At 64.0% G+C, this 922,746-nt stretch carries 772 protein-coding genes, 1 tRNA gene, 7 pseudogenes and 1 riboswitch (2 of these 781 only partly in view); of the genes and pseudogenes, 434 read left to right on the plus strand and 346 right to left on the minus strand.

The window, feature by feature from the left end:
• Window positions 1-285, minus strand: the 5' portion of a protein-coding gene (locus AAFG13_RS38180) for a hypothetical protein (RefSeq protein ID WP_342710135.1). Its footprint begins 57 nt before the window's first position; the window shows 285 of its 342 coding nt (coding positions 1-285); it begins with the start codon at window positions 283-285; its stop codon lies off the left edge, out of view.
• Between the two features lie 289 nt (window positions 286-574).
• On the opposite strand from AAFG13_RS38180, the gene AAFG13_RS38185 reads away from it, so the two are divergent.
• From AAFG13_RS38185 to AAFG13_RS38215, 7 genes are all read left to right on the plus strand, one after another.
• Window positions 575-2,236, plus strand: a complete 1,662-nt coding sequence (locus AAFG13_RS38185; RefSeq protein WP_342713499.1) for a class I tRNA ligase family protein — start codon at window positions 575-577, stop codon at window positions 2,234-2,236.
• A complete protein-coding gene (locus tag AAFG13_RS38190; protein WP_342710136.1) occupies window positions 2,233-3,450 on the plus strand; it encodes an MFS transporter in 1,218 nt (405 codons plus the stop codon). Before AAFG13_RS38185 ends, AAFG13_RS38190 begins: the two co-directional genes overlap by 4 nt.
• Before the next feature lie 24 nt (window positions 3,451-3,474).
• Complete coding sequence (locus AAFG13_RS38195) at window positions 3,475-4,785, plus strand: SidA/IucD/PvdA family monooxygenase (RefSeq protein ID WP_342710137.1); 1,311 nt, start codon at window positions 3,475-3,477, stop codon at window positions 4,783-4,785.
• Between the two features lie 49 nt (window positions 4,786-4,834).
• Window positions 4,835-5,176, plus strand: coding sequence for a cupin domain-containing protein (locus AAFG13_RS38200; protein WP_342710138.1), 342 nt, complete (start codon window positions 4,835-4,837; stop codon window positions 5,174-5,176).
• On the plus strand, window positions 5,173-6,237 hold the full coding sequence (locus AAFG13_RS38205; RefSeq protein ID WP_342710139.1) for an FAD-binding oxidoreductase: 1,065 nt from the start codon (window positions 5,173-5,175) through the stop codon (window positions 6,235-6,237). Before AAFG13_RS38200 ends, AAFG13_RS38205 begins: the two co-directional genes overlap by 4 nt.
• 85 nt (window positions 6,238-6,322) lie before the next feature.
• Window positions 6,323-7,396 carry an alanine racemase gene (alr, locus tag AAFG13_RS38210; protein ID WP_342710140.1) on the plus strand — a complete coding sequence of 358 codons (1,074 nt, stop codon included), beginning with the start codon at window positions 6,323-6,325 and terminating at the stop codon, window positions 7,394-7,396.
• 12 nt (window positions 7,397-7,408) lie between these two features.
• Window positions 7,409-8,128: a hypothetical protein gene (locus AAFG13_RS38215; RefSeq protein ID WP_342710141.1), complete on the plus strand. Its 720-nt coding sequence runs from the start codon at window positions 7,409-7,411 to the stop codon at window positions 8,126-8,128.
• Window positions 8,129-8,446: 318 nt separating this feature from the next.
• Here the strand turns inward: AAFG13_RS38215 and AAFG13_RS38220 are convergent, their stop codons facing one another.
• The 5 genes from AAFG13_RS38220 to AAFG13_RS38240 all read right to left on the minus strand — a co-directional run bounded on the left by AAFG13_RS38220 (window position 8,447) and on the right by AAFG13_RS38240 (window position 17,345).
• Window positions 8,447-10,039 carry an acyl-CoA dehydrogenase family protein gene (locus tag AAFG13_RS38220; RefSeq protein WP_342710142.1) on the minus strand — a complete coding sequence of 531 codons (1,593 nt, stop codon included), beginning with the start codon at window positions 10,037-10,039 and terminating at the stop codon, window positions 8,447-8,449.
• A gap of 756 nt (window positions 10,040-10,795) precedes the next feature.
• A complete protein-coding gene (gene groL, locus AAFG13_RS38225; protein ID WP_342710143.1) occupies window positions 10,796-12,436 on the minus strand; it encodes a chaperonin GroEL in 1,641 nt (546 codons plus the stop codon).
• 84 nt (window positions 12,437-12,520) lie between these two features.
• Window positions 12,521-12,835 carry a co-chaperone GroES gene (locus AAFG13_RS38230; RefSeq protein ID WP_342710144.1) on the minus strand — a complete coding sequence of 105 codons (315 nt, stop codon included), beginning with the start codon at window positions 12,833-12,835 and terminating at the stop codon, window positions 12,521-12,523.
• A gap of 518 nt (window positions 12,836-13,353) precedes the next feature.
• Entirely contained in the window at window positions 13,354-15,726 is a 2,373-nt protein-coding gene (locus AAFG13_RS38235) for an LPS-assembly protein LptD (protein ID WP_342710145.1), read from the minus strand.
• Between the two features lie 833 nt (window positions 15,727-16,559).
• Window positions 16,560-17,345, minus strand: coding sequence for a hypothetical protein (locus AAFG13_RS38240; RefSeq protein ID WP_342710146.1), 786 nt, complete (start codon window positions 17,343-17,345; stop codon window positions 16,560-16,562).
• Between the two features lie 1,012 nt (window positions 17,346-18,357).
• Between AAFG13_RS38240 and AAFG13_RS38245 the strand changes: the two genes are divergently transcribed.
• Window positions 18,358-19,005, plus strand: a complete 648-nt coding sequence (locus AAFG13_RS38245; protein WP_342713500.1) for an FkbM family methyltransferase — start codon at window positions 18,358-18,360, stop codon at window positions 19,003-19,005.
• Between the two features lie 1,658 nt (window positions 19,006-20,663).
• On the opposite strand, the gene AAFG13_RS38250 is transcribed toward AAFG13_RS38245, so the two are convergent.
• From AAFG13_RS38250 to AAFG13_RS38275, 6 genes are all read right to left on the minus strand, one after another.
• Complete coding sequence (locus AAFG13_RS38250; protein ID WP_342710147.1) at window positions 20,664-20,969, minus strand: hypothetical protein; 306 nt, start codon at window positions 20,967-20,969, stop codon at window positions 20,664-20,666.
• A gap of 106 nt (window positions 20,970-21,075) precedes the next feature.
• Complete coding sequence (locus AAFG13_RS38255) at window positions 21,076-21,396, minus strand: hypothetical protein (RefSeq protein ID WP_342710148.1); 321 nt, start codon at window positions 21,394-21,396, stop codon at window positions 21,076-21,078.
• A gap of 20 nt (window positions 21,397-21,416) precedes the next feature.
• Complete coding sequence (locus tag AAFG13_RS38260; protein WP_342710149.1) at window positions 21,417-22,661, minus strand: MFS transporter; 1,245 nt, start codon at window positions 22,659-22,661, stop codon at window positions 21,417-21,419.
• Window positions 22,658-23,605: a sulfotransferase gene (locus AAFG13_RS38265; protein WP_342710150.1), complete on the minus strand. Its 948-nt coding sequence runs from the start codon at window positions 23,603-23,605 to the stop codon at window positions 22,658-22,660. The genes AAFG13_RS38260 and AAFG13_RS38265 overlap by 4 nt, the downstream gene beginning before the upstream one ends.
• A gap of 24 nt (window positions 23,606-23,629) precedes the next feature.
• Entirely contained in the window at window positions 23,630-24,937 is a 1,308-nt protein-coding gene (locus AAFG13_RS38270; protein WP_342710151.1) for an aminotransferase class III-fold pyridoxal phosphate-dependent enzyme, read from the minus strand.
• Window positions 24,938-24,965: 28 nt separating this feature from the next.
• Window positions 24,966-26,480 carry a GMC family oxidoreductase gene (locus tag AAFG13_RS38275; RefSeq protein WP_342710152.1) on the minus strand — a complete coding sequence of 505 codons (1,515 nt, stop codon included), beginning with the start codon at window positions 26,478-26,480 and terminating at the stop codon, window positions 24,966-24,968.
• Window positions 26,481-27,724: 1,244 nt separating this feature from the next.
• Here AAFG13_RS38275 and AAFG13_RS38280 point away from each other — a divergent pair.
• Window positions 27,725-28,084, plus strand: coding sequence for a hypothetical protein (locus AAFG13_RS38280; protein ID WP_342710153.1), 360 nt, complete (start codon window positions 27,725-27,727; stop codon window positions 28,082-28,084).
• 189 nt (window positions 28,085-28,273) lie between these two features.
• Window positions 28,274-28,450, plus strand: coding sequence for a hypothetical protein (locus AAFG13_RS38285; RefSeq protein WP_342710154.1), 177 nt, complete (start codon window positions 28,274-28,276; stop codon window positions 28,448-28,450).
• 679 nt (window positions 28,451-29,129) lie between these two features.
• Here AAFG13_RS38285 and AAFG13_RS38290 read toward each other — a convergent pair.
• Complete coding sequence (locus AAFG13_RS38290; protein ID WP_342710155.1) at window positions 29,130-30,245, minus strand: branched-chain amino acid ABC transporter substrate-binding protein; 1,116 nt, start codon at window positions 30,243-30,245, stop codon at window positions 29,130-29,132.
• 1,486 nt (window positions 30,246-31,731) lie between these two features.
• Between AAFG13_RS38290 and AAFG13_RS38295 the strand changes: the two are divergent.
• The 5 genes and pseudogenes from AAFG13_RS38295 to AAFG13_RS38315 all read left to right on the plus strand — a co-directional run.
• A pseudogene (locus AAFG13_RS38295) lies at window positions 31,732-32,010 on the plus strand (integration host factor subunit beta); the annotation flags it as partial.
• Between the two features lie 724 nt (window positions 32,011-32,734).
• Window positions 32,735-33,025 (plus strand): hypothetical protein, encoded by a 291-nt coding sequence (locus tag AAFG13_RS38300; protein ID WP_342710156.1) that lies wholly within the window; start codon window positions 32,735-32,737, stop codon window positions 33,023-33,025.
• A 459-nt stretch (window positions 33,026-33,484) separates the two neighbouring features.
• Window positions 33,485-34,249: an amidohydrolase family protein gene (locus AAFG13_RS38305; protein WP_342710157.1), complete on the plus strand. Its 765-nt coding sequence runs from the start codon at window positions 33,485-33,487 to the stop codon at window positions 34,247-34,249.
• A gap of 461 nt (window positions 34,250-34,710) precedes the next feature.
• Window positions 34,711-35,301, plus strand: coding sequence for a hypothetical protein (locus tag AAFG13_RS38310; protein WP_342710158.1), 591 nt, complete (start codon window positions 34,711-34,713; stop codon window positions 35,299-35,301).
• Between the two features lie 27 nt (window positions 35,302-35,328).
• Window positions 35,329-35,515: pseudogene (locus AAFG13_RS38315) on the plus strand (hypothetical protein); the annotation flags it as partial.
• A 496-nt stretch (window positions 35,516-36,011) separates the two neighbouring features.
• Here AAFG13_RS38315 and AAFG13_RS38320 read toward each other — a convergent pair.
• The 3 genes from AAFG13_RS38320 to AAFG13_RS38330 all read right to left on the minus strand — a co-directional run bounded on the left by AAFG13_RS38320 (window position 36,012) and on the right by AAFG13_RS38330 (window position 39,111).
• Window positions 36,012-36,752, minus strand: coding sequence for a carbonic anhydrase (locus AAFG13_RS38320; RefSeq protein ID WP_342710159.1), 741 nt, complete (start codon window positions 36,750-36,752; stop codon window positions 36,012-36,014).
• Window positions 36,753-36,759: 7 nt separating this feature from the next.
• A complete protein-coding gene (locus AAFG13_RS38325) occupies window positions 36,760-37,485 on the minus strand; it encodes a thermonuclease family protein (protein ID WP_342710160.1) in 726 nt (241 codons plus the stop codon).
• Between the two features lie 801 nt (window positions 37,486-38,286).
• Complete coding sequence (locus AAFG13_RS38330) at window positions 38,287-39,111, minus strand: nodulate formation efficiency C protein (protein WP_342710161.1); 825 nt, start codon at window positions 39,109-39,111, stop codon at window positions 38,287-38,289.
• Window positions 39,112-40,562: 1,451 nt separating this feature from the next.
• A riboswitch (cobalamin riboswitch) is annotated at window positions 40,563-40,766 on the plus strand.
• A gap of 100 nt (window positions 40,767-40,866) precedes the next feature.
• Here AAFG13_RS38330 and metE point away from each other — a divergent pair.
• Complete coding sequence (gene metE, locus AAFG13_RS38335) at window positions 40,867-43,212, plus strand: 5-methyltetrahydropteroyltriglutamate--homocysteine S-methyltransferase (protein WP_342710162.1); 2,346 nt, start codon at window positions 40,867-40,869, stop codon at window positions 43,210-43,212.
• A 762-nt stretch (window positions 43,213-43,974) separates the two neighbouring features.
• Here the strand turns inward: metE and hemN are convergent.
• The 9 genes from hemN to AAFG13_RS38380 all read right to left on the minus strand — a co-directional run bounded on the left by hemN (window position 43,975) and on the right by AAFG13_RS38380 (window position 51,908).
• Window positions 43,975-45,327 (minus strand): oxygen-independent coproporphyrinogen III oxidase, encoded by a 1,353-nt coding sequence (gene hemN / locus AAFG13_RS38340; RefSeq protein WP_342710163.1) that lies wholly within the window; start codon window positions 45,325-45,327, stop codon window positions 43,975-43,977.
• A 518-nt stretch (window positions 45,328-45,845) separates the two neighbouring features.
• On the minus strand, window positions 45,846-46,445 hold the full coding sequence (locus AAFG13_RS38345) for a hemerythrin domain-containing protein (protein ID WP_342710164.1): 600 nt from the start codon (window positions 46,443-46,445) through the stop codon (window positions 45,846-45,848).
• A gap of 153 nt (window positions 46,446-46,598) precedes the next feature.
• The gene (locus AAFG13_RS38350) at window positions 46,599-47,282 is read right to left on the minus strand and encodes a helix-turn-helix domain-containing protein (RefSeq protein WP_342710165.1); all 684 of its coding nucleotides are present in this window, start codon (window positions 47,280-47,282) and stop codon (window positions 46,599-46,601) included.
• A gap of 382 nt (window positions 47,283-47,664) precedes the next feature.
• Entirely contained in the window at window positions 47,665-47,787 is a 123-nt protein-coding gene (locus AAFG13_RS38355; RefSeq protein ID WP_342710166.1) for a hypothetical protein, read from the minus strand.
• Window positions 47,788-47,857: 70 nt separating this feature from the next.
• The gene (locus tag AAFG13_RS38360) at window positions 47,858-48,691 is read right to left on the minus strand and encodes a universal stress protein (protein ID WP_342710167.1); all 834 of its coding nucleotides are present in this window, start codon (window positions 48,689-48,691) and stop codon (window positions 47,858-47,860) included.
• Between the two features lie 420 nt (window positions 48,692-49,111).
• Window positions 49,112-49,495, minus strand: a complete 384-nt coding sequence (locus AAFG13_RS38365) for a hypothetical protein (protein ID WP_342710168.1) — start codon at window positions 49,493-49,495, stop codon at window positions 49,112-49,114.
• A gap of 52 nt (window positions 49,496-49,547) precedes the next feature.
• Entirely contained in the window at window positions 49,548-50,153 is a 606-nt protein-coding gene (gene fixJ, locus AAFG13_RS38370) for a response regulator FixJ (protein WP_342710169.1), read from the minus strand.
• 6 nt (window positions 50,154-50,159) lie between these two features.
• Window positions 50,160-51,578, minus strand: a complete 1,419-nt coding sequence (locus tag AAFG13_RS38375; RefSeq protein ID WP_342710170.1) for a PAS domain S-box protein — start codon at window positions 51,576-51,578, stop codon at window positions 50,160-50,162.
• 102 nt (window positions 51,579-51,680) lie between these two features.
• Window positions 51,681-51,908: a hypothetical protein gene (locus AAFG13_RS38380; RefSeq protein WP_342710172.1), complete on the minus strand. Its 228-nt coding sequence runs from the start codon at window positions 51,906-51,908 to the stop codon at window positions 51,681-51,683.
• A 341-nt stretch (window positions 51,909-52,249) separates the two neighbouring features.
• Here AAFG13_RS38380 and AAFG13_RS38385 point away from each other — a divergent pair, with 341 nt between their 5' ends.
• The 12 genes and pseudogenes from AAFG13_RS38385 (at window position 52,250) to AAFG13_RS38440 (ending at window position 63,769) form a co-directional block, all read left to right on the plus strand.
• The gene (locus tag AAFG13_RS38385; protein WP_342710174.1) at window positions 52,250-52,660 is read left to right on the plus strand and encodes a hypothetical protein; all 411 of its coding nucleotides are present in this window, start codon (window positions 52,250-52,252) and stop codon (window positions 52,658-52,660) included.
• A gap of 913 nt (window positions 52,661-53,573) precedes the next feature.
• Window positions 53,574-53,834, plus strand: coding sequence for a hypothetical protein (locus AAFG13_RS38390; protein WP_342710175.1), 261 nt, complete (start codon window positions 53,574-53,576; stop codon window positions 53,832-53,834).
• 446 nt (window positions 53,835-54,280) lie between these two features.
• Window positions 54,281-54,610 (plus strand): hypothetical protein, encoded by a 330-nt coding sequence (locus tag AAFG13_RS38395; protein WP_342710176.1) that lies wholly within the window; start codon window positions 54,281-54,283, stop codon window positions 54,608-54,610.
• A gap of 69 nt (window positions 54,611-54,679) precedes the next feature.
• A complete protein-coding gene (gene ccoN, locus AAFG13_RS38400) occupies window positions 54,680-56,332 on the plus strand; it encodes a cytochrome-c oxidase, cbb3-type subunit I (RefSeq protein WP_342710177.1) in 1,653 nt (550 codons plus the stop codon).
• A gap of 8 nt (window positions 56,333-56,340) precedes the next feature.
• Window positions 56,341-57,075, plus strand: coding sequence for a cytochrome-c oxidase, cbb3-type subunit II (gene ccoO, locus AAFG13_RS38405; RefSeq protein WP_342710178.1), 735 nt, complete (start codon window positions 56,341-56,343; stop codon window positions 57,073-57,075).
• 11 nt (window positions 57,076-57,086) lie between these two features.
• Window positions 57,087-57,251 (plus strand): cbb3-type cytochrome c oxidase subunit 3, encoded by a 165-nt coding sequence (locus AAFG13_RS38410; protein ID WP_342710179.1) that lies wholly within the window; start codon window positions 57,087-57,089, stop codon window positions 57,249-57,251.
• Window positions 57,252-57,257: 6 nt separating this feature from the next.
• Window positions 57,258-58,130, plus strand: a complete 873-nt coding sequence (ccoP, locus tag AAFG13_RS38415) for a cytochrome-c oxidase, cbb3-type subunit III (protein WP_342710180.1) — start codon at window positions 57,258-57,260, stop codon at window positions 58,128-58,130.
• 89 nt (window positions 58,131-58,219) lie between these two features.
• Complete coding sequence (ccoG, locus tag AAFG13_RS38420; RefSeq protein ID WP_342710181.1) at window positions 58,220-59,677, plus strand: cytochrome c oxidase accessory protein CcoG; 1,458 nt, start codon at window positions 58,220-58,222, stop codon at window positions 59,675-59,677.
• Between the two features lie 22 nt (window positions 59,678-59,699).
• Window positions 59,700-60,200 carry a FixH family protein gene (locus AAFG13_RS38425; protein ID WP_342713501.1) on the plus strand — a complete coding sequence of 167 codons (501 nt, stop codon included), beginning with the start codon at window positions 59,700-59,702 and terminating at the stop codon, window positions 60,198-60,200.
• Window positions 60,201-60,212: 12 nt separating this feature from the next.
• A complete protein-coding gene (locus AAFG13_RS38430; protein WP_342710182.1) occupies window positions 60,213-62,399 on the plus strand; it encodes a heavy metal translocating P-type ATPase in 2,187 nt (728 codons plus the stop codon).
• Window positions 62,399-62,536, plus strand: a pseudogene (ccoS, locus tag AAFG13_RS38435) (cbb3-type cytochrome oxidase assembly protein CcoS); the annotation flags it as partial. The gene AAFG13_RS38430 and the pseudogene ccoS, both read left to right, overlap by 1 nt.
• Window positions 62,537-63,547: 1,011 nt before the next feature.
• Window positions 63,548-63,769 carry a hypothetical protein gene (locus tag AAFG13_RS38440; RefSeq protein WP_342710183.1) on the plus strand — a complete coding sequence of 74 codons (222 nt, stop codon included), beginning with the start codon at window positions 63,548-63,550 and terminating at the stop codon, window positions 63,767-63,769.
• A gap of 586 nt (window positions 63,770-64,355) precedes the next feature.
• Here AAFG13_RS38440 and AAFG13_RS38445 read toward each other — a convergent pair.
• On the minus strand, window positions 64,356-64,736 hold the full coding sequence (locus tag AAFG13_RS38445; RefSeq protein WP_342710184.1) for a MarR family transcriptional regulator: 381 nt from the start codon (window positions 64,734-64,736) through the stop codon (window positions 64,356-64,358).
• 742 nt (window positions 64,737-65,478) lie between these two features.
• On the opposite strand from AAFG13_RS38445, the gene AAFG13_RS38450 reads away from it, so the two are divergent.
• The 10 genes from AAFG13_RS38450 (at window position 65,479) to AAFG13_RS38495 (ending at window position 78,861) form a co-directional block, all read left to right on the plus strand.
• Window positions 65,479-65,688: a hypothetical protein gene (locus AAFG13_RS38450; RefSeq protein ID WP_342710185.1), complete on the plus strand. Its 210-nt coding sequence runs from the start codon at window positions 65,479-65,481 to the stop codon at window positions 65,686-65,688.
• Window positions 65,689-65,968: 280 nt separating this feature from the next.
• On the plus strand, window positions 65,969-66,868 hold the full coding sequence (gene cysD / locus AAFG13_RS38455) for a sulfate adenylyltransferase subunit CysD (protein WP_342713502.1): 900 nt from the start codon (window positions 65,969-65,971) through the stop codon (window positions 66,866-66,868).
• Window positions 66,868-68,751, plus strand: coding sequence for a sulfate adenylyltransferase subunit CysN (gene cysN, locus AAFG13_RS38460; protein ID WP_342710186.1), 1,884 nt, complete (start codon window positions 66,868-66,870; stop codon window positions 68,749-68,751). The genes cysD and cysN overlap by 1 nt, the downstream gene beginning before the upstream one ends.
• Window positions 68,752-70,515: 1,764 nt before the next feature.
• The gene (locus AAFG13_RS38465) at window positions 70,516-72,993 is read left to right on the plus strand and encodes a 2-aminoethylphosphonate--pyruvate transaminase (RefSeq protein ID WP_342710187.1); all 2,478 of its coding nucleotides are present in this window, start codon (window positions 70,516-70,518) and stop codon (window positions 72,991-72,993) included.
• A gap of 31 nt (window positions 72,994-73,024) precedes the next feature.
• Window positions 73,025-74,083, plus strand: a complete 1,059-nt coding sequence (gene rtxC, locus AAFG13_RS38470) for a dhydrorhizobitoxine desaturase (RefSeq protein ID WP_342710188.1) — start codon at window positions 73,025-73,027, stop codon at window positions 74,081-74,083.
• 29 nt (window positions 74,084-74,112) lie between these two features.
• Window positions 74,113-74,898 (plus strand): gamma-glutamyl-gamma-aminobutyrate hydrolase family protein, encoded by a 786-nt coding sequence (locus AAFG13_RS38475; protein WP_342710189.1) that lies wholly within the window; start codon window positions 74,113-74,115, stop codon window positions 74,896-74,898.
• A 162-nt stretch (window positions 74,899-75,060) separates the two neighbouring features.
• Entirely contained in the window at window positions 75,061-75,930 is an 870-nt protein-coding gene (locus AAFG13_RS38480; RefSeq protein WP_342710190.1) for an EamA family transporter, read from the plus strand.
• On the plus strand, window positions 75,927-77,213 hold the full coding sequence (locus AAFG13_RS38485; protein ID WP_342710191.1) for an ATP-grasp domain-containing protein: 1,287 nt from the start codon (window positions 75,927-75,929) through the stop codon (window positions 77,211-77,213). Before AAFG13_RS38480 ends, AAFG13_RS38485 begins: the two co-directional genes overlap by 4 nt.
• On the plus strand, window positions 77,213-78,550 hold the full coding sequence (locus AAFG13_RS38490; RefSeq protein ID WP_342710192.1) for a glutamine synthetase: 1,338 nt from the start codon (window positions 77,213-77,215) through the stop codon (window positions 78,548-78,550). The genes AAFG13_RS38485 and AAFG13_RS38490 overlap by 1 nt, the downstream gene beginning before the upstream one ends.
• 80 nt (window positions 78,551-78,630) lie before the next feature.
• The gene (locus tag AAFG13_RS38495; protein WP_342710193.1) at window positions 78,631-78,861 is read left to right on the plus strand and encodes a hypothetical protein; all 231 of its coding nucleotides are present in this window, start codon (window positions 78,631-78,633) and stop codon (window positions 78,859-78,861) included.
• 86 nt (window positions 78,862-78,947) lie between these two features.
• On the opposite strand, the gene AAFG13_RS38500 is transcribed toward AAFG13_RS38495, so the two are convergent.
• From AAFG13_RS38500 to AAFG13_RS38510, 3 genes are all read right to left on the minus strand, one after another.
• Complete coding sequence (locus AAFG13_RS38500; RefSeq protein ID WP_342710194.1) at window positions 78,948-79,874, minus strand: TauD/TfdA family dioxygenase; 927 nt, start codon at window positions 79,872-79,874, stop codon at window positions 78,948-78,950.
• A gap of 248 nt (window positions 79,875-80,122) precedes the next feature.
• A complete protein-coding gene (locus AAFG13_RS38505) occupies window positions 80,123-80,878 on the minus strand; it encodes an HAD hydrolase-like protein (protein WP_342710195.1) in 756 nt (251 codons plus the stop codon).
• A gap of 591 nt (window positions 80,879-81,469) precedes the next feature.
• Window positions 81,470-81,868 (minus strand): LysR family transcriptional regulator, encoded by a 399-nt coding sequence (locus tag AAFG13_RS38510; RefSeq protein ID WP_342710196.1) that lies wholly within the window; start codon window positions 81,866-81,868, stop codon window positions 81,470-81,472.
• A gap of 90 nt (window positions 81,869-81,958) precedes the next feature.
• Between AAFG13_RS38510 and AAFG13_RS38515 the strand changes: the two genes are divergently transcribed.
• The 8 genes and pseudogenes from AAFG13_RS38515 to AAFG13_RS38550 all read left to right on the plus strand — a co-directional run bounded on the left by AAFG13_RS38515 (window position 81,959) and on the right by AAFG13_RS38550 (window position 90,052).
• On the plus strand, window positions 81,959-82,756 hold the full coding sequence (locus tag AAFG13_RS38515) for a hydroxymethylglutaryl-CoA lyase (RefSeq protein WP_342710197.1): 798 nt from the start codon (window positions 81,959-81,961) through the stop codon (window positions 82,754-82,756).
• A 48-nt stretch (window positions 82,757-82,804) separates the two neighbouring features.
• Entirely contained in the window at window positions 82,805-82,969 is a 165-nt protein-coding gene (locus AAFG13_RS38520; RefSeq protein WP_342710198.1) for a hypothetical protein, read from the plus strand.
• Window positions 82,959-84,161: a CaiB/BaiF CoA-transferase family protein gene (locus AAFG13_RS38525; protein WP_342710199.1), complete on the plus strand. Its 1,203-nt coding sequence runs from the start codon at window positions 82,959-82,961 to the stop codon at window positions 84,159-84,161. The genes AAFG13_RS38520 and AAFG13_RS38525 overlap by 11 nt, the downstream gene beginning before the upstream one ends.
• 171 nt (window positions 84,162-84,332) lie before the next feature.
• A pseudogene (locus tag AAFG13_RS38530) lies at window positions 84,333-85,302 on the plus strand (MFS transporter).
• Window positions 85,263-85,664 (plus strand): MFS transporter, encoded by a 402-nt coding sequence (locus AAFG13_RS38535; RefSeq protein ID WP_342710200.1) that lies wholly within the window; start codon window positions 85,263-85,265, stop codon window positions 85,662-85,664. The pseudogene AAFG13_RS38530 and the gene AAFG13_RS38535 overlap by 40 nt, the downstream one beginning before the upstream one ends.
• 528 nt (window positions 85,665-86,192) lie before the next feature.
• The gene (locus tag AAFG13_RS38540) at window positions 86,193-86,558 is read left to right on the plus strand and encodes a hypothetical protein (RefSeq protein ID WP_342710201.1); all 366 of its coding nucleotides are present in this window, start codon (window positions 86,193-86,195) and stop codon (window positions 86,556-86,558) included.
• 2,126 nt (window positions 86,559-88,684) lie between these two features.
• A complete protein-coding gene (locus tag AAFG13_RS38545) occupies window positions 88,685-89,497 on the plus strand; it encodes a hypothetical protein (protein ID WP_342710202.1) in 813 nt (270 codons plus the stop codon).
• Window positions 89,498-89,845: 348 nt separating this feature from the next.
• Entirely contained in the window at window positions 89,846-90,052 is a 207-nt protein-coding gene (locus tag AAFG13_RS38550; RefSeq protein WP_342710203.1) for a hypothetical protein, read from the plus strand.
• A 344-nt stretch (window positions 90,053-90,396) separates the two neighbouring features.
• Here AAFG13_RS38550 and AAFG13_RS38555 read toward each other — a convergent pair whose 3' ends face one another.
• Genes AAFG13_RS38555 through mdcA form a run of 7 tightly spaced genes read right to left on the minus strand, consistent with a single transcriptional unit; the run spans window position 90,397 to window position 96,408 of the window.
• Window positions 90,397-91,314, minus strand: a complete 918-nt coding sequence (locus tag AAFG13_RS38555) for an acyltransferase domain-containing protein (RefSeq protein ID WP_342710204.1) — start codon at window positions 91,312-91,314, stop codon at window positions 90,397-90,399.
• Window positions 91,314-92,162: a triphosphoribosyl-dephospho-CoA synthase MdcB gene (gene mdcB, locus AAFG13_RS38560; RefSeq protein WP_342710205.1), complete on the minus strand. Its 849-nt coding sequence runs from the start codon at window positions 92,160-92,162 to the stop codon at window positions 91,314-91,316. Before mdcB ends, AAFG13_RS38555 begins: the two co-directional genes overlap by 1 nt.
• Complete coding sequence (gene mdcG / locus AAFG13_RS38565; RefSeq protein ID WP_342710206.1) at window positions 92,159-92,806, minus strand: malonate decarboxylase holo-[acyl-carrier-protein] synthase; 648 nt, start codon at window positions 92,804-92,806, stop codon at window positions 92,159-92,161. The genes mdcB and mdcG overlap by 4 nt, the downstream gene beginning before the upstream one ends.
• Window positions 92,799-93,536 (minus strand): biotin-independent malonate decarboxylase subunit gamma, encoded by a 738-nt coding sequence (gene mdcE / locus AAFG13_RS38570; protein WP_342710207.1) that lies wholly within the window; start codon window positions 93,534-93,536, stop codon window positions 92,799-92,801. The genes mdcG and mdcE overlap by 8 nt, the downstream gene beginning before the upstream one ends.
• A complete protein-coding gene (locus AAFG13_RS38575) occupies window positions 93,523-94,437 on the minus strand; it encodes a biotin-independent malonate decarboxylase subunit beta (RefSeq protein WP_342710208.1) in 915 nt (304 codons plus the stop codon). The genes mdcE and AAFG13_RS38575 overlap by 14 nt, the downstream gene beginning before the upstream one ends.
• Window positions 94,434-94,751, minus strand: coding sequence for a malonate decarboxylase acyl carrier protein (gene mdcC / locus AAFG13_RS38580; protein WP_342710209.1), 318 nt, complete (start codon window positions 94,749-94,751; stop codon window positions 94,434-94,436). Before mdcC ends, AAFG13_RS38575 begins: the two co-directional genes overlap by 4 nt.
• Window positions 94,752-94,761: 10 nt before the next feature.
• Complete coding sequence (gene mdcA, locus AAFG13_RS38585) at window positions 94,762-96,408, minus strand: malonate decarboxylase subunit alpha (RefSeq protein WP_342710210.1); 1,647 nt, start codon at window positions 96,406-96,408, stop codon at window positions 94,762-94,764.
• A 187-nt stretch (window positions 96,409-96,595) separates the two neighbouring features.
• On the opposite strand from mdcA, the gene madL reads away from it, so the two are divergent.
• Genes madL through AAFG13_RS38600 form a run of 3 tightly spaced genes read left to right on the plus strand, consistent with a single transcriptional unit; the run spans window position 96,596 to window position 98,487 of the window.
• Window positions 96,596-97,036: a malonate transporter subunit MadL gene (madL, locus tag AAFG13_RS38590; protein ID WP_342710211.1), complete on the plus strand. Its 441-nt coding sequence runs from the start codon at window positions 96,596-96,598 to the stop codon at window positions 97,034-97,036.
• Window positions 97,033-97,794: a malonate transporter subunit MadM gene (gene madM / locus AAFG13_RS38595; protein ID WP_342710212.1), complete on the plus strand. Its 762-nt coding sequence runs from the start codon at window positions 97,033-97,035 to the stop codon at window positions 97,792-97,794. The genes madL and madM overlap by 4 nt, the downstream gene beginning before the upstream one ends.
• A gap of 6 nt (window positions 97,795-97,800) precedes the next feature.
• Entirely contained in the window at window positions 97,801-98,487 is a 687-nt protein-coding gene (locus tag AAFG13_RS38600) for a GntR family transcriptional regulator (protein WP_342710213.1), read from the plus strand.
• Between the two features lie 242 nt (window positions 98,488-98,729).
• On the opposite strand, the gene AAFG13_RS38605 is transcribed toward AAFG13_RS38600, so the two are convergent.
• The 10 genes and pseudogenes from AAFG13_RS38605 to AAFG13_RS38650 all read right to left on the minus strand — a co-directional run bounded on the left by AAFG13_RS38605 (window position 98,730) and on the right by AAFG13_RS38650 (window position 106,830).
• Window positions 98,730-98,921: a hypothetical protein gene (locus AAFG13_RS38605; protein WP_342710214.1), complete on the minus strand. Its 192-nt coding sequence runs from the start codon at window positions 98,919-98,921 to the stop codon at window positions 98,730-98,732.
• A gap of 202 nt (window positions 98,922-99,123) precedes the next feature.
• Window positions 99,124-99,774: a UPF0149 family protein gene (locus AAFG13_RS38610; RefSeq protein ID WP_244980838.1), complete on the minus strand. Its 651-nt coding sequence runs from the start codon at window positions 99,772-99,774 to the stop codon at window positions 99,124-99,126.
• On the minus strand, window positions 99,771-101,321 hold the full coding sequence (locus tag AAFG13_RS38615) for an IS66 family transposase (RefSeq protein WP_172645880.1): 1,551 nt from the start codon (window positions 101,319-101,321) through the stop codon (window positions 99,771-99,773). The genes AAFG13_RS38610 and AAFG13_RS38615 overlap by 4 nt, the downstream gene beginning before the upstream one ends.
• Before the next feature lie 50 nt (window positions 101,322-101,371).
• Complete coding sequence (gene tnpB / locus AAFG13_RS38620) at window positions 101,372-101,728, minus strand: IS66 family insertion sequence element accessory protein TnpB (protein ID WP_018273742.1); 357 nt, start codon at window positions 101,726-101,728, stop codon at window positions 101,372-101,374.
• Complete coding sequence (locus tag AAFG13_RS38625) at window positions 101,725-102,147, minus strand: transposase (RefSeq protein ID WP_342710215.1); 423 nt, start codon at window positions 102,145-102,147, stop codon at window positions 101,725-101,727. The genes tnpB and AAFG13_RS38625 overlap by 4 nt, the downstream gene beginning before the upstream one ends.
• 463 nt (window positions 102,148-102,610) lie before the next feature.
• A complete protein-coding gene (locus AAFG13_RS38630; protein ID WP_342710216.1) occupies window positions 102,611-102,808 on the minus strand; it encodes a hypothetical protein in 198 nt (65 codons plus the stop codon).
• A 1,453-nt stretch (window positions 102,809-104,261) separates the two neighbouring features.
• Entirely contained in the window at window positions 104,262-104,522 is a 261-nt protein-coding gene (locus AAFG13_RS38635) for a hypothetical protein (protein WP_342710217.1), read from the minus strand.
• Window positions 104,523-104,581: 59 nt separating this feature from the next.
• Window positions 104,582-104,779 carry a hypothetical protein gene (locus tag AAFG13_RS38640; RefSeq protein ID WP_342710218.1) on the minus strand — a complete coding sequence of 66 codons (198 nt, stop codon included), beginning with the start codon at window positions 104,777-104,779 and terminating at the stop codon, window positions 104,582-104,584.
• Window positions 104,780-105,102: 323 nt separating this feature from the next.
• Window positions 105,103-105,621 (minus strand): annotated as a pseudogene (locus AAFG13_RS38645) (TlpA disulfide reductase family protein); the annotation flags it as partial.
• Between the two features lie 969 nt (window positions 105,622-106,590).
• A complete protein-coding gene (locus tag AAFG13_RS38650; RefSeq protein WP_342710219.1) occupies window positions 106,591-106,830 on the minus strand; it encodes a hypothetical protein in 240 nt (79 codons plus the stop codon).
• A 1,432-nt stretch (window positions 106,831-108,262) separates the two neighbouring features.
• Between AAFG13_RS38650 and AAFG13_RS38655 the strand changes: the two genes are divergently transcribed.
• Window positions 108,263-108,517, plus strand: coding sequence for a hypothetical protein (locus AAFG13_RS38655; protein ID WP_342710220.1), 255 nt, complete (start codon window positions 108,263-108,265; stop codon window positions 108,515-108,517).
• Between the two features lie 36 nt (window positions 108,518-108,553).
• Here AAFG13_RS38655 and AAFG13_RS38660 read toward each other — a convergent pair whose 3' ends face one another.
• Entirely contained in the window at window positions 108,554-108,952 is a 399-nt protein-coding gene (locus tag AAFG13_RS38660; RefSeq protein ID WP_342710221.1) for a hypothetical protein, read from the minus strand.
• A 280-nt stretch (window positions 108,953-109,232) separates the two neighbouring features.
• On the opposite strand from AAFG13_RS38660, the gene AAFG13_RS38665 reads away from it, so the two are divergent.
• Complete coding sequence (locus AAFG13_RS38665; RefSeq protein WP_342710222.1) at window positions 109,233-109,766, plus strand: hypothetical protein; 534 nt, start codon at window positions 109,233-109,235, stop codon at window positions 109,764-109,766.
• Between the two features lie 539 nt (window positions 109,767-110,305).
• Here the strand turns inward: AAFG13_RS38665 and AAFG13_RS38670 are convergent.
• Entirely contained in the window at window positions 110,306-112,705 is a 2,400-nt protein-coding gene (locus AAFG13_RS38670; RefSeq protein ID WP_342710223.1) for a carboxypeptidase-like regulatory domain-containing protein, read from the minus strand.
• Window positions 112,706-112,917: 212 nt separating this feature from the next.
• Entirely contained in the window at window positions 112,918-115,146 is a 2,229-nt protein-coding gene (locus AAFG13_RS38675; protein ID WP_342710224.1) for a hypothetical protein, read from the minus strand.
• A gap of 164 nt (window positions 115,147-115,310) precedes the next feature.
• Here AAFG13_RS38675 and AAFG13_RS38680 point away from each other — a divergent pair, with 164 nt between their 5' ends.
• Window positions 115,311-115,775, plus strand: a complete 465-nt coding sequence (locus AAFG13_RS38680; RefSeq protein WP_342710225.1) for a hypothetical protein — start codon at window positions 115,311-115,313, stop codon at window positions 115,773-115,775.
• Between the two features lie 28 nt (window positions 115,776-115,803).
• On the opposite strand, the gene AAFG13_RS38685 is transcribed toward AAFG13_RS38680, so the two are convergent.
• The 11 genes from AAFG13_RS38685 to AAFG13_RS38735 form a co-directional block, all read right to left on the minus strand.
• A complete protein-coding gene (locus tag AAFG13_RS38685; RefSeq protein WP_342710226.1) occupies window positions 115,804-117,699 on the minus strand; it encodes an HAD-IIIC family phosphatase in 1,896 nt (631 codons plus the stop codon).
• A 7-nt stretch (window positions 117,700-117,706) separates the two neighbouring features.
• Window positions 117,707-118,405 carry an SDR family oxidoreductase gene (locus AAFG13_RS38690; protein ID WP_342710227.1) on the minus strand — a complete coding sequence of 233 codons (699 nt, stop codon included), beginning with the start codon at window positions 118,403-118,405 and terminating at the stop codon, window positions 117,707-117,709.
• Window positions 118,406-118,482: 77 nt separating this feature from the next.
• A complete protein-coding gene (locus tag AAFG13_RS38695) occupies window positions 118,483-118,914 on the minus strand; it encodes a MaoC/PaaZ C-terminal domain-containing protein (RefSeq protein WP_342710228.1) in 432 nt (143 codons plus the stop codon).
• Window position 118,915: 1 nt separating this feature from the next.
• A complete protein-coding gene (locus tag AAFG13_RS38700) occupies window positions 118,916-119,161 on the minus strand; it encodes an acyl carrier protein (protein ID WP_092124791.1) in 246 nt (81 codons plus the stop codon).
• 103 nt (window positions 119,162-119,264) lie between these two features.
• Entirely contained in the window at window positions 119,265-120,278 is a 1,014-nt protein-coding gene (locus AAFG13_RS38705) for a hypothetical protein (RefSeq protein WP_342710229.1), read from the minus strand.
• Window positions 120,278-121,393, minus strand: a complete 1,116-nt coding sequence (locus tag AAFG13_RS38710; RefSeq protein WP_342710230.1) for a hypothetical protein — start codon at window positions 121,391-121,393, stop codon at window positions 120,278-120,280. Before AAFG13_RS38710 ends, AAFG13_RS38705 begins: the two co-directional genes overlap by 1 nt.
• A gap of 127 nt (window positions 121,394-121,520) precedes the next feature.
• Entirely contained in the window at window positions 121,521-122,723 is a 1,203-nt protein-coding gene (locus AAFG13_RS38715) for an MBOAT family O-acyltransferase (RefSeq protein ID WP_342710231.1), read from the minus strand.
• Between the two features lie 261 nt (window positions 122,724-122,984).
• Window positions 122,985-125,507, minus strand: coding sequence for a carboxypeptidase-like regulatory domain-containing protein (locus tag AAFG13_RS38720; protein WP_342710232.1), 2,523 nt, complete (start codon window positions 125,505-125,507; stop codon window positions 122,985-122,987).
• Between the two features lie 137 nt (window positions 125,508-125,644).
• Entirely contained in the window at window positions 125,645-127,816 is a 2,172-nt protein-coding gene (locus AAFG13_RS38725) for a hypothetical protein (protein ID WP_342710233.1), read from the minus strand.
• A 54-nt stretch (window positions 127,817-127,870) separates the two neighbouring features.
• Window positions 127,871-128,416 carry a hypothetical protein gene (locus AAFG13_RS38730; RefSeq protein ID WP_342710234.1) on the minus strand — a complete coding sequence of 182 codons (546 nt, stop codon included), beginning with the start codon at window positions 128,414-128,416 and terminating at the stop codon, window positions 127,871-127,873.
• A 693-nt stretch (window positions 128,417-129,109) separates the two neighbouring features.
• Entirely contained in the window at window positions 129,110-129,958 is an 849-nt protein-coding gene (locus AAFG13_RS38735; protein ID WP_342710235.1) for a primase-helicase family protein, read from the minus strand.
• Between the two features lie 330 nt (window positions 129,959-130,288).
• On the opposite strand from AAFG13_RS38735, the gene AAFG13_RS38740 reads away from it, so the two are divergent.
• Window positions 130,289-130,678 (plus strand): hypothetical protein, encoded by a 390-nt coding sequence (locus AAFG13_RS38740; RefSeq protein WP_342710236.1) that lies wholly within the window; start codon window positions 130,289-130,291, stop codon window positions 130,676-130,678.
• Window position 130,679: 1 nt separating this feature from the next.
• Window positions 130,680-131,627 carry a UDP-glucuronic acid decarboxylase family protein gene (locus AAFG13_RS38745; protein ID WP_342710238.1) on the plus strand — a complete coding sequence of 316 codons (948 nt, stop codon included), beginning with the start codon at window positions 130,680-130,682 and terminating at the stop codon, window positions 131,625-131,627.
• Window positions 131,628-131,667: 40 nt separating this feature from the next.
• Here the strand turns inward: AAFG13_RS38745 and gspM are convergent, their stop codons facing one another.
• The 10 genes from gspM to AAFG13_RS38795 form a co-directional block, all read right to left on the minus strand.
• Window positions 131,668-132,240: a type II secretion system protein GspM gene (gspM, locus tag AAFG13_RS38750; RefSeq protein ID WP_342710239.1), complete on the minus strand. Its 573-nt coding sequence runs from the start codon at window positions 132,238-132,240 to the stop codon at window positions 131,668-131,670.
• 3 nt (window positions 132,241-132,243) lie between these two features.
• The gene (locus AAFG13_RS38755) at window positions 132,244-133,293 is read right to left on the minus strand and encodes a PilN domain-containing protein (RefSeq protein ID WP_342710240.1); all 1,050 of its coding nucleotides are present in this window, start codon (window positions 133,291-133,293) and stop codon (window positions 132,244-132,246) included.
• Window positions 133,293-134,228 (minus strand): hypothetical protein, encoded by a 936-nt coding sequence (locus AAFG13_RS38760; protein WP_342710241.1) that lies wholly within the window; start codon window positions 134,226-134,228, stop codon window positions 133,293-133,295. Before AAFG13_RS38760 ends, AAFG13_RS38755 begins: the two co-directional genes overlap by 1 nt.
• Window positions 134,225-134,962, minus strand: coding sequence for a prepilin-type N-terminal cleavage/methylation domain-containing protein (locus AAFG13_RS38765; RefSeq protein WP_342710242.1), 738 nt, complete (start codon window positions 134,960-134,962; stop codon window positions 134,225-134,227). Before AAFG13_RS38765 ends, AAFG13_RS38760 begins: the two co-directional genes overlap by 4 nt.
• Entirely contained in the window at window positions 134,959-135,459 is a 501-nt protein-coding gene (locus AAFG13_RS38770) for a prepilin-type N-terminal cleavage/methylation domain-containing protein (protein WP_342710243.1), read from the minus strand. Before AAFG13_RS38770 ends, AAFG13_RS38765 begins: the two co-directional genes overlap by 4 nt.
• Window positions 135,398-135,847, minus strand: coding sequence for a prepilin-type N-terminal cleavage/methylation domain-containing protein (locus tag AAFG13_RS38775; protein ID WP_342710244.1), 450 nt, complete (start codon window positions 135,845-135,847; stop codon window positions 135,398-135,400). Before AAFG13_RS38775 ends, AAFG13_RS38770 begins: the two co-directional genes overlap by 62 nt.
• A 9-nt stretch (window positions 135,848-135,856) precedes the next feature.
• Window positions 135,857-137,062, minus strand: a complete 1,206-nt coding sequence (locus tag AAFG13_RS38780) for a type II secretion system F family protein (RefSeq protein WP_342710245.1) — start codon at window positions 137,060-137,062, stop codon at window positions 135,857-135,859.
• A 7-nt stretch (window positions 137,063-137,069) separates the two neighbouring features.
• Window positions 137,070-138,785, minus strand: coding sequence for a GspE/PulE family protein (locus AAFG13_RS38785; RefSeq protein ID WP_342710246.1), 1,716 nt, complete (start codon window positions 138,783-138,785; stop codon window positions 137,070-137,072).
• Between the two features lie 178 nt (window positions 138,786-138,963).
• The gene (locus AAFG13_RS38790; protein ID WP_212311434.1) at window positions 138,964-139,596 is read right to left on the minus strand and encodes a sigma-70 family RNA polymerase sigma factor; all 633 of its coding nucleotides are present in this window, start codon (window positions 139,594-139,596) and stop codon (window positions 138,964-138,966) included.
• A gap of 239 nt (window positions 139,597-139,835) precedes the next feature.
• Window positions 139,836-141,731, minus strand: coding sequence for a tetratricopeptide repeat protein (locus AAFG13_RS38795; RefSeq protein ID WP_342710247.1), 1,896 nt, complete (start codon window positions 141,729-141,731; stop codon window positions 139,836-139,838).
• On the opposite strand from AAFG13_RS38795, the gene AAFG13_RS38800 reads away from it, so the two are divergent.
• Window positions 141,723-142,229 (plus strand): hypothetical protein, encoded by a 507-nt coding sequence (locus AAFG13_RS38800; RefSeq protein ID WP_342710248.1) that lies wholly within the window; start codon window positions 141,723-141,725, stop codon window positions 142,227-142,229. The genes AAFG13_RS38795 and AAFG13_RS38800 overlap by 9 nt on opposite strands.
• 151 nt (window positions 142,230-142,380) lie before the next feature.
• Here the strand turns inward: AAFG13_RS38800 and AAFG13_RS38805 are convergent, their stop codons facing one another.
• Entirely contained in the window at window positions 142,381-144,471 is a 2,091-nt protein-coding gene (locus tag AAFG13_RS38805) for a tetratricopeptide repeat protein (protein ID WP_342710249.1), read from the minus strand.
• 465 nt (window positions 144,472-144,936) lie between these two features.
• On the opposite strand from AAFG13_RS38805, the gene AAFG13_RS38810 reads away from it, so the two are divergent.
• Window positions 144,937-146,868 carry a substrate-binding domain-containing protein gene (locus AAFG13_RS38810; RefSeq protein ID WP_212311431.1) on the plus strand — a complete coding sequence of 644 codons (1,932 nt, stop codon included), beginning with the start codon at window positions 144,937-144,939 and terminating at the stop codon, window positions 146,866-146,868.
• A gap of 162 nt (window positions 146,869-147,030) precedes the next feature.
• Complete coding sequence (gene gspG, locus AAFG13_RS38815; protein WP_212311702.1) at window positions 147,031-147,525, plus strand: type II secretion system major pseudopilin GspG; 495 nt, start codon at window positions 147,031-147,033, stop codon at window positions 147,523-147,525.
• A 7-nt stretch (window positions 147,526-147,532) separates the two neighbouring features.
• Here gspG and AAFG13_RS38820 read toward each other — a convergent pair whose 3' ends face one another.
• From AAFG13_RS38820 to AAFG13_RS38830, 3 genes are all read right to left on the minus strand, one after another.
• Window positions 147,533-148,249 carry a hypothetical protein gene (locus AAFG13_RS38820; protein WP_212311430.1) on the minus strand — a complete coding sequence of 239 codons (717 nt, stop codon included), beginning with the start codon at window positions 148,247-148,249 and terminating at the stop codon, window positions 147,533-147,535.
• 32 nt (window positions 148,250-148,281) lie between these two features.
• Window positions 148,282-150,609: a type II secretion system secretin GspD gene (gene gspD / locus AAFG13_RS38825; protein WP_249131222.1), complete on the minus strand. Its 2,328-nt coding sequence runs from the start codon at window positions 150,607-150,609 to the stop codon at window positions 148,282-148,284.
• A 91-nt stretch (window positions 150,610-150,700) separates the two neighbouring features.
• Window positions 150,701-152,848 carry a hypothetical protein gene (locus AAFG13_RS38830; protein WP_342710250.1) on the minus strand — a complete coding sequence of 716 codons (2,148 nt, stop codon included), beginning with the start codon at window positions 152,846-152,848 and terminating at the stop codon, window positions 150,701-150,703.
• Between the two features lie 357 nt (window positions 152,849-153,205).
• Between AAFG13_RS38830 and AAFG13_RS38835 the strand changes: the two genes are divergently transcribed.
• On the plus strand, window positions 153,206-153,712 hold the full coding sequence (locus tag AAFG13_RS38835; RefSeq protein WP_212311427.1) for a hypothetical protein: 507 nt from the start codon (window positions 153,206-153,208) through the stop codon (window positions 153,710-153,712).
• Window positions 153,713-153,829: 117 nt separating this feature from the next.
• On the opposite strand, the gene AAFG13_RS38840 is transcribed toward AAFG13_RS38835, so the two are convergent.
• Entirely contained in the window at window positions 153,830-154,006 is a 177-nt protein-coding gene (locus AAFG13_RS38840) for a hypothetical protein (RefSeq protein ID WP_342710251.1), read from the minus strand.
• Here AAFG13_RS38840 and AAFG13_RS38845 point away from each other — a divergent pair.
• Together AAFG13_RS38845 and AAFG13_RS38850 are read left to right on the plus strand one after the other, a co-directional pair.
• Window positions 154,005-167,348, plus strand: a complete 13,344-nt coding sequence (locus tag AAFG13_RS38845; RefSeq protein WP_342710252.1) for a filamentous haemagglutinin family protein — start codon at window positions 154,005-154,007, stop codon at window positions 167,346-167,348. The two genes, AAFG13_RS38840 and AAFG13_RS38845, sit on opposite strands and share 2 nt — an antisense overlap.
• Window positions 167,349-167,515: 167 nt before the next feature.
• Window positions 167,516-168,424: an FkbM family methyltransferase gene (locus AAFG13_RS38850; RefSeq protein ID WP_342710253.1), complete on the plus strand. Its 909-nt coding sequence runs from the start codon at window positions 167,516-167,518 to the stop codon at window positions 168,422-168,424.
• A gap of 115 nt (window positions 168,425-168,539) precedes the next feature.
• On the opposite strand, the gene AAFG13_RS38855 is transcribed toward AAFG13_RS38850, so the two are convergent.
• Complete coding sequence (locus AAFG13_RS38855; RefSeq protein ID WP_342710255.1) at window positions 168,540-170,513, minus strand: substrate-binding domain-containing protein; 1,974 nt, start codon at window positions 170,511-170,513, stop codon at window positions 168,540-168,542.
• Window positions 170,514-171,125: 612 nt separating this feature from the next.
• Between AAFG13_RS38855 and AAFG13_RS38860 the strand changes: the two genes are divergently transcribed.
• Together AAFG13_RS38860 and AAFG13_RS38865 are read left to right on the plus strand one after the other, a co-directional pair.
• On the plus strand, window positions 171,126-174,230 hold the full coding sequence (locus AAFG13_RS38860; protein ID WP_212311423.1) for a DEAD/DEAH box helicase: 3,105 nt from the start codon (window positions 171,126-171,128) through the stop codon (window positions 174,228-174,230).
• Between the two features lie 841 nt (window positions 174,231-175,071).
• Window positions 175,072-176,622, plus strand: a complete 1,551-nt coding sequence (locus AAFG13_RS38865; RefSeq protein WP_212311422.1) for a porin — start codon at window positions 175,072-175,074, stop codon at window positions 176,620-176,622.
• Window positions 176,623-176,704: 82 nt separating this feature from the next.
• On the opposite strand, the gene AAFG13_RS38870 is transcribed toward AAFG13_RS38865, so the two are convergent.
• The 5 genes from AAFG13_RS38870 to AAFG13_RS38890 form a co-directional block, all read right to left on the minus strand.
• Window positions 176,705-177,049: a hypothetical protein gene (locus AAFG13_RS38870; protein WP_212311421.1), complete on the minus strand. Its 345-nt coding sequence runs from the start codon at window positions 177,047-177,049 to the stop codon at window positions 176,705-176,707.
• A gap of 69 nt (window positions 177,050-177,118) precedes the next feature.
• Window positions 177,119-178,153 carry an LLM class flavin-dependent oxidoreductase gene (locus AAFG13_RS38875; RefSeq protein WP_212311420.1) on the minus strand — a complete coding sequence of 345 codons (1,035 nt, stop codon included), beginning with the start codon at window positions 178,151-178,153 and terminating at the stop codon, window positions 177,119-177,121.
• A gap of 224 nt (window positions 178,154-178,377) precedes the next feature.
• Window positions 178,378-179,301, minus strand: a complete 924-nt coding sequence (locus AAFG13_RS38880) for a glutathione S-transferase family protein (protein WP_342710256.1) — start codon at window positions 179,299-179,301, stop codon at window positions 178,378-178,380.
• Window positions 179,302-179,413: 112 nt separating this feature from the next.
• A complete protein-coding gene (locus AAFG13_RS38885; RefSeq protein WP_212311418.1) occupies window positions 179,414-180,172 on the minus strand; it encodes an SDR family NAD(P)-dependent oxidoreductase in 759 nt (252 codons plus the stop codon).
• 37 nt (window positions 180,173-180,209) lie between these two features.
• A complete protein-coding gene (locus AAFG13_RS38890) occupies window positions 180,210-180,779 on the minus strand; it encodes a TetR/AcrR family transcriptional regulator (RefSeq protein WP_342710257.1) in 570 nt (189 codons plus the stop codon).
• 103 nt (window positions 180,780-180,882) lie between these two features.
• Here AAFG13_RS38890 and AAFG13_RS38895 point away from each other — a divergent pair, with 103 nt between their 5' ends.
• Both AAFG13_RS38895 and AAFG13_RS38900 read left to right on the plus strand, forming a co-directional pair.
• Window positions 180,883-181,671: a crotonase/enoyl-CoA hydratase family protein gene (locus AAFG13_RS38895; RefSeq protein ID WP_212311416.1), complete on the plus strand. Its 789-nt coding sequence runs from the start codon at window positions 180,883-180,885 to the stop codon at window positions 181,669-181,671.
• Window positions 181,672-181,895: 224 nt separating this feature from the next.
• Complete coding sequence (locus tag AAFG13_RS38900) at window positions 181,896-182,747, plus strand: division plane positioning ATPase MipZ (protein ID WP_342710258.1); 852 nt, start codon at window positions 181,896-181,898, stop codon at window positions 182,745-182,747.
• 14 nt (window positions 182,748-182,761) lie between these two features.
• Here the strand turns inward: AAFG13_RS38900 and AAFG13_RS38905 are convergent, their stop codons facing one another.
• From AAFG13_RS38905 to AAFG13_RS38920, 4 genes are all read right to left on the minus strand, one after another.
• A complete protein-coding gene (locus tag AAFG13_RS38905) occupies window positions 182,762-184,267 on the minus strand; it encodes a hypothetical protein (RefSeq protein WP_342710259.1) in 1,506 nt (501 codons plus the stop codon).
• Between the two features lie 61 nt (window positions 184,268-184,328).
• Window positions 184,329-185,189, minus strand: a complete 861-nt coding sequence (locus AAFG13_RS38910) for a sugar phosphate isomerase/epimerase (RefSeq protein ID WP_342710260.1) — start codon at window positions 185,187-185,189, stop codon at window positions 184,329-184,331.
• Between the two features lie 3 nt (window positions 185,190-185,192).
• The gene (locus tag AAFG13_RS38915; RefSeq protein WP_342710261.1) at window positions 185,193-186,539 is read right to left on the minus strand and encodes an MFS transporter; all 1,347 of its coding nucleotides are present in this window, start codon (window positions 186,537-186,539) and stop codon (window positions 185,193-185,195) included.
• A 77-nt stretch (window positions 186,540-186,616) separates the two neighbouring features.
• Complete coding sequence (locus tag AAFG13_RS38920; protein WP_342710262.1) at window positions 186,617-187,489, minus strand: phytanoyl-CoA dioxygenase family protein; 873 nt, start codon at window positions 187,487-187,489, stop codon at window positions 186,617-186,619.
• 98 nt (window positions 187,490-187,587) lie between these two features.
• On the opposite strand from AAFG13_RS38920, the gene AAFG13_RS38925 reads away from it, so the two are divergent.
• Window positions 187,588-188,598 carry a LacI family DNA-binding transcriptional regulator gene (locus AAFG13_RS38925; protein ID WP_342710263.1) on the plus strand — a complete coding sequence of 337 codons (1,011 nt, stop codon included), beginning with the start codon at window positions 187,588-187,590 and terminating at the stop codon, window positions 188,596-188,598.
• Between the two features lie 50 nt (window positions 188,599-188,648).
• Here the strand turns inward: AAFG13_RS38925 and nuoB are convergent, their stop codons facing one another.
• The 8 genes from nuoB to AAFG13_RS38965 form a co-directional block, all read right to left on the minus strand.
• Entirely contained in the window at window positions 188,649-189,182 is a 534-nt protein-coding gene (gene nuoB, locus AAFG13_RS38930; protein WP_212311409.1) for an NADH-quinone oxidoreductase subunit NuoB, read from the minus strand.
• Between the two features lie 12 nt (window positions 189,183-189,194).
• Window positions 189,195-190,706: an NADH-quinone oxidoreductase subunit C gene (locus AAFG13_RS38935; protein WP_212311408.1), complete on the minus strand. Its 1,512-nt coding sequence runs from the start codon at window positions 190,704-190,706 to the stop codon at window positions 189,195-189,197.
• 18 nt (window positions 190,707-190,724) lie between these two features.
• Window positions 190,725-192,173: a hydrogenase 4 subunit F gene (locus AAFG13_RS38940; protein ID WP_212311407.1), complete on the minus strand. Its 1,449-nt coding sequence runs from the start codon at window positions 192,171-192,173 to the stop codon at window positions 190,725-190,727.
• The gene (locus AAFG13_RS38945; protein WP_212311406.1) at window positions 192,170-192,832 is read right to left on the minus strand and encodes a hydrogenase-4 component E; all 663 of its coding nucleotides are present in this window, start codon (window positions 192,830-192,832) and stop codon (window positions 192,170-192,172) included. Before AAFG13_RS38945 ends, AAFG13_RS38940 begins: the two co-directional genes overlap by 4 nt.
• Window positions 192,832-193,788 carry an NADH-quinone oxidoreductase subunit H gene (locus tag AAFG13_RS38950; protein ID WP_212311405.1) on the minus strand — a complete coding sequence of 319 codons (957 nt, stop codon included), beginning with the start codon at window positions 193,786-193,788 and terminating at the stop codon, window positions 192,832-192,834. The genes AAFG13_RS38945 and AAFG13_RS38950 overlap by 1 nt, the downstream gene beginning before the upstream one ends.
• Window positions 193,779-195,794 (minus strand): hydrogenase 4 subunit B, encoded by a 2,016-nt coding sequence (gene hyfB, locus AAFG13_RS38955; protein ID WP_342710264.1) that lies wholly within the window; start codon window positions 195,792-195,794, stop codon window positions 193,779-193,781. Before hyfB ends, AAFG13_RS38950 begins: the two co-directional genes overlap by 10 nt.
• Complete coding sequence (locus AAFG13_RS38960; protein WP_212311404.1) at window positions 195,791-196,063, minus strand: helix-turn-helix transcriptional regulator; 273 nt, start codon at window positions 196,061-196,063, stop codon at window positions 195,791-195,793. The genes hyfB and AAFG13_RS38960 overlap by 4 nt, the downstream gene beginning before the upstream one ends.
• Window positions 196,064-196,215: 152 nt before the next feature.
• The gene (locus AAFG13_RS38965; protein WP_342710265.1) at window positions 196,216-197,115 is read right to left on the minus strand and encodes a CHAD domain-containing protein; all 900 of its coding nucleotides are present in this window, start codon (window positions 197,113-197,115) and stop codon (window positions 196,216-196,218) included.
• 286 nt (window positions 197,116-197,401) lie between these two features.
• Between AAFG13_RS38965 and AAFG13_RS38970 the strand changes: the two genes are divergently transcribed.
• From AAFG13_RS38970 to AAFG13_RS38980, 3 genes are all read left to right on the plus strand, one after another.
• Window positions 197,402-197,836 carry a MarR family transcriptional regulator gene (locus tag AAFG13_RS38970; RefSeq protein ID WP_342710267.1) on the plus strand — a complete coding sequence of 145 codons (435 nt, stop codon included), beginning with the start codon at window positions 197,402-197,404 and terminating at the stop codon, window positions 197,834-197,836.
• Window positions 197,837-197,913: 77 nt separating this feature from the next.
• Entirely contained in the window at window positions 197,914-198,681 is a 768-nt protein-coding gene (locus AAFG13_RS38975; protein ID WP_342710268.1) for an enoyl-CoA hydratase-related protein, read from the plus strand.
• Between the two features lie 114 nt (window positions 198,682-198,795).
• Window positions 198,796-199,686 (plus strand): aldose 1-epimerase family protein, encoded by an 891-nt coding sequence (locus tag AAFG13_RS38980; protein WP_342710269.1) that lies wholly within the window; start codon window positions 198,796-198,798, stop codon window positions 199,684-199,686.
• Window positions 199,687-199,698: 12 nt separating this feature from the next.
• Here AAFG13_RS38980 and AAFG13_RS38985 read toward each other — a convergent pair whose 3' ends face one another.
• The 3 genes from AAFG13_RS38985 to AAFG13_RS38995 all read right to left on the minus strand — a co-directional run bounded on the left by AAFG13_RS38985 (window position 199,699) and on the right by AAFG13_RS38995 (window position 202,026).
• Window positions 199,699-199,899, minus strand: coding sequence for a hypothetical protein (locus AAFG13_RS38985; protein ID WP_212311401.1), 201 nt, complete (start codon window positions 199,897-199,899; stop codon window positions 199,699-199,701).
• 82 nt (window positions 199,900-199,981) lie between these two features.
• On the minus strand, window positions 199,982-200,983 hold the full coding sequence (gene trpS / locus AAFG13_RS38990; RefSeq protein WP_342710270.1) for a tryptophan--tRNA ligase: 1,002 nt from the start codon (window positions 200,981-200,983) through the stop codon (window positions 199,982-199,984).
• 308 nt (window positions 200,984-201,291) lie between these two features.
• A complete protein-coding gene (locus tag AAFG13_RS38995; RefSeq protein ID WP_342710271.1) occupies window positions 201,292-202,026 on the minus strand; it encodes a 3-oxoacyl-ACP reductase family protein in 735 nt (244 codons plus the stop codon).
• Window positions 202,027-202,225: 199 nt separating this feature from the next.
• Here AAFG13_RS38995 and AAFG13_RS39000 point away from each other — a divergent pair, with 199 nt between their 5' ends.
• Entirely contained in the window at window positions 202,226-202,639 is a 414-nt protein-coding gene (locus AAFG13_RS39000) for a DUF3830 family protein (RefSeq protein WP_092124838.1), read from the plus strand.
• Window position 202,640: 1 nt separating this feature from the next.
• Window positions 202,641-203,579 (plus strand): allantoinase PuuE, encoded by a 939-nt coding sequence (gene puuE, locus AAFG13_RS39005; protein ID WP_342710272.1) that lies wholly within the window; start codon window positions 202,641-202,643, stop codon window positions 203,577-203,579.
• Window positions 203,580-203,780: 201 nt separating this feature from the next.
• On the opposite strand, the gene AAFG13_RS39010 is transcribed toward puuE, so the two are convergent.
• The 5 genes from AAFG13_RS39010 to AAFG13_RS39030 are packed head-to-tail and all read right to left on the minus strand — an operon-like array spanning window position 203,781 to window position 209,154.
• Window positions 203,781-205,313, minus strand: a complete 1,533-nt coding sequence (locus AAFG13_RS39010) for an ABC transporter ATP-binding protein (RefSeq protein WP_342710273.1) — start codon at window positions 205,311-205,313, stop codon at window positions 203,781-203,783.
• Window positions 205,310-205,993, minus strand: coding sequence for an isochorismatase family cysteine hydrolase (locus AAFG13_RS39015; RefSeq protein WP_212311396.1), 684 nt, complete (start codon window positions 205,991-205,993; stop codon window positions 205,310-205,312). Before AAFG13_RS39015 ends, AAFG13_RS39010 begins: the two co-directional genes overlap by 4 nt.
• A 17-nt stretch (window positions 205,994-206,010) precedes the next feature.
• On the minus strand, window positions 206,011-206,937 hold the full coding sequence (locus tag AAFG13_RS39020) for an ABC transporter permease (RefSeq protein ID WP_212311395.1): 927 nt from the start codon (window positions 206,935-206,937) through the stop codon (window positions 206,011-206,013).
• A 1-nt stretch (window position 206,938) separates the two neighbouring features.
• Window positions 206,939-208,048, minus strand: a complete 1,110-nt coding sequence (locus AAFG13_RS39025; protein ID WP_092124844.1) for an ABC transporter permease — start codon at window positions 208,046-208,048, stop codon at window positions 206,939-206,941.
• A complete protein-coding gene (locus AAFG13_RS39030; RefSeq protein WP_342710274.1) occupies window positions 208,045-209,154 on the minus strand; it encodes a BMP family ABC transporter substrate-binding protein in 1,110 nt (369 codons plus the stop codon). The genes AAFG13_RS39025 and AAFG13_RS39030 overlap by 4 nt, the downstream gene beginning before the upstream one ends.
• 371 nt (window positions 209,155-209,525) lie before the next feature.
• Between AAFG13_RS39030 and AAFG13_RS39035 the strand changes: the two genes are divergently transcribed.
• The 3 genes from AAFG13_RS39035 to AAFG13_RS39045 all read left to right on the plus strand — a co-directional run bounded on the left by AAFG13_RS39035 (window position 209,526) and on the right by AAFG13_RS39045 (window position 212,717).
• Window positions 209,526-210,797: an allantoate amidohydrolase gene (locus AAFG13_RS39035; RefSeq protein WP_212311393.1), complete on the plus strand. Its 1,272-nt coding sequence runs from the start codon at window positions 209,526-209,528 to the stop codon at window positions 210,795-210,797.
• Between the two features lie 151 nt (window positions 210,798-210,948).
• Window positions 210,949-212,187: an ATP-binding protein gene (locus AAFG13_RS39040; RefSeq protein ID WP_342710275.1), complete on the plus strand. Its 1,239-nt coding sequence runs from the start codon at window positions 210,949-210,951 to the stop codon at window positions 212,185-212,187.
• Window positions 212,188-212,495: 308 nt separating this feature from the next.
• On the plus strand, window positions 212,496-212,717 hold the full coding sequence (locus tag AAFG13_RS39045) for a hypothetical protein (RefSeq protein ID WP_224942950.1): 222 nt from the start codon (window positions 212,496-212,498) through the stop codon (window positions 212,715-212,717).
• Here AAFG13_RS39045 and AAFG13_RS39050 read toward each other — a convergent pair.
• Entirely contained in the window at window positions 212,665-213,636 is a 972-nt protein-coding gene (locus tag AAFG13_RS39050; protein ID WP_342710276.1) for a LysR family transcriptional regulator, read from the minus strand. The two genes, AAFG13_RS39045 and AAFG13_RS39050, sit on opposite strands and share 53 nt — an antisense overlap.
• A gap of 86 nt (window positions 213,637-213,722) precedes the next feature.
• Between AAFG13_RS39050 and AAFG13_RS39055 the strand changes: the two genes are divergently transcribed.
• Complete coding sequence (locus tag AAFG13_RS39055; protein WP_212311390.1) at window positions 213,723-214,796, plus strand: putative sulfate exporter family transporter; 1,074 nt, start codon at window positions 213,723-213,725, stop codon at window positions 214,794-214,796.
• A gap of 14 nt (window positions 214,797-214,810) precedes the next feature.
• Here AAFG13_RS39055 and AAFG13_RS39060 read toward each other — a convergent pair whose 3' ends face one another.
• Window positions 214,811-215,824, minus strand: a complete 1,014-nt coding sequence (locus AAFG13_RS39060) for a formamidase (RefSeq protein ID WP_212311389.1) — start codon at window positions 215,822-215,824, stop codon at window positions 214,811-214,813.
• Window positions 215,825-216,119: 295 nt separating this feature from the next.
• Between AAFG13_RS39060 and AAFG13_RS39065 the strand changes: the two genes are divergently transcribed.
• Window positions 216,120-216,794 (plus strand): isochorismatase family cysteine hydrolase, encoded by a 675-nt coding sequence (locus AAFG13_RS39065; protein ID WP_342710277.1) that lies wholly within the window; start codon window positions 216,120-216,122, stop codon window positions 216,792-216,794.
• 59 nt (window positions 216,795-216,853) lie between these two features.
• On the opposite strand, the gene AAFG13_RS39070 is transcribed toward AAFG13_RS39065, so the two are convergent.
• From AAFG13_RS39070 to AAFG13_RS39085, 4 genes are all read right to left on the minus strand, one after another.
• Window positions 216,854-217,381, minus strand: a complete 528-nt coding sequence (locus AAFG13_RS39070; RefSeq protein WP_212311387.1) for a hypothetical protein — start codon at window positions 217,379-217,381, stop codon at window positions 216,854-216,856.
• Window positions 217,382-217,485: 104 nt separating this feature from the next.
• Window positions 217,486-217,980 (minus strand): DUF302 domain-containing protein, encoded by a 495-nt coding sequence (locus AAFG13_RS39075; protein ID WP_342710278.1) that lies wholly within the window; start codon window positions 217,978-217,980, stop codon window positions 217,486-217,488.
• Window positions 217,981-218,042: 62 nt separating this feature from the next.
• Window positions 218,043-218,915, minus strand: a complete 873-nt coding sequence (locus AAFG13_RS39080; protein WP_342710279.1) for an alpha/beta hydrolase — start codon at window positions 218,913-218,915, stop codon at window positions 218,043-218,045.
• A gap of 189 nt (window positions 218,916-219,104) precedes the next feature.
• Complete coding sequence (locus AAFG13_RS39085; RefSeq protein WP_342713503.1) at window positions 219,105-219,875, minus strand: alpha/beta hydrolase; 771 nt, start codon at window positions 219,873-219,875, stop codon at window positions 219,105-219,107.
• Window positions 219,876-220,090: 215 nt separating this feature from the next.
• Between AAFG13_RS39085 and AAFG13_RS39090 the strand changes: the two genes are divergently transcribed.
• On the plus strand, window positions 220,091-221,053 hold the full coding sequence (locus tag AAFG13_RS39090; RefSeq protein WP_342710280.1) for an AraC family transcriptional regulator: 963 nt from the start codon (window positions 220,091-220,093) through the stop codon (window positions 221,051-221,053).
• A gap of 104 nt (window positions 221,054-221,157) precedes the next feature.
• Here the strand turns inward: AAFG13_RS39090 and AAFG13_RS39095 are convergent, their stop codons facing one another.
• From AAFG13_RS39095 to AAFG13_RS39110, 4 genes are all read right to left on the minus strand, one after another.
• Window positions 221,158-221,982 carry a carbohydrate ABC transporter permease gene (locus AAFG13_RS39095; protein ID WP_212311382.1) on the minus strand — a complete coding sequence of 275 codons (825 nt, stop codon included), beginning with the start codon at window positions 221,980-221,982 and terminating at the stop codon, window positions 221,158-221,160.
• Window positions 221,979-222,830: a sugar ABC transporter permease gene (locus tag AAFG13_RS39100; RefSeq protein WP_312011359.1), complete on the minus strand. Its 852-nt coding sequence runs from the start codon at window positions 222,828-222,830 to the stop codon at window positions 221,979-221,981. The genes AAFG13_RS39095 and AAFG13_RS39100 overlap by 4 nt, the downstream gene beginning before the upstream one ends.
• 161 nt (window positions 222,831-222,991) lie before the next feature.
• Window positions 222,992-224,314, minus strand: coding sequence for a sugar ABC transporter substrate-binding protein (locus tag AAFG13_RS39105; protein WP_342710281.1), 1,323 nt, complete (start codon window positions 224,312-224,314; stop codon window positions 222,992-222,994).
• A gap of 216 nt (window positions 224,315-224,530) precedes the next feature.
• Entirely contained in the window at window positions 224,531-225,385 is an 855-nt protein-coding gene (locus AAFG13_RS39110; RefSeq protein WP_342710282.1) for a VOC family protein, read from the minus strand.
• Window positions 225,386-225,458: 73 nt separating this feature from the next.
• On the opposite strand from AAFG13_RS39110, the gene AAFG13_RS39115 reads away from it, so the two are divergent.
• Entirely contained in the window at window positions 225,459-226,862 is a 1,404-nt protein-coding gene (locus tag AAFG13_RS39115; protein ID WP_342713504.1) for an FAD-dependent oxidoreductase, read from the plus strand.
• Here AAFG13_RS39115 and AAFG13_RS39120 read toward each other — a convergent pair whose 3' ends face one another.
• The 4 genes from AAFG13_RS39120 to AAFG13_RS39135 form a co-directional block, all read right to left on the minus strand.
• Window positions 226,863-228,488 (minus strand): ABC transporter ATP-binding protein, encoded by a 1,626-nt coding sequence (locus tag AAFG13_RS39120; RefSeq protein ID WP_342710283.1) that lies wholly within the window; start codon window positions 228,486-228,488, stop codon window positions 226,863-226,865. It lies immediately after the preceding gene.
• Window positions 228,485-229,315 carry an ABC transporter permease gene (locus AAFG13_RS39125; protein ID WP_212311377.1) on the minus strand — a complete coding sequence of 277 codons (831 nt, stop codon included), beginning with the start codon at window positions 229,313-229,315 and terminating at the stop codon, window positions 228,485-228,487. Before AAFG13_RS39125 ends, AAFG13_RS39120 begins: the two co-directional genes overlap by 4 nt.
• 2 nt (window positions 229,316-229,317) lie before the next feature.
• Complete coding sequence (locus tag AAFG13_RS39130) at window positions 229,318-230,295, minus strand: ABC transporter permease (protein ID WP_212311376.1); 978 nt, start codon at window positions 230,293-230,295, stop codon at window positions 229,318-229,320.
• 242 nt (window positions 230,296-230,537) lie between these two features.
• A complete protein-coding gene (locus AAFG13_RS39135; protein ID WP_342710284.1) occupies window positions 230,538-232,151 on the minus strand; it encodes an ABC transporter substrate-binding protein in 1,614 nt (537 codons plus the stop codon).
• Window positions 232,152-232,596: 445 nt separating this feature from the next.
• Between AAFG13_RS39135 and AAFG13_RS39140 the strand changes: the two genes are divergently transcribed.
• Window positions 232,597-232,896, plus strand: coding sequence for an HU family DNA-binding protein (locus AAFG13_RS39140; RefSeq protein ID WP_021077434.1), 300 nt, complete (start codon window positions 232,597-232,599; stop codon window positions 232,894-232,896).
• 167 nt (window positions 232,897-233,063) lie between these two features.
• Here AAFG13_RS39140 and AAFG13_RS39145 read toward each other — a convergent pair whose 3' ends face one another.
• On the minus strand, window positions 233,064-233,843 hold the full coding sequence (locus AAFG13_RS39145; protein ID WP_342710287.1) for an SDR family oxidoreductase: 780 nt from the start codon (window positions 233,841-233,843) through the stop codon (window positions 233,064-233,066).
• A 330-nt stretch (window positions 233,844-234,173) separates the two neighbouring features.
• Complete coding sequence (locus tag AAFG13_RS39150; RefSeq protein ID WP_212311373.1) at window positions 234,174-235,160, minus strand: ABC transporter substrate-binding protein; 987 nt, start codon at window positions 235,158-235,160, stop codon at window positions 234,174-234,176.
• Window positions 235,161-235,632: 472 nt separating this feature from the next.
• Here AAFG13_RS39150 and AAFG13_RS39155 point away from each other — a divergent pair, with 472 nt between their 5' ends.
• The 8 genes from AAFG13_RS39155 (at window position 235,633) to AAFG13_RS39190 (ending at window position 244,488) form a co-directional block, all read left to right on the plus strand.
• Window positions 235,633-236,727, plus strand: coding sequence for an ABC transporter substrate-binding protein (locus AAFG13_RS39155; protein ID WP_342710288.1), 1,095 nt, complete (start codon window positions 235,633-235,635; stop codon window positions 236,725-236,727).
• Window positions 236,705-237,721, plus strand: a complete 1,017-nt coding sequence (locus tag AAFG13_RS39160; protein ID WP_342710290.1) for an ABC transporter permease subunit — start codon at window positions 236,705-236,707, stop codon at window positions 237,719-237,721. The genes AAFG13_RS39155 and AAFG13_RS39160 overlap by 23 nt, the downstream gene beginning before the upstream one ends.
• Window positions 237,715-238,512, plus strand: coding sequence for an ABC transporter ATP-binding protein (locus tag AAFG13_RS39165; RefSeq protein WP_342710291.1), 798 nt, complete (start codon window positions 237,715-237,717; stop codon window positions 238,510-238,512). Before AAFG13_RS39160 ends, AAFG13_RS39165 begins: the two co-directional genes overlap by 7 nt.
• Window positions 238,506-239,678 carry an acyl-CoA dehydrogenase family protein gene (locus tag AAFG13_RS39170; RefSeq protein WP_342710292.1) on the plus strand — a complete coding sequence of 391 codons (1,173 nt, stop codon included), beginning with the start codon at window positions 238,506-238,508 and terminating at the stop codon, window positions 239,676-239,678. The genes AAFG13_RS39165 and AAFG13_RS39170 overlap by 7 nt, the downstream gene beginning before the upstream one ends.
• A gap of 33 nt (window positions 239,679-239,711) precedes the next feature.
• Window positions 239,712-240,806 (plus strand): LLM class flavin-dependent oxidoreductase, encoded by a 1,095-nt coding sequence (locus tag AAFG13_RS39175; RefSeq protein WP_342710293.1) that lies wholly within the window; start codon window positions 239,712-239,714, stop codon window positions 240,804-240,806.
• Window positions 240,803-241,744 (plus strand): ABC transporter substrate-binding protein, encoded by a 942-nt coding sequence (locus AAFG13_RS39180; protein WP_342710294.1) that lies wholly within the window; start codon window positions 240,803-240,805, stop codon window positions 241,742-241,744. The genes AAFG13_RS39175 and AAFG13_RS39180 overlap by 4 nt, the downstream gene beginning before the upstream one ends.
• 423 nt (window positions 241,745-242,167) lie before the next feature.
• Complete coding sequence (locus tag AAFG13_RS39185) at window positions 242,168-243,013, plus strand: CmcJ/NvfI family oxidoreductase (RefSeq protein ID WP_212311366.1); 846 nt, start codon at window positions 242,168-242,170, stop codon at window positions 243,011-243,013.
• Window positions 243,014-243,234: 221 nt separating this feature from the next.
• On the plus strand, window positions 243,235-244,488 hold the full coding sequence (locus AAFG13_RS39190; protein WP_342710295.1) for an MFS transporter: 1,254 nt from the start codon (window positions 243,235-243,237) through the stop codon (window positions 244,486-244,488).
• Here the strand turns inward: AAFG13_RS39190 and AAFG13_RS39195 are convergent.
• From AAFG13_RS39195 to AAFG13_RS39210, 4 genes are read right to left on the minus strand one after another with little or no spacing between them, the layout of a single operon-like run.
• Window positions 244,485-245,249, minus strand: a complete 765-nt coding sequence (locus tag AAFG13_RS39195) for an anti-sigma factor (protein ID WP_342710296.1) — start codon at window positions 245,247-245,249, stop codon at window positions 244,485-244,487. The two genes, AAFG13_RS39190 and AAFG13_RS39195, sit on opposite strands and share 4 nt — an antisense overlap.
• Window positions 245,246-245,773 carry a sigma-70 family RNA polymerase sigma factor gene (locus AAFG13_RS39200; RefSeq protein WP_342710297.1) on the minus strand — a complete coding sequence of 176 codons (528 nt, stop codon included), beginning with the start codon at window positions 245,771-245,773 and terminating at the stop codon, window positions 245,246-245,248. The genes AAFG13_RS39195 and AAFG13_RS39200 overlap by 4 nt, the downstream gene beginning before the upstream one ends.
• A complete protein-coding gene (locus AAFG13_RS39205) occupies window positions 245,770-247,227 on the minus strand; it encodes a YncE family protein (protein ID WP_342710298.1) in 1,458 nt (485 codons plus the stop codon). Before AAFG13_RS39205 ends, AAFG13_RS39200 begins: the two co-directional genes overlap by 4 nt.
• Window positions 247,227-247,727 (minus strand): DUF305 domain-containing protein, encoded by a 501-nt coding sequence (locus tag AAFG13_RS39210; protein ID WP_342710299.1) that lies wholly within the window; start codon window positions 247,725-247,727, stop codon window positions 247,227-247,229. Before AAFG13_RS39210 ends, AAFG13_RS39205 begins: the two co-directional genes overlap by 1 nt.
• 259 nt (window positions 247,728-247,986) lie before the next feature.
• On the opposite strand from AAFG13_RS39210, the gene AAFG13_RS39215 reads away from it, so the two are divergent.
• The 3 genes from AAFG13_RS39215 to AAFG13_RS39225 all read left to right on the plus strand — a co-directional run bounded on the left by AAFG13_RS39215 (window position 247,987) and on the right by AAFG13_RS39225 (window position 253,029).
• The gene (locus AAFG13_RS39215; RefSeq protein WP_342710300.1) at window positions 247,987-249,639 is read left to right on the plus strand and encodes a hydantoinase B/oxoprolinase family protein; all 1,653 of its coding nucleotides are present in this window, start codon (window positions 247,987-247,989) and stop codon (window positions 249,637-249,639) included.
• Between the two features lie 7 nt (window positions 249,640-249,646).
• Window positions 249,647-251,686 carry a hydantoinase/oxoprolinase family protein gene (locus AAFG13_RS39220; RefSeq protein WP_342710301.1) on the plus strand — a complete coding sequence of 680 codons (2,040 nt, stop codon included), beginning with the start codon at window positions 249,647-249,649 and terminating at the stop codon, window positions 251,684-251,686.
• A 107-nt stretch (window positions 251,687-251,793) separates the two neighbouring features.
• The gene (locus tag AAFG13_RS39225) at window positions 251,794-253,029 is read left to right on the plus strand and encodes an ABC transporter substrate-binding protein (RefSeq protein ID WP_342710302.1); all 1,236 of its coding nucleotides are present in this window, start codon (window positions 251,794-251,796) and stop codon (window positions 253,027-253,029) included.
• A gap of 201 nt (window positions 253,030-253,230) precedes the next feature.
• Here the strand turns inward: AAFG13_RS39225 and AAFG13_RS39230 are convergent, their stop codons facing one another.
• The gene (locus AAFG13_RS39230; RefSeq protein WP_342710303.1) at window positions 253,231-254,445 is read right to left on the minus strand and encodes a mandelate racemase/muconate lactonizing enzyme family protein; all 1,215 of its coding nucleotides are present in this window, start codon (window positions 254,443-254,445) and stop codon (window positions 253,231-253,233) included.
• A 244-nt stretch (window positions 254,446-254,689) separates the two neighbouring features.
• On the opposite strand from AAFG13_RS39230, the gene AAFG13_RS39235 reads away from it, so the two are divergent.
• The 7 genes from AAFG13_RS39235 (at window position 254,690) to AAFG13_RS39265 (ending at window position 265,982) form a co-directional block, all read left to right on the plus strand.
• A complete protein-coding gene (locus AAFG13_RS39235) occupies window positions 254,690-257,122 on the plus strand; it encodes a CoA transferase (protein WP_342710304.1) in 2,433 nt (810 codons plus the stop codon).
• Window positions 257,122-258,198 (plus strand): ABC transporter ATP-binding protein, encoded by a 1,077-nt coding sequence (locus AAFG13_RS39240; protein WP_342710305.1) that lies wholly within the window; start codon window positions 257,122-257,124, stop codon window positions 258,196-258,198. The genes AAFG13_RS39235 and AAFG13_RS39240 overlap by 1 nt, the downstream gene beginning before the upstream one ends.
• Complete coding sequence (locus AAFG13_RS39245; RefSeq protein ID WP_342710306.1) at window positions 258,195-259,199, plus strand: ABC transporter ATP-binding protein; 1,005 nt, start codon at window positions 258,195-258,197, stop codon at window positions 259,197-259,199. The genes AAFG13_RS39240 and AAFG13_RS39245 overlap by 4 nt, the downstream gene beginning before the upstream one ends.
• Window positions 259,200-259,270: 71 nt before the next feature.
• Window positions 259,271-260,818, plus strand: a complete 1,548-nt coding sequence (locus AAFG13_RS39250) for an ABC transporter substrate-binding protein (protein WP_342710307.1) — start codon at window positions 259,271-259,273, stop codon at window positions 260,816-260,818.
• Between the two features lie 3 nt (window positions 260,819-260,821).
• Window positions 260,822-261,778 (plus strand): ABC transporter permease, encoded by a 957-nt coding sequence (locus AAFG13_RS39255; RefSeq protein WP_342710308.1) that lies wholly within the window; start codon window positions 260,822-260,824, stop codon window positions 261,776-261,778.
• Window positions 261,775-262,659 (plus strand): ABC transporter permease, encoded by an 885-nt coding sequence (locus tag AAFG13_RS39260; protein ID WP_342710309.1) that lies wholly within the window; start codon window positions 261,775-261,777, stop codon window positions 262,657-262,659. The genes AAFG13_RS39255 and AAFG13_RS39260 overlap by 4 nt, the downstream gene beginning before the upstream one ends.
• 17 nt (window positions 262,660-262,676) lie before the next feature.
• Window positions 262,677-265,982 (plus strand): carboxyl transferase domain-containing protein, encoded by a 3,306-nt coding sequence (locus AAFG13_RS39265; RefSeq protein ID WP_342710310.1) that lies wholly within the window; start codon window positions 262,677-262,679, stop codon window positions 265,980-265,982.
• A 342-nt stretch (window positions 265,983-266,324) separates the two neighbouring features.
• On the opposite strand, the gene AAFG13_RS39270 is transcribed toward AAFG13_RS39265, so the two are convergent.
• On the minus strand, window positions 266,325-267,959 hold the full coding sequence (locus AAFG13_RS39270; RefSeq protein ID WP_342710311.1) for an NAD(P)/FAD-dependent oxidoreductase: 1,635 nt from the start codon (window positions 267,957-267,959) through the stop codon (window positions 266,325-266,327).
• Between the two features lie 235 nt (window positions 267,960-268,194).
• Between AAFG13_RS39270 and AAFG13_RS39275 the strand changes: the two genes are divergently transcribed.
• From AAFG13_RS39275 to AAFG13_RS39310, 8 genes are all read left to right on the plus strand, one after another.
• A complete protein-coding gene (locus AAFG13_RS39275; protein ID WP_342710312.1) occupies window positions 268,195-269,418 on the plus strand; it encodes a cytochrome P450 in 1,224 nt (407 codons plus the stop codon).
• Window positions 269,419-269,538: 120 nt separating this feature from the next.
• Window positions 269,539-271,140 carry a GMC family oxidoreductase gene (locus AAFG13_RS39280; protein WP_342710313.1) on the plus strand — a complete coding sequence of 534 codons (1,602 nt, stop codon included), beginning with the start codon at window positions 269,539-269,541 and terminating at the stop codon, window positions 271,138-271,140.
• 17 nt (window positions 271,141-271,157) lie between these two features.
• Window positions 271,158-271,607: a hypothetical protein gene (locus AAFG13_RS39285; RefSeq protein ID WP_342710314.1), complete on the plus strand. Its 450-nt coding sequence runs from the start codon at window positions 271,158-271,160 to the stop codon at window positions 271,605-271,607.
• Between the two features lie 171 nt (window positions 271,608-271,778).
• Complete coding sequence (locus tag AAFG13_RS39290; protein ID WP_342710315.1) at window positions 271,779-272,801, plus strand: trypsin-like peptidase domain-containing protein; 1,023 nt, start codon at window positions 271,779-271,781, stop codon at window positions 272,799-272,801.
• Window positions 272,802-273,296: 495 nt separating this feature from the next.
• Complete coding sequence (locus AAFG13_RS39295) at window positions 273,297-273,683, plus strand: hypothetical protein (RefSeq protein WP_342710316.1); 387 nt, start codon at window positions 273,297-273,299, stop codon at window positions 273,681-273,683.
• A gap of 182 nt (window positions 273,684-273,865) precedes the next feature.
• Window positions 273,866-275,305 (plus strand): DUF1254 domain-containing protein, encoded by a 1,440-nt coding sequence (locus AAFG13_RS39300; protein ID WP_212311344.1) that lies wholly within the window; start codon window positions 273,866-273,868, stop codon window positions 275,303-275,305.
• Between the two features lie 43 nt (window positions 275,306-275,348).
• A complete protein-coding gene (locus AAFG13_RS39305; RefSeq protein WP_212311343.1) occupies window positions 275,349-275,786 on the plus strand; it encodes a DUF2721 domain-containing protein in 438 nt (145 codons plus the stop codon).
• A gap of 477 nt (window positions 275,787-276,263) precedes the next feature.
• Complete coding sequence (locus AAFG13_RS39310) at window positions 276,264-276,761, plus strand: hypothetical protein (RefSeq protein WP_342710317.1); 498 nt, start codon at window positions 276,264-276,266, stop codon at window positions 276,759-276,761.
• Between the two features lie 750 nt (window positions 276,762-277,511).
• Here AAFG13_RS39310 and AAFG13_RS39315 read toward each other — a convergent pair.
• The 5 genes from AAFG13_RS39315 to AAFG13_RS39335 form a co-directional block, all read right to left on the minus strand.
• On the minus strand, window positions 277,512-278,291 hold the full coding sequence (locus tag AAFG13_RS39315) for an alpha/beta hydrolase (RefSeq protein WP_342710318.1): 780 nt from the start codon (window positions 278,289-278,291) through the stop codon (window positions 277,512-277,514).
• A 4-nt stretch (window positions 278,292-278,295) separates the two neighbouring features.
• Complete coding sequence (locus tag AAFG13_RS39320) at window positions 278,296-279,591, minus strand: O-acetylhomoserine aminocarboxypropyltransferase (RefSeq protein WP_342710319.1); 1,296 nt, start codon at window positions 279,589-279,591, stop codon at window positions 278,296-278,298.
• A 45-nt stretch (window positions 279,592-279,636) separates the two neighbouring features.
• Complete coding sequence (gene pncB / locus AAFG13_RS39325) at window positions 279,637-280,941, minus strand: nicotinate phosphoribosyltransferase (RefSeq protein WP_229171204.1); 1,305 nt, start codon at window positions 280,939-280,941, stop codon at window positions 279,637-279,639.
• 61 nt (window positions 280,942-281,002) lie between these two features.
• Entirely contained in the window at window positions 281,003-284,515 is a 3,513-nt protein-coding gene (locus tag AAFG13_RS39330) for a molybdopterin cofactor-binding domain-containing protein (RefSeq protein ID WP_342710321.1), read from the minus strand.
• A gap of 20 nt (window positions 284,516-284,535) precedes the next feature.
• A complete protein-coding gene (locus AAFG13_RS39335) occupies window positions 284,536-284,994 on the minus strand; it encodes a (2Fe-2S)-binding protein (protein WP_342710322.1) in 459 nt (152 codons plus the stop codon).
• A 277-nt stretch (window positions 284,995-285,271) separates the two neighbouring features.
• Here AAFG13_RS39335 and AAFG13_RS39340 point away from each other — a divergent pair, with 277 nt between their 5' ends.
• The 8 genes from AAFG13_RS39340 to AAFG13_RS39375 all read left to right on the plus strand — a co-directional run bounded on the left by AAFG13_RS39340 (window position 285,272) and on the right by AAFG13_RS39375 (window position 293,606).
• Entirely contained in the window at window positions 285,272-286,720 is a 1,449-nt protein-coding gene (locus tag AAFG13_RS39340) for a 6-hydroxynicotinate reductase (RefSeq protein WP_342710323.1), read from the plus strand.
• Window positions 286,717-287,727, plus strand: a complete 1,011-nt coding sequence (locus AAFG13_RS39345) for a UPF0280 family protein (RefSeq protein ID WP_342710324.1) — start codon at window positions 286,717-286,719, stop codon at window positions 287,725-287,727. Before AAFG13_RS39340 ends, AAFG13_RS39345 begins: the two co-directional genes overlap by 4 nt.
• Before the next feature lie 16 nt (window positions 287,728-287,743).
• Window positions 287,744-288,328, plus strand: a complete 585-nt coding sequence (locus AAFG13_RS39350; RefSeq protein WP_029078203.1) for an amino acid synthesis family protein — start codon at window positions 287,744-287,746, stop codon at window positions 288,326-288,328.
• A gap of 28 nt (window positions 288,329-288,356) precedes the next feature.
• The gene (locus AAFG13_RS39355; RefSeq protein WP_342710325.1) at window positions 288,357-289,571 is read left to right on the plus strand and encodes an ABC transporter substrate-binding protein; all 1,215 of its coding nucleotides are present in this window, start codon (window positions 288,357-288,359) and stop codon (window positions 289,569-289,571) included.
• A gap of 184 nt (window positions 289,572-289,755) precedes the next feature.
• Window positions 289,756-291,645, plus strand: a complete 1,890-nt coding sequence (locus AAFG13_RS39360) for an ABC transporter permease (RefSeq protein WP_342710326.1) — start codon at window positions 289,756-289,758, stop codon at window positions 291,643-291,645.
• Window positions 291,642-292,433: an ABC transporter ATP-binding protein gene (locus tag AAFG13_RS39365; RefSeq protein ID WP_092124897.1), complete on the plus strand. Its 792-nt coding sequence runs from the start codon at window positions 291,642-291,644 to the stop codon at window positions 292,431-292,433. Before AAFG13_RS39360 ends, AAFG13_RS39365 begins: the two co-directional genes overlap by 4 nt.
• Window positions 292,430-293,134, plus strand: coding sequence for an ABC transporter ATP-binding protein (locus AAFG13_RS39370; protein ID WP_212311334.1), 705 nt, complete (start codon window positions 292,430-292,432; stop codon window positions 293,132-293,134). Before AAFG13_RS39365 ends, AAFG13_RS39370 begins: the two co-directional genes overlap by 4 nt.
• A 16-nt stretch (window positions 293,135-293,150) precedes the next feature.
• The gene (locus tag AAFG13_RS39375; protein WP_342710327.1) at window positions 293,151-293,606 is read left to right on the plus strand and encodes a MarR family winged helix-turn-helix transcriptional regulator; all 456 of its coding nucleotides are present in this window, start codon (window positions 293,151-293,153) and stop codon (window positions 293,604-293,606) included.
• Window positions 293,607-293,800: 194 nt separating this feature from the next.
• Here AAFG13_RS39375 and AAFG13_RS39380 read toward each other — a convergent pair whose 3' ends face one another.
• Both AAFG13_RS39380 and AAFG13_RS39385 read right to left on the minus strand, forming a co-directional pair.
• A complete protein-coding gene (locus AAFG13_RS39380) occupies window positions 293,801-294,469 on the minus strand; it encodes a hypothetical protein (protein ID WP_342710328.1) in 669 nt (222 codons plus the stop codon).
• Window positions 294,470-294,471: 2 nt separating this feature from the next.
• Window positions 294,472-295,872, minus strand: a complete 1,401-nt coding sequence (locus tag AAFG13_RS39385; RefSeq protein WP_342710329.1) for a selenium-binding protein SBP56-related protein — start codon at window positions 295,870-295,872, stop codon at window positions 294,472-294,474.
• Between the two features lie 302 nt (window positions 295,873-296,174).
• Between AAFG13_RS39385 and AAFG13_RS39390 the strand changes: the two genes are divergently transcribed.
• Window positions 296,175-297,008 carry an IS5 family transposase gene (locus AAFG13_RS39390; protein WP_342708636.1) on the plus strand — a complete coding sequence of 278 codons (834 nt, stop codon included), beginning with the start codon at window positions 296,175-296,177 and terminating at the stop codon, window positions 297,006-297,008.
• A 132-nt stretch (window positions 297,009-297,140) separates the two neighbouring features.
• On the opposite strand, the gene AAFG13_RS39395 is transcribed toward AAFG13_RS39390, so the two are convergent.
• A complete protein-coding gene (locus tag AAFG13_RS39395) occupies window positions 297,141-298,337 on the minus strand; it encodes an amidohydrolase family protein (RefSeq protein ID WP_342710330.1) in 1,197 nt (398 codons plus the stop codon).
• Between the two features lie 168 nt (window positions 298,338-298,505).
• On the opposite strand from AAFG13_RS39395, the gene AAFG13_RS39400 reads away from it, so the two are divergent.
• Window positions 298,506-299,279 (plus strand): ferredoxin--NADP reductase, encoded by a 774-nt coding sequence (locus AAFG13_RS39400; protein WP_212311330.1) that lies wholly within the window; start codon window positions 298,506-298,508, stop codon window positions 299,277-299,279.
• A gap of 158 nt (window positions 299,280-299,437) precedes the next feature.
• Here the strand turns inward: AAFG13_RS39400 and soxA are convergent, their stop codons facing one another.
• From soxA to AAFG13_RS39440, 8 genes are all read right to left on the minus strand, one after another.
• Complete coding sequence (gene soxA, locus AAFG13_RS39405; protein ID WP_212311329.1) at window positions 299,438-300,211, minus strand: sulfur oxidation c-type cytochrome SoxA; 774 nt, start codon at window positions 300,209-300,211, stop codon at window positions 299,438-299,440.
• Window positions 300,208-300,528 (minus strand): thiosulfate oxidation carrier complex protein SoxZ, encoded by a 321-nt coding sequence (gene soxZ / locus AAFG13_RS39410; protein ID WP_342710331.1) that lies wholly within the window; start codon window positions 300,526-300,528, stop codon window positions 300,208-300,210. The genes soxA and soxZ overlap by 4 nt, the downstream gene beginning before the upstream one ends.
• Window positions 300,528-300,992 carry a SoxY-related AACIE arm protein gene (locus tag AAFG13_RS39415; protein ID WP_342710332.1) on the minus strand — a complete coding sequence of 155 codons (465 nt, stop codon included), beginning with the start codon at window positions 300,990-300,992 and terminating at the stop codon, window positions 300,528-300,530. The genes soxZ and AAFG13_RS39415 overlap by 1 nt, the downstream gene beginning before the upstream one ends.
• 3 nt (window positions 300,993-300,995) lie before the next feature.
• Window positions 300,996-301,424 (minus strand): sulfur oxidation c-type cytochrome SoxX, encoded by a 429-nt coding sequence (soxX, locus tag AAFG13_RS39420; RefSeq protein WP_342713505.1) that lies wholly within the window; start codon window positions 301,422-301,424, stop codon window positions 300,996-300,998.
• 13 nt (window positions 301,425-301,437) lie between these two features.
• Window positions 301,438-302,709 (minus strand): NAD(P)/FAD-dependent oxidoreductase, encoded by a 1,272-nt coding sequence (locus AAFG13_RS39425; RefSeq protein ID WP_342710333.1) that lies wholly within the window; start codon window positions 302,707-302,709, stop codon window positions 301,438-301,440.
• 57 nt (window positions 302,710-302,766) lie between these two features.
• Entirely contained in the window at window positions 302,767-304,977 is a 2,211-nt protein-coding gene (locus AAFG13_RS39430; protein ID WP_342710335.1) for a molybdopterin cofactor-binding domain-containing protein, read from the minus strand.
• Window positions 304,978-304,987: 10 nt separating this feature from the next.
• A complete protein-coding gene (locus tag AAFG13_RS39435) occupies window positions 304,988-305,437 on the minus strand; it encodes a (2Fe-2S)-binding protein (protein ID WP_342710336.1) in 450 nt (149 codons plus the stop codon).
• Between the two features lie 154 nt (window positions 305,438-305,591).
• Complete coding sequence (locus AAFG13_RS39440) at window positions 305,592-307,001, minus strand: MFS transporter (RefSeq protein WP_342710337.1); 1,410 nt, start codon at window positions 306,999-307,001, stop codon at window positions 305,592-305,594.
• Window positions 307,002-307,680: 679 nt separating this feature from the next.
• Between AAFG13_RS39440 and AAFG13_RS39445 the strand changes: the two genes are divergently transcribed.
• The 4 genes from AAFG13_RS39445 (at window position 307,681) to AAFG13_RS39460 (ending at window position 312,878) form a co-directional block, all read left to right on the plus strand.
• Window positions 307,681-309,423 carry an iron ABC transporter permease gene (locus tag AAFG13_RS39445; RefSeq protein ID WP_342710338.1) on the plus strand — a complete coding sequence of 581 codons (1,743 nt, stop codon included), beginning with the start codon at window positions 307,681-307,683 and terminating at the stop codon, window positions 309,421-309,423.
• A 20-nt stretch (window positions 309,424-309,443) separates the two neighbouring features.
• The gene (locus AAFG13_RS39450) at window positions 309,444-310,475 is read left to right on the plus strand and encodes an extracellular solute-binding protein (RefSeq protein ID WP_342710339.1); all 1,032 of its coding nucleotides are present in this window, start codon (window positions 309,444-309,446) and stop codon (window positions 310,473-310,475) included.
• A gap of 15 nt (window positions 310,476-310,490) precedes the next feature.
• Window positions 310,491-311,594: an ABC transporter ATP-binding protein gene (locus AAFG13_RS39455; protein WP_342710340.1), complete on the plus strand. Its 1,104-nt coding sequence runs from the start codon at window positions 310,491-310,493 to the stop codon at window positions 311,592-311,594.
• Between the two features lie 120 nt (window positions 311,595-311,714).
• Complete coding sequence (locus tag AAFG13_RS39460; RefSeq protein ID WP_212311320.1) at window positions 311,715-312,878, plus strand: GGDEF domain-containing protein; 1,164 nt, start codon at window positions 311,715-311,717, stop codon at window positions 312,876-312,878.
• 27 nt (window positions 312,879-312,905) lie between these two features.
• On the opposite strand, the gene AAFG13_RS39465 is transcribed toward AAFG13_RS39460, so the two are convergent.
• Window positions 312,906-313,886: a tripartite tricarboxylate transporter substrate-binding protein gene (locus AAFG13_RS39465; RefSeq protein WP_212311319.1), complete on the minus strand. Its 981-nt coding sequence runs from the start codon at window positions 313,884-313,886 to the stop codon at window positions 312,906-312,908.
• Between the two features lie 96 nt (window positions 313,887-313,982).
• The gene (locus AAFG13_RS39470) at window positions 313,983-314,771 is read right to left on the minus strand and encodes an IclR family transcriptional regulator (protein WP_342710341.1); all 789 of its coding nucleotides are present in this window, start codon (window positions 314,769-314,771) and stop codon (window positions 313,983-313,985) included.
• Window positions 314,772-314,874: 103 nt separating this feature from the next.
• Between AAFG13_RS39470 and AAFG13_RS39475 the strand changes: the two genes are divergently transcribed.
• From AAFG13_RS39475 to AAFG13_RS39490, 4 genes are all read left to right on the plus strand, one after another.
• Window positions 314,875-316,119 (plus strand): acyl-CoA dehydrogenase family protein, encoded by a 1,245-nt coding sequence (locus tag AAFG13_RS39475; protein ID WP_342710342.1) that lies wholly within the window; start codon window positions 314,875-314,877, stop codon window positions 316,117-316,119.
• Between the two features lie 49 nt (window positions 316,120-316,168).
• Window positions 316,169-317,989 (plus strand): NAD(P)/FAD-dependent oxidoreductase, encoded by a 1,821-nt coding sequence (locus AAFG13_RS39480; RefSeq protein ID WP_342710343.1) that lies wholly within the window; start codon window positions 316,169-316,171, stop codon window positions 317,987-317,989.
• Window positions 317,990-318,039: 50 nt separating this feature from the next.
• The gene (locus AAFG13_RS39485; RefSeq protein WP_342710344.1) at window positions 318,040-319,983 is read left to right on the plus strand and encodes an alkyl sulfatase dimerization domain-containing protein; all 1,944 of its coding nucleotides are present in this window, start codon (window positions 318,040-318,042) and stop codon (window positions 319,981-319,983) included.
• Between the two features lie 196 nt (window positions 319,984-320,179).
• On the plus strand, window positions 320,180-321,013 hold the full coding sequence (locus AAFG13_RS39490; RefSeq protein ID WP_342708636.1) for an IS5 family transposase: 834 nt from the start codon (window positions 320,180-320,182) through the stop codon (window positions 321,011-321,013).
• 261 nt (window positions 321,014-321,274) lie between these two features.
• Here AAFG13_RS39490 and AAFG13_RS39495 read toward each other — a convergent pair whose 3' ends face one another.
• The 6 genes from AAFG13_RS39495 to AAFG13_RS39520 all read right to left on the minus strand — a co-directional run bounded on the left by AAFG13_RS39495 (window position 321,275) and on the right by AAFG13_RS39520 (window position 327,231).
• Entirely contained in the window at window positions 321,275-321,979 is a 705-nt protein-coding gene (locus tag AAFG13_RS39495) for an ABC transporter ATP-binding protein (protein ID WP_212311314.1), read from the minus strand.
• The gene (locus tag AAFG13_RS39500) at window positions 321,972-322,721 is read right to left on the minus strand and encodes an ABC transporter ATP-binding protein (RefSeq protein WP_212311313.1); all 750 of its coding nucleotides are present in this window, start codon (window positions 322,719-322,721) and stop codon (window positions 321,972-321,974) included. Before AAFG13_RS39500 ends, AAFG13_RS39495 begins: the two co-directional genes overlap by 8 nt.
• Window positions 322,722-322,732: 11 nt before the next feature.
• A complete protein-coding gene (locus tag AAFG13_RS39505) occupies window positions 322,733-323,719 on the minus strand; it encodes a branched-chain amino acid ABC transporter permease (protein WP_212311312.1) in 987 nt (328 codons plus the stop codon).
• The gene (locus AAFG13_RS39510; RefSeq protein ID WP_092124918.1) at window positions 323,719-324,588 is read right to left on the minus strand and encodes a branched-chain amino acid ABC transporter permease; all 870 of its coding nucleotides are present in this window, start codon (window positions 324,586-324,588) and stop codon (window positions 323,719-323,721) included. The genes AAFG13_RS39505 and AAFG13_RS39510 overlap by 1 nt, the downstream gene beginning before the upstream one ends.
• Before the next feature lie 16 nt (window positions 324,589-324,604).
• Window positions 324,605-325,858 (minus strand): ABC transporter substrate-binding protein, encoded by a 1,254-nt coding sequence (locus AAFG13_RS39515; protein ID WP_212311311.1) that lies wholly within the window; start codon window positions 325,856-325,858, stop codon window positions 324,605-324,607.
• 305 nt (window positions 325,859-326,163) lie between these two features.
• Window positions 326,164-327,231, minus strand: coding sequence for a glycosyltransferase family 4 protein (locus tag AAFG13_RS39520; protein ID WP_342710345.1), 1,068 nt, complete (start codon window positions 327,229-327,231; stop codon window positions 326,164-326,166).
• A gap of 310 nt (window positions 327,232-327,541) precedes the next feature.
• Between AAFG13_RS39520 and AAFG13_RS39525 the strand changes: the two genes are divergently transcribed.
• The 5 genes from AAFG13_RS39525 (at window position 327,542) to AAFG13_RS39545 (ending at window position 335,292) form a co-directional block, all read left to right on the plus strand.
• On the plus strand, window positions 327,542-329,305 hold the full coding sequence (locus tag AAFG13_RS39525; protein ID WP_212311309.1) for an ABC transporter ATP-binding protein: 1,764 nt from the start codon (window positions 327,542-327,544) through the stop codon (window positions 329,303-329,305).
• Between the two features lie 108 nt (window positions 329,306-329,413).
• Window positions 329,414-331,615 (plus strand): amylo-alpha-1,6-glucosidase, encoded by a 2,202-nt coding sequence (locus AAFG13_RS39530; RefSeq protein WP_212311308.1) that lies wholly within the window; start codon window positions 329,414-329,416, stop codon window positions 331,613-331,615.
• A gap of 45 nt (window positions 331,616-331,660) precedes the next feature.
• The gene (locus AAFG13_RS39535; protein WP_249131230.1) at window positions 331,661-332,176 is read left to right on the plus strand and encodes a PRC-barrel domain-containing protein; all 516 of its coding nucleotides are present in this window, start codon (window positions 331,661-331,663) and stop codon (window positions 332,174-332,176) included.
• Window positions 332,177-332,306: 130 nt separating this feature from the next.
• Window positions 332,307-333,503, plus strand: coding sequence for an MFS transporter (locus AAFG13_RS39540; RefSeq protein ID WP_342710346.1), 1,197 nt, complete (start codon window positions 332,307-332,309; stop codon window positions 333,501-333,503).
• 244 nt (window positions 333,504-333,747) lie between these two features.
• Window positions 333,748-335,292 (plus strand): L,D-transpeptidase, encoded by a 1,545-nt coding sequence (locus AAFG13_RS39545; protein ID WP_342710347.1) that lies wholly within the window; start codon window positions 333,748-333,750, stop codon window positions 335,290-335,292.
• Window positions 335,293-335,371: 79 nt separating this feature from the next.
• Here AAFG13_RS39545 and AAFG13_RS39550 read toward each other — a convergent pair whose 3' ends face one another.
• Window positions 335,372-336,430: a class I SAM-dependent methyltransferase gene (locus tag AAFG13_RS39550; protein ID WP_342710348.1), complete on the minus strand. Its 1,059-nt coding sequence runs from the start codon at window positions 336,428-336,430 to the stop codon at window positions 335,372-335,374.
• A 192-nt stretch (window positions 336,431-336,622) separates the two neighbouring features.
• Entirely contained in the window at window positions 336,623-338,050 is a 1,428-nt protein-coding gene (gene glgA / locus AAFG13_RS39555) for a glycogen synthase GlgA (protein WP_342710349.1), read from the minus strand.
• A gap of 213 nt (window positions 338,051-338,263) precedes the next feature.
• Between glgA and AAFG13_RS39560 the strand changes: the two genes are divergently transcribed.
• From AAFG13_RS39560 to AAFG13_RS39595, 8 genes are all read left to right on the plus strand, one after another.
• Window positions 338,264-339,439, plus strand: coding sequence for a CoA transferase (locus tag AAFG13_RS39560; protein WP_342710350.1), 1,176 nt, complete (start codon window positions 338,264-338,266; stop codon window positions 339,437-339,439).
• A 236-nt stretch (window positions 339,440-339,675) separates the two neighbouring features.
• A complete protein-coding gene (locus AAFG13_RS39565) occupies window positions 339,676-341,217 on the plus strand; it encodes an ABC transporter substrate-binding protein (RefSeq protein WP_342710351.1) in 1,542 nt (513 codons plus the stop codon).
• A 6-nt stretch (window positions 341,218-341,223) separates the two neighbouring features.
• Window positions 341,224-342,174, plus strand: coding sequence for an ABC transporter permease (locus AAFG13_RS39570; protein WP_212311301.1), 951 nt, complete (start codon window positions 341,224-341,226; stop codon window positions 342,172-342,174).
• Window positions 342,161-343,030: an ABC transporter permease gene (locus tag AAFG13_RS39575; protein ID WP_342710352.1), complete on the plus strand. Its 870-nt coding sequence runs from the start codon at window positions 342,161-342,163 to the stop codon at window positions 343,028-343,030. Before AAFG13_RS39570 ends, AAFG13_RS39575 begins: the two co-directional genes overlap by 14 nt.
• Window positions 343,027-344,013, plus strand: a complete 987-nt coding sequence (locus AAFG13_RS39580; protein ID WP_342710353.1) for an ABC transporter ATP-binding protein — start codon at window positions 343,027-343,029, stop codon at window positions 344,011-344,013. Before AAFG13_RS39575 ends, AAFG13_RS39580 begins: the two co-directional genes overlap by 4 nt.
• A complete protein-coding gene (locus tag AAFG13_RS39585) occupies window positions 344,010-344,978 on the plus strand; it encodes an oligopeptide/dipeptide ABC transporter ATP-binding protein (protein WP_342710355.1) in 969 nt (322 codons plus the stop codon). Before AAFG13_RS39580 ends, AAFG13_RS39585 begins: the two co-directional genes overlap by 4 nt.
• Window positions 344,979-345,120: 142 nt before the next feature.
• Window positions 345,121-346,191, plus strand: coding sequence for an alcohol dehydrogenase (locus AAFG13_RS39590; protein ID WP_342710356.1), 1,071 nt, complete (start codon window positions 345,121-345,123; stop codon window positions 346,189-346,191).
• A 112-nt stretch (window positions 346,192-346,303) separates the two neighbouring features.
• Complete coding sequence (locus tag AAFG13_RS39595; protein ID WP_342710358.1) at window positions 346,304-347,386, plus strand: isocitrate/isopropylmalate dehydrogenase family protein; 1,083 nt, start codon at window positions 346,304-346,306, stop codon at window positions 347,384-347,386.
• A 52-nt stretch (window positions 347,387-347,438) separates the two neighbouring features.
• Here AAFG13_RS39595 and AAFG13_RS39600 read toward each other — a convergent pair whose 3' ends face one another.
• From AAFG13_RS39600 to AAFG13_RS39615, 4 genes are read right to left on the minus strand one after another with little or no spacing between them, the layout of a single operon-like run.
• Window positions 347,439-348,686: a hypothetical protein gene (locus tag AAFG13_RS39600; protein WP_342710359.1), complete on the minus strand. Its 1,248-nt coding sequence runs from the start codon at window positions 348,684-348,686 to the stop codon at window positions 347,439-347,441.
• Between the two features lie 10 nt (window positions 348,687-348,696).
• A complete protein-coding gene (locus AAFG13_RS39605; protein ID WP_212311294.1) occupies window positions 348,697-349,014 on the minus strand; it encodes an acyl carrier protein in 318 nt (105 codons plus the stop codon).
• Window positions 349,011-350,618, minus strand: coding sequence for an amino acid adenylation domain-containing protein (locus AAFG13_RS39610; protein WP_342710360.1), 1,608 nt, complete (start codon window positions 350,616-350,618; stop codon window positions 349,011-349,013). The genes AAFG13_RS39605 and AAFG13_RS39610 overlap by 4 nt, the downstream gene beginning before the upstream one ends.
• Window positions 350,619-350,634: 16 nt before the next feature.
• Window positions 350,635-351,702, minus strand: a complete 1,068-nt coding sequence (locus AAFG13_RS39615; RefSeq protein WP_342710361.1) for an LLM class flavin-dependent oxidoreductase — start codon at window positions 351,700-351,702, stop codon at window positions 350,635-350,637.
• A gap of 253 nt (window positions 351,703-351,955) precedes the next feature.
• Between AAFG13_RS39615 and AAFG13_RS39620 the strand changes: the two genes are divergently transcribed.
• Entirely contained in the window at window positions 351,956-353,722 is a 1,767-nt protein-coding gene (locus AAFG13_RS39620) for a carbamoyltransferase C-terminal domain-containing protein (protein ID WP_342710362.1), read from the plus strand.
• A 49-nt stretch (window positions 353,723-353,771) separates the two neighbouring features.
• Here AAFG13_RS39620 and AAFG13_RS39625 read toward each other — a convergent pair whose 3' ends face one another.
• The 3 genes from AAFG13_RS39625 to AAFG13_RS39635 all read right to left on the minus strand — a co-directional run bounded on the left by AAFG13_RS39625 (window position 353,772) and on the right by AAFG13_RS39635 (window position 356,486).
• On the minus strand, window positions 353,772-354,098 hold the full coding sequence (locus AAFG13_RS39625; protein ID WP_342710363.1) for a hypothetical protein: 327 nt from the start codon (window positions 354,096-354,098) through the stop codon (window positions 353,772-353,774).
• 222 nt (window positions 354,099-354,320) lie between these two features.
• Window positions 354,321-355,649 (minus strand): L,D-transpeptidase family protein, encoded by a 1,329-nt coding sequence (locus AAFG13_RS39630; protein WP_342710364.1) that lies wholly within the window; start codon window positions 355,647-355,649, stop codon window positions 354,321-354,323.
• 441 nt (window positions 355,650-356,090) lie between these two features.
• Window positions 356,091-356,486, minus strand: coding sequence for a helix-turn-helix transcriptional regulator (locus AAFG13_RS39635; RefSeq protein ID WP_016844123.1), 396 nt, complete (start codon window positions 356,484-356,486; stop codon window positions 356,091-356,093).
• A gap of 569 nt (window positions 356,487-357,055) precedes the next feature.
• On the opposite strand from AAFG13_RS39635, the gene AAFG13_RS39640 reads away from it, so the two are divergent.
• Window positions 357,056-357,367, plus strand: coding sequence for a hypothetical protein (locus AAFG13_RS39640; RefSeq protein WP_212311288.1), 312 nt, complete (start codon window positions 357,056-357,058; stop codon window positions 357,365-357,367).
• Window positions 357,368-357,418: 51 nt separating this feature from the next.
• On the opposite strand, the gene AAFG13_RS39645 is transcribed toward AAFG13_RS39640, so the two are convergent.
• The 3 genes from AAFG13_RS39645 to AAFG13_RS39655 all read right to left on the minus strand — a co-directional run bounded on the left by AAFG13_RS39645 (window position 357,419) and on the right by AAFG13_RS39655 (window position 361,834).
• Window positions 357,419-358,738 carry a dicarboxylate/amino acid:cation symporter gene (locus AAFG13_RS39645; protein WP_342710365.1) on the minus strand — a complete coding sequence of 440 codons (1,320 nt, stop codon included), beginning with the start codon at window positions 358,736-358,738 and terminating at the stop codon, window positions 357,419-357,421.
• A 101-nt stretch (window positions 358,739-358,839) separates the two neighbouring features.
• Complete coding sequence (locus AAFG13_RS39650; RefSeq protein ID WP_212311286.1) at window positions 358,840-360,351, minus strand: sensor histidine kinase; 1,512 nt, start codon at window positions 360,349-360,351, stop codon at window positions 358,840-358,842.
• A 208-nt stretch (window positions 360,352-360,559) separates the two neighbouring features.
• Window positions 360,560-361,834, minus strand: coding sequence for a serine hydrolase domain-containing protein (locus tag AAFG13_RS39655; RefSeq protein ID WP_342710366.1), 1,275 nt, complete (start codon window positions 361,832-361,834; stop codon window positions 360,560-360,562).
• Window positions 361,835-361,982: 148 nt separating this feature from the next.
• Here AAFG13_RS39655 and AAFG13_RS39660 point away from each other — a divergent pair, with 148 nt between their 5' ends.
• The 6 genes from AAFG13_RS39660 (at window position 361,983) to AAFG13_RS39685 (ending at window position 367,933) form a co-directional block, all read left to right on the plus strand.
• Window positions 361,983-362,897 carry an intradiol ring-cleavage dioxygenase gene (locus AAFG13_RS39660; RefSeq protein WP_342710367.1) on the plus strand — a complete coding sequence of 305 codons (915 nt, stop codon included), beginning with the start codon at window positions 361,983-361,985 and terminating at the stop codon, window positions 362,895-362,897.
• Between the two features lie 344 nt (window positions 362,898-363,241).
• Window positions 363,242-364,558, plus strand: a complete 1,317-nt coding sequence (locus AAFG13_RS39665; protein WP_342710368.1) for a CmpA/NrtA family ABC transporter substrate-binding protein — start codon at window positions 363,242-363,244, stop codon at window positions 364,556-364,558.
• 59 nt (window positions 364,559-364,617) lie between these two features.
• On the plus strand, window positions 364,618-365,520 hold the full coding sequence (gene ntrB / locus AAFG13_RS39670) for a nitrate ABC transporter permease (RefSeq protein WP_212311282.1): 903 nt from the start codon (window positions 364,618-364,620) through the stop codon (window positions 365,518-365,520).
• Between the two features lie 12 nt (window positions 365,521-365,532).
• Window positions 365,533-366,327 carry an ABC transporter ATP-binding protein gene (locus AAFG13_RS39675; protein ID WP_223968107.1) on the plus strand — a complete coding sequence of 265 codons (795 nt, stop codon included), beginning with the start codon at window positions 365,533-365,535 and terminating at the stop codon, window positions 366,325-366,327.
• An 80-nt stretch (window positions 366,328-366,407) separates the two neighbouring features.
• Complete coding sequence (locus AAFG13_RS39680; protein WP_342710370.1) at window positions 366,408-366,833, plus strand: globin family protein; 426 nt, start codon at window positions 366,408-366,410, stop codon at window positions 366,831-366,833.
• Window positions 366,834-367,030: 197 nt separating this feature from the next.
• Window positions 367,031-367,933 (plus strand): SMP-30/gluconolactonase/LRE family protein, encoded by a 903-nt coding sequence (locus AAFG13_RS39685; protein ID WP_342710371.1) that lies wholly within the window; start codon window positions 367,031-367,033, stop codon window positions 367,931-367,933.
• On the opposite strand, the gene AAFG13_RS39690 is transcribed toward AAFG13_RS39685, so the two are convergent.
• Both AAFG13_RS39690 and AAFG13_RS39695 read right to left on the minus strand, forming a co-directional pair.
• Window positions 367,934-368,671, minus strand: coding sequence for a glutamine amidotransferase (locus AAFG13_RS39690; protein ID WP_342710372.1), 738 nt, complete (start codon window positions 368,669-368,671; stop codon window positions 367,934-367,936).
• 84 nt (window positions 368,672-368,755) lie between these two features.
• Window positions 368,756-369,841 (minus strand): substrate-binding domain-containing protein, encoded by a 1,086-nt coding sequence (locus AAFG13_RS39695; RefSeq protein ID WP_212311277.1) that lies wholly within the window; start codon window positions 369,839-369,841, stop codon window positions 368,756-368,758.
• Window positions 369,842-369,958: 117 nt separating this feature from the next.
• Here AAFG13_RS39695 and AAFG13_RS39700 point away from each other — a divergent pair, with 117 nt between their 5' ends.
• The 8 genes from AAFG13_RS39700 to AAFG13_RS39735 all read left to right on the plus strand — a co-directional run bounded on the left by AAFG13_RS39700 (window position 369,959) and on the right by AAFG13_RS39735 (window position 382,316).
• The gene (locus tag AAFG13_RS39700; protein ID WP_342710373.1) at window positions 369,959-371,443 is read left to right on the plus strand and encodes an aldehyde dehydrogenase family protein; all 1,485 of its coding nucleotides are present in this window, start codon (window positions 369,959-369,961) and stop codon (window positions 371,441-371,443) included.
• A 259-nt stretch (window positions 371,444-371,702) separates the two neighbouring features.
• Window positions 371,703-372,542: an aldo/keto reductase gene (locus AAFG13_RS39705; RefSeq protein ID WP_342710374.1), complete on the plus strand. Its 840-nt coding sequence runs from the start codon at window positions 371,703-371,705 to the stop codon at window positions 372,540-372,542.
• Window positions 372,543-372,735: 193 nt separating this feature from the next.
• Complete coding sequence (locus tag AAFG13_RS39710) at window positions 372,736-373,725, plus strand: DMT family transporter (RefSeq protein ID WP_312011372.1); 990 nt, start codon at window positions 372,736-372,738, stop codon at window positions 373,723-373,725.
• A 196-nt stretch (window positions 373,726-373,921) separates the two neighbouring features.
• Window positions 373,922-378,187 carry an autotransporter domain-containing protein gene (locus AAFG13_RS39715; protein WP_342710375.1) on the plus strand — a complete coding sequence of 1,422 codons (4,266 nt, stop codon included), beginning with the start codon at window positions 373,922-373,924 and terminating at the stop codon, window positions 378,185-378,187.
• Window positions 378,188-378,306: 119 nt separating this feature from the next.
• Window positions 378,307-379,389, plus strand: coding sequence for a zinc-binding dehydrogenase (locus AAFG13_RS39720; RefSeq protein WP_342710376.1), 1,083 nt, complete (start codon window positions 378,307-378,309; stop codon window positions 379,387-379,389).
• A 165-nt stretch (window positions 379,390-379,554) separates the two neighbouring features.
• Window positions 379,555-380,313, plus strand: a complete 759-nt coding sequence (locus AAFG13_RS39725) for an SDR family oxidoreductase (protein ID WP_342710377.1) — start codon at window positions 379,555-379,557, stop codon at window positions 380,311-380,313.
• Window positions 380,314-380,317: 4 nt separating this feature from the next.
• Window positions 380,318-381,577, plus strand: a complete 1,260-nt coding sequence (locus AAFG13_RS39730; protein WP_212311272.1) for an FAD-dependent oxidoreductase — start codon at window positions 380,318-380,320, stop codon at window positions 381,575-381,577.
• 70 nt (window positions 381,578-381,647) lie between these two features.
• A complete protein-coding gene (locus AAFG13_RS39735; protein WP_097670409.1) occupies window positions 381,648-382,316 on the plus strand; it encodes an amino acid ABC transporter permease in 669 nt (222 codons plus the stop codon).
• A 216-nt stretch (window positions 382,317-382,532) separates the two neighbouring features.
• Here AAFG13_RS39735 and AAFG13_RS39740 read toward each other — a convergent pair whose 3' ends face one another.
• Both AAFG13_RS39740 and ppk2 read right to left on the minus strand, forming a co-directional pair.
• Window positions 382,533-383,411, minus strand: a complete 879-nt coding sequence (locus AAFG13_RS39740; RefSeq protein ID WP_212311271.1) for a transporter substrate-binding domain-containing protein — start codon at window positions 383,409-383,411, stop codon at window positions 382,533-382,535.
• Window positions 383,412-383,731: 320 nt separating this feature from the next.
• Entirely contained in the window at window positions 383,732-384,679 is a 948-nt protein-coding gene (gene ppk2, locus AAFG13_RS39745) for a polyphosphate kinase 2 (RefSeq protein ID WP_212311270.1), read from the minus strand.
• Window positions 384,680-384,826: 147 nt separating this feature from the next.
• Between ppk2 and AAFG13_RS39750 the strand changes: the two genes are divergently transcribed.
• A complete protein-coding gene (locus AAFG13_RS39750) occupies window positions 384,827-385,999 on the plus strand; it encodes a fumarylacetoacetate hydrolase family protein (RefSeq protein ID WP_342710378.1) in 1,173 nt (390 codons plus the stop codon).
• A gap of 121 nt (window positions 386,000-386,120) precedes the next feature.
• Here the strand turns inward: AAFG13_RS39750 and AAFG13_RS39755 are convergent, their stop codons facing one another.
• The 3 genes from AAFG13_RS39755 to AAFG13_RS39765 form a co-directional block, all read right to left on the minus strand.
• Window positions 386,121-386,315: a hypothetical protein gene (locus AAFG13_RS39755; RefSeq protein WP_249131232.1), complete on the minus strand. Its 195-nt coding sequence runs from the start codon at window positions 386,313-386,315 to the stop codon at window positions 386,121-386,123.
• Between the two features lie 220 nt (window positions 386,316-386,535).
• Entirely contained in the window at window positions 386,536-388,164 is a 1,629-nt protein-coding gene (locus AAFG13_RS39760) for a Spy/CpxP family protein refolding chaperone (protein WP_342710379.1), read from the minus strand.
• 491 nt (window positions 388,165-388,655) lie between these two features.
• Window positions 388,656-389,117: an Lrp/AsnC family transcriptional regulator gene (locus tag AAFG13_RS39765; RefSeq protein WP_024579268.1), complete on the minus strand. Its 462-nt coding sequence runs from the start codon at window positions 389,115-389,117 to the stop codon at window positions 388,656-388,658.
• Between the two features lie 142 nt (window positions 389,118-389,259).
• Here AAFG13_RS39765 and AAFG13_RS39770 point away from each other — a divergent pair, with 142 nt between their 5' ends.
• Window positions 389,260-391,626, plus strand: a complete 2,367-nt coding sequence (locus AAFG13_RS39770; protein ID WP_342710380.1) for a transketolase — start codon at window positions 389,260-389,262, stop codon at window positions 391,624-391,626.
• Between the two features lie 305 nt (window positions 391,627-391,931).
• Window positions 391,932-393,365, plus strand: a complete 1,434-nt coding sequence (locus AAFG13_RS39775; RefSeq protein WP_223968086.1) for an aldehyde dehydrogenase family protein — start codon at window positions 391,932-391,934, stop codon at window positions 393,363-393,365.
• Window positions 393,366-393,576: 211 nt separating this feature from the next.
• On the opposite strand, the gene AAFG13_RS39780 is transcribed toward AAFG13_RS39775, so the two are convergent.
• Window positions 393,577-394,539, minus strand: coding sequence for an SMP-30/gluconolactonase/LRE family protein (locus AAFG13_RS39780; protein ID WP_342710381.1), 963 nt, complete (start codon window positions 394,537-394,539; stop codon window positions 393,577-393,579).
• Window positions 394,540-394,652: 113 nt separating this feature from the next.
• On the opposite strand from AAFG13_RS39780, the gene AAFG13_RS39785 reads away from it, so the two are divergent.
• A complete protein-coding gene (locus AAFG13_RS39785; protein ID WP_342710382.1) occupies window positions 394,653-395,474 on the plus strand; it encodes an NAD(P)-dependent oxidoreductase in 822 nt (273 codons plus the stop codon).
• Here the strand turns inward: AAFG13_RS39785 and AAFG13_RS39790 are convergent, their stop codons facing one another.
• Both AAFG13_RS39790 and AAFG13_RS39795 read right to left on the minus strand, forming a co-directional pair.
• Complete coding sequence (locus AAFG13_RS39790) at window positions 395,475-396,044, minus strand: invasion associated locus B family protein (protein ID WP_342710383.1); 570 nt, start codon at window positions 396,042-396,044, stop codon at window positions 395,475-395,477. It lies immediately after the preceding gene.
• A gap of 34 nt (window positions 396,045-396,078) precedes the next feature.
• Entirely contained in the window at window positions 396,079-396,771 is a 693-nt protein-coding gene (locus tag AAFG13_RS39795; RefSeq protein ID WP_342710384.1) for a GntR family transcriptional regulator, read from the minus strand.
• A 172-nt stretch (window positions 396,772-396,943) separates the two neighbouring features.
• Here AAFG13_RS39795 and AAFG13_RS39800 point away from each other — a divergent pair, with 172 nt between their 5' ends.
• The 4 genes from AAFG13_RS39800 to AAFG13_RS39815 all read left to right on the plus strand — a co-directional run bounded on the left by AAFG13_RS39800 (window position 396,944) and on the right by AAFG13_RS39815 (window position 401,751).
• Entirely contained in the window at window positions 396,944-398,647 is a 1,704-nt protein-coding gene (locus AAFG13_RS39800; protein ID WP_342710385.1) for an IlvD/Edd family dehydratase, read from the plus strand.
• 186 nt (window positions 398,648-398,833) lie between these two features.
• Window positions 398,834-399,802: a TRAP transporter substrate-binding protein gene (locus AAFG13_RS39805; protein ID WP_223968248.1), complete on the plus strand. Its 969-nt coding sequence runs from the start codon at window positions 398,834-398,836 to the stop codon at window positions 399,800-399,802.
• A 27-nt stretch (window positions 399,803-399,829) separates the two neighbouring features.
• Window positions 399,830-400,414 carry a TRAP transporter small permease gene (locus AAFG13_RS39810; RefSeq protein WP_342710386.1) on the plus strand — a complete coding sequence of 195 codons (585 nt, stop codon included), beginning with the start codon at window positions 399,830-399,832 and terminating at the stop codon, window positions 400,412-400,414.
• Complete coding sequence (locus tag AAFG13_RS39815) at window positions 400,411-401,751, plus strand: TRAP transporter large permease (protein ID WP_342710387.1); 1,341 nt, start codon at window positions 400,411-400,413, stop codon at window positions 401,749-401,751. Before AAFG13_RS39810 ends, AAFG13_RS39815 begins: the two co-directional genes overlap by 4 nt.
• Window positions 401,752-401,763: 12 nt before the next feature.
• Here AAFG13_RS39815 and AAFG13_RS39820 read toward each other — a convergent pair whose 3' ends face one another.
• Complete coding sequence (locus tag AAFG13_RS39820) at window positions 401,764-402,555, minus strand: enoyl-CoA hydratase/isomerase family protein (protein ID WP_212311258.1); 792 nt, start codon at window positions 402,553-402,555, stop codon at window positions 401,764-401,766.
• Window positions 402,556-402,814: 259 nt separating this feature from the next.
• On the opposite strand from AAFG13_RS39820, the gene AAFG13_RS39825 reads away from it, so the two are divergent.
• Window positions 402,815-404,038 carry an FAD-dependent oxidoreductase gene (locus tag AAFG13_RS39825; protein ID WP_342710388.1) on the plus strand — a complete coding sequence of 408 codons (1,224 nt, stop codon included), beginning with the start codon at window positions 402,815-402,817 and terminating at the stop codon, window positions 404,036-404,038.
• Between the two features lie 97 nt (window positions 404,039-404,135).
• Here AAFG13_RS39825 and AAFG13_RS39830 read toward each other — a convergent pair whose 3' ends face one another.
• Both AAFG13_RS39830 and AAFG13_RS39835 read right to left on the minus strand, forming a co-directional pair.
• Window positions 404,136-405,071 (minus strand): ribokinase, encoded by a 936-nt coding sequence (locus AAFG13_RS39830; RefSeq protein WP_342710389.1) that lies wholly within the window; start codon window positions 405,069-405,071, stop codon window positions 404,136-404,138.
• Window positions 405,072-405,092: 21 nt separating this feature from the next.
• Window positions 405,093-405,986 (minus strand): sugar kinase, encoded by an 894-nt coding sequence (locus AAFG13_RS39835; RefSeq protein ID WP_342710390.1) that lies wholly within the window; start codon window positions 405,984-405,986, stop codon window positions 405,093-405,095.
• 222 nt (window positions 405,987-406,208) lie between these two features.
• Here AAFG13_RS39835 and AAFG13_RS39840 point away from each other — a divergent pair, with 222 nt between their 5' ends.
• From AAFG13_RS39840 to AAFG13_RS39885, 10 genes are all read left to right on the plus strand, one after another.
• Window positions 406,209-407,069 carry a VOC family protein gene (locus AAFG13_RS39840; RefSeq protein ID WP_342710391.1) on the plus strand — a complete coding sequence of 287 codons (861 nt, stop codon included), beginning with the start codon at window positions 406,209-406,211 and terminating at the stop codon, window positions 407,067-407,069.
• A 330-nt stretch (window positions 407,070-407,399) separates the two neighbouring features.
• Window positions 407,400-408,050, plus strand: coding sequence for a TetR/AcrR family transcriptional regulator (locus AAFG13_RS39845; protein ID WP_249131234.1), 651 nt, complete (start codon window positions 407,400-407,402; stop codon window positions 408,048-408,050).
• A 269-nt stretch (window positions 408,051-408,319) separates the two neighbouring features.
• Window positions 408,320-409,129 (plus strand): ABC transporter permease, encoded by an 810-nt coding sequence (locus AAFG13_RS39850; RefSeq protein WP_092124973.1) that lies wholly within the window; start codon window positions 408,320-408,322, stop codon window positions 409,127-409,129.
• Window positions 409,130-409,302: 173 nt separating this feature from the next.
• The gene (locus tag AAFG13_RS39855) at window positions 409,303-410,298 is read left to right on the plus strand and encodes an ABC transporter substrate-binding protein (RefSeq protein WP_212311251.1); all 996 of its coding nucleotides are present in this window, start codon (window positions 409,303-409,305) and stop codon (window positions 410,296-410,298) included.
• 151 nt (window positions 410,299-410,449) lie between these two features.
• The gene (locus AAFG13_RS39860) at window positions 410,450-411,298 is read left to right on the plus strand and encodes an ABC transporter ATP-binding protein (protein WP_212311250.1); all 849 of its coding nucleotides are present in this window, start codon (window positions 410,450-410,452) and stop codon (window positions 411,296-411,298) included.
• Between the two features lie 14 nt (window positions 411,299-411,312).
• Window positions 411,313-412,716, plus strand: coding sequence for a hypothetical protein (locus AAFG13_RS39865; RefSeq protein WP_342710392.1), 1,404 nt, complete (start codon window positions 411,313-411,315; stop codon window positions 412,714-412,716).
• Window positions 412,713-413,864: a Gfo/Idh/MocA family oxidoreductase gene (locus tag AAFG13_RS39870; protein WP_342710393.1), complete on the plus strand. Its 1,152-nt coding sequence runs from the start codon at window positions 412,713-412,715 to the stop codon at window positions 413,862-413,864. The genes AAFG13_RS39865 and AAFG13_RS39870 overlap by 4 nt, the downstream gene beginning before the upstream one ends.
• 15 nt (window positions 413,865-413,879) lie before the next feature.
• Complete coding sequence (locus AAFG13_RS39875) at window positions 413,880-415,073, plus strand: dihydrodipicolinate synthase family protein (RefSeq protein ID WP_342710394.1); 1,194 nt, start codon at window positions 413,880-413,882, stop codon at window positions 415,071-415,073.
• Window positions 415,073-415,936, plus strand: a complete 864-nt coding sequence (locus AAFG13_RS39880; protein WP_212311246.1) for a sugar phosphate isomerase/epimerase family protein — start codon at window positions 415,073-415,075, stop codon at window positions 415,934-415,936. The genes AAFG13_RS39875 and AAFG13_RS39880 overlap by 1 nt, the downstream gene beginning before the upstream one ends.
• A 112-nt stretch (window positions 415,937-416,048) precedes the next feature.
• Window positions 416,049-417,194 carry an alpha-hydroxy acid oxidase gene (locus AAFG13_RS39885; RefSeq protein WP_212311245.1) on the plus strand — a complete coding sequence of 382 codons (1,146 nt, stop codon included), beginning with the start codon at window positions 416,049-416,051 and terminating at the stop codon, window positions 417,192-417,194.
• Between the two features lie 146 nt (window positions 417,195-417,340).
• Here AAFG13_RS39885 and AAFG13_RS39890 read toward each other — a convergent pair whose 3' ends face one another.
• The 4 genes from AAFG13_RS39890 to AAFG13_RS39905 form a co-directional block, all read right to left on the minus strand.
• Window positions 417,341-418,018 carry a potassium channel family protein gene (locus AAFG13_RS39890; RefSeq protein WP_249131235.1) on the minus strand — a complete coding sequence of 226 codons (678 nt, stop codon included), beginning with the start codon at window positions 418,016-418,018 and terminating at the stop codon, window positions 417,341-417,343.
• Window positions 418,019-418,159: 141 nt separating this feature from the next.
• The gene (locus AAFG13_RS39895) at window positions 418,160-419,803 is read right to left on the minus strand and encodes a Spy/CpxP family protein refolding chaperone (RefSeq protein WP_342710395.1); all 1,644 of its coding nucleotides are present in this window, start codon (window positions 419,801-419,803) and stop codon (window positions 418,160-418,162) included.
• A 314-nt stretch (window positions 419,804-420,117) separates the two neighbouring features.
• The gene (gene rocD, locus AAFG13_RS39900) at window positions 420,118-421,332 is read right to left on the minus strand and encodes an ornithine--oxo-acid transaminase (RefSeq protein WP_342713506.1); all 1,215 of its coding nucleotides are present in this window, start codon (window positions 421,330-421,332) and stop codon (window positions 420,118-420,120) included.
• A 118-nt stretch (window positions 421,333-421,450) separates the two neighbouring features.
• Window positions 421,451-422,674 (minus strand): cytochrome P450, encoded by a 1,224-nt coding sequence (locus tag AAFG13_RS39905; protein WP_342710396.1) that lies wholly within the window; start codon window positions 422,672-422,674, stop codon window positions 421,451-421,453.
• A gap of 203 nt (window positions 422,675-422,877) precedes the next feature.
• Here AAFG13_RS39905 and AAFG13_RS39910 point away from each other — a divergent pair, with 203 nt between their 5' ends.
• The 6 genes from AAFG13_RS39910 (at window position 422,878) to AAFG13_RS39935 (ending at window position 430,079) form a co-directional block, all read left to right on the plus strand.
• Window positions 422,878-423,411, plus strand: coding sequence for a phosphonopyruvate decarboxylase (locus AAFG13_RS39910; RefSeq protein WP_342710397.1), 534 nt, complete (start codon window positions 422,878-422,880; stop codon window positions 423,409-423,411).
• Window positions 423,408-423,998, plus strand: coding sequence for a thiamine pyrophosphate-dependent enzyme (locus AAFG13_RS39915; protein ID WP_212311241.1), 591 nt, complete (start codon window positions 423,408-423,410; stop codon window positions 423,996-423,998). The genes AAFG13_RS39910 and AAFG13_RS39915 overlap by 4 nt, the downstream gene beginning before the upstream one ends.
• 64 nt (window positions 423,999-424,062) lie before the next feature.
• The gene (locus AAFG13_RS39920) at window positions 424,063-424,764 is read left to right on the plus strand and encodes a TetR/AcrR family transcriptional regulator (protein WP_212311240.1); all 702 of its coding nucleotides are present in this window, start codon (window positions 424,063-424,065) and stop codon (window positions 424,762-424,764) included.
• 1 nt (window position 424,765) lies between these two features.
• Window positions 424,766-425,959 carry an efflux RND transporter periplasmic adaptor subunit gene (locus AAFG13_RS39925; protein WP_212311239.1) on the plus strand — a complete coding sequence of 398 codons (1,194 nt, stop codon included), beginning with the start codon at window positions 424,766-424,768 and terminating at the stop codon, window positions 425,957-425,959.
• A gap of 82 nt (window positions 425,960-426,041) precedes the next feature.
• Window positions 426,042-429,143, plus strand: coding sequence for a multidrug efflux RND transporter permease subunit (locus tag AAFG13_RS39930; protein WP_342710398.1), 3,102 nt, complete (start codon window positions 426,042-426,044; stop codon window positions 429,141-429,143).
• A gap of 192 nt (window positions 429,144-429,335) precedes the next feature.
• A complete protein-coding gene (locus AAFG13_RS39935) occupies window positions 429,336-430,079 on the plus strand; it encodes a hypothetical protein (RefSeq protein WP_342710400.1) in 744 nt (247 codons plus the stop codon).
• 172 nt (window positions 430,080-430,251) lie between these two features.
• On the opposite strand, the gene AAFG13_RS39940 is transcribed toward AAFG13_RS39935, so the two are convergent.
• From AAFG13_RS39940 to AAFG13_RS39995, 12 genes are all read right to left on the minus strand, one after another.
• A complete protein-coding gene (locus AAFG13_RS39940; protein WP_212311236.1) occupies window positions 430,252-431,142 on the minus strand; it encodes an ABC transporter permease in 891 nt (296 codons plus the stop codon).
• 4 nt (window positions 431,143-431,146) lie between these two features.
• The gene (locus tag AAFG13_RS39945) at window positions 431,147-432,088 is read right to left on the minus strand and encodes an ABC transporter permease (protein WP_342710401.1); all 942 of its coding nucleotides are present in this window, start codon (window positions 432,086-432,088) and stop codon (window positions 431,147-431,149) included.
• A 31-nt stretch (window positions 432,089-432,119) separates the two neighbouring features.
• Window positions 432,120-433,631 carry an ABC transporter substrate-binding protein gene (locus AAFG13_RS39950; protein WP_342710402.1) on the minus strand — a complete coding sequence of 504 codons (1,512 nt, stop codon included), beginning with the start codon at window positions 433,629-433,631 and terminating at the stop codon, window positions 432,120-432,122.
• Between the two features lie 33 nt (window positions 433,632-433,664).
• Complete coding sequence (locus AAFG13_RS39955) at window positions 433,665-434,747, minus strand: dipeptide ABC transporter ATP-binding protein (protein ID WP_212311233.1); 1,083 nt, start codon at window positions 434,745-434,747, stop codon at window positions 433,665-433,667.
• Window positions 434,744-435,733 (minus strand): ABC transporter ATP-binding protein, encoded by a 990-nt coding sequence (locus tag AAFG13_RS39960; protein WP_342710403.1) that lies wholly within the window; start codon window positions 435,731-435,733, stop codon window positions 434,744-434,746. Before AAFG13_RS39960 ends, AAFG13_RS39955 begins: the two co-directional genes overlap by 4 nt.
• Window positions 435,730-436,440: a DUF1028 domain-containing protein gene (locus AAFG13_RS39965; protein WP_342710404.1), complete on the minus strand. Its 711-nt coding sequence runs from the start codon at window positions 436,438-436,440 to the stop codon at window positions 435,730-435,732. Before AAFG13_RS39965 ends, AAFG13_RS39960 begins: the two co-directional genes overlap by 4 nt.
• A 294-nt stretch (window positions 436,441-436,734) precedes the next feature.
• Window positions 436,735-438,540 (minus strand): gamma-glutamyltransferase family protein, encoded by a 1,806-nt coding sequence (locus AAFG13_RS39970; RefSeq protein WP_342710405.1) that lies wholly within the window; start codon window positions 438,538-438,540, stop codon window positions 436,735-436,737.
• Between the two features lie 100 nt (window positions 438,541-438,640).
• Entirely contained in the window at window positions 438,641-439,636 is a 996-nt protein-coding gene (locus AAFG13_RS39975) for an oligopeptide/dipeptide ABC transporter ATP-binding protein (protein ID WP_342710406.1), read from the minus strand.
• Window positions 439,633-440,616 carry an ABC transporter ATP-binding protein gene (locus AAFG13_RS39980; protein ID WP_342710407.1) on the minus strand — a complete coding sequence of 328 codons (984 nt, stop codon included), beginning with the start codon at window positions 440,614-440,616 and terminating at the stop codon, window positions 439,633-439,635. The genes AAFG13_RS39975 and AAFG13_RS39980 overlap by 4 nt, the downstream gene beginning before the upstream one ends.
• Entirely contained in the window at window positions 440,613-441,575 is a 963-nt protein-coding gene (locus AAFG13_RS39985) for an ABC transporter permease (RefSeq protein ID WP_212311227.1), read from the minus strand. Before AAFG13_RS39985 ends, AAFG13_RS39980 begins: the two co-directional genes overlap by 4 nt.
• 11 nt (window positions 441,576-441,586) lie before the next feature.
• On the minus strand, window positions 441,587-442,567 hold the full coding sequence (locus tag AAFG13_RS39990; RefSeq protein ID WP_342710408.1) for an ABC transporter permease: 981 nt from the start codon (window positions 442,565-442,567) through the stop codon (window positions 441,587-441,589).
• Between the two features lie 105 nt (window positions 442,568-442,672).
• Window positions 442,673-444,271, minus strand: coding sequence for an ABC transporter substrate-binding protein (locus tag AAFG13_RS39995; RefSeq protein WP_176532700.1), 1,599 nt, complete (start codon window positions 444,269-444,271; stop codon window positions 442,673-442,675).
• Between the two features lie 421 nt (window positions 444,272-444,692).
• On the opposite strand from AAFG13_RS39995, the gene AAFG13_RS40000 reads away from it, so the two are divergent.
• The 15 genes from AAFG13_RS40000 (at window position 444,693) to AAFG13_RS40070 (ending at window position 462,531) form a co-directional block, all read left to right on the plus strand.
• Window positions 444,693-444,947 carry a DUF6489 family protein gene (locus AAFG13_RS40000; RefSeq protein ID WP_038383850.1) on the plus strand — a complete coding sequence of 85 codons (255 nt, stop codon included), beginning with the start codon at window positions 444,693-444,695 and terminating at the stop codon, window positions 444,945-444,947.
• A gap of 65 nt (window positions 444,948-445,012) precedes the next feature.
• Window positions 445,013-445,747 (plus strand): alpha/beta fold hydrolase, encoded by a 735-nt coding sequence (locus AAFG13_RS40005; protein ID WP_249131381.1) that lies wholly within the window; start codon window positions 445,013-445,015, stop codon window positions 445,745-445,747.
• A 58-nt stretch (window positions 445,748-445,805) separates the two neighbouring features.
• A complete protein-coding gene (locus AAFG13_RS40010; RefSeq protein ID WP_212311223.1) occupies window positions 445,806-447,356 on the plus strand; it encodes a wax ester/triacylglycerol synthase family O-acyltransferase in 1,551 nt (516 codons plus the stop codon).
• Window positions 447,357-447,367: 11 nt separating this feature from the next.
• Window positions 447,368-448,363 carry an alpha/beta hydrolase gene (locus tag AAFG13_RS40015; protein WP_342710409.1) on the plus strand — a complete coding sequence of 332 codons (996 nt, stop codon included), beginning with the start codon at window positions 447,368-447,370 and terminating at the stop codon, window positions 448,361-448,363.
• Window positions 448,364-448,523: 160 nt separating this feature from the next.
• Window positions 448,524-451,757 (plus strand): cytochrome P450, encoded by a 3,234-nt coding sequence (locus tag AAFG13_RS40020; RefSeq protein ID WP_342710410.1) that lies wholly within the window; start codon window positions 448,524-448,526, stop codon window positions 451,755-451,757.
• A gap of 133 nt (window positions 451,758-451,890) precedes the next feature.
• Entirely contained in the window at window positions 451,891-452,565 is a 675-nt protein-coding gene (locus AAFG13_RS40025; protein ID WP_342710412.1) for a spermidine synthase, read from the plus strand.
• Between the two features lie 123 nt (window positions 452,566-452,688).
• Entirely contained in the window at window positions 452,689-453,576 is an 888-nt protein-coding gene (locus AAFG13_RS40030) for an AraC family transcriptional regulator (protein WP_342710413.1), read from the plus strand.
• 172 nt (window positions 453,577-453,748) lie between these two features.
• A complete protein-coding gene (locus AAFG13_RS40035) occupies window positions 453,749-454,891 on the plus strand; it encodes a maleylacetate reductase (RefSeq protein ID WP_342710414.1) in 1,143 nt (380 codons plus the stop codon).
• Between the two features lie 25 nt (window positions 454,892-454,916).
• The gene (locus tag AAFG13_RS40040) at window positions 454,917-455,819 is read left to right on the plus strand and encodes an intradiol ring-cleavage dioxygenase (protein ID WP_342710415.1); all 903 of its coding nucleotides are present in this window, start codon (window positions 454,917-454,919) and stop codon (window positions 455,817-455,819) included.
• A gap of 35 nt (window positions 455,820-455,854) precedes the next feature.
• Entirely contained in the window at window positions 455,855-457,645 is a 1,791-nt protein-coding gene (locus AAFG13_RS40045) for an FAD-dependent monooxygenase (RefSeq protein ID WP_212311217.1), read from the plus strand.
• Between the two features lie 107 nt (window positions 457,646-457,752).
• Window positions 457,753-459,054 (plus strand): ABC transporter substrate-binding protein, encoded by a 1,302-nt coding sequence (locus AAFG13_RS40050; RefSeq protein ID WP_342713507.1) that lies wholly within the window; start codon window positions 457,753-457,755, stop codon window positions 459,052-459,054.
• 43 nt (window positions 459,055-459,097) lie between these two features.
• Window positions 459,098-459,865 carry an ABC transporter ATP-binding protein gene (locus AAFG13_RS40055; RefSeq protein WP_342710416.1) on the plus strand — a complete coding sequence of 256 codons (768 nt, stop codon included), beginning with the start codon at window positions 459,098-459,100 and terminating at the stop codon, window positions 459,863-459,865.
• Window positions 459,862-460,566 carry an ABC transporter ATP-binding protein gene (locus AAFG13_RS40060; protein WP_342710417.1) on the plus strand — a complete coding sequence of 235 codons (705 nt, stop codon included), beginning with the start codon at window positions 459,862-459,864 and terminating at the stop codon, window positions 460,564-460,566. Before AAFG13_RS40055 ends, AAFG13_RS40060 begins: the two co-directional genes overlap by 4 nt.
• A 7-nt stretch (window positions 460,567-460,573) precedes the next feature.
• On the plus strand, window positions 460,574-461,440 hold the full coding sequence (locus AAFG13_RS40065; protein ID WP_342710418.1) for a branched-chain amino acid ABC transporter permease: 867 nt from the start codon (window positions 460,574-460,576) through the stop codon (window positions 461,438-461,440).
• Window positions 461,437-462,531, plus strand: a complete 1,095-nt coding sequence (locus tag AAFG13_RS40070; protein WP_342710419.1) for a branched-chain amino acid ABC transporter permease — start codon at window positions 461,437-461,439, stop codon at window positions 462,529-462,531. Before AAFG13_RS40065 ends, AAFG13_RS40070 begins: the two co-directional genes overlap by 4 nt.
• A 215-nt stretch (window positions 462,532-462,746) precedes the next feature.
• Here the strand turns inward: AAFG13_RS40070 and AAFG13_RS40075 are convergent, their stop codons facing one another.
• Entirely contained in the window at window positions 462,747-463,211 is a 465-nt protein-coding gene (locus tag AAFG13_RS40075) for a nuclear transport factor 2 family protein (protein ID WP_342710420.1), read from the minus strand.
• A gap of 218 nt (window positions 463,212-463,429) precedes the next feature.
• Entirely contained in the window at window positions 463,430-464,350 is a 921-nt protein-coding gene (locus AAFG13_RS40080; RefSeq protein ID WP_092125015.1) for an alpha/beta hydrolase, read from the minus strand.
• Window positions 464,351-464,531: 181 nt separating this feature from the next.
• On the opposite strand from AAFG13_RS40080, the gene AAFG13_RS40085 reads away from it, so the two are divergent.
• The 16 genes from AAFG13_RS40085 to AAFG13_RS40160 all read left to right on the plus strand — a co-directional run bounded on the left by AAFG13_RS40085 (window position 464,532) and on the right by AAFG13_RS40160 (window position 479,455).
• Window positions 464,532-464,915 (plus strand): hypothetical protein, encoded by a 384-nt coding sequence (locus AAFG13_RS40085; RefSeq protein ID WP_342710421.1) that lies wholly within the window; start codon window positions 464,532-464,534, stop codon window positions 464,913-464,915.
• Entirely contained in the window at window positions 464,912-465,994 is a 1,083-nt protein-coding gene (locus AAFG13_RS40090; RefSeq protein WP_342710422.1) for an alpha/beta fold hydrolase, read from the plus strand. The genes AAFG13_RS40085 and AAFG13_RS40090 overlap by 4 nt, the downstream gene beginning before the upstream one ends.
• 26 nt (window positions 465,995-466,020) lie before the next feature.
• Window positions 466,021-466,617 (plus strand): GNAT family N-acetyltransferase, encoded by a 597-nt coding sequence (locus AAFG13_RS40095; protein WP_212311209.1) that lies wholly within the window; start codon window positions 466,021-466,023, stop codon window positions 466,615-466,617.
• Between the two features lie 181 nt (window positions 466,618-466,798).
• On the plus strand, window positions 466,799-467,275 hold the full coding sequence (locus AAFG13_RS40100; protein WP_176532682.1) for a phasin: 477 nt from the start codon (window positions 466,799-466,801) through the stop codon (window positions 467,273-467,275).
• Window positions 467,276-467,549: 274 nt separating this feature from the next.
• A complete protein-coding gene (locus tag AAFG13_RS40105) occupies window positions 467,550-468,833 on the plus strand; it encodes a DUF445 family protein (RefSeq protein ID WP_212311208.1) in 1,284 nt (427 codons plus the stop codon).
• A 204-nt stretch (window positions 468,834-469,037) separates the two neighbouring features.
• Window positions 469,038-469,808 (plus strand): alpha/beta hydrolase, encoded by a 771-nt coding sequence (locus AAFG13_RS40110; protein ID WP_342710423.1) that lies wholly within the window; start codon window positions 469,038-469,040, stop codon window positions 469,806-469,808.
• Window positions 469,809-470,013: 205 nt separating this feature from the next.
• On the plus strand, window positions 470,014-470,883 hold the full coding sequence (paaX, locus tag AAFG13_RS40115; protein WP_212311206.1) for a phenylacetic acid degradation operon negative regulatory protein PaaX: 870 nt from the start codon (window positions 470,014-470,016) through the stop codon (window positions 470,881-470,883).
• A 76-nt stretch (window positions 470,884-470,959) separates the two neighbouring features.
• On the plus strand, window positions 470,960-471,952 hold the full coding sequence (gene paaA / locus AAFG13_RS40120; RefSeq protein ID WP_342710424.1) for a 1,2-phenylacetyl-CoA epoxidase subunit PaaA: 993 nt from the start codon (window positions 470,960-470,962) through the stop codon (window positions 471,950-471,952).
• A 13-nt stretch (window positions 471,953-471,965) separates the two neighbouring features.
• Entirely contained in the window at window positions 471,966-472,253 is a 288-nt protein-coding gene (gene paaB / locus AAFG13_RS40125) for a 1,2-phenylacetyl-CoA epoxidase subunit PaaB (protein WP_342710425.1), read from the plus strand.
• 144 nt (window positions 472,254-472,397) lie between these two features.
• The gene (gene paaC / locus AAFG13_RS40130; RefSeq protein ID WP_342710426.1) at window positions 472,398-473,174 is read left to right on the plus strand and encodes a 1,2-phenylacetyl-CoA epoxidase subunit PaaC; all 777 of its coding nucleotides are present in this window, start codon (window positions 472,398-472,400) and stop codon (window positions 473,172-473,174) included.
• Window positions 473,168-473,671, plus strand: coding sequence for a 1,2-phenylacetyl-CoA epoxidase subunit PaaD (gene paaD / locus AAFG13_RS40135; protein ID WP_342710428.1), 504 nt, complete (start codon window positions 473,168-473,170; stop codon window positions 473,669-473,671). The genes paaC and paaD overlap by 7 nt, the downstream gene beginning before the upstream one ends.
• A gap of 2 nt (window positions 473,672-473,673) precedes the next feature.
• Window positions 473,674-474,750 (plus strand): 1,2-phenylacetyl-CoA epoxidase subunit PaaE, encoded by a 1,077-nt coding sequence (gene paaE / locus AAFG13_RS40140; RefSeq protein WP_342710429.1) that lies wholly within the window; start codon window positions 473,674-473,676, stop codon window positions 474,748-474,750.
• Window positions 474,751-474,985: 235 nt separating this feature from the next.
• Window positions 474,986-475,441: a hydroxyphenylacetyl-CoA thioesterase PaaI gene (paaI, locus tag AAFG13_RS40145; RefSeq protein WP_342710430.1), complete on the plus strand. Its 456-nt coding sequence runs from the start codon at window positions 474,986-474,988 to the stop codon at window positions 475,439-475,441.
• 19 nt (window positions 475,442-475,460) lie between these two features.
• Complete coding sequence (gene paaK / locus AAFG13_RS40150) at window positions 475,461-476,792, plus strand: phenylacetate--CoA ligase PaaK (RefSeq protein ID WP_342710431.1); 1,332 nt, start codon at window positions 475,461-475,463, stop codon at window positions 476,790-476,792.
• A gap of 36 nt (window positions 476,793-476,828) precedes the next feature.
• A complete protein-coding gene (gene iaaH, locus AAFG13_RS40155; RefSeq protein ID WP_342710432.1) occupies window positions 476,829-478,259 on the plus strand; it encodes an indoleacetamide hydrolase in 1,431 nt (476 codons plus the stop codon).
• Between the two features lie 140 nt (window positions 478,260-478,399).
• Entirely contained in the window at window positions 478,400-479,455 is a 1,056-nt protein-coding gene (locus tag AAFG13_RS40160) for a YeeE/YedE family protein (RefSeq protein WP_342710433.1), read from the plus strand.
• Window positions 479,456-479,543: 88 nt separating this feature from the next.
• On the opposite strand, the gene AAFG13_RS40165 is transcribed toward AAFG13_RS40160, so the two are convergent.
• Entirely contained in the window at window positions 479,544-481,343 is a 1,800-nt protein-coding gene (locus AAFG13_RS40165; RefSeq protein ID WP_212311198.1) for an adenylate/guanylate cyclase domain-containing protein, read from the minus strand.
• 160 nt (window positions 481,344-481,503) lie between these two features.
• Complete coding sequence (locus AAFG13_RS40170) at window positions 481,504-482,412, minus strand: DMT family transporter (RefSeq protein ID WP_212311684.1); 909 nt, start codon at window positions 482,410-482,412, stop codon at window positions 481,504-481,506.
• 81 nt (window positions 482,413-482,493) lie between these two features.
• On the opposite strand from AAFG13_RS40170, the gene AAFG13_RS40175 reads away from it, so the two are divergent.
• A complete protein-coding gene (locus AAFG13_RS40175) occupies window positions 482,494-483,951 on the plus strand; it encodes a PLP-dependent aminotransferase family protein (RefSeq protein ID WP_342710434.1) in 1,458 nt (485 codons plus the stop codon).
• Between the two features lie 133 nt (window positions 483,952-484,084).
• On the opposite strand, the gene AAFG13_RS40180 is transcribed toward AAFG13_RS40175, so the two are convergent.
• The 8 genes from AAFG13_RS40180 to AAFG13_RS40215 form a co-directional block, all read right to left on the minus strand.
• Complete coding sequence (locus AAFG13_RS40180; RefSeq protein WP_342710435.1) at window positions 484,085-485,305, minus strand: bifunctional alpha/beta hydrolase/OsmC family protein; 1,221 nt, start codon at window positions 485,303-485,305, stop codon at window positions 484,085-484,087.
• A 28-nt stretch (window positions 485,306-485,333) separates the two neighbouring features.
• On the minus strand, window positions 485,334-485,996 hold the full coding sequence (locus tag AAFG13_RS40185) for a sulfite oxidase-like oxidoreductase (RefSeq protein ID WP_342710436.1): 663 nt from the start codon (window positions 485,994-485,996) through the stop codon (window positions 485,334-485,336).
• A gap of 13 nt (window positions 485,997-486,009) precedes the next feature.
• Window positions 486,010-487,332 (minus strand): MFS transporter, encoded by a 1,323-nt coding sequence (locus AAFG13_RS40190; protein WP_212311194.1) that lies wholly within the window; start codon window positions 487,330-487,332, stop codon window positions 486,010-486,012.
• 84 nt (window positions 487,333-487,416) lie between these two features.
• On the minus strand, window positions 487,417-488,643 hold the full coding sequence (locus AAFG13_RS40195; RefSeq protein WP_212311193.1) for a cytochrome P450: 1,227 nt from the start codon (window positions 488,641-488,643) through the stop codon (window positions 487,417-487,419).
• 74 nt (window positions 488,644-488,717) lie between these two features.
• On the minus strand, window positions 488,718-488,924 hold the full coding sequence (locus tag AAFG13_RS40200) for a ferredoxin (RefSeq protein WP_038387982.1): 207 nt from the start codon (window positions 488,922-488,924) through the stop codon (window positions 488,718-488,720).
• 456 nt (window positions 488,925-489,380) lie between these two features.
• Window positions 489,381-490,760 carry a caspase family protein gene (locus AAFG13_RS40205; RefSeq protein ID WP_342710437.1) on the minus strand — a complete coding sequence of 460 codons (1,380 nt, stop codon included), beginning with the start codon at window positions 490,758-490,760 and terminating at the stop codon, window positions 489,381-489,383.
• Window positions 490,761-490,772: 12 nt separating this feature from the next.
• Complete coding sequence (locus AAFG13_RS40210) at window positions 490,773-493,592, minus strand: hypothetical protein (protein WP_212311191.1); 2,820 nt, start codon at window positions 493,590-493,592, stop codon at window positions 490,773-490,775.
• A 147-nt stretch (window positions 493,593-493,739) separates the two neighbouring features.
• A complete protein-coding gene (locus tag AAFG13_RS40215) occupies window positions 493,740-496,028 on the minus strand; it encodes a hypothetical protein (RefSeq protein ID WP_212311190.1) in 2,289 nt (762 codons plus the stop codon).
• A gap of 736 nt (window positions 496,029-496,764) precedes the next feature.
• On the opposite strand from AAFG13_RS40215, the gene AAFG13_RS40220 reads away from it, so the two are divergent.
• A complete protein-coding gene (locus AAFG13_RS40220; RefSeq protein WP_342710438.1) occupies window positions 496,765-497,397 on the plus strand; it encodes a TetR/AcrR family transcriptional regulator in 633 nt (210 codons plus the stop codon).
• A gap of 6 nt (window positions 497,398-497,403) precedes the next feature.
• Here AAFG13_RS40220 and AAFG13_RS40225 read toward each other — a convergent pair whose 3' ends face one another.
• Entirely contained in the window at window positions 497,404-498,825 is a 1,422-nt protein-coding gene (locus tag AAFG13_RS40225; RefSeq protein WP_342710440.1) for an amidase family protein, read from the minus strand.
• 88 nt (window positions 498,826-498,913) lie between these two features.
• Here AAFG13_RS40225 and AAFG13_RS40230 point away from each other — a divergent pair, with 88 nt between their 5' ends.
• Window positions 498,914-499,765, plus strand: coding sequence for an alpha/beta hydrolase (locus tag AAFG13_RS40230; protein WP_342710441.1), 852 nt, complete (start codon window positions 498,914-498,916; stop codon window positions 499,763-499,765).
• A 94-nt stretch (window positions 499,766-499,859) separates the two neighbouring features.
• Here the strand turns inward: AAFG13_RS40230 and AAFG13_RS40235 are convergent, their stop codons facing one another.
• Entirely contained in the window at window positions 499,860-500,636 is a 777-nt protein-coding gene (locus AAFG13_RS40235; RefSeq protein WP_342710442.1) for an SDR family oxidoreductase, read from the minus strand.
• Between the two features lie 170 nt (window positions 500,637-500,806).
• On the opposite strand from AAFG13_RS40235, the gene AAFG13_RS40240 reads away from it, so the two are divergent.
• Window positions 500,807-501,886, plus strand: coding sequence for a tartrate dehydrogenase (locus AAFG13_RS40240; protein WP_342710443.1), 1,080 nt, complete (start codon window positions 500,807-500,809; stop codon window positions 501,884-501,886).
• Window positions 501,887-502,047: 161 nt separating this feature from the next.
• On the opposite strand, the gene AAFG13_RS40245 is transcribed toward AAFG13_RS40240, so the two are convergent.
• The 3 genes from AAFG13_RS40245 to AAFG13_RS40255 form a co-directional block, all read right to left on the minus strand.
• Window positions 502,048-502,959 carry an NAD(P)-dependent oxidoreductase gene (locus tag AAFG13_RS40245; protein WP_342710444.1) on the minus strand — a complete coding sequence of 304 codons (912 nt, stop codon included), beginning with the start codon at window positions 502,957-502,959 and terminating at the stop codon, window positions 502,048-502,050.
• A 30-nt stretch (window positions 502,960-502,989) separates the two neighbouring features.
• Window positions 502,990-504,240, minus strand: coding sequence for a Zn-dependent hydrolase (locus tag AAFG13_RS40250; protein WP_342710445.1), 1,251 nt, complete (start codon window positions 504,238-504,240; stop codon window positions 502,990-502,992).
• 122 nt (window positions 504,241-504,362) lie between these two features.
• The gene (locus AAFG13_RS40255) at window positions 504,363-505,280 is read right to left on the minus strand and encodes a LysR family transcriptional regulator (protein ID WP_212311182.1); all 918 of its coding nucleotides are present in this window, start codon (window positions 505,278-505,280) and stop codon (window positions 504,363-504,365) included.
• A gap of 120 nt (window positions 505,281-505,400) precedes the next feature.
• On the opposite strand from AAFG13_RS40255, the gene AAFG13_RS40260 reads away from it, so the two are divergent.
• From AAFG13_RS40260 to AAFG13_RS40285, 6 genes are all read left to right on the plus strand, one after another.
• Complete coding sequence (locus AAFG13_RS40260) at window positions 505,401-506,219, plus strand: putative hydro-lyase (RefSeq protein WP_342710446.1); 819 nt, start codon at window positions 505,401-505,403, stop codon at window positions 506,217-506,219.
• An 87-nt stretch (window positions 506,220-506,306) separates the two neighbouring features.
• Window positions 506,307-507,554 (plus strand): ABC transporter substrate-binding protein, encoded by a 1,248-nt coding sequence (locus AAFG13_RS40265; protein WP_176532652.1) that lies wholly within the window; start codon window positions 506,307-506,309, stop codon window positions 507,552-507,554.
• Between the two features lie 202 nt (window positions 507,555-507,756).
• The gene (locus AAFG13_RS40270) at window positions 507,757-508,635 is read left to right on the plus strand and encodes a branched-chain amino acid ABC transporter permease (protein ID WP_342710447.1); all 879 of its coding nucleotides are present in this window, start codon (window positions 507,757-507,759) and stop codon (window positions 508,633-508,635) included.
• The gene (locus AAFG13_RS40275) at window positions 508,635-509,621 is read left to right on the plus strand and encodes a branched-chain amino acid ABC transporter permease (RefSeq protein WP_092125047.1); all 987 of its coding nucleotides are present in this window, start codon (window positions 508,635-508,637) and stop codon (window positions 509,619-509,621) included. The genes AAFG13_RS40270 and AAFG13_RS40275 overlap by 1 nt, the downstream gene beginning before the upstream one ends.
• Window positions 509,618-510,364, plus strand: a complete 747-nt coding sequence (locus tag AAFG13_RS40280; protein WP_342710448.1) for an ABC transporter ATP-binding protein — start codon at window positions 509,618-509,620, stop codon at window positions 510,362-510,364. Before AAFG13_RS40275 ends, AAFG13_RS40280 begins: the two co-directional genes overlap by 4 nt.
• Window positions 510,348-511,052 (plus strand): ABC transporter ATP-binding protein, encoded by a 705-nt coding sequence (locus AAFG13_RS40285; protein WP_212311178.1) that lies wholly within the window; start codon window positions 510,348-510,350, stop codon window positions 511,050-511,052. The genes AAFG13_RS40280 and AAFG13_RS40285 overlap by 17 nt, the downstream gene beginning before the upstream one ends.
• A gap of 182 nt (window positions 511,053-511,234) precedes the next feature.
• On the opposite strand, the gene AAFG13_RS40290 is transcribed toward AAFG13_RS40285, so the two are convergent.
• Window positions 511,235-511,891 (minus strand): aldolase, encoded by a 657-nt coding sequence (locus AAFG13_RS40290; protein ID WP_212311177.1) that lies wholly within the window; start codon window positions 511,889-511,891, stop codon window positions 511,235-511,237.
• Window positions 511,892-512,067: 176 nt separating this feature from the next.
• Between AAFG13_RS40290 and ltnD the strand changes: the two genes are divergently transcribed.
• From ltnD to AAFG13_RS40325, 7 genes are all read left to right on the plus strand, one after another.
• Window positions 512,068-512,979 carry an L-threonate dehydrogenase gene (gene ltnD, locus AAFG13_RS40295; RefSeq protein WP_212311176.1) on the plus strand — a complete coding sequence of 304 codons (912 nt, stop codon included), beginning with the start codon at window positions 512,068-512,070 and terminating at the stop codon, window positions 512,977-512,979.
• A 12-nt stretch (window positions 512,980-512,991) separates the two neighbouring features.
• Window positions 512,992-513,774 carry a 2-oxo-tetronate isomerase gene (otnI, locus tag AAFG13_RS40300; RefSeq protein ID WP_342710449.1) on the plus strand — a complete coding sequence of 261 codons (783 nt, stop codon included), beginning with the start codon at window positions 512,992-512,994 and terminating at the stop codon, window positions 513,772-513,774.
• On the plus strand, window positions 513,771-515,060 hold the full coding sequence (otnK, locus tag AAFG13_RS40305) for a 3-oxo-tetronate kinase (RefSeq protein WP_342710450.1): 1,290 nt from the start codon (window positions 513,771-513,773) through the stop codon (window positions 515,058-515,060). Before otnI ends, otnK begins: the two co-directional genes overlap by 4 nt.
• Before the next feature lie 178 nt (window positions 515,061-515,238).
• Window positions 515,239-516,930, plus strand: coding sequence for a methyl-accepting chemotaxis protein (locus tag AAFG13_RS40310; protein ID WP_092125055.1), 1,692 nt, complete (start codon window positions 515,239-515,241; stop codon window positions 516,928-516,930).
• A 193-nt stretch (window positions 516,931-517,123) separates the two neighbouring features.
• Window positions 517,124-518,830 carry a methyl-accepting chemotaxis protein gene (locus AAFG13_RS40315; RefSeq protein WP_212311172.1) on the plus strand — a complete coding sequence of 569 codons (1,707 nt, stop codon included), beginning with the start codon at window positions 517,124-517,126 and terminating at the stop codon, window positions 518,828-518,830.
• Between the two features lie 387 nt (window positions 518,831-519,217).
• Complete coding sequence (locus AAFG13_RS40320) at window positions 519,218-522,397, plus strand: efflux RND transporter permease subunit (protein ID WP_342710451.1); 3,180 nt, start codon at window positions 519,218-519,220, stop codon at window positions 522,395-522,397.
• Window positions 522,384-523,586, plus strand: coding sequence for an efflux RND transporter periplasmic adaptor subunit (locus AAFG13_RS40325; protein ID WP_342710452.1), 1,203 nt, complete (start codon window positions 522,384-522,386; stop codon window positions 523,584-523,586). The genes AAFG13_RS40320 and AAFG13_RS40325 overlap by 14 nt, the downstream gene beginning before the upstream one ends.
• Before the next feature lie 96 nt (window positions 523,587-523,682).
• Here AAFG13_RS40325 and AAFG13_RS40330 read toward each other — a convergent pair whose 3' ends face one another.
• Window positions 523,683-525,194 carry an acetyl-CoA acetyltransferase gene (locus tag AAFG13_RS40330; RefSeq protein WP_212311169.1) on the minus strand — a complete coding sequence of 504 codons (1,512 nt, stop codon included), beginning with the start codon at window positions 525,192-525,194 and terminating at the stop codon, window positions 523,683-523,685.
• A 144-nt stretch (window positions 525,195-525,338) separates the two neighbouring features.
• On the minus strand, window positions 525,339-526,472 hold the full coding sequence (locus AAFG13_RS40335) for a nitronate monooxygenase (protein ID WP_342710453.1): 1,134 nt from the start codon (window positions 526,470-526,472) through the stop codon (window positions 525,339-525,341).
• A gap of 283 nt (window positions 526,473-526,755) precedes the next feature.
• On the opposite strand from AAFG13_RS40335, the gene yghU reads away from it, so the two are divergent.
• On the plus strand, window positions 526,756-527,634 hold the full coding sequence (gene yghU, locus AAFG13_RS40340; protein ID WP_212311167.1) for a glutathione-dependent disulfide-bond oxidoreductase: 879 nt from the start codon (window positions 526,756-526,758) through the stop codon (window positions 527,632-527,634).
• A gap of 100 nt (window positions 527,635-527,734) precedes the next feature.
• On the opposite strand, the gene AAFG13_RS40345 is transcribed toward yghU, so the two are convergent.
• From AAFG13_RS40345 to AAFG13_RS40365, 5 genes are all read right to left on the minus strand, one after another.
• On the minus strand, window positions 527,735-528,010 hold the full coding sequence (locus AAFG13_RS40345) for a GNAT family N-acetyltransferase (RefSeq protein ID WP_342710454.1): 276 nt from the start codon (window positions 528,008-528,010) through the stop codon (window positions 527,735-527,737).
• Between the two features lie 10 nt (window positions 528,011-528,020).
• Window positions 528,021-528,641, minus strand: a complete 621-nt coding sequence (locus AAFG13_RS40350) for a flavin reductase family protein (protein WP_342710456.1) — start codon at window positions 528,639-528,641, stop codon at window positions 528,021-528,023.
• 144 nt (window positions 528,642-528,785) lie between these two features.
• A complete protein-coding gene (locus tag AAFG13_RS40355; protein WP_212311164.1) occupies window positions 528,786-530,060 on the minus strand; it encodes an acyl-CoA dehydrogenase family protein in 1,275 nt (424 codons plus the stop codon).
• A gap of 175 nt (window positions 530,061-530,235) precedes the next feature.
• Window positions 530,236-530,613 carry a VOC family protein gene (locus AAFG13_RS40360; protein ID WP_342710457.1) on the minus strand — a complete coding sequence of 126 codons (378 nt, stop codon included), beginning with the start codon at window positions 530,611-530,613 and terminating at the stop codon, window positions 530,236-530,238.
• A gap of 394 nt (window positions 530,614-531,007) precedes the next feature.
• Window positions 531,008-531,790 (minus strand): SDR family oxidoreductase, encoded by a 783-nt coding sequence (locus tag AAFG13_RS40365; RefSeq protein ID WP_212311162.1) that lies wholly within the window; start codon window positions 531,788-531,790, stop codon window positions 531,008-531,010.
• Between the two features lie 151 nt (window positions 531,791-531,941).
• Here AAFG13_RS40365 and AAFG13_RS40370 point away from each other — a divergent pair, with 151 nt between their 5' ends.
• Genes AAFG13_RS40370 through AAFG13_RS40380 form a run of 3 tightly spaced genes read left to right on the plus strand, consistent with a single transcriptional unit; the run spans window position 531,942 to window position 534,095 of the window.
• Window positions 531,942-532,736, plus strand: a complete 795-nt coding sequence (locus AAFG13_RS40370; protein WP_212311161.1) for an enoyl-CoA hydratase/isomerase — start codon at window positions 531,942-531,944, stop codon at window positions 532,734-532,736.
• Window positions 532,733-533,719, plus strand: a complete 987-nt coding sequence (locus AAFG13_RS40375) for a phosphotransferase family protein (RefSeq protein WP_342710458.1) — start codon at window positions 532,733-532,735, stop codon at window positions 533,717-533,719. The genes AAFG13_RS40370 and AAFG13_RS40375 overlap by 4 nt, the downstream gene beginning before the upstream one ends.
• A 1-nt stretch (window position 533,720) precedes the next feature.
• Window positions 533,721-534,095 carry a DUF6285 domain-containing protein gene (locus tag AAFG13_RS40380; protein WP_342710459.1) on the plus strand — a complete coding sequence of 125 codons (375 nt, stop codon included), beginning with the start codon at window positions 533,721-533,723 and terminating at the stop codon, window positions 534,093-534,095.
• Window positions 534,096-534,292: 197 nt separating this feature from the next.
• Here AAFG13_RS40380 and AAFG13_RS40385 read toward each other — a convergent pair whose 3' ends face one another.
• The gene (locus tag AAFG13_RS40385; protein WP_097670526.1) at window positions 534,293-535,072 is read right to left on the minus strand and encodes an enoyl-CoA hydratase-related protein; all 780 of its coding nucleotides are present in this window, start codon (window positions 535,070-535,072) and stop codon (window positions 534,293-534,295) included.
• A gap of 220 nt (window positions 535,073-535,292) precedes the next feature.
• Here AAFG13_RS40385 and AAFG13_RS40390 point away from each other — a divergent pair, with 220 nt between their 5' ends.
• Window positions 535,293-536,567 (plus strand): acyl-CoA dehydrogenase family protein, encoded by a 1,275-nt coding sequence (locus AAFG13_RS40390; RefSeq protein ID WP_342710461.1) that lies wholly within the window; start codon window positions 535,293-535,295, stop codon window positions 536,565-536,567.
• 25 nt (window positions 536,568-536,592) lie between these two features.
• Complete coding sequence (locus tag AAFG13_RS40395) at window positions 536,593-537,066, plus strand: GFA family protein (RefSeq protein ID WP_212311157.1); 474 nt, start codon at window positions 536,593-536,595, stop codon at window positions 537,064-537,066.
• Between the two features lie 160 nt (window positions 537,067-537,226).
• Here AAFG13_RS40395 and AAFG13_RS40400 read toward each other — a convergent pair whose 3' ends face one another.
• Together AAFG13_RS40400 and AAFG13_RS40405 are read right to left on the minus strand one after the other, a co-directional pair.
• On the minus strand, window positions 537,227-538,807 hold the full coding sequence (locus AAFG13_RS40400) for a fatty acid--CoA ligase (RefSeq protein ID WP_342710462.1): 1,581 nt from the start codon (window positions 538,805-538,807) through the stop codon (window positions 537,227-537,229).
• Window positions 538,808-539,058: 251 nt separating this feature from the next.
• Window positions 539,059-539,934, minus strand: coding sequence for an SDR family oxidoreductase (locus tag AAFG13_RS40405; protein ID WP_298369876.1), 876 nt, complete (start codon window positions 539,932-539,934; stop codon window positions 539,059-539,061).
• 100 nt (window positions 539,935-540,034) lie between these two features.
• On the opposite strand from AAFG13_RS40405, the gene AAFG13_RS40410 reads away from it, so the two are divergent.
• The 3 genes from AAFG13_RS40410 to ppc all read left to right on the plus strand — a co-directional run bounded on the left by AAFG13_RS40410 (window position 540,035) and on the right by ppc (window position 545,558).
• The gene (locus tag AAFG13_RS40410; protein WP_342710463.1) at window positions 540,035-540,847 is read left to right on the plus strand and encodes a crotonase/enoyl-CoA hydratase family protein; all 813 of its coding nucleotides are present in this window, start codon (window positions 540,035-540,037) and stop codon (window positions 540,845-540,847) included.
• Between the two features lie 123 nt (window positions 540,848-540,970).
• Entirely contained in the window at window positions 540,971-542,515 is a 1,545-nt protein-coding gene (locus tag AAFG13_RS40415; protein ID WP_342710464.1) for an acyl-CoA synthetase, read from the plus strand.
• 235 nt (window positions 542,516-542,750) lie between these two features.
• Complete coding sequence (gene ppc / locus AAFG13_RS40420; protein ID WP_342710465.1) at window positions 542,751-545,558, plus strand: phosphoenolpyruvate carboxylase; 2,808 nt, start codon at window positions 542,751-542,753, stop codon at window positions 545,556-545,558.
• Between the two features lie 158 nt (window positions 545,559-545,716).
• On the opposite strand, the gene AAFG13_RS40425 is transcribed toward ppc, so the two are convergent.
• From AAFG13_RS40425 to AAFG13_RS40440, 4 genes are all read right to left on the minus strand, one after another.
• On the minus strand, window positions 545,717-546,829 hold the full coding sequence (locus tag AAFG13_RS40425) for an SMP-30/gluconolactonase/LRE family protein (RefSeq protein ID WP_342710466.1): 1,113 nt from the start codon (window positions 546,827-546,829) through the stop codon (window positions 545,717-545,719).
• A 178-nt stretch (window positions 546,830-547,007) separates the two neighbouring features.
• The gene (locus AAFG13_RS40430; protein ID WP_028338734.1) at window positions 547,008-547,922 is read right to left on the minus strand and encodes an SDR family oxidoreductase; all 915 of its coding nucleotides are present in this window, start codon (window positions 547,920-547,922) and stop codon (window positions 547,008-547,010) included.
• 157 nt (window positions 547,923-548,079) lie between these two features.
• On the minus strand, window positions 548,080-549,219 hold the full coding sequence (locus AAFG13_RS40435) for a thiolase (RefSeq protein ID WP_212311151.1): 1,140 nt from the start codon (window positions 549,217-549,219) through the stop codon (window positions 548,080-548,082).
• 4 nt (window positions 549,220-549,223) lie between these two features.
• Window positions 549,224-549,637 (minus strand): Zn-ribbon domain-containing OB-fold protein, encoded by a 414-nt coding sequence (locus AAFG13_RS40440; protein WP_024579400.1) that lies wholly within the window; start codon window positions 549,635-549,637, stop codon window positions 549,224-549,226.
• Between the two features lie 244 nt (window positions 549,638-549,881).
• Here AAFG13_RS40440 and AAFG13_RS40445 point away from each other — a divergent pair, with 244 nt between their 5' ends.
• The 10 genes from AAFG13_RS40445 (at window position 549,882) to AAFG13_RS40490 (ending at window position 559,498) form a co-directional block, all read left to right on the plus strand.
• A complete protein-coding gene (locus AAFG13_RS40445; protein ID WP_092125077.1) occupies window positions 549,882-551,129 on the plus strand; it encodes an amino acid ABC transporter substrate-binding protein in 1,248 nt (415 codons plus the stop codon).
• Window positions 551,130-551,174: 45 nt separating this feature from the next.
• Complete coding sequence (locus AAFG13_RS40450) at window positions 551,175-552,098, plus strand: branched-chain amino acid ABC transporter permease (RefSeq protein WP_092125078.1); 924 nt, start codon at window positions 551,175-551,177, stop codon at window positions 552,096-552,098.
• Window positions 552,091-553,011 (plus strand): branched-chain amino acid ABC transporter permease, encoded by a 921-nt coding sequence (locus AAFG13_RS40455; RefSeq protein ID WP_212311150.1) that lies wholly within the window; start codon window positions 552,091-552,093, stop codon window positions 553,009-553,011. The genes AAFG13_RS40450 and AAFG13_RS40455 overlap by 8 nt, the downstream gene beginning before the upstream one ends.
• Window positions 553,001-553,732, plus strand: coding sequence for an ABC transporter ATP-binding protein (locus AAFG13_RS40460; RefSeq protein ID WP_342710467.1), 732 nt, complete (start codon window positions 553,001-553,003; stop codon window positions 553,730-553,732). The genes AAFG13_RS40455 and AAFG13_RS40460 overlap by 11 nt, the downstream gene beginning before the upstream one ends.
• On the plus strand, window positions 553,722-554,441 hold the full coding sequence (locus AAFG13_RS40465; RefSeq protein ID WP_342710468.1) for an ABC transporter ATP-binding protein: 720 nt from the start codon (window positions 553,722-553,724) through the stop codon (window positions 554,439-554,441). Before AAFG13_RS40460 ends, AAFG13_RS40465 begins: the two co-directional genes overlap by 11 nt.
• 110 nt (window positions 554,442-554,551) lie before the next feature.
• On the plus strand, window positions 554,552-555,901 hold the full coding sequence (locus AAFG13_RS40470) for an amidase (protein ID WP_342710469.1): 1,350 nt from the start codon (window positions 554,552-554,554) through the stop codon (window positions 555,899-555,901).
• Window positions 555,894-556,580: a DUF2848 domain-containing protein gene (locus tag AAFG13_RS40475; protein ID WP_342710470.1), complete on the plus strand. Its 687-nt coding sequence runs from the start codon at window positions 555,894-555,896 to the stop codon at window positions 556,578-556,580. Before AAFG13_RS40470 ends, AAFG13_RS40475 begins: the two co-directional genes overlap by 8 nt.
• Before the next feature lie 250 nt (window positions 556,581-556,830).
• The gene (locus tag AAFG13_RS40480; RefSeq protein ID WP_342710471.1) at window positions 556,831-557,574 is read left to right on the plus strand and encodes a 2OG-Fe(II) oxygenase; all 744 of its coding nucleotides are present in this window, start codon (window positions 556,831-556,833) and stop codon (window positions 557,572-557,574) included.
• A 12-nt stretch (window positions 557,575-557,586) separates the two neighbouring features.
• Entirely contained in the window at window positions 557,587-558,240 is a 654-nt protein-coding gene (gene alkB / locus AAFG13_RS40485) for a DNA oxidative demethylase AlkB (protein WP_342710472.1), read from the plus strand.
• 43 nt (window positions 558,241-558,283) lie between these two features.
• The gene (locus tag AAFG13_RS40490) at window positions 558,284-559,498 is read left to right on the plus strand and encodes an MFS transporter (protein WP_342710473.1); all 1,215 of its coding nucleotides are present in this window, start codon (window positions 558,284-558,286) and stop codon (window positions 559,496-559,498) included.
• Here the strand turns inward: AAFG13_RS40490 and AAFG13_RS40495 are convergent.
• The 6 genes from AAFG13_RS40495 to hpaH all read right to left on the minus strand — a co-directional run bounded on the left by AAFG13_RS40495 (window position 559,495) and on the right by hpaH (window position 566,079).
• Window positions 559,495-561,123, minus strand: a complete 1,629-nt coding sequence (locus AAFG13_RS40495; protein WP_212311143.1) for a thiamine pyrophosphate-dependent enzyme — start codon at window positions 561,121-561,123, stop codon at window positions 559,495-559,497. The genes AAFG13_RS40490 and AAFG13_RS40495 overlap by 4 nt on opposite strands.
• A gap of 24 nt (window positions 561,124-561,147) precedes the next feature.
• Entirely contained in the window at window positions 561,148-562,020 is an 873-nt protein-coding gene (locus AAFG13_RS40500) for a fumarylacetoacetate hydrolase family protein (protein WP_342710474.1), read from the minus strand.
• Window positions 562,021-562,200: 180 nt separating this feature from the next.
• Window positions 562,201-563,184, minus strand: coding sequence for a 3,4-dihydroxyphenylacetate 2,3-dioxygenase (hpaD, locus tag AAFG13_RS40505; protein WP_342710475.1), 984 nt, complete (start codon window positions 563,182-563,184; stop codon window positions 562,201-562,203).
• Between the two features lie 131 nt (window positions 563,185-563,315).
• Entirely contained in the window at window positions 563,316-564,860 is a 1,545-nt protein-coding gene (hpaE, locus tag AAFG13_RS40510) for a 5-carboxymethyl-2-hydroxymuconate semialdehyde dehydrogenase (protein WP_342710476.1), read from the minus strand.
• Window positions 564,853-565,251: a 5-carboxymethyl-2-hydroxymuconate Delta-isomerase gene (locus AAFG13_RS40515; RefSeq protein WP_212311139.1), complete on the minus strand. Its 399-nt coding sequence runs from the start codon at window positions 565,249-565,251 to the stop codon at window positions 564,853-564,855. Before AAFG13_RS40515 ends, hpaE begins: the two co-directional genes overlap by 8 nt.
• Before the next feature lie 21 nt (window positions 565,252-565,272).
• Window positions 565,273-566,079: a 2-oxo-hept-4-ene-1,7-dioate hydratase gene (hpaH, locus tag AAFG13_RS40520; RefSeq protein ID WP_342710477.1), complete on the minus strand. Its 807-nt coding sequence runs from the start codon at window positions 566,077-566,079 to the stop codon at window positions 565,273-565,275.
• A 116-nt stretch (window positions 566,080-566,195) separates the two neighbouring features.
• Here hpaH and hpaR point away from each other — a divergent pair, with 116 nt between their 5' ends.
• Window positions 566,196-566,732 carry a homoprotocatechuate degradation operon regulator HpaR gene (hpaR, locus tag AAFG13_RS40525; protein WP_212311137.1) on the plus strand — a complete coding sequence of 179 codons (537 nt, stop codon included), beginning with the start codon at window positions 566,196-566,198 and terminating at the stop codon, window positions 566,730-566,732.
• 25 nt (window positions 566,733-566,757) lie between these two features.
• On the opposite strand, the gene AAFG13_RS40530 is transcribed toward hpaR, so the two are convergent.
• Complete coding sequence (locus AAFG13_RS40530) at window positions 566,758-567,753, minus strand: GntR family transcriptional regulator (protein ID WP_212311136.1); 996 nt, start codon at window positions 567,751-567,753, stop codon at window positions 566,758-566,760.
• Between the two features lie 287 nt (window positions 567,754-568,040).
• On the opposite strand from AAFG13_RS40530, the gene AAFG13_RS40535 reads away from it, so the two are divergent.
• The 11 genes from AAFG13_RS40535 to AAFG13_RS40585 all read left to right on the plus strand — a co-directional run bounded on the left by AAFG13_RS40535 (window position 568,041) and on the right by AAFG13_RS40585 (window position 583,695).
• Complete coding sequence (locus tag AAFG13_RS40535; protein WP_212311135.1) at window positions 568,041-569,186, plus strand: ABC transporter substrate-binding protein; 1,146 nt, start codon at window positions 568,041-568,043, stop codon at window positions 569,184-569,186.
• A 72-nt stretch (window positions 569,187-569,258) separates the two neighbouring features.
• Window positions 569,259-570,134, plus strand: coding sequence for a branched-chain amino acid ABC transporter permease (locus tag AAFG13_RS40540; RefSeq protein WP_029082157.1), 876 nt, complete (start codon window positions 569,259-569,261; stop codon window positions 570,132-570,134).
• A complete protein-coding gene (locus AAFG13_RS40545; RefSeq protein WP_342710478.1) occupies window positions 570,131-571,903 on the plus strand; it encodes a branched-chain amino acid ABC transporter ATP-binding protein/permease in 1,773 nt (590 codons plus the stop codon). Before AAFG13_RS40540 ends, AAFG13_RS40545 begins: the two co-directional genes overlap by 4 nt.
• Window positions 571,903-572,631, plus strand: a complete 729-nt coding sequence (locus AAFG13_RS40550; protein WP_050406791.1) for an ABC transporter ATP-binding protein — start codon at window positions 571,903-571,905, stop codon at window positions 572,629-572,631. The genes AAFG13_RS40545 and AAFG13_RS40550 overlap by 1 nt, the downstream gene beginning before the upstream one ends.
• Before the next feature lie 36 nt (window positions 572,632-572,667).
• Entirely contained in the window at window positions 572,668-573,753 is a 1,086-nt protein-coding gene (locus tag AAFG13_RS40555) for a malate/lactate/ureidoglycolate dehydrogenase (RefSeq protein WP_342710479.1), read from the plus strand.
• A 39-nt stretch (window positions 573,754-573,792) separates the two neighbouring features.
• Complete coding sequence (locus tag AAFG13_RS40560; RefSeq protein WP_212311132.1) at window positions 573,793-574,569, plus strand: aldolase/citrate lyase family protein; 777 nt, start codon at window positions 573,793-573,795, stop codon at window positions 574,567-574,569.
• Between the two features lie 181 nt (window positions 574,570-574,750).
• Window positions 574,751-576,274: an altronate dehydratase family protein gene (locus AAFG13_RS40565; RefSeq protein WP_342710480.1), complete on the plus strand. Its 1,524-nt coding sequence runs from the start codon at window positions 574,751-574,753 to the stop codon at window positions 576,272-576,274.
• 74 nt (window positions 576,275-576,348) lie between these two features.
• On the plus strand, window positions 576,349-576,846 hold the full coding sequence (locus tag AAFG13_RS40570) for a GDSL-type esterase/lipase family protein (RefSeq protein WP_342710481.1): 498 nt from the start codon (window positions 576,349-576,351) through the stop codon (window positions 576,844-576,846).
• A 143-nt stretch (window positions 576,847-576,989) separates the two neighbouring features.
• Window positions 576,990-580,256, plus strand: a complete 3,267-nt coding sequence (locus tag AAFG13_RS40575; protein ID WP_342710482.1) for a transglutaminase family protein — start codon at window positions 576,990-576,992, stop codon at window positions 580,254-580,256.
• A 95-nt stretch (window positions 580,257-580,351) separates the two neighbouring features.
• On the plus strand, window positions 580,352-582,820 hold the full coding sequence (locus AAFG13_RS40580) for a circularly permuted type 2 ATP-grasp protein (RefSeq protein ID WP_342710483.1): 2,469 nt from the start codon (window positions 580,352-580,354) through the stop codon (window positions 582,818-582,820).
• Window positions 582,817-583,695: a transglutaminase family protein gene (locus AAFG13_RS40585; protein ID WP_212311128.1), complete on the plus strand. Its 879-nt coding sequence runs from the start codon at window positions 582,817-582,819 to the stop codon at window positions 583,693-583,695. Before AAFG13_RS40580 ends, AAFG13_RS40585 begins: the two co-directional genes overlap by 4 nt.
• Before the next feature lie 45 nt (window positions 583,696-583,740).
• On the opposite strand, the gene AAFG13_RS40590 is transcribed toward AAFG13_RS40585, so the two are convergent.
• The 3 genes from AAFG13_RS40590 to AAFG13_RS40600 form a co-directional block, all read right to left on the minus strand.
• Window positions 583,741-585,243, minus strand: coding sequence for a sensor domain-containing diguanylate cyclase (locus AAFG13_RS40590; RefSeq protein WP_212311127.1), 1,503 nt, complete (start codon window positions 585,241-585,243; stop codon window positions 583,741-583,743).
• A gap of 170 nt (window positions 585,244-585,413) precedes the next feature.
• Complete coding sequence (locus AAFG13_RS40595) at window positions 585,414-587,120, minus strand: HAMP domain-containing methyl-accepting chemotaxis protein (protein WP_342710484.1); 1,707 nt, start codon at window positions 587,118-587,120, stop codon at window positions 585,414-585,416.
• A gap of 84 nt (window positions 587,121-587,204) precedes the next feature.
• Window positions 587,205-587,375, minus strand: coding sequence for a hypothetical protein (locus tag AAFG13_RS40600; protein ID WP_342710485.1), 171 nt, complete (start codon window positions 587,373-587,375; stop codon window positions 587,205-587,207).
• A gap of 92 nt (window positions 587,376-587,467) precedes the next feature.
• Here AAFG13_RS40600 and AAFG13_RS40605 point away from each other — a divergent pair, with 92 nt between their 5' ends.
• From AAFG13_RS40605 to AAFG13_RS40620, 4 genes are all read left to right on the plus strand, one after another.
• A complete protein-coding gene (locus AAFG13_RS40605) occupies window positions 587,468-588,850 on the plus strand; it encodes an ethanolamine ammonia-lyase subunit EutB (RefSeq protein WP_342710486.1) in 1,383 nt (460 codons plus the stop codon).
• Window positions 588,851-588,978: 128 nt separating this feature from the next.
• Window positions 588,979-590,565 carry a B12-binding domain-containing radical SAM protein gene (locus AAFG13_RS40610; protein WP_342710487.1) on the plus strand — a complete coding sequence of 529 codons (1,587 nt, stop codon included), beginning with the start codon at window positions 588,979-588,981 and terminating at the stop codon, window positions 590,563-590,565.
• Window positions 590,566-590,569: 4 nt separating this feature from the next.
• Window positions 590,570-591,364, plus strand: coding sequence for an ethanolamine ammonia-lyase subunit EutC (gene eutC, locus AAFG13_RS40615; RefSeq protein ID WP_342710488.1), 795 nt, complete (start codon window positions 590,570-590,572; stop codon window positions 591,362-591,364).
• Window positions 591,365-591,561: 197 nt separating this feature from the next.
• Window positions 591,562-593,946, plus strand: coding sequence for an MMPL family transporter (locus AAFG13_RS40620; protein WP_212311121.1), 2,385 nt, complete (start codon window positions 591,562-591,564; stop codon window positions 593,944-593,946).
• 92 nt (window positions 593,947-594,038) lie between these two features.
• Here AAFG13_RS40620 and AAFG13_RS40625 read toward each other — a convergent pair whose 3' ends face one another.
• Window positions 594,039-594,542, minus strand: coding sequence for a hypothetical protein (locus AAFG13_RS40625; protein ID WP_212311120.1), 504 nt, complete (start codon window positions 594,540-594,542; stop codon window positions 594,039-594,041).
• A 405-nt stretch (window positions 594,543-594,947) separates the two neighbouring features.
• Between AAFG13_RS40625 and AAFG13_RS40630 the strand changes: the two genes are divergently transcribed.
• The 10 genes from AAFG13_RS40630 to AAFG13_RS40675 all read left to right on the plus strand — a co-directional run bounded on the left by AAFG13_RS40630 (window position 594,948) and on the right by AAFG13_RS40675 (window position 605,589).
• Window positions 594,948-595,184, plus strand: coding sequence for a hypothetical protein (locus AAFG13_RS40630; protein WP_097670565.1), 237 nt, complete (start codon window positions 594,948-594,950; stop codon window positions 595,182-595,184).
• A 196-nt stretch (window positions 595,185-595,380) separates the two neighbouring features.
• Entirely contained in the window at window positions 595,381-596,259 is an 879-nt protein-coding gene (hpnC, locus tag AAFG13_RS40635) for a squalene synthase HpnC (protein WP_212311119.1), read from the plus strand.
• On the plus strand, window positions 596,256-597,092 hold the full coding sequence (gene hpnD, locus AAFG13_RS40640) for a presqualene diphosphate synthase HpnD (protein ID WP_212311118.1): 837 nt from the start codon (window positions 596,256-596,258) through the stop codon (window positions 597,090-597,092). The genes hpnC and hpnD overlap by 4 nt, the downstream gene beginning before the upstream one ends.
• Window positions 597,092-598,342, plus strand: a complete 1,251-nt coding sequence (gene hpnE / locus AAFG13_RS40645; protein WP_212311117.1) for a hydroxysqualene dehydroxylase HpnE — start codon at window positions 597,092-597,094, stop codon at window positions 598,340-598,342. Before hpnD ends, hpnE begins: the two co-directional genes overlap by 1 nt.
• A gap of 66 nt (window positions 598,343-598,408) precedes the next feature.
• Window positions 598,409-600,370, plus strand: a complete 1,962-nt coding sequence (shc, locus tag AAFG13_RS40650) for a squalene--hopene cyclase (protein ID WP_342710489.1) — start codon at window positions 598,409-598,411, stop codon at window positions 600,368-600,370.
• A gap of 26 nt (window positions 600,371-600,396) precedes the next feature.
• A complete protein-coding gene (locus AAFG13_RS40655; RefSeq protein ID WP_171948109.1) occupies window positions 600,397-601,122 on the plus strand; it encodes a phosphorylase in 726 nt (241 codons plus the stop codon).
• Between the two features lie 388 nt (window positions 601,123-601,510).
• Window positions 601,511-602,155, plus strand: coding sequence for a TetR/AcrR family transcriptional regulator (locus AAFG13_RS40660; protein WP_212311115.1), 645 nt, complete (start codon window positions 601,511-601,513; stop codon window positions 602,153-602,155).
• Window positions 602,152-603,840 (plus strand): acyl-CoA dehydrogenase family protein, encoded by a 1,689-nt coding sequence (locus AAFG13_RS40665; protein WP_342710490.1) that lies wholly within the window; start codon window positions 602,152-602,154, stop codon window positions 603,838-603,840. The genes AAFG13_RS40660 and AAFG13_RS40665 overlap by 4 nt, the downstream gene beginning before the upstream one ends.
• A 13-nt stretch (window positions 603,841-603,853) precedes the next feature.
• Window positions 603,854-604,696: a class II aldolase/adducin family protein gene (locus AAFG13_RS40670; protein ID WP_342710491.1), complete on the plus strand. Its 843-nt coding sequence runs from the start codon at window positions 603,854-603,856 to the stop codon at window positions 604,694-604,696.
• Window positions 604,693-605,589 carry a DUF2520 domain-containing protein gene (locus AAFG13_RS40675; RefSeq protein ID WP_342710492.1) on the plus strand — a complete coding sequence of 299 codons (897 nt, stop codon included), beginning with the start codon at window positions 604,693-604,695 and terminating at the stop codon, window positions 605,587-605,589. The genes AAFG13_RS40670 and AAFG13_RS40675 overlap by 4 nt, the downstream gene beginning before the upstream one ends.
• 71 nt (window positions 605,590-605,660) lie before the next feature.
• On the opposite strand, the gene hpnH is transcribed toward AAFG13_RS40675, so the two are convergent.
• Both hpnH and ispH read right to left on the minus strand, forming a co-directional pair.
• Window positions 605,661-606,821 (minus strand): adenosyl-hopene transferase HpnH, encoded by a 1,161-nt coding sequence (hpnH, locus tag AAFG13_RS40680; RefSeq protein WP_212311112.1) that lies wholly within the window; start codon window positions 606,819-606,821, stop codon window positions 605,661-605,663.
• A gap of 45 nt (window positions 606,822-606,866) precedes the next feature.
• Window positions 606,867-607,793: a 4-hydroxy-3-methylbut-2-enyl diphosphate reductase gene (gene ispH, locus AAFG13_RS40685; protein ID WP_092125121.1), complete on the minus strand. Its 927-nt coding sequence runs from the start codon at window positions 607,791-607,793 to the stop codon at window positions 606,867-606,869.
• Window positions 607,794-608,248: 455 nt separating this feature from the next.
• Here ispH and AAFG13_RS40690 point away from each other — a divergent pair, with 455 nt between their 5' ends.
• A complete protein-coding gene (locus AAFG13_RS40690) occupies window positions 608,249-610,864 on the plus strand; it encodes an MMPL family transporter (RefSeq protein WP_342710493.1) in 2,616 nt (871 codons plus the stop codon).
• Window positions 610,865-610,983: 119 nt separating this feature from the next.
• Here the strand turns inward: AAFG13_RS40690 and AAFG13_RS40695 are convergent, their stop codons facing one another.
• Window positions 610,984-611,640 (minus strand): DUF2147 domain-containing protein, encoded by a 657-nt coding sequence (locus tag AAFG13_RS40695; RefSeq protein ID WP_212311109.1) that lies wholly within the window; start codon window positions 611,638-611,640, stop codon window positions 610,984-610,986.
• A 102-nt stretch (window positions 611,641-611,742) separates the two neighbouring features.
• Between AAFG13_RS40695 and hpnO the strand changes: the two genes are divergently transcribed.
• Window positions 611,743-613,134 carry an aspartate aminotransferase family protein gene (gene hpnO / locus AAFG13_RS40700; RefSeq protein ID WP_212311108.1) on the plus strand — a complete coding sequence of 464 codons (1,392 nt, stop codon included), beginning with the start codon at window positions 611,743-611,745 and terminating at the stop codon, window positions 613,132-613,134.
• Window positions 613,135-613,236: 102 nt separating this feature from the next.
• Here the strand turns inward: hpnO and AAFG13_RS40705 are convergent, their stop codons facing one another.
• The 4 genes from AAFG13_RS40705 to AAFG13_RS40720 form a co-directional block, all read right to left on the minus strand.
• A complete protein-coding gene (locus AAFG13_RS40705) occupies window positions 613,237-614,001 on the minus strand; it encodes an anti-sigma factor (protein ID WP_212311107.1) in 765 nt (254 codons plus the stop codon).
• Complete coding sequence (locus tag AAFG13_RS40710; protein WP_212311681.1) at window positions 613,998-614,555, minus strand: sigma-70 family RNA polymerase sigma factor; 558 nt, start codon at window positions 614,553-614,555, stop codon at window positions 613,998-614,000. Before AAFG13_RS40710 ends, AAFG13_RS40705 begins: the two co-directional genes overlap by 4 nt.
• Window positions 614,556-614,649: 94 nt before the next feature.
• A complete protein-coding gene (locus AAFG13_RS40715; protein ID WP_024579453.1) occupies window positions 614,650-614,973 on the minus strand; it encodes a cupredoxin family copper-binding protein in 324 nt (107 codons plus the stop codon).
• 12 nt (window positions 614,974-614,985) lie between these two features.
• The gene (locus AAFG13_RS40720) at window positions 614,986-615,939 is read right to left on the minus strand and encodes a metallophosphoesterase (RefSeq protein ID WP_176532574.1); all 954 of its coding nucleotides are present in this window, start codon (window positions 615,937-615,939) and stop codon (window positions 614,986-614,988) included.
• Between the two features lie 250 nt (window positions 615,940-616,189).
• Here AAFG13_RS40720 and AAFG13_RS40725 point away from each other — a divergent pair, with 250 nt between their 5' ends.
• On the plus strand, window positions 616,190-616,597 hold the full coding sequence (locus AAFG13_RS40725) for a GFA family protein (protein ID WP_342710495.1): 408 nt from the start codon (window positions 616,190-616,192) through the stop codon (window positions 616,595-616,597).
• Window positions 616,598-616,705: 108 nt separating this feature from the next.
• Here the strand turns inward: AAFG13_RS40725 and AAFG13_RS40730 are convergent, their stop codons facing one another.
• From AAFG13_RS40730 to AAFG13_RS40740, 3 genes are all read right to left on the minus strand, one after another.
• The gene (locus AAFG13_RS40730; protein ID WP_342710496.1) at window positions 616,706-616,963 is read right to left on the minus strand and encodes a hypothetical protein; all 258 of its coding nucleotides are present in this window, start codon (window positions 616,961-616,963) and stop codon (window positions 616,706-616,708) included.
• Between the two features lie 122 nt (window positions 616,964-617,085).
• Window positions 617,086-617,514, minus strand: coding sequence for a universal stress protein (locus AAFG13_RS40735; protein WP_212311104.1), 429 nt, complete (start codon window positions 617,512-617,514; stop codon window positions 617,086-617,088).
• A gap of 185 nt (window positions 617,515-617,699) precedes the next feature.
• Window positions 617,700-618,074: a Spy/CpxP family protein refolding chaperone gene (locus tag AAFG13_RS40740; protein ID WP_249131244.1), complete on the minus strand. Its 375-nt coding sequence runs from the start codon at window positions 618,072-618,074 to the stop codon at window positions 617,700-617,702.
• 397 nt (window positions 618,075-618,471) lie between these two features.
• Here AAFG13_RS40740 and cax point away from each other — a divergent pair, with 397 nt between their 5' ends.
• Window positions 618,472-619,575, plus strand: coding sequence for a calcium/proton exchanger (gene cax / locus AAFG13_RS40745; RefSeq protein WP_212311103.1), 1,104 nt, complete (start codon window positions 618,472-618,474; stop codon window positions 619,573-619,575).
• A gap of 28 nt (window positions 619,576-619,603) precedes the next feature.
• On the opposite strand, the gene AAFG13_RS40750 is transcribed toward cax, so the two are convergent.
• Window positions 619,604-620,107 carry a hypothetical protein gene (locus AAFG13_RS40750; protein ID WP_342710497.1) on the minus strand — a complete coding sequence of 168 codons (504 nt, stop codon included), beginning with the start codon at window positions 620,105-620,107 and terminating at the stop codon, window positions 619,604-619,606.
• Between the two features lie 404 nt (window positions 620,108-620,511).
• Here AAFG13_RS40750 and AAFG13_RS40755 point away from each other — a divergent pair, with 404 nt between their 5' ends.
• Window positions 620,512-620,817 (plus strand): hypothetical protein, encoded by a 306-nt coding sequence (locus AAFG13_RS40755; RefSeq protein ID WP_249131245.1) that lies wholly within the window; start codon window positions 620,512-620,514, stop codon window positions 620,815-620,817.
• Window positions 620,818-620,885: 68 nt separating this feature from the next.
• Here AAFG13_RS40755 and AAFG13_RS40760 read toward each other — a convergent pair whose 3' ends face one another.
• The 5 genes from AAFG13_RS40760 to AAFG13_RS40780 all read right to left on the minus strand — a co-directional run bounded on the left by AAFG13_RS40760 (window position 620,886) and on the right by AAFG13_RS40780 (window position 626,107).
• Window positions 620,886-621,788, minus strand: coding sequence for an alpha/beta hydrolase (locus AAFG13_RS40760; protein ID WP_342710499.1), 903 nt, complete (start codon window positions 621,786-621,788; stop codon window positions 620,886-620,888).
• 7 nt (window positions 621,789-621,795) lie between these two features.
• Window positions 621,796-623,415 (minus strand): GMC family oxidoreductase N-terminal domain-containing protein, encoded by a 1,620-nt coding sequence (locus AAFG13_RS40765; RefSeq protein WP_342710501.1) that lies wholly within the window; start codon window positions 623,413-623,415, stop codon window positions 621,796-621,798.
• A 197-nt stretch (window positions 623,416-623,612) separates the two neighbouring features.
• Window positions 623,613-624,920, minus strand: a complete 1,308-nt coding sequence (locus AAFG13_RS40770) for an MFS transporter (protein WP_212311100.1) — start codon at window positions 624,918-624,920, stop codon at window positions 623,613-623,615.
• A 234-nt stretch (window positions 624,921-625,154) separates the two neighbouring features.
• Entirely contained in the window at window positions 625,155-625,604 is a 450-nt protein-coding gene (locus AAFG13_RS40775) for a MaoC family dehydratase (RefSeq protein ID WP_342710502.1), read from the minus strand.
• A gap of 11 nt (window positions 625,605-625,615) precedes the next feature.
• Window positions 625,616-626,107: a MaoC family dehydratase gene (locus tag AAFG13_RS40780; protein ID WP_342710503.1), complete on the minus strand. Its 492-nt coding sequence runs from the start codon at window positions 626,105-626,107 to the stop codon at window positions 625,616-625,618.
• A 169-nt stretch (window positions 626,108-626,276) separates the two neighbouring features.
• On the opposite strand from AAFG13_RS40780, the gene AAFG13_RS40785 reads away from it, so the two are divergent.
• The 3 genes from AAFG13_RS40785 (at window position 626,277) to AAFG13_RS40795 (ending at window position 629,235) form a co-directional block, all read left to right on the plus strand.
• Window positions 626,277-627,047, plus strand: a complete 771-nt coding sequence (locus AAFG13_RS40785) for an IclR family transcriptional regulator C-terminal domain-containing protein (protein ID WP_342710504.1) — start codon at window positions 626,277-626,279, stop codon at window positions 627,045-627,047.
• A 118-nt stretch (window positions 627,048-627,165) separates the two neighbouring features.
• On the plus strand, window positions 627,166-628,503 hold the full coding sequence (locus AAFG13_RS40790) for an amidohydrolase (protein WP_342710505.1): 1,338 nt from the start codon (window positions 627,166-627,168) through the stop codon (window positions 628,501-628,503).
• Window positions 628,504-628,608: 105 nt separating this feature from the next.
• Window positions 628,609-629,235 (plus strand): pyridoxamine 5'-phosphate oxidase family protein, encoded by a 627-nt coding sequence (locus AAFG13_RS40795; RefSeq protein WP_212311095.1) that lies wholly within the window; start codon window positions 628,609-628,611, stop codon window positions 629,233-629,235.
• Window positions 629,236-629,356: 121 nt separating this feature from the next.
• Here the strand turns inward: AAFG13_RS40795 and AAFG13_RS40800 are convergent, their stop codons facing one another.
• Window positions 629,357-629,782, minus strand: a complete 426-nt coding sequence (locus tag AAFG13_RS40800; RefSeq protein WP_342710506.1) for a hypothetical protein — start codon at window positions 629,780-629,782, stop codon at window positions 629,357-629,359.
• A 280-nt stretch (window positions 629,783-630,062) separates the two neighbouring features.
• On the opposite strand from AAFG13_RS40800, the gene AAFG13_RS40805 reads away from it, so the two are divergent.
• A complete protein-coding gene (locus tag AAFG13_RS40805) occupies window positions 630,063-631,235 on the plus strand; it encodes a M20 aminoacylase family protein (RefSeq protein ID WP_092125137.1) in 1,173 nt (390 codons plus the stop codon).
• A 327-nt stretch (window positions 631,236-631,562) separates the two neighbouring features.
• On the opposite strand, the gene dapD is transcribed toward AAFG13_RS40805, so the two are convergent.
• Together dapD and AAFG13_RS40815 are read right to left on the minus strand one after the other, a co-directional pair.
• On the minus strand, window positions 631,563-632,570 hold the full coding sequence (gene dapD, locus AAFG13_RS40810; protein WP_249778723.1) for a 2,3,4,5-tetrahydropyridine-2,6-dicarboxylate N-succinyltransferase: 1,008 nt from the start codon (window positions 632,568-632,570) through the stop codon (window positions 631,563-631,565).
• Between the two features lie 171 nt (window positions 632,571-632,741).
• On the minus strand, window positions 632,742-633,923 hold the full coding sequence (locus tag AAFG13_RS40815) for a cytochrome P450 (protein ID WP_212311093.1): 1,182 nt from the start codon (window positions 633,921-633,923) through the stop codon (window positions 632,742-632,744).
• A 138-nt stretch (window positions 633,924-634,061) separates the two neighbouring features.
• Between AAFG13_RS40815 and AAFG13_RS40820 the strand changes: the two genes are divergently transcribed.
• Window positions 634,062-634,970 (plus strand): LysR family transcriptional regulator, encoded by a 909-nt coding sequence (locus tag AAFG13_RS40820; RefSeq protein ID WP_212311092.1) that lies wholly within the window; start codon window positions 634,062-634,064, stop codon window positions 634,968-634,970.
• Between the two features lie 87 nt (window positions 634,971-635,057).
• Here AAFG13_RS40820 and AAFG13_RS40825 read toward each other — a convergent pair whose 3' ends face one another.
• Together AAFG13_RS40825 and AAFG13_RS40830 are read right to left on the minus strand one after the other, a co-directional pair.
• On the minus strand, window positions 635,058-636,680 hold the full coding sequence (locus AAFG13_RS40825; protein WP_212311091.1) for an inorganic phosphate transporter: 1,623 nt from the start codon (window positions 636,678-636,680) through the stop codon (window positions 635,058-635,060).
• Window positions 636,681-637,273: 593 nt separating this feature from the next.
• Window positions 637,274-638,707 carry a UdgX family uracil-DNA binding protein gene (locus AAFG13_RS40830; RefSeq protein ID WP_342710507.1) on the minus strand — a complete coding sequence of 478 codons (1,434 nt, stop codon included), beginning with the start codon at window positions 638,705-638,707 and terminating at the stop codon, window positions 637,274-637,276.
• A gap of 254 nt (window positions 638,708-638,961) precedes the next feature.
• Here AAFG13_RS40830 and AAFG13_RS40835 point away from each other — a divergent pair, with 254 nt between their 5' ends.
• The 3 genes from AAFG13_RS40835 (at window position 638,962) to AAFG13_RS40845 (ending at window position 644,987) form a co-directional block, all read left to right on the plus strand.
• A complete protein-coding gene (locus AAFG13_RS40835; protein WP_342710508.1) occupies window positions 638,962-639,756 on the plus strand; it encodes a DNA repair protein in 795 nt (264 codons plus the stop codon).
• 139 nt (window positions 639,757-639,895) lie between these two features.
• Window positions 639,896-641,434 carry a DNA polymerase Y family protein gene (locus AAFG13_RS40840; protein WP_342713508.1) on the plus strand — a complete coding sequence of 513 codons (1,539 nt, stop codon included), beginning with the start codon at window positions 639,896-639,898 and terminating at the stop codon, window positions 641,432-641,434.
• Window positions 641,435-641,504: 70 nt separating this feature from the next.
• The gene (locus AAFG13_RS40845) at window positions 641,505-644,987 is read left to right on the plus strand and encodes an error-prone DNA polymerase (RefSeq protein ID WP_342713509.1); all 3,483 of its coding nucleotides are present in this window, start codon (window positions 641,505-641,507) and stop codon (window positions 644,985-644,987) included.
• Window positions 644,988-645,168: 181 nt separating this feature from the next.
• Here AAFG13_RS40845 and AAFG13_RS40850 read toward each other — a convergent pair whose 3' ends face one another.
• Both AAFG13_RS40850 and AAFG13_RS40855 read right to left on the minus strand, forming a co-directional pair.
• Window positions 645,169-645,939: an SDR family oxidoreductase gene (locus AAFG13_RS40850; protein ID WP_212311088.1), complete on the minus strand. Its 771-nt coding sequence runs from the start codon at window positions 645,937-645,939 to the stop codon at window positions 645,169-645,171.
• A gap of 951 nt (window positions 645,940-646,890) precedes the next feature.
• Window positions 646,891-647,178, minus strand: coding sequence for a hypothetical protein (locus AAFG13_RS40855; RefSeq protein ID WP_050626238.1), 288 nt, complete (start codon window positions 647,176-647,178; stop codon window positions 646,891-646,893).
• A 143-nt stretch (window positions 647,179-647,321) separates the two neighbouring features.
• Between AAFG13_RS40855 and AAFG13_RS40860 the strand changes: the two genes are divergently transcribed.
• From AAFG13_RS40860 to AAFG13_RS40870, 3 genes are all read left to right on the plus strand, one after another.
• A complete protein-coding gene (locus tag AAFG13_RS40860) occupies window positions 647,322-648,743 on the plus strand; it encodes a CoA transferase (protein ID WP_342710509.1) in 1,422 nt (473 codons plus the stop codon).
• A 151-nt stretch (window positions 648,744-648,894) separates the two neighbouring features.
• Window positions 648,895-650,142, plus strand: a complete 1,248-nt coding sequence (locus AAFG13_RS40865) for an efflux RND transporter periplasmic adaptor subunit (protein ID WP_212311086.1) — start codon at window positions 648,895-648,897, stop codon at window positions 650,140-650,142.
• 114 nt (window positions 650,143-650,256) lie between these two features.
• The gene (locus tag AAFG13_RS40870; protein ID WP_342710510.1) at window positions 650,257-653,391 is read left to right on the plus strand and encodes a CusA/CzcA family heavy metal efflux RND transporter; all 3,135 of its coding nucleotides are present in this window, start codon (window positions 650,257-650,259) and stop codon (window positions 653,389-653,391) included.
• On the opposite strand, the gene AAFG13_RS40875 is transcribed toward AAFG13_RS40870, so the two are convergent.
• Complete coding sequence (locus tag AAFG13_RS40875; protein WP_342710511.1) at window positions 653,384-654,352, minus strand: amidohydrolase family protein; 969 nt, start codon at window positions 654,350-654,352, stop codon at window positions 653,384-653,386. The two genes, AAFG13_RS40870 and AAFG13_RS40875, sit on opposite strands and share 8 nt — an antisense overlap.
• Before the next feature lie 137 nt (window positions 654,353-654,489).
• Complete coding sequence (locus AAFG13_RS40880) at window positions 654,490-655,908, minus strand: TolC family outer membrane protein (protein ID WP_342710512.1); 1,419 nt, start codon at window positions 655,906-655,908, stop codon at window positions 654,490-654,492.
• 241 nt (window positions 655,909-656,149) lie between these two features.
• On the opposite strand from AAFG13_RS40880, the gene AAFG13_RS40885 reads away from it, so the two are divergent.
• Window positions 656,150-658,012 carry an acetyl-CoA hydrolase/transferase C-terminal domain-containing protein gene (locus AAFG13_RS40885; RefSeq protein ID WP_212311082.1) on the plus strand — a complete coding sequence of 621 codons (1,863 nt, stop codon included), beginning with the start codon at window positions 656,150-656,152 and terminating at the stop codon, window positions 658,010-658,012.
• Here the strand turns inward: AAFG13_RS40885 and AAFG13_RS40890 are convergent.
• Window positions 658,009-658,788 (minus strand): enoyl-CoA hydratase, encoded by a 780-nt coding sequence (locus AAFG13_RS40890; protein ID WP_342710513.1) that lies wholly within the window; start codon window positions 658,786-658,788, stop codon window positions 658,009-658,011. The two genes, AAFG13_RS40885 and AAFG13_RS40890, sit on opposite strands and share 4 nt — an antisense overlap.
• A gap of 124 nt (window positions 658,789-658,912) precedes the next feature.
• On the minus strand, window positions 658,913-659,593 hold the full coding sequence (locus AAFG13_RS40895; protein WP_342710514.1) for a hypothetical protein: 681 nt from the start codon (window positions 659,591-659,593) through the stop codon (window positions 658,913-658,915).
• 327 nt (window positions 659,594-659,920) lie between these two features.
• On the opposite strand from AAFG13_RS40895, the gene AAFG13_RS40900 reads away from it, so the two are divergent.
• Window positions 659,921-660,466, plus strand: a complete 546-nt coding sequence (locus AAFG13_RS40900) for a sigma-70 family RNA polymerase sigma factor (RefSeq protein WP_212311080.1) — start codon at window positions 659,921-659,923, stop codon at window positions 660,464-660,466.
• Between the two features lie 2 nt (window positions 660,467-660,468).
• On the plus strand, window positions 660,469-661,107 hold the full coding sequence (locus AAFG13_RS40905) for a DUF1109 domain-containing protein (RefSeq protein WP_212311079.1): 639 nt from the start codon (window positions 660,469-660,471) through the stop codon (window positions 661,105-661,107).
• On the opposite strand, the gene AAFG13_RS40910 is transcribed toward AAFG13_RS40905, so the two are convergent.
• The gene (locus tag AAFG13_RS40910) at window positions 661,104-662,210 is read right to left on the minus strand and encodes a DUF2336 domain-containing protein (protein ID WP_092125155.1); all 1,107 of its coding nucleotides are present in this window, start codon (window positions 662,208-662,210) and stop codon (window positions 661,104-661,106) included. The genes AAFG13_RS40905 and AAFG13_RS40910 overlap by 4 nt on opposite strands.
• Window positions 662,211-662,271: 61 nt before the next feature.
• A complete protein-coding gene (locus AAFG13_RS40915; RefSeq protein WP_212311078.1) occupies window positions 662,272-663,420 on the minus strand; it encodes a GGDEF domain-containing protein in 1,149 nt (382 codons plus the stop codon).
• Between the two features lie 418 nt (window positions 663,421-663,838).
• Between AAFG13_RS40915 and AAFG13_RS40920 the strand changes: the two genes are divergently transcribed.
• From AAFG13_RS40920 to AAFG13_RS40935, 4 genes are all read left to right on the plus strand, one after another.
• The gene (locus AAFG13_RS40920) at window positions 663,839-664,408 is read left to right on the plus strand and encodes a sigma-70 family RNA polymerase sigma factor (RefSeq protein ID WP_092125157.1); all 570 of its coding nucleotides are present in this window, start codon (window positions 663,839-663,841) and stop codon (window positions 664,406-664,408) included.
• Window positions 664,408-665,154 carry a hypothetical protein gene (locus AAFG13_RS40925; RefSeq protein ID WP_342713510.1) on the plus strand — a complete coding sequence of 249 codons (747 nt, stop codon included), beginning with the start codon at window positions 664,408-664,410 and terminating at the stop codon, window positions 665,152-665,154. The genes AAFG13_RS40920 and AAFG13_RS40925 overlap by 1 nt, the downstream gene beginning before the upstream one ends.
• A gap of 37 nt (window positions 665,155-665,191) precedes the next feature.
• Window positions 665,192-666,844: a S8 family serine peptidase gene (locus tag AAFG13_RS40930; protein WP_342710515.1), complete on the plus strand. Its 1,653-nt coding sequence runs from the start codon at window positions 665,192-665,194 to the stop codon at window positions 666,842-666,844.
• Window positions 666,845-667,386: 542 nt separating this feature from the next.
• Window positions 667,387-667,884, plus strand: a complete 498-nt coding sequence (locus tag AAFG13_RS40935; protein ID WP_342710516.1) for a TIGR03809 family protein — start codon at window positions 667,387-667,389, stop codon at window positions 667,882-667,884.
• A gap of 8 nt (window positions 667,885-667,892) precedes the next feature.
• Here the strand turns inward: AAFG13_RS40935 and AAFG13_RS40940 are convergent, their stop codons facing one another.
• Window positions 667,893-669,266, minus strand: coding sequence for a TIGR03808 family TAT-translocated repetitive protein (locus tag AAFG13_RS40940; protein ID WP_342710517.1), 1,374 nt, complete (start codon window positions 669,264-669,266; stop codon window positions 667,893-667,895).
• Window positions 669,267-669,676: 410 nt separating this feature from the next.
• On the opposite strand from AAFG13_RS40940, the gene AAFG13_RS40945 reads away from it, so the two are divergent.
• The gene (locus AAFG13_RS40945; protein WP_342710518.1) at window positions 669,677-670,027 is read left to right on the plus strand and encodes a hypothetical protein; all 351 of its coding nucleotides are present in this window, start codon (window positions 669,677-669,679) and stop codon (window positions 670,025-670,027) included.
• 126 nt (window positions 670,028-670,153) lie between these two features.
• Here AAFG13_RS40945 and AAFG13_RS40950 read toward each other — a convergent pair whose 3' ends face one another.
• The 4 genes from AAFG13_RS40950 to meaB all read right to left on the minus strand — a co-directional run bounded on the left by AAFG13_RS40950 (window position 670,154) and on the right by meaB (window position 673,380).
• Window positions 670,154-671,257, minus strand: a complete 1,104-nt coding sequence (locus tag AAFG13_RS40950) for a tetratricopeptide repeat protein (RefSeq protein WP_342710519.1) — start codon at window positions 671,255-671,257, stop codon at window positions 670,154-670,156.
• Window positions 671,258-671,280: 23 nt separating this feature from the next.
• On the minus strand, window positions 671,281-671,601 hold the full coding sequence (locus AAFG13_RS40955) for a hypothetical protein (RefSeq protein ID WP_342710520.1): 321 nt from the start codon (window positions 671,599-671,601) through the stop codon (window positions 671,281-671,283).
• Between the two features lie 142 nt (window positions 671,602-671,743).
• Window positions 671,744-672,391, minus strand: a complete 648-nt coding sequence (locus AAFG13_RS40960; protein ID WP_212311073.1) for a pyroglutamyl-peptidase I — start codon at window positions 672,389-672,391, stop codon at window positions 671,744-671,746.
• On the minus strand, window positions 672,388-673,380 hold the full coding sequence (meaB, locus tag AAFG13_RS40965; RefSeq protein ID WP_212311072.1) for a methylmalonyl Co-A mutase-associated GTPase MeaB: 993 nt from the start codon (window positions 673,378-673,380) through the stop codon (window positions 672,388-672,390). The genes AAFG13_RS40960 and meaB overlap by 4 nt, the downstream gene beginning before the upstream one ends.
• A gap of 157 nt (window positions 673,381-673,537) precedes the next feature.
• Between meaB and AAFG13_RS40970 the strand changes: the two genes are divergently transcribed.
• On the plus strand, window positions 673,538-674,008 hold the full coding sequence (locus AAFG13_RS40970; RefSeq protein WP_342710521.1) for an SRPBCC family protein: 471 nt from the start codon (window positions 673,538-673,540) through the stop codon (window positions 674,006-674,008).
• 17 nt (window positions 674,009-674,025) lie between these two features.
• On the opposite strand, the gene AAFG13_RS40975 is transcribed toward AAFG13_RS40970, so the two are convergent.
• The 9 genes from AAFG13_RS40975 to AAFG13_RS41015 all read right to left on the minus strand — a co-directional run bounded on the left by AAFG13_RS40975 (window position 674,026) and on the right by AAFG13_RS41015 (window position 682,162).
• The gene (locus tag AAFG13_RS40975) at window positions 674,026-674,793 is read right to left on the minus strand and encodes an RsiV family protein (protein WP_342713511.1); all 768 of its coding nucleotides are present in this window, start codon (window positions 674,791-674,793) and stop codon (window positions 674,026-674,028) included.
• Window positions 674,794-674,865: 72 nt separating this feature from the next.
• Window positions 674,866-677,022 (minus strand): methylmalonyl-CoA mutase, encoded by a 2,157-nt coding sequence (gene scpA, locus AAFG13_RS40980; RefSeq protein WP_342710522.1) that lies wholly within the window; start codon window positions 677,020-677,022, stop codon window positions 674,866-674,868.
• Window positions 677,023-677,034: 12 nt separating this feature from the next.
• Window positions 677,035-677,505 (minus strand): GFA family protein, encoded by a 471-nt coding sequence (locus AAFG13_RS40985; RefSeq protein ID WP_212311068.1) that lies wholly within the window; start codon window positions 677,503-677,505, stop codon window positions 677,035-677,037.
• Window positions 677,502-679,376, minus strand: a complete 1,875-nt coding sequence (locus AAFG13_RS40990) for a methylmalonyl-CoA mutase family protein (protein WP_342710523.1) — start codon at window positions 679,374-679,376, stop codon at window positions 677,502-677,504. The genes AAFG13_RS40985 and AAFG13_RS40990 overlap by 4 nt, the downstream gene beginning before the upstream one ends.
• Window positions 679,377-679,483: 107 nt before the next feature.
• Window positions 679,484-679,975, minus strand: a complete 492-nt coding sequence (gene folK / locus AAFG13_RS40995) for a 2-amino-4-hydroxy-6-hydroxymethyldihydropteridine diphosphokinase (RefSeq protein WP_212311066.1) — start codon at window positions 679,973-679,975, stop codon at window positions 679,484-679,486.
• A gap of 20 nt (window positions 679,976-679,995) precedes the next feature.
• Window positions 679,996-680,376 carry a dihydroneopterin aldolase gene (folB, locus tag AAFG13_RS41000; RefSeq protein WP_092125171.1) on the minus strand — a complete coding sequence of 127 codons (381 nt, stop codon included), beginning with the start codon at window positions 680,374-680,376 and terminating at the stop codon, window positions 679,996-679,998.
• Window positions 680,373-681,227 (minus strand): dihydropteroate synthase, encoded by an 855-nt coding sequence (gene folP, locus AAFG13_RS41005; protein WP_342713512.1) that lies wholly within the window; start codon window positions 681,225-681,227, stop codon window positions 680,373-680,375. The genes folB and folP overlap by 4 nt, the downstream gene beginning before the upstream one ends.
• A gap of 101 nt (window positions 681,228-681,328) precedes the next feature.
• Complete coding sequence (locus AAFG13_RS41010) at window positions 681,329-681,736, minus strand: DUF4332 domain-containing protein (protein WP_092125172.1); 408 nt, start codon at window positions 681,734-681,736, stop codon at window positions 681,329-681,331.
• A 60-nt stretch (window positions 681,737-681,796) separates the two neighbouring features.
• Window positions 681,797-682,162 (minus strand): hypothetical protein, encoded by a 366-nt coding sequence (locus AAFG13_RS41015; protein WP_092127034.1) that lies wholly within the window; start codon window positions 682,160-682,162, stop codon window positions 681,797-681,799.
• Window positions 682,163-682,553: 391 nt separating this feature from the next.
• Between AAFG13_RS41015 and AAFG13_RS41020 the strand changes: the two genes are divergently transcribed.
• Together AAFG13_RS41020 and AAFG13_RS41025 are read left to right on the plus strand one after the other, a co-directional pair.
• Window positions 682,554-684,173, plus strand: coding sequence for a helicase HerA-like domain-containing protein (locus AAFG13_RS41020; protein WP_212311064.1), 1,620 nt, complete (start codon window positions 682,554-682,556; stop codon window positions 684,171-684,173).
• Window positions 684,174-684,272: 99 nt separating this feature from the next.
• Complete coding sequence (locus AAFG13_RS41025; protein ID WP_342710524.1) at window positions 684,273-685,673, plus strand: M20/M25/M40 family metallo-hydrolase; 1,401 nt, start codon at window positions 684,273-684,275, stop codon at window positions 685,671-685,673.
• Between the two features lie 232 nt (window positions 685,674-685,905).
• Here AAFG13_RS41025 and AAFG13_RS41030 read toward each other — a convergent pair whose 3' ends face one another.
• Both AAFG13_RS41030 and AAFG13_RS41035 read right to left on the minus strand, forming a co-directional pair.
• Complete coding sequence (locus AAFG13_RS41030; protein ID WP_173641786.1) at window positions 685,906-686,685, minus strand: class II aldolase/adducin family protein; 780 nt, start codon at window positions 686,683-686,685, stop codon at window positions 685,906-685,908.
• 225 nt (window positions 686,686-686,910) lie between these two features.
• Window positions 686,911-688,560 carry a glycosyltransferase family 39 protein gene (locus tag AAFG13_RS41035; RefSeq protein WP_212311061.1) on the minus strand — a complete coding sequence of 550 codons (1,650 nt, stop codon included), beginning with the start codon at window positions 688,558-688,560 and terminating at the stop codon, window positions 686,911-686,913.
• Window positions 688,561-688,898: 338 nt separating this feature from the next.
• Between AAFG13_RS41035 and AAFG13_RS41040 the strand changes: the two genes are divergently transcribed.
• On the plus strand, window positions 688,899-689,783 hold the full coding sequence (locus AAFG13_RS41040; protein ID WP_342710525.1) for a DUF308 domain-containing protein: 885 nt from the start codon (window positions 688,899-688,901) through the stop codon (window positions 689,781-689,783).
• A 179-nt stretch (window positions 689,784-689,962) separates the two neighbouring features.
• Window positions 689,963-690,376 carry a MucR family transcriptional regulator gene (locus tag AAFG13_RS41045; protein WP_092125178.1) on the plus strand — a complete coding sequence of 138 codons (414 nt, stop codon included), beginning with the start codon at window positions 689,963-689,965 and terminating at the stop codon, window positions 690,374-690,376.
• A 5-nt stretch (window positions 690,377-690,381) separates the two neighbouring features.
• Here AAFG13_RS41045 and AAFG13_RS41050 read toward each other — a convergent pair whose 3' ends face one another.
• Window positions 690,382-690,813, minus strand: a complete 432-nt coding sequence (locus tag AAFG13_RS41050) for a SufE family protein (protein ID WP_092125179.1) — start codon at window positions 690,811-690,813, stop codon at window positions 690,382-690,384.
• A 141-nt stretch (window positions 690,814-690,954) separates the two neighbouring features.
• Window positions 690,955-691,332 carry a DUF5330 domain-containing protein gene (locus tag AAFG13_RS41055; protein WP_212311669.1) on the minus strand — a complete coding sequence of 126 codons (378 nt, stop codon included), beginning with the start codon at window positions 691,330-691,332 and terminating at the stop codon, window positions 690,955-690,957.
• Between the two features lie 434 nt (window positions 691,333-691,766).
• Between AAFG13_RS41055 and AAFG13_RS41060 the strand changes: the two genes are divergently transcribed.
• Complete coding sequence (locus AAFG13_RS41060; protein WP_342710526.1) at window positions 691,767-693,578, plus strand: ATP-binding protein; 1,812 nt, start codon at window positions 691,767-691,769, stop codon at window positions 693,576-693,578.
• On the plus strand, window positions 693,571-694,335 hold the full coding sequence (locus tag AAFG13_RS41065; RefSeq protein ID WP_312011374.1) for a peptidoglycan-binding domain-containing protein: 765 nt from the start codon (window positions 693,571-693,573) through the stop codon (window positions 694,333-694,335). The genes AAFG13_RS41060 and AAFG13_RS41065 overlap by 8 nt, the downstream gene beginning before the upstream one ends.
• Window positions 694,336-694,395: 60 nt before the next feature.
• Here AAFG13_RS41065 and AAFG13_RS41070 read toward each other — a convergent pair whose 3' ends face one another.
• On the minus strand, window positions 694,396-696,039 hold the full coding sequence (locus AAFG13_RS41070) for an ankyrin repeat domain-containing protein (RefSeq protein WP_342710527.1): 1,644 nt from the start codon (window positions 696,037-696,039) through the stop codon (window positions 694,396-694,398).
• Between the two features lie 226 nt (window positions 696,040-696,265).
• Between AAFG13_RS41070 and AAFG13_RS41075 the strand changes: the two genes are divergently transcribed.
• Window positions 696,266-696,610: a DUF1491 family protein gene (locus tag AAFG13_RS41075; protein WP_212311057.1), complete on the plus strand. Its 345-nt coding sequence runs from the start codon at window positions 696,266-696,268 to the stop codon at window positions 696,608-696,610.
• On the opposite strand, the gene AAFG13_RS41080 is transcribed toward AAFG13_RS41075, so the two are convergent.
• Window positions 696,607-697,530 (minus strand): DUF2336 domain-containing protein, encoded by a 924-nt coding sequence (locus AAFG13_RS41080; RefSeq protein WP_342710528.1) that lies wholly within the window; start codon window positions 697,528-697,530, stop codon window positions 696,607-696,609. The two genes, AAFG13_RS41075 and AAFG13_RS41080, sit on opposite strands and share 4 nt — an antisense overlap.
• 295 nt (window positions 697,531-697,825) lie before the next feature.
• On the opposite strand from AAFG13_RS41080, the gene AAFG13_RS41085 reads away from it, so the two are divergent.
• Complete coding sequence (locus AAFG13_RS41085; RefSeq protein WP_212018878.1) at window positions 697,826-698,020, plus strand: hypothetical protein; 195 nt, start codon at window positions 697,826-697,828, stop codon at window positions 698,018-698,020.
• A gap of 4 nt (window positions 698,021-698,024) precedes the next feature.
• Entirely contained in the window at window positions 698,025-698,792 is a 768-nt protein-coding gene (locus AAFG13_RS41090; RefSeq protein ID WP_342710529.1) for a hypothetical protein, read from the plus strand.
• Here the strand turns inward: AAFG13_RS41090 and AAFG13_RS41095 are convergent.
• The gene (locus AAFG13_RS41095) at window positions 698,789-699,649 is read right to left on the minus strand and encodes a LysR family transcriptional regulator (protein ID WP_342710530.1); all 861 of its coding nucleotides are present in this window, start codon (window positions 699,647-699,649) and stop codon (window positions 698,789-698,791) included. The genes AAFG13_RS41090 and AAFG13_RS41095 overlap by 4 nt on opposite strands.
• A 91-nt stretch (window positions 699,650-699,740) precedes the next feature.
• On the opposite strand from AAFG13_RS41095, the gene AAFG13_RS41100 reads away from it, so the two are divergent.
• Complete coding sequence (locus AAFG13_RS41100; protein WP_212311053.1) at window positions 699,741-700,583, plus strand: MBL fold metallo-hydrolase; 843 nt, start codon at window positions 699,741-699,743, stop codon at window positions 700,581-700,583.
• Here AAFG13_RS41100 and AAFG13_RS41105 read toward each other — a convergent pair.
• From AAFG13_RS41105 to AAFG13_RS41115, 3 genes are read right to left on the minus strand one after another with little or no spacing between them, the layout of a single operon-like run.
• Complete coding sequence (locus AAFG13_RS41105; RefSeq protein WP_342710531.1) at window positions 700,580-701,203, minus strand: DUF1254 domain-containing protein; 624 nt, start codon at window positions 701,201-701,203, stop codon at window positions 700,580-700,582. The genes AAFG13_RS41100 and AAFG13_RS41105 overlap by 4 nt on opposite strands.
• A complete protein-coding gene (locus AAFG13_RS41110) occupies window positions 701,200-701,778 on the minus strand; it encodes a DUF1214 domain-containing protein (RefSeq protein ID WP_163156611.1) in 579 nt (192 codons plus the stop codon). The genes AAFG13_RS41105 and AAFG13_RS41110 overlap by 4 nt, the downstream gene beginning before the upstream one ends.
• A 1-nt stretch (window position 701,779) precedes the next feature.
• Window positions 701,780-704,053, minus strand: a complete 2,274-nt coding sequence (locus AAFG13_RS41115; protein ID WP_342710532.1) for a PBP1A family penicillin-binding protein — start codon at window positions 704,051-704,053, stop codon at window positions 701,780-701,782.
• A 289-nt stretch (window positions 704,054-704,342) separates the two neighbouring features.
• Here AAFG13_RS41115 and AAFG13_RS41120 point away from each other — a divergent pair, with 289 nt between their 5' ends.
• The 7 genes from AAFG13_RS41120 to AAFG13_RS41150 all read left to right on the plus strand — a co-directional run bounded on the left by AAFG13_RS41120 (window position 704,343) and on the right by AAFG13_RS41150 (window position 713,024).
• Entirely contained in the window at window positions 704,343-704,879 is a 537-nt protein-coding gene (locus tag AAFG13_RS41120; protein WP_342710533.1) for a YcgN family cysteine cluster protein, read from the plus strand.
• A gap of 159 nt (window positions 704,880-705,038) precedes the next feature.
• The gene (locus AAFG13_RS41125; protein WP_342710534.1) at window positions 705,039-706,631 is read left to right on the plus strand and encodes an MDR family MFS transporter; all 1,593 of its coding nucleotides are present in this window, start codon (window positions 705,039-705,041) and stop codon (window positions 706,629-706,631) included.
• Window positions 706,632-707,134: 503 nt separating this feature from the next.
• The gene (locus tag AAFG13_RS41130; RefSeq protein WP_342713513.1) at window positions 707,135-708,358 is read left to right on the plus strand and encodes an ABC transporter substrate-binding protein; all 1,224 of its coding nucleotides are present in this window, start codon (window positions 707,135-707,137) and stop codon (window positions 708,356-708,358) included.
• Window positions 708,359-708,452: 94 nt separating this feature from the next.
• A complete protein-coding gene (locus AAFG13_RS41135) occupies window positions 708,453-709,328 on the plus strand; it encodes a branched-chain amino acid ABC transporter permease (protein WP_342710535.1) in 876 nt (291 codons plus the stop codon).
• Window position 709,329: 1 nt separating this feature from the next.
• The gene (locus AAFG13_RS41140; RefSeq protein WP_342710536.1) at window positions 709,330-710,256 is read left to right on the plus strand and encodes a branched-chain amino acid ABC transporter permease; all 927 of its coding nucleotides are present in this window, start codon (window positions 709,330-709,332) and stop codon (window positions 710,254-710,256) included.
• Window positions 710,257-711,738: an ATP-binding cassette domain-containing protein gene (locus AAFG13_RS41145; protein ID WP_342710537.1), complete on the plus strand. Its 1,482-nt coding sequence runs from the start codon at window positions 710,257-710,259 to the stop codon at window positions 711,736-711,738.
• 41 nt (window positions 711,739-711,779) lie between these two features.
• Complete coding sequence (locus tag AAFG13_RS41150) at window positions 711,780-713,024, plus strand: ABC transporter substrate-binding protein (protein ID WP_212311048.1); 1,245 nt, start codon at window positions 711,780-711,782, stop codon at window positions 713,022-713,024.
• Window positions 713,025-713,162: 138 nt separating this feature from the next.
• Here AAFG13_RS41150 and AAFG13_RS41155 read toward each other — a convergent pair whose 3' ends face one another.
• The gene (locus AAFG13_RS41155) at window positions 713,163-714,377 is read right to left on the minus strand and encodes an FAD-dependent oxidoreductase (protein WP_342710538.1); all 1,215 of its coding nucleotides are present in this window, start codon (window positions 714,375-714,377) and stop codon (window positions 713,163-713,165) included.
• An 82-nt stretch (window positions 714,378-714,459) separates the two neighbouring features.
• The gene (locus tag AAFG13_RS41160; protein ID WP_212311046.1) at window positions 714,460-716,094 is read right to left on the minus strand and encodes a thiamine pyrophosphate-requiring protein; all 1,635 of its coding nucleotides are present in this window, start codon (window positions 716,092-716,094) and stop codon (window positions 714,460-714,462) included.
• 323 nt (window positions 716,095-716,417) lie between these two features.
• Between AAFG13_RS41160 and AAFG13_RS41165 the strand changes: the two genes are divergently transcribed.
• Window positions 716,418-716,582, plus strand: a complete 165-nt coding sequence (locus AAFG13_RS41165; RefSeq protein WP_092127042.1) for a Flp family type IVb pilin — start codon at window positions 716,418-716,420, stop codon at window positions 716,580-716,582.
• Window positions 716,583-716,796: 214 nt separating this feature from the next.
• Here the strand turns inward: AAFG13_RS41165 and AAFG13_RS41170 are convergent, their stop codons facing one another.
• Window positions 716,797-717,774, minus strand: coding sequence for a Ku protein (locus AAFG13_RS41170; RefSeq protein ID WP_342710539.1), 978 nt, complete (start codon window positions 717,772-717,774; stop codon window positions 716,797-716,799).
• A gap of 851 nt (window positions 717,775-718,625) precedes the next feature.
• Here AAFG13_RS41170 and AAFG13_RS41175 point away from each other — a divergent pair.
• The 6 genes from AAFG13_RS41175 (at window position 718,626) to AAFG13_RS41200 (ending at window position 721,498) form a co-directional block, all read left to right on the plus strand.
• Window positions 718,626-718,784 carry a hypothetical protein gene (locus AAFG13_RS41175; protein ID WP_171948113.1) on the plus strand — a complete coding sequence of 53 codons (159 nt, stop codon included), beginning with the start codon at window positions 718,626-718,628 and terminating at the stop codon, window positions 718,782-718,784.
• Window positions 718,785-718,949: 165 nt separating this feature from the next.
• A complete protein-coding gene (locus AAFG13_RS41180) occupies window positions 718,950-719,147 on the plus strand; it encodes a hypothetical protein (protein WP_342710540.1) in 198 nt (65 codons plus the stop codon).
• 157 nt (window positions 719,148-719,304) lie between these two features.
• Complete coding sequence (locus tag AAFG13_RS41185; protein ID WP_212311043.1) at window positions 719,305-719,580, plus strand: hypothetical protein; 276 nt, start codon at window positions 719,305-719,307, stop codon at window positions 719,578-719,580.
• Window positions 719,581-719,635: 55 nt separating this feature from the next.
• Complete coding sequence (locus AAFG13_RS41190; protein ID WP_092125202.1) at window positions 719,636-720,052, plus strand: hypothetical protein; 417 nt, start codon at window positions 719,636-719,638, stop codon at window positions 720,050-720,052.
• 55 nt (window positions 720,053-720,107) lie between these two features.
• Window positions 720,108-721,178 carry an NAD-dependent epimerase gene (locus AAFG13_RS41195; RefSeq protein ID WP_342710541.1) on the plus strand — a complete coding sequence of 357 codons (1,071 nt, stop codon included), beginning with the start codon at window positions 720,108-720,110 and terminating at the stop codon, window positions 721,176-721,178.
• 107 nt (window positions 721,179-721,285) lie between these two features.
• Window positions 721,286-721,498, plus strand: coding sequence for a hypothetical protein (locus AAFG13_RS41200; RefSeq protein WP_342710542.1), 213 nt, complete (start codon window positions 721,286-721,288; stop codon window positions 721,496-721,498).
• 141 nt (window positions 721,499-721,639) lie between these two features.
• On the opposite strand, the gene AAFG13_RS41205 is transcribed toward AAFG13_RS41200, so the two are convergent.
• The gene (locus AAFG13_RS41205; RefSeq protein ID WP_342710543.1) at window positions 721,640-721,846 is read right to left on the minus strand and encodes a hypothetical protein; all 207 of its coding nucleotides are present in this window, start codon (window positions 721,844-721,846) and stop codon (window positions 721,640-721,642) included.
• A 490-nt stretch (window positions 721,847-722,336) separates the two neighbouring features.
• On the opposite strand from AAFG13_RS41205, the gene AAFG13_RS41210 reads away from it, so the two are divergent.
• Window positions 722,337-722,549, plus strand: coding sequence for a hypothetical protein (locus AAFG13_RS41210; protein ID WP_176532503.1), 213 nt, complete (start codon window positions 722,337-722,339; stop codon window positions 722,547-722,549).
• A 197-nt stretch (window positions 722,550-722,746) separates the two neighbouring features.
• Here AAFG13_RS41210 and AAFG13_RS41215 read toward each other — a convergent pair whose 3' ends face one another.
• Entirely contained in the window at window positions 722,747-722,935 is a 189-nt protein-coding gene (locus AAFG13_RS41215; RefSeq protein ID WP_212311040.1) for a hypothetical protein, read from the minus strand.
• 666 nt (window positions 722,936-723,601) lie between these two features.
• Here AAFG13_RS41215 and AAFG13_RS41220 point away from each other — a divergent pair.
• Window positions 723,602-723,976, plus strand: coding sequence for a helix-turn-helix domain-containing protein (locus AAFG13_RS41220; protein WP_342710544.1), 375 nt, complete (start codon window positions 723,602-723,604; stop codon window positions 723,974-723,976).
• A gap of 35 nt (window positions 723,977-724,011) precedes the next feature.
• Here the strand turns inward: AAFG13_RS41220 and AAFG13_RS41225 are convergent, their stop codons facing one another.
• The gene (locus AAFG13_RS41225; RefSeq protein WP_194455378.1) at window positions 724,012-724,317 is read right to left on the minus strand and encodes a hypothetical protein; all 306 of its coding nucleotides are present in this window, start codon (window positions 724,315-724,317) and stop codon (window positions 724,012-724,014) included.
• 95 nt (window positions 724,318-724,412) lie between these two features.
• On the opposite strand from AAFG13_RS41225, the gene AAFG13_RS41230 reads away from it, so the two are divergent.
• Window positions 724,413-725,855 (plus strand): undecaprenyl-phosphate glucose phosphotransferase, encoded by a 1,443-nt coding sequence (locus tag AAFG13_RS41230; RefSeq protein WP_342710545.1) that lies wholly within the window; start codon window positions 724,413-724,415, stop codon window positions 725,853-725,855.
• 40 nt (window positions 725,856-725,895) lie between these two features.
• On the opposite strand, the gene AAFG13_RS41235 is transcribed toward AAFG13_RS41230, so the two are convergent.
• From AAFG13_RS41235 to AAFG13_RS41250, 4 genes are all read right to left on the minus strand, one after another.
• Window positions 725,896-726,492 (minus strand): hypothetical protein, encoded by a 597-nt coding sequence (locus AAFG13_RS41235; protein ID WP_342710546.1) that lies wholly within the window; start codon window positions 726,490-726,492, stop codon window positions 725,896-725,898.
• Window positions 726,485-727,264 carry a metallophosphoesterase family protein gene (locus AAFG13_RS41240; protein WP_342710547.1) on the minus strand — a complete coding sequence of 260 codons (780 nt, stop codon included), beginning with the start codon at window positions 727,262-727,264 and terminating at the stop codon, window positions 726,485-726,487. The genes AAFG13_RS41235 and AAFG13_RS41240 overlap by 8 nt, the downstream gene beginning before the upstream one ends.
• Window positions 727,265-727,271: 7 nt before the next feature.
• Complete coding sequence (locus tag AAFG13_RS41245; protein WP_342710548.1) at window positions 727,272-728,513, minus strand: hypothetical protein; 1,242 nt, start codon at window positions 728,511-728,513, stop codon at window positions 727,272-727,274.
• Window positions 728,514-728,689: 176 nt separating this feature from the next.
• The gene (locus AAFG13_RS41250; RefSeq protein ID WP_342710549.1) at window positions 728,690-728,953 is read right to left on the minus strand and encodes a hypothetical protein; all 264 of its coding nucleotides are present in this window, start codon (window positions 728,951-728,953) and stop codon (window positions 728,690-728,692) included.
• 461 nt (window positions 728,954-729,414) lie between these two features.
• On the opposite strand from AAFG13_RS41250, the gene AAFG13_RS41255 reads away from it, so the two are divergent.
• From AAFG13_RS41255 to AAFG13_RS41300, 10 genes are all read left to right on the plus strand, one after another.
• Window positions 729,415-730,884 carry an O-antigen ligase family protein gene (locus AAFG13_RS41255; protein WP_342710550.1) on the plus strand — a complete coding sequence of 490 codons (1,470 nt, stop codon included), beginning with the start codon at window positions 729,415-729,417 and terminating at the stop codon, window positions 730,882-730,884.
• Window positions 730,885-730,942: 58 nt separating this feature from the next.
• Window positions 730,943-731,155, plus strand: a complete 213-nt coding sequence (locus tag AAFG13_RS41260) for a hypothetical protein (protein WP_212311036.1) — start codon at window positions 730,943-730,945, stop codon at window positions 731,153-731,155.
• A 127-nt stretch (window positions 731,156-731,282) separates the two neighbouring features.
• Window positions 731,283-733,556 carry a polysaccharide biosynthesis tyrosine autokinase gene (locus AAFG13_RS41265; protein ID WP_342710551.1) on the plus strand — a complete coding sequence of 758 codons (2,274 nt, stop codon included), beginning with the start codon at window positions 731,283-731,285 and terminating at the stop codon, window positions 733,554-733,556.
• Window positions 733,557-733,569: 13 nt separating this feature from the next.
• Window positions 733,570-734,382 (plus strand): hypothetical protein, encoded by an 813-nt coding sequence (locus tag AAFG13_RS41270; protein WP_342710552.1) that lies wholly within the window; start codon window positions 733,570-733,572, stop codon window positions 734,380-734,382.
• On the plus strand, window positions 734,379-735,137 hold the full coding sequence (locus AAFG13_RS41275; RefSeq protein WP_342710553.1) for a methyltransferase domain-containing protein: 759 nt from the start codon (window positions 734,379-734,381) through the stop codon (window positions 735,135-735,137). Before AAFG13_RS41270 ends, AAFG13_RS41275 begins: the two co-directional genes overlap by 4 nt.
• A gap of 3 nt (window positions 735,138-735,140) precedes the next feature.
• Complete coding sequence (locus AAFG13_RS41280; RefSeq protein ID WP_342710554.1) at window positions 735,141-736,256, plus strand: glycosyltransferase family 4 protein; 1,116 nt, start codon at window positions 735,141-735,143, stop codon at window positions 736,254-736,256.
• Window positions 736,253-737,545, plus strand: a complete 1,293-nt coding sequence (locus AAFG13_RS41285; protein ID WP_342710555.1) for an O-antigen ligase family protein — start codon at window positions 736,253-736,255, stop codon at window positions 737,543-737,545. The genes AAFG13_RS41280 and AAFG13_RS41285 overlap by 4 nt, the downstream gene beginning before the upstream one ends.
• A 26-nt stretch (window positions 737,546-737,571) precedes the next feature.
• On the plus strand, window positions 737,572-738,861 hold the full coding sequence (locus AAFG13_RS41290; RefSeq protein ID WP_342710556.1) for a polysaccharide transporter: 1,290 nt from the start codon (window positions 737,572-737,574) through the stop codon (window positions 738,859-738,861).
• Window positions 738,858-739,484 (plus strand): methyltransferase domain-containing protein, encoded by a 627-nt coding sequence (locus AAFG13_RS41295; protein ID WP_342710557.1) that lies wholly within the window; start codon window positions 738,858-738,860, stop codon window positions 739,482-739,484. The genes AAFG13_RS41290 and AAFG13_RS41295 overlap by 4 nt, the downstream gene beginning before the upstream one ends.
• A gap of 85 nt (window positions 739,485-739,569) precedes the next feature.
• On the plus strand, window positions 739,570-740,241 hold the full coding sequence (locus AAFG13_RS41300) for a class I SAM-dependent methyltransferase (RefSeq protein ID WP_342710558.1): 672 nt from the start codon (window positions 739,570-739,572) through the stop codon (window positions 740,239-740,241).
• Window positions 740,242-740,262: 21 nt separating this feature from the next.
• Here AAFG13_RS41300 and AAFG13_RS41305 read toward each other — a convergent pair whose 3' ends face one another.
• The 3 genes from AAFG13_RS41305 to AAFG13_RS41315 all read right to left on the minus strand — a co-directional run bounded on the left by AAFG13_RS41305 (window position 740,263) and on the right by AAFG13_RS41315 (window position 743,685).
• On the minus strand, window positions 740,263-740,982 hold the full coding sequence (locus AAFG13_RS41305; RefSeq protein WP_342710559.1) for a class I SAM-dependent methyltransferase: 720 nt from the start codon (window positions 740,980-740,982) through the stop codon (window positions 740,263-740,265).
• Between the two features lie 8 nt (window positions 740,983-740,990).
• Window positions 740,991-742,301: a nucleotide sugar dehydrogenase gene (locus tag AAFG13_RS41310; protein WP_342710560.1), complete on the minus strand. Its 1,311-nt coding sequence runs from the start codon at window positions 742,299-742,301 to the stop codon at window positions 740,991-740,993.
• A gap of 73 nt (window positions 742,302-742,374) precedes the next feature.
• The gene (locus AAFG13_RS41315; protein WP_342710561.1) at window positions 742,375-743,685 is read right to left on the minus strand and encodes a glycosyltransferase family 4 protein; all 1,311 of its coding nucleotides are present in this window, start codon (window positions 743,683-743,685) and stop codon (window positions 742,375-742,377) included.
• 117 nt (window positions 743,686-743,802) lie between these two features.
• Between AAFG13_RS41315 and AAFG13_RS41320 the strand changes: the two genes are divergently transcribed.
• The 12 genes from AAFG13_RS41320 to AAFG13_RS41375 all read left to right on the plus strand — a co-directional run bounded on the left by AAFG13_RS41320 (window position 743,803) and on the right by AAFG13_RS41375 (window position 764,928).
• A complete protein-coding gene (locus tag AAFG13_RS41320) occupies window positions 743,803-745,041 on the plus strand; it encodes a glycosyl hydrolase (protein WP_342710562.1) in 1,239 nt (412 codons plus the stop codon).
• A gap of 112 nt (window positions 745,042-745,153) precedes the next feature.
• On the plus strand, window positions 745,154-747,340 hold the full coding sequence (locus AAFG13_RS41325) for a bi-domain-containing oxidoreductase (protein WP_342710563.1): 2,187 nt from the start codon (window positions 745,154-745,156) through the stop codon (window positions 747,338-747,340).
• A complete protein-coding gene (locus tag AAFG13_RS41330) occupies window positions 747,337-749,331 on the plus strand; it encodes an alginate lyase family protein (protein ID WP_342710565.1) in 1,995 nt (664 codons plus the stop codon). The genes AAFG13_RS41325 and AAFG13_RS41330 overlap by 4 nt, the downstream gene beginning before the upstream one ends.
• Window positions 749,328-750,482, plus strand: a complete 1,155-nt coding sequence (locus AAFG13_RS41335; protein ID WP_342710566.1) for a glycosyltransferase — start codon at window positions 749,328-749,330, stop codon at window positions 750,480-750,482. The genes AAFG13_RS41330 and AAFG13_RS41335 overlap by 4 nt, the downstream gene beginning before the upstream one ends.
• 672 nt (window positions 750,483-751,154) lie before the next feature.
• Window positions 751,155-752,597, plus strand: a complete 1,443-nt coding sequence (locus tag AAFG13_RS41340) for a calcium-binding protein (RefSeq protein ID WP_342710567.1) — start codon at window positions 751,155-751,157, stop codon at window positions 752,595-752,597.
• A 211-nt stretch (window positions 752,598-752,808) separates the two neighbouring features.
• Window positions 752,809-754,695, plus strand: a complete 1,887-nt coding sequence (locus AAFG13_RS41345; protein WP_342710568.1) for a calcium-binding protein — start codon at window positions 752,809-752,811, stop codon at window positions 754,693-754,695.
• Between the two features lie 341 nt (window positions 754,696-755,036).
• Window positions 755,037-755,651: a methyltransferase domain-containing protein gene (locus AAFG13_RS41350; protein ID WP_212311661.1), complete on the plus strand. Its 615-nt coding sequence runs from the start codon at window positions 755,037-755,039 to the stop codon at window positions 755,649-755,651.
• Between the two features lie 196 nt (window positions 755,652-755,847).
• Window positions 755,848-758,082, plus strand: coding sequence for a peptidase domain-containing ABC transporter (locus AAFG13_RS41355; RefSeq protein ID WP_212311018.1), 2,235 nt, complete (start codon window positions 755,848-755,850; stop codon window positions 758,080-758,082).
• A complete protein-coding gene (locus tag AAFG13_RS41360; RefSeq protein ID WP_342710569.1) occupies window positions 758,072-759,418 on the plus strand; it encodes an HlyD family type I secretion periplasmic adaptor subunit in 1,347 nt (448 codons plus the stop codon). The genes AAFG13_RS41355 and AAFG13_RS41360 overlap by 11 nt, the downstream gene beginning before the upstream one ends.
• A 119-nt stretch (window positions 759,419-759,537) precedes the next feature.
• A complete protein-coding gene (locus AAFG13_RS41365) occupies window positions 759,538-761,451 on the plus strand; it encodes a hypothetical protein (RefSeq protein WP_342710570.1) in 1,914 nt (637 codons plus the stop codon).
• A 718-nt stretch (window positions 761,452-762,169) separates the two neighbouring features.
• Complete coding sequence (locus tag AAFG13_RS41370; RefSeq protein ID WP_342710571.1) at window positions 762,170-763,993, plus strand: glycoside hydrolase family 99-like domain-containing protein; 1,824 nt, start codon at window positions 762,170-762,172, stop codon at window positions 763,991-763,993.
• 11 nt (window positions 763,994-764,004) lie between these two features.
• Window positions 764,005-764,928 (plus strand): glycosyltransferase family 2 protein, encoded by a 924-nt coding sequence (locus tag AAFG13_RS41375; RefSeq protein ID WP_212311015.1) that lies wholly within the window; start codon window positions 764,005-764,007, stop codon window positions 764,926-764,928.
• Between the two features lie 106 nt (window positions 764,929-765,034).
• On the opposite strand, the gene AAFG13_RS41380 is transcribed toward AAFG13_RS41375, so the two are convergent.
• Complete coding sequence (locus AAFG13_RS41380) at window positions 765,035-765,913, minus strand: hypothetical protein (RefSeq protein ID WP_342710573.1); 879 nt, start codon at window positions 765,911-765,913, stop codon at window positions 765,035-765,037.
• 545 nt (window positions 765,914-766,458) lie between these two features.
• On the opposite strand from AAFG13_RS41380, the gene AAFG13_RS41385 reads away from it, so the two are divergent.
• Window positions 766,459-767,703: a glycosyltransferase family 92 protein gene (locus AAFG13_RS41385; protein WP_342713514.1), complete on the plus strand. Its 1,245-nt coding sequence runs from the start codon at window positions 766,459-766,461 to the stop codon at window positions 767,701-767,703.
• 102 nt (window positions 767,704-767,805) lie between these two features.
• Here AAFG13_RS41385 and AAFG13_RS41390 read toward each other — a convergent pair whose 3' ends face one another.
• From AAFG13_RS41390 to rfbA, 3 genes are read right to left on the minus strand one after another with little or no spacing between them, the layout of a single operon-like run.
• Complete coding sequence (locus AAFG13_RS41390; protein ID WP_342710574.1) at window positions 767,806-768,513, minus strand: hypothetical protein; 708 nt, start codon at window positions 768,511-768,513, stop codon at window positions 767,806-767,808.
• Between the two features lie 25 nt (window positions 768,514-768,538).
• Complete coding sequence (gene rfbB / locus AAFG13_RS41395) at window positions 768,539-769,606, minus strand: dTDP-glucose 4,6-dehydratase (protein WP_342710575.1); 1,068 nt, start codon at window positions 769,604-769,606, stop codon at window positions 768,539-768,541.
• On the minus strand, window positions 769,596-770,507 hold the full coding sequence (rfbA, locus tag AAFG13_RS41400; protein ID WP_342710576.1) for a glucose-1-phosphate thymidylyltransferase RfbA: 912 nt from the start codon (window positions 770,505-770,507) through the stop codon (window positions 769,596-769,598). The genes rfbB and rfbA overlap by 11 nt, the downstream gene beginning before the upstream one ends.
• 109 nt (window positions 770,508-770,616) lie before the next feature.
• Between rfbA and rfbC the strand changes: the two genes are divergently transcribed.
• Window positions 770,617-771,171 carry a dTDP-4-dehydrorhamnose 3,5-epimerase gene (gene rfbC, locus AAFG13_RS41405; protein WP_016841672.1) on the plus strand — a complete coding sequence of 185 codons (555 nt, stop codon included), beginning with the start codon at window positions 770,617-770,619 and terminating at the stop codon, window positions 771,169-771,171.
• Entirely contained in the window at window positions 771,171-772,082 is a 912-nt protein-coding gene (rfbD, locus tag AAFG13_RS41410; protein ID WP_342710579.1) for a dTDP-4-dehydrorhamnose reductase, read from the plus strand. The genes rfbC and rfbD overlap by 1 nt, the downstream gene beginning before the upstream one ends.
• Window positions 772,083-772,219: 137 nt before the next feature.
• Here rfbD and AAFG13_RS41415 read toward each other — a convergent pair whose 3' ends face one another.
• A complete protein-coding gene (locus AAFG13_RS41415) occupies window positions 772,220-773,527 on the minus strand; it encodes a UDP-glucose/GDP-mannose dehydrogenase family protein (RefSeq protein ID WP_342710580.1) in 1,308 nt (435 codons plus the stop codon).
• Between the two features lie 227 nt (window positions 773,528-773,754).
• Between AAFG13_RS41415 and AAFG13_RS41420 the strand changes: the two genes are divergently transcribed.
• Window positions 773,755-776,094, plus strand: coding sequence for a glycosyltransferase family 2 protein (locus AAFG13_RS41420; RefSeq protein WP_342710581.1), 2,340 nt, complete (start codon window positions 773,755-773,757; stop codon window positions 776,092-776,094).
• Here AAFG13_RS41420 and AAFG13_RS41425 read toward each other — a convergent pair.
• Together AAFG13_RS41425 and AAFG13_RS41430 are read right to left on the minus strand one after the other, a co-directional pair.
• Window positions 776,035-778,590, minus strand: a complete 2,556-nt coding sequence (locus tag AAFG13_RS41425) for a glycosyltransferase (RefSeq protein WP_342710582.1) — start codon at window positions 778,588-778,590, stop codon at window positions 776,035-776,037. The two genes, AAFG13_RS41420 and AAFG13_RS41425, sit on opposite strands and share 60 nt — an antisense overlap.
• Window positions 778,591-778,615: 25 nt before the next feature.
• Window positions 778,616-779,557, minus strand: a complete 942-nt coding sequence (locus AAFG13_RS41430) for a hypothetical protein (protein WP_249131257.1) — start codon at window positions 779,555-779,557, stop codon at window positions 778,616-778,618.
• Between the two features lie 146 nt (window positions 779,558-779,703).
• On the opposite strand from AAFG13_RS41430, the gene AAFG13_RS41435 reads away from it, so the two are divergent.
• The 4 genes from AAFG13_RS41435 (at window position 779,704) to galE (ending at window position 783,794) form a co-directional block, all read left to right on the plus strand.
• Complete coding sequence (locus AAFG13_RS41435; protein WP_249131258.1) at window positions 779,704-780,987, plus strand: glycosyltransferase family 4 protein; 1,284 nt, start codon at window positions 779,704-779,706, stop codon at window positions 780,985-780,987.
• Between the two features lie 15 nt (window positions 780,988-781,002).
• Window positions 781,003-781,665: a ParA family protein gene (locus AAFG13_RS41440; protein ID WP_092125246.1), complete on the plus strand. Its 663-nt coding sequence runs from the start codon at window positions 781,003-781,005 to the stop codon at window positions 781,663-781,665.
• 328 nt (window positions 781,666-781,993) lie between these two features.
• Window positions 781,994-782,623, plus strand: coding sequence for a transglutaminase-like cysteine peptidase (locus AAFG13_RS41445; RefSeq protein WP_342710583.1), 630 nt, complete (start codon window positions 781,994-781,996; stop codon window positions 782,621-782,623).
• Between the two features lie 175 nt (window positions 782,624-782,798).
• The gene (gene galE / locus AAFG13_RS41450) at window positions 782,799-783,794 is read left to right on the plus strand and encodes a UDP-glucose 4-epimerase GalE (protein WP_342710584.1); all 996 of its coding nucleotides are present in this window, start codon (window positions 782,799-782,801) and stop codon (window positions 783,792-783,794) included.
• 88 nt (window positions 783,795-783,882) lie between these two features.
• Here the strand turns inward: galE and AAFG13_RS41455 are convergent, their stop codons facing one another.
• The gene (locus tag AAFG13_RS41455) at window positions 783,883-784,266 is read right to left on the minus strand and encodes a VanZ family protein (protein ID WP_212311007.1); all 384 of its coding nucleotides are present in this window, start codon (window positions 784,264-784,266) and stop codon (window positions 783,883-783,885) included.
• Window positions 784,267-784,612: 346 nt separating this feature from the next.
• Here AAFG13_RS41455 and AAFG13_RS41460 point away from each other — a divergent pair, with 346 nt between their 5' ends.
• The 18 genes and pseudogenes from AAFG13_RS41460 to AAFG13_RS41545 all read left to right on the plus strand — a co-directional run bounded on the left by AAFG13_RS41460 (window position 784,613) and on the right by AAFG13_RS41545 (window position 806,399).
• Window positions 784,613-785,275, plus strand: coding sequence for a response regulator transcription factor (locus tag AAFG13_RS41460; protein WP_092125249.1), 663 nt, complete (start codon window positions 784,613-784,615; stop codon window positions 785,273-785,275).
• 219 nt (window positions 785,276-785,494) lie between these two features.
• On the plus strand, window positions 785,495-786,871 hold the full coding sequence (locus tag AAFG13_RS41465; RefSeq protein ID WP_212311006.1) for a sensor histidine kinase: 1,377 nt from the start codon (window positions 785,495-785,497) through the stop codon (window positions 786,869-786,871).
• Between the two features lie 233 nt (window positions 786,872-787,104).
• Window positions 787,105-787,275, plus strand: a complete 171-nt coding sequence (locus tag AAFG13_RS41470) for a hypothetical protein (RefSeq protein WP_212311005.1) — start codon at window positions 787,105-787,107, stop codon at window positions 787,273-787,275.
• Window positions 787,276-788,418: 1,143 nt separating this feature from the next.
• Window positions 788,419-789,813, plus strand: a complete 1,395-nt coding sequence (locus AAFG13_RS41475) for a hypothetical protein (RefSeq protein WP_342710585.1) — start codon at window positions 788,419-788,421, stop codon at window positions 789,811-789,813.
• 131 nt (window positions 789,814-789,944) lie between these two features.
• Window positions 789,945-790,835 carry a hypothetical protein gene (locus tag AAFG13_RS41480; RefSeq protein ID WP_342710587.1) on the plus strand — a complete coding sequence of 297 codons (891 nt, stop codon included), beginning with the start codon at window positions 789,945-789,947 and terminating at the stop codon, window positions 790,833-790,835.
• Between the two features lie 231 nt (window positions 790,836-791,066).
• Window positions 791,067-791,549, plus strand: a complete 483-nt coding sequence (locus AAFG13_RS41485; RefSeq protein ID WP_342710588.1) for a helix-turn-helix domain-containing protein — start codon at window positions 791,067-791,069, stop codon at window positions 791,547-791,549.
• A gap of 16 nt (window positions 791,550-791,565) precedes the next feature.
• Window positions 791,566-791,670 (plus strand) — tRNA-OTHER (locus AAFG13_RS41490).
• 27 nt (window positions 791,671-791,697) lie between these two features.
• Window positions 791,698-792,648: a hypothetical protein gene (locus AAFG13_RS41495; RefSeq protein WP_342710589.1), complete on the plus strand. Its 951-nt coding sequence runs from the start codon at window positions 791,698-791,700 to the stop codon at window positions 792,646-792,648.
• Window positions 792,649-793,311: 663 nt separating this feature from the next.
• A pseudogene (locus AAFG13_RS41500) lies at window positions 793,312-793,426 on the plus strand (IS1595 family transposase); the annotation flags it as partial.
• 393 nt (window positions 793,427-793,819) lie between these two features.
• Window positions 793,820-794,026 (plus strand): hypothetical protein, encoded by a 207-nt coding sequence (locus AAFG13_RS41505; RefSeq protein ID WP_342710590.1) that lies wholly within the window; start codon window positions 793,820-793,822, stop codon window positions 794,024-794,026.
• A gap of 1,000 nt (window positions 794,027-795,026) precedes the next feature.
• On the plus strand, window positions 795,027-796,151 hold the full coding sequence (ccmI, locus tag AAFG13_RS41510; protein WP_342710591.1) for a c-type cytochrome biogenesis protein CcmI: 1,125 nt from the start codon (window positions 795,027-795,029) through the stop codon (window positions 796,149-796,151).
• A 59-nt stretch (window positions 796,152-796,210) separates the two neighbouring features.
• Window positions 796,211-796,708 carry a cytochrome c maturation protein CcmE gene (gene ccmE / locus AAFG13_RS41515; RefSeq protein ID WP_092125254.1) on the plus strand — a complete coding sequence of 166 codons (498 nt, stop codon included), beginning with the start codon at window positions 796,211-796,213 and terminating at the stop codon, window positions 796,706-796,708.
• Entirely contained in the window at window positions 796,705-798,690 is a 1,986-nt protein-coding gene (locus AAFG13_RS41520; RefSeq protein WP_342710592.1) for a heme lyase CcmF/NrfE family subunit, read from the plus strand. The genes ccmE and AAFG13_RS41520 overlap by 4 nt, the downstream gene beginning before the upstream one ends.
• Window positions 798,690-799,196: a cytochrome c-type biogenesis protein gene (locus tag AAFG13_RS41525; protein WP_342713515.1), complete on the plus strand. Its 507-nt coding sequence runs from the start codon at window positions 798,690-798,692 to the stop codon at window positions 799,194-799,196. The genes AAFG13_RS41520 and AAFG13_RS41525 overlap by 1 nt, the downstream gene beginning before the upstream one ends.
• 171 nt (window positions 799,197-799,367) lie before the next feature.
• Window positions 799,368-800,957 (plus strand): Do family serine endopeptidase, encoded by a 1,590-nt coding sequence (locus tag AAFG13_RS41530; protein ID WP_342710593.1) that lies wholly within the window; start codon window positions 799,368-799,370, stop codon window positions 800,955-800,957.
• Between the two features lie 349 nt (window positions 800,958-801,306).
• Entirely contained in the window at window positions 801,307-801,987 is a 681-nt protein-coding gene (locus AAFG13_RS41535; protein WP_212311653.1) for a response regulator transcription factor, read from the plus strand.
• Window positions 801,988-801,990: 3 nt separating this feature from the next.
• Window positions 801,991-803,445, plus strand: coding sequence for an ATP-binding protein (locus AAFG13_RS41540; protein WP_212310999.1), 1,455 nt, complete (start codon window positions 801,991-801,993; stop codon window positions 803,443-803,445).
• Window positions 803,442-806,399: a bifunctional [glutamine synthetase] adenylyltransferase/[glutamine synthetase]-adenylyl-L-tyrosine phosphorylase gene (locus AAFG13_RS41545; protein WP_342710594.1), complete on the plus strand. Its 2,958-nt coding sequence runs from the start codon at window positions 803,442-803,444 to the stop codon at window positions 806,397-806,399. The genes AAFG13_RS41540 and AAFG13_RS41545 overlap by 4 nt, the downstream gene beginning before the upstream one ends.
• Window positions 806,400-806,557: 158 nt before the next feature.
• Here the strand turns inward: AAFG13_RS41545 and AAFG13_RS41550 are convergent, their stop codons facing one another.
• From AAFG13_RS41550 to AAFG13_RS41570, 5 genes are read right to left on the minus strand one after another with little or no spacing between them, the layout of a single operon-like run.
• A complete protein-coding gene (locus AAFG13_RS41550) occupies window positions 806,558-806,779 on the minus strand; it encodes a formate dehydrogenase subunit delta (protein WP_173641858.1) in 222 nt (73 codons plus the stop codon).
• Entirely contained in the window at window positions 806,763-807,599 is an 837-nt protein-coding gene (gene fdhD, locus AAFG13_RS41555; RefSeq protein ID WP_342710595.1) for a formate dehydrogenase accessory sulfurtransferase FdhD, read from the minus strand. Before fdhD ends, AAFG13_RS41550 begins: the two co-directional genes overlap by 17 nt.
• A 2-nt stretch (window positions 807,600-807,601) precedes the next feature.
• Window positions 807,602-810,478, minus strand: a complete 2,877-nt coding sequence (gene fdhF / locus AAFG13_RS41560) for a formate dehydrogenase subunit alpha (protein ID WP_342710596.1) — start codon at window positions 810,476-810,478, stop codon at window positions 807,602-807,604.
• Between the two features lie 13 nt (window positions 810,479-810,491).
• Window positions 810,492-812,060: an NADH-ubiquinone oxidoreductase-F iron-sulfur binding region domain-containing protein gene (locus AAFG13_RS41565; RefSeq protein WP_342710597.1), complete on the minus strand. Its 1,569-nt coding sequence runs from the start codon at window positions 812,058-812,060 to the stop codon at window positions 810,492-810,494.
• On the minus strand, window positions 812,057-812,533 hold the full coding sequence (locus tag AAFG13_RS41570) for a formate dehydrogenase subunit gamma (RefSeq protein ID WP_342710598.1): 477 nt from the start codon (window positions 812,531-812,533) through the stop codon (window positions 812,057-812,059). Before AAFG13_RS41570 ends, AAFG13_RS41565 begins: the two co-directional genes overlap by 4 nt.
• A gap of 256 nt (window positions 812,534-812,789) precedes the next feature.
• Here AAFG13_RS41570 and AAFG13_RS41575 point away from each other — a divergent pair, with 256 nt between their 5' ends.
• The 3 genes from AAFG13_RS41575 (at window position 812,790) to mdoH (ending at window position 817,467) form a co-directional block, all read left to right on the plus strand.
• Window positions 812,790-813,686: a LysR family transcriptional regulator gene (locus AAFG13_RS41575; RefSeq protein ID WP_212310993.1), complete on the plus strand. Its 897-nt coding sequence runs from the start codon at window positions 812,790-812,792 to the stop codon at window positions 813,684-813,686.
• A 206-nt stretch (window positions 813,687-813,892) separates the two neighbouring features.
• Window positions 813,893-815,359, plus strand: a complete 1,467-nt coding sequence (locus AAFG13_RS41580; protein ID WP_249131458.1) for a glucan biosynthesis protein G — start codon at window positions 813,893-813,895, stop codon at window positions 815,357-815,359.
• Window positions 815,347-817,467: a glucans biosynthesis glucosyltransferase MdoH gene (mdoH, locus tag AAFG13_RS41585; protein ID WP_342710599.1), complete on the plus strand. Its 2,121-nt coding sequence runs from the start codon at window positions 815,347-815,349 to the stop codon at window positions 817,465-817,467. Before AAFG13_RS41580 ends, mdoH begins: the two co-directional genes overlap by 13 nt.
• Window positions 817,468-817,476: 9 nt before the next feature.
• Here the strand turns inward: mdoH and AAFG13_RS41590 are convergent, their stop codons facing one another.
• From AAFG13_RS41590 to AAFG13_RS41600, 3 genes are all read right to left on the minus strand, one after another.
• A complete protein-coding gene (locus AAFG13_RS41590; protein ID WP_342710600.1) occupies window positions 817,477-819,798 on the minus strand; it encodes an ATP-binding protein in 2,322 nt (773 codons plus the stop codon).
• Between the two features lie 192 nt (window positions 819,799-819,990).
• On the minus strand, window positions 819,991-821,379 hold the full coding sequence (locus AAFG13_RS41595; RefSeq protein WP_212310989.1) for a cation-efflux pump: 1,389 nt from the start codon (window positions 821,377-821,379) through the stop codon (window positions 819,991-819,993).
• A 434-nt stretch (window positions 821,380-821,813) separates the two neighbouring features.
• A complete protein-coding gene (locus AAFG13_RS41600; protein WP_342710601.1) occupies window positions 821,814-822,500 on the minus strand; it encodes a Crp/Fnr family transcriptional regulator in 687 nt (228 codons plus the stop codon).
• 648 nt (window positions 822,501-823,148) lie between these two features.
• On the opposite strand from AAFG13_RS41600, the gene AAFG13_RS41605 reads away from it, so the two are divergent.
• The 6 genes from AAFG13_RS41605 (at window position 823,149) to AAFG13_RS41630 (ending at window position 827,282) form a co-directional block, all read left to right on the plus strand.
• The gene (locus AAFG13_RS41605) at window positions 823,149-823,352 is read left to right on the plus strand and encodes a hypothetical protein (protein ID WP_342710602.1); all 204 of its coding nucleotides are present in this window, start codon (window positions 823,149-823,151) and stop codon (window positions 823,350-823,352) included.
• 38 nt (window positions 823,353-823,390) lie between these two features.
• The gene (locus AAFG13_RS41610) at window positions 823,391-823,837 is read left to right on the plus strand and encodes a hypothetical protein (protein WP_342710603.1); all 447 of its coding nucleotides are present in this window, start codon (window positions 823,391-823,393) and stop codon (window positions 823,835-823,837) included.
• A 67-nt stretch (window positions 823,838-823,904) separates the two neighbouring features.
• Window positions 823,905-824,501 carry a TetR/AcrR family transcriptional regulator gene (locus tag AAFG13_RS41615; RefSeq protein WP_342713516.1) on the plus strand — a complete coding sequence of 199 codons (597 nt, stop codon included), beginning with the start codon at window positions 823,905-823,907 and terminating at the stop codon, window positions 824,499-824,501.
• Window positions 824,502-824,574: 73 nt separating this feature from the next.
• A complete protein-coding gene (locus AAFG13_RS41620) occupies window positions 824,575-825,456 on the plus strand; it encodes an EamA family transporter (protein WP_342710604.1) in 882 nt (293 codons plus the stop codon).
• Between the two features lie 66 nt (window positions 825,457-825,522).
• Complete coding sequence (locus tag AAFG13_RS41625) at window positions 825,523-826,455, plus strand: pyridoxal-phosphate dependent enzyme (RefSeq protein ID WP_342710605.1); 933 nt, start codon at window positions 825,523-825,525, stop codon at window positions 826,453-826,455.
• A gap of 332 nt (window positions 826,456-826,787) precedes the next feature.
• Window positions 826,788-827,282, plus strand: coding sequence for a septal ring lytic transglycosylase RlpA family protein (locus tag AAFG13_RS41630; RefSeq protein ID WP_212310986.1), 495 nt, complete (start codon window positions 826,788-826,790; stop codon window positions 827,280-827,282).
• Between the two features lie 164 nt (window positions 827,283-827,446).
• Here AAFG13_RS41630 and AAFG13_RS41635 read toward each other — a convergent pair whose 3' ends face one another.
• The 7 genes from AAFG13_RS41635 to AAFG13_RS41665 form a co-directional block, all read right to left on the minus strand.
• Entirely contained in the window at window positions 827,447-828,415 is a 969-nt protein-coding gene (locus tag AAFG13_RS41635) for a zinc-binding dehydrogenase (protein WP_212310985.1), read from the minus strand.
• 160 nt (window positions 828,416-828,575) lie between these two features.
• On the minus strand, window positions 828,576-829,571 hold the full coding sequence (locus AAFG13_RS41640; RefSeq protein ID WP_173641873.1) for a nitronate monooxygenase family protein: 996 nt from the start codon (window positions 829,569-829,571) through the stop codon (window positions 828,576-828,578).
• Between the two features lie 240 nt (window positions 829,572-829,811).
• Complete coding sequence (locus tag AAFG13_RS41645; protein WP_342710606.1) at window positions 829,812-830,246, minus strand: CBS domain-containing protein; 435 nt, start codon at window positions 830,244-830,246, stop codon at window positions 829,812-829,814.
• A 295-nt stretch (window positions 830,247-830,541) separates the two neighbouring features.
• Window positions 830,542-831,858, minus strand: coding sequence for an oxalate/formate MFS antiporter (gene oxlT / locus AAFG13_RS41650; protein WP_212310983.1), 1,317 nt, complete (start codon window positions 831,856-831,858; stop codon window positions 830,542-830,544).
• A 237-nt stretch (window positions 831,859-832,095) separates the two neighbouring features.
• The gene (oxlT, locus tag AAFG13_RS41655) at window positions 832,096-833,391 is read right to left on the minus strand and encodes an oxalate/formate MFS antiporter (RefSeq protein ID WP_342710607.1); all 1,296 of its coding nucleotides are present in this window, start codon (window positions 833,389-833,391) and stop codon (window positions 832,096-832,098) included.
• Window positions 833,392-833,643: 252 nt separating this feature from the next.
• Window positions 833,644-833,781 (minus strand): hypothetical protein, encoded by a 138-nt coding sequence (locus tag AAFG13_RS41660; protein WP_173641877.1) that lies wholly within the window; start codon window positions 833,779-833,781, stop codon window positions 833,644-833,646.
• 361 nt (window positions 833,782-834,142) lie between these two features.
• Window positions 834,143-834,649, minus strand: a complete 507-nt coding sequence (locus AAFG13_RS41665; protein ID WP_342710608.1) for a DUF2147 domain-containing protein — start codon at window positions 834,647-834,649, stop codon at window positions 834,143-834,145.
• 134 nt (window positions 834,650-834,783) lie between these two features.
• On the opposite strand from AAFG13_RS41665, the gene AAFG13_RS41670 reads away from it, so the two are divergent.
• The gene (locus AAFG13_RS41670; protein WP_212310976.1) at window positions 834,784-835,341 is read left to right on the plus strand and encodes a DUF2975 domain-containing protein; all 558 of its coding nucleotides are present in this window, start codon (window positions 834,784-834,786) and stop codon (window positions 835,339-835,341) included.
• Window positions 835,342-835,346: 5 nt separating this feature from the next.
• Window positions 835,347-835,583 carry a helix-turn-helix transcriptional regulator gene (locus AAFG13_RS41675; protein WP_212310975.1) on the plus strand — a complete coding sequence of 79 codons (237 nt, stop codon included), beginning with the start codon at window positions 835,347-835,349 and terminating at the stop codon, window positions 835,581-835,583.
• Between the two features lie 39 nt (window positions 835,584-835,622).
• On the opposite strand, the gene AAFG13_RS41680 is transcribed toward AAFG13_RS41675, so the two are convergent.
• Complete coding sequence (locus tag AAFG13_RS41680) at window positions 835,623-835,877, minus strand: TetR-like C-terminal domain-containing protein (protein WP_342713517.1); 255 nt, start codon at window positions 835,875-835,877, stop codon at window positions 835,623-835,625.
• A 37-nt stretch (window positions 835,878-835,914) separates the two neighbouring features.
• Between AAFG13_RS41680 and AAFG13_RS41685 the strand changes: the two genes are divergently transcribed.
• The 3 genes and pseudogenes from AAFG13_RS41685 (at window position 835,915) to AAFG13_RS41695 (ending at window position 840,007) form a co-directional block, all read left to right on the plus strand.
• On the plus strand, window positions 835,915-836,355 hold the full coding sequence (locus AAFG13_RS41685) for a hypothetical protein (protein ID WP_342710610.1): 441 nt from the start codon (window positions 835,915-835,917) through the stop codon (window positions 836,353-836,355).
• Window positions 836,356-836,422: 67 nt separating this feature from the next.
• Window positions 836,423-837,060, plus strand: a pseudogene (locus tag AAFG13_RS41690) (aldo/keto reductase); the annotation flags it as partial.
• Window positions 837,061-837,403: 343 nt separating this feature from the next.
• Window positions 837,404-840,007, plus strand: a complete 2,604-nt coding sequence (locus AAFG13_RS41695; RefSeq protein ID WP_342710611.1) for an MASE1 domain-containing protein — start codon at window positions 837,404-837,406, stop codon at window positions 840,005-840,007.
• Window positions 840,008-840,221: 214 nt separating this feature from the next.
• Here AAFG13_RS41695 and frc read toward each other — a convergent pair whose 3' ends face one another.
• The 3 genes from frc to AAFG13_RS41710 all read right to left on the minus strand — a co-directional run bounded on the left by frc (window position 840,222) and on the right by AAFG13_RS41710 (window position 844,081).
• A complete protein-coding gene (gene frc, locus AAFG13_RS41700) occupies window positions 840,222-841,499 on the minus strand; it encodes a formyl-CoA transferase (protein WP_212310972.1) in 1,278 nt (425 codons plus the stop codon).
• Window positions 841,500-841,565: 66 nt separating this feature from the next.
• On the minus strand, window positions 841,566-843,296 hold the full coding sequence (gene oxc, locus AAFG13_RS41705) for an oxalyl-CoA decarboxylase (RefSeq protein ID WP_342710612.1): 1,731 nt from the start codon (window positions 843,294-843,296) through the stop codon (window positions 841,566-841,568).
• Window positions 843,297-843,385: 89 nt separating this feature from the next.
• Window positions 843,386-844,081 carry a GntR family transcriptional regulator gene (locus AAFG13_RS41710; protein ID WP_097670734.1) on the minus strand — a complete coding sequence of 232 codons (696 nt, stop codon included), beginning with the start codon at window positions 844,079-844,081 and terminating at the stop codon, window positions 843,386-843,388.
• 217 nt (window positions 844,082-844,298) lie between these two features.
• On the opposite strand from AAFG13_RS41710, the gene AAFG13_RS41715 reads away from it, so the two are divergent.
• The 6 genes from AAFG13_RS41715 to AAFG13_RS41740 all read left to right on the plus strand — a co-directional run bounded on the left by AAFG13_RS41715 (window position 844,299) and on the right by AAFG13_RS41740 (window position 849,561).
• Window positions 844,299-846,428, plus strand: a complete 2,130-nt coding sequence (locus AAFG13_RS41715; protein WP_212310970.1) for an acetate--CoA ligase family protein — start codon at window positions 844,299-844,301, stop codon at window positions 846,426-846,428.
• Window positions 846,429-846,698: 270 nt separating this feature from the next.
• Entirely contained in the window at window positions 846,699-847,496 is a 798-nt protein-coding gene (locus AAFG13_RS41720; RefSeq protein ID WP_212310969.1) for a sterol desaturase family protein, read from the plus strand.
• Window positions 847,483-847,857, plus strand: a complete 375-nt coding sequence (locus AAFG13_RS41725) for a hypothetical protein (protein ID WP_342710613.1) — start codon at window positions 847,483-847,485, stop codon at window positions 847,855-847,857. Before AAFG13_RS41720 ends, AAFG13_RS41725 begins: the two co-directional genes overlap by 14 nt.
• 12 nt (window positions 847,858-847,869) lie before the next feature.
• Window positions 847,870-848,067 carry a hypothetical protein gene (locus AAFG13_RS41730; protein ID WP_212310967.1) on the plus strand — a complete coding sequence of 66 codons (198 nt, stop codon included), beginning with the start codon at window positions 847,870-847,872 and terminating at the stop codon, window positions 848,065-848,067.
• A 40-nt stretch (window positions 848,068-848,107) separates the two neighbouring features.
• Window positions 848,108-848,416 carry a DUF6166 domain-containing protein gene (locus AAFG13_RS41735; RefSeq protein WP_342710614.1) on the plus strand — a complete coding sequence of 103 codons (309 nt, stop codon included), beginning with the start codon at window positions 848,108-848,110 and terminating at the stop codon, window positions 848,414-848,416.
• 35 nt (window positions 848,417-848,451) lie between these two features.
• Window positions 848,452-849,561, plus strand: coding sequence for a Zn-dependent alcohol dehydrogenase (locus tag AAFG13_RS41740; protein ID WP_342710615.1), 1,110 nt, complete (start codon window positions 848,452-848,454; stop codon window positions 849,559-849,561).
• Window positions 849,562-849,692: 131 nt separating this feature from the next.
• On the opposite strand, the gene AAFG13_RS41745 is transcribed toward AAFG13_RS41740, so the two are convergent.
• Both AAFG13_RS41745 and AAFG13_RS41750 read right to left on the minus strand, forming a co-directional pair.
• Complete coding sequence (locus AAFG13_RS41745; protein ID WP_212310964.1) at window positions 849,693-850,451, minus strand: GntR family transcriptional regulator; 759 nt, start codon at window positions 850,449-850,451, stop codon at window positions 849,693-849,695.
• 116 nt (window positions 850,452-850,567) lie between these two features.
• Entirely contained in the window at window positions 850,568-851,980 is a 1,413-nt protein-coding gene (locus AAFG13_RS41750; protein ID WP_342710616.1) for an MFS transporter, read from the minus strand.
• Between the two features lie 356 nt (window positions 851,981-852,336).
• On the opposite strand from AAFG13_RS41750, the gene AAFG13_RS41755 reads away from it, so the two are divergent.
• From AAFG13_RS41755 to AAFG13_RS41770, 4 genes are all read left to right on the plus strand, one after another.
• Window positions 852,337-852,744, plus strand: coding sequence for a hypothetical protein (locus tag AAFG13_RS41755; protein ID WP_176532404.1), 408 nt, complete (start codon window positions 852,337-852,339; stop codon window positions 852,742-852,744).
• Between the two features lie 152 nt (window positions 852,745-852,896).
• On the plus strand, window positions 852,897-853,691 hold the full coding sequence (locus tag AAFG13_RS41760; protein ID WP_342710617.1) for an NYN domain-containing protein: 795 nt from the start codon (window positions 852,897-852,899) through the stop codon (window positions 853,689-853,691).
• Window positions 853,692-853,908: 217 nt separating this feature from the next.
• Window positions 853,909-854,298, plus strand: a complete 390-nt coding sequence (locus AAFG13_RS41765; protein WP_212310961.1) for a DUF1236 domain-containing protein — start codon at window positions 853,909-853,911, stop codon at window positions 854,296-854,298.
• 176 nt (window positions 854,299-854,474) lie between these two features.
• The gene (locus AAFG13_RS41770; RefSeq protein ID WP_342710618.1) at window positions 854,475-855,536 is read left to right on the plus strand and encodes a 2-dehydropantoate 2-reductase; all 1,062 of its coding nucleotides are present in this window, start codon (window positions 854,475-854,477) and stop codon (window positions 855,534-855,536) included.
• A 25-nt stretch (window positions 855,537-855,561) separates the two neighbouring features.
• On the opposite strand, the gene AAFG13_RS41775 is transcribed toward AAFG13_RS41770, so the two are convergent.
• The 3 genes from AAFG13_RS41775 to AAFG13_RS41785 all read right to left on the minus strand — a co-directional run bounded on the left by AAFG13_RS41775 (window position 855,562) and on the right by AAFG13_RS41785 (window position 858,206).
• The gene (locus AAFG13_RS41775; RefSeq protein WP_342710619.1) at window positions 855,562-856,791 is read right to left on the minus strand and encodes a hypothetical protein; all 1,230 of its coding nucleotides are present in this window, start codon (window positions 856,789-856,791) and stop codon (window positions 855,562-855,564) included.
• Window positions 856,792-857,019: 228 nt separating this feature from the next.
• A complete protein-coding gene (locus AAFG13_RS41780; protein ID WP_342710620.1) occupies window positions 857,020-857,622 on the minus strand; it encodes a thiamine pyrophosphate-dependent enzyme in 603 nt (200 codons plus the stop codon).
• 8 nt (window positions 857,623-857,630) lie between these two features.
• Window positions 857,631-858,206, minus strand: coding sequence for a decarboxylase (locus tag AAFG13_RS41785; RefSeq protein ID WP_342710621.1), 576 nt, complete (start codon window positions 858,204-858,206; stop codon window positions 857,631-857,633).
• 186 nt (window positions 858,207-858,392) lie between these two features.
• On the opposite strand from AAFG13_RS41785, the gene AAFG13_RS41790 reads away from it, so the two are divergent.
• The 4 genes from AAFG13_RS41790 (at window position 858,393) to AAFG13_RS41805 (ending at window position 862,251) form a co-directional block, all read left to right on the plus strand.
• Window positions 858,393-859,358: a tripartite tricarboxylate transporter substrate binding protein gene (locus tag AAFG13_RS41790; RefSeq protein ID WP_342710622.1), complete on the plus strand. Its 966-nt coding sequence runs from the start codon at window positions 858,393-858,395 to the stop codon at window positions 859,356-859,358.
• 4 nt (window positions 859,359-859,362) lie between these two features.
• A complete protein-coding gene (locus AAFG13_RS41795; RefSeq protein WP_342710623.1) occupies window positions 859,363-860,259 on the plus strand; it encodes an amidohydrolase family protein in 897 nt (298 codons plus the stop codon).
• Between the two features lie 15 nt (window positions 860,260-860,274).
• Window positions 860,275-861,324, plus strand: coding sequence for a hydroxyacid dehydrogenase (locus AAFG13_RS41800; protein WP_342710624.1), 1,050 nt, complete (start codon window positions 860,275-860,277; stop codon window positions 861,322-861,324).
• A 711-nt stretch (window positions 861,325-862,035) separates the two neighbouring features.
• On the plus strand, window positions 862,036-862,251 hold the full coding sequence (locus AAFG13_RS41805) for a hypothetical protein (protein ID WP_092125295.1): 216 nt from the start codon (window positions 862,036-862,038) through the stop codon (window positions 862,249-862,251).
• Between the two features lie 111 nt (window positions 862,252-862,362).
• On the opposite strand, the gene ilvD is transcribed toward AAFG13_RS41805, so the two are convergent.
• From ilvD to AAFG13_RS41820, 3 genes are all read right to left on the minus strand, one after another.
• Window positions 862,363-864,207: a dihydroxy-acid dehydratase gene (gene ilvD, locus AAFG13_RS41810; protein WP_342710625.1), complete on the minus strand. Its 1,845-nt coding sequence runs from the start codon at window positions 864,205-864,207 to the stop codon at window positions 862,363-862,365.
• A gap of 196 nt (window positions 864,208-864,403) precedes the next feature.
• The gene (locus AAFG13_RS41815) at window positions 864,404-865,297 is read right to left on the minus strand and encodes an MBL fold metallo-hydrolase (protein ID WP_212310952.1); all 894 of its coding nucleotides are present in this window, start codon (window positions 865,295-865,297) and stop codon (window positions 864,404-864,406) included.
• 7 nt (window positions 865,298-865,304) lie between these two features.
• The gene (locus tag AAFG13_RS41820) at window positions 865,305-866,516 is read right to left on the minus strand and encodes an ABC transporter substrate-binding protein (RefSeq protein WP_342710626.1); all 1,212 of its coding nucleotides are present in this window, start codon (window positions 866,514-866,516) and stop codon (window positions 865,305-865,307) included.
• Between the two features lie 200 nt (window positions 866,517-866,716).
• Here AAFG13_RS41820 and AAFG13_RS41825 point away from each other — a divergent pair, with 200 nt between their 5' ends.
• From AAFG13_RS41825 to AAFG13_RS41835, 3 genes are read left to right on the plus strand one after another with little or no spacing between them, the layout of a single operon-like run.
• Window positions 866,717-867,418, plus strand: coding sequence for a TetR/AcrR family transcriptional regulator (locus AAFG13_RS41825; protein ID WP_342710627.1), 702 nt, complete (start codon window positions 866,717-866,719; stop codon window positions 867,416-867,418).
• Entirely contained in the window at window positions 867,396-867,953 is a 558-nt protein-coding gene (locus AAFG13_RS41830; protein ID WP_342710628.1) for a carboxymuconolactone decarboxylase family protein, read from the plus strand. Before AAFG13_RS41825 ends, AAFG13_RS41830 begins: the two co-directional genes overlap by 23 nt.
• 3 nt (window positions 867,954-867,956) lie before the next feature.
• Window positions 867,957-868,832 carry an SDR family oxidoreductase gene (locus AAFG13_RS41835; protein WP_342710629.1) on the plus strand — a complete coding sequence of 292 codons (876 nt, stop codon included), beginning with the start codon at window positions 867,957-867,959 and terminating at the stop codon, window positions 868,830-868,832.
• An 18-nt stretch (window positions 868,833-868,850) separates the two neighbouring features.
• On the opposite strand, the gene AAFG13_RS41840 is transcribed toward AAFG13_RS41835, so the two are convergent.
• Window positions 868,851-869,858, minus strand: coding sequence for a LysR family transcriptional regulator (locus AAFG13_RS41840; protein ID WP_342710630.1), 1,008 nt, complete (start codon window positions 869,856-869,858; stop codon window positions 868,851-868,853).
• 79 nt (window positions 869,859-869,937) lie between these two features.
• Between AAFG13_RS41840 and AAFG13_RS41845 the strand changes: the two genes are divergently transcribed.
• The 10 genes from AAFG13_RS41845 to AAFG13_RS41890 all read left to right on the plus strand — a co-directional run bounded on the left by AAFG13_RS41845 (window position 869,938) and on the right by AAFG13_RS41890 (window position 883,243).
• Window positions 869,938-870,963, plus strand: coding sequence for an ABC transporter permease (locus AAFG13_RS41845; protein WP_342710631.1), 1,026 nt, complete (start codon window positions 869,938-869,940; stop codon window positions 870,961-870,963).
• A 69-nt stretch (window positions 870,964-871,032) separates the two neighbouring features.
• Window positions 871,033-872,058 (plus strand): sugar ABC transporter substrate-binding protein, encoded by a 1,026-nt coding sequence (locus AAFG13_RS41850; RefSeq protein WP_342710632.1) that lies wholly within the window; start codon window positions 871,033-871,035, stop codon window positions 872,056-872,058.
• A 98-nt stretch (window positions 872,059-872,156) separates the two neighbouring features.
• Window positions 872,157-874,295 carry an SMP-30/gluconolactonase/LRE family protein gene (locus AAFG13_RS41855; protein ID WP_342710633.1) on the plus strand — a complete coding sequence of 713 codons (2,139 nt, stop codon included), beginning with the start codon at window positions 872,157-872,159 and terminating at the stop codon, window positions 874,293-874,295.
• Complete coding sequence (locus tag AAFG13_RS41860; protein WP_342710635.1) at window positions 874,295-875,416, plus strand: hypothetical protein; 1,122 nt, start codon at window positions 874,295-874,297, stop codon at window positions 875,414-875,416. Before AAFG13_RS41855 ends, AAFG13_RS41860 begins: the two co-directional genes overlap by 1 nt.
• A complete protein-coding gene (locus tag AAFG13_RS41865; protein WP_212310942.1) occupies window positions 875,413-876,951 on the plus strand; it encodes a sugar ABC transporter ATP-binding protein in 1,539 nt (512 codons plus the stop codon). The genes AAFG13_RS41860 and AAFG13_RS41865 overlap by 4 nt, the downstream gene beginning before the upstream one ends.
• Before the next feature lie 423 nt (window positions 876,952-877,374).
• Window positions 877,375-879,690 (plus strand): bifunctional salicylyl-CoA 5-hydroxylase/oxidoreductase, encoded by a 2,316-nt coding sequence (locus AAFG13_RS41870; protein ID WP_342710636.1) that lies wholly within the window; start codon window positions 877,375-877,377, stop codon window positions 879,688-879,690.
• On the plus strand, window positions 879,687-880,466 hold the full coding sequence (locus tag AAFG13_RS41875; protein ID WP_212310940.1) for an SDR family NAD(P)-dependent oxidoreductase: 780 nt from the start codon (window positions 879,687-879,689) through the stop codon (window positions 880,464-880,466). Before AAFG13_RS41870 ends, AAFG13_RS41875 begins: the two co-directional genes overlap by 4 nt.
• Window positions 880,467-880,477: 11 nt before the next feature.
• Window positions 880,478-881,317, plus strand: coding sequence for an enoyl-CoA hydratase family protein (locus AAFG13_RS41880; RefSeq protein WP_212310939.1), 840 nt, complete (start codon window positions 880,478-880,480; stop codon window positions 881,315-881,317).
• 1 nt (window position 881,318) lies between these two features.
• Window positions 881,319-881,714 carry a RidA family protein gene (locus AAFG13_RS41885; RefSeq protein WP_097670766.1) on the plus strand — a complete coding sequence of 132 codons (396 nt, stop codon included), beginning with the start codon at window positions 881,319-881,321 and terminating at the stop codon, window positions 881,712-881,714.
• A gap of 287 nt (window positions 881,715-882,001) precedes the next feature.
• Entirely contained in the window at window positions 882,002-883,243 is a 1,242-nt protein-coding gene (locus tag AAFG13_RS41890) for a flavin-dependent oxidoreductase (protein WP_212310937.1), read from the plus strand.
• A gap of 149 nt (window positions 883,244-883,392) precedes the next feature.
• On the opposite strand, the gene AAFG13_RS41895 is transcribed toward AAFG13_RS41890, so the two are convergent.
• Both AAFG13_RS41895 and AAFG13_RS41900 read right to left on the minus strand, forming a co-directional pair.
• Entirely contained in the window at window positions 883,393-883,845 is a 453-nt protein-coding gene (locus AAFG13_RS41895; RefSeq protein ID WP_212310936.1) for a cupin domain-containing protein, read from the minus strand.
• Between the two features lie 84 nt (window positions 883,846-883,929).
• Window positions 883,930-885,096, minus strand: coding sequence for an ABC transporter substrate-binding protein (locus AAFG13_RS41900; protein ID WP_342710637.1), 1,167 nt, complete (start codon window positions 885,094-885,096; stop codon window positions 883,930-883,932).
• Between the two features lie 294 nt (window positions 885,097-885,390).
• On the opposite strand from AAFG13_RS41900, the gene AAFG13_RS41905 reads away from it, so the two are divergent.
• The 3 genes from AAFG13_RS41905 to AAFG13_RS41915 all read left to right on the plus strand — a co-directional run bounded on the left by AAFG13_RS41905 (window position 885,391) and on the right by AAFG13_RS41915 (window position 888,507).
• On the plus strand, window positions 885,391-885,885 hold the full coding sequence (locus AAFG13_RS41905) for a MarR family transcriptional regulator (RefSeq protein WP_016845834.1): 495 nt from the start codon (window positions 885,391-885,393) through the stop codon (window positions 885,883-885,885).
• Between the two features lie 3 nt (window positions 885,886-885,888).
• Window positions 885,889-886,704, plus strand: coding sequence for an alpha/beta hydrolase (locus AAFG13_RS41910; protein WP_342710638.1), 816 nt, complete (start codon window positions 885,889-885,891; stop codon window positions 886,702-886,704).
• Window positions 886,705-886,863: 159 nt separating this feature from the next.
• Window positions 886,864-888,507, plus strand: a complete 1,644-nt coding sequence (locus AAFG13_RS41915; protein ID WP_342710639.1) for a benzoate-CoA ligase family protein — start codon at window positions 886,864-886,866, stop codon at window positions 888,505-888,507.
• Window positions 888,508-888,554: 47 nt separating this feature from the next.
• Here AAFG13_RS41915 and AAFG13_RS41920 read toward each other — a convergent pair whose 3' ends face one another.
• The gene (locus AAFG13_RS41920) at window positions 888,555-890,090 is read right to left on the minus strand and encodes a DHA2 family efflux MFS transporter permease subunit (protein WP_212311650.1); all 1,536 of its coding nucleotides are present in this window, start codon (window positions 890,088-890,090) and stop codon (window positions 888,555-888,557) included.
• Between the two features lie 80 nt (window positions 890,091-890,170).
• Window positions 890,171-891,358 (minus strand): HlyD family secretion protein, encoded by a 1,188-nt coding sequence (locus AAFG13_RS41925; protein ID WP_342710640.1) that lies wholly within the window; start codon window positions 891,356-891,358, stop codon window positions 890,171-890,173.
• 156 nt (window positions 891,359-891,514) lie between these two features.
• Between AAFG13_RS41925 and AAFG13_RS41930 the strand changes: the two genes are divergently transcribed.
• On the plus strand, window positions 891,515-892,225 hold the full coding sequence (locus AAFG13_RS41930; protein WP_342710641.1) for a TetR/AcrR family transcriptional regulator: 711 nt from the start codon (window positions 891,515-891,517) through the stop codon (window positions 892,223-892,225).
• A complete protein-coding gene (locus AAFG13_RS41935; RefSeq protein WP_212310930.1) occupies window positions 892,225-892,647 on the plus strand; it encodes a hypothetical protein in 423 nt (140 codons plus the stop codon). The genes AAFG13_RS41930 and AAFG13_RS41935 overlap by 1 nt, the downstream gene beginning before the upstream one ends.
• Before the next feature lie 22 nt (window positions 892,648-892,669).
• Here the strand turns inward: AAFG13_RS41935 and AAFG13_RS41940 are convergent, their stop codons facing one another.
• On the minus strand, window positions 892,670-894,367 hold the full coding sequence (locus AAFG13_RS41940; protein ID WP_342710642.1) for an ATP-binding protein: 1,698 nt from the start codon (window positions 894,365-894,367) through the stop codon (window positions 892,670-892,672).
• Window positions 894,368-894,524: 157 nt separating this feature from the next.
• Complete coding sequence (locus tag AAFG13_RS41945) at window positions 894,525-895,451, minus strand: LysR family transcriptional regulator (RefSeq protein ID WP_207836700.1); 927 nt, start codon at window positions 895,449-895,451, stop codon at window positions 894,525-894,527.
• 167 nt (window positions 895,452-895,618) lie between these two features.
• Between AAFG13_RS41945 and AAFG13_RS41950 the strand changes: the two genes are divergently transcribed.
• From AAFG13_RS41950 to AAFG13_RS42005, 12 genes are all read left to right on the plus strand, one after another.
• Window positions 895,619-896,638, plus strand: a complete 1,020-nt coding sequence (locus AAFG13_RS41950) for a class 1 fructose-bisphosphatase (RefSeq protein WP_342713518.1) — start codon at window positions 895,619-895,621, stop codon at window positions 896,636-896,638.
• A gap of 10 nt (window positions 896,639-896,648) precedes the next feature.
• Window positions 896,649-897,524, plus strand: coding sequence for a phosphoribulokinase (locus AAFG13_RS41955; RefSeq protein WP_342710643.1), 876 nt, complete (start codon window positions 896,649-896,651; stop codon window positions 897,522-897,524).
• A complete protein-coding gene (gene tkt / locus AAFG13_RS41960) occupies window positions 897,521-899,542 on the plus strand; it encodes a transketolase (protein ID WP_342710644.1) in 2,022 nt (673 codons plus the stop codon). Before AAFG13_RS41955 ends, tkt begins: the two co-directional genes overlap by 4 nt.
• 15 nt (window positions 899,543-899,557) lie before the next feature.
• A complete protein-coding gene (gene fba / locus AAFG13_RS41965; protein ID WP_342710645.1) occupies window positions 899,558-900,640 on the plus strand; it encodes a class II fructose-bisphosphate aldolase in 1,083 nt (360 codons plus the stop codon).
• Window positions 900,641-900,673: 33 nt separating this feature from the next.
• Window positions 900,674-902,137: a form I ribulose bisphosphate carboxylase large subunit gene (locus AAFG13_RS41970; RefSeq protein ID WP_342710646.1), complete on the plus strand. Its 1,464-nt coding sequence runs from the start codon at window positions 900,674-900,676 to the stop codon at window positions 902,135-902,137.
• A 12-nt stretch (window positions 902,138-902,149) separates the two neighbouring features.
• Window positions 902,150-902,575, plus strand: a complete 426-nt coding sequence (locus AAFG13_RS41975) for a ribulose bisphosphate carboxylase small subunit (RefSeq protein ID WP_342710647.1) — start codon at window positions 902,150-902,152, stop codon at window positions 902,573-902,575.
• Window positions 902,576-902,686: 111 nt separating this feature from the next.
• Entirely contained in the window at window positions 902,687-903,616 is a 930-nt protein-coding gene (cbbX, locus tag AAFG13_RS41980) for a CbbX protein (RefSeq protein ID WP_342710648.1), read from the plus strand.
• A complete protein-coding gene (locus AAFG13_RS41985; RefSeq protein ID WP_212310922.1) occupies window positions 903,613-904,329 on the plus strand; it encodes an HAD family hydrolase in 717 nt (238 codons plus the stop codon). Before cbbX ends, AAFG13_RS41985 begins: the two co-directional genes overlap by 4 nt.
• A gap of 618 nt (window positions 904,330-904,947) precedes the next feature.
• Entirely contained in the window at window positions 904,948-906,015 is a 1,068-nt protein-coding gene (chvE, locus tag AAFG13_RS41990) for a multiple monosaccharide ABC transporter substrate-binding protein (protein ID WP_229166015.1), read from the plus strand.
• Between the two features lie 57 nt (window positions 906,016-906,072).
• Window positions 906,073-907,653 (plus strand): multiple monosaccharide ABC transporter ATP-binding protein, encoded by a 1,581-nt coding sequence (mmsA, locus tag AAFG13_RS41995; RefSeq protein ID WP_342710649.1) that lies wholly within the window; start codon window positions 906,073-906,075, stop codon window positions 907,651-907,653.
• Window positions 907,650-908,840 carry a multiple monosaccharide ABC transporter permease gene (gene mmsB / locus AAFG13_RS42000; protein WP_092125329.1) on the plus strand — a complete coding sequence of 397 codons (1,191 nt, stop codon included), beginning with the start codon at window positions 907,650-907,652 and terminating at the stop codon, window positions 908,838-908,840. The genes mmsA and mmsB overlap by 4 nt, the downstream gene beginning before the upstream one ends.
• Before the next feature lie 57 nt (window positions 908,841-908,897).
• Window positions 908,898-909,728 (plus strand): inositol monophosphatase, encoded by an 831-nt coding sequence (locus tag AAFG13_RS42005; protein ID WP_342710650.1) that lies wholly within the window; start codon window positions 908,898-908,900, stop codon window positions 909,726-909,728.
• A gap of 368 nt (window positions 909,729-910,096) precedes the next feature.
• On the opposite strand, the gene AAFG13_RS42010 is transcribed toward AAFG13_RS42005, so the two are convergent.
• On the minus strand, window positions 910,097-911,323 hold the full coding sequence (locus AAFG13_RS42010) for an ABC transporter substrate-binding protein (RefSeq protein ID WP_342710651.1): 1,227 nt from the start codon (window positions 911,321-911,323) through the stop codon (window positions 910,097-910,099).
• A 183-nt stretch (window positions 911,324-911,506) separates the two neighbouring features.
• Here AAFG13_RS42010 and AAFG13_RS42015 point away from each other — a divergent pair, with 183 nt between their 5' ends.
• Entirely contained in the window at window positions 911,507-913,138 is a 1,632-nt protein-coding gene (locus AAFG13_RS42015; protein WP_342710652.1) for an NAD(P)/FAD-dependent oxidoreductase, read from the plus strand.
• A 160-nt stretch (window positions 913,139-913,298) separates the two neighbouring features.
• The gene (locus AAFG13_RS42020; protein WP_212310916.1) at window positions 913,299-913,709 is read left to right on the plus strand and encodes a cupin domain-containing protein; all 411 of its coding nucleotides are present in this window, start codon (window positions 913,299-913,301) and stop codon (window positions 913,707-913,709) included.
• A gap of 10 nt (window positions 913,710-913,719) precedes the next feature.
• Here the strand turns inward: AAFG13_RS42020 and AAFG13_RS42025 are convergent, their stop codons facing one another.
• Together AAFG13_RS42025 and AAFG13_RS42030 are read right to left on the minus strand one after the other, a co-directional pair.
• The gene (locus AAFG13_RS42025; RefSeq protein ID WP_212310915.1) at window positions 913,720-914,766 is read right to left on the minus strand and encodes a LacI family DNA-binding transcriptional regulator; all 1,047 of its coding nucleotides are present in this window, start codon (window positions 914,764-914,766) and stop codon (window positions 913,720-913,722) included.
• A gap of 128 nt (window positions 914,767-914,894) precedes the next feature.
• Window positions 914,895-915,821 (minus strand): LysR family transcriptional regulator, encoded by a 927-nt coding sequence (locus AAFG13_RS42030; protein WP_342710653.1) that lies wholly within the window; start codon window positions 915,819-915,821, stop codon window positions 914,895-914,897.
• 131 nt (window positions 915,822-915,952) lie between these two features.
• Between AAFG13_RS42030 and AAFG13_RS42035 the strand changes: the two genes are divergently transcribed.
• From AAFG13_RS42035 to AAFG13_RS42055, 5 genes are read left to right on the plus strand one after another with little or no spacing between them, the layout of a single operon-like run.
• The gene (locus tag AAFG13_RS42035; RefSeq protein WP_342710654.1) at window positions 915,953-917,191 is read left to right on the plus strand and encodes a CoA transferase; all 1,239 of its coding nucleotides are present in this window, start codon (window positions 915,953-915,955) and stop codon (window positions 917,189-917,191) included.
• A 54-nt stretch (window positions 917,192-917,245) separates the two neighbouring features.
• Window positions 917,246-918,469, plus strand: a complete 1,224-nt coding sequence (locus AAFG13_RS42040) for an ABC transporter substrate-binding protein (protein ID WP_342710655.1) — start codon at window positions 917,246-917,248, stop codon at window positions 918,467-918,469.
• A gap of 19 nt (window positions 918,470-918,488) precedes the next feature.
• Entirely contained in the window at window positions 918,489-919,106 is a 618-nt protein-coding gene (locus AAFG13_RS42045; RefSeq protein ID WP_158231186.1) for a DsbA family protein, read from the plus strand.
• An 18-nt stretch (window positions 919,107-919,124) separates the two neighbouring features.
• A complete protein-coding gene (locus AAFG13_RS42050; protein ID WP_212310911.1) occupies window positions 919,125-919,859 on the plus strand; it encodes a glutathione S-transferase N-terminal domain-containing protein in 735 nt (244 codons plus the stop codon).
• A 1-nt stretch (window position 919,860) separates the two neighbouring features.
• Window positions 919,861-921,132 carry a CoA transferase gene (locus AAFG13_RS42055; protein ID WP_342710656.1) on the plus strand — a complete coding sequence of 424 codons (1,272 nt, stop codon included), beginning with the start codon at window positions 919,861-919,863 and terminating at the stop codon, window positions 921,130-921,132.
• Between the two features lie 25 nt (window positions 921,133-921,157).
• Here the strand turns inward: AAFG13_RS42055 and AAFG13_RS42060 are convergent, their stop codons facing one another.
• The 4 genes in view from AAFG13_RS42060 to bluB are tightly spaced (at most 29 nt apart) and all read right to left on the minus strand, a layout consistent with a single transcriptional unit that may run on beyond the window.
• Entirely contained in the window at window positions 921,158-921,895 is a 738-nt protein-coding gene (locus AAFG13_RS42060) for a CbtA family protein (protein WP_342710657.1), read from the minus strand.
• A 10-nt stretch (window positions 921,896-921,905) separates the two neighbouring features.
• Window positions 921,906-922,085, minus strand: a complete 180-nt coding sequence (locus tag AAFG13_RS42065) for a CbtB-domain containing protein (protein ID WP_342713519.1) — start codon at window positions 922,083-922,085, stop codon at window positions 921,906-921,908.
• Window positions 922,086-922,114: 29 nt separating this feature from the next.
• A complete protein-coding gene (locus tag AAFG13_RS42070) occupies window positions 922,115-922,459 on the minus strand; it encodes a hypothetical protein (RefSeq protein WP_212310908.1) in 345 nt (114 codons plus the stop codon).
• Window positions 922,437-922,746: the final stretch of a 5,6-dimethylbenzimidazole synthase gene (gene bluB / locus AAFG13_RS42075; protein WP_212311645.1), read on the minus strand. 323 nt of this gene lie beyond the right edge of the window; 310 of the gene's 633 nt are visible here — the last part of the coding sequence; its start codon lies beyond the right edge, outside the window; the stop codon is at window positions 922,437-922,439. The genes AAFG13_RS42070 and bluB overlap by 23 nt, the downstream gene beginning before the upstream one ends.

A 922,746-nucleotide genomic window follows, 5' to 3' on the forward strand; every position in this document is an offset into this window, starting at 1 on the left:
CGGGAGAAATGCCCGCTCAAAGGCATCGAGCTGCCACAACTTGCCGATTTCGAGCCGCCTCGCGGCGATGTCGAAGCCGGTTGGTCCGGCATACTGAACCATCAGCGTCCGGCATTGCTGCCGATCGGTTCGTTCTGGAAGCAACGAACTCTCATCCGCCTTTACTGAGCCGCTTGTTAGGTACGTGACCAATGTCGAAAAGCCGACGATCCGCAGGTTCAGAGGAAGGGTAAAATTAAGAGCCTCAGTCTGGCGCGCCGCTTGCTTTGTTGACGGCGTCATCATCGATCGCTTCCAAGGGGACAGATAGTTGGTCTCATTGGGCAGAGGGCGGAGATTAGCCGTGTCGCGCGCTGAGGTAGAGCAATTCGTCAAGAATTCAGAAGAGGAGAGACTGCTCGAAAACCTCAAACAGGCTGCTAAAGGCTTTCGACGGATTGTGGAGTCCGGTTTGAAATCCGCGACCCGATTGCGTCCATAACTCCGTCAGCTGCCCGAGCTTTTGGTGTTTTCCAAGGAAAGTGCTGGGCATCTGTTTCGGTATTGCTCTGTTCAAGGGAGTCGTTGTGCAGATATGAGAAGAAGCCCAACCATCTCGCGGATAAATGTAGCGAACACGCATCCTGTCGATGTGTACATCTCGCCCGTCAACTTGACGGCCAATGGCAGAGCACATCTCGGGCACGCTGCCGGGCCATACCTCAGAATGGATGTCCTACAGAAGCACTTGAAGAGGGCAGGGCATCATGTCCGCTCTGGGCTGACGACGGACGGCTTCGAGAACCATGTCCTGGTCCGAGCGGCTCGTGAGAAAGTCGACCCATCAGACCTAGCACATGGCTTCCATATCAAAATTGTGGAAGATCTTGCCTCACTAGGTCTCGTTTTCGATCATTTCGATGATCCGGCGTATGGCGGGAATCTGCAACGATTTTCGAATGTCAGCAACGCGCTCATGGGCGCCTTACTTGCAGCCGGCGCGCTACATTTCCGTGCAGCACGCTTACCAGTGGATGATGCGGTTTCCACGGCCGTGCCACGAGAAGAGCGCTTCTGCATTGGAGGCTGGTTTGGTGCAACCTGTCCGGTTTGTGAAGCATCTGCGGGTAGCTTCTTCTGTGAACACTGTGGCCATCATTTCGAGCCCGAGGAAGCGTTGAGTCCAGTATCGAGGCGAGGGCGGATCGTGGAATGGACGGACGACATTTCTGCCTTTCTTTTAGTTTCGGGAAACGACCGACTCCGACGGGCGTGGGAGGACACGGCCATCGAAGCTAGCTTCCTGGACATAGGCAAGCGGTATGTCGCACGCAAAGGACAGCAAATGCGGGTGACCGTACCGGGACTGTACGGATTGGCTTGGAATTCTCGGTACTTCAATACACAGCAGATATTGTTTAGCTATTCCTCGTTACTCTACGCTCATTCTCTCTATTGCGGACATAAAGACACAGAGGGCTCCGGTAAGCCCAGTCCTTTTTCGCGCGATTCCGATGCGTTCCTCATTAGCGCTACAGGTATCGATAACACAATTCCGATGCTTGTCGGAGTTACAGGATGTGCATTGGGGCAGGACTCGTTCCGCCCATTTGATCGAATTTTCTTTAATCATTTTCTTCGGCTGAACGGATCGAAGTTCTCCACCAGTCGCGGTCACGTGATTTGGGCGGGTGAAATCGCCCGAATTCCAAAAATATCTGTCGATGTTCTTAGAGTGTACCTATCGGAAATCTGTCCGGAAGAGACCGAGACCGATTTGGTGTCAGAGCAGTTGGCCGTTCGCTACAACGCAATTTTCGATAAGATATCTGCAGCCATCGACCGTTGCACGGAGTCCATAAGCGGGATGCCGGCTCTCACCGCGTGCTACGTAGATGCTGCGATGATGATCACGCTGGATCGGCTCTATGAGAAGCAATGTGCCGCCCTTTCGCTCGACCATCTGCGAGTATCCCAAGCGTCGAGGTCGGTTGTCGAATGGGTCGATTGTGTCGGTGCCGCGCCGGACCCTCAGACGGCCTACACATGGTTGATGGGGTTTAGCATACTGGCCTGGCCACTGATGCCAAAGATAACGCAAGCCGTATGGCATTGGCTCGGTCATAGCGGGCATCCCCTTGCCGCATGTGCTTCGAGGCCTTCAACCCAGCGAAGCGGAACTGTGCCGAAACTCAACGGAAGCAGGTTGGCGGCCGCAGATATTGATCGATGCCTTCCCGGGAAGATCGCAGCATGACACCGGCCACGAACATCGTTACGGTCGAAGAATTGCCCAATGCGGTCTCGTTGGAAGTCTCAATCCCCTTCATGCTTGGTAGCATCAGCTTAGCGGCATCCTATGGCTCAAGTTTCTTTCTCGTGGACGCTCTGCGCTCCATTGGACAAAGTGCCACGACCGCCGGCGCCGTCATTTCGACCGGGACCATCGCGACAATACTCTGTTCGCTCGTAGCTGGCCGCCTTGCCGATGTACTGGGCATGATGCGAACGATCACCCTTGCCGCGGCGATGATGGCGATGGCGATGATTTGTTTCGCATCGGCATCAAGTCTGACGCTCTTCGCTTACATCGGCGGGCTTTTTCTCGGGGGTGGATGGTCAGTGTTTTACATACTGGCGCCTCTTCAAGTCTTGTGTCACGTGCGAGCTGACGCCCGTCTCAAGTATCTTACCTTGCTTTCCGGATCTCAAATGCTGGGCATCGGGCTTGCTGCCCCCCTCGCACGCACCATTGCGGAAGTGGCTGGATCCTACATTGCAGTTTACGTTTCATTTGCGGTGGCATGCCTCGTTGGTACGACGCTTTTGGAGTTCGCCGGTGGGGCACTGGCGCAAGCTCCTCGGATCAGAATGTCGACCGTGCGACTTACCTTCGAAGGCGTGCTGGCAACCCTTAGATCGAACACGCGCTATCCGATAATCATGATCGGTGTCGGAGCCTGCGTGTTCGCAGGCCTTTCAACGTTTCAAGGGCTTTACGCTGCGTCGCGAGCGCAATCTGCCGATACATTCTTTCTGGTCTTCACGCTGACGGCCGTCTTCTTGCGGTTTGCAGTGGCGCCGGTAATCGGAAAGTGCCGCCTAGAGCGCGTGGCGGCGTTTCTCATCGTGTGCACTATCGCGGGACTGGTCATCCTTTTCGTGAATGCAGGTAGTACGGCAACCTATATCCTCGGCACAACGATGTTCGCGCTGGGATATGGTCTCAGCTATTCGACATTGAACAGTATGGTTGTCCAAATTGCAGGTATCGATGGGACATCGTTGGCCATTGCTTCTCAGGTCTTCACGCTCTCCTACTTCATCGGCCTATTCGGATTTCCATACATCGCTGCGCAGATCGTGAAAGTCGGCAGCTTCGATCAATTGCTGATGAGCACGATCATGCTTATCGTCGCTAATGGCGTACTTCTTACAATTCAAGTGTTCTCAACCAGCGGGAAGCATTGAGTGGCTCCGTTTAGGGATGATGGGATGCTGAAGGACAGCGATAGCTGTGACGTAATCGCAATCGGTGCCGGGCCGGCGAATCTAAGCTTGGCAGCGCTCGCGGCACCGATCCCGGAAGTGTCTGTGCACATCCTGGAAAGGTCAGAGACACTTCAGTGGCATCCGGGCCTGCTCATAGGAGGCGCCGTTATGCAGACCAGCCCATTAAAGGACCTGGTCACACCGGCGGATCCAACGAGCGCATACAGCTTCCTCGCCTATTTGCATAATCAAAGACGACTTTATCAAGCCATTGTCCGTGGACTCGACCGTGTTAGCCGGAGTGAGTTCGAAGATTATTTGCGGTGGGCAGCAAAAAAGCTGACGAACATTCGATTTGGCGAACATGTTATTGCTCTCGAACTCCGCGGTAACTCCTTTGAGGTCATAACCGGTCGCCGCAGATATCAGACATCAACAGCTGTGCTTGGCGTGGGAAGAGTGCCGTCGATCCCTGATTGGGGCCGCAATGCACCACCAAATGAGGTGTTTCACGCGAGTACCCTTCTTCTCCAGCGCCGCGAATTGTCGCGCAAGCGCGTTGTGGTCGTCGGCGGCGGGCAAAGCGGTGCCGAAATATTTCTTCATCTCCTGAGTGGTACATGCGGCGCGCTGGAGGCTCTGACATGGGTGACGCGCCGCGCAAACATATTCGCGCTCGAAGACAGCCCTTTCGTCAATGAATGGTTCTTTCCGCAATATGGCGGTTGGTTCTTTGGGCAAAGTGACTCCACGCGAACTCAAATTCTGGAGCGACAGTCATTGGCCAGCGATGGCGTCAACAGTTCGACGCTTCGCGCTATCTACAACGCGCTGTACGACCGCGAGGTTCATAAGCGGGCTTACCCGACACACGTAGAAATACGCGTCGACACCAGCGCTGAAGACTTGCGCGGCCTATCTCCGTTTCGCTTGGGCTTGCGACAGCGGACGACAGGCGATTGTTCAGAGCATGTCGCTGATATTGTGGTCTTAGCCACGGGCTACCGCACCGAAATCCCTGCGTTCCTGGAGCCGATCGCAAGCCGGCTCACGGTCGTGAGTGCCCCCGGCGGCTCCCAGGAGATCGTGGTCGAGCCGGACTTTTCGGCTCGTTTTGATGGCCCCGAAGAATGTCGCTTGTACGTCCAGAATGGCGCGCGGTTTCAACATGGCATCGCTGATACAAATCTGAGCTTGGTTCCTTGGCGCGCTTCAACGATCCTCAATTCTATCATCGGCCACGTCGTCTACGATTGTCGACCTGCAACGGGCATCGTCAAGTGGAGTAGCGTTGGCTTCGAGGGCTCTTGTTGAAAAACGCGGCAGCATGCCGCCACCACGCTATGTTCATTCGGAGTACACTATGAAGAATGCGCAGTTGATGACCCTTGGCGACATGACGGTCTATAGCCCCGGTGTATTGGTTCAGCGCGTCGAAGAAATAGCTGATCCCGAGACCGCTTGTCCGGTCGAACTCATCGAATTCCGGCTGGATCCGTTTGCGGTGTCGACGCCTCATTCCCATCCGTCACACGAGATCTGGCGCGTCACGAGCGGCCACGGTCGGGTGATAACTGACGATGGTGAGTTGGTGGTCACGGCAGGAGACCTGGTGTTTCTGCAGCCAGATCGAACCCATCATTTGGAAAATCGTGGCAGTGACGTTTTGAGCGCCTTGTCCATCTCCTGGAAGGATGCCCGATGACCGACGAGATATGTGATCTTGCCGTCATTGGCGCCGGCGTCATGGGCCTGAGTGCTGCCTTCATCGCAGCGCGCAATAGTCCGCGGGAAAGAATCGTCATCTTCGAACGAGATACCGTTGGGGCAGGTGCCAGTGGGTTTGCTCCCGGAATCCAAGTCAGTATCTGTCGTAATGAAAAGGAAAGAAGCCTCGTCAATCCTGGTTCAAAGTTCTGGCGAGGTATCTATCCCCATGGGCTTTGGCGCAACGGCCGAGACTGTGACGTGTACTGGTTGACACGCGCTCCCGACGAACTCGCCCGACTGAGTGGCGTGGGCGGTGCGACCCCGTCAACTTCTTTTGCACTGACCGAGAGGCTTTCCTCGCTGCCTCGTTTTGTGATCCCCGGCGGTATGGCTGTGGCACTGGATCGGGGTTCTTACAGTCCGGTGAATTCCATTGTTCAGGATCTGGCCCAAAGGCTCAAAGCCGTCGGTGTTTCGATATGCGAAAAGACATCTATTGAAAGAATACGGCAGGGACGAAGCAATCTTCTTCTCCGAACCTCTGATGGCGGCGAAATCGCGGCGAGGCGGGCCATCCTGGCAATTGGGCCGTGGCTACCCGATTCACCCCTGCGTGAGCTTCTCGCAGAGGAGCCGCGTTTGCGAGTTAAAAAGGTGGTCGCGCTTCACTTGGCGGCGCGCCCCACCCCGACGTGTCCAATGATCGGCTTGCTCGATGACTACGCTTTCCTCATTCCCATGATCGCGGAGGGATACTGGTTGTTCAGCTTTACCTCGCAGGAATGGGATGTGAAGCCCGGCACCGATGGGCTGCATGTCAGTCCGGATGATCTCGCGCGCGCCACCGCAATGTTGGCAAAATGGTTCTCCTCAGACGTGCCCGCGGTGGCCTCTGCACGTGTGTTCTGCGATTGCTATTCTGACGATGGTGTCCCGTTCTCCCGGCCAGCTAGCAATGTCGCCGGTCTGTACGTGATTGGTGGTGGAGCAGGTAACGGGTTTCGCTTTGGGCCGGCCTGTGCGGAAGAGGCAATACGTTCCCTGTATGCGCCGTAGTTGCCACGAGCGGGTCATGCCAGGCGAAGTCAACCTCTCTCGCAAATTCGCAGATGCCGGTTGTCGCGATCGCTCGAGATCGACCATGATTGTTGATCTCAGCGCCATTCAGTCCAATTATCGGAAGTGTCAGGCGCTTGCGCCAAACAGCGCCTGCGGCGCAGTTGTCAAGGCCGACGCCTACGGCCTTGGCGCGGCGCGTATAGCGCCCTTCCTTGCTCACCTTGGCTGTACGCATTTTTTTGTGGCCGATATGGAGGAAGCCATTACCCTGCGCGATGTGCTGCCGTCCTCTGCAAAGATCTACATGCTCCACGGCGTTATGTCAGGTATGGAGCGGTTGGCCGAGCAGCATGGTTTGTTGCCGATTCTCAACAGCAGGGAGCAACTGGAGGCCTGGCTTCGGCATTGCCGCCTTCGCAAAAGCGCGTTGCCAGCGGGTATCCATGTCGACACCGGCCTGTCTCGACTGGGTTTTCCCATTGATGAGTTGCAGACAATCGCCGAGACTGAAACGGGGCTGTCGGAATTGCCCGTAGCGCTGTTCATGAGTCAGCTCGCCTGCGCCGAGTGGCGAAACGAGATCAGTCTTCAACAGTTGATGCGTTTCCGCAAACTCACCCATTTGTTCCCGAAGGCTATCCTTTCGCTGTCGAACTCGGCGGGACTGCTCGCCGGACGTGAATTTCATTTTGACCTCATAAGGTGCGGTGGAGGGATTTTCGGCCTTTCGACGTCCGATGTTCCCTGCTTCAAGCCGTCGCAAGTCGTGGGCCTGCGGACGCAAATCATTCAATGCCGTAAGGTAAAGCGTGGGGAAGCGATCGGTTATCACGGGTCCTACCGCGCGGAGAGGGGGATGCGGGTCGCTACGACCTCCATCGGTTACGGAGATGGGTTCCCGCGCGTTTTGGACAAACGAGGGTATGCCTTTATATGTGGGACGCGTGTGCCAATCGTCGGCTTCGTTTCGATGGATCTTATGACTGTTGACGTGACAGATCTGCCCGAGAGTTGGACGACGCCGGGCACTTTGGTCGACCTGATCTGCCCCGAGCAAACCGTCGGAGATATGGCGTCAGCCGCGAAAATGCTCAGCGATGAGTTGACCACAGCAATTGGGCGGCGGTGCCGCAGGCTTTATGTTTCAGCGAAATGATGTGAGGCAACGGTGAACTCCTCTGCCCGCCAATCGGAGCAAGTCAATCGAGCGATCTATCGCGGCGACGCAGGCATGCGTCTCATGTGTCCGAACCACTTCACCGCTAAGGTGCGTCGGTTCCATGATTATGAGAGACGCTTCTATCGCGATCTCCTGCGCGCGAGCCGATACGAGTTGATCATTGAGGTAGGTTGTAACGGCTATCGCCTGATCGGCGTCAAAGGCGATTACAATGATTACCTTGGCATCGATATAAATCCACCTCGTGCACGGCGGTTAAAAAATGGGCGCGGAGCGGTTATCCGATGTGAGGCTAACAAATTCTTCAAAAGAACCCGGCTGATCAATGAGATAATGATCCGATATGGCGGACGGGTGCTTAGCATATTGCCGTTCAATTTTCTCGGTACGATGGATGCGCCAATGGAATTTCTCACACTGGTCTGCCAGGCGCCCTTCGATCTTGCTTTGTCGCTCTTTTCAACGAGCGAGACCGCAACGGTTGCGCGCCTCGAATACTATGATCTTTGTGGCATCTCCGTGCAGGGTGTGGTGCGTACGGATGACTATGTCCGCTTAGACTGCTCCAACGGGTTCCAGGCGTTCGCCTTCGATCCGTTCTTTCTGGAGAGGCGCATATCGGCCTGTGGCTTCCGCTTAAGCAATGCTGAGTGCTATGATGTCTGTCACTTCCTCCATTTCAAAAGGAGTAATTCTGAAATACAGTGATCAGGATAATGCCACCCGCGCCCAGGAAGCTTGATCGGCGAGCTGCACGGCGCCTTCGGCCAGCGCGGTAGGATCAGTCGGCGCACATGTCGCGCGCTCCTTGCTTTCCACGCGTGTCCGCGCGCTCCACGGAGGAGCGGTAGGTCAAGCTGGCCTGTGATCGAGCTGGCTCAAGGCTCGCGCGATACGCGTCCGCCTTGAGCCCGCCCGATCGCCGATTTGTTGGCTTGGCAAGCGTTCGCTGACGGCCGAGCGCCAATCGGCGCGCTTGCAATGCCGGCCGCGTACCGGCCCTCGCTCACCTTACTAGCTAGGATGTCAGACGTACTGCACCAACTTGAGATAATCGTTTGTGAGGACAGGTGAGCGGATGGAAGAAGCTGCGTCTTGAAGGAAGGTATTCAGAGTTCGACTAGCGCGAATGCGGCCTTCGAAAGACAGCCGTGCCGGCGCTCGAGTACGGAGAGTTGCTAATTCGGAACTGACCAGGTCAGCCGCGGCATTGGCACAATCTGACGCGGAGAAGCAACCAGCAGACATGACGGCTTGTGCCAGTCCCAGTGTGGTGAGCCAACCCGCGTAAATGAGCACGGCACCGTCTGTCTCATTGAGCCCAGCGAGTTCCTCAATCGCAGCAGCATGGACTGGCGCCGCATCAAGAGAAAGAAAAAGATCGGCTATTTCGTCACGTGTGGCTCTAGAGAGAAGGCAGCGGCCGAGATGTGATAGGAGCGTCTCGGTTGGACCTTCGAAGATGCGGAGAATGCGAGCGTCTCGATAGATTTTAGCTACAGGCGTTCCCTCATCGTAACCACGGCCACCTAACAGCTGGACGCATTGATCAGCGACGAGGCCGCACCACTCCGACGACAAAACCTTCGTTGCCGACGCAAGGTGGACGTTGGGGCCGCCCTGCGCTGAGACAAGTCGGCAGGACGCCCCCAGCATTGCCTTCACTACTTCCCGCCGGAGCACCAGCTGCCCAAATAACTGCTCGATATAGCTGTTCTCAATCATGCGCAGCTTACCCAGTCGACGATGGCTTGCATATGAGGCTGCGACCTGGATCGCGCGCTCAAGGGCTCCAAGACCCATAGCAGCCACGCCGATACGCCCGCGGTTCATGCTGGATGCCGCTGCCCCCCAGCCGTCTTGATCGCGAGAGAGCACGTAAGCGCTCGGCACCTCGACATTCTGGAACTCGAGGGTATTTTGAATGATGCCACGCAGACCGAGTGTGCGATGCTCGTGCGTGACCTTTAGGCCCGGAGCCTGCCTATCAACGAGCACACCGACAAGCCGACCTTTCGCATGTCCGGGACCAGAGGCTCGCGCAAAGCAAACGATCCAGCGAGCCCAGTCAGCGAGGCCAATCCAAATCTTGCGGCCAGAGATGCGAACTCTATCTTCGTCTATGAAAGCCGAAGCCTCTATGTGCCGCGGGGCAGAGCCAGCTCCAGGCTCCGTCAAAGCGAAAGCGCAAAGGTCGCCGCGTGTGGCACCCCACATGACATGCTTCTGTTCAGGGATGTGCGGTGCCGCTTCGATGCAGGGCAAGGCCAGGAAGTTATGGATAACGAGGGTAGAGGCAGCCGAGATATCGAAGGATGCAGTGGCCGAGATGAGGTCGATTGCCTCTTGCAAGGAAAGAGCTAATCCGCCGTGCTCGGCGGGTGCAGTGAGCCCGAAGAGTCCATGCCTTGCCAATATGCTGTGTAGGGTCGGAGGGAACGCTCGACGTTCATCTGCATCTGCGAAATTCAACTGACTGAGGTCATCGATTAAACTGGAATATAGGCCAGGTGCACCGCCTTCAGCTGTGCGTTCCTGCGCCTCCTCGAATAGGGAGTCAACTCGAGTGTACATGTCCATGAGACCATAATGATTGCACCTGCGCTTCGTGCCAATCATCCCCGTGGCTAGCTCGAATAGACATTGGTATGCATGGATGCGAGCGCAGTGGAAGGAGGTTGCCCAAGATCGGGTTCGTCGCAGAGCGCTGCGCGAGCTCACATCGAGATGCGTCTTGTCGATATGGCCTCTCGGAGGAAACCCTGGTTTGGTCGGTGACCACCAGTCATTGAGTTGTGATTCTCCCAAGGAGAGCCTGGCGAGCGGTCCGTCATGCCCCCAGGCGGAGTGAGACGATGCTCGCTTGAGAGGAGTTCACCGAAACGAAAGCACTTCCGCTTTTGCAGGCGCTTCGCGGCCTAGCTACGGAGCAAAATAGATGAGGTGCCCGTGTGCAACGTCGATGGATAAAGTGGGATGCTCAATGGCGCCTGCAAAGCGGCGTCTGACTATAAGCCTCATACGCTTTCGGTTGCCGAAGCCCCGGCTCGCAACTTCTTGCGGTCGTTCGCTTTCGTCTGCCTCCAGCCGCACTCGCCGGTGGCGGGGAAATGCCGATGATTTGCTGGATCCGAGCCGAAAGCTTGCCGGTTTGCGGCGAGACTGGATGGGGCCGCAACGCCAGGAAGTCAACGTGTGCTGCGACCACCTGGGGCGGACCGGCGGCCTGCAGATCGACCTCTGAGGTCGCCAAGTCTTGATTCCGCATTCGCCCAATCTCGTCAGCCTGCGGATCGTTGCAACCCCGCCCGAATTCCAAAGACCCTGGCATTGCTGCCAGGGTCGTGCATGTCATCGATGCTTTGAAGGGCTTGATCAGAAGTCCATGCCGCCCATGCCGCCACCCGGAGGCATTGCGGGGCCGCCGGGGTTCTTCTTCGGCAGCTCGGCAACCATCGCTTCCGTGGTGATCAGCAGTGCCGCTACCGAGGAGGCGTTCTGGACCGCGATACGCACGACCTTGGTCGGATCGATGATGCCCTTGGAGACAAGATTGCTGTACTCGCCAGTCTGCGCATCGAAGCCGTAAGCGTACTGATCGTTCTCGAGGACCTTGCCGACGATGACCGAACCGTCCTCACCGGCGTTGATCGCGATCTGGCGGGCCGGCCAGGACAGCGCCTTGCGCACGATCTCGACGCCGGTCTTCTGGTCGTCGTTCTTGGTGCGCAGGCCCTTGAGCTGCTCGGAAGCACGGAGCAGGGCGACGCCGCCGCCCGGCAGGATACCTTCCTCGACAGCCGCGCGGGTCGCATGCATCGCGTCATCAACGCGATCCTTGCGCTCCTTCACCTCGACTTCGGTCGCGCCGCCGACGCGGATCACCGCGACGCCGCCTGCGAGCTTGGCGAGACGCTCCTGCAGCTTCTCACGGTCGTAGTCCGAGGTGGTTTCCTCGATCTGCGCCTTGATCTGGGCAACGCGAGCGTCGATGTCGGCCTTCTTGCCGGCGCCGTTGACGATCGTGGTGTTCTCCTTGTCGATCATCACCTTCTTGGCGCGACCGAGCATCTGCAGCGTGACGTTCTCGAGCTTGATGCCGAGGTCTTCCGAGATGGCCTGGCCGCCGGTCAGGATCGCGATGTCCTGCAGCATGGCCTTGCGGCGATCGCCGAAGCCCGGAGCCTTGACGGCCGCGACCTTCAGGCCGCCACGCAGGCGGTTGACGACGAGGGTGGCGAGGGCTTCGCCTTCGACGTCCTCGGCGACGATGACCAGCGGCTTGCCGGTCTGCACCACGGCCTCGAGCAGCGGCAGCAGCTCGTTCAGCGAGGAGAGCTTCTTCTCGTTGATGAGGATGTAGGCGTCGTCCATCTCAACGCGCATCTTGTCGGCGTTGGTGACGAAGTAGGGCGAGATGTAGCCGCGATCGAACTGCATGCCCTCGACGACGTCGAGCTCGGTCTCGAGCGACTTGGCTTCCTCGACCGTGATCACGCCCTCGTTGCCGACCTTCTTCATGGCGTCGGCGAGGAACTTGCCGATCTCGGCATCGCCATTGGCCGAGATGGTGCCGACCTGGGCGATCTCGTCGTTCGAGGTGACCTTCTTCGAGTTCTTCTGGAGGTCCGCAACGACGGCGTCGACCGCGAGGTCGATACCGCGCTTCAGGTCCATCGGGTTCATGCCAGCGGCGACCGACTTGGCGCCTTCGCGCACGATGGCAGCCGCGAGCACGGTCGCGGTGGTGGTGCCGTCGCCGGCGGCGTCCGCCGCCTTGGCAGCGACCTCGCGCACCATCTGCGCGCCCATGTTCTCGAACTTCTCCTCCAGCTCGACCTCCTTGGCGACGGCGACGCCGTCCTTGGTGATCCGCGGAGCGCCGAACGACTTCTCGAGCACCACGTTGCGGCCCTTCGGACCCAGCGTGACCTGCACGGCGTTGGCGAGGATGTCGACACCGCGCAGCATGCGGTCGCGCGCGTCTACGCCGAACTTGACTTCTTTGGCTGACATAATGAATTCCCTCAGTCCTTTTATCTTCTCATCCTTCAGCGCGCCCGGCGGGCGCTCGTCAGGGTGAGCGGTGCGAGCGCTGGATTAGGCGGCTTTCTTCTTGGAAAACACGTCGGTGAGAACGCCCATGATGTCGCTCTCCTTCATGATCAACAGCTCCTGGCCGTCGATCTTGACCTCGGTACCCGACCACTTGCCGAACAGCACGCGGTCGTCGACCTGGACGTCGATCGGAATCAGCTTGCCGGTCTCGTCACGGCCGCCCGGGCCAACTGCGATGACTTCGCCCTGCGAGGGCTTTTCCTTGGCGGTGTCGGGAATGATGATGCCGCCAGCGCTTTTCTCTTCAGCGTCGATGCGCTTGACCACGACGCGGTCGTGAAGCGGACGGAAATTCATGCAGGCCTCCTGAGCATTTGAACGAGTTGACGATGGGCAGATTGTGAACAACCCAGTTATAGCAAGAGACAGGCCAAAGATGAGGGGGCGATCCCTACCTGCAATTCTGCTGAATCACACGCATGGCCTCCGCATGTGTTCGTCCGGAAGCAAACGCCATCATGTACACAGCCCGCCAAGCTGTTGCGAAAATGACATTGCGTTTCGTCAAAACACATCGAGCCCAGGGTTACTCAACATTGCGCTGGCGGCCATTACACCTATCGAAGCACCGATTTTGACGACAGCCCGGGCAGCACATGATTGTTTCGTCTGATGGCTGCATTTAGCAGCTGACGCCGGCGAAGCGTGCAATGCACAAGGATCCATAAAGAGCTGCGCTCGATGAATGTGACCCTAACGCTGCACAACAAGTACGCCAACCATCCTGAAAAGTCAGGCTATGTTTCCGTGTAGGAAGCTGCCTGCTCTAAGAGAGCCATAATGTGCATTGTCCCTCTCCAGGAGTGACACATCGCTCAAAAACTGACCGAATTTGCCCCGATCGTTCGTAGACCGATAGTGAGCAGGTAGGTCTTGTTCAGCACGGGCGGTGCCGAACCAACGGAGTAGTTGTAGGAACTTACGAAGTTCGCCGCCAGCACGAAGCAATCGTCGACATAGCCGCCGCCGAGAACATATTGATTGACCTTGTTGGTTTGGAGATCCCAACGCGCCGAACCCGTCACCACCCAATTCGTGGCGACCTTCAGCGAACCGGAGGTCATGATACCCTCGCGGCGGGCCAGATAACCGAGTTCCGGCTGTGCGGCATATTCGCCATACATCACGCTTGCAGACCAGCGCTCGAAGTTCGCGCTGGCCTGGGCCTCGAACCGGTTGATGTTCCAGGTCGCTTCGTCCATCCGCGAGCGGACGCTGAAGGTGTAGGTACGGTTGGGCGAATAGGCGACGCTCGCGACATAATCCGAGCGCGGGTTCTGCAGGCCGGAATCGATGCCGGTGTTGGTCATATCGGCGACCGAATACGAATTCAGCCCGAACATCTGGTAGGACTGTCCGAACATCGTCTTGACACTGCCACCGCGATCGAACTGCGTGGTGGCCTGCACGCCGACATTGGCGCGGCTGCCGCCCTCGACACGGTCGTAGCCGGAGAACTTGTCGACCGCGAACAGGTTGCTGGTGTCGAACACAAAGCTTTGTGCGTCCTCGTTAGGAAGCTTGCCGGCCTTGGGTTCGTCCGGCCGGATGATGACCTGCGCAATCGGCTCGACGGTGGTCGTGCCCCACGGCTGCACGTTGATGAAGGGGTAGCGGTATTCGAGGCCGACGGTCGGCATGAAGCGGACCGTCTGGGTATCGCCGACCGGCAGGAAGTTGGAAACGCCCGGCTGATTCGAGATGTCGGCGTTGATCGCATCGGCGCGGACACTGGCGAACGGCGTCCAGATCTGGCCGAGCGGGTCGGTGTAGGACTTGCGCCACTGCGCCTCGGCCGTCAGCCTTGTGTAGGTGCCTGGCATGCCGCGCAGCAGGCACTGCGACGGCAACCGCGCCATCGGATCGGCGGAGGCGGTCGTGCACAGGCTGTTGGTGTTGGCGGTCGTCGTGATCGGATCGAACACCGCGGTTTCGCGGGTCAGGTTGACGAAGTTCATCTTGTAGCTGAACTCGCCGCCCAGGACGTTGTTGTTGATCACGTTGTTGTAGTCGATCACGGGCGCGACCACCGGGACCTGGTTCTGGTTGCCCGAGTAGCTGAGGTAGTAGATCGCGCGCGCGTCAAAGAAGCTGCGATTGCCGACACCGGTCAGATAGAGCTGCGAGATCGCTTCGGTCGGCAGCGACAGGAACGAACCGAACGGATCCTTGTACTGGGCGAGCCGGTAGTCGGACATGAAGAAGTAGTCGAACAGCACGACGCCGTCCCAGCCCCAGACCCATTTGTCGTTCAGCGCGAACTGGCCCTTGGTGTCGACGCCCCAGCGGAACTGGCGGTCACCAGGCTGGCCCTTGAAGGCGTCCTGATCGATCTGGTCGATGCCGTAAAGCCGGATCTGATAGGAGCCGTCCGCGAAGCGCTGGCGGAATTCGGTCTGCAGCAGCACACCCTGCTTCGAGGTGATGCGCGGACTGAAGGTCGCGTCCATGTCGGGCGCGATCGCCCAATAATACGGGATTTCGACGCCGTAGCCGAACGCCGTGTAGCTGGTGAAGCCCGGCATCAGGAAGCCGCTCTTGCGCTTCACGGTCGGATCGGGCGTCGAGAAGTAGGGCAGATACGCCATCGGAACGCCGAAGAATTCGAGCTGGGCGTTCTCGAAATACAGCATCTTCTCGGTCTGATTATGGATGATGCGCGCGCCCTTGACCTGCCAGAGCGGCGGCTTCTTCGGATCATCCTTACAGGGCGCGCAGGCGGTATAAACGCCGTTGTCGAACACCGTGTAATTGCCACTGGAGCGATCGGCGCGGGTCGCTGCCATCCGGGTCTGGTCTTCAGTATCGACGCGCAGTGAATCGACGAAACCGTCACGGTAGTCGTCGCTGAGATCCATGATGTTGGCGTAGGTGATCCTGCCTTCCGCATCGGTCATGCGGACGTTGCCTTCGGCATGAAGACGCTTGGTCTTCTGGTCGTAGATGACCTTGTCGGCCTCCACGCTGGTGCCGTTATAGAACATCTGCACGTTGCCGACGGCCGAGATATGCTGGTTGTTGTAGTCGTAATCGACCTCGATCGCCTGAACGAGTATGTGGTTGTCGTCGATCACGTTTGGCCGGGTAGCTCGCGGTTGATGTTGATTGTAGATGAAACCTTGCGCCCATGCGGCCGCGGGGGCAATAACGCCGCAAGCGGTCGCAATAACACCCGCGATGATAAGCATTAAGCCTCGGCGGCGAGCGATCGCGCATATGCACTCCACGAGCTCAGCAAGGCATACCTGCCGACCGGGAGAAGCACCGCAACAATCCCAGCTAACGAGCGCGTCGTACGACCCACGCGACAGCCCCATCATAGCACTAATTTGAATCAATCGGACGAGGTCCCATCTGAACCGTTAAGGGGGCTGCGATCCGTCATCGACACAACGAAATGCCTCGCATCTGAAGCAATTGACGTGCCATTGCATCTCTGGTGACGTCGGCGAACCCTGCCGTCGTACCGTAGGGTCTGCGACATTGACGTCTCAGATCGGACGCCGATCGCCGCGACAACAACATGAATTGTCAATGGTGACGATTCTCGAAGCTCCAGTCCGCGAAATCACCGCTGCCACACCGCACTCTCGGCCGGCGTTAACGCCCGTAAGCGAGATGGATACAATGCGCGTTGCTTTGCGAGTGACCCGCCTCGTGAAAGCAACCGGCTAAGGCAGTCGCGCCGCGTCTGCCATACCAGAAGCTACTTCAGCATGCCGCTAGGTCGGGCCGGACGATCTCGCGCTCGTTGAGCACGTGTTCGCCCTCAGCGAACCTTCCTGAATTTCCGTCCGTCTTCTGGCCGGCTTTACTTCTGTGAAAAAGGCCAATTAGATGGGCGCGTTCTTAGCGGCCGAGAAAGCAATCAGTGGCCTTCAACTGCCGGTGCTGCGCCTGCGACGGGATCGATGCTGTTTCACTTTGGACGCCAGAACTTGCATCGCCCAATAGCAAGCATCACCCATGTCTTCGGTTGCAGAAGCTCCTCTGGAAACGGTGGTTCCAAGGCAGGCTGAACTCAATAAAGGTCAAGACCCGATCCATGAGCGGCTATCATTATTGGAGCGCCACCATCATTGTTCGCCAGCAGACAACGGCTCATGATACCATTCGTAGCCTTGGCGGCCCAGTCATCCGCAATGGATCGTTCGACGTTTATGCGAGGAAGTCCTGTGCCGGGATCGGCAGCCTCTTGGACGAAAGCGTCAGCCAGCGAATTCCGGAATCCGTCGATTGTTTCCGTGTCGGAGGGCGAGATCGCGCACGCCGCAGCTTTATTGTCTGCGTCCATATACACCTGAGGTCCAAAGGCATTGCGGCTGGCATTAAAGGCCATGATCAGGGTGTAGGTGATTTTGGTCCCGTTCGAGGATGTAAATGTATGGTTTCCGACGGAAGCGGGAGTGGCTATCAGGTCAAAATTTCCTAGCCCATCCGCAAAGAGTTTCGGACGCTGCTGCCCGAAAACTCCCGTTCCAGCAAATTCGGCAACTTGATCTTGCGCGCAGTGTTTTAGAATGTGACGAGTGCAGCTTGGTTGCTCATTGCTGCTCAGAGACTCCGGCCAATGACGAAGACACGAGAGTGCTGGAAAGCTGGCGGTAGCCAGCGGAGCATTGGGCCGATCGATACAGAAAAGGTCGACGACGGGGTTGGTCAGCACAAGACGTCGTTGCGAGTGCTTGAAATCCAAAATGTATAGCGCAAGGAACTTTGCTCGAGAACTTGTCGAACCACGGTCATTCGAGTCGGTGGCCGGCGCTCCAGGTATGCTGGCCACCAACATGGACGCGGCGGCGAGCAACTTCAATCCCGCGAGATACAGGTGCGGCAAACATTGGGATCGTGGAATCGGCCTATGTCCTGGCATAGCTAAGAAGTCCACCGCCGATGGTGACGAGGCGATCGCCGACGACTAATCGCTCCCCTCGCCAGTGGCCCAGATGTCACTACCCAAAAAACTGCCAAGGTCTTTGCTTCTCTCAAAAGCAAAACGACGTCGTACGTGAAACGTCACCACATCATCGCCCCGAAAGTCGGGTGACAATGCCCTGAACAAAAGCAAGTGCCGTGCCTCGTGCACAATACAGATTTGCGAATCCTTCGTGGTATGTGCGTGCGTTCGAGACATCGATACTGTCTCGAACCTGACAAATTCGATGCTAGTAGTCGGAATACGTGCACCAGCAACATTGAAAGCTCGCTGTTGCCGGTTGACCCGCTTTTTGGGGGGCGCGTATCCGTGCGAGGATTTCGGTGGTCATCCTTGAGCGGAGATCGGCCGATCTGGAGTTCGCCATCACGAACGTTCCGCGTGAACTCGTTCCGCTCTAGGCCGAACAATCTATGACTGCGATTCTGAAAGATCGCGACTGCGCAGATTTGGAAGGGCAACGGTCAGCTGGCAGGATGAAATTTGGCTGGTCGCAACTGTGATCGAGGTAATTGGTCATTTTGGCGCGGGAGCGATTACTCTGTCCTCGATCGCTCCATCAAGGCGGCCAACGGACAAAGTGCGGCGAAGCCGATCGTTCGACCGTCGGGACAGCACACCGGCATTCGCTATTCGATTCTCGTGCACGTCCCGATGTACCCGCTTCCTAGATAGAACGGTCGTTGCAGGGCAATTGCTGCGGCTCCCGCTCCGACAGGCTCCCATTTGTGTCACGCCGTCCAGATGGCCATCACGGATAAAAGGGGCTGGGCCGGCATATGGATTATATACGTTGATATAAATTGTGCCGGAGCGTCCGGCGTGTGATTGCGGGTTCGAGAAAGAGATTCAACCGATCGCCGCGCCCAAGGAACAAGAACCTGTGTCATCTGTAGAAGTACATCAGCACATCGTCTCACTTCTTCAGAAGCCGAATCCGGTCATCTTGGATATCGGCTGCAATGACGGAACCGATACGCAACAGTTTCTCACCCTGTGCCCACAAGCTCAGCTCTACTGCTTTGAGCCAGACCCTCGAGCGATCGCCCGCTTCAAGAAAAAGCTGGGTCCGTCCCTCGATAGGGTGAAGCTGCTCGAAATCGCGATCAGTGATCGAAACGGGATGATTGACTTCCATCCAAGCAATGCAGATGGTGATGCGAAGGAATGGGACCTCTCCGGCTCGATACGCCGCCCGAAAAATCATCTTACCGAGTATGATTGGGTTCGGTTCGATCGCCCGTTCTCGGTAGAAACCCGACGGCTGGACGATTGGTGCAGCGAGGCCAATCTGAATACCGTCGATTTCATCTGGATGGATGTCCAAGGAGCGGAGGCCGATGTCATCGCCGGCGGCACGCAGACCGTGGGCAACACGCGCTTCATCTACACGGAATATAGCGACCGCGAGCTCTACGAAGGGCAGCTGTCCCTGCAGGCCATTCTCGACCTATTACCGTCATTCGAAGTGGCAGCCCATTATCCCCGCGACGTGGAAGGTGATGTACTGCTCAAGAATACGCGCTTCTAACGGCTGCCTATCCGGCGTCTCGTTGATTGCCGTAGGACTGGGCCACGGGGTCTATTATTGTGCGAGCCGGCAGGACCGACGACTTCGCGGTCAGCAGCCCGAGCTCTTTCAGATTCTTGAACCAACACGACCAGCCGGCGCTCAAAGCGTTTAATGTTCTGAACGGCTGCTGAATGCTCTGGCCCTCTGGGAAGCTGGTGCACTGCTTCGAACAAATGCCAAAGCAACTGCATCAGTTCTCTTAATTCCTTCAGATGCGCCAGTTTCGTCACGCGCTTAACGTTTCTATTGTTGTCTCAGTTAAAGCGAACTGACGCATTAGCGTTCGGCCAGATTGAGATCGCCCGTGAGACGGGGTGCATGGAGAGCGTGGTCCCTCATTGGATGAGCTTGTCGCATGGTCCTCTCGTTGGGGTTGCTCGTTGGCCTGCGACAAGATAGACGCCTCGCTGACGTAGTTGATGCGCAGCCCGCGCCTTGGCTTCCTTCTTCGGCTTCTTCAAACCCTGATGGGTCTGTATCTCTTCGTTACGTCGGTGGTGGCAAGCCTCATTCGAAGGTCATCTGCGTCATCGCGTGCGAATATGACTGCAGCAGCTCATGATCCCGCAGAACCATTCGGTCCGCCGGGCAGGGACGAATCCACCTATTGAGTGAAGACTTTGCAACGGCTGTGCCACACTAGCTCAATGCAAAAAAGATGCATGCTAGGATGCTAGCTCGCAATATCTGAGTTGTTGTAAATCCAACATGCCAGTCGGCACCGTGCCTGTCACTGTCTGGAACAACACTCATTTGGCTTAGCCTTGCGATCATGGCCCTCATCTCTCACTGGCCGCCCGCAAGCAATTTCGCTGGCACCACGTTACTGCCGGGTTGACGGGGCATATGCTTCGATGGCGCGCGCCTCCCACACGACGCGCTCCCGGCATGGTGACGAGCGGATGATCTCCTGAGTGTGCTCCTGCTTCTGAACGGGTGATTGCGATCGTATCGGGAGCCGGTGTCCGGCGCCAAGAAAGGCCAACTAACAGGCGCCCAGGCGGTCAATTGAGAGCCGCGGCGCGGACGAGCGCCGCTGATCAGGCGGCCTGCGCGACCACTTCAGCGAGATAGTCGTCCATCGCGGTTTGCGCGATGGCGGTGCCGGGATGACAGAAGTTCGCGCAAATTCCGTCCTGCTAGCGACTGACCCATAGGTGTATCTCGCAAGGATCAGAACGACGACCAATTAGGAATCTCGTCCGCCATTGCGGCCAGCAGTCCGGACCGGGCACGGTCCGGTTGTCCATATAGGATACCATGAAGCGGTCGCGCAGCGCGGCGCCGAGCAGCTCCATCGCCTTTGAAATGGTACCTGAGCTGTCGTCTTGGCGCGTTTGGATTCGAGCCGGGCAGCGCGCAGGATTTCCGGCAACGTATCGGCCACCCGGAAGCTGACCGGGCTCATCCGACATACCATCCAACCGAACGCATCGACCGCAGATCGTATCGGGTGTGAAAAGGCGCAACGGTGTGGAATTGTCGTTGGTTCGCCGGTGTCTTTCCCGCCAGCGCCAGCGAAAATCCCCGTCGCCGCGTTTCCGCCGTGGGACCTGCACCCGCGATCGAATTCGGATGCCCCGGCCGCATCGAGCAGCCACATTCGTTCGGTGCCTCTAGGGTTCCTTCCGGCGCACCGAGTGGTAGCGGAAAATCCGGCAATTGATCGTCGTCGCTGCAATCAGCTCGCGCCAATGGCCAACTGCAGGATGGGCATCGGTCAGGTCGCTCAGTCGCTCTCGTTCGGACTCAGCGTGGTCCAGATAGCTGTGCACCGGTGCCAACCGAGGTGCCCCACCATGCATCGCGGCTGTGTACAGCTCGCGGATCTCATATGGAACCATGGCCATCGAGTAGGCATCGCTGACGGAGTGGTCGGAGGCGAGCAGGAAGCTCGTGGATGTTGGCCGGCTGATCGTCAAGAAGACATAAGCCGGCCAGCGCAGCGGGTTGGTCTCCGCGTCGAACAGGTCTTCCAGCAGCTGGGCAATTTCGTCGGGACCTGCGCAGTCACCACCACGGTTTGCTCTAGCGCTGCCGCGCCTGGATCAATCGTGGTGCGATGAAGGGCTGATCCATTCTTGGCAAGCGTCTGCGTAATGCCTCGTGCCGGTTGACCCAGCCAAGGATCGCGTTCGTCAGCGCAGCTACGTTGAACTCGCCAGGCAACTCGAACGCGGCGCCGAGCCAGCCTGGCCGGCCATCGTCCGCAGAGCGAAGATGCTCCTCCTGAACATGGGACGCACGGCGCGGGTCGGGCCGCCAGCTGACAGGGTCGGGAACTGTGACTCGCCACACCACCAGCCGAACCGGCTGCCGATCAATATCGCCAAATTCCTTGATGTCCATGAGCGGGTCCGTCGCGATGGTCACGGCAGGCTGCGCGTGTGGCGCAACGGCGACAGCCAAATCCAAACGATCGAGGCGGTACCAAGCACGCTGCTCGCGAGCAACGTGGCGCGCAGGCCTGTCGCACCAGCGGCCGCGCCGCCGGCCAGCGCACCCAATGAACCCAGTCCCCACACTACGCCGCGAATGCTCGCATTGACCCGGCCTTGCAAGCGCTGCGGGACCAACGCATACCGAATGGGAACCTGCTGCACGTTGTAGATCCCTTGGCCGATCCACAGAATGAATTGGGAGAGCGCCACGCATGCCACCGCGGCCCAGAAGGGTTGGATGAGCAGGGCCGCCAAGCTCATGCCCGCGGCGCTCACCGCCAAACCGATCATCAAGACCGGGCCGAGTCCGATTGCCCGGCCCGCCCACGGTGAGCTGGCGGCGCCGACCACACCGCCAAGTGCGCCGATGCCAAGCACCATGCCGATGATCCGGCTGTCGAACCCGAGGTCTTTGGTCAGATGCAGCAGAAAAGCCGCAGAATACGCGTTGTGCCAAAAGATGAATGTGCCGCTGGCCAACGTGACGGCCCTCAATACCGGATTGCCAAACACGCCCGCCAGCCCCTCGGCCACTTGGCCGAGCACCGCGCTGGACGCGGCTGCCGAGCAGCCGGCGGCACGCATCGGCACCAGCGAAAGCAACGCGGCGGCAACCAGGAACGAGACCGAGTCCGCCAGGATCGCGGTCGGGGCGGAGAGTGCGTTGACGAGCCAACCGGCGAGGAACGGACCCACAGCCATCGCGCTCGCCTGGCTAAGCTCCAGTGAACTCTGCGCCCGAACCAGCTGAGAGCGGTCTACGACCGTGGGTATGCACGCCAGATAAGCCACGTCCGCGATCACCGCGGCAACCCCAACCAGTATGCTTGTCGTATAAAGCTGAACCATTCCAAGATGTCCAAGGCTGGCGAACAACGGAATCGTGGCCAACATTGCCGCCATCACCACGTTGGCGGTCAAAAGGATGCGCCGGTGCGGGAGGCGGTCCACGATGACTCCGGCGAACAGGCTCACAACCAGGCACGGCGCTCGACCGCAGGCCAGCAGCAGCCCCGTCTGCGCCGGTCCCGCGTCCAGCAAGGTAATTGCGGTCAGCGGCAGCGCCAGCATGGTTACGTTGGAGCCCAGCAGCGAAATGGTCTGGCCGACGAGCAGTGCAAGGTAGCTGCGTGGCAGTCCGCGAGGCGCGGCGGAACGGGGCCGGTGCCTCACGCGTCGCCAGACAGGCTTGGGGCCGAAAGATACCCTAGTCGGGCCAGCTCGCTTTCGGCGATCTGCTCGAACTCGGCAATCTGGGTTCGCGTCAGATCTTGGACGTGACGACCGATCCGACCTTGGTGCAGCGGCTTTCCTGCAGCCTCCGCCGCCGGATGACCGTGCGGTTGTTCGAACAATGCGTGCTCGTATTCGGCGTGACGCAGCACGGCCTCGTCCCAGGGTAAGCCGAGGTGGGCGAGGATTCGAGTCAGAGTGGGGCGGGGGCTGTTCATAAGATCCTCGTAACGCACCTCGAGATAACGCCCGGGTGGCGCGATCCGATGCGGCTGGGACACCACGTCAAGCCAGCCGTGCGCGGCGTCAGCAACAGTTCGGTACCCCCAATCGGGAACGGTTTTCAGATGCGAGGCGGCAACGTCGCGACCGTCCCGCACGATATGCACGAAATGTGCACGCGGCCACAGCCGGGCGAAGTCGTCGATCTTGGTGATCTTACGCTGCAGTTTCAATCCCCAGCGCCGGGCTCCGCTGCGCGCTCGGCGCAACTCACCGATCTCGTTGATGAGCCGGCATCGGTCGGCGAACGAAACGATGTCGCTGCCCGCCTCGACCACGACCTTGCTGACCAGCTCGCGCGTGTCATCAAAGTCGAGACCGAACCGGCGGCACTGCACCACAAAATGCACCCCGTCATACCAGAACGGATCAATCGCGTTTTTGGTCGTGCCCGTGACTCGGGAATCGCCGGCCGCAAGCAGGTCGATCGCGCGCAGTATGTGTGGTCCTAGATTGGGCGGTTCGAGGAAGTCGATCTCCGGCCCGACTACCAGATCCAGATGCGAGTCCAGTACGATGCTCAGCAAGGTAGTGCCCGAGCGGTTCTCACCACCGAGCAGCACTGGCGATGTGGAAAATGGATCGGGCTGCGGCATGGCCATGCTCTCTGTTCGAGGCGCTGCTCATCAGTGGACGGGTGCGGTGAACCAGCGCCGAACCGCCCCCGGGGTCGCCACAAAACGATCTCTGGCGAACCGTACGGCGGCCGCCACTGGATCCGAGTCGCCACCGGTGCTCTCCATGCGGGACAGCGACGCCGGCAGCGCCTCTCCAGCAGCTTCGACAGCCGCCTGCACGTCGGCGTCGGACACCGCCGCCGATGGCATGAAGCGCCCGCCGTACTGCATGAGGAAGCCCCGCGCCCACATCTCCTGGAAGAAGGCGTGACCAAGTTCGGCGTCGGCAAACACGACGTCGAACATGGTGGGCCAGGCGAACGCCCATGCCGCGACCTGCTGTCTGGCGAATACCTCGTTGAGCCCCTTGATCAGTTGCTCGCCAACCTCGCGCATCCGGGCCAGCATGGTCCCGTCGCGCAGCGCATGCAGGGTGCTCAGTGCGGCTGCGAACGGGGTGACCTCGCGCTGGTAGGTGTTGCCCATGTATGTCTTCTCGCCGGCGGCGAGTACGTCTGCCCGCCCCGCCACTGCGGACAGCGCCATTCCGTTCGCCAGTCCTTTGCTCAGTGTGATCAGATCGGGCGTAAGGCCGACCGCCATGTGGTAGCCGCCAAAGGCGTAGCGGAATCCGGTCATCACCTCGTCAAGAATGAGCAGGGCGCCGTGCCGATGCACCAGCCTCTGCAGTTCCTGATGGTACTCGGGCGGGAAGAAGTTGACCTCGGGGGTGACGATTACCGCGGCAACGCGCTGAACACTTGCCAATTCGTCGAGCAAGTCCAGATTGTAGCGGAAATCCACGCTGTCCCGGTCGCGGTTGGGCAGCCCCAGCTCCGGCCGGTCCTGCAACTGCCAGTCGTGCCAGCCATGATATCCGCTGGTAAGCACATGGTTCAGGCCCGTGAACGCGCGGGCGAGGCGGACGGCGGCGGTGGTCGCGCACGATCCGGTGCGGAAGAACATTGAGCGTTCCGCGACGGGAAAGATCTCCGCCAGCCGTTCGGCCAGTTCGACCCGGTGCACCGACAGCGGCCCGGGCAAGATGCCGCCGGTACGGCGCATCTCGGCGGCTGCATGCGCCATGACCGGCTCATATCCGGCTCCGAGCGGCGCGGCCCCGCTACACGAAGTGAAATCGACGTATTGCTTTCCGTTGATGTCCCATGCATGCGCGCCTGAAGCGCGCGTCATCACGACCGGAAAACGCCTGTTGAGATCCCATTTCTCCGAGGCGGTGACACGCAGGGCGCGGCGTAGTGCGGATCTGTGCCCGTCGGTGGCGCCCGTGGTGGCGGTAGGCTTGGTGATGGACATGAGCCGTCTCCGTTTGATGATCATGCCCTTAGGTCAGCTGCGTGACTATTCTTCGAGCGATCCGCAGCGCGTTCGCCTGGATGGTGAAGGTCGGGTTGACGCCTCCGGAATAGGGGAAGAAGCCGCCGTCCGCGACATAGAGATTGTCAACGTCATGCACCCGGCCCCAGCGGTCGACCACGGATTGTGTCGGATCGATCCCGGCCCGGCAGCCACCATGCAGATGCCCACTGCCAAACTGATAATTGGAATCCTGATAATCGACTTGTTCCACGCCAGCCTCGGCCAGCAGGTTCGACGCGCATCGGGACAAATAGCCCAACCGGCGTTTGTCCAGCGGGTGGGTCCAGTAGTCGAGAATGATCTTCGGCAAACCCAGCCCGTCCCGACTGTTGGCCAGTCGGACCGCATTGCTGCGCATGGGCTGGTCGGCCGCCAGAAAATGCAGCCGTAGCGTTATCTTTCCGTCTTGGTCCGTGGGCTCAGCCCGACTTGCTTCGTAGATCGTTCCGCCGAGCCCCGAAGGAGCCTCGTTGTCCAGGTAATGATCGGAGATCGCGACGGTGGAGAACGGGCCGCCGGCCGGGTGCGCGGCCGGCGGATCGATCGTGGTGCAACCGGACACGTAGCCGCTGATCTTAAACGAGATGCCACTGCCGACCATGCCGGAGGCGTTGCCGATGCCGTTGGGCGCTCCTCGCTGCGCCGACCGTAGCAATAGGGCGGCAGATTGCACTGCGTTGCCGGCGAGTACCACGCAGCGGGCGCGGACCCGAGCGCGCTGTTGGTTGAGAGTGTCCAGCCATTCCACCGAGTCCGCACGGCTGACATTGCCCAGATCGATGCGGACGGCCTTGCTGCCAAGCGCAACCGTGAGCGCGCCGGGCGGCAGGGAGGTATCGGTAAACGGCGAGCGTGCGTCGGCCCTCGCGCCGGTCGGACACAGATGTTCGTTGCAGGGTCCGTCGCAGTGACAGGCTGGCCGGCCGCGATATGGCACCGAGTTGATTGCCAACGGGGTGGGGAACGGTAGCTGGCCTAGGCGTCCGCCCGCATCGGCAATCAACCGGCCCTGCGCGCTGTACTGATGCGGGGGCTGAACGGGCGGATCGCTTGGCGGTTCGAGCGGGTCCGCCCCGGCTAGACGGGCCACCCCCATGCGCCGTTCCAGCTCCTCATAGAACGGGCGTAGTTCGGCGTAGCTGATCGGCCAGGTCGGGTCGAGCGCGTCCCCGGCCACATGTGCTCGCGCGTCAAAATCAATAGTGCGATATCGGAAGGCTATTCCGGCATACAAGGTCATTCCGCCGCCGAGCGCGCAGACGGTCCACGGACGTCCGAACGGCGTCATCGTACCTGCCGCAGACCGCACCAAGGCGGTATCCATGCCATTCTGGACGCTCGCCAGCGAGGCGTCGGGAGGAAGCGCCCGACCCTGTTCGAGAAGGAGCACTCGCAATCCGTGTTGGGCGATCTCGTAGGCTACTGTCGAGCCGCCGGCACCACTCCCGATTACGCATACATCAACAATATCGGCCGTCATATCCCACCCTCCGGCAACGAACATCGATGATGCGCAATCGCGTCCTATTCATTAATGACCAGCTGCCGTGAGACAATTGCCATATCCAGCGCTGAACGCGCGGCAGGTCTATGCGAGAGCCCCGGATTACCCGGTATAGCCTCGCCGCTTGCCAAGGATCATCGCGAACGACGCGAGATCGTACAATGTGACGTTGCGTGCGATTCAAGCCCTTCAAGGCGGCAACCGCATGAATATAACCAAGCGGCTTTCCGGAGGCGGTAGGAATCTCGAAAAGATTTGTGAAGTTTCAGTCCGTTGTCCAATCCACCCGCCTGTGTTTTTGAACAATCGAACGGGCGCTCGCCGATACTCCTCGAATCCGGTTGCGTCAGGGGGCACGCGGGGAGCGTTTTTGAGGTCCCGATCTCGCTGGCAACGGGTTGGTCGGTGCAAACAACACTCATGCATGTACAATCGTTGGTCGCGAGAAGGCAAGGCGATCCCGTGGTGACGAGCCGCCAGGACTGGGTTGGTCTTGCTAACTCGTCACAATCATCAGACGCCGGCTAGAACACCAAGCTGCCCTTCATAGTTGATAAAAAAACGCCCGGCCTCATTTCGAGGGCCGGGCGGAAGTCAGTCTGGGGGAGCGAGGCCGTTAAGCATCCCGCCAACCGCCGTCGACAGAGGGAGGACTGCCGACGGTTATTTGCGGCGAAATATCACCGCAAATTCTAATTACGAAACGATCGATGTCGGACAAACCTGGCGTCGCCTCCTTTGTTACCAAGACGATTTTTCACGGAATGCGGCTCGACCCCGGCCAGTGAGGGGCCGGGAAGAACCACCTTGTTCGGAGGCCAGTACTCGGAGTCCGTTCGCGCGATCTCGTAGGCGATGATCGGGGCACCGGCATCGCCCTCTGCTGTACAGACATCGACCGCATTGGCATCATTGTCTCACCACTGGCAGCAAGCTGTGGCCCCGTCGACTTGTCGGGGATCCTCGCGACCTACGATGAGATCGTACAACGTGACGCCACGTACGATTCAAGGCCTTTGAGCTGCCCCCCGCATGAAATTCAAATTGCCGCCCCCGACATGCAGCTAAGTCATCGGCGGGCGTGGGGCGCATGTCGCGTTCCGTCCATGGATGGGCTCGTAGCGCGTGAGTGTTTGCGGAACATTGCGCGTCATATTTTTTGTGTGATGTCATATGTGTTTGCCTTTTCCGGGAGCTCGCGTCTTTTCAACGTGGCGACCATGAACCTTCAGATTGGAGGCTCATGCCGCAGAAGCATTTGCGGCGAACAGGGACGCGGGCACGCCGCATCATTTGAAGGGCGCGAAAACCTCTTGGTGGTGTACATCTGCGAAAAGGCGCGGGGCGCGCTGCCGGCGCGCTCTCACGACCACGCGTGTGTTGCACGATTTCTTGGTCAATTGGTGGCGTCCATTCGTCTTCGCCGCCGCGCCCGCACCGTTGATGGCCATCGCCGCGCGGGAGTGGGACAGGTGTTTGTTCGCGAGGCGAAGTTGACATGGCACGTGCCGACCACGAAGGCCATCAAGTGCGACTATCTGTGGGGCTTGAAGAGCAAAAGCGCGAACTCCCGTCTGTGACACAAGCAAGTTTTTGTGCGAGACGCTCTGATTTGTAGGCCAGAACGACACATCAGGCGGAGGCGACGACATAATTTGTTCGCTGCGTACAGTGTTTGCTGGCGAAAAAATGCCGGTTTGCCATTACTATTCTGAACAGGCAGGAGCTCGAGCCGTCGTTCGCGCTCACCTGATCGGATAGAGGTTAGCATGAATCATGCAGCTGTGAACCGCTATGACGTATCGGTAATGACAGATGAACAACGCGAATTGGCGCAGTGCAGGCAAGAAATAGTGCGTCTCAAAGAGCTGGTCGCGCAGCTTTCGGCGCTCGTCTTGCGCAATGTCGCGGAAAATGCCGGGAGCCGAAAGCCGCAATGCAGGTGAGGCGGCTCAGCCGTGCACCGAATGATGAATCGACAGAAGACGGGCGTTAGACCATCGCCGTTGTGATCCGCAGCGCGGCGCCCCCGGGGGAGGGGAGGGCCCCGCCCTTCTATGGGGGCGGGGCCGCGGCATTTCCGGGCGAACTCTTCCTGGGTCGATAGGCAAAAGCGATGCGTGTCGCGCGGCGCGAAGGCCGAAAACTCAGCCACTAGCGCTAGCATGTGGGACTGCGGTCCCTCGAACAAGTCGATTCATCCAGCTGACTGTTCAAACATCTGCATCAGGCCAGTCTAACAATCTCCGATTGAGCCCGCGTCGGGGCCAAGTGCTGTGCATGGATCGGGAGGAGAGATCCGACCATCCGCGCATGTACGCGGTGCTCGCTTTAGGCCGATGGCGGTCTGCGGATGCCAAGCTGCTCAATGGCGAGCCTTGATATCTCCGTTGGATCGCCAACCCCGCTTGCGCCGATCTCGATAACCTTCCTTGCGACGATTTCCGCGATAGGGTCGTCACGATCGACCAGGCAAAGCGAGCGCAGGGTCCGTGTATAGGCCGACCTCAGACATTCAATTTCTTCAGGCCGTAGCTTGCGGCCTTGGAGCAACCGATCGATCGACATTGATCGCTGCCTACCTCCCCGGAACACGTCCCTTTTGACGGGTCGGACTAAGATGCGTCAGAAGGCGCTCGGGTTAGTCTCGCTATAGCCACCCGTGGCGTCCCACTTGTAAACGACATAGTCGATCTGCTTGATGTCACCCTTGGCATCGTAATCCAGTTTGCCGATCACCGTGTCCCAAGAGCCCGCTTTGATCGTGTCCATCACCTTCTTCGGATCGGTGGTGCCGACTTTGGTTGCGGCTTGCGTCCAGACCTGCACCGCTGCGTAGGTGTATAGCGTGTAGCCTTCGGGATCGATATTCCTGGCCCTGAATTTATCGACGATCGCAGCCGCCGTCGGTTTCCTGCGTGGGTCGGGCCCGAAAGTGAAGAGCGTACCTGCTCCAGCCGCGCCGGTGATCGAGGCATATTCCTTGTCAGCCAACGCATCACCCGACATCAGTACGGTCTTCAGGCCCTGATCGCGCATCTGGCGCAGGATAAGCCCCGCTTCCTGGTGGTAGCCGCCGACATAGACGAGGTCGATATTGTCGCGCTTCAAGCGCGAGACGATCGCATTGAAATCCTTGTCGCCCTTGTTATAGGACTCGTTCATCTTCTCGATGACGCCAGCCTTATTGAGGGCCTTCTTCGTCTCGTCGGCAAGCCCCTTACCATAAGTGGTCTTGTCATTGAGAATGGCGATCTTCTTGCCGTTGAAGTACTTCGTGATGTACCGGGCAGCCACCTGGCCCTGCTGGTCGTCGCGGCCGCAGACGCGTGCCACGTTCCATAGTTTGCGCTCGGTGAATAGTGGGTTTGTGGAAGCCGGAGTGATCTGCAGCACGCCGCCGTCGGCATAGGCTTCCGATGCCGGGATCGATGACGAAGAGCAAAAGTGCCCAGCCACGAATGGGATCTTGGCGGCGGCTACCTTTTCCGCTACCGATCGCGCCTGCTTGGGATCACAGGCATCGTCCTCGACGTCGAGGGCAAGCTTCTTGCCAAGCACGCCACCGGAAGCGTTGATCTGCTCAACCGCCATCTCGGCGCCGTTCTTCATCTGCCGCCCGAAGGCGGACTCACCCCCAGTTATCGGTCCGGCGACGGCGATGGTGATATCCTCCGCCAATGCCGTGCCGGACAGCATCGATGCTCCAAGTGCAAAGCCGATCAGCTTGAACGATTTCATGGGATGATCCTCACAGGGGGAACGCAGCGGCGAGCAAGCTCGAGCAGAGCAAAACGAGCCCGGCAGCGGTCAGTGCCAGAAAGCAGCCGGAGATAAAGTCATGGTCGCGCATCAAATCCCCTCCGAATGCACTTCCATAAGCGAGCAGGAGCCCACCTGCACTTGGTGAGAAATGGTCCGCGCCGCTGAAACACAGAACGGTTCGCAGAGCTATCGGCAGACAGCTCATACCCGGCACATGGATATTTGCCGATGTCCTTCCAGCAGGGCAACGAGCCAAGGCGCCATGCGCAAAGCGAGAGCTGTATGAGCGAGTAACGGTAACGCACAACGCGTTCGTCCCGTCTCATGTTCGTGGCACATGACTAATCTTATCCCGGCCCGCCAGGTCAACGCACAGCGTTATCTTGGATGGAGACTAGCTGAATCAGGCGTCTATGAAAGAAATAGCTCAGTCCGTAGCGTACAGAGCTCGCCGCTTCCGAAACGCAGCGACGCCCGCGCCTGGATAGCGAATGCAAACAACAGTTGGCCCAAAAGGACCAGCCGTCAATTCCGACGCGGCTGCCATCGATCGATTGGTTGGCATCTGCGGCCGATCGGAGACGATGAGTGCGAGTGACATTGGAGGCGATGTTGAACCATCCGAAGAGGATCAGCCCGTCTGCGACGTTTGGGGGAGGTGTGCAGTTGCAAGCATGCAGGATCCACGCTTGCGTGGCCCATTTGCCATCAGCCTCAGATCGTCGGCGGTGACTTGCTTACCACGCCACCTCGCGCGCTTCAGCTGGCGCCAACATTAAGAGGCGGAAGTGCTCGCGGAGAGAAACGGCATATCGGGTTGTTCGCAGCGCCAATGGCATGTCGGACCTCTGGAATACACGCTGATCAACTAAGTCAATCCCGTCGATCATACCAACAAGCAGCGACAGATGGAGACTTGTCGAACCCGAGTCCACCGGCTGGGCGGATGTCATGGTCACGATCTCGACCGGACTGCGCTAGCCGAAGTGTCGCGCCTCTTCGACGTTTGATGATGCGTTTCGCCCGCGAGCGAGAGGAGAAGCGGTATCGCCATTGGACCCCAGCTGGCGTCAGGGAGAAACCAAAACAAGGCGCTGAACCGTATGGGCTGCTATGCTGTCAAATCCACAATCATTTCGATTTGGATATGCCGTTGGCGCCTCTTCCTTTGGTGTCGCGGCGCGGAAGGTCGGAACGTTGGCGTTGGACGTCGCAAGCTCCCGCCTTGGCCGCGCTCCCCACGTCGCCTCTCTTACGCACTTTATTTCGCCGAATGCAGCAAAGACAGAGCGCCGGAGTATGTCGGGCGAACTGAAATGAACTCGGGTTCCGCCGGCAAAAGCCCTGTCTTTTGATCGCGCGATACCACTATTGATCCGTGCTGCCATAAACCTGCCATGCTTGACAGTTGTCGATGCTTTTGAGGATATGGCCTCTAGAAATATGGTGGACATCGCCGTCGATGATCAGGTCCGAGCTCGTTCAGCGCATCGCCGACCGCAACGCGCATCTCTATCCGCGCGACGTCGAAAAAATCGTAGGCGCAATCCTGGACGAAATCGTCGACGCGCTCGCTCGCGGCGACCGGGTCGAGTTGCGTGGCTTCGGAGTATTTTCGGTCAAGCTTCGGCGGGCCCGCATCGGCCACAATCCGCGGACCGGGAAAAATATGCAGGTTGACCAAAAGCGTCTTCCGTTCTTTAAGGCCGGCAAGGAAATACGCGAGCGCCTGAAGCGCGATCCGACAAAGAAGGCGATATCCTCACCGAGGTCAGCTGACGACGGTTTGCCGCAGCCAGCGTCGACTGAAGAATGCTCAGAGGCGTACCTCGATGCAAGAGGTGCTGCGCGATATCCGGACGATGACGACCGTGTTCGTCACTCATGACACTGAGAAAGCGCTGCTGCCCGCCGATCGGATCATCGTCATGAGCGCGAGGCCGGCAGGTGTCGTCAACGACTTTCCTTTGCCATTTGAGCGGCCGCGGCACACCGAGCTTGTCACCGAGCGCGCGTTTTTGCGTCGGAAACGCCACGAGCTGCAATCGTCCTGCAGGTGGTAGCTTCCGTGGTCACGCACCCGATCGGCGCTTGCATCGGTGTGTTTAACAGAGGGCCCGCGGCGTCTTTGCTCGCGATTTCGCGTCGCGCGAACGCACCTTTCGTCCAGTTGACAGGTGCAGTCGCGGCCAATCCGCAGTATCACTGCGCATCTCCGCTTTCCGGCGCCTTCGGCCAACATGCCAACCTGGAAACTTTCATAGAGAGCGTCCCGGGTGCCGGAGCGCCGTTGCTAGTTGGATAGCGGAAAAGACGGACGGGATCGAAGTTGCCGGTCTTCTCTCGTGCCGAACTCAGGATCTGCAGCGCGACGATACCTAAGCCGACATTATGAGGTGCCTGGCATAGGATATGCTTGCCGTCGGCATGTAACTGGACAGTTGGAACGCGCTAGGAAGATGCTCATGAGGCTCGCACGTAAAGTCGTCTGCTCCGCTCTCCTGACGGCGGGCCTGTACGTGACTGGCGGCGAGCACTTCGCCGGAACATCAGCAGATACTGCCGTCATCGCCCACTTCGCGCGCCGATCGAAAGGCGACGGTAACGCGGTGTCGGTCACCTACACCCTGAACGACCGGTTCGGTGCCAAGGTGACGGCGACCAAGACCGGCGGGCTGCTGAACGAACTCAGTTGGTCGCCGGGCAGTCGCTTAGTGGCGCCTCCTTCACAAGAAGCTTCAGAAACACATCGATGACGACGTCAACGCCGTACAACGACAAAGCCGAGCCCATCGTCCGGACCAAGAAAAAACGGTCCATCGACACGGTTTCCAAGTCCGCCGCCGTATCGCGCGTACCTTCGTCCGAAACGTACGAAGGTTTGATCTGCTTCATTCGGCTCCATTGTCCCTGTTCCTCGTACGCGCTAAGGGAAACGAGCGAAGGCGTGAAATCCTGAGCCAATGACCAAATGAACACCTACAGCGAGCTAGTACTACAACGACGCGCGGGTAATCCACCTCGAGCGGGCTCTATCGTCGCGTTCATGGAGGGTGAGCGCTTCGAGCTGGACGCGCAGCGGGACGTCGTCCGCCGCGTGCCAAGCAGAAGCTCGCGAGTGTCCGCGGCCGCCGGACAGCCGTCAATGAGTTGTGATTTCGAATGCACTACAGCCCAGCCGGCGCTCTCCCGGCGGCGCTTTGGGAGAGTGAGCCATGAGAATCGACTGCGAGGTTCACGCCTTCCGCCAAGAGGTCCGGCGGGCAACGCCCGTCATCGACGGCACCTTGGAACGGCTGGAAAGCGCGGCGCGCGGCTGCGCGATCACCGGGCTGGTGCTGGTCCAACCCGCATTCCTGCACGGCGACCCTATGGAGCTCTTTACCCAGGCGAGCCGGGCCCAAATGCCGGTGCGACTGGTTCCGCCCCTCGTGCAATCGTTGGCGCCTGCGGTCATGGAGAAGTGGGCCCGATCGGGTGCCGTGGGTTTGGCGGTTACCCTTGATGATCGTGATCCGCTGGCTGAGTCCTTCGAGGCTGCCCTTCAATTGGGCTTCCACCTGGAGGTGTCCGGCGGGGTCGAAGGACGAGAAGGCCTCGCAGAGTCGCTGCTGGCCGACGGCCATCGCCTGGTGTTCCGAGACTTCGGACTCGCGGACGGCACTCGCGATCCGATCTGGGACCCTCGATTGGAGCGACTTCTGGCCCTCGCTGAAGGCGCCGAGGTGTGGGTGAAACTGTCGGGGATCGGACGTGTCGCGGATGGTTGGGCCAAGGCAGCGGCGGGGCGGCTGCTGAAGAGGCTCGGGCCGGAACAGCTGCTCTGGGGATCGCAGTGGCCGCACGTGACGGCAGCGCACGCCTATGCGCCAACCTATGCACAGACGTTGGACTGGCTTGAGGAACTCGTCCCAGACGATGACGCAAGAGGACGGATCCTTAGCGCGACCCCTGCTGCCCTCTACGGATTCCGCAACTAAGACCTGTATCGGCGTTATTCCGCGCGCTGTCATCCGCCATTCACGACTGACGCTTCCTGTCCTCGGCGACGGCTTCGATCGTCCCGCCGGTTGTGATGGTCGCCGACAGCTTTCCAGACGTTCGATACGCGGAAGCTCATCCTTTATCGACGCGAAGCTTCCATCTCTGTTGAATGATCAGAGATGCGGCTCGAGGCCAGAAAAGCAAGGTTGAGGGAGAAGCTCGCGAACGCGGACAGCCGCCGCCGCTCCTGCAACCGAATATCATGGAGATCTCCATCAGCGCGTAGAGCCGGCAGGCCACGGCATGCGAGCTGGCACAGCTATTTTCCTGAAACTCGTCAGCTTCTGGACAGTCAGCCTTACTAGCATGAAACGTGGTCTCTCGGTCACGGACCTGGGCTACCGCATCGGGCGGATCTGCAAGAGACCATGTTCCCTAGGCAAGATAGGAGAGTTGCATGGATTTCAACCGAACTGACGGTGCCGGGTCGTCAAGGTCTCCCGGTGAGTACGCCTGGAATCAAGCGGATGATGATTTCCTTCGTCAGGTCATGGATGAAGCAAGGGCAAACGAAGCGGGGCCATCATCGGCTCCACCTGAGGAAACATATGATGTCTCATGGGCGGCTCCCCAGAGCTTTTCCCATGGTTCTCAGGCCGTCCCGCAACGAATGATCGAGAGACTGTCCCACCACGGTCTCCTGCCGGACGCGGACCAGCCGACGATGACCTACGAGATCCGGGGGCACCGCTACACGGCCACGCAAGACCCGACCGGCGGCCCGCGTCTCATCCACAATCCTGCGGTGGACCAAAGAATTGGCGAGGGGCCGCAGGGGGTGCCAGATTTCGGAGCATTCTTCCGGGAGACCCGCGTTCACGGTGTCGCGCCGCGGGAGCAGTGGGCGTCGCTGGCCCTGATCGAGCAGCTGCGCGAGACGGGTCACATGCCTGTCCCTGACCACCCAACAACTATCGCGCTCGACGGCAAGCTGTACAAAGCCGAACTAGCTGAAGGAGGGTTCGTCAGGCTTACGCGGCAAGGATGAGACTCTGGGCATGGCTAAACCGTCGCAACAAGGCTAGGTATCTGGTTGCGCATGTTCGAAGCGTTGACGCACGATCCGGACTTTGAGTACCTGATCGTCGATTCGACCTTCGTCCGCGCCGGCACGCCAGCGGCGCAAGAGAGGGGCTCAAAATCAGGCCGTCGGGCGTTCGCGCGGCGGCCAGACGACTAAACGAGCAGGAATTGCCCTCCGATGCCGACGCGAGTAACAGTTTTCCTCACATCGGCCGGCTGGACAGCTGTTGTGGTCGCAATCCTGCTCTATCTGATCTTCAGCCCGGGCTGAGCCGGGTGATCATAAACGGGACGGTTTGTGTCGATGCCATAGCGGTTGAGCCGGCGAGAATATTCTGCTGGAATTTCTTGCGTGTCCCGGAGAGCGAGTGCAGACCCCGACATGCTTCGCAGCGCGCTCTGAAGCTTCAGTCAACGCTGTTGGCTCGGGCATTAGCGGGGAGGCATAGACGCTGTCGGTCGCGGCGCGAATTTATCTTGGTGATGGCCGCGCGTTGCCAACATAAGTACGAAGAATAGGAGGAGGACTGCGAGCCCGCGCATATCAAAGCTTATCCCGAAGTTGTACGACAATTGTGAATTGGATCTGCAGCCGACGGACGAGCGAATTTCGCGGGGCTCAAGACGCCCTGGTGGGCATGCATGCGGTTGGGCGCCCGCGCGAAGGTGCCAGCGTCAGCTCAGCAGATCGACCCTGCCGGTGTCGAGCCGATACAGACCCCCGACTACCTTCAATCTGTTCTGTCCAACTGCCGCGTTCAGGATCGGACTCGCCGATTTGAGTTTATTGACGTTATCGATGACGTTTTGCCGGGTCGCATTGGCGAACGTATCACCGGGTTGCTGGCGAGATTCCTTTACCGCAGGCGCAAGCGCGGCGACGAGGGATGGAATACGCCCCGGCGGCGGCTTGTCGTCGTTGAGCGACTTGATCGCGGCGTCTATCGCGCCGCAATGATCGTGACCGAGTACCATGATCAACGGCGTGTTCAGAACGGCGACCGCATATTCCATACTGGCGACCGTGTCATCGTTGGCAAAATTGCCGGCGAGGCGGCAGACAAACAGATCACCAAGTCCGCTGTCGAAGGCAAGTTCGGGCGCTATGCGAGAGTCGGCGCAGCTCAGAACCGCCGCATATGGATTTTGCCCGTCGACCAAGACCTGGCGCTCGCCTTTGAAATCGCCGCCTCGCGATGCGCCCTGGACATAGCGGTCATTACCTTCCAATAGCCGCTTCAGCGCAGCATCAGGCGAAAGCAGGTTGTCCGGCTTGGGCTGCCCTTTTGCTTCCTTCGCGTCAACAATGTTGCCAAGCCGCATGCCAACCGCCGAAACAGCGAATAGCAACAGCGAGCGGCGCGAGGGTACGATCGTGATCGGATAAGACATCTTCGGGAAACGGTCTGGATGCATGTGTCACTCATCGCGCGGATTTACGCCACCCCTTGGCTTCGGCCTCTGCTTCGCTGCAGAGCCAGCGATCACCCAGCTTCTTCGTCATATCGATTTGTCCGTAACCGAGTTGCCCGGGCAAATGGTAAATGCGCTCGCTCTTGTGGCCCACGGTGCCCTTTATCAGGCAGTCGGGTGAGGGCGGGTCCGATAGCAAAGCAGATCCGAGCAGGAGTTCCTGAGCTTCGGTCGGTACCGAGCTCGCGCCAATAATGATCGTCCCCTTGTCGCGGTGACCCCAGTCCCAAGGCGCGATGAACGCCCCCGACCATATGCCTGCATAAGCGTTGCTCGCCACAACCTCATAGACAACGTAGGTATGGGTATATCGACCCGATGATAGTGCCCAGCCCGAGCTTACCATCCACGCGTTCACGTCCTCGCCTGCGATCAGGCAGCTCCCGAGTGACCCGCCGTACTCGTCTACCCCTTTGGTGTAACAATCCCACGTTCGTCCGTCGGAATGCTTGATAAGCTCATCGCGAGCAGATACGCCACAAGCCCATTTTTGGCCATGGGCGTCGAGGCAAATCTGATCGGTCTCTGGCGCGTCGATGCCCGAGAGCCGAATTTTGGTTTGCTTGATCTCGATCGTATTGCCGTCGAGGATGCGCGCAGGACCGCTGAGTTTCGCCGCGCAAACCGGAGATGCGATGATAGCGAGCAATGCGGACATCATCACGCGGTGTTTCATCCCGATAACCTTTCGCTCTTGGTCCATCCGCTCAGACACCCGTACAATCCGGCGCCGCCACATTCGGCTGCCTGATCTCACGATGTCCGTTATTTGGCCTGTGTTGCATCATCCGGCGTTTGCTTTCTGAAAGCTTGGTCGTGGATTCCACCCTACGTCCTGACGCAAGGTGAGGTTCAAGCGATTTCTTCCAGTTTGCGTGCTGCGGCATGCTTCCGGCCTCGACGGTCTCCCTCTCAGTGGGCGCCCAATAGATCGCGCTCGACCCGCGAGTTCGGCGAAGCTGAGCATGGGGAGAAAGCAAACCTCGGAAGAAGGGGCTCGCCGTCCTGGAGTATGCGCCGTCGTTATCATTTGCCCCGTTCCCGGGTGCCCTCTTAAGCGATCTCGTCGCTGCACTCGGTCCCGCGTGCCGCCTTCGGCCTCGCTTATGCTCACGCTCCTACGAGGACCAACAGTCGCGCAATGCGCTGCGCGCACGCCTGATCGGGACTTGGGTCCCAAGCATCTCTAGGCCAGGTTCCGTGAACAATGGTACGGCAAACTGGTCACGTCGCAGATGATTGGCTTCCTCTCACTGCAGGCGTATGGCGAGGGTCAAACCGGCTCTCATAGCTTGGCACGCGGCCGCCTGGTCACGGGGCGATTCCCTCGCGGACCGAGCCGAGAGCAGTGCTGCCTGAGGTTTCCCGCGACGGGCTGAAAGCTGCAAGGCAGGCTCGCGGTCTATTGCGGAGACGTAACCGGACACGTCAACTTTCAGAGCGCATGTGTTTTGTCGTTGCTCCGACGCGCTCGGCGTCAAGGAGCTGCAGCGCGACCTTGCTCTGTGCGACCATCTCCCGAGGCCTTTCGCGCTCTCTTCAATGCTTCCCATTCATTTGGCTCTATGCGATCGAACCAAGCGCCAGGAGGAAAGCCCGCGATACGCTTGGCAAAGAAGGATTGCGGCGCCCAATCTTGTCCCTCGCTCTTCTCGAAGGTGATGACCCCGTTATGGGTAAAGTAACGGGGCCCTGGGATATTGCAGTTCACCAAAAGAAAAACGCGCCACAGATCACCTTTCTCAGCCGGCTCGTCATTGGGCTTTGGCACGTAATCCACCCCAACGGGTTCAATGATATTGCAGCGTCCGTGTCGCAGAAGATTGCCGAGCTTGCCTTGCGCAGTCGTCACGAAGTTGTAGTTGGCCGGATCATGCAGAAATGGAAGATTTGCGTCCTTTTCGCCATCCGTGATTTCACTGGCGATCAACGATAGCGCCAAGGCGCGCCAGCCCAATTCAATGGGCTTTGCATACGTCGACGTAAGTCTGATCGTCCCATCGACTGCGATCTTCCAGGCAATAACGTACTGTTCGTCTGATTTATTGTTCTGGTGCCTGGTCCATGAAAGATAAACGTACTCAGTTCGGTCAATTCCTTCAGCGACTCCCCACGTTTGAGGAACGAACTTCGCCACCTTCGAGACCCTGGAGATAATGTGTTCTATCGTGTCACCGTCCTGTGCTCGCCACATTGACTTGACTCGTTCGACAAGGGCGTTGTCGTTGCCGCGAACATTGTTGCTCGTCGCAACCAGCCCGGCCAGGCAGATCAGTGATCGACCGAGATAGAACAAAAGCACGCGTCTTCCAGCTATTTTCTTCATAACCGCCGGCCCATCTGGTTTTCATCCACACGTCAATTCCAAAGCGGAGCAACGCGCTAAGCGCGATCGCAAGAAGTTGGCGGCGACGTGACGCGGGCGCCCGCCGGTGTCCCACGTGAGCAGGCGCTGTCCCCTCCATGCCACGCGCCGCCAACCTCGATGGCCAGCCAAAGCCTCAAGTTGCGATGCTGGACCTGCCCAGGTGGAGAAGCCTGGACAGGTGGACGGTCTGCATTCTTCGTGCCAGGTAAATAGGTGGCAGTTCGCACCATATTTGTGTCGTCCTTGTTCGCTTTCCGACTTGCGCACGTATTGATGTTTCCATTCAGGCTATCCGCCGCGACTTCCATGATTCATCCCTGTCACGCACTGGATCTTCGGCCGCGCAGGCGAACCCGTGAGGTTCCTGGCGACAGTTGGGGTTTGCGGCCATTGAACCGTTTGGGTCGGTGTCGTAGCGGCAACGTCGGCGTTCGATCCCCGCCATGCCTTCACTTGCGGCCAAGGCGTCCGCTGCGGCGGCTTGGCGCTCCTTCGCGGCCATGCGACGCTGCAGGAATTTCGAGGAATGGGGGCCAGTTGTGCTTGGCCCTCTACGGCCCACAACGCGCGAAGTCGCTTTTCAGCGCCGGGCATCTGGAATACACGCCAAGGAAGTCCACCCCTCGAGCAGGCGGACGAGAAGTGGCGTTCGCGCTGCGCACGCGCGAGGGCACGTTATCGGCCCGTCGTTCATCGACGGGTCGTCGCTGTTCATGATTGGAGGAGTGCGCTTCCACGCCGTGTCGATATTCGTAAAGCGGGTGGGGGCGTCGAGCCGTGCTAGCGTCGCTTTGAGCTGCTCAATAGTTTTGAGAGTATCTGTCTAACGGGTTGACTCATGAACGGCCTTATCATCCATCCGAACAGGCCAACCGTAAAGACGCCAACCGCAAAGACGCCGAGGGTACTCCAAACAGCCATTTTCATTGCGGGCCTCTCTGTTCCGGTTGAGGAGGTTCGATATGCTTGCTCAGGCAGTATCGCCAAAAAAGACCTGCGTGACGCCTACCAGAATTGGCTGGCATCGTAAGACAATATGCCCGCTGAGTATGCTGTTGGAGTTCCGCATATGTCTTGCGATTGCCAACACCGATCCTTGATTGTTGGTGGAGAAGCCGGACGCAGGATAGCGTTCTTGATGAACCGTAGCTGACTCACATGAAGACCGTCTGCTCGGCGCAATGGCCCTCATCGCGCGGGCCGCGTTTGTCTCTTGCTCGGATCTGACGCGCGGCTTCACGTCGACGCACCATCCGATATGGTCATTGGGATATTCATGATTGCAGACGGGGTCTAAATCGAGATCAATGGTGAAGGTGGACCATCATTCGCATAAGAGAGGCCACGGCATTAATTTGAGAGGTTGACGGAATAGTTCTCTTGCCGATAATCCAAGCCGTCGAGGTTCTCCGGGTCCCACTTGATCCGGAGCTAAGAGGGAAGCCGGTGCCAATGCCGGCGCTGCCCCCGCAACTGTGAGCGGAGAGCCGCTGTCCAACAGAGTCACTGAAGCCTGCGCGGCTTCGGGAAGGCCGGACAGCGGCGATGACCCGCGAGCCAGGAGACCTGCCCCGGCAATATATTCGTCCACGGGCGGGGTGCCCCGGTGGTACGCCAAGCAGCCGTCGCTCGCGCGACTTGCCTGCCTGCGTCCGCCCTGGCCTTTGCCCCCAATATGGGGTTAACGCTATGTCTCTTCTCTCGCTTCCGGTTGCTACGCTCGGAACGCCGCGCATCGGTCCAAGGCGCGAGCTAAAGCTCGCGCTCGAAAGCTACTGGGCCGGAAGAATCAGCGAACAGCAGTTGCTCGAGGACGCAGCCGGCCTGCGTGCTGCGAACTGGGCTCGCCAGACATCCCTCGGTGTCACTGTCATTCCGTCGAACGATTTCTCGCTGTATGACCAGGTGCTCGACACCAGTGTCATGGTTGGAGCTATCCCGGAAATTTACGCGCCGAAAGCCGAATCCGTTTCGCTCAAGACTTACTTCGCCATGGCACGCGGTTCACAATGCGACGGGCAGGATGCGAGTTGCGGTCACGGATCGCGCGCCTATGGCGCACCCGCGCAGGAGATGACCAAGTGGTTCGACACCAACTACCACTACATGGTCCCGGAATTGAACCGTGGGCAGACTTTCAGGCTGTCCTGTCGTAAGCCTATCGAAGAGTATGAGGAAGCCAAGGCGCTTGGCTTTCAGACCCGCCCTGTCCTGATCGGGCCGGTCACATTCCTAAAGCTCGGCAAGAGTGCGGATCCTGCCTTCCAGCCTCTGTCACTGCTGGATGACCTGATACCGGTCTATATCGAGGTTTTGCAGGAATTGGCTAAACGCGGGGCAAGCTGGGTTCAGTTCGACGAGCCCTGCCTCGTCCTCGATCTGGATGAGAGCTCGCGAAAATCCTTGCTCCATGCCTATGACCGGCTCGCAAAGGAGGGGCCGGCCATCAAGATCATGGTAGCGAGCTATTTCGGCGACCTCCGTGACAATCTGGACACCGCCTTGCGCCTGCCTATTGCCGGGCTGCACGTCGATCTGGTTCGCGCGCCACGGTTATTGGACGAGATCATTGCTGGCAGCCGGAATGATCTCGTCATGTCGCTCGGCGTCATAGACGGCCGCAATGTGTGGCGGTCGAACTTGTCGGCGCTCCGCCAGCGGCTGGATCCCGCAATTGCGAAGCTCGGCAAGGATCGCGTCCAGATCGCCCCATCCTGCTCACTGCTTCATGTGCCGGTCGATGTCGAACTCGAGACGGAGCTCGCTTCCGACGTTAAGAGCTGGCTTGCTTTCTCGGTTCAGAAGATGCGCGAGCTTGCGGCCTTGGCGCGGGCACTCGCAGGCGACCAGAATGTTGCGAAAGCTCTTGCGGAATCCGAGCGTGCCGCGTCCATCCGTCGCACTTCGCCGAAGATCCGTGATCCCGATGTCGCTGTCCGGCTCGGAGCGATCAACCAGACCATGCGCGGGCGCGCCAGCCCATTTGCCAGTCGTGCCGAGATCCAACGCAAGCGCTTCGGACTACCGGCTTTTCCTACCACGACGATCGGATCGTTTCCGCAGACCACTGCTGTCCGTAATGCTCGTGCCGCGCATGCGCGAGGCTTGATGAGCGACGAGCGATACGACAAGTTTCTCAAGGAAGAGACGGCGCGCGCCGTGCGTTGGCAGGAGGAAATCGGTCTCGACGTGCTCGTGCATGGCGAGTTCGAGCGCAATGACATGGTGCAGTACTTCGGCGAACAACTCGCCGGCTTCGCATTTACCAAGAACGGTTGGGTGCAATCCTATGGCTCGCGCTGTGTCCGGCCGCCGATCCTGTTTGGCGATGTCTCACGGCCGCAGCCGATTACCGTAGACTGGTGGCGCTACGCGCAATCACTAACCAAGAAACCGATGAAGGCGATGTTGACTGGACCGGTAACGATCTTGAACTGGTCGTTTGTTCGCGACGATATTCCCCGAAGCGAGGTCTGCCGTCAAATTGCGCTCGCGATCCGAGACGAAGTCGCCGATCTCGAGAATGCTGGTGCGACCATGATCCAGATCGACGAAGCTGCCCTGCGCGAAGGATTGCCATCACGTCGATCGGAATGGCCGGCTTATCTCGAATGGGCCGGCGATTGCTTCCGCATCTGCTCATCGGGCGTCGCCGATCAAACCCAGATCCATACCCATATGTGCTACTCGCAGTTCAACGATATCATCGATGCGATTGCGGCAATGGACGCGGATGTCATCTCGATCGAGACTTCGCGCTCGAAAATGGAACTGCTTGACGCGTTCAGGAGCTACAAATATCCAAATCAAATCGGGCCAGGCGTGTACGACATCCATTCTCCACGCGTTCCCGAGACGGGCGAGATGAAGGAGCTCATGGCGTTGGCTCGCATGCGGCTGCAGGATTCGCAACTCTGGATCAATCCGGACTGTGGCCTGAAGACGCGCAAATGGGAGGAGGTTCGCCCGGCGCTGGTCAATATGGTCGCTGCTGCCCGCGAATTGCGCGCTGCATCCAATCCAGTAGGCCGCTGATCCAGCCTGGTCTTTCGTCGAGAAAGTGGATCCGCTTGCGGGCCATTTGAGCTCTCGATAATCCCGAGGAATCTTGATGAGCACAAAAAAGCCCGGCCGCCATTAGCGGCCGGGCGGAAGTCTAGTCTGGGAGGGGCGATGCTGCTACGCATCGCGCCGAACTTCCACCGGCAGAGGGAGGGACAGCCGATGGCTCGATCACAGCGAGGACATTCGCCGAAAATCTGAGCCCAGTTAAAGCACAAGCTCAACGCAGCTCAATTATGCCGTGGTATGCGGCCGATATCGCCGAGGATTAGAAATCTACACCAAGGTTTGTCGCTGATCGGCACTTTCGCAACGCTTTGCCGGGTCAAGCAAGGCTGGGGCGGCTGCCGGGCGGGCGCGGCATGGACGGGCACTAAGCGCACGTGGTGCGCGATCCTGCGCGCAAAATGATATGCTCAGCGAAACTATACGAAAAATGCCGACTGCAAGGATCGTATAGTCGTGATCAATGCAATGAGCGCCTTGCCATTGAGAGGCTCTGCTTCGGGCGGTTCATCGGTTCCATCCGATAGTCAAGTCCCGGTTCCAACCTCTGTTTGAGATATTTGTGCTGCAGATGGAGAGGGTGTGACGACGACGCTTGCAGAGCAAACCCGGAGCGGGATGCCGATCTACATGCTCTTCAGTCGTGCGATTGGTGCCAACCCGAAGCATAGGCCGGTTCGGTGATGCCGATTTCGGATTCCGAAACCGGTTAGGTTCGGCTTGGTCGGTTTAGACCGCGCGACTGTGCGTAGCCCGGGACCGAGGAAGGTGAGCGTCGAACGCCGCTGCGACGCTCCGGACCAGGAACTCTGCGCCATCGGCTACGGAAAGCCGACCATCGTCAATGACCATGACGCCATCTGCGATAAGGCTGTCGAACCGGGCATGATCGACGACGGCCAACCTCGGATCCCTGCCGTGACGACGGGAGATCTCGGAGAGATCGACTGCCATGTCGCACATGATTCGCTCGATGATCTCGGCGCGGAAGCGATCGTCGCCCGTCAGTAAATAGCCCTTCGCGGTGGCGAGCCGATCCTCGGTGATGCGTGCGAGGTAGTCCTTTGTCGAGACAGCGTTCGCGACAAACCCCTGTTCCATGCGGCCGATGGCGCTGGCGCCCAGACCAATGAGGGCTTCAGCGCAATCGTCAGTATAGCCCTGGAAATTGCGCCTCAACCTGCCTTCCTGCCTTGCCTGGGCGAGATTGTCGTCCGGCAGGGCGAAGTGATCGATGCCGACGCGTACGTATCCAGCATCAACCAAAGCTTCCGCGATCGTTTCGGATTGGAGGTGCCGCTCGACACTGTCGGGCAGAGTGGATTCATCGATCTTGCGTTGATGCTTCTTGAGGGAAGGAATGTGCGCGTAGCCATAGGCCGAAAACCGGTCCGGATGCAGCTCGAGGCATTTGGCGACGGTGTCCAGGCACGAAGAAACCGTCTGCTGGGGCAGGCCATAGAGCAGGTCGAAACTGATCCGGCCGACGCCGGCGCGGCGCAACCGATCGACCGAAGTCGCAGTCTCTGCGAAGCTCTGCACACGATTGATGGTCCACTGAACAACTGGATCGAAGCTCTGGACACCAAGGCTCGCCCGGTTAACCCCGCAATAGCCTAGCGCCTCGGCCATCGGCTCGCTCAACATGCGTGGATCGATCTCTACGGCGATCTCGGCATCAGGCAGGACAGCGAAGCAATAGCGCAACGAACCGACCAGATCAGCAAACGTTTCGGGCGTCATGATCGTCGGGGTGCCGCCCCCGAAGTGAATGTGAGAGATCGGCTGTCGTTGACCGACGGTTTCTGCGACAAGGTAGGCTTCAGTGCGCAGTCCCGCTACATAGATCGCGATCGGCTCGTGGCGTGTCGTGACAGATGTGTGGCAGCCACAACACAAGCACATGTTTCGACAAAATGGCACGTGCACGTAGATTGAGGCGGATTGCCGGGCGCCCAACGACCTGAGCCACGTTTGGTAGTCGGATTCGCAAACTGACGCTGAGAAATGCGGGGCGGTCGGATAGCTGGTATAGCGCGGCAGCCGGTGCTGCCCGTAGGATTGTGCCAAGTCCGGTCGCATTCGGATGCCTTGCCTTTCTTCCTCGCTCGACCGATTACCGGACACGCGGCATATAAGCTTTGCGCTGGCTCAAAATATCCGCGTTGCTGATGGCCATGGTGACTCTGTAATCGAAACTGGTAGAGCATGCCCGCGGCGTATACATCGCACTTTGGACCGCGATGAAGCGGTCACGCGCCGGGCTCCGCGCGGCCGCAATTGTCCGTCCTTATCGGTCAGCGGACGTGCGATGCACCGGTTTCGCGCGATATCAATGCGGCGTAGGCCGAGCCATACTGCCAACTGTGTGCGGACGGTCACATTATAGAACCTGCCGGCTCCTGAGCTGCGGAGAGGTTCGGCCATGCCGTACGCGACCGGTGGCCGAAGGCGGCGATCATCGAGCGCAGAAGCCGTCTTGGCCGTGCAGGCAGCGTGCGCCGGGCGAGCATCGCCACCTTCATTTCAACACGATGAGCATAAGCGGATTCTTCTCATGACACGCCTGGGATCAATACGGCCATCCGTCTCGGTGCCATTTAGCGGGTTGCCGCCATTGCGGACAAACATGCGACCGAGCCCCGTTCGGCTTCAGCTTCTTGCTCCAATTCTAGAATGTGCGCTCTCAGCACATCGGATGTCGCTTCCGCTGTCTCGCTGAATAGCGGATCCCCATGATCGGTGACGGCGGAAGCGATTTCGATCCAATCCTGAGCCGATAGAGCCTTAAGGGCGGCGGGGAAGAAATCTCGTTCTTCCCACATTATATGGTGGCGCTCGCATACTATAAAGTCGCGTACGATGTTGCCGACGTCTTGCCGAAGGATTTCGCGATCCGCGAGGACGCCATCAATAGCGTGAGCGAATCGGTGCAAACGGTCAACGACTTCCTGGTGTTCATGCGCGAGATCGCCAACGAGTGCAGCCGCATTCGGGTCGCGGGTCTTGAGCTTGGAAAAGATCAAGTCTTCCTGGGGATGATGGTACACCTCCGGGTAAACCTCGAAGTAGCTGATGATCGCGCGAATGACCTCGTAGTCAGGACGGATCCCCTGCTCAAAGATCTCCAATTCACGTTGGAGGGCGACCAGAAGCAGATCAATGTTGCGATGCTCTCGAAGCAAAGAATCGATGATCATTGCCGTGCTCCATGGAGGAACAATCGAATTTTAGATGTGATTCTTCCATTCGTGCTAGATCGCCGAATTTCGTTGTCGTTCACTCGCAGCAATGCTGTTCGGCGCACAGAAGTAGCGTATTTCACAGCGGTGCTTGCACTTGCGCAAATCAACTTAGCCCAGGTTCTGCAAAAAACAGCTGGGCAATCTATGGTGACGCAACTCGACTCGGCGTAAGGTCTGCAGGGCGATCACGCCATTCTGCTCAAGCTGTTTAAAGGTGCGCGACACCGTTTCGATCGTCAAACCAAGGTAATCGGCAACATCCCGCCGTGACATCGGGAGTTCGATGGCACCGTTGTTCGTCGCGCGACGAGACATATCGAGCAAGAAAGTCACGACCCGTTCTTCAGCGCTGCTGATCAAGAGCGTCAGATGTTCCTGGAGACGATGGAGCTCAAGCGCCATCGCCTCCCACAGCTGTCGCGTGAGTTCCCTCTCGTGACTGGCGCGAACAATGAGGGCGGTGCGCTGCACCATTAGCAGGTGCGTCTCACAGATCGCCTCGGCCGAAGAGATATGGCCTTCTCCGGCCTCGAAGCCGAAGATGTCACCAGGCAGGTAGAAAGCACCGATCTGACGACGTCCATCGTGCAGAATCTTGTAGGTCCGTACCGCACCCGACACCACCTGATATAGGTATTCCGCTGCCTCGTTCTCGCCGTAGATCTCGCTGTTGAGAGTGAAGCGCATCGGTGTGGCAACCATACCAAACGGTCCATGGCTACAAGCTTTCCCACGCACGACGTTAGTCGGATGACGGCTGATCTCGTGAAAACTGGTGGCCTGGGCGCACATGGCGAACTCAATTGCGAACGTCGATGGTACGCAGATTGGCCGCTCGTAACGAACCGGGAAACTTGGATGTTTCCCCTAAGTAAAAACCCCTAAGTATTTACACGTAAGTCCTGTGAGGAGGGCGTCTTGAATGAGTGCGGCGCGGCCCCTTGGTTGCGCAAACACGCTTAAAGCAGGCTAAGCCGCTTCGGATCGGAGGCTGCATGCTGGTGGCAGCAGACATTGGCAGCATCCCGGATCGATTTGCGCGGGGCGATTCGGACGACGTGCTTGGTCATGATCTGATCCGCGCTTGTGGGAGCTGATTGGGAGAGTGGATCATAGAACTCGGCTTGCGCGACATGTTGACCTGGCTCAACAGCCGGGCTTGCTCTCCAGGATTTCAGAAGCCGGAGGAAATCGCGACCTGGCCTGGCCTGAAGCTGAACTCGGGCATCGCCGGTTGGTCGGTAAAGAGACTGTCCGCGAGGCGGCGGTCCTGTTGCTGATCGGCTGGCGTCGCCATTGCGCCGATCGCGACGGCGTTCAGACCGCATCCCGAATCTGACGGCATGTCGTCCGTACAATTCTTGCTTTCAATGCGACATCAGAACCGGGATGGTGATTGCCCGAAGCATGTCCCCCGAGATGCGGCGGAGCAACCTTTCCTGCAGCCGACAGTGGCCGTATCCGCTCATCACTAGCAGGTCGAGGCTTTCCTCCGCTGCAAGCGAAAGGAGGGCGCGCTGCGCGGACCAGGATGCTGGGAGCGACACGACCTTTGCAGCAAGCCCTGACCTTGCAAGGTACTGTCCCAAATGGTCGGTGGAACTTTCTGCCCGCACCCTGTCCGGAGCGGTGATCGCGATGATGGTGAGCGCGTCGGCTTTGCGCAGCAGTGGCATCGCGTCGTGCAATGCACGGGCCGCACGGCGGCTGCCGTCCCAACAAATCCCGATTCGTCTGGTCGAAAAAGCCCCGTGAAAGGTGTATGGCAGGTACAGGACGGGCCTGCCGGCCTGGAAAAGGATCTTCCTGGGAATGGCGTTATCGTAGCTGTCATAGCCGCTCTGAGGCTGTGTGACGATGGTCATGTCGTGGACCCGCGCGCTCGCGCAGATGATTCGGCGCGCCTCGGCAGGAACCGCACTCAGCGGGCGGCTCGTGTAGGAGATGCCTGCGTTCCTTGCTTGCAGATCAAAGACATGAAGTACCGCTTCGGCTCGCTCGAACGCACGCGCCTGCTCGACTTCGAAGACCGAGGTGACTGCCGTCCCGCTGAGCCCAATGAGCGGAAGAATGGTCCTCTCGTAGCCGATCGCCACCACGTCAAGATGCGCGCCCGTGCTCAGTGCGAAGGAAATCGCACCGTTCACCGTAGCCCGCACCGGAAGCTCCGTGGGAAGATGGACCAATATGGTCCCGAACATTGCCGTTCTCCGGGCATGAAAGGCCTGCTGCCCACCGGAGCACAAATCTGGGCTGGGCAATTGATCTCCTTCAAATGCCGTCGTTGATTTTGTTTGAGTGCGATCAAACCGGCCACGGAGGAGTTTGCGTGACGGTGCGATGCCAAGTCAAGCGGCGAGGAACCAGCATGACGTGTGTTGCATCGGTAATGCCAGTCGTAGTGCTGCAGGATTCGGCACAACCATTCCATCGCAGATACCAGTGCGGCGATCGTGGCCGAGAAGACATCCTGGATGCCGTCCATTCCTCGCCATCGCCGGTCGACATTCATCTTGTGGCAAACAGGTGTTTACTGAACGCGAGGAACGACAAGCCGGCAGCCAAGGTGATGAACGGCTCGTTCGCCGCGGTCAAGGGGGATGCGCCAGTGCTCGATCTTCTCAAACTGACGCTGGAAATTCAACCAGCGCGACTCGCCGGCGATGGATGACACAAGCAGTCGCGTCGGCATCGTTTCGGATCATGATGTCCTCAACCATTAGGTAAATCGGTCCTTGTGTCCGAGATCGGCGCTTGCCGGAATTGATGAGAACAATCCTGCGCTCGAACGCGCCCATCGCGTCGAGTAGGTGCTCTTGAGGGCCTCTCTTGCTGCCATCGGTATCGATGCGCTCGCCGACGTCGTCGCGCAAATCGGGGCAGATGGACGTCAGCGCGACAGCTGTGCGCGGATCTGCCGCACCATCGACGAATTCGTCTAAGCGACCGCCACCAACAACACCGCCAGCCCGGCGCGGAGCGTTGCTCCCGGAACCACCGTTCATCGCCTCATCCACGCACCTTGAATAAGCCATATCGTGCCGCTTGCCGATGCTGCTAGAGCCCCGCGGTGATCGCGATCCGCATCAACTCGGACATGCTGCGGACATTGGTCTTGGCCATGAGGTTCGCGCGGTAAACATCGACTGTCCGGGCGCTGATGCCAAGATCATGGGCGATCACCTTGTTGATCTTGCCGGCTAATAGTCCCTGAAGAACGTCACGCTCGCGCGACGAGAGCTCCGCGAGACGGGCTTCCGCCTGCCTTTTCGCTGCGTCATCGGCTACCTTCGCGGGCTGCGCTTCCAAGGCACTATTGATGGCACGCAATAGACCCTCGTCCTGGAACGGCTTCTCGATGAAATCGACCGCACCCGCTTTCATCGCTTCAACTGCGAGCGATACGTCGCCATGGCCGGTGATCAGGACGACGGGGCAGCCGACGCGGTCGGCCTTCAGCTTGCGGAGCAGTTCGAGGCAGCTCATGCCCGGCATGCGGATGTCTGATACATTGCAGTCGGCCGGACCGATTGCGACCTCATCGAGGAACTCAATCGCCGTCTCATACGTCGCTACGCAGAAACCGTTGACATCAAGCAAAAACGCGAGCGAGTCGCGCATCGCGGCGTCATCGTCGATCACAAGAATGCGCCGCCCAGTCATGCCTCTTCACCAATCTCCGCAAATGGCAGGGTGAACTGAAAAATCGTGCCGCCGCCGGGCTTCGCTTCCGCGACGATGTGGCCGCCATGGGATTCGATGATCGTCCGGCAGATTGACAGTCCCACCCATGCCATGCTCTTTCGTCGTGACAAAGGGCTGGAACAGGCGGTCGGCGATATCGGGGCTGATGCCGGGGCCCGTATCGGCAACGGTAAACCTGGCGAGGCCATCGACCTTGGTAACTCCGACGGTCAATTCGCGGCGCGGGCAGGACGCCATCGCCTCGATTGCGTTGCGTATCAGGTTCAGCGCGACTTGCTGGATCTGGATCTTGTCGACGATCATTGACGGTAGATCGGGGTCGCTGCGGATCGCCACGCGCACGCCTTGTTCCTTGGCGCCGAGAAGTGCCAGCGCAACAGCCTCCTCAAGAAGCATGATCGGGTTCTCCACAGAATGCTGCGTCTCGCCTTTGGCAACGAATTCCCGCAGGCGTTTGACGATATCGCCCGCGCGCAGAGCCTGTTGGGCGGCGTGTTCCAGTGCATCACCAATGCGCTTGACGTCCGGCTTGTCTGACGCCAACGCAACCTTTGCGCCCCGCATGTAGTTTGTAATGGCGGAGAGCGGCTGGTTGATTTCATGGGCGATAGACGATGCCATTTCACCCATGGCGGTCAGCCGCGACACGTGCACGAGTTCAGATTGCAGCTCTTGCAGCCGCCGTTCCTGCGCCCGGCGTTCGGTGAGGTCTCGGATGAAGCCAGTGAAGAAGCGTTCCTCGCGCACTTTGGCCTCACCTACGGCAAGTTCCATCGGAAAGGTCGAGCCGTCGCTCCGCTCGCCGACCACGATGCGGCCGATGCCGATGATGCGCCGCTCGTCAGTGGTCCGATAACGATCCATGTAGCGGTCGTGCTCGGTGCGATAGGGCTGCGGCATCAACTTGGATACATTCTTTCCGACGACTTCGTCCGGCGACCAGCCGAACAAACGCTCTGCCGCGACGCTGAACGAGCGAACGATGCCCTTCTCGTCAATCACGATCATCGCTTCCGGGACGGTGTCCAGGATCGACTGCAAATGGGCTTGCCGATACCGCGCCTGTTCCGATTCCTGCCGCAGCCGATCGCCCATGAAGCCAAGCATGGGACCAAGGACCGCGAATCCGGCGATATCGATCATGTTTGCGGAAGCGGTGATGAGGCCTTTCCCAAGAAAGGCTGCGCCGATGATCAGGCAGAGCAGGGTAGTAAAACTCGCCGGTCCGCGGCCGCCGGCAAAAGCGGCAAAAACGACGGCTGGAAGGTAGATGATCGTGAACGCGCGGCCCTCGAGATACGGATCTAGCGCTGCTCGCAGTACGAGGGCCAGCGCGGCGGCTGCCGCGGCAGTGCCATAGCGGTACCAGTTGCGATCGGACATATTTCCGGGCAGGCCCTCTCATTCGATCGACTTTACATCGTTGGGCCGCGGGCGGCTACGGGACGCAGACGCGTCCCAATTTACGTCGATGTATGGCCGCCGCTATTTGGGCCAGATGCGCCAGTGCGTGGGCTGCACGGCAACGTGTTCTCCGGTCTTGGCCTTGACCCAGCCGCCGAAGATTCGGCGGCAAGGGAAGACGAGCCGGTGAATGGCATTACCTTCGATTACGGCAATCTCCAGGTCCCAATCAAAGGGCGCCGTTTCGACCCGTTCCCAAGTCACGTTGCCAATAGATCCCGGACGGAGTTCATCGCCGCGGACTGACATATTCAAGCATCCTTCCGAACAATACGGACCACATCACTTGTCCGTCGCGCGAGCAGGGGCAGCGCAATATCGCCCAAGGGGCGCGTGGTCTCGATCGCGTCAGTCGCCGCCGCGGTCCCCTCGGCCGTGGCGCCGTCGCAGCCATCGTGCTGCGAGATGATCCGATCGCCAACCGAAATATGAGGGCTAACACTGCAAAGCAACTCCCGGGCTTTGGTCGGATCGATCCGGACCTGCTCAAGCAGGGCCGGTTAATCTTGATCGGCTTCCTCAAGCATCTAGACTGGACTGCGGTTCCCGCAACGGTGCCCGCGGCGGGGTAGGTTTCGCCGTGGCCTGTCATGTCGAACATCCTTCGTCGTTGGGAAAATCTCCTCGTCCCACGGCGTCATCGTGAGGCGTTGAGTGTTGATGGGGGCGACCACGCCCTTGCGAGCCCAGAAGCGTCTTCAAGCGAGAACGGGACGATCCCGCATTCGCTTGATGTCATTTGGGTCGGCCTAACTACGCTCGGCGCCGAGCATCGCGCCAGTCCGCAGGTCGATGAAGTGGACACCATCGCAAGCGGCGCAGGTTATCGGGTGCAGGTCGTTGACGCTCAGCTCGGTTGCGTCATCCGGCAGCAGTCCTTGAACCCGGTCGCCGGTACTTGGACACGAAAAGATGATGGGGCGCCAAGTCTTTCTGTCTGCCATGTGTCTGACCTTGACTGGAAGGCCGTTTCTATCGGTAGCCCGCCGCTGACATATTGATGCAGGTCAAGAAGCAGATGCGTGTCTAGTGCTTCGGATAGCCAGGGGCCCCTGCGAGCGGGACTGGGAACTTGCGGGCAACATGTTCGAACGCGGATGATTCGCCAGCGCGCGCCTTGGTCCGCGACAGGCCCGCGAGCAGTCGGGTCGATGGAAATCAAAATGCCGGACGCGCGATTGTGTCAATGTTGAAGGCACCGCACGCGCGTCGGGCCATGACAACATGTGTCAATATGCTGCAAGAGCCACGAAGGAGATGATAAATTGATTGCTCGCCTCGCATTGTCGGTGGCCTTCGGCGCTGATCGCGGCCATAGGCCCCGGCGCTGAGGTCCTGAACCTTGGGATTATCGAAGCTTTGGCTGCGACCAGCCTGATCATCGGCTTTGCGGTCGCGGCGGCAGGGTGGACCGTCAGAAGTGGGATGGGGGCGGCTCGCCTCATTGCTCACGATCGCGGCGCGCAGGTCTCGCCGCCGATAGTGCCCCCGCCGTCCGGCGCTCGCCAGAAGAGGCTCTGCCCGGTGATTGCCCAATTGGTCGGAGTTTGCGGAAATGCCTCCTGAGAACGCTAAGCATCGCCTGCAAGATTCGCGATTGCCGGCGATTGAATATGGGGTCGATGGAGGTCAACAATCGGTATCTCAGACGTGACGGTCCACGCCGCCGCTCTCGACCGTATCGACGAGAAATTCCCGGATCAGCGTCTCAAACTAATCGGTCGAACGCATGAACAGAGCAGAAGTCGCTGTTACGGAGCCACGTCAAGCTAGCGATTGCGAATTCTGTAGAAGAATAAGAACGCTTTCGTCGCGCTGCCCAAGCCTCGACGTGGGTCTTGACGAAAGACAATCTCTTTGCGATGCGGCTTGAGGCAAATCAAATACTTTTCCGGCGCAAATGGCAGAATAGGCATGGCTAAGCCAACCCACAAGAAGAGGGTGTTCATGCCTTCATTTAACGTTCGCTTCATTAAGACCGTTTGCGACGATACCGGCCACGAGCATCGTGCCTGCCAGGCAGCGTTCAAGGTTGATGCCGCCTCGCTGAGTGCTGCTGCACAGCAGGCGGAGACCGACTTCTGCAAGCAAAGGGGTGTCCGCGATTGGACCATCTTCGCCGATGCGATGGAGCTTCGAACCCCGCCTGCACTGCCGCCGGCATGGGGTGGCTAGCCAAAGTTCGGCTAGCCAGAGGTCCGCGCATTTCATGAGGCACTCAATCTGCGAGTTCAAATGCGATCGCAAAAACATTATTGCGAGCGTTGATTCGAGAGAGAAGCTTTGCGATGCCGTCACCAATTCAGCAGGCGCCCTGTTGTTCGCGGCACCAAGCAGACCTTGCCGGACTTTTGCCGGTCGTTCAGCTGCCTCGCCGCGGCGCTCCGCCGAGCGTCGGTCCGGAAGACGGATCCGGATCAAACGATTTGATCTCACAAACTGGTCTTGTTTGATGCAGTCAAAAACAAATCTGCCTCCGGCAGCTAAGGCTGCCTCGAGGAATATGACACATGGTTAGCTCATCTGCACATATCGGGGGTCCTTGGTGGTTTCCTTGGCGGCTTAGGAATCTGTTTGGTCGGTTGCGAGCGAGCCTGTCTCGGACATCCGAACTGGCTTGCTTGAGCCCGCAAGACGTCGATGCGATCGCTCGTGAGCTCAATTTGTCCACGTCCGCTTTTCGAACGATGGCGCAAAGTCCAGGCTCACCTGAACTCTTGAACAAGCGCCTCGCACTTGCGGGGTTTTCCGAGAATGCGCTTGCCGCCCGCCATGGTGACGTATTGCGCGATCTGCAGCGGGTGTGCGGCCTGTGTCGGGCCAAGACCCGCTGCGCCGCCGCCGTCGAAAGACAGAAGTTTGCAAGTCCCCTGAAAGACTGCCCCAACGAGCAAACCTTGCTCGCGCTCGGTCGCGAGATCGATGCGCTCCCGCAGCGCTTTCGCGACTGATCGCGCTCAACCGTTCCCTCACCGGAAATGTGAGTCCCGAGCCATCCCGCTTTCTAATAAGGCCAAGACATGACAAGCCCATCCACTGCCTCGAAATCCACGACGATGGGTGAAGCAGGCCTGATGTCGGTATTCGCTGTTTCTGCCTACGTTTGCTTTTTCGCCGGGGCGATGGGGCACGATTCTGCGTTTACATTCCACGCATTGCTGGCGTCCGCCGCCAGTCTAGCCGCCGCAGCCGTCATCCTCAATCGCTACTATGAACGGCCGGCGCTATTACCGCCGGCGGAGATCAATGGTTGGCCGAACTACAATCTCGGTCCGATCAAATTCGCATCGGTGTTGGCGATGTTCTGGGGCATCGCGGGCTTTTCCATCGGTCTTCTCATCGCGTCACAGCTCGCTTGGCCCGCACTGAATTTTGATCTGCCCTGGACGAGCTTCGGCCGGCTCCGCCCGCTGCACACGTCGGCTGTGATCTTTGCGTTCGGCGGAAACGTGCTTATCGCGACCTCGTTCTACGTGGTGCAGAAGACCTGCCGGACCCGCCTCGCTGGCGATCTTGCGCCGTGGTTTGTGGTGGTTGGCTACAACTTTTTCATTCTGATCGCGGGCACCGGTTATCTTTTCGGCGCCACCCAGTCCAAGGAATACGCCGAGCCGGAGTGGTACGCTGATCTCTGGCTCACCATCGTCTGGATCACGTATCTCATTGTGTTTCTGACGACGCTGATGAAAAGGAAGGAGCCGCATATCTTCGTCGCCAACTGGTTCTACCTGGCCTTTATCGTCACCATTGCGGTGCTCCACGTTGGCAACAATCCCGCATTGCCGGTCTCGGTATTCGGCTCGAAATCCTATATCGCCTGGGGCGGCGTGCAGGATGCCATGTTTCAGTGGTGGTACGGCCACAATGCGGTTGGCTTCTTCCTGACCGCCGGCTTCCTCGCCATCATGTACTACTTCATTCCGAAGAGAGCCGAACGCCCCGTCTATTCCTACCGCCTCTCGATTATCCACTTCTGGGCGCTGATCTTCCTCTACATCTGGGCTGGACCGCATCATTTACACTACACGGCGCTGCCGGACTGGACCCAGACGCTGGGCATGACGTTCTCGATCATGCTGTGGATGCCCTCATGGGGCGGCATGATCAACGGCCTGATGACGCTCTCGGGTGCGTGGGACAAGCTGCGCACAGACCCGGTGCTCCGTATGTTGGTGGTCTCGGTCGCCTTTTACGGCATGGCGACATTTGAGGGCCCCACAATGGCAATCAAGGTCGTCAATTCGCTCAGTCATTACACCGACTGGACGGTCGGCCACGTGCATTCCGGCGCGCTGGGCTGGGTCGGCTTCGTATCATTCGGCGCGCTCTATTGTCTGATTCCCTGGCTTTGGGATCGCCAGCTGTACAGCCTCAAGCTCGTCAACTGGCACTTCTGGATCGCCACGATCGGGATCGTGCTCTACATCTCCGCGATGTGGGTGTCTGGCATCCTGCAGGGGCTGATGTGGCGCGCCTACACTTCCCTTGGTTTCCTCGAGTACTCTTTCATCGAGTCGGTCGAAGCCATGCATCCCTTCTACATTATTCGTGCCGCGGGGGGCGCACTGTTCCTGATCGGCGCGCTGATCATGGCCGCCAATCTCTGGATGACGGTGAATGCAAAGCAAACCGATCAAATCCGGGACGCTGGAACGCTCCAACTCGCGGAATAGGTTATCGCATGTCCCTCTGGAACCGACACAAGATCTTTGAGAAGAACTCGATCATCTTGATCGCTGGCATCCTTGTCGTGATAGCGGTCGGTGGCCTGGTCGAGATCACGCCGTTGTTCTACCTCAGGAGCACGATCGAGGCGGTGGACGGCGTGCGGCCCTATACGCCGCTCGAGCTCGCCGGCCGCAACATCTACGTACGCGAGGGATGCTATCTCTGTCATTCGCAGATGATCCGGCCGTTGCGCGATGAGGTCGAGCGCTACGGACATTACTCGCTGGCCGCTGAAAGCATGTATGATCACCCGTTTCAATGGGGATCGAAGCGTACCGGCCCGGACCTTGCACGTGTTGGCGCGAAATATTCCGATGAATGGCATGTCACGCATCTGATCAATCCGCGCGCCATCGTGCCGCAATCGGTGATGCCGGGCTACCCATCGCTGGCGCGCACGGAGGTTGACCTGACTGACATGGTCGCACATCTGCGCACCAATCGGGCGGTCGGCGTCCCCTATACCGAGGACCAGATAAGGAACGCCGTCGGCGACTTGAAGGCGCAGGTCGATCCTGACAACGCGAACGTCGCGTCGTTCCAGAAGCGCTATCCGAAGGCGGCTGTCCGCAACTTCGACGGGCAGGCTGGCAATCCGACCGAACTCGATGCGCTCATCGCCTATCTGCAGATGCTCGGCACGTTGATTGATTTCAAGCTCTACGACGAAAAAGCCAATCTGCGTTGAAGGAATCTGTGATGAAAGCCGTCATTTCGATCGAGAACCTGGCGTCAAGCGTCGTCGTGACCCTCTGGACGCCGCTCTTCGTCGGCACCTTCATCGCCATTGTCGTCTATGCGCTGTGGCCTCGCAACAAAAGGCGTTTTGACTCTGCGGCGCGCTTGCCGTTGCGCCGGGATTGACAGATCATGACCGAGCACAACGACATCGATCGCATCTCCGGCCGTTCCACGACGGGGCACGAATGGGATGGTATAAGGGAGCTCAACACGCCGCTGCCGCGCTGGTGGATTCTGGCCTTCTACGCCACGATCCTTTGGGCGATAGGCTACTGGGTCGTTTATCCGGCCTGGCCGCTCCTCTCAAACTACACAACCGGCGCGTTGCATTATTCGACCCGCGCCAGCGTCGTCAACGACCTTGCCGGTCTCGAGAAGCTGCGCGGCGAGAAGATGGCCGTGCTTGGCAAGGCGTCTCTGTCCGAGATCGAGAAGGATCCCACCCTGCTGGCACTGGCCCGGGCCCGTGGCAAGACGGTGTTCGCGGACAATTGCGCGCTATGCCATGGGAGCGGCGCCGCGGGTGCCAAGGGCTATCCGAATCTCAACGACGATGACTGGTTGTGGGGCGGATCGCTTGACCAGATCCTGCAGACCATCCAGTTCGGCGCACGTTCCGGGCATGCCGAGGCGCATGAAGGACAAATGCTGGCCTTCGGCCGCGACGGCATCCTCAAGATCGGTGAGATCGTCACGGTAGCGAATTACGTGCGGTCGCTGTCAGGCTTGGCAACGGCCGCCAATTTCGATGCTGCGGCCGGCACAAGGATCTTTGCCGAGAATTGTGCGGTCTGCCACGGCGAGAATGCCAAAGGCAATCAGGCACTCGGCGCGCCGAACCTGACTGACGGAATTTGGCTGTACGGCTCGGACGAGGCGACGCTGGTCGAGACCATCAGCTATGGCCGCGCCGGCGTCATGCCGGCTTGGAGCGGGCGCCTCGATCCCATCACCGTCAAGGCACTCGCTGTCTACGTGCACTCGCTCGGTGGCGGACAATAGGCAAGAAGGGTCGCCAAGCCCGCGGAGCCGTCGACGTGGGTCAACGTCATTCATCTGCGCCAGATGCAAGGTCGGCGATGAAGTCCGCCATGAACAAGACCGTTTCGCAGGGTGATCTGCTGGCCGAGGAGGGCAGACCCCTCTATGTAGCGCATAAGAGAGTCCATCCGCAGAGTGTCCGCGGCACTTTCCGGACGATCAAATGGCGGCTGATGGTGGTGTGTCTGGGCATCTACTATCTGCTGCCGTTCGTGCGTTGGCATCGTGGCCTGGGCGCGCCGGACCAGGCGGTGTTGCTCGATCTGCCGAACCGGCGGTTCTACTTCTTCTTCATCGAGCTGTGGCCGCAAGAGCTTTATTATTTCACCGGGTTGCTCGTGCTCGCTGCCATGGCACTGTTCCTGATGAACGCGCTGGGCGGGCGAATTTGGTGCGGATATCTATGTCCGCAGACGGCCTGGACCGACCTGTTCTATGCGGTGGAGCGTTGGATCGAGGGCGACCGTCGCGAGCGGCTGAGGGCCGCTGCACGCCCAATGACAATGGAGCGCGCGGCAAAGCGCGTGCTGAAGCACGCGATCTGGTTGATGATCGCTTGGTGGACCGGTGGCGCCTGGGTGCTCTACTTCGCCGACGCGCAGACATTGGTGCGCGATCTGGCGACCTTCCAGGCGCCTGCAATCGCCTATATCTGGATTGGGATTCTGACGGCTTCGACCTATCTGCTGGCCGGTTACATGCGCGAGCAGGTTTGCGTTTATATGTGCCCGTGGCCGCGCATTCAGGCCGCGCTCACCGACGAGTGGGCGCTCAATGTCACTTATAAATACGATCGCGGCGAGCAGCGCTGCTCATTGAAGAAATCATTCGATCTGCGCGCGCGCGGCGAAAGGGTCGGAGACTGCATCGATTGCAATCAATGCGCGGCTGTCTGCCCGACCGGGATCGATATCCGCAATGGCGCCCAGCTCGGTTGCATCCAGTGCGGGCTGTGCATCGACGCCTGCGATGCCGTCATGAAGAAGGTCGGGCGCAAAACCCGCCTGATCGGTTACGACAACGACATCAATATCCGGCGCCGGATGGACGGCAAGTCGGAGCTCTTCAAGCCGGTACGCCCGCGCACGATCGTCTATGCTTCCTTGATCGCGGTCGTCTGCGCGGTGATGCTTTATGCGCTGTTGTCGAGAACGCTGCTCGATCTCAGCGTCCTGCACGATCGCAATCCCGTGGCGGTCAAGCTCAGCGATGGTTCGATTCGCAACGGTTACACCGTGCGCTTGCTCAACAAGCGCGGCTTCGATCGCGTGGTCGCGATCGACATCGATGGGCCGCCTGAGGCGTCCGTCCACGTCGTCGGCCTCGATTCGGTGACGGTGGATCGACCGATGATCGTCTTGGCTCGCGATACCACGACAGAACTGCGTGTGCTGGTGACGGCGCCGGTCGACGACAAGTCGGAACGGTCGATGCCGGTGAGGTTTCGGGTCACCGATATTGGCCTCGGCGAGGTCGCTTCCGCAACAGATCATTTCGTCCTCCCCTAACGACCACAGACGGGATCTCATCATGACCGCATCAGCGCCAAGCGCGCGGCCCATCACCGGACGCTGCGTCCTGATCGTCATTCTCGTCTTCTTTTCGGTCGTGATCGGCGCCAATCTGGTAATGATGCGCTTTGCCATCACGACGCTGCCGGGGACAGAGGTCGACAGCGCCTATAGCGCGAGCCTCGCCTATCAGCGTGAGATCATCGCAGCACGGCAGCAGAACGAGCGAAACTTGCAGGTGCAGGTACATATCCACCGGCAGTCCGATGGCCGAGCTGTGCTTGCGATCGAGGCGCGCGACCGCGCGGGCGCGCCTCTTGCCGGAATGGGTTTCGTGGCCCGGCTCGAGCGACCGGTTGACCGTAGAGCCGATCGGACGATTGATGTCTCGGAGGCTCATGCTGGAACCTACCGCGGCAGCGCCGAGGGCGTCGCTGTCGGGCAGTGGGATCTCGTGATCGAGGGCGACGCCGATGGCCGCCGCATGTTTCTGTCGAAAAACCGCATCGTCCTGAATTGAGAGTACAAGCACATGCACGCGGACATCGATTTTTCTCACTATCTGAAGAGGACAGGCGCGGGCCTGCTCCAACTCGACCTCGCAGTGGAGGGCATCAATTGCGCGAGCTGCATGAGCAAGATCGAGCGCAATCTGTCGAGCATTCCGGACGTGACCTCGGCACGCGTGAACCTCACCGATCACCGGTTGGCGCTCGAATGGAAGGCAGGACCGCTCGATCCCGCCCTATTTGTCAAGCGGCTCGCCGAATTAGGCTATAGGGCATATCCCTTCCAGCGGAATAATGCGGAGACGCTGGAGGCGGAGCGGGCGCGGAGCTTGTTGCGGCGGCTGGGCGTTGCCGCGTTTGCCGCGATGAATGTGATGATGCTGTCGATCCCGGTATGGTCCGGCAATGTCTCGGACATGCTGCCGGAGCAGCGCGACTTCTTTCACTGGCTCTCCGCGCTGATCGTACTGCCGGCCGCGGCTTACTCCGCGCAACCGTTCTTCTCTTCGGCTTTTGCCGCGCTGCGGGCGCGCAGAGCCAATATGGACGTGCCGATCAGCATCGGCATCTTGCTTGCGTTGGCGACTTCGCTGACCGAGACTATCGGTCATGCCGAGCACACCTATTTCGATGCAGCGATCATGTTGATCGCCTTCCTGCTCGCAGGCCGCTATCTCGACCAGAACATGAGGCGGCGTACCCGCGCCTTCGCCAGCAACCTTGCCGCACTCAAGGCGGAGACGGCCGCGAAGTTCATAAGCCCGACCGAGATCAGAACCGTTCCGGCAGCAGCGATCAAACCGGGGGATATCGTGCTGCTGCGGCCCGGCGAATGCTGTACCGTCGACGGCAACGTGATCGAGGGACGTTCCGAGGTCGATCAAAGCCTCATTACCGGCGAGACCTTGCCGGCGATCGCGACGCCTGGCAGCGCGGTGTTCGCCGGCACATTGGTACGATCCGGCACCCTGCGCGTCCGCGCGGCGGGGGCTTCAGGCGACACACTGCTTGCCGAGATTTCCAGGCTGCTTGATCATGCCCTGCAAGCTCGCTCGCGCTATCTGCGCCTCGCCGAGCGCGCGTCGCGGCTCTATGCACCGATCGTGCACGCAACTGCCTTCCTGACGATGCTGGGCTGGCTTGCCTCTGGCGCCACGTTCCATGATTCGGTCGTCACGGCGATCGCGGTCCTGATCATCACCTGCCCTTGCGCGCTGGGTCTGGCTATACCTGCGGTGCAGACCGTGGCCTCCGGCGCACTGTTTCGTTCCGGCGTGCTGCTCAATGCCGGGGATGCGATCGAGCGCATTGCCGAGGTGGACCGGGTGATCTTCGACAAGACCGGTACGCTGACGCTGCCTGAGCTCGATGTCGCTAATCTCGCCAGCATTCCCGACGATGTCGTCAAATTGGCGGGCCGGCTGGCGCTGTCGAGCCGCCATCCGGTCGCCGCCGCCGTGGCGCGAGCTGCCGGCGCAAGCGAGCCGCTGGCCGATATCGAAGAGGAGCCGGGGCGAGGCGTCCAAGGTTACCATGAGGGGGCGCCGATCCGGCTTGGCCGCCCCTCGTTCTGCGGTGCTGACATCCTCGCCGACGCGATCCTGTGTCGCGATCTTGAGGCCTCGGTCGTCGCGTTCAGCCACGGTGACGCCAAGCATGTCTTTGCTGTCCGGCAACGGATGCGGCCAGACGCAGCCGAGGTCGTCGCAGGCCTCGCACGCCTCGGCATCATGGTGGAGATCGTTTCCGGGGATCGGGAGCCAGCAGTCCGGCGGGCGGCCGAGACGCTCGGCATTCATAAGTGGCGCGCCAACGTCTCGCCGGTGGACAAGGTCGCCCGGGTCGAAAGTCTGACGAGCCGGAGCTACAAGGTGTTGATGATCGGTGACGGTTTGAACGACGCGCCCGCGCTCGCAGCGGCCCATGCCTCGATGTCGCCTGTCACTGCGACCCATATGAGCCAGGCGGTCGCTGATGCGGTCTTCCTCGGTGAGCGTCTCGGGCCCGTGATGACGGCCGTCAAGGGCTCGCGCAGGGCGCTGCTTCTGATGCGGCAGAATCTCTGGCTCGCTGTCGTCTACAACGTCCTGGCCGTGCCCGTCGCGATCGCCGGCCTGGCGACGCCGCTGATTGCCGCCGCGGCGATGTCAGCTTCGTCCGTGCTGGTCATGCTCAATGCGCTGCGGGCGCGAAGGAGGGAGGCAGTCTGATGGAAGTCCTGGTCTATCTGGTTCCGCTCGCCCTTGCGCTCGGCTTCGTCGGCCTGCTCGGCTTCCTGTGGTCGCTCAAGAGTGGCCAGTATGACGATCTCGATGGCGCGGCCTGGCGCGCCATCGCCGATGACGAGTCCAACGGGCCGTCGGCGCCGGTCCAGATAGTGCAAATGAACCAGCGCGATTGTAGAAGCGGTGGTCAACGCTGTGCAGGCGAGTGCTAGCTTGGGTGGCCAGTCGGTCCACCGCCGCAACTGCGGGACACGCGAAACGCAAAGTCAAGGTTGAGCGGGACGATCGGTGAGGGGGGCTCGATGCATACCGCAGGTCGCTTCGGATCGGTACGGCTAAGAATCGGATGATGGCACTGATATGGCTCAGTGAGAAATCCATCGCGGCGCAACAGCTCCGATCTAGGACCATCGAGCTTCAGCGTCTGCCGTCTGAGCGAACATGCATGGATCACATAGGAGGCGATTTGGACCAAGAGCGCGCCATCAAGTCTGATGCGTTGACGTCGGCCGAAGCCTCTCTCTCTCTCTCTATCTATCCATCTATTCATCTATCTCTAAGATCAGCCGAACCCTGAAAACCACAATGTTTTGCCGTTCTCAGTCAGTCCTCCGTCGAAAGACGTGAAAACTGTCGTACGACCACACGCTTCCGCTCCGATACATTGAGACCGGGCGACGGGCACAAAGACGAGATCCGATCTGGTTTTCTCGCCCAGCCCAAAGGAGGCTCCAACAGTCTAGACGACGCGGCGCGCCAAGCGTGGTCAGAGCGACATAGTGAGAGATCGCCACGACGTCTCACAGAGATTCGATGGCTGATCCCTCCAAGCTTAACTCGAATCTCGAGCGTGCCCGATTTGGAGTTTGTTCCGGCTAATCGCAATTCGCTTGCTCATCTCTTTCACAGATATGTTATAACCTAATGATTAGCTTCGAATAAGCAGGTCTCGATTAGGGGCTCCGTTCGCTTATTCATGGCGAAGCCACTCGACACGGCACCCGCACGAAATTTACGATCCCGCAGCTGCCATTAGTACCCAAGCTCTTGTCTTCCAAACACATGGCTGAACTTGCAGGTTGCGCGAGTTCCTATGGTTGCCTGTTTTTTGCGGTCGTCGCTGCGAAAAAACTATGTTACAAGCCGCTCCTCTAAAAAGGAGCATCATTGTGAAGAAAGCAACCAAGAAACGCGTTAAGCGGCGCGAGTGGACCAAGGCAGATATCAAAGATCTCAAGGTCCATTCGAAGGCTCGGACCCCGGTCATAAAAATAGCAAAAATAACCAAGCGTACTATTGGTGCGCTACGCCAGAAGGCCTTGCATCTCGGAATCGGACTCGGACATCAGCGGTAGCTTACCAAGCAGTGCTGGTAACTGGTGCTGTAGGGCGGCTCGCGGGCCGCCCTTTATGCCCTTTGGTATTGTATCGTAAATTCGTCTTGGGAATTGCGGTAAATGGTCTGCGGATCCGAATCCTCCCTGGCCCTGCGTAGGCTGCTGTTGGAGCGCAGTGACTTCCGATCCCGATAACTCGGTCCACTGTGAGGCTCTCGACTACGAGCGCCCAAGCTGATCTCCGATCGATTTCATCGCCACCATTCTCCTCATGCAAATACCGAGAACGCAGCATGGTCGGCGCGATATAATGTGGGGCGCCGATCTCGTGAACTCGGTGAGTTACATCCCCGAAGATCATGGTAGGCTAAAGTTTAGGGGTTAAGCGCGCGGCGCCGGGCCTGTTGGTTAGTTCGAGCGCCGCAATGATACGGCGCGCTCAGCAGCAACAGAAAAAGCGCTCTGGCGGCTTGATACCTGGCGGCGGCGCGGCTACGCCCTGAACCCGTCATCAGCTGCGTGCCTTCGGCGGTGTGAACGGACCACAACCATCTTCGCCCGCGCTGCTTCAAGAAAAAGTCGAAGGCTGGAAGTCTCGACATGGCTAGCCAGCGTCATTTCTGACGGTCGTGCGTTTGGTCCTCAGAACGCCAGAGCGGCTCTCATGGCGGGCCTTCTCCAGACGATGCCTCACTGCTGCCAGCTTGGTAATGAACTCGCTTGACCCGTCAACCCCGAATTCATCAAAAGCGAACTCATCGAGTGCTTCCTGTCGTGCCGCCAAAGTTGAGAGATGTTTGCGGGTTTTGGCCGTCAGCGACATCTGGACGACCCGCGCATCGCTCGCGGAAGACTTGCGGCGTAGAAACCCATTTTTCTCTAGCAGCTTTGACTGGGTCGTGACGAAGGAAGCATCGACGTGCATCAACTTTGACACCTCGTTGACAGCGACACCGTTTTTCCTGTCCAAATAGGCCACTGCCATCAGGATCATCCACTGTGGCCCAGTGATGCCAAGCACATCGGCTCGGAATTTGGCAAGCTCTTCGAGACAGGCGCTGATCGATCTGATCTCCACATGAACGGCCGGACCAGCTCCCGTCCGTCAGCAGAGATACTGCCAAGCGCGCTTGCTGCACCAGGTAAATCCGGCGGCATCGTAGGTCGGGTTCCATCCTTTACCGGCTTTCCTTAGCGCAAATTGGAATCAGGAACAACGCCGCAAGTGTAGGCAAATCAAATACTTGGTACAGTGCGGACGGAAGTGGAGCTTGCCAATAACACTGGCGCCGGAGCTGCTCTGGGCGTACGGCGCTCATTGTCTTGACAGACCAGCGGCGGCCTTCACAGGCAGTAGCTCGCGTCGGGATCGAACCCGCGCGCAGGTCAGATCGATACTGTCTGCTTCCTTGGCCCACTCGCTGACCGGTCCGCTCTTTTGCCGAATTTCTCTCGTGTATGCCGAGCATCAGGCAGGTGCGTGTCGCATTTATCGTCTTCAGTGCCGCAGCAAACGGCATCGTGCCGGCTTGACATAACAACGTCCCATGTGCCGTGCGCGATTAGCGGACGGGAGGTAACCGAACTCTATCGTCAGATATTCCGAAACCTGCTGCGATTTGCGCAGTAGCAAGGCAGCAGCATTGTCCGGCCCATCTCATGCCGGTCAGCCAGTCCACACTGACCGGCAGGTTTCAGAGAACTTCCACTCTGCGTCTGACATCTCCATGGTGCTGCGGCAGGCGCAAATTCTATTGGGCACCAATCTTGAGGAGAATTTGCGGCCGGCGAATTCAATGGAAGCTCCGTTGCAACAGGCGCCGTTGGCGTCACAAGCTGATCGAGCTGCGGGCTTGATGCCATTCGGTATCGCGACGTGGTGGGCGCGAGTTGTGAACGAAGTCTGGCGGCTTGAGCAGATCCTCAATTTATCCTAAGGTGATCTGGATGCTTGCGATCAAAACACGCTGGCTGATTTAGCCAACATCCTTCAGGGCGCAACGAGCCGATCTGCGCACCGATAACGTGGTGCAGGCTGCGGCCGTACCAGCCGTGGAATGCGATCGGCTGTCGGGTGTGCATGTCTGCTACCTAACGGGCACTTGACCTGACGGACGAGCCATGCGCTCTGGCGAGCGTGTTTCCGCCGCGGGAATTTCTCATCTGGGCCGGAGCGGTAGAACGGCGAAGAACAGAGATCTGCATCGAAAAGAACATATGCTGCCAAAACATCTGCGCCGTCTCGAAGCTGAATCGATTGAAATCATGCGTGACGTGGTCGCCGAGTTCAAAAGGCCGGTCATGCTTTACTCGATCGGAAAGGACTCGAGCGTGATGCTGCACATTGCGATCAAGGCCTTCTATCCCGCAAAGTTGCCTTTCCCCCTGCTTCACGTCGACACGACCTGGAAGTTCCGCGAGATGATCAGCTTCCGGGATGCGACGGCCAAGCGGCTCGGCCTCGACCTGATCGTCCATGTAAACAAGGAGGGCATCGAGCGCGGGATCAATCCGATCGACTCAGGCTCTGCTCTTCACACCCAGGTGATGAAGACCGACGCCCTGAAGCAGGCGCTCGACCTCTACGAATTTGATGCCGCCTTTGGCGGAGCCCGACGTGATGAGGAAAAGAGCCGCGCAAAAGAACGGATACTCTCCTTCCGTTCGGCCGGGCACACATGGGACCCCCGTAACCAGCGACCGGAGCTCTGGAACCTGTTCAACACACGGATCCGCCAGGGTGAAACCATGCGCGTGTTTGCAATGTCGAATTGGACTGAGCTCGACGTGTGGGAATACATCATGATCGAGAAGATCCCGGTCGTCCCGCTCTACTTCGCACAGCAAAGACCGATAGTGCGTCGAAATGGCGCGACGATCATGATCGACGACAAGCGATTGCCGCTTAACTCAGGCGAGACGCCGGACATGCGGATGATCCGTTTCCGCACGTTGGGATGTTATCCTTTGAGCGGGGCTATTGAGTCCGGTGCGACGACGATAGAAGACATCGTCGCAGAAATGCAGACCGCGACGGTATCTGAGCGCCAGGGGCGTTTGATTGATAGCGATGAATTCGCTTCCATGGAGAAGAAGAAGCGGGAAGGCTACTTTTGATGCTTTCCAAGCCGACAACGGAACCTGTCCAGGCCAAGCCCAAAGATCAACTGCGATTCATCACGTGCGGCTCGGTGGACGACGGGAAATCGACGCTGATCGGCCGGCTGCTGCACGACAGCAAGATGATTTACCAGGATCAGCTTACGGCGCTTGAACGCGACAGTGCCAAGCACGGTACCACCGGCCGTGAGATCGATTTCGCGCTGCTCGTCGACGGGCTTGAAGCCGAACGGGAGCAAGGCATCACGATCGATGTGGCCTACCGCTTTTTTGCGACGGAACGACGCGCGTTCGTGGTGGCCGATACGCCCGGCCACGAGCAGTACACCCGCAACATGGCAACCGGCGCTTCGAACGCCCAGCTCGCCATCATTTTGATCGACGCCCGCAAGGGCGTGCTGGTCCAAACCAAGCGTCACTCGTTCATCTGTTCGCTACTTGGTATTCGCCACCTCGTCCTGGCAGTGAACAAGATCGACCTCGTCAAGTATGACAAAGAAATCTTTGATCGAATTTTCGCTGACTATGTGGCCTTTGCTGCCGGTCTCGGCTTCACCTCGATCGTTCCGATCCCGATCTCTGCCCGGTATGGCGACAATGTCGTCAATTGTTCCGGCAACACTCGCTGGTATGATGGTCCCTGCCTGCTCGGCCACCTGGAGAGCATTGATATCCGGTCCGACAGCGCGAGCCAGGCTTTCCGCTTTCCGGTCCAATGGGTGAACCGGCCGAACCTGGATTTCCGCGGTTATGCCGGGTCCGTGGCTTCGGGGAGCATCTCGGTGGGAGACGACATCGTTGTCGCTGCGTCTGGACGGATCGCGCGCATCGGGCGGATCGTGACTCAGGCCGGCGATCTACCCTGCGCTGAGGCCGGTGATGCCATCACGATTACTCTTGAAGACGAGATCGATATCGGCCGTGGCGATCTCCTGGCACGTCCGACCGAGCGGCCGGAGCTCGCCGACAGCTTCGCCGCTCATCTGATCTGGATGGATGAGGATCCGCTCGTTGTCGGACGCAATTACATTCTGCGCATTGGGTCGCAGACCACAGCCGGCAGCATTACTGCAATCAAACATCGGATCGACGTCAACACACGTGAGCACCTGGCAGCCAGGACACTTAGCTTCAACGAGATCGGCTTCTGCAATGTCTCAACGGCGCTGCCCGCGGCGTTCGATCCTTACGAGGTCAATCGCAAGACCGGATCATTTATCGTCATCGACCGTCATACCAACCGTACGGTTGCGGCCGGCATGATCGCATGTCCACTGCGGCGGGCTTCCAACATCGCTTGGCAACCCGTTGCAGTGGGAAGGAAGGAGCGGGCCGCCATCAAGAACCAGAAGCCTTGCATCATCTGGTTCACCGGCCTGTCCGGCGCGGGAAAGTCGACGATTGCCAACATCGTCGATCAAAAGCTGTTTGCAATGTCGCGGCATGCCATACTGCTGGATGGAGATAACCTCCGGCACGGGTTAAACGCGGACCTCGGCTTCTCCGAGGCCGATCGCGCGGAAAACATTCGGCGTGTCGGGGAAGTTGCCAAGTTGATAGCGGACGGCGGCTTGATCGTGATCTGCTCATTCATCTCGCCCTACCGGGCCGAACGAGACATGGTGCGCAGCCTCGTTAGCAAGGAGGAGTTCATTGAAGTCTTTGTCGACACGCCGATTGAAGAATGCGCGCGACGCGATCCAAAAGGCCTCTATTCAAAGGTGAAGTCCGGTCAGATCAAGAACTTCACCGGCATCGATGCGTGCTACGAAGCACCGATAAGACCCGAAATTCATCTCAGGACCATGGAGCAGACGCCTGAGCAATTGGCAGAAGCCGTCGTCGATGTCTTGATGGCACGCGCAATCCTTGACGGTTAGTAGCATCGAACCTGTCGCCTGGCGTCGCGGCATCGATTTGCCGGAGACCCTCGCCAGCCTGCTGGCCCGGCCCAGGCGACTCGGGTTAAGCAGGGGCATCGATCGGAATCATCGCTCTAAGGGAACAAGATGGTCGCACCCACTCGTCGATTGCCAGCCTCTGGTTATGTGCTCGAAGTCGACGGTCAATTCAAAACCGAATTCACGACCAGAGATGGAGCTTGGGCAGGAGCGGAGGAGCTCAAGAAGCGGCGTCCCATGCTCCAGGTCAGAGTCTACGACGCCATGACAAAGGCCAGCGAAGAAGTCCGACTTCCAGTTGTTTGAGTTTTCGCTAGCGCTTTTCCTGCGGGTGCGGCCAGCGCCACCGAGCCGCTCGGCGTCTCCGCCGCCCGGCTTCGATCTCTCTTCGATCTCTCACGCACAATGAGGGTGTCCCTCGTTCCTCCGGGGGCCAAGACGCGCCCGGGTAGCGGTGCGCAATGCCGACCGGCGATAGATAGGGCCGGCCTCATCGAAGCCGGCGCCGCGGCGCTTTGCGATGTCGCGGCAGATCTTGTGGGACACTCGCCGCGCATTATTTGGGCAATCGCGGCATTGCTGTTTTGCGAGAGGCCACTCCGCTTCCATCCCCGCTGCTACGACCGCCCGAACGATAATACGCCCAGCCAGATCCGGCCGGTATTGATCGCTTGTACAGCGGATATAGAAAGACGCATCGCTGGCGCGTATGATTCCGGCGGCTTCGAGCCGCTAGTGCGGCGGGTGAGGGTATCGAGACCGCGCTCTCGCTCCGGCAGCTCCGAAGATGCCAATCGCTGCGGCGCATTGCGCAGACCATCTTACTGCGCTGCAGCCATGCTGGCGGTCTGCCGATCGGTGGCATGCACTTCCGGGAGCTCCGGCATCCGGGAAAATCGTGCCGACGAGGCAAAGAAACTCGGTATCCCCTCTTAAGGTTTGGCAAGGATCGCGCGTGAAGCGAGAGGGAGGCCAACCTCACGTACCCGCGTGCGGTTCGCAGGATGAATGTGCAAGATCCTAACGTCGAGCTACGAAAACTCTCAACCGGCTCGCTGCCGATCACTACGCTCAGCGCCGGATTTCGGCCTATCGCTCCTGGTGGAGGTGCGCGTCAGGAAAAATTCACGCGAGAAACTCACGGAGAGGGTTGAAACGCACCTAACGTCAAGTTGTACGATTTCGAAATAGGCGGCGTTAAAGTCTCCAACGAGTGACAGTGTCCGAATGTCTCAAGTCTCAAGCTCACGCAGGATGAGTCCTGTCAACAACGGCACTCATAAAGTGCGCCATGCGCGCAGCTGTATCAGCACGCGATGGCGCGACGTGCAGCTTGGTCTGAACTTCAACATTCGCCTAAATGGCACAACGTGCACGCAAGCCGATCGGCTGTCCTGCCGGTCGGCGACGCAAGATGGCGACTGCCGCCCAAATCTGCGCATGCGTGATGGCTGGGTGAAGCGGTGTGTCGCACCAACTGCGTTACAAGGACGCGGTCGCAACGTGAAATCCCAGGAGAGACAGATGATATCGGTGAGCGGCCTTGCGAACATCACTCTGTGGCTAGATACGGATGTTGTCGTCGGTCGGATTTTTCAGTGCACCGACACGCGAACGCGCCCGGGACTGTGGCGTTTCTCCCAAAGCCGCTGAACCGAGGACGTTGGCGCTCGCCCTAAGGTCCTCCTCGGCCGCGCCATCATGCTTCAGATCCGTTGAGAAAAACAACCTAAGGGGAATTGTGTGACAAGACAGCGCTCTCTGCTGACGCCTGGTCCATTGTCGCTGTCGGCAGCGGTTAGGAGCCAGATGCAGCTTGACCTTGCATCGCGCGATTGCGAATTCAAGGAGGTGACCGCCCGCATGAGGCGGCTGATGCTCAATCTGCTGGGAAATGCCGAGGACTACTCGGTGGTCCCTATTCAGGGAGGCGGCTCCTTTGCAATGGAAGCCGCGCTGTCTTCATTTGTGTCCCAGACCGACAAGCCGCTCGTTTGCATCAACGGCATCTATGGCGAGCGCATTCTTACAATTCTGCGGCTGTGGGGCATCGAGGCATTGAAGCTTGTCAAGCGAGCCAACGAGCCCTTGGACCCTCAGGAAGTTGCCGAGCATCTGAGCCGAAATCCTGACGTTACCCATCTATGCTTCGTGCATTGCGAGACCACGACCGGAATCGTCAATCCGCTGGATCCGATCGTAGAGGAGGCGAGACGACGTGGTGTCAAGACTATCGTCGACGGGATGAGTTCTTTTGGCGGCATTGATATTGACTTGAGCCGGGGTGGAGCGGACGTCCTGGTCACGTCGAGCAACAAGTGCGTGGAAGGGCCGCCGGGCGTCGCTTTCGTCATCGCGTCTCGCGAGCTGCTCGAGAGTGCGGTTCAAGAACCAAGGTCATTTGTGCTCGACGTGAGAGATCAATGGCTCTCGCTCGAGCGTACAGGCGAGTGGCGGTCGACCCCGCCCACCCACATCGTTCAGGCAGCTACAAAGGCGTTGGAGATTCTGAACGGCGAAGGCATTCATGCCAGGCGCCGCAGGTATGAGAAAGTCAGGGACGATCTCGTCAAGGAGCTCGAAGGAGTGGTGTCTCCACTGCTGCCCGCGGACTTGCAGTCGCCAGTCTGTGTCGCGTTCAGTGCGCCATCCGGAATTGCGGATCAGCCAGGGTTCGATGGGCTATATCGTCACTTGGCGGCCCACAACCTTTACATCTACTCGAAGCTGCACCTCGCGACACGGAGTTTTCGGGTCGGTTGCATTGGGGAAATCCGATCCAGCTGGATCGAGCAGCTGGGGTGCGCGTTTCGTTCATATTTCCGGTCCGGTCAAGCTTCTTCAGCGGGGCTGATGTCAGCCCAGACGACTTGCGGGCATCGCGTAAAGATGTCACCTCCAATCGCAAGAAACGCGCAGCTCCCATTTTCCGCCGAAACGGCTGTCCTGCACGCGGGCTATCGACGCGACCCGGTGACGAAAGCCGTTGCCGTGCCGATTTACCAGAATACGGCTTATGAACTCGACGGCGATCTAAACCACATTGCTGACGTCTACAACGTAAAGGCTGATGGGTTCACCTATACGAGGATCATCAATCCGACGACCCGCGCGCTGGAAAGGAGGTACGCGGCCGTCGATAGGGGAAGTGACTCGCTTGCTGTTGCATCAGGTCAAGCGGCGACGTTCCTTGCCATCGTCAACTTATCAAGTGGCGAAGTGGGGGACAATGTCGTCGCCTCTCCGTATCTATATGGCAATACCTGGAACCTGCTTCACAACACATTAAAGCGTCTTGGGATCAGCGTTAGGACGGCAGATCCTCGAAGGCCCGAGACGTTCGAGCGCGCCATCGATGATCGCACGATATGTCTGTTCGGAGAGGTGATTTCAAATCCTTGTCTGATTCCCCTTCCGGTCAAACAGCTGGCGGAGATCGGCCGGAAGTACGGCGTTCCCTTGGTCGTGGACAATACGACGACGCCACTGTTGTGCCGGCCGTCAGATCTCGGCGCTGCGATTACGACGTACTCCGCAACGAAATACATATGTGGTCATGGCACGACGCTCGGCGGGCTGATCGTTGACAACGGTGAGTTTAGCTACCGGGGAGCCTCTCGCTTTCCCTTGTTCAACAGTCCTGACGATGCGCATGGGGGGATTATTTGGCGCAACGCGGTGCGCGATGTCGACGATCTTGGAAAAAGTGAGTTTCTCCTAAAGGCTCGCATGACCTGGTTGCGCGATACCGGCGCGGCCATCGCCCCTTTTGCAAGCTTTCAACTGATCCAAGGACTTGAAACGCTGCCTCTTCGCATGAAGCAGCACTGCGCAAACGCCAGGATCGTGGCCGACGTTCTTAGTGAGCATCCAAAAGTGCGCCGTGTCTTCTACCCCGGCCTCTTTGAAGGAGCTGATCGGGAAACCGTCGATCAGACACTCAACGCCGCTTACGGACACGGGGCGATGGTCATGTTCGAGGTCGAGGACGAACAAGCCGGGCGGAAGTTCATCCAGAGCGTCGACTTGATGTATCACGTTTCGAATGTAGGGGATGCCCGCACACTCGTGACGCATCCTGTTTCTACGACCCACACCACCGTCCCACGGGAAAAGCGCGAAGCCGCCGGCATATTTGGCGGCTCGATCCGACTTTGTGTCGGCATCGAAGATGTCGACGACATCGTCCGCGATCTGGACAAGGCGCTCTCCGCAATCTGACAACTTGCAAGGCTATCAGGAGGAGGTTCTCATGAATCAGGCAGAAGCTTGGAAACTGAGGTCGTCACGTTATGAGGCCGTTCAATTCAGCCGCGAGATCAATAAGCAACTCTCCGAGCTGAGGCCCGACAATATCACGGGAGCCGCCTATATTGCCAAGGATTACGCTGTGATTGCAGCTTGTACGCTCGCGACGGTCTACGTCTCATGCTGGCTCTACCCGGTCGCCGTTCTTCTGATCGGGGCCTACCAGCGTGGATTAACCACAATCGCACATGATGCGGCTCACCGCACCCTCGCGAAGAACACGACCTGGAATTACATCCTCGGGATTCTGTTCGCTGCCTATCCCCTGTTCCAGCGTCACTGGGCCTACCGGATCTCACACGTCTATTTGCATCATCCGTATCTCGGCGACCCGGACAAGGATCCGGACCTGAAGTTCTTCCTGGCCAACGGCGTTTACGACGTCCAGCCTCCTGAGCGGTACGCCTTCAACATTATCTGGAAGCCGATATTTGGCGGCGCGACGATGGCGTACCTGAAGTATCTCTGGACCAATCGGTTTTCGATAGCGGATGCCGAGGATCAGAGCCGGTCAAGCATACTTGTCGACAAGTATGGCTTCTATCTTTTCTGGTTCGGCATACTGGCCGGATCATATGCTCTTGGGCTACTCCACATCGTCATCCTGTTTTGGATCGTGCCCTATCTCACAACGTTTCAGGTTCTTGGTTGGTTTGTCGAGCTCGCCGAGCACTCACCTATGTGCGAGACCGAGACGAAGAACGTCTATCTAACCAGGAATCGGAAAGGGAATTTGCTCGAGCGGGCCATCCTTGGGCAAAACCTGGATGAGTACCACCTTGAACATCACCTGTCGCCAGGTATCCCATTCTGGCTGTTGTACAAAGCTCAGAAAATCCGGATGCAGGATCCGAATTACGCAAAGGTCGCCGCAAGCTGGGGAGGGCTCTTCGTCAAGGGACCTCAAGGTCAACCGAGCGTTATCGCTCAGTTGAAGGAGCGAAATCGACGCTTGTATGAGCAGTCTTTGGCCGATGCCCATACGAGAGGCCAAGTGGCGTGACATTGCAACGGACAGACAAGGCGCGAGCCGTGGTCGGCGTCACGTCGAACCGTCTTTTGGTCGACGGTGTGCATCGCGACGGGTTGCGGCGCAAGTACGTAGAGGCCCTCCTTCATCACGCGGGGGTTGCGTGCGTCATATTGCCGACGATCGACGCTGAAGATACGAGGGTTGAGGCTGGCCTGGCGATCATGCGCGGGCTGGACGGCCTGGTGTTGACAGGAGATGAATCGAATATCGATCCTGCCGTCTTGGGAGCGCCTGCGTCCTGCACAGGGGCAGACCGGCAAGACGTTGTGGGTGGGATCCGTGACCGCCCACGCGACAGGCTCTCTGCGGTGGTCATTGGTAGGGCCATCGCGCTCGGAATGCCGATCTTGGGCATCTGCCGTGGGCTTCAGGAGCTCAACGTGTATTTCGGCGGCACACTTCGCCGATCGCTTGCGGAGTGGAGCCTGGGAAGTGGCCAGATGCATGCCGAGAAACCGGATCGTCCGAGAGATCGCCAGTACGATGCCGCGCACAGCGTGAGGATATGTCCCGATGGTGCGCTCTTTCCGATCGCGGGCACAATCGAAACGCAAGTGAACTCCCTGCACAATCAGGGCATAGACGCGCTTGCCGCCGCACTGAGGCGGGAGGCGTGGTCGCCTGACGGCCTGGTCGAAGCAGCTTCGGTCATTGGCGCGCCGACGCTGCAAATCGGTGTGCAATGGCACCCCGAATGGCACGTCTCAACCGATCTTTTCAGCAAGCAGCTGTTCGCGGCATTCGGAGAGGCGTGTGTTGCATACTGCGAATCAAAGACAAACTAGAGGCGGAATTTGACATTTCAATCCAAACGCGGCCCGCCCAGGTCGAAAGCAGAGTCCCTCGGAACTGATGCACGAGCACGGTTTTGGGAGCGCCCGGCACCGCGCCAACGGCACAGCAAGAGCGGGAGATCGACAAATCGTTTCGCTCTAGGAGTTCTCTTTGTGGCGCTTTATGTCGTTGTGAGTGCGGCCGGTGAGGTCTATGCGGCATCGTATTTTCAGCAAGCAGATGTATTCGTCGCTCTCCTGCTGTCCTTTGCTGCGGTGTGTCTGACATTCAATCTCCTGGCTGGTCACGAGGAAAATAACGCGAGAGTAACGAAGTCATCGCTCCTGATTTTTGTGTCGCTCAATCTCGTGACCGCGATAAGCTGGATCGGGCTGTTTATCGGACTGAAATACGCCGAACCTGCCATCGTTGTCGCGTTCATGGTGGCGTTAGGACCCGCCGCAACAGTGTGGTTGAACGCCCTGATCAGACGGCAGGGCGTCCCTCCAGGATCCGATATTGTCGTGAGCGTTCTGATCGCAGCGACGGGAAGTTACATGGTGTGGATCTCGGCAAGCGGCAACGCGGGCGTGGAGTGGGGGGCTCGATCATCCTTTGGTCTTTTCTTGGCAATCGTGGCCGGCCTATCGCTGGCCCTTACAAATATACTCATCAAGTTGCTGTTCGACCGTGGATTTTCCGGCCGACAGGTGCTTGCGCATCGCTTTTACGGAGTGATCTTGTTGCTGCTCGGGCTGGTCGACCATTTCTCTATCGTGCCTGAGATCTCTCGGCATTGGTTTGCGATCGCAGCGATCGGGCTATCGACGATCATCGTCCCTCTGCTCCTGATACAGGAGGGCATTCGCCGCATAGAGCCCGTCACGGTCAATATGGTCCTTTCCATGGCTCCGATCATCACGTTCCTGTTCCAGTTCTTCGATTCTCGCATCGTGCCTTCGTCACACACGTTCGTTGGAAATGTTCTCATTACGGCACTCGCCGTGGGCAATATCTACCTGCAGTATCGGAGATCCGCATGAATGGACGGAATTGTGTAATCGTGGATGCATACTCCACCGGCCGATACTTGCCGGACGAGTTCAAGCGTTATGGAATTGCAACGGTGCACGTGATGTCTGCCGCGCAGATTCCACCCATCTTTCAATCGCATTTCAATGCAGATCTGTATGACGAAATCATTCGCCCGCGCGAGCGCATGACTGATGAAGAGGTCGCTGAATTTCATCTTCAGGCTCTCCGTGGCAGGAAGCTGGAGTTCGTTATAGCAGGGTGCGAGACCGGCGTTGAGCTCGCCGACTCCTTGTCGGAGCGGCTGGGGTTAGCTTCAAATGGAACCGCTCGATCAGCCGCTCGGCGTGACAAAGCGCGTTTGTCCGACGCGCTGGCCTCTGCAGGCGTGCGATCAATTAGCCAAGTCGTGTCGGATAATGCTGGAGAGGTCGCAAACTGGAAGCATCAAGCGGGCTTCGACGAGATCGTGATCAAGCCTCTGAACAGTACAGGTACCGAGGATGTGTTCTTCTGCTCGACTGACGCCGACATTCAGAGAGCTGTAGGCATCATTGTCGGGAAGACGAATCGTGTCGGAGCGTTGAACCGGTTTGCGCTTGGACAGGAAAAGATAAGCGGCCAGCAATACACTGTAAATGCCGTCTCGATCGACGGTGAAGCCTTCGTTACAGAGGTCTGGACTTATGACACCGTTCCTATTGAGGGTGCGTCATCGGTCTGCTCGCTTGAGCGCTTGTTGGGGGGCAGGGAGCCAATTGTTCACGAGTTATCCGACTACTTGGTGCGTGCGTTGCAGGCACTTCAGATCGTCGACGGACCGGCTCATGCCGAGATCATCGTCGATCAGAGGGGGCCGGTTCTGGTGGACTTCGGAGCGAGACTTCAAGGTAGCATGTCGGCAAAAGCACGAACAATGGCCTTGGGTCACAACCATATGACGCTCACGGCGTGGCGCTACGCAGATCCAAAAGGCTTTGCTGAGTATATGAGGAGACGCGGAGCTTACAAGCGGCAGGCTCATGCACTATGTGTCTCGCTGATTTCCGACACAGGCGGTGTTGTTGCCGGTTATCCCGGACTCGAGACAATCCGTAAGCTTCCGAGCTTCGCGGATGCCATTGCATTCGTTCCGATAGGTCAAAAGCTGGTTCCGACGATCGACTTGGCGTCGACACCGGGGATCGTTTATCTCGTGCATGACGACTTGACCCAGCTTGAGGATGACTACCGCAAATTGCGATCGATGCGGATGGACCAAGTGTTCGATTTGGTGACGCAGGATTGCAACTAATGACAACTGAAGCCCGGCCGACCGTCGTAAATCCAGCCCGCGCGGCGATGATCGGCGTGAGCGACTTTGATGGCGTCCTGCGAGGCAAACACGTATTAGGTGAAGATGTCTCGAATGGAGACGGAGTTGTCAAGTTCTCCGAAGCGGTGCTCGCCTGGGATTGTTCGGACCGAGTGCCGCCAGCCAGTTTCACGCAAAAGCCGCTGTTGGCGTTCGGAGACGCCGATCTGCGCATTCTGTCAGGCACCGGACGTGCTGTGTCTTATGGCGGGGATCTGTGCCTCTACCTCGCGGAGTTTACGGGAGCGCACGAAAGCCTCTGCCCGCGTGGCGTTCTGCGTAGGGTCCTGCGAAGGGCTGCTGAACACGGTTTCAGCTGCACTGCAGGGTTCGAGTTTGAATTTATGCTGTTCAAGGAGAGCGCCGATACAATCGAAGAGAAACCCTTTGCGACATGGGTTCCCTTAACCCGCGGTCCATTCGGTTACTCGATTGCGCGCTCGGTCGCACACCAGGAGCTGCTTGGTGAGATCTTGGCACTTTGTGAGAAGGCCAGGATACCTCTTAGCGGCCTGCACTTTGAAACGGGACCTGGCGTCATTGAAGCGTCACTTCTTCATTGTGATGCACTGGAGGCAGCAGATCGCGCAATCATATTCAAGTCGATGATAAAGGCGTGGGCGCAGACGCGAGGCATGATGGCCACATTCATGGCCAAGGTTTCCGAGAAATGGCCCGGCCAGTCGGGACATATTCACATTTCGATGTCTTCGGATGGTCGGAATGTGTTTTACGACAGCGACACTGTTCAGAACATCTCAACAATGATGCGTCAATTCGTTGGCGGACAACTGAGGTATATGAATGACTTCTGTGTGCTCGCTGCGCCGAATTTCAATAGCTATAAGAGATTGGTTCCTGGCTGTTGGGCTCCGACCTCTCCAAGCTGGGGAGTTGACAACCGCTCCTGTGCCGTGCGGATTATTCCGGGCGAGCCCTCTGCACATCGCCTCGAGTACAGGCTAGCCGGCGCAGATGTGAACCCATATCTTGGCCTGTCATGTGCCGTTGGCTCGGGCATTCTGGGAGTTGAAGAGAATGCCGGCTTAACGGCTCCGATCGTCGGCGATGCAAGCGAGGAAAGCGGCCTTCCCTTCGTTGGGCTGCCTCAAGGTTTGTCAGAGGCGACGTACCGGTTTGCACAATCTCCAAAGGCCAGCGATATGTTTGGAGAGAGGTTTGTCGAAGCCTTCTCTTGCTCCCGCCGGTGGGAATGGGAAGCTGTTCGGCATCGCGTCACCGACTTTGAACGTCAGCGCTACTTTGAGATCATCTAGCGTGAGGGATCGACCGCTGGACCAAGTCGGACGACGGTTCATGCCACCGATCATCCCGTTGTAATCAATTGAACGAACAGATGGCTGGTGTCGGTATCGATGCGATACTCACTATCGGCACAGCCCGTATGCGGGTCAATGGTCCGGTATCAGGGCGGGTCAGGCGTGCCGAAGTCTTCCGCGATCTGTTGTCCGATCATCTCTGCCAGCGCCATTTGCTCGCCTTGATGTTCTGCATCGCGATGGCGACGGCATCTCGTCTGCCTCCTGCTGTTGCGGCGGTTATCGTCCGGGGTTTGCGGGAGTGCTGATATCCTGTCGGGAAATGTGTAGCACTCTCCCGAGAACAGCTCTGCTCGCCGGTCTTTCTCGATTCGTTCGATTTCGAGAGCGTTAGCTAGCCAGCGTTGATCAGCGGCTGTTTGGCGACCTTGTGGCGCGTTACACTGCGGCGGCCGTCGACGCTGACGGGCACATCACCATCGATGGTGGCACGACGCACGACGCGATGCTCGTCGCCGTAGTCGTTGACCGCATAATGCTGTGTCGCACGGTTGTCCCATATCGCTATATCGCCCTCCATCCAGTTCCACCGCACGGTGTTTTCGGGCGCGGTGATGTGCGACTGGAACAGGTCGAACAGCTTGTGGCCGTCGTATTTGGGGACGCCAACAAAGCGCTGCACCAAGGCACCGAGCACGAGCGTCCGCTCGTCTGTCTCGGGGTGGATGCGCACGACGGGATGCTCAGTTTCGAAAATTGTTCTGGTGAAAGCCGCGTCAAAGTGCTTCTTGTCCACCTCACGGACGCGGGCCATTCCGGCGTAATCGAAAACGTTGCTGTGCACGGCCCAAAGCTCGTCGGCAAGCCGTTGTAGGGGCGGCGGCAGATCCAGATAGGCTGCCGCCGTATTCGACCACAGCGTATCGCCACCGAACGGTGGGATTACAACGGCTCGCAGAACCAGGATCTTCGGATAGGCGTCGGCGAAGGTCCCGTCCGCATGCCATATGTCGGCGCGACCGCCGCCGCGACGGGAGTCAAGCTCGAGAAGCGACGTTCCTTTGCTGGCACCGAGCAAAGGATGGGGCGCCAGCTTTCCGAAACGAGCTGCAAAGCGCTCCTGCTCGGCGTCATCAAGGTGGCCCTGGTTACGGAAGAAGATCACCTTGTGCTCGAGTAACAAGCTGATGATCGCAGCGATAGTCTGGGTCGGCAAATCGCCCGTGAGTCTGAGATCTCTGATTTCTGCACCGATGCGCGCTGCGCGTTTCACAACGTTGCTGCGCGGAATAGCATCATCGATCAAAGCCGTCGCACTCATCGTAGCTTATTTTCCAAATCTCGTGGTTGCTTGCTCGTCCCAGCCAGTGAATAGTCCTCAGCAAGCATCGTGCCAGACGAAGGGCTCGCGCCCTGCAACGGCCATCTACGACATGAGCAGTCAAGGATCGGGAAGTTCGGCGCGAGCCGGTCACGGGACTGATCTCACGTTTCCATCGGGTGCTCAAAGCAGTCGACGCCGACGTCCTCCTTCAACATCATCGAGAATGACGGGCAAGCGGAAGATCTTCAGTGCTGCTCGTCGCGATCACCCAATGTCTTCGAAAGAAGGTCGTGGTTCTGCAAAATTGGCACTAGCTCATGGTGGTCATGAACGATGTAATCCGGCTGCGCCGCCCGCAAGCGTGCTTCAGAAACAAATCCACCCGTGATCGACACGCTGATAAGTCCGAGATTGCGCGCAATCTCCGTCTCGACTTCCATGTCGCCGACGATGACGGTTCTTGCGGGGGATAGATCATTGACCTGCATATATTGGCGCAACCTGTCCTCCTTGCTCATGCTTCTAAACTGACTTGCGCGGCTCTCAAATGCCAAAACTGTAGTGACGTAAGTCTCGATACCGAGTCTTCGTATTTGTACGCGAATTTGTTCAACAATGTGATTGCTAAGAATGATGGTTGGAATGGATTGTCGACGTGCGGCAAGCAAGAGATGTTTTGCGCCCTTACGCAAAGCAGTCCTACTCGCCAGGGGTTCGTATGTGTCGTGAAAGATGGCGTTGTCATTGCCGAGCACGGCGTCGACTTCGTCGTCTGCTACGTCCAGTTTGCGGAATATTGCGGAGAGCGGAAGCTCGAACTCTTCGCGAAATCTATGCATATCGATAGCGGCGCGACTGAAGCGGATCAGAACTGCATTGATCGCTTCCAACACCGCACTAGCGTCATCGAGCAGTGTACCATTCCAGTCGAAGACAATCGCGGACTTCACGGGTGAACCTAAAGGCAAGCGACGGCCGCGATGAAATGTGTCCGAAACCACGCGATCTCTGATCTGCTTGTCATGCTGGGTAAGTCCGCTATCATCGGTGCAACGCGCCTCAGTGAGCTGAACGGGCGGACCGTTCTTGCCCAGACGGAGAGGTTAGAGAGGTGAGCATTGCTGCTTTTGTGCTTCTATTATTCGATTGATGTTTATCGAAGCAATGAGCATGCCAACCGCCGCTTGCGTAAAATAGGGCCGGCCAAGCGTTGAGAAGAGTCTTAGTGTGCCTTTGAGCGATGTACTGGACCTGACACGACGTTGTGCTGCTGTCAGAATGTGGACAGGAGTCGATGCAGCCGTGGAATGGCGCCGCCGTTTTCTGCTTCCTGAACCACGTTGGGCGTGAATCCTGCGCTGCTACAAAGGTGTACGACGTGATCATGGCCTTCGCAAAAAAGATGAACGGCAGCGGCTCCAGCGCCCGTACGGCAATGGCCCCGCGCTTACACAGCAAGGGATGATCGTTCGGCGCAAGCAGCTCCAGCGGGTCGGGCCAGATCCGACGAATGATCATGTTCCTGGGGGACGGAAATATCGGGGCGGTCGCGGGAATCCGAGATCGAGCCGACGGTCGGTCAGCATCTCGGCCTATTGGCTGGTGGAAGCGTGAAGCAGCTCGAGACGTATCTCCGGATAGGCTTGCGAAAAGCGGCGCAGGATCTCGGAGAACGACGCATGGATCGGGGCTGACCCCGTGTAGCCGATGCGCGGCAGGCCCGCTTCTCCGCGCGCAGCGCGCTGCGCCGTTCCCATCGCGTGATCGAGCTGCGCAAGTGCCTTGCGCACCTGTTCAAGCAGAATCGGTGCGGCCTGGGTCAATTCGACCCCCGGGCGTTGACGCAGCAACAGCGACGCCCCCACCTCATGCTCGAGGGCCTTGATCTGGAGGCTGAGGGGTGGCTGGCTGAGGTTGAGACGTCGTCCAGCCCAGCTGAAATTCAGCTCCTCGGCAACTGCGATGAAATAGCGAAGCTGTCGGATGTCCATCCTGATATTTAGAAATCATATGGCAGGTGCCGTCAGATCGGTATTGGACGAAATGACAGCGCAGCCGCCATCCTAAGCCTGGCACAGAAATTGACTGACAGTCGCGGCCGCGGCTTCACCCGGGGAGGATGGATGGCAGACCTGCCAAACGAAGTGGAAATCCGGGAGGAGGGGCCACGCGAAGGCTTCCAGATTGAACCGGGACCGATCGCCTCCGCGGACAAGATCCGCCTCATCGAGGCTTTGGCGCAAACCGGGCTGCGCCACATCCAGGTTTGTTCCTTCGTCAATCCTCGCCTCGTACCCGGATGGGCAGATGCCGATGACGTTGTCGCGGGCTTTCGGCCGGCGCCCGGCGTTCACTATGTCGGGCTCTGGTTCAACGACAAGGGGCTCGATCGGGCCCTCGCGCATTCCGACAAGCTGACGCTTTCCGGCTCGATTGCGCTGTCGGCGTCCGATGCGTTCACGCGCAGGAACCTGCATCGCAGCCACGCGGAAAACCTGGAAGCGATGCGCAAGCAGACGCGCCTCCATCTGTCGAAAAACGTTTTGGTTCGGCGGATCGGGGTCATGGCGGCGTTCGGCTGCAATTCCCAGGGCGATATCACGCCGGCGCAGGTCATCTCCATCCTTCGGGACGGCTTCGACATTGCGGACGAATGCGGTGTGGCAATCGACAACATTTCCCTGTCGGACACGATGGGCTGGGCGACGCCGCTGCGCGTCGAAAGGCTGCTCGGGGAGGTGCGAAGCGAGTGGCCGCATCAGCGGATCACGTTGCATCTGCACGACACCCGCGGGCTCGCGATCGCCAACGCGATGGCGGGCCTGCGCATGGGAGTGACGAAATTCGACTCGACTGTCGGCGGACTGGGCGGTTGTTGATTCGCCGCACACAAGGGCGCTGTCGGCAACATCTGCACGGAAGAGCTCGTGCTGCTGTGCGAGGAGATGGGAATCAGTACGGGCGTCGACCTTGATGCGCTGATCGAAGTCGGGCGGATGGCGGAAGAGGTCGTCGGCCACCAGCTGCCGAGCGAGCTTCTCCACGCCGGAAGCCTCAATTCATTTCGGAGGAAAGCCTCAGGTGTCCGCTAAGCCATTGACGGGACTGAAGGTCCTCGAGTTCAGCCACACGATCGTGGGGCCCTGCGCCGGCTTGATCCTGGCCGATCTCGGCGCCGACGTGATCAAGGTCGAGCCCGCGCCCGGCGGCGACCGCACGCGCCACTTGCCTGGCTTCGGCGCCGGTTTCTTCGCCGGCTTCAATCGCAACAAGCGCAGTATCGCGATTAACCTGAAGCATCCCGAGGGACGCGCGACTGTCCATCGGCTGGTGAAGGACGTCGATATCGTCCTCGAGAACTACGCGCCCGGCACGATGGAGCGGCTGGGGTGCGGCTATGCTGATCTGGAAGCGATAAATCCACGTTTGATCTATCTGGCGCTCAAAGGCTTTCTCGCAGGTCCCTACGAGCACAGGCCCGCGCTCGATGAAGTCGTGCAGTTTCAGGCGGGGCTTGCCTATATGACAGGCCCCGCGGGGCGGCCATTGCGCGCGGGCGCTTCCGTCAACGATATCACAGGCGCAATCTTCGGCGTCACGGCCGCACTCGCAGCGCTTCGCGAGCGCGACGCGACCGGACGAGGCCAGCGGATCAGCAGCGCATTATTCGAGAGCGCGGCGTTCTTCATGGTCACACACATGGCGGGCGCGGTCGCGAGTGGATACCCGCCAAGGCCCATGCCGGAGCGCCGGCATGCCTGGGCGATCTACGACGTCTTCAACACGAGCGACGATCAGGTATTCATTGGCGTCACCAGCGACAAGCAATGGATCCGGTTCACCGAGGAATTTGGGCTCGCCGCCCTCGGCGGCAATCCGGATCTCGCCACCAATGTCATGCGGGCGAGCCATCGAAGCTGGCTCATCCCTGCCGTGCAGGAAGTGCTTGCCCCGTTTTCGAAGGCGGTGATTGCCGAACGTTGCGAACGCGCGGCCGTCTCATGGGCGGCGGTTGGCAAGCCGACGGACCTGTTCAACGATCCGCATCTCGCCAGTCATGGTGGCTTGATTGACGTTGCGATCCGCACCGCCGAAGGCCCAATCGAGATGACGCGGCTTCCCGCCATGCCCGTCGAATTCGGCGCGGAACGCGAGCGGCCGGGGCTGACCCGCCAACCACCGCGTCTGGGCGAGCACACAGACGAGATTTTGGTCGGCGCCGGCTTCGACCGGCGCGAGGTCGAGAGGCTGGCACGCGAACGGGTCATCGCCGCCACGCCGTAGGTCGTGCGTGCCGAACAAGAAAAACAAATCGAAGCAGAGGGAAATCAAGCCATGCATGGGCCGGCGACACGAACGACCGTCTTACTCCCGGATGGCAGCGGAGCGGGAGCGGTGGACACCGATAACGCATCGGCTGCGGCCATGATCAATGCGCGCCTTGACCGTCTTCCGATGAGCTGGCCGATCTGGAAGCTCGTCTTGATAGTCGCCCTTGGCGCCTGGTTCGAGATCTACGACGTCTTCTTCACCGCCTACATCGGACCGGGGCTGGTCAGAAGCGGAACTTTCACGACCTCGACCGTGAATTTCTTCGGCTTCGCCGGACTGGGGGCTTTCGTGGCTGCCATGTTTGTCGGCCTGTTCGTCGGAACGCTCGTGTTCGGCCAATTGGCCGATCGCTTCGGGCGGCGGGTCGTCTTCGCTGGCGCTGCTCTGGTATACGGCCGCAGCCGCCTTGTTGGCCTGTCAACACAGCGCGGAGTGGATCATCTTCTTTCGGTTTCTAGCCGGCATTGGCGCAGGCGCGGAGATCGTGACGATCGACTCCTATACCACCGAGCTCGTGCCGGCGAATTCGCGCGGAAAGTCGTTTGCCTTCCTCCAGGCGATACAGTTCTCCGCGGTCCCGACGGTTGCGCTGGTCGCTTGGTATTTCGTGCCGATGGCGCCCCTTGGCTTTGACGGATGGCGCTGGGTGATCTGGATCGGATGTCTGGGCGCGACGGCCGTCTGGTTCATCCGGCTCGGCCTGCCGGAAAGTCCGCGATGGTTGGGGCAGAGGGGCCGCCTCGCCGAGGCGGATGCGATCGTTTCCCGGCTTGAGTACGAGACCGTGGCGCGGACCGGCGCGCCTTTACCCGAGCCGCAGCCTTACGCTCCCGTGGCCCAAGCGCAGAACGCGAGTTTTGCCGAGCTGTGGCAATCCCGATATCGGGGCCGAACCATCATGATGCTGGTGTTCAACTTCTTTCAGTCGATCGGTTACTACGGGTTTGCAAGTTGGGTTCCGACGCTCCTCATTGCCAAGGGCATTAACGTCACGCACAGTCTGCTCTATTCCTTCGTCATCGCGATTGCCAACCCCTCGGTCCATTGCTGTCGATGTCCTTCGCCGAGCGAATCGAACGCAAGTGGATCGTAGCGGGATCTGCCTCAGCAATCGCGGTCATTGGAATCATTTTCTCCAGGCAAGAGGAACCCGCTCTCATCGTGGCCCTGGGCGTTGCCCTGGCCTTGGCTAGCAACTGCCTCACATTTTCCTATCGCGCCTATCAAGCGGAGCTCTTTCCCACGCGCATGCGCAGCCGCGCCATTGGTGCCGTCTATTCGGTTAGCCGCGTCAGTGCGACGTTCTCGGGTTTCCTGATCGCGTTCTGCCTCCGCGATTGCGGTGTGACCGGCGTATTCGCCCCGATCGCGGGGGCCATGGCGATCGTCGTTGTGACGATCGGTGTGTTCGGACTGCGCACGAACGGATTGAAGCTCGAGGCGGTTTCCGCCTAGCTGGAGCACATGATCAGACTGATGCGAAGATGACGAATGCACCGAACAGGCTGCGGATGCATCTGGGCGACTATCCCTGAACCGCCGCCGTGAAGAGCGGAGCGCTTGCCTCGGATCGAGTGACGCTCGATTTGCCCGCTACGCTTCGGTCATCGATGGGTTCAAACCGACGGCCAGGGAGCAGGCGATCGACGTCTCCGAGCTCGCGATCGTCAGCTATCTATCTCATCCCCCCGGATTTTCGACGAGCCGCTGGTGCTCCTGCCGGCAACAATGACCGGTAGGTTTCCCCTGCGCGCGCGCGTTGTACAATGCCGAGCGCGGCCGGCTCGGGCCGGGGGATCGGGCCGGCAAGCGCGTGGCGCTGCGGTCGCTGACGACGACGACCGGCGTTTGGTTGCGCGGCATGCTGGCCGACGATTACGGTGTCGACCTTGATCGCGTCGAGTGGGTCACGTTCGAGGACCCCACGTCGCCGAATATCATGAGGGTGGCACGCGAGCTGCCGCGGGACGAACGATCCTTCAGATGTTGCTGGACGGCGAGGTGGACGCGGTCCTCAGCGAAACATCCGACGATCCACGGTTGAGGTCTCTGTTCGCAGACCCGAAATCCGCGAGCGAAGCATGGTTTCAGAAGAACGAGATCGTTCCGATCAACCATGTCGTCGTCACCAAGGCGCTGCACGACGAGGATCCTGGCTCCATAAGGGAGATCTATCGCTTGCTGAAGCGATCGAATGAACTCTGCTCGCCCCAGTACCAGACCCTGTCGGGTTGGCTGCCATGCGTCCTGCCTGCAGATCGTGATCGACTAGCCGAACGACAGAAGCTGATCTCACGCCATCTGCGCGTGGAGGAGCTCATTAGTGATTTGACGGCGAGCCTGGCCTGAGGATTCGCAACGCCCCATGGCTTCCCCGTCGCTACACGTTTTTCGCTGCGCCATCAAGAGAGCCGCTCTCCAAGAAAAGCCCCGCCCCGAGCGGCGGGCAGCCTGGGATGAGAAGCGTCCTGCCCAGAGAACCGCGCCGGGCAGTCGCGAGGCGATGATCATCATTGTCCAGCGAATTACGATTCACCAGCAGAAGTTGACGATAGCATCCATCCGGAAACCAGGCCTTACCATGGGAACTCCAGTCAATTGCGAACAATATCTAGCACTCGGAGGGCAGCATAAATGAGGATTGCCCAAGTCCCAGCGCAAAACAACACGACGGCACGCCACGTGTTGGCCCTGAATCGATTTCGCCATTTGATGAGCTCGGATGCGCAACCACTGAAGCAACGACCGCGGACGACACCGATCATCTGGTCGTAGCTGTCAAACCGGAATTGGGAACGATGTTTTCGGATGTATTTGATCCTTTCTTGAGGCGACAGACACCAAGTCCATATGTCAAGAGCTGCAGCTGCCTGCTGCTCGAGATTCGGCGTCCCGTGCAGTCTACTATGATGATAACCTGCTCCCGAGGCCCTGCTATATGCTCTGTTGGCGGTGCGCACGTCGTCGAAGTCTGAAAATTGCATTATCGGATCGAGCCTGCTTTTGGTCATGTTTCGCGGGCGACGCTACAATATGCCCTTACGTCAGCTTCAAGCCAAATTTGACCTACCAGACCTATGTAGCCCCTCGACGTCTTGATGAGCCATGAGCGCTACGTGGCGGGATGGTGAGCGATCACCGCTGTCACGATCGCGGATCGATGGTCGTCGTGAGCTCGCGTCTCTCTGATAAGTTTGCGATCAGTTGACCCCGAAATCCCCGATCGTGACGATTGTACCAACCGCCTGCTGCATACTCGCGCTGTGCGGAGACGCTTCAATTGTCTGAAGAATTTGTTCGCAGAACCTGCTTGCAACGGACAATGGCTCCCGATGGACTCGCGACGGCCGCTCCGTCCAGAGATAGCGGCTTGACATCGTAGAGAGACTGCTCGGCAAGTAGGTTGCACTCGTCTTCTAACCGTTTTCTTCACAAGTCCGGGCCATCAGCTCTCTTTTGACACGTCTATTCTAAAGCGCACTAACTGTCGAATGCGCTGCTCGCGAGAAATAGAAGTTACCGGCGACGTGACGCAGGTGCCTGCCGCTGTCCGCCCGATCTGGCGCCGTTCCTCATTCATGTCACGCGCCGCTAAGGCCGCTGTAGGTCCTTCGCCTCATCTCATGGCGCACGCTTCCAGACATCGCGCTCCTCCTCCGCCATCGTTAGTTGAGTTATTTTTTTTAGACGCACGAAGCGAACTTTCAGGTCGAAGACCTCGTTCGCCTTAGCGGGCTGGCGAACGTCGAATAGAGAAGGCCCCCGTGGTTAGGAGGTTGTTGGTCCCGAAGCGCACAACGCCGTTCTAGCGGAATATGCTCGCTAGGCGGCGTTGTTTATTGCACTGGGCCCTGAAATCCCCAGCCAAGCCTGATCGTGTAACACACGTGCCAGCAGTCAACGTTTCAGTCTGAAACACCGTGATCATACGGACCCGAGTAACACACCGCCCCTTCGAATGTTTCGCTTCAAGTTCACTTTGGCGGTTTTGACCCATAACGCCGACCCGGACGCCTTCTCCTCTATTGATGGAAGCATCCTTTGCCCGTTTCCAACTCGGCATCCATCACTTTACCGCCTGATCCTTCTTCAATTCACTCCGCTTCCGCATGTAGTAGCCCTGCCTCTGAACGGTAGACTTAATCTCGTCACTGACGCTGGGGACCATCCTCTTTCTCTTTTGCCATCACCTCCAGCTCCTTCGGTTACCTGAACGTCTCGAAAGGCGAAAACATGGCGGCGGTGGTGCGGCGCCCCAGCGCGAGGTTGACAGCCACCGTCGACGCCTGCGCACCGAGCTCGACACCGCGATAGCCGAGCAGCAACGCCGCCGCCCTGAATTTGTCGACCCATCCCTCATCTTGCGTGTACGGATGAGTGGCATGACGATGGAGGAGGATTGGGAGCGGCTCGGGTAGACGCTTCTCGCCAGCGACGAAGATGAGACGCGGATCCTGTTTGCCTCAAGCGATGATATGCAGACCTTTCGCGATCGGCTACAGGCCTACTCGCTGGGAACACCTCCCGGACAGGTGGCTCCCTCTTATAGTGGCTTTATCCGCCGCATCGAAAGCATCGGTGCTGTCGAGCCCCGTGATCGCATTGGTGTGCGCTTGCGCGAGGAAGGCTTCAACAGCCCTGACGAGTTTGCTGCAGGGCGTAGCCTTGTTATCGATCTGGAATTGTGGGACGTCGGCAGGCGCGAGCTTCGCACGCGTAAGCTCGAGCAGATTGCGCACTATGTCGATGCCCGCGGCGGTGAGGTGCTCGACCGCTACATCGGTCCGTCCATCACGATGCTGCGCGCGCGGATGGCTAGCGACATCATTCAAGCCCTGCTGGCCGTTGAAGATATCGCCGCGGTCGATCTGCCACCCGAACCCGATGTAGCGACCGGCGAAGCTCTTGAACTGACCATCGCCGATTTACCGCAACTGGATGACATGGCGGGCGAGCCTCTGAGTTCGCCGCCGGATGCTGGATCCATCGGCGACACACCCTGGTGCGCGCGCCGTTCATGCAGGATTGTGCTTGAGGGCAGTTTCACGCCCGGCCCGAAGGCGTCCACGATTAGCAAGGCATCTCATCTGCAGCAAACGTCAGTCCCCATAACAGTGCGATTTTCGAATCTCGCCGGAATTCCCGACATTCCCGACAATCGAGAGCTAGCCAGTCCTCGCGGATTGGCAATCAAGTTCAGACTGCCTCATGGCGCGGACACCGTCATCGTCGCCACTCGTTCAACGGATCCCCGTCATCGTCGGCCGACGATTTCCGCGACTTGTTGATCGCGCTAGAACAGCGGAGTGAAGGCGAGCAAAACCGACTCCGCTCGATAGTTATCTGGAACCATCCGGTGGCGAAGGCATTCTTGACCGCACCAAAGCCAGCGCCCGTGGGCTACGCCACCCTCCCATACTATGGTGTAAACGCCTTCGAGTTTACGAATGGAGAGGGGCAGGTCACGCTTGGTCGCTATTAATTTCTGCCAATGGCTGGCGCTCATTATCTGAGCGACAGCGAAGCCGCCAAGAAGGCTGAGGATTATCTGAGTGCGGAAATCTGGACAGGCGTTGAGCGGGGGCCCGTGAGCTTCAAGTTGGTGGTTCAACTTGCGGCCCTTGAAGACAGGCACGATGATCCCTCAATGGCGTGGCCCGAATCGCCAAATTGTAGAGCTTGGCACGATTGCGATAACAAAGGTCTTGCAGAACAACGACGCAGTACAGCACGAGCTGCTGTTCTTGCCGGATGCGCTTCCGTCCGGCATCGAATCGCAAGATCCCATGATCAACGCGAGATCGGCCACCTATCCCGTCTCCTATGCGCGCCGGCAGAAATAGCGGTCGACGGAGGCCTCACGGATCGGCCTTCGCTTGCCGGCAGCCGGCTAGTTCCTGAGCTTCCTACTTGACAGAGTCGATTCTGGCCTTGCCGTCGTCGGCACCGGTCGCGACCTAATCGCCGACACCCAAAGGGCGCCCGGCGGTTCGTCGCGCTCACGGGGACGCTCAAATTGATGTTCCTGGGCGGACTGGGCTCATGAACTACTTCGTATGGAGCGCCTGGAACTGATCGCTCTGCATCATCCTAACCAGAGTCCTGTCGATCAGCGCTTTGAACTCCGGATCGTCCTTGCGAATAATTCGGCCATATGGGTCGGTCAATAGGTTCCAGCTCAATCGCTTTATTCGGAAGTGATCCATTTTTGCAAGCCGGCGATCGTGCGAAATCCGTCGGCGGCGTAGCAGCGCATGGATGGCTGAGAGGCTTGCATCATCTCTGCCAGCGCATGTCCCGGGCCGAGGTCCAGCACCTCGGTGACACCCAGCTCTCCGAGCGCCTCCAGCGCTACCGCCCAGTCGATGGGATGCGCGAGCTGGTTTGCCAATTTCGCCGTGGCACGTTCGACCGCGAAGATGCGTTCGCCGCCACCGCCGGCAAGCAAGACGCGCTGGCCTGCGACGGCCGCGTGCTTGCTGGCATCGAGCGCCTGTTGCAGAGGTTTGCAGGCCTGCGCGAGCCCCGTCGTGTGCGACGCGATTTTCACGGCGAGAAGGCCCGTGCGCGCTCCTTCCCGGGCGGCCTCGTCGCAGAGCGCGATGACATCCCGCTCCGCGCCTCCGATAATGACAAGAAGGTCGGGATTTCGGATCGCGATCTCGCAGCGATGCTTTGCAAGCAGAGGTGCGAGCGTAACCCGGTCGAGCCCGCGAACGTAACCCAGGCGGCCATCGGGCCCCGCCGCGCTATCCATTAGCCGGGCGCGAATATCCGTGAGCCGCAAGGCTTCGCCGGCAGTCCAGATTCCCGCGATGCTCCAGGCCGCCATCTCGCCGACGCTATAGCCGGTGACGGCGATCTGCCCGGTCAAGAGGTCTGCGATGCAGGCGTGGATCGCGAGCGCCGATGTGACGGTCAGGATCTGGCTGGAATGATTGACGGATAGTTCATCCGCGGCCCGCGTCCTGACGAACTCCCGCGGATCCGCACCGAGAAAAGCGGTCGCCGCGGCGAAGATCGGCTCGGCAGCGGGCTGGTCTGCGACAAGATCGAAAATCTTGTCTGAGAGCGTACCTTGTCCGCCGCATAGCAGTGCCAGCATCAGACCTCCAGCCGATCGACGAACAGCGCCATCGCGAGCAGGTCGGCAGAGCCGCCGGGACTGAGATGACGGGAGACAAATACCTGATGAATGTCGGCCGCGCGCCTGCGCCATTCCGAAGACCCGACGCCGCCGGCGGCAAGGAAGCTTGAAGCGCTGGCTTGGGCGAAACGCAGCCCTTCGGGCCCGCCCCGGTGTAGCAGGTTGGTGTCGATGACCTCAGCGATCAGCCTCATGCAGGTCTGGACGCGGACGGCTTCCTCGTCATGCGGGGCAAGCTCGCGCGCTGCATGCAGTGCGGGCAGGGCGATGTCGTACACCGACGGAAAGCCCGCGGCGGCTTCTACCCTGGCGCCGCCGGCGCCGTAGCGCCGCGCGGCCATGGCGCCGTGGCTGCGCAGCGACACCGGGCCGGACAGGATGTCGTCGCCCCAACGCTCCGAAACCAGCCGGCCGAGTGACTTGCGGACGCCGACGGCATTCCGATATCCAGTCGCGGCGCAGAGCAGGCCCAGCCCGAAGATCGCGCCCCGGTGCGTATTCACTCCATGCGTTGCGGTCAGCATCGCGCGCTCCGCGGCAACGCCGATGGGGCGCAGCCGGTTCATGCCCGCGCCCTCGGCGCCTGCGGCGGCAAGTTCGGTGAAGAACGGCATCAAGGTCTCGGCGCTCAGGCACAACAGGGCGGCATCCATGTCGCGATGCGCGCCGTTGTCGACATGGCTGACGAGCCCCGGCTTCGGATAGGTCCCGACTTCGAGCTTCAGGCAGAGCGATGCGAGATGGCCGAGCTGCTCCGCAGGAAGCGCGCGTCCCGGCAGTGATTGCCATCTGAGCGCGATGGTCATGACACATGACCTGCCAGGAAGGCCGCGCGCGTCGTCGTGGTGACGCCTCCCTCGCCTTTCACAAGGACTTCGTCCGCGTCAGTGCCGGTCAGCTCGCGCCATTGAACGCCTCCGGTTGGACCTGTGATCTCGCCATCCAGCCGCATCGGCGCCTGCTTTGCGATCCGCGCGATGTCGGACAACAGCGGGCCGGCCTGCTTCGCGGCGGACAGCGGCCAGAGCAGATCGAGGTCTGAGCTGTCCGAAAGATAGGGAAGGCCGGTGAGATGCTGCCAGGCGAGGCTGCCATAGGTGCGGATCTCCGGCAGAAGCCGGAGGAGCTTCTCGATCGTCGCGTGCCAGGTCGCGGGCGCCGCGGCGGCGGCATCGGCCAACAACGGCGGAGGTGCGGATGCGACGATATCGGCCGTGGCGAGCGAGACCGCAATACGTTGTTTGCCATGGCTCGGCGGCAGCGGCAGGCCGAGCGGAACGAGGCCTGCGGTATCGCTGCAGGCCGGCCGGCGGACGATGAGGGGACGACCCGCATGCGCCCAGCCCGCGACGATCGGCTCGCTGGCGAGCTCGGGATAACGGTTCATCACGGCGGTCCATCCGGCCGTCGAGGCCTTCACCATGCTGTGGCGCGCGAGAGGCTCAAGCATGTCGCGCCCCCTGATGCGGGGCGGCGGCGCGCGCAACGCGCTCGGCAAGCTCGGCAGCTTTCCGCCGCCCACCGCGTTCAGTGCCGAGCCGGCCGCGATCGTCCTGTCCTCGAGCCCGCTGCAGCACCGCCGCGAGCTGCGGCGCCAAAGGCGCATTTTCGTCCCAGACGACGTGAACGCCCCCGGTCTGCACCATGTTGTCGAGCCCTGGTGTGAACACCGGTGTGGCTTCCGCCTTGGCCTTGAGGACGTCGATCGGAAGCTTGGTGACCCGCGCCATCGACGGCAGGTCCATCACCGCGGGATGCGCGCCGGGCAGCGCCACCAGCGTGCCGGTGGCGAGCGCGGTCGCGATGAACGCGCCGGCGGCGCTGCCGCCATAGAGCAGGCCGACGGTGCGATGTCCCTCCGCTTCCGCCAGCAGCAGGGCCTTGGCGAGATGCGACAGATATTCGCTGAGTCCCAGCAGCTCGTCGCGTTTGCTCATCCGCTGGCTGGCGGAATCCACCGGGAACAGGATCGGTGCCCGATCCCCGGACTTGACGATCTCGATCACGCGCCCCGCGAGCACGATGGCTTCGTCCACGCCGAGCGGCTGGCCCTGGGTGACGCCGAGCACGTGGATCAGATTGCCGTCAGGCAGGACCGCTTGTCCCGCGATCATCGCGCCGTTGGTTTCGATCTTGCGGCCGTTCGGAAACAGGCCGGTCAGGATGTCATCGAGCGTCATCGGCGTTCTCCCTGTTGGCTGCGGCACGAAGAAAAGCGCCGGTCGAAAGTGCGGGAACATCGGTCGGATTGTCGATACAAAGCGCCTGCCAGATCTCGACGGCGTCCTCGGCCTCCCCAAAACGCTGCAGCCGCAGCTCGAGGCGCTTTTGTTCGGCTTCGAGAGTCTCGGCGTTGCAGCCTCGCTTGATCCCAAGTGCATCGATCGCCGCCTCGCGGAACGCCAGCGCCTCGTCGTCGACGAACGCATCGGCGCCGCCGATCAGGTAGCGGTGCTTGCCGCCCATGGTGCGCCAGACGAGGGCGCGATCGCGCGAGTCGAATTCCTCGATGCCCTTGTTGGTCTCGATCACCTCGGGGCCGCTGACGCTGAGCCGCCCCTGTTCGGAGATGATCAGGCGCGAGCAGGTGCCGGCGATCAGGCTGCCGCCGCCATAGCAGCCGGCGCGTCCGCCGATCAGGCCGACGACGTTGACGCCGGCGCGTCGCGCCTCGATCACCGCGCGCATGATCTCGGCGATCGCGAGCTCGCCGGCATTTGCTTCCTGAAGCCGCACGCCGCCGGTATCGAACAGGATCACCACGTCCTGCTTGAGCGCCCGGGCCGCGCGCAATAGCCCGGTGAGCTTGGCGCCGTGAACCTCGCCGAAGGCGCCGCCCATGAAACGTCCCTCCTGCGCTGCAACGAGCACCGGCGAGCCATCAAGGTGGCCGCGGCCGATGACGATGCCGTCGTCGAACTGCTCCGGCAGGTCGAAGATCGAAAGATGTGGACTGATCTCGCGCAGCTCCGGGCCGATGAATTCGCAGAAGCTGCCGGCATCGACCAGCGCATCGATGCGCTGCCGGGCGCTCGCTTCGTACCAGCTCAGCGAGACATTGTTGGCCGCCACCTGTGTCATCGTTCCGGCTCCTCGATCTTGCGGACGCCTTGCGCAAGGCGGAGCGCGACCGTGTCGGGCCGGGCTCCGCCGTCATTGATGGAGATACGTAGACCACCGGCAGAGCGGCGGGCGACGAAGTCGCGCACCACGGCGTCCCACACCGCGCCGAAGCCGTGGGCGGCGGTTGCGATGTCGATCGTGCAGGTGTCGGCCGGCGAGGCTCGCTCCAGCAGCACTTCGAGATTGCCGGAGGCGACGACGCCGACGATCGCCTGCGCGCGGCTGCCGCCGGCTGATCTGGTTGCAGTCAGTCTGAAGCTGAGCTTTTCCATGCAAAACTCCTCACCAGTTGCGGAAGCGGCTGGGCGGACGGTAGAGACCGCCGGAAGCCAGCATGAGGTCCTTGATCGAGCGGGCTGCCAAGAGGCGCCGGTCGGCATCGAGCGGATCGATGCCGAGATCCTCGGGGCGGCGGATCACGCCGCGCTGCCTGAGCTGCTCGACCAGCTTCGCATCGCGCGCGCGGCCGATGTCGGTGTAGCCGGCAACGCCGCGGATCGCCTGCTCGCGCTCGTCCTTGCTGCGGCACATTAGGAGGTTGGCGATGCCTTCCTCGGTGACGATGTGGGTGACGTCGTCGGAGTAGACCATCACCGGCGCCAGATCGAGGTTGAGCTTGCGCGCCAGCTCGAGCGCATCGAGTCGCTCGACGAAGAGCGGGACATTGCTGTCACCGAAGGTCTCGCCGATCTGCACCACGAGCTTGCGGCCGCGGCGCAGCGCCGCGGTGGAATCGGGGTCGGCTTCGGCACCCGCCTTGAGCCAGGGTTCGCTCGGGTGACGGCGGCCGCGCGGGTCGGAGCCCATGTTGGGCGCGCCACCGAAGCCGGCGATGCGGCTGGTCGTCACCGTCGAGCTGTGGCCTTCGAGGTCGATCTGCAGCGTCGAGCCGATGAACATGTCGCAGGCATAGAGGCCCGCCGTCTGGCAGAAGGCACGGTTCGATCGCAGCGAACCGTCGGGTCCCGTGAAGAAGATGTCGGAGCGCGCGGCGACATAGTCCTCCATGCCAACTTCCGATCCGAAGCAATGGATCTGCTCGACCCAGCCGGCTTCGATCGCCGGAATCATCGTCGGATGCGGATTGAGCGCGAAATGGGTGCAGACCTTGCCCTTGAGGCCGAGCTTCTCGCCATAGGTCGGCAACAGCAGCTCGATTGCGGCGGTATTGAAGCCGATGCCGTGGTTGAGCCGGCGCACGCCGTAGGGCGCGTAGATGCCCTTGATGGCGAGCATTGCCGTCAGGATCTGGGTCTCGGTGATGGCGGCCGGGTCGCGGGTGAAGAGCGGCTCGACATAGAAGGGACGTCCGGCCTCGACGACGAAATGTACGAGGTCGCCGGGAATGTCGACCCGCGGCACCTTGTCGACGATCTCGGTGACCTGTGCCACGACGAGGCCGTTCTTGTAGCTCGTCGCCTCGACGACCGTCGGCGTGTCTTCGGTATTCGGGCCCGTATAGAGGTTGCCGTCTTTGTCGGCGCTCACCGCGGCGATCAGCGCGACGTTCGGCGTGAGATCGATGAAGTAGCGGGCGAACAGCTCGAGATAGGTATGGACGGCGCCGAGCTCGATCTTGCGGCCGAACAGCATCTTCGCGATGCGCGCCGCTTGCGGGCCCGAATAGGAAAAGTCGAGCCGCCGCGCGATGCCCGTGTCGAAGACATCGAGATGCGCGGGCAGCACCACGCCGGACTGCACCATATGAAGGTCATGAACCTGCGCAGGGTCGAGGTTCGCGAGCGCGGAAGCGAGGATGTCGGCCTGCTTCTGATTATCACCCTCCAGGCACACCCGGTCGCCTGACCGGATCACTGCCCTCAGAAACTCCGGCAGGTCTGGGATCGGGACGACCTTTCCCTTTGCGTATCGCTGGCCGGCCGCGAGGCGCTCGCCCAAGGCGGCCTTTTGCATACCCCAATCGCTCATTTCGGCTCCTTGGCATGCGAGGTTGGCTCCGATCAGGTTAAATGTATGCGTATTGCTTTTAAATGTCAATTAGTGTATACGTTACTACATAAGCGATGGATATTCGCATACACAGGAGGGAATTTACGATGCGACTGCATGCAAATAGTCCAAGGGGCGGCGCCTTACTGGCCAAGGAGAGGCGCCCGTGACCATTTCCGGCGTAGCGCTACTCGCGATCTGCACGCTGTTGGGCGGCTATCTGGGGGACTTGCTCGGCGTCGCCCTGGGCGTGAAGGCCAATGTCGGCGGCGTCGGCATTGCGATGATCTTCCTCATCGCGGCCCGGCTTTGGCTCGGGCGGCACAGCCGGCTCAGCCACGGACTCAAGACCGGCGTCGAGTTCTGGGGCAGCTTCTACATTCCGATCGTGGTTGCGATGGCTGCGCAGCAGAACGTCGTCGCGGCTGCAAAGGGTGGTCCGATCGTTCTCATCGTGGGGATCGGCGCGGTCGCGGTGTGTTTCGCGATGGTGGCCCTGATCGGCCGGCTGAGCGGTCGTGTCGAGACGATGGACGAGATCGAGGCGCGTGAGGCCGAGAAACTCGCCGCGCCGGTGCCTCACTTCAAGTCCGGGAGGATCGGATGAACATGATATCTCACGTTCTCACCGCCAATTCGCTGCTCACCGCGTTCGCGGCCGTCGGAATTCTGATGTGGATTTCCGGAGCGATCTCGAAATACCTCACCTTCGGACGCATTCACGGATCGGCGATCGCGATCATGTTGGGTCTCGCGCTGGCTTTTCTCGGGGGCCTCGCCACCGGCGGTGAAAAGGGCGTCGCCGATCTGCCCGCGTTGGCCGGCATCGGCCTGATGGGCGGCGCGATGTTACGGGATTTCGCGATTGTCGCGACCGCATTTGAGGTCGATGTCGTCCATGCGCGCAAGGCCGGGTTGATCGGCGCGGTCGCGCTCGGATTGGGAACAGTGGTGCCGTTTGTTCTCGGCGTTCTCGTTGCTGCGGCGTTTGGCTATACCGACGCCGAATCGCTGACGACGATCGGTGCTGGCGCGGTTACCTATATCGTGGGGCCGGTCACGGGAGCTGCGATCGGCGCATCCTCACCGGTTATTGCGCTTTCGATTGCGACCGGTGTATTCAAGGCAGTTATCGTCATGATCGGTACGCCCTTCGTCGCGAAGATGATTGGCCTCAACAATCCACGTAGCGCCATGGTGTTCGGTGGCTTGATGGGGACGGTCAGCGGGGTCTCGGGTGGGCTTGCTGCGACGGATCGGCGTCTGGTCCCGTATGGCGCGTTGACTGCGACATTTCATACCGGCTTGGGGTGTCTGGTTGCTCCCTCTGTCCTGTATTTCTCAGTGCGCGCGATCACGGGGTAACTGAAAATGGTGAGTTTCTTGAAAGTCGTAGGCGAAGCCGAAGATGATGGCGGTCTGCTTTCCGACCGCATCCGAAACGCGCTCACTGACGAGATCGCATCCGGCACGCTCAACGCCGGGGCGGCATTGGAAGAGCAGCAGCTTGCTGATCGCTTCGGGGCTTCCCGCACGCCGGTGCGGGAGGCGCTTCGCCAACTCGTTGTCAGCGGTCTGGTGGAAGTGCGGGGCCGTCGAGGCCTCGTCGTGGCCCGGATGACGCCAGAGCGCATCATGGACATGTTCGAGACCAGCGCCGAGGTCGAGGCCATGTGCGTGAGGCTCGCAACCTACCGCATGACGCCACTCGAACGCAGCCATCTGATGGAGCTTCACGAAGCTTCGTTCAAGATGGTCGAGGCGAACGATGTCGATGCCTATGACGCATTCAACCGGGAATTTCATGAATGCATCTACCGGGCTACGCACAACTCGTTCCTGGCCGAGCAGGCCCAGGATGTTCGTTCACGGCTCAGCGCCTTCCGCCGCACGCAATTGCGGCATGGCGATCGCATTCGTCGTTCGCGGGAGGAGCATGAGAGCATCATGCAGGCGATCGCGGAAGGGGACGGCGAGAGCGCGGCACGCCGAATGCGGGCGCACATGCTAAACGCCGCATCGGCACTCAGGCGCTACATCGATGATCGCCTCGGCTGAATTCTTCTGATCGCGCGGTCAGGTTGATGGCCTGACAGCAATCCGACAAGCAATGGCAGCGGAGCCATTCGACGTGGTTCCAGGCCTTTCAATCGAGAACATGATTTCCCGTTTTGCCAAGGCTAGATGAATAGCGGCAATCAGGAGACGCCCATGTCCGAGACAATCTACGACGTGTCGTCTGAGTGGTCGAAGCCTGGGTCGACGATGCCAAGTACCGCGCTGTGGTCTGCGGGCTCGATTCAAGGAGGGGCGGCGACGGCGGTGGGTATCTTCCGAGGCTCCGGGCTTTGCTTGCTGACCGGATCGATGACGGATTGAGTCGGCCTGTTTTGGCGGATCGCAAATCCGATGCAGCCGCCGACCACTAACACTGCCCCGGCGATCATCAGCCAATGCGGCAATTGCAATGAAAGCAACAAGTCCCTTGCCATGGCCCACTCCAGGACATCCTACTCAAATGCCACGCCCTCTGGGTCGTTGTCCGCGAACCATTTCTCAGTGGCCTTAATCGCCGCGAAGACCCTGATGTAGTCCTCGTCGCCGACTTTCTTGGCCGCGTCCGTGTAGATCCAGACAGTTTTCATCGTAAACGGTACGAGAGGCCCACGGAGCCACGGATTTGGTGCGGACGGCCTACGCACCGCGCTTGAAGCGTATAGGCATCCAGAACTGGCGGAGGGCCTCGACGGTTGCTGGAATGTTGCGCCAGGCGTTTTGGACGATGGGCTGCGTTCCCAGCGTGCGCCGGGCCGGGGGTAGCAAGGGCCGACCGGCGTCGTCGATGCAATGGACCAAGATCGGCCGCAGCATAAGGTGTTCGGTTCCGTTCGGGGAGAGAAGCCGCGACCAGACGAGAAGCCGAAGCTTCATGACCGCGTAGAAGCCCATGCACCAGGGCTGCGGGTCGACTTCGCCGTCCGGTGATCGCACGAACAGCGGCTCGAAGCTCTCCGGTCTCGTCGACAGCATCTCGCTGATTGCGTTGTGGCGCATCAGGGTGGCGGCGATTGCCGAGAACTCCTCGGTGTCGTGATTGAAGGCGTCGGGATCTACGCCGAGGAGCGGGCACACCCATTCCTCGGACGCCATCGAGACCGGCCCGGCGACGACCGCGGCCACCGCGCCGTCGAGCATGGAGAGCGACGTCGCCCGCGGATGCCGAAGCGTCGGCGACCTGGCGCGCTTGCTGATCCATTGCCCGAGCCGTTCGAACGACATGGCATAGTCCGCCATCGTCGTCTTGCGTGCTTTTCGCGTTCCCCGCCCTTGCTTCGGCTTCGTCATGCCACGGCCCGCTTTTCGGCTTCGCGTGCGGCCTTCCAGTTCCAGGCCAGAAGTTCGTGAAGCTGGTTGGTCTTCGTGGCGCCGCTCACCATGCGATCGAGAACGTCGACGAGATACGCCTCGGGGTCGAGGCCATTCAATTTCGCTGTGTTAAGAAGCGAAGCGAGTATCGCCCAGGTCTCGCCCCCGCCTTCGTCACCACTGAACAACGAGTTCTTTTTTCCGATCGCAATTGGCCTGATCGATCGCTCGACCGTGTTGGTGTCCGGCTCGAGCCGCCCGTCATCCAGGAACGCCGTCAGGCCCTGCCAGCGTTCGAGCATGTAGTCGATCGCCTTGATGAGCGTCGAGCGGCGGGAGATCCCGTCCTTCACCGCGATCAGACGGGCCCTCAACGCCTCCATCCGCGGCTTCGTCTCGGCCTGTCGCGTCGCGCGGCGTTCCCCAGCGTCGAGACCGCGGATCCTCTCCTCGATCGCGTAGACGGCCGCAATGCGCTCGATGACCTCCGCGGCGAAGGGTGAGTTCGTCGTCTTGTGCACCCTCACGAAGTTGCGGCGCGCGTGAACGAGACAATACGCCAGCTGGATCTGGCCCGACATCTTCGCATCGCCCGCCAGCGAGGCGTAGGCGGCATAGCCGTCGACTTGCAGCACGCCTTCGAAGCCGGCCAACTGCGCCACGATCTCCTTCTTGCCGCGACCACCTGCGAACACGTAGGCGACCGCCGGCGGCGCCGGCCCCTTCCACGCCCGATCGTCCGTCGCATGCGCCCAGAACTGGCAGATCCTCGTGCGGCCGCGTCCCGGATCGAGCACTGGCATCGGCGTCTCGTCGCAGAACAGCCGCTCGAAGCCGTGCATAGTCTTCAGTTGCAGATCGTAGAGGCCCCTGACCAGCCACGCCGCGCTCCCCATCCAGCGCGCCAGCGTCTGACGGTCGACGACGACACCCTGACCCGCCAGGATCTGCGTCTGGCGGTAGAGCGTCGATTGCCAGGCATATTTGGCCGCGGCGATATGCGCGATCAGCGCCGTCGTTGCCATGCCGCCCTCGACGAGCCGCGCCGGTGCCGGGGCCTGGACAATCGGGCCCTCACAGGAGCGGCAGGCGTATTTTGGACGGATCGTGCGGAGCACACGCAGCCACGCGGGAACCCGATCGAGCGCTTCGCTGCTCTCCTCGCCGATCCGATGCATCTGACCCGTGCAGCACGGGCACAGCGTAGACGCCGGCTCGATCACCCGCTCGACCCGGGGCAGATGCGCCGGCAGCGCGCCGATGTTGCGCTTCGCTTTGCGCCGCTCCGGCCGCGGCGCGTCCGGTTTGTCGTCATTGGCCGGGAGCTGTGAGCCGGCGGTCCGTTCCAGATCAAACGCGATCTGTTCGGCGCAGACGATCGCCGAGCGCTCCGATCGTGCGCCGAAGATCAGGCTCTTCAACGTGGCGATCTCTGCGCGCAGATCATCGTTCTCGCCTTCGAAAGCCAGCACCATCTCGGCAAGAGCCGCAGGGTCAGAGGGGAGATCTTCGGGGCGAAGCGCCATATCGCAGAGCTACACGAACACACTCGCAATCGCCAGCAAAACAAGACGCTTCAGGCAACCTTCGTCGGCCGCTTCGTCACCTTCGGGACTACACGCGACCACTCCGCAAGACCTTCAATCAGCATCGCCAGCTGCGCCCCCGTCACCGGCATCGTACCCTCGCGAACAGGTGGCCAGGCGAAGCCCCCATTCTCCAGCCACTTCGTCGCTAGAACCATTCCCGAGCCGTCAAAAACCAGTAGCTTCAAACGATCCGATCGCTTCGATCGGAAGACATAAACGTCACCGCTGTAGGGCTTGCCGCCTAATCCCTCCGCTACCAGCGCGACAAGGCCATGAACGCCTTTACGAAAGTCGATCGGCTGCGTCGCGACGAACACACGGACCATTGGACCGAAAGAGATCATCGCGTCGACCTCACCGCCGCCAGCACGCGCTCCAGCGTCGCGGCGTCGACGCCGACGGGCACGCGCACCGTCGCGCCCGCGATCATCACCTCGATCCGCTCGGCCGGATCCGTCAGAACATGCGCCTTATCGATCGCGTTCGGCTGCGCCTCGACGGCGGCGTCGAGCCTGACTTGCACGAACTGCGGCGCTTCGCTCGACGCGAGCCGCGCCTGGCGCCGCCACACACTGAGCAGTCCCCGGTTCACCCCGTTGCGTCGAGCCACCTCGGAAATTCTCGTCTCCGGATCGGCGCTCTCGGCCACGATCCGCGCCTTCTCCGCATCGCTCCAACTGCGCCGTCGCCTCTCCCCTGTGATCACCTCGATCCGCTGATAGGAGGCGGCATCATGCCTGTCTTGATGTCTGTCTTGATGCATGGAACGAGCGTCCCTCGCGTTGTCAAATCCACGCGCGAGTCTCGCTCATCCCGTCCACCTAAACGAGGTGGGGTCGTCGTACCGCTATCTTTTCATCGCATCAACTCAAACAGTTCTTTGACTTCGCTCAACCGCAGCTTGGTGCCGGCCGGCATGCTCCAGCAACATATGCCTGGTGCCGACCGCGATTCGGTCGCGTCGGACGTCGTCCGTTCAGAATGATAGGCCTTCATGTCCGCTGCGAACTGGCGAGCGGCCTCGGGCGGGATTTCGATCGGCTTTCGGTGATCGGCATGGCCTAAAGCCTGCCGCACAACAACGCCGCTAAGCTCAAAATACTCGCTGGCGGCGCAGGTCTAGCTCCGGGATGGATGTACGAAATCCCGACATGCGACGAGCCAGCACAAAGCGTGCAAAGGTTCAAATCGCAAAACGGATTACTACGTCGGGAATACGGGCGTCTTTATGCGAACAGATGATCTGTCGCGGGCGTTTCCCCGCGACTCATAAATTTCAGCATCTCGATCGCGAAACGCTCTTCGGATAGGCGCCGTTCGATGAAGTGGGTCTCGACGTCGCTAAGTTTGGTACGCAGCAAGCCTTGGTAACGCTCGATGTTTTGCTCGTGCACGCGCAGCATCGCAATCTTTCGCTCTACCATTTACGCCCCCTATGTTATCGGAGGTGCTTTCGCGCCGACCGTCACCGATTACACGCAAGAATCTACGCCACGATGACGGTCACTTCGCCGCGACCGTCAGATTCGGAGTATGTTTTTCGCCAAATGAGGCGGCCCCAGCAACCTTGTGTGTGGGGGACCTGTAAGGTCGGTCACCGGAGCCACCTGGCCAGTCCCGCGTCAGTCGAGATTGGTCGACCTAATCGCACACCCGAACCGCAGCTAAGGCAAGCGTGAACTGAACAACATCGGAAAAAAATGGCAATTTAGTTGGATGCGATTTACTTGTGCTCGTTGATGGCGCGTGCCTCAGCGGGGCGATACCCAATGGCCGTTTTTCTGTTGCGGGACAAAAGTGCACAGAGCGCCAAAAATAGTTCCGGCTGTGACCGGAAGAACAGATGGCTATTGAAATTTATGTGCTTAGAATAGGCTTTTCAGTTCGTCCTACCGAGCCGAAGAACGCCGGCCAAAGCCTACGGCTACGCGAACAGGTCGTTCCCGGCCTGCAGGATTTTCAGGTAGGTCCCGCTCTCGTGGATCTCAGTCCTGATCTAGGGCGTACTTGAGGCCGGCGCCATATTCGGCCGGCGTACCCTTGTCTCGATATAGAAAAGGCCGCTCAGTTTCTCGATGTAGATACGGCGGTCCTGGACCGGCTCGAACGCTCGAGCGTGCTCCATGAGCCTGCGCGCGGATTCTCGGAACGGGCATAAGGACGATCTGCAGTGAGTTTCATCGGCGGGGAATCACGACCTCCACCCCACTGAATGGCACCCCGTGACCGATCCCTGTCATGGCAATTCGGAACGATGTTCCCCGCGCCTGCGGCGCCATAAACCGTGCACACCAAGCGCCAGCCGATGCGCGACCACGGTTGATCTCGGGGTAGGGCGTCCAGCCCGAAACCGACCGATGGCAACGGCCGTGGCATTGGATATTGCGGTAACGTGGCGGTCCGCGAGCCAATCGGCCGGACTGCCCGGCGGGCAGCGGCCAGACCATTTCGCGGATCGACGCTGGTGCATAGCCAGATGATGGCGCCGATCGCGTGCGGAGAGAAGCCGCTAGGAATTGGTCGCCTGTGGGGGGCGATCACCAATCGCGGGCCAATCGTCTAGCGCGTTTGGTCCGGATTTTCTTGCCACGTCGTCGAGTGCTCAGAAATCCACTTGGTCGCGTCATGCTCCGTAACAAAGCCCTTGATAACTTCCGTTTCGCCATCGGGCCATAGAATATCGATCCTCCAGCCGGTGCCGGGATTCTTGCAAGCCATGAAAGCTGGTCGCTGCTCGATCATCGGGGGACTATGCGCCGACGGTGGCCAGCTACAAGTCAGTGATCCTGCCACACTTCGTTTTCTGGCCCCGCAAAACTATTGGCGCTAAAATCCCGATCGACGCCGGTCCTTTTTGAGATCGGGAGGCTCCGGTAATCATCCCTCGATAATGAGGCGACCCAGGAACGCATTGCAGGCCTGCTCGGCTTCAGCGAACGTGCTGAAGGGCGATCCGGACACTTGAGCCGCGGGCATATTCAGAAAGTCTGGGCGATATGACGCAACAAAACCGGGCTCTCCATGTAGGCCAGCTCCACTTCGGCTCTCGCTGCTGATAACGAATGAATAGTCGTCGCTGCTTGCGATCCAAATTTCCAGGTCCTCAGCAGTATCCACGCGGCGAAAGTGCAGGGCCATTTCACCCTCCACCAGCAGAGGTCCAAGCTTGGTCCTCCGCGGTCATCCAGATGGACGCTTTAACCTGCTTTTGTGCGATTGGCGGCTTCAGCCTCCCGCGCCAGCCGTTCCGCCCTTAGGCGCTCTCGATTGTCGTGGAGTGCCTTTTGCGCCTTCGCGTATTCGGTCATAGTTTCCTTCGTCCTGACCGCTTTAAATATCTTATGGGCTTCGCGCTCTGCTGCTGTCGGCGCCCGGCGGTTTCGGTCGTTAATCATTGGTTGACCTCCCATTTGGGCTGGATGAGTTAACGCATAGATATGGCTTTCGATCCAGTCGGCTGGCGGGCAACTGTGAGGCGCGACGCAATTGCGACCTTGCCAGCCTGGTCGACCAAGCCATGGTTATCGAGCCGTTCTCGTCGCGCAAGCCGCCGTACTTGGCGGTAAGGCTGCGGGTAGGGACGGGTCTGCCGCCGTTGGCCCGAGAAAACCTGTTGAGCACAAGCGTGGCGCGGACGGACTACTGCAGTTAGTGGCAGATCCAAACCGGGATCACGACGTGGTATCCGTCAGCGCTTCTTCCGCGCCGTTTCGTCCATTATGCGCTTGCCTTGGGCGATCCGCTCTGTCTCGGCGGCTTTAGCTTCACCGCTGGTGCGCCAGCTGCCGGTCAGAACTTTGGGTAGAACGTCATCGAGTTGCATCGTCAAACCGACAAAGGCGATGCGGCCGTCACGGTCGACGACGAACGAGGTGGGAATCCCGACATAACGGCTGGGACGTAACCAAAGCTTTTCCATTTCGCGTGTGTAGTCGAACCCGATCCGGTAGTTGAGATTCGGTAACTTTTTGGTCAACCATGCGTCCAACTTGTTTTGGGCCTCGTCCGCTGTTTGAGCGCGTTCAAGAGCTGCGAGTCCGAGGACCTCAACTCCGCCGTCTTTATATTTCTCTTGCAACTGCACCAGATGGGACAGGGCCGCCTCACACGGTTTGCACCAAGTTGCCCAGAATTCGACGATATATACTGTTCCGGGCTGGAAGCTTACAAGGGGCTGGCCACGCAGCCATTTTTCGACTTTGATCGGAGGAGCTGGAGATTCTAAGCCCAGCACCATATCACTCTGCAAAACTATTGCCCGACCTTGCGCCACTCTTTGTGCTAGCTGATCTCTTTTCGCGGCACAGAGCGGCTTGGTGTATACGGACTGCGCAGCGAGATCCGCGGCGAATGTCGGTGCCGCCGCACTAAGCGCGGCGACGCTCCAAGTCACAAGCAGGGAGTTTTTCATCTCAGGAGCGGGGCACGTGAGTTGAAGGAAAGCATCGGTCGTCTCATCTGTGTGCAGTCAGCACTCGTTCGCTATTGCTGCACCTACTAGCAACGTCTGTGCCATGTCGTCAGCATGCAGCACCGCTGGCATCGAGTTTGACGCCAAACACCCAGCCGTTCCTCTGGCCGCCTGCGAGGAGGTGCGGCCGTGCCCAAGCAAATCGGCGGCCAGACGTTTTTCGGCGCAAATCGTTCGGGGCAGGGCGCACGTTTCACGGTGCGATTCACGCTCAGTAAAGAATTCGACTGCGTTGCAAAGGGACCTGCTCCGAAAAGTCTATCATCTGGGCCTGGGTTACAAAGAGATGACTGCATCTCTCAACGCGCGGCCAATGTGTTCGGTATGTAAGCACCGGATCGCATTGGCGCGCGTATCTCCCGGCAAAAGTGGATTCGAAGAGCGCACGTTTAAATGTTCGACTTGCGAGCGTACGGAAGTCGTATCCTTGGCCGTGCATCCAATGAAGACAGATGCGGCCGGTTTGCGGACAGGCGAGTTGAAGCCATCGCATCAAATTCATTCATGAAAGGTAGGCTGGACGAGGCAGCACGTCGGGCTCTACGCGGCCCATCTCGGCCCATCCGACGCACTTTCCATTCGGGGCACGATAACCAGGGCCGCCACGTTCTCCGCATTCTGCGGCTGCCGGGGCGGCAAGACAAAGCAATATGGCCATGGCCGCTCCGCTCGTCGCGGCCCTGGTGCGATGTTCAGACCGGCGGTGCTCCACGTGATGTGGAAACGCGAACCACACTAGGTCGGTCCAGGCGGCGGCTTGTTCTGGAATTGGATGTTGCACTTCTTGGCGACGGAAGCTTGTTCGATGGCGACCATCTGTCCCTTCATTTGACCGAGTTCGGCCGCGGTCAGCTTATCGCCGCCAACCAGGAACGCAGCGGGCCAGAAGACGATAACGGCCGCTGTCGTCGCGATCGTGTCCTTCGTTCGCTGGCTATCGGCCGCAACAGGGCAACCCGAGCCGGCAGGGCCCATGCCCCGACTGCTGGAAGTGAAATAAGCGGCCTCGATGCTCCCCGCGCCCGGATCGCTTTTCAGCTCGCTCTTATGTAGCGCAGCGCGGTTTTAGGTTGACTGACCGCAGGACGGTGTCCAACCCGCTCCGGCTGCAGTTTTTCTTCTCGCTGGCCTGTTGAGGCGTGTCGGCCCGTACCGGCGGTGAACTAATTTCGGCAGCCGCTTTACGCTTCGTCAATTGGTATTTTGTGTCTGCGGGATCATGCCAATGTCGAGAAATGATCTTCAACGGCTCCTTCCGCTGTTCGCTCTGACGGGGCGTGACAGCGACCTGGACGGGCGCTGTGGGGGCGGCAGTCGTTGCGGACGAAGCATCGATTGTGACCGCAGCAACCCCGTGCGCTTGCGCGGGTTCATTCGCGACGGCCGCGCCGGTAGTCTCTGGCTCGGCTTTCAATGGAAGGCGGTCGCCCTTACCCGACGTCTCCGCCACGGGGTAGGAGGCCATCGTGAGCGCTGCGGGGGCGGGATTTCTCCCCAAGGCTGCAACAGCGCCCATACCGAATAGGCCAACGACTCCGAACGCTACAATCGTGATACGCACGGATCGATCCTCGACCAACACAGCGAACTGCAGGCTTTGCCCGAAATTAGCCAAGAATAAGGCTAAACCATTGGCGAGTTTGATGGAATGGCATTGCCGTGTCCGTCACTGCAAGAGGGATGGAGCGACGTGCCGACAGGTACTGTGAAATGGTTCAACCCAGTCGAGTGCGCCAAGGTGAGCTACGATCCAGGTAGTGCTCAGGCGCCCAGTTGTATCTCGCACGCGACCCTTGGATTTTGCCGCACGCTTGCGAGCAGTTGAACGAGCAAAGACACTTCGAAACTGATTGGCTGCAGGCAGGCTTGAGCTTCATCGAGACGCCGGGAAGGAACTAGTCCTTGGCACCGCTCCTTGGGCGGTTAGCAAGCATTCGGTCGTGTCTCGCCGTTTCACACCTTAGAGAGAGAGTAGGATGTGCTTCGAGAGCGCGTCCTCGCGTTCTGAACCGCGGCGTAACCAATTGATCTTGCTGGGCCCGTATTTCGCCGAAAGTTCAGAATAGACGTTGATCTTATTGCATTTCCCGGCTGATTTTGATTCCGCCATTCGGAGGTTCGATCCCTCCCGCCCCAGCCAGGTCGTCCTACCGGCCTGAAAATACTGACGAAATCGGCCTAGCTAGGGAGCTGCTGCACAGCTCTGCGACACCTGACTGCCGCACAGGGGTGTATTTCGCGATGGCTGTCCGCATCTTTCGCCGTGACGCCGTGTATTGCTGGCGGCGACGACCGCCGCGCGCGCTTGCCAATTTCCTGAACCGTCCGCATCTTTTTCTGAGCCTGAGAACGACAAGCTGCGTGGTGGCGCGTCGGCTGGTTGTTCAGCTTGACCTGATCCTGGAACATGCCCGCGATGCTCGCCGAAGACGCCAACCTGCACCTGCCGCCGTCCCAAATTGAGACAATGCTGCAGGGCGTCGTCAGCCGACATCTGGCGAAGCTGGAGCGCGTTGCACTTGCCGCAAAATGCGCACGCGGGTTCGACCCGGAACGGGCGCGGATGGACGACAAGCCGGGCGTTTTGGACCTACGCCCTGTTGGACGCGCAGGGCTCTACGGCGGTTGTACGAGCGGAGGATCGGATCCGGATGGGGGCTGACGGCCTCTCTGACGCGGATATCGAGGCCGTGCAGAATCATTTGGCCATGCTCCGAACGAATGATCTGGTTCCGATGAATCGCCATATCCTCAGCACCTGATCGAGACGAGTGATGCTAGCCCGACCGCTATGAACATCGACGTTGCGCGGGGGACGTACTTCCGCGGAATGAAGCTCGCCTTGGCCGAAATCGACCGACGCTATGGGGGTGATCGCGTCGAGGATGAAGGCTTCGTGGATCGCATACTTCTGTCGAAAAGCGATCCACCGCAGCAGGTCTTGCCATCCGAGGCGGACAGCCATGTCCGCCACAGCGATCCACCGAAGGCTGCGAGCCGTCTCCCCCAGTCCGTTCCGATGACCGATCTCTCGAAGTTCGCCGATGATGTCATCCTGCATAATGCCAGAGACGACCATTGGGATGACAAGACCCAACGGCAGGCGTCGATTTCGTGCGTTCAGAGGTCTACAGGTACTACGGCAAGTCGGGGAACGATAATATGATCGGACTATCGCCGAGCTGCGCGCTATCGCTCTGCAGCGCAATCCGAAGGATTGTGGGATCGCCGGCGACACGCTCAATCGTCACCTTACATTCCTTGCTCAGATCTTCCGGCACGCGGTTGCGCGCGGGGTTGACGCACTCGCCGAGATCGAACTCGTTGCGCTTCGCTCAAAGGATAAGAAGAAGCGCGCACGGGACGAGAGGGCCAAGTTGCCGCTTGACCAGGCTGCGGCGATCTTCGGCACACCTCCATTTCACAGTTGTGCAGGTTGGAACGCGTTGGCAGAGCCGGGTCCTGACGGACTGAACCAGATCTTTCATTGCGCTCTCTACTTCGTACCGATCCTCATCTACTACACCCGCTGTCGCCGCGAAGAATTGTGCGGGTTGATGGTGGATGACGTCATCCTCGACAATGGCGAAATTCCCTATCTCCATATTGAGAAGAACGAACGGAGGCGAATCAAGATCCCTCAGTCGCAGCGCAACGCCCCCTTGCATGCGGAGGTGCTCCGGCTGAATTTAGCCGCCTACGTCGAGGCGATTAAGGTGCTCGGCTACAAGCTGCTATTCCCTGATCTTTACTCGCCTTCCAGTGCATCACCGCTGGGTGACCGTATCCGTCCGCGCGACGGAGGAAGGTTTGGGGGTTCATGGGATGCGGCATCTGTTCGGTGCACAACTCAAGAAGAAATTGGTGACGGAGGAAGATCGCGCCGATCTGCTTGGACACGGCGGCCATAGCGAGACCAGCGAGCGCTACTGCGAACCGCACGAGATCGCAACGTTGTACGGGTTCGTTCAGAAGCTTCAAAGCTTCCGGTGGTAATAGCTGAGCTGAAGCCCGAAGAGGGGTAGGAAGCGCCGAACCTCAGGGCAATCAACTGTCTTTGATTAATTAAGCAATCTGAACCTAATCGGCACCATCTAGACCGAGAAGGATGGTGAGTGCGATGGATACCCTCGACCTGTCAGGATTACTTCTCGAACTCTTGAGTGGCATGTTCGATTTTGGAGAGACAAAGGAACAGGGCTGAGGTCGCTGCGGCTGACGGCTAGCAGGGTTTGATGTCGGCACTGCTTCGCAGATACCCTGCCTTCTTGGAGGTCGTCGCCTTGTCAAATCGCCTGTGCCGTTTACAAATTTTCCGGTGTCCTCCGGGTGAGTGTGCCATGGCCACGATTGCAATGGCCACAGTCAGCGAGATCGTTGATGAGTCGCGTGAGCTGGCTGAGTGTGAATCGGCGTTGAACCGATAAGGGTGACAAAATGAGAAGCCCAGCTAAGAACGGAGATCTATATCGATCTCTACCTCGTTCGTTTCTAACTCTGTAAGATCGCCGCGCGTTGGAGCGCAAGATCCCGCCTTTATGGCCGCTATTGAACCCCGTTTGACGCCGCTAAAAACGTAAAAACCCGCAGCGTCGGTAACCGTTTGTCTTTTTAAACCATCAAAATCCCCGGTGACGGTCACTCCAGCAGCTGCCTTGCCGGCAAGTCCCGTCACACGACCAGCGGCCACGACGGTTCGGTTCTGGGAAACTCCGTTCGCGCTGGGTCGAAGTGTCTTCAAGTCGCCAACTTCCAAAATGTCGCCGGGGCGAGCATCCTTCAATTGAACCTCGACGCTTTCGATTCTTCCGAGAACAAGGGGTAGGCGCCGCCCAACCCAATCCTCAGACCATCGCAAGCTATGCTGAGGAATCGTCGTCGACTGCCATTGCTGGCCAGAATTGTGCTGATCAAAAATTGCATAGGAATTGCCGGGTGCCAGTGCTGGCGGAATAACGTCGGTAAACTCCACATGTGTTGCGTCTGCTCGCTTAAAAACAATCGAGGCGTGGCCTGATGGAGCGGCCCCGTCATCCCTTCGTATGCGGTAGGAAAACGCAATATGCGTGGCGTTAAACACCGACAGCGAGTTCATATCAAAGCTAACCGAGGCGACGTTTGATTGCGCAATTAATTTGGCAAATGCGGAGGGTCCGGAAGATTCTTGCCCCGAGATCCATTCGTATTGTCCCCCAGTCGAGGAGATGCGAGCAGAATGCTCCGGCGCTACCTTTCCCAGAATAATTGTTGGCGTATTGTCGTCTACGACGGTGATCGATTGGCGCCCTGACTCGTCGGCTGGATTGCGGACGAAATGAGTAATCGGTTCGCCATCGATGGACACCGTGGCGACGCCGGAATCTTTCACAAAAACAGTAAGTCCGTTCAGGTCGCGCGTGCTCGCAGCACGATCAGGAAAAACGGTTCCAAGTACCGGGTCAAAATAAGATCTAATTTGAACGGCAGACGTGTGCGGATCGACGGTAAGATGGTCACCGATGCCGGTGCGAAGAATATTGTAATTTGCCCATACGCCTGCCGCTGGAACCCAGACCCGCTGTCCGAACGGGTGATTTGCGGTGGGATCGTAGTAGTGCATTGAGAGCTCTGCGAAAGCGGCCATGGTCGCCGGACCGAAAGGTGACTCCGTCGTTGCGTGGAATGTCGGATCGAAGCGCGTGGTTCCGAAATGGGTATACCAATTGTGCTCGACTGTACGACCCTTACTGACCAGGGCCAGGCTCAACGCAATGAGCCCGCCGCTCGTTGATCCCTGGTCTGCTTGCCGGCAGTAGACATTCTCGCGACACAAAAAACGCTGCGCGTCGAAGTCAGCCATAGCGGGGTCGTGTTCGGCCAGCATCTTCGGAACATCGGAGAGGGGGCTGCCTAAAGCGCCGAAATCGCCATGTGTTTTTACAAGCGCGTAGAACCCGGCGAAGCTTTCGAATGCGGCAGGAATTTGCGAAGCAAAATTGACGGTTTCCTGATGGGGAGGGTTGTAGATCGCCGTGACACTGCGAATCCCCAATTTTTTCAGGATGTCCGCGTGATAGGCGTCGCTTCCTTTTCTGGCGGCCAATCCTTCCATGTCGTGGCGCACCACATCTTTCCCCGGCCCCTGATCGAGAAGGTCGCCGCGGTGGTAGTGTGGTCCGGGACCTTCAAAGTCTGGATGGTACGTGACCCCGCCGTGTCCAGTGGCTATTGATGGCCTTATGTTCATGTATTCAAGAAATGGAATTTGCGCCAAGACCGAATAGCGGCTGAAATTGTCCCTCTCGATTCCAGCAATCCTGGTATCGCATCCGGTGGTGCAAGAGGGAGCGCGCAGAAGCAGGGCGGTTACGGCCGGTAACGGTGCGGAGACGTCGTTGATCCGCGAACCAAGAGGCCATTCTTCATTCAAAACCAGCGTTATGGTGTGAGGCGTCTGCGTCTTGGCGTCGCCGTCGCTCTCCATGCTTCTGATGACGTCATTGGTATAGTTTGATGAGGTGCCGTCAGCAAAGCGGACTTCGATGGTCAGATCCTGCGGCGCCGTTCCATCCAGCAGAAGCCGAAGTTGCTGATAGCCTCGGCGATGTTCGAAGCTCTTCAACCACGGAGCATCGGGGAGCGAAACCTCGGTCGAACTGCTCGAGAGTTTCACCGGCTCTGGAAAGGTTGCTTTATACTGAGGCACCATATCATCCGACCATGAATGCAGATGATCGATATTGCCCCGGTGCCATTCTCGAGTAAGCAGTTCGAATACAGGCAGGTTGTCAACTAATGAAGGCTGTCTATTCAATCCGCTGAAAGAGTCGAAAAAGGCTCCCACATCGGGTAGTCCGCTGGAGCTGCTCACCCAGACACTATCGGAAATGGGTAGTCCTAGATCTTCGTTAAGGAACCTGTGAATGGCTGCCTCGTGCCATGGCGCCTCGTAGTCGGCGTCGCTGGAGATGGTGACCATCTGACCGAAGGGAAACGGCAACCGGCGAAGATCAGAGCTCGCTGCGTCAGCTGAGCCGCAGAGGCTCGTGCACAGGATCGTGCACAGAATCAGAGATCGCACGTTCAAAACCTCTTGCTTCCCGCCAGCCCTTCGTCGCGCACGATCGTCTCAAGGCCGTCGGCGAGCAGACGTCCCAGCCATTGGTGTCCATGGACAGAGAAATGCGCATCGTCCGCATATTGGAGCGGTTCATGTCCTGCAACCGAGCCGTCAGGGGCGGGTGCCTGAATGCAGCTGATTCCAGCTTCCTTGCAGAGCGCTGAAAAATTCTGCAACTCCTGCTCAATGCCCATGGGAACGGTTCGCTGATCCGGCAGGGTTATCTTGTTGGCGCATGTCGTGGATTTGCGACAGTTTGCCTGGTCAAGAGCTGTTAACATCGCAATATGGGTCCGCGGGAAATCACTTTTCAATTTCTTGATGATTGCCAGCAGCAGATCGAATGATGCCTTTGCCTCCGGAATAAAGTCTTCGCGTGGAATCGAGAAGGCTTGGTACATAGGTAGACCCGGGAGCAGCGGGCTTGGATCAGGCGCGACCGCATCGAGCGCCCAGACCGCATCCCAATTCCGGAATGCAAGTTGGCCTCCCTTGTCCAAATAAAAATTGTCGAGCGGGCTATGTTCGTAATTGTAGCCGAGACTTTTCTTTATGAGAGCGGCGTTCAACTGTAACGCGTAGGCGGCATTGTGCTCGAACACGATGATGTCGGGATCGAATCTCATGCCGTAGTCGCGTATGGCTCTGTAGTTTGCGCCAAGATTTCCGTTGTCTCGCCCTGCGGAGATTACTTCGACACAGCGCCCGATCTTGATGCCTAGCTCTGACTCGGCAACGAGATTGAATTTTTCACCAGGTTTGACCTGCAGTGAAACGAGACCGCTTCCGCCAACAACAAAGATACGCAAACAGCGATCTCTGTTTTCAAATACTCGGTCTCGATCCAGTTGCCCGAAATTGTTGGCGAAACTGATCCCGGCAAATTCCTGAACAGAACCTCCGCCAGGCCAGCTCGTAACGCGATGCGGCGCGTATCGATAATAGCTGGGGACGCCTTCGACCGTAGCAAAGCCCCCCTCGAGCTTGACCGCCTTCGGATTGGGAGGCAAGTGCGCTGGATTGGGGAATTCTGGTCCCACGGGGATCGTGACATGGATTTGGCCTACCGGCAAAAGCCAACGCCCGGAGCTCGCATAATACTCAACTCCTTTTAAACGAAATCGGAGCGAGACGGGCTGGTTTGGTGGCAAGTCCGTAACTCCAAAGCCATTGTCGAGCGAAAGCTCAACATGGCGTCGGCGGCCATCCTCAAACACCAGCTCCAGTGACGATCCAGGTTCAGGTGCCGCCCAGGTTATCCGGCCATAAATACTTGCCGCTTCGGATGGATCAAAGATTGTTCCACTCTTCGTGAACGTTATGGCGCGAACCGCAAAAGCGGTATTCGTCATTCCCTCAATAGTCAGGATCCAACGACGAATGTGATGATCCTGCCCGCTACTCAATAGTGCATCGTGAAGTTCGCGCGGAACCGATCCAACCAGACGATGGTGTGCGGTCTCAGTCAGCGATAGGTGTGTTCCATTCGCGATACTCGCATCGACACCTTCCGGCTCATTGCCGCCTGCGGGCGCGGCTTGCGAAAGCCCGTCATCCCCCAATCGAGATTGCCACACAAAGACACGATTATCGTCGAGTGCCACTGCAATCGAGATCTGTCCTGCGTCGAGCGTATCGTTCGACAGTTCGACATTGATTTGATCAACATCTGCCGGCTCCGAACGATCGGGAGACCAGATCAGGCGCGCAACTTGCTGCTCGGAGGTCAGGATTGCAGCATCAACACGAATCGGACCAATACGGCGTTGGGTAAAGACACCACCATACACTTCTACCAGGCCGGCCTTTTGATACAGATCGACGGGATCTAGGAAAGCCAACCTTTCGTTGGCACCACTTTGCGACTTCGCTGCACTTTGGGAGTTCGCTACGGAAAGCTTTTCGCTTGCAGCCAAACGCTCGAAGCGAAATTGTAGCGCTGCCAGATCATGTGCGAGACTATCGGCCTTTTCCGATTGTGCTTTAGCTGGAGCGAGTTGTGTTCTAATTGCAGCGAGTTCCTTGGAAATTCCTTCGATCCTGGCGGCCTGCTCATTTTGCACATCGTGGATGCCCGTAATCACACTCTTGATGCGCAACCATTGATGCTTTGCAATGGGGAACCCAACGGCGCCAACAAGGGCCACAGCCACCACTAGGGTGACGATCCCGATCGTGATTGAACGCTTCATCTTCCCCAACCCTGGAGGCACACCAAGCTAACCGGAAGCGAATGCCATCGGTCGGCCTTATTAAATGTCTTTTATGTGTCTAAGCCGACGCTACGAACGTGACAAGGGACTTGACACACCCCAGGCCATCAGAGAGATCTGGCCGCAACCAAAGAGCGATTGAAATGAACTGCTACTTTAAAAAGGCTTTGGCCGTGGCCACGCTGGCCTTGTTCGCGCCAGATGGGCACGGTGCGGGTTCGTTGAGATGGATCGTTGCCAGTGCAACTGCTGCGGAGGCGCAAGGGGCCACTTCCGGGCTTACGCTAGATGAAAAAGATCAAGCCGCCGCGGTTCGTGACGATAAACTCATAATTCTGCTAAATTTTCAAAACGTGCGCGAGGGACTTGAGCGTAGTCCCGATAGTACCGCGGTCGTCGTCGCGACTTCAGCCCAATATGCAAAAGCTTACCTAGCCAAGCCCGAATACAAACAAATCAAGCAGACGACGGTTTATCCTGTTTTCATACAGAGCATGGACGAGTACAGAAACGCAAATTTTGCCGGAATGAAACGGCTCGGCACAATTACGTTTGAACGAACCGACTCTGGCGTATTGATCAGCGACAATAAATTGATGCTTCATTAGGTCGGGCCGATCTTGTTCTTTAGTATCATCAATCGACGGTGCCCGCACGCTTGATAGCCATCGGCACATCTTTGGGTTGGTAGTTGATGAGTTCAAGCGACCACACGGAGCTGCCATCCGGCTTCGTCTCCACCTGGGCAAAGCCAAGTTTTCGGTAGTGGTCCGCCACCATATCGTTTCGGCCACTCGGGCGGTAGATACCGATAAGCTCTTTGCCGCCCGATTGCTGGACCCGCGCGACAAGTTCGTTCAGGACGGCCTGTTCGACCCCGCGCCCCAACACCCTGCAGCTCATCAGCCATGTGTCCACCGTCCAGCCAACGCCATCCGCTCGTGCAATAATGACGCTAATCATGCCGTTGTCGCCGTAAGAATCGGCCAAGCGTACTTGATAGGTCAGTACGTCTGAATTGCCGCCCAGTTGCTCGATATCGGCCTCTGTATAGCGCCGCGTCGTGAGATTAAATTGATTGGATTTGTTGATGAGCTGCGTGATCCGGCTACGACCGGCGTTGTCGAAGGGGCCGATCGTCATCACCATGTTCAGCGACTTCAAATATGAATTCAGGTCACGGGCCTGGCTCTGCAACGATGCCCGTTGCGCATTGGCCTGGTATTGCGCCGCGCGCTGACGATCTTCGTCCAAAAACGCTACGGCTTCAAAATAACCTGCGCCCATCACGTAGTGCGGATACAGCGCTGGATCTTCGCCCAACTCAGGTACCGCAACCTGGGGAAGGGCTTGTCGAACCTGGCCGCGTTCCACCGGGTTGTCGTCGACAAAGACCAGAGCATCGAGGCCTATATTCAGCGCTTTTGCTACCGCTTCAAGATTACTCGCCTTGTCGGTCCAGTTGGCCTGAAAGACGGAAATATGTTCCTCCCGCAACAGCATTTCTGGATGTTCGGCAAAGGCGGAGCGAGCGACGCGCTCGTCGTTTTTGGAGCTGATCGCGAGCATAATTCCACGGTCGCGAAGGTCGAGCGCCATTTGCTGAACGGCAAGAAACGCCTCGCCCTCGGCCGAACCTTGTCCAAGCACGATACCGTCCAGGCCGTCATCGCCGATCACACCTCCCCACAGGGTGTTGTCGAGATCGAGCACAAGACATTTGCGCGACTTGCCCACGAGCGCACCGATGATCCGTGCGCAATAGTCCGCATAGATCGGTACATATTGCTGCGCGAATGGAAGCTTCGCAATATGCCATTGAGCGGCATTGAACCAATTCTGAACGCCGAGATTCTGCGCAAGGCCACAGACGTCAAATATCACGTCGGGACTTTGACGAAGCGTCTCACCAACATCCTGATTGAAGCGCTGGATCCGTCCGCGTTGGGTTAGCTCAAGTTTCGCGTCCAAGCTTCCGAACAGTTGTTCCGGCGGGCAGGCGACGGTCTGGAAAATGAGCGTTCCCTTGTACCGTTGCCTGAAAGCATCGCGCAGCGTGTTGAAATAAGCTACGGCATTTTCGACGCTGCCTGTTATTCCAAACTGCAGGTCTTCGTAAGCCCGATGATCCAGCGCCAACAGAATCGCATTTGGCTCCGACTTAATGACCTTGGAGTCGGATTCCGTCGCAGCCTGCATCACCTGGTTGAACTCTGCTTCGACGATGCGAAGGTCCACGCCATATCGCAATGCGCTTGCGCATAGCGACGGTGCGATCAGTTTAGTCGTGGCATTGCTGACCAGGCCCAGCTTGAATGGCTGCAAGCCGGCAATCTGCCCGCCCTGCTTTTCGCGTACCTCACCCAGCGTCCGTGCCAAAACGTTCAACTGGCTCTCATTGAGCGAGTGCTGCGACAACGCCCGCAACGCGTGGGCCCCATTTGCCGGGGCGCCATCGATCTCACGGCACAATCGCCTGAAGCTCTCAGGCGCGGGCGGGAGCCAGGGCAGTAACGATAGGTCGAAATTCATGGCAGGCTCACTTGATTGCGCTCAGCGCGAGACGATCAACGATTTCAACGGCGACATCCTCGGGCTTCGTAAATGCACCTTGCAGGCGCAGTTGGTCGAGAAAACGCTTGTCGAAGACTTTCAGCATATCGGTCTCGGTAAATCCTGGCATAACCGAGGACACGCGGAGCCAGGGAAATTCTGAATTGAGCTGCGCTATAACACCGAGAAGGCCGAATTTCGAGATGTTGTAGGCACCCATGCTGCTCATTACCTTCGGAAGAGCGGATGCGGCCTCCGGGACCCCGATTGCCCCGGTCAACACCGCGGCGACGGATCCGGCCTTTCGGGGCCTGAAAAACTGCCGGACCAGCTCGGCCAACAGGTATTGCGGGCCGACTACATTTGCCGTCCAGAACAGGGAATGATCGGCAGCAGAAATCTTGCCGAACGGAGCAACCACGGGGGGCGGAGAAGCTGCGAGAACCGCGCCGACAACGGGGCGGCCGTCCTTGGCCAGCAGCGCGATGCCATGATCGATCGATGACGGGTCGGCCATGTCAAAGGCAATTGACAGTCCCCCGCACGCTTCCGCGATCGCGCGCGCCTCGTCGCTTTTATGCCGACGATGTCCAACGACCGGCACCAGTCCCTGGCTGCCGAGTTGTCGTGCGACACATCGACCAATCCCGCCTGTAGCGCCCGTGATGACAACAAGACCGCTCACACTTCCTCCGGAGGTGGTTCAGGGCGGCTCTAATCGACGTGGAACGTGCAGCGAGCGGCCCGGTGCATGCAAGTCAACTATGAGAGATGCAGCGTTGCCAAAGCACTGGCCGTCGCGATGGTGCGCTCACCGGACGCTACCTTTATTTTGAGCGACAGGCTACGTGCGGCTTCTGAATAGTGCGTGACCTCAGCAAAAATGTGCGCGGCCTCTCCGACATATAGCGGTTCGCGAAAGTCGATCTTCAGCGAACTCCAGATGCCCGCGCTTCCTGGCAGTCGCATACCGATAATCCTGGAAATCTGGGCGACAATCATGGCGCCATACACGACAGACCCCTTAAGGCCGCGGCCACGCGCAAATTCCGGATCAAGATGCAGGGGATTGAAGTCACCTGAAATGCTCGCAAACGCCTGTTGCTCCGTTTCGCCGACAACGAAATCAAATTCGGCCGTCGCGGAGCTAAGCTCGGCTATGTCAACGAGACTGATCGGTGAATCCGTCTTCAACTTATCGGCCGTCCTTTTTAATGATGCTTTCGACCACCTGGCCGACGTTTTCGAACGATGATACCTCGGCGGCCGTGAAGCGGACGTGAAATGCCTGCTCGAGCGCTACGACGAGACGAATGTGGGCCAGGCTGTCCCAGCCATCGACATCAGCCGCGACCGTCGTTGGCTTAATGACAATGCCGTCATCATCGAAGACGTCGGCGAAAACCGGCTTCATGCGTTCATAGATTTCCGCCTCTGTCATCGAAACTCCAGCTCATTTTTCATGCCGCCCGGGCGAGACGGCTAAATACCAAAACCATTCGGGCATGTTATCAGGCGAGACGTCTTTCGCAAGTTTCGCGAGATCACGCCGGTGTTCGAAACAGCAGGCCGCCCCATTGTGCGGCAAAAGCAGGAGAGGCGACCATCAACCATGCGCCGGCGGGCGGCTGCCGACGTTCGAGGTATTGTCGAATCGCAAAAATCGGATCTACGCCGCCGAAATGGGCAAATCGGAAGTCTGTTTGAAGACGCGTCAGCAGTTCGCGATGTTCGCTAAAAAGAATGGGAACGCGGTTTTTCCCGGTCGAAGGCAAGAATATCGCCTCGATATCTTGCTGCGTCAAACCTTGCTGCGCAAGAAGCGCGTCCGTAACCGCAGCGAAATGCAGCTGTTCGCCGCGAACATAGTTGATCTGTGCCTCGGCATTCTCGAAATGAACCTTGATCAGGTGGTCGTCAGCACTTGGCTGGCCGCCGGGCGCGTCGCCGAAATCGATGCGCATCGCTCCCCAGTCTTCATTACTCGACGACTCGGAATAGCCGGCGACTTCAAGGCCGGGACCCTGGCTTGCCGTCAGGACAATCGCCGCCGCGGCGTCCCCCCAAAAAAACGCACCGTGATTCATATTTCTGGTGTGAGACGACGCGCGACAACTGGTAACGACCATAATGTCGCCGCGGTCAGGATCTGCTGCGAGCAGTCGCACCGCCAGATCAATTCCTCGGAGAACGCCGACACAGCCCTGAGCCAGATTAAGGCATTCCGCTTTGCTCGATCCAAGCGCAGCCCGGACGGCAACGGCCGGAATTTCCAAACCGTAAGATGTAATCAGTGAGGGCGCCGAGATCACCATGCGGATATCGTCCGGTGCAATCTGGCATTGCCTCAGCGCATCACGGCCCGCGTGCACCATAAGCGCCGTCGAGTCCTCGGTAGAAATATGCGTAATTTGTTGCCCAAGGCGCGGAAGTCGCTTGGCCTCATCAGCCGTCAGAGGCAGCGTCGAGATCTCCACCGGCTCGCCCGGAAAGTGAAACCCAAACCCCCGGATCCGGATTCGCGGTCGATTGTCGGCCCGTACGTTCATGCTTGCCATCAGGGCTCCCTCCGCAGTTGCGGGATGGATTGGCTTAGGCCGTTCTCAACGATATTTCTGGCGACGATTGCGTTCCCCGCATCATTTAGATGACCGTAGTCGAGATAGTACTGCTTGCCGATGTCGGGGAGGGGCGGCAGGAACATAATTCCGCGATTCTGGTAGGGCAGGAAAATCGCCGTAAGCGCGTCCTGCAACTTCTCATAATGCTGCGCATCCATCAGTTCGGCGAGTTGGCCTTTTTCTTCTGTCGCATAGAAAAATACAGCGCATTGCGCATTCGACGCCAGGCCATCAAGCGTTCGCTTCAATGCGGCGATCTGAGGGTTGTCATCTGTAAGGGTGACCGCGCCATATCTGTTCTTTGCCTTTATCGTCAGCAAGATATCATCGAGCGGATCAGCTTCCGCCGGTGGTCTTCCTAGTTGGCGATCCAGCCGATCGCGCAAACGCCTTATCACGCCGGAAGGCTCTCCGTCGAAAACGCGCCACTGAACAAAATCGCGCATCCGGTAAAGCCGCCAATGACTGAGCGCGAAGTCCTGCAGCGTGGTTTCCGTCCGCGACGTCCACGCCCGGCGTGTATCGTCGTCATGCAAATTAAAGGAGCTGTCGATAACCATGGTCGAGAGCCACGGCCGACTGTATCGATTGCTTTCCTGTGAAAAGTCGGTTGAAAAGGCGCGAAGACTAATATCCGCGACGATACAATCAGGTTTGAGCGGCGAGAGTAGCCGCACGACCTGTTCAATATCGGTCGGCAAGCCGCCATTCATGGCAAGGTTCATGATCGAAATTGGCTGTTGAGGAAACCTCTCGTGCAGGATCTGTCCGACGTGCGCGGGAATGGTGTGCTGCCGCCAGTTCGCGTCGCCGGCTTCCTCCATGCGGCGACCGTAGACCACGGAGTCGCCCACGAATGCGATGCGACGTCCCCTTAGTTCCCGGAAATAATCCAGCTTCGCGTAAAGCGTGGCGGGTGTCTGAATGTCGACGGCATCTGCCAGAAAAGTAGTCGTCTTGGTGGCGTACCCGATCGCCGCGTCAATCGCTACAAAGGCAATCAGTACAGCGAGCAGCAGCCGTTGCAGACTTGGCGGAGAAGCTTTCTTCATTGGATCCGCCGGCATCAGAAATTCTGGTAGGCAAAGATCGCCAGTTTCGAGTTCATGAAATACAGGATGATGACGATCTTCACGACGATAACGGCGACTTGTAGGATCGTTGGTTGCAATGATCGCATTAGTGCCACCCGACCAGCCGTTGATAGGTTGTGATCGCGTCAGGTAGCGACCCCTGCCACCAGATCATTGTTAGCGACACGAAGGCGTAGGTCGAAATTCGCCCGGTCCACAGACTGAGTGCTGTCTGCGACGGCGCATACCGTACGCCGCGTGCTTTTGCCTTGGCGCGGGCAAATTCACGTCGGATCTGGATTGCAAACAATACGGCGCCCTGGAGTATTCCGAAAATCAGGAACCCGATGGTCGTACCGTGCCACATCGCCACGAGTACCATGGTCACGACATAGATCGACGCGATCGCGTACATCTGCTTCTCGCGTGGTACGTTGACAAAGACGGCTTTGCTGAGCGGCGAGAAAACGTAATCCTGGATAACGGAGCCGAGCGACATGTGCCAGCGGCCCCAGAATTCCTGCAAATTACGTGAGGCGAATGGTGCGTTAAAGTTCTCTACGATCCGGAAACCCATCAGCGCAGATACTCCGATAACGATATCGCAATAGCCGACGAAATCGAGATACAGCAGTGCCAGCGTGGAAATCGCGCCAATCCAGAGAACAGGAGTTGAGAGGTCATTTACGTGCGGCATCATCGAAAAGATGCCGAGATCCATGAGGTTGTCGGCAATGACAAACTTTTTGATAAAACCGTTGAGCACCCGGTTCAGGGCATCGAAGCTTGCTGGCTCAAGCGGCACGGGCTTGTTGCTTGTTTCATTGAATCGATGAAATCGCTCAATCGGGCCCGCCAGAAGTGTTGGAAAAAAGATCATATAGTTGAGGAACGTCAGCGGACGCAGCCGGTCGCCGGGAGCGACTTCGAGCACAAACGTGATCGCCCGAAATACGATATAGGAAATGCCGATAAGCTTTACCGGATGGGCATGGAATGGATTGACGGCGCCGAGAAGGTTGGGATCCTTCAATAGAAACAGGGCGGACCAAAACAGCGCGACAATAAGAAACGACGTGGCAATCGACCAGAAGCTTGCATTCGCAGCCTTGCTCACGCCCAACAGATAAACGATGGCCAAAAATGCGGCCAGCAGCGCTAGCTGGTCCCATTCCGTGATGAAGGTTGCGAGGAAATAGAGGCTCAGCAGCAGGACCACGAGCTCGCGCATCAGCCGCGGCGCACATAAGCGGCAGGCCAGAATCGCCGCAAAGGTGATGAGGATGAAGCTGAACGAGTTTAGAGCCATTTCTCTACTGAAAAGACGTTTGCGAGCGGTCTCGCCCCGGCGACCCTAGCGAAAAGCCGAATGCGGGAAAACGGCCCCAATTCCGTGCTTTCCGGTCGGGATCTGGAATGAGGCCGATATCCCCTATTTTATTGGCGGTCAACTGAGACTGAATACAGGGCCTATCCTGTCGGCGGCCCCGCGTGCCGGTCGTCCTTGAGCTGCGGGCGGCTCAACCCACCGGACCAAACAGGCAAATGGAGTGAAATTGGCTACTATGGTCTAATGCCTGCACTCGTTTATCGCGATGTCGAGTTCCGCTTCGTTTTTGACAACCTCGATTTTACGGCCTTGCTGCGGGAAGCACGACAATCCGCTGGAACCGAGCGCGCGGATCGTAAGCTGCTCTTCCCGCTTTCGGTGGTAGAAGAAATAGTATCCATCCACGTCTGTGGTGGTGTCGACGACTTCGCCGGACGAGGAGGTGAGTTGTACCGGCACCAGGGCCAGCGGAGCGCTTCCGTCGCGCGTGACGCGGCCGGCAATGAGCTTTCCGCCGTCCGGAGCCTCGCCGTTACCTGAGGGACGTAGCGCCTTGAGGTCACGAATGTCGATGGCTTCGCCGGGAGCCGCATTAGCCAGCGAGATCCGCACCTCCCGAACCCGTCCGAGCGGCAATGGCGGCCTCCGCCAGTCTTGCTGGTTTGCCAGTGGCTTTGGCCAGGCGAGACGCGCGATGTCAAGCGTGTGCGCTCGCCACTGGTCCGGGACCGTCAATGGGGGGACCACCCAGACGCTCGAGCCTTCGTGGTCTGCTGGCGGCTGTGCCGATTCCAGAGCCGTTACGACGCCGCCGTCTTCCATCAGCATTTCGATTTTCAACGCGGCATCGGAAGATGCGGCTGAACTACCGGCCGTCGATAAACGTTTCCGGATTGCAAAATGCAAATGACTGGTGTTCCAGAGATCGAGGCTCCAGGGCTTGAAAACGATCCCGGCTTGCCCCGCAGTGTCGGCTTCGAGGCTGACGAAGTCGTTGGCCGGCGTCACGTCGACGAATTTGCCGGAGCGGATTTTGACATCGCCGCGGTCCTGCAACGCAACTTTTCCGATAATCGGCGTTGGGGCGTTATCGCCGACGATCGTAATCGATGGCTTGCCGGTCTCATCGGGTGGGTTGCGGGTAAAGGTATCGACGGATTTGCCCCCGACGTTGACCGAAGCCTGCTCTGGATCGCTAACATAGAGTGTAAGCCCATGCAGGTCGCGCGTTCCTGCCTTCAAATCCGGGACAGTGACATGCGTGACGGGATCTTCCCAAGGCGTGATTTCGACTGAAGATCCGCCCGCGCCGACCTTGAGGTTGGGCTTAATTCCCGCCTGCATGATCTGGTAGCCGAACCAGGTATTCGCAGGCGGCGACCACGGGCGCCGATCGAGGCTCACGCTTCCGTCAAAATTATAGACCTGGTTGGCGAGCCTTCTGATCCACTTCAGTGTTTTAGGTGTGAGCGGTTCTTCCTGCGAGGCCTTAAAATCCGAGCCGCCTGACCCGAAGTGCGTATACCAAAAATGCCTTACTCTCTGCCCCTTGTTGATCAGATAAAGGCTGTCGCTCAACAGTACCGGCAGCGCATCGCCTTGAGAGATATCGCAAGTGGGTGCGCAATACAGCGAACGGCGATCTTCTTCTGACATTTCCGGCGCGGTCAATCGCATACCGTCCGCAAAAGCTTGGACACTCGAAGGGTCGAAGTTAAATATTGATGTTCGTCTAACATCGTAGAGGCCGTTGTAAGTCGTGGTCAAATTCGTAAGGTCGGAAGCTGTGCTGGCAGAAACCACGATGCTAAACTGATCCGTTCCGTGGGCCGGGAAGTATGGCCAGACGCCTCGGACAGAGAGTTCGCGGAGCAAGTCGGAGTAATACGCATACGTGTCTATGCGATCGGCCATCGCTTCACGGTGAACCACTGTTGCGGGGTCGGTAAAGACGGTGCCAGGCGTTCGGGGGAGATCGAGTGCTGCGCCTTCAATTCCAAACCCTGAAATCAGAGTGTTTCCACCGTGCGATGTCGTTATCTGGGGCCGAATATTCCAGCGCTTCAGCCATGGGATTTGGTCCAGCACGATCTGCCGGCTGAAATGATCGCGCTCCACCCGGATGAGGCTTACGGGACAGCCCTCCGCGCAAGAGGGAGCGATGAAGTCTACACGATCAATAAGCATTGGATTGATCGCCAGCGGCGTCGATCCGGAATTGGTGGATGGAATGATGACTTCGACGATCCACCCGAGTTTGCCGACTTTGACTTGGACCGTTTTTCCTCGGCCAATAGAGCCCGAATTGAAAGACATGTTATTGCCCTGGGTATCGTGCAGGGCGATCGTCAAATCGGCTGGCGGCTTTGCGGAAAAATAGAATCGAACACTTTGGGCCTCTTGACCGGAGATAGCGACGGGAACCTTGGGTAGTTCTTGACTGGTTCGGACGGCAGACAGCGCAAGGGGAGGATCAATCTGATTTTGTAGTTGTAGAACTCCGTCCTCGCTCCAACCGTGGAAATGATCGATGTTACCACGGTGCCATTGGCGGAGTAACAACGCGAAGGTGGGTTCGCTGCCGGCGCCTGAATTGCGTCGATTTAGTCGCCCTGGTCCCAAGAAAAGTGCTGACGTCAGGGGAGTGCCGCCCTGCGGCCACAGCGAGTCCGATATCGTCAAGCCGAGATCTTCGTTAAAGACCCGGTGGATCGCTGCCCCGTGCCACGGACGCTGCTCATCGACATCGCTGATGAAGCTCACGACGTGGGAAAATGGATACGGAAGCGGACGAACGACAGGATCGGGCTCTGCTGCCTTCGCCGCGATCGGAAGCAGCGCAATGCAGAGCAAGAGCCGGGTGCTTACCCGAGCCGCGGTCTGCGATGGTCGCCATGTTCTCATCTTGAAGGCGCACGCAAGATATCCGCCAACGGTGCGGTCAACTGCTGAGCCAGCCATTGATGACCGAGTGGCGAATAGTGACCGTCGAATTCGAATGTCAGCAGGTTTGGCATCTCGCCGTAGGCATCCGAGAAGGTCGGATTGATGCACTGATAGTTGTTTTTCTGGCAGTATTCGGTCACGTCTTTCGCATAGATTTTTGCGCCGACGGGGACAGTCCTGCCATCCGCAAGCGTCAATGTCGTCTCACAGCCTTTGCGGCATTGGGCCTGGTCGATGCCGGTGTGGAAGATGAATTTCTGGCCAGGATGATGCTGCTCGATGTACTTGACTATCTCTGTCCAGTACCGAAAAGCCTCCTTGCCGGGATCGGGCATCACGTCAAAAGGCACACTCAACGTGTAGCCGAACGGAATGCCCTTGACGTACTCCGGATGGGTTGGCTTGCTCATAAACACCGGATAGACGGGGGATGCCGCACGAAAAGTGAAGGATCCGCTCTTGTCATAGTAGAAGTTCGGCAAGGCGCTATTTTCCGGATCGAAGCCAAGGCCATCGTGCAGCATTTGCGGGTTGACCTGATAGACCAGACCGGAAGCCATCGACACCAGCGTGTGATCGACATTGAACTTAGACGTATAGTCACGAATGCGAGGATAATTCGTACCAAGGTCGCCATTGTCGGTGGCGGCTGAAATCACCTCGACGCATCTGCCGAGCGCAACGCCGAGCGTTTCCTCAAGGATGATATTGAATTTCTCGAAGGCCCGAACCTGAAGCGCGACCATATCGCTGCCGCCAGTGCTCGCCAGACGAACGCACTTATCAGGATTATCGAAAAAACGGTCGCGATCTTGATAGCCGTGATTGTTGGTGAACGTCGTCGAATCGTATTCCTGCACCTGGCTTCCGCCGGGCCAATATTGACGTGAATGGGGTTCATAGAGAGCGGAGTCTGGCGAAGGTACGCGCGGTCCCACAAATCGTGCTGTCTTTGGATCGGGAGCGTGTCCATCGCTGTTGAAGTAGTGTGGCTTCATGTCGATCGAAATGTCGTCCCGGCTATAACCCGGTACGAACCACCTTCCGAGGGTCGCGAAGTGCTCCAGCTGCGGATACCGCACGCGCAGCGAGACGGGTTGCGCGGGATCGATGCCTTTAAAGGCAAAGCCGCCATCGGCCCCGAGCGTTTGTTTGGTCACCCGGCCGGAATCGTCAAGCAGTTCGATCGGCGTTTCCGGGGGAATATCTGCTCCCGACACGCGCCCCGATAACGTGACGCCAATGGTGGTGGCGGCGGGCATTGGCCGGATCAACGCCAGACTTTTGAAGCGTACCGTTGTCCCGGCTGCGCCATTTATTTTCACAAACCACTGCTGGATCTGGTCGCGCTGCCCATTGCGAAGCTGCAGCACAAGATTTGCCGGCAGTGGAGCAATCACCTTGTTTGCCGACGGATGAGGTTCTCCAATTGAGTTCGCCGCATTCGCCTTTGCGACGATGTCCGTTGGAAGCAGCGGAGGTAGAAGCCCTGTTGGAGCGAGGGTGGGCGGTCCAAGATTGATCGTATAGGCGCTGGCCTGACCGTCCTTGCCAATAAAGCCAATGGTGAGCTTTCCCGCAGTGGGAACCGCTGCGAAATCCACCTCCAGATGCGTCGCGTCGCGGGCTGGACTATAGTCCGGTGACCAGATGACCCAGGCTTCGTCGTGCGTGATTTCGAGATCGGCCTCACTGACCCGAATTGCTCCGCTGCGGCGTTCGCGCAGGCTTGCTCCATAGATCTCGAAAAGACCATTCTTGCGATACGGACCGACCCGGTCGAACAACGCAAACACCGGGGCGCCGACGCCGCGGTAATCGCTGACAAGGGGCGGGCGATCGGAGTTGCTTCCGAAATTTGTCGCCAATGACAGCGATTCAAGTTCCTTGATACGCGCGTCAAGAGCCCCGATGCTCGCGATAAGCTGCGCGTTTCCAGCCGGCTGCCCTTCAACGACAACCGTCTTCGGAGGCGAGGGCGGCACCATCGCCGGGAGTTTCTGAGCCAATATTCGATCAATGCGAGTGTTGATATACTTTCGCGTCAGCTCATAGCCGCTCGCAACGACGGCACAACCCACGACGATCAATATCGTCGTTACAACGTTCTTCTTTACCTGGGTCATTTTCATGGTCGCAGAAAACTTTCGCCGGAGCAGCGGTGTTAATTTGAAACGCCCTTACGGATTGAAGGAGATCTTGTTTTCGGTGCGGACAACGTCGCGATTATTACGCTCGAATGTAATGGTGCCGAAGCGCTTCATGCCGCTGAAGTTCGCCCGATTGTATTCGTCCATGCTGTCGACGGCGATCAAATAGACAACGACCTTTGGGAGCTCGGCGAATTCAGCCTTCGCGAGGAATTCTCGCGCATATGCGGTCGCCGTCGCCGCCATGATGGCCGGAGCTTCCGCTCCGTCCTTCTTGAGTTCCTCGATGCTTGGGTTGAGGTCGAGGACAAGGATGAAATAGGTGTCCTTCTTTGCGACAGCACGGCTCTTCTCCGCAACGATGAGGGGCTTGGAGTCAGCAGCCCAACCCGGTGTCGCGCCAAGAAGCACGATTGTTACAAGCGCCGATATCCAATCCCGCAAGGACAACAGGCGAACCGGGCATTTCAATTGACCAGAGTTCCTTTGATAAGTTCCCGGCGAGATGAGCCGCGCAAAAAGCAAAGGCCTTAAGCCAAAAAATCTGTAGCTAACTGGAGTGGCACGATGGGTCAAGTTACTGTGTCTATGCCTTGGGCGGTTTCAGTTGGGGCGGCTGGGTACCGTGATTCGTCTCGCAAATACTGGGCTTCTTGAACGTCGTGTTTCTTTGGGCGCGCCGTTCGGCAAACTGTTCATGTTTTTTGCTAGGGCCGATAACTCAACCATGGCATCCGATAGCCGAAGATCACCGGGCGATCCAGTGCTTTGTCCTACATGACAGGGGCAAGGCGAACGGAATTGCCCTCAGTAACAGATGTTCGGGCTGGCTGCCCTGCAGGATTACGCACTATCAAATTGCACGAAGGGTCGCGCCGTAAACAGCGGGTCCGCTTTGTCTGCCGATGTTGTTATATGTATTGCGCAAATCTGCCAGGAGGCCCTCTGGGTCCTCCCGAGGCCCCAACCCCTACGGACCAAACGCGCCCCGAAAACTCGCCAGCCGCAGCCGGAATTTTCTGACCTGACAACCCTGTCAACTTGACGAAGGTCGCGCGTCAACCGTGTCAACCCAGAATCTGAAGTCTGCCGCTGGAGGATTTTGGGGGGGGCGCTTGGGCCGTAGGTCAGCCGGGTCGGTGAGGGATCCGCGCCACGGCGACGCGATACGATTGCTGCGGCTATTCGGTAGGGCGTTCACTTACCGCGATACCGCGGCCGAACCATCGCATCCCAATCGGCAGTCGTCCTAGACAGGCGCGGCATCATCTAAGTCCGACACCGGCGGCGCTCGCTCTCTCCCGAGGGAAGCGCCGGCCAATCGACGGGCTGGCCAAGCAGCTCGTCAAACGCCAATCGGCATTGATCTAGCATCGGAAACTCGTAGCACCAAGTCCGCTTTATTACGCCAGGTGAAACTTCAAGCGAAGGATGAGGCTTGCGCAAACCTGGGACCAAGTTTCCAAGGCGCTTGCCAAATTCGGTGGCGCCACGCTTGCGTCCGACGCCGGTCTGAGGAGCGAATTTAATGTACTCGGCGTGAAGGTCGTCGCACCTGATCAGCGAAGGCCACTCGTCGCTTTCGTGAAGGCGGTTGAACCAGAAGTCGTTGATTGTATCGAGAGATCGAATTTTCTGCTCAAGCAGTGCGTTCGTTTGGGGCAGACGCCACAGGTCACCTTGGCTTAGGTCAAACGTGAGCAAGTCATGCAGCAGTCGTTCGCGGCCACCGTTATTCAACTCCTCGTTCATCTCCGCAAAGTACGTGCGATTTTGGGCGCAACGCGGATTCACGTCGAGAACGACGAATCGGCGTTCGTCCATGCCGGCGGGCACGACCCAGCCCTCGTTCGACGACATAATCGCGCGAACAAAATTGCGCAGGCGGATTGGATCGACGCCCTTGGATTCGATCATCTGCACTTCGCTGGTGATCAACCCCTTGAGTCGGCGCTCGGCCGCCTTGTCGCCCGCCCACACCGCCTCGTTGGCTTGCAAGAGCAGGCAACTCGCCATATGCGCATTGAACTGTCCAGTGATGTAACGAGCATCGTCAACTCGAAAGTAATGGGACGCAAATAGCGCGGTTCTCAAGTTTGCGATCGCTGGATTGTTCAACTGAAATCCGATCCATGCTCAGAAAAATTTCTGCACGTTAGGGCAGCGTGAATCGTCGGAGTTCACCAGGCGTGTTTAGCCTGTGCGAAGTCCCATCAGTTCATCTCGCGTACCGCAAGCTCTGCCGGATGGCCCGCCGCGAGCGCTCGGTACTGCGCAGGCATTCACGCATCGCATTGCGAACGAGACAATTACAACGGGAAACGCCATAAAACTGCAATGGCGCGATGCTATCCTTCATTGCCTGCCACGCGGCAGCTGCAATCAATGTCCGCAGTGCGTTCGCCTCACATGCATCGCTCATCTTATCAACGGCTCGTTGTGACGGCGATGGCGGCGATGCTCTCGTCTGCTGCGGACGCGGCTGAATTCACCATCGTCAACGCCTCGAACACGCCGCTGCAGCACCTCTACATTTCGCCGTGCGGGGCAGGGCAATGGGGGCCGGACCAGTTTGCCGGGGCGTTGCCGCCTTCGCGATTTCACACGGTCTCGCGCATCGTGCCGGGCTGCTACGATATCCAATTCGTGGTTGCTCCCTGGAATAGCTGTGTCCTTGCCGGCGCGTCGCTTCGCCGCAACGAAGTCTGGAAGATCACACAGTGGACGGTGTTCGGCTCGCAGAGCGGCGATTGCTCGCATGTCGCGGGCTATGTTCCCGCGGCTCGGCGTGCGTGGGTCTGGCAACCGGCTTCAAGCCCCGACATGAAGAGAGAGTGACGTGGCAAAGGTGCTGGTGACCGGCGGAGCCGGGTTTCTAGGTTCGCATCTGTGCGAGCGGCTGGTCGGGCAGGGCCACGATGTGCTCTGCGTCGACAACTACTTCACCGGCAGCAGGGCCAACATCGCGCATCTGATCGGCAGTCCACGCTTCGAGATCATGCGCCACGATGTAACGTTCCCGCTCTATGTCGAAGTCGACCAGATCTACAATCTGGCGTGCCCCGCTTCGCCGATCCATTACCAGTTCGATCCGGTGCAGACGACCAAGACCAGCGTCCACGGCGCCATCAACATGCTCGGACTTGCCAAGCGCGTGAAGGCCAAGATCCTCCAGGCCTCGACCTCGGAGGTCTATGGCGATCCGGAAATCCATCCGCAGGTCGAATCCTACTGGGGACACGTCAATCCGATCGGGCTGCGCTCCTGCTATGACGAAGGCAAGCGCTGTGCCGAGACGTTGTTCTTCGACTATTGGCGCCAGCACGGCCTGCGGATCAAGGTTGTGCGGATATTCAATACCTATGGTCCCCGTATGCACCCCAACGATGGTCGGGTGGTGTCGAACTTCATCGTCCAGGCGCTCGGCGGCAACGACATCACCATCTACGGAGATGGCCGCCAGACCCGCAGCTTCTGCTACGTCGACGATCTGATCGAGGCGATGATCCGCACCATGAACACGCCCAACGATTTCACCGGGCCGATCAACATCGGCAATCCCAGGGAGTTCACCATCCGCGAGCTGGCCGAGCAGGTCATTGCCATGACCGGATCAAGAAGCAGGCTGGTGTTCGCGCCGTTGCCGTCCGACGACCCACGTCAGAGGCAGCCGGACATCTCGCTGGCGCGTTCGGTGCTCGGTTGGGAGCCGACCATCGATCTCGGCCGTGGCCTCGAGCGAACGATCGATTACTTCCGGGGCCAGTTGAGAGCAGCGGCCGAGTAGCTTTCCTCGGGTTCGCCCGCTCTTGCACGGTTGCGATCGATCAAGCCGTCCGGCGGCGCCAGAAAGCGTGCACCGTCAGGGTGACCTTCAGGACCGGATCACCGGCAGTTCGCTCGGTGGATCCCCCCGGCTGCACCAGCAATGCGTCGACGAACACATAGGGCGCGCCGCTTTCAAGCCGGTACAGCAACGTCTGCAATGCCGCCAGCGTGGCATTGAGGGAGATCTGGAGCCTGATGGCGTCGTTCTTGTCGTCGCGATCAGCGGGAATCCCGGACGAGACCAGCACTGCGTGCTGGTTCAGCACCAGTTCGGACAGATAAGCCTGGAGCTGCGCGGTGGCGAGGCCGCTGGTCGGCGCATCGAGGAAAGCCGCCGCCGGCGCAGCGAGGCGTTGGGTCTGTGTACGCTTGTTGGCGGTCGGCCGCGAACGCAGCTCGAGCGCCGCCAGTTCGTCGCGCTGTTCGGCGAGGTGCTGCAGGGCGCTGGAGCGTGCCTGCAACGCGCCCGCAATCGCGATCGCGCAGATCAGCAGCAGCGCGCAGAAACCGCCGGTCGCGAGAACTTGCTCGCGGTTGATGTCGAAGTTGAGGTTCAGCTTCGCCTTCAGCACGCTTCACTCTCCATCGATCCTGACATGCGGCTCGACGCGTGCCTCGATGTGAAACACGAAGCGAGCGCCGTCGGCATTGCGCGTTGTCGGGGCAAAGAAATGCACATCCCTGAAATGTCCGGAGCGCTCGAGCGGTGCGATCAGCGACGGTGCATCGCCGGCGAGGCCCACGATGCGCAGCGTCGAACCGTCCATATTCAGTTCCGTCAGATAGGACGTGTCGGGGAGGGCGCGCGACAGTGCTTCGACGACGACCACCGCGACCGGCGATGTCTCCTTCAGGGCGCGCGCGCGTTCGGCCGGCGCGAGCGAGGCGATCGCCTCTTTCGACGAATTGCCCTTGATCTGGCGCTGCAGCGTCGCAAGGCGCGATCCGATCTCGTCGCTCTCGCTGTCCGCGGATGCAGCGTTCATGAAGGCCGAGACGTTGACCACTAGCGTCAGACAGACCGCAGCGACCATCAGCCCGACGACCATTCGGCGCGTCCGCGAGAGATTGCTGTCGGTCGCCTCAGCGAGGCGGGACCACAGCGTGACCGTTCCGTCACCGCGGTCCTTGCCCGCGACGACCCGGTCGACCCGCAGCCCCAACGCGCCGAGTTGGCCGCACGCGTCATCGAGTGTCGCGCGCGAGGTGGCGAGGATCTCGACATTGAGGATGTTTGCATCCGCGCTGGTTGCCACATTGAAGCCGTAGGCGGCCTGGCTCGCCCGCCACGGAAACAGTCGCTCGATCTGGTTGCGCACGATGCCGGCTAGCAGATCGCGTGCCTGCGCCGGAACATTCATCGCGCGCGAAACGATATCGGAGGCAGGAAGCTCGAGAATGACGAAGGATTTCTGTGCGGCGCGGATGATCTCATCCGGTAGCGCATTTTCCGCAGCCCCCGCCGCGAAGGTCGATCTCGCCGATTTCGTCGCGTCTTCAACGACCCAGTCGCTGCCGACCCTCGTCACCTTCAACCAGTGCCTGGCGCGGCGGCGCTCCTGCCAGCCGAGCCAAAGACGGGCGAGGATGTCGATCCAGCGCCGCATGATCAATTCGATGTTCATCAGCGCGCCTCCAGCGATGCGACGACGCCTGTCCTTGCGAACCGCGATATCGGTGTCCAGGCCAGGACCCGATACGGTTGCTTGTCGTCGGGGAGCAGCACGATGAACGCCCTGGCTGCGGCGCTGTATCCGCCGGTCGTGCCGGCGACGAGGTCCACCGCGACCACATGCGTCTGCGGAACCTTCAGGTATTTCTGCGCCGGTCCGAGCAGGAAGGAGAGCCGCTCGGGATCAACGAACGGCGAGCTCCGCATGTCGAGGAAGGCATCAAGATGCTCCGCATCGAACGACGGCAAGGCCCGCAGCACCGCGACCGGCGCGGTGAGCGGATTGACGCCGTCGCTGCCGAAGACGGTGATCAGGGGCGCCATCGCTGCCATCCATTGCGGCTGCATGCCGGGGATATCAGCGATCTGCCCAATGTCGGTGAACGGCGCGGGCGCTGCCGCCGGCTGGTCAGGTGTACCGGGTGCCGGTGGCTTCGCCGCATCGCCCGGCCGCGGCTGCGCATCGTTCGATCGCGCTTGCCCTGCGATGTCGCGCAGCGCGACGATCCGTTGCGCGACGATGCCGGCATCGTCATCCTCGGCACCGACATAGCGGAGCAGTGAGGCGAGCAGTTCGACCGGTGCCTTTCCGATGTCGATCCGGCCGCCCTCATCGCTGATGGTAAGCTGAACGGATCCGGTCGCGAATGTCAGCGTAGCGGTGCGCTCGGCGGGCGGGGCGTCTCGCAGCGCCGCAACAATACCGGCGGCGGCCTCGAGACCCGCGGTCAGGAGTCCGTCGGCTTGCACACGCTCCCGGTCGATCCGAACGATGCCGGCGAGGCTGCGAAACGTCGTCGACGTTGCCATGGCGAGGGCGGCGCACAGCGCGATCGCCCACAGCACAGCGAGCAGGACCATGCCGCGTTGGGTGCGAAGGCTGCTCATCGGCGCGCTCCTGGCGGCGGATCCTTGGCCGGCGTCTCCTTCGGCGGTGCGGACTTGCCGGTGACGCAGTCGGCGTTGGCTCCCGGCTGGGCACAGCCGATCGGCGCGTCGGCGCGCAGCGTGAACTGAACGCCGGGCAACAGATCGGCCCCGCTCGCGCGGTCTCGAACGGTCAGCCGCACCAAGCGCGGCAAGAGCGGCTGCCCGATCCATGTTGTGCTCCAGGACAAGGTGCCGTCCGGACCAGTGCTTCCGAATGCAAACGCGATGTCGACCTGACCTTCGATCACACCGACGGGGTCCTGCAGTGCGACGCTCGCAAACGGCGTGCGTTGTCCTTGCCATCGAGCACGGCGCCGGACCAGATGGTTGACGCCATCCGTCTCCTCGACCTGCAGGCTGACCACTTCCTCACCCCGGCCGCCGCCCGCACTGCTTCCGGTGACGAACGTCATCTGGTTCGCATCGCCGTTGAAGGCGGCCGTCGCGTCCGCGCCGTCACCCTGTTTCATTTGCCGGGCGGACCCGATGTCCGCCGTGAGGCGGTCGACCGCGAGCAGCAACTGATCGGTCTTTCCCACCAGACCTGTCCTGCGGTCGAAATTCAGCGCAACGTTGTTGATCAGAACGGCGGTTGCGGCAATCACCGCAGACCCGATCGCGAGCGCGGCCAGCACCTCGATCAGCGTGAAGCCGGATGCCGCACGGAGCCCGCTTCGAAGCGCTGCGCTCATTCGTCGGCTCCCAATCCGAGCCGCAGCGTATCCGCGCTGACCGTCTGTCCGGGCGCCCACGACACTGTCGCTACGAGATGATATGCGATCCAGTTCAGGCGTTTGGTGCCGGGCTCCTCCTTCTTGTCCGGTGCGGCTGCGGCCGGCGCATCCCGCCGCACGGCCATGGCATCGACGAACATGGGCTCCGATGTGACGGACCAGCGCAGACCGGCGGTCTCGCCGTCACGCGTTCCATTGGCGAGGATCGAGCGGTCGACCGGCGAATCCAGGATCGTGCGCAACATGACCTGTGCCGCAATACGGCCGTCGATCCGGTCCGCGATCCGGCGCGCGTAGAACAGATGCGGACCGAGCACCGACACGAACGCGAGCAGCAGCGCCAATGCCACCAGCGCCTCGATCAAGGTGAACCCCGCACATGCCGAACGAGGATCAGGGCAGATCGACCGCAACGCGGCCATTATACCAGTTGACGTCCACCTCATAGCGCACATTCTCCCACGAGAATCTCAGCACCGATCCGGTCGAAGCGCCGTCCGGCTCGAACCGCACCACCGCCTGTCGTCCCGACCAGAGCTCGTTCACGCCGATCACATCGACCCGGACGTCGCGAGGGATCGCAATCGTGCCGGCCTGCCCGACGATCGTTCGCGCATTTCCGTCGAGCGACACGCGGCGGCTTTGTCCGGTGAGAATTGCCGCAAGCCGCTCGCGTCGCAGCAGCGCTGCGGTCTGCAGCGTCAACGCCTTCAGGCTGGCGCGCCCGGTGCCCGGAACCATCGTCACCACCAGCGATGCCAACATCGCGATGATCAGCATCACCGCCATCATCTCGATCAGGGTGGAGCCCGCCGTCGAACCGGTGATTGTCGCGCGCGTCATCAGCCATCCCTACATCGCAAGCTCGGTGATGCTGAGCAGGGCACTCATGATCGATACCACCAGCGTTCCGATACCGATGCTGACCGCGATGATGGTGATCGGTCCGATCGCACCCATCAGCCGGTCGAGGCCGATGGCGAGCCGCTGCTCATAGAGATCGGCGGCGTGCTGCGCGATGGCCGACAGGTCGCCGGTCTCGTCACCGACCCGGAGCATGCGGACCGCAAGCGGCGGCACCAGGTCGCTCTCGGCCAGTGCCTCGATAAAACGGCGGCCGTTGCGCACCTGCTCGTGCACCTTATCGACGGCCGCCGCGTAGCGGGGCTCGGTCATGATATCGCGCAGGATCTTCAGCGCGGTCGGCAAGGCGACCCCGTTCTCGACCAGCAGCCCGAGCGTCCCGATGAAGCGGGCGGTGCGACGATCATGCATCGGGCCGGAGATGCCGGGAATGGTCGCGAGCAAAGACATCAGCGATGCGCGCGCGGCCGGCTGACGCAGGATCAGCCAACCCAGCACCAGCACCGCGCCGCAGCCGCCAAGGAACGTGTCGAGATGGGCGCGCAGCCAGGTGGACATCGTGAGCGCAAAGGCCGCGCCGGAATTGAGACGTCCGCGCAGCTCGCTGAATACCGACTCGAATTGCGGCACGACATAGAGCAGGAAGAAAAACAGGATGACGAGCGCCGACCCGACCAGGAACATCGGATAGCGGACCGCCGACGTGATCCGTTGCGACAACTGCTCGCGCCGGGTCCGGTCCTCGACGATCGCCCGCAGCACCACTTCCAGCTTGCCGGACGCTTCGCCGGCGCGCACCATCGCGACGTAGATTGGCTCGATGATCTGGTTGTGGCGCTCGAGTGCCTCGGCGAAGCCGTCGCCGCCGGAGACCGCGGAGCGCAGCCCGCCGGCAAAGCGGGCCACCGCCTTGTTGGTGTCTTCCTCCAGCGTCTGGAGCGCAGCTTCCAGCGTCAGTCCGGAGCGAAGCAGCAGCGCCAGCAGGCGCAGGAACGTGGTCAGCTCGCGTTGCCGGGGCAGGCTCCCGCTCGAAACGCTGGCGCGCAGCGCGCTGCGGCCTGCGATCTCGGCCTCGACCGGCAGGTGGCCGAGATACTCGATGCGCCGCAGCACCTCCTCGCGCGAGGGCGCGTCGACGTCGCCGAGAATGATCTCGCCGGCCTTGGTCAATGCGCGGTAGCGGTAGTGCGGCATGACCGTCCTACAGGCTCATGGTCAGGCGGAAGATCTCGTCGAGCGTGGTCTGTCCGGCGCGCAATTTTGCGACACCATCCTCCGTCATCGAAATCATGCCGGCGCGCCGGGCCACGGCTTCGAGCTCGGAGGCATCGGTCTTCGGGCCGATCGACCGTCGCAGCGTCGCGCCGATCTCCATGATCTCGAACACGCCCTTGCGTCCGCGGAAGCCTGTGTTGCTGCACCAATCGCAGCCCTTGGGCCGGCAGACCACCTCGCCAGCCTCGATGCCAAGCGCCGCATAGCGTTCATCCGCCGCGATATCCGCTGCCGACAGGGTGTAATGTTGCTTGCAGTGGTCGCACAGGATCCGGACCAGCCGCTGCGCCACGATCACCCGCGCGCACGATGCCAGCAGGAAGCTCTCGATTCCCATGTCGATCAGGCGCGTCACGGCGCCCGCGGCGGTGTTGGTGTGCAGCGTCGTCAGCACCAGATGGCCGGTCAGCGCAGCGTGGACGCCGATATGGGCGGTCTCGGCATCGCGCATCTCGCCAACCATGATGACGTCGGGGTCGAGCCGCATGAAGGAGCGCAGCGCGGATGCGAAGGTGAGCCCGATGCCTGGATGCACCTGGGTCTGGGTGATACCCGGGATCTGATACTCGACGGGGTCCTCGATGGTCAGGATCTTGCGGGTGGGTTCATTGATCGCGGCAAGCGATGCCGCGAGCGTCGTCGTCTTGCCGGACCCGGTCGGGCCGGTGACGATGACCATTCCGTATGGTGCAAGCAACGCCTTGCGCAGAACCGCCTCGTGATGCGCGTTGAGCCCGATCTGGTCGAGCGAGACCAGGCCGGCTCCCTTGCGCAACAGCCGAATGACGGCGCATTCGCCGTGCATCGTCGGCATGGTGGCGACCCGCAGGTCGATCTCGTTGCCGCCGACCAGGATGTGGGCGCGCCCGTCCTGCGACAGCCGGCGCTCGGTGATGTTAAGGCCGGCCATGATCTTGAGGCGTGACAGGATGCCCTTGGCCATCGCCATCGGCGGTGCCGGCACGTTCTTCAGCATGCCGTCGACGCGCAGGCGAACCTGCAGTGTATTGCCGGTCGGCTCGATGTGCAGATCGGTCGCCCGCTGCTCGACGGCCAGGCGGAGCAGGTCGTCAAGCGCCCGCACCACCGGCGCACCGCGCGCGAGGTCGCGCAGATTGTCGAGATCGTCCTCGCCACCGGCCGTCCCGGGCTGCGGGGCGTCGCTTGTTTGATCGGGTTCGAGCCGTAGCGACAATGCGGCTTCCAGATCGTCGGCGGTCGCTGCCGCAAGCGCGACCGGCCGGCGCAGCATGAGTTCGACCGCGCGCAACGTTTCATCGTCAATCGGGGAGGCCAGTGCGAGACGTAACGTCCCGGCCGCGCCCTCGTAGGGAAAGAGGCGCTCCTCCTTGAGGAAGCGGGTCGACATCTCGCCGCCGGCAAAGCGCCCGTCGACCAGATCGTCGCGACGAACCCGGTCGCATCGGTAAAAGCTGGCCAGCTCGTCGGCCAGCGCCGAGGGTGTCAGCTTGGAGATGGCGCTCCAGTCGACATGGCCGGCTGATCCGTCGGCGTGACGCGGGCGAGCAGCCCCTTCATCCTTCTGGCTGTCGCGCAATGCGCCCTTGCCGGCGAGATACGTCATGAAGTCGACCGGCGGTGCGGCCGGTGTCGCAGGCGCATCGCTCTCATGCGCTAGCATCGCGCAACTCCGATTGAACCGGCCTGCACAGCTGGTCGACTATGCCGTGCGGCTGCTGGCCGCGTGATCGTCGCGCAGAGCGTTGCCGAACGTGGTGAAGACATTGCACCTCAAGCGCCGGGCGCGATGTGGCCACCTCGGCACGACGGACGATATGGATTTGTCTTGCCATTGCGCATCACCTGCTGCCGCCCAAGGGCAATCGCCGGTCGAGCACCGTATCGCCATCGCCAGCTGGATGCAGCGCCGCGCGCTCCCGCTCGGTGAATGGAAATCGGCGCCGAAACGCAGCCCGCGGCATGTGCGCGTTCCGATCGATGCACACCGCGCAATGCACCAGCGCCTGCTTGATCTCGACCTGGACCGTGCGCACGCTGATGCCAAACCGTTTTGCCACTTGTTGCAACGGTACTTCTTCAACACATATCGCCATGAAGATCTCCCGGCGACGGGTCGGTAGCTCCTGGATGGCGCGGCGCAGCGCTCCGATCTCGGATCGCGCCTCGATGATGCGGTCCGGGCCGGGAGTATCGTCCGGTAGATCGAATAGCGCATCCGCTTGCGGCACTGTGCGACGGCGCCGTTCGGCAACGCGCCGATTGCTGATGGCGCTCATCGCCACGCGGAACAGATATGCTGGCAAATCGCGAACGGGTCCGATGCCGTCTGCCTTGCTCAAGCGCAGAAACGTATCCTGCAAGGCCTCGTCGGCGAGATCGGCCGACCCGGTCCGGCGCGTCAAACGTTGTTTGAGATCGTCGTAGCTTGTGACGAGGAGCGCGAGCAACGCCGTTCGATTGGTGTCGCTCATTGCAGGGGCCCCATCCCCAACCGCGGCAATCGTCACATTTCAAGTCGGTCGCGACACTTCTATCTGTGGTTGGTGACATGGAAATGAAACCACAACGAGTGCTCACGTCGCGACATGCCGCGTCACAGTCGATGATGCAGAATTGATTTTTGTCCGGTGTGATTGCGCATTCCCCAAGTCTATCGCAGACATCGGCTGCGACGCGGGCAACAACGCGATCACCGGCAACGCAACGCATGTCACGATAGTCCGTTGATGACTGTGTTCCGCTGCGCTGTAAGCGTCCGTTGAAGTCCGTGTAGCGCGGCCGTACTTGCGGCATCGATCGCCAGCGCTTCATGGAAACTTGCCGATGCTTCATCGGGTCGCTCGAGCATGAGATAGACGTCGGCAAGTGCACAATGGGCGGTTACGCGGCGCGGATCGAGTGCAACTGCGTGTTTCAGGCTGATTTCGGCGCCCTGCGAATTGCCGCGTGCGGCGCATGCGCGCCCAAGCGATTCGTAGAATTCCGAAGATTGCTGCTGATTGATCTTCGTCGCTGCCAGGAAATGCGGCATGGCGTTATCGAGATCGCCAAGTTCGCACAATGCCAGTGCATACTGCGCATGCAGTGCGTCACTGGCGGGGGCGAGTTCCAGCGCCTTGCGGTAGTGCTGATGAAGTTGGCGCTTCACCATATCGGCGTGCATGCCGCTCGGCTGCTCATCACGGCCAAGCTTCCGCAGCGCATTTGCGTATGCCGCGTGAGCGTCGACGCTCGTTGGCGTAAGCTCGACCGCCTTGCGGTACTGAGCAACCGCTTGTTCCGTCCTGTGCGTCGCGATCAGCACGTCGGCGAGCGCGATGCGCGCCGGCGCCAGATTGGGCGCCGCCGCCACCGCGGTCTGCAACAGCGTGTACGCGCGCTCATGATGGCCGAAGCCGAGCTCGATCGCGCCGAGATTGCACAGTGTGTTGATGTGTCCGTGGTCGAGGGAAAGGACATGCTCGAATAGTTTCGCTGCGCGATCCGGTTTGCCTGCACGATGCTGGCGGCACGCCTCGACGAACAGGGCATCGCATACCAGCGCGTCGCCCTCGTCATGGGGCACCGTCATCTTGAGCGCGGAGTTCGTGATCGGGTCCGCGATCGGTTCCGCCGGCAACGCAGACCCGGCCCCGGCGAGGGACCTGAGTTCGCAGTTCAACCGTCCGATCACTTCAGCCCAATCGCCCGGTCTTGCTTGCCGGAATAGCCGGGCTTGTGGATACCACGGGGTATCGTTGCGATCGCGGAGCCAACGCCAATCGCTGCCATTGGCGAGCAGGATCCAGACCGGCTTGCCCATCGCGCCGGCCAGATGCGCGATGGCACTGTCGATCGAGATGACGAGGTCGAGATTGCCGATGATCGCGGCGGCATCGGCGAAGGATGCCGCATCGATCTGCGCACCGGTATCGAGGATGCGATCGTCGAAGTCGGCGAGCTGCTCGCGCCCGCGTCCGATCTGCAGGCTGACAAATCGTGCACCCGGACAGTCGAGCAGGGGGCGCAGCAGATCGAGCCGGATCGAGCGGCGCTGATCATTGAGATGGCCGGGATTGCCTTGCCACACCAGGCCAACGGACATGCCGGGGCCGGAGTTGCCGCCGAGGCGCTCGCGCCATCGCGTGACCATATCCGGATCGGGGGTGACATAGGGAGCTGCCGCCGGAACCGTGTCGATCTGGGTATCGAAGATCCGCGGCAAGGACAGCAGCGGCAGGTGGACGTCGAATGCCGGCGCTGCGGTCGCGTCGCTGACGACAGCATCGACGCCGGCGACGGTTTGCATCAACGACAGCAAGACTGGCGGCGTTCGCAGGATCACGCGGCCGCCCCGCGCTTTCACCATCGGTGCGTAGCGCACGAACTGGAGGGTGTCGCCAAAGCCTTGCTCGGATTGCAGCAGGATGGTCCTGCCGGCAAGATCCTCACCCTGCCAGCGCGGCCGGTCGGTCGAGATCAGATGCCTGTTGACACGCGGATCCGACAGCCGCCCCTCATATTCCGCCCAGGCCGCCGACCAGTTGCCGACGCCGAACAGGCAGACGGCGAGCACGGTGCGCAGTTCTGTACGGGTGGGATATCGTTCCAGCGCGTCGTGCAGCAACGCGATGCCCGCGTCGTGCCGGTTGGTGTCGCTGAGCAGCCATCCGAAATCGACGATCGCATCGATGTAATCGGGGGAACTCCTGATCAGGTCGCGGAATACGTCGTCGGCGAAATCGCTCAGCTCGAGCGTCGCCAGTGCGCGGGCGAGGCCGAGCTGCGCCGCCGCATTGTCCGGCCGCAGCGTCAGCGCGGCGGTGTAGGCGGCCAGCGCCTGCGGGTACTGGCGGCTCTTCAGCAGCAGAACGCCGAGATTGCCATGCGCCTCGCCGTCGGCGGGATTGAGCCTGACCGCTTCCTCGATCAGCTCCAGCGCGCGCTCGTCCTCGTTCCGCTGCAGCGCGATCACGCCGCGGATATGCAGGACGTGCGACCGCACCTCGGGTTCCTGCTCCATCGTCTCGAGCAGCAGATCCGCGCTGTCCAGCTGGCCGTCACGAAACAGCGCGATGGCGCGGTCCATGACGGTCTGGATGAATTCCGCGCGCCGCCCGGATGAAGCCTGATCGAGCATCGCCAGCCCTGCACGCATCGTCTGCGCTTCGCTGAACCCTGCTTTCGACATCGACGCACCCTTTGACTGTCGACCTGCGTGTCCTTCGCGATACTGCAGAGGACCGCACCCTTGTCCGCTTCACCTGCGATCGCGGCTAGGCCACCGCGTTCGCGCGGGCCTCGCACCACTCCGCCCAGAGTTTCATCAGTTCGCGGGAGAGATTGTCGGCGAAACGCGGGGCGTCGCAGAGCGGCGAGGCGGCTACGCGGTCGCGCAGGGTGCGGCGCAACTCGGCGAGTTCATCGCGCCGGTGCGTCCAGCCAACTGCCATCGCGACGTAGTCGTCGATGCTGTGCGCGCAAAAGCTGCCCAGCCCCGCTGCAGTGAGGTGGGCCGCCGAGTGACGGCCGGCGAAGGTGTCGCCGACGAAAGTCACGGTCGGAACGCCCATCCACATCGCCTCGAGCGTCGTGACGCCGGCAGAATAAGGAAACGGATCGAGCGCGATATCGACCTCGCCATAGGCCACCAGCAGCTTGTCCTGCTCGGTTTCGCCGACCAGCTCGACCCGCTCGCGCGGAACGCCGCCCTGGCCGAGCACGTTGTAGACCGCGTCGCGCGTGCTGGTCTCGCCGAGACCGCCATAAACCATCAGGATGCGCGAGTCCGGCACTTGCGCGAGAATCCGCGCCCAGGCCTTGCCAAGCTCGCTGTTGAGCTTGGCCGGACGATTGAAGCAGCCGAACGTGAAGCGGCCACCACTCAAGCTTGGCAGCGGCGGCACGTCGGGGGCTTTCGCCGGCGGGTGATAGCAAACATAGCAGTCGGGCAGGCGGATCGGGCGCTCGACATAGCTCGCGTCGTGCTCCGGCGGAATCTCGACCGGATCGGCGATCAGGCCGTCATAGGTATCGAGCCCGACCGTGCCGACATAGCCGGCCCAGCTGAGCTGGATCGGCGCCGCGCGCATTGCGAACAGCGAGAGGCGGTTGCCGGCGGTGTGGCCGGCGAGATCGAACAGGACGTCGACACGGTCCTCGGCGATCTGCCGTCCCAGCGCCGGGTCGTCCATCCCGGATACGTCGCGCCAGGAGAGCGAGATCTCCTTGTAGCGTTCGCTGAAGTCGTCGTCTTGCCGCTTGCTGTCGGTCTTGTAGCAGAAGATCTCGTAGCCGAGTGCGGCGAGCGCCTCGAAGGCGCGCAGGACGAGGAACGACACCGCATGGCGATGTAGGTCCGCCGACACCAGGCCGAGCCGCGGCTTGCGCGCCGGATCCGGCGCGTTGGCGAATGCAAGGCGATTGAACGGCGCGCTCGGCCGGTAGAGCACCGCCCATCGCCTGTGCTCGCGCAGCAGCTCCTCGCGGGTCACGCCTGGTTTGTGCTGAAGTGCGAACAGCAGGGTTCCGGCGATGCCGGCGCTACCGGGATCGAGCTCGCCTGCGCGCCGATAGGCTGCGACGGCGTCCTCGATGCGGCCCTGTCCGAGCAATCCGAAGCCGCGGCCGACATGATGCTCCGCCTGCAGGGGATCGATTGCGAGCGCGCGATCGACATAAGAGAGCCCGCGCTCGAACGCGCGATGATTGATCAGGAAGTGACCATAGAGATATTGCGGCAGCGCGACGCTCGGCGCGCTCTCGGCGGCGATCTCGAACAACCGCGCCGCCTGCTGGTCGCGCGCGGCGACACCGAAGTTCATGCCGAGTTCGATGATCGCCTTGTAATTGTCGCTGTCGATCGTTGAGGCGGCGCGGAGATCGTCGACCGCCTTGTCGAACTGTCCGTCCATCACATAGGCGAGGCCGCGGGTACGGTAGGCTTCGCCATACCCGGCATCGAGCTCGATCGCCTTGTCCAGCGCCGCGAGCGCCTCGCTGCGCCGGTTCTCGGTCAGAAGCGCGAGACCGAGACTGTATTGTGCGAGCGGCATGTTCGGCAGCAGACGCAGCCCATCCTGGAGATAGGGAATGCCGTCCCGGGTGCGTCCGGTGCGGGCAAGGCAGGTGCCGATTTCGGCAAGCGCCGGCGCATGCGTCGGTGTCACCCTGAGTTCCGCGGCGAATGCCTCGCGCGCGTCGTCGAAACGATCGAACCGGCACAGCGCAACGCCCTTGCAATAATTGAAGCCGGACTGGTCGGGCGCGAGCCGCGCGGCTTCGTTGAATGCGCGCAGTGCCTGGCGCCAGCGATCCTGTCGTGCGTGCGCCACGCCCTCTTGATGCAGAGCTTGCGCCCGCTTCAAGTTGGTTGCCGGATAATTTGTCAGCGGGCGCGCCAAAATTGCATGGCCGCCATGCCCCACACGAATCGCAAGACGTCCGCTCGAGTTGTCTTCCATGTGGGAGGCCTCGCTTGAATGAAAGCCCGCAGAGATTGCTCTATCGATAGTTTGCGATCATACGGCGAGCCATCGGACGAGGAGTCCATAGAGCATCTGATGTGGTATTGCCAAGATGTTTTTCGGATGCTCATCGAAAATAATCCCTGCGCGAAGCCGATCGTCGAATTGTCTATCAGACGTGAAGTCAATCATCGGCGACGGAGACATGACGTCGACGGCAGAGATACTTTCTTGATCGTAGATTTGTTCCAACAAATCTTGATTGAGTGGCAAAATAAACTTCTTCTTGTTTGAAGATTACTTTGCGCTCTGATGACGACGCGATGACGATGTGCCGGTGGTGATCAACCCCACAGGAACAGCGCAATGAAAATGCAATCGTCCAGATACATGCTCGGCACCGCCTCGGTGCTCGCCCTGCTCGCGTCCTCGACCATCACGCCCGCGAACGCGCAGGCCTCCACCGCCACGGCCGGTATCTACGCGGGCGGCAGCACGCTCGCCTCGGAAGCCTTCCGGCAGATCTTCGACTGTTACATGGGCGGCATCGTCGGCTCCGGCACCACTTATCCCGACGGCTTCGCGTTCGACTCCAGCTTCCCGGCCCGGGGCAAACTGCCGACCACCTGCACGCTGGTGAGCGTGCCGGTGCAAGGCATGTATGCCGGTGTCGGCAGCGGCAACGGCGTGCGCGGCTTCATCACCAACAATCCGCGGCAGTGGTACAACGGCACGGTCACGCCGAACGCGTCGGCCAACATTTCGATCGCCACGCCGCTGCCCGCGAACCAACCCGCGATGATCGACCTCGCCAATCCGGGAAGCCCGGCGACCAAGTTCGGCAGCTATCCCTATCCGCGCGTCGATATCGGCCTGTCGGACTCGCCGCTCGGCAGCACCCTGGCGGCGCTCACGACATCGTCGGTCAGCTTCAACCCGACGCAGGGCTGGACCACCACCGGCGGCGCGCTGACCCAGATCACGCTGAACAGTACCTCGACGGCGTCGGTCGCCTATCAGACGACCGTGTACGGCAATCCGATCCAGATCCCGGCTTTCGAAGTCAACGTCGCGATCGGCGTCAACACCAGCACGATGACGGTGAACTCGTCGGTCGCGGGCGCAGGCACCACGCCCGGCACCCAGGCCAACCAGGGCGCCGCCATCCAGCTCACCACGGGGCAACTGTGCGCGATCTTCACCGGTCTGGTCACCGACTGGAACGATGTCACCGCCAACAAGATCCCGTACCTGGACAAGACCGGGACGCAGCAGCTCGCGGCTTTCAATTACGCCAACGCCAACAGCGGGGGAACGCTGCAGGCCTATTCGAGCTCGTCGCTGCCGATCAAGATCGTGTACCGCGGCGATGGCAGCGGCACGAGCTTCATCCTGACCAACTATCTCAAGGCGGTCTGCCCGCTGCTCGATTCCACCGGTGCGTTCGGCTACACCTCGATCTTCAACACCACGACCCTGCCGAGCACGTCCTTCAGCAACCTGATCACCCGTATCAACGCCGTCCGCGGCGCGGGTGGCTGGAACAACACGACGGCGACAAACGCCTGGGTCCCCGCGACCGGCAGTGGTGGCGTGGCATCGGCGATCAGCACCGGCAGCGGCAATGCAGGCCGCATCGGATATGTCAGCGCCGACTTCACCCAGCCTTACACCACCCAGGTTGGGACCATCGCCGCGCCGCTCTCGGCAGCGCTGCAGAACGAGCAGCTCCGCAGCGCGGGGACCTACGTTCCGAACAACTCTGTGACCCCGCCGGCCACCCGTCCGGCGAACTTGACGTTCATCGCGCCGACGCCGGCTGGCGCCAACGCCGCATGGGGTGACACCAGGCTCAAGACGCCGTCCACGACCTGGACCTGGAACGACTACAACATCTATGCCAACGTGTTCGGCGCCGTCACCCAGTCCGGCGTGACCGTGACGGGCCTGCCGGTTCTGCCGCTCACGAACAGGCTGAACGCCTATCCGCTCAGCGGCACCACCTTCCTCGACCTGTATAGCTGCTACAACGTCCAGGCCGACTCCAACCGCGTCACCAACCTCGTCAACTTCCTGACGACCTACATTGCCGGCGCCGATTCCGGCGATGGCAACTTTGATCCGGATGTCTCGGCGGTGGTCCAGAACGCAGGCTTCCACCTGGTTCCGGTCAATTATGCCCAGAACATCAAGAAGCAGTACTGGGGCTCTTTGACGACCGCCATCTCCGCCGCGGCCGCCACCCAGGCGAACGGCTGCCTGAACGTTGCCAACGGCGCCAGCGGCGGCGCCAAGTAAAGCGACGCGGTTGCGGGTGGCGCAATCCCGGTTGCGCCACGCCAGGACAGTGTCAAGCACATGACGCGACCGGGCGCCTCTTCGAGGCGCCCGGAATTATTCGCTGGGCGCCGACAACAACCGTGACGGCTCTCGACCTTGAAGCTCACCGGACAAACAACGATGCCGAAGCAAAATGCGATCCTGACTTCGCGGCGTATCGGCCGGAACGCGACGCGGCAGAGCGAGCGCGGATTCACGCTTGTCGAGATGCTGGTTGTCATCGCCATTATCGGCTTGATCATGGGGCTGGTCGGCCCACGCGTGCTGAGTTACCTGAGTGAATCGAAGGTCAAGGCCGCCAAGATCCAGATGCGGAGCTTTGCGAGCGCACTCGACCTGTTCCAGCTCGATACCGGCCGTTACCCGTCGACTGCGGAGGGGCTCACGGCGCTGGTGCAGCGGACGTCAGGCGCTGCCAACTGGAACGGTCCCTACCTCAAGGGCGGAATGGTTCCAAATGACCCATGGAGCCATCCTTATATCTATCGGGCGCCCGGCGAACATGATGCTTACGATATCCTCTCTTATGGCTCCGATGGCCAGGAGGGAGGCAGCGGGACTGCCGGAGACATCTCGTTGGAGAAGCTGACCAGCGCCGCCAGCAACGAGCAATGACACCGCCTTACCTCTTCTGCCATGGCAACGCGTGCGCCCCGGGTTTGCCCGCGGCCTCGTGCGCGCGCTGATCGGCCCCTTGCGATCTCGTCGTTCCGTCTTCCGGTTGATGATCGAGCCCGGCAAGCCAGCGATCGTCAGGCGATGTTGGCGGCGGGGCGTGGCGTCCTGGCCGATCGGTCATGATGGCGCCCATGGCGCGCAGATCGTCGGGCGTCAGCCACGCGATCTCGTGGGCGTGCGTCGCCAGCATCTGTCCGATGATGCGCGGCGGCACGCCGAACCCGCTTGCGATGCGCGCCATGGCGATGGTCGCCTCTTCGGTTTGCGCGGTCTCATGGCCGAATTTATCGGACACGCCGTGGACGCCGATCGCGGCCTCATAGCTGGCGAATTTCTCGTTTCCCGCCGCGAATACGATGAAGCAGGCCGACGCGCAGCGCGATCCGGCCGCAACGATAGTCGGCAGCTTCGCCCTGCGGATCAGGCCGGCGAGCTTGACCGCCTCGGCGAGGCTGCCGCCCGGTGAATCGAGCCGTACGGCCGAGATCAGGCGGTTGCCGTCATTGGCCGCCTTGATCAGTGTTTCCGCAGCCTCCGTGTCGCCTTGGGCGACATCGCCGCTGAGCGCGATGATGGTGACGTCGCCTTTGAGAGCCACGCTGCTCAGCTCGGCGGCGGTCGCGGCCGTGCCGAAGATGGCCGCTCCCAGGACCCGCAGCATGGATGACACCATCGCCATCGGCGGCCTCGGTCTCATTTGCGCGCGACAGATGGCGGTGCCGCGCCCGGCGCATCGAAGGTCGAGGGTGCGCGCCGCATGCTGTCGAGACGCTCGCGGAATTCCTCGGCCACCACCTGGGCGTCGTGGCCGTTGCGCACCAGCTTCGTCGTGACGAACACGATGATCTCGGAGCGGAGCTTGGTGTCGCTCTTCTGGCTGAGCAGGTCGCCGAGATATTTGATCTGGTTGAGGCCGGGCAATCCGGCCACCGAACGCTCGTCGTCCTCCTTGATGAGACCGCCGAGCAGCACGGTCTGGCCGCTGCTGGTGCCGACCGTCGAATGGATCCGCCGCTGCGAGATGGTGGGCGTCAGGTTCTGGGCGCTCGCGCCGCCCGGATTGACGACATTGGAGACCTCCTGCTCGATCTCGAGCTCGATCGATCCGTTCGGATGCACGTGCGGCAGAACCTTCAGGATGATGCCGGTGTTCTGCCGGCTGATGCTACTCACCACATTGAGGCCGGTGACGGTGCTGCCGGTCGAAATCGGCACCTGGTCGCCGACCTCGAGGATCGCCGGCTCGTTGTCGGAGACCACGAGCGACGGAGCCGACAGCACCTTGACGGTGGTCAGGGTGGACAGCGCGTTGAGCACCAGCTTGGGGTTGGCCTCGGCACCGAGCAGCAGGTTGAATCCCGGCAGCACCCGTGCGAGCAGCGCGGTCTGGGCGGCGGATTGCGCGGCGCCGAACAGGCCGACCGAACCCTTGTCGGGGCCGGCGCCGGCGTTGGCGCTGGTCAGATAGGCCTGCACGCCATACTGCAGCTGGTCGGTGAGCGTAACCTCGGCGACCATGGCATCGACGGCGACTTGCAGCCGCGGCCGATCCAGCGACTCGATCGCCCGCTCGATCACGAGATAGTCCTCCTGGTTGGAATAGACCATGATCGCATTGGTCGATTTGTCGGCGGTGACCCGAACATTCTGAAATATGCCGCGCGGAAGCGAGCCCAGCCCGGTCCCGCCGCCGCCCGGTCCCGCAGTATCCTGGTCGTCGTCCTTGCGATCGGAGAATCCGACCTGGGCCGCGCCGTTGCGATTGGCGGTGCCGGAATTGTCGGTGCCGCCCTGGGTGGCCGTCGTCGGATTGTTGCTGCTGCTGAGCGTGCCGGCACCGAGCGAGTCGATCCGCGATGTCGTTCCGCTCTGACCGGGCGCGGTCGGACTGGTCTGGCCGTCACCGGCCGATTGCGAGCTGCGGCCGACGAACATCTCGTTGAGGATGCGGGCAATGCTGCGCGCGTTGCCGAAGCGCAGGCTGTAGACCCGCACCGTCGTGCCGGTGGGATCGGAGCGGTCCAGCCGCCGCACCCATTGGGTGGCGCGTTCCAGCACCTTGCTGTTCTTGCTCACTGCCAGCACCGCGTTCATGCGCGACACCGGCTGAAACTTGATCACGCCCTGTCCCTGTCCGCCGTCGGCGGTGTCGAAGACTTTCTCGAGCTCGCGGATCATGGTCTCGGGCGCGGTCGACTTCAGCGGATAGAGCCCGACCGATTGATTGCGCAGCCACTCCACATCGAGCGTGCCGATGACGCCGAGCGCCGCCTGGCGCTCGGAGGCGGTGCCCTGGATCAACAGCACGTTGCGGGCCTGATCGACGCGCACAGCGCCGGGTCGCGACAGGAAGCTTTCCGCGGTCTTGCCGATCGCGGCGGCAGAGACAAAGCGCAAGGGTACGATCGAGACGCCATAGCCGGGCTGTCCGGCCCCGACGACCGAGACGCCGGCGCCAGCTGCCTCCGGCAGCGGCACGATGCGGATCAGATTGTCCTCGCGCAGCAGCGCCGCGTTCGACATTCGCAGCACGCTCTCGAAGATCGGCAACACGTCCTTGCGCGGAATCCGCTGTGCGGAGGCCAGCGTGATCACGCCCTGCACGCGCGGGTCGACGACGTAGTTCATTCCGAGGCTGTCACCGACCACGGATTTCACCACCGTCGGAATATCGGCATTGTCAAAGTTCAGCTCGATGCCGCCGCCCTCGCTGACGACGTCGCTGTCGACGGCGTTCGCCAGGCGGGTCGTCGCCGTTGTGGCGGCGTCTCGTTGCGCGGGCGCCGGCGCGAGATCCTGATCGGCGCCGGGAAACACCATCGGCTGCGTGCGCGCGGATGCCGTTACGGCGGAGGAGGTCCCGCCGACCGGGCCGTTCCAGCGCGCGCGCAAGTCGGCATCGCGGATCGGGTCGGTCACCTGGTCGCGGCCAGGCAAGTCGATGCCCTTGTCCATCATGCAGCCGCCAAGCAGGCCGGCGAGCGCAAGCCAGGTGCCGGTCACGGCGCCAACCGACGCCATGCGCGGGAGGCAGGACGGTTGGAGACGTCGCGCGACCGGCCCCTCTTGTCCGCCTCGCGGGGGTGCCGCGGTGTCACCGGCAGATCGGTTGTCAATGCGCATCGCTTGCTGCCTTCCAGGGACGATCGGCAGGAGCCAGGCTGCTGCCGGCGAGATCCTCGACCTCGTTGACCAGCGCCTCGGCGCGACCGATCAGTGCGCGGGCGTAAGGCGGATTGAGCGGTCGATGCCCGAAAGCCGCGCCATCGAGTTGCGTGTTGATCTCGCGTGTCAGGGCGCCTCGTCTCGCAGTGATCGCGCCGATCGTGTCGAGATAGCGCTGATAGCCGACGTCGCCGCCCTTGATGGCTTGGGTCGCAAGGGCAAGGCCGTTGCGTCCGAGTTGGCCGAGCGGATCGTTGATCGTCTTGGCGGCGCGCGCCAGATCCCTGTAGGTCTCGCGATCGATTGCGAGCTCCGCTGGCAGCGCGTTCGCTTCGAGCGCATCCACAAGCACGACGCCGTCGTGGATGTAGCGGTCGATCAGGCCCAGCAATGCCAGCATGGTGGGCCGCAGGTCCGCGTGGTGCGAGAGGATGTCCGGTGTCTCGCCACGGTGAGCTATGCCCGGTCCGGCCATGCCGAACCAGCTGCCACCGAGAATCTGCGCGATGTCGCCGCGCACCCACGCCGTGTCGGAATTGACCGCAATGCAGGCCGGCGGCTGTGCGCAATCGGCGCGGCTGGCGGCCGTCCGGATGATGTAGTCGGGATCGGCGAACATCAGGACATGCGGCGTGCGCGCGGGGCTTGCCGTGACCATGTGCATGAGCTGCATCTGGGCGCGGTCCGCGACCATCGATGTCAGGCGATCGCTCTTGCCGGTGACCGGGTTGACGATGCCAAGCTTGCCGACGTCCTGCGCGAGCGTGCGCGTCAGCGGATCGGTGGATAGCGGATTGCCGCGAATGTAGAACGGCGGCGTGTTGCCGGCTTGAACATTGAATGCGGTGACGTTGCGCCGCTCGGTCGCGAGCAGCCGATCGATGGCGATGCTAATCGCGCCGGTCGGCCCGTAGCTGCACGGCACCGCGACGCCATCGCACGCCGGCGGGCTGGGTGGCCCGCCGACAAAGCGGTCGTTGCCTGTGGGCACCACGACGAACAGCGTGTTGCGCGTGGAGATCCCGCTTGCCGCGAGCCGGTCGATAAAGGCCTTGAAGGCCGCATCGTCGGCCGCGAGCCTTGCGACATGGTCACGTTCGCCGGGGCCGAGGGCGCGCCGGCGCGCGGCGGCCGGCCGGTGCGCATTGCCGATTCCGACATAGATCACCGGGACGCCGGCCTCCAGCATCGCCGCGGCATAGCCGAGCGATTGGGCGGCCGTTGTCTCCGACGCGCCGGGAAAGCCGGGGTGGCCTGCGTCGTCGTCGATGATGTCGCCGCCAAGATCCTTGACCGGGCCGTCCGGCGAGATCACCGGCTGCACATTGCGGTTTCCGAACAACGCGCTGAAGCCGGCGTAGCCGCCCGGCTCATCGGGCAGCAGATCGGGACGCGCATTGGCGTTGCTGCACAATGCACTGCCGCGGGCGCAATGGATGGCGATGCCGAGCAGATCGGCGTGCGCTTTGATCGGATCGCCGGCCGCAGCGCGCAGTTCGGACGCGCCGAGCGTGGCCGCGATTTCGGGGCCGATCTCCTGCAGCGTCAGACCTGTCGTTGCGAACGCGCCGACGTCGCAGCCGGCGGCGGTGAACGGCACCCAGGGCGCGGGCACGGTCTTGCCGGTGTCGGCCAGCATCAGCGGCTTGCCGTCGCTGCTGTTCGCGGTCCAGTAGGCGAAGGCGCTGGCGAAGCCAACGCTGCCGTCGCTGCGGAACGCAGCGCTGCTGTCGCCGATCGGCACGCCCATGCGGTCGCCATGCAAACCGGTCAGGATCGTGAGCGCGTCCGTGGCTGTCTGGGCCAGCGGCGAGGTCTGGTGATTGCTCCCGATGATTCCGCCGCGCGTGATGAAATCGCGCAAATGTGGCATCTGCTCGAGGTCCGACGGAACGTTCGGATTGTCGCGGCGCAGGTGAACGTTGTCGAGCTCGATCTGCACGACGCGCTTGATCACACCGCCGCGCGAGCGCAGCTCGCACGCGGCGAGCGCCTGTCCGGCCCCGGTGCTGCACGTCACAATGCAATCCAGCGCCAGGAACAGGGCGCCGAGCAGCAGCGGCATGAGGCCGGCACGGATGCGACTCGAACGCATGACGCCACGTCTTTGATACCGGTGTTTCGTCTCGACGATCTTGGTGTCGACGGAAGCCGCAGCGTCGGCTGGATACCGTCTACTGCACGCTTGGAGTGTGTGCGGCTTGGATGACGCCGTCGTTACAACAGCTCTCGCGCGACGTGCATGGCGACAATGCCCGGCTGTGATTCATCTTCACAGATTTGACGCATACACGCTGCGATGCGCGACACCTTGCGCGCCGCGTGCAACGAGAAGGCTTGCAACACGCACGCTGCTGGCGCAGGTTGATAGTTGCACGCGCGGATGACGATCCGTCGACGCTGGTGCACATAGACGCACGCAACTACACGCAGACAAATGGACAGCCGGCAGATGTCGATCGCATTGCAGTCGTTGATGGTCGCTGTGCTTTGTCTTTGCGCGTCGTTTGCGCGCGCTGCGGAAGTTCCAGCAGGTGGCGAGGTCGTCGCCGACAATCCGGTGGAGCTCCAGCCGCTGCAACAGCTGAGTGCGACCAGGGACAAGCCGCTGTTCTCGGCCGCGCGGCGGCCGCCTGCGAAGCCGGTCGCGCCGGTGGCGCGGCAGGAACCGCCGCCACCGCCACCGCCGCCGCCGAGCGTGGTGGTGCTCGGCATCGTCAGCGAGAACGGCGACGGTCACGCCGCGATTCGGGCGGCGAGCAAGGGTGACAAGGTGCTGCGCGTCCGCACGGGTGACGACGTGAGCGGCTGGAAGGTCGAGCGGATCGAGCCGCGCCGGCTTGTGCTCAAACAGGGCGAGCGCTCGGTGGACTTCGCCTTGTTCACCGGTGCGGCGAAGCCCCCGAAGCCTGCCGAGCGGCCGATCCGGCAGACCAAGACGGCAGCGCCAACCAATTGACGCGCCGTTGTTTTTGGCCGGCTCGGTGAATGCGCTGGTTCGCGCCGAGGTTGAGTTCCACCGCAGGGTTAAAACTTTTTTGCGAAATCGCTTCGCGTTAGCCCGTCTCAAACTGTCTTAGGAACAGGAGAGGCGTCCCGAACTGTCGGGCGTGTCCGCTTGGGGGCGGCTGCGCCGGCTGAGTTGCGTGCCCTTCATCGAGTTGTCGGCATCGGGCCAACTGATTGCAGGCTGGCCGGTGCCTTCTTGCGTCACGATCGTTCGCATCGCCTGCTGCATTTGGAAGGCCCGCATGCATTCGCTCCCTCGCTCGACCTCGCGCCGTGGCCTGTTGCTCGCAGGTGTAAGTTCGATCGCGATTGCAATGGGCTCGCCTGCGGCAGCGCGCCCGTTCGGCACGTGGGGTGGCGTCAGCACCGCGGCCACGCAGGCGGCGGTCAGCGCCGCGCAGGCCGCCGCACAGCAGGCGCAGCAGGCCGCACAGAACTCGCAAGCGTCGATGACGCGCGCCGCGCAGGCGATCCAGGCGTTGCAGGCGGCCCAGAGCGCCGCGCGCGGCCTTGCGGTGAGCGCGCCGAGTACGGTGCCCAACGGTCTCAATGCCGGCGGCCTGGTGCCGAACAGTGGCCTGGCCGCTTCCGGCGTCGCCAATCCCGTCACCAACTGGGTCGGCGCCAACACGCCGACGCAGACCAGCAGCGGCAGCCAGACCACGGTCAATATCAACCAGACCCAGGCCCAGGCGGTGTTGAACTGGCAATCGTTCAACGTCGGCAGGGACACGACAGTCAATTTCAACCAGCAGGGCAACGCGAACTGGGCCGCGCTGAACAAGATCGCATCGACCGGTGTGCCAAGCCAGATTCTTGGATCGATCAGGGCCGACGGCGCGGTCTATTTGATCAACCAGAACGGCATCATCTTCGGCGGCACCAGCCAGATCAACGTTCATACCCTGATCGCCTCGACGCTGGACCTTCCGTCGAAGCTGAGTGGCAGCAACTATCAGGGTTATCTGCAGAGCGGGCTGTTCTCGCTGTTGGGCGATGTCCCGACGAGCGCGAATATCACCATCAAGAACGCTGCGGGAGCCGCGATCTTCAACCAGGGTAGCGGTGGAAAGGTCGTGGTCCAGCCTGGCGCGATCATTGATACCACGGGCAAGCTGAGCGCGAATGGTGACGGCGGTTATGTGGCGCTGCTGGCCGATGGCGGCGTTAGCAACGCCGGTGCCATCATCACCAGGAATGGTCAGATCATCCTGGCCTCCGACAACTCCGTCACCCTCGTTACGCCGCTGTTGACTGCCGTTGGCGTTCAGACCGCGATGCGGGTCCTGGCTGGCGGCGGCGTGGTCACCAACGACGCTTCCGGCTTGCTTTCGTCCAGTTCCGGCGCGGTCACGCTGGCGGGCGGATCGATCAATCAGCTCGGCGGCATTGTCGCCACCACCAGCACGACGCGCACAGGCTCAATCAGCCTGAGCACGACCTGCCTGCAGGGCGGCTGCGCGGCCGGCGCCGACGGCAATATCGTGCTGGGATCGGCGAGTCTCACGACAATCCTGCCGGACGAAACCAGCGGAACCCTGCCGACCGCGACGCTCAATACACCGACGTCGGCGAACGGCGCCAGCAACGCGCCGTATTTCCAGACAGTGCTGCAGCCGCAGATCAACATCACGGCGGTGGGCAGTGTCGACGTGCAAGGCACCGGCGCGGGCGGCGCCGGTGCCCTGATCAAGGCGCCGGGCGCCGCGCTGACGATCGGCGCCGACAGTGTTATCGGCACGGTGCTGCTCGAGAAGGGCAGCACCATCGATCTCTCCGGCATCGCCGGCGTCACGCTGCCGATGTCGATCAACCAGATCAGCATCCTCGTCACCGCGGCCGAGGTGGCCGACAGCCCGCTCGCCCAGGCCCTGATCGGCAAGACCGTCACCATCGATGCGCGGCTCAGCGGGACACGCGCCGACGGCGTGCAGTGGGTCGGCTCGCCGCTGCTCAACGCGGCCGGCTATGTCGGCCTGATCCCGCAGAGCATCGACCAGGTCCTCACCGTCGGCGGCAATTTCACGACGTCGGGAAAGAATGTCGTGCAGCAGCCGGGTGCGGCCATCAACGTGTCGGCCGGCTATGTGCAGTACACCGGCGGCATGATCAGCACCACCCGCCTGCTCGGTGCCGACGGGCGCATCTACGACATCGGCCGCGCCGATCCCACCATCGCCTATGTCGGCATCGGCAACGGCTTCACGGTCCTGCACAAGGTCAACGGCGTCGTCGATACGAAGCTGACCGAAATCTATCTCAGTCCATGGGGCGGCGGCAGCAATACGCACTATGAGGCGAGCTACATCACCGGCGCCAATGCCGGCTCGGTCACCGTCGCGGCTATCAATCCGATCGTCAATGACATCATCGGCAATGTGGTGGCCGGCAGCCGCCAGCGCGCATTGGCGGGATCGTCGAATCTCTCGCCCGCCGACCAGATGCCGAAGGGCGCGTCGCTGAGCATCACTTTCGCGGCTCCATCGGGGGCCGGCAGTGCCAACCAGAACAATGTCGTGCTCACGTCGCAGGCCGATGCTGGGCCGGATCCGTATGGCCTCGGCAGCTTGAACTTCGCCAACGCGTCGAGTTGGTCGCCGGCGCTCGCCAACGGCGTGTTTCCGATCTTCACCGATGTGCTTTCCAATGCATCGCTGGGCGCTATTTCGACAAAGGGAGCGCGCCGACTCGACGTCGCGACCAATGCGACCTTGTCGGTACGCCCGGGCGGCAGCATCGCGCTCGACGGCGTTGCCACGGTCGACGGTACTCTCAGCGCGCCCGCCGGCCAGATCAGCCTTACCGGCTTCACCTACGCCAGCGGAGGACCGCAGCAGCCGTCAGCACCCGCGGTGGTGATCGGGCCGCATGCCGTGCTCGACGTGCGCGGCCGCTGGGTCAACGACACGGGCCTATCGACAGACCAACTCGAAGGGCGCGCCTACGTCAATGGCGGTACTGTGAGCATCACCACGATCGCCGCCAGCAACGGACCATCCGTGAACGATGGCCTCTTCACCGACGTCACCCAGAGCATCGTGTTGTCGCCCGGGAGTATCGTCGACTTGTCCGGAGGCGGCTATGTCGACACCACCGGCAAGATCAAGACCGGCGCCGCCGGCCTGCCGGTGGGCAAGGGCGGCAACCTGACCTTGATGACCTATGCCGGAGATTTTCCTGGCCAGGTCGTCACTGGGAGCGAATCGGGAACCACCCCCTATAACGTTCTCCCTCACGGCACCAAACCCGATGGCACACTCAGCCATCCCGATCAGGCCAACGTGCTGCTTGGCGGCACGATCTACGCGGGCGGCTTCGATGGCGGAGGGACGCTGACGCTGAAGGCCTCAACCGTCGTGGTCGATGGCGGGACTGCAGAGGTGACGTCGTACGCTTCGAGTGCGACAGCAAGAGCCATCGCGAATTACACGGGATCTCCGGTCACGGGTTTCATCGTAACGGATGCGAAGGCCGGCCAGCTCGTTCTGCCGCCGTCGTTCTTCACCAGCGGCGGGTTCTCCCAATACACCCTGAGCGACATCTATGGCGGCACCACGGTTACCGCCGGCACGCAGCTGCTGCTGCAACGGCAGCCGACCGCACTGCTCTCGGGCCGCGAGGCGCAGATTCCGACCGGCGCGCGGGTGCGCGACTTCGCATCGCTCGGACTGTTGCCCGACGGCCTGCGCAAGGCGGTCAGCCTGTCGCTGGCCGGGACGAATGTGCTGGTTGATCGCGGCGCTGCCATCGTCACCGATCCGCTGGCCACTGTCACACTGAATCCGATTGCGACGGCCGATATTCTCGGCAGCATCGTTGCGCCCGCAGGAACCATTACCGCAACAGGCCAGGAGGTGCGCATCGGCGCCACCGCCGTGCTCGATGTGAGCGGCGTGTTCGTGCCCAATCCGCAGGTGAAAACCTATTCCACCGGCACGGTGCGCGATGGCGGCACCATCTCGCTGTTGGCCACCACCGTGGTGGCGGAGCCGGGCGCGCAGTTCAATCTGCAGGGCGCAGCCGTGACCGCAGCCAGCAACTTGATCCAGGTGCCGCAGGCTGGTTTCGGACCGCACTTCGTCGGGCAGGCGGCCTGGAGCAATGGCGGCAGCCTGCAGCTCTCCGGCACGACGGTCTATTTTGCCGGCACCGTCGATGCGGCCGGCGGCGCGCCGCTTGCAGCTGGCGGCGGCCTGACCATTGGCGTCATCAACAACAATGCGATCGGAGCCCCGCCGACGCCGGATAGCATCGTGGTCGAGCAACCCGGCGTGGTCGCAACGAACCTGCCAGCTTCGGGCGCGACGGCCACACCGGGCGCATTCATTGGGGCCGATACGCTGAGCAACAGCGGCTTCGATTCCGTGACGCTCAATGCGGGCAAGATTGCGTTCGACGGTTCGGTCAATGTCAAAATCCCCGGCGCCCTGACCCTTTATGCGCGCAATGGGCACGTTGCGAATGCGGATGGGTCCGTCGTCAATCTGAACGCCGGCTACGTTCGCATGGTCGGGGTCGGGGTCGGCGGCGTGTCAATCGTCCCGACCGCCGGCGCCGGCACACTGAACGTGACGGCGCAATGGATCGACCTCGAGCGCGGCATCGGGCTCGACAACGCCGGCAGCGTCAACCTTACCAGCGCCGGCCCCATCCGGTTGCTGCCGCAATACTATGGTTTCATCGACGGCGGCTTGAGCTCGGGAGAGACCGTGTTCGGCGGCGCGCTGCTGGTTCCCGGCAATCTCACGCTGCGCGCGGCCGAGATCTATCCGGTCAGCAACACCGATTTCCTGCTGATGTCGACCGGCCCGTCGAGCGCGATCACGATCGCACAGAACGGCGTGCCGACGGCGCCGCTCTCGATCGGCGGAGGCATCGTGCTCAGCGCGCAGACCATCGTGCAGGGCGGCACGCTGTGGGCGCCGCTCGGCAACATCGTCCTGGGCGTGCGGACCGGCAGCGACGTGTCGGCCCAGTTCATCAAGGCGATTGCCAACGAGGGGGGCATCAACTTTGCCTCGGGCACCTTCGTGCCGACGGCGAGCGTGACGCTGGCCGCGGGCAGCCTGACCTCGGTTTCGGCAGCCGGTCTGGCCGTGCCCGACGGCTACACCGTCGACGGCACCACCTGGTATCAGGGCGCCCCTAACTCCAACCGTATCGTGCCTCAGGTGCTGACTGCGCCGCCGAGCAAGTCGATCAGCCTGTTCGGCACTGATGTGGCGACCCAGTCCGGCGCCGTGCTCGACTTGAACGGTGGCGGCGACATCTACGCGACAGAGTTCGTGGCGGGAACCGGTGGCAGCCGCAATGTGCTGACGACCTACCAGCAGAACCCCGCCAACGGCAGCATCACGCCGACCTACGCTGACGGCCGCCAGGTCTACGCGTTGGTCCCGACCTACTCGTCGGCCGTGGCGGCCTTCGATCCCAACTTCGCCTTCTCTCCATATTACTCAGGCTTGGTGGTGCCGGCCGGTACCACCTTCGGCGCATCGGCGACCGGGAATTCGCAGCCGTTCGCGAACGGAATCGCACCGGGCCAGTCGGTGACCATCGGTGGCGGCAGCGGCATCCCCGCCGGCACCTACACGCTGCTGTCGGGAATGTACGCAACGCTGCCCGGCGCCTACCGCGTTGTCCAGGTTGCCAACAACGTCAATCCGAATGCGGTCGCGAGTACCTCCAGCGCTGACGGCTCGCAATATGTCACCGGCACGCTCGGCAATACGTTGACCGGCGCGCGTTCGTCGCAATCGGCCGTGTTCCAGTTGCAGTCGCAAGCGGTGTGGTCGCGATACTCCCGCATCGACATCACCTCGGGCACGACGTTCTTCCGCAACCAGGCACTCGCCGCGGGCAAAGCACCGCCGCCGCTGCCGATCGACGGCGGTGTGCTGGTGCTCGGCGCCATCAACTCGCTCGACCTTGCCGGCACCAACCGCTTCGCGCCGGGCACCAGCGATCTCGCGCCGGGCCTCGTCGGCGGCGGCGGTCAGGTGCAGATCGGCGGCAGCAACATCTTGATCCGCGCCGCCGACCAGGCGGTGCCGGCGGGCGATTGCCTCGCCGGAAGCGCGCCGGGCTGCACCGGTTCGGTCAACTACCTCGTGCTCGATGCCGATCAGATCAGCCGCCTTGGGGCGTCATCGGTGTTGATCGGCGGCACCGCGCAGGTCGTCGATGGCGTACAGAACATCACCGCCAGTGCGCTCAATCTCGAGGTCCTGACCGACGCGGCGCATCCGTTGACCGGGCCCGAGCTGCTTCTTGTCTCTCTTGCCGGTGACGGAAATCTCGTTACCGGCAGGGGTCTTGTCATCGGTGACGGCAGCGTCGTCAGGGCAATCGGCGCAGTGCCGGGCGGTACCGACCGTGACATCACGATCGGCGCGCTGCCGGTGCAACAGTCCGACGGCAGCTATGTGTTCGCCAGCGGCGACGGCGCGCTGCTGCGCGTCTCGAATGGCAACACGGTGAAGGTCAGCCGGATTTATGTCCCCGGGCAATATGCGGGCAACGGTCCGCCGCCGAGCAGCCAGACACCGCTAGGCGCCTTCTCGATCGGCGCCGGCGCGGTCATCGACGGCGGCAATGCGCTGACGCTCGACACCAGCGGCAGCGGCACGCTCGCCTCCAACGCCATCCTGAACGCCAGGAACTATGACATCGCCGGATCGGTCATCAACATCGGCGGCGGCAGCACCGGCATCGTGCTGAATCCTGCGGTACTCGCGAATTTCAACGATGCGGTCTCGGTCCGGCTGCGCAGCGCGACCGTGATCAATCTGTACGACGCCAACGGACTGCAGATCGGCGATGCCGCGCATCCGATCGGCACGCTGACCTTCGACAGCGCCGGGCTCTATAGCCAGGGTGGCAACACCACCGTCAATGCCACCAACATCGATCTCGCCAACACCAGTGGCGCGACCGGCACGGGCATCACCGGCGCCGGCGGTACGCTTACGCTCAATGCTTCACAGGTCATCACCGAGGACGTCGGCACCAAGCACCTCGGCGGCTTCAGCCAGATCTATTTCAACGCCGGCAGGGCGGTTACATTCAGCGGCAACGGCACGCTCGATACAGGATCGGTTGCGGCTGCGGCGCTGCTGTTCGATATCGGCGGAGTAACGATCGCGAACCCCGGCACCGGCTATACCAGCATCCCGGATGTGATCGTCTCGGGCGGCGGCGGATCCGGCGCCCAAGCCACCGCGTTGCTTGGCGTGGTCAGCTTTGCCGTTGTCAGCGGCGGTTCGGGCTACAGCAATGGCGATCCGGTCACGGTGTCCGGAACCGACAATAATGGCAACCCGGTCACGGCGACCGGTACGGCCATCGTCAATGCCAACGGTGCGGTCACCGGCGTCAAGCTCACCTCGTCCGGCTCCGGCTTCCCCGGCTTTGTCGACTCCATCTCGGTCGATAGCGCCACCGGGGACGGCGGCGCTCAGTTGACCGCGTCGCTGGGCGTTGTCGGCGTGACCGTCACCAATCCGGGCTCCGGCTATACCAGTATGCCGACCTTCTCCTTCGCGAACGGCGGGGGTGGTGTGGCGACGACGGCGCAGGCCGTCGTCAACGTGACGGGAATCAATCTCACCAATCCGGGTGACGGTTACCTGAGCACCCCGACCATCAAGATCAGCGGATCCGGCACGACGGCGACAGCCACTGTGTCCGGCGGCGCCGTCACCGGAGTGACGCTGACCAATGCCGGTACCGGATATTCGAACCTGCCGACGGTGACGTTCGCGGGCGGCGGCGCTGGCGCCGCGAACATGGTGCTGTCCGCGCCAGCAATCGTGGTCAATAGCGGCGCGACGCAATCGCTGAGCACGCTGGGCAACATCAGCCTCGTCACCGGTGCGGGCACCAAGCCCGCCAGTGTCGCCAGCAATATCGGCGGCGTTCTCGCTGTCGCGGGGGGGGCGATCACGGACAGTGCGACGATCCAGGCGCTGTCCGGCAAGGTCAGCCTGACCGCGACCGCCGGCGACGTTGTGCTCGGCAGCGGCGGCCTCATCGATGCGTCCGGCTCGCGCATCACGATCCTCGACGTGGTCCAGGACGCGCCGGGCGGCAATGTGCAACTCGCCTCGACCACCGGCAATGTGATCGTCGGGCAGGGCGCCACCGTCAGCGTGGCGGGGGCAGGCCGCGGCTTTGCAGGATCGTTGTCGATCCTGGCTGCGAACACCGCGACGCTCGACGGCGCGCTCGACGGCAGCGCCGCGTTCAAGGATCTCGGCGGCAGTTTCACCTTGCAGGCAGGAAGCATCGGCGGGGCGGCCGGCCTGCCGCTCACGGCATTCAGCGGCGGCTTCTCGGTGCGGCTCGGCACCGGCGACATCCGCATCGAGGCCGGCCAGACGCTCAACTCCGGCAAGGTGCTGCTGGTTGCCAACAATGGCAGCGTGGTCGTCAACGGCACCATCGATGCGAGCGGGCCGAGCGGCGGCCAGATCTCGCTTTATGGCGCCGGCGTCACCGCGGGCGGCGTGACCGCCGGCGGCGTCAGCATCGGCGGCAGCGCAGTGCTCAAGGCGTCCTACGTCGCAGGCGATCCGTCCGATCCGGCTTACGCCGCCGCCAGCCTGGTGCAGACCGGCGGCACCATCACGCTGGGCACCACCGGCACGCCCGACGCAAACGGCGCCGTCAACGCCACCTATGGCTACCAGAACATGTCGACCTCGGGCGCAATCAGCGTCGCCTCGGGCGCCCTGTTCGACGTCAGCGGCGGCCCCGGCGGGCCGAACATCAACAATGCCGGCGGAGCGGTCATCATCCGCGCGCCGATCCTCACCAACAACACCGTCAACGTCGATTTCCGCGGCACCATCCGCGGCGTGGTCGATGGTGGCGGCAATCCGATCGGCAAGGGTGTCGTGCTCAACCCCTACGCGGTGTGGAGCACCACCGACAGCTCGACCGGCGCGCAGCATTTCGACGGCATCATCGATCCGGCCGGATGGTTCGATGCCGCCGGCAATCCATTGCCGGGCACCGATCAGAACGGCAACACGACCGATCAGAACGGCAATGCGATCGTGGCGCCGACGCCGCAGGCGCCGCTGGCGACCGGTACGATATTCATCGTCACGGCGCCGAATGCCGATCACGTCGGCTTCTATCAGACCACGCTGGCGAGCTTCGTGCAGAACCTTGCCGTGACGCCGGCAAGAGGCGGAGCGAGCTTCGCCGGCATGCATGTGCGTCCCGAGATCGATCTGATCAATCCGAGCCTCGACATCAACAAGGGCAACATCACGGTCGCCAGCAACTGGAATCTGGGCGCAGGCAGTGTCGATGCATCCGGGCACGTCTCGCTGGTGTATCGCACCGCGACCGGCGGCGAGCCCGGAACGCTGCTCCTGCAGGCGAGGAACAACGTCAACATCAACGCGACGGTGACCGACGGCTTCTTTGTCAACTACAATCTCGGTGGTTCCGACGCGGCCTCGCTGTATGCGAACGAACTCAATTCGAGCCTCTACCAAGCCTATCTCGGCATGTTCCCGGACGGCAACAATCTGGCATACAGCTCAAGCGGCATAGCCGATTACCTCGTCAAGACCAACGGGTCGTGGTCAGGCCTGCCGACGTCTCCGGCTTCGCCCAGCGCGGCATTCTTCGGGCTGTCGGATGCCGCCTATAACGCGCTCGCGCTGCAGTTCAAGCTGGCGCAGCCGGTCGTCATTTCCTCGAGCGATCCGACATTGATCGGGGCTGTGACGGATCAGTACAATCTGTACTATTCTCAATACCTGAGGATGTTCCGCGCCTACGAGACCGAGCTGATCGGGGTCAACGTCAACGGGATCAATCCGTCGACGGGCGTTTCGGCGCACGGCGGGATCGTACTGTCCTATGCCGACTTCGTGGGGTACGCCCAGAGTAGGGGCATTTCGCCGAATTTGTCGACCGTCGTGATCCCGTCGGCGCCCACCACATCGACGGCATATTACAATCTGACGGCCGGCCTCGGCACGATCAGGTTCGTCGGCGGCAACGCCGTCGCATTGACGGGAGATTACGCCACACGGTGGACGGCCTATTTCTACAATGTCATCACCGCCAATCTGCGTGGCAGCGGCAAGCAGACCATCAACAACTTGGTGTTCCCGGTAAGCCTGGAGACGGCGGTCGGAGCTGACTTCGCACACGGCGTCCTTGCCGCCATCGCGGTGACGCCGCCGGCGCCGCCGCCAGCCTACGACACCTTGCAGGGCACCTACCTGGCGTCCACAGATCCAGTTCCTCCCGCCGACCGGATCGCCAACAACCCAGCGGTCTACAATCCAGTCGGGGGGACTATCAGCACGGTCTACAACACCACATCGGCGTCGCAGCTGATGTCGGCGGCCGTGAGCGGGAAGGGCAGCTTCTCCTACGACATTGTCGGCGGCGCGGCCTTCACTGCGGCCAACGCACAACCGGTCGATCCCAACGCCGTGATCTCGTTGTCGTCTCAGTCGCCGTCAGTCACGGGTAGCGTGACCATCGACGGCCACACCTCCTATCTGAACAGGTTGTCAATACCCGCTGTCGGCGCGACGACGATCAACATCCCGACCTTGGTGCGCACCGGCACCGGCTCGATCACGATCGCTGCGGCCGGCAATGTCGAACTGCGCGACCAAGTGGCTCCGGGCGCGGTCTACACCGCCGGCGCCGCCACCGCCACGCCGGCCGATTTCAATGCGCCGACCGTGCCTGCGCCTTATTTCATTAATCCGAATGGGCTGGTCAGCGCACCGGCATGGGCCACCGGCGGCGGCGCGGTCACCGTCACCGCGGGCGGGTCGATCATCGGCATCGAGATGCCGATCGATGCAGATGGCAGCCAGACCGGCGTGACCGGCGCTTCGACCGGCCAGATGTGGAGCGACTGGTACATCCACTATGGCCTCTCCAACGGCACGTCGACGCCGTTCGCGGCTTGCGCCGCCGCCGGTTCGGTCGCCTGCCAGACCGCGGCCTGGGTTAACTACGCCACCTTCTTCCAGGGTTTTGGCGCGCTGGGCGGCGGCAACGTCACGCTGTCGGCGGGCGCCGATATCATCGATATCGGCGCGTCGTTGCCGGAGACGCTCGTGGTTGGTGGCGGTTTCACGTCGGCCAATCCGCCCAAGGTCACCTATTACGGCGGCGGCAATCTCAGCGTGACCGCCGGCGGCAACCTCCTGAGCAGCGATTTCCTGGTCGGCCGCGGCGCCGGCGTGATCCGGGTGGGCGGCGCGGTCCAGGCCACCACCAGCAATCCGTTGAACGGAGGCCTGCCGACGCTCGGGATCACAAACAACGGGAGTTCCGTCTCCGGCACCTATGCGCTGCCCTTGCTGCTCGCAGTACAAGATGGCTTCATCACGCTCGGCGCGCGTGGTTCGGTGACGCTCGGCAATGTCTACGATCCCGCGACCTTGCCGCTCAATGCCGGGGTGCAGGTGAGGGCTGAGGTATATCTGCCTGGCGCATCGCCTGATGCCAGCAACTCGAGCAACGGCTCCTGGAGCAGTTATTTCACCAGCTACGGCCCGGGCAGCGGCGTTTCGCTGACGAGCACGACCGGTGATCTCACAGGCCCGACAGTTTCGTCGACTGGCGGATCGCCGCCGATCACCGGACTTTTTGTGCACAATGGTAGTACTGGTGTCATCACCCTCGGAGGAAACGCGAACGCCTCGATTGTCGGGCTGCTGCTTCCCGCGACGTTCGACCTGACGGCGCTCAACGGAAATCTGACGCTCAGCAAAACGGACGTAAGCAACGTACTGCCCAGCAACAATGGCAACGTCAGCCTCGTCGCGGCCGGAACTATTAGCCTTGAGGCAGGCCTTGTGATGCCGGACCTTAGCAGCAGCATCACCGAGTACGTCGGGTTTAACAATGGAGTGGACCTTGCCAACGTCATCAGCCCGCTCGGGCTGCCACCGGCCGCCCTTACTCAGGCACTGCATGCGAACGATCTCGCGCCGGTCGTCATCGCAGCCGGCAAGGACATCTATGCCGTCGACCCCGTAAGCACTTTTGGCGCCAGCCTGACGCTGATCAAGCCGGCGTGGATCGAAGCAGGCAACAACATCTACGCGGGGATCGCCCAGGGCGGCGGCGTTTCGACAACCAGCAACGGCACGCCGCAGGCCAACATCAGCTTCAATTTCGTCGGCCAGAACAACAACGCGACCGACATCACCAGCATCGTTGCCGGTAACGATCTGGTCGGCGGCTCCTATCTTCTCTATGGCCCCGGCACCTTCGTGCTGCAGGCCGGGCATGATTTGGGCCCGTTCTCGGCGTCCGACACGCCGACACGCGGCATCGCGACGCTCGGCAACGGCAGCGCGGTCGGCGGCGCATTCGCTGGTCTGCCGACAAATTCCCTCAAGCCCTATCTGCCGTCCAAGGGCGCCGAGCTCGATCTGCTGTTCGGCGTGAAGCCCGGCATCAACTATGCGGCGGCGATCGCCGATTACGTCGATCCGGCGCATGCCGGCACCGGCGGCATCGACTTCCTCACCGATATCGCCGCCGTCCTCGGCCAGCCGCGCGATCAGGCCTGGGTCACCTTCCAGGGACTGCCGCCGGCGCGGCAGCAGCTTCTCGTCAACCGCGCCTTCCTCGATTTCCTGATCCAGGTGGGCAAGGACTTCAAGAATCCGTCGAGCCTCTATTTCGGCCAGTACGCGCGCGCCTATACCGCGATCTCCACGCTATTCCCGGCTGGCTACGGTTACACCGACAACAGCCTGAGCGTCGACGGCAAGGCGGCGCCGAAGATCGCGACCGGCAGGTTCAACGTCGCGGCTTCCGTGCTCGAGACCCAGATGGGCGGCGACATCAACATCGTCGGGCCGGGCGGCGGCATCACCGTCGGCCACTCCTCGCTGGATACCTTGAGCCCGAACCAGGAGGGCATCCTGACGCTCGGCGGCGGCACCATCCGGGCCTTCGCCGATGCTTCGATCCTGGTCAACCAGAGTCGCATCATGACCCAGCAGGGCGGCGACGTCGGCCTGTTCACCGCCAATGGCGACATCAGTGCCGGTGCAGGACCGAAGACCTATGTCTCGAGCCCTGCGCTCAGCGAGATCTGCACCGTTGACGGCTATTGCTACATCAACCCGCAGGGGCTGGTGACAGGCGCCGGCATCGCTGCGCTGGTCACGCTGCCGGGGCAGGATCCGACCAAGAGCAACGTCGCCTTGGTTGCGCCGCGCGGCACCATCGATCTCGGCTCTGCGGGCATTCGCGCCGGCAACGAAGTCTTGCTGGTGGCGCCGGTCGTACTCAATGCCTACAACGTTCAGGCCACTACGGTAGCAGGGCTGCCCACTGTGCCAACGCCGAGCACCACGCTGTCCGCGGTCAACAACAACGCAACCGCTGCGACCCAGCAGGCGGGGCAGCCGGCGCCGAACAAGCCCAATGACCAGCCTTCGATCGTAATTGTCGAGGTGCTGGGCTATGGCGGCAGCGGCGGTGATGACGCGACGCCGAGCAATAGCGGCAGTGGCAATAACCAGAAGCCGAACGGCAGCGACGACGAGCGCCGTCGCCGCGGCGGTGGGCAGTAGCAGTCCTTGCCGCGGTCATGTCGGCAATCTCCATAGCCCGGGTGACCGAAGCGACACCCGGGTTCGCATGCGGATCGGATCCCGCTGCGCTCATCCGGGCTACGCAATGCCCTTCAGCTCACCGTTCAGAGGAACAGAGACGCACTTCGTGCTCTCTGTAAGGTCCCATGACGTCATCCGCATCAATCGCGTCCACGCCATCAGCGTCATCTGCCGACACTGATGCTCTGGGCGCCCTGCTTGTACCCGAACGCCTCACTGCGGTGGTCGATATCGGCGCCAACCCGATCGACGTCCCGCCCTATGTGCCGCTGCTGCAGAAGCGGCTGTGCCGGCTGTTCGGCTTCGAGCCGCAGCCGAGCGCGTTGGCCGAGCTGAATGCCCGCAAGAGCGAGCTCGAAACCTATTTGCCCTACGTCATTGGCAACGGCGAGCAAGCCCGCCTTCGCATCTGTGCCGCGCCCGGCATGACCAGCCTGCTGGAGCCCGATCCCGTGATGCTGAAGCACTTTCAGGGATTCAACGAATGGGGCCGCATCCTCGCCGACAGCAAGATCGCGACCCACCGGCTCGATGACATCGGCGAGATCGATGCGTTGGACTACCTCAAGATCGACGTGCAGGGCTCGGAGCTTGCGATCTTCCAGAATGGGCGGCGGCGGCTCGCAGACGCGGTCCTCGTCCAGACCGAGGTCTCGTTTCTCCCGCTGTACAAGCAGCAGCCGGTGTTCGGCGAGATCGACCTCGAGCTGCGCAGCCAGGGCTTCATTCCCCATGCCCTGATGGCGATCGACAAGCGCATGATCTGGCCGATGCGCGGCGTCAATCCCTATGAGGCGTTCAATCAGCTGGTCGAGGCCGACGCCGTCTATGTCCGCGATTTCACCAAGGCCGACGCAATGAGCGCCGAGCAGCTCAAGCATCTCGCGCTGGTCGCCCATCACTGCTACGGCTCCTACGATCTCGCGGCGATCTGCGTCCAGCATTTGCTCAACCGCGCTGCGATCGTCCCCCATGCGGGAAGCCACTATTTCGAGCTCGCCGCGGCGCACCGCGCCGCCGCCAAGATCGGCTGAGAGGCCGGCTGAGAGACCGGCAGAAAACAGCCGGGCCCCGATCAAGAGCCCGGCTGCTGAGTCTTCCGTGAAATCGTGATCCGGGTCGTCCCGGATCACGATCTCATATTGGGTGTTACTTCGCGCCGCCGGTGACGCCCGTGCAGCCGTCGGTCTGCGTACCCGACGTGCTGTAGGCGGCGATCGCGGTCGACGAGCCGCCGGCCGCGCTCGAGGTCAGGTAGGCATTCAGGACGTTGGTCGCCCACACGCCGTCGAGTTCGTGGAAGCCGTTGTTGCGGATGACCTTGGCGACGTTCGGATCGTAGCCTGGGTTGTCGGCGTTCGAGGTTGCCGGATTGTAGTTCGGCAGCCCGGTGACCGATCCGCCGTAGAACCAGGCAAGCCAGTTCTTCACGGCGGGCACCCTCGTCCCGGCGGTGTCGCCGTAGCAGCTATACGCGTTGAGGAAGCTCGCACCGGTGATCGGATAGTCGGTCTGCGACTGCAGCGGGATGCCGATCACGGACAGGCCGTCATAGGTCACGCCGCCAACCACGGTGCCGGCGGGATAGACCTGCGCATACAGGTTCCAGGCATCATAGCTGCTCGAGATGTCCGGGGCGGTCAGGTTGGCGAACGCCAGCTCGGCATTGTTCGGCGTCGGCGGAACGAAGTTCTGTGCCCTTCCGTTGCTGCCGACTTGGCCCGGATGATAGACGCCGAGCAGGCGCTGCCGTTCGTTCTGGACGCTGGCCGACAGCGGAGCCGCCGCGGAGATCGTGGTACCGGCGATTTCCTCGGTCACGGTCTGCGCATAGGGCTGCGTGAAGTCGGCGCTGAGATAACCGATGCGGCCGGCGAAGCGCGGGTCCGTGCCGATCTTCAGCGCTTCGTGGTTGCTGCCCGAGGCGCTGATCCAGTGCGGATCCGGACGTTCCTCGTCTTCATCCACGTCATAGGGGTCGCTGTGGTCGGAGCTCTTCACCGCCCTGATGTTGTCGAGCAGGCGGGAGAATTTGCCCGACGGCAGGTTGGCGGTGGTGCTGCCGCCGACGCCGACACCGGAGAATATCTTCTTGTAGTTGTAGGTGCCGGTCGGGTCGAGCAGCGGGCAGAGGTTGGCGAGGTAGTTGGTGAGGATGAAGCTCGCGCCGGCATCGTCCGCACGGTAGACCACCTTGATCGGCAGCCGGCCGCTGGTATAGGCGACCGGGGTCAGCGAGCCGTTGGTGTTGGCGTCGTAGAAGTGCTGGAATTGCTGCACGCCGTTGGCGTCGAGCGCGGGGATCAGCGTCGAGGTGTCGTGCCAGTCCGTCACGGTCGCCGAGAAGATCGCGCAGAGCTGGGCGGCCGAGAGCTGGATCGCGCCGCCGGCCTGGCTGTTCGGCGACAGCGCCGACTGGTTGGTCCAGGTCACGCCCAAGGCGGAATTGGAGGTGTTGACCGCAATCGCAACCGGGACCTCCATGGCCGGGACCTGGATCGGCGCGCCGCCGGCCGCGGTGTTGAAGCTGGCGTTCGATTTGCTCAGGGCGCCGATCAGCAGCGTGTTCTGCCAATTGGTCGACGGGACGAAATTGCTGAACGAGATGGTGGTCAGGCTTGCAATCGAGCTGGCGAGCGGCGCGTCGCTGGCGGCGAAGTCGAGCCGCGGATAGGGATAGCTCTTGAAGGCCGAATTGGCGGTGTCGCGGAACGGCGGCTTGGCCGAGGGCTTGCGCACCACGGCCGGCGCGGAGTCCGGGCTGCCGCGGAACAGTTGCCGCGCATCGTCGGCGATGTAGGCGCGCTGGCCGTTGCCGGAGCCGACGGCCGCGAACAGGCCCTCGACCGATGTCGAGAACATGGTGCAGCTGGTCGGCAGCAGGTTCGGGCTCGGCACAGCCGTCGAGAAGCTCGGCGAGAACGCCTGGCCGTCATTGGCCAGCGTCGCGCCCGCATAGCAGTCGAAGATCTGCCGCAGCGCCAGCGACGACAGCGTGCTGCCGCCGCCGTAGATGCCGGTTTGGGCCGCAGCCGGTTGCTGGGCTCCGATCATGGCGGCGGCCGACAACACGACCAGCGAGGTCGTGCCCAGCACGCGTTCGGCGAACGATTTCGTCTTCATGATAACCTTCCCTGTTTTTGTTGCGTGACGCAGCAGCGCCGCGCGACCGCCTGACGGCCGAGTGATGTCCAGAACGTCTTGTTCGATGGCTTGTGAATGGGACGGCGATGAAGAAGACCTTGCAGGAACGTCTCAAGACAATCGAAGCTGTTCGCCGCGCAGAGCGAACAGCCCTGCGCGTCGTCGTCGGCATCGGCGCCGATGTGGCTCACACCCCTTAGACAATTTGAGCTGGCGCGACGCGCAGCTGGCTTGTGGTGATTTTTCGGGCCGGTGAATTCTCGGAGGCCCGGGTGGCGCGATCCAATGTGAAGGCTGGATTACAATCAGAATGGTGGCGCGGAGCGAGGCATCCCCCGATGCCGCAATTGATCCCGAACCCGCCGCTATCCAACGCGATTGCGAGACTGTAATGAGAGCGCTGGCCGCGGGCGTCGGGGGGCGCTGGCGGGCCGCGATCGACCTGACGTGCCTGTCACCAGGCGATCGTACTCTCGACATAACGATGGATTTGACGTGGCGAATACCAAGAAGGCCCGCGCGGCTGCTGGCGCGAAGAAGAACAGCAAGGGATTGACGCGTTCCGGGATCTCCTCCTCCTCGCCACTCGGCATGCTGGCGCTGCATCTTCTCGAGCAATGGAAGAAGTCCGGGCGCGACGGCATCGTCTTCCTTGCGGAAAGCGAGAACAGGGCCGAGCGCCTCGGCAGCGTGCTGCATTCGCTCGATCCTTCGCTCGAGGTGCTGGTGTTCCCGAGGCTGAATACCTTGCCGTTTGACGGGCTGGAGCCGGCGCACGAGATCGCCGGCCGGCGGAGCTCGGTGTTGCGGCGTCTTGCAAAGAGCAGGAAGCCGGTCTTCCTGGTGTCGACGGCAGAGGCGATCATGGAACGGTTGCCGCTGCCCGCGAGCTGGGGCCGCCTCAGCATCAGCCTGAAGGTCGGTGCGCGCTATTCCGAGCAGGATCTCAAGGATCGTCTGGAATCTCTGGGATACGATCTCGACGAAGAGGCGGACTATCCCGGAAGCGTCCTGTTCCACGGAATGACGTTCGAAGTGTTTCCTGCCGGCGCCCTCGGGCCGTACAGGATCGAGCATTCCGGTGGCGTGATCCGCAGGATCGTCGGGGTCGATCCCTACGAACACGACGTCGTGTTCGACACCCAGGAGCTGCTGATCGATCCGATGTCGGAACGGATTGCGTTGGGAGGCAAGCGGGCACAGCGGGCGGCGCTGCCGGATTATTGTGAGCGCGCCCACTGGATCGCGGACGCCGGAGTTGCGGGTCATGCCGATAGCTGGCTGAGCACGATCAAGGAGGCGGCCGGCCGCAGAGAGACGGATCGCGACTACTTCGGCCCCGTCGACTGGAAGCGGCTGACCAAGCGCATGAGTGCGCTGCCTCGCAAGGCGGCCTTCACCCCGACGCCCGATTTCTCGAAGGTCGCCTCGTCGCGAAAGGCGCTCCGCGCATTTGTCGCCGACGCGCAGCGCGCCGGATCGCGGCTGGTGTTTGTCGCGGCGGTGGAGGACGACCTGCGCGCGATCGAGCGCATGAGCGGGATCAAGGCGGAGCGCGTCGGAGATTGGAGCGAGGCGGCGAAGGGGCGGGGTGGCGAAGCGGCGCTGCTGGCTGACTTCGATACCGGCTTCATCGGTTCGGGCCGCAAGCCGCTTGTCGTCGTCACGGCGACCGACGTGCTCGGCAGCCGGGCCCATCATCCGCAGCCCATGGCCAGAGCCTGGAGTGCGGCTTTCGATCATCCCGACGTGCCGGTGCGCGGCGCGGTCGTCGTTCATCTGCCGCGCGGGCTGGCCGTGCTCGATGGCTTGCAAACCCTCGACATGGGAAAGGGATCATCGCGCGAGATGATCAGGCTGGGATTTGCCGGGGATGATGCCATGCTCGTTCCGCCCGCCGACCTTGCGCTGATCTGGCCGTATGCGGCGGAGCGCGGCAAGCTGACATTGGACAAGGCGGACGGAAGCACGTGGTGGGCGCGACGGACCAAGGCGGAGCAGGAAATTCAACTTGCCGCCAAGGCGCTTGCCAAACACATCGCGCAGCGACGCCGCCGGCGCGCTCCCAAGCTAGTCGCTCCCGGTCCCGCATATGAGCGGTTCGTCGCGCGCTTTCCATATTTCACGACAGTCGACCAGGCGAAGGCGATTCGGGACGTGCTGGATGATCTTGCGTCGGGTCATCCGATGGACCGGGTCGTCTGCGGCGACGTCGGGTTTGGCAAGACCGAGGTTGCCTTGCGCGCGGCGGCGGCCGTTGCCCTGTCTGGCAAGCAGGTTGCTGTCGTCGTGCCGACGACCGTTCTGGCAAGACAGCACGTCGCAACGTTCCGCAAACGGTTTGCCCCGCTCGGCATCGAGGTCGGAAGCTTGTCGCGCGCGACGTCGGCTGCGGAGCTGAAGCAGACGAAGGAAGGCCTGCGAAGCGGAAAGATGAAGATCGTGGTCGGCACGCAGGCGATCGCATCGAAGGACGTGAGATTCGCCAAGCTGAGCCTGGTCATTGTCGACGAAGAACAGCACTTCGGAGCGGCGGAGAAGGCGAAGCTTTCGGGCCTGGCGAAGAGCGTCCATACGCTTTGGATGAGTGCCACGCCGATCCCGCGCACGCTTGCGGCAGGTCTCGCCGGCTTCAGGGACCTCAGCGTGATCGCATCCCCGCCGGTCCATCGGCTTCCGGTCGTGACCAAGATCGCGCCACTTTCGGACGCCGCCATTGCCGCTGCACTGCTGCGCGAGCAGCGACGTCACGGGCAAAGCTTCCTGATCTGTCCGCGCATCCAGGATCTGGATCCGCTGTTGGCGCGCGTGCAGGCGGTGGCCCCGGAGCTGCGCATCGTTTGCCTGCATGGCAAGCTACCGGCCGACGAGATTGACGATCGAATGATGAGCTTCGTCGAAGGCGAGGCCGACGTGTTGCTGGCGACCAACATTGTGGAAAGCGGTCTCGACATTCCCCGGGCGAACACCATCGTGGTCTGCTGGCCGGAAAAGTTTGGTCTGGCACAGCTCCACCAGCTCAGAGGGCGGGTAGGACGCGGTGGCACGCGCGCCTTCGCGTACATGCTGACGGAATCGAACTCGGAGCAATCCGGCAAGCGGTTGGCCGTTCTCGAGGAGTTCAGCAGACCGGGCGCCGGTTTCGCGATCAGCGAGCGCGATCTGGACCTCAGAGGTGCTGGAGATCTGCTTTCCGAGCGGCAATCCGGCCACGTGCAGGTTTTCGGGCCGGTGCTCTACAGCCATCTTCTGAAGCAGGCTTCGGAGAAGGCGAACGACCGCTCCGCCGATCTGTGGGTGCCCGATCTCAACCTTCCACTCGCCGACCTGCTGCCCCGGAGTTATGTGCAATCGGAATCCATGCGCCTTGAAATCTATGGCCGCGTCGCGAGGTGCCGAAGCGAAGACGATCTGGAAGATCTGGAGGAAGAGACCTCTCGCCGCTTCGGCAAGCTGCCGCCGGCCGGCCGGGATTTCTTCACAGCGGCAAGGCTCAGGATCGACTGCAAGCGGCGAGGTATCGTGAGGCTCGACGTCGGGCCGGAGGCCGTCGCAGCGACGTTCCTCCCGGGGAGGCTGCCCAAATCCAGAGCACGGTCGCTACAACGCGACGGCGATCGCGTCTTTTATTCAGGCAAGACAAACGAACCGCCGTTCGAGCGGATCGATGATCTGCTCGATATCTTGGACGAGTGAGTACGGCGTTACTCCTGGCCAAGCCTTCGTCGTTGGCGATCTCCGATGCGACCGACCGCGCCGCGCTTCACGGCGCCGCCTGACTCTCGTCAGATGCGAGTCTGGTGACTGCATAGGAGCGCATCGCCCCTTGTGAGTGCATCACGCGCGCAGTGGAGATATTTCACTGCGTAGCGTCTGCGGAGAACAAATCGACTATTCCGTGCGCTGACATCGCCGTGACATGTAGCGCCGGTAGTGGACATATGAGGCGCTCCGTCCGTCGTCTTCCGGCCTGCTCCGAGCAATCGGAATGCCCCTTTCAGGCGCGAGTCGACGGTATTTGGGGCGGGCTATGTCGTTCAGATACCGGCATTTTCGAGCCGAAATATTGTGCACGGAGCCGGAATCAGCGGTGCCGGAACGGGCACCGATTTTCGCTTTCTCGGCAGGACGACGCGTTTTGCACACCGTTCCACCCGGTGTTGCCCAAACTTGTGTCCGCTAGCGGTATCTCAAATATTGGCGTTATATTTCAATTGCTTGTCGATATGCCGCAGTTCAAATGCCCGTGATATTTGTGCAACATTTGCCCGAAAACAGCCGCAACTCGGCTCAACGCGAGCGGTCTTTTGTTGCGTGATCGGGGGCCTTCTGTCTCATATGGAACTGCGACGGAGGGGGGCATCCCAAGGTCGTCCCGTTTTAGGTGGTTCGCTTAAGTCCCTCGCGTTCATGCGGGTGTGTCCGAAGGCGCGAAGCGACTGAGCGGGGATTTAAGGGACAAAGGGAACCAACCTGAGGGTGTTTTACCCGGCGGATCCGGAACCTTCCCTGAGATAGAGCAACTTGGAGGTTTAACATGAAGATGGTTAAGAGCCTTATCCTCGGCTCGGCGGCGGCTCTCGTCGCGGTCGGCGGAGCTCAGGCGGCCGATCTTCCCGTCAAGGCCAAAGCGGTCGAGTACGTGAAGATTTGCTCCCTGTATGGTCCCGGTTTCTACTACATCCCGGGCACCGATACCTGTATCAAGCTGGGCGGCTACCTGCGTGCCGACGTCGTCGTGAACTCGAACTCGGATCACACCGGCAACACCTCGGGTGCCGGCGGTGCGAACAACCGGTTCACCAACGGCTATACTTGGCGCTCTCGTGAAGATCTGAACATCGATACGCGCACGGCGACCGAATACGGTGTCGTCCGTACCTTCTTCGATGCGACCTTCTCGTGGACGTCGGACACCTACGCCGGACAGGGTAACGGCGCGACCGTTTACTCGCCGATCGGCGCGGTTCAGGCTCCGAACAACGCCAACTCCGGCGCGGTTGCAGGCGGTACGGTCGGCGTCTACTACGCCTTCATCCAGTTCGCCGGCTTCACCATGGGTAAGGCGGTCTCGCAGTTCTCGGCTCCGTGGGCCAACTATCCGGGCAACAACTTCGACGGTCTCGTCGGCGGCGGCGGTACGATCACTGGTGTGAACCAGTTCACCTACACCGCTCAGTTCGGCAACGGCGTGTCGCTGTCTCTGTCGGCTCAGGATCAGACGGCCTACTACCAGGCTGGCGTGAACAACATCCTCGCGGGTGGCGCTTACGGCACCAGCGACTACGCCGGCACGATTTCTCCGGACCTCGTCGCGATGCTGCGCGTCGACCAGGCTTGGGGTCTGTTCCAGGCGTCGTTCGCGGCGCATGACAACCACGCGGCCTACTACGGCGGCACTGAGTTGACCGGTCATCCGGACGACAAGTGGGGCTGGGCTGGTCAGTTGGCCTTGTCGATCAAGAACATCCCGACCGGACCTGGCGATACCATCAACGTCCAGGGCGTCTATACCAACGGTGCGACGCGCTACAACATCCAGGACCTCGCTGGTTCGGCTGGTGCGAACACCATTTATGGTGGAACCGGTCTGCCCGGCGCGTACCAGAGCGTTGGTATCGGCGTTGCTCCTGACAGCGTGTTCGGTGCCATCGGTGGCGTCAACACCGGGCAGCAGCTGGTCACGACCTGGGGTTTCCGCGGTGCATACGTGCACAACTGGAGCCCCTACTGGAACACCTCGATCTACGGTGCTTATGCCGGCATCACCTACAACGATACGGCTAAGACCCTCCTCTGCGGCGTCGGTGGCGTGGGCGGCTCGGTTCGTACCACCCTCAATGCTCTGGGCGGCGTGATGACGACCTGCAACCCCGACTACAACATCGCGCAGATTGGTACCCAGACCCAGTGGACCCCGGTCAAGAACCTGACCTTCACGGCAGACCTGACCTACACCCACCTGGATCAGAAGTACGCTGGTACGGTCTCGGCGCCCAGCGCCGCGATCGGCAAGCCTGCCGCTCTTTACGAGCTGAAGGACCAGAATACGGTTACCCTGCTGCTCCGCGCTCAGCGCAACTGGTAATACCGGTTGATCTGACTGCAAGTTAACAGAGCCCCCGGTGGAAGCGCCGGGGGTTTTGCTTTGTTCAGCCACGCAGCAGCTCTCACAAGAGCGCCATCTTCTTGTACGATGTCATATTCTGTTCATTAATGCTTACCCGCCCCACCGATGGATCGTTTGGCAACCGATGACGGTAGCTCAACAAATAATTCGCCTCATTCGCGAGCAACCAGGTCTTACCGAACGCCAGATTGCCGAGCGCATCTTCGGCGAGGAAGGCTCCATACAGCGCGTCAATCCAACGTGTCGAAAGTTGGTGGCAGCCGGCTGGCTGGAGCGGCACGGCCGAGGATGGGCGGCGGACCCGTTCACGTATCACGCCGCAAGGCCCGATCTCTGAGCCAAGATTGGGGCTGATCCGATTGTCCCGGGCAGCCGGGCTTCGCATGGTCTATCTTCAACTTGTCCCCGGCGTCCAAACGCCGGGGGATTGCTTTGCGTGGCTGGCTCTTGCCGATCAGGCGACGAGCATATCGCGCACCATCGGCACCACCTTGCTGCCGTAGAGCTCGATGCTTGTCATCAGCTTCTCGTGCGGCATCGGGCCTGCCGAATATTTCAGCTGGAAGCGCGCAGCGCCGAGCGCCTTCACGGTCGCCGCGATCTTGCGGGCGACGGTTTCCGGCCCGCCGACATAGAGCGAACCGTGCTCGGCCTCAGCCACGAACTCGTCGCGGCTCATCGGCGGCCAGCCGCGCTCCTTGCCGATCCGGTCACGCATGACCTTGTAGTCGGGCCACAGCTCCTCCCGAGCTTGCGCGTCGGTCTCGGCAACGTAGCCCGGCGAATGCACGCCGATCGGCTTCGGCGTCCGGCCGAACTGCTGGTAGGCCCGCTGGTGCAGGTCGACATAGGGCGCAAAGCGCTTGGGATCGCCGCCGATGATGGCGAGCATCAGCGGCAGGTCATAATGCGCCGCGCGCACCACCGATTCCGGGCTGCCGCCGACGCCGATCCAGGTCTTCAGCCGGCCGTGCTCGACCGGCGGATAGACCGACTGGCCGCTGAGCGGCGGTCGCAGCTTGCCCTGCCAGCTCACCGGCTCCTGCTTCAGGAGTTCGGTGAACAGGTCGAGCTTCTCCTCGAACAGCTCGCTGTATTGCCGCAGGTCGAAGCCGAACAGCGGGAACGACTCGGTGAAGGAGCCGCGGCCGAGGATCACCTCGGCACGGCCGTTCGAGACCGCGTCGACGGTTGCGAAGCGCTGGAAGACGCGGATCGGATCGTCCGAGCTCAGCACGGTCACCGCCGAGCCGAGGCGGATGTTTTGGGTGCGCGCGGCGATGGCCGCCAGCACGGTCTCGGGGGAGGAGATCGCGAAGTCGGCCCGGTGGTGCTCGCCGAGCCCGATGAAATCGATCCCGAGCTGATCGGCCAGCACCGCCTCGTCGACGACGTTGCGGATCACCTGGGCGTGGGACAGCGGCGTACCGGCGGCGTCCTTGGTGACGTCGCCGAATGTGTCGAGCCCGAATTCGAGAGAGGTCGTCATCAATCAGTCCAGTTGTCGGCGTGGCGGAGCATCCGCCACGGGCCACCCATCGCACGCAGGCCGAAAGGTCGTGTTGCTGCGGAGATGTCCGCAAGCCTGCGCTGTGGAGCCTTCGGTTGGAGATGCAGTGGAGCTATTGCCTGTTCGCGGCCTGACAAGGTCACGCCGCGAAACGCAGCGTTTCCAGGTCGCTTGTACTCGGCCTGCGGCCGAGGCTGCGGCGATCAGCCCGGGATGACCAGGAAGCCGGCCCGCGGCAAATGCACCACGACCTCGCCTGTGCGTTCGTCGGACCGGCGGATCGCGATGTGTTGCGCCGACAGCGAGACGATCTCGCCGCGGACTGGGATCTTGCCGTAGTCGTCCGGCATCACGCTGACGATGTCGCCGGGCTTGCGACCGTTCGGATCCAGAGGGTCGCCGAAAACAGGCGACTCCGGCCGCGACTTCGCCGCGATCTCGAGCGCGTCGGCTGACGACATCTCCGTGCGCGCGCCGTGGCCAATCGCGCGGACGCGCTCCTCCCAGGCCGCAAGGCGCGGCAAGGGCTTCACGATCTCGTCGATCGTGGCGACGCTCTGCCGTGCGTACCACACATTCATGTAAGCGCTGACGTCGGCGAGGCTGAACTCGCCGAACAGCCACTGTCGGCCGTCACCGAGTTGCGCCTCGATCCAGTCGACATTGGCGCGGAACTGGTCGCGCATCTGCGGCAGCGCCGCGGCCATGGCGGCGACATCGAACTTGGCGTCGCGCAGCTTCTCGCGATCCTCGATGAAATCCTGCGGGACCTTGTCGCCGATGAAGCCGAACGCGAGGGTGACCGTGTTCTGGAAGAACGGCCGGTCGGTCCACATGCCGAGCGCCCAGGGCATCCCGGCATGGCCCGCGGGAAACAGCGTCGGCGTCGGATAGCGCCGCTCCAGCTCGCGGATAATGATCTGGGTGTCACAATAGATGTCCGCGCCGATCTGCATCGTCGGTGTACGGCGATAGCCGCCGGTCATCGGCATCAGATCCGGCCTCGGCATGATCCGGGAAATCCGTACCGAGTTCCAGGCGAGCTTCTTGAATCCGAAGATGATGCGGATTTTCTCTGAGAACGGCGATTGATCGAAATGATGCAGGATCGGCGTGGGCTGCGACATGGCCTTCTCCCGGCATAGGGCTGCGATCTCCTCGGACCTTGTCGCACAGCCTGACAAGATTTCGGCGGATCGCAACCCATTTCCTTTGGAGAACGACGACGGCGCCGTGCCGTCAGAACGATTCCGCCCATGGCCGCAGGTCGAGCTCCAGCGTCCATGCGCTGCGATGCTGATGATGCAGCACCCAATAGGCGTCCGCGATGGCTGCGATGTTGAGCAGCCCGTCCGGACCGCGGTCGTCCTTCAATTGCGGGCGCATGCTCAGCAGGCGATCGCCCTCGATGCCGCCGTCGACCACGACATGGCCGACATGAATGCCCTGCGGCCCGAACTCCCGCGCCACGCTCTGCGCCAGCGCGCGCAGCGCGGCCTTGGCGGAGGCGAATGGCGAGTAGTTGGCCTTGCCGCGCAACGAGCCACTGGCGCCGGTGAACACCAGCGTGCCGCCGCCGCGCGCAAGCAGGGCCGGGATCGCGGCCTGTGCGAGCTGGAATCCGCCGAGCGCGTGTTCGCGCCAGTGCTCCTCGAAGCGCTGCTCGGTGACCTTGAGGAACGGCGCCGGCCGGTTGGAGCCTGCATTGTGCACGGCCATCGCCAGCGGCGCGAGCTTCCCGGCAGCCTCGACGAAGCGGGCGACATCCGCGGCAGTTGAGGCATCGCCCACGACATGGGTGACCCTGGCGCCGGTTGCTGCGAGTTCAGCCGCGGTCGCGGCGAGCTTCTCGGCGTTGCGCCCGGCGATCGCGACGGGATAGCCACCGGCCGCAAAGCGGCGCGCGATCGCGGCGCCGAGGCCGTGGGATGCGCCGACGCCGGCAATCAGCACGCTTCCCTGCACAGCGGTCGGCTCGAGGGCGGATCGGTCGTTCATGGCTCACTCCATCAAGGTGCCCGCGGCGCGGGCGAAATCATTGGTCGGACGCCATCGCGACGATGGCATCGCGCACCGTCCGCAGAATGGCATCGGACCGCTTCGGATCGGTGATGACGCGCGAGATCGCGAGTGCGCCGACCATCGCACTCACCGCGACGATTGCGCCGCTGTCGTCAGCGTCGCCGAACGTCTCGGCGACCTTGGCGATGAAGGATTCGATGTGCGGTTCCATCACCGCGCGGCACTGCTCATCGGCGCGGCCGACATCGGAGATCAGCGCGCCGATCGCGCAGCCCGACTTCGGCGAGTCGCGATGGCTGCGGCTGAGATAGCTTCGCACCAGGGCGTTGACGCTGACCGGCTTGCCGGGATCGCGCGACGCGCGCGCCGACGCCTCACCCAAGGTCAGCGCCTGTTCCAGCGCCGCGGCGATCAGGTCGGAACGCGAGGCGAAGTGGCCATAGAAGCCGCCATGGGTCAGCTTCACCTGCTGCATCAGGCTTCCGATGCTGAGCGCGTCGAGCCCCTTGTCGCGGATCTGCGTCGCAGCCTCGTTCAGGATGCGCTCACGGCTCCTAGCCTTGTCGGCCTGGGAATGGCCCATTTCGCAGTGCCCCTGTTTGACTCTCTTCCTGGATTATGACCATCATGCATCTGAATGACAACCATCATCCAGAAAATTTCAGTCACAAAGCAGGGAGGAACAGATGTCCGGCAGCGCGAGCGAAGGGCGGGTCCGCCACGAGCGGCATGATCACATCCTGAAGGTCATCATCGACAATCCGGCGAAGAAGAACGCCTTCAGCCCGGAGATGATGGCTGAGCTGTCCGACGCGCTGACGCTGCTCGACAATGATGACGGGCTCTGGGTCGGCGTGCTGTGTGCCGCCGGCGGCAGTTTCACCGCGGGTCTCGACATGCCGAAGTTCTTTGGTCCGACGGCGAGCCGCAAGCCGCTGCCGGAGGGCAATGTCGATCCCTTTGGACTGTCGAAGCGGTGCCGGAAGCCGATCATCACGGCGGTGCAGGGCATCGTGTTCACCGTCGGCATCGAGATGATGCTGGCCGGCGATATCGTCATTGCCGCCGACGACAGCCGGTTCTGCCAGATGGAAGCCAGGCGCGGCATCGCGCCGCTGGCCGGCGCGCATTTCCGCTACATCAGCCGCGCCGGGTGGGGTGATGCGATGTATCACCTCTTGCTGTGCGACGAGTTCAGTGCCGCAGAAGCGCATCGGATCGGCCTCGTGCAGGAAGTCGTGCCGGCCGGTCAGCAGATCGAGCGCGCGATGGCGCTTGCAGAGATCATCGCGCGCAACGCGCCGCTTGGAATCCAGGTGACGAAAGAGGCGGGCCGCAAGTTCATCGAAGCCGGCGAGCAGGCGGCAATTGCGATCATCCCGCAGATCCGCGAACGCGTGCTCAACACATCAGATGCGGCCGAGGGCATCAAGTCGTTCGTCGAGCGCCGCGCCGCGGTGTTCCAGGGACGCTAGTCGCAGCGGCGCTGGTCCCTGGGGCGCTAGTCTCAGCGGCGCTCGCTGCGTTCACGATACGTGCTCGGATTGCGGTTGTGACAATGTTGTCGCAGCCGCATCAATTTCGATCACGATGATCGTGCGACGACTCTTGTCGAGATTCGTCGAATCAGGGAGATTCGAATCCATTCATTAAATGCTATTTCGTCCTGCTTTCACTCAAGCGTCCGGTATGGATTCCCATGACAAACGCACGAGTAATTGTTGTCGGAAATAACAAGGGCGGCTCGGGCAAGTCGACAATTGCCATGCATGTCGCCATCGCGCTGATCAAGGCGGGTCAGCGTGTCGCCACCATCGATCTCGACAACAAGCAGAAGTCGCTGACGCACTACGTCGATAACCGGCGGGATTGGGCGCGGCAAACCTCGCTGAATCTCGATATCCCGGCGCATATGTGCTTCGAGACGGTGAGCGGCAGAAGCAGTGAAGTCGAGACGCTCGGCCGCAGCGCGCTTGCCGAGATCGTCGAGCGGCTCAGCCGGTCGCACGATTTCGTCGTCATCGACTGCCCCGGCCACGACACCTATCTGACGACGTTCACGCATTCGCTGGCGAACACGCTGATTACGCCGCTGAACGACAGCTTCCTCGACTTCGACGTGCTCGGCACCGTCGATCCTAACGACTTCAAGGTGGCCGGCATCAGCCACTATTCGAAGATGGTGGAGGAAGCGCGGCGCGAGCGCCGCGCGCAGGATCAGCCGGCATTCGAGTGGGTGGTGCTGCGCAACCGCCTCTCGACGATTGGTTCACGCAACAAGCGGCTGGTCGGCGAAGCCCTCAACGAACTATCGAAGACCCTGAGTTTCCGCCTGGTCGACGGCCTGGCCGAGCGGGTGATCTTCCGCGAGTTCTATCCGCGCGGATTGACCGCGGTCGACGACGTCAATCAGCTCGCGCTCGGTGGCCGGCCGACCATGTCGCATGTCACCGCATGGCTCGAGATGGAGCGGCTGATGACCGCCATCATGCTGGGTCACCTGGTGGCGCGCCCGTCGGAATCCGCCGACGTCAGTCGCGACGCGGCGTAGACGCGGTCGGATCGTTACCGGCAGTTGGTGTTGCCCGCATTGGCAACGGTCAGGAACGTGATCGTTGCGGGAGCGAAGACGATTGCTCCCGCCGGGGCCGGCTCGCCATTCAGGGCGGGCATCTGGTCGGAAGGCCCAAGCGCAAGCGTGCGGCCATTGAGCTGAACATTGCCGTCGACAGGCCTTTCGCTCGCCAATGTGTAGCGTTGCGATGCCGCTGACATCGTCAGCTTGCGCCGCATCCGCCGGTCATTGTTGATGACGAGCAGGGCTATTCCATCAGGCAGATCGCGCGCGCAATGCGCATAGACGTGGAGACCGGGTTGCTCGCCGACGCCGGCATCGAGCACGGTGGTTCCCATCAGCCGTCGCCATAGCAGCGCGGTCCAGTAGTTCGGCCGCGGCAGATGGGTTTGCTCGTCGAGCAGCCCGTAGTCGCTCGCGGCAAGCGTGTTGTGCATCACCACTTGAACGCCCGCCTTGGCAAGCTGCCCGAGCTGATCGAGATAGCGGAACGTATCGGTGAAGGTCGCGGCCCAGCGATTGCCGCCGCACGCGGTCTCCGCGGTCTCGGTCAGCCAGATCGGCTTGCCCGGTGCGAGCCGGTCGCGCAGCGCCTGGTAGAAGGCGAATGTCTTGCCGGTTCGTGCCAGCCATTGGTCTGACAACGCCTGCCTTGCGGTGCGATCGCCGGAGCATCGCGCCGAGAGCGCGCCATAATGATGGTAGGAGACCGCGTCGATGCCCGCCGCTGAAACCGCAAAGAGGGCCTTTGTATCCACGCCGATTCCGATCGTGCCTGGGCCGAGGATCGCCGCGTCGGGCGCGGTGTCCTTCATGAATGCGCGGAACGTTGCGAAATCGCGGCCGTAGGCCGCGGCATCGTAATGCTCGGGCGCGCCGCCGATGGCCGGCAGATCGGGCTCGTTCATGAACTCCGCTGCGGTGATCTGCCCGCCGGCCGATCGCGTGAAAGCGAGAAGCTGCCGGGCCTGTTCGGAGCTCCATCGGCCGTCAGCGTCGCGCGTGCCGGCGCTGATCGCTAAAGATGTGACGAGGGGGGCGTCGACGGCGTGCGAGAAGTCGATCACGCCCTGCCACTGCTGTCGCGTCAGCACACCCTTGAAGCCGGCCGGTGGCGCCGATGGTGGCGCGTCGGAATCCGTAAAGAACGTGCTGTTGGCCCAGGTCCCGCTCACGCGAAGGTAGGCGGGAGCGAGCGCTGCTGCGAGCTTGCGTAGCCTGCTATCGTGCAGATCGATCGGCGTGCGCGCCGCGAACCGGTCCGGCTTCGCACCCCGCCGTGCGGCGGCATAGGGTTTCCAAAATCGACCGCCGGTCACCTCGACCATCTCGATGTTGTAGGACTGGAAGCGCGGGTCGATGGTCGCAACTCGCGGCATGGCGGCGACGTCGAGCGTCAGCTCTGCCGCGGCGGCCTTCGGCTCGGCAAAGGCCGCAATGGCGAGCACAATGACGCAGGCGAGGCGTCGAGGAGGATGAACCCGGTGGTCGCGCATAAGGGCGTCACGGCATTCTGATTGGCGCTTCGCCGCAGCATGCAGCCGCAGCTTCTCTGGATCAACTCGATGCCGCGCCGTTTGGCTCGTTCGCGATGCGATCCCACAGCGCCCAGATCATGTCCTTCATGACCAGCGCGTCCTGCCAGCGGTCGGACAATTCCCTGCCATCGGGTCCGGTGATGGCATAGGGCGGGGGACCGAGCTCGCACAGGAAGGTCAGGGTCGCATCGGGCCCGGCGCGCTTCCGCCAGGAGCGGATGCCGTAGTCCCACCAGTCCATGAACAGCGACACCCAGCCCTGATGCTGTGGAAAGCCGAGCGAGATCTGCACCTGCTCGCGGCTCGCGATGCGGCCGTGAATGCCCCAGGCATGGTCGAGGATGCGGTGGATCATCGCATGATTGACGTCGTCGATCGGCCAGGCGAATTCGCGGCCGACCAGATAGTGCGAGAGGTCGGCGGTCAGCCGCAGATCGGGGAAGCAGTCGAGCAGATCGAGCGTGAAGAGCAGGTCGGTCGTCATGCGGTCGCGATGGGTCTCGACATGCACGGCGACGCCGGCCTCCGTGCCAAGCCGCCGCCAGTCTTCGAGCAGGGGAATGCAATCTGCGATCCGGCGCGGCCGAATGTCCGGCTGCAGGTTGACATGATCGGCGCCGAGCTCCGCCACCAGCTCGAGCACCGGCTTCAGATCGTCAACATTCTTCGGATAGCATTGCGCCTGCCAGATCATGCCATGCGCGCGAAGGAAGCCTGTCACCTCGCGCGCGAAAGCGGGATCGATGAAGCGCACGCCGGCGCCGTCAAACGCGGCATCGCGGATCATCGCGAGCTGGGTTTGCAGCGGCCATTCGTCCTCATCCGCCAGCCGTCGCTCCATCGCCCAGAGCGACTGCAGGACGCGCAGTTGCTGCGCCACCGATCAAGCCCGTGCCGGGATCGCTGCGGGCAGCTCGGCCTGCTCGCTCGCGTCTTCGGCGATGTTCTCCTGATAGGTCTCCGGTCCGATCCAGATCGCAACCACCGTACAAGCCGACAGGAACATCGCGTAGCAGGCAACCGGCCACCAGGTGCCGTAGGCCGCCACCAACGCGGTGGCGACGAACGGCGCCGGGCCGCCTGATAGCAGCGAGCCGAGCTCACGCGCGAAGGCAAAGCCGGCGAAGCGGCGTTGCGGCGGGAACAGTTCGGCGAAATACGCCGCCTGCGGCCCGAACATTGCCGCCGTCACCACGGCGCGCGCCAGGATGAAGGCGAGCGCGATCATGATCCACTCCTTGGTGCCGACCATCCAGAAGAACGGGAAGGAAAGCGCGACGCCGGCCAGCGCGCCGAACATGTAGACCGGCCGCCGTCCGATCCGGTCCGACAACGCCGCGAAGCCAAGTATCGCAAACAGCTCGACCGTGAAGGCCAGCATCAGCGCGCTGAGCGCCTCCGCTTTCGGCACGCCCAGCGTGTTGATGACGTAGCTCAGGCCAAACACCGGGAAGAAATAGCCGAGCCCGTTCTCGGCCATCCGGGCGCCGAGCACGACGAAGAAGTTGCGCGGGTGCCGGCGCAACGCCTCCATCGCCGGGTTGCTCTCGACCTTGCCGCGCGCGACCACCGCCTGGGTGTACACCGGCGTCTCGGTGATGCGCATGCGGACGAAGATGCCGACGACGATCAGCAGGAAGCTTGCCAGGAAGGGCAGGCGCCAACCCCAGCTCATCAGGGCCTCGCGCGGCAGCATCGTCACCAGCGCGAAGGCGGCGGCGGCGAGCAGATTGCCGACGGAGACACCGAGCGGCGCGAAGCCGCCCCAGAAGCCGCGATGCTTCGGCGGCGCGTTCTCCACGAGGTAGATCACCGCGCCGCCATACTCGGCACCGGCGCCGAGGCCCTGGATGACGCGCATCGCGACCAGAAGGATCGGCGCCCAGACGCCGATCTGCGCATAAGTCGGCAGGAAGCCGATCGCGGTGGTGCCGATGCCGATCATCAACAGCGTTGCGACTAGCACCGGCTTGCGGCCATAGCGATCGCCGAGGATGCCGAATATGAGGCCGCCGAACGGCCGCACCACGAAGCCGACGCCGAATGTCAGGAACGACAGCAGCGTGCCGACCACAGGATCGCTCTTCGGAAAGAACAGCTCGCCGAACACCAATGCGGCCGCGGTGCCGTACAGAAAGAAGTCGTACCATTCGAGCGCGGAGCCGATGCTTGCGGCCAGGATCACACGCAGGCGCGATGTGCGAGCGCCATCTGTTGCCATCTCGGTCATTCGTTTCCCCGTTATTTTGATTTTTATGTCTTGAAAGCAGCAATGCCCGCGGCTTGCCGCGGGCATTGTCGTCAGTCTCAGGCGGCACGCGTGAAGTAGGATTTCTTCGACGCCGACTGGGTCTCGTAGATCGATCCCTGCCGTTTGGCCGGCGGCAGCGGCATCCGTACCGGCACGTCGGTCAGCCGCGGTGTGACCACCGGCGGACCCGCCAGCAGGCGGCTGTTGAATTCGTCAAAGTCCTTCACGCCCATCAGCGGCCAGGCGTCGCTGGCGGCCACTTCATAGAGAAGCAGGTTGCGCGGCCGGTCCGACGTGTTGGTCGCCGAGCCGTGCAGCGCGCGCACGTGGTGGAACGACATGCTGCCGGCCTTGCCCATGCAGGGCACCGCGCGCTTGATATCGTCCTGGATCTGGTCCGGATCGATCAAGCCGGCGAAGCAGCCGTCCTCGCCGTGATGATCCCACATCGTGCTGCCGGTGTGCGATCCCGGCGTCACCAGCATCGGGCCGTTCTCGATATCGCAATCGTCGAGCAGCACGCCGATCGCGAGGATGTCGTCATTGGTGTGCGGATAGAACGCCCAGTCCTGATGCCACTCGACCGGCGAGCCGTATTGCGCCGACTTCATGTTGAGCTTCGAGCCGTGCAGCCGGAGCCCGGGACCGATCAGCTTGGTCAGGATCGAGATCACCGCGGGGCTGCGGATGATCTCGTCGAAGATCGGGTGCACCTTGTGCGGCGCCTTGATGCGGCGGACGCGCGGAGTCTCCGGCGTATGGCCCGGCTCGAGGTCGTAGACGTCGGTGTGCTCGCTGACAGCAGCGGCGCCGGCCACCAGCTCGGCGAGCACCGCGCGGACCTTGCCGAGGGTCTCCTGGTTCAGCACCTCGGGGACCACGATCACCCCGTCGCGCTTGTAGGCCTGGGCCTGCTCGTCCGAAATCATGCCGCTTCTCCCTTTTTGTTTCATGTTAGCGCTAACATTAGGCAATGCTAGCGCTAACATCATGGCTTGGCAATCCGGAATCGTGCAGGGTCCGGCCCATGAGCTCCGACCTGACCGACCCCGGGACCGGCCCGACCGGTGCCGCGCCCACCCTTTCAGAGGTGGCCAAGCGCGCCGGCGTCTCCTCGATCACGGTGAGCCGGGTGGTGCGAATGCCCGATCTGGTTGCCCCGGAGACCCGGGCGCGGGTCGAGCGGGCGATGCGCGACCTCGGCTATGTCCCGAACCTGGTGGCAGGCGCGCTGGCGAGTGCACGGACCAATTCGGTCGGCGTGCTGGTGCCGACCATCGCCAACTCGATCTTCGCCGACACGGTGCAGGGTCTGTCCGACAAGCTCGAGCCGCTCGGCTTCTCCGTGATCCTGGCGCAGTCGCGCTACGATGCGGTGCGCGAGGATCGCGTGCTGGCGGCGCTGCTGTCGCGGCGGCCGGAGGCGATCATCATGGTCGGCTCGCCGGCGACCGAGGAGGGCAGCCGCCTGCTGCGCAATGCGCGGATTCCGATCGTCGAGACCTGGGATCTGCCGGCCAACCCGATCGATGCGGTCGCGGGCTTCGACAATTACCAGGCCGGTGTCGCTGTCGCGAAGCATCTGGTTGCACAAGGGCGCAGGCAGCTCGCCTTCATCGGCGGCGATGATCCGCGCGGCACGCGGCGCTGGTTCGGCTTCCGGGACGAGGCGCTGGCAAGCGGTCTCGCCGAGCCGCGCCGGCTGATCCTCGACCGCAAGGATTCCGGCAGCGTGGCGGCGCATGCGCGCCTGCCCGATGTCGACGCGGTGTTCGCCGCCAACGATGCGCATGCGATCGGCTTCATGTCGGGGCTGCGCAAGGCCGGCCTGCTGCGCGACGGGCCCGCGTCGGCACAGCCGGTCGCCGTGATCGGGCTCGGCGATCTCGAAATGGGCCAGCTGATCTCGCCGACATTGAGCACGATCAGCGTGCATGGTGACGCGATCGGCCGCACCGCGGCGACGCTGATGCTGGAGCGCGGCGGTGAGCGCCGCATCGATCTCGGCTTCGAGCTGGTGCTGCGCGACAGCGGTTAGCGATCGCCGGCCGCTACAGGCGGGCGCAGGTCGCTAACGCGTCTCTGCTCTCATTTTGCCGCGGTGCCGGACTCCGCCACCTCGATCAAGCTGATGAGGCCACGCAGAATGGCCATCGGCGAAGGAGGGCAACCCGGAATATGGAGATCGACAGGTACAACTGCCGAGACCCCGCCAACCACCGCATAGCTGCCGGCAAAGCATCCGCCATCCCTGGCGCAATCGCCCACAGCGACGACCCATTTGGGATCGGGGGTCGCGCGGTATGTGCGCTCCAGCGCCTCGCGCATGTTCTGCGTGACCGGACCTGTGACGAGCAGGACATCGGCGTGACGCGGCGAGGCGACGAACCGGATTCCAAACCGTTCGACATCGTAATACGCATTGCTCAGCGCGTGAATTTCCAGCTCGCATCCATTGCACGAGCCTGCATCGACCTCGCGGATCGAAAGGCTGCGGCCGAGGCGTCGTCGTGCGGTGCGACCGACCGTGGCCGCGAGCTCCGCGAGCGCAGTGTCGTCCGGACGCGGCGCCTGTTCGGTCAAGGGCTGGCGAAACAGGCTCTGGAACAAAAGTTTGCGCATCGCCTGCGGTCCTCAGAGGTCCTGCCCCGAATAGGAGCAGTTGAACGACTTGTTGCAGAGTGGGAAGTCCGCCACGATGTTGCCTTCGATCGCTGCCTCGAGCAGGGGCCACTGAAACCATGACGGATCGCGCAGATGACATCGCTCGATCCGATCGCCGTTCAGGCGCAGCCAGGCCAGAATGTCGCCCCGGAAACCTTCGACCAGCGCGATGCCTTCGCAAGGCTCGGTCGCACCTTGCAGCGACACTCTGACGGGGCCGCCCTCGAGGCCGATCAGGATCTGGTCCGTCAGCGCAAGACTCTGCTCGACTTCCCGGATCCGGATCCAGACGCGGGCGTTGACGTCGCCATCGCTGAGAACGGGGACGTCGAAACGCAGACCATCATAGGGGAGATAGCCGGGGCTGCGTCGGGCGTCATGGTTGCGGCCGCTTGCGCGCCCGACATAGCCACCGGCTGCGAATTGCCGGGCGAGCGCCGGGGTCACGATGCCGGTGGTGACGGTGCGATCCTGCAACGAGGCGGTGTTGTCGTAGAGTTCGACCAGCGCAGGGAAATGCCGGCGGATCTGGTCGAGCGCGGCCCGGATTGCGTTGGGTCCGTCGCTGGCGATGTCGCGTGCGACGCCGCCGGGAACGATAAGGTCGCGCATCAGGCGGTGGCCGAATGCAACGTCGGCCGCGCGCAGCACGCACTCGCGCAGCACGGCGCAATGTGCCTGCATCAGCGCAAATGACGCATCGTTGCAGATTGCTCCGATGTCACCGAGATGATTGGCCAGTCGCTCGAGCTCGGCCATCAGCGCACGCAGCAACAGCGCGCGGGGGGGCACGGCAATCTGCTGCGCGGCCTCGACGGCTTGCGCGAATGCCAGTCCATAGGCGACCGTGCTGTCGCCGGAGACCCGGCCGGCGAGCCGCGCGGCCTGCTCGATGGTGCTCCCAGCCATCAGCCCTTCGATGCCCTTATGGGTGTAGCCGAGCCGCTGCTCCAGGCGGACCACGGTCTCGCCGCTCGCCGTAAAGCGGAAATGTCCGGGCTCGATGATGCCGGCATGCACGGGGCCGACCGGAATCTGATGCAGGCTGTCCCCTTCGGCCGGAAGGAATTGATAAGGCGCCGCATCCGGTGATGCATCGAGACGTTCGCCCAGCGGGAAACGCATTTGCCATCGGCCATGATCGAGCCAGGGACGGGGATCCGGCGTGCCCGCGGCCTGAAGCCCGAACAGGTCGTGGACGGTGCGCTCCAATCGGAGCGCCGGAGGATGATAGGCCGCGACCGACGGGAATTGGCGATCGGGACAATCCAGGCTGATCACGCCGATATCGGAGGTGCGGTCGTCGAGGATGGCCATATGCACGCACGATGCTTCGCCCCATAGCCCGAGCAGGCTCAAGCCGCCATCGGCGAGGGCGCTGGCGGCGGAGCGCCAGACGTCGTCGTCCACCACTGCGCGTGGCCACGGATAGTGCCGTTCGACCTTGCGGCCCGCCTGGATCAGATCGATCAATTTCGGCATATCCCGTTCTCCCTCGCGCTAGCCCAGGAGGTTGGCGACGTGCTGGAACCAGACAACCAGCGGTCCCGGAAGGTAGATGCCCGCAGTCAGCACCAGCGCGAAATGCGCGAACATCGGCAAATAGGATGCATCCGCCGGCGCGACACTGCCGCGCGGCTCGCCGAAAGCAAGGCTGGTCAGGCGCAGGATCAGCGCGCCGAGGGCAAGCAGCAGGCCGAAGACCAGCGGGATGGCGAGCAGCGGCTGGCGCGCGAAGGTGGAACTGACGATGAGAAATTCGCTCATGAAGATGCCGAGCGGCGGCAGGCCGGCGATCGCGACCACGCCGATCACGAGACTCCAGCCGAGGGCCGGATGGGTTTCGGTCAGGCCGCGAATGTTGGCGATCCGCTGCGTGCCCTTCACCTGTGCGATGTGGCCGACGGCGTAGAAGATCCCCGACTTGGTGAGGCTGTGCATCACCATGTGCAGCAGGCCGGCAAAGTTGGCGAGCGGGCCACCCATCCCGAACGCAAACACGATGATGCCCATGTGCTCGATCGAGGAATAGGCGAACAGCCGTTTGATGTCGCGGCGGCGGTAAAGCATGAAGGCTGCGAACAGCAGCGAGGTCAGCCCCATCGTCACCATCAGCGGGCCCGGCGATATCGCATCCGGATTGGCGGCGAGCAGGATCTTGAAGCGGAGCACAGCGTAGAGCGCAACGTTGAGCAAGAGGCCGGAGAGCACGGCGGAGATCGGGGTCGGGCCCTCGGCATGGGCATCCGGAAGCCAGGCGTGCAGCGGCGCCAGGCCAACCTTGGTCCCGTATCCGAGCAGCAGGAAGATGAAGGCGACGTTGAGCAATGCCGGATCGAAGGTTGCGGCGCGGCTGATCAACACCGTCCACACCATGGCGTCCTGGCCCTCGCCGATGACCGGCCGTGCCGCCATGTACACTAGGATCGTGCCGAACAGCGCGAGCGCGATACCGACGCTGCCGAGGATGAAATACTTCCAGGCGGCCTCCAGCGCCGCATGGGTCCGGTAGATGCCGACCATCAGGACGGTGGTCAGCGTGGCGATCTCGACTGCAACCCACATCAGGCCGATATTGTTCGACACGAATGCGAGGTTCATGCCGAACATCATGACCTGATACATGGCATGGTAGAATCGCAGATAGCCCGGCGTGAGCCGCCCGGTCTCGAGTTCGTGGGCGATATAGCTCGCGCTGAACACGCTCGTGGTGAAGCCCACGAAGGTGTTGAGTACGATGAAGACGATGTTGAGATCGTCAATCAGCAGGTACGGGCTGGGTTGCGGGCGCTCGATGACGAGCAGCGAAAGCGCGGCCAGCAAGGTGCCGAGACTGGCGAGGATATTGAGCGCTGCGGTCAGGCGGTAGCCGGGCAGCGCCGCAAGCACCGCCGCGGCACAAATCGGTATCAGTAGAACCCAGGCGACCGCATCCGACGCCGCAGTCATCGCCGCTCTCCCCTGAATTCATCGAGTGCGCCGACGTCGACGGTGTCGAACCGCTCCCGAATTCGGAACAGGAACACGCCGATGACGATGAATGCGATCAGGATCGAAAACGCGACGCTGATTTCCACGACGAGCGGCATGCCCTTGGCGCCGGTCGCGGCCAGCACCAATCCGTTCTCCAGCGACATGAAGCCGACGACCTGGCTCACGGCGTTGCGCCGGGTCACCATGACGAGCAATCCCAGCAGCACCACCGACAGCGCGAAGGCGAGGTCTTCCCGCGCCAGCGGATCGGCGGCGCCGGTCACGCGGAGCATCACCATCATGGAGAGGGCGACGAGCCCCATGCCCGCCAGCATGGTCAGGCCGATACCTACCGAGGTCTCGATATCGCGATGAATGCCGAGCTGCTTGACGATCCGGTGCAGCGCCACCGGGATGATGGTCGCCTTGAAGACCAGCGCGATCACGGCCGTCACGTAGAGATGCGGTGCGTTCTGCACGTAGGCCTGCCAGGCGACGGAAAGCGCGAGCACCACTGCATGAAGTGCGAAGATGTTCAGCAGCGCATACAGGCGGTCCTGGTACAGCATCATGAAGCTGATCAGCACGAGCCCGCCGGCGAGCAGATGGGCGATGTCGAAGGCGAGGTTGTGCATCAGAAGCTCCGTGACACGAACCGAAGCAGCGTGCCGAGCAGGCCGAGCATCAGCGCGGCGCCGAGGAACTCGGGGACACGGAAAACCCGCACCTTCGCCGTCGCGGTCTCGAACACGGCAAGCAGGAAGCTTGCGACCGCAAGCTTGAGGATGTAGGCGGCGACGCTCACCAGATAGGACAGCGGACCCGCGCCTTCGGTGGTGATCTGCCACGGGAAGAACACGCAGATGATCAGGGAAATGTACAGCAGCAGCTTGAGAAAGGCGCCAAACTCGATCATGGCAAGGTGACGCCCGGAATACTCGAGGATCATCGCCTCGTGCACCATGGTCAGCTCCAGATGCGTCGCCGGGTTGTCGACCGGGATGCGCGCGTTTTCGGCAAGCGCCACCATGATGAGCGCAATCATCGCCATGCCGAGCGAGACGCGCAGTCCCACTTCGGACGACGCCATGAAGGTCGCGACCGTTGACAGCTGGGTGGAGCCGGCAATGAGCGCGACGCAGAACACCATCAACAACATGGCTGGCTCGGCCAACGCTGCGATCATCACCTCGCGGCTGGAGCCGATGCCGCCGAAGCTGGTGCCGACATCCATGCCGGCAAGTGCGAGGAAGAAGCGCGCGCTGCCGAGCAGGGCGACGATCGCGATCAGGTCGGCGCTCCAGTTGAATTGCAAGCCGGTCGCAAATGTCGGGACCAGCGCCGCGGCGACCCAGATGGCCGCGAACGTTATGTAGGGCGTGACACGGAACAGCCAGGACGCGTTTTCGGCGAGCACGACCTCCTTGCGTAGCAGCCGCAGCAGGTCGCGGTAGGGTTGGAAGATCGACGCTCCCCTCCGACGCAACAGGCGGGCCTTGACCTTGCGCACGACGCCGGTCAGCAGCGGCGCGAGCAGCAGCACGAGCGTCATCTGGCCCAACTGAACGAGGATGTCCGAGATCACGACCATATCGCGACGACCAGCAGCAATGTGACGAGGGTTACGAAGACCAAACTGAGGTAGCGGCGGATGGTCAGGAACTGGAGCTGGTTCAGCCGATCGGCGAAAAACCAGACGACTTCAGTCACCGGCGTATACAGCCGCTCCCAGACCAGATCGTGCATATCGACCCTGAAGCGGGCCGGCCGCAGTTCGCCCGGCGAAGGCATGTCGACATGCTCGCGGGCCTGGAAAACCAACGTGCCGAACACCCGGCGGATCGGCTGGACGAAGCTCGCCCCGGAATACTGCGCCGCCGGTGTCGGATCGGTGAAGCCACACCCCCAGGCCGGTCCGCGCCGGATCGCGCGCGAGGCAAAGCGATGGATGAAATACACCGCAAGCGACGCCGCGGCCGTGATGAAAACAAAGACGAGCAATCCGTTGTAGGAACTGCGGCTCTCTTCGATCGGCACGATCGAGAACCAGGGGTCGTTCGCCTGGAGCGGCATCTGGTGGCCGATCATGGCCGTCGTGACCGGCGAGAGCGCGTCGATCACCAGACCCGGTAGAATGCCGGCGAGGAAGCAGAGCGCGGCGAGGCTGAACATCGCGGCAAGCGAATAGCGATCGACTTCGCCTGCGGCTTGTGCGGCCGGGCTCCGCGCGCGGCCGAGGAACGTGATTCCGAAGGCCTTGACGAAGCAAGCGGCGGCGAGTGCCGCCGCCAGCGCCAACAAGGCGCCGACTGCGGGCACCATGATCTTCAGTAGCCATTGCGGCAGATCGGGGCTCTGCAGGACGGCCTGAAACATCAGCCATTCGGAGACGAACCCGTTGAACGGCGGAAGCGCCGAGATCGCAACGCAGCCGACGAGAAAGACGAAGCTGGTGAGCGGCATGCGGTGGATCAGGCCGCCCAGCTTCTCCATGTCGCGTTCGCCGGTCGACGTCAGCACGGCGCCCGCGCCGAAGAACAGCAGGCTCTTGAAGAACGAATGGTTGAGCACGTGGAACAGCGCGGCCGTGAAGGCGAGGGCTGCTGCCAGGCCGAGGCCGTTCGCCTGAAATGCCAGTGCAAGGCCGAGGCTTGCGAAGATGACGCCGATGTTCTCGATCGTGCTGTAGGCGAGCAGGCGCTTGAGATCCTTTTCCATCAGCGCATAGAGGATCCCCATCACAGCGGTCGCGCCGCCGAGGACCAGCACCACGACACCCGCCGACCAGCTTGGCGGCCCGAGCAGATCGAACACGACGCGGATGAACCCATAGATCGCGACCTTGGTCATCACGCCGCTCATCAGCGCCGAGACATGGCTTGGTGCTGCGGGATGGGCCAGCGGCAGCCACACGTGCAACGGAACCAGGCCGGCTTTTGATCCGGCGCCGAGCAGCATCAGCGCGAGCACCAGGGCGGCTTCGGACGGTGTGTGCTGGGCGCTGCGGATGGCCGCAAAACCGTAGCTGCCGCCAGCTCCCGACAGCAGGCCGAAAGCGAGCAACAAAGCGAGCGTTCCGAAGCTTGCCATGACGAGATAGACGTAGCCCGCGCGCGCATTGTCCGCATCGCGGTGGTGCGCCATCACGAGCGCCCAGGACGCAAGCGACATGAATTCCCAGCACAGCAGGTAGGTGAACGCATCGTCGGCCAGCACAACGAGGTTCATCCCGGCCAGGAATGCCGGAAAGAAGGGAAGGATGCGCTGCGGCGCGGACTCGTGATTGCCATAGCCGAGGCCATAAAGACTTGCGGCCGCACCGCCGAGATTGACCACGGCGAGAAAGAATGCCGCGAGCGCGTCGAGGCGGAAATGCGATCCCAGCCACGGCAAGCCGATCGGCAGTATCAGTTCCGTCGCGCTGGCGTGGGAGATGAGCGAGAACAGGGCTCCGGCCAATGCGACCAGCGAAATCGCAAAGGTCGCGCCGTAGACGATGGTTGTCGATCGGCGCGATCGGGTCGTTGCGATTGCGAGAGCGGTCGTTCCCAGCAGTGCGGCAACACACCAGACCTGCTGAGTGACCGCCTGGATCATGTCTGCACCTTCGGCGAGCCGGATCCGGCCTTCAGTCGCACGCCGCGGCCGCCGCCGCTGCTGACGGCGCCCTCGTTGACGACCTCGACGCCGGCCGTGCCGAGCGCGTCGATCAGTTTCACAAGCGAGTCGACATTGCCGCGAATGGTGCCCTCGCTCGCCTCCATGCGCTGGATGGTCGGCACCGAAAGTCCGGACAGCTCGGCGAGCTGCCTTTGGTCAATGCCAAGCAAGGCTCTGGCAGCCCGGAGCTGCGCCGCGGTGATCATCGATCAAAGCCGTCGATTGAGAGTCGGGTCTGTTTGGATGTCATTTATGCACATCAAGTAGTGATGCGGCAAGTCCAATAAGTGATGTTTTATACATCAATTCTAGCGCAACCATCAATTCCGGCCCGCATCCGCGCCGCCGCCGATGCGCTTCAGTTGGCGATCTTCCGGTAGACGTCTGCAGCGCGGCGCAGCAGGCGGCTCTTGCGTTTGCGCTCATGCACGCGCTGTTGCTTGGCCTTGCGCTCGTCGGCGCGCCGCGCGAGGGCATCGGCACTTTCGAGCAGCGCGCGGCGGACCTCGTCATCGTTCAATTCGCCGAGTAGCTGCTGCCCCTTGCGCAGATGCTTGAGGACGGTCCGCCATGACGCGTATTCGTCGGGGGGCAATCCGCCTTCCGAGAACTCGATGGCGTAGCGCAGCCGCTTGCTGGCGAGACGGAGGCGGTGGCGCTTGTTCTTGCCCATCCCTTGCAGCCCGCGGCTCTTCTGGCACAGCTTGCCGTGCCACCGCGCCAGCCGGCGCGCGTGAAAGACCGAGACCGGCACGGCGCGCCGTTGCGCGGCACGGCGGTTCTGCCGCGTGCTCCAGGGGCCGCTGCCGACCCAGTCCCACATGCCGTCGAACCATCGCCAGTAACGGTCGCTTTGCAAGGCTTCTTTGAGCGCTTCGAACGCATCGGTTCGCGCTGTCTGGAGCATGCGCTCTTCCGGCAGCCCTTTGCTGTTGTCGATCGCAACGTCGAGGTCGCGCGTTGCGCTGAGATAGGCGCTCAGCCATTTCAACTCGGATTTCAGCCGCGTCCATTCGGTGTCCGCCACCATCGGGCCGTAGAAGGCGATCGCCGCCTTCAGCCGCGTCAGTGCAATGCGGGTCTGGTGGAGCGCTGTGGGATCGCCGGAGCTCAGGGCCTCGTGGTTGGTTGCGACTTCCTCGAGGCATTCGGACAGGATCAGGCGAAACGCGGTCTCACAACGCATGGCTTCGCTGAGATGGCGTAGCCGCTTCGGGCGGACAACGCGGTCCCTGTCCGAACTTGCCGCTGACGTCATGACACTCTCGTGACCCCGCCCGAGCCGCAATGCAAACCGCGGCTCCCGGATGGAAGATTTCCCGTTTGGTCGTTGTCGATCAAGGGTTTTCTGCTGGAGCGCAGTGCAGCGGTCCGGCGTCGCGATCAAAATGTCGCAATCAAAGCGGTTGAGAGGGCTCATTTGCGTATTTTACGGGCCTTGGATGCCGGTGCATTGAGGCGCCGCAAAACGGCAAACGGAAATCGCCAGATATTTCGCGCACGAAATATCTTGATATTTCGCACGCGAAATATATAACAGCGACATGAAAGCGGAACACCGGTTGATCTTCCTTCTGACCGTGGCCTATCGGCGGCTGCAGCGCGCCATCGAGCAGGAGACGGCCGCGCACGATCTGACGTCGGCGCAGGCGGGCGTGCTGTTCTTCCTCGGGCGCAATGACGGCGCGCTGATCGGCGACGTCTCGCAGGCGCTCGACATCGTGCCGTCGGCGATGACCGGGCTCGCCGACCGGATGGAGCGTGCGGGTCTCGTCAAGCGCCGGCGCGACGGTGAGGACGGGCGCAGCCAGCGGCTCCATCTGACCGCCGCGGGGCAGGAGCTCGGCAAGCGCGCCGCAACGCGGACCAGGGTGATCAACAACCGTCTGATGGACGGGTTTTCGGAAGCGGAGATCGACGTGGTGTCGCGCTGGCTGACCAGCCTGCAAGAGAAATTTCCGAAGGACAAGGACGGCTAGCGTGCCTTCAGGCGAAACGGGTACCGGTTCGCGTCAAGACAACGCGTCAATCAGGAAGCAAGCAACAGGAGTGAGACATGAGTGAAGTGGTCGTAACGCTGGACGGTGGCGTTCTCACCGTGACGATGGCGCGTCCGGACAAGAAGAACGCGATCACCAACGCGATGTATGGCACGATGGCCGACGCGCTCGAACGCGCGGAAGGCGATTCTGCAATCCGCACCGTCCTGTTGCAGGGCGACGGCGACAGCTTTACCGCAGGCAACGATCTCGCCGATTTCGCGGCGGTGTCGCGCGGCGTGCAGGGCGAGCGTCACGTGACGCGTTTCCTTGCCGGGCTTGCCAAGGCGACGCGGCCGCTGGTTGCCGCGGTGCAGGGCAATGCGGTCGGCATCGGCACCACCATGCTGCTGCATTGCGACCTCGTCTACCTCGCGCCGACCGCGCGGCTGATCACGCCGTTCGTCAATCTGGCGCTGGTGCCGGAGGCGGCGTCGACCTATCTGCTGCCGCAGCGTATCGGCTATGCGCGCGCCTATGCGATGTTCGCGCTCGGCGATCCGGTCGAGGCGGAGACCGCGGTCTCCATCGGTCTTGCCAATGCCGTGGTGCCGCTTGCGGATCTCCGCGCCAAGGCCCGCGCGGCGGCGGATGCGCTGGCGAAGCGGCCGTTCGGCTCGCTCCAGCACACCAAGGCGCTGATGCGCGATCCCGCCAGGATCAGCGCGCAAATGGCGCGCGAGGGCGAAATCTTCCAGCAGCGGCTGATGAGCGCGGAAGCGCGGGAGGCCTTTGCCGCGTTTGCCGAGCGGCGGCAGCCTGATTTCTCCAAGATCGCCGGTTAGGCTTGTGGTTTGAGGGCCGCCACGCAGCGGGCGGCCCCCTTCGCTTTGGGGTTGACGGCTTCGCCGGCATCGAACATCTCGTGTCAGGGCATGGCGCAACCGGCGAGGCGAGGCATGAGCGACAGTCATACGCTGCGCGGCGATGGAATCGCCGTGACCATCCTGGCGCAAGGCGCCGAATTGTCGTCGCTCAGGAATGCCGACGGAACCGAGTTGCTGTGGCAGGCCGGCCCGCAATGGCCGCGCCATGCGCCGATCCTGTTCCCGATCGTCGGCCGGTTGAAGAACGACACGCTGCGCCACCGTGGCAAAACCTATCCGATGACGCAGCACGGCTTTGCGCGGGATCGCCGCTTTGCCTGGCTGGAGCAGGGACCGCGATCGTGCAAGCTCGCGCTCACCGACGATGCGGAAACCCGTGCGCGCTACCCCTTCGCGTTCAGGCTCGAGGTCACCTACACCGTAGACGGCGCCGATCTCGATGTCGCCTTCGATGTCATCAACACCGGCGACGAGATGCTACCGGCCTCGCTCGGTGGTCATCCCGCCTTCAACTGGCCGCTGGTGCCGGGGCTGCCGAAGGAGGCTTACACGCTGACCTTCGGCAAGACTGAACCTGCGCCGATCCGGCGGCTGAAGAATGGATTGATGCGGCCACAGCCTGAACCCAATCCGGTCAAGGGCAGAACGCTTGCGCTGTCGGAGGAGCTGTTCGATGACGACGCGATGGTCTTCGATCAGGTCGCAAGTACATCGATCCTCTTCACAGCGACACTAGGCCCGGCAGCAGCCACACAAGGCCCGGCGATCGAAATGTCCTGGCGCGGCTTCCGCGAGCTCGGCATCTGGTCGAAGGTCGGCGGCGCGCCGTTCCTTTGCATCGAGCCGTGGCATGGTTTTGCCAGCCCCGCGGAGTTCGATGGCGAGTTCGCCGACAAGCCTGGCCTGATGCACATCGCGCCGGGCGCACGTCGGTCGCTGGGCTATCGCATTCGCGTGAGCTGATCGCAGATCAGGTCAATGCGCGCGGCTGCCGAGCGCACCCGTGAGCGCGCCGACCGATGGCGGGTTTTCATGCGCCCAGGCCTCGTGTGCGGCGAGATCGCGATAATGCTCGGCCATGCGCAGCAGCCGCTCGCGGATGCCGGCATCTTCCTCGCCCTTGGCCTGATCGGCCAGCTGCGCGGCGCGTTCGAGAAGCGTTTTCGGATCGATCACGACAAGCTCCAAATCCGGTTTTCGCCAAGCGGACAACGGCCATAGCCAAGCACAGTTCCTGCCATGCTTTGATGACGGGCGTTCAGAGCTGGAACAAGCCAAACCCCTCCATGACGTCGCGCCTGGTGCGCTCGGTAATCTCCCGCGCTTTCACGGTTCCGCGCCGGATCACGTCGACGACGTGGTCGCGATCGTTGGCCAGCTCGGCGCGCCGTGTCCGGATCGGTGCGATCAGGGCTTGCAGGATATCCTCCAGCCGCCGCTTGACGGTCATATCGCCGAGACCGCCGCGCCGATAGCGCGCCTTCAATTCCTCGACGGCGTCGTGATCGTCGTCGAACGCGTCGAGATAGGTGAAGACGACATTGCCCTCGACCTTGCCGGGGTCGGCGACACGCAGATGATCGGGGTCGGTGAACATCGCGCGCACCGCGGCCGAGATGTCATCGGGCGAGGCCGAAAGCGGAATCGCGTTGCCCGCGGACTTGCTCATCTTCGCGCGTCCGTCGACGCCGGGCAGCCGCCCCGCGCGCGGGATGATAGCTTCGGCTTCCTGCAGCAGCGTACGGCCCGCGAGCGCGTTGACCCGCCTGATAATCTCGTTGGTCTGCTCGATCAGGGGCGCCTGATCCTCGCCGACCGGCACGATTGTGGCGCGAAACGCGGTGATATCGGCGGCCTGCGCCACCGGGTAGCACAGGAAACCCGCCGGGATGTCGCGTCCAAAACCGCGCGCGCGGATCTCGTCCTTGATGGTGGGATTGCGCTCTAGCCGCGCGACGGTGACGAGGTTGAGGTAGAGCATCGACAGTTCCGCCAACGCCGGGAGCTGCGATTGCAGGCAGATCGAGGTTCCCTCGGGATCGATCCCGACGGCAAGATAATCCAGCGCGACCTCGATGACGTTGCTGCGCACCTTGCCGATGTCGTGCGCATTGTCGGTCAGCGCCTGCATGTCGGCGAGCAGCAGAAACTGCTCATGGCTGTCCTGAAACCCCAGGCGGCTTCGGAGCGAGCCGGCATAATGGCCGAGATGCAGCGGCCCGGTGGTGCGGTCGCCGGTGAGGATGATCGGTTTGGTCATTTGTATCTCCATTCGGTTGAATGGGGACACCGCATGCGGGCTGGATGAAGCCAAACAAAAAGGCCGCCCAATGCGGCGGCCCCGAAAATGCATGAACGCGTTCGGCCGCCTGTCAGTCGGCGAGCCACCAGAAATTGGCGATGAGGTTCGATCGGTTCATGCCGCAAGCGGTAGGGCAAACCCGCAACGCGGTCAAGGCATCGACGACGCTAAAGCCCCGTTCCGATTGAAATCGGAACGGGGCTCTAGATTTTTGTCTTGACGCGTTTTCTTCACGCGAACCGGTACCCACTTCGCTCGAAAACGCTCTAGTTGAACGCCATGCCGCCGCTCATCGCAATCGTCTGCCCGGTCATGTAGGGATTGTTGACCAGCAGCATCACCGCCTGCGCCACCTCCTCGGCGGTGCCGAAACGGCCGATCGGGATCCGGCTGACGAGGCCGCTCTGGCCCTTCATCATGTCGGTCTCGATCAGCGACGGTGCGACGGCGTTGACGGTGATGCCCTCCTTGACGAGGCGCGCGGCGTAGCCTCGGGTCAGGCCCTCCATCGCCGCCTTCGACGCGTTGTAGTGCGGCCCGATCGCGCCGGCGCCGCGCGCAGCGCCGGAGGAGATGTTGACGATGCGGCCCCATTTCCGGGTGCGCATCATCGGCAGCACCGCTTGCGTGCAGAGAAACGCCGATTTGAGGTTGACCGTGATGGTGCGGTCGAAATCCTCTTCGGTGAGGTCGTCGACACCCCTGACGATCGCGATCCCCGCATTGTTGACGAGGATGTCGACCGGGCCGAGCTCGGCTTTGGCGCGCTCGACCAGGCGGGCGACGGCGGCTGCCTCGGAGACGTCGGCTCCGACAGCGACGGCGCGGCCGCCGGCGGCGGTGATGCCCTTCGCCAGCGTCTCCGCCTCGGCCGACCGCTCGCGATAGTTGATGGCGACGGCGGCGCCGGCGTCCGCCAGCATTTTGACGATGGCCGCACCAATGCCGCGCGAGCCGCCGGTCACCAGTGCCACATGTCCTTGCAGACTGTTTGTCGTCATCGGCCGTTCTCCTTTGCGAATGCAGAGAGGTTCGCAAAGCGGGAGGCGAGGTGCAACGCAACCCTGCTCAAATCTGCGTTGCCGCGGACGCCATTGCGGCAAAAAACCGGCATCTGGGGCCGGAATCGGCCTTGCGTCCGGCGCGGGCCGGCGTCAAAGGTTGGGGCATCGTCCCGTCCAGCCCACCCACGAGAGTTCGATGAGCAAACTGATTGTCCGCGCCGGCGAGTTCACCTTTGACGCGCGTTTCGAGGAGCAGCTCGCGCCGAAGACGGTCGCCGCCTTCCGCAAGGCGATGCCGTTCGAGAGTCAGGCGATCCATGTGCGCTGGAGCGGCGAGGGCGTGTGGATGCCGCTCGGCGATCTCGATTTCGGCGTGTCCTACGAGAACCACACCAGCTATCCGGCGCCGGGCCAGATCATCCTCTACCCGGGCGGCATCAGCGAAACCGAAATCCTGCTCGCCTATGGCGGCGTGCACTTCGCCAGCAAGATGGGCCAGCTCGCCGGCAATCATTTCATCACGCTGACCTCGGGGCTGGAGAACCTCACCGCGTTCGGCAAGACCGTGTTGTGGAAGGGTGCGCAGCAGATCCGTTTCGAGGAAATCTGATGTGACCGAGGCCCGCTATCCGCGCGATCTCCGCGGCTACGGCCGCACGCCGCCCGATCCGAAATGGCCCGACGCTGCGCGTGTCGCCGTGCAGTTCGTGGTCAATTTCGAGGAGGGCGGCGAGAACAACATCCTGCACGGCGATCGAGCCTCGGAGGCGTTCCTGTCCGACGTGCTGGGCGCGCAGCCCTGGGTCGGCCAGCGCCATGCCAATATCGAAACCATGTTCGAATATGGCTCGCGCGCCGGCTTCTGGCGGCTGTGGCGGATGTTCACCGAGCGGAAGTTGCCGGCCACGGTGTTCGGCGTCGCGATGGCGCTGAAGCGCAATCCGGATGTCGTCGCGGCGATGCAGGAGGCGGGCTGGGATATTGCGAGCCACAGCCTGCGCTGGGTCGAACACAAGGACATGTCGGAGGACGAGGAGCGCGAGGAGATTGCCCGCGCCATTGCCGTGCATACCGAGGCGACCGGCGCGCGGCCGCTCGGCTGGTACACCGGCCGCTCCTCGATCAACACGCTGCGGCTGCTGATGGAGGCGGGCGGGCTACGCTATCTCTGCGATTCCTACGCCGACGATCTGCCATACTGGATCAAGGCAGCCGGCACCGAGCCGCATCTCGTGATCCCCTATACGCTCGATGCCAACGACATGCGCTTCATCAACGCCCAGGGTTTTGGCGGCGGCGACGAGTTCTACACCTATCTGAAGGACAGCTTTGACGTGCTCTACGCCGAGGGTGCGACGCGACCCAAGATGATGTCGGTCGGCCTGCATTGCCGCGTCGTCGGCCGTCCCGGCCGCGCCGCCGCGCTGATGCGCTTCCTCGATTATATCCAGAAGCACGAACGGGTCTGGGTGCCGACCCGGCTTCAGATCGCCGAGCATTGGCACGCCAATCTGAAGCATCTCGCCGCGGACGCGTTCGAGATCGGGTAAGTTCGGGTTCGAGTGTGGGTCTCTTTCTTACCTCTCCCCGCGTGCGGGGAGAGGTCGGATCGCATGAAATGCGATCCGGGTGAGGGGAGTCTCCGCGAGCGCAGCTATCACCGTATACGCGGAGGCGGCCCCTCACCCCAACCCTCTCCCCGCAAGAGCGGGGCGAGGGAGCGCGCGGTGCCGTTGCCGCCGCTTCAGCTCCTAATGCCCGGCCATGTGCCGGCCGATCTCGGTGAGGTCGGCCTCGCTGGCGCGGGCCTCATGCACGAATGCGCCGTGGAACATCACGACCAGCCGGTCCGACAATTCCAGCAGCTCGTCGAGGTCTTCGCTGACCAGCAGCACCGCGGCGCCACGGTTGCGGGCGGCCATGATCTCGGCGTGGATCTGCGCCACCGCCGCGAAGTCGAGCCCGAAGCACGGGTTGGCGGCGATCAGCACCTCGACGTCGCCCGAGAGCTCGCGCGCCAGCACCGCGCGCTGCACATTGCCGCCCGACAGCGCCGCGATGGGGGTCTCCGGCGTGCGGGTCTTGATCTTGTAGCGGTTGATCTTGCGCTCCGCGTCCTCGCGGAAGGCCGAGCGGTTCAGCCACCAGCCGCCGCGCGCGAACGGGGCGCGGTCGAACTCGCGGAACGCGATGTTGTCGGCGACGCTCATGCCGCCGACGCAGGCGTTCTTCAGCGGCTCCTCCGGCAGCAGTGACATCTTGTGGCGGCGCATCTCCTCGCGGCTTGCCGCATAGGTTTCGCCCTGGACGCGGATCACGCCGCCCTCGGATTCGCGCTGGCCGGCCAGCACCTCGACCAGCTGGCGCTGGCCGTTGCCGGAGACGCCGGCGATGCCGACGATCTCGCCGCTCTTCACCGTCAGCGACACGCCGTGCACGGCGATCGCGCCGGCATCGTCGAGCGCGGTGAGCTTGTCGAGCTCGAGCCGGGGCGCGCCGGTCTCGCCGGTGCGCGGCGGCTGCACCGTCAGCTGTTCGGCGCCGATCATGGTGCGGGCCATCTCGTCCGGCGTGAGATCGGCGACCCGGCCGGTGCCGGCGAGCTTGCCGCGGCGCAGGATCGTGACGTCATCGGCAAACGCCATCACCTCGCGGAACTTGTGCGTGATCATCAGGATGGTCAGTTCACCCGCGACCACCATGGCGCGCAGCATGCCGAGCACCTCGTCGGCCTCGCCCGGCGTCAGCACCGAGGTCGGCTCGTCCAGGATCAGGAAACGGCGCTTCAGATAGAGCTGTTTGAGGATCTCGCACTTCTGCCGTTCGCCAGCGGAGATGTCGGAGACTTTCGCGTCGAGCGGCACCTTGAACGGCATCCGCGCCAGGAAAGCCTCGAGCTCTTTCTTCTCCTTGCGCCAGTCGACCATGGCAGGCACGTCATCGCGCGCCAGCACCAGGTTCTCGGCGACCGTCATCGCCGGCACGAGGGTAAAGTGCTGGTAGACCATGCCGAGCCCGAGCGCATGCGCATTCTTGGGATTGGCGATGGTCTGCTGGCGGCCGCCGACCAGGATGTCGCCTTCGGTGGCGTGGTAATAGCCCATGATGCATTTCACGAGCGTGCTCTTGCCCGCGCCATTCTCGCCGAGCAATGCGTGGAACGAGCCGGGCCGCACCTTGAGCTCGACATTGTCGAGCGCTACGAAGTCGCCGAACCGCATCGTCATCGCGATGGCGTCGACGCCGAACGCGCCTGAAGGGGCGGCCGGTTCGCCGATGATCACGACAGCGCCCCGATCAGGTCGGCGGATTTGGTCACCGCGCCGAACACGCCGCCCTGCATCTTGATCATCTTCAGCGCGTGATCGTGATTGCTCCTGTCGGTCGCGCCGCAGCAATCCTCGACCAGCACGCATTCGAAGCCGCGGTCATTGGCCTCGCGCATCGTGGTGTGGACGCAGACGTCGGTGGTGATGCCGGTCAGCACGATGTTCTCGATGCCGCGCAGCCGCAGCATCAGCTCGAGGTCGGTGGCGCAGAACGAGCCCTTGCCGGGCTTGTCGATAACAGGTTCGCCCGGCAGCGGCGCAAGATCGGGGATGATGTCCCAGCCGGGTTCGCCGCGCACCAGGATGCGGCCGCAGGGGCCGGGATCGCCGATGCCGGCGCCGATCTGGCGCGAGCGCCAGCGCTTGTTGTCGGGGAGGTCGGTAAGGTCGGGCCGGTGGCCTTCGCGGGTGTGGATGATGTGAAAGCCCTGCGCACGCATCACCGCGAGCAGTTTCTTGATCGGCTCGATCGGCGCCCGCGTCAGCGACAGATCGTAGCCCATCTTGTCGACATAGCCGCCGACACCGCAGAAATCGGTCTGCATGTCGATGATGATGAGCGCGGTGTTTTGCGGCCGCAGGTCGCCATTGTAGGGCCAGGCGTAGGGCTCGGATTTGATGAAGCGCTCGGGCATGGAATGATCTCGCTCGTCTATCGGGTGATGGACAATTCGGCGGGCGCGCCGGTCAGCGTGCGCTTCGGCGAGCAGGTGATGATCATGATCGCCAGGGTCAGGATGTAGGGCGCGGCGTTGAACAAATGATAGCCCGAGGTGATGCCGACCGATTGCAGCGCAGGCCCGAGCGCGGCGGCGCCGCCGAACGCGAGCGAGGCCCACAGGCACAGCATCGGGTCCCAGCGCGCGAAGATCACCAGCGCGACCGCAGTGATGCCCTGTCCCGAGGAGAGCCCTTCGTTCCAGCTGCCGGGATAGAACAGCGACAGGAACGAGCCGCCGATGCCGGCGAGGAAGCCGCCGACCATGGTGGCGCGCAACCGGATCAGCAGAACGGAGTGGCCCATCGCGCGCGCCGCGTCAGCGCTTTCGCCGGCGGTGCGGATCAACAGGCCCCAGCGCGTGGTCCTGAACGCCCAATAGAGCAGCGGTGCGATCGCGACGCCGATCAGGAACAGCACGTTGATGCGCAGCGCCGCGCGCACCTGCGGCACGTCGCTCCACCAGCCGAAATCGATCGCCGGCAGCCGGGCCGCCGTCGGCTCGATCAGCGGCTTGCCGAGAAAGAAGGCGAGGCCGGTGCCGAGCAGCATCAGCGCGATGCCGACTGCGATATCGTTGACCCGCGGCAGCGAGCAGATGCCGGCATGCAGCGCGCCGAACAAGGCGCCGGTGATCCCGGCCGCGAGCACACCTAGCCATGGCGAGCCGGAGAGATAGGAGATGCCGTAGGCGCTCATCGCGCCCATCACCAGCGTGCCTTCGAGGCCGAGATTGATGCGGCCGCTTCGCTCGGTGATGCACTCGCCGAGGCTGACGAACAGGAACGGCGTCGAGACGCGGATGGCGCCGCCGAACACGGCGAGCGGGACGGTCCAGAGCCCGAGCGAGCTATCTGCCATGTCAGGACTTTCCCTTCAGGAAGCCGATCCGCCCATAGAGCGCGTCGCTTGCCAGCACGAACACGAAGATGATGCCTTGCAACACCAGCACCGACGCATCGGGCAGGCCGAGCCGCCGCTGCAACAGGCCGCCGGAGGCCGAGATGCCGCCGAGCAGGATCGCGACCGGAATGATCGCGAGCGGATTCTGCCGCGCCAGGAATGCGACCAGGATTCCGGTGAAGCCGTAGCCCGCGGCGAGGTTGGCGTTGGTGCGGCCCTGCACGGCCGCGACCTCGATCATGCCGGCTAGTCCCGCGCTGCTGCCGGCGAGGAAGCAGACGGTCAGGATCAGCTTGCCGACGGAAAGCCCCACGATCTTGGCGGCGCGGATGTTGCCGCCGGCGACGCGCGCGGCGAAGCCGAAAGTGGTGTGATAGATCAGGATGTAGGCGGCAACAGCCGCGACGAGGCCGAACACCAGGCCCCAATGCACGTCGGTGCCGGGAATGCTGCCGATCATGTTGGCGGCGCCGATCTCGCGCGTCGACGGCTTGTTGAGGCTCGCCGGATCGCGCATCGGCCCTTCGACCAGATGGTTCAGAATCGCGAGCGCGATATAGACCAGCAGCAGGCTCGAGATCGTCTCGTTGACCCCGCGATATTGCCGCAAGCCGCCGGACAGCGTGATCCAGAGGCCGCCGCCGATCATGCCCGCGATCACCATCGCGGTCTGCACGACGATCGGTGCCGCGCCCTGCAGCGCCAGCGCCGCCGATGTCGCCGACAGCGCGCCGATCAACAGCGCGCCTTCACCGCCGATGATCACCATGCCGAGCTGCGCCGGCAGCGCCGTGCACAGCGCAGTCAGGATCAAGGGCGCTGCGCGGGTCAGCGTGTTCTGCCAGGAGAACCAGGTGCCGAAGGCGCCGTAATACATGTAGAAATAGAGGTCGAGCGGGTTCTTGCCGTACAGCGCGATGAAGCCGCCGAACACCGCGAGCGCGCCGACCAGCGCCGCGCCCGGAATCAGGATGTATTCGATGCTCGCGCCGTAGCGTTGGAGGAAGCCGGGATCGGCGGCCGGAGCAACGCCGGCCGCCTCCACCGATTCCGCCGCCTCGGTCGTCACGCGGTGGCTCCGATCACGCCCTCGACCAGATAGTCCATCTTTTCGAGCTCGGGATCCTGCTGGCCGCGGTCGGTGCCGGAAGCGATCACCGTCTTGCCCTTGTTGTCGACCAGCGGGCCCTTGAAGATCGCGTACTCGCCGGACATGAACTTGGCCTTGACGTCGTCGGCATGTTTGCGGGCTTCCGCCGAGACCATCTCGCCATAGGGTGAGACCTTGACGATCTCTTCCTTCAGGCCGCCGCGGTAGAAGTTCGGGATCGCTTCGCCCGCGGTGATCATCTTGACGAATTTCGGATAGAGCGCTTCCCAGTTCCACTCGGCGCCGGTGAGATAGGCCTTCGGCGCCAGCGGCGACTGATTGACGTGATAGCCGCACACCATCGCGCCACGGCGCGCGGCGTTCTCGACCATCGTCTTCGGTCCGTCGACATGGCAGGTCAGCACATCGACGCCCTGGTCGATCAGGCTGTTGGTGGCCTCGGCTTCCTTGACCGGCATCGACCAGTCGCCGGTGAAGATCACCTGCGTCGTCGCCTTCGGATTGGCGAGCCGGGCGCCGAGCGTGAACGCGTTGATGTTGCGCAGCACCTGCGGGATCGGCTTGGCCGCGACGAAGCCGAGCTTGCCGCTCTTGGTGGAATAGCCGGCGACGATGCCGGAGATGTATTGCGCCTCGTCGATATAGCCGAAATAGCTGCCGGCGTTCTTCGGGTCCTTGTCGGACCACAGGCCGCCGCAATGCTCGAAGTGCATCTTCGGAAACTTGCCCGCCATCTTGACGACGTGCGGGTTGTAGTAGCCGAACGAGGTCGGAAACAGCAGCGTGGCGCCGTCGAGATTGATCATGGACTCGATGGTCTTCTCGACCGCGTCGGTCTCCGGCACCTTCTCTTCCTCGACCACCTTGATGCCGGGAAGCTTCTTCAGCGCCGCCGCGCCCTGAGCGTGGGCCTGATTGTAGCCGTAGTCGTCGCGCGACCCGACATAGATGAAGCCGACCGTGGTTTCCGCTGCCGCCGCGCGGCGAACGCCGAGCGTGCTGCCGAGCGCCAATGCCGCGCTTCCCTGCAATAAATGCCTTCTTGAAATCCTGCCAAAATCCATCGCCTGCTCCCTCCGGCGGGGCCGACCCGCCTGTCCTTGTCGCAGCCGCCGTAACGGCGGCGCGTGACGGAGTGTCGCAAGCTTCGTGCCAGAGCACATTTGGCGGTCATGGTTCTGTAAGCGACTGAATATGAATGCGAATAGTAATCAATATGGGCGGCCTGCGGAATCGGCAGATTCCGAGTTGCCTATTTGATGAGCTATCAATCGTCGTTGTATGCAATGCCGTTAAGCAGTCGCTAACCCCCGGACGGCCGATGCGAGCCCCGCCGGGGGCGGCGTCAGGACGCCATTTGCCGGCTGGTCAATCGGACCGGGCCTGCTACGAGTGAACCGGGCCCAGGTGGCGGGTCGGACTGATGGGAAACAGCATGAGCGAGAAGAAACCGTCCGCGAAACCGGCCTCCCTTGGCGACGGCATCGTGGCGCGGATCGATCAGCTCGCGGCGATCTCGGAGACGCCGGAGCATCTGGCGCGCGTCTTCCTCACTGACGAGCATCGCAAGGCGGCCGATCTCATCCTGTCCTGGATGCGCGAGGCCGGCATGAGCGCGCATCTCGATGCGATCGGCAATGTCTGCGGCCGCTACGAGGGTGAGCGGCCGGCTCTGCCGGCCCTGATGCTCGGCTCGCATTACGACACCGTGCGCGATGCCGGCAGATGGGACGGCCCGCTCGGCGTCATCACCGCGATCGCCTGCGTCGCCGATCTGAACCGGCGGGGCAAGCGGTTGCCGTTCGCGATCGAGATCGTGGGCTTCGCGGACGAGGAGGGCGTGCGCTTTGCGTCGACCCTGCTCGGCAGTCGCGCGGTGGCCGGCACGTTCGACGAGAGCGTGCTCAACACGCGCGATCGCGCCGGCACGTCGATGCGTGACGCGCTGGTCGCCTTCGGGCTCGACCCCGATCATATCGGCAAGGCGGCGCGCGCCCGCCGCGAGCTGCTCGGTTACGTCGAGCTACACATCGAGCAGGGCCCGGTGCTGGAACAGAAGGCGCTGCCGGTCGGCGTCGTCACCGCCATCTCAGGTGCGACGCGGCTTGCCGCCAATCTCACCGGCGTTGCCGGCCATGCCGGCACGGTGCCGATGCCGCTGCGGCGCGATGCGCTGACCGGCGCCGCCGAATGCATCATTGCGATCGAGCAGTTTTGCCGGAGCGATGAAGCCGGCCTCGTCGGCACCGTCGGCTATATCAGCGCCATGCCCGGCGCCACCAACGTGATCCCCGGGAAGGTGTCGTTCACGATGGACATCCGCTCGCAGAGCGACATGCATCGCAAGCGTGCGGTCGCCGACATCGTGCGGCAGATCGAGGCGATCGCCAAGCGCCGCGAACTCACGTTGCAGATCGACGTCACCCACGAGAACCGCAGCGTGCCCTGCGCGCCATGGCTGAAAGCGCAGATCGCCGAGGCGGTCGCAGCCGAGGGCCATGCCGTGTTCGAGCTGCCGAGCGGAGCCGGGCATGACGGGATGGCGATGGTCGACGTCGCCGATATCGGCATGATCTTCGTGCGCTGCCGCGGCGGGATCAGCCACAATCCCGCCGAGCATGTCGAACTCGCCGACGCCGACACCGGCGCGCTTGTGCTGCTGCGCTTCATCGAGAATTTTCATCCGCACGGTGCAGTGAATAGCTGAGGCCGCCACGCCTGGCGGCCCGTATAGCGCCAGTCCGCTGTCGCCCAATCCGTGCCGAATCCGGACAGATCAGACCGCCGTTTCCGGCTCGGCCGAGCCTATTTGCGCCCCGGGCCCGAAGCGCTAGACTTGTTCGAACGGGGGGAAGGACATGAGGTCGTCCGTCGTCCAGGACGTTCAGTTCCCGAAACAACCGGCGCTGCAGCTGATCTATGACACTGCGCCGATCGGTCTTGCCTACCTCTCTCCCGATTGCCGTTATCTCCAGATCAACCAGCGCCTCACCGAGATCTGCGGCATTTCGGTCGAGGGTCATCTCGGACGCACGGTGCATGATTGCGTGCCTGGACTCGCCACGGCGGTCGAAGGCATCGTTCGCTCGATCATGGAGACCGGAGAACCCGTGACCGGCGTGGAGGTCTACGGACAGCGCCCGGGCCACAATGACGAGCGATGCTGGATCACGCATTGGCACCCGCAGCGCGAGCCGAACGGGAGCATCGTCGGGGTCAACGTTGCCGCGGAAGAGATCACCGACCGCAAGCGCAGCGAACGCGAGATCCGCGCCGCCCGCGACGCGGCCGAGAAAGCCCTGCATCATCTGCAGGAGACCCAGGCCTCGCTGATCGAGGCGGAAAAGCTTGCGGCGCTGGGCCGGCTGGTGGCCGGCGTCGCGCATGAGATCAACAGTCCGGTCGGCACCAGCCTCACGGTTGCCTCGGTGCTGGAGCAGAAATGCGCCGACTTCGCCGCCGAGGCTGCGCGCGGCAAGCTGAAGCGCTCGAGCCTCAGCGATTTCATCGAGGTGGTCGAGAGCGCATCGGCGCTTTTGGTCGGCACCCTCAAGCGCGCCGCCGATCTGGTGCAATCGTTCAAGCAGGTCGCCGTCGATCGCAGCTATTTCGACCGCAGCCAGTTCGATCTCGGCGAGGTGACCGAGCAGGCGCTCTCGAACCTGCGTCCGGCGTTGCCGAAGAACAATCTGGCGCTCGAGGTCGATTGCCCGTCCGGTCTCGCGATGAACAGCTATCCCGGCCCTTACGGCCAGGCGCTGACCAATCTGTTCGTCAATGCGGTCGCGCACGCCTTTCCGGACGGCAAGGGCGGCACCATCACGATCCGGCTGCGCGCCTCGGGTGCGGACCAGGTGGAAATCCTGTTCGCCGACGATGGCTGCGGGATGAGCCGTGATGTGCTGCGGCAGGCCTTCGATCCATTCTTCACCACGCGCCGCGACATCGGCCGTATCGGGCTCGGCCTTCACATCGTTCACAACATCGTCACGAACCGGCTGGGCGGAGAGCTCCATCTGGACAGTGCCCCGGGCATCGGGACCAGCGTGCGGATCGAACTGCCGCGGGTGGCGCCGCAGCGCGGAACCGACGGCTGATTGCAAAGCTTGTCGTCCCTGCGAAAGCAGGGACCCATACTCCGCGGCGGATGTTGTGAACGGAATTTGTCGTTCCAGCGTCACGCTACAACTAGCATTCGTGGTTATGGCAGGGACGACACGGAGTTGTAGCGTGCGATCTCGGCAAGATGGCCGCGAGGCTATTTTTAGCTGCTGAAGAAGAAAACTCTCCTCGCCCCCACTCGAACGAAAGGTTCTTCCAGTCTGAAGCCGCAAAAGGCATTCCACGACCCTTGCTTCCGCCCCCGTCGTCGCGACATTCTCCTGACATTCCTGATGGTACGACGATGAGCCAATCCGCATTCGATCCCTTCGGCGAGCCGGTTCCCGCGGTCGATTCTTCGGCCGCGAGCGAAGGTGTGTCGAAATGGCTGAAGACCGCGGGCACCAGCGTGTTCTGGGTGCTGGTGGTCGGTATCGTGCTGGCGCGCGCGGTCTATTTCGAGCCCGGCGTGTTCAGCTTCGAGCATGCCGTGGCGTGGGCGCAGGGTCTGTTCGCCGCGCTTTAGCCGACGGCGCGCGCGGCGCCGTCTTCGCGGCCCGGGTCTCCCGAATGATCCCCTCGAACGCGACGGCCGCCGGCACGTCCAGCCGGCCGGGCGATTTCAATTGCCAGAGCGTGCGCTCGATATGGACGCCCTTGATCGGGATCATCTTGAGCTTCCCGAGCTTCACCTGATCGTCGATCGTCGCGATCGACACGATGGCGACGCCGACACCGGCCGCCACCGCCTGCTTGATCGCCTCGGTGCTGCCGATCTCGAGCGTGCGTTGCGGTTCGACCCGGTGGCCGGCCAGCGCCTGCGCGACCACCTCGCGGGTGCCTGAGCCGGGCTCGCGCACGATCAGGATTTCGTCGTTGAGCAGGCGGACGTCGATCGCGCCCGCAGCGGCTGCGAAGCGGTGATCCGGAGCCGCGATCAGCACCATCACGTCGGTACGCCACGCTGCGCTGATCAGGTTCTCGTCCTCGACAGGCCCCTCGACCAGGGCGATTTCGATCTCATGTCCCAGCATCAGCGCAGCGATATCAGAGGTATTGGCGCTTACGACATGCAGGTCGATGCCGGGAAAGGCGCGGTGAAACACGCCGAGATATTCCGGGATCATATAGGTCGCGATCGTCGTGCTGGCGCCGATGCGCAGCGAACCGCTGTCGAGGTTGCGCAGCGCCTGCAACTCGTCCTCGGCGGCGCGCTCGGCCGCGAACAGCGTCTCGGCATGGCGGGCCAGCGCTGCGCCCTCCCGGGTCGGCCGCACCCCCTTCGGTGTGCGGTCGAGCAGCCGGCAGCCGACCTGCAGCTCGAAATCCCGCACGCCCTTGGAGATCGCGGGCTGGCTGATGTGCAGGAGGTCGGCGGCGCGCGAGAAACTTCCGGTTCTCGCCACCGCCGCGAACAGGCGAAGCAGATGCAGGTTAAGGGACATAACTTCTCTCTATCGGGGCAGTCCGAAAAGATATTAGCCAAGCGGGGCGCCCTGGCGCATAAAATCTTCTCCGAAAAGAGGATGTCGTGCCGCAACAAGAACAAGATCAGGGGCAGAAGCAGGGGGCGCTGAAGCGCATATTCCTGCTCATTCCGGGCATTCTGCTCTGCGGGGTGGTCACGATCATCTCGCTCGGCATCCAGGCCGCCGAAGAGCGGGTTTTCGACCATCCCTATATCGAGGCCCTGGTCGTCGCGATCCTGCTCGGCATGGCGGTCCGTACCGCCTGGGAGCCGCCGGAGCGCTGGCGCTCGGGCATTGCCTTCAGCGCCAAGCAGCTGCTCGAGGTTGCGGTGATGCTGCTCGGCGCGTCCATCAGCTTCGCCGCCATCGTGGCGTCGGGCGGGCTCCTGATCGGCGCGATCGCCGTCACCGTCGTGATCATGCTGGCGGTGACCTATGGTCTCAGCCGGATCCTCGGGCTCAAGACCAAACTCGCGATCCTGATCGCCTGCGGTAATTCGATCTGCGGCAACTCCGCGATTGCGGCGGTCGCACCCGTGATCGAAGCCGATGGCGACGACATCGCCTCGTCGATCTCGTTCACCGCGATTCTCGGCGTGCTGATGGTGCTCGGCCTGCCGCTGCTGATCCCACTCTTGAAGCTGACGGCAACGCAATACGGCATCCTCGCAGGCCTCACGGTCTATGCCGTGCCGCAGGTGCTGGCGGCGACCGTGCCCGCCGGCATCGTGAGCACCCAGATCGGCACGCTGGTGAAGCTGGTGCGCGTCCTGATGCTGGGCCCGATCGTGGTCGGCCTCTCGCTGTTCGTGGCGCGGCGGCGCAAGGCCGCCGGCACCGCCAAGGAAGGTGCTGCAAAGGCCACCTCGATCAGCCCGTTCAAGCTGGTGCCCTGGTTCATCATCGGCTTCCTGGTGCTGGCCGCGCTGCGCTCGTTCCAGCTCGTGCCCGACATCGCGATCGCGCCGGTGACCAAGACGGCGGCGATCCTCACCGTCGTCTCGATGGCAGCGCTTGGGCTCGGCGTCGATGTGCGCGTGCTTTCGACCGTCGGCGGCCGCGTGACGGCAGCGGTCACGCTGTCGCTGATGCTGCTCTTGGGCTTGAGCATCGGCCTCGTGCATTTCTTCAAGTAGCCGCGCCGGGGCGGCTACTCGGCGGCCTTCGCGGTCTTGCCGAACATCCGTGTCGGTGCGGGAAAGCCGCAGGACGTGCCGTCGGTGATCTTGACCTGATCTTCCCACGGCAGGCGGAAGCGGCCTGACACCATGTCCTGCATGAAGGTGTAGGGACAATCCATCGCGCCGCCTTTCACCGCGACATAGCCGCGGTGCCAAAGCTGATAGATATTGTTCTCGACGCCCCAGTTGATCCGCGCCTCGCGCACGAGGTCGGGCCGCACCTCGGCGGTGATGATCTCGTCGGCCCGTCCCGTGGTGCCGTGCGCGATGATGCTGCCGTCGAAATTGACGATCATGCCTTCGCCCATCGAGTCGAACGACCCGTCCGAGCCGCACATGCAGACATTGGCCGTCACCATCAGGTTCTGGAACGCGTTGGCCTGGTTGGTGAAGCGCCAGCTGTCGCGGATCGGCGCGGTGTAGCCTGCGGTGCGGATCATGATCTCGGCGCCCTTGTAGGCACATTCGCGCGCCATTTCCGGGAACATGCCGTCGTGGCAGATGATCAGCGCGATCTTCGCGCCCTTCGGTCCGTCGATCACGGGAATGCCGACATCGCCCGGCTCCCACGGCTCGACCGGAATCCAGGGATGGAATTTGCGGTAATAGAGCTTGATCTCGCCGTGATCGTCGATGATCAGCCCGGAATTGTAGGGGTTGCCGTGCGGGTTTAACTCCATGATGGAGAAGCAGCCCCAGATCTTGTTGTCGATGCAGGCCTGCTGGAAGGCCGCGACTTCGGGGCCGTCGAGCCGGCACATGATCTCCGGATTGGTATCCATCGAGAGCCCGTGCAGCGAATATTCCGGGAATACGACAAGATCCATGGTGGCGAGATTGCGCCGCGCCTTGCCGACCATCCAGACGATGCGCTGGGTCTGCCGCGCCAGATCGGCTTTGGTCGCCACCACGGGCAGCTGCAGCTGCACCAGTCCGATCACCACGCCGTTGGGTGACTTGTTGAGGCCGCCAAGTCCATTCATGCCTGTCCTCCCGCCAATTTAAAATGGGCTGTCATTTCGCGAACGATTGTCGTCGTTCGGTCGGGCTCCCGTCCGGCCCCTTAGCTAGCAACGATCATGCCAGCAAGATCGAACGGCCAGCAAATCAGGTGCCGGTGATGACCTGGGAAGATGACGCGGAGAAATGGCCGAGCGTGTCCCAACAGATTGAGATGCCGGGCGTTTCGGGCGGTTCAGGGGGCCAGCCGCATCGTTGCGCAATGGCACGCGGTTTGCTTAATCAAATGCGGGTCTTCTCCCATTGGGGGCGTGCGTCATGGCGAACACGAGGACAATCGCGGCGGAGCCGGCGCCGATCACGCTCGACTGGAGCAAGACCGCGCTCGTCATTATCGACATGCAGCGCGATTTCATGGAGCGAGGGGGCTTCGGCGAGACGCTCGGCAATGACGTCAGCCAGCTCGCCCGCGCGGTGCAGCCGATCGCGGCCGTCCTCGCCGCGGTGCGCGACGCGGGCTTGCTCGTGGTTCATACCCGCGAGGGCCATCTGCCCGATCTCTCCGACGCGCCGCCGGCGAAGCTCGAGCGCGGCGCGCCGTCCTTGCGGATAGGCGATCCCGGTCCGATGGGGCGGATCCTGATCCGCGGCGAGGCGGGGCACGACATCATCCCCGAGCTTTATCCGCTCGACAGCGAGATCGTGATCGACAAGCCCGGCAAGGGCGCGTTCTACGCCACCGAATTCGGCGACATCCTGCAGAAATACGGCATCGAGAATCTGCTGGTCTGCGGCGTCACCACCGAAGTCTGCGTCAACACCACGGTGCGCGAGGCCAATGACCGCGGCTATCGCTGCGTCGTGATATCAGACGGCTGCGCGTCCTATTTCCCCGAATTCCACGAGATGGGCCTGAAGATGATCAAGGCCCAAGGTGGCATTTTTGGTTGGGTCGCCGAGTCTGCCGCGGTGCTGGAGGCGCTCGCTGCGTAGAGCATGATGAGATTAGGACGCGGGCTCATCAACGCGCAGCCATAGCCGGATCGAAGTGCCTAGCCCTTCGCGGCGGGGACGGGCGGCACCGGCAGAATGATTTCGGAAGCGACCTTCCAGTCCTTCCCGACGCGAAGCCAATTGATGATCATTAGAAACGGCCTGGCCGTTCCGTCCTGCCCCGCATAAGAGACCGTGATGTTCATCGGCACGTAGGACTCGGCGACGTCGCGCGTCAGGCCGACAACCTTGAGCTTGGAATAATCTGGCTCGAGCACGACCGGACCGGAGCTGCCGATATCATGCAGCTTTTGATCAACCGCCTCGTTGCCCCAAAAACCGGCCCAGTTCCCCTCGGACGGGATCGCGCTCTTGGCCACCAACAGGGTCGAGGGCGATTGCCAGAACATCCCATGCAGAGCCTTGAAATCGTGGTTGTTGGCCAGTTCCATCAGCCGGCCGAACTTCGATCTTATCGCGCCGAGGGTCGCAGCATCCAGCGGCTCTTTCCTGACGGCGGGAGCAGACGCGACAGCCCCGGTGGAAACAGCCAAGGCGGTGAGAGTGATAAGAAGTGTCTTGTACATACCGGAATTTCCCTTCCAACGTCAGGTTCGCGTCATGACAACGGCCGTCGCGTTCCGCGATTGGTTTACTCACTTCCATCGGCCGAAGACGTCGTCGGGACGTTTCAGCTTGCACATTCGCGTAGCAAGGTTGTGATCTTCGTATCGAGATTTCGGGCGACGGCAAGGGCTTCCGAGCTGCCATAATGCAGCAGATAACTCTCCATTTTGTCATAAGAGACGTGCACGCCATCGGGACGCTCATCAATGAGCAACGTGACCGGAGCGTAAGATCCAGCATCGGGCACGTGCTTGACCATTTCTTTCATGATGAGTGGATTGCCGACCACAAACCGCATGATCCTGGGCGTCTTGGATCCAGTTTCGCGACGCAGAATGTCGCCCAGGTCGAATTCCGCGAACAGCATAAGGTCCGTTCGACCGAGGCCGCTTTGTACAACGCGCTCCAAATCCGGGAAGGAGTTTGTCGCCCTTGTCTCTTGGAAAAACTCGACCATGTTGGGTTGCCCGATCGCCGACTTGAGCGCGGCCACAACAGCGTCGAATGGTTTTGAGCTCGTGAGGCTGAAACGCTCAACCTCGATCTTAACGATTGTCATCTTTCCTCCGTAACAACTCTCATGGATGAAGCGCGCCTGACCGCATCGGAACGCACCGGGTGTCATGCATCCCCGTGCAGTGCATCCAGGAAGGTCCGGACGTGGCTGACGAACATCTCGTGGTGCTGAAACAGGGCGCCGTGCCCTGAATCGGGATAGAGGACCAGCTGAGCGTTGCTTAGTTCCTTGAACATTGCGTAGGCGTTGTTCGCGGGCAGCATGGTGTCGTGGCTGCCGCTGACCACAAGAGCGGGCTGGCGGATGGCGCTCAGAATGGCGTGCCCGGGATCGGGTGTTGCGCACCAGGTGATCAGCGCCTTGGCCTGCGGATCGGTTACCGCGCTGCCGTTATCGGTGTCCCGATCGTCCTTACGCACCTTCGTCCGCTTCAGGAAGGCCAAGCCGGACGACCGGCTGGCGGACGAATTCGTGAAGAACAGCGGCAGGCGGGGGTCCGGCGCATCGGTTTGGGAAAACGCCTGCTGCAGAACCGCCAACAGGTGTTCCTCTCCGCCTTTCGGCGCGGTGCCGACGAGGATGAGCTTGCGGACCAGCCGTTCATGCTCGGCGGCGATCTGTTGGGCGACGCAGCCGCCGAGAGAAAAGCCCAGTAGGTCGACTTCAGAAAAGCCGAGCAGATTGATGAAGGCGACCGCATCTCTCGCCATCGCTGCGATATTGTCAGGCGTTTGGCCGGTCGAGCGACCGACCCCTGCATTGTCGAATGCGACCACAGGTCGATCGGTAGCGAGAGCGTTGACGACGGCGGGATCCCATGCATCGATGTTGCCCGAGAAGTGCTGCAGGAGCACCAGCGGCGTTCCGGTCGAACGGCCGAGGCGGCGATAGGCGAAGCGGATTCCGCCGCCTTCGATGTAACGGGTCGGCGCCGTTTCGAGCGAGGCGTCCTGGCTCGCGATGTCGAGTTGAGTCATGTCATCCTCCGGATGCTTGGCAAAAGATAATCGAGTGGGCGGACCGGTGCGTAGCGACCGAGGCGGTCCTGCAGGATGTCGTCGGCGCTTCCGCGGCTTTGGCTGGTTTGGGCCATCGCGGTCCGATGCGTGCTGCATTCTTTGAGCGAGGTGCGCGCTCCCGGCGCGAACGCGCCGGGAGCGGTACCGTCACTTCGCGAGTGCGGCCTTTTCAATCACCGCGGCGACTTCCTTGGCATGAACGACGAGCGAAGCGTGGCTGCCGGCGACTTCCGTCGTCTGCGCCTTCATCCTGGCTGCGAACGACTTCTGGGCCTCGGGCGCGAGGACTTTGTCCTTGGTGCTGATGACATAGAACGTCGGCTTGTCGTGCCAAGCCGCAATGTCGACGGGGGCTTCGAACGCAACGTGATTCAACGGTAGCTGCGAATTGGCAAGGTGCGCGGCGATTTCCGGAGGAAGGTCAGCCGCGACGGCCGACGGAAACACCTTGGGATCGATGTACAAATTGCCCGTCGCGTCGGGATGGATCGCGTTGCCGCCTTCGGTGGGCGGGCCGGCTTTTGCCAGCGACGCCAGGGATTCACCGACCTCCGGCGCGAAGGCGGAGACATAGACCAGCGCCGAAACCTTGGGATCGTTACCGGCTTGCGTGATCACCACGCCGCCCCATGAGTGGCCGACCAGAACGGTCCTGCCGTCCTGCTTCGCGAGCGCCTGCTTGGTGGCATCAACGTCGGCGGCGAGCGAAGTGAGCGGATTTTCGACGAGCGTGACGTTGTAGCCTTTCTTCGCGAGAATATCGGCAACCGGCTGCCAGCTCGTCTGGTCCACGAAAGCGCCGTGCACGAGCACGACGTTGTGGGCTGCTCCCTTGGGCAGTTCGGCGGAATGGAGGGAGCCGACCAATGTCGTTCCGGCCAGGAGTGCGGTGGCGGCTGAGAGGAGGATATTTCGCATTGATTGTTCCTGTTGGCATGTCGGACGAACACGGTCCGGGGAAATGGACAGGCGTTTCCAGCAGGGTCGCGGTTCTTCCATCTGCCGTTGGCGAAATGGTTGCCGCTCGTAACGTCGGCCCGCCGCGACATGACCTATTCCGCGGACCTTTCGGACGATAGAGATCAATCGTCCTGATGTTGTGTCCGATCGTCCACCGGTCTAATCTTGGCGGCATGGACATCCTCGCCCAAGTGCTCGATCGCGTTCGTCTCGGCGGGACGCTGCTTTTTCACTTCGAGCTCGGCCATCCCTGGCATCTTGAGTTGCCGGCGCGTCCCTACGCTCTGTTTCACTATCTCAGCCAGGGCTCAGCGACTTTCGCGCTCGGACACGGACAGGAAATCCAGATGACCGAGGGTGATTTTATCGTCATCACACGCGGAGAGCCCCATGTGTTTTATTCGGATCGCCGGGCCAAGCCTTTGCGGATCATGGATATCGATCGATCGTCGCCGCGTCTTGGCGTCGTTCGTCAAGGCGGCCGTGCAAAGCCGCGCTCGACCATGATCTGCGGCAATTTCACGGTGTCACGGCCGGTGTTTGGCAGCGTGCTGGAGCTGCTTCCGCCCGTGCTCCTGCTGAAGCGGACGGCGGACGGTGGTTGGCTTGAAGCAATCCTGCGCCGCATGGTCAGCGAGTCCGCGCTCGAGCGTCCTGGCCAACGCGTTGCGCTTTCACGACTGACGGAAGTGCTCTTTGTCGAGGTGCTGCGAAGCTGGATCGCGTCTCTCAATCCCGGACAAGGCGGCTGGCTCGGAGCAATATCTGACCCGCATATCGGACCGGCGCTCAAACTGATACACGAAAACCCGGAACGCCCTTGGACCCTGAGCGACCTTGGGCAGCGCGTAGGGCTCGGCCGCTCGGTATTTTCGGCGCGCTTTACCAAGCTCGTCGGCCAGTCCATGCACCGTTATGTGATCGAACGCCGGATGGCAGAAGCGGCGTTCCTGCTCGAAACCAGCGACGAGCCGATCGCACGAATTGCAAGCCGGGTCGGTTACGAGACCGCGGCGGCATTTTCGAAGTTGTTCCTCCGGCATCACGGCCTGTCGCCTGGCCGGTACCGGGCAACTCGACGATCTGATGGCGGAGGAAGGCAAGGGGACGTTCAGGAAGCAGAAGTTGCCGAATGACCTTGGCCCAGATGTCCGCTCATGACCCAGGCTGTGAGCGTTTTCACAAAGCCTGGATCCATAGATGACGCTCTGGATGACCCCTGAGAACGTCGGCTCTCGCTCTAGCCACCCTTCACCGCGCCCGCCGTCAGCCCCGCCACGATCTGCCGTTGCGCCAGCACGGTGAGCAGCAGCACCGGCGCCGTCACGATCAGCGCGGCGGCGGCGAGCGGGCCCCAGCTCAGCTGGTCGAACGAGATCATGTTGTAGACCGCGACCGGCAGCGTGCGTGTCTCGCGCCCGGCCAGCACGATGCCGAACACGAAATTATTCCAGGAGAAGATCACCGCGAGGATGAAGGCGACCGCGAGCCCGGGCCTGGCGATCGGCAGCGCGACATGGCGGAACACCTGCCAGCGCGTGGCACCGTCGATCAGCGCGGCTTCCTCCAGCTCCAGCGGTGTGGTCTCGAAATAGCCGATCATGATCCAGATCACGATCGGCACCGTGACCACGAGATGGATGATGATCTGCGGCACCAGTGTTCCGAGCAGGCCGAGCCATTGGAACAGCAGGAACAGCGGGATCAGGTACGACAGACCGGGCGTGATGCGCGCGATCAGGATCACGATCGCCGATTTATGCGCGGCCATCCGCGCGATGCCGTAGCCCGCGGGCACGCCGACCAGCATCGCGAGCCCGGTGGCGCAGCCGGTGACGATGAGGCTGTTGCTGAAATAGGTCAGGAAGCGGTTGGAGGCGAACACGTCGGCGTAGTTCTTCCAGGCGAAATGCTCCGGGATGAACACCGGCGGATAGGAGGCGTTGTCGATCTCGAATTTCAGCGACAGCGAGGCCATCCAGAGGAAGAACAGGATCGCCGGCGAGACGATGACGAACACCGACAGCCACAGCCCGATCCGGCCCAGAATCTGACGCGGGTTCATGCGCCGTCCCCGAGCTCTGAGGTCCACAGCAGGCGCTTGCGCAGGTAAAGCAGCAGCGCCGCCAGCGCCACGATCAAGAGGAAGAACACCACCGCGATCGCCGAGCCGTAGCCGAGGTCGTAATAGACGAAGGCGACGCTGTAGAGATAGACGTTGATGGTTTCCGACGCCGAGCCCGGTCCTCCCTGGGTGATCGCGAAGATGATGTCGAAGCTTTTCACCGCGTCGATCATGCGGATCATGCCGGCGATGAACAGGAACGGCATGATCAAAGGCAGCGTGATGAAGCGGAACACCTGCCAGAAATTGGCGCCGTCGATCTGCGCGCTCTCATAGGGTTCGGTCGGGATCGCGGCGAGGCCGCCGAGCACGATCAGCATCACCAGCGGCGTCCATTGCCAGGTCTCGACCAGCACCAGCGAGGGGATCACCGTCGTCGGGTTGAACACCCAGAGCTGTGGCGGCAGGCCGACCAGCGAGAGCAGATAGTTCAAGACGCCAAGCTGCGGGTGGAACATCATGGTCCACACCAGCGCGATCGCCACGGGCGTTGCCATCATCGGCATGATGAAGATGCCGCGCAGGAAGCCGCGCGCGGCGAATTTCTGGTGAAACACCACCGCCGCCAGCGTACCGAACACCAGCGGCAGCACCACCGACAGCGCGGTGTAGGACAGCGTGTGCCCGACCGCCTCGACGAAGCGCGGATCGGTCGGCAGCCGAAGATAGTTGGCGAGCCCGACGAAGACGGTCGGCGAACCGACCTTCCACTCCTGCATGCTCATCCAGATCGTGAACACCCACGGAAAGACGATCACCGCCAGCACCACGACGAGTGCCGGGATCACGAACGGCCAGTAGGACGGCGGACGCCATTCACGCGCCGGCGCAACGTCCCCAGAGCCTCCGGCTCTGGAGTCTTGTTTTGACGCGTTTTCTCCACGCGAACCGGTACCCACTTCGCTCGAAAACGCTTTGTCCGCCGCCGGCGAAGCCTGTGTCACCACGCTCACGCTTTTTCACTACGCTCCAGGATGGGGCGGAATTGCTCGTGTGCCTTCTTCAGCTCGGTGGCGGGATCGGCGCCCGAGAGCGTCGCAGTCAGCGCCGCACCGACGATGTCGCGGAATTCGGCGACCGGGATGATGACCGGCAGGCCGAGCTTCGAGATCTTGGCAGAGTCGACCACCGACTGCAGCCATTCCTTGGTCTTCACGTCCTTGGCGACCTCGGGGTCGTCGACGATGGAGTTGCGGAACGGCACGCCGCCGCCGGCCTGCAGCAGGCGGGCGCCTTGTCCTCGCGAGACCACCCATTGGCAGAGCAGGTAGGCGGCTTCCTTGTTCTTGCTCGCCGCGGGAATGCCGATGCCGTCGCCATAGGTCGAGGAGAATTTGCCCTTGGGTCCGGCGGGCACCAGCGTGTAGCCGACCTTGCCGACGACGCGCGAGGCGGCGGGGTCCTCCAGCGGCGGCGCCCAGCCGTCGGCGTCGATCCACATCGCCGCGCGGCCTTGCGTGAAGGAGGCCATCGATTCCATCCAGTTGAAGCCGGCGACGCCGGGAGGCGCGCATTTCGTCAGCAGCCGCTGGTAGAGCTTGGTGGCTTCGACGGCCTCGGGGCCGTCGGTCAGGATGTTGCCCTTGGCATCGAGGAATTCGCCGCCATAGTTCAGATAGAAGTTGGTCCACATCGCCATGTTGGCGTTGCGCAGGCCACGGCCGACGAAGCCGTAGATGCCTTCCTTGGGATCGGTCAGCTTCTCGGCGGCGACCGCCATTTCCTCCAGCGTCTTCGGGACCTCGACACCCTTCTTCTGGAACAGCTCCTTGTTGTAGTAGAGGATGAAATAGTCGACCGACCACGGCAGCGACAGCATCTGGCCCTTGTCGTTGCGCGCATATTGCAGGCCGGCGGCCGAGAAATCGCTCTCGACGAGGTCGGGCGGCGTCAGGCTCGGGTCCTTGAGGAAGCCCGACATGTCGGCCAGCCAGCCGGCCTTCTCGAATTGCCGCTTCTGCACGTGATAGCTGAGATGCACGACGTCGAAGCTCGGCTTGCCCGAGGACAGCTCGATCACGCATTTCTGGCGCTGCTGCTGCTCGGGAATCTGCTCCGATTCGACCTTGATGCCGGAGAGCTCGGTGAATTCCTTGATGTATTTTTGCAGGTTGTCGCCGCGCGGCCCCTTGGCGAGGATCACCTCGAGCGTGGTGCCGGAATATTTCTTCCAGTTGACCTCGGCGCGGGCCGGAAATCCGGTCAATCCAACCGCGCCGGCGGCTGCGGTGCCGGCCAGCATCTGCCGGCGCGAGATCAGGTGATGCGACATGTTTCTCTCCCTGGACGGTTCTTGTTTGGGAGAGATAGTAGAGCATGATCCGGAAAAGTGGAAACCGGTTTTCCGAACAGATCATGCTCAAGAAATTGAGCGAGAACATTGATGCGATTTGCAATCGCATCAATGTTTGAGCGTCTCAACTTTCCGTGCCTAGCCCCCACTTGCGCGGCGCCGCTGCATAACGCTGCGCCGCGCATGGTATGGCAATTATGCCTTGACGAAGGCGAGCAGGGTGCCGTTCGCAGCGGCCGGCGGCACGGTGATGCCGCTGCCGCTCTTGACGCCGGTCGCGCCCAGCGCCTTCTCGGTTGTGGCGAGGTCGGCCGCGATCACGAGACCGGCGCCGCCGCGATCGGACAGGCCATCCAGCGATACGCCGGGATAACGCTTGCCGAGCTGATCCCTGGTCAGGAACACGAAGTCGGCGCGATCCCCGCCGGACGGCACCGCAACCGCACCGTCGGGATCGTGCCTCGCGGCGACATCGATCATCCTGGAGAGATGCGCGGCATCGGCTGCCGGATCCGGCGAGACGATCAGCGCCTGCTTGAGGCGTTTTGCCCCATTGGCGTGCGTCATCAATTCGGGGATCCACACCGTCTCGCGGGTCTTGTGCTGACAGGCGAAGATGCGGACGCCGCCGGGCGCCTCGGCGGTCGGCCACTGGAAGGTGCGGAATTTCGCGGCCGAGACTGTGCCGTTCGGCAGCGTCACCGGGCGTTCGAAATCGGTCGGCCCGATCGGCGTATAGCCGCGCGCGCGGATCTCTTCGGCACCGGCGGCCGAATCCACCGCGGTGAATGCGATGCGTTCGATGCCTTCGCCGCGCTTCTCGAGGAAGGCGCGCGCCGGCGCATTGTGTTCCGTCGGCGTCAGCACGCCGAGCAATTCCATGTAGTCGGGGTCGAACATGATGGTGTAGTTGCCCGATCCCATATGCGCGCTATGGGTGCCGCGCGGCGACACGGTGAAGCCGAGCCGCTTGTAATTCTCGGCGGCCTTGTCGAGGTCCTTCACCATGACCACGGCGTGATCGATTCCGATGACGTTCTTGAGTGCCACTTGTTGTCTTCCCGGCTGGAATGAGAGAGTAAAGCTAACCAGAATGATCTGGCGCCCGCAAGAAAGGATCATGATGAGCAGCAATGCCGTGCGCTGGCCCGATTCGCTCTGGGCCGCAGTGACGCCACCCGGCCCCGATTGCCCCGAATTGACGGGTGCGCAGCAGGCCGACGTCGTCATCATCGGCGGCGGCTTCACCGGCCTGTCGACCGCGCTGCATCTGCGCGAGGCCAATGTCGACGTCGCGATCGTCGAGGCCGCCGAGCCGGGCTGGGGCGCCTCGGGCCGCAACAATGGCCAGGTGATCCCGACGCTGTCGCGCCCCGATCCCGAGGACATCATCAAGAGGCACGGCGCGGCCGGCGAGCGCTTCGTCGCGATGCTGCGCGACAGCGCGGCAATGCTGTTCGACGTCGTCAAGCGCTACAATATCGAGGCCGAGCAGGAGCAGGCCGGCTGGGTGCAGCCGGTGCATTCGCCGGGCCGGATCAAGATCGCTGAACGGCGGGTGCAGCAATGGTCGAAATTCGGCGCGCCGGTCGAATTGCTGTCGCGCGACCAGACCAGGGACATGCTCGGCTCGGATGCGTGGTATGGCGGCTTCTGGAATAGGACCGGCGGTCACGTCAATCCGCTGGCGCTGGCGCGGGGCCTGGCGCGGACCGTGCTCGGCCTCGGTGCGCGGATCTATGCCCGTTCCCCCGCGCTGAGCTTCGAGCGCCGCGGCGATCGCTGGGTGGTGAAGACCGAGAAGGGCGAAATCTCCGGCCGTGCGCTGGTCGTCGCGACCAATGCCTATAGCGGCGAGTTCGCGAAATCGCTGGTGCCTGAGATCGCGACCGAGGTGATGCCCGTGCTGTCGTGGCAGATGGCGACGCAGCCGCTGTCGGACAATGTCCGCAAGACTATCATCCCCGGCCGGCAGGCGATGTCGGACACCCATGGCGAGCTGTATTTCGCGCGCTATGACGCCCGCAATCGCCTCGTCACCGGCGGCGCCGTGCTCGGCCCGGGCGACAAGACCGCGCGGCTGAAGGCGCGGGTGACCGAGCGGTTGCAGCTGATATGGCCGCAGATCGGCGACGTCTCCTTCGACTATGTTTGGAACGGTTATGTCGGGATGACAGCGGATTTCCTGCCGCGCATGCATCGCCTCGGACCGAACGCCTATGGCTGGACCGGCTGCAACGGCCGCGCCGTCGCGCTGACGATCCCGCTCGGCCGCGAATTGGCAAAGGCGGTCCAGGGCGTGCCGGAAAGCGAGCTGGCGCTGCCGTTCACCGAGCCGGTGCAGTACATGGCGCACGGATTGCTGCGCAAGCTCGCGCCCTGGATGCTGGTGCTCTACCGCCGCCGTGATGCGCAGGAGCTGGTCAAGGGCGATCGCTTCGAGCTGCTGCGCTGGGCGGAGTACTTCCTCGCCTCGCGCCGCTCACGGCGAGCGCAGACCAACGACGCACCACGCGCGATGGCTTGATCAGGCGATCAAGGCATCGCGCTTTCGCGTGAAGTCGCCGCCGGGGATCGCCGACAGCAGCGCCTGCGTGTAGGGATGCTGCGGCCTGCCGAACACCTCAGCGGTCAACCCTTGCTCGACCACGGCGCCGTCCTTCATCACGGCGACGAGGTCGCAGATCTGCGCGGCAACCCGCAGATCGTGGGTGATGAAGATGATGGAGAGCCCAAGCTGCTGGCGCAGTCCGGCGAGCAACCTCAAGACTTGCGCCTGCACCGAGACGTCGAGCGCCGAGACCGGCTCATCGGCGACCAGCACATCCGGCTTCAGCGCCAGTGCCCGCGCGAGCCCGATGCGCTGCCGCTGGCCGCCGGAGAATTCATGCGGAAAGCGGTCGCCGGCGGACGGATCGAGGCCGACCAGCTCGAACAGTTTTCGCGCTTCCGCGATCGCGGTGGTGCGGTCGGTGCCGTGCACGATCGGTCCCTGCGCCACGAGTTCGGCCGCCTTGCGGCGCGGGTTGAGCGAGGCGAACGGATCCTGGAACACCATCTGAATGTGGCGGGTCTCGCGTCTGATCTCCTCGCGGCCGAGCTTCGCCCAGTCCTTGCCGTTGAGCACGATCGAACCAGCGTCGGGGTCGATCAGCCGCACGATGCAGCGCGCGAGCGTCGATTTGCCCGAACCAGATTCCCCGACGATGCCGAGCGTCGCGCCGCGCGGCAGGCGCAGCGAGACGTTCTTGACCGCCTCCGTCACTCGCGCGCCGCGACCGAGAAAGCCCCCGGTGCGGTAGGTCTTGGAGACGCCGTCGATAGTGAGGATGTCCTTGCCGGAGAGGATGCGCGGCGGCGGCGCCTTCAGCGGCGGAACGGCCGCGATCAGTTGCTTGGTGTAGGCATGCTGCGGGTCGTTCAGCACCTCGTCGGCCGCGCCTTGCTCGACGATAGCGCCGTGCTGCATCACCACGACGCGGTCGGCGATCTCGGCGACCACGCCGAAATCATGGGTGATGAACAGCACCGCGGTCTTCTTGCGCTGCTGCAGATCGCGGATCAGCTTCAGGATCTGCGCCTGCGTCGTGACGTCGAGCGCGGTGGTCGGCTCGTCGGCGATCAAGAGCTTCGGATCCAGCGCCAGCGCCATCGCGATCATGGCGCGCTGGCGCTGGCCGCCGGACAGCTCGTGCGGATAGGCCTTCGCGGCAGCCCTGGGATCGGGGATGCGGACATCCTCGAGCAGTGCCTCTACGCGTGCGTTGATCTCGGCCTTCGACAGGCCGGTGTGGATCGCAAACATCTCGCCGATCTGGTCGCCGATGGTGCGCAGCGGGTTGAGCGCCGTCATCGGCTCCTGGAAGATCATCGCGATCCCGGCGCCGCGCACCTCGCGCATTTCGGCCGGATCGGCGGCGCAGAGATCGCGGCCGTCGAACATCATCCGGCCCTGCTCGATCGCAACCTCGTTCGGCAGCAGCCGCATGATGGCGTTCGCCATCATCGACTTGCCGGAGCCGGATTCGCCGACCACGCAAAGGATCTCGTTCGAGGCGACCGACAGGGAAACGTCGGACAGTGCATGCGGCCGGTCGGCGCCTTTGGGCAGGCGCACGGTTAACCCGTCGAGCGAAAGGACTGTCTCACTCATCGGCTCTTCAGCCTCGGATTGAGCGCATCGTTGAGGCCCTGGCCGACTAGCGACACCGCGAGCACGGTGACGAGGATCGCAATGCCGGGGATCGCCGAGACGTACCACTGCACGCGGAGCACATCGCGGCCGAGCCCGATCAGATTGCCCCAGGAGGCGACGTTGGGATCGGACAGCCTCAGGAACGCGAGTGCGCTTTCGAGGAGGATCGCGACCGCCATCACCACGCTGGCATAGACGATCACGGGCGGCAGCGCGTTGGGCAGGATCTCGCCGAGAATGAGCTGGAGGTCCTTCATGCCGAGCGTCTTGCCCGCCTGGACGAATTCGCGGTTGCGCAGCGACAGGAACTCGGCGCGGGTCAGCCGCGCTGGCGCCGGCCACGACACCACGCCGACCGCGATGGTCACCGTGGTCAGCGTCGAACCGAACACCGCGACCAGCACCAGCAGCAGCACGAAGTTCGGCAGGGTCTGGAACGCTTCGGTGATCCGCATCAGGACGTTGTCGACCCAGCCGCCGTAATAGCCGGCGAAGGCGCCGACCAGGATGCCGATCAGGATCGCGATCACGGTGGCGACGCCGCCGATCAGGAGCGAGATCCGTGCGCCGTAGAAGATCTGCGCGGCGATGTCGCGGCCGGAATTGTCGGTGCCGAGCAGGAAGCGCGGATTGGAGAACGGCCAGACCAGCGGCCGGCCGGCCAGCGCGAGTGGGTCGCGCGGATAGAGCAAGCCGGCGCTGACAGCCATTGCGATCACGAGCAGCAGCAGGATCAGGCCGATCACGGCGGCCGGGCTGCGGAAGTAGCGCTTCACCGCGTCCATCGTCAGCCCTCCGCCGCGATGCGCGGGTCGAGCCGCGCGTAGAGCAGGTCGACCACGAAGTTCACGACAATCACAAGGAGCGCGGACACGAAGACGATGCCGAGCAGGGTGTTGAGGTCGCGCTGCACCACGGACTCATAGGCGAGGCGGCCGAGGCCGGGCAGCGAGAACACGCTCTCGACCACGACCGAGCCGCCGAGCATGGTGCCGGCCTGCAATCCGATCAGCGTCACCATCGGCAGCAGCGCGTTGCGCAGCACGTGGCGGGTGATGACATGGGTCTCGTCCAGTCCCTTCGCGCGGGCGGTGCGGACGAAATCGAGGTTCAAGACCTCGAGCATGGAAGCGCGCATGATGCGCAAATAGATCGCAAGGAAGATCAGCCCGAGCGTCAGCGTCGGCAGCACGAGGTGGGCCGCGATATCGAGCACGCCCCGGATGCCGGTCTGCACTGTTCCGATGTCCTGGAAACCGCCGGATGGCAGCCATTGCAGATAGACCGAGAACACCACGATCGCCATCAGCCCGAACCAGAACGAAGGGGTGGCGTAGAAGATCAGGCCAAGCGTCGAGATCAACGTGTCGGGCCAGCGGTTGACGCCGCGCGCGGCGATCACGCCGAACACGAGGCCGAAGAAGAACGCGAACGACAGCGACGCGGTCATCAGCAGGATGGTCGGCGGCAGCCGCTCCAGGATCACGGTCGCCACCGGCTTGCCGTAGATCGAGGAGAAGCCGAGATCGAGCCGCACCAGGTGCCACAGATAGTTGGCGAGCTGCGCCGGAACCGAGAGGTCGAGCCCGTAGAACTTGCGCAGCTGTTGCGCGGTCGCGGCGTCGCCGCCGCCCATCTGCGCCATCAGCGCATCGACGGTGTCGCCCGGCGCGAGCTGCAACAGCAGGAACACGCCGATCAGGATCAGGAACAGGGTCGGAATCGAGGCGGCCAGCCGCCGCCCCGCAAGGCTCAGGATACGCATCGGTTATCTATAGCGTTTTCGAACGAAGTGGACACCGGTTCGCATCCAGAAGGCCTTGAGTTGAACCAGAGCCGGCCCCCTCGTCACCTCGCCCCGCTTGCGGGGAGAGGTCGGATCGCATCGAAGATGCGATCCGGGTGAGGGGGTACAGGTCTATCGATGGAGCAATATCGCGGAGAGAGCCCCTCACCCCAGCCCTCTCCCCGCAAGAGCGGGGCGAGGGAGAAGCAAGGCTTGCCGCCTCATGCGCTTAGCCACAGATCGTGCCAGCTCGCCGAGCCCCATCGCGGCGTGTTGGAGTGGTTGCGCGCCTTTGCGGTGATCACGGTGACGAAGATCTGCTCGATCGGCATCCAGACCGGCAGTTCGGTGTTCACCTCCTTGACGAAATCGGCATAGAGCGCCTTGCGCTTGACCGGATCGACTTCGGTCGCGGCATCGTCGATGGTCTTGTCGACGGTCTTGTCCTCCCAGCCCCACTGGTTGGTCCACGGCGCGCCCTTGGGCTGGCCGGAGCGGTACCACACCGTGGTCGAGACCGCAGGGTCGTTGCGGTACTGGTGCCAGCCGGTCGCAAGATCGAAGGCGTGGTCGTCATAGACCTGCTTGAGGAAGCCGCCGCCGTCGTTGCGCACGATATCGACCTGAATGCCGACTTCTCCCAGCGACTGCTGGATGAAGGTCGACCACAGCGAGATGTCCTCACCCCACGGCGCCGGCAGCAGCTTGAGGGAGAAGCGGTTGCCGCCTGAGGCCTTGAGGCCGGCCTCGTCGAGCAGCGCGATCGCCTTGGCCTTGTCATATGGATATTGCGGCGTGTTCGGTCCGGGAAAGAAGTCGGTCGAGGTCGAGGGAATCGGGCCGGTGCCGAGCTTGGCGAAATCGCCCAAGAAGTTCTCGATGAAGAACGGCACGTTGATCGCATGCGCGATGGCGCGGCGGACGCGGATGTCGGACAATTCCTTGCGGCGGAAGTTGAACTCGATGGTGTTGGTGCGGGCGTTGCCTTCATTGCCCTTGGTCTGGACGATGAAGCGCTTGTCCTTGCCGAGCCGCGCCATGTCCGAGATCGTCAGCCCCGAGAACGGGCTGTAGTGCAATTCGCCGGCCTCCATCTGGGCGGCCGCGGCGGCGCGGTCGGTGATCACCTTCCAGACGATGCGGTCGAGATAGGGCGCGTTCGGCCGCCAGTAATCCGGATTGCGGTCGGCGATGATGTATTGCCCGCGCTCATATTTGACGAATTTGAACGGGCCGGTGCCGACCGGCGCCAGATTGGTCGGGTTCTGCCTGATGTCGCCGCTCTCATAGAGATGCTTGGCGGAGACGTAGCCGAGGTCGGGCAGGGCCCGGAGCAGCAGGTTCAGCGGCATCGGCCGCTCGTAGCGGAAGATCGCGGTCTGCGGATCGGGCGTATCGACCGATGTGAGGAACAGCTGCAGCGTCGATCCGTAGTTGAGGATCTTCTTCCACATGTTCATCGCGGTGAAGGCGACGTCCTCCGACGTGAACGGCTTGCCGTCGTGCCAGGTGACGCCCTTGCGCAGCTTGAAGGTAACGGTCTTGCCGTCCGGCGTCGCCTCCCAGCTCTCGGCGAGCACGCCGACCGGCTGGCCGTTGGCGTCGAGGTCGACCAGATTCTCCTGGATCTTGCCGCCGATGATGTAGACGCCGGTCGAGGCCTGGATGCTGGGGTTGAGCTGGCGCTGCTCGGCGCCGTAATGGACGTTGAACACGCCGCCCTTGCGCGGGGTTTCCTGCGCGAATGCCCGCATCGGATTGATGACGTTGGCCGCAATCGCGGCCGAGGTCAGAAGGGCCGTGCGGCGGTTGATCTCAAGGCGGGACAAATCCATACGCGGGGTCTCCGGAACATACATAAAGGCTTGCATCGGGGTGGCCAGCCGATCGGCCGTGGCGCCCCTTTGCGATGTTACGATGGAATGGGAACCCGAGTCGAACCCGAGTCATTTTCTAATGCCTCGGCCTTTTGGAGGATCGTTTCCGAAACCTGAAGTGGCCCGCCGCAGTGCGCCGCAACCCGAATTGCACGCAACATTGTCGCACACAGGCCGCGCGCGATGCGTCGAGTGATTCTCTTTCTGGCCCGCTTCGGGAGCCCCGAAGCCGCGCAAACGCTGTAATTTTAGGGGTCGGAAGCGACTTGACTGGAAAAAACACTGGAAAAAACCCTGATTCGGGGGCTGTCCACAGCGATATTGCTGTGGTGAGTGCAGAAAACACTGTTTTTCTCGGCGTTTTCCGCCATATCGTGCCCACTCCAGAATCAATGGAGCAACCATGGCTACCCAACTGTCGAAGTCGCAAGTGATCGAGAAGATCGCGACCACCACCGAACTCTCCAAGCGCGACGTCAAGAACGTTTTGGACTCGCTCGTCGATGTCGGCCACAAGGAGCTGAAGAAGGCCGGGGTGTTCCTCGTCCCCGGCTTCGCCAAGTTCGTTGTGGTCAAGAAGCCGGCGACCAAGGCGCGCAAGGGCACCAACCCCTTCACCGGTGAAGAGATGATGTTCAAGGCCAAGCCGGCCCGGAAGATCGTCCGCGCACGGCCGGTCAAGGCCGCCAAGGACGCGGTTTAAGATGAAAGGCCTCCGGTGACGGAGGCCTTTTGCTTTTGAGCCGTCGCTTCCTGCCGTTGGTTGCCCGCTTGAGCGTTTTCGAGCGAAGTGGACACCGGTTCGCGTGAAGAAAACGCGCCAAAGCAAAGTCTCGAGCTCCGGTTTCTGGTTGAACCAGGACCGGGGCTCTAGACCACCGGCGACCGGCCACCATCGACATTGATGGCGGTGCCGGTGATGTAGGAGCCTTGCTCCGAGGCCAGGAAGCAGGCGAGGTTGGCGAACTCCTCCGCCGTCCCGATGCGGCCGAGCGGCGTGCCCTTGGCAAGGCCCTTGGCGAATTCCCCGAAATCCGTGTTCGGCGCCTGGGCCGCGTGCCGCTTGACCCATTGATCGCTCATGATCAGGCCGACCAGCAGCGCATTCACCAGGACGTTGTGCTCGCCGCCTTCATTGGCCATCACCTTGGTCAGCGCCATGCCGGCGGCGCGCGACACCGAGGTGGGCGCGGAATTGCCGGCCGGCGCCTTCGCAAAGGTGTTGAGCACGTTGATGATGCGACCCCATTTGCGCTGCTTCATGCCCGGCCACACCAGCCGGCTGAAGCGGATCGCGGCGAACAGTTTCAGGTCGAGGTCCTCCTGCCAGGCCTCGTCGCTGATGTTCTCGAAGGCCAGCGTGCGCGCGGTTCCGGCGTTGTTGACCAGCACGTCGATCTTGCCGAGATCCGCGACGATCTGGTCGTACGCGCTCGAGATGTCGGCGGCCTTCGCGACGTCGCAGACATAATCGCGCACCACAAGGCCGTCCCTGGCGAGTGCCTCGCGCGCCGCCGCGAGGTCGGCCGCGCCCCGCGCGAGGATCGCGACCTTGGCGCCGGATTCCGCAAACCGCCGCGCCACCGCGATCCCGATGCCCTTGCTGCCGCCGGTGACTACCGCGACACGGTCCTTCATTGATAGGTTCATTGTTGTTCTCCCTGGGGCTGGCCCTGAGAGAACGCTATCAAACCGACAGCGCGACCAACAAGGTCATGCAGAGCAGGTGTGCTGTGACGATTATCGCGAGATGGAGCGGGCCGGACATCGGATGCCTCCATTGTGGTGCGCGGCTTGATGCTTCGTCAGGTGGGCACGGCCGTCTGTCTCCCTCCCCCTGAAAGGGGGAGGGCGGGGTGGGGGTTGCTCTCCACGGACGCCGGCGTCTGTGGAGGCAGGATCCCCACCCGGTTTGCTCCGCAAACCGACCTCTCCTTTTCAAGGGGAGGTGAGGATAGAGCGCACTGGATCAGGCACGTCCTAGTTCAAGCTTGCGCTTGCCGTAAAACTGCGGTCGACGGCCTTGCCGACATCCAGCGTCTTGCCGAGGATGCCGTAGCGCGTGGCGCGGTCGGATGCGGCCTGCACTTCCTTCACCACGGCCTCGTTGATCGCGATCGGGCTCGTCTTCTGTGCAGTGTAGGCGGCGAGCAGCACGTCTTCCGGCAGTTTTGTGAGCTCGGCCGTGCTCTTCGCGTATTCGGCAAGATGGTCGAGCGACCACAACCGCGCCTTGTTGAGCCGCTGCACCAGATCCTGCACCGCCGCGCGCTTGGCCGCGATCGCGTTGTCGGAGGCGACGATGAAGGTGATGGTCGGCGTCAGGCCCTCGCCATCGGCGACGACGCGCGCATTGTCCTTCAGCTTGGCATAGGAGATGTACGGCTCCCACACCGCCCAGGCGTCGATCGAACCGGCGAGCAGCGCGATCTTGGCGTCGACCGGGCCGAGCGGGGCGAAGGTCGCCTCCTCGATCCTGCTGCCGGCCTTCTCCAGCGTCGCATTGATCAGGAACTGGCCCCAGCCGCCCCGCGTGCCGGCGAGGCGCTTGCCCTTCAGATCGGCCGCCGTCTTGATCGGCGAATCCCCGCGCACCAGGATCGCCTGGGTCCGTGCATCGGAGCGCGTGCCGCCGATCGCCTTGATCGGCGCGCCGGAGGCATAGACCGTGAGGAAGGACAGGTCGCCGGTGTAGCCGACATCGAGCGCGCCGGCATTGATCGCCTCCAGGATCGGGGCTGCGGCCGGAAATTCCGACCATTCGATCTTGTAGGGCAGGTCCTTGGCGAGGCCGGAGATCTCCAGCAGCGAGCGGTTGCCGCCCTTCTGGTCGCCGACCCGCAGCACGATCGCATCAGCCGCGAAGGCTGCGGCCGATGTCGACAGCGTGATGACGGCCGTGATCAGCGCGGCCGCGGTGCGGCGCGTGAATGTATGGGGAGAACCCGGGCGGGTCAGTTTGCGCATATGCATTTTCTTTCTGATTCATTCGCTGCTCGTCGGAAAGCGCGGCGGCGTTTGATCAAGTCTATGAGCAAGCCGTTCGTCGTCAACGAAACGGAAAACTGAAATCAGCCCGCGCGCAGCAAGGATGATCTCGCCGGACCGTCATGCGTAGAAGACATCGCGCAAGCGGCGATGTTTCGCTCAAATTTGGCGCAATCGATGCCGCTCCGTCGAGCGTCTGCGCCGCGACAGCAGCGAAAATCCTTTCATCGTCGCGCGCTGCGATCGTGGAGAGTTCAGCTGCCGCGCCGACTACATTCGAAATTCCATTTCATTGACGGTGAACTTGTCGCGCCGCATCATTTGCGCGTTGCTTTGAGGGCAATAGCGCCGGAGAAATCCGCTTTTTTCTAAACGATGAGCTTCGAACGACGGGGCGCGCAGACGGACACGTCTTGTGCGCGGGGCGGAGCCTTGCCGAAATGCAGGAGTGATGATGTCGACGAACAAGAAGACGGTGATGGATCGCCGCACCTTACTGCGTGCAGGCGCCGCTGCAGCTCTTGCCGCGCCGATCGGCGCCTATAGCGCGCAAGCGTTCGCGCCGCGCCCGGTCGCATCGGCGATCGACTTCTCCGAATTCCCGATCTGCAAGACCGCCTCCGATGCGCCGCCGCTGACGGGAGCGCCGCGCAAGCTGAAGCTGTCCTGGAACGCCGGCGCGGTTTGCCTCGCGCCGCTCCCGGTCGCGATCGACCATGGATTCTTCCAGAAGCAGAATCTCGACGTCGAGCTCGTCAACTATTCCGGCTCGACCGACCAACTGCTGGAGGCAATTGCCACCGGCAAGAGCGACGCCGGGCTCGGCATGGCGCTGCGCTGGTTGAAGCCGCTGGAACAGGGGTTCGACGTCAAGATTGCCGCCGGCACCCATGGCGGCTGCATGCGCGTCCTGACCCGCACCAATTCCGGCGTCGGCAAGCTCGCCGACCTCAAGGGCAAGATCGTCGCGGTCGGCGATCTCGCCGGTCCCGACAAGAACTTCTTCTCGATCCAGCTCTCCAAGCTCGGCATCGACCCGGTGAGGGATGTCGACTGGCGCGCCTATCCCGGCAATCTCCTGAACGTCGCGGTCGAGAAGGGCGAGGTGCAGGCCTTCCTGTCGTCCGACCCGCTGGCCTATCTCTGGCTGAAGGATGCGCAGTACAAGGAGGTCGCTTCCAACCTCGACGGCGAGTACCGCGACAAGAGCTGCTGCATCGTCGGCCTGCGCGGCAGTTTGGTGCGGGAAGAGCCGCACGTCGCGCGTGCCATCACCCAGGCGCTGCTCGATGCCGCGATGTTCACCTCGCAGAACCCGGACAAGGCGGCAAAATCGTTTCAGCCCTATGCGCCGAAGGCGGCGAGCCTCGCCGATCTCGAGGCGATGGCGCGCTACCACACCCATCATCATCATCCCACCGGCGAAGTGCTCAAGCGCGAGCTCAAGGGCTATGCCGACGACCTGAAATCGGTGCAGGTGTTCAAGCAGAGCACCGACACGGCCAAATTCGCGGAGCGGATCTATGTCGACGTATTCAGTGTCTGACACGACGGCCGCCGCCGCCCCGCGCGCCGCGGTCACGTTCTCGAACCTCTCCGGCAGCTACGGCGTTGGCCTCGCGGCAACCCTCGCCTGGCTCGCGTTCGGGCTGTCATGCCTCTATTGGCCCGATGTCGGCGACTGGTCGCGGACGGAATCGCTCGGCATCGGCGCGATCGTCATCGCAGCCTTTATCCTGTTTGGTACATTCAGCGCGGATTATCTCGGCAGTGCCGGGCAGGCGTTGCGCAAGCGCGCGCCATGGCTGGTGGCCTTCGGCGCCTTCGTCACGTTGTGGGAGGTCGCCACCGCGAAATTCGCCTGGCTGCCACTGCCGTTCTTTCCGCCGCCGCAGTCGATCCTCGAGGTCTATACCGACGATCTGCCAAAACTGCTCGACAGCGTGTTCGCCTCGATCAAGCTGCAGCTCGGCGGCTACATCATCGGCGCAACGGTCGGCTTCATCACGGGCGTCTCGATCGGCTGGTCGCAAAAGATCGGCTATTGGGTGCACCCGGTGCTGCGCTTCATCGGCCCGCTGCCGGCGACCGCCTGGCTGCCGATCGCGTTCTTCACCTTCCCGTCCAGCTGGAGCGCCTCGACCTTCCTGATCGCGCTCGCCACCGGCTTCCCGGTGACCGTCTTGACCTGGTCGGGTGTGGCGAGCGTCAGCAGCGCCTATTACGATGTCGCGCGCACGCTCGGCGCCAAGCCGTCGTTCCTGGTGCTGAAGGTCGCAATCCCGGCCGCGCTGCCGCACGTGTTCGTCGGCCTGTTCATGGGGCTCGGTTCGTCCTTTGCGGTGCTCGTGGTCGCCGAAATGATCGGCGTCAAGGCCGGGCTCGGCTGGTACCTGCAATGGGCGCAGGGCTGGGCGGCCTATGCCAACATGTATGCGGCGCTGATCGTGATGTCGCTGCTCTGCTCCGGCGCGATCACGCTGTTGTTCAGGACCCGTGACCGCCTGCTGGTCTGGCAGAAGGGTGTCGTCAAATGGTAGTGCAGTCCGCCGCTGAAGCGATCACCTATCCCGCGGTAGGCGCTGAGCTGGACATCGAAGGCGTCAGCCATGCCTTCGATATCGACGGCGCCGTGCTGCCGGTGCTCGACAATGTGAACCTGTCGATCGCGCCCGGCGAATTCGTCGCGCTGCTCGGCCCGTCCGGCTGCGGCAAGTCGACCTTGCTGCGACTGGTTGCGGGGCTCGAGAAGCCGCGCGGCGGCGCGCTGCGCGAGGATGAAGTCCGCATCAGCGGCCCGCATCCGTCGCGTGTCGTGGTGTTCCAGGACCCGACGCTGTTTCCGTGGCGCTCGGTGTGGGACAATGTGGCGCTCGGGCTGGAAGCGCAGGGTATCCTGAAGGCGCAGCGGCACCGGGTCGACGCCGTGATCGAGCTGGTCGGCCTGTCCTCGTTCCGCAATGCCTATCCGCACCAGCTCTCCGGCGGCATGGCGCAGCGCGTGGCGCTGGCGCGCGCGCTGGTCAATGATCCGAAGATCCTGGTGCTCGACGAGCCGCTCGGCAAGCTCGATTCGCTGACGCGGATCGCGATGCAGGCCGAGCTCGTGGCGTTGTGGCAGCGCAAGGGCTTCACCACGCTGCTGGTCACGCATGACGTCGAGGAGGCGCTGGTGCTCGCCAACCGCGTCATCGTGCTCTCCGATCGGCCGGCGCGGATCAAGGCTGATATCGCCGTCGCCCGGCCATACCCGCGGCATCGCGGCGATCCCTATCTGGCCGATCTGCGCAGGCAGATCCTCGGGCTGCTCGGACTGGAGGCGACGTGGTGACGACCGCCGCGAGGGAGCTGCCGCCGGCGAACCAGCCCGAGCACATCGCGCGCGCGTTGCGGCTTGCCGAGGTGTTTGCCGCGCGCGCCCCCGTACATGATCGCGACGCCAGCTTTCCCTTCGAGAATTTTGCTGACCTGTCGCGCGAAGGCCTGCTGGCGCTGACCGTGCCCGTGGCGCTCGGCGGGGCCGGGGCGGGCGCGCGCGATGCCACGCGCGTGCTCGGCATCATCGGCAAGGCCGATCCATCGACCGCGCTGGTGCTGTCGATGCATTACATCCAGCATCTGGTGATGGCGCGCAGCACGCGCTGGCCCGGCCGTCTGGCGCGCAAGCTCGCCAAGGAAACGGTCGAGGGCGTGGCGCTGATCAACGCGTTGCGCGTCGAGCCCGAGCTCGGCTCGCCCGCGCGCGGCGGCCTGCCGGCGACCACGGCGCGCCGCACCCAAACCGGCTGGCGGCTGACCGGCCGCAAAATCTATTCGACCGGCGCGCCGATCCTGAAATGGTATTCGGTCTGGGCGAAGACCGACGAGCCGGAGACCCGCGTCGGTTTGTTTCTGGTTCCAGCCGGATTGCCGGGAACGCGGATCGAGGAAACCTGGGATCATCTCGGCCTGCGCGCCAGCGGCAGCCACACCGTGATCTTCGACGACGTCGTGTTTCCGCTGGATTCTGAGATCGACGTTCGCAGGCCAGACGACTGGAAGGTTCCTGACGTCACCCAGGCGACCGTGCATGCGATCTTCGTCGCCGCGATCTATGACGGCATCGCCCGCGCGGCGCGCGACTGGCTGGTCAAATTCCTGAAGGAACGGGTACCCGCCAATCTCGGCGCGCCGCTGGCGACGCTGCCGCGCATGCAGGAGGTCGTCGGCGGCATCGAGGCCCGGCTTGCCGTCAATGCCCGCCTGATCGACAGCTTCGCCGCCGATTTCGATAACGGCTTCCCGCTGTCCGCGATCGAGTCTAACATCATCAAGCTGACGGTGACCAATAACGCCGCAGCAGTGGTGGAGGATGCCTTGTCGCTGACCAGCAATCACGGCCTGTCGCGAACCAATCCCCTGGAGCGGCATTACCGTGACGTGCTGTGCGGCCGCGTCCATACCCCGCAAGACGATGCCACCCGTGTCTCCGCCGGACGCTCCGTGCTGGGCGTCTGAAAACAACAGCCAACAACAACGGAGTTGTCAGTTATGCCGGTCGAGTTCATCGGCTTCATCACCAACAACAATGCCTCCGAGACCATTGTCCGGTCAGGCCCGGTGCTCGATCCGCCCTATATCGAGACCGTCGCCAAGGCCCATGAGCTGGCCGGCTTCGATCGCGCGCTGCTGGCGTTCCACTCGACCACGCCGGACGCGCTGCAGGTCGCGCAGCACGTCCTGACCATCACCAAGCAGCTCAAGGTGATGATCGCGCAGCGCCCGGGCTTCACCGCGCCGACGCTCCTGGCGCGCCAGCTTGCGACGCTGGATCAGTTCTATGGCGGCCGCGTCTCGCTGCACGTCATCACCGGCGGCAACGCCATCGAGCTGCGCCAGGACGGCAACACGCTCGACGACAAGGACGAGCGCTACGCCCGCACCAGCGAATTCCTCGACGTGGTGCGGCTGGAATGGACCAGCGAGAAGCCGTTCAACTACAGCGGCAAGTATTACAGCGTCGAGAACGGCTTCTCGCAGGTGAAGCCGTTGCAGAAGGGCGGCATCTACACCTTCGTCGGCGGCGGCTCGGACGCCGCGGTCGAGGTCGCGGGCAAGCATGCGGACACCTTCGCGCTGTGGGGTGAATCCTACGCCCAGGTGCGCGACGTCACCGCGCGGGTGCGCGCAGCGGCTGCCAAGCACGGCCGCCCAACGCCGCGCTTCAGCCTGTCGGTACGGCCGATCCTGGCCGACACCGAGGAGAAGGCGTGGGCGAAGGCGGAGCATATCCTCGCGCGCGCCACCGCGCTGCAGGACCAGACCGGCTACCGCCGGCCCAATCACGCGACCGATGGCGCCAAGCGGCTCCTGGCGCTCGCCGATCAGGGCACGCGGATCGACAAGCGGCTGTGGACCGAGATCGCAAAGCTCACCGGCGCCAACAGCAACACCACCGCGCTGGTCGGTACGCCCGAGCAGGTCGCCGAAGTGTTCGCCGACTACTACGATCTCGGCGTCAGCCACTTCCTGATCCGCGGCTTCGATCCGCTGGTCGATGCCATCGACTACGGCCGCGAGCTGATCCCGCTGACCCGCAAGCTGATCGAAGCGCGCGACCAGCAGCGGGGGATTGCCGCCGAATGATCCGTCTCATTGTCGCGGCGGCGCTTGCGCTCGCCGCCATCGACGCGGCCGTCGCGCAGACCACGCTGCGCGTCGGCGACCAGAAGGGCAATTCGCAGGCCGTGATGGAAGCGGCCGGCGTGCTCAAGGACGTTCCCTACAAGATCGAGTGGAAGGAGTTCGCCGCCGCGGCGCCGCTTCTGGAGGCGCTCGGGGCCGGTGCGATCGACACTGGTCTCGTCGGCGACGCGCCGTTCACGTTCGCGGCGGCCGCCAAAATTCCGGTGAAGGCGATCGCGGCCGTGCGGCAGTCGCGCGACGGGCTTGCGGTCGTGGTGCCGGAGAATTCTCCGATCAAGAGCTTCGACGATCTGCGCGGCAAGAAGATCGCAACCGGCCGGGGCTCGATCGGCCATCAGCTGATCCTGGCCGCGCTGGAATCGAAGGGCTGGCAGGCGAGCGACGTGCAGATCGTGTTCCTGGCGCCGTCGGATGCCAAGGTTGCCTACACGCAAGGCTCGGTCGATGCCTGGTCGACCTGGGAGCCCTATGTCAGCCAGGAAGAAGTGCTGTTCAAGTCGCGCCGCGTCATCACGGCCGACGGCATCACGCCCGGCCTCGGCTTCCAGGTCGCGACGCCGGATGCGATCAAGGACAAGCGCGCCGAGCTCGAGGATTTCGTGCGGCGCCTCGCGGCGGCGCGCGCATGGTCGCAGAGCAATGTCGAAGGCTACGCTGCGACCTGGGGCAGGCTGATGAACATCCCGCCCGCGGTGCCGCTGAACTGGCTGACGCGGGCCAAGATCCGCATCGCGCCGATCGACGACAGCGTGGTGGCCGACGAGCAGAAGACCATCGATCTCTACGACCGCTGGGGCCTGATCCGGCAGAAGATCAACGCCGCCGACATCGTCGATCGCTCGTTTGCAGCGGCGGTGGAGAAGGGCGCCGGGCTGTAGGCAATTTGCAAGCGACGCCAAACATTCAGCGTCGTCCTGGCGAAAGCCAGGACCCATTACCCCGGATGCTAGTTTTTGTAGGACGCTGAGGCCGCGATCCCGCTCACCATCAAATTCGGTGGTAATGGGTCCTGGCTTTCGCCAGGACGACGGGCGTGAGGGCTTACGCATTCTGAAGAGGCGACCGCTGCAAGCGGGAGATGTGGACCATCTGCGCGGAAGCGGTTCAACGTCGCACGATTGCACCGCTAACGAACCCGTGATCTCGAAAACATCCATTCGTCCGCAGGCCGCTGCGCGGCAAGGATTTTCCCCTCTTCGCGCATTCCAAAACCGCAACGTTGCTATTTTCGCCGCGGCCTTGCCGCACCCACCGGCGCTGCCAAGATCAAACGGAGGAACAATCGAGTCCGGGAGATCACCGTGGGCCTTCAAGAAACTCGCATCGAGTCGCTGCCGTTTGTGACCGCTGAACTGAATTATCTCGCGCCGACGCCGGGCAAGCCCCGAACTTACGCTTTCGATCCGCCGCCCGGCGAACCCAAATCCACTGCACTGCCCGAAGCTCACAATGTCCCGATCTTTGACGGGCGTCTGATCGCCGACAGCTTCTCGCTCGACCGCGAGGGCTTTGCGCTGGTCAAGCATCCGACCTTCGTGAAGGACTATTACGACGACAACGAAGTCCGCAACGTTTACTACCCGGCCGTCGAAGCCTTCCTCAAGGCGACGCTGAAGGCGGATCGCGTCTTCATCTTCGATCACACCGTGCGCAAGCGTGTCGAGGGTGCGGCTGATATCCGCGGCGGCGGCCCGCGCCAGCCCGCCACCCGCGTCCATGTCGACCAGACCGCCGTTTCCGGCCACAACAGGGTGTTCGAGCACTTGCCCGACGAGGCCGAGCAACTCGTCAAGGGCCGCGTCCAGGTGATCAATCTGTGGCGTCCGATCCGCGGCCCCTTGCGCGATTCACCGCTTGCGATGGCCGACGGCACCACGGTTGCCCCGGAGGATCTGATCGCATCCGACCTGATCTACCCGAACCGCAGCGGCGAGACCTATTCGGTGAAGTACAATCCGAACCATCGCTGGTTCTACATTCCCGAGATGACGCCGGACGAGGCGATCCTGCTGAAATGCTACGACTCGGCGACAGACGGCCGGACGCGGTTCGGACCGCACACCGCCTTCGTCGATCCGACCACGCCTGCGGATGCGGCGCCGCGCGAGAGCATCGAGCTCCGCACGCTGGTGTTCCATAAGCAGTAAGGGGCGCGCTTCCCATAAATTCGTCATGCCCGGGCTGAAGCGCGAAGCGCGTCTTCGCGCGGATGTCCCGCGCATCCACGTCTTCGGCTTCGCGTGAAGAAAGACGTGGATCGCCGGGACAAGCCCGGCGATGACAGCATCGCGGGCGTTGCCCCCAAACTTGGCACCATCAGCCCAATAATGTTACGCCCGTCCCCCAACTGCTTGGGGAAGGGCGATTCATGGACGGCGTGGTGACGAAGGAAGCAGCGGGGATCGGGTTCCGCGCCCTGGTTCTTGCGCTTCTGGCATTGGGCTCTGGTCACATGCTGTCGACGCTGCTGCGCACGATCCCGGCGATCAGCCTCGATCTGATGGCGCGAGATTTCGGCACCTCGCCGCAGGCGCTGGCGAGCCTCACCTCGATCTATCACTTCTCCTTTGCCGCCTCGCAGATCCCGGTCGGCGCCGCGATGGACCGTTTCGGCGTGCGGCCGGTGTCGCTGAGCCTTCTCGGAGGTACCGTGGTCGGGACGCTGGTCTCGGCGCTCGCCACGGGTCCCGCGAGCTTCGTGCTCGGGCAACTGATGCTCGGCATCGCCACCTCGGGCATGCTGATGTGCCCGATGACGCTGGCCGCCAAGCAGATGTCGGCGGCGAAGTTCGGACTGTGGTCCGGCCTGATCCTCTCGATCGGCAATATCGGCATGCTGCTGTCGGCAAGCCCGCTGGCCTTCGTGGTCGATCAGTTCGGCTGGCGCGCCGGCTTCTGGGGCTCGGCCGGCTTCGGCATTGTGGTGCTGATCGCGGTATTCGCGCTGGTGCCACGGCAGCCGGCGGCGCATGCGGATGATTCCTCACCCTTGCAGCAGATGGCCGAGGTGCTGCGGCTCGGCCTGTCGCGCGGCCTGCGCGGACTGATCGCGCTGTCGCTGGTGTCGCTCGGTGCCTCGCTGGTGCTGCGCGGCCTGTGGGGTGGGCCGTGGCTGATGGATGTGAAGGGCCTGAGCCGCATCGAGGCCGGCAATGTGCTCGGCCTGTTCACGCTGGCGATGATCATTGGCCCGGCCTGTATCGGCGCGATCGATCGCAAGTTCGGGCATCGCCGCACCATGGTGGCGTCGACCCATGCCGTCGCCGCGCTGCTGCTGGTGCTGATGGCCGCCGGCGCGCCGCATTTGGCGGTCTCGAACCTGCTCGGCGTCGCCGTGATGCCGGTGCGGTATGATCTCGTGCTGCTGATCCTGATCGGGTTTGCGACCTCGGCGCAGCCGCTGATCTACGGCATGACGCGGCAGCTCGTCGACGCCCAGAACACCGGCAAGGCGCTGTCGTCGGTCAATCTCGCTTTCTTCCTCGGCGCGGCGCTGCTGCAATTCAGCACCGCCGGCGTTGCGGCGCTGTTCGGGCTGCCCGCGGTGCTGCTGTTCGTCGCCGGCGCCCTGGTGATCGGGATCGTGCTGTTCCTGACCTATACGCGGCCTTCCGCGGCCTAGATCGCCTGCGCCTGCTTGCGGATTTCGTTGGCAAGCGGCCGCAAGGAATCGACCCCGCGCGGCCCGACGAGGCTATAGCCCGTGCCGCCGTCGGCCCAGGAGAAACCTGCGATGTCGCCGCCCGAATGCGCGGCCATCGGCGCGTTCTGATCCGACGTCATCGGACGGGTGAGGACCACAAGCCGCTCGCCGTGATCATCGTCGTACATGAACATGGCCGCCGGACCGTGCGCCGTCGGCACCACCCGTCCGCCCATCAAGCGATATCCCGACTTGGTCAGATCCGGCAGCTTGACCGGCTGACGCAGCCGGTTCGAGACCCATTGCACAAGCTCGGTGCTGTCGCGCAGCTCGACCGGCCGGGTGCGATCGGAGGCGTACACCTTGTAGGAATCGCTTGCTTCCTCGGCCAGCGCCGCAATCCCGCCGGCAGGTGCCAGCGTCGCGCTACGGATTACCCATCCGCCGAGGCCGCCGATCGAGAGCATCAGCATCGCTGCGATCGCCCAGCGGAAGGACGAGGGGCGGCGGCGCGGGCGCTCGATCATCCTGGCGAGGTTGAGCTGCGGCGGCAGCGGTTCCTCGGCAATCGGCAGCAGTGCCGATCGCAGCAGGTTACGCTCGTCGGAGTAGGCGGCGATGCGCTTGGCCATATCAGGATGCTTTTCCAGATAGGCGGTGATCTCCGCCTCGCGCTCCGGCTCCAGCGCGCGATCCACATAGGCATGCAGATCGTCTTCGGTAATGGGTCGATTGCTCATGTCTTGTTCCGCAATTGCACGACATTATGATCCAGTTGGCCGGCAGTGCCCTCCAACTCTTGATGGAGCCGCTCGCGGGCGCGCGCCAGGCGCGACATCACCGTGCCAATGGGCACGCCGAGCACCTTCGCGGCGTCAGCGTAGGACAAGTCCTCGACGCCGACGATCAGGAGGACCGCACGCTGGTCATGCGGAAGCTTTGCGAGCTTCGCCATGACGTCGCGATACATCACCTTCTGCTCCTGCGCGGCTTCCTGACCGAACGCATCCTCGTTGGTTTCGTCGATCGCGACATGGACGCCGCGCGTCGTTGCGCGGCGAAACTGGTTGATGGCGAGATTGTGAAGGATTGCGAACAGCCACGGCCGCGGATTGTCCGACCGCCGCTGCTCCCAATGAATGACGGCGCGTTCCAGGCAGTCCTGCACCAAATCGTCGGCCGCTGCGTGGTCGCGGACGAGGGCCCGCGCATACCGCCGCAAGGCGGGTATCAGCGGTTCGACGAGGCGCAGCATGTCGTTCATGGCGTTTGCACCTGGATGACCGCACCGAGTTTCGCCGGTTCGCCTGATGCGATGACGAGATAGCGCCGTTCGGCCTTGGCCGCGCTCTGCACGATCTGGCGGATCGGACCAGCGGCGTTGACGATCGCTGAGCCGGCGGGATTGGTCATGAAGGCTGCCAGGGGCTCTACCGATCCCGTCCCATCGGCATGTTCGGCCAATCCTAGCACGTAGCGCTGCTTGGGTTCGAGCCCGGTGACCGATGCCTGCACCACCTGGATCAGGCCCTGATCGAACAGCGAGACGCTGGTCGGCGGCTTGTCGCCCTTGGCCTCGTGCTTCGGCGCGAGCGCGAGGTGGGCGGCCTGGCCGGCGACGCCGAGCGCCTGCAGGTTCTGACGGTCATCAGGATTCGGCACGGCGTTCGGCACGTAGGCGATCGCCTGCGGTGCCTGACCGATCGGGATGTTGGCGATCACCTTGTTGGTCGCGGTGTCGATCGCGGCCAGCGCATCGGCATTTTCCAGACCGACATAGACCCGCGTGCCGTCGCCGGACGGCCAGATGCCATGCGGGAGGTTGCCGACCGGAATGGTCGCGACCTCGGAGAAGTCGTCGGTGCGAAACACCTTGACCTCGTTGGTGCCGCCGACCGTCACATAGGCGAAGGTCCCTTTGGCCGTCTTCGCGAAATTGACGTGGTTGGTAATCGGGCCGGTGTCGATCGTCTTGATCAGGTTGAACGGCGGCTTGGCGTTGAAGACCTGCGTCCTGCCGACATCCTTCAGCGTGAACCACACCTGCTCGCCGTCCGGCGTCGCTGCGATGTTGGGGCAGAACGGGCTTTCCTGCTTCACCTTGGCGACGATCTGATGGTCGGCGACCGAGACCACGTCGGTTTCCGGATTGAATGAGGAGCAGATGTAGCCGTACTTGCCGTCGGGCGAGAAGATCTGCATGCCCGGTCCTGCCGGCACCTCGATCCGCATCGTTTCCTTGAAGCTCTGCGCGTCGATCACCGAAATGTAGTTCTCGCCGCGCACGGTGACCCACACTTCCTTGCCGTCCGGCGTGAAGAACGCCTCGTGTGGCGAACGCCCGACATAGGTGACGTGCTTGACCGCATTGGTTGCCGTGTCGATGAAGGTCACCGAATTCGAGCCGATCGAGACGATGGCGAGGGTGTGGTGGTCGGGCGAATAGCCCATGCCGTGGACCAATACCTGTCCCTTGTAGAGCGGGCTGAAATTGCCGGGCTGCGGGTCGCCGAGCTTGATCACGCCGAGCAGCTTGTTGTCGACGGGATCGGTGACCGACACCGTGTTCGAGAACTGCTCGGCAGCGTAGACGCGGTCGTGATGGCTGATCGGGATGTCGGGCGAGGACGCGGTGCCCGGCGCCTGTCCTGCAAACGCCGATGTCGACAGCGCGATCATGCTGGTGGCCAACAGGCCCTTCATGAACTGGCCGGTCATCACTTGGTCTCCTGCTTCATCATATCGTGGTGCATGTTCATGTGATCGTGCGTGGTCGCCGCCGGGCCGGGTTTCGCGCCGGGTTGTTGTGTCGGGGCGGGTGTCGTGTCCGTGACCTGTTCGCCGAGTGCGAGCTTCATGGCGTCGATCTCCTGGCGTTGCTCGACGATGATCTCCTGTGCGATCCGGCGCAGCCGCTCGTTCTTGCCGTAGCGGAGCTCGATCACGGCCATGTCGATGGCGCCCTGGTGGTGCGGCGTCATCATCGCGACGAAGTCGCGGTCGATATCGCCGCTCGGCTTGGCAGCCATGTCGTTCATCATCTTGGTCATCGCGGCATCGTTCTCCGCGAGGAAGGCGCTCTCTTCGGCCGACTGCGCGGTCTGGGCCGGCTGATGGGCTTCTTGGGCGAGCACCACCGGGGAAACTGCGACGGTGAACAGAACGCGCATGCCGAACACCGCGGCACCGAAGCCGGGTCTGAGGAATCGCAGGATCATCATGTTTCACCCTGAAGGTTGTCGCGGAGGGCCCCCGCGATCCAGTTGGCTTGCATGGGTGGGACGCGGTGGCGTGAGTTCTATTCCGTCGCCGGGTCAAAGATTGTCGATCACGACTTGCTGATCGGCCGAATGGTCCGTTCCGGCCGAACCGGCCGATTTGCGATCGGCAAGCCACTGGCTATAAGAGGGAATTCCGGTTCCACTCGGCCGGTTCCTCCATCCTCGCCGCGCAATCGCACGCGCCAACAAGGCCAAGATGTCCGCCAAGATCGATCCAATCACCCGCTCCGTGGTCCAGCACCGCCTGTCGTCGATCGTGAAGGAGATGGGCGAAGCCATGCTTCGCACCTCCTATTCGCAGATCCTCAATTCCAGCCGCGATTTTTCGCTGGCGATCTGCGACACCAGCGGGCGGCTGATCGCGCAGGCCGATCACATCCCGGTCCATGTCGGTGCCTTACCTTGGGCGACGCTCGCGGTCGAGGAACGCTTCAAGGATGTCGCGCCCGGCGACGTCATCCTGCTCAACGATCCCTATCATGGCGGCAGCCATCTGCCCGATCTCACCGCCTTCGTGCCGGTGTTCGACGGCGGCAAGCGATTGCTCTGGACCATCGTGCGCGCGCATCAGAGCGACATCGGCGGCGCCACCCATGGCGCCTACAATCCGGCCGCCACCGAGATCTATCAGGAAGGCATCCGGATTCCGCCGATCAAGCTGTATGAGGCCGGCAAGCCGCGTGAGGACCTGCTCGACCTTTTGGCGCTCAACATCCGCAATCCCAGAGAATTCCGCGGCGACCTTGCGGCGATGCTGGGTGCCGCGCATCTCGGCGAGCGCCGCGTCGCAAAACTGTTCAGCGAGTTCGGTGCCGAGACGGTCGAGGCCGCGATCGAGGCCATTCTTGATGCCACCGAGCAGCAGACCCGCGCCGTGGTGTCCACATGGAAGGATGGCGTGTTCTATGGCGAAGCCCTGCTCGACGATGACGGCCACGGCCGCACCGACATCAAGATCGCGGCCAAGGTGACCAAGAAGGGCAGTGACATCGAGGTCGATCTCACCGGCTCCGATCCGCAGTCGACGAGTTTTGTGAATTCCTCGCACGCCAACATGCAGGCGGCGGTGGCGATGGCCTTTGCCTATCTGATCGACGCCGACATCCCGAAGAACACCGGCGCGCTGCGGCCGCTCAAGGTGGTGGCGAAGCAGGGCACCATCGTGTGGGCCGATCCTGGCCGCCCCGTGACCTTGTGCACCAGCCATCCCTCCAACGAGATCGTTGAAGCGATCATCAAGGCGATGTCGGCGTCCTGTCCGGATCGGGTGATGGGCGGCTGGGGTCGCCGCTTCCGCATCGCGATCCAGGGCGAGGATCCGCGCAACGGACGCAATTTCATCTGGCACATGTTCCAGGCGCGGCCGGGCGGCGGCGCATCGCCGGGCGGCGACGGCTATTCCTCGATCGGCGAGTGGCACTCGGTCGGCGGGCTCAAATTCGGCAGCATCGAGGTCGCCGAAGTGCGATTTCCGCTGCATTTCCGTCAGCACGAGTTCCGGCCGGATTCCGGCGGCGATGGCCAGCATCGTGGTGGGCTCGGCGTGGCGCTCGACATGGTGCTGGAGACGGCAAAGCCCGCCAAGGGCAACACCGCGGGCGACGGCGCGCGGCACGGTCCCTGCGGCATGCTCGGTGGCAAGGACGGCGAGCCGCATCACTATCGCCTCTTGTCGGAAGGCCGCGCGCCGCGCGTGCTGAAGACCAAGGAGGTCGGCATCGAGCTGCGCCCCGGCGATTGCCTGGAGATCCGCTCGTCCGGTGGCGGTGGCTGGGGTCCATCCGAGAAGCGAACGGCGGAGGCGCGGGCGCGCGACGTCGCACAAGGTCTGGTTTCGAAAGCAGTATAGGGCAGCGATGTACACGATTGGGGTTGACGTCGGCGGCACCTACACCGACCTGGTTGCGACGGATCAAACCGGGCGGACCGTTTTCGCGAAATCACCGTCCACGCCGGCCGATCAGTCGATCGGTGTCATGGCGGGACTTGAGGAACTGGCGCGCCGCCTCGACGTCACGCGCGCGGCGATGCTCGCCGCGACCGATCGCCTGGTGCACGGCACGACGGTTGCGACCAATGCGCTGCTCGAGCGCAAGGGCGCCAGGGTCGCGCTGCTGACCACCGAGGGCCATCGCGACGTCGTCGAGATGCGCGAGGGGCTGAAGCCGGATCGCTACGATCTGCGCACGCCGCCGCCCGAGCCATTGGTGCCGCGGGAGCGACGGTTTGGCGTGCGCGAGCGGCTGAAGGCCGACGGCAGCGCGGCGGTTGCACTCGATGCCACAGCGCTTGGCGATGTCATCGCCGAGGTGAAACGGTCCGGTGCGAACTCGATCGCGGTCTGTTTCCTGCACGCCTATCTCAACCCGGCGCATGAGCTCGCCGCGGTCGAGCGGCTGGCGAAGGAGCTGCCCGATGTCAGCGTGTCGCGCTCCAGCGACGTGCTGCCGCAGATCAAGGAATATGAGCGCGTCTCGACCACGATCGTGAACGCCTATGTCGCGCCGACGGTGCGACGCTATCTCACCAATCTGGAGCGCAGCCTGCATGAGGCCGGCTTCAAAGGCTCGCTGTTCGTCGTGCTGTCGCATGGCGGCATGGCGCCGGTGGAGGAAGCCTCGCGGCTCGCGGCGGGCACCGTGCTGTCGGGCCCGGCCGGCGGCATCTCCGGCAGCCGCCGCTGCGCCGAGATGCTCGGGATTCCCGATCTCGTGCCGTTCGACATGGGCGGCACCTCGACCGACATCTCGCTGATAGCCGACGGCGAGGCCTCGCTGTCGGCCGACGGCATGCTGGCCGGACAGCGCATCGCGCTGCGCAGCCTCGACATCGCCAGCATCGCGGCCGGCGGCGGCTCGATTGCCGGTGTCGACGGCGGCCGCACGCTGCGGGTCGGGCCGGAGAGCGCGGGCTCGGTACCGGGCCCGGCGTGCTACGGCAACGGTGGCCTGGCTGCCACCGTCACCGATGCCAATGTCCTGCTCGGCTATCTCGATGCCGCCGCCTTCATGGGCGGCGCGCGCCCGCTCGATCGCGCGGCGTCGGAAGCCGCGGTTGATCGCATTGCTGCGGCGCTCGAGCTGTCGCGGATCGAGGCCGCCGCCGGCATCTACAAGATGATCAATCTGAAGATGGCCGACGGCATCCGCCTGATGACGCTGCGCCGCGGCGTCGATCCCCGTAAATTCGCGTTGCTCAGCTTCGGCGGCGCCGCCGGCATGCACGCCGCCGAAGTCGCACGCGAGCTCGAGATCAAGCGCATCATCGTGCCGACGGTCGCCTCGGTGCTGTCGGCCTGGGGCATGCTGACCAGCGACCTGCGCTACGAGGTGAGCCGCACCCATTACGGCACCGGACGGATCTCCGCCGACGAGGTGAGGGCACTGTTCGCCGGTTTGGAGGAGCAGGCGGCGGGGCGGCTGCGCGACTGGTTCAAGGGCGACATCGCTATCGAGCGTTCGGCCGAGATGCGCTATGGCGAGCAGGTGTTCGAGATCGACGTGCCGCTCGGCGAGCTCGATCTCGGCGCCGCGGATCTCGTGACGCAGATCGAGGAGCGCTTCCATCGCCGCCACGAGGAACTCTACACTTATGCTTCCCGCGGGCAGGAGGTGGTGTTCGTCAACGCCCGTGTCGCCGCAGTCGGCAAGGTCGCGCGCGGCGGCGGCGATGTCGGTGAGGCCGCCTCAGTCGCACCCTGCACGCCGCGCGGCAAGCGGGAGGCCTGGTTCGGTGCCTGGCGCGAGGTGCCGGTCTATGCGCTCGACGATCTCAAGCCGGGCCATGCGCTGGCCGGTCCCGCGATCATTGAGGCCGAAACCACCACGGTTCTGATCGACAGCGGCGATCGTGTCGCGGTCAACCCGCTGGGCTGGCTCGACATAACATTGCGCTGAGGTTCGCCTCCGCCATCAACATTTCATTTTCCCGGCATTGGCTTGGGCGATAAGGTCGCGTCCTCGGGAGGGAGCGCCGGCTGCTGCCGGCGTTTGTGACGATGTTGATGCAAACAAAAAGACAAACCGTGCTTTCGATTGTCCTTGTCCTCGCAGCGATGCTCGCGGCGTCGCCACTGCGTGCGCAGCAGGCGCCCGAAGCGAAGACGGACAGCGAGATCCGTGTCGGCAATGTCATGCCCTACACCGGACCGCTCGCCGCGTTCGCGACCATCGGGCGCGCGGAAGCTGCCTATTTCGACATGGTCAATGAGCATGGCGGCATCAACGGCCGCAAAGTCAAGTTCGTCTCGGTCGATGACAGCTCCAATCCGAAGACCGCGATGGAGCAGACCCGCGATCTCGTCGAGAAGCAGGACGTGCTGTTGATGTTCGGCTCGTTCGGCACGCCGAGCAATCTCGCCGTGCGAAAGTACCTTAACGAGAAGAACATCCCGCAGCTGTTCGTTGCCTCCGGCGACGAGGAGTGGGCGCATCCCAAGACCTTTCCCTGGACCATGGGCTGGCAGCCGACCTTCCGCGCCGAGGGGCGGATCTACGCCAACTACATCCAGGCCGCCTATCCGTCGCGCAAGATCGCGGTGCTGTGGCAGAACGACCAGTTCGGCCGCGATCTGTTCCGGGGATTGCAGGAAGGGCTCGGCGACACCGCGGGTATGATCGTCGCCGATCTCGCCTTCGACGCGTCGGAGACCGCGATCCAGAACCAGGTCGGAATCCTCAAAGGTTCCGGCGCCGATATCCTGGTGTTCGACGGCGCGCCGGCGATCGCGGCCCGCGCGATCCGCGTGGCGGCGGACCTCGACTGGCACCCGGTGTTCATCCTCGACAACGCGTCGGCCTCGATCGCCAGCGCGTTGCGGCCGGCGGGCCTGCAGAACTCGCTTGGCGTGATCTCGACCTCGTTCCTGAAGGATGCCGGCGACGCCTCCTGGAAGAACGATCCGCAGATCAAGGCGTGGGACGCCTTCATGGACAAATACTATCCCGACGGCGACAAGGACGACATCTACGCCGTGTTCGGCTATGCCGCCGCCGACACGCTGATGCAGGTGCTGCGTCAGTGCGGCGACGACCTGTCGCGCGAGAACATCATGCGGCAGGCCGCCTCGCTGAAGGACTACCAGAGCCCGATCGCGTTGCCCGGGATCGTGATCAACACCGGGCCGAAGGATTTCCGCCCGATCAAACAGATGCGGCTGGTGCAGTTCGACGGCAACGCCTGGCAGCCGATCGGCGACGTGATCGAAAGCGCGTTCACGCCGGTGCGGGAGGATAATTGAGGGGGCACTTATTTGCTTCGCTCTAAGCGAAGCCCGCCGCTCTAACACCGTCACCCCCGCGCAACGGCAAGGCCGTTGTCGCTGGAGGTGGCCGCTTCTTCAGCGGCCCTCGAAGGGTCGACGGCCCGGCTGGTGGGCCGTGCATCCTTCGAGGCTCGCTCCGCTCGCACCTCAGGATGACGGGTCTGATAGCGTGACCGCTTACTTCTTCAGCCCGTAGTTCAGCAGCCCGCCCTTGTTCTTCGGCGGATGGGCGCGCAGGCCTTCCTCGTTCGGCTCGGTGCCCCAGCCCGGGCGATCCGGGATCACGAGATGGCCGTCGACGAACTCCGGCACGTGGGTGAACAGCTCGTGGTCCCAGGCCAGCCGATCGATGTCGGTTTCCATGATGCGCAGGTTCGGCACCGCCGCGCAGAAATGCGCGTTCATCATGGTGCAGAGGTGGCCGTAGAAATTATGCGGCGCGACGTTGACCTCGAAATGCTCGGCGGCCGCGGCGATCTTCATCGACTGCCAGACGCCGTTCCACGGCGTGTCGATAATCGCGACGTCCATCGCCTGCTCGGTGAAATAGGGCAGGAATTCGCGCAGGCCCAAAAGCGTTTCGCAGGACGAGATCGGGTGCGGGCTCTGGCGGCGGATATAGCCGAGCGCCTGCGGATTGAAGGTGTCGATCTCGACCCAGAACATGTCCATCTTCTCGATGGCGCGCAGGATCTTGAGATAGCCTTCAGTCTTGGCGTTGAAGTTGAGGTCGAGCAGCAGGTCGACATCCGGCCCCGCGCCGTCGCGGATCGCCTCCAGATGCATGCAGAGATTGCGCAGCACATTGCGGTCGACATTGATCTCGGGCTGGAACGGCGCGCCGAAGCCGGGACGCCAGCCTTGCGGCTTGCCGTCGGTATAGACGAAGATGTTGGTCTTCATCGCCGAGAATTTCTTTTCGCGCACCTCGGCCCCGATCGCCTTGACGCCGTCGAGATCGGTGATGGCGGGCTTGTACCAATCCGGATGATTGATGCGCCAGGTCGCGCAATGCGACCAATAGACCCGCACGCGGTCGCGGATCTTGCCGCCGAGCAGGTCGTAGCAGGGCACGCCGAGCGCCTTGGCCTTGACGTCGAGCAGCGCGTTCTCGATGGCACCTAACGCCAGCGCCACCACGCCGCCGGCGGCGGGGCGCGTCGCGGCGAACAGTTCCACGTAGATCCGCTCGTGCTCGAAGGCGTTCTTGCCGATTACGCGCGCCGACAGCCGCTCGATCGCTGCGGTCACGCCGGGCGCGCCGAAACCTTCGTCGTATTCGCTCCAGCCGACCAGTCCATCCGCGGTCGTCACCTTGACAAAATGATAATTCCGCCAGCCGGCATCACAGGCGAGCGTCTCGACGCTTTTGATCGTGGTGGATTTGCTCATGGTTTCCTGCCCGGCGTTTGTTGGTGTTGAAGAGAGCACAATAGCGGATCGAGCAATGCGTCAACCGCACGGCGGCAGACCCTCAGCGCACGCTCGTTGCAAAGTGCTGCAGCATTCCAGCGAATTCCGTCAAGCGGAAGAAAATTCCACTTGCATCACACAGTCGGCGCGGCTTCAAGTTCACGCAACAAGAAACTGAATCAGCCGATGGCCTCGGCTGGTCATTTTGTCGCGAGGAAGCGTGATGGGCGCGTTGTCGCATCTGCGGATAGTCGAGATCGGAAGCGCTGCGGCGACGAGCTATTGCGCGCGGCTGTTCGCTGATTTCGGCGCCGATGTGCAGAAGATCGAGCCGCCCGCGGGCGATCCGCTTCGCCGCGCGGCGCCGCTGACGCCGCAGGGGCACAGCGCATGGTTTGCGTTCCTCAACTTCAACAAATCGAGTGTCGTGCTTGACAAGAGCGACGCGAGCGCCGGGTCGCGCCTGAATGAGTTGATTGCCGGCTGCGATATCCTGCTCGATGGGCGCGGCATCGATGCGGCCAATTGTCCCGGCATCGATCTCGATGCAATCAAGCGGAACAATCCGGGCCTGATCCATCTCGACCTCGCCTGGTTCGGCGATCGCGGTCCCTATGCCAATTTCGCCGCGACCGATTCCACGATCCGCGCGCTGACCGGGCTCGTGAAGTTGGTCGGACCCGAGCAGGGGCCGCCGATGCACGCGCCGGATTTCCAGACCGGGATTCTCGGCGGGCTGTGGGGCTTCATCGCGGCGGCTTCGTCGGTGCTCGGCCGCATGCAGGATGGGCGCGGGCGCGAAAGCCATCTCAGCCTGTTCGAGGCCTCTATCGCCGTCACCGAATACATCATGTTCGAGGCGTTCCAGCGCGGCAACATCATGCGGCGGATCGGCGTCAACCGGTTCTGGCCGACCTTTCCAGTCGGCATCTACGAGACCAAACAAGGCTGGCTCGGCGTCACCACGGTGACCCCGGCGCAGTGGCGCGCGTTCTGCGAGATGCTCGGGCTCACCGATCTGCGCGACGATCCGACGCTGGTCATGGGCGTCGACCGGCTGCAACGCGTCGCCGAGATCGAAGGCAAGATCCTGCCGAAGCTGAAGCAGCGCACCGCGCAGGAATGGTTCGCCGAGGGTCTCAAGCGCAAGATCCCGATCGTGCCGGTGCCGGAGATTTCCGATCTCATCGCCGATGAAGAAAAGCGTGGGCGCGGCGCCATCGTCCCGATTGCGGTCGGCGACGAAACCGGCTTTTCGGCCGGAACGATGCAACGATTGACGGGAACGCCGCCACTCCGCGGCGGCCGCGTGCCTGATCTCGGCGAGCAGCAGGCGAGGCGTGATGCCGCGCCGCGTGTGCCGGCGCCGAAGCCTTCTCCGACCAATCGCCTGCCGCTCGAGGGCATCCGCGTCGTCGACTTCTCGATGGGCTGGGCCGGGCCGATCTGCACCCGCACGCTCGCCGATCTCGGCGCCGACGTCATCAAGATCGAGGCGACCCAGTATCCGGACTGGTGGCGCGGCGTCGACCGCCGCCCGGCCTATGTGCTGGAGCAGATGTACGAGAAGTCGGTGCGCTACTGCATCATGAACCGCAACAAGCGCGGCATCACGCTCGATCTGACCCGGCCGAAGGGGCTTGCGCTGGCAAAACGCCTGCTTGCCGATGCGGATCTCGTGGTCGACAATTATTCGGTCGAGGTGCTGCCGAAGCTCGGCCTCGGCTACGAGGTGCTGAGCAAGATCAATCCGAAGCTGGTGATGATGTCGATGTCGGCGTTCGGCGCCGGCAGCGTGCATCGCGACTGCCGCGCTTACGGCTCGACATTGGAGCAGGGCTCCGGCCTGCCAAGTGTCGTCGGCGATGCCGGTGGCCCGCCTGTGATGAGCCACACGGCGTTCGGCGATGCCGTCGGCGGCCTCAACGGCGCTGCCGCGGTGCTGACCGCTCTGATCCACGCCAGGCTGACGGGGCAGGGCCAGTTCATCGATCTCGCGCAGATCGAATGCATGATGCCGTTCGCCGCACCCTGGATCGTCGCGCATTCGGTCGACGGCAAGCAACCTGCGAAATATGGCAACCGCCATCCGGATTTCGTGCCGCATGGCTGCTTTCGTTGCGACGGCGAGGACAACTGGATCGTGGTCGCGGTGTCCGACGACGCGATGTGGCCAAAGCTCGCGCGGCTGCTCGGCCGCGAGGACTGGGCGGCGGACGAGACGCTCAGGACGGCCGCGGGCCGCCGCGCCATCGAGGCCGAGATCGAAGCGGCGATCACTGCCTGGACCTCGGCACGCGATCCGGACGCGGCGATGGCCGCGCTGCAAGCAGTCAGTGTCGCCTCCGGCGTCGCGCGGCTGCCGATCGATCTCCTTGACGACCCGCAGCTCGACGCCCGCGGCTTCATCCAGCAGGTCGACCGCGCCTTCATCGGCAAACATCCGCAGCCGTCGATGCCGTTCCGCGAGGGCGGTGCACCGTTTGCGATCCGCTCGGTGCCGCCGACGCTCGGCGAGCACAATCGCGAGATCCTGTCCGGCATGCTCGGCCTCTCCGACGCCGAGCTCGAAGAGCTCACCCGCGAGGGCATCATCGGCACCGAGATGCTGATGGAGGAGCAGCTGGTGAAAGAGAAGAAGCGGGCGGCGGGTTGATGGAGGCAGGCCAGCCGACAGGGCGCAAGGCGGAGGGTGCGCGCGACAGCGCGCGACCGCTGCTGTCCGTGCGCGGGCTCGGCATCCGTTTCAAGACGTCGCAAGGCATCTGGCAGGCGACGCGCCGGATCGATTTCGACATCGCGCCCGGCGAGCGGGTCGGCATCGTCGGCGAGAGCGGCTGCGGCAAGACCATCACCGGCCTGTCGATCCTGCGGCTGTTGCCGGGCAATTTTGCCGGGCTCGACGGCAAGATCCTGTTCGACGGCACCGATCTCGCTTCCTGCAGCACGCGGCAGATGCGCGCCATCAGAGGCAAGCGGATCGCGATGATCTTCCAGGAGCCGATGAGCGCGCTCGATCCGGTCTTCACCGTCGGCCACCAGATAGCGGAGACGCTGCGCGTCCATACCGATGTCAGCTTCGAGGAGGCGCGCGCGAAGACGCTGGACATGCTCCGCCGCGTCGGCATCGCCTCGCCCGAGCGGCGGATCGACGACTATCCGCACCAGCTCTCCGGGGGCATGCGTCAACGCGTGATGATCGCGGCGAGCCTGATCTGCGGCCCGCAGCTCCTGATCGCCGACGAGCCGACTACCGCGCTCGACGTCACCGTGCAGGCGCAGATCCTCGAGCTGCTGCGCGACATCAGCGAGACCTCGAAGACCGCGCTGATGCTGATCACCCATGATCTCGGCGTCGTCGCCGAGACCTGCACGCGGATGATCACGATGTATGCCGGCGAGGTGATCGAGGACGCCTCCGTCGACGAAGCGCTGGTGCGGCCGCTGCATCCCTATACGTCCGGCCTTTTGCGTTCGCTGCCGCATCTGAGCCCGCGCCACGGCCGATTGCCGTCGATTCCGGGCCGGGTGCCGTCGATCGCGGAGATGCCGGCCGGCTGCCGCTTCCGGGCCCGCTGCGCGCATGCCGCCAAAGGCTGCGAGGCGGAGCAGACGCTGCAGGACGCCGGCGGCGGTCGCAAGGTGCGCTGCTGGCGCTTTGCCGAGCTCAACCTGCCGGGCGCGCTGCATCCGCCCGATGCGCACGCTGCCGCGAAGGTCGCGACGCAATGACCGCCGCATCCACTGAACAACGCGGCGAGCCCATCATCTCGGTGCGCGACCTCCAGGTCCGCTTCCAGACCTCGGACCGCCGCGCCACCGTGAAGGCGGTCGACGGCGTCAATTTCGACGTCCGCCGCGGCGAGACCTTTGGCATCATCGGCGAGTCCGGCTCGGGCAAGACCACGATCGGCCGCGCCCTGGTATTTCTGCTCAACCCCAGCGCGGGCGCCATCCTGCATGACGGCATCGACCCGACGACGCTGTCGCGCCAAAAATTCCAGAGCCATCGGCGCGACTATCAGATCATCTTCCAGGATCCGAATGCGGCGCTGAACCCGCGCATGACCATTCTGGCCTCTGTGCTGGAACCGCTGGAACTTGCCGGCGTCGGCAGCCGCACTGATCGCGAGCGGCAGGCGAGGGAGGCACTTGAGCGGGTCGGCCTGCCGCAGGAGTTCGGCGAGCGCTATCCGCATCAATTGTCCGGCGGCCAGAAGCAGCGCATCGTGATCGCGCGTGCACTGACGCTCAAGCCGAAACTGATCGTCTGCGACGAGGTAGTGGCCGCGCTCGACATGTCGATCCGCGGCGACGTGCTCAACCTGTTTGCCGATCTGCAGCGCGATCTCGGCCTGACCTATGTCTTCATCACCCACGACCTCGCCGTGGTCTCGCATATCAGCGAGCGCGTCGCTGTCATGTATCTCGGCCAGTTCGTCGAGCTCGGGCCCACTGAAGAGGTCGCCGAGCGGCCGTTGCATCCCTACACGATCGCATTGCTTTCCGCCGAGCCACGGCCGCTGCCGTCGGCGATGCGGCAGGAGAGCCGCATCGTGCTGCAGGGCGAGGTGCCGAGCCCGATCGATCCGCCGTCGGGCTGCCGGTTCCGCACCCGATGCCCGCATGCGCAGCCGCTCTGCACCGATCGCGTGCCGGAGTGGCGCGAACTGAAACCCGATCACTGGGTGGCCTGCCATTTCGCCGACCGCCCCGATTTTTCGAACAACTAGAGCATGATCCGGAAAAGTGTGAAGCGGTTTTGCGACAAGATCATGCTCCAAACCAAACTGGAGACAACGCCATGACGATGACGACACGACGCGAGGCCATGGCGCTGATCTCGGGCGCGCTCGCGAGCACCACGCTCGGTGGCCGCGCGTTTGCGCAAGCCGCGCCGAAGAAGGGCGGCACCTTGCGGATATCAGCGCCGGCCAATCCGTCGAGCCTCGATCCGGCAACCGGCGGCGCCGGCTCCGACCACGCCTTCCTGTTCACGATGTACGACACGCTGGTCGAATGGGATTTCGAGACGCTGAAGCCGAAGCCGGGGCTCGCCGAAAGCTGGAAGTTCACCGATCCCAATACGCTGGTGCTCAACATCCGCTCAGGCGTCAGCTTCCATGACGGCACGCCGCTCGATGCCGAAGCCGTCAAGTTCAACCTCGATCGCAACCGCGGCGATGCGAAGTCGAACATCAAGGCCGATCTGCTCTCGGTCGACGCGGTCGAAGTCACCGGGCCGCAGCAGGTCACCTTGAAGCTGAAGACGCCGGATACGGCGCTGCCCGGCATTCTCTCCGATCGCGCCGGCATGATGGTGTCGCCGACGGCACTGAAGGCGGCCGAGGGCGGCGTCGTGACGCGCAAGCCGGTCGGCGCCGGCGCCTATGCGTTTGTGAGCTGGGCCGACGGCGAAAAGATCGTGGTCAAGCGCAACGAGAAATACTGGAAGCCGGACCGGCCGTATCCCGATGCGATCGAGATATCGATCATTCCGGAGCTGACCACCGGCGCGCGCTCGGTTACCGCCGGGCAGAACGATCTGATCTATCAATTGCCACCGCGGCAGAAGGCGATCATCGAGCGTGCTTCCAGCGTCAAGGTGGTGCATGGCCCGACGCTTTATGTGTTCCAGATATTCCTGAACTGGGCCAAGCCGCCGTTCGACAACATCAAGGTCCGCCAGGCGCTGAACTTTGCGATCGATCGCGAGGCCTTCGTCAAGGCCGCGCTCGCCGGGCTAGCCGAGCCGGCCTACATGAACCTGCCGAAGGCGCACTGGGCCTATGATGCTGATGTCGCAAAGCTCTATCCCTACGATCCCGACAAGGCGCGCAAGCTGCTCGCCGAGGCCGGCTTCAAGGAAGGCACCCCGATCGAGATCGGCGGTTACACCGATCAGGATTCGGTGCAGCGCGAGGAGATCCTGATCGAGCAATTGCGGAAGGCCGGCATCACCGTGCGCTTCGTCAACGGCACGGTCGCGGAAGCCTCGGCTGCCTTCTTCGGTCCGGAAAAGAAAGGGGCCGGGTTGTTGTCGGCCTGGACCGGGCGGCCCGATCCGAGCCTAACCTATACGCTGATGTTCACCAAGGACGCCTATTACAATGGCGGCCGCGCGCCGGTGCCGCCCGAGCTCGAGGCGGCGATCAAGGAATCGCGCGCGTCCGAGGATATCGAGGTCAGGCGTAAGGCCTTCGCCGCCGTACAACGGCTGGTGATGGAGAACGCCCTCGTTGTTCCGCTGGCGTTCCAGTTCGAGCTGGTCGCCATGAACAAGAAGGTGCAGGGCTATCGGCCGAACTTGCTCGGCAAGCCGAAATACGACGACGTCTGGCTCGAAGGCTGAACCATGGCGCGACGGTCACCAGTCAAGGTCATCGGCAGCCGCCTGTTGCAGGCGCTGCCCGTGATCCTGCTCGCGACCTTCATGGTGTTCGCGCTGCTCAAGCTGGTGCCCGGCGACATCGCCGTGACCTTGGCGGGCGACAACGCGACCGACGCGCGGATCACCGAGATCAGGGCAATCTACGGCCTCGACCGGCCATTCCTGGTGCAGTATGGCGCCTGGCTCGGCCATGTCGCGCAGGGCGATCTTTCGCAATCGCTGTTGACCGGCGAGAAGGTCGCAGTCTCGATCGGCCGCGCCTTCCCGAACACGCTGCTGATCGTCGTGATCGCGCTGGTGCTGGCGCTCATCACGGGGATTCCGATGGGCGTGATGGCCGCGATCAAGCCGAACGGCTGGGTCGACAAGCTGATCAGCATGATCGCCTCGCTCGGCGTCGCCGTGCCTGGCTTCTGGCTCGCGATGATCCTGGTGGCGGAGTTCTCGCTGAAGCTGAACTGGCTGCCGGCGACCGGTGCAAAATCCTTCAGTGCCTCGCCGATCGATGCGATCAGGCACGCGCTGCTGCCGGCCGTCGCGATCGCGGCCTACGGCATGGCCGAGGTCGCGCGCCAGCTCCGCGGCGCGTTGCTGGAGGTGCTCTCGTCGCAATATGTCCGCACGCTGCATGCCAAGGGACTGTCGATGTCCCGCATCCTCTGGCAGCACGGCCTGAAGAATGTCGGCGTCAATCTGCTCACCATCATCAGCCTGCTGGTCAACCGCATGCTGGCGGCGACCGTCGTGATCGAGGCGGTGTTCGCCATTCCCGGCCTCGGCAGCCTGATCGTGCGCGGCGCGATCCAGCGCGATTTCCCGATCGTGCAGGGCGTGGTCTTCACCATGGTGGTGGTCGTGATCGCGGTGAATTTGATCACCGACCTGCTCTGTGCCGCGGTCGATCCGAGGATCGAGCAATGACCGACACGGCGCTCGCTCCGCTCCGGATGCCCGCCAAGCCGACCCGGCTCCGGCGTTTCCTGCGCTGGCTCGCCGGCGATCTGCGCGCCGCGCTGTCGATCCTGGTGCTATCGGTGCTCGTTGTCGTCGCAATCGGCGCGCCCTGGATCGCGCCCTATGCGCCGACCGCGCAGGACGTCAACAACATGCTGGCGCCGCCGGGGCCGCTGCATCTGCTCGGCACCGACGATCTCGGCCGCGACATCTTCTCCCGCCTGATCTACGGCGCGCCGGCCACCGTCTATGCCAGCCTGCTTGCGGTCGGCGTCGCGGTTCTGATCGGGCTGCCCGTCGGCCTCATCGCCGGCTATTTCGGCGGCTGGATCGACGACGTCATCAGCCGTATCATCGACACCTTCCTGTCGTTCCCCGCCATCGTGCTGGCGATCGCGGTCACCGGCGCGCTCGGCATCGGCCTGACCAACGGCATGATCGCGATCGGCATCACGATGTTTCCGGCGCTGGCGCGCATCGTCCGCGCCCGCACGCTGATTGTGCGGCAGGAGCTCTATGTCGATGCGTCGAGGGGTTTTGGCGCGCCAACCTGGCATGTGCTGTGGCGCCACGTGCTGCCGAACACGCTGCAGCCGGTCATCGTGCAGGTGACGCTGCTGCTCGCCGCGGCGCTCTTGGCGGAAGCCAGCCTGTCATTCCTTGGCCTCGGCATCCAGCCGCCGGACCCGAGCTGGGGCGCCATGCTGGCGCGCGCCTATCAATATATGGAAATCGCCCCGGAGCAGATGTATGCGCCGGGCCTTGCCATTCTCGTCGTCTCTCTGGCGTTCAATGCGCTGGGAGAATCCTTGCGTGTCGTGCTCGATCCGACCATGAAGGATCGTTGAGCTCAGGTGAAACCGTTATGTCGTTCAAGAAACTGCTGATTGCCAACCGCGGTGAGATCGCGATCCGCATTGCCCGCGCCGCGGCCGAGAGCGGTATCGCGACGGTCGCGATCTATCCCGCCGATGATGCCGCCTCGCTGCACGTCCGATCCGCCGACGCGAGGCACGAGATTCCCGGCCGCGGCGCGCGGGCCTATCTCGACATCGAGGCGGTCATCGCGGCCGCCAGGGCCACGGGCTGCGACGCGTTGCATCCGGGCTACGGCTTCCTCAGCGAGAACACCCAGCTGGCGCGGCGCTGTGCCGAGGAGAAGATCACCTTCGTCGGGCCGTCGCCGGAGGCGCTCGATCTGTTCGGCGACAAGGCCAAGGCAAAGGCGCTGGCCAAAAAGTGCGGCGTGCCGATTATCGCCGGCACCTCCGGCGCAACGACACTCGACCAGGCAAAGGCCTTCTTCACCTCGCTCGGCGCGAATGCCGCCGTGATGATCAAGGCGATCGCGGGCGGCGGCGGGCGCGGCATGCGCGTGGTCGAGGATTTGGCGAAGCTCGATGAAGCCTATGCGCGCTGCCAGTCGGAGGCCAAGGCGGCGTTCGGCAACGATGCGGTCTATGTCGAGCGGCTGATCCGGAAAGCGCGCCACATCGAGGTGCAGATCATCGGCGATCGTCATGGCGCGATCAGCCATCTCTGGGAGCGCGAATGCACCATTCAGCGCCGCAACCAGAAGCTCATCGAGGTGGCGCCGAGCCCGTCGCTGAGCGAGAGCCTGCGTGCGCGCATCATCGAGGCGGCAAAGCAGCTCGCCTCTGGCGCGCGCTACGACAATCTCGGCACCTTCGAATTCCTGGTCGATGACGAGGCGGAGGAAAGCAAGGGCGAGGGCGCCTTCGCCTTCATCGAGGCCAATCCGCGGCTGCAGGTCGAGCATACCGTCACCGAGGCGGTGCTTGGCATCGACCTCGTGCGTTCGCAGCTTGCGGTCGCCGCCGGCGCCACGCTGGCTTCGCTCGGGTTGGCACAGGCCGCCGTTCCGCTGCCGCGCGGCTATGCGATGCAGCTGCGCGTCAACATGGAGGTGATGGACGAGAAGGGGGTGACAAAACCGACCGGCGGCACGCTCAATGTGTTCGACCTGCCGTCCGGACCCGGCGTCCGCGTCGATACGTTCGGCTATTCCGGCTACCGGACCAGCGCCGCGTTCGACTCGCTGCTCGCAAAAGTCATCGTGCATTCGCCGAGCCCGAAATGGACCGACGTGGTGCACAAGGCGGCGCGCACCCTGCGCGAATTCCGCATCGGCGGCGTCGCCACCAACATTCCATTCCTCGGCGCAATCCTGGCGCACCAGAGCTTTGCCCGGAACAAGATCAGCACCAACTTCATCGATACTCATGTCGCGGCGCTGGTCGGCACGGCCAGGGATCTCGCCGCGCCATTGGTCGAGGTCAGCGAGGTAGCCACGGCCACGGCCGTCGCCACGGTGGCGCCCAAAGGATCACTCCCGGTGCCGGCGCCGCTGCAGGGCACGATCGTCGCGATCGAGGTCGCGGAGGGCGATCTGGTTCGTCCCGGCCAGCAGATCGCGGTGCTGGAATCGATGAAGATGGAGCATCTCGTCACCGCGCCGCATGGTGGCCGGGTGACCAAGATCGCGGGCGGCCCCGGCGTCACCCTGATGCATGGCGAGCCGATCCTGTTCCTCGAGCCGGCCGAGGTCGACGGCCATGCTACGGCAGAAGAGGCTGCGATCGATCTCGATCATATCCGCCCGGACCTCGGCGAGCTGATCGCGCGCAAGGCGATCACGCTGGACGAGAACCGTCCGGCCTCGGTGGAGCGCCGCCGCAAGACCAACCAGCGCACCGCGCGCGAGAATATCGCGCAGCTGGTTGATGAGGGCTCGTTCGTCGAATACGGCTCGCTCGCGATCGCGGCACAGCGCCGCCGCCGCAAGGTCGAGGACCTCATCAAGAACACGCCGGCCGACGGCCTGATCGCGGGCGTTGCCACCGTCAACGCCAGGGATTTCGGCGCCGACGGTGCGCGCTGCATGGTGATCTCCTATGACTACACCGTGCTCGCCGGCACCCAGGGCCACATGAACCACAAGAAGATCGACCGCATGCTCGGTCTTGCCGAGCAGTGGCGCATGCCGCTGGTGTTTTACGCCGAGGGCGGCGGCGGCCGTCCCGGCGATACCGACCGGCTCGGCATGACAGGCCTCGACGGCCCGTCCTTCGTGCAGTTCGCCAAGCTGTCGGGGCTCGTGCCCGTGATCGGGGTCGTTTCGGGCTATTGCTTCGCCGGCAACGCCGCGATGCTCGGCGTCTGCGACGTCATCATCGCCACCAAAAATGCCTCGATCGGCATGGGCGGTCCGGCGATGATCGAAGGCGGCGGGCTTGGCGTCTACCATCCCGCCGAGGTCGGCCCGGTCTCGTTCCAGTCGCCGAACGGCGTGATCGACATCCTGGTCGAGGACGAGGAAGAGGCGACCACGGTCGCGCAGAAATATCTGTCCTACTTCCAGGGCGCGGTGCAGGACTGGAAGGCGCCGGACCAGCGGCTGCTGCGCCGCGCGATCCCGGAAAATCGCCTCAGGGTCTACGACATCCGCAACGTGATCGACCTGATGGCCGACGAGGGCTCGGTGCTGGAGATCCGCAGGGATTTCGGCGTCGGCATGATCACGGCTTTCATCCGCATCGAGGGCAAGCCGTTCGGCCTGATCGCCAACAATCCAAAACATCTCGGCGGCGCGATCGACGCTGCGGCCGGCGACAAGGCCGCGCGCTTCATGCAGCTGTGCGATGCCTTCGACATCCCGATCGTCTCGCTGTGCGACACGCCGGGCTTCATGGTTGGCCCCGAGGCCGAGAAGACCGCGATCGTGCGCCACGTCGCGCGGATGTTCGTCACCGGCGCCAGCATCACGGTGCCGCTGTTTGGAATCGTGCTGCGCAAAGGCTACGGTCTCGGCGCCCAATCGATGATCGGCGGCGGCTTCCACGCCTCGTTCTTCACGGTGGCGTGGCCGACCGGCGAATTCGGCGGCATGGGCCTCGAGGGGTATGTCCGCCTCGGCTTCCGCAAGGAGATGGAGGCGATCGCGGACCCGGTGGAGCGCGAAAAGTATTTCCAGACCAAGGTCGCCGAGCTCTACGCCAACGGCAAGGCAGTCTCGATCGCCTCGGTGCTCGAGATCGACGAGGTGATCGACCCCGCCGATACCCGGCATTGGATCATGGCCGGCCTCCGCTCGGTGCCGAAGGTAGAGCCGCGGACGCACCGCAAGCGGCCGTGTATTGATGCGTGGTAGCGAGGGCGAAGCTGCGTCCTCAACCCAACTGTCATCGCCCGGCTCGACCGGGCGATCCAGTACGCCGCGGCCGATCGGCTCGATAACCACTGTCTCTGGAATACTGGATCACCCGCATGCGCGGGTGATGACACCGCATTTTTCGACGTCTTGAATTGCCAACCATCCCATCGTCGTCCTGGCGAAAGCCAGGACCCATTACCCCAAATATTGATTGTTGCGCGACGCTGGGGCCGCGATCCCGTTCATCGCTGAATGCGGTGGTTATGGGTCCTGGCCTTCGCCAGGACGACGGCGGTGGATGGGTAGGCGCCTCGCTTCATCGAGAGAGCGATCCCAAGCTCACCCCAACCTCAACTCCGCATATCCCTTCGCCGCCACCTCATCGCACCGCGCGCGATACGCAGGCGCGCTGCCGCTGTAGCGGGCGACGATGCGCCTCTGCTTGCCTTCGACGTTGCGGTTGATGCCGGTCATCCAGGAATCGACCTCGTTGGACAAAAGTCCGACTCCGAGCGCCTTGACGTGATCGGTCCAGCCCGCGGTGCCCTCGGGCGTGGCGTCGAGGAAGGTCAGGCCGTTCTCCTGTGCGAAGCGGAGCAGGCCGGTGACCCAGTCGACGCTGTATTCGATGCTGCGCGGGATGTTGCCGAGCGCGGTGTGCGGGCCCATCAGCATCATCATGTTGGGAAAGCCGTCGACCATCAGCCCGAGATAGGTCTCCGGGCCGTGCGTCCACTTCTCCTTCAGCCTTGCGCCGTGCGCGCCGCGGAGATCGATCTTGTCGAAGCTGCCGGTGATGGCATCGAAGCCGGTGGCGTAGATGATGATGTCGAAGGCGTAGTCCTTGTCGGTGGTCCGGATGCCCTCGGGCGTGATCCGCTCGATCGGCGTCTGCTTCAGATCGACGAGCTCGACATTGTCGCGGTTGTAGACCTCGTAATAGAAGGTCTCGAGCGGCAGCCGCCTTGTGCCGAAGCCGTGATTCGTCGGGATCAGCTTCTCGGCGACCTCCGGATCCTTGACGCGCTCGCGGATCTTGCGCGCGACGAAGTCGCTGATCGTGGCATTCGCCTTGCGGTCGATCAGGATGTCCTTGAAGTTGCCTTGCCAGATGCCGAAGCCGCGCTCGCCGTAGAGCTTCTCGTAAAACGCCTCGCGCTCGGTGTCGCTGACCTCGAATGCGCCGCGCGGATCGGGCGTATGCACGAAGCAGGCGAAGGTCTCCTTGCAGCGCGCAAAGATTTCGGGATAGCCGGCCTTGATCCTGCGTTGCGTCTCCGCATCGATCTTGCCGTTGTGCAGCGGCGCCGCCCAGTTGGCGGTGCGCTGGAACACGGTGAGGTGGCCGACCTCGCCGGCGATGGTCTGGATGGTCTGGATGCCGGTCGCGCCGGTGCCGATCACGGCGACGCGCTTGCCGGCAAAATCCACCTTCTCCTTGGGCCAACGCGCGGTGTGAAACGACTGGCCCTTGAAGTCGTCACGGCCCTCGACGCGCGGCAGGGTGGGCGTCGACAACGGACCGATTGCGGTGATCAGGAATCGGCAGCTATGGCGCGCGCCGTTCTCCAGTGTGACCTGCCAGCTTCGCGTGTCGTCCTGGTAGATCGCGGACGTGACGCGGCTCTCGAACTGGATGTCGCGGCGCAGATCGAACTTGTCGGCGACATAATTGCAGTAGCGCAGGGTCTCGGGCTGGCCGGCGAAATGCTCCGACCATTCCCATTCCTCGAGCAGCTCCTTCGAGAACGAGTAGCCGTAGGAGTAGCTCTCCGAATCGAACCGCGCGCCGGGATAGCGGTTCCAGTACCAGGTGCCGCCGACGCCGGTGCCGGCCTCGAACACGCGCGCCGAGAGGCCGAGCTCGCGCAGCCGGTAGAGCTGGTACATGCCGGACAGGCCGGCGCCGATGATGATGACGTCGTAGTCCAGCGCAGCCGACTGGGGGCTGTTGTCCTGGCGCAATGCGGCCACCTGTCGTCGCTCCCTGATGGGTTGATTGCCGGTAAGGCTAGCCGGTCTTCTTGCCGCCGACAAACATCGAACAGCGGGGCTGCCATCGCGATTTGCCGGGTGCGCCGGCCTCTCCGCATTCCGCGCGGCGGACGCTCCGCCCTGCGGCTTTACTCAGCCGCGGGATTTCCTCTATCGTCGGCCCGACAAGGACGATCGCCCGCCAAGCGGCGACGGAACCAGCGGGAGTGAAGCGATGGGAGAGGCGCTGCGCACGCCGACGTCAACAGACGTCAGCAACCCCCGGCTTTATCAGGATGACACCTGGCGGCCGCTGTTCGCGCAGCTCCGCCGCGACGACCCCGTGCATTATTGCGAGGCCTCGGCCTACGGTCCGTACTGGTCGGTGACGCGCTACGACGACATCTTCGCGGTCGAGCTGGACCATCAGAACTATTCCTCGGCCTCCGAGCTCGGCGGTATCCAGGTCGCTGACCAGCCAAAGGGGCAGGAGCGGCCGAGCTTCATCCGCATGGACCCGCCCGGCCACACCGCGCAGCGCCGCACGGTCGCGCCGATCGTGGCGCCGTCGAACCTCGCCAATTTCGATGCCTTGATCCGCCAGCGCACCGCGGCCGTGCTCGACGCACTGCCGCGCAACGAGACCTTCGACTGGGCCGAGCGGGTCTCGGTCGACCTCACCAACATGATGCTGGCGACGCTGTTCGATTTTCCGGCTGAGGACCGCGCCAAGCTGACCTGGTGGTCCGATGTCGCGATCGCCAATGTCGAGTCCCCCGACGCGGTGGTGCATTCGGAGGCTGAACGCACCGCCGAGCTGATCAAGATGGGAGAATATTTCCGCAAGCTATGGGATGCGCGGATCGATGCGGCTCCGACCTTCGATTTGATCTCGATGCTGGCGCATTCGGAAGCAACGCGGAATCTGGAGCCGCGCGAGTTCATCGGCACGATCGGGCTTTTGATCGTCGGCGGCAACGACACCACGCGCAACTCGATGTCCGCCGGGCTGATGGCGCTGTGCGAGAATCCGGGGCAGTTCGAGCTGGTCCGCGCGAGGCCGGAGCTGATCCCGAACCTGGTCTCTGAGACCATCCGCTACCACACGCCGGTGCTGCACATGCGCCGCACCGCGCGCAACGATGTCGAGCTCGCCGGCCGCCGGATCAGGAAGGGCGACAAGGTGGTGATGTGGTATATCTCCGGCAATCGCGACGAGGACAAGATCGAGCGTGCCGATGAATTCATCATCGACCGCGCCAAGCCGCGCCAGCACCTCGCCTTCGGCGCCGGTGTCCACCGCTGCGTCGGCGACCGCCTCGCCGAGCAGCAATTGCGCATCCTCTGGGAGGAGGTGTTGGCGCGCGATCTGCGTTTTGAGCTGATGGGCCCGCCGCAAAGGCTCTATTCAAATTTCATCCGCGGTATACGAAGCTTGCCGGTGAGAATCGTGAATTGAGCTGCATCACCGCGTCATTGCGAGCGAAGCAAAGCAATCCATCGTGCGTCATGCGCGGAAGCATGGATTGCGTCGTCGCTCCGCTCCTCGCAATGACGGGAGAATCGCCAGGAAACAAGAATGAAGAACGATCCCGTTGACGTCCTGATCATCGGCGCCGGCGCCTCCGGCGCCGCGATAGCGTGGAGCCTCGCCGATACTAAGATGCACATCCTCTGCCTCGATCAGGGCGGCTGGATGAACCCTGCCGAATATCCGAGCACCGGGCGCGACTGGGAGGCGAAGTTCTACGGCGAGTGGTCGTCCAGCCCGAATGTCCGCAAGCGGCCCGAGGACTACCCGATCAATGACGACAATTCGCCGATCAAGGTCGTCAATTTCAACGCCGTCGGCGGCTCGACCGTGATGTACACCGCGCACTGGCCGCGGCTGCATCCGTCCGACTTCAAGGTGAAGACGCTCGACGGCGTCGCCGACGACTGGCCGATCGACTACGACGCGCTCACGCCTTTCTTCGAGGAGAACGATCGCATGATGGGCGTCTCGGGGCTGTCGGGCGATCCGCTGTCGCCGCTCAGCCATCCACCGATGCCGCAGCAGCCGCTCGGGCTATCCGGCCCGCTGATCGGCAAGGCCATGAACAAGCTCGGCTGGCACTGGTGGCCGTCGGACACCACGGTCGCGACGATGGACTACGAGGGCAGGGCGCGCTGCATCAATCTCGGCCACTGCACGCCGGCCTGCGCCCAGGGCGCCAAGGCCTCGACCGACATCACCTACTGGCCCCATGCGATCCGCGCCGGGGTCGAGCTCAAGACCCATTGCCGGGTGCGCGAGATCCTGACCAACGAGCACGGCATGGCCTCCGGCGTCGTCTACTACGACAAGGATGGCGTCGAGCAATTCCAGCCGGCGGAGGTCGTCATCATCGCCTGCAACGGCGTCGGCACGCCGCGGCTGCTGCTCAATTCGGTGTCGGGAAAATTCCCGAATGGTCTCGCCAATTCGTCGGGCCTGGTCGGCAAGAACCTGATGTTCCACCCCTATGCGCAGATCTACGGTTTCGTGAAGGAGCCGACCGACAGCAACCGTGCGCCGCCGACCTGCCTGTGGAGCAAGGAGTTTTACGACACGGATCTCTCGCGCGGTTTCGTCCGCGGCTACGGCATCCAGTTCGGCCGCGGCGCCGGGCCGCTGTTCGAGGCGGTCGCGAGCGAGCAGAAGGGCATCCTGCCCTGGGGTGGGGATCATCACCGCGTCTTCCGCAAGCTCAACGGTCATCGCCTTGCGGTGTCGGCGATCTGCGAGGATCTGCCGGAGGAGCACAACCGCGTCACGCTCGATCCGGTCCTGAAGGACAGCCACGGCATTCCCGCGCCGAAGATCGACTACACGATCAGCGCCAACAGCCGCAAGATGATGGATCACGGCCTGGCGCGCGGCCGCGAGATTCTCGAGGCCGCGGGCGCCACCGACATCTGCATCAACGATCCGATCCCCTGGGGCGGCTGGCATCTGCTTGGCACGGCGCGGATGGGGACCGATCCTGCGCGCTCCGTGGTCAACGAATGGGGCCGCTCGCATGACGTGAAGAACCTGTTCATCGTCGACGGCAGCATCTTCGTCACCTCGGGCGGCGTGAACCCGACCTCCACCATCCAGGCCCTTGCGCTCTACATCGCCGACCAGATGAAGCAGCGCCTCGCCAATTTGTTCGACTGAGACCGCCAGAGACCGACATGTCCGATAGCAAGCAACTGACCGCAGCCCAGCGCGCCGATCTCCGCACCGTCGCCGCGATGATCGTTCCCGAAAGCGCCGAGTACAAGGTGCCCGGGGCTGATGATGCCGTGATCCAGGCGGATATGCTTGCCACGCTGGGCCGGGATACGGCGCTGGTCGCTCAGGCGCTTGATCATCTGGCAAAGCTTGCGGGCAAGCCGCTCGCCGAGCTCGACGATGCCAGGCGCGACGCGGTGGCGCTGGAGTTTCGTAGCCATGGCGGCGCTGCCGCGGCCACGCTCGTCCGCGTGGTGCTGCAATGCTACTACCGCGACGACCGCGTGCTGCGCTCGCTCGGGCTCGAGCTGCGTGCGCCGTTCCCCAAGGGCCACGTGCTGCCGGACGGCGACTGGTCGCTGCTCGATCCGGTCAAAGCGCGCGGCGGCACGCTGCGGCGGGCGACCTAAAGCATTTGCGAGCGAAGTGGATACCGGTTCGCGTAGAGAAAACGCGTCAAAACTTGAATCTAGGGCTCCGTTCCATTGGAACGGGACCCTAGCCATTCGGGCAGGTGCAGGCGTAACCACTTGCAGCGATGGGAGCAGGTCACCATTTGAGGTGACCAAAGGACTCTCGCCATGCTGGATTTTACCTCAGATACCGCCGCTGACACGCCGTCATCGCGGGCGGCTGATGCTGCTCAAACCGATGACCGGGTGTTGCTCGACGCCTATTCCAATGCCGTGATCGACGTCACCGACCGCGTCGGTCCCGCCGTGGTCCGCGTCGAAACCGGGCCGAAAGTGCGCAATGCGCGCGAGCGCGGCGGGCTCGGTTCGGGCATCGTCATCTCGCCCGACGGGTTCGTGCTGACCAACAGCCATGTGGTCGGATCGTCGAAGGAGATCCGTCTGCGCGACACCGAGGGCTTCGTCACCGACGCCCATGTGCTCGGCGTCGATCCCGACACAGATCTCGCGCTGCTGCGGGCCGACGGCGCGCGCGATCTGCCCTATGCCTCGCTCGGCAACTCCAAGTCGTTACGGCGCGGCCAGCTCGTGGTCGCGATCGGCAATCCGCTCGGCTTCGAATCGACGGTGACCGCCGGCGTGGTGTCGGCGCTCGGCCGCTCGATCCGCTCGGTCAGCGGGCGGACCATCGAGGACGTGATCCAGACCGATGCCGCGCTCAATCCCGGCAATTCCGGCGGGCCGCTGGTATCGTCGAACGGCGAGGTGATCGGCATCAACACCGCGATCATCAACGGCGCGCAGGGCATCTGCTTTGCGGTCGCCAGCAACACCGCGCAGTTCGTGCTGTCGGAGATCATCCGTCACGGCTATGTCCGCCGCGCCTATATCGGCGTCGCCGGCCAGACCGCGCCGGTGCCGCGGCGCCATGCGGTGCTGGCCGGCGTCGAGAACAAGATGGGCGCGCTGTTGATGCAGATCGAGCCGGACAGTCCGGCCGCGCGCGCGGCGCTCCTGCCGGGCGATGTGGCGATCAGGCTCGACGGCGTCGAGATCCACGGCGTCGACGATCTGATCCGCGCGCTCGATCACAGCCGGATCGACCGCACCCTGTCGATGGACGTGCTCCGCCTCGGCCGCCTGCGCGCGATCGACATCCACCCGATCGAGCGCAAGCCTGCGAAGCAGTAAGACAATCCATCCCCGCACGAGATGCATCCTCTCCCCTCATGTCCGCCGTAGCCTTGGCGAAGGCGGATGTGGGAGAGGGTCGCTTCGCGCAGCGAAGCGGGGTGAGGGGTCTGCCTCCACGATCTCATATGTGGAGAGAACCCCTCATCCGGCGCTGCGCGCCACCTTCTCCCGCAAGGGGAGAAGGAAGGAGGAGCTGCGGCATTGCTACTGCATCATCCGCCAAACTGCACCTTCGCCGTCCGACGCGTGCCGCAGGCAGCCGCTCGGAAATTCTTTTCGACCGCCTGAGTGGTCGTGCTCTTGCAAAAATGTCGGGTCTTGGAGGCGAAGCGGAAATCTTGTGCTCGTCCTGAGCTTCGCCGGTTGTGTCCAGAGGCGGACGTCCCGTCTCTGTTGACCCGTGGCGTGTCACGTCTCGATAGGCTAACCTTGTGAACCTGACCGGACACTTACCCCCAAACAAACCGGCGGGAAAGAAACAAGGCGAGAGGCTTGAGCGCAACAGTCTTCCATGTCTGGTTCTATAGAATCTTCGATATCTGGGCTGGAGTATCGGGAATTCTTTATCTACTCGGCCTCATGCTGCGTTACAAAATGCTCCAACATCGGTTTCCTCGCCGAAGCTTGACGTTTTGGGAATTGTGGAATCTTCCTCGCGCTGGTGGCTTCGTGTTTCTAACCGATCCCACAGACTTTGACTTAACCGGCCGTATCTACCGCAAGTGGGTGATCCGCGTAGAGACGCCCCTGTTGATCGGTTTTCGCTCGGCGCGGCCATCGCTTTTGTCATTCATCCGAAATAGTTTTGCCATGCTAGCGGTGAGCCTGGTGCAGCACTACCGAATGTCGGGATTGGCCGATAGCTTACGGTCTGCATGACCGCCGGGAACGTCGGCTCTGCGAAGTGAACCGGAAGTCCTGAGGTCCGACCGCCAAGGGCGGCTTGTGACCCTGAGCGGACATCGCCCACGGAAGAAGTGCGCCAGCACCCGTTGATATAAATCAAGGGCAATGGAACTCGGCCCGCTACTCTCGTCTGAACGAGGCTGGGAGAGCAAAACATGTCAATCGACCGTCGTCAGGCACTTGCCGGGCTGAGTGCTGCCGTTTCGACCCTTGCGATGTCTCGCGCCGCAAGCGCCCAGTCCGATGGTCCCGTCATTCGGGCGTTGGAAGCCGGTGAAGACTTCTGGCTCGCCCAGGACGCCTATATCTACGGATACCCGCTCCTGACGATGGAGATGACCCGCCGGATCATGACCAATGTTGCGTCGCCTGAGGGCACGCGCGGGCCGATGGGACAGTTTATCAAGCTCCGCAAGTACCCGGATGCCACCTTCAAGGATGTAACGGCACCCAATGCCGATACCCTCTACACGTCAGCATGGATCGACGTCGGCGACGAGCCCTGGGTCCTGAGCATGCCGGACATGAAGGACCGCTACTTTCTCTTCCCGATGCTCGATGGCTGGACCAATGTCTTCCAGGTACCTGGCAAACGCACGACCGGCACGACCGCGCAGACCTACGCGATCACCGGACCCGGCTGGAAGGGAACGCTGCCCGCCGGCGTCAAGGAATACAAATCGCCAACCAGCATCGTGTGGATCCTCGGCCGCATCTACTGCACCGGCACGCCGGAGGATTACGCAACGGTGCACGCCGCACAGGATCAATTCAAGTTGGTGCCGCTCAGTGCCTACGGCAAATCGTATACGCCACCGACGGGCAAGGTCGATCCTTCTATCGACATGAAAGTGGCGGTACGCGACCAGGTTAACGGCCTAGACGCTGTTGCGTACTTCACACTTCTTGCGCAACTGATGAAGCGCAATCCACCCGCGGCCGCAGACGCGGCTGAAGTTGCCAAGTTCGCAAAGATTGGTCTCGTTCCGGGCAAGGACTTTGATGCACGCGAATTCGATGCCGCATTCGCCAAGCGCATCCCCCAGATCGCCTTCGACCGCATCATGCTGCAGTTCAAGGTCAACAAGGCGATCCGGAACACGAATGGCTGGGCTTTCGATCAGGAAGCCGGCGTCTACGGCACCAATTATCTCAACCGCGCCCTCGTCACTGCGATCGGGCTTGGGGCCAATCGGATTCAGGATGCCTGCTATCCGACATCGCAAAAGGACGCCGACGGCAAGGACTATGTCGGCAGCAACAAGTACGTCATGCGTTTCCCAAAAGGACAGCTGCCGCCGGTCGGAGGCTTCTGGTCGCTGACGATGTATGACGAAAATTACTTCTTCGTCGCCAATCCCATCAACCGCCAGTCCATCAGCGCCCGCCAGAAACTCAAGACCAATCCGGACGGGTCGGTCGATCTCTACATCCAGCAGGGCAGCCCGGGTCCTGACAAGGAGGAAAACTGGTTGCCCGCACCTGCTGGCAAGTTCGTGCTGATGCTGCGCATGTACTGGCCGAATGAAAAGTCACCGTCGATAATCAACGGGAGCTGGAAACCGCCGCCGGTACGGAAGGTGACCACCACCTAGCGCCATTTCGACTTACCTCGATGACATGAAGGAGGCAGGCGCGATGCTGTTTCCCGATACGCCGTCTGTTGAGCAACTATCGCAGGTGATCGTTCAGGTTACTGCGCCTTCCTTTCTTCTCGGGGCTGTTGCAGGGTTTGTTTCCCTGCTCATGTCCCGCATGAACCGGGTGATCGACCGCATCCAAGTTCTTAATGCCCTTCCGGATGGCGAAGGTGCCAAGACCGTACCCAAGAAGGATATCCCTAAGTTGAACCGCCGTGCCGAGTTGCTGAACAAGGCGGTGCAGTACTCCGGGATCAGCGCGATACTGACTTGCCTGCTGGTGATCGTGGCCTTCATCAGCGCATATTATCAGCTGCGCCACGAATACGGCGTTGCGGTGCTGTTTGTTGTTGCGCTCAGCTTTTTCACGGCAGCACTGACAAACCTTGTCCGTGAAACGAGAATTTCCGTGCACGAATACGAAGCGATCCGGTAGTACGCGCGCACTGGCCCGGAGTGGACCGAACCTTGAAATGCGATCGGGTCCGCTTCTGGCCCAAAGCTGACGGTCCGGATGACCATCGAGAACGTCGGCTCTGCGGAGTGAACCGGAAGTCCCGAGGTTCGATCGCTATCGGCGGCTTTTGACCCCAAAGCTGACATCTATGACCGGGCAACTTTGACCTAAGCCATTAACCCGTCCAATAGGGTTTTCTCTTATCACGCCAGGGGCGGCGTTTCCTGACTTGGGCTTGGCAAAATGAGGGCTCTGCTCGCACGGCTGGTGATCGCCTCCGCGGCAGCATGTCTCTGCATCGACGCAGCCGCACTTGCTGACGTTCCCTATTCCTTTTCTGATCATCCTTAGCAGGACGGCCGCTGCCTCGGCGACCATGGCGTAGGCGAGATTGATCGCTCAGAGAAAGCCTGTCTGGAACAGGTTGGCGAATTGGCCCGACGCGTAGGTCCTGGTTTGCAGTTGACGTTCAGGAACGGGAAGACGCGAGTTTATCTGAACGAGGAAGCGAAGTGTCAGAGCACTGACGCCGATGGCTGCGTCAAATATCAACTGACCGGCTATTTTCCCGAGCACGATCTGTTGCTGATCGAAGTCGATTATTGGGAAGGTGTGAGTTGGCGGCTTGTATGGGCGGACACGGGCGACGATACAGGCATCGTTGCACCTCCGCACTATTCTCCCGACAAGCGCTGGCTGGCCTCCGTTGCCTCGGGGGAAGGTCCCTCCGGACCTCCCAACGGAATGGATATCGTTCCGAGTAAGCCAAATTCATCTCTCAAGGAATGGCACTATCGCACTCCCGACGATGGGCAATGGCTCTACGAATTCATTGGTTGGGACGGGAATACCAGGGTCAATCTTCTTGCGTCATCACTGGGAGCGCCGCAACGAACGTCGCCGACCTCTATCGAGCGCCGAAAGGGAGATTGGCATCTGAGAGAGCCACAATAATCGGCGCGTTTCGCACCTTCGGCTGTTGGCCCGAAGCTGCCACCGCCGCGTCCGTCAGGGAACGATCACCACTTCTCCCGGAATGCGACCTGTTTGGCCTGATCGCTGTTCACCACCAGTACGGCCACCGCCACCCCTCATAGAGGTCCCAAGACGACACCACGGGCGGCCCATATGGATCGACCCGGTCGTCTTCAGGGCGATAACGGTATCGTGGAACAATATAATAATCCCACGGAGTCGGCGTTATCACGGGCGTCGAGATCACGACCCTCGTTCGTTCATGAACGACTTGTGCCTTCCGCGTCCGGGCTTCAGCACCTGACGTCCCGAGGTTACACAGCACCAGGGCCGTTCCGAGAGCGCACGCGACGGTCATTATCTTCATCTTCATGCATCGGCCTCCTAGCCTGAGAGTGCAAAAGGACTCAACGCAAGGCAAGCTAATTCGCTCTTCGCGACGGACGCCTACGCTGTCGGACTGGGCGTTCGCGGTATTTCGGAATAATAGAAGATATCGCTGAGTTGCCCGACGTGTCAAGTTGCTTGTCAGAGGGCCGGCGGCCGCCCTGCTACTTTGCATGGGGTTGTTTTCGATATTTTGGGGGAGTGGCCGCTAAGGCACTTCGAACGCGAAAGCATCTGAGCGGCCTCAGGGAGCTCTATCCGCGGAGACAAACCCCTCATCTGGCGCGCTGCGCGCGCCACCTTCTCCACAAGGGGGAGAAGGGAAGAGGGATTTCGGCACCGCTACTGCAACGCCGCCAGCAGCTCGTCGGGCTGCTCGACCATCATCATGTGGCCGGCGCCTGGCAGCACCACGGTGCGGGCATTCGGCGTCGCCGCGGCGAGCGCCTTGCCGGCCTTGGCGGGGGTCATCATGTCGCGCTCGCCGAGGATGAAGGTCGCGGGCACCTTGACCGCGGCCGCAGCCGCGAGCGCGTTCTGGTAGGCGTTGCAGGCGTTGAGGTCGTTGTAGAGCACGCCGGGCTTGGCCTCCTGCAGCACCCGCTGCGCGCCCTGGTGCATCCAGAGGCCGGGCGCGAGGCTGCCGCCGAGCTCGGCCTTGAAGCCGAGGCCCCAGATCGAGACCATGTCGATCGCCGCGACGTCGTTGGCCTCGGCAGCCTTCAACAGATCGGGGCCGACCGTCATGGTCGCGGCGGTGCCGATCAGCGCAAGGCCGGACACCTTGTCGGGATGCCGTGCCGAGGTCTCGATCGCGATCAGCGAGCCCATCGAGTGGCCGATCAGCCGCGCCTTCGACGCGCCGGCCGCCGTGATCAACGCCGCGACCCAGTCGGCCATCTCGGCGATGGTCGCAAGCGGCTTGCCGGCGGAGCGGCCGTGGCCCGGCAGATCCGGCGCCAGCACGGAATAACCGTGATGGGCGAACCAGCGGCTGTGCAGCGCCCAGGTCGAGGAGTCGAAGCCGGCGCCGTGGATCATCACGACAGCCGGCAGCGATGCATCGAACGGCTTGCCGCCGGTCGCGATGAAGGTGTCTGACCCGTTGACGGAAAGCTGCATGGCCCTAAGTCCTTTGCGAGGCGCGGAGCGCCTGGCCGAGATCGTCGATGATGTCCTGCGCGGTCTCGATGCCGACCGACAGCCGCACCAGCTCCTCGCCGATACCGGCGGCCTTGAGCTGCTCGGCGTCCATCTGCTGATGCGTGGTGCTGGCGGGGTGGATCACCAGCGTCTTGGCATCGCCGACATTGGCAAGGTGGCTGATCAGCTTCAGCTGCTCGATGAACTTCTTGCCGGCGGCGCGGCCGCCCTTGATGCCGAAGCTGACGATCGAGCCGGCGCCGCGCGGCAACAGCTTCTTCGCCAGCGCGTAGTCCGGATGCGTCTCCAGCGACGGATGCAGCACCCAGTCGACCGCCTTGTTCGTGGTAAGGAAATCCAGCACTGCATGGGTGTTGCTGACGTGGCGGTCCATGCGGACGCCGAGCGTCTCGATGCCCTGCAGCAGCTGGAAGGCGTTGGTCGGCGACAGGCAGGCGCCGAAATCGCGCAGGCCCTCGGTGCGGGCGCGCATGATGAAGGCGGCCTTGCCGAACTGCTCGTCGAAGACGATGCCGTGATAGCCGGCATAGGGCTCGGTCAGTTGCGGGAATTTGCCGGAGGCGCGCCAGTCGAACCGGCCGCCATCGACGATGACGCCGCCGATCGCGATGCCATGGCCGCCCATCCACTTGGTCGCCGAATTCATCGCGATGTCGGCACCGAGCTCGATCGGCTGGCTCAGATAGGGCGTCGCAAAGGTGTTGTCGATCAGCAACGGAATCTTCGCATCATGCGCGATTTGCGCGACCGCCGGGATATCGAGCACTTCGAGGCCGGGATTGCCGATGGTCTCGCCGATCACGAGCCGCGTGTTCGGCTTGATCGCGGCACGGAATTCGTCCAGCGCGCGCGGCTTCACGAAGGTCGTGGTGATGCCGAAGCGCGGCAGCGTGTGCGCCAGCAGGTTGATGGTGCCGCCATAGAGCGAGGCGGAAGCGACGATATGGTCGCCGGCATTGAGCAGCGTCGCGATCGCCAGATGCATCGCGGCCATGCCGCTGGCGGTGCAGATCGCGCCGACGCCGCATTCCAGCGCGGCGATGCGCTCTTCCAGAACAGCAGTCGTCGGGTTCGAGATGCGCGTATAGATGTGGCCGGCGCGTTCAAGGTTGAACAGCGCCGCGGCATGGTCGGCGTCCTGGAACACGTAGGACGTGGTCTGATAGATCGGCACCGCGCGAGCGCCGGTTGCGGGATCGGGGCGCTGGCCGGCGTGCAGGCTCAGGGTTTCGAAGGCAGGCGGCTTGGGTGCGGGCATGCGAAACTCGTCGTGTCAGTCGATCGGAGTGATCGGTGCGTTGGTTTAGACGTGAACTGCGGTGCGAACGCGGCCGACATTGCCGAACACGCGCAGATAGCGCTCGACTTCGGACGGGATGCCGGTCGCCTTCTCCGGATTGTCGGAGAGTTTGACGGCCGGTCGGCCGTCGACCGACGTCACCTTGCACACGATCGAGATCGGGTCGAGCTCGGCGGTGCCGTCCGGCGCGCAGCCGACGAAATCGTTCGTGAGGTTGGTGCCCCAGCCGAAGCTGACGCGCACGCGTCCCTTGAAGTGATGGAACGTCTCCTCGATCGAGCCGACATCCATCGCGTCGGAGAACACCAGGAGCTTCTCCTTGGGGTCGCGGCCCTTCTGCTTCCACCACTTGATGATCTCTTCGCCGGCGGTGATCGGCGGCGCGCTGTCGGGACGAAAGCCGGTCCAGTCCGCGACCCAATCCGGTGCATCGCGGAGGAACGGCTTGGTGCCGAAGGCATCGGGCAGCGCGATCAGCAGGTTGCCGCCATAGGCGTGGCGCCATTGGTCGAGGATCCGATAGGGCGCCCAGCGCAGCTCCTGGTCGTCGTCGGCGAGTGCCGCGGCGACCATCGGCAGCTCGTGCGCGTTGGTGCCGATCGCCTCTAGGTCGTTGTCCATCGCGAGCAGCACGTTCGACGTTCCGGTGAAGGACGGGCCGAGGCCTTCCTTCACCGCCTCGACGCACCAGCGCTGCCACAGGAAGCCGTGGCGGCGGCGCGTGCCGAAATCGGACAGCCGCAATCCGTCCAGCTTGCGCAGCCGCTCGACCTTGGCCCACAGCTTGGCCTTGGCGCGGGCGTAGAGCACGTCGAGCGCGAAGCGGCCGTAGGTCTTGGTCGCCGCGCGCGAGCGCAGTTCGTTGAGGATCGCGAGCGCCGGGATCTCCCACATCGTGGTGTGGGTCCACGGCCCGTGGAAATGCAGCTCATACTGGCCGTCGACCTTGTGCAGCTCGTATTCGGGCAGGCGGAAGGTCGAGAGCCAGTTGATGAAATCGGGCGAGAACATCTGGGTCTTGCCGTAGAACGTGTTGCCGGCGAGCCAGATCAGTTCCTTCTTGGTGAAGCGGATGGTGCGGGCGTGGTCGAGCTGGGCGCGCAGCTCGCCCTCGTCGATGACCTCGGCCAGCCGGATATGGGTCGAGCGGTTGATCACCGAAAAGGTCGTCTGCGTGTCCGGGTAGCATTCCCGGATCATCTGCATCATCAACAGCTTGTAGAAATCGGTGTCCAGCAGGCTGCGCACGATCGGATCGAGCCGCCAGCCGTGATTATAGGTCCGGGTTGCAATATCTGTGACCGCCATGCCGGAACTGTAGCCTGCCGAACGGCGCCCGCCCAGTGGGTTTCGGGCGGAACATGGCAGGTCAGCGGGCTATATCCCGCCGGATACGGCCGACGGCTGTGGCAACATCGCTCCAGGCCGGCCTGCCCGGGGCGAATTGCTGCCGCAGGAAGCCGACGAGCTCGGCGACCTGGCCGTCGCTCATGCTGTCCTTGAAGGCCGGCATGTAGCCCAGATCGGTCACGGCCGGCTTGGCGATGCCGTGCAGGATCACCTGGATCAGATTGTCGGGGGCGTCGCTGTGCAAATTGCTGTTCAGCGCCAGCGACGGCCGGCTGCCGAACAGCGGCGGGCCGCCGACCTCATGGCAGACGGCGCAGGCGCCCTGATAGATCCGCGCGCCCGCCGAGGCGGCGGTGGTCACGGCCGTGGCGGCTTCGAGCTCGGTAACCAGCGCATCGTGGGCGGGCCGATCGGCGGGCTCGTTGAACGAGGCGAGGTAGACCGCCATCGCGCGGATGTCCTGGTCGGGCAGCGCGGCGAGCTCCTGCACGACCGGCGCCATCGGTCCCGCGGCGACGCCATGCAGGCGGGACTCGCCGGTGCGCAGATAGGCGTAGAGCTCGTCCTCGCCCCAGGGGATCGGTGCCTTCGACAGCGACGTCAGCGCCGGTGCCTCCCAGCCCTCGGCGAAGCCGCCGGCGAGGTAGGCGCCTTGCCGCTCGGCGCCGAGCGCATTGCGCGGCGAGTGGCAGGCGCTGCAATGGCCGAGCCCCTCGACCAGATAGGCACCGCGATTCCAGATCGCCGATTTCGATGGATCGGGCTGGAACGAGTTCGGCTGGTGGAACAGCGCATTCCATCCTGCAAGCAGCGGCCGCAGGTTGAACGGAAAGGCCAGCGCGTTCGCCGGCGTCTCGGCGCGCACCGGCGCCTGCACCATCAGATAGGCGTAGAGCGCCTGCCGGTCGGCATCACTGGTCTTGGCAAAATGCGTGTAGGGAAACGCCGGATAGAGATGGCGGCCGTCGCGATGAATGCCCTCGCGCATCGCGCGCTCGAACGCGGGATAGGACCAGGCGCCGATGCCGGTGTCGACATCGGGCGTGATGTTGGTCGTGTAGATCGTGCCGAACGGCGTCTCGAGCGGCCGGCCGCCGGCGTTCGCGATGCCATGCTCCGACGTATGGCAGACCGCGCAGGCGCCGAGCGCCGCGAGCTCCTTGCCGCGCGCGATCGTCGCGGCGGAATAGACCGAGGCATCGGGCCGGGCGATCGGTGCGATCGCGCGCCACGGCAGCACCGCCGCGCCGATTCCGATCGCCGCGGCGCAGAGCGCGGCAATGCCGGCGAGCACACCACCGCGCTTTACAAACGGATTTTGCCATCTGCTGAGGTCAGCCGCATGCGTGGGTGGTGCAAGCGGTACGGGCGCCACGGGATGCTCGCCGCGCAAGCCCTTCAAAATGCGTTCCGGCGTGAACGGCGGCTCGCGAAAGCGCACGCCGGTCGCATCATAGATCGCATTGGCGATCGCAGCGGCGCTCGGCACCGAGGCGGACTCGCCGACGCCGAGCGGCGGCTGGTCCTGCCGCGGCAGCATCAGCACATCGATCTCGGGCAGATCGGGGAATTTGATGATGGGATAGGCGCCCCATTCCCGCGCTGTGACAGCGCCGCGCTCGAACGAGACTTCTTCCATCAGCGCGCGGCTGGTCGACTGGATGACATTGCCTTCGATCTGGTGCCGCACGCCCTCCGGATTGATCATCAGCCCGGAATCCTGGCCGGCGACGACGCGGGTCACGCTGACGTCGCCGGTCGCCTTGTTGACGGCGACGTCGGCGATCCATGCCGACCATGCCGCGCCGTAGCCGGGAAACTTGCTGTGTACGTAGAGCGCATAGGCAAAGCCGCGGCCGCGCACGATATCGCCCTCGGCCTCGGGCTCCTGCCGCACCGGACGCGGCGTCCAGCCGGCGCGCTCGGCGACCGCGTTGACGAGGTCGATCGCGCGCTTATCCCTGAGATAGCGCAGCCGATATTCGATCGGATCGACCTCGGCCTCGGCGGCAAGCTCGTCGATATAGGATTCATGCGCGAACGTATTGGGCAGCGCCGAGACGCCGCGAAGCCATGAGGCGCGCACGATCGGCGGCATGTCGTTGGCGACGACGCGCATGTTCTCGTAGTCGTAGGGCGGGATCGCAGTGCGGTCGCCCATCTCGAACACGGCGGCTTCAGGTGCGATCCGCCCGGTGAGCAGCAGCGCCAGCGTAGGCGCGCCGTTGGAGGGATAGCGCGTGACGAAGTCGTAACCGGCGACGCTGCCATCGGCGTTGAGGCCGCCGTTGACATCCATCAGCTGCGCGGTGCCCTTCGGCTCCCACGCGTGTTCCTGCTCGCGGGTAAGCTGGACGCGCACAGGGCGGCCGACCGCGCGCGACAGCAGCAGCGCATCGGCGGAGACATCGTCGGCACAGTTGCGGCCGTAGCAGCCGGCGGCCTCCATCCTGACGATGTCGATCTCGGATTCGGGCCGCTGAATTAGTAGCGCCAGATCGCCGCGCAGGATGTGCGGGTTCTGCGTGCCGGACCAGACCCGGATCGCTCCGTCTGCGTAATCGGCGACCGCGCAGGACGGGCCGATCGAGCCGTGCATCTGGTAGGGCCAGAGGTAGGTCCGTTGCATCGGCTTGGCCGCCGCCTTGATCGCGGCATCGACGTCGCCTCTGTCGATCAGCTGGCGCGGCGTCGAGGGATTGGCGCGCAGCGCCTTCTCGATGTCGGAAAGATCGGTCAGCGCCGGTCCCGGCTTCCAGCTCACCTTGAGCTGCGCGGCGGCCTTGATCGCGTTCTCCTCGCGTTCGGCGACGACGCCGACGAAGTCACCGATCCGCACCACCGCGACGAGACCGGGGATGTCCCGCACCGAAGCTTCATCGACCGCGATCAGGCTGGTGCCGACGAACGGGCCGGCATCCACGCCGGCGTAGGGCGGCCGGACGACGCGGCCATGCAGCATGCCGGGCACGCGCACATCGTGGACATAGACCAGCTCGCCGGTGGCCTTCGCCGCCAGGTCGACGCGCGGCACCGACTTGCCGACGACGGAATAGGCGCTCACGGCCTTGACGGGAACGTCGTCGGCGAGTTCGAGCCGGATGGTCTCATCCGCGATCAACTCGCCATAGCTGATGCTGCGGTTGTCGTGACCACGGATCAGGCCGTCCTCGATCGTGAGGTCGCCAGCCGGCAGTTCGAGCCGCTCCGCCGCGCGCGCGAGCAAAAAGTGCCGCGCCTGCGCGGCCGCCCTGCGCAGGGGAATGGCGGTGATCTGGATGGTCTCGCTTGCGATCGTCGCGCCCTGGTTCGGCACCACGGCGGTGTCGCCGAGGATCACGACCACGCGGGCAAAGGAGACGTCGAGCTCTTCGGCGACGATCTGCCCGAGCGCGGTACGGATGCCGGTGCCGAGATCAACATGGCCGTTATAGGCACTGACCGAACCGTCTGATGTGATGGTGACGAAGGTCTCGAACGCGCCTTCCGCGCCGAGCACCGCGGGGCGAACGACGGACAGCGAGCCGCGCATGCGTTGCTCCGAACCGGCCATCAATCGCGCGCCTCGAGCACGGCACGCATCGCTGCGCGGATGATTTCGATATGCGCGCCGCAGCGGCAGAGATTGTAGCGCAGCGCTTCCAGCACCTCATGCTCGGAAGGATGGGGATTGCGCGTGAGCAGCGCCTTGGTGGTGATGATCATGCCGTTGAGGCAATAGCCGCACTGCGCGGCCTGTTCACGGATGAAGGCATCCTGCACCGGATCGGGATGCTCGCGGCTGCCAAGCCCTTCGAGCGTGACAATGTTGCGCCCGGTACAGCCTTCGATCGGAATCACGCAGGCGCGCGCGGCGACGCCGTCGATCAGCACCGCGCAGGCGCCGCACTCGCCGAGCCCGCAGCCGTATTTCGGTCCGTTCAATGCGAGATCGTTGCGCAGCACGTAAAGCAATGCGGTGTCGGGAGCGGCGTCGACATCATGATTCCTGCCGTTCACGGTCAGGCGCATCGCTCCGGTTCTCCCCTGATGTTTGCGCTGCAATGTCAGCGTCAAATCCGCCGATGAGGATAACGTTTGTATACAAACGTGCAAGCGGCGGCATGCCGCGCTGCAGCGCGTGCACGCTTTATGAACAGGGTGCGCAAGCGAATGGCAGCGTTTGATTGCAAAGGCCGCTTGACAGGTCCCGGGCTCGCGCGCAGGATCATTCGTATACGAACGATATAGTCGGGGAGGCGGAAGCGCAGTATGATCGACCGCCACCACAAGTCCAGGCTTGGTCACGATGGCTGACACAATGACCGTCGCCGCCGGCGACAAGATCCGCTGCGATGCCTGTCCGGTGATGTGCTACATCAAGCCGGGCGCGGCCGGCGCGTGTGACCGTTATGCCAATCACGACGGCACGCTGGTGCGGGTCGATCCGCATGTCGTGCTGGAGCGCACGGTCTCGCACGGCGGCAAGCTGGTTCCGTTCCAGGCGAGCGGCGACTGGGACGGCAAGATCGTCCGTCAGCCCGAACTCTTCGTCACCGCGATCGGCGCCGGAACCACTTATCCGGACTACAAGCCGGCGCCCTTCATCGTGTCGTCGGAGGTCGACGGCGTCGACATGATCACCGTGGTGACCGAGGGCATTTTCTCCTATTGCGGCGTCAAGGTGAAGATCGACACCGACCGCTATCTCGGTCCGGAAACCGCTGTTGTCCGCGCCGACGGCGAGGCGGTTGGTCATGTCACGACCAGCGAATATGGCTCGCAGATGCTCTCGCTCGGCGGCGTGCATCATCTGACCGGCGGCTCCAAGAAAGAGGGCCGCGTCACCTGCGATACGCTGATGGATCTCTCCAACTGCAAGGCAGTGGAGCTGACCATCGACGGCGGCGCGACCGTGGTGGTGCAGGCGGGCAAGCCGCCGATCGTCAATGGCATGGCCGAAGAGCGGATGCGGGTCGGCTGCGGCTCGGCGACCATCGGCATGTTCGCCAAGCAGTGGCACGGCAAGGTCGACGAGGTCGTGGTGGTCGACGACCACATCACTGGGGTGCTCAGCGAGCACCAGGCCGGCAAGCTGCTCGACATCGCCGACACCGGCATCAAGATGAAGGGGCGCCGTTCGACGCCGGGCCGCTACTTCCAGGTCGCCGATCCCGGCACGGGATGGGGCGGTACCAACATCTCCGACCCGCTGTCGATCCTGGGTCCCTTCAATGCCAAGGAAGCACGGCCGGGGCTCGCCATGCTGATGGTCTCGACCACCGGCGAGCATGCTTCTTACTACGTGCTCGACGAGGCGCTGAAGCCGATCGAGACCGAGATGCCGGCGGACCTGAAATTCTCGGTCGAGCGCATCCAGGAGAATTGCGAGCCGGCGCTGTGCACGGTGCTGTTCATGGGCGGCGCCGGCGGCTCGCTGCGCGCCGGCGTCACCGACAATCCGGTGCGGCTGACCCGCTCGGTCAAGGACGCGCTGACTCGGGTGACCAGCGGCGGCGCGCCGGTCTATGTCTGGCCGGGCGGTGGCATCACCTTCATGGTCGATGTCACGCAGATGCCGGCCGGCGCCTTTGGCTATGTGCCGACCCCGGCGCTGGTGGCGCCGATCGAATTCACGATGAAGCTGTCGGACTATGCGGCGCTCGGCGGCCATATGGATTTTGTCCGGCCGCTGTCGTCGCTGCGGGACAGCGCCGAAGTCCGGCCGATGCCTCATCTTCCCGGGCGGCGCGCATGACGAGAGCGTTTTCCAGCGAAGTGGATACCGGTTCGCGCAAAGAAAACGCGTCAAAACTAGAATCTAGAGCCCCGTTCCGATTCAATCGGAACGGAAAAGGCTCTAGGCTCCCGCAAATCGCGCTTCTTCCTGACGGCAAGCGGCTGCATTTGCAGGACGGCCCGATTGATCTGGTCATCGAGGCCAAGGGCAGGGACGCGGACGTCGGTGCCGCCTATCAGGCGGCCGCAGGGCGCTTCACCGGTTTGCTCGACGAACTCTGCGTGGAGCTCGCCGAGCTGCGCAGCGCGGCTCATCCGAAGCACAGCGCGCTGAAAGGCGTGGTCGCGCGGCGCATGCATGCGGCGGTCGCGCCGTTTGCCGCCGATTGCTTCATCACGCCGATGGCGGCAGTCGCGGGCTCGGTCGCCGAGGAAATCCTCGGCGCGATGCTGCAGGCGGCAGCGCTCGACCGCGCCTATGTCAACAATGGCGGCGATATCGCGCTGCATCTGTTTGACGGCGAGCAATTCACCGTCGGCCTGATGGACCGGCCGGACCGCCATGGCGTGATGCGCACGATGTCCGTCGATAGCGACATGCCGGTCCGCGGCATCGCGACCAGCGGCCGCCATGGCCGCAGCTTCTCGCTCGGGATTGCCGATGCCGTCACCGTGCTGGCGCGGACGGCGTCGCAGGCGGATGCCGCGGCGACCGTGATCGCCAATGCGGTCGATCTGCCCAACCATCCTGCGGTGCTGCGCGTTCCGGCCAGCGAGCTGCAGCCGGACAGCGACCTCGGGTCACGGCTGGTGACCCGCGACGTCGGGCCGCTCGCGGAACATGAGATCGAGCTTGCGCTGGAGGCAGGGGCAGCGCGGGTGCGCGACCTCCTGACGTCGGGATTGATCGAAGGCGCGGCATTGCGTCTACTGGGCGAAACGCGAATTGTCGGTGCAACTGGGAACGGGACGCCGGCGTCGCACACGTTTCAGGGACGAACGACAGACAACATGCTGCAGGCATGACCGGGAGCGAGGCAAGATGAGCGCCGTCATTCGCAAGATCGTCACCGTGGTCGAGGAGACCCATCTGGAGATGGGCAAGACCATCGCACCGCCGACCCGGCGCGCTGCCGCGATCGCCGTGATCGAAAATCCCTTTGCCGGCCGCTATGTCGAGGATCTGTCGCCGCTGATCGCGATCGGCGAGGAACTCGGCGAATTGCTTTCCAAGCGGGCGGTCGCCGCGCTCGGCATCGACGGCGCCAAGGCGCACAGTTACGGCAAGGCCGCCGCCGTCGGCGAAAATGGCGAGCTCGAGCACGCGGCAGCGATCTTGCATCCGAAGATGGGCGCACCGGTGCGCAAGGTGCTCTCGAAGGGCGCGGCGCTGATCCCGTCGTCGAAGAAGCGCTCGGGTCCCGGCACCACGCTGGACATTCCGCTCGGGCACAAGGACGCCGCCTTCGTGCGCAGCCATTTCGACGGCATGGAGGTGCAGATCAACGACGCGCCGCGGGCCAACGAGATCATGGTCGCGGTCGCGGTGACCGACAGCGGACGGCCGCTGCCCCGCGTCGGCGGGCTGACGGTTGACGAGGTCAAGGGCGAAGACGGATTGCGATAATCTCTTTGAAGAAAAACTGGAGGACGGGATGCGTGGTTATTTCGTAGGGGCGGGATTGGCGATCGCGGTCGCGACCATGGCAACGAGCGCCGTGACAACACACGCGTTGGCGCAGAGCGAGATCAAGATCGGCGAGATCAACTCTTATTCCTTACTGCCGGCGTTCACCGAGCCCTACCGCAAGGGCTGGCAGCTGGCGGTGGAAGAGATCAACGCGGCCGGTGGCATCAACGGCAAGAAGCTCGTCGTCATTTCCAAGGATGACGGCGGCAAGCCGGCGGATGCGCAGACCGCGGCGAACGAACTGGTGTCGAGCGAAAACGTCGCGATGCTCACTGGCACGTTCCTCTCTAACATCGGCCTCGCCGTCAGCGACTTTGCCAACCAGAACAAGGTGTTTTTCCTGGCGGCAGAGCCTTTGACCGACGCCATCACCTGGTCGAAGGGCAACCGCTACACGTTCCGCCTGCGTCCCTCCAACTACATGCAGGCGGCGATGCTGGTGGAGGAAGCGGCGAAGCTCCCCGCGAAGCGCTGGGCGACGATCGCGCCGAACTATGAATACGGCCAGTCGGCGGTCGCGGTGTTCAAGAAGCTGATGTCGGAGAAACGGCCCGACATCCAGTGGGTCGACGAGCAGTGGCCGCCGCAGGGCAAGATCGATGCCGGCCCGGTGGTGCAGGCGACTGCCGCGGCGAACCCCGAGGCGATCCTCAACGTCACCTTCGGCGCCGACCTCGTCAAGCTCGTGCGCGAAGGCAACACCCGCGGCCTGTTCAAGGGGCGCACGGTGGTGAGCTTCCTGACCGGCGAGCCGGAATATCTCGATCCGCTGAAGGACGAGACCCCGGAGGGCTGGATCGTCACCGGCTATCCCTGGTATTCGATCAAGACGCCCGAGCACGACGTGTTCCTGAAGGCCTACCAGGCCAAGTACAACGACTATCCGCGGCTCGGCTCGATCGTCGGCTACCAGACCATCAAGGCAGCGGCGGCGATCCTCGCGAAAGCCGGCTCGAGCGATCCGGAGAAGCTGATCGCGGCCGCGGAAGGCATCTCGGTGCCGTCGCCGTTCGGCGAGATCACCTTCCGCAAGATCGATCACCAGTCGACGCTGGGGGCCTTCACCGGCAAGACCGCGCTGAAGGATGGCAAGGGCATCATGGTCGATACCGCCTATCGCAAGGGCTCGGACTATCTGCCCAGCGATGCCGAAATCGAGAAGCTGCGGCCGAAGGATTGAGGCTTCTCCTCGTCGCGTAGGGTGGGTTAGCCGAAGGCGTAACCCACCGCCTTTATTACGTGAGCCGACGGCGGGTTACGCTTGCGCTAACCCGCCCTACGAACTGGCGCTTGAATTCGACCTCTCCCCGCAAGCGGGCGAGGTGAAGGAAAGTGACGCTTGTGATCTCCAACGCGGACCGCCCATGGCCTTCTATGTCGTCCAGTTCCTGACCGGTCTTGCCAGCGCGGCGTCGCTGTTCCTGGTCGCTTCGGGTCTGTCGATCATCTTCGGCGTGACGCGGATCGTGAATTTCGCGCATGGCGCGTTCTACATGCTCGGCGCTTATGTCGCCTTCACCCTGACCGAGCGCTTCTCGGGCGCGTTCGGCTTCTGGGGCGGCATCGTGCTTGCCGCACTCGCTGTTGCTGTGATCGGCGTGCTGGTCGAGATGGTGCTGCTGCGCCGGATCTATCATTCGCCCGAGCTGTTTCAGTTGCTCGCCACCTTCGGCCTCACGCTGATGGTCGAGGATCTCGTGGTGCTGATCTGGGGGCCGGACGATCTGGTCGGCCGCCGCGCACCCGGCTTCAAGGGTGCGATCGATTTCTTCGGTCAGAATATTCCGAGCTATGATCTGTTCCTGATCGTGCTCGGGCCGGTCGTGCTCGGTGTCCTCTGGCTCTTGTTCCAGCGCACCCGCTGGGGCGTGCTGGTGCGCGCGGCGACGCAGGACCGCGACATGGTCGCAGCGCTCGGCGTCAATCAGAAATGGCTGTTCACCAGCGTGTTCGCGCTCGGCGTCTTTCTCGCTGCACTCGGCGGCGCGCTGCAGATTCCGCGCGATGCGGTCAATCATGCGATGGATCTGCGCGTCATCGTCGAGGTCTTCGTCGTGGTCGTGATCGGCGGCCTCGGCAGCATCATCGGCGCCTTCGTTGCGGCGGTGCTGGTGTCGGAGCTCAACGCCTTCGGCATCCTGATCTTCCCGAAGATCTCCATCATCCTGGTGTTCCTGGTGATGGCGGTGGTGCTGATCGTCCGTCCATGGGGACTGTTCGGCAAGCCGGAAGCGCCGGCGCGGCGCACACCGGGCCTCACCGTCAATCCGTGGCGGCCGCTGACGATGAACGAGCGGCTTGCCGCGATCGCGGTGCTCGTGGTCGCCGCCGCGCTGCCGTTCGTTGCCGGCAATTACGTGCTCACAGTCGGCTCGGAGATTGCGATCTTCGTGATCTTCGCGGTCAGCCTGCACTTCCTGATGTCGGTCGGCGGGCTCGCCTCGTTCGGCCATGCCGCCTATTTCGGGCTCGGCGCCTATGGCGTGGCGCTGCTCGCCAAGATGGCTGGACTGCCGATGATTGCCTGCCTGCTGCTCGGCCCGTTGCTGGGGCTGCTCGGCGCGGCCGTGTTCGGCTTCTTCGCCGTGCAGCTCTCGGGCGTCTATTTCGCGATGCTGACGCTGGCCTTTGCCCAGATCGTCTGGTCGATCGCGTTCCAGTGGGTGTCGGTCACCGGCGGCGACAACGGCATTCTCGGCGTCTGGCCGGAAAAATGGGCGGCGAGCCCGTCGCATTTCTACTGGCTGTCGCTCGGCGTCGCCGCGCTTGCGGTCGTCATCCTCCGCATCATCGTGTTCTCGCCGTTCGGCTTTGCGTTGCGCGCCACGCGCGACTCTCCGCTGCGCAGCGAAGCGGTCGGCATCGACGGCAAGCGGATCCAGTGGACCGCCTTCGTGATCGCGGGCACGGTCGCCGGTCTCGCCGGCGCGCTGTTCGCCTACCTCAAGGGCAGCGTGTTCCCCGACAATATGGGCATCTCGCTGTCGGTCGATGCGCTGGTCATGGTGCTGCTCGGCGGCGTCGAGACGGTGTCGGGCGCGGTGGTCGGCGCGATCGTCTACAAGGCGCTCAACATCTGGCTGGTCAGCCAGACCGATCTCTCAAAACTCGTGCTCGGCGGCTTCGTCGTGCTGATCGTGGTTGCCTTCCCGAAGGGCATCGTCGGCACGCTGGATGCCCTCATGCATCGCCGGCGCAAATCCGCCTCGTCGGCGTCGCCTCTGCTCACCTCCCGCATCGAGACCGCCGAATGAGCATGGTTCCCACATTGCTGTCGGTCGAGGGGCTGACCAAATCCTATGGCGGCGTGCACGCCGTGCGCGGTGTCTCGTTTGAACTGCGCGCCGGTGAGATCCTGGCGCTGATCGGACCGAACGGCGCGGGCAAGAGCACCTGCTTCGACATGCTCAACGGCCAGAACATTCCCGATAGCGGCCGCATCCGCGTGCTGGGTGCGGAGACCACCGGCAAGAAACCGCGCGTGATCTGGCGGATGGGCGTCGGCCGCACCTTCCAGATCGCGGCGACCTTCCCGACCATGACGGTGCGCGAGAACGTGCAGGTCGCGCTGGTCTCGCATGGTGGGCAATTGTTCAACCTGTGGGCCTCGACCGCGCGTCAGGCACGCGACGAGGCCGGGCGGCTGCTCGATCTGGTCGGCATGGGCGCCTATGCGGAGCGGCCCTGCGGCGAGCTCGCCTATGGCGATGTCAAGCGGCTGGAGCTTGCGATCGCGCTCGCCAACCAGCCGAAACTGCTGCTGATGGACGAGCCGACCGCCGGCATGGCGCCGCGCGAGCGCGTCGAGCTGATGCGGCTGACGGCGCGGATCGCCCGCGAGCAATCGATCGGCGTGCTGTTCACCGAGCACGACATGGACGTGGTGTTCGAGCATGCCGACCGCATCCTGGTGCTCAACCGCGGTAGCCTGATCGCCGAAGGCTCGCCCGAGGAAGTGCGCGGCAATGCCCAGGTGCGGGCGATCTACCTCGGCGAAGGCCTCCTCTACGACGCCCGGCACCGCGAGGGAGCATCGGCATGAAGCTTACGGTGAAGGACCTCAACAGCTTCTATGGTCCGGCGCATATCCTGTTCGACATCGCGCTCGAGGTCGGCGAGGGCGAAGTGGTCGCATTGCTCGGGCGCAACGGCGCCGGCAAGTCGACCACGTTTCGCTCCATCGTCGGCCTGGTCGAGAACCGCTCGGGCCGCGTCATGTTCGAGGGGAGGGACGTCTCGGAGCTGCCGACGCACGCGATCGTGCGCGGCGGGCTCGGCTACGTGCCGGAGGAGCGGCGCATCTTCACCGACTTGACGGTCGAGGAGAATCTCGAGGTCGGCCGCCAGCCGAAGCGGCCGGGCGCGCCGCAATGGGATCGCGAAAAACTGTTCAAGCTGTTTCCCAATCTCGGCGAGATGCGCGGCCGGCCCGGCGGGCGCATGAGCGGCGGCGAGCAGCAGATGCTGACGATCGCGCGCACGCTGATGGGCAATCCGTCGCTGGTGCTGCTCGACGAGCCCTCGGAAGGTCTGTCGCCCAAGATCGTCGAGCAGATGGTCGACGCGATCCTGGCGATGAAGAAAGAGGGCGTCAGCATCGTCGTCTCAGAGCAGAATCTGCATTTCGCCCGGCTGATCTCGGATCGCGCCTACATCATCGAGCGCGGCCGGATCTGTTTTGGCGGCACCATGGCGGAACTCGATGCGCGTCCGGATGTCCGCGACGCACATCTGTCGCTGTAAAGGGTGGGGTGAAAAGATGGCGAGGAGTGCTGCACAGAAGCGAAGCGTCAAGGCGGCCAAGCCCGGTTACGTGCTCGATGACCAGATCGGCTTCATCCTGCGCCAGGTATCGCAGCGTCACGCCGTGATCTTCGCCCGCGAGATCGGCATCAACCTGACCCCGACGCAATGGGCGGCGCTGTCGAAGTTGTCGGAGGTCGGGCCGTGCTCGCAGAACCAGCTCGGGCGGCTCACCTCGATGGATGTTGCGACCATCAAGGGCGTGATCGATCGCCTGACCGCGCGCGGCCTGACCGAGACCTCGCCCGATCCCGACGACGGCCGCCGGCTGATGGTGAGCCTGACGCGTGCCGGCCAGCAGATGGCCGACAAGGCCGCGCCGAATGCGCTCGTGATTTCCAGGGAGACGCTGGCCCCGCTGGACGCCAAGGAGCGCGAGACGCTGATGGCGCTGCTCGGCAGGCTTCGCTGACCTTACCTTCCCCTGGAGGGGGAGGGTCGGATCGCAGCGAGCGAAGCGAGATGCGAGCCGGGGTGGGGTGATCTCTCCCCACGGGCAGAGTCTGTATGGAGAGACTGTTCACCCCACCTCGGTTCGCATTTCATGCGAACCGATCCTCCCCCTCCAGGGGAGGATGAAGAAAGTGCTACCGTGTCGCATCCGGACTATGTCGCAACACCAAGCACCAGCGCGACGGCGCCGACCAGCACCAGGCTGACGGCCCAAACCGTGTCCAGATTGAACCAGCTCCGGGCCACGAATTTGAGGCCGAGGTATCGGTAGACCAGCCATGCCAGACATCCGCCGGCGGCGATCATTGCGCCGGCATGGACGATGGAAACCAGCACGGCCATCGTGAGGCTGGTGTCGATCAGGGAGCTGGCGGCGGCGTGGCCTTGGTCCGGCTCAGCCTCGCGGCATAGTCCGAGATAGATCGGCACCAGCATCAGCGCCGCGCCGTGGGCGATCGCCACCGCGAACGACCACAAAGCGAGTTGCGTCGGTGGTATCCGCGCCAGGGCCCGCGGATGGCGCCGGTCGATCAGCCGATAGATGCCGAAGGCGATCACAAGCAGGCTGGCGCCGATCCGGATCGTGCGCTGCCATTCGACGAGGGTGATCAGCAGCGCAAAGGGAAGGATCACGAGCAGCATCGCCAGCAGGTGACCGATTGCGAGCGGGCCAAGCGCGGCCAGCAGCGCGCGGGAACTCCTCTCCATCAATCCGGCCGAAACCGCGAGCGGCCAGCCCATGCCCGGGTTGATCCCGTGGTAGAGGCCGCTCGCAATCACCGCCAGCCACAGCGAGGCCGCTGTCCAGTCGGCTGCACTCACATTCAGGCCGATGGATAACAGAACGAATCCGTCGAGCAGTCGCCGCCGTCGAGCCGGATCTGGTGCGCGCGGTACCCGTCGGGGAGGCTGACCCAGTAGTCCTTTGCCAGTTCAAGCCCGCCGCCCGGGCTGGCATTCGCCATCACCTCGGCGCCGGGAATGCCTTGCGGATAGAACTGGTCGTCCCAGGTCGAGTAAAGCGAGTTGGTCCAGTAGACCCGCTTGCCGTCGCGGCTGATCTCGACCATCTGCGGACCGCCGGCAAATGCCTGTCCGTTGAGATGCGGCGTGCGGCGGGTGATTCCGCCGATGCGCACCGATCCGGCGAGCTTCGGCTTGTGCGGATCGCTGACATCGTATTGGCGCATCTCGCCGGTGGCCCAGCAGGAGACGTAAAGGAATTTGTCGTCCATCGACAGGTCGATGTCGGTCACCAGCGGCGGCACGGCGCCGAAACCCTGCAGCAGTGGCGGCAGCTGCTCCTTCGGCGCGGGTTCGGGTGGGATCGTCGCCGTCTTCTCGATGTGAAACTTGCCGCCCTCGCGCCACCAGGTCCAGATCGAGCCTTCGAGGTTTGTGGTATCGACCACGACGCCGACGAAGCCGTATTCGCGAACCGGATCGTGTGCGGGACGCACTTCCAGCGCCATCTGATGGTTGGCGCCGAGATCGATGGTCTGCACATTGCGTCGCGCCCGCAGATCCCAGAAGTGGATGCGATGGCCGTATTTGTTCGAGAGCAGGTCCTCCGGCACGATGCCGTTCTCGAACTGCGGCGGCAGCGCCCATTCGCTGCTCACCATGTAGTCGCGCGGCAGGTTCCACCAGAAGTCATAGTGCTTGGTCTGGGGACCGCGATCGATCTCCCAGCGTCCGAGCACCTCGAAGGTCTCGCAGTCCATGATGAAGACGCCGGGCGGTCCATCGGTGCCGTCCTTGCCGCCGCCGCCGAGCGTAGAGACGTAGATGCCGTCCGGGCCGCAGTGGATGGTATGCGGCCGCGAATAGCCGGTCTTCCTGAAGACCTCCTCGGGCTCGATGATCTTGTGGATCCTGGCCTGCGTCGGATCCGGCTTGGTGTCGATGATGTAGATCCGCGACGACCGCATGCCGGGAACGATGAGATAGCGGCGTTCGATGAAGGCATGTCCCGCAAGCGGGGACAATGCCGAGGAACATGCGTTCCAGCCGAAATGGTGAAACTCGTCGCCCTTGTTGGGCATCGTCACGGTGTGGACGATCTTGCTGTAGGTCGGCGAGCCCGGCTTGACGTCGATGACGGCGAGCGCGTCCGGCTTGGAAAAGTCCGGGCTGAGCAGCACGGTATAGGCGAAGTTCTCGGCCGGAGCTTCCATCGCAAGCTTCGGCGACGCGTGAAACGTGGGATCTGGCCTCATCGTCATCGTGCTGCCTCCTGTTTGCTGGTGTGGACCAACGGCACGGCGGCATGCGGCAGGAACTTAATCGTCGCGTGGCTCTTGCGAGCGCCGCCGGCTACGTTCGCGTGGCGGCACGATACACCTCAATGATGACGGGTGGAAACAAGGTTCGGTTACGGAGGCGGCGCGGCAAAGACGCGCGGTGCTTTACAGTTCCCTACGGACCAATCTCGCCGTCACCCTGAGAGCCTGACTGATAAATGGGGGTGAGTGATCCCAGCGAGGTGTGATTCCATCGGATTTGCAAAGATTCGAAGGAGATCACGATGCCCTGGACTGAAATCACTCGAAAGCAATATCGGCGGGACGACCTGCGTTATGCAAGCGATATGACAGATGCGGAATGGAGGCTGATCAGGCGCCTTCTGCCGCGAGCACACCGGCGTGGCCGACCGCGCCGAACCGATCTTCGTAGTGTTGTGGAGGCGGTTCTCTACATTCTATCGACAGGATGCCAGTGGCGGGCACTGCCGCAGGAGTTCCCACCCTATTCGACGGTGCAGGGTTATTTTTACGCGTGGCGAGATACGGGTCGATGGCAGAAGATCGCCAGCGTTCTTGTTCAGCGGGCGCGAAAAAAGCTGGGACGTGCTTCAAAGCCGACAGCTGCCGTGATCGACAGCCAAAGTGCGCCGACCACGCAGGCCGGCGGGCCTCGTGGCTACGACGCGGGGAAGCGCATCTACGGCCGCAAGCGGCACATTGTGACCGACACCAATGGCCTGCTCCTCGGAGTTCATGTGCATCCGGCCAACGTCCAGGACTGCCATGGTGCGGTACCGTTGCTGAAGATGGTACGGACGCAATTCCCTCGGCTGGGACACGTTTTTGCCGATCGGATCTATCGTGGGAAGCAGCTTCTCGACGCCCTCTCGGACTGCGGTCCATGGACCATCGAGATCGTCGAGCGGCCTCAAGGCGTCAAAGGCTTCCAGCTGCTGCCGCGACGATGGGTTGTTGAACGGACATTCGCTTGGTTCGGCAGATGTCGACGTCTCGCCAAGGACTTCGAGGCCGCCACAGCCACCGAAGTCGCATGGTTACTCCTCGCCCACATCAGGCTCCTGACCCGCAGACTTGCCGCCGCTCATAGCGATTGACGGCATTATGAGTCAGACTCTGAGGAGGTCGCGAAGCGACCGTCTCGAAGGGGCGACGGCCCGGCTGGCGGCCGTGCATCCTTCGAGGCTCGCTTCGCGAGCGCCTCAGGATGACGGGTCATCTGTCGTAACCTACTTCGCCACGATCTCCGGCACCTTGCCTGCGGGCGGTGTGTTGCGGCTGCGCTGGGTGCGGACGATGCCGTCGATGATGGTCATGCCGATGCCCGGGAGATCGCCGAGCTGAACGCTCTCCAGGATGTTCTTGCCCGGCGAATGCTGCGCCTTGTCCATCAGCACGAAATCGGCGGAACGGCCGACCTCGATCAGGCCGCAATCGAGCTCGCGCATCCGGGCGGTGTTGCCGGTCGCAAGGCAGAACGCCAGCTCGGCCGGCAGCTCGCCGAGCGAGGACAACAGCGAAACCATGCGCAGGATGCCGAGCGGCTGCACGCCGGAGCCGGCCGGCGCATCGGTGCCGAGGATGACGCGATGCAGATCGCCCATCTCGCGCGCGATGCGCAGCGTGAACAGCGCCGAGCGCTCATTGCCGTTGTGCACCAGCTCGAGCCCGCGTTTGCAGCCCTCACAGATGCAGCGGATCTGGTCGTCGGGAAGGGCGGTGTGGCCGCCATTGATGTGGCCGACCACGTCGGTGTCGGCTTCCAGCACCACGTCCTTGTCGATCAGGCCGGAACCGGGGATCGAAGGACCGCCGGTGTGGATCGTGCTCTGAATGCCGTATTTGCGCGCCCAGCCGACCATTTTCCGCGCCGTCGGCCCGTCCTTCACACCACCTAGCCCGACCTCGCCGAGCAGCTTGACGCCGGCGGCGGCCATTTCCTTGAAGTCGTCCTCCACCATCTCGCACTCGATCACGGGCGCGCCGGCATGCACCTTCACGCCGCCTGGCCGCAGCGTCCAGAATGCGCGCTGCGCGAAGATCGCCATCGCCTTCAACCCGACCACGTCGCGCGGCCGGCCGGGCATATGCACTTCGCCGGCGGAGATCATGGTGGTGACGCCGCCATGCAGATAGCTGTCGATCCAGTTGGTCTGGTTCTGCCGCGGCGTCCAGTCGCCGGCGACGGGATGGACGTGGCTGTCGATCAGGCCGGGCGCGACCGTCGTGCCGTTGGCATCGACGATGGTGGTGGCGCCTTCGGTGTCGACGTCCTTGAAGCGGCCGATCGCTGTGATCCTGCCGTTCTCGGCGACGATGGTATCGGCGTCCAGGATCGGCCTCTCCAGGGCTCCCGACAGCAGTAGCCCGATATTGCGGATCACCAGCTTGCTGGGGCCGGTGGCCTGGGGCGCGTCGTGAGCCATGGGTGTTTTCCTTTTTTCTTTCCGAAATTACCCGGGAATTTGAGCCCGGCTTGACTTTTCGATCAAGCCGGATTATTCGTTTGTATACGAATGATCGTATACAAACGATCCGGCCGGTCAACTGGTTCAGGCCCTTGCCCGCCGCAGCACAAATCGGGGATTGGTGCGATGAGCAATTTCAACCAGGAAAGCGTCCTCAGCGTTCATCACTGGACCGACACGCTGTTCTCCTTCAAAACCACACGCAATCCGTCGTTCCGCTTCCGCAACGGCGAGTTCACCATGATCGGGCTCAAGGTCGGCGAGAAGCCGCTGCTGCGGGCCTACAGCGTCGCCAGCGCGAATTATGAGGACACGCTCGAGTTCTTCTCGATCAAGGTTCCGGACGGCCCGCTGACCTCGCGCCTCCAGCACCTGAAGGAAGGCGACGAGATCATCGTCAGCCGCAAGGCCACCGGCACGCTGGTCATCGACAACCTCGAGGACGGCCGCAACCTCTATCTGATCGGCACCGGCACGGGGCTTGCGCCGTTCCTCAGCGTGATCAAGGATCCCGAGACCTATGACCGCTTCGAGAAGGTCGTGCTGCTGCACGGCTGCCGCCGCGTCAAGGAGCTCGCCTATGGCGAGATGATCACCGAGAAACTGCCGCAGGACGAACTGATCGGCGATCTTGTGCGCGACCAGCTGATCTACTACCCGACCGTGACCCGCGATCCGTTCCACAACCGCGGCCGCATCACCGACCTCATCACCTCGGGCAAGCTGTTCGCCGACATCGGCCTGCCGGCGCTCGATGCCGCACATGACCGCGTCATGATCTGCGGCTCGCCGGCGCTGGTCGCCGACACCCGCACGCTGCTGGGCGGCCGCGGCTTCGTCGAGGGCAATCACGGCGAGCCCGCGCAGTTCGTGGTGGAGAAGGCGTTCGCCGAGCGGTAATCGTCGCGTCTGGAACTACTATCTCCTCGTCCTGACGGGTCGTGAAATGTTCGTCATTGCGAGGAGCGGTAGCGACGAAGCAATCCATCTTCCGGTACAGCCAGAAGCAATGGATTGCTTCGCTTCGCTCGCAATGACGTGGATGGCGTCGTGTGCAATCACGGCCTGACCGCCGGCGTCTCGACCGGCATGCCGCGCGCCCGCGACATCAGATAGAGCTCGAGCTCGACCAGCTCGGGCGACCCATAATCATAGGCTTGCGCGCGGATGCCGGTGATGCAGGCGCGCAGCCGCCGCTGCAACGATCCGAGCGACTGCCATTCAAGCCGGTACAGCGGATAGCCGGTGGGCTGTCCTTGCGTGATCGCGCTTCCCGCGAGCTTCTTGTCCCAATTGTCGTCGTGGCAGTTGGTGCAGCCGAGATTGAGCTGGCCCTGCCGCTGCATGAACAGCGCGTGGCCCTTCTCGACGAATGGCGCCAGTTCCGGATCGTCTGTGGCCGCGATCGGCATTCCCCGTGACTGCTGCGCGACATAAGCGGTCAGCGCCAGCAGCTCGCGGCTTTCATAGGCGAACGGCGAGGCCTGCTGGTGGTTGGTGCGGCAAAGATTGATCCGCGCTTCGATGTCGACCGGCTTGCCCAGCGCCTTCTCGAAGGCCGGATAGTGCGCCGCGACGCCCTTCATGCTGACCCGCGCATCGTTATGACAATCGGCGCAGGCCTTGTCCGCGCTGCCGGCCTTGCGGGTCCACAGCGCCTCGCCGTCGAGCACGAACAGCATGCCGGGATTGGCGGTGTCCTCGTCCTGCATCGCCCTGGTATCCGGGCTCATGAAGCTGTAGCCGGAGCGGCGCTCGGATAGCGGAATCTCCGCGGCGAGTGCCGCGCCCGCCATCGCCGTCAGCAGCGCGATGCAGACCGCAATCTTCATTCGACCGTGATCGAAGCCTGCGCGGTCTCCGAAAATCCCTTGTCGCCGATCCACTCGAACTCGAACTTGCCGCTCTCGGTCACCATGGTGAAGAAGGTGATGAACGGATTGGCCGCGATCGCGGGAAACAAATCGGCGCGAAACACCTCGGTGCCGTTGAAGCGGCAAATGAAGCTCGTGATGATGTCGCGCGGCACCACGTCGCCCGACGCGGTGTGGCGGTAGCCGGTCTCCATGATGTGCGACATCAGCGTCTTGATCTCGATGACGCTGCCGCGCCTGGCCTTGGCCGGCACGTTGATCAGGGCCGACGGCATCAGATCGCCTCCTCGGTGCAGGCGGCGAGTGTCACCACGACGTCAGCGGTTGCCGACCAGAACGTGTCGTCGGACAGCCGCGCGATCGCGGTCACCTTCTGGCTGTCGGCGAGGCGGATGCGGGTCGATATTTGCGCGCGTCCGGCGCGCGGCCAGAGATAGAAGTTGCCGATATTCGGCTGCGGGTTCTTCTCGTTGAAGACGTGGATGCTCTTCACATACTCGTCCGCCGTCATTGGGCTCGTGACGCTGACCGTCATGGGCACCGTGTTGCCGTTCTCGACCAGCGGCGGGATGTCGAGCTTGACCTTGCCGGTCCGCACATTGGCTTCGCCGACGACATTGCGGATCGCGGCCGACAGCATCGCCGGCGTTGCGTCGACAGGGCGCACGATCACCAACACTGCGGCGCCTCCGGCGAGGCCCAGAACCGTGCGGCGTGTGGTGTGGTTTGAATTCGCCATGCTCTATTCTCGCAACGTTACCAGGTAGGCCACGATATCCTCGATCTGCTCCGCCGACAGGATCGGCTTGCCGCGCCATGAGGCGCCGACACGCGTAAGCCCGCCGACGCGATAGTAGGACGGCATGATCGTCGTCGCATTGAGGTGTGATGCATCGACCAGCCGGAGCCGCAATTGTCCTTCCGACCAGCGGCTGCCGCTGCCGGTGAGGTTCGGCGCGAGGTCACCCTGGAACGCCTGCTCGGGAAATGGGCCGCTGTGGCAGAGGATGCAAGTCGAGGAACGCTCGACGATCAGCGCCCGGCCGCGGGTTGCGTCGCCTTTGCTTCCCGTCAGCGGTTGCGGAATCACATCGCCGACCACGGTGTAGGGCCGCAGTTCCTCGGCACGGGCGGACGCGCAGGTCGCGAGCAGTTCTGCGGCGAAGACTATTGTGAGAGCGAGCCTAGCCAAAGGCGTCTCCCGTGATGCTCCTGAACCAGTCGATCGCCTGGTTGGCCTCGCGCTGGCGAACCTCGCGCGGCGCGTCGACCGGGCTCGTGCTCACCTCGGCCTCGGCGTACTGATCCTCCTTGGGCTGATAGATGCCCTTCAAAGAGAACGCGTAGCCCGGCGCGACTGTGTTGTAGCAGGCGCCGTCGAGCCGCGGTGTCTCCGGCGCCTTGCCTGCGAGCGAATTGACGATCGCGGCCGCACAGGCGCGGCCTTGCGCCGCCGCAGCGGAAGCGGATTTCGGAATGCCGCCCGCGATCGCGGCGTCGCCGATCACGTGGATATTGGGCACCAGCTTCGAGGCAAAGGTCACGGGATCGATCGGGCACCAGCCGGTATGGTCGGCGGCGCCCGCGATCTCCGCGATGCGGCCGGCCCGCTGCGGCGGAATCACATTGGCGACTGCGGCGGTGTAGTTGCCGAAGTCGGTGACGATCTCGTTGGTTGCCGGATCGACCGAGGTCACCCGTCCGCCTTGCGACAGGGCGATCCGCTCGATCATGCCGGGATAGAGCTCCGCCCAGGCTTTTTCGAACAGCTTCTGCTGCGAGTAATTGTCCTTGGCGTCGAGCACCAGGATCTTCGACTTCGGCTTGCTGGCCTTGAGGTAATGCGCAATCAGGCTGGCGCGCTCGTAAGGCGCCGGCGGACAGCGCAACGGCGCGGCCGGCACCGCGATCACGACGAGGCCGCCATCGTCCATGGCCTCGAGCTGCTTGCGCAGCAGCAGGGTCTGCGCGCCGGCCTTCCAGGCATGCGGCATCTTCTCGGCGGCGGCCTCGTCATAGCCGGAGAGGGCGTCGAAGCGCATGTCGATGCCGGGGGCGAGCACAAGCCGGTCATAGGATAGCGTTGTGCCATCGGAGAGCGTGATGGTGCGCGCCTGCGCATCGACCTTGGTGGCCGCCTGTGCGGCGACCGTGATGCCGTCGGCCGCAACCTTGTCGTAGCTGAACTGCTGCGCCGAGAGTTCACGCAGGCCTGCGATCATCTCGTTGCTGAACGGGCAGGCGGTGAAGACCTTGCTCGGCTCGATCAGTGTGACCTGGAGTTTTGCATCAAGCCGCCGCAGCGCCCGCGCGCAGACCGCGCCGCCAAAACCGCCGCCGATCACCGCGATGCGCGGCGCGCCTTGCGCCAGCGCCGGACGCGCCAAGGCCGCCGCTGCGACGACAGCGGCGCCACGGACCACATCCCTGCGCGTCGGATGACGCGTGACGGCCATGCACGAGAATCCGGAAAAAGGAAGCGGCGGCCGGTCCGGCCGCCGCTTCTGGTTTGATCAGGCGAAAGAGATGTTCTGGTTGCGCAGCGGGAAAGTACGGATGCGTTTTCCCGTCGCGGCGAAATAGGCGTTGAGCACCGCCGGCGCGGCAACGCCGATGGTCGGCTCGCCGACGCCGCCCCAGAACCCGCCGCTCGGCACCATCACCGATTCCACCTTCGGCATTTCGTTGATGCGCATCGAGTTGTAGGTGTCGAAATTGGTCTGCTCGATGCGGCCGTCCTTCACGGTGCAGCCGCCATAGAACAGCGCGCTGAGGCCATAGACGAAGGAGCCCGCGATCTGCCGCTCCACCTGCGCCGGGTTGACGACATAGCCGGGATCGGTGGAGGCGACGATACGATGCACCTTGATCTTGCTGCCGTCGGTCACCGAGATCTCGGCGGCGCCGGCAACATAGCTGCCATAGCCCATCACCTGCGCGATGCCGCGATAGACGCGCTGCGGCGCCGGCGTGCCCCAGCCGATCTTCTCGGCCACGGCGTTGAGCACGGCGAGATGCTTGGGGTGCTTGCCCATCAGCTTGCGGCGGAATTCGAGCGGGTCCTGGCCGACAGCCTGGGCCAGCTCGTCCATGAAGCACTCCAGGTAGATCGCGTTGTGATTGACGTTGACGCCGCGCCAGAAGCCCGGCGGGACGTGCGGGTTGCGCATCGCATGCTCGACCAGCAAATTCGGCACCGAATAGCCGATCGCGGCCTCGCCGGATTGCGCGACGCCCTGGAACGCGGCGGGGTCCATGCCGTTCTGCAGCGCTTCCGGGCGCACCGAGAACAGGATGGACTGACCCGACAGCCGGTAGTGCAGCGCGACCAGATTGTTGTCGGCATCGAATGCGCCGGTCAGCTTGCACTGCGTGATCGGGTGATACTTGCCGTGCTGCATGTCCTCCTCGCGCGACCACAACAGCTTGATCGGCGTGCCCGGCATCTGCTTGGCGATCGCCACCGCCTGTCGGACATAGTCGGTCATGCCGCGCCGGCCGAAGCCGCCGCCGAGCATCAGCTTGTGCACGTCGACTTTATCGGCCGGCAGGCCGGAGGCCTCAAGCGCCGCCGCGAACGCCGCCTCGCCATTCTGCGTGCCGCACCACACCTCGCATTTGTCAGGTGTGTAGAGCACGGTGGCGTTCATCGGCTCCATCGTGGCGTGGTTCTGGTAGGGATAGCTGTAGACCGCCTCGACCTTCTTGGCCGCACCGGCAATGGCTGCCTTTGCATCGCCGTTCTGGTTGCCGACATAGGCCGGCTGCGCATTGTCGAGCCCTTCGGCAAGCCACTTCGCAATCGTCTCGCTGGAGACCTTTGCATTGTCGCCTTCGTCCCAGACGATCGGCAGCGCGTCCAGCGCGGTCTTGGCGTGCCACCAGGTGTCGGCGACGACGGCAACGGCGCTGTTGCCGACCGGCACCACCTTCTTGACGCCCTTCATGCCGGCGATCTTGGCTTCGTCAAAGCTCTTCAGCTTGCCGCCGAACACCGGGCAGTCCTTGATCGCGGCGTTCAGCATGCCGGGCAGCTTGACGTCGATGCCGTAGGTCATCTTGCCGGTGGTCTTATCGACGGTGTCGAGCCGCTTCAGGCCCTTGCCGGCGATGGTCCAGTCCTTCGGGTCCTTCAGCTTGACGTCGGCCGGCGGCTCGAGCCTGGCCGCGGCTTCCGCAACCTTGCCGTAGGTCGTGGTCTTGCCCGACGGCGCGTGCGTGATGACGCTGTTCGCGGCCTTGCACTCGGTGGCCGGCACCTTCCACTCATTGGCGGCGGCCTGGATCAGCATCACGCGCGCGGTGGCGCCGCCCTTGCGGACATAGTCCTGCGAGGTGCGGATGCCGCGGCTGCCGCCGGTCGAGAAATCGCCCCAGGCGCGCTTGCGGGCGACGCTCTGGCCGGGCGTCGGGAATTCGGTGGTGACCTTCGACCAGTCGCACTCCAGCTCTTCGGCGACGAGCTGGGCGAGGCCGGTCAGCGTGCCCTGGCCCATTTCGGAGCGGGCGATGCGGATCACCACGGTGTCGTCGGGCCGGATCACGACCCAGGCGTTGACTTCAGGTGCGCCGTCGGCGGCGCGCACCACGGAGGGACCGCCGAACGGCAGATCGAGGCCGAGCGCGAGGCCGGCGCCGGCGGTTGCCGTGCCGATCACGAAGGCGCGGCGGTTCAGCCGAGAAGAGAGCTTTGGCATGGCGTGCTGGTTGACTTGCAGATTCATGGCTGCCTCCTCACGCGTTCGCGGCAGCATGGATCGCCTCGCGCACCTGCTGGAAGGTGCCGCAGCGGCAGATATTGGTGATGGCGTCGTTGATGTCGTCGTCGGTCGGCTTCGGGTTTTCCTTCAAGAGCGCCGCGACCGCCATGATCATGCCGCTCTGGCAATAGCCGCATTGCGGCACGTCGTTCGCGATCCAGGCGAGCTGCACCTTGTGCATCACGCCGCCCGCCGCGAGGCCCTCGATGGTGGTGATGTCCTTGCCGGCCACTTCGTTCACCGTCACGCCGCAGGAGCGCATCGCGACCCCGTCGACATGCACGGTGCAGGCGCCGCACTGTGCAATACCGCAGCCGTATTTGGTCCCTGTCAGTCCGACGTTCTCGCGAATCGCCCACAAAAGTGGCGTGTCGTCCTCGACGTCTACATTGATCGTCTTGCCGTTGATTTTGAGGTTTGCCATCGCGATCCCCTGAATGGTCCGATCCTCCGATCGGACTTCGGGGCGATGTTGGCCTTGAAACTGGAACGGTTCAAATCAAGAAAATGCGCTTGCAGTGCGGAAGAAAGTTGATGGCGCGGTGTATGGTCGCGCCCCTGCGCGCGCAACATGCCTGTCATGTCTTTTGCGGTGAGGCGACGGCCAAACGCAGGAAGCTCATGACGCTGCCGAGCGCGGCAAATCCGGCACCCAGCGCCAGCGCGACGGTGGCGCCCTCGCGATCGGCGAGTGCGAAGCAGAGCGCGGCCAGCGCAGCGCCGGCGGTCTGTCCGGTCAACCGCGCGGTCGCAACGATGCTGCTGGCGCTGCCGCTGCGATGCGACGGCGCGCTCGACATGATCGCCTTCATGTTGGGGGTCTGGAAGAAGCCGAAACCGATGCCGCAGATCATGGTGCGCCAGACGATGTTGGCGATGCCGGGCTCGGTCGGCAGGGTCGCGAGCAGCACCATGCCAACGCCCAGCAGCAGCATGCCGATGCCGCCGAGGATGCCGGCCGGATAGCGATCCGACAACCGGCCGCCGATCGGCGCCATGAAGGCGACCACCAGCGGCCAGGGCGTCATGAAGAAGCCGGTCTCGACCTGCGAGCGGTGCAGAATGTCCTCGAAGTAGAACGGCAGCGACACGAAGGCGAGGCCCTGCACAGCAAATGAGCAGACGGCGGTCGCGGCCGACAGCGCGAAGATCGGACGGCGGAACAGGTCGATCGGCAGCATCGGCGCCGGATGATCGGCATGCCGCCGGGTCAGGATCCAGCCGAACAGGAGGGCGCCGGCAAACTCCGAGATGACAAGCGTAGGCGCCGCCTTGTGGGCGGCGCTGCCGATGCTGATGATGAAGAGCCCGAGGCAGGCGCAGGCCAGCGCCGCACCGGCGAAGTCGAAGGCGTGGGTGGCGCGCGGCGTCTTCGGCAGCGTCTTCATGCCGATCAGCAACGCGACGATGCCGAAGGGAATGTTGACGGCGAACAGCCAGGGCCACGGTCCGAGCGCGAGGATGCCGGAGGCGATGGTCGGCCCGAGCGACATGGCGCTCGCGACCACGAGCGCATTGTGACCGAAGCCGCGGCCGAGCATCCGGCTCGGATAAACGAAGCGGACCAGCGCGGTGTTGACGCTCATCAGGCCGCTGGCGCCGAGCCCCTGCAAGGTGCGCGCGACCAGGAGGCTCGGCAGCGACCACGCCAGCGCACAGCCGAGTGACGCGAATGTGAACAGCAGGAGGCCGCCGATGTAGATCCGCTGGTGGCCGACGATTTCGCCGAGCGCACCGAGCGGCAGCAGCGTGGCGACCAGGGCGATCTGATAGACGTTGACGACCCAGACCACTTCCGCAGGGCTGACATGCAGATCGCTGGCGATCGCGGGTAGCGCGATGTTGGCGATCGCGGTATCGAGCGAGGCCATCGCCAGCGCGGTGAAGATCGCGGCTACTGCCCAGCGCCTCCGTTCCCAAGGCAATCCATCCGGCAATCCATCGGTGATCGGCGCCGTTGCCGCGGTGGTCGGGGTCTTCTCGAGCATGCCTGAAAATGTCTCCGAGACCGCCATGTACTACGGCGGCATCCCATTCCCCAGCCGCGCCATTGCATGATGCATATGCGAAGCGGCCTTGCCGGACGCGCAGGCCGGCTGCGGCCGTGGGGGCGGTCTCGGGGTGAGGGGCGGAACGAAGAGCAAAGCTCGGGCAACCCATGTCGCTAGAATGCGGAGCTGCGTCTCCACTTCAACTGTCATCGCCCGGCTCGACCGGGCGATCCCAGTACGCCGCGGCTTCTCGATTCAAGCGCCGGCGTCTCTGGAATACTGGATCGCCCGGTCGAGCCGGGCGATGACACCGAGATGAAGTACGTCGTATCGCGCGAGAACCATCCTCATCGTCGTCCTGGCGAAAGCCAGGACCCATCACCCCCAATGCTGGTTGTCGCGTGACGCCGGGGCCGCAGCTCACTCTCACAACGCAACCCAGTGGTTATGGGTCCCTGCTTTCGCAGGGACGACACTCAGTTTGCAGCGCGTGAGCGCGATCAATCGAATTCGTGCTCCCGCGCTGTGTCACATTAGCGCGCCGGAGCGACTTTCGGATAGCTTGCGTCACGGTCGCGATCGACTACGCTTGGCATACAAGCAGGCGCGACGTCAGATCGGGCCGCAAGAGGGGACGCGCGCATTGCACGGACAGACCGACCGGCGCAGCGAAGCCATGCGAAGCGCCAGGGAGGGAACCCGGCGCCGCGCATTCACCGGCCTCTGGGTCGCGGCGCTGCTGGCGATCCTCGGCTTCCTCGTCATCTATCCCGTCTTGATGCTGCTGCTCGGCGCGCTCACCGACACCAACCCGGTGGTCGACGGCATCCGTCTCAGCCTGAGCCATCTGTCGATCGCGAATTTCCTCGCCGTGCTCGCCAATCCGAATGTCGGCGAGGCGTTGCTCAACACGCTGATCGCCTGCGGCGGCGGCACGGTGATCGCGGTTGCGATCGGGCTGTTCTTCTCCTGGATCGTGGTTCGCACCAACACGCCGTTCAAGGGCTTCATCGCCGCGGCCAGCGTCCTGCCGCTGTTCGCGCCGCCGCTGGTGGCCGGCGTGGCCTGGGCCATCCTCGGCTCGCCGAAGACCGGGCTGATCAACACGATGTTCAAGTGGATGGGATCCGACCTGCGCATCGATCTCTATTCGATGTGGGGCCTGGTGTTCGTGTTCGGCATCTACTACGCGCCCTATGTCTACATGTTCACATCGTCGGCGCTGCGCAACATGGACCCGAGCCTGGAGGAGGCCGCGGAAATCTCCGGTGCCAGCGCGTTCGCCACCCTGTTCACGGTGACGTTTCCGCTGATCATGCCGGCGATCGTCTCGGGCATGCTGCTGTCGTTCATCGTGATGCTCGGCATCTACGGCATCCCGGCCGTGCTCGGCGCGCCGACCAATCTGAGCGTGCTCACGACCTACATCTTCAAGCTCACCAACTGGTCGCCGCCGCTCTACAACACCGCAGCGGCGGTTGCGATCATCCTGATGATGGTGACGGGGCTCCTGGTCTATCTGCAGCAGAAATTGCTCAGCGGGCGCAGCTACACCACCGTTGCGGGCAAGGCGTTCCGGCCGCGCAGCCTCGATCTCGGGTCATGGCGCTGGCTCACCTTCGCGCTCGGGGTCGTCTATCTCATCATCGTCGTGGTGCTGCCGTCGCTGGCGCTGATCGTCGCCGCCTTCCGCAAGTTCATGTTCATCCGCGACGCCGCGAGCCTGTTCGACATGCGGCAATACTCGCTGACGCATTTCGAGAGCATCTTCGACAATCCGCTGACGATGAAGTCGATCTACAACGCGATCGAGGTCGGTGTCATCACCGCTGTCGTCGGCGGCGCGCTCGCCTTTGCGATCGGCTACACGATCCATCGCACCCGCGTCGCCGGACGCGGCGCCATCGACCTGATCTCGACGCTGCCGGTCGCGATCCCCGGGCTCGTGGTCGGCGTCGCCTATCTCTGGGCCTGGATCGGCGTGCCCGGCGGGCTCTACGGCACGATCTGGATTCTCGCGCTCGCCTTCATCGCGCGCTTCATGCCCGATACGGTGAAGGCGCTGTCGACCTCGTTCCTGCAGATCCATCGCGAGCTCGAGGAGGCCGCCTGGGTCTGCGGCCGGGGCATGCTCGGCACCATCAGGACGATCGTGCTGCCGCTGGCGCGGCCGGGCGTGCTGGCGTCGATGACGCTGCTGTTCGTGCTGGCGATCCGCGAGCTCGGCTCGTCGCTGTTCCTCTACACCAGCAACACCATGGTGATGTCGGTGTTGCTGCTCGACTATTACGAGGGCGGCAACATCGGCAAGACCGCGGCCTTCAGCCTGGTGCAGACCGTGCTGCTCGGCGTCCTGATCGGCGGCGCCAACTGGCTGTCGCGTGGGGCGGCGCAGGGCAACGTGGCGCGGACCGGATAACAATAAGGGGAGGATTGGCGATGGACAGACGAACCTTCACCACACTGGCCTTGACACTGGCCTTGGCGAGCGTCGCAACGCTGGCGCAGGCCGCGCGGTCGCAGGAGTTCGGCTCGGCCGAATTGATCGCGGCCGCGAAGGCCGAAGGCAAGCTCGTATTCTACACGGCGAATTTTGCCGAGATCGAGCAGCAGGTGATCAAGGCGTTCAACAAACGCTTTCCCGAGATCACGGTCGAGATGGTGCGCGCGCCCGGCGGGCAGCTCATCACCCGTGTGAAGACCGAAGCCGCGGCCGGCAAACTGATCGCCGACGTCGTCGATCACTCCGATCGCGCGCTGATGCAGCCGCTGGAGGATCTGTTCCAGGACTATGCGCCGCCGAACGCGGCCGATTACAGCAAGGACGCGCTGATCTCGCCGAAGCTGTGGCCACGCGCCACCATCGCCTGGTCGATCGGCTACAACACCGAGCTGGTGAAGGATCCGCCGAAATCGTGGATGGACCTGACCAAGCCGCAATATGACAAGCTGATCGGGCAGGTGTTCGCGCAGTCCGGCGGCACCACCTGGACCCGGATCATGTTCGAGCGCCAGGTGCTCGGCGAGGACTACTGGGCGAGGCAGGCCGCCACCCATCCGGTGCTGTATCCCTCCGGGGCGCCGACGGCCGACGCGCTGGTGCGCGGCGAGATCGCGATCGCGCCGCTGCTCTACAACGTGATCTACCAGAAGAAGAAGGACGGTGCGCCGATCGAGATTTTCTTTCCGCCCGAGGGCGCGCCGGTCAATCCCTATGCGAGCGGCATCCCGAAGACAGCCGCCCACCCCAATGCGGCGAAGCTGTTCTTGAACTGGTGCCTGTCGAAGGAAGGACAGACCTTCATGATCAAGGAGCTCGGCAATCTCACCTCCTTGAAGGAGCCGCCGGCCTTTCCGGAGGGGTTCGATCCCAAGGTGGTCAAGCTCTGGTACCCGAAGTTCGACGAGTATGTGAAGCTGCATGCGGCGTGGGTGGCGGAGTGGGACAAGACGTTCGGTTACCGGCAATAGGCTGATGGTGCAGCGATGACGGCAACGCTCGAGGTCAGCGATCTCAGGAAGCAGTTTGCGATCGGCCGCCCGGCGATCGATGGCGTCAGCTTTGGCGTGCCGGCCGGCGAGATCGTGGTGCTGCTCGGGCCGTCCGGTTGCGGCAAGACCACGACGCTGCGCTGCGTCGCGGGGCTCGAGCATCCGACCGATGGCGAGATCAGCATTTCCGGGCGGGTGGTGTCGTCACCGGCGCGCGGCATTCTCGTGCCGCCGCGCTTGCGCAACCTCGGCATGGTGTTCCAATCGTATGCGGTGTGGCCGCATATGACGGTGCGGCAGAATGTGATCTATCCGCTGAAGCACCGGACGATCGGGCGCACCGATGCCGCGCGCATGGTCGACGACGCGCTGGCGCTGGTCGGGCTGTCCGACTATGCCGACCGGCCGGTGGTGGCGCTCTCAGGCGGCCAGATGCAGCGCGTCGCGCTGGCACGCAGCATGGTGTACCGGCCGCAACTCTTGCTGCTTGACGAGCCGCTGTCGAATCTCGATGCCAAACTGCGCCTGCGGCTGCGCGACGACCTCCGCGTCATCCTCAAGCAGACCGGCATGACCGCGCTCTATGTCACCCATGATCAGGCCGAGGCGGTCGTGCTCGGCGATCGGATCGGCGTGATGCGCGACGGCAAGCTGTTGCAGATGGACACGCCCGACGTGATCTACAACCGTCCAGCCGATCTGTTCGTCGCCAATTTCACCGGCGCGACCAACGAGCTCGCCGGCACGCTGGTCGCGTGCAAAGGCGGCTATGGCGTGGTCGATTTCGGCGATGGCCGGCAGGGTGAGGTCGCGCTGTTCCAGGCGCTAAAGCCCGACGAGAAGGTGCGGGTGGCGCTGCGGCCCGAGAACATCGCGATCGGCCGGCCCGATGGCGCCAACACGTTTTCAGCGAAGGTGCTCGACCGGCGCTACCAGGGCACCCAGACCGCCTACGGCCTCGAGCTGTTCGGCAAACGGCTGGAGGCGATCGAGCTCGGCACCGCCGCGCGCCATCAGGTCGGCGTCGCGGCGCAGGTCGCGCTGCCGCGCGAATGCCTGTGGGCCTACCGTGACAATGGGCCGCCATCGCATGATTAGTGGCGCCGCGGGACGCAGTTAATATTTCCTGAACGCGACGCAATCGATTCAATTTTAGCGATCTGGACCCCGGTGCCTTTACGTCCATCCGATATGCTGCCGGTCGTATCGGGGGAGACCATGCAGTTCGGAAGATTCAGGTCTGGCGCCGCATCGATCTCCGATGCTGTCTATCTGGAGGTTATCGGCAATCTCTATGGGACCACGGTTCCGATCCTGATTGCAGGCGGTTGTCTGGCGATTGTCGGCGCGATCTCGGTCAGCGCGACCGGGGACCGCCTCTCCGCGGCGCTGACCATCGCTGGCGTCGTCGTCGCCGTGGTACGGCTGCTCGGCGTGCTCGCATTCCGGACCGAAACACGCCGCAGGCCGCTGCGCGACCGGGCTGAGGCCGTGGTCTGGGAATGGCGCTACGCGGTCGGCAGCGTCGCCGCGGCCTTGATCATCGGGTTGTTTGCCGGCCGGAGCCTGTTCGTCGGTGACGCAATCTGTCTGGTCATGGCGGTCGGCATTGCCTTTGGCTTCAGCGCCGGGATCGTGGCGCGGCTGTCGTTGCGGCCGTTGGTGGCGATCCTGGATTTCGCGGCGGTGGGTCTACCTGCGGTCGTCGCGAGCTTCATGAAGGGGTCGGATGTGCCGCATGTCGCGCTCAGCGTCATGTTCCTGGTCTTCATCGTCGCGGGCGTCGAGATGGTTCGTCTGTCCTACGACAACACGCTGAACCAGATGTCGCTGAAGCGGAAGTTCGAGCAGCTCGCGCGGCTGGACCCCATGACCGGCCTGCTCAACCGCTCGGTGCTTGCCACCGACCTCGCCGGGATCATCGCGCAACGCGGCAGCGCGATGGTCGCGGTCCACGCCATCGATCTCGATCATTTCAAAGCAGCCAATGACCGCTTTGGCCATCCGGTCGGCGATGCCCTGCTGCGGCAGGTGGCGGCAAGGTTGTCGTCGCTTGCCGGCCGATCCGATCTCGTCGTCCGTATGGGCGGCGATGAATTCATTCTGCTGCAGGGCGCGCCGCAGTCCCGCGGCGATGCCGAAGCCATGGCGCAGCGAATCTTCGACACGGTCAGCGCGCCCTATCAGGTAGGCGATCATGAGATCGTCATCGGGGCCAGCATCGGCATTGCCCTGTCGCCGGACCACGGCAGGACGGTTGAGGCGCTGCTGTCCCGGTCCGACGCGGCGCTGTATCGGGCGAAGGAGCGTCGCGGCGGCTACGTCTTCGCGGCCGAGCCGGCACGCGTCGATGACGATCGCAGCCGCCAGCGCGCCGCCTGACGTCCTTGGAATGATGCAAACCAAAATCTACTGCAGCGCCATTCCCGAGGTCTTGATCACGGTCGTCAGCTTCTGCTGATCGGCCTTCATCAGCGCGGCGAGCTCATCGAGCGACATCGGCTTGCCCGGAATGTTGGCGAGCGACAGCTGGCGCTGCACGTCGGGATTCTGCAACGCCTTGTTGATCGCCGCGTTGATCTTCGCAAGCAGCGGCGCCGGCGTCGCGGCCGGCACGTAGATGCCGTACCAGGGAACGTAGGCGGCCTCGGCAAAGCCGGCTTCCGCGATGGTCGGGACGTCGGGCAGGTCGGGGACGCGCTTGTCGGTGAAGACCGCGAGCGGCTTGACGCTGCCGGCCTTGATGTGCGGCAGCGCGAGCTCGAGCGAGACGATCTCGAAATGCATCAGGTTGGTCATCAGGTCGATCAGCGCTTGCGGCTGGCCCTTGTAGCCGACATTGGTAAGCTTGATGCCGGCGGCCTGAAACAGTTTTTGCGCACTGAGGTCGATCGACGATCCGGTGCCGGGATTGCCGAAATTGAACTCTCCGGGCTGCTTGCGGGCCAGCTCGACGAATTCACCGATGCTCATCACCGGCATCGACGGGTGCACTAGCGCCACGCTCTGATTCCACACCGCGAGGCCGACGCACCTGAAATCCCTTGCCGCGTTCCAGCCGGCGTCCTTGTAGAGATCCGGGTTGACCAGCAGCGCGGGGCCGGTGACGACCCAGGTGTAGCCATCCGGCTCGCTGCGTGCGACGGCTGATGTGCCGATATTGCTGTTGCCGCCGGGCCGTGCCTCCACCACGACGGTCTGCTTCCAGTCGCGGCCGACCTGCTCGGTCACGGCGCGCGCGACGATATCGACGATGCCGCCGGCAGGGTAGGGCACGATGATGTGGATCGGCCGGCTCGGATAATTGTCCTGCGCGTTGGCGCCGGCGCTAACCAGCAGGCCGGATGCGATGGTCGCGAGCAGTCGAATGGCGGTTGCGATGCCGCGCATATCCCCCTCCCCATATCTGCCGCATCGTCTGCGTGATGCGTACCTTTAATGCGTGATCTCTTCGGAAAACCGCTTCACACTTTTCCGGATCATGCCCTAGTCGTTGGCCACCAGCGAGCGGATGCTGCGGGCGAGCCCGAGCATGCGCGGCCCGCATTCGCGCTCGATCTGCTCGGCGCTGAAGCGGAACGAGGGGATGCCGCAATTGACCGACAGGCACTCGCCGGCGGGCGTGCGATAGAGCGGGGCGGCGACGCCGAAGATCTCGCGTCGCCATTCGCCGAGCGAGACCGCGAAGCCGCGCTCGTTGCAGAGCTCGACGTCCGGCAGCGTGCGCCGTTCGACGTAGTCGAGCTCCTCTGGGCGCTCGGCCTTCACGCGCGCGACATAGGCGTCGAGTTCGTCCTTCGTGAACAGCGACAGCAAAGCGCGCCCGACCGCAGTCGGCGCCAGCGAGGAGACAAAGCCGACGTCAGGCACGTGCGGCACCGCGTCCGTCGTGCGCAGCGTTTCGACATAGATGAAGTCGAGCCCGAACGGCATCGCGATCGACACCGTGCCGCCGGTATAGGCAGCGAAATCGCGCATCAGCGGACGCGCGAGCTGGCGGACCTTCAGCGACGACAGCACCGGATAGGCGGCGGCAAGCACGCCGAGCCCGAGCACGAAGCGGCCCTTGGCGTCGCGCCTGAGATAGCCGAGTTGCTCCAGCGTGTAGGTCAGGCGCGAAACGGTCGGCCGCGACAGGCCGGTGTGCTCGGCAAGCTCCGCATTCGAGAGCGGGCCGGTGTGGTTGCGGAAGGCGGCCAGCAGATCGAGCCCGTGCGCCAGGGTGGTCGCAAAGGAGGGATCCGCCTGGGATTCGAGAGAGGACAATGCCGTCATACGAAATAATGGTCCAGAACAGATAGAGATGTCAATATATCGAAATGAATTTGCAAATCGTTTCGATGTGGGTTTATCTCCCGGCCAAAAGACGGGAGGCGGCATGGATTTCGATCTGTCCAAACGGTCGGAACGCTGGCGGCAAGATCTGTTGGCCTTCTTCGAGAAGGCGGTGCTGCCGCGCCATCGCGTCTGGCTCGACCATGTCCGCGAGCACAGCGACACGCCGCCGTTCATGACCGAGCTGCAGCAACAGGCCCGTGCGGCGGGCCTGTGGAATCTCGGTCTGCCCGAATTGGCGGACGATGAACCGGGCACGCGCCTCTCCAATCTCGACTACGCGCCGCTGGCGGAGATCATGGGCCGGCTGTTCTGGGCGCCGGAGGTGTTCAACTGCCAGGCGCCCGACGTGCCGAACATGATCGCGTTACAGGCCTGCGCGACGCCGGCGCAGAAGAAGCGTTGGCTGGCGCCGCTGCTCAACGCCGAGACGCGCTCCGCCTTCGGCATGACCGAGCCCGATGTCGCCTCATCCGACGCCACCAACATCGCAACGCGGATGGTGCGCGACGGCGACCACTACACCATCAACGGCCGCAAATGGTTCATCACCGGTGCTGCGCATCCGCGCTGCAGCTTCCTGATCGTGATGGGCGTGACCGATGCCGGCGCCGAGCGCACCAGCCGGCATTCTTGCATCATCGTGCCGATGGATGCGCCCGGCGTGCGGCTGGTGCGGCGGCTGCGCTGGATGGGTTGCGAAGATCATACGGCGCCGATTGGCGAGCTGGTGTTCGACAATGTACGCGTGCCGGTCGAAAATCTGCTCGGCGCCGAGGGCGAGGGTTTCAAGGTCGCGCAGATCCGGCTCGGCCCGGCGCGCATCCACCATTGCATGCGCTCGATCGGGCTCTGCGAGCTGCTGATCGAGCTGATGATGGCGCGTGCCGCGGAGCGCAGTGCATTCGGGCGTACCGTGATCCAGTACGACACCGTCCAGCGCTGGATCGCTGAAGCCCGCGTCGAGCTGGAGCAGGCGCGGCTGCTCGCCTGGCGCTGCGCCTGGCGGCTCGATCAGGCCGGCCATCACGGCGCCTGGCGCGACGTCTCGCTGATCAAGGTTGCGGTGCCCGCGATGCTGCAAAAGATCGCCGACCGCGCGATGCAGGTGTTCGGGGCGATGGGCGGCTCAGACGATACGCCGATCCATCAGGCGCTGGCGTGGGGACGCCTGCTCCGGATCGGCGACGGGCCCGACGAGGTGCATTTGCGGCAGATCTTCCGGATGGAGCCGATGCCGGAATGGTCGATCGCTAATTCGCCCTATCTTGCTGCCCATCCCGCCTGAGCGGCGCTACAGTGTCCACCGAATGATCTTGAAACGAGGCGCCGTTCCGATGACGATGACCGAGCAAGCCCGAGACGCAAAGCCAGCCGCGATCGACAAGGAGCGGCTGCGCCTGAAATATCAGGAGGAGCGCAACAAGCGGCTGCGTCCCGACGGCAATGACCAGTATCTCCAGATCAAGGGCCAGCTCGCGCATTATCTCGAGGATCCCTACACGCCGGTGGTGGAGCGCGCGCCGAAGACCGATCACGTCACCTTCGCCTTCATCGGCGGTGGCTTTGCCGGGCTCGCCACTGCATCACGGCTGACCGAGGCCGGGGTCAAGGATGTCCGCATTGTCGAGAAGGGCGGCGATTTCGGCGGCACTTGGTACTGGAACCGGTATCCCGGCGCGCAGTGCGACACGGCGTCGATGGTCTACATGCCGCTGCTCGAAGAGACCGGCCACATGCCGTCGGAGAAATACGCGCATGCGCCCGAAATCCTGGCGCATTGCCAGCGCATCGGCCGGCAGTTCAATCTCTACGACAATGCATTGTTTCACACCGAGGTGACGAGCCTCGATTGGGACGCGGCGCAATCGCGCTGGATCGTCCGCACCACCAGGGGCGACGCCTTCACCGCGCAATATGTCGGAATCGGCACCGGCCCGCTGCATGTGCCGAAGCTGCCCGGCATTCCCGGCATCGAGCGCTTCAAGGGCCACTCGTTCCATACCAGCCGCTGGGATTACGACTACACCGGCGGCGATCCCAAGGGCGCGCTGATGGACAAGCTTGCCGACAAGCGCGTCGGCATCATCGGCACCGGCGCAACGTCGGTGCAGTGCATTCCGCACCTCGCGCGCGCCTGCAAGGAACTCTACGTGTTCCAGCGCACGCCGTCGTCGGTCGACGTGCGCGGCAATGGACCGATCGATCCGGACTGGTTCGCCGATATCGCAACGCCGGGCTGGCAACAGCGCTGGCTGGAGAATTTCACCGCCAACCAGGCCGGTGGATCGGCCGAGGAAGACCTGGTGCAGGACGGCTGGACCGACCTGTCGAAGCGGATCCGCGCCAAGGTGATGCTGCTGCCGCGCGAGCAGCGGACCGTGGAAAACATGCGGGCGGTCTTCGAGGATTCCGACTTCGAGAAGATGGAGGAGATCCGCAACCGGGTCGACGCCATCGTCGGCGACCCGGAGACGGCCAGAAACCTCAAGGCCTGGTACGGCCAGCTCTGCAAGCGGCCATGCTTCCATGACGCCTATCTTCAGGCGTTCAACACACCCGGCACGCATCTGATCGATACTGACGGCAAGGGTGTCGAGGAGATCACCGAGAACGGGATCGTGGTCGCGGGCAAGGAATACAAGCTCGACTGCATCATCTACGCGTCGGGCTTCGAGGTGGGGACCGAGTATCGCAGGCGCGCGGGCTTCGATCTGACCGGCCGCGACGGCTTGAAGCTGTCGGAGCATTGGGCCGCGGGCATGCGCACCAAGCACGGCATCCACGTGCATGGCTTCCCCAACGTGTTCTTCGTGCAGCCGACGCAGGGCGCCAACCTCATTTCCAACGTGCCGCACAACCTGACGGAAGCGGCGCGCACCATCGCCTTGATGGTCGCTCATGCGCGGGACAACGGCTTCACGGAAATCGAAGTCAGCAAGGAAGCCGAGGATCGCTGGGTCGAGCTGCTGCTGACGGCGGTCGGCCGAATGATCGGCGGGCCCGACTGCACGCCCGGCTATTACAACAACGAGGGACGCGAGCCCGGGCCTGCCGCCAAGCTCAATGTCGGCTATCCGGCGGGCGCGTTGGCCTACTTCAAATACATCGACGGCTGGCGCCGCAGCGGCCAGTTCGAAGGCGTGCAATTCCGCTGAGGGATGCGCGATCGGGACTGATTTTCTGCCAGATGAGGGAGTGCCTGAGTATGACCCAGACAACCGCAGGTGAGACGTCGCACGAAGTTCCGAAGGCGGCATCCGCGCCGGTCATCGCGCAGCATGAAGCAACGCTGAAAGCGCTGCCGTTCGCCGATACCAGGGATTTCGACGATGCCGCGCGCGGCTTCCTCGGCACCATCGAGAACGCGCGCGTCACCTCGGCCCAGGGCAGGGTGGTCTGGAGCCTCGAGCCTTACGGCTTCCTCTCCGACGAGAAGGCGCCTGCGACCGTCGATCCGAGCCTGTGGCGGCAATCGCGGCTCAACATGCATCACGGCCTGTTCGAGGTGGTGCCGGGCGTCTACCAGGTGCGCGGGCTCGACATCGCCAACATGACGCTGATCGAGGGCGAGAAGGGCGTCATCGTGGTCGACACCCTGACCTCGATCGAGGGCGCACGCGCCGCGATGGAGCTGTATTTCCAGCATCGCGGCAAGCGGCCGGTCGCCGCCGTGATCTTCACCCATACCCACACCGACCATTGGGGCGGCGCGCGCGGCGTGCTCGACGACGCCATGCTGGCGGCCGGCGTGCCGATCATCGCGCCGAACTTCTTCATGGAGCACGCGGTCTCCGAGAACATCATCGCAGGGCCGGCGATGCTGCGCCGCGCGCAATACCAGTTCGGACCGTTCCTTGCCAAGGGCGTGCGCGGCCAGGTCGATTGCGGCTTGGGCAAGACAATGGCGGCGGGCGGTGTGGCGCTGCTGCGGCCGACCGATCTGATCATCGCGACCGGCGACAAGCGCGTGATCGACGGCGTCGAGTTCGAATTCCAGATGGCGCCGAACAGCGAAGCGCCGGCCGAGATGCACTTCTTCATTCCGCGCTACAAACTCTTGAACCTCGCGGAGAACTGCACGCACAACTTCCACAACCTGCTGCCGTTCCGCGGCGCCGATGTACGCGATGCGCTGGCTTGGTCGAAATATCTCGGCGAGGCGTTGCAGATGTGGGGCGGCAAGGCCGAGGCGATGTGCGGCCAGCATCATTGGCCGGTGTGGGGGCGGGAGCGGATCGACACCATGATCCGCCAGCAGCGCGATCTCTATAAATACGCGCATGACCAGACCATCCGGCTGATGAACCACGGCCTCAATGCGGCCGAGATTGCCGAGACGATCCGGCTGCCCTCGAGCCTCGAAGGCGCCTGGCACGGCCGCGGCTATTACGGCCACATCAGGCACAATGTGAAGGCGATCTACCAGAAGTATCTCGGCTGGTACGACGCCAATCCGGTCAACCTCGATTCCTTGCCGCCGGTCGATGCCGGCAAGAAGTATGTCGAGTATATGGGCGGCGCCGACGCGATCCTGAAACGCGCCACCGCCGATTTCGCCAAGGGTGAATTCCGTTTTGTGGCGCAGGCGGTCAGCCACCTCGTGTTCGCCGAGCCTGATAATCAGGCGGCGCGCGCGTTGCTGGCCGACACGTTCGAGCAGCTCGGCTATGCCGCCGAGAGCTCGACCTGGCGCAACGCCTATCTGTTCGGCGCCCAGGAGCTGCGGCAGGGCATGCCGAAGACGCCGCCGCGCTCGCCGATGCCGCGCGAGACGCTGGCTGCACTCCGCACCGAGCAGCTCTGGGACGTGCTCGGCGTCCGCCTCAACGGCCCCAAGGCCGAAGGCAAGCGCATCGTGCTGAACTGGAATTTTACCGATACGGGCGAGAGCTTCGTGCTCAACCTCGAGAACTCGGCCCTGACCTACGTCAAGGGCGCGCAGGCCGCCGATGCGCACGCCAGCTTCACGCTGGCGCGCAGCGTGCTGGACGAGGTGATCGCCAAGCTGACCACGTTCCCGGACGCCGTCGGCGCCGGCAAGGTCAAGGTATCAGGCGAGCCGCTGCGGCTCGGCGAATTGATGATGCTGATGGACGAATTCCCGCGGATGTTCGAGATCGTCGAGCCGAAGCGGACAGTGGTGACGTAGTGCCGCGCGCAGAATTGCAACCGTCACCCTGAGGAGCGCGGAACGCGCGTCTCGAAGGGTCGACGGCCCGGCTGGTGGCCGTGCATCCTTCGAGGCTCGCTCCGCTCACACCTCAGAGCCTGACTGATAAATGGGGGTGAGTGATCCCAGCGAGGTGTGATTCCATCGGATTTGCAAAGATTCGAAGGAGATCACGATGCCCTGGACTGAAATCACTCGAAAGCAATATCGGCGGGACGACCTGCGTTATGCAAGCGATATGACAGATGCGGAATGGAGGCTGATCAGGCGCCTTCTGCCGCGAGCACACCGGCGTGGCCGACCGCGCCGAACCGATCTTCGTAGTGTTGTGGAGGCGGTTCTCTACATTCTATCGACAGGATGCCAGTGGCGGGCACTGCCGCAGGAGTTCCCACCCTATTCGACGGTGCAGGGTTATTTTTACGCGTGGCGAGATACGGGTCGATGGCAGAAGATCGCCAGCGTTCTTGTTCAGCGGGCGCGAAAAAAGCTGGGACGTGCTTCAAAGCCGACAGCTGCCGTGATCGACAGCCAAAGTGCGCCGACCACGCAGGCCGGCGGGCCTCGTGGCTACGACGCGGGGAAGCGCATCTACGGCCGCAAGCGGCACATTGTGACCGACACCAATGGCCTGCTCCTCGGAGTTCATGTGCATCCGGCCAACGTCCAGGACTGCCATGGTGCGGTACCGTTGCTGAAGATGGTACGGACGCAATTCCCTCGGCTGGGACACGTTTTTGCCGATCGGATCTATCGTGGGAAGCAGCTTCTCGACGCCCTCTCGGACTGCGGTCCATGGACCATCGAGATCGTCGAGCGGCCTCAAGGCGTCAAAGGCTTCCAGCTGCTGCCGCGCCGATGGGTTGTTGAACGGACATTCGCTTGGTTCGGCAGATGTCGACGTCTCGCCAAGGACTTCGAGGCCGCCACAGCCACCGAAGTCGCATGGTTACTCCTCGCCCACATCAGGCTCCTGACCCGCAGACTTGCCGCCGCTCATAGCGATTGACGGCATTATGAGTCAGACTCTCAGGATGACGGGACATTCAGATGTGGCCACGTCATTGCGAGGTGCAAAGCGACGAAGCAATCCATCCGTCGCGGGATCGAGCAACTCCGCCACCGTCACCCTGAGGAGCGCGTAGCGCGTCTCGAAGGGTCGACGGCCCGGCTGGTGGCCGATTCATCCTTCGAGGCTCGCTCCGCTCGCACCTCCAGCGACAAAAGGCGAAGCCTTTGCGCGGGGATGACGGTTCGATAGTTGGGCCTGTCAAATCCCGAGATACGCCGCCTGCACCTGCTTGTTGTTGGCGAGTTCAGCGCTTGTTCCCTGCATGATCACGTTGCCGCTTTCCAGCACATAGGCGCGCTGCACCAGCGACAGCGCGCGGCTGACATTCTGCTCGACCAAGAGGATCGCGGTGCCCATCTTGTGGATCTCGGCGATCTTCTCGAAGGTGACGTCGGTCATGACAGGCGCAAGGCCCAGCGAAGGCTCGTCCAGCATCAACAGGCGGGGCTTCAGCATCAGCCCGCGGCCGACCGCGACCATCTGCTGCTCGCCGCCGCTCATGGTGCCGGCGAGCTGTTTCCTGCGGTCGGCGAGCCGCGGGAAGATGCTGTAGACGAGCTCCATCGTGCGCCCGCGATCCGCCTTGGCCTTCGGCGTGTAGGCGCCGATCTCAAGATTTTCCTGTACCGTCATTTCCGGGAACACCTGGCGGCCTTCCGGGACATGCGCGATGCCGAGCTCGGGGATGCGGTAGGGCGGCAGCGTCGCGAGGTCGACGCCGTCGAAGGTGACCTTGCCGGCGAACAGTTTCACGAGGCCGGAGACGGCGCGCAGCGTCGTGCTCTTGCCAGCGCCGTTGGCCCCCAGCAGGCCGACGGCTTCGCCCTCGCCGATGGAGATGCTGACGTCGGTGATGGCGGGGACCGAGCCGTAGCTGGCGCTGACGCGGGAGAGCTCAAGCATGGGCGTCTCCCTGCGCCGGCGGATGCACGTAGGAGCCGAGATAGGCGCGGATCACTTCCGGATTCTCCACTATCTCCTTTGGCGTACCCTCGGCGATCTTCTGGCCGTGGTCGAGCACCACGATGTGACGGGCCACCGCCATGATCGCGCGCATCACGTGCTCGACGATCACGATTGTCAGGCCGCGCGCCGAGAGTTTCTTCACCAGCGCCACCGCCTGGTCGATCTCGGCCGGGTTGAGCCCGGCCATCACCTCGTCGAGCAGCAGGATCCGTGGCTGGGTCGCCAGCGCGCGGGCCATCTCCAGCCGGCGCTGGTCGATGGTGGTGAGATCCTTGGCCGGCGTCTGCTCCTTGGCGCCGAGGCCGACGAACTCGATCGCCTCAAGCGCCTTGTTGCGTGCGGCGGCGACATGGCGGTCACGCAGGAAGGCGCCGGTCATCACATTGGCGAGCACCGTCATCGCGCCGAACGGCTTCGCCACCTGGAAGGTGCGGGCGAGGCCGAGCGCGCAGACGTCGTGTGGCCGTAAGCCCACGACTTCGTGGCCGAAGGCGAGCACCGATCCGAAGTCCGGCCGATGAAATCCCGTGATCAAATGAAAGCTCGTGGTCTTGCCGGCGCCGTTCGGCCCGATCAGCGCGACCGTCTCGTTCTCCTGCACCGTGAAGCTGACGTCCTGCACCGCGCGCAGGCCGCCGAAGCGCTTGCTGAGACCCTTGATGACCAGTGCTTCCGCCATCGCAACGGCCCTCAGGCGCGCGCCGGCTTGCGCCGGACATAGCGGTGATAGATATCGGTCGCAAATCCGATCAGCCCGGTCGGCCGCCACAGGATCACCGCCATCAGGATCAGGCTGTAGACGGTGAGCTGGATGCCGCCGACCGAGCTGCCGAGCCAGCTTTGCAGCAGCGCGGAAGTTGTCTCCAGCAGCACGGTGCCGATCACCGGGCCCCACAACGTGCCGATGCCGCCGACGATCGAGACCAGCGCGGCCTCGATCGAGACGCTGAAGCTGAACGCGGTCGCGGGATCGATGAAGTAGATGTACTGGGTGTAGAAGGTGCCAGCGAGCGCGGTCAGGAACGCGCTGATCATGTAGATGTCGCGCTTGACCTTCGGTGCGTTGACGCCGATCGCCTCGGCCGCATCCTCATCCTCGCCGATCGCAACGAGGTAGTAGCCGATCCAGGATTTCTCGATTTGGTGTGTGATCCACAGGCCGACCACGAGCAGGCCAAGCACGACGTAGTAGTACGACGACTTCTCCTCGAACTGCATCATCAGCGGCGCGCTGCCGAGGTTCGGGATCGTGGTGCCTTCGGCGCCCCAGGCGAAGTCGCGGAACTTGAGGAAGATCAGCATCAGCACCTGGGCGGTCGCGATGGTGGCGATGGTGAAATAGGGGCCGCGCAGACGGAAGCAGAGCCAGCCGATCGGCAGGCTCGCCAGCATCGCGACCACGCCGCCCGCGATCATCCCGATCCAGGGCGAGATGCCGTAGTTCACCTGCATGATGGTCGAGGTGTAGGCGCCGAGCCCGAAATAGGCTGCGTGACCGAGCGACAGCTGCTTGGCATAGCCGCCCATCAGGTTCCAGGCGACGCCGATGAAGGAGAACAGCAGGATGCGGATGAAGATGTCGATCGCAAAAGACGAGGTGACGAGCTGGGGCAGGACGAGCATGACGGCGGCCCCGATAGCGAGCCACAGCCATTTCATGTTGCCGGAGGTCAGCATCAGCGGCCCCTCCTGGCGCCGAGCCCGCTCGGCCTGAAGGCAAGTGTCAACAGCAGCAGCGCGAACACCACGATCAGGCCTGAATCGGCGCCGACGAACTGGATACCGAGCGATTCCGCCACGCCCATCATCAGGCTCGCGACCAGCGCGCCCATCACATTGCCGAGCGTGCCCATCACGACGGCGACGAACGCCATCAGCACGAACACCTGGCCGACGAATGGATAGGCCGAATAGAACGGCATCAAGAGCGAGCCGGCGGCACCAGCGAGCGCCAGTGCAGTGCCGAACGCGACCGCGAACACACGGTTGGGATTGATCCCCATCAGCATCGCGACGTCGCGGTTCTGCGACGCCGCGCGCATGGCGCGGCCGAGATCGGTGGTGTGCAGGAACACCCAGAGCAGCCCGCTGAGCGCCATCGCGACCGCGAAGGCGATCAGTTTCGCCACCGGAATGTACAGCCCGCCGATGTGCCACGCTTCATCCGAATAGGAGGTATGGACGGTGCGGTAATTGGCGCTGAACAGCATCAGCGAGAGATTGAGCAGCAATAGCGACAGCGCAAAGGTCAGGAAGATCTGCGGCATGTCGTTCGGCCCGAGCACCCTGCGGATCAGGAAGTGCTGGATCAGGACGCCGGCGAGGAACAGCACCGGCATCGAGACCACCAGCGAGACCAGCGGATCGATGCCGAACTGAGTGGCGAGGAAGAACGAGATATACATCCCGATCATCACGAATTCGCCTTGGGCGAAGTTGACGATCTTGACCACGCCGAAGATCAGCGTGACGCCGATGCTGACCAGCGCGTAGATGCCGCCGATGAGCAGGCCGTTGATGACAGCCTGGGCCAATGTCTCCCACATGCGATGCGACCGCGGTTCAGGTCTTCATCAGCGGGGCGCGGGCGTCTTCCTTGGGGAAGATGCTGGCGAGATCGGCGTTCTGCCACTGCACGCCGACCGGACGGCCATAGACGTTCTTGCCGTCGGGGCCGAACTTCACCTTGCCGCCCGGGGCCATCGCCGCGTAACCCGAGGAGACGTCGAGTGTCGAGAGTGCCTCGCGCACCTTCTTCGGATCGGCGGAGGCGGCGCGCTCCAGCGCGTCGGCCAGCATGAAGGTCTGCGCGACCAGGCCGCCGGCATATTCGAACGCGAACTCGCCGGTGCGCTTCTTGAACTCGGCGTTGACCTTCTGCGCATCGTCGTTGACGTCGTGGTTCCAGTGCGCGACGCCCTGCAGGCCTTCGGCGGCCTTGCCGACATTCTTGTAGAAGTCCGGCATCACGAAGCCGCCCGAGCCGCCATTGATCGCGATGTTGAGCCCGACCTGCTTCACCGTGCGCACGATCAGGATGAGGTCGTTGAGATAGGACAGCGAGAACAGCGTGTTGGCGCCGGAGGCCTTGACCTTGTTGATCAGCGGGCTCGCATCGGTGAAGCCGGCCGAGTAGGGCTCGAACATCACGATCTCGACGCCTTCGCCGGGCGCCAGCTCCTTCAGCCCGTTCGAGGTCGAGGTGCCGAATGCGGTGTTCTCGAAGATGACGGCGACTTTGGCCTGGTCGCTGACGAGCTTGGCCATCTGCAACTGCGCCTTGGCGAATTGCGAGGCGCGCGCGAACGGCGTGAAGGTGTAGGTGCGTCCCTTGTTGAGCTGGTCGGAGCTCGATCCGGTGATGATCGGAACCCTGGCGCGCTCGCAGACTTCGCTTGCGATCAGGGTCAGCGCGCTGGCGTAGCAGCCATGGATCGCCGACAGCTTGTTGCCGGTGATGAGCCGGTCGGTCTCGGTGCGTGTCACCGTGGTGTCGCTCTGCACGTCGGAGACGATGAGGTTGAGCTTGGCGCCGCCGAGCGACTTGATGCCGCCGTCTTCGTTGACCATGTCGACCGCGAGCTTGGCTGCTGCGACGCAGCCGACGCCGATCTGCGCCATGCTGCCGGTGCTCGGATAGAGCGCGCCGATATTGATCGGGTCGGCGGCCCAGCCGCGCAGCGGGACGGCGCCGAATGCGCCAGCCGCGAGCACGCCGCCGGTTTTGACCAGGAACTTGCGGCGGTTCAGCTTTGTCCGTGAGGCCTTGGTCGGCGCGGCATTATTAATGGCCGACGGCTTGCGGTCCCCTGTCATGGCGCTCCCCCTGTGCGACGGCGGCACGGTTGCTCCGTCCCGCGCGCTTATTATTTTTTTGCTCAAGCGGGGCGCATAAGAGCACGTAATCCGGCAATCGCAAAGGCGACATCGGCCGGGTTCACGGGGAAAACGCGTTGCGGCTGGTGCGTCGCAGCAATCGCGCGACGCGCGCATTTGAGCCGCTTCGCTGCATGAGAGTTGCCGCCGGATGCGACGGTATTATTGACAATCGAATGACCGACCGACCGGCGCAGAGGGGTGCCGGCCGGTCCGCCGGATCATTCGATCGGCCGCTGCAACGGCTATTCCGCGCTCGACACCAGCTTGAAGCGCGGCTTGGCTTCCATCAGGCTGCGATAAGCGGCGAGATAGTCGAGCGCCATGCGGCGCGCGGTGAAGCGGGTCTCGAACTGCTTGCGGATGGCGTCGCGGTTGAGCGTCGAAAGCCGGCCGACCGAGGAGATCGCGCTGATCTCGTCCTCGACGATGAAGCCGGTCAGGCCATCCTCGATGATCTCGGGCACCGAGCCGCGGTTATAGGCGATGACGGGCGTGCCGCAGGCCATCGCTTCGATCATCACGAGGCCGAACGGCTCGGGCCAGTCGATTGGAACCAGCAGCCCGATCGCGCCGCTGAGAAAATGCGACTTCTCGCGGTCGCTGATCTCGCCGATGAACTCGATCAGCGGATTGTTGGTGATCAGCGGCTTGATCAACTCGTCGTAATATTCCTGGTCGGCGCGATCGACCTTGGCTGCGATCTTCAGCGGAATGCCGCAGCGGGTCGCGATCTTGATCGCGCGATCGACGCCTTTCTCCGGCGCGATGCGCCCGAGCACGGCGAGATAGGATTGCTTGGCCGGTTGCGGCGTCAGCAAATTCTCCGGCAGGCCGTGATGGATGGTGCGCACCCAGTGCGCCTGCGGTACCGGCCGCCGCTGGGCATTGGAGATCGAGATCACCGGGATCTTGGAGAAGGTGTTGAAGACGGGCTGGTGCTCCGGCAGGTCGAGCCGTCCGTGCAGCGTGGTCACGAACGGCGTCGGCTGCCGCGAGAACGCCGACCACGGATAGTAGTCGAGATGGAAATGCAGGAAGTCGAACTCGTCGTCGTCGGCTTTCTGCCGGACGCGCTCCAGCATCACCATGTGCAGCGCATTGGGGTCGCGGACGGAACCGTCGAGCCGCAGTGCCTTCGGCCAGGTCGCATCGAGCTTCGCGGAGGTCTGTGAGTCGCCGCTGGCGAACAACGTCACGTCATGTCCAAGTGTTACAAGTTCTTCGGTCAGCCAGTGCACGACCCGTTCGGTGCCGCCGTAGAGCTTGGGGGGAACAGCCTCCGTCAGCGGGGCAACCTGCGCGATGCGCATTTCTCCGTCTCCTGTTTTGTGGTGTGGATGGCCCTCAGCCCTCTGATGGCAGCGACATGCCAATGACGGGAACGTTCTCGCACGTGCGAGGTTCCTTAGGTGTGGGAGATCTGCCGCTTCTTTCTTCCATCACACTGTGGTCTTGCTGATGCCATCTCGCTCCAACACGTTTTTGCCGACGCCAGCGTTGCAAAAATGCCGTGCAGTGATGGCTGCATCAAGGAATCCCAACGCCGCCCTTCACGTCATCGTGCACGAGAGCTTCGACTAAAATTTTCTCGTTCACCTTCAACAGCTTTTGCAGGACGTCATGGACCATCTGTCAGGATACGCGCATCGCCCGTTCCCCTTTGTGCTGCGCTATCTGCGCCGGCGGCTTCCGTCGCATGTTGTGATTTTGTCGGCCGTCGTCGCGGCGGTTGCCTGCTCGGTAGGCACGCAATACGGCGTGAAGAATCTGGTCGATGCGTTGTCGGCAGGGCCGTCGGCCGCGAATGGCGTATGGCTGGCATTCGCTCTGCTCATGTCGCTGATCGCAGCCGACAATTTTTTGTGGCGGATCGCGAGCTGGACCGCGAGCTATACCTTCGTCAGCGTCAGCGGCGACCTTCGCCGCGACATGTTCCGACATCTCACCGGCCACGCGCCGAGCTACTTCACGGACCGGCTGCCGGGCATGCTGACCAGCCGGATCACGGCGACGTCGAACGCGGTCTACACCGTCCAGAACATGTTCGTATGGAACGTGTTGCCGCCTTGCATCGCGACCGTGGCGGCGATCACCCTGGTTGGAACCGTCAGCGTGACAATGTCAGCAGTGCTGATCCTGATTGCGGGAACCATGGTGGTAGCCATGTTCCGCATGGCGGCCGCCGGCAGACCGCTGCATGACGATTTCGCCAACAGGGCGGCGGCGGTGGACGGCGAAATGGTCGACGTCATCAACAACCTGCCGCTGGTGCGCGCGTTCTGTGGCCTCGGCTATGAGCACGACCGCTTCGATGCGACCGTCAATCGGGAACTTGTGGCGCGCGGCCGTTCCCTGCGCTATCTCGAAAAGCTTCGCCTCGTTCACGCTGCCGTGACCGTCATTCTGACGATCGCGATGCTGGCCTGGGCTCTCAATCTCTGGCAGCAGGGCGCAGCGACCACCGGCGACGTCGTGCTGGTCTGCACGCTCGGCATCTCGATCCTCAGCGCCACCCGCGATCTCGCCGTTGCGCTGGTCGACGTCACCCAGCATGTCGCCCGGCTTACCGAGGCGCTGGCGACGCTGTTGCAGCCGCATGAGCTGAAGGACCATCCCGAAGCCGAGGTGCTGGTGAAGAGCGGCGCGGCGATCGCCTTCAACAATGTCTCGTTCCGCTATCCCGGCGGTTTGCAGGTGTTCGAGCGTTTCAGCCTGCGCATCCAACCCGGACAGCGGGTCGGCCTGGTTGGCCAATCCGGCGGCGGCAAGTCAACACTGTTTACCCTTCTGCAGCGCTTCTACGACGTCGAGCAGGGCAACATCACGGTCGACGGCCAGGACATCTCGCGCGTCACCCAGCTGAGCCTGCGCGCGGCGATCTCGGTCGTGCCGCAGGACATCTCGCTGTTCCACCGGTCGATCCTGGAGAACATCCGTTACGGCCGGCCGGATGCCACCGACGACGAGGTGCGGCGGGCGGCGATCGCCGCGCGCTGCGACTTCATCGAGAGCTTGCCGGAGGGCATGAACACCATCGTCGGCGACCGCGGCGTCAAGGTCTCCGGCGGCCAGCGCCAGCGGATCGCGATCGCGCGCGCCTTCCTGAAGGACGCGCCGATCCTGCTGCTCGACGAGGCCACCGCGGCGCTCGACGCCGACTCCGAGGAGGCGATCCGCGAGGCGTTGTCGCGGCTGATGCGCGGGCGTACGGTGGTGGCGATCGCGCACCGCCTCGCGACGCTGCGTAGCTTCGACCGCGTGCTCGTGCTGCAGGGCGGCCGGATCGTCGAGGACGGTCCGCCCGACATCCTCGTGAAGGGACGGGGTCCGTACCGCGACCTGGTCGCGCGCGAGATGGGCCGCCTCTCCACCAGCGCGGCCTGACCCCGCGTCATCAAGCGCGGTCTTGCGTTCCGGTGGGTTCGTTCGAGCCAGGATACGAGCCAAGAGTCAGGTCAAGAGTCGGGCCAAGCAAAGTCGCCAGAGGTTCAGATGGCAGCTGACGTCGTTACGCAGATCATCACTGCTCGCATCACTGAGCACGTCGCCGAATCGCCGTTCTACATTCCGATGACCGGGCCCGCGGCGCGGCCGCGGCGCTCGCTCAAGCATGACGACACCTTCATCGTGCTCGACAGCCATGGCGATATCGGCGCCTCGGCCGGCGGGCCCGATGGCCTGTTCAACGCCGATACGCGCTACCTCGCGCGGCTGGAAATGGTGCTTGAGGACGTGCAGCCGCTCCTGCTCGGCTCCAACATGCGCGACGACAATTCGGCGCTGACGGTCGATCTCACCAATTCCGACGTCTATCGCGACGGCCGTCTGACCCTGCAGAAGGATACGCTGCACATCGTGCGCTCGATCTTCCTGTGGCGCGGCACCGCCTATCAGCGGATCGGTCTGCAGAACCACGGCGAACACATCGCGAGCTTCGATCTGACGCTGCTGTTCGACAATGATTTTGCCGACCTGTTCGAGGTGCGCGGCGAGCGGCGGCCGCGGCGTGGCATCGGCTCGAGCAAGCTGCTCGGCCCGACCGACGTTGTGCTGGAATATTGCGGCCTCGACGAGCAGACGCGGATCACCGCGCTGCATTTCGATCCGCGGCCGACCCGGCTGTCGGTCAACACTGCGACCTATCATTTCGACCTCGAGCCGGGGCATGTGACGTCGCTGTTCGTCGCGGTGTCCTGCAACAAGCCGATCATGCACAAGCCGGTGCCGTTCTTCCGCGGGCTCCTGGCGCATCGTCGGGAGATGCGGAGCTCGACGGCCGGTGCGGCCAGCATCGAGACCTCGAACAACATCTTCAATGAGGTGCTGTGCCAGGCGATGGCCGACCTCAACATGCTGATGACGGAGACGCCGCAGGGACGCTATCCGTATGCCGGCATTCCCTGGTATTCGACGACGTTCGGCCGGGACGGGCTGATCACCGCGCTGCAGATGCTGTGGGTCGATCCGCGGATCGCCAAGGGCGTGTTGAAGCGGCTCGCGCTGTTCCAGGCCAAAGTGGTCGATCCCTTGTCCGATGCCGCGCCGGGCAAGATCCTGCACGAGATGCGCGGTGGCGAGATGGCCGCGCTGCGCGAGGTGCCGTTCGCGCATTACTACGGCAGCGTCGATTCGACTCCGCTGTTCGTGCTGCTCGCCGGGCTCTATCTGGAGCGCACCGGCGATTTGGAGACGTTGCGCGAGCTGTGGCCGGCGGTCGAGGCCGGCTTGCAATGGATCGACGGTCCGGGCGATCCCGACCGCGATGGATTCGTCGAGTATCAGCGCGCCACCGAGGAGGGGCTGCGGAACCAGGGCTGGAAGGATTCCTTCGACGCCATCTTCCACGCCGACGGCTCGCTTGCCGAGGGCAATATCGCGCTGGCGGAAGTGCAGGGCTACGTGTTCGCGGGCAAGCAGCTTGCCGCGCGGGCGGCGCGTAAGCTCGGCTTCGCGGACCAGGCCGCTAGGCTTGATGCCGAGGCCGAGCGGCTGCGCGAGCGGTTCGAGGCGGCGTTCTGGTGCGAGGAGCTCGGCACCTATGCGCTCGCGCTCGACGGCGCCAAGCGGCCGTGCAAGGTGCGCACGTCGAATGCCGGACAGACCTTGTTTTCCGGCATGGTGCGCGAAGACCGCGCGCGGCGGGTCGCCGCCGACCTGATGAGCCAGAGATTCTTCTCGGGCTGGGGCATCCGCACCGTCGCCGTGGGCGAGGCGCGCTACAACCCGATGTCCTATCATGACGGCTCGATCTGGCCGCATGACAATGCGCTGATCGCACTCGGATTTGCCCGCTACGGCCTGAAGCATTCGGTCGCCCATCTGTTCAAGGGCCTGTTCGACGCCGCGAGCTATATGGAGCTGCGGCGGCTGCCCGAGCTGTTCTGCGGCTTCCGCCGCGAGCGCCGCCGCGGCCCGGTGCTTTATCCGGTGGCCTGCGTACCGCAGGCCTGGGCGAGCGCGACGCCGTTCACGCTGCTGGAGGCCGCACTCGGGCTGGAGTTCGACACCACGCGCGGCGAGATACGCTTGCGCGATCCGCGGCTGCCGGAATTCCTCAACGACGTGGTGCTGCGCGACCTCAGGCTCGGCGCGTCCAGCGTCGATTTGCGGCTGCGCCGACACGACGGCGAGGTGTCACTCGAAGTGTTGCGCACGCGCGGCCAGATCCAGGTGTCGATCGTGCTGACGCATTGAGCGTCGTCGCACGGCACGAGCGCGCGAAATCGTGGGGAGAGGTATATGCGTCCGAGGATCATGGTGATGCTGGTTGGAGCGGTGCTGCTGACATGCGCGGGTGTCCGCGCCGCCGACGACGAAGGCAAGACGCCGCCGGCAACACCGGCGCCGCCAGCAGCCGCTGCACCGAAGGAGCAGGCCAAGGAACCCTCCAAGGAGCCGTCGCCGCCGCCTTCGGTGACCGTGATCGGTGCGCGCGATGCGCACGGCATTCTCGGGCGCGACGTGCGCAGTTCCGCCAATGAGGATATGGGCCGCATTGTCGACGTCATCGTCGACCGCGACGGCAAGGTCCGCGCCGCCGTGATCGATTTCGGCGGCTTTCTCGGCGTCGGCAGCCGCAAGATCGTGGTCGATTGGAACGCACTGCGCTTCGCCGGCGTTTCCAGCAAGAGCGACAGCATCACGCTGGACCTCAACAAGCAGCAGGTGAGCGCTGCGCCCGAATACAAGGAAGATACGCCGCTGATCGTGCTTGGCGCGGCCGGCAGTCTTCATCCATGGGATTACGAACATTAGGGGGCTAAAGCTGGTCGCGCGCCCGGACTCTGCTTTCGAGACGGTTGGCGACGATCGTGGCGGGCGATCAGCCGGCGACACCAATATTGTGCCGCTTGTTCCCGGTCAGCCCAGTCCCGAGGAACCGCGCATGCCGTCGCGCGAAAGCCAGCGCGGGCTCGACTGGTTCATCTTCTTCCTGGCCGACGTGCAAACCGGCTTCGGCCCGTTCATCGCGGTCTACCTGACGACGCAGAAATGGACCCAGGTCGAGATCGGCTTCGTGCTCTCGATCGGCGGCATTATCGGCCTGCTGGGCCAGGTGCCCGGCGGCGCGATCGTCGATGCGGCACGCTCGGAGCGGGTCGTCGCGGGCTGGGCGGTGGCCGCCATCGGCGCCGCCGCGCTGGCCTACGCGCTCTGGCCGATCTTTCCGGTGGTGACGCTCGCCGCGACACTGCACGCGCTCGCAAGCTGTGTGCTGGGTCCGGCGATCGCCGCGATCAGCCTCGGCCTGGTCGGGCCGTTGGCGATCGGCGAGCGGCTCGGCCGCAATGCGCGCTTCGCGTCGCTCGGCAGCGGCTCGGCCGCGGCGCTGATGGGCGCCTGCGGCTATTTCTTGTCGAGCCGCTCGGTGTTCCTCGTGACCTTCATCCTTGCGATCCCGACGTTGCTGTCGCTGGCACGGATCCGCGAGCGCGAGATCGATATCGCGCAGGCCCATGGCGAGGTGAAGCGTGAGGTTCCCGACAAACGAGCGACCAGTATCGTCGGTCTGGTGCGACGGCGGTCGCTCTTGATCTTTGCCGGCGCGATGATGCTGTTCCAGCTGGCCAATGCTGCGATGCTGCCGCTGATGGCGGGCGTCGTCACGACACGGTCGAGCCAGTGGGCGCCGGTCCTGATCGCCGCCTGCATCATCGTGCCGCAGGCGATCGTCGCGCTGTGCTCGCCGTCGGTCGGCCGCAAGGCCCAGGCTTGGGGGCGGCGGCCCCTGCTGCTGCTTGCATTCGCCTCGCTGGCGATCCGCGGCCTGTTGTTCGCAACGGTGCGGGATCCCTATCTGCTGGTCATGGTGCAGGTCTTCGACGGCATCACCGCGGCAATCTTCAGCGTCATGGTGCCGCTGATCGTGGCCGACGTGGCGTTCGGCAGCGGCCATTTCAACCTGGCGCAGGGCATTGTCGGAACCGCGGTCGGCATCGGCGCGTCGCTCAGCACGGTGCTCGCCGGCTATGTCAGCGACAAGCTCGGCAGCAGCACCGCCTTCATGGGCCTGGCCGCCGTCGCCGCGTTGGGGCTGTTCATGATCTGGCTGGTGATGCCCGAGACGCGGCGGACGGCATGATGCAGGCAGGTTTGGCGCCCCGGCACCCTCCTCATGCATGCGCCGTCATATATGAGTGATTTGCTGGCGGAACGAGCCGATAGTCCCGTGGATTAATCAATCCAAAATCGTGATCTGGTAGGGATCGACGCAGCGCGGGCAGGCATTTCGACCGAGGAATGGCATGGAAAATCGAACGACGACGGCGCAAATCACCCGAGCAATGCGGCGTTGGGGGCCTCCCGCCTTTGTGACTTTCGCGGCGATGGTCACAGTTGCGTCATTGACCGGCGGCGTCGCGGCGAAGCAGCAGCGCCCTGCGGCAACGGTCGAGGCGACCGCGCCGCGCGCCGCGGGCGAGCCGATCATGGCGATCGTGTCGATCAAGGCCCAGAAGGTGACTTTCTACGACGCCGACGGCTGGATCTACCGCGCGCCGGTGTCGAGCGGCGTCAAGGGACGCGAGACGCCGGCCGGGGTCTTTGCGCTGATCGAGAAGGACAAGGACCACCACTCGACGCTTTATGACGATGCCTGGATGCCGAACATGCAGCGCATCACCTGGAACGGCATCGCGCTGCATGGCGGCCCGCTGCCCGGCTATGCGGCCTCGCACGGCTGCGTGCGGATGCCCTATGACTTTGCCGAGAAGCTGTTCGACAGGACGCGAATCGGGATGCGGGTGATCATCGCGCCGAACGATCCGGCGCCGGAGAATTTCACCCATCCGGCGCTGTTCGTGCCGAATGCCCAGGCCATCGCGGCTGCTCCGGCGCGTGCCGAGACGCTGTCCCGCGAAGCTGCGGATGCCGCCAAGCTGGCCGACGAGGCCAAGAAGGCTTCCGTGGCCGCGACCAAGGAAGCTGCACTGTTCACGCCGGCATCATTGCGCAAGCTGGAAAAGGCCAAGACCCGTGCCGACGCCGAGCTCGCGTTCGCCGACAAAACGCTCGCCAATGCCAAGACCGACCAGGCCAAGGCGCGCGCCGAGGATCTGAAGCAGAAGGCCGCCGCCAGGGCCGCCGAAGCGACGACGCAGTTCGAGGCGGCCCAGGGCGACGCCAAGCCGAAGCTCGACGCCGCTGCCGCGGCGAAGGAGGCGGCCAAGGCGGCCGAGACCAAGAAGGCCGACACCCAGAAGGCGGCGACCGAAGCGAAGCTCGCGCTCGAGCCGGTCTCTGTCTACATCAGCCGCGCGACGCAGAAACTTTACGTCCGGCGCAACACCCATAAGCCATGGGCTGACGGTGGCGAGGTGTTCGATTCAAGCATCGAGGTTCCCGTTACCATTCGCGATCCGGATCAGCCGATCGGCACGCATATCTTCACGGCGATGGCGCGCAACGACACCGGCCTGCGCTGGACCGAGGTGACGATCGACGACGGCGACAACGCCAAGGACGCGCTCGACCGCGTCACCATCCCGCAGGATGTGCTGGATCGCATCGCGCCGACCGCCGTGCCGCGCTCGTCGATCATCATCTCGGACGAGCCGCTGAGCGCCGAGACCAACTACCGCACCGAGTTCGTTGCCGTGCTGAGCAACCAGCCTCAGGGCGGTTTCATCACACGCAAGCCGACCCGGCCGATGGAAACCGACGACATGGTTGCAAGCGGGGATGGGGACGGTTTCGGCTTCTTCTCTCAGCGCAGCTGGAATCCCCAGTCCGGCACCCAATACGGCTATCCCCAATACGGCAATCCCCAGGCGCCGACCCAGTACGGCTCCCCGTATTATGGCAATCCTCAACCCGCCAATCCGCGTCGGCGCGGCGGCCAGTACTACTGGCAATCGCAACAGGACTGGTAGCACGGCGCTGCCGCGGAATCAGTCAGCACTCTCAGCGTTGGACGGCGGTGCGATACCGCCGTCCAATCGCGTATCGCTGTTAGGGCCGGGCTTCCAGGATCAGGTTGAACGGTGTTTCCGCCGCGCGGCGGAAACGCGAGAAGCCACCCTGACGCGCCACCTCGCGCAGCCGGGTCTCGCCGGCCTGCGCGCCGAGCGCAAGTCCGACCTCCTGGTCCAGCGACGCCGGCGTGCAGATCATCGTCGACGCCGCATAGTAGACCCGCCCGATCGGATTGAGGTTGTCCTCCAGCCGATCATTGGCGAACGGCTCGATCAACAGGCAGGTGCCGTCGTCGGCGAGGGTGGAGCGGGTGTGCTTGAGCGCGCCGACCGGGTCGCCCATGTCGTGCAGGCAATCGAAGAAGCAAACCAGGTCATACTTGTTGGCTGGGAAGTCCTTGGCGGAGTGCGTCTGGAAATGGACGCGGTCCGACAATCCCGCCTCCTTCGCGGACATCCGTGCCGTCTGGATCGAGCCATCATGATAGTCGAAGCCGTAGAAGGTTGACTTCGGAAACGCTTCCGCCATCAACCGGGTCGAGACGCCGTGGCCGCAGCCGACGTCAGCGACGACAGCACCCTTCTTCAGCTTGTCGACGACGCCCTCGAGTGCCGGCAGCCATTCCTGCACCAGATAGTGCTTGTAGCTGGTGCGGAAGAACCGGGCCGTGCCGCAGAACAGGCACTCGCTGCGCTTGTTCCAGCCGACGCCCTTGCCGGTCTTGAACGCGTCGGTAATTTTCGGCTCGTCGAGAAATGTCGCGCCGACAAGGCTTCCGACGGCACCAAGGAAGACCGGGCTGTCCTCGTCGGCAAGCGCGAGCGCCTGCTCGGGCAGCATCGAGAACTTTCCGGTTGCGCTGTCGTACTCGACGTAACCGGAAGCGGCCTGCGCGGAGAGCCACTCCTGAACGTAACGTCCGGCCGTTCCTGTTGCCTTGGCCAGCGCCGCCGCATTCATCGGTCCTTGCTGCGCGAGGGCCTTGTAGAGCCCGAGCTTATCGCCCAGCAGCATCAGCGAGGCGTTCATCGCCGCGCCGACATCGCCAATCATCTTTCCCATGAATGAATTTAGACGCTCCTCGTTGACGTCCATGATGTTCCTCCATCGCAATTGGGTTTTGCAAAAAGTCCAACATTGCCAATTTCATGTGTGCGCGATCGTCCAGGCAGAAGGCCATGGGCGCGGACATGATCGCACGAAATGGGCTTGGCGGCGCAGGCTGAATGTCACGAAGCGGCTGGGATGCCAGCACGACCGACTTCACAAGCCGGCGAGGCGGGCGCCTTACGCCGCTGCCCGCGGCATGATGAGCCTCCTGTACAGCGCGCCGTAGCAGGCGGCCGACAGGTCCCAGCTGTAGGACTTGGCCATCGCGCTGGCGCGCATGGCGTTGAGGCGATCCTTGGCGCGGTAGGCGTCGAACGCGCGCCTGACGCCGCCGAGGAAGGATTCCGCCGATGGCTGCGCGAACAGGAAGCCGGTCTCGCCGTCGGCGATGGTCTCCGCAAGCCCGCCGGTCTGGTGGCCGATCGGCAACGAGCCGAAGCGCTGCGCATACATCTGGCTGAGGCCGCAGGGCTCGAAGCGCGACGGCATCAGGGTGAAATCGCTGCCGGCGAAGATCCGGCGCGCCTGCGCGTCGTTGAAGCCGATGATCACGCCGATCGCGTCGGGACGGCGCCGATGCGCGGCCACCAGTGCGTCCTCGATCGCCGGCTCGCCGCTGCCGGTGACGACGATCTGTCCGCCGTCCCTGATGATCTCGTCGGCGGCCGACAGCACGAGATCGACGCCCTTCTGATGCACGAGCCGCGCAACCAGGCCGAAGATCGGCCCGCGCGAGACCGCAAGGCCGAACTGCCGGCGGACATAGTCGGCGTTGGCCTGCTTGCCCTTCCAGTCGCCGGCGCCGAACGGCTGCGCGAGCTGTGCGCAGTGGCGCGGGTCCCAGCTCTCGTCGATGCCGTTCAGGATGCCGGTCAGCTGGTCGGCGTCGGAGCGCACGCGCAGCAGGCCCTCCAGCCCGCAGCCGAGCTCGGCGGTGGTGATCTCCCTCGCATAGGTCGCGCTGACCGTGGTCAGATGCGAGGCGTAGACGAGGCCGCCCTTGAGGAAGGACAGCTTGTCGTAGAACTCCAGCCCGTCGATGTGGAATGAGCTTTCCGGTGCGCCGATCCGCCGCAGCGAGTCCCGCGGAAACAGGCCCTGATAGGCGAGATTGTGGATGGTCAGGATCGATGGAATCCGCGCCTCGCGCCATGCGAGGTAGGCGGGTGTGAGCGCGGCCTGCCAGTCGTTGGCGTGAACGAGGTCCGCTGCCCAATTCTTGTCCAGCGTTCCGGCTGCAAGTTCGGCAGCGGCGGAGGCAAAGCGGCCGAAGCGGATGTCGTTGTCGGGCCAGTCGCGGCCGGACTCGTCGCCATAGGGATTGCCCGGCCGGTCGTAGAGCTGCGGACACAACAGCACGTAGACCGGCAGCCCGTCTTTGGTCGATGCGCGCCCGAGCGTGCAGGCCGGCATCTCGGCGAGGGCCTCGCATTGTCCAACGATTTCAATATGAGTGAACTGTTCGACGACATCCCGATAGCCGGGAAGCATGATCCTGACGTCGCTCCAGGAGCGGAGCGCCCGGGGAAGTGCAGCGGAAACGGCGCCGAGGCCGCCCACGCGGACGAAATCGTCCATCTCGGTCGTGACGAATAAGACCTTCAACAAGCGCCCTCGTTCCAGCCCGTGACAGGGCTCATGCAAGATCGGGTCCAATCTGCCTTTGAGTAAAATGCACGACGGCCCGCGGTCCCGGTCTGGACGAGACGCTTTCCTGTCAGGGCGGCTCACTTTAGGGTCGCGCGACGCCGAACAACGGAAACGACGAAGCTGGAGGAAGCCTTGGCCACGACAATAGCCGCTGACGATGAGGGGAATTTGACACGGAGCTTTGACGGCCTTCGCGTGCTCGATTTTTCGACCACGATCGCCGGACCTCATTGCACGCGGATGCTCGCCGACATGGGCGCGGAGGTGATCAAGATCGAGCCCGTCGAAGGCGAGACGATGCGGACGCGGCCGCCGGTGCGCAACCATTGCTCGACGGCGTTCGGCCAGCTCAATATCGGCAAGAACAGCCTCGTGCTCGACCTGAAGTCGCCGGCCGGCGTCGAAGCCGTGCGCCGGCTGATCGCGACCGCCGACGTGCTGGTGGAGAATTTCCGCCCCGGCGTGATGCGCCGGCTCAAGCTCGACTATGCCTCGATCCGCGACATCAATCCGAAGCTGATCTTCTGCTCGATCTCCGGCTACGGCCAGACCGGCCCGTCGGCGGAATTGCCGGCCTATGCGCCGGTGATCCATGCCGCCTCAGGTTACGAGATGGCGCATCTCGCCTACCAGCCGGGCCGCAGCCGGCCCGATTATTGCGGCATCTATCACGCCGACGTGCTGACCGGGGTCTATGCCTTCGGCGCGATCTCGGCGGCGCTCTATCAGCGCGGTGCCAGCGGCAAGGGCCAGCATATCGACGTCTCGATGCTGGAATCGATGCTGAGCCTGACCCTGAACGAGTTGCAGTGGTCGCAATTCGAGGTGAAGCAAACCCAGCGGCCGATGTTCGGCCCGATCGAAACCAGCGACGGTTACGTGATGGTGGCGATCGCCAGCGAGAAAACCTTCCAGAACCTGATGCAGGTGATCGGCCGGCCCGAATGGGTGTCCGATTCGCGCTTCGCCAAATATTCCGATCGGCGGGAGAATTGGGCGGGCCTGATGGAGGGCGTCGAGGCGTGGTCGCGGGCGGTCAGCACGCAGGCCTGTCTCGCCGCGCTCAATGAATATGGCGTGCCGTCGTCGGCCTATCGCACCGTGCGCGAGGCGCTCGCCGATCCGCAAATCGCCCATCGCGGTGCGCTGGCCGAGGTTGAGGACGGCGGTGGCAGCTTCAAGGTGCTCAATCTGCCGTTCCGGATGTCCGGCGCTGCGGTCGGTGCGGCCAAGCGGATGTCGACGCTCGGCGAGCACACACTGTCCTATCTGAAGGAGATCGGGCTCTCCGACGATCAGATTGCCGGCTTCGCATCGCAACCGGCAAAAACCGTGCGCAGCTAGAGCATGATCCGGACCCGGAGGGCCGCATTGGCGCAACGGGGATGCCGGTTTCCCGAAGGATCGTGCTCAAAGAGCTAGACGAGATCATGATGCAGGTCCACGTGATCGCATCGTGATCTGCCTGCGGCTTTTCATCCGTTTTACGGTCTTGTCGCGCGCGGCGATTCCGGACAAGCTGCCTCCCAACGTACGACGATCCGGAACACCGGACGTCGCCCATTCGGGAGGGAGCATCGATGAAGCTGGCCGGGCGCGCGCACGCAGTTGCGCGCATATTTCTTGTGGCGGGATTAGGTGCAGCGGCGTTCGCTGCACCGGCCCATGCGCAGAAGCAGGGCGGCACGCTTACCGTCGGCCAGGAGCTGGACATACCGGGCTTCGACCCGCTCAAGGTCGGCGTTTACGATACATCGGCCAACACCGCGGCAGCCTCGATCTTCGACACGCTGATGACGCTCGACGAGAAGGGCGAGCCGAAGCCGAAGCTCGCGCTGTCCTGGGAGCATTCCGAGGACTTCAAGACCTGGACCATCAAGCTGCGGCCCGGCGTCAAATTCCACGACGGCACGCCGTTCAATGCGCAGGCGGTGAAGGAGAATTTCGACCGCCAGAAGGATCCGGCCAACAAGTGCCGCTGCGCGTTCTACATTACCAGCATCAAGAGCGTGGACGTCGTCGATGACCTCACGGTGCGCTACAATTTCAGCGACCCGGCGGTGAACTTCCCGGCGACGCAATCGATCCAGAGTTCCAACAATGTGATGCAGTCGCCGACCGCGTGGAAGACCAAGGGCGACGATTACAATCGCAACCCGGTTGGCACCGGTCCCTACATCCTGAAATCCTGGAACGCTGGCGATCGCATGGTGCTGGAGAAGAACCCGGACTATTGGGACAAGGGCAAGCCCTATCTCGATCGCATCATCCTGAAGCCGCTGCCGGACGCGCAATCGCGCTTCGCCTCGCTGCAATCGGGCGAGGCCGACATCGTCTGGGACGACGAGGCCGACGCCGACAACATTATCAAGGCGCGCAAGGACACCAGTCTAACCGTGCATACGTATGAAGGCTCGGGGGCTGCAGTCGCTGCCTTCAACACCAAGGTCCCGCCGTTCGACGATGTGCGCGTGCGCCAGGCGCTGGTGATGGCGCTCGACCGCAACAAGATGTCGCAAGCGATTACCAATGGCCTGGCGCGACCGGCCAGCAATCCCTACGGCGACGGTTCCTGGGTGAAGTGCAAGGATGATGGCGCGTTGCCCTACGATGTCGAAAAGGCCAAGGCGCTGCTCAAGGATTACGGCAAGCCGGTCGAGTTCAAGATGCTGGTCACGGCGACGCCGCGCGGCCGCACCGGCGGTCAGGTCCTGCAGCAATTCTGGAAGCGCATCGGCGCCAATATGGAGATCGAGCAGGTCGATCAGGCGACCATTCCGCCGCGCGCCTTCATGCGCCAGTTCCAGCTCACACCGTGGCGCATCGTCGATCTCGCCGATCCCGATCCGCAGATGTACGCCAATTTCCACACCGGCAGCCCGGTCGCGCTGGCGAATTACTCCAATCCGGAACTCGACCGGCTGCTTGAGCATGCGCGAACCACCGCCGATGTCGCCCAGCGTACCGAGGACTATTGCGCGATCAGCCGCCTGATCAACAAGGAGGCGATCTGGTTCTGGACCTTCCAGAACACCTACTACGCGATCTCGAGCGTGAAGGTGAAGGGCGTGCCGAAAATGTTCAACGGAGTGCTCGACGTCTCCTACGCCTGGAAGGAATAGCCTTTTATGCTGTTCTTTGTCGCGCGCAGGCTCCTGTACCTGGTGCCGGTGCTGATCGCGGTCTCGGTCCTGACCTTCGTGATCGCGTCGCTGCTGCCCGGCGATCTGGCCTACGTGATCCTCGGCGACCAGGCGACGCCTGAGAATGTCGCGGCCCTGCGTCACGACTTGGGGCTCGATCAGCCGATCTGGCTGCGCTATCTCAGCTGGCTGTGGCACATCCTGCAGGGTGATTTCGGACGATCGTTCCGCACCGGGCAGACCGTGTGGCAGGCGGTCAGCGAGCGCGTCCCGGTGTCGTTCGAACTGATGATCCTCGCCGAGCTGATCGGGCTTGCGATCGGCGTGCCGCTGGCAATCGCCTGTGCCGCCAAGGCGGGCTCCGCGTTCGACCGTTTCATGACCGGCTCGGCCTTCGGCATGCTGTCGGTGCCGACCTTCCTGTCCGCGATCCTTCTGATCTATTTGTTTGCGGTCGAGCTGCGGCTGTTGCCGGCGACCGGCTACGTGCCGTTCACCGAGGACCCCGTCGCCAATCTGCGCTTCATGGTGCTGCCGGCGCTGACGCTCGGGCTTGCGGAATGGCCGGGCATCATGCGCGTGCTGCGCTCCGACATGATCGCAGCGCTGCAGGAGGATTATATCGCGCTCGCCAAGGCGAAGGGCCTGAAGCCGTCGCGCATTCTGTTCGTGCATGCACTGAAGCCGTCGTCGCTGACGCTCGTCACCATCACCGGCATCAATATCGGCCGTCTGATCGGCGGCGCCGTGATCGTCGAATCGATCTTCGCATTGCCGGGGATCGGCCGTCTCCTGGTCGGCGCGATCTATACCCGCGACCTCATCATCCTGCAGGGCGTGGTGCTGCTGGTCGCCGCGGGCTTCGTGATCATGAACTTCATCGTCGACTTGCTTTACGCCGTGCTCGACCCGAGGATCCGCCATGGCCACGCTTGAGCTCAGCCTCGACGAGGCCGGTGCGACGACGGCGCGGCGCCGTCGCCGGCTCGGCATGCTGTTCTGGTTGGCGATCGGCTGGATGGTGCTGGTGTTCGCGGTCGCGATCTTCGCCGACCTGCTGCCGCTGTCGAGCCCGACCGACATGGACATGCTGGATCGGCGGGCGCCGGTTTCGGCCGAGCATTGGCTCGGCACCGACGGCCTCGGCCGGGATGAATTGTCGCGGCTGATCTATGGCGCGCGCATTTCGCTGATCGTCGGCCTCTGCGCACCCATGATCGGTGTCACCATCGGCGGCGCGCTCGGCATCCTCGCCGGCTATTTCCGCGGCCGATTCGAATCCGTCGTGGTCGGCGGCATGGATGTGCTGCTGGCATTCCCGCCGCTGATCCTGGCGCTTGCGGTCACCGCCTATCTCGGCCAGTCGATCTTCAACCTGACCTGCATCCTCGGCGTGCTCGGCATTCCGGCCTTCATGCGGGTGGCGCGGGCGGCGACGCTGACGCTGGCACGGCGTGAATTCGTCATCGCGGCGCAGGCGCTCGGCGCCACCCATGCGCGCATCCTGCTGCGCGAGCTGCTGCCCAACGTACTGTTGCCGCTCATCGCCTTCTTCCTGCTCGGCGTCGCCGTCACCATCGTGGTCGAGGGCTCGCTGTCCTTCCTCGGCCTCGGCGTGCCGCCGCCGATATCGAGCTGGGGCAGCATGATCGGGGAGGGGCGTGAAAGCCTCGAGGTGGCGCCGCAGCTCGCCTTCATCCCGGCGATCGCGATGTTCCTGACGGTGCTCTCGTTCAACCTGATCGGCGACACCATGCGCGCGCTGACCGACCCCCGGCAGGGTGCGCTATGAGCGGTGTGCTGCTTTCGGTCGAGGACGCGGTGGTCGACCTGCCGACGCCGCGGGGCAATCTGCGGGCGGTCGATCATGTCGATCTCGCCGTCGGCGCCGGCAAGACGCTCGGCATTGTCGGCGAATCCGGCTGCGGCAAGACCATGCTGTCGCGAGCCGTCCTGCAGCTGCTGCCCAAGAAGGCCAAGCTGTCCGGCCGCGTGATGTTCGACGGGCAGGATCTCACGACGCTGTCGGCGGAGAAATTGCGCAAGCTGCGCGGCCGTTCGCTCGCCGTCGTGTTCCAGGATCCCATGACATCGCTCAATCCGGTGCTGACCATCGGCACCCAACTGATCGAGACCATCCAGGAACATCTCGAGCTCGATCTGGCCCAGGCCAGGCAGCGCAGCATCGAACTGCTTACGGCGGTCGGCATTCCCGCGCCCGAGCAACGGCTGACGCAATATCCGCACCAGCTCTCCGGCGGCATGCGCCAGCGCGTCGCGATCGCGGTAGCGCTGTCCTGCGAACCGAAGCTCCTGATCGCGGACGAGCCGACCACCGCGCTCGACGTCACGATCCAGGCGCAGATCCTCGATCTCCTGGCACGCGAGCAGCAGCGCCGTCATATGGCGATGATCATCATCACGCATGACCTCGGCGTGGTCGCCGGCCGTACCGACGAGGTCGCGGTGATGTATGCGGGGCGCGTCGTCGAGCGCGCGCCGACGCCGGCCTTGTTCAAGCAGATGAGGATGCCTTACACCGAGGCGCTGCTCGCCGCACTGCCGAAGCTCGACGTGCCGCCGCATACGCCGCTGCCGGCGATTTCGGGACGGCCGCCCGATCCGACCCGGCCGCTGAAGGGCTGCTCGTTTTCGCCGCGCTGCCGCTATTCCACCGGGCGCTGCAGCACGGAGAAGCCGCGGCTCAGTCCGGCAGAGACACCAGAGCATCTCTATGCCTGCTTCCATCCGATCACGGCGAGGCGCGTCGCATGATGTTGCAGGCCGCATCCAATCCGCTGATGAAAGTGGAAAACCTCGTCGTCGAATATTCGGTGGGGGGCAAGACCATCCATGCCGTCTCCGATGTCAGCCTCGAGATCGCGCGTGGCGAGACGCTGGGGCTGGTCGGCGAATCCGGGTGCGGCAAGTCCACGCTCGGCCGCGCCGTGCTGCAATTGCGCCAGGCGGTCTCCGGCAAGGTGCTGTTCGACGGCCACGATCTCACCATCCTGAAGGGCGAGGCGCTGCGCAAGATGCGCCGGCGCGTGCAGCTGATCTTCCAGGACCCGATTGCCTCGCTCAATCCGCGGCGGCGGATCGGCGACATCGTCGCCGAGCCGCTGGTGATCGCGGGCGTCAAGGATCCCGAGGAACGCCGGCGGCGCGTCAGCGAGGCGCTGTCGGCGGTCGGGCTCGACCCCGCGCTGGTGAGCGGGCGCCTGCCGCACGAATTCTCCGGCGGACAATGCCAGCGCATCTGCATCGCCCGCTCGCTGGTGCTCAATCCGGAATTCGTGATCTGCGACGAGCCGGTGTCCGCGCTCGACGTCTCGATCCGTGCGCAGATCCTCAATCTGCTGGAGGAGATGAAGGCACGTTACGGCCTGACCCTGCTGTTCATCGCCCACGACCTCGCGGTGGTGAAGGCGGTCTCGGATCGCGTCGCAGTGATGTATCTCGGCCGGCTCTGCGAGGTCGGTCCGTCGGAGCAGCTGTTTGCACGGCCGGCGCATCCTTATACCGCGCTGCTCATCGAAGCGATTCCGGTGCCCGATCCGGATGTCCGGCCGACCCAGAGCGTGCCGGTCGGCGAGCCGCCGTCGCCGATCGCGCCGCCGTCGGGCTGTCGCTTCCGCACCCGCTGCCCGCGGGCCGATGCACGCTGTGCCAGCGAGGTGCCGGAACTGCGCGTGGTTGCGCCCGGCCAGTTCGCGGCTTGCCATCATCCGCTGATCTGAATAGTCACGCCTCTGAATAGTGGCGCGTTGGCATTCGAGCGAGCTGCATGGCGGCTTGCTCGAAAATGGGGTCTTGAGCGTTTGTCCCGGGCGGGCAGGCGTGGCAAGGTCCGCCTCAAGAACAAGTTTCGGGAGAACAGCGATGAAGAGTTTCCAGGTCGTCGATTTCAACGCCCCCTTGAAAGAGGTCGATCAGCCGACGCCGCAGCCGTCGGGCACGCAGGTGCTGATCAAGGTCAAGGCCGCCGGCGTCTGCCACAGCGACCTGCATATCTGGGAGGGCGGTTATGATCTCGGCCATGGCCGCAAGCCGCTGTCGCTGAAGGACCGCGGCGTCTCGCTGCCGCGCACGATGGGCCATGAGACGGTCGGCGAGATCATAGCCTTCGGGCCGGATGTGAAGGACGCCGACAAGGGCGGCCTCAAGGTCGGCGATGTCACGCTGGCCTATCCGTGGCTCGGCTGCGGCAAATGCCCGACCTGCCTCGGCGGCGACGAGAACATGTGCGCGATCAAGCCGAATGCGCTCGGCGTCTATTGCGACGGCGGCTATGCCGATCACATGACGGTGCCGCATCCGAAATACCTGCTCAACCTCGACGGGCTCGATCCGGTCACGGCCGCGCCTTATGCCTGCTCTGGAGTCACGACCTACAGCGCGCTGAAGAAGGTCGAGAAGGATCTCGACACGCCGATCGTGATCTTCGGCGCCGGCGGTCTCGGCCTGATGGCGCTCTCGCTGTTGAAGGCGATGGGCGGCAAGGGCGCGATCGTGGTCGACATCGACGTCAGGAAGCGCGAGGCGGCCGAGGCCGCCGGTGCGCTCGCGACCGTCGACGGCAAGGCGCCCGACGCGCTGGAGCAGCTCATCAAGAAGGCCGGTCAGCCGATCCGCGCAGCGATCGACCTGGTCGGCAATGCCCAGACCTCGCAGCTCGGCTTCGACTGCCTGACCAAGGGCGGCAAGCTCGTGATCGTCGGCCTGTTCGGCGGCGGTGCGACCTGGGCGCTGCCGCTGATCCCGATCAAGGCGGTCACCATCCAGGGTAGCTATGTCGGCAATCTGCGCGAGACGCAGGAGCTGCTCGACCTCGTCCGGACCAAGAAGATCCCGGCGATCCCGGTCACGCCGATGCCGCTGGCAAAGGCGAACGAGGCGCTGACCAATCTGCAGAAGGGCCAGCTGGTCGGCCGCGCCGTGCTGACGCCGTAGACCAGTCACCGTCATTCCGGGATGGTGCGCCAGCACCAGACCCGGAATCTCGAGATTCCGGGTTCGACGCTGCGCATCGCCCCGGAATGACGATCATCTTTCGGGAGTCCCCATGTCCGCCAACGACGCACTCCATATCGCAGTTCTCGGTGGCGATGGCATCGGTCCCGAGGTAATGGCGCCGGCGCTTGAAGTGCTGCGCAGGATCGAGGCGTCGTCCGGCCTCAAATTCCGCTTCACCGAGGCGCCGGCCGGCGCTGGCCATTACAAGGAGACCGGCAAGTCGATGCCGGAGAGCACGGTCCGGCTGTGCGAGGAGGCCGACGCGATCCTGCTCGGGGCCTGCGGTCTGCCGTCGGTGCGCTACCCCGATAACACCGAGATCGCGCCGCAGATCGAGTTGCGGATGATCTTCGATCTCTATGCCGGCGTGCGGCCCGCGCGGTTGATCCCTGGCGTGCCGAGCACGATCGTCGGTGCCGATCAGAAGGGCATCGACCTCGTCGTGATCAGGGAATCGACTGAGGGCCTGTTCGCCTCGATGGGCAAGGGCGTCGTCACCGACAGCGAGGCGCGCGAGACCATGGTGATCACGCGCCGAACATCGGAGCGGCTGTTCGAGTTCTCGTTCCGGCTTGCCGAACGCCGCAAGGCGCGCGGCCGCGTCGGCGGCGGGATGACCTGCGTCGACAAGGCAAACGTGTTCAAGGCGTTCGCGTTCTTCCGCAGCATCTTCGACGAGGCCGCACAGCGTCATACCGACGTCAGGGCTGACCATCTCTACATCGACGCGGCGGCGGCTGCGCTGGTGAAGCGCCCCTGGGACTTCGACGTCATGGTGACCGAGAACATGTTCGGCGACATCCTGTCCGACCTCACCGCAGGCTTGATCGGCGGCATGGGCATGGCGCCGTCGGCTGACATCGGCGACCGCTACGCGGTGTTTCAGCCGTGTCACGGCACGGCGCCCGACATCATGGGGCAGGGCAAGGCCAACCCGACTGCGATGATCCTGTCGGCTGCGATGATGCTGGACTGGCTCGCCGACAAGCACTCTCTCGAGAGCGCTGCGGAAGCTGCTGAAAGCATCGAGCGGGCCGTCGACAAGGTCTATGCCGGCGGCATCAAGCCGTTCGAATTTGGCGGCAGCAACGGTACCGCTGATGTCGCGAAGGCCGTGCTGGCGGCGCTTTGACGGCGACGAGACCGAGCCCGCCTCGTTCCGCCGCGCTGGCTGACCGGAGCCGTTACGGCAGCAGCGTTGCGTCGCCGTCGAACGGGCCGGCGTACCAGGCGCTCTCGTCTTCGAGGGCGCGAGCCAGGCCCTCGTCCGTCGTCTTGTAGACGAGCGGATCGGTCGGGTAAGTCCTGACGTAGGGATTCCATCTCATCAAGATCTGCCGGATATGTCCGGGCACGCCGACCAGCTCGAAGAGATGACCGCCCGAAGCGACCGCGTTCGCATAGGCCGCCTCGAGCAGCGCCTCGGTCACGTCTGTGTCATCCTGCTCAACCAGGATGTCGGCGAGCATCGACCGTCGCAAACCTGTCTGGCGGTCGACCGCATGCAGAACGACGGCATACCCCGCCAAGCGCTGGAATCGATGGCAGCAAAGCACGGCAACCGTCGAAGAGCTCCCAGGGAGCGTGAAGTGCCACCTGAGAGAGGCGGGACTTCGGTCGGCCAGCAACCGAGGGGCCTCGCCCAATTTGCGTCGCCACAGCGCTTCGAATTCGTCCCCGATGTCCTTCACATCGATTTCCGTTACTTTGCTGGTCAGACGGCCCCGTGGCCCGCGGCGGAGCGAATCCAAACGCATGGCCGACGAGGCAAGGAAAGCTCCGACAGACTCCATTCCGCTCCCGACGTCGAACTTCGCTGCGAGCACCCGCGCGAACTGACGGACATCCAGGATCCAGAACAAGATCTTGTCGTAGTCGGGGTCAGGCAACGACCTGGCATGAAGGGCTTTTGATTGATTGACCACCGATGCTGTCGAGTGCGTGATGACAAGGAGATCGATATCTCGCTGCCGAAAGAACGAAGCCAGCAGGCCGATGCAGCGCGTGCGGTACGCCGGCTCGATCACGAGGCCAGCTGCTGTCGCGGCGAATATCGTTCGGCTTTCGAGCTGGTAGAGCACGGGAATGTTTCCCTGGTACCCGACAATTCCCTGCGCGGTCTCCAGCACCCACCCCATGCTGGGCCGCGATTTGGCGGCGGCCATCGCGGGATTTTTTCGCCAGAGCCGATCCCAGTTCTCCGGGCTGTCTTTCGCAAGTCCCCCGCGTTCCTTTAGCCTCGCGACGCTTTCGAAATCCGCGAACCGGACCTCCCGCTGCTTCGCCGGCGCCAACGCGATTCCGGAGAGCGGCGCCGCTTCGGCTGGAGCGGACGCAGGACGGCGCCGGCGTTTCAGGAGTCGGAGCAGGATATCGGCGGCGTGATATTTGGAGCGTGCCTGATTTTGCGCCGGCGCACGGGTCCCCGCCATCAATCCCTCCCTAGCCGAATGGCGGCGACGACCCGGTGGCGCCATTTCGCCACCGAGGCTGCGTCAATTGCTCGGACACGAACAGGCACAGGGGGCCGATCAGCGTCATCTGTTCTGGATCGAGGTTCTCGAAATCGATCTCCCCGTCGAAGTACTCGCCCGCCGCCATCATCATCTCGACGAAGGCGAGCGAGTCGAGCGCCCCCGACAGCAGCAGGTCGTAGTCGTCGGGGAGATCGCGTAAAGGACGTCGTCCGCGGTCCTCCAGCTTCCGGTTGAGGAAGGCTCCGAAGAACGCGCGGACGTCATCCGTGGTCGGACCGCTCATTGGCTGTCTCCCAAAACCGCCGGCATGGCCTTGCGGTCGTATTTTCCGTTGACGTTGCGTGGCAACCGGTTGCGGACGTGCCATCGTCTCGGGACCATGTAGTCTGGCAGCCGGGCGGCGACCGCCGCGCGAAGCCGGTTGAGATCAACCGGCCCGCCTTCGATGAGCACTTCGATGCCGCCATAGCCGCTCGACGTGACGGGCCAGCCGATCGCCACGACGCCGTCGACGCCCGAGGCCTCGCGCACCACGGCTTCGACCTCGCCGAGCTCCACCCTGTGGCCGAGGATCTTCACCTGCGAGTCCATGCGGCCGAGATGGGTCAGGGGGCCATCACCAGCGGGCCGGCGCACGCGGTCGCCGGTGCGGTAGAACATCTCCTGCCGTCCGGGCGGGACGACGAAGACTGCGGCGGTCTTCTCGGGATCCTTCCAGTAGCCGAGCGACATCTGCGGACCGCTCATCAGCAGTTCGCCGTCCGCGCCCGGCCCGACCTCGTTCAGATGCTCGTCGACGACGAGCACGTTCATTCCCGGGAATGGCGCGCCGATCGGCACGATGCCCATCTCCGCTTCGAGTGGCGCGCGCTTCGGATCCCACCGGTAGCCGGTGCACGCGATGGTCAGCTCCGTCGGCCCGTAGAGGTTCTCTACGACGCTGTTCGGCGCGGCCATCGCCCAGGCCGCGACGCTAGCCACGGGCAGCGGCTCGCCGCAGAACAGGCTCAGCCTGACCGAGGGAAACCCTCCCGGCTTCAGCAGGCCGGACTGCTTCATCAGCGCGACCATCGAGGGCACGGAGAACCAGACCGTCAGCCCCTGGTCGCGGATGAACCGCCCAGGATTGATCAGCGTCTTCTGCGAGGGGCAGCACACGCAGGCGCCGCGTTCCCACGCCACGAACATGTCGGATGCCGACAGGTCGAACGTCATGTCGAACGTCTGCGAGACAATGTCCAGCTCCGTGACGGCGAAGCGCTCCGCAGCATGGTCGACATAGGCTGCGACGTTGCGGTGCGCGACCATTACTCCCTTCGGCACGCCGGTGCTGCCGGAGGTGAACAGCAGATAGGCGATCGCGTCCTCGCGCGCGTCCGGCTCGCGCCAGTCGGCGCACTCTTCGAGATCGGCAGCTCCGACGATGATGTGCAAGGGCCATCGTTCGCGATAGGGGCGGGGATTCTCGAGACCGGGCGCGATCACGAGCAGCGGTTCGTTCACGCCCGCCATGAGCGCGTCCATTTGCGGCAAGGATTCCGCATCGACGATGATTGATCGGCACTCCGAGCGGACGAGCATCGACCTGGTCCGCTCGACCGGGAAGGTGCGGTTCAGCGGCACGTAGCCGTTTCCGGCCAGAAGCGATCCGAGCACGCCGGCGAACGCCGTCGCGCTGCGATGCGCGAATACGGCGGTGAGAGGCGTCGATGACCCTTCGCGATGCGCCTGGATGCAGGCTGCGATGCGGACGGCGACCTCGCGCAGCTGCCGATACGACAGCGACGTGCCCTGCGCGACGACGGCAGGACGGTCGGGAAACAGTTTCGCCGAGCGCAGGAAGCCCGTCCACAATCCCGGCCGTGATCCGTCCGCGCGCAACTCCATCGAACGATTGCCTAGCCTAGCCTGGGAGGCCCTGACGCGTCGGATCGCGAAGCGCTGACGACTTCAGACGCCGGGCCTTCGTCAGCGCCTGTCCGAAGACCTCGCCCGTATGGACCAGTTCCTCGCGGGTGGGTGGAATGTCCAGGATGAACGTCCCGTAGCCGGCCCCGGCGTAGCGCGCGAGTTCGTCGGAGACGACCCCGTAGTCGCCGACCAAATACGGGCAGAAGGTCTTGTAGTTTTCGAACGGCACCAGCCAATAGGGCGTGTCCTGGGCGGCCGTTTCGGCTGCGAGATCGGACATCTGCTTGTGCCACGCCGAATCCGAGACCTTCATGGCCAGCTTGTGCGCCAGTTGCCCCTTCTTGTCGGTCGGGAAGCGTTCGTGCGCGACGCGCCAGGCCTCTTCGGCGTTCGCGCGGGCGATGATGCCGACGCGCACGCCCGAGCCGACGCAGTCATCGTCGGCCTGCCCGTACTCTGCGGCCGGCTTGGGATACTTCACCGGCGTCGCGCCCAGGGCCTTGGCGGCCGCGAGCCCCGCTTCCGAGGAGCCCGACACGAATATGCCGGGCAGCAATTCCCGCGGCAGCGGTGGGGTCATCCGCAGATTGCGGACGGCATGGAATTGCCCTTCGAGGGTCACCGGTTCGGCGTTCTCCAGTAGCAGCTTGATGATGCCGGTGTATTCGACGAGCCTCGCGTACCGCTTGTCGTGCGCCGTCGCATCGCCGAGCGCTGCAAGCTCGGTCGTGTAGCCGCCCGCGACCATGTTCAGATAGAGCCGGCGTCCGTACATATGCGCGAACGAACTCACCATCTTGGCGACGCTGTATGGGTGCATGTAGACCGGCTGCACCGCCACCAGCGGACAGAGCTCCCGGGTGCTCTGCAAGATGATTTGCGAGACGAGCCAGGGATCGACTAGGGAATTCTCCGTGTAGACCAGGATGCCCTTGCATCCCGCCTCTTCGCTCCAGCGGGCGACGGCCTGCACCCGTTCGACATAGTCGGCCGCCTGCACCGCGCCGGATTGCGGGCACGTGCTGAAGACGTCGAACCGAATGTCGGAAAACGTATCCATCATCCACCTCCGTCCAAACGGCGTCGAAACGCCTTGGCTGGTGGAGAACGGGGGCATGGTAGCAGATGCGTTCGTGAGCTCCCCCGACGCAAAGGTGGTACTCCGTCAAGCGATGGGAACGGATGCCCGGTCGACTATTCGGGGGCGGCGCACTGCACTTTTGCGGACCTTGATTTCCGCGGCCTCTCTGCAACGATGCTGCGGCACCTGCTCGATTTTCCCTTGAGCGTGATCCGTCCAGGGGGTGTTGAATATGACGAAAGTCATCGGCATCAGTGGATTCGAGAGCTCGATCCCCTTCAAGCGGAAGCACTGGCCGGGCCTGGAGGAGCGCGAATATCGGATCTCACAGGGCCACGATTCCGCCGCAGTGCTGGTGGTCGACGGCAGGATCGTCGCCGGTGCCGCCGAAGAGCGCTTCAACCGCAAGAAACACACCGGTGATTTCCCGATCGGCGCTGTCAGCTACTGCCTGGAGACCGCTGGCCTGAAGCCGCCCGACATCGACGTGATCTCTCACGGCTTCGACTATGCGCCCTACAAGGCCGCGTTCATGCTGGATCCGACCTCCGCCCGGCAATACAGGGAGGTCTTCTCGCGCGAAAAACTGCTCTCGCAAGTGGATGAGCACCTGCCCGGATTTCCGGCCCGCAAGGTCCACCACGTCAACCATCATCTGTCCCACGCCGCCAGCGCCTACTACACCTCCGGCTGGAACGAATGCCTGGTGGTGATCCTCGACGGCATGGGCGAGGTCCACGCCGTCACCGTCTATCACGCGCACGACAACGCGATCGACAAGCTCGCGGAAATCACCGCCCAGGATTCGATCGGCATCCTCTATTCCACGCTGACGCTGCATCTCGGCTTCGATTTCAACTCCGACGAATACAAGATCATGGGCCTCGCTCCCTACGGCGATCCCGCCCGCCACCGCGCTTTTTTCGAGCGGACCGTGGAGCTGCGCGACGACGGCCTGATCAGGATTCCGCTGCTCCGCCTCAATACCGAGCGCCATGATCGCGAAACCTACGGCGCGACGCGACGTCATCTCGGTGAGTATCTGATCCCGGCACGCGCGCCCGACGGCGACGTCACCGACGACCATCGCGACGTCGCCGCAGCGCTGCAGGAATGCCTCGACAGCGTCATGCTCCACATCTGCGGTCATTTCGGCCGCAGCACCGGCCTGCGCAGGCTCGCGATGGCGGGCGGCGTCGCGCTCAACTGCACCGCCAACGGCCGCCTGCTGCAGTCCGGCCTGTTCGACGAGATCTACGTCCAGCCGGCCGCCGGCGACGATGGCTCCGCGCTCGGCGCGGCGCTCTGGTCGGCATCGCGCGACGCTGGCGTGAAGAACGTCCGGATGCCGGTCCCCTTCCTCGGCCCCGCACCCACGCAAACCGAGATCTACAGGGCGCTGGCCGACACCGTCGGCCGCATCGAGGTTACGCGCTTTCCTGATCTCGACGAGACCTGCGCAGCGGCGGCCAGGCTGATCGCCGCCGGACGCGTGCTCGGCTGGTACCGCGGACGCATGGAGTTCGGCCCCCGCGCCCTCGGACACCGCAGCATCCTGGCCGATCCCGGTCATCCTGACATGCGTGACCGCATCAACGCGATGGTCAAGATGCGCGAAGCCTTCCGCCCGTTCGCGCCGGCGGTCAGCCTCGAGCAGGTGCATGACTGGTTCGAGGTGCCGAAGGGGCTCGAGCTTCCCTACATGATCATGACCGCCGACGTGCGTCCCGAGCACCGCGCCGCGCTGCCGGCGATCACGCATGTCAACGGCTCGGCCCGGGTGCAGACGGTTGGCGTCAGGGACAATCCGGAATTCCACGCGTTGCTGCGAGCGGTCGGCCGGGCGACCGGCCGCGAAATGGTGCTGAACACGAGCTTCAACGTGAAGGGGCAGCCGATCGTCAACACGCCGCGCGAGGCCATCGACACCTTCCTCGGCACCGGCATCGAGTATCTCTTCCTCGAGAACATGCTCGTCCGCCGCGCGGGACAGACGTAGCCGGCACTGGCGCGAAAAGGTGAGGGGGCCGAAGCCCCCTCGCTGACGACTAGCGCCGGTGTCCGCCGTGATGTCCGCCGCCGTGATGTCCGCCGCCATGGTGGCCGCCGTGATGACGGTGCCCGTGATGATGATGACGGGGGTAGAAGTGCGGACGATGATGCCATCCGTGATGGCGCGGTCCGTAGCCGTAGCCCGGTTGCCAATAGCAGCGGCCCCAGCGATCGCAGACCTGGCGCACCTTGTCGACATTGGACGTTTCGCCTGCGATGTGGCTGGCCTGCGGAAGCCCGTTCGGCATCGCCGATGCCGCACCGGACATCAACGCTGCGCTTCCGAGCGCGGCCAGTCCAATAATTGCAAGCTTGATATTCATTGAGATCTCCTTGGTTGAAGCCTGAAAACGTCCATGCGGCCGCTTCGTTGCTGCGACAAAAAAGCCAGGCAGGTGCACTCGGTTCTGGCGATGCCGGTTCAACGCAGCAAATGCGGGAGTTGTGAGGTCGCTCCGTGCGCGGGCGACAATTGGCCGCGCGACAGAATGGCGAGGCGCAAACAATACGTGATGACCTTTGGTGGCGCTTCGCGGAAAAGTGCTCTACTGCGCGGTCGGCGGATGTTCGGCGGCCTTGTTGAAGAAAGCAGCTTCCTCGGCGGTGGCTTCGAGGAGTTGTTGGTCCTGGTCGTAGACGTCGTTGCGGAACTGGACGGTCCGGTCCTTCGTCATCCACGCCGTGAGGTAGATCCAAGCCACCGGCACCTTCTTCAGCATGCGGACATCCTGGCGCTGTCCGGTGGCGATCGCGGCATCGATGGCAGCGCGGGTCCACTGCGGCTGGTCTTTCAGCAGCCATGCCGCGAGATCGCGGACATTGTCGACGCGCGAGCAGCCATGCGAATCGAAGCGATAGTCGTCGTTGAACAGGCTGTGCTGATTGGTGTCGTGCATGTAGACCGAATAGGAATTCGGCATGTCGATCTTGACCGCGCCGAGCGCATTCCATGCGCCGCTCTGCTGACGCACCGTGATATTCGGCGTGTGATCGCCCGACCAGTCGACCGAACGCGGATCGATCGGGTTGTCGTGGGCGTCGAGCACGTCCATGTGCATGCGCGACAGGTAGGCCGGATCCTTGCGCATATGCGCCGCGATCTCCGTCCTCGTGATCGATGACGGCACCGTCCAGGTCGGATTGAGAATGACGTCGGTGATCTCGGACGTCAGCGTCGGCGAGGGTTTCTCGGTCTTGCCGACGATCACGCGGTAGCGCCGCACGACCTTGTCGTCCTCGACGGCCTCGGCGAAGGTGGCGGGAATGTTGACGACGACATAGCGCTGCCCGAACTGGAAATCCATCTGGTCAAGCCGCTCTAGCGAGGCCTCGAGCTGCTTGATCCGCTTCTGCACGGGAACGTTGAGTGCAGCCAGCGTCCGCGGCGTCACCGAGCCGGTCGCCGCGAGCCCGTGGCGTGTCTGGAAGCGCTTCACCGCGCCGGCCACGACTTCATCATAGGAGCCGGTGGCCTTGTCGGCGGCAAGGTCGCCGGTGATGATCAGACGGTTGCGCAGCAGATCGTCATGGGCGCCCTGGACGCCCAACGCAAATCTCGCGTCCGTGGGGATCGTGGGCCAACCGCCGCGGGCGGCGAGATCGGAATAGCTCTTCACCACGTCGCGAATGCGCTGTGCGCTGCCCTGGTCGTAGGTCGGCTCGCGCGACAGCGCGAGCGCGGCAGCCGATCGCGTTTCCGCGACCGAGGTCGACGCGGCCGGCTTGGCCTGGCCTGGCTGGGTGGCCGCCGGTGCCGCAGCCGGCAAGGCATGATGAGGCGGGACTGCCGCAGTCGGGCCGGGCGCGCCGGTGGTTTGGGCGAATGCCGGTAGAGCCGCAAGCATCGTGGCTACGACGAGTGTCACTCTCTGCATATCTCGATTCTCCGGACTGCGTCGCTTGCGCGAAAAATCGGAAGGCACGGCCCCGGCCGCATGAATGGAGGGGGGGCGGCGCGTTCGTACGAAGGTGATGATCTATCCCGAGACCGTTGCGTCTTGATTAAGTTTTGGTTGCGATCGGAACATTACCGTGACCGTCGTGCCGGCCCAGGGCGGGCGCCATCGTCCGCATCGCGGCCGCTCGACCTTGTGGCGTACATTAACGCGGAGATCGCTCGCTCGCTGTGCCGAAGCCGAGGGCACGGACCTAGCGGCGCCGAACGGCAAAAGAAAAAGCGCTGCCATCGCCGATGGCAGCGCTTTGATATCTTCCCGGTCCGACCGGCGCGTGGCGATCCCAATGACCGGTCGCGGCCGATCCGCTCGCCCTGGTCGATCGCGTTCGCGGTGTCGCGATCGTACCTGTGCTGCCGTTCAGTCTTCGTTGGCGGCGATCGATTCCATCAGCGACACCAGTTGGCGCTGCACGGTCTGATCCTTGATCTTGCTGTAGGCGCGCAGCAACCGGAGGCTGAACGCGCTGTCGAGGAACAGCAGGCTCTCGACTTCGCGGGCCTTGTTGTCGCCGTCGTAGAAGAAGGTCACCGGCACGTCCAGCGCGGTCGCGATCTGCTGAAGGCGGGCGGCGCCAACGCGGTTCACGCCCTTCTCGTACTTCTGAACCTGCTGGAAGCTGACGCCCAGCTTGTCGCCGAGTTCCGCCTGCGAGATCTTCTGCTCGACACGGCGCAGACGAATCCGCTTGCCCAACTCAATGTCCGGCTTGCCGGCGCTGCGCTGCTTCATCTTCTTTGCTGCTGATCTGTTCATTCTTGTGACCCGTCCTTCAAATCGAGAATCCCTGGCCCGGTCGGGTCAGGGACACGTTCATGATGTACCGCGTTAAGCTCGAGTGGATCGTCAGTTCGTCCGAACGACGAAATCCAAGAAGATCGCGGGATGGTATCCAAACGCACTCGCGCATTGGAAGCACCCAAGTACCGAATCGGTCGACTACCTGTAGTCGACCGCACCAAGGTGTCTGTCGACACCCCGCCCTCTACATTTGGCAAAATATTGACCAAACCACAACTAGCGCGAGTTTGATCGACACAGATTTTGCGCGCATGCTTACTGGGCGGCAATGCACTGCGCCCGTAGTTCTACGGGCAGCCAATATTGTACGAGCGTCCTAGTATGGATGCAACCCCAGCTAGTGCATCCTGAGGTCGCGGCGACGGTCCGCGGTTGCTTGACTGAATCGCCGCCGATGCGAAAAGTTTGACGTAAGTCCAAGTCAGGCTTTCGGAATGTTGCTGGACAATTGCCCAAAAGTTCTGAATCATCGGGAACAATTGTGCGCCTACGGAAAGCCGGCGAACTCTGGCAGGAGAGGCCAAATGAAGCGGAAGAGGGGAACACCTCGACTCTACCTCGCAGCTTCGGGAGTGGAAGATATGCCGGTCGCAAATACGGAAGAACGGTTGCTGGCGCTGCTGGCAACCCTGGAAGAATGTCAGGCATTTCTGACTGACCGGGCGAACACGGAGACGGCGCGGCTGTTGTCCCTTGCCATCCTCGAGCTTCGGATGGAGCTGCACAAGGTGACGGATTCCGAGTTGAAGGCGCTGTGTGACATGATCGCGTCGGACGAGCCGGTGCAGGAACCGGCGTCCAGGCAGTTGCCGCCGTATCTGCGGCTGATCAAGTAAGCCCGCGCCCCGCGCCATGCGCGGGACGCTGCCGGCCCTGTGTCGCGTGGCTCAGCCCGCGGTCACGTCGACCGCCTCTGTGCCTTCGAGCACGCGCCGGGCCTTGTACCGGTCCAGGTCACCTTCCCAAGCCGCGACCACGACGGTGGCGACGCAGTTGCCGATCAGATTGCCGACGGCGCGCGCCATGCCGATGAACCAGTCAACCGAGAGCACCAGCACGAGGCCGATCGCCGGGATGCTTGGCACCGCATTGAGCGTCGCCGCCAGGATAACGATCGCCGAGCCCGGCACGCCGTGCGCGCCCTTCGATGTGATCAGCGACACGCCGAGCACCAGCAGCAGGTCGCCGAACGACAGCGGTGTGTTGGTTGCCTGCGCGATGAAGACGACCGCCAGCGTCAGATAGATCGAGAACGCATCGAGGTTGAACGAATAGCCGGTCGGAATCACGAGGCCGACCACCGAATCCTTGACGCCGAAATGCTCCAGCTTGCGCATCACCTGCGGCAGCACCGCGTCGGAGGATGCCGTGGCGACCACGATCATCAGCTCCTCGCGCAGGTAGCCGAGGAACTTGAGGATATTGATGCCGGCCAGCGCCATCACCCCGCCGAGCACGCCGAGCACGAAGATCGCGACCGACACGTAGAACAGCGCCACCAGCGACAGCAGCTGCTTCAGCGAGCCGACACCGTATTTGCCGACCGTGTAGGCGACGGCGCCGAGCACGCCGATCGGCGCGAAGCGCACGATCAGGCCCATGGCGCGGAACAGCACAGTCGAGACCGCGTCGATGAACGAGGTGATCTTCTCGCCCTTCTCGCCGCCGACCAGCGCCAGGCTGACGCCGAAGATGATGGCGAAGAACAGCACCTGCAGCACGTCGTTGCGCGACAGCGCGTCGAACGAGGTGGTCGGGATGATGTTGAGAAGGAAGCTGCCGATGCCTTCGCCCTTCAGCTTCTGCGCGTTGCTGGCATAGTTGCCGAGCGCCTTGGCATCCAGCGTCGAGGTATCGATGTTCATGCCGTGACCGGGCCCGAACAGGTAGGCCAGGATCAAGCCGACCACGAGTGCGACCGTCGTCATCGCCTCGAAATACACCAGCGCCTTGACGCCGACGCGGCCGACCTTCTTGAGGTCGCCGGCGCCCGCGATGCCGTGCACCACCACGCAGAACACGATCGGCGCCACGATCATCGAGATCAGCTTCAGGAAGGCATCGCTGAAGATCTTCAACCCGATCGCGAAATCGGGTGCGGCCATGCCGATGATGATGCCGAGCAGCAGCGCAACGAGCACCTGCACGAACAGCGATGTGTAGAGCGGCTTGCGTGCAACCGTGGCTTCCGCTGCGATGGTCGACATGAACTCCCCCTGTTTTTGGCCGGTGTTCTTGCCGGCCGATCCCACCCCATCTTAGCAACTTGCGTGCCAAGATGTCGCAGGATTGGGAGCCATTTACCCAGTCATTCGCCGGTTTCGAGGGTGCTGGTCACCGTGTAGACGACGCCGTGGGGCAGGAAATCCACCGTGGCCTCGCCGCCGAGCTGGTCGCGGGCGCTGCGCTCGATCAGCCGGGAGCCGAAGCCGCGCTGCACCGGCGCCGCGACCGGTGGTCCGCCGGCCTCTGTCCAGATCATCCGGAGCTTCGGCCCGGGACTCTCGTCAAGGATCTCCCAGTCCAGCGTCACCGTGCCGGTGTCATTGGACAACGCGCCGTATTTAGCGGCGTTGGTCGCCATCTCGTGCAGGAGCATCGACAGCACCAGAGCAAGCCGGGGCGACAGCGGCACGCGCGGCCCGAACATCTTGACCCGCTCGGCGGTGTTGTTCAGCAGATAGGGCCGCAGCACGCGGCTGACTACGTCCTGCAGGTCGGAGCCCTGCCATTTGTCGGTCGAGAGCAAATTGTGCGCCTCGGCCAGCGCGCCGAGCCGTCCCTCGAATTTCTCGCGCTCGGCGCGGCTCGCGCTGCGGAAGGTCTGCGTGGCGATCGATTGCAGGATCGCCAGCGTGTTCTTGACGCGGTGGTTGAGCTCCTCGATCAGGAGGTCGTGCAGCATCTCGCCGCGCGCGATCGTGGTCGCCATCCGCACCGCAAAGCCAAGGCCGACCAAGAGCAGGACGCCGCCGATCACGCTGGTGATCGCGAGCGAGCGCCACAACGGCGCCACCAGCGAGTTCTCGGCGATGCCAGCCGCGACGGTCCAGCCGGTGACGCGCGATCGGGTGAAGCCCGTGATCAGCGCGACGCCTTCGAGCGAGACGGTCGGCAGTGTCGCCTCGCTGCGGCGGAACATCTCGGCAAACAACGTTGGCGAGGCGCGCTGCCCGATGGTCGCCTGCGGATTCGGCACGCGGGCGAGGTTGACGCCGTCGCCGTCGAAGATCGAGATGGTCCAGTCCTGGTTCAGGCGCTGCCGCTCGATCATGGCCTGGAACACCTCGATCGGCGGGCTGAAGGAGATGTCGTAGAGCACTTCGCGGTCGCGTATCACCGGCACCTCGACGGTGATGATCAGCTGCTGCTTCACCTCGCCGAAGAACAGGTTGGAGTATTGCGGCTGCCGCGTCGCAAACACCTTCTCGACGATCTCGAGATTGTTGCGCGGCGGCAGGCTCGCGGTGTCCGGCGTCAGCGAGGAGAACGCCTGGCGTCCCCTGCGGTCGGCCACCAGCACCACGCCGTCCTTGCCGTATTGGTCGAGAAAGCCGGCCGCGACGCGGCGAAAGTTGTCGAAGTCGCTGTTGCGCAGCGAGTTGGTCAGCGCCAGCACCTGCAGTCCGCCGGTCATGCGCTGCATTTCCGCATCGAGCAGCAGGCGGATGCTGCGCGCCGTCTCCAGCACGCGCTGCGTGGCGGCCTGACGATCCCGTTGGTAATTGTGGAAGACGATCCCGACCGCGAAAACGATCAGCGGCAACATCGTCCCCGCGACCAGAAGCGCGAGACGCACTGGCAATGTCAGTTTCGGCACGATGTCCCCGGGTCGATGCCCGTTTGCGGTGAGCTTAGGGGAAGCGGGAAAAGTCCGCCAAAGGAAATGACTGGCAATCGGAAGAATTTCGCGGCGCACAGAGCATGATCCGGAAAAGTGTGAAGCGGTTTTCCCTGGCGACAAACGCGGAACGCGTTTGCGCCGAGATCATGCTCAGACGAATTGTGCGCCGCGGAAAGGTGTCGGGTCAGAGATTGCTCTCGGTGATCGCGGCGTAGACCATGGTGCGCAGTTCGCGCCGCAGCGGATAGGCGCTCGACGGCAGCACCTGGGTCATGAAGATCGTGATCAGCTCCTCGGCCGGATCGATGAAGAACGATGTCGTCGCGGCGCCGCCCCAGTTGAATTCACCTGGGCTGCCCGCGATCAGGGTCTGCGCCGGGTGCATGGTGACCGCGAAGCCGAGGCCGAAGCCGATGCCGTTATAGGCAGCCTCGGCGAACATCGAGCGCGACATCGCCGGCAGATCGACGCCGCCGGGCAGATGGTTGGTGGCCATCAGCTTCAGCGTCTTCGGGCCGAGCAGCCGGACGCCGCCGAGCTCGCCGCCGTTGAGCAGCGCCCGGCAGAAGGTCAGATAGTCGGCCGCGGTCGAGCACAGCCCGCCGCCGCCGGAGACCAGCGAGGGCGGCGACAGGAACGAGCTGGTGGCCGGATCGTCCTGCAGCGTCAATGTGCCCTTGCGCTCGGCGGCGAGCGGGTTGAAGCCGCCCTGCGGGTCGGCGGAATAGCAGGCGGCAAACCGGTGCGCCTTGTCGGCCGGCACGAAGAAGTCGGTGTCGTTCATGCCGAGCGGCTTGAAGATTCGCTCCTTCAGGAACTGCTCGAACGGCATCCCTGAAATCTTGCCGACGAGATAGCCGAGCACGTCGGTGGAGACCGAGTAATTCCAGGCTTCACCCGGCGAGAACTCCAGCGGGATCTTCGCCAGGTCCTCGATCATGCTGTCGAGCGTGCCGGCCTTAATGACCTCGCCGATCTTCTTTTCGCGATAGGCGGCGTCGACATTGGAGCGCTGCTGGAAGCCGTAGGTGAGACCCGAGGTGTGGCGGAGCAGATCGACGATGAGCATCGGCCGGCTCGGTGGGCGGGTCAGGAAGGCGGGCGCGGTGCCGGCGACGAACACGCCGAGGTTCTTCCATTCCGGAATGTATTTGGCGACCGGCTCGTCGAGCGCGACCTTGCCTTCCTCGACCAGCATCATGAAGGCGACCGAGGTGATCGGCTTGGTCATCGAATAGATGCGGAAGATGGTGTCGCCCTTCACCGGCACCTTGCGCTCGAGATCGGCAAAGCCCTGGACGGTGGAATGCACGATCTTGCCGCGGCGATAGATCAGGAGCTGGGTGCCGGGAAAGCGGCCGGAATCGATGTAGCGGCTCCTCAGATGCGCTTCGAGGCGGTTGAGGGCGGTGGTCGACATTCCCGCGGATTCGGGCGAGGCAGGCGTGGGAGCTAACATCGGGCATTTTCTCCGGCTGACGAGGCAGCCTTGATAGCCGAAAAGTGTCCGTTGCAGCAATCGGCCACTGCTTACCGGCACCGGGCCGGTCGTGTACGGTCGGGGCCGCAATCGTGCCCTCAAGGGATACGTCAAGGGAAACGCCGAGATGACCCAGTTCAACGAAACCGAGCTCACCACAGCCGTCATCCGCAGCTTCGACCAGACGCCCGATCCGCGGGCCAAGTTCCTGCTGCAGGAACTGGTGAAGTCGCTGCACGACTATGTGCGCAAGACCGATCTCACCTTCGAGGAGTGGGACCACGCCATCGGCTTCCTGACCCGCACCGGGCAGAAGTGCACCGACATCCGCCAGGAATTCATCCTGCTGTCCGACGTGCTCGGCGTGTCGATGCTGGTCGATGCGGTCAACCACAGGGATCGCGACGGCGCGACCGAGACCACGGTGCTCGGCCCGTTCTATGTCGGCGAGCACAAGGTGACGCCGCACGGCACCGACATCTCGGCAAGCCTGCCCGGCGAGCGCATGTTCGTGCAAAGCCGCGTCACCGACCTCGACGGCAAGCCGCTGGCCAATGTGCCGGTCGATGTCTGGCACGCGGATGACGACGGGTTCTATGACTCGCAGAAGCCGAGCTATGCCACCGAAGGCCCGTCCTCGCGGGCGCGCTTCATCACCGATGCCGACGGCCGCTTCTTCTTCCGCACCATCGTGCCGTGCAGCTATCCGATCCCGACCGACGGTCCGGTCGGGCAGATGATCACGCAGACCAACCGTCATCCGATGCGGCCGGCGCATATCCACTTCCTGGTCAACGCCAAGGGCTATGAGCCGCTGATCACGCACGTGTTTATGGAAGGCGACAAATACATCGATTCAGATGTCGTGTTCGGCGTGAAGGACGAACTGATCGCCAAGGTCGAGCAGCGCACCGATCCCGTGATGCCCGACGGCCAGCGGTCGGATGGCCCGTGGAGCCTGATGACCTACGAATTTCGCGTGAAGCCCGGCGGCGGAATGGCGCCCGCGCCGCTCGGCACCAAGGTCGCCGAAGACGCCTGATCACTGCCGTCCACGCGCTCTGCTCAATTCATGTGCGGCGCACAAGAATTGGGCGAATCGCATTTTTTGGCAGCGTGCGGAGACTCCGCGCGCGCTGCGACAAGTCGCGCAAAACATTGCAATAAAATCAATTTTTGCACTGCGGTAGCTTGGCACAAGGCTTGAATAGTCAGCTGCCGACGCCATTGAAGTCGTCCCTCGAGGCCACCCCATCGGATTTCTGACGCCGCCAGACCGGGCATCCCCGGTGCATGCCCTTTTGCGCCCTGCGCGCGTCGCCACCCGATGAACGGTGCTCGACGCAAAGACGCAACACCGTGACGCAACGACGCAAAGGACGACCGATGACCAAGCCCAGCAACACGCCCCGAGGCCGCGCGATCAGCCGTCGCCAGCTCCTGAAGACAACCGGCGGCGCCGCCGCGCTGCTCGCCGCAGCCAAGCTGAACTTTCCCGCTGGTGCATTCGCGCAGGGCGCGGGTCCGGAAGTGAAGGGCGCCAAGCTCGGCTTCATCGCGCTCACCGATGCCTCGCCGCTGTTCGTCGCCAAGGAGAAGGGCATCTTCGCCAAATACGGCATGACAGATGTCGAGGTGCAGAAGCAGGCCTCGTGGGGCACCACGCGCGACAACCTCGTGCTCGGCTCCGAAGGCAACGGCATCGACGGCGCGCATATCCTGACTCCGATGCCGTATCTGATCTCGGCCGGCAAGGTGACGCAGAACAATCAGCCGACGCCGATGTACATTATGGCGCGGCTCAATCTGAACGGTCAGTGCATCTCGGTCGCCAAGGAATATGCCGACCTCAAGGTCGGCATCGACACCACGCCCTTCAAGGCGGCGCTGGAGAAGAAGAAGGCCTCCGGCAAGGCGGTGAAGGCCGCGATGACCTTCCCGGGCGGCACGCATGATCTGTGGATTCGTTACTGGCTCGCTGCGGGCGGCATCGATCCCGACAAGGACATCGAGACCATCGTGGTGCCGCCGCCGCAGATGGTGGCCAACATGAAGGTCGGCACCATGGATTGCTTCTGCGTCTGCGAGCCATGGAATCTGCAGCTCATCCATCAGGACATCGGCTACACCGCGATCACGACAGGCGAGCTCTGGGACAAGCATCCGGAGAAATCGTTCGGCCTGCGCGCCGCCTGGGTCGACAAGAACCCGAAGGCTGCGAAGGCACTGCTGATGGCCGTGATGGAAGCCCAGCAGTGGTGCGAAAAGGCGGAGAACCGCGAGGAGACCGCGGCGATCTGCGCCAAGCGGCAATGGATCAACTGCCCGGTCGAGGACATCACCGATCGCATGAAAGGCAAGTTCGACTACGGCACCGGTCGGGTGGTCGAGAACTCGCCGCAGCAGATGCGGTTCTGGAAGGACAACGCATCCTATCCCTATCAGAGCCACGACCTCTGGTTCCTCACCGAGGATATCCGCTGGGGCAAGTATGAGGTGGGTTTCGACACCAAGGCGCTGATCGCCAAGGTCAATCGCGAGGATCTCTGGAAGGAGGCCGCCAAGGAGCTCGGCGTGCCGGCATCGGAAATTCCAACTTCGACCTCGCGCGGCAAGGAGACCTTCTTCGACGGCAAGGTGTTCGATCCCGCCGATCCCGCCGCTTACCTAAAGTCGCTGTCCATCAAGCGTGTCGACGTCTGATGTGAGTGGAGGCGCGCGCATCGCGCGGCTCTCCCTTTGACCACGGAGATTGTCTGTCAATGTCGATGCCTGCCATGAAGACCGAAGTGTCAGCGGTGGCGATCCCGCAGGCCGCTGCCGCGGCGCCGGTCGTGACCATGACGCCGAAGCGCGCGTCGCGCGCCGAAGCCTACGCCAAGATGGCGAAGGAGACCGCGGCGCGCGTCGTGCCGCCGTTGATCGTGGTCGCGCTGCTGCTGGTGGTGTGGGAGCTGATCTGCCGGCGCGCCGGCTCCAGCCTGCCGCCGCCTTCAAAAGTGTTCAAGGACACCAGGGAGCTGATCCTTGATCCGTTCTTCGACAATGGCGGCATCGACAAGGGCCTGTTCTGGCATCTTTCCGCCAGCCTTCAGCGCGTTGCCTACGGCTATTCGCTGGCGGCGATCGCGGGCATCGCACTCGGCACGCTGGTCGGCCAGTCGGTCTGGGCGATGCGCGGGCTCGATCCGCTGTTCCAGGTGCTGCGCACCATCCCGCCGCTCGCCTGGCTGCCGCTGTCGCTCGCGGCATTCCGCGACGGCCAGCCCTCGGCGATCTTCGTGATCTTCATCACCTCGGTATGGCCGATCATCATCAACACCGCGGTCGGCATCCGCAACATCCCGCAGGATTACCGCAACGTCGCCGCCGTGGTGCAGCTCAATCCGCTGGAGTTCTTCACCAAGATCATGATCCCGGCGGCCGCGCCCTACATATTCACCGGCCTGCGCATCGGCATCGGACTGTCCTGGCTCGCGATCGTCGCCGCGGAAATGCTGATCGGCGGCGTCGGCATCGGCTTCTTCATCTGGGATGCGTGGAATTCCTCGCACATCAGCGAAATCATCCTGGCGCTGTTCTATGTCGGCATCATCGGCTTCGTGCTCGACCGGCTCATTGCGGGCCTCGGCAAAGTCGTGACCCGCGGCACGGCTGCGAACTGAGGAGGACCAGTCATGCAGGCCTATCTGAAGCTCGATCACATCGACAAGATTTTCACCCGCGGCAGCGCTACCACCGAGGTGTTGAAGGACATCAACCTGACCATCGAGAAGGGCGAATATGTCTCGATCATCGGCCATTCCGGCTGCGGCAAGTCGACCCTGCTCAATATCGTGGCCGGCCTCACCGGCGCCACCAATGGCGGCGTGCTGCTGGAGAACCGTGAGGTCAACGCGCCGGGGCCGGATCGCGCCGTGGTGTTCCAGAACCACAGCCTGTTGCCGTGGCTGACCGTCTACGAGAACGTCAAGCTCGGCGTCGACAAGGTGTTTGCCAGGACCAAGAGCAGGGCCGAGCGCGACGCCTGGGTGATGCACAATCTCAGCCTGGTGCAGATGGCGCATGCCAAGGACAAGCGGCCGAGCGAGATCTCGGGTGGCATGAAGCAGCGCGTCGGCATCGCGCGCGCACTCGCGATGGAGCCGAAGGTGCTGCTGCTCGACGAGCCGTTCGGCGCGCTCGACGCGCTGACCCGTGCGCATCTGCAGGATTCGGTGATGGCGCTGCATCAGAAGCTCGGCAACACCATCCTGATGATCACCCACGACGTCGACGAGGCCGTGCTGCTGTCGGACCGCATCGTCATGATGACCAACGGCCCGAGCGCACGGATCGGCGAGGTGCTCGAGGTGCCCTTGGCGCGCCCGCGCAAGCGGCTCGAGCTCGCGACCAACCCCGGCTACCTGAAATGCCGGCAGCGCGTGCTCGAATTCCTCTATGAGCGCCACAGCTTCGTCGAGGCTGCATGAGCAGCGCCTCGCTCACGTGAGAGCTTTTTTCGGCCTCGCCGCAATGGCGCGGCGAGGAAGCAGCATGCACGGAGGCACACATGACGGAAGACCAGGTCAAGCTCGTCCAGGAGACCTTCGCCAAGGTCGCACCGATCTCAGAGCAGGCGGCAGTCATCTTCTATGACCGCCTGTTCGAGGTCGCGCCCGGCGTGAAGGCGATGTTTCCCTCTGATATGACCGAGCAGCGCAAGAAGCTAATGGGAACGCTTGCCGTCGTCGTCAACGGATTGAGCAATCTATCGTCAGTGCTTCCCGCCGCGAGTGCGCTCGCCAAGCGCCATGTCGGCTATGGCGCCAGGCCCGAGCACTATCCGGTGGTCGGCGGCGCATTGCTGTGGACCTTGGAAAAGGGCCTCGGCGAAGCCTGGACGCCTGACGTCGCCGCCGCATGGAGCGCGGCCTACGGCACGCTGTCCGGCTACATGATTTCGGAAGCCTATGGCAGCGCGCAGGCGGCGGAGTAGGGCGACGATCATCGGCCCACGCCGCGCGAAATCAGTTCCGCTAGGAACTGAACGTCCATCCGCGTCATTGCGAGCGGAGCGAAGCAATCGATACCTCCGCTTGCCGAGAGATGGATTGCTTCGTCGCTATCGCTCCTCGCAATGACGAAAGGATCGATCTAAGGTCCACCCGCTCCGCCAACGGGTGAACCAATAAAATGATGTTCCTGGAAACGCCGCCGAAACTGATCCCGACCGAGGTCTTCTCCGCGGTGCCGGCCGAATTCCGCCGCAAGGTGGCGAGCGAATGGGCCGATGCCAACCGGCCGGGCGCGGTGACCGACTGCTTCATCGAGGGGCCGTCGTTCGATGCCGACGGCAACCTCTACATCGTCGACATTCCGTTCGGCCGCATCTTCAGGATTGCGCCGGACAAATCATGGACGCAGGTCGCCGAATATGACGGCTGGCCGAATGGGCTGAAGATCGACGCCAAAGGCCGCATCCTGATCGCCGACTACCGGCGCGGGCTGATGGAGCTCGACGCCAAATCGGGCGAGGTCACGCCGCTGCTGCGCTCGCGCAATTCGGAATCGTTCCGCGGCTGCAACGATCTGCACATCGCCACGAACGGCGACATCTACTTCACCGACCAGGGCCAGACCGGGCTGCACGATCCGACCGGCAGGGTCTATCGCTTGAAAACCAGCGGGCAGCTCGACTGCCTGATCGACACCGGCGTCAGCCCGAATGGCTTGGTGCTCGATCCGCACGAGGCGGTGCTGTTCGTCGCCATGACACGCGACAATGCGGTGTGGCGCGCGCCGTTCATGAAGGACGGCAGCGTGTCCAAGGTCGGCCGGTTCTGCTCGCTGTTCGGTCCGAGTGGACCCGACGGCATGACAATGGACAGGGCGGGGCGGTTGTTCGTCGCGCACGCCTCGCTCGGCCACGTCTTCGTGTTCGCTCCGAACGGCGAGTGCATCGCGCGGATCAAGTCCTGCGCCGGCCAGAGCTGCACCAATGTCGCGATCGGCGGCGCCAACCGCGACCGGCTCTACATCACGGAATCGGTGACGGGCACGGTGCTGGTCGCCGATATCAGCGGGCTCGACGGATAGTCACGCACCTGCGCTGGAACGAAGCACGCTGTCGCTTGGTGCGATGGACAACAGCCAGTCGCCGAACACCTGCTCGGCTTGCGCGGCGACCGGCCTCGCGAGCGCCTGCGTCGTCGCGCGCAGTTCGGGGATTGAGACTTTCGCGGCCGACAGTTCGACGGCGTGGCCGACATGCCATTCCTCGAGCTGCCGCGGATCGGCCTCGAGGTGGAATTGCAGCGCGAGTGCGTTGCGGCCGTAAGCGAAGGCCTGGTTCTCGTAATTGGCATTCGAGGCCAGCCGCACGGCATCCTTGGGCAGGTCGAACGTGTCGCCGTGCCAGTGCAGCACTTTGCTGTGCAGATTGCGCAGGCAGGATGATTTGCCGTCAGCCGTCAGTTCGACCGGGCCCCAGCCGATTTCCTTGACCTTGCCCGGGAACACGCGGCCGCCCAGCGCCTGCGCCATCAGTTGTGCGCCGAGGCAGATGCCGAGCGTCGGCAGTCCGCGGCGGAGCCGGTGTTCCAAGAGCGCAAGCTCGGTCGAGAGGAACGGATAGGTGTCGGTCTCGTAGACCCCGATCGGGCCGCCCAGCACGATCAGGAGGTCCGCGTCGCTGACCGCGCGATCGGAGAGGTCGTCGACCGGCGCATCGCAGAACGACACGCTCCAGCCCGCACGCTCCATGATCGGGGCCAGCAGCCCGAGGTCCTCGAACGCAACATGGCGGATGGCAATGGCGGAGCGGGGTGGTCGCATCGGCAACGTCCAGTGTTACGCTATATAATATCAAATATAGCGCAGCGGATCGCGGCGAGTCCAGCCGCCACGGCACAGGGCTGATCAGCGGTCGGAATGCATCTTCTCGAGAAAATCCTTCACGCCGCTGACGGCGCCGGTATTCGAGGCGACATAGCCGGGGAGCGCGCCCACGGCCTTGTGAAACTCGCTGCTCTTCATGATGTCGAGCACGCGCTGCATCGGCTCGGTCTCGAGGAACGCGCGCTTGCAGACGAAGAAGTAGTCCTCCGTGAGCAGCCGGATGAAATCGAGGCCGAACTGCCGTGCGGCGGCCTCGACGCCAAAACTCGCATCCGCCATGCCGCTTGCAACATAGGCGGCGACCGCGGCATGGGTGAACTCCATGTGCTGGGCGCCATTGATCCGGCTTTGCGGGATCTTGTGCAGCGTCAGCAATTGATCGAACAGCAGCCGCGTGCCGGAATCATGGTCGCGGTTGACGAAGCGGGCCTTGCGCTCGACCAGATCCTTCAGCGAGGTGATCTTCAGCGGGTTGCCGCGCTTGACCATCAGGCCCATCTCGCGCGTGACGAAGTTGATCACACGGTCCTCGCGCGGGTCGAGCCATTCCCGGCAGGCCTTGATGCCCCGCGCGCGCAGTTCGCCGTGCGGCAGATGCACGCCGGAGAGATCGCAGGCGCCCTGCGCCAGCGAGACCAGCGAGTTCTGGTTGCTGACGTAACGGAGATCGACGCCCACGCCGCCTTCGCGATCGAGGAACTCGCGCAGCTTGGACACGGCAAAGCCGTGGCTGGCATGGACACGGATGACCTGCGGCCGCTGCGCGAGGAACGGCTTGATCTCGGTCACCAGTTCCTGCGCGAGGTTCTCGAGCTGCAATCCGAGCCGCGCCTGCATGCGCTCGCCGGCCCACACCAGCTTCTCGCCGAACGGCGTCAGCTTCGAACCCTTGCCGCGCTGGGTCTCCACCAGCGGCACGCCGAAGAAGCCGGACCATTGCTCGATCAGATTCCAGACATGGCGATAGGACAGCTGCGCATCGGTGGCGGCGCTGGTGATCTTCCCGGTCTTCCTGATCTCGTTGAGGATGCCGAGCATCACGACCGCGGTCTGCGGGCTGTTCTCTTTCCGAAAGCGCCAGACGGTCTCGATCTCGATCTGCAGCATCGTGGTCACCACCTATGAAGTTGACTTCATATCCTGGTATACCAATAGGCACAAGATATCATATTTACTGCGATCAAAAGCTTCCTACGTTGAGTCACAATACCAGGAGGAAATATGATGTTGGTTGCATATGACTATGAGCGCGACGCCCACCACGCTCCGACCGTCCGGGACGAGCTGTTGGTGATCGACGGCGCCCGTGTCCGCTCGCTGTCCGGAAAGACCTTCAAGTCCCTCAATCCCGCCACCGAGCAGGTGATCGCGACCATTGCCGAAGGCAATGAGCTCGACGTCGACCGCGCGGTCGCCGCCGCCCGCCGCGCCTTCGAAGGCCCGTGGCGCACCATGCGCGCCGCCGAGCGCGGCCATATCCTCTTGAAATGGGCCGAGCTGCTGAAGCAGCACGCCGACGAGATCGCAGCCCTGGAAAGCCTCGATGCCGGCAAGCCGATATCGGCGGTGCTGCGCCAGGATTTTCCTGCCGCGATCGATACGTTGACCTATTACGCCGGCTGGGCCGACAAGATCAGCGGCGACGTGGTCTCGACGCGCGACGATGCGCTGACCTACACGGTGCGCGAGCCGGTCGGCGTGGTCGCCGCGATCGTGCCGTGGAATTTCCCGCTGATGATCGGCATGTGGAAGCTCGCACCGGCACTGGCCTGCGGCTGCACGGTGGTGATGAAGCCGGCCGAGTTGACCTCGCTGTCGGCGCTGCGGATCGGCGAGCTCGCGCTCGAGGCCGGACTGCCGAAGGGCGTGCTCAACATCGTGACCGGACCCGGCCGCGTCGTCGGCGACGCGCTGGTCAATCATCCCGATGTCGACAAGGTGACGTTCACCGGCTCGCCTGGCGTCGGCCGCGGCATCATGAAGGGCGCCGCCGGCAACTTCAAACGGGTCTCGCTCGAATTGGGCGGCAAGTCCGCCAATGTGATCTTCGACGACGCCAATCTCGAGGCCGCCGCAAAGGCGGCCGCGGCCGGCATCTTCTTTAACGCCGGTCAAGTTTGCTCGGCCGGCTCACGCGTGCTGGTGCAGGAAAACGCCTATGACGAAGTGGTCGAGCGCCTGGTCGCCCGCGCAGAAGCCTTGCGCATCGGCGATCCCGCGGATCGCGCTACTGTGCTCGGACCTGTCATCTCCGAGAAGCAGATGCGCTCGATCCTCGACTATGTCGAGATCGGCAAGAACGAGGGCGCGCATCTCGCCACCGGCGGCGAACGCGTCGGCGACCGCGGCTATTTCATCAGCCCCGCGGTGTTCGCCAATGTCGCACACGAGATGCGCATCTCGCAGGAGGAGATCTTCGGTCCCGTCGTCAGCGTGATCAAGTTCAAGGACGAGGCCGATGCGCTGCGCATCGCCAACGGCACCGCCTACAGCCTCGCCGCCGGCGTCTGGAGCGCCGATATGGGCCGCGTGCAGCGCTTCGCCAAGAAGGCCCGCGCCGGCACGGTGTGGATCAACACCTATGGCTATACCGACGTGCGGTTGCCATGGGGCGGCGAACGCGACTCCGGCCTCGGCCGCGAGCACGGCACCGCCGCGCTCGACAATTTCACGGAGCCGAAGGCGGTGTGGATGAATCTCAACGTGTGACCGCGCGTAACGCGAGCGCGGATCGGAGGATCCGCGCTGTTGGGATTGGTGAGAGCGCGCAACATATTCGCCGTCGTCCCGGCGAAGGCCGGGACCCATAACCCCAAATCTACGTTGTTGGACCACGCTGGGGCCGCAGCAACCTTCACAACTGACTTTTGTGGTAATGGGTCCCGGCCTTCGCCGGGACGACGATGAAGAGACAGTGTCACTCGTTTGCACTATCGTTCGGCGTGGGGCGAGCTAGAACGAGGCGGTCGTGCAGACAAGAAAATTCAGCAACAACGGCCCGCGGGTCTCGGTGATCGGGCAGGGCACCTGGTATCTCGATCGCGGTGACCGCAAGGCGGCGATCGCTGCGCTGAAGCGCGGCATCGACGCCGGCATGACGCATATCGACACGGCCGAGATGTATGGCGACGCCGAGCTCGTGATTGCGGACGCGATCACCGGCCGCCGCGACGAACTGTTCCTGGTCTCGAAGGTGCTGCCGAGCAACGCCTCGCGCCGTGGGACCATTACCGCCTGCGAGCGCTCGCTGAAGCGGCTGAAGACCGATCGCCTCGATTGCTATCTGCTGCATTGGCGCGGAACCTATCCGCTCGCCGAGACGGTCGCGGCGTTCGACGAATTGATCGCGGCCGGCAAGATCCGCTCCTGGGGCGTCAGCAATTTCGACGCAGACGATCTCGATGAACTGCTCGATGTGGCGGGCGAGGGCAAGATCGCCTGCAACCAGGTGCTCTACCATCTGCGCGAGCGCGCCATCGAGCACGCCGTGATCCCGTGGTGCGAGCGGCATGGCGTGGCCGTGGTCGCCTACTCGCCGTTTGGCCACAATGATTTTCCCGCGCTATCGAGCAAATCAGGCGCGGTGCTGCAATCGATCGCGCAGGCGCACCAGGCGACGCCGCGCCAGGTCGCGCTGAGCTTCCTCACGCGGCTGCCGTCGGTGCTCGCGATCCCGAAAGCGTCGAACGCGGACCACGCGGCGGAGAATGCCGCGGCGGGAACGCTCAAGCTCGGCGGCGACGAGATCGCCGCGCTCGACGCGGCGTTCCCGCGCGGGCCGAAGCCGCGCTCGCTGCCGATGCTGTAATTCGCGGGATTCACTGGAAGCCGGCTCCACACAGTTCTTAACAAACTGTTGCAGTTGCGGCCGCGCGCAGGCTGCGGCGGGCGGTCGCGCACGCTGGTGCATATCGGAGTCCCGTTTTCGGGCATTGTTCTTGCGGCGGAATTGGCGTTCTGTACGAACAGCAGATTCCCCTTATTTCGCGTTCGAGATTGCCGTGACACCGCCCCCCGCCGTAGCCGCCAGGCTGGACAGCGTTCCTCTTGCATTGCCCGCGAAGACATCTGTTGCACGCAAGGCGCCGGCCCGCACCGACCGGCCGTTCAAAGGCATTGCGCTGATCCTGCTGTCGACGGTGTTCTTGGGCACCTCCGACGTCACCGCGAAATATCTGTCGTCCTCGCTGCCTTCGATTGAGATCGCCTGGATCCGCTTCCTGGTGTTCGCGCTGATCATGACGCCGGCGATGCTGCCGGGCACGCCGCTGTTTGCGCTGCGCAGCAGCCGTCCCGGCCTGCATGTGCTGCGCGGCGCCGCGCTGCTCGGCTCCTCCCTGATCTTCATCACGGGGCTGGGCTTCCTGCCGATCGCTGAGGCCTCGGCCACCAGTTTCGTCTCGCCGCTGTTCGTCACCGCGCTGTCGATCGCTTTCCTAGGCGAGAAGGTCGGCATGCGACGCTGGATTGCAACCGCGGTCGGCCTCGCCGGTGTGTTCATCATCCTGCGACCGGGCACCAGCGCCTTCCATCCAGCGGCTGTCTTCCCGCTCGTCTCGGCGCTGGCCTGGGCCGCCACGCTGATCCTGACGCGCATGATGAGCGGCAGCGAACGTCCGATCACGGTGATGACCTATTCGTCGATCGTCGGCGTCGCCATCGTCAGCGCGCTGGTGCCGTTCGTCTGGGTCACGCCGACCTGGCACGACATCATGTTCGGCATCCTGATTGGCGTCGCGTCCACCGTCGGACAGTGGATCGTCGTGCTGGCGTTCCGCTATGGCGATGCCTCGGTGCTGGCGCCGTTCTCCTACACGCAGCTGCTGTGGGTCAGCATCCTCGGCTTCCTGATCTTCGGTGAGGTGCCGGATTACTGGACCATCCTCGGCGCCGGCTTCATCGTCGCCTCCGGCCTCTACACCGCGCATCGCGAGCGCATGCGCCGCTCGCAAGTGTTGGCGGTGGCCAGCGAGCCGTCGCCGAACGCCTGACCACGCGTATCCATTTTACAACAGATGCCCTGAATCCGACCTGATGCGCTGACCGTGCACGGCTTGAGAAGACGCGCCTCCCGCGAGTTGCAAGATAGCCCATTCGGGTCAAGCCGCGTCCGCGCGGCGCTATCGATTTGGGGCTGGGGCAATGCGGGAGTGGGGCTGCGCGCGAATCCGTCTGCGAGGCTGGTTGATGGTCGCGATCATCCTTTCAACCGCTCTGCTCGCCGGGCCGGTTGTCGCACAAAACGGCGGCGTCGGCGGCGAGGGTAATTATCAGTCGACAGGACAACATGGCGGCGCCGGCGGCACTCCCGGTGTGAGCGGTGGTGTCGGCGGCGACGGCGGCGCTCCGAATCGCTCGTGCCAATGCACCGGTGGTGGTGGTGGCGGCGGCGCTGAAGGCGCCGCCGGAGGTGCCGGCGGCCCCGGCGGGATTAACGCCTCTCCCGGCGGCGGTGCCGGTGGCGTGGCCGGACAGGATGGCGTTGCTGGAACGATCGGTTCAGTTACCGCGAGTGGTGGTGGCGGTGGCGGCGGCGGTCTCAGCGGAACGTCCAGCGCGACGCTGAACAACACCGGGATATTGATGGGCGGCAATGGCGGCAGGGGCGGCGACGGTGGCGTCAACGCCTCGAACCCTTCAGCCCAAGTCGCTGGCGGCGGCGGTGGTGGTGGTGCGGGCGGCAGTGCATTCACCATCACCGGCGCAGGAATCCACTCAAACAGCGGCAGCATCACAGGCGGCAATGGCGGTGCGGGCGGCGCCGGTGATGTCGGTGGCGGCGGCGGTGACGGCGGCACCGGCATCGTCGTCAGTGCGCCAGGCGCAACGATCAGGAATTCCGGCTCGATCTCGGGTGGCGCGGGCGGTGGTGGCGGCGCGCAGGTGTCCGATATCGACGCGAATCAAGGCGAGCCGTCCACCGGCGGCACGCGGGGGAAGCCCGGTGCAGCAGGCACGGGCGGTTCCGGAATCGTCGGTAGCGGCTTGACCATCATCAACAGCGGGACGATCACCGGCGGCGGCGGCCCGGGTGCGCAGGGCAACGCGATCGGCTTCACCGGCGGAACCAATACGCTGACGTCGATCGGTGGAATGCTCAGTGGCAATCTTGCGATTGCAAATGGCGTCGGTGCCAGCCTGACGTTCCTGCAAACCAGCGCGGCCGGCGCGTCGGGCGATGTCACCATCTCCGGCATCACGGGCCTCAATGGCTTGGCCACCGACGCCTCGGTTGCCGTCAAGCTGGATGGTGGGCGCTCGCTGATCGTCACCGGCGCCAGCACCTACACCGGCGGCACCTCGGTGAGCGACGGATCGACGCTCGTCATCCGCAACAGCAATGCACTCGGCAGCGGCACGCTGAAGATGGGCGAGACGCTTGCCGGTCTCACCAGGCTGGTGCTGGACGGCAACGGCGTCAACATCGCCAACACCATCGTCATCAACAGCGATCCCATCATCACCGTCGCCGCCGGTACCACAAACGCGATGTCGGGGCCTATCAGCGGTGCCGGCGATATCGTGCTCAACGGGGGCGGCAGGCTGGTGCTGTCCGGAGCGAATACATATACCGGCGGCACCACGATCTGCGGCACTGCGTGCGGCGTTGCCGGCGGCAGCAGCGTGCTGCTAGTCGGCGTCGACACCGTGGGTACGCCGGGCGCGATCGTCTCGTCGGCGATCGGGACCGGCCTACTGACCTTCGACGGCGGGACGCTGCAGGCCGGCGGCAATTACACGATCGCGAACAACGCACAGGTCAACGCTACCGGCGGCAGCATCGACGGCAACGGATCCACCTTCACTTACTCGGGCAACATTGGCGGCGCCGGTGGACTGTCAGTGCTGGGCGCTTCGGCCTTCGTCGGCCGCGTGGTGTTGACAGGCTCCAACACCTATGCCGGCGGCACCACGATCTGCAATTGCGCAACGCTGCAACTCGGCGACGCCAGCCACACCGCCTCGATCGTCGGCGAAGTCACTGTCAACGGCAGGTTCGAGATCGTCAACGCCAACACGGCGGGCATCACCAAGATCGTCAACGACGGCTTCAACGGGTTCGCCAGCACGACGTTCCACAATTCCACCACGGCGTCGACGGCCGTGATCGTCAACCGGAATTTCGGCGCCACGGTGTTTGGCGACAGCAGCACCGCGGGCAATTCCACCATTACCAATGGTGACAACACCAATGGTAACAACGTCGGCTCGACGTATTTCCTCGGATTTTCGTCGGCGGCGTCGGCGAAGATGACGACGTCCGCCACCGGCTATATCAGTTTCTTCCAGAGCAGCACCGCGGCGAACGCGACCATCGACAACAGCGGCTTGACCTATTTCGGCCCGATCGGCGACGCGACCGAGGCGCCGACCGCAGGCAACGCGACGATCACCAACCGGTCCGGCGGCGCGCTGGTCTTTGCCGCGTATGCGACGGCCGGAAACGCCGTGATCACGACCGAGAGCGGCGCGAGCGTCAAGTTCGTCGACAACGCGACCGGCGGTGCCGCGCAGTTCATCACCCAGGGAACCGGCTATGTCGACTTCGGCGGCAGCCTTGGGCCGAACGGTGATGGTCGCATCACGGCAGGTTCGATCGCGGGCTCGGGCACCTACTACATCGGTAGCGGCAATACGCTCGCGGTCGGTGGCAACAATCTCTCGACAGTCGTCAGCGGCGTGATCGCGGATTCCAATCCCTGCGGTTGCGGCCCGGCCGGGCCTGGCAATCTGGAAAAGACCGGCAGCGGCACGCTGAATCTCTCGGGTGTCAACACCTATACCGGAGCTACCGTTGTCAATGGCGGCGTCCTGCAAGTCGATGGTTCGATCGTGTCGTCGAGTTCAGTCACGGTGAATTCAGGCGGCGCGCTCTCCGGTATCGGCACCGTCGGCAATACGACGATTGCGAGCGGTGGCATTTTGCTGCCAGGCAATGCGACACCGGGCACATTCCTCAACGTGGCGGGCAATCTCGCTTTCCAGTCTGGCGCGCTGTATCTGGTCGGGCTCAATGCGACCGCCGCCACATCAGCCAAGGTGACCGGCACCGCGGCGCTTGCCGGATCGGTGGGTGTAAGCATCGCTGCCGGCAGCACGATCGCCAGGCAATACACCATCCTGTCGGCGGCCGGCGGTCGCAACGGCGTGTTCGCCGGTGTCGCTTCAACCGGGCTGCCGTCGGGTCTGGTTGCAACGCTCGGCTACGACGCAAACAATGCCTATCTCAATTTCGCGCTCGATTACGCCGTGAAATCGAAGCTCAACGTCAACCAGATCAATGTTGCCGCGACGCTGCAGAACTTCTTTAATGCCAATGGCGGCATCAACGTGGCTTATGCGGGACTCTCGCCGAACGGCCTGACCCAGGCCTCGGGCGAGAGCGCGACCGGCTCGCAGCAGGCGACGTTCAACGCGATGAACCAGTTCCTCGGTCTGCTGACCGATCCGTTCGTCGCCGGGCGCGATGGCGGTTTTGGTGGCGGCGCGAGCGCTACGCCGTTTGCCGAGGAGAGCGCGTCGCTGGCGTATGCGGCGCGCACGACCGAGCCACGCGATGCGCTGGCCGCGATTTACTCCAAGGCACCGCCGCCGCAGCAGCCCGACTTCGAGCAGCGCTGGAGCATCTGGACAGCGGGCTATGGCGGTTCGCAGACCACCAGCGGCAATGCGGTGCTGGGCTCGAACAACACCAGCAGCAGCGTCTACGGCACCGCAGTCGGCGCCGACTACCGTTTCTCGCCGAACACCATTGCAGGCTTTGCGCTCGCCGGCGGCGCCACCAGCTTCAGCACCAACGGTCTCGGCTGGGGCCGCTCCGACCTGTTCCAGGCCGGCGCGTTCGTTCGCCACACCGTCGGCGCGGCGTATCTGAGCGCCGGGCTCGCCTATGGTTGGCAGGACATCACCACCGACCGCATCGTCACCGCGGCGGGCGTCGACCATCTGCGGGCGAACTTCAACGCCAATGCGTGGTCGGGCCGGCTCGAAGGCGGCTATCGCGCCGCCACGCCCTGGATCGGGCTGACACCTTACGCGGCGGCGCAATTCACCAGCTTCGAGCTGCCAGGCTATGCGGAAAGCGTGGTTTCCGGTGGCGGTGCCTTCGCGCTGAACTATGCGGCGAAGAGCGTCACCGACACGCGCAGCGAGCTCGGCCTGCGCTCGGACAAATCCTTCGCGGTCGATGGCGGCATCGTGACGTTGCGCGGCCGCGTCGCCTGGGCGCACGACTTCAACCCGAACCGCAGCGCCGCGGCCGTGTTCCAGGCGCTGCCGGGGGCGGCCTTCGTGGTCAACGGTGCGGCGCAGGCCAGCGAGTCCGCGCTGGCCACCGCCTCGGCGGAGATCAAGTGGCGCAACGGCTGGTCGGCGGCTGCGACTTTCGAGGGTGAATTCTCCAACGTCACCCAGTCCTACGCCGGCAAGGGCGTTATGCGCTATACGTGGTGACCCTCCGTGCTATAGCCTCCCGCAGCGAACGCCTGTCGCGGACTTGATCCGCGATAGTGTATTTCGCGGGGCGAAATACGCATCAAAATGAGTGGGACAAAACCCACGCGGGAGGAAACATGCGCGCAGCGATCTTCAGAAACGGCGAGATTGTCGTCGACCAGATGCCGGAGCCGAAGCCGGGGGCCGGCCAGGTGCTGGTCAAATCGCTCGCCTGCGGCATCTGCGGTTCCGATCTGCATGCACGCAAGCACGCCCACCGCATGGTGGAGCTGAGCAAGTTCCTGCCGGGCCGTACGCCGATGGACCTGTCGCGCGACGTCGTGTTCGGCCACGAGTTCTGCTGCGAGATCCTCGATTACGGCCCGGGCACCACGCGCAAGCTGAAGCCCGGCACGCGCGTCTGCTCGCTGCCGGCGCTGCTGACGCCGGAGGGGCCCAAGGGCATCGGCTATTCCAACGATTATCTCGGCGCCTATGCCGAGCAGATGCTGCTCAGCGAGCCGCTGCTGCTCGAAGTGCCGAACGGGCTTGCCGCCGAGCACGCCGCGCTCACCGAGCCGCTTGCGGTCGGCGTCCATGCGGTGGCGATGGCCAACATCAAAGGCGGCGAGGTGCCGCTGGTGATCGGCTGCGGGCCGGTCGGCCTTGCGGTGATCGCGGCGCTGAAGATCAAGGGACTCGGCCCGATCGTTGCCGCAGACTATTCGCCGGCGCGGCGCGCGCTCGCCGAGAAGATGGGCGCCGATGTCGTGGTCGATCCCGCCAGGACGCAGCCCTATGCGAGCTGGGCCGAGCACGCCCAGATGACCGAAGCGGAGAAGGCAGCGCGGCCGCCGATGCAGGCACTGTTGCCGCCGCTGAAGCCGGCGCTGATCTTCGAATGCGTCGGTGTGCCCGGCGTGTTGCAGCAGGTGTTCGAGGGCGCCCCGCGCAGCGCCCGCGTCGTGGTGGTCGGGGTCTGCATGGAGACCGACAAGTCCGAGCCGATGCTCGGCATCATCAAGGAGCTCAACGTCCAGTACGTGCTCGGCTACACGCCGGAGGAGTTCGCCTATTCGCTGCGCCTGATCGCGGAAGGCCAGGTCGATGCGGCATCGCTGGTCACCGGCCGCGTCGGCATCGACGGCGTCGCGCAGGCCTTTGCCGATCTCGCCAATCCCGAGGCGCACACCAAGATCCTGGTCGAGCCGTGGCGTTGAGCACGGTTTTGTAGGGTGGGTTGGCCGAAGGCGTAACCCACCATCTTTTTCAAGACACGAAGTCGGTGGGTTACGCTGCGCTAACCCACCCCACAGATCGGCCGCGCGGTTTGCATTTCGTGACACCGAATCTATAGTTCGCTGTCGTCTGGAAGCATCTACCTCATGCGCGTTTCAATCATCACGGGAGGCGGCTCCGGCATCGGCGCCGCCGTTGCACGCCGGCTTGCCGGCCCTGATCAGGGGCTGATGCTGCATGGCCAGGGCGCCGAAGCCAGCGGGCTCGCGCGCCTGAATTCGGTTGCGGAGGAATGCCGTAGCAAGGGCGCGAAGGTTGCGGTCTCTACCGGCGATCTCGCCGGGATCGGTGCGGGTACGTCGCTGGTCGCGGCTGCGCGCGCCGCGTTCGGGCCGATCGACAGCATCGTGCATGCCGCGGGCTTTGCCGACCGCCGCGAATTCGCCAGCCTGCCGCGCGAGGCGCTGGAGCGTGCCTTTGCCGTAATGGCGGCTGCATTTCATGAAATCGCGGCGGCTGGGCTGCCAGATCTCGCGCGCAGCGCGCAAGGCCGCGTCGTCGCGGTATCGAGCTTCGGGCCGCATCGTTTTGTGCCCGGCGCAACCTATCCGGGATCGGCCGCCGCCAAGGCTGCGCTCGAAGTGCTGGTGAAGTCGCTCGCAATCGAGCTCGCAGCATCGGGCGCCACCTCAAATGCCGTGATGCCCGGCTACACGCGCAAGGATCCCGGCCTGTTCGGCGCGCTGGATTCCTCGACCTGGGAGCGGGTGGCGAAAGCCAATCCGATGCAGCGGCTGGCCGAGCCCGACGAGGTTGCCGCGGTCGTGGCTTTCCTGCTGTCGCCGGAAGCGGGCCACATCACCGGCGCCACGCTGCCGGTCGATGGTGGCCTGACCTTGATGTGACGGCATGAGCGAGGGTGCGATAGCGCAGCAGGCTGACGTCGTCGTGCTTGGCGCAGGCATGGTCGGCGTCTCGGCCGGCCTTGCCGCACGGCAGCGCGGTCTCTCCGTCGTCATCGTCGACCGCCGCGAGCCCGGCAGCGAGACCTCCTACGGCAATGCCGGCATCATCTCTTCCGGCTCGATCCTGCCGCTCAACACGCCACAGCTTTTGAAGAACCTGCCGAAATATCTCACCAACACGCATCCGGCGCTGCGCTGGAATCTTCCGTGGGCGCTCGCCAATGCCGGCTGGGTGATCCGCTTCCTCGCCGCGGCGACACCGTCGCAGACCAGGCCGCGCGCCGCCGCGTTGCACGGCCTGATCGGGACATCGCTGGCGCTGCATCGCGACTGGATCGTGCAGGCGGGCGCCGGCCATCGCATCAGAGAGACCGGCTGGCTCAAGGCCTGGCGCGGCGACGGGCTTGCATCCGCCAAAGCCGAGCAGGCGGCACTCGCCGAATTCGGCATCAAAAGCGAGGTGCTCGATCGCCAGGCGATCTCCGCGCTCGAGCCGAACATCATCCCCGCCTACAGCACGGGCCTGCTGCACACCCAGACGGCATCGGTCGATTCACCGGGCGCGGTGGTCAAGGCCTATGCGCAGATGCTCGCCGCCGGCGGCGGCACCGTGCGGCGATCCGAGATCCGACGGATCGAACAACAAGACGACGGCTGGCGCGTGCAGCTGGCCGACGGCGCGATCGCCGCGCGCCACGTCGTGGTCGCGCTCGGGCCGTGGTCGGCCGAATTGTTGCGGCCGCTCGGCTATCGCGTGCCGCTGGCGTTCGAGCGCGGCTATCACCAACATTTCGTGCCGAACCCGGCACGCAAATTGCTGCGGCCGATCCATGATGCGGAGGGGGCATTTCTGATGACGCCGATGGAGCAGGGCGTTCGCGTCACCAGCGGCGTCGAGCTGACCGCGCGCGATGCGCCGTCGAACTATGCGCAGCTCGAGGCGGTGGTGCCGATGGCGCGCAGCGTGGTCGAATTCGGCGAAGCGGTCGGCGAGCGCTGGCGCGGCGCGCGGCCGACGCTGCCGGACAGCCTGCCGATGATCGGCGAAACGCCGCGGCATCACGGTCTCTGGCTCGCCTTCGGCAACCAGCATATCGGCTTCACCACCGGTCCGGGAACGGGCGCCGCGGTCGCGGCAATGATCGCAGGCGCCGCGCCGCCATTCGACGTGAAGGCCTTTTCGCCGGGCCGGTATATCGCGTGACTCGCGCGAGGCCGCCTGCGATGCTGGGAACGCAAGGCGAGCGCAAGACGCGCGGCAACCGAGGGGCAGGATGAACTACGTCTGGGATTTCGGGATCCTCGCCAAGTACAGCCATCTGTTCTGGCTCGGGCTCGGCTGGACCATGGCCTACACAATCGGCACCATCATTCTGGGGACTCTGATCGGCCTGATCGTCGGCATGCTGCGGCTGCGGCGCATTCCGGTGATCGACTGGCTCCTGATCGCCTATATCGAGCTGTTCCGCTGCACGCCGCTGCTGGTGCAGATCATCTGGTTCTACTACGCGTTTCCGGTCGTGATCGGCGTCAACATCCCGGCGCATGTCGCAGCGGTCAGTGTGCTGTCGCTCTATGGCGGCGCGTTCTATGCCGAGATCGTACGCGGCTCGATCGAGAGCGTGCCGGTCGGGCAGTGGGACGCGGCGAAGGCGCTCGGCTTCCGCGGCTGGCGCCTGATGCGGCTCGTGATCCTGCCGCAGGCGCTGAAGCCGATGATGGCGCCCTATGTCAACCAGTCGGTGACGCAGCTGAAGAACACCTCGCTGGTCTCGATCATCGCGGTGCCCGATCTCGTCTACAACGCCACCCTGATCAACGCCGACACCTATCGGCCGCTCGAGGTCTACACCATCGTGGCGCTGATCTATTTCGCGATCCTGTTTCCCTCGACGCTGGTGGCAAGGCGGCTGGAGCGCGGGCTGACCTACGACAAGGTGTGATCGTTCTTCTCCCTCTCCCCGTTCTTACGGGGAGAGGGTCGGGATGAGGGGTTGCTTCCACGAGTCTGGATCGCGGTGAGACCTGTACCCCCCACCCGGATCGCATCTGGCGATGCGACATAGCCGAAGCTCCGCTTCGGCGTTCTTGAGAGACGGCCGCCAAAGGCGGTCTTCGCCTCTCCCCGCAAGCGGGGCGAGGTGAAGACGAGCGCGCGGCTAGATACTCAGCTCCACCGGCACGTCCTCCGGCTTGACGCCGGCGAGGCCGAGGCCCTTGACGAACCATTCGCGCATCTGGCCGATGCCGCGGTTATAGTCGACCCACACGGACAGGAAATCGCGCCAGCGCTTGTCTTGCTCGCGCCGCACCGCCATGCCGCTCGCGATCGTCACCGAGGGCGAGGCCAGGATCTTGTAGGTGCCGAGGTTCGGGTTCTTGGCGATCGCGGTCAGCCCGAGCACCAGCGCGTTGACCACGCAATCGACGCGGCCCGACGACATTTCCAGCATCACCTCGTCGCGCGACTTCAGTGACTTGATGGTGGCGTTCGGCGCAAAGCGCCGCGCCACCGCCTCATTGGCCGATCCGACGTCAACCGCGATCTTGACCTCGGGCTTGTTGATGTCGGCCCAGGTCTTGGCCTCCAGGCCCTTCTTCAGCATCGCGCCGAACGGATGCGGAAACACCAGGTTGGTGAAATCCACCACCAGCGCCCGCTGCGGGGTCGGGTTGAGCGCAAAGCCGAGGTCGATCTTGTTGGCCTGCAGATCAAGAATCGAATTGCCGTAGGTCGACTCGACATACTCGAGCTTGACGTCGAGCAGCTTGGCGAGGTCGTTCGCCATCTCGATCGAGAAACCGGACCAGGTGCCGGTGGCGAGATCCTTGTTGAAATAGGGCAGCTCGCCCGGCAGCACCGCGATCCGCAACACCTTGTTGGCCCTGATGCGATCCAGGGTGTTGTCGGCTTGGGTCTGCGCCGAGGCCGGGGTTGCCATGGCGGCCGCCAGCGCCGCGCCGCTGCCGATCCCGAGCGCATAGCGCAGCGCGTCGCGGCGATCTTCGGAAATTGTGATGTCGTCGGATTGAGTCAAGCGGGCCTCCCTGCACCAGATCGGAGGAAGCCTAGCGTCGGTATCCGGTGCCAGCAAGTGCGCGCGCCTGCGCCATTGGTAGGCGAGGGGTGGCTATTTCTTCACCTCGCCCCGCGTGCGGGGAGAGGCGAAGGCCGCCTTTTGCGGCCGTCTCTCAAGAACGCCGAAGCGGAGCTTCGGCTATGTCGCATCGCAGATGCAATCCGGGTGAGGGGGAGTCTCCGCGGGCTCGTCTGTCGTCGTACTTGCGGAGGCAGCCCCTCACCCCAACCCTCTCCCCGTAAGAACGAGGCGAGGGAGCGCAGTCTCGCCCGGTCCGATCAATACGTTCCCGGCACGTACATCTCCGGCGGGATCGGGCCGCGGTGGTAGTCGGGGTTGCGGACCCGCGGCGGCAGCACCACCGGTTGGTGCGTGACCTGCTGATACGGGATCTGGGTCAACAGGTGCGAGATGCAGTTCAGCCGGGCGCGCTTCTTGTCGACGGCATCGACGATCCACCACGGCGAGTCCTGCAGGTGCGTGCGCTCCAGCATCGTTTCCTTGGCCTTGGTGTAGAGCTCCCAGCGGGTCCGCGCCTCGACATCCATCGGGCTCAGCTTCCACTGCTTCAGCGGATCGTGAATCCGCATCGAGAAGCGGAACGCCTGTTCCTCGTCGGTGATCGAGAACCAGTATTTCAGCAGGATGATGCCGGAGCGGATCAGCATGCGCTCGAATTCCGGCACCGACCTGAAGAACTCCTCATACTGGTCGTCGTTGCAGAACCCCATCACCTTCTCGACGCCGGCGCGGTTGTACCAGCTGCGGTCGAACAGCACGATCTCGCCGCCGGCCGGCAGATGCGAGACGTAGCGCTGGAAATACCATTGCGTGCGTTCGCGCTCGTTCGGCGCCGGCAGCGCCGCGACACGGCAGATGCGCGGGTTGAGCCGCTGGGTGATGCGCTTGATGACACCGCCCTTGCCGGCGGAATCGCGGCCCTCGAACAGCACGACGACCTTCTTCTTCTCGTGCTGCACCCAGTCCTGCAACTTGACCAGCTCGCCCTGCAACCGCAGCAATTCGCGGAAGTAGACCTTGCGATCGATCGACGGGCTTCCGGCGGCCCCGTCGTGGTCGAACTCGTCGAGCCTCACGTCGTCGAGCTCCAGCTCGAGTTCCTCGTCGAGGCTGTCGGCCATCTCCTGGTGGATGCGGGCGCGCAAGGCTTCGTCGCGCAAGGCTTCATCTCGGGTGGCTTCGTCGGTGAGGTCGGAGGCGGTCATGAAGGTCCGTCTTTCAGTATGTTAGATGGATCGACGGAAGCATTGACGGGCGATGTTACCCCTCTATGACATTGGCATGACCTCTGTTTCACGCAGCGGGCGGGACTGTGCTAACAAGCGATGACAAGATCAAAAAAGGAGACGCCGATGATTTTGCTCACGCCAAAAGACGTCCTGCCCGAGGACGGCACCGCCGGCACGCTGGTCGGACGGGTCTGGCTGCCGCAGGCGGGCGGACCCGCCGTGGTCGCGGTGCGGGGTGACGGCGTGTTCGACGTCACCGCGCGCTTCCCCACCGTGAGCGCGCTGTGCGAGGAAGCCGATCCTGCGGCCGCGTTGCATGCCACGCGCGGCGAGCGCATCGGCGATTTTGACGCCATCCTCGCCAACACGCCGCCCGATGGTCGCGACGCGACAAGACCGCATCTGCTCGCGCCGGTCGACCTGCAGGTGCTGAAGGCCGCCGGCGTCACCTTCGCGATCTCGATGCTGGAGCGCGTGATCGAGGAGCGGGCGCGCGGCAACCCGTCGTCGGCGGAGGCTATCCGCAAGGAGGTGGTGCGCCTGGTCGGCGACGATCTCTCCAAGCTGAAGCCGGGCTCCGAGCAGGCGATGCGGTTGAAGCAGGTGCTGATCGACCAGAACGCCTGGAGCCAGTATCTCGAGGTCGGCATCGGTCCCGACGCCGAAGTGTTCACCAAGGCGCCGACGCTGTCCTCGGTCGGGTCAGGCATGGATGCCGGCCTGCATCCGAAATCGACCTGGAACAATCCGGAGCCGGAGGTCGTGCTTGTCGTCTCCGGCGCCGGCAAGATCGTCGGCGCTGCGCTCGGTAACGACGTCAACCTGCGCGATTTCGAGGGCCGCTCGGCGCTCCTGCTGTCGAAGGCCAAGGACAACAACGCCTCCTGCGCGATCGGCCCGCTGCTGCGGCTGTTCGACGCGACCTTCTCGCTCGACGACGTCAGGAAGATGGATGTCGGCCTCACCGTGAAGGGCGCCGACGGCTTCGTGCTCGAGGGCCATTCTTCGATCTCCAAAATCAGCCGCGACCCGACCGATCTGGTTGCCCAGACCATCGGGCCCGTGCATCAATATCCCGACGGCTTTGCGCTGTTCCTCGGCACGATGTTCGCACCGGTCAAGGACCGCGACGCCAAGGGCGAAGGCTTCACCCACAAGCGCGACGACATCGTCACCATCGAAGCGCCCCAGCTCGGCAAGCTCGTCAACCGCATGCGGGGCAGCGACGAATGCGAGCCCTGGACCTTCGGCGTTGGCGCGCTGATGAAGAATCTCGCGCAGCGCAAGGTGCTGTGAGGATGAGCGCTACGCGTAGGGTGGACGGGTCCGCCCCAAGGGCGGCCCGATGATAAACTCCCTGTAACCCACCGTGTCGCCTGCAGCAGAGATGGTGGGTTACGCCTTCGGCTAACCCACCCTACGCGCTGCGCGCTGACGTGCTATCTTGCTTGCTGTCGCCGCCGGCGTTGTCGAACATGTTCAGAAACCTGCGCGGCAGATCAATCGCGTGCTGCAACTTGAGGGCGCGCGGATGCATGATATTCGGAGCGACCGCTTGTCGCGCCCATGTGTGATCCAGTTCATCCTCGTTCACGCTGTTTCGCTTCAGCATACGGGCTCGACGCGAACAGAAGGAGTCGCGGACATGAGCGAGCAGCCATCGAATGGAATGCCTGATTGGCTCACGACCGACATGCTCGTGATTGCCGTCGCACTGGCCATCATCGTGGTTGGCATGTGGATCGCGCCGTAGCCTGGTGGCTCCGGCAGGTTGCCCCGCTGAGACATCGCGGGATGATGTCACCACCCTAGGCGCGAGGCGATGGCGAGCCTTACAAGCCGATCATCCGGAAGATCATGCCGCCGACATTTGGGCCATGATGGTGATGGCGGCGATGACGGCTTCGCGGCGGTTCGTCACCGCCTGCGGCGGCCATCGCGCTCCTGCCGCCGTCCCGCTCGGGGCCAACGGCGTCGAACGCGGCCTTCTGCTCGTCGCTGAGCGCGCTGTAGAAAGTGTCCACGGCCGGACGTACCGTTCCGATCGCCTGAAGCATGGAATCTAATCTGGCTCCGACCGCCGCAAGGCGTGCCGGTGGCGTGCGCGCATCGGTGGGCGGACAGGACGATTTCAGGGTGTCCTCGGCCTTTGTCGCAGCGTCCCGCAAGGCATCGAGGCTCGCCCGCTGTGCATCGGTTGGCTTGACGTTGCGTTCGATGATGTCGCCGGGCCATGCGATGGCGGCGGGCTGCGCCGTATTGCAGTTGCCGTTGTCCCCCGTCGCCTCATGCTGGCCGCGGTGCTGATCTGCCACCAGCGCGGTCACCTTCGCTTTCTGATCGTCGCTGAGCAGCCCATAGAACCTCTCCAGCGCCGGCTGAAGAATCCCGACTGCGTCGCGCATGGCCTGGAGGCGCTGCTGCATCGCGGCGAGGCGGCTCGGCGCGGTCAACGGCACGTCCTTGGGACATGAATTGAGAATGGTCGCGGACGCCTTCTGCGATGCGTTGGTGAGGTCGTCGAGCGCGGTGCTCTGCTCCGCATTGGGCTGGATGGCGCTGCGGAATTGCTCGATCGGGAAGCCCGCGATATCGCTTCTGTCGCTGCCGCACATGTCGGCAAGGGTTGTGGTCTGAGCGGTGGCGCGCGATCGACCCGTGGCCGGCGGCCGGGGACCGGCGTAGCCGGGCAGGTAATAGGCATAGCCGCTCAAGGCATCGTAGTCATAGGGACCGAACAGGCCGGCATAGAGATCACCATAGCCGTAATCCCAGAAGTACGGGTCATAGCCCCCGCCCCACCAGGCGTAGTCATAAAGATCGTAATAGGCATAGGGCCAGAAGATCGGGCCGACCCAGCCATAGCCGCCATTCGGATGGCGCCACCATCCAACGCCACCCATGGCAGCTCCGGCGGCGGCCGTCGTGATCGCGGCGCGCGTCATCGGATTGCGCAAGCCGCCCGGTCTCTGCATCGCCGCGCGGACCTGGTGCGAGGCCAACGCGTGCCCCACGGCGCTCGCATTGTGCCGCATCGCGGCGGGCGAGGCGGCATGGCGGCCGGCGGCTACGCTCGGCGCGACGCGCGCGGCATGAGCGGCAGGCCGGAATTGGTTATGACGCGCGCCGGAGCCGCTACCGAGCCGCGTGCCGGCTCGTGCAGCGGGATGAATGGTGTGAAAGCCGCCGCCACGCGCTCCGCTGGCGTGGAATCCGCCGCCGTGGAAACCACCACCGTGGAAGCCGCCTCCGCCTCCATGAAAGCCACCGCCGCCACCATGAAATCCGCCCCCGCCGCCATGAAAGCCGCCACCGCCATGACCTCCACCGCCGTGGCCGCCACCGCCACCGCCACCGCGAGCAGCATCGGCGCTGCCTGCGAGCAGCGCAGCCGATGCCGCGACCGCGAGGATCGTGGCGAGTGCCAGCACGGTGTGTCTGCAGCGGGCAGCCCTCAGCATCTTTCCTCACCCTTCGGATACTCAGTGATGCCTGACATCAACATCGAAGGCCGCCGCCGGGTTCCCGCGACGATCTGGTCGCGGCGATCTAATTTGCCGGATGGAACCTGGGCGAGGGCAACATCCGGCTTGGCTCACCGCGGCTGAGGTGCCAATCACTGCGTTTCCCGGCGTACGGATGCGCAACTGCGTCCCCATCCACATCTGTCATCGCCCGGCTGATCCAGTACGCCGCGGCTTCTCGGCTCAAGCACGGACGTCTCTGGATCACCCGCATGCGCGGGTGATGACACCGCGTGGTGTGACAACTTGAATTGCGACTTACTCATCGTCGTCCTGACGAAAGCCAGGACCCATTACCCCAATTGTTCGTCGTTGCATGACGCTGGGGCCAGATTCCCTTCACAACCAAATGCGGTGGTTATGGGTCCTGGCTTTCGCCAGGACGACACTGTGGTGTTGGCACGGCTGGAGTTATTAACCCAGCGCCCTCACACCGGCAACGCGGTCGAATACTTCACCTGGCTCAGCGCAAAGCTCGACTCGATCGAGGCGATGCCGTCGAGCCGGGTCAGCTTGTTCTTGAGGAACGCTTCATAGGAGGAGAGGTCGGCGGCGACGACGCGCAGTAGGTAGTCGCGGTTGCCGGTCATCAGATAGCACTCGAGCACCTCGTCCCATTTCGAGATCGCGCGCGCGAAGCGGTTGAGGTCTTCTTCCTTCTGGCGCGCCAGCTTGATCGAGATGAAGACCGAGACATGCAGCCCGAGCGATTTCTGATCGACGGTCGCGATGTAGCGAGAGATCACGCCGCGCTCCTCGAGCAGCTTGACCCGGCGGTGGCAGGGCGACACCGACAGCCCGACCTTGTCGGCGAGCTCCTGCATGGTCATGCGGCTGTCGGTCTGGAGCAGACTCAGGATCTTGCGGTCGATGGCGTCGAGGGCAGGCATTGGGATGAACTCGCAGGTGAGGGCCGGATTGTGGGAATTTATCCCAATTTTTCCTGTGCTGTCGCGTGGAATTGAGATTTTCGGCGGCCGCGGCGGCAGTAACATCCGAGATATCGCCCGGAGCATCGCCAGGAACACTGACATGGGAATCGCGCCTGAACGCCTCGACATGCTGTCCGCTTTGGCCCGAAAGGTGCTGTGGTTGTCGTCGTGGACCATCCACCACGCCAACCATGTGCGGCCATCTGCCGACGGGCTGAAAGTCGGCGGCCATCAGGCCTCGTCGGCCTCGCTCGCCAACATCATGTCGGCGCTGTATTTCTCGGTGCTACGGCCCCAGGACCGCGTCGCGGTGAAGCCGCATGCGAGCCCGGTGTTCCACGCGATCCAGTATCTGTTCGGCCACCAGACCCGCGACAAGCTGGAGAACTTCCGCGGCTACAAGGGCGCGCAGTCCTATCCCTCGCGCACCAAGGACACCGACGACGTCGATTTCTCCACCGGCTCGGTCGGGCTCGGCGTGGCGCAGACGCTGTTCGCCTCGCTGGTGCAGGACTACGTCAAGGCGCATGGCTGGATGCAGGACCGCCCCGAGGGCCGCATGATCGCGCTGGTCGGCGACGCCGAGATGGACGAGGGCAACATCTTCGAGGCGCTGCTGGAGGGCTGGAAGCACGGCCTGCGCAACACTTGGTGGGTGGTCGACTATAACAGGCAGTCGCTCGACGCCGTGGTGCGCGAGGGGCTGTGGGCCAAGTTCGAAACCATGTTCCGCAATTTCGGCTGGGACGTGGTGATCGTGAAATACGGCAAGCTGATGCTCGAGGCGTTTGCCGAGCCGGGCGGCGAGGCCTTGCGGCGCTGGATCGACAATTGCCCGAACCAGATGTACGCGGCGCTCTGCTTCCAGGGCGGCGCGGCGTTCCGCAAGCATCTGCGCGACGATATCGGCGACCAGGGTGACGTGTCGGCGCTGATCGATCGCCGCAGCGACGACGAGCTGCTGGCGCTGATGTCGAACCTCGGCGGCCACGACATGGCGAGCATGATCGAGGCCTTCGAGGCGATCGACCATGATCGTCCGGTCTGCTTCATCGCCTACACCATCAAGGGCGTCGGCCTGCCGATGCAGGGCCACAAGGACAACCACGCGGGCCTGATGACGGTGGCGCAGATGGAGAAGTGGCGCGCCGCGCAGAACATCCGCACCGGCCACGAGTGGGACAAGTTCGAGGGCCTGTCGCAGGAGCCCGCGAAGCTCGAGGCGTTCCTGGCCGAGGCGCCATTCAACCGCGAGGGACGCCGTCGTCTCTCGGCGCCGGAAATCGAGGTGCCGGAGCGGCTGGCCTTCAAGGCCTCCGCGCAGATGTCGACGCAGCAGGGCTTTGGCCTGGTGCTGCATGAGCTCGCACGCGGCGACAGCGAGCTTGCGTCGCGCATCGTCACCGTTTCGCCCGACGTCACGGTGTCGACCAACCTCGGCGCCTGGGTCAACCGCCGCGGCCTGTTTGCGAAGGCGGAGAACCACGACCTGTTCCGGCAGGAGAAGATTCCGTCAGCCTACACCTGGGAATATTCGCCGAAGGGCCAGCACCTCGAGCTCGGCATCGCCGAGATGAATCTGTTCATCATGCTGTCGGCGCTCGGCCTGTCGCAGCAGATCAACGGCGCGCGGCTGCTGCCGGTCGGAACGCTGTACGATCCCTTCATCGAGCGCGGCCTCGATGCGTTGAACTATGCCTGCTACCAGGACGCCCGCTTCATGGTGGCGGCGACGCCGTCAGGCATCTCGTTGGCGCCGGAAGGCGGCGCGCATCAGTCGATCAAGACGCCGCTGATCGGGATCGGGCAGGACGGGCTCGCCTCGTTCGATCCGGCCTTCGTCGATGAACTTGCCGTGATCATGGGCTGGGGCTTTGGCCATATGCAGCGCGAGGGCGCCGAGGGCGGTTCGGTTTACTTGCGACTCTCGACCCGGACGCTGGAGCAACCGCAGCGGATCATGACACCGGACCTGCAGCGCGACATCACCGATGGCGCCTACTGGATGCGCAAGCCGGGCCCGAACTGCGACATCGTTGTTGCGTATGCCGGCACCGTCGCGCCGGAGGCGATCGAGGCGGTCGGCCTGATCGGCGAGAGCCACCGCGATGTTGGTCTCCTGGCGGTAACCTCTGCCGACCGGCTCTATGCGGGTTGGTCCGCCGCACGGAATTTGCGCCGCGACCGCCGCGGCACGCAGCATTTGAGTCATATCGAGCGCATGCTGGCGCCGCTCGGCCGCGACTGCGGCATCGTGACCGTGATCGACGGCCATCCGGCCTCGCTCGGCTGGCTCGGCAGCGTGCGCGGCCACCGGGTCGAGGCGCTCGGCGTCGAGCATTTCGGCCAGACCGGGACGATCGGCGACCTCTACCGGCACTATGGCATCGACGCCAACGCCATCATCGACGCGGCGGAAAGCGTGTCGATCGGCGCCCCGGTGCGGCATCGCAAGATGGCGGTGTGACGAGGGATCTCTCCTCATCGTCATCCCGGCGCAGGCCGGGATCCATGACCACAAGTGGTAGTAAGTAAGCGCGACTCGTTCTAACAGGACCCATTACCAATTGCCGTCGGTGGTTATGGGCCCCGGCCTTCGCCGGGGCGACGAAGCCAACCTTGCCACCGGTGCGGCAGCGACATTATATGCCGTGGGCGTGCACGAGCCGCGCCCCGCATATGGCGGGTTCAATTCGCCCTGCTTTCGTGCAAGGATGCCTGCCGAACGCTTTCCGTTCCCCTTATCCATACGCCCCCTACAAGAGGTTTCCGATGGTCAATCGTATGCAATTCTACATCGATGGCGCCTGGGTCGATCCGGTCGTCAAAGGCAAGTCCACCCCCGTCGTCAATCCGGCGACTGAAGAAGCGATGTATGAGATTGCGCTCGGCTCCAAGGCCGATGTCGACAAGGCAGTCGCCGCCGCCAAGCGCGCGTTCGAGACCTATTCCCAGACCAGCCGCGAGGAGCGCGTCGCGCTGCTCACCAAGGTCGTCGAGGTCTACAAGGGCCGCATGAAGGAGATCGGCGCGGCCGTCTCCGACGAGATGGGCGCTCCGCTGCCGATGGCCGAGAAGCTGCAGGCCGGAGCCGGCCTCGGCCATCTCATGAACACCCTCGAAGTGCTCAAGAAGTACGAGTTCGAGGAGACCATGGGCACCGCCGTGATCGTGCGCGAGCCGGTCGGCGTGATCGGCATGATCACCCCCTGGAACTGGCCACTCAACCAGATCGCCTGCAAGGTCGCGCCCGCGCTCGCCGCCGGCTGCACCATGATCCTGAAGCCGTCGGAGTTCACCCCGACCTCGGCGCTCATCTTCGCGGAAATCCTCCATGAAGCCGGCGTGCCGAAGGGCGTATTCAACCTCCTCAACGGCCTCGGCCCGGAGGTGGGTGCTGCGATGAGCGAGCATCCGGACATCGACATGATCTCGTTCACCGGCTCGACCCGCGCCGGCGTCGATGTCGCCAAGCGTGCGGCCCCGACCGTGAAGCGCGTCAGCCAGGAGCTCGGCGGCAAGTCGCCGAACGTGATCCTCGAGGGTGCCGACCTCGCCAAGGCGGTGACCGGCGGCGTGATGCACATGTTCAACAACTCGGGCCAGTCCTGCAACGCGCCGTCGCGCATGATCGTGCCGCTCTCCAAGATGAAGGAAGTGGCCGCGATCGCGAAGGGCGTCGCCGACAAGACCAAGGCCGGTGATCCGCGCGCCGACGGCACCACGATCGGTCCCGTGGTCAACCGCGGCCAGTGGGACAAGATCCAGGCGCTGATCCAGAAGGGCATCGACGAGGGCGCAACGCTCGTCGCCGGTGGCCCGGGCCTGCCCGAGGGCGTCAACAAGGGCTTCTATGTCCGCCCGACCATCTTCGCCGACGTCACCAACGACATGACGATCGCCCGCGAGGAAATCTTCGGACCGGTGCTGACCATCCTCGGCGCCAAGGACGAGGCTGAGGCGGTGAAGATCGCCAACGACACGCCGTATGGTCTCGCCGGTTACGTCTCGGCCGACACCGTGGAAACCGCGCGCCGCGTCGGCCGCCAGATCCGCGCCGGCAACGTCAACCTGCAGGGCGTGCCGAACGAGCGCTCCGCGCCGTTCGGCGGCTACAAGCAGTCCGGCAACGGCCGCGAGTGGGGCCGTTACGGTCTGGAAGAGTATCTCGAGGCCAAGGCCGTCGCCGGCTACAACGCCGCGTAAGCCGAGCCACGAGAGACACGATTTTGGCGCCGGGGCAGGCAACTGCTCCGGCGTCAGACGTTATGGAAGGTAGAAGTTTTCATCGTCGTCCCGGCGAAGGCCGGGACCCATAACCACCGATGCATTTGGTTGAGCAGGCTCGGGCCGCATTGTTTGCAAAACGAAGGTCTGTGGTAATGGGTCCCGGCCTTCGCCGGGACGACACAGAGACCTAGCCGCCGAGCGCGCCTTGGGTGTTGACGTAGAGCGCATAGATCGACTGGCTCGCCGCCATGAACAGGCGGTTGCGCTTCAGTCCGCCGAAGCAGAGATTGGCGCAGCGCTCCGGCAGCGCGATGCGGCCGATCATGACGCCGTCGGGCGCGAACACCACGACGCCGTCGAGTTCGGGATCGCCCATGCCCCAGCCGCACCACAGATTGCCATCGATGTCGCAGCGCATCCCGTCGGGCGTGCCGGGGCCGGCGTCGATGAACACGCGCTTGTTGGAGATTGTCTTGCCGTCGGCGGAGACGTCATAGGCGAGGATCTTGCGGTTCGGCTCGCCGCGGGATTCCACGACGTAGAGGATCTTCTCGTCCGGCGAGAAGCACAGCCCGTTCGGCCCGAGCACGCCCTCGGCGACGATGCTGGCCTTGCCGGTCTCGGGATCGAGCCGGTAGACATTGGGTTCGATCTCCGGATCGGCCTTGTAGCCCTCGTAATTGCCGAGCAGGCCGAAGATCGGATCGGTGAACCAGATCGCGCCGTCGGATTTCACCACGACGTCGTTCGGCGAGTTCAGCCGCTTGCCGCCGAAGGAGTCGATCAACACTGTGATCGATCCGTCATATTCGGTGCGCACCACGCGGCGGCCGCCATGCTCGCAGGTGATCAGCCGGCCCTGGCGGTCGCGGGTGTTGCCGTTGGCGAAGTTCGACGGCTTGCGGAAGATGCTGACCGCGCCGGTCTCTTCCTCCCATTTGAGGATGCGCTGGTTCGGGATGTCGCTGCACAACAGGTAGCGGCCGTCGCCGAACCACACCGGCCCTTCGGCCCAGCGCAGGCCGGTGGCGATGCGCTCAACGGCGGAGAGCTTCAGCCAGTACTTCTCGAAGCGCGGGTCGAGCGCATGGATCGCGGGATCGGGATAACAGGTCGCGGGACGCCAGCCGGCGGAATGAACATCGGACATTTGCTGTTCTCGTTGTTGTGTTTCGATGGTGTTTCCTTGAGCGCATGGTTTGCTATCATTGTCGGCCTGCGGCCGCAATTCGGCTGCAGCAAACAGGAAAGACGAGGGACGGCATGCCACGCATATTGATGACCGGCGCATCGGGGGGAATCGGCACGAGCCTGCGCAAGCTGCTGCCGCCGATCTATCCGGATCTCCTGCTGAGCGACATCAAGCCGCCCGCCGATCTCGGCAGCCACGAAAAATTCAAAGCGGCCGATCTCGCCGACCTCGCTGAGGTCGAGGCGATCTGCGGGGGCGTTGACGGCATCCTGCATTTCGGCGGCTATTCGGTCGAAGGATCCTGGGATGCGATCCTGCAGGCCAACATCATCGGCGGCTACAATCTGTTCGAGGCGGCGCGCAAGAAAGGTGTCAAGCGCGTGATCTTCGCCTCGTCCAACCACGCGGTCGGCTTCTACCCGCGGCATCACCGCATCGGCACCGACGTCACCGCGCGGCCGGACAGTCGTTACGGGGTGAGCAAGGTGTTCGGCGAGGGCGTCGGCGCGCTCTATGCCGACAAGCACGGCATCAAGGTGACCTGCATCCGGATCGGTAATTTCGGCGAGGCGCCGCTCGATCACCGCCGGCTCTCGATCTGGCTCAAGCCCGAGGATCTGGTTCAGCTCTGCCGCATCGGGCTCGAGCATCCCGACATCCATTTCGAGGTGCTGTACGGCGCGTCCTACAACGAGCGCTCGTGGTGGGACAATCATCGCGCCTACGATCTCGGCTATCGTCCGAGCGGCCGTGGCGAAGATTATCGCGAGCATGCGATGGCCGAGCAGGCCAAGCTGCCACCCGATCCCGTCGGCGATTATTACCAGGGCGGCACGTTCTGCAGCATGGAGTTCGATGGCGACAGGACGAGGGTGATCGACTGGAAGAAATGATCAGTCGTCGCACTGCGGAAGCTGCTTCACCGCTTCGGTGTGCTCTCGTTGCGGCTCATTCGGGCTTTGCCCGGATGCCTTGGGCGCGCTGCCGGGCCCGTCATAGGTCTGGGAAAAATGCGCAAGCGGGAAGTTGAGGCTGATCTTCTGCCCGGTCAGGTTCTTCGCTTCCACCACGATCGCTTGCGCGTGCTTCAGCCGCTCGATCAGCTCGCCATTGGCCTCCAGCGTGCCGCCGCAGCCGAGCGTGTAGCAGTGCGTCCTGGCGACCTGCATCGGCTCGTCCTGATCGATGCGGAGGCTGATCGTGCCTTCCAGCATGGTCCGCGTGGCGACATTGGCGGTGAGCAGCGCGCGCGTGCTGGTCTGTGGCGAGACGCTGATGGTGCCGCCCGACGGCGCGCACTGGCCGCGCGCGGCGGCGGCGACGAAGCAGCTCGCCTCGGTCAGGCAGGTCTTGGTCCAGGGCTCATAGGTGAGCTCGGTCGCGCGCGGATCGGCCGCGTCGGCAATTCCACCGAGTGCGAGCTGCACGGCGATCGATCCCATCAACAAAGCCACGTAACGCATCGCCGTCTCCTTCGCGAGGAGGCCGCGTATCGCGCTATTGCGGCTTTTTGTCGTTGGAGATGCGGACGAGATAATCCGCCTTGCTGTACTGCATGTGATCGACGCAGAGCTGCGCCAGCGCCCAGCTGTCACGGCCCTTCAGCAGTTCAATCATCAATTCGTGCTGGCGGCGCGACAATGCGAGGCCCTCGCTGTCGGCGAGGTTCTTGGCGCGCATCGGCAGCGTCAGGTTCATGTAGTCCTGCAGCGAGCGGACCAGATAGGGATTGCCGCAGGCGGAGAACAGCGCGAGGTGGAACGCATCGTTGGTTTCGTGAATGCCGCGCATGTCCTGCGCGTCGGCCTTGATGCAGTAATGCCGTTGCAGCTCGCTTAGTTGCTCGACCAGGCTGTCAGGCGCGGGCAGGGCGATCATCAGCGCGGCCTGGCGCGTCAGCATCTCGCGCACCTCGTAGATCTGCCGCACCTCTTCGGCGGAATAGAACCGCACCGTGGCGCCGACATTCTTCTCGCGCAGCACGATGCCCTGGCGTTCGAGCTGGAACAACGCCTGGCGCACGAAATGTCGGCTCGCGCCGTAGCGCTGCATTAGCGTATCCTCGACCAGCCGCAGGCCGGGCGCGAAGCGGCCGAAGATGATGTCCTCCTCCAGCCGGCGGATCACTTCCGCCTGTTCCTCCTCTCGCGAGGGGGCTTGGATATCCGGCAAGGTGGGCTCGGCTGTCATGCGCTCTCGGCTTCGGGTCGATGCCGGAGGTCAGCATGACGCCATGGCTATTGTCAATAATGGGGGCGATTTTGCCGCAGACCAGCGGCGCTCTTGCGCCAGATTATCTCATATTGACAATAATTCCTGCCGCTCCTTAAGTGCGGCCGAACAACCACGGGAAGAGAAGAAAATGGCCGACGGACTTCGCAAGGGACTGACCAGCTATGGTGACGCCGGCTTCTCGCTGTTCCTGCGCAAGGCCTTCATCAAGGCGATGGGCTATTCGGATGACGCGCTCAATCGCCCGATCGTCGGCATCACCAACACCTGCAGCGATTACAATCCCTGCCACGGCAACGTCCCGCAGATTATCGAAGCGGTGAAGCGCGGCGTGATGCTGTCGGGCGCGATGCCGTTCGTGTTCCCGACGATCTCGATCGCCGAGAGCTTTGCGCATCCGACCTCGATGTACCTGCGCAATCTGATGGCGATGGATACCGAGGAGATGATCCGCGCCCAGCCGATGGATTCCGTGATCGTGATCGGCGGCTGCGACAAGACCCTGCCGGCGCAGCTCATGGCCGCCATCAGCGCCGATCTGCCGACCGTTGTGATCCCGGTCGGGCCGATGGTGGTCGGTCATCACAAGGGCGAGGTGCTCGGCGCCTGCACCGATTGCCGGAGGTTGTGGGGCAAGTACCGCGCCGGCGAGATCGACGATGTCGAGATCGAGGCCGTGAACGGTCGCCTCGCGCCGTCGGTCGGCACCTGCATGGTGATGGGCACGGCCTCCACCATGGCCTGCATCACCGAGGCGCTCGGCCTCACGCTGCCGATGAGCGCGACGATCCCGGCACCGCATGCCGAACGCTTCCGCTCCGCGGAGGCAAGCGGCCGCGTCGCCGCCGAAATGGCGAAGACCAAGGGACCGAAGCCGAGCGAGATCCTGACACCGTCGTCGTTCCGCAACGCCCAGGTCGTGATGCAGGCGATCGGCGGCTCGACCAACGGGCTCATTCATCTGACCGCCATCGCCAACCGCTCGCCGCACAAGATCGACCTCGAGGCGTTCGACAAGCTTGGCCGCGAGGTGCCCGTGCTGGTCGACCTCAAACCGTCGGGCGAACACTATATGGAGCATTTCCATCATGCCGGCGGCGTGCCGAAGCTGATGGCGCAGCTCGGCGACCTCATCGACCTCGATGCCAGAACCATCACCGGCCAGACCTTGCGTGAGGTTGTGGCCGGCGCGGAGGATGTGCCGGGGCAGGATGCGATCCGCTCCAAGGCGAACCCGATCAAGGCCGAAGGCGCGATGGCGATCCTGCACGGCAATCTCGCGCCGCGCGGTGCCGTCATCAAGCAGTCGGCGGCGAGCGAGAGGCTCCTGCAGCACACCGGCCGTGCCGTGGTGTTCGAGTCGGTCGAGGACATGACGCTGCGGGTCGACGACCCCGCGCTCGATGTGACCGCCGACGACGTGCTGGTGCTGCGCAACGCCGGCCCGAAGGGCGCCCCCGGCATGCCGGAGGCGGGCTACCTCCCGATCCCGAAGAAGCTCGCGCGCGCCGGCGTGAAGGACATGGTCCGCATCTCGGATGCGCGGATGAGCGGCACCGCGTTCGGTACCATCGTGCTGCACATCACGCCGGAGTCCGCCGTCGGCGGTCCGCTCGGTCTGGTGCGGAACGGCGACATGATCCGGCTCGATGTCGCCAAGCGCAGCATCGATCTCCTGGTCGACGAGGCCGAGTTGCAGAAGCGTCGCGCGGCGCTGGCCCCCGCTGGCGCGCCGGATTGGGCCAAGCGCGGTTACGCGCATCTCTTCAACGAGACCATCCTGCAGGCCGACGAGGGCTGCGATTTCGACTTCATGCGCGCCAAGGGGAAGTAACCGGCGGCGTTCGGCGTGGTAGCTGAATTGTCGATAATTTCGGTGACGGAGCGCTCGATCGCGCCAGTGATGGTCTAATTCCTTCTGTTTTATTGACAATCCCGCGGGACTGATGGGATGATCGCGTCAATCAAAAACAGGGGGAACGTCGCGATGGGCTATTCAGCCAGGATCGTCGGGATCGCCATGGCCGCGGCAGCGCTGCTGCTGACGGCGCGCGCCGGCGCGCAGGAGGTCAAGCACTTCCGCTTCGCCTATGACCAGCCGCGCAACACCGGCTATTCGGTCGCCGGCGATCTGTTCGCCGAGAAGCTCAAGGAATTGAGCAAGGGGACGATGATCGTCGACCAATATCCCGGCGCGCAGCTCGGCCAGGAGCCGCAGCTGCTGCAGCTCGTGAAATCAGGCGATATCGAGTTCGCGATCGTCTCTTCCGCCAACACGGCGACAATCTCGCCGCAGGCCGGCGTGATGTCGCTGCACTTCCTGTTCCGCAACGATGCCCATGTGATCAAGGCGCTGGCGGACCCGCAGGTGTTCGACGCCATCAGGACGATGATCGACGAGACCGCGCAGGGCCTGCATGTGATCGGCACCGGTTCGCAGGGCGTGCGCCACATCTACAGCAAGAAGGAAATCCACAACGTCGGCGACCTCAAGGGCGTGAAGGTGCGGGTGCAGGCGACCGCGACCGAGGACACCATGTTCCCGGCCTATGGCGCGCAGACGGTGCACATGCCGTTCGGCAGCGTCTACACCTCGCTGCAGACCGGCGTGGTCGACGCCGCCGAGAACAGCATCAACGTCTATCTCGTCAACAAGCACTATGAGGTCGCGCCCGTGCTGTCGATCACCGAGCACGAGGCCAACAATGCCCTGCTGTTCGTCTCCGACAAGCTCTGGCAGAGCCTGTCCGCCGAGCAGAAGCAATGGGTGCAGGCCGCCGCCAACGAGGTCAGCGCCAAGGAGCCGCAGAAGGCCTTCGAGCTGGAGCGGAATGCGCTGACCAAGCTGAAGTCGTTCGGCGTCAAGGTGGTCGATGACGTGGACAAGAAGAGCTTCACCGCGATCGCCGATCCCTATCTCGACAAGCTCGCCAAGGAGCTCGGCCCGCATGCGGAGAAGATCAAGAACCTGATCCGCGCCATCAATTAAAGCCCGGGTCGACGGGGAGCGCGAGCCATGGCCATCGCCGACAGACTGGTGCTGCAACGGCAGCGGCATCTGAAATGGCGGGCGCTGGATCGGCTCGAGCTGATCCTGATGATGCTGTGCGGCCTGTTGTGCTTCGGCTTCTCGCTCTCGGTCACCGCCGACATCGTCACCCGCACCATCGGTCATCCCTGGCTGTGGCTGCAGGAGGTGACCTCGACGCTGTTCATCTACGCGATCTTCGTTGGCGCTGCGGTCGCGACCAGGCGCAACGACCATCTCTATCTAACCGCGCTTTCGGAGGCGATGCACGGCAGGTCGCGGCTGGTCGTCGAGATCGTCATCCGCCTGGTGGTGCTGGGCGTCGCCTTTTGCCTGGTCCGGTACGGCTATCAAAATTACCTTCGCGGCTTCGGTAGCTTCCGGCTGCCGTCCGGAACGCCGATCGCATCGCTCTATGCGGTGATTCCACTGTCCGGCATCTTGATCGGCCTGTTCACGGTCGAGCAGCTCGTCAACGGCATCCGCAACGGATTTGAGCATCCGGAGCCGCCGGACGAGGATCTTGCGATTCCCGCGATCAACACCAGTGCGACCACGGGAGTGCAGCCGTGAGTGCACCGGTCGTGCTGGTGTTGATGTCGTCCTGCTTCCTGTTCTTCGGTTATCTCGGTGTGCCGGTGCCGTTCTCGCTGATGGCGGGCGTGTTCATCGGCGCGGCGCTGTCGGATGTGTCGCTGGCCGCGATCATCCAGAAGATCTTTGACGGCATCGATTCCGAGGCGCTGCTGGCGATCCCGTTCTTCCTGCTGGTCGGCGAACTCATGAGCTCGGCGAATGTCGTGGTCCGCATTGCCAATTTGTCGGTCTCGCTGGTCGGTCACATCAGGGGCGGGCTGTCGCAGGTCGTCGTCGTGTTCAGCATGTTCTTCTCGGAAATGTCGGGCTCGACCACGGCCGATGTCGCCGTGATGAGCCGGGCACTCGGCGGGCCGATGCGGCGCGAAGGCTACGAGCCGGCCTTCATCGCCGCGATCATCGCCTCGGCCTCGACGATCGCGGCGCTGGTGCCACCGAGCATCACGGCGGTGGTCTATGGTGCGGTCGGCAACGTCTCGATCGCCGGCCTGTTCATGGCGGGCGTGGTCCCCGGCCTGATGATCGGCTTCGGGCTGATGATCTATTGCTACTTCTTCGGCCCGTCAGGACTGCGCAAGCCGCGGGCGCCGCTGCGCCAGATCGCGTTCGCCGCCGGCGACGCCGCGCTGCCGCTGATGATCCCGGTGATCCTGCTCGGCGGCATCCTGACCGGCTGGTTCACGCCGACCGAGGCCGGCGTGGTCGCGGTCGCCTACATCATCCTCGTCGTGATCCCGGCGCTGAACCGCGGGCACCTGAAAAAGATCCCGTATGACTTCTGCCTGGCCGGTCTGATCTTCTCGCTGCCGCTGATCACGATCGGCGCGGCGAACGCGTTCGGCTGGATGCTGGCCTATCTGCGCGGCGCCATCTACATCGCCGACTGGATCACCTCGATCGCCGGCAACGATCCGCACCTCATCATGCTGCTGATGGTGCTGCTGTTCACCGTGGTCGGCGACTTCATCGAGCCGGTGCCGACCATCATCATCTTCATGCCGCTGGTGAACGCGCTGACCCAGGCAGGCGACATCAATGGCGTGCATATGGGCGTCGTGCTGATCGCGACGCTGGCCTTCGGCCTGATCACGCCGCCCTACGGGCTCGTGCTGCTGATGGCCTCGAAATTCGTCGGCATCAGCTTTGCAAAAGCGCTGCGGGCGGCGCTGCCGATCTACGTCGTGTTCCTGGTCACGATCTGCTTCACGATCTATTTTCCGAAGGTCGTGCTGTGGCTGCCGAAGCAGGTGATCCCGGAATCGGTCGGTTGCTTCAAGGCACCCGGCGGCACCGAATACATCTGCCCGAATTAGCGAGCCCGGTTCCTACTTCGTCTTGCTGGTGAACTTCTTCACGGCGACGCGGAAATCCTCGGTATGCATCGACGTGATGATCTTGTGCTCCTCGGCATCGAGCTGCTGCTTGGTCGGCGTGGTGGCCGCCTGATAGACCAGCGACTTGGTTCCCGCGATCGCGGCGGGCGGATTTTTCGCCAGGCGCTCGGCGAGCTGTCGGGTGGCGGCCTTCAGCTCGGTCGCGGGGACGGTCTTGACGACCAGTCCCCATTCATAGGCCTGCTGCGCGGTGAAGCCATCCTCCGCAAGGAAAATCTGCAGCGCGCGACGGGTCCCGACCGTGCCGACGATGCCGACCGTGCTGCCGCCGTCGGGCGATACGCCAATCTTGGCATAGGCGGGCGTGAAGCGGGCATCCTCCGCGGCGATACACAGGTCGGTCACGAAGGCGAGGCCCATGCCGGCGCCGGCCGCCGAACCGTGCACGCTGGACAGCACGATCTTCGGCATCCGCCGAACCGTCTCGATGAAGGCATGGTAGTGATGAAGCATCTCGCCGACCACGGGCGCGACGTTGTTGGCTTCGGTCGCAGCACCGATGGTTTGCAGATCGCCGCCGGCGCAGAAGGCGCGGCCTTCGCCCTCGATGACCAGCACGCGGACGTCCTTGTTGGCTTCGACCTCGGCGCCGAGCTGTTCGAGCCTTTTTGCGATCGTCATGTCGATGGCGTTGAACGCGGCCGGCCGGTTCAGCGTGATGGTCGCGATGGCGCCGTCGATGCGGAGCAAGGCGGGGTCGTTGGGGGAGGCGGGATCGGGCATTTTTGAGGACCTTGGGCTTGTTATTTCCGGACATTTAAGGCCTTGGCGGGAGCCGTGGCAATCCGGCAGGGGCCTGGAGGCGGCTTTCGGGTGCCCAGATTTGCCCGGGACCCCCTTGCATCAGCGCGAGCCATGGGGCCAAATAGCGCGCGCCTTCGGTACGCAGACACGAGCGCTGTGGTGACGGGGCACGCAAGCTAACATCGACAAGAGGAAACGGGATGGGTCACTCCTGCTCGCGCGTATTTGGGTTGTTCCGATGACAGGCTCGGTCATCATCGTCGGCGCCGGACATGCCGGCTTCCAGCTCGCGGCGTCGCTGCGCCAGGCCGGCTTTGCCGAGCGCATCGCCCTGCTCAATGACGAGGGCCATTTGCCGTACCAGCGGCCGCCTTTGTCGAAGGCCTATCTGAAGGGGACCGGCGGGCCCGAGACCCTGATGTTCCGGCCCGACAAGTTCTACCAGGACAACAAGATCGAGCTGATCACCGATCGCGCCCATGCGGTCGACCGCAACGCGCGGAAAGTGGCGCTGGCCTCCGGCACCTCGCTCGACTACGGCCACCTGGTGTTCGCGACCGGCGCGCGGAACCGGCTGCTCGATATTCCCAACGCGAAGCTCGACGCGGTGCGCTACCTGCGCATCCTCGACGAGAGCCAGGCGCTGCGCGACCTGCTCGCACCCGGCATGCGCGTCGTGGTGATCGGCGCGGGCTTCATCGGGCTCGAGTTCGCGGCCACCGCGCGAGCCAAGGGCCTCGAGGTCGACGTGGTCGAGCTCGCCTCGCGCGTGATGGCGCGGGCGGTGACCGCGGAGATCTCCGAGTTCTCGCAGGCGCGCCACGGCGCGGCCGGCATCCGGATCCACCTCGGTGTGCAGGTCACGGCGATCGAGGCCGATGGCGCCAAGGTCACCGGCGTCAGCCTGAGCAACGGCACGCATATCCCGGCCGATCTCGTCGTGGTCGGCGTCGGCGTGCTGCCGAATGTCGAGCTCGCCGCGGAGGCCGGGCTGCCGGTCGCATCGGGCGTCATCGTCGACGAGCATCTTTTGACCGCGGATCCGAATATTTCCGCGATCGGCGATTGCGCGCTCTACACCAGCAAGCGCTTCGGCGGATCGCTGCGGCTGGAGTCGGTGCAGAACGCGACCGACCATGCGCGCTGCGTGGCGGCGCGGCTGACTGGCAAGACCGAGGTCTATGATGGCCTGCCGTGGTTCTGGAGCGACCAGGGCCCCGACAAGCTGCAGATGGCGGGTCTTACCACCGGCTACGACCGCGTCGTGGTGCGCGGCGACCGCGCGCAGGGCGCGTTCTCGGCGTTCTGCTATCGCGGTGACAGGCTGCTCGGCATCGAGTCGGTCAATCGCGCCGGCGATCACATGTTCGGCCGCCGGCTGCTCGGCGCCGGAGGCTCGATCACGCCGGAGCAGGCGGCTGATGCGAGCTTTGATTTGAAGAGTGCGCTGGCGCAATTGTAGGCGTCGTCCCGGCGAAAGCCGGGACCCATACTCCGCGGCGGTCATTGGCGGAGATGAACGCAGTCACTATGCGCGTGTCTGTTTCTACGGCCGGCGGTTATGGTTCCCGGCCTTCGCCGGGACGACTCGGGGAGAGAATAGCGGCCACCTCCTGCGCCGTCGGCATCGACGGCGCTGCGCCCATCCGTTGCACGCAAATCGAGGCGGCAATGTTGGCGTAGGCCAGGGCGTCGCCGAGCGGCTTGCCGATGGCGAGCTGCGAGGCGAGGGCGCCGACGAAGCAATCGCCGGCGCCTGTGGTGTCGACGGCCTTGACCTCGCGTCCAGGCACGAGCAGCGGTTGGTCGTCGACCAGCGCCAGCACGCCGCGCTTGCCGAGCGTGACGCAGACGATCTTGCCACGCCCCAAGGTTCGTGCCGCCTCGGCGAAGCGGGATGGGTCGTCGCTGTCGCGCAGCTCCGCTCCGGTGAGCAGGCCAAGCTCGGTCTCGTTGAGGATCAGGACATCGACGAGATCGAGCAGCGCCTTGTCGGCCGGTTTGGCCGGTGCCGGATTGAGGATCGTGGTGGCGCCGGCGGCGCGGGCGCGGCTGAAGAATGCGGCGATCGTCGGCAGCGGGATCTCGAACTGGCTGACCGCGACGTCACCCTTCGCAAGCACGGGCGCTGCGACATCATCGGCATCGACCAGCCCGTTGGCGCCGGGCACGACGACGATCGTGTTGTCGGCATTGGCAAGCGTGATGATCGCTGTGCCCGAATGCGCGCTGCCGGTGTCCTTGACGAAGCTGAGATCGACGCCTTGCGCGGCAAGGAAGGTTCTCAGCTCCTTGCCGAACGCATCGGCGCCGAGCCGGCCGACCAGCGTGGTCGGCACGCCCTGCTTGGCCGAGGATATCGCCTGGTTGGCGCCCTTGCCGCCGGGAAAATACAGCACGGCCTCGCCGGCGACGGTCTCGCCGATCCGCGGATGGCGCTCGGCGGTCGCCACCACGTCCATATTGATGCTGCCGGCGACGAAGACGCGCCCCATGCCCAATCCCACTCCGTCCTGTCAGACCGCGGCGCCGAATTCCTGCTTGACCGCGGCGATGTCGGCGAGCGTCGGCAGGCCGGCCTCGTTGCCGAGCTTCTGGATCTTGTAGGTCGACGCTGCGCGCGCGAACTCGAAATGCTCACGCCAGGCTTTGCCGGGATTGGCGAGATAGGAATAGATGTAGGCGCCGTGGAAGACGTCGCCGGCGCCGTTGGTGTCGATCACGCGCTTGCGCGGAATCGGCAGTGCCGGCAGCGTTTGCACCGTGCCCGCCTCGTCGTACCAGAGCAGGCCGCGCTCACCCATCGTGATGCCGCCGACCCGGCAGCCGCGGCTCTTGAGATAGTCGAGCATCTGCTCCGGCGTCTTGTCCATCTGCTCGCACAGCCGTTCGGCGACGATCGCAACATCGATGAAGGCGAGCAGCTCGTGGGTGTTGGTGCGCAGGCCGCCGCCGTCGAGCGAGGTCAGGATGCTGTCCTCACGGCACAGCTTCGCGTAATGGATCGCGGCGTCCGGCTGGTGGCCGTCGATGTGCAGCGCGCGGCAGCCCTTGATGTTCAGCAGCGGAAAGGGATGGATGTGCTGGTCGTCGCGGCAGCGGACGATGGCGCGCTTGCCGTCGTTGGGCATGATGAAGGACAGCGAGGAGGAGTTCACCTTGCGGGGATGGAACGAGATGCCGTACCTGTCGGCCATGTCCCAGAACATCCGTCCCAGCCAGTCATTGGCCATGGTGGCGATCAGGTCCGGCTCGACGCCGAGCTTGGCGCAGCAGAACGCCGCGGTCACCGCGTTGCCGCCGAACGATACGGCATAGGCGTCTGCAACGTGCTTCTCGTCGCCGACAGGCATGTGATCCGTGATGAAGGTGACGTCGATATAGGTCTGTCCAATGAAGAGAGCCTGCATTCGCTTCCCGTGATCGCTTGGTGTGGTCCCGGCCGACGATCAGACTAGCACCGCTGATCGGCCGATATCGCTGAAATTATTCGCAACCCTGCTTGGTTTACAGGTAGAGATGATGGATGTGCCGGCCTGTTCTGGTATGCGGCATAACGGCCGGTGGCAGGCCGCGGTTCCGGGATTCGTAAGGAGAAGCACAATGACGGCAGATTCGGGGAGGCCAAAGCCATGATCACCGGTCTCGATCATGTCGTCGTCCTCACCGGCGACATTGCTGCCGCCAGCGCCGCCTACGAGACGCTGTTCGCGCGGGCGCCGGCCTGGCGCAACAGCGGCGACGGCGCCGACCGCGTGCTGTTCACGCTCGACAACACGACGCTGGAATTGATGGCGCCGCGCGGCGATGACGATGCCGCCCGGCGCGTCCGCAGCGCGCTCGTCACGCAAGGCGAGGGGCTCGCGAGCCTCTGCTTCCGCACCAGCGATATCGCCAGGACACACCGCAGGCTCGAGCGGCTGACCCTGAAGCCCGAGCCCGTCGCCGAGGTCGAGAGCCGCGACGAGACCAGCGGCGCCACGCTGTCGTGGAAGCGGACGCGCGCGGCGACCGATGCGACACGCGGCGTGCGCATGTTCTTCCTGGAGCGGGAGCAGGAGCGGCCTCTGTCGGTGCGCACCACGCCGGCCTCGATCACCGCGATGGATCATGTGGTGGTCTCGACCGCCGACCCGGAACGAGCGGCCGCACTTTATGGCGCGCGGCTCGGGCTCGACATGGCGCTCGACCGGTCGCATCCCGAGTGGGGCCGGCTGATGTTCTTCCGCTGCGGTGATCTCGTGGTCGAGGTCACGCACCGGCCGGGCAAGGAAAACACCAAGGCGGAGACGGACGCGCCGGACCGGCTGCGCGGCATCTGCTGGCGCGTCGCCGATATCGAGGCCACCCGCGCGCGGCTAGTTGCCGCCGGCGTCGACGTCTCGGAGATTCGCACCGGCCGCAAGCCCGGCACGCGCGTGATGGCGGTGCGCAACGGCACGTGCGGCGTGCCGACGCTTCTGGTGCAGCCCTCACAGGGAAAGCCAGACTAGGCCGTGGTTCATGCGCGCGTTGTCACGACAGCGTGCACCGCGGGCAGATGAGTCTTATTCGTCATTCCGGGGCTCGCGAAGCGAGAGCCCGGAATCCATTCATCACCGGTACATGCGGGTCGATGGATTCCGGGTTCGTGCTGCGCACGCCCCGGAATGACAGAGATACTTGTCGCAGCTGCGAGAAATATTCCCGCATGGCTGTCACGACAACATTCGTTCTCAAACGCCGCGCGTCATGCTACATTCATTAATCCAGCATCACGGGCGATCGATTTGGCCAAAGCAAAGCGGATACAGAGATGGCAGCGTGACCCCCAGGGGATGCGGATGCGGATTCTCGAGGCGGCCAAGCAGGAATTCGCCGCCCATGGCCTCGCCGGCGCGCGGGTCGACCGCATCGCGGCCAATGCCGACGCCAACAAGCGCATGCTGTACTACCACGTCGGCAATAAGGAGGATCTCTATCTCGAGGTGCTGGAAGGCGCCTACGAGAAGATCCGCGCCGAGGAGCGCACGCTCGACCTCGAGCATCTCGACCCGCCCGAGGCGATCGGGCGCCTGATCGACTTCACGTGGAACTATTTTCTGCGCAATCCCGAGTTCCTGGCGCTGCTGAACACGGAAAACCTCGCCAAGGCAAAGCACCTGAAGCGCTCGACCAAGGTCAAGTCGATGCACTCGCCCTTTGTCGAGATGATCCGCACCGTGGTGACGCGCGGGGTCGAGAGCGGCGATTTCCGCGACGCGGTCGATCCGGTGCAGCTCTATATCTCGATCGCCGGGCTGGCGTTCTTCTATCTCTCCAACAGCGCCACGCTGAGCGTGATCTTCGGCCGCGACCTGCTCAAGAAGGACGCCCGCGACCAGCGCCTCGAGCACATGACTGCGCTGGTGCTGGCGGCGCTGACCGGCAAGTCCACCGCCGCGTTTGGCAGCGCGATGCCGCCGCGGCGCGCGGCGGAACACCGGGTGGTGTGAACGCCGGTGGCCCGCACGCGGTCGTTCCGGAAAAGCGATGGCCCGTAGCCCGGATGCAGCGAAGCGCAATCCGGGAAACTGTATCCGCGGATCATGCGGCCCCGGATTTCGCTGCGCCGCATCCGGGCTACGCATCGTTCGTCCATAAAAATCTCGCCTGACGAAAGTAGGGGATTTTGGCGCGATTTTGCCACGTGCAAGGGGCTGGACAGTATTTATCCAACGGGTTAATTTCTGGACGAACAACAGAGACTGCAAGGGAGCGTGACGTGGCGGAGGCAAAGAGCCCTTCGGGCGTGTCGAAGGTGCTGAATGCGGCGTGGGTGCGTCCGTTCCTGTTCCTGGTGGTCATCGTGGTGGCTTGGGACCTCGCGATCCGCCTGTTCCACATCCCGGCCTATCAGATCCCGTCGCCCGGCGACGTCGTCGCGGTGCTGTGGAGCGACTGGCCGGAGCTGCTGCGGCAGTCCTGGCCGACCACCTATGCGACGATCTGCGGTTTCCTGCTCTCGGCGCTGTTCGGCATTCCCACAGCGATGCTGATCGCGGGCTCGAAGACGGTCGAGAGCTACGTCTATCCGCTGCTGGTGTTCTCCCAATCGGTGCCGAAGATCGCGATCGCGCCGCTGTTCGTGGTGTGGTTCGGCTTCGGCATCATCCCCAAGGTGATTTCCGCGTTCCTGCTCGGCTTCTTCCCCGTCGTGGTCTCGGCGGTGCAGGGCTTCAAGTCGGTCGATCCCGACATGGTCGACCTCGCACGCGCGATGCAGGGCAGCCGCTTCAAGGTGTTCTGCGCGGTCAACCTGCCGCACGCGATGCCCGCGATCTTCTCCGGCTTGAAGGTCTCCGTGACGCTCGCCGTGGTCGGCGCGGTGGTCGGCGAGTTCGTCGGCTCCAATTCCGGCATCGGCTATGTGATGCAGCGCTCGATCGGCACCTTCGACCTGCCGACGATGTTCGCCGCGCTGGTGATCCTGGCGCTGCTCGGCGTCATCCTGTTCTGGATCGTCGACCGCATCGAGCGGCTGGTGATCCCCTGGCACGTCAGCCAGCGCGACGACATCATCTTCGCTTCCTAGGATTTGTGCACAGAAACAACAGCAAGCGTCATTGCGAGGAGCGATAGCGACGAAGCAATCCATTTCTCCACTTGCTGCACGATGGATTACTTCGCGGAGCCTGTCATCCGGCGGCGCTTCGCGCCGACCGGGTGGCTCGCAATGACGAAAAAGAACAACGGGAGGATTATCTGATGCGATTGCTCACTGCCGTTATTGCCGCGCTGGCCTGGACCGCGCTTGCGGTGGCGCCGGCGTCTGCGGCCGACAAGGTCGTGCTGATGCTGAACTGGTACGTCTATGGCGAGCACGCGCCGTTCTATTACGGCAAGGCCAAGGGCATCTATGCCGCAGAAGGCATCGACCTCGAGATCCAGGAAGGCCGCGGCTCGGCCGCGACCACGCAGGCGGTGGCGGCCAAGACCGCCGATTTCGGCTATGTCGACGTGCCCACGATGATGCGCGCCGCGGTGAAGGGCGCGCCGGTCATCGCCACCGGCGTGCTGCTGCAGACCAGCCCGATGTCGGCGATGGGCTTCGTCGACAAGAACATCAGGAAGCCGGACGACATCAAGGGCAAGACGGTCGCGATCACGCCGGCGGATTCGATGACGCAGATCTGGCCGCTGTTCCTGAAGAAGACCGGCCTCAAGGAAAGCGACTTCCAGACCGTCGCCGGCGACGGCCAGACCAAGCTCAACGCCGTCATTAACGGCCAGGCCGATCTGCTGCTCGGCTACGTCATGGACCAGTCGATGAAGATCAAGGACGCCACCGGCAAGGACGTCTATCCGATCAAGTTCGCCGACTACGGCATCAACATGGTTTCGTCGGGCATCATCGCGAACTCCGACTACGTGAAGGCCAATGCCGACCTGGTCCGCCGCTTCATGTCGGCGACCACCAAGGCGGTGGAAGCTGCGGAGAAACAGCCGAAGGCGGCCGCGCAGTCGATCCTCGACGCCAACCCGAAGGGCGGCAAGATCGACACGCTGACGCAGGGTTTTGAGCTGACGATCCCGCTCTATCGCACACCCGAAACCAAGGCCAAGCGACCGTTCCAGGTCACCGATCAGAACATGACGGAGTCGGTCAATCTGATGGTCGAATATGGCGGCCTCGACGCCAAGGCCAAGGCCAATCCGAAGGCGTTCTACACCAACGACTATCTGCCGAAGGGCGATTCGTGAGCCACAAATATCCCCTGTCGTCCCTGCGCAAGCAGGGACCCATAACCACCAACCTTAATTGTCACGGAAGGTCTCAGCCCGTGTGCCCGAACGAGAGGGCACGGCGTAAGGATCCCTGCTTTCGCAGAGGCGACGGGTGGAGAGGATTGCGATGAATCCTGCGACCAAACCAGCCGAAGTCAACCAGCCCGCCGCGCATCTGCGCCTGGTGTCCGACCGCGCCGCCGGCGCCACGCCAGGCATCAAGCTGTCCGGCGTGTCGAAGACCTACCGGTCGCGCGACGGCGACGTGCCGTCGCTGCGGCCGCTCGACTTCACCATCAATGACGGCGAGTTCTTTGTCGTGGTCGGGCCCTCCGGCTGCGGCAAGTCCACGCTGCTCAAGATGATCTCGGGCCTGCTGCCGCCGACGACCGGCGAGGTGCTGGTCGACGGCGAGCCGGTGACCAGGCCGCACGGCAATGTCGGCATCGTGTTCCAGAACGCGCTGCTGCTGCCGTGGCGCAACATCCTGTCCAACGTGATGCTGCCGATCGACATGAAGCAGCTGCCGCGGGACAAATATCTCGCCCGCGCCAAGGCGCTGTTGAAGCTGGTCGGGCTCGAGGGTTTCGAGAAGAAGCTGCCCTGGCAACTGTCCGGCGGCATGCAGCAGCGCGCCTCGATCTGCCGCGCGCTGGTGCATGATCCCAAGATCATGCTGATGGACGAGCCATTCGGCGCGCTCGACGCCATGACGCGCGAGCGGATGAATGTCGAGCTGATGCGGATCCAGCGCGAGACCGGTAAGACCGTGCTCCTGATCACGCACTCGATCCCGGAAGCCGTGTTCCTCGCCGACCGCGTGCTCGTGATGACCGAGCGGCCCGGCGCGATCGCCGCGATCTACGACGTGCCGATGCCACGGCCGCGCTCGCTGGAGACGATGTCCGATCCCGTCTTCACCGAACTGGTGCAACGGATCCGGAAACATTTCTTCACGCAGGGGTCGCTGGACTAACACCCGAGCCTTCAATGCCGCTTCGCCTCAAAGTCAACGCTATCGCCTTCTTTGAACGACCGCTGGTGTTCGCCCGGCCGTTCCGTTTCGGCGCGGTGACGATCACCGCGTCGACGCAGCTGTTCGTGCGGGTCGAGATCGAGGTGGAAGGCAAGGGCCGGGCGACCGGCGCCAGCGCCGAGATGCTGGCGCCAAAATGGTTCGACAAGCGGCCGCATCTGACGGAGGCGCAGTCGCTCGACGGCCTGCGCCGCTCGCTTGCGGTTGCACGCGAGCTCTATCTGACGAACCGGACTTTTGAGACCGCGTTCGCCTTGCACACCGCGTGCATCGGTCCGCAGGTCGCGACCTGCGCTGCGCAGGACATTCCGCCACTCGCAGCGAGCTTCGGCCCGGCCGAGATCGACAAGGCGATCCTGGATGCGCTGCTGCGCGTGGCCGGCGCGAATTTCTTTGACGGCATGACCGGCAATATCGCCGGCATCGACGCGCGGCTGACGCCGGATCTCGACGATGCGGCCATCGCGCGGTTCCTCTCAACACGCAAGCGGATCGACCGTGTCGCCGTCCGGCATACCGTCGGGATGGACGATAAGGTTGAAGGCGAGGGCGGTGTCGCCGACGCAGGCGAGAACGCGGGTGCGCGCTATTTCAAGCTCAAGCTGAACGGCGATCCCGCCCATGACGCGGCGCGGCTGGCGCGGATCGGCAGCGAGCTCGCAAGGCTGCCTTACGCCACCAAGGTCACGCTCGACGCCAACGAGCAATATGCTGACCTTGCCGCACTGAGCGCGCTGGTCGACCGGCTCGACCACGACGCGGCGCTTGAACCGATCGCGGCAAACCTGCTCTACATCGAGCAGCCGATGCCGCGCGATATCACGAAAGCTTCGCCGCTCGGGACGCTGGGCGCGCGCAGTTTCATCATCGACGAGGCCGACGATTGCTACGATGCATTCCCGCAGGCGCGGGCGCTCGGCTATCGCGGCATTTCCTCGAAATCGTGCAAGGGTATCTACAAGTCGATCATCAATGCGACGCGTGCGGCAGCATGGAGCGCGGATAGCCGGTATTTCATCAGCGGCGAGGACCTGACCTGCCAGGCCGGGCTCGGCGTGCAGCAGGATCTCGCGCTCGGGGCACTGATCGGCGTCACCCATGCCGAGCGCAACGGGCATCATTACGTCGACGGCTTTGCCGAAACCCCGGCCGACGAGGCCGACGCCTTCCTCATCGCGCATCCCGATCTCTACACGCGCGCCGGCGGCAAGGTCCGCCTCGCGATCCATGACGGCGATCTGCTGACAGGGTCGATCGCCGCCGCACCGGGCTTTGCCAGTTCGATCCATCCGGACTGGTCCACCATGCAGCCGCTCAAGCGGCCCACACCACGCGCTTCGCAGGAGCAGACAGCATGACGACCAAACGCCTCGGCCTGATCATGAACGGCATTACGGGCCGGATGGGTCTCAACCAGCATCTGATCCGCTCGATCGTTGCAATCCGCGAGCAGGGCGGCGTACAGCTCGGGAACGGCGACCGCATCATGCCCGATCCGATCCTGGTCGGCCGCGACGCCGAGAAGGTCGCTAGCCTGGCCAGGCGCTTCAACATCGAGCGGCACACCACCGATCTCGATCGCGCGCTGGCCGACAAAGGCGACACCGTGTTCTTCGACGCCGCCACCACGCAGGCGCGGCCCTCGCTGCTGACCAAGGCGATCAACGCCGGCAAGCATGTCTATTGCGAGAAGCCGATCGCGACCAATCTCGAAGAAGCCGTTGCAGTCGTGAAGCTCGCCAATGCCAAGGGGCTCAAGCACGGCACGGTGCAGGACAAGCTGTTCCTGCCGGGCCTGAAGAAGCTCGCCTTCCTGCGTGACTCCGGCTTCTTCGGCCGCATGCTCTCGGTGCGCGGCGAGTTCGGGTATTGGGTGTTCGAGGGCGGCTGGCAGGAGGCACAACGGCCGTCCTGGAACTACCGCGCCGAGGATGGCGGCGGCATCATTCTGGATATGGTCTGCCACTGGCGCTACGTGCTCGACAACCTGTTCGGCGAGGTCGAGAGCGTGGTCTGCATCGGGACGACCGATATCCCCGAACGCTATGACGAGAGGGGCAACCAGTACCAGGCGACGGCCGACGATTCCGCCTACGCCACCTTCAAGCTGAAGGGCGGCGTGATCGCGCATATCAACATGAGCTGGGTGACGCGCGTCTACCGTGACGACCTCGTCACCTTCCAGGTCGACGGCACCCATGGCTCAGCGGTGGCAGGCCTGACCGACTGCGTGATCCAGGCGCGTCAGGCGACGCCGCGGCCGGTGTGGAATCCGGACGAGAAGCGGCTGCATGATTTCTACGCCGACTGGCAGAGGCTTCCTGAGAATGTCGTCTACGACAACGGCTTCAAGGAGCAGTGGGAGATGTTCATCCGCCATGTCTGCGAGGATGCGCCCTACAAATACACGCTGCTCGAAGGCGCCAAGGGCGTGCAGCTCGCCGAATGTGCATTGAAGAGCTGGAAGGAGCGGCGCTGGATCGACGTCGCCCCGATCACGGTCTGAGAGAGGCCTTTTGTCATGAACAAGCCAGTCCTGCCGGTGTCGTCCTTGTCGTTGAAGCTGCCGACCGCCGACGGCGGTCTCGAGACCTATCGCCTGGCGGCGTCGCGGACCTTTCCGGCGAAGCTCGAGGGCACGCTCAATCGTGTTGCGTTCTCTGCCGCCCATGTGGTGGCAGATCCGCGCGCCGACGTCGATCCCTGGCTGACGGCCGCGATCGACTGGGACAAGACGATCGCGTTCCGCGAACACGTCTGGGACCTCGGCCTTGGTGTGGCCGAGGCGATGGACACCGCGCAGCGCGGCATGGGCCTCGATTGGGCGACCTCGCTCGAACTGATCCAGCGCTCGGTGAAGGCAGCCAAAGCCAAGGGAAACGCGCTGGTGTTCTCGGGCGCCGGCACCGATCATCTTGCGGCGGAAGACGCGAAGTCGATCGATGACGTGATCCGCGCCTATGAGGAGCAGATCGAAGCTGTGGAGAAGGCCGGCGGCCGCATCATCCTGATGGCCTCGCGCGCGCTGGCAAAGCTCGGCAGGAATGCGGACGACTACGCGAAGGTCTATGACCGCGTGCTGTCGCAAGTCCGCGAGCCCGTGATCATCCACTGGCTCGGCGACATGTTCGATCCGGCTCTGTCAGGCTACTGGGGCACGGCCGATCTCGACCAGGCAATGGATACGGCGGTTGCGATCATCAACGCCAATGCCGCCAAGGTGGATGGCGTCAAGGTTTCGCTGCTCGACGAGCAGCGCGAGATCGACATGCGGCGGCGACTCGATCCGCGTGTCAAGATGTACACCGGCGACGACTTCAACTATGCGGAGCTGATCGCCGGCGACGCCAAGGGCTTCTCCCACGCGCTGCTCGGCATCTTCGATGCGATTGCGCCAGCCGCGTCCTACGCGCTGTCGCGGCTGGCCGTCGGTGACGAGGCCGGCTTCCACGACGTGCTGGGACCAACCGTTCCGCTGTCGCGCCACATCTTCAAGGCGCCGACGCGCTTCTACAAGACCGGCATCGTGTTCATGGCGTACCTCAACGGTCATCAGGATCACTTCACGATGGTCGGTGGACAGGAGAGCGCGCGTTCGACCCTGCATCTCGCCGAGCTGTTCCGGCTCGCCGACCAGGCGGGGCTGCTCGCCAATCCGGAGCTCGCGACGCGCCGGATGGCGGCGATCATGGCGACGCGAGGCATCGACGGCTGATGCGTGACTTCTCCGAGGACCACCGCTGGCTGTCGCTGAACACGGCGACGGTCCGCAAGCAGGGCGATCTCATCGCCATCATCGAGGCCTGCGCGCGCCACGGCATCCGGGCTATCGATCCATGGCGCGACCAGGTCGCTGGCGTCGGGCTCGATCGCGCGGTGCGCGCGGTGAAGGACGCCGGGCTCGATCTGTCAGGCTATTGCCGCGGCGGCATGTTCACGGCTGACAGCGCGCATCGCAGCGAGGCGCGCGACGACAACCGCCGCGCGATCGACGAGGCGGCCGCGCTCGGCGCCTCCTGCATCGTGCTCGTGGCAGGCGGTCTGCCGCAATATTCGCGGCCGGGCAGCGCTGCATCCAAGGATATCGCGGCGTCGCGTAACCAGGTGCATGACGGCATCGCCGAGATGCTGGAGTATGCAAAACAGGCAAAGCTGCCGCTCGCGATCGAACCGCTGCATCCGGCCTATGCCGCCGACCGCGCCTGTGTGAATACCACGAAACATGCGCTCGACATCTGCGATGCGCTCGATCCTAGCCGCACCGGCGCGATCGGCGTCGCGCTCGACGTCTATCACATCTGGTGGGATCCCGAACTCAAGAGCCAGATCGCGCGCGCCGGCAAGGACCGGCTGCTCGCGTTCCACGTCTGCGACTGGCTGGTGCCGACGAAAGACATCCTCAACGATCGCGGCATGATGGGCGACGGCGTCATCGACATCAGATCGGTGCGCGCAATGGTCGAAGCGGAGGGCTTTGCCGGCTATTCGGAGATCGAGATCTTCTCGAATGACTGGTGGAGCCGGCCCTTGGACGACGTGCTGCGGACCTGCATCGAGCGGCATCGGACGGTGGTCTGACCCAACGACCGGTTCGGTGGACAAGGCGAGGCGTGCCGGTTATTCCGAACGCTGTGGTGTGAACGGCACTGGCGGCCGTTGAACTCCGCGGTCCGGACCTTCGGAGCACGACATGCGTTTGAGCGATTGCCACAATTTCCATGACTTCCGCGAACTGGCAAGGCGCCGGCTTCCGGGGCCGATCTTCGACTACATCGACGGTGGAGCGGACGATGAGGCGACGCTTCGGCAGAACACCGCGAGCTTCGAGCGTTGCGATCTGGTGCCCAATGTCCTGCGCGGTGTGGAGAACGTCGATCTCTCGGTCACCGTGATGGGCCAGAAGCTGGCAACGCCGTTCTATTGTTCGCCGACCGCGCTGCAGCGTCTGTTTCATCATGAGGGCGAACGGGCCGTCGCCGCTGCGGCGGCGAAATACGGAACGATGTTCGGCGTGTCCTCGCTCGGGACCGTGAGTCTGGAGGAATTGCGCAAGGCTTACGCTACGCCGCAGGTCTATCAGTTCTATTTCCACCGGGATCGAGGCCTGAACACGGCGATGATGCAGCGCGCCAAGCAGGCCGGCGTCAACGTGATGATGTTGACTGTCGACAGCATCACCGGGGGCAACCGCGAGCGCGACCTGCGGACCGGGTTTTCGATTCCGTTCAGGCTCACGCTCGGCGGCATGCTGCAATTCGCCATCAAGCCTGCCTGGGCCATCAACTACGTCACGCATGAGAGCTTCAAGCTGCCGCAGCTCGACGAGCATGTCGATATGAGCGGCGGTGCGATGTCGATCGGGCGCTATTTCACGGAAATGCTCGATCCGGCCATGACATGGGACGATGTCGCGCAAATGGTCCGGCAGTGGAACGGCCAGTTCTGCCTGAAGGGCGTCATGTCGGTCGATGATGCGAAGCGCGCGGTTGAGATCGGCTGCACCGGCATCATCCTGTCCAACCATGGCGGCCGGCAGCTCGATGGCTCGCGGGCGGCGTTCGATCAACTGGCCGAGATCGTCGATGCCGTGGGCGACCGGATCGACGTGATGATGGACGGCGGCATCAAGCGGGGCAGCCATGTCTTGAAGGCGCTGTCGCTCGGCGCGAAGGCCGTCGGCCTAGGACGCTTCTATCTCTATCCGCTGGCGTCGGCCGGCCAGGCCGGAGTCGAGCGGGCGCTTGGTCTGCTGCAGGCGGAGCTGGTGCGGGACATGCGGCTGATGGGGTGTTCCTCGATCAGCCAGCTCTCCCGCGCAAACTTGCGGTTCAGATAGCCGCCCGATCGCTCAGAGGTCCTGCGTCAACGCGGCGCCGATCTGCTCCAGTGCCCAATCGATCTGATTGCGTGTGGGTTATCGGCCCGCCCGGCTTAAAGGATGCCACCACCAAATTGGGTCGATCCTGTCAGCGCCGCTGCGCTCTAGGAATCCTGATCGCTGTGCGTGATCTCCAGCGTCACGAGCCGCGCCAGCAGGGTTGCGGGATAGAGCTGGCCGAAGATCGCCTCGAGATTGCATAGGCTGCGTGCGATCGGATGCAGCGGAGCGACGTCGCCGTAGCCCGTGGTCGTCAGCGTCATGAAGCTGAAATAAATCAGCTCGTTCGCCAGCGCGGGGCTGTCCTCCATCTTCATCCCGGAAAAGGCCTTCGGCAGCAGCGTGCCGATGAAGGTGTAGAGTGCCGAGAAGATCACGGCAACGGAGAGATAGAGCAAGACGGCGCCGACCACGCGGTGATAGGTCACGCGGCCCGGCGCAAATGTCGCACGAGCCACCGTCACGGCCAGGGTGATGCCGACGATCAGCCACGAGCCCGCGAACAGATTGAGGTCGAGGATCGAGGGCGAGCGCAGCCGCAAGATCCCGCCCGTGACGATCATGGCGAGTGCAACCAGCATCGCGGTGACCGCAATTGCGCTGCCCGACATCAGGAATACGCCGCCGACCAGGAACAGCGCGAGAAACAGCTCGAAGATCTGGAATTCGAACAGGCCGAGCGCCTGCAGGGGTGCCACCACGAACATCATCACAAGGATCAGGATGGTGAGCACGGTCAGCAAGGAATCGCCCCAGCGCTCGCGCAGCTCGCCAGTCCTCATCCAACCGCGCTTCATTCCCGCCCCGTCATTCGGCATCGCATCAGCATGCTGGTGCCAGACATTGCTGCGCGGCGGCCGCAAAGGCAAGATGGAGGACCGACATCCGGCGCGCCCGGCGATCCAGATCGCCGGACGGCCGTCTCAGGGGCTCGCGACTTGCTGCAGCGTGTTGAAGCGAGCTTTCTGCTCGCTGCTCAGCATGGCATAGAACTTGTCCAGTGCAGGCTCGATCAACTTCGCGGCCTTCTGCATGGCCTCGAGCCGGTGCTGCATCGCCTCCAGGCGGCCGACTGGCGTCAGCGGCACGTCGTTCGGGCAGGCTGCCTGCAGGTCCGCTATGGCTGTTTTGGTCGCATCGCTCAGGCGGTCGAGCGCTTCCTTCTGCTTGCCCGCCGGATGAAGCGAGGCCTCGATCCTGTTGATCGGCAGCTGGGCCAGGTCGGATTTCGAATCGCCGCAATTCGCGGATTGCGCGGTCGTTTGCTGTTGCGGCGAACGCTCGCCGACATGTGGACCGAGCGCATTGAAGCGGGCCTGTTGCTCGTCGCTGAGCGAGCTGTAGAAATTCTCCAGGGCCGGCCGCACGATCCTGATCGCCTCGAGCGTCGCGCTGATGCGATTTTGCATCGACCGCAAGCGGCCGGTTGGCGTCATGGCATAGCTGTCCGCGCAGGAATCCTTGAAGATATCGGCTGCCTTCGCCGCTGATGTCTTCAACTCGTCGAGGAGCGCGCGCTGCTGCTGGCTCGGCCGTACCGCCCGCGTGATGTCGGCAAGCGGCCAGGCTGTGACGCCCTTGTCCGGCTCTCCGCATAACTGCTTGATTGCCTGCGGACTCGTATCGGCGCGTTGACGGGACCGATCGCGGCCTGCGGTGGCCGGATAGTCGCCAGGGTTGATGCTGGCATAGGCGGAGTAGGGACTGTTGGTGTCCCAGAACACGGTGTCCACGAAGTCGTCATAGGCGTAGGCCCAATAGCCGGGCTCGTAGGCATAGGACCAGAACGTGTAGTCAAAGATGTCCGAATAGGCGTAAGGCAGGAACACCGGGCCAAGCCACGCCACGAACGCCGCGCGGTGGCCGTGTCGCCAGGCATTCCGGGGCGCCCAGCCGCCTTGACGCACCGCAAGCGCCGCCTGGCTTTGCGCACCTGCCTGGTCGCGGAAGCGTGCGGCAAATCGCTCGCGCTGGGCCGCCTGCGTCGCGGCAGTGGTCGCGGCGGCCGCCCCAACCGTTGTTGCGGCGGCCCCAACCGTTGTTGCCGGCGCCAATCGCTGCTGACGGGCAACGTCCGCCTGTTGCGCACGCTGCTCGCGCTGTAACAGGCGGCTCTGCGCCTGCAGCGCACGGTCATGGACGCGTTGCGCGCGTGCGCCTTCGACCTTTTGCGACTGCAATTGCTGCACGCGTTGCTGCAGGCGATCGATCCGGGTCTGCCGCTCCGCGGTCTGGTGCGAGAGCGCATCACGCTGCCGCTGCTGCGCCGCCTGCTGGCGTTGCTGGATCAATTGCTGATGCTGCTGCGCGCGCTGTTGAACTCGCTCCGTCGGTGACGGTCGCTCGCTCAAGCGCGACGGTGAGCTCGCGCGTGATGGCGCGGCAATATGCGGAGCCTGACGCTGCAGCGGGGCCCCACGACGGAATTCGGGTCGATGCGTTGCGATCCGCGGCGCAGCGATATGGGGGGCTTGGCGCACCGACGGGGCGGCGAAATGCGGTGCCGGGCGCGGCGCCATCGCCGGTCGCTGCGGGGCATGGAACGCGGATGCTGCCGGCCGTGCCATCGCGGGTGGCCGAGCCATTGCAGGCGGTCTCGCCATTGCGGGCGGGGCGGCGTGGACCATCGGCGCGGGACGCGCCATTGCTGGTGGCGCGGCTGGACGTGCGCCGCCGGGCGGTCCACCCTTGTGTGGCTGGGCGGCAGCGCCGCTCGCCGCCAGCATCGAGGCACCAACCAAAAGCACAGCAAAACAAATACCGCGGGGAGGCATGAGCATGGCTCTCTGTCCATCCCTGCCCACAAGGCTTCAACGCGCAGGCGTCGAAATCGTTCTTGTTGGCCGCGGCCGGCGCTGCGGTCTTCCGACGCAGGGAACCGTCAGGAGACATCCTGCGTGAGGACAGACGCGATCCGCTCCAACGCCCAGTCGACCTGATCGGCCGTGATCACCAGCGGCGGGGCGATGCGAATGGTGTGCTCGTGGGTGTCCTTGGCGAGGATGCCACGCGCCTGCAGCGCCGAGCAGTAGCGGCGGGCACCGCCGGCTTCCGGGTGTAATTCGATCGCCAGCATCAGCCCGCGCCCGCGCACCTCGCGGATTACGTTGGCGCGGATGTCCTGCAATCCGGCGAGAAAGCGCGCGCCCTGTTGTGCCGCGTTCTCGATCATCCCTTCCTCGACGAGCACGCGCAGCGCTGCGCGTGCCACCGCACATGCAAGCGGGTTGCCGCCGAAGGTCGAGCCGTGCTGGCCCGGCCGCAGCGTGCCGAGCACGGCGTTGTTGGAGAGCACCGCCGACACCGGATAGAAGCCGCCCGACAGCGCCTTGCCGAGCAGCGTCACGTCGGCCTCTATGCCCTCGTGCTGCTCGGCGAGCAGCTTGCCGGTGCGGCCGAGTCCGGTCTGGATCTCGTCGAGCACGAGCATCACGTTGCGCGCCGTGCACAGCTCGCGCACGCGGGCGAAATAGCCGGGCGGGGGAATGATGACGCCCGCCTCGCCCTGGACCGGCTCGACCAGGAAAGCCGCGGTGTTCGCCGTGATCGCCTGCTCGAGCGCCGCGGCATCGCCGAACGGGATGATTTTGAAGCCCGGCGCGAACGGGCCGAAATGGTCGCGGGATCCGGGGTCGGTCGAGAAGCCGACGATGCCGAGCGTGCGTCCGTGAAAATTATTTGCGCAGACGATGATCTCGGCCTGCCCGTCCGGCACGCCCTTGACCTCATAGGCCCGTTTGCGCACCGACTTGATCGCGCTCTCCACCGCTTCGGCACCGCTGTTCATCGGCAGCACCTTGTGCGAGCCGGTCAGCTCCGCGAGCTCGCGATAGAAGGGGGCGAGCTGGTCGTTGTGGAAGGCACGCGAGGTCAGCGTCAGCCGATGCGCCTGCTCGATCATTGCTGCCAGGATCTTCGGATGACAGTGGCCCTGGCTCACAGCCGAATAGGCGGAGAGACAGTCGAGGTACCGGTTGCCATCGGTGTCCCAGACCCAGACGCCTTCGCCGCGGGACAGCACCACCCCGATCGGCTCGTAATTGTGGGTGCCGAACTGCGCTTCGGTTGCGAGGAAATCAGTGACCGATGCATTCATCATGCGTCACTCCCGCTGCAGCGCACGAGAGCTTACATCAATCCGTGCCTGCAGTTGATTTGGGTATCAGTTCCTCCACAGGGAAGTGGACTTGCCAACCAAATTCGCAGGGGACAATTCATGCGCTGATGCTGCACGGCACGCTGAGGAAGCCGCGGAAGCGCACCCGGCCGCCGCGGACCGGGGCGCCGTCGAGCGCGTAGTTCGGGAAGCGCGCCAGGAAGCGCGAGATCGCGATGGCGCCTTCGAGGCGCGCCAGCGCCATGCCCGCGCATTGATGCGCGCCGGTGCCGAAGGCGAGGTGGCGGTTCGGCGTGCGTGCGACGTCGAAGCCTTCAGGGTTGGGGAACTGCGCGGGGTCGCGGTTGGCCGCGCCGATGCATAAAGTGACCAGCGTGCCGGCCGGCATCTTGATGCCGCCGAGCTCGGTCTCTTCCACGATCATCCGGTTGCCGAGCTGGTTCGAACTCTCGTAGCGCAGCATCTCCTCGACCGCGATCTTGATCAGCTCGGGCTGCGCGATCAGCCGCTGCTTCTCCTCGGGATATTGGGTGAGCGTCACCAGCCCGTTGCCGATCAGATTGGTCGTGGTCTCGTGGCCGGCATTGAGCAGGAAGATGCAATTGTGCAGCAATTCCTTCGCGGTCAGCCGCTCGCCATTGTCCTCGCCCTGGATCAATCGCGTCAGCACGTCGCGCTCGGGATTGCCCGGATTGGCGCGGCGCCTTTCGACCAGGGTTTCGAGATAGGCGAGGAAATCCTTCACTGCATCGTTGCCGCGGTCGAACGCGTCCTTGCCGATCACGGGCTCCAGCGCGCCCAAAATCGCCAGCGACCAGTCGCGCAGCGGCTCGCGCTCGTCGTGCGGCACGTCGAGCAAATTGCCGATCACCTGGACCGGGATTGCGGAAGCAAAGTCGCCGATCAGCTCGAAGCGGTCTTTCGTGGCGATCCGGTCGAGCAGGCTGTCGACCAGCGCAATCAGGTCCGGCTCCATGCCGGCAATCGCCCGCGGCGACAATGCGCCCATGATCAACCGCCGCACGCGGGAGTGCGCCGGCGGGTCGTTGAAGACGAGGCTGGTCGTGTGGTGCTCGTAGAGCAGCGAGTTGCCGTATTTTGGCAAGAACTCCTTCTTCTTGTCGGAGGAGAACGTCTTGGTGTTCTTGTAGGCGGCGATCAGGTCGTCGTAGCGGGTGAGGAAATAGCAGCCGTTCGGCAGCCGCTTGACCGGCGCGTGCTCGCGCAGCGCGCGATAGGTCGGGTAGGGGTTCGCGTAGAAGTCAGCCGTCAGCTTTTCCAGGTCGAAGCCGTCAGCCAGCTCTCGCGCGTGCCCGTTCATGGCGATCCAGCCCAATTGGTTTCATTTGCAACTATCGTAAGCCGCGGGCGGCGGCCGCGCAACATCATTTACAGCGACCTGGAACAGCCCGCCGCGCGCCGCGCGATGCGAGCAAATCGCAGAGCCATATGCGGTTTTGCACTTTGATGAAGCGCGCGCACCCCTCTACAGTCGCGGCCAAACAATCAAGATCGGAAACGCCGATGCATGCCCGAGCCGACACCGCGGCCTCCTGGCCCGAGGAGATTTTTTCGATTCTGCAGCGCTTCGATGTGCGTCAAGTGCCCTACGTGCCGGACGCCGGGCATTCAGAGCTGATCGAGCGCGTGCTGGGATCGTCCTCGATGCGCGGCATTGCGCTGACCACCGAGGAGGAAGGCGTGGCGCTGCTGGCAGGCGCCTGGGCCGGCGGCCAGCGCGGCGTGCTGCTGATGCAGTCGAGCGGGGTCGGCAATTGCATCAACATGCTGTCGCTGGTGCAGATCTTCCGCTTGCCGTTCCTCACGCTGGTGACGATGCGCGGCGAATGGGGCGAGTTCAATCCCTGGCAGGTGCCGATGGGTTCGAACACCCAAGGCATTCTCGAATTGGCGGGGATCAAGGTGCTGCGCGCCTCGCGTCCGGACGAGGTGCGCGAAGTCGTCGAGGCCGGGGCGGCGCAAGCCTACAACGCCTGCACGCCAACCGCCGTCCTGCTGTCGCAGCGCCTGATCGGGGCAAAGGTCTTCACCAAATGAGCAAAGCCAATCTCCTCGACCGCCGCGCCGTGGTTGCCGAACTGCTGAGGGATCGCAAGGGCGCCTTCGCCATCGGCGGCCTTGGCGCCTCGACCTATGACATCGCCGCCGCCGGCGACCACGACCGCAATTTCTATCTCTGGGGCGGCATGGGCGGCGCGGTGATGATCGGGCTCGGCCTCGCGCTGGCCCAGCCGACCCTGCCGGTCGTCGTGATCACCGGCGATGGCGAAATGCTGATGGGGATCGGGAGCCTCGCGACCGTCGCGCTGCAGCAGCCGAAAAACCTCTCGATCATCGTTCTCGACAACGAGGCCTATGGCGAGACCGGCGGCCAGGCCAGCCATACCGGCGGCCCCGCCGACCTCGTCGGTGTTGCCAAAGCCTGCGGAATCGGAGATAGCCGCTCGATCAGCACGATGGCTGAGGTCGAGGCTTTTGCTTCGTCTTTGCAAGATGTTGCGGCGGGACCACGGTTCGCCAGCGCGAAGATCGACGGGGCCAATCTGGAACGCGTGCTGTCGAGCCGCGACGGCACCTACATCGTCAACCGCATCAGAGGGTCGATCGGACACACTCCGATATAAAGTGACTTTCGCGGTGCAATAGAACCTTGACTTTTGGTAAAGTGAGTGATTACTCACGACCCAAATGTCTACCTTACGCATGACGAGTGACTTGCGGCGTCAGTTGATCCTGAGCGCTGCCAAGCGGTGTTTCTCCCGCAACGGCTTTGCCGGCACCACGACAAAGAGCGTGGCGGCCGCGGCTGCCATTTCGGAAGGGCTGCTGTTCAAGCACTTCCCGTCGAAGGCTGCGCTCTACGCCGAAATCCTTGCCGAAGAGTGCGAGGCGGATCCCGATCTCGCGCATCTGCTCGGCCAAGAGCCCTCCACAGCGACGCTGATCGAACTGGTGCAGGGCATGGTCGGCCACTTCATGCAGCTGCGCGATGCGCCCGACCAGGAAGAGGCGCAGCGGATGCGGCTGATGGTGACGAGCCATCTCGACGACGGCGAGTTTGCGCGCCTGCTCTACGACAAGGTCGGCAAGCTGATCGGTCCGACCTTCGCTGCCTCGCTTGAGCGTGCGATCGCCGCCGGCGAAGCGACGCGGATCGGTGACGAGCCGCTCAACCTGTTCTGGTTTGCGCACCATACCGTGCTTATGGGCGCACTGACGCAGCTGCCTGCGACACCTTGTCTCCCCTATGGGGATGCCGCTGCGGCCGAGCGGCAGCTTTGCCAGTTCATTCTTCGCGGCATCGGACTTACCGAAGCCGCAATTTCAACTCATTTGGGCCGCCAGCCGTCGCCGAGCGCAGGACCGTCGGTAACTGCAGAAAGTGCATGACATGAATATCCAGACCGAAAGCCACATCTCGGGGCAACCGCTCAAGGAGAAGCAAGCCAAGCGTCCCGTCCGCCTGGTGCGTTGGTTCATCATCGTGGGATTGTTGCTGGCCCTGCTGGTCGGCGCGCTGGTCGGCTTCAACGCCTTCCGCAGCCACATGATCGCGCAGTTCTTCGCCAACAATAAGCCGCCGCCGTCGAACGTCTCGATCGCCGAGGCGAAGACCGAGGTGATTCCGAACCTGCTGACCGCCGTCGGCGATCTCGTCGCCGTGCACCAGGTCAATGTCACGACCGACGTGCCGGGCCGCATCACCGAGATCCATTTCACCGCCGGCAGCCATGTGAAGGCGGGCACGCCGCTGGTGCAGTTGTTCGACGCGCCGGAGCAGGGCGACCTCGCCAGCTTCAAGGCGCAGGCGACCGTGGGCGAGCAGCAGCTCGACCGCGCCAAGCAGCTCGCGTCACGCCAGTTCGGGCCGCAGTCGACCGTCGATACGGCGCAGGCGACCTACGACCAGGCCAAGGCGGGCATTGCCAAGACCGAAGCGCTGATCTCGCAGAAGCTGGTGCGCGCGCCGTTCGAAGGTGATCTCGGCGTTCGCCAGGTCGAAGTCGGCCAGTATCTGACGGCGGGCACGCAGATCGTGTCGCTGACGGATCTGTCGGTGCTGTATGCCAACCTGACCGTGACCGAGAAGCAGAGCTCGCAGATCAAGGTCGGCCAGGCCGTGCGGGTCGCGGTCGATGCCTATCCGGGCCGCACCTTCGAGGGCAAGATCACCACCATCGAGCCGCAGATCGCGACCGAGACCCGCAACATCCGGGTGCAGGCGACGATCCAGAATCCGGAAAGCATCCTCAAGCCCGGCATGTTCGCGACCACCACGATCGTGCTGCCCGAGAAGCCGCCGGTCGTGACCATTCCCGAAACCGCCGTCGACTACACGCTGTACGGCGACTCGGTGTTCCTGATCACCGAGAAGAAGGGTGAGGACGGCAAGACCAGCCTGACCGCGGACCGCACTTTCGTGAAGACGGGCAACCGCGTCGAAGGCCGCGTCCAAATCCTCAAGGGCCTGAAGGCCGGGGACAGGGTCGTCGCCGTCGGCCAGATCAAGCTGCAATCGGGCATGGCTGTTGCGATCTCGAACGATCCGCAGCCGCCGGTTCCGGCCGAGCCGCCGCGCTACTGATCCCGACCATAAAACCCGGAGGGCCGGTTGGCCCTCCGCCACATGTTGCCGCAACCGGCAGACAACACGAATCGAGTTGGCGATGGCCTTCACTGATATTTTCATCAAGCGCCCGGTGCTGTCGGTCGTGGTCAGCCTGCTGATCCTCTTGATCGGCTTGCGCGCGGCGATGGTGCTGCCGATCCGGCAATATCCGAACCTGTCGAACACCGTCGTGACGATCACGACGTCATATCCCGGCGCGTCGCCCGAGCTGATCAACGGCTTCATCACCACGCCGATCGAGCAGGCCGTCGCTTCGGCCGAAGGCGTCGACTACATGACGTCGAACTCGGTGCTCGGCACTTCGACGATCCAGGTCTACGTCAAGCTCAATCACGATCCGAACCAGGCGCTAACCGAAGTGCTCGCCAAGGTCAATTCGGTCAAATATCTGATCCCGAAGGAAGCCTTCGATCCGGTAGTGAGCAAGGCGACCGGCGACACCATCGCCGTGATGTATCTCGGCTTCTCCAGCGAAGAGCTGACCGGATCGGCGATCTCGGACTATCTGACCCGCGTCGTGCAGCCGGTGCTCTCGACGGTCGACGGCGTCGCTTCGGCCGACATCCTGGGCGGCCAGACCTTTGCGATGCGTGTCTGGCTCGATCCGAACCGGATGGCTGGACGCGGCGTGTCGCCCAACGACGTCGCCGCTGCGATCGCCGCCAACAACTTCCAGGCGGCCGCCGGCCAGACCAAGGGCTTCTTCATCGTCTCCAACGTCTCGGCCAATACCGACCTTCAGAACATCGATCAGTTCAAGCGGATGATCGTGAAGGCGAAGGACGGCGGCTTCGTGCGCATCGAGGACATCGCGACGGTGGAGCTCGCGGCGCAGTCGACCGACGCCAGCGTCGCCTTCAACGGCGAGCATGCGATCTTCATCGGCATCAAGGCGACGCCGCAAGGCAACCCGCTGACCCTGGTGAAGGGCGTGCGCGCGCTGTTCCCCGACCTCGAGCGCAACCTGCCGCCGTCGATGAAGATGAAGGTGGCCTACGACTCCACCAAGTTCATCCAATCGTCGATCGACGAGGTCGAGAAGACGCTGACTGAAGCGGTTCTGATCGTCGTCGTCGTCATCTTCCTGTTCTTGGCGTCGCTGCGCTCGGTGATCATCCCCGTCGTCACCATTCCGCTGTCGCTGATCGGCGTCTGCATCCTGATGCTGGCCGCAGGCTTCAGCTTCAACCTGCTGACGCTGCTGGCGATGGTGCTGGCGATCGGTCTCGTGGTCGACGACGCCATTGTGGTGGTGGAGAACATCCATCGACATCTCGAGGAGGGCCTGCCACCAGTGCAGGCATCGCTGAAAGGTGCGCGCGAGATCGTGGGCCCGGTCGTCTCGATGACGATCACGCTCGCGGCGGTGTACGCGCCGATCGGCTTCCTCGGCGGCGTCACCGGCACGCTGTTCCGCGAATTCGCCTTCACGCTGGCGGGCTCCGTGATCGTGTCGGGCGTGATCGCGCTGACGCTGTCGCCGATGATGTGCTCGGTGTTCCTGAAGAGCGCGGAAGAGGGGCGTTTCGCCAGGCTGGTCAATCGCGTGTTCGGCGCGTTGACGCGCGCCTATGGCCGCCAGCTCGACCGTTCGCTCGATTACCGCCCGATCACGGCCCTTTTCGCCGTGACCATCCTCGGTCTGGTCGGCTTCCTCTATATGCACATCCAGAAGGAGCTGGCGCCGCAGGAAGACCAGGGCATCGTGTTCGCGGTGACCAAGGCGCCGAAATACGCCAACATCGACTACATCGATTTCTACGGCGACAAGATGGACAAGGAGTTCAAGAAGTTCCCGGAGACCGACCTGCGGTTCATCCTGAACGGCATCACCGGTCCGCAGGGCGGCTTCGCCGGCATGCTGCTCAAGCCGTGGGATGAGCGCAAGCGCTCGGCCCAGACGCTGCAGCCGCTGGTGCAGGCCGAGCTGTCGAAGATCGAGGGCGTCAGCGCGTTCGCGTTCAGCCTGCCGCCGTTGCCCGGCGGCCCCGGCGGTCTGCCGGTGCAGATGGTGATCTCATCGACGGCCGGATTCCAGCAGGTGTTCGACCAGATGAGCAAGCTGAAGGATGCCGCGCGCAAGAGCGGCCTGTTCATCGTCACCGACAGTGACCTCGACTTCAACCAGCCGGTGGTCCGGGTGAAGGTCGATCGCTCCAAGGCGAGCGACCTCGGCATCACCATGCAGTCGATCGGCGGTGCGCTGGCGACGCTGCTCGGCGGCAACTACGTCAACCGCTTCAACCTCGAAGGACGCTCCTATCAGGTGATCCCGCAGGTGCCGCGCGTCAGCCGGCTCGCGCCCGAATCGTTCGACAACTTCTACGTCCCGACCGCGACCGGGCAGCTGGTGCGGCTGTCGACCGTGGTTACGGTCGAGACCGGCGTCGATCCGAACGCGCTGACCCACTACAACCAGCTCAACTCGTCGACTTTCCAGGCGGTGCCGATGCCCGGCGTTTCGATGGGGCAGGCGGTCGAGTTCCTGCAGGGTGAAGCCAAGAAGCTGCCGTCCGGCTTCAGCTACGACTTCCTGGCCGACTCCCGCCAGTACGTCCACGAAGGCAACCAGCTGCTGGTCACCTTCGCGTTCGCCATCATCATCATCTTCCTGGTGCTGGCGGCGCAGTTCGAGAGCCTGCGCGATCCCTTCGTGATCATGATCAGCGTGCCGATGGCGATCGTCGGCGCCCTGATCCCGCTGTTCTTTGGTGTCGCCACCATGAACATCTACACCCAGGTGGGCCTGCTGACGCTGGTCGGACTGATCACCAAGCACGGCATCCTGATGGTGGAGTTCGCCAACGAGCTGCAGCTCAAGGAGGGACTGGACCGCCGTTCGGCGATCGAGATGTCGGCCCGGATTCGTTTGCGTCCGATCCTGATGACGACGGCGGCCATGGTCACCGGCCTGTTGCCGCTGCTCACCGCCTCGGGCGCCGGCGCTGCCAGCCGCTTCTCGATCGGGCTCGTGGTCGTCGCCGGCATGACGATCGGCACGCTGTTCACCCTGTTCGTGCTGCCGGCCGTCTACATGACGATTGCGACCGACCACCAGGCCGCGGCCCGGTCCGAGCGCGCCAAGCAGATCGCCGACTACGAACTCGACGGCCGCGAGGGCGCACTGAAACCGACCTGAGCCCTCCAAGCTCATGCTCGCAGGAAAGGCGGCACTGGCGAAAGCCACTGCCGCCTTTTCTTTGTCTCGTGATAGCCTTGCCGATGGGCGGGCCGAAGACCCTTTGGTTTGACGCGTTTTCTTCACGCGAACCGGAAGACCACTTCGCTCGAAACCGCTATGCTCGCCTCACAAGATCTGGAGGAAACAGGCATGGCGAGCGAATTTGCGGCGGGCAGTTACCGGTTCATTCCGGCCGTGTTCCAATATTCAAGCGGTGCGCAGGCGAACGCCGGTTATGAGATCGAGCGGGTGCGCTTCGATCGCCTGGTGCCGCTTGCAGAAGGTTTTGCGCGCATTGCGGCCTACATCAAGGACGCCGGCCGGCCGCTGACCTCGTTCTGCGCCTGCGAACTGCGTTCGCCGGCCGCCTTTACCGAGGACGGCTTCCGCGCCTTCAACCAGCACTACGTCAAGACGCTTGCCGAATGGGGCCTGTTCGACGGCACCATCAATCCGGTGGCGCGCAGCAATGTCTGTCCCGAGATCGATCCGCCGGCCGAGCCGTCGTTCTACGCGTTCTCGTTCACGCGGCCGAGTACGAGCACGTCGCCGTCCTTCGTGATCGCGGGCGGCGCCGAGGCCCGCAGTGGCACTGCCAGCTATCCCGACCGCATCGTTTGCTACCGCGATCTCAGCCCCGGCGCGTGGCGGGAGAAGGTCCGCTTCACCACCGGCGAGATGGAGCGCCGTCTTGCGGAGTTCAGCTTCGGCTGGCAGGAGACGACAGCGGTACAGGCTTATACCGTGCACGACATTCATCCCGTGATCGTCGACGAGCTGGTCCGCCGCGGCGCCACGCGCTCCGGCCTGACCTGGCACTTCTGCCGCCCGCCGGTCGTCGATCTCGAATACGAGATGGATTGCAGGAGGGTGCTGCGCGAGGTGGTGATTTAGGTCGAACAGTTTCGCTAGCCGCACGTTGCTTGTCCCGTCATCCTGAGGTGCGAGCGGAGCGAGCCTCGAAGGATGCACGGCCCGGCTGGTGGCCGTCGACCCTTCGAGACGCGCGTTCCGCGCTCCTCAGGATGACGGGGAAGAATGGCGCCCGCTGCGACGGAGGCCAACATCACCGCGCCTTCGGATCGAGCGCGTCGCGCAGGCCGTCGCCGACCAGGTTGAACGACAGCACGACCAGGAAGATCGCAAGCCCCGGCCAGATCGCCATCCACGGCGCGCTGGTCAGGAAGCGTTGCGCGGCGTTGAGCATGCTGCCCCAGGACGGCGCCGGCGGCTGCTGGCCGAGGCCGAGGAAGGACAGCGCGGCCTCGGCGATGATCGCAGCCGCGATCGACAGTGTGGCCTGCACCAAGAGAGCCGGCAGGATGTTGGGCAGGATGTGGACCAGCGCGATGCGCCAGCGCGGATTGCCCATGGCGCGCGCGGCCTCGACATAGTCCTCGACCTTGACGCTCATCACCTGGCCGCGGGTCAGGCGGATAAAGATCGGGGTCGCCGAGACGCCGATCGCGATCATCGCGTTGCCGAGGCTCGGCCCGAGGAAGGCGGCGAGCGCGATCGCCAGGATCAGGAACGGGCAGGCCAGCATCGCATCGGTGATGCGGCTGATCAGCGCGTCGATGAAGCCGCCGCGATAGCCCGCGAGCAGCCCGAGCGGCACGCCGATCGCAACCGCGATGCTGACCGAGATGACGCCCGCAAGCAGCGAGGCGCGGGCGCCGAACACGACGCGGGCGAGCACGTCGCGGCCGAGCTCGTCGGTGCCGAACCAGTGCTGCAGCGACGGCGCCTTGCGGACCAGCGACCAGCTGGTCGCGATCGGATCATAGGGCACGATCAGCGGCGCGAAGACGGCGAGCAGAACAAAGAGCGCGATCACGGCGAGCCCGAGCACGGCACCCTTGCGCCGGATCAGCCGCCGCCCGGCGCGCCGTGCCGGGCTCTCCAGCGTCTCGGCGGCGGCAAGCGAAGCTGATGTCCTGAGCACGGCGTCCGTCATCTAGTCAGTTCCTCAGCCGCGGATTGACCAGGATGTAGGCGATGTCGGCAATCAGGTTGAGCGTGATGTAGATCGTCGCCGTGGTCAGCACCACGCCCTGCACGACCGCGTAGTCGCGGTTGAATACGGCATCGACGATCAGCTTGCCGAAGCCCGGGATCGAGAAGATCTGCTCGGTGAGGACTGCGCCCGACAGCAGCGTGCCGAGCTCGAGCGCGCCGAGCGTGATGATCGGCGTCAGCGCGTTGCGCATCGCATGCTTGAGGATCACCGTGCGCTCGGAGAGGCCCTTGGCGCGCGCGGTGCGGACATAGTCGCTCTCGAGTACCTGCAGCATGGCGCTTCGGGTGTGCCGCATCAGGATCGCGGCGATCGCATTGCCGAGCACGAAGGCCGGCATGACGGATGCGGCGAGGCTCGCGCGCCAGTTTTCGCTCAGCGGCACGTAGCCGGAGGCCGGCAGCCAGCCAAGTTCGACGGAGAACAGGAAGATCAGCATGATGCCGAGCCAGAAATTCGGCGTCGAGATACCCCACAGCGCGAACAGATTGGCGCCGTAATCCCAGGCGGTGCCTTTCTTCACCGCCGAGACGATGCCGGCGGGAATCCCGATCAGGAAGGCGACCACGATCGCCATGCCGGCGATTTGCATCGTCACCGGCAGCTTCTGCGCGATTAGGCTCGACACCGGCATCTTGTTGCGCAGGGACTCGCCGAAGTCGCCCATCAGCACGCCCTTGACCCAATAGGCGTATTGCACCGGGATCGCTCGATCCAGGTGGTACTGCTGGCGGATCTGTTCGATGACGGCCGGATCGCGCTCCTCGCCGGCCATCACCAGTGCCGGATCGCCGGGCAGCAGGTGTTGCAGCGAGAAGATCAGGAGCGAGACGAAGAACAGCGTCGGGATCAGCTGAACCAGCCGCTTGGCGAGGAAGTTCAGCATCGTCGGCCCCGCGTGCCCTGCGCTGTGTTGGTCATTTCAATTTCAGCCCGACCACGCGCACCAATCCATCCGGCATCTGCCGGTAACCCTCAACTTTGGTGGTGTGCGCGATCAGGAGTGTGCGGTGATAGATGTAGATGATAGGCTCGTCATTGAGCACGATCTTGGTCATCTTCTCGTAGATCGCCTTGCGTTGGGCTGGATCGTTGATCAGCCGCGCATCTTCCATCAGCTTGTCGGCTTCCGCGTTGGAATAGCCGCCATCGTTCTGCGGCGCCTTGGTGTGCAGGAAGACATAGGAATTGCCGTCAGGATCGATCCGGCCGCTCCAGTTGATCTGAAACACCTGAAACTCGCCGGCTTGGGCCTGCTTGAAAGTCGTCGCAAATTCGACCACGCGGATCTTGATGTCGAAGCCCGCTTCGGCCGCCATCGACTGCACGACCTGGGCCACGGCCTCGTTCTCGGCCCCTTTGGGGACCATGTAGTCGATGGCGACGGGCAACGTGACACCGGCCTCCTTCAGCAGCGCCCTGGCCTTGGCAACGTCGCGTCCCCGAACCGGAAAAGCCTTCTGATAGTAAGGATGTACCGGGCTGACCCATTGATTGCCGGGCGTGAACTCACCGTTGAAGACGACCTGGTTAAGCGCCTCGCGGTCAATCGACAGGTCGAGCGCCTGGCGCACCCTTTCCGACTGGCTGAGCGGCCCCTTGCTCTTGTCGTTGCCGATGTTGATGGTGAGGCCGAGATAGCCGAGTTCGGGCGCGGTCGACAGCACGAGCCGTTTGTCGGCGCGGACGTCCTTGATGTCGGTGGCGAGCACGCGCTCGATCAGATCGAGCCCGCCGGACTTCAGATTGGCGAGCCGCACCGTGGCGTCGACGATAGGAAGGAACACGATGCGATCGATGAAGACGTTGTCCTTGTTCCAGTAATCCCCGAATTTCTCGAACACCATGCGGTCCTGCTGCACGCGTTCGACGAACTTGTAAGGGCCGGCGCAGACCGGATGCAGGCCGAATTTGTCGCCCGCTTCCTTCACCGCCTTCGGCGAGACCATCATGCCGGCGCGGTCGGTCAACTGGGCGATCAGCGGCGAGTAGGGCGTCTTGAGCACCAGTTTGATGGTCAGGGGATCGACGACGTCGACATGGTCGAGCGCGGCCAGTTCCGGTTTGCGAAACGAGGTCGGCAGCGTGAGATGGCGCTCCAGCGAGAATTTGGCGGCTTCGGCGTCGAACGGCTCACCGTCGTGGAACTTGACGCCCGGCCGGAGCTTGATCGTCATCTCCTTGCCGTCGGCCGAGTTCTCGTAGGACAGCGCGAGCTGCGGAACGATGTTCAGCTTCTCGTCGATGTCGAACAGCTTGTCGCAGAAGGCCGAAAAGACGATGCGGCCGACATAGGTGCGTCCGATTGAAGGATCGAGGATGTCGGGGTCCTCGGCCAGCCCGATGCGAAGCGTCGTCTCGGCACGCGCGCTCGTTCCGCACCAGGTCACGAGGGCCGCAATCAGGACCGCCAAGCGCCAAAATCTCATCGCCAACCCCTTAATCCCCTGCGCATTTGTTCCTTACGAAATAACCCCGGGCCGCCCCGAGGCTTCCGCCGCATTGAACGCCGCCACCAGCTTTTCCAGTGTCGGCGAGAACCCGCCATCGGACGGCACGATCGCCTCCGCGCCGGGCAGCTCGCCCGTCCGGTGACAGGCCGTTGCATATCCGGTGCCATCTTCGCGCAACTGCGGCACTTCGTTACGGCAGCGCGCGATCACATAGGGGCAGCGGGTGTGGAAGCGGCAGCCGGAGGGCGGATTGAGCGCGCTCGGCAGCTCGCCCTCCAGCACGATGCGGCTGCGCCTGGCGCGCGGCTTCGGCACCGGGATCGCCGACAGCAGCGCGCGGCTATAGGGATGGCGCGGGGCGGCGAACAGCGCTTGCGCCTCCGCCGTCTCGACGATGGTGCCGAGATTCATCACGGCGACGCGGTCGGCGATGTGCTTCACCACGGCGAGATCGTGCGAGACGAAGATGTAGGCGAGCTTCAGGCGATCCTGCAGGTCACGCAGCAAATTCAGGATCTGCGAGCGGATCGAGACGTCGAGCGCCGACACCGGCTCGTCGCAGATGATCAGCTTCGGCTCGACCGCAAGCGCGCGCGCAATCGCGATGCGCTGGCGTTGGCCGCCGGAGAATTCATGCGGATAGCGGCGCGCGAAGCGCGGCTCGAGCCCGACCAGACGCAGCAGTTCCTCGACCCGCTCGCGGCGGCCCGCCGCCGGGACAAGATTGTGCAGCGCCAGCGGCTCGGTCAGGATCTGGCTCACCGTCATGCGCGGGTTGAGCGAGGCGTAGGGGTCCTGGAAGATCAGCTGCGCGTCGCGGCGGAACGCGCGCAGCTGCTCGGCATTGAGCGCGCCGAGGTCGCGGCCTTCGAAGCTGACACGTCCGGCGTCCGGCTCGATCAGCCGCAGCACCAGGCGGCTGACGGTGGATTTGCCGCAGCCGGATTCGCCGACCAGCGCCAGCGTCTTGCCGGCCTCGACCGTGAAGCTGACGCCGTCGACCGCCTTCACATAAGCGGTTGGCCGGCCGAACACCGAGCGTTCGGCGACGAAATGCTTCACAAGCCCCTCGACCTCGAGCAGCGCAGTCATGATACCAGCTGCTCCAGGGGCGCGCGGATGCAGCGCGAAGCGTGGGTCGGGCTCAGCAGCGTGAGCGGCGGCGGCGACCGGGTGCAGGCATCTTCCACGAACGGACAGCGCGCGGCAAAGCGGCAGCCCGCCGGCGGGTTCATCATGTTCGGCACCATGCCCTCGATCGTGGCGAGATGGCTGGTGCGGCGGTCGAGCCGCGGGATCGAGCCGAGCAGGCCGACCGTGTAGGGATGCTGCGGATTGGCAAACAGCTCGTCGACCGGCGCGCGCTCGACGATCTCGCCGGCATACATCACCGCGACCTCGTCGCAGACTTCGGCGACCACGCCGAGATCGTGGGTGATCAGGATGATCGCCGCGCCGCTGGCGGCCTTCAGCTCGCGCATCAAATCGAGGATCTGCGCCTGCAGCGTAACGTCGAGCGCGGTGGTCGGCTCGTCGGCGATCAAGAGCTGCGGATCGCAGGCCAGCGCCATCGCGATCATCACGCGCTGGCGCATGCCGCCGGAGAGCTTGTGCGGATATTCGTCGATGCGCTTCTCGGGCGAGGAGATATGCACGCGGCGCAGCAGCTCGATGGTGCGCTCGCGCGCCGCGCGCCGGGAACCGCCACGGTGGCGCAAAATGGTCTCGGCGATCTGGTCGCCGATGGTGAAGCTCGGGTTGAGCGAGGTCATCGGCTCCTGAAAGATCATCGCGAGACGATTGCCGCGCAGGTCGCGCAGCGTCGCGTCCGGCACGTCGAGCAGGTCGAAGCCGTCGAAGCGGATCGCGCCGGAGACTGCGGCGGACTGCTTCGGCAACAGCCCCATGATGGCGAGCGAGGTGACGCTCTTGCCGCAGCCGGACTCGCCGACCAGGCCGAGCGTGGCGCCGTTGGCGACGGAAAGGTCGACGCTGTCGACGGCATGCGTCATGCGGCCGTCGTCACCCTGGAAGGTGACGCGCAGGCCCTCGATCTCGATCAGCGGGCCGGCGGTCATTCGCGGCTCTTGGTTGCCGCTGCGATGCCGGCCTCGATCCTGGCGCGGTCGCTGATTCCGGCCGGATTGTCGCGGGTCGGCATGAAACCCCGGAACGGCACCCAGTGTTCGCGGCTGACCGCTTCCAACCGTTCCAGCTCGCGCAAGGGATCGGCGTGGTCGTCGACCCGCAGGTCGAGCAACGGCCATTGCTCGGTGCCGTGGATCAGAAGGGCCGCCGATTGCCTGCCGCGCTTGTCGCCGCCGGCCGCCTCGCCGGCGAACATCGCCTTGATCAGCCGCTCCGCGAACGGCAGCTTCGCGTTCGCGGCATAGACGCGCGCGGTCTCGTCGAGCACGGCGGGCCCGGCCAGCATATTGCCGGCGATCGAGAAGCCGTCGCCGGCGATATGGCCGAACCAGTCGATGCAATCCTTGCCGGAGTGCGCGGCGATCCGGCCCTTGCTGTCCATGACATGCAGCTGCCGGCTCTCGCGGCCGCCGTCAGGCGCGAGCAGCGCGGCGATCGTCTCATGCGGGCTCTTGCCGCTGCGTAACAGCGCGAGGCCGTCGATGCCGTAATAGGGATTGACCAGCGCCTGCGTCGCAATGGCGCCGATGTCAGGTGCGATATGCGGCACGAGGGCGCCAACCGCAAAGAACCGCGTCGCGACGGCGATGCCGAGCTGGCCGGTGGCGCTGTCGCGGGCGATGATCGACCAGGTCATCTCGTGTCTCTTCTCCCTCTCCACGCTCTTCGCGGGGTCGAGACGAGCGGAGCTCGCTCTGAGAGGGTTGGGTTGAGGGGCTCGTTCCGCGAAAGCGGCAGACGTCGGGTTTGCGGAGGCTCCCCCTCACCCGGATCGTATCTTCGATGCGACATAGCCGAAGCTCCGCTTCGGCGTTCTTGAGGACGGCCGCCGTAGGCGGCCTGTGCCTCTCCCCGCAAGCGGGGCGAGGTGGAGTTTGAGGCTTGGCCTGCAATTCGATCCGACGTCATCATGATCCGATGGTCATCTCGTCTAGCGGCCCGCAGCGTAACCCTGCATGCCGCGCGGGTTGGCGGCGGCGCGGCGGCGGGGGCCGACCTTCGAGGCCGCGGTGAGGCGGCCTTCCGACCAATCCGGGCCAATCTCCACCACATGGCCGCGACGTTTCAACTCGTCGATGGTCGATTTCGGCACGCGATTTTCCAGCACCAGCACGCCGGGCCGCGAAGTGCGCGGCCAGAACGAGATCGGGAAATGCTCGGAGTGCCAGGCCGGCGCGTCGATCGCCTCCTGCAAATTGAGCCTGGCGTGGACATGGCGCAGGAAGAACTGCGTGATCCACTGATCCTGCTGGTCGCCGCCCGGCGAGCCCCAGGAGAGATACGGTTCGCCGTCGCGCAGCGCCATGGTCGGTGACAGCGTGGTGCGCGGCCGCTTGCCCGGCGCCAGCGAGGCCGGGTGGTTTTCCTCCAGCCAGAACATCTGGGCGCGGCTGCCGAGGCAGAAGCCGATCTCGGGAATCACCGGCGAGGATTGCAGCCAGCCACCGGACGGCGTCGCCGAGATCATGTTGCCGGCCTTGTCGATGATGTCGAAATGTACGGTGTCGCCGCGCACCTCGCCGAACCGGCCGACCGTCGGTTCGCCCGCGCCCATGGCGCCGACCGCCTCGCGATGCCCTTCGGCGTGTCGCAGCTTCACGACGCCGCCGAAGCCTGTGACCGAGCCGGGGCGAAAATCGAGCGAAGCCTTGTCGCGTGAGATCAGCTTGCGCCGTTCGTTGTTATAGGCATCGGACAGCAGCGTTTCGATCGGGATATCGGTGAACTTTGGATCGCCGTAGAACGTCTCGCGATCGGCATAGGCGAGCTTGGCGGCTTCGATCTGCAAATGGATGAAGTCGGGGCCCGCGGGATCGAGCCCGTCGAGCTCAAAGCCCTTGAGCAGCGCGAGCTGCTGCAGCATCACCGGACCCTGGCTCCAGACGCCGCACTTCTGCACGGTGTAGCGGCCGTAATCGTAGGTCAGCGGCGCCTCGATGGTCGGCTGCCAGCGCGCCATGTCGTCGGCCGACAGCACGCCGCGATGCGGCGAGCCGGAGACGTCCATCACCTCCTGGCTGCGGCAGAATCTGTCGATCGCTTCGGCGACGAAGCCCTTCGACCAGGCCTGCCGCGCGCGCTCGATCTGCGCGACGCGGTCGCCGCCTGCGCTCTCCGCCTCGGTCAGGATGCGTGCGTAGGTCTCCGCGAGCTTCCTGTTGGTGAAGATGGTGCCGGGCTTCGGCACCTCGCCATCAGGCAGATAGACCTCGGCCGACGTGGGCCAGTATTTCCGGAACAGCTGCTCGACGGTCTTGATGGTGGCGGAGGCGCGCTCGACCAGCGGATGGCCGTCGCGGGCATAGGCGATCGCGGGCTCCAGCACGTCGCGCAGCTTCATCGTGCCGTAGTCGCGCAGCAACAGCATCCAGGTTTCGAACGTGCCGGGCACGCAGGCCGCGAGCAGGCCGGTGCCGGGCACCATTTCGAGGCCTTCGCTGTGATAATGCGCGATCGTCGCCTTGGCCGGCGCCGGTCCCTGGCCGCAGATCACTTCGGTTTTGCCACGCTTGACGTCGTGCACGATGAGCGGGACGTCGCCGCCGGGGCCGTTCAGATGCGGCTCGACCACCTGCAACGTGAACGCCGCCGCAACGCCGGCGTCGAAGGCGTTGCCGCCTTTCTCCAACGCCGCCATGCCGACGGCGGTCGCGATCCAGTGGGTCGAGGTGACGACGCCGAAGGTGCCTTCGATCTCGGGCCTTGTGGTGAACGGATCGGGATTGACGTTGCTCATGGGGCTGCGCTTCCGGCTAGGTCTTGTGGCGCGCGCACTTGATCACAGGCCGGCTGGTATGCCAACCGCTTGGTGGACATGGCCGCTCCCATCCGCGTGATCATGCCGGAACGGCGGCGGCAGGGCTGTTGACGGCGTGGCAGGCGACGCCGTCGATCAGTTCCGGCGCCTTCTCGCGGCAGAGATCGAAGGCGAGGGGACAGCGCGGATTGAACGCGCAGCCCCGCGGCGGATCGATCGGGTTTGGAATCTCCCCTTTGACCGGGATCCGTTGGCGGCCGGACATCGTAAGGTCCGGAACCGCGCCGAGCAGCATCTTGGTGTAGGGCATCCGCGGGTTCTCGAACAATTTTCGGCCCTCGGCGATCTCGACGATGCGGCCGAGATACATCACGCCGATTCTCGTCGCCATGTGGCGGACAACCGCGAGATTGTGGCTGATGAAGAGATAGGTCAGGCCGAACTTGTCCTGCAGGTCGCGCATCAGATTGAGTATCTGCGCTTGCACCGAGACGTCGAGCGCCGAGGTCGGCTCGTCGCAGACGATGAATTCGGCCTCGGACGCCAGTGCGCGGGCGATCGCGATGCGCTGGCGCTGGCCGCCGGAAAATTCGTGCGGGAATTTTTGGCCGTCGTCGGGGTGCAGGCCGACCAGCGAGAGCAAGTCGCCGACCCGGGCCTTGATGTCGCGTTCACCCTCGATCAGGTCGAAGGCGCGGATCGGCTCGGCGACGATGGCGGCGACCCGGTAGCGCGGATTGAGGCTGGCATAGGGGTCCTGGAAGACCATCTGGATGCGCCGACGCAGCCGGCGGCGCGCCTGCGCCTGCCGCGGATCGGTCATCGAGACGCCGTCGATGACGACTTCGCCCGAGCTCGGCGGCAGCAGGCCGACGACCATGCGCGCAACCGTGGTCTTGCCGGAGCCGGATTCGCCGACCAGCGCAAACGTCTCGCCGCGCTTGATGTCGAAGCTGACGCCGTCGACGGCTTTCAGGAATTCGAGATGGCCGCCCTCGATCACGCGGTTGAGCCACGGCTTGGAGACGTCGAAGACGCGGCGCAGGTTCTTGACCTCGATCAGCGTCCCGCTCATGCCGCCGTCTCCTTCGCCGGCTCGAACAGATGGCAGGCGACCGATTGGGTGCCCTGCCGGATCGGCTCGGGGCGTTCGATGCGGCACCGATCGAAGACAAACGCGCAGCGTGGATTGAACGGGCAGCCGGGCGGGATTGCCGACAGCCGCGGCATCGAGCCCGGGATCTGCACCAGGCGCTTGTCCTCGCCCGCGAGCGTTGGGATCGCGCCCATCAAGCCCCTGGCGTAGGGATGCAACGGGTTGCGCACCACCTCCTGCACCGGGCCGATCTCGGCGATGCGGCCGGAATACATCACTGCGACGCGGTCGCAGGTCTCGGCGATCACGCCCATGTCGTGGGTGACCAGCATCACGGCAGTGCCGTGGTCGCGGCCGAGCCGCTTGATCAGCGTGATGATCTGCGCCTGCACGGAGACGTCGAGCGCGGTGGTCGGCTCGTCGGCGATGATCAGCTCGGGCTCGGCGCAGATCGCAAGTGCGATGACGACGCGCTGGCGCATCCCGCCGGAGAATTCGTGCGGGTAGCCGTCGATGCGCTTCTCCGGCGCGGGGATGCCGACCTCGGCCAGCAGATCGATGGCGCGCCGGCGTGCGGCGCTCTCGCTCAGATTGGTGTGGGTGCGAATGGTCTCGATGATCTGGTCGCCGATCCGGTAGAGCGGATTGAGGCTGGTCAGCGGATCCTGGAAGATCATGCCGATCCGCTTGCCCCTGATGCGCCGGATCTCCTCCGGCGGAAGATGGTCGATCCGGGTGCCCGACAGCTCGATCTGGCCGCCGGAGATACGGCCGGGCGGATCGATCAGCCCGATCACCGCAAGCCCGGTGACCGATTTGCCGGCGCCGGACTCGCCGACCACACCGAGCACCTCGCCCTTGGCGATGTCGAACGACACACCGTTGATGGCGCGCAGCGTCGCGCGGCGGGTGACGAATTCCACCTCGAGATTGCGCACGGAGAGAACAGGCTGGGTCATCGGAGCCTTGGGTTCAATGCGTCGCGCAGCCAGTCGCCGAGCAGATTGATGGAGAGGATCAGGCCTGCCAGTGCGATGCCCGGGAAGGCGACGATCCACCATTCGCCGGCAAACAGGTAGTTGTTGCCGATCCGGATCAGGGTGCCGAGCGAGGGCATGGTGTCGGGCATGCCGGCGCCGAGGAAAGACAGCGTCGCCTCGGTGATGATCGCGAGCGCGAGGTTGATGGTGGCGATGACCAGGATCGGGCCCATCGTGTTCGGCAGCACGTGCCGCAGCATGATCTTCGGCGCCGGCAGGCCGATCAGCTGCGCCGCCGCCACATAATCCTTGTTCTTCTCGACCATGACCGAGCCGCGCACGGTGCGGGCATATTGCACCCAGAAACTGAGGCCGATCGCGATGATCAGCACGCCGAACGTACTCATTTCGTCGAGCCGGTTGCCGAGCAGCGATTTGGCGACACCGTTGACCAGGAGCGCGATCAGGATCGCCGGGAAGGTGAGCTGCACGTCGGCGATCCGCATGATCACGCTGTCGACCACGCCGCCGAAATAACCGGCGACCAGCCCAAGGGCGATCCCGAGCGCGCCGGCGAAGACCACGCCGGCAACGCCGACCGCAAGCGAGATGCGCAGGCCGTAGAGGATCGCTGAGAGCACGTCGCGGCCCTGCTCGTCGGTGCCGAGCAGGAACGGACTCTGGCCGTCGGCGGTCCACAACGGCGCGATCCGCGAATTGATCAGCTGCAGCTGCGCCGGATCGAACGGGTTCTGCACCGCAAGCCATGACGCAAAGATTGCCAGCAGGAAGAACAACAGCGTGATCACGGCGGCGACCATCGTCAGCCTGGAACGGCGGAACGAATAGAGGATGTCGCTGTCGAGCGTGCGCCCGAACCAGCCGGCAGGTGCCTGTGGGTGATCTTCGGAGCGATGGGGGACGACGGCGTCGGACATCGGTTGCCCCCTCACGCCGCGCGGCCAATGGTCGAGCGCAATCGCGGATCGACCACGGTGTAGAGGATGTCGACCACGAGATTGATGGTGACGAAGATCAGCGAGACCATCAGGAGATACGCGGCCATGATCGGGATATCGACGTTTTGCACGGCCTGCACGAACAGAAGTCCCATGCCCGGCCATTGGAACACGGTTTCGGTGATGATCGAGAAAGCAATTACCGAGCCAAACTGCAGGCCGGCCACGGTGATCACCGGAACCAGGGTGTTCTTCAGCGCATGGCCGAAATGGATCGCGCGCGTGGTCAGCCCGCGGGCGCGGGCGAAGCGGATATAGTCGGTCCGCAGCACTTCCAGCATTTCGGCGCGCACCAGCCGCATGATCAGCGTCATCTGGAACAATCCGAGCGTGATCGCCGGCATGATCAGGGCCTTCAGGCCGGAGACGGTGAGCAGCCCGGTGGTCCACCAGCCGAGCTTTACCACCTCGCCGCGGCCGAAGGAGGGCAGCCAGCCCAACGTCACCGCGAATAGATAGATCAGGAGGATGCCGATCAGGAAGGTCGGTAGCGAAATGCCGATCAGCGATACGGCCTGGAATAATTTGGCGAGCACGGTGTCGCGGCGCAGCGCCGAGTAGACCCCCATCAGGATGCCGGCGACCATCGCGAACAGCGTGGCGCAGATCGCAAGCTCCAGCGTCGCCGGCAGGCGCTCGGCCAGCAGCGATGAGACCGGCAGGCGGAACTGGTAGGACACGCCAAACTTGAACTGCAGCGCATTGATGAAGTAGCGGCCGAACTGCACCAGCACCGAATCATTCAGGCCGAGCGAGCGCCGGATTTCAGCGCGTTGCGCGGCCGAGGTGTCGATCGAGACGATCTGGCTCACCGGATCACCGGCGAAGCGGAACATCGCGAACGCAATGACGCCTACGGCGAGCATCACGCCGATCGCCTGCAGCACGCGGCGAAGAGTGAAAGCGAGCATCTCTACCTTTCACTGCTTTTGACATCCGGCGCGCGCGGCTTTGCGCGGCCGAAAACCGAGAGGTCCCGGAAGCCTGCGCTTCCGGGACCCAATTCGCTGCAACCACTATTCACCTTGTTTGGTCGCCCAGTAGAGCAGCACCTGGTTGTCTGCGCGCTGGGTCAATTTGACCTTCTTTGACACGCCCCACACCAGCGGTTGCTGATGCAGCGGAATGTAGCCGTAATCCTTGATGACGATCTCGTAGGCTTGCTTGATCAACTGGTCGCGCTTGGCAGTGTCAGTCTCGACCAGAACCTTGTCGGCGAGCGCGTCGACTTCCTTGTTGCAGTAACCGCCGAGATTGGCTTCGCCTCGGGTGGAGTCCTTCGGGTCGTCGCGGCAGCCGAGGATGTCGTGCAGCACGTTGTGGGAATCCGATGTCGCAGGCGTCCAGCCCAGCATGAACAACGAGGTCTGGTAGCCGCCGGGCTTCAGCACCTTGGCGAAATACTGTGCCTTCGGCTGCGCCAGCAGGTTCACCTTGACGCCGATGCGGGCCAGCATGCCGACCACCGCCTGGCAGATCGCGGCGTCGTTGACGTAGCGGTCGTTCGGGCAATCCATCGTGACTTCAAAGCCGTTCGGATAGCCCGCCTCGGCCAACAGCTTCTTGGCGCCATCGGGATCGAGCTTCGGCCGGGTGAACTCCTTCGACAGCGGATAGAGTTCGGGCGCGATCATCAGCGTCGAGGGCGTCGACATGCCGCGCATGACGCGGGTCTTGATCAGGTCGACGTCGATCGTCTTGTAGAAGGCTTCGCGGACCTTGATGTCCTTGAACGGATTCTTGCCCTTGACGTTGGAGTACAGCAGCTCGTCGCGCGCCATGTCCATGCCGATGAAGATGGTGCGGATCTCCGGCGCGGTCATGACGGTGGCGACGCCGCTGGAATTGACGCGCTGGATGTCCTGCAGCGGAACCGGCTCGATGACATCGACCTCGCCCGAGAGCAGCGCGGCAACGCGGGTGGCGTCGGAGCCGATCGGGGTGAAGATGATCTCCTGGAGATTATGCTCGGGCTTGCGCCAATAGCCTGGAAACGCCTTGAACACGGTCTTCACGCCGGGCTGGTGGCTCTCGATCGTGAAGGGGCCGGTGCCGTTCTCGTGCAGCGCTGCGTAGCTCGGCGTGGTCGCGGAGGCCGGCGTCGGTGCGACGGCGTTGTTCTCCTCGCACCACTTCTTGTCCATGATGTACCAGCTATCCCACTGCGAGGTCAGGATGGGATTGGGCGAATCCAGTGTCACGTCGACCGTGTAGTCGTCGACCTTGGTGAACTTGGCGTCGGCCGGGACATTGCTGAGGAAATTGGAGCCCTTGGCGCGGACGCGGTCGGCGGAGAACAGCACGTCGTCGGCGGTGAAAGGATCACCATTGTGGAATTTCACGCCCTTGCGCAGATGGAAGCGCCATTTGGTCGGGCTCAGCGTCTCCCAGCTTTCCGCCAGTGCCGGAATGATCTTGAGGTCCTTGTCGCGCGCGGTGAGGCCCTCGTAGACGTGGGCGTGGTGCGCGATCGTCGTGGTTTCCTTCAGCGTGTAAGGATCCAGCGACTTCAGCTCGCCCTGATTGGCATATTTCAGTGTCTGGGCCGATGCCGGCAAGGCAAGGGCAACCAGCGCGACGGCAGTCGCCGCAAACAAACTCCAACGTACCGACATGTGATCCCGCGTCCCCGTTTTTGTCCGCCGGCTGCTTTGTCCGGCTGGTATTATTGATGCATGTTGCCAGAGTTTACCGGCCGCGCAAGCGCGATTTCCCAAAGGGTTAATCGGTTCGCGCGGGTGCGGCGCAATGAATGCGCAAGGAGAGTAGGCGGTCGGTGCGGGCGCGTGACATTCGACTTTCGGAGTGCCACTTGCCGATCACCGGAATGATCGCCGGCGAGCCGGCAGATGCCGGTCCCGCCAAGCGGTTTGGAGCGGTCGCTCCAAACGGTTTGGAGCCGTCGTTCCAAACGGTTTGGTTGACCATAACGGATGATTGAGGCCGACTATCCATCGGGGCAGGTACGGCTCGCTTGCGTGACCGGCCCCGTCCCGGCGATACTAAGGCGGGCCAGGCGCATTTGAGGAGGCGGATATGAAGGTCAACGTCGAGATAGATTGTACGCCCCTTGAAGCGCGGCAGTTCTTCGGCCTGCCGGACGTGGCACCGATGCAGAACGCGGTGATGGACAGGCTGCAGCAGCAGATGCTGTCGAACATCGAGAAGGTTTCGCCGGAAGCGTTGCTGCAAAGCTGGTTCACTTTCGATCCCAAGCTCGCCGAGCGCTTCCAGGACATGTTCGTGACGATGGCCGGCCTCGGCGGCATGGGCAAAAAGGACAAGAAATAGTGGCGGCCGCGAAAGGGAGCGTTGATGCGGCCGAACGCCGGTTGCGTCCACCCAGCCTGTTGCTGATGCTGGCGGAAGCGCGCGGCGTGCTCGAGCTGAATTCGAGCCTGCTGCTGTCGCCGCTGCTGATGCAGGCGCCGAAGGGCGACGGTCATCCGGTGCTGGCGCTGCCCGGCTTCCTCGCCAGCGACCTTTCGATGGCGCCGATGCGGCGCTATCTGAAGGAGCTCGGCTATGACGCCTACGCCTGGAACATGGGCCGCAATTTCGGCGGCATCTCCAGCAGGCGGACTGCGCTGCGCGACCTGCTGAAACGCGTCCATGAGGCGTCGGGGCGCAAGGTCTCGATCATCGGCTGGAGCCTCGGCGGCGTCTATGCGCGCGACCTGGCGTCGCAGATGCCTGAGCTGGTGCGCTCCATCATCACGCTGGGCAGCCCGTTCGCCGACGATATCCGCGCCACCAATGCGACCCGGCTGTACGAGCTGCTGTCCGGCGAGGGGGTGGACGATATTCCCGAGATTCGTGCGGCGATCGCCGGCGACATGCCGGTGCCGGCAACCTCGATCTATTCCCGCACCGACGGCATTGTGAACTGGCGGACCTCGCGGGTGCGGCCGTCGGCGACTGCCGAGAACGTCGAGGTGCACTTCGCCAGCCACCTCGGCCTCGGCGTCAACCCCGCGGCGCTGTGGGCGATCGCGGACCGGCTGGCGCAGCCGGAAGGCGAGTTCCGGCATTTTGGCCGCTCGGGCCCCTTTGCCATTGCCTATGGGCCGGCAGAACAGGCACTATCCTGACCGAACGACGAGAAGCGCCGCCAAGGCGCCCGCGTGAGTTGGCTCTCGGGAGGAGATCATGAGCGACGCCAAAAAGCTGTCCTCGCTGGACGCATCGTTTCTGTATCTGGAAACGCCGGAAATGCCGATGCATGTCGGCAGCATGGCGATCTTCCGGCTGCCCGACGGCTACAAGGGCGACTTCTTCGAGGAGTTCAAGGCGATGATCGCCTCGCGGCTGCACATTGCGCCGATCCTCAAGGCGCGTCTGCAGAAGGCGCCGCTCGACATCGATCATCCGTCCTGGGTCGAGGACGACCAGTTCGACATCGACCGCCACATCTTCCGCGCCAGCCTGCCCGCGCCGCACGACCGCGCGACGCTGGAGCGCATCGTCGGCTGGATGCACGCCAAGCTGTTGAACCGCGCCCGCCCGCTCTGGGAGTTCTACGTCTTCGAGGGCATGAAGGACAACGAGATCGGGCTTTATTCCAAGATGCACCACGCCTGCATCGACGGCGGCGCCGGCGCGGCGCTGACCAGCATGATCTACGACCTCACGCCGGTGCCCCGGCAGATCGAGCCGCCAAGCGCGAAAAAGGTCGCGCAGGAGCCGCGCGACATCGCGGCCAATTTGATCGACGCCTATCAGCAGCTCTGGACCCAGCCGTTCGAGGCGGCCGCCACCGCACAGAAGAGCCTGGAGCTGCCGCGCTCCGGCAAGAGCGACCTCGGCTCGATCCTGTTCGACAATGCCATGTTCCAGATCGAGAGCGCGGTGAAGTTCGCCGGCGCCATGCCGACCGTGCTCAAGAGCCTGTCCGACGTCGTCGCCAAGATCGCCGATCCGAGGTCGCGCGAGAGTCTGCAGGCGATGTCCTCGCCGCCGACCATCCTCAACAAGGCGATCTCGTCGGAGCGCAGCTTTGCCGGCACCTCGATCTCGCTGTCGCGCGCCAAGGCGCTGGCGAAGGCCTCGGGCGGCAAGCTCAACGACGTCGTGCTGGCGCTCGCCTCCGGCGTGGTGCGGCGCTATCTGATCAGCCAGGGCGCGCTGCCGAACAAGTCGCTGACGGCCGGCGTGCCGATCTCGCTGCGCGAGGAAGGCAACGCCGAATCCAACAACCAGGTGTTCGGCATGATCTGCTCGATCGCGACCGACGTCGAGGACCCGAAGAAGCGGCTCGAGACCATCATCGCGCAATCCACCAAGTCCAAGGAGATGTCGCATCCGCTGCGCGCCCTGGTGCCGCAGGTCTCCAACATCTCGCTGCTCGGCGCACCGATCCTGGTGCAGGTCATGGCGCTGCTCTACAGCCGCTCCGACCTGTCCAACGTGCTGCCGCCGGCGACCAACATCACGGTGTCGAACGTGCCGGGGCCGCGGCAGACGCTGTACGCGGCCGGCGCAGAGCTGCTGCACATCTTCCCGGTCTCGATCTCGACCCACGGGATCGCGCTCAACATCACCGTGCAGAGCTACCGCGATCAGCTCGATTTCGGCTTCATCGTCGGTGCCAACATCATTCCGCATGTGCAGGTGATGTGCGACATGCTGCCGCTCGAATTCGATGCACTCGAGGCGGCGTTCGCGCCGCCGCCTGCCGACATCAAGGGCGCGGCCGAATAGGAATCCTGTCAATGATCGAAATGCCACCGCTGCAGTTCGCCGAGACCAACGGCATCCGCATGGGGTTTTACGAAGCTGGCCCCAAGACCGACACGCCGCCCGTGGTGTTGTGCCACGGCTGGCCAGAACTGGCGTTCTCCTGGCGCCACCAGATCAAGGCGCTGGGTGAGGCCGGCATCCGGGTGATTGCGCCCGATCAGCGCGGCTATGGCGCGACCGACCGGCCGGAACCGGTCGAAGCCTATGATATGGAGCACCTGACCGGCGATCTGGTCGGCCTGCTCGACCATCTCAAGATCGACAAGGCGATCTTCGTCGGCCACGACTGGGGCGGCTTTGTCGTCTGGCAGATGCCGCTCAGGCATCCGTCGCGGGTTGCCGGCGTCGTCGGCGTCAACACGCCGCATTTGAACCGCGCGCCGATGGATCCGATCGCGCTGTTCCGCCAGCGCTTCGGCGACCAGATGTACATCGTCCAGTTCCAGGATCCGGCGCGCGAGCCCGACCGCATCTTCGGCAGCCGCGTGGAGCAGACCTTCGACGCCTTCATGCGCAAGCCGGCGGCCCGCCCCGCAGGCACGCCGGAGGAACAGCCGATCGCCGGCGTCGGCGCCTCGGCGCGGCTGAACCTGGCGTTCCCGCAGATGATCGCGAACTACGACGCCAAGCACGATCCGCGGACGCCGATCTTGTCCGCGGATGAGAAGAAGGTGTTCGTCGACACCTTCACCAGGACCGGCTTCACCGGCGGCATCAACTGGTATCGCAACTTCACCCGCAACTGGGAACGTTCGGCGGGGCTGGACCACAATGTGCGGGTGCCGTCGCTGATGATCATGGCCGAGAACGACGCGGTGCTGCCGCCCTCGGCGGCCGACGGCATGGAGAAGCTGGTGCCGGACCTCGAAAAATATCTGGTCCACGACAGCGGCCATTGGACGCAGCAGGAAAAGCCGGACGAGGTCAGCGCCAAGCTGATCGAGTGGCGTAAGCGAAAATTCGGCTAGGCGTCATCCTGAGGTGCGCGCCGGCTTCGGCGCGCCTCGAAGGATGAGAGGGACTGGAGCAAGCGGCCATCCTTCGAGACGCGCGCGGTGCGCGCTCCTCGAGCAATAACGGCTAAGCCGTTATGCAGGGATGACGGCGTAGTGAGGGGGCACTTCGAATATGGCGTCCGGCAACAGACTGAGTCCGATTCCGCATCCACCGACGAAGCCGGTGGTCGGCAACATGCTGTCGCTGGATTCGAACGCGCCGGTGCAGCATCTGGTCAAGCTCTCCAAGGAGCTCGGACCGATCTTCTGGCTCGACATGATGGGTGCGCCGATCGTGATCGTCTCCGGTCACGATCTGGTCGACGAGCTCTCGGACGAGAAGCGCTTCGACAAGGCGGTACGCGGCTCGCTGCGCCGGGTGCGTGCGGTCGGCGGCGACGGGCTGTTCACCGCCGACACCAAGGAGCCGAACTGGAGCAAGGCGCACAACATCCTGATGCAGCCGTTCGGCAACCGCGCCATGCAGTCGTATCACCCGAGCATGGTCGATATCGCCGAGCAGCTCGTCAAGAAATGGGAGCGCCTCAATGCCGACGAGGAGATCGAGGTCGTCCACGACATGACGGCGCTGACCCTCGACACCATCGGGCTCTGCGGCTTCGACTACCGCTTCAATTCGTTCTACCGCCGCGACTACCACCCTTTCGTGGAATCGCTGGTGCGCTCGCTCGAAACCATCATGATGACCCGCGGCCTGCCGCTCGAGGGTCTGTGGATGCAGAAGCGGCGCAAGACACTCGCCGACGACGTCGCCTTCATGAACAAGATGGTCGACGAGATCATCGCCGAGCGGCGCGGCAACACGGACGTGACCAGCGACAAGAAGGACATGCTGGCGGCGATGATGACCGGCGTCGACCGCGCCACCGGCGAGCAGCTCGACGACGTCAACATCCGCTACCAGATCAACACCTTCCTGATCGCCGGCCACGAGACCACCAGCGGCCTGCTGTCGTGCACGATCTATGCGCTGTTGAAGCATCCCGAGGTGCTGAAGAAGGCCTATGAGGAGGTCGATCGCGTCCTCGGTCCCGATGTCGATGCGAGGCCGACCTATCAGCAGGTGACGCAGCTCACCTACATCACCCAATGCCTGAAGGAAGCGCTGCGGCTGTGGCCGCCGGCGCCGGCTTACGGCATTGCGCCGCTGAGCGACGAGACGATCGGCGGCAAGTACAAGCTGAAGAAGAACACCTTCATCACCATTCTGGTGATGGCGCTGCATCGCGATCCCAGCGTCTGGGGACCGAATCCCGACGTGTTCGATCCCGAGAATTTCAGCCGCGAGGCGGAGGCCAAGCGCCCGATCAATGCCTGGAAGCCGTTCGGCAACGGCCAGCGCGCCTGTATCGGCCGCGGCTTTGCCATGCACGAGGCCGCGCTCGCGATCGGGATGATCCTGCAGCGCTTCAGGCTACTCGACGTGCATCGCTACCAGATGCATCTGAAGGAGACGCTGACGGTCAAGCCCGACGGTTTCAGGATCAAGGTGCGGCCGCGCGACGACAGGGATCGCGGTGCGTTCGCCGGCAGCACGGGCGCCGTTGCGGCCGCGCCGAAGGCACCGCGCGCACCGACCACGCGCCCTGGCCACAACACGCCGATGCTGGTGCTGTACGGCTCCAACCTCAGTTCGGCCGAGGAGCTCGCGACCCGCATGGCCGATTTGTCGGAGATCAACGGTTTTGCGACCCGCCTTGGGCCGCTCGACGACTATGTCGGCAAGCTGCCGGAGGAGGGCGGCGTCCTGATCATCTGCGCCTCCTATAATGGCGCGGCGCCCGACAATGCGACGCAATTCGTCAAATGGCTTGAGACCGATCTGCCGAAGGACGCCTTCGCCAAGGTGCGCTATGCGGTGTTCGGCTGCGGCAACAGCGATTGGGCCGCGACCTACCAGTCGGTGCCGCGCTTCATCGACGAGCAATTGACCAAGCATGGCGCGCGCGCCGTCTATCCGCGCGGCGAGGGCGATGCGCGCAGCGATCTCGACGGCCAGTTCCAGAAATGGTTCCCGGAGGCCGCGAAGGTCGCGACCAAGGAATTCGGCATCGACTGGAATTTCACCCGCACCGCCGAGGACGAACCGCTCTATGCGATCGAGCCGGTGGCGCAGGGCGCGGTCAACACCATCGTGACGCAGGGCGGCGCGGTGCCGATGAAGGTGCTCGCCAACAACGAGCTCCAGAACAAGGAAGGTGCCCATCCGTCGGAACGCTCGACCCGGCATATCGAGGTCGAGCTGCCGGCCAGCCTGAAATACCGCGTCGGCGATCATCTCAGCGTGGTGCCGCGCAACGATCCGACCCTGGTCGATTCCGTTGCGCGCCGGTTCGGCTTCCTGCCGGCCGACCAGATCCGCCTGCAAGTCTCGGAAGGCCGCCGCGCGCAACTGCCGGTCGGCAACGCCGTGTCGGTCGGGCGGCTGCTCACCGAGTTCGTCGAGCTGCAGCAGGTCGCGACCCGCAAGCAGATCCAGATCATGGCCGAGCACACGCGCTGCCCGGTGACCAAGCCGAAGCTGATGGCCTATGTCGGCGACGACGAGGCTTCGGCCGGGCGCTATCGCTCCGAGGTGCTGGCCAGGCGCAAATCGGTGTTCGACCTGCTCGAGGAATATCCGGCCTGCGAGCTGCCGTTCCATCTCTACCTCGAAATGCTGTCGCTGCTGGCGCCGCGCTATTACTCGATCTCGTCGTCTCCGGCCGGCGAGGCGCAGCGCTGCAGCGCCACCGTCGGCGTCGTGGAAGCGCCTGCGAGCTCGGGACGCGGCATCTACAAGGGCGTCTGCTCGAACTATCTCGCGCGCCGCCGCGCCGGCGACACCGTCCACGCCACGATCAAGGAGACCAAGGCCGGCTTCCGCCTGCCTGACGACAACGCCGTGCCGATCATCATGATCGGGCCGGGCACCGGGCTCGCGCCGTTCCGCGGTTTCCTGCAGGAGCGCGCCGCGCGCAAGGCAAAGGGCGCGACGCTGGGCCCCGCAATGCTGTTCTTCGGCTGCCGTCATCCGGAGCAGGACTTCATCTATGCGGATGAGCTGAAGGCGTTCGCCGCCGATGGTGTCAGTGAACTCCATACCGCCTTTTCGCGCGCCGACGGGCCCAAGACCTATGTGCAGCACCTCGTCGCCGCGCAGAAGGATCGGGTCTGGGAGCTGATCGAGAAAGGCGCCATCGTCTATGTCTGCGGCGACGGCAGCAAGATGGAGCCCGACGTCAAGGCAACCCTGATGTCGATCTATCGCGAGCGCACCGGAGCCGACACCGATGCCGCCGCGCGCTGGATCGAAGAAATGGGCACCAGGAACCGCTACGTGCTCGACGTTTGGGCCGGCGGGTAGTTTTTCCGCCCTTGTAGCCCGGATGGAGCGAAGCGAAATCCGGGGCCAGTCAATCCGCGTGTGACACCGTCCCGGATTGCGCTGCGCTCCATCCGGGCTACGCAAAGGCGTGGGCCATGCTACAAGCCGCCGCATGATTCCCTGGGAAAAGATCGATACCGCGCGCATTCCCGGCACCGAAGGCGAATTGCGCCTGATGCGGCGCGGCCGCGAGTTCTCGATCATGCTCGGCACCAACGAGCTGATGAACAGCCGCCTGTCGGGCTCGGAAGCGGCACTGGCGACACTCGCGGCGAAGAAGATCGAGAAGGTCGCAAAGCCGCGTTTCCTGATCGGCGGCCTCGGCATGGGCTTTACGCTGCGGGCCGCGCTCGCCGTGCTTGCAGCCGAGGCGGAAATCACAGTGGCCGAGCTGGTGCCGGCTGTGGTCGCCTGGGCGAGAGGCCCGATGGCGGAGATCTTCGGCGACAGCCTGAACGATCCGCGCGTCAGCATCCAGGAGGTGGATGTCGCTGACGTGATCGAGCGCAATCCGCGCACCTACGATGCCATTCTCCTCGACGTCGATAACGGCCCCGAAGGCCTGACCCGCAAGGCCAATGACGCGCTGTATGACATCTCTGGACTGAAGATCGCCCACACGGCGCTGCGGCGCGGCGGCGTGCTCGCCGTCTGGTCGTCCGGTCCGAACGTCAAGTTCCCGAAATCGCTGTCCCGCGCCGGGTTCACCGTCAACGAAGTCGCCGTCCGCGCCACCGGCCGAGGCCGCGGCGTGCGCCACGTGATCTGGATCGCGGTCAAGGAGTAGCAGGCGCCGCTATTGCGACGCAGCAAGACCTCCAGCAGCGCCGTTCGGTTCGATTGTGTTGAAAATCGAGGGCCGTTGGGTTTCACTCGATGGCACCGAAGCCTCGAGCCCTTGGTCTGTCGGATGCAGGCGACGTCGAATTTTGGCGTGCAGGAGACGCACGGGATCCTGGACCGTTTCCAGGCCGAATTCCGCGGCTCGAGCGAAGGGCTCGGCTGGTCGACGGCGTATGCCTCGGTCCAGCGCGAGCGGCCGTTTGACGGGCACTTCCACGCGCTGTCGGACAATCTGATGGTGCTGCACCGGGGTGGCCCGGTCGACATCACCTATGTGATGGACGGCAAGTCGGTTGCCCGGCAGATCCCGCGCGGCGGGGTGTTCTTCCTGCCGGCCGGGCACGCCTGCAATGTGGTGCTGCGCGAGGCGCTGGAATCCACCCACATCTATCTGCGCTCCGACCTGTTCGCGGGCCGGGACGGGGCGGCGAGCCTGATCGGCGGGCTCGCGCCGATGCTCGGCGATCAGGATGCCGTGCTGGAGCATCTCGCCGCCGCGATCGGCGACACCATCACCGGCGGCCTGCCGGCCTCGTCGCTGTTCGTCGATCCGATCGCGCAGGCGATCGCCAACCGCTTCGTCGCGATCAATTTCCACAAGCCGAGCGTGGAGGCCGGCAAGCATCCGAACCTGCTGAGCGTCAGGCAGATGGCGCGGATCCGCGAGTTCGTCGACACCAATCTCGATAGCGATATCCGGCTCGACCAGCTGGCGGAGCTGTGCGGCCGCAGCACCGAATATTTCGTGCGCCTGTTCAAGGCGACCAGCGGCATCTCGCCCTACCAATACGTGCTCAATCTGCGCATCGAACGCGCCAGGGCGCTGCTCGCCGACGAGACGCAGAGCCTCGCCGACATCGCGCTGGCCTGCGGCTTCTCCCATCAGGAGCATTTTACGCGCATGTTCCGCCGCTTCACCGGCGTGACGCCGGGGCGATATCGGCGCAGCCACTAGCTCCCGATTATCGGCGGCCGGGACAGGCATGGGCGCCGGCCCGAGCCCGCGGATGATTTTTCCGGTTTCGTGCAGATTTTCTCCGGTTTCGTGCAGGCCGGCCGGGGCCGCCCGCCGCTAGCTTTCTCCCAACAAGACGAGATTGCCGGTTCGCCGGCTTGGGAGAAATGCCATGAGTGTCGCGATGCCGGATGTCGGAGGCGCATCCATTGCGTCCATTGCGTCCGTTGCGGCCGCCGGTGACGCCGGCCAGGGCGCCTTTGCCTATTGCTCGCAGCAATATCGCGTGGTGTTCGGCACCGGCACCTCGGCGCGGCTCGGCGAGGAGAGCGAGCGCCTTGGCATCAAGCGGGCGCTGGTGCTGACCACAAGCGAGCAGCAGGACCTCGGGCGCCGGCTCGGCGCAGGCCTCGGCGACAGGCTCGCCGGGCTGTTTGCCGGCGCGCGCATGCATACGCCGGTCGAGGTCACCAACGAGGCGCTTCGCATCGTCGAGTCCCGCGACATCGACGGGCTGGTCGCGATCGGCGGCGGCTCGACGGTCGGGCTCGGCAAGGCGCTGTCGCTGCGCACCGGGCTGCCGCATATCGCGATGCCGACCACTTATGCCGGCTCGGAGATGACGCCGATCCTCGGCGAAACCAGCAACGGCATCAAGACCACGCAGCATTCCCAGGATCTGGTGCCGGACACCGTCATCTACGACGTCGATCTCACCGTCAGCCTGCCGCCGCACATCTCCGCCGCCAGCGGCATGAATGCGATCGCCCATGCCGTCGAGGCTCTCTATGCGCCCGACGCCAATCCGCTGACCTCGCTGATGGCGGAGGAGGGCATCGCCGCGCTCGCCCGCGCATTGCCGCGCATCATGACGGCCCCGGCCGATCCCGGCGCTCGCCGCGACGCACTCTATGGTGCCTGGCTGTGCGGCGTCTGCCTCGGCGCGGTCGGGATGTCGCTGCACCACAAGCTCTGCCACGTGCTGGGCGGCATGTTCAACCTGCCGCATGCCGAAACCCACGCGATCGTGCTGCCCCACGCGGCTGCCTACAACGCCGCCGCGGCGCCGGAGGCGATGAGCCGCGTCGCGCGCGCACTGCGCAGCGCCAATGCACCGCAGGGCCTGTTTGACCTTGCCCGGCAACTCGCGCTGCCGCGCGCGCTCTCCGGCATCGGAATGCCCGAGGACGGCATCGCGCGCGCCGCGGAGATGGCGGCGCGCAACCCCTATGCCAATCCAAGACCTGTCGAGCGCGTCGCGATCCAGGACCTGATCGCGGCGGCCTGGCGCGGCGATGCGCCCGTGCAGCACTGACATCTCAAGATCAAAGGACAACACGATGGCCAATTTCAACGAGCATGACCTCACCGACGAGGTGATCAGCAGCTTCGCCAACACGCCGAACAAGCGGCTCAAGTTTCTCATCGAGGAGACAGTGAAATCGCTGCACGATCTGGTGCGCCGCACCGAGCTCACCTTCGAGGAATGGAATCAGGCGATCGAATTCCTGACCCGCACCGGCCAGACCTGCACGCCGCTGCGCCAGGAATTCATCCTGCTGTCCGACGTGCTCGGCGTCTCGATGCTGGTCGATGCGGTCAATCACCGCGAGCGCGAGGGCGCGACCGAGACCACCGTGCTCGGCCCGTTCTATGTCGGCGAGCACCGCGTCACGTCGCACGGCGCCAACATCTCGGAGGGGATCGACGGCGAAGTGATGTTCGTGCAGAGCCGCGTCACCGACCTCGCCGGCAAGCCGCTCGCCGGTGCCGAGATCGACGTCTGGCACGCCGACGACGACGGCTTCTACGATTCGCAGAAGGCGGACTACGCGGCTCACGGCCCATCGTTGCGGGCACGCTTCGTCACCGATGCCGACGGCCGTTTCTCGTTCCGCACCATCCTGCCATGCAGCTATCCGATCCCGACCGACGGCCCGGTCGGCGATCTCATCACCGCCACGCGGCGTCATCCGATGCGGCCCGCGCATGTGCATTTCCTGGTCAAGGCCGAGGGCTATGAGCCGCTGATCACCCACGTCTTCCTTGATGGCGACGAATATCTGCGCAGCGACGTGGTGTTCGGCGTCAAGGACGAGCTCATTGCGCGCGTCGAGCCGCGCAGCGAACCGGCGCTGCCGAACGGCGAGCGGGTCTCCGGCCCGTGGCACCTGATGACTTACGACTTCCAGATGAAGCCCGGCGCGGGCCTGGTGCCGAAGCCCATGATGGCCGCGGAATGACGATCACAACCAACAAGACGACCAGGGAGAGGACCATGACCAGCAAATCGATTGAGACCGACGTCCTCGTCGTCGGCAGTGGCCCGGCCGGCGCGACGGCGGCGGCGCTGCTCGGCATGTATGGCGTCAAGCATATCCTGGTGACGAAATATGGCTGGTTGGCCGACACGCCACGCGCCCACATCACCAACCAGCGCGCGATGGAGGTGCTGCGCGATCTCGGCCTCGAGGAGAAGGCCGTGGCGCAGGCCGTGCCGCAGCACCTGATGGCCAACAACGTGTTCTGCGAGAGCCTCGCCGGCGAGGAGTTCGGCCGGCTGTATTCCTGGGGCAATCATCCCTCGCGCAAGGCGGATTACGATCTCGCCAGTCCGGCGCGCATCTGCGACCTGCCGCAGAATTTCCTCGAGCCGATCCTGATCGAAGCCGCCGGCCAGCGCGGCACCTCGCTGTGCTTCAACACCGAGTTCGTCGACCTGGCGCAGGACGCCGACGGCGTCACCGCGACGGTGAAGGATCGCCTGTCCGGCGAGACCTACCAGATCCGCGCCAAATACCTGATCGGCGCCGACGGCGGCCGCAGCCGGGTTGCCGAAGTGATCGGACTGCCGATGGAGGGCCAGATGGGCCGCGCCGGCAGCATGAACATCATCGTGCAGGCGGACTTGAGCAAGTACGTCGCGCACCGGCCGAGCGTGCTGTACTGGGTGCTGCAGCCGGGCGCGGAGATCGGCGGCATCGGTGCCGGCCTGATCCGCATGGTGCGGCCGTGGAATGAGTGGCTGATCATCTGGGGCTACGACATCGAGCAGGGCGAGCGCAAGCTCTCTAATGACGAGGCGATCTCGATCGTGCGCAATCTCGTCGGCGACGAGACCCTCGAGGTCAAGGTGCGCTCCACCTCGACCTGGACCGTGAACGAGATGTATGCCGGCCACTATTCGTCGGGCCGCGTGTTCTGCGTCGGCGACGCCGTGCACCGCCATCCGCCGACCAACGGCCTCGGCTCCAATACCTCGATCCAGGATTCCTTCAATCTGTGCTGGAAGTTGAAGCTGGTGCTCGAGGGCCACGCGGCGCCGTCGCTGCTCGAGACCTATTCGGCCGAGCGCCAGCCGGTCGGCAAGCAGATCGTGACCCGCGCCAACAAGAGCATCGGCGACTTCCCGCCGATCTTCGAGGCGGTGGGCCTCGTCGCCTCGACCGATCCGGCTGAAGCGCGCAAGGCGATCGCCGCGCGCAAGGCGCCGACCGCCGAGGGCAAGGCGCGTCGCAAGAAACTCTATGAGGCCATCGCCAACAAGAGCTACGAGTTCAATTGCCACGGCGTCGAGATGAACCAGCGCTACGGGTCGACCGCCGTGGTGTCCGACGGCACGCCGATGCCGGCGTTCACCAGGGATCACGAGCTCTATTATCAGGCCACCACCTGGCCCGGTGCGCATTTGCCGCATGTCTGGGTCGAGCATCAGGGCGAGCGGAAGTCGACGCTCGATCTCACCGGCAAGGGCCGCTTCACGCTGCTCACCGGGATCGGCGGCGACGGCTGGAAGGCGGCTGCCGCCGCGGTCGAGAAGGCCTACGGCTTGCCGGTCGACGTCGTCACCATCGGGCCGCAAGGCTGCGATGCGCTCGACATCTATGCCGACTGGTATCGCCAGAGCGAGGTCGACGAGGACGGCTGCGTGCTGGTGCGCCCCGACATGTACGTCGCCTGGCGCGCCAGGGAGGCGGCGGCTGACGCCTCCGATGTGCTGCTCGACGTGTTCGGCCAGATCCTCGGCCGCAGCGCGAAGGCGCAGACGAAGTCCGTCGCCGCCGCGTGATGCGGCGCGACGCCGGCAATTCTTTTTCAGAATGGAATGAACGGCAGCCGGCCTGAAACCGGCTTGCCTCAAGGGAGGGGAAAATGACCAAAGACCATTTGAACGTCATGTCTTTCGATCGCCGCCGTGTGCTGCAAGGCATCGCCGGTGGTTTCGCTGCCGCAGGCACGACCACAATGTTCGCGCCGGCCGTGCGCGCCGCCAACAAGCCGATCAAGATCGGCTATGTCTCACCGAAGAGCGGACCGCTCGCTGCCTTCGCGGAAGCCGACGATTTTGTGCTCGGCGAATTCCGAAAGTTCATCAAGGATGGCGTCAAGGTTGGATCGCAGACCTATCCGGTCGAGGTGGTGACGAAAGACAGCCAGTCGAATCCGAACCGCGCCGCTGAAGTCGCCAAGGAACTGATCACCCGCGACAATGTCAGCCTGATCGTGGTCGGCGCCACGCCGGAGACCAACAATCCGGTGGCGACGCAGTGCGAGCTCGAGCAGGTGCCGTGCATCTCCACCGTCGCACCGTGGCAGACCAACTTCATCGGCCGGCAGGCCAATCCGGGCGATCCCAAGAGCTGGAAGCCGTTCGACTACACGTTCCACTATTTCTGGGGCCTCGAGGACGTGATCGGCGTCTTCACCAGCATGTGGAGCCAGGTCGCGACCAACAAATCGGTCGGCGCGCTGTTTCCGAACGATGCCGACGGCAACGCCTGGGGCGACACCACGATCGGCTTCCCACCTGTCATGGCCAAGCAGGGATTCAAGCTCACCGATCCCGGCCGCTTCCAGAATCTCACCGATGATTTCAGCTCGCAGATCGCCGCCTTCCGCGGCGCCGATGCCGAGATCATCACCGGCGTGATCATTCCGCCCGACTTCACCACGTTCTGGAATCAGGCGCGGCAGAAGGGGCTGAAGCCGAAAGTCGTCTCGGTCGCCAAGGCGTTGCTGTTCCCGGCATCGGTGCAGGCGCTCGGCAAGGGCGGCAACAACATCTCGACCGAAGTGTGGTGGACGCCGACGCATCCCTACAAATCGAGCCTCAGCGGCGTCAGCGCGGCCGATCTTGCCAAGGGATACGAGCAGGCCTCCGGCAAGCAATGGACCCAGCCGATCGGCTTCGTGCATTCGCTGTTCGAAGTCGCGATCGACGCCATCAAGCGCTCCGGCGATCCGGCCGATGGCGCGGCGCTGGCGAAAGCGATCGGCGCCACCAAGCTCGATACCATCGTGGGCCAGGTCGCGTTCGGCTCCGGCGCGGTGCCGCCGTTCGCGGCGAAGAACGTCGCCAAGACGCCGCTGGTCGGCGGCCAATGGCGGCTGAACGGCGACAAGTACGACATGGTGATCACGGACAACAAGCTGGCGCCGCAGATCCCGCTCGGCGGCGACATGCAGGCGTTGAGCTAGCGCAAGTCGGCGCTTCATCGCAGGCAACAATCGAAGACAGGAGATGCGTGGCATTGCCGCGCATCTTCTCTCTGCCGCAATCAGACAGTGGGCGACCATGCTCGAACTCCATGCCATCTCGAAAAGGTTCGGCGCCATCGTCGTTGCCGATGCGATCGACCTGACGCTCTCCTCCGGCGAGGCGCTGGGCGTGATCGGGCCGAACGGCGCCGGCAAATCGACGCTGTTCAACCTGATCACCGGGCTGCTGCGGCCGGATGCCGGCCGCATTGTGCTCGACGGCGTCGACATCACGGCTCTCTCTCCCGAAGCACGCTGCCGGGCGGGCATCGGGCGCTCGTTCCAGATCCCGCAGCCGTTCGATCACCTCTCGGTGTTCGAGAACCTTGCGGTCGCCGCCCAATTCGGTGGCGGCCTCTCGGAGGCCGATGCGGTCCAGCATTGCGGCCGCATGCTTGATCTGACGGGGCTCGAAGCCAAGGCCAATCGGCTCGCCGGCAGCCTGCCGCTGCTCGATCGCAAGCGGCTCGAGCTGGCGCGGGCGCTCGCCACCAAGCCACGCACGCTGCTGCTCGACGAGATCGCAGGCGGTCTCACCGATGCCGAATGTCATGAGCTGGTCGAGACCATCCGCACCATCCACGCCGAAGGTGTCGGCATCATCTGGATCGAGCATGTCGTGCACGCGCTGCTCGCGGTGGTGCAGCGCCTGGTGGTCCTGAACTTCGGCAAGGTGGTCGCGCAAGGCGTGCCGGCGGAGGTGATGCGCTCGCGCGAGGTCGAGACCATCTACATGGGAGTGCCGGCATGACCGCGCTGCTCAATGTCTCCGCCCTTGATGCGTTCTACGGCGACTTCCAGGCGCTGTTCGGCATCGATTTCGAATTGGCGGAGGGCGAGGCGGTCGCGGTGATCGGCGCCAACGGCGCCGGTAAGTCGACCATGCTGAAGTCGCTGGCCGGGCTCGTGAAGAGCCGCCCCGATGCGATCCGCCTCGGTGGACGGGCGATCGGCGATGCATCCGCGGCCAGCATCGTGCGGCTCGGGCTCGCGCTGGTCCCCGAGGGTCGCCAGCTGTTTCCTTCGCTCAGCGTCGAGGAGAACCTCTTGATCGGCGCCTATGGCGGCGAACGCAGCGCGCCCTGGGACCTCGCCGCGGTCTACCGCATGTTCCCGGTGCTGAAGGAGCGGCGCCGCGGCGCGGTCACGGCGCTGTCGGGCGGCCAGCAGCAGATGGTGGCGATCGGCCGTGCGCTGATGTCCAACCCACAGGTCCTGCTGTGCGACGAGATCAGCCTCGGCCTCGCGCCGATCGTGGTGGAGGACATCTACCGCATGCTGCCGCAGATCCGTTCGGGCGGCACCGCGGTCGTGCTGGTCGAGCAGGACATCGCCCGCGCGCTGCGGGCCGCCGATCGGTTCTATTGCCTACAGGAGGGACGGGTGACGCTGAGCGGACGGCCCAAGGATGCGGATCAGGACACGATCCGCGCAGCCTATTTCGGAGCATGAGGGCGCCATGAGCGGGTTCGACACCATCATCGAGGGCGTGCTGCTCGGCGGCGTCTATGCGCTGTTCGCGCTCGGTCTGTCGCTGATCTTCGGCATCATGCGTCTGGTCAATCTGGCGCATGGCGATCTGATCCTGCTCGCGGCCTATCTGGTGCTCAGCGCGACCACGGCGCTCGGCCTGCCGCTTGCGGCCGCAGCCCTCTTGGTCGTCGTGACGATGTTCGTGCTCGGTTTCGTGCTGCAGCGGCTGGTGCTGGAGCGCGTGCTCGGCGACGACATCCTGCCGCCACTGCTGGTCACCTTCGGCCTGTCGATCGTGATCCAGAACGCCCTGCTGCTCGGCTACGGCGCCGACAGCCGCCGGCTGCAGGCCGGCGCGTTCGAATCCTCGTCGGTGACGCTGGCACCCGGCCTGAGCATCGGGCTGGCGCCGCTGACCGCGCTGGTGACGGCGATCGCCGCCGTCGCGCTGCTGCAACTCATCTTCTATCGCACCTCGCTCGGCCGCGCCTTCCGCGCCACCGCCGACAATCCCGCGATCGCGCAATTGATGGGCGTCAACGAGCGCAATGTCTATGCGATCGCGGTCGGGCTCTCGCTCGCGGTGTCGGTGATCGCGGCTGTCGTGTTCGGCATCCGCGCCAGCTTCGATCCGTCGATCGGCCCGGCGCGGCTGCTCTATGCGTTCGAGGCCGTGATCATCGGCGGTCTCGGCAGCCTGTGGGGAACGCTGGCGGGCGGCATCGTGCTCGGGCTCGCCCAGGCGATCGGGGGGCGGATCAATCCGGAGTGGCAGATCCTGGCCGGCCATCTCACCTTCCTTGCCGTGCTGATGGTGCGGCCGCGTGGGCTCTTCCCGGCGAGGCGGACATGAGCGTCGAGAGCATCGATATCCCGGCAAGCCAAGAGGAGTGCGCGGTGGAAGCGCCGGTGTGGCAAGTTCGGGTCGGCACGCGCTTGTCGCGCGGTGCGGCCGTTGCCGGCATCGTGCTGGTCGTGGTGCTCGCCGCGCTGCCGGCGATCGCTTCGCGCAATTTGATCCAGGATCTGATCTTCGTCCTCACCATGCTGACGCTGGCGCAGCTCTGGAACGTGTTGGCCGGCTGGGGCGGACTGGTGTCGGTCGGGCAGCAGGCGTTCGTCGGGCTCGGCGCCTATGCGCTGTTCGCCGGCATCGTGATGGCCGGGCTCGATCCCGTTGCGGCGATCCCGCTGGCCGGGCTGTTCGCGGCGCTGATCGCGGCGGTGCTCGGCCCGTTGCTGTTCCGGCTGGAGGGGCCGTATTTCGCGATCGGTAGCTGGGTTGCCGCCGAAGCGCTGCGGCTGATCTGCGCCCAGTTCAAGTCGCTCGGCGGCGGCACCGGGATGTCGATCTCGCCGGGCGAGCTGTCGCAGATGGTCGGGCTGAAGCCGGTGCAGGCGCTGCTCGGCCTGCGTCCGGCGGCCGCGCGCGACGTGCTGGTCTACTGGCTGGCGCTGCTGCTCGCCGTGCTGGTCACGCTCGGCATCTACGCCTTCATCCGCTCGCGCCATGGCCTCGCGCTCGCCGCAAGCCGGGACAATGCGGCGGCGGCGCGCAGCGTCGGCGTGCGCACCGCGCGGATTCGCCATCTGCTGTGGATCGCAGTCGCCTTCGCCACCGGCATGGTCGGCGCGGTGGTCTATCTGCAGAAGGCGCGCATCTCGCCGGACGCGGCCTTCAGCGTCACCGACTGGACTGCCTATGTGATCTTCATCGTCGTGATCGGCGGCGTGCGCACCATCGAAGGCCCGATGGTCGGCGTGCTCCTGTTGTGGGGGCTCGTCACTTATCTCGCCCAGTATGGCAGCCTCTATCTGGTCGTGCTCGGCACGCTCGCCATCCTGATCATGCTGTTCATGCCGAGGGGCGTATGGGGCGCGGCGGCGCGGCGCTGGCAGGTGCAGCTGTTTCCGACACAGCGCTGGCTCGGCCGCAGTCGGTAGGTCCGGCTGCGCGATCCCGCGTCCTCAACCCGTCACCCTGAGGAGCGCGCCCTTGCGCGCGTCTCGAAGGGTCGACGGCCACCAGCCGGGCCGTTGATCCTTCGAGACGCGCTTCGCGCTCCTCAGGATGACGGGACTAACAGCGGCGCGTCGTTTTTGATTTTGCCAGGGCGACGTCAGACTTTTGTCTCGCTATCGCCTGTGCTCTTGGAGCCTCAGAACATCGTGTTGTTGTTCGCCGGATTCTCCGGAACGGGCTGCACCACGTCCCAATGCTCGACGATCTTGCCATCCTCGAGCTTGAAGATGTCGACGATCGCATTGCCGCGGGTGCCGGGCTCGCGCACGGCGTGGACGTGCAGGATCACGTAGTCGCCGTCGACGAAGGAGCGCTTGATCTCGCTGTGCGAGTTCGGAAACTTCTCGCGCAGGAAGGCGATGAACTTGCGGAAGCCTTCCGCACCGTCGGCCGCGCCGGGATTGTGCTGCACATAGCGGTTGCCGACATAGGCGAGCGCCGCGTCGGCGTCCCTCTGGTTCAGCCCCTTCTCGTAGAAGGCCAGCACCGCCTTGCGGTTGGCTTCCTGCTGCGCGTCGCTGGTGGCGGCCATCGCGGTGGAAGACGCGAGCGCGAGGAGGAGCGCGGCGACGGCTGTCCGCGGCCGGAGAAGGGTCTTCATCTGATGACTCCCGGTGGCTGATGGCGCGCGATCTGCGCGGTGCATGGCGCTGTCTACAGCCTCCATGCCGTCCCCGGAAGAACGCACCCCCGGCTCACATGGTCACCGGAAGATACCAGAGCCCCGTTCCGATTGAACCGGAACGGGGCTCTGGATTCTTGTTTGACGCGTTTTCTTGACGCGAACCGGTATCCACTTCGCTCGAAAACGCTCTGGCCTCACGCCGCCTTCACCGCCGCCCCATGCGCGTGCTTGTCGATGGCGTCGATGATCTGCGGCCACATCGGGATCGGCAGCGCATGGCCCATGCCCTCGACCATCAGGAGCTTTGCGCCGGGGATCGAGACTGCGGTGTCCTTGCCACCTTCGGGATGCACCAGCGGATCGACGGTGCCGTGGATCACCAGCGTCGGCGCCTTGACGCTGCGCAGCCGCTCCTTGCGGCTGCCCGAGGCGAGGATGGCGCGGAGCTGGCGGCCGACGCCCTCCGGATTGAGACCGCGCTCAAAGGTGCGCCGCGCGCGTTCGGGGTCAAGCGCCTCATCTTCAGGGAACGAGCCGTTGCGCAGCACCTTCCATGTCTGGCCGAAACGCACGAAGTACTCCTCCTTGCTCTTCGGCGGCGGCGCCATCAGCACTGCGGTCGCCTCGCGGGTCGGCCCCGGAATCTTCGGATTGCCTGTGGTCGACATGATCGAGGTCAGTGAGCGCACCCGCTCGGGGAAGGTGATCGCAACCTCCTGCGCGATCATGCCGCCCATCGAGGCGCCGACCAGGTGCGCGGTGCGGATGCCGAGCGCATCCATCAATCCGATCGTGTCCCGCGCCATGTCGGCCAGCCGGTAGGGCGCTGCGACCGGAATCTTCAGGAAGCGCAGCTTGAGCAGCTCGAGGGCGGTCAGCCGCTTGCCGCCGCTCATGCGGGAGGACTTGCCGATATCCCTGTTGTCGAACCGGATCACGCGAAAACCGCGCGCAGCAAGCTGGCGACAGAATTCGTCGTCCCAATGGATCATCTGGGCGCCGAGGCCCATGATCAGAAGCAGCGGCTCCGCATTCGCATCGCCAAAAATCTCGTAGCAGATGTCGATGCCGTTGGCGCGGGTTAGTTGCGGCAACTGATGGGCGAGCGTGGTCACGGGCGTCCTCTCCTGGATTCGCGGTCAGGAGCCTGCATGCTGCCACGGATTGACGCAGCGCAGAAGAGCGTCAACGTCGCCGGGCGCGCCGCACTGTTGACCGATCAGCGGCAACAGTGTCGTATGGCACAAACAAACTGAAGCGCGACAAGCGCTCGGAATTGACGTGGAGGAGGGCCGCATGGCCGACAAGGGCAACGACCCTGCCGTGATCTGGCAGGCGATGATTGGCGAGATGGAGAAGGGGTTCAACTCCTTCGGCAACCAGTTGATGAGCTCGCCTGAATTCTCCAAGGTGATGAATCAGGCCGGCAGCGCCGCGGCGGGCGCGCAGAAGCAGCTCGGCGAGATGATGGAGAAATATCTGCTGGCGATGAACCTGCCGAGCCGCGCCCAGCTCGTCGGCATGGCCGAGCGCCTGCAGTCGATGGAGACCCAGCTCAACGAGATCAAGACGCTGCTGCAGCAGGTGCACCACAATTCGCTGGCGCCGGACGACGGCCACGGCGCAACGCCACGGCCGCCGCGCACCAGGCGCCCGCCATCGGAGGGAGACAGCAAATGAATGCTCCCACCGGGTTTGATTTCGCCTCGATCTCCGAGCGAGTCCAGTCCGAGGTGCAGCGTGCGATCCAGCGCAGCATCAAGGGCGTCGAGTATTTCTCGAGCTCCGGCCCCGAGCTCGGCTCGACGCCGAAGGACGTGCTGTATTCGCGCGGCACCATGAACCTCTATCACTACCGGCCGCAGGTCGACGAAATCTATCGCGTGCCGGTCCTGATCGTGATGGCGACCACCAACCGCGGCTACATCCTCGACCTGGTGCCGGGGCAGAGCTTCATCGAGTTCCTGCTCAAGCGCGGCTTCGACGTCTACATGCTGGACTGGACCGCGCCGAAGCCCGAGGAGAAATCGCTGCGCATGGAGGACTACGTCCTCGACTTCATTCCGGAATCGGTCCGCCGCGTGCAGCAGGATTCCGGCGAAAAGGAAGTCTCCGTGATCGGCTATTGTTTCGGCGGCGTATTGTCGCTGCTCTATGGCTCGATCTTCAACGACGGGCCGATGAAGAATTTGATCTGCTTCACCACGCCGATCGATTTCCGCGAGATGAAGCTGTTCTCGAATTTCGCCGACCGGCGCTATTTCGACGTCGACCGCCTGATCGACAGCACCGGCAACATGCCGCCCGAACTGATCCTGCAATCGTTCGACATGTTGCGGCCGGCCGCGCGCGTGGTCGGCCAGATTCAGCTCTGGGACAACATCTGGAACGACGAGTTCGTCAAGTCGTACCGGATGTTCGACCGCTGGGCGACCGACACGCTGCCGCTGGCGGGCGAATATTTCCGCGCCATCACCAAGGACCTGATGTGGGACAACAAGCTCTACAACGACACCATGACGGTCGGCGGCCGCGCGGCGAAACTCGCCGACATCAAGGTGCCGATCCTGCACGCGGTCGCCGAGCACGACCACATCGTGCCGTATGATGCGGCAAAGCACCTGATCCCCAAGATCGGCTCCGAGGACAAGGAGGAGGTGATGCTGAAAGGCGGTCACGTCTCGCTGGTCGCCGGCGCCAATGCAATCAAGCGGCTGTGGCCGAAACTGGACTCCTGGTTGAGCAAAAGATCGACCTAAGAAGGGTCGACTTGAGAGAGATCGACATGACCGAACAACGTTCCTATCCGCGCCACGTCAAGACCGAGGCCGGCGACATCGAGTTCCGGCTGATGAAGCGGGCCGACGAGGCCGCGGTGCTGGCCTTCGCGCAGAACCTGCCGACGCATGATCTGCTGTTCCTGCCGCGCAACATCAGCCAGCCGAAGGTGCTGTCGGCCTGGATCAACGAGATCGAGCGCGGCGACATCACGAGCCTGCTAGCGGTCAAGGACGGCAAGGTGGTCGGCTGCGGCACCCTGGTGCGCGATCCGCATTCCTGGTCGCCGCATGTCGGCGAGATCCGGATGGTGGTGTCGCTCGACGTGCGCGGGCAGGGCGTCGGCCGGGCACTGTCGCAGGAGACCTTCGCCATCGCGCTGGGCGCCGGGCTGGAGAAGTTCTCGGTGCAGATGACAGTCGACCAGCGGGCGGCAATCGCGCTGTTCGAAAGCCTCGGCTTCAAGGCGGAGGCCCTGCTGCGCGACCATGTCCGCGACGTCGAGGGCAAGACCCACGACATCGTCGTGCTCGGGCACAATGTGGCGCAGGTCCGGGCGCAGATGGAGGCATATGGGGTATCTGAAGCGGTTGGTGGTATTTAGAAACCTCAATCCGCCGGTTCCTTAGGCAATCTGCCGGTTATTCATCCTGTTCACGCGTTCGTGATATCGCGGTGCAACATCGATGTTGCAACGCACCATGGATTGTGACACAACAGCCTTGCCCCGGGCCAATCCGGACGGGGTGAGCCCATAGCTCAAACCTGAGGATGGAGAGACCCCAATGACCACCGAAACCAATTCCGTGCTGAACAGCGTCAAGGAAGCCTTCGCGCCCGTCACCGAGGCGTTCACCAAGCTCCAGAACATGGAAGTTCCGGAAGCCGCCCGTGAGTTCGTGAAGAAGCAGGCCGAGGCCGCCAAGACCCGCGCCGCCGATGCGTATGCCGGCTCCGAGAAGGTGACCAACGTGATCGAGACCGCCGTTGCCGGTTCGGTGACCGAAGCCGCCAAGATCAGCCGCAACATCCAGCAGGCGCTCTACCAGGACGCCGAGGCGTTCTTCGCCGGCATCGACAAGCTCGCTTCCGCCAAGTCGCTGAGCGAAGCCGCCCAGATCCAGTCGGACATGGTCCGTGCGCGTGGCGAACTGTTCGTTTCGCGGGCGAAGGCCACCACCGAGTATCTCGGCAAGCTCGTCACCGACGGTGCGAAGACCGCGCAGGACAACTTCGCCAAGGTCTACAGCAAGACCGCCTGATCGCGCTTGCACTGACCACTGCCCTTTCGAAGGCCCGCCATTTTGCGGGCCTTCTTTTTTGCTTGTTGTCGTCGCCCGGCTCGACCGGGCGACCCAGTACGCCGCGGCCTATCGGCTCAAGCACGACCGTCTCCGGAATACTGGATCACCCGCATGCGCGGGTGATGACACTGAGCACGCTGAGTAAGCTAATTCCGTCACCCCTGCGCAAAGGCTTCGCCTTTGGCGCCGGAGGTGCGAGCGGAGGCAAACTAGCGTACATTCGGAAGCCCCCATGACCCTTCCCGCCGCCCTCATCGCAACGCCCGTCGACGCCGAACGCGCGGCCGAGCTGCGGCGCGTAAAGTGGCTGGCAACCGGCGTGCTGGCGGCCACCCTCGTCATCTTCATCGCCTCGAAGGCGCTGCTTGCGGTGCATCCCGCCTTCGGCTTCATCGCGGCCTTTGCCGAGGCCGCGACCATCGGCGGGCTGGCCGACTGGTATGCCGTCGTCGCCCTGTTCAAGCGGCCGCTGGGGCTGCCGATCCCGCACACCGCGATCATCCAGAGCAATCAGGAGCGCATCGCCGAGAAGCTCGGCGAATTCATCGAGAACAATTTCCTGGAATCCGGGCCCGTCGAGGCCAAGCTGCGCGAGATCGATTTCGGCAGCTTCATCGCCGACTGGCTGCGCGACCGCAAACGTTCGGAAGATCTCGCCCGCTTCGTGCTGCGGATGCTGCCCGAAGCGTTTGCGGCGACCGAGAGTTCGGGCCTCATGCAGTTCATCAGCCGCCGCGTCACGACCCAGGTGCTTTCGATCGACCTCGCGCCGCTTGCGGCCGGCGCGCTGCGCGGCTTCGTGCAGGAGGGCAAGCATGGCGGCCTGCTTGACGACATCCTGCGCGTGCTGCACCAGACGCTGACGCAGCAGGAGACCATGGCCGTGATCCGCGACAAGGTCCGCGCGGAGATGCCGACGCTCTTGAGGCTCTATCGTGCCGACAAGTTCGTGGTGAACCGGATCATCGCCTCGGCCACGAAATTCTTCGAGGAAGTGCGCAACGATCCGCAACATCCGTTCCGCGGCGAGTTCGACCGCATGCTGCTGTCGTTCGTCGATCGGCTCGGCAGCGACAAGGCATTCGCCGATCGCATCGACGGTCTCAAGCGCGATCTGATGGCGCGGCCGGAGCTCGCCAATCTCGGGCGCACCATCTGGGCCAACGTCAAGGATTTCATCGAGCGCAGCGCCTCGGGTGAATCGCAGGTGCTGCAGCATCAGCTGGCACGGATGTTCGTCGAGGCCGGCGACGCGCTCGACGGCGACGCCGAGCTGCGCGCCGAAATCAATCAGGGCCTGGTCGCGATCCTGCGCTCGGTCGTTGCCGAGCAGAAGAGCGGCGTCTCGACGTTCATCGCCGACCAGATGAAGAGCTGGGACATGGAGCAATTGATCTCGCTCATCGAGGTCAATGTCGGCAAGGACCTGCAATACATCCGCTTCAACGGCTCGTTGATCGGCGGGCTTGCTGGGTTGGCACTTTACACGCTGGAATATGTGCTGCGGCTGCTGTGACCGATTGGGCACGGAGATCACTTTAGTTGTGGCAAGTGTGACCTGGACCGCTTGCACCAAAGTGATCGGTTCCCTAGCTTTTCAAGGTTGATTGTTGCGTTGCGGAACGATTCCGCCGGGTTTGCGTCAATCCTGTTGACCCATTTCCGTTGATTCCATTGCCGGCCGCCGCGACGTCAGGGGTCGTGCCGAAGAGGAGTTGAAATGTCCGTTGCTGCGCAGACGCTACGCCCGCCGTCCAGGACACTGATGTTTCTGGAAGGCCGCGCCATTCACGAGCTCGGTGCCTTTCTTGGTGCATTGCCGCTGCTGAGCCTCGCGCCGCGCGGCGATGGGCATCCGGTGCTGGTGCTGCCCGGGCTGATTGCCTCCGACATGTCGACGCGCCCGCTGCGCGACTTCCTCAAGAGCAAGGGCTACGCCGTCAGCGGCTGGCGTCAGGGCCGCAACCTCGGGCTTCGCGCCGGCGTGCAGGACGGGATGGTCGATCTGCTGCAGGAGATGAATGAGACCAGCGGCCGCAAGGTCTCGGTGGTCGGCTGGAGCCTTGGCGGCCTCTATGCGCGCCAGCTCGCGAAGATGATGCCGGAGCGCGTGCGCCAGGTGATCACCCTCGGCAGCCCGTTCGCCGCAGGCCCGAAGGCGACCAACGCCTGGCGCGTCTACGAGATGGCCAGCGGTCGCCGTGCCGACGAAGAGGACCAGCGTTTCGGCGGCTCGCTTGCCAGTGCGCCGCCGGTGCCGACCACCGCGATCTTCAGCCGCACCGACGGCGTCTGCGCCTGGCAGGGTTGCCGCGAGCAGGCCTCGTCGATGACCGACAGCATCGAGGTCGAGAGCAGCCATTGCGGCATGGGCCATCATCCAGCCGCGGTTTACGCGGTCGCCGATCGTCTCGCGCAGAAGGACGGCGAGTGGGCGCCGTTCGATCGCAGCGGCTGGCGCAGCTTCGTCTATCCGGATCCCAACCGCTGACTTACTTGCCTCGCCCTGCTTGCGGGGAGAGGCCGGAGCGCATGAAGCGAAGCGTAATGCGATCCGGGTGAGGGGGAGTCTCCGCGCGTCGTCTCTCACCGTATTTGCGGAGACTCCCCCTCATCCCGACCTTCTCCCCGCACGCGGGGAGAAGGAGAAGACGCCCGCATTGTCGTGAATCGACAAAACGCGCTATGCGTTGGGCATGCCACAGCCGCTTGCCCGCATCGTCGATCAGCTGAAGCGCGAGCCGTCACGCACCGGCTCGATCATCATCACCGTGTTCGGCGATTCCATCGTGCCGCGCGGCGGCTCGGTGTGGCTCGGTACGCTGCTCGAATTCTTCAAGTCGCTCGACATCGACGGCAATGTGGTGCGCACCGCGATGTCGCGGCTCGCCGCCGACGGCTGGCTCGAGCGCAGCAAGGTCGGCCGCAACAGCTTTTATCGCTTGAATGCGAAGGGCCGGCAGACCTTCGACACCGCGACCCGGCACATCTACGATCCGCCGCCGTCGGACTGGACCGGCCGCTTCGAGCTGCTGTTGATCGGCAATGCCGAGGATCGCGACGCCGCGCGCGAGGCGTTGAAGAATGCCGGCTTCGGCAGCCCGCTACCCGGCGTATGGGTTGCGCCATCGGGCGCGCCGATCCCCGATGAAGCGTCGCGCGCGATCCGTCTCGAAGTGTCGGCGGAAGACGACAGCGGGCGCAGGCTGCTCAGCGAGAGCTGGCCGCTCGATCGCACCGCAGACGCCTATCTGAAGTTCATGAAGACGTTCGAGCCGCTGCACGGCTGGATCACCAGGGGCGAGAAGCTGACCGATGGCGACGCCTTCACCGCGCGCATCCTGCTGATCCATCATTATCGCCGGGTCGTGCTGCGCGATCCGCTGCTGCCGTATCAGCTATTGCCGAAGGACTGGCCGGGCAGGGCAGCCCGCAAGCTCTGCGGCGAGATCTATCGCGGGCTGCTTCCGCCGTCGGAACAATGGCTTGACGATCATGCAACCAATGAGGACGGGCAGCTGCCGAAGCCCAACGGGGCCGTGGCACGCCGTTTCGAGGGCACCTGAACATATTACAGAAATATATTGCATTTGGAAATTTGTGTTATATATTCCTGCCTAACAACACACTGGGAGGTCGGCCATGTACACGCAGGCGCTCAATTCATCCGACGGCGACGATCGCGGCGTCGAGGATGTCGCCCGCGCCAGTCAGTTCCAGGCCCGCATCGATGCCGACGAGCGTATCGAGCCGAACGACTGGATGCCCGCGGCCTACCGCAAGACGCTGACCCGGCAGATTTCCCAGCACGCCCATTCCGAAATCGTCGGCATGCTGCCCGAAGGCAACTGGATCACCCGTGCGCCGTCGCTGCGCCGCAAGGCCGCGCTGCTCGCCAAGGTGCAGGATGAATGCGGCCACGGGCTCTATCTCTACGCCGCAGCCGAGACGCTCGGCACCTCGCGCGAAGAACTGGTCGACGGCATGCTCTCGGGCAAGGCGAAATATTCCTCGATCTTCAATTACCCGACCCTGACCTGGGCCGATATCGGCACCATCGGCTGGCTGGTCGACGGCGCCGCGATCATGAACCAGATCCCGCTGTGCCGCTGCTCCTACGGCCCCTATGCGCGCGCAATGATCCGCGTCTGCAAGGAAGAGTCGTTCCACCAGCGCCAGGGCTTCGAGATCATGGTGACGCTGTGCCGCGGCACTGCGGAGCAGAAGGCGATGGCGCAGAACGCGCTCGATCGCTGGTGGTGGCCGGTGCTGATGATGTTCGGCCCGCCGGACCGGGTCAGCCAGCACAGCGACACCTCGACCAAGTGGAAGATCAAGCGCTTCTCCAACGACGAGCTGCGCCAGAAATTCATCGACGCCACCGTGCCGCAGGCCGAATTCCTCGGGCTGACGATTCCCGATCCCGGCATGAAGCAGAACGAGAACGGCAATTGGGAACACAGCCCGATCGACTGGGACGAGTTCAAGCAGGTGCTGGCCGGCAACGGCCCCTGCAACCGCGATCGTCTCGCCGCGCGCCGCAAGGCGCATGACGAAGGCGCCTGGGTGCGCGAGGCCGCGATGGCCTATGCCGAGAAGCGCAAGAGCCGCCAGCTCGCGCAAGCCGCAGAATAAGGGAGCGCTCAAGATGGCCACGCCGAACGTTCCGCTCTGGGAAGTCTTCATCCGCAGCCGCAACGGCCTTGCGCACAAGCATGTCGGCTCGCTGCACGCGGCGGACTCGACGCTGGCGCTGCAAGCCGCGCGCGACATCTACACCCGCCGCGGCGAGGGGCTGTCGATCTGGGTGGTGCCCTCGAATGCGATTACCGCGTCCGATCCGGCCGAGAAGGGCATGATGTTCGAGCCGGCGGAGTCCAAGATCTACCGTCACCCGACCTTCTACGACGTGCCCGACGAAGTCGGGCATATGTGAATTTCACCCGTCACGGCGGGGAGGCGCGTAGCGCTCTCTCGGACCATGACGCCCCGATCGTAACCGCGGCCATCCTTCGAGACGCCTGCTGCGCAGGCTCCTCGGGATGACGTCGAGCAAGTGGATGCAGGTGGAATAGAGAACATGGCAACCGCCAACATCGAAGTCTCCGAAACGCCGCTGGTGCTCTACGCGCTGCGCCGCGCCGACGATGCGCTGGTCCTCGGCCATCGGCTGTCCGAATGGTGCGGCCATGCGCCCGCGCTGGAAGAGGACATGGCGCTCGCCAATATGGGTCTCGACCTGCTCGGCCAGGCCCGCGAGCTCTACACCTACGCGGCCAAGGTCGAAGGCAGGGGCAACGACGAAGACAAGTTCGCCTATCTGCGCGACGTCAGGCAGTACCGCAATCTGCTGCTGGTCGAGCAGCCGAACGGCGACTTTGCCCGCACCATGGTGCGGCAGTTCTTCTACGCGGCGTTCGCCGATCTCTATTGGCGCGCGATGATGGCCTCGTCCGATCCGACGCTGGCCGCGATCGCGGCGAAGTCGGAGAAGGAGAGCGCCTATCATTTGCGGCATTCGTCGGAATGGATCGTTCGCCTCGGCGACGGTACCGAGGAAAGCCATCGCCGCGCGCAGGATGCCATCGACGATCTCTGGGCCTATACCGGCGAGATGTTCGCGGTCGACGACAGCGAGCGCGGCCTGATCGATGCCGGCATCGCGATTGATCCGGCGACGCTGGAGCCGCGCTGGCTGAAGACCGTCACCGGCATCGTCAATGAGGCGACGCTGTCGCTGCCATCGGGCAACTGGATGCAGCAGGGCGGCCGCACCGGCAGCCACAGCGAGCATCTCGGCCATCTCCTCAGCGAGCTGCAATCGATGCAGCGGACCTTTCCGGGGGCAACATGGTGACGGTCGCGCTCAGCGATGCCGATCTGCGCCGGCGCGCCTGGAGCGCGGCCGCGCAGGTGGTCGATCCCGAAATTCCGGTGCTGACCATCGCCGACCTCGGCGTGCTGCGCGATGTCGCGGTCCACGACGGCCATGTCGAGGTCGCGATCACGCCGACTTATTCGGGCTGTCCGGCGATGAACATGATCGCGCTCGAGATCGAGCTCGCGCTGGAACGCGAGGGGATACATCAGCCGAAGGTCCGCACCGTGCTGTCGCCGGCCTGGACCACCGACTGGATGAGCGAGGACGGCCGACGCAAGCTCAGGGAGTATGGCATCGCGCCGCCGCTGCCGGGCTCTTCCCGCCGCGCGCTGTTCGGCGAGCAGGCGGTCGCGTGCCCGCAATGCGGGTCAGGCGATACCGAACTGCTGTCCGAATTCGGCTCGACCTCCTGCAAGGCGCTGTGGCGTTGCAAGAGCTGCCGTGAACCCTTCGACTACTTCAAGTGTCATTGACCATGTCGACCCCACGATTCCATCGACTCTCCGTCAGCGATCTGCGCCGCGAGGCTTCGGACGCCATCTCGATGACCTTCGCGATCCCTGATGATCTGCAAGGTGACTACCGCTTCACGCCTGGCCAGTATCTGACGCTGCGCACCACGATGGACGGCGAGGAAGTCCGCCGTTCCTACTCGATCTGCTCCGGCCCCGATGACGGCGAGCTGCGCATCGCGGTGAAGAAGGTCGACGGCGGCGCCTTCTCGAACTGGGCCGCCGACGAGCTGAAGGCCGGCGACGAGCTCGACGTGATGACGCCGACCGGCCGTTTCGGCGTTGCGCATACGCCCGGCGAGGCGCGAACCTACGTCGGCTTCGCTGCCGGCAGCGGCATCACGCCGATCCTCTCGATCGTCAAGGGCGTGCTGGCGCGCGAGCCGGATAGCCGCTTCTTCCTGTTTTACGGCAACCGCTCCACCGAAGGCGTCATGTTCCGCGAGGAGCTGGAGGAGCTGAAGGACCGCTTCATGCAGCGGCTCTCGGTATTCCACGTCATCTCGGGCGAGGAGCAGGACATCCCGATCCTGCACGGCCGGCTCGACGGCGAGAAGGTGCGGGTGCTGCTGCGCTCGCTGGTGCCGGCTGCGACCGTCGATCACGTCTTCGTCTGCGGCCCGGCCGCCATGAGCGAGACGATCGAGGCGACCTGCCGCGAAATCGGCATCGCCGACGAGCGCATCCATGTCGAGCGCTTCGTGTCGGAATTCGGCGGCAAGCCGCGGGCGAAGGTCGTCGTTCCGGCCGGCGCGCCGCCGAAGGCGATCGCCGGACTGATCATCGACGGCAAGCGCCGTGAGGTCCCGGTGGCCGACGGCGAGTCGATCCTCGATGCCGCGCTGCGCGCCGGCATGGATCTGCCGTTCGCCTGCAAGGGCGGCATGTGCTCGACCTGCCGCGCCAAGCTGGTCGAAGGCGAGGCACTGATGGATCTGAACTATTCGCTGGAGCCGTGGGAGCTGAAGGCGGGGTTCATCCTCACCTGCCAGGCCAAGCCGTGCTCGGGCAAGGTCGTGGTCGACTACGATCATGTTTGACTGTCATTCCCGGTGCGCAATTGCGCACCTGGGGGCATTGCGAAGCGATGAGCCCGGAATCCATAACCACCATCGGGAGTATGGATTCCCCGATGCGCAGTGCGCATCTGAGGCCTGCGCCTTACGGCGCATCCCGGCATGACGAAGCTAGCGTTGACACCCAGGGTGTCGCGCTCAACACTGACGTGACACCAAGAGGCCCGCAGCAAACGGGCCCACGCACAGGGAGTTCGATGTGAACGTGAAGGCCACGCTATCGCCCGAGGATGTCGCACGCGCCTGCGCGGATGCGATGTGGAAGGAAGACGACGCCAGCAAGGGCCTCGGCATGGAGCTCGTCGAGATCAAGCCGGGGCAGGCGGTGATGGCGATGACGGTGCTGCCGCACATGGTCAACGGCCAGCGCATCTGCCATGGCGGCTACATCTTCACGCTCGCTGACTCAGCCTTCGCCTTTGCCTGCAACAGCCGCAACGATCGCGCGGTGGCGGCGCAGGGCAACGTCACATTCATCTGGCCCGGCAAGCTCGGCGACCGTCTGGTGGCGACGGCGCGCGAGATCTCGCGCAGCGGCCGTTCGGGAATCTACGACGTGCGCGTCACCGCCGGCGACGGCGTGATCGCTGAATTTCGCGGACATTCGCGCGTGATACAAGGCACCTGGCTGCCGGACACGGACATCAAGGCATAAGGCTTCAGGGGAAACGTCGATGGCAACGGCAAAGCTCAAGGTCAAGGACGGCGGTTATCACGCCGAGCTCGATGCGGCCGAACGCGCCTCGCGCGACGAGATCATGGCGCTGCAGACCAGGCGGCTCGCCTGGTCGCTCAAGCATGCCTATGACAATGTCGCGCACTACAAGAAGGCGTTCGACGCGGCGGGCGTGCACCCCACAGATTTCAAGCAGCTTGCAGATCTCGCAAAATTTCCCTTCACGGTGAAGACGGATCTGCGCGACAATTATCCCTTCAACATGTTCGCGGTGCCGCGCGAACAGCTGGTGCGGGTCCATGGCTCCTCGGGGACAACAGGCAAACCGATCGTGGTCGGCTACACCAAAGGAGACATCGACACCTGGGCCGACGTGATGGCGCGCTCGATCCGTGCCGCCGGCGGCCGCACCGGCATGCTGATGCACAATGCCTATGGCTATGGCCTGTTCACCGGCGGCCTCGGCGCGCATTACGGCGCCGAGCGGCTCGGCTGCACCGTGATCCCGGTCTCCGGCGGCATGACCGAGCGGCAGGTGCAGCTGATCAACGATTTCCGGCCCGACATCATCACGGTGACGCCGAGCTACATGCTGGCGATCCTCGATGAGTTCAAGCGGCAGGGGCTTGACCCGCGCAAATCGTCGCTGAAGTTCGGCATCTTCGGCGCCGAGCCGTGGACCAACGCGATGCGCGTCGAGATCGAGCAGGCCTTCGACATGGATGCGACAGATATCTACGGCCTCTCCGAGGTGATCGGCCCCGGCGTCGCGCAAGAATGCGTGGAGACCAAGGACGGCCTGCACATCTGGGAAGATCACTTCTATCCCGAGGTGATCGATCCCATGACCGGCAAGGTGCTGCCCGACGGCGAGAAGGGCGAATTGGTGTTCACCTCGCTGACTAAGGAAGGCTTTCCCGTCATCCGCTACCGCACCCGCGACCTGACGCGGCTGTTGCCCGGCACGGCGCGGCCCGGCATGCGGCGGATGGAGAAGGTGACCGGCCGCTCCGACGACATGATCATCCTGCGCGGCGTCAACGTGTTCCCGACCCAGATCGAGGAAGCGCTGCTGGCGACCGACTGGTGCGGCGGCCACTTTGTTATAGAGCTGACCCGCGAGGGCCGCATGGACGAGATGACGGTGCTGGCCGAAGCCCGGCCCGAGAGCTGGGACGGCGAAGGGCTGACCGCGCACGCCGAGAAGGTCGCCGCCTTCATCAAGAACACGATCGGCATCTCCACCCGCGTCCGCGTCGTCGCCCCCGAGACGTTGGAGCGTTCGCTCGGCAAGGCGAAACGTGTTTACGACAAGCGGCCGAAAGAATAGCCTCTCGCCCGCAATGCAAGAGGGTGCGGGGTTTCCATGGCCGATAGCAACGAAGCAACCGCGGCGCAGATCGTGGCCGACATCCGCGACCGGAAGGTGACGGCGGTCAGCGTCGTCGAGGCGGCGCTCGATCGTGCGGAGCGGCTCAAGCACCTCGACGCCTTCATCGTGCTGAACCGCGACGGCGCGCTGGCGGCGGCGCGCCAGGTCGATGCCGGCACGCGCACCGGCGTGCTGGCCGGGCTTCCGATCGTCGTGAAGGACAACATCAACACATCAGATATGCCGACATCGGGCGGCACCCCGGCGCTGCAACACGCCCGGCCTGCGCGCAATGCGCCGTCGCTGAAAAAGCTGCTCGACGCGGGGGCTGTGGTCATCGGCAAGACCAATCTGCACGAGCTCGCCTTCGGCATCACCAGCACCAATCTCGCGCCATTCGCGGGACCGGTGCGGAATCCATATGACACGGCTCGGATCCCGGGCGGCTCATCCGGCGGAACGTCGGCGGCGATCGCCGCACGGATCGCCACCTGCGGCCTCGGCTCGGACACCGGCGGCTCGACCCGCGTGCCCGCGGCGCTGACCGGGACCGTGGGCTTGCGGCCTTCGGTCGGCAATGGCGGCGCCGAGCGGCGCTACCACGACGACAACCAGGTGGTTCCGATCAGCCATACCCGCGACACCGTCGGCCCGATGGGACGCACGGTTGCCGATGTCGCGCTGCTCGATGCCGTCATCACCGGCACGCCACAGGCGTCAGCCGTTCCGCTATGCGGCGTGCGCCTCGGCATTCCCGCCTGTTTCTGGAGCGGTCTCGATCGCGACGTCGAGGCCGTTGCCCACTCAGCCTGCGCCCGGCTCACGGCTGCCGGCGCGGTGCTGGTCGATGTCGATATGCCCGATTTGTTCGAGCAGAACGACAAGGTCTCGTTCGTGCTCGCGCTGCATGAACCGATCGCCGATATCCCGGCCTGGCTCGCCGCCTCCGGAATCGAGGGGATCACGCTGTCCGACATCGCGGCCGGCATCGCAAGTCCCGACGTGGTCGGCGCATTCGGCGCCATCACCGCGGACGCCTTCGGCGCCGCCTATGATGATGCGATCAAGGTGCAGCGGCCGGCGCTGCAGGCGATCTATGCCGCCTATCTCAGGGACAACAAACTGGACGCCATCCTGTTTCCGACCACGATCGCGCCTGCACCTGTCATCGACGAGAAGACCGGCTCCGGCGAGATGTCGGTCAATGGCGGCGAACCGGTGCCGACCTTCGGCACCATGATCCGCAACACCGATCCCGGCAGCAATGCCGGCCTTCCCGGGCTCTCGCTCTATGCCGGCATGACGCCGGATCGCCTGCCGGTTGGGCTCGAACTCGACGGTCCGGTCGGCAGCGATGCCAGTTTGCTCGGGCTCGGCCTGTCGATCGAGGCGATCCTGGGCACGGCCCCACCACCGAAGCTCTGACTCGCCGGCGGTAACAAGCCCCTTGAATTGATCGGTCAGTCGATTAGTCATGGTTTGGGCCGCCTGGCTGCCACGATCCACGCGCCTTGCGGCGCGCTTTTCGCTTCGCCCGCAATGACGAAGGCAATTGAAGGATTGTTATGGACCCCGCCACGATTGTCATCCTCGCCGCCCTGATCATCGGCCTGATCTATGGCTCGGTCGGGCTCGTCAGCGGCTTCTGTATGATGAGCGGCCTGCGCGGCTGGTGGGCGGACGGCGACGGTCGGCTGGTGCGCACCTATGCGCTGGCGATGGGGGTTGCGATCGCGGCCTCGCAGCTGCTGGCGGCGGCCGGTCTCGTCGATCTCGGCAAGTCGATCTATCTGCAGCCGTCGTTCTCGGCGCCGGTGATGTTCCTCGGCGGGCTGTTGTTCGGCTACGGCATGGTGCTGTCGAACGGCTGCGGCTCGCGGGCGCTGGTGCTGCTCGGGCGCGGCAACCTGCGTTCCTTCGTGGTCGTCATCGTGCTCGGCATCTTTGCCGAGATGACGCTGAAGGGCCTGATCGCGCCGCTGCGGATCGCGATGGTGCAGGCCTCGCAGGCCACGGTGTCAGCCAATTCGGTGCCGGCGCTGTTGGCAGGCAGCGGCCTTGGCGCGCTCCCGGCGCGAATGGTAGCCGCCTCGGTGCTCGCGGCGGTCCTGATCATCTTCGCCTTTGTTCATGCGCCGTTCCGCAAGTCGCCGGGCCAGATCGCGGCCGGCCTGATCGTCGGCCTGCTGGTGGCGGGCGGCTGGTACGCGACCGGCTATCTCGGCGCCGATGATTTCAACCCGGTGCCGGTGACGTCGCTCACCTTCATCGCGCCGATCGCCGATGCCCTGCAATACGTGATGCTGTCGACCGGCTCGACGCTCAATTTCGGTATCGTCACCGTGTTCGGCGTGTTTGCCGGCAGCCTGATCACTGCGATTGCCACCGGGCGCTTCCAGCTCGAAGGCTATCGCTCGCCGCAGCACATGCTGCGCTCGGCAAGCGGCGCCGCACTGATGGGCGCCGGCGGCGTGATGGCGTTCGGCTGCTCGGTCGGGCAGGGGCTGACCGGATTGTCGACGCTGTCGCTGTCGTCCTTCATCGCGATCGCCGGCATCATGCTCGGCACCGGCGCCGGGCTGCGCGGAAGCTTGCGGGTCAGGCCGCTCGCGATGGCCTAGGGCGTGTACTCATAACCGGCGGCTTCCAGTCATGAAGCGGAAGTTGCCAGTTCGGTAGTTGTCGGCGGCTTATGACCCATCTCCGACATCACCCCTCCGGCACCCCGGCTATGCGCATGCCCTGGCAGAGGCGCTCTTGTCCAGCGAGATAAATAGGATTGTCGCTTATTTTCGCGGCGCGCAAGCGGCGGATCGTAAAGCCTGGGTTGAGCGCAAATCCCGCTTTCGCAGCTGTTCGCGCCTCATCCAGCGCGCCGAGCAAGCCCAAGGCCGCGGCGAGCAAAAAATGCGCGGGAGCATGAGTGCGGTTGGCCTCAATGCTTCGTCGCAGCCAACTGACGGCTTCGGCATCCGCACCGACCTGTAGCTTTGCCGCGCCCACAAAACGCATCAACCGGTTGGCAACGAGATCGCGGGGGGACAGACGGAGAGCCTCGAGTACGTGGTCTTCAGTCTCGGTAGGGCGACCCATATAGAATTTGGCCAAACCAATAGCGCCATGAGCATAAGCCAAATTGCGATTAAGCGACAATGCCTGCTCGCATTCGGTAATCCCTTGTGCTGCGCGATTTGTACTAATGTACACGAGAGCCAATATCACGCGGGCCATTGCAAGGTTGGGGGATAGTGAAAGTGCTTTGATCGTGTTGGCTTCGGCCGCCGAAAGGAGCGCGGCCCGGTCATCCGTTAACAGGTCGGTTCCCACGGTTAGATCGACGTTTGCCATACCGATCAACGCCCAAATCGCTCCGCCCCCTTGGGGATCGATCGCAAAGGCACGCTCAAAAAAGTCGCGCGCCCGGGTCGCGTGCTCAAGGGTTGGCCCTTTGTAGAAGCAGGCAGTACCCTGAAAGAACAGGTCTAGTGCGTCGGGATGCAGCGACCGCTCCGCTGTTCGTGCCTCGGCCACAATGAGCTGGGCACCTAACGAGTTGGCGAGCCTCGATACGATTTCGTCCTGCATATCGAAAAGATCGGCGACAGGCTTTTCGAAGCGCTCTGCCCAAAGATGTTTGCGGCTTTCGGCATCGATGAGCTGCACGTTCACTCGAAGCCGCTTGCCACTGCGCTGCATGGAACCTTCAAGCACGTACCGGACGTTCAACTCGCGGCCGACTTGCCGTACGTCGATTGGCTTGCCCTTGTACGAGAACGCGCTGTTCCGGGCAATTACGAACAAGCCACCGATGCGCGACAGGTCCGTTGTTAAGTTCTCGGTTACACCATCGACAAAGTAGTCTTGCTCGGGATCGCCGCTGAGGTTGGCGAAAGGCAGCACAACGATGGAAAGACGAGGCGGTGAAAGGGCGCTCGATCCCGCGCGGTGAGACCGCATCGTTAGGCCGTGTTCATCCCAGATCACGGCATAGGTCCGGACTGGGCGGGCGATGTTTTTTAAGTTCTGGTCGCCCAAATCGGCGAACCGAACCCCCACCTTGCCCCTTACTTGATCGTAGGCAGAAGACGCGATGCAGATGCCGCCAGGCTCTGCGATGCCCTCGAGCCGCGCCGCGATGTTAACGCCGTCTCCGAATATGTCATGGGCCTCGACGATTACGTCGCCGATGTTGACGCCCACGCGGAAGGAAACGCGCCTGTCTTCTTTCTCGTGGATTGAAAGTTCCTTGATGCGGGTCTGAAACCGTACGGCGGCTCGGACAGCCTCAACTGAGCTTGTAAACTCCGCCAGGAACCCATCGCCGGTGTTCTTCACGATACGCCCGCCGTGTTCAGCGATTGCTGGCACGACAGCGTCCGCCAAGAGCGCTGTCAATTTGGCATGTGTCGCCTCTTCGTCGTCGTGCATGAGCCGCGAATAGCCAGCCACATCGGCGGCCAATATCGCCGACAACCTGCGCTCGACAGGGAATGGCCGCTCCTGCACCATGGCTCTCAACCCAACCGACGAGATATTGTACGACGGATCGGGCGACCGTGCCACATTGCTAATGTCGCCTGATGCCCAACCGACATGCAGCGACGTCGGTTTCGAAGTCGGCTTCGGAGACCGAAGCGGACGTGATAAAATGTATGAGTACAGGCCCTTATTACGCCCGTGACGGCGCGTCCGCGAGCGCGCTCAGCGCGATGCCGCCGACGATCAGCGCCGCGGCGATCGCGAGCGACAGATCGATCGGCTCGCCGAGCAGAAATGCAGCAGTCACGATGCCGACGATCGGCGTCCCCGTCGTGCCGAGCGAGGTCGTCAGCGCTGGCAGGCTCTTGTTGACCATCGACATCGCCCAATAGGCCAGCGCGGTGCCGATGAAGCCGGAATAGAGAAACAGCAGCACGAGGTGCGGCGACCATGTCACCGTGGGCACGCCCTCGGTGACCAGCGCGGTCGTCGTCAGCACCAAGGTCGCGACCAGCACCTGCCACAGCAGGAGCTGCAGCGGCGTCGCGATCCAGCGGTGCGAGCGGATATAGATGATGTTCGCGGCCCAGCAGATCGCGGCGAGGATGATCATGCCGGCGCCGGCGATGACATGCAGATTGCTCCAGTCCAGCGACGCCGGGTTGAGGATCACGCAGAGCCCGGCGAGCCCGGAAGCGACACCGACAAGTTTCAGCGTGCCGAGCCGTTCAGTCCGCGCGGCGCCGGCGGCGAGCGCGACCCAGAGCGGCGTGGTGTAGCCGAGCACGATGCCCTTGCTCGCCGGCAGATAGCGCAGGCCGGCCGCGACCAGGGTCGAGAAGAACGTCATGTGCAGGAGCGCGACGCTGAGCACGACAGGGACATCGGCGATCCGCGGAATGATCAAATTGCCGCTGGCGCGCAGGATCACCAGCAGGGCGACCAGGGCGACCCAGCTGCGGATCGATGCGGTCCACAGCGGCGGCACCGCCTCGACCAGCGATTTCGTCACCGACCAGTTGATGCCCCAGGCCAGCACCACGACGATGAACAAACCGGCGGCCTTGGCAGGGGAGAGCGATGGGTTCACGGGCGGCATCCTTGCAGGCGATACCGCTTCTGAATAGGATCGCACTGGCTCTCTCGAAAGAGCCAGATTTGACAGATCAAAGGAGCCAGATTGATCCTCGCCGAACTGCTCGCGCTGAAGCGTGCCGATGATGCCGGCCTGACCGCGCAGCTGACGCAGCAGCTGCGTACCCTGATGGCGGGCGGCCGGATCAGGAGCGGGGCCGTGCTGCCGTCGAGCCGCACGCTTGCGGCCGAGCTCGACGTGTCGCGCAACACGGTGACGCATGCCTATGAGCAGCTCGCGGCCGAAGGGTATCTGCGCGTCGCCGCGCGGCGGCGGCCGGTGGTGTCAGACGATATCGAGGCGCGCTTCGCCAGGGCGGTGCCGGCCCCGCGCCGCGATGCCGCCCGCAAGCCGTTGCTGTCGCCCTGGGCCTTGCAGCTCTCCGACACGGATTGGCCGCTGTCCTACCAGGCCGATTTCCGGCCGCTGCGTCCCGGGCTTGCGGATGCGCGCGAATTTCCGCACGAGATCTGGGCGCGCTGCCTGCGGCGCAGCGCATTGCTGCGTCGCTTCAACGACCAGACCGTGATCAACCGGCCGAGCCTGCGCGAGGCCTTGCGCGACTATCTCGAGATCAGCCGCGGCGTGCGCGCCGAGGCCGATCAGATCCTGATCCTGCCGACGGCGCAGGCGGCGCTGACGCTGATCGCCGCGACCACCATCGTGACCGGTGATGCGGTGTGGACCGAGGATCCCGGCTATCCCGGCGCCGCGGCGGCGTTTCGCGCGGCCGGCGCCGACGTCGTCGGTGTCAGGCTCGATCAATGGGGCATGATGCGGACGCGCGAGGCGCGGGCGCCGAAGCTGATCTTCACGACGCCGTCGCATCAGCACCCGACCGGGCGGGTGATGCCGGTTGCGCGCCGCACCGAGCTGTTGGCGGCGGCCGAGCCCGGCAAGACCTGGATCGTCGAGGATGATTACGACGGCGAGTTTCACTATGACAGCCGCCCGATGCCGGCTTTGCAAGGGCTCGATCGCGAGGGACGCGTGCTCTATCTCGGCACCTGCGCCAAGGCGACGACCGCCGATATCCGCATCGGTTATCTGGTGGTGCCGCCACAACTGGCGCGGACGATGGAGATCGCGCAGCGCCATCTCGGGCTGATGGCTTCCGTGCACGTCCAGGAGGCGCTGGCCGGCTTCATGGCCGACGGGCATTTCCTGGCGCATGTCAGGCGGATGCGGCGGATCTATCGCGCGCGCCGCGATCACCTCGCGGCGGCGCTGGCGCGGCACCTCGAGCCGGTGCTCACGGCCGAGGTCCCGCCGGGCGGCATGCAGCTGATCGCGCGTTTCAGGGATGGCGCCGCGGACCGGAGCGCCGTGGCGCGGCTGGTCGCCGCCGGCGTCGAGGTGCGCGCGCTGTCGAGCCTCGCACTGGAGCGGCCGCACGACCACGGCCTGCTGCTCGGTTTCGCCGCTTGGCGCGAGAACGAGATCGGCGCCGCGGTCCGCATCATGGCGAATTGCCTGACGAGGAAGCGTGCGGCGCGTGGCTGAGAGGCGTTCGCACGATTTCGGAATAATGGAAATGTATCCCTGAGTTGCCCGACGTGTCAAGTCACCTTGTCGAGCGCCGGCGGCCGCCGGCTACTGTGCATGGGGTTGTTTTCGATTTTTCTCAGCGCGCCCCTCACTCCGCCGCCTTGGTGACGATCCGCACCTCCGACGTCAGCGTCTTGTGCACCGGGCACTTGTCGGCGATCTCCATCAGCCGCTTGCGCTGATCGGCATCGAGGTCGCCCTCGATCTTGATCACCCGGTCGATCTGGTCGAGCATGCCGTCGTGCGTCTCGCACTCCTCGCAATCTTTGGCATAAATCTTGTTGTGCTGGAGCGTTACGGTGATGCGATCGACCGGCAGCGACTTGCGGTCGGCATACATCCGCATCGTCATCGAGGTGCAGGCGCCGAGACCCGTGAGCAGGAAATCGTAAGGCCCGGGGCCGGAATCCTGGCCGCCGACGGCAACCGGCTCGTCGGCCAGCATGCGATGCGGACCCGTCGTGACGGTCTGCTGGAATTTGCTGGCGCGGGTCTCCTGCACCACGACGTTGCGCGGCGCGCTGCCGGTGTCAGCCACCGGCTGCGGTGCAAGATCGACGTAGCGCTCGGCCCATGCGCCGATCACGTCGGCGACATAGGCGGCGTCCTGCTTGCCGCTCAGGAGATGATCCGCGCCCGCAAGCGAGACGAAGCTCTTGGGATGCTTGGCCGCAATGAAGATATTGGTGGCGTTGTCGATGCCGACGGTGTCGTCGGTCGGCGAGTGCATGACCAGCAGCGCCTTGTGCAGCTGCTTTACCTGCGCCATCAGGTTCTGCTCGGCGACGTCGTCGAGGAATTCGCGCTTGATGCGGAAGGGGCGGCCGGCGAGCGACACTTCGCCTTCACCCTGCGCGCGGATGTCCTCGATCCGGTCCCTGAAAAAGTGCGTGACATGGACGGGATCGGACGGCGCGGCGATGGTGGCGACCGCCTTCGCCTCGGGAATCTGGCCGGCGGCCGCGAGGATCGCGGCGCCGCCGAGGCTGTGGCCGATCAGGATCGCGGGCGCCTTGCGCGTCTCGCGCAGATGGTCGGCGGCGCGGACGAGATCGTCGACGTTCGACGAGAATGTCGAATTGGCGAAGTCGCCTTCGCTGGAGCCGAGGCCGGTGAAGTCGAAACGCAACGTGGCGATGCCCTTGGCGGCGAGGGCAACCGCGATGCGCTTGGCCGCCAGCACGTCCTTGCCGCAGGTGAAGCAGTGCGCGAACAGCGCATGGGCCTTGATCGGGCCGTCCGGCGTATCAAGCGCGGCGGCAAGCTGATGGCCGCCCACACCGGTGAATTGAAAGCGTTCATGTGGCACGGGCAGGCTCCATCATTGTGTTGATCCGTCAGTCGCCAGAATAGCGCTGTTCGGCCCAGGGATCACCGCGATTGTGATAGCCGCGCACCTCCCAGAAGCCCGGCGGATCTTCGGTTAAGAATTCGATGCGCTGCAGCCACTTCGCGCTCTTCCAGAAATACAGATGCGGCACCACCAGCCGCACCGGACCGCCATGCTCCTGCGCCAGCGGCTTGCCCGACCAGCTATGGGCGAGCAGCGCGTCCTCGGCTGCAAAATCCTCGAGCGACAGGTTTGTCGTATAACCGTCATAGCAATGCAGGGCGACGAAGCGTGCCTCCTCGCGCGGCTGGCAGGCGGCGAGCAGGTCGCGGGTCGAAAGCCCCTCCCACTGATTGTCGTAGCGCGACCAGGTGGTGACGCAGTGAATGTCGGAGACGAATTGGGTCTGCGGCTGCGCCGCGAATTGCGACCAGTTCCAGTAGATCGTCTGCTCGACCGCGCCGTAGACGTCGAGCCGCCAGCGCTCCCGCGTCACGTTCGGCATCAGCCCGAGATCGAGCACCGGCCAGTCCGCCGTCAGATGCTGGCCGGGCGGCAGGCGCTGCTCCTCCGGCCGGGTGATCTTGCCGGTGAGGAATTTGCCCTCGCGCGCCCAGCGCTGCTTGCTGCGCGTCAGCTTGCTCTCGGGTGGCTCGGCGTCGTCGGTCATGGGCGTTGCGCCATCATTCGTGGCGATGCATCGCGGAGTCGTGCTTGGTGTCGCGCATGGTCGAGTAGATCAGGAGCGACAGGAAGATCATGCCGCTGAGATAATAGTAGAACCAGTCCTCATGCCCGATGCTCTTGAAATAGAGCGCGACCGCAGGCGCAGTGCCGCCGAAGATCGACACCGTGATGGCGTAGGGCAAGCCGACGCCGAGCGCGCGGACATTGGTCGGGAACAGCTCGGCCTTCACGATCGCATTGATCGAGGTATAGCCGGCGACGAAGATCCAGGCGCCGCAGATCAAGAGGAAAGCGATGAAGGGCGACTTGGTCTCCTTCAGGGCGGTCAGGATCGGGATCGTCGCCAGCGTGCCGACGACGCCGAAGAAGATCAAAAGCGGCTTGCGGCCGATGCGGTCCGACAGCGCGCCATAGATCGGCTGCAGGAAGGTCGCGAAGATCAGCGAGCCGAAGATCACGAAGGTGGTCTGGTCCTCGGTGAGGCCGACCGACAGTTTCACGAAGGTCTGCATGTAGGTGGTGAAGGTATAGAACGCCGCGGTGCCGCCGGCGGTGAGGCCGACCACCAGCAGCAATTCGCGCGGATAGTTCAACAGGCCGACGATCGAGCCGGTCGGCTTGGAGACCTTCTTGGCCTCCTCGAACGCCTCGGTCTCGTGCAGGCCGCGCCGCATCACCGCCGCGAAGATCGCGAGCATGGCGCCGATCACGAACGGAATCCGCCAGCCCCACGCCTTCAGCTCGTCCGGCGTCAGGAACACCTTTTGCAGCAACAGCAGCACGATGATCGCGGTGAGCTGGCCGCCGATCAACGTGACGTACTGGAAGCTCGAATAGAAGCCGCGATGCTTGGCGTCAGCGACCTCGCTGAGATAGGTGGCACTGGCGCCGTATTCGCCGCCGAGGCTCAGGCCCTCGATGATGCGGGCGAGCGCCAGGATCGCCGGTGCGGCAATGCCGATCGTGGCATAGGTCGGCGTCACCGCGATGATCAGCGAGCCGAAGCACATGCAGACCACCGAGAGTGTCAGCGACAGCCGCCTGCCATAGCGGTCGGCGATGTAGCCGAACAGCCAGCCGCCGAGCGGGCGCATCAGGAAGGTCGCGGCAAACAGCACGGCCGCATTGAGCTGCTGCACCACCGGATCGCTGTGCGGGAAGAACGCCGGCGCGAAATACAGCGCGAACGCGGTGTAGGCGTAGAAATCGTACCACTCGACCAGATTGCCGACCGAGCCGATGAAGATCGCCTTGACCCGCCGCTCGACGTCATGGATGTCGAGATGGTCGCTCGCGGATCGAGCGGTTTGTTCGGACATTGGCAGGCCTCCCCGGATTCTCTGGCGCGATTCCGGGGCAACCTATCTCATTTGCGTGGTGCGATGTAACTGCTGTCCTGTTCTTCAGGCGTTCTTGCCGAACAGAACGGGCAGTTGACGAGGGCCGCGCACCGTGCCTTCGGACCAGGTGACCTTGCCGGCCGGGTCGAGGCGGAAATCCGGAATCCGCTTCAGCCATTCCTCGATCGCCACCTGCATCTCCATCCGGGCCAGGTTGGAACCGACGCAGCGGTGGATGCCGAGGCCGAAGGCGGCGTGACGGTTCTCCTTGCGGTCGATCACGACCTTGTCCGCATCGGGGAACATCGCGGGGTCGCGGTTGGCCGCGGGGAAGGACAGCAGCACCATGTTGCCGGCCTTGACCGGGCAGCCGGAGATCGTGGTTTCCTTCATCACCTCGCGCGCCATCGTTACCGGCGAATAGGCGCGCAGGAATTCCTCGATCGCGGTCGGGATCAGCGCCGGCTCCGCGACCAGCCGCTCGCGATCGGCGGGCGTCTTGGCGAGGTGCCAGAGCGAGGAGCCGAGCGCGCTCCAGGTGGTGTCGATGCCGGCGATCAGGAGCAGCCGCAGCGAGCCGAGCACGTGCTCGTCGGTCAGCGGCTGGCCGCCGGGGCCCTTGGCCCGCAGCAGCTGCGAGATCAGATCGTCGCCCGGCTCAAGCTTGCGCTGCTCGAGATGGGCCATGAAGTAGCCGGTCATCTCGCGCACGCCGCTCATCATCTCGTTCTCGTCCTTGATGCCGAGCTCGAGGATCTGGTGGATCCACTTGATGAAAAGGTCGCCGTCCTTCTCCGGAATCCCCAGCATGTGCGCGATCGCGCGCACCGGGATGTGCTTGGTGTAGCGCGCCGCGGCGTCGCAATGGCCATCGGCGATGAATTCGTCGATCAGCTCGTTGCAGATCGCGCGCACCCGCGGCTCCAGCCGCTTCATCGCGTCCGGCGTGAAGGGCGGCAGCAGCACCTGCTTGGCGGGCTTGTGCTCCGGCGGATCGGAGGTAATCGGCGGCGCGCGGGCGGTGATCTCGGGGCGGACGTCGCGCACGATGACGCGGCGCGAGGAGAAGTGCTCGGTGTCGTAGGCGATCTCCTTCACCGCCTGATAGGTGGTCGGCATGTAGCAGCCGAGGAAGCGCTCGGTGTGCACGACCGGCGAGGCGGTGCGCAGCGTCTCCCAGATCGGGAACGGGTCGTCGGTCCACACCGGATCGGTATGGTCGAAATCATGGACCCAGTCGGTGACCGGGGGATGTTCGGGCAGATAGGTTGCGGACGGGGAATCGGACATCGGCTCGTTTCCTTCTCGTTCGATCAAAACGCTGGTCGGCTCAACGGGAGGCACCCAGCCATCCCTGCTGGCCGCTATTCCTCGGTGACTTCGATCGCGATTTCCGGGCAGTTGGTCTGCGCGAGCCAGGCCTTGTCCTCGAGCCCGGCCGGAACGGTCCCGTCGCCGACTTCATGGGCGTTGCCGTATTCGTCGAGCTCGAACAGTTCAGGGGCGAGCGATTTGCAGCGGGCGTGACCCTGGCATTTGTCCTGGTCGACGCGGATTTTGAGCTTGGACATGCAAGCACTCTCCCTCGGCTCTGGCGCACGGATGGGCGCGCTGGGTTCCTCATTTTAGTTTATGCAAGTTCCAGCTTGCTTGGGCGGCCTCTTACCGGCCGCCAAGTTATAGCATATTACATTACTGTCGCGGTTGTCCGTCAAGCGAAAATTCAGCGGGGGGCAGTCCCGCCACAGGTTACGAAAACCTTCGCAACTACTGATTTTTGGGTGCCCGGAGGCTGATGCCTGGGTCCCCGCCGGTCCCGGCGAGGGAAGCGGTGTCCGCGATCGGGCGTGTTGTCTTCTCAAGGTGAGACTGGTGGCGCGGCAGCCGACAAGACGCCATCGACGTCTGTGGCCATGACCTCGCGCCACGTTGCGCTGGGGATCTCTCGCGATCGACCGGCACAATGCTCGCACCCCCTGCCGCGCGGCGGCGCTCGGTTGCCGCGCGCGGCAGCAGGTCGTCGGCGGCTATGCCGGTACGAGTGGCGGTGATGCGATTGCGCCATTCAAGGCGATCGTCGGCGCGGATGCCGCGTCTGAATCAGCCGTCGAGACCGCGTAATTGTCCCATCGGCCCAGATCAAATGTGCTCGCGGTGAGAATTCGGAAGTAAAGCGCACTGTTATTGCGTAATGCCGCCCAAGCATAGGGTGGCAGGTTATATGTGGCGCCGGTGAAGCGCGACTTGACCTGCGGGTCGTTCCACGAGGCGTAGAAATTGTCGGCGGTTCGTTGTGCCGGATAGCCAAAACAGTTCGGGTCGCTCGTGATCTCAAATGCATAATACGCGTTGGCGCCGGGCGTTACGTTGAAGGCGGGGCCGTTGCTTTTCGAACGATCGTAAGTGTTGGGGCCGGTGACCACAGGACCCTGCTGGGTGGTGGGCGGCTTTGCCGGTTGGCCCGTCGCCGAGGTGCGTTGATCGACCACGATCGTTAGTGGCTTCGAGTTGGTGAAGACGTCATCGTTGACCCCGACCGTAAAGTAGTTCGGTGTCTGTTCGGGTGGCATCAGCGCCAGGATCGCTTGATGGAATTGCGGCAGCGAGCCGGTGAAATTGCCGCTGTTCCAGACCGACAGGAGTTTTTCGGTAAAGAGCCCGTTGCTCTGGCCGTCCTGCGATTCCTGATTGTCTTGACAGCCGGAGATCAGGATCACCGAAGCGGTAATCTCGCCACGCTTGCGGGTCCATTGCGCGGCTTCGTACATCGGCAGGTCGCGCTCGAAGACATCGAGTGCGACGGAGGGAGGAATCGACCGCTTTTGTGTCGCGGCAACGTCAGGAGCGGGGCCGCGCGCGCGCGTATTTGCAGCAGGCGCGTAAACCGACTTGAGGTTCTGTAGTCCGCGGCCCTGCGGGAAGATTGGAATTGCTTTGCGTTTCGACTGCGGCCATCGGATGCCGCTCGGGATGAACAGCTCTCGAATGACGGTGCCGCTGTGGCAACTGTCCGAATAGACCTCGATGCGCACGTTGGCCGCAAACTGGCCCCACAGATTGTAGAGCTCGTGTCCGAGGACCATGCGGTCGTAAGCCACCCAGGTGTCGTCAAGACCATTGGGCGAGTCGCCGGTCGTGTCCGGGACCTGGCCGCCGTGACCGGAATAGGAGATGACGCAGGTATCTCCGGACTGCAAATTGTACGCAGCCTGGCCGATGGCTCCGAGAATGGCGTCGGCGGTCGCCTCACCATCAAGAAGCTTCTGCGTCGTGAAACCCTGCGACTGACAAATCGTCTCCATCGCATTGGCATCGTTGATGCAGCCGGCCAGCGTGCCCGCCCAGCCGTTGTACTTCGATGCATCGACGCCGTTCAAACCAACATGTAGCGAAAAGCCCTGACTCATAACATTCTCCTCCTACAGAAGATCAGCGGTAATTCCGATGACGCTGCCCTTGTTAAGGTCCCAATTGCGCCAGGCGGTCGTGAGCGTGCCGCTTGCGCGGGTCTCGACCAGCGCGAACTGCAGTGTCTGATGTGCCAGATAGTCGTTGATCGGCAGCGTAAACGAAGCGTCGGCCGTACTGGCTTCAGCCAGACTGATGGTCTCGATGTGGCTGTTTCCCTCGAGGCGTGCCTGGACGGCAAGTGCAGTCAACTGATGGTTGGAAAAGTTGAGCTGATTGATGAACGTCACGGTGCTGGTGACGTCTTCGACGAACACGTCAAGCTCCTCGATCGACGTCGCAGCGACTGCGGTGGCGTTGGCAAACGCTCGCGTGGTCGCCGGATCAACTTTCGCGGTGACGGTCGTCCCTGGCGCGAGCGTGGTGTTTACGGCCACAACCTGGCTTGTCCCGCTTGCCGTCGACGTGACCAGGTCCGTGACGTTCATGGCCTGCTGTGTGCGATTGGTGAGTGTCGCGGTGTCGCCTTGCAGTGCCACCGTCACCGGGCCGGATTCGGGAGGTCCAACCACATTGCTGTCGACGATCAGCGCGGCGTTGACGCTGCTGCCGTCCGGCAGCGTGAAGGTAACGCCGCCCTGAATGCCGGTGCGATCGAGCACGGCGGTAAGGAGCGCGGCATTGGCCAGCGGCAGGCTGAGAGTAATGGTGATGGCGTCGAGTACGGTGACTGCTTGCGGCGTGCCCAATTCGGCGGTTAACGCCCACGAATAGCCGACCGTGGCCGCGACGAACGGATCCGTCGGATAGACGATCGCCGGCGTGCTGCCCGACGGCGTCAGGGCGACAAGCTTCGCGCCGAGCTGCAGCAACGCCCCGGGAGAGACGTCCGGAATCAGTGTCGTGGTCAAGGCGTACCGATTGTTCGCCGGATCGACATCGAGCAGGCCATACAGCATGATCATCGGTCGGAAGGCCTTGCTGCCGCTTCCGTCGCCGAAACGCCCGACCCGGTACGCGGTCGGCGCGACCATGAAGCGTCCTGGCTGTTGCAGCGAGCGAAACACGCGGAACGCCGGATCACGCAACGTGGTGACTTCATCGAATGCTTTCAGCGCGGTTTCGCCGAGCTTCAGGGAATCCTGGCAGCCGATCGCTGTTGCAACCCCGGCGTCATTGCGCTGGAGATAGAAGTTCCCGTAGCTGCCGCACGGCAGCGAAGCGTCGGTGGTCTCCTCGCGTACCAACGAACGCGTCACCAGCGTCCGGTGCGGAGTGATTGTTGCCGGGATAAGATGCGGCTGAATGTCCGCAGGCGGTATTGGCGTGACCGTGAGGTGCGAGACGGCCGGTGTCGCCGGTGCCCGTCCGGCAATCGAAGGGCTCTCGCGGTCGAACTGCACCGAACCAGACGCACTGACGATCTTCAGGTCCTGCCTGACCAGCGTTGGTCCGCGCACCTGCGCCGGCAGATCGTTGACGGTGGCCACCTTGGCAATCTGGTGGACGAGGCCGCCTCCGATCACGTGGAACGTCTGGGGGCTGTAAAAGATGTACTGGTAGGAGGTGAAAGCGTAGGAGACGACGACGCGCGGCGGCTCACCGGTTCCGGGAAATGCCAGTGACGCATAGGTCAGCCGCACCCAGTCGTCGAGCAACGCAACGGTGATCGTGATCTGGTCGCCGGTCTGGGACACCGTCCCGGGAAATCGCTGGGATTGAATCTCGCTGGTGCCCGCACGGCGATACGGAATCTGCAGCGCGCATGACAGATTTTGCAACGGAACCGCTTGCAGCTTGCGATCCGGATTGGCGGCGGCGGCGGCCGTCTCTGGTGTCATCGCGGCCTTGACGGTGAGCCGCACGGTTGCTGTCAATCCGGTTCTTGCGGTGCCGTCCGAGCCAAGCACCGAGCCGGTTTTTGCCAGCACAAAGGAGAACGCCGCGTTCGCGGCATTGTCGCTGGCCGCCGGCTTCACCAATGTGAAGGTCGGTGCATACCAGCCGGCCTTCGGGTCGAGCGCATCGGGCCACCAATGCGCGGCGACATCGGACACCACCGGGTAGTTCTGGGTGGGAGACTGGGTATCATCGAGGTGCAGCGGCAGCACGTACATATCGTTGCCGATGAACGTATGTGCGTGCGCATTGAGAGCGATGCCCTGGCTCGTGGCGCCGCCCGAGATCAGCGCGGCCGCCGAAGGCTGCACGATGTGGCTTGCTGTCATCGCGAACGGCAGGGAGGTGAGCCGGTTGTTCATTGCAACAAGCGGCACCGCCGCCGGCGCCGCCCGCAATGCCGTTTCACCGCCCGACAGGTTCTTCCGCAACGGCGGCACACGGTTCGCGGTGCCGTCGGCATTCACGACCAGCAGAGACAAATAAAGGTTGCGATCCAGGCCATCGAGAATCCCGCCAAGCACGAGGTCGAGCGACAAATCGTCAATTGGTGGACCGTCGACGATCTCGGTCACAAGTCGAAGCCGCGATGCCCGTCGGTCGAACGCGTAGAGCACGTCGAGCGCGGCTTCCGGCGGCAGGGACGTGGCGATGGTGCCCTCGACCCGCGTTCCGAACAGGTCGGTGCCGGCATAGAATGCGCGACTGTCACGCAGCGAGCACCGGCCGGCACGGACGAACAGCTTCCGGCATGGTGCGTCCAGCCGCGAGGCGAGGGCCGCGATGTCCTGTTCGGGGGTCTCGAACGCAATCACCAGCGACAGCGAACCGCATGTCACCAGCGGTGCGATGGAGGCGTCGTCGAGCGTCGGCATGCGCGACAGCACCAGTGTCAACGCCACCCGCGGGCGGCCGGCGATGTCGCGCGCCACCCGCGGCTTGCCCGAGAGATGGTCGTAACCATCTCTCGTACGCCGCACCTGGACCGATGCTGGACCCGGCAGATCAAGCCTGCTCCAGCCGGATGTCGTGCTCGGCGCGATGTGTGGTCCAAGGGCAGACATGGCTGCTCCGCCCGACTAGGCTGGTTCGAAGCTCGAAAACACAACCTCGTCCTTTGGAGCCGGTGCACCCTTCGATGCGCCGCCATCTCCGGGGGACGCCGCCCAGCCGCCGACTTCGCCATAGCCGCCGGAACCGGGCGCGCCCTTGCCGGTCGGCGGAGGCGCCGTTGGTTTCAACGTACTGGGCGGAGGTACGACGTGACCGGTCGAGGGCGGCGGCGTTGCCGGCGCACCTTGTCCAGTTGTCGTTGAGGCGATCGCAGACAACGGGACATCCTTCTTCGTGACGTTGGGATCATCCGGCGTCGGTACCGTCACCATCAGCCCGCCGCTGCCGCCCGTCGAGATCGGAGTGGTCGTCGACCATTCCTGTCCGTGGGTGAACAGCGTGCCTTTGACCACGACGCGAACCGAATATTGAAACTTCGGCACGAAATTCTTCTGCCCGGTGTAAACCAGCCAGTAGCGCGGCGTGTTTTGATCCGCGAACTTGAAGGTGAACTTGACCGGATCCCGGTCATTGCCGTCGTCGCGCTTGCCCAGCGCCTGCATCGTCACCTCGACGTATTGGGTGTCGTCGGTCAGATTGGCGCCAAGCAGGATCGGCCCGACCGAGAGCGTGCCGGCTTCCTCGACGCGGACTTCAACCGCGATTGTGTTGTCGGGCGTTCCGAGCGGGCTTGGGTCGAGATCGACGATGTCCTTCTCGACCTGCACGCGTGCATATGGATTCTCGAATTCGCTCGGCGGCTCGGTAAAGTGAATCTGCCGCTTCAGGAACATCTTGTCCGGCTCCCAGCCCGCCGGCGGATGGGCAACGTCGCTCTTCTGCTTCATGAACGTCGCGGTATCGAAATGGGCGTCCGGTCCATCGGACGGACTGAATACGTGTCCATCCCATTGCAGGGCACCGTCGGCGTTGGGATAGCCAACCTGACAGGACAGGAATGCCACGGGTTCACCGACCCACTTCTGTGTCGGATCCGGCCAGTTCACCACCGGCTTGAAGACGCGCGCGACCTTGCGGTCCCAGTCGCCGATATCGACCGTAAGGAAGTAGACCTTGTCCTTGGCGGGATTGGCCCGGATTTCATCCGCCACGCCGTCGAGCGTGCCGCCGACCTGATAGTTCTGCAGGTAGGCGATTTCCTTGGTCTCGTGATACTCCAGATCGAGGTTGGTGCGCTGCTCGCGCAGTTTGAACGCGGCGCCGCCACCGAAGCCGAGGAAGCCGCCACTGGCCTGTGCCGGTTGCTCGTTGAATGGTGCCGGGTCGAAGATCACCTGCTTCGCCAGGTCCATGAACTTCTGGAAGATCAAGTCGCTCCGCTTGTCCATATATTCTTGCAGCTTGTCTGCCCCAGGCAGCGACTGGTCGACGAATGTATGGACCTCGATGTCGCCGGATTCGCGGAGGCTGTCGTATTGGGCTTGAATGTCGGCACTCCAGAACAGACCGCCGGCGTGTCCGGCACCTGAGAAGTGATCCTGGATTCTCGACCAATGACCGGTGATATCGATCGTCATCAGGGGACTGACCACCCGGACCATCATGTTCTGCGTCACGTTCATCACGCCGGTGCCGAGATTATGAAAGCCGTTATAGGCAACCGCCGCCGGGATGCTGCCGAGCAGCGCGCTGTAAGCCTTCTCCGCGCCTGGATCGATGGTGCCGGGGCCTTGCCCTGACAGCTTCACGAACATCGGGTCGATGTTGGTGCCGCGATAGCTCTGCGGCACCGTGCGGGGCATGACTCCCGCCGGCAGATAGGAGCGGTTGAGCCCGATCGTCGGTGGCGCTCCTGCGATTGGGCTCTTGCTCGACATCACGGCCGGAATGCCACGGCTGTCGCCCGGCAGGGTGTTGGAGAGCACGCACTGATTGCTGACGATGGGAATGAAAGTGAACCAGGGCTTCTGATTCGAGGTGTATCGCCACAGCGGATTGTCATGGCTGCGAACCTGATCGATCAGCGCCGCATGGGCATCGGCCAGCACGTTGTCCGGCGGCGCCGCAGTCGTCGCGAAATTGATCAGCCCGCCTGCCACTTCGTTGTCGGAACTGGTTTCGCCGACAGTGGTGCCGCTCGATCGCACGCCGGCGAAGTGGATCATGCTGAACTTGTAGTCGCCGTTGGGCTTCCGCGCGAGATTGACCTGCTCGGGCAGCCAGTAATACACCGGCGCTTGCCCGGCTGCCTGCAATTGCTGGTTGTGCGCATCGACCCAGTAGCTGATACGCCACCCAGATTTCGTCACGACCTGATTGCCGACTGCGAAAAGCGGTCCAACTGGCGTCACCATAATGATACTCCGCTTGGGTTGCGGCGATCGACGGCGCTCAGAGAATTTGTGAAGCCGCCTCGCCGTATGAAAGTTGCGCGGGATCTCTCCAGATGGAGGGATACCGAAAAATCGAGTTCAGCCATTGGTGGCTGCTCATCCGTCAATTCGCGGTCACGCGATACTTCCATTCGAAGGCGCGGGTCGCACGATGAGCAAGTTTGGGAAGTTCCCAGGATTGATAATTGCGGTCGCAGTTTGCGCCGGCATCAAGATGCATTGGAAAAACTAGAAATATTGATCGAACCGTTTGTCTTGCATGCCTTCCTCCTTGCCCAATACTGGCTTCGGAACGGATGCGACCTGTGCAGTGGTATTCTCGATCCTTGCAACCAGCATGCTAGACCCGTTGCGGTCGTTCGTTAGTGAGATCGTTCACAGGCTCAGAGGTGATTTGCGGGAGTGGTAAACATTTTGCGGCCCTATTCGGTTTACTTCGCTAAGTATGCAGCCAACAGTTGAGCTTCATCTTGCGCAAACCGAACTCGGTTCGGCTTCTTGCCGCCGCAGGCGCGGCAAGAAGAAGTGAAGCGCCCGGGCGAACGAGGCAAGCTTCGCGGATATGGCCGGAGGATCCGGCAGGTCGCCGCCACCGGCATTGCGGATATCGCACCCCCATTCGAAGGGGTGACGTAAGCCTTTGATTTCGCTATCCTGTCCTCTCGATGGGCATCACACTCGAGCAATCATTGCCGCAATGGGACAAATCGTTCGTAAGCCGTTGAAAACCTACCACCATGGCGACCTCCGCGAAGCCCTGATTCAGGCGGCGTTACGCGAGGTCGAGCTCGGTGGCCCCGAAGCGATCAGCATCAAGGCGCTGGCCAGGCAGCTCGGCGTCTCGCAGCCGGCGCCGTACCGGCATTTCGCCGACCGCGAGGCGTTGCTGGAGGCGGTGACCGCGGAAGCGTTCCGGCAGTTCAACGTGATCATGCGCGAGGCGATCGAGCGGCCCGGCAAGGGCTCGAAACTGTCGCGCTTTGCCCAGGCTGCGCTGGCCTTCGGGCTCGAGCGCCACGGCATCTACCGGTTGATGTTCGCGTCCAGAACCATGGCCTGCGCGCCCGTGGGCAGCGAGCTGCACGTCGCAGCGATGGAAACGCTGGCGCTGCTGATCGGGTCGTTCGAGGCACCGGCCGTCGGGCTGTTGCGCGAACGGCAGGCGCTGAAGATCTGGGCCGGGCTCCACGGCATCGTGATGCTCGCCGAGCAGGGCCTGCTCACCGGCGAGGTCGGCCAGATCAGCCGCGAGGAACTGATGGACGAGATCGTCGAGCAGACCAAGCTCGCACTCACTGTCGCGCTGCATGCGACCGAGGAAAAGGCGTAGAACGCCTTATCTCGGAGGCCGCGGATCGATCGGGGTGGTGCCACGCACGCCCAGAATGTCCTCCAGCACTTTCGCGCCGGCGAGAAGCTGCGCCTCGGCGCGCGGCTTGGCGATCATCTGCAGGCCGACCGGCAGGCCAGACACAGTGAAGCCGCAGGGCAGCGACAGCGCCGGGCAGCAGGCCAGCGTGATCGCATAGACGATGCCGAGCCATTCGACGTAATTGTCGAACTTCTTGCCGTCGCATTCGGCGACATAGCGGTTCTCGACCGGGAATGGCGGCACGATGGTCGCGGGCGCCAGCAGCAAATCGTATCTCTCGAAGAATTCGAGCGCACGCGCGGTCATCGCCACACGCTGCGCCTCGGCGCGCTCGAGCTTTTCGAGGGTGAGCTTCAGCCCTTCCTCGATGTTCCAGATCACTTCGGGCTTGAGCAGGTCGCGCTTGGTGCGCAGCAATTCGGCCTTGCTGATCGCGAAATCGAACGCGCGCAGCACGTGGAAGCATTCATGGGCCTCGTGGAAGTCGGGATGCGCCTCCTCGACGATCGCACCGGCTTCCGCGAACCGCTCCGCGGCCTTGCAGGTCACGGCCTTGACCTCGGGATCGACGGGCGTGATGCCGAGATCGGGTGAGTAGGCGATGCGCTTCGGCTTGCTGCCGGAACGCGCCGCAGACAGGAACGACGTCGGAAGCACCGGCAGCGACAGCGGATCGGCGGCATGCTCGCCGCTCATCGCATCGAGCAGCAGCGCGAGGTCCTCGACATTGCGCGCCATCGGTCCCTGCACGCCGAGCGTGCGGTCGACCCCGAATTTCGGCGTGTGGGCGACCCGGCCGATCGACGGCCGGAGGCCTACGACGCCGCAGAAGCTCGCCGGGTTGCGCAAGCTGCCGCCCATGTCGGAGCCGTGGGCGAGCCACGCGGTGCCGCTGGCCAGCGCCGCCGCGGCACCGCCGGAGGAGCCGGCGGCCGAGCGCGATGTGTCCCAGGGATTGCGTGTCGGACCGAACACCTCGTTGAAGGTGTTGGCGCCGGCGCCGAATTCCGGCGTGTTCGACTTGGCGTAGATCACGCCGCCGTTCTGTTCGAGGCGCTCGACCAGGATGTCCGACTTCGCGGGGATGTTGTCCTTGAAGATCGGCGAGCCCAGCGTGGTGAGCACGCCGGAGACGGCGGTGAGGTCCTTGATCGGGACCGGAAGACCCGCGAGCAGGCCGCGCTCGCTGGCCGGCTTCTGCATCAGGGCCTTGGCATGGGTGCGGGCGCGGTCGAAGCAGAGCGTCGGCAGCGCGTTGACCTTGCCGTCGACCTCGGCGATGCGCTTTTCCAGCACGTCGAGCAGGTCGAGCGGCGTGACGTCGCCGGCTTTCAGTTTCGCGACGACGGCACACGCCGTTTCCTTCACCAAGCCCTGATCAGCCATGCGCCGTTGCTCCTATGTCTTCCGTTTGCTTGTGCTGTAGAACATTTCCTGCCGTCGTGGCAATGCGACGAGAACCGAAGAGGCAGGGATGGCAGCGTTGTTTTCCGCGTTGGACTGGCGCGCGATGAGCCAGCAGGAGCGGGACCTCGGCTTGAACAATGGCGTTGCGGTCAAGGGCAGCGCCGAAATCGTCGCCGGCTGGGAGCAGCGCTCCGCGGCGCTGCGGCAGAAACATCCCGAGCATCTCGACCTCCGATACGGCCCGCGTGAGCGCAACCGGATCGATTTCCTCAAAGCCCGCGATGGCGCGCCGACGTTGCTGTTCATCCACGGCGGTTATTGGCAGACCCGCGCCAAGGAGGTGTTCACGATTTTCGCGGAGGGGCCGATGGCGCACGGCATCAATGTGGCCCTGATCGGCTACACGCTGGCGCCGGATGCGACGCTCGATGACATCGTCGCCGAGATTCACGCAGGCATCGATTTTCTGGCCGGGCAGTTGCCCGCGCTCGGTGCCGCTGCCGAAGGCATCGTCGTGTCGGGCTGGTCGGCCGGCGGCCATCTGACATCGATGGCGTTGTCGAACGCCCATGTCCGGGCCGGCATGGCGATCTCCGGCATCTATGATCTCGAGCCGATCAGGCAGTCCTACCTCAACGAGAAGCTCAAGCTCGACGAAGCCACGTCGCGGCGCAATTCGCCGATGATGCAGCAAGGTGGCACGGCAAAACCGCTGTCGCTGGTGGTCGGCAGTGCCGAACTGCCGCTGCTGCGCAAGCAGACCGCCGATCTCGCCGGCCATCGCGCCCGCTACGGCTTGCCGGTGACCTATGAGGAGATCGCCGGCGCCGACCACTTCTCGATCATGAACCAGATGCTGGCACCACAAGGCCGCATCACCACGCTGATCCGGCAATCGTGCGAGCGGACAGCCGACTAGGCCGTCATTGCGAGGAGCGAAGCGACGAAGCAATCCATGTTCCCGCTGCGGGACTATGGATTGCTTCGTTTCGCTCGCAATGACGCGGAGAGGGTCAGCCCCACCCCGACGTCAGCCCGCCATCCACCGTGTAGATCACGCCCGACGTATAGCCTGCGCGATCGGAGGCCAGGAACGCCATCAGGTCACCGATCTCGCGCGCATGCGCGGGGCGGCCGAGCGGCAGGCCCTTCTGGAATTCCTTGTAGCGGTTCTCGTCGCCGAACTGGTTCTTGGCGCGGGTCTTGAGCAGCGTGACGTGGCGGTCGGTGCCGACAGGGCCGGGGTTGATGCCGACGACCCGGATGTTGTCGGCGAGGCTCTTGCCGCCGAGCGCACGGGTGAACGACATCAGCGCCGCATTGCCGGCGCTGCCGCAGATGTAGTTGGCGTCGAACTTCTCGCCGGCCGCGCCGATGTCGTTGACGATCACACCGCCGCCGCGTGCCTTCATCTGAGCATAGATCGCGCGCGTCAAATTGACGTAGCCGAACACCTTGAGCTCCCAGGCGTGCCGCCAGGTCGCCTCGTCGATCTTGTCGATTGAGCCGCCCGGGATGTCGCCGGCATTGTTGACGAGGATGTCGATATCGATCGCTTCCTTGGCCAGCCGCGCCAGATCTTCCGATTTGCGCAGGTCGACGACGCTGATCGCCGCATCGATCTGATGCGCCGAACGCAGCCGTTCGGCCAGCGCCTTCAATTGCTCGCCGTTGCGGGCGGCGAGCAGCAGATTGGCGCCTTCCTCGGCAAAGGCTTCGGCGGCGGCCGCGCCAATGCCCTTGGAGGCGCCGGTGATCAGGACACGCTTGCCGCGCAGATGCAGATCCATGGGATGTCTCGCTTTGGTATGAGGAGTGGGATGTCCGCGAAATTGGTGGGTCAGGGTCGCGCCGCGGTCAACACTGCACTGCAGCGTTGCGCTCGCGCGAAGTTTGGTCCATTGCAGGACCATCAGGATAGGCGGCATTGCCGGCCGGGCAAATCACAAGGGTGTTCTCGATGAGCAGCGCAAAAAAGCAGTATCGGATTGCGGTCATTCCCGGTGACGGCATCGGCAAGGAAGTGATGCCGGAGGGCCTGCGCGTCATCGAGGCGGCGGCGAAGAAGCACGGCGTCGACGTCAAGTTCGACCATTTCGACTTCGCCTCCTACGACTATTACGAGAAGCACGGCGAGATGATGCCGGCCGACTGGAAGGACCAGATCGGCAAGCACGACGCGATCTATTTCGGCGCGGTCGGCTGGCCGGCCAAGATCCAGGATCATATTTCGCTGTGGGGTTCGCTCATAAAATTCCGCCGCGAGTTCGACCAGTACGTCAATTTGCGCCCGGTGCGGCTGATGCCCGGCGTGCCGTCGCCGCTGGCGGGCCGCAAGCCCGGCGACATCGATTTCTGGGTGGTGCGCGAGAACACCGAGGGTGAATATTCCTCGGTCGGCGGCCGCATGTTCCCGGATACCGACCGCGAATTCGTCACGCAGCAGACCGTGATGACCCGTATTGGCGTCGACCGTATCCTGAAATTCGCATTCGACCTGGCGCAGTCGCGGCCGAAGAAGCATCTGACTTCGGCGACCAAGTCGAACGGCATCTCCATCACCATGCCCTATTGGGACGAGCGCGTGGAGGCGATGGCCAAGAAGTATCCCGGCGTGAAGTGGGACAAGTACCACATCGATATTCTCACCGCGAACTTCGTGCTGCATCCGGACTGGTTCGACGTCGTGGTCGGTTCCAATCTGTTCGGGGACATTCTGTCCGACCTCGGTCCGGCCTGCACCGGCACGATCGGCATCGCGCCGTCGGGCAACATCAATCCGGAAGGCAATTTCCCGTCAGTGTTCGAGCCGGTGCACGGCTCGGCGCCTGATATCGCGGGGCAGGGCATCGCCAACCCGATCGGCATGATCTGGTCGGGCGCGATGATGCTGGAGCACCTCGGCGAGAAGCAGGCAGCTAGCGCCATCGTCGGCGCGATCGAGCGCACGCTCGGCGAACGCACGCTGCGCACCCGCGACCTCGGCGGCAATGCCGACACCACGGCCTGCGGCAAGGCGGTGGCGGAGATGGTGGAGTAAGCTGCGCCCACGGGGTCGTCCTGGCGAAAGCCAGGACCCATTACCCCGAGTGCTTGTTGGCTTGATAGGTCTGACCACCGCCCTGCGCGATGACACAGGCCGGTGGTAATGGGTCCTGGATCGCGCTCGCTACGCTCGCTTGTCCAGGACGACGTCGATAATTATTGCTTCACGATCCGTCGGCAATGCTCCCATGCCGCGTGGATCAGGTTCTCGCTCGCTTCGGGCGTGCGGAACGCCGAATGCGCCGACAGCGTCACGTTCGGGATCTTGGTCAGCGGGTGATCCTTCGGCAGCGGCTCGATGTTGTAGACGTCGAGGCCGGCGTGGCGGATGTGGCCGGAGTTGAGCGCATCGATCATCGCCTGCTCATCGACGATCGCGCCGCGGGCGGTGTTGATCAGCACCACGCCCTTCTTCATCTTGGCGATCTTGTCGCGCGTGATCATCCCGCGGGTCTCGTCGTTCAATAGCAGATGGATCGAGACCACGTCGCTGTTCGCCAGCACGGTGTCGAGCTCGGTGAATTCGACGCCCGGATGGCTCTTCGGCGACCTGTTCCAGGCGATCACCTTCATGCCGCTGCCGAGCGCAATGCGGGCGACCTCGGCGGCGATGCCGCCGAAGCCGACCAGGCCGAGCGTCTTGCCGGTGAGCTGCATGCCGTCCTCGCGCAGCCAGTTACCGGCGCGCATCTCGCGGTCCATCTGCGCAATCACCCGCGCCGACGACCACATCAGCGCGATCGCGGATTCCGCAACCGCGGTGTCGCCATAACCCTTGATCAGATGCACGGAGATGCCGAGCTCGGCCAGCTCTTCCGGATTCATGTAGCTCCGCGCGCCGGTGCCGAGGAACACGACATGTTTCAGGCCGGCGCACGCCTTCGCGACGTCGGTCGGCAGCGCGGTGTGGTCGACGACCGCGATCTCGGCGCCGTCGAGCACCGCAGGATAATCCTCCGGCTTGATGTCCGGGTTGCGGTTGATCCGCATCTTGGGATCGCCTGACTTCTCCAACCGCTCCGTGATGACAGCGAGCGATTCATTGGCGTCGACAAACACTGCGCGCACGAAAGCCTCCATCGAAGGAAGAAGGGATGATCAGGATGCGACGCCGGCGAGCGCCAGCACCGTATGCATCAGGACGTTGGCGCCGGCAGCGCAGTCGGTCTGCGTGGCGTCTTCCAGCTCGTTGTGGCTGATGCCGTCCTTGCAGGGCACGAACACCATCGCGGCCGGCATCACGGTGTTGAGGTTGCAGGCGTCGTGGCCGGCGCCGGAGGTGATGCGGCGGTGCGAATAGCCGAGCTGCTGCGCGGCGTTCTCCACCGCGTCGACCAGCTTGGGGTCGAAATGCGTCGGCGCCTTGCGCCAGACCAGATCGAGCTGCACCTCGACCTTGCGCTTTGCTGCGATCTCGGCGACGGCGGCACGCAGGTCGCGATCCAGCGCGTCCATGATCGCCGCATCGGCGCTGCGGCAATCCACCGTGAAGGCGATCTCGCCGGGGATGACGTTGCGCGAGGGCGCTGCGATCACGGCCTCGCCGATGGTGCCGACCGCCTTCGGCCCGTGCTTCTTGGCGATGCTTTCCATCGCCAGCACGATCTCCGACAGTGTCGCCAGCGCATCGCGGCGCAGCGGCATCGGGGTCGAGCCGGCGTGGCTCTCGAAGCCCGTGATCTTGCCGTCGTACCACAACACGCCCTGGCCGGAATCGACCACGCCGATGGTCTTGCCCTCGGCCTCCAGGATCGGGCCCTGTTCGATATGCAGTTCGACAAAGCTGGTGAACTTCTGGCGGCCGACCGGGGCATCGCCGCGATAGCCGATCGAGTCCAGCGCCTGCGCCACCGTGACGCCCTCGGCGTCCTTGCGCGACAGAATGTCGTCGGTGGTGAAATCGCCGACATAGGCGGCCGAGGCCATCATCGCCGGCGCAAAGCGCGAGCCTTCTTCGTTGGTCCAGTTGCAGATGCAGATCGGCAGTTCGGTCTCGATGCCGGCATCGTTGAGCGTGCGCACCATCTCGAGCGCGGCCAGCGTGCCGAGGATGCCGTCATATTTGCCGCCGGTCGGCTGGGTGTCGAGATGCGAGCCGACGCCGATCGGCGGCTTCGACATATCCCGCCCTTTCCGCAAGCCGAACATCGAGCCGAGCGCATCGACCTGCACCTCGAGGCCGGCGTTCTCGCACGCCTTGCGGAACCAGTCGCGTACTTGCTTGTCCTCGGCGCTGAGGGTCAGCCGCCGCACGCCGCCCTTTGGCGTTGCACCGAACTGCGCGGTTTCGTGGATAGTGCCCCAGAGGCGGGCGGAATCGATCTGCAGGTTGGTGGCGGCTCGGCTCATGTCGTCAGTCCATTTCAGCTGTCTTTCCGGGGCGATGCGTCAGCATCGAACCCGGAATCTCGAGATCCCGGGTCCGGTCCTTCGGACCATCCCGGAATGACGTTTGATTATCCGGCACTCGTTCAATGGCGCGCCGCTTCCATCGCGTCAACCGCCACGCTCGCCTGCGCGATCTGCCTGGCGAGATGGGCGACACGTTCGATGGCGACCGCATCGGGGGAGGCGAGCCAGCTCGCGGTGAAGGTGAGGGGAGGCAGCTTGAGGTCGGTATCGAGCAATTGCAAGCGGCCGTCTGCGAGTTCGTTCTCGACGATCGCCGACGGAATCACCGCAATGCCAAGGCCTTCATTGGCCATGTGGATCACGGTCGCGAGCGAGGTCGAGGCGTGCAGCCGGATCGGCGGCAGATCGGGGGCATTGAACAGCGCGCGCACGGTCTCATAGGGCTGAGTCTTGCGCGGAAACGTGATGATCGGAAACCGCGCCAGATCCCGCCGCGCCACCGGGCCGGGGCCGAGGCCGAGCGACGGGCTCGCCAGGAAGCCGATCGGGTAATCGCACAGTACATGATTGTGCGCGCCGGACGCCGAGACCGGTCCGAGCACGAAGGCGAGCTCGATCTCCTGCGCCAGCAGTCGCGGGGTCAGGTTCGGCGTGATGTCGACCTCGATCTCCAGCGACAGGTTCGGGTAGATCTCGTTGACGCTCTTGACCAGCCGCGGCAGCCAGGTGTGCACGATGGTCTCCGCGACACCGAGCCGCAGCGCGCCGCGCATCGCCGAACGGTCGCCGACCTCCGCCATCATCTCCGAACGCAGGCCGATCAGCTTCTCGGCGTAGGTCATCATCAGCCGCCCGCTCGGCGTCGGCGAGGCCACCCGGTGATCGCGGTTCAACAGCTTGACCCCCATCTCGCGCTCGAGCTGGGCGATGCGCTGGGAGATCGCCGGCTGGGTGGTGTTGAGCCGCTGGGCGGCGCCGCGGAAGCTGCCGAGCTTGACGACCCAGAGGAAGGTTTCGATCGAGCGGAAGTCCGTCATTGGAAGCATATCCCCGATCGATAAATTCTATTTATCGATTTTGATTAGAAAGGACGATTAGACATTATATCACGCTTGGTGTTGGTTTGTCCTTGTCGAGATTATGGGCAGGAGAATCCCATGACTGTTTTTGCGGCAGTGCAGCGATCTCAGGGGGAGCCGGTGCTGGCGAGCGTCGAAGCGCGGCGCGCCAGCCGCAACGGCATGGCCTCGGCCACCACGGCCGGGCTCGCCAACGGTTTCGTCCAGGGCAATCTGGCGATCCTGCCGGAGAAACTCGCCGGCGCCTTCCACCGCTTCTGCCAGCTCAATCCAAAACCGTGCCCGATCATCGGCATGTCCGACGTTGGCGATCCCAGAATCCCCGCGCTCGGCCTCGACCTCGACATCCGCACCGACGTGCCGCGCTACCGGGTCTGGCGCGACGGCGAGGTGGCGGACGAGCCGACTGACATCACCAAATACTGGCGCGACGATCTCGTCACCTTCGTGCTCGGCTGCTCCTATTCGTTCGAGGAAGCGCTGCTGGAGGACGGGCTGCCGATCCGTCACATCGAACGCAACCTGCGTGTGCCAATGTACCGGACCAACATCGCCTGCCAGCCGTCGGGGCCGTTCGCGGGACCGATGGTGGTGTCGATGCGCCCGTTCAAGCCGGCGGATGCGATCCGCGCGGTGCAGATCACCTCGCGCTTCCCGTCGGTGCATGGCGCACCGGTCCATCTCGGCCACCCGCATGCGATCGGCATCAAGGATATCGCCAAGCCCGACTATGGTGATGCGGTGCCGGTCGCCGATGACGAGATCCCGGTGTTCTGGGCCTGTGGCGTCACGCCGCAATCGGTGATCGCAAGTGCGAAGCTGCCGTTCGCAATCACGCATTCGCCGGGCCTGATGCTGGTGACCGATCTCAGGAACAGGCAGCTCGCTGTGCTCTGAATAGGCAATTCGTGCAATTCATTGAGGCTTTACTGCGCGCTACAAGCATCACATCGATAATAACAAGCTGACCTAAGGGGAATTTCGATGACGATCTCTCGCCGTAACGTGTTGCTGGGTGCCACTGCCGCCGCTGCGCTCGGTCCGATGGCCGCGCGCGCGCAGACAAGCGAAGTTGCAATCGGCGTGATCTATCCGCTGTCCGGCTCCAGCGCCGCGATCGGCGTCGACGCGCAGCACGCCTTCAATACCGCGGCCGAGATCATCAACAAGAACTATGATTTCGCGCTGCCGCTCGCCAAGGGCGAGGGCTTGTCCGGCCTCGGCGGCGCCAAGGTCCGCCTCGTGTTCGCCGACCACCAGGCCGATCCGCAGAAGGGCCGCGCCGAGACCGAGCGCCTGATCACCCAGGAGAAGGTCTGTGCCGTCGTCGGCACTTATCAGAGCGCGGTTGCCGTCACCGTCAGCCAGACCTGCGAGCGCTACGGCGTTCCGTTCATCTCGGCCGACAATTCCTCGCCGAGCCTGCATCGCCGCGGCCTGAAGTATTACTTCCGCGCCTCGCCGCATGACGAGATGTTCTCGGCCGCGATGTTCGACTTCTTCGATGCGATGAAGAAGAAGGGCCAGAAGATCGAAACCCTGGCGCTGTTCCACGAGGACACCATCTTCGGCACCGATTCGGCGAACGCCCAGACCAAGCTCGCCGGCGAGCGCGGCTACAAGATCGTGGCCGACATCAAGTACCGCGCCAACTCGCCATCGCTGACCGCTGAGGTGCAGCAGCTCAAGGCGGCGAATGCCGACGTTCTGATGCCGTCGAGCTACACCACCGACTCGATCCTGCTGGTCAAGACCATGGCAGAGCTCGGCTACAAGCCGAAGAACATCATGGCGCAGGATGCCGGCTTCTCGGAGAAGGCGACGTATGACGCGGTCGGCGACAAGCTCGAGGGCGTGATCTCGCGCGGCAGCTTCTCGCTCGACCTGGCGCAGAAGCGGCCGATGGTCGGACTCATCAACGAGATGTACCGCGCCAAGTCCGGCAAGGACTTCAACGACTACTCGTCGCGCCAGTTCATGGGTCTGATCGTGATGGCCGACGCCATCAACCGCGCCAAGTCGACCGACGGCGAGAAGATACGCGAGGCGCTGGTCGCCACCGACATGCCGGGCGACGTGACCATCATGCCGTGGCGGCGCGTCAAGTTCGACGAGATGGGGCAGAACAACTTCGCCGATCCGGTGCTGCTGCAATATACCGCGAAGAACTTCGTGACGATCTTCCCCGAGCAGGCCGCCGTCTCCGAGGCGATCTGGCCGATGAACAGCTGATCGGGCGGACGCGTCCCTACGTCGTCCCGGGCAAGCGAAGCGCGACCCGGGACCCCCCGCGCGAGTGCGTGCACTCATCGCGTAACACAGGCAGGCGTTTTGCGATGATTGGTTGTTGGTCCTTCTACCGATGCATTTGTGGTTATGGGTCCTGGCCTTCGCCAGGACGACGCGGGAGAAACATGTTGACTGGGGCGCAGCGGTGACAGCCGAGACCATTATCCAGAGTTTGGCGAGCGGCCTCTTGATGGGGCTGCTCTACGGACTGATCGCCGCCGGCCTCGCATTGATCTTCGGATTGATGGACGTCGTGAATTTCGCGCACGGCGAATTCCTGATGATCGCGATGTACGTGACCTTCTTTCTGTTCGCGTTCTTCGCGATCGATCCCTTGCTTGCGGCGCCGTTGGTCGCCGCGGCATTGTTCGTGTTCGGCGCGGTGGTCTACCTGCTCGTGGTCCGCTTTGCGATGCGCGCCAAGGCCAATGCCGGCATGGTGCAGATCTTCTCCACCTTCGGTCTTGCGATCGTGATGCGGGGCCTCGCCCAGTTCTTCTTCACGCCCGACTACCGCAGCGTCACCAACTCCTGGGTCGGCGGCAAGACGATCTCGATTGGCGGCATCTATCTGCCGGAGCCGCAGCTGATCGGCGCGATGCTGTCGATCGCGGCTTTCGTCGCGCTCTACTTCTTCATCAACCGCACCGATTTCGGCCGCGCGCTCGAGGCGACGCGCGAGGACGCCGGCGCGGTGGCGCTGGTCGGCATCGACAAGAACCGGGTGTTCGCGCTCGGCTGGGGCCTTGGCGGGGCGCTGGTCGGCTTGGCGGGCGCCATCATGGCGATCTTCTTCTATATCTATCCCGACGTTGGCGCGTCGTTTGCGCTGATCGCCTACGTCACCGTGGCGCTCGGCGGCTTCGGCAGCGTGTTCGGCGCCTTTGCCGGCGGCATCATCGTCGGCCTGGTCGAGGCGACCACCGCGATGATCCTGCCGCCGTCGCTGAAATCGGTCGGCATCTACGCCGTCTATCTCCTGGTCGTCTTCATCCGCCCGCGTGGCCTGTTCGGATCGATGTGATGGACACCCACTTCGCCCAACGCCGCAGGCGTGACCTGATCGTGGCGGCCTGCCTTGCGGTGATCGCAGCGCTGGTGCCGCTGTTCGTCAAGGACGTCTACGTCCAGAACATCATGGTCCTGACCCTGATGTATGCCGCGCTGTCGCAAAGCTGGAACATCCTGTCCGGCTATTGCGGACAGATCTCGCTCGGCCATGCGCTGTATTTCGGGCTCGGCGCCTACACCACCGCTCTCTTGTTCACCAAGTTCGGCGTGCTGCCGTGGTTCGGCATGCTGGCGGGCGGGGCGATCTCGGCCGTGATCGCGATGGCGCTCGGCTATCCCTGCTTCCGCCTGCGCGGGCATTATTTCGTGATCGCGACCATCGTGATCGCCGAGATCGCGCTGCTCCTGATCCAGAACTGGGATTGGGCGGGCGCAGCCCTCGGCATCGATATCCCGGTGCGCGGCGACAGCTGGCTGAAATTCCAGTTCACCCGCTCGAAGCTGCCGTACTTCTATTTCGCGCTGGCGCTGGCCTGCGTCGCCTGGCTCGTCACCTGGTGGCTTGAGGACTCTAAATGGGGCTATTGGTGGCGCGCGGTGAAGGATAATCCGGATGCTGCCGAAAGCCTTGGCGTCGTCGTATTCAATTCCAAGATGGGCGCGGCGGCGGTCTCGGCCTTCCTCGTCGCGGTCGGCGGCAGCTTCTACGCCCAGTTCGTCTCCTATATCGACCCCGAAAGCGTGATGGGCTTCCAGTTCTCGCTACTGATGGCGCTGCCCGCCGTGTTAGGGGGCATCGGCACGCTGTGGGGGCCGGTGCTGGGCGCCGTGATCCTGATCCCGCTCACTGAATTGACGCGGTCCTTTGTCGGCGGTTCCGGCCGCGGCGTCGACCTGATCGTCTATGGCGCGCTGATCGTCGCGATCTCGCTGGCACTGCCGAAGGGGCTTGTCAGCGTGTTCAGCATGCTCTCCGGGCGCAAGGAGGCCGCGCGATGACGGCGCTCTTGGAAACCCCGCTCTTGGAAACCCGCGGCGTCTGGCAGCGCTTCGGCGGCCTCGTCGCCAACAGCGACGTCTCGATCTCGGTCGGCCGCGGCGAGATCGTCGGCCTGATCGGCCCGAACGGCGCCGGCAAATCGACGCTGTTCAATTTGATCGCGGGCGTGCTGCCGCCCACCCAAGGCTCGATCATGTTCGACGGCGAGGACGTGACAAAGCTGCCGGCGGCGGAGCGCTGCCAGCGCGGCGTCGGGCGCACCTTTCAGGTGGTCAAGAGTTTCGAGACCATGACGGTGATCGACAACGTCATCGTCGGCGCGCTGATCCGCAACACCAAGATGCGCATCGCGCGACAGAAGGCCTATGAGGTCCTTGAGTTCTGCGGACTTGCGGCGCGCGCCGACAAGCTTGCCGCCGATCTCGTCCCGTCTGAGAAGCGCCGACTCGAAGTCGCCCGTGCGCTCGCCACCGAGCCGAAGCTGCTGCTGCTCGACGAAGTGCTGACCGGACTGACGCCGGTCGAGGCACAGACCGGCGTCGAGCTGGTGCGCAAGGTGCGCGCCACCGGCGTCACCGTGCTGATGGTCGAACATGTGATGGAAATCGTGATGCCGCTGGTCGACCGCGCCATCGTTCTCAATCTCGGCAAGGTGCTGGTCGAGGGCAAGCCGACCGAGGTCGTCCGCAATCCAGAAGTCATTTCTGCCTATCTCGGGGATCGTCATGCTGTCGGTGCGTGAAGTCACCACCGCCTATCAGGGCCTGGTTGCGATCTCCTCGGTGTCGATCGACGTCACCAAGGGCGAGATCGTCTGCGTCGCCGGCGCTAACGGCGCGGGCAAGTCGACGCTTTTGAAATCGATCGCCGGCGCCGAGCGGCCGCGCGCAGGCACCGTCACCTTCGACGGCAAGCGCATCGATGGCCAGCCGCAGCACGTCATCACCGCTGATGGCATCGCCTTCGTGCCGGAGAACCGCCGGCTGTTTCCGCGGCTCTCGGTGCGCGACAATCTGCGGCTCGGCAGCTATCTCTATCGCAGCCAATCCGACCGCGATGCGCCGCTCGATCTGGTGTTCAATCTGTTCCCGCGGCTCGGCGAGCGGCTGGAGCAGCGCGCGGAGACGTTGTCCGGCGGCGAGCAGCAGATGCTCGCGATCGGCCGCGCGCTGATGACGCGGCCGCGGCTCCTGATGCTCGACGAGCCGTCGCAGGGCATCATGCCGAAACTCGTCGACGAGATATTCCAGGCCGTGAAGCGCATCCGCGACGCCGGCATGACGGTCCTGATCGTCGAGCAGCGCATGGCCGAGTGCCTGGAGATCGCCGACCGCGCCTACATCCTGCAAACCGGCCGCGTGCTGATGCAGGGCACCGCCGCCGAGATCACCGGCAATCCCGACGTGCGCAAGGCGTATCTGGGGCTGTAGCCTGCAGGATCTCTCCACGCGCGCCCACGTCATCCTGAGGTGCGCGCCCTTGCGCGCCTCGAAGGATGGCCGCATGCACTGCCGTAACCCCATCCTTCGAGGCTCGCCGAAGGCGGCGAGCACCTCCAGCGACAAAGGCTTCGCCTTTGCGCGGGGATGACGCCGGAATATGTGGCTACGAGTTAATGCCCGTGCTCCGGCAGCGTCAGCCCGAACACCTTCGTCAAATCCGCCACCTGTTCGGGCGAGAGATAGCGCGGGTTCAGCCCGCGCAGCAACAGATAGAGCTTTGCGGTTTCCTCCAGCTCCTCGGTCGCGAACACGGCGGCTTCCAGCGTGTCGCCGGAGACGACGGGACCGTGATTGGCGAGCAGCACCGATGAATATTTCCCGGCCAGCCCCCTGATCGCGTCGGCAACGGCGGGGTCGCCGGGGCGATAATAGGGCACCAGCGCGGTCTGGCCGCACTTCATGACGTAATAGGCCGTCATCGGCGGCAGCACGGCCCGCGGGTCGATGTCGGGCAGCATCGAAAGCGCGACCGAATGGGTCGAGTGCAGATGCACCACCGCGCCGGCGCTGGCGCGGGTCTGGTAGAGCGCGGTGTGCAGCGGCACTTCCTTGGTCGGGGCATCGCCGGAGATCAGGCGGCCGTCGGCGTCGAGCCGCGACATTTTCGCCGGATCGAGGAAACCGAGCGAGGCGTTGGTCGGCGTCACCAGCCAGCCGCCGTCGTCGAGCCGGACGCTGATATTGCCGGAGGAGCCCGGCGTCAGCCCACGCTCGAACAGCGAGCGGCCGAAGCGGCAGATATCCTCACGAAGCTTTGTTTCGCTCATCCGCTTTTGCCCACCCGGTTTCGTCCGCCCGTTTTTGTCTTGGCGCTATCCGTTTTCCGCTTTGTCTCATGCTTTGGCAGCACGGCCAAGGCGTGATAGGCAAGCAGCAACGCGCGTGATCCGGAAGAGTGGAAACCGTTTCATGTGCAATCAAGTAAAAATTTGAGGATCGCCGCATGTCCAGTTCCGCAACACCGCACGTCGCTGTCATCGGGCTGGGCTCGATGGGATACGGCATGGCGACCTCGCTCAAGCGCGCCGGCCTAGTGGTGACCGGCTGCGACGTCTCGGCCGATGCCGTCGCGCGCTTCGTCGCCGATGGCGGCAAGGGTGCAAAAACGCCGGCCGAAGCGGCCAGGGATGCCGACATCGTCGTCAGCGTCGTCGTCAATGCGGCGCAGACCGAAGCCATCCTGTTCGGCAAGGACGGCGCCGCCGAGACCCTGGCCAAGGACGCGGTCTTCATCTCCTCGGCGACCATGGATCCCGACATCGCGCGGCGGCTCGCCAAGCAGCTCGAGGCGACCGGGCGGCACTATCTCGATGCCCCGATCTCCGGCGGCGCGCAGCGCGCGGCGCAGGGTGAACTGACGATTCTGGCCTCCGGCAGCGCGGCGGCGTTCGCGAAGGCGCGGCCGGCGCTGGATGCGATGGCGGCAAAGCTCTACGAGCTAGGCGATGCCGCAGGGCAGGGCGCCGCGTTCAAGATGATCAACCAGCTGCTGGCCGGTGTGCATATTGCCGCCGCCTCGGAGGCGATCGCCTTTGCCGCCAAGCAGGGCCTCGATATCCGCAAGGTCTACGAGGTGATCACGGCCTCCGCCGGCAATTCCTGGATGTTCGAGAACCGCATCCCGCATGTGCTCGACGGCGACTATGCGCCGCGCAGCGCGGTCGAGATCTTCGTCAAGGACCTCGGCATCATCCAGGACATGGCGCGCAATGCGCGCTTCCCGGTGCCGGTGTCGGCCGCGGCGCTGCAGATGTTCCTGATGACATCAGCCGCCGGGATGGGCCGCGACGACGATGCGTCGGTGGCGCGGATGTATGCGCAGGTCACCGGCACCAAGCTTCCCGGCGCGAAATAACAGGATCCTGCGATGCCCCACTTTGCCGCCAACCTCACCATGATGTTCAACGAGGTCCCGTTCCTCGACCGCTTCGAGGCGGCAGCGAAAGCGGGCTTCACCGCGGTCGAGTTCCTGTTTCCGTACGACCATCCGGCCGAGGAGGTCGGCAAGCGGCTGAAGGCCGCCGGGCTGACGCAGGCGCTGTTCAACCTGCCGCCGGGCGACTGGAACGCCGGCGAGAAGGGGTTTGCCGCGCTGCCCGATCGTTTCGCCGATTTGCAAGCGAGCCTGAAGACCGCGCTGCCTTATGCGCAGGCGACCGGCGTCAAGCGCGTGCATCTGATGGCCGGGATCGCCGACCGCAGCGATGCCAAAGCGGTTGCGGCGTTTCGCAAATCGGTCGTCTATGCCGCGGAGTTCTTCGCGCCGCACGGCCTCGACGTCGTGATCGAGCCGATCAATTCGCGTAATGTGCCCGGCTATTTCCTCAACGACTTCATCTTCGCGCGCGACCTTATCAACGAGCTTGATATCGCAAACCTCAAGCTGCAGTTCGACATCTATCACTGCCAGATCATCCATGGCGACGTCACCGTGCGGCTGCGCGAGATGATGCCGATCATTGGCCACGTCCAGATCGCCTCGATCCCCTCGCGCAACGAGCCCGACGGCGAGGAGCTGAACTATCCGTTCCTGTTCGGTGAGCTCGACCGGCTCGGCTATGGCGGCTTCGTCGGCTGCGAATACAATCCGCGCGGCAAGACCACCGACGGTCTCGCCTGGTTCAAGCCCTATGCCGGAGTGAAGCCGTGACGCGAGCCGGAAACCTGTCTCTCGGTTGCATCGCCGACGACTATACCGGCGCCTCCGACCTCGCCAACACGCTGACCCGCGCCGGCCTGCGCACGGTGCAGACCATCGGCGTGCCCGCCGACGATCTCGTGCTGCCGGAGGTCGACGCCGTCGTGGTGTCGCTGAAGAGCCGCTCGATCGAGGCCGGCCTCGCCGTGACGCGTTCGCGCGCCGCGGAGAGCTGGCTGCGCGACCGCGGCGCCGGGCATATCCTGTTCAAGATCTGCTCGACCTTCGATTCCACCGATGCCGGCAATATCGGTCCGGTGATGGACGCGTTGCGCGCCGACTCCAAAGACAATGTCGTGCTGGTGACGCCGGCTTTCCCGGAAACCGGCCGCACCGTCTACCAGGGCAATCTGTTCGTCGGCTCGGTGCCGCTGAACGAGAGCCCGTTGAAGGACCATCCGCTCAACCCGATGCATGATTCCAATCTGGTCCGCGTGCTCGCGCGCCAGAGCACGACCAAGATCGGCCTGGTCGATCTGGCGACGCTGAGCCGCGGCACCGAGGCCGTTCGGGCAAAGCTCGCCGAGCTTGCGCGCAGCGGCATCGGCGCTGCGATTGTCGACGCGGTGTTCGACCGCGACCTCGAAACCATCGGGCAGGTGGCGCTGGATCACGGTCTCTCGGTCGGCGCCTCCGGCATCGGGCTTGGATTGGCGCGGGCGCTGGTCGCCGAAGGCAAGGCCAAATCGGCTGAAGTGAATGCCGTGACCAGCGCTGCGATCGGCGGGCCGGCCGCCTGCCTCGCCGGCAGTTGCTCGCAGGCGACCCTGCGCCAGATCGCCAGCGCCGAGAAGGTGATGCCGGTCCTGCACCTCGACCCCGAGCGGGTGATCGCCGGCAGGGACGAGGCCGAGCGCGCGCTCGCCTGGGCCAAAGAGCGGCTCGGCATGGGGCCAATCCTGATTGCCAGCAGTTCGACTCCGGAGGAGGTGGCTGCTCTGCAATCCCGTCATGGCCGCGATGCAGCCGGACATGCGATCGAGCAGGCGATGGCCGACCTCGCGGAGGGGCTGGTGCGGTCGGGCGTGCACAGGTTGGTGGTCGCCGGTGGTGAAACTTCGGGCGCTGTGGTCGATCGCCTGGGTATCCCGGGATTCCTGGTCGGGGCGGAAATCGCTGCGGGCGTGCCGGTTCTGCGCGCGGTCGGTGCTGGAAAAAGCGAGATGGTGCTTGCCCTGAAATCAGGCAATTTCGGCGGGCCGGAGTTCTTCTCGGACGCGCTGGCATTGATGCCATGATGCGCCTGTCGCGCATCATGTCGGGCTGATGACTGATATCTCCGTAGTTCAACGGTGAAGCAAATTAACCCTACTTAAGGAGGGGGGCTGGCTTTGATATCTGCGGCGCACCGCCGCGCCAACAGTCTTCTTTCCGCACGAACGGGCCTCGCGAGCCCGGCACCCATGAGACCCCACGATGTTCGCCAAATTCTCGATCCGCGCCAAGATCATTGCCGCGGTTGCGTTCCTGCTCGTCGCACTGACGGGCATGGGCCTGCTTGCAGTCTGGAATATGCGGGCGATCAACGCCAGCACCGTCGACATCACGACCAACTGGTTGCCGAGCGTGCGCGTGCTCGGCGAGCTGCGCGCCGGGGTCATCACCTATCGCAACGTGATCCGCGAGCACATGCTCTCGGAAACGCTCGAGGAGAAGCAAGCGGCCGAAAAGACACTCGCCAGCGTCGTCGAGATGACCGCCAAGACGCGGGTCAAGTACGAGCCGATGATCACTTCACCCGAAGAGCGGGCGCTCTACCGGCAGTGGTCCGACACCTGGGACAAGTACCGCAAGGGCACCGAGGAGGTGATGAGCCTGTCGCGCAAGGAAGCCGGCAAGCTTCCGCATGAGGCGCACGAGCTCAACACCAAGGTCGTGAACAAGATCGGTCTCGAGGCGGACGAGATCCTGAACAAGGACATCGATTTCAACAACGCCGGTGCCGACAAGGCCGCGCAGGACGCTGCGAACAATTACAGCTCGGCCCTGATCATGGTGGCGGCGATCCTCGGCTTTGCCATCCTGATCGCGGTCGGCGTCAGCCTCTACACGGTCCGCGACATCTCGTCGGGCATCGCCTCGATCGTGAGCCCGATGCAGGCGCTCGGCCGCGGCGACCTGACCGCCGAAGTGCCGCATCGGGGCGAGAAGACCGAAATCGGTGCCATGGCCGACACATTGCAGGTGTTCAAGGAGGCCCTGGTCGCCAAGAAGGCTGCCGATGAGGCCGCCGCCGCCGACGCCGAAGCCAAGATCGAGCGCGGGCGCCGGGTCGATACCATCACCCGCAATTTCGAGCAGATGATCGGTGAGATCGTGCAGACCGTGTCGTCGGCCTCGACCCAGCTCGAAGCCTCGGCCAGCACGCTGTCGTCGACCGCAAGGCGTTCGCAGGAATTGACCACCTCGGTTGCCGCTGCGTCCGAGGAAGCCTCGACCAACGTGCAATCGGTGGCGTCGGCGACCGAAGAGCTGTCGTCGTCGGTGACCGAGATCAGCCGCCAGGTCCAGGAGTCGGCGCGGATGGCGGGCGATGCCGTCGGCCAGGCGCGCACCACCAACGATCGCGTCAGCGAGCTGTCGAAGGCCGCCGCGCGCATCGGCGACGTCGTCGAACTGATCAACACGATTGCCGGCCAGACCAATCTGCTGGCGCTGAACGCCACCATCGAGGCGGCGCGCGCCGGTGAAGCCGGTCGCGGCTTCGCGGTCGTGGCGTCCGAGGTAAAGGCGCTGGCCGAGCAGACCGCGAAGGCCACCGGCGAGATCGGCCAGCAGATCGCCGGCATCCAGACCGCGACCCAGGAGTCGGTCGGCGCGATCAAGGAGATCTCGTCGACCATCGAGCGGCTGTCGGAGATCTCCTCCACCATCGCCGCCGCGGTCGAAGAGCAGGGTGCGGCAACGCAGGAGATTTCCCGCAACGTGCAGCAGGCGGCGCAGGGCACCCAGCAGGTCTCGGCCAACATCACCGACGTGCAGCATGGCGCCAACGAAACCGGCTCGGCTTCGACCCAGGTGCTGTCGGCGGCACAGTCGCTCTCGGGTGACAGCAACCGCCTCAAGCTCGAGGTCGGCAAATTCCTCGACGCCGTCCGCGCGGCCTGACGCCGGCCGAATCTCTGACCATCGAACAATGCCCGGCCGAAAGGCCGGGCATTTTTCTTTGCCTGGATGCGGTGCTCAGTAGTTCCACTGAATGTGTGATTAACGAACCGTAGTTCCGCGCGCGGTAACCTGCTGTGGCGCGACGCGACCACCCGCACAGAATCGCGAAATCCAAATCCAAACGAGGCACCGGATGATGTTCCTGGCGAGATTCCGCATTCTCACGAAGATACTGGCGATTGTGGGCGGTCTCTCGATCATCGCCGGGATGCTCGCCTATCTCGGGATCTCCTCGTTGAAATCGCTCAGCGAACGCGGCGTCGTCACCGCGCGCGCTGCGGAACGCGCGTTGCTGTCGGCTGAGGCCAACCAGAACGTGCTCGCGATCAATCGCGCCGAATTCCGCAGCGCGCTCGATCCGCGCGACGAGAACCGGCTTGCGGCACGATCGCTGATCGATGAGCAGTTCAAGTCGCTCGAGGAGCGCCTCGCCACGATCAGCAAGACGCAGGACCCGCAAACCATCGCGCTGCTGCCCGGCGTGCGATCGGCGCTGTCGGCCTATCGGGCCCAGCTGAAGCAGACGCTTGACACGGTCGAGAGCGCGAAGGCGGTCGACCTGACCCAGTCCGCCGAGAAACTGCGCGATGTCGCGATGAAGAGCCGCGCGGCCGCGGAAGAGCTTCAGGCCAGGGTTCGGGCCGTCGCCGACCGCCAGGACGAGCGGGTCAGGGACAACGTCAAGGCCAGTGAGCAGGAGTACGTATCGACCTCGGAGCTGTTGATCCTGCTTGCTGCTTCGGGGGTCCTGCTCGGGTTGCTGTTCGGCTTCGTCGTCGGACAATACGGTGTCGCCAAGCCGATCCGTGCCGTCGTCGCGATGCTGCAGCAGATTGCCAATGGCCAATATGACATCCCGGTGCACGGCACCGATCGCCGCGATGAGGTCGGCGACGTCGCCAAGACCGCGCTCGTGTTCAAGGACAACGGCCTTGCCAAGGTCCGGATGGAGCGCGAGCAGAAGGAGATCGAAGCGCGCGCCGCCGCGCAGCGCCGCACCGACATGCTGCAGCTTGCCGATGGCTTTGAGCGCGCGGTCGGCGAGATCGTCGAGACCGTCGCATCCGCCTCGACCGAGCTCGAAGCGTCGGCGACCACGCTGACCTCGACCGCCGAGCGTTCGCAAAACCTTGCCACCACCGTCGCTGCGGCCTCGGAGGAGGCCACCACCAACGTCCAGTCGGTGGCGTCCGCAACCGAGGAACTGTCATCTTCGGTCAACGAGATCAGCCGGCAGGTACAGGAGTCTGCCCGGATGGCGGGCGATGCCGTCAACCAGGCCCGTGCGACCAACGACCGGGTCGGGGAGCTGTCGAAGGCTGCCGCCCGGATCGGCGACGTGGTCGAGCTAATCAACACCATCGCCGGTCAGACCAATCTGCTGGCGCTGAACGCCACCATCGAGGCGGCGCGCGCCGGCGAGGCCGGACGTGGTTTCGCTGTCGTGGCATCGGAGGTGAAGGCACTCGCGGAGCAGACCGCAAAGGCGACGGGAGAGATCGGCCAGCAGGTTTCCGGCATCCAGGCTGCGACCGAGGACTCCGTGACCGCGATCCGCGCCATTGGTTCGACCATCGAGCGGCTGTCGGAGATCTCGTCCGCCATTGCCGCCGCGATCGAGGAGCAGGGCGCGGCGACGCAAGAAATATCCCGAAACGTGCAGCAGGCGGCGCAGGGCACCCAGCAGGTCTCGGCCAACATTACCGACGTGCAGCACGGCGCCAATGAGACCGGCTCGGCGTCGACCCAGGTGCTGTCGGCGGCGCAGTCGCTCTCGGGCGACAGCAGCCGCCTCAAGCTCGAAGTCGGCAAGTTCCTCAACGCCGTCCGCGCCGCCTGATCGGGCGCCGCCGGTTCGGCCGTACAGACATCGTTGTCGGGGCAACCGATCCCGGTGTGGTGAGCCGGCGGGCTCGCCACGCTCTACATTTTCGCAGAGCAGCGATGCGCTAGCCTCGTGACGGCCGAAACGGCGTGCTCGGCCAGCGCATATTCACAGCAGAGCCGTCTCTTTCTTGACGATGATGCGCGCGCGATCGGCGGCACTGCGTCCGGCGTACCCGATCGGAGCGCACGGCTTCACGTACTATGCCAAGGAAGTGAAGGCCGCCGCGGCTCCGCCGGTTGGCGTTTTGCCCGTCATCGGGTAAATCGGCCGCTGCGGAACGGCTTTTGCAATGTCGATTCCTCTGCCCGGGGCGGGCTTCATTTCGGGAATGCTGCTTTTATGATCGCACTGGTCCGTATCGCGCTGAGCCGGCCATATACTTTCGTCGTGCTCGCGATCCTGCTCTTGATCATCGGACCGCTGGCGGCGCTGCGCACGCCGACCGACATCTTTCCCGACATCCGTATCCCCGTGATCGGCGTGGTCTGGCAGTACACCGGTCTGCCGCCCGACCAGATGGCCGGCCGCATTACTTCGCCGTTCCAGCGCGCACTGACCACGACGGTAAATGACATCGAGCACATCACCGCCAACTCGTATAACGGGTTCGGCATCATCAAGATCTTCTTCCAGCCCAATGTCGACATCCGCACCGCCAATGCGCAGGTCACCGCGATTTCGCAGACCCTGCTCAAGCAGATGCCGCCGGGCGCGACGCCGCCGCTGATCCTGAACTACAGCGCCTCGACGGTTCCGATCATCCAGGTCGCACTGTCGGGCGAAGGCCTGACCGAGCAGAACCTCGCCGACATCGGCATCAACCAGCTGCGCACGCCGCTGGTCACGGTGCCTGGCGCCGCGATCCCGTATCCGTTCGGCGGCAAGCAGCGCCAGGTCCAGATCGATCTCAATTCGACCGCGCTGCAGGCGCGCGGCCTGTCCGGCCAGGACATCGCCAACACGCTCGCGGCACAAAACCTGATCACGCCGGTCGGCACGCAGAAGATCGGCAATTTCGAATACACCGTAAACCTGAACAATTCGCCGCTCCGGATGGAGGAGCTCGGCGACCTGCCGATCAAGCAGGTCAACGGCGCAATGGTCTATGTGCGTGACGTCGCCACCGTCCGCGACGGCAACCCGCCGCAGACCAACATCGTCCATGTCGATGGCAACCGTTCGGTGCTGATGATGGTGCTGAAGGCCGGCGCCACCTCGACGCTCGATATCATCTCCGGCATCAAGCAGAAGGTGATCGACGTCAAGGACCAGATGCCGGACGCGCTCAAGATCGGCTTCATCGGCGACCAGTCGGTGTTCGTCCGCGGCGCGATCACCGGCGTCGCCTTCGAGGGCGTGATCGCGGCGCTGCTCACCAGCGTGATGATCCTGTTGTTCCTCGGCAGCTGGCGCTCAACCGTCATCATCGCGGTGTCGATCCCGCTGTCGGTGCTCGGGGCCATCATCATGCTGTCCCTGATCGGCGAGACGCTGAACATCATGACGCTGGGCGGCCTTGCGCTCGCGGTCGGCATCCTGGTCGACGACGCCACGGTGACGATCGAGAACATCAACTACCATCTCGAGCAGGGCAAGCCGGTCGAGCAATCGATCCTCGACGGTGCCAACCAGATCGTGACGCCGGCCTTCGTCTCGCTGCTCTGCATCTGCATCGTGTTCGTGCCGATGTTCTTCCTGACCGGCGTGGCGCGGTTCCTGTTCGTGCCGATGGCCGAAGCTGTCATGTTCGCGATGATCTGGTCGTTCATCCTGTCGCGCACCTTGGTGCCGACCATGGCGAACTATTTGCTGCAGGCGCATGTCCATCACGACGGCGCGCCGCCGAAGTCGCGCAATCCGCTGGTCTGGTTCCAGCGCGGGTTCGAGGCGCGGTTCGAGCGCATCCGCGGCGGTTATCGCGGCCTGCTCGCGATGGCGCTCGGTCATCGCACGGTGTTCGTGACCGGCTTCCTCGCGGTCGTCGCCGCGTCGTTCGTGCTGGTGCCGTTCCTGGGGCGCAACTTCTTTCCGTCGGTCGACGCCGGCAACATCCTGATGCATGTCCGCACCCAGGTCGGCACCCGCGTCGAGGAGACCGCCAACCAGCTCGCCGACATCCAGAAGGCGATCCGCAAGCTGGTCCCCGGCGAGATCGAGACCATGACCGACAACATCGGCATGCCGATCTCCGGCATCAACATGACCTACAACAACACCGGCGTGATCGGTCCGCAGGACGGCGACATCCAGATCCGCCTGAAGGAAGGCCACAAGCCGACCGAGCAGCATGTCCGCACGCTGCGTGAGCAGTTGCCGCGGCTGTTCCCGGGCACCAGCTTCGCGTTCCTGCCGGCCGACATCGTCAGCCAGATCCTGAACTTCGGCGCGCCGGCGCCGATCGATTTGCAGATCCGCGGCGCCAATCTCGACGCCAACTTCGCCTACGCCAACAAGCTGCTAGCCAAGATCAAGCGCATCCCCGGCATCGCCGACGCGCGGATCCAGCAGTCGCCGAACAATCCGACCTTCAACATCGATGTCGACCGCACCCGTGCGCAATATGTTGGCCTGACCGAACGCGACGTCACCAACTCGCTGGTCGTCAATCTCGCCGGCTCCTCGCAGGTCGCGCCGACCTACTATCTCAATCCCGATAACGGCGTGTCCTACTCGATCGTGATGCAGACGCCGCAATATCAGATCGACTCGCTGAGCGCGCTGCAGACGCTGCCGATCACCGCGACCGGCAACACCCAGGCGCCGATCCTCGGCGGCATCGCCGACATCAAGCGCGCGACCTCGAGCGCGGTGGTGTCGCAATACGACATCCAGTCGCTGGTGCAGATCTACGCCACGACGCAAGGCCGCGATCTCGGCGGCGTCGCAACCGACGTGCGCCAGCTGATCGCCGACACCGCCAAGGAAGTGCCGAAGGGCTCTTCGGTCGTGCTGCTCGGTCAGGTGCAGACCATGAACTCGGCCTTCACCGGCCTGCTGTTCGGCCTGCTCGGCGCGGTCGTCTTGATCTACTTCCTGATCGTGGTGAACTTCCAGTCCTGGTCGGATCCGTTCGTGATCATCACGGCGCTGCCCGCAGCACTTGCCGGCATCGTCTGGATGCTGTTCACGACCCAGACCACGCTGTCGGTTCCGGCGCTCACGGGCGCCATCATGTGCATGGGCGTCGCGACCGCCAACAGCGTGCTCGTGATCAGCTTTGCCCGCGAGCGCTATGAGGAACTCGGCGATCCCGTCGCGGCGGCGCTGGAGGCCGGGTTCGTCCGCTTCCGCCCGGTGCTGATGACGGCGCTCGCCATGATCATCGGCATGGCGCCGATGGCGCTGGGGCTCGGCGAGGGCGGCGAGCAGAACGCGCCGCTCGGCCGCGCCGTGATCGGCGGCCTGATCTTTGCAACCTTCGCGACGCTGATGTTTGTTCCCGTGGTATTCAGTATGGTACACAAGAAGCAAGGCGCCAAAGCCGCCGCCTCATCGGAGATTCCGCATGCAGCCCACTGAACAGCGCCCACCGGTGTCTCGCCGGAAATTGGGCATATTCGGCGTGGTTGCACTGGTTGGCGCCGGGCTGATCGTCGGCACCGGCATCCGCGCCCGTGAGGAGCAGGACACAAGGCTGAAGGAATGGACCGACGACCAGGCCATTCCGACCGTCGCCGTGGCGCTGCCGAACGCCAAGGCGCTGAGCCCCACGATCGACCTGCCGGGTCGGCTCGAGGCCTATTCCCGTGCGCCGATCTTCGCCCGGGTGTCCGGCTATCTCAAGAACTGGGACGCCGACATCGGCGCCCGCGTCAAGGCCGGCCAGGTGATCGCCGAGATCGAGGCGCCCGACCTTGATCAGCAATTGCTGCAGGCGCGCGCCGATCTCGCCAGCGCCCAGGCCTCAGCCAAGCTCTCCGAGGCGACGCTGACCCGGCGCAAGACACTGGTGGCCTCGAACTTCGTCTCCGCCCAGGAGATCGACGAGCGCACCGCCGACCTCTCCAACAAGAACGGTGCGGTCAGGTCCGGCCAGGCCAATGTCGAGCGGCTGGAAGCGCTCGCCGGTTACAAGAAGATCACGGCGCCGTTCGACGGCGTGGTGACCTCGCGCGACACCGACGTCGGCGCGCTGATCAACGCCGGCGGCAACTCGGGTCCCGCGATGTTCACGATCTCGGACATCACCAAGTTGCGCGTCTACGTCAACGTGCCGCAGAACTACGTTCCGGCGATCAAGATCGGCGCCAAGGCCTCCTTGGTGATGCCGGATTACCCGAACCGCACGTTCCAGGCGACGGTGGAAGCCTCCTCGCAGGCGGTCGATGTCGCCTCCGGCACCACGCGGATGCAGCTCGGGCTCGACAATTCCTCCGGCGAACTGATGCCGGGCAGCTATGCCAGTGTGAAGCTCAATTTGCAGCGCGAGGCCGCGCCGCTCAGCATTCCCGCCAGCGCGCTGATCTTCAACAGCAGCGGCCTGCGCGTCGCAACCGTCAGCCCCGATGACAAGGTGCTGTTCAAGACCGTCAAGATCGGCCGCGACCTCGGCAAGGAGATCGAGATCGCCTCGGGACTCGCCCCCGACGACCGCGTCATCACCGCTCCGCCGGACGGCCTCGCTGACGGCGACCATGTCCGCGTGACCGGTGCCGGTGCCAAGAGCAAGCCGACGACCGCGTCGGAAAAGCAGGATGTGAAGGGGTAAGGCGGACAGGTAGGCTCGCTCCGCTCGCACCTCCAGCGACAAAGGCGAAGCCTTTGCGCAGGGATGACGGCGGAGTTTGTGGCGCGGCAGGAAGTGCTACCCCACCCGCCATTCCTGCACGCCATCACCGGCGGTGACAATGTTGCCCGTGGTGCCGACCGGCGTGCGGTCCATATCCTGCAGATGCGTCAGCGTCGCGGTGTCGCTTGCCGGGATGCGGCCGAGGGTGCGGCGGCCGTCCTCGGTGCGCAGCATGGTGACGCCGTGCTCGACCTCGCCATTGGCGCGATAGATCACGGTGAAGGCCTCGACCTTGCCTTTCCCTGTCGCCTCCGCAGTGAAGTCGGGCACGTTGCGGCGGTTGCGGTCGGCCTCCGCCTGCACGCTCGTGTCCTGCTCGAGCGCGGCTGTCGGCGCCGCGCGCGACAGCACGAGGCCATGATGCTTGGTGACGAAGCCGCCCTGGCCGTAGAGCAGGCCGAGCGTGCCGCAGCCGCGCAGCTTGCGCACCATCGCGCAGGCCGAATGCGTCATGTAGGTGTTGAGCGGCGCGCCGAAGAACGTCAGACCACCGGTCACGGTCGGCTGCACGTCGGCGCCCAAGCCGAGCGTCCGCCGCGCCATCTTCGGCACGCAGGGGAAGCAGCTATAGAGCTCGATCGCGTCGAACTTCCTGCCGTCTCCGCCGACGAGGTCCATCACCGCCTTCAGCACCGCATTCTGTGCGTGGCTCTCGACGAACTGATCGCGGATCAGATAGTCGCGCGGCTCTTCGGCCGAGGCGCCGCCGAGCGGATAGATCAGCTTGTCTTCCGGCACGCCGGCCGCGCGCGCTTTCGCCAGGCTGGTCAGGATCAGCGCGCCGCCCATGTTCACCATCGGATTCGCCACCATCAGCTTGGTGTAGGGCCAGGCGATCATCCGGTTGTCCGGCGTCGCCGTGGTGATCTCGTCGCCGCTGAAGCGCTTCTTGAGCCAGGAGTTCGGATTGTCGGCGGCAACCCGCGCATAGGTCGACCACAACTCGCCGGACTCCTTCAGCGCCTCGCGCGGCGTCTGGCCCCAATGCGCCGAGGTCGCGGACTCATAGAGCGGGTAGACCGTGATCGGCCGGAACACGCCCAGCGCAACCGCCAGCGGCTTCTGGAATGCGGCGCCGCGCTTCGGCTCCTCCACGTCATGGGCGAACGGCGTCCACGGCAGTTCGACGCCGGCGCGCTGCGCCTTGGTCGCGGTCGACTGCGCCTCCGCGCCGCACACCGCGGCAACGCTGCATTCGCCGCGCGCGATGCGCTGCGCCGCCTCGTGCAGGTAGCGGATCGGGCTCTCGCCGCCGACCGGGCCGTAATAGAGATGCGCCGGCGCGATGCCGAGCCGCTGCGCCAGCTGCTTCTCGGGATCGCGATAGCGCCAGCTCAGGAAGTTGACGACGTCGAGCGATTGCACATCGGCGAGCAGTTTTGCGCCGCTGTCCGCCTCGGCGCGCTTCAGCGCCTCTTCGAGCAAAGTGAGCGGCTCGAGGCCGGCGGCGATGTCCTTGGGACGATCGACGACCTCACCGACGCCGACGATGACGGGAATGCGGTCTTCGGGGATGCTGTTCGACATTCTTGTTGCTTCACTCTGGGATATTGGACTCGATGGTTGTTCTAGGCGTCATTGCGAGCGAAGCGAAGCAATCCATATCTCGACCCGGGGAGAGGCGGATTGCTTCGTCGCTTCGCTCCTCGCAATGACGGTTGTGCTGTTGTGCTACTCCGCCACCAGCGCATTCATGTGCTCGACGGCTTCGACGAAATCTTCCTTGAACTCCTGCACCACGGCGCCGGCCGACTTCACGCTGTCGATCAGGCCGACACCCTGGCCGACGAAATAGCTGACGAGATCGCGCGCCTTCTCGTTGCCGGCGGCAGCGGCGCGGTCGATGGCGTTGAAGGCGTCGCGGCTGATGATGCTTTGCAGCGGCATCGGCAGCGCGCCGGGGCTGTCCGGCGCACGGTCCCAGGCGTCGGTCCACACCGAGCGGAGCTGCCGCGCCGGCTTGCCGGTGCGGCCCTTGGAGCGGATGGCGTCGCGCGAGGACGCCGCGATCATCTTCTCGCGGAAGATCTCCGAGGTTTCCGACTCTACCGTGGCAAGCCAGACCGAGCCGGTCCAGGCGCCGGCCGCGCCCATCGCCATGCAGGCCGCCATCTGGCTGCCGGTCATGATGCCGCCGGCGGCAAGCACCGGCATGTCGCGGATCTTCCTGACCGCCTTGATCACCTCGGGGACCAGCACCATGGTCGAGACCTCGCCGCAATGGCCGCCGGCCTCGGTGCCCTGCGCGACCAGAATGTCGACGCCGGCCGCGACCTGGCGCAGCGCATGCTCCTTGGAGCCGATCAGCGCTGCTACCGGCACACCGTGCTTGCGGCCCATCTCGATCATCGCCTTCGGCGGCACGCCGAGCGCGTTGGCTATCAGCCGGATCGGATGGCGGAACGAGACCTCGAGCAATTGCAGCGCAGTCTCGGCGTCGAACGGTTGCGGCTGGTTGTCGGCGACGTTTCGGCTGGTCAGCTCGATGTCGTACTTCTTCAGCAGATTGCGGGTGAAGTCGCGATGCTCCTGCGAGACACGCGCCTCGAGGCTCTTCCAGGTGACGTTCTTCTCGCCCGCAGTCGAGATGTTTTCCGGGATCAGCACATCGATGCCATAGGGCTTGCCGTCGACATGCGCGTCGATCCACTTCAGCTCCTGCTCCAGCGTCTCCGGCGAATGCGCGGTTGCGCCAAGCACGCCGAAGCCGCCGGCACGGCTGACCGCCGCGACCACGTCGCGGCAATGGCTGAAGGCGAGCAGGGGGAATTCGATTCCCAGCATGTCGCAGATCGGTGATTTCATGGGTTGGTTTTCTCCCCGGCAGCCGTCTTTTGTGCTTGTTGGCATCAGGCTTCCGCGACGCTAGCGCATCATGGATGGTCAAGCCAAGCTGGTTTCCACTACGGCAATCTTGCGCGCAGGCGCTGCTCTGGCTGCATCCCTCGCGATGCATTCCGCAAGGTAGAAAATGCGAGAGCACGGGCTGGGCAAAGCCGAGCGCGCCCACCATCTAGTGCGAGCATGCGGATGGGCACGACGGTCGCCGGCCCAGCCTTTGGAAAAACATAAATCGGGAGCCAACGACGTGACTGACACCTCTGCCTACGAGCCGCCGAAAGTCTGGACCTGGAACAAGGAGAGCGGCGGGCGCTTCGCCAGCATCAACCGCCCGGTCGCCGGTCCGACCCATGACAAGGAATTGCCGGTCGGCCGTCATCCGCTGCAACTCTATTCGCTGGCGACGCCGAACGGCGTCAAGGTCACCGTGATGCTGGAAGAGCTGCTGGCGGCCGGTCACAAGGGCGCGGAGTACGACGCCTGGCTGATCAAGATCGACGGCAACCAGTTCGGCAGCGGCTTCGTTGCGGTCAATCCGAACTCGAAGATCCCGGCACTGATGGACCGCAGCGGGCCTGAGCCGATCAGGGTGTTCGAGTCGGGCTCGATCCTGGTCTACCTTGCGGAAAAATTCGGCGCGTTCCTGCCCACTGATGTCAAGACCCGCGCGGAAACCTTCTCCTGGCTGTTCTGGCAGATGGGCTCCGCGCCCTATCTCGGCGGCGGCTTCGGGCATTTCTATGCCTATGCGCCGACCAAGATCGAATACGCCATCGATCGCTTCGCGATGGAGGTGAAGCGCCAGCTCGACGTGCTCGACCGCAGGCTCGCCGACAACGAGTATCTCGCGGGCGATGTCTACACTATCGCCGACATGGCGGTGTGGCCGTGGTACGGCAGCCTCGCCAAGGGCCTGCTCTATGGTGGCGGCGAATTCCTCTCGGTGCAGGACTACAAGAACGTGCAGCGCTGGACCGACGCGATCGCGGCGCGGCCCGCGGTGAAGCGCGGCCGCATGGTCAACCGCACCTGGGGCGAGCCGTCGAGCCAGCTGCATGAGCGCCATGACGCCGGCGATTTCGAGACCAGGACGCAAGACAAGATCGGCGATCAGGCGGCGTCGTAGCTTCACAACCTTGTAGGGCGGATTAGCGTAGCGTAATCCGCCATTCTCTCGGCCGGAGCGGCGGGTTACGCTGCGCTAACCCGCCCTACGCATCGGCGCGTCACCCCAGCAGATCGTCGTACTCCGGATGCTTCTTCATGAAGCCCTGGATGAACTCGCATTTCACGACGAGCTTGATGTGCTGCGCGCGGACGGCATCGAGCGTCGCACGGGCGAGCTTGGAGCCGATGCCGCGGCCGCCGAGCTCCGCCGGCACCTCGGTATGCACCAGCGTGATCGTATCCGGCGTCTTGCGGTAGACCACGAAGGCGGTGGTGCCATCGACGGCGAGTTCGAACCGGCTCTGGGCCTCGTTGTCGCGGAATGCTTCGCTCATTGTCTTGTCCTCATGATTTCTTCGCCGCACCCGCGGCCGCGGGAAACACCACGCGGTCGTCGGTGCGGCAGTAGCGGTCGGCGAACATGCGGCCGATCGGGTGGTAACGCTCCATATGGACGCGCATCGCGTTACGGTCCCACAATTCGTCGCGGATGTGGAAGTGGATGCCTTCGCCCATGATCAGCTGGCGGTCGCCATTGACGTCGATCAGCTTCCAGGTCTTGCACTCCATCGCGAACGGCGCGTCGGCAAGCCGCGGCACCGCGATCCTGCTTGAGGGCGCGAGCTTGAGGCCGAGATAATCGGGCTCGCCGATCTCGGGCGGGAAATCGCCGGAGGTCTCGTGCATCGCGCGCGCCAGTGGCTCGTCGGTGAGGTTGACCACGAACTCGCCCAGGCGCTGGATGTTGACCAGCGTGTCCTTCTCGCGGCCGTCGGGTCTTCGGTTGACCGCGAACATGCAGAGCGGCGGGTCTTCGCAGAACACGTTGAAGAACGAGAACGGCGCCGCGTTGACCACGCCGTCGGCGCCGAGACTCGTCACCCAGGCGATCGGCCGTGGCAGCACGAAGGAGGTCAGCACCTTGTAGCGTTCGCGCTGGCTGAGGTCGCTTGGGGAATATTCCATGGGGTGTCCGAAAACGTAGGGCGGGTTAGCGAAGCGTAACCCGCCGCGAGCGGACAAGAAAGTAAAAGGCGGGTTACGCTTGCGCTAACCCGCCCTACGATTCAGCTTGTTCGTCTCCCCGCACGCGGGGAGGAGACGACAAGCTTACGTCATGCTCAGTTCGTGGCGGCCGACCACCATCCAGTGCACCTCGTCCGGACCGTCGGCGAAGCGCAGATGGCGGACGTCCTGGTACATTTCGCCGAGCGGGGACCATTGCGAGATGCCGGTGGCGCCGTGCATCTGGATCGCCTGGTCGATCACCTTGCAGGCGCGCTCGGGCACCATGGCCTTGACCATCGAAACCCAGACGCGGGCTTCCTTGTTGCCGAGCACGTCCATCGCCTTGGCCGCCTTCAACACCATCAGCCGCATCGCCTCGATCTCGCAGCGCGCCTGGGCGATGATCTGCATGTTGCCGCCGAGATGGGCGATCTTTTTGCCGAACGCTTCGCGGGTGAGGCCGCGCTGCACCATCATGTCGAGCGCCTTCTCGGCCTTGCCGATGGTGCGCATGCAGTGATGGATGCGGCCCGGGCCGAGCCGGACCTGCGAGATCTCGAAGCCGCGGCCTTCGCCGAGCAGCATGTTCTCCTTCGGCACCTTCACATTGTTGAAGCGCAGATGCATGTGGCCGCGCGGCGCATGGTCATGGCCGAACACGTGCATCGGGCCCAGGATCTCGACGCCGGGGGTGTCGATCGGCACCAGGATCTGCGACTGCTGCTTGCTCGGCGCCGCGTCGGGATTGGTCTTCACCATCACGATCATGATCTTGCAGCGCGGATCGCCGGCGCCGGAGATGTAGTACTTCTCGCCGTTGATCACCCACTCGTCGCCGACCAGCTTTGCGGTGGTCGAGATGTTCTTGGCGTCGGAGGAGGCGACGTTCGGCTCGGTCATCGCATAGGCCGAGCGGATCTCGCCGTTAAGCAGCGGCTTCAGCCACTTCTCCTTCTGCGCCTTGGTGCCGACGCGCTCCAGCACTTCCATGTTGCCGGTGTCGGGGGCCGAGCAGTTCATCGTCTCGGAGGCCAGCGGGCTCTTGCCGAGCTCGGCGGCGATATAGGCGTAGTCGAGGTTGTTGAGGCCGTCGCCGGTTTCGGCGTCGGGCAGGAAGAAGTTCCAGAGACCGACCTCCTTCGCCTTGTCCTTGGCCTTCTGCAGGATCGCGAGCTGTTGGTCCGTGAAGCTCCAGCGGTCGGTCTTCTTCTCGCCGGCGCGATAGAACTCGACCGACATCGGATCGACCGTGTCGCGGATGAACTGCTTCACATGGTCGTAGAGCGGGCGGACCTTGTCCGACATGCGGAGGTCGTTGAGCTCGTCGCCCGGATTGAGCGTGTAGTTCGTGGTGCGCGGCACATAGGCATGCTTCATTGTCGTTTCTCCCGTCGCGAAGGCGCGTTTCGCGGCGGACAATAAACGCGCGCGGCGCGAAGCGCGAGTACCGATTTTCCTGATGTCTCTACCGCATCGCGGAATTTCGCGACGGCGTTTCAAACGTTGTTTGAACGCCGCCGCGGACAGCGTGAAAAAGTCCGGCGGATGCCGGTTAGGTCATCCGGTGCATCGCGCAGATCTTGTTGCCGTCGAGGTCACGCAGATAGGCGAGGTAGAGCTTGATGCCGTTGCCTTCTCGGACGCCCGGCGGGTCCTCGCAGGTCTTGCCACCATGGGCGATGCCGGCCGCGTGCCAGGCATGGACCTGCTCCGGCGAAGAGCAGGCAAAGCCGATCGTGCCGCCATTGGCGTGCGTCGCCGGTTCGCCGTTGATCGGCTTGGAAACCATGAAAATGCCGGCCTTGGTGAGGTACATGATGCGGTGACCGTCGACCCGGGCCGGCCGGACATCGAGCGTGCCGAGCAGCGCATCATAAAACGCCTTGGCCTTGTCCAGATCGTTGGTGCCAACCATCACATGTGAAAACATCTGAAATATCCTCCCTGTTGTTGACCAAAGCCGCTTTGTCGCGTGCTTGCCGCTCGAACGCTTAGCAGCAGTTTTGCCGCGACGGAAGCGACGCTGCGTCGCGCCGCGCACTCTCCCTTCGGAGCAAGTCAACGCAAGACCCGGACGCAGCAGCCCCGCGAGGATGCGGATGTATGACCCACAGACCGCGCAACATATTCGATGTCGTCCCGGGCAAGCCAACGGGTCGGCGCGAAGCGCCGCCCGATGACATGCTCCGCGCGACCCGGGACCCATAACCACCAATGATTGTTATGCGCGACGCTGGGGCCGCAGCTCACTCCTACAACACGACCCTGTGGTTATGGGTCCCTGCTTTCGCAGGGACGACATCCGTGTTGCGTCAAGAGCCAATTCAGAAAGCCGTGTACCCGCCGTCGATCACAAAGCAATCAGCCGTATGATAAGACGACGCCTTGCTCATGAGGTAGACGGCGATGCCGCCGAAATCGCTCGGCTCACCGAAGCGGCGTACCGGGATGCGCGGCATCACATTGGCGACGAACTTGTCGTTGGCCATGATGCCGGCGGTCATGTCGCTCTTGATCCAGCCGGGCAGGATCGCATTCGCGGTGACGCCGTGGCGGGCGAGCTCGACGCCGAGCGCGCGGCACAGCGCGTTCAGCGCGGCCTTGGTGCCGGCATAGTGCTCGTTGCGCGCGGTGCCGAACAGCGAGGCGAGGCTCGAGGTCGCGACCAGCCGGCCGAACTTGTCGCCGGCCTCGGCGCGCTCGGTCATGTGGCGTGCCGCAGCCTGGAATACGTGGAAGACGCCGTCGAGATTGGTCGCGAACATCTTGCGCCATTCCTCCTCGGTGCGGTCGATGAAGGAGCGGCGTCCGCCGCCGCCGATGCCGGCATTGGCGAAGCAGCCGTCGACGCGGCCGAAGGTGTCGAGCGTCGCCTTCATCGCGGTCTTGACCGAGCCGGGATCGGTGACGTCGCAGAATTGGGTTGCGACCTTGCCGGGTCCGGCCTTCATCGAGGCCGCGGCGTTGGCGTTTTTTTCCGCGTTGCGGCCCCAGATCGCGACGTTGCAGCCGGCGGCGTTCAACGCCTGAGCGATGCCGAGGCCGATGCCGCCATTGCCGCCGGTGATGACAGCAACGCGGCCGGTGAGATCGAAGATGCCACTCATTGGGGTTTCCATTTGGTTTGGTGCGCGCTAATCCCGCGTTCACGGATGGGCTTGCTGCCGACCATGGACAAGCCCGGCACAAAAATCAAATATGGGTCGAAGCATCGACCTACCGCGGTACCCACCGCCGAAGCAACGTAAAGAGGAAACCATGCAGTTCAAGCACGTCACGCTCGACTTCGACGGATCGGTCGCGATCCTCAAACTCGACCATCAGGAAGTCATGAACGCGGTCTCGATCGACATGCTGGGCGGCCTTGCCGAGGCGCTCGATGCGATCGACGACAAGCGCGACGAGGTGCGCTGCCTGGTGATCACCGGTGCGGGCCGCGCCTTCTGCACCGGCGCCAATCTGCAGGGTCGCAACCAGCAGCAGAAGCCCGGCAAGAGCAACGCCGGCGCGGCGCTTGAGACCGCGTTCCACCCGTTCCTGCGCCGATTGCGTAAGCTGCACTGTCCGATCGTGACGGCGGTGAACGGTCCGGCCGCCGGCGCCGGCATGAGCTTCGCCTTGATGGGCGACCTCATCCTGTGCGCGCGCTCGTCCTATTTCTTGCAGGCTTTCCGCCGCATCGGCCTGGTGCCGGATTGCGGCTCGACCTGGCTGCTGCCGCGGCTGATCGGCAAGGCGCGCTCGGTCGAGCTGTCGCTGCTCGGTGAGCGGCTGCCGGCCGAGAAGGCGCTGGAATGGGGCCTCGTCAACCGCGTCTATGACGACGGCGCGCTGATGGAGGAGACCATGAAGCTCGCGCATGATCTCGCCAACGGCCCGACGGTCGCGCTGTCGCTGATCCGCAAGCTCTATTGGGACAGCCCGGAAAACACCCTTGAGGATCAGCTCAATCTGGAATTCGAGTCGCAGCGGATCGCGGGCCGCGCCGAGGATTTCAAGGAAGGCGTCACCGCGTTCCTCGAGAAGCGGCCGGCGAAGTTCACGGGCAAATGATCGAGACCGAACTCACCCGCTGCGTCGCCTCGTTTCATCCTGGCGCGACCGGCGTCACCGGCGCCGCAAAACTATCCGGCGGCGCCAGCCAGGAGACCTGGACGTTCGACATCGTGCACCCGAACGGCACGATCGGCGCGATCCTGCGCCGTGCGCCGCCGGGTTATGGTGCAGCGCCCGGCCGCGCCGCCGGCCTCGAGGCCGAGGCGACGCTGATGCAGCTCGCGCACGACGCGGGCCTGCCGTCGCCGAAGGTGATGCATGTCTTGACGCCGGAGGACGGCCTTGGCCGCGGCTTCATCATGGCGAGGGTCGAAGGCGAGACCATCGCGCGGAAAATTTTGCGCGACGAGGAATTTGCCAAGGCGCGGCCGCTGCTGGCGCGCCAGCTCGGCCGTGTCATCGCCGGCATTCATGGCCTGCCGCGAGCAAAATTGCCGCAGCTGCGCGGCCTGACGGCAACCAAAGAGATCGAGGATCTCGCCCGCGAGTATCACAGCTTCAACTGGCCGCGGCCGGTGTTCGAATTGGCGCTGCGCTGGCTGCGCGATCACGATCCCGGTCCGTCATCGGAGGTGACGCTGGTGCATGGCGATTTCCGCCACGGCAATCTGATCATCGGCCCCGACGGGGTGCGCGCGGTGCTCGACTGGGAGCTCGCGCACACCGGCGATCCGATGGAGGATCTCGGTTGGATCTGCGTCAATTCGTGGCGCTTCGGCGAGATCGACAAGCCGGTCGGCGGCTTCGGCTCCCGCGAGGACCTGTTCGCGGGTTATGCGGAGGCCGGCCGCAAGGTCGATCCTGATCGCGTGATGTTCTGGGAAGTGATGGGCACGCTGCGCTGGGGCGTGATGTGCTGCGGCATGATGCAGCGCTTCCGCCTGGGCCCCGATCATTCGATGGAGCGCGCGATGATCGGGCGGCGGGCGTCGGAGACCGAGATCGATCTGCTGCGGTTGCTAGCTCCGCGAGGAAAGTAAGATGCAGGACGAACCGACACCCACCGAACTGATCAAGGCCGTCGCCGATTTCCTGCGCAACGAGATCGCACCCGCGATCAAGGGGCACAATAGCTTCAAGCTGCGCGTCGGCATCAACGCGCTCGATCTGGTGACGCGGCAGCTCGCGCTTGCCGAGGCCGGCGATGCGACCGAGGCCGCGCGGCTGAAGGCGCTGCTCGACACGGACGGCACGCTGATGGAGCTCAACCGCGCGCTATCGGAGAAGATCGCAAGCGGCGGGCTCGATCTGGCAACGCCGGGGTTATCGGAGCATCTCTGGCAGACCACGATGGACAAGCTCGCCGTCGATCAGCCGAACTACGCGTCGTACAAGAGGGAGTTGGGGAATACGTAGGATGGGTAGAGCGAAGCGAAACCATCACAAACGGCGCAAGCGTCGATGGGTTTCGCTGCGCTCTACCCGTCCTACAAGCCGTCATTCCGGGGCGCCGCAAAGCGGCGAGCCCGGAATCCATACTCACGATCGTGGTTATGGATTCCGGGCTCGATGCTACGCATCGCCCCGGAATGACGGGTGGAGGAAGGTTGTTGCTACCGTCCCAGCCATTTCGGCGGGCGCTTCTCCGAGAACGCCTTCGGGCCCTCGATGTAATCCTGCGAGGCGGCCATCGCCTTCACCGCCGGATACTCGCGCTGCTCGGCCAGCGCCTGCTCCAGCGAGACTTCGAGGCCCTTCTGGATCGCCTGCTTCGAGGCGCGGATCGACATCGGCGAGTTCTTGGCGATGGTCTCGGCCCAGCGCTCGGCGGCGGCGAGGGCTTCGCCCTGCGGCACCACCTCATTGACGAAGCCGAGCTCGAGGCCTTCCTTGGCACTGACATGGCGCGCGGTCAGGATCATGCCCATGGCGCGCTTCAGCCCGATCTGGCGCGGCAAGCGGTGGACTCCGCCAGCGAGTGCCGCAAGGCCGACCCGCGGCTCGGGCAAAGCGAAGGTCGCGTTCTCCGAGGCAATGATCAGGTCGCAGGCCAGCGCGATCTCGAACCCGCCACCCATTGCGACGCCATTGACGGCGGCGATGATCGGCTTGTCGCAGTCGAAGCGGCTGGTCAGCCCGGCGAAGCCGCCCTTGTCCCAGCCGCGCTTGCCGCCGGCGGCCTGCCATTTCAGGTCGTTGCCGGCGCAGAACGCCTTGTCGCCGGCACCGGTGACGATCGCGACCCACTGCTCGGGATCGGCGGAGAAGTCGTCGAACACCTTGTTGAGCTCGAAATGCGCGTCGATATGCAGCGCGTTGTAAACCTCGGGCCGCGACAGCGTCACGATGGTGATGGGACCCTTGCGCGTCACCTTGGAGAATTTCAGATCCATGTTTGCTCCCGTCGATTTTCTGCGGCGAAGAATATGGCCACTATCCTACCGCCTGCACCTCGTTCCGCGCCATCCAATTACGCAATGCGACCGCGCGCGCAAGCCTCATCGGCCTGCTTGACTTGGCCGCGTGCTTCTCACCTTAATCGATCCGAACGCGGCTGCGCGATAGCGCCTAAACGCAAAACCAGAATCAACAATATCTTCGGGAGTGACCGCCTTGGATTTCAATCTGCCGGCTGACCTGACAGCCTATCTCGCCGAGCTCGATCGCTTCATCGAACGCGAGGTCAAGCCGCTGGAAGCGGCTGACGACAACATCCGCTTCTTCGATCATCGCCGCGAATGGGCGCGCACCGATTTCGACAAGGGCGGCCTGCCGCGCCATGAATGGGAATTGCTGCTGCGCAAGGTCAAGAACCTGGCCGATGCAGCGGGTCATCTGCGCTTCGCGATCCCGAAGCGCTACGGCGGCAAGGACGGCTCCAATCTCTGGATGGCTGTGATCCGCGAACATTTTGCCTCGAAGGGTCTCGGCCTGCACAACGATCTGCAGAACGAGCATTCGATCGTCGGCAATCTGCCCATCGTGACCATGCTCGACCGCTATGGAACCGACGAGCAGAAGGCGATGATCGACGGCTCGATCACCGGCAAGTACCGCATCACGTTCGGTCTCACGGAGCCCGAGCACGGCTCCGACGCCACGCATATGGAGACCAGGGCGGTGCAGGCGACCCGCGACAACGTCAAGGGCTGGATCATCAACGGCGAGAAGATGTGGACCACAGGCATGCATGTGGCGACGCATTGCGCGCTGTTTGCCCGCACCTCCGGCAATGACGGCGACGCTCGCGGCATCAGCTGCTTCCTGGTGCCGGCGAAATCGCCGGGCGTGAAGGTCGAGGAGTACATGTGGACCTTCAACATGCCGACCGATCACCCGCGGGTCAGCTTCACCGACGTGTTCGTGCCTGAGGATGCGCAGTTCGGCGAGGTCGGCCGTGGCCTGTCGCTGGCGCAATGCTTCGTGCACGAGAACCGAATCCGCCAGGCGGCAAGCTCGCTCGGCGCCGCCGTCTATTGCATCAATGAGAGCGTCAAGTATGCCCGCGAGCGCAAGCCGTTCGGCAAGGCGCTGGCGGAGAACCAGGCGATCCAGTGGCCGCTGGTCGAGCTTGCGACCCAGGCCGAGATGCTGCGGCTGTTGATCCGCAAGACCGCGTGGGAGATGGATCAGCTGACCCAGGCGCAGGTCGAGCACACGCTGTCGGACCGGGTCTCGATGTGCAACTTCTGGGCAAACCGGCTGTGCTGCGAGGCCGCCGACCGCGCGATGCAGGTGCATGGCGGCATGGGTTATTCGCGCCACAAGCCGTTCGAGCACATCTACCGCCACCACCGCCGCTACCGCATCACCGAGGGCAGCGAGGAAATCCAGAAGCGCAAGGTTGCAGGCTTCCTGTTCGGCTACATGGGCGCCGGCAAGCACTGAGGCCTCAACCGAGGAGGGGCACGACATGGAAGGCGGATGCACCTGCAGGAACGTCCGCTACCGCCTGACCGGCAGGCCGATGATCGTGCACGCCTGCCACTGCACCTGGTGCCAGCGCGAGACCGGCACCGTGCATGCGCTCAACGCGATGTACGAGGCCGAGCGGGTCGAGCACATCGCGGCCGAGCCCGAAATCGTCGACACGCCATCGGCGAGCGGCAAGGGGCAGAAGATCGCCCGCTGCCCGCGCTGCAAGGTCGCGGTGTGGAGCAACTATCCGGGCGCGGGACCGGCGGTGCGCTTCGTTCGCGTCGGCACGATGGATGATCCGAGCCAGTGCCCGCCTGATGTCCACATCTTCACGTCGTCGAAGCAGCCTTGGGTGACGTTCCCGCCCGGCGCCAAGGTGTTCGCGGAGTATTACGATCGGCGAGAGGTCTGGCCGAAAGAGGCGCAGGAGCGCTGGCGGATCTTGCGGGAGAGGATGAAGAAGACTTGATGGACGCTTCTCTCACCATCGTCGTCCCTGCGAAAGCAGGGACCCATAACCACAGTCGGCTATTGGTTGAACGAGATGTGGCCCCAGCGTCGCTAGACAATGAGCAACGGTGGTTATTGGTCCCGGCTCGCGCTTCGCTGGGCCGGGACGACAGGGGAGGTTAGTTCACCTGCCGGTCCTTCCCCACCCAGTACGGATCGCGCAAATTCCGCCGCAAAATCTTGCCCGACGGGTTGCGCGGCAGCGCCGGGATGAAGTCGACAGATTTCGGCGTCTTGTAGCCCGCGATCCGCTCGCGGGTGAAGTTGATGATGTCGGTCGCCGTCGCGCTCTTGCCCGGCTTCATCACCACCACGGCCTTCACCGCCTCGCCCCATTTGTCGTCGGGGATGCCGATCACGGCGGCTTCCGCCACGTCGGGGTGGTCGCACAGCGCGCTCTCGACTTCGGCCGGATAGATGTTCTCGCCGCCGGAGATGATCATGTCCTTGATGCGGTCGTGGATGTAGAGATAGCCGTCGCTGTCCATGTAGCCGACATCGCCGGTGCGCAGCCAGCCGTCGCTATCGATGGTGCGCGCGGTGGCCTCGGGCAGATTCCAGTAGCCGGCCATGTTGGAGCCGGAGCGGGTGGCGATCTCGCCGACCTCGCCCGGCGGCAGCGGCTTGCCGTCCGGATCGAGGATCGCAAGCTCGATGCCGGGCAGCGCCTTGCCGGCGGAACGCATCCGGTCGAGCCCCTCGATGTGATCCTCCGGCGGCAGCGCGACGATGGTGCCGGTGGTCTCGGTCATGCCGTACATCTGCACGAAGCCGCATTTGAAGACCTCGATGCACTCCTTCAGCAGCGCCGCCGGGATCGGGGAGGCGCCGTACAGCATGTATTTCAGGCGCGAGAAGTCGACCTGCCGCGCGCGCGGCTGCCGCACCACGAACTGCATCGCCGCCGGCACCATGAACAGCTTGGTGATGCCGGACTGCTCGAAGAAGTCGAGCACCTTGGTCGGATCGAACTCGCGGGCAATGACGCCGCGGGCGCCGTGATAGAGCCCCATGACGCCCCAACCCGAGCCGCCGATGTGGAAGATCGGCATCGCGACCAGCGAGACGTCGTCGGTGGTCCACCGGTTCCATTCCGGCTTCTCGGCTTCGTTGCCGCTCTGCACCAGATTGAGGAAGTTCGCGTGCGACAGCATCGCGCCCTTCGGCTTGCCCGTGGTGCCCGAGGTGTAGAGCTGGATCGCGATGTCCTTCGGCTCGATCGCAACCCGCGGGTCGTCGCCGCTCTGCGCGTCGCGCCAGGCGAGATAGTCGGGCCATTCGGGTGCCCCGCCCTCGGTCGTGATGACGGTGCGGACGCTCGGCAGCTTGTCCCTGATGTTGCGCGCCTGCGTGATGAATTCGGGGCCGACGAACAGCACTGGCGCCCTGCAGTCGTCGACGATGAAGGCGACCTCGGGGCCTGCGAGGCGCCAGTTCACCGGCGCCATCACCACGCCGGCCTTCATCGCGCCCATCAGCAATTCAAAATAGAAGTCGCTGTTCTTGCCGAGATAGGCGATCCGCTCGCCCTTCTTGATGCCCATCGCGATCAGCGCATTGGCGACGCGGTTGGTTTTGACGTCGAATTCGGCGAAGCTGGTTTGCCGGCCCTCGAACTCATAGGCCAGCGCATCGCCGCGGCTGTTGGCGCGGTCGCGCACCATGTCGGCGAGGTTGCTCAGTTTCGGCGCGTCGGACATGTTTCCCCCGTGACGTCTTGTTTTGGTTGCGCGGAGTGTGGCGGCATCCGGCAGCAAAGACAATACGGGGAGTGGTGCACGATCAATCCACAGTGTCGTCCCGGGCAAGCGAAGCGCGACCCGGGACCCATAACCACAGGATCGAGTTGTCGAGCGCGCTGTGGCCCCAGCGCGCTCGATGTTTCAAGACGTGGTTATGGGTCCCTGCTTTCGCAGGGACGACAGCTGGAATCGAGGCGCGAGCTGTCGCTTCAACCTCGCGCCGCGCGATCCTTCTCGTTCTGGGCCTTGATCGAGTCGCGTGCCTTGGTCCAGTCGTCGTCGCTCCAGTCGCGAAGCTGGTAGAAATTGCCGCCCATCGCCAGCGCCTGCGCGCCGTCCATGGCGATGGTCTCGCCGTTGATCCAGTCGCAGCCGCCGGAGATCAGGAACACCGCGAGGTTCTGCAGCTCCTCCATGGTGCCGACCCGGCCCATCGGGTTCATCGCCTTGGTCCGCGCGCCGGCCTCGTCGCCGGGCTTGATGCGCTTGCTCATGCCCTCGGTCGGGATCTCGCCGGGCGCGATGGTGTTGAGGCGGATGCCGTGGCGGCCCCATTCGATCGCGAGCGACATCGTCATGGCGTGGATTGCCGACTTGCTCATCGCCGACGGCACCACATAGGGTGAGCCGTTGCGCACCCAGGTCACGGTGATCGACACCACGTTGCCGCGATGCCCGCCGGCGATCCAGCGCCGGCCCACTGCGTGCGTGACGTAGAAGGTGCCGTGCATCACGATGTTGGCCACTGCATCGAACCCGCGCGCGGAGAGCTCTTCCGACCGCGAGATGAAATTGCCGGCGGCGTTATTGATGAGATCGGTGAGCGGACCGCTGGTGGTCCAGATCGACTCGATCATCTCGTCGACCGCCATCGCATTGCGGATATCGACGCCGTGGCTGACCACGCGTCCGCCATGCTCGGCCATCAATTCGGTGGCGGTCTCGTCGCAGACGCTCTTGCGGCGGCCGCAGATATGCACCTCGGCTCCGAGCTGCAGGAACCGCGTGGCCATGGCCTTGCCAAGGCCGGTGCCACCACCGGTTACCAGTATGCGCCGCCCGGCAAGAAGCTGGTCAGAGAACATCGTTTCCTCCACGGGGGTTGTCAGTTAATTGGTCGATTGACTAAAAGCGGACAACGGCCTTTGTGTAAAGCGCCAACTCAAGGACAAAGCGGAGGGAATGATGGAAGATCGCGTTTCGATATCGATTTCGGACGGTATCGCCGATGTCCGCCTGGTGCGGGCGGACAAGATGAACGCGCTTGATGCCGCGATGTTCGAGGCATTGGTCGCCGCGACCGATCGGCTTTCCAAGGAAAAGGGCGTTCGGGTGGTCGTGCTTTCCGGCGAGGGACGGGCCTTTTGCGCCGGCCTCGACATGGGGCGGTTCGCCGCCATGAAGGATGGCGGTAATGGGGTGCCGGGCGGCGAGAATCGCGACCTCACCATCCGCACCCATGGCAAGGCCAATTTCGCGCAGCAGGCGGTCTGGGGCTGGCGCCAGCTTCCGGTGCCGGTGATCGCCGCGGTCCACGGCGTCGCGTTTGGCGGCGGCTTCCAGCTCGCGCTCGGTGCCGACATGCGCTTCCTCTCGCAGGACGCGCGGATGTCGATCATGGAGATCAAATGGGGCCTCGTCCCCGACATGGCCGGCACGCCGATCCTCGCGAGCCTCGTGCGCGACGATATCCTGCGCGAGCTCACCTATACCGGCCGCATCTTCTCGGCGCAGGAAGCACAGAGCTACGGCCTCGCCACCCGCGTCTGTGACGACCCGCGCGCCGCCGCGCTCGAGGTCGCGCGCGAGATCGCCGGCAAGAGCCCGGATGCAATCCGTGCCGCGAAGCGGATGCTGAACAATCTGTCGGTCGATCCGGCGGCCGCGCTGCTTGCGGAATCGGTCGAGCAGCAGAAGTTGCTCGGCAGCCCGAACCAGACCGAATCCGTGCGCGCCAATCTGGAGAAGCGCGCGCCAAGGTTTGCGGATGTTGGGTAGACGCAACGCCGTCATTCCGGGATGGTCCGAAGGACCAGTCCTAGCATCTCGAGATTCCGGGTTCGATGCTGCGCATCGCCCCGGAATGACGACTTAACCCGACGACAGATCGGACAGCGACAAATGGAAACGTCCCAACCCTTTCTCGGTATCGTCAGCGGCGGTCGCCGGCGCGATCACGCTGCGGTCGCCGAGCGCACTGAGCGCATCGCCAGCGGCCTGAACAAGCTCGGCGTCAAGCCGGGCGACAGCGTCTGCATGCTGATGCGCAACGACATCGCCTTCATCGAGGCTGCCTACGCAGCGATGCGGCTCGGCGCCTATGGCGTTCCGGTCAACTGGCACTTCAAGCCGGAGGAGATCAACTACGTGCTGACGGATTCCGGCACGCGCGTCCTGATCGGCCATGCCGACATGCTGCATCCGCTGCGCGGCGCGATCCCCGATGATGTCACCGTGCTCAGCGTGCCGACGCCGCCGGAAATCCTCGCCAACTACAAGATCAATCCCGATCATCTCGCGACACCCGACTTCGCGATCGATTTTGAATCCTGGCTGGCACAGTTCCCGCGCTATGACGGCCCTGTGGTGCCGCAGCCGCAGAACATGATCTACACTTCGGGGACGACAGGCCATCCGAAGGGGGTGCGCCGTTTCGCGCCGACGCCGGAACAGACCGCCAATGCGGAAGCGATGCGCGGAATGATCTATGGCCTGAAGCCGGGGGCGCGCGCGATCCTGCCGGGACCGCTCTACCATTCGGCGCCGAATTCCTTCGGGCTGCGTTCGGGCAGGCTCGGCGGCGCGCTGGTGCTGATGCCGCGCTTCGACGCGGAGGAATTTCTGCAGCTGATCGAGCGCGAGAAGATCGACACCATCTTCATGGTGCCGACGATGTTCATCCGCCTGATGAAGCTGCCCGAGGAGGTGCGCCGGAAGTACGACATGTCGTCGCTGCGCCACATCATCCATGCCGCGGCGCCCTGTCCGCCCGACGTCAAGCGCGCCATGATCGAATGGTGGGGGCCCGTGATCTATGAGTTCTACGGCTCGACCGAGTCGGGTGCGGTGACGTTCGCCAATTCCGAGGACGCGCTGAAGAAGCCCGGCACGGTCGGAAAGATCTCGCCCGGCGCCGAACTTCGCTTCATCGGCGACGACGGCAAGGAGGTGTCGCAGGGGCAGATCGGCGAGATCTATTCGCGGATCGCGGGCAATCCCGATTTCACCTATCACAACAAGTCCGAGAAGCGCGCCGAGATCGACCGGCAGGGATTCATCACCTCGGGCGACGTCGGCTATATCGACGCGGACGGCTACGTCTTCATCTGCGACCGCAAGCGCGACATGGTGATCTCGGGCGGCGTCAACATCTACCCGGCCGAGATCGAGGCCGTGTTGCATGCGGTGCCCGGCGTGCACGACTGCGCGGTGTTCGGCATTCCCGACGCCGAGTTTGGCGAGGCGCTGATGGCGGTGGTCGAGCCGCAGCCCGGCGTGACGCTCGACATCGCCTCCGTCCGCGCCCAGCTCAAGACCGCGCTGGCCGACTACAAGGTGCCCAAGCACATCGAGATCCAGACCAATTTGCCGCGGGAGGATTCCGGAAAAATCTTCAAGCGCCGGCTCCGCGATCCGTATTGGGAGCGGGCGGGGCGGAGGATTTAGGATCTAGGGCCGCAAACTCGCCGTCGTCCCTGCGAAAGCGGGGACCCATAACCACGAGTGGCAGTGTTGCGCATCGCTGTGGCCCCAGCCCGGCCAACCACAGCCGACTGTGGTTATGGGTCCCCGCTTTCGCAGGGACGACGGCCGAGTGTGCACCGCTTCCAAGTTCATCTTGCGCTGCGGCAAAAAAAGCGCACACTCCGGAGGAACCCGGCAGCCTCTGGAGTAGCCCGCCATGTCACCCCAGACCATGCCTTCCGACACCGATATCGGTGCCAGGAGTGCCGCAGAAGCCAGTCTCCTTGAGAAGGCGGCACAAGAGGAGGATGCCCGGCTCCGGAACGACATCCGGCTCCTGGGGCGCGTGCTGGGCGATACGGTGCGCGACCAGGAAGGGGCCGACGTGTTCGACCTGGTCGAGCGCATCCGCCAGACCTCGGTCCGGTTCCATCGCGACGAGGACAAGCTGGCGCGGCGGGAGCTGGAAGGCATCCTCGACGGCATGTCGATCGCCGAGACGCTGCAGATCGTCCGCGCCTTCAGCTATTTCTCCCACCTCGCCAACATCGCCGAGGACCAGAACAACATCCGCCAGATGCGCAGCCGCGGCCCCAGCGGGGCGCCACGACCGAGCACGCTGGAGCAGACGCTGGTGCATGCCCGCCAGGCCGGCATCAGCCCGGCCGACCTGCGCAGCTTCTTCAAGAGCGCGCTGGTCAGCCCGGTATTGACCGCGCATCCGACCGAGGTCCGCCGCAAGAGCACGATGGACCGCGAGATGGAGATCGCACACCTGCTCGACCGCCGCGAGCGGCTGCAAATGACGCCGGAGGAGAGCGAAGCCAGCGACGAGCAGCTGCGCCGCGCGGTCGTGACGTTGTGGCAAACCAACCTGCTGCGCCGGACCAAGCTCACCGTGCTCGACGAGGTCGCCAACGGCCTGTCGTTCTACGATTACACCTTCCTGCAGGAAGTCCCGCGCGTGCATTGCGCGCTGGAGGACCGCCTGAACAACGAGGGCGGCGAAGCGGGCGAACTCGCCTCGTTCCTCCGGATGGGAAGCTGGATCGGCGGCGACCGCGACGGCAATCCGTTCGTCACCGCCGAGGTGATGCGCGGCACGCTGCGGCTGCAGTCGAGCCGGGTGCTCAGCTTCTATCTCGAACAGCTGCATACGCTCGGCGCCGAGCTGTCGCTCGCGGCACATCTCGCCGATATCTCGGACGAATTGCGGATCCTTGCCGAGCGTTCGCCGGACACCTCGCCGCATCGGAGCGGCGAGCCGTATCGTCTGGCGGTATCGGGCATCTATGCGCGGCTCGCAGCCACCGCCATGCGGCTCGAGGTCGAGACCACGCGGCCGCCGGTCGGCAAGGCCGAACCCTATGCGAGTGTCCAGGAGTTCCAGGCCGATCTCGACGTGCTCAATCGCTCGCTGATCGCCAACAATTCCGGCGTGATCGCGCGCGGCCGGCTGCGGCAGTTGCGGCGGGCGGTGGATTGCTTCGGCTTCCATCTGGCGCGGCTCGACATCCGCCAGAACTCTGCAGTGCATGAACGCACCATCGCCGAGCTGCTCGATACCGCAAATCCCGGCATGTCCTATCTGGCGCTCGGCGAGGATGCGCGCGTCAGCCTGCTGCTCGGCGAATTGCGCAACGCGCGGCCGCTGGCGTCGCCCTTCGTCAAATATTCCGAGGAGACCCGGGGCGAGCTCGCCGTGTTCCGGGCCGCGGCCGAGGCCCACGCCAGGTTCGGTCCCGAAGTGATCCCCCAGTGCATCATCTCGATGTGCAAGGGCATGTCGGACATGCTTGAGGTCGCGGTGCTGCTGAAGGAGGTTGGGCTGGTCAATCCGTCCGGCCGCAGCGCCATCAACATCGTGCCGCTGTTCGAGACCATCGAGGACCTGCAGGCCTCGAGCGGTATCATGGACCGCATGCTGGTGCTGCACGACTATCGCAAGCTGGTCGACAGCCTCGGCAGCGTGCAGGAGGTGATGCTCGGCTATTCCGACAGCAACAAGGATGGCGGCTTCGTCACCTCGGGCTGGGAACTCTACAAGGCCGAGATCGGCCTCGTCGAGGTGTTCGAACGCCACGGCGTGCGGCTGCGCCTGTTCCACGGCCGCGGCGGCTCGGTCGGCCGCGGCGGCGGCCCGAGCTATGATGCGATCATCGCGCAGCCCGGCGGCGCGGTGAACGGTCAGATCCGCATCACCGAGCAGGGCGAGATCATCTCCTCGAAATATTCCAATGCCGAGGTCGGCCGCAGCAACCTGGAGATCCTGGCCGCAGCGACGCTGGAAACCAGCCTGCTGCAGCCGCGGCAGAGCGCGCCACGCCCCGAATATCTCAAGGCGATGGAGGAGATTTCCGCGCTCGCGTTCAAGGCCTATCGCGGTCTCGTCTACGAGACCGAAGGCTTTGCCGACTATTTCTGGGGCTCGACCGTCATCAACGAGATCGCGACCCTGAACATCGGCAGCCGTCCGGCCTCGCGCAAGAAGACCCGCGAGATCGAGGACTTGCGCGCGATTCCGTGGGTGTTCTCCTGGGCGCAATGCCGGCTGATGCTGCCGGGCTGGTATGGCTTCGGCAGCGCGGTCGAGACCTGGATTGCCGAGCACCCGGAGCAGGGCATGCCGTTCCTGCAGGAACTCTACAGGGAATGGCCGTTCTTCCGCACGCTGCTCTCCAACATGGACATGGTGCTGGCGAAGAGCTCGATCGCGATCGCCTCGCGCTATGCCGAGCTGGTGCCTGATGTCGCGTTGCGCGAGAAGATCTTTGGCCAGATCCGCCGCGAGTGGCATCTTGCGATCGAGACGCTGCTCGACATCATGGGCCACGACCGGCTGTTGCAGGGCAACCCGCTGCTGGAGCGCGGCATCCGCAACCGCTTCCCTTATCTCGATCCGCTCAACCACGTGCAGGTCGAGCTGCTGAAGGAGCACCGCGCGAAGGATCCCGATGAGCAGGTGCTGCGCGGGATTCAGATCACGATCAACGGGATCTCGGCGGGGTTGCGGAACAGCGGCTAGCCCCAGCGTCGTCCCGGCCTAGTGCGCGATTGCGCACGGGGGCCGGGACCCATAACCACGACTGGTCGTGTGACGAGAAGCTGGAGCCCCAGCTTTTCAAACAATCGGCGCTGGTGGTTATGGGTCCCTGCTTTCGCAGGGACGACAGCGCATTTGCGTCAGCAGTTATGCGCGCCTCTTGTCTCCACATACACCGCATACAATGACTGGCTTGCGGTCATGAACAGGCGGTTGCGCTTCTTGCCGCCGAAGGTGAGGTTGGCGCAGGTCTCCGGCAGCAGAATCTGGCCGATCCGCTGGCCGTCGGGTGCGAACACCTGCACGCCGTCATAGCCCGGTCCGACCCAGCCGGCGCCGACCCAGATGTTGCCATCGATGTCGACACGCATGCCGTCCGGGAAGCCTGACTTTCCGTCCAGCGTCATGTCGATCAGCGTGCGCGGGTTGGACAGCTTGTCGCCGTTGAGGTCGTACTGCCAGACGATGTTCTTGGCGTTCGGATAATGCGTGATGCCGGTGTCGCAGACATAGACCTTCTTGTAGTCGTGGCTGAAGGCGATGCCGTTCGGCTTGAACGGTTCGTCGGCAACCTTGGTGATCTGCCCGGTTACAGCATCGATGCGGTAGACGGCCTCTTTCTGGTAGGGCTGGTTCGAGCCGGTGTTGGCGCGCTGGCCCTCGTAGATCGAGATCGCGCCGTAGCCGGGATCGGTGAACCAGATCGACTTGTCGTTGGGATGCACGACCATGTCGTTCGGGCCGTTGAGCTGCTTGCCATTGGCCTGCTCGGCCAACGACGTGACGGTTCCATCGTGCTCGTAGCGCACCAGCCGCGTGCGCTCGGCCGTGATCTGGCGGCCCTCGAAATCGAAGGTCGAGCCGTTGGCCTCGTTCGACGGCTTGTGGAACTGCTCGGAGATATGGCCGTCATCGTCCAGATAGCGCAACTGCCGGTTGGCCGGGATATCGCTCCACACCAGATACTGGCCCTGCGCGTTCCAGGCTGGGCCTTCAGCCCAGAGGCAGCCGGTGTACAGCCGCTTGATCGCGGTGTTGCCGACCTTGGCCTTGAAGCGCTTGTCGTCGATCACGACGATGTCGGGATCGGGATAACGCTGCGGCTCCGCGTTGCGGCCGAAGTCGCGCGCTGCAGCATCGGATGCAGCCATCGCAGTTGCAGCAAGCGCGGTTGCGCCGCGCAAGATGGTTCGACGGTCGAACGACTTCGCGCCGTCGCTCTCGTGTTGCTCTGTGTTGTTTGGATTTGTCACGAAAGTCCTCCCAGGCTTTTTGTTATCGGGAGGACGATCATGCGCCTGCAATTCGGGCACAATGCGGGCGCGCTATGAAGAAACAACCAAAGAGTGTGCTGCCCCGGCCTCGTGCGCGATTGCGCGCGGCGTTCGCCGAGGCGACTTTTTCATAAAACTGTCAGATCGGATCCCAAATTCAGATCGGATCCCAGGTGAAGACGTCGGCCGAGCGGTCGAGCTTGGCGAACGATCCCTTCAGCGCCGGCATGCCGTGTTCGGCAATGGTCTCGGGCGTCCAGCCTTCGCCGCGATGAACCGAGCGCACCGGACGATGCTGGCCGAACAGGAAGATCTCGTTCATGCGCACGCCGAAGATCTGCCCGGTGACATCCTTGGCGGCGTCCGAGAGCAGATAGGCGCAGACCGGCGCGATCTTCTCCGGGCCCATCTGCTTGATCTTCTCGACGCGCGCCTTCTCGGCGTCGGTCTCGGTCGGGATGGTGCCGATCATGCGGGTCCAGGCGAACGGCGACACGCAGTTCGAGCGCACGTTGAAGCGGCCCATGTCGAGCGCGATCGATTTCGACAGGCCGACGATGCCGAGCTTGGCCGCGGCGTAGTTGGCCTGGCCGTAATTGCCGATCAGGCCGGAGGTCGAGGTGAAGTGCACGAACGAGCCTGACTCCTGCTCGCGGTAGATGCGCGCCGCGGCGTGGCTGACATAGAACGAGCCCATCAGATGCACCTTGATGACGGCCTCGAAGGCTTCCACGCTCATCTTGTGGAAGATCATGTCGCGCAGGATGCCGGCATTGTTGACGACGCCGTCGAGCCGGCCGAAATGATCGGTCGCGGTCTTCACGATCTTGCTGGCCGGGATCGCTTCCGCCACCGACTCGAAATTGGCGACGGCGGTACCGCCGCGCTTCTTGATCTCCTCGACGACTTCCTCGGCGGGCGCCGCGCTCGAGCCGCCACCGTCGGCGGCGCCGCCGGGATCGTTGACCACGACCTTGGCGCCTTCCGCCGCGCAGAGCAGCGCAATCTCGCGGCCGATGCCGCGGCCCGCGCCGGTGACGATGATGACTTTATCCTGCAGTGATTTTGCCATGTGGGTTCTCCTTGGTTCTGTGTGTCCGCAGGCCGATGCAGAACCCACTCGTCATGCGCGGGCTTGGCCCGCGCATCCATCCTTCCTCAGAAGGAGATGGATTGCCGGGTCAAGCCCGGCAATGACAGATTGGGCGCTGCGCTCGCGCGGGCCATTGCTATCGTTCGTTCGTAAAGATGATCGTGCCTGACGCGGCGAACATGCCGCCGACGCCGTGGCAGACCGAGATCTTCGCGTTCGGCACCTGCGCCGGCGCGATGCCGCGCATCTGCCGCACGCTCTCCTGCAGTGCGTACATGCCGTACATCCCGGAGTGCATGTAGCTCAGCCCGCCACCGTTTGTGTTGAGCGGCAGCTTGCCGCCGGGGCGGGTGTTGCCGTCGGCGATGAACTTGCCGGTTTCCTCATGCGGCATGAAGCCGAGGTCGCCGAGGCCGTAGAGCGGCAAATGCGCGAAGGCGTCGTAGATCATCAGGTGGTCGACGTCCTTGTGGGCGATGCCGGCTTCCTTGAAGGCGAGCGGGCCCGCCACCTTGAAGGCGCGCGATGAGTCAAATGTCTTCATCTGGCTGACCATCGGCGTTTCCACGCTCTCGCCGGTGCCGAGGATGTAGACCGGCTTTTGCGGGAAATCCCTGGCGCGATCGGCCGAGGTGAGGATCAGCGCGCCGCCGCCGTCAGTGACGAGGCAGCATTGCAAGAGCCGGAACGGATAGGCGATCATCCGCGAGTTCAAGACGTCGGCGACCGTGATCGGGTCCTTCATGGTTGCGCGCGGGTTCTTCGCCGCCCATTCGCGCTGCACGACGGCGACCATCGCGAGCTGCTCATGCGTGATGCCGTGCGTCTTCATGAAGCGCAGCACCGGAATCGGGAACATGCTCGGCGGCCCGTAGACGCCGAACGGCGACTCGAACTGGCCGTTGAGGCTGTCGGGTGCGGTGAAGCGCGGCTGCTTGCCGATCATCGACTTGCCGCTCTCGGCATGGGTGATCAGCACGGTCTTGCAGAGGCCGGCCTCGATCGCCGCAGCTGCGTGGCGGACATGCAGCATGAAGGAGCAGCCGCCGACTGAGGTGCCATCGACCCAGGTCGGCGTGATGCCGAGATAGTGCGCCATCTGCTGCGGGGTTTCGACCGCGGTGGCGAAGCCGTCGATGTCGGACAGTTTCAGGCCGGCATCCGCGATCGCGTTCAGCGCCGCGTCCGCGTGCAGCTGGATCTGCGACATGTTCGGGATGACGCCGAGTTCGGTGGTTTCGGCCGCACCGACGACGGCAACCTGGTTCCTGCGCATCACATTACCCCTTTGCCGGGCGGAACAGGGGAAGGGTGATCTTGTCGTCGAGTGCCTCGAAGGCGACCTCGAGCGGCATGTCGAGCTCGAGCGCTTCCGGCGTCTGCGGACAATCGATGATGTTGCTCATCATGCGCGGACCTTCGTCGAGCTCGACGATGGCGATCGCATAAGGCGGCGTGAACCCGGGCGCGGCGGGACGATGGTTGATGACGTAGCTGTAGAGCTTGCCCTTACCGGTGGCCTTGAAGACGGAGACCTTGCGCGAGGCGCAGGAGGGGCAGAACGGTCGCGGCGGAAAGTAGACATTGGCGCAGGCGTCACAGCGCTGCAGGCGCAGTTCGCCGGCCTTGGTGCCATCCCAGAAATGCTGGGTCTCAGGCGTCGGTTTTGGTTTCGCGCGCGCGGGCTCGGCCATGTCTGATGTCTCCTCCCGAAATCGTTACAGTCTTGATGCGCCATTGGACCAACGGCCGTCAACGGTCCATCCGCGCCCCGCGCAGCGGCCTGTGTCCCGCGCATGCCGCATATTCCGCCCCTCGCACAATTGCTAAGGCCGCGATGCTTGTGTCGCCCCGGTCCGGCGCGTAGAAGGGCCGCGGTCCAAGATACGTCGAAGACCGGTCCACGAGACGTCCAAGATACCCGGGAGGAAGAATATCATGCTGAGGATCATCGGTGCGGCACTCGCTGCCAGCCTCGCATTTGCCACGCAGGCGATGGCCGCCGACGCACCGTCGGAGATCAAGATCGGCACGCTCTACGCTTCCTCGGGGCGCTATGCCTCGATCTCGATGCCGGTCTACAGCTCGCTCAAATTGTGGGTCGAGCAGAAGAACGCCGAGGGTGGCGTCTTCGTGAAGGCGTTCGACAAGAAGATCCCGATCAAGCTCGTCTCCTATGACGACCAGAGCAACACCGCGACCGCCTCGACGCTTTATAACCAGCTCGTCACCCAGGATAAGGTCGACCTGCTGGTCGCCGATTCCGGATCGGTGCTGACGGCGCCGGCGGTTGCGATCGCGCGCGACCACAAGATGTTCCTGTTCGACCAGACCGGCACCGGCGCGAGCTTCTTCTCCAAGGACAATCCCTACATCGCGCTGATGGCCGATCCGGTGTCGACGGTCTGGCCGAAGCCGGTGGCTGACTTCATCAGTCATGACGGCCCTGGCCTCGGCATCAAGAAGATCGCCATCCTCTACGCGACCAACGAGTTCACGGGCACCCAGGCCAACGCGTTCCGCAAGTTCGTCAAGGAGTCCGGCGCGCCGATCGAGATCGTCTACGACCAGGGCGTTCCGACCGAGACCACCAATTACAACGTCATCATCAACAATATCAGCAACACCAATCCCGATGCGGTGATCCATTTCGGCTATGCGCCGAACGACATCGCCTTCCTGCGCAACGTCCAGGACGTCGGCACCAAGTTCAAGATGCTGTTCGCGATCTATGCCGGTCTCGAGACCGAGCTGCTGGAGAAGAACGTGGGCGCCAAGGGCCTCGAGCACGTCTGGACCTATGTGCCGCCGTCCGAGCTCGACTATCCCGTCAATTTCGGGATGACCATGAAGGACTTCCGCGCCGCCTGGCTGAAGAAGTACAACGACGGCAAGATGGAGTTCGGCTTCAACGCGGTGGCGGGCTACACCACCGCGCTGGTGATCGAGAAGACGCTGTCGGTTGCGACCAGTCTCGACCAGATGGAGCTGCGCCGCGCGGTGTTCTCGCTCAGCGGCCAGCTCAAGACGCTGGACGGCACCTTCGCGCTGGATGAGACCGGCGGCCAGATCGGCGAATTGACGCCGCTCGGCCAGCTCACGGTCGACGAGCACGATCACATCAAGTTCGTCTCGATCTATCCGCATGAGACCGCCACCGGCAAGCCGATCTATCCGGCGCCGTGATGCAGGTGAGTGCGGCAGGCGTAACCTTCGGCGGCGAGCGGTAGCATGACCTATGCGCTCGTTGCCGGCGTGCTATTCGGGCTGTATTTCAGCCTGGTCGGCATCGGTCTCAATCTCGTGTTCGGCGTCATGCGCATCGTCAATCTTGCGCATGGCGACATTCTGATGCTCGGCGCCTTCATCGCGCTCGGCGTGGTCGGCATTGCCGGCATCGACCCGCTGTTCGCGGTGCCGCTGGCCTTCATGGTCTTCGTGCTCGCGGGCGTGCTGCTTTACTGGGTGCTGGTGCCGCGGCTGCAGGGCTCGGCCAACCCGGAAATGCTGTCGATCATCCTGTTCTTCGGCCTGTCGCAGGTGATCGAAGCCGTCACCACGATCTTCGCCGGCACCAGCGAGCGCTCGATCCAGAGCCGGCTGCTTGGCACCGTGTTCACGACGATCAAGGTCAAGTGGTTCGGCGGCAAGGCCGGCGGGGCAGGGCCGATCCAGATCTTCGGCCAGGGATTTCCCGCGCCCTGGGTGATCGCGGCCTGCACCAGCCTTGTCGCGATCGCGCTGGTCTATCTCTATCTCTACCACACGCGGCTCGGCACCTTGACGCGCGCGGTAATGTCACGCCGTGACGAGGCCTTGGCGACCGGCATCGACGTCGATCGTGTCTCGGCGGCAGCGTTCGGCATCGGGCTCGGCATCGCGGCGGTGGCCGGTGTGTTCGCGCCCTTCATGTTCGGCTCGGTGACGCCGGCGTTCGGCGCCGATGCCACGGTGACGTCGTTTGCGATCGTCGTGCTCGGCTCGCTCGGCAACCCGCTGGGCACCGCGCTCGGCGGCGTCGTCTACGGCCTCTGCTACATGCTGGTGCAGACCTATCTCAGTTCCTGGGCCGACCTCTTGCCCTATGTGTTGTTGATCGTGATCCTGTTGCTGCGCCCGAGCGGTCTGCTCGGAAGGCGGGTGCGCGTTGCATAACGCCTCGAAGCACCTGCTGTTCATCCTGGCGCCGCTGGTGGTGGTGTTCGCACTGTTGCCCGGCGTCTATCAAAACCATCTGCTGCTGTTCAACTTCGTGATCTTCCTGATCCTCGCGCAGGGCGTGAACATCATCTATGGATTCACCGGCTATCTGCCGTTCGGCTATGTCGGCTTCTTCGGGGCCGGCGCCTATGGCTTTGCCATCATGGTGATGCATCTGCAGACGCCGGCGCCATTGGCCGTGCTGGTCGGCGGCGTCGTCGCGGTTGCGCTCGGCCTGTTGCTGACGCCGCTGCTACGGCTGTCGGGCGCGTATTTTGCGATCGCCAACCTCGCGGCCTCGCTTGCGGTGCTGCACTTCGTCGCCAACCCGGCGCTGGAGGGGATCACCAAGGGCCCGTACGGCGTGTCGCTAACCGGCACGTTCAACCCGACCCATGCCTATTATGCAGCCGTCGTCGTCATGGCGCTGACGGTCGGCGCGGTGATCTATCTCAAGAACTCGCCATTCGGCCTGGCGCTGCAGGCCGTGCGCGAGGATGCGGTGTCGGCCTCGATGGCCGGCGTCAACATCATCAAGATGCGGGTGATTGCCTGGCTCGCCTCGGCGCTGGTTGCAGGTCTCGCCGGCGGCATCTACGCCTGGTACGTCTCGGTGTTCTATCCGGACAACGTGTTCTCCGGCGAGTTCAGCATCTTCGCGATCGTGTTCGCGCTGTTCGGCGGGGTCGCCACCATCACCGGACCGATCGTCGGCGTGCTGATCCTCTACGGCATCTACAATCTGATCGGCTTCACCACGCCGCAATATTTCCAGCTGATCTACGGCCTCCTGATCATGGGACTGGTGCTGTTCCTGCCCGCAGGGCTGGTGTCGCTGGCAACGCGCAGGGGGTGGCATGTCCCCTGAGCAAAACTCCATCCTCAAGGTCTCCAAGCTGGTCAAGCGCTTCGGCGGCTTCCACGCGCTCGATGGCCTGAGCTTTCATGTGGTGCCCGGCGAGATCCTCGGCCTGGTCGGTCCGAACGGCTCCGGCAAGACCACGGCGATCAACGTGATCTCCGGCCTCTATGCGCCCGATGGCGGCGAGGTCGTGTTCGACGGCGCGTCCTCCGGCGGCGTCGCCTCGCACAAGCTCGTTCACCGCGGCATCAACCGCACCTTCCAGGTGCCAAAGCCGTTCCTGTCGCTCACGGTGCGCGAGAACATCCAGGTGGCACTGGCCTATGGCGGCGCGACCGGCACGCCGCCGTCGATCGCCGAGCTGCTCGAGGATTTTAGACTGAAGGAGGTCGCCGACCGTCCTGCGGCCGATCTCAACAGCGCGCAGCAGAAGATGCTCGATCTCACCCGCGCGCTCGCCACGCGCCCGCGGCTCCTGCTGCTCGACGAACTCGCGGCCGGCCTCAACCCGGCGGAGCTCGACTGGATCGCCGGCCGCATCAAGGCCTTGGCCGCGACCGGCATTGCGATCATCGTGGTCGAGCATCTGATGGGCTTCATCGAGCAGATCACCGACCGCGTCATCGTGCTCAATGCGGGCAAGGAGATCTTCGAAGGTACGCTCGCGACCGCGGTGCGCGAGCCGCAGGTGATCGAGGTGTTCCTGGGAGGCGAGCATGCTCACTGATGCAACGTCGCTTCTGGACGCCAAGGGCGTCGATGCCGGCTACGGCACCATGCAGGTGTTGTGGGGCGTCGATCTCGACGTCCGCCCCGGCGAGACCGTGCTGCTGCTCGGCGCCAACGGCGCCGGCAAGACCACCTTCCTGAAGTCGCTGGTCGGCCTGATCGAAGCCCGCAGCGGCCACATCAAGCTCGGCGGCGAGGACATCACCAGGATGCGATCGTCCGACCGCATGAAGCGCGGCATGACCTATATGTCGGAGCTCGCGGTGTTTCCCGATCTGTCGATCGAGGAGAACATCCGCGTCGGCGCGCAGGCGCTCGGCCATGTCAATCCGGGCGCGCGGGTCGACGAACTGTACGGCCTGTTTCCGGTGCTGCGCGACAAGCGCCGCGACCCGGCCTCCAGCCTGTCCGGCGGTCAACGCAAGATGCTGGGCATCGCCAAGGCGCTGTCGGCCGAGCCGAAGCTGCTGGTTATGGACGAGCCTTCGGCCGGGCTGTCGCCGCTGTTCGTCAAGGAGGTGCTTCGCGCCTTGTCGAGCCTGCAGGGCCGCGGACTGGCGCTCTTGATCGCCGAGCAAAATATCGGTTTCCTTGAGATTGCCACCCGCGTATTCGTGCTGGAAGGCGGGCGGATCCGCTTCTCCGGCACAGTTGCCGAGATGAGCGGCAATGAAGAGCTGCACCGGGCCTATTTCGGGTTGAAGTGATGCCGGCGCACCGGTCTGGAAATCGGCGCCGGTTCGCGCGACAATCAGCTGCAAGACCTTCTGAATTGCAAGCCAGCAAGCCGTGAAGTGCAAGCCGTAAAGTGAAAGCCATGCCGAAAAATCCGACACTCGCCTCCCTTGCCGCCGACCTCGCCAGCGGCGCGACCTCCGCCCGCAAGCTAGTCGAGCAATGCATTGGCAGGATCGCCGATCCGTCGGGCGAGGGCCAGCGCGCCTTCATCCATGTCGACCGCGACGCCGCGCTGGAAGCCGCCGACGCCATGGACCGGCTGCGCAAGGCCAATGCGGCGCCGTCACCCTTTGCCGGCATCCCGGTCTCGATCAAGGACCTGTTCGACATCAAGGGGCAGGTGACGCGCGCAGGCTCCCGGGCGCTGGATGATTCCGCGCCGGCGGATGCCGATGCGCCTGCCGTGGCACGGCTCAAGCGCGCCGGCTTCGTCGTGATCGGCCGCACCAACATGACCGAATTCGCCTATTCCGGCATCGGCATCAATCCGCATTACGGTACGCCGAAGAGCGCCTGGAACCGGAGCGTCGGCCATGTGCCCGGCGGCTCGTCCTCGGGCGCGGCGGTCTCGATCGCCGACGGCATGGCATTCGGCGCGCTCGGCACCGACACCGGCGGCTCCTGCCGGATCCCGGCCGCCTTCAACGGCATCGTCGGTTACAAGCCGACGCAGCGCCGGATTCCGCTCGATGGCGGCGTGCCGCTGTCGTTCACTCTCGACAGCTACGGCCCGCTGGCGAATTCAGTCGCCTGCTGTGCCGCGCTCGACGCGGTGCTGGCCGACGAGCCGGTGACGCCGATCGTCCCGCGCCCGGTCAAGGGCATGCGGCTCGCGGTGCCGACCACAGTCGTGCTCGACGACCTCGACGATGCCGTTGCAAAGACCTTCGAGCGCGCGCTGGCGACGTTGTCACGCGCCGGCGCGTTGATCGAACGGATCGAGGTGCCCGAGCTGCTCGATGTCGGCGTGATGAACACCAAGGGCGGGTTTTCCGCGGCCGAGAGCTATGCCTGGCACCGCTTCCTGCTGGCCAGCAAGGGCGACATCTACGATCCCCGCGTCGCGGTACGGATCCAGCGCGGCGAGGGATTTCTTGCCGCCGACTATATCGACATCATCAACGCGCGGCGGTCGTTCATCGCCCGGACCGAGGCGCGCATCGCGCCCTATGACGCGATGGTGCTGCCGACCACGGCCAACCTGCCGCCGACCATCGCCAGCCTCGCCGACGACAAGGCGTTCGCCACGGAGAATTTGCGCGCGCTGCGCAACCCCTCGCTGATCAACGTGCTCGATGGCTGCGCCATCTCGCTGCCCGCCCATCGCGACGGCGAGGCGCCGGTCGGCCTGATGCTCGCCGCCGCGGGCGGTTCGGATCGCCGCATCTTCGAGCTTGCCGCCGGAATGGAGACCGTCATCCGTGTTTGATCTCACCTTCAATGTCGACGACAAGGGCGTCGCGACGCCGCTCACGCTCGAAATCAAACAGGCCGTGATCGCCGGCTGGACCGGCCGCGATCCGGTGGCGCGCGACAAGCATATCGCCGAGCTCGAGGCGCTCGGCATCGCGCGGCCCGCGACGACGCCGATCTATTACCGCTGCTCGGCGCGCCGGCTGACCTTCGCCGACACGATCGAGGTCTGCGGCGAGGATTCGAGCGGCGAGGTCGAGTTCGTGCTGATCGGCTGGCAGGGCCGCACCTTCGTCGGCTGCGGCTCCGACCATACCGACCGCAAGGTCGAGAGCTACAGCGTCACGGTGTCGAAGCAGATGTGCGACAAGCCTGTCGCGGCCGAACTGTGGGAGCTCGAGGACGTCATCGATCATTGGGACCAGCTGATCCTGCGGTCCTGGGCCGTGATCGGCGGCCAGCGCGTGCTCTACCAGGAAGGCACGCTCGATCACATGCTGCCGGTAAAGGACCTGATCGCGCGCGGCTTCGACCAGGGCGCGCTGCCCGACGGCTGCGCCATGTTCGGCGGCACCTTCGCGGCCAAGGGCGGCATCCGCCCCGCCAGCCGCTTCGAGTTCGAGCTGCAAGACCCCGTGCTGAAGCGCAAGATTAGCCACGGCTACGACGTGGTGACGCTGCCGGTCAGGGGCTGATTTCCTTCCGCGCGTGATCCTGTTGAGATCTGGGTGGTACTTTCTCCGCGCGTCGTCCCTGCGAAAGCAGGGACCCATAACCACAGGCCGAGGTGGTTGGCACGCTGTGGCCCCAGCTTTCCAAAGCAACAGATGACGGTGGTTATGGGTCCCTGCTTTGGCAGGGACGACAGCGGAATTGGGGCGCTGTCCTGGACATTCCATCGGAAATCGGGTGGCGCCAGCTGCGCTCAAGGGCCAGATTCGCCGCATGACAGCAACAGCCAGAACCATCACCCGCCCGACCACCAGCATTCCCGCCCGCGTTGACGCGCTCGACTGGGACCGGATCACGACCGACCTCGACGGACAGGGCTGCGCCGTCCTTGGCGGCCTGCTGACGCCAGAGGAATGCGATGCTGTCGCCGCGCTCTATCCCGACGACAGCCGGTTCCGCAGCCGGGTCGTGATGGGCCGCCACGGCTTCGGCCGCGGCGAGTACAAGTATTTCTCCTATCCGCTGCCGGACCTGATCGCGGAACTGCGGCCGGCGCTGTATGCGCGGCTGACCGCGACCGCCAATCGCTGGAACGAGACGATGGGGATCGAAATCAGCTATCCTCCGTCGCATGGGGCCTTCCTGAAGCGCTGCCATGATGCCGGGCAGACGCGGCCGACGCCGCTGCTGCTGCAATATGGCGAGAGCGATTACAATTGCCTGCACCAGGATCTCTATGGCGAGCACGTATTCCCGATCCAGGTCGCGATCCTGCTGTCGCAGCCGGGGCGCGATTTCACCGGCGGCGAGTTCGTGCTGACTGAGCAGCGGCCGCGGATGCAGTCGCGGCCCGAGGTGGTGCCGCTGACCAAGGGCGATGCGGTGGCCTTTGCCGTGCATCATCGTCCGGTGCAGGGGACGCGCGGTCCTTATCGTGTCAATCTGCGCCACGGCGTCAGCCGGATCAGGTCCGGCCATCGCCACACCGTTGGTGTGATCTTCCACGACGCAGAGTGAGTGTGCAGAGGCGTGGCTGCTGATCTGTTCGAGACCATTGGCGATGCGCGGCCGCCGCGCGAAGTTATCGCGGACGGCGCGGTGCTGTTGCGCGGCTTTGTCCGGCCGTTCGAGGCCGAGCTGATCCCGGCCTTGCGTGTGATCGTCAAGCAGGCGCCGTTCCGGCATCTGATCACGCCGGGCGGCCACCGGATGTCGGTCGCGATGACCAATTGCGGCAGCGTCGGCTGGGTCTCCGATCCCAATGGCTATCGCTATGATCCGATCGATCCGGACTCCGGACAGCCCTGGCCTGAAATGCCGGAGGTGTTGCGCGGGCTCGCCGCCGAGGCCGCGGCTGCGGCTGGCTTCAACGGCTTCGCGCCGGAGGCCTGCCTGATCAACCGCTATGTGCCCGGTGCAAAACTGTCGCTGCACCAGGACAAGGACGAGCTCGACTACGGCGCACCGATCGTCTCGATCTCGCTCGGGCTGCCGGCGGTCTTCCTGTTCGGCGGGCTGAAGCGCAGCGATACGCCGCGCCGCTATCGGCTCGAACATGGCGACGTTGCGGTGTGGGGCGGGCCGTCACGGCTATTTTATCACGGCGTCGCGGCGCTCGCTGATGGCGAGCACAGCGTGCTCGGCCGGCAGCGCATCAATTTGACCTTCCGCAAGGTGCGTTGACGCCCCCCTCCCGCAAATGGGGGAGCTGGTCTAAACTCGGGCCATGACCACCAAGGCCGACCGCGCGGTCAACCGCACCGGCGTCTATCTCGCCGTGCTGCAGCTCGTGTTCACGCTGGGCTGGACCACCTACCTGATCTATCTGCCGAAGCTGTGCGCCGATGTCGGCATCGCGCCGTCGACCGTCATCCTGATCCTGATGATGGACCAGGGCATCTTCACGGTCACCGACACCGCGATGGGCATGGCCGCCGACAGGATTGCGAGCCTCGTCGGCCGGCTCGGCGTGTTCGTCGGCGTTCTCGCCGCGATCTCCTGCGCCGCCTTCGTCGCGCTGCCCTATGTGGCCGGCACCGGGCCGGGCGCGAAATTGTGGCTCATCGTGCTGATCGTAATCTGGTCGGTCACATCGTCGGCCTTGCGCGCGCCGCCACTGACGCTGCTCGGCAAGTATCGCGCGCAACCCTCCGTCCCGTTCCTCGCCGCGCTGGCGATGCTGGGCTACGGCATCGCGGGTGCGGTCTCGCCCTATCTCGGCGTTGTGCTGCGCGATCATGATGCGCGGCTGCCGTTCGTGCTGTCCGGCGCCGTGCTGCTGCTGACCGCGCTCGCGTTCTCAGGGATTGAGCGCCGCGTCGCCGAGGAGGTTCAGCCGGAGCGGCTCGCGCCACCGGCCAAGCGGCTCGGGGCGGTGCCGATGTTCCTGATCGGATCGATGGTGCTGCTCTCGCTCGGCTATCAGCTGCATTTCAACATCAACAGCGCGCCGTTCTATTTGCGCTTTGCCAAGTCAGACGACCTGCAGTGGCTGATGCCGGTGTTCTGGATCGGCTTCAACATCGCGATGTTTCCGGCGAGCATCGTCGTCAAGCATCGCGGCGGCCTGATCGTGATGGGCGCGGCGGGACTGCTCGGCGCATTCGCTGTCATCGCCGCGGAGATCGCCGGCAGTCTCAATGTCCTGATCGTGGCGCAGTTCATGGCGGGAGCGGCCTGGGGCTGCATGCTGATGAGCGCGGTGTCCGCGGCGCTTGCGATCGGCGAGGCCGGCGCGGAAGGCAAGGTGACGGGACTGGTGTTCTCGGCGCTGGCGCTTGCTACCTTTGCGCGGATGGCGGCGGTCGCCGGCGGCTTGCAGAAGATGCCGGACTATGCGCCGCTGGTGCATTGGGCGCCGGTCGCCTGCTGGTCAGTCGCCGGCGCCGGCCTGCTCGTGATCGCCGCGTCGCGATTGCAGCGCGGCGTGAAGAGCGCTTAGTTGTTCCTCGCCGGATGGATGAACGCCCAGGGCGAGACTTCCGAATCCGTCGGCACTTCAACCGAGATCACGTAGGGGCCGCCGTCGGCCAGCGCCTTCTCCAGCACGGGGCGGAAGTGATCGGGCGAGGTGACGCGCGCGGCGCCGACGCCGAAGGACTCCGCAAGCTTGACGAAATCGGGGTTGACCAGGTCGGAGGCAACGACACGACCGTCGAAGCGCTCGCGCTGGTCGCGGCGGACATTGCCATAGGCGTTGTTGTTGAACACCAGCGTCACCACGCCGATCTTGAACTGCACGGCGGTGGCGAGCTCCTGCACGCCGAACATGAAGCCGCCGTCGCCGGTGATCGCGACGACAGGCTTGTTGGGGTTGGCGACCTTGGCGCCGAGCGCGGTCGGGAAGCCCGAGCCAAGCGTGCCCTGATAGCCCGAGGTGACGAAGGTGCGCGGTTCGTAGATCGGAAAGCCGTACCAGGAGGCAAAGCCGACTTGCGATAGCTCGTCGGTGACGATGGCGTTTGCCGGCAACACCTCGCGCAGGATCTTCAGGTAGGCCATCTGCGGCTGGATGCGCTGGATCTCCTGCTCGGCGGCCGCGGTCGCCTCGCGGATCGCGGCGCGGCGGCCCGAGGTCTTGCTGTAGCCGGCCTTGCGCACGGCGGCGATGAGATCGGCGGTCGCGGCTCTGGCGTCCGCGATCACGCCGGCGTCGGCCGGCCAGCGGCGCAGCTCGACCGGATCGATGTCGATGCGCACGCATTTCAGGCCGGCCGGCTGATAAGGCCAGCGCGACATCGTCGGCAGCTCCATGCGGGTGCCGATGCCGATCATCAGGTCGGTCTTCGGCCACAGCTTGTAGGCCGCGGCCATGGTGAGCCCGAGCTCGTGCGCGTTGGAGACGATGCCGCGGCCGCTGCGGAATGCGACCACCGGCGCGTCGATCATCTCGGCCAGCTCGAGGATCTCCTCGCGGGCCTCGATGGCGCCGCTGCCGACGAAGATCATCGGCGCTTTGCTGCCGGCGATCAGATCGGCGGCCGCCTTGATGCGGTCCGGATCGGGTTGCGGCGCCGGCAACGGATCGAACGGATTGACGGGGGCGACCTGGGTGCGCTGAGTGAAGACATCCCACGGCATCTCCAGCGACGCCGGGCCGCGCCGGCCCGACAGCATCTCCTGGAATGCGCGCGACACCATCGCGGGCGCGTTGTCAGGATATTCGATCCGGTCGGCCCATTTCACGAAGGTGCGCAGCGTCGCGAGCTGGTCCGGCATCTCGTGCAGATGGCCGCGGCCCTTGCCGAGAAATTGCGTCGGCACCTGGCCGGTCAGGCACAGCACCGGCTCGTTGCAGCCGAATGCGGTGAGCAGCGCCGCCGAAGCGTTGAGCACGCCAGGACCGGGCACGACGCTGAACACGCCGGGCTTGCCAGAGGAGCGGGCATAGCCGAACGCCATGTAGCCGCAGGCCTGTTCATGCCGGGCGCCGATCACCTTGAGCTGCGCCTGGTGGAAGGCATCGAACAGGCCGTAGATCTGCGCGCCGGGCAGGCCGAATACGGTGTCGACGCCGTGGGCGACGAGGCCGTTGACGATCGCTTCGCCGCCGGATGTTGAGGTCATGGCACTGTCCACTTGCTTGTGAGGTTAGGTGGCTTCGTCGACGACGCCGTTGCGCAGGATGCCGACGCCTTCGGCCTCGACCTCGACGACATCACCGGGCTTCAGATAGCGCGGCGGATCGAACCGCGCACCTGCGCCGGTCGGGGTGCCCGTGACGATGATGTCGCCGGGAACCAGCGTCGTGAAGGTCGAGATGTAGTTGATGAGGTAGCGGAAGCCGAAGATCAAGCGCGAGGTGCGGTCGTCCTGCCTGACTTCGCCGTTGACCCGCGTGGTCAGCCGGATATCGGCGATCTGCGCTTCACCGGTGTAAGGCACGATCCACGGGCCGAGACTGCCGGTGGAATCGAAGTTCTTGCCCTGGGTGACGTTGAATTTGGCGTGGCGCACCCAGTCGCGGATGGTGCCTTCGTTGCAGAGCGTGATCGCGGCGATGTGATCGAGCGCGGCGCTCTCGGCAATGTGCCGGCCGGCCTTGCCGATCACCAGCACCAGCTCGCCCTCATAGTCGAGCTGCGGCGAGACGCGCGGCCGCACCACCGGCGTGTTGTGGCCGACGAAGGAGCGCGGCACCCGCAGGAACATGCTGGGATATTTCGGCGCGTCCGAGCCGTCCTTATACTCGGCATTGCGGTCCGGATAGTTGACGCCGATGCAGATGATCTTGTCCGGCGCCGGGATCGGCGGCTGCCAGGCAACTGCGTCCAGCGCGTGGTCGGGCGCGCGCTTGGCGGCGTCCTCCACGAGCCTGGTCAGTGCGCCGGCGGCGATCGCCTCACGCAGCGTCGGATAATCCCCGGCGAAGCGCGACGAGAGGTCGACGATGCCGGTGTCGGTGACCGCGCCATACTGCGTGGCGCCGTTGACGGAATAGGTGGCGAGGCGAGGGGCTGACATTAGCAATCCATTTCTTGATGTCGTCCCGGCGAAGGCCGGGACCCATACGCCGCGGCCATCGGAATGGGTACGCGGCTAGAGATTCTTTCGGCAACCCTATTCGGTGGTTATGGGTCCCGGCTCCGTGCGCAATCGCGCACTCGGCCGGGACGACGTGGAGGGTGTTCGTTGTACTCGCGCTTAATCCGCAACCAGCACGTCGGCGACGAAGCGGGGCTCGCGCACCGCCTGGCCGGCGAAGGTCGAGCCTTCCTCGAACCAGGAGCGCGGCGCCGGTGCGCCCCACAGCGTCTGGCGGCGCGGATCGCGCAGCGACCAGCGCAGCGGCTCATGGTCGTGATCGCCGGTGAAATAGTCGCTGGTGTAGAGCTCAATGCGGTGGCCGTCGGGATCGCGGATGTAGAGGAAGAAGGCGTTCGAGATGCCGTGCCGGCCCGGGCCACGTTCGATGTTCGCGAGGAAGCCGGAGGAGGCCATCACGTCGCAGAGATGCACGATGTTCATCGCGGTCGGCACCCAATAGGCGATGTGGTGCAGGCGCGGGCCACGGCCGTTGGTGATGGCGAAGTCATGGACATTGCCCTTGCGGTGCATCCAGGCGGCCGCGATGCGGCCGTTAGCGCCGTCCTCCTCGGCATATTCGGTGAGGCGGAAGCCGAGCCGGGCGTAGAAGTCGACAGTGTTCTGCACCTCGGCGGCGAACACGTTGAAATGGTCGAGCCGCTGCGGATGGCAGCCCTTGTAGAGATCGTAACGCCGCAAGAGATGCGGGCGCTTCTCCATCGTGGCGTAGAGCTCAATCTGGAAGCCGAACGGATCGGTGAATTGCAGCGTGCGGCCCTGGAACGGCTGGTCGACGAAGGCATAGGCAATGCCGTTCTCGGAGAAGAACGACGCCGCCTTGTCGAGATCGCCGTCGTTGCCGACCTTGAAGCCGAGGCGGTTGCAGGCGGCCTTCGCTGCTTTGCGCAGCACCACCGAGTGATGCTGGTGCTCCTCGCTGGCACGCAGATACACCGAATTGTCGTCGCGGTCCTCGATATGGAGGCCGACGGTCTTCTCGTAGAAGGTGGCGCTCTTCTCCAAATCCGTGACGTCGAGCACGGCATGGCTGCAGCGGATGATATTGAACGGCGGATCGAAGACGTGGGTTGGAACGGGCATGGCGTGTTTCCCTCAATTTGGCTCGTCATTCCGGGATGCGCCTCTTGGCGCAGGCCCGGAATCCATACTCACGATCGTGGTTATGGATTCCGGGCTCGCCGCTACGCGTCGCCCCGGAATGACAGTGCTGACTAGACTCCCAGTTTCTGAATCTTGTGCGTCCCGCGCGCGAGCGAGACGTGCTTGGTTTCCATGTAGAAGTCGAACGAGTAGTCGCCGCCGTCGCGGCCGATGCCGGACGCTTTCATGCCGCCGAACGGGGTCGGCAGATGGCGGACGTTTTCCGAGTTGAGCCAGATCATGCCGGCTTCGAGCGCGTCCGCGACGCGCAGCGCGCGGCCCACGTCGCCGGTCCAGACATAGCCGGCAAGGCCGTACTGCACGCCGTTGGCGATCTCGATGGCGTCAGCCTCGTCACGGAACGGGATCACGGTCAGGAACGGACCGAACACCTCCTGCTGGGCCACGCGCATTGTCGCGTTGGCGCCGGTGACGAGGGTTGGCTGCACATAGTGCCCGCCGCCGGGACCGTCATGCGGCTTGCCGCCGACCGCAATCGTCGCGCCGTCCTGCTTGGCGACGTCGAAATAGCTGCAGACCTTGGCGAAGTGCCGTTCGTGGATCAACGGCCCGATCTCGGTCGCCGGATCGAGGGGGTGACCGACCTTGAGTGCCTTCACGCGCGCGGTCAGCTTCTCGATGAATTTCTCGGCGATGCTTTGTTGAACCAGCAGCCGGCTCGACGAGGTGCAGCGCTCGCCGTTGAGCGAGTAGATCATGAACACGACTGCATCGAGCGCGCGGTCGAGATCGGCATCGTCGAACACGATCACCGGGTTCTTGCCGCCGAGCTCGAAATGCACCCGCTTCAGGGTCGGCGCACCCTGCGCCATGATCGCCGAGCCCGTCGTGCTCTCGCCGACGAAGCCGATCGCCTTGATCGCGGGGTGTTCGGTCAGCGCCTTGCCGGCGTCCTCGCCGAAGCCGTGCACAGTGTTGAACACGCCGTCGGGCAGACCGGCCTGTTTTGCGAGTTTGACCAGCAGATCGGCGGTCACCGGCGACCATTCGGCCGGCTTGTGCACCACCGTGCAGCCCGCGGCGAGCGCCGGCGCGATCTTCCAGGTCGAGAGCATGAACGGCGTGTTCCACGGCGTGATCACGCCGACCGGGCCGATCGGCACGCGGGTCGAGATATTCCAGTGCTCGTCCGAGGGCGTGTTGAGGCCGTCGCGGGCCTCACCGCATTTGTCGGCGAAGAAGCGGAAATTCTCGGCAGCGCGGATCGCGGCCTTGGCCATGAAGCGGTGTGCCTGGCCGGTGTCGATGCATTCGAGCACGGCGATATCGTCGGCGCGTTCCACGATCGCGTCAGCCACACGATGCAGCAGCTTGCGCCGTTGCGTCGCCGGCATGTCGCGCCAGGCCTTGAAGGCCTTCGACGCGGCGGTTGCGGCACGGTCGATGTCCTCGGCGTTGCCGCGCGCGACGGTCGCCAGCACCGTGCCGTCGACCGGCGATTTCGTCTCGAACGTCTGGCCGGAGGCCGCCGGCACGACCTTGCCGTCGATCACATGGCCGATGCCTTCGGCCTTCAATTTCGCAAGCAGTGGCCCGGCGCGATCGCGGTTGGCCTGGAACACGTCGGCCGACGATTTCGGGGTGGCTTTATCCATTGACCGTCTCCACCTTCAGTGCGTCGTGGATGTTGTTGCGTTTCCAGCTCGTTTCCTTGTCGTTGATCTGCATGTCGAACGACAGAGCGAACTTGCTGTTGGCGAATACCGGATCGAGATGGGCCGACAGCGCCTTGAAGATGTGCTCGCCGGCCTTCTTGCGCGCGGTGAGGTCGCGGCCTTCGCCCAGCCGCAGCACCATGTCGAGGAAGCCGTAATTCTTGCGGCCGTCGGCGATCGCGTAGTGCTCGCATCTGATGGCGCGCACGCGGATGCCGCCGAGCGGGAAGATGCCGGTCTCGACCGCGGCCTTCCGGACCAGTTCGACCGTCGCGCCCATGTCGACGAGGCCGTCGAGATTGGCGGAGTATTCAAGCGTGAAATGCGGCATGCAGCTCTCCTGCTGAGTGCGTCAAGCGAAGTAGCAGCTCACGGACCCGTAAGGTCCGTAGTCGGCCTGGATGGTGTCGCCCTTGCGAGTCTCGATCGGGCGGATGAAGGAACCTGCCAGCACGATCTGTCCGGCCTCCAGCGCCAGCCCGTTCGGTGCGATCTTGTTGGCCAGCCAGGCCACCGCGGTCGCCGGATGATTCAACACACCGGCGGCCAGACCGGTTTCCTCGAGCTGGCCATTTCGGAAGCAGAGCGCGCCGATCCAGCGCAGATCGGCTTCGAGCGGACGGATCGGACGGCCGCCGAGCACAATGCCGGCATTGGCGGCGTTATCGGCGATGGTGTCGAAGATCTTCCGCGTCGCCTTGGTCTCGGAGTCGACGCGCTCGACCCGCGTATCCAGGATCTCCAGCGCCGGCACCACGAAGTCAGTGGCGTTGAGCACGTCGAACAGCGTGCAGTTCGGCCCCGCCAGGCGATGCTTCATCACGAAGGCGAGCTCGGGCTCGACGCGGGTTGCGATGAAGCGGTCGGTCGGCACCAGGCCGCCATCGGCAAAGAACATGTCGTCGAGCAGGATGCCTGAATCCGGCTCGTCGATATTGAGCGCGCTCTGCATCGCCTTCGAGGTCAGGCCGATCTTGTGGCCCTTGACGACGCGCCCCTGCGCCACCTTCATCTCGACCCAGGCCTTCTGAATCGCGTAGGCGTCTTCGAGGGTAATGCGGGGGTATTCCAGCGAGAGCTGGCGGATTTGCTTGCGGGTCTTTTCCGCGTTGTCGAGCCGTTGGGCGGCAGCGCGGATATCGTCCTTGGAAAGGGCCATGCGTGATACACAAAAGTGGATGTCGGGGAGATGATTAACATGTTAAGTGAATTCCCGCAAACTGAATCAGGGCATGTTGCAACGCAAAATTTTGTTGCTGTGGATTGAGCTGAGTAATGGCACGCAAGAAATCGTTGGATGAGACCCGGCCGGGGCAGGGCGACGACGCATCGTCGCGACGGACCCCGATGCGCGAGTTCTCGCGCTCGCTGCCGATGTCGCTGCTCCGTGCGCGCGAGGCGGTGATGCGGCAGTTCCGACCGTCGCTGCGCAATCACGGGCTGACCGAGCAGCAGTGGCGGATTTTGCGTGCGCTCACCGCGGTCGACGAGATCGAGGTCACCGAGCTCGCCCGCGTGGCGTTCCTGCTCGGCCCGAGCCTGTCGCGTATCCTGCGTGATCTCGAGGCGCGCGCGTTGATCGAGCGCAAGGCGGCGGAGAACGACGGGCGGCGCGGAGTGGTCTCGATCTCGGCCAAGGGGTTGAAGCTGATCGAGGCGGTGGCGCCGACGTCGGAGGCGATCTATGCCGAGATCACACGGCGATATGGCGCGCGCAAGCTTGCCGAGTTGCACGAAATGCTGGGCGCGCTGGAGGCAAGCCTCGCCGGAATGGGCTCGGCTGATGACGCCGAAGCCGAGGCCGACGAGTAGTCGCGACGATGCGCGGCAATGCCGCTCAGGCCATGTAGGGCACCCGCGAGATCACGTTGATGGCGCGGAATTCGGCGATCCAGCCTGCGACCTTGGAGTGGGACCATTCGATATGGCGGCGCAAGGTCGCGGCGGCTGCGTCGCCGTCACGGGCGCGCAAGGCTTCGATGATCACCAGATGCTCGTCCATGAAGGAATCGATCTGCGGCGCGGTCAGGGCGACCTGGATATGCTTGCCGATCACGAAAGCGCAATGGGTGCGCTTGAGCGCTTCGACCATCTCGCGATTGATGCCGTAACCCAGGCAGCGGATGTGGAGGTCGCCCTCGATCTCATCGAGCTCGCCGACGCCGACGCGGCTGCGGAATTGGATGCCCTCGCGCAGCCGCTCCGCCATCCGGTCGAGCAGTGCGGTCGGAATCCTCGGCGCAGCGGATTTGAGGAGCAGCGGCTCGAGGGTTGCGCGCACCTCGAAGATGTCGCGCAGGCGATCCTCATCGAGCGGCACGACATACCAATGAGCCTTCGCGCCCTTCTCCAGGATTCCGATCGCCTGCGCGCGTAGCAGCAGATTGCGCGCAACCGTGCGCCCGACCCGGAAGTGCCGCGCCAATGCGAGCTCGCTGACGCGGAAGCGTCCGAACAGCGACCGGTAGATGATCTCGCGTTCGAGCTTGTAATAGAGCGCATCCCAGGCGTCGCTGCGCACCGCCTCGACGGGGCCGTCGGTCAGCCCGAACATCTCCGGCGTGATCGGGACGCGCCGCGGGTCGACCTTGCGCTTGCCGGCGATGACGCCGCGGCCATCGAAGCGGCGCACCAGGCCGATGTGCTCGAGCTGTTCGAAGGCCTGCCGTACCGGCGAGCGGCTGGAGCCGAACAAGGTAGCGATCGCCGATTCGGAGAGAACCGTGCCGGGTGGCACGTCGCCAGTCCGGATGTGCTTCGCCAATGCGCTCTTGATCAGCGCATAGGCCGGCTGTTTCCGTCTGGTCTGCGATTTCGCTCTTGGAATCGACATCGATGACTGCCCGCCGGTCACACTATCACGTGATCCCGTCATGGTCGCTGGTAGCAGGCATTTACGCACCGTTGCCAGCGAACTTTTGACTATTGCGTGCAATGTGCAATCATGTTTAGCTATGTCAAACGCCAGATTGATGGCCGTCGTTGCGCGTCTTGTGCGCTGCAGCGGCGCTCACGTTTGTTCGCCGCGCCGATTGATGGCTGCGGATAGGCAACCGATCGACGCGTCAGCTCGTCTCAACGCAGCCGACATGCAAGTCGGCGCACCAAAGGGAGGATTGAATGAAACTGACGAGGCGTGAGTTTTCCGCCGGCTTGGCGGCAGGTCTCGCTGCTCCCGCGCTGATGCGCAGCGCTTGGGCGCAGGGGGCGACCATCAAGATCGGCATGTGCGTGCCGGTGACTGGACCCGCGGCGGAGCAGGGCCTGTGGGCCCAGAACGGCGCCAAGCTGGCGCTGGCCGCGGTCAACAAGGCCGGTGGAGTACTCGGCAAGCAGGTCGAACTCGTCATCGAGGATGACCAGACCACCAATCCGGGCATCGTGCTGGCGTTCTCCAAGCTCGCCGCGCAATCCGACATCGTTGCCTTCCTCGGCTCGATCCGCTCGACCCAGGTGCAGGCGATGGCGCCCGATGTGATCAAGGTCGGCAAGCCGGTGATGATCGGCGGCACCAATCCCGATCTCACCCATTCCGGCAATCCCTGGCTGTTCCGCTTCCGCCCGAACGACAATTATTCCGGCCGCGTGATCGCCGATTTCGGCGTCACCACGCTCGGCAAGAAGAAATGGGCGATCGTGCATTCGACCGACGCGTTCGGTACCGCGGGCGGCAAGGCGCTGTCAGAGGCGCTGACCAAGCTCGGCGCGCCGCCGGTGCTTGACCAAGGCTACGCCAACCAGAGCCAGGACTTCACCCCGGTCGTGCTGGCCGTGAAGCAGTCCGGCGCCGACGTGCTCGGCACCTACTTCACCTTCGAGAACGACCTCGGCATCTTTGCCCGGCAGTTGCGCCAGCTCGGCGTCAACATCCCCTGGGTCGGCTCGCCCTCGGTGGTGGCGGTCTCCTCGACCAAGCTCGCCGGTCCCGCGCTGTTCGGCACCTACGGCGTCGCCGACTTCGCCGAAGACTCGAGCGATACCGCGAAGGCGTTCGGCAAGTCCTATCGCGATGCCTACAAGACCGCGCCCGACAACCAGAGCGCCTGGCCGTACGACGCGATCACCATCCTGTCGGCGGCGATCAACAAGGCCGGCTCGACCGATCCGAACAAGATCCGCGACGCCATCCTGGCGACGCAGAAATTCGCCGGTGCTGAAGGCGAGTATAATTTCGACAAGAACGGCGACGGCCTGCACGGCTACAATGTCGTGAAGAACGACAAGGGCAAGATCGTCTACGACAAGCACATCGACTTCAACGATTGATCGCGGATCGGCCTCGCCGGCGAAACCGGCGAGGCCGATCTTCTGCGCACACTGTTCAGATCGAGCGCTGTCATGGATCTGGTTCTACAACTGCTGTTCACCGGCATCGGCATCGGCGCGGTCTACGCGCTGGTCGCGCTCGGTTTCGTGCTGATCTTCCGCGCCACCAACGTGGTGAACTTCGCGCAAGGCGAGTTCTCGATGGTGGCCGCCTATCTGATGGTGGTGTTCTCGGTCGATCTCGGCTGGCCTTACTGGCTGTCGTTCCTGATCGCGCTCGCCGGCATGGCGCTGTTCGGCGTCATCTTCAATCTCGGCGTCTACTATCCGCTGCGCCACCGCACCTATCTGCCTGTCATCATCGCTACCATCGGCGCCTCGATCCTGCTGTCGAACTCGGTGCTCGCGATCTACGGTCCGCAGCCGCAGGTGCTGCAGGGCTGGTTCGATACGCCCGGCATCCAGCTCGGCCCGGTCTATCTCGACAGCCAGTATCTCTTGATCATCGGCGTCACGATCCTCCTGGTGCTGTTCAATTTCTGGTTCTTCGAGAAGACGCTGCTCGGCAAGAAGCTGCAGGCGACCTCGCAGGACAAGGAGATGGCCTCGCTGCTCGGCATCTCCGTCTCCACCATGATCATGATCACCTTCATCTACTCTGCCGTGCTCGGCGGTCTCGCCGGCATCCTGGTGGCGCCGGTGCTGTTCGTCTCGATCCAGATGGGCTCGACGATTGCGCTGAAGGCGTTTGCCGCGACCATCATCGGCGGCTTCGGCGACGTTGCCGGCGCCATCGTCGGCGGCCTTGCGCTCGGCGTCATCGAGACGTTCGGCGCCGCCTATATCTCGGTGCCGTACAAGGACGGCTTTGCCTTCCTGGTGCTGATCGCTTTCCTGGTGTTCCGGCCGCAGGGCATCTTCGGCGAACGTGTCGCGGAGAAAGCATGAGCGCCAGCGACAACATGATCCCGGCGCCCGCCGTGCGCTCAAAACCGCTGATCGTTCGCCATTTGCCGTATTTCATCGGCGCGGCCGCGCTGGTGGCGCTCGCCGCCAGCATGCAGTTCGACGGCTACATCCTCAACATCCTGCTGCAGGCCACGACCTTCTCGATCGCGGTGTTCGGTTTGTCGGTCGTGCTCGGCCTGTGCGGCCAGATCAACCTGGCGCAGGCGGCGTTCTTCGGCTTCGGTGCCTATGCCGTCGGCCTCGGCACTGCCGACCTGCATCTGAACTTCTGGCTCTGTCTGGTCGGCGCCTGCGCGATCACGCTGGTCGCCGGCGCGTTTTTAGGCATGTCGACGCTGCGGCTCGGCGGGCATTACCTCGCGATGGTGACGATCTCGTTCCAGCAGATCGTGACGCTGGTGATGATCAACGCCATCGGCGTGACCCACGGGCCGGACGGCGTCGCCAACATTCGCCGGCCCGAACTGTTCCAGTCCTCGCAGAGCTATCTCGCTTTCTGCGTCGCGATGCTCGCGATCGTCGGCTATCTGGTCTGGCATCTGCCTGACACCAAGCTCGGCCGCGCCATGCGCGCGGTGCGCGACAACGAGCTTGCGGCCGGCGTCAACGGCATCGACGTATTCCGCACCAAGGTCTCCGCCTTTGCGGTGTGCGCGGTACTCGGCGGCCTCGCGGGCGGCCTGTTCGCCGGCGGCTTTGCCTATGTCAGTCCCGACCAGTTCTCATTTGCGGAATCGATTCAGTTCCTGACCATGTCGCTGCTCGGCGGCGTGGCCTCGCCGATCGGCTCCGCGATCGGCACCGGGCTGTTGATCCTGATTCCGGAATGGCTGCGCTTCCTGAAGAGCGTGCCCGGTCTCTACCTCGCGATCTACGGACTGTCGGTGATCCTGATCATCCGCTTCATGCCGGACGGCATCTGGGGCTTTGTGTCCGACGCGTTCACGCGCTGGCGCGCGCACAGCATGGCGCCGCCTGTTGCCGGAGCGCTCCAGCTCAAGCCCGCGACCACAGGCGGCGACATCGTGCTCGAAGTCACCGGGCTCTCGAAGCATTTCGGCGGCCTCAAGGCGGTCGATGGCGTCGACATCGCGGTGAAGCGCGGCAGCGTGCATGCGTTGATCGGACCCAACGGTTCCGGCAAGACCACGACGCTGAACGTGCTGTCCGGTCTCTACAAGGCAACCGCCGGCAAGATCGTGCTCGACGGCACCGACATCACCAGCATGGCGCCGCATCAGCGCACCGCTGCGGGGCTCGGACGCACCTTCCAGAACATCCGCCTGTTCCGTTCGATGACGGCGCTGGAGAATGTCGAGATCGGCGCCGAGCGTCCCGGCAACACCATGATCGGGAAGGGCGACGACGCACTGACCGAGCGCGCGATGGAGGCCTTGACCTTCGTCGGTCTCGGCAACCGCGCCAACGAGCTGATCTCGAGCTTCTCCTACGGCCACCAGCGCCTGATCGAGATCGCCCGCGCATTGGCGTCGAACCCGACGTTGCTGCTGCTCGACGAACCGGCCGCCGGCCTCAATTCGACCGAGAAGCTCGAGCTGCATGAGCTGCTGAAGCGCATCGCAGCGCAGGGCCTCACCATCCTGATCATCGATCACGACATGACGCTGGTCTCGGAGGCAGCCCAGCACATCACCGTGCTGAATTTCGGGCGCCGCATCGCCGACGGCGAGTCCATGGCGGTGCTGCGTCATCCCGACGTCGTCTCCGCTTATCTCGGGAGCGAATGATGCCGCTGCTCGAAATCCGCAATCTCGTGGTCCGCTACGGCGAGATCGAGGCGCTGCGCGGCGTCACCATCGCCGTGGAGCAGGGCCAGGTGGTCACGCTGCTGGGCGCCAACGGCGCCGGCAAGTCGACCACGCTGCGCGCGATCTCCGGCCTCGCCAAGCCTGCCTCCGGCGACATCCTGTTCGACGGTCACTCGATCGCGGGCCTTGGGCCGGAAGCGATCGTGCGGCTCGGCATCTCGCATGTGCCGGAAGGCCGCCGCGTGTTTCCGGGCCTCACCGTGAAAGAGAACATCATGCTCGGCGCGTCGAACCGGAAGGTCGGGGCGTCGCAGATCTCGCGCGAGGCCGACGCGATGTTCGACCTGTTCCCGGACATCCGCGCCTTCTCCAATGCGCTCGGCTGGACGCTGTCCGGCGGCCAGCTGCAGATGGTCGCGGTGGCGCGCGGCCTGATGGCCAAGCCGCGGCTGTTGCTGCTCGACGAGCCGTCTCTCGGGCTGGCGCCTGTGATTGTGCAGGCGGTGTTCCGCATCATTTCGCAGATCAGGAAGGACACCACGGTCTTGCTCGTCGAGCAAAATGCGCGCATGGGACTTTCGGTCGCCGATCACGGCTTCGTCCTGGAAACCGGCCGGATTGTGCTGGGCGGCAAGCCCGACGAATTGTGGGGCAACGAAGCCATCGCCGCGGCCTATCTCGGCGGCCACGCCAAAACCCACGCCTGACAACGCACTGTGCTTCATCGAGCGAGCTAGTCTTTCATGGTCACCATCAAGGTCGATAATCTCATCAACTTCGTGTCCGAGGTGTTTTCCCATTCGGAGTCCTCTCCGGAAGAGGCGAAGCGCATCGCGACCTACCTGACGACCGCGAATCTGACGGGCCATGACAGCCACGGCGTGATCCGCGTGCCCGTCTATGTCAGATGGAAGAAGATGGGCTCGATCGTGCCGAACCAGACCCCCGAGGTCGTGGTCGACACGGCCTCGCTCGCAGTGGTCGACGGCAAGTTCGGTTATGGCCAGACCGTCACGCCTGTCGCAGTGAGGCTCGGCATCGAGAAGTGCAAGAAGGCGGGGCTTGCCGCGGTCGCGCTGCGCAATTCCGGCCATCTCGGCCGCGTCGGCGACTGGGCCGAAATGGCCGCCGCCGAGGGGCTTGTGTCTGTTCATTTCGTAACCGCAGCGGGCTCGCTGCTGGTCGCGCCTTACGGCGGCGTCGAGAAGCGGCTGTCCACCGCGCCGTATTGCGTCGGCATTCCGCGCCAGGGGCAGGACCCGATCGTGCTCGATTTCGCGACCTCCGTCGTCGCCGAGGGCAAGTGCCTGGTCGCCAGCCGCGGCGGCAAGAAGCTGCCGCACGGCGCGCTGGTCGATGCCGACGGCACGCTGAGCGAGGATCCGCATGTGCTGTATGGCCCGTACACGCCGGACGGGCCGCGCGACCATACCAAGGGAACCGGCGCGATCCGCGCCTTCGGCGATCACAAGGGTTCGGGCCTTGCCTTCATCTGCGAGCTGCTCGGCGGCGCGCTGACCGGCACCGGCGCGACGTCGTCGGACCGGCGTTTCGCCAACGGCATGATGGCGTTCTACATCGATCCCAGGGTGATCGACACCAGCAATTTCTTCGACGATGAAATCACCCGCTACACCGATTTCATTCGCGCCACCAAGCCGATCGCAGGCACCGAGTCCGTGCTGGTTCCGGGTGATCCCGAGCGAAAAACCCGCGCCGATCGCACCAGGAACGGCATCCCCTTGCCTGACGACACCTGGGCGGCGATAGTGAATACCGCGCGCGAAGTCGGCGTCAGCGAAGTTTCTATCCAGCGGGCGACCAGCTGAGGCTCGTCCCCCAATAAACCGCAAAGGGAAACGCGATCAATGGCAAACAAGGTCAAGCAAGTCTGGGCATCGGGCAAGGCCGTGGTGAACGCGTGGCTCGCGATCCCCTCCGGGTTCTCGGCCGAAGTGATCGCGCAATGCGGCTTCGACAGCGTCACCGTCGACATGCAGCATGGCGTGCAGGATTATCAGTCGATGGTGCAGTGCTTCCAGTCGATGCATGCGCATCCGGTGACGCCGATGGTCCGCGTGCCCTGGAATGAGCCCGGCATCATCGGCAAGGTGCTGGACGGCGGCGCCTATGGCGTGATCTGCCCGATGGTCAACACGCCGCAGGAAGCCAAGAACCTGGTTTCCTATGCCAAGTATCCGCCGAAGGGCGTGCGCTCCAACGGCCCGATCCGCGCCGGAATGTATGGCTCGGCCGGCACCTATCAGCAGACCGCCAACGACGAGATCGTGCTGCTGCCGATGATGGAAACCAAGACCGCGGTCGAGAACATGGAAGCGATCCTCGATGTCGAAGGCATCGACGGCGTCTATATCGGTCCGTCCGATCTCGGTTTCTCCTACGGTCTGGTGCCGAAGCTCGATCGCGATGAGCCCGAGATCCTCAAGATCTACGAGAAGATCATCAAGGAGTGCGGCAAGCGCGGCCTCAATCCGGGCATCCACTGCTCGGGCGCCGAGGGCGCGGTGCGCGCGATCAACATGGGCTTCAAGCTCGTGACGCTGTCGAACGAGGTCGGCCTAATGCAGGTCTATGCCAGGATGCAGGTCAATGCGACCCGCGAGAAGTCCGGCGGCAAGGCGTAACTTGATCCTCTCCCTCTCCCCGTTCTTTACGGGGAGAGGGTTGGGGTGAGGGGCTTCTATCCGGCGAGCACCGTTGTTGAAGTTGGCAGTGTGCCTCGTCCCTCACCCGGATCGCTGACGCGATCCGACCTCTCCCCGCAGAGAGCGGGGAGAGGTGTAGAAAGCACCAAGGAGAACTCCCATGGCCTCGGCACAAGTGATCCGTCTGCACGCCGACGACAGCGTCCTGATCGCGCGCGCGAGCCTGCCGCCGGGGTTGGAGGTGACCGAAGGCGTCACTACGGTCGATCGCATTCCGGCCGGCCACAAGGTTGCGATCAAGCCGATCGCGACAGGTGAGCCGATCCGGCGCTACGGCCAGATCATCGGCTTCGCGACCCAGCCGATTGCGCCCGGCCAGCACGTGCACACGCAGAACTGCGGCATGGGCGATTTTGCCAAGGACTATGCCTATGGCGTCGACGTCAAGCCGGTGCCGAACTTCGATCTGCCGGCGACCTTCGAGGGCATCCGCCGCGCCGACGGCCGCGTCGCGACGCGCAACTATATCGGCATCCTCACCTCGGTGAACTGCAGCGCCCATGTCGCTGGAATCGTCGCCGACATGTTCAAGAAGAATCCGTTCACCGGCGACAATCCGCTGGCCGATTTCCCGAATGTCGATGGCGTTGTCGCGCTGACCCACAAGACCGGCTGCGGCATGACCCAGGACGAGCCCTTGGCGCTGCTTCGCCGCACGCTCGGCGGTTATGCGCGGCACGTCAATTTCTCCAATGTCATTGTGCTCGGCCTCGGCTGCGAGGTGAACCAGATCGGCGGCCTGATGGCCGAGCAGAAGCTCGCCGGCCGCCTGCGTGCGATGGACATCCAGGAGGTCGGCGGCACGCGCAAGACCGTGGAAGCCGGCGTGGCCTTCGTGAAGGAGGCGCTCACCGACGCCAACAAGGTCAAGCGCGAGGCGGTGCCGGCAAGCGAGTTGACGGTAGCGCTGCAATGCGGCGGCTCTGATGGCTATTCCGGCGTGTCGGCCAATCCGGCGCTCGGCGCGGCCAGCGACTTGCTGGTCCGTCACGGCGGCACGGTGATCCTCTCGGAGACGCCGGAGACCTACGGCGCCGAGCATCTGTTGACCCGCCGCGCCGTCAGCCGCGAGGTCGGCGAGAAACTGGTCGGCCTGATGCGCTGGTGGGAGGAGTACACCCAGCGTGAAGGCGCCGAGATGAATGCCAATCCGAGCCCTGGCAACAAGGCCGGCGGCCTCACCACGATCCTCGAGAAGTCGCTCGGCGCAATGGCCAAGGCTGGCAGCACCAATCTCGTCGACGTCCTGCATTACGCCGAACCCGTCACCAAGAAGGGTTTTGTATTCATGGACACGCCCGGCTACGACCCGGTCGCCGCGACCGGGCAGGTCGCCGGCGGCGCCAATCTCGTCTGCTTCACCACCGGCCGCGGCAGCGTGTTCGGCTGCAAGCCCGCGCCCTCGATCAAGCTCGCCACCAACACGCCGATGTACAAGCGGATGGAAGACGACATGGACGTCAATTGCGGCACCATCCTCGACGGCGAGGAGAGCGTGCAGGAATGCGGCCAGCGCATCTTCGACCTGATCCTCAAGACCGCCTCGGGCCAGCCGACCAAGAGCGAGAGCTTTGATTTCGGCGGTGCCGAGTTCGCGCCGTGGGTCTTGGGCGCGACGATGTAGCATTCGCGTAGCCCGGATGAAGCCTCCCGGATTACGCTGCGCTCCATCCGGGCTACGGATTGGACGGAGGATGCATGCGCGTGCGCGGGTTGATTGGATGCCTCGCATTCCTGGCCGCCTTGAGCCTTAACGTCGGTTCGGCTAACGCCGCAACTATCGTCGCGCTTGGCGCGAGCAATACCTACGGCAAGGGCGTGCCGCGCAACCAGGCCTATCCCGCGCAGCTCGAAGCGATCTTGCGGGCGAAGGGTTTGAGCGTCCGTGTCGTGAACGCCGGCATCAATGGCGACACCACGGAAGGGATGCTGCAACGCCTGGACCGTGCCGTCCCGAACGGGACCCGTGCGGTGATTCTACAGCCGGGCGGCAATGACCGGCGCAAGGGCAGCCCTGACCGGACCGCGGATATTCAAAGTCGCCTCAGCGCCCGGGGCATCGCGGTGATCATGCTTCCTAACGGGATGCTGGGCGGGCTCCCGCATCAGCCCGATGGCCAGCATTTGACTCCCGAGGGCTATCATATGCTTGCCGAGCAGCTTGCGTCGCAGGTATCCGGCGCGATCGGCCGCTAGCGGGTGAGGCTAACCAGCCACGCCAGTCGCTGAGGTCGGGACAACGCGGCGGATAATTCCTGGGCAGTCGCTGCCCGTTGTTAGTGCTTGATGTCGACCGGCAGCAGTGTTCTGCTCAAAAAAGCTGCTGGAGTCCTCGGTCCGTGTCGATCTTCGTCGCACTGCATCACGTCACGCACTACAAATACGACCGGCCGATCGATCTCGGGCCCCAGACCATTCGGCTCCGGCCCGCGCCGCATACCCGCACGCCGATCCTGAGCTACTCGCTCAAGGTCACGCCATCAAACCACTTCGTGAACTGGCAGCAGGATCCGCAGGGCAACTGGCTGGCGCGCTACGTGTTTCCGGAGAAGGCGACCGAGCTCAAGGTCGAGGTCGACTTTACCGCGCAGATGACGGTGGTCAATCCGTTCGACTTCTTCGTCGAGCCCTATGCCGGCAGCTTTCCATTCGAATACCCCGGCGACCTCAAGACCGAGCTCGCGCCTTATCTTGAAACCGAGGTGCCTGGGCCGTTGCTCGCGGCTTATCTGAAGGACATTCCGCGCAAGGCCGACTCGACCGTCAATTTCCTGGTCGAGCTGAACGCGCAGCTGCAGAAGAAGATCGGCTACGTGATCCGCATGGAGGCGGGCATCCAGACGCCGGAGGAGACGCTGGCCGCGGGCTCCGGCTCCTGCCGCGACTCGGCGTGGCTCTTGATCCAGGCGCTGCGCCATCTCGGGCTCGCCGCGCGCTTCGTCTCCGGATATCTCATCCAGCTGCGGCCCGACATCGATCCGCTCGAGGGGCCGCGCGAGGTCGAGAGCGATTTCACCGACCTGCACGCCTGGGCCGAGGTTTATCTGCCGGGTGCGGGCTGGATCGGTTTCGACGTCACCTCCGGCATGCTGACGGGCGAGGGACATATCCCGGTCTGCGCCACGCCACACTATCGCTCGGCTGCGCCGGTGACCGGCACCGCGGGCTTTGCCAATGTCGAGTTCGGCTTCGAGATGAGCGTCAAGCGGATTCGCGAGGCGCCGCGGATCACCAAGCCGTTTTCGGATGAATCCTGGGCGCGGCTCGACCGGCTCGGCGAGCAGGTTGATGCAGATCTAAGTAAGGACGACGTGCGGCTGACCATGGGCGGCGAGCCGACCTTCGTCTCGGTCGACGATCTGGAATCGCCGGAGTGGAACGTCGCCGCGGTCGGTCCGACCAAGCGCGGGCTTGCCGACGAGTTGATCCGCAAGCTGCGCACGCGGTTCGCGCCCGGCGGCCTGCTGCATTACGGCCAGGGCAAATGGTATCCCGGCGAGAGCCTGCCGCGCTGGGCGTTCGGCCTCTACTGGCGCAAGGACGGCAAGCCGATCTGGAACAATGCCGACCTGATCGCTTCACTCGAAAATCCGCGCAAGGCTGAGATCGCCGATGCGGAGCGCCTCGCAATCGGCATCGCCGCCCGGCTCGGCCTGAAGGCTGACCACGTCATGCCGGCCTTTGAGGACACTGCGTTCTGGCTCGAGCGCGAGGCCGGTTTGCCGGCTAATGTCAGCCCTGCGAATTCCAAACTGACCGATCCGGAAGAGCGCGCCCGGATGGCGCGGGTGTTCGACGAGGGGCTGACCACGCCGAAGGGTTACGTGCTGCCGATCCAGCGCTGGAGCCCGCTCGGCGATCGCGTGCCGGCGCGCTGGCGCAGCGAACACTGGAAGATCCGGCGCAGTCATCTGTTCCTCTTTCCGGGCGATTCCCCGCTGGGCTTGCGGCTTCCGATCTCTTCGCTCGAACACGTCCCGCCCGAGGATTTTCCCTACGTCATCGAGCAGGATCCGATGGCGCCGCGCGACGCGCTGGGGAAGATCGATCCGGAGCTGACGCGGGCGCTCAAGGACATTGAAGAGCCGCTGCCGGTGCGCACCGCGATGTCGATCGAGGTGCGCGATGGCGTGCTGTGCGCCTTCATGCCGCCGGTCGAGAAGGTCGACGACTATCTCGAGCTGATCGCCGCGATCGAGGCCGCCGCCGAACAGCTGCAGCTGCAAGTCCACGTCGAGGGCTACGCGCCGCCGTTCGATCCGCGGATCGAGGTGATCAAGGTGACGCCGGATCCCGGCGTGATCGAGATCAACGTGCAGCCGGCGCAAAGCTGGCGCGAGGCCGTCGACATCACCCTCGGTCTCTATGAGGACTCCGCGAAGACGCGGCTCGGGGCCAACCGTTTCCTGATCGATGGTCGCCACACCGGCACCGGCGGCGGCAACCACATCGTGGTCGGCGGCAGCAAGCCGGAGGATTCGCCGTTCCTGCGCCGGCCCGATCTGCTGAAGAGCCTCGTGCTGTACTGGCAGCGGCATCCGTCGCTGTCCTACCTGTTCTCCGGCATGTTCATCGGCCCGACCAGCCAGGCGCCGCGCATCGACGAGGCGCGGCATGACGGGCTCTATGAGCTCGAGATCGCGCTGTCGCACGTTCCGCCGCCGGGCATGGAGGCGCCGCTGTGGCTGGTCGATCGCATGTTCCGGCACATCCTGGTCGACATCACCGGCAACACCCATCGCGCCGAGATCTGCATCGACAAGCTCTATTCGCCCGATGGCCCGACCGGCCGGCTCGGCCTGGTCGAATTCCGCGCGCTCGAAATGCCGCCCGACCCGCGGATGTCGCTGGCGCAGCAGCTTCTGATCCGGGCGCTGATCGCCAAGCTGTGGCGCGAGCCGCAGCAGGGCAAGTTCGTGCGCTGGGGCACCGCGCTGCATGACCGCTTCATGCTGCCGCATTTCCTCTGGGAGGATTTCCTGGGCGTGCTCGCCGAGCTCAAGCAATCCGGCTACGACGTCGAGCCGGAGTGGTATCAGGCCCAGCTCGAATTCCGCTTCCCCGCCTTCGGCCGCATCCATCACGGTGGCGTCGGCCTCGAGCTGCGGCAGGCGCTCGAGCCCTGGCACGTGCTGGGCGAGGAGGGCACGGCCGGCGGCACCGTGCGCTACGTCGATTCCTCGGTCGAGCGGCTCCAGGTGAAGGCGACGGGATTCGTCGAGGGCCGCCACGTCATCACCTGCAACAGCAGGCGGATGCCGATGACCGAGACCGGCCGCGCCGGCGAGGCAGTCGCCGGCGTGCGCTTCAAGGCCTGGCAGCCGGCCTCCGGCCTGCATCCGACCATCCCCGTGCATGCGCCGCTGACGTTTGACCTGATCGATACCTGGAACGGCCGCTCGCTCGGCGGCTGCGTCTATCATGTCGCCCATCCCGGTGGCCGCAACTACGAGACCAAGCCGGTCAATTCCTACGAGGCCGAAGCGCGGCGGCTGGCGCGCTTCCAGGAGCACGGTCATACCCCCGGCAGGATCGAACCACCGCCGGAGGAACGCACAATTGAGTTTCCCTTGACCCTCGACTTGCGGACGCCGCTCCTGCAGTAATTGGATGCAGGGGAAGTGCAATGACCGCATCGGGTGGCCAAGGAACCAGTCAAGGAAGCAGTCAGGAGAGCAGGGCCCGTCCCGGTCAGCGCCGGATGGCGCAGTGGACCCGCGACTATGTCCGGCTGCCCGGCATTCCCGATGAATATATTGCCGAGAACGGCGCGCCGCGGCCGGTCTGGGCGCGTTTCTTTGACGCCTTTGCCGGGCTGTCGCCGGCCGATATCGAACGCCGCTTTGCCTCCGCCGATCGCCATCTGCGCGAGGCCGGCGTCACCTACCGCGCGCCCGGCGACACGTCCGACCGGATCTGGCCGCTCAGCCATCTGCCGCTGATCATCGATGCGGCCGACTGGCGCCAGCTCGCCGCCGGTGTCGCGCAGCGCGCGCAGCTTTTGGAAATGGTGCTGGCCGATCTCTACGGCGACGGCCGTCTCGTCACAGAGGGGGCGATTCCCGCCGCGGCGATCGCTGGCAGCAGCGAATATCTGCGCGCGGTCAGCGGCATCAAGCCGCCCGGCGGCCGCTATCTGCATCTTTACGCCGCCGACATCGGCCGCGGGCCTGACGGCCGCTGGTGGGTGCTCGGCGATCGCACGCAGGCGCCGTCCGGCGCGGGCTATGCGCTGGAAAACCGCCTGGTGCTGTCGCGTGCCTTTTCCAATCTCTACAAGTCGATGAATGTCGAGCGCGTCGCGCCGTTCTTCGAAGCGTTCCGCGATTCACTGCGTGCCAGCGCCGACCGCGACGAGCCGCGGATCGGTCTGCTGACGCCCGGCGCGTTCAGCGAGACCTATTTCGAGCACGCCACGCTGGCGCGCTATCTTGGCTTCCTGCTGGTCGAGGGCGACGATCTCGCGGTCTCCGGCGACCGCATCCACATCCGCACCGTTGCCGGATTGAAGCGGCTCGACGTGCTGCTGCGCCGGGTCGATTCCAACATGCTCGATCCGCTCGAGCTCGACGCCTCTTCCTATCTCGGCGTGCCCGGGCTCGTCGAGGTGCTGCGCAAGAGCGGCGTCGTGGTCGCCAACATGCCGGGCTCGGGCGTGATGGAGGCGAGGGCGCTGCTTGGCTTCCTGCCCAATCTGTGTCGGCGTCTGCTCAGTGAAGACCTGATGATGCCGCACATCGCGACCTGGTGGTGCGGCCAGAAGTCCGCCCGCAAGCAGGTGCTGTCGCGGCTCGACGAATTCGCCATCGAAGGCGCCTATGGCCGCGGCGTCGCGGATTTTCCAGGCCACGGGCCGGTGCTGCCGGGCGAACTGTCGGCGGCGGACCGCGACCGCCTGAAGGATGCGATCAGCCATCGCGGCATCGATTATGTCGGACAGGAACTGGTGCGCCTCTCCACGACGCCGGTGTGGGAGGACGGCCGCATCGCGCCGCGTCCATTCGTGCTGCGGGTGTTCGCGGCGGCGACGCCGAACGGCTGGACCGTGCTGCCCGGCGGCTTCTGCCGGATCGCGGATCGGGCGGATGCGCGCGCGGTGTCGATGGGCGATGGCGCGGTGTCCGCCGACGTCTGGGTGGTCTCCGACAAGGCGGTTGCGACCTCGACCCTGCTGCCGGCGGTCGACACCGTCCGAATCCGCCGCATCGCCGGTGTGCTGCCGAGCCGCGCCGCCGACAATCTGTTCTGGCTCGGGCGCTATCTCGAGCGCGCCGAAGCCACCATTCGCTTGATCCGCGCACTGTGCACGCCGCTGCGCGATCCGGCGCGGGCGAATTCGACCGGCTCGACGCCGGCGATGCATTCGGCCGAGCGCATCCAGCGCATGCTGGTTACCTGGGGCGCGGCCTCGCAAACCGCGCGCGCCAATCCCGCCAAGGTCGCGCTCGAAGCGCTGCAGAACGAGGAGAAGTTCGGCTCGGCGCTGTCGCTGGTGCGATCGGCGCAGCGCACGGCCACCTCGCTCCGCGAGCGGCTGTCGCCGGACGCCTGGCAGGTCATCACCGAGATGGCGGATCGGCTCGCGATCGAGGTTCACGACGATGACGGCGTCGTCAGCGCCGCCGAGCTGACCTTGCAGGAGCTCGCAAGCTTCGCCGGCCTCGCGCAGGAGAACATGAACCGCGCGGCGGGTTGGCGCTTCCTCGAGATGGGCCGCCGTGCCGAGCGCGCCATCAACACCACACGCTTTGCCCGACAGTTCGCCTATGACGAAGCCGGTGACGAAGACCTCGACGTCCTGCTGACGCTGGTCGACTGCCAAATCACCTACCGCTCGCGCTATCTGGTGCAGCCGCTGCTGACGCCGGTGCGCGATCTCGCCGTGCTCGATCCCTACAATCCTCGCTCGGTCGCATTCCAGGTCGCGGCGCTGAACGGGCATATCGCCGCGCTGCCGAGCCTGAAGGAGCACGGCCTGATCGAGCGGCCGCAGCGGCTCGCGGTTGCGGTCGAGGCGATGTTGACGACGGCTGAAGCCAGCAGCCTCGACGTCAAGACGCTGTTTGCGCTGGAGCAGGACCTGCTCAACCTCGCCGACTCGGTCGGGCTGCATTATTTTCCGCACGGGCCGAACGCCAGCCGGCCGGAGAAGCTCACGGGGCTGGCGTGATCTACGACATCCGTCACGTCACGACCTACAGCTACGAGACCCAGGTCAGCTTCGCGCGCTGCGCGCTGCGGCTGGAGCCGATCACCGGCGACGGGCAGGAGCTGGTTTCCCATTCGGTCGAGATTCGTCCGAAGCCCGCGGAGCGCACCGCGCGGCGCGACTTTTTCGGCACGCTGACCGAAAGCGTCCTGATCGAGACCGCGCATCGCAGTCTTCGCATTGATTCCCGCTCGCGGGTCTCGGTGGCGCGACAGCCGCCGCTCCGTGACGCGGCGAGCCCGCCCTGGGAGTGCGTGCGCGACAACGCGTTCGAGGCATTGAGCCTCGATGCGGGCTCGCCGGTCGGCTACGTCTTCGCCAGCGCGCTGGTGCCGGTGCTGCGGCCGGTGACGGCCTACGCTTCGGCGAGCTTTTCGCCCGGCGGCGGCATCCTTTCCGGTGCGGCCGACCTGATGCGCCGCATCCGCGGCGACTTCAAATACGATCCGAAGGCGACCGTGATCTCGACCCCGCTTCGCGACGTATTCGAGAAGCGCCACGGCGTCTGCCAGGATTTTGCCCATGTGATGATTGCGGGGCTTCGCGGCCTCGGTCTGCCGGCGGCCTATGTCAGCGGTTATCTGCGCACCATTCCGCCGCCGGGCCAGCCGCGGCTGCAAGGCGCGGACGCAACCCACGCCTGGGTGTCGGTCTGGTGCGGCAGCGAGCTCGGCTGGGTCGGGTTCGATCCGACCAACGATCTCATGGTCGCCAACGACCACATCATTCTCGCGATCGGCCGCGACTTCGCCGACGTCTCGCCGGTCGACGGCGTCATCGTCGGCGCGCGCAAGCAGAAGCTCAGCGTCGCCGTCGACGTGTTGCCGGTGGAGTGAGCCGAGGGGGCAGGCGCGCGTTCGGCCGCGCCGCCGCGATCTCGATCAGGCGACCTGCCGCTTGCCCGATTTGTCCCACCCGATCGGGCTGGTGATGACGCGGTCGCGGCCTTCATGCTTGGCTTGATAGAGCGCGAGGTCCGCTGCCTTGAGCAGATCGCGCGATGTGCGCTCGTGATCCGGGACGAGGCAAGACAGTCCGATGCTGACGGTCGGCAACTCATGCTCGGATTCGCGCGCAGCGGTCAGCTTCGCGCGAATCTGCTCGGCAACCTCCAATGCACCCGCTTTGCCAATGCCGGGCAGCAACACCGAAAACTCCTCGCCGCCGTAGCGCGCGCCGAGATCGGTTGCGCGCTTGGTGCTGGTGGCGATGCACCGTCCCACAGTGGCGAGCACTGCGTCGCCGGCCTGATGGCCGTACGTGTCGTTGAAGGTCTTGAAATGATCGACGTCGATCATCAGAAGCGATACCGGCGACTTTGCGCGCATGCCACGACGCCATTCGACGTCAAGCGTATCGTCGAGGCGGCGGCGGTTGGCGAGGCCCGTCAGCGCATCGGTGTTCGCGAGGTGCGCGAGCCGGCCTTCAGCGGCGGCCCGCCGTTTGAGAGCGGCCAGCAGGTAGAACATCAGGACGATCGAGAAGCCGCAGAGCGCCGCCACCACGCTTCCGATCAGCCAGAGCTGCTGCCACCAATCGGCATAAATGCCGTCGAGCGCGAGGCCCTCGGCGATCAGCAGGGGATGGTGTCCGACCGCCTGAAAGACATAGAGCCGGTTGACATGATCGACGAGCGATTTCGTCATGTAGGAGCCGGATTGCCGTGCCGGGAACTGCTTGAAGACCTGTGAGTCCCTGATGCTTTGCCCGATCTTGGCGATGTCGAACGGTGCTCGCATCAGCATGACGCCATCGGTGTTGAACAACGCCATGCTATCGCCGAGGCCGAAGCTCAGCTTGCGAAACAGATTGTGGAAATAGCTGAGCCGCATGCTGCCCGCGACGACACCGGCAAAGGATCCGTCGTCATTGCTGATGCGGCGGCTCAGGCTGATCAGATATTCGCCGTCTGAAGTCACCCAGGGAGCGCTGATGAACAGTCCGCTGTCGGCTCGCGCCTGATGCACCCGGAAGAAGTCTCGGTCGGCGAAATTTGCGGTCCGCGGCGTCAATGTCCGGGAATCGAGCGTGACGTCTCCCGCCGTATTCAGCACGAGGATTGAGCCGAGATCCTTGGCGGTGGCGGCGCGGTCGAACAGCACGACCTGGCGAAGCTCCGGGCTGATCTTGCCCAGCTCCGGCAGCTTGACGCCGTCGGCGACGGCCTGCAGCGACAGGTCATAGAGCTCGATGTTGCGATCGATCTCGCTGGCGATGGAGGCGACGAGGTTGGTCGCGCCCTCCTTCGCATGCTGATAGTCCTTGCCGGCCATCTCCCAGAGAATGGACGCGCAGATCGCCGAAAAGCACAAGACGAGACCGATCCCGAGCGCGAGGAGCCGTTTGGTCGGCACCGCCTTCGGCTTTGGCAACAGTCCGTTCATTGCTCGCTTCCACTTCCCCGCGCCCCCGCGCACTTTGAGTTTCTATAGGGGCATCAAATTGAGAAAGGCGACCGCAAGCACAGGCAATTTGCGCCCGTGCGTTGCGATAATCTTAACCATTCCAGGTTGGTCGGAACCCGTCGCGGGCCCGGACAGATCGGCTGATCCGTTCAGGTTCCGGTCCGTCGCAGATCCTCGGCGGCGTCGCTGCGCAGGTTGCGGAAGAACTGCTCGACCTCGCGCGACAGCGTCTCGGCGGTTGCGGTCAGGTCGTTCGATGCCGCGAGCACCGATTCTGCCGCCTTGCTGGTCTGGTCCATGTCGTCGCGGAGCGAGCCGACATTCGTGACCAGGGTTTCGTTGCCCTGGGCGGCCATCTGCGCGTTGGCGGAGATTTCGCGCGTGGCGGCATCCTGCTGGCCAATCGCGCTTGCGATGTTGGCGGTGACGTTGCTGATCTCGCGCACCGCCTGGCCGATCTCGCGCACCGCGGCCACCGAGTTGCGGGTCGAGGTCTGGATCAGGCCGACATTCTCGCTGATCTCGGCGGTTGCCTTGGCGGTCTGCCCGGCAAGCGCCTTGACCTCGTGCGCGACGACCGCGAAGCCGCGTCCGGCATCGCCCGCGCGGGCGGCTTCGATGGTGGCGTTGAGCGCGAGCAGGTTGGTCTGCTCGGCGATCGCCTGGATCAGGTTCAGCACACCGTCGATGCGCTGCGTGGTGGCGGCAAGGCTCTCGATCTCGGTGATCGACCGGTCGGTGCGCGCACCTGCCTGATCGACCGCCCCCGACGACTGCTTGACCTGGCGGCCGATTTCCTCGACCGAGGCGGAGAGCTCTTCGGCTGCGCTCGCCACCGCAGACACGTTGCTCGAGGCCTGTTCGGTCGCGCCTGCCGCCGCAACCGTCCGGCCGCTGGCGTCCGCCGCGACGGTGGCGATGCTCTGCGCGGTTTGACGCATCGTCGCAGCGTTGTCGTGTACCGCGCGGAGCACCTCACCGATGGTGCCGCGGAACGTCTCGACGAAGCTTTCGATATGCCGGCCGCGGGCGTCGCGAGCCTCGGAGTCCTGCACGACTTGCGCGTTCAGGCTGCGATTGCGGTCCATCGCCTCCTGGAAGACCTTGATGGCGCGTGCCAGTGCGCCGATTTCATCGCTGCGCCCGACGTGCGGCACGTCGACATGATCGGCGCCCTCGGCGACGTGCTTGATGGTCGTTGTGATCTGCGACAGTGGCCGCGCCACCGAGCGGGCGATGATCAGCACGCCGAGCACCACCACAATCAGGGCCGCCGCGCCGAGCCCGGTCAGCAGCAGCGCCAGCTCGCGGTTGGTGTCGGTCTGCTGCGCCAGCTTCTTGCTGCGCTCGGCGTAGACCTTGGACAGCGCCTCGAGGTCCTTGTTCAGTGCGGTGCGCACGTCGCGATTGGCGTCGTTGTCGCCCCACTCGCGCCCGGCAGCGGCGCCGATTTCGATGCCGCGGCGGACCAGCTCTTTGCGGAATTCGATGAATTGCTCGATGCGCTTCTTGAACACCGCGAACTGCGCGGCGTCGTCGGCCTGCACCAGGGTCTCCCAGTTCCTCACCACGCCGAGGATGCGGTCGTTGAACGCCAGCAGCCCGTCGCCGTACTTCTTCACCGCCGGAGGTTCGGTCGACATGTAGATGCCGCGGGATTCCATCACCACCGCGTAAACCAGCGAGTTGACCCGCTCGACATTGAGCGCGGCGCGGCTTGCGAGGTCGACGGCCGCGGTCAGCTCGGCATTGCGCCGCGCGTTGTAGTCGGACAGGACGGTGATGGCTGCGGTCAGCGCCGCAATCAGCGCAAACGTCGAGTACAGCCTGGCAGCAAGCGAGAATCGGGATGCCATTGGAGGCCGGGATGTGGAGATCGGGGATGTGGCGGGGGACGGCATTGCGGGCACTCCAAGAGGCCGGGGAGTACCTTCGGCCAATTAAAGCTTATGCAAAATCTTCATGGATAATTTCTTAACGCGTGCGTTCTGTGCCGCCGCAACCGTTAAAATATCTAAATCATACCAATGTCTTATGAGGTACACCGCAGCGAGCGGGTGGCGGCGCCTTGCCGCCGTGTTGAATGACGGACCGCCATCATCATCATTCATCAACATCCCCCGGCGCACCGGGCGAAGCTGATGGCACGACTTTCGCAAAGAGGTGCTAGGTTGCGCCGTCCCCAGCCTCGACGCGAATCCCCATGCTCTATCGTCACACCATCGACGCCACCAGTTATGCATTCGACGATCTGCGCATCCTGCTTGCCAAGGCCTCGCCGCTGCGGTCTGGCGACCGTTTGGCCGGCATCGCGGCCGACAGCGCCGCGGAGATGATCGCCGCGCGGCTGGCGCTTGCCAACGTTCCGCTCAAGCAATTCCTCGATGAGCCTGTCATCCCCTATGAGGACGATGAAGTCACCCGCCTGATCCTCGACAGCCACGACGTTGCCGGCTTCCTGCCGGTGTCGTCGCTCACCGTCGGCGGCTTCCGCGACTGGCTGCTGTCGGATGTCGCCACCAGTGAGGTGATCAACCGGATCTCGCGCGGCATCACGCCGGAGATGGCGGCGGCAGTGTCGAAGCTGATGCGCAACCAGGATCTGATCCTGGTCGCGAAGAAATGCGAGGTGACGACCCGCTTCCGCAACACCATCGGCTTGCGCGGGCGAATGAGCACGCGACTGCAGCCGAACCATCCGTTCGACGATGCCAAGGGCATCACCGCCTCGATCCTCGACGGGCTGCTGCTCGGATCGGGCGACGCTTGCATCGGCATCAATCCGGCGAGCGACGATCCGAACGTCATCGGCACCCTGCTGCGGCTGCTGGACGACGTCATCACCCGGCTCGGGATTCCGACGCAGGGCTGCGTGCTGACCCATGTCACGACCACGCTCGGCCTGATCGGGCAGGGGCTGCCGGTCGACCTCGTGTTCCAGTCGATCGCTGGCACCGAGGCGGCCAACCGCAGTTTCGGCGTCGACCTCTCGTTGCTCCGGGAGGCACGGGAAGCCGGGCTGTCGCTCCACCGCGGCACGGTCGGCGACAACGTCATGTATTTCGAGACCGGGCAGGGCTCGGCACTTTCGGCCAACGCCCATCACCAGGTCGACCAGCAGACCTGCGAGGCTCGGGCCTATGCGGTGGCGCGGGCGTTCGATCCGCTGCTCGTCAACAGCGTGGTCGGCTTCATCGGTCCGGAATACCTCTATGACGGCAAGGAAATCATCCGCGCCGGGCTCGAGGATCACTTCTGCGGCAAGCTGCTCGGCCTGCCGCTCGGGATCGACGTCTGCTACACCAACCACGCCGAAGCCGATCAGGACGACATGGACAATCTCCTGACGCTGCTTGCGGCCGCCGGCGTGAACTTCATCATGGGCGTGCCGGGCGCCGATGACGTGATGCTGAACTATCAGTCGACATCGTTTCACGATGCGCTCTACATCCGCGACCTGTTCGGCCTGAAGCGGGCGCCCGAATTCGACGACTGGCTGGCGCGCGTCGGCCTTGCCGGGCAGGATTTCCGCCTCGTTGCCGATGCGGGGCAGCTGCCCGAGCTCGCCGCCAGGCTGTTGACCTGACGGGATAGCGAAATTCTGCAGAGCAACTATCTCACCGTTGTGACGTTGGTAAGCGCCACAATGTTGAGGAATTTCTGGCCCAGCGTTCCACGCTATGGTTAGATTTGCGGGTGCTTCGGGGTCGATTGATGAGAGCTGAGGGCATAAAGACAGCACGGCGTATCCTCTGCGTCTTTCCGCGCTATACGTCGTCCTTTGGGACCTTCGAGCACTCCTATCCTCTGACCGACGGCGTCAAGGCGTTCATGCCGCCGCAGGGCCTGCTGCTGATCGCCGCATACCTCCCCGAGAACTGGCCGGTCCGCTTCGTCGACGAGAATCTGCGTCCGGCCACAGCGGAGGATTTCGAGTGGGCGGAAGCCGTGTTCGTCAGCGGTATGCACATCCAGCGCCAGCAGATGAACGATATCTGCCACCGTGCGCATGACCATGACCTGGTGGTCGCGATCGGCGGTCCGTCGGTCAGTGCCTGTCCGGACTACTATCCCGCATTCGACTACCTTCATGTCGGCGAGCTCGGCGATGCGACCAATGAGCTGATCAGGCGTCTGGAGCAGGACACCAGTCGTCCCGACGAGCAGGTGGTGCTGAAGACCATCGACCGCCTGCCGATGACGGAATTCCCGCTGCCGGCCTATGAGCTCGCCGAAACCAAGAAGTACTTCCTCGGCAGCATCCAGTTCTCCTCGGGCTGCCCCTATCAGTGCGAGTTCTGCGACATCCCCGGGCTCTATGGCCGCAATCCGCGGCTGAAGTCGCCGCAGCAGATCATCGCCGAACTCGACAAGCTGCGCGCCTGCGGCGCGACCGACACCGTCTATTTCGTCGACGACAACTTCATCGGCAACCGCAAGGCGGCGAGCGAGCTGCTGCCGCATCTGATCGAGTGGCAGAAGCGGACCGGCTATGTCACGCGCCTTGCCTGCGAGGCGACGCTCAACATCGCCAAGCGGCCCGAGATCCTGGAGAAGATGCGCGAGGCCTTCTTCGTGACGATCTTCGTCGGCATCGAGACGCCCGATCCCGACGCATTGAAGGCCATGCACAAGGATCAGAACATGATGGTTCCGATCCTGGAGGGCGTGCGCACCATCAACTCCTTCGGCATGGAGGTCGTCTCCGGCATCATCATGGGGCTCGATACCGACAAGCCCCAGACCGCTGACGCGCTGCTCTCCTTCGTCGAGGAGTCCCGGATTCCGCTTCTGACCATCAACCTGCTGCAGGCGCTGCCGAAGACGCCGCTGTGGGATCGGCTCGAAAAGGCAGGAAGGCTGGTCGATGACGAGGGCCGTGACTCCAATGTCGAGTTCCTGCTGCCCTACGAGGACGTGGTCAGCTCCTGGCGCAAATGCATGGAGATCGCCTACCAGCCCGAGAAGCTGTTCGAGCGCTATTTGCATCAATGCAACTACACCTATGCCAACCGCATCAAGGTGCCCGTCAGCCCGGAGATGAAGAGCTGGGCCAACATCCGGCGCGGCCTGATCATGCTGCGCAACATCTTCTGGAAGGTCGGCGTGCTCGGCGACTACAAGCGCGTGTTCTGGAAGTTTGCGCTCGGCCGGCTCAAGCGCGGCGACATTGAAGGGTTGATCTCGGCGACGCTGGTTGCGCATCATCTGATCACGTTTGCGCGTGCAGCCTCCAGCGGCCGGCAGAACGCCTCGAACTACTCGATCCGGCTGCGCGAGGCTTCCGTACCCGCCGAATGACAGCATGACCACACCGCCGGCGCCATTGCCCCCGTCGCTTTCCGATTTGCGCGATCTCACGCCGGCGCGCGTCGGTCTCGGCCGGTTCGGGGCCAGCCTGCCGACCGATGCGCTGCTCTCGTTCACGCTCGATCACGCCCGCGCCCGCGACGCCGTTCACGCAGCCTTCGATGTCAGCGGCATTACGGCCGGTCTTGCCGGCCTCGGCATCACGCCGCGCGAGGTGTCGAGCCAGGCGCCAGGCCGGCGCGACTATCTGCGCCGGCCCGATCTCGGACGCATGCTGGACTCAGCATCGCGACGGTCGCTGGAAGGGTGCGGCATCACCGCATGCTCCTGCGCCATTGTGATCGGCGACGGCCTGTCGCCGGCCGCGGTCAATGTGCACGCTGTCGAATTGATCCGGCATCTCTTGCCGCGGCTTGGGGCCGACAAGATCGACGCTGGTGCGATGATCGTCGCGTCAGGCGCGCGCGTCGCGCTCGGTGACGAGATCGGCGCCATCGTCGGCGCGCGCATGTTGGTGATGCTGATCGGCGAGCGGCCCGGCCTTTCCGCGCCCGACAGCCTTGGTGCCTATCTCACCTTCGCGCCGCGGATCGGCCTCACCGATGCCGACCGCAACTGCATCTCCAACATCCACCGTGCCGGGCTGAGCTATCCGGAAGCCGCACTCAGAATCTCGTGGCTTGTGCGCGAGGGACTGGCACGCCAGGTGACGGGGGTCGCGTTGAAAGATGAAAGCGGCGGTGGATCGTCACAGAATGCGCTACCGGGGTGTGACAAATCAGATACTTAATGGTGGGGATCAGCGGTTCCCCGCCGATTTGGTTCGACCCTCGCGCTTGCGAGCAAAGGTGCAGACAGGTAAAACACGCGCCGGTCAATATTCGCGTGTTTTCAAGGACTAGCGCCGATAAGCCGCGCTCACCCGCCTCATTCGCGCCCCTCGACCCAAGCTAGACAGATTGAGCCGTTTTCAGAACTGGACAGGGCATGCTCGAAAAGAACTCCGAAAGTCAGGTCCACGTCGAGAAGGTCGAAGAGCCGCGGTCGGGCCCCAGCATCGCGTTCGGGATCGAGCGTCTCGGCCTGATCCCGATGCGGGCGCCGATCCTGTCCTGTGTCGTGCTCGTCCTGTTGTTGATCGGCGCGGTGTTCGGCGTGCACCGGATCAAGATCGACGACTCGCTGTCGCAGCTGTTCCGTTCCGAATCAAAGGACTACAAGCAATATGAGGCGGTGACCAAGCGCTTCCCGGCGACCGAGTTCGACGTCCTCGTCGTGGTCGAAGGCAAGACGCTGCTCGAACGCGACAATCTCGGCAAGCTCCGTGACATGGTCACAGACCTGCAGCTCGTCGAGGGCGTGCGCGGCCTGGTGTCGCTGTTCTCGGCGCGCCAGGCGCCCGAGCCCGGCAAGCTGCCGGCGGCGCTGTTCCCCAATGAACTCCCCGAGGGCGCGGCCTATGACAAGTTCGTCGAGACCGTCAAAAGCAACGAGATCATCCGCGGCAAGCTGTTGTCGGAGGATGGCACGCTCGCGCTGGTCGTGCTGTCGCTCGAGCCGGAGGTGGTCGGCAGCAACAAGCTCAGCAAGGTGGTCGGCGACATCAGGAAGATCATGGCCGACGATCTCGGCGGCAGCGGGCTCAATGCCCAGCTGTCCGGCGTGCCGGTCATGCAGCTCGAGATCCGCAATGCGGTCGAGCGCGACGGCCTGACCTACAACATCCTAGGCATCCTCGCCGGCTGCGTCATCGCCATCATCTTCTTCCGCAAGATTTCCTTCATGGTGGCGGCGGCGTTCCCGCCGATGATCGCGATCCTGCTCGCGCTCGGCGGCCTCGGCTGGGCAAATTTCAATCTCAACATGTTCCTCAACGTGATGACGCCGCTCATCATGGTGATCAGCTTCTCCGACTCGATGCAGTTGACATTCGCGGCGCGCGATCGGCTGATCGCGGGCCAGGACAAGTTCACCGCGTTCAAGAACGCGGTGCTGGTGGTCGGCCCGGCCTGCGTGCTGACGCACGGCACGGCGGGGATTTCCTTCATCGCGTTGCAGTTCTCGGATTCCGACCTGATCCGCAAGTTCGGCGAGGCCGGGCTTGCGGCGACCATCATCGCGCTGGTCGCTGTGCTGTCGCTGGTGCCGGTGTTCGGCATCCTGCTGGTGCGCAACGAGAAGGTCTTCGCGGTCAAGTTCCAGAGCGCGGACGCCGGCGTGCAGGCGCTGCGCAATTTCTGCTACTGGATCGCGGTGCGCATGGTCGGCCGTCCCGGGCTGTTCAGCCTGCTCGCGCTGATCGTCGTCGGCGGCCTCGGCATCATCTACGCCAATCTGGAGCCGCGTTACCGACTCGCGGACCAGGTGCCGGACAAGCGGCAGGCGGTGGAGGCGTCGAGCCGTCTCGACGCCAAGCTGACCGGCGCCAATCCGGTCGACGTGCTGATCGAATTTCCCAAGGGCCAATCGCTCTACTCGCCGGAGACGCTGAAGACGATCGCCGACGTTCACGCGATGGTCGAGGACAGCGCCGGCGTCGGCAACGTCTGGTCGCTGGAAACCCTGCGGCGCTGGCTCGCCGAGAAGGCCGGCAGCAATGATGTCGCGACGCTGAAGGAATATGTCAGCGTGATTCCCGAGCATCTGGTGCGCCGCTTCATCTCGAAGGATCAGGATGCCGTCGTGGTGTCGGGCCGCGTCCCGGATCTCGATTCTAGCCAGCTGCTTCCGGTGGTGAACAAGCTCGATCACTCGCTGGACAAGGTGCGTGCCGAGCATCCCGGCTACGAGATCGCGGTCACCGGCCTGTCGGTGATTGCCGCGCGCAACAGCGCCAACATGATCGAGAAGCTCAACCGCGGCCTCACCGTGGAGTTCGCGCTGGTCGCGATCTTCATCGGGCTCGCGTTCCGCTCGGTCGTGGTGATGTTCTCCTGTATCCTGCCCGGCATCTTCCCGGTGGTGCTGTCAGGCACGGTGCTGTGGCTGCTCGGGGAGGGGCTGCAATTCGCCAGCGTCGTGGCGTTGACCGTGTCGTTCGGCCTCGGCCTCAGCGCCACCATCCACTTCCTCAATCGCCTGCGGCTGGAGACCAAGCCCGGTGTCACGCCGGAGCTTGCAGTGGAGCGCGCCACCGTGCTGGTCGGCCCCGCGCTGATCCTGACCACGGTGGTGCTGGCCTGCGGCCTCGTCGTCACCGTGTTCTCCGACCTGCCGTCGCTGCGGCTGTTCGGTTGGCTCAGCGCGTTCTCGATGGTCGCGGCCCTGGTCGCGGACCTCTTCATCCTGCGGCCGACCTCGATGTTCCTGATCAACCTGTCGCAAAAGCTCCGCGGCAAGGGCGGCCAACCGGCGCCGATTGAAAAGGCCTGATCGACGGGCAACAAAGACTCGCAACAAAAAGCCCGGTTCCGAAGTGCTCGGAACCGGGCTTTTTTTGTTTGCCTGCCAAATCGGCCGGAGGGTCAGGTCTTCGTCATGGTGATCGTGACGCCGCGGATCTCGCCCTTGGAGTCGATCTGCACGACCTGCTTGGAGCCGTTGGTCTGCAGGTTCAGGTTGGCGGCAAAGCCGGAGGCCTCGACGAACACGTCGATCCGCCCGCCGCCCGCGGTGCCCTGTAAATTGCCGAAGATGTTGCGGCTGGCCTCGCTCCAGTTGCCGGAGATCCGGTCGCCCTGGCTGGTGACGTCGCTGGAGAGGTCGAACTTGTAGCTGTCGCTCGCACAATGCAGCGACTGCTTCAGATTCATGCCCGATGGCGCGACCTTGTAGTCCGCCTTGCAACGAATGCGTTCGGTCGTGCCGTTGGACAACGCCACCGTGCCCGATCCGGTCCACGAGCCGGCAAAACCGGCAAACGGACCGCTGGCCTGGGCATGGACTGCGGAGGCAGACAGCATCAATGCGGCGCCGACGCCTACAGCTCTGAGGGCCTGACCATAAAGGCTGGAACCAAACAGTTTCATTGTGAATTTTCCCATCAAAATCAACGCTTCTTTCGCAAGAAAGCGTCTCGCCGCATCGAAGGTTTAGTGTCACCCAAGAATGTTAGGTTCAAACGACAGAAGCGGCGTGCGCGAGCCCTGTTGTCATCGAACAGAATCAGAAACCATTGGCCTCATGATGGCATGTAGCTTTGCGCGAGTGTGATCCGCAATACCCAAACGCGACAAAGTGATGGCATGAATCGTTGTGTTAAATCAATGGCTTAAGCAGGGGTTTACAGCGCCGCAAATTTAGCCGCATTTAGCAGTGCTTGTCGTCAATCCGTTGCCGCGTTACGTGGCGTCTGCAATCCCCAAAATCCGTCCCGGCCATGCCGAAACGCGTTTCGGGAACAGATTTTCTGCTGTCGGAAATGAAGGAATACGATGCGTAAATTTCTCCTGGCTGTTGCCGTGTTGTCGATCCCGCTCTCGTCCAGCGCCTTCGCCCAGCAGCAAGGGCGCGGTACGCCCGATGAGCAGAAGGCCTGCACGCGTGACGTGCAGCGTCACTGCCGTTCCGTGATCGATCAGGGCGACTTCACCATCCTCGCCTGTCTGCAGCAGAACCGCAGCAAGATCAGCGCCGCCTGCGACCAGGTGCTGAAGACCCACGGCCAATAAGACCGAATTCAGGTCTCAAGGGACCGCTATCAATACCGCGGCTGGCAGCCATGCCGGCCGCGGTCACATATGCTGGCGGTCACAGATAGCATTGGTTTTGGTGGCGTATTCCCCTATATGGGGCTCGCAAATCCCCCGCATGCGCCTGACCGTCCGCGCCTGCGTCGTGCCATGACCAGTGTAGCCCAAATTTCCCATGACCACCGCGAGCGACCTGCGATCCGGAAAGACCCACCGCGACGAGAATTTTCCGGTCGCGTCGTGGATCATTCATCCGCGGCATCGTGCCCTGATCCTGGCCTTCTACAATTTCGTCCGCACCGCCGACGATATCGCCGATCACGCCACGCTGCCCGCCGAAGAGAAGCTGCGCTATCTCGACCTCATGGAGGCCGAGCTGCTCGGCAATGGCGATAGCCAGAAGGAAGCGGTCAGCCTGCGCCGCGCCTTTGCCGAGCGCGGCATGCCGCCGCGGCATGCGCTCGACGTGCTGGTGGCGTTCCGGCTCGACGTCACCAAGCTGCGCTACGAAAACTGGGACGACGTGATCGATTATTGCCGTTACTCGGCGATGCCGGTCGGGCGCTTCATGCTCGACGTGCACGGCGAGGATATTTCGACCTGGGCGGCGTCGGACGCGCTCTGCGCCGGATTGCAGATCAACAACCATCTGCAGGACTGCGGCAAGGACTACCGGAACCTGAACCGCGTCTATCTTCCGCGCGATGCGCTGGCCGCTACGGGTGCGACCGTCGAGATGCTCGGCGAGGCGAAGTCGCAGCCGGCCCTGCTCAAATGCCTGCAGGCGCTCGCGCTGCGCACCGCGGCGCTGCTCGAGCAGAGCAAGTCGCTCGCCGCCGAAGTGAAGGATTTCCGGCTAGGGCTCGAGATCTCGGTGATCCAGGCGTTCGCCGACAAGATCGTCAACATGCTGAAGGTGCGCGACCCGCTCAGTGAGCGCGTGCATCTGGGCCCGGTCGAACTGCTGCTGCAGAGCCTTGGCGGCGTCGCCGGCGAGACGGCGCGGCGGGCGATCGGACGGCGTGCGGTCTCCAAGACGGCGGCAGGGGCATGAGTGCTGAGGCGGCGGCCAACGCAAATTACGGAAGCACCGCGTCGGGCAGCTCGTTCTATGCCGCGATGCGCATCCTGCCGCACGCGCAGCGCGAGGCGATGTTCCAGATCTACAGCTTCTGCCGGCAGGTCGACGACATCGCCGATTCCGACGGTCCGCGGCCGGAGCGCCTGGCCGCCTTGCAGCAGTGGCGCGAAGATATCGATGCGCTCTATGCGGGGCATCCGCCGGAGCGGCTGAGGGACTATGTCGCGTCGGTGAAGGCCTTCGGCCTGAAGCGCGAGGATTTCGTCGCGATCGTCGACGGCATGGAGATGGACGTGCCGCAGGACATCCGCGCGCCCGATCTTGCGACGCTCGACCTGTATTGCGATCGCGTCGCGAGCGCGGTCGGCCGGCTGTCGGTGCGCGTGTTCGGCCTGCCCGAGGAGGACGGCATCGAGCTCGCCTACCATCTCGGCCGCGCGCTGCAGCTCACCAACATCCTGCGCGACATCGACGAGGATGCCGGTCTCGGCCGGCTCTATCTGCCGCGCGAATGGCTCTGGCATGCCGGCATCACTAACAACGACCCGGCCCGCGTCACCGCCGACCGCGCGCTGCCGAAAGTCTGCGCGCCGCTTGCCGAGCGCGCCAAGATGCACTTCCAGAAGTCCGACGAGATCATGAAGCGCAATTCGCGCCGCGCGGTGCGTGCGCCGCGGATCATGTCGAAATACTACCGCGCGATCCTCGATCTCCTGATCGCGCGCGGCTTTGCCGCTCCGCGTGAGCCGGTGCGTGTGTCCAAGGCAGCCAAGATCGGCATTCTTCTTCGTTACGCGATCATCTGATGCAAAAGACCGTTCATATCATCGGTGCCGGTATTTCCGGCCTCTCCGCGGCCGTGCGGCTCGCCAATGGCGGCTACAAGGTTGCCGTCCACGAGGCGACGCAGCAGGCCGGCGGCCGCTGCCGTTCCTATTTCGATGCCGCCACCAATCTCACCATCGACAACGGCAACCATCTGCTGCTGTCGGGCAACCGCCATGCGCTGAGCTACGCGCGTTCGATCGGCACCGAGGCGGGCCTCGTGGGACCTGCGCGCGCGCAGTTTCCGTTCGTCGATCTGGCCACCGGCCAGCGCTGGCAGCTCGACCTCGGCGACTCCCGCCTGCCGCTGTGGGTGTTCGACGAGGCGCGCCGTGTCCCGGACACCGGCCTGCGCGATTATCTCGCATTGGCGCCGCTGGCCTGGGCCGGCACCGCGGCACTGGTCGGCAACACCATTCCCTGCAAGGGCACGCTGTATGACCGCCTGGTGCAGCCGCTGCTGCTCGCCGCATTGAACGTCGATCCGCCGGAGGGCTCGGCCGGGCTAGCCGGCGCCATCGTGCGCGAGACGCTGCTCGCCGGCGGGCAGGCCTGCCGTCCGCTGATCGCGCGTGATGGCCTGAGCTCGGTGCTGATCGAGCCGGCCGTGAAGCTGCTGCAGGAGCGGGGCCACAGCGTCCAGTTCAGTCACGAATTGCGTACGCTTGGCATATCGGGTGATCGCATTAGCGAGCTCGACTTCGGCGGTGGCGACAAGATCACGCTGGCGGCCGACGATGCCGTGGTGCTCGCGGTGCCGCCGCGCGCGGCGGCAACCCTGCTGCCCGGCCTGAAAACCCCGACCAAATTCCGCGCCATCGTGAACGCGCATTTCCGCGTCGATCCGCCGCGCGACGCCGCGCCCATTCTCGGCGTGGTCGGCGGCCTCGTGGAGTGGCTGTTCGCGTTCCCGCAGCGGCTGTCGGTTACGATCAGCAACGGCGACCGCCTGGTCGACATGCCGCGCGAGGAGCTCGCGCAGGCGATCTGGCGGGACATCTGCAAGGCATCCGGCGTTTCCGGCGACTTGCCGCCGTGGCAGATCGTGCGCGAGCGCCGCGCCACATTTGAGGCGACGCCGGAGCAGAACGCCCTGCGTCCGGGGCCCACGACGGCGCAAAAAAACCTGTTCCTTGCCGGCGACTGGACTGCTACCGGGTTGCCGGCAACCATCGAGGGGTCGGTGCGGTCGGGTGATCGCGCCGCAGATCTGGTTCTGGCCAGGCGCTAGATTCGACCTGTTAAGCGGCCGCGGCTTTCGATCAGCCGGTCCGCAATGAAGAGGATATCGAGCGAAATGCTTTCGAGAGATCACAGCGTCGCAGTCGATCCGGTCGCGCTGGAGAAGAGCATCTCCAAGGCAACCGAAGCGCTGCTCGGCTATCGCCAGTCCGACGGGCACTGGATATTCGAGCTCGAGGCCGACAGCACCATTCCGGCCGAGTACATCCTGCTGCGTCACTACCTGGCCGAGCCCGTCGACGCCGCGCTCGAGGCCAAGCTCGGCAACTATCTGCGCCGCGTCCAGGGCGCGCATGGTGGCTGGCCGCTGGTGCATGATGGTCCGTTCGACATGAGCGCCAGCGTGAAGTCGTACTTCGCGCTGAAGATGATCGGCGACTCCGTCGACGCGCCGCACATGATACGGGCGCGCGAGGCGATCCGTTCGCGCGGCGGGGCTTCAGGCAGCAACGTGTTCACGCGCTTCATGCTTGCGCTCTATGGCGTCGTGACCTGGCGCGCGACGCCGGTGCTGCCGATCGAGATCATGCTGCTGCCGATGTGGTCGCCGTTCCACATCAACAAGATCTCCTACTGGGCGCGCACCACCATGGTGCCGCTGATGGTGCTCGCTGCGCTGAAGCCGCGCGCCAAGAATCCGAAGGGTGTCGGCATCGACGAATTGTTCCTGGAGGATCCGAAATCGGTCCGCATGGCGCCGAAGGCGCCGCATCAGAGCGCAGGCTGGTTCTATCTGTTCCGCTCGCTCGACGCCGTGCTGCGCGTGATCGAGCCGATGTTTCCGAAGCGCCTGCGCCAGCGCGCAATCGACGCCGCGCTCGCCTTCACCGAAGAGCGGTTGAACGGCGAAGACGGCATGGGCGCGATCTATCCGCCGATGGCCAACATCGTCATGATGTATGAGGCGCTCGGCAAGGACGAGAATTTCCCGCCGCGCGCCGTCACCCGCCGCGGCATCGACAAGCTGCTGGTGGTCGGCGAGCACGAGGCCTATTGCCAGCCCTGCGTCTCGCCGGTGTGGGACACCGCGCTGACCTGTCATGCGCTGCAGGAAGCGGGCGGCGACGATACGCTCGCCAAGGCCAAGCAGGGGCTCGACTGGCTGAAGCCGCGCCAGGTGCTGGAGCTGAAGGGCGACTGGGCGGTCAAGGCGCCGGGTGTCCGTCCCGGCGGCTGGGCGTTCCAGTACAACAACGATCACTATCCCGATCTCGACGACACCGCGGTGGTCGTGATGGCGATGGACCGCGTGCGGCGTCACAGCGGAACCAGGGAATATGACGAGGCGATCGCGCGCGGCCGCGAGTGGATCGAGGGGCTGCAGAGCCGCGACGGCGGCTGGGCGGCGTTCGACGCCAACAATCTCGAATATTACCTCAACAACATCCCGTTCTCCGATCACGGCGCCTTGCTCGATCCGCCGACCGAGGATGTCACGGCGCGCTGCATCTCGATGCTGGGCCAGCTCGGCGAGACCGCGGAGAGCAGCAAGGCGATGGCCGACGGTATCGCCTATCTGCGCCGCACCCAGCTGGCCGAGGGCTCCTGGTACGGCCGCTGGGGCCTGAATTACGTCTACGGCACCTGGTCGGTGCTCTCCGCGCTAAATGTCGCAGGTATCGATCGCAACGACCCGATGATTCGGAAAGCGGTCGATTGGCTGGCGTCAGTCCAGAATCAGGACGGTGGCTGGGGCGAGGACGCCGTCAGTTACCGGCTGGATTACAAGGGTTATGAAGTTGCGCCGTCGACCTCCTCGCAAACGGCATGGGCCTTGCTTGGATTGATGGCGGCCGGAGAGGTCGAAAATCCTGCCGTTGCGCGGGGGGTGGAGTACCTAAAGGCAACACAGACGGAAAAAGGGCTGTGGGACGAGCAGCGATACACAGCTACGGGGTTTCCGCGGGTATTTTACTTGCGATATCATGGCTACTCGAAGTTCTTTCCGCTCTGGGCGCTGGCGCGGTATCGGAATTTGAGAAGCACCAATAGCAGGGTGGTAGGGGTCGGGATGTGATTGTTGAGGCGGGGGCCGCCGAGACCGTGGGCAGTAGAATTGATCCTCGGCCGGTATTGATTGTGACTGGATTGGTGCAGGAGGCCCGCATCGCAGCCGGTCCCGGCATGATCGTGATCTGCAGCTCGAGCGATCCGCAGCAGCTGCGTGAATTGCTGGCGACGCTGGATCCGACGAGCTTCCGCGGCGTGATTTCGTTCGGCGTGGCCGGCGGGCTCGATCCGTCGCTCAAGTCGGGCGACGTCGTGGTCGCGACCGAAGTGATGTCCGGCGATACCCGTTTCCTGGCCGCATCCGCCCTGAACGAAGAGATGATCGCCAGCGCCGCGCTGAAGCGCCGCCGGATCGTCCGCGGCGGGCTTGCCGGCGTCGAGCAGGTGATCGCGGCGAAGGCCTGCAAGGCCGCCCTGCGCTCGATGACGGGCGCAGCCGCAGTCGACATGGAAAGCCATATCGCGGCAGCCTATGCCGCCAAGGCGGGCGTTCCATTCGCCGCGCTGCGCGTGATCAGCGATCCCGCGCACCGGGCGCTGCCCGAGCTTGCGAAATCCGCGGTGAAGCCGAACGGCGACATCGACCTGCGCAAGGTGCTGCGCGGCATCGTGCGCAATCCGCGGACGCTGCGGGCACTGGTGTCGACCGGTATCGATTTCAATCGCGCGCTGCGCTCGCTGCGCAGCTGCCGCGGCTTCCTGCTCGGCAGCGACGTGCTGATGCCGGTGGACGATGTCTTGGTGGCGAAGGCGGCCTGATCCAGCTGTCCCGGGCCAGGACAGCGTTGCTCGCCGCACCGAGCTCAAAACAATCAACCTCAAAAATAGAGGCCCGATCGCATCGCGATCGGGCCTTTTGCTTTGGTGCCTGATGGTTTGGTTCGATGTCACGCCGGTCCGGGTTCCGGGCGTTCAGCGGGCGATTTGCCGGGCGTGCATTTGCCGGCTTGCGGGCGGGTGACCCTCGAGGCCTGTTCCTGCCTGCGCGTGGCACGGCAAGTCTCCGATGATCCTGCAAGCCCAGCCACGGCGTCCGCGGGCGGTGTGCGCCGTCCTGCGACCTCGGATCGCCCCGTGGATGCTTGACAGATACCGGCATTCGACCGAATATGAATTATGATCCTGAATTCATGAATTAAGGTTCACTATGGCAATCGCAGCAGTTCGCCTCAACCAACTGGTCGAGACCAAGGCCCGCATTCTGGATGCCGCGAGGGACGCCGTGGCGCTGAGTGGGTGGAAGGATGCCCAGATCGCCCTGATCGCCTCACGGGCCGGCGTGGCCACGGGCAGCGTGTATCGCTACTTCGACTCGAAGGCGGACCTGTACGCGCAGGTGCTCGCCCTGGTTTCCGAGCGCGAGGTGGCCGTTGTCGCCGCAATCGCCGAGGCGGAGGGATCCGCGTCCCAGTGTCTGGTGGACGCGATCTACACCTTCTCGGTCCGGGCGATGCGCGGCCGCCGTCTGGCCTATGCGTTGATCGCCGAACCCTGTGAACCCGAGATCGACGCGGCGCGCCTGAAATACCGGGCGGCCCTGGCCGACCAGATCGCAAGGCTGGTCCGGCGCGGCATCGCCAACGGCGAGTTCGTCGATATCGATGCGAATGTCGCGGCCTCCTGCGTGGCCGGCGCTTTCATGGAGGCGCTGGTTGGTCCGCTGGCGCCCGAAGCAGCCCCGGACTCCGACGCGGCAAAGGCGATCGCTCAGACGATCGCGGGGCTTTCCGCGCGCATGCTGTTTCGCCATCCCGCGCCTGAATTGACCCCTGTATCGAGAGTTTCCGCATGAATGCGCGCGTCCAGCCGGTTGCCGTCGCGGAAGCAAAAGCCAGTGCGTTCGCGACCCATGAAGTCCGCAATCAGGCGCGGCCAGCCGCAGACTTCAACTCGTTCGATGACGACCGCGCGTTGAGCGATCTGATCGCAAAGACCGCGCCGTGGGCAAGAGACAGGCTTTCCGCGCTCGGGGCCCATGCCGGCAGCGAAGCTGTGCAGGAGGCCGCGCGGCTTGCCAACGAGCACGAGCCGAAGCTCTTGACCCATGACCGGTATGGCAACCGCAATGATTGGGTCGAGTTTCATCCGGCATGGCATCAATTGATGGCGCTGGCGTTCCAGAGCGAGGTCCATAGCCTCGCCTGGTCGACGCGCGAGCCACAAGGCCATCTGGCGCGCGCGGCGCTGAGCTATCTCTGGAATCAGATCGAGAACGGCGTCGGTTGTCCAACCGGGATGGCGTACGCCGCAATCGCCGGGTTTTCCGGCAAGCCGCAATTCAGCCTGTGGCGGGAACGAACGCTGGCGGCGGACTACGATCCACGCCGGCTTCCGATCGAGGTCAAGCGTGCGGCGGTGATCGGCTATGCGATGACCGAGAAGCAGGGTGGCTCCGATCTGCGTGAGACCCAGACCACCGCGCGCTTCGTCGAGCGCGGCGCGCATGGCGAGATCTATGCGATCACCGGCCACAAATGGTTCTTCTCGGTGCCGGTCGCGGATGGATTCTACACGCTGGCGCGCACCCAATCCGGCGTCAGTTGCCTGTTCGTGCCGCGCCTGTTGCCGGATGGCAGCGCCAACCGCATCCACATTCAGCGCCTGAAGGACAAGTGCGGCAACCGTTCGAACGCGTCGAGCGAGATCGAGTATCACGATACGTGGTCGATCCTGGTTGGTGAGGAAGGCCGCGGCGTCGCGGAGATCCTTTCGCATGCTCATTTGACCCGGCTGGATTTCGCGGTCGGCTCTGCCGGGCTGATGCGGCAGGCGTTGAGCCTGGCACTGAACCACGCGCAAACGCGAACCGCGTTCGGCAAGCCGATGGCCGAGCTCCCGATGCAGCGCAACGTGCTTGCCGATCTCGCACTCGAGAGCGAGGCGGCGATGCTGGGCGCATTTCGCGTCGCGCGTGCGACCGACGGCCTGCAGACGAGCGACCATGAACGGCTGCTGGCGCGGGTCGCCACTCCCGTGGTGAAGTTCTGGAATTGCCAGCGTGCGCCGGCTTTCACCTATGAGTGCCTGCAGGTGCATGGCGGCAACGGCTTCATTATGGAGAATGCGATGGCGCGGCTCTACCGCGAGGCGCCGCTGAACTCGATCTGGGAAGGCACCTCCAACATGATGTGCATGGACGTGCTGCGCGCCATGCAACGGGATGCAAATTGCCGGGACGCGTTCGTCGACGAACTGCGTGCGAGCAGGGGCCTCAATGCGGTCTATGACCGGTACACGGACGATCTCGCGGATCGCTTGCTGGCACGATATCCGGACGACGGGCATGCACGGGCGCTCGTCACCCGCATGGCGCATGCGTTGCAGGCGGCCGAGATGTTGCGGCATGGCGATGCCACCGCGGCCGATCTCTTCGTGCAATCCAGATTTGGCGCCGACGGGATGCATGTGTTCGGCGCGCTTCCGTCGTCGGAAGGCCTCGGCAAGGTCGTCGAACGCGCCTCCGTCATCCGTCGATAAGGGTTCCAGTCATATGGGTCAGACCGAAGTTTGTGCCGTCAACGACGTCAGGGCGATCGTCGGAGATGAGGAGTGGGCGATGCGGGTCGATCTCGCGGCGTGCTACCGCCTGGTCGCGCTCTATGGAATGACCGACCTGATCTACAACCACATCAGCGCGCAGGTCCCGGGGTATGACGATCGGTATCTGATCAATCCGTACGGCATGCTCTATGAGGAGATCACGGCGTCGAGCCTCGTCAAGATCGACATTGAGGGCCGGACCTTGCTGCAGCCCGACCACGGCTACAACGTCAACGTGGCCGGCTTCTATCTGCATGCCCCGATCCATCGCGCACGGCCCGACGTGAAATGCGTTCTGCATACCCACACCCGGGCCGGCACCGCGGTCAGCACGCTTGCCGAAGGGCTGCTGCCGCTGTCGCAGACGGCAATGCGGTTTCACGGGCGGATCGGCTATCACGACTTCGAGGGACCGGCGATCGATCGCGACGAATGCGACCGGGTCGTCGCCGATCTCGGCCGCAACAACGTGCTGGTGTTGCGCAATCATGGCCTTCTGGTCTGCGGCAACACCATTCCGCAGGCGTTCAATGCGATCTACTGGCTGGAGCAGGCTTGCCGGATCCAGGTCGATGCGCTCGGCTGCGGCCGGCCGCTGCATGCGCCGAGCGAACTGGCGATCGGCAACACGGTGACCTGCTTTGCCGGCACCGAGATCACGCTGGACAATGAGCGCGACACCAATCCGGTGCTGAATGAAGCGGCGCAAAATCTGCAAGCCGGCTACGGGCTGCTGGAATGGCCGGCGCTGCGGCGCAGGCTCGACCGCATCGACAGGAGCTATGCGCAATGAGCGCGTCGCGGGCGTTACGGATCGGCTTCATCGGCGCCGGCCGCGTGGCGCAGACGCTCGCGCCGGCGTTCGCCCGCGCGGGTCTGAACGTCGCAGCCTTCTACAACCGCGGTCCCGATGCCGCGCAGCGTCTCGGATCCCGCATCCCGTCGGCACGGCCGATGATCGACGCGCAGCAGGTCGTTGACTTCTGCGACATGGTTTTCCTCACCGTGAGCGACGACGCGATTCTGCAGGTCTGCAGCGATCTGCACTGGGAGCCGCGTCACCGCGTGGTCCATTGCAGCGGTGCGACCGAACTGGCCGCGCTCGACCATGCGCGGTCGGCGGGCGCCGCAACCGGCGGATTTCACCCGATGCAGATGTTTGCAAATCCTGACGTCGCGCTCGAGGGGCTGCGCGGATGCACTGTCGGCATCGAAGCTGAAGGCGACTTCCGGCGCGACCTCGAGCGGCTCGCCACCAGCATCGGCTGCGAGCCGCTGGCGCTGCCGGCCGGTGTGCGGGCGATCTATCATGCCTCGGCCTACTATGTCGGCCCGTTCCTGATCTCGCTGCTCAAGGAAGGCGTCGAGCTCTGGAAGAGCTTTGGCGCCAGCGAGGCCGACGCGCTGCGCGCCATGATGCCGCTGCTGCGGGGCACCGTCGCGGCCGTTCTCGACGGTGGCCTCGCCAACGGCATGGGTGGCTGCGTGGCGCGCGGCGACGTCGGAACGATCGTCAAGCACCTGCGGGCCCTGGACGAGCGCTTTCCCGCCTCGGGCGCGTTGTATCGCGAACTGGCGCTGCGCAATGTCCCGCTCGGGATCGAGCGTGGCACACTCAGCGCTCCGCGCGCAGCCGAGATCGAACGGCTGCTGTTGCGAGCCCGGCGAGAGCAGGCGGCATCCTGATCCAGGAAAAAAGGGCCCCGGTTCGCTGAACCGAGGCCCTTGTTCGTTCTGCAGTCCGCTCACATGGACCTTTACGCGGCGCTGGAAGCCTTCTGCTGCTGCTTCGCGGCGGCAGCCGCAGCCTCGTCGCGGCGGATATCCGAGAGCTTCTTCTCGACCTGCTCGGCGAAGATGTACTGTGCCGGACGCTGCTTCGACATGTCGATCTCCGGCGCCATCGGGCCAGTGGTCTTGATGCCGCGCAGCGCGACCCACATCGCCTTCAGCGGATTGTTGATCGCAGCGGTCGCCGCGGTGGGCTCGTAACCGCAATGGGCCATACAGTCGGCGCACTTCTCGTACTTGCCGGTGCCGTAGGTCTCCCAATCGGTGGTGTCCATCAGCTCCTTGAAGGTCTTGGCGTAGCCTTCACCGAGCAGATAGCAGGGCTTCTGCCAGCCGAAGATGTTGCGCGCCGGCATGCCCCAGGGCGTGCACTCGTATTCCTGGTTGCCGGCCAGGAAGTCGAGGAACAGGCCGGAATGCATGAAATTCCATTTCTTGCCCTTGCCGAGCGCAAAGACGTCGCGGAACAGCTTCTTGGTCTTGGTGCGGTTGAGGAAGTGCTCCTGGTCCGGCGCACGCTCATAGGCGTAACCCGGCGACATCGAGACGCCGACGCCGAGCTCGGTGGTGAAGTCGAGGAATTTGGCGATCTCCTCGGCCGGATGGCCGTCGAAGATCGTGGCGTTGACGTTGACCGTGAAGCCGCGCGCCTTCGCCGCCTTGATCGCGGAGACGGCGCGATCGAACACGCCCTTCTGCGACACCGCCTTGTCGTGATGGTCCTTCAGGCCGTCGAGATGCACCGAGAAGAACAAATAGGGCGACGGCTCGAACAGATCGAGCTTCTTCTCGAGCAACAGCGCATTGGTACACAGCGAGACGAACTTCTTGCGCGCCACGAGGCCGCGCACGATCTCGCCGATCTCCTTGTGGATCAGCGGCTCGCCGCCCGGGATCGCCACCATCGGTGCGCCGCATTCATCGGCCGCGTCCCAGCATTCCTGTGCGGTCATGCGGCGATTGAGGATCGCATCGGGATAATCGATCTTGCCGCAGCCAACGCAGGCAAGGTTGCAACGGAACAGGGGTTCCAGCATCAGCACGAGCGGATAGCGTTTGCGGCCAAGCAGCTTCTGCTTGATCAGATAACCGCCGATACGCATTTCCTTGAAGAACGGTATAGCCATTAGAGGATTTTCTTTCTGCACTTATCAAAGGGAAGTGGGTTCAGATCAGCCCGCAGTCAGTTCGGCCGGCAGCCGGAATTCGATATTCTCTTCGCGGCCCGGAACGACCGAGACCGACACCGGTCCGATGCGCCGCAGGGCCTCGATGACATCGTCGACCAAAACCTCAGGTGCCGATGCACCCGCCGTAATGCCGACGGCCTTCGCATCCTTCAGCCAATCCGGGTTGAGCTCGCTCCCATCGGCAATGAGATAACTCGCGACACCAACCTCGGTGCCGATCTCACGAAGCCTGTTCGAGTTGGAACTATTGGCGGCCCCCACCACCAAAATGACGTCCACCAGCTTACTCAGGTCCCTTACCGCAGATTGGCGGTTCTGTGTCGCATAGCAGATATCCCTGATGTCCGGGCCTTGAATATCTGTAAATTTTGCCTGAAGGGCCGCGATGATGTCCCTGGTGTCGTCCACCGACAGGGTGGTCTGGGTGATATAGGCGACCGGGGCGTCGGTCGGCAGCCGCAATTCTGCCACATCCTGAACGCTCTGGACCAGCAGGACCGGCCCCGGAACCTGCCCCATGGTTCCCTCGACCTCGGGATGGCCGGCATGCCCGATCAGGATCAGGGCGCGGCCCCTCGAGATATAGCGCTTACCCTGGTTGTGGACCTTCGTGACGAGCGGGCAGGTGGCATTGAGCACGGGCAGGTCGCGGGCCTCCGCCTCCTCCTCGACGCTCCTGGCGACGCCATGGGCACTGAAGACGGTCACCGCCTTGGCCGGCACTTCCGACAGGTCCTCGACGAAGATCGCGCCCTTCTTCTTCAGGCTTTCGACCACGTATTTGTTGTGAACGATCTCGTGGCGGACATAGACCGGCGGGCCATACTTCTGCAGCGCGCGTTCGACGATTTCGATCGCGCGCACAACGCCCGCGCAAAAGCCGCGCGGCTGAGCAAGAAACACTTCCATAGGTCGTCCGTTACGCAAATTGCACCAATCTCATTCCATGCCCTGCGGCCATTTCGGCAACGCACTCCGCCCGGTCGGACGCCGCAACTTCAGTTGCAATGTCCGCACCATCTCAGGTCCTGCACGCGTGATCCGCGCCCTCAAGGGCATGGAAATACAGGGATTTGTGGCAAAAAGGTAGCGCTTCGAGCGGATGAGTAGCCGGCCAGGTGGAAGGCTTGAGGTAATATAGTGTGGATTTTGGGTCCTGCGACCGTCCGTCTCCCTCACTTGTTCGTCACTTTATCGCCCACTCCTGCGGTCTATACCGGCGACTCGTGGCCGTTCCTGTGGTTTGGAACCTCCTCGCCATCTCGTCGGGGAAGATAACCAAAACAACATTAGATCGGTCCCGGGAACTCCGCTACAGAGCGGGCGTTTTCGGCCATGCTTCCCCGAGCTTAGAAAGAAACGAAGTGCTGACAAATATTGTCGTCTCCGTTGTTAGGACCTGTACGCGTTTTGCCCTTCCGGTTGTCATTCTCTCGGTGCTGCTGTCGATCGGCGCCGGCTTCTATACGGCTCGCAACTTCTCGATCAACACCGACATCAACAAGCTGATCTCGCCGGATCTGGATTGGCGCAAGCGCGACAACCAGTTCGAGGAAGCCTTTGACCGCGAGCGGCTGATCCTGGCTGTCGTCGAGGCCGCGACGCCCGAGCTGACCAGCTCGGCCGCGAAGGCGCTCACCGCGAAGCTGCAAGCCGACAAGAAGAACTTCGAGGCGATCACCGCGCTCGGCTCCGGCGAATTCTTCGAGAAGAACGGCTTGCTGTTCCTGCCGACCGAAGAGGTCGGCAAGGTCACGGGCCAGCTCGAATCGGCCGCGCCGCTGATCGAGATCATGGCCGGTGATCCTTCAATTCGCGGACTGACCGGTGCGCTCGAGACCGGCCTTGCCGGCGTCAAGCGCGGACAGGTCAAGCTCGACAACGCCGCTCCGCCCTTCAACCTGATCTCCGAGACGGTCGAGACCGTCCTCGCCAAGGGCAATGCGACCTTCTCCTGGCGTGAGCTCACCAGCGACAAGCCGCTGACCGATTCGGACAAGCGTGCCTTCATCGAGATCAAGCCGATCATCGACTATTCGGCGCTGGAGCCGGGCAAGGACGCAACCGATGCGATCCGGCAGGCGGCGGCCGACCTGAAATTCCCGACCGAGTATCACGCGCGCGTCCGCCTGACCGGACCCGTGCCGATCGCCAACGAGGAATACGCCACCGTGCAGGACGGCGCGATCCGCAACGGCATCGGCACCGTGGTGATCGTGCTGATCATCCTCTGGCTGGCGCTGCATTCCGGCAAGATCATCTTCGCGGTGTTCGTGAACCTGTTCATCGGTCTTGCCCTCACCACGGCGGTCGGTCTGATGATGGTCGGATCGCTGAATCTGCTTTCGATCGCCTTCGCGGTGCTGTTCGTTGGTCTCGGCGTCGACTTCGGCATCCAGTTCAGCGTCCGCTACCGCTCCGAGCGCTACAAGAACGACAATCTGACGCTGGCGCTGGAAAACGCCGCGCGCCGCTCGGCGGTGCCGCTGTCGCTCGCGGCGATGGCGACCGCCGCCGGCTTCCTGTGCTTCCTGCCGACCGACTACAAGGGCATCTCCGAACTCGGCAAGATCGCCGGCGCCGGCATGCTGGTGGCCTTCATCACCAGCATCACGGTGCTGCCGGCGCTGCTCGACCTGCTCAATCCGCCTGGCGAGAAGGAGCCGGTCGGCTACGCCTTCCTGGCGCCGCTCGATCACTTCCTCGAAAAGCATCGCGTCCCGATCATCGTCGGCACGATCCTGGTCACGGTCGCGGGCCTGCCGCTGCTGCACTACATGAAGTTCGACTTCAACCCGATCAATCTGCGCAACAAGCACGCGGAATCGATCGCGACCTTCCTCGACCTGAGAAACGATCCGAACACCGGCGCCAACGCCATCAACGTGATGACGCGCTCGGAGGCCGACGCCAAGAAGATCGAGGCCAAGCTCGAGAAGCTGCCGGAAGTGTCGCGCGTGATGTCGCTCGACAGTTTCGTGCCTGATGACCAGCCGGCCAAGCTGAAGCTGATCGCACAGGCCGCCAAGACGCTCGGCCCCGCGCTCAACCCCGACTCGGTCGATCCGGCGCCGTCGGATCAGGAGAATGTCGAGTCGCTGAAGAGCTCGGTCGACAACCTGCGCAGGACCGCGGGCGACGGCAAGGGGGCGGGCGCGGTTGCCGCGCGCCGGCTCGCCGACGCCCTGCAGAAGCTGGCCGATTCGAACCAGTCGATCCGCGACAAGGCACAAGACGTCTTCGTCGCGCCGATGAAGATCGTGTTCGATCAGCTCCGCAACACGCTGCAGGCCCAGACCGTCACGCTGCAGAACCTGCCGCCGGAACTGGTCGAGAGCTGGAGGACCAAGGACGGCCTGATGCGTGTCGAGGTCGAGCCGAAGGGCGATCCGAACGACAACGACAATCTGCGCCACTTTGCCGACGCCGTGCTCGCCGCCGAGCCGACCGCGATCGGCGGGCCGGTCTCGATCCTGAAGTCGGGCGATGTCATCGTGAATGCGTTCATCCACGCCGGCATTCTGGCGCTGGTCACGATCGGCCTGTTGCTGTGGCTGACGCTGCGCCGCGTCGTCGACGTGCTGATGACGCTGGTGCCGCTCCTGGTCGCCGGCATCGTCACGCTGGAGATTTGCGTGCTGATCGGGCTGCCGCTCAACTTCGCCAACATCGTCGCGCTGCCGCTGCTGCTCGGCGTCGGCGTCGCGTTCAAGATCTACTATGTCACGGCATGGCGGCAGGGCAGGACGAACCTGCTGCAGTCGAGCCTGACGCGTGCGATCTTTTTCAGCGCGCTGACCACGGCGACCGCGTTCGGCAGCCTGTGGCTGTCCAGTCATCCCGGCACCGCGAGCATGGGCAAGCTGCTCGCGCTCTCGCTCGTCACCACGCTCGCGGCAGTGTTGCTGTTCCAGCCGGCGCTGATGGGCAAGCCGCGCGAGGCCCTCAAGGAGGAGGATATCGCCAACGACGTCACCTGACGCGTGGGCGATCAGGCTTGGCGGCGAGGTGCCGCCGAGCCCTAAATTCAGGCACGCATCAATGTCACGAACCAGCCGGCATGCGCGCGACCGCGTGCGGCGTCGCCAGCTGGCCTTTGTCAATGCGTCGGTCGCGCGATGTCCGGCAGCAGGCAAATATCACCCACGACGTCAGCAGACGCATTGGCGTTGCCTGGGGCAGTGGTTGCCTGCTTTTGCCCCGGCTTGGTGGCAGGCGCCACGACGCCGGTGGTCTTCTGCGGCGCTGCCGATTTGGGCAGGGCACCCTTCGCTGCCGGGCTGCCCGCGGCAGGCGGGTTGCCGGCAGCGCTGACGGGGATCGGCGGACCGACGCGGGTCCAGGTCTCGCCGCCACAGAGGAAGCCGAGCACGCAGCCCTGGATCTCGAGCTGATCGGTGCCGACGGGCTTGATGGTCGAGCTGTAGAGCTGGCCGTCCTTCGCGTTGTAGACTTGGCCTTCCCACGCGTCGGCGCCGGCCTTCTTCTTCATGTCGATCAGGATCGGCATGCCGAGCGTCGGCCTGCTTTGCTTCGCCGGATCAGGATTGTTCTTATCCTTTCCGCCGGGGGTTTTTTCCCAGGACACCGCACCCCACATGTTGCCATTACACTGGGCGACGCGGATGGTGGCGACACCATCTGCGACCTTCCAGTCGCCGGTCGGGTCCGCTGCAAGTGCCGGTGATAATACGGTGGCCAAAAATAAACCTGAAAAGGCTATTGTACGCGCGAAAGTTCTTGGGCAGTGCAACATGGTCCAAACCTGTGCTTAACTAGACGATCCGAGCGGGGGTCAAAACGCCGCTAGCGAGCGTTTTAAGTTGACGAGATGGCCATCAACCGACGTATGTAACGAATGGTAAGTTCCAATTTAGACGTTTCCGAGATTTTTGTGGAGCGCGAGGGGCAGCGCGGTGCCATGCACACGCGTCACCTCAACGAGCAGCTCGTTCGCGTCCTCAAGACCATCGGCTATGACGTCGGCTTCCAGAAGGGGCAAGGCCAATACCTCTTCGATCGTCAGGGGGCTCGTTACCTCGATCTATTGAGTGGATTTGGCGTTTTTGCGATTGGTCGCAATCATCCGGACCTGCGCAAGGCGCTGAAGAGCGTGCTCGACGCCGATCTGCCCAATCTGGTGCAGCTCGACGTCTCGACGCTCGCCGGCGTGCTCGCGGAACGGCTTCTGGAATATGTCCCATATCTGGACAAGGTGTTTTTCGCCAATTCCGGTGCCGAAACCGTCGAAGCGGCGATCAAGTTCGCGCGCGGCGCGACCGGCCGTCCCGGCATCGTCTATTGCGGGCATTCGTTCCACGGCCTGTCCTACGGCGCGCTGTCGCTGACCGATGATACGAATTTCCGCAGCGGCTTCGAGCCGCTGCTGCCGGGTTGCACCGCGATCCCCTTCAACGACCTCGAGGCGCTCGAAAAAGCGCTGTCGTCGCGCCAGGTCGGCGCATTCATCGTCGAGCCGATCCAGGGCAAGGGCGTCAACATGCCCACCGACGAGTTCCTGCCCGGCGCGCTGGCGCTGTGCCGCAAATACGGCACGCTGTTCATCGCCGACGAGATCCAGACCGGCATCGGCCGCACCGGCAAGTTCCTCGCGATCGAGCACTGGGGCATCGAGCCCGACATGGTGCTGCTGGCGAAGGCGCTGTCCGGCGGCCACGTGCCGATCGGCGCGCTGCTGACGCGCAAGAGCATCTTCGACAAGATCTTCAACCAGATGGATCGCGCCGTCGTGCATGGCTCGACCTTCGCCAAGAACGATCTGGCGATGGCCGCCGGCATCGCCACGCTCGATGTCATCAAGGCAGAGAAGCTCGTCGAGAACGCCGCCAAGCGCGGCGCCGAGCTCCGCCTTGCGCTGACGCGCATGGTGCCCGGCTATGAGCTGATGAAGGAAGTCCGCGGCAAGGGCTTGATGATCGGCGTCGAGTTCGGTCCGCCGAAATCGCTGCGGCTCAAGGCGTCGTGGAATCTACTGGAGACCGCCAATAAGGGCCTGTTCTGTCAGCTGATCACGGTGCCGCTGTTCAAGGATCACAAGATCCTGACCCAGGTCGCCGGCCACGGCCTCCACACCATCAAGCTGTTGCCGCCGCTCGTGATCACCGAAGAGGATTGCAGCTGGATCGAGAAGTCGTTTGACGAGGTGATCGCCGGCAGCCACAAGGTGCCCGGCGCGATCTGGTCGCTCGGCAAGACGCTGGTCGACAATGCGGTGCGCAAGTCGGCGTAGGCCCGAACCTGTAGCCCGGATGCAGCGAAGCGAAATCCGGGGTTCTCGACACTTGCAAGACTGTTCCCGGATTGCGCTTCGCTGCATCCGGGCTACGAGTCCTCACCCCTCCTTGTTCGCACGCATCGCGCCCTCGAACTTGTCGCCGAACTCCGTCAGCTCATCGGCGCCGAGATCGCTGACCGCCCAGTAATTCAGGCCGCGGTCGCTCCAGCGCCGGATGTTGAAGCCCTGCAAGGTCGAGATCTGCGCCGACTTCCGTTCGGTGCTCGCGGTCTGCGCCACGAACAGGTTGATGACGTGCTGGCGGCGCTTGTAGACCACGGCGCCGATCTCGCGGGCGTTGACGTAGTCGAGCCGGCCGCCGATCAGGGTAAAGCCCTGCGCGGTGAGATCGATCACCGGCGGCGAGACGTCGAGCTTGCCGTTGAACCAGGGCTTGACCGTATGCTGATCGGTCGAGACCACGTCGATGAGGTGGCCGGCTTGCAGCGAGCGCAGATGCGCCGACACCACCTCGTTCTCGATGCGCTGCTCGTCGTCATTGCGCAGCACGATCGCGACGAGGCCGGTCGCGGCCATCGCCGACACCGCAGAGCCCATCGCGAAGCCGCGCAGCACCGAGCGCCGGGTCGGCGCCGCCTGCGGTTGCGGCAACGCCTTCTCGATCTTGCGGCGCAGCTCGAGCGGTGCCTTGTAGCGCACGTCGCTCTCGGCGATCGCCTGGCGGATCTCCTGATATTCCTTCATCAGGGCGGCGCAATGCGCACAACCCTCGATATGGGCTTCCACTTCGCGCGCATGGCCGGCATCGAGTTCGCCGTCGATCAGCGCGTGGACCAGCACTTCGGCTTCCTCGCAATTCATTTCACTTGCTCCTGTTCCGCGAGCCAGGCCGATCGCAGCATGGCGCGGGCGCGTGCGAGGCGGGACATCACGGTGCCGACAGGCACGGCGGCGACATCGGCGATCTCGCGGTAAGAAAGATTCTGGATTTCCCTGAGCACAAAGGTCTCGCGGAACGGCTCGGCGAGCGCCGCGACCAGCTTGCGCACGGTGTCGCCGTCGAAGCGACGCAGCAGCTGCTTTTCCGGTGTCTCCGGGGCCTCGTTCCACAGCGGGGTCTGATCGCCGCCTTCGGGCAGCTCCTCGACCGCGGTGGGGGCGGTCTTGCGGCGTGCATATTCGGCGCGGCAGACATTGCGCAGGATCGCAAACAGCCACGGCTTCATCGCAGGTCCACGGTAGCTGTCGAAATGCTTGTAGGCGCGCAGATAGCATTCCTGCACCGCATCCTCGGCGTCGGCGGCATCGCGCAGCAGGTAGCGTGCCAGGGTAAAGGCGTCGTCAAGGTATGGCAGCGCGGCTTCGCGGAAGCGCCGCGCCTTTTCGGGATCGTCTTGCGACGCTTTGACAACCATCGTGTCCTGCCCGGCATCTCGAGAGACGGCTTGTGCCCGGCCGGGGGCGGAGGGCCACCGGCCGGGCATCGCTGTGATTGTATGGGTGGTCACGTTACCCAACCTTGATACTGCCTGTCATGTGCGGATGCAGCGAGCAGAAATACTTGTACTCGCCGGGCTCCGTGAAGGTGAACGAGAAGGTGCCGTCGGTATCCATGGTCTTGGAGCGGAATTTTCCCGCACACACCACGGTGTGCGGGATGTCGTCGCGGTTGGTCCAGGTCACGGTGGTGCCGACCTTCACGTCGAGCGGGTTCGGCGCGAACGAGAAGTTGTCGATGTGGACCGCGACGTCTTCGGCGCGGGCCGCCGTGACAGGAAGCAGCATGGTCGCGACCACGGCTATACCGAAGTCGCGTCGATTGATCGAACTCATCGGTCTCGTCCCTCAGCCCTGCAGCGGCGTGTCGATGATCGCCAGCGGCTGGCTGTTCTGCTTGAAGTTGATGCTGGCGACGCCGAGCATGCTGCGCAGCTTGGCATCCTCAACCTTCATCGGGCCGGGGGAGGGGGCGGCACCGGGCGCCGGCTGCGGGAAGGCCGTCGAACGCGCGGTGTGGAAGGTGACGTTGCCCTCGACCTTCTGCATCACCTGGTGGATGTGGCCGTTGAGCACGGTGACCGAGCCGAAGCCCTTGACGTATTCCAGCGCGCGGGCGCCGTCCTCGGTGCCCCAGCCCCATTGCGGATAGACCGTCCACAGCGGGATGTGGGCGAACAGCACGATCGGCGTCGACTTCGAGCGGCCCTTGAGGTCGTTCTCGAGCCATTCCAGCTGCTCGTTGCCGAGATTGCCGAGGCCGCCGCCCTTGAGGTCGACGACGTTGACGAGGCCGACGAAATGCACGCCGCCGGCGTCGAAGGAGTAGTAGCCCGGACCCTTGGTGCCCTTGCCGTAGCGTTCCTTGTAGAGCTTGACCTCCTCGTCGATGAAGTCGTGCTCGCCCGGCACGTAATGCACGTCGAGCTTGGCCTGCGAGATGATGCGATCGGCGTCATCGAATTCGGACGCCTTCGACAGATGCGTGATGTCGCCGGTGTGGATCATGAACGACGGCTTGACCTGCATCGCCCGGACCTTGTTGATGGCCTCTTCAAGCGTGCCGATGGCGTTCGGGTTGGCCGGCTTGTCGAAGCCGACATGGCTGTCGCTGATCTGCATGAAGGTCATGCCGGTGGTCGCTTCGGCTGCGGCCGCCGAGCCGACGATGCCGAGCGAATGCGGCACGCCGCCGGTAACCGTCCAGAGTACGCCGGTGCCGGCCCAAGTCATGCATTCCAGCACCTTGCGTCGGCTGACGCCCTTCTCTTCATCGTGATGGTCGTGATCGTGTCCGCTCATAGCAAGTCTCCCGTTGGGCCCAGGGATTGGGTTTCCGGGAAGGTGATCGGCGGGCCTAAGGGTTTATTCCCGGGGCTTTGGAGGGGTTGAGGGCCGGGATGACGATTTCGTGAGAGCCGGAAAGCCGGCCGCGACATCAGCAGACATACGGCCGGCGCGACAGGTGGACGCAAGGGCAAGATGCGCCATTGAAAGTTTGGGGTCTGCAACGCTATCGACCCGGCAAACCACTGATCGGTCGGAGGAAAACATGGCTGGCGTCACCGGCGGCTGTCACTGCGGCGAGATTCGTTACGAGGTAACCGGGGAACCGGTCGTCCATGCGCTGTGTCACTGCACCGATTGCCGGCGCCATGCCGGCGCGCCGATGGTCGGCTGGGTGATGGTCGCTGAAGGCATGGTCAAGGTGACCAAGGGGCAGCCCAGCATCTACCGGTCCTCCGAGCATGGCCGGCGGCAATTCTGCGCGAACTGCGGCACCGGGCTTTTCTACATCAATGGCAACATGTTGCCCGGGTTCATCGACATTCAGAGCGGCACCTATGACGATCCCGATGCGGTGCCGGCTACGATGCATATCCAGGTCGCGGAGCGGTTGCGCTGGATGGAAACGGCGCATGAGCTGCCGACCGTCGCGCGCTTTCCGCCGCAGGAATAACCGGCCGCCGACGGGCGCAGCGGCGCTGATGCGCGCCGCAACATGGCGATGCCCCGCAACATAGATGAACAACCGCAACAAAGCTGTCTTGCAGCCGTCAGCAGAATGTCAGCGCTCCTGCATAAGAATGGCGGACTTCACTCGCCACACCGGGAGATCTTCATGAGCGACCACGCAGGCGTTGAGCATCACCACAAGGCCGCCGAGCATCACGAACACGCGGCGCGTCATCACCGCGAAGCCGCCAAGCACCACGAAGCCGGCGATCACCACAAGGCGGCGCATCACGCGCACAGTGCCCATGGTCACGCCAGCCATGCCCAGCATCACCACACCGAGGCCAGCCGGCATCACGCCGAGCACCACGGCAACAACTAATAATAGCTTCAGTACTGCGTGAGTGGCTTCCGCCGTCCCCGCAAGGGGACGGCGTTTTCTTTTGGCTGGCGCTGCGCGCTGACGCTCTCATTCGTCGAGCGTCCGATCATTCACGGACAAACCAGCACGGGGGTTTTCGCCTGCGCCAGCACCTTGTTTGTCACACTGCCGATCAGAAGCACGGAGAGTCCACTGCGTCCATGCGACGACATGACGATGAGATCGCAACCCCTGTCCGCGGTCGCCGCGATGATCGCTTGATGGGGTTGCCCGTTCTCCGCCAGCAGGGTCTCGCAGGGAACGCCGGCTTGCCTGGCCGCCTTCGCCGCCTCGTTCAACGTGTTGGTGGCCTGCTCTTTCCGCATCTCAGCATAGTTGGCGACCGTATCGCGGAAATGGCCCGTCAGTTCTGAAAAAGGCTCCACGACGAAAATCACGGATACCTTCGCTCCGAGGGATTTCGCGAGCGCCATCCCTTGGGCGATACCATGCTTCGCTAGTTCCGACCCATCCGTCGGAATGAGAATATGCCGGTACATGCTTCAACTCCCGTGGTGCTTCAGGAATTCGCAAGCGAAGAGCGACACAGGACGGAGGACGGATTTTGAAGGTCGTCTGAACGAGGCAGCAAGAACGTCACGTCGTGGCCGGAACGCTTGAGAAACCTCGGCAAGGCAGACGCGGGCTACAGAATGTCGTCCGGATAGCGCCGCACCATCCAGCCCTATTCGTCCTCGTCTTCCGGTTCGCCGTGATGCTCGATCGCATTTCGCATGCCGCGCATGACGGCGAACGACACGAAGGCCATCCTTCGTTTCTGATCATCACTCAATGTCTTGTACAGCGGCTCCCAGGCATCGGAGAGCTTCTTGAGGTCGGTCCCACGCTGAATCAGCCGGTCCGCTCTGCGTTGCATCATCTCGACCGGATTGCCGTCATGAAGGCCGTCCATCGGGCCGTTCTCGTGCATTTCGGCAAGCCGCGCCAACCGAGCCTGCCGGTTCTGCGCTCTCGTGCGGATCGCCTCCTCGATGGCCGGCCAGTATTTCTCCTGATCGGGCGTTAGCTGCAAGGCGGCCTTGACGATGCCGACACGCATGTCGGTCAGGCTCTTGAGGTCGGCGGCGCTGGGGGACGCGGCGCCGACAGTCGGGGATGTCTCCGCTGCGAAGGCAAGAGACGAGGTTGTCATCAAAAGTGCAATCGCTACGGCGGCTGCGTTCCTCGTCATTGCGAACTCCTGAGCTGCTGTCGTGGATGTCCGCGAGAAGAAACACACGGACTGATCTGGCGCGAGTTGATCTAGGTCAAAGCGGCGAGGAGCCGGAGATAGGGACGCGATTCTGACCGTTCCGAAGATGGCCCGGGGACTTCGGGCAGGCCGCCATGGTGCAAGCTGGCCTGCGAGACGGTGGAGAGGGATTGAGCTAGATCAAGATCGAGCAGCCCATGGTGATCAGAAATTGCTGCCCAACTCGTTTCGGCCGGGCGGTACCATGCACCTTCTGCTCAAGGAAATTCGACATAATCCGCTGCTTTGGATGCTGATCTTCGTGCCGATCGTGCTCGTGGTCGAGACGGCAGCTCCGTCCGCCCACACAGCCCTGTTCGTGCTCGCTGTCCTGGCCATCGTGCCATTGGCTGCCCTTCTCAGTCACGCGACGGAGAGCGTCGCGGAGAAAACGGGCGATGCGGTCGGAGGCTTGCTCAACGCAACCTTGGGAAATCTGACCGAGCTGATCATCGCGATCGCAGCGTTACATGCCGGAGAATACATGCTGGTCAAGGCATCGATCGCTGGTGCCATTGTCACCAACTCGCTCTTCATGCTTGGCGCATCATTCCTGCTCGGTGGGCTCCGCCATCACGTTCAGGAGTACAATCGGGCCGGCGGGAGGATGTACGCGGCGTTGCTGCTGATGGCCACGATTGCGCTGCTTGCCCCCTCTGCCGTCGCCGATCTTGATCCAGCACGTGGCGAAGCCATGGCGCTGACACTCAGCACGGGCCTCGCTGTGCTGCTGATCTGCGCCTATGGCCTCGGCTTGCTGTTCTCGCTCAAGACACACAAGGAGTTGTTCGCAAGCGAGGAGCATGGCGAGGCCGGTGGCGCCGGCTGGCCGATCGGGCTTGCGTTGGGCACACTTCTCGCCGTCACCGTGCTGGTTGCGTTGGTCAGCGAAATATTCGTGAGTTCGGTGCAGAAAGCAGGCGAGACGCTGGGACTGAGCCCGGCGTTCGTCGGTTTCATCATCGTCGCGCTGGTCGGTGCCGCAGCGGAAATGGCGGTGGCATTCTCCGCTGCGCGCAAGAACCGGCTCGACATGAGCGTCAGCATCGCGCTCGGAAGCGCTTCGCAGATCGCCCTGTTCGTCGCGCCGGCGCTGGTTCTTCTAAGTTACGTCATCGGTCCGAAGCCGATGGACTTGCAGTTCTGGCCTGGCGCCGTGACGATGGTCATGATCGCTTCCGTGACGTCCTGCTTCATCACCAACAGCGGACGGTCGGCATGGTTCATTGGCGCCTTGCTCGTCCTGATCTATGCGATTTTTGCCATGACGCTGTACATGGTGCCGCCGGGATCGCACGCCCCGGTTTGACCATCCGTCCAACGACTGCCCAGCCGGATCAGTATTGATACTGCTGTTGGGGGCAGATCATTTGACCGTATTGATTGTAATAGCAGCTTTGGTTGCCGTAGTAGCCATAGCTGCCATAGTACGCGCCAGCCGCGGCCGCGGCGCCGGCCGCCGCAGCGCCATAGCCCCAACCGGGTCGATAGTAGCCTCCGCCATAACCGGGATAGCCGGCGACCGGACGGCCAGGCCGTCCTGCAATCGGTCGGCCGGGATAGCCCGGGCGCCCGGCGATCGGACGGCCCGGACGACCCGCGATCGGGTGTGAGGGACGCGGGCGGCCGGCAGCGCGATATCCTCCGCCATGAATCCTTCCGGCATGCATCCTTCCGGCGCCGGCATGCATGCCGCCGCCACGCATCCCGCCGCCATGAAAGCCGCCACCGCCGCCGCGGAAGCCGCCGCCTCCTCCGCGGCGGGCATAGGCGTCATCAGGAACCAGGCAGACAGCACCGAGAAGCAAAACTGCCACAGCGGTGAGGATACAACGAAGCATGGCGTGTCCCTCCCTAGCGGACGATGTTGCGAACCCTGAAACTGCGTCGCTCGGGGGACGCCGGGTTGATGTAGATCAACGGAACGCAATCGCGTGCAGGGTTCCGCGGGCGCTTTCGCGTAAGTGCGACAGGCGCCTGCTTTCAAATCTCCTCAGGCACAATCTGCACTTTGCTGTCGAGGCGGCCCTGCCTAGAATGCGGGACGTGGGAGGTTCCGCGACTTGTCGTGTCATCTCTCAGTCAGGCGACAGCCCCATTCATTGCCGAGCTTCACCAACGTTTTTTCGCTTGCTGCCGTGCGCAGGCGGAATTGTTGAACCAACCTTGATCCGAGGCGTTCTGCAGCGGCAGAACCCTGCAATTGGCAGCGGCGATGATGAGGACGGATTCGGAGACATCAGCCTTGCAGGCGACATTCTGCCGGGCTCTCTCCAATCTCCATCGCCTTGGCCGTGTTCATGCACAGTTGGCATCGCGTCAGGGAGAGAAAGACGTGCGGAAAGCGGATGTAACGTGCGCGTGCTGTGGCGCGGGTTTCCGGCGGTTGGAGCTATGGTCCGAACCCGGCGCCAAGGGTGAGTATCACTGTCCGGTCTGCGACTATTTGCTTGAAGCATTTGATGGCACCAACCTGATCGTCTATCGGCTGACGATCCAGCCGGTGCGCGCACCGGTTTACTCGGTGAGGCAATTCGACGACCGACGATGACGTGACGATCGGTTGCCATCGGCGCGCTCGAGGCAAAGCGGACCCAAACTTGCCGATGAGCAGGCGTTCTAAGCCGCGCGCTTGGCGAACGTTCGGAGCGCCGCGACCATCAACTCCGGCGCCTCCTGCGCGACGCAGTGCCCGACATTGTCGAACGTCCAGCGGCTGGCGTGCGGGATCAGGGCGGCGGCGCGATCGGCCATCTCCTTGTAGATCGGCCATGACTGCTCAGCCGTGGCGATGCAGACCGGACAGGCGATATCGGAGAACCACGGGAACGGATTGCCGCGCGTATCGCCGGTGTAGATCTGCTCCGTGGCCTGGAAGATCGGCCCAAGCAGCGCCGACTCGATTTCAGGCGTGCAGCGCAGCTGCATGCGGCCGTCGTCGAGGCGCGCAAAACCGTGATGGACATAGGCCCACAGCGACGGCTCGGTCCACGGCGCGAACGCCGGCGCGGCGCGCAATCGCCGGAACAGATCGTCGGCATTGTCGAATTCGGCCCGGCGGCGCAGCACGCCCTGCACCGACGCGCGCGCGATGTCGCTCAGGCCGCCGGTGCGCGGCGTGCGCGGATCCATCGCCGTCGGCTCCGTCACGAACAGCCGCGCGAAGCGGTCCGGCATCAGCTTCGTTGCGAGCATCAGGTCGGTCGCGCCGGCGCTGTGACCGATGCCGTAGATATCATGGAGATCGAGGCGTTCGACCACCATGCAGAGATCATCGGCGAAATCCTGGAACTGATAGCGCTCGGCCGCCGGCTTGTGGCTCTGGCCGTGACCGCGGCGGTCGAGCGCATAGAGGGTGTAGTCGGCGGCCAGCGCTTCGGCGACCTCGGTCCACACTTCGGCGACAAAGCCGGTGCCGTGCAGCAGCAGCGCCGGCGGCTTGCCGGAGGCCGGCTCGCCCCATCGCGCCAGCGCGATCTGCGCGCCGGCATCGCCAACGAGAATGCGCTTCCCGGAGTTCATCGTCGCTCTATCGTGCATCCTGCAGGATCATCGCAGCCGCCTTCTCGGCGATCATCGCGGTCGGCGTGTTGGTGTTGCCGGAGGTGATGGTCGGCATCACGGAGGCATCCGCGATGCGCAGGCCGTTGAGGCCGTAGAAGCGCAGGCGCTCGTCGACCACGGCCATCGGATCATTGGCCGTTCCCATCTTCGCGGTGCCGACGGGGTGGAAGATCGTGGTGCCGATGTCGCCGGCGGCCTTGGCGAGCGCGGCGTCGTCATCGCCGACGGAAGGACCGGGCAGGAATTCCTCGGGATGATATTTCTCCAGCGGCTTCTGCTTCATCAGTCTGCGCGTGGTGCGGATCGCGTCGGCTGCGACCTGGCGGTCGTCCTCGGTCGACAGGTAATTCGGCGCGATCGACGGCTTGTCGTCGGGCGCGGTCGAGCGGATCCGCACCGTGCCACGCGAGGTCGGCTGCAGATTGCAGGCGCTCACCGTGATCGCGGGGAAGCGATGCAAGGGGTCGCCGAACTTGTCGAGCGACAGCGGCTGCACATGGAACTGGATGTTGGCGCGCGAGCGCGTCGCATCCGAGCGCGTGAAGATGCCGAGCTGCGACGGCGCCATGGTCAGCGGCCCGCGGCGGCGGAACGCGTAGTCGAGGCCCATCAGGCCGCGGCGCACCAGGTTGTGGTAGGTCTCGTTCAGCGTGCGGACGCCCGATACCTTGTAGATCGCGCGCTGCTGCAAATGGTCCTGCAGATTGTGGCCGATGCCCTGCACGTCAGCCACGATGTCGATGCCGAGCGGCGACAGCCATTCGGACGGGCCGATGCCGGAACGATGCAGTACCTGCGTGGTGCCGATCGAGCCGGCGCAGAGAATCACCTCGCCCTTGGCGCGGGCCTCCACGGTCTCACTGCCCTGACGGAACTCAACGCCGGCGGCGCGGCCGCTCTCGATGATCAGGCGGTCGACCAGCACGTCGGTCTCGAGCCGCAAGTTGCTGCGGTTCAGCACCGGCTTCAGGAAGCCGCGCGCCGATGACCAGCGCCGCCCGCGCTTCTGGTTGACGTGGAAGTAGCTGGTGCCCTCATTATCGCCGGTGTTGAAGTCGGGGATGCGCTTGATGCCCATCTCCTCGGCGGCATCGCCGACTGCATCGAGGACCTGCCACGACAGCCGCGGCGCCTCGATGCGCCAGCCGCCGCCGACGCCGTGATGCTCGCTTTCGCCGAGAAAGTGATCTTCCAGCCGCTTGAACGCCGGCAGCACGTCGCTGTAGCTCCACCCGGTGAGGCCGAGCTGGCGCCAGTGATCGTAGTCCGCGGCCTGGCCGCGCATCGAGATCATGGCGTTGATCGCCGACGAGCCCCCGATCACCTTGCCGCGCGGATAGGCGAGCGCGCGGCCGTTCAGGCCGGGCTCGGCCTCCGTCTTGAACATCCAGTCCGAGCGCGGATTGCCGATCGCGAAGAGGTAGCCGACCGGGATGTGAAACCAGATCCAGTTGTCCTTGCCGCCGGCTTCGAGCAGCAACACGCGCTTCTTCGGATCGGCCGACAGGCGGTTGGCCATGATGCAGCCCGCCGTGCCTGCGCCGACGATAATGTAGTCGTAATCACCCTCGAGCCTTCGCGGCATGTCCTCGTTCCCGGCAAGCGTCTTTTGTTGACGTCCTTCTATAGCGTTTTCGAGCGAAGTGGAGCCCGGTTCGCGTGAAGAAAACGCGTCAATACAAGAAAATAGAACTCGGTTCTGACAGAGTCAGAATCGAGTTCTATCCAGACGCAGCCGGTCGAGACAAGCCCGCGCGACGGTACCGGGCGTGCGCTGGATGATCAGGGACGGCTGGGTTCGGCGAGTGTGACCTCGGGTCCGGGCCGCGGCACACAGAGGATCAGCGTCAGCATACCGATCGCGAGCAGCGCGCCGACGAGGGCGAGCGGTGCGTAGATGCTCCCGGTTGCGACATTCATCCAGCCGATCAGGGCAGGGCAGACCGCGCCGCCGAACGAGCCGATCGCGCTGATCAGCGCGATACCGCCCGCCGCGGCGCTGCCTTCCAGCATCGCGTTGGGAATGGTCCAGAACAGGGAGAGAATCGCGAAGATGCCGACCGATGCGATGGCGAGCAGCGTCACGGTCAAGAGGATGCTGCCCTGCGCGGCCTGCAAGGCGATGAAGCACGCCGCCGCGACGAGGCCACAAGCGACCACGTGCCAGCGCCGTTCCCGTGTGCGATCGGAACTGTAGCCGATCGCGACCATGCCGAGCGCCGACGCAACCGAGATTGCGCCGCTCAGCCAGCCGATCTCGGTGGTGGTCGCCACGCCGACGCGCTTGAGCAGCGTCGGCGTCCACAACAGGATGGTGTTGAGCGAGCAGAAGAACGCGAAATAGATGAAGGACAACAGATAGACGCGCGGCTCGCGCAGCGCCGCCGCGAAGCTGCTTGTCGTGTTCGGGGCGGCGGCGCGATCGCGGGCGAGATCGCTTGCCACCTGCCGTCGCTCGTCGGCGCTGAGCCAGTTCGCGGCATGTGGCCCGTCGGCGAGATAAAGATACGCGGCGATGCCGAGTAGCAGGGCTGGAACGCCTTCGAGGATGAACAGCCACTGCCAGCCGTGCAGGCCATGGACGCCCTGCATGTGATCCATGATCAGGCCCGACAGCGGCCCCGCGATGACGCCGCCGAGCGGCACCGCCATCACGAACAGGCTGGTCATGCGGCCGCGCACGCGATCCGGAAACCAAAGCGTCAGGTAGTACAGGATGCCGGGGAAGAAGCCGCCCTCGGCGGCGCCGAGCAGGAAGCGCAGCAGATAGAGGTGATACTGGTTCTGCACCAGCGCGAGCAGCACGGTCACAGCGCCCCACAGCACCATGATGCGCAGCAGGGTCTTGCGGACGCCGATCCTGACCAGCAGCAGATTGCTCGGCACTTCGAGCGCGACATAGCCGACCGAGAAAATGCCGGCGGCAAGCCCGAACACCGCGTCATCAATATTGAGGTCGTGCAGGAATTGCAGCTTGGCAAAGCCGATGTTGAAGCGATCGATGATCGCCACCGTGTAGCACGCCAGCAGGAACGGGATCAGGCGCCAGGCGATCCGTCCATAGAGCCGCGATTGGGCCGCATCCTGCATGAAAGTCTCCTCAGTGATTATTTTGATTGTTTGTTGGTGCGGCGACGACGGTGCGCTCCCTCGCCCCGTTCTTACGGGAGCGAGACGAGCGAAGCTCGCTCTGAGAGGGTTGGGGTGAGGGGCTGTCTCCGCATAACGCGGCGACAGCTGAGCCCGCGGAGACTCCCCCTCACCCGGAACGCATCTGCGATGCGTTCCGGTCTCTCCCCGCACGCGGGGCGAGGCTAAGGTCTGTTAGCCCGCCTTCGCGTTCGGAAACTCCAGCATCGCTTCGCCGGCGGCGACCGTCTCGCCGCGCTGGTTCTGCACGGCGACGTCGATCAGCACCCAGCGCGATTTGGCGGTCGTCTGCTTGGCCTTGATGGTGCCGGCGGGGCGGATCGTGTCGCCGGGTTTCACCGGCTTCAGCCAACGCGTCTCGAGCCTGCGATGGATCGCGCCGGCGGGCAGGGCCCAGTCGGTCAGCATGCGCGAGATCAGGCCGAAATTGTTCATGCCATGCATGATGATGCCGCCGAAATTGGTCTTGCCGAAATCGCCCTTCATGTAGTTGTCGTCGAGATGCAGCGGGTTGTAGTCGAGCGATGCATCGCAGAACAGGCGGATCGATTCGCGCGAGACCGCGAAGGCGGGGCCGTCGATGGTGTCGCCGGCCTTGAGAGCATCGAAATTCGCTGTGGTCATCGTGATCCTCCTTAGATCGGACGGATGGTCTGGCCGCGACCCGAGCAGATCACGTCGCCATGCTGGTTGAAGAAGACGTTGTCGTGCACCACGAATAGCCGCTCGCGCTTGATGAACTTGTCGAGCGCGCGGGCCTGCAGGGTGATGGTGTCGCCGGGGCGGGCAGGGATGTTGTAGCTCCACGACTGCCCGGCATTGACGGTGCCCGGCGAGCGCATCCAGTCGTCGGCCGGCGTGCAGGCGAACATCAGCAGAATATGAATCGCAGGCGGGGCGATCAGTCCGCCATGGGGCCCGGCCTTCGCGGCCGCTTCGTCGAGATAGAGCGGATTGGTCTCGCCGACCGCACGGCAGTACAGCGCGATCGCTTCCTGCGTGAGCAGGTAGGGCAGCGTCTTGCGCGGCTCGCCGGGGACGATGTCGTCCCACACCTTGCGCAGCTTCGCGTCCTTCCAGAAATCGGTTTCGAACGGGGTGGCCGCAGAACTTTCTGCTTGCGCCATCGAGGATCCTCCTGCTATTCAGTTCGCCAGGCGAACAGTTCATTCGCTGTGTGAATTGACGCTAGCGCGGTCGGGAGCCCCTGACAAGCGGGCAGCGCCGCGTCATGTGCAGGCAGCCATGCGGGCTGCGATGTGATGAGCAGAACGACAGCCCGAACCAGATGACGCCATGAGCAAGGAGAGTGACGGCTTCGTGCGTGCGATCGCGCGCGGCTTCTCGATCATCGAGGCGCTCGGCAAGCCGCCGGGCCGGCACACGCTGGCGGAGGCCGCCGACACCGCAGGTCTCAACCGCGCCACCGCACGCCGCATCCTCGCGACCCTGGTGGCGCTGAAATATTGCGCCTCGGATGGACGCTATTTCAGCTTGCGGCCGCGCGCGCTCGGGCTCGGCCTGTCCTATCTCAATGCATTGCCTTATTGGGCGCATGCGCAGCGCGCGCTGGAGAATTTGCGCAACGAGATCGGCGAGTCCTGCGCGATGGCGGTGCTTGATGAGGATGAGATCGTCTATGCGCTGCGTCTGCCGGCGCGGCGGATTCTGTCGGCCAATCTCGGCGTCGGCAGCCGGCTGCCCGCGCATCTGGTGTCGCTCGGCCGCGTCATGCTCGCGGCGCTCCCGCCAGGCACCCGCGAGGCTTATCTTGCGACCGGCGGCTTCAAGCAGGTCACGCCGCGCACCGTGACCGATCCGGAGCGTCTCGGCGAATTGCTCGCACGGGCCGAGAGCGACGGCTACGCCTGGGTCGATGGCGAGCTCGATCCCGCGATCTGCGGCATCGCCGTGCCGCTGCGCGACCCGGCCGGCGCGGTGGTCGCGGCGCTCAGCGTCAACACGATTTCGGGCACGGTCAGCGAGGCCGGCGCGCGCAAGAAATTTCTGCTGCCGCTGCGCCGCACCGCACAGGAGATCCGCAGCCAGATGCTCACCTCAGGCTAGGTGCGCACACGCTCTGGATCAGTCATTGTTTCCGATCACCTCGCCTGCTTAGATCGCGGAGCCGAGCCCGGCCTGGCGCTCGGGGTGCAGTATCCGGGTTTCGGCTGGAGCGATTGCCATGAACAAGATTGTTCTCACGCTGCTTGTGTCCGCCGCGCTCTGCGCGTCATTGCCGCTGCGGGCCAATGCTGAACTCGATGTCGCCGCGCTGAAGGGCGCCATCGAGAAGTCGGTCGAGGCGGACTATCCGAAACTCGACGCGCTCTACAAGGACCTTCACGCCCACCCCGAGATCGCGTTTCAGGAGGAGAAGACCGCGGCCAAACTGGCTGCCGAGATGCGGGCGCTGGGCTTCGACGTGACGGAGCACGTCGGCAAGACCGGGCTGGTCGCGATCTACAGGAACGGCGAGGGCCCCACCATCATGGTGCGCACCGAACTCGATGCGCTGCCGATGGAAGAGAAGACCGGCCTTCCCTATGCCAGCCACGACAAGACCACATGGCAGGGACGGGAAACCTTCGTGGCCCACAGCTGCGGCCACGACATCCACATGGCGAGCTGGGTGGGCGCGGCCAAGACTCTGGTCGGCCTGAAAGACCAATGGCACGGCACGCTGATGTTCATCGCCCAGCCGGCTGAAGAAATCGTGGCGGGCGCCAAGGCGATGCTGGCGGATGGTCTGTTCACGAAGTTTCCAAAGCCGAATTTCGGCTTCGCGTTGCACGATGGCCCGTTCGCCTATGGAACGGTGCGCTATCGCGTCGGGATCGGCTCATCCGCCGCCGATGGCCTCTACATCAAATTCCGCGGCCGCGGCGGGCACGGGGCCGTGCCACAGGCGACCATCGATCCCGTGATGATGGCCGCGCGCTTTGTCGTCGATGTTCAGAGCGTGATCAGCCGCGAAAAGGACCCGACCGAATTCGGCGTGGTCAGCATCGGCGCAATTCACGGCGGCACCGCGTCAAACATCATTCCTGACGATGTGGTGCTGCTCGGCACCATTCGCACCTTCAAGCCCGAGGTGCGCGCCAAGATGCTCGCAGGCATCGAGCGGACGGCGAAGGCGGTCGCCGCCATGTCGAATGCGCCGGAGCCTGAGATCAACCTGGCCGAAGGGACCAAGGCCGTGATCAACGATCCCGACGTGGTCGGCACGGCGGAAAAGGTGCTGAAGGCGGCGTTTGGCGACAAGTTCGCAACCTCGCCGCCCGGCACGCCCAGCGAGGATTATTCGGAATTCGTCAGCGCCGGTGTGCCGTCGATGTTCTTCAATATCGGTGTCTACGAGCCGGAGCGCGTCGCCGCGGCGCGGGCGGGCAGCGGCCCGCCATTGCCCACCAACCACTCGCCGCTGTTCGCGCCGGTGCCGGAGCCGACCATCAAGACCGGTGTCGAGGCCATGACGCTTGCCGTGTTGAGCGCGTTCGACCGGCAGGCGCGAGGAAATTAGCCGTCTGCGGCCGGGTGCGCCCAGGAGATTCTGCTGCCGCTGCGCCGCATGTTCTCGCCGTGCCAAAACTTGCAGACCGGTTGCTCAACTTGCTGGAGGATTCTTGTGGCAGACCCAATCCGCGCCCCTTTCTACCACGACGGAATGCGTGAGTTGCAGGACCGCTTCGACGGTCGTCGCGTCGCCGACGGCCTCGAGAAGCATCGCCTCCACTTCGAATTCTGGGAACAGGAGCGCAAGCTCATCGAGGAGACGCGATTCTTTTTCATCGCGACGAGCTATCAGGATAACGTCGATTGTTCGATGCGTTGTGGCGATCCCGGCTTCGTGAAGATCACGGGGCCCGACACGCTTGAATACCCCGAGTATGACGGCAACAACATGTACCGCACACTCGGCAATATTCACCGCAACCCGAACGTCGGGTTGCTGTTTGTGCGCCTCGACGGCAAGACGTTTCGCGCGCGCATCCGAGGCAAGGCAACGATCCACGACGGCGCGGACACGCTTGCCCGGCATCATGGTGCGAAGCTTGTCGTCAGCGTCAAATGCGAAATCTTTCCGAATTGCCCGCGCTACATTCCGGACATGATGGGCGCGTCAGCGGATGTGGCGGCGAATCCGTTCGTTCCTCGGCCCGGCTACGAGCCGCCCGCACCGGAATGGAAGAGCCGGGATTACCTCAAAGACGTACTTTCGAAATACGATCCGCATCGGAAACGCGACGCATAGCGGGCGGGCTCCTCGTGGCAAGAGCGGATATTGCTCTGCGCCGCGCTTCGAGGGCAAAGCGGACGCGGCTTCCAATCTTGCGCGCCCCAAGCGGATATGGGATCGGCGGAGCAACACTTGGTCAAGGCAGCGGCGCCATGTAGGGAATGCTGCCGACCAATACGAACACCTGAACCGCATTGCATAGCATGCCGCCCCAATGCAGCCGGCGCAGCCGCCGCACCGCGGTGGGATCGCCAAGGTCTCTCGCGTCCGCCTCGGCATCGAGCCGCCGCAGGAACCATCGGCGTGCCAGCACCGCGAAGGCCGCGATCAAGGCGATGCCAAGCGCGACAGCCGGCCGGCCCGCCGCGGCGAAGGCGAGCGTTCCGATCACACCGGAGACCGTCAGCACCAGGAAGTAGGCATTGAACATGCCGCGCAGCAGGCGGGTGACGGGCGGGACGTCGAGCTTCACGAGCAGGAACGCGGGGGCCGCGAGCAAGAAGTAGCCCATCGGCACCAGCAGGATGATGGTGGAGAACAAGACCGCTTGATCCGGCGTCATGCAGCCGCGCCCTTCTTTGAAGGCTAGGGGATTTCGGTGCGGAAACCTGAAGGAGTATCCGCATGAGAAATCCGCGGCACTATTGGGCTTTGGTCGGATGTGATCCGTCCGGCCAGACGTTGGCGAATGGACGAGGCCACCCGGCCCCCATGTCCTGGGCACATTCGGCATCCCATTTGCGAATGCAGGGCCCAGGCCAGAGGCATGCCACATCTGTTGGGTGGACCGGCTCTTGCATGCTAGACAGGACTTACGTCCAACCTCTGAGGCCAGAATTCTCATGCCCATCGTGAACCGCGTCGCCGATCTGCAACCCGATATCCAGGCCTGGCGCCGCAACATCCATGAAAACCCCGAACTGCTCTACGACGTGCACCGCACTGCATCATTCGTGGCCGACCGGCTGCGTGAATTCGGCTGCGACGAGGTCGTGACCGGGCTCGGCAAGACCGGCGTGGTCGGGGTCATCAAGGGCAAGAAGGGGGCGGCCAAGGGCGACGTCAAGGTGATCGGCCTGCGCGCCGACATGGACGCGCTGCCGATCCACGAGGAAACCAACCTGCCTTACGCTTCGAAGACGCCGGGCAAGATGCACGCCTGCGGCCATGACGGCCACACCGCGATGCTGCTCGGCGCAGCACGCTATCTCGCCGAGACGCGCAATTTCGCCGGCGATGCGGTCGTGATCTTCCAGCCGGCCGAGGAGGGTGGGGCCGGCGCGGCCGCCATGATCAAGGACGGCTTGATGGACCGCTTCGGCGTCCAGCAGGTTTACGGCATGCACAACGGTCCGGGGATTCCGATCGGCTCGTTCGCGATCCGCTCCGGCCCGATCATGGCGTCCACCGACGAGGTCAATATCAACATTGAGGGGCTCGGCGGCCACGCCGCGCGGCCGCACAAATGCATCGATTCGGTGATGGTCGGCGCGCAACTGATCACCGCGCTGCAGTCGATCGTGTCGCGCAGCGTCGATCCGCTCGATTCCGCCGTGATCTCGATCTGCGAATTCCACGCCGGCAATGCCCGCAACGTGATTCCGCAGACCGCGGTCTTGCGCGGCACCGTCCGCACCCTGACCCCGGAGGTCCGGCAATTGATCGAGAAGCGCATCGGCGAAGTGGTCAAGGGCGTGGCGCAATTGACCGGCGCGCGGATTGATCTCGACTACAAGCGCGGCTATCCCGTCACCGTCAACCACGCCTCGCAGACCGAATTCGCGACCCGCATCGCCAAGGAAGTGGCCGGGGACGGCAATGTGCATCCGATGCCGCCGCTGATGGGTGGCGAGGATTTTTCGTACATGCTGGAAGCGCGGCCCGGCGCCTTCATCTTCTGCGGCAACGGCGACAGCGCCGGCCTGCATCACCCCGCCTATAATTTCAACGACGAGGCGATCGTTTACGGCACCTCGTATTTCGTGAAGATCGTGGAGGACGCGCTGGCGGCGTGATCCTTGCCGTTGGTCGCTGCGCTACCTCTCAATCGGCATTGCCTGCGACAAACGTGAAGCGTTTGCGCAAGGGAGCGTGGCGACGAAGCAATCCATGCTTCAGCGAGCGAAGAGATGGATTGCTTCGCGGAGCCGCTCATCGGGCGCGCGTTCGCGCGACCCGTTGGCTCGCAATGACGAGCCAGTGCGCGTACTCATGAGTTCTCATGATGTCCGCTTCGCTCCGCTAACGGCCGCTTTGTGCAGCAGCAGTAAATGACGCGAGGGGCCAGAAGGCGACGTCGCTGACGCGCCACATGTCGCCGGCGACGTCTTCGAGTGAGCTGCCTAGCCGTGAAGTTGCGAGTTGAGGCCGTCCCAATTTGCTGTGCGTCTGGTTGCCTCGAGAGCGCCGCTCTGGGAGTTGCGACGAAACAGAAGGCCCTTCTGGCCTGAGAGTTCTTTGGCTTTCAGCACTCGGCCATCTTCCAAAAGGATGCGCGCGCCTGCCGTGACATAACAGCCCGCCTCGACGATACAATCGTCACCCAATGAAATGCCGATACCGGCGTTGGCGCCGATCAGGCAGCGCTCACCAACTGTAATCCGCTCTTTCCCGCCCCCGGACAGAGTGCCCATGATCGACGCTCCGCCACCAACGTCGCTGCCGCTTCCCACAACCACACCGGCGCTTATCCGGCCTTCGACCATGCAGGGACCGAGCGTACCTGCATTAAAATTGCAAAAGCCTTCATGCATGACGGTCGTGCCCGGCGCCAAATACGCTCCGAGCCTTACGCGATCCGCATCTGCAATTCTCACGTCCGCAGGCGTCACATAGTCAGTCATGCGCGGAAACTTATCCACGCCTGTCACCTCAAACGCGAGGGCGCGCTTTCGTGCTATCAGTCGTGCGTCCGGTACACGAGAGCATTCACAGGGACCGAGGGTCGTCCAGGCAACGTTAGGTAACTGACTGAAAATTCCATCAAGGTTCAGGCAATTCGGCTGAACGAGCCGGTGGCTCAGTAGATGGAGTCGAAGATATGCGTCGTGCACATCAGTTGGCGCAGATGCAAGGGAGCCAATTTCCGTACGGATTGGAACGATGTCGACATTGCGGACGTCGTCGTGTCGCGCATATCCGTCTGCCGACTCACCCAACGATCTGTTGAGCTCGTCCTTCGTCAGCCGTACCGTTGCCGCCTTGTCGGCCTCCGCGACCAGGCGCAGCTGAAGGAACCAGGAATCCAACACGCGACCGTCAGCGGCAATCGTCGCAAATCCCTCGCCGCTCGCGCCCCTCAGCTCTATCGCCATTTGCATGCTCTCATTACGACCCTGCACATAGTGCATACGCGAGTTCTCCTGGAATTGGCAACTTCTGCACGCTCAGACACGTCCGCTTTGGGCCATTTTCGACGGATTGAGCGCCGACAGGTGGTGTCCGCTTCTGGCCGTAGGCCTGGGCCGGGCCGAGGGCGTTGCGTCTGGCTGCGGCCTAATGAGTCCGCGTCCCGGACGACCTCACGCATCCCATCGCACCGGCAGCGTCACCGGTCCGCGGAACGCCCAGCCGCGGACGACAGGCGGCGCCTCCGCGCGGAGGCGCAAGTTGGGCAAGCGCGCGAACAGCATCGGCACCACGATCTTGCCGACGGTGAGCCGCGACACCCAGGTGCCGGCGCAGAAATGCGGTCCGGCGCCGAACGCCAGATGCGATTGCTTCGGTCGCGTCACGTCAAAACGATCGGGCTCGGCGAAGCGATTGCCGTCGCGGTTCGCGGCGCCGACGCAGAGCCCGATCTGAAGGCCCTCGGGCAGCGTGGTGCCGGAAAGATCGACATCGCGCGTGACGCGGCGCGGATACATGCCGATCGGCGAGATCCAGCGCACCGCTTCCTCGAGCGCAGCGGGCCATAGTTCCGGCTTCGCCAGCACGCTGTCCTTCTGCGCCGGGTTTTGCAGAAGACCGAGCACGAGGGTCAGGATCGCATCGCGCGGCTCGTTCAGCCCGCCGCCGATGATCACCTTGATGTTGGCGCGGATTCCCTCGATCGGCATCGGCGGATCGGCGTTGACCATCGAGGACAGGATCGAGGGGGTGGGATGGCTGCGGTGATCATCGAGCACCGCGTCGATCGCGGCGTCGACATCGGCGCTGGCCTGCATCGCCTTGCGCTCGATCCCGGCATCGGCAGCGTAATTGCCCGCGCCGTCGATCAGCGCCTGTGACCAGTCGGCCAGGGTCTGCCACGGCATCGCGCGAAAGCCGATCATCGCCATCAGGCTGCGCGAAGCCATCGGCGCGGCCAGCGCTGAGAACAGATCGGCCTCATCGGCCGCGGATAGGGCATCGATCAGCTCTTGCGCGATCGCGGTGAATTTCGGCGCCCAATACTCCTTGATCGTGGCCGGGCGGAACGAGGGCTCGATCGCCTTGCGGCCGATCGCGTGCTCGGCGCCGTCCTTGCGCATGAAGGTCGGCCCCATCACCTTGTTGACCAGCGAGGTCGGATTATCGGCCGAGTAGGTCGCGGGGTCGCGCTCGATCCGTACGATGTCGTCGAAGCGCGTCACCAGTGTCAGCCTCGCGGGCTCGACGAACACCGCCGGCGCCAGCTCGCGCAGGCGGCGGAAGATCGGATAGGGGTCGTCGAGCAGATCCGGATACGCGATGTCGGTGACGACGGGCACGGTGCTGGTCATTGGTCCTCCCGGAGCGCTTTTTCGCGAAGCCTAGCGCCAGCTCCAGCAATCGTTCAATTCGATGGGATCGATATAGGCCATCGAAATATTCCATGACATCGTGCTAGGTTGGGCCGCCAGCAAGGCGGGAGGTGCAGCGTGGCGGCCAATTCCTCGATCGATCCGATCGACATCGGGACCTTGCGGACGCTTGTACTGGTCTACGATTTGCAGTCGTTCTCTGCGGCGGCCAAGCGGCTCGACGTCAACCAGTCCACCATCAGCTACGCGGTCGAGCGGCTGCGCGGCGCGCTCGGTGATCCCTTGTTCGTCCGCAACGGCAATGGCGTGACCGCCACCGAACGCTGCGCGGCGCTGGTCGCCTGGGCGCGGGACATGATCGGCGAGATCGATGGGCTCGCCTCACCGGCTGAATTCGATCCGGCGACGGCGCAGGGCAGCGTGACGATCTCCTGCAACTATCACGAACGCCAGACCCTGATGCCGCAGTTCACTGCGCGGCTGCGTTCCGGCGCACCACGGGTCCGTCTCGTCCTGCTCGATGCCGCGGGCCATGGCGACATCCATCTCAAGCAGAACCAGTGCGACATCGTGCTCGGTCCGGTCGGGGTGGTCGGCGAAAGCTTCTTTCGGCGCCATATCCTCACCGATCACTATGTCTGCGTGATGGATCCGGCCAATCCGCTGGCACGCGGCCGGATCGCATTGTCGGCCTACGGCAAGGCCGAACACGTCTTTATCACCCATAGCGGCGAGTGGCAGCCGCTCTATCTCGAGGCCCTCGAGGCGAGGGAGATCGAGATTGAGCCCGCGGTCAGCCTTCCGAACCACGACAGTCTGGAGCGCATCGTCGCCGGCACAAGGCTGGTCGCGACGATCCCGCATCACCTGGCGCGGGCGATGGGCGGCGGCCTGCACGTCGCTTCGCTGCCGTTCCGCGTGCCGATCTCGATCGACATGTACTGGAGCGCCCGGACGGCCAAATCCGGCCTGCACAAATGGGCGCGCGGACTGCTGGCGGAGGTCGCGAAAGTGTACGCCGCCTGAGCGCGCCGCGACCGTCAAAAAGCAAAAGGCCCGCACCTGACGTGCGGGCCTTCGTCCGGTGCGATGCCGCGCCGAAAGCGTGTCGCATCAGAACACGTGGTAGAACACGTAGTACAGACAGCCCGAGATGATCATCGCGGCCGGCAGGGTCAGCACCCAGGCCATCGCGATGTTGCGGATCGTCGCCCATTGCAGACCGGAGCCGTTGGCGGCCATGGTGCCGGCGATGCCTGACGACAGCACGTGCGTGGTCGAGACCGGCAGGCCGTAGCCGTCGGCCGCCGCGATCGTCGCGGCTGCCGTGATCTCGGCGCAGGCGCCCTGCGCGTAGGTCAGGTGGGTCTTGCCGATCTTCTCGCCGACGGTGACGACGATCCGCTTCCAGCCGACCATGGTGCCGAGGCCGAGTGCGATGGCGACGGCGAACTTCACCCAGCTCGGGATGAACTTGGTCGCGGCATCGAGCGAGCCCTTGTACTCGTTCAGCGTGGCGACGTCGGCGGCTGTCAGCTCGGCTTCCTTGTCCTTCATCAGGAAGCGAATCGCCTCGGACGCCAGGTACATGTCGTTACGGGTGTTGCCGACCGCGTCAGCCGGGAACTTGGCCAGCGAGCCATACTGGGCGACTTGCTGTCCAATGTCGCGCACCAGCACCGCCAGCGACGGATAGGTGCCTTCGTTGATCTGGTGCTGCGCGACGTAGTTGGTCACGGCCGGGCGCGGATTGCCGATCACGTTGTAACCGGCGGCCTTGCCTTCGATGACCTTGCTGGCCGAGGTGGAATGCGCGGCGAACTGCTCGATCTGGCTCGCGGGCAGGGCGCGGTTCAGCGCGTAGGCGGTCGGCACGGTGCCGATCAGGATCAGCATGATCAGGCCCATGCCCTTCTGGCCGTCGTTCGAGCCGTGGAAGAAGCTGACCAGCGTGCAGGTAAGGATCAGGATGCCGCGGATCCACCACGGCGGCGGCTGGTTGCCGACCGGCTCGCCGAACAGCGCCGGTGTCGCACGCGCCAGCACGATCTTGAGGATGTAGAGCAGGCCGGCGGCGAGCGCGAAACCGAACAGCGGCGACAGCAGCAGCGCCTTGGCGATGTTGGTCGCCTGCGACCAGTCAACACCGGAGGTGCCGTCGCGGCCGCGCAGCAGCGCGTTGGTGATGCCGACGCCCATGATCGAACCGATCAGGGTGTGCGAGCTCGAGGCCGGCAGGCCGAGCCACCAGGTGCCGAGATTCCAGATGATGGCGGCGATCAAGAGCGCGAACACCATCGCAAAGCCGGCGCTGGAGCCGACCTGCAGGATCAGTTCGACCGGCAGCAGCGACACGATGCCGAACGCGACGGCGCCGCTCGAGAGCAGCACGCCGAACAGGTTGAACATGCCCGACCAGACCACGGCGATATGCGCCGGCAGCGAGCGGGTGTAGATCACGGTGGCGACCGCGTTGGCGGTGTCGTGGAAGCCGTTGACGAATTCGAAGCCGAGCGCGATCAGCAGCGCGACGAACAGCATGATGTAGGGCAGGAACGACGTGACGCGCGTGCCGGTGGCGTCGACGTCGGCATAGATGCTGTAGGCAACGAACAGCAGCGCGGCTGCGACCACGCCCAAATAAATGATCCCCGTCATGGGGTGGAAGCCCTTGTCGAGGTCCGGACCCTTTTTCAGGGCGGGCTCGATCGAGCCGGGTAACGCCATATCGCTCATGGTAAACTCCTGTCCCAATGCCTCCGATTTTGATCGATGCATATGACAGGCAATTGAAATCCGCCCCGCGAAATGAACCGGCCACCCATAACGGTGGACATCCCGCCGAATTGTTGTGCAACGCATTGAAGGTCCACGGGCCTTCGTGGCCTCGTGGCAATCTTCAGCAACAGACGATCACCGATCGCGCAATGATCGTGACTGAAGTCACTGTCCGGGTTTCGCGGAGCGAGACATGCGGAAGGCGAGGGCGCCGGCAGCGAGACGTCGGGCCCGCGAAGCCACGCCACCGGGAATCAAGGTCACTGGAAATCCCGGCAACCAGGAATTCAAATAACCAGAAATCCGGCGCGTGCCGCGAGCAGGTGACTGAGGAGGGGAGGATTGCGAGATGAGGTGGCGCGCCGCACGATTGGGGCTAGCAAACCGCGCAGCGCGCCCGCCTCAGGTACGTCATGGCGTGAACATGACGCCCGATACCTATGGAACATGTCACAGTATCACGGATCAATTAAAGGTTGTAGGTATTTGTCGGCGTCCAGAGACAATTTCACGTTGAAGTGTGGTCCCTGGTTCCGCCGGATTGGCGCAACTCAGGCCGCGCGGGTCGCGTTGCGCAACTGATCTGCGGCAATTTTCAGGTCGTCAATAAAGCGCTGATATTCCAGCGCTTTGGCTTTCTCGTCTGGCAGCCGCAACAGGTAGGACGGATGTACGGTGACGAGCACCTTGGTTCCGTCGTGATCGATCAGGCGGCCGCGGTTCTTGTTGATCGGGGTGATTTTGCCGAGCACGCTCTGCGCTGCGGTGGCGCCGAGCGCCACCACGAGTTCCGGCCTGATGGCGTCAAGCTCGCGCGCGTACCACTGACGGCAGGCGCGGATCTCCTGTGTGCCCGGCTTCTGGTGCAGCCGAATCTTGCCGCGCGGCACGAATTTGAAGTGCTTCACCGCGTTGGTGATGTAGACCTTGGCGCGCGCGATGCCGGCGTCCTCAAGCGCGCGATCGAGCATCTGCCCGGCCGGTCCGACAAAGGGATGGCCTGCGAGATCTTCCTTGTCGCCGGGCTGCTCGCCGACCAGCATCAGCGTCGCGCTTTGCGGCCCTTCGCCGAACACGGTCTGGGTTGCGTCCTTCCACAGCGGACAGGCGCGACAATCGGCGACCTCTTTGCGCAAGGCAGCGATCGTGTCGTGAACTTGCATGTCGTGAGTTTGCTTGCGGGCCATCGGCTCATCCTGCGGCTTCCGCGGCTCGGCCGCCTTGCGTGCGATGAAGGGGCCGCTGGTCATGCGCATGGCGTCTTCGATCAGCGGCTTAATGATCGAGTCCTCGGGCAGGTTCCTCCAATAGGCCTGCGGCATCTCCATCACTTTCAGCCGCGCGGGATTGAAGAGGCCGTTGTCGTGACGCCGCCAGACCTCCTCGAGCCGATCCTCGCTCGGCACCTCGGATTTGGCGACGCCCGGCGAGATCGAGATCGCGTGCCCGTCCCAATGCGCGCAGACGTCGGGGGTCAGGATCGACCACGGCATGTCGGCGAAGCGGCCGGCGAAGAAAGGTGCGGCGAACTCGACGATGCGATGCTCCGGCTCGAACCAGGCGACGTAATGCGCCGTCCGTTCGCGGCCGATCTCGCGGAAACGGAGCTGCGCGTGCATCCTGTCGATGTCGCCATAGACCGCGCGCGCCATCGCGTGGACCTCGGCTACCTCGGGATCATCAGTCGCGCTGAGCAGATCGTGATGGCTGCGCAGCCGCCACAGCAGGCGATAGAGCAGGGCGAAGCGCTCGTCATTGCGATGCAGGATCGCGGTCTTTGCGAGCTCGACGAAAATGGCGGGGACATTGAACTGCGCCTGTGGTGCATCGGGCAAGTCATTCACGCAGGAGGCTGACGAGGGTTCGTCGTCCTTGCGTACGGTCCACGTGACCTCCGCAGGATTCACGCCATTCAGCGCCAATCGCCGCGCGGCCTTGCGCCAGCCCTCGAAGTCGGTGTCGTTGTCGAGCACGATGATACGCATGCGATTGCTCCGTTTCCGTCACGCCGCCATTTTCGGGCCTGCGTGCCTGACTTGCGGAAGAGAAGGGCCCATCCGGTTCGGCGGCTGCTGAATCTCATTGATTCCATTCATGAATCGATGAGCTCACCAATCCGATTGACTCCGCGGGCCCTGTTAGCTTTATATTAGAACATATCATGAACAAATGGGCCAGTCCCTGGTTCTCTGTTCAGGTCAGTGACGGCCTCAAATTTTCAGGTGGAAGGAGCGGCGCAATGAACGGCGCACGCACGGGTACGCTTGCGTCTCTGCGCGGCAGCATCGCGCGCATCGAGGCGCCATCGGAGGCAGTGATGCCGAACCGCATCGCGCTTGGACACACGAGCGCAGACGCGATGCTGCGCGGCGGGCTTGCGCCGGCCGCGCTGCACGAGGTGTTCGCGGCCGGCCATCAAGGCGGCGCGGCGACCGGCTTCATCGCCGGGCTCGCCGGACGGGTGTCAGCGCGCAAGCCGCTGGTCTGGGTGCGGCAGGATTTTTCCGATCGCGAAAACGGCGCGCTGTCGATGCGCGGGCTGGCCGAGCTCGGCCTCGATCCGCGCCTCTTGGTCACCGTGCGTGCCGCCGATGTCGACAGCGGCCTGCGCACCGCGGCCGACGCGCTCGCCTGCGATGCGCTCGGCGCGGTTGTCCTCGAGATCTGGGGCCATGCGCGCCAGCTCGATCTCGTCGCCAGCCGCAAACTGACCCTGGCCGCGCAAGCCTCCGGCGTCACCGCGCTGGTGCTGCGGATCGCGGCGACTCCGATCCCCTCGACCGCGGAGACGCGCTGGATCGTGCGCGCGGCGCATTCGCCGCCCGGCAATGCTGCCTGCGCCTGGGGCGCGCCGCGCTTCGATGCCGAACTCGTGCGCAACCGTCATGGCCCGGTCGGGCGATGGATCATGGAATGGAAATGTGATGAGTGCCAATTCAGTGAACCGTCGGCGTATCCTCAGCCTGTGGCTGCCACGCCTGCCCATCGACCGCATCAAGCGCAAGCTCGCGCAGGACATCGCCTCGCAAGCTGACGCGCATGCCGTTGTGCCAACCGACACACGGGCGGTGGTCGGGCTCCCTCTCCCGCTTGCGGGGGAGGGTTGGGGTGGGGGTCTCGCCACGAGTCCCGCTGAGGGGAGAGCCCCCACCCGGATCGCATCTCGCGATGCGATCCGGCCTCCCCCGCAAGCGGGAGAGGCGAAGAAAGAACTTCGGTTCTCACGAGAACTCCCCAGTGTCGTGGTCGCAAAGGACCACAACGCGATCCTGCTGCACGCGATCGACGAGGCGGCGGTGCGGGCCGGGTTGTCGATCGGGCTGCCGCTCGCCAATGCGCGGGCGATCTGCCCGGAGCTTACGGTCTACGACGCCGATCCCGCCGCCGATCTGAAGACGCTGAACGACATCGCCGACTGGTGCGACCGCTTCACGCCGCTGGTCGCGCTCGATCCGCCTTACGGGCTGTTCCTTGACATCACCGGCTGCGCGCATCTGTTCGGCGGCGAGCGCGCGCTGCTGCAGATCGTCATCAATGCGCTGAGCCGGCGCGGCTTTGCCGTCAGTGCGGTGATTGCCGGCACCTCGATCGCGGCGCGCACGCTGACGCGCTATGCCTCGGGGCAGGTCATCGCCGATGGCGCGGAGGCGGAGGCGGTCGGCCCGCTGCCGGTGTCGGCGCTCGGCGCCGATGCCACTGTCACCACCGGCCTGCGCCGCGCCGGCCTGAAGACCATCGGCGATGTCGCCTCGCGCGCGCCGCATGAGATCTCGGCGCGGTTCGGCGCTGATTTCACGACCCTGCTCGGCCACGCGCTCGGGCGGGGCGATGCCCCGATCAGCCCGCGCAAGCCGCTGCCCGATTACATCGTCGAGAAACGTTTCCCCGAGCCGATCGCGACCGACACCGTGATCGCGCTGACGCTCTCAAGCCTCGCCAAGACGCTGGTTGCGGCGATGGAGAAGCAGGGCAAGGGCGCGCGGCAGCTGGAAGCGAGCTTCTTCCGTACCGACGGCGCGGTGCGTGCGATCATGGTCGAGACCGGGCGGCCGGTGACGCGGCCCGAGATGATCGACCGCCTGTTCCGCGAGCGGCTCGATGCGCTCAATGATCCGCTCGACCCCGGCTTCGGCTTCGATCTCATCCGCCTCGCAGCCGGGCGTACCGAGATCGTGGTGCAGCAGCAGCGCGATCTCGACACGTCAGTGCACGACAATGACGAGATCTCGGCGCTGATCGACCGCATCGCCGCCCGTATCGGGGGCAAGCGCGTCGTCGTGCATCTGCCGCTCGAGAGCCATATCCCCGAACGATCAGCGCTCGCGCTGCCGGCGCAGCATCATCTGGCCGCGGCGAGCGCGGCCGCCTGGCCGGAGCGCGTCGTCGGCGAGCCGCCGCTGCGGCCGCTCAGGCTGTTCGAGCGGCCCGAGCCGATCAAGGTGCCGTTCGCGAGTGTGCCGGACGGTCCGCCGCACCAGTTCACCTGGCGGCGCGCCTTGCATGCGGTGGTGCGGGTCGAGGGCCCCGAGCGCATCGCGATGGAATGGTGGAAGCAGGACGGCGCGGCGCTGACGCGCGATTACTTCCGCGTCGAGGATGCCGAGGGCCAGCGCTTCTGGATCTTTCGCGACGGCCTCTACGAGAGCGAGCTGCGCGACGAGGAAGGCAAGCCGGTCCCGGCCAACTGGTATGTGCACGGGCTGTTCGCATGAATATGCAGAGCGTTTTCGAGCGAAGTGGGAGCCGGTTCGCGTGAAGAAAACGCGTCAAAACAAGAATCTGATGCCCGACTATGCCGAGATCGGCATCACCAGCAATTTCTCCTTCCTGCGCGGCGGCTCCGATCCGCGCGCCTATGTGCATCAGGCGAGCGAACTCGGGATTCCCGTGATCGGGCTCGCCGATCACAACACGCTGGCCGGCGTGGTGCGCGCCTGGAAGGAGCTCGACAGCGACAAGGTCGCCCATCCGCCCAAGCTTCTGATCGGCGCCCGCATCGTCTTCGTCGACGGCACGCCCGACATCCTGGTCTATCCGCGCGACCGCGCCGCCTACGGCCGGCTGTGCCAGCTCTTGACCCGCGGCAAGCGCGGCGGCGGCATCGAACGGATCGAGAAGGGCGACTGCCGTCTCGCCCTGTCCGATCTCGTCGACTTCGCCGAAGGCCAGCTCTTGGTGCTGGCGCTGCCGCACCGTTTCGAGGCGGAAAAAGCGCTTGATCTGCTCGCGCAGCTCAAGGCCAGCGCGGCCGACGGTGTCTGGCTGGCGGCAAGCCTGCTCTATCGCGGCGACGACAGGCGCCGCCTCGCGCGGCTGCATGGCCTCGCCACTGACGCCGGCGTGCCGCTGCTCGCCACCAACGAGGTGCTCTACCACCATCCCGCGCGCCGTCCGCTGCAGGATGTGCTGACCTGCATCCGCGAAAAGACCACGATCGAGGCTGTCGGCCGCAGGCTCGAGGCCAATGCCGAGCGGCATCTCAAGCCGGCGCATGAGATGATCAGGCTGTTCCGCGACTGGCCTGCCGCGATCGCGGAGACCATGCGCTTTGCGAAACGCATCTCGTTCTCGCTCGACCAGCTCAAATACCAGTATCCCGACGAGCCGGTGCCGCCGGGCAAGACCGCGCAGCAGCATCTGGAAGACCTGACCTGGGCCGGCGTCGACAAATATTTCGGCGGCGAGATCGACGGAAAACTTCGCGCCACCCTGAACAAGGAGCTCGCGCTGATCGCCGAGCTGAAATACGCGCATTACTTCCTCACCGTGCATGACATCGTGCACTATGCGCGCAGCCAGAACATCCTGTGCCAGGGGCGGGGCTCGGCGGCGAATTCGGCGGTCTGTTACGTGCTCGGTGTCACCTCGGTCGATCCGACCAAGGTCGATCTGCTGTTCGAGCGCTTCATCTCCAAGGAGCGGCTGGAGCCGCCCGACATCGATGTCGATTTCGAGCATTCGCGGCGCGAGGAGGTGATGCAATATGTCTATCGCCGCTACGGTCGCCACCGCGCCGCGATCATCGCCACCATCATCCATTATCGACCGCGCAGCGCGATCCGCGACGTCGGCAAGGCGCTCGGGCTGACCGAGGACGTCACCGCGGCGCTCGCCGACACCGTGTGGGGCAGCTGGGGCAAGGGCCTCAACGACATGCAGGTGCGCCAGGCCGGGCTGGACCCGAAGAACGCGATGATCAACCTCGCGGTCGAGCTCGCCACCGAGCTGATCGAATTTCCGCGCCATCTCTCGCAGCATGTCGGCGGCTATGTGCTGACCCAGGACCGGCTCGACACCTATGTGCCGATCGGCAATGCCGCGATGGACGACCGCACCTTCATCGAATGGGACAAGGACGACGTCGACGCGCTTCATATGATGAAGGTCGACGTGCTGGCGCTGGGCATGCTGACCTGCATCCGCAAATGCTTCGACCTGATCGATGACCACAAGGGCGAGCGCTGGGAGCTCGCCAGCGTCCCGCAGGACGAAAAAGAAGTCTACGACATGCTGTGCCGCGGCGAGTCGCTCGGCGTGTTCCAGGTCGAGAGCCGCGCCCAGATGAACATGCTGCCGCGCTTGAGGCCGCGGACGTTCTACGATCTCGTCATCGAGGTCGCGATCGTGCGCCCCGGTCCGATCCAGGGCGACATGGTGCATCCTTATCTGAGGCGGCGAAACGGCCAGGAAAAGGTCAGCTATCCAGCGCCGGCGCCGGACCAGGGTAACAAGGACGAACTCTACAACGTGCTGCACAAGACGCTCGGCGTGCCGCTGTTCCAGGAGCAGGCGATGCGGATCGCGATCGAGGCGGCACATTTCACCTCGGAAGAGGCGAATGGTCTGCGCCGCTCGATGGCGACCTTCCGCAACCTCGGCACCATCGGCAGCTATGAGGAGAAGCTGGTCGGCAACATGGTCGCGCGCGGCTACGATCCGGATTTCGCCCGCAGCTGCTTCGACCAGATCAAGGGCTTTGGCAGTTACGGCTTCCCGGAAAGCCATGCCGCGAGCTTCGCGCAGCTCGTCTACATCTCCTCATGGCTGAAGCATCATCATCCCGATGCGTTCTGCTGCGGCCTGCTCAACTCGCAGCCGATGGGCTTCTATGCCCCGGCGCAGATCGTCGGCGACGCCCGCAAGAACGGCGTCACGGTGCGCGAGGTCGATGTCTCCTTCAGCTTTGCGCAGAACACGCTGGAGGAGCGCGACGGGAAGCATTGCGCAGTGCGGCTCGGCTTCCGCCAGATCGACGGATTTCACTGGCTGGATGAGGACGAGGAGAGGCTGAAGCAGTTACAATCGTCATTCCGGGATGCGCCGTCAGGTGCAGGCCCGGAATCCATTTCTCAGCATAGACGTGGCCCGATGGATTCCGGGCTCTCGCGGAGTCTGTCATCGGGCCGCGCTTTGCGCGGACCCGTTGGCGAGCCCCGGAATGACGGGGAGAAAGACTGGGCCGACCGCATCGTCGCCGCGCGCAACCGCCGGCCGTTCACCTCGCTGGAGGACTTCGCCCGCGACACCGCTCTCCCCAAGCGCGCGCTGATCCTGCTCGCCGACGCCGATGCGTTCCGCTCGCTCGGGCTCGACCGCCGCGAGGCGCTGTGGGCGGTGCGGCGGCTGCCCGACGATGTGCCGCTGCCGCTGTTCGAGGCCGCTACCGCGCGCGAGCAGCCGGATGAGGGCGCAAAACCGCTGCCGGAGATGCCGCGTCCCGAGCAGGTGGTCGCCGACTACCAGACCATCCGCCTGTCGCTGAAGGGCCATCCGATGGAATTCTTGCGCGAGATGTTCACCAGAGAGCGCGTCGTCGCCTGCCACACCATCAACCGCAGCAACGACCGCCGCCGGGTCAGTTGTGCCGGCGTCGTGCTGGTGCGGCAGCGGCCGGGCAGCGCCAAGGGCGTCGTGTTCATGACGCTGGAGGACGAGACCGGCATCGCCAACATCGTGGTGTGGCCGAAGGTAATGGAGCAGTATCGGAAAGAGGTGATGGGTGCGCGCCTGATCCTGGTCGAGGGCTACATCCAGAGCAGCCCCGAGGGCGTGACGCATCTGGTGGCGCAACGCATGACCGACCGCTCCCACGATCTGATCGGCCTCGCCAACGAATCCCTCAGCAGCAAGCATCCGGTGCCGGCGGGCCCGGCGCTGATCGAGCCGCTCAACGACATCAGCCGCGATCACGGCGACAACCCGCCGCAAAGGATCCGCCACCCCCGCAACGTCCGCATCCTGCCGCCGTCACGGGATTTCCATTAGTCATCGCGCGATGACGGTGGCTGTTGAGCCCGCTATCTCCCCAACGTCGTCCTGGCGAAAGCCAGGACCCATAACCACCGAACTTTGTTGTTGCAGGGATTGTAGCCCCAGCGTCGCCCAACAACGACAGTTGGGGTAATGGGTCCTGGCTTTCGCCAGGACGACGGTGAAGTTGTGCCTCTTAAAAATTCACCCGGTTCGAGATCGCGCCGTCGACGACGAGGTTCGAGCCGGTCGTGAACGAGGAGGCCGGGCTCGCCAAAAACACCGCGGCGTTGGCGATCTCCTGCGGTGTCGCCATGCGGCCGGTCGGGTTGCGGGCCAGCGCGTCCTGATAAATCTTCGGCGTGTTCTGCTCCACCATGTTCCAGATGCCGCCCTTGAAATACACGGTGCCCGGCGACACCACGTTGACGCGGATTTTCTTCGCCGCGTATTGCCGCGCCAGTCCCTTCGCCATGTGCACCAGCGCCGCCTTGATCGGACCGTAGGAGCCGGCGCGATCCGCTTGCGCTGCCGAGATCGACGAGATGATGATGAAGGCCGCGTCGCCGGTTGTCTCGCCGCTCGTTTCGAGGAACGGACGCGCCGCCTCGAACGCGTTCACCGCGCCGAGCACGTCGAGCCGGAAATTCTGCTCCCACGACGCCGGATCGCCGCCTTGCGCCATCGCGCCCGCATTGGAGAACATCATGTCGATGCTGCCCAATTCGGTTGCGACACCGGCAATCCACGATGTCAGCGCCGCGGCGTCGGTGATATCGACGGCCGCGCCGGTGACACGCACGCCGGCAGCCTTCAACTCGGCAACGCTGGAAGCAACCTGCTCGGCATTGCGCGCACAGACCGCGACGCCGACGCCCTCACCGGCCAGCGTCGCCGCAATGGCCCGCCCGATGCCGCGCGTGCCGCCGAGCACGATGGCGTTTCGTCCCTTCAAACCCAGATCCATTCGGATGTCCTTTCTGATGCGCGCGGACTGTAGCGACCCACGCAGCATTGCGCGACCTCGATATTCCCTCGCGTCACGCGATTTTCATTGTAGCCAAGCGCATACGGCAAGGTCGTCGGCGCCATCGGCGTCAGCGGCGGTTCGGGCTCGCAGGACTATGTGATCTCGCTCGCCGGCCTGGCCGCGTTGAAGTAGGGCGCATGACGCGATGCTTCTGCCGGGCTTCGGTCCGGCGGAAACTCTCGCGAATTTTGTTCGGCTTTTCAGAATTTAACTTGACGCCGGACCCAACTCAGATGTTCAATGCGTCCGTCTCGCCCGGCACGAGGGGCGCTTCGCGGTCGTCACGAACGCGGGTCGAGATGCGGTGGACGCCGATTGCGCAACTGACGAGTGCGGATGAAGCGGACGGTGAAGTCGTGTGGTCCTGACGCCCTAGCGGTAGGTGTCTTTTCGCATTGCGCGATGCGCGTTGTGAAGACGGTGACAAACAAGCCCAGTCTCGCCGGGGAGAGCACGAAGTAAGCCGTAAGCCATCGCGCAGGGAAAGCCGGATTGCTCCGGTTACACCTGTGGTCCTACCCCCGTGCTTTCTACTTTTGCACGGGGCCCATGGGTGCGATCGGCACCCGGCTTTCCCTGCGCCCTCTTCTCAAGGAGAGGGCGGCACACGAAGCAAACCTCGGGCGGATCGCGCCGCGAGAGTGCTCATCCGCGACTTACGTGCGAATGCTTACACGAAGCTTACAACCGGCTCAAATTCGGTGTCGTCCCGGGCAAGCGAAGCGCGACCCGGGACCCATAACCACAAATGTTGATTGTCTCGAGACGCTGGGGCCACAGCGTCGTGTAACGATGATCACCTGTGGTTATGGGTCCCTGCTTTCGCAGGGACGACGGTTGAACGTGGTCCTGCATTCGCAAGCGGATGATTTCTTCGGCAGCTGCCTGCTATTCCACCGCGGCCCCCACCGGCGGGCCGCCCGGTGGGCGGTGCAGGAAGGTGATCGACGCATAGGCGCCGACCCACGAGCCGGCCGCTGCGAAGGCGACGTAGAGCCAGTTCTCGGTGTAGCTGATCACCGCATAGGAGGAGAGCACGTACCAGACGCTGCTCCAGGTCGCGGCCGGCACGCGCTTGCGCGCGACGACTGCCGAGGTGAACATGACGTAGACCGCGTCGGTCGCCGCGGTCGCGAGGAAGACGCCGCCGGCGGTGAGGGGATCAATGGCAGCCATTGCAACTCCTGTTCGGGTCGGGCAGAGCTAAGGCCTGGTCCGGGAAAGTGTGATCTGTCCAAATAGGGTATGACGGTTGGGGACCGGGCATTGCCATTTTGTCATCATGCTCGGGCATAGAATAATCGCAAACAGGAATGCGCATGCAGGACATCCGTGAAATCCTTTCCGATGTCTGGACCGGCACCGGTGGCGCGCCGTCCGCGCTCGACGCGGTCGCCCTGACCGGCAGCGAGCCGCAATTGCCGTCGTCGTTTCGGGTCGCCGCGGCGGCGCAGGTACCGATTGCCGCGGCGGGCCTTGCGGCGGCCGAGATCTGGAAAACGCGCAGCGGCGAGCCGCAGGGCGTCGCGGTCGACATGCGCCATGCCGTCGTCGAATGTCGCAGCGAGCGATATCTGCGGGTCGACGACAAGCCGCCGCCGCCGGCCTGGGACAAGATCGCGGGCGTCTACCGTGTCCGCGACAACCGCTTCGTCCGCCTGCACACCAATTTCCTGCATCACCGCGACGCCGTCTGCAAGGTGCTCGGCTGCAGCGCCGAGCGCGACGATGTCCAGGCCGCGCTGCTGCAATGGGACGGCGAGGCGTTCGAGACCGCGGCCTATGCGGCCGGCGGCGTCGTCGCCTTGATGCGCTCATATGACGAGTGGTCAGCGACGCCGCACGCAAGAGAACTTGCAAGACTGCCGCTGATCTCGATCGAGAAGATCGGCGAGGCCGCGCCAAAGCCGTGGCCCGCGGGGAAGCGGCCGCTGGCCGGCATCCGGGTGCTCGATCTGTCGCGCGTGATCGCCGGCCCCGTCGCCGGCCGCACGCTCGCCGCGCATGGCGCCGACGTGCTGCTGATCTCCGGTCCCGATCTGCCTGATATCCCCTGGCTCACCATCGACACCGGCCGCGGCAAGCTGACGAGCTTTCTCGAACTGCGCAGTGAGGAGGGGCGGGCCGTGATGCGCGGTCTCGTCGCGCAGGCCGATATTGTCTCGCAGGGCTATCGTCCGCAGGCGATTGCGCGGCTCGGCTTCTCGCCGGAGGAGGCGGCCCGCATCAATCCCGGGATCGTCTATGTGACGCTCTCGGCCTATGGCCATGCCGGTCCATGGGCGGAGCGGCGTGGCTTCGACTCGCTGGTGCAGACCACGACCGGCTTCAATCACGCCGAGGGGCAGGCCGCCGGCGTCGACGGACCGAAGGAATTGCCGGCCCAGATGCTCGACCACGCCACCGGATACTTCATGGCGTTCGGCGCCATGATGGCCAGGGCACGCCAGGCGCGCGAGGGCGGCAGCTGGCACGTCCGCCTGTCGCTGGCGCAAACCGGGCGCTGGCTGTGGAATCTCGGCCGGCTCGAAGGAGGTCTTGCCACCGAGGACCTGAAGGCGGATGCGGCGCAGCCCTTCATCGAGCGGCTTCCGTCCGGCTTTGGCACGCTGAGTTCGGTCCGGCACGCCGCGATCCTGTCGCGCACCCCGGCCCATTGGTCCCGCCCGGCGATGCCGCTCGGCAGCCATCCTGCTGAGTTTCCCGCCCCAGGGTTTGCTGCCCCGGAGTTTCCCGGATGAGACATTCAGTCGCCATTCAGGCAATCCGAACTTTAACCACGCGCACCGCCGAAGAGCGATTTTTAGGTTGTTTGAAACGCCAATTCGGCACTATTAGCGCACCGCTGGGGTTGTCCCGCCGGAAGCTGCAACGATCGACCCCGCGGACCGCATGCTGAAAGAGTTTATCAAGCGAATGCAGAGCTTTAGCCGCCCGCGCCTGCTCGTGGCCACGGCGGTGCTGGTGGTCGCCTGCGCGGGCGCCTATGGCTACACGCGGTTCGGCTCGGACAAGCAGGCACCGTCGGAAGTCTCCAGCCAGTCCCGCAAGGGCGGCACGCGCTATGCGCCATCGCCAGCCGAGTGGGCCAGCCTGACCTTCCAGACCGTGGCCGAGCACACCTTCCGCTCCGAACTGGTGACCGAGGGCAAGATCGGGATCGACGAGGACCGCTCCACCCCGGTCTACTCGCCCTATACCGGGCGGGTCACCCGCCTCCTGGTGCGGCCGGGCGATACCGTGGTGAAGGGGCAGCCGCTGTTCGTGATCGAAGCGGCCGACACCGTGCAGGCGCAGAACGACTACGTCGCCGCGACGACCGGCCTCAACAAGGCCCAGTCGGCGCTCGACCTGGCGCAGATCCAGGAGAAGCGCGCCAAGGACCTGTCCGAGGGCAAGGCAATCCCGCTGAAGGATTATCAGACCGCGCAGGCGGCGCTGGTGCAGGCGCAGAATGATGCGCGCTCGGCGCAGACGCTGCTGGAAGCCGCGCAGAACAAGCTGCACATCCTCGGTTTCGGCGACGAAGCCATCACGACATTGCAGCAGAAGGGCCGCCTCAATCCGGAGACGACGGTGTTCGCGCCGATCGGCGGCACCGTGGTCCAGCGCAAGGCCGGTCCCGGCCAGTATGTCTCGACCGGCGCCAGCGACCCGGTCTATGTGATCGGCGATCTCTCGACGGTCTGGCTGATCGCCTTTGTCCGCGAATCCGACGCCGACAATGTCGCAGTCGGGCAGGACCTCAGCTTCAGCGTGATGGCGCTGCCCGGCAAGGTGCTGAACGCCCGGGTCAACTATGTCGCCGCGGCGATCGACGCGACCTCGCGCCGGCTCCTGGTACGCGCCACCATCGACAACGCCGACAATCGGCTGAAGCCCGAGATGTTCGCCAATGTGACGCTGTATTCGAAGGGCGACCACCCGGCGGTCGGCGTGCCGAAACAGGCGCTGATCTACGAGGGCGATCAGGTTCGCGTCTGGATCGCGAAGGCCGACGACAAGACCATCGAGCTGCGCCAGATCAAGCCCGGCCTCATCAATGGCGACCTCGTCGAGGTCGCCGGCAATCTCAAGCCGGGCGAGCAGATCGTGACGAAGGGAAGCCTCTTCATCGACCGCGCCGCATCAGGTACCTAGCAGCATGATCCGGAAAAGTGGGAACCGGCTTTCCCTCGCGACAAACGCGGAACGCATTTGCGCGGAGACCATGCTCACCAAGAAAAATCCTCTCCGTTGAAAGTGCCGATCTGAATGGATCGCCTCGTCGCCCTTGCCGTCAATCGCCGCTACTTGATGGTGGCCATGTTCGTCGTCGTCATCATCGGCGGCCTGTTTGCGTTCAAGCAGCTCAACATCGAGGCCTATCCCGATCCGACCCCGCCGATGGTCGACATCGTGACGCAGAGCCCGGGCCTCTCGGCCGAGGAGATCGAGCGCTATATCACGATCCCGATCGAGACCCAGGTCGCCGGCATCAAGAACCTCAAGACCATCCGCACTATCTCGCTGTACGGCCTCTCCGACGTCAAGCTGCAGTTCTCCTTCGACTACACCTATGACGAGGCGCTGCAGCAGGTGCTCAATCGGCTGTCGCAGCTCGCGCCGCTGCCCGGCAACGTGCAGCCCGGCATCTCCCCGACCAGCCCGATCGGCGAAATCTTCCGCTACCGGCTGAAGGGACCGCCGAACTACAGCGTGCTCGACCTCAAGACGCTGCAGGACTGGGTGCTGCAACGCCGCTTCCGCGCGGTGCCCGGCGTGATCGACGTCACCGGCTGGGGCGGCAAGACCAAGACCTACGAGATCCAGGTCGACTTCAACAAGCTGGTCGCCAATGGCCTGACGTTGCCGCAGGTGCTGCAGGCGGTTTCCAACGCCAACATCAATGTCGGCGGCAACACCGTGAACATCGGCTCGCAATCGGCGGTGGTGCGCGGCGTCGGCCTGATCCGCTCGATCGACGATCTGGCCAACACCATGATCTCGCAATCAGGCGGCAATCCGGTGCTGGTCAGGGACGTCGGCACTGTGACGATCGGCGAGAAGCCGCGGCTCGGCATCGCTGGCATCGACAATGACGACGACATCGTGCAGGGCATCGTGCTGATGCGCCGCGGCGAGCAGAGCTCGCCGACCATTGCCCGCGTCGAGCAACTGGTCAACCAGATCAACAATTCCTCGATCCTGCCGCCGGGCGTCAAGATCGAGCGCATCTACGACCGCAAGGATCTGATCGAGCTCACCACCCACACCGTGCTGCACAACATGGTGGTCGGCATCCTGCTGATCGTGCTGTTGCAGTGGATCTTCCTCGGCGATCTCCGCAGCGCGCTGATCGTCGGCGCGACGATCCCGTTCGCGTTGTTCTTCGCCATGATCATCCTGGTGCTGCGCGGCGAATCCGCCAATTTGCTCTCGGTCGGCGCGATCGATTTCGGCCTGATCGTCGACGCCACCGTGATCATGGTGGAGGCGATCTTCCGTCGGCTGTCGCAGACCACGGCACTGTCGGAAGCCGAGCGCGAGCACATCTCCGACGACACGGTGATGGGGATGAAGAGCCATGCGATCCTGTCGGCGGCGGCCGACGTCTCGCGCTCGATCTTCTTCGCCGCGACCATCATCGTCGCCGCGTTCCTGCCGCTGTTCACGCTGGGCGGCGTGGAGGGCAACATCTTCGGGCCGATGGCGCGAACCTATGCCTATGCGTTGGCGGGCGGATTGCTGGCGACGTTTACGATCACGCCGGCGCTGAGCGCGCTCATCCTGCCGGCGCATATCCACGAGACCGAAACCTGGATCGTCAAGAAGCTCGATGCGATCTACCTGCCGGCGCTGAACTGGGCGATCGCCAACCGCAAGATCGTGATGGCCGGTGCGGCCGGCCTCGTGGTCATGACGATCATCTTCGTGCGGTTCCTCGGCCTCGAATTCCTGCCCAAGCTGGAAGAGGGCAATCTGTGGATCCGCGCCACGCTGCCGCCGACGATCTCGCTGCAGGAAGGCAACGCCTATGTCAACGAGATGCGGAAGCTGATCAGCAGCCGTCCCGAGGTGGTGTCGGTGGTGTCGCAGCACGGCCGCCCCGACGATGGCACCGACGCCGCCGGATTCTTCAATGCCGAATTCTTCGCGCCGTTGAAGCCGGCCGGCGAATGGCCGGGCACGCATGACAAGGACGTCCTCACCGCGCAATTGCTCGCGCAGTTGCAGGACAAGTTCCCCGGCGTCGAATTCAACTTCTCGCAATACCTGCAGGACAACGTGTCGGAGGCGGTGTCCGGCGTGAAGGGCGAGAACTCGATCAAGCTCTATGGCAACGATTTGCAGGCGCTGACCGACACCGCCAACAAGATCAAATCGGTGCTGTCGACCGTGCAGGGCGTCACCGACCTCGCAGTGTTCACCTCGCTCGGCCAGCCGACCGTCCAGATCGACGTCGACCGGGTGCGGGCGGCGCGCTACGGCCTGTCGCCTGGCGACATCAACGCCACGATCAAGGTCGCCGTCGGCGGCGACACCGCGGGCGATCTCTATGAACCCGGCAGCGACCGGCACTTCCCGATCATTGTCCGCCTTGCGCCGGAATATCGCAAGAGCGCGGAGGCGATCCAGAACCTGCGGATCGGTGCAACGAATCCGAATGGCGGGGTCACGCAGATCCCCCTGAGCGAGGTCGCCTCGATCAAGCTGATTTCGGGTGCGGCCTACATCTATCGCGAGCAGCAGGAGCGCTATCTGCCGATCAAGTTCTCGGTGCGTGACCGCGACCTCGGCAGCGCGATTCTGGAGGCGCAGCAGAAGGTCAACGAGCAGGTCCAGTTGCCGCCCGGCTCGCGTATCGAATGGGTGGGCGAGTTCGGCAATTTGCAGGACGCGATCAAGCGGCTGTCGATCGTGGTGCCGATCAGCCTCGTGCTGATCGCGGTGCTGCTGTTCCTCAATTTCGGCTCGATGGTCGACACCATGCTCGCGATGAGCGTGATCCCGATGGCGATCTTCGGCGGTGTGCTCGGGCTGCTGATCTCGGGCATTCCGTTCAGCGTGTCGGCGGCGATCGGCTTCATCGCGCTGTTCGGCATCGCCGTGATGGACGGCATCATCATCCTGTCGCAGTTCAACCAGCTGATCGACGAGGGCTATGATCGGATGCGCGCGGTGATCCGTACCGGCGAACTGCAGCTTCGTCCGGTGTTGATGACCTGCGTCGTCGCCGGCATTGGCCTGTTGCCGGCGGCGGTGTCGGAGGGCATCGGCTCGCAGGTGCAGAAGCCGCTCGCCATCGTCGTCGTCACCGGCATGATGCTGGCGCCGTTGGTGATCCTGATCACGCTGCCGGTGCTGATCTCCTACTTCTCGCGCCGGCCGAAGGACAACGTCAGGTAAAGCCGTAGAGCCGCGCCGGATTGTCGACCAGGATGGTCTTGCGCACCGCGGCATCCGGCGCCCAGACCGGAAGCTGGTTGAGGAGGCGGCCGTCGTCGATCTGGTACAGCGGCGTGACGTCGGTGACCTTCTTGCCTAGGGGCGTCACCGAATCCGGGTGCGGCCAGTCGGTGCCCCAGACGATGCGCTCGGCATTGGCCGCGATCAGCGCCTGGGCCAGCGGCGCGGCGTCGGCATAGTCGGGCGCGAGCCTGGAGGCGCGGTAGGCGCCGGAAATCTTGACATACGCCTTGCCGGATTTGACCAGCGCGAGCAGGTCGTCAAATCCCGGCTGGCCCGTGCCGAGCGCGGCCTCGGCGCCGCCGAAATGGTCGAACACCACGGGCACAGGCGCTGCCGCGACCAGGTCCTTGATCGCCGAGATCATGGCGAGGCTGGTGAACAGCTGCACGTGCCAGCCGCGCGCCTTCATCCGCTCGATCGCGGCCGAGAAGCGCTGCCGGCCGACATTGGGATCGTTGACGCCGCCGGTCGCGAGGTTGAGGCGGATGCCGCGGAAGCCGGCCTTCTGCATGGCGTCGAGATCGCTCTCGCTGGTCTTGTCGTCGATCACGGCGACGCCGCGCGCCGTGGGACCGCGCGCCGTCATGCCGAACAGGGTCGACGAATTGTCGGGGCCGTAGACGCTCGGCGTCACGATCACCACGCGCTCGACATGCAGCGCCTTGTGCAGCGCGCTCATCTCCTCCGGCGAGGCCGGTTCCGGCGTGTAGACGCGGCCGGCGAAGAACGGGAATTTCGCAGGATCGCCATGGATGTGGGTGTGGCAGTCGCAGGCACCGGCAGGCACGTCGAAGTTCACTGGCGTGGATGGTTGCGATGCCTTGGAAAATGCGTTGCTGCTGGTCATGGTCACTCCCGTTGCGATGGAAGCCAGCATCATACTGCGTCGCGTCAGCATTGGACGTCTCCCTGCGTGCTCGGCTGTTATGCGCGCACTCCGCGCACCGGCATTGTTGATGGCCGGCAGGGCGGAGGTTATCGGCGGAGAGAGCGGGCGGAAAGGGCCGGTTCGCAGTGCGAACGGTTCCCCAAAGCCTATTGTCCCGACGGCGTGCGCAGGCCGTGCCAGGCGTCGCGCACCTGATGGTAGTGCACCTCGGGCAGATAGTCGGGCGTCTTGAGATTGAGCGTCTTGACGTCGAGGCGTCCTGTCGCGCTGAGCAGCGTATAGCAGGCGATCACGCGGTCGCGCTGCGCGCCGATCAGCCGGGCCCGCGCCGTGATCAGATCCTGCTGGGCGTTGAGCACGTCGACCGTGGTGCGCTGGCCGCCGGCGGCTTCCTTCTGCACGCCGGCGAGCGCAACCTCCGCGGCCTTCACCTCGGACTCAGAGGCCGACACCGCGATCTTGGCGCCCTCATTGGCGACCCAGGCGCTGACCACGGCGGTCTTGGCCTGGTTGCGGACCTGGTCCAGCACGAGGCGGCTCTGCGCCGCCACTTCCTTGGCCTGCCGGGTCTGCGAGGCCGCGGTGCCGCCGTCATAGATCGGCTGCGTGACCTGGCCGATCACTGAGGCCTGGTCGGTCCCGAAAGTACCCAGCGTGGGGTCGCTGTCGCGGCTGCGGCTGACGCTGCCTTGCAGGGTGACGTTCGGCATCAGGCTGCTCTCAGCGACGCGGATCGAAGTCGAGGCGACGTCGACGTCGAAGCCCGCGGCCATCACGGCCGGATGCTCGCGCACCGCAAGCGCGATCGAATCCTCGCGGCTGCGCGGCAGCAGCCGGTCGATGGTCTCGGCCGGACGCAATTGCGACGGCGCGCTGCCGACCACCTGCGCATAGGTCGCCTGGCTGATCGCGAAGTTGACCTCGGCGGCGTTGAGATCGGACAGGCCGCGGTTGAGCCGGGCCTCGGCCTGCGCGGTATCGGTCGGCGTGACGTCGCCGGCATTGAGACGGCGCTGGGTGATCGCCTGGGTCTCCTTCAGGAAGGCGACGTTGGCGCGCTGCGCCTCGACCAGGGTCTGGTTGGCCAGCACGTTGGTATAGGCGGTGACGGCGTCGAGCAGCACGCCCTGACCGACATTGCGCAGGGCCTCGCGGCCGGACTGCACTTGCAATTCGGCGACGCGGACGCTGTTGGCGGTCTTGAAGCCGTTGAACAGGGTCTGGGTCACGGTGACCCCGATCTGCCAGGGCTTCAGCGTCGCGCCCTGGATCACGTTGCCGGGCAACTGGTCGCGCACCGCCTGCAGGCCGAGCGAGAGGCCGGCGGTGATCTGGGGGCGGTAACCGGCCAGCGCCTGCGGGACATTCTCGTCGGTCGCGCGCTGACGTGCCCGCTCGGCATTGAGCTGCGGATTGGTCTGATATGCCTTGGCCATGGCTTCGGGCAGGCTCTCGGCGCGGGCCGCGGCGTCCGTCAGCAGCGCGCAGGCCAGCGCGCCAAGGCCGATGCCCGACAAAAGCACGCGCCTCGCTACGTCGCCAGCCCTCGCGGCACGCCCAACCATGTGATCCCGCAAACCAAAACCCGGCAGTCCGCTCTCGCCGATGCCGTCGACACATCTACCTGTTTACGGGCCGGCGCCGCCACAGGCAAACCGCCACACGACATCTGCACATCATTTCGGTTGTTGTCTGTTGCTGGTTCGTCACAGGCGAACGCAACTGTCATATGAAGTATAAGTTCAAACCGCCGGGCCGCCGATTCAGCGATGCCGGTCATCCCCTGCCTGCCCGAGTTCATCGCAGATGCCGAAATTCTTCTCTGATCCCGAGGCGATCGCGGAGCACATCGTTCGTGACGTCGGAACCGAACTTGTGGTGGGGCTGCCGCTCGGCCTCGGCAAGGCCAACCACATCGTCAACGCGCTGTACGCGCGGGCGGTCGCCGACCGCTCGATCAATCTGACGCTGTTCTCGGCGCTGACTCTGGAAAGGCCGAAGCCGAAGAGCCTGCTCGAGCAGCGCTTCATCGGCCCCGTGATCGATCGCCTGTTCGGCGGTTATCCGGATCTCGCCTATGCGGAGGCGCTGCATCGCGGCGCGCTTCCGCCCAACATCAAGGTGATCGAGTTCTTCTTCCTCGCCGGGCAATGGTTGCATCAGCCCTTCGCCCAGCAGCACTACATTTCCGCCAATTATACTCACGCAGCGTCATACCTGCTGTCGCGCGGACTGAATGTCGTGCCCCAACTCGTCGCCAAGCGCGTGGTCGACGGCGTGCCGCGCTACAGCCTGAGCTGCAACACCGACACGACCCTCGACGTGCTGCGCGCCCGCGCGCAGGGGCGGGCGTCATTCAAGCTGATCGGCCAGGTCAATTCCGAGCTGCCGTTCATGCCGGGGCCCGGCGATCTGCCGGCGGATGAATTCGATGCGGTGCTCGACAGTCCCGACACCGATTTCCCGCTGTTCGCGCCGCCGTCGGAGCCGATCAGCGACACCAAATATGCGATCGGATTGCATGCCGCGGGGTTGGTCCGTGACGGCGGCACGCTGCAGATCGGGATCGGGCAGGTCGGCGATGCGCTGGCGCAGGGGCTTGTGGTGCGTCACCGCGACAACGCCCAATTCCACGGCATCATGCAGCGCCTAGCGCCCGGTAGCGCACAGCTCGCGGCGACTGAGACCGGGCCGTTCGAGAAGGGCCTCTATGGCGTCAGCGAGATGCTGTTCGAGGCGTTCCTCGGGCTGATCGACGCCGGCATCCTCAAGCGCGACATTGGCGGCGTGATCCTGCACGGCGCATTCTTTCTGGGTCCGCAATCCTTCTATCGGGCGCTGCGCGAGATGACGCCCGAGCAGCTGGCGCGAATTCAGATGATGCCGGTGTCCTTCACCAACGAGATCTTCGGCGACGAGGACGGCAAGCGCCGCGCCCGCGTCGATGCGCGCTTCGTCAACAACGCGATGATGGCGACGCTGCTGGGCGCCGCGATCTCCGACGGGCTCGAGAACGGCCAGGTCGTGAGCGGCGTCGGCGGCCAGTACAATTTCGTGGCGCAGGCATTCGCGCTCGAGGGCGCGCGCTCGGTGCTGGCGCTGGAAGCCACCCATCAGTCCGGCAAGCAGACGCAGTCGAACATCCGCTGGTCCTACGGTCACGAGACCATTCCACGGCACCTGCGAGATGTCTTCATCACTGAATACGGCGTCGCCGACGTCCGGGGGAAGTCCGATGCCGATGTGATCGCCGCGATGTTGCAGGTGGCGGACTCGCGCTTCCAGGGCGAGTTGCTGCGGCAGGCCAAGGATGCCGGCAAGCTGCCGCGCAATCACGAAATCCCGGTCGCTCACCGCGAAAATTATCCCGAGCGCATCAGCACGGCGCTGAAGCCCGCGCGTGACGCAGGGCTGTTGCCGTCATTCCCGTTCGGCAGTGACTTCACCGACGTCGAGCAACGGCTGATTCCGGCCTTGCAGATCTTGCAGCAGGCGCAGCAGACCCCGCTGCAACTCGCCGGCCTGCTGTGGCAGGGGATGCGGCATCCGCCTGACGCCGCCGACCGCGAATGCCTCGCGCGGCTCGGTCTCGACAAGCCGACGCATTTCGCCGAGCGCGCCTATCGCGCGCTCGTGGCCGCGGCGTTGCAACGAAGCCGCGTGAACTAGCGGTTCTTGTTGACCGGCTTGCGCTTCTCGATGAAGGCCGCCATGCCCTCGGAGCGATCCTCGAGCGCGAAGGTCGAGTGAAACAGGTTGCGCTCGACATTCATGCCTTCAGAGAGCGGCGTCTCGAACGCGCGGTTGATGGCTTCCTTGGCCATCGCGGCGGCCGGACGCGACATCGAGGCGATCTTCTCGGCCGCGGCGAGCGCTTCTTCCAGCAGCTTGTCGGCCGGAACGATCCGCGACACGAGGCCCGAGCGTTCGGCTTCCGCCGCATCCATCATGCGTCCGGTGAGGCAGAGATCCATCGCCTTCGACTTGCCGATCGCGCGGGTCAGCCGCTGTGTGCCGCCGATACCCGGGATGGTGCCGAGGGTGATCTCCGGCTGGCCGAACTTGGCGTTGTCGGCGGCGATGATGATGTCGCACATCATCGCAAGCTCGCAGCCGCCGCCGAGCGCATAGCCCGCGATCGCGGCAATGGTCGGCTTGCGGCAACGGGCAACGCGGTCGCCGCCGATCGCGGTGAAGTCGCTGTTGAACATGTCGATGAAGCCCTTCGGCTGCATCTCCTTGATGTCGGCGCCGGCCGCGAAGGCCTTTTCGCTGCCCGTGATCAGGATGCAGCCGATCTTGTCGTCGGTCTCGAGATCGTCCACCGCCGCGGCGATCTCGCGGAATACGCCGAACGACAGCGCATTCAGCATTTTGGGCCGATTCAGCGTGATGACGCCGACCGGTCCCTTGCTTTCGACAATGATGAATTCGAACGTAGCCATGACGCAAACCCCGTGCCTGATTTGCGGCGCAATGTGCCCGCTGGCGGGATGCTCTTCAAGTGGCTGAAGCGAGGCTTTGGGCTGCGGTGCGGCGCACCGCGCCGCAAGCCGCGAGGACCTCCGCCTAGGCCATGAACATACGCGCTGCGGAGGCCACCGTGAGCAGGGCGCCGAAGCCGATGAAGATCTTCCCGATCAGCGAGGTCTGGTCCCAGTTCGCACTGTCGCTGCTCGCCAGAACCGGGGCCGGCTTGGGTGCCGGCACGGCGGCAGGCGGTGGCGTCGCGGGCGCTTCCTGCTGGGCGGTCTGCGGTTGAACCGGCTGCGGTTGTTCCACCGGCTGCTCCTGCTGCAGGGCCCGGTCGAGGTCGTTGAGCTGGTCGGATGCGACCACGCTGCCGTCGGGTTGCGCGTCGCCGGGCTTGTCGGAGGCGGCCATCACCGGATTGACGTTAGCGGGCGCGGTGCTCGCATTGCCGTCGCCGGACGTCAGCTCCGCATTGGCATTGGCGACCGTGGCGGGCATGCCCGCCGACGTAACGCTGCCGGCACCGTTCGTGGTCTTCTTGCTCTCGGATTTGTCGGCCGTCTTGTCAGCCGTCTTGGAAGACTGATGGCGCGCATGGCGCCGGCCATGCCGCGAACTCTGGTCCGCGGACTTGTCGGTCGTCGCACTGTCGGATTTCGCCGCGGCGGGATCCGAACCGGCCGCAAGCGCCGGCAACGGTCCGGCGATACACACGAAAAACCCTGTCAGCCCTGTCGCAACCATCAGGGCCAAGCGCCCGCTGGCTTTGATCTTCATTCTGATGATCTCCCCATTTCGCCCGTCCCGAACGCGAAATGAGACCCCGCTGCGTGTCTACACCGGGGCAAAAAAAGGGAATCTTCGGGCCTCAGAGGGCAAAAGCTGGGCAATATCATCCCAGTGGATCGTCGGCAGCAGCTGCACCGATGCGTGTCGGACCGATCGGTGTTATGAGCCCTTCCGTCTGCAAACCCGCCGGAGCGATTCTTTGAGGCTGATCCTCGGTGCGGCGTTGCCTGAGGATGATCATCACGAATTCGTGATGTCCTTGGCGTGCCGCGTAACAAACTGAAAGATCGGCCGAATTGCAATTCAGGAGCCTGCGTGCGCGAACGTGAGGATGAATGGACCGACCTGATGCGGTCGGCCATTTCAGGCGATGACGCGGCGTATCATCGCCTGCTCAAGGCCATCACGCCGGTACTCCGTGCCGCGGCGCGACGTGGCTTGGCGCGCGCGGGACAACCGGTCGATCAGTCCGAGGACATCGTGCAGGACATCTTGTTGGCGGTGCATTTGAAGCGACAGACCTGGGACACGAGCGCGCCGTTCGCGCCGTGGCTGTTCGCGATCGCACGCAACAAGCTGATCGACGCGCTGCGCCGCCGCGGCAGGCGCATCTTCGTCAATATCGATGACTTCGCCGAGACGCTGCCGGGGGAAACACCGGAGCCGACGGCCTCGCCCGGCGAGGTGACCGCCCAGTTGCAGGCGTTGCCGGCGCGGCAGCGCGACGTGCTGCAATCGATCGCGGTCGACAGCACCTCGATCAAGGACACCGCTGCGAAATTCGCGATGACCGAGGGCGCGGTGCGGGTTGCACTGCATCGTGGGCTTGCGAGCCTGACCGCGAAATTACGGGACCGATGAGCATGGACACCGATCAACTCATTCGAACCCTGACCGCCGACAATGCCTATCGGCCTCGTCCGATCGGTCTTGCGCTGATGATGGCGCTGCTGGCGGCGGCGCCGGTCTCGCTGCTGATCTTCTTCGCCGAGCTCGGCGTGCGGCCCGACGTGATGACGGCGATGCATAATCCGTTCTTCGACCTGAAATTCGCGGTGACGCTGGCGCTCGCCGCCTCGGCGATCGCGGTCAGCCTGCATCTGACGCGACCGGAAGCCTCGCTGCGCAGCTTCGGCTGGTGGCTGCTGATTCCCGCCGGCATCCTCGTTGCCGCGATCAGCGGCGAGATGATGATGCCGCAGCGTACGCCGATGATGACGCGGCTGATCGGCAAGAACTCGGTCGCGTGCATGACCGCGATCCCCGCAATGTCGCTGCCGCTGCTGGTCGGCGCGCTGTACGGGCTCCGGCAGGGCGCACCGGCGCGGCCGGCGATCGCGGGCGCGGTGGCAGGCCTGCTCTCGGCAGGGCTCGCGGCCACCGTCTACGCGTCGCACTGCACCGATGACTCGCCGCTGTTCGTTGCCACCTGGTACACGCTGGCGACCGCGATCGTCGCAAGCGTCGGCGCGCTGATGGGGACGCGGGCGTTACGATACTAGGCCGCGGGCGCGGACTGCTGCATGCGATGGAAGCGGAGCACCTGCTGCGCGGTCGATGGCCGCAGCCGCTCATAGGTGTCCTTGCAGGCCTGCAAATCGGTCGGCTCACCGCCCGAGATGTCGTCGCGCAGGTTGATGATCGACCGCACCGTCGACCATGACAGGCCCGAGACCTTGGCCAGGATCATCACGCCCTCGGCGCGGGTTTCGATCATCATGTTCTCGGCGATGCTGACCGAGACATTGGCGAGCGCGGCAAGCGAGGCATTGGTCTCGTCGAACTTGCCGGCCTCGGCGAAGGCTGCGAGCTGGAATTCGTCGAGCCGGCCGTCCTGGTAGAGCGACTTGACCAGCGCATGCGCGATCGTGGTGTCCGGCGTCACGGCGGCGGGCGCCGAGCGCGCGCGTCGCGTCGCCTCCTTCACCGCGATCGGAATCTCCTTGGCCTGCTGCGGATTGGCAGCCTCGAGCCGCTGCCTGACCGTGTCCGAGGCCTTGGCGACCAGCTTGAGATAGAGATGCCGCGGGATGCTTGGGCGGAGCCCGACGCAGGTCGACAGATTGTCGTCGCCCTCGGCGCGGCTGACCAGCCGGGTGAAGCCGCGCTCGGTGAATTCCGCGCCGGGATTGTTGACCGCGCTCTGGATCACCTCGTCGTTGCCGCGCAGCACCAGCACGTCGGTGACGGCGCCGCTCAGCGTCTTCCGGTTGGAGATCGCGAGCAGATGCGCCTGGCTCTTGCTGCGCGCCGTTTCGATCAGGGTGTCGTCGTCGAGCCGCGGCGACAGCGTCAGCACGGGGCCTGCGACCTCGATCAGGTCGTCGAATGCAAGGGTACGGATGGTCTGCGGCGGCGCGGTCTCGATCGGGGCGAGGCGGTTGGCGAGCAGCGCCTTGGCCGAGTTTTCGATGTGCTCCAGCAGGCATTGGAAAACGTCGTCGAACAGCACGATCTGCTGGTCCGAATAGTTGACCGAGCCGTTGATGAAGAGGTCGGTCACGCGGCGCAGCGTCTCGACACGGCGTGCGACGGTGCCGTGTGCGAGCGTCGTCTGCAGCTCGTCGAGCAGACTTTCGGGGGCGGTCTCGGGCTTCGAACTCATGACTCTGTCCTGGAGCGGTGGCGACGGATTCTCCGGCGCCGAATAGCGAAATGAAAGGTTGTTAGGCACTGGCGATGCGGTTGCGTCCTCTCGCCTTGGCTGCGTAAAGCGCGCCGTCGGCGCGGGCGAGTAACGTGTCGGAGTTTTCGTGCGGCTTGAGCGTCGTGACGCCTGCGGAGATCGTCACCTGCATGCCGGGCGAGAATGCACTCCAGTCGAGACCGGCGATGATCGCGCGCAGCCGCTCGAGCGCGCGCATCGCCTGATCCTGCGACAGGTCGGGCAGCACCAGCAGGAATTCCTCGCCGCCGTAACGGCCGAAGCGATCGATGCTGCGGAGATTGGCGAACATGCCGATGGCGAAGGTGCGCAGCGCCTCGTCGCCGATCGGATGGCCGTAGACGTCGTTGATGCGCTTGAAATGGTCGAGGTCGATCAGCGCCACCGCGCAGGAGCTGCCGTTGCGGGCGCAGCGCGCGATCTCCTCCTCGAGCGTGCGCATGATGCTGCGGCGATTGGAGGTGCCGGTCAGCTCGTCGAGCTCGGCGAGCTCCTCGATGCGCCGGTAAGCCTCCCTCAGCTTCACCCCGCTCTGATACAGCGATTGCTGCATCGAGCTCGAGAAGATGCCGAGACACATGCAGCGCCCGATCGTCAGCGCGAACACCAGCATGGTGGCGAGGCGGTCGATCCTGGTGCCGGTCGGCATCCCGATCGCCTTGTCGGTTCCGAGGAACAGCGCGGCGAGGCCCAGCACCATGATGGTCCAGACGATCGCAGTCTGGCGCGCCGAGGTACGCAGCGCACCGAAGCCGAACACCACGAACAGGTTGCAGAGGAACAGCACGCCGACTTCCGGCGCGATGTAGGTGAACACCAGCAGGTTCACCATGTTGACGGCCGATTGCGGCGCGACCAGGTAGTGGTCGCGGAAGCGCTCGTGAAAGCCGCGCTCCGAAAGCAGCACATAGATGGCGACGAGGGAGAGGCCGGTCAGGGCATAGCCCGCCGCCACCAGGACCGACGTGGTGCCGGCATGCGCATAGATCAGCAGCACAACGGCATCGAGCACGAAGCAGGCGGCGATCATCGATTGGATCTGGCGGCGCTGCCTGGCCCGGCGCGCCAGGCGCTCGCGCGTCAGCCTGGGACGGCCGCTTTCCGATGCACCCGCGATCGGGCTGGGAAGTGACGACGCAGCGCTGCCCATGGTCTCGCCATTGCTGAAATCCGGCGAAAATCTAAGTGGGAAAGCCTTTAGGTTTGGTATCTTTTGGAACCGAATCTGCTCCGGTGAAACCCGGTCGTCACCCTTGTTTCGTAAGGGGAATCCGTTCGCGGAGGCGGGTCGGAAGCGGTCGGGACGGGGGCTTCCGGCGGCGCCCGCTTCGCGACAGCGCTGGCTTGCCGGCAAAGCCTTGGTATGGTCGCGCCGGATGGTGCGAGTCCGCGAGAGTTTTCACTATTATGATACCGCTTACCGAGTCTCCGGCGATTTTTCCTGAATGGGATCGTCGACTGTGTCATAGATCACACATGCGGTGCGCACATTGCCGTAATGTGAAGAATCTTGCCTCTCGCGTCGAACCACGCGCCACCCCCCTCAGACCAACTTTGCGAGACGGCCATTGAGCGCGACACAGGCGGCTTCAGACGAGGTTCTGATCGCTCGGATCGCTCAAGGCGACCGGCTCGCCATGCAGGTGCTGTACGGACGGCATCATGTCAGGGTGTACCGCTTCGGGCTTCGGCTCGTGCGGGACGAACAGGTGGCGGAGGACCTCATTAGCGAGGTCTTTCTGGACGTGTGGCGTCAGGCGGGCAAATTCGAGGGACGATCCGCCGTTTCAACCTGGCTTCTGGCGATTACCCGGTTCAAGGCGTTGTCTTCGCTGCGGCGAAGGAAAGACGCCGAACTGGACGATGAGGCCGCGAACGCGATCGAGGACACGTCCGACGATCCGGAAACGGTGGTGCAGAAGAAGGACACGGGTGACACGCTGCGTAAGTGCCTGACGGGACTATCGGCGGAACACCGGGAAATTGTCGATCTTGTCTACTATCACGAGAAATCCGTGGAAGACGTCGCAGAGATCGTCGGGATTCCGGAGAACACCGTGAAGACGCGCCTGTTCTATGCGCGCAAGAAACTTGCCGAGTTGCTGAAGGCAGCCGGTGTCGAGCGAGGTTGGCCATGATGGCTGCGAGCAACAAGAAGGTGCAGGGTCAAGATCCTGACGATGTCGAGATGCTGCTGCCCTGGCATGCGGCCGGCACGCTGAACGCGCGTGACGCGCGCCGCGTCGAGGACGCACTCGCTTCCGATCCGGAGCTGGCCAGGCAGTATGCCGTCATCCGCGAGGAATATGCCGAGACCATCGGCCTCAACGAGAGCCTCGGTGCGCCCTCTGCGCGTGCCATGCAGAAGCTGTTCGCCGCGATCGATGCCGAGCCGGAGCGCAAGCCGTCGGCGGGTGCGCGCATGTCGGGCTCCGTCGCGGAGTTCTTTTCGAAATTGTCGCCGCGGACGCTGGCCTGGTCGTCCAGCCTCGGGGCGATCGTGGTGCTGCTGCAGGCCGGCGTGATCGGTGCGGTGCTGATGCGCAGCGAGCCGGCCTCGTTCCAGACCGCCTCGCTTGATGCCGCCGAACAACGCAGCGCCCCCAGCGCACCGAGCGCGGCCGTCGCACCCAGTGCGCCGATCACCCGCGACCTCGGCGCCAGCGTGGCGGCCGCGCCGACGCGGCTGTTGGTGCGCTTCACGCCGGATGCCAGGATCGCCGACATCACGTCGCTGCTCGACAATTACCAGGGCGCGATCATCGACGGGAAGGGCGGGATGTTCCGATTGCAGTTCCGCGCGATGGACAAGGATGGCGTCGTATCGCTGATTGCCCGTTTGCAGAAAGAGAAGATCGTCAGCCTCGCGGTCGAGACGCCGTAAACGGTAGCTGACGGTCCTGCGCCGAGTTGAGGTCACCATGACCGCCAACGGCCGGACCAGATCGACGAACCGAGCGGCCATTGCTGCCGCCGTGTTGTTGCTGGTGTCTGTTGCCGGCTCGGCCTACGCCCAGAATTTCGTGAGATCACCGATCGGCGGCAGGCCGCTCTCCATCGGGCCGCGGGTCAATCCCGGCATCGGCGGGGCCGGTGGCGGGCTGGCTGACCGCGCGCCGCTCCACGGTCCGGCTACGTCGTGGACCGGCGATGGACCGCGATCGGGCATGCCGCCGCCCCGTGTGCATGACGCCCCCCGTTTCTCTGCCGACTGCGATGACGGCACGCGCCAATGCTCCGGCCGGCCGGTCTCCGTCAACAGTGGCGGCAAGGGCGCTGCGAGGAAGGGAAGGGCCGGCGGTGGCGGCAGCAGCCGCGCGCAGGACGTGGCGGCCACGCGAACCGTGCCGAACGAGCTCGTGGCGGAGATCGACGGCGCATTGACCGAGACCCAGACCGACGCGCTGGCGCGTCGCCATGGTCTGAGGCGGATCGCCTCGCAGAACATCCCGCTGCTCGGCGCGACGATCGGCCTGTTCCGCACAGCCGGCAATCGCTCCGCCGACGCGGTGGCCCGCGATCTCGCCAGCGACAGCAGCGTCCGCTCCGTGCAGCCGAACTACCGTTACGCGCTGCAGGACCAGAAGCCGGCAGCGGGCAGCAGTGATCCGGCGCAATACGCCCAGACGCAGCTGCATCTGCCCGAGGCGCACAGGCTGGCGCGCGGGATGAACGTCACCATCGCCGTCATCGACTCCGGCATTGATGCCGCGCATGCGGAACTGGCCAACACGGTCGCGGATACGTTCGATGCGCTCGGCAGCAAGGATGGCCCGCATGCCCACGGCACCGCCGTCGCCGGGGTGATCGCGGCGCGCGTCAGGCTGACGGGGAGTGCGCCGGAAGTGCGGATCTTGGCGATCCGCGCCTTCGGCGCGGCCGCCGGCGGCGCTGAGAGTACGTCCTATGTGATCCTCAGGAGCCTCGATTACGCGGTGGCGCACGGCGCGCAGATCGTGAACATGAGCTTTGCCGGACCGCAGGACGCACTTGTCGCGCGCGCCGTGGCCGCCGCCGCGGCGAGGGACGTCGTGCTGGTTGCCGCGGCCGGCAATGCCGGCCCGAAGTCGCCGCCGCTCTATCCCGCCGCCAATCCCGATGTGATCGCCGTCGGCGGCATCGATGCCGGCGAGCGGCTGATGGCGGCCTCGAACCGCGGCAGCTACGTCGCGTTGGCGGCGCCGGGCGCCGATCTCCTCGTGCCGGTGCCGGACGGCAAATATCAGCTGATGTCGGGCACCTCCTTTTCGGCCGCGTTCGTCAGCGGCATCGCGGCACTGGTGCTGGAGCGCAATCCGGCATTGAAGCCCGCCGAGGTGCGCAAGGTCCTGACCGGCACGGCCCGCGATCTCGGGGCACCCGGACGTGATGACCTGTTCGGCGCCGGGGAGGCGGACGCGCTTGCTGCGGTGACGGCGGCGACCAGCGCGCCGGTCGCGGCCACTGTGGACGAACCGCCGCAGCCTGCAAAGGCAGCGGACGGCAATAACACTTCCGTGAGCCGCGCGTTGAATGAACCCGCGCCGTCGATCGCAGCGGACGATTCCGCGGCAAATCACCGTGCTGCGCAGTGATTTCCGGTGCCGGACGCCCGCAGCGGTGCGATGGAACCGGGCGGCGAAAAGGTTAAAAAAATCGCCGGCGATTTGAACGTCCGCCGTCCTCTCACGACTTATGTGTGTGGGAGCGGTTTATCCCTCCCCGGCTGTATCAGGCGCGAGCGCCCATCCACCCCAAGCGCCCATATGGCTTTGACCCGTCCGGTTGTCCCCCCGGACGGGTCTTTCATTTTGGGGGCACCCTTGCATGACGGACTGGCCGGACGCGGTCGCGCTGCGTGATCGCGGTGGGATGCGCGCTGCGGCCGCGGCTGTTTGCTGTGGATCGTTCGGCTGCGCAGCGTTCGGGAGCGACGCACATCGCCACCATGCAAGTCGATGACGTGACGATGCTTCGGGCAAGAAACTCCGTAGTCGAGCGGACTTCCTTCATCGCCCGTCCGCGATTAGGAATTTGGTTAGACTTTATTTACCTTTTCCACAGAATATCAGTGTCGCGTCCAGTTGATTCGGTTCGGTTGCGTCTGCGTCCGTTTCTTTCCCTGCGGGCAAGTTGAATGACACATCGGACCGACGTGGCCAGAGGCCAGGAGATCGTTGCACGCTGGTGCAACCTTGCCGAGCAAAGGCTGGAGCACCTCAACGAGCTGTTCGAAACCGGACGCTGGCGCCGCTATCACAGCGAGCAGGCCTTTCTCGAGAATGTCAGGGAAGCGCGGGCCGCGGTCGACATCTGGCGCGAATTGCTGACCCGCGAAGCTTCGCTCGACAATTCGCCGGTCGATCTGTCCTGGCTCGGACGCGGCAAGTCGAAGCTGCCGCCGCCGCGCGATCTTTCGCCGGCGCAGCAGCGCCGCTCGGAGGCTGCGACATTGGCGGAGGCGGCGATGACCGCGGTCGCGGCCGCGATGGAAACGGCGGCCGAGGTCCTGGAGCAGCCGCCCGTTGTGGCCGACGCGCCGCCGCTGGAGATGCCCCCTCCGGTCATGCCGCCGCCGGTGCTCGATCTCGACACCATCCAGCGGCGCTATCCGTTGCTGCGCAACGCGCTGTAGGCCGAAGGTTAGCGCCGCACCGCGTTGGCGCCGACCACGAGCTGCGCATATTGCTGGGCGCCGCCCACTGACAGGTCGGTGGTCACAGGGCGGGCGTGATCGAGCCCGACCACCGCGCCGCGCGGGGTTTCCGAGATCATGTTGTTGTTGATCAGCGCGGTGCCGGCGCCTGGCACCACCGAGACGCCGATGCCGACGAACGCCTTGCGCACGACATTGCCTGAGATCGCGACGTCGCGCAGATACTTGCCCCAGCCCGCGACGATGCCGAAGGTCGGTGCGTTCTCGATCACGTTGCCGGTGACGGCGCTGTCGGCCTCGACATAGATGCCGATGCCGGCGCCGTCGTTCGGGTCGGTGCCAACAGGGCGCTTCGGCAGCAAATTGCGGATGATGTTGCCCTGGACCACCGCGATGCGGCCGCCTTCGTTGAAATTGCACACGGAGACGCCGATCGCGGCGCCGTCGACGGTGTTGTTGGCAATGACCGCGGCCTCGAACGCGAACTCCGAATAGAGCGCGACCTCGCGGACATTGCTGACGCTGTTGTCGGTGATGTGGATGTTGGAGGCCGAATTGCCGCGCACTGCCGAGAAGTCGCAGTTGCTGATGCGGTTGCCGCGCACGATCACATTGCCGGCGCGGAAGGCGTTGATGGCGTTGCCGTACTGCCCGGAGCCGCCGGGACCGGCCTTGATGTCCTCGATCCGGTTGTCGGCGACGATCGAGCCGTCGTCGCCGATCGCGGTGCGCAGGATCTCGATGCCGTTGTCGTTGGCGCCCTTGATGGTGTTGCGCGAGACGATGAGGCCGAGCGCGTCGAACGATACCAGCGCGGTCGACGCGATGCCGGTGAAGATGTTGTTGCTAACGTCGCCCGACATCTGCTCGAACCAGATGCCGCTGCCGCCGCTGCCGGTGAACTGGCAATCGGTGATGCGGATGTCGCGGCCGGACAAGCAATGGACCAGGCCGCGCCGCGCCGGCAGCGGAACGTTGCCGCCGTCGAAGGTAAGGCCCATCAGGACGATGCCGCCGGCGCCTTCGCCCTCCAGCAGCGAGGCGCCGCCGTTGAACACCAGCCGGCTGGCGCCGCGGACGCCGATCAGCTGGCTGCCGGGCGCAAGCCGCAACAGGCCGGTGCGGTAGATGCCGGGCGGGAACGCCAGCGGCACCTGCGCGCGCGCGGCATCATCGATCGCGCGCTGCAGATTGCGGGTCTGGTCGTCGGGGCTGCCGGGACGGACGCCATATTGCGTAACGTCGCGGCCGAGCGAGCCGGCAGATTGCGCGGCAGCGCGCGCAGCATCCGGCGACATCGCAAGCGCGCCGGCTGCGCCGGCGACGGTTGCTCCGATCAGATGGCGGCGGTTGACGTCCATGGGCATGGCCCTCGCTGAAGGCGCGAGCAGTGACCTTCGTTGCTGATTAGGTAACGCGAAATGCGCCGCTGCCTGGTGAACATGCCGACGCAGCCGGCTGTTTGTTGGCGGTAGGGTTAATCTCGGGTGCAGCAGGTCAGCGCGCGTCGTTAACGAGAGGTGGCCTGCCTCGCAACTGCGGGTGGTGGCGAAGGAATTCCCGGCCGCAGCCGTGCGCTGCCAAAATATCGAAAACAACCCCATGCAAAGTAGGCTGCGGCTGCCGGCGTTCGACGAGGCAACTTGACACGTCGGGCAACTCAGGGATATTCTTCCAATATTCCGAAATCATGCACGCTCCTCACGCGCGACAGGTTGTGCGTGGAGGTTCCGCTATGCGTCGACGAGGATGCGCAGTTGTCCGCAGCCCCATGAACCACTCGAACCCGGCACCGCTCATATTCCTCGCTATGATCCCCATGGGCGTGGTTTTGTTTGGAGGCTTGCAGCTCTTTTCCCATTACCTCTGCGAGGTTAGGTTAGGAGCCGCGGCCGTCGAATTTGTCATCCTCAAAAGATTTGTTGTTTGGGCGATCCCGCGCGATGAGATCATGAGATTTGAAAAGATCTCTTTTTGGGAGGCAGGTTTCACCTGGGCCATTAATCTCGTGAACCGTCCGTTCGGGCCGTATGTTCTCCTTCATCGCGACCGGGGCATTTTTCGGAAAGTCATTGTGACGCCGAGGGATGCGGACGCATTTTGCCACGCGTTTAGAGAGTAGTGGGCAACAACAGCTTGAGCCACGTTGGCGCTTACGGTCTTGTCACTCCGGCCCTTCGCAAGGGGGGGCGCCGGTTACCAATATCCTCAACTTTGTCGCGCCTGACCGTCGTGCCGGGAATCCGAGCTAACCCAACGAGCGCTTCTCCAGAGCCACCGCGATCTTCTCCAGGGCAGCGTTCTTGCGCTGCATTTCGGCGACCTCCTGTTCGCAAATCTCGACCATTGTCCGCCCGGAGAACCGTCCGCGCGCCTGCATGCCTAGTCGGCGACAGAGCCATGCCGCGGCCGCTAGAAAGACAGCAGTAGCAAGCCATGACGACACCTGACCCGGATCGGAGTCCGCGATGGCGTGACGGAAATCGCCCTTTGACCAGTACGCCTTGGCGCGATTGCTGCGGGCGTCGTTGTCCTTCGGATCGAGCGCGGTCATCTGATCGTAGTCGGCGATGGCGCGCTCAAGGTCCCCCTTGGCTTGGTAAGCGTAGGCGCGGTTATAGTAGGCGTCCCTGTATCTTGGATAGAGCGCGATCGCCTGACTTGAATCGGCTATGGCGCGATCGAGATCACCCTTCGCCCGGTATGCAGTGGCGCGATTGTAGTAGGCGAGCGCATATTTCGGATCGAGCGCGATCGCCTCGTCGTAGTCGGCGATGGCACGATCAAGGTCGCCTTTGGCCCAGTAGGCGTTGCCGCGCGTGATGAGGGTAGCCTTGTTGTTCGCATCCAGCTGGATACTGCTGGTGTAGTCCGCGATGGCACGGTCGTTGTCCCCTTTGGCCTGATAGGCATAGCCGCGCTCGCCGTATCCGACCTGCTTTCCATAGTGCGACAGACCGCTTTCGAATGCCTGGTTGGCGTCCGCTATCGCGCGGTCGTAGTCGTGCCGTTGATTGTAGATATGTGACCGGTTGAGCAACGAGTCGGCAGCTTTCGGATCAATCCGGATCGCCTCAGTGTAGTCCTTGAAGGCGCGATCGACCCGATCGGCGTCGTTTGTCCATGACGAGGAGTAACCGCGCTGATGATACAATTTGGACAAGCGCCGATCACTGTAGTCTCCGCTTTCGATCGCCCGTGTGCAGGCGGCGATCGTCGCGGCCGCGGTCTCCTGCGATCCCTTCAAGCACACCTGTTGATCATCGGCCGCCGCAGCCCGGCTGAGGGCTGCGGCGAGTGCCAGAGCAACTATCCAGAGATGCGCAGAGGTCCCCGAGCGCATATCGTTCATCTCCCGATGCGCCAGTGTCCGAGCTAGCCCGCAGACGGCTTTTCCAGAGCCGTCGCGATCCTCTCCAACAACGCATTCGTGCGCTGAGATTCTGCGACCTGCTGCTCATAGAGATCGACCCAACTTGTTCCGGATGATGTGCGGTAACTCCTGCGTGAGATCCACAGCCAGAAGCCCATCAGCACCAGGAACGGCAACCAGGACACAATCAGACCGATCACCCAAGACGGTGAACCGCCGCCCGGCTTATTCATGAACGTGAACCATACGAGGAGAGCACCGACGAGCGCGACCCAGATCGCAACCAACAGAATCCAAGAGCGAGTTTTGGTCGTTCCGGCCACGGCAGTTCCCTTTGGTAGGTCCAACGAGGCGCATGCTATCACTGGTTGATCGACGTTTCCCATGCCTGGCGGGGCAGCCGTTGCCGTGTGGTTAGCCGTTCGTTGCAAGATCGATGAAAAGCTGTTCGAGGTCTGTCCGCGCTCACGCGCGTGCGGCGTGCCGCGTCAGTTTCACCAGCTCCAGCAGCATGGCTTCGCCGGCATCGACGAGCGCTTTCAGCGTGATGGATGATTTGCCTGATGCGGCCGTGCCGTCATGGGCGAGCGGCGGAACATGGACGAATTGTGCGAGGCGTAACTCGTTGTCGTCGTCGACGGCCTCGATCGCGCGCCAGCTCAGATAGTTGCAGAGATAGCTGCCGGCATCGCGCGACATCCGTGCATCGATGCCGGTGGCCAGCGCGGCGCGCCGCAGCTTTTCGCTGTGCGGCCCGAACACCTGCGCATCGGCGCCGCCTGCGATCGATCCCTTGCGCGCGTGCTGGCGGCCGGCATCGGGGAAGCGCGTCGTCACCGCGTTGCGGGCGCGGCTTTCGATCCGCAGGTGCGAGGTGCGGCCGGCGAGGCCGAACATCAACAGCGCCTGCGGGCGATGTCGTGCGATCAGCTCGGGCAATTCGCGATCGACGGCTGCGTAGGTGACGTCGAAGATGTGGCTCGTCAGCACGACGCTGTCGAAGGCCGGCCGGCGCAACCCGGTCAGCCGCTTCACGAGCGCCATGGTCGGGTTGAACGGCGCACCCGGGAACGGCCCGAAGCCGGTCACGAGGATGCGCAGATTGCCGCTCAATGCAGCATCTCCGCGATCTGCTCGGCGGCGACCGCGGGCGAGATGCGGCCGCCGGCGACCTCGGTCTCCATCTTCTTGACCCTGGCGCGGATCGCAGCGTCCGAGCGCAGCCGCGCCATCATCCGGCCTTCCAGCATCGACCACATCCACTTCACCTGCTGCTCGCGGCGGCGGGCCTCGAATTCGCCCGAGGCGTTCATCGCGGTGCGGTGGTCGAGGATCTTCTGCCAGAGCCGGTCGAGCCCGGCGCCGGTCAGCGCCGAATAGGTCTCGACCGGCGGATGCCAGTGTTCGGAGCGCGGCGCGAGGATATGCAGCGCGCTGCGATAATCGGCGGCGGCGAGGTTGGCGCGCTTGAGGTTGTCGCCGTCGGCCTTGTTGATCGCGATCATGTCGGCGAGCTCGACGAGGCCCTTCTTGATGCCTTGCAGCTCGTCGCCGGCGCCCGGCAGCATCAGCGCCAGGAAGAAGTCGGTCATGTCGCAAACCGCGGTCTCGGACTGCCCGATGCCGACGGTCTCGACCAGCACGACGTCGAAGCCTGCGGCCTCGCACAACAGCATCGCCTCGCGGGTCTTCGCCGCGACGCCGCCGAGCGTGCCCGAGGACGGCGAGGGGCGGATGAAGGCCTGGTCGGAGACGGCGAGCCGCGCCATCCGCGTCTTGTCGCCGAGGATCGAGCCGCCGGTGCGCGCCGAGGAGGGATCGACCGCCAGCACCGCGACCTTGTGACCGCGCTCGATCAGGAACATGCCGAGCGCATCGATGGTGGTCGACTTGCCGACGCCGGGCGAGCCGGTGATGCCGACCCGCACCGCCTTGCCGGTGTCGGGCAACAGCGCCTGCACCAGCTCACGCGCCGCCGCCTGATGATCGCCGCGCCGGCTCTCGACCAGCGTGATCGCCCGCGCCAGCGCGGCGCGGTGGCCGGCGCGGAGCTGCTTGGCGAGGGCGTGGATGTCGGGAGAGGCGGGCTTCGGCGAGGTCATGGCCTTGGTTTACAACGGCTGCCGGTTGCAGGCGAGGGCGGAGTCCGCACTCGTCCCCGATCAATCGCGAGATCGGAAATCGGGTGGGCGCGCCCGCCGCCGTGCGGTTGATCAGAGCCCGTTCCGCATCACTGCGGACCAACATCCGGAGCCTGCCATGACCCGAGCCTATTACAGCACCGTCCTCGACCATCCGCTCGATACCGTGTGGTCGCTGATCCGCGACTTCAACAATTACCCCGCCTATATCGAGGGCGTCAGCGAAAGCGTGATCGAGGACGACAAGCGCGGCGACCAGATCGGTGCTGTCAGGCGCTTCTGCTATCTCGGGCTCTGGGTCAGGCAACGCCTTGCCGGCCACTCGGACACGCAGCATTCGCTGACCTATGCCAGCATCGAGCCGCTGCCGTTTCTGGCGGATGCCGGTTCGGACGCGCCGCAGCCGACCCATTACGAGGGCACGATGCATCTGCTGCCGGTCGTCGAAGGCAATCGCACCTTCATCGAATGGTCGGTCAAGCTCGACACGGCGCCTGCTGACGCCGATCGCTGGCACAGCCAGTTCCAGGCCTGGATTCCGGACTGGACCGGCTCCCTCGTCAGAGCGCTGGCGCGTCAGCAAGGCTGAGGCCCCTGCTGAAGCGGCTATTGCGGCTGATCGTCCGCGTCCGCCTTCGGCCTTGCCCCGCCGAAGATCTTCGCGCCTTCCGCCGTCAGATACGGCTTCAGCGTCTCCCACGGCAGGAAGACGACATACTGGCCTTCGGCGTAGGGGCCGACGGCATAGGGCGGGTAGTGGAAGTTGAGGCCGGAGCTCTTGCCTGACACGGTCGATGGCGCGAGCGTCACGGCGCCAATCTTGAGCAGGGTCGGCTTCAGCTCCTTGTACCACTCGGCGGTTGCGGTCTCGCCGGCACCGCGCCGCTTCTTCTCGGCGTTCAGCGCTGAGACGATCGCGTTGCGCATCGCCGTCAGGGTAGGGCCGTTGTCAGCTGTCTCGGTGAAGAAGGGACGGATGCTGATGCGCTTGTTCGCCGTCGTATCCCACAGGATGGTGTTGACGTCGGTGTTCGGATGCGCGCCGAGCGTGTCCATGTAGTCGTCGCGCAGCACGCTCACATAGCGGCCGTCGACGACGGAGCGCACCGAATATTTGCGTTCGAATGAATAGCCGCCGCGGTCTTTGAAGAGCTCAGGCTCGTCCTTGCGCGCGGAAGCCGCCTCCGCGGCGTTCTTGTCGATCCATTTCCGGCCCTCGGCGAGGCAATCGGCCGCCAGCGCGCTATCTGCCTTGATCTTGTCGTCGAGATAGACGTTGGCCTCGATGCTCGCGTTCTTGATCGTGGCGTCGGGCTTGGGATCGGCGGCGCGCGCAGGGAGGCAGAGGCAAGCCAGCAGGCCGGCAAGGCCCATGATGCGGGCAGGCGTCATCGAGCGAGCGGCGCGCATGAAAACTCCGAGTGAGGGAGGGCGAATGCGGCAGCGCTACTCCGCCGCCTCGCTGTGGCCGAGCCGCGTGTTGAGCTTGTGGATCAGCTCCTCGGCGGCATCCGAGATCACGGTGCCCGGCGGGAAGATTGCCTCGGCGCCGGCCGCATAAAGCGCGTCGTAATCCTGCGGCGGCACCACGCCGCCGATGATGATCATGATGTCCTCGCGGCCGTGCTTCTTCAGTGCGGCCTTCAATTCCGGCACCGCGGTGAGATGGGCTGCGGCGAGCGAGGAGACGCCGAGAATGTGGACGTCGTTCTCGACCGCCTGCCGCGCGGCTTCGTCGGCGGTTGCGAACAGCGGCCCGATATCGACGTCGAAGCCGACATCGGCGAAGGCGGATGCGATCACCTTCTGGCCGCGGTCATGGCCGTCCTGGCCGATTTTTGCCACCAGGATGCGCGGGCGGCGGCCCTCGGCTTCCTCGAAGGCGTCGATCAGCGCCTGCACCTTTTCGACCTTGTTGGACATGGCCGCTGCCTCTCGCTTGTAGACGCCGGTGATGGACTTGATCTCGGCACGGTGGCGGCCGAACACCTTTTCCATCGCGTCTGAAATCTCGCCGACGGTGGCTTTGGCGCGCGCGGCGTCGATCGCCAGCGCCAGCAGATTGCCGTTGCCTTCGCCCGCCGAGCGGGTCAGCGCGGCGAGCGCCGCATCGACGTCCTTCTGGTTGCGCTCCTTCTTGAGCCGCGCCAGCTTGTCGATCTGCAGCCGCCGCACGGTGGAGTTCTCTACCTTCAAGACGTCGATCGGCCGCTCGTTCTCCGGCTTGAACTTGTTGACACCGATCACCGCCTGGCGCCCGGCATCGATCCGCGCCTGGGTTTTCGCGGAGGCTTCCTCGATCCTCAGCTTCGGCACGCCGGCCTCGATCGCCTTGGCCATGCCGCCGAGTTCCTCGACCTCCTGGATGTGACCCCAGGCCTTGGCCGCGAGATCCCGGGTCAGCCGCTCGACATAGTACGAGCCGCCCCAGGGATCGATGATGCGGTTGGTGCCGCTTTCCTGCTGCAGGAACAGCTGCGTGTTGCGGGCGATCCGCGCCGAGAAGTCGGTCGGCAGCGCCAAGGCCTCGTCCAGCGCATTGGTGTGCAGCGACTGGGTGTGGCCCTGGGTTGCCGCCATCGCCTCGATGGTGGTGCGCATCACATTGTTGAACACGTCCTGCGCGGTCAGCGACCAGCCCGAGGTCTGGCAATGCGTGCGCAAGCTGAGCGAGCGCGGATCCTTCGGGTTGAACTGCTTCAGCAGCTTGGCCCACAGCAGTCGCGCGGCGCGCATCTTGGCGACTTCCATGAAGAAGTTCATGCCGATCGCCCAGAAGAACGACAGCCGCGGTGCGAAGCGGTCGACGTCGAGGCCCGCGGCAAGCCCGGCGCGCAGATATTCGACGCCGTCGGCCAGCGTATAGGCGAGCTCGAGGTCCTGCGTCGCGCCGGCTTCCTGCATGTGATAGCCGGAGATCGAGATCGAATTGTATCTCGGCATCCGCTGCGAGGTGTAGGCGAAGATGTCGGAGATGATCCGCATCGAGGGCGTCGGCGGATAGATGTACGTGTTGCGCACCATGAACTCTTTCAGAATGTCGTTCTGAATGGTGCCCGACAGCTTCTCCGGCGGCACGCCCTGTTCCTCGGCGGCGGCGACGAATAGCGCGAGGATCGGCAGCACGGCGCCGTTCATGGTCATCGACACGCTCATCTGGTCGAGCGGGATGCCGGCGAACAGCGTGCGCATGTCGTAGATGGAATCGATCGCGACACCGGCCATGCCGACGTCGCCAGAGACGCGCGGATGATCCGAGTCATAGCCGCGGTGGGTGGCGAGGTCGAACGCGACCGACAGGCCCTTCTGTCCGGCCGCGAGGTTGCGGCGATAGAAGGCGTTGGAGTCCTCCGCCGTGGAGAAGCCGGCATATTGCCGGATGGTCCAGGGCTGGTTGACATACATGGTCGGGTAGGGGCCGCGCAGATAAGGCGCGATGCCCGGCCAGGTCTCGAGAAAGTCGATGCCTTCGAGATCGGCCTCGCCGTAGACGGACTTCACCGGAATGCCCTCGGGCGTCAGCCACGGCTCGGTGCTCGCTGGCGGCATCGCCGCGGCGACGGGTTGGAAGGCGACATCGGCGAAATTGGGAATGCGGGTCATTCCTTGGCTTCCTTAGTCATGGTCCGGGTGCTGATGGCTGACGATGGTCGCCATCTTCTCCGGTCCGTAATTCTGCATCGTGGTCTGGCTCGGCAGATTGGCGATGCCGACCACCCAGCCGTGGCGGGACTCGGTTCCGAATTGCTGCGTCGGGATCACCCGGTCGGGCCGGTCGAAGGCGCCAGTCATGATCTCGATACGGGGACCGTCGATCCGCCGGAAGCTGAGCGGCGTGCCGCAGGCGGCACAGAAGTCGCGCTCGGCGATCGAAGAGGATTTGAACGCCGCCGGCTTGCCCCGGGTCCAGGCGAAATCCTCTTTGTTGATGTCGGCGAAAGAGGCGAACGGCGCACCAGAGGCCTTTTGGCACATCCGGCAGTGACAGATGCTAACGCGGTTCGGTGCCGCGGACACCGCAAAGCGCACGGCGCCGCACTGGCAACCGCCGGTCAGAACGGGTTTCGCTGGTGTCTCTGCCGTCATGCCTGCTCCATCCGCCGATAGGCGTCGCGCAATGTCGCCAGCGCATCACCGCCGGCGAAGACGAACTCACCGATGCCGGCCGCCCGCAGCGCCGCTTCCTGGTCGCCGGGTCGCCCTGCCAGATAGATATGCCTTGCTCCGGCGCCGTGAAGGGCCTTGGCGGCCTCAATGGCGCTGGCGGCATAGACCTTATCAGCGGAACAAAGGCATGCCATCGCGGCGCCCGAGGCCTTGAAGGCCGCGGCAAGCGCGGCCGCGTCGGCAAAGCCCTCGCTGTCGATGGCCTCGATCCCGCCGGTCTCGAAGAAGCTTTTTGCAAATGTCGCGCGGGCCGTGAAATCCGCTGGCGTGCCGAGATTGGCGAGGAAGATCTTGGGCCGCGCGCCACGCGCCTTCAGCGCAGCGTCGGACTTGTCGCGCAGCGCCTCGAACGGTTCGGCGAGCCGCATCGGCGCGAGGGCGTCGAAGGTGACCTTGGCACCTGCCGCGGACACCGGCGCCGCCGGCTTCACATCCAGCACTGCGAGGACCGCCTCGTGCAGGTCCGGAAATTCGCTGGCGCCGGTCAGCACGTCGCGGCGCTTCGCCACATTGGCTTCGCGCTGCGCCCGCGTCGCGGCGACTTTGTTTTGCAGCAGCCCTTGCTCGAGCGCGGTGAAGATGCCGCCGGCCTTCTCGATCTCCTGGAATAGCGTCCACGCCGCCTCGCAAAGCTGCGCGGTCAGCGTCTCGATCCCGCCGGCGCCTGCCGCGGGATCGGAGACCTTGGCAAGGTTGGACTCATCGAGCAGCACGAGCTGCGTGTTGCGCGCCACGCGGCGGGCGAAATCGTCCGGCAGGCCGAGCGCCAGCGTGTGCGGCAGCACGGTGATCGCATTGGCGCCGCCGAGCCCGGCCGCAAAGGTCGCGATCGTCGCGCGCAGCATGTTCACGTTGGGATCGCGCTGGGTCAGCATCCGCCAGGCGGTCTGCGCGTTGACGAAGATCGGCTTCGGCGCGAGGCCGCAGGCCTCTTCGATCCTTGCCCAGAGGCGACGCAGCGCGCGGAATTTCGCCATGGTCAGGAACTGGTCGGCATCGGCGCTGAGCCGGAACGACACGGCTGCGCGCGCCGCATCGAGGTCGAGCCCCGCGGCTTCCAGCATGCGCAGATAGGCGAGCCCGGTCGCGAGCGTGAAAGCGAGTTCCTGCACCTCGGAGCCGCCGGCATCATGCACCGGCCGGCCATCGGCCAGCACGAACGGCCCCTTGAAGCCGCGCTTGATCAGTCCGTTGACCACCTGGCCGAACGACTTTTCGTAATTGGGCCAGGCGATGGCCGCGGCACCGCGCACGGCCATCGTGCTGAGCGCCTGGTAATTGAAATGCAGGTCGAGCTTGGCCGGATCGAGCTTGCGGGCCTCGACCATGTCGGCAAACGTCTCGCCGGCGTTCTCGCGTCCGATCACCGGGTTGAGCGCGATCATGATGCCGGCATCGAGATGGACGCCGCCGCAGGCCCGCGCCAGCGTCTTCTTGCTGGCATCCGAAAGACCGAAGCCGCGCGCGCCGGGACCGCCGGCGAACTCGAATTCGAGGCCGGTCGCTCCGTTCTCGAGATCCTGCAAGGCCTGCGCATTGGCCGCTGCGGCGTCGGGGTGGTCGACCCGCTGCAGGATCTGCCAGGGAGTGGCGGCGGCGCGGCCGGGAAGCGGGCTCAGATTGGTCGCGCGGCGATAGATCGGATCGATCCTCAGGCCATCATAGGTCTTGCCGACCAGTTTCTCGAACGGCGCGCCCTTCAGCACGCCGTCGACCAGCTTGCGCCAGTCGTCATAGGTCGCCGGTGCGAAATCCGAAGCCAGAGCCAAATCGTCAGTCGAGGTCGTCATCCGCCCAAATCGTCCTTCATCGGCCCCGCGACGGGGTCCCTTGATTTGGCCGGAAATTGCCACGGGCGGGCGGCCAAGCCAAACGGTTGTTTGAGGTCGTGCGTTTTTTAATCGAGGTCCGCTAGACGGAAAATACCGTCCGTCGAGACCCCAGCCAGCGCATCCGCGACGCGGCGCCCGGCGATGACGCGGTCGGGAACGATCTCGGCCAGCGGCACCAGCACGAAGGCGCGCTCGAACAAACGCGGGTGCGGCAGCGTCAGTTCCGGCTTGTCGAGTGTGACGTCGTCATAGGCGATCAGGTCGAGGTCGAGGGTGCGCGGTCCCCAGCGCTGCTCGTTCTTGCGGTCGCGGCCGAACTTGCTTTCGATCTTGTGCAGCGTGAACAGCAGCGCATGCGGATCGAGGCTGGTGTCGATCTCGATACAGGCATTGATGAAGCTGTCCTGCTGCTGCTCGCCCCAGGGCGGCGTCGAATAGTCCGACGAGCGCGCCACGAGCGCGGCCTGCGTCATGCCGCAGATATTGGCGATCGCCTTGCGAAACGTCGTGCGGACGTCGCCGACATTGCCGCCGAGTGCGATCAGGACGTCAGCCATCAGCGTTCAACCTTGGGCGTTCAACTCTGGGACGGCGGATGCCGCGAGCGGGTCAGCACCACGCCGACATCGTCGAAGATCGCGGCGATCGGCGCATGCGGCTTGTGCACGGTGACCTTGACCGCCCTGACGCGCGGGAAGGTGGTCAGGATGTCATCGGCTACCGCGCCGGCGGCGCGCTCCAGCAGCTTGTAGTTGGTGTTCTTGAATGCCGACGTCGCGGTCGCCACCACGTTGGAATAGGACACCGTGTCGGAGAGGCGGTCGGTGCGCGAGGATTCCGAGAGGTCGGTATAGAGCTCGAGGTCGATGACGAAGCGCTGCCCGACTTCGGTCTCATGTTCCATCACGCCATGGCGGGCATGGATGACGATCCCGGTGATGAAGATCGTGTCGGTCATTGCTGTCCCTCGATTGCCGCGGCCACCCGCAGCGCCTGAACGGTTTCGGCGACGTCGTGCGCGCGGATGATGCGGGCGCCATGCTGCGCGGCGATCAGATGCGCCGCGATCGAGCCGCCGATCCGCTGTTGCGGCTCCGAGGCCACGATGGTGCTGATGAAACGCTTGCGCGAGGCGCCGACCAGCACCGGCAGGCGGAACGCGTTGAGCTCGGCAAGCCGCGCCAGTGCGATCATGCTCTGCTCCGGCGTCTTGCCGAAGCCGATGCCGGGATCGAGCACGATCCGGTCGGGCGCAATGCCGGCGCGCGTTGCGATCTCGAGCGAGCGCTCAAAGAACACGGCGATGTCCTGCATGATGTCGATCGCCGGATCGGCCTGCTCGCGATTGTGCATGATGATCACGGGCACGCCGCGCGCGGCGACGAGCGGCGCCATGCCGGCGTCGCGCTGCAGGCCCCAGACGTCATTGGCGATCGCAGCGCCCTGGTCGAGCGCCCAGGCCACGACCTCCGACTTCATGCTGTCGATCGAGACCGGCACGCCGAGCGCGACCACCTCGGCCAGCACCGGCTTCAGCCGCGCCATCTCGGCCTCGGCGGTGACCGGCTGCGAGCCGTAGGGGCGGGTGGATTCCGCGCCGATGTCGATGATGTCCGCGCCCTCGGCGATCAGCCTGCGGGCCTGCGCCAGCGCCTGTTCGGGCGCGATGAACTGGCCGCCGTCGGAGAACGAGTCCGGCGTCACGTTCAGGATACCCATCACCGCCGGATAGGGCCTCGACAGCAGCGCCGGCAGCACCGCTGATGCGGCCGGGCCGGTCACCGCCGATGCTATGAGCCTGGTTGCCATCATGCGCAGGCTTTGCGCTGACCGCAGCGGCAAGTCAAGGTGTGGCGATGATGGCCGGCGCCGGCGACCGCGGGCGCGGTCAAGGCAGGCCAATAGTAATGCTAGTAGGTGATTTTGAGCGGCAGCTTGCGTGCCTGTTCGATCAGCAATTCGACCGATTTCTCTGACGGCATCACGCGGACGAGCTTACGCCGCACATTGGCGTCCTTCATGCTCTGCGCCAGCCGCGACGGGTTGCGCTGCGCGAGCTCTCGCACGGTAGTGACGCCGGCGGCGCGGACCAGCCCGACCTTCGCCTTGCCCATGCCGGGAATCCGCATGTAGTCGGAGATGTTGGCCCATTCGAGCAATTGTTGTTCGCTGATCCCGGTCTTGGCGGCGAGCGCCTTGCGTCCCTTGACGGTGCGGGCGGCTTCAAGCAATGCGTCGGTCGTGCGGATACCCTGCGATTTCAGTTTGGTGGCGCAATAGGCGGACAGGCCTTCGATCTCGGAGAGGGGGTATGTCATGATACTCGTATGCAGGTAACAGGTAGAAGGGAGCGCGCGCAGGGGCGTTGGGAAAGTGCTTCAGGCAAACTGGCTGAGGCCCGGCGTCCCCGAGATGATCTCGCCCATTTGATCCGCTCCGATTTTGTCGCGGCCGAACCTGAAAAGTTCACGCGCGACGTTTTGAATTTCACCCATGCTCAGGCCAAGCGCCATCAGCCGGGTGCCGACAGCCATCAGGCCGCCGCCCATCAACCGCGATAGGCCACCGCTGTTGTTGGAGGCGGCGATTGCCGCTTCGGCGCCGGGGATTTGGTCGATCAGAGCCTGAACTTTGTCGGAAGGTCCCTCGTTACGGAGGAAACCCAGAACGATGCCGATGGTTTTTTCAGCGACAGCGCCGTCGATGCCGGCCTTCGCGGCCAGCTGTCCAACCAATTCATCCATCTTGCCCCGCCTCAACCGGACTTTGCCGGGTCGTTCTTGAAGATTTATCTTGAGCGCCTGTGTCACGAAATACAAGCGATCCGCGCATTTCAGTTCGTTTTCTTTTTCGATCGCGTCGTGACTGTGGCCTCGCTGCAAGAGTGAGCGGCGGATTCACACCATCTTGTCGCATTGCGCAATGCCTTTCGTCACTCGCCGGGAATAAAAATATGAGGAACTACGGGAGCGACAAATACGTCAGCATGCGCTGACGGTTTCAATCGACCGGCAAGATGCAATATGATGCCACTGGTTCGGTAGCGAACCTGGCTCTAGGTTTCGAACCGGGCTCGACGCATCGAACCGGGTTCGATGATCGAAACGATCTAAATTTGCGTGAAGAGGCGAAGTGATGGCGACCTCCGACAACAAGTTGGCCGATACCGACGAGCGAATTTTTATCGGCAAAGGTGAGGAGACAGCCTGGCTGACGCTGGCGCTGGCCAACCGGCATGGCCTCGTCACCGGTGCAACCGGAACCGGCAAGACCGTCTCGCTTCAAGTCATGGCTGAAGGATTTGCGCGCGCCGGCGTTCCGGTTTTCGCCGCCGACATCAAGGGCGATCTCTCCGGTATCTCCGAGGTCGGCGAGGCCAAGGATTTTATCCTGAAGCGCGCCCAAGAGATGGGCTTGACCTTCCAGCCCGATCAATTCTCGACCGTGTTCTGGGACGTGTTCGGCGAGCAGGGCCATCCGGTGCGTGCCACCGTTACCGAGATGGGACCGCTGTTGCTGTCGCGGATGCTCGATCTGAACGACGTGCAGGAGGGCGTGCTCAACGTTGCCTTCCGCGTCGCCGACGAGAATGGCCTCGCGCTGATCGACATGAAGGATCTGCGCGCCCTGCTGGATGCGATCGCGCCCGACAGCAGCAAGAAGGGCGCCGACGACGGCGAAGATCCGCTGGCGTCGATCCGCAAAGCCGCGCAGGGCTACGGCAACGTGTCCAAGGCGACGGTCGGAACGATCCAGCGTCAGCTGCTGGTGCTCGAGAACCAGGGCGGCGCGAAGTTCTTCGGCGAGCCCGCGCTGACGCTGAAGGATTTCATGCGGACCGACCGCGACGGCCGCGGCATGGTTAATATCCTCGTCGCCGACAAGCTGATGCAGAGCCCGCGGCTTTACGCCACGTTCCTGCTCTGGATGCTCTCGGAATTGTTCGAGGAATTGCCGGAGGCCGGCGACCTGCCGAAGCCGAAGCTGGTGTTCTTCTTCGACGAGGCGCATCTGCTATTCACCGACGCGCCAAAGGCGCTGATGGACAAGATCGAGCAGGTGGTGCGGTTGATCCGCTCCAAGGGCGTCGGCGTCTATTTCGTCACGCAGAATCCGATCGACGTGCCGGACAAGGTGCTGGCGCAGCTCGGCAACCGCGTGCAGCACGCGCTGCGCGCCTTCACGCCGCGCGACCAGAAGGCGGTTGCCGCGGCCGCGCAGACCTTCCGGCCCAATCCGAAGCTCGATACCGCGCGGGTGATCATGGAGCTCGCCAAGGGCGAGGCGCTGGTGTCGTTCCTCGAGGGCGGCGGCACGCCGTCGATGGTCGAGCGCGTGATGGTGCGGCCGCCGTCGGCGCGGATCGGGCCGATCACGCCGGAGGAACGCAAGGCGATCATGGATGCGAGCCCGGTGAAGGGCAAATACGACACCGCGATCGACGCCGAGTCCGCCTACGAGATCATCCAGAAGCGTCTCGCCGGCACGGCGACGCCGGCAGGCGGTACGGGCGGCGAAGGCGGCGGCATCCTAGGCCAGATCGGGGCCATCGCCGCCACGATCTTCGGCACCAATGTCAAGCGCGGCCGGCTCTCGACCGGACAGGTGATCGCGCGCAACGTCACGCGCTCGGTGACCGACAAGGTGGTCGGCGGCGTGGTCGCAGATCTCGGCAAATCGGTCGGTGGTTCGGTCGGCGGCTCGATCGGTCGCGCATTGGTGCGCGGTGCGCTCGGCGGAATCCTGCGCAGGTAGCATCGCGATCATCCGGCCGGAGGAATGGGCAGCCGGCTTTGCCTCCAGCGGCCGGCGCGCTACAACGTCGGCAATGTCCAAACAAAAAGGATATAAGCGATGTCCAACGCCAAGCTGCAGCCTGTCCTCGACCGCATCGACGCCGATTTCGACAACAGTCTCGAGCGGCTGTTCACGCTGCTGCGGATCAAATCGATCTCGGCCGATCCGGCCTTTGCCGATGACTGCAAGGCGGCTGCCGATCACCTCGCCAAGGATATCGCAACCCTCGGCTTCAAGACCGAGGTGCGTCCGACCGCCGGCCATCCGGCCGTGGTCGGCAAGCTGAACGGCGCGACCGACGGGCGCCCGCATGTGCTGTTCTACGGCCACTATGACGTGCAGCCGGTCGATCCGCTGAATCTCTGGCACCGTCCGCCGTTCGAGCCCGTGGTGACCGACCATGCCGACGGGCGCAAGATCATCGTCGCGCGCGGCGCCGAGGACGACAAGGGACAGCTGATGACCTTCGTCGAGGCGTGCCGGGCCTGGAAGAATGTGACGGGATCGCTGCCGATCGACATCACCATCATCATCGAGGGTGAGGAGGAGATCGGCTCGAAGAATTTCGTGCCGTTCCTGGAAGCGAACAAGGCTGAGCTCAAGGCGGACTTCGCGCTGGTCTGCGATACGGGCATGTGGGATCCGAACACGCCCGCGATCACGACCTCGCTGCGCGGCCTGGTCTATGACGAGGTCAAGATCAAGGCCGCCAATCGCGACCTGCATTCCGGCGTGTTCGGCGGCGGCGCGCAGAATCCGATCCGCGTGCTGACGCGGATCCTCGGCGGCCTGCATGACGAGAACGGCCACATCACCATCCCCGGGTTCTATGACGGCGTGAAGGACCTGCCGCCGGACATCCTGGCGCAGTGGAAGCAGCTCAATCTGACGCCGGACAGCTTCCTCAAGCCGATCGGTCTGTCGGTGCCGGCCGGCGAGAAGGATCGGCTGCTGATCGAGCAGGTCTCCTCGCGGCCGACCTGCGACATCAACGGCATCGTCGGCGGTTATACCGGCGAGGGCTCGAAGACGGTGATCCCGGCGGAGGCGTCGGCCAAGGTCTCGTTCCGGCTGGTCGAGGGGCAGGACCCCGAGAAGATCCGCAAGGCGTTCCGCGATTACGTGAAGGCGCGCGTGCCGGCGGATTGCAAGGCCGAATTCATCGATCATTCCTCCGCGCCGGCGATCGCGCTCGACTGGAACATGAAGCCGCTGGCGGCCGCTCGCCGCGCGCTGACCGACGAATGGGGCAAGGAGGCGCTGCTGGTCGGCTCCGGCGCCTCGATCCCGATCGTCGCCGACTTCAAGCGCGCGCTCGGCCTCGATAGCGTGCTGGTCGGCTTCGGGCTCGACGACGACAACATCCATTCGCCGAACGAGAAGTACGACCTCAAGAGCTACCACAAGGGCATCCGCTCCTGGGCGCGGATCCTGGCGGCTTTCGCCGACGCCAAATAGCGCAAGGCGCGTCGAACGCCGGATGCGGTCGAAGCGACCGTGTAGCCCGGATGCAGCGAAGCGAAATCCGGGACGGTCGATCCGCGGATACGTTGCCCCGGATTGCGCTGCGCTGCATCCGGGCTACGGAAGGAGATGCTGCACGTAAAAACGCCGCCCGGAATTGGGCGGCGTTTTGATTCAGGTCGTGTAGAGGGTGTTGGCGGCTAGCTTACCCGAAGATTGTGAAATTTCAATCACGGTAGCCGGGATTGACGCGGTCGAGCTTGCGCAGCAGCGGCGGCCAGACCAGCTGCGTCGAGCGCAGCTCGGCGCGATCGGGGTTCGAGAGCAGCTCGGTGTTCTTGTCGATCGCGTGCTGGTCGACCGGATAGGCGCTCCCGCCGAGCGCGCGGGTCGCCACCTGCATCGAGCAGGCGCGCTCCAGATGGTACATCCGCTCGAAGGCGGACGCGACCGAGCGGCCGACCGTCAGCGTGCCGTGATTGCGCAGCAGCATGTGGTTCTTGGTGCCGAGATCGCGCTGCAGGCGCGGGCGCTCGTCATGGTCGAGCGCGATGCCTTCATAGTCGTGATAGGCGAGGTCGTGGGTGACGAGCTGCGCGGTCTGGTTCAGCGGCAGCAACCCATCGGGGCCGCTCGACACCGCGGTGCCGTCGACCGTGTGCAAATGGAGCACGCAGCCGGCGTCCTCGCGCACCTCGTGGATCGCCGAATGGATGGTGAAGCCGGCCGGGTTGATGCTGTAGTCGCTCTTCGAGAGCTGGTTGCCGTCGAGGTCGACCTTGACCAGGCTGGATGCGGTGATCTCGTCGAACATCAGCCCGTAGGGGTTGATCAGGAAGTGATGCTCGGGTCCGGGCACCCGGGCGGAGATGTGGGTATCGACGAGATCGTCCCAGCCATAGAGCGCGACCAGCCGGTAGCAGGCGGCGAGATTGATCCGCTGCTCCCATTCCGCCGCACTGATATCCGACGGGACTTCCTTCAGGCGCGCTTCCGCTGGGGACATGGCCGATTGCTCCGTTGATGGCTGTTGCTTGGCGTGAGCCTAGCGCCGCTGCCGGATCGCAGCAAGGCAGCGTAACGGCGTGACAGTCATGCCGGCATGCGGCCCACGACCCGAACCGCAACGGCCGGTGGGCAGCCGCAGGATCGATCTTCCAAGGCCGCGATAGGGGAGAGCATTTTCGGCTCTGATTGACGCGAACCGGCGTCTGCTTCGATCGAAAACGCGTTACGGTGCCGGGATCGCGAGCAGGCTTGAAATACTGCGGCCGCGGATATCGTAGACGCGGGCGAACACGACGTCGTCGCGCTTGATCTCGACCATCACGGGGGCGGCCAGGCCCTTGCAGTAGAACTCGCCGAGCGTCATCGCGAAGTCGGCGGCATGGCTGTCCCAGCCGATCGTGAAGTCGGGCCCGAGCGCGACCTGCGCGGGGCGCTGCGGTCCGCACACCGCGACCTTCCATTTGCGGTGCTGCGGCGGCACTTCCTGCCGCTCCGCCAGCTGCTCGCGCAGCCCGTCGGATGCCTGCTTCAGCGCCAGGCCCCAATAGTCCAGCATGAAGAAATTGTCGGCGGTGCGCACCGTGCCGGCCATGTGGTTGAAGTGCGTGTACTGATACGGATGCAGGCGGATCATTTCGCTGAGCGGCAGCAGCAGGCCGAACGCGAACACGGCGAGCGCCGCGGGCTGCCAGGCGCGGCGGTTCTCGCCGAGCCAGTCCATGCCGCGGGCGAAGGCGACGCCGCCAAGCACCGCCATCGGCGGGATCACGAAGATGAAGTGACGGATGCCGTTGTAGAGCGCCGGCCGCTTCACCATAGCGATCACCAGCGGTAGCGTCGCCGCCAGCGTCAGCATCAGCATGATCGACTTGCGCTTCGCCGCCACATCGGTGCGCGACAGCGACATGAAGGTGGTGATGACGGCCGCGCTCAGCAGCACCAGCAGCACCTCGGGAAGCTGCAGCGCGAACAGCGTCGGCAAATAGGACCACGGCATGTCCGGCACCGAGACCAGCGCGCCGTCGAACATCTCTTTCCACGGCTTCTCGAAGAAGTGCGAGAAATAGGTCACCGCTTCCAGCGGATGGCCGGGCTCCATGATCGACCACGGCCAGATCAGGCCCATCACGAGATAGCCCAGCACGAGCCCCGGCAGCAGCACATAGATGGCATGGGCAAAGCGATGGGTCGCCTCGCGCGGGCCCTGCTTGCGGAATTCCTCAATCCAGAGCGGGATGAAGCCGACCACAGCGTAGATCAAAGCGAGGCCGCCAAGGACGCGGCAGCCGATCGACAGGCCTGCACCGAGGCCGACGATCAGGATCGTGCGCGGCGAAGGCGCCGGATATTCCTCGATCAGGCGGACGAGGCCCATGATCAGGACCACCATCGCCACGGCGAACGGTGCATCCTTCGGATTCATGAACATGTGACCGTAGAAGGTCGGGCACAGCGCGAGCAGCAGCAGGGCCGCCAGTCCCGCCAGCGGGCCACCGACGCGGCGCGCCAAGCGCCAGGTTACGGCAAGCCCGATCACGCCGACGATCGCGCCGAGCAGGCGGCGCGTCTCGAACAATTCGAGTGGGATGACCTTGTGCAGCAGCGCTGCGGCCATGTCGAAGCCGCCGCCGTACATATAGAGATTGGCGAACGAGAGCGCGCCGGTGTCCTTGAACCCGGACCCGTACATGCGCAGCAGGAGGTCGGCGTATTCAGCGTGGGTGTAATCGTCCCAGCCCAGACCGTAGTCGCGGAATGTGAGGCCGGCGACCACGGCGACCACGCCGAGGACGAGGAATGCGAGATCGTCGCAGGTCTTCTCCACCGAGCGCCGTGCAGGCGCCTCGAGGGCAGACGTCGTAATCGATGACATAGCTAGTGATACCGGCGTGCCTGTGGCCCAGTTTGGCGCTTTAGGGCCTCATTCCCCGGCATCCATAGCGCAGTTCCGTTTCCGAGTAATTGGTAATTGTGGCGTAATTTCCCAGATGCATTGCAATATATTGGCAGCAATTCGTAGCCAGTAAATCTACGGGAGACGGGGGCCTGCGCGTGGTTGCAGCCGCGATCAGGAAGCGCATCAGGCCCGGTTAAGCGGGATTTTAGGGAACTCCGTCTACAATTGGCGGTTGGCGGTGTGGGCAATATGACGGTATCGTGGCGTTGGTGGCCTGCGCCGATTTTCGGTCGGGTCTCCCGGGGGTTAGTTCGATGATGGTTGGTCTGTTGATCGTCGGCGTGGGCCTGGTTGTGGCGGGCTTGGCGGCGATCGGCTTGGGAATCCCCTACAAGGAATTCAGCGTCGGCGGCGCGTTGATCACGACGGGCGTAACCGGCGTCTGCACCGGCGTGATCGTGCTGGCGCTCGCCGCCATCCTCCGGGAACTCCAGGTCATCGCCACCCGGCTCGATCCCGTTGCTGCGGGCGCCCGGGCCGAGGTTCCGCCAGCGTCTGCAACTTCCCCGCGCAATACCCCCGAGGATCCTGTTTTCCCGCCGCCGCGTGAGCCCAAGGTTGCCGCGCCTCCGCCGCCGGTCCCGCCATCCGCGTCCACGGCGTCGCCGCCTTGGCACGACGAAATCCCCTCGCGTGGCGCGCCAGGCGAGGTGCCGCCGCCCGTGCCTGGTGGCGCGCCCCCGGAGGGCGAAGCCACGCCCAAGCGGCGCAACCTGTTGTTTTCGTCCTCGCGGAAGGAACGCGAGCGGGCCCAGAGCCGTACGGCCGAGCCGCTGACGCCGGATCTGCTGTCGCCGGAGCTGCGTCCTGATCCGGCCGCGGCGGCCGAGCCCGCACCGGCAACGTTCGACGATGCCTGGCCGAAGGCCGAGCGGCCGCGGTCGGTCGATGTCGCCCCGCGGCGCACGCCCCGGCCGTCGACCTTCGGCGAGACCCAGTCAGCCAGCGCGGCGCCGTCATCAGGCCACCCGCCGCCGCCCCAGGAGCAGCCGCCGGTGACCGTGCTCAAATCGGGCGTCGTCGACGGCATGGCCTATTCGCTCTATTCGGACGGATCGATAGAGGCGCAGATGCCGGAGGGCATGATGCGGTTTGCCTCGATCGACGAGCTCAGGTCGCACCTGGAGCAGCGGCCCTAAGGTCGGCGTCAATACTTGCGAGCGGCCGGTTCGAGGCCGGAAAAATACGGCCGTTCTTGTCAGATTTGCTGTAATCCGCTCATATTCGCAAAGTAGTACGCGATTCCATTAATGTATTGCTGCACGTGGATACTGTCCGGTGGGCGCCGGGCCGTCGAGAGCACGGGGAAGATTGAGCCATGTCCGATACGTCAGGCAAAACGCCGGTCGAGCTGACCGCAAACATCGTTTCGGCCTATCTCAGCAACAATCCGACGCCGGCCTCGGACATTCCGAGCCTGATCAGCCAGGTCCACGCGGCGTTGCTGCGGGTGTCGAGCGGGCGCGCCGACACGCCGAGCGAGCCGGCCAAGCCGGCGGTGTCGATGAAGAAGTCGATCACGCCGGAATATCTCGTGTGTCTCGAAGACGGCAAGCGCTTCAAGTCGCTCAAGCGCCATCTGCGCACGCAGTACAACATGACGCCCGAGCAATATCGCGACAAATGGGGCTTGCCGGCCGACTATCCGATGGTGGCGCCGAACTATGCGGTGGCCCGATCGCAGCTCGCCAAGAAGATGGGGCTTGGCCAGCAGGCCCGGAAGCGGAAGTAAGAGGCTTACGCGGCGGACGCCAGCGCCTCGCGCGCATCGTTGCGGATCCGATCGACCATCGAGCGGAGGCCGTTGGAGCGCTGCGGCGTCAGATGGTCGCGGAAGCCGAACTCGTCGAACAGCGCGAGCGCGTCGGTGGCGAGGATTTCCTTCGGCGTGTGCCCGGAAAACAGCGTCAGCACGATCGCGACCAGGCCGCGCACGATGTGGGCGTCGCTGTCGCCGATATAGTTCAGGCGCGGTTCGCCGTTGGCATCGCGATCGATCCGCCTCGACAGCCAGACCTGGCTGACGCAACCTTGCACCTTGTTCTCGGCCGAGTGCTCCGCCTCCGACAACGGCTCCAGCGTGCGGCCGAGCTCGATGACATAGCGGTAACGGTCGTCCCACTCGTCCAGCAGCGCAAAATTGTCCCTGATTTCGTCGATCGTCGTCATCGTGGCCCGCGTCCTATTCTCAACGGCTTATATAGGAAGGCTGGCCGCGAAAGCGACGAAAATGGAACCGGTTCCCGGTTGTTTTGACGCGTTTTCTTCACGCGAACCGGCATCCGCCTCACGCGAACGCTCGATTGGCGCTTACGGCATCGGCGGCAGGCGGAATTCAATCGTCTGATCGTCCGCCGTCAGCGTGTCGCGGGACGCGCCCGGGTCGGTATCATCCTTGCCGATCGAGCCGGTGTGGTCGGGCGGCTTCTTGTCGGTGATGATCTGGTAGAGCTTGCGCGCGCCATCGGTCGCACGCTGGCCGATCGCGGTCGCGGCCTGGCCGCCGACTTCGCAGGCGGAAGGCTGACGCTTGCAGAACTGACCCATGTCGTTGATGGTCGCCGTCGCGGCCGACACCGCGTCCGATGCGCTGATCGGCGGCGTCTTGTCCGCTTCAGGTGTTTTGTCTCTCGGCAGCAGCACGAGCACAAGCCCGAGCCAGAATGCCAAACGCAGCAGGAAGAACATGGCGCGATCCCGGTCGTCTATCTTGTCTTTTGCTTCTTGTGCGGTCGATGCCGCTATTGCCCTCACGGTTAGCATCGGTCGATAAATCGGAAGTATCTGCATTGAAGTAAATCCGTCGAAAAATCGCGGAAAATTCGCCTGAATTGATTCGCCGTAAATTTTCGATTGATGGCGGCTGACGAGTGCCGGATACCCAAGATGCGCCGCGTCCACCATTTCGAAACCATAGTTAGTCGCACCCGGAAACCAGCCGTTCACCATCCCCGACAAATGACCGGTGAATGACAGCGTCGAAGCCTCGCCAATGCACAGTGTTTGGCAGCAGGCCGCCCCACCTTAGCGTTCGCTTAAGTTCGCTCTGACACGTTGGCCTGCAATCACAAAGGAGGCGTTCCGGCGCGTCTGTCTGACGATTAAGCCGAAGCGCGAGTGCTGTGAGTAGTTTGAGTCTGATCCGCGATTGCCTGGATGCGCTGCTGCATCCGTCGGCGCAATATGATGCGCTGACGCGTGCGCGCCACCGTGCCTTCATGGCGCCGCGGCTGCTCGGCAGTCTGGCGGCGCTGGCCTCGTTCCCGGCCTTTCTGGCGATGCGCGGGGCGCCGACGGCGATCGAGGTCGCGGCCTTCGCCTGGCTGATCGCACCGATCCTGCTGTCCTGGTTCCTGTCGCGCACCGGCCGCTATGAAGGCGCGCATGTGCTGTCGTCGCTGGCGCTCGCCGGTCTCGTGATGATGATCGCGGCGTCGACCGGCGGCATCGCGTCGTTCGCCGCGGTGTGGCTCGTCGTGATTCCGATCGAGGCGGCGCTGTCGGCCTCGCGGCGCGTGGTGGCGTTTGCGTTCGCGCTGGCGATGATCTGCGCCGCGCTGCTCAGCGTGCTTGGCCATTACCACGTGCTGCCGGTGGTCGATCCCGCGGTTGCGTCGAACAGCACGCTGGTGGGGTTCGGCGTCGTGTCGGCGATCTTCTATGCGGCTGGGCTTGCCTTCGGCGCGGAGTCGCTGGCGCGCACCAGCGTGGCGCTGCTCTACGTCGAGGAAGAGCGCTACCGCCTGCTCGCCCATAACATGAGCGACGTGCTGTCGCGACACAGCCGCAACGGCGCGGTGCGCTTCATTTCGCCCGCGGTCGAGATCATGCTCGGCGTGCCGGCATCGCGGCTGTCCGGCCACGGCCTGTTCGACCGCGTTCATGTCGCCGATCGTCCGGCCTATCTCACCGCGCTGTCGGACGCCGCGCGCGGCGAATCCCGCAGCGTCGAGTTCCGCGTGCGCCGCGACGGTGCGCGTGGCGAGGCTGCCGCCGAATTCATCTGGGTCGAGATGCGCTGCCGTGCGCTCGAGCAGGCGTCCGCCGATGCCGAAGTGGTCGCCGTGATCCGCGACGTGACCGATCGCAAGGTGCAGGAGCACGCGCTCGAACAGGCGCGCCATGCGGCCGAGCAGGCCGATGCGTCGAAGACGCGCTTCCTGGCCACCATGAGCCACGAGCTGCGGACCCCGCTCAACGCCATCATCGGCTTCTCCGAGATGATCGCGCAGGAAGACGTGCTCGGCCTCGACGCGGCCCGCCGCAAGGAATACGCGCAGCTCATCAACGACTCCGGCCAGCATCTGCTGTCCGTCGTCAACGGCATCCTCGACATGTCGAAGATGGAGTCCGGCAATTTCGAGATTTCGCCGGAGCCGTTTGCGCCGCGGCCGGCACTGCTCAATTGCTGCAACCTGGTGGCGCTGAAGGCGCGCGAGAGCGGTGTCGACCTCGTCACCCGCGTGCCAGACGACCTGCCGATCGTGAACGGCGATTCGCGCGCGTTCAAGCAGATCGTTCTCAATCTGGTTTCCAACGCCATCAAGTTCACCGAGCGCGGCGGCAAGGTAACCGTGTCGGCCGGCGTCGAGGGATCGCGGCTCTTGCTGCGGGTCTCCGACACCGGCGTCGGCATCGCCGCCGACGACCTCAAGCGGATCGGCGATCCGTTCTTCCAGGCCGGCAAGACCTATCAGCGCCGCCACGAAGGCACCGGCCTCGGCCTTTCCATCGTCAAGGGGCTGGTTGGCCTGCACCATGGCGAGATGAATGTGGAGAGCAAGGTGGGCGAGGGCACCATCGTGTCGGTCGCGCTGCCGCTGTCGTTCACCCCGCCTGCCGCGGTCGAGCCGTCCAGCAATGTCTCGACGCTGAAGCCCGCGTTGCGGTCCGGACTGCAAGAACAAACCCAACAGGTGAAGAAGAGTGCCTAGACAGACTTTGGATGACGACGAAACGCCGCGCCGTCGCCGCGGCGCCAAGGCGGTGGCCATCGCGGCCGAGGAGGAACGTGGCCTCGTCCTGCGCCTGCTGCTGCATAGTCCGAAGGATCTGGTTGCGGGCGTGCTGGCGTTGTCCGCCATTGTTGCGATCCTGATCAACGCACTGTTCCTGCAGGCTGGCCGTCATCCGTCGCCGATGTTCGGCGGCTCGGTGGTGACGCTGCCGCCGCCGGCCCCTGTTGCCGCCGCCACCAGTCCGATTCCGCGCCCGCGTCCGGCCGAGGCCGCCGCCCGATCGATCGAGCCCGCTGCCGTGGAACCATCAAGGCCGGTCGACGTGAAGCCGGTAGAGACCAAGCCCGTCGAGACCAGGTCCGTTGAAGCCAGGCCGGCCGAACCTAAGGTCGAGTCCAAGCCGGTCGATCCGATGGCCAACCTGGTGCTGAAGTCGACCGTCGCGCCGGCACCGGCCGCGCCGTCCCCGGCCGCCGCGCCGTCCGGCGTCATTCGTCCGCCGGCGCCGATCCCGACACAACATCTGAGCCCGGCCGGCAAGCGTATCGCCGCGGTCCAGCGGACGCTGACCGAATATGGCTACGGTCAGCTCAAGCCGACCGGCACGATCGGCGCCGATACCCAGCACGCGATCGCGAAGTTCGAGCGCGCGCGCAAGCTGCCGGTGACCGGCCAGATGTCCGATCGCCTGGTGCGGGAGCTCAGCACGATGATCGGGCATTCGATCGACTAGGTCTTGTCCTCTCATCATGGCCGGGTGTTACCAGGCCATGACGTTTCTCCTCGACAGTCATCAGACAGCTTCGCCCAGCAGAACGTCCCGGACCTCGTCGGAGAACAGCTTCCTGCGGCCGGCCAGCAGCACCGCTTCCGGATCGTCGCGATCCGGAATGGCACGCGGCATGCCGTGATCGAGCAGGGCCTGTGCGCAGCCGGCCCAATCGCCGCCACTGACCGGTTCGTTGCAGGACGCCCACGACAACGAGCCGGACGCGTCGTCGCCGAAGCCGTGCTGCTCGGTCCACTCCGCACCGTGCTCGAGCAGGAAGCGTGTCAGCCCGGCGTTGCCGCGGAACACCGCATGATTGAGCGCCGAGGCATCCCAATCGCCGCCACGCACCGTGATAGGCCAGCCGAGCTCGACCATCAGCCGCACCGCATCGTCGCCGCCTGCCGCGGCGAGCTCGGGGAGCAGCCGCAGCTGCTGTGGTGAAAGCGAGCCTGGAAGATCGGACCGGACGGCCTGGATCCGCCGCGCCGCGCGCTCGTTGCCGCTGCTGCACGCCGCGACAAACCGCTCATCATCGGCAAGCGTCTCGTCGCCGGTGCGTTGCCGCAGCAGTTCGGCGACCTCGGTCAGTCCATACTGCAAAGCGTAGCGGTAGGCGCTGAGACCGTCCGGTGTCGTGACGTGTGGATCCGCGCCGGCGTCGAGCAAGGCCGCGATGCAGGTCCGCGATCGCCGCCGCCGGATCGCCCACATCAGCGGCGATCCACAATCCGTCAACGGCGCGTTGCGGGCCGGCTCGTTCGGATTGCCGCCATGCCGCAGCAGCAATTCGAGCGCCGCGACGTTCTCGTCGTCGAGCACCTTGTACATCGCGTTGGTGCCCGCGATCCGCGCGCCGTGCTCAAGCAGGGCGCCAGTCGTCACCGAGCCTTCGAGCGAGTGATACAGCGATTCGTTATCGTTCGGATTGGCGCCCGCCTCGAGCAGCAGCCGGGTCAGCGCGAGATCGTGATTGCGCCCGGCGGCACCATACAGTGCCGACAGCGGATTACTGTCATCGGGCGCGTCGAGCGATCCGGGCGGCCAGCGGCTGCTGATGTGCTGGTCGGGATTGGCGCCGGCCTGCAGCAGCAGGCGCGCGCAGCGATGCAGCCGCGCCTGAAATTCCGGAATCTGCAGCAGGCTGGAATGCGTGACCGCAACCAGCGGCGGCAGTTTTAGGGGACCGCCGGGACGGTTGACCCATGCGGGATCATGGGCTGCAGTGCGCCGTATCGTCTCCTCGTCGCCGACGGCGCAGGCGAGATAGGGGTCATCGGCCACAAGATCGGGATCCTCGGTGAGCATCCGCATTGCGACGCGCGGATGGGCGCGATCGGTGGTGCCGTCGACGTCTGCGGCATAGACCAGCTGCAGCCAGCGCCGCACCCGATCGTCCCGGCTCTTGCCTGATGGCAATTGGGCTTCGGCATAGCGCCGCAGGTCCGGCCATGAGGCGAAGCCGAGATCACGCGCCACGCAGGACTGCGCGTCGTGGAGCCGCAGATCGAGTGCAGCGATTTGCGCGTCGCCGCGCCCGGCCGCGGCCGGAAGCGCCTGCCGGAAACGGGCGTAAGCCTCCGGGGCCTGTCGCCGGTAAAGGCGAAGGAGCTCCTTGGCCTGCTTCTTCAGATGTTCGAGATTCAATCGCGCGGGCGATCGGTCCATGGAAACCTCCGTGCATCAATCGCCGATGGTCCACAAAACCGGCTGCACAAAGGCTTGGTTGGCCGCATATCAGGTGCAAGTGGGTTCAACACTTCCCGTGGACCCGGGCGCGGCTTGCACCGCAGATGCGAGGATATGAGCGACGGTTGTATCGGTCAACCCGCCGGTGCGTGATGTCATCTGTGACAATTGGACGTGGCCGCGGCGCTGGCCTATAGGTCGGCGCATGCGATTGAAAACCAGCATATGGGTCGCGGCGTATCTGCGCCGCTGCCAAACCGAAGGCGTGTTCGGCGCGATCCGCAAGAAGGGCGCCGAAGAGGCCGGCGCCGTGTTCGTCAAGGTGGCGCTGATGGACGGCAACGCGATGCTGTATGCGCCGGCGCCGCAGACGTTTTATGACGACAGCCGTCCGGCCGAGCGGCTGTTCGTGCCGACGGCGCAGCAGCCGGTGTCCGAGCCTTCGGTCGAGGAGCGATTGATCAAGGAGATCCGCTTCGATCCCGACGCCTGGATCGTCGAGACCGAAGATCGCGCCGGGCGGCACTTTCTCGATCTGGCGAAGGCCTAGCTTCCAGATTTCTGGTTGCGAATGCCGGGCGCGCTGCCGGGCTGCACGACGGGTCGTGTCTGCGACGACGTCGTGCGGACGCGATGGCGCTCGTCATCATAGAGCGACGAGCGGTACTTGGCGCGCGCCACCGCCATGGTCGAGCCGCGCCACGCCGCCAGCATTACCAGCGCGGAGCGCTCGCTCAGGCGATCGTAAAGCCGCGACAACCGATAGACGTAGTTGACCGATGAGCCGGCTTCCGGATTGAGGAACATCAGGATGCGCTGGAACGCGGCGCTCGAGACGTCAAGCGCCCGCATCGCGCAGGCGAGCGGCTCGCCGCCGGGATCGTTGACAACGTCGGCGGCGATCCGCGTCGGCAGGATCAGTGCCTCGCCGAGTTCGAGCGTGAAGTTATCGAGGTCCTCGGCAAATGCCGCCATCTCCAGGATATGGATCGCGCGCGCGGCGCGGGCCGCCGGAATCCGCGCCGCGGCCTTCAGCGGCGTCTCCTGCAGATTGTGCAGGATCTGCGCGCGTTCCTTCGCGCTGGCCGCAAAGAACATGTCGGAGATTTCGGCGGCATCGTTCGGCCGCATCGCAAGGCTCGCGGCCATCCGCAGCTCTGCCTCGGTCGGGATCTTGGCGGGCAGCGCGGGCGCGGGAATTGGCGCGGCGGCCGGCATCGGCTGCTCCGGACCCGCGCGGCGCAGTCCGAGCTTGTCCATGATCCGGGCGGGCGTTGCCGGATAGATCGCAAGCCGCGCGCGGACGGCGGCGCGGGTCGCGTCGTCGACCTCGTCGATCAGGCGCGACGTCAGCTCGACGAACTGGCGCTCTTCGTCGGCGGAGTGCGCGCTCGCCTGCACATACAGGTCGGTCAGGACGCGCAGCAAAGTGGGGCGGATGTCGACTCCCTCGCGGCGGGAGAGCGTCATCAGCCCATCGAAACCAGGAAATAGCGGAGCTGCGCTCATCTCGGGCGTACGCGACTTGCCAATAAGACTCGGTTTGAAAACCTTGTGGCAGCGAGCCTACGCAGGCTGTTTTAAGACGCAGTTAAGGAAAACAAGCCGTGAAGGCGAACGCTCGAATTTGCGCGTGTCCATTAAGGCACAGCGCCACATCCGTAACCGTCCGTATCGGCAGCTTAAGATGTCGTTAACCATGCGCGTTCTTAACTCGGCGAGCGCGGGGCAAATCATGTCCGTGCGGGGCCAGAGAGAACGGAACATGGGCACCATCGTTGAGTTTCCGGCGGATGCGGCTGCACGGCGGCCGAGCGTCGTCGGTGCTGCCGGCGAAGGCATGGGGACCGTGCTGATCCTTCCCGTCGTCCGGATCGAGCGAACGACGGAGGAGACCGGCGGAGGTCGCGGACCGGAGCAGGGCACTGCGCAGGGCCGTCGTCGCCGACGCCGCTCCTGATCCAATGCCGGAACTTGCGCAGCGGACCGCCGCTCGGCGGTCACTTTCGGCGCTGATCCTGCTGTTGGCGGGCTCAGCGCTCGCGGGCTGCAGCGGCGGCGATTTCGGCCGCACCCGCGCGGACTTCCGCAACGACGACATGCATCGCTGGATGGGTGCCGAAGCGACCGGTAGCGTCGGCAAGAACGCCTCGCAATTCCAGCTCACCGAACACGAACGTCAGCTGCGCGATCTCGCCTATCAATTCATCGAGCCGCCGCTGTCGCGACCGGCGTGGAAGAGCGTGTACGGCGACTACCAGCCGCTGCCTTCGCCGTGGCGGCAGAAGGTCGTGTTCGATCGCACGGCGTATGGCCGCAATCTGATCGACGAGCCACATCGCTCGTTCGCCTCGCGCTACTCGCTGCTGATCGACCAGGTCCGCGACGACATCACGCGCTTCGAGCCGTTCTTCGCCACCGCGATCCAGGTGATCGAGCTCGATCGCAAGCGCAATGCCAGCCTCAAGATGATCGCCGACCTGTCGCCGCGCGAGAAGGCAGACGCGGTCGCGCGGATGGAAGAGAATACGCTGATCGTGCAATGGGTCCAGCAAAGCCTGGAGCGGCGGATCTCGTCCTATCGCTGGGCGCTGGAGCGGCTGGTGATCCAGGCGCCCGACGGCATGGCCGCCGACGCCGAACGCCAGATCAACGAACTGGCCCGGCTCACCGCCAACGCGCCGTTCGTCTCAGGACCGGTCACGGGCCAGGCCGTGGTGTCGAAGGGCTAGGCCCGTTTCATCTTCCTTGTTGTGGATCTGACGCGGCGACTGCTCGCCTGTCGCGGCAGGCTCGCAATGAACTCCTTCAGCGCATCGGAGGGCGGGTGGGCCGAGGGGTAGGCGAGGCCGACCTGGCGCGTCACGTCGACATCGATCGGGCGCACCGCGACATCCGGATTGCCGCGCGCCACGCCTTCGGGGACGATCGCAACGCCAACCCCGGCCGCGACCAGCGCCATCGCCCATTCCTCCGATTCAGCGATCGCCACCGGCTTGCGCGGCGGCGACGTGCGCTTGAAGAATTCCTGCTGCTCGCAATGGCAGCGATCGATCATCGGAACGCCCGCGAAGTCGGTGGTCCGCAGCGTCTCCTTCAGGGTCAGGGGATGCGACGGCGGCAATGCCGCGACGTAGCGCTCGCTCCAGAGCGGGATGAAGTGCTCGCCGGCGCCGATCATGGTCTTGGCGACGATCCGCGCATCGGCCTTCTCATTGGCGCCGACCAGCCGAAGCGCGAGATCGGCATTGGCCGTCAGCGGCTTCAGCAGCGCGATCGTCCGCGCCTGATCGAGCGTGCGCAACAGGCCGAGCGTCAGCGGCTGCCTTGTCGCGGGTTTGCGAAACAGGTTTCGCGCCGCGTCCGCCTCGTCGATGATCCTGCGGGCGATGCCGTGAAACTGCGCGGCGGACTCCGTCGGCGCCATGCCCTTCTTGTGCCGGATGAACAGTGTGGTGCCGAGCTCGGCCTCGAGATGGGTGATCGCCGCCGAGATCGACGGCTGCGAGATGAAGCAGCGCTTCGCCGCGGCGGTCAGGTTGCGCTCGCGGTAGACCGCGGCGAAATAGCGGAGTTCGCGGATATCCATAGATCTGTCCTATCGTACAGATAGATAGACAATATTTTACCTATGGAAACGCGGGTGGCAAGCCTGTGCTGAACTCAGCGGAGGACTGGTCATGCGCATCCACCATCTCAACACCGGCACCATGTGCCCGATCGGCAAGCGGCTCGTGAACGGCAGCGGCAGCATCTTCCAGCGGGCGCGGATGGTCTGTCACTGCCTGCTCGTCGAAAGCAACGACGGCCTCGTGCTGGTCGATACCGGCATCGGGCTCGACGACATCGGCGACCCGCCGCGGCTCGGGCGTAAATGGGTCCGGCAGACCACGCCGCGGCTCGATCCGGCCGAGACGGCGGTGCAGCAGGTCAAGGCGCTCGGCTTCTCGCCCGACGATGTGCGGCATCTGTTGCTGACGCATCTCGATCGCGACCATGCCGGCGGCGTGCCGGACTTTGCGAAGGCCAAGGTGCACGTTCATCGCAAGGAGTACGATATGGCGGTGACGCATCAGGTCGCGCCGCCCGAAGGCCGCTACATCACGGCGCAATGGAAACACGGGCCGGATTGGGCGTTCTACGGCGCCGGCGGCGAGGACTGGTTCGGCTTCAAGGGCGTGCGCGCGCTCGGCGACCGCGAGCCGGACATTCTGATGATCCCGCTGCCGGGCCACACGCTCGGCCATTGCGGCATCGCGGTACGCGACAAGGACAAATGGCTGCTGCACGCCGGCGATGCTTATTTCCACCACGCGCAGCTCGATGCCAGGCCGCGGATCCCGCTGGTGCTCGGCATGTTCCAGCGCCGGGCGGACATGGATCGCGCGACGCGCATTCAGAACCAGGAGCGGCTGCGCCAATTGAAGGCGGCGCATGGCTCTGATGTTACGATCGTCAACAGCCACGATCCCGTCGATTACGAGACCTGCCGCTGCGGCGGGCACGCGCTGGCTGCGAGCTAGCGCTTGTTGCGCGCCGCGGGCGGCGGGGCGGGAGCGGGCAGCGGCGGCGGCGCTTCCTGCTTGGCCGCGACCGGTTCGGTTTGCAATTTGCAGGACGAGGCCGCGAGCGAGGCCTGCGCCTGCGGCATCAGGCCGGGTTCCGGCGCCAGCGCTTTCAGCAGGATCAGGCCGGTCGAGGTCGGCGAGTCGATGATCAGCCGGTCGGCCGCCGTGACTTCCTCATCCTCCGGTAGCTCGTTGTGCTGCGCTTCCGTCATCAGGTCGAGCTCGATCACCTTCTTGCCGGCGGAACGGTCGTTGATCGCGTAATAGGCGACCTCGTTGCGGGTGTAGAACGACACCGACGTATAGGCCTGGCTGACCGGCACGGTGAGCTTGAGCGGCCCGGTGGACAGATCGTACCGGCAGATCGCCACCGCGAAGGCCGGATCCATCAGCGGCATCGGCGAGTTGCTCGGGTCGGCCAGCGGCAGTTGCGTCACCTCGTTGAGCTTGGTCATCGGCGTCAGCCGCGAATAGGCGTCCTGTGAGGCGATCCGCGGCAACGCCAGCACGCTGACGAGATGGACCACGCCGCCGAGCAGCACGCCTGCGAGGATCGTGAACAGCACGCGGATCATGGGCAGCCCGTCGTTGCGATCGAGGGCATCGGCGCGTCGCGCTGCGTGCGAGTCGCGACCCCGACGGGCGTGTCGTAGAGGCGCAGCATCAGCGCGTAGCGCTCGATGCCGCCGGTCGGCAACCAGTTGCCGGCGCGCGAACGCGAGGCGATGTGGATCTCGAACGTGCCGTCGGAGGCCCGCATGATCTCCTGGCTGGTGAAGCCGTAGCGCTGCAGCGAGTTCGCGACGAGGTGGCCCTTGCGGTCGAACAACGTCAGCGTCCAGAACCGCGCCGCCGGCGTCACGCCGCTGACCACGATGTCGCAGCGGCCGTCGAGCGGCTTGTTCTTGTCGTCTGCTGTCGCCGAAAACGCGATGCCGTCGCCGGTGCCGATCGGCAGCTCGCCGCTGCGCGCGATGGTGGCGCGCGAATAGGGGTCGACGTCGGAGGTGCCGTTCTTCGGCCGCGCCGTCCAGGCGCCGATCTTCAGCGTGCCGAGATCGGTGCCGCGCGTCGCCGTCGCGTAGGTCAGGCCGAGGCCGACGGCCGTGGCGATGACGAGTGCCAGCAAGGTGGTGAGGAGGAGCCGCACGTCAGTTCTTGCGTGGCGCAGGTGCTGTCGTGCCGTCCGGTCCGGCCGCGGCAACATAGTTTTCGGGGAACGCCAGCGCGCTCGAGGACTCCGGCTTGCCGGTCTTCGAGGGCTCGTTCAGCGTGGTCTTGTTGGTCGTCTTGGCGGCTTCGTCGAGCAGCTTCTCGACCCGCACCAGGATATCAGCGCCACGCTTGGTCAAGACCGGCGGCGGACCCGGCTTGGTCTCCAGCACGCGCGGCGCCGCGTTGGCCTGGGCATTGGCCTGCGCCGGCTGCGGCGGCAGCTTCTGGCCCATGCCGACGCCGACGAGTTCTTTGACTTCCACGCCCTGATGCGCGGCGACCATGATGTCGTGCCAGGTCTGCGCCGGCAGCGAGCCGCCGGTCATGCGGTTGGTCGGCGAATAATCGTCATTGCCGTACCAGACCGCGCAGGTGAAGTTGCCGGTGTAGCCGACGAACCAGGCGTCGCGATAGGCGTTGGTGGTGCCGGTCTTGCCCGCGGTCGGAATGCCGTCGAGCGCGGCGCGGCGCGCGGTGCCTTCGCTGACCACGTGGCTCATCATGCCGGCCATGTCGGCCGCGATGTTCGGCGGAATGGCTTGCCGCGGCTTCGGGCCGTCGCGGTCCCAGCGCCACACCAGGTCGCCGGCGCCGGTGCGCACCTCGAGTACCGAATGCGGCGTCACCGCCTTGCCGCGGTTCGGGAAGGTCGCGTAGGCCACCGCGTGCTCGATCACCGTGACTTCGTCGGAGCCGATCGGCAGCGATGGCGTATCGGGCAGCGGCGCCTTGAGGCCGAAGCGCCGCGCGATCTCGACGATCTTGGCGCGGCCGGCCTTCGGGCCTTCCTTGCCGCCCAGAGCGATCGAGAGCTTGACCGGCACCACGTTAATCGAGCGGGTGATCGCCTGCGTCAGCGTGACCTGACCCGAATAGGAATGGCCATAGTTCTGCGGGCACCAGTTGCCGATGCAGACCGGGCCGTCGACGATCTTCGAGTTCGGCGTGAAGCCGTTGAGCAGCGCCGTGGTGTAGACGTAGGGCTTGAACGACGAGCCCGGCTGCCGGTAGGCGTCGGTGGCGCGGTTGAACTGACTCGCACCGTAGTCGCGGCCGCCGACCATGGCGCGGATGCCGCCGTCGAGATCGGACACCACGGTCGCGGCCTGGGTCGCGTGATAGTCGCGCCCGAACTGGCGGAGCTGGTTCTCGATCGCTTCCTCGGCCGCCTTCTGCACGTTCATGTCGATCGCGGTGCGGACCACGAAGACGCGCTCGGTGTAGGATTTCGGGAAGGTGTCGACCAGCTTGCGCATCTCGTCGAAGGCGTAGTCGAGATAGTAGTTCGGCGAATTCTCGTCACGTCGGTCGACCGCGACCGCTGGATTGCGGCGGGCGCCGAACACCTGGCCCTCGGTCATGAAGCCGGCATCGACGAGGTTGTCGAGCACGACGTTGGCGCGGGCGCGTGCCGCGGGCAGGTTGATGTGCGGGGCGTATTTGGTCGGCGCCTTGAACAGGCCGGCGAGCATCGCGGCTTCGGCGAGGTTCACGTCGCGCACCGACTTGTTGAAGTAGAAGTGCGCCGCGCCGTCGACGCCGAAGGTGCCGCCGCCCATATAGGCGCGGTCGAGATAGAGCTTCAGGATCTCGTTCTTGGTGAGCCGCGTCTCCAGCCAGATCGCAAGGAAGGCTTCCTTCACCTTGCGCTCGATGGTGCGCTCGTTGTTCAGGAACAGGTTCTTGGCGAGTTGCTGGGTGATCGACGAACCGCCCTGGCGGACGCCGCCGGCCTGCGCGTTGGTGACGAGCGCACGGGCGAGGCCCGGAACGTCGATGCCGAAATGGTCATAGAAGCGGCGGTCTTCGGTCGCGAGCGTCGCCTTGATCAGATTGTCCGGAAAGTCTTCCAGCGGGATCGAGTCATTATGCTTGATGCCGCGGCTGCCGATCGGGTTGCCGTAACGGTCGAGGAAGGTCACCGCGAGGTCGGACTTCTTCAGCCAGTCCTCGTCGGCGGTCTCGCGGAAGGCGGGGATCGCGAGCGTCAGCATCAGGATCATGCCGCCGAGCCCGATCGTCGCGGCCTCCGACAGCGGCTCGATGAACACCCAGCGCTTCCAGCGGCCGACATAGAAGCGGTCCATGAAGGTGGAATAGCGCTCGTAGAGTTCGCGCAGGCCCTTGCCCGACGAGAACAGCGTCGAGTCGATACGCGCATCGAGGTCCAGGAAGAAATTCCGGACCTTCTGTTTCCAATGCGACGGCATGATCTGAAGGACCGGACCCTTGATCAGTTCGACAGCGCTGCGGGCGCCCGAAACGGGCACAGGCCAGCGTCTTGCTTCGATGTTGCGGCAATCCCAAGGCGCTTTTGCGTCGTTGGGGACTCGTTCGTTGTTCTATCCGAGCGGCTGCCATAAACCAATGGCGCAGCTTGTGAATTTAATGAAACCCGTAACGCTGCCCACCGGCATTTTCGACCCCGCAATATCACCCCCCCTTGCGGAGGGGCCGCCGGCGTCCCAAGAAGAGCTTTACCGCCATGTCAGGGATATCATGACCGCACCGCCCAAGCGTTCGTCGAGCCAGGAGGGATTCTTCTGGAAAACCAAGACGTTGGAAGAGATGTCCAACGCCGAATGGGAAAGCCTGTGTGACGGCTGCGCACGTTGCTGCCTGGAGAAGCTCGAGGACGAGGACACCGGCAAGATCTATTTCACCCATATCTCCTGCAAGCTGCTCGATTCCGGCCTGTGCACCTGCAAGGACTACCCGAACCGCTCCGACCAGGTTCCGGATTGCGTCCGCCTGACGCCCGAGAACGTCCGGACGCTGAACTGGCTGCCGCCGAGCTGCGGCTACCGGCTCGTGGCCGAGGGGCGGGACCTTTACTGGTGGCATCCGCTGATCTCCGGTGATCCCAACACCGTGCATGAAGCCGGGGTCTCGGTGCGCGGGCGGGTGGAGGGTACCGAACTCGACGTCAACGACGCCGATCTCGAGGATCACATCGTGCGGTGGCCGGCCTTGCTGCCGAAACGGGCGCAATTGAAGAAGCGGCCCAAGGTGCTCGACAAGACGACCAAAGGGTGACGTCGCCACAGCGTCCGCGATCACGTGATCGCGAGAAGGTCGCGGCGGGATGCACCCATGCGCTGAGGTGCCTGCCTCAGCAGCGAATTGCTGCATAAATTGCGGATCAGAGAATGATTCCATCGCGGCACGCGCCCGCGCAGCAGCATTACGCCCCAAATGAACAAGTATGAACGGCAGAGCCGGATTCCTGCCGACCAAGAGACATTGCCCGACGACATTGCTGAAGAGCTGTCCCGCCTCCCGAGCGAGGTGATCGAACTCAGCGATGCGCCGCCGCTGGCGCCGCCGGCACCGCTCAATCCGGACGAAGTCCGCACCATCGTGATCAGCCTGATGCTGACGATGTTCTTGGCCGCGCTTGACCAGACCATCGTCGCGACCGCGCTGCCGACGATCGGGCGCCAGTTTCACGACGTCACCAACCTGTCCTGGGTGATCACAGCCTATCTGCTCGCCTCCACGGCGGTGGCGCCGGTGTTCGGCACGCTGAGCGATATCTATGGTCGCCGCGTCATGATCATCACCTCGCTCAGCCTGTTCGTGGTTGGCTCGGTGCTGTGCGCGGTCGCGCCCAGCATGACCATGCTGATCATTGCCCGCGGCCTGCAGGGCCTCGGCGGCGGCGGCATCATGCCTGTCGTCCAGACCGTGATCTCCGACGTGGTGACCCCGCGCGAGCGTGGCCGCTATCAGGCCTATTTCTCCAGCGTCTGGATGGCCGGCGGCATTCTCGGCCCGGTGGTCGGCGGCGTGTTCGCCGAGCATCTGCACTGGTCGATGATCTTCTGGATCAACCTGCCGCTCTCGGCGGCGGCGCTGGCGCTGCTGCTGCCGAAGATGGGCAAGATCCCGGTGTTCCACCGCAAGCGCAAGGTCGACTGGCTCGGCGGCGTGCTGCTGATGGCCTCGGCCGTCGTGCTGATGCTGGTGCTGACCTGGGGCGGCACCCGTCTTTCCTGGCTGTCGCCGACCATTACCGCGATGATCGGCGCCTCGATCGCGCTCGCCGGCGCCTTCGTCTGGCACGCGCGCCGCGCCGACGAGCCGTTCCTGCCGCTGTCGCTGCTCGGCGGCTCGGTGGTGCCGTTCGCGATGGGTGCCGGCGGCTGCGCGCTCGGCGCCATGGTCGGGCTCACCGTGCACCTGCCGCTCTATTACGAGGTGGTCTATCACCTCACCGCCAGCGAGGCCGGCCTTGCGCTGATCCCGCTCGCGGCGATCTCGACCTTTGGCGCAGCGATCGCCGGCCGGACCATGGCGAAGGCCAAGCACTACAAGCGGGTCGCGATCGTCGGCACCTCGGTCGCTGCGATCTGCGCCGTCGGCATGGCCGTGACGACGCTGCCGCTGTGGGGATTGCTGCTGTTGATGAGCGTGTTCGCGCTCGGGCTCGGCACCACATTCCCGATCAGCGTGGTGTCGCTGCAGAACGCGGTGGCGCGTCCGCAGGTCGGCACCGTGACCGGCGCGATGAACTTCTTCCGCGCGATGATGGCCTCCTTCACGGTCGCCGCCTTCACCACGATCCTGCTGATGACACTGGGGACCGACATCTCGCTCGCCGGCGAGCATCATGCCGCGTCCGCCGGCACCGTCGGCGCGATCCCGATGGCCGACATGATCACCGCGTTCCGCTACGTGTTCGGCGCCGCCGCCGTGCTGCTGACCACCGCTTCCATCTGCATGATCACGATGGAAGAGCGCCCGCTCGCCGGTCCGGCCGCGCAGCCGGTCGAGATGGCGGAGTAGGGCGGTCAGCCTCGTAAATCGCAGTCGTCCCCCGAACGAACGCGGGGACGTTTCCGTGACGACGCCAAATTCCCGCCGTCGTCCTGGCGAAAGCCAGGACCCATAACCACCGCACTCGGTGATGGATGGGATCGTGGCCCCAGCATCGCGCGACAATTCTCATTTGGGGTAATGGGTCCTGGCTTTCGCCAGGACGACGCTGAATGTGTCGGATCAAGCAAAACAAGTGGTGGAATGGATTCCGGGCTCTCGCTTCGCTCGCCCCGGAATGACGAATTGAGAGACCGGCACCCCACGCTCTTATTCCCGCGCTGCCTCATATTTATTCAGCCGCAAAACGCCGACCCACTACTTTAGTTGTCGTCCATGCATGGCGATCTGCGCGCAGTTTCACTTGCTGCGCGTTTTGTCGCAGCTATAGTCCGGCCCAAGAGCTCGAAGCAGCCGAACAAAAAGAGGAGAGAAACAGGGTGAAAAGAACATCGCGACTGCCTGTTCATGCGATGCGGCAACTTGCCGGAGCGGCCGTGTTGGGCCTTTTGGTAGCCAGCCCCGGCGGAGCGCTGGCGGCCGACACCCTCAAGATCGGCGTCATCGCCGAAGCGCAGGCGATTGCCGGGGCGTCGATCCCGCAGGCGGCGCAGCTCGCCGCCGACGAGATCAACGCCAAGGGCGGCATCGACGGCCGCAAGATCGAAATCGTCTCTTACGACAATCACTCGTCCTCGGCGGACTCGGTGCGCGCATTCCAGCGCGCGGTCAACGAAGACAAGGTCAACGTCGTCATCTCGAGCTACATCAGCGAAGTGGTGCTGGCGCTCGAGCCCTGGGCTTCGCGCCTGAAGACCCCGTTCGTCACGCCCGGCGCCGCCTCGAACGAGATCAGCAAGAGCGTCCACGCCGATTACGAGAAGAACAAGTACACCTTCCATGGCTATCTGACCTCGGCGGCGCTGGCGCTGTCGGTCTGCGATGCCGCCAAGGAGCTGCTGGTCGATCAGAAGCACATGAAGACCGCGGTCATCATGAGCGAGGACGCGGCCTGGACCAAGCCGCTCGACGTCGGCTACGAGGAGTGCCTGCCGAAGATCGGGCTCAAGGTCGTCGACCATATCCGCTTCTCGCCGGATACCACCGACTTCACGCCGATCTTCAACAAGGTCGAAGCCGCCAAGCCCGACGTCATCATCACCGGCATCTCGCATGTCGGCGTGCAGCCGACGGTTCAGTGGAAGAACCAGCAGGTGCCGATCCCGATGTTCGGCATCTCCTCGCAGGCGACCAACGAGACCTTCGGCAAGGACACCAACGACGCGGCGGAAGGCGTGCTGTATCAGGGCGTGTCGGGCCCGAACGTCGCGGTGACGCCGAAGTCGGTGCCATTTGCGGAGGATTTCAAGAAGCGTTACGGCAACTATCCGTCCTATGCGGGCTACACCGCCTATGACGAGGTCTACTACATCGCGGATGCGGTGAAGCGCGCCGGCTCGGTCGAGGCCGACAAGATGGTCGATGCGCTGGAGAAGACCGATTGGGAAGGCACCATCGGACGCGTCCAGTTCTACGGCAAGGACGATCCGTTCACCCATTCGATCAAGTACGGCAAGGGCCTAATCACCGGACTGATGCTGCAGTGGCAGGGCGGCAAGCAGGTGGCGGTCTGGCCGAAGGAGGTCGCCAAGAGCGATCTCAAGTTCCCGAGCTTCATCAAGCTCACCACGAACTAACTGATGATCATGCTCCCGGGCCGGTCCCGGGAGCATCCGCATTCAGTTCCGCGTCCTCCACAACAGGCAGCTTTGCTGCCGCGGCCGATTTGAGATGCTTGCCCTACAAATCCTGATCGATGGCTTTGCCATCAGTGCGCTCTATGCACTCGGTGCCACCGGCTTCACCCTGATCTTCGGTGTCTCCGGCGTTCTCAACCTCTCCCACGGTGCCATCATGGTGGCCGCAGCGGTCGCGGCCTGGGCCGCGGCGAGCGTGCTGCACCTCGACATCTACTCCGGCGCGTTGTTCGGTGTCGGCGTGGCGCTGATCATGGCGTTCGCGACCTATTTCGCGGTCGTGAAGCCGATCCAGAATTCCAGGCGGATCCCCAACGAGGAGAAGGAGATCTTCGTCCTCACCGGCACCCTGCTGTGGGGCATCATGATCCAGGAGCTGATCGCCTATTTCTTCACCAACAATGCCAAGACGGTGCTGCCGATCGTCGAGGGCGTCGTCGACATCTTCGGCAACCGCACGCCGCGCAACAATATCTTCACCGCGCTGGTGTGCTGTCTCGTGATCGGCCTGCTGTGGCTCTTGGTGAACCGCACGCGGACCGGCAAGGCGGTGCTGGCGGCCTCGATGAACCCGCGCGGCGTCACCTTGCTCGGGCTCGAGCTCACCCAGATCTATATCGTGGTGTGGGGCATCTACGGCATTCTGGCCGGCATCGCCGGCGTGCTGCTCGGCATGTTCCTCGGCGTCAGCTCCTACAGCGTCGGGCCGCTGACCGCGAGCGCGTTCTCGATCGTGGTGCTCGGCGGCCTCGGCAGCGTCTCCGGCTCGCTGATCGCGGCCTTCGTCGTCGGCTATCTCGAGACCATCACGGCCTGCATGATCTCGCCGGCCTACCGCACCATTCCGGCGCTGCTGCTTTTGGTGTTCGTGATGTATATCCGGCCTCAAGGCCTGCTCGGGAGGCGCTGAGATGGCCAACTTCTTTACCTCGCGCCTGTTCTTCATTTCGCTGGTCTGCGTGGTGGTTGCCGCGACGCTGCCGCTCTATGTCTCGGGCTACATCCTCGGGCTGCTCACCGTCGCGTTCTATTTCGGCGTGTTCGCGATGGCCTGGGACCTCTTGTTCGGGTTCGCCGGCGAGGTCAATTTCGGGCCGACCTTCCTGATCGGCACCGGCGCCTACACGGCCGGCATCCTCAACAACCAGTTCGGCTGGTCGGTCTATCTCTGCATCCTGCTCGGCGCGCTGGCGTCGGTGGTTGCGGGCTTCGTGCTGGCGCTGCCGGCGCTGCGGGTGAGGGGACCGTATTTCGGCCTCACCACGCTGGTCGCGGTGCTGATGCTGCAGAATTTCATCGTGGTGTTTGCTGACCTGACCGGCGGCGAGATCGGTCTCACCATCCCCGATGTCATCACCATCAATGCCGGCGCCAATTACTGGATCGCGCTCGGCTTCATGACCGTGAGCGCCGCGATCCTGTACGGACTGTCGCAATCGCCGGTTGGACTCGTGCTGCAGGCGAGCGGGCAGGACCCGGTGCAGGCCGGCGCGCTCGGCTTCAACATCGTCAAGCACAAGCTCGCGGCTTTCATCGTCAGCGCGTTCTTCTCCGGATTGTCCGGGGCGCTCTTGGTGTTCTACTTCGGCACCGCCTCGGTCGGCACCGTGGTCGACGTCGCGGTCGGCGTGAACGTCATCGTGTCCGCCGTGCTCGGCGGCCGGCGCACGGTGCTGGGCGCGGCGTTAGGTGCAATCTTCCTGATCGTGGCCGGCGAATTCCTGCGTCCGACCGGCGAACTCGCAACCTTCATCGTCTCGGCGGTGGCGCTGCTCGTCGTGCTGTTCTTCCCCGGCGGTTTCCTCGGAGCGGCCCTGTCACGCGAGGCGCGCTCCTAAATGGATCAGACTGTGACCACTACTCCGACACTTGCAGTTCGCGGCCTGACCAAGCGGTTCGGCGGCCTGACCGCGGTGAAGAATCTGAGCTTCGAGCTCCGCCCCGGCGAGATCCTCGGCCTGATCGGGCCGAACGGCTCGGGCAAGTCGACCGCGATGAAGAGCGTGATGGGCATCGAGCGCCCGACCGCGGGCGAGGTGCTGTTCGACGGCGAGAACGTGGCCGGGCTGCCGGCGCACAAGATCGCGCGCAAGGGGTTTGGCATGGTGTTCCAGCACTCGCGGCCGCTGAACCGGCAGACCGTGCTCGAGAACATCATGGTCGCGCTGTTGCCCGACAGCCTGTTCATGCTGTTTCCCGACAAGGCGCTGACCGAGCGCGCCAAGTGGATCGCTGACCGTGTCGGCCTGGGGGCGGTGATGGATCGCCGCCCGCCAACATTGCCGTTCGCCGACCTGCGGCGGCTGGAGCTGGCGAAAGCAATCGCGCGTGATCCAAAAGTGGTGCTGGTCGACGAGCCGTTTGCCGGGCTGACCAGCACCGAGGTCGGCGTGTTCTCGCACCTGATCCGCAGCTTCCGCGACGAGGGACGCGCGGTGATGCTGGTCGATCACAACGTCAAGAGCGTCGCGGCGCTGGTCGACCGCGTGCTCGCGATGTATCTCGGCGAGGAGATCACGACCGGCCGCGCCGAGGACGTGATGAAGAACGAGACCGTGCGGCGAGTCTATCTCGGCGGCGCGATCGAGACCCATGCGCGGCCCGAGACCTCGTTCAAGGACAAGGTGCCGCTGCTGCAGGTCGAGAATGTCAGCGTGCATTACGGCAAGGCGCAGGCGCTGGAGAACGTCTCGATCCACGTCCATGAGGGCGAGTTCGTCTCGATCGTCGGCCTCAACGGCGCCGGCAAGACCACGCTGTTCAACACCATCTCGGGCTTCCTGCCCTACACCGGCGAGATTCTGCGCGGCGGCGAGAAGCTGCGCGGCACCGGGCCCGCGAAAATTGCACGCTCGGGCCTCGTGCAATGCCCGGAATCGCGCGAATTGTTCGGCGAGATGACGGTGCGGGAAAATCTCGATCTCGGCGGCCAGCATCTGGACGACGCGGCGAGGGCGAAACAGCTCGCGTGGCTGTTCGAGCTGTTCCCGATCCTGAAGGAGCGTCAGGGCCAGATGGCGCAGACGCTGTCCGGCGGCGAGCAGCAGATGCTGGCGATCGGCCGCGCGCTGATGATGCAGCCGCAGATCCTGATCCTGGACGAGCCGACGCTGGGGCTTGCGCCTGTCATCCTCGAACTGTTGTCGAAGGCGCTCGAGAAATTGCGCCAGACCACCAAGATCACGGTACTGCTCGGCGAGCAGAACGTGACCTTCGCGCTGCCCCATGCCGACCGCGTCTATGTGCTGGAGCACGCGCGGATCGTCTGGGAAGGCGATCCGGGCCGGTTCGCCGCGGAGGCCGGCAAGGACTTTCTCTGACGCTCAAAGTTTGAAGAATAACAAGACAAGCAAGGGAGATCATGATGCCAGCATATTCAACCGCCACCCGCGTGAGCCTGTTGGCCTCGGCGCTCGCGCTGTGCCTCGCGGCGCCGGCCTATGCGCAGTCCAAGGACCCGATCAAGATCGGAATCATCGCCGAGGTGCAGTCGATCGCGGGAGCGGCAACCCCGGGCGGCGCGCAGATCGCCGCCGACGAGATCAACGCCAAGGGCGGCGTGATGGGCCGTAAGATCGAGATCGTCACCTACGACAACAAGAGCTCGTCGGCGGATTCGGTGCGCGCGTTCCAGCGCGCGGTGAGCGAGGACAAGGTTTCGGCCGTGATCGCGAGCTACATCAGCGAGGTCGTGCTGGCGCTGGAGCCGTGGGCCTCGCGGCTGAAGATGCCGCTGATCACGCCCGGCGCCGCCTCGAACGAGATCACCAAGGCGGTTCACAACGACTATGAGAAGAACAAGTACACTTTCCACGGTTACCTGACCTCGGCCGCGCAGGCGCAGCTCGTCTGCGACGCGGCCAAGGAGCTGCTGGTCGACCAGCTCAAGTTCAAGTCGGTGGCGATCATGAGCGAGGACGCGGCGTGGACCAAGCCGCTCGACATCGGCTACGAGGCCTGCCTGCCCAAGGCCGGCCTGAAGGTCGTCGAGCACATCCGCTTCTCGCCCGACACCACCGACTTCACGCCGATCTTCAACAAGATGGAGGCCGCCAAGCCCGACGTGATCGTCACCGGCATCTCCCATGTCGGCGTGCAGCCGACGGTGCAGTGGAAGAACCAGCAGGTGCCGATCCCGATGTTCGGCATCAGCGCGCAGGCGCTGAGCCCGACGTTCTGGGGCGACACCAACGGCGCGGCCGAAGGCGTGCCCTCCCTCGCGGTGGCGACGCCCGACGTCGCGGTGACGCCGAAGACAAAACCGTTCGCGGCCGCCTTCAAGGCCAAGTTCGGCACGCCGCCGGCCTATACCGGCTACACCGCCTATGACGAGGTCTACATCATTGCGGAAGCGATCCAGCGCGCCGGCTCGACCGATCCGGACAGGATGGTCACCGAGCTTGAGAAGACCGACTTCGATGGCACGATCGGCAAGATCCAGTTCTACGGCAAGAACGACGAGTTCACCCACGGCATCAAGTCCGGCCCGGGTGCCGTCACCGGCCTCGTGTTCCAGTGGCAAGGCGGCAAGCAGATCACGGTCTGGCCGAAGGCGATCGCGGAAGGGAAGCTGAAGTTTCCGGACTTTGTGAAGCTGTCGCAGTAATTGCGGCGCGACAGTGATCCACACACTCGTCATGCCCGGGCTTGTCCCGGGCATCCACGCCTCTGGTGCTGTCGGGAAGAAAGACGTGGATGGCCGGGACAAGCCCGGCCATGACGATTTGAGAGAGTGAGCCCCGAACTACTTCCGCGTCGGCGGTGCCGTCTGGATCGTCGGCGCGGCGGCCGCAAGCAGGGCGGCACGATCGCCGTTGCGCGGCGGATAGATGCGCTGCTGGTTGATGGTCTGCTTGGTGAGCTTGGCGGCGGCGCCTGTGGTGTGCACCTCGCGGTCCCAGCCGGTGGTGTAGAGCGCGCCCCAGGCGCCGAGATCGAGCACCGTCACATACCAATCGATAGTGAGCGGCAGCAGGGGCTCACCGAACAGATCCGCGACCACATTGTGCCCGGCAAACCGGCCCATCGGCCGTGCGAACTGGCACGACATCACGGTCGGATGCTCGCCGTCGATCAGGCAGGCGGCAACGTCGCCGGCAGCGAATACGCCATCGAGGCCCTCGACGCGCATGCAATGATCGACCGGGAGGCGGCCGAGCGTGTCGCGCTTTACCGGAAGCGTTGCGGCAAGCGGGCTCGCATGCATGCCGCCGCACCACACCACGGTTGCGGCCGGAATGATCTCGCCGCTATCAAGCGTGATGCTGTCGGTGCCGACGGCGCTGACCCTGACGTTCAGCCGCGTCTCGATGCCGAGCGCGGCCAGCGCCTCGTTGATGACGGGGCGGCCATGCGCGCCGAACGTCGCGCCGACCACCGGATTGGGATCGATCAGGATGATGCGGTGATCGCCGCTGATGCCGGCATGCGCGAGCTTGGCCGGCATCTCGGCCGCAACCTCGATCCCGGTGAAGCCGGCGCCGACCACCGCCACCGTCGCGCGGGCCGGCGAGGGCGGCTGCTTGCCGAGCGCGGCAAGATGCGCGTTGAGGCGCGTGGCTGCTTCGAAGGTGTCGACATCGAAGCCGTGTGCGGCTAGGCCCGATATGGCGGGGCGGACCAGCTCGCTGCCGGTCGTCAGCACCAGCCGGTCGTAAGTCAGCGTGTCCGCGCCGGAGCCTGTCTTGACGACGACCTCGCGCTTCGCCGGATCGATCGCCGTGATGTCGGCCACGCTATGCCTGACGCCGACCGGATCGAGCAGGTCTTGCAGCGGCAGCGCGATATCGCCGAAATCGACCTCGTAATTGCGCACCCGGATGTTGTGATAGGCGTTGCGATCGACGACGAGAATCTCGGTGTCCGCCGCCCGCGCGCCGATCTCGTCGCGCTTGCGGGCAGCACCGAGCGCCGCCCAGAGACCGGCAAAGCCGGCACCCAGCACCAGGATGCGCGCCATCTCTCCCTCCGATTTCGGGTCGGAGGGAGCTTGCCTGCGCAAGCGAGGTCAAATCAAGTGGGTGAGGGCATGTGAGGTGCCCTCACGTCCCCGGCCGCGACACCTCGGTCTCCTTGCTGGTGATGAATTCCAGCAGCACCGGCACGCCTTCCCTGGTCTTCTGGATGCCGCGCTTGATCGCGGGGATGATGTCTTCGGGCTTGGTCACCCGCTCGCCATAGCCGCCGAAGGCCCGCGCCATCGCGGCGTAATCGCCGGAGATGTCGGTCGAGCGATATTTCTCGGTCGAGATCGGCATCACCTTCAATTCGATCGCCATCGAGAAATTGTTGAGCAGGATCGACATGATCGGAATCCGCTCGCGCACCGCGGTCTCGAAATCCATCCCCGTGAAGCCGATCGCGGCGTCGCCCCAGACATTGATGCAGAGCTTGTCCGGTTTTGCCAGCTTGGCGCCCATCGCGAGACCAAGCCCGTAGCCGAGCTGCGTGGTCTTGCCCCAGCCGATGTAGGACAGCGGCTCGACCGATTTCCAGAACGGCGACAGCTGGTCGCGCGGGCTGCCGGCGTCGTGGGTGATGATCGTGTTATGGATGTCGACCGTGTGCTGCAGATCCCACAGCACACGGTAGGGATTGAGCGGCGCATCGTTATGCGTGAGCTTCGGCATCCATTTGGCGAGCCATTCCTTGTGGGAGGCGGCGATCTCCTCGGCGACCGCGCTGGCGTTGCGGTCCGCGGTCACGGTCTTGCCGATCTCCTCCAGCAGCGCGTCGAGCACGAGGCCGGCGTCGCCGACGAGGCCGATCCTGGCCTCGACATCCTTGTTGATGTGGTTCGGATCGAGCGTCGAATGGATGATGGTCTTGCCCTTCGGCATCGCGATGCCGAACGATGTTTCGGTGAAGGAGCAGCCGATGCCGAAGATCACGTCGGCCTCAGCGAGGAATTTCGGCACCGCGCGCGGCACCGCAAGGCCGCCGGAGCCGAGCGACAGCGGATGCGTCTCCGGGAATGACGACTTGCCGCCGAGGCTCGTGGTGACGGGGATCGCGAGCCGCTCGGCGAGGCGCTTCAGCTGCGGCCAGGCCTTTGCGTAGTGCACGCCCTGGCCGGCATAGATCACCGGACGCTTGGCGTTGACGAGCAGGGTTGCGGCTTCCTTCACATGAACGGGATCGGCGCCGTAGCGGGTGCGCAGCACCGGCGTGTAGTTCAGGGGCTCCGGCACCTCCTCGTTCCACATGTCGGCGGGGATCTCGACGATCACAGGCCCGCCGCGGCCGTTCTTCAACTTGGTGAAGGCGCGGCGGAAGATGTTGCAGACCTCAGCGGCGATGTTGATCGGCTCCGAGGATTTCGAGAACGCCTTCATCGCCTGGCTGGAATTGAAGTTCGGATCGATGTTGGCAAGCCGGCGCGCATAACCCATCGGCAGCACCAGCACGGGCACGGATTCGCCGTAGCATTGCGCGACGCCGCCCATCGCGTTCTCGGCGCCCGGTCCGTGCTGCATGCAGAACGCGCCGATCTTCTCGCCCGAGGTGACGCGGGAGATCGCGTCCGCCATGTGCACGCCGATGCGCTCCTGGCGCACCATCACGGGGCGGATGTCGGCACTGGCGGCGTATTCGATCAAATGGTTGACCGGGTAGCCTGTGAGGATCTCGATCCCCTCGCGCTTCATGATTTCCGCGATCGCGGTGCCGAGCTTCATGACGGTCACTCCCTTTGAATGCGGCCGGTTCGTTCCGGCCTCGTTATCGTCCTGTCCGATAAAGGAACAGGATTCCGCCGCGAGGGTAAAGCGCCGCCGGGGCCGGATCAGGTAGTCCTGATATGCGTTTACGCCCAATCGCGGCTTGCCGCCTCGCGGGGCGAGGTCACGCTACAGGCAGAACTAGCAGCGAGTTTCTCTGCAACCCTTAAGCGATCGTTCATCCTGTCCATCAATGCGCCGTCAACCAATGTGGCCTAGTTTTGCTGGAATATTACTACGGCGCGGGAGAAAAAGCCGCGGGCGTCGGACAGGAGCTTTTCATGCGCGCGTTGCTTGCAAGATTTCTGCGCGATGACGTCGGGGCTACGGCGATCGAATACGCCATCATTGCCGGCGGCATCAGCATCGTGATCGTCGCCGGCGTCAGAGGCATCGGTACCACTGTGAGCGGCCAATTCACTGCCGTCAGTTCGGCATTCAAGTAAGCGCCACCAGACACGCTTCACGCTTTCTGATTCAGTCGCCTCCACCGTTTCCATTCAGCGCGCGCAGCATCGCGATGCGCGCGAACGTCAGCCACCCGCACCTCGTTCTGCCGCGTTGATCAGATGCGCATCCGGAACCTACCAGCGCGCCTGCTGCTGGGTGTGCTCCGATAGCTTGATGATGTAGCCGGCCGCCTGCTGCAGCGCCGCGACCTCAGCCCGCCTTCTTCCGCGCCGCGGTGCCTTGCGCACGCGCGGGCTTCTCGGCCTTCTTCGGCTCGGGCTTGACCGCCTCCTTGGGCTCGCGCTTGCCGCTGCCCGAGATCGGCAGCAGCATCTCGCGCTGGCCCTCGATGCGCTTCTTCGGCTTCTTGCCCTTCGCAGCCTTTGCTTCCGCCTTGGCGGGAGCGGCCTGCTTCTCGTTGGCGAGGCTCTTCTTCAGCGCGTCCATCAGGTTGATGACATTGCCGCCCGTCTTCGCCGCGGGCTTGGCGATCTTGATGCCGTTGCGCTTCTGGTTGATCAGGTCGATCAGCGCCTGCTCGTAGCGATCCTCGAACTCCTCCGGATCGAACTCGCCGGACTTCTGCTCGACGATGTGCCTGGCGAGATCGAGCATATCCTTGGTGATCTTCACATCCTGGATGTCGTCGAAATATTCCTTCTCGCTGCGGACCTCATAGGGGTAGCGCAACAGCGTGCCCATCAGCCCGTTGTCGAGTGGCTCGAGCGCGATGATGTGCTCGCGGTTGGTCAGCACCACGCGGCCGATCGCGACCTTGTCCATGCTGCGGATGGTCTCGCGGATCACCGCGAAGGCGTCGTGGCCGACCTTGCCGTCGGGAACGAGATAATAGGGGCGGATCAGATAGCGGCTGTCGATCTCGCTACGCGGCACGAATTCGTCGATCTCGATGGTGCGGGTCGAATCCAGCGCGATGTCGTCGAGCTCTTCCTTGGTGACCTCGATATAGGTGTCGGTGTCGACCTTGTAGCCCTTCATGATGTCGTCGGTGGCGACTTCCTCGCCGGTCTCCGCGTCGACCTTGGCGTATTTGATCCGGTGGCCGGTCTTGCGGTTGATCTGGTTGAAGGAGACCTTCTCGGTATCCGACGTCGCCGGGTACAGGGCAACCGGGCAAGTCACGAGCGAAAGGCGCAAAAAGCCCTTCCAGTTGGCGCGGGGGGCCATAGGGAAAACTCCGATTACGCAACCGACGGAACGGTCAAGGATAACACCGGGAACCCCGGTTTGAAACAACGCGGCCCGGTGAATCTGGCAACGGCGTTAACCGTGGCCTCGCGCCTGCGCCCGTTTGACGCGGCGGGGACAGCCGTCAAGCGGCCCGGAACACCACGCGTTGGCTTCAGAAGGGGGCGGCCAATCGCCGGAATTTCAGGCACTTAACCAAAGAGGTCGCCACGGCAGCGGAACGACACGGTCAGATCATCGAAACCCCGACCGAGGCGCGCCAGGCCGAGCCCGGATCTTCGGTTCCCGCGCTGCTCACGGCCTCCACCGGGCTCGCAGTCTTGATCCCCGGAATTGTCTGGTTCGCCTTTCCCGGGTGACGCTGCGATCGCGGCCTCTCGCATGCGAGGTCTTGATTGTTAAACTGAGATACACGCAGAGCGGCCACCATGCGCTTGCGGGGTGTGCGGTCGATCACGCATGCGTCTCGCCACGGCCGTCGCGCGTGCGGTCGCACGGCAGTCGCCGTACGTCATTCCCTGGCTCGACGATCGGTTTGACGCGCGACGCGCATCCGCGGCGCAGATCGCAATATCACGCAACTGAAAATTCCGGCGCGCGGACTGCTGAGGTCGCGGGGAGCCATCGCTGACCACGTCACGCGGAATTTTCTTGAGCCAAGACTTTGTCAGCCAGGACGTGAGCCAGGAATCGTCTTCGATGGCCCGCGCCTTCACGAGATTTTGCAACCGAGATCTGTGACATGCGAAGCGAATTGCTGCCGTGACGCGTCATGAGATCATCGAAATTGGCTGCTAGCTGATTTGAATCAGATGCGTCTTGAGCTTGAGATGTTCTATCCGCAAGAAGAAAAAAACTCGCTGTTGGCGCGCCTCAAGGAGAAAAGCGTTTCAGGTGCCTTCGTTGGATTGACGCTGCTGGCGATGGCGGGGTGGATCTATCTGCTCAGCTCGATGTTCCTGAAATTCATGCTGTGGTGGTTCTCCTGAGGCGCCTCGCGCGCGAGAACAACCGATGTGGGGGCGCCGGGTCATTATTGCGCCGTTCGATTGCACAAAAAATTCCAGCGGCTGAACATTCTTTCGGCGCGCGCAATCATGATGTCGTCACAACTCCGAATGTTAATAACATAGAATCTAACATGGACGAATGTGATGCTTTCCCCTGTCCTCATCCTTGCGGCGGCGTTCGTCGCCGGCTTCTTCTCCGGTTTCGCCGCGCGCGCGTGGCGATCGCGCAAGCGCCGCGCGCAATATCGGATCTATGCGCCGTATGTGGCGCCGCCAGCCGCCAAACCGGCGAGGCGGGAACAGCCGCTCACCGCATTCGGCCACATGCGCCGCGCGTTCTAGCGGGCTAGCCCGGCAGAGGTAGCGCGACAGTGGCGTGAGTTGGGGTTGGCGGGCGACATGCAATCGGTCATCTTGTCTTCGTTGCGGCAGCCGGGCTGGGTTCGCGTGCCGGCGGGGTGTTGCCGCTGGCCCGCGCATCGTGAGGGAACTTGCACGCATGAGTGATCTCAGGGGGCATTCGCCAAGGCGGTATGTCGTCGATGTCAGTGGACGGCGCGTGCTGGTCGGTCTCACGCTTGAAGAGACGTCGGAATTCGAAGGACTGGACGCCTCCCTGCCGGTGCTGGGCGGGCAAGCCCACGGTGCGGAGCTGATGCCATCAGCCGTCGAGGGACGGTGGGTCGAGCTCTATGACAAGCACGACAAGGCCTGGATCAAGTGGAAGGCCGACCTGAGGGCCGGGCAACAGGATAATTCACTCTTTTTTAACTAAGACCGGGCGATTTTGAGCGATACTGCCTGAGTGGGCCCGAACCGGATACTGACAGATGTTTCAGCTGTTTCTGCGGGCTCGCGCGCATGACCTGATTAGGTCGCGGCGGAGCGAGGAAGGTTTCAAGGCACGCTCGGCCGAGCGCGATGCCGAGACCGATCGCGCCCGAATCGGATCGATCATGGCCGCGATCGAGGCCGCGTTGCAGGCGGCCGAAAGCGAGCAATCCGGCCTTGGCCGCCGTGTCGACGATGTTCTGGCCCGCGCGGCGGTGACGCTGGGCAACGGCACCGACGAGTATCTGGAACGCGAGGCGCTTGACAACTATCATCAAGACCTGTTTGACGCCGAGATCTCCAACGGCCAGCGTCGGCTGAAGGAATTGGCGACCGAGATTGCGCACTTCAAGTTCATGAAGGCCGCGGTACTGAGCCGCTTTCCGGACTACAAACCTCCGGCCGCCAGCAACTGACGCGCCCCGCGGCCGCAACGCGAAGCCAGAATCTGCGGCCCGCACCTGACGGCGTATGCGGCCTGGTCCGGCGCAAGGCGAAAGGCACAGGCGAAACGTGGTGATCGCAGGCAATCTACTCGTCACGGGCTGTGCCGGCTTTATCGGCTTCCATCTGGCGGAGCATTTGCTGCGGGCAGGGCAGCCGGTCATCGGCATCGACAATCTGAACCAGTATTATGATCCGGTGCTTAAGCACGCGCGGCTCGATCTGCTCAAGCAGCACCGTGGCTTCACCTTCCTGGAACTCGACCTCGCCGACCGCGCCGGGATGAAGGCGCTGTTCGAGCGCTATCGCTTCGAGGTCGTGGTGCATCTCGCTGCCCAGGCCGGCGTGCGCTACTCCCTGCAGAACCCGCAGGCCTACGTGGATTCCAATCTGGAGGGCTTCGTCAACGTCCTCGAGGGCTGCCGGCATACTGCGTGCCGCCACCTGCTGTTTGCGTCGTCATCGTCGGTCTATGGCGCCAACACCAAGCTGCCGTTCTCAGTCCACGACAACGTCGATCATCCGGTCAGCCTGTACGCGGCTACCAAGAAGGCCAATGAGTTGCTCGCCCATTCCTACAGCCACCTCTATCGCATCCCGACGACGGGGCTGCGGTTCTTCACCGTCTATGGGACGTGGTATCGGCCGGACATGGCGCTCTATGCGTTCGCGGACGCGATCACCAAGGGGAAGCCGATCCAGTTGTTCAACAACGGCAACATGCGGCGCGACTTCACCTATGTCGATGACGTGGTCGAGGCGATGGTGCGGCTGATCGGGCGCGCACCCGAGGGCGACGTCGATTGGTCGGGCGTGCATCCCGATCCGGGTTCGAGCAAGGCGCCGTGGCGCGTCTACAATATCGGCAACTCCAGGCCGGAAGAACTGATGCATGTGGTCGCGCTGCTCGAGCAGGGCTTCGGCCGGCAGGCCGAAAAGCAGTTGTTGCCAATGCAACCTGGGGATGTTCTGGAGACCTCAGCCGATGTCTCCGATCTGGAGCATGAAATCGGCTTTCGGCCGCAGACGCGGATCGAGGACGGCATTGCTAAATTTGTCGCCTGGTACCGGGCTTATCACAACGTCGATCGGACGTAGCGCGCTCGTTAGCGAATTCCGGCTCGAGAAAAACCTGGCTCGGCGTGGAACGGAGTGCGGCACTGAGAGTTGTCAGTGGTTTTGCGTTCGCGTCAGCCGTGATCATCATGTCCAGTGCAATCGTTCCGGCGCACGCGATCGACGCCCAGGTCGCACGCGCCTGCGATGCCTTGGTCGCGAGGGCGTTTCCGCCGCGAGAGCCCGGCAATCCTGCTTCCGGCAGCGCGAGGGGCGGAGCGAGGGATCAGCGCGACTATTTCAACCCATGCGTCGCCAATGGCGGCAAGATGGGCGACCACACGCCTCCCAAATCGAAATAGCGCACGATCGCGACGCGCGTTGCGAATTAGCGATGCTTATGGCGGTTGGTCGAATCCGCTGCTGTCCGCCGTGGCAATCGTGCAAGCGCATGTGAGAAAGTGAAGGCATTTCGCTGCCTCTGCTGAAGCCGAAATGCCTCATTACCGCTCATTTCGAATTTGAATAGCATTGTCGCATTCGGCCAGGTCGAGGTGGATATCTTGCATGATCGAACGTGTGGCGTTGATTTCCTCCGCCGCATCGTCAGGGCGGATCAGAATGCTCAGATCCGCGGCCTCGAGATCCGAAACGGATCGAAACATTCTGCGATCAATGCAGACGACGCGGAGTCGGTTCGCTGCATCCATGCTGCTCGGTTCAACCTGTTATGCGCGGCGAAAAAACTGATTGATCGAAAGCAGCAGATTTAGTGTGTGCACGCGGTGTTTGGTGGAATATCTGGTTCGAGGCTGGAACACTTCATCACGTCCCGAGCCATTGGCGCGGCGACATTGTGATAGCCGGCAGGCGTGTCGCCGGTTTCGACGCCGATCGCTGCGATCAACGATCGTCAAATGATTTCATGCTCTTGCTCGCGCCTCACGGTCAGTGCCGGCTGCGCTCTTTGGCCGCGCGCCGCGTCGCTGCCGCTGACATCCCATCGCGACGACACATATAAGGCCATCGATCGAACGTTTCGCGATCAGGTTGTGGAACCTGATTGAGAAAATTTAACGCGGAGCCACGTTCGTCGCAAACCTGCCCCATTAACCGCATTCCATATGTGTGAGCTAAAACTCTGTCATTGAAACTTCAATCACATCGCTCATACCCTTAACCGCAGAGCGAGGGCGCGCCATGAAGCAGCACAAAGTACAACATTCGCATCAGCCAATCGAAGAGGCGTTGCTCGCGACCAATCAATCGCTGCGCAACGAAGTCGTTGCGCTGATGCTTGATATCGCCGCGTTGCGTGAAATCCACGAGCGCCCAGCTGCGTCTCGTTCGTTCGGCATGTCGCGTGAGCAGAACGCTCCGCGCGTCGCATTGCGCCGGGTTCACCACAGCTGAAGTCCGTCAGCCTATTTCTCACTGAGCAGAATTTGCGGCCACATCCAAGCCAGTCCGGCGAGGATGTCGGCGCCTGCTGCTATGGACAATTCAATTTTAAATTGAATATTGTCCCGCCCGATCCTCGTTTTGGGCGATCTGGCGCGATCTAGCTGTGGTTGCCGTGTGGACAATTTGTGGTCGTGAGGGCAGGGCAGTCAGTGCTCTTGCCGCACCGGCTTGTGCGCCACGACGTAGGACAGGCGCTCGCGCAGGATCCACGTCTGCAACACCAGCTCGACGGCGGTATGCCGGAGCTCGGAATTCTCCGCGACGAGGCGTTCCAAGGCGTCGGTCGCCTCGCTGGACGCGGATTGCTTCCCCTCGAAGACCTTGAGACGCGCCATAGTGTCGATCCTCGTAAGATGTGTCGATCAGAGGCTGGCTCTGACAAGCGTCAGCACAGAATAGTTCGCGGATTGTCGGGCGGTCGTGGTTCCGCCTGATGGCCTCGGGTGGGAAAGCGCCTAATTGATAATTCGCGGATCGAGCTATGAGTGTTAGGTTTCCTGAAAATGATCCTCAAATATGTTGAAACTCTCATGACACCTAACGTCTTAGTAACTACCGCTGCGCGTGCGCGCCCGCAAGCTGCCGGACGCGAAGGTCGCGGGATTAATTTGTTAGAATGTTGTGAAACTCTCGCTTGACCGGCGGCGTAGCTATCGCGGAGAGGCATGGTGCACTCACAATCTGTCGCAGGACCGATTGGATGTTCTCATTTGCTTCTCATTCAGGAATGCAAACGGTGCGCCAATTATCCCGATCAAATTGTCATACGTAGAAAGTCGTATAACTTTTTCTGTGAGATCGTCTTCCGGCGGGAATATTGCTCATATATTCCGGTAAACACCTTGCAGCTTCGGTGTTTCTTCGCACAATGCGGCGCTGCCTACGGCAAGTTCGAGGCTCCCGAAGGCCCCCGGGGAATCCTCAATTTGAATTTCCTGTTGCATTTACATAGCTTATAGGCCATGCGATGATTGCTAATCTAGGGGGCAATGAGATGACCAATGAGGCGTCATTCAACTGACGAGATCAGTTCCAAGGTCAAACAAGCCGAGGAACTCATGGCGCGGGGGCAGTCACAAGCCCAGGCGTGCAAGGTGCTGGGCGTTAGCGTGATGACATTTCACCGCTGGCGCAAGCAGGAGGCTGCACGCAGCCATCACCCGAATGGTACTGTGACCGAGCTTACCGCTCGTTCCGATGATCGAGATGGTATTCCCCACGTCCACAACCGTATTGACGAATTGCGGCTGGAAAATGAACGGCTGCGTCGGATTGTGACCGACCTGCTGCTCGAGAAAATGAAGATCGAGGAGAAGCTTGCGCTGAGATCCAGCGGCGGGAACGGTTTGCCCCGCCGTGGCGAAGTCCAGAGCTGACGTAAGCTGATCCGTTGCTGACGTAAGCTGATCCGTTAATGGATACGCGAGGGCCTGGGAGCCAGCAGCAGCTGGTCGCTCAGATGCGCTTTCTCTGATCTTGCGCGCAGCTCCTCGAGGATCGGACGCAGTCTCGCCTGTGCGAGGTCCAGACCTTTGACAATGTCTTGATTCGGCATTTCGGCCGGAAAACGGGCCGAACGCAGCTTTGTTTCGACCGCCTTGACCAGCAACTCGACGTCGTCGCGGTGCTGGCCGGCGACCAGTTCGGCGCCCATCAGGCGGATGAGATGGAGCAGGGCCAACAGCGCGGCCTCGGTTTCGCCAGCCGATGAACTCATGGAAGCTCTCTGCCTGATATTGCCGGCAGGTCTTGCGAGCTCACGACCTGCCTGATATTAAACATGTGAATTGTTAACACGAATGTTAATTCCCGATGACGGACCTTTCGGACGCTCGAATAGCGAAGGTACCGGTTAGCTTCGGCGCCTTCTCGTTTGCTTTTGCCTCGCTCGAGGCGTTTGCTGTCGTCTTCGAGATGATCATCGTCGTGCTGTCCAGCATCATTGGCGGCGCGACCTATCACCTGTTTTACTACCACACGGTTTATAGCAACAGCTTCGAGGGTTTTCTAGGGATCGGGGTCCTCGCCGCAATCCTTCACATGTTCGTGGCGAAGTCGCAGGGCCTCTACAATGCGCAGGTGCTGGCCGGTCTCGATCGGCGCTGGAGCAGCCTGCTCGGCGGGTGGCTGCTGGTGGTCCTGCTGATGACCCTGATCATCTTCCTTCTGAAGGTTGGCTCCGGCGTCTCGCGCGGGTCGGTGATGTCGTTTGGCCTGATCGGCGGCCTTGGGCTGGTGGCCGGACGGATGCTGCTGCAGGCGCCGCTGCAACGTGCGATCGACCGCGGCATGCTGGCGACGCGCCGTGCGGTCGTGGTCGGGATGGCGGACGAATTGTCCCGGGTGCGGCAATCGAGCCTGCTGCGCGATTTCGGCCTCAGCGAGGTGCGACGGATCCAGTTGTCCAGCCTGTCCGACAACGCGGGCGACCGCGCCGCCGTCGCGTCAGCCATTCGCGCGGCACGGGAGTGCGGCGCCGACGAGATCATCCTGGCGATGCCCTGGCAGGAGGAACCGCGCATCCAGTTCGTGTGCGATCAGCTGCGCGCGTCACCGCTGCCGGTGCGGCTGCTGCCGGATCGGACGGCGGAGCGGTTCCTGGCGCTGCGGATGGTGGCGTCCGGCCCGATACCGACGCTGGAAATGCAGCGCTCACCGCTGACCTCGGTCGAGCGTGCCGGCAAGCGGCTGTTCGACATCGTGGCATCGAGTGGCCTTCTGGTGCTGTTCGCGCCGCTTTTGATCGGGACGGCGATTGCGATCAAGCTCGATTCCAGGGGGCCCGTCCTGTTCCGGCAGCGCCGCAACGGGTTCGACGGCAAGCAATTCACCATCCTCAAATTCCGCTCCATGCATGTGCTCGAGGACGGCGATGTCATCACGCAGGCTCGCGCGAACGATCCGCGGCTGACCGGGATTGGCGCCACGCTGCGCCGCCGCAGCATCGACGAGCTGCCGCAGCTGGTGAACGTGCTGCGCGGCGACATGTCGCTGGTCGGGCCGCGGCCGCATGCGCTGGCGCATGACGACAAATATTCGAAGCTGATCGCAAGCTATGCGCAGCGCCAGCACGTCAAGCCGGGCATCACCGGCCTCGCACAAGTGCAGGGACTGCGCGGCGCGACGCCCGCGATCGAGGACATGCAGCTGCGCGTCGCGCACGATCTCATCTACATCAAGAGCTGGAGCTTCGTGCTCGACCTGCGCATCCTGTTGCGCACCGTCGGCGCGGTGCTGCGGCACAAGGGAATCTAGCGGGTCGGGCATCCGGCGGCTGCCCGCGTGCCGGCGCGCGCTACTCCGGAATGCTCTGGCCGGCGTCCTTGAATTCCGCCTCGATGATGCGCCGGTTGGCATCGATCGCCACGCGATAGGCCTGGCCGAGCGCGCCCTTCAGCTCCGGCGCACGGGTGAGGATCAGGCGGATCTGCCGCTGCAGCAGATCGACCAGCTCCACATCGCGCGTGGTGTCGACCTGCGCCAGCAGGATCAGCCGCGGCGCGATCAGGTCGCTGCGGTTGAAGCCGGTGTAGTAGGACATCTTCAGCGCCTTCGATGCGGTCGGGTTCAGCCAGTCGAACCGCCCGGTCGCCGAGGCGAGGCCGAACCAGCCGCCGGCGTCCATCGGCGAGAGCCGAAGCGCGCGGGTGAAGGCGGCTTCGGCCGCCTCGGGCGAGGTCTGCAACTCGCTCCAGCCATCGGCAAGCCAAAGTTCGCTCCTGACCACGCCGACATCGGCGGCGAGCCAGGGTTTGCCGCGCAATGCATCGGCGGCCAGCCACCAGATCGACAACGCCAGCGTCGCGGCGCCGATCGCTGCCGCGGCCGGCACGAAGGCCGGCGACAGCTGCCGTGCGTGACGCCGGGGCGCGTCAGCCTTCGCATCAGCCATGGCGCGCGGCCCGGTTGCCAGTCATCAGCAGGGTTCGCTGCACGCCCTCCAGCTTGACGCAGGTCAGGCGGCCCGTCGCATAGGCGCCGGTGTCGACATTGATGCGGTTGCGCAGCAGCTCGGCTTCCTGCACCGGCGTGTGGCCGTGGACCACGACCTTGCCGAAATCATCTTCCGACACCAGGAAGTCGTCGCGGATCCAGAGCAGGTCCTCCTTGCGCTGTTGCTTCAGTGCGACGCCGGGCCTGACGCCGGCATGCACGAAGAAATAGCGGCCGCGGGAATAGCTGATCGGCAGTGAGCGCAGGAAGGCGAGATGGGCCGGCGGCATCTGGCGGACCAACTGCCCGGCGAGCGCCCTGCGTTCCGCGGCGTCGGGATTGAGCGAGGGCGTCAGTCCATAGGATACCAGCGTCTGCAGGCCGCCGAATTGCCGCCATTGCGAGAGCATGTCGGGATTGACGAGAAACTCCAGCAGGCAAGCCTCGTGATTGCCGAGCAGGCAGACCAAACTTTGGGTCCGGCGGCGTTGATCGAGCATCGCGATCACATCGCGCGAATCCGGTCCGCGATCGATGTAGTCGCCAAGGAAGACCTGGATCGGCCGCGCGGGCCGGAACTTGCGGATATCGGCGTCGATCCGTGCGCAGATCTCGTGCAGCAGGTCGGCGTGTCCGTGGATATCGCCGACGGCGTAGATGCAGGTCTCGTCGCCCTCGTCATGTTCGAGGTCGCCGGTCTGGCCGACCATACGCCGGAGGAGGCTGCGCATCTGCGGTCTAGCCCGCCTGCAACGGTGAACGGCTGATCCGCTGTGCCAGTCCTGTTCCGATCACGGCTCCCAACACGATCACTCCGGGCAGCGCCGGCAATTCCGGCAAGGTAAAGGCGGCGAGCGCCAGCGTCAGCAACACGGCTGCCGCCGCCGCTGGATAGGACCAGTCACGGCCGCGATTGCGTGCACCGGCCATGAACGCAGCGATGCCCACGATCGTAACCGCGAGTGAAGTCCAGAACATGGCGGAACCGAACTGCGTGATCAAGGCGGCGGCACTGGTCGCCACCACAGGCCGCGTGGTTGCGCCTTGCCAGTCCATGTAGGTCGATGCCAGCTTTGCCGTGGTGCCGGCGCCGCCGCCGAGCGCGGGCAGGTCGGCGAGCAGATTGTGGGTCGACTGCACGAGCTCGTCCGGCGCATGGGTGAAGGCTATGGCAAGCGCCACGTCGGGATGACGGTTGGCGATCGCCGTTAACAGCGCGATCAGCGCGATCGCAGCCGCAGCGGCAGCGCTGCTCCAGCGACGCAGATGAAGTTTTCGCGCGGCGAAGGTCATCAGGACGAGCACGATGCCCGCTGCGATTGCGATCGCGGCACCGCGCCTTCCGTACCAGCAGGCGCTGGCGGCGCAAAACAGCGCGCTGGCGGCGAGCAGCCGGCGCAATCGGGCCGACTGGGTGGCCGTGCGGCCGCCAATATGTCCGCCGACATCGAGCGCGCGCGCAAGGCTGAACGGGACGCCCATGAGAACGACGACGAGGAATCCGTTTGCCGTCCCGTCATGCGCAGCGTCGGCCGCGCCAAGCCAGGCTTTGATCGGATCGCTATACAACAGCAGGATCAGCGCCGCGACGGCCGCGGTCGCTGCAATGCTGCGGGCCACCATGTCGGCGCGGCGGGCATCGATTGCGATCGCCGCGGCGGTGATCATGACCGAGAGGAGCGACAGCCAGAGCAGCAGCGCGCCAAGGCTTGCACCGGTATCGATCGTGATGCTGCCGCGGAGCGGTGTCTCCAATGTTTCGCCGGCGAACTTCCACACCGGATGCGCCCAGAACGTCAGCGGAAGCATCTGCAGGATGATCCAGAGCATCGGCATCAGCGCTGCCGCCACGGCGGGCCCGGCGACCCGCTTCAGGAAAGACAGTTCACCTGGCCGGATCGCCATCAGGCTTGCCAGCAGTCCGAGCGACGTTGCGGCGCCGACCAGGCCAATGGCGAGCGACGCATCGATGAGACCCACCGGTATCGACGCCCCGATCAAGATGCAGATGAAAGCCGTGACGTTCCACACGGGAGGGGCAAATCCTTGGGAAACAGGTCCTGCGGAAGATCAGAACGCAAGGCAGCGGGATGCCCCGGGCTCGCCGCAAGGTCAATGGAAATCGGGCGGGCCAGATCGCACGACCGCGTAGCGCGCTACTGCGGACGGCGCGCGGCGATGAGCGGCGGCGAGGTGCGGGACCGGAGCAACGGTGTGAGGGCGCTCGCCAGATATCCGCCCTGCAGCGATACCATGGCGATGATCATGAGCAGCGCAGTCTCGGACCACGAGAGGCGCGCTACACCGATGGCGGCCAGCAGCATCAGTTCGGCAAGCATCACCGGCACCAGCACCAGACAGTGCTGGCGCAGCCCGAGCACGGCGCCGCCGATCAAATTGCCAAGCAAAACAAATAACATAACCAAACCCTGTGCCCGCATATTATCGGGCCGGGTCCTAAGCCGGGGTTAACCCGGTCGTCGCAAATCGTCGGAAGGTCACACGAAATCAAAGCCCAAGATCAAAGCCCAGGCGATGTCGCGCGGGGCCGCTTGCCTCACGGCGCCGCGCCGGTGCCGCTGAATTGCCTCATCTTGCTAACATTTTCTATCAATTGCGTGCAATATATCGCGGATTATTGTGATTGTGGCAGTCGGCGCGTTACGGCTCCGCCGGAGTATTTGAATGTCGCGTGCGCATTTCATTCGAGCAATGTCATGCATCAGATCCGTAACGCTGAACGGTCCGATCGTGGCCGCCTACAACGCAACTTTACTTCGTAATTCAATCAAGCTTGCGCCCTGATACTGGGGCGTGAGCCGGCCCGGCCGGCTTCATGACACGCTTACGATCACCTTCCGGCTCACGCGGGGCGACGGCATTGCCGTGGCCGGTGCGATGGTCGTCATGGCTGTTCTGCGCCGTCGTCGCTTTGGCTCCACTGCCGCTCGGCTCGGTCGGCGGCGTCGCGTCCGCGATCTGGTCGGTTCTGCTCGGAATCGCCTTGCTCGGGGTGCTGCCGATGCGTTTGCGCGGCAGCCAGCTCGCAATCCTCGCGATGACGGCACTGCTGACGGCGCTCGCCATGCTGGTGTTGCACGAGCAGTCGGCGGTGCGGCCCTGGTTGGGCGTGGCGCCGAACGCGCTGTGGGCGGAGGCCGGCAAATTGCTGCCCGCCGAGCTTCCGCCAGCCGTGACGATCGCGCGCGATCAGCCGTTCTATTCCGTGGGCGTCGGGATCGTCTGCCTGCTTAGCTTTGCGATCGGGGTCGTGCTCGGTGCGAACCGCGCATTGGCGCGCGGGTTGCTGCGGGCGGTGGCTGTAGCCGGCCTGGTCTATGCGATCCTTGGCATCGTCACCTTCGTGATCGATCCCACCCGGAACTACCTGCTTTACGAAAAGCAGGCTCATCTGGAGTGGTTGACGTCTCCCTTCGTCAACCGCAACACGGCGGGCATCTATTATGGCTGCTGTGCGCTGATCTGGCTGTTGTACGGCTGCGAATTGATCGAGCGGCATTGGCCGTCGCGTCGGACCAGTCTGCCACGCCTGTTGACGCGCTTCGATATGCCGGCACGGCGCCGGCTCGCCGGCCATGCATTCGGCTGGCTCACTTGCCTGCTGGCGATGTTTCTGACCGGATCGCGCGGCGGCGTCGGGATCTCGCTGCTCGCTGCGGTCGTAGCCGCTGCGATCTTCTTTCGTAACCGGATGCCGCGCCGCTACGGCCTGATCATGGCGCTTTGCCTCGGCAGCCTGGTCGCGCTGGCGCTGCTGCAACTGCTCGGTGGCGGCGTCGGCGCGCGCTTCAGCACGATCGGCCTGTCGGATGAGGGACGATTCTCGACCTATCGCGCGACGGTGCGGATGATCTGGGATCATCCCTGGCTCGGCGATGGTTTCGGGTCCTTCGAATGGGTCTATCCGGCCTATCGCACCGACGACATCTCGTTGCGCGGGACCTGGAACCGGGCCCACAACAGCTGGCTCGAGCTGGCGTCCGACGGCGGAATGTTAATGGCCGGCGCGGTCATGATCGCGCTGCTCGCAGCCTTCGGCGTGCTCGCGCATGGCGTGCGGACCCGCCGCCGCGACGTGATCGTGCCGCTCGCGGCGCTCTGCGCGTCGGCTGCCGGCGCACTCCATTCGATGATCGATTTCCCGCTCCAGATCACCGGCTACGCCGTTGTTATCGCGGCTTTGCTCGGGGCAGGCCTGTCACAATCGTTCCGCTCCGGCAGGACCACAGGCAGTGGTCGCGGCGAGAATGACGCCTGTATTGTGGCGGGTTCGCCAATTAACGTTGAATTCGCGGGCCGGCCCGGGGGCGCGGCGGGGCAGGGGTTTTGATTGGCGCGATAACTCTGACTATGCTAACGAACTGTTAGTATTCGTTAGGGAGATAGCAGTGTTCACATTTGAGCGGTCCGGCGGTCTTCCCGCTCCGCGCCTGGCGGTATTGGCACGCGCGGCGCCCGGCGGCGGCGCGCTCGAGGCCATCAATGGCAACAACGTGAACACCGGCATTTTCAGCTTCACCTCGTCGGTCACCGGATCCGGCAACGGGGCGACAGGTACGACCGCGGGCCGCACCACGCTTCTTTCAACAGTTACTCTCTGAGCGGGCTTGCGATCGCCAATGGAGAATTCCCTGCAGCAACGCGCTTCGGTGTCAGCGGCGGGACGCTTCCCGGGATCATTGGAGGGCGCGAGGGCAGGCATCCTGCCGGCGCGGCGATAGGACGGAGATGCTTCAACGCAACCAGATTTCGCCGGCTGTCGATCTGAGAAATCGTCCGGCCGAACTGCCGTCGCTGGCGGAAACCTTCGACGCCTTCGTCACCTATCTGCTGCGGCAGTATTTGGTCATCCTCGGGACTGCCGGCCTCTGCCTGTTCGGCGGCATCTGTTACCTGATGACGGCAGCGCCGAGCTATACCGCGCTCGCCACGATGATCATCGACATGCGCAAACTCCAGGGCGCCCAGCAGCAATCGCCGGTGAATGACGCCCCGGTCGATTCCTCCGCGGTCGAGAGCCAGGTCGAAATCCTGAAGTCGGAGAACGTGGCGCTCGCGGTGATCCGCGACCTCAAGCTCAACGAGGATCCGGAATTCATCGGCTCCGGGGCCGGCGCGGCGGGAGCGGTGCTGGATTTCGTGTCCGGTCTGTTTGCCGGCAGCGCGCCGCCCAACGAGTTCTACCGGACCCGGCGCGCGGTCCGCACCTTCGAGAAGCAGCTCGACGTTCGCCGCCGCGGCATGACCTATGTGATCGAGGTCTCTTTCCGCTCGCTCGATCCCGAGCGCGCGGCGCAGATCTCCAACGCCGTTGCCGACGCCTACATCGTCGAGCAGCTCGATTCCAAGTATCAGGCGACCCGCCGCGCCAGCGTCTGGCTGCAGGACCGCATCCAGGAGCTGCGCAGCCAGGCATCCAATGCCGAGCGCGCCGTGCTCGACTACAAGAAGACCAACAACATCGTCACGTCCAGCGGCAAGCTGCTCAACGAGCAGCAGCTCGGCGAGCTCAACACCCAGCTGCTCCATGTGAAGTCGCAGGTCACCGACGCCAAGGCCAGGCTCGACCGCATCGAGGCGGTGGTGAAGGGAGGCGTCCCCGATGCGACGGTTGCCGATACCCTGAACAACCAGGTCATCACCAAGCTGCGCTCGCAATATCTCGAACTTGCCAACCGCGAGGCCGACTGGTCATCGCGCTACGGCTACAATCACCTAGCAGCCGTCAATCTGCGCAACCAGATGCGCGAGATCCAGTCGTCGATCATCGACGAATTGAAGCGGCTCGCCGAGAGCTACAAGAGCGACTATGCGATCGCCCTGCAGCGTCAGACCGAGATCGAGCGCGCCGTGAACGATTCGGTTTCGCAGTCGCAGTCCACCAACCAGGCACAGGTCACGCTGCGCGAGCTCGAGAGCTCGGCCCAGACCTATCGCTCGCTTTATGACAATTTCCTGCAGCGCTACATGGAAAATGTGCAGCAACAATCGTTCCCGGTCAACGAGGCGCGGGTGATCACCCGTGCCTCGCGTCCGCTCAGCAAGAGCCACCCGCAGACCCTCGTCGTGCTCGCGCTCTCGGCGCTCGGCGGCCTGATTGCCGGGCTCGCGCTCGGTGTGTTGCGCGATCTCTATGACCGGGTGTTCCGCACTGCTGACATGGTCGAGACCATCCTCGATGCCGATTGCGTCGCGATCGTTCCCCGCCTCTCGCCAAGCCAGCTCAAGGCGCCGGTGGCCGGTCGTCCGAACCTGCCGGTCGGCGCGCGCCTGATCCAGCGCGGCGACGAGCCGGTGCTGTGGGCGGCGATCGATTCACCATTCTCGCGGTTCTCGGAAGCGATCCGCTCGATCAAGGTCAATGCCGACCTCAACGTCACCAAGCCGTCGAAGATCCTTGGCCTGACCTCGGCGCTGCCCAACGAGGGCAAGTCGACGCTGGCCTTCGTGTTCGCGCAGCTGGTCGCCCAGAGCGGGGCGCGCGTGCTCCTGATCGATTGCGACCTGCGCAATCCCTCGCTCAGCCGCAAGGTTGCCGCGAACGCCGAGCGCGGCATTCTGGATGTATTGTCGAACAATGCGACATTGCAGGACACGCTGTGGTGCGATCCCGAGACCGGCCTTGCCTTCCTGCCGGGCGCCACACGGTCGCGCATCGCGCATTCGCACGAGGTGCTGGCCTCCGACCAGATGAAGGATTTCATCGACGGGGTCCGCAGCCATTATGATTACGTGATCGTCGACTTCCCGCCGCTGACGCCGGTGGTCGATGTCCGCATCACCGCGCACTTCGTCGATTCCTTCGTCTTCATCGTGGAATGGGGCAAGACCCAGGTGCAGGTGGTCGAGCGGGCACTGCGCAGCGCGCGTGCGGTCAACGAGAACCTGCTCGGTGTCGTGCTCAACAAGGCCGATATCGCCGCGATGAGCCGCTATAGCGGCTATGGCGGCAAGAACTACTATTACAACTCGCATTATGGGCGATATGGTTACACCGAGTGAGACGCACGGTGGGATGCCCCGGCGTGCCGCCATCTGGCTTGCGCGCGGCTTCCTGGCCGCGGTCGCGTGCTCGTTGGTCGCCTGGGGTGCGACCACTCTGCCGGTCTTTGTCGACCAGAGCCGGCTCGATGGTGCCAGGGACCTGATCCTGCGCAACGTGCCGATCAGCGACGCGGAGCTCGGCGACCTCGGCCCGCTGCTGTCGCGCGCCGCGGCGCGACCGGATTGCTTGCCGGCGATCGATCGCAGCGCGGCGGTGATCCGGCTGCGGCTCGCCGAGAACGCGCTCGCATCGGGCGACCGGGTAGACGCCCGGATGGGCGAGCTCGACGCGGCCGTCCGCAAGTCGCTCGGCTGCGCGCCGGCCGATCCTTATCTCTGGGGCGTGCTGTTTTGGCTGCGCAACATCAGGCAGGGTTTGAACGACGCCAATTTCGACCTGCTGCGGATGTCTTACCGGCTCGGACCCAATGAGGGCTGGATCGTCGTCAAGCGCAGCGCCATGGCGCTCGCCATGCTCGATGGCCTGCCGCCCGACCTTTCGGACGCGGTCGTGGCCGAGTTCGCGCGCCTCGTGAAGACCGAATTGTACACCGAGGCGATCGACCTCCTGAAGGGGCCCGGCTGGGTGCATCGGGACAGGCTGCTGGCTGGTCTGGCAGCTGTCCCGCAACGGAACGTCGACATCCTGACCCGCACCATGGCCGACATCGGATACGATCTCGACCGCCGCTCGCCGGCAGAGCGACGCAATCCGGAGCGCAAATCGAACGACCGCCTCGACGAGCTTGTCCGAATGCCGCCCGCAGCGATGGCTAGACCATGACGATGGAATTCAGCATCGGACAGCACAACGCGCATTATGAGGGCGTCTATTCGGCGCAGGAGCGCGACTGGCGCCGCGTCTGCGCGGTCGACAAGGCCGACCATATTGCCGGCTTGCTCGGTGCCTCCGCCGCCGGTGTCGGCAATGTGCTCGAGGTCGGCTGCGGCACCGGCGCCGTGCTGGCGCGGCTGTCCGCGATCGGCATCGGCCGTGACTTCACCGGCATCGACGTCATTGATCCCGCAACCAATCTGGAGACCGACGGCGCCGCTTCAGCCCCGTTCCGCTGGTCGAGCTATGACGGTGCAACGATCCCGTTCGCCGACGGATCGTTCGACCTCGTCTATGCCAGCCACGTGCTCGAACACGTGCCCGAGCCGCGCGCGTTGCTGCACGAGCTGGTGCGGGTGGCGCGGGATTTCATCTATCTCGAAGTGCCGTGCGAGCTGCACGCGCGGACCAATCGCCGGGCGCTGCAATCGACGCTCGACATCGGCCACATCAATTTCTACACGCCGGACACGTTCCGCCTGGTGCTGGAGACCGCGGGGCTGCATGTTGTCGGCTTCGGTATCTATGATCACAGCCTGCCGGTGCACGCCTTTCACTCTTCGCGGGTCAAGGGGCTTGCCAAGAGCCTTGTGCGGAAGTCGCTGTTGTCGGTCAGCCCCGAACTTGCGACCCGGCTTGCGACTTATCATTGCGGGGCGCTCTGCCGGCGCGCCGAGGCGCCGCCGCCCCCGCGGGACCGATAAGCCATGGCGCCGCGCGTGGTCGTCTTCAACAACATGATCACACCCTACACCAACCGGCTCTACAACGAGCTGGTTGACCGTGGGCTAGATCTCGCCGTGCTGTCCTGTACCGCGCAGGAGGCCGATCGCTCCTGGGCGGGATCGTTCACACCGCGCTACACGACGCGCACGCTGCCCGGTGTCTCGATCCCGCTGTCGCGGTCGCGTCACACCCATCTCAATATCGGGATCGGGCGCGCCCTGAACGCGCTGGCACCCGACCTGCTGTTCGTCAACGGCCTCTATCCATCGATGCTGGCCGGCGCGGCATGGGCGCGCGCCAACGGCAGGGCGCTTGCGCTGACGATTGACGGCTGGCGCGAGACGATGCCCAACACGGCCTATCATCGCCTGGCGCGGCCATGGCTGCTGCGCCAGTGCGGCGCGGTCGTGTGCTGCGGCGACAAGGGCAGGGCGTATTTCCGCGGCGAGGGTGTCGGCGACAACGATCTGTTCGTGGTGCCGCTGGTGCCGGCATGGGATCCGCCGGAGACCGTCCCGGGTTTCCACGATCGTCCATTTCACCTGCTCTGGTGCGCCCGCATCAACGACGACGCCAAGAACGCGATCTTCTTCGAGAACGTCGCCATCGCGCTGGGCCGGGTCTTGCCCGGCCTAAGGGTTCGCGTGGTCGGGTCAGGCGCTGCCGAGCAGCGCATGCTGGCGCGGCTCGGTGGCGCCGGCATCGATGTCAGCCACGACAGCTATGTGCCGTGGCAGGCGATATCGAAGGTCTATCTGCAATCACGGCTGTTGCTGCTGCCCTCGTTGCTGGAACCGTGGGGTCTGGTGTGCAACGAGGCCTTGCAGTGCGGGGTTCCCTGCCTGGTGTCGCCCCATGTCGGGGCGGGCGGCGAGTTGGTGCGCGACCATGACAATGGTCATGTTTGCGCGCTCGATGAGCAGGTCTGGGTCGAAGCGGCGCGCGGCTTGCTCGAACATCCCGCGCGCTGGGCGACGATGTCGCAGCAGGCCCGGCACAGCGTGCGAAAGGACGCACTTGATGATGCCGCGGCGCGCTTTGCGGCCGCGGTCGATCATCTCTCGAGGGCGCCGGCCCGGCAGGAAGCCGCTCAATGATCGGCAGATGGTGGTTTCGAACCGAGGTCTTTCTGCACGCCTATCTGGTGATGGTGCTCGGCTGCATCTATTTCCTGTTCAATTTCATCGAGGGCATCTCGTTCGCTGAACGGGCCGGGGAGTCCACGCTGTTCCGCGGCGCGTGGCTGCTGCTTTACATCCTGCTGATGCTGCACATTGCGGTCGATCGGAAACGCTTCGGCCTGCTGATGCTGCAATCGCATCTCTATCTGACGTTCATTGCCTTCGCGTTGGTGTCACTGGCGCTGAGCGCCGACCCCGCGGGCGCGTCGATCAAGTTCGCGATGTACCTCCTGACCACGTTGTTCTCGGCCTGGATCGTGATCAGCTGCCCCGTCGATCGGCTCGTCGACACCCTGTTCCGGATCGGGATCGTGGTGCTGATCGTTCACGTCCTGCTGTTTCCGGTGATCGGCTCGCAATGGGACTACGACCCGCTGCATCGGCCGACCGTGCTCGGGACCCAGGCCTATGCCGGCGTGTTCGGCCACAAGAATCTCGCGGGCGCCTTTTTCGGTCTCATGGTGCTGATCTGCTTCGTGCGCATGCTGGCGGGGCCGCGGCGGCAATTCGGCTGGTCGCTGTTGCTGATGGGGTGTCATCTTTTTGCGCTCGCCGCGGCCGGCGCCGCAGGACCGCTGATCAGCATGTTGACGGCACTCGCCGTGACTTTCGGGCTGCTGCTGGTGGTGCTTGGGCACAGGGGAGCCGCCTCGATCTACTGGCTTGGCCTCGCCTTTGTTGCGCTTGTCATGTTCGCCGTGCCGAGCGACGAGTTGTACGGGCTGGTCGGCCGCAGCGGAAACCTGACCGGCCGCTCGTTCCTCTGGGCGGTCTGGCCGCACTTCTTCTGGCAACACCCCTGGCTCGGCTACGGCTTCTCCGGGTTCTTCAACGAGTTGCCGAACTCGCCCGTGAACGAGCTGACGAGCATGGCGCCATGGAACACCGAGTTCGGCTCGTTCGAGAATTCCTATCTCGATGCCTTCCTCCAGTTCGGCCTGCTCGGCGGCGCGTTCTATATGCTGCTGCTGGCGCGGGCGCTGTGGAACACCATCGTCTTCACGTTCGAGCGGCGCGGGATGTATTGGCTGGCGCCGTTCGCGATGCTGCTGTTCGTCGTGATCGCGTCAGCCAACGATTCGAGTCAGTTGCTGCATAATTATTTCGGCTGCGTGCTGGTGTTCTGGTGCTATTTCGGGCCGGAAGCCAGGCTGCAAATGGCGCCGCGGCGGGCGTTTGCCAGACTGCGTGTGAGTGAGGCGTGAGTGCGTTGACCGAAAGGCTGGATCGAATGGCGGCCCAGACCCGGGTCGCCGGTGCTGCGCGCGGAGCGCTCGGCCGGCTGTGGCGCGCCGGGGGCAATGTCGCGCTCGGCCTGATCGATCAGGCGCTGCTCAGCGGCTCGGCCTTCGTGCTGACGGTCGTGCTGGCCAATGTGCTCGATATCAATTCGTTCGGCCAGTTCAGCGTCGCCTGGTCGTTCTCGATCCTGATCGAGGCGGTGTTTCTGCGCGGGTTGTTCGACGACGGGCTGCCGGCCACCGCGCATCGCATCCCGAAATCGCTGTGGCCGCAGCTGCGGCTCGGCCTCTATCTGTCGTCGCTGCTGGTCTCGGCGGTGCTTGGGCTGCTGCTGGTGATTGCGGGCCTCGTGATCGGTGCGGGCGGCGGCGTCGCGGGCGGGCTCGTGATCGCAACCGGGCTCGCGATCCCTGCGGTTCGGCTGCAAAGCATGTTCCGCCGCATCTGCTATCTCGATGGGCGTCTGCCGCGCGCGGTGGCGTCGTCGTTGACCTATTGCGTGGCGCTCGTCGTGTCGGCCGGGCTGATGATCGCGCTCAAACTGACCGGCGCTGCGGCTGCGATGGCGTGCATCGCGATCTCGGCGGCGCTCGCCGGCAGCCTGCTGCTCGCTCACACCAGCGAACTGGCCTGGCCGCTACCCAGAATCCTTCGCGGCTCGCTGCGGCGGCTGTTTCGCAACGGCCGCTGGTTCGTCGCGACCTCGCTCACCTACTGGATCGGCAGCATCGGGCTGATCCCGGTTTGCGGCGTCCTGATCGGGCTGGACGCGAGCGCGTCGCTGCGGATCCTGCTCCTGGTGTTCGCACCGCTCAGCCAGTTCTGCGCAACCATGTTCTCGGTCCGCCTGCCGGAGATCGCCTCCGAGCTGCGCGCCGGCCGGCGCAGCGCGGTCGCCGCCGCCGCGCGCGAAAATGCCGTGCTGCTCGGCTCGATCGCGCTCGCCTATGGCGCGGTGGCCGTGCTGCTCGGCCAGCGCATGCTCGCCCTCGTCATCCACGGCCAGAGTTACGAGATCGGTACCGGCAGCGTCGCCTTGATGGGGGCCGCGATGGCGCTCGACGCGGTGTGGCTCGGCCTCGCGCTGCCGCTGTTTGCGACCGGCAGGCCGCAGCGGTTCATGCTGAGCCGGATCGCCGGCCTCGTCGCGCTGTGCTGCGTTCTGCCGCTTGCGGCGGAGGCCTGGCAGGTGATGGGGGCGGTTGCGGCGATGGTGGCTTCCAGCGCGGCGTCGGTGATCGTGGTTGTGCTGACCAATTCGGTGCGGGAGAAGACATGACCGACGACGCACCCGGCCGCGCGCTGCAGCGGCTGCATATCGGCGCCTTCAATTGCGGCATCGCGGGCTGGATCAACACCGACATCACGATGCATCTGTGGATCGCGCGCCTGCCGCTCGCGGCGAAAGCGTTGCATCTCGCCGGCCTGCTGAGCGACGCCCGCTATGCCGAGCACCGCCAGGGGAAGTTTGCCGGGCTGCGCTACATGGATCTGACCAAGCCGTTGCCGTTCGCGGATGGCAGCCTCTCGGCGGTGTTCAGCGCGCATGTCTTCGAGCATCTGTTTCCCGACGAGGTCGAGCGGCTGGCGCGTGAGATTGCGCGGGTGCTGGCGCCGGGCGGGGTGTGCCGCATCGTCGTCCCCGACATGGAACGGATCGTCGCGCTCTACGATCCGGCCGCACCGCAGGCCTTCCTCAAGGGGGTGTTCGAAATCGAGCGCCGCAAGGAGGCCGCGTTCGCGCATCACTGGGGCTTTACGCGCGCCTCCCTTGCGGCGCTGTTCCGCGAGGCGGGCTGTTCCGAGACCCACACCCGGGCCTATCGCGAGGGCATCTGCCCCGACATCGACCGGCTCGACAACCGGCCGGACGAGTCGATCTTCTTCGAGGCGATCAAGTGAGCGGGATCGGCAAATCGATCCACCGTTGCGTGGAGGATTGCGCGCGCCGTGCTAGACCGACGCGACCGATAGCAGGAGATTGACATTGCTGGGCGCAATCCAAGCCCGATTTTCCGGTGCAGCGCGCAAGCGGCGCGGCGAGTTCCTCGTCCGCACCGTGAACCTGCCGCTCGACGCAAGGATCCTCGATCTCGGCGGCGGCACCGGCCGGCACATTCGCGCGATCCTGCCCCGCCATACCGACATCACGGTTTGCGATATATCGGCCGACGATCTGAAGGCGGCGCGCGAACGCTTCGGGTTCAAGACGGTGCTGCTGCGGGAGACCGAGCGGCTGCCGTTCGAGGATCAGGCGTTCGATTTCTGCTTCTGCTCGTCGGTGATCGAGCATGTCACCGGGCCGAAGCAGGATGTCGTGACGATCGAGAACGACACGGCATTCCGCGATATCGCGCGCGAGCACCAGAACCGCTTTGCCGGCGAGATCTCGCGGGTCGCGAAGTCGTTCTACGTGCAGACGCCGTACCGGTACTTTCCGATCGAGAGCCATACCTGGCTGCCCGGATTCATCGTCCTGTTGCCGAGGCGACAGCAGATCTCGTTGATCGAAACATTCAACGGCTTCTGGTTCAAGCGGACCGCGCCCGACTGGCACCTGTTCGACTGGGACGAGATGACGGAGACGTTCCCGGACGCGAAGATCTATCGCGAGCGATATCTCGGCATGACCAAGTCGCTGATGGCGATCAAGGCGTGAAGCAGGTAACTGCCCGCTGCATCAATTGTCGCGGCGGGCGAGGATATTGATCAGCGTGCCGACCGCGGGCCGGCGATCGAGCGCCGGCGGCAGCGGGGAGCCGGCAAAGCTGGCGCCGAGCATCGTGAGAGCATGTTGCCGCAGCAGGTTCTGCATCACGGCCGGCGTGGTGTCGAACTTGGAAAAGGCGAGGTAGCGGAACAGCGGCCGCGCCGACACGCGCGACGAAGCCGCATGCGCGAGCTTGTAGCCCTGGCGCAGCAGCGATCCGCGGTTGGGGATCGAGAGCAGCAGCAGTCCGCCGGGCCTGAGCACGCGATGGATCTGGGCGAGGCACTGCGCCACGTCGGGGACATATTCCAGCACGCTCGCGCAGAGCACGCCGTCGAAGGATCGATCCGCAAACGGCAGGCTTGCGATGGTCGGAATCTGCCGAAATGTGAGCCGTTCGGCCGGCGTGCCGTCGGCGGGACGGCCGCGTGCCGCCGCAATCATCTCCGACGAGGCGTCGACGCCGGTGACATCGCAGCCGCGCGCGGCGAGCAGGCGGGAGAGCGTTCCGGTGCCGCAACCTGCATCCAGCCAGCGCTGGCCCTCGAGGTCCGCGTTCCCGAGCAGATCGAACATCGCGGCCGTGCGCGCCTTGAAGGTGCGGCTCCGATGCAGCGTCTCCCACTCCGACGAGATCTCGTCGTGAAAGCGGATTTCGGGTCGGTCGCGGGTCTGGGCCATGGTGGCCATGGTGTTCCCTACCAGTGAAAGCCGCTCACTCTGGCCCGCACCTCGTCGGGCAATCCGATATCAGACAGTTCGAGCACCACCTGGTCGGGCCGGGTTACCTTCAGCGCCGCAACGAAACGCGGATCGGCCGTCGTCAGCACGATGATGTCGGCCCATTCGATTGTCGCCGTCACGTCGTCATGCAGCAGACCGACCAGCTCCGGGTTGCGCATCATGAAGTCCCGGTTGGCGCCGATCAGCTGCGACAGCCGAACGTTGGGGTCGTAGATCCGGATGTCGCGCCGCTCGCCGCGCAGGCTTTTGACCAGCTCGACGAAGGGGCTGTCGCGAACATCGTCGGTGCCGGCCTTGAAGCTGATGCCGAGAAATGCGATGCGGCGGCCGTCATGCGACAGGATCCAGTCGGCGCCGCGCGACATGATCATGTCGTTGCTCGGCAGGATGCTTTCGAGCACCGGCGTCGACAGTCCGCGGCTGTGCGCGAGGTGTTTCAGCGCCTTGACGTCCTTGGGCAGGCAGGAGCCGCCGAAGGCAAAACCCGGCCGCAAATAGGCCGGCGAGATGTTGAGCCTAGTGTCCTGCAGGAAGATGTTCATGACGTCGCGGCCGTCGATGCCGAGCGTCTTTGCGATGGTGCCGATCTCGTTGGCAAAGCTGACCTTCAGCGCGTGCCAGCTGTTGTCGACGTATTTGACCAGTTCGGCGGTCTCGACCGGCGGCGTGATCTTGGCGCCCGGCAGATCCTTGTAGAGCGCCATGACGCGGTCGGCGGTTTCCTGGTTGAAGGCGCCGACCACGGTCTTGGACGGCGCGTTGAAGTCGGCAATCGCGCTGCCTTCGCGCAGGAACTCCGGATTGAAGGCGAGGTCGAAATCGCGTCCGATCTTGTTGCCGGAGGCTTCCTCGATCAGCGGCCCGACGGTGTCGCGGGTGGTGCCGGGCAGCACGGTGGAACGGATCGTCACGGTATGCGGCGCGTTCTTCGCCCGCAACCCGCGGCCGATCTCGATGGCGACCTGCCGGATCGCGGTCAGGTCGAGGTTGCCGTTGCCGGACGACGGCGTGCCGACGCAGACCATCGATATGTCACTGTTGACGATCGCCTCGGTGGCATCGCTGGTTGCGGTCAACTGACCCGTCGCAACCGCATGCGCCACCTTGTCCGAGATGCCGGGCTCAATGACCGGCGATCGGCCCTCGCGGATCAGGTCGACCTTCGCGATGCTCTTGTCGACGCCGATGATCTGGTGGCCAAGCTCGGTGAAGCAGGCCGCGCAGACCGTTCCGACATAGCCGAGGCCGAAAATGCTGACGTTCATGCTTCGACCTTCGACAATCCAGCGACCTGTGCGTGACCGCGTCGTGTTTCGCGTGAGTGAGGCGGCGGGGCGTTCAACGCGATGCCCGCCCGGCAGCTGCATTGGCGTTGACACCAGACGCCTGCGCGGTCGGCCGCTCCGCGGTGGCGGTCGCGCGTGGGGCGCGGCTCTGCCAGGGAAGCTTTCTGGCGAACAACGCCTCATAGGCGGCGAGCAGCTTCGGCTCCTCGTGCGTCCAGGACAATTCGCGCTCGACGCGGCTGCGGCCAAAGGCCCCCATCGTCTGCCGCAGCGACGGATCATCGATCAGCGTGATGATCTTGCCGGCGAAATCCTGCGGGTCGTTCTGCGCCGCATAGAGCGAGGCGTCGAGCGCGGAGCGGCGGCCTTCGCGAACCTCGAACTGAACGATCGGCCGTCCGAGCGCCATGTACTCCATGATCTTGTTCATGGTGGAAATGTCGTTCATCGGCGTGACGCGGTCCGGATTGACGCAGACGTCGGCGGTCGAGAGCATCGTGAACAGCGCGTCATCCGCGACGGCGCCGGTGAAGTTCACGTAATCGGAGAGCTGCATCTCTTCGCAGAGCTTGACCACCGCATTCCACTCCGGCCCGGTGCCGGCGATGTTGAACTGGATGTCGGTGCGGCCGAGATCGTGCACGATGTGGCCGATCGACTGCAGCAGGAGATCGATGCCTTCCGACTGGCCGATCACGCCGACATAGCCGACGCTGTAGCGCCGGCCACGGCGCCAGGCCGGATCGGCGGGGCGGGAGCGCACCCGGTCGAGATTGGGGCCGGAGCGCACCACGAAGACCCGGTTGGCCGGCATGCGGCCGCGGGCGATCGCGATCTCGCGATAGGATTCGTTGGTTGCGATCGAGATGCTTGCGGTCTTGAAGGTGAGATACTCGACCAGCCGCAGCAGATGCCAGAAAAAGTCCCTGCGGCCGAATTTTGCTTCGTAGAGCTCGGGATTGACGTCGTGATGATCGAACACGAAGCGCTTGCCGCCGAGCTTGAACAGCAGGCCGACCAGGAAGATCAGGTCGGGCGGATTGCAGCCATGGATCACGTCGAAGCCGTGCTTCCACGCCACCTTGATCGCAAGCCACGTCTCCCAGAACAGCGCGACCGGATATTCGATGAGATAGGCGGCGACCCCGCGCGCTTCCAGCGGCATCGGATGACGGTAAATGTGAATGCCGTCGAGGCATTCGTAGGATTCGTCATGGCCGCGGCCCTTCGGGCAGATCACCGAAACTTCATAGCCTGCCTGGCGCAGCGACGTTGCCTCGCACCACACCCTGCGATCGAAAGGAACCGGAAGGTTCTCGACGATGATCAGGATCCGCCGCGGTGATGGTTCAGCTCTCGACATCTGCGATGATCTATACCATTGACCTAACAACATCACAATCCGACTAACATCGGCATTAACATGCGCAGCTTCCATTTTGCAATCCCGCCGCGGATGTGACGGCGACGAGACACGGACATGGCAGGTAAAGTGAGGGATTGGGCACAAAGGGCGTCGATCGCACTGGTTTTGAGTGCGCTGGCGCCGCTGGCTCACAAATGGCCGCTGCAGTGGGCCGGTGCGGCGGCAAACGATGTGCTCAATGTGAGCCATGTGAACGTGGTGATCCCGCCGACGCTTTTCGGCATGACGATCAATGCGATCGGGCAGTCGCAGCCATGGCCGGCGCTCAAATTTGACGGCGTCCGCCTGTGGGGCGCGATCTACTGGGCGCAGATCAACCCGGCGCCCGGCATCTACAATTGGGCGCGCTTCGACGCCATCCTTGCGGCGGCGGAGCGCGAGCACGTCGATATCGTCCTCAATCTCGCCTTCACGCCGCGTTGGGCCGCGTCGGTGAAGGATGCGCCGCCGGCATTCACGCCCGGCGCAAGCTCGCCGCCTGCCGATCTCACATCATGGGATGAATGGGTGCGTGCGGCTGTTACGCGCGCCGCCGGCCGCATCAAATACTGGGAAATCTGGAACGAGCCCGAGGATCCCAAATATTACTCGGGCGATATCGCGACCATGGTCCAGATGCAGAAACGGGCCTACGAGATCATCAAGGCCAGCGATCCCGCCCTGACTGTGCTGACGCCGTCGTCCAACGGCACGCCGGACGGCTATCGTTGGCAACAGGCCTTCATGGCGCAAGGCGGCGGACAATATGCCGATGTCTTCGCCTTCCACGGCTATACGAGTGAACCCGAAGCGGTGATCGGAATCATCGCCCGCTTCAAGCAGATCCTCGCCGCGCACGATCTCTCCACAAGGCCGATCTGGGACACGGAGGCCGGCTGGTCGTCCCACGAGGACAACCCGGATGGCTGTCTCGCGCGCGCCTATATCCTGAAATGGATCAGCGGTGTCGACCGGTTCTATTGGTACGAGTTCGCCGGCGGGGGCAGCGACTTCGGCAAATTGTGGGACCGGGCGCGTGGGCTGCTTCCGAGCGGAATTGCCTATCGCACAGTCCAGTCATGGTTGGTCGGCGCCAGCGTCGTGGCGGCAGACAGGACGTCGCCGTCGACCTGGCGCGTCGAACTCCGCATGCCGGATGGCCGCAACGGCTTGATCCTTTGGACCACCAGGGGGCGGTCGGTACATCGGGTCGACCCGCGTTTTAGCCGTTACCAGGGCCTCGACGGCGGCGAAGGAGCTGTCGCCAACGGTGAGGTCGAGATCTCGCCCAAACCGGTCCTGTTGCTGGAATGATAACGATGTTAAACCCCGGGTGATGAGATAACTATGACGATGTTCCCGGCCTCATTGCGGGCGGCGGACGCGATATAACGGGCACTGTTAACTTGAGGCGATTGAACCGACCGTGAAGCAGATCGCGCAAAACTATAAGAGCGGCGAGCTCAAGCTGATCGACGTGCCGGCGCCGCGCTGCCGCGCCGGCGGGGTTTTGGTGCGCACGGCATTCTCGGCGGTGTCGACCGGCACCGAGATGATGAAGTTCACCGAGGGGCGCCTGTCGCTGCTCGGCAAGGCGCGTGCGCGCCCCGACCAGGTTGCCAAGGTGGTGCGCTCGGTCCGCCAGCAGGGATTGCTTGCGACTTATCAGAAGGTGATCAACCGGCTCGATTCCTACACGCCGCTCGGTTACTCGCTGTCGGGCACCGTCGTGGAAGTCGGCGAGGGCGTCGGGGGCTTCTCGGTCGGCCAGCGGGTCTGCTGCGGCGGCAATCAATATGCAACCCACGCTGAATACAATTGGGTGCCGGTGAACCTCTGCGTGCCGCTGCCGGACAGTGCCGCGCTCGACCAGGCCGCGTTCACCACGATCGCCTCGATCGCGCTGCAGGCGATGCGCCAGTCGGAAATCGGTTTCGGTGAGACCGCCTGCGTGATCGGCCTTGGCCTGATCGGGCAGATCATGGTGCGCCTGTTGCGCAGCGCCGGTGTCGTGGTCGTCGGGCTCGACAGGCTGGAGCCGCGCTGCCGTCAGGCGGAGGCGGCGGGCGCCGCGCTCTGTGCGGTCGCATCTGACGATGCTGCGGCCGGGTTTCGCGCCCGGATCGATCAGCTGACCGCAGGCAACGGTGTCGATTGTGTGTTCATCACGGCGGGCAGCGACGATCCGGAGCTCGCGTCGCGTTCGGCCGCGTTGCTGCGCGACCGCGGCCGCATCGTCGACATCGGCAAATGCACGCTGAACCTGCCGTGGAACGAATTCTACGACAAGGAGCTCGACGTTCGCTTCTCGCGCTCCTACGGCCCCGGCCGCTACGACCCGCTCTACGAGGAGGGCGGCATCGATTATCCGATCGGCCATGTGCGCTGGACCGAGAAGCGCAACATGGAGGCGATCGTCGCCCTGCTCGCCGACGGGCGGCTCGATTTTTCGTCGCTGATTTCCGAAGTGGTGCCGCTTGAGCAGGCGACGTCGGCATTCGAGCGCATGAGCCGGGGCGAGGTTGGTCTCGGCATGGTGTTCGCCTATCCGGACGCCGCTCCCCGCGCGATGCAGATGGTCTATCGTCCGACCGTTGCGCTGCGCAGCGGCCGGGTGCGGCTCGGCGTCATCGGCGCGGGCAATTATGCCTCCAGCATGTTGTTGCCGCAGCTTGCAAGTGACGCGCGCGTCGATCTCGTCGAGGTTGCCACCAACACCGGCCTGAGCGGCGCCACCGCGGTGCGCAAGTTCGGCTTCGCGCGTGCCTCGACGGATGCGGCCTCGGTGCTCGAGGCCGACGACATCGATGCCGTGCTGATCGCGACGCGCCATGCCTCCCACGCCGACCTTGCGGCGCAGGCGCTGCGCGCCGGCAAGGCGGTGTTTGTCGAGAAGCCGCTGGCGATCGACACCAACTCGCTCGATCAATTGGAGCAGGCGATCCGCGAGACCGGCAACAACAGGCTGATGGTCGGCTTCAACCGCCGCTTCTCGCCGCTGCTGCAGGGCATGCGCGCGGCGTTCGCGCCGGTGGGGCCGCAAACCCTGCAATATCGTGTCATCGCCGGCCCGCTGGAGAAATCGTCCTGGTATCTGCAGACCGAGAGCGAGGGCAGTCGCTTCGTCGGTGAGGGTGGCCATTTCATCGACGTGCTGTCCTGGTGGCTGGGCGCCGAACCGGTGCGTGTCTCCGCGAGTACCGCGGGCAAGGATGTCGACAATCTCATCGCCACGTTCGACTTTGCCGACGGGTCGGTTGCGAGCCTCAGCTATCTCACCGGCGGCGATCCGCGTGTGCCAAAGGAGGCGCTTGAAATATCGGCAAGCACCGGCTTTGCCGCCTTCGACAATTTTGCAGGCTTTGAGGTCGGGCACGCCGGGCAGCGGACGGCGAAGAAAGCGCGGCTCGACAAGGGGCAGCGGCCCATGCTGGATGCCTTCGTTGCGTCAGTCGCATCGGGGGCCGCGATGCCGATCGGGCTCCCATCGCTGCTTGCGACCACCCGCGCAACGCTCGCGGTGCAGGAGAGCGCAGCCGCCGGAATGCCGGTCGATCTGACGATCGGCGCAGCAGAGCAGGGCGTCGCACGCGCCTTGACCGGCGTGAGATGAACCCGGCCTGGTATCTGCGCAGGCTGCAGCGCATGGAGCCGTCCGAGCTTGCGGGCCGGGTGAACGACCAGCTGCTGCGCCTGCTCTGGCGCATCACTCCCCCCGATATCGCACGACACGCCAGCGCCAGGCTTGCCCCAGGCCCGCGACAGCCGCGGCTGAAGCCGCTGCCCTTGCCGGCGTACGCTCCACAGCAGGCCACCGAGCAGCTGATCCATGTTGCCGAACGCATTCTCGCCGGACATTGGCGGGTCTTCGCCAGAGATCATGATGCTTTGGGCGAGCGGCCGGACTGGTTCGTCGATATCAGAAGCGGCAAGCGGGCGCCTGCTGACTTGTACGCGTTTGTGGTTCCCTATCGCGACGAGGCCGCGGTCGGGAACATCAAATACATCTGGGAGCCGTCGCGTCACCACCATCTCACGGTGCTCGCGTCGGCGTATTACCTGACCTCGGACGAACGCTACGCCAGGCGCGTGGCCGCGCATCTGTCGAGCTGGTGGCGCGAAAATCCGTTTCCGCGTGGCCCGCACTGGATCAGCGGCATCGAGCTCGGCGTGCGGCTGATCTCGTGGGCCTGGGTGCGCCAGCTGCTGCAGAACTGGCCCGGCGCGCCTGCATTGTTCGAGGACAACGAGCAGTTCCTGACGCAGCTTTACGCGCATCAATACTGGTTGTCGCAGTTCCCGAGCCGGGGCTCCTCCGCCAACAACCACATCATCGCGGAGGCTGCCGGGCAGTTCGTGGCGGCCTGCGTGTTTCCCTTTTTCCGCGACAGCGCGCTGTGGCGCCAGAATGCCGCCAGGACGCTGGCAGACGAGGCTGTTGCGCAAACCTTCGCCTGCGGCAGCAATCGTGAGCTCGCGACCGATTACCACGGCTTTGTCCTCGAACTGCTGCTGGCCGCGGCAGTGCAGGGCGAAGCGTCCGGGCACCAATTGGACGAAATGGTCTGGACCACGATGTGCCGCATGAGCGACGTCATTGCCACCATGCTCGACGACCGCGGTCATCCTCCACGTCAAGGCGATGGCGACGAGGGCATTGGCCTGCTGCTCGACGATCCGGCCTGCAATCGCTGGCTCGGTCTGCTCGCCACCGGCGCGCGCCTGTTCGGCGAGCTGCCGTGGTGGCCCAAGCTGCCGGGGCCCGATCTGCGCACGTTTCTTCTGACCAACGGCATCAAGACGCGTGCGATCGCTGCGCGGCCCGCGCGCCGCCCGCATTTGCTTGATGAGGCGGGACAGACCTTTCTCGTCGATTCCGACCGAGCGGTGTGGTGCCGCTGCGATCACGGCCCGCATGGCTTCGGCCGCATTGCGGGGCATGCGCATGCGGATGCGCTGTCGCTCGAATGCCGGATCGGCGGCGTCGATATCCTCGCCGACCCCGGCACCTATTGCTATCACGGCGATCCTCGATGGCGTGCCTATTTCCGTTCGACGCTGGCGCACAACACGCTCTGCCTGTTCGGGCGCGACCAGTCGGTGTCGGGCGGGCCGTTTCTCTGGACGCGGCATGCGCAGAGCCGGCTGATCGCATCGAGCGGCCTGGACGATCGTGATGCGGACGCAAGCTGGGTCGCGGAGCATTCGGGATATCAGGACACAGCAGATCGTCTCGTGCATCGCCGTTCGGTGCAATTGCAGCGTCTGGCGGCGCGGCTCGTCGTCACGGATATTGTGCTTGCCGATGAGGGACTTGCGGTGCCGGCGAGCCTCAGCTGGCATCTTGGTCCCGACGTCGAATGCGAGCTCGAGGGGCGTAACGCGCGCCTGTCATGGCCGGGCGGACGCGGCGAGCTCGAGCTGCCGGCGGCGCTCGGCTGGACGCTGTATCGCGGTGACGAAACCGTGCCGGCCGGCTGGTATTCGCCGTCGTTCGATCTCAAGGTGCCGGCGACGACGCTGATCGGCTCCGGAACGCTGGCCGCCGGCCAAAGCCTGGTGACGGAGCTGCGCTGGTTTCCCGAGCCGGTGCGCCGATCATGAAGATCCTGGTCGCTCACAACAGGTATCAGGGACGCGGCGGCGAAGACGTCGTGTTCGAAGCGGAAGTCGACCTGTTGCGCGCCGCCGGACACAGCGTTGAGACGCTCACGGTCAGCAACGAAGCGATCAATTCGCTTGCCGCGCGGATCGCGACGACGCTGTCGATCGCCGATAATGCGGGGGGAAGACGGGCCATGGCGGAGGCGATCGGCCGCTTTCGCCCCGACATCGTCCACGTCCACAATTTTTTCCCGCTGCTTTCGCCCGCCGTGTTCGATGTCTGCCGGCAACAGCGCGTGCCTGCGGTGGTGACGCTGCACAATTATCGCAGCATCTGCACCGGCGGCATGCTGCTGCGCGACGGCCGCATCTGCCACAAATGCCTGGACCGCGGCCATCTCTGGGGCGTCGTGCACCGCTGCTACCGCGGATCGCTGCCGGGCTCGCTGGCCTCGGCCTACATGATCGCGCGGCACCAGCGCCGCGGCACCTGGACGCGTCCCGGTCTGCGCCTGATTGCGCTGACGCAGTTTGCCCGAACGTTGTTCACGCAGGCCGGCTTCGATGCCGGCCGGATCGACGTGAAGCCGAACTTCATGGCCGATCCCGGTGCACCCGATCCGGCGATGCCGCGCACAGGGCTGCTCTATGTCGGACGGCTGAGCCGCGAGAAGGGCGTCGGCGTATTGCTCGCCGCTGTTGCGGGGACCGGCATGCCGTTGCGGATCGTAGGTGAAGGACCGGAGCGCGCTGCGCTTGAGGCTCGGGCGCCAGCCAATGTCAGGTTCCTCGGCGCGCGCTCGCGTGCAGACGTCCTTCGGGAGATGGCGAGTGCCCGGGCATTGGTCGTGCCGTCACTATGGTACGAGGGATTTCCGATGGTCGTGGTCGAAGCCTTTGCGCAGGGTACGCCGGTGATCGCATCCGAGATCGGCGGACTTGCCGAGGTGGTGAGCGCCGGCAAGACCGGCGCATTGGTGCCGCCGGGCGATGCGGCCGGGCTCGGACAGCGGATTGTTGAACTTCTGGACGCCCCCGATCGCGCAACGGCATGGGGGCAGGCTGCGCGGACCGCCTATCTCGAGCGCTACGCGCCGGACGAGAATCTGCGGCTGCTCGAGGCCATCTACGCGCGCGCGGCCGCTGGATGATTGCCACAGACGGATGCCTTGCCCGTGATCGGTCGCCGTCTTGCCGGTTGCCGCGCTCTTGTCTCTAACGGGTTCCGACGAATCTAATGTTAATTTGTTATATTGGGCGCTTGATCTGGGTCCGCTTCGGCTTTGGCGGGGCGGCCGAATTGCCCGATTCTGTGATCGATTTCCCGGTTTTCGCCCGCTTGCCGCTCGCAGCCTGCAACCGGAGCCCGGCATAACGCCGCTCCGCTTGCCGGCCGGTTGTGAAGTTTGACGCTTTTCTGAAAAAGCTCACACGCGGCGCAGAAATATTTTTTCAGACCAGAAAATCCCGTCGAAGCGCGCGCAAAGGCTGCGAAATTCCGCGCCCTGGCGCCATCTTGGGACCGGATGAAACCCCGTATAATCACTACCCTTTTTTGCATCGCGGCTAACATTTGTGAGCTGCCTGCGCTGAATGTTAGTCAGCGACCGAGGTGCCGCTAAGTCTCACATAAGTCTCATGGAACCAGACGTTAATAGCGCATTGCTGATTGACACTCCGGTATTGCGGACTTAACAATGGACTTAACAAGTTCGTAACGTGTGTCCACATTTGAGCTGCGTCGCAACAAACTGGTTGTGATTCAACAGCTTACGTGCGGGCGAGCGGCTTGAATCCTCGTATCCCAAGCAGGGGCTACATCGATGGCGACTTACAATCTCGACCAGACTGACCTCAAACATGCGATCAACTCCACGATCGATCACGCGACCCAGCAACAGATTCTTGACTATCTGATCAACGCAGGCATCGGGTACACCAGCCCGGACGACGGCAGCTCGATCCCGGTGCAGGTAGGCGCCGGCATCAGCAACCCCGATCCGAACGCCAACGTTCTCGTCGAAACCAATCCGAATAACACTGTCACCACCGACGCCAACCTGAAGGCGATCATCGAGGCCACCAACAAGGACGTGACGCTGACGGTGAACGGCAGCACCCCGTTGCTGGTCGCGACCGGCAACGGCAACGATCAGATCTTCCTCAACAACACCGGCGACACCACGGTTTTTGCCGGCAACGGCAACGACACGGTCTTCGGTGGTGCGGGTCACGATTCGATCGACGGCGGCAACGGCAACGACGTGCTGATCGACAACGTCTCCGGTCACAGCACGCTCGATGGCGGCAAAGGCAACGATCTGCTGTTCGGCACCGGTGCCGACACCTTGAACGGTGGCTCCGGCAACGACACGCTCTACGGCGGCAGCTCGTCCGAGCTGAATGGCGGTACCGGCAACGACGTGCTGGTGTCCGGCAGCACCGCTGGCAATTCCAGCACGCTGGATGGCGGCAAGGGCAACGATGCGCTGTACGGCGGTGCCGGCAATGATCGCCTGTTCGGCGGCGACGGCAACGACACACTGACCGGCGGTTCGGGCAACCAGGTTCTCGAAGGCGGCAAGGGCAATGACGTCCTGATCGGCGGCGCGGGCAACAACCAGCTCTACGGCGGTGCAGGCAACGACGCACTTTACTCGAACTCGGATGCCTCGCACGGCTCGATCCTGGACGGCGGTGCCGGCAACGACTCGCTGTATGGCGGTGCGGGTGCCGACACGCTGTATGGCGGCGCCGGCAACGACCTGCTGGTCGGCGGTACCGGAACTGTTGCCGAGTACGGCGGCAGCGGCAAGGACGTGCTCTACTCGGGCAGCGATGCCTCGCATGCGACGTCGCTCTACGGCGGTGACGGCAACGACTCGCTCTATGGCGGTGCCGGCAACGACACGCTGTATGGCGGCTCCGGCAGCGACACGCTGGTCGCCGGCTCGGGCAACCAGACGCTGCTCGGCGGCGGCGGCAACGACTCGTTCGTTGGTTCCGCCTCCGGTACGGCCTCGATGGTCGGCGGCTCTGGTCAGGACTACTTCTACCTGTCCAACCTCCACAGCAGCGACACCATTGACGGTGGTGCCGGCAACAAGGACTCGCTGACCTTCCTGGATCACGCCTCGACCGATGTGACCGGTATCACCGCGGGCAAGGATGGTTCTCTGGACGTCAACTTCAGCAATGGCCAGGTGACGCAGATCAGCAACATCGAATACCTGATCTTCAACGATGGTCACTCGACCAAGCTGTAAGATCCCAGGTCTGCACTAGACTAGGTCTGCACTAAGCAAGGGCGCCGCCTCAACTCTGGTTGAGGCGGCGATTTTTTGCGATTACAGGTGGTGCTATCAAACGCTGTCTGATAATGTCGCAGTGTTGCTGCCTGCTCCAATTGTGAACCACCGAGATCATTTGAGTATTTGCTTAGAGATGATGTAGCGCGTCGAAGCAGGGGCTCGATCGATGGTGACGCAAAACCTGAACCAGACGGGGCTCAAGGTCGCGATCAACTCCACGATCGATCACGCAGCCCGGCAACAGATTCTCGACTATCTGATCAGCGCGGGGGTCGGTTACACCAGCCCGGATGACGGCGCGACCATCCCGGTCGAGGTGGGCGCCGGGATCAGCAGCCCGGATCCGAACGCCAATGTTCTGATCGAAACCAATGCCAACAATACGATCAAGCTTGACCCCAATCTGAAGGCGATCATCGAAGCCACCAAGAGCGACGTGACGCTGACCGTGAACGGCGCCGCCCCGGTGGTGGTCGCGACCGGTGTCGGCAACGACGATATCACCATCAATAATAACCGCGGTACCACGGTTCTTGCCGGGGCCGGCAACGATACGGTGTACGGTGGCGGCGTGGGCCACACCCAGATTTACGGCGACGCCGGCAACGACTGGCTTTATGGTAGCGACTGGTCGGATTTGCATGGCGGTAGCGGCGACGATACCCTGCTGTCCGGCAGCTCGCTGGACTCACTGGACCGGATCAACACGCTGGACGGCGGTAGCGGCAACGACGTGCTGTTCGGTGGCTGGGGCAATGATCGCCTGTATGGTGGCGCCGGTGACGACTGGTTGAGCGCGGGTTTCTACAACGAGACTCTCGACGGCGGCGCGGGCAATGACACGTTGGTCGCCGGCACCTACAGCGATCAGCTCTACGGCGGCGCGGGTGACGACCTGCTCTACGCGAACTTGTTTGCGTGGTACGGCTCGTTCCTGTCGGGCGGTGACGGCAACGACACGCTGGAGGGTGGTGCCAGTGCCGTAGCCGACACGTTGGATGGCGGCGCCGGCGATGACCTGCTGAAGGGCGGCGTCGCCACTGCTGCGGAGTACGGTGGCAGCGGCAACGACGTTCTCTATTCAGGCGCCGGTTATGGGCTCGGCACGTTGCTCGATGGCGGTGAGGGCGACGACACGCTGGTTGCCGGTGCAGGGTATAATCCTGCCAATATCGGTTCCGACACGCTGGACGGCGGTGCCGGCGACGACCTGCTGATCGGCGCTGCCGGGACTGTTGCGGAGTATGGTGGCAGCGGCAACGACGCGATCTACTCGCACTCCGATGCGGCGCACGGCACGATCCTGGACGGCGGTGGGGGCAACGACTCGCTCTATGGCGGTACCGGTGCCGACTCGCTGGATGGCGGCGCCGGCAACGACCTGCTGGTCGGCGGTATCCGCACTGTTGCCGAATACGGCGGCAGCGGCAACGACGTGCTCTACTCGGGCAGCGATGCCTTGCACGCGACTTCACTCTACGGCGGTGACGGCAACGATTCGCTCTATGGCGGGGCCGGTGCCGACTCGCTGGATGGCGGCGCGGGCAGCGACCTGCTGGTCGGCGGTACCGGCACTGTTGCGGAATACGGCGGCGCAGGCAACGACGTGCTTTATTCGGGCAGCGATGCCTCGCATGCGACCTCGCTCTATGGCGGTGACGGCAACGACTCGCTCTATGGCGGTGCCGGCAACGACACGCTGCATGGCGGCTCCGGCCACGATACGATGGTCGCCGGCTCGGGCACGCAGACGCTGATCGGCGGCAATGGCGGTTCGTCGTTCGTCGGCTCCGCCACCGGCACGGCCTCGATGGTCGGCGGCTCGGGTCAGGACTACTTCTACCTGTCCAACCTCCACAGCAAGGACACCATCGACGGCGGCGCCGGCAGCAAGGACTCGCTGACCTTCCTGGATCACGCCTCGACCGATGTGACCGACATTAGTGCGGGCAAGGACGGTTCTCTGGACATCAACTTCAGCAATGGCCAGGTGACCCAGATCAGCAACATCGAATACCTGATCTTCAACGATGGTCACTCGACCAGGTTGTAAACATCCCAGGCCTTCACGAAGTGAGGGGGCCGCCTCGACCTCGGTTGGGCGGCCCTTTCGTCGGTGTGCGAACACGGTGATCGGAACTTGTCGATCATTCGGCGTCGGATCGGGCGAGTTCCGTCTCAAGTTCCGCTCCAGGCATTCCGTTAACGGACGTTAGAACGTTAGTTCGTCACATTCGGACCACGTAGCTTTTGTAAAGGCGTGTGGCTCGCTCGATTGAGTGGTGCCGTGGCCTTTCCCGCGGCGCCGGCAACTTTGGTCAAGACGAGCGATCGCTGCAGAAATCAGCCGCTTAATGCGCGAACCGCGGAGCTCTCGAATTGGCCAAGAAGAAAATGCTGAACGCCGGTGCTGGATCGACGGTTGCCAAGCGGATCCAGCCGCTCCTGACGTCGCATGAGTGGGAGGAGGTTCGCCTCGATGTCGACGGCAGCGTGTCTCCGGACATCGTCGGCTCGATTACCGATCTCGCCAAACTGTGCCGGCCGGCCTCGTTCGACGCGATCTGGTGCTCCCATCTGATGGAGCATCTCTATGCCCATGAGATACATCCCACATTCGTCCAGTTCCGCGAGGTTCTCAAACCGGACGGATTCGCGCTGATCATGTCGCCCGACCTGGAGGCGGTGGCTCAGCACATGCTGACCCAGGGTCTCGGTGCGGTCGCCTATGTCTCGCCGGCCGGTCCGATCCGGCCACTTGATATGATCTACGGGCATTCCGGCGCGATCGAGCAGGGACGTCACCACATGGCGCACAAGACCGGGTTTTCGTGCGACCGGATGGGAAACCTGCTGCTGAGCGCCGGGTTTCCGACGGTGTCCGTTCGCAGCGGGAACTTCGAGGTCTGCGCCTTGGCGCTCATGCCGGAGGCCGAGGAGAGGCGGATCCGGCCGCAGCTCGAGGCCTGCGGCTTCGACTTCCGGGAGACGGAGATCGCCGCCCCGTGATCGTCGATGTTAAATAATGTTATAATGGTTCCGTGGTTAAACCACCGGTAGCAATGGCCGGAACTGGCTTCTGTGCTTGTTGCGACACATATCTTTTCGGAACCATGCGCTGAAAATGCTGCGTTAGCGAACTAACAGTGATAAGTTATATCTCGCTAGGGACCGGATCTTGCGCAGTCGAAACCTCGAGGCTTCCATGACCAAACACCTCTCGCTCGTCGGCGCACCTTCGGTGGAGGCGCTGCCGCCCTCGGGTCTCGCCTGTCTCGTCATCGTGGCAAGACAGCATGGTTTGCACCTGACCCCGTCCCAGCTCATCCATGATAATCTCCTGGGCGACCAGGAAGTCACGCTTGCCGAGCTTTTGAAGTGCGCGAATTCCTCGGGCATGACGGCAAAGGCCGTCACGCTGGACTGGAAGGGGCTGAGCCATCTCAAGCGGGCGCTGCCGGCAATCGTTCGCCTGCGCGATGGCAGCCACATGGTCTTGCTGCGCCTCGAAGGCGATGAAAACAGCACCCGGGTGGTCTTGCAGGATCCGAACGCGAGTGAGGATGCGCTGCTCGTCATCGATCAACCGCGCTTTGAGGACATCTGGTCGGGCGACGTCGTCATGGCCAAGCGCGATTACGAGATCTCCGACGAGACCCAGCCGTTCAGCTTCGGCTTTGTCACCGCATTGCTGTTCCGCGAGCGGCGGATCCTGCGCGACGTCGCGATCGCGGCGCTGATCCTGGGCTTCATGGGCCTGGCACCGATCATGTTCTGGCGGCTGCTCTCCGACAAGGTCATTTTCTACAAGGCCTACAACACGTTCTACGTGCTGTGTATCGCCATGTTCGTGGTCATCATGTTCGAGGCGGCATTCACGTTCCTGCGGCAGTATCTGGTGCAGCGCTTGACAGCCCGCCTCGACGTCAAGCTGTCGACCTACGTATTCGAGAAAGTGCTCAATCTGCCGATCGACTACTTCGAGCAGAACGCGGTCGGCCTGATCTCGCGGGACATCCGCGAGGTGTTTCGAATTCGCGGCTTCCTCACCGGGCAGTTGTTCGGGACCGTTCTCGATTCGACGACGCTGTTCTTCTTCCTGCCGGTCATGTTCTTCTTCAGTCCCATCATGACGCTGATGGTTCTTGCCTTTGCCGGGGTGATCGTAACCTGGCTTGTCCTGATGCTGCCGACCTACCGGAAGAAGTCCTCGGCAACCCTGGCGGCCGAAGGCGCACAGGGCGCGTTCCTGATCCAGAGCCTGAACGGCATGCGGACCATCAAATCGCTGGCGCTCGATACACGGCAGCGCCACATGTGGGATGTGCTTGTGGCGCGCGTCGCCAAGGCGCGTCTTGCCGAAGGCCTGACCGGAACCGCCATCCAGACGGTGGTGCGCCCATTGGAACGGTTGGCGGTGAGTGCGCCCTATGCGTTCGGTGTCTACCTGGCCGTGTCGAGCGGCGATCCGGTCTATGTCGGCGCGCTGTTTGCCTTTCTGATGCTGTCGCAACGTGTGGCCGGCCCGCTGATGCAGATGGCCCAGCTCATCAACCAGTACGACGAGGCCCGCACGGCGGTCACGATCGTCGGCAGGCTGGTGAATCAGCCGCCCGAGGAGGGACGTTCCGGCCATGGCGTGAGGGTCCCGCTCAAGGGACTGGTCGAATTCTCCGGCGTCACGTTCAAGTACAAGGGAGCGGTGTCGCCGGCGCTGAACAACGTCTCGTTCGAGATTCCACTCGGCACGACGCTGGGCGTGATGGGCAAGAGCGGCTCGGGCAAGACCACGATCACGCGGCTGTTGCAGCGGCTGCACTCCGACTACGGCGGCTTGATCAAGGTCGACGGCATCGATGTCCGCGAATACGATGTCGACCATCTCCGGCGCAACGTCGGCGTCGTGCTGCAGGAGAACTTCCTGTTCAGCGGCACGATCCGCGAGAACATTTCAGCCGCAAAGCCCGATGCGACCTTCGACGACATTGTCAGGGCGGCGCGTTTGGCCGGTGCCGAGGAGTTCATCGACAAGCTGCCGCGCGGCTACGAGACCTATATCTACGAGGGATCCACGAATCTTTCCGGCGGGCAGCGTCAGCGCCTCGCGATCGCACGCGCGCTGATCGTCAATCCGCCGATCCTGATCCTGGACGAAGCGACCAGCGCGCTCGATGCCGAGAGCGAGACGATCGTGAACGCGAATATTTCGCGGATCGCCCAGGGGCGCACGCTGATCATCATCTCGCACCGGCTGTCGTCGCTCACGAAGGCCGACGCGATCCTCGTGCTCAATCGCGGCGTGGTCAACGATATCGGGCGCCACGACGAGCTTCTGGAGCGAAACGACATCTACAGCTCGCTCTGGTACCAGCAGAATACCCATCTGGTGCCGGCGGGCCGCAACGAGAAGAACTTCAGGAGTCCGACCCTTGTCTCCTAATCAGGCTTCGCTCGCGACCGTTCGCCAGTTCCAGTCCGAAACCGATGCCATCCGCGAGGCGGCTGAGCCGTTGCTGGCCCGCGCGACGCTGTTCGTGCTGTCGGCGTTCATGGTCTCCATCGTGGCGATCATGTGCTTCACGCGCGTCGATCGGGTCATCACCAGCGTGGGCGGCCGGATCGTTCCGGTCGATCAGATCAACGTGCTGCAGGCCCTGGACGCGTCGATCATCAAGACGATCGATGTTCGGGAAGGTGAGCAGGTCGAGACGGGTCAGCTGCTCGCAACCCTCGACTCGACCTTCACCGTGGCCGATGTGACGCAGTACAAGCTGCAGATCGCAAGCCTTGACGCACAGGTTGCCCGCGACGAGGCCGAATTGTCCGGAAAGCCGCTGACATTCGGTCAGTCCAACGATCCGGAAGCCACCCGGTACAACGCCTTGCAGAAGGCGCTCTACGACCAGCGCGTCGCCCAGTACAATGCGCAGGTGAACAGCTACGACTCCAAGATCAGTCAGACCGAAGCGACGATCCAGAAGTCGAAGAAGGACGACGAGCGCTACAGTCAACGTGCCGAGATCGCCGGCAAGATCGAGGACATGCGCTCGACGCTTGCCGAAAGCGGCAGCGGGTCCAAGCTGAACCTGTATCTGTCACAGGATAATCGCCTGGAGTTGTTGCGTCAGATCGACAACACTCACAACACCTTGCTGGAAGCGCAACATCAGCTGGAATCGTTGAAAGCCGATCGCAAGGCCTTCACCGAGCAATGGAATGCGCAGCTGAGCCAGGATCTGGTCACGACGCGCAACAGCCTGGATACCGCCCGCTCAAACTATGACAAGGCCATCAAGCATCAGGACCTGGTGCGATGGACGGCGGCCGAGCCCTCGGTCGTCCTGACCCTCGCCAAGCTTTCGGTCGGGTCGGTGCTGAAGCCGGGCGATCCCTTCATCACGCTGATGCCGCTCAAGACCCGGCTCGAGGCGGAGATCCAGATCCTGTCGCGCGACGTCGGCTTCGTCCGGCCGAACGACCCCTGCACCATGAAGGTCGATGCGTTCAACGCGGCGGAGCACGGTACGGCGCAGGGCAAGATTCGCTGGATCAGCGAAGGCGCCTTCACGACCGATGATGACGGAAAGCCGGTCGATGCCTACTACAAGGCGCGATGCTCCGTCGACGAGACCAACTTCAAGGATGTTCCGAGGAATTTCCGCCTCATTCCCGGCATGACGTTGCAGGGCGATGTCAATGTCGGCACCCGATCGGTGGCAATGTATCTGCTCGGCGGCATGCTGCGCAGTGCAAAAGAAGCAATGCGCGAGCCATGATGGTATCGACGCGATCCCTTCTCGACTTGCTCCGGCCCGGTTCCTCCCGTTCAGACTCTTCGCAGTTTGAACGGGGACTGGAGGCTTACGAGAACCGGCAATATCTCGAGGCGCTGCGCTTGTGGCGGCTTGCGTCGCGAGCGGGCAACCCGGAGGCGGATTACCGGATCGGGCTGCTCTACGCGAGGAACGAGGGCGTCATCGGCAATATTCCCGATGCGGTCGCGTGGTATGAACGCGCCGCCCTGAACGGACACACCGAAGCGCAATTCCAGCTTGGCTTGATCTACTTCCACGGGTTTCAGGCCGCGCTCGGACCGAACAGGCCCGAGATGTGGCGGCAATCCACCGCAGCGCGGCTGGGTGACAAGGCGACCAACCTCCACGATCTGGTGTTCCCGAACGGAATCGGCGTGCCGAGGGACCTCGACGCCGCCTTCCTCTGGATGTCGGTGGCGGCGGAGGCCGGCAAGGCGGACGCACAGGCGCTCCTGGGCGACATGTACGCCAACGGGCAAGGCTGCGCCAAGGATCACGCTGTTGCCCTGCGCTGGTACGAGGCCGCGGCCGAGCAGAAGGCGGCGGCCGGCGAATTCGCGCTCGGTGACGTGCATTATCAGGGACGCGGCGTTCCCGTCGATTTTGCGCAGGCCGCGATCTGGTATCAAAAAGCCGCGGAGCGGGGGCATGTCCGCGCGCAGGTGGCGCTCGCCTTCATGTGCCTCAAGGGCACCGGACTTCCCGAAAATGTCGAAGAAGCCGCGCGGCTGTTCCAGAGTGCCGCTGCGCATGACGATACCATCGCGCTCTACAACATCGCGCTGTTGCGGCTGAGCGGCAAAGGGGTGGCCAAGGACCTCGACAAGGCCGAGACCGCGCTGCGCAAGGCGGCACGGAAGGATTACCTGCCGGCGATCCAGGCGCTGGCCGAGTTCTATGCGCTCGGCACTGCCGCCGAGCCGGATCTGCGCGAGGCGGCGTACTGGTACGAGAAGGCGGCCGAGCGCGGCGACGTGCAGGCGCAGTTCTTCACCGGGCGCTTCTACGCCACCGGCACCGGCGTTCCGCCCAGCATCCGCCAGGCCGCGAAATGGTTCGAACGCGCCGCCGAGAGCGGCCATGCCACGGCGGCCCACAACATCGCGGTGTTCTATCTCAACGGCAACGGCGTGACGCGCGATGTTGCGGCCGCGATCAAGTGGTTCGAACGCGCGTGCGAGGGAGGCATCAGCGCCGCTGGCGTGCAACTCGGCCGGCTCTACGCGGCGGGCAACGGTGTGCCGCGCGACCAGGTGCGCGCTGCCGAATGGCTCAGCAAGGCGGCCAAGGGCGGCGACGCCGATGCAAAGACGGCCTATGCCCTGTTTCTCATCCAGCAGGAGCCATCCGAAGCGGGTCTTGCGCAAGCACGCACGCTGCTCACCGATGCCGCCGAGGTCGGTCATCCCGCCGCGGCATTCCAGTTGGGCGGGCTCCACATGGGAAGGTCCGGTGGCGCCGTCGATCTACCGGCCGCGGCTCAATGGTTCAAGCGCGCGGCAAGCGCCGGCCATGTCGAGGCCCAGCACACATTGGCGGTGCTGTATTCCGATCCCAAGAGCGCCCTCAAGGATCCGCAGGCCGCCGCCGGCTGGATCGTCAAGGCTGCCGATGGTGGCAGCGCCGCAGCGCAGTTCAAGCTGGCGGTGATGTATTGCACCGGGCAGGGCATCGAGCAGGATCTTGCCCAGGGCGTGAGATGGTACGAAGCCGCGGCGCGCCAGGGCCACACGACCGCGCAATACAACCTTGCCGTGATGCTCGGACGAGGACAGGGCCGCGACGCCGATCCGGCGAAGGCGGCCGAGTGGTTCGCGGCAGCTGCGGAGCAGGGCATGGCCGAAGCCCAGCTCGCCATTGGCGATGCACTGCGTGCCGGCAACGGCGTCGCGCAGGATCGCGATCAGGCGCTGCGCTGGTATCGGCAGGCGGCGCAGCAGAACAACGAAGGTGCGCTACGTCGTCTGCAGGCGATGGGCGAAAGCGTCGGCTGAGATTGTTGGAGGCGGACATCACGTCGCGCGCAAGCAATGGCAGAGACGGTGACACGGCTTTGTTTTTGGGCGCGAAGGCACGGAAGCGTGCATGTCCGCGTGACAATCTAGGCAGAACTAACAATGGCTTTCATATCGACGATAGAGAGATTGCGTTAATGTGGGTTCGCGGAATAAATGCTCATTGCACCTCTGGTTGTGTGAAGATGATCGATAAGAACCGAGAGGTCACGATCTGGAGCGTGTCAGGCAACGTGATCCCGGGATCGAACGTCCGCGTGACCGGGAAAGAAACTGGAGCCGGCGTTAAACGTTGGCAGGAGATTGAGTGGCAATGAACAAGATGGTCGAACGGAGCGTCAGGGATACGAAGGATATGTTGCCCGTTGCCAGTCCGGTTCAACAGGAAGATCATCCGCAGAGCCTGTTCCTGGATCCCGATATCAGCGATCTTCAGTCGGGATCGCGGTTGCGTGGCGCGATCCTCGAATATTCAGGGCGGGGAATCTCGGGCTGGATTGTCGATGCCCAGTCGCCTGCTTCAACGGTTTCGATAGCGCTCTTTGTCGCTTCCCACTGTGTCGAAGAAGGACGCACCGGCCGATCCATGCCGGCCCGTATCGGTCCGCGGAGCGTGATTGGACGTCCCGGATTCCGGATCGATCTATCCACGCCGGGTGTGCGCCGTCGGCTGGCGCGCGCCCTGCGAAACACGCTCGTGGAGCCCAAGCATGCGCAGATCTATCTGCGCATCAGCCTGAACGATGGCGAATACTACGAGATACCGCTGTTCGAGAATTTTACGCCGAGCGAAGTGGTCGTAGCGTTAGGCTTCTCGATCGAAGACTACGACGATCTGCTGTTTCCGAACAACGACAACAGGACAATCGCCGGACCGGCGGCCGCCGCCACCAAAGAGGTGCGCTACATTTGCTTCTACCTGCCGCAATTCCATTCATTTGAAGAAAATGACAGGTGGTGGGGACCGGGGTTCACCGAGTGGACCAATGTCGCGCGCATGCGTGCCCAGTTTCCGGCTCACGAATCGCCATGGTTGCCGGCCGATCTTGGATTCTATGACGTCCGCCTGCCGGAGACGCGCCGTCAGCAGGGCGACCTCGCGCGCAAGTACGGCATCGATGGATTTTGCTACTACGTCTACTGGTTTCAGGGGCGACGGCTGCTGGAAAAGCCGCTTCAGCTCCTGCTCGAGGACGGCGAGCCGAACCTGCCGTTCTGCATCTGCTGGGCAAACGAGAATTGGTCCCGCCGGTGGGACGGCTCCGATGCCGAGCTCCTGCTGGGACAAAATCACTCGCTCGACGACGATGTCCGCTTTATCGACGACATGGCCGACCTGCTGCTCGATGAGCGCTACATCACCGTCGATGGTCGAAAGATCATCGTCGTCTACAGGCCGTCATTGTTGCCGGACAAGCAGCGTCTGTTCGAGATTTGGCGCGAGAGGGCCAGAGAGCTTGGGATCGGCGAACTGCTGATTTGCAATGCGATGACCTTTGGAGAGTTCGATCCGCGTGACGTCAATTGTGATGCTGCGATCGAGTTTCCGCCGCACACAGTCTCGACGCGGGAGGTGCCGCCGGCCGAAGTCGATGCGCCGCCGACCTTCGCCGGAAAGGTGTACGACTATGTCGATGCGATGCGATCGTCGATCGGCAAGACCTACGATTTCCCGTTCTTTCCTGCCGTGATGCCGCGTTGGGACAATACGCCGCGCAAGGGCGCGCGCGGTCACGTCTTCACGAGGTCCAGTCCGGAGGCGTTCGAGGTCTGGCTTCGTGACGCGACCCTGCGCGCCAAGGGCAACAGCTTCTCCGAGTCGTTGGTGTTCATCAATTCCTGGAACGAGTGGGCGGAGGGGGCTCATCTCGAGCCGGATTCGCGTCACGGACGAGCGTTCCTGGAGGTCGTGCGAAGGGTGGCTTCGGCGGAGCCGATTTCGGCCCAGATCCGAAATAGCCCGGATCTGCTCGACTGCCTGAGCCGGCAGGAGCTCGAGTGGGCGGTGAAGGAGGCCTCGACGCATGTCGAAGTGCTGGCCAACCTGCACCGGTCGGGTCTCACCCATTCAGGCGTACAGCGTGTCAGAAGCGGCACGCCGGTCGAGGCAGAAGGCGCGTCCGACAATCCGGCAGGTTCATTGCTGGTCATCGAGAACATTAATTCGCAGACGGGCGAGCGGGTGATCGTCGATCCGCGGTTCGAGATATTGGTACGGGGTTGGATCTGCGCGGGCAATACGTTCGAAGCAAGCCGGCAACGAACAGGATTCCTGGTGCTGTCGGCGTTTGCGCCGGATAGCGCGGTCAACAGCGGGTACTGCCTGATCGTCGATTGGCACGAGCGCGTCGACGTGAAGGAGTATATGAAGGCCGAAAGCAAGGACTGCTATTTCGGCTTCCAGCTGTCCTTCTCGATTCGGGATTTGCCGGATGGTGAATATCAGCTCGCGGTCCTGGAGGTCGGCGACGGCGCCAGCGCGCTGGTGCGGTCCCGCCATTCGATCATCGTGAGACGTTGAGGTCGCGGCCGATGCTCGCAAGTGTCGTCATCGCGTGCTACAAGCACGAGCAGTATCTCGAGGAATGCCTCGAGACTGTCTATCAGCAGACTTTTGCCGACATCGAGCTCGTCATCGTCGACGACCACTCGCCGGACAAGAGTTTTGAAGTCGCGCAGAAGGTGATCAAGAAGCGGTCGTTCGGAAAGCGCTTTGTCTCCTGCAAGCTGCTCAAGAACCCGCAAAACCTCGGCGCCCACTACACCTGGAACAGGGCATTGTCGCTGACGAGCGGCGACATGATCTTCCTTTTGAACTCGGACGATGCCTTTTCGACGGAGCGGGTTCGGCAGTTCGCGGATCAATATGCCAATGAGCGGCTGTTCTTCGGCTTCTCGGCCGTCGAGCCGATCGACGAGCACGGCAGGTCGATCAGCAACTACCAGTTTCCCACGCGCCTGCGCTATGCAATCGATCGGGCCCAGATCGCAGGTGCGCCGCTATCATGGACGTTCCTGGATTCCCAGATTGCCGCGTCGACCGGAAACTTCGTCTTCAGCCGTGAGCTGCTGCGGCAGGTGGGCTGGCTTGCCGACCTCAAATACTGTCACGACTGGGACTTCGCCCTGCGCGCCGTCACCAAGGTCGAACCGACCTATCTCGAGACCGATCGCTATCTGTATCGACTTCACTCGACCAACAGCTTCCGAAGTCTGAGCAAGGTGGCGGAGAGCGAGACGAAGGCTTGCATGGAGTCGTACTGCCTGAATGCGATCTCGTCGCGACCGCAAAACAAGACCTGCCTCAGCCCGTCCAATTTCGGCGATTCATTCTATGACTTCGTGAAGCTGCACCCGAACTTCAATTATTGGGTCAAGCAGATCTACGCGCCCTATCATCCGGAGCATAGGACGGTGGAGTCGAACGATCGCACCAGGCCGCTTCGCTGGCGCTGATCGAGGGCAAGCCTGCCTTGTCCGTTCCAATGCAATCGGAACGGAGCCCTGATTGAGCGTGCGCCGCGGCTTCACGCAAGCCGCGACACACGTCTTTAGAACCGACCTAGCAGAGGTTTTTCGACGCCGTCTTTGCGGTCGTCTTGAGAACTTCGCGCAGCGCTTCCAGGCGATCGGTCTGGCAGGGCACGGTGGGGACCAGCCAGCCACCTTCGTCATTTTCGTTCCAGGCGTAGATCAGCACCGCGGGGGCCCGACGATCGGGCGCACGGCTGTTCACCCAGCTGATCGATTGCGCCAGATGGCCGGCCAATTCCTTCTTCGTCGGCGCTGCATAGAAATTGGCGACGCCATCGCCGGGACGCTGCGACTTCTCCCAGGGGACCGGACGTTCGATGCGCGGGCGCCTGTCCCATCCGGTCATCACCGTGGGCACCACCGGGACCTGGCTTGCGGAAAGATCATTCCAGCCCTTTTCGGCATACTTCGCGAGATCCGCAAAGCTGCCGCGGCCGTTGCCGGTTGTGATCGCATATGACCCCACCGCGTCAGCGCCCAGATTGGCGGCCTCCTGGCTCAGGAATTTCGTGTCTCCTGCCAGCACGACGTAAGGATCGGCAAGTCCGGCTCCGTTCGCGTCGGATTTGAACTTGCCGAGCTGGGCGCGCAGACCTTGCACACCGCCCCAGCTTCGCTGCACATCCGCACCCTTGATGAAGCCCAGGAAGTACAGCGGCCGATCATTCTCCACCCTCAGATAGTTCTTGTCCGCCATGAGGCCGATGTGCTCCTGGGGCAGTGAGGATAGCTTGGCCGCCGATCCCCATCGCCCGAGCTCGGTGAACATGCAGTATCTCAGTTCGGCCGCCTTCGGCCGGGCTCTGAACGCGTACAGGGCTTTCGACATCGGGTGGTTCGCGCCGTAGGCGGCAAACGCCCAATAGTCCAGTCCTGCAAAGATGGCCTGGTCGATCTCCTTGTCCATCTCGGCCTCGATCGAAGCCGAAAAATCGAGCGCGTTGGGATCGCGGTTTATCTGCGTTCCGAAGAACGGCGTTCGCCACCGATATTTTTCGGGACCGAGCGATTGCTTCATGGCTTCGGTCGGCTGCGAGCCCGGCGAATACCAGGCGTCCCATCGGATTGCTCCGACCAGAGGCCGGGAAGCTGCCGCGGCCGCAGCAGGATGGCCGGAACCCAGCACGCTGAGCGAGCCGGGCAGGAGGCTCGCGGATAACGATGTCAAAAACATCCGTCTTGTAAGCGCGAACGGCTTACGGACTGCTTCGTTCCCATTGTCCATTGGCGATCTCCGATCGTTCCCGTCCGGTGCGACGGTTTCGTGCAAATGACAGCAAGCCCCTCTGCTCTATTGTATTGATTTTCCTCGAAATAACCTTACAACAGTTAAAATGTGAGCGCTGCGTGTTATAGCCTTATTCTTGTAGGATAAGTGCGCTAATAGGGAATTCGTGGTGCGAACCAATGGTAATTGCTTGTTGATCTCGTGGGGAGCGGCTCAGGTTGGACATGGAAATTCCTGCATTGTCTAGTTTCAGCTCAGGCGTGAATCTCGATACGCTTCCAGCAAGTGAGATCGAGACAAGGCTTAGAGATTTCTTTTCCGGGCGGATCGCGAATCCGAAGCCCGACGAGCTCATCCAATCGGTCGAGCAGTTGGAGCAGCAATACGGCCACTACAAGGAATTCCAGTTTGCAAAGGCGGCAGCGCTTGTGCAGGCATGTGATTTCGCCGGAGCGCGTGCAATCCTTCTCGACCTCGTCAAGCAGCTGCCATCCGACTCGCGGGTGTTGCATCGCCTTGCGATCGCGGATCTCAACATGGGATCAGCCCAAGAGGCGCAGGACGTCTATCTTTCCGCGCTCGCTGCGGCCCCGAAAAGTGAAAATCTGCGGCGAGAGTTTGCCGGCCTCCTGCGCGTGATGGAGGCGAAGAAACTCTATGTCGGGGTCGATCGGAAGAAGCACGGCCTGGCCGCCGTGTGCGCCATCAAGAACGAGGGCGACGACCTCTTGGAATGGCTGCATTTTCACAGACTGGTCGGAGTCGATCACTTCTACCTCTACGACAACGGCAGCACCGACAATACGCGCGCCGTCATCGAATCCTTCCCGTGGCCCGAAATGATCACCTATCATTTCGTGGAGGGGGAATTTGGCCAGATGCGCGCGTTCTCTCATGCGATCGACAGCTATCGCAATTGCTCGGAATGGTGCGCCTTCATCGATGCCGATGAGTACCTGTTTCCGACCAAGGCCGGCAACATCAAGGACGTCCTGGCGGAGGTTGGATCAGCGCCGGCAGTGGCGGTGCATTGGTTGAACTTCGGATCGAACGGTCACGACGCGAAGCCGGCCGGCTTTTGCATCGAGTCCTTCACGCGTCGTGCTCCGGACGACTTCCCGGATCATTTCATCATGAAGTCGATCATTCGGCCGGACACCATCGTGTCCTACCTGCATCCCCATCAATCGCTCGTTCTGGGCTGCTACGTCCAGGAAGACGGCACGCCCGTTTTCCCGATCGGCGGCCGCTGTACGGCTCCCAAGCGGGACAAGCTCGTCATCAATCACTACTACACGAAGTCGCGGCAACAATTGCTGAAGAAGCGTGAGCGCGGCAGGCCGTTGGCCGATGGCGATCCCGAGAAGATCCGCGCGATGGAGTTCTTCACATTGCGGGATCGCAACGATATCGAAGACGCGACGATCCAGCGGTTTCTGCCGGAGCTGAAGAAGCTGGTCCAGAGCTGAATCCGGGGGAAACAAGAAGGGCGCGCCAATTGGCGCGCCCTTTTATTTCGTGCGTTGAACCGATCGTCGACCGTAGCGGCCGGCTACCGAGGCTCTGGTCGGCTATAGCGGCTCCAGGCGGTATTTCGCGAGCAGGGCCTGTGCGGCATCGACGTCGATCCTTGGCGGCCTTTGGAAGACGGACATGTTGTTGGCCCGCGCGATTTCCCGCGCGACCGTCCGTACCGAATGGTAGTGGGGACGGTTCTCGAAGTCGTGAATTGCGATGAAGGCTCCCGGCGCGGCGTGCAGCACGCACTGCACGAAGCAGGCTACGCGAAACCGGCCGTCGACGAAATACAAGTCCGCAGTCCTGCTTTCCGGACGCTCCCAGATGCGTTCGTGATAGTCGGGCCAGGAGCTCTCCTTTTCCTTCTCCACCGGATAGCCCCACTCGCGCAGCTTGCCGATATCGACGTGCAGCAGCAGCGGCTGGGTGCTCGCACCGCGCGTGGCGTCAGCGACCTTGGAGAGCCATTCCGACGAGGAATCGATGGAAATGACCCAGTCCTTCTTGGTCTGGCAGGCGAGCCAGGTGCTTCCGCCCGAGCCGAACTCCAGGTAGCGCGTCGAGAGATCCACGAAGCTTTTGAACAGCGTCTGTTCCTGGCCGTCCATTGCGATGTTCATGGCGGGATCCCTTGGTTTCTCGATCTGTTGTCTGGTGGGTGGTTGCCAATCCACCGTCGGAAGGCGGTCGCGGCTCGTCAAGCCGCGATGAGATCCGGTTGAATCGTCATCGCGCTTCTCGGCTTCCTGTTGGCTATCCACGCCGATGGCTTGGAGAGGCCGGCGATTACTGGTTCAGCCCGACGCGCTCCACCTTGTAGCCGCGCTCCAGGATCGCGCGCCACCAGGGTTGCTCGTCGACATACCAGCGCACTGTCTTGGCGATGCCGGTCTCGAAATTCTCTTCGGCGCGCCAGCCGAGCTCGGTCTCGAGCTTGGTGGCGTCGATGGCGTAGCGGCGGTCGTGGCCGGGGCGGTCGGCGACGAAATTGATCAGCTGGCGCCGCGGGCCGGCCGCAGCCGGCGTGACCTCGTCGAGCAGGTCGCAGATGCTTTCCACGACGTGCAAATTGGTGCGTTCGTTGCGGCCGCCGACATTGTAGGTCTCGCCGACCTCGCCGCGTTCCAGCACCAAGGTCAGCGCCTTGGCGTGATCCTCGACGAACAGCCAGTCGCGGACGTTCTGGCCGTCGCCATAGACCGGCAGCGGCTCGCCGGCGAGCCCCTTGATGATCATGTGCGGGATCAGCTTTTCCGGGAAGTGATAGGGGCCGTAATTGTTGGAGCAGTTGGTCACCAGGGTCGGCAGCTCGTAGGTCTCGCGCCAGGCGCGCACCAGATGATCGGACGATGCCTTGCTGGCCGAATAGGGCGAGTTCGGCGCATAGGCCGTGGTCTCGGTGAACAGGCCTTCGTCGCCGAGCGACCCGAACACCTCGTCGGTCGAGATATGCAGGAAGCGGAACTGGTCGCGCTTCTCGGGCGAGAGCGTGCGCCAGTGGCGCAGCGTCTCCTGCAGGATCGTGAAGGTGCCGACGATGTTGGTCTGGATGAATTCGCCGGGGCCGTCGATCGAGCGGTCGACATGGCTTTCCGCCGCAAGATTCATCACCGCATCGGGCTGATACTTCTCGAACAGCCGGCGCAGGACTTGTGCTTCGCAGATGCAGGCCCTCTCGAAGGTGTAGTTCAGGCTCTCGGTCGAGCCGGGCAGGGAGGCCAGGTTCGCCGCATAGGTCAGCTTGTCGATGTTGATGACGCGGGCGTGGGTGTCGCGCAGCAGGTGCCGGACCACGGCGGAGCCGATGAAGCCCGCGCCGCCGGTGACGAAAATCGTCGATCCCTTAAACCGCATGTTTGAATACCTCGGCAGTGCGGGGCTGACCATGGAATGAGCGGTAGACCGACAGCAGATACTCGCCGTAGCTGCTCTTGGCGGTCTTCTGTGCCACCCTCGCGAAGGCTTCCAGCGAGATGTAACCCTGGCGCAGCGCGATCTCCTCGGGGCAGGCGATGCGCAGGCCCTGGCGCTGCTCCAGGATCTGGACGAAGTGGCTGGCTTCGACCAGCGAGGAATGGGTGCCGGTGTCGAGCCAGGCGAAGCCGCGGCCGAGCACCTCGACATAGAGATCGCCGCGCTCGAGATAGGCCTTGTTGACATCGGTGATCTCAATCTCGCCGCGCGGCGACGGCTTGATGCCGGCGGCGATGTCGACCACGTCATTGTCGTAGAAATAGAGACCGGTGACGGCGACGTTGGACTTCGGCCGCTTCGGCTTCTCCTCGATCGAAAGCGCCCGCCCGGTGCCGTCCAGCTCGATCACGCCGTACTGTTCGGGCGCGTTGACGACGTAGCCGAACACGGTGGCGCCCTTCTTGCGGACCGAGGCGGCCGACAGCATGCTCGGCAGGCCGTGGCCGTAGAAAATGTTATCACCTAACACAAGGGCGACCGAGTCATCGCCGATGAACCCGCGTCCCACGATGAAGGCGTCGGCGAGGCCCCGCGGGGTCTCCTGCGTGGCATAGGCGAACCGGACGCCCATCTCGCTGCCGTCGCCGAGCAGGCGCTGGAACAGCGGCTTGTCCTGCGGCGTGGAGATGATCAGGATATCGCGGATTCCGCCGAGCATCAGCGTCGACAGCGGATAATAGATCATCGGCTTGTCGAAGACGGGCAGCAGCTGCTTGGAGACGACGGTGGTCACGGGGTAGAGGCGCGAGCCGGTGCCACCGGCAAGGATAATGCCTTTCATGGTCCCTCACAATTTGATTATCAGAACATAACATATAGCGTGCGCTGCACAAGTTTGTTATGAGGGAGAAATTAACATTTCGGGCGCGTCAAACTGGAACAAATGTTAAATGAACGTCATCAAGACCGAGCTTCCTGAAGTTCTGATCGTCGAGCCGAAGCTGTTCGGCGACCAGCGCGGCTTTTTCCTCGAGACCTACCAGTCGCCCCGTTATGTCGAGCACGGCATCACGCGTCCCTTCGTGCAGGACAACATGTCCCGCTCGGCCTATGGGGTGCTGCGCGGGCTGCATCTGCAAAACCCGCTCACCCAGGGCAAGCTCGTGACCGTGCTGCGCGGCAAGGTGCTGGACGTTGCCGTCGATGTGCGTGTCGGCAGCCCGAACTTCGGCAAGCATGTCGCGGTTGAGTTGAGCGAGGACAACCGCCGTCAGCTATGGGTGCCGCGCGGCTTTGCCCACGGCTTCGTGGTGCTCTCGGAAACCGCCGACTTCTTCTACAAGTGCGATGATTTCTACAGCCCCAAGGACGAGCTCTCGATCCGGTGGAATGATCCGGCGATCGGGATCAAATGGGGCGTCGATAAGCCACAGCTGTCGGCCAAGGATGCGGATGCGCCGCTGCTCGCCGACGCCAGCAATCTTCCGACCTATGGACAAATCTGATGCGGATTCTTTTGACGGGAACGCGCGGCCAGGTCGGCAGTGCGCTCAAGCCTCTGCTGGAAGGCCACGGCACCATCATCGCGCCGCCGACCGCGGAGTTCGACCTCGCGAAGCCGGAGATGTTGACGGGCGAGCTTGAGCGACTGAAGCCCGATCTCATCATCAATCCCGCTGCGTACACGGCCGTCGATCGCGCCGAGGACGAGCGCGAGCTGGCGTTCCTGGTGAACGCCAGGGGACCCGAAGCGCTGGCGAAATGGGCGGCGGCGAACCGTGTGCCGCTGGTGCATTTCTCCACGGACTACGTCTTCAACGGTTCGGGCGACCGGTCGTGGCGCGAGGACAGCCCGACCGAACCGTTGTCGGCCTACGGCGCAAGCAAGCTTGCCGGTGATGTCGCGATCCAGGCGGCGGGCGGGGCGCATCTGATCGCGCGCACTTCCTGGGTCTATGCCGCAAAGGGCACCAATTTCCTGCGCACCATCGCGCGGCTCGCCGGCGAGCGTAAGGAGCTGCGGATCGTGGCCGATCAAGTCGGCGCGCCGACAACGGCACAGGCGATTGCGAGCGCGGTCGCCGGCATCGTCCTGCCGAACATCACCTCGCTGCACGATCAGCTCGCGCGCAGGGGCGGTGTCGTCAATCTGGTTTGCGCCGGCGAAACCAGCTGGCACGGCTTTGCAACCGCCATTGTCGGCGGGCTGAGGTCGCGTGGCGTCACGCTCGCGGTCGACAACATCGTTCCGATCGCGACGGCCGATTTCCCGACCAAAGCGGTACGTCCGGGCAATTCACGGCTGGATCTGACGCGGCTCAAGACGCAGTTCGGGGTCGCGATGCCGACGTGGCAGGAAGCGCTCGCACGCGAGCTGGACTCGTATGTCCAGCTCGGCGCGCTCGCCCACGCCTAGAGCCCGAAGTGCGGAGCGGATTTTCCTGCGGCAAATGCCAGGCGTTTGCGCTGAGTTGATCGTGAGACAACAAGCAAAAAGCGCGATGAGGATTCAACCTCATCGCGCTTTGGGTTAGACAGCGCCGGCGCGGCCGCTTAGCGCGGCCGGCCAATGCTGTCGTAGGTGAAGCCGTGCGCGGCCATCTCGTCCGGACGGTAGATGTTGCGCAGGTCGACGACGACCGGATGCTTCATCTCCTGCTTGATGCGCTTCAGATCGAGCGCGCGGAACTGACGCCACTCGGTCACGATCACCAGCGCATCCGCCTGGTGGGCGCATTCATAGGCGTCCTTGCAGTACGCGATCTCGGGCAATTCCTTGCGGGCCTGCTCCATGCCGACCGGATCGTAGGCGCGAACGCTCGCGCCGAAGTCGATCAGGCCGTTGATCAGCGGGATCGACGGTGCCTCGCGCATATCGTCGGTATCGGGCTTGAAGGTCAGGCCGAGCACGCCGATCGTCTTGCCGCGCAGCTCGCCGCCGAGCACGTTGGCGACCTTGCGCGCCATCGCGCGCTTGCGGTTGTCGTTCGCGGTCAACGTGGCTTCGACGATCTTCAGCTGGACGTCGTGATCGAGCGCCGTCTTGAACAAGGCGCGGGTATCCTTCGGGAAGCACGAGCCGCCATAGCCTGCGCCGGCATGCAGGAACTTGGTTCCGATCCGGTTGTCGAGCCCGATGCCGCGCGCGACCTCCTGTACGTTCGCCCCGACCTTTTCGGAGAGATCGGCGATCTCGTTGATGAAGGTGATCTTGGTGGCGAGGAAGGCATTTGCGGCGTATTTGATCAATTCCGCCGTGCGTCGTGCGGTATAAAGGATCGGCGCCTGGTTCAAATAGAGCGGGCGATAGACTTCGCCCATCACCCTCTTGGCCCGATCGTCCTCGGTGCCGACGACGATCCGGTCGGGATGGCGAAAATCCTGAATCGCGGCGCCTTCGCGCAGGAATTCGGGGTTCGAAGCAACCGCGAAATCCGCGTCGGGACGGGTCTCGCGGATCAGGCGTTCCACCTCGTCGCCGGTGCCCACGGGCACGGTCGACTTCGTCACCACCACGGTGAACTTCTTCAGTGCTGCGCCGATCTCCTTGGCGGCAGCATAGACGTAGCTCAGGTCCGCATGGCCATCGCCGCGCCGCGACGGTGTTCCGACCGCGATGAAGACGGCATCGGCGTCGCCGACGGCCCCGGCAAGCTCCGTCGTGAAGGTCAGCCGGCCGGCGGCGGTATTGGTCTCGACGAGCTTATCGAGGTCGGTTTCGTAGATCGGGATCTTGCCGCGCTTCAGGGCTTCGATCTTGTCGGCGTCCTTGTCGACACACACGACCTGATGGCCGAAATCGGCAAAACACGCTCCGGATACGAGACCTACATATCCCGTTCCAACCATTGCAATCTTCATGAATCCGCTCGTCGATCAGTGTGGAGAGGAGGAGTTAGCACTAGCACAATTGGAGTCGATAACGCCAAGTTTTATAGCGTATCGATTGTGTTGAAGCGCGACGGCTTTTTGTGCAAACGGTGATGGCCTCAGTGCAGGTGAGTGCTCGCTAGTCGCCTAGGGCGCGCCATGGACACATTCTCAACTTGAAATCGACCGACAATCGAGCCGCCGTTTGAGGGGTGGACATGAGCACGAAGACGATAGGCAAGCAGAGGCCCTCAGGAACTGAATACGCGTCGTTGCAGACGCAATTCTCCAGATACGATCGCACCACGTTTTCTGGATTTGTTTATGACCGCGCCGATCCCAGCCGACGCTACGCCGTCGAGCTGCTGGTCGACGGCGAGCCATACATGTCATCATTATGTGACGAGTTTGTAACAGAGCTTGCCGATGCCGGAATCGGCGACGGTCGATTTGGTTTTACGTTTAACGTGCAGGACGAGGTCAGCTCGAACGCTGCGATCATCGAGGCAAGACTGGCAAATATCGGAAGTCCCGTCGGTGCTCCGATTCGCTGCGACCACGCGGCACCGGAAGCGCAGTGGCACCGAATCGGCGAGATCAAATGGGCGGGAGGTTTGCGCTTCGAGGGCTGGCTCTCGCAGGACGTCGACGAAGACATCGAGATCCTGATCGCGCAACGGCCGGTGATGACCGTGAAGCCGACTGGGTGGACCAACGTTGCGCGGGGCAGCGAGTTCGGCGTCGGCCGCCGGATCGACTTTCATCTGCCCGAGCATTTTGCCGATGGTCGCGTGCGCGGGCTGTCGGCGCGAACAATTTCGGGACGGAGCCTGATCTCGGAGCCGGTCGCCTTCGTCGCTTTCGAGCGCGGCCTGGAGCAGACCATCGCGGAGCTCGGACGCTGGGACAGCGAGCGGCTGCGCGGGCAATTGTTCGATCAGCTCTTGCCTGCCTCGGTGCCGTTCCATGCCTATCGCAATTGGAAAGAGCGGTTCTCGCCGACAGCGCCGTCCGACGTTCCATCCGAGGCCGCGGTCGTCCTGATCGGGGATGCCAGGGTGGACGAAAGCATCGAGAGCCTGGAGGCCCAGCGGCACGCGGCCTGGTCGGCGGTGTCTCTGCCGGCGCGGGGGGTCAGTCAGTTCGAGCCGAAAGCTGCGCGCGAGTTCGTCGACGGCGATGCCGCCAACAGCGCGTTCTTCGTCTTCTGTCTGAGCGGCACGATCCTGGCGGAAGATGCCTTGCAGCGCTTCGCCGACGTGTTCGCGTCCGAGCCCGGTTGCGATCTCGTCTATGGCGACGTCGAGGTCGCGGCCGGCGCCGGCGCGGTCTGGCCGCTGGCCTTCTCGGCATTCGACCGCGAACGTGCACTCGAGCAGGGCTATGGCGCGTATTGCTTTGCGGTGCGCCGGGAACGAGCCGTGGAAGCGCTGCGATCGTCAGCGTCGCTCTACGACATCTTCATTGGCTGCGTGGATGCCGAGCGAACCTATCATCTGCCGGGATCCGTTGCGGCGTTGCCGCGAATTGATGCGTCCGTCGCAACCGCCGAGCTGGTCGCTGCAAGCCAGGCGTATTTTGCTGGGATCGGCGTCGAGGCGAATGTCGAGCCACGGAAAGCGGGGCTTCTTCCCGCTGTGCGGGTCAAGCGCGCGGTCGATTGGAACGAGCGCACCACCATCATCATCCCGACCAGAAACCGCGCCGAACTCCTCAAGCGCTGTATCGAGACGGTCCTGCCGGCCGCACATGAGACCAACGCCCGGATTCTCGTCGTCGACAACAGCTCGAGCGAGCCGGAAGCGCTGGACTATCTCGAGGGTCTTTCGGCGGACGACATCGACGTCATTTCGGTCGAAGGGCCCTTCAACTTCGCAGCCATCAACAACGCCGCCGTCGATTGCGTCGACACGGAGAACATCTGCTTTCTCAACAACGACATCCAGGCGCTCGACGACGGCTGGCTGGCGGAGATGCTGTGGCGGCTGTCCGCTCCCGACGTCGGAGCCGTCGGCGCAAAGCTGCTCTGGCCGAGCAGCGTCGTGCAGCATGGCGGGGTGGTGCTGGGGGCCAATTTCTCGGCTGCGCATGCCTTCAACGACCGGATGGATGGTGATCCCGGCTACGGCGATCTGCTCCAGGTGGCGCACGAATGTTCGGCGGTGACGGCCGCGTGCCTCTTGATGCGCAAGCGCGATTTCGTGGCCGTCGGCGGCATGGATGCGGTCCGCTTTCCGATCAGTTTCAACGATATCGATCTGTGCCTGAAGCTGCGTCAGATCGGAAAGCGGATCGTATTCACGCCGGACGCGAAGCTCGTTCACCTGGAGTCGGCAAGCCGGGGCCGCGATTCCGCGCCGGACCGCAAGGCACGCTTCGGGCGCGAGCTGGCGATGCTGCGCGCGAAGTGGGGCGAGGTGCTGCTCGACGATCCCTATTACAGCCCGCTGCTCGGGCTGGATTCGACGCCGTTCTCCTCGCTTGCATGGCCGCCGCGGTCATGGAAGCCGCGCGCCAACCTCCCGCCTGTGCCGACTGCTCCTCCGATCGGGATGTAGCTGCACGTCTTCGACCACCCAGTCGAGGACAGCGGCAATCGCATCATCGGCGTCAAGGTCTGGCCGCAGCTTCAGGTCGGTCTTTCGGTTACGTCCCGGTGGTGTCGGAAGCCATTCCGTCGCGGCGGCCGGCAATCCGGTCGCCAGCAGCGCATCGACCAGCGGATGCCCGAATGCCGGTTCGCCCATGTCGAGAACCAGTTTCGTGATGCCGTGACCTTCGATCAGCGTCGCAACGCCGTCGACGGCGATTTCGCCGGTGACCATCACATTGGTCCGCTGCATCAGCTTGAGATCGTCGAGGGTGGTACCGAGCACGATGATCTCGGCGTCTGCATTGGCGTCGGCCATTTGATCGCTGAGCGCTCTGACGAAGCGAAATTCCGCCGCGCTGCCGTGCAGGGCAAGCAGGCCGAGGCGCGCCGGGCCGTCCACGGCAGGATGCCGCACCGGCCGCGCCGGCGGGTCGCTCGGCCTGACCACTTGCAGGCCGAGAACCGACACCGCAAAGGCTGCTCCCTCTTCGCCGATCGCGATCACGCCTCGGGCGCCTTCGACGAGACCGATCCAGTCCGGATGGAGGCCCGATCCAATCGCGGCGCGCGCGGCAAGTCTGGTGTCGGTGATCAGCAGCTCGTAGGCGAAGTGTTGCGTGAGCTGCACGAGACATGCGCCGGGGATGCGGTTCGGCTCCGCAATCTCGAGCGAGCGGATTTGGAGATCGGTGAGAAACCTCAGAAGGGCCTCGCGGCCCTCGGTCGTCGCAACGTCGAGTGTGATCGACTGCGGCGCTCCGCCGTCCGGCGCGAAGATCGCAGCCAGCTCGCGTCGTCCCTCGGCGCGGAAGTGAACGATCAGACCGCGCTTGTTGTTCGCCGCGAGCTGCCGGCACCGCCTGATCGCAATCTCGCGGCCGACGGCGGAGCCGCAGAGGATGACGTGCGGGCTCGTGGCGTGCTGTTCGTTGGCGAGCAGCTTGAGCTCAAGCGCCGCGCGGCAATCGCGCAGCGGATCGGCAAGCAGGAATGCCGCGCACTCCGTCGCATAGCGCCGATAACGGTGCTCGAGCACGCGAAGATTGCGCAGCACCAGCGAACGCTTCTCGCCAAGAAACGAGCGCGAACCTTCGTGTCCGACAAAGACCGAAGGGATGCACACATTGCGGAAGCCGGCCTCCGCGGCGCGGAGACAGAAGTCGACGTCTTCAAGATAGCCGCGATAGAAATCGTCGGAGAGCGCGTGCACGGCGTCGAGGCATTCGCGGGTGATGTAGAGGCAGAACCCGATGCCGTTGGGAATGTCGATGGCGATCCCGGAATTTGCCGTGCCGGCAAGCGCGTCCAGCAATTCCAGCTCGTCGGGCGAGGGCAGGGGGTTGGACCGGTTCGGAACTGGAAAGCTGGTATATTCGCCGTTGTTCGAGAGCGGGGTCGCCGTGCCGACGCCCGGCGTCGATTGCACCGCGCTCCGCAGGCGTTGCAGCGCGTATTTCGGCACCGTCGTATCCGAGTTCAGTAGCACGACGTCGCCGCTATCGGTCTCGGCAAGCGCCCGGTTGACCGCGCCGACAAAGCCGAGATTGTGCGCGTTGGTCAGGAGCCGGATGCGCTGCTCGGACGCCAGTTCGCCGAGCAGGCGCTTGATGTCGGGCTCGGGCGACGCATCATCGACGGCGACGATGGTCGCACCCGGCGTGCAGGCCACGGCCGTCAATGCGCTCTCGATGCAGGCACGCGTCGCGGCCAGATCCCGGTAAACCGGAATGATGATGGTGAGCGGCGGAGTTTCGGCGCTCCCGGCGCGAAGCGGCCGTTGCGGTGGGGCGCGGCGATCCGGCGCGCGGTTGGCCGGGAGCTGGATGCTCGCGATGACGCGGCCCGCCTGCGCGATCTCGAGGCGTTGCGAGGCCGCGGACGCCGGCCGCATCAGACGGAAGCTCGCAGCACGTCGCCCATTGAGCGCAAACCTGTGACGGGGATCGGCGGGAAGCTGGACGGTGCTGGATTGATCGGCCTGCGCCAGTGAAAGGTGGGGATCGTCCGCGCCTCGCCACGTCACCCATCCCTTCACTTCCTCATCCAGGAAGTCGATACGGGCGCAGCTGTCCTGACCGTTCTGCTCGAGCAGCAGGAGAGCGCTCCTGACTGAATCCGGATCGTCATCGCGCCGCGCGACGCTTCGTGCGGCTTCGATCTGCGCAACGCCGTCGCCCCAAGCCATCATTCGCCGAGCGGCGGCAAGATCGTCCGGTTCGAGCTCGAGCGCTTTGGCTACGCTGGCGACCGCCGCTTCCTTGAGATCGAGGCGAAACAGCGCTTCTGCGCGCAGCAAATGGGCGCGGGCGCCCGGATGCGGTAAGATCCGGCAGCGGCGGTCGGCGAGCGCAAATGCGCGACGGAAATCACGTGCCTCGAGCGCCCTGACAGCGGCCCGCTCGAGATCGACATGGTGGAGCGTTCTGGACGTAAAGGCGATCCTGCGCGCGTCGGCGGTCAAATGTCGCCCTTGTCTGCCCGCATGGTCAGCCCGCCGTCTTGACCGCGTTCTGCCGGCTCCGGAATACGCGTACCCGTCCCTCGAGGCGCGGTGCCTCCTGGCGCGGCATAGGCATCGGGGGAGCGGGTTCAGCGTGCCTTGGCTGCCGGGGCGCGAGGGGCGCTGCTTGCGCCCGGTGCTCCTCAAGACTGAGCTTGAGGCCCACCAAGGGTTCCCGGCCTGAAGGGCCCGATACCACAATCCGGTTCCCGGTCACGCGCAAGGCGGGAGCCCCGAGGAAGATGGTTTCGGCGGCGATGGCGTAGCGATCCGCGCCGGGGCCTGTGGCCTCCAGCGAGAACCCTGTGATGGCCAGCGCGCGTCCCCGGGTTCCGGCAAAGGTTCCGAGCGGAACGAACTGGTTGTCGCCGCGCTGCGGCCTGGCGAACTTGACCGCATATTGCAGGTTGAGATCGTACGGCTTGTTCGGCCATTCGAGGGAAATTCCCTCGATTCGGGCCGGCGCGGCCGGTCCGGCAATCCAGGTATTCGGGCCGACCGTCACGTCACCCAAACCCGCGACATGCGCGAGCAGCTTGAGGGCGCTCAGCTCGTCAGGGCCGGCCTCGGGCTCGTAGGTGTCGAATGGCTGGCTGGCCGGCTGACCGATCGGCTGCACGGCCGGTTGTCCTTGGCTCAGCGGTTCGATCTTGATATTGGCGGCGGTCGAGCCCCCGACGCGCCCTGCCGTGACCTCGACGATCAGGCGGCTTGGCCGGGCCACCGACACGACCAGCGCGGTCTCGGGCGCAAACAGGGTTCCATTGGCCGCATCGGGTCCGGTAATAATGTTACAATTGTTAAGGCTGGCGCGATCGGCATAGACGCGCACCACCGGAGGTGATGTCTTGTCTTCCGCGCCATTGTAGCGAACCAGGAAAAGACCCCGTGCCAGGTCGATGGTTTTCTGCTGAATCTGTTCGTTCATGGTCGCCTGTGAGCCTAACGGAATGGATCGATATGTTTCCCACAGTGTGCCCCAAAAATTGGTGTGATAGAAGGGGGGTAATGTTAATCCGGTGAGATAGTTCGCACGTGCATATCGAAGACACCCTGCCGGTCATGATCTCGAGCATGACCCCAACCGAAGACCGCGCGGCCGGGGGGCGCGCCCGCCCGCCAATGAACGTCCTCTTCGTCCACAACAACTTTCCAGCCCAGTACCGCCACATTGCGCGTGCGCTCGCGGAGCAGCCCGGAAACAAGGTCGTTGCGGTCGGTTCATCGACCGCGAGCACGACGCGGGATATCCGGCTGCTGAAATATTCGACGACCAAGTCGGACTCCGCGATGGTCCATCCCTTTGCCCGCCGCTTCGACGTCGAGGCGCGGCGTGCCGAAGAGGTCCTGTATGCGCTGTCGTCGCTGTCGGGGCAGGGCTTCGTGCCCGACCTGATCTTCGCGCATCCCGGTTGGGGGGAGACGCTGCCGCTGCGCACGATGTTTCCGAAAGCGCGGATCATCCTCTATTGCGAATTCTACTACGGCGCCGAGGGCAGGGACGTCGGCTTCGATCCCGAGTTTCCGATGACGGGCCTCGACGGCAATGTCGCGCTTCATCTGAAGAACGCGACGACGCTGCTGGCGCTCACGGAATGCGATTCCGGCGTTTCGCCGACGCCATGGCAGAGGTCGACCTTTCCCCGCGAGTTTCAGAGCAAGATCGATGTCATCCACGAGGGCGTCGACACCGACGAGGTGAAGCCCAATCCCGTCGCCAGGTTTCAGCTTCCGAACGGCGCGACACTGTCGGCGGACGACGAGGTGATCACCTACGTCTCGCGCAATTTGGAGCCGGTGCGCGGATTCCATGTCTTCATGCGATCGCTGCCGAGGATATTGGCTGCGCGGCCGAATGCGCAGGTCGTGATCGTCGGCGGCAGCGGGACATCCTACGGCGCGAATCCGCCGAAGGGCTCGAGCTGGAAGTCGATGTTCCTCGACGAAATCAGATCGGACATCGACCTGCGCCGCGTGCATTTCCTCGGCCGGATTCCGCGGGACCAGTATCTCGCGCTGCTGCAGATATCCTCGGTGCACGTCTATCTGACCTATCCCTTCGTGCTGTCATGGTCGCTGCTGGAGGCCATGAGTGCGGGATGTGCGGTGGTGGCATCCGACACCGCCCCGCTTCGCGATATCATCTCGGACGGCAACGGCCTGCTGGCGCCGTTTTTTGATATTGATGCGTTGTCGGATCAGGTCGTCTCGGTGCTGTCACGGCCGAAAGCCTTCAAGAAGATGCGGATGAAGGCGAGGAGCTTTGTGCGAGACAATTACGACGCAAAGCGGGTCTGTCTGCCGCGGATGCTGACGCTCGTCGATGAAGGTGTCCTCGCGCGCGCGCACGGGGGATAACGCCAGGAGCTAGCGATGCCGCTTGTCATCTCGGTTGCCCAGCGCAAGGGCGGGGTCGGAAAGACGACCCTTGCGGTTTTGCTGGCTGCAGAACTGGATCGGCGTACGGGCTTGGTAGGACTGGTCGACGCCGACTCCCAGGCGTCCGCCTGCCACTGGGCCGAGCCCGGCAATTTGTCGTTTCCCGTCTACCAGCTTGATCCGGAAACCCGGCCGGTTGCCGAATGGGCCAGGCTGATGCGCCAGATTCCGCATCAGATCATCGTCGTGGATTCCGCGCCCAACGACCGGGTGCTGGGCGCCGTGCTCGCGGTCGCCAATATCGTGCTGATGCCCTGTACGCCGTCCGGCCTCGACATCGAGGCCACTGCGCGGACACTCGACATCGTGCGCGAGGTGCGCGCGACGCGGCGAACCGCGCTCCGTGCCATGATCGTGCCGAACCGCGTCGACCAGCGCACGCTCGAGGGCCAGCAGCTGATCGAGGAGCTGGATACGCTCGACGAAGAGATCGGACCGATGATCGGAAGCCGCTCGGCCTATGTTCGCGCCGTCGCGTTGGGGCAATCGGTTGCCGATTTCGCCAGCGGTACGCCCGCGGATATCGAGATCAAGACGCTCGCCGATCTCGTCATGAGCTGGTGCGGGATCGCACCCCGGCAGCGCGTGACGGTCTAGATTCAACTGAGCGCTCCGGCTGCTTCACATCAGGCTAACCATGCCTGCATGGGAGCAAGAAATCCTGCGCCGCGACGGCCGCTTCATCTGCCGGCGGCGTCCTCCGAACAAGCAGGAGAAATGGCCCGGAAGCGCGATGGAGTCGCGATTCGTTGACCGGCATGTGCGTTATCGTTCGGCAACCGAAAGGCTTGCCGGCGCGCGAACCTCGCTTGGTTAACGGACTGCTCGCTCGCGTCTGAGCATTTGAGGCAAATGCCGCCGCGCGCCTGAGCCTAAGCTCAAGACATTTCCCGTACATGCTTCCCCTCACTGTGGGGAGTGAAGAATGTACAACGTCAAGAGAGTGATGGCCCTGCTTCTGGCCATCGTCGCGCTCGGGACCAGCGCGCAGCAAACGCAGGCTGCAATGATCGGCTCGCCGCTGCCGCTGCGCGGCATGGTCGAGAAGATCCGCTTCAGCGAGCCGACGCTGGCGCCGATGGCCTACATCATGTTCTGCATGCGCTATGCCGACGAATGCAAGCCGAAGCCGCGCGCCCGCGTGGTGTTCCGCGGCGGCGCAACACGTCTGACCAAGCAGCGCATGGCCGACCTGATCGAGGTCAATGCCTCGGTCAATCGTAGCATCGCACCACAGCGCAACGAGCGTGGCCTCGCCGGCGAGGAATGGCTGATCAATCCGGCGCGCGGCGATTGCAACGACTATGCCGTCAGCAAGCGCCACGAGCTGCTGGCGCGCGGCTGGCCGATGCGCAACCTGCTGCTGAGCGAGGTGGTGACCTCCTGGGGCGAGCATCATCTCGTGCTGGTGGTCCGCGCCCAGGGCGGCGATGTCGTGCTCGACAATCTGAACGCGCAGATCCGCAACTGGTCGCAGGCGCGCTATCGCTGGGTCAGGATGCAGACCCCGGCGAATCCCGGTCGCTGGGCCGCCCTCGCACAGGCCGGCGTCTAATAGCATCTGAGTTGGCCAACGCGCCGCTTGCGACGCGTTAATCGTTGCTGCGGCAGCAAATCCGTTCGGTCTTAACGCTATTCCCATCGTCATTTTGCTGCGCCGGACGGAATGTCGTACCCATCATTGCGATTGTTGAGGCGCGGGATTGGTCCGCGCAGGGACGGCGTTTTCAATGGCGAGCAGGGGTTCGATCCTCATCACGGGCGGCGCGGGATACATCGGATCCCATTGCGCCAAGGCGGTCGCCGAGGCCGGGTTCGTTCCGGTCGTCTATGATAACCTCTCCACCGGCCATCGCAATTTCGTGCAATGGGGACCGCTCGTGATCGGCGACGTCGCCGATCATGACAGGATCGCCGCCACCATCCGCGAGCACAATGCGCTGGCCGTGATGCACTTCGCCGCGTTTAGCGCGGTCGGCGAGTCCGTCGCGGATCCGCAGAAATACTTTGGCAATAACGTTGCCGGCACGCTCGGCCTGCTGCGTGGCATGCGTGAGGCAGGCTGCGACCGCCTGGTGTTTTCCAGCACCGGCGCCGTCTATGGCAATGCCGGGCGCGATCCCATTCCGGAGAGCGCCGCAGGGCCGACCGTCAATCCCTACGGCCGCTCCAAGTTCATGATCGAGCAGATGCTCGACGATTATCGCGCCGCCTATCAGTTCAAATCGGTCTGCCTGCGCTACTTCAACGCCTGCGGCGCCGATGCATCCGGCACCATCGGCGAGCTCCGCGATCCCGAGACGCATTTGATTCCGCGCGCCCTGATGGCGCTGCTCGGGCACGTGCCGGACTTTGCGATCTTCGGCGAGGACTATGAGACGCCTGACGGCACCGCGGTGCGCGACTACATCCATGTCGACGATCTCGCCGCCGCCCATATCGCGGCGCTCGAGCTGCTGTTGAAGGGGCATGCCGGCGGTGTATTCAACCTCGGCACCGGCACCGGCTATTCGGTGCGCGAGGTGCTCGACGCGATCCGCGCCGAGACCGGTGAAGCGGTGCCGAGCGTGGTGCGCGAACGCAGGGCCGGCGATCCGCCGATCCTGGTTGCCGATCCCTCCAGGTCGGAAAGCGGCCTCGGCTTCAAGGCGAGCCGGTCGGATCTCGGCTACATCATTCGCTCGGCCTGGGCGTGGCACCAGAAGGCGCATCCGCGCCGGCGATAGGGCATGATCCGGAAACGTGCGAAGCGCGGCTTTCCGTCGCGACAAGCGCGGAACGGTGTGAGGAGATCATGCCCAAAATGGCGGAAGACTAAGCTGCGTCCGTGCGCGACCTCAGCCGGCCGAACTGACTACGCAGCACCAGCAGGATGAGGTGACCGGTGCCGATGCCGGCAAGACCTCCCGCCACCTTGACGATCGCGTCAAGCAGGCGGCCGTGACGGTCCGGTGTCAGCAGTTGCATCGCTTCGAGTGTGAACGAGCTGAAGACGACAAAGAGCACGATCAGCGCGGTACGCCGCGGGTAACCCAACACAAAGGCCATCGCCATCACTGCGTATGCGGCGAAGCGCTCGGTCTGAGGGGGGAAAAACGACGGACGGTCCTGGATCGGCGATAGCGTCACGAAGGCGATAAAGGCAAGCGCGAGCCAGCCCGCAATCACGCCGAACTTCCGTATCTGTGAAATTTCCAACAAAGTATTCCCGGTCCTGTACCGCAGACGACCCCCGGCTGGATTAGCGCATCACTCGTGCCAGCGACATGGAAATGGTGGCCGAAGGTTAACTTGCCCGCCGACTGTGACCGACACGACGCGTCGTCCTGTTGCCAAATTATAGGTATTAAAATACCGTATGCTGAAACTCGGTCCCACCTGGCGCGCATCTCTTTGCGGGAACCTGTCGCGCTTGCGCGGGTTCCCGGGATGGTGCACCTGACGAAAAAATAAGGTTTGCCCTGCGGCTCCATTCATAGGCCGTTCACGGCCGGGAGCCTCATTTGATGCCGGAATATCGCAATGCTCACTCTCGGAGGCCAAAGTGCGTCTGCTCGTCGTTGAGGATGACCCGGATCTGAACCGCCAGCTCACCACCGCCCTGACGGACGCCGGCTATGTGGTCGATCGCGCGTTCGACGGCGAGGAGGGGCATTTCCTTGGCGACAGCGAGCCCTACGACGCTGTCGTGCTGGATATCGGCCTGCCGAAGATGGACGGTATCTCGGTGCTCGAGGCCTGGCGGCGGAACAAGCGGGTGATGCCGGTGCTGATTCTCACCGCGCGCGACCGCTGGAGCGACAAGGTTCAGGGGTTCGATGCCGGCGCCGACGACTATGTCGCAAAGCCCTTCCATCTGGAGGAGGTGCTGGCGCGGATCCGCGCGCTGCTGCGCCGCGCGACCGGGCATGCCCAGGTCGAGCTGACCTGCGGGCCGGTGGCGCTGAATACCCGGACCAAGCGGGTCACCGTCAACGGCAACCCGATCAAGCTGACCTCGCACGAGTACAACCTGCTTGATTATCTGATGCACCACACCGGGCGGGTGGTCTCGCGCACCGAACTGGTCGAGCATCTCTACGACCAGGACTTCGACCGCGACTCCAACACCATCGAGGTGTTCGTCGGCCGCATCCGCAAGAAGCTGGAAGTCGATATCATCCAGACTGTTCGGGGCCTCGGCTACATGCTGTCGCCGCCGACTTAAAGCGTTTTCGAGCGAAGTGGATAACCAGTTCGCTCGCGTGAAGAAGACGCGACCAAACAAAAGGATGAGAGCATATCCTGTTCAATCGGATCATGTTCTTAGAGCGCTTGATCGGCGTACACGGGCATTGGCATGATCCGCGCCGGGAGAACTGGATTCGCCAATGTTTGAGTCCCTGACGTCTATTGCCGCTGACACGCTGTTCGAGCCTGTGTCCTGATGGGCGGCAGCTCGCTTGCGACCCGCCTGTTCGTCTCGGCGACCGCCTGGGTGGTGGTGATCCTGGCGATCACCGGCGTCATCCTGTCGTCGGTCTATCGCGACGCCACCGAGCGCGCCTTCGACCGGCGGCTCAATCTCTATCTGCGCACCCTGATCGCCGAAGTGGCGACGCCGGACGAGCCGGCGGACCGCCAGTTCCAGTCGCTCGGCGAGCCGCTGTTCGACCTTCCGCTGTCGGGCTGGTACTGGCAGATCACCCGCACCGATACCGAGAAGGGCGAAACCCGCGCCTCGCGTTCGCTGTGGGACAAGAAGCTGCCGAAGCTCGAGGAGCACGGCGCCGAGCTGACTGCCGCCGGGGTCCGCCTCGGCTATGTCGATGGACCCGAAGGCCAGAGCCTGCGTGTGGTCGAGCGCCCGGTCGACCTCGGCGCCGACGGCAAGTTCCTGGTCAGCGTCGCCGGCGATGCGACCGAGATCTTCGATGAGACGCGCAGCTTCGACTATTATCTCGGCGGCACCTTCGCAGCCCTCGGCATCGTGCTGCTGCTGACCACGATCTTCCAGGTGCGCTACGGCCTCGCGCCGCTCAAGCGCATTTCGGATTCGATTGCCGATATCCGTTCCGGCCGCGCCGAGCGGCTGGAGGGCCGGTTTCCGGTCGAGATCGCGCCGCTCGCGCGCGAGACCAACGCGCTGATCGATGCCAACCGGGAGATCGTCGAGCGCTCGCGCACCCATGTCGGCAATCTCGCCCATGCGATCAAGACGCCGCTGTCGGTGATCGTGAACGAAGCCGGCGCCCATGCCGGCGATCCCTTTGCCAGCAAGGTGCTGGAGCAGGCCGATCTGATGCGCGACCAGGTCGCGCACCATCTCGAGCGCGCGCGGATCGCCGCCCGGGCCACCATCGTCAGCACCATCACCGACGTCGCCCCTGTCATCGAGGCGCTGCGCCGGACCATGGAGAAGATCCATCGCGATCGCGATCTCGCGATCGAGGCGAAGGCCGACCCGGCGGCGGGGTTTCGCGGCGAGCGGCAGGACCTCGAGGAGATGGTCGGCAATCTCGTCGACAACGCCTGCAAATGGGCGGCCTCGCAGGTGTTTATCGAGGTCACCGTCGTGCCGCCGGAGGCCCCGGGCGCCGGGCCGAAGCTGCGCATCGTGGTCGATGACGACGGCCGCGGCCTGTCCGAGGACGAGCGCGCCCAGGTGGCGCGGCGCGGCCAGCGGCTCGACGAATCGAAGCCCGGCTCGGGGCTCGGCCTGTCGATCGTGACCGATCTCGCCGGCCTCTATGGCGGCAAGCTCGCCCTGAATGACGCGCCGATCGGCGGCCTGCGGGCCGAGCTCATGCTGCCGGCGGTGTAGGGCATGATGGAATTCGGTTAAATGGCGGTCGCGAAGGCGGTTCGCACCCGCTCCCGCTTGCAGGTGCCGTCCGTATTTAAGCCCTCGTGCGGGACGCCATCTGTTCTTGCCCATGATCTAGATCAAAGGTTCAGATCCAATCCCGGGGTTCTCCGTGGGTGAACGGAGTTCCAGAAGTCGTATTGTGCGGCTTGTTCCCCGTGCAATCATCCCCCGATCTCGGGAGACGGCCCATGAAGGACATGCAGGCGCACTTGGAGAAGCTTCGTGTCGAGGCGGAAGAGTGCGAGCTAATCAGCAAGCTGGCGACCAATAAGTCCAAGAAAGAACTGTTCGCTAGGTTGGCCGCACATCACCGGACGCTAGCCGATGAAGTCGAGCGGACCATGAAGGAAGCCCGATAGGAACTTTGCATTCCCATGTGGATTTACAGCCCCGTTCCCGTAAGGAACTGAGCGAGGAAAAAGGTCACATGGGCCAAATTCGACGTCGGGTCAGACACACCGATTCACTTGAAGCGCGCCTTGTTGAGAGAGCCAGAGAGCTACGCGAACAGGCCGAAGCGCTCGCCCCAGGTATCGAGAGAGAAGCGCTCCTGAAGCTAGCCCGGCAGGCTGAGGCTGGCGCTAGCATGACCGAATGGCTGCGCGCTGGGGGGCTGCAATCATCCGCGACCTAGAAACTCTTTGCCGACGTCACCATCAATCTCTGCCGCGTGCATGATGCACTGCGGACTACGCCAGCTGTCGCGCTTGTTATTGCTAAGCAGGTTTGGACGATCGGTGATTTGCTGGATGCCGTGTGCCGCTGGAGCCGAACGGCCAGTGCGCGTGACGCGCAACGGCCCCAGCGCCGGGGGAACGCTGAGGCCGTGTCCAAGTGCTGTCCGTCTTGAGCACCGGGACCACGCGACAACGGAACGTCACCGGGGGCTGTTCCTAACCGTGAAAAAGAAACGGCCCCAGCGAGGGGGCGCAAGCCGGGACCGAGTTTACAAACGTCATCCGACGCGCCCGGCGGGGACGCCGGACATAAAACAACCGCCAGCCAACACGCCTCGTTCCTGTGGCGCGCAAAGAAACGGCCCCAGCACCCTTGGAGGTGATGCTGGAGCCGTTCTTTATTCCCATTCTCACGCCGAACCGCCGGTTGCCGATAATTGACGGCCCCTTCTGGGCTGTAATTTGATCTTAATGAAACACCCTGCCCAGTTCCGAAAGGATTGAATCAGCGGGCTGTTCCAGAAATCACCTGTGTGAATCGAACGCAAATAAACTGCCACTTTTTCCAGGGCGTTTGACAAATGTCCTGGTTTCCCGGAGCGCGTGTCCGAATGAGGACAGCACCCGCTTGCGGGGGGAGGCGAGGAGAGCTCGCGGACAATCTTCGCGGACGTCATATGCGAATTGGCCTGCGGACGCGGCGCAGCCTTTTGGGCGGCTCGACCCGCTATTATTCCTAAACGGCTTCTTAACGCGCCCACCTCTATCATCGCGGGCGGACGGGCTGCGGCGTTTGCCGGGCACCAAGCTTTCACGACCGGGCGCATGAGCCAGAAATCGACCGAGCGGCTGAGGGATTATCTCGCGCAGCTTCCGCCGCAATCGCAGGCGCTGCTGATGCGAGAGCTGGAGCGCGCCGTCGAACGTGGCGAGGACGCCACCGTCGCCAATCTGGTGCTGGAGCAACTGCGCAAGATCGCGCGCGGCGCCGAGGAGGACGAACAGGTCCAGCCGCGGAGCGACGACCCGGCGCGGCTGCTGTTCCGGCCGCTCGAGCCGTTCCTTGCCGAGACCAATTTCCCGACCCGGCCGGGCCAGCTGCGGCGCGCCTCGCTGCTGCCGATCTGGCAGTGGCTGGCCCGCGAGGGCGCGCCTGAGGCTGCCCGCGAATTCGAGGCGGCGCTGGCGGTGGCCCCGGAGAGCGGCCCGATGGAGGTCGCCACACGCAAGTTCCAGCTCGCGGCTGCGGAAGCCATCCTCAAGATCGCGGGGCCGAGCCAGGACGACCGCCAGCGCGCGCTGGCGCGCGTCGGCCCGCCGAGCGTGGTCGAGGACCTGCTGCCGATCGGCCTGGTGCTGCAGGCCCGCGAGGCGCTGGAGACCCTGGGCAGCCGGCTGCCGAGCCAGATCCGCGTGTTTGCCGATTCCCAGATCGCCTCGGCGATGGAGGCGCTCAAGCTGCCGTCGCTGCAGACGCCGCAACTGCTGCCGTTCGCGCTGTCATTGATTACGCAGCGGCTCGCCGCGCCGTGGCAGATCATCCGCCTCGCCATCAAGATGGCGGCCTCCGACGACGAACTGCGGGTTGCCGCAACGCCGTACGGCATCGCCGTCACCATCGCGCTGCATGATTTATCGTTCGTCGCGGCCTGCCTGCGCACCGACATCAAGCGCGGGCATTTCGATTATGTCGGCGAGCAGCTCAAGACCCTGCATGACGGCGTGCGCGGCCTGCGCACCGAGCTCGACCTGCGCAACGATTCCACCTGCGGCCGCCAGCTCACCTCGGTCCGTGCCGATACCTCGAACGCGCTGCAATCGGAGATCGACAGCGTGCCCGGCCGGGTCCGCCGCATCCTGCGTCAGCGCGCCGACAAGGACATCACGGCCGGCGCCAAGATCGATCAGTCCGAGGTCGAGGACGCCGCGGCGCTGATCGATTTCGTCGCGGTGTGCCGCACCTATGCCAGCGAGCTCGCCATCAACGAGGTGACGCTGCGCACCTTCTCGGACCTGCAGCACTATGTCGAGCAGTCGACCGAGGGGCTGGTGCAGTCGTTGCGCGGCGGCGAGCCCCGCGTCCGCGCCTTCCGCCAGCAGCAGGTCAAGGCCGCGATCCGCTTCTGCGAAGTGCTGTTCGGCCACGACTACGCCTCGCTGATGAACCGGGCGGCGGAGAACGCCGTGACCGGCGAGCGGAAGTCGTCGCGCGCGGGGTAGCGACATTTAGTGCACTGTCAGCGTAATTCCAGCGGCGCTGCGCTACGTGTCGCTGAGTAATTACGGTAATTTCGGTGCAGTCCAGCACTGTCACCGTGATTCGTGCGGATCGCGTATAGTTCGCGGGAACTATGGGTGAAGCCAAGCGACGAAAGCGCCTGCCTTGTATCTGCGGCACCGGGCTGCCAGCCGGCGAATGCTGCTGGACGGCGCATGCCTATCACAAGAAGCCCGTGGCGGTGGACCTGCACAATACCGGCCTGACCGGCAAACATGACCGCTGCTACATGTCGGCGACCGGCGCCTGCGACACCAAGATCTCCGGCGAGCACCTCATCAGCCATAGCGTCCTGAAGGTTCTGGCCGAGAAGCAGGTGGAAGTCAGCGGCACGCCCTGGCTGAAGCCCGGCGACAAGAAGATGCTGCCATTCTCGGCGCTGACCACGAACGCTCTGTGCAAGCGCCACAACAGTCTACTGTCGCCCATCGACTCGGTCGGCGCGGCGCTCTTCGAGGCAATCCAGAAGTGCGGCACGACTGATACCGGACCGGGCCTGCTGTTCCTGCTGTCAGGCCACGATGTCGAACGCTGGATGCTGCGCTCGCTCGCCATCTTCGGCGTCTCGGGCAACTTCGCTATCGACGGTGCGGTCATCGACCAGAACTTTGTCGACCGGCTGCGTATCGTCGAGCTGCTGGAATATCCCAAGCAGTGGAAGAAGCCGTTGGGCTTTTATCTGACACGCGGGCTCGGTCACCAGTTCTGGCGGCGCGACAACATCCAGATTGCGCCGGTGGTGAAGACCGGCGGTGACGAGATCATGGGCATCACGCTGGACCTGCAGGGCTTGGAGTTCGCGCTGCTCGCTGCCGACCATGACGTGACCGGCACGGGCCTTGACACGGCGCTCTACAGGCCCGCCGCCTTTGTCTTCGACATGGGCGCGACCAGGCACCGCATTCAGCTCTCGTGGGAGGACGGCTTGCCCCACCAGGACGTGATTATCACGTGGAAGAAGTAGCGGTTCTGCAGGCGCTTTGAAATTTTTGGGGAGACACTGGTGTCTCGGCAGGGAAGACATATCTGACCGGGGCCGGGAGCCTCACGTGTCCTACGAATAAGTGCATACCATTACGTAGCACTCATCGGACCGTAGCACGCAGCAGTACGTATAGGCCCCTAGTCAGATTCGTCTCCCCTTCGCGGGTCGGCTGACCTTGTGGCGCAAAATGTTTGGGAGCATATCGCGTTCATGACCGAAGCAACCGCACCAACGACCTCCGCCCCGGTGATTCCCTTCCCGAAGAAAATCTCGGGCAAGCGAGCCGAGGATAAGTGGTCACCACAAGTTTTGAAACTCGGCTACACCGCGTTGCCGAACCTGCTCCTGCGCGCCCAAGCAAAGCTGAAGATCAGCCCGCCGCAGTTCAATGTTCTTGCCCAGCTCTGCGAGCACTGGTGGGAAGCGGACAAGTATCCGTTCCCGGCCAAAGACACGATCGCGCGGCGCATGGGCAAAAGCCCTCGGCAGGTCCAGCGCTACATCACTGAGCTTGAAGAGGCTGGGCTCATCAAGCGGGTCGAGCGGTTCAACGGCAAGAAGTCTCAGGTGAACAACGGCTACCTGTTCACCGGGCTCATCAAGAAGCTGAAAGAGCTGGAGCCTGAGTTCAGCAAAGAGGTCGAACTGAAGAAGCTCAGGAAGAAGAAATTAGAGACGGCCAAAGCAAGCTGACCGTCTCTTCCGATATCGCGGCTTAGCTCAATGGATAGAGCCCTGCTTACGATTTAGGTGGTCCTCGCAAGACATACCTAAAGGCAGGAGCGCGCGGGTTCAAGTCCCGCAGCCGCGCCCACTTTTTGCCGGGAGGCCGTTTTGGGCCATGAATACCCTATTCGATAACGCCATCCAGTCGATCCAGCTCGGCATCGAGGATTACGAGCACAACGACCCGAAGCGGGCGCTTTCGGCCGTGCGCAATTTCTACGCCGGCACGCTGCTGCTCGCTAAAGAAGTGCTGGTCCGCGCGGCGCCGAAGGCTGCGGTCAAAGACGTGCTCGGAACCAAGTTCGTGCCGGTCCCTGACGGTAATGGCGGCGTGACTTTCGAGGCCAATAACAAGACGGTCGACTTCAACGAGCTTGGCCAGCGGTTCAAGGATTTCGGGCTGAGCATCGACCGCTCGAAGCTCGCCGACCTGAACAGCATCCGCAATGACATGGAGCACTACTACAGCAACGCTTCGAGCAAGAAGGTTCGCGAGGCTATTGCCCGCGCGTTCCCCGTCGTGGTCGACCTGTTCAATTTGCTGAAGGAGCAACCCAACGAACATCTCGGCGATAGCTGGACTGTCATGCTCGGCGCCAAGGAACTATACGACCGGGAACTTAAGCAATGCACCGAGACGTTTGACGGCGTCGACTGGAAGTCCGAAAGCTTGTCGCAAGCCGCGCGACCCTGTCCCAAGTGCAGCTCTCATCTCGTCTACCGGCTCGACCAAACTCGCAATGAATCTGGCTTTGCTGATGCGCAGTGCAGACAATGCGGCGAGAAGATCGACGCCATCACGTTGATGGAAACGGCCCTCGAAGCTCATTTTGAGTACGAGAGCTACTCGTCGGTAAAGGATGGCGGAGAGGACCCTCTCGGCTTGTGTCCTGAGTGTACGGCCAAAACGTATGTAATCTGGGAGGAAGAAAACCAGTGCACCAATTGCTTCCTCTCACTTGAAGACTGCGACAGGTGCGGTGAGCCGCTCACTCCAAACAATGTGTCAGATGACTCAAGTTCTCTCTGCGGATATTGCAGCAATCTGATGTCAAAGGACGACTAAAGCGGGCAGATGCGGCGCGACTACCTCATTGCGATTCTGTTGGCCGTTGCGGCGGTCCCGTTGGGGGCGGCTATGATGGTCGCGCCTGATTATCTCCACCTGAGTGGATATTTCATTCCTCTCACGTTTTGGGGAGGAATTGCGCTAGCCGCAGCGCTCATTCTTGTTGCGGCCGTTATAGCCCGGCGCGGCGAAAGGGCGAGTGAAAACCAGGCCGTTTCTCGATACAGCCATGCTCCCCGTGATGTCCCTTTGCTCGATGCAATCTGGAGGGCGCATCTCGGTCGCTGGAACGACAGAGTTGATTACGGTGATGAGTGGAGCGCCAAGGCACCCTTTTACAAGACTGTCAGAGACGTTAGGCAAATGGCCCGTGACGGGAAGCTTCCCGTCTGGGGGACTAGAACAGAGCGTGGAATGCCATTCGAACCCATCCCACTGAGTTTCTGGGGGACACATGAACTGGAGGCCGGATACATGATCCTGCCTCTAGTCAAAGATGCTTGGGTCCATGTGGAGAAGCCGACTAGGATCGGCCAACAGAGATTTGGGCGCACGCAGGACTGGACGAACTTTATGACCAGTCGTGAGGTTGTAGAGAAGCTGTGGCCTGCTTCTGGCGGACCATAGTCGCTGTGCATCGCACCTAAGATCAGGCTGAGGAGCCGTCTGCGTCGCGCAGAGATCGGTATCCACCATCATATCGCTGGCGCGTATCTCGTGCGGTTATGCGCAGCAGTCCTCATGGCGCAAGGACAGCCGCCGCGTCTCCAATGGCGGTCATGTAAACCGGATTGCCGCGCTTGCATTGAAGCGCAGCAAGTCAGTGGACCTTGCTGGCTACTGGGAGCGTCATCTCGGCGAATGATCAAGCTGATTCGTAGACAAAGTCGATTCTGTCATCGTCAACAGAAAAATCTCACGTTCGACATCTATGCGACTCACAACCGAATCAGCATAAATCTCTCGTTGGCGACCGATTCGCGCAAAAGCCGCCGGACGGATCAGGTCTCGGCGGCTTCGCGTATCGGTTCCTGCATCACCCAGAGGGTTGGGCGCAGGACGCATCCTACACAGCGATTCGAATTAGACTCGGATCGTGGACTCCGGTCAAGGCCCAACCCTCGCATGCATGCCGTTAGCGTACGGCATGTCCAGCATGGAGGGCCGAATGGCCTCGAATTACTACGGATACCACTTCTACGTCGGCAACGACAAAAAACACTCTGGCATCACGATCGATCCGAAGCGACGTGAAGCTGAACATCAGCAGCGCTGGCCCGGCGGCAAGATGTATGTGGTCGTCGGCCCGATCACTGAAGCACAGGCTCGTACTTGGGAAGCGCAGCAGACGAAGACGATCACTCCTCAGCGGTAGCAGTACCGTCGAAGGTTCCGCTCTCGCGCGTAAAATAGTACTCGCGATTACCGACACGCAGGATGGAGTACTGGGGCGAGATCGTGACGGACACGGTTTGACCCGTTACTCCATCCTGGTGTGTGAAAGGGCGAATGACAGCCGTGCAGCCAAATTCCTGGTAGAGATCTCGGATTTTCTCAGCGACATGCGGCATCACTAGCTCCCAAGAAATCAAAGAATCTCGATTAGACAATGATTCTGGTTGCGGAAAGGTTTCTAAGGTTTCTTCGGGAACCTTGAGCCCGCACCGGGCCGGGCTGGCTTCACTGCGGCGATCTTCGTTCTTTCGCGCGTTGCAGCGCTAAGGCTTGGACAGGTGGTGCTGGAGGAATTCTGGATGTCCGATGCGAAGGTGAATGAGACCATCGGCTGTCTTGGGGCTGTTGCGGCAATCTTTGGGATTGTCGGGCTAATTTCTTGGTTGGGTAGCAATCCAATCCCTCGCATGACCGACACTGAGTTTCAGTCTAGAATCTCAAAGATGAGGGAGGAGCGCCGTCAGCGTTGTATCGACAACATACGCGACAGCGTCCATCTATGGCCAAAGGACGCGCAGAAGTACGCCAGTGGGGCCATGTCGCACTGCGGCGATGACGATTAAGCCGTCTGTGGAGTTTGCGCCATAACATGGGATCCCACCCACGGCCGGGACCGCAAGCAGTTGCGTAATTTCGGAATAATGGAAGTGTGGCGCTGATTTGCCCGACGTGTCAAGTCGGCATTCGAGCGCCGGCGGGCGCTCGCCGGCTACTGTGCATGGGGTTGTTTTCGATATTTTGGTCGCAGGCCCCTTCGTCCGGTGACGCCCGCTGCAAGTCCGCCGGAACGGCACCGGAAACCGGCTGATTTCGACCTTCGGTCGATCCAGCAATTGTCAATTGCCGGGCTCGCCACGGGTAGTGTAAAGCGATTCTAAGGCGGCTCGTGTGAGGCCGCCGGTCCATCCGGGAACCGCTTGATGACGTTGTGGTTTGTGTTCGCGCTGATGACGGTCGCGGCGATCTTTGCCGTGCTGTGGCCGCTCAGCCGCCGCGGACGGGCGAATACCGGCGGCAGCGAGGTCGTGGTCTACCGGGACCAGCTCGCCGAAATCGACCGCGACATGGCCGCCGGCATCATCGGCGCCGCCGAGGCCGATGCTGCGCGGATCGAGATCAGCCGCCGGCTGCTGGCCGCCGCCGACCAGAGCGGGCGCGAAGCCCCGGTGCAGGGCAGTCTCAGCCTGCGGCGCACTGCTGCGATCGTGGCCCTGGTCGGGTTGCCGGTCATCGCTTCGGGCTTCTATCTCGCGCTCGGCTCGCCGCGGCTTGGCGACTTTCCGCTCGCCGAGCGCAGCCGGGTGGCCGATGCCAACCAGCCGCTCACCAATCTGGTCGCGCAGGTCGAGGCCCATCTGGAAAAGAACCCGACCGACGGCCGCGGCTGGACGGTGCTGGCGCCGGTGCTGTCGCGCCTTGGCCGCTACGATGATGCCGTCCGTGCCTATCGCAATGCCATCACCTATGCTGGCGACAGCGCCGATCGCCGCGTCGATCTCGGCGAGGCGTTGATGGGGAGCGCCGGCGGCGTCGTCACCGCCGACGCCAAGGCGGAGTTCGAGCGCTCGGTCGCGCTGAATGGCGACGACGCCAAGGCCAATTATTTCCTCGGCCTCGCCGCCGAGCAGGACGGCCGCAAGGCCGACGCCGCCGCGATCTGGCAGAAGATGCTGGCGAAGGCGCCGTCGGACGCGCCATGGCGGCCGCTGGTGCAGGCTGCGCTGGTACGGGTCGGCGGAGTCGGTGCACCCGCTGGCGCCAGCGCGCCCGCGCTGCCGGATGGCGCGGTGGCGGCGGCCAAGGACATGAGCGAGGCCGATCGCGGCATCATGATCAAGGGTATGGTCGATCGGCTGGCGACGCGGCTGAAGACCAACGGCGACGACGTCGAGGGCTGGCTGCGGCTGGTTCGCGCCTATCTCGTGATGGGAGAGCGCGGCAAGGCGATGAGCGCACTTGCGGATGCCCGTCAGGCGGTGGCCAATGATGCGGACCGGTTGCGTCAGCTCAATGAGGGGCTGAAGAATCTCGGGCTGGATGGATAACGCATGATGCCGAAACATGTGCAGCGGTTTTCGGCTGACGTCATGCGCAAGGATGCACCATGACCAGGAAGCAACGGCGTTTGACACTGATCGGCTGCGCGCTCGTCGTGCTCGCGGTGGCCGCGGGCCTGGTGCTGAACGCGCTGCGCGATTCCATCGTGTTCTTCTCGACGCCCTCGATGGTCGCCGAAAAGCATCTCGGGCCGGGCAAGCGTTTCCGCCTCGGCGGTCTGGTGGAGCAGGGCTCGCTCAAGCGCGGCGACAATCTCGCGGTGACCTTCACCGTCGGCGACGGCGGCGCAACGCTGCCGGTCGCCTACAAGGGCATCCTGCCGGATCTGTTCCGCGAGGGGCAGGGCGTGGTTGCCGAAGGCGCGCTCGATGCTGACGGCGTATTCCGTGCCGACACCGTGCTCGCCAAGCATGACGAGACCTACATGCCGAAGGACGTCGCCGATGCCCTGAAGAAGCAGGGCCACTGGAAGGACGACTACGGCGCCAAACCAAACAGCATGCCGAGCGCCTCCGCGGCGCCGACCCAGGGAGCGATGCGGTGATCGCCGAAAGCGGACATTATGCCCTGGTGCTGGCGCTCGCCCTCGCGCTGATCCAGTCGATCGTGCCGATCCTCGGCGCGCGCTGGCGCGATGCGGCGCTGATGAACGTCGCGCGCTCGACCGCGCTCGCCCAATTGCTGTTCGTCGCGGCGTCGTTCGCGGCGCTGGTGACGCTGCACGTCACCTCGGATTTCTCGGTCGCCAATGTCTACGAGAATTCGCACTCGCTGAAGCCGCTGCTCTACAAGATCACCGGCGTGTGGGGAAACCATGAAGGCTCGATGCTGCTGTGGGTGTCGATCCTGGCGCTGTTCGGCGGCCTCGTCGCGGCCTTCGGCAACAACCTGCCGCTGTCGCTGCGCGCGCATGTGCTGGCGGTGCAGGCCTGGGTCGCCAGCGCCTTCTATCTGTTCATCCTGATCACCTCGAATCCGTTCCTGCGCATCGCCAATCCGCCGATCGAGGGACGCGACCTCAATCCGGTGCTGCAGGATATCGGCCTCGCGGTGCATCCGCCGATGCTCTATCTCGGCTATGTCGGGTTCTCGATCTCGTTCTCGTTCGCGGTGGCGGCGCTGCTCGAAGGGCGGATCGACGCCGCCTGGGCGCGCTGGGTGCGGCCGTGGACGCTGATGGCGTGGATATTCCTGACGCTCGGCATCGCGATGGGCTCCTACTGGGCCTATTACGAGCTCGGCTGGGGCGGCTGGTGGTTCTGGGATCCGGTCGAGAACGCCTCGCTGATGCCGTGGCTGGCCGGTACCGCGCTGCTGCATTCGGCGCTGGTGATGGAGAAGCGCAACGCGCTGAAAGTTTGGACCGTCCTGCTGTCGATCCTAACCTTCTCGCTGTCGCTGCTCGGCACCTTCCTGGTGCGCTCCGGCGTGCTCACCTCGGTCCACGCGTTCGCGACCGATCCGACCCGCGGCGTGTTCATCCTGCTGATCCTGTTCGTCTTCATCGGCGGCAGCCTGTCGCTCTATGCCTGGCGCGCGCCGACGCTGAAGCAGGGCGGGCTGTTCGCGCCGATCTCGCGCGAAGGCGCGCTGGTGCTCAACAACCTCCTGCTCACCACCGCCTGCGCGACGGTATTCATCGGCACGCTGTATCCGCTGGCGCTCGAGGTCCTGACCGGCGAGAAGATCTCGGTCGGCGCGCCGTTCTTCAATTTCACCTTTGCGCCGCTGTTCGTGCCGCTGCTGCTCGCGGTGCCGTTCGGGCCGCTGCTGGCCTGGAAGCGCGGCGACCTGCTCGGCGCGGCGCAACGGCTGATGGTGGCCGGCATCGTCGCGCTGGTTGCGATCGCGGTGGTGTGGGCGTGGACCTATGGCGGCGCGACGCTGGCGCCGCTCGCGACCGGGCTTGCGGCCTTCGTGATCATGGGCGCGCTGTGCGATCTCGCCGAACGTATCGCGCTGTTCCGGATTCCGCTGTCGCTTTCGCTGCGCCGCGCACGCGGCCTGCCGCGGGCGACCTGGGGCACGGTGTTCGCGCATGCCGGCCTCGGCATAGCCCTGATCGGGATCGTCTGCGAGACCACCTGGAACAGCGAATATATCGGCTCCATGAAGCCGGATGATGTCGCCAAGGTCGCCGGCTATGAGCTGCGGCTCGACGGCCTGAATCCACGGCAGGGGCCGAACTTCCGTGAGATGGTCGCGCAATTCACCGTGACCCGTGACGGCGAGAAGGTCAGCGTGATGACCCCGTCGAAGCGCAACTTCACGACCCGCGGCGCCTCGACGACGGAGGCCGCGCTGCTGACGCGCGGCGCCAGCCAGCTCTATATCTCGCTCGGCGATACCTCGGCCGACGGCGCGATCGCGGTGCGCATCTATCACAAGCCGCTGGTGCTGATGATCTGGTGGGGGCCGGTGTTGATGGCGTTCGGCGGCATGCTGTCGCTGTCCGACCGCCGCTTGCGGGTCGGCGCGCCGAAGCCGGCCAAGGCAGCGGCGCGTGCATTGCAGGCGGCCGAATGATGCGGTCGCGCGCGCTCGCAGCCGCCGCGCTTGCGGCGACCCTGGTGCTCGGCGCGATGCCCGCCCGGGCCGTGCTGCCTGACGAGATCATGGCGGACCCAGCGAAGGAGGCGAGGGCGCGCGAGCTTTCGAAAGAGCTGCGCTGCATGGTCTGCCAGAACCAGTCGATCGACGATTCCGAGGCGCCGCTGGCGCGCGACCTCCGTTTGCTGGTGCGTGAACGCATCTCGGCCGGCGATAGCGACCGCCAGGTGATCGATTTCCTGGTGGCCCGCTATGGCGAATTCGTGCTGCTGAAGCCGCGCCTCAACGAGCACACGCTGGTGCTGTGGCTGACCCCGCCGCTGGCGCTTCTGCTGGGCGGTTTTGCGCTCTGGCGGCTCGGCCGGCGTAAGGCAAATCCGGCCGCCGGCGGGGGCGATTCCAGCCCCGGCTTGACGCCCGACGAAGAGGCGCGCCTTGAGCGGCTGCTGGCGGCCGAATCCGCGCCGGACAAGCCGGTTTAGTTCCTTTCTAAGCCCTTAATTTGCATGCGCTATTCTGCCGCAGCGCAGGATTGCTCAATTACCAAAGTTTAATTCCGCAGCCAGCGCGCCGTAAGGCTGATGACCCCATGTTCAGACGCATCAGGTGCTCGCCCCCGCACCGAATGATTCTGGCCCTGGAGATCTCAAGACATGACCGACCGTCCCGACCTCTCGACCCTTCCGTCCTACAAGGCGCCGAAGCGCTCGCTGTTCTCTGCCCGCAAACTCGCGCTGATGGCGTCGGTCGTGGCCGGCCTCGGTGCCGCCACCTACGGCTTCAGCCCCACCCACAACCCGGCCGACCTGTTCACGACGCCCGCGCATGCGCAGGTCAATAACGAGGTCAAGAAGGTTCAGCAGCCGGTCGGGTTTGCCGACATCGTCGAGCGGGTGAAGCCGTCGGTGATCTCGGTCAAGGTCAATATTCGCGAGAAGGTCGCGAAGGATGACAGCAACAATAATGACGATTCGCCGTTCCAGCCGGGTTCGCCGATGGAGCGTTTCTTCCGCCGCTTCGGCGGTCCGGATGGCTTGCCCCCGGGCCTGCGCGGTGGACCGCGTGGCGGTGGCGTGGTGACGGGCCAGGGCTCCGGCTTCTTCATCTCGGCTGACGGCTTCGCCGTGACCAACAATCACGTCGTCGATGGCGCCGACAAGGTCGAAGTCACGACCGACGACGGCAAGACCTTCTCCGCCAAGGTGATCGGCACCGATCCGCGCACCGATCTCGCGCTGATCAAGGTCGAGGGCGGCTCCAACTTCCAGTTTGCCAAGCTCTCCGACACCAAGCCGCGGATCGGCGACTGGGTGCTGGCGGTCGGCAATCCCTTCGGTCTCGGCGGCACCGTGACCGCGGGCATCGTCTCGGCCTCCGGCCGCGACATCGGCAACGGCCCGTATGACGATTTCATCCAGATCGATGCGCCCGTGAACAAGGGCAATTCGGGCGGCCCGGCGTTCGACGTGTCCGGTGAGGTGATGGGCGTCAATACCGCGATCTACTCGCCGTCCGGCGGCAGCGTCGGCATCGCGTTCTCGATCCCGGCCCAGACCGTCAAGAGCGTCGTTGCCCAGCTGAAGGACAAGGGCTCGGTCAGCCGCGGCTGGATCGGCGTCCAGATCCAGCCGGTGACATCAGACATCGCCGACAGCCTCGGCATGAAGAAGGCCGAAGGCGCGCTGGTGGCCGAACCGCAGGCCAACGGCCCCGCGGCCAAGGCCGGCATCGAGTCCGGTGACGTCATCACCGCCGTCAATGGCGAGCCGGTGAAGGATGCGCGCGAACTCGCCCGCACCATCGGCGGCCTCGCGCCCGGCAATGCCGTGAAGCTGAACGTGCTGCACAAGGGGCAGGACAAGACCGTCAACCTCACGCTCGGCCAGTTGCCGAACAACCTGGAAGCCAAGGCTGACACCGACAACAACGGCGACAAGGGCAACTCGTCCCGTGGCACCGACGTGCCTAAACTGGGCCTCACTGTGGCACCCGCCAACAGCGTGGCCGGCGCCGGCAAGGAAGGCGTGGTCGTGACCGAAGTCGATCCCAAGAGTGCTGCCGCTGAGCGGGGCTTCAAGGAAGGCGACGTGATCCTCGAGGTCGCCGGCAAGTCCGTCGGCACCGCCGGTGAGGTGCGTGATGCGATCACCGCGGCGCGCAATGACAACAAGAACAGCGTTCTCATGCGCGTGAAGAGCGGCGGTTCGTCGCGCTTTGTGGCAGTGCCGCTGGCGAAGGGATAACTATCTATGAGTTGGAACGCGTCGCCGGCATTAGTCGCCCCCGCCGACGGCGCGTTCCGGGGGGCGGGCCCCTTGCTCGCTCCCTATGTTGCCTTTCGATGGAATATGCCCCCCTCTGTCGGAAGGTCTCAGGGCGGTGAGGTCCCCCAGCTTCACCGCCCACTTTTTTCAGCGCCGCATGATCCGGAAAAGTGGAAACCGGTTTTCCCCGGCGACAAACCCGGAACGGGTTTGCGCGGAGATCATGCGCCCACAAGATTCCCGGAATATTCGCGGTCGTCTTGCATGTGCAGGCCGGCCGCGCCATGCTGACAGAGGGCCCTTTCCCGTGACCGCAACCGCTCCGCAAATGCGTATCCTGATCATCGAAGACGACCGCGAGTCAGCCGACTATCTGGTCAAGGCATTCCGTGAAGTCGGCTATATCGCCGATCTCGCCTCCGACGGCGAGGAAGGCCTGTCGATGGCGGAGACCGGCGACTACGACGTGCTGGTTGTGGATCGCATGCTGCCGAAGCGGGACGGCCTGTCGCTGATCGGCATCCTGCGCGACAAAGGCAACCGGACGCCGGTCCTGATCCTGTCGGCGCTCGGCCAGGTGGACGACCGGATTAAGGGCCTGCGCGCCGGCGGCGACGACTATCTGCCGAAGCCCTATTCCTTCGCCGAGCTGCTCGCGCGCGTCGAGGTGCTGTCGCGGCGCAATGTCGGGCCGGCCGAGGAGACCACCTACCGCGTCGGCGACCTCGAGCTCGATCGCCTGTCGCATCGCGTCGCCCGCGGCAAGGATGAGCTGACCTTGCAGCCGCGCGAATTCCGCCTGCTCGAATATCTGATGAAGCATGCCGGGCAGGTGGTGACGCGGACCATGCTGCTCGAGAACGTCTGGGATTATCATTTCGATCCGCAGACCAACGTCATCGACGTCCACATCTCGCGGCTGCGCTCCAAGATCGACAAAGGCTTCGAGCGGCCGCTGCTGCATACCATCCGCGGCGCGGGGTATATGATCAGAGATGGCATTAGGTAGATCGTGACGGCCTTCGGCAAACTGATCCGGACCACGGCGTTTCGGCTGACGCTGGTCTACCTGTTCCTGTTCGCGCTGTTTGCCGCCTCGCTGCTGGCTTATTTCGCCTGGAACACGCGACGGCTGATCACCGAGCAGATCACGACCACCGTCAACGTCGAGATCGGCGAGATCACCGCCATCTATAACCGTCGCGGCCTGCACGGCCTGCTGACCACCATGGGCAATCGTGCGCTGCGGCCGGGCGCCAACCTCTATCTCTTGACGGCGCCGAACGGGCAGGCGCTGGCCGGCAATGTCGGCTCGCTGGCGCCTGGCGTGATGAGCGTCCAGGGCTGGAGCGAGACCGCCTATCGCCGGTTCGACGATCAGGACAAGACCGATCACCGCGCGCTGGTTCGGGTCACCGAGATGGACAACGGTTTCCGCCTGCTGGTCGGGCGCGACCTCGAGGAGCGGCGGCGGCTGTTCGGCATCGTCGCCAAGGCCGCGCAATGGTCGATCCTCGTCGTCGTCGTGCTCGGCATCGGCGGCGGCATCTTCGTCGCGCGCCGCGTGCTGCGCCGGATCGACGCCATGACCGGCACCACCAAGCGCATCATGGCGGGCGATCTGTCCGGCCGGCTGCCGGTCGGCCGCAGCGGCGACGAGCTCGACCGTCTCGCGGAAAATCTCAATGTCATGCTGGAGCGCATCGAGGCGCTGATGACGGGGCTGAAGGAGGTCTCCGACAACATCGCCCATGACCTCAAGACCCCGCTGACGCGGCTGCGCAACCGCGCCGAGGAGGCGCTGGCGCGGTCGGGCTCCGAGGCCGATTATCGCGCGGCGCTGGAGCGGACGATCGAGGAGTCCGACGGCTTGATCCGCACCTTCAACGCGCTGCTGATGATCGCGCGCGCCGAGTCCGGCCAGGCGCGCGGCAACATGGACGATTTCGACGGCGCCGACGTCGCCAATGGCATCCACGAACTGTACGAGCCGCTCGCCGAGGACGACGGCATGACGCTGCAGGTGAAGACCGCGCCGGCGCCGATTCACGGCAACCGCGAATTGATCAGCCAGGCGGTCGCCAATCTGGTCGAGAACGCGATCAAATATGGCAAGCCCGAACCGGGCGTAGAGCCGATGAAGGCCGATGCGCGGGAGATCCTGATCGAGGCCCGGCGCGAGGGCGATCAGGTCCTGCTCAGCGTCACCGACCACGGTCCGGGCATCCCCGAGGGTGACCGCAAGCACGCGGTGGAGCGCTTCGTCCGGCTCGAGGCCAGCCGCACCTTACCCGGTTCCGGTCTCGGCCTCAGCCTGGCCTCGGCGGTTGCCACGCTCCATGGCGGTGAGCTGCGGCTCGGCGATGCCCATCCGGGGCTGGTGGCCACCCTGGTGCTGCCGGCGCGGGCGGGCGGCAGTGACAGGCTTGCGGCTCAAACGCAGGATGTGCCACAGAAGGCGGCATGAATGCCGCCGCGCCGGGAAACGCGGATCGACACCTTCTGGCCGCGCGGTTCGCGGACGGACCGCGTGTCGCCGCTCCCGTATCCGCCGATCAGCGCCTGACCGACTGGTTCGCCGAGCTCGAGCCGGCGCAATCGGCTGCGCTCGCGGCGCTGCTGGAGCACCCGTTCGCGCGGGACATCCTGCGCGGCATTGCCGAATTCTCGCCCTATCTGTTCGAGCTCGCGCGGGCTGATGCCGCGCGGCTGATCCGGATCCTGTCGTGCGACCCGGAGTCGCATCTTGCGAACCTGATCGAGACGACCTCGCGCGACGTGCTCGCCGCCGGCAGCGAGGCCGACGTGATGGTTCTGCTTCGCCGCATGAAGGCGGAGGCTGCCCTGATGATCGCGCTGTGCGACATCGGCTGCGTCTGGCCGGTGATGCGGGTGACGGCGGCGCTGACCGACATTGCGGTGAATTCGGTGCAGTCGGCGCTGCGATATCTGTTCCTGCAGGAAATCGCCCGCGGCCGCATGACTGCCGTCGATCCCGAGCATCCGGAAGCGGGCTCCGGCCTGATCGTGCTTGCGATGGGCAAGATGGGCGCGGGCGAGCTGAACTATTCCAGCGACATCGACCTGATCGTGTTCTTCGATCGCACGGCCACCTCGCTCGCCGAGGATATCGAGCCGCAGCCGTTCTTCGTCCGCGTCACCCAGGCGATGGCGCGGATGCTGCAGCAGCGCTCGGGCGAGGGCTATGTGTTCCGGGTCGATCTCAGGCTGCGTCCGGACCCGGCCTCGACCCAGGTCGCGATCTCGACCGACGCGGCCTTGCATTATTACGAGCGTGAAGGGCGTACCTGGGAACGCGCCGCGATGATCAAGGCGCGGCCCTGCGCCGGCGATCCCAAGGCCGGCGATGCGTTGATCGCCGAGCTCGCGCCATTCGTCTGGCGCAAGCATCTGGATTTTGCGGCGCTGGCCGACGTCCACGACATGAAGCGGCAGATGCAGACCTATCGCGGCCAGAGCGAGATCTCGGTCGAGGGCCACAACGTCAAGGTCGGCCGCGGCGGCATCCGCGAGATCGAGTTCTTCGCCCAGACCCAGCAGCTGATCGCCGGCGGCCGCCATCCGGAGTTGCGGGTGCGGCCGACGCTGGAGGCGCTCAATGTCCTCGCCGAGAGCAACTGGATCACCTTTGAGGCGCGTGACGAGCTGACCACGGCCTACGAATTCCTGCGCCGGGTCGAGCACCGGCTGCAGATGATCGCCGACGAGCAGACCCACTCGCTGCCCGAGGAGCCGGAGGCGGTCGAGCGCTTCGCGCATTTCTTCGGCTACGAGAATCGTGAGGCCTTCGCCAGGGATCTGCTCGGCCAGCTCAAGATCGTGCAGAACCATTACGGCAAGCTGTTCGAGGGCGACGATCCGACCGGGAGCGCGAAGCTGCCGGACGTCGACTACGGGGCGGGCCCCGAAGACGGTCGCCTGATCGAGCATCTCGCCAGTCTCGGCTTCAAGAAGCCGGTCATGGTCGCCGGCACCGTGCAGCAATGGATCGAGGGCGATTATCGCGCGCTGCGCGTGGAGGCGACGCGGGCGGCGTTCCTCGAATTCATTCCCGGCCTGATCGACGGCCTCGCGGATGCCGAGGAGCCGGACGATGCGGTCGCGGCATTCGACCGTTTCCTGGGCGCGTTGCAGCGCGGCGGGCGGCTGATCTCGCTGCTCAGCCAGAACCGCGATTTCGTTGCGCTGGTGGCGCTGATCCTCGGTGCGGCGCCGCGGCTCGGCGACATGCTGGCGCGGCAGCCGCAGATCATGGACGGTCTGGTCGATCCACGCTTCTTCGGCGCGATGCCGGACAAGAAGGAGCTGTCGGCGCGGCTCGCCGCCACGCTGCAGGACGCGTCCTCCTATGAGGACTTCCTCGATCGTCTGAGATTGTTCGGGCAGGAGAGCCTGTTCCTGATCGGCACGCGGATCCTGTCGGGCACGGTGTCGGCGCAACACGCCAGCACGGCCTTTGCCGATGTCGCCGAAGGCATCGTGCACACCGTGCACGGTCTCGTCACCGACCAGTTCGCCGCGCAATATGGCCGGATCAAGGGGCAGGAGACTGCGATCGTCGCGATGGGCCGACTGGGCAGCCGCGAGATGACCGCGTCCTCCGACCTCGATTTGATCCTGCTCTACGATTTCGACGGCGAGGCGCCGGACTCCGACGGAGAGCGCTCGCTGCACGGCGCGCAGTATTTTGCCCGCTTCACCCAGCGCCTGATCAGCGCATTCACGACCCGGACCAATTACGGCGTGCTCTATGACGTCGACATGCGGCTGCGGCCGTCGGGGCGGGCCGGTCCGGTCGCCTCGCGGATCGATTCGTTTTCCGACTACCAGGAGCGCGAGGCGTGGACCTGGGAGCACATGGCGCTGACGCGTGCGCGCGTGATCTCGTCGTCGCCGCAATTCCGCGAGAGGATCGAGGCGATCATCCGCAGCGTCCTGACCCGGCCGCGCGATGAGGCATCGACCGCGGCCGACGTTGCCGACATGCGGCGCGCGATCGCGCTGGAGAAGGGCGAGGACGATGTCTGGGACCTCAAGCTTGCCGCCGGCGGGCTCGTCGACATCGATTTCATCGCGCAATATCTCCAGCTCGCGCACGCCTCAGCGAAGCCGGAGATCCTCAGCGTCTCGACGCTGCAGGTGCTCGAGCATGCCGCCAAGCTCGGCCTGCTCGGCCAGTCGGAAGCCGAGATCCTGCGCTCGGCGGCGCGGCTCTATCATGATCTGACGCAGATCCTGCGGCTGTGCGTCACCGGCAAGTTCAATCCGGAGACCGCGGGCGAGGATCTGCGGCGCGTGATGGCGCGGGCCGGCGACGCGCCGGATTTCTCCGCACTGGAAGCCCGCCTGCGCGAGACGCAAGGCGAGGTACGCCGCGTCTTCAACACGATCGTGGGATAGGGGTACCCGACCCGTCATCCTGAGGTGCGAGCGAAGCGAGCCTCGAAGGATGCACGGCCCCCGTAGATTCACGCGGAAGGAGCAGGGCCGTCGACCCTTCGAGACGCCGCTGCGCGGCTCCTCAGGGTGACGGTGATAGAGCTGGGTGCAGCCCCTCGCTACGCCTGCTGCTTCAGCTTCTGCAGGGCATCGCGGACGTCGGGGTCGAGGCCGGCGCCGCCGGTGTCGAGATGGGCGAAGATCTGCTTGCGCATCCTGGGGTCCCAGAACTTCCAGATGTGCTCGGAAATGCCCTGCACCGCGCGGTCGTGTCCCTGGCTGTGGAAGAACTTTCCGATCTGGTTCGCCATATAGACCAGTTTGTCAGGCGACGACGACATAAGCGGACTCCTTGCCGGGCACCGCGCCTGTGACGCGTTCCGGATGCGTAAAGATTTCAAATCCGTCGGCGCGCGCGATCGCGGCAAGCGTGATGCCGGCGGCGTCCGCCATCCGCACCGCAAGCGCGGTCGGGGCCGACACCGCAGCAATCAGCGGCGCGCCGATCGCGGCGGTCTTCTGCACCATTTCGACCGAGACGCGGCTGGTCACCAGCACGATGCCGTCACTTGCGGCGACCTTGTCGCGGGCCAGCGCGCCGGCGAGCTTGTCGAGCGCATTGTGGCGGCCGACATCTTCGCGCAGCGCGACGATGCCGCGCGTGGCGGTCCAGAACGCGGCGGCGTGCACCGCGCGGGTCTGGTGGTTGATCTCCTGCAGCGGCGCGACCGCCGCCACCGCTGTCATGATCTCGCGCGGTGCGAAGACGCGGCCCGCGGGCACCACCGCGGCCGGCCGGACCGCCTCGCTGATGGAATCAAGACCGCACAGGCCGCAGCCGGTCGGGCCGGCGATGTTGCGCCGCCGCTCGGCGATCCGCGCGGCCTTGTCGGGCTTGAGCCACATCCGAAGCTCGATGCCGTCATCGAGCTCGACGATGTCGAGGGTCTCGATCTCGTCGGCTGATTGCACGATGCCTTCGCTCAGGCTGAAGCCGACCGCGAAGTCGCCGAGGTCCTCGGGCGAGCCCATCATCACGGCGTAGGTGCCGCCATTATAGGTCAGCGCCAGCGGCGTCTCTTCCGGGATCAGGCGCGCGCCCTCGCTGAAGACGCCGTCGCGCCAGACCTTCCGTATCGCCTTGTGGACCGGTTCGCGCATCGCTACTCCGCGGCTTCCACCACCGGCGCGATGCGCCGGGAGTTGCGCGCCTGCTCGTCATAGGCCTTCTGCCAGTCGGACGGACCGTTCGACGGCGAGATCTGCACGGCGGTGACCTTGTACTCCGGACAGTTGGTCGCCCAGTCCGAGAAGTCGGTCGTGATGACGTTGGCCTGGGTGTCCGGGTGATGGAACGTGGTGTAGACCACGCCCGGTGCGACGCGGTCGGTGATCAGCGCGCGCAGCGTGGTCTCGCCGGCACGGCTCGCCAGCCGTACCCAGTCGCCGTCGCGCACGCCGCGCTGCTCGGCATCGTGCGGATGGATTTCGAGCCGGTCCTCGGCGTGCCACACCACGTTCTCGGTGCGGCGGGTCTGCGCGCCGACATTGTACTGGCTGAGGATGCGGCCGGTGGTGAGCAGCAGCGGGTAGCGTGGGCCGGTGCGCTCGTCGGTCGCGATATATTCGGTGATGATGAACTTGCCCTTGCCGCGCACGAAGCCGCCGATATGCATCACGGGCGTGCCTTCCGGCGCCTTCTCGTTGCAAGGCCACTGCACCGAGCCGAGTTCATCGAGTCTGGCATAGGAGACGCCGGTGAAGGTCGGCGTCAACGCGGCGATCTCGTCCATGATCTCAGACGGATGGCTGTAGTTCATCTCGTAGCCCATCGCCTTGCCAAGCATGATCGTCACTTCCCAGTCGGCATAGCCGTTGAGCGGCGTCATCACCTTGCGGACGCGCTGGATGCGCCGCTCGGCGTTGGTGAAGGTACCGTCTTTCTCGAGGAAGGTCGAGCCGGGCAGGAAGACGTGGGCGTAGTTCGCGGTCTCGTTCAGGAAGAGATCGTGGACGATGACGCATTCCATCGCCGACAGCGCCGCCACCACATGCTTGGTGTTCGGGTCGGATTGCAGGATGTCCTCACCCTGCACATAGAGCCCCATGAAGGTGCCTTCGATCGCGGCGTCGAACATGTTGGGGATGCGCAGGCCCGGCTCCTTGTTGAGCTTGACGTTCCACATCGCCTCGAACTGCTCGCGCACCGCATCGCCGGAGATGTGGCGATAGCCGGGCAGCTCGTGCGGGAACGAGCCCATGTCGCAGGAGCCCTGCACGTTGTTCTGGCCGCGCAGCGGGTTCACACCGACGCCGGGCCGGCCGATATTGCCGGTCACCATCGCGAGGTTGGCGATCGCGATCACGGTGGTCGAGCCCTGGCTGTGTTCGGTGACGCCGAGCCCGTAATAGATCGCGCCGTTGCCGCCGGTAGCGTAGATGCGCGCCGCCTCGCGCAGAGCCTTGGGATCGACGCCGGTCATGATCGCGGTCGCTTCGGGGCTGTATTTCTCCTGGGCGACGAAGGCGGCCCATTCCTCGAACTCGCTCCAGTCGCAGCGTTCGCGCACGAAGCTCTCGTTGACGAGCCCTTCGGTGACGATGACGTGGGCGAGCGCCGTGACCACCGCGACGTTCGTGCCGGGCATCAGCGGCAGATGCAACGCCTTTACATGCGGTGATTCCACCATCTCGGTGCGGCGCGGATCGAGCACGATCAGCTTGGCGCCCTGGCGCAGCCGCTTCTTCAGCCGCGAGGCGAACACCGGGTGAGCCGAGGCCGGGTTGGCGCCGATGATCATCACGACGTCGGTGTCTTCAACCGAATCGAAATCCTGGGTGCCGGCCGAGGTGCCGAAGGTCTGCGACAGGCCGTAGCCGGTCGGCGAATGGCAGACGCGGGCACAGGTGTCGACATTGTTGTTGCCGAATCCGCCGCGGATCAGCTTCTGCACAAGGTAGGTCTCTTCGTTGGTGCAGCGCGAGGAGGTGATGCCGCCGACCGCGTCGCGGCCGTATTTCTGTTGAATGCCCTTGAACTTGGCGGCGGCGAAATTCAGCGCCTCGTCCCACGACACCTCCTGCCAGGGATCCTCGATCCGCTCGCGGATCATCGGCTTCAGGATGCGCTCCTTGTGGGTGGTGTAGCCCCAGGCGAAGCGGCCCTTGACACAGGAATGGCCGCGGTTGGCCTTGCCGTCCTTCCACGGCACCATGCGCACCACTTCCTCGCCACGCATCTCGGCCTTGAACGCGCAGCCGACGCCGCAATAGGCGCAGGTAGTGACGACCGAATGTTCGGGCTGGCCGATCTCGATCACGGATTTTTCGGTCAGCGTCGCGGTCGGGCAGGCCTGTACGCAGGCGCCGCAGGACACGCATTCGGAGCCGAGGAAGCTCTCGCTCATGCCGGGCGAGACGCGGCTGTCGAAGCCGCGGCCGGAGATCGTCAGCGCGAAGGTGCCTTGCACTTCCTCGCAGGCGCGGACACAGCGCGAGCAGACGATGCACTTGGAGGGATCGTAGGTGAAATACGGATTGGATTCGTCCTTCGGCATCCAGTTGTCGTTTTCGCAGCCGTGCGATTTGGCGAAGACGTGGTTCTCGCCTTCATAGCCGTAACGCACGTCGCGCAGGCCGACGGCGCCTGCCATGTCCTGCAATTCGCAATCGCCGTTCGCCGCACAGGTCAGGCAGTCCAGCGGATGGTCGGAGATGTAGAGCTCCATCACGCCCTTGCGCAGCTTCTTCAGCCGATCGCTCTGGGTGTGTACGACGAGGCCCGGCATCACCGGCGTGGTGCAGGAGGCCGGCGTGCCGGCGCGGCCCTCGATCTCGACCAGGCAGAGCCGGCAGGAGCCGAAGGCGTCGACCATATCGGTCGCGCAGAGCTTTGGAATCTGCGTGCCGGCTTCCATCGCCGCGCGCATGATCGAGGTGCCCTCGGGCACCGTGATCTGATTGCCGTCGATGGTCAGCGTGACCATCGCCTCGGATTTGGATTTTGGCGTGCCGAAATCGATTTCCTGGATCAGCGACATCGTGATCTCCTTGCTATTCCGCGGCCTGCAGCCGGGCCGGTGCGGGACCTAAATCTCCGCCAAAATCTTCCCGGAAGTGTTTCAGTGCGCTCATCACGGGGTAGGGCGTGAAGCCGCCGAGTGCGCACAGCGATCCGAATTTCATGGTGTTGCAGAGGTCTTCGATCACGGCGAGGTTTTCCGCCACGCGCTCGCCGTTGATGATCTTGTTGATGGTCTCGACGCCGCGGGTCGAGCCGATCCGGCACGGTGTGCACTTGCCGCAGGATTCGATCGCGCAGAACTCCATCGCGAAGCGCGCCTGCTTGACCATGTCGACGGTGTCGTCGAACACCACGATGCCGCCATGGCCGATCAGGCCGTCGCGCGCGGCGAATGCCTCATAGTCGAACGGCGTATCGAACAGCGCGCGGGGGAAATAAGCGCCGAGCGGGCCGCCGACCTGCACCGCGCGCACCTCGCGTCCGGTGAAGGTGCCGCCGCCGATCTCGTCGACGAGCTCGCCGAGCGTGACGCCGAACGCGGTCTCGAACAGCCCGCCATATCTGATGTTGCCGGCGAGCTGGATAGGCATCGTGCCGCGCGAGCGGCCCATGCCGAAATCGGCGTAGGCCTTGGCGCCGTTGTCGAGGATGAAGGGGATCGCCGCGAACGACAGCACGTTGTTGATCACGCTAGGACGGCCGAACAGGCCCTTATGCGCGGGCAGCGGCGGCTTGGCCCGCACGATGCCGCGGCGGCCCTCGAGGCTCTCCAGCAGCGAGGTCTCTTCGCCGCAGACATAGGCGCCGGCGCCGACCCGTACTTCGAGATCGAACTCATGCGCCGAGCCGCCGATGCGCTTGCCGAGGAAGCCGGCGCGCCGGGCGGCCGCGATCGCCGCGTTCATCGCCTCGACCGCGTGCGGATATTCCGAGCGGATGTAGATGTAGCCCTTGGTGGCGCCTACCGTGGTACCCGCGATCGTCATGCCCTCGATCACGACGAAAGGGTCGCCTTCCATGATCATGCGGTCGGCGAAGGTGCCGCTGTCGCCTTCGTCGGCATTGCAGACAATGTATTTGCGGTCGGCGCTGGCCTGCGCCACCGTCTTCCACTTGATGCCGGTCGGGAAGCCGGCGCCGCCGCGGCCGCGCAGGCCCGAGGTCATGACATCGGCGAGGATCTGGTCGGAGCTTAGCGTCAGCGCCCGCTCCAGGCCTCTGTAGCCGCCATGGGTGCGGTAGTCGTCGACCGAGCGCGGATCGACCACGCCGCAGCGGACGAAGGTCAGTCTCGTCTGGCGCTTCAGCCAGGGGATCTCATCCGTGACACCAAGCCGCAGGGCATGCTGGCCGTTGCCGGCCATCGCATCGAGCAGCGACGGCACGTCGGCCGGGGTCACCGGGCCGAACGCGACGCGGCCCTCGGCGGTCGAGAGCTCAACCATCGGCTCCAGCCAGCACAGCCCGCGCGAGCCGTTCCTGACGATCTCGATTGCTGCGCCACGCGCTGCTGCGGCTTGCGCGAAGGCGAGGGCGACCTCGTCGGCGCCGACCGCGACCGCGGCGGCATCGCGGGGGACGTAAATTCGCATCGTCATCGCTGTGCCTCCGCGACCAGCGCGTCGATGCGCGCTTCATCGAGGCGGCCGACCAGCCGGCCATCCAGCATCGCCGAGGGTGCGGTGGCGCAGAGCCCGAGGCAGTAGATCGGCTCCAGCGTCACCCGCTCATCCGCCGTGGTATTGCCTAAGGATACGCCGAGCTTTGCCTCCGCGCGCGCCGCAAGCCGATCGCCGCCGGCGGCCTGGCAGGCCTCGGCGCGGCAGAGCTTGAGGACGTGGCGTCCGGCAGGTCGCTTCCGGAAGTCGTGGTAGAAGGTGAACACGCCGTGCACCTCGGCGCGGGACAGATTGAGCGCCTCCGCCACCATCGGGATCGCGGGCTCCGGCACGTAGCCGAAGGCTTCCTGCAGCGCGTGCAGGATCACCAGCGTGGCGCCTTCAGGCCCGGCATGCTCGGCGATGATCTCCGCGCCGCGCGCCTTGTCCCAAGGTTCGTATCCCACCGTCATCAGCGCTTCTCACGATCAGTTTTTTGCTTTGCACATGAGAATTGGAATCCTTCGAAACATCAATAAAGCTGTCTCATGCGGCGATTGCGAAACGCGATTAATAGCGTTGCCGAATGGGTCGATCCGGGATCGCAATAATGTTCTGGAATCACGGACTTCCGGGACGCTTTGGATTTCGGGATCGCACCCCGATCGTGCTACCTATGGACACGTCGGGCTGCCATCTGGGGCGCCGTTTTCCGAAGGGGTTTGAACCTTGATCGACAAGCTGGAACTTCTGCTGGCGCTGGCCAAGGAACGGCATTTCGGCCGGGCTGCGGAGGCCTGCGGGGTCACCCAGCCGACCATGTCGACCAGTCTCAAGCAGCTCGAGGAAATCCTCGGCGTCATGCTGGTGCAGCGCGGATCGCGCTTCCAGGGTTTCACGCCGGAGGGCGAACGGACGCTGGACTGGGCGCGGCGCATCGTCGGCGATGCGCGGGCGATGAAGCAGGAGATCAACAGCCTCAAGGACAAGCTGTCGGGCGAGATCCGGATCGCGGCGATCCCGACCGCGCTCGGCATGGTGGCCTCGCTCACCACGCCGTACCGGGCGCGCCATCCCGACGTGCGGTTTCGCATCCAGTCGTGCACGTCCGCCGACGTGCTCGGCCTGCTCGAAAATCTCGAGGTCGATGCCGGGCTGACCTACATCGAGAACGAGCCGATCGGCAAGGTCCGCACCATCCCGCTCTACAACGAGAGCTATCGTCTGCTGACAGCGCCGGATGCGATGTTCGGCGACCGCAAGCAGGTGACGTGGAAGGAAGTCGGTACCGTGCCGCTGTGCCTGCTGACGCCCGACATGCAGAACCGCCGCATCATCGATCGCGCGCTGACTTCGGTCGGTGCGGAGGCGACACCGTCGCTGACGTCGAATTCCCTGCTCGTGCTCTACACCCATGTGAAGACCGGACGCTGGGCCAGCGTGATGCCGGCCAAGCTCGCCGAGACGCTCGGCCTTGCCGATGCCGTGCGCAGCATTCCGATCGTCGATCCGGTTGTCGACTACAGCATCGGCCTCGTGATCCCGCAGCGTGATCCAATGACGCCGCTGATCGCAGCCCTGGTGCAGGTCGCGCGCGAGGTCGCGCCGAAGCTGGAGAGCGCGTAGCGCCGGGCAATCGAGGCGCTTCCAAGACGGTTCCCATTCCGACGACCGCCGGCCTAGCCCCGGGGCGAAGCAATTGTCCTGCGCGCATGGCAACCTTGGAACTCAGCGACGGCTGAGCGGTTTCATTGCGACGTCCCGGTCAGCGAGCAGGAGCTGCTTTGAATCGTCGCCAGTTACTCCACGGATCGGCCATGTTGCCGGCACTCATGCTTTTGCCGCAGCGGGAGGCCGCTGCGGCGGGCAACACGGCTGATGCACCCTTCAACCCGTCGATGGTGAGGGAGCTCGCCCGCAATCTCGCCGGCAAGTCGTTCGAGGCGCCGGACGAGAAGTTGCCGAATGGCCTGACGGACCTGAACTACGATCAGTACCGCTCGATCCGCTTCGTGCCGGAGCGCGCGCTGTGGCGCGGCGCGAGGCTGCCGTTCGAGGCGCAGTTCTTCCACCGCGGCTTCTTCTACAAGAACAAGGTCAAGATCTTCGAGGTCGCGGACGGCAAGGTCAGCGAAGTCAGCTACAGCAAGGACATGTTCTCGTTCGGTGAGACCGTGCCTGCCTTCACCGAGACCGATCTCGGCTTCGCCGGATTTCGGATCCACGCGCCGATCAACAAGCCTGACTATTACGACGAGGTCTGCGTCTTCCTCGGAGCGAGCTATTTCCGCGCCGTCGCCAAGGATGAGACCTATGGCCTGTCGGCGCGTGGCCTGTCGATCGATACCGGCGAGGCGAAGGGCGAGGAGTTTCCGTTCTTCAAGGCGTTCTGGCTCGAGCGCCCGGTGCCCAACGCGACATCCCTCGTGATTCACGCGTTGCTCGACAGCAAGAGCTGCGCGGCGAGCTATCGCTTCACGATCAGGCCGGGGAAGACCACGGTGTTCGATGTCGAGGCATCGCTCTATCCGCGCGCCGATCTCGAGCACGCCGGCGTTGCGCCGATGACCAGCATGTTCTTCTTCGGGCCGAACGATCGCAACGAGGTCGATGACTTCAGACCGTCGGTGCACGATTCCGACGGGCTCGCGATCTACAACGGCAGGGGCGAGAGCCTGTGGCGTCCGCTGAGCAATCCGCGCGACCTCCAGATCAGCACGTTCCAGGACATCAATCCGCACGGCTTCGGGCTGATGCAGCGGGAGAAGAATTTCTTCGCCTATCAGGACATCGAGTCGAGCTTCGAGAAGCGCCCGAGCCTGTGGGTCGAGCCGATCGGCGATTGGGGCGAGGGCGCGGTCATCCTGTTCGAGATTCCGACCAAGGAGGAGATCCACGACAACATTGCCGCGTTCTGGCGGCCGAAGGCGCCGCTCAAGGCCAAGAGCGAGACCAATCTCACCTATCGCCTGCATTGGGGATCTGACGCGCCGAAGCCGCATTCGCTGGCGCGCTTCACGCGCACTGGCATCGGCGCGCATGGTGAGAACAGCAAGCTGTTCGTGCTCGATCTGTTCGGCGACAATCTGAAGGGTGTCGATCCCAAGAGCATCAAGGGCGTCGTATCGGCCGAGAAGGCCGAGATCACGAACATCGTTACGCAGCCGAACCCGAACACCGGCGGATGGCGGCTGAGCTTCCAGTGCGCCGTCAAGAAGGATCCGATCGAGCTGCGCGCCCATCTGGCGCAGGATGACAAGCCGCTTTCGGAGGTCTGGGTCTATCGATGGGCGCCATAGTCACGTCGCCTCGTCCCGACGTCGCGGCAGCAGCCGAAGGCTTCCTGCCACGAGAGAGCCCGCTTGCGATGGCGGCGGCCGACCTCGGCCGGCCGCCGCGCGCGGTGAGCAAGCCGGTGTCGGTCGGTGCGGGCATGTTCATGCGCCGCGCTTTCGTCCTGATGCTGACCGTCGCACTGACCGGCGCTGGCGCCTACGAGATGTACATGGTGGTCCAGGTCGGCGGCGTGACGATCATGGAAGGCATGGTGCTGGTCCTGTTCGTGGCGCTGCTTGCCTGGATCGCGTTCTCGTTTGCTTCGGCGCTCGCCGGCTTCTTCGTGCTGCTTCGACGCAACGGGAACGCCTTGCCGATCCGCGATGATGGTCCGCTGCCGCGGATCGCGAGCCGGACCGCAGTGCTGCTTCCGACCTATAACGAGAATCCACATCAATTGATGGCGCGCCTGCGCGCCATTCACGAGTCCGTCGAGGCGACCGGACAGGGCGAAAGCTTCGACTGGTTCGTGCTGAGCGACACGCGCGATCCCGATATCTGGATCGCGGAGGAACAGGCGTTCCTTTCGCTCAGCGATGCCTGCGGTGGTGGGCGGCTCTATTACCGGCATCGCGCCGACAACACTGCGCGGAAGTCCGGCAATGTCGGCGAGTGGATCACGCGGTTCGGCGGCGCCTACCAGTTCATGATCGTGCTCGACGCCGACAGCCTGATGTCGGGTGACACCATGGTGCGGATGGTTCACGCCATGGAGACCAATCCGCAGGCGGCGTTGCTGCAGACGCTGCCCATCATCGTCAATGCGCGCAGCCTGTTCAGCCGCCTGCAGCAGTTCGCCGGCCGGCTGTACGGACCGATGGTCGCCGCCGGCGTCGCGTGGTGGCACGGCTCCGAGGGCAATTACTGGGGGCACAATGCCATCATCAGGATTCGGGCCTTTGCGGAGCAGGCGGGCCTGCCCGAACTCTCCGGGCGCAAGCCGTTCGGCGGACATATCCTGAGCCACGATTTCGTCGAGGCGGCACTGATGCGGCGCGCCGGCTGGGGCATCTACATGGCGCCGATGCTCGGCGGCAGCTTCGAGGAGGTGCCGCCGTCGCTGTTGGATTTTGCCGCGCGCGACCGGCGCTGGTGCCAGGGCAATCTGCAGCACCTCGCGGTGCTGACCACGCGCCGCCTGCACTGGATCTCGCGGCTGCACTTCATGACCGGGATCGGCTCCTACATCACCGCGCCGCTCTGGCTTGCGTTCCTGCTGCTCGGAATCCTGATCTCGCTGCAGGCGCGCTTCATTCGTCCCGAATATTTCCCGAAGGGCTTCTCGCTGTTTCCGAACTGGCCGGCGCAGGATCCCGTGCTCGCCGCGTGGGTGTTCGGTCTCACGATGGCGCTCCTGATCGTGCCGAAGCTGCTCGGCTTCATCCTGCTGCTGACGAGGAGGGATGTACGCCGGCAATTCGGCGGCGGCTTTAGGGCGTTGTCAGGTGTGATCGCCGAGGTGCTGATCTCGGCAATGATCGCGCCCGTCATGATGGTGTTCCAGTCGATCGCCGTCGTCGAGATCCTGCTCGGCCGGGATGCCGGCTGGCAGACGCAGCGGCGCGACGACGGCGAGGTCGAGCGCCGGGAGCTCTATCGGAAATACGGCATCCCGACCGCGTGCGGCGTCGCGATGGCGGCGAGCGCCTATGCGGTGTCATTGCCGCTGCTGCTGTGGATGTCGCCGGTGATCGTCGGTCTCTTGTTTGCGATCCCGATCGGCGCCTGGACCGCCAAGCCCGCGATGCGCGCGCTGTTCATGACGCCGGAGGAGGTCGGGCCGCCGGGCGTGCTGGTCCGTGCCAACGAACTGGCGTCGTCGCCCGCCCAGGCCTCGGCCCCCGCGCTCGCAATGCTCCGGCAGGATTCCGACCTGCTGCATCGTCATCTCTCGTCGCTACCGCCGGCGAGGCGCCGCGGTCCGGACGAGATCGATCCTGACCTCGCGATGGCGCGCGCGCGGATCGAGGCGAGCGGGAGCTTCAACGAGGCGGTCGAGCATCTCACGCCGCGCGAGACGCTCGCCGTCCTCGGCGATTCCGTCCTGCTGGAAGGGGTGCTTGCGAAGTAGTGTGGGGGCTCAGGCCGCTTCCGGTAACCTGGTCTGCAGCGAGCGCGGATCGCGGGGCAGCGTGATGCGGACGACGGTGCCAATGCCGAGCTTGGAGCGCAGCTTCATCGAGCCGCCGTGCAGGTTGGTGAGCGAGCGCGCGATCGCAAGTCCGAGGCCCGAGCCCTGGTAGCTCTTGGTGAGCTGGCTCTCGACCTGCTCGAACGGCTTGCCGAGCCGCCGCAGCGATTCCGGTGCGATGCCGATGCCGCTGTCGGCGATCAGCAGCACGATCGAGCCATCCAGCATCTGGCCGCGCACCAGCACGCGGCCGTGATCCGGCGTGAACTTCACGGCGTTGGAGAGCAGGTTGACGATGATCTGCTTGACCGCGCGGCGGTCGGCGACGACCGAGATCGTGCTTTCGATATCCGATTCAAGCGACAGGCCCTTGTGCTCGGCGCGGCCGGAGACCACCCGCAGCGACTCGGCGAGGATGCCGGAGAGGTCGAGCGGCTCCATGTCGAACTTCATCCGGCCGGCCTCGATCTTCGACATGTCGAGAATGTCGTTGATGACCTCGAGCAGGTATTTCCCCGAGGTCAGGATGTCGTGGCAATACTCCGCGTACTTGTCCGAGCCGAGTGTCCCGAACAGGCCGGAGCCCATGATCTCGGAGAAGCCGATGATGGCGTTGAGCGGCGTGCGCAGCTCATGGCTCATATTGGCGAGGAACTTCGACTTCGCGGCGTTGGCGTCCTCGGCGCGGGTCTTTTCCTGCGAATATTTCTCGGCGAGATCGGCGAGCTCGACGGCCTGGCGCTCCAGCTCGGATTGCGAGCGCTGCAGGTCGATCACGGTGGCGCGCAGGCGGAGATCGTTGTCGACCAGCTTCTGCTCGTGCGCCTTGATGCGGGTGATGTCGGTGCCGACCGAGACGTAGCCGCCGTCCTTGGTGCGGCGCTCGCTGATATGCAGCCAGCTGCCGTCGTCGAGCTGCGCCTCGAAGGTGCGCGCGCCCGGCGCCGGCACACCGCTCTCGTGCAGGCGGGTGCGCACCTCGGGCATGCTGCCGACCTCGATCACGGTCTCATAGGAGGTGCCGGGGCTGACGGCGGAATCGGGCAGCTTGTGCAGCCGCTGGAAGTGCGAGTTGCAGAGCACGAGGCGGTCCTCGGCGTCCCAGAGTACGAAGGCCTCGGGAATGGTCTCGATGGCGTCGCGCAGCCGGAGGTCGGCTTCCACCGACTTCTCGGCGAGGCTCTTCTGTTCGGTGATGTCGACCGCGATGCCGATCAAATGCAGCCCGCTGTCGGCCGCGGCGTGGCTGAGCTCGCAGCGGACGCGCAGCCAGATCCAGTGGCCGCCGACATGGCGCATGCGGAAGCTCTGGTCGATGTGATCGATCTTGCCCGAGATCAGCTGCTCGGCGATGTCGAACAGGTTGATGTCGTCGGAGTTCACCAGCGCGTTGACCTCGCCGAAGGTGAGCAGGTCGTTGCGGGTATCGAGGCCGAGCAGGGTGAACATCGACTGCGACCAGAATATCCGGCCGCGCGACAGGTCCCAGTCCCACAATCCGCAGCGGCCGCGATTGAGCGCGGTGTCGATCCGGCCGCGCACGGCGTCGTTGATCAGGTCGCCCTCGCGGGCGCGGGTCGATTGCCAGTGGAAGGCGAAGCCGAGGATCAGCACCACGAAGCTCGTGGTCGCCGACAGCGTCACCGAGAGTGCGGCGTCCGATCCCCAGATCGGCTCGTTCATCTCCTGGATCACGACGACCTGGCCGGGCAGCGACTTGACGAGCTGCGAGATCGCCAGCGCGCCGGTGCCGCCCGGCAGCGTCATGTCGCTGACCGCGCCCTGCTGGCCCGGTGCGACCAGGAGCTGCGCGGTGGAGACGATGTCGAGGACGCGGTCGTTCTCGCCGGCGCCGTCGATCGGCACGCGGGCCAGCACGCGGTGATCGGCGCTGGTGATGATGACATGGCGGCCGTTGGCGATGCCCCAGGACGGAATGAGATCCGGCAGCAGCTCCTGCATCCGCTCGATATTGGCGAGCCGGTCGCGGCGCACCGAGGTCAGGCGGTCGAGACGCTCGGCGAGGATGTCGGAGAGCGCGGCCAGGTCGCGCTTCGTCGCGCCGCGCTTCTGCCGGTTCTGGTCGATCACCTGGACGAAGGCGCCGAGGCAGATCGTGATGAGGAAGGCGATGATCAGCGTAGGGACAGCGCGGCGCAGTGCAGGCTCGGCCGTCAAGAGCCTGTGATAGGCCGGTTTCGCGATCGACTGTGCCAATCCCTTGATCGAATCGGATTGGACACAAGCGTTCGCTGCATGCGCGCGCGCCATGCCTTAGACCCCCATCTAAGCTGATTTTTTACCCGGATCGGATGCTCCCCTCGTCGCATCCGAATCATGATGATTTGAATCCAGATTTCGCGGGCTGTCGAGAGTCAACGATTCGTTAATGCGAAAAAATTCTTGTCCAAGACAGAATCAGTGCGCGCAAAGTGAGTCCGAAACAGGAACGGCTCCGTAGAATTACGCGCGCGTCGGTTCTGCGTGACTGATCACACGCTTCACGGTGGGGAACGCGCGGCGCAGCTTGCGTTCGATCTCGTCGACGCTTTCGTGCACCTTGATCACACTCATCGAGGGCTCAGCGCGGCAATGGAAGTTGACGACCTCGCCGGCGTCGGTGTTGCGGACCCGCACATTATGGATGTCATGGATCGCGCCGCCATCGGCGAATCCGGTCAGCGCGGTCTTGATCGCTTCAACGCGGTCGGGCGCGGCGTCGGTTCCCCACGGCAGTTCCGGCTCGAGCGGCTCGATATGGGTGTCGACCTCGACGTCCTCGCCAAAATCCTCGCGGATCGCGCGCTCGAGCTCGTGGGCGATGTCGTGTGCGGCGTCCAGCGCCATGTTGCTATCGACCTCGAGGTCGATGCCGACGATCAGCTTGCCGCCGATGTCGTGCACGGTGACGTGGTGGATAGCGAGGCCGGAGTTGCGCGCGATCACCATGATGCGCTCGCGCACGCTCTCATTGTCGCGCGCCACCGGCACCGCGGTGAAGGTGAGATCGGCGTCGCCGAACGTCTTGGTCATCGCCTGCTGTGCCCTGCGCTTGATGTCCTCGACGCGGTCGATCGGATAGGTGCGCGGCACGGCGGCAATGGCGTCGATGAAATGCGTGGCGCCGACCATGCGGACCCGTAGCCGCTCGACGTCGACCACGCCCGGCACGGCCTTGATGGCCGCGGTGGCCTTTTCCAGCGCGCCTTCGGGCGCGCGGTCGAGCAGGGTCTCGACCGTCTCGCGCGCCATGCGCAGGCCGAGCAGGGCGATCATCACGGCAACCGCGATGGCGGCCGCGGCATCGCCCCACCAGAAGCCGAAGCCCGCCAGCACCAGGCCGACAATGACGGCCGCGGATCCCATCACGTCGGAGGCGAAATGGAGTGCGTCGGCGGCCAGCGCCTGGCTCTTGGTGTCGCGCGCGGCGCGGTGCAGCGCGCGGGCGCGCCACAGATTGACGCCGATATCGAGGACCAGGACGACGAAGGGAACGGCTGATATCGAGGGCGGCGGCGCGCCTTCGCGCAAATGGCTGTAGGCCTGCACCAGGATGCCGCCGGCCAGCACATAGAGCAGGGCGATGACGAAGAGCGCCGAGACGCTTTCGAACTTGCCGTGGCCGTAATGATGCTCGGCGTCGGCCGGCTGGTCCGACACCCGCACCACCGCCCAGGTAATGATGGTGGCGACGAGGTCGATCGAAGAGTGCAGCGCCTCGGAGATCAGCGCCAGCGATCCGATGGCGATGCCGACGACGAATTTCGCCACGGCCATGCTGCCGCTGGCAAGGATCGAGATCGCGGCGACTGATGTCTTGGTGTTGGGTGTGCTGGTGCTGGAAGAGCTCATGGGCGGGGGTTTAGCAGGGAGTCCGTGAACATCAAGTGTCAGTCGTCACGCGCAATCGCCACTCACTTGCAATTGCATCTTTGCGCCAAGATCACGCTGTCGTCCTGGCCTGGTGCGCAATTGCGCACTTGGCCAGGACGACGATGAGGATGGTTCTCGCGCGATACGACGCACCGTCATTGCATACTTTATCTCGGTGTCATCGCCCGGATCGACCGGGCGATCCAGTATTCCAGAGACCCCGGTGCTTGAATCGAGAAGCCGCGGCGTACTGGATCGCCCGGTCGAGCCGGGCGATGACGGTGTGGGCGAGGACGCAGCTTCGCATTCTCGCGACACGATTTGTCCGAGCTTTGGATTTCGTTCCGCCCTCTCACTTGAAGAGGGCGCAGGGAATGCCGGGTGCGGAGGTTGCGATCGCGCAATCGTCCGATCTATTCGGCGGGTTCTTCGTCTCTTTCCAGCTGCGGCTTTTCATACAGGACCGCATTCAACAGGGAACGATGCACTTCGATCTTGCCGTTGTAGCTGATCAATCCGAGCTTGCGAAATTTGTTCAGGAAGAAGCTCACCCGGGATCGGGTCGTTCCGATCATCTCGGCAAGGGTTGCTTGACTGATCGACGCATCGATTGGCGTTGACTTGCCGTTTTTCCCGAAGTTGGCCAGCAGAAGCAGCAGGCGTGCGAGCCGCTTCTCGCTCGAATTGAACAGCTGGTCGATCAAGTCTTCTTCAATGCGATTGCTCCTGGTGACCAGGTAAGTCACGAAAAGTTCTGAAAATCGGGGCTCCTTGCGGAGCGCCGCCATCATCGCCCTTTGCGTGATTGAGGTGATAAGGCACTCCTCCATCGCCCTTGCGGTTCCAACGCGGACCGCCTGACCATTCAGGCAACCCTCGCCAAAAAACTGCGCAGCGTCCAATATGCCGACGACGGCTTCCTTGCCTTGCTCGGAAACAACGGTCACCTTGACCTTGCCCGACTGGATGTAAAAGACCTTATCGGCCTCTTCGCCCTGGGCGTAGATGATCCGGCCTTTACGGTACTTCACTATCGTCTTGCCGGCCCCGACTTTGGCGAGAAAGGCTTGGGGATCGAACTGTCGCTTTGCAGACTTCACAAGCCCCTCCTTCGGACCAGCGATGTCTAAATATTAAAACTGGTGGGTTGTGGTCAATATTGACCAGCGGACCAGTTTCCAAGGGGAGAAAATCACCTGGTCGGTGGCCGGTGTCCGGCAATGTGGTGGGCGCCCGCCCGATCCAGGAAGGGTGCCCGCATGCTCGGCTTTCGCACGTATCCAACCGGTCCGCCGTTGAGCGTCATCGAGCGCCCGCGCTGTCCGCACTGCCAGATCCGCACGCGGCTGGCCTGCATTGCGCCAGGCTCAGGGGGGTGTCAACTCCGCACGTTCGAGTGCCCCAGATGTGATCGTGTTCAGCAGTCGGTGGTGGATAGCGATCCCATGAACGGCGCCAAGGGGTGGCTTGGCAGCGAGCTTAGATCGCCGGACTAGCGCTCGGTTTCACGGGAGATTCAGGATGTCCACGCAAATAGCCCCACCGCAGCCCCGGGTCCGATCAAGCCCACCATGCCAGCGATGTGCGGGCGCCACTGTCGTGCAGCGCATTACGCCTTCGCGAGCTGGCCATGAGCATTGGACGCTGCGCTGCAAGAGCTGCGGCCACGTCGATCAGATGCAGGTCGTATCGGGCCCGTCGCAGTCCGGACCGCTCGACTGGTTTGAGAGAAATTTGGGACCCCCGACATGAACCTCAAAAAGCGTAACAGGACGAAGGTCGCATTTTTGACGGCGGACCATCTGGATGAGCAAGCAGATGCGCGCGCCAGCGAGGCGAAGCAATTGCCTGAAGGCGAGGCGAGACAGAATGCGCTTCGAAACGCCGCACAGTTGAGGGTGTATGCCTTCATGAAGCGCGCACTTGCGCCACAAGCCGTCAAGTCGAAATAGCAGATGCGAACCCATCATTTCATCACGCGGCGCTATCGATGGGTTTCGCTCCGCTCTACCCATCCTACGGACAGCTACGCCGGCAATCCGATGCTTGGAATTTGCTCGGGCAGATAATGGCCCGCGCGAATATCTTTCAGCAGAGTGTCGAAATCGGTGCCGGACTTGAAGCTCTCGTGGACGCGTGCCGGATCGAAGAATACGCATACCATTCGATCATCTGGTCGAGGCGGCTGGTTTTCATCGTCACGTGGTGGAGTGAGGGTCTGATGATGGTCGTGGAAGTTGTTGTCATGGCTCTCTCCTTTTCGCCGCAGAGTGTTCGAGTCATCGCCGCGCAACGAGGTTATGAAGCCGGGGGTGACGGCGGCAGCTTTGCCGGTTCAATTGAACCCGACATCGCTGATCTAGGTGGGCATCGCGTCGCGATGTCGCCAAAGCACCCACGAATCCCGCCAGCCCTGCCGCGGCTCGCCGGTTCGTGATCCAAACGGCCACTTGCGATATATGGACCAATTGGTCTATATATTGGGGATGAGCCGCCAAACCACCATGCAGCTGCCTCGTGGCCGCCCGCGAAGTTTCGACGTCGAAGCCGCCGTCGAACGTGCGATGGATGTGTTCTGGTCGCGCGGCTATCATGCCACGGCGCTGCCGGATCTGCTGCGTGCGACGAAGCTCTCGCGTGGCAGCCTTTATGCCGCCTTCGGCGACAAGCACTCGCTGTTCCTGCGCGCGCTCGATCGCTACATCGCCGATGCCCAGACGCGGATGGATGTTGAACTCGCCCCTCGCGGAGAGCCGGTTGCCGGCCTGCGGGCCTACCTTGCCGGTTACGTCGAGCGCGCCAGCGGCGCCAATGGCCGGCGCGGATGCCTGCTGGTGGCGACAGCCATGGAACTGGCTGGGCAGGATGCCGAGGCTGGTCGTCGCGTCGCAAGCTTTTTCAAAACCATGGAAGCCAGGTTGGCGGACGCGCTGTCCCGCGCGGAGGCGGCGGGCAGGTTGGCCGATGGCGTCGAGCCTGCAAGTGCCGCCCGAATTCTCGTCTGTTTCGTTTGGGGGTTGCGAGTGGTCGCCAAAACGGCACAGACACGGATCACATGGCAAGCCACCGCTGACGCGCTGCTCGATCGCTTCATCAGATAAACAATAACCCATGGACGCCTTCGCTATTGGTGCGTCCATATCTAGACTGATCGGTCTTGAAAGGAATGATGCCATGACTGCCATCCAGATCGTCTGCGCAGTGGCCGTTCCCTTGCTCTGGGGTCTTCAGTTCGTGGCCATCAAGGTGGGCGTCGCGGAGTTTCCGCCACTGTTCTTCCTCGCGCTGCGCTTCCTGGCGATCGCGCTGCTGCTTGTTCCGTTCGTCAAGAAGCCCACGCGTCAACAGTTCGGCCCTATCGCAGCTATTTCACTTTTCCTTGGTGGACTGAACTTCGGGCTGTTCTATGTTGGTCTTGGGCTCGGCTCGGGAAGCATATCGGCCGTCGCATATCAACTCGCGCCGCCTTTCACCGTCCTGCTGGCCTGGCCGCTGCTCGCGGAGAGGCCGTCTCTCGTCACGTCAGCCGGAGTGGTGCTTGCATTCGCCGGCGTGGTGGTGTTGGCAGCGGGGCCGGGGCTGTCGACCAACGCGCTGCCGCTGCTGCTTGTGGTCGGGGCGGCGTTCGCGTTCGCGGTGTCCAACGTCCTGACGAAGCGCTACGGCCCGTTTGATCCCCTGATGTTGATGGGGTGGTCGTCGCTGCTCACCGTGCCGCAGGTGATGTTGATGTCGCTGCTGCTCGAATATGGACAGCTGGCGAGCCTTGGCACGGCGGATCAACGCGGCTGGCTGGCGCTCGCCTACACCATCTTCATCGGAGGCATTGTCGGCTTTGGCCTCTGGTTCTGGCTGATCGCGCGTTGCTCGATGAGCCGTGTCGCACCCTTCGGTTTGCTGCTTCCGGTGTTCGCCTTGATCTCGAGCGTGATGTTCCTTGGCGACCGCGTGACCCCAAAGCTGGTTGTCGGCGGGCTGCTCGCGATCTCCGGCGTCGCCATCACACAGCTACGCCCGGGCTACGCGCCAATTAAGTCGAGCCGTCACAATAATTGACCCGACACGGATTGAGCACAATCGATATTTGTCTAGGCTGGCTGACCGTTACCACGGAAGGCAGCGATGCTCGGCTACTCCTTCGACCTGCTGCCGCGAGACCTCGAATTTATTTCACAGCAAGCCTACAGAACGCCCATGCGGTCATCGTCCGAGTTGAACGCTCGGATCGGATGCACCGTCCATGTCAAAGATGAAACTCTGCAGCGCAGTGGGTCGTTCAAGTTTCGGGGAGCCATACTTGGGGTCCGCAATGCCTCCCAAGGCATCGTAGCCGCGGGAGCTGGCAACTTCCCAATCGCAGCTGGCTTGGCAGCCCAAACGCTTGGCAAGCCCGCTTGTCTAATTATGCCAAGCGATGCACCGGCCTTCAAATTGGAACAAGCTCGAAGAACCGGAGCAGACATCCAATTCGCGGAACGTTCGCAGTTGGCAGAGCGCGCCGAGACAGAAGCACGAGAGCGCAGTTGGCGTAACCTGCATGCCTTCGAAGATATCGAAATGATCGCGGGCAGCTTCACCCTGGGCCTGGAAATCGCTGCCGCGATGGACGCAGCTAACTCGAACTCCGATGCCGTCGTCGTAGCCTGTGGCGGCGGCGGATTGGCGGCTGGCGTGGCGCTGGCCCTGCGCTCCAGGTCTGTTTCTGCTGAAATCTATGTTGTCGAGCCGGAAACGCATCCGCGATATGCGCGGGCGCGTGCGGGGGGCATGCCTATCCGGATCGACCCCATTGGTGACACGTCGTGTGATGCCCTGCGGTCTCGCAAGATCGGCGCACGCGCGTTCGAGATCCTGGAAAATTCGAATGTCCAGGTATGCGCGGTCAGTGACAGGCTGGTGGACGATGCATGTCGGCTCTTGCGCAAGATGTGCGGCATTCAAGCTGAGCCAAGCGGAGCGATCGCGTTGGCGGCAGTTTTGGGAGGTGTCGTCACCAAGAAGCATACCCGAACCTGGGTCATTGCTTGCGGGGGCAATGCGGAGCCCGAATGCTGACCGCGCGAACCGCGGCCCAGATGTCCTTGCGCGCCTCGTCAAAAAATCTCGCGGATCTCCCCGATAGAGCGGGTGCGGAAAGTGACGCCGAGATGCTCTTCATGCGCTGTCGAAGACCGCTCCATTCAGTCATTTTGCTGACGCATTCTCTGTCTTAGTCGGGCGCGAGACTGAAGACACGGTGTGAGGACCGCCCCGGTTCTCATAATGGTTCCGTCGCCGGAACTGGCGCGAATCCGCAAAGAATTGGCACACGTTAACGCCTCCGCGTTCGTTCGACCATGTTTTGCGGCATCGGGAACCGGACGATCAAAAAAATCAATCAAGGAGTTATGATGCTGTTCGGCTCGAGCGCCGCAATTTGCGGCGCCCTGGTTGCGCTCGCCATTTCTGGCACCGCTGCTCGAAGTGAAATCGGTGCGGTTCATTCAAGCGCCGTCGTCAACGCCGCGTGTGGGGATGCAATCGTTGGCGCGGCATCCATGTACAATCCGTTCAAGCCCGGCAAGGAGGAGGGCGGTCCGAGCACAGCCTCCGGCGAGCGCTACGATCGCTCGGTCTGGGCGGCTGCCATCAAAACGAGTTTGCGTCGGAAGTTTGGTGGGGTCCAATTTGGCGCGAGGCCGAAATATGCCCTCGTCGAGGCTGTAGGCAAGAAGGTCATCGTGAAGATAAATGACGTGGGGCCGCTACGGCCTGGCCGCATCATTGACCTCAATGAGCGGACGATGCGCTATTTCGATCCAAGCCTGGAGCTCGGAGTCATTGGTGACGTAAAGGTCAGCCCGCTTGCGGGGGATTATTGGATTCCCGGACCGGTCGGCTGAACACCGCACGCGAAAGAGCCAGGGCATCGCACGCAGCAGGCGCGGATCAGCCCACCGCGTCCGCGCGAAGCGCGGCCCGATGACAGGCTCCGGCGTAATCCGCCGGTGCACCCGACAGAAGATGGCGGATTACGCTTCGCTAATCCGCCCTACGCACCTCGTCGCTACAGCGTCACCACGATCTTGCCGAGGTGCTTGTTGGCTTCCATGTGTTCGAATGCCTTGCCGATGTCGGCGAATTTGTAGACCTGGTCGATCGGCAGTTGCAGCTTGCGCGCCTCGACCGCGGGCCAGATGTCCTTGCGCACCTCGTCGAAGATCTCTCTGATTTCCTCGATCGAGCGGGTGCGGAAGGTGACGCCGATATACTGGATGCGCCGCGCCGCGTGCAGGTCGAAATTGAAATCGGCGTGGGTGCCGCCGAGCCGGCCGACATTGACGATGCGGCCCTTGACCTTGGTCGCCTTGAGATTCTGGTTCGCCACCGGTCCTGAGATCTGATCGACGATCAGATCGACACCTTCACCGCCGGTCGCCTGCAACACCTGATCGACCCAGCCGGGATCCCTGGAATCGACCGCGAGATCGGCGCCGAATTCCTTCAAGCGCCCGCGGCGCATCGCATCGGTCGAGGACCCGACCACGAGCTTCGCGCCCTTCAGCTTGGCGATCTGCATCGCCATCAGGCCGACGCCGGAGCTCGCGCCCTGGATCAGCACGGTCTGGCCCGCCTGCAGCGCGCCATTGGTGACGACGGCATTGTGCATGGTGGCGAGCGCGACGGGCAGGGTGGCGGCCTCGTCGAAGTTCATGTTCGATGGCGCGCGAAACAGCCTGCCGTGATCGGCGAGCGTGTACTCGGCGAACGCCGCGCCGCCGGAGCCCATGATCCTGTCGCCGACCTTGACACCCCTGGCGTCGGGGCCGAGCTCGGCAACCTCGCCGGCCCATTCCATGCCGAGCACGGTGCCGACGCCGCCGGCCGCGCCGTGGGCGTGGCCCTTGGTCATGCCGAGATCGGCGCGATTCAGCCCGCAGGCGTGAACCTTGACCAGCACCTGCGTGCCCTTCGGCACGGGCTTGGCGACGTCGGTGATTTCAGGGCCATTGGCTCCGTACACATAGGCTTTCATGGGCTTCTTCTCGTTGTGTCGTCGAATTCGAGATGACTCTGAGTTCCGTCATCCCGAGGAGCGCGCAGCGCGCCTCGAAGGATGAACGGTCCGGCCTGTGGCCGTCGACCCTTCGAGACGCGCTTCGCGCTCTTCAGGGTGACGGATCACGACTCGATGCTTACTCCGCGGCTTGGCGCTTGCCGACCGATGTCATGCGGTCCAGGCGTTCGCGGATGATCGCTTCCGCCTCGCTCACGATGCGCGAGATCAGTTCGGCGCAGGACGGAATGTCGTGGATCAGGCCCTGCACCTGGCCGGCCGACCAGATGCCTTCGTCGGCATCGCCGGTGGCGTAGACCATCTTGCCGCGGGCGCCGGCGACCAGCTCACGGACGTCCTCGAACTTGGCGCCTTCCTTCTCCATCTGCACGACCTTGGTCGAGATCGCATTCTTGGCGACGCGCGAGGTGTTGCGCATGGTGCGGAAGATCAGCTCGGTCTCGCGCTCGTCATTGGCGACGATGCGTTCCTTCACGAGCTGATGGATCGGGCTCTCCTTGGTGCACATGAAGCGTGTGCCCATGTTGATGCCTTCGGCGCCGAGCGCCAGCGCTGCGACGAGGCCGCGGGCATCGCCGAAGCCGCCGGAGGCGATCATCGGGATCTTCACCTTGTCGGCGGCGGCCGGAATCAGGATCAGGCCGGGCGTGTCGTCCTCGCCGGGATGGCCGGCGCATTCAAAGCCGTCGATCGAGATCGCGTCGGCGCCCATCCGCTCGGCGGACAGCGCGTGGCGCACGCTGGTGCATTTGTGCAGCACCTTGATGCCGTGCCTCTTGAACTCGTCGACATGTTCCTGCGGCTTGTTGCCGGCGGTCTCGACGATCTTGATGCCGCTCTCGATGATGACCTGGCGGTATTCGGCGTAAGGCGGCGGCTTGATCGCGGGCAGGATGGTCAGGTTCACGCCGAACGGCTTGTCGGTCAGTTCGCGGCAGCGCGCGATTTCCTTGCGCAGATCGTCCGGCGTCGGCTGCGTCAGCGCGGTGATCATGCCGAGCGCGCCGGCATTGGCGACGGCGGCGACCAGCTCCGCGCGCCCGACCCATTGCATGCCGCCCTGCACGATCGGGTGGTCGACGCCGAACATTTCGGTGAAGCGTGTCTTGATCATTCTGCCCTCGTTTCCATCAGAATTTTCCGCGACGCGGACGGCCGCGCACGGTGTTGTTTTTGCATGTCGAGGGAAGGATGCAGTTCTGTCCGGCAAATGTCTACCGGCGACCTGCGGCGCGCCCATGCGGAAATGACGGGGCGCGGTGGTCAGGCGAGGGCGGAGTTTTAGGTTATTGCGGCAGGCGCTGGTGATCGGCACGCAGCGCCTGGCCGAGAGCAATGACAGCGGAGATGCTTGTTACGCCGGCACCGCGTCCTTCTTCGAGGCGGAAGTTTCCTCGTCGAACGCGGCCGCGATGTCGCGCATGCTGACGACGCCGATCAGGCTGTAATCGTCGATCACGGGCACGTGGCGAATGTGGTGCTTGGTCATGAGATGACGGATGTGCTCGAGCGTGTCGCTCGAGGTGCACGACACCAGCTGTTGCACCGAGACCAGCTGCGACACCTTCATGCCGGCGCCGGCGGCGCCGTGCTCGGCAATCGCGCGCACCACGTCGCGCTCGGTGAACATGCCGACGGCAGTGTTGCCCTCGGTGCGAACGACATCCTTGACCACGAGCGCGCTGATATTGCTGGCGCGCATCAATTGCGCGGCGATCGCCACCGTCTCGTTCATGCGAACCGTGGCAACGCGAGGGGTCTTCTTGCGCAGGATATCTCCGACTTGCATGGCAACCTCCTTGGTTATCGTTGACAGGATTCTGGTATACAAAATGCCAATTGTCAACGCGGCCGTTACGGAAATCTATCACCAGGAAACCGCCGAAATAGGCAGAGTTGCTGACGTTTCAGACGATTGTGACCTGGTGTGAGCGGGCTGGCCATCTGCCGCGCTTGGCGTACCTGGTATCTGGCATCCCTGTACTCCCCAAACGAAAGAGGCGCACCGAAATGCGCCTCCATCAGTTCCGCGGGAAGTCCCGAACTCGGGCCGTCAAATCAGGCCGGCATATCAAGCCGACATATCAGGCTGTCTTGGCGTTCGTCGCGGTCTCGGCTGCAGCGGCAGCCTCGTTGCCGTTGATGAAGGCGCGGCGCATCGGCTTGATCACGAACAGCGCCATCAGCGCCGCGGTGGCATTGAGCGCGACCGCGATCACGAACACCGCCTGCCAGCCATAGCTGGCGGCAACGATGCTGGCGGCCGGCACCAAGAGCGCAGCGGTGCCCTTCGCGGTGTAGAGCATGCCGTTGTTGGTGGTCGCGAACTTCGAGCCGAAGGTGTCGCCGCAGGTCGCCGGGAACAACGAGTAGATCTCGCCGAACACGCCGAAATAGACCGCGGTCGCCAGCACGAACACCAGCGGGTTATGGCCCCAGGTGGACAGCGTCAGCAGCATCAGCGCGCCGGTGCCGAACGCGATGAACATGGTGTGCTCGCGGCCGATATTGTCGGAGACCCAGCCGAAGAACGGCCGTCCGAACCCGTCGAAGATGCGGTCGAGCGAGATCGCAAATGTCAGCGCGGCCATCTGGAAGCCGGCGAGCGAGACCGGCGTGTTGGCGATCTTGTAGTCGTGCGCGATCGGCGCGATCTGCGCCGCCGCCATCAGGCCGCCGGAGGCGACCATCACGAACACCAGATACATCACCCAGAAGATCGGGCTGCGCAGCACCTGCGGCGGCGTGAAGTCGATCTTGGTCTGCGGCAGATTGAGCTGCTTCTTCTTCGGCGGGATCGTGACCGCAGGCTTCTGGATGAAGAAGGCGAGCAGGAACACGATCAGGCCTTGCCCGATGCCGAAATCGAAGAATGCGGTCTGATAGCCGCTCGAGGCGATCATGTTGGCGATCGGCACCACGGTCAGCGCAGCGCCGGCGCCGAAGCCCGCGGCGGTTGCGCCGGCGGCGAGGCCGCGGCGATCGGGAAACCATTTCAGCGCATTGCCGACGCAGGTGCCGTACACCGAGCCGGCGCCGATGCCGCCGATCACAGCCGCGGCGTAGAGCAAAGTGAGCGAATCCGCGTAGGAGTTCAGCACCCAGGACAGCGTGATCATGACGCCGCCGAACATGATGACGATCCGCGGGCCGTATTTGTCGACGAACCAGGCCTCGACCGGCACCAGCCAGGTCTCCGTCACCACGAAGATCGTGAAGGCGAACTGGATCGCCGCGCGGCCCCAGTGATGCGCGCCGTCGATCGGATCGACGAACAGCGTCCAGCCGTATTGCAGGTTCGCGATCATCGCCATGCAGACGATGCCCATGACGAGCTGCAGCCAGCGGAAGCCACTGGACGAAGGTTGTGCTTGTGTTACGGCAGCATTGCTGGAAACCATCAAATCCTCCCGAGCGCGCCTGGTCTTGTTGTGACCCAGTGTCGCAATTCTTGTGGCGTATCGTCGCAAGCGCTTAGCCGGAGGTTGGTATACTATATTCCAGAAAGCAAGCCTATCTTTCTGCTGCATTGCAGCAGAACTGGCATACGACGCGCCGGTTCAGCCCGTAGCGGACGCCGAAAAATGAAAACGCCCGGCGTTCGGCCGGGCGCTTTCGTCAGAAGATTGGCGTGTTGCTCAAGCCATCGCGGCCGATTTCGCAACCACGATTTTCCGCCACGGCTTGAGCACGGCGATCGCGAGCAGCGAGGCAAGGATGTTGGCGCCGGCTGCGATGATGAACACGTTGTCCCAATGGCCCGACGACTGCTGCATGTAGTTGGCGATCGGCACCAACAGCGCGGCGGTGCCTTTCGCGGTGTAGAGCAGGCCCGCATTCGTCGTCGCGAACTTGGCGCCGAACGTGTCGGTGCAGGTCGAAGGGAACAGCGAATAGATCTCGCCCCAGGCGAAGAACACGAAGCCCGAGAGCAGCACGAACCACACCGGGTCGTGGCCCCAGAGGTAGAGCATCCAGATGCCGAAGCCTTCCATGCCGAAGGCGATGAACATCGTGTTCTCGCGGCCGATCATGTCGGAGATCCAGCCAAAGAACGGACGCGTCAGACCGTTGAGGACGCGGTCGATGGTGGCCGCGAAGGTCACCGCCGTCATCGTCACCGCCATCAGCGTGACCGGCACGCTGTCGACCTTCCAGTCGACTGCGATCGGCTTCAGGTTCGCCGTCACCATCAGGCCGCCGGCGCCGACGATCACGAACATGAAGTACATCAGCCAGAAGATCGGCTGCCGCAGCACTTCGGTCGGTTGATAGTTGCGCCGGGTCTGGATGATGTTGGCATTCGCCACGACGGCCGGCACCTGACCGGCCTTCGGCGCTAGCAGGAAGAAGGCGAGCAGCACGATGATGATGCCCTGGCCGAGACCGAAATAGAGGAAGGTGGTCTGGAAGCCGGAGTCCTTGATCATCGCCTGGATCGGCGCCACCGTGAGTGCGGAGCCCGCGCCGAAGCCGGCTGCGGTGATCCCCGCCGCAAGCCCGCGCTTGTCGGGAAACCATTTCAGCGCGTTGCCGACGCAGGTGCCGTAGACGCCGCCGGCGCCGATGCCGGCGATGATCATGCCGAGATAGTAGCCGTTCAGCGAGGTCGCCTGCGCGTTGATCGACCACCCGATCGCGCAGAGAATGCCGCCGATCAGCACGACGAGGCGCGGGCCGTATTTATCGACGAACCAGCCCTCGACCGGCACCAGCCAGGTCTCGAACAGCACGAAGAGCGTGAAGGCCCACTGGATCGATGCGCGATCCCATCCGAACTTCTTCTGGATGTCGGGGACGAAGAACGTCCACCCGTATTGATAGTTTGCGATCATCACCATCGCGGCGACGCCGATCGCAAGTTGCGTCCAGCGATAGGTATCGCTGACACGTGCGGCCGCGGGGGCCGCAGTTGCCTGAACCATGTCCGACATTGATCCTCCCAGTGCGCGCTTTGTCATTCTGCTTGTGGCGCGGCTCGGTCATCTTGGTATTTGATATGCCAAGGTTCAAGCTGTCGCGGAGGTTGCGTGCGCTTATGCCGCAGAGGACTGAAGGCGGTCACCGCAGCGAGAGTAATTCAGCGCGCAAAAAAATGGCCCCGAAAATCGGGGCCATTGGTCGAAGGTTCAATGTCGCAACTTGCGACGAAACAGTCGCCGTGCAGCGCGCGGAATCCTCTGGCCTCAGAGGCCGAAGTGCGGCAGGTCGCCATTGCGGTTGGAGATCTCCGCGCTCTTCATCAGCAGGCGGTCGATCGAGGCCATCAGGCGGCCGAACAGGGTGGAGGAGGGCGCGAGCGTGAGTGCAGTGGTCTTGGACATTGGTGTCCCCTTTGACTGGAGGGCCAGCAACGGGCCGGCTCATCATCTGCAGCGAAATTATGTATACCAGATGCCAGAGACAACGGGCTTGTTTGCATAGCAGCATGGCAAATTGTGCAATGCAATAAAATGGTTTGGTTGGCATCCCAGATTGAAGGGGAGCGCATTGAAGCCACGGCCAAGTCCAGGCAAACGGGGGTCTTCACCAAGCCCGGGAATCGTACCGCTCTTGCGCGGTGCATTTCAACGTGGCCGACCGACGTCGTCGCTGCCCTCACAAAGAAGGCCGCCTGACGGGGCGGCCTTGAGTGAAAGGGTTTGCTTTTCTTCTTGGCCGATGAAGGGTCGGGGCCAGATCCCTTCACCGCGTCCAGTCTTCGCCCGCGCACAGCGTTCCCATGCAGCCGCGAACGTTCAGCGTGCCCGACGACACCAGCGTCACCGAGCTCTCATAGGTCTTGCCGTCATCGGCGTTGTAGATTCTGCCGGCCCACTTGTTCGGTCCTGCGGGCTGCATGTTGATGAACAGCGAGATGCCTATCACCGGCCGGGTCCGCTGCGCGGGATCGGCATTCTTGTCGTCGCGCTGCGGCTTGCCGGTGGCCTTGTCGGTCGGCTCCTTCAGCCAGACGACGCGGCCGCACAGCGCGCTGCCGCAGCGCTGGACCTTGATCCTGGCGTCGCCGGACTGGGTCAGCCAGACCCCGGCCGGATCGTTGGCCTTGTCGGCGGCCTTGGCGGCATCGGCGGCGCTGCCGAGCAGCGGAATGTGGAACGCTGCCACGATCAGGCGGCGCGTGAGGTGAGCGCGGATCAGCTGTTTCAGGGCGCTGCGGAGGCCGTCAATATCTGGGCGTAACGTCATCATCCACCTTCTTCATGAAAAATTTCATGATAAACATGAAATAAATCACGTTTAAGGTTGAGTCAACAACATTACCGCAGCATGATGCCGCCCGGCCGTAACGGCCTGTACGGGCAAAAAATTATCGGATGGATGTGATGAGGAAATCGGTTCGCGAGCAGCGCCAGCTTTGGTTTCGCCGGCTCGATCGGGCGTTCTGGGTGATCTGGGCTGCGCTGCCGGTCGTGCTGTGGCTGGCCTATTACCGCACCACGACGGCCGCGGGCGCGATCGCCGAAAGCCTCACCGGCGAGCAGGCGAAATGCGCGGCCATCGTCGCCGACCCGCTCGCCATGTCGGCCAAGGGGCAGATGCTGTTCTGGGCGCTGTTCGCGCTTGGGGTATCGTTTTATGCCGTGCTGATCGGCATCCTTCATCGCATGGTGAATCGATTCGCCAACGGGCGAATCTTCGTGTCGGAAACCTTGCAGGGTGTGTGGTGGATGGGGATATTCCTGGTGGTCTGGCCGTTTGTCGATACGATCACCACCAACGCGGTCGCCTTTGCCTTGTACAAGCTCGGCGACATCAAGTTCTTCCTGCCGAGCTACGGCGTCGACGTCGGCACCATCGCCGGCGGTGTGTTCCTGATGGCGCTGAAATTCGTGCTCGAGCACGCCATCCTGTTGCAGTCCGAAAACGATCTGACGATCTGAGGGTGATGCTCGTGCCCATCGTGGTGAACCTCGATGTCATGCTCGCAAAGCGCAAGCGCCGCCTCGGAGACCTCGCGGACGCGATCGGCATCTCGATCCAGAACCTGTCGATCCTGAAAACCGGCAAGGCCAAGGCGATGCGCTTCTCGACGCTGTCGGCGATCTGCCGCGAACTCGACTGCCGGCCGGGGGACATTCTGGAATATGTGCCGGGCGATGAGGGTGAGGCCGAGGGCGGCTGATCTGGCGCGACCGACTGGAAGGCCGCGCGGCCAGTCCGCTCAGCTTGCAGCCGCGTCTGGCCGGATCAGGGCGCGCATCAGCTCCTCGACGAGAGCTGTTGCCTTGGGCCAGCGCAAGGTGGGCTTGTTGATCTGGAGTGAGATCACGCCGTGAGTGGCTGCCCATAGCAGCAGTGACAGTCGTTCCGCATCTTCCGCCTCGCGGCCGGGTGTCGCCGCGAGGATTTCCTTGATCAGCGCCACCACGCGGATCTGAATCGCTCGTCCGAACGTTGCGGCCTTCGGATCGCTCAGGCCGCGATATCACGCGGCCTTCGTAGAGCATCTTGTAATGGCCCGGCCGTTCCAGCCCGAAACGGACCGTGGCGAAGACGCCGGCCCGCAGGCGCTCCCATGCACCGCTGCCGGCTGCGTCCTCCGCCCTGGTGCGCAGCTCGACGAGTTCATCGAACAGCTTTTGCAGGACCGCGAGCAGCAACGCGTCGCGATCGGCAAAGTGCGGATAGACCGACGGCGCGGCGATGCCGGCCTGCTTGGCGACAGCGCGCAGCGAAACGCCTTCGCACGAGCCGGCTTTGTCGATCAGGGCAATGGCGGCCTTGAGGATGTCCTCGCGCTATTGCCCGCCTTCACCTCTCGCATTCCGTCGACGCGCCTTCATCCGATTCCCTTGGCGAGAGCGTTTTCCAGCGAAGCGGACACCGGTTCGCGTGAGGAAAACGCGTCAAAACATGAACCTCGAGCGATTCAGTTCCGATTCTATCGGAACTGAATCGCTCTGGGGATCGTAACCTTACGCGTGTTCGGCTTGACGTGTAAATTTGACGGACCCCGCCGGGCTTACGATCGTGACCAAGGTCGGCGCGCGCCGCGGACCGGACAAATCCTGGCCCAGGGCGATATCCCGGCAGGAATTGATCGACGCCGTGCACGACAATCCGCGCAATCTCGGCCTTGACGTGCTTGATGTCGTCAACCTGCGCCTCGGTGGCCAGTTCGGCCCGGACGACAGTTCGGTGGAGGCGCCGCTCTCCGTGCTGGCCGAATTGCAGCAGCAGGGTTTGATCCGCCATGTCGGCCTGAGCAACATTTCCCGCGCGCAGTTCGATGAAGGCAGCAGGATCGCCGCCATCGTCTGGCGCATCGCAGCGATGACGCCTTGATCGATGATCTCGCGGCCAAGCAGGTTGCCTATGTGCCGTTTTTCCTCCTGGGCGGCTTCCGCCAGCTCAACTCGCCCATTCTGGACAGCGTCGCGCAAAGCCTCGGGGCGACGACCCGCCAGGTGGCGCTCGCGTGGCTGCTGCAACGCGCGCCGAACCTGCTGTTGATCGCCGGCACGTCATCGGTCGCGCATCTCCACCAGAATTTTGCAGCGGGCGCCCTGCGACTGCCGCCCGAGTCCATCCCGCAGCTCGACCGCGTCGCTATGGCCAGTCAGGCATCTCGCGCCGCTGGCCAGCAGGAGCAGAGCTGACAATGCGCGACGGGGGCCGTGGTTTGCCTCTTTTGCCTAGATAGGATGCATATGGGCGCCAAGGTTCGCTTCTGACGCGAAGCGGTCATGAGAGCGGCAGCGAGAGTTCTTGCGCCAACAGGGAAAATGATTGCTGATGATGTCACCGACACGCAGCGGGATCGGGCCGATTCGTATTCCGGATGCTGCCGCGCGTCGTGTACCGCCACCGTTAGGTCAACGGTGCTGTCCGATGGCCCTTGGTTCCGAAGTTGCCTAGCGCCTCTCTACTCACGATCGGGCGGCCATGTTTTGGTCAAAACTGCGTCCGCATTGTTGAGATGCCCACTGCAAAAGGCTCGCGATGGAAAGGGCAACGTTCGCCAAGGCCAGGATTTTCGCTTTTGGCGACGCTTGGAGCGTTGCGATCTACGCGGCCGAAATCCTGATAATTGCCGCAATTTATGCTGGTCTCGCCGAATCCGCGCGATTGCTTCCCGCAATCAATCCAGCCGCGACACCGCTATGGCCACCAACCGGGCTTGCGCTCGCGCTGGTCCTGCTGCGCGGCTACCGGATCTGGCCCGCGATCCTGGTGGGGGCCCTCGCTCCTTACCTCTTGGCCGACCGATCGCTCCTGGAGATCGGCGCCGCCGGGATCGGCAGCCTGCTTGCCGCATGTGCCGGGACATGGCTGATCGGCCGCTGGTCGAACGGTCGCCAGACGTTTGCCACACCGTCCGGTGTCGCAAGGTTTGCAATCATTTCCTTTGCGCCGACCACGATCATCAGTTCAGCCATCGCCTTGGCCGGCTTCACGCTCGCCAACGAATCGAATTTTTCCGATTCCGTCGTCGCCGGGTTGACCTGGTGGCTTGCGGACGCTGCCGGGGCCCTGGTGATTGCTCCGGTCATCGTGCTCTGGGCGACGATGCCCTTACGCATTGCTTCCAAATGGACTCTGTTGGAATCGATCACGGTCGCTGCTCTCGCTGGTACCATCGGGCTCGCTGCTTATAGCCCGCTGATCGGTAGCGATCTCGTCAGCAACGGCCTCGACGTGTTGCTGCCGCATCGGAGCCTTCTGGGCTTTCTGGTTTTACTGCCCTTGATCTGGGCCGGTCTGCGCGGCGATCGATGCGCCGCGACGACGGCCGCGCTCATTTTCGTCGGAACTGCCGTGTGGGGGTTCTCGGTGGGGAATGATCCATTTTCGAAAATCGATCCGAACGGGGCGCTGTTATCCTTGTTCGTGCTTTCGATCATCGTGTCGGCGCCTCCGCTTGCCCTGGCCGCGGCAAGCGCGACGCGCCAGGCCAGGGAAGCCCAGTTGCTTTCCGTCCAGGATCAGCTGAACGGTCAACTTGAACGGAAAGCTTTGGCGCTCGACAGCATCAGACGGCACTTCCAGACCCTTATCGAAGGCGTTGTCGATTATGCAATTTTTGCGCTTGATCGAGAAGGACACGTGACGAGCTGGAATAGCACCGCTCAAAAGATCATCGGCTACACCTCGGAAGAAATCATAGGCAAGCACTTCGGGATATTCTATCGGCCGGATGAACGCCGCGCGGGTTCACCGACGCACGCGCTGGAGTCGGCAATCGAAAGCGGCAAGTACGACGTAGAGGGTTGGCGTATCAGAAAGAATGGTACGCCGTTTTTCATCACAGGCTCAGTCTCTTCGAGCCGTGATGACGCAGGAAATCTGATCGGTTTTATCAGTATCCTGCGCGACGCGACGGAGCGCCGCGACGCGGAGGAGAAGCTGGTCCAGGCGCGCGAACAGCTCGCGATGTCTCAGAAGATGGAGGCAATCGGCAAGCTGACCGGCGGGATCGCACACGACTTCAACAATCTATTGATGATCATCGGAGGCAGTGCCCAGATATTTCAACGCCTGCTTGATCCAAAACTGCCAAAGGCCATCGAAGCCATACAAACCGCGGCCAAACGCGGCGAAAGTCTCACGCGCCAATTGTTGACATTCTCTCGTCACCAGCATCTCAGCCCGACGGTCGTTGATCTGAATGCGTCCATCAAGAACATGCGGACCATGATTGAGAGCTCGCTGCGCGGGAACATCGTGTACAACGAGAACGTTGGCGACGGCGTTTCACCGGTCAAGGTTGACCTCGCCGAGCTGGAACTTGCGATCGTCAACATCGCCGTCAATGCGCGAGATGCAATGACAAGCGGCGGCACATTCACGTTGTCGGTCCACGCGGTGACCGCAAATCAGGAAACCGGCGGCGATCGCCGTGGGAAGGCCTTCTTTGCGATCACACTTGGCGATACCGGCACCGGTATTCCGCCAAATCTTCTGTCCAAGATGTTCGATCCGTTTTTCACGACCAAGGAGGTCGGCAAAGGGACCGGGCTCGGCTTGTCCCAGGTTTATGGTTTTGCGCACCAGGCGGGCGGAACCGTGACGGCAGACAGCAAGGTCGGACAGGGAACAACGATTACAATCTATTTGCCGTCCTGTGTGGACGAGCAGATCACCAGCAAAGAGCTCGCCGCTGCCCGGGCAAGACCAAGGCAGCCGCCGCGGCAGACGGTTCTCGTGGTCGACGACAGCCCCGAAGTGGCGGATGTGACATCATCGCTGTTCGAGCATCTGGGTTATGAAACCATCTACCGAGACTCGGCCGAAGCGGCATTGAAGTTGCTCGATACCGGTACGAAGATCGATCTCGTCTTCAGCGATATCGTCATGCCAGGGACCATCGATGGCGTCGGGCTCGCGAGAGAAGTTCGGTCGCGGTACCCCGGTTTGCCCATAGCCCTCACAACCGGTTATAGCGATGCCGCAAAAGCAGCCCCGCCAAGCCTGAAAATACTCCGCAAGCCGTTCGATACCGAGGCGCTAAGAGACTTTATCCAGGATCTTGCGCCGCCGAGATCGACGCGATCATCCGGCGTACCCTTGGCGTCAAGCACGACTGAGGCTGTACGCAGAAGTTGACCGGTCGCACCATCGCGGGCATTGCCCGGCGGTGCCGACGCAGTGATCGAACAGGCTATTGTCGTAAAAGCTGAATAGGTTGTCCGCATCTCGCCCCGGGCAGACATGAGGCACCGGGCTCATCGATGTCCGCCATTGATGCGGAGAGCGGCAGCCCGAACAAAAATGGCCGCGGTTGCCCGCGGCCATTTGTCGTTTTGATTGAGCGCAGCCGTTACTCGGCCGCCTGCTTGCGCGGCGGGTCGAGCGCGCCGGAGTCGTGGATCTCGGCGACCTGGTGATCGCTGAAGCCGAGCACCTCGCGCAGGATCTCGTCAGTGTGCTCGCCGAGCAGCGGCGAGCGCTGAACGTCGCTCGGCGAATCCGACAGCTTGATCGGGTTACCGACCGAGATGTACTTGCCGCGGGTCGGGTGATCGACCTCGACCACGGTGCCGGTCGCACGCAGCGACTGGTCTTCCGCGATCTCCTTCATCGACAGGATCGGACCGCAGGGGATGTCGTCCTTGTTGAGTATCTCCATCGCCTCGAATTTGGTCTTGGTCATCGTCCACTGTTCGATGCGGGCGAAGATCTCGTTCAGGCGCGGCAGGCGTGCCGGCGGCTTGGCGTAGTTCGGATCGGTCTTCCAGGTCGGCTCGCCGATCACGTCGCAGATCTTCTCCCAGACCTGGGCCTGGGTGATGAAGTAGATGTAGGCGTTCGGGTCGGTCTCCCAGCCCTTGCACTTCAGGATGCGGCCGGGCTGGCCGCCGCCGGAATCGTTGCCGGCGCGCGGCACGGCATCGCCGAACGGAATGCCTTCGCCGAACTGGCTGTATTCCCTGAGCGGTCCATGGGCGAGGCGCTGCTGGTCGCGCAGCTTGACGCGCGCCAGGTTGAGCACGCCGTCCTGCATCGCGGCGGTGACCTTCTGGCCCTTGCCGGTCGTGGTGCGCTGATGGAGAGCGGCCAGGATGCCGATCGCAAGATGCAGGCCGGTGCCGGTGTCGCCGATCTGCGCGCCGGTGACCAGCGGCAGGCCGTCGCGGAAGCCGGTGGTCGAGGCGGCGCCGCCGGTGCACTGCGCGACGTTCTCGTAGACCTTGCAATCCTCATACGGGCCGGGACCGAAACCCTTGATCGAGGCGACGATCATCTTCGGGTTGAGGCTGTGGATCTTCTCCCAGGGGAAGCCCATGCGGTCGAGCACGCCGGGGCCGAAATTCTCGACCAGCACGTCACACTGCTTGATCAGCGCCGTGAGCACTTCCTTGCCCTTCGGGTTCTTGGTGTCGAGCGTGATCGAGCGCTTGTTGTGGTTCAGCATGGTGAAATACAGGCTGTCCACGTTCGGGATGTCCTGCAGCTGGCCGCGCGTAATGTCGCCGACGCCGGGACGCTCGACCTTGATCACGTCGGCGCCGAACCAGGCCAGCAACTGCGTGCAGGTCGGACCCGACTGGACGTGGGTGAAATCGAGAATGCGAACGCCCTTGAGCGCCTTGGTCATAATATTATGCTCCGTACTGTGGTCTGCCCCTGCACCCGCAGGGAGTGATGGGTTGAAGGGGACTGCCTACTTTTTCTTCAGAACGCTCTGAGGATTGAGGTTGCCGATGCGGCCGCTCTCCGAGCCCGCCGCCGGATCGATCACCGCGTTGATCAAGGTCGGCTTGCCGGAATCCAGCGCCGCATCGACCGCGCGCTTCAGCTCGTCGGGCGAGGTGGCGTTGACGCCGACGCCGCCGAAGGCTTCCATCATCTTGTCGTAGCGCGAGCCCTTGACGAAAACGGTGGTGGCCGGATCCTCGCCCGCGCTGTTGACGTCGGTGCCGCGATAGATGCCGTCGTTGTTGAAGATCACGACGCAGATCGGCAGCTTGTAGCGGCAGATGGTCTCGACCTCCATGCCGGAGAAGCCGAACGCGCTGTCGCCTTCGACTGCGAGCACGGGCAGGCCGGTCTCGACCGCGGCCGCGATCGAATAGCCCATGCCGATGCCCATTACGCCCCAGGTGCCGACGTCGAGCCGCTTGCGCGGCTTGTGCATGTCGACGACGCCGCGGGCGAGGTCGAGCGTGTTGGCGCCTTCGTTGACGAAGATGGTGTCGGGACGTTCCGTGATGATCGTACGCAGCGCGCCGAGCGCGCCGTGATAATCCATCGGCGATGCGTTGCTCATCAGCTTCGGCGCCATCTTGGCGACGTTGTCGTCGCGCTTCTTGGCTACGGTGGCGAGCCAGTCGCTCGGCGCGGCTGACCAGTTGGCGCCCATGGCGTCGAGGAACGCGGACACGCAGGAGCCGATATCGCCGACCACGGGGGCGACGATCTCGACGTTGGAATCCATTTCCTTCGGCTCGATGTCGACCTGGATGAACTTCTTCGGAGCCTCACCCCAGGTCTTGCCCTTGCCGTGCGACAGCAGCCAGTTGAGGCGGGCGCCGATCAGCATGACGACGTCGGCATCTTTTAGCACGGTCGAGCGCGCCGCACCCGCGCATTGCGGATGCAGGTCGGGCAAGAGGCCCTTGGCCATGCTCATCGGCAGGAACGGCACGCCGCTCTTCTCGACGAAATTCTTGATCGCCTCGTCGGCCTGCGCATAGGCCGCGCCCTTGCCGAGGATGATCAGCGGACGCTTTCCGTTCTTCAGCACGTCGAGCGCGCGCTTGACCGCCGACGGGGCAGGGAGCTGCGCCGGCGCAGCATCGATCACCTTGACCAGCGACTTCTCGCCGGCCGCCGCATCCATGACCTGGCCGAACAGCTTTGCGGGCAGGTCGAGATAGACGCCGCCCGGACGGCCCGACACTGCGGCGCGGATCGCGCGGGCAAGGCCGATGCCGATGTCCTGGGCGTGCAGCACGCGGAACGCCGCCTTGCACAGCGGCTTGGCGATCGCGAGCTGGTCCATCTCCTCATAGTCGCCCTGCTGCAGGTCGACGATCTCGCGCTCGGACGAGCCCGAGATCAGGATCATCGGGAAGCAGTTGGTGGTGGCGTGGGCAAGCGCGGTGAGGCCGTTGAGGAAGCCGGGCGCCGACACCGTGAGGCAGACGCCGGGACGCTTGGTCAGGAAGCCGGCGATCGAGGCCGCATAGCCGGCATTCTGCTCGTGGCGGAACGAGAGCACGCGAATGCCCGCCGCCTGGGCCATGCGGCCCAGGTCCGTGATCGGGATGCCCGGCACACCATAGACGGTGTCGATGCCGTTGAGCTTGAGCGCATCGATGACGAGGTGGAAGCCATCGGTCAATTCTTGCTCGGTGCCCGGTGCCTCGGACTTCGTAGCGGTATTCAGCATCGGCATCGTCTCCCTGATCGTTCTTGGTTCGGACGATCTGATCGTCGTCTGAAGCGGGTGTGGACTCTCAAACTTACGTGAACGGTTCTCTACGTGAATAATTCTTGGCCGTGCGCCTCGACATAGGCGGCAAGGCCGAGCGTGTGATCGCGCGCGCGCTTTTCGGCGAGCTCGGTGTCGCGCGCTTCCAGTGCCTCGATGATTCCGAGATGCTCCGGCAGCGAGGTCGCGGTGCGGTCCTTGCGGCCGATCGTGAGCTGGCGATAGCCGCGCACATGCAGCAGCAGGTCATTGGTGAGGTCGACCAGCACAGGCGATTCCGACAGCGAGATCAGCGCCTGGTGGAAGGCGATGTTGGCCTTGGAATATTCCTCGACGTGATCCTGCGGCAGGCGATCGTCGCTGAAGTCCTTGAAGAAGTCGCGCAGCGCCGTGATGTCCTTCTTGCGCGCGGTGGTCGTGATCAGGCGCGCCGCCATGCTTTCCAGCGCCGCCCAGGCGCGGATCATGTCGACGATCTCCGCCTTGGTGCGCCGGACCACGACGATGCCGCGGCGCGGCACGGTCTTCACGAATCCGTCCTGCTCGAGCATCGCGATCGCTTCGCGGATCGGCGTGCGGCTGACGCCGAGACGCTCGGACAATGCGCGCTCGTCGAGCATCACCGGCTCCGGCGTCGCGTAGATGTCCATCTTCAGGATCGCTTCTTTCAAGGCCTCATAGGCCTTGTTCTTGAAGCTCGTCTCCGGCGCGATCCGGACGATGGCGATATCTGTGTCAGCCATGGTGGGCGACGCCTTGGTCTGTTTCGGTTCTGGCACGACTCGTCTCCTCCTCTTGGAGACGTCTTCTTAGCAGAAGAAAGTACCTTAGATTTTTGGCATGCCAAATACCAGAATGTCAAGCTGCCCATATTTTTCGGTATTTTTGGGCATCGACCGACCTTGACAATTACGTTTTTGGCATACCAAATGCCACGAAATCTGTCCCAGGAGGAAGCCAATGTCAAATTCGAAGGATGCGGTCCGCAAAATTCTCGATGCGGTCAGGGCCGACAAGCGTACGAGCCTCACCGCGCCCGAAGGCAAGGTGGTCTGCGACGCCTACGGCATTCCGGTGCCAAAGGAGGGCGTCGCCAAGTCGGCCGCCGAAGCCGCGCGGATCGCCTCCGACATGGGCTTCCCGGTCGTGATGAAGATCGTCTCGCCCGACATCCTGCACAAGACCGAGGCCGGCGGAGTGGTGGTCGGCGTCAAGAGCGCCGCGGATGCCGAGAAGAGCTACGAGACCATTCTGGCCAACGCCAAGAAATATAAGGCCGATGCCAAGATCGAGGGTATCCAGGTCCAGCAGATGCTGGGCGGCGGCACCGAGGTGATCGTCGGTTCGATCACCGACGGCTCGTTCGGCAAGCTGGTCGCCTTCGGCCTCGGCGGCGTGCTGGTCGAAATCCTCAAGGACATCACCTTCCGCCTCGCGCCCGCGACCAAGGACGATGCGCTGTCGATGCTCGACGGCATCCAGGCGCATGAGATGCTGAAGGGCGTACGCGGCGGCGAGCCGGTCAACCGCGAGGCGCTCGCCGAAATCATCGTCAAGGTGTCGCAGCTGGTCAGCGATTTCCCCGAGATCGTCGAGCTCGATCTCAATCCGGTGTTTGCGACCAGCAAGAACGCGATCGCCGCCGACGTCCGCATCGTCGTCGACTTCGACTACAAGCCGCGTCCGGCGCCGCGCCCGACCGAGGAAATCGTCGCCGCGATGAGCCGCATCATGCAGCCGAAGGGCGTAGCCGTGATCGGCGCCTCCGCCGAGGACGGCAAGATCGGCAACTCCGTGATGAAGAACCTCATCAACGGCGGCTACAAGGGCGAGATCTATCCGATCCACCCGAAGGCCGCGGAGATCCTCGGCTACAAGGCCTACAAGAGCGTCAAGGACGTGCCGGGCGTGATCGACACGGCGGTGTTTGCGATCCCGGCGAAATTCGTCGCCGGCGCGCTCGTCGAGTGCGGCGAGAAGAAAATCCCCGGCGCGGTGCTGATTCCCTCGGGCTTCGCCGAAGCCGGCGCGCCCGAATTGCAGGCCGAGATCGTCGAGGTCGGCAAGAAGTACAACATCCGCCTGATGGGGCCGAACATCTACGGCTTCTACTATACCCCGGCCAATCTCTGCGCCACGTTCTGCACCGCCTACGACGTCAAGGGCCACGCCGCGCTGTCGTCGCAGTCGGGCGGCATCGGCATGGCGATCATCGGCTTCTCGCGCTCCGCCAAGATGGGCGTGTCGGCGATCGTCGGCCTCGGCAACAAATCCGACATCGACGAGGACGATCTGCTCGCCTTCTTCGAGCAGGACCCCAACACCAATTTGATCGCGCAGCACTGCGAAGACCTGAAGGACGGCCGGGCCTTCGCGGAGGCCGCCAAGCGCGTCTCCAAGAAGAAGCCGGTGGTCGTGCTCAAGGCCGGCCGCACTTCTGCGGGTGCGAAGGCGGCGTCGTCGCACACCGGCGCGCTCGCCGGCAACGACAAGATCTATGAGGACGTGTTCAAGCAGTCCGGCGTGATCCGCGCGCGCTCGCTCCGGCAGCTGCTCGAGTTCGCCCGCGGCGTGCCGGTGCTGCCGACGCCGAAGGGCGAGAACGTCCTGATCATCACCGGTGCCGGCGGTTCCGGCGTGCTGCTCTCCGACTCCGTCGTCGACAACGGCCTGTCGCTGATGCAGATGCCGCCGGATCTCGATGCGGCGTTCCGCAAGTTCATCCCGCCGTTCGGCGCGGCCGGAAATCCTGTGGATATCACCGGTGGCGAGCCGCCGATCACCTACGTCAACACCGTGAAGCTCGGCCTCTCGGACGAGCGCATCCACGCACTGATCCTCGGTTACTGGCACACCATCGTGACGCCGCCGATGGTGTTCGCGCGCAACATGGTCGAGGTGAAGAAGGAGATGGAGGCCAAGGGCTTCGTGAAGCCGATCGTCGCCTCGCTCGCCGGCGACGTCGAGGTCGAGGAAGCCGCCGAATATCTCTACCAGAACGGCATTCCGGCCTACGCCTATTCGACCGAACTGCCGGTCGAGGTGCTGGGTGCCAAGTACAAATGGGCCCGCGGCGCGGGACTGCTCTGATCGTCTGATCTGTCGAACACCAGAGGCCGCCTCGGACATCGTCCGGGGCGGCTTTTTATTTGGCTCCTGTCTGGGCCTTGCGGCCGAGGTGGGCGGGAAGGGCGGCATCAGCCCGATCGTTCGAACCCAGCCCGAGCTTTCCGGCTCCGTCTTGCGCCGGTTCCGCGCGCCATCCTTTTTTCCCGATCGCGTTCTGTCCATCAAGGCAGCTTGCCTTCCGTGGCTGATGTGCTACTGATATGTCAGATAAGAATGATGGAGGACTCCGCGATGGAGTTGGCTGCAACAGGGATGACCGACCGCCAGCGCAAATATCGCGCGACCTACCGCGAGCGCGTGGTGGGCTGGTACAATGGCTGGCTGCACGTCGTGCTGATCTACACGATCGGCTTCACGGCGCTGTACGTCTATTTGGCCAATGTGCACGATTTGAAGTGGTGGGAGTACCTCACCATTCCGGCGGTATTCCTGATTGCGAACTTCTTCGAATGGGCGGTGCATCGCTTCGTCATGCACCGGCCCTCGAACGTGCCGCTGCTGCGCGCGATCTACAGCCGCCACACGCTGATGCACCATCAGTTCTTCACCGAGGAGGAGATGCGCTTCGCCGATCATCACGACTGGCGCGTCACCTTCTTCCCGCCCTATGCGCTGGTGGTGTTCACCCTGATGTCGATCCCGCCAGCGATCGTCGCCGGTCTCGTGATCTCGGCCAATACCGGCTGGCTGCTGATCACCACGACCACGTCGATGTACCTGATCTACGAATTCATGCATTTCTGCTGCCACGTCGAGGAAAATGCCTTCGTGCGCAACATGCCCTTCGTCAACACCATCCGCCGGCATCATACCGCCCATCACAACCAGTCGATCATGATGGAGCGGAACATGAACCTGACCTTCCCGGTGATGGACTATGTGTTCGGCACCTCCGATCTCAACCGCGGCCTGCTCGGCCACGTCTTCAACGGCTACAGCACGCGCTACGTGAAGACCGACATGCGACGGACGGCGCGGACGCCGCGGGTCGTGGTGAAGGAGCAATCGGTGCCGCATGCCGCAGCTTGAACCCAATCTCGCCGGCCTCGCCTGGTTCGGCCTGCTGTGGAGCGTGTGCTGCATCGGCTTCCTGCAGCTGACCGGGATGTATCCGCTGCGCGGACGCGCCGTTCTGCCGGTGACGATGACGACCGCATTATGGGCGATGTTGCTCGCCGGCACGCTGGCATTCGCCCTGGTCGAGCTGCGCTGGACCACCGTCGTTGTGGTGGGCGGTGTGCTGTTCCTGTTCCTGCCCGGGCTGTTTCAGGCCCTGCCGGAATGGTGGCGTGACGGACGCGCGGGATTGCGGCTGTCCTGTTGCGCCATGATTGCGGCGCTGGCGCTGCTGGTCGGCGTGGCCGCACCATCGTTCCACATGTGGACCTAGAGGGAGGTCTCGATGCCAAGCCACATCAAGCTCATGCTGTCGCTGGCGTGCCTCGCCACGGCGGCCTGTGGATACTTCTTCATGGTCTATCTCGGACAGCAGGGACCGAGCTACGCGGTCGCCTTCCTTGGCGTATTCGCCACGGTCGCGATGTGGATCTTCCCCGAGGTCGTCAAGAAGGACATCACGATGCGTCCGCCAAGATCCTGACAGGACTCCTGATATGATGCTGCAGCACAGGGAGACTCCGATGGCGAGCTATGCCGGGGACCGCACCATCGACGGCATTTCCGTGCTGGTCGACGGCGAGCCGCTGTCACCGCATTACGACCAGCTTCGGCTCACCGAACACGGATTTGAATGGAGCTATGAGGGGCCCGAGCCGGCACAGCTGGCCTTCGCGCTGCTCTATGATCATCTGCACGACGCGACCGCGGCGAAGGCGCTGCACGAGAGCTTCATGCGGCGCATCGTCGCCAATTTCGGCAATGAATGGGAGCTCTCCTCGGCCGATCTCGATGAGGCGGTCGCGGCGCTGCGGTCCGGACAAACGGCCTGACCCGACGCTGATGTCCCGGCGAGAGAATTTTTGAGATGACCCTGACCTGTCGCGCGGCGGTGCTGCATCAGAGCGGAGCGCCGCTCTCCATCGAACGCATTTCGCTTGCAGCACCCACGCCGACCGACGTCGTGGTGAAGGTACGTGCCGCGGGGCTCTGCCACACCGATCTGGAGGTGATCGACGGGTCGCTGCGCTACCCCTTGCCGATGATCCTCGGGCACGAGGCGGCCGGCGTGGTCGAGGAGGTCGGCAGCGCGGTGCACGACGTGCGCGCCGGCGACCATGTGATCCTGTCCTGGAATCCGCATTGCGGACACTGCTTTCACTGCGATCGCGCGCAGCCGATCCTGTGCGAGAGCTATCTCACCAGGGGTGCGGAAGGCGTGCATTTCGACGGCGCGTCGAAGGCGCAGCTCGCGGGCGGCGGCAGCCTGTCGCATCTGATGTTCCTCGGCGCGTTCTCGGAATACCTCGTGCTGCCGGCGCAGCAGGCGATCGTCGTGCCCAAGGACATCCCGTTCGATCGTGCCTGCCTGATCGGCTGCGGCGTCATGACCGGCGTTGGCGCCGCGCTGAATGTCGCCGCCATCGGCTATGGCGATACCGTGATGGTCACCGGCTGCGGCGCGGTCGGGCTGGCGGCGGTGCAGGGCGCCCGGCTCGCCGGCGCCGGTGCGATCATCGCGGTCGACCTCGACGATGCAAAGCTTGCGCTGGCGCGGCAACTCGGCGCGACGCACGCGGTCAACGCGGCGCGCGAGGACCCGGTCCGGTTCGCAAAGGAGGCGACGCGTGGGCGCGGCGCCGACGTCATCCTCGAGGCGGCGGGCCATCCACTGGCGTTTCGGCAGACCGCGGAAGCAGTCCGGCCGGGCGGCGAGGTGATCTGGCTCGGCAAGATCGACGTTACGCAAGACGTGAGTTTTCGCTGGGGCGCGCTGATGGGCGAGAAGCGATTTCGCCGCTCGAGCTACGGCGGCGCGCGGCCACAGCGCGACTTCCCGTTGCTAGCGCAGGCCTACCTCGACGGCCGGCTCAAGCTTGACGAACTGATCACCGGCCACTGCAGCCTCGACGGCATCAATGATGGCTTCGAGGCGTTGCGGCGCGGCCGCTCGATCCGCACGGTCGTCGAGCTCTAGAGCATGATCCGGAAAAGTGGAGCCCGGTTTTCCCTCGCGACAAACGCGAAGCGTTTGCGCGGAGATCATGCTCAAACAAAGAGACGAGATCATGATGCGATTTCATCCAATCGCATCATGATCTCAAGCTCTCACAGCGTCGAACGTGCAAAGCTTTCGATGTAGTCGATCAGGCTGTCGGACGCGGCGCCCGCGGCATCGACGCGGCGCTCCGCGACGGCTTCGGCGACGTCGGCATGCAGCCGCGCCGCGAGCGGCAGGTCGGCCGCTTCCTTGTAATGCTGGTACCAGAATCGGCGCGACAGGCCGTGCATCAGGCCCATGGCGCGGGAAGCGAACTCGTTGCGCGACGCCGCCGAGATCAGGGTGTTGAACTGGTGATCAAGCCGCATGAACAGCAGATCGTCGGATTTTTCCGACGCGCGGCGCATGCCGGCGGCGATCTCGGAGAATTGCTTGCGTTGCTCGGTGGTGGCGCGCTCGGCGGCGCCGCGCGCCATCAGCCGTTCCAGCTCGCGCCGCACCTCGAGCAGGCGGAGCTGGGCGCGCAGGTCGATCTCGGATACCAGCACGCCGCGGCGGGCCAGGATGTTGACGAGGCCGTCGCGCGACAGCCGCTGCAACGCCTCGCGGATCGGGGTCCGGCCGATGTCGAGCCGCTTGGCGAGCACGAGCTCGGAGAGCGCGGTGCCGGGCGGCAGTTGCAGCGTCACGATCAACTCTTCCAGCTCGGCATAGGCACGGTCGGTGAGGGTGACGTCGGCTTGCGGGAGACGGGCCTGCGCGGCAGCGCGCGGCTTGCCGGCGGCGGCGGACGATGGCCGCGCCGGCCGGCGGTTTCCTGCTGCGCGGGCGCGCACCGTGCTGGATCGCTTGTTCGAATCGGCCATCGGGATCTTGCGTGCTGCTGTACAGCAGATATCTCACACGCCCCGCCGGCAGTGACAAGGCCGCTCGACGGGCGCTACACCGAATCCGGCCGCGTGCAGCGAACAGCGGCGCATCATCAGTGCGAAATGCTCTCCAGCGTGCGGCCGCGGGTTTCCTCGCCGAGCAACAGCACCGCCAGCGCCGCCACCACGAACGCGCCGGCGCCCAGCGCGAACACGCCGCTCTGTCCCGCCGCGGGCAGGATCACGCCGATCACATAGGGGCCGATCAGCGAGCCGATTCGGCCGATCGCGGAGGCAAAACCGGTTCCGGTGGCACGGACATGGGTCGGGTACAGTTCGGGCGTATAGGCGTAGAGCGCCGACCACATGCCGAACAGGAAGAACTGCATGCAGAGGCCGGCAATGATGAGCTGGGTCTGGTCCGCCGCCGAGCCGTAGAAGTGGCAGGCGATCGCGCCGCAGAGCAGGTTCATCACCAGCGTCGCCTTTCGGCCCCAGGATTCGACGAGCCACGCCGAGACCAGGAAGCCGGGAATGCCCGCGAGCGAGATCAGGATGGTGTAGAACACCGATTTGGTGATCGGGAATCCCTTGGCCTGCAGCAGCGCGCCGAGCCAGGTGGTCAGACCGTAGAAGCCGAGCAGGGCGAAGAACCACAAGGTCCACAACATTGTGGTCCGCTTGGCGTAGATGCCTGAAAACAGCGTCCGCAGGCCGGTCACTTCAGACGCGGGAGCGGCGGCCTGGCGCACGACCGGCGGCAGCTCCTTGCTGCCGAGACGATCGCGGACCCTGCTTTCGATGTCGCGCACGGTCGCTTCGGCCCGCTCGGAATAGCCGTGGGAAGCGAGCCAGCGCGGCGATTCCGGAACGTAGCGTCGCACCACGAGCACGAAGGCGGCCGGGATCGCCTGCAGGATGAAGACCCAGCGCCAGTCGGCGGCCTGCAGCACGAAGTAGGTCAACAGGCCCGACGCAATGAAGCCGAGCGGCCAAAACCCTTCGAGGAACGCGATGTAGCGGCCGCGGTTGCGGGCCGGCATGATCTCCGAAACCATCGACTGCGCGACTGGAAACTCCATGCCCATGCCGAAGCCGAGCAGCAGGCGGGAAGCACCGAGCGCGGTCGCCGTCGTCGAGAGACCGCAACACAGGCTGCCCAAGCCCCAGAAGATCATGCTGACCTGGAAGACGCGGGCACGGCCGAAGCGGTCGGCCAGTAGGCCGGCGGACGCGGCGCCGACGAACATGCCGAGGAAGCTCATGCTGGACAGCAGCCCGGTTTCCGCCGTCGACAGGCCGAAGGTCTGGCGGATCGAGCCAAGCACGAAGGTCAGCGCGGCCAGGTCCATGCTGTCGAAGAACCATGCGGTTGCGATGATCCCGAAGATCCATCGCTGATAGGAGGTCAGCGGCAGCCGTTCGAGGCGCGCCGCGATGTCGGCGACTTGCTGCGCTTGCGCGGTGCGCGCGACGGCGGCCGGAGCCCGGCTTGCGGCCGATGCGGTGGCGTCGGAAATGGTCATTGCTGTCCTCCCCAAGTGGACGTTGCCGGGCTCTTGTCGGCCCGTTTCATAAAATGTCACACGGATAGCAGTGATATGTCAATTGGTGATCACACGCGAATTGGCGGCGCTGACCGACTCGTGGCGCCGGGCATGGCCGGGGACAAATCGGCGCGGAGCGCGGGCCTGACCGGCGTTCGATAGCGCTTCGGACATCTTCCGAAGCGGCATCAAAGCCCGGTTAACGGCATGCGATAAATCGGGGCCTGTCCGATAATCCGACTTTAATGGGGGGCCGACTAAAGGTCTCATGGTTGCAATGTGCCGGACGCCTGGGGGTATCCGGTGTTGGGTCCGGAGGAGGCGTTTTCCCCATCATGTCAGTTCAGGTCGATTTGGATTTTGCGAGCGACGATCGCGCAAGGGCGCAGATCGGCGCGGCGGTGAGCTATCTGCTCAGGGACGCGACCGGTGCTGCGCGTGAGCATGCGGTCGAGATGATTGTCGAGATGGTCCGCGATGTCGCAAGCCGGCCGGCCGGCCTCGAAGCAGCGTCCCTTCAGCCGCTCATGAGCGGCGTCACCTATCGGGATTTTGTGATCGATGCCTACCGGCGCGATGTCGATCGCTGGCGCGCAACCATCCGCCGGTCGAACGGCAAGAAGATCCGGATCGCGTCTCCGCCGTCGGTGCGCGACGAGGCGACGACGACAGCGGATGCGATCACCGCCGAGAAGGCCATCGAGTTCGCGAGGCGGGCGATCGATTTGGGCGAGGTGCTCTGACCACACCGCCCGAGGGTGCTTTCGCCGCGAAAGTCCCGGCGATGCCACCGACCCTATGCTTGCGACGCGCGATGTGCTCCGATGCGACGGCTGCGTCGGTTCCGGAGCCGTCAGCGGAATCTTGATCCATCCTATCCCAGCAGAGAGAAGCCATGCCTTCCGAACTCCGTTCGCCCCGTCTGGCGGTCCTGATCGACGCCGACAATGCATCTGCCAGGATCGCCGATGGGCTGTTCGAGGAGATCGCCAAGATCGGCGAGGCCAGCGTGCGCCGCATCTATGGCGACTTCTCCAATCCGAGGTCCAAGGGCTGGGCCGACATTCTGTCCAAGCACGCCATCATCCCGCAGCAGCAATTCGCCTATACGACCGGCAAGAATGCATCCGACATCACCCTTGTGATCGATGCGATGGACCTGCTGCACAGCGGCCGGTTCGATGGATTCTGCCTGGTGTCGTCGGATAGCGATTTCACCCGGCTTGCCGCCCGCATCCGCGAGCACGGTATCGACGTGTTCGGGTTCGGCGAGCAGAAGACGCCGGAGAGCTTTCGGCAGGCCTGCCGCAGGTTCGTCTATACCGAGAATTTGCGCGGCGGCGCGACGAGCAATCAGGACGCAGCGGTGCGCGCCCAGCCGTTGCAACCGCCGGACGCCGCCACGCCCATCCTCAAGAAGGTGATCGGCCAGATGGCCAGTGAGGACGGCTGGGTGACGCTTGGCGAGGTCGGACGGCAGCTGGCCAATCTGGCGTCCGATTTCGATCAGAGGACTTACGGCTTCCGCACCCTGAGCGAACTGGTGCGCAGGACAAATGCGTTTGAGATCGAACAGCCCAAGGGCGGGACGACGCGAATCCGTATCAAGCCTTCAGCTGACGCCCCTGCGAAAGCACCTCCAAGACGGCGAACGCCAAGACGACGAGCCGGTCAAAAACCGCCGGAATGAATGGCGCGCAGCGCGCTCCTGCTCAGAACCATCTCTGAATCTGAACCAACGATGAATGCTGCTTCGGACGTTATCCGGAGCAGCATTTTCGTATGTGCTGGAACTAAAGCGAGTTGCCGCGGAACTGGAATTTGCCCGCAAGTTGCCGCGTTGGAACTGGAACGTCTCGTTCCCTGCGATGTTGAAGGGGCGTCTCATAGCTCGGAGGAGGAGAATAATGAACAAGCGTTTTGCCGTTTCCCTTGTCGCCGCTGCGTCACTGCTTGCGTCCGGTTCGGCGTTCGCGCAGTCCACGACGGCGGCGGGCGCCGCGAACGGTGCGCGGACCGGTGGCGAGATCGCAGGCCCGGTTGGCGAGATCGTCGGCGGCACCGTTGGTGCTGCGGTCGGTGCCGGCCTCGAGATTCCGAATGCGGTGATCACCTCGATCCCGCGCGACGAACCCTCGGTTGTGGTGCGCGAACGCGTCGTGGTCGGCGAGCCGCTGCCCGACACCGTCGTGCTGCGTCCGGTGCCGCGCTACACTGAATATCGCTACGCTGTTGTCAATGATCGCCGCGTGATCGTGGAGCCGCGCACCCGCCGGATCGTCAAGATCATCGATTGATCGCAATTTCCGACTGCGGACATCCTCGCGGGCAAATCGCCCGCGGGGATTTTCGCATGGCACGGGCCCGCTTTTTTCATGAGGCGCCTGGTTGGCCTGCCGGCCCGATCCCCTAGACTGATCCGCAATCGGCGGACGCAGCCAGCGTCCGCCTCAATCAAGAGCAGGGTGGAAACATGGGTCGGAAGATCGCGATCGTCGGTGCGGGTGCGGTCGGCGGCTATGCCGGGGCGCATATGGTGCAGGCGGGTGAGGACGTCACCTTCATCGATCCCTGGCCCGAGCATGTCGAGCACATGCGCAAGCACGGATTGCGCGTCACGCACGCGATGGATGTCGCCGAGTTCTCAGTGCCGGTGCGTGCGCTTGATGTCACCGACGCGCAGCAGCTGGCGAAGGAGAAGCCGGTCGACATCGCGTTCGTCTGCGTGAAGTCGTACGACACGGCCTGGGCGACCATGCTGATCCGGCAATATCTGGCGGCCGATGGCTATGTCGTGTCGCTGCAGAACTGCATGAACGAGGAGACGATCGCCGGCATCGTCGGTTGGGGCAAGACGCTCGGCTGCATCGCGAGCAGCATCACCGTCAATCTGCCCGAGCCCGGCCATATCCACCGCGGCGCCGGCAAGGGTGGCGCGGCGCATACCGTGTTCCGCGCCGGCGAGGTGCATGGCCGCATCACCGCGCGGGCGGGGGAGGTTTGCCGCCTGGTCGGCTTCTCCGATAGCGCCAAGGTGACCGGCAATCTCTGGGGCGAACGCTGGTCGAAGCTGGTCGCCAACGTGATGGGCAACGGGCTGTCGGCCTGCACGGGTCTAGCGGGCGGCGAGGTGCTGCAAAGCGAACCGCTGCGCCGCTTCTCGACGCGGCTTGGAAGCGAGGCGATCCGCGTCGGCCAGGCGCAGGGCTACCAGCTGGAAGAGATCCTGCATCTGCCGCCCGAGACGATCGCGCGCGCCGGCGAGGGCGACGAGGCCGCGACCCGCGCCTGCGACGAGCAGCGCTTCAAGGATAGTAAGCGCACCTCATCGGCGCAGCGCCCCTCGATGGGCCAGGACATGCAGAAGGGCCGCCGCACCGAGATCGAATTCCTCAACGGCTTTGTGGTGCGCGAGGGCGAGAAGCTTGGCCTCGCATGCAATGCCAACGCCGCGCTGACCGATATCGTCAAGCGCGTCGAGCGCGGCGAACTCGCGCCGGATCCCCGGCACATCACCGAATTGCGGATGAATTGAGCAGCGTGTGTGCTGCGACGCGGCGTCAAAGGCGGACGGCCGGAAGCGGCCACGTCGCCTTCAGCACGAGCATGTACAGGGCGAAGGTTGCGGTTGAGGCAATTGCCAGCATGACCCCGTCGTGCAGGGTCAGCCGTTCGAGCTCCATGGTCCGTCCCCCGCTGAGGTAGCGCTGCAGAGCAAACAACATGAAGGGAATCCCGATCAGGAGCGATTGGAGGTAGACGGCGAGCGCGATGCCGATCAGGATCCCGATCCAGCCCACGATCAACGCGGACCTCCGATTCACCGAGCCGACGAGAGCATTGAGGATCAGGCCGCCATCGAGGGGATAGATCGGCAGCAGGTTGCTCGCATTCACAAATGCGAACAGTTCGGCCAGCTTTCCAAGATAGAGTTGGCCGGTGGCCTGATAAGCGGCGAACAGGCCGAGTGTTGGGATGAGGCTCAGGCCCGGGCCCATCAGCGCGATGAAGCCGAGCCGGCCCTCCGTCCGATAGGCCGCCTTGGGAACGGCCATCCCGCCAAAGCAGGGCACGAGGTAGATGCCGCGTACGCCGACACCGGCCATCAGCATCGCCGCGGCGTGACCGGCTTCGTGCAGGACGACGACCACGGTCAGGAGCAGCGCCGCCTTCCACCCCACAAGGTACCAGAAGCTGAGCAGGGCCACGATCGACAGCAGCCATCCGTTGTTGCCGACCGTGGAGAGACGATTGGAGGTGCCGGCTTCTTTCTCGCATTGCTGCTTGATCAGGTTCGCCATGCGGCGCAGGCCGATCGGGTAGTTGATACGGTCGCGAAAGACGTGCGGGGTCAATTCATTGGATACGATGAGCTTCGTTCCCGCGGACGTCGCCTCGATCGTGAGTTCGGCTACGGTATCGCGGCCGCCTTCCGGTGGAATGGAGAGCGGGTGAGCCACGATTCGTCCCCGGATGATCCCTTTTTCCTCGTCGCGCTCGAGCTCGCGCGAGACGTTCTGCGCCCGAACCTGGCCGTTCACGGTGGCGCTTGTCAGCCAAAGATCGGCGCTGTCGGGCACCGGCTCGCGCGATATCTCCATGATCGGCGGCCCATCGAACACCATGCGGTCCGCAATATTGAAGCGCCACACGGCCTCGCGTGGCGCGTTGATCAGAACAGTGAACTCGCACCGCAATCGGTTACGTGCCCGTAGCGCGTCGACGAGGCCTTGCAGCGCATAGTAAGCGATGCGCAGCAGCTCGATGGGTAGTGACAACAGTGCGAGCATGACTGAGGAACCTACGCTAACTCAAGTGGCGAGCCGTGAAGTGCCGCCTGGGCAGGCCAAAGTTATCAGCGCATTGCTGCAGTGTCCCCCGCGCGGACCAATAGAATACTAGCATAGGTTGTTTTTGGGTAAATCACGAACCAGCGTGCTGGTTCGACCTTCCCCCGTATGGTCGGTCTTGCGGATTGGCGGGCCGTCTTCGGCTTGTGCGCTGAGCTTCGCGGAGTCTTACAGCAACTGCCGCACCCCCATCCCGTGCATGAAGCGCTCGCGGATCTGCACGGGGTCGCGGCGGGTGGTGCCGGTGCCGGGCTTGTCGTCGATGCGGACGCCGATCAGCGTCGGGCCGGAGGCCTGTTTCGATTGCTCGATCAGTCGCTCGAAATCATCCTCGTCGGCGGCCCAGGAGCTGCTCGCAATCCCGCTGGCGAGCGCGACCGCGACGAGGTCGGTATGGCCCGCGGCAGGGGTCGGCTGGCTGCCTGTGATCTGGTAGATGCCGTTGTCCATCACTACCATGGTGAGATTCTTCGGCGCCAAGGTCGCGATGGTCGAGAGGCAGCCGAGCTGCATCAGCAGCGAGCCGTCGCCTTCGAGCGCGAAGACGCGCCGCTTCGGCTGCGCCAGTGCGACGCCGAGCGCGATCGGAAACGCAAGTCCCATGCTGCCCAGCATGTAGAAATTCTGCGGGCGATGGCCGGCGGCCCAAAGGTCAAAGTTGGTGTTGCCGATGCCGCCGATCACGGCCTCGTCCTTCAGCCCGGCGACGAGGCGCTGGGTGAGATCGAAGCGGTTCATCACCTTGGTGTTGCGCGCGTGGGTGCTGGTCATGGCTGATCTCACTTGTCGAAGGTCTTGCCGCCGGTCAACAGCGGCGAGAGGATCAGCGCCACCGGCGCCTGGGTGGTGATCGCCTGCTTGATCGAGCGGTCGGCGATGAATTCGAGCTCGTCGAGCCGGGTGATGGTGTGATGTTCCATCGCCAGCGAATCCAGCACCGGGCGCATGGTGCGGCAGACCAGCGCCTGGCCGTAGTTGAACTCGCCGAGCGTGCCGCGCTCGGAGACGAACATGATCAGCGGGATCTGGTAGGGCACCGCGAGCGAGGCCAGCACGTTGGCGAGTGTGGCAAAGCCCGAGGTCTGCATCAGTACGGCGCCGCGCGTGCCCGCCATCCAGGCGCCCGAGACGATGCCGACGGCCTCTTCCTCGCGCGCGGTTGGAAACGTCGTGAAATAGGGATCGGCGTGCAGGTCCTTGATCAGCGTGGTCAGCACCCGGTCGGGCACATAAGGCACCAGCTTGATCTCGTTCCGCTTCAGCGTCTGCAGCACGATGCCGTGCCAGGTGGTCGCCGCATCCTGGGACTTATCCTTGGCTTTATCCTTGGACGAGGCTTGTTCCGCGGCCGCCATCCTGTTCTCCCTCTCGCGCGACGCTGATGATCGCTTGCGCCATGAAACTTGACGCTGACCATACGATTGTCAACATGTCGCGGCCGCAACGCGATCTGCGGAATTGGGCCATCGTAGTGCCGAACCGGCGTGCGATACAGGCGGTAACGATCAAGGGACGGAACGATCAAGGGACGGGAGGTGTCGATGGCCGGATGGGTCTGGCGGACCGCCATTGCGGCAGCGGCCACGGTCGTGGCCGGCCTTGCGTCCGCGCAGCCATACCCGGCAAAGGCCGTTCATATTCTCGTCCCATATCCGCCGGGCGGCGGCGTCGACGTGCTGACGCGGACGCTCGCCGAAGCCGTGTCGAAAACCTGGACGCAGTCGATCGTGGTCGAGAACCGGCCGGGCGCCGGCGGGGTGATCGCCTCGCAGGCGATCGCGAGCTCCGCGCCCGATGGCTACAACCTGATCATGGTCGCGAGCGGCCACGCCACCAATCCGTTCCTCTATCCAAAACTGCCCTACGACACGTTCAAGGATTTTTCGCCGATCTCGCTGCTGGCGTCATCGCCGAACGTGCTGCTGGTGCGCGCGGACTCACCGTTCAAGTCGGTCAGCGATGTCATCGCAGCGGCGAAGGCAAAGCCGGGCAGCCTGTCGTTTGCCCATGCCGGCAACGGCACCTCGACCCATCTTGCCGGCGAGTTGCTCAACAGCCTTGCCAAGATCGATCTCAACGCGATCCCCTACAAGGGCGGCGCCCCGGCGATCAACGATCTGCTGGGCGGACAGATTCCGATGTCGTTCAACAACGGGCCGGAATCGGTTGGGCAGTTGCAGGCCGGCACGGTCCGCGCGCTGGCGGTGACGACGGGCTCGCGCGCGCCGTTCCTGCCAGATGTGCCCAGCATGTCGGAGGTGGTGCCGGGTTATGACACCGAGGTGTGGTGGGGGCTGCTTGGTCCCGGCAACATGCCCGCCGATCTCGTCGCGAAAATCTCGCATGATTTCGTCGCGGCGGTGAATACGGATGCCGTGAAGGAGCGGCTCGGCAAGCTCGGCGCCATCCCGATCGGCTCGACGCCGGACAAGTTCGCCGCCAAGATCAAGGCCGACTACGACAAATGGGGGCCGATCATCAAGGCCGCCGGCATGAAGGCGGAGTAGGAAGATGGCTGTATCAGAGATTTCCGCCTGCCTGCCGCCGCGTCCGGTGACGCCGCCGAGAGAGAAGCTGCCGCCAAAGGCCTGTGACACGCATGCGCATGTATTCGGCCCGGCGGACCGCTTCCCCTATGCCGCCGATCGCAGCTACACGCCGCCGGACGCGCCGCTCGCGACCTATCTCGGCATGCTCGATGCGCTGGGTTTCAGCCGCGGCGTGCTGGTGCAGGGCAGCGCGCATGGCCACGACAATTCGGCGATGCTGGATGCGTTGCAGCGCGAGCCGGCGCGGCTGCGCGGCGTCGCGGTGGCCGATGCCGATGTGGCGGCGGGCACGCTGCGGCAATGGCATGTGCTCGGCGTGCGCGGCTTGCGCTTCAACCATTTCTTCCGCGGCGGGCAGTTGCACTATCGCGGCGGCATCCCCCTCGATGTCGCCGAGACGCACGCGGGCGTGATGGCCGAGCTCGGCTGGCATCTGCAGCTCTGGATCGACGTGAAAGATTTGCCTGACACGGTCCCGACGCTGAAGGCACTGGGCCTGCCGGTCGTGGTCGACCACATGGGCCGCACCGACGCTGCCGCCGGCATCAACACCGCGGGCTTCCGGAGCCTGCTGCGCGCGGTCGGCGAGGGCTGGTGCTGGGCCAAGCTGTCAGGCGCACATCGCCTGAGCCAGCGCGCGCCGGATTATCCGGATGCGCGGCCGTTCCACGAGGCGCTGGTATCAGCCAACTCCGAACAGCTGGTGTGGGGCGGCGACTGGCCGCATCCGCGCGTCGAGGGCGAAATGCCCGACGCCGGCCATCTGCTGACGCTGTTCCAGGAATGGACACCGGATGCGGCGACCCGACACCGCATCCTCGTCGATAATCCCGCACGACTCTATGGCTTCCCAAACTGAAAGCTGCTGCACGACATGACCGTCAACAACAAGCGCGTGTTCTACGTCAAATACCTCGCCCACGAGATCTACGTCGATATCCTGAAGAAGCGGCCGGATGTCCGGCTCGACCGTCTGGAGAACGAGACGCCGGAGGCGACGTTCGCGCCTGTCCTCGCCGACGCGCATGCCTATCAGATCGGCGCCGCCCGCGACGAGTTGGCGCCGCATTTCCATGCCCACGCCGAGTTGCTGAAGCGCGCGCCGAACCTGTTGATCGTGTCCTCGAACGGTGCCGGCTTCGATCCAGTCGATGTCGATGCGTGCACCGCGGCGGGCGTGCTGGTCGTCAACCAGTCCGGCGGCAACGCCAACTCGGTCGCCGAGCACGCGCTCGGCATGATGCTGACGCTGTCGAAGCGCATCATCCAGTCCGACCGCCGGCTGCGGCGCGAGGCCAACGTCAACCGCAACGACCTGATCGGCAACGAGCTGAACGAGAAGACCGTCGGCATCGTCGGCCTCGGCAATGTCGGCCGCCGCATCGCCGAGCTGTGCAAGGGCCTGCTGCACATGAAGGTGATCGCCTATGATCCGTATCTGACGGCGGAGGAGATGGCGAAGCGGGGCGGGGAGAAAGTCGAGCTCGACGATCTCCTGCGCCGCGCGGACTTCGTCTCGATCTCCTGTCCGCTGGACAGTAAGAGCCGAGGCATGATCGGTGCGCGCGAATTCGCGCTGATGCAGCCGCACGCCTATTTCGTCACCACCGCGCGCGGCTTCATCCATGACGAGAATGCATTGGAAGAGGCATTGCGAGAGAAGCGCATCGCCGGCGCCGGCCTCGACGTCTGGTCCAAGGAACCGCCGCCGCCGGATCATCCACTGCTGCAGTTCGACAATGTGCTGGCGAGCCCGCACACCGCAGGCGTCACCCGCGAGGCGCGCATCAACATGGGCCGGATCGCCGCTGAGCAGATCCTCGACGCCCTCGACGGCAAGCGCCCGCCGCGCATCATCAATCCCGAGGTCTGGCCGGTCTACGCGAAGCGGTTCGAGAAGGCGTTCGGGTTCACGCCGGGATAGGTCGACGGTCATTGCTGTCAACGGTGAAGTCAGCCGGGTGAGGTGAGCACGCTGGTCAGAGGGCCTCCCTTGCGGGGGCCGTGGCTGCGCGCGGCCAAAATATCGAAAACAACCCCATGCAAAGTAGCCGGCGGGCTGCCGGCGGTTCGATCGGGCAGCTTGACGCGTCGGGCAACTCAGGGGTACATTTCCAATATACAGAAATCGTGCAACCGCCCGGCCTTGCGGGGGAGACACCGCAGGGGCGGAGGGAACTGTCCGCCAGCGCGTGCTCGCGCAAATGGCCGGTCGTGCGCGTGTTGTTGCGCGCCGCAAAACCACCGGAGAAAATCTCCTTCGTCGCAGCCTCGATCGAGGCAATAAACCCACTGCCAAGGCACCACTTCACAACGCGTCCGTTGCTATTTTCCCTGAGATATCGACGACTTAGCCCGAAATCGCCATCTTCCCTTTGTGCCCAACTAATCCGGGCACGGAAGGAAGAAGTGTCATGCGACAGGTCCAGTCATTGCTCCGCGACGCGCCCGCGAAAATGGGCCGCCGCATTGCGCAGATCGTTGCGATCGCTGCCGCCAGCCTGCCGCAGGCCGGCGCCTAGTTTTCCACCGCCGCGAAGCGCCGCATCCGCGCGCGCTGAATTAACTCAACACCATTTTGCGTTAGTGCTAACGTGGTACCCCCGGGCTCTGCCGGCGCAGCAGGGAGGGTTCCATGTCACGCTTCGTCGTTCAGTTCATGAAGGACGTGCTCGGCGGCAATGGCCGCCAGCGCGAGGTTTGCCAGGGCGAACTCGAGGTCGACGCCTCGAGCGAAGGCCAGGCCACCGAAATGGCCAAGCTCATATTCTGTCAGGAACAGGCGCTCTGCGACTGGTCATTGCATGCCGACCGCATTCGGATCGAAGCGGCCGACTTGCAAGTGACTTGACGCGTCCAGAGCCCCGTTCCGATTCAATCGGAACGGGGCTCTGGATTTTTGTTTTGAGGCGTTTTGTTTACGCGAACCGGTATCCGCTTCGCTCGAAAACGCTTGGTCCGACTACTCCGGCAGGATGCGCACGGCACCCTTCGCCGCGCTGCTTGCGAACGCCGCGTAGGCCTTCAGCGCGGTCGAGACGGCGCGCTTGCGCGGCGCGGCCGGCTTCCACGCCGCATTGCCCTTGGCTTCCATCGCCGCGCGGCGGCGTTTCAGTTCGGCATCGTCGACCTTGAGGTTGACCTTGCGGTTCGGGATGTCGAACTCGATGATGTCGCCTTCCTCGACGAGACCAATCAGGCCGCCTTCGGCGGCTTCCGGTGAGACGTGGCCGATCGACAGGCCGGACGATCCGCCGGAGAAGCGGCCGTCGGTGATCAGCGCGCAGGCCTTTCCGAGCCCCTTCGACTTCAGATAGCTGGTCGGATAGAGCATCTCCTGCATGCCCGGGCCGCCGCGCGGACCTTCATAGCGGATCAGCACGACATCGCCGGCCTTGACCTTGTTGGTCAGGATGGCGTCGACCGAGGCGTCCTGGCTCTCGAAGATGCGGGCCGGGCCCGAGAACTTCAGGATGCTCTGATCGACGCCGGCGGTCTTCACGATGCAGCCGTCCTCGGCGAGGTTGCCGAACAGCACGGCGAGGCCGCCGTCCTTGGAATAGGCGTGCTCGGCGTTGCGGATGACGCCCTCGGCGCGATCGACATCGACGTCGTCGAAGCGGCGGTCCTGGCTGAAGGCTTCCTGGGTCGGCACGCCGCCCGGCGCGGCGCGGTAGAAGTTGCGCACCTTGTCGCTCGTGGTCCGCACCACGTCCCAGCGGTTCAGCGCGTCGTCGAGCGTCGCGGCGTGCACGGTCGGTCCGTCGGTCGTGAGCAGTTTGGCGCGGTCGAGCTCGCCGAGGATCGCCATGATACCGCCGGCGTGGTGCACGTCCTCCATGTGAACGTCCTGCACCGAGGGCGCGACCTTGCACAGCACTGGCACCTTGCGCGACAGACGGTCGATGTCGGCCATCGTGAACGGCACTTCGCCCTCGCGCGCGGCGGCGAGCAGATGCAGCACGGTGTTGGTCGAGCCGCCCATCGCGATGTCGAGCGTCATCGCGTTCTCGAACGACTTGAAGTTCGCGATGTTGCGCGGCAGTACCTTGGCGTCGTCCTGCTCATAGTAGCGGCGGGCGAGATCGACGATCAGATGGCCGGCCTCGACGAACAGGCTCTTGCGGTCGGCATGGGTCGCCAGCACCGAACCGTTGCCGGGCAGCGCGAGGCCGAGCGCCTCGGTCAGGCAGTTCATCGAATTCGCGGTGAACATGCCGGAGCAGGAGCCGCAGGTCGGGCAGGCCGAGCGCTCGATCACCTCGACCTCCTCGTCCGACACGTTGGAGTCGGCGGCGGCCACCATCGCATCGATCAGGTCGACCGCGCGCTTCTTGCCCTCGAGCAGGATCTTGCCGGATTCCATCGGACCGCCCGAGACGAACACCGTCGGGATGTTGAGGCGCAGCGTCGCCATCAGCATGCCGGGGGTGATCTTGTCGCAGTTGGAGATGCAGACCATCGCGTCGGCGCAATGCGCGTTGACCATGTATTCGACGCTGTCGGCGATCAGCTCGCGCGAGGGCAGGCTGTAGAGCATGCCGTCATGGCCCATCGCGATGCCGTCGTCGACCGCAATGGTGTTGAATTCCTTGGCGACGCCGCCGGCCTTCTCGATCTCGCGTGCGACGAGCTGGCCGAGATTCTGCAGATGGACGTGGCCGGGCACGAACTGGGTGAAGGAGTTGACCACCGCGATGATCGGCTTGCCGAAATCCTCGTTCTTCATGCCGGTGGCGCGCCACAGGCCGCGTGCACCCGCCATGTTGCGGCCGTGGGTGGTGGTGCGGGAGCGATAGGCGGGCATCGTAAATCCTTGGGTTATGGCCATTTTTTAGGGGAGATGGCAGTCCTTATGCCCGCCCGCAGCAGCCGATTCAAGCGCGGAACCGCATGGCAGAACCCCGCTATCTGACTTCGATCCCGGCCTCTGTGGCGACGGCACGCAGGAGACGGGCCGCGGCTCGTTTCGCGGTGCCCTCTCGACCCGATTGTCTCACGCGTCAATCCTCGAACCTGAACCTGAAGGCCTCGCCATGCCTGACCACGCGGCCTGCGGTCGGGGCGGGGAAGTGCCCGGTCAGCAGATAGCTCGGCGTATCCGCCAATTCCTCGAGCAGCGTCACGCGGGTGGCGAGTGCCGCCGCGGGATCGGCGTCGGCGGCATTCGACAGCCACGGCTCCGCGCACTGGATCGGATGATGGATCACGTCGCCCGACATCACGGCATGATCGCCGCCGCCGTTGAGATGGATCTGCATGTTGCCGGCGGTGTGGCCCGGCGCCGGCGCAAAGCGCAGGCCCGCGTCGCGGTCGTCGAACAGCAGGTGATTGGTCTCGACGAATTCGGCCTGGCCGGCCGCGACGACCGGCAGCACCGAATCCTCGAACGAGCCGTGATTGACCGGCGTCGGCGGGTTCGCCCGGTGCGCTGCCTCCCAGTGGCGAAACTCGGCGCGTCCCATCAGGTAACGCGCCTTCGGAAAGGTCGGCACCCAGCGCCCGTTGATCAGCCGCGTGTTCCAGCCGACATGGTCGACATGCAGATGCGTGCACATCACGAAGTCGACCTGTTCGGGCCGCACGCCGAGCGCGGCCATGTTTTCCAGATAGGGCTGGTTGAGATTGTTCCAGGCCGGCACGCGCGGACGCGGCTTGTGATTGCCGCAGCAGGTGTCGACGACGGCGGTCCAGCGCGGCGTGCGCACCAGATAGGAGTGGTGGCTCAGGATGAAGCGGCCGGTCTCCGGCTCGATGTAGCGGTGATCGAGCCAGCTTCGGTTCGCGGCGATCACCTCGTCCGTGACGTTGGCGAACAGCCATGTCTTGTCGAAGGCGAGCGAGGGGATTTCGACCAGCCGGTCGATGCGCATGCTGCCGATCGTGATCTGGCGCACGCGGTGCTCAGTTCTTGATGAGGTCGCCGAACGGCACCCAGCGCGTGCCGTCGTAGCGGATCAGTTGCAGGCTGGTCATGGGCGTATACCGCTCCGGCGAATTGCTGACCGCGGTGCCGTTGATCAGCATCGGCAGATGCAACTCCCTGATGCTGGTCGCCTGCTTAATCACATTGGCGCGGGTAAGGTCGTTGCCGGCGGCCTTCAGCACCGCGGTCAGCGTCTGCGCGATGGTGTAGCCGTAGACATTGAGCCAGTCGCTCTTGTTGGCGTCGGGCAGATATTTGTCCATGAAGGCGACCCATTCCTTGTAGCCGGCATCGTCCTTCAGCGCCGGGTCGGTCGAGTCCTTCAGATACTGGCTCGAGATCACGCCGGTGGAATTGTCCTTTCCGGCGGGTTCGAGCACGCCGCTGATCGAGGCCGAGACGTTGGAGATGATGGTGGTGGGCTTCCACCCGATCTCGCCGATCTTGCGGATCGCCTGCGCCGCGAATTTCGGCGTCGCGGCGACCAGCACGACGTCGGCGCCGCTGCTCTTGAGCAGCAGGATCTGCGTATCGACGGTGGGGGCGGTGGTCTCGTAGGGCGCCCGCGCCACGATGGCCTCGGTGCTGCCGAGGCCTTCCTCCAGCGCCTTCAGATAGTCCTTGCCGAGGTCGTCATTCTGATAGAGCACACCGACCTTGGCGTTCGGGTGGCTCGCCTTGATGTACTTGGCGTAGGCGATGGCCTCGTCGCGATAGGTCGGCTGCCAGCCGACGGTCCATGGAAAGTTCTTCGGATCATCCCACTTCGCCGCGCCCGAGCCGAGGAAGAGCTGCGGCACCTTCCTGTCGTTGAGATATTTGTGCACGGCGCTGTTGGTCGGCGTGCCGACGCCGCCGAAGATCAACAGCACCTCGTCGCTCTCGACCAGGCGACGCGTCTGCTCCACCGTCTTGGGCGGGCTGTAGGCGTCGTCGGCGATCATCATCTGGATCCGCCGGCCGTTGATGCCGCCCTCGTCATTCACCTTGCGGAAATAGGCTTCCGCCGATTTCGCGATCTGCGCAAAGGCCGAGACGGGGCCGGACAGCGGTGCGGTGGTTCCGATCTTGATCGTCTTGTCGTCGGCGCCTGGATCGTATTTCGGGCTCTCGGCTCGTGCGGTGCCGGCGGCGATCAGCGGCAGCAGCAAAAAGGCCGCGCGCAAATGAGAGCGGACGAGGCGCGCCATGACGGAATCTCCCCAGATTGCTCTCCGCCTCTTCGGAGCGGAGTTGAAACGCGAATACTTCGCGCCTGCGCGGCGTGCGGGCCGTGACCGCTGCCGTGCAGACGAACGATCGTTCGTACGTTGACTAACGAACGATCGTTCGCTAGTCAACGATCGTTCGTACGTTGACTAACGAACGATCGTTCGCTAGTCAAGGCGCCATGGCGGCTTCCACATCCAGCGCGGCCGAGGCGGTCGTGACCTCCACCCGCGAGCGCATCCTCAGCGAGGCGCTCAGCCTGTTCGCGCAAAGCGGCTATGGCGGCGCGTCGATGCGCGAGCTTGCGCGCCGCGTCGGCATCCGCGAGAGCAGCCTCTACAATCATTTCCCGGGCAAGGCCGCGATCCTCGAAGCGATCGTCAGCGAGCACGGTCCGGCGAGTTCGGCCGACCGGCTCGAGGCGCCGCGCTACCGGCAGCTCGCGCGGCAGCCGGCGGCGTTCTGCCGCCAGTTCGCGCTCGACCTCGTCGAACAGTGGTCGGATCCGCGCGAGCATCAGTTCCAGAAGGTCATCACCGCCGAGCGCAACCGTGTGCCCGGCATCCGCGCCAAGTTCGCCGACCATTTCTACGCGCGCGAACAGAACCTGATGACGGACTATTTCCGCGGCTTCGCGCTCGCCGGACTGATCTCCACCTCAGACCCGCGCGAGGCGGCACGGCTGTTCGCGGCCGGCCTGATCTATGTCAGGCTCGAACATTATGTGATGGGCGCGCAGGCCTCGCCGCGGCCGAAGGTGATCGAGGCGATCGGCCGCTATCTCGCGTTCTTCCTGTCGCTGATTGCGGCAAAGGACGCAGACACATTGGACAAGAAGCAACGAAAAAAGGGAGAGACGCGTGGCAAGGCTGCCTCTGATTGATCCGGACACCACGAGCGGCGACATCCGCGCCGCGTTCGACCGCATGCCGGTCAAGCTCAATATCTTCCGCATGATGGCTCATGCCGAGGCCAACATGATCCCGGCGATGCGGTTCGCCAATTCGATCCTGCACAAGCAGAAGCTGTCGGCGGTCAATCGCGAGCTGCTGATCCTGCAGGCCGCGCAGCTCGAGGGCGGCGCTTATGAGTGGCGGCAGCATGTGCCGATCGCGCTCGGCGTCGGCGTGACGCAAGCGCAAATCGATGCCGTTGAGCGCGGCGACTATGACGACGCTGCACTCAACGCCGCCGAGCGAGCGCTGCTCCGCTTCGGCCGCGAGGTGGTCGAGAAGGTCCGCGTCGGCGAGGCGGCTTTCGCCGGCATGCGCGAGCATTTCAGCGATCAGGAGATCGTCGAGGCGATCGTCACGCTCGGTTTCTACATGATGATGGCGCGGCTGACGGAGGCGACCGAGACCGATCTCGATCCGGCCGCCGGCATGGCCTTGTTCGAGGGCGGCAAGAAGCGGGGTTGATGGATGTCGGAGACTTCGCAAGAGCCCAAGCAAGGGACCTCGCAAGACCCCAAGCCGGAGCGCTATGTCCGTCCGCTGAGCGCGGAGTCGTCAGGCCTGGCGCCGGGCAGGGGGCGGCTCAAGGGCCGCCGCATCCTGATGGTCGGCGGCGGCCAGCGCGTGTTCGATGCTGCGACCGACCCGATCGGCAACGGTCGCGCCATGAGCCTGCTGTTCGCGCGCGAGGGCGCGCATGTCGCGGTTGCCGATCTCAATCGTACCTCCGCCGATGATACGGTCGCGCGCATCGCCGATGACGGCGGCCGAGCCTTCGCGATCGCTGCCGACGTCACCAGGGAGGCCGATGTCATCAGGATGATCGACGAGGCCCACCACGCGATGGGCGGTCTCGACGGCATGGTGCTGAACATCGGTACCTTCGGCAAGACCGGGCTCGACAATGTCAGCGCCGAGGAATGGAACAGGATCTACGACGTCAATGTCCGCGGCCCGATGCTGTGCTGCCGCGCGGCTCTGCCCAAATTCGCCGATGGCGGTTCGATCGTCTTCATCTCCTCGATCGCGGCGCTGAAGGCGGGATCGCAGATGGCGGTCTATGATTCCTCCAAGGCGGCGCTCGGCGGGCTGATGCGCAACATCGCGCATACCGGTGCGCGGCGCGGCATCCGTGCCAATCTGGTTTATCCCGGGCTGGTCGACACGCCGAACGGCCGCGAGGCCGGCGCGGGACGGCCGTCACGCGGCAAGAGCCATGTTCCGTTCGGCCGCCAGGCCACGGCGTGGGAGATCGCCTATGCGGTGCTGTTCTTCATGTCGGATGAAAGCGTCTACGTCACCGCGCAGACGCTCGCGGTCGACAGCGGCCTGAGCGGACTCTAGCCGAGTTGAACCCCGCCGCTACTCCGCGGCGAGGCTGGTCGGCACCGGGATGCCCACTTTGGGGCGCGTTCTTGCCGCGCGGCGGTTCTTCTTGCTGAAGCGGCTGCCGGCCAGCAGCGCCGCGGCGGCGCGCAGCTGCTCGCGCAGCCATTGGTTGGTGGTGTCACCCTCGGCAGTGGCATGCCAATAGAGATAATTGACGTGCGGGCTGATTGGGAACGGGCAGGGGAAGCACTGCAACAGCCCGGGATCCTCCAGCACGGAGGCGGCGCTTTCGGATGCCGTCAGCAGCATGTTGCTGCGGCTCACGACATGGCAGGCGGTCGCGAAGTTCTGGCAGGTCAGGCGCACGGTGCGCGTCAGGCCGAGCCGCTGGAACTGGAAGTCCTCGAACGACAGGCCGCTGCGCCGCGATGTCACGCAGACGTGTTCCAGGCGCAGGTACGCCTTCTTGTCGAGCCGCGTGCCGAGCTCGGGATGGCCGCGCCGCGCGAACACCGCGATATGCTCGGTCAGGATCTGCTCGCGCCGCACCTCGGTCGAGAGCGGCAGCAGCGTATCGATCGCGACGTCCAGCGTGCCGGCGGCAAGCTCGCGCTCCAGATTGTTGCGCTCGCTGCGCACGGTGGCGATCTCGACCAGCGGCGCAACCGTGCTGATCCGGTTGATCAGCGCGCTCAACATCGGCGCCTCGAGATTGTTGCGCAGGCCGATCACGAACCGCTTCGGCGTCCTGGCCGGATCGAAGCGGTCCGTATGGGTCAGCGTCGTCTCCAGGCCATTGAGCGCCTGGCGCACGGTCGTGATGATCTGGCGCGCCAGCGGGGTCGGCGTCATCACGTGATGTCGGCGCACGAACAGCGGATCGTTGAACATCGCGCGCAGCCGGCCCAGCGCATGGCTCACCGCGGGCTGGGTCAGATTGAGGCGGAAGCAGGCACGGCTGACACCGCCCTCGGTGTAAATCGCGTCGAACACGACGAACAGGTTCAGATCGATATCGCGCACATGCATGGAAATAATCAATCCGTATCCGTCGAATGCATTTGACGAATATGAGTTGGCGCTCTTAAAGTCTCAAGCAAAATAATACCTGGAGGAAACGATGAGCGTGCAATCGCCATCGCGCGGCGTTGCTGTCCCTGCGGCATCATCTCGCTCGGGCACAATGTTCGCAAAACCGAGCCAGGAGCAGATCGTGCTCCTGATCACGATCGCGCTTCTTGTCGTGTTTGGCCTGACCCTGAACGGTTTTGCCAGCGTTTCCAATCTCCTCAATCTGTTGCGCAGTATTTCCATCCTCGGCGTGCTCGGCCTCGGCATGGGGCTGATCGTGATCAGCCGCGGCATCGACCTCTCCGAGGTCGCGATCATGGCGGGTTCCTGGGCGATCGCGCTGATCTACATGCAGAACGGCATGCCTGTTTTCACGGCAGTGCTGCTGGCGCTGGCCATTGCGGTGCTGATCGGCGTCGTCAATGGCGTCATGGTCGCCTTCGTCGAGGCGCCGGCGCTGTTCGTGACGCTGGCTGCCGGCTTCGTGATCTATGGTCTCGCGTTCTGGATCGCGCCGGCCTGGGTGGTCTACGCGCCGAAGGACGCGCCGGGCCTGATGTATCTCGGCGCCGGACGGCTGTTCGGCATCCCGGTTCCGATCCTGGTGTTCGCGGTCTGCGCGATCGCGATGCACCTGTTCCTGTCGCGCACCTCGATCGGCCGCTTCATCTATTCGCAGGGCGACAATCCGGAGGCCGCGCGGCTGACCGGCATTCCGCTGCGTCCGCTGATCGTGCTGGAGCACGTCTTGGTTGCACTGCTCGCCTGGATTGCGGGCCTGGTGTGGGTCGGCACCACGGGCAGCATGCAGATGGCGATCACGCAAGGGACCATGATCTTCGACGTCGTGCTGGTCGTCGTGATCGGCGGCATCAGCCTGATCGGCGGCCGCGGCAGCGTGTTCAGCGTCGTGGTCGGCTGCGTCCTGATCGGCACGCTGCTCAACGCCTTCACCATCATGGACGTCAACAGCGAGGTGCAGAACATCATCAAGGGCGTGGTGCTGCTGGCCGCGATCGTGCTCGACAACTGGCTGCATCCCCGTGACGAGGAGACCGCGCGGCAGGGAGACTGACACAAGGCGACCGAGCGCACCGCGCCAGAGAAATCCAATCAATCAAAAGAATTTTGTGTGGAGGAGACGATGAAGACGACCAAGTTCTGGACGATCCTGCTCGCCGGGGTGACGCTCGCCGCGATGCCGTTCGCGGCATCGGCGCAGGAGGAAGGCACCAAGGCGGGGCGCGAGCTGCGCGCCGGCTACGACAAGGCGCTGCAGGGCAAGACCATCGCCTATTTGCCGATCGCGCTCGGCGTGCCGCTGTCCGACGAATGGGGCCGCGTGGTGCAGGAAGAGGCCGAGTGGCGCGGCATGAAGTATGTCGTGCGCGACCCCAACAACAATCCATCCGCCATGCAGCAGGCGCTGACCGCGCTGGTCGACCAGAAGCCCGACGTCCTGATCGTGCAGAATCCGAGCGTGACGCTCTTGATGAAGGACCTGAAGCGCGCCGAAAGCCAGGGCACGCATGTGATCCAGGTCAATATGGCCTCGAACTACAAGTCCGGCGCCTTTGTCGGCGTCGACTGGCGCGAGATCGGCAGGATGCTCGCGAACGAGGCCGTCAAGGCCTGCGGCACCGGTTCCGGCAAGTCGGGCAAGGTGCAGATCGTGCAGGGCGAATTGACCGCAGCCGCAAGCGTCGATCAGGTCGGCGCCATCATGGAGATCCTGAACAAGGATCCCAACATCAAGGTGGTGTCGAACCAGGCGGCGAACTGGGATGCCAACACCGCGCTCAACATCACCGCCACCGTGATCCAGCAGCATCCCGATCTCTGCGCCTCGATCGGTTTCTGGGGCATCATGGAGTCGGGCGCCGCGCAGGCGATCCGCAATGCCGGCAAGATCGACGATGTGAAGGTGTTCGCCTCGGGCGAGGGCTCGCAGCTCGATTGCGACCAGGTCACGTCAGGCAATTTCAGCAAGTTCCTCAGCTACAAGGCGACCGAGCAGGGCCACGACCTGATGTTCGCAGCCGAAACCCTGCTGATGTCCGGCGACAAGCCTGGCTCGAAAAACCTGTCCTATTACACGCGGCCGATCTGGATCGACAAGTCGAACGCCTCGCTCGGCGGCACCTGCTTCGCGCTACCCAAGAAAAACTAACAAGGCGCGAGACAGCCGGCGCGGGGGGTATTCCCGCGCCGGCTGTATCACGGGTCAGAATCCGGAGACGTTGAAACCGGATCAGGAGTGCTTTGGCGATGTCGATGGCAGTTGATTCCTTTGCCGCATCGGTGCGGCGGTTCTCACCCCGGCTCCTGCTGTCGGAGCTGTTGCTGAAACAGTGGTTCGAGCCGGTCGTTCCCTTCACCGTGATGATCGGGCTGTGGGCGTATTTCGCGCTCACCATTCCCGATTACGCCTCGGTGCAGAATTCGGTGTCGCTGCTGCGGCTGTTCGCCGAATTCGGCTTCGTCGCGCTCGCGATGGGCTTCTGCCTCGTCACCGGCGGCATCGACCTTTCGGTCGGCGCGATCTTCGCGCTGTGCAATTTCGCGGCGCTCTATTTCCTCTTGGTACGCGAATGGCCGGTCGGCCTGGCGGTGCCGGCGACGCTTCTGGTCGGTGCGCTGCTCGGCAGCATCAACGGTTTCCTGATCGGCTTCCTGAAGACGCGGCCGTTCCTGACCACGCTGGTGACGCTGATCATCCTGCGCGCCTCGGTCAATCTGCTCAACACCAGCTACGCCCAGGTGTTCGCGACCAATTCGGTCGAGAGCGACGCCTGGGATTTCATCGGCGGCGGCAGCGTGCTCGGCATTCCCGTCAATGCCGCGACGCTGTTCGTGGTGCTTTTGGTCTGCCACATCTTCCTGTCGCGCTCGCGCTATGGCTGGCATCTCACTGCGATCGGCGCCAGCCGCAAGGCGGCGCGCCATGCCGGCATCCGCGTCCGGTTGATGCTGTTCATGACCTATGTGCTGTCGGGCACGCTGTGCGCGGCGAGCGGTATCTTCTATGCGGCACGCCAGGCCTCGACGGATTCCACCACCGGCGTGGGCTGGGAATTCCAGGCGCTGACCGCCGTGGTGCTCGGCGGCGTGTCGCTGGCCGGCGGCAAGGGCACGGTATGGCGGGCGATGATCGGCGCGCTGATCATCTTCCTGTTGATCAACGGCCTCGTGCGCATGGGCATCCCGGGCTACGTCACTTCGGCGGTGACGGGCATGATCCTGCTCGCCGCCGTCGGCATCGACGTCAAATGGTCGAAGAACCGCGGCAAGGCGATCCAGAAGATCTATGTCAATCCGGCCTTCGTGCCGCTCGCGTCGGCACCTGCGGTGCAGCCCGGCGCAGCATCGCCCTACGCGCAGAACGATCGGCTGATCAACGCGCAGGCGATCGGCGTCGATCAGGTCGAGGGCCCCGAGGACGTCATCCTCGATCGTCAGGGTCGGCTCTACGGCTCGACCCGCGACGGCAATGTGATCCGTTTCTCCGGGCCCGACTTCAAGACCCGCGAGGTGTTCGCCCATATCGGCGGCCGGCCGCTCGGCATGCAGTTCGATCGCGACGAAAACCTCATCGTCGCGGTCGCCGGCATGGGCGTCTACGGCATCGCGCCCGACGGCCGCATCTTCAAGGTCACCGACGAGACCAACCGCACCTGGTACAAGCTGAACGACGACAGCCGCCTGCGCATGGCCGACGATCTCGACATCGCGCCGGACGGCAAGATCTATTTCAGCGACTGCACCACGCGCTACGAGATGACCACCAACACCCTCGACATCCTCGAGGGCCGGCCGAACGGCCGCGTGGTCTGCTACGATCCGGCGACCAAGACCACGCGCACGGTGATCAACCACTTCTATTTCCCGAACGGGATCTGCGTCTCCCATGACGGCAAGTCGATCCTGATCGCGTCGACCTCGCTGTGCAAGGTGTTCCGCCACTGGATCGAGGGGCCGAACAAGGGCAAGACCGAAGTGCTGATGGACGAGTTGCCGGGCAACCCCGACAACATCAACCGCGCCTCCGACGGCACCTATTGGCTGGCGCTGGTCGGCATCCGCACGCCGACCTTCGACCTTGCCGCGCGCAAGCCCGGCTTCCGCCTGCGTATGGTCAAGGAGGTGCCGACCGACGAGTGGCTGGCGCCCGCGCTCAACCATGGCTGCGTGCTGAAGTTCAACGAGCAGGGCGAGGCGCTGGAGTCGTGGTGGGATCCGACCGGCATCTCGCATTCGACCCTGACCTCGATGCGCGAGCACCAGGGCTATCTCTATCTCGGCGGGCTCGAGAACAACCGGATCGGCCGCATCAAGCTCGACGGCGTCGACGACAGCTGGACCGGCTACGATGCCTATTGGGGCGCCAAAAGCAGGGTGACGACGTAATGGGATTTTTCGATCATCTGCTGCGCGACATCCGCAGCGTCGTCGACCGCGATGGCGGCCAGAACGCGATCCCGCCGCTCGACGGCGCGATGAGCCCGAACGATCGGCTCGACACCGCTGTGCCGATCGGCGCGCCGCTGCCCGGCGTCGACGACGTCATCGCCGCCGGCGACGGTGCGATCTATGTCTCCGCCGGCCGCCAGGTCTTGAAGCTCAGCGGCGGTGATTTCGAGACCCGCACGGTTGTCGCCGAGTTCGAGGATGATGCCGGCGGGCTCGCGCTGCATCCGGACGGCCGGCTCCTGGTCTGCGTCGCGGGCAGGGGGCTTGCTGCGATCGATCCTGCAAAGCCCGCGCCGCGCTGGCTGGAGGCCGCCGGCGGCAGCGCGCTCGCCGGACTGTTGTCGGTGACGGCAGCGGCCGATGGCCGCATCTATGCGGTTGAAGGCAGCGCCGGCCGCCGCCCAGACGAATGGCGGCACGATCTGATGGAGAAGCGCGCCGGCGGCCGGCTGATCAGCTGCGGTGCCGGTCTCGACAATCCGCAGGTGCTGCTCCGCGATCTGCCCTATCCCTATGGCGTGATGGGCTCGGCCGACGGCAAAAGCCTGTGGCTCACCGAGAGCTGGGCGCATCGCCTCAGCCGGTTCGCGCTCGCTGGCACTGGTCTCGGTCCGCGGGAGACTATCGCTGCCAACATGCCGGGCTATCCGGCGCGGCTGCATCCGGACGGCCATGGTGGGGTGCTGCTCGGCATGTTCGCGCGCCGCACCCATCTGATCGAATTTGTGCTCAAGGAAGACGATTTCCGCGAGGAGATGATGGCGACGATGCCGCCCGATTACTGGGTGGCCCCAGCGCTGGTCGGCGGCAGCGATTGCCTGGAGCCGATGCAGATCGGCAGCGTCAAGGCGCTCGGCATCCAGAAGCCATGGGCGCCGCCACGTTCCTACGGTCTGCTCGTGCATCTCGATGCCGAGGGCGAGGCCAGCGACAGCCTGCACAGCCGCGCCGGCGGCCGCTTCCACGGCATCACCGCGGCCTGCGCGACGCCTTCGGGCGTCGTGATCGCGGCGCGCGGCGCCGGACGGCTGCTGCGCTACACGGGAGAGCTGCGATGAATGACGGCGTGACGCAGGCTGTGACCGCGACCCAGTCCGCAACCCGCGAGCCGGTGCTGCAGATCAGCAACGGCTCGAAAATCTATGGCGGCGTCCACGCCATCGAGGGGGTCAATTTCGATCTCTATCCCGGCGAGGTGCATGCGCTGGTCGGCGAGAACGGCGCCGGCAAGTCGACGCTGTGCAAGGCGATCGCGGGCGCGATCAATCTCACCTCCGGCGACTATCTGCTGGACGGCAAGCCCGCCAATTTCGAGCAGCCGCGCGACGCGCTCGATGCCGGCATCTGCATGGTCTATCAGGAGACCAGCCTTGTGCCGACCATGACCGCGGCGCAGAACATCGAGCTCGGCAATGAAAAGCTGTTGACGCGCTTCCGCACGCTGAACATCCAGGCCCAGCAGCTGCTGCAGTCGCTCAACTTCCACGTCGATCCGGCGACGCCGGTGGCGCTGCTCGGCACCGCCAAGAAGCAGATGGTCGAGATCGCGCGCGCGATCTACAACAAGGCGCGCATCATCATCTTCGACGAGCCGACCGCCTCGCTGACGCCGGAGGAGATCGTCCACTTCTTCCATTTGGTGCGCGACCTGCGCGCCCGCGGCGTCTCGATCATCTACATCTCCCATGCGCTGGAGGAATCGCTCCAGATCGCCGACCGCATCACCGTGCTGCGCGACGGCAAGCTGGTGATCACGGCGCCCGCCAAGCAGCTGACCCGCGATGCGCTGGTGCAGCACATGGTCGGGCGCGAAGTGGCGCAGGCGGTCTATGGCGGCAAAGCGAAGACCCATCAGCGCCGCGAGAAGGTGCTGACGGTCGAGAACGTCACCATGGGCATGGCGGTCAAGAACATGTCGTTCTCGGTCTATGCCGGCGAGGTGGTCGGCATCGCCGGCCTGATCGGCTCCGGCCGCACCGAGATTGCCAAGGTCGTCTACGGCGCGTTGAAGCGCAACCTGGTCAATGGCGGCACCATCCGGCTGCGCGGCAAGCCGATCCGCTATCGCGTGCCGCGGCAGGCGATCAATGACGGCATCGCCTACATCACCGAGGACCGCAAGGCCAACGGCTTCTTCGAGACCATGGTGGTCGACGACAACGTCTATATCGGCAGCCTCGCCACAAGGAAGGGCTGGAGCTTCCTGCTGTCGCGCGCGAGGCGCAGCAAGCTCGCCAATTACTGGGTCGACCGGCTCAAGATCAGCGCGCTGCAGCGAAAGGCCAAGATCATCGAGCTGTCCGGCGGCAACCAGCAGAAGGTGGTGCTGGCCAAGACGCTGGTGCAGGAGCCGTCGATCATCTTCTTCGACGAGCCGACGCGCGGCGTCGACGTCGGCACCATCCCGCACATTCACGGCGAAATCCGCCGGCTCGCCGATGAGGGCAAGGCCGTGGTGGTGATCTCGTCCTATCTGCCGGAAATTCTCGCCGTCTCCGACCGCATCCTGGTCGCCCGCACCGGCCGCATCGTCGCCGAGTTCGACGCGGCGGATGCAACCCAGGACAAGATCCTGTACGCCGCGGTGCATTGAGGGCGCACGGCGCGGTCTCTCCACGTCGTCATTCCGGGGCTCGCGAAGCGAGAGCCCGGAATCCATTGCGCTGCGCATGATGCGGCTTGATGGATTCCGGTCTCGACGCTCCACGTCGCCCGCCGGTGCGCGAATGACAGCCGTATCCTGCTCTGTCATCGCCAGCAAAAGCGGGCGATCCAGTACGCCGCGGCCCATCGGTGCAATCGCAGCCGCCTCTGGAATACTGGATCGCCCGGTCAAGCCGGGCGATGACAGGACGGATCGGTACCAAGCCGACCCTTGACAATTATTTTAAGTATAAAATAATATGCCGTATCGGCTGGCGGGGAAACCGACCCCGGCCGAAGCCAGAGCATGATCCGGAAAAGTGACACTCGGTTTTCCGACGCGATCATGCTCAAACGGAAAGGCGAGAACGCCATGCGCATCGTTTGCATTGGAGGCGGGCCGGCCGGGCTCTACTTCGGCATCCTGATGAAGATGCTGGATCCCGCACACCAGATCTCCGTGGTCGAACGCAACCGGCCCTACGACACGTTCGGCTTCGGCGTGGTGTTCTCCGATGCGACCATGGACAACATGCGCAAATGGGACCCGGTCACCGCTGACACGATCGAGCAGGCCTTCAACCACTGGGACGACATCGAGGTCCTGATCAAGGGCCGCCGCATGCGCACCACCGGGCACGGCTTCGTCGGCATCGGCCGCAAGCGGTTGCTCAACATCCTGCAGGCGCGGGCCGAGGAGCTCGGCGTCGAATTGATCTTCGAGCGCGAGGTCAATTCCGATCTCGAATTCCCCGACGCCGATCTGATCGTGGCGTGCGACGGCGTCAACTCGAAGGTCCGCGCCAAATACGCCGAGACCTTCCAGCCCGACATGCTGATGCGGCCGAACCGCTATATCTGGCTCGGCACCGTCAGGCCGTTCGATGCCTTCACCTTCGACTTTCGCAAGACCGAGCATGGCTGGTTCCAGTCGCACATCTACAAGTTCGAGGAGGGCGCGGCGACCTTCATCGTCGAGACCACCGAGGAGGCCTATCTCGCCCACGGCCTCGACAAGATGGATCAGGGAGAATCCATCGCGTTCTGCGAGAAGGTGTTCGCGGAAATCCTCGAAGGGCATCATCTGGTCTCGAACGCGCGGCATCTGCGCGGCTCGGCCTGGCTGTCGTTCCCGCGGCTGATCTGCGGCAAGTGGACCGCGTTCAACGGCAACAGCCATGTCGTGCTGATGGGCGATGCCGCCCACACCGCGCATTTCGCGATCGGTTCGGGCACCAAGCTCGCGCTGGAAGATGCGATCGAGCTGACCAACCAGTTCAAGACCCACGGCGCGACCAAGGACAGCATTCCCGCCGTGCTGAAGGCTTACGAGGAGCTGCGCCGGGTCGACGTGGCGCGGATCCAGAATGCCGCGCGCAACGCGATGGAATGGTTCGAGGTGGTCGGCTCGCGCTATGCCGATACGCTGGAGCCGGAGCAGTTCATGTATTCGCTGCTGACCCGCTCGCAGCGCATCAGCCACGAGAATCTGCGGCTGCGCGACAAGACATGGCTCGAAGGCTATGAGCGCTGGTTTGCCGAGCGCAGCGGCGTGCCTGCCACCAACGAGCGCGTCACGCCGCCGATGCTGACGCCGTTCCAGATCCGCGGCCTGTCGCTGCACAACCGGATCATCGTCTCGCCGATGGCGATGTATTCGGCCGAGGAGGGCGTGCCGAACGATTTCCATCTGGTGCATTTCGGCTCCCGCGCGCTCGGCGGCGCCGGCCTGTTATTCACCGAGATGACCTGCGTCTCGCCGGAGGCGCGGATCACGCCCGGCTGCTGCGGCCTGTGGAATGACGCGCAGGCGGCGGCTTACAAGCGGATCGTCGAGTTCGTGCATCGTAACTCGCAAGCCCGGATCGGCATCCAGCTCGGCCATGCCGGCCGCAAGGGCTCGACGCGCGTCGCGTGGGAAGGCATGGACGAACCGCTGCCGGACCATAACTGGCCGCTGGTGTCGGCCTCACCGGTGCCTTATCTGCCCGACGGCCAGATCCCGGAGCCGATGAGCCGGGCTGAGATGGACGAGGTGCGCGACCAGTTCGTTGCCGCCGCCAGGCGCGCCGCTAGCGCCGGCTTCGATATTCTGGAGCTGCACTGCGCCCACGGCTATCTGTTGTCGAGCTTCCTCTCGCCGCTGACCAACCGCCGTACCGACGACTACGGCGGATCGATCGAGAACCGCGCGCGTTATCCGCTGGAGGTGTTCCGCGCCATCCGCGCGGTGTGGCCGGAGGACAAGCCGATGTCGGTCCGCCTCTCCTGTCACGATTGGGCCGAGGGCGGCAACACGCCCGAGGATGCGCTCGCCTTCGCAAAACTGTTCAAGGAAGCCGGTGCGGACCTGATCGATTGCTCCTCGGGCCAGGTCTGGGCCGACGATCATCCGATCTATGGCCGGCTCTACCAGACGCCGTTCGCCGACAAGATTCGCAACGAAGTCGGCATTGCCACCATCGCGGTCGGGGCGATCTCGGAGGCCGATCACGCCAACTCGATCATCGCCGCCGGCCGCGCCGATCTCTGTGCCATCGCGCGGCCGCATCTCGCCGATCCGGCCTGGACGCTGCATGAGGCCGCGAAGATCGGCGTCAAGCAGATCGCATGGCCGAAGCAGTATCTGTCGGGCAAGTCGCAGTACGAGGCCAATCTCGAGCGCACAGCCGCGGGAGTGAAAGCATGACACGCTTCTGGCCCAACGCCCATGCGCTCGTCACCGGTGCCGGTTCCGGCATCGGGGCCGCAACGGCAATCGCGCTCGCAAAAGCCGGGGTGCGCGTCAACATCGCCGGACGCCGGATCGATGCGCTGAAGGCGACGGCTTCGTTACTCGGTGAGCGCGCAGGCGCTGTTGTCGCGATCGACGTGACCGATGAAACGGCGGTGACCAAGGGTATCACGCAGATCGAGGCCGAGGCCGGCCCGATCGATATTCTCGTCAACAATGCCGGGAAGGCTGCGAGCGCACCGTTCGACAAGACGAGCGCGGCGCTGTGGGCGGACATGCTGGCGAGTAATCTCACCAGCGTGTTCCTGGTGACGCATGCGGTGCTGCCGGGGATGGCGCAGCGCGGCCGCGGCCGCGTGATCAACGTGGCCTCGACAGCGGGCCTCACCGGCTATGCCTATGTCTCGGCCTATGTCGCCGCCAAGCACGGCGTCATCGGCCTGACGCGTTCGCTGGCGCTGGAGTACGCGCGGCGCGGCGTCACCGTGAATGCGGTCTGTCCCGGCTACACCGATACGCCGCTGGTGGCGGATGCGGCCGCCAACATCGTCGCCAAGACCGGGCGCAGCGAGCAGGAGGCGCGGGCTTCGCTCGCCAAGGTCAATCCGATGCAGCGGCTGGTCACGCCGGAGGAGGTCGCCGACACCATCCTCTGGCTCGCATCTGAAGGTGCATCGTCAATCAACGGACAAGCCGTCGCGGTCGCCGGCGGCGAAGTCTTTACCGGGTGAAGGAACACATCATGTCCGAGATGAAAGCAAAGCTGCGTCCGTTCAGGGATTATCCTGCAAAGCACTTCCGCTGGTCGACGGATGCGAGCGGACGCGTCGCGACGATCACGCTGAACCGGCCGGACAAGAAGAACCCGCTGACCTTCGAGTCCTACGAGGAGCTGCGCGACCTCTTCACCAACCTCAAATATGCTTCTGACGTTCGTACCATCGTGCTGACCGGCGCCGACGGCAATTTCTGCTCCGGCGGCGACGTGTTCGAGATCATCGAGCCGCTGACGCGGATGGCGATGCCCGACCTGCTCGCCTTCACCCGGATGACCGGTGAGGTGGTGCGCGCGATGCGCAAATGCCCGCAGATCATCGTCGCCGCGATCGACGGCATCTGCGCCGGGGCCGGTGCGATGCTGGCGCTGGCGTCCGACCTGCGGCTGGCGACGCCGCAGGCCAAGACCGCGTTCCTGTTCACCCGCGTCGGCCTTGCCGGCGCCGATATGGGGGCGTGCGGATTGTTGCCCCGCGTGATCGGGCAGGGCCGTGCCGCCGATCTGCTCTACACCGGGCGCGCAATGAGCGCCGACGAAGGTTTTGCCTGGGGCTTTCACAACCGCCTGGTGCCGCCGGCCGAGCTCGCCGCCGCCGCGCAGGACCTGGCGCGTTCGCTTGCGGATGGACCGTGGTTCGCACATGGCGTGACCAAGACGATGTTCAACCAGGAATGGGCGATGGGCGTCGACGAGATGATCGAGTCGGAAGCGCAGGCGCAGGCGATCTGCATGGTGACGGGCGATTTCCGCCGCGCTTTCGAGGCCTTCGCCGCCAAGCAGAAACCCGCCTTCGAGGGCAATTGAGATGATCGAGATCCTGCAACCGGACGGATGGGCGAAGCCGATCGGCTACGCCAACGGCATGGCCGCGCGCGGCAAACAGATTTTCATCGCCGGCCAGATCGGCTGGAACGGGCAATGCGTGTTCGAGAGCGACGATCTCGTGGCGCAGATCGGTCAGACATTGCGCAACATCGTCGCGGTCGCCGCCGCCGGCGGGGCCGGGCCCGAGCACATCGTGTCGATGACCTGGTTCTTGCTCGATCGCAAGGAATATTCCGCGCGGCTGAAGGAGATCGGCGGGGTCTATCGCGACGTGATCGGCCGGCGCTTTCCGGCGATGACCGCGATCCAGGTTGCGGGCCTGATCGAGGATCGCGCCAAGGTGGAAATCCAGGCGATTGCGGTGGTGCCGGATTGAGGGCACGCGCTCCTACCAATTCCGTCATCCTGAGGTGCGAGCGGAGCGAGCCTCGAAGGATGGACGGCCCGGCCGTTGGCCGTCGATCCTTCGAGGGCCGCTGAAGAAGCGGCCACCTCAGGATGACGGGGAAAGACGGAGTTTCGCTGAGCCAATGTTAAGGCTAAGCCCAATCATCGCAGGCCGGTCCAAGTCCTGGGCGACCAAGCCGCTTGCGGCCGGGCGCGGGGCCGTGCGACCTTAGGCGAAAGCGTAAAGGCGTCCTGTTGTGAGTGGAGTAAGGGACGATGAAGGCGATTATCGTCGGAGGCGGAATCGGAGGCCTCACCACTGCGCTGATGTTGCGCTCGCGCGGCATCAGTTGCGAGCTGTACGAGCAGTCGGAGACGATCCGCGAGCTCGGCGTCGGCATCAACACACTGCCGCATGCGATCCGCGAGCTGGCGGGGCTTGGCCTGCTCGACAAGCTCGACGAGGTTGCGATCCGCACCTATGAGCTGTTCTACCTGACGCGGCACGGCCAGCAGGTCTGGCACGAGAAGCGCGGGCTCGATGCCGGCCACGACGTGCCGCAATTCTCTGTTCATCGCGGCCGCCTGCAAAGCGTGATCCATCAGGCCGTGATCGACCGGCTTGGCGCGGATGCGATCCGCACCGGCTGCCGGCTCGGCTCGTTCACGCAGGACGAGGGCGGTGTCTCCGCCTATTTCTTCGACCGCTCCGGCAGCCATGTGCATACCGCGCGCGGCGATATCCTGATCGGCGCCGACGGCATCCACTCCAAGGTGCGGCAGACGCTGTTTCCGGACGAGGGCGGGCCGTGCTGGAACGGGCTGATGCTGTGGCGCGGCGCCACCGACTGGCCGGCCTTCCTGACCGGACGCTCGATGATCATCGCCGGCGGGTTGAGCGCCAAGGCCGTGATCTATCCGATCGCGCCGGGCTCGAGCCCGGCGAGCCGCCTGACCAATTGGGCGGTGCTGGTGCGGATCGGCGACGGCTCTTCGCCGCCGCCGCGGCGCGAGGGCTGGTCCAATCTCGGCCGCCGCGACGAGATGATGCCCTATGTCACTGGTTTCACGATCCCGCAGGTCGACTTCGCCGGCTTGATCAACGCGACGCCGGAGTTCTGGGAGTATCCGTGCTGCGACCGCGATCCGCTGCCCTATTGGTCGAGCGGCCGCGTCACGCTGCTCGGCGACGCCGCGCATCCGATGTATCCGGTCGGCTCGAACGGCGCGTCGCAGGCCATTCTCGATGCGCGTTGCCTCGCCGACATGCTGGCGCGATCGGAACATCCGCGCCAGGCGCTGGCGGCTTATGAGCGGCAGCGGCTGCCGATGACCGCCGACATCGTCGCCTCCAACCGCCGTGGCGGGCCGGAGGGCGTGATCGACGCCGTCGAGCAGCTCGCACCGCAGGGCTTTACCGACGTCGACACCATTCTCAATTACGAAGCGCGCGAGGCGATCGTGCGTGGTTATGCGGCGAAGGCCGGCTTCGCCGCGCGCGTGGTGGCGCGGCAGTAGGAGGCAACGTCCGATCCGTCGATCCGTCACCCTGAGGAGGCCGCAGCGCGGCCGTCTCGAAGGGTCGACGGCCACGAGCGGGGCCGTGCATCCTTCGAGACGCCGCTTCGCGGCTCCTCAGGATGACGGAAGAGAGGCCCGCGCGTGTGCTACGCCGGAGGCGGCGGCAGGAAGTGGATGTTGTGCTCGGCGGCGAGCCGCACCACGTCGTCCGGGTTCTGCTCCTTCATGTTGTGGATCGCCCAGAACAGGTCGTAGAGCCTGCGGGTCGGCGACACCCAAAACAGCGTCTTGGCCGGCTGCTGCGACTTGTTGAAGATGCCGTGCGGCTTGCCCGCCGGCAGGCGCACCAGATCGCCTGGCGTTGCCGATTCATCGGCGCCGTCGAGCATGAAGTCGAGCTTGCCCTCGAGGATGTAGAGGTACTCGTCCTGGTCGGGATGGATATGCGGCGGAACGAAGGTGCCCGGCGGGAAGGTGGCGTGCCAGGAGAAGGAATGCTCGGTGCGGCTCTTCGGCACGTAGGTCTGGCCGAGGATACTCCAGGAAATGCCCTGGATGCCCTCATTGGCGCGGGTGATGCCGGCGATCTCTTCTTTCATGTTTGTACTTCCTCCATGTTTCAATTTTGCGCGTTTTCTTCACGCGAAACGGTATCCACTTCGCTTGAAAACGCTTCGTGTGAGCTACTTGGCCGCGCAGTCCTTGGCGTAGCGGTCGCCATAATTCGAAAACACCTTTTCGACGATCTCGGTCTGGAATTTGCCGTCCGGCCGCTTTGCGACCTTGGTGAGATAGAAATCCTGGATCGGATAGCCGTTGTTGTTGAACTTGAAGTTACCGCGCAGCGAGGTGAACTCGGCCTTCTTCAGCGCCGCCGCGACCGCGTCCTTGTTGGCGAGGTCGCCCTTCACGACCTTGACCGCGCTGTCGATCAGGAGCGCCGCGTCATAGGCCTGCATGGCGTAGGTGCCGGGCACGCCGTTGTAGGCCGCTTCATAGGCTGCGACGAACTTCTTGCTCTGCGGATTGTCAAGGTTCGGTGCCCAGTTCGCGCCGCCGAACATGCCGACGGCGGCGTCCTGCTGCGCGGGCAGGGTGGATTCGTCGACGGTGAAGGCGGAGAGCACCGGCACGGTCGCGCCGGCCTGCTTGTACTGCTTCACGAGGTTGACGCCCATGCCGCCAGGCATGAAGGTGAACAGCGCGTCCGGTTTCAGGGAGGCGATCTTGGAAAGCTCGGGCTGGAAATCCAGCGTGTTCATCGGCGTGTAGGATTCCTCGACGATCTCGCCCTTGTAGTCGAGCTTGAAGCCGGCGACGGAGTCGCGGCCGGCCTGATAGTTCGGCACCAGCAAATAGACGCGCTTGTAGCCGCGGTCCTGCGCCACCTTGCCGAGGACCTCGTGCACCTGATCGTTCTGGTACGACGTCACGTAGAAGAACGGGTTGCACTCCTTGCCGGCGTAGCTGGAGGGGCCCGCATTCGGGCTGATCAGGAAGGTCTTGCTCTCGGTGACCGGGCGGTGGATCGCCTGCAGGATGTTGGAGAAGATCGGGCCGACCACGAAATCAACCTTGTCGCGCTCGAGCAGGCCGCGGACCTTGACCACGGCGCTGTCGGGCTTGAGCTCATCGTCGGCGTTGACGATCTCGACCTCGCGGCCGGCCATCTTGCCGCCGAGGTCCTTGACCGCGAGCGCAAAGCCGTCGCGGACCTGCTGGCCAAGCGCTGCGGCTGGTCCCGAGGTCGTCACCAGCACGCCGATCTTGATCTTCTCTTGGGCAGCCGCCGGATTCACCGTGATACCCAGCAGCGCCGCCAGTCCTACGAGCTTCGTCAATTGTTTCATGTCTCTCCCCCAAACCACTGCCTTGATGTTTCGGCTTCGGCCTATTTGACCTCAGCTTAGTCTGACGCGTGCAACCGCTGCAAGCGATGTGGCATCGCGTCAGGGCGACCGTCGCGCTCCATGCAGGTGTTGCACATGCAAGCGTCGCGCCAATTGCTTGAAGTTTAAAGAAATTGCAGGATCGGCCGGGCATGTCGGACTGGATTCGCAATTGTCCTTGCGGGACGCCGCGAATTGCTTGAAGCTGAAAGCAATCGGTCCGACCGAAACCTGCCGCGGAGGCACGATCGCCGCATGATCCTCGATTCCGAAACCAAAGCCGTCGAACTGCCCGACGATCACGGCACCGAGCTAAGGCTGTGGCTGCGGCTCTTGACCTGCACCACGCTGATCGAAGGCGAGGTGCGCAGCCGGCTGCGTGAGAAGTTCGATGTCACGCTGCCGCGCTTCGACCTGATGGCCCAGCTCGACAAGGTGTCCGACGGCATGACGCTGTCCGACCTGTCGAAGCGGATGATGGTGTCAAACGGCAACGTCACCGGGCTGGTCGAGCGCCTGGTCGAGTCCGGCCATCTCGATCGCCGCACCTCGGAGACCGACCGCCGCGTGCAGTTCATCCGGCTGACCAAGCTCGGCCGCGCCGAATTCCGCAAGATGGCGGCCGAGCACGAGAAATGGATCGCCGATATTTTCGGCGACCTGTCGCCGAAGGATATCCGCGAACTGATGCGGCTGCTCGCCAAGGCCAAGGGCTCGGCCCAGCGCTCCGCCAAGGCGAGGTCAGCTTGAGCCGTGAGCGAGATCGATTACGAGGTCGAATACAACAACCGGGCCCGGGTGCCGGAAAATCCGGCGCTGATGGCCGGCTGGGCGAGGGACTCGGCGGCCTATCGTGAGCAGCACCCGCCACGGCGACTGAGTTATGGTCCCGGAAGCCGCAACGTCATCGATCTCTTTGAGGGCGATCGCGACGGGCCGCTCGTGGTCTTTATCCACGGCGGCTATTGGCAGGCGCTTGATGGATCGTCATCGAGCCACTGCGCGCGGGGCCTCAATGGTCACGGCATCAGTGTCGCGGTGCCGAGTTACGACCTCTGCCCCAACGTCACAGTCGCCGACATCATCGGCGAGATGCGCGCGGCGTCACGCGAACTGGCGAAGCTCGGCCGGCCGCTGGTCATGTCGGGACACTCCGCAGGCGGGCATCTTGCCGCATGCATGCTTGCGACCGATTGGCCGGCTTACGATGCGTCGTTGCCGGCGAATCTGGTCAGGGCTGCTTACGCGATCTCCGGCCTGTTCGAGCTCGAGCCGCTGGTCGGCACCTCCATTAACAAAGCGCTTGGTCTCGACCGCGACGCAGCAAGGGCGGCGAGCCCGCTGCTCTGGAAAGCGCCCGCAGGCGCGACGCTCGATGCGGTGGTCGGCGGCGAAGAGAGCGCCGAGTATCACCGGCAGAGCCGGACCATCGCCGATGTCTGGGGTAGCGCGGGTGTGGCGACGCGGTTCGGCACCGTGCCCAATGCCAATCATTTCACCGCGATCGCACCGCTCGCCGACCCGGAGTCGGAGATGGTCGCGCGGCTGAAGCAGCTCACACAGATCTGAGGTTTGCAGGACCGCGCCATTTCCGCGCGATTTCCACCCTTGCGCCAAATTATTTTAAGTATAAAATGATTGGCGATTGGAACGCTGCCGGGCGTCCTCGATACTCGTCTTCTCGATGTTGATCTTGGCCTTTCTGGATGGAAAGCGAGGGGCAATCGAATGTCAGGTGAATTTCCCGGGCTCGGCCCATCCGGGCATGTCGACGATTTCGCACGGCGCAACCTGCCGCCGTTTCAGCAATGGCCGCAGCTGCTGCTCGACCGGCCCGAATTCAGCTATCCCGACTATCTCAACGCCGCGGTCGAGCTGACCGACCGCATCGTCGAGCAGGGCATGGGCGATCGCATCGCGCTGATCGGCAATGGACGCCAGCGCACCTACAAGGAACTGACCGACTGGTCGAACCGCCTGGCGCATGCGCTGGTGGAGAATTACGGCGTCAAGCCCGGCAATCGCGTGTTGATCCGCTCGGGCAATAACCCGGCGCTGGTCGCGGCCTGGCTCGCGGCGACCAAGGCCGGTGCTGTCGTCGTCAACACGATGCCGATGCTGCGCGCGGGCGAACTGGCCAAGATCGTCGACAAGGCCGAGATTGCGCTGGCGCTGACCGACAGCCGCATCGCGGATGAGCTGGTGGCTTGCGCCAAGACCAGCAAATTCCTCAAGCAGGTCGTCAATTTCGACGGCACGCAAAACCACGATGCCGAGCTCGACCGGATCGCGCTGAACAAGCCGGTCAAGTTCGATGCGGTGAAGACCGGCCGCGACGACGTCGCATTGCTCGGCTTCACGTCGGGCACGACCGGTGAACCCAAGGCGACGATGCACTTCCACCGCGATCTCCTGATCGTCGCGGACGGCTACGCCAAAGAAGTGCTCAAGGTGACGCCGGACGATGTGTTCGTCGGCTCGCCGCCGCTCGCGTTTACGTTTGGCCTCGGCGGGCTCGCGATCTTCCCGCTGCGCTATGGCGCCACCGCGACGCTGCTGGAGAACGCGGCGCCGAGCGAGATGATCCGGATCATCGAGACCTACAAGGCGACGATCTGCTTCACGGCGCCGACCGCCTATCGGGCGATGATGGCGGCGATGGACAAGGGTGCCGATCTGTCGTCGCTGCGGCTTGCGGTCTCGGCCGGCGAGACGCTGCCGGCGCCGGTGTTCGAGAGCTGGACCAGGAAGACCGGCAAGCCGATCCTCGACGGCATCGGCAGCACGGAGCTGCTGCACATCTTCATCACCAACCGCGCCGGCAGTGCCGTCGCCGGCACCACGGGCACGCCTGTTACCGGCTACCAGGCGAAGATCGTCGACGAAGACATGAACGAGTTGCCGCCGGGCCAGGTCGGCAAGCTGGCGGTTCGCGGCCCGACCGGCTGCCGCTATCTCGCCGACTCCAGGCAGACCAAGTACGTCCGCGACGGCTGGAACATCACCGGCGATGCCTTCGTCAGCGACGAAAACGGCCGCCTGTCATTCGTGGCGCGCGCCGACGACATGATCATCTCGGCGGGCTACAACATCGCCGGTCCCGAGGTCGAGGCGGCGCTGCTCGGACATCCCGATGTCGCGGAATGCGCTGTCATCGGCGCACCTGACGAGGAGAGGGGACAGATCGTCTCGGCGTTCATCGTGCTGAAACAGGGCGCGCGCAGCGACGATGTCGAGGTCAAGCTGCTGCAGGATCACGTCAAGGCGACGATCGCGCCGTACAAATATCCCCGCGCGATCGCTTTTGTCGAGGCGTTGCCGAAGACCCAGACCGGGAAGATCCAGCGCTTCAAGCTGCGCGAGGCGAGCTAAGAGGGGACGACGGCCGCTGGCCGTCGCCCCAGGGGATCAACGAGAGATCAATGCGCCGCGCCGCCGCCGGCGACATTCTTCGGCTTTCCGGTCAGCACGATCGCGATCGCAGCGAGGACCAGCACCACGCCGATCACCGCGAAGGCGTCACTGAAGCCAAGCACCAGCGCCTGACGCTTCACGATGTTGCCGATCGCCACGATCGCCTGGCTGTGTGCGGTGGCGGGGTCCGAGATGCCGTGGCTGAGGAAGTAGTTGGTGACCTCGGCGATCCGGGTACGCACCTCCTCGCGGCCCAGATGCACGGACTGGCCGATGATGTTGGAGTGAAACTGCTCACGCTTGGTGACGATGGTGCTGAGCAGCGCGGTGCCGATCGCGCCGCCGAGGTTGCGCATCATGTTGGAGATGCCGGAGGCCGCCGGTGCATCTTGCGGCGCAACGCTGCCGAGGCTGATGGCGGACAACGGCGCCAGCGTAATCGCCTGGCCGACGGCGCGAACGATGTTCGGATAGAAGAACTGGTCGCCGGAGTAATCCAGCGACATCTGGATGTTCATGAAGGATGAGACCGCGAACAGGATCATGCCGGTGAAGGCGATGAAGCGTGGGTCGAAGCGCTGCATCAGCTTCGGCACCAGCGGGATCAGGATCAGCTGCGGCAGGCCGGTCCAGGCCAGCACCTGGCCGATTTGCTCGGCATTGTAGCGCTGCACCTGGCCGAGATAGGCGGGCAGCAGATAAACCGAGCCGAACAGCGCGAACCCGACGAACACCGCCGAGATCGTGCCGAAGCCGAAGCTGCGCTGGGTCAAGAGCCGCAGCCGGAGCAGCGGCTTCTCGACCACGAGCTCGATCCAGACGAACAAGGTCAGGCTGACGGCGGCGATCACCGCAAGCTTGACGATGAAGGGCGAGCCGAACCAGTCGTCCTTGTTGCCTTCCTCGAGCACGGCCTGCAGCGACGCGAGGCCGATTGCCATCGTGATGATGCCGAGCCAGTCGCCCTCGCGCAGCAGATTGAGCTGCATCGGCTGGCGTTCCAGGGTGAAAGAAAGGGTGATGACCATCACCGCGGTCGGAATCACGTTGACGAAGAAGATGGTCTGCCAGCCGTAATTCTCGGTCAGGTAGCCGCCGATGGTCGGGCCGATCGCCGGCGCAAAGGTCACGGCGAGGGCGAACATCGCGAGGCCGATCGGCTGCTGCACCTTCGGCAGCTTGGTGAAGACAAGCGTGAAGGCCATCGGGATCAGCACGCCGCCGAAGAAGCCCTGCAGGCCGCGCATCGCGATCATCGACGGCAAATCGTGGGTGAAGGCACAGGCGACCGAGAAGATCGCAAACAGCGTGGCGAAGCCAATGATGATCTTGCGGAACGAGAACACCCGGCTGAGAAAGTCGGTCAGCGGGATCACCACGATCTCGCCGATCAGATACGACGTCGAGATCCAGGAGCCGTTGTCGACGCCGGTTCCGATGCCGCCCTCGATGTTGAGCAGCGAGGCGTTGGTGATCTGGATGTTGAGGATCGCCATGAAGGCGCCGATCATCGCCGCGACGATGGAAATCCAGACGGCCATGCTGGCGCGGTTGGGGTCAACTGCTGCGGCGCGGGGCGCAGCAGCCGGGGAGGAGAGCGCGAGGTCGGACATGACATCACCTATTTGAAAGAGGCGACAGCGAGCTTGGGTGAGGCGCTGGAGCGCGGCGTTTCCTCGGCAGGATGCGAAAGCGTCGCGATGGAGGGGATCACCGACATGCCCGGCCGCAGGTCGACATTGGTTGCGTCGAGCACGATCTTCACCGGGATGCGCTGCACCACCTTGGTGAAGTTACCGGTGGCGTTGTCCGGCGGCAGCAGCGCGAACTCCTGGCCGCTGGCCGGCGCGAGGCTGTCGACATGACCGCGCACGACCTGACCGGGGAACATGTCGACCTCGATCTCGACCGGCTGGCCCTTGCGGACATTGGTGAGCTGGGTCTCCTTGTAGTTCGCGATCACGTAGGCGCCGGTGGCCGGCACCAGTGACATCAATTGCGTGCCGGCCTGGACGAACTGGCCGGTGCGCAGGGTGCGGTTGCCGACGACACCGTCGATCGGGGCGATGATGGTGGTGTAGCCGAGGTTCAACTCGGCCTGATGCTGGAGCGCGGTCGCTCGTGCCTGCGCCGCGACAGCTTGGGCGATGTCAGCCTTGAGCAGTTCCACCTGGCGCTCTGCGGAAGCGAGGTTTGCGGTGTCGCGGGCGATGGCGGCCTGCGCGCTGGCGTAGCGCGACTGCGCCTGCTGCGCGTTCTGCACACTGCCGTAGCCGGTGCCTGCGAGGTCGGTGTAACGCTTGTTCTCCTGCTCGGCGAAGGTCTGGTTCGCGGTATCCACGGCGAGCGTTGCGCGCGCCGCCTCGATCACCGAGTGCTGCACGTCGAGCTGCGCGCGCTTGCTGGTGATCGCAGCTTCGGCGGCGGCGACGTCGGCCTTGGCCTGGTCCAGCGCGACCTTGAAATCGCGCTCGTCGATCCGCGCCAAGATCTGGCCGGCGCGCACATGTTCATTGTCGCCCACCAGCACCGCGCTGAGATAGCCTGACACTTTCGGTGCGATCGTGGTGTTGTCGGCCTTCACGTAGGCGTCGTCGGTCGAGACCTGAAAGCGGCCGACCGTCCAGTAATCCCAGCCAAACCAGGCGCCCCCCGCCAGGATGACCAGTGCTGCGCCGGTCATGAGCAGGCGGCGAAGCTTGCCCTTGGCGGCGGGGGGCTTGGCCGCCTCCGGATTTGCGATCAACTGCTTGGCGGTCTCGGCCGGAACCTGGCTCTCGGCCTTGAAGGACGTTTCGTGCTGGCTCATGGCAGGCGCTCCTGATCGTTCTATCCTGCTGGGAAACCGTAAGAATTTGGATTTCGGCGGCCCGGGATAATTAGGAAACTTGATGTTTTCCAAAATAGAGCCCATATTGGGACTGTCAATAGAATGACAGTCATCATCTAAAAGCATGGCTCGCGGATGAACCGGAATGACAAAGACCAGACAGAGCAGACGGCGCCGGTGCCGGAACGGCGCGGCCGCGGGCGGCCGCAGCTTCGTTCCGACGACGAGACGCGCGCACTGATCTATGAGGCCGCGCGCCGTGAGTTCTCGGAGCGCGGCTTCGCCGCGGCCAGCATCGCCGACGTGGCCTGCCGCGCCGGCGTTTCCACCAAGACGCTCTATCGTTTGATCCCGACCAAGCTGGCGCTGTTCGAAGGCATGGTGACCGACCGGGTGGACCGGTTCGTGTCCATCGTGAATCTCGGCGCCTGCGATGGCCGCAATGTTGCGGCGGCCCTGGAGGCCGCGCTGCTGGTCTGCGCCGAGCTCATTCTTGATGCCGAGGTCATCGCGCTGCAGCGGATCATCCTGGCCGAGAGCGACAAATTCCCTGACATCGCCGAGACGTTTTACGAAAAGGCCATGCAGCGCTCGATCGCCGCGCTGACGAATTGGCTGGGCATCCAGCAGCGGCGAGGGCGGATCGTGCTCGATGACACCGAAGCCGCAGCAGGCATGCTGCTCGGCATGCTCGTCTTCAAGCCGCAGCGCGACGTCATGTTCGGGCACAAGCCCGCGCCAGTGCACAGTGAGATGGCAGCGCGCGCCAAGGCCTGTGCTGCGCTGTTCCTGACCGGATGCGCCGTGCCGGCCGACCGGACCAACAAGCCGATCGGAGGCGCGTGATGCCGGAGCCGGCCGCGACCTATACTGTCGAGGCGCAGATCGCGCGCGACGACCGGGCCAAATGCGAGGATGTCCTGACGCGCTGGATGGCGGCGCTCAATCGCTATGACGCGTCCGCCATGGACGCACTGATGCACTTCCCGCATGTGCGGATCGCCGGCGGCGTGGTCACGGTCTATCAGCAGCCCGGCAACAATCCGATGGACCTGTTCGAGCGGTTGCGCAAACAGGATGGCTGGCATCACAGCGTCTGGAACGAGACCAGGCTCGTGCAGTCTTCACCCGCGAAAGCGCATTATGCCGTCCGCTATACGCGCTACCGCGAGGACGGATCGGTCATCGGGGTCTACGATTCCCTCTATGTGCTGAGCCTGCTCGGCGGCGCCTGGAAAATCCAGAGCCGCTCGAGCTTTGGTCCCTGAGCAAGCCGCGCTACAAGCCGCGTTACTTGGCCGCCACCGCTGATGCGGGAGGCTGGGTCAGCACCTGCCGGATCATCCGGGCGAGATCGGCCTTGCGATAGGGCTTGGGCAATAGCGTCACGTCCGGGTCGAGACGACCGTGATGGATGATCGCGTCCTCGGTATAGCCCGAGGTGAACAGCACGCGCACCGAGGGTAGCTTGGCGATCACAGCGTCGGCCACCTGCCGGCCGTTCATGCCGCCTGACATGATGACGTCGGTGAACAGCACGTCGCAGACAAAGCCGTTCTCGACCGCAGCCAATGCCTCGGGGCCGTTGGCGGTGACCATCGTGTGGTAGCCGAGCTGCTCAAGCTGGGCGGCGACGTAATTGCGGACCAGCGGATCGTCCTCGACGACCAGGATGGATTCGTGGCCGCCGCGCGTGTCGGCCGGTGCGGGCGGCTCGACGTCGACCATGTCGCCCATGCTGCGCGGCAGATAGAGCTTGATCGAGGTGCCGTGGCCTTCTTCGGAATAAATCTTGAGATGCCCGTCAGACTGCTTGATGAAGCCGTACACCATGCTGAGCCCGAGGCCGGTGCCCTTACCGGTGTCCTTGGTGGTGAAGAATGGTTCGAACACCTTGTCGCGGATTGCCGCGGGAATGCCGCCGCCGGTGTCGCTGACCGCGACCATTACATATTCGCCGGCCCGCACATCGGGGTTGGCCGCGGCATAAACCTCGTCGAGGATGACGTTGCTGGTCTCCAGCATCAGCTTGCCACCATCGGGCATCGCATCGCGGGCATTGACGGCGAGATTGAGCAGCGCGGTCGCCATGTGGTTGGGGTCGATGAAGGCCGGCCAGGCGTCAGGCTCGAGCGCGGTATCGATTTCGAACTGCTCGCCGAGCGACGGGCGCAGCAGCCGCGCGGTGTCCTGCACCAGCGTGTTGAGGTTGGCTTCACGCGGCTGCAGCGGCTGCTGCCGCGAGAAGGCCAGCAGATGCTTGGTCACCTCGGCTCCGCGAAAGGCGGCGTCGCTGATCATTTTTGTCACCGACGACAGCGCGGCATCGTGCTCGACGGCTTCGGCGAGGATGTCGATCAGGCCGGTGATGACGGTCAGGATGTTGTTGAAGTCGTGGGCGATGCCGCCGGTGAGATGCCCGACGGCCTCCATCTTCTGCACCTGACGCAGCTTCTGCTCGGCTTCGAGTTGCTCCCGCGCGGCCTCGACCTCGCGGGCACGCATGAAGATTTCGGCTTCCATCTGCTCGGTGCGCTCGCGCAGCCGGTCGGTCAGCTTGTCCTGCTCGGCGCCGCGCTGCTTCAGCTGAATGAAGCCGGTGACGTCTTCCACCCGATGGATGATGTAGCTGAACTGTCCGCTCGGCCCGAACACCGGCGTATTGCGCGGGCTCCAGTAGCGTTCCTCGAATCCGCCACCCTCTGACTCGGGCTTGCGGATATCGTATTTCTGCACCGACATGGTGTCGGGGCGGCGGAACTGGACCACGCGTTCCAGCGAGGCGCGCAGGTTGCGCACCCCGTCGGCGGCCGGATCGTCCGGATTATCCGGAAATACTTCGAACAGCCCGCGCCCAAGGATCGCGGCGCGCTCGGTTTTGGTGGCGCGCAGATAGGCGTCGCTTACTGCCACGATGCGGAAGTCAGGCTGCGTCAGCACCAGATAGAGGCCGGGCGCCGCCTCGAATAACGCCTTGAAGTCAGGCATCGGCGGGGACTGATTTTGCAGTTCATCCTCCCTCGCAGGGATACGGTCCCCCAGTGACCGCAACCAAGATGTGGCACGCGTTCGCGGGAACTTCAATGGTTAACATACGGCGTTAACTCGATTTTTCCGATCGAACGGGTGTCGCAACGTCGTGGTGCTAGCGCGAGTTCGGCAGGTAGCGCCAACCCTCCTTGCCCAGGAAGTCCAGCATGGCCTGCGCGGGCGGCAGCAGGATCTTGTCGGTACGCCTGATGGCGTGCCACTGCCGGACGATCGGCAGGCCCTTCACCTTGAGCACCACCAGCCGGCCATCCTCCAGCTCATGAAACACGGTGTGCTGGGAAATGAAGGCGATGCCGAGCCCGGCCATGACAGCCTGCTTGATGGTCTCGTTGCTGTCCATCGCCATGCCGAGCTTCGGCTCCAGCCCGACCCGCTCGAAGTACTGCTGCATCAGCATCCGCGTGCCCGATCCCTGCTCGCGGGTGATGAAGGTTTCATTGGCGAGCTCCGATGTCGCAACGTGCCGCCGCCGCGCCAGCCGATGATCGGGTGCGGCGATGATGAAGTGCGGATGCCGGCCGAGTGGCTTCATCTCGACTTCGACATCGGCCGGCGGCCGGCCCATCACCGCGATGTCGAGATCGTAGCCGCGCAGCGCGTCGCGGATTTCTTCGCGGTTGCCGATCCTGAGCGTGACCTCGATCTTGGGAAAGCGGCGCGAGAACGCCGCGATCGCGAACGGCACGAAGTATTTCGCGGTCGAGACCGCGCCCATCGCGACGCGGCCGCCACTGCGGCCGGCGATCATGTCGAGCGACTGCTCGCAGTCCTTCAGCGCCGCCTCGATCCGCTCGATGAGCGCCAGCACATGCGCGCCGGCATCGGTCAGCGCCATGCCGTCGCCGGTGCGCTGGATCAGCGGCAATCCCGCGAGCGCCTGCAGGTTACGGAGCTGCAGCGTCACCGCCGGCTGCGTCAGGTTGAGCTGGTTGGCCGCCGACGTGATCGAGCGGGCCGCGTGCACGGCGGACAGCGCGCGCAGCTGGCGGATGGTGAGATCCCGCGAGAAGTTGCCGGCCATCACAAGCTCCATAAGAAATACTTTGCCCAGACCCAAGATAATGAAATTTCCCTAATTGGGCAATTCGCGCGTTGATAGGCCGAAGGCGACTCCCCTGCGGTCGCCCCTCGACACCTCGGGACAGAGGGCGCGATCAAAGGGAGAGGCCGGTGGAAATTCGTCCTGCATTGCATGCCCATCTGGAGTGGCCGACGCAGCACAACCCGCTGCGCGCCGCGACCGTTGCGGTGGTCGAAGCCCTTGCCGGCGCCGCGATCGAGCTCTCGCGCATCATCGCCGCGGGCCCGCTCGCCGGCGTCGGCGGCGAGAGCGGCGGGATCAATCCCGACGGCGATCGCCAGAAGACCATCGACATCGTCGCCGACAACCTGATGCGCGACGCGCTGCGTACGGCGCCCGTCGCTGCGGTGTTGTCGGAAGAGGTCGAGCTGCCGGAGACGCTCGATACCGATGCGCCGCTCTGCGTCGCGATCGATCCGCTCGATGGATCCGCCAATCTCGAAAACAACATCTCGATCGGCACGATCTTCTCGATCCGGCCGAAGGGAAACGACATTCTCTCTACCTTCTTCGAGCCCGGTACGGCGCAATGTGCTGCGGGCTGCTTCATCTACGGTCCGCAGACCGTGCTGGTGCTGGCGCTCGACCAGTGCGTCGACTGCTTCACGCTGGATCCGCGAGCCGGCGAGTTCGTCCTGACGGCGCGCGACCTCCGGGTGCCGCAGAACGCGACGGAATTCGCCATCAACGCCTCGAACCGGCGGCACTGGAGCGGCCCGGTGCGCAACTACATCGACGAGTGCCTTGCCGGCGTGAACGGCGAGCGCGGCCAGGACTTCAACATGCGCTGGATCGGCTCGCTGGTGGCCGAGGCCTATCGCATCCTGATGCGCGGCGGCGTGTTCCTGTATCCGGCGGATGCGCGCCAGGGCTACCGCGAAGGCCGGCTGCGCCTGCTCTACGAGGCGCATCCCATCGCGCTGATCATGGAGTGGGCGGGCGGCGCCGCGTCCAGTGGCCGGTCGCGCATTCTCGAACTCTCGGCACGCACGCCGCATCAGCGCGTGCCGCTGATCATGGGATCGGCGCGCGCCGTGCGCGACGTCGATGCGATCCACCTGACCGTCGAGCCGTTGTTCGAGAGCAGCGATGCCCCGCTGTTCGCGCGGCGCGGCCTGTTCCGCTGAGGGGGAGCGCATGTCTCGTCGACATCCCATCATCTCGATCACCGGTTCGTCCGGTGCCGGCACCACCTCGGTGAAGAAGACGTTCGAGAACATCTTCCGCCGCGAGAATGTGGTTGCGGCCTATATCGAGGGCGACGCGTTCCACCGCTACGACCGCGCCGAGATGCGCAGCCATATGCTGGAGAAGGCCGAGCGCGGCGACAAGCATTTCAGCCATTTCAGCCCCGAGACCAATTTGTTCGAGGAGCTGGAGAAGCTGTTCAGCGACTATGCCGAGACCGGCACCGGAACGACGCGGCACTATGTGCACGACGAGGAGGAATCGCGGCTCTACGGCGCCAAGCCCGGCACCTTCACCGCGTGGGAAGCGCTGCCGGAGAATTCCGACCTGCTGTTCTACGAGGGCCTGCACGGCGCTGTGGTCACCGACAAGGTGAATGTCGCGCAACACGCCGACCTCAAGATCGGCGTCGTGCCTGTCATCAACCTCGAATGGATCCAGAAGCTGCATCGCGATCGCAGCCATCGCGGCTACTCCACCGAGGCGGTGACCGACACCATCCTGCGCCGCATGCCGGACTATGTGAATTACATCTGCCCGCAATTCAGCGAGACCGACATCAACTTCCAGCGCGTGCCGACGGTCGATACGTCGAACCCGTTCATCGCGCGCTGGATCCCGACACCGGATGAATCGATGGTCGTGATCCGGTTGAAGAACCCGCGCGGCATCGATTTTCCCTATCTGCTCTCGATGATCCCGAACAGCTTCATGTCGCGCGCCAATTCGATCGTGATTCACGGCGCCAAGCTCGACCTCGCGATGCAGCTCATCCTCACCCCGCTGATCCTGCAATTGATCGAACGAAAGAGGCGAACGATATGACCGCACTTGCGTCCGTTGCCAGCCGGCCCGAAATCAGCCACGACGAGATGGCCAACGCCATCCGCTTCCTCGCCATCGACGCGGTGGAGCAGGCGAAGTCCGGCCATCCCGGCATGCCGATGGGCATGGCCGATGTCGCGACCGTCCTGTTCACCGACTTCCTGAAGTTCGATCCGGCCGATCCGGCCTGGCCTGACCGCGACCGCTTCGTGCTGTCGGCCGGCCACGGCTCGATGCTGCTCTATGCGCTGCTCTATCTGACCGGCTACGAGAGCATGACGCTCGATCAGCTCAAGGCGTTCCGGCAATGGGGATCGCAGACCCCGGGACATCCTGAGTATGGTCATACGCCCGGTGTCGAGACCACGACCGGGCCGCTCGGGCAGGGGATCGCGACCGCGGTCGGCATGGCGCTCGCGGAGCGCTTGATGAACGCGCGCTTCGGCGACGATCTCGTCGATCACTACACCTACGTAATCGCTGGCGATGGTTGCCTGATGGAAGGCCTCAGCCATGAGGCGATTTCGCTCGCCGGCCATCTGCGGCTGAACCGGCTGATCGTGCTGTTCGACGACAACCAGATCTCGATCGACGGCGCCACCTCGCTGTCCTGCTCGGACGACCAGACGGCGCGATTTGCGGCCAGCGGCTGGAACGTGTGCCGCATCGATGGCCACGATCCGCAGGCAATCTCTGCGGCGATCAGGCAGGCACGAGCGAGCGATCGTCCGTCGCTGATCGCCTGCCGCACGGTGATCGGATTCGGTGCGCCGAACCGGCAGGGCAGCGAGAAGGTACACGGCGCACCGCTCGGCGGCGATGAGGCGGCGAAGACCCGCAGCGCGCTGCGCTGGCCGTATCCGGCCTTCGAAATCCCCGACGCCGTGCTGGCCGAGTGGCGCGAGCTCGGTGGCCGCGGCCGCGACGCACGGCGGGCCTGGATCGAGCGCTCGCGCAGCGCCTGCACGGGCAACAAGGGCGAGCGATCTCCGTTCCACGACGCGCTGAACCGGAAACTGCCCTGCACCTATGCCGAGGCGATGGCGAAGCTCGTTGAGCGGTTTGCGACCGAGCAGCCAAAACTCGCCACGCGGCAGGCCTCGCAGCAGGTCATCGACGTGATCGCCGAAGCATTGCCAAATCTCCTGGGCGGATCGGCCGACCTCACGCACTCCAATCTCACGCTGGCCAAGTCGCAGGTCTCGGTGCGGCCGGAAACGCTCGACGGCAGCTATATCCACTACGGCATCCGCGAGCACGGCATGGCGGCGGCGATGAACGGCATCGCGCTGCACGGCGGGTTCATTCCCTATGGCGGCACCTTCCTCAGCTTCGCCGACTACAGCCGGCCGGCGATCCGCCTCGCGGCATTGATGGGCATCCGCGTCATTCATGTGATGACCCACGATTCGATCGGGCTCGGCGAAGACGGGCCGACGCATCAGCCGGTCGAGCATCTGGCGGCGCTGCGGGCGATCCCGAACCTGCTGGTGTTCCGTCCGGCCGATGCGGTCGAGACCGCGGAAGCCTGGGACTGCGCGCTGAAGGCAGAGACCTCGCCGTCGATCCTCTGTCTGTCGCGGCAGGCGCTGCCGACGGTCCGTGACGGCAGCAAGGACAACCAGGTCGCGCTCGGCGCCTACGTTCTCGTCGAGCCGGCCTTCGGGCGTGACGTCACCCTGATTGCAACGGGTTCGGAGGTGTCGATCGCGCTCGAAGCCGCAAAGCTGCTGGCGGAAGCAGGGGTGAAGGCCGCGGTCGTCTCGGCCCCGTGCTTCGACCTGTTCCGCCAGCAGCCGCGCGACTATCGCGCCCAGGTGCTGGGCAACGCGCCGCGTGTCGGTGTCGAAGCCGCAGTCGAGGGCGACTGGGCCCGCTGGCTCGGCGACGACGGCGTATTCGTCGGCATGACCGGCTTCGGCGCCTCGGCGCCGGCCGACGTGCTGTACCGCGAATTCGGCATCACGCCGGCGGCCATCGCCGCGGCGGCAAGACAGCTCATGCAACCAACGAATTGAAAGGAGGACGGCACCATGGCGCGGATAACCCTGAGGCAATTGCTCGATCACGCCGCCGAACGCGGCTACGGCGTGCCGGCCTTCAACATCAACAACATGGAGCAGGGCCTCGCCATCATGGAGGCGGCGGCGGCCCGCGATGCGCCTGTCATCATCCAGGCCTCGCGCGGCGCGCGGTCCTATGCCAACGACATCATGCTGGCGAAGATGATCGATGCGCTGGAGGAAATGTATCCGCAGATACCGCTCTGCCTGCACCTCGATCACGGCAACGAGGAGGCGACCTGCGCGACCGCGATCCGCTACGGCTTCACCTCCGTCATGATGGACGGCTCGCTCAAGGCCGACGCCAAGACCGCGGCCGACTATGACTACAATGTCGATATCACCCGCCGGGTGGTCGACATGGCGCATTGGGTCGGCGCGTCGGTGGAAGGCGAGCTCGGCGTGCTCGGTTCGCTCGAACACGGTGGCGGCGAGCAGGAGGACGGTCACGGCGTCGAAGGCAAGGTCAGCCACGATCAGCTGCTCACCGACCCGGACCAGGCGGTCGATTTCGTCCGCGCCACCAAGGTCGATGCGCTCGCGATCGCGATGGGCACCTCGCACGGCGCCTACAAGTTCACGCGGCGGCCCGATGGCGAGATCCTGGCGATGCGCGTGGTCGAGGAGATCCATACGCGCCTGCCCAACACGCATCTGGTGATGCACGGCTCGTCCTCGGTGCCGCAGGCGCTGCAGGACATGTTCAACCAGTTCGGCGGCGAGATGCCGCAGACCTGGGGCGTGCCGGTCGAGGAGATCGTCCGCGGCATCAAGCACGGCGTGCGCAAGGTCAACATCGACACCGATTGCCGCCTGGCGATGGCCGCCGCCTTCCGCAAGGTCGCCGTGCAGTCGAAGAGCGAGTTCGATCCGCGCAAATTCCTGAAGCCGGCGATGGATGCGCTGCGCGAACTCTGCCGTGACCGCTTCGAGCAGTTCGGCACGGCCGGCAATGCCGCCAGGATCAAGGTGGTTGCACTGCCGGAAATGGCCCGTCGCTATCGCGCCGGCGCGCTTGATCCGCAGATTGGAAAGATCACCCAGGCCGCCTGAGCAGACGGCGACGAACGACGACAGGAGATTGAGATGAACATACAGCCATCGATTACCGTGCGTGGCAAGGATCGCTACAAGTCCGGCGTGATGGAATACAAGCGGATGGGCTATTGGGAACCGAACTACGAGCCCAAGGACACCGACGTCATCGCCTTGTTCCGCGTCACGCCGCAGGACGGCGTCGATCCGACCGAAGCCTGCGCGGCGGTGGCTGGCGAATCCTCGACCGCGACCTGGACCGTGGTGTGGACCGATCGGCTGACCGCCGCGGAGAAGTACCGGGCGAAGTGCTATCGGGTCGATCCGGTGCCGAACTCGCCGGGCAGCTACTTCGCCTATATCGCCTACGACCTCGACCTGTTCGAGCCGGCCTCGATCTCGAACCTGACCGCCTCGATCATTGGCAACGTGTTCGGCTTCAAGCCGCTGAAGGCGTTGCGGCTCGAGGACATGCGGCTTCCGATCGCCTATGTGAAGACGTTCCAGGGCCCGGCAACCGGCATCGTGGTGGAGCGCGAGCGGCTCGACAAGTTCGGCCGTCCGTTGCTCGGCGCCACCGTGAAGCCGAAGCTCGGCCTGTCCGGTCGCAACTACGGCCGCGTTGTCTATGAGGCGCTGAAGGGCGGGCTCGACTTCACCAAGGACGACGAGAACATCAACTCGCAGCCGTTCATGCACTGGCGCGAGCGCTTCCTGTACTGCATGGAGGCGGTCAACCGCGCGCAAGCCGCGACCGGCGAGATCAAGGGCACCTATCTCAACGTCACCGCGGCGACCATGGAGGACATGTACGAGCGCGCCGAGTTCGCCCACGAGCTCGGCTCCAACATCGTCATGATCGACCTTGTGATCGGCTACACCGCGATCCAGTCGATGGCGAAGTGGGCGCGCAGGAACAACATGATCCTGCATCTGCATCGCGCAGGCCATTCGACCTACACGCGGCAGCGCAGCCATGGCGTCTCGTTCCGCGTGATCGCGAAATGGATGCGGCTGGCCGGTGTCGACCACATCCATGCCGGCACGGTGGTCGGCAAGCTCGAGGGCGATCCCAACACCACGCGCGGCTACTACGATATCTGCCGCGAGGACTTCAACCCGATGCAGCTCGAGCACGGCGTGTTCTTCGACCAGAACTGGGCAAGCCTCAACAAGCTGATGCCGGTGGCTTCCGGCGGCATTCATGCCGGCCAGATGCACCAGCTGCTCGACCTGCTCGGCGAGGACGTCGTGCTGCAGTTCGGTGGCGGCACGATCGGCCACCCCCGCGGCATCCAGGCCGGCGCCACCGCCAACCGCGTCGCGCTGGAAGCCATGATCCTCGCCCGCAACGAGGGCCGCGACTACGTCCACGAAGGACCGGAGATCCTGGCCAAGGCGGCGCAGACCTGCACGCCGCTGCGCGAGGCGCTCGACGTCTGGAAGGACGTCACCTTCAACTACGAGTCGACTGACGCCCCCGATTTTGTTCCCACGCCGAGCATGGCGGTCTGACAGGAGTTTCTCATGCGCGTGACCCAAGGCTGCTTCTCTTTCCTGCCCGATCTCACCGATGAGCAGATCGCCGCGCAGGTGCAATACTGCCTCGACAAGGGCTGGGCGGTGAACATCGAGTTCACCGACGATCCGCATCCCCGCAACACCTATTGGGACATGTGGGGCCTGCCGATGTTCGACCTGCGCGATGCGGCGGGCATCATGAAGGAGCTCGTCGATTGCCGGCGGGTGTATGGCGACCGATACATCCGGATCTCCGGCTTCGATTCCGGCCACGGTTGGGAGTCGGTGCGGCTGTCCTTCATCGTCAACCGGCCGCGCGAGGAACCCGGCTTCCGGCTCGATCGTGCGGAAGGCACCGGACGCAACCTGCGTTACGCGACGCATTCCTATGCGGCTGGTCGCCCCGAGGGCGAGCGCTACGCCGATCAGTGACCGCGTCCGGCTTGCAAGCCAGGCGGATTGCTCCCTCGACCGTCCTGGTCCGGATGCACTTCTCCGTCGTCGCCGCCGCGGCGACGGAGCCTTTTTCGAAGCGAGAGGATGATGACCCAAGCGCAAGAACAAATCCGCGAGACGCCGCCCGAGACCATCGACCTCCGGCACGAGTTTGCCGACCTCGGCATCGGTAACGTGCTCGACCAGCTCGATTCCGAATTGATCGGCCTGAGGCCCGTGAAGACGCGCATCCGGGAGATCGCCTCGCTGCTGCTGGTCGAACGCATCAGGCAGAAGATGGCGCTGGCGACGACGTTCCCGACCCTGCACATGTCGTTCACCGGCAATCCCGGCACCGGCAAGACGACGGTCGCGCTGCGGATGGCCGGTATCCTGCACAAGCTCGGCTTCGTGCGCCGCGGCCACGTCATCAGCGTCACGCGCGACGATCTCGTCGGGCAATATATCGGTCACACCGCGCCGAAGACGAAAGAAATATTGAAGAAGGCGATGGGCGGTGTGCTGTTCATCGACGAGGCCTATTACCTGTACCGCCCCGAGAACGAGCGCGACTATGGCCAGGAGGCGATCGAGATCCTGCTGCAGATCATGGAACAGCAGCGCGAGGATCTGGTGGTGATCCTGGCCGGCTATGGCGACCGCATGGAGAAGTTCTTCCAGAGCAATCCGGGGTTCCGCTCCCGCATCGCGCATCACATCGACTTCCCGGACTATTCCGACGGGGAGCTGCTCTGGATCGCCGAGCTGATGTTGCAACGGCAGAATTATCGTTTCTCTCCGGAAGCACGCGAGGCCTTCACCCGGTACATCGGCATCCGCAAGGAACAGCCGCTGTTCTCCAATGCGCGCTCGATCCGCAACGCGCTCGACCGCATCCGGCTGCGCCAGGCCAACCGGATCGTGGCGAAGCTCGACCGCACGCTCACGGCCGACGATGTGATGTCGATCGAGGCCGGCGACGTGCTTGCGAGCCGCGTGTTCGCGAAAGGGACCGGTGCTGTGGGCGAGGCACGATGAACCAGGCGCTCGCCGGCATCAGGAACGCCGGGATGCGCCACATCATTGCGGGCGCCCGCGCGTTGATCTTCGATGTCGACGGCACGCTCGCCGAAACCGAGGAAGTGCACCGCCGCGCCTTCAATGAGGCGTTCGCCGAGGCCGGCCTCGATTGGTTCTGGGACCAGGTCACCTACGCGCGGCTGCTTCGGGTCGCCGGAGGCAAGGAGCGCATCCGTGCCTTCGACCAGCGCAACGCGGTTCCGTCGCTGACATTCTCTGATATCGCCGACTTGCATGGAATCAAGACCAAGCGCTACGCCGCGCTGATTGCAGCGGGTGACTGCCCGTTGCGGCCGGGCGTGAGGGCCTGGCTCGCCGGCGCGCGCAGCCGCGGCCAGCGCCTCGCGCTCGCCACGACGACCTCGCATGGCAATATCGATGCGCTGCTGTCGGTCGCGCTGGGGCTGGACTGGGCCGATCTGTTCGAGGCTGTTGTCGCCGGCGACGACGTGCCCCGGAAGAAGCCGGCTCCGGACGTCTATGTCGAGGTGCTGGCGCGGCTCGGGCTCGGACCGGCGGATTGCATTGCCGTCGAGGATTCCGGCAACGGCCTCATCGCCGCGTCGCGGGCGGGCATCCCCGTGGTCATCACCCGCAGCACCTATTTCAGCGACGACGATTTCGCCGGAGCGTTGCTTGTTGTTGACGATCTGTCTGACATCGACGCTTGAAGGCTGCTGCCGCCGGCCGGCCGTCAGCTCTGATTAATTTATTCTGGAAGTTAAATAAATGATGCTTGCCTCCGTTGCATTGTAGGGGCACAATCTCACCAAAGGTTGTCGGAAGCATCGCCGCACCTAGCGGATGGCGAGGCTTGCTCAATTATTTCGGGAGATAACGCCTCGTGACCCTCCGTGCCTCCGATCAATTTATTTGGATATCTAAATAAATGGCCAGTCGGTGCGCTCATTCATATATTAGGGGTGGTATCTACCAAAGGTTGCTCGAGACGGTGACGTACCACCAGAAAGTCTGGCGGGTGGTAGCGTTTGCCAACAGTTCCGGGAGACCGGCGCCTCATGATCCTCCACGTCATTCCGACACCTCGTTCATCCCACGACATGACTCGCGGGTGAGCTTGGTATTGCAGGATCGACATGGCTGACTGTGTGGAGTGAGCATTGGCGCTGTTGACGGGTTTAATCGACATTCCGCAATTTCGGTTCGTGACGGCCCCGGCGCCGATCCGACATCGCCGTGGATCTGCGGCCGGCCTACGAATGATAGCCGTCGATTGACGCGGTCCACGGCAACGGTACCCTCAACTCAAAAAACCAAGGGAGCGAAGCATGTTCAAACTGAAGGTCTCGTTGATCGCACTGGCGTTGGCAGGTCTTACTGCGACCGCACCGGACGCACGCGCCCAGAGCAAGCCGACCATCGGCATCGCGATGCCGACCAAATCCTCGGCGCGCTGGATCGACGACGGCAACAACATGGTCAAGGTGCTGAAGGAACGCGGCTACGGCACCGATCTGCAATATGCCGACGACGACATCCCGAACCAGCTCTCCCAGGTCGAGAACATGGTGACCAAGGGCGCCAAGGTCCTGGTCATCGCGGCGATCGACGGCACCACGCTGTCCGATGCGCTGAAGCAGGCCAAGGCCCAGGGCATCACGGTGATCGCCTATGACCGCCTGATCCGCGACACGCCGAACGTCGACTATTACGCGACCTTCGACAATTTCCAGGTCGGCGTGCTGCAGGCAGGGTCGATCGTGAATGCGCTCGGGCTGAAGGACGGCAAGGGGCCCTTCAACATCGAGCTGTTCGGCGGCTCGCCCGACGACAACAACGCCTATTTCTTCTACGACGGCGCGATGTCGGTGCTGAAGCCGTATATCGACAGCGGCAAGCTTGTGGTCGCGAGCGGCCAGACGGGCATGGGTAAGGTCGCGACCTTGCGCTGGGACGGCGCGACGGCGCAGGCACGGATGGACAATCTGCTCAGCGCCTTCTACGGCAAGAAGCGCGTCGATGCGGTGCTGTCGCCCTATGACGGCCTGTCGATCGGCATCATCTCCTCCCTGAAGGGCGTCGGCTATGGCAGCAAGGACCAGCCGATGCCGTTCGTCAGCGGCCAGGATGCCGAGGTGCCCTCGATCAAGGCGATGCTGCGCGGCGAGCAATACTCGACCATCTTCAAGGACACCCGCGATCTCGCCAAGGTCACGGCCGACATGGTCGATGCCGTGCTGAGCAAGAAGGAGGTCAGTGTCAACGACACCAAGACCTACAACAACGGGGTCAAGGTGGTTCCGTCCTATCTGCTGAAGCCGGTCGTGGTGGATAAGACCAATTGGGAGAAAGTCCTGATTGACAGCGGCTACTACAAGCGTTCGCAATTCGACTAGGGCGGGCGAGCGGGGCTGATAGCGCCGAGGCCTAGTGACGTTGCGGGATGTGATCCGATGACGGCGATGCTTGAGATGCGTAACGTCAGCAAGAGCTTTGCCGGCGTGCAGGCATTGCGCGACGTCAATTTCACTGTGGAAGCCGGGCAGATCCATGCGCTGGTCGGCGAGAACGGTGCGGGCAAGTCGACCCTGATGAAGGTGCTGAGCGGGGTCTATCCCGCCGGCAGCTACGAAGGGTCGATCCTGTTCGATGGCGAGGAGCGCCGGTTCGGCGACATCAACGACTCCGAGGCGCTGGGGATCATCATCATCCACCAGGAGCTGGCGCTGATCCCGCTGATGTCGATCGCCGAGAATATCTTTCTGTCGCGCGCGCCGTCGCGGTTCGGAGTGGTAGACCGCAATGCGGTGTACCGGCGGACGGCCGAGCTGCTGGCGCAGGTCGGCCTGCGCGAATCGCCGGACACTCTCGTCACCGATCTCGGCGTCGGCAAGCAGCAGCTGGTCGAGATCGCCAAGGCGCTGTCGAAGCAGGTGCGCCTCCTGATCCTGGACGAGCCGACCGCGAGCCTCAACGAGGCCGACAGCGCCGCGCTGCTGGACCGGCTGCTGGTATTCCGCGAGCAGGGCATCGCCTCGATCCTGATCTCGCACAAGCTGAACGAGGTCGCACGGGTCGCCGACCGGATCACGGTGCTGCGCGACGGCCGCACCGTCGACAGCCTCGATTGCAGGACCGAGCAGGTCGACGAGGACCGCATCATCCGCAGCATGGTCAACCGCGATCTCGCGCATCGCTTCCCGGAGCGAAACGTTGAGATCGGTGATCCCGTGATGACGGTGGAGAACTGGTCGGTGTATCACCCGTTGCATACCGCCCGGCAGGTGATCAAGAACGTCGATTTCAGGGTGCGCCGCGGCGAGGTGGTCGGCATCGCCGGCCTGATGGGCGCCGGCCGCACCGAGTTCGCCATGAGCCTGTTCGGCAGGGCCTGGGGCTACAATATCTCCGGCAGGATCAGCCTTGACGGACGCGAGGCCAACCTTGCCAGCGTGCCGGCTGCGATCCATGCCGGCCTCGCCTATGTCACCGAGGACCGCAAGCAGCTCGGGTTGATCCTCGCCGACGACGTCCGCAAGAACGTGACGCTGGCGAGCCTTCGCCAGGTGTCGGATCGCGGCGTGATCGACGATGTCGTCGAGCTGAAGGCCGCGAGCGACTACCGCAGCCGGATGCGGATCCGCTGTTCCGACGTCTATCAGGAGGCCGGACAGCTCTCGGGCGGCAACCAGCAGAAGGTGGTGCTGTCGAAATGGCTGATGACCGATCCGCAGGTGCTGCTGCTGGACGAGCCGACCCGCGGCATCGACGTCGGGGCAAAATACGAGATCTATTGTATCATCAACGAGCTCGCGGAGGCCGGCAAGGGCGTCGTGGTGATCTCGTCGGAAATGCCGGAATTGCTCGGCATCTGCGACCGGATCTGCGTGATGAATGACGGCGCCTTCGTCGGCGAGTTCGCGAAGGACGACGCGACGCAGGAGAAGATCATGCGCGCCATCATGCGCAATGTCAGGCTGTCCGGGAACGGCGCCCACGACAGCGGGGAACGGGCGGGAGACGGAGCACAATGACCGACAAGACGGTGTCACTTCCCGAGACCCCCAAGCATTCCGGCTTCATCAAGAACAATCTGCGCAACTACGGCATGCTGCTGTCGCTGCTTGCGATCATGCTGTTCTTCGAGATCGTGACCGACGGCACGCTGTTGCAGCCGGTCAATCTCACCAATCTCGTGCTGCAGAACAGCTACATCGTGATCATGGCGCTCGGCATGCTGCTCGTGATCGTCACCGGGCATATCGACCTTTCGGTCGGCTCGGTTGCGGGATTCGTCGGCGCGGTCGCGGCGGTGCTGATGGTGAGCTACCATGTCGACTACCCGACTGCCTTCATCGTCTGTCTCTTGATCGGTGCCGCGATCGGCGCTGCGCAGGGCTACTGGGTCGCCTATTTCAAGATTCCGTCCTTCATCGTGACGCTGGCGGGCATGCTGGTGTTCAAGGGGCTTGCGCTCGCGGTGCTGCAGGGCCGGTCGGTCGGGCCGTTTCCGCCGACCTTCCAGAAGCTGTCGTCGGGCTTCATCCCCGAGCTGTTTCCGAGCGCCGGCACGCTCTATCCGACCTCGCTCCTAATCGGCGTCGTGCTGGCGTTCGCGCTGGTGCTCGCGAGCGCCAAGAGCCGGGCGCGCGAGCAGTCGCACGGCATCGAGGTCGAGCCCTACGCGTTCTTCATCGCCAAGAGCATCGCGCTGGCGGGCGCGGTGCTCTACTTCACCTATCTGATCGCCTCGCATCGCGGCCTGCCGAACGTGCTCGTCATCATGACTGTGCTGATCGCGCTGTACGGCTTCGTCACGCGGCGGACCGTGATCGGCCGGCAGATCTATGCGGTTGGTGGCAACGCCAAGGCCGCGAAGCTGTCGGGCGTCAAGACCGAGCGGCTAACCTTCTTCACCTTCGTCAACATGGGCGTGCTGGCGGCGCTCGCCGGGCTGGTGTTTGCTGCGCGGCTCAACACCGCGACGCCGAAGGCCGGCCTCGGCTTCGAGCTCGACGTGATCGCCGCCTGCTTCATCGGTGGCGCCTCGGCCTATGGCGGCGTCGGCCGGGTCGGCGGCGCGGTGGTCGGCGCCATGATCATGGGTGTGATGAACAACGGCATGTCGATCCTCGGCATCGGCATCGATTATCAGCAAGTGATCAAGGGCCTCGTCCTGCTGGGCGCCGTCTGCATCGATGTCTACAACCAGCGCCGGTGATTGCCGCGCAGTCATGATCCTGCGATAGGATGGCGGCGCAACGCAGGAGAATGCCGCGTGAAACTGTCCCATGCCGATGCGCTGAACATCGGAAACATTCTCGCCGAGGTCGGCCGCACCGAGATCATGCCGCGGTTCCGCCGCGTCCGGGAGATCGAGGTCCGTACCAAGACGTCGGCATTCGACGTGGTCACCGAGGCCGATGAAATTGCCGAGCAGGCGATCTCGGCGGCGCTGCTCCGGGCGTTTCCGAATGCGGTCGTGATCGGCGAGGAGGGCACGGCACGCGATCCGGCCGCGCTCGATCAGGTCGGAACCGCGGAGCTCGCGTTCATCATCGATCCGATCGACGGCACGAGGAATTTTACCTCGAGTCTGCCGCTGTTCGGCTCCATGGTGGCGGCCACGATGCGCGGCGAAATCGTGTTCGGCGCGATCCATGACCCGGTCAGCAACGACACTGCATTCGCGCTGCGCGGCGAGGGGGCGTGGCTCGAAATGCCGGACGGCAGGCGGCACGATTTGAAGGTGGCCGCGGCGGTGCCGGTCAAGCAGATGGACGCGGTGGTCGGTGTCAACTTCCTGCCGGAGCCGTTGCGCGCAACTGTCGCCGGCAATCTGTCCAGGCTTGGCGTCAGCGCGTGGCTTCGATGCGCCGCGCATGAGTATCGCATGGCGGCGTCGGGCCATTGCCATCTCTTATTCTACAACAAGCTGATGCCGTGGGATCATGCCGCCGGCTGGCTGTTGCATCGCGAGGCCGGCGGCTACAGCGCACATTTCGACGGATCGCCCAAGCCGGTCAATCTGACCGGCGGCTTGCTCTGCGCGCCCGACGAAGCGAGCTGGCATGCGGCGCAACAAGCGATCCTGACGCCGGCCGGGTAGAGGGCGGATGTGCGCTGGGAATAGAGTTTCGAGCTCAACTGTCAAGCAACCCGCTCGGTGTCGTCCCTGCGCATGCGTCGCCACTAGCCCCGTCATCCTGAGGAGCGCGTAGCGCGTCTCGAAGGATGCACGGCCCCACTGTGGCCGATTCATCCTTCGAGGCTCGCCGAAGAGGCTCGGACCTCAGGATGACGGGTCGGATAGGATTCAACTGTCAAACAGCTAGTTCGGTGTCGTCCCTGCTTTCGCAGGGACGACACCGAATGTGTTGTACGGTATGTGAGTCATACTTGCGCGCTCTCGCGATACGAGTTGCCTCAACTTTGCGTCTCGTCCCACCCTCTCATTGAACAGAGGGCACGGCGGCACTATTCGCTGCCGACCTCGCCGGTGATGATGTTGCCGAACAGCTTCCAGCTCTCGCCTTCGAACCGCATCAGCTGCGACTGCTCGATCGGGCGGAAGTCCGTCGCGCTGGTGTTGATTCTGATCCCGGGCAGGATCATCTTCGGCGCAAAGTCCTTCAGGCCGGCGGCCTGCTTCATCACATTCTCGCGTGTGAGATCGTCGCCGCACTGCTTGAGCACCTGCGCGAGCGTTTGCGCGGCGGCGTAGCCATAGACGTGATTGCCGTTGGTCTTGTCGCCGTCGGGCATATACTTGTCCATGAACGCGCGCCATTCCCTGGTTTCGGCATCGTCGTTCCAGATCGTGTCGGTCGGATCCTTGAGGTAGGCGACCGAGATGATGCCCTGGGAATGCTCGATGCCGGCGGCGCGCATGACAGAGGCGACCGACGTCGCGGTCGAGGTCAGGAAGAAGGTCGGCTTCCAGCCGAGCTCGGCAACCTTCTTGATGGTCTGCGCCGCGCCCTTCGGCGCCGCCCAGGTGAACAGGATGTCGGCGCCGGAGGCGCGCAGCGCGACGATCTGCGAATCCAGCGTCGGATCGGTCAGCTCGTAGGATTTGTCGGCGACGATCATGCTGCTCGCCTTGTCGCCGAGGCCGTCGCGCAGCCCCTTGAGCGCATCCTTGCCGGCATCGTCATTCTGCCAGAGCACCGCGATCTTGCCGTTCGGGAATTTGTCGAGGATGTATCTGGCGTAGATCCGCCCTTCGCTCTGGTAGTTCGGCTGCCAACCCATCGTCCAGGGAAAGCCCTGGGGATCGCCGAAGCGCGTCGCGCCCGATGCGATGAAGAGGTGGGGGACCTTCTTGGCGTTCAGATATTTCTGGATCGCGACATTGGGCGCGGTGCCGAGCGGCTGGAACACCAGCAGCACCTCGTCGCCCTCAACCAGCTTGCGCGCCTGCTCGACCGATTTCGGCGGCGAGAAGCCGTCGTCGTAGCTGATGAAGTTGATCTTGCGTCCGTTGATGCCGCCCTGGTCGTTGATCATCTTGAAATAGGCTGCCTCGGTCCGGCCGATCGCGCCGTAGGCCGAAGCGGGACCGCTATAGGGCATGATGTTGCCGATCTTGATCTCGGTATCCGAGACCCCTGGGCCGTAGTTCTTCTGTGCGAGCGCGGGCGACAGCGCGCCGATCGTTACCGCGGCCGCCAGGCACGCACGAAGACAGAATCCGTCCAACATCCCTCAGTCACTCCCTGATTGTCCGCTGATCGCCCTGTGGCGCGCGCGCGGTTCCCCCGGTCGACGGCCGGTGCGTTGACGCCAGGCGACAATTATCGTATGCGCTTCCAGTCTGGAAACGTTTCCAGACTAGCGCGCGTTCCTACCGATGGCAATATTCCTGCGGCCGGAGAGATGTGACAAATGAGCAGACTGGAGCAGACGAGCCCGGACCATGGCGCGAGGCCGCCGCTGGTCGCCGAATGCGATGCGGTGGTGGTCGGTGCCGGCTTCGGCGGGCTCTATGCGATCTATCGGTTGCGCGAGCTCGGGCTGAAGGTGATCGGCATCGAGGCGGCGTCCGACGTCGGCGGCACCTGGTACTGGAATCGCTATCCCGGCGCGCGCTGCGACATTCCGAGCCTGTTCTATTCCTACAGCTGGTCGGAGGAGCTGCGGCAGGAATGGCGCTGGAGCGAGAAATACGCCGCCCAGCCGGAGATCCTGCGCTACGCGCAGCATGTCGCCGACCGGTTCGGTCTGCGCTCCCTGATCCGCTTCGACACTCGCGTGACGAGCGCCGACTGGGACGAAGAAGGCGAGAGCTGGACGTTGCGCACCGATCGCGGCGATTGCATCGTCGCATCGACTTGTGTGATGGCGACCGGCAATCTCTCGGTACCCAACAAGCCGAAGCTCGCGGGCCTCGCGCGTTTTCGTGGGCCGGTCTATCACACCGGGCAGTGGCCGCATCAGGAGATCGACTTTTCCGGCTTGCGCGTTGCCGTGATCGGCACCGGCTCGTCGGGTGTGCAGACGATCCCGATGGTCGCAAAGGCGGCGAGCCGCCTGACCGTATTCCAGCGCACGCCGAACTACTCGGTGCCTGCACGCAATGCGCCGCTGTCCGAAGCCGACATCGCTGCCGCCGAGCCCGTGATCGCGAAATATCGCGAGAGCCTCGAGACGCCGGAGTTCGGGCGGGTTCCTGCGAATGCCTTCGACGCGCCGGTGCCCGAGCGGGACGTGCAATGGGCGCGCTATGAACAGCTTTGGGAGCAAGGCGGCGGCGGCATCCTGACCGCATTCCCGAACATCCTGACCGATGCGGCCGTCAACGACGTCGCCTGCGATTTCGTGCGCGCCAAGATCCGCGGCATCGTGCACGACGGGGCGACGGCGGAGGCGCTGTCACCGAAGGATTATCCGCTCGGCGTCAAGCGTATCTGCATCGATACCGGCTATTTCGCGACCTACAATCTGCCGCATGTCGAGCTGGTCGATTTGCGCGCGGAGCCGCTGACGACAGTCACCGAGACCGGCGTCGAGACCGCGACGCGGTCCTTTACGCTCGATGCGCTGGTGCTGGCGACGGGCTATGACGCGATGACCGGGGCGCTCGCCGCGATGCAGATCCGCGGGCGGGACGGCGCGACCCTGAAGGAAGCCTGGGCCGACGGGCCCAGCGCCTATCTCGGCCTGATGGTGTCGGGCTTTCCGAACCTGTTTGTCGTGACCGGGCCGGGCAGCCCCTCCGTCATCGGCAACGTGATCCACGCCTGCGAGAACCATGTCGAGTGGATCACGGCCTGTCTCGGCAACATGCGCGCCAAGGGATTGACGCGGATCGAGCCGGAGCGCGACGCCGAGCGGGCCTGGATGGCGCATGTCGCCGACGCCGCCAGTCGCACGCTCTATCCGAAGGCGAATTCCTGGTACCAGGGCGCCAACATCGCGGGCAAGCCGCGCGTGTTCATGCCCTATGTCGGCCAGGGCTACCGCCACCGCATCGCGCAGATCGCGCAGCGCGGTTATGAAGGGTTTGTGCTCCGCTGAGAGCGGCGCTATGAGCGCCGTCTATCTCCGTCATTGCGAACGCAGCGAAGCAATCCATCGCGCGGCATATGCTGGACGATGGATTGCTTCGTCGCTATCGCTCTTCGCAATGACGAAGTTATGGAATCGTTTCCAGATTGGAAAGATGAGAGGATCACAGATGGACATCAAGCGTGCAGGATCGATCGCAAGCCGGCGCGGCAACGCCGATTGGTTCAGCGGCACCGTATGGGCTGATGCGATCGTCAATGCACCCGCACCCGCGCGTGTGCAGGCCGCGCGCGTCACCTTCGAGCCGGGTGCGCGTACGGCGTGGCACACCCATCCGCTCGGCCAGACGCTCTACGTCACGGCCGGCGCCGGATATGTGCAGAGCTGGGACGGCCCGATCCGCGTGATCCGGCCGGGTGACGTGGTATGGATTCCGCCGGGCGAGAAGCATTGGCACGGCGCGGCGCCAACCACGGGCATGAGCCATATCGCGATCCACGAAGCGCTCGACGGCGACTACGCGACCTGGATGGAGCACGTCTCCGACGCGCAATACGCAGCGGCGCCGCTGGCCGATTGATGGCGCGGCGCTACTTCCGCCCCCGCGCGGGCGCTGCCGGTGCGGCGCAGGAATGGCGCAGGATGAGGCGCGTCGGCAGGAACACCGGGGCGCTGCTGCCGGCCTTGTCGCTGTCGCGGATTCGTTCCAGCAACAGCCGCGCGGCGGTGCGGCCGACCTCGTTCATGTCCCAGCTCAGGGCCGAGATCGCGGGCGTCGCATGGCGGGCGAGGTCGGTGTCGCCGCTGCACACGATCGATACGTCCTGCGGATAGCGCAGGCCGTTGCTGGTGATCGCCTCCAGCACTTCGGCAAGCATGCTGGTGCCGAGCGAGATGATCGCGGTCGGCGGCTTTGTCATTTGCAGCAGCTGGCACACCGAGCTGAAGGCGGTGTTGGCGCCCTGCATGTGCGGGCGGATCAGGGTCGGGTCGACCTCGATCTTGGCCTCCTGATGCGCCTGCCGGTAGCCCGCAAGCCGCTCCGAACTCGGCAGCACCGCAGCGCTTCCGGTCAGCAACGCGATCCGGCGATGGCCGAGGCCGATCAGATAGCGCGTTGCCTCCAGCGCGCCGCCGCGGTGATCGACGCGAACCATCACACTATCAGGTACCTCGCGGTCGACGGTGACGCAGGGCAGGTCGAGCGTCGCCAGCCCCTTCATGAAATCCTTGTGGGAATTGTCGCCGGCGAACAGCAGCAACCCATCCATCTGGCGCCGCCGCACCGCCGACAGGAACGCCGCCTCGCGCGCCTCCTCATGCTTGGTCGCCGCCAGCATCAAGAGGAAGCCGGCGCGCTGGAATTCCTCCTCCGCCGCGCTCACCATGCCGGTGTAGTGCGGATTGGAGAAATCGGCGACCATGCAGCCGATCGTGTTGGAGGCCCGCGAACGCAGCGCCTGCGCGGCCTGGTCGGGCTCGAACCCGAGGCGCTTCACCGCGCGCATGATGCGGGCATGCAGCTCGGCGCTGGTGTAGATGCCGCCATTGAGGGTGCGGCTGACGCTTGAGACGGAGACGCCGGCCTCGGCCGCGACGTCACGAATCGTCGGTCGTGTCCGTCGCGTCCTGGTCATCGGTGATCGGGCCCTGTCGGTTCGGCATTGCCGCCGTCAGGCGCGCAGGGTGCGGCGTGCAGCAGACGGCATCGCCGAACCTAATCAGGCTCCGCCGCGAATCTCAAATGATTCTTGTGAGTCTTGGGTTATCGCCGTGATGCGCTCAGGAACAGCGGCCGGAAGATATCCAGAAATCCGGTCGCGGCCGGCGTCAGTGGGCGGTTCTTCAGCCGCAGGATCCCGATCTTGCGAACCAGCGGCGGCGACACCAGCCGCTTGACGATCACGCCGCGCGGCGCCCGCGGCGGCACCGCCGAGGCCGGAACGATCGAGATGCCGACATTGGCTGCGACGAAATCGTAGAGCGTGCCGAACTGCTCGACGATGGTGCTGTGATTGAGCACGATGCCGCTTGCGGTCGCGGCGCTGTCGATCTGCTTGCGCAGGCCCGAGCCGGTCGGAAGCGAGACGAAGGTTTCGTTGCGCAGTTCGCGGAGGCTCAGCGTGCTGTTGTTTCGCAGCGGATGGCGCGAGGGCAGGATCGCGAAGCAGGACTCCTGCACCGCGTCGTCGCTGACCACCTCCTGGCCGAGTGCGGTGACGTTGCCGACGCCGAAGTCGGCGAGGCCGCTGCGCACATCTTCATAGACCTCGCTGCCGAGGCCCTCGCGCAGGTGGATTTCGACGCCGGGATGCGCCTTCCTGTATTTCAGCACGGCCTCCGGCACCACGTGGTGCGTGAGTGACAACAGGCAGGAGATGATCAGGCGTCCCTTGATCTGCTCGCCGAGTGCGCGGGCGTTGTCGACCTGGGCGCCGAGATCGGCGAGCAGGCGCTGCGTCGATGCCGTGAATTCGCGGCCCGGCGCGGTCAGGATGACGTTGCGCGTCGATCTGAGGAACAGCGAAACGCCGAGCTGCCGTTCGAGCTGCAGCACCAGACGGCTCACCGCCGACTGCGTCATGCCGAGGTCGGCGGCGGCCGCGGTGAAGCTGCCATACACCGCGACCGAGTTGGCGGCGCGAAGATGTTTGAGGCTGACCTCGAACCGGCGTGGGCGTCGCTCGCGCATCATTCATTCCATTTTCGCATCAATAATCCGGATCGGAAAATATTTGACCTATATGCCCGCCGCGTCAACGATGAAGACAGCCACAGAGCAGCAAGCGGGAAGGGAAATTGCGGATGACGGCGAGCCCGACGATGACGAGGCAAGGCGCGCTGCACGGGGTCCGCGTTCTCGATCTGACACGGTTCTATTCAGGTCCGTTTGCGACCTTGATGCTGGCGGGCTTCGGCGCAGAGGTCATTCGCATCGACACCCCGGAGCAGGGCGATCCCACCATGACCGGGCCGCCGTTCCTCGGCAAGGACGGCGTCTCGCTCGACCGCAAGCATGACAGCGATCTCGGTCTCGCCTATCTGAAGCGCTGCCGCGACAAGAAGTCGATCACGCTGAACATGCGCACGGCGGAGGGCATGGAGCTGTTCCATGCGCTGCTGCGCAAGTCGGACATCCTGGTCGAGAATCTGCGTCCCGGTGCGGCCGAGCGGCTCGGGATCGACTACGAGGCAAACCGCCAGGTCAACCCCGCGATCGTGCATTGCGCGCTGACCGGCTACGGCTCGACCGGCGCGGACCGGCGACTCAAGGCGTACGATTTGATGATCCAGGCAGCATCCGGCCTGATGTCGATCACCGGTGCGCCGGATGGCAGCCCCAGCAAGGCCGGCACCGCGCTCGCGGATGGCATCACGGGCGCCTTTGCCGTCTCCGGCATCCTCGCCGCGCTGACCGAGCAGCGCGTGTCGGGACGAGGCCAGTTCGTCGATGTCGCGATGGCTGACTGCCTGTTGTCGCTGGTGCTCGACGAGCCCTTGGATTGCTACCCGCAGATGGGGATGGCGCCACGGCAGGGCAATCGCATCATGCGGTTCTCGCCGTTCAACACCTATGCCACGCGCGACGGTGCGATCGCGCTCGGCGCCGCCACGAATGAGGACTGGCTGGCGCTGCTCGGTGTGATGGACCGGCTCGACCTCGCCGCGGACGCGAAGTTCATGAACACCGGCTGGCGCGTCGCCAACAACACGATCGTCGATGCGATCGTCAGCGAATGGACGCTGGGCCGCACCACGCTCGAGGCGATCGAGGCGCTCAATCGCGGCGATGTCGCCGCGAGCCAGATCCGCGACATCGACGACATCCTCGCCTGGGAGCATCTCGGCGCGCGCGACATGCTGCAGCCGGTCGTGCATCCGACCGAGCCGCTGGAGCAGCGCGTCATTGGCGCCGGGTTTCCGATCAAGATGGGACGGACGCACAAGGGATACACCGCGCCGGCGCCGAAGCCCGGGCAGAACAATCAGGATATCTATGGCGGGCTGCTCGGCCTCTCCGGGCAGCGGATCGACGATCTGACGTCCAGGCGGATCATCTGAGAGCAAGAAGGCCGGCACATGCATGCCGGCCCAAGCGGGAGCGTCGAGATAGTCATGGCGAAGAAACGAACACCCACAGCTGCAGCGATCGCGTTGCTGGTCGGCGGCGCGATGCTGACGCCGGTTCGGGCGGCGGATGTGCAGCCGGTCAGGATCGGCGTGCTTACCGATATGTCGGGGATGTACCGCGACATCATGGGGCCGGGCTCGGTGCTCGCTGCCAGGATGGCGGTCGAGGATTTCGGCGGCAAGGTGCTGGATCGTCCGATCGAGGTGATCTCCGGCGATCACCAGGCGAAAGCCGATGTCGGGGCGGCGATCGCCCGCAACTGGTTCGACAATGGCGGTGCCGACGTTGTCGTCGACGTCGCGCAATCCGCCGTGGCGCTCGCCGTTCAGGAGCTGGCGCGGACGCGCAACAAGATCGTCATCCACGGCGTGACCGGCAGTCCCGCAATCACCCAGCAGGCCTGCGCGGTGACCGCATTCTCGTGGTCGCTCAACGCCTACGCGATTTCGGCGCCGCTGCCGAAGCCGCTGATCGAGCGCGGGCTCGATACGTTCTTCTTTCTCTCGGCGGACTATTCCTTCGGCAAGGCGATGGAGGACGCTGCGGCGGGTGCGATCAAGGCGGCCGGAGGCAAGGTGCTGGGCTCGGTGCGCTTCCCGCAGAACAATCCCGACTTCAGCTCGTTCCTGCTGCAGGCGGTGGCGTCAAAGGCCAAGGTGATCTGGCTGATCTCGGCGGCGGAGGACACCACCAACGCCCTGAAGCAGGCCAAGGAGTTCGGCCTCGCCGAGGGCGGGCAGCACATCGTGGTGCCCCTGACCTACATCACCAATGTGCACGCGCTCGGCATTGCCAATGTGCAGGGCCTCACCTTTGCGACCCCGTTCTACTGGGACCGCACCGACAAGACGCGCGCGTGGTCGGAGCGCTTCTTCAGGCAGCACCACGCAATGCCGACCATGGACCAGGCCGCGGTCTATTCGGGAACGCTGCACTATCTGCAGGCCGTCGCTGCCGCCAGGACCCTGGACGGCCTGAAGGTCGCCGACGAGATCCGGAAGCTGCCGGTCAACGACATGTATGTCGAGAACGGTTTTGTGCGCGCCGACGGCTGGCTGATGCATCCGTTCTACATGGCGAGCATCAAGGCCCCCGGCGAGGTCAAGAAGCCCTGGGACTACTACACCATCGAGAAGGTCATTCCGGCATCCGAGGCGGCGCAGCCGTTGTCGGAGAGCCAATGCCCGCTCGTCGCTCAATCGCAATGACATCGGCAAAGGAGAGACAATGTCCCGCGAAGTTCTCAAGATGTATTCGGACTACAAGAGCCCCTATGCCTGGCTGGCATTCGATCCGGTGTTCGAGCTGGAAAAGAAGTTCGACATCAAGGTGCAGTGGCGGCCGTTCCAGCTCCGGATCAAGGGCTCCGGCCAGCGCAGCGTCTATTCGGAATACAAGGTCAAGTATTCCTACATGGATGCCCGGCGGTCCGCGAACGAGCGCGGCGACAAGAAGATCATCCGCGGCCCGCTGAAGATATTCGACACCGCCCCGGCGCTGATCGGCGGGCTGTTCGCGGAGAAGCAGGGGCGGCTGATCGAATACAGCCGCCTGGTCTACGAGCTGTTCTTCCGCCGCGAGCTCGCGGTCGACGAGGTCGATGCGGTGGAGCGCTTCATCGAGTCGCTCGGGATGTCCGGCGCTGAATTCCGCAGCTATTTCGAAGGTGACGGCCGGCGCGAATATGAGGAGGCGCAGCAGGAGAGCCAGGGCGATCATATCTTCGGCGTGCCGATCTGCGTCTTTCGCGGCGAGCAGTTCTGGGGCAACGACCGTGTGCCGATGCTCGAGCGGCGGCTGCAGGAGGCCGGACTGTCGCTGTCGCGCGAAAAGCAGCTGGCCTGAGCTGTGCCGGAGGCTCCGATGATCGATCTTCATTTCGCGCCGACGCCGAATGGCTGGAAGGTCTCGATCATGCTCGAGGAATGCGAGCTGCCGTACACCGTCGTGCCGGTCAACATCACGCGCGGCGACCAGTTCAAGCCCGAATTCCGCAAGCTCAATCCCAATGGGCGGATCCCTGTCATCGTCGACAGGGACCCGCCCGGCGGAGGCGAGCCGCTGACGATCTTCGAGTCGGGAGCGATCTTGCTTTACCTCGCGGAGAAGACCGGCAGGTTCGCTCCGCGTGATCTGCATGGCCGCACCCGCGTGCAGCAATGGCTGATGTGGCAGATGAGCGCGCTCGGGCCGATGCTGGGTCAGAACGGGCACTTCTCGCTCTATGCGCCGAGCAGGATTCCCTATGCGGTCGAGCGCTATGGCAACGAGGCGCGCCGTCTCTACGGCGTGCTCAACGATCGGCTGGGCAAGAGCAGCCACGTGGCGGGCGACGACTATTCGATCGCCGACATCGGCTGCTTTCCATGGGTGATGACTCACAAGGCACAGGGCTTCACGCTCGACGATGTCCCGCACGTCAGGCGCTGGTTCGCCGAGCTTCGTGGACGGCCGCTGCTCCAGAAGGGGCTGGCGGTCGGGCGGCGCGCGGTGCGCAAGACGCTCGACGCGCAGGCCCGCAGCAACCTGTTTGGAACGAGGCCGGCGGGCGGAAACGCGCCCGCCGAAACTCTTCAGTCACAACAACTGGACAATTGAGATGACCCTGCCTCCGAAAATGCTGACCGGTTATCGCGTGCTCGATATCACCCAGTTCGTCGCAGGCCCGACCTGCACGCGTCTGCTGGCCGAAGCCGGCGCCGACGTGATCAAGATCGAGCTCGCGCCGTTCGGCGACCGGTCGCGCTTCCAGGGCCTGAAGCCGCGGGATCCCGCGTACAAGAACACCTCGCAGAGCACGTATTTCTTCCAGCAGAACCATTCGAAGCGCAGCCTCGCGCTCGATTTCAAGCATGAGAAGAGCCGCCAGATCCTGACCCGGCTCGCCGCCAAGGCCGACGTTCTGGTGGAGAATTTTACGCCCGGCGTGATGGAGCGCGCCGGACTTGGTTATGAGACGCTCAGGAAAATCAATCCGCGGCTGATCATGTGCTCGATCTCTTTCGCGGGGCAGACCGGACCGCTGAGCGATAAGCCCGGCTTCGACTATATCGCCCAGGCCTTCGCTGGCATCACCGGCGTGATCGGCGATCCCAATGGGAAGCCGGCGCAAGTGCCGGTGGCGATCGGGGACGCCTCGACCGGCGTTGCCGCAGCGATGGCCATAGGCTTTGCGCTGCTGCACCGCGAGCGGACCGGAGAGGGACAGTTCATCGAATCGACGCTGCTGGACACCTACTTTCACATGCACGAGGCCAACGTGCCGAAGGTCTCGCTGCGCGGGGATAGCTTCGTGCCGCAGCGGGAGGGCTCGCTGCATCCGAATGGCGGTCCAGTCGGGGTGTTCGATTGCGGCCGAGGTGAGTTTCTCGTGATCTGCGCGCTGGCGCATCAATGGCCGCAAATGGTTCGCGCGCTGGGGCGGCCGGAGCTCGAGAAGGATCCGCGGTTCGAGTCCGCGCGCGCCCGTGCCGACAACAGGGTGCTGGTGGGGGAGATCGTCGAAGCCTGGCTCAAGACGTTTCCGTCGCGCGATGCGGCGATCGCCGCGCTGGAGCAGGAGCGGATACCCTGCGCGCCGGTGCTGACACTGAATGACGCCATGGCCCAGCCGCATCTGATCGAGCGCGGTACGGTCCGCCATGTCAGCGATCCCCGGATCGGCCAATTTGCGATCCCGGGCGTGCCGATGCGCTTCTCGGAATGGCCGCAGCGCACCGAGCTGAGGGCCGACCTGCTCGGTGAACACAATGAGGAGATCCTCGGCGAACTCGGGCTGTCCGGGCAGGAGATCGACCAGCTCTATGCCGAGAAAGTGCTGGTGCAGGACAGGGAGCTGCGGGCCGGCAAGCCGCTCAGGCAGGCGAGCTGAGCGGCCACGATATCAGGCAGGGGCGTTACGCCGACGCGGGCTGGTCGAAATAGGTGAACGCGGCGCTGGTCAGGCCGCCGAGCAGCGACCAGAACACCAGGCTGGTCAGCGTGACCGCGACCACGAACTGATGCGACAATGACGAGGGTACGTTGGTCTCGACATGCTCCAACTCGGGCGCGCCGATCAAATGCGGCAGCATGATCAGGACCACGCCGGCGATGGCGGCCGGCATCGAGCGCCGGAACACGATCAGCCCAAGGCCGGCGGATGTCGCCAGCACCGCCGTCACCCACCAAATCTGACGCGACAACAGTGGTGCGGTGGGGACCCCCGGTAGTTCAGGCGGCAGCCCAAGGCCCGGCGCAATCGTGAAGACGGCAAAGCCTGCAAGGCCCCACATCAAGCCTTCGTGCCACGAGATCGGCTCACCGGTGGCGCCGCTGCGCACCGAAAAGAAGCCGCAAAGCAGCAGCGCAAAGCCGATCGCGGTCAGGATGTTCGCCCCCGCGGTATAGAGGTTGCGCTCCAGGCCATCGCGCGGCTCCCACGCCTCGGCGCCGTGATCATGTTCCGCATGATCGTGGACGAGGATGGCCTGCGCTGGCGCGGCGGCTTCGTGCTTGTGCTCGGCCGCCTTCTCATAGACCTCAGCCTTGAGGATCAGCGGGACGGTGCCGAACTGCTGAACCGCAGTGACGATCAGGCCAACGATGAATCCGGCAATGACCGAGGAGAAGACGATCGAGCGAAACGTGCTCATGCCGACGAGATCAGTGGCAGGGGAAAGCGTTGGAATGGCGCACATCGTGCGCGGCGTTGTGGATCACGTCGATGTGCGAGAAGCCGACCACGCCGACGATGAACAGGCCGAGCGTCATCGCCATCAGGGACTCGGCAAGCCGTCCGACCTGTCGGGCGGCGACCGGCAGATGCGTGACCTGGGATTGCATGACCTGGGTTTGCGCGGCCGGGGACTGGCTCATGGTCGTTCTCCACATTCGATTTGGTCGGCTTCTAGCAGCTTTCGAGCGATGTCGCGACTGGTAAGATGCAGATTTGTTCCAAGAGGGATGCGCTTGCGCAGGATCTTGGAGCGCGCCGCGGCCCTGAACGCGTCTTCAAACCGTGCGAAATAACCGATGCAGCCGTCCGGCGTCGGGTCGGCGCCAAGCAATGTTCGAAACGCGCCCCGATGTACCGCACAGATGGCGCCGTGCTCCGGGAGCGGAAAAACCAGGGAGGCGATGTCGGCGCGCCAGTGGGCAGCGCTGTTCGAGGCGCCGCTGCCGGTCGGAGATTGGTCAGCGCCGGATGGTGAATTCATCCGGACCTCGCCGCGATTCCCACTTGGCCTGCTCGAGCTCTGGACGGTCGCATTCCGCCTGGGGGTAACCGATACAGAGGTAGCCGATGAATTTCCACGTATCGGGTATTTCCAGAATCTCGTGAACGCGGCCTGGAGTGAAGATCGAGACCCAGCCGAGCCCGATGCCTTCCGCGCGCGCAGCCAGCCACATCGAGCAGATCGCAGCCACCACGGAATATTCTGTCGTCTCCGGCATCGTCGCGCGGCCGAGACCGGAGCCGATCTGGTCGCTCTTCTCGGCGAAC

The sequence above is a fragment of the Bradyrhizobium sp. B124 genome (genome assembly GCF_038967635.1).
Taxonomy (GTDB): domain Bacteria; phylum Pseudomonadota; class Alphaproteobacteria; order Rhizobiales; family Xanthobacteraceae; genus Bradyrhizobium.

Bases quoted from the DNA above. Each gene is read 5' to 3' on its own strand.
- AAFG13_RS41945 (WP_207836700.1), bottom strand. From the start codon at position 895,451: ATGGCCGGCAACTTCTCGCGGGATCTCACCATCCGCCAGCTGCGCGCG.
- paaC (WP_342710426.1), top strand. From the start codon at position 472,398: ATGGCAACCGCCAACATCGAAGTCTCCGAAACGCCGCTGGTGCTCTAC.
- AAFG13_RS39660 (WP_342710367.1), top strand. From the start codon at position 361,983: ATGACCCAGTTCAACGAAACCGAGCTCACCACAGCCGTCATCCGCAGC.
- mdcC (WP_342710209.1), bottom strand. From the start codon at position 94,751: ATGGAAAAGCTCAGCTTCAGACTGACTGCAACCAGATCAGCCGGCGGC.
- AAFG13_RS40610 (WP_342710487.1), top strand. From the start codon at position 588,979: ATGAGAGCTGAGGGCATAAAGACAGCACGGCGTATCCTCTGCGTCTTT.
- AAFG13_RS39690 (WP_342710372.1), bottom strand. From the start codon at position 368,671: ATGCGACCACCCCGCTCCGCCATTGCCATCCGCCATGTTGCGTTCGAG.
- AAFG13_RS41205 (WP_342710543.1), bottom strand. From the start codon at position 721,846: ATGGATGCAGCGAACCGACTCCGCGTCGTCTGCATTGATCGCAGAATG.
- AAFG13_RS38265 (WP_342710150.1), bottom strand. From the start codon at position 23,605: ATGGCCATGCCGCAGCCCGATCCATTTTCCACATCGCCAGTGCTGCTC.
- AAFG13_RS40070 (WP_342710419.1), top strand. From the start codon at position 461,437: ATGAGCGTCGAGAGCATCGATATCCCGGCAAGCCAAGAGGAGTGCGCG.
- AAFG13_RS41660 (WP_173641877.1), bottom strand. From the start codon at position 833,781: ATGTCCAAGACCACTGCACTCACGCTCGCGCCCTCCTCCACCCTGTTC.
- gspG (WP_212311702.1), top strand. From the start codon at position 147,031: ATGCCGAAGCAAAATGCGATCCTGACTTCGCGGCGTATCGGCCGGAAC.
- AAFG13_RS41135 (WP_342710535.1), top strand. From the start codon at position 708,453: ATGCTTGCCCTACAAATCCTGATCGATGGCTTTGCCATCAGTGCGCTC.
- ilvD (WP_342710625.1), bottom strand. From the start codon at position 864,207: ATGCCCGCCTATCGCTCCCGCACCACCACCCACGGCCGCAACATGGCG.
- AAFG13_RS39165 (WP_342710291.1), top strand. From the start codon at position 237,715: ATGGTAGTGCAGTCCGCCGCTGAAGCGATCACCTATCCCGCGGTAGGC.
- AAFG13_RS38970 (WP_342710267.1), top strand. From the start codon at position 197,402: ATGAAAGCGGAACACCGGTTGATCTTCCTTCTGACCGTGGCCTATCGG.
- AAFG13_RS41875 (WP_212310940.1), top strand. From the start codon at position 879,687: ATGACACGCTTCTGGCCCAACGCCCATGCGCTCGTCACCGGTGCCGGT.
- AAFG13_RS40785 (WP_342710504.1), top strand. From the start codon at position 626,277: ATGAGCAAGGAGAGTGACGGCTTCGTGCGTGCGATCGCGCGCGGCTTC.
- AAFG13_RS41115 (WP_342710532.1), bottom strand. From the start codon at position 704,053: ATGCCGTCGCATTGGAAACAGAAGGTCCGGAATTTCTTCCTGGACCTC.
- AAFG13_RS39385 (WP_342710329.1), bottom strand. From the start codon at position 295,872: ATGACGATGAGGCCAGATCCCACGTTTCACGCGTCGCCGAAGCTTGCG.
- AAFG13_RS39885 (WP_212311245.1), top strand. From the start codon at position 416,049: ATGCGTTTGAGCGATTGCCACAATTTCCATGACTTCCGCGAACTGGCA.
- AAFG13_RS40710 (WP_212311681.1), bottom strand. From the start codon at position 614,555: ATGGTTGTCAAAGCGTCGCAAGACGATCCCGAAAAGGCGCGGCGCTTC.
- AAFG13_RS39495 (WP_212311314.1), bottom strand. From the start codon at position 321,979: ATGCTTGAGCTCTCCCGCGTCAGCGCCAGCTACGGCTCGGTCCCCGCC.
- AAFG13_RS42030 (WP_342710653.1), bottom strand. From the start codon at position 915,821: ATGCGCGAGCGACGCCCACGCCGGTTCGAGGTCAGCCTCAAACATCTT.
- AAFG13_RS39800 (WP_342710385.1), top strand. From the start codon at position 396,944: ATGGCCGACGGACTTCGCAAGGGACTGACCAGCTATGGTGACGCCGGC.
- AAFG13_RS40620 (WP_212311121.1), top strand. From the start codon at position 591,562: ATGCTCGAAAAGAACTCCGAAAGTCAGGTCCACGTCGAGAAGGTCGAA.
- meaB (WP_212311072.1), bottom strand. From the start codon at position 673,380: ATGACCTCGCCGAAGCCCGCCTCTCCCGACATCCACGCCCTCGCCAAG.
- AAFG13_RS39505 (WP_212311312.1), bottom strand. From the start codon at position 323,719: ATGCTGACCTCCGGCAACATGAAATGGCTGTGGCTCGCTATCGGGGCC.
- rfbA (WP_342710576.1), bottom strand. From the start codon at position 770,507: ATGAAAGGCATTATCCTTGCCGGTGGCACCGGCTCGCGCCTCTACCCC.
- AAFG13_RS39640 (WP_212311288.1), top strand. From the start codon at position 357,056: ATGAAGCGGAAGAGGGGAACACCTCGACTCTACCTCGCAGCTTCGGGA.
- AAFG13_RS38935 (WP_212311408.1), bottom strand. From the start codon at position 190,706: ATGCCGAAATTGATCGATCTGATCCAGGCGGGCCGCAAGGTCGAACGG.
- AAFG13_RS41105 (WP_342710531.1), bottom strand. From the start codon at position 701,203: ATGATCCGCGTGCTGTTCACGATCCTCGCAGGCGTGCTGCTCGGCGGC.
- AAFG13_RS39905 (WP_342710396.1), bottom strand. From the start codon at position 422,674: ATGAACGGGCACGCGCGAGAGCTGGCTGACGGCTTCGACCTGGAAAAG.
- AAFG13_RS39655 (WP_342710366.1), bottom strand. From the start codon at position 361,834: ATGTTAGCTCCCACGCCTGCCTCGCCCGAATCCGCGGGAATGTCGACC.
- AAFG13_RS41800 (WP_342710624.1), top strand. From the start codon at position 860,275: ATGACCGTCAACAACAAGCGCGTGTTCTACGTCAAATACCTCGCCCAC.
- AAFG13_RS39435 (WP_342710336.1), bottom strand. From the start codon at position 305,437: ATGGCAAACCTCAAAATCAACGGCAAGACGATCAATGTAGACGTCGAG.
- AAFG13_RS41765 (WP_212310961.1), top strand. From the start codon at position 853,909: ATGAACAAGCGTTTTGCCGTTTCCCTTGTCGCCGCTGCGTCACTGCTT.
- AAFG13_RS40930 (WP_342710515.1), top strand. From the start codon at position 665,192: ATGACCGCCAACGGCCGGACCAGATCGACGAACCGAGCGGCCATTGCT.
- AAFG13_RS41220 (WP_342710544.1), top strand. From the start codon at position 723,602: ATGAGGCGTCATTCAACTGACGAGATCAGTTCCAAGGTCAAACAAGCC.
- AAFG13_RS41140 (WP_342710536.1), top strand. From the start codon at position 709,330: ATGGCCAACTTCTTTACCTCGCGCCTGTTCTTCATTTCGCTGGTCTGC.
- AAFG13_RS39465 (WP_212311319.1), bottom strand. From the start codon at position 313,886: ATGCGCGGCATCGCAACCGCCATTCGACTGCTCGCGACCATCGCATCC.
- AAFG13_RS40040 (WP_342710415.1), top strand. From the start codon at position 454,917: ATGGCCAATTTCAACGAGCATGACCTCACCGACGAGGTGATCAGCAGC.
- AAFG13_RS41930 (WP_342710641.1), top strand. From the start codon at position 891,515: ATGAACCGGAATGACAAAGACCAGACAGAGCAGACGGCGCCGGTGCCG.
- AAFG13_RS38555 (WP_342710204.1), bottom strand. From the start codon at position 91,314: ATGCTGGCACTGCTATGCGGCGGACAAGGTACGCTCTCAGACAAGATT.
- AAFG13_RS39085 (WP_342713503.1), bottom strand. From the start codon at position 219,875: ATGCGAAATATCCTCCTCTCAGCCGCCACCGCACTCCTGGCCGGAACG.
- AAFG13_RS41925 (WP_342710640.1), bottom strand. From the start codon at position 891,358: ATGAGCCAGCACGAAACGTCCTTCAAGGCCGAGAGCCAGGTTCCGGCC.
- AAFG13_RS39315 (WP_342710318.1), bottom strand. From the start codon at position 278,291: ATGCAGCTTTCCGTCAACGGGTCAGACACCTTCATCGCGACCGGCGGC.
- AAFG13_RS41030 (WP_173641786.1), bottom strand. From the start codon at position 686,685: ATGTCCCCAGCGGAAGCGCGCCTGAAGGAAGTCCCGTCGGATATCAGT.
- AAFG13_RS39190 (WP_342710295.1), top strand. From the start codon at position 243,235: ATGGACGGCGTGGTGACGAAGGAAGCAGCGGGGATCGGGTTCCGCGCC.
- AAFG13_RS40170 (WP_212311684.1), bottom strand. From the start codon at position 482,412: ATGCCGCCCGTGAACCCATCGCTCTCCCCTGCCAAGGCCGCCGGTTTG.
- AAFG13_RS39215 (WP_342710300.1), top strand. From the start codon at position 247,987: ATGTCCGCCAAGATCGATCCAATCACCCGCTCCGTGGTCCAGCACCGC.
- AAFG13_RS40885 (WP_212311082.1), top strand. From the start codon at position 656,150: ATGCCGAAATTCTTCTCTGATCCCGAGGCGATCGCGGAGCACATCGTT.
- hpaE (WP_342710476.1), bottom strand. From the start codon at position 564,860: ATGGATAAAGCCACCCCGAAATCGTCGGCCGACGTGTTCCAGGCCAAC.
- AAFG13_RS41355 (WP_212311018.1), top strand. From the start codon at position 755,848: ATGACCAAACACCTCTCGCTCGTCGGCGCACCTTCGGTGGAGGCGCTG.
- AAFG13_RS39535 (WP_249131230.1), top strand. From the start codon at position 331,661: ATGCGTCCGAGGATCATGGTGATGCTGGTTGGAGCGGTGCTGCTGACA.
- AAFG13_RS39500 (WP_212311313.1), bottom strand. From the start codon at position 322,721: ATGGCGGAAGCACTGGTCATCAAGGGTCTCAGCAAGCGCTTCGGCGGC.
- AAFG13_RS41305 (WP_342710559.1), bottom strand. From the start codon at position 740,982: ATGGCCACCATGGCCCAGACCCGCGACCGACCCGAAATCCGCTTTCAC.
- AAFG13_RS41825 (WP_342710627.1), top strand. From the start codon at position 866,717: ATGGCGGCTTCCACATCCAGCGCGGCCGAGGCGGTCGTGACCTCCACC.
- cysD (WP_342713502.1), top strand. From the start codon at position 65,969: ATGCTGCCAAAACATCTGCGCCGTCTCGAAGCTGAATCGATTGAAATC.
- AAFG13_RS40250 (WP_342710445.1), bottom strand. From the start codon at position 504,240: ATGAGCCGAGCCGCCACCAACCTGCAGATCGATTCCGCCCGCCTCTGG.
- AAFG13_RS39480 (WP_342710343.1), top strand. From the start codon at position 316,169: ATGACGATGACCGAGCAAGCCCGAGACGCAAAGCCAGCCGCGATCGAC.
- AAFG13_RS39470 (WP_342710341.1), bottom strand. From the start codon at position 314,771: ATGACGGCATTGTCCTCTCTCGAATCCCAGGCGGATCCCTCCTTTGCG.
- AAFG13_RS41250 (WP_342710549.1), bottom strand. From the start codon at position 728,953: ATGTTATTTGTTTTGCTTGGCAATTTGATCGGCGGCGCCGTGCTCGGG.
- AAFG13_RS40045 (WP_212311217.1), top strand. From the start codon at position 455,855: ATGACCAGCAAATCGATTGAGACCGACGTCCTCGTCGTCGGCAGTGGC.
- AAFG13_RS38780 (WP_342710245.1), bottom strand. From the start codon at position 137,062: ATGCCGCACTACCGCTACCGCGCATTGACCAAGGCCGGCGAGATCATT.
- AAFG13_RS40790 (WP_342710505.1), top strand. From the start codon at position 627,166: ATGAACAAGATTGTTCTCACGCTGCTTGTGTCCGCCGCGCTCTGCGCG.
- AAFG13_RS39390 (WP_342708636.1), top strand. From the start codon at position 296,175: ATGCCCTGGACTGAAATCACTCGAAAGCAATATCGGCGGGACGACCTG.
- AAFG13_RS39075 (WP_342710278.1), bottom strand. From the start codon at position 217,980: ATGACAATCGTTAAGATCGAGGTTGAGCGTTTCAGCCTCACGAGCTCA.
- AAFG13_RS41590 (WP_342710600.1), bottom strand. From the start codon at position 819,798: ATGGCGCGCGCGCATGCAGCGAACGCTTGTGTCCAATCCGATTCGATC.
- AAFG13_RS41710 (WP_097670734.1), bottom strand. From the start codon at position 844,081: ATGGCTGACACAGATATCGCCATCGTCCGGATCGCGCCGGAGACGAGC.
- AAFG13_RS40090 (WP_342710422.1), top strand. From the start codon at position 464,912: ATGAATGCTCCCACCGGGTTTGATTTCGCCTCGATCTCCGAGCGAGTC.
- AAFG13_RS39950 (WP_342710402.1), bottom strand. From the start codon at position 433,631: ATGAGATTTTGGCGCTTGGCGGTCCTGATTGCGGCCCTCGTGACCTGG.
- AAFG13_RS38870 (WP_212311421.1), bottom strand. From the start codon at position 177,049: ATGCGAAGCCCGGCTGCCCGGGACAATCGGATCAGCCCCAATCTTGGC.
- AAFG13_RS38280 (WP_342710153.1), top strand. From the start codon at position 27,725: ATGAACCTTCAGATTGGAGGCTCATGCCGCAGAAGCATTTGCGGCGAA.
- AAFG13_RS40165 (WP_212311198.1), bottom strand. From the start codon at position 481,343: ATGGTGCAGGAGCGGCCATTCCCTGTCGAGCGCAGGTTGTCGGCGATA.
- AAFG13_RS41055 (WP_212311669.1), bottom strand. From the start codon at position 691,332: ATGTTCTTCCTGCTGCGTTTGGCATTCTGGCTCGGGCTTGTGCTCGTG.
- AAFG13_RS38600 (WP_342710213.1), top strand. From the start codon at position 97,801: ATGGTGAGTTTCTTGAAAGTCGTAGGCGAAGCCGAAGATGATGGCGGT.
- AAFG13_RS41085 (WP_212018878.1), top strand. From the start codon at position 697,826: ATGGGCACCATCGTTGAGTTTCCGGCGGATGCGGCTGCACGGCGGCCG.
- AAFG13_RS41525 (WP_342713515.1), top strand. From the start codon at position 798,690: ATGCGGTCGCGCGCGCTCGCAGCCGCCGCGCTTGCGGCGACCCTGGTG.
- AAFG13_RS38940 (WP_212311407.1), bottom strand. From the start codon at position 192,173: ATGACTGCGGCGTCGGATGCGGTCGCCTGGGTTCTACTGATACCGATT.
- AAFG13_RS39965 (WP_342710404.1), bottom strand. From the start codon at position 436,440: ATGACCTGGTCGATCATCGCCCGCGACAGCGCCACCGGCCAGCTCGGC.
- ispH (WP_092125121.1), bottom strand. From the start codon at position 607,793: ATGGAAGTGTTTCTTGCTCAGCCGCGCGGCTTTTGCGCGGGCGTTGTG.
- AAFG13_RS39340 (WP_342710323.1), top strand. From the start codon at position 285,272: ATGGCTGACACAATGACCGTCGCCGCCGGCGACAAGATCCGCTGCGAT.
- AAFG13_RS39860 (WP_212311250.1), top strand. From the start codon at position 410,450: ATGAATCCTGCGACCAAACCAGCCGAAGTCAACCAGCCCGCCGCGCAT.
- AAFG13_RS41665 (WP_342710608.1), bottom strand. From the start codon at position 834,649: ATGATGACGTTACGCCCAGATATTGACGGCCTCCGCAGCGCCCTGAAA.
- AAFG13_RS40000 (WP_038383850.1), top strand. From the start codon at position 444,693: ATGAAGGTCAACGTCGAGATAGATTGTACGCCCCTTGAAGCGCGGCAG.
- AAFG13_RS40535 (WP_212311135.1), top strand. From the start codon at position 568,041: ATGAAACTGACGAGGCGTGAGTTTTCCGCCGGCTTGGCGGCAGGTCTC.
- AAFG13_RS41905 (WP_016845834.1), top strand. From the start codon at position 885,391: ATGATCCTCGATTCCGAAACCAAAGCCGTCGAACTGCCCGACGATCAC.
- AAFG13_RS41190 (WP_092125202.1), top strand. From the start codon at position 719,636: ATGTTTCAGCTGTTTCTGCGGGCTCGCGCGCATGACCTGATTAGGTCG.
- AAFG13_RS41885 (WP_097670766.1), top strand. From the start codon at position 881,319: ATGATCGAGATCCTGCAACCGGACGGATGGGCGAAGCCGATCGGCTAC.
- AAFG13_RS39160 (WP_342710290.1), top strand. From the start codon at position 236,705: ATGTCGACGTATTCAGTGTCTGACACGACGGCCGCCGCCGCCCCGCGC.
- AAFG13_RS38785 (WP_342710246.1), bottom strand. From the start codon at position 138,785: ATGCTAGCGCATGAGAGCGATGCGCCTGCGACACCGGCCGCACCGCCG.
- AAFG13_RS41165 (WP_092127042.1), top strand. From the start codon at position 716,418: ATGCGCGCGTTGCTTGCAAGATTTCTGCGCGATGACGTCGGGGCTACG.
- AAFG13_RS39920 (WP_212311240.1), top strand. From the start codon at position 424,063: ATGTCTACCTTACGCATGACGAGTGACTTGCGGCGTCAGTTGATCCTG.
- AAFG13_RS38860 (WP_212311423.1), top strand. From the start codon at position 171,126: ATGCTGGCGCTGCATCTTCTCGAGCAATGGAAGAAGTCCGGGCGCGAC.
- AAFG13_RS41420 (WP_342710581.1), top strand. From the start codon at position 773,755: ATGAGCACGAAGACGATAGGCAAGCAGAGGCCCTCAGGAACTGAATAC.
- AAFG13_RS41640 (WP_173641873.1), bottom strand. From the start codon at position 829,571: ATGATCAAGACACGCTTCACCGAAATGTTCGGCGTCGACCACCCGATC.
- AAFG13_RS40945 (WP_342710518.1), top strand. From the start codon at position 669,677: ATGAACCACTCGAACCCGGCACCGCTCATATTCCTCGCTATGATCCCC.
- AAFG13_RS40825 (WP_212311091.1), bottom strand. From the start codon at position 636,680: ATGAGCGATATGGCGTTACCCGGCTCGATCGAGCCCGCCCTGAAAAAG.
- AAFG13_RS40385 (WP_097670526.1), bottom strand. From the start codon at position 535,072: ATGGATCTGAAATTCTCCAAGGTGACGCGCAAGGGTCCCATCACCATC.
- AAFG13_RS40770 (WP_212311100.1), bottom strand. From the start codon at position 624,920: ATGCAGGATGCGGCCCAATCGCGGCTCTATGGACGGATCGCCTGGCGC.
- AAFG13_RS38575 (WP_342710208.1), bottom strand. From the start codon at position 94,437: ATGACACAGGTGGCGGCCAACAATGTCTCGCTGAGCTGGTACGAAGCG.
- AAFG13_RS39915 (WP_212311241.1), top strand. From the start codon at position 423,408: ATGAGCAAAGCCAATCTCCTCGACCGCCGCGCCGTGGTTGCCGAACTG.
- cbbX (WP_342710648.1), top strand. From the start codon at position 902,687: ATGACCCAAGCGCAAGAACAAATCCGCGAGACGCCGCCCGAGACCATC.
- folB (WP_092125171.1), bottom strand. From the start codon at position 680,376: ATGACCGACACGATCTTCATCACCGGGATCGTCATCCATGCCCGCCAT.
- AAFG13_RS39130 (WP_212311376.1), bottom strand. From the start codon at position 230,295: ATGCGTATCCTGAGCCTTGCGGGGCGGCGGCTGGCCGCCTCGATTCCG.
- AAFG13_RS39870 (WP_342710393.1), top strand. From the start codon at position 412,713: ATGACGACCAAACGCCTCGGCCTGATCATGAACGGCATTACGGGCCGG.
- AAFG13_RS39755 (WP_249131232.1), bottom strand. From the start codon at position 386,315: ATGCTGAAGCGAAACAGCGTGAACGAGGATGAACTGGATCACACATGG.
- mdcE (WP_342710207.1), bottom strand. From the start codon at position 93,536: ATGACGCTCGATGACATCCTGACCGGCCTGTTTCCGAACGGCCGCAAG.
- AAFG13_RS39515 (WP_212311311.1), bottom strand. From the start codon at position 325,858: ATGACAGGGGACCGCAAGCCGTCGGCCATTAATAATGCCGCGCCGACC.
- AAFG13_RS39230 (WP_342710303.1), bottom strand. From the start codon at position 254,445: ATGAGCAAATCCACCACGATCAAAAGCGTCGAGACGCTCGCCTGTGAT.
- pncB (WP_229171204.1), bottom strand. From the start codon at position 280,941: ATGGCGGTCACAGATATTGCAACCCGGACCTATAATCACGGCTGGCGG.
- ltnD (WP_212311176.1), top strand. From the start codon at position 512,068: ATGTCCAGTTCCGCAACACCGCACGTCGCTGTCATCGGGCTGGGCTCG.
- AAFG13_RS39375 (WP_342710327.1), top strand. From the start codon at position 293,151: ATGGCGAGGAGTGCTGCACAGAAGCGAAGCGTCAAGGCGGCCAAGCCC.
- AAFG13_RS40430 (WP_028338734.1), bottom strand. From the start codon at position 547,922: ATGGCAAAATCACTGCAGGATAAAGTCATCATCGTCACCGGCGCGGGC.
- AAFG13_RS39795 (WP_342710384.1), bottom strand. From the start codon at position 396,771: ATGACAGCCGAGCCCACCTTGCCGGATATCCAAGCCCCCTCGCGAGAG.
- AAFG13_RS38820 (WP_212311430.1), bottom strand. From the start codon at position 148,249: ATGCTGCGGGTCCTGGGAGCGGCCATCTTCGGCACGGCCGCGACCGCC.
- AAFG13_RS38450 (WP_342710185.1), top strand. From the start codon at position 65,479: ATGGTGCTGCGGCAGGCGCAAATTCTATTGGGCACCAATCTTGAGGAG.
- AAFG13_RS41050 (WP_092125179.1), bottom strand. From the start codon at position 690,813: ATGACGACGATCGACGAAATCAGGGACAATTTTGCGCTGCTGGACGAG.
- AAFG13_RS38710 (WP_342710230.1), bottom strand. From the start codon at position 121,393: ATGAAGAAAGCTTCTCCGCCAAGTCTGCAACGGCTGCTGCTCGCTGTA.
- AAFG13_RS40490 (WP_342710473.1), top strand. From the start codon at position 558,284: ATGACCACCAAGGCCGACCGCGCGGTCAACCGCACCGGCGTCTATCTC.
- AAFG13_RS40740 (WP_249131244.1), bottom strand. From the start codon at position 618,074: ATGCGTGTCGGCATCGTCAAGGCCGCCTTGCAGCTAACGCCCGATCAG.
- AAFG13_RS42015 (WP_342710652.1), top strand. From the start codon at position 911,507: ATGAGCAGACTGGAGCAGACGAGCCCGGACCATGGCGCGAGGCCGCCG.
- AAFG13_RS41295 (WP_342710557.1), top strand. From the start codon at position 738,858: ATGACCGACGACGCACCCGGCCGCGCGCTGCAGCGGCTGCATATCGGC.
- AAFG13_RS38495 (WP_342710193.1), top strand. From the start codon at position 78,631: ATGGCTGGTGTCGGTATCGATGCGATACTCACTATCGGCACAGCCCGT.
- AAFG13_RS38510 (WP_342710196.1), bottom strand. From the start codon at position 81,868: ATGGACATCCGACAGCTTCGCTATTTCATCGCAGTTGCCGAGGAGCTG.
- AAFG13_RS38775 (WP_342710244.1), bottom strand. From the start codon at position 135,847: ATGACGCGCGCGACAATCACCGGTTCGACGGCGGGCTCCACCCTGATC.
- AAFG13_RS40670 (WP_342710491.1), top strand. From the start codon at position 603,854: ATGGGTCAGACCGAAGTTTGTGCCGTCAACGACGTCAGGGCGATCGTC.
- AAFG13_RS39975 (WP_342710406.1), bottom strand. From the start codon at position 439,636: ATGAGCGGGACGCTGATCGAGGTCAAGAACCTGCGCCGCGTCTTCGAC.
- AAFG13_RS40055 (WP_342710416.1), top strand. From the start codon at position 459,098: ATGCGTGGCATTGCCGCGCATCTTCTCTCTGCCGCAATCAGACAGTGG.
- AAFG13_RS39235 (WP_342710304.1), top strand. From the start codon at position 254,690: ATGGGCGCGTTGTCGCATCTGCGGATAGTCGAGATCGGAAGCGCTGCG.
- AAFG13_RS38895 (WP_212311416.1), top strand. From the start codon at position 180,883: ATGTCCGGCAGCGCGAGCGAAGGGCGGGTCCGCCACGAGCGGCATGAT.
- AAFG13_RS39580 (WP_342710353.1), top strand. From the start codon at position 343,027: ATGAGCGGTGTGCTGCTTTCGGTCGAGGACGCGGTGGTCGACCTGCCG.
- AAFG13_RS41855 (WP_342710633.1), top strand. From the start codon at position 872,157: ATGTCGATGGCAGTTGATTCCTTTGCCGCATCGGTGCGGCGGTTCTCA.
- AAFG13_RS40160 (WP_342710433.1), top strand. From the start codon at position 478,400: ATGGACCCCGCCACGATTGTCATCCTCGCCGCCCTGATCATCGGCCTG.
- AAFG13_RS38965 (WP_342710265.1), bottom strand. From the start codon at position 197,115: ATGACGTCAGCGGCAAGTTCGGACAGGGACCGCGTTGTCCGCCCGAAG.
- AAFG13_RS39780 (WP_342710381.1), bottom strand. From the start codon at position 394,539: ATGTCCGATGTTCATTCCGCCGGCTGGCGTCCCGCGACCTGTTATCCC.
- AAFG13_RS40330 (WP_212311169.1), bottom strand. From the start codon at position 525,194: ATGTCGAACAGCATCCCCGAAGACCGCATTCCCGTCATCGTCGGCGTC.
- AAFG13_RS41440 (WP_092125246.1), top strand. From the start codon at position 781,003: ATGCCGCTTGTCATCTCGGTTGCCCAGCGCAAGGGCGGGGTCGGAAAG.
- AAFG13_RS41605 (WP_342710602.1), top strand. From the start codon at position 823,149: ATGAACCTCAAAAAGCGTAACAGGACGAAGGTCGCATTTTTGACGGCG.
- AAFG13_RS39300 (WP_212311344.1), top strand. From the start codon at position 273,866: ATGTCAATCGACCGTCGTCAGGCACTTGCCGGGCTGAGTGCTGCCGTT.
- AAFG13_RS40970 (WP_342710521.1), top strand. From the start codon at position 673,538: ATGACCCGAGCCTATTACAGCACCGTCCTCGACCATCCGCTCGATACC.
- AAFG13_RS41240 (WP_342710547.1), bottom strand. From the start codon at position 727,264: ATGCGCAGCCTCCTCCGGCGTATGGTCGGCCAGACCGGCGACCTCGAA.
- chvE (WP_229166015.1), top strand. From the start codon at position 904,948: ATGTTCAAACTGAAGGTCTCGTTGATCGCACTGGCGTTGGCAGGTCTT.
- AAFG13_RS40105 (WP_212311208.1), top strand. From the start codon at position 467,550: ATGACCCTTCCCGCCGCCCTCATCGCAACGCCCGTCGACGCCGAACGC.
- AAFG13_RS41545 (WP_342710594.1), top strand. From the start codon at position 803,442: ATGAATGCCGCCGCGCCGGGAAACGCGGATCGACACCTTCTGGCCGCG.
- AAFG13_RS42070 (WP_212310908.1), bottom strand. From the start codon at position 922,459: ATGAATTCACCATCCGGCGCTGACCAATCTCCGACCGGCAGCGGCGCC.
- hpnD (WP_212311118.1), top strand. From the start codon at position 596,256: ATGAGTGCTGAGGCGGCGGCCAACGCAAATTACGGAAGCACCGCGTCG.
- mdoH (WP_342710599.1), top strand. From the start codon at position 815,347: ATGGGCGCCATAGTCACGTCGCCTCGTCCCGACGTCGCGGCAGCAGCC.
- AAFG13_RS39735 (WP_097670409.1), top strand. From the start codon at position 381,648: ATGAACTACGTCTGGGATTTCGGGATCCTCGCCAAGTACAGCCATCTG.
- AAFG13_RS40725 (WP_342710495.1), top strand. From the start codon at position 616,190: ATGGCTGGCGTCACCGGCGGCTGTCACTGCGGCGAGATTCGTTACGAG.
- AAFG13_RS41375 (WP_212311015.1), top strand. From the start codon at position 764,005: ATGCTCGCAAGTGTCGTCATCGCGTGCTACAAGCACGAGCAGTATCTC.
- AAFG13_RS41670 (WP_212310976.1), top strand. From the start codon at position 834,784: ATGAGGAAATCGGTTCGCGAGCAGCGCCAGCTTTGGTTTCGCCGGCTC.
- AAFG13_RS39030 (WP_342710274.1), bottom strand. From the start codon at position 209,154: ATGGATTTTGGCAGGATTTCAAGAAGGCATTTATTGCAGGGAAGCGCG.
- AAFG13_RS40660 (WP_212311115.1), top strand. From the start codon at position 601,511: ATGGCAATCGCAGCAGTTCGCCTCAACCAACTGGTCGAGACCAAGGCC.
- AAFG13_RS40415 (WP_342710464.1), top strand. From the start codon at position 540,971: ATGGAAACGTCCCAACCCTTTCTCGGTATCGTCAGCGGCGGTCGCCGG.
- AAFG13_RS39570 (WP_212311301.1), top strand. From the start codon at position 341,224: ATGCTGTTCTTTGTCGCGCGCAGGCTCCTGTACCTGGTGCCGGTGCTG.
- AAFG13_RS41380 (WP_342710573.1), bottom strand. From the start codon at position 765,913: ATGGACAAGGAGATCGACCAGGCCATCTTTGCAGGACTGGACTATTGG.
- ccoN (WP_342710177.1), top strand. From the start codon at position 54,680: ATGACAAGCCCATCCACTGCCTCGAAATCCACGACGATGGGTGAAGCA.
- fixJ (WP_342710169.1), bottom strand. From the start codon at position 50,153: ATGACTGGGCGGCGCATTCTTGTGATCGACGATGACGCCGCGATGCGC.
- AAFG13_RS41785 (WP_342710621.1), bottom strand. From the start codon at position 858,206: ATGGCGGCCGCGGAACAAGCCTCGTCCAAGGATAAAGCCAAGGATAAG.
- AAFG13_RS40940 (WP_342710517.1), bottom strand. From the start codon at position 669,266: ATGGACGTCAACCGCCGCCATCTGATCGGAGCAACCGTCGCCGGCGCA.
- AAFG13_RS39825 (WP_342710388.1), top strand. From the start codon at position 402,815: ATGACAGGCTCGGTCATCATCGTCGGCGCCGGACATGCCGGCTTCCAG.
- AAFG13_RS39610 (WP_342710360.1), bottom strand. From the start codon at position 350,618: ATGGAGTTGCGCGCGGACGGATCACGGCCGGGATTGTGGACGGGCTTC.
- AAFG13_RS40095 (WP_212311209.1), top strand. From the start codon at position 466,021: ATGACCGAACAACGTTCCTATCCGCGCCACGTCAAGACCGAGGCCGGC.
- paaB (WP_342710425.1), top strand. From the start codon at position 471,966: ATGGCCACGCCGAACGTTCCGCTCTGGGAAGTCTTCATCCGCAGCCGC.
- paaK (WP_342710431.1), top strand. From the start codon at position 475,461: ATGGCAACGGCAAAGCTCAAGGTCAAGGACGGCGGTTATCACGCCGAG.
- AAFG13_RS38790 (WP_212311434.1), bottom strand. From the start codon at position 139,596: ATGAGCGACACCAATCGAACGGCGTTGCTCGCGCTCCTCGTCACAAGC.
- AAFG13_RS41850 (WP_342710632.1), top strand. From the start codon at position 871,033: ATGAAGACGACCAAGTTCTGGACGATCCTGCTCGCCGGGGTGACGCTC.
- AAFG13_RS40765 (WP_342710501.1), bottom strand. From the start codon at position 623,415: ATGCCGCGAAGGCTCGAGGGTGATTACGACTACATTATCGTCGGCGCA.
- AAFG13_RS40435 (WP_212311151.1), bottom strand. From the start codon at position 549,219: ATGCGCAGGAACCAGGTTGCCGTCGTCGGTGCGGCCGAAACCACCGAA.
- AAFG13_RS38255 (WP_342710148.1), bottom strand. From the start codon at position 21,396: ATGGACATCAAGGAATTTGGCGATATTGATCGGCAGCCGGTTCGGCTG.
- AAFG13_RS39220 (WP_342710301.1), top strand. From the start codon at position 249,647: ATGTACACGATTGGGGTTGACGTCGGCGGCACCTACACCGACCTGGTT.
- AAFG13_RS41320 (WP_342710562.1), top strand. From the start codon at position 743,803: ATGGCAGGTAAAGTGAGGGATTGGGCACAAAGGGCGTCGATCGCACTG.
- ccoO (WP_342710178.1), top strand. From the start codon at position 56,341: ATGTCCCTCTGGAACCGACACAAGATCTTTGAGAAGAACTCGATCATC.
- AAFG13_RS39750 (WP_342710378.1), top strand. From the start codon at position 384,827: ATGATTTTGCTCACGCCAAAAGACGTCCTGCCCGAGGACGGCACCGCC.
- AAFG13_RS39195 (WP_342710296.1), bottom strand. From the start codon at position 245,249: ATGAGCAATCGACCCATTACCGAAGACGATCTGCATGCCTATGTGGAT.
- AAFG13_RS38410 (WP_342710179.1), top strand. From the start codon at position 57,087: ATGAAAGCCGTCATTTCGATCGAGAACCTGGCGTCAAGCGTCGTCGTG.
- AAFG13_RS38655 (WP_342710220.1), top strand. From the start codon at position 108,263: ATGCCCGCGATGCTCGCCGAAGACGCCAACCTGCACCTGCCGCCGTCC.
- AAFG13_RS38375 (WP_342710170.1), bottom strand. From the start codon at position 51,578: ATGTCCGATCGCAACTGGTACCGCTATGGCACTGCCGCGGCAGCCGCC.
- AAFG13_RS38680 (WP_342710225.1), top strand. From the start codon at position 115,311: ATGAACTGCTACTTTAAAAAGGCTTTGGCCGTGGCCACGCTGGCCTTG.
- AAFG13_RS40280 (WP_342710448.1), top strand. From the start codon at position 509,618: ATGACGGCGCTCTTGGAAACCCCGCTCTTGGAAACCCGCGGCGTCTGG.
- AAFG13_RS41235 (WP_342710546.1), bottom strand. From the start codon at position 726,492: ATGGCTGATGCGAAGGCTGACGCGCCCCGGCGTCACGCACGGCAGCTG.
- AAFG13_RS41090 (WP_342710529.1), top strand. From the start codon at position 698,025: ATGCCGGAACTTGCGCAGCGGACCGCCGCTCGGCGGTCACTTTCGGCG.
- AAFG13_RS39530 (WP_212311308.1), top strand. From the start codon at position 329,414: ATGGCAGCTGACGTCGTTACGCAGATCATCACTGCTCGCATCACTGAG.
- AAFG13_RS40400 (WP_342710462.1), bottom strand. From the start codon at position 538,807: ATGTCCGACGCGCCGAAACTGAGCAACCTCGCCGACATGGTGCGCGAC.
- AAFG13_RS38310 (WP_342710158.1), top strand. From the start codon at position 34,711: ATGGATTTCAACCGAACTGACGGTGCCGGGTCGTCAAGGTCTCCCGGT.
- AAFG13_RS38705 (WP_342710229.1), bottom strand. From the start codon at position 120,278: ATGGCAAGCATGAACGTACGGGCCGACAATCGACCGCGAATCCGGATC.
- AAFG13_RS39600 (WP_342710359.1), bottom strand. From the start codon at position 348,686: ATGGCGGGGACCCGTGCGCCGGCGCAAAATCAGGCACGCTCCAAATAT.
- AAFG13_RS41095 (WP_342710530.1), bottom strand. From the start codon at position 699,649: ATGGATATCCGCGAACTCCGCTATTTCGCCGCGGTCTACCGCGAGCGC.
- AAFG13_RS40605 (WP_342710486.1), top strand. From the start codon at position 587,468: ATGCTCTATCGTCACACCATCGACGCCACCAGTTATGCATTCGACGAT.
- AAFG13_RS41870 (WP_342710636.1), top strand. From the start codon at position 877,375: ATGCGCATCGTTTGCATTGGAGGCGGGCCGGCCGGGCTCTACTTCGGC.
- AAFG13_RS38845 (WP_342710252.1), top strand. From the start codon at position 154,005: ATGCATTCGCTCCCTCGCTCGACCTCGCGCCGTGGCCTGTTGCTCGCA.
- galE (WP_342710584.1), top strand. From the start codon at position 782,799: ATGGCGAGCAGGGGTTCGATCCTCATCACGGGCGGCGCGGGATACATC.
- AAFG13_RS41015 (WP_092127034.1), bottom strand. From the start codon at position 682,162: ATGGATGAATTGGTTGGACAGCTGGCCGCGAAGGCCGGCATCGACGGC.
- AAFG13_RS39720 (WP_342710376.1), top strand. From the start codon at position 378,307: ATGCGCGCAGCGATCTTCAGAAACGGCGAGATTGTCGTCGACCAGATG.
- AAFG13_RS39875 (WP_342710394.1), top strand. From the start codon at position 413,880: ATGAACAAGCCAGTCCTGCCGGTGTCGTCCTTGTCGTTGAAGCTGCCG.
- mdcG (WP_342710206.1), bottom strand. From the start codon at position 92,806: ATGCTTGAGCCTCTCGCGCGCCACAGCATGGTGAAGGCCTCGACGGCC.
- AAFG13_RS41130 (WP_342713513.1), top strand. From the start codon at position 707,135: ATGCGGCAACTTGCCGGAGCGGCCGTGTTGGGCCTTTTGGTAGCCAGC.
- AAFG13_RS38220 (WP_342710142.1), bottom strand. From the start codon at position 10,039: ATGATTGGCACGAAGCGCAGGTGCAATCATTATGGTCTCATGGACATG.
- fdhF (WP_342710596.1), bottom strand. From the start codon at position 810,478: ATGTCGCTGATCCAGGAAATCGATTTCGGCACGCCAAAATCCAAATCC.
- AAFG13_RS39090 (WP_342710280.1), top strand. From the start codon at position 220,091: ATGGACATCCTCGCCCAAGTGCTCGATCGCGTTCGTCTCGGCGGGACG.
- AAFG13_RS41625 (WP_342710605.1), top strand. From the start codon at position 825,523: ATGCTCGGCTACTCCTTCGACCTGCTGCCGCGAGACCTCGAATTTATT.
- AAFG13_RS41075 (WP_212311057.1), top strand. From the start codon at position 696,266: ATGCGATTGAAAACCAGCATATGGGTCGCGGCGTATCTGCGCCGCTGC.
- AAFG13_RS41570 (WP_342710598.1), bottom strand. From the start codon at position 812,533: ATGACGGTGGGATACGAACCTTGGGACAAGGCGCGCGGCGCGGAGATC.
- AAFG13_RS39050 (WP_342710276.1), bottom strand. From the start codon at position 213,636: ATGTCCCTTAACCTGCATCTGCTTCGCCTGTTCGCGGCGGTGGCGAGA.
- AAFG13_RS38740 (WP_342710236.1), top strand. From the start codon at position 130,289: ATGGCGGCGATGCTCTCGTCTGCTGCGGACGCGGCTGAATTCACCATC.
- AAFG13_RS39145 (WP_342710287.1), bottom strand. From the start codon at position 233,843: ATGAACCTATCAATGAAGGACCGTGTCGCGGTAGTCACCGGCGGCAGC.
- AAFG13_RS38850 (WP_342710253.1), top strand. From the start codon at position 167,516: ATGACGTCATCCGCATCAATCGCGTCCACGCCATCAGCGTCATCTGCC.
- scpA (WP_342710522.1), bottom strand. From the start codon at position 677,022: ATGACCCGCATTCCCAATTTCGCCGATGTCGCCTTCCAACCCGTCGCC.
- AAFG13_RS38360 (WP_342710167.1), bottom strand. From the start codon at position 48,691: ATGTTCGGGACCATATTGGTCCATCTTCCCACGGAGCTTCCGGTGCGG.
- hpaD (WP_342710475.1), bottom strand. From the start codon at position 563,184: ATGCCCGTTCCAACCCACGTCTTCGATCCGCCGTTCAATATCATCCGC.
- AAFG13_RS40190 (WP_212311194.1), bottom strand. From the start codon at position 487,332: ATGTCCGAACAAACCGCTCGATCCGCGAGCGACCATCTCGACATCCAT.
- AAFG13_RS40380 (WP_342710459.1), top strand. From the start codon at position 533,721: ATGCAGGACGAACCGACACCCACCGAACTGATCAAGGCCGTCGCCGAT.
- AAFG13_RS38365 (WP_342710168.1), bottom strand. From the start codon at position 49,495: ATGAACGGTGGTTCCGGGAGCAACGCTCCGCGCCGGGCTGGCGGTGTT.
- AAFG13_RS38835 (WP_212311427.1), top strand. From the start codon at position 153,206: ATGTCGATCGCATTGCAGTCGTTGATGGTCGCTGTGCTTTGTCTTTGC.
- AAFG13_RS40695 (WP_212311109.1), bottom strand. From the start codon at position 611,640: ATGTTGCACTGCCCAAGAACTTTCGCGCGTACAATAGCCTTTTCAGGT.
- AAFG13_RS39330 (WP_342710321.1), bottom strand. From the start codon at position 284,515: ATGCGCGGCTCGCTGTCCGTCGTTCGCCCCGCGGTGCTCGGCGCGGAA.
- AAFG13_RS39150 (WP_212311373.1), bottom strand. From the start codon at position 235,160: ATGCGCAAACTGACCCGCCCGGGTTCTCCCCATACATTCACGCGCCGC.
- AAFG13_RS41955 (WP_342710643.1), top strand. From the start codon at position 896,649: ATGTCTCGTCGACATCCCATCATCTCGATCACCGGTTCGTCCGGTGCC.
- AAFG13_RS39565 (WP_342710351.1), top strand. From the start codon at position 339,676: ATGAAGCTGGCCGGGCGCGCGCACGCAGTTGCGCGCATATTTCTTGTG.
- soxA (WP_212311329.1), bottom strand. From the start codon at position 300,211: ATGAAGATTGCGGTCTGCATCGCGCTGCTGACGGCGATGGCGGGCGCG.
- alr (WP_342710140.1), top strand. From the start codon at position 6,323: ATGATTGTTGATCTCAGCGCCATTCAGTCCAATTATCGGAAGTGTCAG.
- AAFG13_RS40335 (WP_342710453.1), bottom strand. From the start codon at position 526,472: ATGAAATCACCGATCTGCGACATGCTGGGAATCGAATTCCCCCTGCTC.
- AAFG13_RS39180 (WP_342710294.1), top strand. From the start codon at position 240,803: ATGATCCGTCTCATTGTCGCGGCGGCGCTTGCGCTCGCCGCCATCGAC.
- AAFG13_RS41010 (WP_092125172.1), bottom strand. From the start codon at position 681,736: ATGACATACCCCCTCTCCGAGATCGAAGGCCTGTCCGCCTATTGCGCC.
- AAFG13_RS41805 (WP_092125295.1), top strand. From the start codon at position 862,036: ATGTCACGCTTCGTCGTTCAGTTCATGAAGGACGTGCTCGGCGGCAAT.
- AAFG13_RS41315 (WP_342710561.1), bottom strand. From the start codon at position 743,685: ATGTCGAGAGCTGAACCATCACCGCGGCGGATCCTGATCATCGTCGAG.
- AAFG13_RS38885 (WP_212311418.1), bottom strand. From the start codon at position 180,172: ATGAACGACCGATCCGCCCTCGAGCCGACCGCTGTGCAGGGAAGCGTG.
- AAFG13_RS41685 (WP_342710610.1), top strand. From the start codon at position 835,915: ATGGCCCGGCCGTTCCAGCCCGAAACGGACCGTGGCGAAGACGCCGGC.
- AAFG13_RS41225 (WP_194455378.1), bottom strand. From the start codon at position 724,317: ATGAGTTCATCGGCTGGCGAAACCGAGGCCGCGCTGTTGGCCCTGCTC.
- AAFG13_RS39095 (WP_212311382.1), bottom strand. From the start codon at position 221,982: ATGAACCCGCGTCAGATTCTGGGCCGGATCGGGCTGTGGCTGTCGGTG.
- ppc (WP_342710465.1), top strand. From the start codon at position 542,751: ATGTCACCCCAGACCATGCCTTCCGACACCGATATCGGTGCCAGGAGT.
- AAFG13_RS38345 (WP_342710164.1), bottom strand. From the start codon at position 46,445: ATGATCATCGATTCTTTGCTTCGAGAGCATCGCAACATTGATCTGCTT.
- AAFG13_RS40185 (WP_342710436.1), bottom strand. From the start codon at position 485,996: ATGACCGACGACGCCGAGCCACCCGAGAGCAAGCTGACGCGCAGCAAG.
- AAFG13_RS38425 (WP_342713501.1), top strand. From the start codon at position 59,700: ATGACCGCATCAGCGCCAAGCGCGCGGCCCATCACCGGACGCTGCGTC.
- AAFG13_RS38640 (WP_342710218.1), bottom strand. From the start codon at position 104,779: ATGATTAACGACCGAAACCGCCGGGCGCCGACAGCAGCAGAGCGCGAA.
- AAFG13_RS41290 (WP_342710556.1), top strand. From the start codon at position 737,572: ATGGCGGCCCAGACCCGGGTCGCCGGTGCTGCGCGCGGAGCGCTCGGC.
- AAFG13_RS39550 (WP_342710348.1), bottom strand. From the start codon at position 336,430: ATGGACGTCAACGAGGAGCGTCTAAATTCATTCATGGGAAAGATGATT.
- AAFG13_RS39255 (WP_342710308.1), top strand. From the start codon at position 260,822: ATGGCGCGACGGTCACCAGTCAAGGTCATCGGCAGCCGCCTGTTGCAG.
- AAFG13_RS40805 (WP_092125137.1), top strand. From the start codon at position 630,063: ATGCCCATCGTGAACCGCGTCGCCGATCTGCAACCCGATATCCAGGCC.
- AAFG13_RS39810 (WP_342710386.1), top strand. From the start codon at position 399,830: ATGGCCATCGCCGACAGACTGGTGCTGCAACGGCAGCGGCATCTGAAA.
- AAFG13_RS40870 (WP_342710510.1), top strand. From the start codon at position 650,257: ATGGATCGCCTCGTCGCCCTTGCCGTCAATCGCCGCTACTTGATGGTG.
- AAFG13_RS39595 (WP_342710358.1), top strand. From the start codon at position 346,304: ATGTCCGCCAACGACGCACTCCATATCGCAGTTCTCGGTGGCGATGGC.
- rfbB (WP_342710575.1), bottom strand. From the start codon at position 769,606: ATGCGGTTTAAGGGATCGACGATTTTCGTCACCGGCGGCGCGGGCTTC.
- AAFG13_RS39455 (WP_342710340.1), top strand. From the start codon at position 310,491: ATGACGGCAACGCTCGAGGTCAGCGATCTCAGGAAGCAGTTTGCGATC.
- AAFG13_RS39020 (WP_212311395.1), bottom strand. From the start codon at position 206,937: ATGGCAGATAGCTCGCTCGGGCTCTGGACCGTCCCGCTCGCCGTGTTC.
- AAFG13_RS39890 (WP_249131235.1), bottom strand. From the start codon at position 418,018: ATGAGGACTGGCGAGCTGCGCGAGCGCTGGGGCGATTCCTTGCTGACC.
- AAFG13_RS41780 (WP_342710620.1), bottom strand. From the start codon at position 857,622: ATGACCAGCACCCACGCGCGCAACACCAAGGTGATGAACCGCTTCGAT.
- AAFG13_RS39725 (WP_342710377.1), top strand. From the start codon at position 379,555: ATGCGCGTTTCAATCATCACGGGAGGCGGCTCCGGCATCGGCGCCGCC.
- AAFG13_RS39625 (WP_342710363.1), bottom strand. From the start codon at position 354,098: ATGAATATCAAGCTTGCAATTATTGGACTGGCCGCGCTCGGAAGCGCA.
- AAFG13_RS38875 (WP_212311420.1), bottom strand. From the start codon at position 178,153: ATGACGACCTCTCTCGAATTCGGGCTCGACACATTCGGCGACGTCACC.
- AAFG13_RS41285 (WP_342710555.1), top strand. From the start codon at position 736,253: ATGATCGGCAGATGGTGGTTTCGAACCGAGGTCTTTCTGCACGCCTAT.
- AAFG13_RS41435 (WP_249131258.1), top strand. From the start codon at position 779,704: ATGACCCCAACCGAAGACCGCGCGGCCGGGGGGCGCGCCCGCCCGCCA.
- AAFG13_RS40310 (WP_092125055.1), top strand. From the start codon at position 515,239: ATGTTCGCCAAATTCTCGATCCGCGCCAAGATCATTGCCGCGGTTGCG.
- AAFG13_RS39675 (WP_223968107.1), top strand. From the start codon at position 365,533: ATGCAGGCCTATCTGAAGCTCGATCACATCGACAAGATTTTCACCCGC.
- AAFG13_RS41340 (WP_342710567.1), top strand. From the start codon at position 751,155: ATGGCGACTTACAATCTCGACCAGACTGACCTCAAACATGCGATCAAC.
- hpnH (WP_212311112.1), bottom strand. From the start codon at position 606,821: ATGGCTATACCGTTCTTCAAGGAAATGCGTATCGGCGGTTATCTGATC.
- gspD (WP_249131222.1), bottom strand. From the start codon at position 150,609: ATGGCGTCGGTTGGCGCCGTGACCGGCACCTGGCTTGCGCTCGCCGGC.
- AAFG13_RS39805 (WP_223968248.1), top strand. From the start codon at position 398,834: ATGGCCGCGGCAGCGCTGCTGCTGACGGCGCGCGCCGGCGCGCAGGAG.
- AAFG13_RS38995 (WP_342710271.1), bottom strand. From the start codon at position 202,026: ATGACGACAAACAGTCTGCAAGGACATGTGGCACTGGTGACCGGCGGC.
- AAFG13_RS40445 (WP_092125077.1), top strand. From the start codon at position 549,882: ATGCTGAGGATCATCGGTGCGGCACTCGCTGCCAGCCTCGCATTTGCC.
- AAFG13_RS39440 (WP_342710337.1), bottom strand. From the start codon at position 307,001: ATGCTCGAGAAGACCCCGACCACCGCGGCAACGGCGCCGATCACCGAT.
- AAFG13_RS39545 (WP_342710347.1), top strand. From the start codon at position 333,748: ATGGTCACAGTTGCGTCATTGACCGGCGGCGTCGCGGCGAAGCAGCAG.
- AAFG13_RS41580 (WP_249131458.1), top strand. From the start codon at position 813,893: ATGCTTTTGCCGCAGCGGGAGGCCGCTGCGGCGGGCAACACGGCTGAT.
- AAFG13_RS41895 (WP_212310936.1), bottom strand. From the start codon at position 883,845: ATGAAAGAAGAGATCGCCGGCATCACCCGCGCCAATGAGGGCATCCAG.
- AAFG13_RS41045 (WP_092125178.1), top strand. From the start codon at position 689,963: ATGTCCGATACGTCAGGCAAAACGCCGGTCGAGCTGACCGCAAACATC.
- AAFG13_RS41635 (WP_212310985.1), bottom strand. From the start codon at position 828,415: ATGAAAGCCTATGTGTACGGAGCCAATGGCCCTGAAATCACCGACGTC.
- AAFG13_RS39260 (WP_342710309.1), top strand. From the start codon at position 261,775: ATGACCGACACGGCGCTCGCTCCGCTCCGGATGCCCGCCAAGCCGACC.
- AAFG13_RS40050 (WP_342713507.1), top strand. From the start codon at position 457,753: ATGTCTTTCGATCGCCGCCGTGTGCTGCAAGGCATCGCCGGTGGTTTC.
- oxc (WP_342710612.1), bottom strand. From the start codon at position 843,296: ATGCTGAATACCGCTACGAAGTCCGAGGCACCGGGCACCGAGCAAGAA.
- AAFG13_RS40800 (WP_342710506.1), bottom strand. From the start codon at position 629,782: ATGACGCCGGATCAAGCGGTCTTGTTCTCCACCATCATCCTGCTGGTG.
- AAFG13_RS41675 (WP_212310975.1), top strand. From the start codon at position 835,347: ATGCTCGTGCCCATCGTGGTGAACCTCGATGTCATGCTCGCAAAGCGC.
- dapD (WP_249778723.1), bottom strand. From the start codon at position 632,570: ATGCACTATGTGCAGGGTCGTAATGAGAGCATGCAAATGGCGATAGAG.
- ccmI (WP_342710591.1), top strand. From the start codon at position 795,027: ATGACGTTGTGGTTTGTGTTCGCGCTGATGACGGTCGCGGCGATCTTT.
- AAFG13_RS40515 (WP_212311139.1), bottom strand. From the start codon at position 565,251: ATGCCGCATTTCACGCTTGAATACTCCGCCAATCTCGACGGCCTCGTC.
- AAFG13_RS39970 (WP_342710405.1), bottom strand. From the start codon at position 438,540: ATGAGCAACGTCAATCCCGATCCGTTCACCACAAGGCCCGAGATCGAA.
- AAFG13_RS38610 (WP_244980838.1), bottom strand. From the start codon at position 99,774: ATGACGAAGCCGAAGCAAGGGCGGGGAACGCGAAAAGCACGCAAGACG.
- AAFG13_RS40285 (WP_212311178.1), top strand. From the start codon at position 510,348: ATGCTGTCGGTGCGTGAAGTCACCACCGCCTATCAGGGCCTGGTTGCG.
- AAFG13_RS41745 (WP_212310964.1), bottom strand. From the start codon at position 850,451: ATGGCCGATTCGAACAAGCGATCCAGCACGGTGCGCGCCCGCGCAGCA.
- AAFG13_RS38980 (WP_342710269.1), top strand. From the start codon at position 198,796: ATGAGCGACAGTCATACGCTGCGCGGCGATGGAATCGCCGTGACCATC.
- AAFG13_RS41550 (WP_173641858.1), bottom strand. From the start codon at position 806,779: ATGTCGTCGTCGCCTGACAAACTGGTCTATATGGCGAACCAGATCGGA.
- AAFG13_RS40890 (WP_342710513.1), bottom strand. From the start codon at position 658,788: ATGGCTACGTTCGAATTCATCATTGTCGAAAGCAAGGGACCGGTCGGC.
- AAFG13_RS40355 (WP_212311164.1), bottom strand. From the start codon at position 530,060: ATGAAGCATGCCTATGTGCCGCGCACCACGAACTACACGCTCAATCCG.
- AAFG13_RS41350 (WP_212311661.1), top strand. From the start codon at position 755,037: ATGCTGAACGCCGGTGCTGGATCGACGGTTGCCAAGCGGATCCAGCCG.
- ppk2 (WP_212311270.1), bottom strand. From the start codon at position 384,679: ATGACCGCCTCCGACCTCACCGACGAAGCCACCCGAGATGAAGCCTTG.
- AAFG13_RS41845 (WP_342710631.1), top strand. From the start codon at position 869,938: ATGAGCGTGCAATCGCCATCGCGCGGCGTTGCTGTCCCTGCGGCATCA.
- folP (WP_342713512.1), bottom strand. From the start codon at position 681,227: ATGGCAACCAGGCTCATAGCATCGGCGGTGACCGGCCCGGCCGCATCA.
- AAFG13_RS39365 (WP_092124897.1), top strand. From the start codon at position 291,642: ATGAGCATGGTTCCCACATTGCTGTCGGTCGAGGGGCTGACCAAATCC.
- AAFG13_RS40020 (WP_342710410.1), top strand. From the start codon at position 448,524: ATGGCGTCCGGCAACAGACTGAGTCCGATTCCGCATCCACCGACGAAG.
- AAFG13_RS38235 (WP_342710145.1), bottom strand. From the start codon at position 15,726: ATGCTTATCATCGCGGGTGTTATTGCGACCGCTTGCGGCGTTATTGCC.
- AAFG13_RS40540 (WP_029082157.1), top strand. From the start codon at position 569,259: ATGGATCTGGTTCTACAACTGCTGTTCACCGGCATCGGCATCGGCGCG.
- AAFG13_RS41715 (WP_212310970.1), top strand. From the start codon at position 844,299: ATGTCAAATTCGAAGGATGCGGTCCGCAAAATTCTCGATGCGGTCAGG.
- AAFG13_RS39065 (WP_342710277.1), top strand. From the start codon at position 216,120: ATGGCGAACACGAGGACAATCGCGGCGGAGCCGGCGCCGATCACGCTC.
- AAFG13_RS39105 (WP_342710281.1), bottom strand. From the start codon at position 224,314: ATGTCGCATCACCTGATCTCGCGCCGGCAGATGCTGGCCGGCACCGCA.
- paaA (WP_342710424.1), top strand. From the start codon at position 470,960: ATGTACACGCAGGCGCTCAATTCATCCGACGGCGACGATCGCGGCGTC.
- AAFG13_RS38630 (WP_342710216.1), bottom strand. From the start codon at position 102,808: ATGGTAGAGCGAAAGATTGCGATGCTGCGCGTGCACGAGCAAAACATC.
- AAFG13_RS38810 (WP_212311431.1), top strand. From the start codon at position 144,937: ATGAAAATGCAATCGTCCAGATACATGCTCGGCACCGCCTCGGTGCTC.
- AAFG13_RS39175 (WP_342710293.1), top strand. From the start codon at position 239,712: ATGCCGGTCGAGTTCATCGGCTTCATCACCAACAACAATGCCTCCGAG.
- AAFG13_RS38445 (WP_342710184.1), bottom strand. From the start codon at position 64,736: ATGGCAGTGGCCTATTTGGACAGGAAAAACGGTGTCGCTGTCAACGAG.
- AAFG13_RS40990 (WP_342710523.1), bottom strand. From the start codon at position 679,376: ATGACGACCTCGACTGACGATTTGGCTCTGGCTTCGGATTTCGCACCG.
- AAFG13_RS40405 (WP_298369876.1), bottom strand. From the start codon at position 539,934: ATGTTCTCTGACCAGCTTCTTGCCGGGCGGCGCATACTGGTAACCGGT.
- AAFG13_RS40290 (WP_212311177.1), bottom strand. From the start codon at position 511,891: ATGAGCGAAACAAAGCTTCGTGAGGATATCTGCCGCTTCGGCCGCTCG.
- AAFG13_RS39585 (WP_342710355.1), top strand. From the start codon at position 344,010: ATGATGTTGCAGGCCGCATCCAATCCGCTGATGAAAGTGGAAAACCTC.
- AAFG13_RS41200 (WP_342710542.1), top strand. From the start codon at position 721,286: ATGTCCAGTGCAATCGTTCCGGCGCACGCGATCGACGCCCAGGTCGCA.
- AAFG13_RS40895 (WP_342710514.1), bottom strand. From the start codon at position 659,593: ATGAAGATCAAAGCCAGCGGGCGCTTGGCCCTGATGGTTGCGACAGGG.
- AAFG13_RS41740 (WP_342710615.1), top strand. From the start codon at position 848,452: ATGACCCTGACCTGTCGCGCGGCGGTGCTGCATCAGAGCGGAGCGCCG.
- AAFG13_RS39280 (WP_342710313.1), top strand. From the start codon at position 269,539: ATGAAGAACGATCCCGTTGACGTCCTGATCATCGGCGCCGGCGCCTCC.
- AAFG13_RS40950 (WP_342710519.1), bottom strand. From the start codon at position 671,257: ATGAACGATATGCGCTCGGGGACCTCTGCGCATCTCTGGATAGTTGCT.
- AAFG13_RS38390 (WP_342710175.1), top strand. From the start codon at position 53,574: ATGGCTAAGCCAACCCACAAGAAGAGGGTGTTCATGCCTTCATTTAAC.
- AAFG13_RS41475 (WP_342710585.1), top strand. From the start codon at position 788,419: ATGAGCCAGAAATCGACCGAGCGGCTGAGGGATTATCTCGCGCAGCTT.
- AAFG13_RS40875 (WP_342710511.1), bottom strand. From the start codon at position 654,352: ATGCTGACGCGACGCAGTATGATGCTGGCTTCCATCGCAACGGGAGTG.
- AAFG13_RS39840 (WP_342710391.1), top strand. From the start codon at position 406,209: ATGATCACCGGTCTCGATCATGTCGTCGTCCTCACCGGCGACATTGCT.
- AAFG13_RS39485 (WP_342710344.1), top strand. From the start codon at position 318,040: ATGACCCAGACAACCGCAGGTGAGACGTCGCACGAAGTTCCGAAGGCG.
- AAFG13_RS38305 (WP_342710157.1), top strand. From the start codon at position 33,485: ATGAGAATCGACTGCGAGGTTCACGCCTTCCGCCAAGAGGTCCGGCGG.
- AAFG13_RS41485 (WP_342710588.1), top strand. From the start codon at position 791,067: ATGACCGAAGCAACCGCACCAACGACCTCCGCCCCGGTGATTCCCTTC.
- frc (WP_212310972.1), bottom strand. From the start codon at position 841,499: ATGACCAAGGCGCTCAAGGGCGTTCGCATTCTCGATTTCACCCACGTC.
- AAFG13_RS40500 (WP_342710474.1), bottom strand. From the start codon at position 562,020: ATGTCAGCCCCTCGCCTCGCCACCTATTCCGTCAACGGCGCCACGCAG.
- fba (WP_342710645.1), top strand. From the start codon at position 899,558: ATGGCGCGGATAACCCTGAGGCAATTGCTCGATCACGCCGCCGAACGC.
- AAFG13_RS40375 (WP_342710458.1), top strand. From the start codon at position 532,733: ATGATCGAGACCGAACTCACCCGCTGCGTCGCCTCGTTTCATCCTGGC.
- AAFG13_RS40595 (WP_342710484.1), bottom strand. From the start codon at position 587,120: ATGGCATCCCGATTCTCGCTTGCTGCCAGGCTGTACTCGACGTTTGCG.
- AAFG13_RS40460 (WP_342710467.1), top strand. From the start codon at position 553,001: ATGTCCCCTGAGCAAAACTCCATCCTCAAGGTCTCCAAGCTGGTCAAG.
- AAFG13_RS38430 (WP_342710182.1), top strand. From the start codon at position 60,213: ATGCACGCGGACATCGATTTTTCTCACTATCTGAAGAGGACAGGCGCG.
- nuoB (WP_212311409.1), bottom strand. From the start codon at position 189,182: ATGCGCAAACTTTTGTTCCAGAGCCTGTTTCGCCAGCCCTTGACCGAA.
- AAFG13_RS40365 (WP_212311162.1), bottom strand. From the start codon at position 531,790: ATGAGTGGCATCTTCGATCTCACCGGCCGCGTTGCTGTCATCACCGGC.
- AAFG13_RS38650 (WP_342710219.1), bottom strand. From the start codon at position 106,830: ATGGGCCCTGCCGGCTCGGGTTGCCCTGTTGCGGCCGATAGCCAGCGA.
- AAFG13_RS38300 (WP_342710156.1), top strand. From the start codon at position 32,735: ATGAGGCTCGCACGTAAAGTCGTCTGCTCCGCTCTCCTGACGGCGGGC.
- AAFG13_RS41280 (WP_342710554.1), top strand. From the start codon at position 735,141: ATGGCGCCGCGCGTGGTCGTCTTCAACAACATGATCACACCCTACACC.
- AAFG13_RS39490 (WP_342708636.1), top strand. From the start codon at position 320,180: ATGCCCTGGACTGAAATCACTCGAAAGCAATATCGGCGGGACGACCTG.
- hyfB (WP_342710264.1), bottom strand. From the start codon at position 195,794: ATGATCCAGGCGGTCACTCAGCAGGTCTGGTGTGTTGCCGCACTGCTG.
- AAFG13_RS38440 (WP_342710183.1), top strand. From the start codon at position 63,548: ATGTTACAAGCCGCTCCTCTAAAAAGGAGCATCATTGTGAAGAAAGCA.
- AAFG13_RS39060 (WP_212311389.1), bottom strand. From the start codon at position 215,824: ATGAATGGACTTGGCGGCCTCAACAAGTCACCCAACGGCGTGGTGATC.
- AAFG13_RS39445 (WP_342710338.1), top strand. From the start codon at position 307,681: ATGCGAAGCGCCAGGGAGGGAACCCGGCGCCGCGCATTCACCGGCCTC.
- AAFG13_RS39395 (WP_342710330.1), bottom strand. From the start codon at position 298,337: ATGGCTCACGACGCGCCCCAGGCCACCGGCCCCAGCAAGCTGGTGATC.
- AAFG13_RS38490 (WP_342710192.1), top strand. From the start codon at position 77,213: ATGACAACTGAAGCCCGGCCGACCGTCGTAAATCCAGCCCGCGCGGCG.
- mmsB (WP_092125329.1), top strand. From the start codon at position 907,650: ATGACCGACAAGACGGTGTCACTTCCCGAGACCCCCAAGCATTCCGGC.
- AAFG13_RS38485 (WP_342710191.1), top strand. From the start codon at position 75,927: ATGAATGGACGGAATTGTGTAATCGTGGATGCATACTCCACCGGCCGA.
- AAFG13_RS41795 (WP_342710623.1), top strand. From the start codon at position 859,363: ATGGCTGTATCAGAGATTTCCGCCTGCCTGCCGCCGCGTCCGGTGACG.
- AAFG13_RS38190 (WP_342710136.1), top strand. From the start codon at position 2,233: ATGACACCGGCCACGAACATCGTTACGGTCGAAGAATTGCCCAATGCG.
- hpnC (WP_212311119.1), top strand. From the start codon at position 595,381: ATGACCACCGCGAGCGACCTGCGATCCGGAAAGACCCACCGCGACGAG.
- AAFG13_RS42045 (WP_158231186.1), top strand. From the start codon at position 918,489: ATGTCCCGCGAAGTTCTCAAGATGTATTCGGACTACAAGAGCCCCTAT.
- soxZ (WP_342710331.1), bottom strand. From the start codon at position 300,528: ATGCCGTCGGCCCTGATCAACGTGCCGGCCAAGGCCAGGCGCGGCAGC.
- AAFG13_RS39290 (WP_342710315.1), top strand. From the start codon at position 271,779: ATGCTGGATTTTACCTCAGATACCGCCGCTGACACGCCGTCATCGCGG.
- AAFG13_RS41975 (WP_342710647.1), top strand. From the start codon at position 902,150: ATGCGCGTGACCCAAGGCTGCTTCTCTTTCCTGCCCGATCTCACCGAT.
- AAFG13_RS41445 (WP_342710583.1), top strand. From the start codon at position 781,994: ATGTACAACGTCAAGAGAGTGATGGCCCTGCTTCTGGCCATCGTCGCG.
- AAFG13_RS38185 (WP_342713499.1), top strand. From the start codon at position 575: ATGAGAAGAAGCCCAACCATCTCGCGGATAAATGTAGCGAACACGCAT.
- AAFG13_RS38945 (WP_212311406.1), bottom strand. From the start codon at position 192,832: ATGCACAACCTCGCCTTCGACATCGCCCATCTGCTCGCCGGCGGGCTC.
- paaD (WP_342710428.1), top strand. From the start codon at position 473,168: ATGGTGACGGTCGCGCTCAGCGATGCCGATCTGCGCCGGCGCGCCTGG.
- AAFG13_RS39700 (WP_342710373.1), top strand. From the start codon at position 369,959: ATGTTGGTTGCATATGACTATGAGCGCGACGCCCACCACGCTCCGACC.
- AAFG13_RS41160 (WP_212311046.1), bottom strand. From the start codon at position 716,094: ATGAAGCTCGGCACCGCGATCGCGGAAATCATGAAGCGCGAGGGGATC.
- AAFG13_RS41210 (WP_176532503.1), top strand. From the start codon at position 722,337: ATGAAGCAGCACAAAGTACAACATTCGCATCAGCCAATCGAAGAGGCG.
- AAFG13_RS41345 (WP_342710568.1), top strand. From the start codon at position 752,809: ATGGTGACGCAAAACCTGAACCAGACGGGGCTCAAGGTCGCGATCAAC.
- AAFG13_RS41900 (WP_342710637.1), bottom strand. From the start codon at position 885,096: ATGAAACAATTGACGAAGCTCGTAGGACTGGCGGCGCTGCTGGGTATC.
- AAFG13_RS40705 (WP_212311107.1), bottom strand. From the start codon at position 614,001: ATGAATTGCGAGGAAGCCGAAGTGCTGGTCCACGCGCTGATCGACGGC.
- AAFG13_RS39015 (WP_212311396.1), bottom strand. From the start codon at position 205,993: ATGCCCGAGCGCTTCATCAAATCCGAGCCCTACGCCTGGCCCTACAAT.
- AAFG13_RS40085 (WP_342710421.1), top strand. From the start codon at position 464,532: ATGGCCGACAAGGGCAACGACCCTGCCGTGATCTGGCAGGCGATGATT.
- AAFG13_RS41750 (WP_342710616.1), bottom strand. From the start codon at position 851,980: ATGACCATTTCCGACGCCACCGCATCGGCCGCAAGCCGGGCTCCGGCC.
- AAFG13_RS40065 (WP_342710418.1), top strand. From the start codon at position 460,574: ATGAGCGGGTTCGACACCATCATCGAGGGCGTGCTGCTCGGCGGCGTC.
- hpnO (WP_212311108.1), top strand. From the start codon at position 611,743: ATGGTAAGTTCCAATTTAGACGTTTCCGAGATTTTTGTGGAGCGCGAG.
- AAFG13_RS41430 (WP_249131257.1), bottom strand. From the start codon at position 779,557: ATGAACGAACAGATTCAGCAGAAAACCATCGACCTGGCACGGGGTCTT.
- AAFG13_RS41695 (WP_342710611.1), top strand. From the start codon at position 837,404: ATGGAAAGGGCAACGTTCGCCAAGGCCAGGATTTTCGCTTTTGGCGAC.
- AAFG13_RS41385 (WP_342713514.1), top strand. From the start codon at position 766,459: ATGGAAATTCCTGCATTGTCTAGTTTCAGCTCAGGCGTGAATCTCGAT.
- AAFG13_RS39785 (WP_342710382.1), top strand. From the start codon at position 394,653: ATGCCACGCATATTGATGACCGGCGCATCGGGGGGAATCGGCACGAGC.
- AAFG13_RS41935 (WP_212310930.1), top strand. From the start codon at position 892,225: ATGCCGGAGCCGGCCGCGACCTATACTGTCGAGGCGCAGATCGCGCGC.
- AAFG13_RS41620 (WP_342710604.1), top strand. From the start codon at position 824,575: ATGACTGCCATCCAGATCGTCTGCGCAGTGGCCGTTCCCTTGCTCTGG.
- AAFG13_RS41465 (WP_212311006.1), top strand. From the start codon at position 785,495: ATGGGCGGCAGCTCGCTTGCGACCCGCCTGTTCGTCTCGGCGACCGCC.
- AAFG13_RS39140 (WP_021077434.1), top strand. From the start codon at position 232,597: ATGGCTACCCAACTGTCGAAGTCGCAAGTGATCGAGAAGATCGCGACC.
- AAFG13_RS39645 (WP_342710365.1), bottom strand. From the start codon at position 358,738: ATGTCGACCATCGCAGCGGAAGCCACGGTTGCACGCAAGCCGCTCTAC.
- AAFG13_RS38925 (WP_342710263.1), top strand. From the start codon at position 187,588: ATGAGCTCCGACCTGACCGACCCCGGGACCGGCCCGACCGGTGCCGCG.
- hpaR (WP_212311137.1), top strand. From the start codon at position 566,196: ATGGCACGCAAGAAATCGTTGGATGAGACCCGGCCGGGGCAGGGCGAC.
- AAFG13_RS40550 (WP_050406791.1), top strand. From the start codon at position 571,903: ATGCCGCTGCTCGAAATCCGCAATCTCGTGGTCCGCTACGGCGAGATC.
- AAFG13_RS38385 (WP_342710174.1), top strand. From the start codon at position 52,250: ATGTCGAACATCCTTCGTCGTTGGGAAAATCTCCTCGTCCCACGGCGT.
- AAFG13_RS39245 (WP_342710306.1), top strand. From the start codon at position 258,195: ATGACCGCCGCATCCACTGAACAACGCGGCGAGCCCATCATCTCGGTG.
- AAFG13_RS40370 (WP_212311161.1), top strand. From the start codon at position 531,942: ATGCAGTTCAAGCACGTCACGCTCGACTTCGACGGATCGGTCGCGATC.
- AAFG13_RS38770 (WP_342710243.1), bottom strand. From the start codon at position 135,459: ATGTGCGCTATGAGGTGGACGTCAACTGGTATAATGGCCGCGTTGCGG.
- AAFG13_RS40100 (WP_176532682.1), top strand. From the start codon at position 466,799: ATGACCACCGAAACCAATTCCGTGCTGAACAGCGTCAAGGAAGCCTTC.
- AAFG13_RS38960 (WP_212311404.1), bottom strand. From the start codon at position 196,063: ATGATCACCGCGGCGCAGCTCCGGGCTGCCAGAGCCTTGCTTGGCATT.
- AAFG13_RS40060 (WP_342710417.1), top strand. From the start codon at position 459,862: ATGACCGCGCTGCTCAATGTCTCCGCCCTTGATGCGTTCTACGGCGAC.
- AAFG13_RS41595 (WP_212310989.1), bottom strand. From the start codon at position 821,379: ATGAGCTCTTCCAGCACCAGCACACCCAACACCAAGACATCAGTCGCC.
- AAFG13_RS40985 (WP_212311068.1), bottom strand. From the start codon at position 677,505: ATGACGGCAGAGACACCAGCGAAACCCGTTCTGACCGGCGGTTGCCAG.
- AAFG13_RS39855 (WP_212311251.1), top strand. From the start codon at position 409,303: ATGCGATTGCTCACTGCCGTTATTGCCGCGCTGGCCTGGACCGCGCTT.
- AAFG13_RS38685 (WP_342710226.1), bottom strand. From the start codon at position 117,699: ATGAATTTCGACCTATCGTTACTGCCCTGGCTCCCGCCCGCGCCTGAG.
- AAFG13_RS39790 (WP_342710383.1), bottom strand. From the start codon at position 396,044: ATGCGTTACGTGGCTTTGTTGATGGGATCGATCGCCGTGCAGCTCGCA.
- AAFG13_RS39520 (WP_342710345.1), bottom strand. From the start codon at position 327,231: ATGCGCATCGCGCAGGTTGCCCCGCTGACGGAGGCTGTTCCCCCCAAG.
- AAFG13_RS38700 (WP_092124791.1), bottom strand. From the start codon at position 119,161: ATGACAGAGGCGGAAATCTATGAACGCATGAAGCCGGTTTTCGCCGAC.
- AAFG13_RS39955 (WP_212311233.1), bottom strand. From the start codon at position 434,747: ATGACTGCGCTGCTCGAGGTCGAGGGGCTTGTGAAGCATTTCGTCGCC.
- AAFG13_RS39925 (WP_212311239.1), top strand. From the start codon at position 424,766: ATGAATATCCAGACCGAAAGCCACATCTCGGGGCAACCGCTCAAGGAG.
- hemN (WP_342710163.1), bottom strand. From the start codon at position 45,327: ATGCGACCGGACTTGGCACAATCCTACGGGCAGCACCGGCTGCCGCGC.
- AAFG13_RS39575 (WP_342710352.1), top strand. From the start codon at position 342,161: ATGGCCACGCTTGAGCTCAGCCTCGACGAGGCCGGTGCGACGACGGCG.
- AAFG13_RS38890 (WP_342710257.1), bottom strand. From the start codon at position 180,779: ATGGGCCATTCCCAGGCCGACAAGGCTAGGAGCCGTGAGCGCATCCTG.
- AAFG13_RS41270 (WP_342710552.1), top strand. From the start codon at position 733,570: ATGCCCCGGCGTGCCGCCATCTGGCTTGCGCGCGGCTTCCTGGCCGCG.
- hpaH (WP_342710477.1), bottom strand. From the start codon at position 566,079: ATGGCCCTTTCCAAGGACGATATCCGCGCTGCCGCCCAACGGCTCGAC.
- AAFG13_RS41180 (WP_342710540.1), top strand. From the start codon at position 718,950: ATGCTTTCCCCTGTCCTCATCCTTGCGGCGGCGTTCGTCGCCGGCTTC.
- AAFG13_RS39895 (WP_342710395.1), bottom strand. From the start codon at position 419,803: ATGGCACGGCCGGCAGCATCCGCGTTCCATGCCCCGCAGCGACCGGCG.
- AAFG13_RS39635 (WP_016844123.1), bottom strand. From the start codon at position 356,486: ATGAACAGATCAGCAGCAAAGAAGATGAAGCAGCGCAGCGCCGGCAAG.
- rfbC (WP_016841672.1), top strand. From the start codon at position 770,617: ATGAACGTCATCAAGACCGAGCTTCCTGAAGTTCTGATCGTCGAGCCG.
- AAFG13_RS40440 (WP_024579400.1), bottom strand. From the start codon at position 549,637: ATGGCCGAGCCCGCGCGCGCGAAACCAAAACCGACGCCTGAGACCCAG.
- AAFG13_RS40205 (WP_342710437.1), bottom strand. From the start codon at position 490,760: ATGAGTCAGGGCTTTTCGCTACATGTTGGTTTGAACGGCGTCGATGCA.
- shc (WP_342710489.1), top strand. From the start codon at position 598,409: ATGCTTTCGAGAGATCACAGCGTCGCAGTCGATCCGGTCGCGCTGGAG.
- AAFG13_RS38675 (WP_342710224.1), bottom strand. From the start codon at position 115,146: ATGAAGCGTTCAATCACGATCGGGATCGTCACCCTAGTGGTGGCTGTG.
- AAFG13_RS40625 (WP_212311120.1), bottom strand. From the start codon at position 594,542: ATGAAACTGTTTGGTTCCAGCCTTTATGGTCAGGCCCTCAGAGCTGTA.
- AAFG13_RS40255 (WP_212311182.1), bottom strand. From the start codon at position 505,280: ATGACGGACTTCCGCTCGATCGAAACCTTCCTCTGGGTCGTCAAGCTC.
- ccmE (WP_092125254.1), top strand. From the start codon at position 796,211: ATGACCAGGAAGCAACGGCGTTTGACACTGATCGGCTGCGCGCTCGTC.
- AAFG13_RS40360 (WP_342710457.1), bottom strand. From the start codon at position 530,613: ATGTTTTCACATGTGATGGTTGGCACCAACGATCTGGACAAGGCCAAG.
- AAFG13_RS41195 (WP_342710541.1), top strand. From the start codon at position 720,108: ATGCGGCCTGGTCCGGCGCAAGGCGAAAGGCACAGGCGAAACGTGGTG.
- AAFG13_RS39940 (WP_212311236.1), bottom strand. From the start codon at position 431,142: ATGACGGACGCCGTGCTCAGGACATCAGCTTCGCTTGCCGCCGCCGAG.
- AAFG13_RS38865 (WP_212311422.1), top strand. From the start codon at position 175,072: ATGAAGATGGTTAAGAGCCTTATCCTCGGCTCGGCGGCGGCTCTCGTC.
- AAFG13_RS40545 (WP_342710478.1), top strand. From the start codon at position 570,131: ATGAGCGCCAGCGACAACATGATCCCGGCGCCCGCCGTGCGCTCAAAA.
- AAFG13_RS41835 (WP_342710629.1), top strand. From the start codon at position 867,957: ATGTCGGAGACTTCGCAAGAGCCCAAGCAAGGGACCTCGCAAGACCCC.
- AAFG13_RS41495 (WP_342710589.1), top strand. From the start codon at position 791,698: ATGAATACCCTATTCGATAACGCCATCCAGTCGATCCAGCTCGGCATC.
- AAFG13_RS40580 (WP_342710483.1), top strand. From the start codon at position 580,352: ATGGCGCAGTGGACCCGCGACTATGTCCGGCTGCCCGGCATTCCCGAT.
- AAFG13_RS40260 (WP_342710446.1), top strand. From the start codon at position 505,401: ATGACTGTTTTTGCGGCAGTGCAGCGATCTCAGGGGGAGCCGGTGCTG.
- AAFG13_RS39930 (WP_342710398.1), top strand. From the start codon at position 426,042: ATGGCCTTCACTGATATTTTCATCAAGCGCCCGGTGCTGTCGGTCGTG.
- AAFG13_RS39345 (WP_342710324.1), top strand. From the start codon at position 286,717: ATGACGAGAGCGTTTTCCAGCGAAGTGGATACCGGTTCGCGCAAAGAA.
- AAFG13_RS39450 (WP_342710339.1), top strand. From the start codon at position 309,444: ATGGACAGACGAACCTTCACCACACTGGCCTTGACACTGGCCTTGGCG.
- AAFG13_RS41915 (WP_342710639.1), top strand. From the start codon at position 886,864: ATGTCAGGTGAATTTCCCGGGCTCGGCCCATCCGGGCATGTCGACGAT.
- AAFG13_RS39240 (WP_342710305.1), top strand. From the start codon at position 257,122: ATGGAGGCAGGCCAGCCGACAGGGCGCAAGGCGGAGGGTGCGCGCGAC.
- AAFG13_RS40015 (WP_342710409.1), top strand. From the start codon at position 447,368: ATGATCGAAATGCCACCGCTGCAGTTCGCCGAGACCAACGGCATCCGC.
- AAFG13_RS38540 (WP_342710201.1), top strand. From the start codon at position 86,193: ATGTTGCTGGACGGCGAGGTGGACGCGGTCCTCAGCGAAACATCCGAC.
- AAFG13_RS39125 (WP_212311377.1), bottom strand. From the start codon at position 229,315: ATGGACGCGGTGAAGCGCTACTTCCGCAGCCCGGCCGCCGTGATCGGC.
- AAFG13_RS38765 (WP_342710242.1), bottom strand. From the start codon at position 134,962: ATGAGCGCAGCGCTTCGAAGCGGGCTCCGTGCGGCATCCGGCTTCACG.
- AAFG13_RS38355 (WP_342710166.1), bottom strand. From the start codon at position 47,787: ATGGCGACGCCAGCCGATCAGCAACAGGACCGCCGCCTCGCGGACAGT.
- AAFG13_RS41120 (WP_342710533.1), top strand. From the start codon at position 704,343: ATGACCGCACCGCCCAAGCGTTCGTCGAGCCAGGAGGGATTCTTCTGG.
- AAFG13_RS40530 (WP_212311136.1), bottom strand. From the start codon at position 567,753: ATGTCGATTCCAAGAGCGAAATCGCAGACCAGACGGAAACAGCCGGCC.
- AAFG13_RS40715 (WP_024579453.1), bottom strand. From the start codon at position 614,973: ATGAGTTCGATCAATCGACGCGACTTCGGTATAGCCGTGGTCGCGACC.
- AAFG13_RS39820 (WP_212311258.1), bottom strand. From the start codon at position 402,555: ATGCCCGATCCCGCCTCCCCCAACGACCCCGCCTTGCTCCGCATCGAC.
- AAFG13_RS39040 (WP_342710275.1), top strand. From the start codon at position 210,949: ATGAGGTCGTCCGTCGTCCAGGACGTTCAGTTCCCGAAACAACCGGCG.
- AAFG13_RS39685 (WP_342710371.1), top strand. From the start codon at position 367,031: ATGATGTTCCTGGAAACGCCGCCGAAACTGATCCCGACCGAGGTCTTC.
- AAFG13_RS38725 (WP_342710233.1), bottom strand. From the start codon at position 127,816: ATGACCCAGGTAAAGAAGAACGTTGTAACGACGATATTGATCGTCGTG.
- AAFG13_RS39990 (WP_342710408.1), bottom strand. From the start codon at position 442,567: ATGCTCGCTTTCACTCTTCGCCGCGTGCTGCAGGCGATCGGCGTGATG.
- AAFG13_RS40735 (WP_212311104.1), bottom strand. From the start codon at position 617,514: ATGTACCGGCATATTCTCATTCCGACGGATGGGTCGGAACTAGCGAAG.
- AAFG13_RS39135 (WP_342710284.1), bottom strand. From the start codon at position 232,151: ATGGATTTGTCCCGCCTTGAGATCAACCGCCGCACGGCCCTTCTGACC.
- AAFG13_RS39770 (WP_342710380.1), top strand. From the start codon at position 389,260: ATGGGAATCGCGCCTGAACGCCTCGACATGCTGTCCGCTTTGGCCCGA.
- AAFG13_RS41920 (WP_212311650.1), bottom strand. From the start codon at position 890,090: ATGGCCGTCTGGATTTCCATCGTCGCGGCGATGATCGGCGCCTTCATG.
- AAFG13_RS40665 (WP_342710490.1), top strand. From the start codon at position 602,152: ATGAATGCGCGCGTCCAGCCGGTTGCCGTCGCGGAAGCAAAAGCCAGT.
- AAFG13_RS40265 (WP_176532652.1), top strand. From the start codon at position 506,307: ATGACGATCTCTCGCCGTAACGTGTTGCTGGGTGCCACTGCCGCCGCT.
- AAFG13_RS39415 (WP_342710332.1), bottom strand. From the start codon at position 300,992: ATGGCGAATTCAAACCACACCACACGCCGCACGGTTCTGGGCCTCGCC.
- AAFG13_RS38635 (WP_342710217.1), bottom strand. From the start codon at position 104,522: ATGGCCCTGCACTTTCGCCGCGTGGATACTGCTGAGGACCTGGAAATT.
- rtxC (WP_342710188.1), top strand. From the start codon at position 73,025: ATGAATCAGGCAGAAGCTTGGAAACTGAGGTCGTCACGTTATGAGGCC.
- AAFG13_RS41310 (WP_342710560.1), bottom strand. From the start codon at position 742,301: ATGAACGTCAGCATTTTCGGCCTCGGCTATGTCGGAACGGTCTGCGCG.
- AAFG13_RS39960 (WP_342710403.1), bottom strand. From the start codon at position 435,733: ATGACCGCCGGCCCGCTGATCGAGATCGAGGGCCTGCGCGTCACCTTC.
- AAFG13_RS41735 (WP_342710614.1), top strand. From the start codon at position 848,108: ATGGCGAGCTATGCCGGGGACCGCACCATCGACGGCATTTCCGTGCTG.
- AAFG13_RS40780 (WP_342710503.1), bottom strand. From the start codon at position 626,107: ATGGCGCAAGCAGAAAGTTCTGCGGCCACCCCGTTCGAAACCGATTTC.
- AAFG13_RS41565 (WP_342710597.1), bottom strand. From the start codon at position 812,060: ATGACGATGCGAATTTACGTCCCCCGCGATGCCGCCGCGGTCGCGGTC.
- AAFG13_RS41070 (WP_342710527.1), bottom strand. From the start codon at position 696,039: ATGGACCGATCGCCCGCGCGATTGAATCTCGAACATCTGAAGAAGCAG.
- AAFG13_RS38915 (WP_342710261.1), bottom strand. From the start codon at position 186,539: ATGACCGAGATGGCAACAGATGGCGCTCGCACATCGCGCCTGCGTGTG.
- AAFG13_RS40320 (WP_342710451.1), top strand. From the start codon at position 519,218: ATGATCGCACTGGTCCGTATCGCGCTGAGCCGGCCATATACTTTCGTC.
- AAFG13_RS40830 (WP_342710507.1), bottom strand. From the start codon at position 638,707: ATGCGTATCATCGTGCTCGACAACGACACCGACTTCGAGGGCTGGCGC.
- AAFG13_RS39715 (WP_342710375.1), top strand. From the start codon at position 373,922: ATGGTCGCGATCATCCTTTCAACCGCTCTGCTCGCCGGGCCGGTTGTC.
- AAFG13_RS40865 (WP_212311086.1), top strand. From the start codon at position 648,895: ATGCTGAAAGAGTTTATCAAGCGAATGCAGAGCTTTAGCCGCCCGCGC.
- madM (WP_342710212.1), top strand. From the start codon at position 97,033: ATGAACATGATATCTCACGTTCTCACCGCCAATTCGCTGCTCACCGCG.
- AAFG13_RS40215 (WP_212311190.1), bottom strand. From the start codon at position 496,028: ATGGTGACGCCAGTTGGACCGCTTTTCGCAGTCGGCAATCAGGTCGTG.
- AAFG13_RS42010 (WP_342710651.1), bottom strand. From the start codon at position 911,323: ATGTTGGACGGATTCTGTCTTCGTGCGTGCCTGGCGGCCGCGGTAACG.
- AAFG13_RS38625 (WP_342710215.1), bottom strand. From the start codon at position 102,147: ATGCATCAAGACAGACATCAAGACAGGCATGATGCCGCCTCCTATCAG.
- oxlT (WP_212310983.1), bottom strand. From the start codon at position 831,858: ATGGTTTCCAGCAATGCTGCCGTAACACAAGCACAACCTTCGTCCAGT.
- AAFG13_RS40845 (WP_342713509.1), top strand. From the start codon at position 641,505: ATGCCCGACTATGCCGAGATCGGCATCACCAGCAATTTCTCCTTCCTG.
- AAFG13_RS41890 (WP_212310937.1), top strand. From the start codon at position 882,002: ATGAAGGCGATTATCGTCGGAGGCGGAATCGGAGGCCTCACCACTGCG.
- AAFG13_RS39370 (WP_212311334.1), top strand. From the start codon at position 292,430: ATGAAGCTTACGGTGAAGGACCTCAACAGCTTCTATGGTCCGGCGCAT.
- AAFG13_RS41725 (WP_342710613.1), top strand. From the start codon at position 847,483: ATGCCGCAGCTTGAACCCAATCTCGCCGGCCTCGCCTGGTTCGGCCTG.
- AAFG13_RS41415 (WP_342710580.1), bottom strand. From the start codon at position 773,527: ATGAAGATTGCAATGGTTGGAACGGGATATGTAGGTCTCGTATCCGGA.
- AAFG13_RS41940 (WP_342710642.1), bottom strand. From the start codon at position 894,367: ATGCCTGACTTCAAGGCGTTATTCGAGGCGGCGCCCGGCCTCTATCTG.
- AAFG13_RS38230 (WP_342710144.1), bottom strand. From the start codon at position 12,835: ATGAATTTCCGTCCGCTTCACGACCGCGTCGTGGTCAAGCGCATCGAC.
- AAFG13_RS39400 (WP_212311330.1), top strand. From the start codon at position 298,506: ATGAGCAATTTCAACCAGGAAAGCGTCCTCAGCGTTCATCACTGGACC.
- AAFG13_RS39350 (WP_029078203.1), top strand. From the start codon at position 287,744: ATGAGCGCCGTCATTCGCAAGATCGTCACCGTGGTCGAGGAGACCCAT.
- groL (WP_342710143.1), bottom strand. From the start codon at position 12,436: ATGTCAGCCAAAGAAGTCAAGTTCGGCGTAGACGCGCGCGACCGCATG.
- AAFG13_RS40110 (WP_342710423.1), top strand. From the start codon at position 469,038: ATGTCCGTTGCTGCGCAGACGCTACGCCCGCCGTCCAGGACACTGATG.
- AAFG13_RS41330 (WP_342710565.1), top strand. From the start codon at position 747,337: ATGAACCCGGCCTGGTATCTGCGCAGGCTGCAGCGCATGGAGCCGTCC.
- AAFG13_RS40075 (WP_342710420.1), bottom strand. From the start codon at position 463,211: ATGAAGACCCTTCTCCGGCCGCGGACAGCCGTCGCCGCGCTCCTCCTC.
- AAFG13_RS40675 (WP_342710492.1), top strand. From the start codon at position 604,693: ATGAGCGCGTCGCGGGCGTTACGGATCGGCTTCATCGGCGCCGGCCGC.
- ntrB (WP_212311282.1), top strand. From the start codon at position 364,618: ATGTCGATGCCTGCCATGAAGACCGAAGTGTCAGCGGTGGCGATCCCG.
- AAFG13_RS39730 (WP_212311272.1), top strand. From the start codon at position 380,318: ATGAGCGAGGGTGCGATAGCGCAGCAGGCTGACGTCGTCGTGCTTGGC.
- AAFG13_RS41275 (WP_342710553.1), top strand. From the start codon at position 734,379: ATGACGATGGAATTCAGCATCGGACAGCACAACGCGCATTATGAGGGC.
- AAFG13_RS39155 (WP_342710288.1), top strand. From the start codon at position 235,633: ATGATGTCGACGAACAAGAAGACGGTGATGGATCGCCGCACCTTACTG.
- AAFG13_RS41820 (WP_342710626.1), bottom strand. From the start codon at position 866,516: ATGGCGCGCCTCGTCCGCTCTCATTTGCGCGCGGCCTTTTTGCTGCTG.
- ccoG (WP_342710181.1), top strand. From the start codon at position 58,220: ATGAACAAGACCGTTTCGCAGGGTGATCTGCTGGCCGAGGAGGGCAGA.
- AAFG13_RS41730 (WP_212310967.1), top strand. From the start codon at position 847,870: ATGCCAAGCCACATCAAGCTCATGCTGTCGCTGGCGTGCCTCGCCACG.
- AAFG13_RS41080 (WP_342710528.1), bottom strand. From the start codon at position 697,530: ATGACGCTCTCCCGCCGCGAGGGAGTCGACATCCGCCCCACTTTGCTG.
- tkt (WP_342710644.1), top strand. From the start codon at position 897,521: ATGACCGCACTTGCGTCCGTTGCCAGCCGGCCCGAAATCAGCCACGAC.
- iaaH (WP_342710432.1), top strand. From the start codon at position 476,829: ATGGCCGATAGCAACGAAGCAACCGCGGCGCAGATCGTGGCCGACATC.
- AAFG13_RS41865 (WP_212310942.1), top strand. From the start codon at position 875,413: ATGAATGACGGCGTGACGCAGGCTGTGACCGCGACCCAGTCCGCAACC.
- tnpB (WP_018273742.1), bottom strand. From the start codon at position 101,728: ATGATCTCTTTCGGTCCAATGGTCCGTGTGTTCGTCGCGACGCAGCCG.
- AAFG13_RS38840 (WP_342710251.1), bottom strand. From the start codon at position 154,006: ATGCGGGCCTTCCAAATGCAGCAGGCGATGCGAACGATCGTGACGCAA.
- AAFG13_RS38270 (WP_342710151.1), bottom strand. From the start codon at position 24,937: ATGTCCATCACCAAGCCTACCGCCACCACGGGCGCCACCGACGGGCAC.
- AAFG13_RS38195 (WP_342710137.1), top strand. From the start codon at position 3,475: ATGCTGAAGGACAGCGATAGCTGTGACGTAATCGCAATCGGTGCCGGG.
- AAFG13_RS40275 (WP_092125047.1), top strand. From the start codon at position 508,635: ATGGACACCCACTTCGCCCAACGCCGCAGGCGTGACCTGATCGTGGCG.
- AAFG13_RS39200 (WP_342710297.1), bottom strand. From the start codon at position 245,773: ATGAACGACATGCTGCGCCTCGTCGAACCGCTGATACCCGCCTTGCGG.
- AAFG13_RS40465 (WP_342710468.1), top strand. From the start codon at position 553,722: ATGCTCACTGATGCAACGTCGCTTCTGGACGCCAAGGGCGTCGATGCC.
- mdcA (WP_342710210.1), bottom strand. From the start codon at position 96,408: ATGAGCGATTGGGGTATGCAAAAGGCCGCCTTGGGCGAGCGCCTCGCG.
- AAFG13_RS41265 (WP_342710551.1), top strand. From the start codon at position 731,283: ATGCTTCAACGCAACCAGATTTCGCCGGCTGTCGATCTGAGAAATCGT.
- AAFG13_RS41025 (WP_342710524.1), top strand. From the start codon at position 684,273: ATGTCCAACGCCAAGCTGCAGCCTGTCCTCGACCGCATCGACGCCGAT.
- AAFG13_RS39425 (WP_342710333.1), bottom strand. From the start codon at position 302,709: ATGGCCGTCACGCGTCATCCGACGCGCAGGGATGTGGTCCGTGGCGCC.
- AAFG13_RS38545 (WP_342710202.1), top strand. From the start codon at position 88,685: ATGCAGACCTTTCGCGATCGGCTACAGGCCTACTCGCTGGGAACACCT.
- AAFG13_RS41175 (WP_171948113.1), top strand. From the start codon at position 718,626: ATGTTCTATCCGCAAGAAGAAAAAAACTCGCTGTTGGCGCGCCTCAAG.
- AAFG13_RS39045 (WP_224942950.1), top strand. From the start codon at position 212,496: ATGAGCCAATCCGCATTCGATCCCTTCGGCGAGCCGGTTCCCGCGGTC.
- AAFG13_RS39460 (WP_212311320.1), top strand. From the start codon at position 311,715: ATGCAGTTCGGAAGATTCAGGTCTGGCGCCGCATCGATCTCCGATGCT.
- AAFG13_RS38950 (WP_212311405.1), bottom strand. From the start codon at position 193,788: ATGGTCGTGATCTCGGACATCCTCGTTCAGTTGGGCCAGATGACGCTC.
- AAFG13_RS40030 (WP_342710413.1), top strand. From the start codon at position 452,689: ATGCAGGCGACGTCGAATTTTGGCGTGCAGGAGACGCACGGGATCCTG.
- AAFG13_RS39935 (WP_342710400.1), top strand. From the start codon at position 429,336: ATGGCGAGCGAATTTGCGGCGGGCAGTTACCGGTTCATTCCGGCCGTG.
- rfbD (WP_342710579.1), top strand. From the start codon at position 771,171: ATGCGGATTCTTTTGACGGGAACGCGCGGCCAGGTCGGCAGTGCGCTC.
- mmsA (WP_342710649.1), top strand. From the start codon at position 906,073: ATGACGGCGATGCTTGAGATGCGTAACGTCAGCAAGAGCTTTGCCGGC.
- AAFG13_RS40565 (WP_342710480.1), top strand. From the start codon at position 574,751: ATGGCCTCGGCACAAGTGATCCGTCTGCACGCCGACGACAGCGTCCTG.
- otnI (WP_342710449.1), top strand. From the start codon at position 512,992: ATGCCCCACTTTGCCGCCAACCTCACCATGATGTTCAACGAGGTCCCG.
- AAFG13_RS40720 (WP_176532574.1), bottom strand. From the start codon at position 615,939: ATGAGCGGACACGATCACGACCATCACGATGAAGAGAAGGGCGTCAGC.
- AAFG13_RS39115 (WP_342713504.1), top strand. From the start codon at position 225,459: ATGAGCAGCAATGCCGTGCGCTGGCCCGATTCGCTCTGGGCCGCAGTG.
- AAFG13_RS41880 (WP_212310939.1), top strand. From the start codon at position 880,478: ATGTCCGAGATGAAAGCAAAGCTGCGTCCGTTCAGGGATTATCCTGCA.
- AAFG13_RS41170 (WP_342710539.1), bottom strand. From the start codon at position 717,774: ATGGCCCCCCGCGCCAACTGGAAGGGCTTTTTGCGCCTTTCGCTCGTG.
- AAFG13_RS41145 (WP_342710537.1), top strand. From the start codon at position 710,257: ATGGATCAGACTGTGACCACTACTCCGACACTTGCAGTTCGCGGCCTG.
- AAFG13_RS39765 (WP_024579268.1), bottom strand. From the start codon at position 389,117: ATGCCTGCCCTCGACGCCATCGACCGCAAGATCCTGAGTCTGCTCCAG.
- AAFG13_RS40195 (WP_212311193.1), bottom strand. From the start codon at position 488,643: ATGTCCGATTCCCCGTCCGCAACCTATCTGCCCGAACATCCCCCGGTC.
- AAFG13_RS42040 (WP_342710655.1), top strand. From the start codon at position 917,246: ATGGCGAAGAAACGAACACCCACAGCTGCAGCGATCGCGTTGCTGGTC.
- AAFG13_RS38500 (WP_342710194.1), bottom strand. From the start codon at position 79,874: ATGAGTGCGACGGCTTTGATCGATGATGCTATTCCGCGCAGCAACGTT.
- AAFG13_RS38535 (WP_342710200.1), top strand. From the start codon at position 85,263: ATGTCCTTCGCCGAGCGAATCGAACGCAAGTGGATCGTAGCGGGATCT.
- AAFG13_RS38275 (WP_342710152.1), bottom strand. From the start codon at position 26,480: ATGACGGCCGATATTGTTGATGTATGCGTAATCGGGAGTGGTGCCGGC.
- AAFG13_RS40005 (WP_249131381.1), top strand. From the start codon at position 445,013: ATGCTGGCGGAAGCGCGCGGCGTGCTCGAGCTGAATTCGAGCCTGCTG.
- AAFG13_RS40855 (WP_050626238.1), bottom strand. From the start codon at position 647,178: ATGGCTGCCATTGATCCCCTCACCGCCGGCGGCGTCTTCCTCGCGACC.
- AAFG13_RS41535 (WP_212311653.1), top strand. From the start codon at position 801,307: ATGCGTATCCTGATCATCGAAGACGACCGCGAGTCAGCCGACTATCTG.
- AAFG13_RS39945 (WP_342710401.1), bottom strand. From the start codon at position 432,088: ATGCTGAACTTCCTCGCCAAGCGGCTGGTTCAGCTGATCCCGACGCTG.
- AAFG13_RS39070 (WP_212311387.1), bottom strand. From the start codon at position 217,381: ATGTACAAGACACTTCTTATCACTCTCACCGCCTTGGCTGTTTCCACC.
- AAFG13_RS40235 (WP_342710442.1), bottom strand. From the start codon at position 500,636: ATGGATCTGCATCTGCGCGGCAAGCGTGTCCTGATCACCGGCGCCTCC.
- AAFG13_RS39830 (WP_342710389.1), bottom strand. From the start codon at position 405,071: ATGGGGCGCGTCTTCGTCGCCGGCAGCATCAATATGGACGTGGTGGCG.
- AAFG13_RS38605 (WP_342710214.1), bottom strand. From the start codon at position 98,921: ATGGCAAGGGACTTGTTGCTTTCATTGCAATTGCCGCATTGGCTGATG.
- AAFG13_RS39250 (WP_342710307.1), top strand. From the start codon at position 259,271: ATGACGATGACGACACGACGCGAGGCCATGGCGCTGATCTCGGGCGCG.
- trpS (WP_342710270.1), bottom strand. From the start codon at position 200,983: ATGACCAAACCGATCATCCTCACCGGCGACCGCACCACCGGGCCGCTG.
- AAFG13_RS40025 (WP_342710412.1), top strand. From the start codon at position 451,891: ATGATTCCCTGGGAAAAGATCGATACCGCGCGCATTCCCGGCACCGAA.
- AAFG13_RS39835 (WP_342710390.1), bottom strand. From the start codon at position 405,986: ATGCAGGCTCTCTTCATTGGACAGACCTATATCGACGTCACCTTCATC.
- AAFG13_RS40935 (WP_342710516.1), top strand. From the start codon at position 667,387: ATGACACATCGGACCGACGTGGCCAGAGGCCAGGAGATCGTTGCACGC.
- AAFG13_RS39665 (WP_342710368.1), top strand. From the start codon at position 363,242: ATGACCAAGCCCAGCAACACGCCCCGAGGCCGCGCGATCAGCCGTCGC.
- AAFG13_RS39080 (WP_342710279.1), bottom strand. From the start codon at position 218,915: ATGACTCAACTCGACATCGCGAGCCAGGACGCCTCGCTCGAAACGGCG.
- AAFG13_RS38975 (WP_342710268.1), top strand. From the start codon at position 197,914: ATGAGTGAAGTGGTCGTAACGCTGGACGGTGGCGTTCTCACCGTGACG.
- AAFG13_RS38755 (WP_342710240.1), bottom strand. From the start codon at position 133,293: ATGAACATCGAATTGATCATGCGGCGCTGGATCGACATCCTCGCCCGT.
- AAFG13_RS39985 (WP_212311227.1), bottom strand. From the start codon at position 441,575: ATGTCCGACGCCGTCGTCCCCCATCGCTCCGAAGATCACCCACAGGCA.
- AAFG13_RS39695 (WP_212311277.1), bottom strand. From the start codon at position 369,841: ATGCTGCAGATCGAGATCGAGACCGTCTGGCGCTTTCGGAAAGAGAAC.
- AAFG13_RS39285 (WP_342710314.1), top strand. From the start codon at position 271,158: ATGTCCGATAGCAAGCAACTGACCGCAGCCCAGCGCGCCGATCTCCGC.
- AAFG13_RS39995 (WP_176532700.1), bottom strand. From the start codon at position 444,271: ATGTCGGTACGTTGGAGTTTGTTTGCGGCGACTGCCGTCGCGCTGGTT.
- cax (WP_212311103.1), top strand. From the start codon at position 618,472: ATGCACCTTCTGCTCAAGGAAATTCGACATAATCCGCTGCTTTGGATG.
- AAFG13_RS40350 (WP_342710456.1), bottom strand. From the start codon at position 528,641: ATGGAATATTCCCCAAGCGACCTCAGCCAGCGCGAACGCTACAAGGTG.
- AAFG13_RS40410 (WP_342710463.1), top strand. From the start codon at position 540,035: ATGGAAGATCGCGTTTCGATATCGATTTCGGACGGTATCGCCGATGTC.
- AAFG13_RS39120 (WP_342710283.1), bottom strand. From the start codon at position 228,488: ATGAGTGAGACAGTCCTTTCGCTCGACGGGTTAACCGTGCGCCTGCCC.
- AAFG13_RS41985 (WP_212310922.1), top strand. From the start codon at position 903,613: ATGAACCAGGCGCTCGCCGGCATCAGGAACGCCGGGATGCGCCACATC.
- AAFG13_RS40345 (WP_342710454.1), bottom strand. From the start codon at position 528,010: ATGAGCGAAGCATTCCGCGACAACGAGGCCCAGAGCCGGTTCGAACTC.
- fdhD (WP_342710595.1), bottom strand. From the start codon at position 807,599: ATGCGCGAACCGGTCCACAAGGCGATACGGAAGGTCTGGCGCGACGGC.
- AAFG13_RS41185 (WP_212311043.1), top strand. From the start codon at position 719,305: ATGAGTGATCTCAGGGGGCATTCGCCAAGGCGGTATGTCGTCGATGTC.
- AAFG13_RS39305 (WP_212311343.1), top strand. From the start codon at position 275,349: ATGCTGTTTCCCGATACGCCGTCTGTTGAGCAACTATCGCAGGTGATC.
- AAFG13_RS39605 (WP_212311294.1), bottom strand. From the start codon at position 349,014: ATGAGCGGTCCGACCACGGATGACGTCCGCGCGTTCTTCGGAGCCTTC.
- AAFG13_RS39865 (WP_342710392.1), top strand. From the start codon at position 411,313: ATGCCGCTTCGCCTCAAAGTCAACGCTATCGCCTTCTTTGAACGACCG.
- AAFG13_RS41530 (WP_342710593.1), top strand. From the start codon at position 799,368: ATGACCGACCGTCCCGACCTCTCGACCCTTCCGTCCTACAAGGCGCCG.
- AAFG13_RS38380 (WP_342710172.1), bottom strand. From the start codon at position 51,908: ATGTCAGTCCGCGGCGATGAACTCCGTCCGGGATCTATTGGCAACGTG.
- AAFG13_RS41860 (WP_342710635.1), top strand. From the start codon at position 874,295: ATGGGATTTTTCGATCATCTGCTGCGCGACATCCGCAGCGTCGTCGAC.
- paaX (WP_212311206.1), top strand. From the start codon at position 470,014: ATGCCACAGCCGCTTGCCCGCATCGTCGATCAGCTGAAGCGCGAGCCG.
- AAFG13_RS39540 (WP_342710346.1), top strand. From the start codon at position 332,307: ATGCCGTCGCGCGAAAGCCAGCGCGGGCTCGACTGGTTCATCTTCTTC.
- AAFG13_RS41775 (WP_342710619.1), bottom strand. From the start codon at position 856,791: ATGCTCGCACTGTTGTCACTACCCATCGAGCTGCTGCGCATCGCTTAC.
- AAFG13_RS40750 (WP_342710497.1), bottom strand. From the start codon at position 620,107: ATGCTTCGTTGTATCCTCACCGCTGTGGCAGTTTTGCTTCTCGGTGCT.
- AAFG13_RS42055 (WP_342710656.1), top strand. From the start codon at position 919,861: ATGACCCTGCCTCCGAAAATGCTGACCGGTTATCGCGTGCTCGATATC.
- AAFG13_RS40560 (WP_212311132.1), top strand. From the start codon at position 573,793: ATGGCAAACAAGGTCAAGCAAGTCTGGGCATCGGGCAAGGCCGTGGTG.
- AAFG13_RS40760 (WP_342710499.1), bottom strand. From the start codon at position 621,788: ATGAACTCCGGGAAGCGCATTCTCGTTGGCGATGCCGGCGCGCAGATC.
- eutC (WP_342710488.1), top strand. From the start codon at position 590,570: ATGACCACACCGCCGGCGCCATTGCCCCCGTCGCTTTCCGATTTGCGC.
- AAFG13_RS39475 (WP_342710342.1), top strand. From the start codon at position 314,875: ATGGATTTCGATCTGTCCAAACGGTCGGAACGCTGGCGGCAAGATCTG.
- AAFG13_RS41645 (WP_342710606.1), bottom strand. From the start codon at position 830,246: ATGCAAGTCGGAGATATCCTGCGCAAGAAGACCCCTCGCGTTGCCACG.
- AAFG13_RS38715 (WP_342710231.1), bottom strand. From the start codon at position 122,723: ATGGCTCTAAACTCGTTCAGCTTCATCCTCATCACCTTTGCGGCGATT.
- AAFG13_RS39845 (WP_249131234.1), top strand. From the start codon at position 407,400: ATGCGGATTCTCGAGGCGGCCAAGCAGGAATTCGCCGCCCATGGCCTC.
- AAFG13_RS40220 (WP_342710438.1), top strand. From the start codon at position 496,765: ATGGGACAAATCGTTCGTAAGCCGTTGAAAACCTACCACCATGGCGAC.
- hpnE (WP_212311117.1), top strand. From the start codon at position 597,092: ATGCAAAAGACCGTTCATATCATCGGTGCCGGTATTTCCGGCCTCTCC.
- AAFG13_RS40555 (WP_342710479.1), top strand. From the start codon at position 572,668: ATGGTCACCATCAAGGTCGATAATCTCATCAACTTCGTGTCCGAGGTG.
- AAFG13_RS41755 (WP_176532404.1), top strand. From the start codon at position 852,337: ATGTCAGTTCAGGTCGATTTGGATTTTGCGAGCGACGATCGCGCAAGG.
- AAFG13_RS40010 (WP_212311223.1), top strand. From the start codon at position 445,806: ATGAGCGACGCCAAAAAGCTGTCCTCGCTGGACGCATCGTTTCTGTAT.
- AAFG13_RS40570 (WP_342710481.1), top strand. From the start codon at position 576,349: ATGCGCGTGCGCGGGTTGATTGGATGCCTCGCATTCCTGGCCGCCTTG.
- AAFG13_RS40630 (WP_097670565.1), top strand. From the start codon at position 594,948: ATGCGTAAATTTCTCCTGGCTGTTGCCGTGTTGTCGATCCCGCTCTCG.
- AAFG13_RS39910 (WP_342710397.1), top strand. From the start codon at position 422,878: ATGCATGCCCGAGCCGACACCGCGGCCTCCTGGCCCGAGGAGATTTTT.
- AAFG13_RS38920 (WP_342710262.1), bottom strand. From the start codon at position 187,489: ATGATTTCGGACGAGCAGGCCCAGGCCTACAAGCGCGACGGGGTGATC.
- AAFG13_RS41615 (WP_342713516.1), top strand. From the start codon at position 823,905: ATGCAGCTGCCTCGTGGCCGCCCGCGAAGTTTCGACGTCGAAGCCGCC.
- AAFG13_RS41020 (WP_212311064.1), top strand. From the start codon at position 682,554: ATGGCGACCTCCGACAACAAGTTGGCCGATACCGACGAGCGAATTTTT.
- AAFG13_RS39205 (WP_342710298.1), bottom strand. From the start codon at position 247,227: ATGACCGGCCAGTTCATGAAGGGCCTGTTGGCCACCAGCATGATCGCG.
- AAFG13_RS38290 (WP_342710155.1), bottom strand. From the start codon at position 30,245: ATGAAATCGTTCAAGCTGATCGGCTTTGCACTTGGAGCATCGATGCTG.
- AAFG13_RS39680 (WP_342710370.1), top strand. From the start codon at position 366,408: ATGACGGAAGACCAGGTCAAGCTCGTCCAGGAGACCTTCGCCAAGGTC.
- AAFG13_RS39265 (WP_342710310.1), top strand. From the start codon at position 262,677: ATGTCGTTCAAGAAACTGCTGATTGCCAACCGCGGTGAGATCGCGATC.
- mdcB (WP_342710205.1), bottom strand. From the start codon at position 92,162: ATGACCATCGCGCTCAGATGGCAATCACTGCCGGGACGCGCGCTTCCT.
- AAFG13_RS38320 (WP_342710159.1), bottom strand. From the start codon at position 36,752: ATGCATCCAGACCGTTTCCCGAAGATGTCTTATCCGATCACGATCGTA.
- AAFG13_RS38325 (WP_342710160.1), bottom strand. From the start codon at position 37,485: ATGAAACACCGCGTGATGATGTCCGCATTGCTCGCTATCATCGCATCT.
- AAFG13_RS41125 (WP_342710534.1), top strand. From the start codon at position 705,039: ATGAACAAGTATGAACGGCAGAGCCGGATTCCTGCCGACCAAGAGACA.
- AAFG13_RS40860 (WP_342710509.1), top strand. From the start codon at position 647,322: ATGCAGGACATCCGTGAAATCCTTTCCGATGTCTGGACCGGCACCGGT.
- AAFG13_RS39320 (WP_342710319.1), bottom strand. From the start codon at position 279,591: ATGCCCGCACCCAAGCCGCCTGCCTTCGAAACCCTGAGCCTGCACGCC.
- oxlT (WP_342710607.1), bottom strand. From the start codon at position 833,391: ATGTCGGACATGGTTCAGGCAACTGCGGCCCCCGCGGCCGCACGTGTC.
- AAFG13_RS42060 (WP_342710657.1), bottom strand. From the start codon at position 921,895: ATGAGCACGTTTCGCTCGATCGTCTTCTCCTCGGTCATTGCCGGATTC.
- AAFG13_RS39590 (WP_342710356.1), top strand. From the start codon at position 345,121: ATGAAGAGTTTCCAGGTCGTCGATTTCAACGCCCCCTTGAAAGAGGTC.
- AAFG13_RS38285 (WP_342710154.1), top strand. From the start codon at position 28,274: ATGAATCATGCAGCTGTGAACCGCTATGACGTATCGGTAATGACAGAT.
- AAFG13_RS40480 (WP_342710471.1), top strand. From the start codon at position 556,831: ATGACAGCAACAGCCAGAACCATCACCCGCCCGACCACCAGCATTCCC.
- AAFG13_RS38830 (WP_342710250.1), bottom strand. From the start codon at position 152,848: ATGCGTTCGAGTCGCATCCGTGCCGGCCTCATGCCGCTGCTGCTCGGC.
- AAFG13_RS40230 (WP_342710441.1), top strand. From the start codon at position 498,914: ATGGCAGCGTTGTTTTCCGCGTTGGACTGGCGCGCGATGAGCCAGCAG.
- AAFG13_RS40880 (WP_342710512.1), bottom strand. From the start codon at position 655,908: ATGGTTGGGCGTGCCGCGAGGGCTGGCGACGTAGCGAGGCGCGTGCTT.
- AAFG13_RS40325 (WP_342710452.1), top strand. From the start codon at position 522,384: ATGCAGCCCACTGAACAGCGCCCACCGGTGTCTCGCCGGAAATTGGGC.
- AAFG13_RS41335 (WP_342710566.1), top strand. From the start codon at position 749,328: ATGAAGATCCTGGTCGCTCACAACAGGTATCAGGGACGCGGCGGCGAA.
- AAFG13_RS38905 (WP_342710259.1), bottom strand. From the start codon at position 184,267: ATGCGCGACCACCGGGTTCATCCTCCTCGACGCCTCGCCTGCGTCATT.
- AAFG13_RS39360 (WP_342710326.1), top strand. From the start codon at position 289,756: ATGGCCTTCTATGTCGTCCAGTTCCTGACCGGTCTTGCCAGCGCGGCG.
- AAFG13_RS39630 (WP_342710364.1), bottom strand. From the start codon at position 355,649: ATGCAGAGAGTGACACTCGTCGTAGCCACGATGCTTGCGGCTCTACCG.
- AAFG13_RS40905 (WP_212311079.1), top strand. From the start codon at position 660,469: ATGGACACCGATCAACTCATTCGAACCCTGACCGCCGACAATGCCTAT.
- AAFG13_RS38200 (WP_342710138.1), top strand. From the start codon at position 4,835: ATGAAGAATGCGCAGTTGATGACCCTTGGCGACATGACGGTCTATAGC.
- metE (WP_342710162.1), top strand. From the start codon at position 40,867: ATGTCTCTTCTCTCGCTTCCGGTTGCTACGCTCGGAACGCCGCGCATC.
- AAFG13_RS40835 (WP_342710508.1), top strand. From the start codon at position 638,962: ATGAACGGCGCACGCACGGGTACGCTTGCGTCTCTGCGCGGCAGCATC.
- AAFG13_RS40815 (WP_212311093.1), bottom strand. From the start codon at position 633,923: ATGACCAGCACCGTGCCCGTCGTCACCGACATCGCGTATCCGGATCTG.
- AAFG13_RS39615 (WP_342710361.1), bottom strand. From the start codon at position 351,702: ATGGATACGTTTTCCGACATTCGGTTCGACGTCTTCAGCACGTGCCCG.
- AAFG13_RS39355 (WP_342710325.1), top strand. From the start codon at position 288,357: ATGCGTGGTTATTTCGTAGGGGCGGGATTGGCGATCGCGGTCGCGACC.
- AAFG13_RS39775 (WP_223968086.1), top strand. From the start codon at position 391,932: ATGGTCAATCGTATGCAATTCTACATCGATGGCGCCTGGGTCGATCCG.
- AAFG13_RS40775 (WP_342710502.1), bottom strand. From the start codon at position 625,604: ATGACCACAGCGAATTTCGATGCTCTCAAGGCCGGCGACACCATCGAC.
- AAFG13_RS41040 (WP_342710525.1), top strand. From the start codon at position 688,899: ATGATGGTTGGTCTGTTGATCGTCGGCGTGGGCCTGGTTGTGGCGGGC.
- AAFG13_RS39430 (WP_342710335.1), bottom strand. From the start codon at position 304,977: ATGAATCTGCAAGTCAACCAGCACGCCATGCCAAAGCTCTCTTCTCGG.
- cysN (WP_342710186.1), top strand. From the start codon at position 66,868: ATGCTTTCCAAGCCGACAACGGAACCTGTCCAGGCCAAGCCCAAAGAT.
- AAFG13_RS39035 (WP_212311393.1), top strand. From the start codon at position 209,526: ATGAGCGAGAAGAAACCGTCCGCGAAACCGGCCTCCCTTGGCGACGGC.
- AAFG13_RS41760 (WP_342710617.1), top strand. From the start codon at position 852,897: ATGCCTTCCGAACTCCGTTCGCCCCGTCTGGCGGTCCTGATCGACGCC.
- AAFG13_RS39510 (WP_092124918.1), bottom strand. From the start codon at position 324,588: ATGTGGGAGACATTGGCCCAGGCTGTCATCAACGGCCTGCTCATCGGC.
- AAFG13_RS39880 (WP_212311246.1), top strand. From the start codon at position 415,073: ATGCGTGACTTCTCCGAGGACCACCGCTGGCTGTCGCTGAACACGGCG.
- AAFG13_RS41470 (WP_212311005.1), top strand. From the start codon at position 787,105: ATGAAGGACATGCAGGCGCACTTGGAGAAGCTTCGTGTCGAGGCGGAA.
- AAFG13_RS40470 (WP_342710469.1), top strand. From the start codon at position 554,552: ATGCCGAAAAATCCGACACTCGCCTCCCTTGCCGCCGACCTCGCCAGC.
- AAFG13_RS40850 (WP_212311088.1), bottom strand. From the start codon at position 645,939: ATGGATCTGGGTTTGAAGGGACGAAACGCCATCGTGCTCGGCGGCACG.
- AAFG13_RS41770 (WP_342710618.1), top strand. From the start codon at position 854,475: ATGGGTCGGAAGATCGCGATCGTCGGTGCGGGTGCGGTCGGCGGCTAT.
- AAFG13_RS39210 (WP_342710299.1), bottom strand. From the start codon at position 247,727: ATGATCCTGCGATTCCTCAGACCCGGCTTCGGTGCCGCGGTGTTCGGC.
- AAFG13_RS39275 (WP_342710312.1), top strand. From the start codon at position 268,195: ATGGGAGAGGCGCTGCGCACGCCGACGTCAACAGACGTCAGCAACCCC.
- AAFG13_RS39620 (WP_342710362.1), top strand. From the start codon at position 351,956: ATGACGAAAGTCATCGGCATCAGTGGATTCGAGAGCTCGATCCCCTTC.
- AAFG13_RS41155 (WP_342710538.1), bottom strand. From the start codon at position 714,377: ATGGCGCGCATCCTGGTGCTGGGTGCCGGCTTTGCCGGTCTCTGGGCG.
- AAFG13_RS42065 (WP_342713519.1), bottom strand. From the start codon at position 922,085: ATGCAATCCCAGGTCACGCATCTGCCGGTCGCCGCCCGACAGGTCGGA.
- AAFG13_RS41215 (WP_212311040.1), bottom strand. From the start codon at position 722,935: ATGGCGCGTCTCAAGGTCTTCGAGGGGAAGCAATCCGCGTCCAGCGAG.
- AAFG13_RS40395 (WP_212311157.1), top strand. From the start codon at position 536,593: ATGGAAGGCGGATGCACCTGCAGGAACGTCCGCTACCGCCTGACCGGC.
- AAFG13_RS41150 (WP_212311048.1), top strand. From the start codon at position 711,780: ATGATGCCAGCATATTCAACCGCCACCCGCGTGAGCCTGTTGGCCTCG.
- AAFG13_RS41630 (WP_212310986.1), top strand. From the start codon at position 826,788: ATGATGCTGTTCGGCTCGAGCGCCGCAATTTGCGGCGCCCTGGTTGCG.
- AAFG13_RS39760 (WP_342710379.1), bottom strand. From the start codon at position 388,164: ATGCTGAGGGCTGCCCGCTGCAGACACACCGTGCTGGCACTCGCCACG.
- AAFG13_RS41100 (WP_212311053.1), top strand. From the start codon at position 699,741: ATGCGCATCCACCATCTCAACACCGGCACCATGTGCCCGATCGGCAAG.
- AAFG13_RS41720 (WP_212310969.1), top strand. From the start codon at position 846,699: ATGGAGTTGGCTGCAACAGGGATGACCGACCGCCAGCGCAAATATCGC.
- AAFG13_RS38900 (WP_342710258.1), top strand. From the start codon at position 181,896: ATGACAAACGCACGAGTAATTGTTGTCGGAAATAACAAGGGCGGCTCG.
- AAFG13_RS40200 (WP_038387982.1), bottom strand. From the start codon at position 488,924: ATGTCCAAGCTCAAAATCCGCGTCGACCAGGACAAATGCCAGGGTCAC.
- AAFG13_RS40590 (WP_212311127.1), bottom strand. From the start codon at position 585,243: ATGAACGGACTGTTGCCAAAGCCGAAGGCGGTGCCGACCAAACGGCTC.
- AAFG13_RS41970 (WP_342710646.1), top strand. From the start codon at position 900,674: ATGAACATACAGCCATCGATTACCGTGCGTGGCAAGGATCGCTACAAG.
- AAFG13_RS40910 (WP_092125155.1), bottom strand. From the start codon at position 662,210: ATGAGTTCGAAGCCCGAGACCGCCCCCGAAAGTCTGCTCGACGAGCTG.
- ccoP (WP_342710180.1), top strand. From the start codon at position 57,258: ATGACCGAGCACAACGACATCGATCGCATCTCCGGCCGTTCCACGACG.
- AAFG13_RS41610 (WP_342710603.1), top strand. From the start codon at position 823,391: ATGGGTTTCGCTCCGCTCTACCCATCCTACGGACAGCTACGCCGGCAA.
- AAFG13_RS41035 (WP_212311061.1), bottom strand. From the start codon at position 688,560: ATGTCATCGATTACGACGTCTGCCCTCGAGGCGCCTGCACGGCGCTCG.
- AAFG13_RS39000 (WP_092124838.1), top strand. From the start codon at position 202,226: ATGAGCAAACTGATTGTCCGCGCCGGCGAGTTCACCTTTGACGCGCGT.
- AAFG13_RS40925 (WP_342713510.1), top strand. From the start codon at position 664,408: ATGGCTGCGAGCAACAAGAAGGTGCAGGGTCAAGATCCTGACGATGTC.
- AAFG13_RS41505 (WP_342710590.1), top strand. From the start codon at position 793,820: ATGGCCTCGAATTACTACGGATACCACTTCTACGTCGGCAACGACAAA.
- AAFG13_RS40975 (WP_342713511.1), bottom strand. From the start codon at position 674,793: ATGGGCCTTGCCGGCCTGCTGGCTTGCCTCTGCCTCCCTGCGCGCGCC.
- rocD (WP_342713506.1), bottom strand. From the start codon at position 421,332: ATGAATGCATCGGTCACTGATTTCCTCGCAACCGAAGCGCAGTTCGGC.
- AAFG13_RS38855 (WP_342710255.1), bottom strand. From the start codon at position 170,513: ATGAAGACGAAATCGTTCGCCGAACGCGTGCTGGGCACGACCTCGCTG.
- AAFG13_RS39525 (WP_212311309.1), top strand. From the start codon at position 327,542: ATGGACCATCTGTCAGGATACGCGCATCGCCCGTTCCCCTTTGTGCTG.
- AAFG13_RS38550 (WP_342710203.1), top strand. From the start codon at position 89,846: ATGATCCCTCAATGGCGTGGCCCGAATCGCCAAATTGTAGAGCTTGGC.
- AAFG13_RS38205 (WP_342710139.1), top strand. From the start codon at position 5,173: ATGACCGACGAGATATGTGATCTTGCCGTCATTGGCGCCGGCGTCATG.
- AAFG13_RS42020 (WP_212310916.1), top strand. From the start codon at position 913,299: ATGGACATCAAGCGTGCAGGATCGATCGCAAGCCGGCGCGGCAACGCC.
- AAFG13_RS41480 (WP_342710587.1), top strand. From the start codon at position 789,945: ATGGGTGAAGCCAAGCGACGAAAGCGCCTGCCTTGTATCTGCGGCACC.
- AAFG13_RS39980 (WP_342710407.1), bottom strand. From the start codon at position 440,616: ATGACCCAGCCTGTTCTCTCCGTGCGCAATCTCGAGGTGGAATTCGTC.
- AAFG13_RS40915 (WP_212311078.1), bottom strand. From the start codon at position 663,420: ATGGGCAGCGCTGCGTCGTCACTTCCCAGCCCGATCGCGGGTGCATCG.
- AAFG13_RS40495 (WP_212311143.1), bottom strand. From the start codon at position 561,123: ATGACCTCAACATCCGGCGGCGAAGCGATCGTCAACGGCCTCGTCGCC.
- AAFG13_RS39225 (WP_342710302.1), top strand. From the start codon at position 251,794: ATGCAAACAAAAAGACAAACCGTGCTTTCGATTGTCCTTGTCCTCGCA.
- AAFG13_RS40035 (WP_342710414.1), top strand. From the start codon at position 453,749: ATGAGTGTCGCGATGCCGGATGTCGGAGGCGCATCCATTGCGTCCATT.
- AAFG13_RS38615 (WP_172645880.1), bottom strand. From the start codon at position 101,321: ATGGCGCTTCGCCCCGAAGATCTCCCCTCTGACCCTGCGGCTCTTGCC.
- AAFG13_RS41790 (WP_342710622.1), top strand. From the start codon at position 858,393: ATGGCCGGATGGGTCTGGCGGACCGCCATTGCGGCAGCGGCCACGGTC.
- AAFG13_RS40240 (WP_342710443.1), top strand. From the start codon at position 500,807: ATGAGCAGCGCAAAAAAGCAGTATCGGATTGCGGTCATTCCCGGTGAC.
- folK (WP_212311066.1), bottom strand. From the start codon at position 679,975: ATGGCTGACGTCCTGATCGCACTCGGCGGCAATGTCGGCGACGTCCGC.
- AAFG13_RS38760 (WP_342710241.1), bottom strand. From the start codon at position 134,228: ATGAGCAGCCTTCGCACCCAACGCGGCATGGTCCTGCTCGCTGTGCTG.
- AAFG13_RS42025 (WP_212310915.1), bottom strand. From the start codon at position 914,766: ATGACCAGGACGCGACGGACACGACCGACGATTCGTGACGTCGCGGCC.
- AAFG13_RS40315 (WP_212311172.1), top strand. From the start codon at position 517,124: ATGATGTTCCTGGCGAGATTCCGCATTCTCACGAAGATACTGGCGATT.
- AAFG13_RS40450 (WP_092125078.1), top strand. From the start codon at position 551,175: ATGACCTATGCGCTCGTTGCCGGCGTGCTATTCGGGCTGTATTTCAGC.
- AAFG13_RS40225 (WP_342710440.1), bottom strand. From the start codon at position 498,825: ATGGCTGATCAGGGCTTGGTGAAGGAAACGGCGTGTGCCGTCGTCGCG.
- paaE (WP_342710429.1), top strand. From the start codon at position 473,674: ATGTCGACCCCACGATTCCATCGACTCTCCGTCAGCGATCTGCGCCGC.
- AAFG13_RS41230 (WP_342710545.1), top strand. From the start codon at position 724,413: ATGACGGACCTTTCGGACGCTCGAATAGCGAAGGTACCGGTTAGCTTC.
- AAFG13_RS39335 (WP_342710322.1), bottom strand. From the start codon at position 284,994: ATGCGCCTGACCGTGAACGGCAGGAATCATGATGTCGACGCCGCTCCC.
- AAFG13_RS42050 (WP_212310911.1), top strand. From the start codon at position 919,125: ATGATCGATCTTCATTTCGCGCCGACGCCGAATGGCTGGAAGGTCTCG.
- AAFG13_RS38880 (WP_342710256.1), bottom strand. From the start codon at position 179,301: ATGTCGCAGCCCACGCCGATCCTGCATCATTTCGATCAATCGCCGTTC.
- AAFG13_RS42035 (WP_342710654.1), top strand. From the start codon at position 915,953: ATGACGAGGCAAGGCGCGCTGCACGGGGTCCGCGTTCTCGATCTGACA.
- AAFG13_RS38350 (WP_342710165.1), bottom strand. From the start codon at position 47,282: ATGTGCGCCCAGGCCACCAGTTTTCACGAGATCAGCCGTCATCCGACT.
- AAFG13_RS40600 (WP_342710485.1), bottom strand. From the start codon at position 587,375: ATGAATGATGATGATGGCGGTCCGTCATTCAACACGGCGGCAAGGCGC.